At 43.1% G+C, this 922,746-nt stretch carries 757 protein-coding genes, 16 tRNA genes, 4 rRNA genes and 2 pseudogenes (1 of these 779 cut by a window edge); 513 read left to right on the forward strand and 266 right to left on the reverse strand.

The features are described 5' to 3' along the window. The first annotated feature begins 497 nt into the window (after nt 1–497). The 10 genes from J8Z24_RS02465 to J8Z24_RS02510 all read left to right on the forward strand — a co-directional run bounded on the left by J8Z24_RS02465 (nt 498) and on the right by J8Z24_RS02510 (nt 40,139). On the forward strand, nt 498–10,424 hold the full coding sequence (locus J8Z24_RS02465; protein WP_252095193.1) for a non-ribosomal peptide synthetase/type I polyketide synthase: 9,927 nt from the start codon (nt 498–500) through the stop codon (nt 10,422–10,424). Then, complete coding sequence (locus J8Z24_RS02470; protein ID WP_252095194.1) at nt 10,424–20,251, forward strand: non-ribosomal peptide synthetase; 9,828 nt, start codon at nt 10,424–10,426, stop codon at nt 20,249–20,251. The genes J8Z24_RS02465 and J8Z24_RS02470 overlap by 1 nt, the downstream gene beginning before the upstream one ends. After that, nucleotides 20,251–32,307, forward strand: coding sequence for a non-ribosomal peptide synthetase (locus J8Z24_RS02475; protein WP_252095617.1), 12,057 nt, complete (start codon nt 20,251–20,253; stop codon nt 32,305–32,307). The genes J8Z24_RS02470 and J8Z24_RS02475 overlap by 1 nt, the downstream gene beginning before the upstream one ends. Nucleotides 32,308–32,339: 32 nt before the next feature. Continuing rightward, the gene (locus J8Z24_RS02480; RefSeq protein ID WP_252095195.1) at nt 32,340–33,308 is read left to right on the forward strand and encodes a TauD/TfdA family dioxygenase; all 969 of its coding nucleotides are present in this window, start codon (nt 32,340–32,342) and stop codon (nt 33,306–33,308) included. 86 nt (nt 33,309–33,394) lie between these two features. Continuing rightward, a complete protein-coding gene (locus tag J8Z24_RS02485) occupies nt 33,395–34,771 on the forward strand; it encodes a serine hydrolase domain-containing protein (protein ID WP_252095196.1) in 1,377 nt (458 codons plus the stop codon). Nucleotides 34,772–35,037: 266 nt separating this feature from the next. Continuing rightward, a complete protein-coding gene (locus tag J8Z24_RS02490) occupies nt 35,038–35,598 on the forward strand; it encodes a YcjF family protein (RefSeq protein ID WP_176032417.1) in 561 nt (186 codons plus the stop codon). Nucleotides 35,599–35,676: 78 nt separating this feature from the next. Continuing rightward, nucleotides 35,677–35,853: a hypothetical protein gene (locus J8Z24_RS02495; RefSeq protein WP_167508250.1), complete on the forward strand. Its 177-nt coding sequence runs from the start codon at nt 35,677–35,679 to the stop codon at nt 35,851–35,853. 153 nt (nt 35,854–36,006) lie between these two features. Next, nucleotides 36,007–37,668, forward strand: coding sequence for a cyclic peptide export ABC transporter (locus tag J8Z24_RS02500; RefSeq protein ID WP_176032416.1), 1,662 nt, complete (start codon nt 36,007–36,009; stop codon nt 37,666–37,668). After that, complete coding sequence (locus J8Z24_RS02505; RefSeq protein WP_176032415.1) at nt 37,665–38,744, forward strand: prohibitin family protein; 1,080 nt, start codon at nt 37,665–37,667, stop codon at nt 38,742–38,744. Before J8Z24_RS02500 ends, J8Z24_RS02505 begins: the two co-directional genes overlap by 4 nt. Before the next feature lie 333 nt (nt 38,745–39,077). Beyond that, a complete protein-coding gene (locus J8Z24_RS02510; protein WP_176032414.1) occupies nt 39,078–40,139 on the forward strand; it encodes a DUF6765 family protein in 1,062 nt (353 codons plus the stop codon). A 43-nt stretch (nt 40,140–40,182) separates the two neighbouring features. Here the strand turns inward: J8Z24_RS02510 and J8Z24_RS02515 are convergent, their stop codons facing one another. Continuing rightward, on the reverse strand, nt 40,183–40,929 hold the full coding sequence (locus tag J8Z24_RS02515) for a hypothetical protein (protein ID WP_176032413.1): 747 nt from the start codon (nt 40,927–40,929) through the stop codon (nt 40,183–40,185). A gap of 654 nt (nt 40,930–41,583) precedes the next feature. Here J8Z24_RS02515 and J8Z24_RS02520 point away from each other — a divergent pair. Together J8Z24_RS02520 and J8Z24_RS02525 are read left to right on the forward strand one after the other, a co-directional pair. Next, the gene (locus tag J8Z24_RS02520) at nt 41,584–41,829 is read left to right on the forward strand and encodes a helix-turn-helix domain-containing protein (protein WP_128730151.1); all 246 of its coding nucleotides are present in this window, start codon (nt 41,584–41,586) and stop codon (nt 41,827–41,829) included. Then, on the forward strand, nt 41,813–42,844 hold the full coding sequence (locus J8Z24_RS02525) for a type II restriction endonuclease (protein WP_147389015.1): 1,032 nt from the start codon (nt 41,813–41,815) through the stop codon (nt 42,842–42,844). The genes J8Z24_RS02520 and J8Z24_RS02525 overlap by 17 nt, the downstream gene beginning before the upstream one ends. Here J8Z24_RS02525 and yhdJ read toward each other — a convergent pair. The 7 genes from yhdJ to cutA all read right to left on the reverse strand — a co-directional run bounded on the left by yhdJ (nt 42,833) and on the right by cutA (nt 49,204). Beyond that, a complete protein-coding gene (gene yhdJ, locus J8Z24_RS02530) occupies nt 42,833–43,741 on the reverse strand; it encodes an adenine-specific DNA-methyltransferase (protein ID WP_147389016.1) in 909 nt (302 codons plus the stop codon). The genes J8Z24_RS02525 and yhdJ overlap by 12 nt on opposite strands. Nucleotides 43,742–43,890: 149 nt before the next feature. Beyond that, nucleotides 43,891–43,967, reverse strand: a tRNA-Ile gene (locus tag J8Z24_RS02535). A gap of 594 nt (nt 43,968–44,561) precedes the next feature. Next, nucleotides 44,562–45,908, reverse strand: coding sequence for an acetyl-CoA carboxylase biotin carboxylase subunit (accC, locus tag J8Z24_RS02540; protein WP_125251013.1), 1,347 nt, complete (start codon nt 45,906–45,908; stop codon nt 44,562–44,564). Nucleotides 45,909–45,928: 20 nt separating this feature from the next. Then, nucleotides 45,929–46,396, reverse strand: a complete 468-nt coding sequence (gene accB / locus J8Z24_RS02545) for an acetyl-CoA carboxylase biotin carboxyl carrier protein (protein WP_128730148.1) — start codon at nt 46,394–46,396, stop codon at nt 45,929–45,931. A 19-nt stretch (nt 46,397–46,415) separates the two neighbouring features. Continuing rightward, nucleotides 46,416–46,877 (reverse strand): type II 3-dehydroquinate dehydratase, encoded by a 462-nt coding sequence (gene aroQ / locus J8Z24_RS02550; RefSeq protein ID WP_147389018.1) that lies wholly within the window; start codon nt 46,875–46,877, stop codon nt 46,416–46,418. A 195-nt stretch (nt 46,878–47,072) separates the two neighbouring features. After that, entirely contained in the window at nt 47,073–48,884 is a 1,812-nt protein-coding gene (locus tag J8Z24_RS02555) for a protein-disulfide reductase DsbD (RefSeq protein WP_252095197.1), read from the reverse strand. Further along, nucleotides 48,884–49,204, reverse strand: coding sequence for a divalent-cation tolerance protein CutA (gene cutA, locus J8Z24_RS02560; protein ID WP_147389020.1), 321 nt, complete (start codon nt 49,202–49,204; stop codon nt 48,884–48,886). The genes J8Z24_RS02555 and cutA overlap by 1 nt, the downstream gene beginning before the upstream one ends. Nucleotides 49,205–49,333: 129 nt before the next feature. Between cutA and J8Z24_RS02565 the strand changes: the two genes are divergently transcribed. From J8Z24_RS02565 to J8Z24_RS02580, 4 genes are all read left to right on the forward strand, one after another. After that, the gene (locus J8Z24_RS02565) at nt 49,334–49,846 is read left to right on the forward strand and encodes an FxsA family protein (protein ID WP_252095198.1); all 513 of its coding nucleotides are present in this window, start codon (nt 49,334–49,336) and stop codon (nt 49,844–49,846) included. A 156-nt stretch (nt 49,847–50,002) separates the two neighbouring features. Then, nucleotides 50,003–50,290, forward strand: a complete 288-nt coding sequence (locus J8Z24_RS02570) for a co-chaperone GroES (RefSeq protein WP_010368755.1) — start codon at nt 50,003–50,005, stop codon at nt 50,288–50,290. 50 nt (nt 50,291–50,340) lie between these two features. After that, a complete protein-coding gene (gene groL / locus J8Z24_RS02575) occupies nt 50,341–51,987 on the forward strand; it encodes a chaperonin GroEL (RefSeq protein ID WP_125251019.1) in 1,647 nt (548 codons plus the stop codon). 419 nt (nt 51,988–52,406) lie between these two features. After that, nucleotides 52,407–52,919, forward strand: coding sequence for a DUF3016 domain-containing protein (locus J8Z24_RS02580; RefSeq protein ID WP_252095199.1), 513 nt, complete (start codon nt 52,407–52,409; stop codon nt 52,917–52,919). Between the two features lie 68 nt (nt 52,920–52,987). Here J8Z24_RS02580 and J8Z24_RS02585 read toward each other — a convergent pair whose 3' ends face one another. After that, a complete protein-coding gene (locus tag J8Z24_RS02585) occupies nt 52,988–53,281 on the reverse strand; it encodes a prephenate dehydrogenase (RefSeq protein ID WP_125251022.1) in 294 nt (97 codons plus the stop codon). A gap of 185 nt (nt 53,282–53,466) precedes the next feature. On the opposite strand from J8Z24_RS02585, the gene J8Z24_RS02590 reads away from it, so the two are divergent. Beyond that, on the forward strand, nt 53,467–53,676 hold the full coding sequence (locus J8Z24_RS02590; protein WP_125251023.1) for a hypothetical protein: 210 nt from the start codon (nt 53,467–53,469) through the stop codon (nt 53,674–53,676). 95 nt (nt 53,677–53,771) lie between these two features. Here J8Z24_RS02590 and epmB read toward each other — a convergent pair whose 3' ends face one another. Further along, the gene (gene epmB / locus J8Z24_RS02595; RefSeq protein WP_252095200.1) at nt 53,772–54,788 is read right to left on the reverse strand and encodes an EF-P beta-lysylation protein EpmB; all 1,017 of its coding nucleotides are present in this window, start codon (nt 54,786–54,788) and stop codon (nt 53,772–53,774) included. A gap of 42 nt (nt 54,789–54,830) precedes the next feature. On the opposite strand from epmB, the gene efp reads away from it, so the two are divergent. Together efp and epmA are read left to right on the forward strand one after the other, a co-directional pair. Further along, nucleotides 54,831–55,397 (forward strand): elongation factor P, encoded by a 567-nt coding sequence (gene efp, locus J8Z24_RS02600; protein ID WP_125251025.1) that lies wholly within the window; start codon nt 54,831–54,833, stop codon nt 55,395–55,397. A 208-nt stretch (nt 55,398–55,605) separates the two neighbouring features. Next, the gene (gene epmA, locus J8Z24_RS02605) at nt 55,606–56,580 is read left to right on the forward strand and encodes an elongation factor P--(R)-beta-lysine ligase (protein WP_252095618.1); all 975 of its coding nucleotides are present in this window, start codon (nt 55,606–55,608) and stop codon (nt 56,578–56,580) included. A 50-nt stretch (nt 56,581–56,630) separates the two neighbouring features. Here epmA and J8Z24_RS02610 read toward each other — a convergent pair whose 3' ends face one another. From J8Z24_RS02610 to J8Z24_RS02620, 3 genes are all read right to left on the reverse strand, one after another. Further along, nucleotides 56,631–57,857 (reverse strand): methyl-accepting chemotaxis protein, encoded by a 1,227-nt coding sequence (locus J8Z24_RS02610; protein WP_176032409.1) that lies wholly within the window; start codon nt 57,855–57,857, stop codon nt 56,631–56,633. Between the two features lie 81 nt (nt 57,858–57,938). Beyond that, a complete protein-coding gene (locus J8Z24_RS02615) occupies nt 57,939–58,661 on the reverse strand; it encodes a glycerophosphodiester phosphodiesterase (protein ID WP_252095201.1) in 723 nt (240 codons plus the stop codon). Beyond that, nucleotides 58,658–59,521, reverse strand: a complete 864-nt coding sequence (locus J8Z24_RS02620) for a DMT family transporter (protein WP_252095202.1) — start codon at nt 59,519–59,521, stop codon at nt 58,658–58,660. Before J8Z24_RS02620 ends, J8Z24_RS02615 begins: the two co-directional genes overlap by 4 nt. A 109-nt stretch (nt 59,522–59,630) precedes the next feature. Here J8Z24_RS02620 and J8Z24_RS02625 point away from each other — a divergent pair, with 109 nt between their 5' ends. The 5 genes from J8Z24_RS02625 (at nt 59,631) to rlmB (ending at nt 67,223) form a co-directional block, all read left to right on the forward strand. Then, a complete protein-coding gene (locus J8Z24_RS02625; RefSeq protein WP_252095203.1) occupies nt 59,631–60,725 on the forward strand; it encodes a sensor histidine kinase in 1,095 nt (364 codons plus the stop codon). Further along, nucleotides 60,722–61,324, forward strand: coding sequence for a response regulator transcription factor (locus J8Z24_RS02630; protein ID WP_147389026.1), 603 nt, complete (start codon nt 60,722–60,724; stop codon nt 61,322–61,324). The genes J8Z24_RS02625 and J8Z24_RS02630 overlap by 4 nt, the downstream gene beginning before the upstream one ends. A gap of 108 nt (nt 61,325–61,432) precedes the next feature. Beyond that, on the forward strand, nt 61,433–63,619 hold the full coding sequence (locus J8Z24_RS02635; RefSeq protein WP_252095204.1) for an ATP-binding protein: 2,187 nt from the start codon (nt 61,433–61,435) through the stop codon (nt 63,617–63,619). 355 nt (nt 63,620–63,974) lie between these two features. Then, complete coding sequence (gene rnr, locus J8Z24_RS02640) at nt 63,975–66,461, forward strand: ribonuclease R (protein ID WP_252095205.1); 2,487 nt, start codon at nt 63,975–63,977, stop codon at nt 66,459–66,461. A 21-nt stretch (nt 66,462–66,482) separates the two neighbouring features. Continuing rightward, a complete protein-coding gene (rlmB, locus tag J8Z24_RS02645) occupies nt 66,483–67,223 on the forward strand; it encodes a 23S rRNA (guanosine(2251)-2'-O)-methyltransferase RlmB (protein WP_176032404.1) in 741 nt (246 codons plus the stop codon). Nucleotides 67,224–67,749: 526 nt separating this feature from the next. Here rlmB and yjjG read toward each other — a convergent pair. From yjjG to J8Z24_RS02660, 3 genes are all read right to left on the reverse strand, one after another. Beyond that, nucleotides 67,750–68,427, reverse strand: a complete 678-nt coding sequence (gene yjjG / locus J8Z24_RS02650) for a pyrimidine 5'-nucleotidase (RefSeq protein WP_147389030.1) — start codon at nt 68,425–68,427, stop codon at nt 67,750–67,752. After that, nucleotides 68,427–68,960: an inosine/xanthosine triphosphatase gene (gene yjjX, locus J8Z24_RS02655; RefSeq protein WP_128731118.1), complete on the reverse strand. Its 534-nt coding sequence runs from the start codon at nt 68,958–68,960 to the stop codon at nt 68,427–68,429. Before yjjX ends, yjjG begins: the two co-directional genes overlap by 1 nt. Nucleotides 68,961–69,057: 97 nt before the next feature. Then, on the reverse strand, nt 69,058–69,957 hold the full coding sequence (locus J8Z24_RS02660; protein WP_147389031.1) for a phosphoribulokinase: 900 nt from the start codon (nt 69,955–69,957) through the stop codon (nt 69,058–69,060). Between the two features lie 135 nt (nt 69,958–70,092). Between J8Z24_RS02660 and J8Z24_RS02665 the strand changes: the two genes are divergently transcribed. From J8Z24_RS02665 to phnW, 3 genes are all read left to right on the forward strand, one after another. Next, a complete protein-coding gene (locus J8Z24_RS02665; RefSeq protein ID WP_252095206.1) occupies nt 70,093–70,977 on the forward strand; it encodes a TolB-like translocation protein in 885 nt (294 codons plus the stop codon). A 23-nt stretch (nt 70,978–71,000) separates the two neighbouring features. Beyond that, nucleotides 71,001–72,014, forward strand: coding sequence for a UDP-glucose 4-epimerase GalE (galE, locus tag J8Z24_RS02670; protein ID WP_252095207.1), 1,014 nt, complete (start codon nt 71,001–71,003; stop codon nt 72,012–72,014). 359 nt (nt 72,015–72,373) lie between these two features. Continuing rightward, a complete protein-coding gene (gene phnW / locus J8Z24_RS02675; RefSeq protein WP_252095208.1) occupies nt 72,374–73,480 on the forward strand; it encodes a 2-aminoethylphosphonate--pyruvate transaminase in 1,107 nt (368 codons plus the stop codon). A 502-nt stretch (nt 73,481–73,982) separates the two neighbouring features. Here phnW and J8Z24_RS02680 read toward each other — a convergent pair. The 6 genes from J8Z24_RS02680 to J8Z24_RS02705 form a co-directional block, all read right to left on the reverse strand. Continuing rightward, nucleotides 73,983–74,675, reverse strand: a complete 693-nt coding sequence (locus tag J8Z24_RS02680; RefSeq protein WP_252095209.1) for a UTRA domain-containing protein — start codon at nt 74,673–74,675, stop codon at nt 73,983–73,985. Nucleotides 74,676–74,767: 92 nt separating this feature from the next. Further along, nucleotides 74,768–75,316, reverse strand: a complete 549-nt coding sequence (locus J8Z24_RS02685; RefSeq protein ID WP_147389047.1) for an HD domain-containing protein — start codon at nt 75,314–75,316, stop codon at nt 74,768–74,770. Further along, nucleotides 75,313–76,731: an FAD-dependent oxidoreductase gene (locus tag J8Z24_RS02690; RefSeq protein ID WP_252095210.1), complete on the reverse strand. Its 1,419-nt coding sequence runs from the start codon at nt 76,729–76,731 to the stop codon at nt 75,313–75,315. Before J8Z24_RS02690 ends, J8Z24_RS02685 begins: the two co-directional genes overlap by 4 nt. Continuing rightward, nucleotides 76,731–77,540, reverse strand: a complete 810-nt coding sequence (phnX, locus tag J8Z24_RS02695; protein ID WP_252095211.1) for a phosphonoacetaldehyde hydrolase — start codon at nt 77,538–77,540, stop codon at nt 76,731–76,733. The genes J8Z24_RS02690 and phnX overlap by 1 nt, the downstream gene beginning before the upstream one ends. Before the next feature lie 17 nt (nt 77,541–77,557). Next, a complete protein-coding gene (locus tag J8Z24_RS02700; protein ID WP_252095212.1) occupies nt 77,558–78,904 on the reverse strand; it encodes a DUF5690 family protein in 1,347 nt (448 codons plus the stop codon). An 85-nt stretch (nt 78,905–78,989) separates the two neighbouring features. After that, nucleotides 78,990–81,785 (reverse strand): TonB-dependent receptor, encoded by a 2,796-nt coding sequence (locus J8Z24_RS02705; protein ID WP_252095213.1) that lies wholly within the window; start codon nt 81,783–81,785, stop codon nt 78,990–78,992. A gap of 243 nt (nt 81,786–82,028) precedes the next feature. On the opposite strand from J8Z24_RS02705, the gene J8Z24_RS02710 reads away from it, so the two are divergent. Together J8Z24_RS02710 and J8Z24_RS02715 are read left to right on the forward strand one after the other, a co-directional pair. Further along, complete coding sequence (locus tag J8Z24_RS02710) at nt 82,029–83,243, forward strand: cation:proton antiporter (protein ID WP_252095214.1); 1,215 nt, start codon at nt 82,029–82,031, stop codon at nt 83,241–83,243. A gap of 174 nt (nt 83,244–83,417) precedes the next feature. After that, nucleotides 83,418–85,082 (forward strand): alkaline phosphatase, encoded by a 1,665-nt coding sequence (locus J8Z24_RS02715; protein ID WP_176033879.1) that lies wholly within the window; start codon nt 83,418–83,420, stop codon nt 85,080–85,082. Between the two features lie 17 nt (nt 85,083–85,099). On the opposite strand, the gene J8Z24_RS02720 is transcribed toward J8Z24_RS02715, so the two are convergent. Further along, a complete protein-coding gene (locus J8Z24_RS02720) occupies nt 85,100–88,084 on the reverse strand; it encodes a bifunctional diguanylate cyclase/phosphodiesterase (RefSeq protein WP_211091545.1) in 2,985 nt (994 codons plus the stop codon). A 438-nt stretch (nt 88,085–88,522) separates the two neighbouring features. Here J8Z24_RS02720 and mraZ point away from each other — a divergent pair, with 438 nt between their 5' ends. From mraZ to lpxC, 16 genes are all read left to right on the forward strand, one after another. Then, a complete protein-coding gene (gene mraZ, locus J8Z24_RS02725) occupies nt 88,523–88,981 on the forward strand; it encodes a division/cell wall cluster transcriptional repressor MraZ (protein ID WP_125251058.1) in 459 nt (152 codons plus the stop codon). A 14-nt stretch (nt 88,982–88,995) separates the two neighbouring features. Beyond that, nucleotides 88,996–89,928: a 16S rRNA (cytosine(1402)-N(4))-methyltransferase RsmH gene (gene rsmH / locus J8Z24_RS02730; protein WP_176033878.1), complete on the forward strand. Its 933-nt coding sequence runs from the start codon at nt 88,996–88,998 to the stop codon at nt 89,926–89,928. Then, a complete protein-coding gene (gene ftsL / locus J8Z24_RS02735; RefSeq protein WP_128731106.1) occupies nt 89,928–90,251 on the forward strand; it encodes a cell division protein FtsL in 324 nt (107 codons plus the stop codon). The genes rsmH and ftsL overlap by 1 nt, the downstream gene beginning before the upstream one ends. Further along, entirely contained in the window at nt 90,248–92,062 is a 1,815-nt protein-coding gene (locus J8Z24_RS02740) for a peptidoglycan D,D-transpeptidase FtsI family protein (protein WP_128731105.1), read from the forward strand. Before ftsL ends, J8Z24_RS02740 begins: the two co-directional genes overlap by 4 nt. Beyond that, nucleotides 92,055–93,518: a UDP-N-acetylmuramoyl-L-alanyl-D-glutamate--2,6-diaminopimelate ligase gene (gene murE, locus J8Z24_RS02745; protein WP_176033886.1), complete on the forward strand. Its 1,464-nt coding sequence runs from the start codon at nt 92,055–92,057 to the stop codon at nt 93,516–93,518. Before J8Z24_RS02740 ends, murE begins: the two co-directional genes overlap by 8 nt. Continuing rightward, the gene (locus J8Z24_RS02750) at nt 93,515–94,909 is read left to right on the forward strand and encodes a UDP-N-acetylmuramoyl-tripeptide--D-alanyl-D-alanine ligase (protein WP_176033877.1); all 1,395 of its coding nucleotides are present in this window, start codon (nt 93,515–93,517) and stop codon (nt 94,907–94,909) included. Before murE ends, J8Z24_RS02750 begins: the two co-directional genes overlap by 4 nt. After that, nucleotides 94,903–95,985, forward strand: a complete 1,083-nt coding sequence (gene mraY, locus J8Z24_RS02755) for a phospho-N-acetylmuramoyl-pentapeptide-transferase (protein ID WP_125251063.1) — start codon at nt 94,903–94,905, stop codon at nt 95,983–95,985. Before J8Z24_RS02750 ends, mraY begins: the two co-directional genes overlap by 7 nt. After that, entirely contained in the window at nt 95,985–97,313 is a 1,329-nt protein-coding gene (gene murD / locus J8Z24_RS02760; protein ID WP_147389042.1) for a UDP-N-acetylmuramoyl-L-alanine--D-glutamate ligase, read from the forward strand. Before mraY ends, murD begins: the two co-directional genes overlap by 1 nt. Further along, entirely contained in the window at nt 97,306–98,481 is a 1,176-nt protein-coding gene (gene ftsW, locus J8Z24_RS02765; protein ID WP_128731102.1) for a cell division protein FtsW, read from the forward strand. The genes murD and ftsW overlap by 8 nt, the downstream gene beginning before the upstream one ends. Further along, nucleotides 98,478–99,545: an undecaprenyldiphospho-muramoylpentapeptide beta-N-acetylglucosaminyltransferase gene (gene murG, locus J8Z24_RS02770; protein WP_147389043.1), complete on the forward strand. Its 1,068-nt coding sequence runs from the start codon at nt 98,478–98,480 to the stop codon at nt 99,543–99,545. The genes ftsW and murG overlap by 4 nt, the downstream gene beginning before the upstream one ends. 8 nt (nt 99,546–99,553) lie before the next feature. Continuing rightward, complete coding sequence (murC, locus tag J8Z24_RS02775; RefSeq protein ID WP_125251067.1) at nt 99,554–100,987, forward strand: UDP-N-acetylmuramate--L-alanine ligase; 1,434 nt, start codon at nt 99,554–99,556, stop codon at nt 100,985–100,987. Next, nucleotides 100,984–101,895, forward strand: a complete 912-nt coding sequence (locus J8Z24_RS02780) for a D-alanine--D-alanine ligase (RefSeq protein WP_128731099.1) — start codon at nt 100,984–100,986, stop codon at nt 101,893–101,895. Before murC ends, J8Z24_RS02780 begins: the two co-directional genes overlap by 4 nt. A gap of 1 nt (nt 101,896) precedes the next feature. Then, nucleotides 101,897–102,682 (forward strand): cell division protein FtsQ/DivIB, encoded by a 786-nt coding sequence (locus J8Z24_RS02785; RefSeq protein WP_147389045.1) that lies wholly within the window; start codon nt 101,897–101,899, stop codon nt 102,680–102,682. Then, nucleotides 102,679–103,911 carry a cell division protein FtsA gene (gene ftsA, locus J8Z24_RS02790; protein ID WP_125251070.1) on the forward strand — a complete coding sequence of 411 codons (1,233 nt, stop codon included), beginning with the start codon at nt 102,679–102,681 and terminating at the stop codon, nt 103,909–103,911. The genes J8Z24_RS02785 and ftsA overlap by 4 nt, the downstream gene beginning before the upstream one ends. 21 nt (nt 103,912–103,932) lie before the next feature. Then, nucleotides 103,933–105,171 (forward strand): cell division protein FtsZ, encoded by a 1,239-nt coding sequence (ftsZ, locus tag J8Z24_RS02795; protein WP_128731097.1) that lies wholly within the window; start codon nt 103,933–103,935, stop codon nt 105,169–105,171. An 88-nt stretch (nt 105,172–105,259) separates the two neighbouring features. Beyond that, nucleotides 105,260–106,183, forward strand: a complete 924-nt coding sequence (gene lpxC / locus J8Z24_RS02800) for a UDP-3-O-acyl-N-acetylglucosamine deacetylase (protein WP_010368639.1) — start codon at nt 105,260–105,262, stop codon at nt 106,181–106,183. A 40-nt stretch (nt 106,184–106,223) separates the two neighbouring features. Here lpxC and J8Z24_RS02805 read toward each other — a convergent pair whose 3' ends face one another. Further along, nucleotides 106,224–106,709: a DUF721 domain-containing protein gene (locus tag J8Z24_RS02805; protein ID WP_176033876.1), complete on the reverse strand. Its 486-nt coding sequence runs from the start codon at nt 106,707–106,709 to the stop codon at nt 106,224–106,226. A 1,007-nt stretch (nt 106,710–107,716) separates the two neighbouring features. Here J8Z24_RS02805 and secA point away from each other — a divergent pair. The 5 genes from secA (at nt 107,717) to nagP (ending at nt 117,768) form a co-directional block, all read left to right on the forward strand. After that, complete coding sequence (gene secA, locus J8Z24_RS02810) at nt 107,717–110,425, forward strand: preprotein translocase subunit SecA (RefSeq protein WP_125251073.1); 2,709 nt, start codon at nt 107,717–107,719, stop codon at nt 110,423–110,425. A gap of 226 nt (nt 110,426–110,651) precedes the next feature. Beyond that, complete coding sequence (gene mutT, locus J8Z24_RS02815; RefSeq protein WP_147389426.1) at nt 110,652–111,053, forward strand: 8-oxo-dGTP diphosphatase MutT; 402 nt, start codon at nt 110,652–110,654, stop codon at nt 111,051–111,053. A gap of 106 nt (nt 111,054–111,159) precedes the next feature. Beyond that, a complete protein-coding gene (locus tag J8Z24_RS02820) occupies nt 111,160–113,226 on the forward strand; it encodes a M13 family metallopeptidase (protein ID WP_252095215.1) in 2,067 nt (688 codons plus the stop codon). A 278-nt stretch (nt 113,227–113,504) separates the two neighbouring features. After that, nucleotides 113,505–116,096 carry a family 20 glycosylhydrolase gene (locus J8Z24_RS02825; RefSeq protein ID WP_252095216.1) on the forward strand — a complete coding sequence of 864 codons (2,592 nt, stop codon included), beginning with the start codon at nt 113,505–113,507 and terminating at the stop codon, nt 116,094–116,096. Between the two features lie 382 nt (nt 116,097–116,478). Beyond that, nucleotides 116,479–117,768 carry an N-acetylglucosamine MFS transporter NagP gene (gene nagP, locus J8Z24_RS02830; RefSeq protein WP_353506999.1) on the forward strand — a complete coding sequence of 430 codons (1,290 nt, stop codon included), beginning with the start codon at nt 116,479–116,481 and terminating at the stop codon, nt 117,766–117,768. Nucleotides 117,769–118,344: 576 nt separating this feature from the next. Here nagP and J8Z24_RS02835 read toward each other — a convergent pair. Then, nucleotides 118,345–118,420 (reverse strand) — tRNA-His (locus tag J8Z24_RS02835). A gap of 408 nt (nt 118,421–118,828) precedes the next feature. Here J8Z24_RS02835 and J8Z24_RS02840 point away from each other — a divergent pair. The 18 genes from J8Z24_RS02840 to J8Z24_RS02925 all read left to right on the forward strand — a co-directional run bounded on the left by J8Z24_RS02840 (nt 118,829) and on the right by J8Z24_RS02925 (nt 137,731). Continuing rightward, entirely contained in the window at nt 118,829–119,647 is an 819-nt protein-coding gene (locus J8Z24_RS02840; RefSeq protein WP_125251078.1) for a mechanosensitive ion channel family protein, read from the forward strand. A 15-nt stretch (nt 119,648–119,662) separates the two neighbouring features. Next, nucleotides 119,663–120,454, forward strand: a complete 792-nt coding sequence (locus tag J8Z24_RS02845; protein ID WP_252095217.1) for a DUF481 domain-containing protein — start codon at nt 119,663–119,665, stop codon at nt 120,452–120,454. Between the two features lie 85 nt (nt 120,455–120,539). Next, nucleotides 120,540–123,218, forward strand: coding sequence for an SLBB domain-containing protein (locus J8Z24_RS02850; protein ID WP_252095218.1), 2,679 nt, complete (start codon nt 120,540–120,542; stop codon nt 123,216–123,218). 63 nt (nt 123,219–123,281) lie between these two features. Continuing rightward, nucleotides 123,282–124,325: a nitroreductase family protein gene (locus J8Z24_RS02855; RefSeq protein WP_176032538.1), complete on the forward strand. Its 1,044-nt coding sequence runs from the start codon at nt 123,282–123,284 to the stop codon at nt 124,323–124,325. Next, on the forward strand, nt 124,322–125,482 hold the full coding sequence (locus tag J8Z24_RS02860; protein ID WP_176032537.1) for a polysaccharide pyruvyl transferase family protein: 1,161 nt from the start codon (nt 124,322–124,324) through the stop codon (nt 125,480–125,482). The genes J8Z24_RS02855 and J8Z24_RS02860 overlap by 4 nt, the downstream gene beginning before the upstream one ends. Before the next feature lie 105 nt (nt 125,483–125,587). Beyond that, nucleotides 125,588–125,983 carry a type II secretion system major pseudopilin GspG gene (gspG, locus tag J8Z24_RS02865; protein ID WP_128731087.1) on the forward strand — a complete coding sequence of 132 codons (396 nt, stop codon included), beginning with the start codon at nt 125,588–125,590 and terminating at the stop codon, nt 125,981–125,983. Continuing rightward, nucleotides 125,980–127,641 (forward strand): GspE/PulE family protein, encoded by a 1,662-nt coding sequence (locus tag J8Z24_RS02870; RefSeq protein WP_147389418.1) that lies wholly within the window; start codon nt 125,980–125,982, stop codon nt 127,639–127,641. Before gspG ends, J8Z24_RS02870 begins: the two co-directional genes overlap by 4 nt. Continuing rightward, complete coding sequence (locus tag J8Z24_RS02875) at nt 127,641–128,840, forward strand: type II secretion system F family protein (RefSeq protein WP_252095219.1); 1,200 nt, start codon at nt 127,641–127,643, stop codon at nt 128,838–128,840. The genes J8Z24_RS02870 and J8Z24_RS02875 overlap by 1 nt, the downstream gene beginning before the upstream one ends. Then, a complete protein-coding gene (locus J8Z24_RS02880) occupies nt 128,824–129,237 on the forward strand; it encodes a type II secretion system protein (RefSeq protein ID WP_176032534.1) in 414 nt (137 codons plus the stop codon). The genes J8Z24_RS02875 and J8Z24_RS02880 overlap by 17 nt, the downstream gene beginning before the upstream one ends. Next, entirely contained in the window at nt 129,227–129,637 is a 411-nt protein-coding gene (locus tag J8Z24_RS02885) for a type II secretion system protein (RefSeq protein ID WP_252095220.1), read from the forward strand. The genes J8Z24_RS02880 and J8Z24_RS02885 overlap by 11 nt, the downstream gene beginning before the upstream one ends. Next, nucleotides 129,628–130,344, forward strand: a complete 717-nt coding sequence (locus tag J8Z24_RS02890; protein ID WP_176032532.1) for a PulJ/GspJ family protein — start codon at nt 129,628–129,630, stop codon at nt 130,342–130,344. The genes J8Z24_RS02885 and J8Z24_RS02890 overlap by 10 nt, the downstream gene beginning before the upstream one ends. Further along, nucleotides 130,344–131,231, forward strand: a complete 888-nt coding sequence (locus J8Z24_RS02895) for a type II secretion system minor pseudopilin (RefSeq protein WP_176032531.1) — start codon at nt 130,344–130,346, stop codon at nt 131,229–131,231. The genes J8Z24_RS02890 and J8Z24_RS02895 overlap by 1 nt, the downstream gene beginning before the upstream one ends. 1 nt (nt 131,232) lies before the next feature. Beyond that, complete coding sequence (locus J8Z24_RS02900; RefSeq protein ID WP_252095221.1) at nt 131,233–132,315, forward strand: hypothetical protein; 1,083 nt, start codon at nt 131,233–131,235, stop codon at nt 132,313–132,315. Continuing rightward, the gene (locus J8Z24_RS02905) at nt 132,302–132,868 is read left to right on the forward strand and encodes a hypothetical protein (protein WP_176032529.1); all 567 of its coding nucleotides are present in this window, start codon (nt 132,302–132,304) and stop codon (nt 132,866–132,868) included. The genes J8Z24_RS02900 and J8Z24_RS02905 overlap by 14 nt, the downstream gene beginning before the upstream one ends. After that, nucleotides 132,865–133,347 carry a hypothetical protein gene (locus tag J8Z24_RS02910; protein ID WP_176032528.1) on the forward strand — a complete coding sequence of 161 codons (483 nt, stop codon included), beginning with the start codon at nt 132,865–132,867 and terminating at the stop codon, nt 133,345–133,347. The genes J8Z24_RS02905 and J8Z24_RS02910 overlap by 4 nt, the downstream gene beginning before the upstream one ends. Beyond that, a complete protein-coding gene (locus J8Z24_RS02915) occupies nt 133,340–135,397 on the forward strand; it encodes a secretin GspD/PilQ domain-containing protein (protein ID WP_252095222.1) in 2,058 nt (685 codons plus the stop codon). The genes J8Z24_RS02910 and J8Z24_RS02915 overlap by 8 nt, the downstream gene beginning before the upstream one ends. 280 nt (nt 135,398–135,677) lie before the next feature. Then, nucleotides 135,678–137,135: a Slr4 family S-layer protein gene (locus J8Z24_RS02920; RefSeq protein WP_252095223.1), complete on the forward strand. Its 1,458-nt coding sequence runs from the start codon at nt 135,678–135,680 to the stop codon at nt 137,133–137,135. 62 nt (nt 137,136–137,197) lie between these two features. Further along, nucleotides 137,198–137,731: a hypothetical protein gene (locus J8Z24_RS02925; RefSeq protein WP_252095224.1), complete on the forward strand. Its 534-nt coding sequence runs from the start codon at nt 137,198–137,200 to the stop codon at nt 137,729–137,731. Between the two features lie 45 nt (nt 137,732–137,776). Here the strand turns inward: J8Z24_RS02925 and J8Z24_RS02930 are convergent, their stop codons facing one another. Together J8Z24_RS02930 and J8Z24_RS02935 are read right to left on the reverse strand one after the other, a co-directional pair. After that, nucleotides 137,777–139,036 carry an oligosaccharide flippase family protein gene (locus tag J8Z24_RS02930; protein ID WP_252095225.1) on the reverse strand — a complete coding sequence of 420 codons (1,260 nt, stop codon included), beginning with the start codon at nt 139,034–139,036 and terminating at the stop codon, nt 137,777–137,779. Next, the gene (locus tag J8Z24_RS02935; RefSeq protein ID WP_252095226.1) at nt 139,033–139,914 is read right to left on the reverse strand and encodes a hypothetical protein; all 882 of its coding nucleotides are present in this window, start codon (nt 139,912–139,914) and stop codon (nt 139,033–139,035) included. The genes J8Z24_RS02930 and J8Z24_RS02935 overlap by 4 nt, the downstream gene beginning before the upstream one ends. A 223-nt stretch (nt 139,915–140,137) precedes the next feature. Here J8Z24_RS02935 and wecA (J8Z24_RS02940) point away from each other — a divergent pair, with 223 nt between their 5' ends. Genes wecA (J8Z24_RS02940) through J8Z24_RS02950 form a run of 3 tightly spaced genes read left to right on the forward strand, consistent with a single transcriptional unit; the run spans nt 140,138 to nt 143,681 of the window. Then, entirely contained in the window at nt 140,138–141,229 is a 1,092-nt protein-coding gene (gene wecA, locus J8Z24_RS02940; RefSeq protein ID WP_252095227.1) for a UDP-N-acetylglucosamine--undecaprenyl-phosphate N-acetylglucosaminephosphotransferase, read from the forward strand. A 39-nt stretch (nt 141,230–141,268) separates the two neighbouring features. Continuing rightward, nucleotides 141,269–142,552, forward strand: a complete 1,284-nt coding sequence (locus J8Z24_RS02945) for a lipopolysaccharide biosynthesis protein (RefSeq protein ID WP_252095228.1) — start codon at nt 141,269–141,271, stop codon at nt 142,550–142,552. Further along, entirely contained in the window at nt 142,527–143,681 is a 1,155-nt protein-coding gene (locus J8Z24_RS02950; protein ID WP_176032520.1) for a glycosyltransferase, read from the forward strand. The genes J8Z24_RS02945 and J8Z24_RS02950 overlap by 26 nt, the downstream gene beginning before the upstream one ends. An 11-nt stretch (nt 143,682–143,692) precedes the next feature. Here the strand turns inward: J8Z24_RS02950 and pssE are convergent, their stop codons facing one another. From pssE to wecA (J8Z24_RS02965), 3 genes are read right to left on the reverse strand one after another with little or no spacing between them, the layout of a single operon-like run. After that, nucleotides 143,693–144,139 (reverse strand): PssE/Cps14G family polysaccharide biosynthesis glycosyltransferase, encoded by a 447-nt coding sequence (pssE, locus tag J8Z24_RS02955; RefSeq protein ID WP_128731069.1) that lies wholly within the window; start codon nt 144,137–144,139, stop codon nt 143,693–143,695. After that, the gene (pssD, locus tag J8Z24_RS02960) at nt 144,136–144,612 is read right to left on the reverse strand and encodes a PssD/Cps14F family polysaccharide biosynthesis glycosyltransferase (protein WP_128731068.1); all 477 of its coding nucleotides are present in this window, start codon (nt 144,610–144,612) and stop codon (nt 144,136–144,138) included. The genes pssE and pssD overlap by 4 nt, the downstream gene beginning before the upstream one ends. A gap of 2 nt (nt 144,613–144,614) precedes the next feature. Beyond that, entirely contained in the window at nt 144,615–145,688 is a 1,074-nt protein-coding gene (gene wecA, locus J8Z24_RS02965; RefSeq protein ID WP_252095229.1) for a UDP-N-acetylglucosamine--undecaprenyl-phosphate N-acetylglucosaminephosphotransferase, read from the reverse strand. 545 nt (nt 145,689–146,233) lie between these two features. Here wecA (J8Z24_RS02965) and J8Z24_RS02970 point away from each other — a divergent pair. The 28 genes and pseudogenes from J8Z24_RS02970 (at nt 146,234) to J8Z24_RS03105 (ending at nt 179,794) form a co-directional block, all read left to right on the forward strand. Beyond that, nucleotides 146,234–147,151 (forward strand): Wzz/FepE/Etk N-terminal domain-containing protein, encoded by a 918-nt coding sequence (locus tag J8Z24_RS02970; RefSeq protein WP_147389400.1) that lies wholly within the window; start codon nt 146,234–146,236, stop codon nt 147,149–147,151. Between the two features lie 6 nt (nt 147,152–147,157). Then, on the forward strand, nt 147,158–148,360 hold the full coding sequence (locus J8Z24_RS02975; RefSeq protein WP_252095230.1) for a glycosyltransferase family 4 protein: 1,203 nt from the start codon (nt 147,158–147,160) through the stop codon (nt 148,358–148,360). Further along, the gene (locus J8Z24_RS02980) at nt 148,350–148,898 is read left to right on the forward strand and encodes a DapH/DapD/GlmU-related protein (RefSeq protein ID WP_252095231.1); all 549 of its coding nucleotides are present in this window, start codon (nt 148,350–148,352) and stop codon (nt 148,896–148,898) included. Before J8Z24_RS02975 ends, J8Z24_RS02980 begins: the two co-directional genes overlap by 11 nt. Next, nucleotides 148,898–150,172 carry an O-antigen ligase family protein gene (locus tag J8Z24_RS02985; protein WP_147389398.1) on the forward strand — a complete coding sequence of 425 codons (1,275 nt, stop codon included), beginning with the start codon at nt 148,898–148,900 and terminating at the stop codon, nt 150,170–150,172. Before J8Z24_RS02980 ends, J8Z24_RS02985 begins: the two co-directional genes overlap by 1 nt. Continuing rightward, complete coding sequence (locus J8Z24_RS02990) at nt 150,169–151,047, forward strand: glycosyltransferase family 2 protein (RefSeq protein WP_176032516.1); 879 nt, start codon at nt 150,169–150,171, stop codon at nt 151,045–151,047. The genes J8Z24_RS02985 and J8Z24_RS02990 overlap by 4 nt, the downstream gene beginning before the upstream one ends. Nucleotide 151,048: 1 nt before the next feature. Then, complete coding sequence (locus J8Z24_RS02995) at nt 151,049–152,134, forward strand: glycosyltransferase family 4 protein (protein WP_252095232.1); 1,086 nt, start codon at nt 151,049–151,051, stop codon at nt 152,132–152,134. 9 nt (nt 152,135–152,143) lie between these two features. Continuing rightward, nucleotides 152,144–153,310, forward strand: a complete 1,167-nt coding sequence (locus J8Z24_RS03000; RefSeq protein WP_252095233.1) for a nucleotide sugar dehydrogenase — start codon at nt 152,144–152,146, stop codon at nt 153,308–153,310. A gap of 76 nt (nt 153,311–153,386) precedes the next feature. Next, on the forward strand, nt 153,387–153,866 hold the full coding sequence (gene rfaH / locus J8Z24_RS03005) for a transcription/translation regulatory transformer protein RfaH (protein ID WP_252095234.1): 480 nt from the start codon (nt 153,387–153,389) through the stop codon (nt 153,864–153,866). A 1,868-nt stretch (nt 153,867–155,734) separates the two neighbouring features. Continuing rightward, on the forward strand, nt 155,735–156,850 hold the full coding sequence (locus J8Z24_RS03010) for a polysaccharide export protein (RefSeq protein WP_252095235.1): 1,116 nt from the start codon (nt 155,735–155,737) through the stop codon (nt 156,848–156,850). A gap of 11 nt (nt 156,851–156,861) precedes the next feature. Beyond that, nucleotides 156,862–157,296 (forward strand): low molecular weight protein-tyrosine-phosphatase, encoded by a 435-nt coding sequence (locus tag J8Z24_RS03015; RefSeq protein ID WP_252095236.1) that lies wholly within the window; start codon nt 156,862–156,864, stop codon nt 157,294–157,296. Between the two features lie 14 nt (nt 157,297–157,310). Further along, a complete protein-coding gene (locus tag J8Z24_RS03020; protein ID WP_252095237.1) occupies nt 157,311–159,545 on the forward strand; it encodes a polysaccharide biosynthesis tyrosine autokinase in 2,235 nt (744 codons plus the stop codon). A gap of 63 nt (nt 159,546–159,608) precedes the next feature. Then, nucleotides 159,609–160,616: an exopolysaccharide biosynthesis polyprenyl glycosylphosphotransferase gene (locus J8Z24_RS03025; RefSeq protein ID WP_252095238.1), complete on the forward strand. Its 1,008-nt coding sequence runs from the start codon at nt 159,609–159,611 to the stop codon at nt 160,614–160,616. A gap of 3 nt (nt 160,617–160,619) precedes the next feature. Further along, a complete protein-coding gene (locus J8Z24_RS03030; RefSeq protein ID WP_252095239.1) occupies nt 160,620–161,366 on the forward strand; it encodes a glycosyltransferase family 2 protein in 747 nt (248 codons plus the stop codon). Then, nucleotides 161,363–162,457: a dTDP-glucose 4,6-dehydratase gene (gene rfbB / locus J8Z24_RS03035; protein WP_252095240.1), complete on the forward strand. Its 1,095-nt coding sequence runs from the start codon at nt 161,363–161,365 to the stop codon at nt 162,455–162,457. The genes J8Z24_RS03030 and rfbB overlap by 4 nt, the downstream gene beginning before the upstream one ends. A 1-nt stretch (nt 162,458) precedes the next feature. Next, the gene (gene rfbA, locus J8Z24_RS03040; protein ID WP_252095241.1) at nt 162,459–163,322 is read left to right on the forward strand and encodes a glucose-1-phosphate thymidylyltransferase RfbA; all 864 of its coding nucleotides are present in this window, start codon (nt 162,459–162,461) and stop codon (nt 163,320–163,322) included. Between the two features lie 13 nt (nt 163,323–163,335). Then, entirely contained in the window at nt 163,336–163,896 is a 561-nt protein-coding gene (rfbC, locus tag J8Z24_RS03045) for a dTDP-4-dehydrorhamnose 3,5-epimerase (protein ID WP_252095242.1), read from the forward strand. Then, nucleotides 163,896–164,726 carry an NAD-dependent epimerase/dehydratase family protein gene (locus J8Z24_RS03050; protein WP_252095243.1) on the forward strand — a complete coding sequence of 277 codons (831 nt, stop codon included), beginning with the start codon at nt 163,896–163,898 and terminating at the stop codon, nt 164,724–164,726. The genes rfbC and J8Z24_RS03050 overlap by 1 nt, the downstream gene beginning before the upstream one ends. After that, complete coding sequence (locus tag J8Z24_RS03055; protein ID WP_252095244.1) at nt 164,726–165,331, forward strand: CatB-related O-acetyltransferase; 606 nt, start codon at nt 164,726–164,728, stop codon at nt 165,329–165,331. Before J8Z24_RS03050 ends, J8Z24_RS03055 begins: the two co-directional genes overlap by 1 nt. Beyond that, nucleotides 165,324–166,487 carry a hypothetical protein gene (locus J8Z24_RS03060; RefSeq protein ID WP_252095245.1) on the forward strand — a complete coding sequence of 388 codons (1,164 nt, stop codon included), beginning with the start codon at nt 165,324–165,326 and terminating at the stop codon, nt 166,485–166,487. The genes J8Z24_RS03055 and J8Z24_RS03060 overlap by 8 nt, the downstream gene beginning before the upstream one ends. After that, complete coding sequence (locus J8Z24_RS03065; protein WP_252095246.1) at nt 166,474–167,724, forward strand: hypothetical protein; 1,251 nt, start codon at nt 166,474–166,476, stop codon at nt 167,722–167,724. Before J8Z24_RS03060 ends, J8Z24_RS03065 begins: the two co-directional genes overlap by 14 nt. Beyond that, the gene (locus J8Z24_RS03070; RefSeq protein ID WP_252095247.1) at nt 167,721–168,926 is read left to right on the forward strand and encodes an oligosaccharide flippase family protein; all 1,206 of its coding nucleotides are present in this window, start codon (nt 167,721–167,723) and stop codon (nt 168,924–168,926) included. Before J8Z24_RS03065 ends, J8Z24_RS03070 begins: the two co-directional genes overlap by 4 nt. Then, nucleotides 168,917–170,038: a glycosyltransferase family 4 protein gene (locus J8Z24_RS03075; RefSeq protein WP_252095248.1), complete on the forward strand. Its 1,122-nt coding sequence runs from the start codon at nt 168,917–168,919 to the stop codon at nt 170,036–170,038. Before J8Z24_RS03070 ends, J8Z24_RS03075 begins: the two co-directional genes overlap by 10 nt. Nucleotides 170,039–170,168: 130 nt before the next feature. Continuing rightward, entirely contained in the window at nt 170,169–170,336 is a 168-nt protein-coding gene (locus J8Z24_RS03080) for a hypothetical protein (protein WP_252095249.1), read from the forward strand. 300 nt (nt 170,337–170,636) lie between these two features. Continuing rightward, nucleotides 170,637–171,093, forward strand: a pseudogene (locus tag J8Z24_RS21825) (polysaccharide biosynthesis protein); the annotation flags it as partial. A gap of 660 nt (nt 171,094–171,753) precedes the next feature. After that, complete coding sequence (locus tag J8Z24_RS03090) at nt 171,754–173,865, forward strand: YjbH domain-containing protein (protein ID WP_252095250.1); 2,112 nt, start codon at nt 171,754–171,756, stop codon at nt 173,863–173,865. 637 nt (nt 173,866–174,502) lie between these two features. Continuing rightward, nucleotides 174,503–176,089 (forward strand): hypothetical protein, encoded by a 1,587-nt coding sequence (locus J8Z24_RS03095; RefSeq protein WP_252095251.1) that lies wholly within the window; start codon nt 174,503–174,505, stop codon nt 176,087–176,089. 291 nt (nt 176,090–176,380) lie between these two features. Beyond that, on the forward strand, nt 176,381–177,985 hold the full coding sequence (locus tag J8Z24_RS03100; protein ID WP_252095252.1) for a hypothetical protein: 1,605 nt from the start codon (nt 176,381–176,383) through the stop codon (nt 177,983–177,985). 219 nt (nt 177,986–178,204) lie between these two features. After that, the gene (locus J8Z24_RS03105) at nt 178,205–179,794 is read left to right on the forward strand and encodes a hypothetical protein (RefSeq protein ID WP_252095253.1); all 1,590 of its coding nucleotides are present in this window, start codon (nt 178,205–178,207) and stop codon (nt 179,792–179,794) included. 291 nt (nt 179,795–180,085) lie between these two features. On the opposite strand, the gene J8Z24_RS03110 is transcribed toward J8Z24_RS03105, so the two are convergent. Further along, entirely contained in the window at nt 180,086–180,481 is a 396-nt protein-coding gene (locus J8Z24_RS03110) for a VOC family protein (protein WP_176032492.1), read from the reverse strand. A 20-nt stretch (nt 180,482–180,501) separates the two neighbouring features. Here J8Z24_RS03110 and J8Z24_RS03115 point away from each other — a divergent pair, with 20 nt between their 5' ends. Then, nucleotides 180,502–180,792 carry a ribbon-helix-helix domain-containing protein gene (locus J8Z24_RS03115; protein ID WP_176032491.1) on the forward strand — a complete coding sequence of 97 codons (291 nt, stop codon included), beginning with the start codon at nt 180,502–180,504 and terminating at the stop codon, nt 180,790–180,792. An 8-nt stretch (nt 180,793–180,800) separates the two neighbouring features. Here the strand turns inward: J8Z24_RS03115 and J8Z24_RS03120 are convergent, their stop codons facing one another. From J8Z24_RS03120 to J8Z24_RS03130, 3 genes are all read right to left on the reverse strand, one after another. Continuing rightward, nucleotides 180,801–181,478, reverse strand: a complete 678-nt coding sequence (locus tag J8Z24_RS03120) for a site-specific integrase (protein WP_176032490.1) — start codon at nt 181,476–181,478, stop codon at nt 180,801–180,803. Between the two features lie 315 nt (nt 181,479–181,793). Then, entirely contained in the window at nt 181,794–182,690 is an 897-nt protein-coding gene (gene galU / locus J8Z24_RS03125; protein ID WP_252095254.1) for a UTP--glucose-1-phosphate uridylyltransferase GalU, read from the reverse strand. A 357-nt stretch (nt 182,691–183,047) separates the two neighbouring features. After that, nucleotides 183,048–185,543 (reverse strand): S8 family serine peptidase, encoded by a 2,496-nt coding sequence (locus J8Z24_RS03130; RefSeq protein ID WP_176032488.1) that lies wholly within the window; start codon nt 185,541–185,543, stop codon nt 183,048–183,050. 623 nt (nt 185,544–186,166) lie between these two features. Here J8Z24_RS03130 and J8Z24_RS03135 point away from each other — a divergent pair. From J8Z24_RS03135 to J8Z24_RS03150, 4 genes are all read left to right on the forward strand, one after another. Continuing rightward, nucleotides 186,167–187,690 carry an autotransporter outer membrane beta-barrel domain-containing protein gene (locus J8Z24_RS03135; protein ID WP_252095255.1) on the forward strand — a complete coding sequence of 508 codons (1,524 nt, stop codon included), beginning with the start codon at nt 186,167–186,169 and terminating at the stop codon, nt 187,688–187,690. 305 nt (nt 187,691–187,995) lie between these two features. Next, nucleotides 187,996–188,385 (forward strand): CsgE family curli-type amyloid fiber assembly protein, encoded by a 390-nt coding sequence (locus J8Z24_RS03140; RefSeq protein WP_125250636.1) that lies wholly within the window; start codon nt 187,996–187,998, stop codon nt 188,383–188,385. A 1-nt stretch (nt 188,386) separates the two neighbouring features. After that, nucleotides 188,387–188,836, forward strand: a complete 450-nt coding sequence (locus J8Z24_RS03145; RefSeq protein WP_373865584.1) for a curli assembly protein CsgF — start codon at nt 188,387–188,389, stop codon at nt 188,834–188,836. After that, nucleotides 188,837–189,610 (forward strand): CsgG/HfaB family protein, encoded by a 774-nt coding sequence (locus J8Z24_RS03150; protein WP_128731623.1) that lies wholly within the window; start codon nt 188,837–188,839, stop codon nt 189,608–189,610. A 63-nt stretch (nt 189,611–189,673) separates the two neighbouring features. Here the strand turns inward: J8Z24_RS03150 and J8Z24_RS03155 are convergent, their stop codons facing one another. After that, the gene (locus J8Z24_RS03155; protein ID WP_252095256.1) at nt 189,674–190,597 is read right to left on the reverse strand and encodes a manganese-dependent inorganic pyrophosphatase; all 924 of its coding nucleotides are present in this window, start codon (nt 190,595–190,597) and stop codon (nt 189,674–189,676) included. A 355-nt stretch (nt 190,598–190,952) separates the two neighbouring features. Between J8Z24_RS03155 and J8Z24_RS03160 the strand changes: the two genes are divergently transcribed. Both J8Z24_RS03160 and mutM read left to right on the forward strand, forming a co-directional pair. Beyond that, nucleotides 190,953–191,453, forward strand: a complete 501-nt coding sequence (locus J8Z24_RS03160) for a hypothetical protein (RefSeq protein WP_176032487.1) — start codon at nt 190,953–190,955, stop codon at nt 191,451–191,453. A gap of 8 nt (nt 191,454–191,461) precedes the next feature. After that, complete coding sequence (gene mutM / locus J8Z24_RS03165) at nt 191,462–192,271, forward strand: bifunctional DNA-formamidopyrimidine glycosylase/DNA-(apurinic or apyrimidinic site) lyase (protein ID WP_128731621.1); 810 nt, start codon at nt 191,462–191,464, stop codon at nt 192,269–192,271. 308 nt (nt 192,272–192,579) lie between these two features. Here mutM and J8Z24_RS03170 read toward each other — a convergent pair whose 3' ends face one another. After that, entirely contained in the window at nt 192,580–194,199 is a 1,620-nt protein-coding gene (locus J8Z24_RS03170; RefSeq protein WP_176032486.1) for a flagellar assembly protein A, read from the reverse strand. A 272-nt stretch (nt 194,200–194,471) separates the two neighbouring features. After that, the gene (locus J8Z24_RS03175) at nt 194,472–195,365 is read right to left on the reverse strand and encodes a LysR family transcriptional regulator (RefSeq protein ID WP_125250630.1); all 894 of its coding nucleotides are present in this window, start codon (nt 195,363–195,365) and stop codon (nt 194,472–194,474) included. Nucleotides 195,366–195,476: 111 nt separating this feature from the next. Here J8Z24_RS03175 and J8Z24_RS03180 point away from each other — a divergent pair, with 111 nt between their 5' ends. Together J8Z24_RS03180 and J8Z24_RS03185 are read left to right on the forward strand one after the other, a co-directional pair. Continuing rightward, on the forward strand, nt 195,477–197,045 hold the full coding sequence (locus tag J8Z24_RS03180) for an NADH-quinone oxidoreductase subunit L (RefSeq protein WP_286037142.1): 1,569 nt from the start codon (nt 195,477–195,479) through the stop codon (nt 197,043–197,045). Continuing rightward, on the forward strand, nt 197,045–199,459 hold the full coding sequence (locus tag J8Z24_RS03185; protein WP_176032483.1) for a YbcC family protein: 2,415 nt from the start codon (nt 197,045–197,047) through the stop codon (nt 199,457–199,459). The genes J8Z24_RS03180 and J8Z24_RS03185 overlap by 1 nt, the downstream gene beginning before the upstream one ends. A 148-nt stretch (nt 199,460–199,607) precedes the next feature. Here J8Z24_RS03185 and J8Z24_RS03190 read toward each other — a convergent pair whose 3' ends face one another. After that, the gene (locus J8Z24_RS03190; protein ID WP_128730764.1) at nt 199,608–200,468 is read right to left on the reverse strand and encodes a YicC/YloC family endoribonuclease; all 861 of its coding nucleotides are present in this window, start codon (nt 200,466–200,468) and stop codon (nt 199,608–199,610) included. 155 nt (nt 200,469–200,623) lie between these two features. Between J8Z24_RS03190 and rph the strand changes: the two genes are divergently transcribed. Together rph and pyrE are read left to right on the forward strand one after the other, a co-directional pair. Beyond that, nucleotides 200,624–201,337 carry a ribonuclease PH gene (rph, locus tag J8Z24_RS03195; RefSeq protein WP_010377321.1) on the forward strand — a complete coding sequence of 238 codons (714 nt, stop codon included), beginning with the start codon at nt 200,624–200,626 and terminating at the stop codon, nt 201,335–201,337. Nucleotides 201,338–201,357: 20 nt separating this feature from the next. Beyond that, nucleotides 201,358–202,002 carry an orotate phosphoribosyltransferase gene (gene pyrE, locus J8Z24_RS03200; RefSeq protein ID WP_125250626.1) on the forward strand — a complete coding sequence of 215 codons (645 nt, stop codon included), beginning with the start codon at nt 201,358–201,360 and terminating at the stop codon, nt 202,000–202,002. 130 nt (nt 202,003–202,132) lie between these two features. Here the strand turns inward: pyrE and J8Z24_RS03205 are convergent, their stop codons facing one another. The 7 genes and pseudogenes from J8Z24_RS03205 to trhP all read right to left on the reverse strand — a co-directional run bounded on the left by J8Z24_RS03205 (nt 202,133) and on the right by trhP (nt 211,159). Next, complete coding sequence (locus tag J8Z24_RS03205; protein WP_125250625.1) at nt 202,133–202,846, reverse strand: response regulator transcription factor; 714 nt, start codon at nt 202,844–202,846, stop codon at nt 202,133–202,135. 612 nt (nt 202,847–203,458) lie between these two features. Further along, nucleotides 203,459–204,619: a M23 family metallopeptidase gene (locus J8Z24_RS03210; RefSeq protein WP_176032482.1), complete on the reverse strand. Its 1,161-nt coding sequence runs from the start codon at nt 204,617–204,619 to the stop codon at nt 203,459–203,461. A gap of 406 nt (nt 204,620–205,025) precedes the next feature. Next, a pseudogene (locus J8Z24_RS03215) lies at nt 205,026–205,858 on the reverse strand (GGDEF domain-containing protein). A gap of 101 nt (nt 205,859–205,959) precedes the next feature. Next, on the reverse strand, nt 205,960–206,364 hold the full coding sequence (locus J8Z24_RS03220; RefSeq protein WP_176032481.1) for a response regulator: 405 nt from the start codon (nt 206,362–206,364) through the stop codon (nt 205,960–205,962). 2 nt (nt 206,365–206,366) lie between these two features. Further along, nucleotides 206,367–209,054: a PAS domain-containing sensor histidine kinase gene (locus J8Z24_RS03225; RefSeq protein WP_252095258.1), complete on the reverse strand. Its 2,688-nt coding sequence runs from the start codon at nt 209,052–209,054 to the stop codon at nt 206,367–206,369. 489 nt (nt 209,055–209,543) lie between these two features. Beyond that, entirely contained in the window at nt 209,544–209,798 is a 255-nt protein-coding gene (locus J8Z24_RS03230) for a YfhL family 4Fe-4S dicluster ferredoxin (protein ID WP_125250620.1), read from the reverse strand. A 2-nt stretch (nt 209,799–209,800) separates the two neighbouring features. Continuing rightward, nucleotides 209,801–211,159: a prephenate-dependent tRNA uridine(34) hydroxylase TrhP gene (gene trhP / locus J8Z24_RS03235; RefSeq protein WP_125250619.1), complete on the reverse strand. Its 1,359-nt coding sequence runs from the start codon at nt 211,157–211,159 to the stop codon at nt 209,801–209,803. A 317-nt stretch (nt 211,160–211,476) separates the two neighbouring features. Between trhP and ndk the strand changes: the two genes are divergently transcribed. The 14 genes from ndk (at nt 211,477) to trmB (ending at nt 226,269) form a co-directional block, all read left to right on the forward strand. Next, nucleotides 211,477–211,908, forward strand: a complete 432-nt coding sequence (gene ndk, locus J8Z24_RS03240) for a nucleoside-diphosphate kinase (RefSeq protein WP_010377338.1) — start codon at nt 211,477–211,479, stop codon at nt 211,906–211,908. Between the two features lie 203 nt (nt 211,909–212,111). Beyond that, the gene (gene rlmN, locus J8Z24_RS03245) at nt 212,112–213,248 is read left to right on the forward strand and encodes a dual-specificity RNA methyltransferase RlmN (RefSeq protein WP_125250618.1); all 1,137 of its coding nucleotides are present in this window, start codon (nt 212,112–212,114) and stop codon (nt 213,246–213,248) included. A 142-nt stretch (nt 213,249–213,390) separates the two neighbouring features. Then, the gene (gene pilW, locus J8Z24_RS03250; RefSeq protein ID WP_176032478.1) at nt 213,391–214,881 is read left to right on the forward strand and encodes a type IV pilus biogenesis/stability protein PilW; all 1,491 of its coding nucleotides are present in this window, start codon (nt 213,391–213,393) and stop codon (nt 214,879–214,881) included. 8 nt (nt 214,882–214,889) lie between these two features. Then, the gene (locus J8Z24_RS03255; protein WP_252095259.1) at nt 214,890–215,765 is read left to right on the forward strand and encodes a RodZ domain-containing protein; all 876 of its coding nucleotides are present in this window, start codon (nt 214,890–214,892) and stop codon (nt 215,763–215,765) included. 5 nt (nt 215,766–215,770) lie between these two features. Then, nucleotides 215,771–216,889, forward strand: a complete 1,119-nt coding sequence (gene ispG, locus J8Z24_RS03260; RefSeq protein ID WP_125250615.1) for a flavodoxin-dependent (E)-4-hydroxy-3-methylbut-2-enyl-diphosphate synthase — start codon at nt 215,771–215,773, stop codon at nt 216,887–216,889. Between the two features lie 136 nt (nt 216,890–217,025). Continuing rightward, entirely contained in the window at nt 217,026–218,303 is a 1,278-nt protein-coding gene (gene hisS / locus J8Z24_RS03265; RefSeq protein WP_128730860.1) for a histidine--tRNA ligase, read from the forward strand. Nucleotides 218,304–218,312: 9 nt separating this feature from the next. Beyond that, nucleotides 218,313–218,930 carry a YfgM family protein gene (locus J8Z24_RS03270; protein ID WP_147390177.1) on the forward strand — a complete coding sequence of 206 codons (618 nt, stop codon included), beginning with the start codon at nt 218,313–218,315 and terminating at the stop codon, nt 218,928–218,930. Between the two features lie 9 nt (nt 218,931–218,939). Then, on the forward strand, nt 218,940–220,121 hold the full coding sequence (gene bamB / locus J8Z24_RS03275; protein ID WP_125250612.1) for an outer membrane protein assembly factor BamB: 1,182 nt from the start codon (nt 218,940–218,942) through the stop codon (nt 220,119–220,121). 73 nt (nt 220,122–220,194) lie between these two features. After that, nucleotides 220,195–221,664 carry a ribosome biogenesis GTPase Der gene (gene der / locus J8Z24_RS03280; protein WP_125250611.1) on the forward strand — a complete coding sequence of 490 codons (1,470 nt, stop codon included), beginning with the start codon at nt 220,195–220,197 and terminating at the stop codon, nt 221,662–221,664. A 171-nt stretch (nt 221,665–221,835) separates the two neighbouring features. Further along, complete coding sequence (mpl, locus tag J8Z24_RS03285) at nt 221,836–223,179, forward strand: UDP-N-acetylmuramate:L-alanyl-gamma-D-glutamyl-meso-diaminopimelate ligase (RefSeq protein WP_252095260.1); 1,344 nt, start codon at nt 221,836–221,838, stop codon at nt 223,177–223,179. A 5-nt stretch (nt 223,180–223,184) separates the two neighbouring features. Beyond that, the gene (locus J8Z24_RS03290; protein ID WP_128730864.1) at nt 223,185–223,808 is read left to right on the forward strand and encodes a flavin prenyltransferase UbiX; all 624 of its coding nucleotides are present in this window, start codon (nt 223,185–223,187) and stop codon (nt 223,806–223,808) included. A gap of 6 nt (nt 223,809–223,814) precedes the next feature. After that, nucleotides 223,815–224,735: an ABC transporter ATP-binding protein gene (locus tag J8Z24_RS03295; protein WP_125250608.1), complete on the forward strand. Its 921-nt coding sequence runs from the start codon at nt 223,815–223,817 to the stop codon at nt 224,733–224,735. Nucleotides 224,736–224,737: 2 nt separating this feature from the next. Further along, on the forward strand, nt 224,738–225,505 hold the full coding sequence (locus tag J8Z24_RS03300) for an ABC transporter permease (protein ID WP_125250607.1): 768 nt from the start codon (nt 224,738–224,740) through the stop codon (nt 225,503–225,505). A 98-nt stretch (nt 225,506–225,603) separates the two neighbouring features. Beyond that, nucleotides 225,604–226,269, forward strand: a complete 666-nt coding sequence (gene trmB, locus J8Z24_RS03305; protein WP_147390173.1) for a tRNA (guanine(46)-N(7))-methyltransferase TrmB — start codon at nt 225,604–225,606, stop codon at nt 226,267–226,269. A 156-nt stretch (nt 226,270–226,425) separates the two neighbouring features. On the opposite strand, the gene J8Z24_RS03310 is transcribed toward trmB, so the two are convergent. Continuing rightward, a complete protein-coding gene (locus tag J8Z24_RS03310) occupies nt 226,426–228,348 on the reverse strand; it encodes an EAL domain-containing protein (protein ID WP_128730866.1) in 1,923 nt (640 codons plus the stop codon). A gap of 465 nt (nt 228,349–228,813) precedes the next feature. Here J8Z24_RS03310 and panP point away from each other — a divergent pair, with 465 nt between their 5' ends. From panP to J8Z24_RS03325, 3 genes are all read left to right on the forward strand, one after another. Continuing rightward, complete coding sequence (gene panP / locus J8Z24_RS03315) at nt 228,814–230,442, forward strand: pyridoxal-dependent aspartate 1-decarboxylase PanP (RefSeq protein ID WP_252095261.1); 1,629 nt, start codon at nt 228,814–228,816, stop codon at nt 230,440–230,442. A gap of 394 nt (nt 230,443–230,836) precedes the next feature. Further along, the gene (locus tag J8Z24_RS03320) at nt 230,837–231,874 is read left to right on the forward strand and encodes a sensor domain-containing diguanylate cyclase (protein ID WP_128730868.1); all 1,038 of its coding nucleotides are present in this window, start codon (nt 230,837–230,839) and stop codon (nt 231,872–231,874) included. 257 nt (nt 231,875–232,131) lie between these two features. Next, on the forward strand, nt 232,132–232,524 hold the full coding sequence (locus tag J8Z24_RS03325) for a VOC family protein (protein WP_147390171.1): 393 nt from the start codon (nt 232,132–232,134) through the stop codon (nt 232,522–232,524). Between the two features lie 425 nt (nt 232,525–232,949). On the opposite strand, the gene J8Z24_RS03330 is transcribed toward J8Z24_RS03325, so the two are convergent. The 4 genes from J8Z24_RS03330 to J8Z24_RS03345 all read right to left on the reverse strand — a co-directional run bounded on the left by J8Z24_RS03330 (nt 232,950) and on the right by J8Z24_RS03345 (nt 234,882). After that, a complete protein-coding gene (locus J8Z24_RS03330; protein WP_170178637.1) occupies nt 232,950–233,306 on the reverse strand; it encodes a DUF2750 domain-containing protein in 357 nt (118 codons plus the stop codon). Between the two features lie 11 nt (nt 233,307–233,317). Then, nucleotides 233,318–233,896, reverse strand: a complete 579-nt coding sequence (locus J8Z24_RS03335; RefSeq protein WP_176032474.1) for a glutathione S-transferase family protein — start codon at nt 233,894–233,896, stop codon at nt 233,318–233,320. An 88-nt stretch (nt 233,897–233,984) separates the two neighbouring features. Beyond that, nucleotides 233,985–234,266: a peptidylprolyl isomerase gene (locus J8Z24_RS03340; protein ID WP_125250599.1), complete on the reverse strand. Its 282-nt coding sequence runs from the start codon at nt 234,264–234,266 to the stop codon at nt 233,985–233,987. A 64-nt stretch (nt 234,267–234,330) separates the two neighbouring features. Continuing rightward, nucleotides 234,331–234,882, reverse strand: a complete 552-nt coding sequence (locus J8Z24_RS03345; RefSeq protein ID WP_125250598.1) for a glutathione peroxidase — start codon at nt 234,880–234,882, stop codon at nt 234,331–234,333. Between the two features lie 66 nt (nt 234,883–234,948). Between J8Z24_RS03345 and J8Z24_RS03350 the strand changes: the two genes are divergently transcribed. From J8Z24_RS03350 to J8Z24_RS03360, 3 genes are all read left to right on the forward strand, one after another. Then, a complete protein-coding gene (locus tag J8Z24_RS03350; RefSeq protein WP_176032473.1) occupies nt 234,949–235,437 on the forward strand; it encodes a GNAT family N-acetyltransferase in 489 nt (162 codons plus the stop codon). Nucleotides 235,438–235,554: 117 nt separating this feature from the next. Beyond that, a complete protein-coding gene (locus J8Z24_RS03355) occupies nt 235,555–237,519 on the forward strand; it encodes a hybrid sensor histidine kinase/response regulator (RefSeq protein WP_176032472.1) in 1,965 nt (654 codons plus the stop codon). 285 nt (nt 237,520–237,804) lie between these two features. Continuing rightward, complete coding sequence (locus J8Z24_RS03360) at nt 237,805–238,941, forward strand: response regulator (RefSeq protein ID WP_176032471.1); 1,137 nt, start codon at nt 237,805–237,807, stop codon at nt 238,939–238,941. A gap of 33 nt (nt 238,942–238,974) precedes the next feature. Here J8Z24_RS03360 and queG read toward each other — a convergent pair whose 3' ends face one another. Then, nucleotides 238,975–240,108: a tRNA epoxyqueuosine(34) reductase QueG gene (queG, locus tag J8Z24_RS03365; RefSeq protein WP_176032470.1), complete on the reverse strand. Its 1,134-nt coding sequence runs from the start codon at nt 240,106–240,108 to the stop codon at nt 238,975–238,977. An 11-nt stretch (nt 240,109–240,119) separates the two neighbouring features. Here queG and J8Z24_RS03370 point away from each other — a divergent pair, with 11 nt between their 5' ends. The 9 genes from J8Z24_RS03370 (at nt 240,120) to hflC (ending at nt 250,074) form a co-directional block, all read left to right on the forward strand. After that, the gene (locus J8Z24_RS03370) at nt 240,120–241,604 is read left to right on the forward strand and encodes an NAD(P)H-hydrate dehydratase (protein WP_176032469.1); all 1,485 of its coding nucleotides are present in this window, start codon (nt 240,120–240,122) and stop codon (nt 241,602–241,604) included. Beyond that, entirely contained in the window at nt 241,601–242,074 is a 474-nt protein-coding gene (gene tsaE, locus J8Z24_RS03375) for a tRNA (adenosine(37)-N6)-threonylcarbamoyltransferase complex ATPase subunit type 1 TsaE (protein WP_252095262.1), read from the forward strand. Before J8Z24_RS03370 ends, tsaE begins: the two co-directional genes overlap by 4 nt. 52 nt (nt 242,075–242,126) lie before the next feature. Continuing rightward, nucleotides 242,127–243,410: an N-acetylmuramoyl-L-alanine amidase gene (locus tag J8Z24_RS03380; protein ID WP_444428305.1), complete on the forward strand. Its 1,284-nt coding sequence runs from the start codon at nt 242,127–242,129 to the stop codon at nt 243,408–243,410. 3 nt (nt 243,411–243,413) lie between these two features. After that, nucleotides 243,414–245,270, forward strand: a complete 1,857-nt coding sequence (mutL, locus tag J8Z24_RS03385; protein WP_147390734.1) for a DNA mismatch repair endonuclease MutL — start codon at nt 243,414–243,416, stop codon at nt 245,268–245,270. A gap of 107 nt (nt 245,271–245,377) precedes the next feature. After that, a complete protein-coding gene (miaA, locus tag J8Z24_RS03390; RefSeq protein WP_217704621.1) occupies nt 245,378–246,268 on the forward strand; it encodes a tRNA (adenosine(37)-N6)-dimethylallyltransferase MiaA in 891 nt (296 codons plus the stop codon). A 76-nt stretch (nt 246,269–246,344) separates the two neighbouring features. Then, nucleotides 246,345–246,608, forward strand: coding sequence for an RNA chaperone Hfq (hfq, locus tag J8Z24_RS03395; protein ID WP_125250588.1), 264 nt, complete (start codon nt 246,345–246,347; stop codon nt 246,606–246,608). 24 nt (nt 246,609–246,632) lie between these two features. After that, nucleotides 246,633–247,922: a ribosome rescue GTPase HflX gene (gene hflX / locus J8Z24_RS03400; RefSeq protein WP_252095263.1), complete on the forward strand. Its 1,290-nt coding sequence runs from the start codon at nt 246,633–246,635 to the stop codon at nt 247,920–247,922. 92 nt (nt 247,923–248,014) lie between these two features. Then, nucleotides 248,015–249,190, forward strand: a complete 1,176-nt coding sequence (gene hflK / locus J8Z24_RS03405; RefSeq protein ID WP_128730878.1) for an FtsH protease activity modulator HflK — start codon at nt 248,015–248,017, stop codon at nt 249,188–249,190. Between the two features lie 5 nt (nt 249,191–249,195). Continuing rightward, complete coding sequence (hflC, locus tag J8Z24_RS03410; protein WP_128730879.1) at nt 249,196–250,074, forward strand: protease modulator HflC; 879 nt, start codon at nt 249,196–249,198, stop codon at nt 250,072–250,074. Nucleotides 250,075–250,490: 416 nt separating this feature from the next. Here hflC and J8Z24_RS03415 read toward each other — a convergent pair whose 3' ends face one another. After that, nucleotides 250,491–251,651, reverse strand: a complete 1,161-nt coding sequence (locus J8Z24_RS03415) for a DcaP family trimeric outer membrane transporter (protein WP_147391038.1) — start codon at nt 251,649–251,651, stop codon at nt 250,491–250,493. 318 nt (nt 251,652–251,969) lie between these two features. On the opposite strand from J8Z24_RS03415, the gene acs reads away from it, so the two are divergent. Together acs and J8Z24_RS03425 are read left to right on the forward strand one after the other, a co-directional pair. Further along, nucleotides 251,970–253,910 carry an acetate--CoA ligase gene (acs, locus tag J8Z24_RS03420; RefSeq protein ID WP_252095264.1) on the forward strand — a complete coding sequence of 647 codons (1,941 nt, stop codon included), beginning with the start codon at nt 251,970–251,972 and terminating at the stop codon, nt 253,908–253,910. An 86-nt stretch (nt 253,911–253,996) separates the two neighbouring features. Continuing rightward, nucleotides 253,997–254,650, forward strand: a complete 654-nt coding sequence (locus J8Z24_RS03425; protein ID WP_125250582.1) for a response regulator transcription factor — start codon at nt 253,997–253,999, stop codon at nt 254,648–254,650. Between the two features lie 47 nt (nt 254,651–254,697). Here J8Z24_RS03425 and J8Z24_RS03430 read toward each other — a convergent pair whose 3' ends face one another. From J8Z24_RS03430 to J8Z24_RS03440, 3 genes are read right to left on the reverse strand one after another with little or no spacing between them, the layout of a single operon-like run. Continuing rightward, on the reverse strand, nt 254,698–255,882 hold the full coding sequence (locus tag J8Z24_RS03430) for a vWA domain-containing protein (RefSeq protein ID WP_252095265.1): 1,185 nt from the start codon (nt 255,880–255,882) through the stop codon (nt 254,698–254,700). 2 nt (nt 255,883–255,884) lie between these two features. Further along, nucleotides 255,885–256,721 (reverse strand): AAA family ATPase, encoded by an 837-nt coding sequence (locus tag J8Z24_RS03435; RefSeq protein WP_252095620.1) that lies wholly within the window; start codon nt 256,719–256,721, stop codon nt 255,885–255,887. 43 nt (nt 256,722–256,764) lie between these two features. Then, the gene (locus J8Z24_RS03440) at nt 256,765–257,001 is read right to left on the reverse strand and encodes a DUF1653 domain-containing protein (protein WP_128730883.1); all 237 of its coding nucleotides are present in this window, start codon (nt 256,999–257,001) and stop codon (nt 256,765–256,767) included. Nucleotides 257,002–257,085: 84 nt separating this feature from the next. Here J8Z24_RS03440 and J8Z24_RS03445 point away from each other — a divergent pair, with 84 nt between their 5' ends. The 10 genes from J8Z24_RS03445 (at nt 257,086) to rpoS (ending at nt 265,068) form a co-directional block, all read left to right on the forward strand. Beyond that, nucleotides 257,086–257,556: a DUF2947 domain-containing protein gene (locus J8Z24_RS03445; protein ID WP_125250579.1), complete on the forward strand. Its 471-nt coding sequence runs from the start codon at nt 257,086–257,088 to the stop codon at nt 257,554–257,556. Between the two features lie 100 nt (nt 257,557–257,656). Further along, nucleotides 257,657–258,280, forward strand: a complete 624-nt coding sequence (locus tag J8Z24_RS03450) for a hypothetical protein (protein ID WP_176032464.1) — start codon at nt 257,657–257,659, stop codon at nt 258,278–258,280. Between the two features lie 38 nt (nt 258,281–258,318). Further along, on the forward strand, nt 258,319–258,612 hold the full coding sequence (gene ftsB, locus J8Z24_RS03455) for a cell division protein FtsB (RefSeq protein WP_125250577.1): 294 nt from the start codon (nt 258,319–258,321) through the stop codon (nt 258,610–258,612). Continuing rightward, nucleotides 258,596–259,294, forward strand: a complete 699-nt coding sequence (gene ispD, locus J8Z24_RS03460) for a 2-C-methyl-D-erythritol 4-phosphate cytidylyltransferase (RefSeq protein WP_125250576.1) — start codon at nt 258,596–258,598, stop codon at nt 259,292–259,294. The genes ftsB and ispD overlap by 17 nt, the downstream gene beginning before the upstream one ends. After that, nucleotides 259,287–259,763, forward strand: a complete 477-nt coding sequence (ispF, locus tag J8Z24_RS03465; protein ID WP_125250575.1) for a 2-C-methyl-D-erythritol 2,4-cyclodiphosphate synthase — start codon at nt 259,287–259,289, stop codon at nt 259,761–259,763. The genes ispD and ispF overlap by 8 nt, the downstream gene beginning before the upstream one ends. Next, nucleotides 259,760–260,767 carry a tRNA pseudouridine(13) synthase TruD gene (gene truD / locus J8Z24_RS03470; protein WP_252095266.1) on the forward strand — a complete coding sequence of 336 codons (1,008 nt, stop codon included), beginning with the start codon at nt 259,760–259,762 and terminating at the stop codon, nt 260,765–260,767. The genes ispF and truD overlap by 4 nt, the downstream gene beginning before the upstream one ends. 370 nt (nt 260,768–261,137) lie before the next feature. After that, complete coding sequence (gene surE / locus J8Z24_RS03475; RefSeq protein ID WP_128730927.1) at nt 261,138–261,878, forward strand: 5'/3'-nucleotidase SurE; 741 nt, start codon at nt 261,138–261,140, stop codon at nt 261,876–261,878. A gap of 8 nt (nt 261,879–261,886) precedes the next feature. Next, complete coding sequence (locus tag J8Z24_RS03480) at nt 261,887–262,525, forward strand: protein-L-isoaspartate(D-aspartate) O-methyltransferase (protein ID WP_176032462.1); 639 nt, start codon at nt 261,887–261,889, stop codon at nt 262,523–262,525. A 678-nt stretch (nt 262,526–263,203) separates the two neighbouring features. After that, complete coding sequence (locus J8Z24_RS03485; RefSeq protein ID WP_147391103.1) at nt 263,204–264,025, forward strand: peptidoglycan DD-metalloendopeptidase family protein; 822 nt, start codon at nt 263,204–263,206, stop codon at nt 264,023–264,025. A 62-nt stretch (nt 264,026–264,087) separates the two neighbouring features. Continuing rightward, on the forward strand, nt 264,088–265,068 hold the full coding sequence (rpoS, locus tag J8Z24_RS03490) for an RNA polymerase sigma factor RpoS (RefSeq protein WP_125250571.1): 981 nt from the start codon (nt 264,088–264,090) through the stop codon (nt 265,066–265,068). A 77-nt stretch (nt 265,069–265,145) separates the two neighbouring features. Here the strand turns inward: rpoS and J8Z24_RS03495 are convergent, their stop codons facing one another. The 3 genes from J8Z24_RS03495 to pepA all read right to left on the reverse strand — a co-directional run bounded on the left by J8Z24_RS03495 (nt 265,146) and on the right by pepA (nt 270,320). Then, nucleotides 265,146–267,995, reverse strand: coding sequence for a valine--tRNA ligase (locus J8Z24_RS03495; protein ID WP_176032461.1), 2,850 nt, complete (start codon nt 267,993–267,995; stop codon nt 265,146–265,148). A gap of 20 nt (nt 267,996–268,015) precedes the next feature. After that, nucleotides 268,016–268,462 (reverse strand): DNA polymerase III subunit chi, encoded by a 447-nt coding sequence (locus J8Z24_RS03500; protein WP_125250569.1) that lies wholly within the window; start codon nt 268,460–268,462, stop codon nt 268,016–268,018. Between the two features lie 346 nt (nt 268,463–268,808). Then, a complete protein-coding gene (pepA, locus tag J8Z24_RS03505; RefSeq protein WP_125250568.1) occupies nt 268,809–270,320 on the reverse strand; it encodes a leucyl aminopeptidase in 1,512 nt (503 codons plus the stop codon). A 196-nt stretch (nt 270,321–270,516) separates the two neighbouring features. On the opposite strand from pepA, the gene lptF reads away from it, so the two are divergent. Together lptF and lptG are read left to right on the forward strand one after the other, a co-directional pair. Further along, on the forward strand, nt 270,517–271,629 hold the full coding sequence (gene lptF, locus J8Z24_RS03510; protein WP_252095267.1) for an LPS export ABC transporter permease LptF: 1,113 nt from the start codon (nt 270,517–270,519) through the stop codon (nt 271,627–271,629). Beyond that, complete coding sequence (gene lptG, locus J8Z24_RS03515) at nt 271,626–272,693, forward strand: LPS export ABC transporter permease LptG (protein ID WP_125250566.1); 1,068 nt, start codon at nt 271,626–271,628, stop codon at nt 272,691–272,693. The genes lptF and lptG overlap by 4 nt, the downstream gene beginning before the upstream one ends. A 140-nt stretch (nt 272,694–272,833) precedes the next feature. Here the strand turns inward: lptG and J8Z24_RS03520 are convergent, their stop codons facing one another. After that, complete coding sequence (locus J8Z24_RS03520; RefSeq protein ID WP_128730892.1) at nt 272,834–273,331, reverse strand: RDD family protein; 498 nt, start codon at nt 273,329–273,331, stop codon at nt 272,834–272,836. A 317-nt stretch (nt 273,332–273,648) separates the two neighbouring features. On the opposite strand from J8Z24_RS03520, the gene J8Z24_RS03525 reads away from it, so the two are divergent. Beyond that, nucleotides 273,649–273,733: transfer RNA gene (locus tag J8Z24_RS03525), tRNA-Leu, on the forward strand. Between the two features lie 145 nt (nt 273,734–273,878). On the opposite strand, the gene J8Z24_RS03530 is transcribed toward J8Z24_RS03525, so the two are convergent. The 8 genes from J8Z24_RS03530 to J8Z24_RS03565 form a co-directional block, all read right to left on the reverse strand. Further along, nucleotides 273,879–275,156 carry an O-antigen ligase family protein gene (locus J8Z24_RS03530; protein WP_252095268.1) on the reverse strand — a complete coding sequence of 426 codons (1,278 nt, stop codon included), beginning with the start codon at nt 275,154–275,156 and terminating at the stop codon, nt 273,879–273,881. Nucleotides 275,157–275,190: 34 nt separating this feature from the next. Continuing rightward, nucleotides 275,191–276,582 (reverse strand): GumC family protein, encoded by a 1,392-nt coding sequence (locus J8Z24_RS03535; RefSeq protein WP_252095269.1) that lies wholly within the window; start codon nt 276,580–276,582, stop codon nt 275,191–275,193. Nucleotides 276,583–276,594: 12 nt separating this feature from the next. Continuing rightward, on the reverse strand, nt 276,595–277,869 hold the full coding sequence (locus J8Z24_RS03540) for a polysaccharide biosynthesis/export family protein (RefSeq protein WP_252095270.1): 1,275 nt from the start codon (nt 277,867–277,869) through the stop codon (nt 276,595–276,597). 308 nt (nt 277,870–278,177) lie between these two features. Then, complete coding sequence (locus J8Z24_RS03545) at nt 278,178–279,200, reverse strand: glycosyltransferase family 2 protein (RefSeq protein ID WP_128730895.1); 1,023 nt, start codon at nt 279,198–279,200, stop codon at nt 278,178–278,180. 19 nt (nt 279,201–279,219) lie between these two features. Further along, nucleotides 279,220–280,461 carry an oligosaccharide flippase family protein gene (locus J8Z24_RS03550; RefSeq protein WP_128730896.1) on the reverse strand — a complete coding sequence of 414 codons (1,242 nt, stop codon included), beginning with the start codon at nt 280,459–280,461 and terminating at the stop codon, nt 279,220–279,222. Between the two features lie 204 nt (nt 280,462–280,665). Next, nucleotides 280,666–282,120: a sigma-54-dependent transcriptional regulator gene (locus J8Z24_RS03555; RefSeq protein ID WP_252095271.1), complete on the reverse strand. Its 1,455-nt coding sequence runs from the start codon at nt 282,118–282,120 to the stop codon at nt 280,666–280,668. A 348-nt stretch (nt 282,121–282,468) separates the two neighbouring features. Continuing rightward, nucleotides 282,469–282,987 carry a hypothetical protein gene (locus tag J8Z24_RS03560; protein ID WP_252095272.1) on the reverse strand — a complete coding sequence of 173 codons (519 nt, stop codon included), beginning with the start codon at nt 282,985–282,987 and terminating at the stop codon, nt 282,469–282,471. A 12-nt stretch (nt 282,988–282,999) separates the two neighbouring features. Then, nucleotides 283,000–284,631, reverse strand: a complete 1,632-nt coding sequence (locus J8Z24_RS03565) for an LruC domain-containing protein (RefSeq protein ID WP_252095273.1) — start codon at nt 284,629–284,631, stop codon at nt 283,000–283,002. Nucleotides 284,632–284,979: 348 nt separating this feature from the next. Here J8Z24_RS03565 and J8Z24_RS03570 point away from each other — a divergent pair, with 348 nt between their 5' ends. The 7 genes from J8Z24_RS03570 to J8Z24_RS03600 all read left to right on the forward strand — a co-directional run bounded on the left by J8Z24_RS03570 (nt 284,980) and on the right by J8Z24_RS03600 (nt 293,834). Then, a complete protein-coding gene (locus tag J8Z24_RS03570) occupies nt 284,980–285,714 on the forward strand; it encodes a hypothetical protein (protein ID WP_147388775.1) in 735 nt (244 codons plus the stop codon). A gap of 186 nt (nt 285,715–285,900) precedes the next feature. Continuing rightward, nucleotides 285,901–287,142 carry a WecB/TagA/CpsF family glycosyltransferase gene (locus J8Z24_RS03575; protein WP_252095274.1) on the forward strand — a complete coding sequence of 414 codons (1,242 nt, stop codon included), beginning with the start codon at nt 285,901–285,903 and terminating at the stop codon, nt 287,140–287,142. 2 nt (nt 287,143–287,144) lie between these two features. Beyond that, nucleotides 287,145–287,831, forward strand: a complete 687-nt coding sequence (locus J8Z24_RS03580; RefSeq protein ID WP_125250555.1) for a sugar transferase — start codon at nt 287,145–287,147, stop codon at nt 287,829–287,831. Nucleotides 287,832–288,124: 293 nt separating this feature from the next. Next, nucleotides 288,125–289,264: a polysaccharide pyruvyl transferase family protein gene (locus J8Z24_RS03585; RefSeq protein ID WP_176033502.1), complete on the forward strand. Its 1,140-nt coding sequence runs from the start codon at nt 288,125–288,127 to the stop codon at nt 289,262–289,264. Continuing rightward, complete coding sequence (locus J8Z24_RS03590; RefSeq protein ID WP_176033501.1) at nt 289,221–290,138, forward strand: glycosyltransferase family 2 protein; 918 nt, start codon at nt 289,221–289,223, stop codon at nt 290,136–290,138. Before J8Z24_RS03585 ends, J8Z24_RS03590 begins: the two co-directional genes overlap by 44 nt. 366 nt (nt 290,139–290,504) lie before the next feature. Continuing rightward, on the forward strand, nt 290,505–291,881 hold the full coding sequence (locus tag J8Z24_RS03595) for a diguanylate cyclase (RefSeq protein ID WP_252095275.1): 1,377 nt from the start codon (nt 290,505–290,507) through the stop codon (nt 291,879–291,881). 147 nt (nt 291,882–292,028) lie between these two features. Continuing rightward, nucleotides 292,029–293,834 carry a sensor histidine kinase gene (locus tag J8Z24_RS03600; RefSeq protein WP_252095276.1) on the forward strand — a complete coding sequence of 602 codons (1,806 nt, stop codon included), beginning with the start codon at nt 292,029–292,031 and terminating at the stop codon, nt 293,832–293,834. A 263-nt stretch (nt 293,835–294,097) separates the two neighbouring features. Here J8Z24_RS03600 and J8Z24_RS03605 read toward each other — a convergent pair whose 3' ends face one another. The 7 genes from J8Z24_RS03605 to J8Z24_RS03635 form a co-directional block, all read right to left on the reverse strand. Next, a complete protein-coding gene (locus tag J8Z24_RS03605; RefSeq protein WP_125250551.1) occupies nt 294,098–295,930 on the reverse strand; it encodes a DUF885 domain-containing protein in 1,833 nt (610 codons plus the stop codon). Between the two features lie 82 nt (nt 295,931–296,012). Then, nucleotides 296,013–297,149: a radical SAM family heme chaperone HemW gene (gene hemW, locus J8Z24_RS03610; protein WP_176033499.1), complete on the reverse strand. Its 1,137-nt coding sequence runs from the start codon at nt 297,147–297,149 to the stop codon at nt 296,013–296,015. After that, nucleotides 297,146–297,739, reverse strand: coding sequence for an XTP/dITP diphosphatase (locus J8Z24_RS03615; RefSeq protein ID WP_125250549.1), 594 nt, complete (start codon nt 297,737–297,739; stop codon nt 297,146–297,148). Before J8Z24_RS03615 ends, hemW begins: the two co-directional genes overlap by 4 nt. A gap of 5 nt (nt 297,740–297,744) precedes the next feature. Further along, on the reverse strand, nt 297,745–298,179 hold the full coding sequence (locus tag J8Z24_RS03620) for a DUF4426 domain-containing protein (RefSeq protein ID WP_128730909.1): 435 nt from the start codon (nt 298,177–298,179) through the stop codon (nt 297,745–297,747). Nucleotides 298,180–298,188: 9 nt separating this feature from the next. Further along, nucleotides 298,189–298,722, reverse strand: coding sequence for a YggT family protein (locus J8Z24_RS03625; protein ID WP_125250547.1), 534 nt, complete (start codon nt 298,720–298,722; stop codon nt 298,189–298,191). Between the two features lie 10 nt (nt 298,723–298,732). Next, nucleotides 298,733–299,554, reverse strand: coding sequence for a pyrroline-5-carboxylate reductase (proC, locus tag J8Z24_RS03630; protein WP_125250546.1), 822 nt, complete (start codon nt 299,552–299,554; stop codon nt 298,733–298,735). Between the two features lie 13 nt (nt 299,555–299,567). Beyond that, complete coding sequence (locus tag J8Z24_RS03635) at nt 299,568–300,251, reverse strand: YggS family pyridoxal phosphate-dependent enzyme (RefSeq protein ID WP_176033497.1); 684 nt, start codon at nt 300,249–300,251, stop codon at nt 299,568–299,570. Nucleotides 300,252–300,281: 30 nt separating this feature from the next. On the opposite strand from J8Z24_RS03635, the gene J8Z24_RS03640 reads away from it, so the two are divergent. The 3 genes from J8Z24_RS03640 to J8Z24_RS03650 are packed head-to-tail and all read left to right on the forward strand — an operon-like array spanning nt 300,282 to nt 303,317. Beyond that, nucleotides 300,282–301,328 (forward strand): type IV pilus twitching motility protein PilT, encoded by a 1,047-nt coding sequence (locus tag J8Z24_RS03640; RefSeq protein WP_125250544.1) that lies wholly within the window; start codon nt 300,282–300,284, stop codon nt 301,326–301,328. Between the two features lie 14 nt (nt 301,329–301,342). Continuing rightward, nucleotides 301,343–302,464, forward strand: a complete 1,122-nt coding sequence (locus tag J8Z24_RS03645; protein ID WP_125250543.1) for a PilT/PilU family type 4a pilus ATPase — start codon at nt 301,343–301,345, stop codon at nt 302,462–302,464. Beyond that, nucleotides 302,442–303,317: a hypothetical protein gene (locus J8Z24_RS03650; RefSeq protein ID WP_252095277.1), complete on the forward strand. Its 876-nt coding sequence runs from the start codon at nt 302,442–302,444 to the stop codon at nt 303,315–303,317. Before J8Z24_RS03645 ends, J8Z24_RS03650 begins: the two co-directional genes overlap by 23 nt. A 21-nt stretch (nt 303,318–303,338) precedes the next feature. Here J8Z24_RS03650 and J8Z24_RS03655 read toward each other — a convergent pair whose 3' ends face one another. From J8Z24_RS03655 to J8Z24_RS03685, 7 genes are all read right to left on the reverse strand, one after another. Next, nucleotides 303,339–304,376, reverse strand: coding sequence for an alpha/beta hydrolase family protein (locus J8Z24_RS03655; RefSeq protein ID WP_176033495.1), 1,038 nt, complete (start codon nt 304,374–304,376; stop codon nt 303,339–303,341). 464 nt (nt 304,377–304,840) lie between these two features. Next, nucleotides 304,841–305,290, reverse strand: coding sequence for a Holliday junction resolvase RuvX (gene ruvX, locus J8Z24_RS03660; protein WP_252095278.1), 450 nt, complete (start codon nt 305,288–305,290; stop codon nt 304,841–304,843). 34 nt (nt 305,291–305,324) lie between these two features. Continuing rightward, entirely contained in the window at nt 305,325–305,882 is a 558-nt protein-coding gene (locus J8Z24_RS03665) for a YqgE/AlgH family protein (RefSeq protein WP_176033494.1), read from the reverse strand. Nucleotides 305,883–305,901: 19 nt separating this feature from the next. Then, complete coding sequence (gene gshB / locus J8Z24_RS03670; RefSeq protein WP_147388788.1) at nt 305,902–306,861, reverse strand: glutathione synthase; 960 nt, start codon at nt 306,859–306,861, stop codon at nt 305,902–305,904. Nucleotides 306,862–306,918: 57 nt separating this feature from the next. Further along, a complete protein-coding gene (rsmE, locus tag J8Z24_RS03675) occupies nt 306,919–307,653 on the reverse strand; it encodes a 16S rRNA (uracil(1498)-N(3))-methyltransferase (protein WP_147388822.1) in 735 nt (244 codons plus the stop codon). A gap of 121 nt (nt 307,654–307,774) precedes the next feature. Further along, a complete protein-coding gene (locus J8Z24_RS03680) occupies nt 307,775–308,290 on the reverse strand; it encodes a hypothetical protein (protein WP_128730916.1) in 516 nt (171 codons plus the stop codon). An 11-nt stretch (nt 308,291–308,301) separates the two neighbouring features. Beyond that, entirely contained in the window at nt 308,302–309,195 is an 894-nt protein-coding gene (locus tag J8Z24_RS03685; RefSeq protein ID WP_252095279.1) for a DUF350 domain-containing protein, read from the reverse strand. Between the two features lie 78 nt (nt 309,196–309,273). On the opposite strand from J8Z24_RS03685, the gene glnE reads away from it, so the two are divergent. Further along, on the forward strand, nt 309,274–312,069 hold the full coding sequence (gene glnE, locus J8Z24_RS03690; RefSeq protein ID WP_176033492.1) for a bifunctional [glutamate--ammonia ligase]-adenylyl-L-tyrosine phosphorylase/[glutamate--ammonia-ligase] adenylyltransferase: 2,796 nt from the start codon (nt 309,274–309,276) through the stop codon (nt 312,067–312,069). Here glnE and J8Z24_RS03695 read toward each other — a convergent pair. The 3 genes from J8Z24_RS03695 to tolC all read right to left on the reverse strand — a co-directional run bounded on the left by J8Z24_RS03695 (nt 312,066) and on the right by tolC (nt 315,072). After that, the gene (locus J8Z24_RS03695; RefSeq protein ID WP_125250534.1) at nt 312,066–312,677 is read right to left on the reverse strand and encodes a TcpQ domain-containing protein; all 612 of its coding nucleotides are present in this window, start codon (nt 312,675–312,677) and stop codon (nt 312,066–312,068) included. The two genes, glnE and J8Z24_RS03695, sit on opposite strands and share 4 nt — an antisense overlap. Before the next feature lie 19 nt (nt 312,678–312,696). Then, nucleotides 312,697–313,620 carry an LpxL/LpxP family Kdo(2)-lipid IV(A) lauroyl/palmitoleoyl acyltransferase gene (gene lpxL, locus J8Z24_RS03700; RefSeq protein ID WP_252095280.1) on the reverse strand — a complete coding sequence of 308 codons (924 nt, stop codon included), beginning with the start codon at nt 313,618–313,620 and terminating at the stop codon, nt 312,697–312,699. Between the two features lie 105 nt (nt 313,621–313,725). After that, complete coding sequence (gene tolC / locus J8Z24_RS03705) at nt 313,726–315,072, reverse strand: outer membrane channel protein TolC (protein ID WP_147388792.1); 1,347 nt, start codon at nt 315,070–315,072, stop codon at nt 313,726–313,728. 247 nt (nt 315,073–315,319) lie between these two features. Here tolC and J8Z24_RS03710 point away from each other — a divergent pair, with 247 nt between their 5' ends. From J8Z24_RS03710 to parC, 7 genes are all read left to right on the forward strand, one after another. Then, nucleotides 315,320–315,934 (forward strand): NUDIX domain-containing protein, encoded by a 615-nt coding sequence (locus tag J8Z24_RS03710; protein ID WP_252095281.1) that lies wholly within the window; start codon nt 315,320–315,322, stop codon nt 315,932–315,934. Nucleotides 315,935–315,945: 11 nt separating this feature from the next. Continuing rightward, entirely contained in the window at nt 315,946–316,401 is a 456-nt protein-coding gene (locus J8Z24_RS03715; RefSeq protein ID WP_252095282.1) for a DUF1249 domain-containing protein, read from the forward strand. Then, the gene (locus J8Z24_RS03720) at nt 316,388–317,152 is read left to right on the forward strand and encodes a metallophosphoesterase family protein (protein WP_252095283.1); all 765 of its coding nucleotides are present in this window, start codon (nt 316,388–316,390) and stop codon (nt 317,150–317,152) included. The genes J8Z24_RS03715 and J8Z24_RS03720 overlap by 14 nt, the downstream gene beginning before the upstream one ends. Then, complete coding sequence (locus tag J8Z24_RS03725) at nt 317,137–317,700, forward strand: YqiA/YcfP family alpha/beta fold hydrolase (RefSeq protein WP_125250528.1); 564 nt, start codon at nt 317,137–317,139, stop codon at nt 317,698–317,700. The genes J8Z24_RS03720 and J8Z24_RS03725 overlap by 16 nt, the downstream gene beginning before the upstream one ends. Before the next feature lie 77 nt (nt 317,701–317,777). Then, entirely contained in the window at nt 317,778–319,667 is a 1,890-nt protein-coding gene (gene parE, locus J8Z24_RS03730; protein ID WP_125250527.1) for a DNA topoisomerase IV subunit B, read from the forward strand. 1 nt (nt 319,668) lies between these two features. Then, complete coding sequence (locus J8Z24_RS03735) at nt 319,669–320,778, forward strand: PQQ-dependent sugar dehydrogenase (protein WP_147388796.1); 1,110 nt, start codon at nt 319,669–319,671, stop codon at nt 320,776–320,778. Nucleotides 320,779–320,786: 8 nt separating this feature from the next. After that, a complete protein-coding gene (gene parC, locus J8Z24_RS03740) occupies nt 320,787–323,087 on the forward strand; it encodes a DNA topoisomerase IV subunit A (RefSeq protein ID WP_125250525.1) in 2,301 nt (766 codons plus the stop codon). A gap of 94 nt (nt 323,088–323,181) precedes the next feature. On the opposite strand, the gene gltX is transcribed toward parC, so the two are convergent. The 4 genes from gltX to proB all read right to left on the reverse strand — a co-directional run bounded on the left by gltX (nt 323,182) and on the right by proB (nt 327,454). After that, nucleotides 323,182–324,669, reverse strand: a complete 1,488-nt coding sequence (gene gltX / locus J8Z24_RS03745; RefSeq protein WP_252095284.1) for a glutamate--tRNA ligase — start codon at nt 324,667–324,669, stop codon at nt 323,182–323,184. Nucleotides 324,670–324,751: 82 nt separating this feature from the next. Next, nucleotides 324,752–325,117 (reverse strand): glutaredoxin family protein, encoded by a 366-nt coding sequence (locus J8Z24_RS03750; protein WP_125250523.1) that lies wholly within the window; start codon nt 325,115–325,117, stop codon nt 324,752–324,754. A gap of 167 nt (nt 325,118–325,284) precedes the next feature. Continuing rightward, nucleotides 325,285–326,253, reverse strand: coding sequence for a GGDEF domain-containing protein (locus tag J8Z24_RS03755; RefSeq protein ID WP_252095285.1), 969 nt, complete (start codon nt 326,251–326,253; stop codon nt 325,285–325,287). Between the two features lie 88 nt (nt 326,254–326,341). Further along, entirely contained in the window at nt 326,342–327,454 is a 1,113-nt protein-coding gene (gene proB, locus J8Z24_RS03760; protein WP_252095286.1) for a glutamate 5-kinase, read from the reverse strand. A gap of 199 nt (nt 327,455–327,653) precedes the next feature. Between proB and J8Z24_RS03765 the strand changes: the two genes are divergently transcribed. Further along, on the forward strand, nt 327,654–327,875 hold the full coding sequence (locus J8Z24_RS03765; protein WP_252095287.1) for a hypothetical protein: 222 nt from the start codon (nt 327,654–327,656) through the stop codon (nt 327,873–327,875). A gap of 33 nt (nt 327,876–327,908) precedes the next feature. Here the strand turns inward: J8Z24_RS03765 and J8Z24_RS03770 are convergent, their stop codons facing one another. Continuing rightward, nucleotides 327,909–328,409, reverse strand: a complete 501-nt coding sequence (locus J8Z24_RS03770; RefSeq protein ID WP_252095288.1) for a DUF1543 domain-containing protein — start codon at nt 328,407–328,409, stop codon at nt 327,909–327,911. 316 nt (nt 328,410–328,725) lie between these two features. Between J8Z24_RS03770 and J8Z24_RS03775 the strand changes: the two genes are divergently transcribed. Continuing rightward, nucleotides 328,726–330,366: an amidohydrolase gene (locus J8Z24_RS03775; protein WP_176033484.1), complete on the forward strand. Its 1,641-nt coding sequence runs from the start codon at nt 328,726–328,728 to the stop codon at nt 330,364–330,366. Here J8Z24_RS03775 and J8Z24_RS03780 read toward each other — a convergent pair. Beyond that, nucleotides 330,363–330,575 carry a YgjV family protein gene (locus tag J8Z24_RS03780; protein WP_125250517.1) on the reverse strand — a complete coding sequence of 71 codons (213 nt, stop codon included), beginning with the start codon at nt 330,573–330,575 and terminating at the stop codon, nt 330,363–330,365. The genes J8Z24_RS03775 and J8Z24_RS03780 overlap by 4 nt on opposite strands. Before the next feature lie 439 nt (nt 330,576–331,014). Between J8Z24_RS03780 and J8Z24_RS03785 the strand changes: the two genes are divergently transcribed. Beyond that, nucleotides 331,015–331,671 carry a Crp/Fnr family transcriptional regulator gene (locus tag J8Z24_RS03785; protein WP_252095289.1) on the forward strand — a complete coding sequence of 219 codons (657 nt, stop codon included), beginning with the start codon at nt 331,015–331,017 and terminating at the stop codon, nt 331,669–331,671. A 91-nt stretch (nt 331,672–331,762) separates the two neighbouring features. Here the strand turns inward: J8Z24_RS03785 and J8Z24_RS03790 are convergent, their stop codons facing one another. From J8Z24_RS03790 to J8Z24_RS03805, 4 genes are all read right to left on the reverse strand, one after another. Beyond that, nucleotides 331,763–332,326, reverse strand: a complete 564-nt coding sequence (locus J8Z24_RS03790; RefSeq protein WP_125250515.1) for a phosphoribosyltransferase — start codon at nt 332,324–332,326, stop codon at nt 331,763–331,765. A gap of 368 nt (nt 332,327–332,694) precedes the next feature. Continuing rightward, nucleotides 332,695–333,117, reverse strand: a complete 423-nt coding sequence (locus tag J8Z24_RS03795; RefSeq protein ID WP_128731884.1) for a MarR family winged helix-turn-helix transcriptional regulator — start codon at nt 333,115–333,117, stop codon at nt 332,695–332,697. Beyond that, entirely contained in the window at nt 333,118–333,597 is a 480-nt protein-coding gene (locus tag J8Z24_RS03800; RefSeq protein ID WP_176033482.1) for a glutathione peroxidase, read from the reverse strand. Between the two features lie 111 nt (nt 333,598–333,708). Further along, nucleotides 333,709–334,563 (reverse strand): type 2 periplasmic-binding domain-containing protein, encoded by an 855-nt coding sequence (locus J8Z24_RS03805; protein WP_147388802.1) that lies wholly within the window; start codon nt 334,561–334,563, stop codon nt 333,709–333,711. A 259-nt stretch (nt 334,564–334,822) separates the two neighbouring features. On the opposite strand from J8Z24_RS03805, the gene J8Z24_RS03810 reads away from it, so the two are divergent. The 24 genes from J8Z24_RS03810 to J8Z24_RS03925 all read left to right on the forward strand — a co-directional run bounded on the left by J8Z24_RS03810 (nt 334,823) and on the right by J8Z24_RS03925 (nt 362,112). Continuing rightward, a complete protein-coding gene (locus tag J8Z24_RS03810) occupies nt 334,823–335,461 on the forward strand; it encodes a cytochrome b/b6 domain-containing protein (protein ID WP_128731882.1) in 639 nt (212 codons plus the stop codon). 98 nt (nt 335,462–335,559) lie between these two features. Further along, complete coding sequence (locus J8Z24_RS03815; protein WP_128731881.1) at nt 335,560–336,264, forward strand: DUF3581 family protein; 705 nt, start codon at nt 335,560–335,562, stop codon at nt 336,262–336,264. Nucleotides 336,265–336,945: 681 nt separating this feature from the next. Continuing rightward, complete coding sequence (locus tag J8Z24_RS03820) at nt 336,946–337,551, forward strand: type II secretion system protein (protein ID WP_128731880.1); 606 nt, start codon at nt 336,946–336,948, stop codon at nt 337,549–337,551. Between the two features lie 33 nt (nt 337,552–337,584). Next, the gene (locus tag J8Z24_RS03825; protein ID WP_147388805.1) at nt 337,585–338,370 is read left to right on the forward strand and encodes a type II secretion system protein; all 786 of its coding nucleotides are present in this window, start codon (nt 337,585–337,587) and stop codon (nt 338,368–338,370) included. 13 nt (nt 338,371–338,383) lie between these two features. Next, nucleotides 338,384–339,190, forward strand: coding sequence for a type II secretion system protein (locus J8Z24_RS03830; RefSeq protein ID WP_252095290.1), 807 nt, complete (start codon nt 338,384–338,386; stop codon nt 339,188–339,190). A gap of 10 nt (nt 339,191–339,200) precedes the next feature. Beyond that, entirely contained in the window at nt 339,201–340,022 is an 822-nt protein-coding gene (locus J8Z24_RS03835; RefSeq protein WP_252095291.1) for a type II secretion system protein, read from the forward strand. 9 nt (nt 340,023–340,031) lie between these two features. Next, nucleotides 340,032–340,517, forward strand: a complete 486-nt coding sequence (locus J8Z24_RS03840) for a hypothetical protein (RefSeq protein WP_252095292.1) — start codon at nt 340,032–340,034, stop codon at nt 340,515–340,517. Continuing rightward, complete coding sequence (locus tag J8Z24_RS03845; protein WP_147388806.1) at nt 340,517–341,824, forward strand: hypothetical protein; 1,308 nt, start codon at nt 340,517–340,519, stop codon at nt 341,822–341,824. The genes J8Z24_RS03840 and J8Z24_RS03845 overlap by 1 nt, the downstream gene beginning before the upstream one ends. Then, nucleotides 341,821–342,294: a hypothetical protein gene (locus tag J8Z24_RS03850; protein ID WP_252095293.1), complete on the forward strand. Its 474-nt coding sequence runs from the start codon at nt 341,821–341,823 to the stop codon at nt 342,292–342,294. Before J8Z24_RS03845 ends, J8Z24_RS03850 begins: the two co-directional genes overlap by 4 nt. Continuing rightward, nucleotides 342,295–343,050, forward strand: coding sequence for a prepilin-type N-terminal cleavage/methylation domain-containing protein (locus J8Z24_RS03855; RefSeq protein WP_128731873.1), 756 nt, complete (start codon nt 342,295–342,297; stop codon nt 343,048–343,050). A 2-nt stretch (nt 343,051–343,052) separates the two neighbouring features. Further along, nucleotides 343,053–344,483 (forward strand): pilus assembly FimT family protein, encoded by a 1,431-nt coding sequence (locus tag J8Z24_RS03860; protein WP_252095294.1) that lies wholly within the window; start codon nt 343,053–343,055, stop codon nt 344,481–344,483. After that, nucleotides 344,480–345,559: a type II secretion system protein gene (locus tag J8Z24_RS03865; RefSeq protein WP_128731871.1), complete on the forward strand. Its 1,080-nt coding sequence runs from the start codon at nt 344,480–344,482 to the stop codon at nt 345,557–345,559. The genes J8Z24_RS03860 and J8Z24_RS03865 overlap by 4 nt, the downstream gene beginning before the upstream one ends. Further along, the gene (locus J8Z24_RS03870; protein WP_252095295.1) at nt 345,550–348,006 is read left to right on the forward strand and encodes a hypothetical protein; all 2,457 of its coding nucleotides are present in this window, start codon (nt 345,550–345,552) and stop codon (nt 348,004–348,006) included. Before J8Z24_RS03865 ends, J8Z24_RS03870 begins: the two co-directional genes overlap by 10 nt. A 37-nt stretch (nt 348,007–348,043) precedes the next feature. Continuing rightward, entirely contained in the window at nt 348,044–349,771 is a 1,728-nt protein-coding gene (mshL, locus tag J8Z24_RS03875) for a pilus (MSHA type) biogenesis protein MshL (RefSeq protein WP_252095296.1), read from the forward strand. Continuing rightward, on the forward strand, nt 349,768–350,715 hold the full coding sequence (locus J8Z24_RS03880) for a tetratricopeptide repeat protein (RefSeq protein ID WP_252095297.1): 948 nt from the start codon (nt 349,768–349,770) through the stop codon (nt 350,713–350,715). Before mshL ends, J8Z24_RS03880 begins: the two co-directional genes overlap by 4 nt. Next, nucleotides 350,712–352,373, forward strand: coding sequence for an ExeA family protein (locus tag J8Z24_RS03885; protein ID WP_252095298.1), 1,662 nt, complete (start codon nt 350,712–350,714; stop codon nt 352,371–352,373). The genes J8Z24_RS03880 and J8Z24_RS03885 overlap by 4 nt, the downstream gene beginning before the upstream one ends. A gap of 9 nt (nt 352,374–352,382) precedes the next feature. Continuing rightward, on the forward strand, nt 352,383–354,041 hold the full coding sequence (locus J8Z24_RS03890) for a GspE/PulE family protein (protein WP_252095299.1): 1,659 nt from the start codon (nt 352,383–352,385) through the stop codon (nt 354,039–354,041). Further along, the gene (locus J8Z24_RS03895; protein WP_128731865.1) at nt 354,041–355,276 is read left to right on the forward strand and encodes a type II secretion system F family protein; all 1,236 of its coding nucleotides are present in this window, start codon (nt 354,041–354,043) and stop codon (nt 355,274–355,276) included. The genes J8Z24_RS03890 and J8Z24_RS03895 overlap by 1 nt, the downstream gene beginning before the upstream one ends. A 10-nt stretch (nt 355,277–355,286) precedes the next feature. Further along, the gene (locus J8Z24_RS03900) at nt 355,287–356,048 is read left to right on the forward strand and encodes a hypothetical protein (RefSeq protein ID WP_252095300.1); all 762 of its coding nucleotides are present in this window, start codon (nt 355,287–355,289) and stop codon (nt 356,046–356,048) included. 70 nt (nt 356,049–356,118) lie between these two features. After that, on the forward strand, nt 356,119–357,069 hold the full coding sequence (locus J8Z24_RS03905) for a sensor domain-containing diguanylate cyclase (RefSeq protein WP_252095301.1): 951 nt from the start codon (nt 356,119–356,121) through the stop codon (nt 357,067–357,069). Nucleotides 357,070–357,227: 158 nt separating this feature from the next. After that, nucleotides 357,228–358,817, forward strand: coding sequence for a peptide chain release factor 3 (prfC, locus tag J8Z24_RS03910; RefSeq protein WP_252095302.1), 1,590 nt, complete (start codon nt 357,228–357,230; stop codon nt 358,815–358,817). 24 nt (nt 358,818–358,841) lie between these two features. After that, entirely contained in the window at nt 358,842–360,584 is a 1,743-nt protein-coding gene (gene argS / locus J8Z24_RS03915; protein WP_125250490.1) for an arginine--tRNA ligase, read from the forward strand. Nucleotides 360,585–360,701: 117 nt separating this feature from the next. Beyond that, nucleotides 360,702–361,343 (forward strand): pyridoxamine 5'-phosphate oxidase, encoded by a 642-nt coding sequence (gene pdxH / locus J8Z24_RS03920; protein WP_206644506.1) that lies wholly within the window; start codon nt 360,702–360,704, stop codon nt 361,341–361,343. After that, the gene (locus J8Z24_RS03925; RefSeq protein ID WP_252095303.1) at nt 361,309–362,112 is read left to right on the forward strand and encodes a TatD family hydrolase; all 804 of its coding nucleotides are present in this window, start codon (nt 361,309–361,311) and stop codon (nt 362,110–362,112) included. The genes pdxH and J8Z24_RS03925 overlap by 35 nt, the downstream gene beginning before the upstream one ends. Before the next feature lie 357 nt (nt 362,113–362,469). Here J8Z24_RS03925 and J8Z24_RS03930 read toward each other — a convergent pair whose 3' ends face one another. Together J8Z24_RS03930 and J8Z24_RS03935 are read right to left on the reverse strand one after the other, a co-directional pair. Then, nucleotides 362,470–363,198, reverse strand: a complete 729-nt coding sequence (locus J8Z24_RS03930) for a thioesterase II family protein (RefSeq protein WP_252095304.1) — start codon at nt 363,196–363,198, stop codon at nt 362,470–362,472. Nucleotides 363,199–363,277: 79 nt separating this feature from the next. Beyond that, a complete protein-coding gene (locus J8Z24_RS03935; RefSeq protein WP_252095305.1) occupies nt 363,278–363,913 on the reverse strand; it encodes an AhpA/YtjB family protein in 636 nt (211 codons plus the stop codon). A gap of 95 nt (nt 363,914–364,008) precedes the next feature. Between J8Z24_RS03935 and serB the strand changes: the two genes are divergently transcribed. The 4 genes from serB to J8Z24_RS03955 all read left to right on the forward strand — a co-directional run bounded on the left by serB (nt 364,009) and on the right by J8Z24_RS03955 (nt 366,287). Continuing rightward, nucleotides 364,009–365,022: a phosphoserine phosphatase SerB gene (serB, locus tag J8Z24_RS03940; protein ID WP_252095306.1), complete on the forward strand. Its 1,014-nt coding sequence runs from the start codon at nt 364,009–364,011 to the stop codon at nt 365,020–365,022. 180 nt (nt 365,023–365,202) lie between these two features. Further along, entirely contained in the window at nt 365,203–365,454 is a 252-nt protein-coding gene (locus tag J8Z24_RS03945; RefSeq protein WP_147391369.1) for a helix-turn-helix domain-containing protein, read from the forward strand. 9 nt (nt 365,455–365,463) lie between these two features. Next, the gene (locus tag J8Z24_RS03950) at nt 365,464–365,640 is read left to right on the forward strand and encodes a hypothetical protein (RefSeq protein ID WP_167508308.1); all 177 of its coding nucleotides are present in this window, start codon (nt 365,464–365,466) and stop codon (nt 365,638–365,640) included. A gap of 26 nt (nt 365,641–365,666) precedes the next feature. Beyond that, complete coding sequence (locus tag J8Z24_RS03955; RefSeq protein ID WP_252095307.1) at nt 365,667–366,287, forward strand: hypothetical protein; 621 nt, start codon at nt 365,667–365,669, stop codon at nt 366,285–366,287. Between the two features lie 168 nt (nt 366,288–366,455). On the opposite strand, the gene J8Z24_RS03960 is transcribed toward J8Z24_RS03955, so the two are convergent. Beyond that, the gene (locus tag J8Z24_RS03960; protein WP_252095308.1) at nt 366,456–367,586 is read right to left on the reverse strand and encodes a DUF1570 domain-containing protein; all 1,131 of its coding nucleotides are present in this window, start codon (nt 367,584–367,586) and stop codon (nt 366,456–366,458) included. A gap of 364 nt (nt 367,587–367,950) precedes the next feature. Here J8Z24_RS03960 and J8Z24_RS03965 point away from each other — a divergent pair, with 364 nt between their 5' ends. The 6 genes from J8Z24_RS03965 (at nt 367,951) to J8Z24_RS03990 (ending at nt 376,567) form a co-directional block, all read left to right on the forward strand. Further along, nucleotides 367,951–368,703 carry a substrate-binding periplasmic protein gene (locus J8Z24_RS03965; RefSeq protein ID WP_252095309.1) on the forward strand — a complete coding sequence of 251 codons (753 nt, stop codon included), beginning with the start codon at nt 367,951–367,953 and terminating at the stop codon, nt 368,701–368,703. 286 nt (nt 368,704–368,989) lie between these two features. Further along, nucleotides 368,990–369,739, forward strand: coding sequence for a pyruvate dehydrogenase complex transcriptional repressor PdhR (pdhR, locus tag J8Z24_RS03970; RefSeq protein ID WP_125250480.1), 750 nt, complete (start codon nt 368,990–368,992; stop codon nt 369,737–369,739). A gap of 70 nt (nt 369,740–369,809) precedes the next feature. Next, nucleotides 369,810–372,476 (forward strand): pyruvate dehydrogenase (acetyl-transferring), homodimeric type, encoded by a 2,667-nt coding sequence (aceE, locus tag J8Z24_RS03975; RefSeq protein ID WP_147391223.1) that lies wholly within the window; start codon nt 369,810–369,812, stop codon nt 372,474–372,476. A gap of 11 nt (nt 372,477–372,487) precedes the next feature. Further along, complete coding sequence (aceF, locus tag J8Z24_RS03980; RefSeq protein WP_252095310.1) at nt 372,488–374,377, forward strand: pyruvate dehydrogenase complex dihydrolipoyllysine-residue acetyltransferase; 1,890 nt, start codon at nt 372,488–372,490, stop codon at nt 374,375–374,377. A gap of 211 nt (nt 374,378–374,588) precedes the next feature. Beyond that, nucleotides 374,589–376,013: a dihydrolipoyl dehydrogenase gene (gene lpdA / locus J8Z24_RS03985; RefSeq protein ID WP_252095311.1), complete on the forward strand. Its 1,425-nt coding sequence runs from the start codon at nt 374,589–374,591 to the stop codon at nt 376,011–376,013. A 305-nt stretch (nt 376,014–376,318) separates the two neighbouring features. Continuing rightward, the gene (locus J8Z24_RS03990; protein WP_147391274.1) at nt 376,319–376,567 is read left to right on the forward strand and encodes a DUF1289 domain-containing protein; all 249 of its coding nucleotides are present in this window, start codon (nt 376,319–376,321) and stop codon (nt 376,565–376,567) included. On the opposite strand, the gene J8Z24_RS03995 is transcribed toward J8Z24_RS03990, so the two are convergent. After that, a complete protein-coding gene (locus tag J8Z24_RS03995) occupies nt 376,551–377,240 on the reverse strand; it encodes a transporter substrate-binding domain-containing protein (protein ID WP_252095312.1) in 690 nt (229 codons plus the stop codon). The two genes, J8Z24_RS03990 and J8Z24_RS03995, sit on opposite strands and share 17 nt — an antisense overlap. A 163-nt stretch (nt 377,241–377,403) precedes the next feature. Between J8Z24_RS03995 and J8Z24_RS04000 the strand changes: the two genes are divergently transcribed. From J8Z24_RS04000 to J8Z24_RS04010, 3 genes are read left to right on the forward strand one after another with little or no spacing between them, the layout of a single operon-like run. Beyond that, nucleotides 377,404–377,607 (forward strand): DUF3283 family protein, encoded by a 204-nt coding sequence (locus tag J8Z24_RS04000; RefSeq protein WP_125250475.1) that lies wholly within the window; start codon nt 377,404–377,406, stop codon nt 377,605–377,607. Beyond that, nucleotides 377,607–378,032 (forward strand): GNAT family N-acetyltransferase, encoded by a 426-nt coding sequence (locus J8Z24_RS04005; RefSeq protein WP_252095313.1) that lies wholly within the window; start codon nt 377,607–377,609, stop codon nt 378,030–378,032. The genes J8Z24_RS04000 and J8Z24_RS04005 overlap by 1 nt, the downstream gene beginning before the upstream one ends. Nucleotides 378,033–378,051: 19 nt before the next feature. Continuing rightward, nucleotides 378,052–382,521: an EAL domain-containing protein gene (locus tag J8Z24_RS04010; RefSeq protein ID WP_252095314.1), complete on the forward strand. Its 4,470-nt coding sequence runs from the start codon at nt 378,052–378,054 to the stop codon at nt 382,519–382,521. Here the strand turns inward: J8Z24_RS04010 and J8Z24_RS04015 are convergent. Further along, on the reverse strand, nt 382,516–383,463 hold the full coding sequence (locus tag J8Z24_RS04015) for an ion transporter (protein WP_128731002.1): 948 nt from the start codon (nt 383,461–383,463) through the stop codon (nt 382,516–382,518). The genes J8Z24_RS04010 and J8Z24_RS04015 overlap by 6 nt on opposite strands. A 241-nt stretch (nt 383,464–383,704) precedes the next feature. Then, the gene (locus tag J8Z24_RS04020; RefSeq protein WP_125250471.1) at nt 383,705–386,371 is read right to left on the reverse strand and encodes a bifunctional acetate--CoA ligase family protein/GNAT family N-acetyltransferase; all 2,667 of its coding nucleotides are present in this window, start codon (nt 386,369–386,371) and stop codon (nt 383,705–383,707) included. A gap of 253 nt (nt 386,372–386,624) precedes the next feature. Between J8Z24_RS04020 and J8Z24_RS04025 the strand changes: the two genes are divergently transcribed. Beyond that, nucleotides 386,625–387,335, forward strand: coding sequence for an SIMPL domain-containing protein (locus J8Z24_RS04025; RefSeq protein WP_252095315.1), 711 nt, complete (start codon nt 386,625–386,627; stop codon nt 387,333–387,335). Between the two features lie 86 nt (nt 387,336–387,421). On the opposite strand, the gene J8Z24_RS04030 is transcribed toward J8Z24_RS04025, so the two are convergent. From J8Z24_RS04030 to J8Z24_RS04045, 4 genes are all read right to left on the reverse strand, one after another. Beyond that, nucleotides 387,422–387,904, reverse strand: a complete 483-nt coding sequence (locus J8Z24_RS04030) for a LabA-like NYN domain-containing protein (RefSeq protein ID WP_128731297.1) — start codon at nt 387,902–387,904, stop codon at nt 387,422–387,424. A gap of 40 nt (nt 387,905–387,944) precedes the next feature. Next, entirely contained in the window at nt 387,945–388,634 is a 690-nt protein-coding gene (locus tag J8Z24_RS04035) for a hypothetical protein (protein ID WP_147391078.1), read from the reverse strand. A gap of 73 nt (nt 388,635–388,707) precedes the next feature. Further along, nucleotides 388,708–389,220 carry an NUDIX hydrolase gene (locus J8Z24_RS04040; protein ID WP_252095316.1) on the reverse strand — a complete coding sequence of 171 codons (513 nt, stop codon included), beginning with the start codon at nt 389,218–389,220 and terminating at the stop codon, nt 388,708–388,710. A gap of 81 nt (nt 389,221–389,301) precedes the next feature. Beyond that, nucleotides 389,302–390,354: an aldo/keto reductase gene (locus tag J8Z24_RS04045; RefSeq protein ID WP_125250466.1), complete on the reverse strand. Its 1,053-nt coding sequence runs from the start codon at nt 390,352–390,354 to the stop codon at nt 389,302–389,304. A 221-nt stretch (nt 390,355–390,575) separates the two neighbouring features. On the opposite strand from J8Z24_RS04045, the gene dinB reads away from it, so the two are divergent. The 3 genes from dinB (at nt 390,576) to J8Z24_RS04060 (ending at nt 395,029) form a co-directional block, all read left to right on the forward strand. Next, nucleotides 390,576–391,631 carry a DNA polymerase IV gene (gene dinB, locus J8Z24_RS04050; protein ID WP_444980666.1) on the forward strand — a complete coding sequence of 352 codons (1,056 nt, stop codon included), beginning with the start codon at nt 390,576–390,578 and terminating at the stop codon, nt 391,629–391,631. Between the two features lie 110 nt (nt 391,632–391,741). After that, nucleotides 391,742–393,427 carry a carbon starvation CstA family protein gene (locus tag J8Z24_RS04055; RefSeq protein ID WP_252095318.1) on the forward strand — a complete coding sequence of 562 codons (1,686 nt, stop codon included), beginning with the start codon at nt 391,742–391,744 and terminating at the stop codon, nt 393,425–393,427. A gap of 69 nt (nt 393,428–393,496) precedes the next feature. Then, complete coding sequence (locus J8Z24_RS04060; RefSeq protein WP_176033845.1) at nt 393,497–395,029, forward strand: M17 family metallopeptidase; 1,533 nt, start codon at nt 393,497–393,499, stop codon at nt 395,027–395,029. A 271-nt stretch (nt 395,030–395,300) separates the two neighbouring features. Here J8Z24_RS04060 and J8Z24_RS04065 read toward each other — a convergent pair whose 3' ends face one another. The 4 genes from J8Z24_RS04065 to J8Z24_RS04080 form a co-directional block, all read right to left on the reverse strand. After that, entirely contained in the window at nt 395,301–397,445 is a 2,145-nt protein-coding gene (locus J8Z24_RS04065; RefSeq protein ID WP_252095319.1) for a M3 family metallopeptidase, read from the reverse strand. 340 nt (nt 397,446–397,785) lie between these two features. Then, on the reverse strand, nt 397,786–398,706 hold the full coding sequence (gene folE2 / locus J8Z24_RS04070) for a GTP cyclohydrolase FolE2 (RefSeq protein WP_252095320.1): 921 nt from the start codon (nt 398,704–398,706) through the stop codon (nt 397,786–397,788). A 285-nt stretch (nt 398,707–398,991) separates the two neighbouring features. After that, the gene (locus J8Z24_RS04075) at nt 398,992–400,326 is read right to left on the reverse strand and encodes a dihydroorotase (protein ID WP_252095321.1); all 1,335 of its coding nucleotides are present in this window, start codon (nt 400,324–400,326) and stop codon (nt 398,992–398,994) included. 11 nt (nt 400,327–400,337) lie between these two features. After that, nucleotides 400,338–400,829: a Fur family transcriptional regulator gene (locus J8Z24_RS04080; protein ID WP_147390289.1), complete on the reverse strand. Its 492-nt coding sequence runs from the start codon at nt 400,827–400,829 to the stop codon at nt 400,338–400,340. Between the two features lie 66 nt (nt 400,830–400,895). Between J8Z24_RS04080 and J8Z24_RS04085 the strand changes: the two genes are divergently transcribed. From J8Z24_RS04085 to J8Z24_RS04105, 5 genes are all read left to right on the forward strand, one after another. Continuing rightward, complete coding sequence (locus J8Z24_RS04085; protein ID WP_252095322.1) at nt 400,896–403,319, forward strand: TonB-dependent receptor; 2,424 nt, start codon at nt 400,896–400,898, stop codon at nt 403,317–403,319. A 135-nt stretch (nt 403,320–403,454) separates the two neighbouring features. Next, nucleotides 403,455–404,831, forward strand: a complete 1,377-nt coding sequence (locus J8Z24_RS04090) for an alkaline phosphatase PhoX (RefSeq protein WP_252095323.1) — start codon at nt 403,455–403,457, stop codon at nt 404,829–404,831. 84 nt (nt 404,832–404,915) lie between these two features. Then, nucleotides 404,916–405,827 (forward strand): citrulline utilization hydrolase CtlX, encoded by a 912-nt coding sequence (gene ctlX, locus J8Z24_RS04095; protein WP_176033839.1) that lies wholly within the window; start codon nt 404,916–404,918, stop codon nt 405,825–405,827. A 45-nt stretch (nt 405,828–405,872) separates the two neighbouring features. After that, entirely contained in the window at nt 405,873–407,303 is a 1,431-nt protein-coding gene (locus tag J8Z24_RS04100) for an alanine/glycine:cation symporter family protein (protein WP_176033838.1), read from the forward strand. A gap of 197 nt (nt 407,304–407,500) precedes the next feature. Beyond that, nucleotides 407,501–408,160 carry an outer membrane beta-barrel protein gene (locus J8Z24_RS04105; protein WP_176033837.1) on the forward strand — a complete coding sequence of 220 codons (660 nt, stop codon included), beginning with the start codon at nt 407,501–407,503 and terminating at the stop codon, nt 408,158–408,160. Nucleotides 408,161–408,305: 145 nt separating this feature from the next. On the opposite strand, the gene J8Z24_RS04110 is transcribed toward J8Z24_RS04105, so the two are convergent. Beyond that, nucleotides 408,306–408,917, reverse strand: a complete 612-nt coding sequence (locus J8Z24_RS04110; RefSeq protein WP_225740757.1) for a TIGR04211 family SH3 domain-containing protein — start codon at nt 408,915–408,917, stop codon at nt 408,306–408,308. Between the two features lie 298 nt (nt 408,918–409,215). On the opposite strand from J8Z24_RS04110, the gene J8Z24_RS04115 reads away from it, so the two are divergent. Both J8Z24_RS04115 and J8Z24_RS04120 read left to right on the forward strand, forming a co-directional pair. Next, nucleotides 409,216–410,736, forward strand: coding sequence for a CYTH and CHAD domain-containing protein (locus J8Z24_RS04115; protein WP_252095324.1), 1,521 nt, complete (start codon nt 409,216–409,218; stop codon nt 410,734–410,736). Between the two features lie 134 nt (nt 410,737–410,870). Continuing rightward, the gene (locus J8Z24_RS04120) at nt 410,871–412,991 is read left to right on the forward strand and encodes an ATP-binding protein (protein WP_252095325.1); all 2,121 of its coding nucleotides are present in this window, start codon (nt 410,871–410,873) and stop codon (nt 412,989–412,991) included. A gap of 769 nt (nt 412,992–413,760) precedes the next feature. Here the strand turns inward: J8Z24_RS04120 and lnt are convergent. Genes lnt through miaB form a run of 5 tightly spaced genes read right to left on the reverse strand, consistent with a single transcriptional unit; the run spans nt 413,761 to nt 419,201 of the window. Further along, on the reverse strand, nt 413,761–415,338 hold the full coding sequence (gene lnt, locus J8Z24_RS04125; RefSeq protein WP_252095326.1) for an apolipoprotein N-acyltransferase: 1,578 nt from the start codon (nt 415,336–415,338) through the stop codon (nt 413,761–413,763). Next, the gene (gene corC / locus J8Z24_RS04130) at nt 415,316–416,194 is read right to left on the reverse strand and encodes a CNNM family magnesium/cobalt transport protein CorC (RefSeq protein WP_147390297.1); all 879 of its coding nucleotides are present in this window, start codon (nt 416,192–416,194) and stop codon (nt 415,316–415,318) included. The genes lnt and corC overlap by 23 nt, the downstream gene beginning before the upstream one ends. Nucleotides 416,195–416,216: 22 nt before the next feature. Continuing rightward, entirely contained in the window at nt 416,217–416,675 is a 459-nt protein-coding gene (gene ybeY, locus J8Z24_RS04135) for an rRNA maturation RNase YbeY (RefSeq protein WP_176033872.1), read from the reverse strand. A 3-nt stretch (nt 416,676–416,678) separates the two neighbouring features. Then, nucleotides 416,679–417,713, reverse strand: coding sequence for a PhoH family protein (locus J8Z24_RS04140; RefSeq protein ID WP_125250454.1), 1,035 nt, complete (start codon nt 417,711–417,713; stop codon nt 416,679–416,681). Between the two features lie 54 nt (nt 417,714–417,767). After that, a complete protein-coding gene (gene miaB / locus J8Z24_RS04145; RefSeq protein WP_125250453.1) occupies nt 417,768–419,201 on the reverse strand; it encodes a tRNA (N6-isopentenyl adenosine(37)-C2)-methylthiotransferase MiaB in 1,434 nt (477 codons plus the stop codon). A 230-nt stretch (nt 419,202–419,431) separates the two neighbouring features. Here miaB and J8Z24_RS04150 point away from each other — a divergent pair, with 230 nt between their 5' ends. Further along, a complete protein-coding gene (locus J8Z24_RS04150) occupies nt 419,432–420,598 on the forward strand; it encodes an FAD-dependent oxidoreductase (protein WP_252095327.1) in 1,167 nt (388 codons plus the stop codon). A 311-nt stretch (nt 420,599–420,909) separates the two neighbouring features. On the opposite strand, the gene J8Z24_RS04155 is transcribed toward J8Z24_RS04150, so the two are convergent. From J8Z24_RS04155 to lolB, 17 genes are all read right to left on the reverse strand, one after another. Continuing rightward, a tRNA-Leu gene (locus J8Z24_RS04155) sits at nt 420,910–420,994 on the reverse strand. A 34-nt stretch (nt 420,995–421,028) separates the two neighbouring features. Further along, a tRNA-Gln gene (locus tag J8Z24_RS04160) sits at nt 421,029–421,103 on the reverse strand. Nucleotides 421,104–421,235: 132 nt separating this feature from the next. Next, nucleotides 421,236–421,320: transfer RNA gene (locus J8Z24_RS04165), tRNA-Leu, on the reverse strand. Nucleotides 421,321–421,475: 155 nt separating this feature from the next. Next, nucleotides 421,476–421,550: transfer RNA gene (locus J8Z24_RS04170), tRNA-Gln, on the reverse strand. Nucleotides 421,551–421,589: 39 nt separating this feature from the next. Next, a tRNA-Leu gene (locus J8Z24_RS04175) sits at nt 421,590–421,674 on the reverse strand. An 86-nt stretch (nt 421,675–421,760) separates the two neighbouring features. Further along, a tRNA-Met gene (locus J8Z24_RS04180) sits at nt 421,761–421,837 on the reverse strand. Between the two features lie 2 nt (nt 421,838–421,839). Further along, nucleotides 421,840–421,914 (reverse strand) — tRNA-Gln (locus J8Z24_RS04185). A 36-nt stretch (nt 421,915–421,950) separates the two neighbouring features. Beyond that, a tRNA-Leu gene (locus tag J8Z24_RS04190) sits at nt 421,951–422,035 on the reverse strand. Between the two features lie 5 nt (nt 422,036–422,040). Then, nucleotides 422,041–422,115, reverse strand: a tRNA-Gln gene (locus tag J8Z24_RS04195). Between the two features lie 150 nt (nt 422,116–422,265). Continuing rightward, nucleotides 422,266–422,350 (reverse strand) — tRNA-Leu (locus tag J8Z24_RS04200). A gap of 44 nt (nt 422,351–422,394) precedes the next feature. Further along, nucleotides 422,395–422,471 (reverse strand) — tRNA-Met (locus J8Z24_RS04205). 349 nt (nt 422,472–422,820) lie between these two features. Beyond that, the gene (ychF, locus tag J8Z24_RS04210; protein ID WP_125250451.1) at nt 422,821–423,912 is read right to left on the reverse strand and encodes a redox-regulated ATPase YchF; all 1,092 of its coding nucleotides are present in this window, start codon (nt 423,910–423,912) and stop codon (nt 422,821–422,823) included. 95 nt (nt 423,913–424,007) lie between these two features. Next, nucleotides 424,008–424,592, reverse strand: a complete 585-nt coding sequence (pth, locus tag J8Z24_RS04215) for an aminoacyl-tRNA hydrolase (protein ID WP_125250450.1) — start codon at nt 424,590–424,592, stop codon at nt 424,008–424,010. Nucleotides 424,593–424,611: 19 nt separating this feature from the next. Next, entirely contained in the window at nt 424,612–425,220 is a 609-nt protein-coding gene (locus J8Z24_RS04220) for a 50S ribosomal protein L25/general stress protein Ctc (protein WP_125250449.1), read from the reverse strand. Nucleotides 425,221–425,381: 161 nt separating this feature from the next. Beyond that, nucleotides 425,382–426,329 (reverse strand): ribose-phosphate pyrophosphokinase, encoded by a 948-nt coding sequence (locus J8Z24_RS04225; RefSeq protein ID WP_176033870.1) that lies wholly within the window; start codon nt 426,327–426,329, stop codon nt 425,382–425,384. 93 nt (nt 426,330–426,422) lie between these two features. Next, nucleotides 426,423–427,271, reverse strand: coding sequence for a 4-(cytidine 5'-diphospho)-2-C-methyl-D-erythritol kinase (gene ispE / locus J8Z24_RS04230; protein WP_252095328.1), 849 nt, complete (start codon nt 427,269–427,271; stop codon nt 426,423–426,425). Further along, nucleotides 427,268–427,852 carry a lipoprotein insertase outer membrane protein LolB gene (gene lolB / locus J8Z24_RS04235; RefSeq protein ID WP_176033868.1) on the reverse strand — a complete coding sequence of 195 codons (585 nt, stop codon included), beginning with the start codon at nt 427,850–427,852 and terminating at the stop codon, nt 427,268–427,270. Before lolB ends, ispE begins: the two co-directional genes overlap by 4 nt. Before the next feature lie 83 nt (nt 427,853–427,935). Between lolB and hemA the strand changes: the two genes are divergently transcribed. From hemA to rlmM, 12 genes are all read left to right on the forward strand, one after another. Continuing rightward, on the forward strand, nt 427,936–429,192 hold the full coding sequence (gene hemA / locus J8Z24_RS04240) for a glutamyl-tRNA reductase (RefSeq protein ID WP_128731920.1): 1,257 nt from the start codon (nt 427,936–427,938) through the stop codon (nt 429,190–429,192). A 6-nt stretch (nt 429,193–429,198) separates the two neighbouring features. Further along, on the forward strand, nt 429,199–430,287 hold the full coding sequence (prfA, locus tag J8Z24_RS04245; protein WP_125250445.1) for a peptide chain release factor 1: 1,089 nt from the start codon (nt 429,199–429,201) through the stop codon (nt 430,285–430,287). After that, on the forward strand, nt 430,287–431,129 hold the full coding sequence (gene prmC, locus J8Z24_RS04250; protein WP_252095329.1) for a peptide chain release factor N(5)-glutamine methyltransferase: 843 nt from the start codon (nt 430,287–430,289) through the stop codon (nt 431,127–431,129). The genes prfA and prmC overlap by 1 nt, the downstream gene beginning before the upstream one ends. Before the next feature lie 48 nt (nt 431,130–431,177). Continuing rightward, complete coding sequence (locus J8Z24_RS04255; RefSeq protein ID WP_125250443.1) at nt 431,178–432,719, forward strand: response regulator; 1,542 nt, start codon at nt 431,178–431,180, stop codon at nt 432,717–432,719. 8 nt (nt 432,720–432,727) lie between these two features. Then, a complete protein-coding gene (locus J8Z24_RS04260; protein WP_125250442.1) occupies nt 432,728–433,102 on the forward strand; it encodes a SirB2 family protein in 375 nt (124 codons plus the stop codon). Nucleotides 433,103–433,258: 156 nt separating this feature from the next. Beyond that, the gene (locus tag J8Z24_RS04265; RefSeq protein ID WP_170178651.1) at nt 433,259–434,089 is read left to right on the forward strand and encodes a tetratricopeptide repeat protein; all 831 of its coding nucleotides are present in this window, start codon (nt 433,259–433,261) and stop codon (nt 434,087–434,089) included. A 35-nt stretch (nt 434,090–434,124) separates the two neighbouring features. Next, a complete protein-coding gene (locus J8Z24_RS04270; RefSeq protein ID WP_128731916.1) occupies nt 434,125–435,375 on the forward strand; it encodes a DUF819 family protein in 1,251 nt (416 codons plus the stop codon). Between the two features lie 10 nt (nt 435,376–435,385). Further along, nucleotides 435,386–436,240: a 3-deoxy-8-phosphooctulonate synthase gene (gene kdsA / locus J8Z24_RS04275; protein WP_125250439.1), complete on the forward strand. Its 855-nt coding sequence runs from the start codon at nt 435,386–435,388 to the stop codon at nt 436,238–436,240. Nucleotides 436,241–436,326: 86 nt separating this feature from the next. Then, complete coding sequence (locus J8Z24_RS04280; RefSeq protein ID WP_010370478.1) at nt 436,327–437,232, forward strand: transcriptional regulator GcvA; 906 nt, start codon at nt 436,327–436,329, stop codon at nt 437,230–437,232. Further along, a complete protein-coding gene (locus J8Z24_RS04285; RefSeq protein WP_176033865.1) occupies nt 437,229–437,867 on the forward strand; it encodes an alpha/beta family hydrolase in 639 nt (212 codons plus the stop codon). Before J8Z24_RS04280 ends, J8Z24_RS04285 begins: the two co-directional genes overlap by 4 nt. Further along, the gene (locus tag J8Z24_RS04290; RefSeq protein ID WP_128731913.1) at nt 437,860–438,228 is read left to right on the forward strand and encodes a DUF423 domain-containing protein; all 369 of its coding nucleotides are present in this window, start codon (nt 437,860–437,862) and stop codon (nt 438,226–438,228) included. Before J8Z24_RS04285 ends, J8Z24_RS04290 begins: the two co-directional genes overlap by 8 nt. Before the next feature lie 21 nt (nt 438,229–438,249). Next, nucleotides 438,250–439,335 carry a 23S rRNA (cytidine(2498)-2'-O)-methyltransferase RlmM gene (rlmM, locus tag J8Z24_RS04295; RefSeq protein WP_176033864.1) on the forward strand — a complete coding sequence of 362 codons (1,086 nt, stop codon included), beginning with the start codon at nt 438,250–438,252 and terminating at the stop codon, nt 439,333–439,335. 803 nt (nt 439,336–440,138) lie between these two features. Here rlmM and pilB read toward each other — a convergent pair. From pilB to nadC, 6 genes are all read right to left on the reverse strand, one after another. Continuing rightward, nucleotides 440,139–441,815, reverse strand: a complete 1,677-nt coding sequence (gene pilB, locus J8Z24_RS04300; RefSeq protein ID WP_128732187.1) for a type IV-A pilus assembly ATPase PilB — start codon at nt 441,813–441,815, stop codon at nt 440,139–440,141. Nucleotides 441,816–441,918: 103 nt separating this feature from the next. Beyond that, nucleotides 441,919–442,548 (reverse strand): dephospho-CoA kinase, encoded by a 630-nt coding sequence (gene coaE, locus J8Z24_RS04305; protein WP_252095330.1) that lies wholly within the window; start codon nt 442,546–442,548, stop codon nt 441,919–441,921. Between the two features lie 9 nt (nt 442,549–442,557). Continuing rightward, nucleotides 442,558–443,439 (reverse strand): prepilin peptidase, encoded by an 882-nt coding sequence (locus J8Z24_RS04310; RefSeq protein WP_176033862.1) that lies wholly within the window; start codon nt 443,437–443,439, stop codon nt 442,558–442,560. Between the two features lie 135 nt (nt 443,440–443,574). Further along, entirely contained in the window at nt 443,575–444,810 is a 1,236-nt protein-coding gene (locus J8Z24_RS04315) for a type II secretion system F family protein (protein ID WP_252095331.1), read from the reverse strand. A 57-nt stretch (nt 444,811–444,867) separates the two neighbouring features. Beyond that, the gene (locus J8Z24_RS04320; protein WP_128732190.1) at nt 444,868–445,305 is read right to left on the reverse strand and encodes a pilin; all 438 of its coding nucleotides are present in this window, start codon (nt 445,303–445,305) and stop codon (nt 444,868–444,870) included. 539 nt (nt 445,306–445,844) lie between these two features. Beyond that, complete coding sequence (nadC, locus tag J8Z24_RS04325) at nt 445,845–446,687, reverse strand: carboxylating nicotinate-nucleotide diphosphorylase (RefSeq protein WP_128732191.1); 843 nt, start codon at nt 446,685–446,687, stop codon at nt 445,845–445,847. A gap of 206 nt (nt 446,688–446,893) precedes the next feature. Between nadC and ampD the strand changes: the two genes are divergently transcribed. Further along, nucleotides 446,894–447,436: a 1,6-anhydro-N-acetylmuramyl-L-alanine amidase AmpD gene (gene ampD, locus J8Z24_RS04330; protein ID WP_125250429.1), complete on the forward strand. Its 543-nt coding sequence runs from the start codon at nt 446,894–446,896 to the stop codon at nt 447,434–447,436. 6 nt (nt 447,437–447,442) lie between these two features. Continuing rightward, nucleotides 447,443–448,294: a beta-lactamase regulator AmpE gene (gene ampE, locus J8Z24_RS04335; RefSeq protein WP_176033861.1), complete on the forward strand. Its 852-nt coding sequence runs from the start codon at nt 447,443–447,445 to the stop codon at nt 448,292–448,294. Between the two features lie 69 nt (nt 448,295–448,363). Here ampE and J8Z24_RS04340 read toward each other — a convergent pair whose 3' ends face one another. Beyond that, entirely contained in the window at nt 448,364–450,865 is a 2,502-nt protein-coding gene (locus J8Z24_RS04340; protein WP_252095332.1) for a PilZ domain-containing protein, read from the reverse strand. A 128-nt stretch (nt 450,866–450,993) separates the two neighbouring features. Here J8Z24_RS04340 and radA point away from each other — a divergent pair, with 128 nt between their 5' ends. From radA to J8Z24_RS04370, 6 genes are all read left to right on the forward strand, one after another. After that, nucleotides 450,994–452,364, forward strand: coding sequence for a DNA repair protein RadA (radA, locus tag J8Z24_RS04345; protein WP_125250426.1), 1,371 nt, complete (start codon nt 450,994–450,996; stop codon nt 452,362–452,364). 14 nt (nt 452,365–452,378) lie between these two features. Next, nucleotides 452,379–453,302 carry an aq_1923 C-terminal domain gene (locus J8Z24_RS04350; protein WP_252095333.1) on the forward strand — a complete coding sequence of 308 codons (924 nt, stop codon included), beginning with the start codon at nt 452,379–452,381 and terminating at the stop codon, nt 453,300–453,302. A 183-nt stretch (nt 453,303–453,485) separates the two neighbouring features. Further along, the gene (locus tag J8Z24_RS04355) at nt 453,486–454,049 is read left to right on the forward strand and encodes a UPF0149 family protein (RefSeq protein ID WP_125250424.1); all 564 of its coding nucleotides are present in this window, start codon (nt 453,486–453,488) and stop codon (nt 454,047–454,049) included. Between the two features lie 2 nt (nt 454,050–454,051). Continuing rightward, nucleotides 454,052–455,362: a Xaa-Pro aminopeptidase gene (gene pepP / locus J8Z24_RS04360; RefSeq protein ID WP_176033858.1), complete on the forward strand. Its 1,311-nt coding sequence runs from the start codon at nt 454,052–454,054 to the stop codon at nt 455,360–455,362. A gap of 12 nt (nt 455,363–455,374) precedes the next feature. Next, nucleotides 455,375–456,547 carry a 2-octaprenyl-6-methoxyphenyl hydroxylase gene (ubiH, locus tag J8Z24_RS04365; protein WP_176033857.1) on the forward strand — a complete coding sequence of 391 codons (1,173 nt, stop codon included), beginning with the start codon at nt 455,375–455,377 and terminating at the stop codon, nt 456,545–456,547. Nucleotides 456,548–456,557: 10 nt separating this feature from the next. Further along, a complete protein-coding gene (locus J8Z24_RS04370) occupies nt 456,558–457,727 on the forward strand; it encodes an FAD-dependent oxidoreductase (RefSeq protein ID WP_176033856.1) in 1,170 nt (389 codons plus the stop codon). A 182-nt stretch (nt 457,728–457,909) separates the two neighbouring features. Here J8Z24_RS04370 and J8Z24_RS04375 read toward each other — a convergent pair whose 3' ends face one another. Next, entirely contained in the window at nt 457,910–458,377 is a 468-nt protein-coding gene (locus J8Z24_RS04375; protein WP_128732783.1) for an REP-associated tyrosine transposase, read from the reverse strand. 693 nt (nt 458,378–459,070) lie between these two features. Then, nucleotides 459,071–459,916, reverse strand: coding sequence for a LysR family transcriptional regulator (locus tag J8Z24_RS04380; RefSeq protein ID WP_125250419.1), 846 nt, complete (start codon nt 459,914–459,916; stop codon nt 459,071–459,073). A 129-nt stretch (nt 459,917–460,045) separates the two neighbouring features. Here J8Z24_RS04380 and J8Z24_RS04385 point away from each other — a divergent pair, with 129 nt between their 5' ends. The 5 genes from J8Z24_RS04385 to J8Z24_RS04405 all read left to right on the forward strand — a co-directional run bounded on the left by J8Z24_RS04385 (nt 460,046) and on the right by J8Z24_RS04405 (nt 466,513). Next, nucleotides 460,046–460,621, forward strand: a complete 576-nt coding sequence (locus tag J8Z24_RS04385) for a hypothetical protein (RefSeq protein WP_125250418.1) — start codon at nt 460,046–460,048, stop codon at nt 460,619–460,621. An 85-nt stretch (nt 460,622–460,706) separates the two neighbouring features. Then, nucleotides 460,707–461,789: a glycine cleavage system aminomethyltransferase GcvT gene (gene gcvT / locus J8Z24_RS04390; protein ID WP_176033011.1), complete on the forward strand. Its 1,083-nt coding sequence runs from the start codon at nt 460,707–460,709 to the stop codon at nt 461,787–461,789. 63 nt (nt 461,790–461,852) lie between these two features. Beyond that, complete coding sequence (gene gcvH, locus J8Z24_RS04395) at nt 461,853–462,242, forward strand: glycine cleavage system protein GcvH (protein WP_125250416.1); 390 nt, start codon at nt 461,853–461,855, stop codon at nt 462,240–462,242. Nucleotides 462,243–462,424: 182 nt separating this feature from the next. Next, complete coding sequence (gene gcvP, locus J8Z24_RS04400; protein WP_176033010.1) at nt 462,425–465,325, forward strand: aminomethyl-transferring glycine dehydrogenase; 2,901 nt, start codon at nt 462,425–462,427, stop codon at nt 465,323–465,325. Nucleotides 465,326–466,060: 735 nt separating this feature from the next. Then, the gene (locus J8Z24_RS04405; protein ID WP_176033009.1) at nt 466,061–466,513 is read left to right on the forward strand and encodes an NUDIX hydrolase; all 453 of its coding nucleotides are present in this window, start codon (nt 466,061–466,063) and stop codon (nt 466,511–466,513) included. A gap of 950 nt (nt 466,514–467,463) precedes the next feature. Here the strand turns inward: J8Z24_RS04405 and J8Z24_RS04410 are convergent. Beyond that, entirely contained in the window at nt 467,464–467,778 is a 315-nt protein-coding gene (locus tag J8Z24_RS04410; protein ID WP_252095334.1) for a hypothetical protein, read from the reverse strand. 538 nt (nt 467,779–468,316) lie between these two features. Here J8Z24_RS04410 and J8Z24_RS04415 point away from each other — a divergent pair. Both J8Z24_RS04415 and J8Z24_RS04420 read left to right on the forward strand, forming a co-directional pair. Then, nucleotides 468,317–468,754, forward strand: coding sequence for an acyl-CoA thioesterase (locus J8Z24_RS04415; RefSeq protein WP_252095335.1), 438 nt, complete (start codon nt 468,317–468,319; stop codon nt 468,752–468,754). Nucleotides 468,755–468,869: 115 nt separating this feature from the next. Beyond that, entirely contained in the window at nt 468,870–469,877 is a 1,008-nt protein-coding gene (locus J8Z24_RS04420; protein WP_252095336.1) for a fatty acid desaturase, read from the forward strand. Nucleotides 469,878–469,935: 58 nt separating this feature from the next. On the opposite strand, the gene J8Z24_RS04425 is transcribed toward J8Z24_RS04420, so the two are convergent. From J8Z24_RS04425 to J8Z24_RS04465, 9 genes are all read right to left on the reverse strand, one after another. After that, nucleotides 469,936–470,688 (reverse strand): AraC family transcriptional regulator, encoded by a 753-nt coding sequence (locus tag J8Z24_RS04425; RefSeq protein WP_252095337.1) that lies wholly within the window; start codon nt 470,686–470,688, stop codon nt 469,936–469,938. A gap of 90 nt (nt 470,689–470,778) precedes the next feature. Further along, nucleotides 470,779–471,114, reverse strand: coding sequence for a DUF3703 domain-containing protein (locus tag J8Z24_RS04430; RefSeq protein ID WP_252095338.1), 336 nt, complete (start codon nt 471,112–471,114; stop codon nt 470,779–470,781). A gap of 97 nt (nt 471,115–471,211) precedes the next feature. Beyond that, entirely contained in the window at nt 471,212–471,490 is a 279-nt protein-coding gene (locus tag J8Z24_RS04435) for a beta-lactamase family protein (RefSeq protein WP_252095339.1), read from the reverse strand. Nucleotides 471,491–471,635: 145 nt separating this feature from the next. Beyond that, nucleotides 471,636–472,139 (reverse strand): RNA methyltransferase, encoded by a 504-nt coding sequence (locus J8Z24_RS04440; RefSeq protein WP_252095340.1) that lies wholly within the window; start codon nt 472,137–472,139, stop codon nt 471,636–471,638. Between the two features lie 596 nt (nt 472,140–472,735). Next, the gene (locus J8Z24_RS04445) at nt 472,736–473,050 is read right to left on the reverse strand and encodes a DUF6172 family protein (RefSeq protein WP_125250407.1); all 315 of its coding nucleotides are present in this window, start codon (nt 473,048–473,050) and stop codon (nt 472,736–472,738) included. A gap of 271 nt (nt 473,051–473,321) precedes the next feature. After that, nucleotides 473,322–474,098 (reverse strand): hypothetical protein, encoded by a 777-nt coding sequence (locus tag J8Z24_RS04450; protein ID WP_147391489.1) that lies wholly within the window; start codon nt 474,096–474,098, stop codon nt 473,322–473,324. Nucleotides 474,099–474,604: 506 nt separating this feature from the next. Then, on the reverse strand, nt 474,605–475,381 hold the full coding sequence (locus J8Z24_RS04455) for an ion transporter (RefSeq protein ID WP_241651731.1): 777 nt from the start codon (nt 475,379–475,381) through the stop codon (nt 474,605–474,607). Between the two features lie 179 nt (nt 475,382–475,560). Next, complete coding sequence (locus J8Z24_RS04460) at nt 475,561–475,869, reverse strand: hypothetical protein (RefSeq protein ID WP_128732680.1); 309 nt, start codon at nt 475,867–475,869, stop codon at nt 475,561–475,563. A gap of 109 nt (nt 475,870–475,978) precedes the next feature. Beyond that, a complete protein-coding gene (locus J8Z24_RS04465) occupies nt 475,979–476,884 on the reverse strand; it encodes a LysR family transcriptional regulator (RefSeq protein WP_252095341.1) in 906 nt (301 codons plus the stop codon). A gap of 153 nt (nt 476,885–477,037) precedes the next feature. On the opposite strand from J8Z24_RS04465, the gene J8Z24_RS04470 reads away from it, so the two are divergent. The 4 genes from J8Z24_RS04470 to J8Z24_RS04485 all read left to right on the forward strand — a co-directional run bounded on the left by J8Z24_RS04470 (nt 477,038) and on the right by J8Z24_RS04485 (nt 480,124). Then, nucleotides 477,038–477,724: a type 1 glutamine amidotransferase domain-containing protein gene (locus J8Z24_RS04470; protein WP_128732678.1), complete on the forward strand. Its 687-nt coding sequence runs from the start codon at nt 477,038–477,040 to the stop codon at nt 477,722–477,724. Between the two features lie 22 nt (nt 477,725–477,746). Beyond that, nucleotides 477,747–478,808 (forward strand): NADPH-dependent curcumin/dihydrocurcumin reductase, encoded by a 1,062-nt coding sequence (curA, locus tag J8Z24_RS04475; protein WP_252095342.1) that lies wholly within the window; start codon nt 477,747–477,749, stop codon nt 478,806–478,808. Between the two features lie 97 nt (nt 478,809–478,905). Beyond that, nucleotides 478,906–479,514, forward strand: a complete 609-nt coding sequence (locus J8Z24_RS04480) for a glutathione S-transferase family protein (RefSeq protein WP_147391380.1) — start codon at nt 478,906–478,908, stop codon at nt 479,512–479,514. Between the two features lie 292 nt (nt 479,515–479,806). After that, nucleotides 479,807–480,124, forward strand: a complete 318-nt coding sequence (locus J8Z24_RS04485) for a hypothetical protein (RefSeq protein ID WP_176033000.1) — start codon at nt 479,807–479,809, stop codon at nt 480,122–480,124. A gap of 164 nt (nt 480,125–480,288) precedes the next feature. Here the strand turns inward: J8Z24_RS04485 and J8Z24_RS04490 are convergent, their stop codons facing one another. The 3 genes from J8Z24_RS04490 to J8Z24_RS04500 all read right to left on the reverse strand — a co-directional run bounded on the left by J8Z24_RS04490 (nt 480,289) and on the right by J8Z24_RS04500 (nt 485,781). Next, nucleotides 480,289–482,301: a prolyl oligopeptidase family serine peptidase gene (locus J8Z24_RS04490; protein ID WP_252095621.1), complete on the reverse strand. Its 2,013-nt coding sequence runs from the start codon at nt 482,299–482,301 to the stop codon at nt 480,289–480,291. A 319-nt stretch (nt 482,302–482,620) separates the two neighbouring features. Beyond that, nucleotides 482,621–484,318 carry a hypothetical protein gene (locus J8Z24_RS04495; protein ID WP_176032998.1) on the reverse strand — a complete coding sequence of 566 codons (1,698 nt, stop codon included), beginning with the start codon at nt 484,316–484,318 and terminating at the stop codon, nt 482,621–482,623. A 452-nt stretch (nt 484,319–484,770) separates the two neighbouring features. Continuing rightward, nucleotides 484,771–485,781: a nucleoside hydrolase gene (locus J8Z24_RS04500; protein WP_252095343.1), complete on the reverse strand. Its 1,011-nt coding sequence runs from the start codon at nt 485,779–485,781 to the stop codon at nt 484,771–484,773. Between the two features lie 310 nt (nt 485,782–486,091). On the opposite strand from J8Z24_RS04500, the gene J8Z24_RS04505 reads away from it, so the two are divergent. From J8Z24_RS04505 to J8Z24_RS04515, 3 genes are all read left to right on the forward strand, one after another. Next, nucleotides 486,092–486,646 (forward strand): carbohydrate binding domain-containing protein, encoded by a 555-nt coding sequence (locus J8Z24_RS04505; protein WP_252095344.1) that lies wholly within the window; start codon nt 486,092–486,094, stop codon nt 486,644–486,646. A 285-nt stretch (nt 486,647–486,931) separates the two neighbouring features. Continuing rightward, on the forward strand, nt 486,932–489,250 hold the full coding sequence (locus J8Z24_RS04510; protein WP_252095345.1) for a TonB-dependent receptor: 2,319 nt from the start codon (nt 486,932–486,934) through the stop codon (nt 489,248–489,250). 236 nt (nt 489,251–489,486) lie between these two features. Then, nucleotides 489,487–489,735 (forward strand): hypothetical protein, encoded by a 249-nt coding sequence (locus J8Z24_RS04515; RefSeq protein ID WP_252095346.1) that lies wholly within the window; start codon nt 489,487–489,489, stop codon nt 489,733–489,735. A gap of 130 nt (nt 489,736–489,865) precedes the next feature. Here the strand turns inward: J8Z24_RS04515 and J8Z24_RS04520 are convergent, their stop codons facing one another. The 6 genes from J8Z24_RS04520 to J8Z24_RS04545 form a co-directional block, all read right to left on the reverse strand. After that, nucleotides 489,866–491,251: a hypothetical protein gene (locus tag J8Z24_RS04520; protein ID WP_147391055.1), complete on the reverse strand. Its 1,386-nt coding sequence runs from the start codon at nt 491,249–491,251 to the stop codon at nt 489,866–489,868. Nucleotides 491,252–492,004: 753 nt separating this feature from the next. Then, nucleotides 492,005–492,235: a hypothetical protein gene (locus J8Z24_RS04525; RefSeq protein WP_125250387.1), complete on the reverse strand. Its 231-nt coding sequence runs from the start codon at nt 492,233–492,235 to the stop codon at nt 492,005–492,007. A gap of 128 nt (nt 492,236–492,363) precedes the next feature. Continuing rightward, complete coding sequence (locus tag J8Z24_RS04530) at nt 492,364–493,446, reverse strand: MBL fold metallo-hydrolase (RefSeq protein ID WP_176032995.1); 1,083 nt, start codon at nt 493,444–493,446, stop codon at nt 492,364–492,366. Nucleotides 493,447–493,783: 337 nt separating this feature from the next. Further along, a complete protein-coding gene (locus J8Z24_RS04535) occupies nt 493,784–494,491 on the reverse strand; it encodes a response regulator (RefSeq protein WP_176032994.1) in 708 nt (235 codons plus the stop codon). A gap of 12 nt (nt 494,492–494,503) precedes the next feature. Further along, nucleotides 494,504–495,967, reverse strand: coding sequence for an ATP-binding protein (locus J8Z24_RS04540; RefSeq protein WP_176032993.1), 1,464 nt, complete (start codon nt 495,965–495,967; stop codon nt 494,504–494,506). Nucleotides 495,968–495,987: 20 nt separating this feature from the next. After that, nucleotides 495,988–497,478, reverse strand: a complete 1,491-nt coding sequence (locus J8Z24_RS04545) for a cytochrome-c peroxidase (protein WP_252095347.1) — start codon at nt 497,476–497,478, stop codon at nt 495,988–495,990. 357 nt (nt 497,479–497,835) lie between these two features. On the opposite strand from J8Z24_RS04545, the gene J8Z24_RS04550 reads away from it, so the two are divergent. From J8Z24_RS04550 to J8Z24_RS04565, 4 genes are all read left to right on the forward strand, one after another. Then, the gene (locus J8Z24_RS04550; protein WP_252095348.1) at nt 497,836–498,936 is read left to right on the forward strand and encodes a TRAP transporter substrate-binding protein; all 1,101 of its coding nucleotides are present in this window, start codon (nt 497,836–497,838) and stop codon (nt 498,934–498,936) included. 422 nt (nt 498,937–499,358) lie between these two features. Continuing rightward, complete coding sequence (gene acuR / locus J8Z24_RS04555; protein ID WP_128732858.1) at nt 499,359–499,997, forward strand: acrylate utilization transcriptional regulator AcuR; 639 nt, start codon at nt 499,359–499,361, stop codon at nt 499,995–499,997. A gap of 76 nt (nt 499,998–500,073) precedes the next feature. Next, nucleotides 500,074–501,060 carry an acrylyl-CoA reductase (NADPH) gene (gene acuI / locus J8Z24_RS04560; protein WP_176032990.1) on the forward strand — a complete coding sequence of 329 codons (987 nt, stop codon included), beginning with the start codon at nt 500,074–500,076 and terminating at the stop codon, nt 501,058–501,060. A gap of 103 nt (nt 501,061–501,163) precedes the next feature. After that, on the forward strand, nt 501,164–501,412 hold the full coding sequence (locus J8Z24_RS04565; protein ID WP_010370670.1) for a DUF3297 family protein: 249 nt from the start codon (nt 501,164–501,166) through the stop codon (nt 501,410–501,412). A gap of 78 nt (nt 501,413–501,490) precedes the next feature. Here the strand turns inward: J8Z24_RS04565 and J8Z24_RS04570 are convergent, their stop codons facing one another. The 9 genes from J8Z24_RS04570 to J8Z24_RS04610 all read right to left on the reverse strand — a co-directional run bounded on the left by J8Z24_RS04570 (nt 501,491) and on the right by J8Z24_RS04610 (nt 512,413). Beyond that, a complete protein-coding gene (locus J8Z24_RS04570) occupies nt 501,491–501,661 on the reverse strand; it encodes a hypothetical protein (protein ID WP_010370673.1) in 171 nt (56 codons plus the stop codon). Between the two features lie 370 nt (nt 501,662–502,031). Continuing rightward, entirely contained in the window at nt 502,032–502,664 is a 633-nt protein-coding gene (locus tag J8Z24_RS04575; RefSeq protein ID WP_252095349.1) for an SDR family oxidoreductase, read from the reverse strand. A 381-nt stretch (nt 502,665–503,045) separates the two neighbouring features. Next, entirely contained in the window at nt 503,046–504,434 is a 1,389-nt protein-coding gene (gene dbpA / locus J8Z24_RS04580; RefSeq protein ID WP_138524922.1) for an ATP-dependent RNA helicase DbpA, read from the reverse strand. A 348-nt stretch (nt 504,435–504,782) separates the two neighbouring features. Then, a complete protein-coding gene (locus J8Z24_RS04585) occupies nt 504,783–504,971 on the reverse strand; it encodes a fascin domain-containing protein (protein WP_252095350.1) in 189 nt (62 codons plus the stop codon). 469 nt (nt 504,972–505,440) lie between these two features. Beyond that, the gene (locus tag J8Z24_RS04590) at nt 505,441–506,862 is read right to left on the reverse strand and encodes a DEAD/DEAH box helicase (protein WP_252095351.1); all 1,422 of its coding nucleotides are present in this window, start codon (nt 506,860–506,862) and stop codon (nt 505,441–505,443) included. A 210-nt stretch (nt 506,863–507,072) separates the two neighbouring features. Beyond that, entirely contained in the window at nt 507,073–508,428 is a 1,356-nt protein-coding gene (locus J8Z24_RS04595) for a DUF1501 domain-containing protein (RefSeq protein WP_252095352.1), read from the reverse strand. 11 nt (nt 508,429–508,439) lie between these two features. Then, on the reverse strand, nt 508,440–510,233 hold the full coding sequence (locus J8Z24_RS04600; RefSeq protein WP_252095353.1) for a DUF1800 domain-containing protein: 1,794 nt from the start codon (nt 510,231–510,233) through the stop codon (nt 508,440–508,442). 127 nt (nt 510,234–510,360) lie between these two features. After that, on the reverse strand, nt 510,361–511,737 hold the full coding sequence (locus J8Z24_RS04605) for a sensor histidine kinase (RefSeq protein WP_252095354.1): 1,377 nt from the start codon (nt 511,735–511,737) through the stop codon (nt 510,361–510,363). A gap of 1 nt (nt 511,738) precedes the next feature. Further along, on the reverse strand, nt 511,739–512,413 hold the full coding sequence (locus tag J8Z24_RS04610) for a response regulator transcription factor (protein WP_128725903.1): 675 nt from the start codon (nt 512,411–512,413) through the stop codon (nt 511,739–511,741). Nucleotides 512,414–512,616: 203 nt separating this feature from the next. On the opposite strand from J8Z24_RS04610, the gene J8Z24_RS04615 reads away from it, so the two are divergent. Both J8Z24_RS04615 and J8Z24_RS04620 read left to right on the forward strand, forming a co-directional pair. Then, a complete protein-coding gene (locus tag J8Z24_RS04615; protein WP_252095355.1) occupies nt 512,617–513,627 on the forward strand; it encodes a catalase family peroxidase in 1,011 nt (336 codons plus the stop codon). Then, nucleotides 513,620–514,147 carry a cytochrome b gene (locus J8Z24_RS04620; protein WP_252095356.1) on the forward strand — a complete coding sequence of 176 codons (528 nt, stop codon included), beginning with the start codon at nt 513,620–513,622 and terminating at the stop codon, nt 514,145–514,147. Before J8Z24_RS04615 ends, J8Z24_RS04620 begins: the two co-directional genes overlap by 8 nt. A 452-nt stretch (nt 514,148–514,599) precedes the next feature. Here the strand turns inward: J8Z24_RS04620 and J8Z24_RS04625 are convergent, their stop codons facing one another. Continuing rightward, a complete protein-coding gene (locus J8Z24_RS04625; RefSeq protein WP_252095357.1) occupies nt 514,600–515,907 on the reverse strand; it encodes an ABC1 kinase family protein in 1,308 nt (435 codons plus the stop codon). A 130-nt stretch (nt 515,908–516,037) separates the two neighbouring features. Between J8Z24_RS04625 and J8Z24_RS04630 the strand changes: the two genes are divergently transcribed. From J8Z24_RS04630 to J8Z24_RS04640, 3 genes are all read left to right on the forward strand, one after another. After that, nucleotides 516,038–517,177: an EAL domain-containing protein gene (locus tag J8Z24_RS04630; protein WP_176032983.1), complete on the forward strand. Its 1,140-nt coding sequence runs from the start codon at nt 516,038–516,040 to the stop codon at nt 517,175–517,177. A 244-nt stretch (nt 517,178–517,421) separates the two neighbouring features. After that, nucleotides 517,422–517,904, forward strand: a complete 483-nt coding sequence (locus J8Z24_RS04635; RefSeq protein WP_128732284.1) for a YbaK/EbsC family protein — start codon at nt 517,422–517,424, stop codon at nt 517,902–517,904. A gap of 413 nt (nt 517,905–518,317) precedes the next feature. Next, nucleotides 518,318–519,166 carry a DUF3859 domain-containing protein gene (locus tag J8Z24_RS04640; RefSeq protein ID WP_176032981.1) on the forward strand — a complete coding sequence of 283 codons (849 nt, stop codon included), beginning with the start codon at nt 518,318–518,320 and terminating at the stop codon, nt 519,164–519,166. 63 nt (nt 519,167–519,229) lie between these two features. On the opposite strand, the gene blaDIM is transcribed toward J8Z24_RS04640, so the two are convergent. Next, on the reverse strand, nt 519,230–519,955 hold the full coding sequence (blaDIM, locus tag J8Z24_RS04645; protein ID WP_176032980.1) for a DIM/SIM/IMP family subclass B1 metallo-beta-lactamase: 726 nt from the start codon (nt 519,953–519,955) through the stop codon (nt 519,230–519,232). Nucleotides 519,956–520,140: 185 nt separating this feature from the next. On the opposite strand from blaDIM, the gene J8Z24_RS04650 reads away from it, so the two are divergent. The 5 genes from J8Z24_RS04650 (at nt 520,141) to J8Z24_RS04670 (ending at nt 523,594) form a co-directional block, all read left to right on the forward strand. After that, nucleotides 520,141–520,509, forward strand: a complete 369-nt coding sequence (locus J8Z24_RS04650) for a hypothetical protein (protein ID WP_176032979.1) — start codon at nt 520,141–520,143, stop codon at nt 520,507–520,509. A gap of 437 nt (nt 520,510–520,946) precedes the next feature. Further along, the gene (locus J8Z24_RS04655) at nt 520,947–521,468 is read left to right on the forward strand and encodes a P-loop nucleotide/nucleoside kinase family protein (RefSeq protein WP_147391313.1); all 522 of its coding nucleotides are present in this window, start codon (nt 520,947–520,949) and stop codon (nt 521,466–521,468) included. A gap of 160 nt (nt 521,469–521,628) precedes the next feature. After that, the gene (locus J8Z24_RS04660; RefSeq protein ID WP_252095358.1) at nt 521,629–522,012 is read left to right on the forward strand and encodes a MerC domain-containing protein; all 384 of its coding nucleotides are present in this window, start codon (nt 521,629–521,631) and stop codon (nt 522,010–522,012) included. A 25-nt stretch (nt 522,013–522,037) separates the two neighbouring features. After that, a complete protein-coding gene (locus J8Z24_RS04665; RefSeq protein ID WP_252095359.1) occupies nt 522,038–522,670 on the forward strand; it encodes a DUF1826 domain-containing protein in 633 nt (210 codons plus the stop codon). A gap of 12 nt (nt 522,671–522,682) precedes the next feature. Continuing rightward, the gene (locus J8Z24_RS04670) at nt 522,683–523,594 is read left to right on the forward strand and encodes an endonuclease/exonuclease/phosphatase family protein (protein ID WP_252095360.1); all 912 of its coding nucleotides are present in this window, start codon (nt 522,683–522,685) and stop codon (nt 523,592–523,594) included. A 264-nt stretch (nt 523,595–523,858) separates the two neighbouring features. Here J8Z24_RS04670 and J8Z24_RS04675 read toward each other — a convergent pair whose 3' ends face one another. After that, the gene (locus J8Z24_RS04675; protein WP_252095361.1) at nt 523,859–524,098 is read right to left on the reverse strand and encodes a hypothetical protein; all 240 of its coding nucleotides are present in this window, start codon (nt 524,096–524,098) and stop codon (nt 523,859–523,861) included. A gap of 286 nt (nt 524,099–524,384) precedes the next feature. Between J8Z24_RS04675 and J8Z24_RS04680 the strand changes: the two genes are divergently transcribed. After that, the gene (locus J8Z24_RS04680; protein ID WP_128732596.1) at nt 524,385–525,251 is read left to right on the forward strand and encodes an alpha/beta hydrolase; all 867 of its coding nucleotides are present in this window, start codon (nt 524,385–524,387) and stop codon (nt 525,249–525,251) included. Here J8Z24_RS04680 and J8Z24_RS04685 read toward each other — a convergent pair. From J8Z24_RS04685 to J8Z24_RS04695, 3 genes are all read right to left on the reverse strand, one after another. Then, entirely contained in the window at nt 525,243–526,418 is a 1,176-nt protein-coding gene (locus J8Z24_RS04685) for an alpha/beta hydrolase-fold protein (RefSeq protein ID WP_252095362.1), read from the reverse strand. The genes J8Z24_RS04680 and J8Z24_RS04685 overlap by 9 nt on opposite strands. Nucleotides 526,419–526,539: 121 nt before the next feature. Then, nucleotides 526,540–527,109 (reverse strand): hypothetical protein, encoded by a 570-nt coding sequence (locus J8Z24_RS04690; protein WP_252095363.1) that lies wholly within the window; start codon nt 527,107–527,109, stop codon nt 526,540–526,542. Nucleotides 527,110–527,139: 30 nt separating this feature from the next. Continuing rightward, on the reverse strand, nt 527,140–527,973 hold the full coding sequence (locus J8Z24_RS04695; protein WP_252095364.1) for a DUF2306 domain-containing protein: 834 nt from the start codon (nt 527,971–527,973) through the stop codon (nt 527,140–527,142). A gap of 176 nt (nt 527,974–528,149) precedes the next feature. Between J8Z24_RS04695 and J8Z24_RS04700 the strand changes: the two genes are divergently transcribed. Continuing rightward, complete coding sequence (locus J8Z24_RS04700) at nt 528,150–529,256, forward strand: helix-turn-helix domain-containing protein (RefSeq protein ID WP_252095365.1); 1,107 nt, start codon at nt 528,150–528,152, stop codon at nt 529,254–529,256. Between the two features lie 7 nt (nt 529,257–529,263). Here the strand turns inward: J8Z24_RS04700 and J8Z24_RS04705 are convergent, their stop codons facing one another. Beyond that, nucleotides 529,264–530,202, reverse strand: a complete 939-nt coding sequence (locus J8Z24_RS04705; RefSeq protein ID WP_252095367.1) for a hypothetical protein — start codon at nt 530,200–530,202, stop codon at nt 529,264–529,266. A 58-nt stretch (nt 530,203–530,260) separates the two neighbouring features. Then, the gene (locus J8Z24_RS04710; protein WP_128732602.1) at nt 530,261–531,031 is read right to left on the reverse strand and encodes an NAD(P)H-dependent oxidoreductase; all 771 of its coding nucleotides are present in this window, start codon (nt 531,029–531,031) and stop codon (nt 530,261–530,263) included. A 91-nt stretch (nt 531,032–531,122) separates the two neighbouring features. Between J8Z24_RS04710 and J8Z24_RS04715 the strand changes: the two genes are divergently transcribed. Beyond that, complete coding sequence (locus tag J8Z24_RS04715) at nt 531,123–532,028, forward strand: LysR family transcriptional regulator (protein WP_128732603.1); 906 nt, start codon at nt 531,123–531,125, stop codon at nt 532,026–532,028. 336 nt (nt 532,029–532,364) lie between these two features. On the opposite strand, the gene J8Z24_RS04720 is transcribed toward J8Z24_RS04715, so the two are convergent. Continuing rightward, a complete protein-coding gene (locus tag J8Z24_RS04720) occupies nt 532,365–534,914 on the reverse strand; it encodes an Ig-like domain-containing protein (RefSeq protein ID WP_252095368.1) in 2,550 nt (849 codons plus the stop codon). A gap of 329 nt (nt 534,915–535,243) precedes the next feature. Here J8Z24_RS04720 and J8Z24_RS04725 point away from each other — a divergent pair, with 329 nt between their 5' ends. Together J8Z24_RS04725 and J8Z24_RS04730 are read left to right on the forward strand one after the other, a co-directional pair. Continuing rightward, entirely contained in the window at nt 535,244–535,411 is a 168-nt protein-coding gene (locus J8Z24_RS04725) for a hypothetical protein (protein WP_167508224.1), read from the forward strand. Between the two features lie 223 nt (nt 535,412–535,634). Continuing rightward, nucleotides 535,635–535,793, forward strand: coding sequence for a hypothetical protein (locus J8Z24_RS04730; RefSeq protein ID WP_167508223.1), 159 nt, complete (start codon nt 535,635–535,637; stop codon nt 535,791–535,793). A 178-nt stretch (nt 535,794–535,971) separates the two neighbouring features. Here the strand turns inward: J8Z24_RS04730 and J8Z24_RS04735 are convergent, their stop codons facing one another. Further along, the gene (locus J8Z24_RS04735; protein WP_252095369.1) at nt 535,972–536,988 is read right to left on the reverse strand and encodes a UDP-N-acetylglucosamine 2-epimerase; all 1,017 of its coding nucleotides are present in this window, start codon (nt 536,986–536,988) and stop codon (nt 535,972–535,974) included. A gap of 133 nt (nt 536,989–537,121) precedes the next feature. Then, entirely contained in the window at nt 537,122–538,174 is a 1,053-nt protein-coding gene (locus tag J8Z24_RS04740) for an NAD(P)H-dependent flavin oxidoreductase (RefSeq protein WP_176032968.1), read from the reverse strand. Between the two features lie 158 nt (nt 538,175–538,332). Here J8Z24_RS04740 and J8Z24_RS04745 point away from each other — a divergent pair, with 158 nt between their 5' ends. Further along, nucleotides 538,333–538,512, forward strand: coding sequence for a hypothetical protein (locus J8Z24_RS04745; RefSeq protein WP_125252210.1), 180 nt, complete (start codon nt 538,333–538,335; stop codon nt 538,510–538,512). Nucleotides 538,513–538,527: 15 nt separating this feature from the next. Here J8Z24_RS04745 and J8Z24_RS04750 read toward each other — a convergent pair whose 3' ends face one another. From J8Z24_RS04750 to J8Z24_RS04780, 7 genes are read right to left on the reverse strand one after another with little or no spacing between them, the layout of a single operon-like run. Further along, complete coding sequence (locus J8Z24_RS04750; RefSeq protein ID WP_252095370.1) at nt 538,528–542,592, reverse strand: poly-gamma-glutamate synthase PgsB; 4,065 nt, start codon at nt 542,590–542,592, stop codon at nt 538,528–538,530. Beyond that, nucleotides 542,582–546,805, reverse strand: coding sequence for a hypothetical protein (locus J8Z24_RS04755; RefSeq protein WP_252095371.1), 4,224 nt, complete (start codon nt 546,803–546,805; stop codon nt 542,582–542,584). Before J8Z24_RS04755 ends, J8Z24_RS04750 begins: the two co-directional genes overlap by 11 nt. After that, nucleotides 546,784–547,533, reverse strand: coding sequence for a hypothetical protein (locus tag J8Z24_RS04760; protein ID WP_252095372.1), 750 nt, complete (start codon nt 547,531–547,533; stop codon nt 546,784–546,786). The genes J8Z24_RS04755 and J8Z24_RS04760 overlap by 22 nt, the downstream gene beginning before the upstream one ends. Next, nucleotides 547,520–549,775: a hypothetical protein gene (locus J8Z24_RS04765; protein WP_252095373.1), complete on the reverse strand. Its 2,256-nt coding sequence runs from the start codon at nt 549,773–549,775 to the stop codon at nt 547,520–547,522. The genes J8Z24_RS04760 and J8Z24_RS04765 overlap by 14 nt, the downstream gene beginning before the upstream one ends. Continuing rightward, on the reverse strand, nt 549,762–552,866 hold the full coding sequence (locus tag J8Z24_RS04770) for a poly-gamma-glutamate biosynthesis protein PgsC/CapC (RefSeq protein ID WP_176032963.1): 3,105 nt from the start codon (nt 552,864–552,866) through the stop codon (nt 549,762–549,764). Before J8Z24_RS04770 ends, J8Z24_RS04765 begins: the two co-directional genes overlap by 14 nt. Further along, the gene (locus J8Z24_RS04775) at nt 552,866–554,845 is read right to left on the reverse strand and encodes a CHASE2 domain-containing protein (RefSeq protein ID WP_176032962.1); all 1,980 of its coding nucleotides are present in this window, start codon (nt 554,843–554,845) and stop codon (nt 552,866–552,868) included. The genes J8Z24_RS04770 and J8Z24_RS04775 overlap by 1 nt, the downstream gene beginning before the upstream one ends. A gap of 14 nt (nt 554,846–554,859) precedes the next feature. Beyond that, nucleotides 554,860–557,064, reverse strand: a complete 2,205-nt coding sequence (locus J8Z24_RS04780) for a CapA family protein (protein WP_252095374.1) — start codon at nt 557,062–557,064, stop codon at nt 554,860–554,862. A 288-nt stretch (nt 557,065–557,352) separates the two neighbouring features. On the opposite strand from J8Z24_RS04780, the gene tyrR reads away from it, so the two are divergent. Further along, a complete protein-coding gene (tyrR, locus tag J8Z24_RS04785) occupies nt 557,353–558,909 on the forward strand; it encodes a transcriptional regulator TyrR (protein ID WP_125252202.1) in 1,557 nt (518 codons plus the stop codon). A 51-nt stretch (nt 558,910–558,960) separates the two neighbouring features. Here the strand turns inward: tyrR and J8Z24_RS04790 are convergent, their stop codons facing one another. Next, nucleotides 558,961–559,452 (reverse strand): hypothetical protein, encoded by a 492-nt coding sequence (locus J8Z24_RS04790; protein ID WP_252095375.1) that lies wholly within the window; start codon nt 559,450–559,452, stop codon nt 558,961–558,963. 247 nt (nt 559,453–559,699) lie between these two features. Between J8Z24_RS04790 and J8Z24_RS04795 the strand changes: the two genes are divergently transcribed. After that, nucleotides 559,700–560,233, forward strand: a complete 534-nt coding sequence (locus J8Z24_RS04795) for an acyl-CoA thioesterase (RefSeq protein WP_125252200.1) — start codon at nt 559,700–559,702, stop codon at nt 560,231–560,233. 84 nt (nt 560,234–560,317) lie between these two features. On the opposite strand, the gene J8Z24_RS04800 is transcribed toward J8Z24_RS04795, so the two are convergent. Continuing rightward, nucleotides 560,318–560,968, reverse strand: a complete 651-nt coding sequence (locus J8Z24_RS04800) for an OmpW/AlkL family protein (protein ID WP_125252199.1) — start codon at nt 560,966–560,968, stop codon at nt 560,318–560,320. Nucleotides 560,969–561,228: 260 nt separating this feature from the next. Between J8Z24_RS04800 and dapE the strand changes: the two genes are divergently transcribed. The 3 genes from dapE (at nt 561,229) to J8Z24_RS04815 (ending at nt 563,920) form a co-directional block, all read left to right on the forward strand. Then, a complete protein-coding gene (gene dapE, locus J8Z24_RS04805) occupies nt 561,229–562,410 on the forward strand; it encodes a succinyl-diaminopimelate desuccinylase (protein ID WP_252095376.1) in 1,182 nt (393 codons plus the stop codon). Between the two features lie 152 nt (nt 562,411–562,562). After that, nucleotides 562,563–563,009 (forward strand): Hsp20 family protein, encoded by a 447-nt coding sequence (locus J8Z24_RS04810; RefSeq protein WP_125252197.1) that lies wholly within the window; start codon nt 562,563–562,565, stop codon nt 563,007–563,009. Nucleotides 563,010–563,251: 242 nt separating this feature from the next. Then, nucleotides 563,252–563,920, forward strand: a complete 669-nt coding sequence (locus J8Z24_RS04815; RefSeq protein WP_252095377.1) for a hypothetical protein — start codon at nt 563,252–563,254, stop codon at nt 563,918–563,920. Nucleotides 563,921–563,972: 52 nt separating this feature from the next. Here J8Z24_RS04815 and J8Z24_RS04820 read toward each other — a convergent pair whose 3' ends face one another. From J8Z24_RS04820 to J8Z24_RS04830, 3 genes are read right to left on the reverse strand one after another with little or no spacing between them, the layout of a single operon-like run. Next, on the reverse strand, nt 563,973–564,488 hold the full coding sequence (locus J8Z24_RS04820; RefSeq protein WP_252095378.1) for a hypothetical protein: 516 nt from the start codon (nt 564,486–564,488) through the stop codon (nt 563,973–563,975). Next, on the reverse strand, nt 564,485–565,663 hold the full coding sequence (locus J8Z24_RS04825) for a peptidyl-prolyl cis-trans isomerase (RefSeq protein ID WP_252095379.1): 1,179 nt from the start codon (nt 565,661–565,663) through the stop codon (nt 564,485–564,487). The genes J8Z24_RS04820 and J8Z24_RS04825 overlap by 4 nt, the downstream gene beginning before the upstream one ends. Further along, on the reverse strand, nt 565,663–566,673 hold the full coding sequence (locus J8Z24_RS04830; RefSeq protein WP_125252193.1) for a phospholipase C/P1 nuclease family protein: 1,011 nt from the start codon (nt 566,671–566,673) through the stop codon (nt 565,663–565,665). The genes J8Z24_RS04825 and J8Z24_RS04830 overlap by 1 nt, the downstream gene beginning before the upstream one ends. A 206-nt stretch (nt 566,674–566,879) precedes the next feature. Between J8Z24_RS04830 and J8Z24_RS04835 the strand changes: the two genes are divergently transcribed. Together J8Z24_RS04835 and J8Z24_RS04840 are read left to right on the forward strand one after the other, a co-directional pair. After that, a complete protein-coding gene (locus J8Z24_RS04835) occupies nt 566,880–567,695 on the forward strand; it encodes a MipA/OmpV family protein (protein WP_125252192.1) in 816 nt (271 codons plus the stop codon). Further along, the gene (locus tag J8Z24_RS04840) at nt 567,685–568,083 is read left to right on the forward strand and encodes a DUF3019 domain-containing protein (protein ID WP_125252191.1); all 399 of its coding nucleotides are present in this window, start codon (nt 567,685–567,687) and stop codon (nt 568,081–568,083) included. Before J8Z24_RS04835 ends, J8Z24_RS04840 begins: the two co-directional genes overlap by 11 nt. Before the next feature lie 125 nt (nt 568,084–568,208). Here J8Z24_RS04840 and J8Z24_RS04845 read toward each other — a convergent pair whose 3' ends face one another. The 5 genes from J8Z24_RS04845 to J8Z24_RS04865 form a co-directional block, all read right to left on the reverse strand. After that, nucleotides 568,209–569,771 (reverse strand): cryptochrome/photolyase family protein, encoded by a 1,563-nt coding sequence (locus J8Z24_RS04845; RefSeq protein ID WP_252095380.1) that lies wholly within the window; start codon nt 569,769–569,771, stop codon nt 568,209–568,211. Between the two features lie 2 nt (nt 569,772–569,773). Continuing rightward, complete coding sequence (locus tag J8Z24_RS04850) at nt 569,774–571,075, reverse strand: DASH family cryptochrome (protein ID WP_176032955.1); 1,302 nt, start codon at nt 571,073–571,075, stop codon at nt 569,774–569,776. A gap of 239 nt (nt 571,076–571,314) precedes the next feature. Then, nucleotides 571,315–571,824 (reverse strand): hypothetical protein, encoded by a 510-nt coding sequence (locus J8Z24_RS04855; RefSeq protein ID WP_252095381.1) that lies wholly within the window; start codon nt 571,822–571,824, stop codon nt 571,315–571,317. A 125-nt stretch (nt 571,825–571,949) separates the two neighbouring features. Further along, nucleotides 571,950–572,420, reverse strand: coding sequence for a globin family protein (locus tag J8Z24_RS04860; RefSeq protein ID WP_125252187.1), 471 nt, complete (start codon nt 572,418–572,420; stop codon nt 571,950–571,952). 457 nt (nt 572,421–572,877) lie between these two features. Then, on the reverse strand, nt 572,878–573,657 hold the full coding sequence (locus J8Z24_RS04865) for a delta-class carbonic anhydrase (RefSeq protein WP_147389122.1): 780 nt from the start codon (nt 573,655–573,657) through the stop codon (nt 572,878–572,880). 367 nt (nt 573,658–574,024) lie between these two features. Here J8Z24_RS04865 and J8Z24_RS04870 point away from each other — a divergent pair. The 23 genes from J8Z24_RS04870 to rrf (J8Z24_RS04980) all read left to right on the forward strand — a co-directional run bounded on the left by J8Z24_RS04870 (nt 574,025) and on the right by rrf (J8Z24_RS04980) (nt 603,151). After that, nucleotides 574,025–574,101: transfer RNA gene (locus tag J8Z24_RS04870), tRNA-Met, on the forward strand. Between the two features lie 268 nt (nt 574,102–574,369). Next, the gene (gene rimP / locus J8Z24_RS04875; RefSeq protein ID WP_099642059.1) at nt 574,370–574,825 is read left to right on the forward strand and encodes a ribosome maturation factor RimP; all 456 of its coding nucleotides are present in this window, start codon (nt 574,370–574,372) and stop codon (nt 574,823–574,825) included. A 39-nt stretch (nt 574,826–574,864) separates the two neighbouring features. Then, nucleotides 574,865–576,364 (forward strand): transcription termination factor NusA, encoded by a 1,500-nt coding sequence (gene nusA / locus J8Z24_RS04880; RefSeq protein ID WP_125252185.1) that lies wholly within the window; start codon nt 574,865–574,867, stop codon nt 576,362–576,364. A 25-nt stretch (nt 576,365–576,389) separates the two neighbouring features. After that, complete coding sequence (gene infB / locus J8Z24_RS04885; protein WP_125252184.1) at nt 576,390–579,074, forward strand: translation initiation factor IF-2; 2,685 nt, start codon at nt 576,390–576,392, stop codon at nt 579,072–579,074. An 82-nt stretch (nt 579,075–579,156) separates the two neighbouring features. After that, entirely contained in the window at nt 579,157–579,561 is a 405-nt protein-coding gene (rbfA, locus tag J8Z24_RS04890) for a 30S ribosome-binding factor RbfA (protein WP_128732041.1), read from the forward strand. Then, on the forward strand, nt 579,561–580,505 hold the full coding sequence (gene truB, locus J8Z24_RS04895) for a tRNA pseudouridine(55) synthase TruB (protein WP_252095382.1): 945 nt from the start codon (nt 579,561–579,563) through the stop codon (nt 580,503–580,505). The genes rbfA and truB overlap by 1 nt, the downstream gene beginning before the upstream one ends. Before the next feature lie 108 nt (nt 580,506–580,613). Beyond that, nucleotides 580,614–580,883, forward strand: coding sequence for a 30S ribosomal protein S15 (rpsO, locus tag J8Z24_RS04900; protein ID WP_125252181.1), 270 nt, complete (start codon nt 580,614–580,616; stop codon nt 580,881–580,883). Between the two features lie 225 nt (nt 580,884–581,108). Then, the gene (gene pnp / locus J8Z24_RS04905; RefSeq protein WP_252095383.1) at nt 581,109–583,235 is read left to right on the forward strand and encodes a polyribonucleotide nucleotidyltransferase; all 2,127 of its coding nucleotides are present in this window, start codon (nt 581,109–581,111) and stop codon (nt 583,233–583,235) included. A 611-nt stretch (nt 583,236–583,846) separates the two neighbouring features. Then, nucleotides 583,847–584,734, forward strand: a complete 888-nt coding sequence (gene nlpI / locus J8Z24_RS04910) for a lipoprotein NlpI (RefSeq protein WP_176032951.1) — start codon at nt 583,847–583,849, stop codon at nt 584,732–584,734. Then, entirely contained in the window at nt 584,712–585,839 is a 1,128-nt protein-coding gene (locus J8Z24_RS04915) for a hypothetical protein (RefSeq protein ID WP_252095384.1), read from the forward strand. The genes nlpI and J8Z24_RS04915 overlap by 23 nt, the downstream gene beginning before the upstream one ends. Before the next feature lie 203 nt (nt 585,840–586,042). Then, nucleotides 586,043–588,835, forward strand: coding sequence for a monovalent cation/H+ antiporter subunit A (locus J8Z24_RS04920; RefSeq protein ID WP_125252177.1), 2,793 nt, complete (start codon nt 586,043–586,045; stop codon nt 588,833–588,835). Then, the gene (locus tag J8Z24_RS04925; RefSeq protein ID WP_125252176.1) at nt 588,835–589,176 is read left to right on the forward strand and encodes a Na+/H+ antiporter subunit C; all 342 of its coding nucleotides are present in this window, start codon (nt 588,835–588,837) and stop codon (nt 589,174–589,176) included. Before J8Z24_RS04920 ends, J8Z24_RS04925 begins: the two co-directional genes overlap by 1 nt. Beyond that, nucleotides 589,173–590,687, forward strand: coding sequence for a monovalent cation/H+ antiporter subunit D (locus J8Z24_RS04930; protein ID WP_176032949.1), 1,515 nt, complete (start codon nt 589,173–589,175; stop codon nt 590,685–590,687). The genes J8Z24_RS04925 and J8Z24_RS04930 overlap by 4 nt, the downstream gene beginning before the upstream one ends. Continuing rightward, the gene (locus J8Z24_RS04935) at nt 590,688–591,224 is read left to right on the forward strand and encodes a Na+/H+ antiporter subunit E (RefSeq protein WP_125252174.1); all 537 of its coding nucleotides are present in this window, start codon (nt 590,688–590,690) and stop codon (nt 591,222–591,224) included. After that, the gene (locus tag J8Z24_RS04940) at nt 591,218–591,487 is read left to right on the forward strand and encodes a K+/H+ antiporter subunit F (RefSeq protein ID WP_010370838.1); all 270 of its coding nucleotides are present in this window, start codon (nt 591,218–591,220) and stop codon (nt 591,485–591,487) included. Before J8Z24_RS04935 ends, J8Z24_RS04940 begins: the two co-directional genes overlap by 7 nt. A gap of 13 nt (nt 591,488–591,500) precedes the next feature. Then, entirely contained in the window at nt 591,501–591,827 is a 327-nt protein-coding gene (locus tag J8Z24_RS04945; protein ID WP_128732073.1) for a Na+/H+ antiporter subunit G, read from the forward strand. Between the two features lie 454 nt (nt 591,828–592,281). Then, nucleotides 592,282–594,396, forward strand: coding sequence for a methyl-accepting chemotaxis protein (locus tag J8Z24_RS04950; RefSeq protein WP_176032948.1), 2,115 nt, complete (start codon nt 592,282–592,284; stop codon nt 594,394–594,396). Nucleotides 594,397–594,497: 101 nt separating this feature from the next. Then, nucleotides 594,498–596,420 carry a DNA topoisomerase III gene (locus J8Z24_RS04955; RefSeq protein WP_252095385.1) on the forward strand — a complete coding sequence of 641 codons (1,923 nt, stop codon included), beginning with the start codon at nt 594,498–594,500 and terminating at the stop codon, nt 596,418–596,420. 77 nt (nt 596,421–596,497) lie between these two features. Further along, complete coding sequence (locus tag J8Z24_RS04960; protein ID WP_125252170.1) at nt 596,498–597,355, forward strand: tetratricopeptide repeat protein; 858 nt, start codon at nt 596,498–596,500, stop codon at nt 597,353–597,355. Nucleotides 597,356–598,011: 656 nt separating this feature from the next. Beyond that, nucleotides 598,012–599,544 (forward strand): 16S ribosomal RNA (locus tag J8Z24_RS04965). 268 nt (nt 599,545–599,812) lie between these two features. Further along, nucleotides 599,813–602,697, forward strand: a 23S ribosomal RNA gene (locus J8Z24_RS04970). A 186-nt stretch (nt 602,698–602,883) separates the two neighbouring features. Continuing rightward, nucleotides 602,884–602,997, forward strand: a 5S ribosomal RNA gene (gene rrf, locus J8Z24_RS04975). Between the two features lie 40 nt (nt 602,998–603,037). Further along, nucleotides 603,038–603,151 (forward strand): 5S ribosomal RNA (gene rrf, locus J8Z24_RS04980). The 16S, 23S and 5S rRNA genes sit together here, the layout of an rRNA operon. Before the next feature lie 1,047 nt (nt 603,152–604,198). Here the strand turns inward: rrf (J8Z24_RS04980) and J8Z24_RS04985 are convergent. The 7 genes from J8Z24_RS04985 to ettA all read right to left on the reverse strand — a co-directional run bounded on the left by J8Z24_RS04985 (nt 604,199) and on the right by ettA (nt 611,824). Then, entirely contained in the window at nt 604,199–605,110 is a 912-nt protein-coding gene (locus tag J8Z24_RS04985; protein WP_147391334.1) for a hypothetical protein, read from the reverse strand. 166 nt (nt 605,111–605,276) lie between these two features. Further along, entirely contained in the window at nt 605,277–606,740 is a 1,464-nt protein-coding gene (locus J8Z24_RS04990) for a sensor histidine kinase (RefSeq protein WP_252095386.1), read from the reverse strand. Then, nucleotides 606,737–607,462 carry a response regulator transcription factor gene (locus J8Z24_RS04995; protein ID WP_128732613.1) on the reverse strand — a complete coding sequence of 242 codons (726 nt, stop codon included), beginning with the start codon at nt 607,460–607,462 and terminating at the stop codon, nt 606,737–606,739. The genes J8Z24_RS04990 and J8Z24_RS04995 overlap by 4 nt, the downstream gene beginning before the upstream one ends. Before the next feature lie 52 nt (nt 607,463–607,514). Next, nucleotides 607,515–608,222, reverse strand: coding sequence for a spondin domain-containing protein (locus J8Z24_RS05000; RefSeq protein WP_252095387.1), 708 nt, complete (start codon nt 608,220–608,222; stop codon nt 607,515–607,517). A gap of 12 nt (nt 608,223–608,234) precedes the next feature. Next, entirely contained in the window at nt 608,235–608,933 is a 699-nt protein-coding gene (locus J8Z24_RS05005; protein ID WP_252095388.1) for a spondin domain-containing protein, read from the reverse strand. A gap of 463 nt (nt 608,934–609,396) precedes the next feature. Continuing rightward, nucleotides 609,397–609,762 (reverse strand): PilZ domain-containing protein, encoded by a 366-nt coding sequence (locus J8Z24_RS05010; protein ID WP_128732611.1) that lies wholly within the window; start codon nt 609,760–609,762, stop codon nt 609,397–609,399. Between the two features lie 397 nt (nt 609,763–610,159). Then, a complete protein-coding gene (gene ettA / locus J8Z24_RS05015) occupies nt 610,160–611,824 on the reverse strand; it encodes an energy-dependent translational throttle protein EttA (protein WP_128732854.1) in 1,665 nt (554 codons plus the stop codon). Between the two features lie 584 nt (nt 611,825–612,408). Here ettA and J8Z24_RS05020 point away from each other — a divergent pair. From J8Z24_RS05020 to J8Z24_RS05295, 56 genes are all read left to right on the forward strand, one after another. Next, entirely contained in the window at nt 612,409–612,687 is a 279-nt protein-coding gene (locus J8Z24_RS05020) for a helix-turn-helix domain-containing protein (protein ID WP_125253409.1), read from the forward strand. Further along, nucleotides 612,665–613,024: a hypothetical protein gene (locus tag J8Z24_RS05025; RefSeq protein WP_125253408.1), complete on the forward strand. Its 360-nt coding sequence runs from the start codon at nt 612,665–612,667 to the stop codon at nt 613,022–613,024. Before J8Z24_RS05020 ends, J8Z24_RS05025 begins: the two co-directional genes overlap by 23 nt. A gap of 17 nt (nt 613,025–613,041) precedes the next feature. After that, entirely contained in the window at nt 613,042–613,461 is a 420-nt protein-coding gene (locus tag J8Z24_RS05030) for a glycoside hydrolase family protein (protein WP_147389625.1), read from the forward strand. Beyond that, on the forward strand, nt 613,458–613,856 hold the full coding sequence (locus J8Z24_RS05035) for a 3TM-type holin (RefSeq protein WP_176033118.1): 399 nt from the start codon (nt 613,458–613,460) through the stop codon (nt 613,854–613,856). The genes J8Z24_RS05030 and J8Z24_RS05035 overlap by 4 nt, the downstream gene beginning before the upstream one ends. Continuing rightward, nucleotides 613,853–614,101: a hypothetical protein gene (locus J8Z24_RS05040; protein WP_125253405.1), complete on the forward strand. Its 249-nt coding sequence runs from the start codon at nt 613,853–613,855 to the stop codon at nt 614,099–614,101. The genes J8Z24_RS05035 and J8Z24_RS05040 overlap by 4 nt, the downstream gene beginning before the upstream one ends. A gap of 58 nt (nt 614,102–614,159) precedes the next feature. After that, the gene (locus J8Z24_RS05045) at nt 614,160–615,002 is read left to right on the forward strand and encodes a baseplate assembly protein (protein ID WP_252095389.1); all 843 of its coding nucleotides are present in this window, start codon (nt 614,160–614,162) and stop codon (nt 615,000–615,002) included. 8 nt (nt 615,003–615,010) lie between these two features. Continuing rightward, the gene (locus J8Z24_RS05050; protein WP_252095390.1) at nt 615,011–615,907 is read left to right on the forward strand and encodes a phage tail protein I; all 897 of its coding nucleotides are present in this window, start codon (nt 615,011–615,013) and stop codon (nt 615,905–615,907) included. 418 nt (nt 615,908–616,325) lie between these two features. Further along, entirely contained in the window at nt 616,326–616,871 is a 546-nt protein-coding gene (locus tag J8Z24_RS05055) for a phage tail-collar fiber domain-containing protein (protein WP_252095391.1), read from the forward strand. Nucleotides 616,872–616,880: 9 nt separating this feature from the next. Beyond that, nucleotides 616,881–617,657, forward strand: a complete 777-nt coding sequence (locus J8Z24_RS05060; protein ID WP_252095392.1) for a phage tail protein — start codon at nt 616,881–616,883, stop codon at nt 617,655–617,657. 10 nt (nt 617,658–617,667) lie between these two features. Beyond that, nucleotides 617,668–617,982 carry a hypothetical protein gene (locus tag J8Z24_RS05065; RefSeq protein WP_252095393.1) on the forward strand — a complete coding sequence of 105 codons (315 nt, stop codon included), beginning with the start codon at nt 617,668–617,670 and terminating at the stop codon, nt 617,980–617,982. 122 nt (nt 617,983–618,104) lie between these two features. Next, complete coding sequence (locus tag J8Z24_RS05070) at nt 618,105–618,875, forward strand: hypothetical protein (RefSeq protein WP_252095394.1); 771 nt, start codon at nt 618,105–618,107, stop codon at nt 618,873–618,875. 11 nt (nt 618,876–618,886) lie between these two features. Continuing rightward, nucleotides 618,887–619,351 (forward strand): hypothetical protein, encoded by a 465-nt coding sequence (locus J8Z24_RS05075; RefSeq protein WP_252095395.1) that lies wholly within the window; start codon nt 618,887–618,889, stop codon nt 619,349–619,351. A gap of 63 nt (nt 619,352–619,414) precedes the next feature. Next, nucleotides 619,415–620,371, forward strand: a complete 957-nt coding sequence (locus J8Z24_RS05080; protein ID WP_252095396.1) for a baseplate assembly protein — start codon at nt 619,415–619,417, stop codon at nt 620,369–620,371. After that, complete coding sequence (locus J8Z24_RS05085) at nt 620,352–621,098, forward strand: phage tail protein I (protein WP_252095397.1); 747 nt, start codon at nt 620,352–620,354, stop codon at nt 621,096–621,098. The genes J8Z24_RS05080 and J8Z24_RS05085 overlap by 20 nt, the downstream gene beginning before the upstream one ends. Before the next feature lie 166 nt (nt 621,099–621,264). Then, on the forward strand, nt 621,265–621,801 hold the full coding sequence (locus tag J8Z24_RS05095; RefSeq protein WP_252095398.1) for a phage tail-collar fiber domain-containing protein: 537 nt from the start codon (nt 621,265–621,267) through the stop codon (nt 621,799–621,801). Between the two features lies 1 nt (nt 621,802). After that, nucleotides 621,803–622,561, forward strand: coding sequence for a hypothetical protein (locus J8Z24_RS05100; protein ID WP_252095399.1), 759 nt, complete (start codon nt 621,803–621,805; stop codon nt 622,559–622,561). Between the two features lie 2 nt (nt 622,562–622,563). Beyond that, on the forward strand, nt 622,564–622,932 hold the full coding sequence (locus tag J8Z24_RS05105; RefSeq protein ID WP_252095400.1) for a hypothetical protein: 369 nt from the start codon (nt 622,564–622,566) through the stop codon (nt 622,930–622,932). Between the two features lie 8 nt (nt 622,933–622,940). Then, a complete protein-coding gene (locus J8Z24_RS05110; protein ID WP_252095402.1) occupies nt 622,941–623,783 on the forward strand; it encodes a baseplate assembly protein in 843 nt (280 codons plus the stop codon). A 1-nt stretch (nt 623,784) separates the two neighbouring features. Next, the gene (locus J8Z24_RS05115) at nt 623,785–624,711 is read left to right on the forward strand and encodes a phage tail protein (RefSeq protein WP_252095403.1); all 927 of its coding nucleotides are present in this window, start codon (nt 623,785–623,787) and stop codon (nt 624,709–624,711) included. Between the two features lie 12 nt (nt 624,712–624,723). Then, the gene (locus J8Z24_RS05120; RefSeq protein ID WP_252095404.1) at nt 624,724–625,272 is read left to right on the forward strand and encodes a phage tail-collar fiber domain-containing protein; all 549 of its coding nucleotides are present in this window, start codon (nt 624,724–624,726) and stop codon (nt 625,270–625,272) included. Nucleotides 625,273–625,275: 3 nt separating this feature from the next. Further along, nucleotides 625,276–628,305 carry a hypothetical protein gene (locus tag J8Z24_RS05125; protein WP_252095405.1) on the forward strand — a complete coding sequence of 1,010 codons (3,030 nt, stop codon included), beginning with the start codon at nt 625,276–625,278 and terminating at the stop codon, nt 628,303–628,305. Nucleotides 628,306–628,315: 10 nt separating this feature from the next. Then, complete coding sequence (locus J8Z24_RS05130; protein WP_252095406.1) at nt 628,316–629,020, forward strand: DUF4376 domain-containing protein; 705 nt, start codon at nt 628,316–628,318, stop codon at nt 629,018–629,020. A gap of 61 nt (nt 629,021–629,081) precedes the next feature. Then, nucleotides 629,082–629,564 carry a BW3TFN family phage tail fiber component gene (locus J8Z24_RS05135; RefSeq protein ID WP_128732103.1) on the forward strand — a complete coding sequence of 161 codons (483 nt, stop codon included), beginning with the start codon at nt 629,082–629,084 and terminating at the stop codon, nt 629,562–629,564. 10 nt (nt 629,565–629,574) lie between these two features. After that, a complete protein-coding gene (locus J8Z24_RS05140; protein ID WP_252095407.1) occupies nt 629,575–631,539 on the forward strand; it encodes a DUF4815 domain-containing protein in 1,965 nt (654 codons plus the stop codon). After that, complete coding sequence (locus tag J8Z24_RS05145; RefSeq protein ID WP_176033103.1) at nt 631,536–632,732, forward strand: hypothetical protein; 1,197 nt, start codon at nt 631,536–631,538, stop codon at nt 632,730–632,732. Before J8Z24_RS05140 ends, J8Z24_RS05145 begins: the two co-directional genes overlap by 4 nt. A gap of 8 nt (nt 632,733–632,740) precedes the next feature. Further along, nucleotides 632,741–632,962: a hypothetical protein gene (locus tag J8Z24_RS05150; RefSeq protein ID WP_128732100.1), complete on the forward strand. Its 222-nt coding sequence runs from the start codon at nt 632,741–632,743 to the stop codon at nt 632,960–632,962. A 19-nt stretch (nt 632,963–632,981) separates the two neighbouring features. Further along, nucleotides 632,982–634,478, forward strand: a complete 1,497-nt coding sequence (locus J8Z24_RS05155; RefSeq protein ID WP_252095408.1) for a hypothetical protein — start codon at nt 632,982–632,984, stop codon at nt 634,476–634,478. A 9-nt stretch (nt 634,479–634,487) separates the two neighbouring features. Further along, a complete protein-coding gene (locus tag J8Z24_RS05160) occupies nt 634,488–634,907 on the forward strand; it encodes a hypothetical protein (protein ID WP_252095409.1) in 420 nt (139 codons plus the stop codon). Nucleotides 634,908–635,067: 160 nt separating this feature from the next. Next, a complete protein-coding gene (locus J8Z24_RS05165) occupies nt 635,068–635,973 on the forward strand; it encodes a baseplate assembly protein (RefSeq protein ID WP_252095410.1) in 906 nt (301 codons plus the stop codon). After that, a complete protein-coding gene (locus J8Z24_RS05170; protein ID WP_252095411.1) occupies nt 635,970–636,650 on the forward strand; it encodes a phage tail protein I in 681 nt (226 codons plus the stop codon). The genes J8Z24_RS05165 and J8Z24_RS05170 overlap by 4 nt, the downstream gene beginning before the upstream one ends. Continuing rightward, nucleotides 636,601–637,146 (forward strand): phage tail protein, encoded by a 546-nt coding sequence (locus J8Z24_RS05175; RefSeq protein WP_161972759.1) that lies wholly within the window; start codon nt 636,601–636,603, stop codon nt 637,144–637,146. The genes J8Z24_RS05170 and J8Z24_RS05175 overlap by 50 nt, the downstream gene beginning before the upstream one ends. Continuing rightward, nucleotides 637,146–637,811 carry a hyaluronate lyase N-terminal domain-containing protein gene (locus J8Z24_RS05180; protein WP_125253380.1) on the forward strand — a complete coding sequence of 222 codons (666 nt, stop codon included), beginning with the start codon at nt 637,146–637,148 and terminating at the stop codon, nt 637,809–637,811. The genes J8Z24_RS05175 and J8Z24_RS05180 overlap by 1 nt, the downstream gene beginning before the upstream one ends. After that, nucleotides 637,811–638,251 carry a hyaluronate lyase N-terminal domain-containing protein gene (locus J8Z24_RS05185; RefSeq protein ID WP_252095412.1) on the forward strand — a complete coding sequence of 147 codons (441 nt, stop codon included), beginning with the start codon at nt 637,811–637,813 and terminating at the stop codon, nt 638,249–638,251. Before J8Z24_RS05180 ends, J8Z24_RS05185 begins: the two co-directional genes overlap by 1 nt. Then, nucleotides 638,242–639,213, forward strand: a complete 972-nt coding sequence (locus J8Z24_RS05190) for a hypothetical protein (RefSeq protein ID WP_252095413.1) — start codon at nt 638,242–638,244, stop codon at nt 639,211–639,213. The genes J8Z24_RS05185 and J8Z24_RS05190 overlap by 10 nt, the downstream gene beginning before the upstream one ends. A gap of 2 nt (nt 639,214–639,215) precedes the next feature. Beyond that, nucleotides 639,216–639,734, forward strand: a complete 519-nt coding sequence (locus tag J8Z24_RS05195) for a hypothetical protein (RefSeq protein ID WP_252095414.1) — start codon at nt 639,216–639,218, stop codon at nt 639,732–639,734. A gap of 162 nt (nt 639,735–639,896) precedes the next feature. Further along, nucleotides 639,897–640,781: a baseplate assembly protein gene (locus tag J8Z24_RS05200; protein ID WP_252095415.1), complete on the forward strand. Its 885-nt coding sequence runs from the start codon at nt 639,897–639,899 to the stop codon at nt 640,779–640,781. Then, entirely contained in the window at nt 640,774–641,880 is a 1,107-nt protein-coding gene (locus tag J8Z24_RS05205; RefSeq protein WP_252095416.1) for a phage tail protein I, read from the forward strand. Before J8Z24_RS05200 ends, J8Z24_RS05205 begins: the two co-directional genes overlap by 8 nt. Continuing rightward, nucleotides 641,880–642,632, forward strand: a complete 753-nt coding sequence (locus J8Z24_RS05210) for a phage tail-collar fiber domain-containing protein (protein ID WP_252095417.1) — start codon at nt 641,880–641,882, stop codon at nt 642,630–642,632. Before J8Z24_RS05205 ends, J8Z24_RS05210 begins: the two co-directional genes overlap by 1 nt. Nucleotides 642,633–642,641: 9 nt before the next feature. Further along, nucleotides 642,642–643,319, forward strand: a complete 678-nt coding sequence (locus J8Z24_RS05215) for a hypothetical protein (protein ID WP_252095418.1) — start codon at nt 642,642–642,644, stop codon at nt 643,317–643,319. Between the two features lie 2 nt (nt 643,320–643,321). Then, complete coding sequence (locus J8Z24_RS05220) at nt 643,322–643,537, forward strand: tail fiber assembly protein (protein WP_252095419.1); 216 nt, start codon at nt 643,322–643,324, stop codon at nt 643,535–643,537. Nucleotides 643,538–643,611: 74 nt separating this feature from the next. Then, the gene (locus tag J8Z24_RS05225; RefSeq protein WP_252095420.1) at nt 643,612–644,190 is read left to right on the forward strand and encodes a hypothetical protein; all 579 of its coding nucleotides are present in this window, start codon (nt 643,612–643,614) and stop codon (nt 644,188–644,190) included. Continuing rightward, the gene (locus J8Z24_RS05230; RefSeq protein ID WP_125253370.1) at nt 644,187–644,924 is read left to right on the forward strand and encodes a phage baseplate assembly protein V; all 738 of its coding nucleotides are present in this window, start codon (nt 644,187–644,189) and stop codon (nt 644,922–644,924) included. Before J8Z24_RS05225 ends, J8Z24_RS05230 begins: the two co-directional genes overlap by 4 nt. Before the next feature lie 6 nt (nt 644,925–644,930). Then, entirely contained in the window at nt 644,931–645,233 is a 303-nt protein-coding gene (locus J8Z24_RS05235; protein ID WP_125253369.1) for a PAAR domain-containing protein, read from the forward strand. 6 nt (nt 645,234–645,239) lie between these two features. Then, nucleotides 645,240–645,575 carry a GPW/gp25 family protein gene (locus tag J8Z24_RS05240; protein WP_125253368.1) on the forward strand — a complete coding sequence of 112 codons (336 nt, stop codon included), beginning with the start codon at nt 645,240–645,242 and terminating at the stop codon, nt 645,573–645,575. Nucleotides 645,576–645,710: 135 nt separating this feature from the next. Continuing rightward, nucleotides 645,711–646,874 carry a phage tail sheath subtilisin-like domain-containing protein gene (locus J8Z24_RS05245; protein ID WP_128732082.1) on the forward strand — a complete coding sequence of 388 codons (1,164 nt, stop codon included), beginning with the start codon at nt 645,711–645,713 and terminating at the stop codon, nt 646,872–646,874. After that, nucleotides 646,874–647,383, forward strand: a complete 510-nt coding sequence (locus J8Z24_RS05250; protein WP_010378397.1) for a phage major tail tube protein — start codon at nt 646,874–646,876, stop codon at nt 647,381–647,383. The genes J8Z24_RS05245 and J8Z24_RS05250 overlap by 1 nt, the downstream gene beginning before the upstream one ends. A 3-nt stretch (nt 647,384–647,386) precedes the next feature. Then, entirely contained in the window at nt 647,387–647,644 is a 258-nt protein-coding gene (locus J8Z24_RS05255) for a phage tail assembly protein (protein WP_125253366.1), read from the forward strand. Nucleotides 647,645–647,649: 5 nt separating this feature from the next. Continuing rightward, a complete protein-coding gene (locus J8Z24_RS21830; protein WP_263972633.1) occupies nt 647,650–647,775 on the forward strand; it encodes a hypothetical protein in 126 nt (41 codons plus the stop codon). 133 nt (nt 647,776–647,908) lie between these two features. Further along, the gene (locus tag J8Z24_RS05260) at nt 647,909–650,950 is read left to right on the forward strand and encodes a phage tail protein (protein ID WP_252095421.1); all 3,042 of its coding nucleotides are present in this window, start codon (nt 647,909–647,911) and stop codon (nt 650,948–650,950) included. A gap of 16 nt (nt 650,951–650,966) precedes the next feature. Beyond that, nucleotides 650,967–651,398, forward strand: a complete 432-nt coding sequence (locus J8Z24_RS05265; protein ID WP_125253364.1) for a phage tail protein — start codon at nt 650,967–650,969, stop codon at nt 651,396–651,398. 25 nt (nt 651,399–651,423) lie between these two features. Continuing rightward, nucleotides 651,424–651,639: a tail protein X gene (locus J8Z24_RS05270; RefSeq protein WP_125253363.1), complete on the forward strand. Its 216-nt coding sequence runs from the start codon at nt 651,424–651,426 to the stop codon at nt 651,637–651,639. Between the two features lies 1 nt (nt 651,640). Beyond that, nucleotides 651,641–652,657, forward strand: coding sequence for a phage late control D family protein (locus J8Z24_RS05275; RefSeq protein WP_252095422.1), 1,017 nt, complete (start codon nt 651,641–651,643; stop codon nt 652,655–652,657). A 339-nt stretch (nt 652,658–652,996) separates the two neighbouring features. Next, the gene (locus J8Z24_RS05280; RefSeq protein ID WP_252095423.1) at nt 652,997–654,955 is read left to right on the forward strand and encodes a LodA/GoxA family CTQ-dependent oxidase; all 1,959 of its coding nucleotides are present in this window, start codon (nt 652,997–652,999) and stop codon (nt 654,953–654,955) included. A gap of 6 nt (nt 654,956–654,961) precedes the next feature. Next, nucleotides 654,962–656,038: an NAD(P)/FAD-dependent oxidoreductase gene (locus tag J8Z24_RS05285; RefSeq protein ID WP_252095424.1), complete on the forward strand. Its 1,077-nt coding sequence runs from the start codon at nt 654,962–654,964 to the stop codon at nt 656,036–656,038. A 218-nt stretch (nt 656,039–656,256) separates the two neighbouring features. Further along, the gene (locus tag J8Z24_RS05290; RefSeq protein ID WP_252095425.1) at nt 656,257–657,387 is read left to right on the forward strand and encodes a PAS domain-containing protein; all 1,131 of its coding nucleotides are present in this window, start codon (nt 656,257–656,259) and stop codon (nt 657,385–657,387) included. Between the two features lie 484 nt (nt 657,388–657,871). Further along, nucleotides 657,872–658,489 (forward strand): HAD family hydrolase, encoded by a 618-nt coding sequence (locus J8Z24_RS05295; RefSeq protein ID WP_252095426.1) that lies wholly within the window; start codon nt 657,872–657,874, stop codon nt 658,487–658,489. A gap of 91 nt (nt 658,490–658,580) precedes the next feature. Here the strand turns inward: J8Z24_RS05295 and J8Z24_RS05300 are convergent, their stop codons facing one another. Continuing rightward, complete coding sequence (locus J8Z24_RS05300; protein ID WP_128732767.1) at nt 658,581–658,793, reverse strand: hypothetical protein; 213 nt, start codon at nt 658,791–658,793, stop codon at nt 658,581–658,583. Nucleotides 658,794–658,822: 29 nt separating this feature from the next. Next, complete coding sequence (locus J8Z24_RS05305) at nt 658,823–659,005, reverse strand: hypothetical protein (RefSeq protein WP_176033084.1); 183 nt, start codon at nt 659,003–659,005, stop codon at nt 658,823–658,825. Between the two features lie 287 nt (nt 659,006–659,292). On the opposite strand from J8Z24_RS05305, the gene ggt reads away from it, so the two are divergent. After that, nucleotides 659,293–661,035: a gamma-glutamyltransferase gene (ggt, locus tag J8Z24_RS05310; RefSeq protein WP_147390867.1), complete on the forward strand. Its 1,743-nt coding sequence runs from the start codon at nt 659,293–659,295 to the stop codon at nt 661,033–661,035. Between the two features lie 145 nt (nt 661,036–661,180). On the opposite strand, the gene J8Z24_RS05315 is transcribed toward ggt, so the two are convergent. Both J8Z24_RS05315 and J8Z24_RS05320 read right to left on the reverse strand, forming a co-directional pair. Beyond that, entirely contained in the window at nt 661,181–662,626 is a 1,446-nt protein-coding gene (locus J8Z24_RS05315) for a metallophosphoesterase (protein ID WP_252095427.1), read from the reverse strand. Between the two features lie 96 nt (nt 662,627–662,722). Continuing rightward, a complete protein-coding gene (locus J8Z24_RS05320; RefSeq protein ID WP_128731612.1) occupies nt 662,723–663,613 on the reverse strand; it encodes a DMT family transporter in 891 nt (296 codons plus the stop codon). Between the two features lie 178 nt (nt 663,614–663,791). Here J8Z24_RS05320 and J8Z24_RS05325 point away from each other — a divergent pair, with 178 nt between their 5' ends. The 7 genes from J8Z24_RS05325 to J8Z24_RS05355 all read left to right on the forward strand — a co-directional run bounded on the left by J8Z24_RS05325 (nt 663,792) and on the right by J8Z24_RS05355 (nt 675,705). Further along, complete coding sequence (locus J8Z24_RS05325) at nt 663,792–664,739, forward strand: homoserine O-succinyltransferase (RefSeq protein ID WP_252095428.1); 948 nt, start codon at nt 663,792–663,794, stop codon at nt 664,737–664,739. Beyond that, nucleotides 664,729–665,808: a homocysteine S-methyltransferase family protein gene (locus J8Z24_RS05330; RefSeq protein WP_217704676.1), complete on the forward strand. Its 1,080-nt coding sequence runs from the start codon at nt 664,729–664,731 to the stop codon at nt 665,806–665,808. The genes J8Z24_RS05325 and J8Z24_RS05330 overlap by 11 nt, the downstream gene beginning before the upstream one ends. A gap of 9 nt (nt 665,809–665,817) precedes the next feature. Then, entirely contained in the window at nt 665,818–668,433 is a 2,616-nt protein-coding gene (gene metH / locus J8Z24_RS05335; protein WP_217704675.1) for a methionine synthase, read from the forward strand. Nucleotides 668,434–668,851: 418 nt separating this feature from the next. After that, nucleotides 668,852–669,736, forward strand: coding sequence for a hypothetical protein (locus J8Z24_RS05340; protein WP_176033082.1), 885 nt, complete (start codon nt 668,852–668,854; stop codon nt 669,734–669,736). Beyond that, on the forward strand, nt 669,736–671,604 hold the full coding sequence (locus J8Z24_RS05345) for a tetratricopeptide repeat-containing diguanylate cyclase (RefSeq protein WP_252095430.1): 1,869 nt from the start codon (nt 669,736–669,738) through the stop codon (nt 671,602–671,604). Before J8Z24_RS05340 ends, J8Z24_RS05345 begins: the two co-directional genes overlap by 1 nt. An 84-nt stretch (nt 671,605–671,688) precedes the next feature. Then, nucleotides 671,689–674,199 (forward strand): ATP-dependent helicase HrpB, encoded by a 2,511-nt coding sequence (gene hrpB, locus J8Z24_RS05350; protein ID WP_252095432.1) that lies wholly within the window; start codon nt 671,689–671,691, stop codon nt 674,197–674,199. Nucleotides 674,200–674,583: 384 nt separating this feature from the next. Then, nucleotides 674,584–675,705, forward strand: coding sequence for a hypothetical protein (locus J8Z24_RS05355; RefSeq protein WP_176033079.1), 1,122 nt, complete (start codon nt 674,584–674,586; stop codon nt 675,703–675,705). A 247-nt stretch (nt 675,706–675,952) separates the two neighbouring features. On the opposite strand, the gene J8Z24_RS05360 is transcribed toward J8Z24_RS05355, so the two are convergent. Together J8Z24_RS05360 and J8Z24_RS05365 are read right to left on the reverse strand one after the other, a co-directional pair. After that, complete coding sequence (locus J8Z24_RS05360; RefSeq protein ID WP_128732846.1) at nt 675,953–676,492, reverse strand: hypothetical protein; 540 nt, start codon at nt 676,490–676,492, stop codon at nt 675,953–675,955. A gap of 12 nt (nt 676,493–676,504) precedes the next feature. After that, a complete protein-coding gene (locus tag J8Z24_RS05365; protein ID WP_125254406.1) occupies nt 676,505–676,912 on the reverse strand; it encodes a hypothetical protein in 408 nt (135 codons plus the stop codon). A gap of 237 nt (nt 676,913–677,149) precedes the next feature. Between J8Z24_RS05365 and J8Z24_RS05370 the strand changes: the two genes are divergently transcribed. The 5 genes from J8Z24_RS05370 (at nt 677,150) to J8Z24_RS05390 (ending at nt 684,398) form a co-directional block, all read left to right on the forward strand. After that, on the forward strand, nt 677,150–678,406 hold the full coding sequence (locus J8Z24_RS05370; RefSeq protein WP_252095433.1) for an efflux RND transporter periplasmic adaptor subunit: 1,257 nt from the start codon (nt 677,150–677,152) through the stop codon (nt 678,404–678,406). 11 nt (nt 678,407–678,417) lie between these two features. Beyond that, nucleotides 678,418–679,140, forward strand: coding sequence for an ABC transporter ATP-binding protein (locus tag J8Z24_RS05375; protein ID WP_252095434.1), 723 nt, complete (start codon nt 678,418–678,420; stop codon nt 679,138–679,140). Next, nucleotides 679,140–681,569 (forward strand): ABC transporter permease, encoded by a 2,430-nt coding sequence (locus J8Z24_RS05380; RefSeq protein ID WP_252095623.1) that lies wholly within the window; start codon nt 679,140–679,142, stop codon nt 681,567–681,569. Before J8Z24_RS05375 ends, J8Z24_RS05380 begins: the two co-directional genes overlap by 1 nt. 230 nt (nt 681,570–681,799) lie before the next feature. Next, nucleotides 681,800–683,134: a sigma-54-dependent transcriptional regulator gene (locus J8Z24_RS05385; RefSeq protein ID WP_252095435.1), complete on the forward strand. Its 1,335-nt coding sequence runs from the start codon at nt 681,800–681,802 to the stop codon at nt 683,132–683,134. Further along, complete coding sequence (locus J8Z24_RS05390; protein ID WP_176033075.1) at nt 683,127–684,398, forward strand: sensor histidine kinase; 1,272 nt, start codon at nt 683,127–683,129, stop codon at nt 684,396–684,398. Before J8Z24_RS05385 ends, J8Z24_RS05390 begins: the two co-directional genes overlap by 8 nt. 297 nt (nt 684,399–684,695) lie before the next feature. On the opposite strand, the gene J8Z24_RS05395 is transcribed toward J8Z24_RS05390, so the two are convergent. Next, nucleotides 684,696–686,156 carry a hypothetical protein gene (locus tag J8Z24_RS05395; protein WP_252095436.1) on the reverse strand — a complete coding sequence of 487 codons (1,461 nt, stop codon included), beginning with the start codon at nt 686,154–686,156 and terminating at the stop codon, nt 684,696–684,698. A gap of 726 nt (nt 686,157–686,882) precedes the next feature. Between J8Z24_RS05395 and J8Z24_RS05400 the strand changes: the two genes are divergently transcribed. Beyond that, nucleotides 686,883–687,287, forward strand: coding sequence for a GNAT family N-acetyltransferase (locus J8Z24_RS05400; protein WP_252095437.1), 405 nt, complete (start codon nt 686,883–686,885; stop codon nt 687,285–687,287). Here J8Z24_RS05400 and J8Z24_RS05405 read toward each other — a convergent pair. Then, nucleotides 687,284–687,736, reverse strand: coding sequence for a pyridoxamine 5'-phosphate oxidase family protein (locus J8Z24_RS05405; protein ID WP_125254412.1), 453 nt, complete (start codon nt 687,734–687,736; stop codon nt 687,284–687,286). The two genes, J8Z24_RS05400 and J8Z24_RS05405, sit on opposite strands and share 4 nt — an antisense overlap. 198 nt (nt 687,737–687,934) lie before the next feature. Between J8Z24_RS05405 and J8Z24_RS05410 the strand changes: the two genes are divergently transcribed. Then, a complete protein-coding gene (locus J8Z24_RS05410; RefSeq protein ID WP_252095438.1) occupies nt 687,935–689,959 on the forward strand; it encodes a methyl-accepting chemotaxis protein in 2,025 nt (674 codons plus the stop codon). Nucleotides 689,960–690,017: 58 nt separating this feature from the next. On the opposite strand, the gene J8Z24_RS05415 is transcribed toward J8Z24_RS05410, so the two are convergent. After that, entirely contained in the window at nt 690,018–691,214 is a 1,197-nt protein-coding gene (locus J8Z24_RS05415) for an iron-containing alcohol dehydrogenase (protein WP_252095439.1), read from the reverse strand. Between the two features lie 355 nt (nt 691,215–691,569). Continuing rightward, complete coding sequence (locus J8Z24_RS05420; RefSeq protein WP_252095441.1) at nt 691,570–692,316, reverse strand: substrate-binding periplasmic protein; 747 nt, start codon at nt 692,314–692,316, stop codon at nt 691,570–691,572. 170 nt (nt 692,317–692,486) lie between these two features. Here J8Z24_RS05420 and J8Z24_RS05425 point away from each other — a divergent pair, with 170 nt between their 5' ends. Both J8Z24_RS05425 and J8Z24_RS05430 read left to right on the forward strand, forming a co-directional pair. Continuing rightward, nucleotides 692,487–693,014 (forward strand): acyloxyacyl hydrolase, encoded by a 528-nt coding sequence (locus J8Z24_RS05425; RefSeq protein WP_176033071.1) that lies wholly within the window; start codon nt 692,487–692,489, stop codon nt 693,012–693,014. A 404-nt stretch (nt 693,015–693,418) separates the two neighbouring features. Next, on the forward strand, nt 693,419–694,654 hold the full coding sequence (locus J8Z24_RS05430; RefSeq protein ID WP_252095443.1) for an MDR family MFS transporter: 1,236 nt from the start codon (nt 693,419–693,421) through the stop codon (nt 694,652–694,654). Between the two features lie 65 nt (nt 694,655–694,719). On the opposite strand, the gene J8Z24_RS05435 is transcribed toward J8Z24_RS05430, so the two are convergent. The 17 genes from J8Z24_RS05435 to J8Z24_RS05515 form a co-directional block, all read right to left on the reverse strand. Continuing rightward, entirely contained in the window at nt 694,720–695,793 is a 1,074-nt protein-coding gene (locus tag J8Z24_RS05435; RefSeq protein WP_176033069.1) for a hypothetical protein, read from the reverse strand. A gap of 74 nt (nt 695,794–695,867) precedes the next feature. Beyond that, nucleotides 695,868–696,920, reverse strand: coding sequence for a hypothetical protein (locus tag J8Z24_RS05440; RefSeq protein ID WP_176033068.1), 1,053 nt, complete (start codon nt 696,918–696,920; stop codon nt 695,868–695,870). A 162-nt stretch (nt 696,921–697,082) separates the two neighbouring features. After that, on the reverse strand, nt 697,083–698,321 hold the full coding sequence (locus tag J8Z24_RS05445; RefSeq protein ID WP_252095444.1) for an NAD(P)/FAD-dependent oxidoreductase: 1,239 nt from the start codon (nt 698,319–698,321) through the stop codon (nt 697,083–697,085). A 115-nt stretch (nt 698,322–698,436) separates the two neighbouring features. Next, entirely contained in the window at nt 698,437–708,249 is a 9,813-nt protein-coding gene (locus J8Z24_RS05450; protein WP_252095445.1) for a non-ribosomal peptide synthetase, read from the reverse strand. A 2-nt stretch (nt 708,250–708,251) separates the two neighbouring features. Next, nucleotides 708,252–716,099, reverse strand: a complete 7,848-nt coding sequence (locus J8Z24_RS05455) for a non-ribosomal peptide synthetase (RefSeq protein ID WP_252095446.1) — start codon at nt 716,097–716,099, stop codon at nt 708,252–708,254. Nucleotides 716,100–716,102: 3 nt separating this feature from the next. Then, on the reverse strand, nt 716,103–720,656 hold the full coding sequence (locus J8Z24_RS05460; RefSeq protein WP_252095447.1) for a non-ribosomal peptide synthetase: 4,554 nt from the start codon (nt 720,654–720,656) through the stop codon (nt 716,103–716,105). Nucleotides 720,657–720,676: 20 nt separating this feature from the next. Then, complete coding sequence (locus tag J8Z24_RS05465; RefSeq protein WP_128731142.1) at nt 720,677–721,432, reverse strand: thioesterase II family protein; 756 nt, start codon at nt 721,430–721,432, stop codon at nt 720,677–720,679. Next, entirely contained in the window at nt 721,429–722,136 is a 708-nt protein-coding gene (locus J8Z24_RS05470) for a hypothetical protein (RefSeq protein WP_147390329.1), read from the reverse strand. The genes J8Z24_RS05465 and J8Z24_RS05470 overlap by 4 nt, the downstream gene beginning before the upstream one ends. After that, nucleotides 722,133–722,864, reverse strand: coding sequence for an SDR family NAD(P)-dependent oxidoreductase (locus J8Z24_RS05475; RefSeq protein ID WP_125254180.1), 732 nt, complete (start codon nt 722,862–722,864; stop codon nt 722,133–722,135). Before J8Z24_RS05475 ends, J8Z24_RS05470 begins: the two co-directional genes overlap by 4 nt. A gap of 11 nt (nt 722,865–722,875) precedes the next feature. Then, a complete protein-coding gene (fabZ, locus tag J8Z24_RS05480; protein ID WP_147390328.1) occupies nt 722,876–723,274 on the reverse strand; it encodes a 3-hydroxyacyl-ACP dehydratase FabZ in 399 nt (132 codons plus the stop codon). Further along, complete coding sequence (locus J8Z24_RS05485; RefSeq protein ID WP_125254182.1) at nt 723,271–724,416, reverse strand: ABC transporter permease; 1,146 nt, start codon at nt 724,414–724,416, stop codon at nt 723,271–723,273. The genes fabZ and J8Z24_RS05485 overlap by 4 nt, the downstream gene beginning before the upstream one ends. Further along, nucleotides 724,409–725,176, reverse strand: coding sequence for an ABC transporter ATP-binding protein (locus J8Z24_RS05490; RefSeq protein WP_125254183.1), 768 nt, complete (start codon nt 725,174–725,176; stop codon nt 724,409–724,411). The genes J8Z24_RS05485 and J8Z24_RS05490 overlap by 8 nt, the downstream gene beginning before the upstream one ends. Nucleotide 725,177: 1 nt before the next feature. Continuing rightward, on the reverse strand, nt 725,178–727,361 hold the full coding sequence (locus J8Z24_RS05495; RefSeq protein ID WP_252095448.1) for a beta-ketoacyl-[acyl-carrier-protein] synthase family protein: 2,184 nt from the start codon (nt 727,359–727,361) through the stop codon (nt 725,178–725,180). Continuing rightward, nucleotides 727,354–728,850, reverse strand: coding sequence for an AMP-binding protein (locus J8Z24_RS05500; protein ID WP_252095449.1), 1,497 nt, complete (start codon nt 728,848–728,850; stop codon nt 727,354–727,356). Before J8Z24_RS05500 ends, J8Z24_RS05495 begins: the two co-directional genes overlap by 8 nt. Nucleotides 728,851–728,883: 33 nt before the next feature. Further along, complete coding sequence (locus J8Z24_RS05505; RefSeq protein WP_125254186.1) at nt 728,884–729,177, reverse strand: phosphopantetheine-binding protein; 294 nt, start codon at nt 729,175–729,177, stop codon at nt 728,884–728,886. A 137-nt stretch (nt 729,178–729,314) separates the two neighbouring features. Continuing rightward, nucleotides 729,315–730,934 (reverse strand): HAL/PAL/TAL family ammonia-lyase, encoded by a 1,620-nt coding sequence (locus J8Z24_RS05510; RefSeq protein WP_252095450.1) that lies wholly within the window; start codon nt 730,932–730,934, stop codon nt 729,315–729,317. 693 nt (nt 730,935–731,627) lie between these two features. Beyond that, nucleotides 731,628–732,287: a hypothetical protein gene (locus tag J8Z24_RS05515; RefSeq protein ID WP_252095452.1), complete on the reverse strand. Its 660-nt coding sequence runs from the start codon at nt 732,285–732,287 to the stop codon at nt 731,628–731,630. Nucleotides 732,288–732,563: 276 nt separating this feature from the next. Between J8Z24_RS05515 and J8Z24_RS05520 the strand changes: the two genes are divergently transcribed. Both J8Z24_RS05520 and J8Z24_RS05525 read left to right on the forward strand, forming a co-directional pair. Continuing rightward, nucleotides 732,564–733,157, forward strand: coding sequence for an ATP-binding cassette domain-containing protein (locus J8Z24_RS05520; RefSeq protein ID WP_128731135.1), 594 nt, complete (start codon nt 732,564–732,566; stop codon nt 733,155–733,157). A 1-nt stretch (nt 733,158) separates the two neighbouring features. Then, nucleotides 733,159–734,232 carry a DUF6136 family protein gene (locus tag J8Z24_RS05525; RefSeq protein ID WP_128731134.1) on the forward strand — a complete coding sequence of 358 codons (1,074 nt, stop codon included), beginning with the start codon at nt 733,159–733,161 and terminating at the stop codon, nt 734,230–734,232. A gap of 219 nt (nt 734,233–734,451) precedes the next feature. On the opposite strand, the gene J8Z24_RS05530 is transcribed toward J8Z24_RS05525, so the two are convergent. Continuing rightward, complete coding sequence (locus J8Z24_RS05530) at nt 734,452–736,419, reverse strand: winged helix-turn-helix domain-containing protein (protein WP_252095453.1); 1,968 nt, start codon at nt 736,417–736,419, stop codon at nt 734,452–734,454. A 189-nt stretch (nt 736,420–736,608) separates the two neighbouring features. On the opposite strand from J8Z24_RS05530, the gene J8Z24_RS05535 reads away from it, so the two are divergent. Beyond that, nucleotides 736,609–738,867, forward strand: a complete 2,259-nt coding sequence (locus J8Z24_RS05535; RefSeq protein ID WP_252095455.1) for a DUF5916 domain-containing protein — start codon at nt 736,609–736,611, stop codon at nt 738,865–738,867. A gap of 334 nt (nt 738,868–739,201) precedes the next feature. Here J8Z24_RS05535 and fadE read toward each other — a convergent pair whose 3' ends face one another. Next, nucleotides 739,202–741,655 (reverse strand): acyl-CoA dehydrogenase FadE, encoded by a 2,454-nt coding sequence (fadE, locus tag J8Z24_RS05540; protein WP_128732444.1) that lies wholly within the window; start codon nt 741,653–741,655, stop codon nt 739,202–739,204. A 525-nt stretch (nt 741,656–742,180) separates the two neighbouring features. Here fadE and J8Z24_RS05545 point away from each other — a divergent pair. From J8Z24_RS05545 to purF, 10 genes are all read left to right on the forward strand, one after another. Beyond that, nucleotides 742,181–742,501, forward strand: coding sequence for a DUF6419 family natural product biosynthesis protein (locus tag J8Z24_RS05545; RefSeq protein ID WP_125254195.1), 321 nt, complete (start codon nt 742,181–742,183; stop codon nt 742,499–742,501). An 82-nt stretch (nt 742,502–742,583) separates the two neighbouring features. Next, the gene (locus J8Z24_RS05550; RefSeq protein WP_147391040.1) at nt 742,584–743,708 is read left to right on the forward strand and encodes a 4-phosphoerythronate dehydrogenase; all 1,125 of its coding nucleotides are present in this window, start codon (nt 742,584–742,586) and stop codon (nt 743,706–743,708) included. A 37-nt stretch (nt 743,709–743,745) separates the two neighbouring features. Further along, the gene (locus J8Z24_RS05555; RefSeq protein ID WP_125254197.1) at nt 743,746–744,762 is read left to right on the forward strand and encodes an aspartate-semialdehyde dehydrogenase; all 1,017 of its coding nucleotides are present in this window, start codon (nt 743,746–743,748) and stop codon (nt 744,760–744,762) included. A gap of 289 nt (nt 744,763–745,051) precedes the next feature. Beyond that, the gene (locus tag J8Z24_RS05560) at nt 745,052–750,607 is read left to right on the forward strand and encodes a FimV/HubP family polar landmark protein (protein ID WP_252095456.1); all 5,556 of its coding nucleotides are present in this window, start codon (nt 745,052–745,054) and stop codon (nt 750,605–750,607) included. A 146-nt stretch (nt 750,608–750,753) separates the two neighbouring features. After that, entirely contained in the window at nt 750,754–751,548 is a 795-nt protein-coding gene (gene truA, locus J8Z24_RS05565; protein ID WP_125254459.1) for a tRNA pseudouridine(38-40) synthase TruA, read from the forward strand. 134 nt (nt 751,549–751,682) lie between these two features. After that, nucleotides 751,683–752,558, forward strand: coding sequence for an acetyl-CoA carboxylase, carboxyltransferase subunit beta (accD, locus tag J8Z24_RS05570; RefSeq protein ID WP_252095457.1), 876 nt, complete (start codon nt 751,683–751,685; stop codon nt 752,556–752,558). A 26-nt stretch (nt 752,559–752,584) separates the two neighbouring features. Beyond that, a complete protein-coding gene (gene folC / locus J8Z24_RS05575) occupies nt 752,585–753,850 on the forward strand; it encodes a bifunctional tetrahydrofolate synthase/dihydrofolate synthase (protein ID WP_252095458.1) in 1,266 nt (421 codons plus the stop codon). 35 nt (nt 753,851–753,885) lie between these two features. Next, nucleotides 753,886–754,512 (forward strand): SPOR domain-containing protein, encoded by a 627-nt coding sequence (locus tag J8Z24_RS05580; RefSeq protein ID WP_176031908.1) that lies wholly within the window; start codon nt 753,886–753,888, stop codon nt 754,510–754,512. A gap of 61 nt (nt 754,513–754,573) precedes the next feature. Further along, a complete protein-coding gene (locus J8Z24_RS05585; RefSeq protein ID WP_125254267.1) occupies nt 754,574–755,068 on the forward strand; it encodes a CvpA family protein in 495 nt (164 codons plus the stop codon). Between the two features lie 18 nt (nt 755,069–755,086). Then, a complete protein-coding gene (gene purF, locus J8Z24_RS05590; RefSeq protein ID WP_128730347.1) occupies nt 755,087–756,619 on the forward strand; it encodes an amidophosphoribosyltransferase in 1,533 nt (510 codons plus the stop codon). 297 nt (nt 756,620–756,916) lie between these two features. Here the strand turns inward: purF and barA are convergent, their stop codons facing one another. Next, nucleotides 756,917–759,685, reverse strand: a complete 2,769-nt coding sequence (gene barA, locus J8Z24_RS05595; protein ID WP_128730349.1) for a two-component sensor histidine kinase BarA — start codon at nt 759,683–759,685, stop codon at nt 756,917–756,919. 78 nt (nt 759,686–759,763) lie between these two features. On the opposite strand from barA, the gene rlmD reads away from it, so the two are divergent. From rlmD to eno, 5 genes are all read left to right on the forward strand, one after another. Next, a complete protein-coding gene (gene rlmD, locus J8Z24_RS05600) occupies nt 759,764–761,083 on the forward strand; it encodes a 23S rRNA (uracil(1939)-C(5))-methyltransferase RlmD (RefSeq protein WP_147390697.1) in 1,320 nt (439 codons plus the stop codon). Between the two features lie 206 nt (nt 761,084–761,289). Further along, nucleotides 761,290–763,443, forward strand: a complete 2,154-nt coding sequence (gene relA, locus J8Z24_RS05605; RefSeq protein ID WP_125254271.1) for a GTP diphosphokinase — start codon at nt 761,290–761,292, stop codon at nt 763,441–763,443. Then, entirely contained in the window at nt 763,427–764,245 is an 819-nt protein-coding gene (gene mazG, locus J8Z24_RS05610; RefSeq protein ID WP_128732355.1) for a nucleoside triphosphate pyrophosphohydrolase, read from the forward strand. The genes relA and mazG overlap by 17 nt, the downstream gene beginning before the upstream one ends. Before the next feature lie 151 nt (nt 764,246–764,396). Next, nucleotides 764,397–766,031: a CTP synthase gene (gene pyrG, locus J8Z24_RS05615; RefSeq protein WP_147390695.1), complete on the forward strand. Its 1,635-nt coding sequence runs from the start codon at nt 764,397–764,399 to the stop codon at nt 766,029–766,031. A 242-nt stretch (nt 766,032–766,273) separates the two neighbouring features. After that, entirely contained in the window at nt 766,274–767,566 is a 1,293-nt protein-coding gene (gene eno / locus J8Z24_RS05620) for a phosphopyruvate hydratase (protein WP_125254274.1), read from the forward strand. A 57-nt stretch (nt 767,567–767,623) separates the two neighbouring features. On the opposite strand, the gene J8Z24_RS05625 is transcribed toward eno, so the two are convergent. Both J8Z24_RS05625 and mutH read right to left on the reverse strand, forming a co-directional pair. Beyond that, nucleotides 767,624–767,815, reverse strand: a complete 192-nt coding sequence (locus J8Z24_RS05625) for a hypothetical protein (protein ID WP_128732353.1) — start codon at nt 767,813–767,815, stop codon at nt 767,624–767,626. A gap of 376 nt (nt 767,816–768,191) precedes the next feature. After that, entirely contained in the window at nt 768,192–768,866 is a 675-nt protein-coding gene (gene mutH / locus J8Z24_RS05630) for a DNA mismatch repair endonuclease MutH (RefSeq protein ID WP_128732352.1), read from the reverse strand. Nucleotides 768,867–769,301: 435 nt separating this feature from the next. Between mutH and rppH the strand changes: the two genes are divergently transcribed. The 16 genes from rppH (at nt 769,302) to J8Z24_RS05710 (ending at nt 784,780) form a co-directional block, all read left to right on the forward strand. Next, on the forward strand, nt 769,302–769,826 hold the full coding sequence (gene rppH, locus J8Z24_RS05635; RefSeq protein WP_125254277.1) for an RNA pyrophosphohydrolase: 525 nt from the start codon (nt 769,302–769,304) through the stop codon (nt 769,824–769,826). A 16-nt stretch (nt 769,827–769,842) separates the two neighbouring features. Beyond that, complete coding sequence (gene ptsP, locus J8Z24_RS05640; RefSeq protein WP_128732351.1) at nt 769,843–772,131, forward strand: phosphoenolpyruvate--protein phosphotransferase; 2,289 nt, start codon at nt 769,843–769,845, stop codon at nt 772,129–772,131. Nucleotides 772,132–772,177: 46 nt separating this feature from the next. Then, on the forward strand, nt 772,178–772,987 hold the full coding sequence (locus J8Z24_RS05645; RefSeq protein ID WP_147390948.1) for a sulfite exporter TauE/SafE family protein: 810 nt from the start codon (nt 772,178–772,180) through the stop codon (nt 772,985–772,987). A gap of 9 nt (nt 772,988–772,996) precedes the next feature. Further along, nucleotides 772,997–773,809, forward strand: a complete 813-nt coding sequence (lgt, locus tag J8Z24_RS05650; RefSeq protein WP_176031906.1) for a prolipoprotein diacylglyceryl transferase — start codon at nt 772,997–772,999, stop codon at nt 773,807–773,809. 12 nt (nt 773,810–773,821) lie between these two features. Continuing rightward, nucleotides 773,822–774,655 (forward strand): thymidylate synthase, encoded by an 834-nt coding sequence (locus J8Z24_RS05655; RefSeq protein WP_128732350.1) that lies wholly within the window; start codon nt 773,822–773,824, stop codon nt 774,653–774,655. Between the two features lie 8 nt (nt 774,656–774,663). Beyond that, entirely contained in the window at nt 774,664–775,545 is an 882-nt protein-coding gene (galU, locus tag J8Z24_RS05660) for a UTP--glucose-1-phosphate uridylyltransferase GalU (RefSeq protein WP_147390946.1), read from the forward strand. Between the two features lie 75 nt (nt 775,546–775,620). Continuing rightward, nucleotides 775,621–776,163, forward strand: coding sequence for a hypothetical protein (locus J8Z24_RS05665; protein ID WP_176031905.1), 543 nt, complete (start codon nt 775,621–775,623; stop codon nt 776,161–776,163). A gap of 144 nt (nt 776,164–776,307) precedes the next feature. Further along, complete coding sequence (locus J8Z24_RS05670; protein ID WP_147390944.1) at nt 776,308–776,949, forward strand: DUF4402 domain-containing protein; 642 nt, start codon at nt 776,308–776,310, stop codon at nt 776,947–776,949. Nucleotides 776,950–776,992: 43 nt separating this feature from the next. Further along, nucleotides 776,993–777,448 (forward strand): DUF4402 domain-containing protein, encoded by a 456-nt coding sequence (locus J8Z24_RS05675; RefSeq protein ID WP_176031904.1) that lies wholly within the window; start codon nt 776,993–776,995, stop codon nt 777,446–777,448. Nucleotides 777,449–777,709: 261 nt separating this feature from the next. Further along, nucleotides 777,710–778,486 (forward strand): fimbrial biogenesis chaperone, encoded by a 777-nt coding sequence (locus tag J8Z24_RS05680; protein WP_176031903.1) that lies wholly within the window; start codon nt 777,710–777,712, stop codon nt 778,484–778,486. Nucleotides 778,487–778,534: 48 nt separating this feature from the next. Beyond that, nucleotides 778,535–781,456: an SdrD B-like domain-containing protein gene (locus tag J8Z24_RS05685; RefSeq protein ID WP_252095460.1), complete on the forward strand. Its 2,922-nt coding sequence runs from the start codon at nt 778,535–778,537 to the stop codon at nt 781,454–781,456. Continuing rightward, on the forward strand, nt 781,457–782,149 hold the full coding sequence (locus J8Z24_RS05690; protein WP_176031901.1) for an SPOR domain-containing protein: 693 nt from the start codon (nt 781,457–781,459) through the stop codon (nt 782,147–782,149). It abuts the gene before it with no gap. A 404-nt stretch (nt 782,150–782,553) separates the two neighbouring features. Further along, on the forward strand, nt 782,554–783,135 hold the full coding sequence (locus J8Z24_RS05695; protein ID WP_128732342.1) for a FlgO family outer membrane protein: 582 nt from the start codon (nt 782,554–782,556) through the stop codon (nt 783,133–783,135). Nucleotides 783,136–783,149: 14 nt separating this feature from the next. Continuing rightward, entirely contained in the window at nt 783,150–783,803 is a 654-nt protein-coding gene (locus J8Z24_RS05700; RefSeq protein ID WP_128732341.1) for a FlgO family outer membrane protein, read from the forward strand. 14 nt (nt 783,804–783,817) lie between these two features. After that, complete coding sequence (locus J8Z24_RS05705; protein WP_128732340.1) at nt 783,818–784,456, forward strand: FlgO family outer membrane protein; 639 nt, start codon at nt 783,818–783,820, stop codon at nt 784,454–784,456. Between the two features lie 249 nt (nt 784,457–784,705). Then, nucleotides 784,706–784,780, forward strand: a tRNA-Arg gene (locus J8Z24_RS05710). Nucleotides 784,781–785,122: 342 nt separating this feature from the next. Here J8Z24_RS05710 and J8Z24_RS05715 read toward each other — a convergent pair. Then, on the reverse strand, nt 785,123–786,319 hold the full coding sequence (locus J8Z24_RS05715; protein ID WP_176031900.1) for a flagellar assembly protein T N-terminal domain-containing protein: 1,197 nt from the start codon (nt 786,317–786,319) through the stop codon (nt 785,123–785,125). Between the two features lie 192 nt (nt 786,320–786,511). Between J8Z24_RS05715 and J8Z24_RS05720 the strand changes: the two genes are divergently transcribed. Continuing rightward, nucleotides 786,512–786,988, forward strand: coding sequence for an LPP20 family lipoprotein (locus J8Z24_RS05720; RefSeq protein WP_128732337.1), 477 nt, complete (start codon nt 786,512–786,514; stop codon nt 786,986–786,988). A gap of 527 nt (nt 786,989–787,515) precedes the next feature. Here J8Z24_RS05720 and J8Z24_RS05725 read toward each other — a convergent pair. The 3 genes from J8Z24_RS05725 to flgA form a co-directional block, all read right to left on the reverse strand. After that, the gene (locus tag J8Z24_RS05725) at nt 787,516–787,944 is read right to left on the reverse strand and encodes a flagellar protein FlgN (RefSeq protein ID WP_252095461.1); all 429 of its coding nucleotides are present in this window, start codon (nt 787,942–787,944) and stop codon (nt 787,516–787,518) included. Then, on the reverse strand, nt 787,937–788,260 hold the full coding sequence (flgM, locus tag J8Z24_RS05730) for a flagellar biosynthesis anti-sigma factor FlgM (protein WP_125252075.1): 324 nt from the start codon (nt 788,258–788,260) through the stop codon (nt 787,937–787,939). The genes J8Z24_RS05725 and flgM overlap by 8 nt, the downstream gene beginning before the upstream one ends. A gap of 72 nt (nt 788,261–788,332) precedes the next feature. After that, nucleotides 788,333–789,040, reverse strand: coding sequence for a flagellar basal body P-ring formation chaperone FlgA (flgA, locus tag J8Z24_RS05735; RefSeq protein ID WP_176031898.1), 708 nt, complete (start codon nt 789,038–789,040; stop codon nt 788,333–788,335). Nucleotides 789,041–789,180: 140 nt separating this feature from the next. Here flgA and J8Z24_RS05740 point away from each other — a divergent pair, with 140 nt between their 5' ends. The 21 genes from J8Z24_RS05740 (at nt 789,181) to J8Z24_RS05840 (ending at nt 811,492) form a co-directional block, all read left to right on the forward strand. Beyond that, a complete protein-coding gene (locus J8Z24_RS05740) occupies nt 789,181–790,113 on the forward strand; it encodes a chemotaxis protein CheV (protein ID WP_125252073.1) in 933 nt (310 codons plus the stop codon). 15 nt (nt 790,114–790,128) lie between these two features. Further along, entirely contained in the window at nt 790,129–790,962 is an 834-nt protein-coding gene (locus tag J8Z24_RS05745; protein WP_252095462.1) for a CheR family methyltransferase, read from the forward strand. Nucleotides 790,963–791,635: 673 nt separating this feature from the next. Next, on the forward strand, nt 791,636–792,046 hold the full coding sequence (gene flgB / locus J8Z24_RS05750) for a flagellar basal body rod protein FlgB (protein WP_125252071.1): 411 nt from the start codon (nt 791,636–791,638) through the stop codon (nt 792,044–792,046). A gap of 2 nt (nt 792,047–792,048) precedes the next feature. Next, nucleotides 792,049–792,480: a flagellar basal body rod protein FlgC gene (gene flgC / locus J8Z24_RS05755; protein WP_125252070.1), complete on the forward strand. Its 432-nt coding sequence runs from the start codon at nt 792,049–792,051 to the stop codon at nt 792,478–792,480. A 16-nt stretch (nt 792,481–792,496) separates the two neighbouring features. Continuing rightward, nucleotides 792,497–793,177 carry a flagellar hook assembly protein FlgD gene (locus J8Z24_RS05760; RefSeq protein ID WP_147390774.1) on the forward strand — a complete coding sequence of 227 codons (681 nt, stop codon included), beginning with the start codon at nt 792,497–792,499 and terminating at the stop codon, nt 793,175–793,177. 41 nt (nt 793,178–793,218) lie between these two features. Beyond that, nucleotides 793,219–794,619, forward strand: coding sequence for a flagellar hook protein FlgE (gene flgE, locus J8Z24_RS05765; protein WP_128729610.1), 1,401 nt, complete (start codon nt 793,219–793,221; stop codon nt 794,617–794,619). 123 nt (nt 794,620–794,742) lie between these two features. Then, nucleotides 794,743–795,507, forward strand: a complete 765-nt coding sequence (locus tag J8Z24_RS05770; RefSeq protein ID WP_252095463.1) for a flagellar basal body rod protein FlgF — start codon at nt 794,743–794,745, stop codon at nt 795,505–795,507. A 16-nt stretch (nt 795,508–795,523) separates the two neighbouring features. Continuing rightward, on the forward strand, nt 795,524–796,312 hold the full coding sequence (flgG, locus tag J8Z24_RS05775) for a flagellar basal-body rod protein FlgG (protein ID WP_099640599.1): 789 nt from the start codon (nt 795,524–795,526) through the stop codon (nt 796,310–796,312). A gap of 16 nt (nt 796,313–796,328) precedes the next feature. Then, nucleotides 796,329–797,012 (forward strand): flagellar basal body L-ring protein FlgH, encoded by a 684-nt coding sequence (gene flgH, locus J8Z24_RS05780; protein WP_125252066.1) that lies wholly within the window; start codon nt 796,329–796,331, stop codon nt 797,010–797,012. A 2-nt stretch (nt 797,013–797,014) separates the two neighbouring features. Then, the gene (locus J8Z24_RS05785; RefSeq protein ID WP_373865591.1) at nt 797,015–798,133 is read left to right on the forward strand and encodes a flagellar basal body P-ring protein FlgI; all 1,119 of its coding nucleotides are present in this window, start codon (nt 797,015–797,017) and stop codon (nt 798,131–798,133) included. Nucleotides 798,134–798,237: 104 nt separating this feature from the next. Beyond that, complete coding sequence (gene flgJ, locus J8Z24_RS05790) at nt 798,238–799,191, forward strand: flagellar assembly peptidoglycan hydrolase FlgJ (RefSeq protein ID WP_176031895.1); 954 nt, start codon at nt 798,238–798,240, stop codon at nt 799,189–799,191. 1 nt (nt 799,192) lies between these two features. Next, nucleotides 799,193–801,205, forward strand: a complete 2,013-nt coding sequence (locus tag J8Z24_RS05795; protein WP_176031894.1) for a FlgK family flagellar hook-associated protein — start codon at nt 799,193–799,195, stop codon at nt 801,203–801,205. Between the two features lie 2 nt (nt 801,206–801,207). Continuing rightward, nucleotides 801,208–802,443 (forward strand): flagellar hook-associated protein FlgL, encoded by a 1,236-nt coding sequence (gene flgL / locus J8Z24_RS05800; protein ID WP_176031893.1) that lies wholly within the window; start codon nt 801,208–801,210, stop codon nt 802,441–802,443. A 316-nt stretch (nt 802,444–802,759) separates the two neighbouring features. After that, nucleotides 802,760–803,722 carry a flagellin N-terminal helical domain-containing protein gene (locus J8Z24_RS05805; protein WP_125252061.1) on the forward strand — a complete coding sequence of 321 codons (963 nt, stop codon included), beginning with the start codon at nt 802,760–802,762 and terminating at the stop codon, nt 803,720–803,722. 924 nt (nt 803,723–804,646) lie between these two features. After that, nucleotides 804,647–805,612, forward strand: a complete 966-nt coding sequence (locus J8Z24_RS05810; protein WP_128729614.1) for a flagellin N-terminal helical domain-containing protein — start codon at nt 804,647–804,649, stop codon at nt 805,610–805,612. 157 nt (nt 805,613–805,769) lie between these two features. Next, the gene (locus tag J8Z24_RS05815) at nt 805,770–806,732 is read left to right on the forward strand and encodes a flagellin N-terminal helical domain-containing protein (protein WP_128729615.1); all 963 of its coding nucleotides are present in this window, start codon (nt 805,770–805,772) and stop codon (nt 806,730–806,732) included. Nucleotides 806,733–806,813: 81 nt separating this feature from the next. Then, nucleotides 806,814–807,227 carry a flagellar protein FlaG gene (locus J8Z24_RS05820; RefSeq protein WP_147389942.1) on the forward strand — a complete coding sequence of 138 codons (414 nt, stop codon included), beginning with the start codon at nt 806,814–806,816 and terminating at the stop codon, nt 807,225–807,227. A gap of 19 nt (nt 807,228–807,246) precedes the next feature. Next, entirely contained in the window at nt 807,247–808,662 is a 1,416-nt protein-coding gene (gene fliD, locus J8Z24_RS05825; RefSeq protein WP_176031892.1) for a flagellar filament capping protein FliD, read from the forward strand. Nucleotides 808,663–808,679: 17 nt separating this feature from the next. Further along, nucleotides 808,680–809,108, forward strand: a complete 429-nt coding sequence (gene fliS / locus J8Z24_RS05830; protein WP_176031891.1) for a flagellar export chaperone FliS — start codon at nt 808,680–808,682, stop codon at nt 809,106–809,108. Further along, on the forward strand, nt 809,098–809,397 hold the full coding sequence (locus J8Z24_RS05835; protein WP_128729618.1) for a hypothetical protein: 300 nt from the start codon (nt 809,098–809,100) through the stop codon (nt 809,395–809,397). Before fliS ends, J8Z24_RS05835 begins: the two co-directional genes overlap by 11 nt. A gap of 1 nt (nt 809,398) precedes the next feature. Then, a complete protein-coding gene (locus J8Z24_RS05840; protein WP_176031890.1) occupies nt 809,399–811,492 on the forward strand; it encodes a motility associated factor glycosyltransferase family protein in 2,094 nt (697 codons plus the stop codon). Between the two features lie 59 nt (nt 811,493–811,551). Here J8Z24_RS05840 and J8Z24_RS05845 read toward each other — a convergent pair whose 3' ends face one another. Then, the gene (locus tag J8Z24_RS05845; RefSeq protein ID WP_176031889.1) at nt 811,552–812,892 is read right to left on the reverse strand and encodes a glycosyltransferase family 2 protein; all 1,341 of its coding nucleotides are present in this window, start codon (nt 812,890–812,892) and stop codon (nt 811,552–811,554) included. Between the two features lie 100 nt (nt 812,893–812,992). On the opposite strand from J8Z24_RS05845, the gene J8Z24_RS05850 reads away from it, so the two are divergent. The 11 genes from J8Z24_RS05850 (at nt 812,993) to J8Z24_RS05900 (ending at nt 823,484) form a co-directional block, all read left to right on the forward strand. After that, complete coding sequence (locus J8Z24_RS05850; RefSeq protein WP_176031888.1) at nt 812,993–814,273, forward strand: glycosyltransferase; 1,281 nt, start codon at nt 812,993–812,995, stop codon at nt 814,271–814,273. Further along, on the forward strand, nt 814,263–815,972 hold the full coding sequence (locus tag J8Z24_RS05855; protein WP_176031887.1) for a hypothetical protein: 1,710 nt from the start codon (nt 814,263–814,265) through the stop codon (nt 815,970–815,972). The genes J8Z24_RS05850 and J8Z24_RS05855 overlap by 11 nt, the downstream gene beginning before the upstream one ends. 22 nt (nt 815,973–815,994) lie before the next feature. Next, nucleotides 815,995–816,765, forward strand: a complete 771-nt coding sequence (rfbF, locus tag J8Z24_RS05860) for a glucose-1-phosphate cytidylyltransferase (protein WP_125252050.1) — start codon at nt 815,995–815,997, stop codon at nt 816,763–816,765. A gap of 3 nt (nt 816,766–816,768) precedes the next feature. Next, complete coding sequence (gene rfbG / locus J8Z24_RS05865; protein ID WP_176031886.1) at nt 816,769–817,836, forward strand: CDP-glucose 4,6-dehydratase; 1,068 nt, start codon at nt 816,769–816,771, stop codon at nt 817,834–817,836. After that, nucleotides 817,821–818,375 carry a dTDP-4-dehydrorhamnose 3,5-epimerase family protein gene (locus J8Z24_RS05870; RefSeq protein WP_286037143.1) on the forward strand — a complete coding sequence of 185 codons (555 nt, stop codon included), beginning with the start codon at nt 817,821–817,823 and terminating at the stop codon, nt 818,373–818,375. Before rfbG ends, J8Z24_RS05870 begins: the two co-directional genes overlap by 16 nt. Then, nucleotides 818,372–819,601 carry a class I SAM-dependent methyltransferase gene (locus J8Z24_RS05875; RefSeq protein ID WP_176031884.1) on the forward strand — a complete coding sequence of 410 codons (1,230 nt, stop codon included), beginning with the start codon at nt 818,372–818,374 and terminating at the stop codon, nt 819,599–819,601. Before J8Z24_RS05870 ends, J8Z24_RS05875 begins: the two co-directional genes overlap by 4 nt. Next, on the forward strand, nt 819,594–820,712 hold the full coding sequence (locus J8Z24_RS05880; RefSeq protein WP_128729626.1) for a DegT/DnrJ/EryC1/StrS family aminotransferase: 1,119 nt from the start codon (nt 819,594–819,596) through the stop codon (nt 820,710–820,712). Before J8Z24_RS05875 ends, J8Z24_RS05880 begins: the two co-directional genes overlap by 8 nt. Beyond that, nucleotides 820,709–821,317, forward strand: coding sequence for a formyltransferase family protein (locus J8Z24_RS05885; RefSeq protein ID WP_176031883.1), 609 nt, complete (start codon nt 820,709–820,711; stop codon nt 821,315–821,317). Before J8Z24_RS05880 ends, J8Z24_RS05885 begins: the two co-directional genes overlap by 4 nt. Continuing rightward, nucleotides 821,310–822,041: a WbqC family protein gene (locus J8Z24_RS05890; RefSeq protein WP_128729628.1), complete on the forward strand. Its 732-nt coding sequence runs from the start codon at nt 821,310–821,312 to the stop codon at nt 822,039–822,041. Before J8Z24_RS05885 ends, J8Z24_RS05890 begins: the two co-directional genes overlap by 8 nt. Then, nucleotides 822,034–822,816: a cephalosporin hydroxylase family protein gene (locus tag J8Z24_RS05895; protein WP_128729629.1), complete on the forward strand. Its 783-nt coding sequence runs from the start codon at nt 822,034–822,036 to the stop codon at nt 822,814–822,816. The genes J8Z24_RS05890 and J8Z24_RS05895 overlap by 8 nt, the downstream gene beginning before the upstream one ends. A 77-nt stretch (nt 822,817–822,893) precedes the next feature. Further along, nucleotides 822,894–823,484 (forward strand): hypothetical protein, encoded by a 591-nt coding sequence (locus tag J8Z24_RS05900; protein ID WP_161972710.1) that lies wholly within the window; start codon nt 822,894–822,896, stop codon nt 823,482–823,484. Between the two features lie 118 nt (nt 823,485–823,602). On the opposite strand, the gene J8Z24_RS05905 is transcribed toward J8Z24_RS05900, so the two are convergent. The 7 genes from J8Z24_RS05905 to J8Z24_RS05935 form a co-directional block, all read right to left on the reverse strand. Then, nucleotides 823,603–824,349 (reverse strand): phosphocholine cytidylyltransferase family protein, encoded by a 747-nt coding sequence (locus J8Z24_RS05905; RefSeq protein WP_128729631.1) that lies wholly within the window; start codon nt 824,347–824,349, stop codon nt 823,603–823,605. After that, nucleotides 824,346–824,948, reverse strand: coding sequence for a gamma-glutamyl-gamma-aminobutyrate hydrolase family protein (locus J8Z24_RS05910; RefSeq protein ID WP_128729632.1), 603 nt, complete (start codon nt 824,946–824,948; stop codon nt 824,346–824,348). The genes J8Z24_RS05905 and J8Z24_RS05910 overlap by 4 nt, the downstream gene beginning before the upstream one ends. Continuing rightward, nucleotides 824,945–827,263, reverse strand: a complete 2,319-nt coding sequence (locus tag J8Z24_RS05915) for a PEP-utilizing enzyme (protein ID WP_176031882.1) — start codon at nt 827,261–827,263, stop codon at nt 824,945–824,947. The genes J8Z24_RS05910 and J8Z24_RS05915 overlap by 4 nt, the downstream gene beginning before the upstream one ends. Continuing rightward, a complete protein-coding gene (locus J8Z24_RS05920; RefSeq protein WP_161972711.1) occupies nt 827,253–827,780 on the reverse strand; it encodes an adenylyl-sulfate kinase in 528 nt (175 codons plus the stop codon). Before J8Z24_RS05920 ends, J8Z24_RS05915 begins: the two co-directional genes overlap by 11 nt. Continuing rightward, complete coding sequence (locus tag J8Z24_RS05925; RefSeq protein ID WP_176031881.1) at nt 827,770–828,519, reverse strand: formyl transferase; 750 nt, start codon at nt 828,517–828,519, stop codon at nt 827,770–827,772. Before J8Z24_RS05925 ends, J8Z24_RS05920 begins: the two co-directional genes overlap by 11 nt. After that, nucleotides 828,509–829,000 (reverse strand): hypothetical protein, encoded by a 492-nt coding sequence (locus J8Z24_RS05930; protein WP_176031880.1) that lies wholly within the window; start codon nt 828,998–829,000, stop codon nt 828,509–828,511. The genes J8Z24_RS05925 and J8Z24_RS05930 overlap by 11 nt, the downstream gene beginning before the upstream one ends. A gap of 139 nt (nt 829,001–829,139) precedes the next feature. Further along, nucleotides 829,140–830,030 (reverse strand): nucleoside-diphosphate sugar epimerase/dehydratase, encoded by an 891-nt coding sequence (locus tag J8Z24_RS05935; protein WP_252095465.1) that lies wholly within the window; start codon nt 830,028–830,030, stop codon nt 829,140–829,142. Between the two features lie 236 nt (nt 830,031–830,266). On the opposite strand from J8Z24_RS05935, the gene J8Z24_RS05940 reads away from it, so the two are divergent. From J8Z24_RS05940 to J8Z24_RS05980, 9 genes are read left to right on the forward strand one after another with little or no spacing between them, the layout of a single operon-like run. Beyond that, the gene (locus J8Z24_RS05940) at nt 830,267–831,199 is read left to right on the forward strand and encodes a hypothetical protein (protein WP_252095466.1); all 933 of its coding nucleotides are present in this window, start codon (nt 830,267–830,269) and stop codon (nt 831,197–831,199) included. Nucleotides 831,200–831,207: 8 nt separating this feature from the next. Further along, nucleotides 831,208–832,284 (forward strand): pseudaminic acid synthase, encoded by a 1,077-nt coding sequence (gene pseI / locus J8Z24_RS05945; RefSeq protein WP_176031877.1) that lies wholly within the window; start codon nt 831,208–831,210, stop codon nt 832,282–832,284. Continuing rightward, entirely contained in the window at nt 832,281–833,021 is a 741-nt protein-coding gene (locus J8Z24_RS05950) for a cytidylyltransferase domain-containing protein (RefSeq protein WP_128729639.1), read from the forward strand. Before pseI ends, J8Z24_RS05950 begins: the two co-directional genes overlap by 4 nt. A gap of 2 nt (nt 833,022–833,023) precedes the next feature. Beyond that, nucleotides 833,024–833,569, forward strand: coding sequence for a GNAT family N-acetyltransferase (locus J8Z24_RS05955; protein WP_176031876.1), 546 nt, complete (start codon nt 833,024–833,026; stop codon nt 833,567–833,569). Then, complete coding sequence (locus J8Z24_RS05960; RefSeq protein WP_125252031.1) at nt 833,569–833,799, forward strand: acyl carrier protein; 231 nt, start codon at nt 833,569–833,571, stop codon at nt 833,797–833,799. Before J8Z24_RS05955 ends, J8Z24_RS05960 begins: the two co-directional genes overlap by 1 nt. Then, the gene (locus tag J8Z24_RS05965) at nt 833,799–834,554 is read left to right on the forward strand and encodes an SDR family NAD(P)-dependent oxidoreductase (protein WP_176031875.1); all 756 of its coding nucleotides are present in this window, start codon (nt 833,799–833,801) and stop codon (nt 834,552–834,554) included. Before J8Z24_RS05960 ends, J8Z24_RS05965 begins: the two co-directional genes overlap by 1 nt. Beyond that, nucleotides 834,551–835,864 carry an AMP-binding protein gene (locus J8Z24_RS05970; protein WP_252095467.1) on the forward strand — a complete coding sequence of 438 codons (1,314 nt, stop codon included), beginning with the start codon at nt 834,551–834,553 and terminating at the stop codon, nt 835,862–835,864. The genes J8Z24_RS05965 and J8Z24_RS05970 overlap by 4 nt, the downstream gene beginning before the upstream one ends. Further along, nucleotides 835,851–836,888 carry a LuxE/PaaK family acyltransferase gene (locus J8Z24_RS05975; RefSeq protein WP_176031873.1) on the forward strand — a complete coding sequence of 346 codons (1,038 nt, stop codon included), beginning with the start codon at nt 835,851–835,853 and terminating at the stop codon, nt 836,886–836,888. The genes J8Z24_RS05970 and J8Z24_RS05975 overlap by 14 nt, the downstream gene beginning before the upstream one ends. Then, nucleotides 836,872–837,993, forward strand: a complete 1,122-nt coding sequence (locus tag J8Z24_RS05980) for an acyl-CoA reductase (RefSeq protein ID WP_176031872.1) — start codon at nt 836,872–836,874, stop codon at nt 837,991–837,993. Before J8Z24_RS05975 ends, J8Z24_RS05980 begins: the two co-directional genes overlap by 17 nt. Before the next feature lies 1 nt (nt 837,994). On the opposite strand, the gene pseC is transcribed toward J8Z24_RS05980, so the two are convergent. Continuing rightward, complete coding sequence (gene pseC, locus J8Z24_RS05985) at nt 837,995–839,161, reverse strand: UDP-4-amino-4,6-dideoxy-N-acetyl-beta-L-altrosamine transaminase (RefSeq protein WP_176031871.1); 1,167 nt, start codon at nt 839,159–839,161, stop codon at nt 837,995–837,997. Beyond that, nucleotides 839,158–840,159, reverse strand: coding sequence for a UDP-N-acetylglucosamine 4,6-dehydratase (inverting) (pseB, locus tag J8Z24_RS05990; RefSeq protein WP_125252025.1), 1,002 nt, complete (start codon nt 840,157–840,159; stop codon nt 839,158–839,160). The genes pseC and pseB overlap by 4 nt, the downstream gene beginning before the upstream one ends. 222 nt (nt 840,160–840,381) lie before the next feature. Here pseB and J8Z24_RS05995 point away from each other — a divergent pair, with 222 nt between their 5' ends. Both J8Z24_RS05995 and J8Z24_RS06000 read left to right on the forward strand, forming a co-directional pair. Then, entirely contained in the window at nt 840,382–841,167 is a 786-nt protein-coding gene (locus J8Z24_RS05995; protein WP_125252024.1) for a flagellin N-terminal helical domain-containing protein, read from the forward strand. 145 nt (nt 841,168–841,312) lie between these two features. Beyond that, complete coding sequence (locus J8Z24_RS06000; RefSeq protein ID WP_147389968.1) at nt 841,313–842,752, forward strand: sigma-54 dependent transcriptional regulator; 1,440 nt, start codon at nt 841,313–841,315, stop codon at nt 842,750–842,752. 239 nt (nt 842,753–842,991) lie between these two features. On the opposite strand, the gene J8Z24_RS06005 is transcribed toward J8Z24_RS06000, so the two are convergent. Beyond that, entirely contained in the window at nt 842,992–843,594 is a 603-nt protein-coding gene (locus J8Z24_RS06005; protein WP_147390472.1) for a DNA-3-methyladenine glycosylase I, read from the reverse strand. A 182-nt stretch (nt 843,595–843,776) separates the two neighbouring features. Here J8Z24_RS06005 and J8Z24_RS06010 point away from each other — a divergent pair, with 182 nt between their 5' ends. From J8Z24_RS06010 to J8Z24_RS06150, 29 genes are all read left to right on the forward strand, one after another. Continuing rightward, complete coding sequence (locus J8Z24_RS06010; RefSeq protein ID WP_147390471.1) at nt 843,777–844,877, forward strand: sensor histidine kinase; 1,101 nt, start codon at nt 843,777–843,779, stop codon at nt 844,875–844,877. Continuing rightward, on the forward strand, nt 844,874–846,244 hold the full coding sequence (locus tag J8Z24_RS06015; protein ID WP_176031870.1) for a sigma-54-dependent transcriptional regulator: 1,371 nt from the start codon (nt 844,874–844,876) through the stop codon (nt 846,242–846,244). Before J8Z24_RS06010 ends, J8Z24_RS06015 begins: the two co-directional genes overlap by 4 nt. Nucleotides 846,245–846,498: 254 nt before the next feature. Further along, nucleotides 846,499–846,831 carry a flagellar hook-basal body complex protein FliE gene (gene fliE, locus J8Z24_RS06020; RefSeq protein ID WP_125252019.1) on the forward strand — a complete coding sequence of 111 codons (333 nt, stop codon included), beginning with the start codon at nt 846,499–846,501 and terminating at the stop codon, nt 846,829–846,831. Nucleotides 846,832–846,851: 20 nt separating this feature from the next. Then, on the forward strand, nt 846,852–848,570 hold the full coding sequence (gene fliF / locus J8Z24_RS06025) for a flagellar basal-body MS-ring/collar protein FliF (RefSeq protein ID WP_252095624.1): 1,719 nt from the start codon (nt 846,852–846,854) through the stop codon (nt 848,568–848,570). Next, nucleotides 848,563–849,603, forward strand: a complete 1,041-nt coding sequence (gene fliG, locus J8Z24_RS06030; protein ID WP_125252017.1) for a flagellar motor switch protein FliG — start codon at nt 848,563–848,565, stop codon at nt 849,601–849,603. The genes fliF and fliG overlap by 8 nt, the downstream gene beginning before the upstream one ends. 3 nt (nt 849,604–849,606) lie before the next feature. Further along, nucleotides 849,607–850,422 (forward strand): flagellar assembly protein FliH, encoded by an 816-nt coding sequence (gene fliH, locus J8Z24_RS06035; protein ID WP_125252016.1) that lies wholly within the window; start codon nt 849,607–849,609, stop codon nt 850,420–850,422. Nucleotides 850,423–850,492: 70 nt separating this feature from the next. Continuing rightward, nucleotides 850,493–851,824 carry a flagellar protein export ATPase FliI gene (gene fliI, locus J8Z24_RS06040; protein ID WP_147390469.1) on the forward strand — a complete coding sequence of 444 codons (1,332 nt, stop codon included), beginning with the start codon at nt 850,493–850,495 and terminating at the stop codon, nt 851,822–851,824. Further along, nucleotides 851,824–852,270 (forward strand): flagellar export protein FliJ, encoded by a 447-nt coding sequence (gene fliJ, locus J8Z24_RS06045; RefSeq protein ID WP_125252014.1) that lies wholly within the window; start codon nt 851,824–851,826, stop codon nt 852,268–852,270. Before fliI ends, fliJ begins: the two co-directional genes overlap by 1 nt. A gap of 132 nt (nt 852,271–852,402) precedes the next feature. Continuing rightward, nucleotides 852,403–854,430, forward strand: a complete 2,028-nt coding sequence (locus tag J8Z24_RS06050) for a flagellar hook-length control protein FliK (protein ID WP_176031869.1) — start codon at nt 852,403–852,405, stop codon at nt 854,428–854,430. Between the two features lie 43 nt (nt 854,431–854,473). Beyond that, nucleotides 854,474–854,998, forward strand: coding sequence for a flagellar basal body-associated protein FliL (fliL, locus tag J8Z24_RS06055; RefSeq protein WP_125252012.1), 525 nt, complete (start codon nt 854,474–854,476; stop codon nt 854,996–854,998). Nucleotides 854,999–855,008: 10 nt separating this feature from the next. Further along, on the forward strand, nt 855,009–856,103 hold the full coding sequence (fliM, locus tag J8Z24_RS06060) for a flagellar motor switch protein FliM (protein WP_128729874.1): 1,095 nt from the start codon (nt 855,009–855,011) through the stop codon (nt 856,101–856,103). A 67-nt stretch (nt 856,104–856,170) separates the two neighbouring features. Then, nucleotides 856,171–856,569: a flagellar motor switch protein FliN gene (gene fliN / locus J8Z24_RS06065; protein ID WP_125252010.1), complete on the forward strand. Its 399-nt coding sequence runs from the start codon at nt 856,171–856,173 to the stop codon at nt 856,567–856,569. A 17-nt stretch (nt 856,570–856,586) separates the two neighbouring features. Further along, nucleotides 856,587–857,024 carry a flagellar biosynthetic protein FliO gene (gene fliO / locus J8Z24_RS06070; RefSeq protein WP_404824197.1) on the forward strand — a complete coding sequence of 146 codons (438 nt, stop codon included), beginning with the start codon at nt 856,587–856,589 and terminating at the stop codon, nt 857,022–857,024. Next, a complete protein-coding gene (gene fliP / locus J8Z24_RS06075) occupies nt 857,017–857,754 on the forward strand; it encodes a flagellar type III secretion system pore protein FliP (protein ID WP_125252008.1) in 738 nt (245 codons plus the stop codon). The genes fliO and fliP overlap by 8 nt, the downstream gene beginning before the upstream one ends. Before the next feature lies 1 nt (nt 857,755). Continuing rightward, entirely contained in the window at nt 857,756–858,025 is a 270-nt protein-coding gene (fliQ, locus tag J8Z24_RS06080; RefSeq protein WP_125252007.1) for a flagellar biosynthesis protein FliQ, read from the forward strand. A gap of 2 nt (nt 858,026–858,027) precedes the next feature. Further along, entirely contained in the window at nt 858,028–858,807 is a 780-nt protein-coding gene (fliR, locus tag J8Z24_RS06085; RefSeq protein ID WP_125252006.1) for a flagellar biosynthetic protein FliR, read from the forward strand. Between the two features lie 15 nt (nt 858,808–858,822). Further along, complete coding sequence (gene flhB, locus J8Z24_RS06090; RefSeq protein ID WP_128729876.1) at nt 858,823–859,953, forward strand: flagellar biosynthesis protein FlhB; 1,131 nt, start codon at nt 858,823–858,825, stop codon at nt 859,951–859,953. 72 nt (nt 859,954–860,025) lie between these two features. Continuing rightward, nucleotides 860,026–862,128, forward strand: coding sequence for a flagellar biosynthesis protein FlhA (gene flhA, locus J8Z24_RS06095; RefSeq protein ID WP_128729877.1), 2,103 nt, complete (start codon nt 860,026–860,028; stop codon nt 862,126–862,128). Nucleotides 862,129–862,147: 19 nt separating this feature from the next. After that, nucleotides 862,148–863,623 carry a flagellar biosynthesis GTPase FlhF gene (gene flhF / locus J8Z24_RS06100; protein ID WP_125252003.1) on the forward strand — a complete coding sequence of 492 codons (1,476 nt, stop codon included), beginning with the start codon at nt 862,148–862,150 and terminating at the stop codon, nt 863,621–863,623. Next, the gene (locus J8Z24_RS06105; protein ID WP_125252002.1) at nt 863,616–864,476 is read left to right on the forward strand and encodes a MinD/ParA family protein; all 861 of its coding nucleotides are present in this window, start codon (nt 863,616–863,618) and stop codon (nt 864,474–864,476) included. Before flhF ends, J8Z24_RS06105 begins: the two co-directional genes overlap by 8 nt. Before the next feature lie 2 nt (nt 864,477–864,478). After that, nucleotides 864,479–865,213 (forward strand): RNA polymerase sigma factor FliA, encoded by a 735-nt coding sequence (locus J8Z24_RS06110; RefSeq protein ID WP_128729878.1) that lies wholly within the window; start codon nt 864,479–864,481, stop codon nt 865,211–865,213. A gap of 42 nt (nt 865,214–865,255) precedes the next feature. Continuing rightward, nucleotides 865,256–865,639: a chemotaxis response regulator CheY gene (gene cheY, locus J8Z24_RS06115; RefSeq protein ID WP_125252000.1), complete on the forward strand. Its 384-nt coding sequence runs from the start codon at nt 865,256–865,258 to the stop codon at nt 865,637–865,639. A gap of 19 nt (nt 865,640–865,658) precedes the next feature. Beyond that, the gene (locus J8Z24_RS06120) at nt 865,659–866,432 is read left to right on the forward strand and encodes a protein phosphatase CheZ (protein ID WP_128729879.1); all 774 of its coding nucleotides are present in this window, start codon (nt 865,659–865,661) and stop codon (nt 866,430–866,432) included. 13 nt (nt 866,433–866,445) lie between these two features. Continuing rightward, entirely contained in the window at nt 866,446–868,653 is a 2,208-nt protein-coding gene (locus tag J8Z24_RS06125; RefSeq protein ID WP_176031867.1) for a chemotaxis protein CheA, read from the forward strand. Between the two features lie 72 nt (nt 868,654–868,725). Continuing rightward, nucleotides 868,726–869,871, forward strand: a complete 1,146-nt coding sequence (locus J8Z24_RS06130) for a protein-glutamate methylesterase/protein-glutamine glutaminase (RefSeq protein WP_125252078.1) — start codon at nt 868,726–868,728, stop codon at nt 869,869–869,871. Between the two features lie 121 nt (nt 869,872–869,992). After that, a complete protein-coding gene (locus J8Z24_RS06135) occupies nt 869,993–870,763 on the forward strand; it encodes a ParA family protein (protein ID WP_125251997.1) in 771 nt (256 codons plus the stop codon). A gap of 8 nt (nt 870,764–870,771) precedes the next feature. Further along, nucleotides 870,772–871,533, forward strand: coding sequence for a chemotaxis protein CheW (locus tag J8Z24_RS06140; RefSeq protein ID WP_125251996.1), 762 nt, complete (start codon nt 870,772–870,774; stop codon nt 871,531–871,533). A 24-nt stretch (nt 871,534–871,557) separates the two neighbouring features. Continuing rightward, complete coding sequence (locus J8Z24_RS06145) at nt 871,558–872,055, forward strand: chemotaxis protein CheW (protein ID WP_010369098.1); 498 nt, start codon at nt 871,558–871,560, stop codon at nt 872,053–872,055. Beyond that, on the forward strand, nt 872,056–872,487 hold the full coding sequence (locus J8Z24_RS06150) for a DUF2802 domain-containing protein (protein ID WP_128729881.1): 432 nt from the start codon (nt 872,056–872,058) through the stop codon (nt 872,485–872,487). Between the two features lie 24 nt (nt 872,488–872,511). Here J8Z24_RS06150 and J8Z24_RS06155 read toward each other — a convergent pair whose 3' ends face one another. Together J8Z24_RS06155 and fliK are read right to left on the reverse strand one after the other, a co-directional pair. Next, nucleotides 872,512–872,808, reverse strand: a complete 297-nt coding sequence (locus tag J8Z24_RS06155) for an EscU/YscU/HrcU family type III secretion system export apparatus switch protein (protein WP_128729882.1) — start codon at nt 872,806–872,808, stop codon at nt 872,512–872,514. A gap of 6 nt (nt 872,809–872,814) precedes the next feature. Then, nucleotides 872,815–875,241, reverse strand: coding sequence for a flagellar hook-length control protein FliK (fliK, locus tag J8Z24_RS06160; protein WP_252095468.1), 2,427 nt, complete (start codon nt 875,239–875,241; stop codon nt 872,815–872,817). A 103-nt stretch (nt 875,242–875,344) separates the two neighbouring features. On the opposite strand from fliK, the gene ccmA reads away from it, so the two are divergent. From ccmA to J8Z24_RS06210, 10 genes are read left to right on the forward strand one after another with little or no spacing between them, the layout of a single operon-like run. Then, nucleotides 875,345–875,968: a cytochrome c biogenesis heme-transporting ATPase CcmA gene (ccmA, locus tag J8Z24_RS06165; RefSeq protein WP_125251992.1), complete on the forward strand. Its 624-nt coding sequence runs from the start codon at nt 875,345–875,347 to the stop codon at nt 875,966–875,968. Next, nucleotides 875,968–876,654, forward strand: coding sequence for a heme exporter protein CcmB (gene ccmB, locus J8Z24_RS06170; protein ID WP_128729884.1), 687 nt, complete (start codon nt 875,968–875,970; stop codon nt 876,652–876,654). Before ccmA ends, ccmB begins: the two co-directional genes overlap by 1 nt. A gap of 1 nt (nt 876,655) precedes the next feature. Continuing rightward, a complete protein-coding gene (locus J8Z24_RS06175) occupies nt 876,656–877,393 on the forward strand; it encodes a heme ABC transporter permease (protein ID WP_125251990.1) in 738 nt (245 codons plus the stop codon). Nucleotides 877,394–877,395: 2 nt separating this feature from the next. Beyond that, nucleotides 877,396–877,599, forward strand: coding sequence for a heme exporter protein CcmD (gene ccmD, locus J8Z24_RS06180; protein WP_176031864.1), 204 nt, complete (start codon nt 877,396–877,398; stop codon nt 877,597–877,599). Further along, entirely contained in the window at nt 877,596–878,075 is a 480-nt protein-coding gene (ccmE, locus tag J8Z24_RS06185; protein ID WP_125251988.1) for a cytochrome c maturation protein CcmE, read from the forward strand. Before ccmD ends, ccmE begins: the two co-directional genes overlap by 4 nt. A gap of 5 nt (nt 878,076–878,080) precedes the next feature. Beyond that, complete coding sequence (locus tag J8Z24_RS06190; protein WP_125251987.1) at nt 878,081–880,039, forward strand: heme lyase CcmF/NrfE family subunit; 1,959 nt, start codon at nt 878,081–878,083, stop codon at nt 880,037–880,039. Nucleotide 880,040: 1 nt separating this feature from the next. Then, nucleotides 880,041–880,613: a DsbE family thiol:disulfide interchange protein gene (locus J8Z24_RS06195; protein WP_176031863.1), complete on the forward strand. Its 573-nt coding sequence runs from the start codon at nt 880,041–880,043 to the stop codon at nt 880,611–880,613. Continuing rightward, a complete protein-coding gene (locus tag J8Z24_RS06200) occupies nt 880,610–881,074 on the forward strand; it encodes a cytochrome c-type biogenesis protein (protein WP_147390788.1) in 465 nt (154 codons plus the stop codon). The genes J8Z24_RS06195 and J8Z24_RS06200 overlap by 4 nt, the downstream gene beginning before the upstream one ends. A 26-nt stretch (nt 881,075–881,100) precedes the next feature. Further along, nucleotides 881,101–882,354 (forward strand): c-type cytochrome biogenesis protein CcmI, encoded by a 1,254-nt coding sequence (gene ccmI, locus J8Z24_RS06205; RefSeq protein ID WP_502934631.1) that lies wholly within the window; start codon nt 881,101–881,103, stop codon nt 882,352–882,354. Next, nucleotides 882,355–883,086, forward strand: a complete 732-nt coding sequence (locus J8Z24_RS06210) for an MlaA family lipoprotein (protein ID WP_252095470.1) — start codon at nt 882,355–882,357, stop codon at nt 883,084–883,086. Between the two features lie 299 nt (nt 883,087–883,385). On the opposite strand, the gene J8Z24_RS06215 is transcribed toward J8Z24_RS06210, so the two are convergent. Beyond that, nucleotides 883,386–885,404: a TonB-dependent copper receptor gene (locus J8Z24_RS06215; RefSeq protein WP_176031862.1), complete on the reverse strand. Its 2,019-nt coding sequence runs from the start codon at nt 885,402–885,404 to the stop codon at nt 883,386–883,388. A gap of 91 nt (nt 885,405–885,495) precedes the next feature. Then, complete coding sequence (locus J8Z24_RS06220) at nt 885,496–886,716, reverse strand: EAL and HDOD domain-containing protein (RefSeq protein WP_128729891.1); 1,221 nt, start codon at nt 886,714–886,716, stop codon at nt 885,496–885,498. A gap of 415 nt (nt 886,717–887,131) precedes the next feature. On the opposite strand from J8Z24_RS06220, the gene putP reads away from it, so the two are divergent. Continuing rightward, a complete protein-coding gene (gene putP / locus J8Z24_RS06225; protein ID WP_252095471.1) occupies nt 887,132–888,613 on the forward strand; it encodes a sodium/proline symporter PutP in 1,482 nt (493 codons plus the stop codon). Between the two features lie 208 nt (nt 888,614–888,821). Here putP and J8Z24_RS06230 read toward each other — a convergent pair whose 3' ends face one another. Then, nucleotides 888,822–889,082 carry a hypothetical protein gene (locus J8Z24_RS06230; RefSeq protein WP_176031860.1) on the reverse strand — a complete coding sequence of 87 codons (261 nt, stop codon included), beginning with the start codon at nt 889,080–889,082 and terminating at the stop codon, nt 888,822–888,824. A gap of 192 nt (nt 889,083–889,274) precedes the next feature. Between J8Z24_RS06230 and J8Z24_RS06235 the strand changes: the two genes are divergently transcribed. Continuing rightward, nucleotides 889,275–890,507 carry a DEAD/DEAH box helicase gene (locus J8Z24_RS06235; RefSeq protein ID WP_252095472.1) on the forward strand — a complete coding sequence of 411 codons (1,233 nt, stop codon included), beginning with the start codon at nt 889,275–889,277 and terminating at the stop codon, nt 890,505–890,507. 170 nt (nt 890,508–890,677) lie between these two features. Here the strand turns inward: J8Z24_RS06235 and J8Z24_RS06240 are convergent, their stop codons facing one another. Next, nucleotides 890,678–891,970 (reverse strand): anti-phage deoxyguanosine triphosphatase, encoded by a 1,293-nt coding sequence (locus J8Z24_RS06240; RefSeq protein WP_176031912.1) that lies wholly within the window; start codon nt 891,968–891,970, stop codon nt 890,678–890,680. Between the two features lie 257 nt (nt 891,971–892,227). Between J8Z24_RS06240 and J8Z24_RS06245 the strand changes: the two genes are divergently transcribed. The 3 genes from J8Z24_RS06245 to J8Z24_RS06255 all read left to right on the forward strand — a co-directional run bounded on the left by J8Z24_RS06245 (nt 892,228) and on the right by J8Z24_RS06255 (nt 897,034). Beyond that, entirely contained in the window at nt 892,228–893,049 is an 822-nt protein-coding gene (locus tag J8Z24_RS06245) for a glucosaminidase domain-containing protein (protein ID WP_176031858.1), read from the forward strand. Next, a complete protein-coding gene (locus J8Z24_RS06250) occupies nt 893,039–893,695 on the forward strand; it encodes a DUF2987 domain-containing protein (RefSeq protein WP_176031857.1) in 657 nt (218 codons plus the stop codon). The genes J8Z24_RS06245 and J8Z24_RS06250 overlap by 11 nt, the downstream gene beginning before the upstream one ends. A gap of 672 nt (nt 893,696–894,367) precedes the next feature. Then, nucleotides 894,368–897,034, forward strand: coding sequence for a TonB-dependent receptor plug domain-containing protein (locus J8Z24_RS06255; RefSeq protein WP_147389277.1), 2,667 nt, complete (start codon nt 894,368–894,370; stop codon nt 897,032–897,034). Nucleotides 897,035–897,132: 98 nt separating this feature from the next. Here the strand turns inward: J8Z24_RS06255 and J8Z24_RS06260 are convergent, their stop codons facing one another. After that, nucleotides 897,133–898,467 (reverse strand): dicarboxylate/amino acid:cation symporter, encoded by a 1,335-nt coding sequence (locus tag J8Z24_RS06260; RefSeq protein ID WP_252095473.1) that lies wholly within the window; start codon nt 898,465–898,467, stop codon nt 897,133–897,135. A gap of 171 nt (nt 898,468–898,638) precedes the next feature. Here J8Z24_RS06260 and J8Z24_RS06265 point away from each other — a divergent pair, with 171 nt between their 5' ends. Together J8Z24_RS06265 and topA are read left to right on the forward strand one after the other, a co-directional pair. Further along, complete coding sequence (locus J8Z24_RS06265) at nt 898,639–901,629, forward strand: Ig-like domain-containing protein (RefSeq protein WP_252095474.1); 2,991 nt, start codon at nt 898,639–898,641, stop codon at nt 901,627–901,629. Between the two features lie 250 nt (nt 901,630–901,879). Then, entirely contained in the window at nt 901,880–904,525 is a 2,646-nt protein-coding gene (gene topA / locus J8Z24_RS06270) for a type I DNA topoisomerase (RefSeq protein WP_252095475.1), read from the forward strand. A 63-nt stretch (nt 904,526–904,588) separates the two neighbouring features. On the opposite strand, the gene J8Z24_RS06275 is transcribed toward topA, so the two are convergent. Continuing rightward, complete coding sequence (locus tag J8Z24_RS06275) at nt 904,589–904,831, reverse strand: hypothetical protein (protein WP_252095476.1); 243 nt, start codon at nt 904,829–904,831, stop codon at nt 904,589–904,591. A 179-nt stretch (nt 904,832–905,010) separates the two neighbouring features. Between J8Z24_RS06275 and J8Z24_RS06280 the strand changes: the two genes are divergently transcribed. Continuing rightward, on the forward strand, nt 905,011–905,565 hold the full coding sequence (locus J8Z24_RS06280; protein ID WP_125253850.1) for a TIGR00645 family protein: 555 nt from the start codon (nt 905,011–905,013) through the stop codon (nt 905,563–905,565). Nucleotides 905,566–905,568: 3 nt separating this feature from the next. Here the strand turns inward: J8Z24_RS06280 and J8Z24_RS06285 are convergent, their stop codons facing one another. The 3 genes from J8Z24_RS06285 to J8Z24_RS06295 are packed head-to-tail and all read right to left on the reverse strand — an operon-like array spanning nt 905,569 to nt 908,023. Continuing rightward, on the reverse strand, nt 905,569–906,822 hold the full coding sequence (locus J8Z24_RS06285) for a hypothetical protein (protein ID WP_176031851.1): 1,254 nt from the start codon (nt 906,820–906,822) through the stop codon (nt 905,569–905,571). Next, nucleotides 906,819–907,652, reverse strand: a complete 834-nt coding sequence (locus J8Z24_RS06290; protein ID WP_252095477.1) for an ABC transporter ATP-binding protein — start codon at nt 907,650–907,652, stop codon at nt 906,819–906,821. Before J8Z24_RS06290 ends, J8Z24_RS06285 begins: the two co-directional genes overlap by 4 nt. Beyond that, a complete protein-coding gene (locus tag J8Z24_RS06295; RefSeq protein ID WP_125253853.1) occupies nt 907,652–908,023 on the reverse strand; it encodes a GntR family transcriptional regulator in 372 nt (123 codons plus the stop codon). The genes J8Z24_RS06290 and J8Z24_RS06295 overlap by 1 nt, the downstream gene beginning before the upstream one ends. Nucleotides 908,024–908,112: 89 nt before the next feature. On the opposite strand from J8Z24_RS06295, the gene J8Z24_RS06300 reads away from it, so the two are divergent. The 7 genes from J8Z24_RS06300 to J8Z24_RS06330 all read left to right on the forward strand — a co-directional run bounded on the left by J8Z24_RS06300 (nt 908,113) and on the right by J8Z24_RS06330 (nt 917,769). Beyond that, entirely contained in the window at nt 908,113–909,600 is a 1,488-nt protein-coding gene (locus tag J8Z24_RS06300) for an alpha/beta hydrolase (RefSeq protein ID WP_128729905.1), read from the forward strand. A 3-nt stretch (nt 909,601–909,603) separates the two neighbouring features. Beyond that, a complete protein-coding gene (locus J8Z24_RS06305) occupies nt 909,604–910,338 on the forward strand; it encodes an ABC transporter ATP-binding protein (RefSeq protein ID WP_128729906.1) in 735 nt (244 codons plus the stop codon). After that, complete coding sequence (locus J8Z24_RS06310; protein ID WP_125253856.1) at nt 910,335–911,471, forward strand: ABC transporter permease; 1,137 nt, start codon at nt 910,335–910,337, stop codon at nt 911,469–911,471. The genes J8Z24_RS06305 and J8Z24_RS06310 overlap by 4 nt, the downstream gene beginning before the upstream one ends. Nucleotides 911,472–911,666: 195 nt before the next feature. Further along, a complete protein-coding gene (ttcA, locus tag J8Z24_RS06315; protein WP_125253885.1) occupies nt 911,667–912,560 on the forward strand; it encodes a tRNA 2-thiocytidine(32) synthetase TtcA in 894 nt (297 codons plus the stop codon). Nucleotides 912,561–913,071: 511 nt separating this feature from the next. Then, nucleotides 913,072–915,225 carry a TonB-dependent siderophore receptor gene (locus J8Z24_RS06320; RefSeq protein WP_176031849.1) on the forward strand — a complete coding sequence of 718 codons (2,154 nt, stop codon included), beginning with the start codon at nt 913,072–913,074 and terminating at the stop codon, nt 915,223–915,225. 33 nt (nt 915,226–915,258) lie between these two features. Then, a complete protein-coding gene (locus tag J8Z24_RS06325) occupies nt 915,259–916,455 on the forward strand; it encodes a PepSY-associated TM helix domain-containing protein (RefSeq protein WP_176031848.1) in 1,197 nt (398 codons plus the stop codon). A 360-nt stretch (nt 916,456–916,815) separates the two neighbouring features. Then, entirely contained in the window at nt 916,816–917,769 is a 954-nt protein-coding gene (locus J8Z24_RS06330; protein ID WP_252095478.1) for a Kelch repeat-containing protein, read from the forward strand. Between the two features lie 70 nt (nt 917,770–917,839). Here the strand turns inward: J8Z24_RS06330 and uspE are convergent, their stop codons facing one another. From uspE to J8Z24_RS06355, 5 genes are all read right to left on the reverse strand, one after another. Further along, nucleotides 917,840–918,763 carry a universal stress protein UspE gene (uspE, locus tag J8Z24_RS06335; RefSeq protein ID WP_147389265.1) on the reverse strand — a complete coding sequence of 308 codons (924 nt, stop codon included), beginning with the start codon at nt 918,761–918,763 and terminating at the stop codon, nt 917,840–917,842. 125 nt (nt 918,764–918,888) lie between these two features. Further along, the gene (locus J8Z24_RS06340) at nt 918,889–919,623 is read right to left on the reverse strand and encodes an FNR family transcription factor (RefSeq protein WP_125253861.1); all 735 of its coding nucleotides are present in this window, start codon (nt 919,621–919,623) and stop codon (nt 918,889–918,891) included. A 183-nt stretch (nt 919,624–919,806) separates the two neighbouring features. Further along, nucleotides 919,807–920,478 carry a sulfite exporter TauE/SafE family protein gene (locus J8Z24_RS06345; RefSeq protein ID WP_176031846.1) on the reverse strand — a complete coding sequence of 224 codons (672 nt, stop codon included), beginning with the start codon at nt 920,476–920,478 and terminating at the stop codon, nt 919,807–919,809. Between the two features lies 1 nt (nt 920,479). After that, nucleotides 920,480–920,680 (reverse strand): cbb3-type cytochrome oxidase assembly protein CcoS, encoded by a 201-nt coding sequence (gene ccoS, locus J8Z24_RS06350; protein WP_125253863.1) that lies wholly within the window; start codon nt 920,678–920,680, stop codon nt 920,480–920,482. Continuing rightward, nucleotides 920,677–922,746, reverse strand: partial view of a heavy metal translocating P-type ATPase gene (locus tag J8Z24_RS06355; RefSeq protein WP_147389263.1) — the 3' portion only. Its footprint extends 306 nt past the window's final position; 2,070 of the gene's 2,376 nt are visible here — the last part of the coding sequence; its start codon lies beyond the right edge, outside the window; its stop codon occupies nt 920,677–920,679. The genes ccoS and J8Z24_RS06355 overlap by 4 nt, the downstream gene beginning before the upstream one ends.

A 922,746-nucleotide genomic window follows, 5' to 3' on the forward strand; every position in this document is an offset into this window, starting at 1 on the left:
GTAATGAATAAATTTACTTTTTTGTTAATATATTGCTTTATTTATCAGTTTCTTGTGCTAGCCTTTTTTACTGATCACTCGTAGTTGGTGTGAAACCGCAGTCGTTTTCTCGTTGTGTTTGTTTTACCTGCTGTTGAAAGGTCTCATTTTTAAACTCTATTTGATTCTCTGAAGTCGTCACTCTTTCTTGCTACTAGTAGTAAAAAAGTTGCCATATTGGTGTGTTAAAATGACAGTGAGTAATTACAGCGATGTTGTTGTGCTGCAAGCAAATAGCAAAAGGTGCTGTTGATTAACTTGGCTCGCGGTTTTAGCGGTTAGTTAACCTTTATAAATATACCCCACAAACGCTTCCCTGCTTATGTTAGGTACCGTGTTTGTTGTGGTTAAGTAATTGATTGGTTTTTTACAACGTTACTGATGGTTAACTGTCGCAAGCCAAATAGATATTGCTCGCGCTGTTGCCAAAGGAATCCCAACCAAGTTATGGGGATGGCATGAATACAAATATTGTTACTATACTCGCGGGTTTAGCGCGTACTCGATCTCAAGATATTGCCTATCAGTATTTTTACGATGAGGCACTACCAAGTAAAACCATTTCCTACCAAGAATTGCATGCACGTGCAGCATCCATTGCTGAGGTATTGAGTGAATATTTTGAGCCGGGTGACAGAGCATTATTACTATACAACTCCGGATTTGAATTTATAGAAGCATTTTTTGGGTGTTTATACGCTGGGATCATTGCGGTACCGGTTTATCCTCCTAAGAAGAATCAAAACGTTGATCGTCTGCGTGCCATCATTGAAGACGCAGGTGCCAAAGGCGCGCTCACCAGTGAAAAAATCAATGAAATCGCCAAGCCATTGCTTGATGCAGAGCCTAGCCTAGCGAAATTAGCACTATTTACTACGGATAACATTGCTCTTAAATCGACCACCCAACAGTGGCCTCGTGCAGACATTCATGGTGAGCAACTGGCATTTTTGCAATATACCTCAGGCTCGACGGGTACACCTAAGGGCGTGATGGTAACCCACAATAATATTCTTGATAATCAGGCGCTAATGAAAGAAGCGTTTGGTCATGATAACAACTCTTCGGTCGTAAGCTGGTTGCCTCATTTCCATGATATGGGACTTGTTTTTGGCATTATGCACCCAATTTACATCGGTGCGACAGCCGCGCTGATGAATCCGGCTTATTTCCTGCAAAAACCACTGCGTTGGTTAAAGCTGCTTTCCCAAACCAAAGCTTTAACGTCAAGTGCGCCAAACTTTGCCTATGATCTGTGTGTGGACACTGTTAAAGACGAAGATCTTAAAGACTTAGATTTGTCCCATTGGCGCTCAGCATTAAACGGCGCAGAACCAGTGCGTGCCAGCACGTTAGAGCGCTTTTATCAAAAGTTTAAAGTATGTGGTTTACAAAGAGCGAGTATCGCACCTTGTTACGGCATGGCAGAAACCACCTTATTTGCAACCGGAGGGCGGCTTCTAGAAAAACCAAGGATATTACGTATAGATGCGGCCAAGTTACAACAGGGTAAAGCCGAACAAGTCGCAGATGAAGGTACAATAGATGCGTTTTATGCGCTAGGTGAGGCTGATGATCAGCAGCCTTATTACGCCGTATCTTCTGGTGTGAGTTGGGGCGAGCATCGCATTGCGATAGTTAATCCAGAGTCTTGTGAAGCCCGGGATGATGGTGAAACCGGAGAGATTTGGGTAACTGGCCCAAGTGTAGCAAAAGGGTATTGGAATAACCCTGCGGCAACCGAGGCTACGTTTCATGCCAGAATTAAAGGTGCTGACCAACGGGATTATCTGCGTACTGGTGATTTAGGCTTTATCCAGCGTGGGGAATTGTTCGTGACAGGACGCGCCAAAGACGTACTTATCTTCCGTGGTAAAAACTACTACCCGCAAGATATAGAGCTGACGGTGACAGAAGCAAGTGACAGCTTAGAACAAAATGGTGGCGCGGCGTTTTCGGTCGCCGCTAATGGCGATGAAGAACGTTTGGTGATAGTACAACAAGTAAAACGTACCGCGCTTAGGAAGTTAAATGCTGAGCAGGTACTGCAGCAGATCACCGCAGCGATCGTTGAGCACCACGGCATTACGCCTTATGACATTGTATTGATAAAGCCCGGTCGCATTCACAAAACATCGAGCGGTAAAATTCAGCGCCAAGAGAACAAGCGTAGTTACCTAGCAGGTAACTTTGAAGCAATTGCGCGCGCCCGTGAAGCTGCTGTGTTACAGCAAGCTGAGACGCCATCGTCCTCATCGTCACTACAACAAATTCAGCGGTTATTACAAGAGTTAGTCGCACAAGAAATAGATAAGCCCGCGCGTAGTTTGGATATCGACGCGCCATTCTTAGCATTAGGTGTAGATTCGATGAAAGCGGTGCGGATCTCAGGGGAGTTAATGGAAGTACACCAGCTAGACCTTGAGCCTACGGTACTTTACGAATATCCTTCAATTCGCGAACTCGCCCAGTATTTAAGTCAGTTTAGTACGTTTGCTCAAGCTCTAGGGCAGACAGAGCTTAACGAGTCGAAAGGCACCACTCAGCAAGCGAATAAGAAGCAAGCCTCTCGCCGAACTGCACATATTGCGGATACAGATATTGCCGTGATTGGCATGGCCTGTCGTTATCCTTTGGCGAATGGACTTGAGGCATTTTGGCAGCTGTTATGTCAGCAAGGCGATGGGATCACCACGCCAGATCCGAAGCGCCAGCAGCTTTGTCCTAACCTTGAAGCTGATCGACTCGGAGGTTATCTAGAGTGTATTGATGAGTTTGACGCTGCATTATTCGGGATCTCGCCACTTGAGGCCAAGCATATTGACCCCCAACATCGATTACTGCTTCAAACGGCTTATCACGCCATACAAAATGTCGGTTACCAACCCGCCACGCTCGCAGGTAGCGATATTGGCGTGTATGTTGGTATATCGCAAAATGACTACTTTTTATTGTCGCAACAACAGCAAAAAAGTACCGCGTATTTAGGCACGGGCACAGCACTGAGCATTGCTGCAAACCGCATTTCTTATAGTTTTAATTTTACCGGCCCAAGTGTGGTGATTGACACTGCGTGCTCGTCATCGCTGGTGGCGCTTCATCATGCAATTCAAGCACTAAGAAATGGAGAAACAAACGCGGCATTGGTGGCGGGCGTTAATCTTATTCTGAGCGATGATGTGACCAAGGCCTGTGAAAACGCACAGATGTTAGCAGCAGACGGTCATTGCAAAACCTTTTCACAAGCAGCGGATGGCTATGTGCGAAGTGAAGGAGTTGGGGTGGTGATGCTAAAGCCGCTACAACAAGCCATGGCAGACAACGACCCGATTGTTGGTGTACTCAAAGGCAGTGCAATTAATCAAGACGGTCGCAGCAATGGTATTACCGCGCCAAATAGTGCCGCGCAACAGGCGGTGATCAATGCCGCCCTTGATAATGCCAAGATGCAGGCGGGAGATATCCACTATGTGGAAACCCATGGTACGGGGACGGAGCTTGGCGATCCTATCGAGATCACAGCATTAAATCGCACGTACGGAGAGCACCATAGTCGTCATAATCCGGTTATTCTCGGTGCGGTAAAAGCGAATATTGGTCACCTTGAGTCCGGTGCGGGTATTGCTGGGCTTATCAAAACGCTACTGTGTTTACAGCATGGGCAAATTCCTGCGCAGCGTTATAGTGAGGCGTTAAATCCGCACATTCCATGGCAAAAGCTCCCGTTCATTGTGCCGCAAAGTACGCAGGCATGGCCTGTACAACAAGGGGAAATAAGAGCTGCTGGATTAAGCTCTTTTGGCTTTGGTGGTACTAATGCCCATGTGATCTGCGCACAAGCGCCAGCGTCTAAACCCTATACGCAAGCTGAAGTAACACCGCCTTCGTGTTACCTATTGCCCCTGGCTGCTAAATCGAAAGCGGCATTGCAACAACTCGCTGGTCACTATAGTGAGCGATTGTCGAGTTTGACTCCTCAAGCATTTGATGACTTCTGCGCACAAAGTGCTGAGCAAGTACCGCTTAAAGGTGTGCATAAAACGTTTAGTGGTGTGAGTAGAGAGGCACTTATTGCGCAACTGAATAGTCCCATTATTGCTGAACAGTCCTCGGCAAACACTCCACCAGAAGTCGCGTTTTTGTTCACCGGACAAGGTTCGCAATACCCCTTGATGGCTCACTCTTTATATCAACACCACGCAGTGTTTCGCAGGCACTTAGATGACATTGACAGGTTGGTTGGGGAACGTTTTGGTGCACGCCTGTTGGATGTGTTATTCGATGAAAAGCATAGTGAACTACTGGCACAAACACGTTGGACGCAAGTGAGCTTGTTTGCCGTCGAATACAGTGTGGCAAACTTATTGATACATTTTGGGGTAAAGCCATCTCAGCTGCTCAGTCATAGCGTTGGTGAGTATGCGGCTGCTTGTATTGCGGGTGTGTTTTCGCTTCGTGACAGCGTTGAGTTGATTGCAGCGCGTGGTCAGCTAATGCATGAATTACCGATAAAAGGCAGTATGATCGCCGCAAGGTGTGATGAAGTAGCCGCACGTAATTGCTTGAACGAGATTCAGGGGCAAGTGGTTATTTCAGCCTTTCATGGTGAGGCTGGGGTGGTATTCTCCGGTGCTGAGGAAGCAATCTCAGCCCTCAGTGACGTACTTGCAGCACAGCAAATTAAAGTAACATCTCTGCATACGGCAAACGCTTTCCATTCTCCACTGATGAGCCCTATGCTAGACGCCTTTAGGGAAGTCGCTGAACAGGTTAGCTTTCAACAGCCTAAATTGCCTTTTGTTTCATCCATGACGGGGCAAGTAGAGACCGCACGCATTGCAACAGCTGAGTATTGGGTTGAACAAATTATGGCACCGGTTCGCTTTGCTGACTGTGTAACCGAGCTTGAGTCACTAGAGCATGGCTTAGCTTTTGAGCTTGGTCCCAAACCTATTTTGAGTGGCTTAATACAAGAAAACAGTAATAACAAAGCGCTCAATTATGCCCATGTATTGCACCCCAAAGGCGATGACTGCATGAGGTTCGCCGAGTGTTTAGGCACATACCTCGATTTAGGCGGGGCGCTCAAATGGCTACAGGTGTATGGCAATCGTCCGAACGCTAGAGTGAGTTTGCCGCAATACCCATTTGATTGCAGCTCATACTGGGTTTTTGGTACTGAACAATCACAGCCCGAAGCTCTGACTGTGGTGGATACAAGTGACCGTGATGCACAAATTCGCAGCTTTGTGCTCAGTACCTTAGCGGGACTCTTGTCGATGCCCGCTGATGCTATCCAAACTAACCTCCCGTTGCTAGAAATGGGGGTTGATTCGTTGATGATCATGCAGGCCGTTAGAGTATATGAGCGGGAATTCGGTTTAGAGTTTAGTGTTCGTCAATTTTATCAAGAGCTCAGCGATGTCGATAAGTTAGTGGCCTATATTCAACGCCATAGTGACTATCTCAAAGCGCCGCAAAACCCTCAACAAGCTGGCAGTTCGCCATCACCTGTATCGGTAACGACGGATACGCCAAAAGGTAGCGCTGTAGAGGCTGACAGCCACACACTCGTTGCCATTTGTCAGGCGCAATTACAGGCGGCAAGCACAGTGACCAACGCTGAAGCAAGAGCTGCGTTAGAGGTCGTGGTGGGTCAGCAGTTACGCCATATTCAGGGCGTAAAAATTGAAAACAGTGCAGTCACCACAACAGCAACTGTGGTATCAAAGCCCCAGCCAAGCAGCGCTCAATCTGTGCTGCCAGGCGCACAGCAAAAACAAGTGCAGCATGCCAATAGCAGCCCAGCCATACGTCAACACCTTGCTACATTGAGTGACTCTTACATTGCGAAAACGCACAGTTCAAAAGCGCTAGTGAGCGAATATCGCGCACGCCTTGCGGATTGCCGTGCGTCGGCGGGTTTTAGACTGTCGAGCAAAGAGCTACTTTATCCGGTGTTTTCTAAGCGCTGTGAGGGCGCATATATCTGGGATATCGACGACAATCGCTATATTGATATCACTATGGACTTTGGTACTAACTTATTTGGTCATAATCCTGACTTTATCAAAGCTGCACTGGCGCAGCAGCTTGAAGCAGGGATGCAGCTGGGACTGGCAAGTCCCGATGCGCCAGAGGTCGCCGCACTTATCTGTGAGCTGACTGGGCTTGAGCGGGTATCGTTTTGTAACTCTGGTACAGAGGCGGTAATGACAGCGCTACGCCTAGCAAGAACAGTGACCAAGCGCGATAAAATTGTTCAGTTCTCAGATGCGTACCATGGTCACTATGATGGTACTTTAGCAACTGAATCGCCAGAGCACGGCGTAGAGGCAATGTGTGCTGGAGTGCGCTACGGCGCAATCGCCGATAATCTTGTTTTACCTTATGGTGATAATGAAGCGCTTGAGATCATTACCCGAGAGGCACAACATATTGCCGCGGTGATTGTTGAACCGGTACAAAGCCGTCATCCTGAAAATCAGCCTTGGGCGTTTTTACGTAAACTTCGTACGCTCACTGAAGCACACGGTATTGCCCTTATTTTTGATGAAATGATCACAGGCTTTAGAGCACATCCCGGTGGCGTTCAAGGTTTGCTTGGTATTAAGGCCGACATGGCAACCTACGGCAAAATCGTCGGTGGAGGTATGCCTATCGGTGTGGTCGCGGGGGCAGCCACCTATCTTGATGCCATTGACGGCGGCAATTGGCAATACGGAGATGATTCTTACCCTTTGACCGATACCACCTTCTTCGCCGGAACTTTTTGTAAACACCCAATGACCATGGCAAGCGCCAAAGCGGTGTTGCAAGCGATTAAGTCGCAAGGTCCAGCGTTACAACAAGGGATCAACGACAAAACCGCGGCATTTAAAGCACATCTCAATGCGTTTTTTGAAACCCATGATGTACCCATTCGAATAGAAGCGTTTGCCTCATTATTCCGTTTTCGCTTTTCGCAAAATCTTGATGTGTTCTTTTATGAAATGCTAGAGCGCGGTGTGTTTATCTGGGAAGGGCGTAACTGCTTTTTCAGCGCTGCCCATACAGATGAAGACATTGCTGCGGTGATAAACGCAGTTGAAGCCAGTGTACTTAGCTTAAAACGTGCGGGTTATTTTGGTGAAGCGAGCCAAAGTGATGACGCCGCTGCATTTCCACTTAGCCATAGCCAGCAACAGCTATTAGCGCTGGCATTGACCTCAAGCGATGGAGCGAGCGCATATCAATTACAAGCGACGGTAAAGCTCTCCGGTAAGCTCGACTTAGCGCGGTTGCAGCAAGCCGTTACTGCGCTCTGCCGCGACTTCACAATCTTGCGTTTTGGTGTTGATAGTGAGCGCTTAATGCAATATTGTCGAGTGGAAAAAGCCGAGCTGCATGTTGAATCATGGAGCGAAGACGACCAAGCAGCATTGCAGGCGCGGTTATCTGCACTGCGTTATCAACCGTTTGACTTTGCAAAAGACCCACTTAGTAGAGTGGCATTGTTGAGTGATGGCAAAGCGCAGCACTATTTAAGTGTGGTGGCCCATCATGTGATCTGCGATGGGCTGTCACTACAAATGGCGTTAGCAGCGATTGCTGAGCGCTACAATCAAGATGTAAAGCAAAATGAGGCGGCAAGCCGAGCGGTTTCCTTTAGCCACTACGTTGATAGCTTGCAGGCATATTCACATTCACCGGAAGCTGCCAAAAACCAAGCTTTTTGGCACCACTGCTTAGCCAGTTCAACTCCGCTTGAGCTGCCAAAATCAATGGCGGTGAGTACGGCTTCATTCCAAGTTAATCAACTTACATTACCCATTTCATCGAATGCAATCCGCAACACTGAGATCCTTGCCCAGTCTTTACGCTGTGGGCAATTTGCAACCATGCTTGCACTTTATTGCTTGTGGCTACACAAGTTAAGCGGCCAGACGGTAATAAGTGTCGGTGTGCCGGTATCAGATAGGCAGCGACTGGCATCACAGTTTGAGCCTGAGTTGCTCGACCAAGCGTTACTGGGCTATTGCACCAATATCTTACCCATTGTGGTTGATATAGCAGGCCTTAGCACTATCGGTGAGCTAGTACAGCGGGTGCAAAATATTTTACTTGATGCCTTTGATCATCAAACTCATCCATATGCAAGCCTTGCTGATGACCAGCTTATTCTACCTAGCACCTTGTTTAATCTAGATAAAGTTACCACTTTGCCGAGCTTTAACGGGCTGCAAGTTGAGGTGCAACCAAGTGTCGCTAAATTTGGCCAATTTGAACTGACGACAAATATGACCTGTATTGCGGGGCAGTGGTCACTGTTAGTGGAATATCACACTGCGCAATTTGATACTGAATTAATGACTCAGTATGTGGCTAAGTTTGTCCATTTGCTGTCGCAAGTTCAGAGTAGTACACCGATAGGGGCTCAAAATGAGCTGATGCAAAGTAGCGATGATGTGTATCGATTGGTTGAGTTGCCACTGCAACAAGAAAAATCGGTCAAAGTCGCGACGAGTTTCATTGAAACGTGGCAGCACAATGTGTCGCGTTGCAGCAAGCGTACAGCATTGGTAACGGATGATGTGAGTCTCAGTTATGAAGCGCTAGATGCGCGTGTTAATCAGCTCGCTCACTACTTGATGAAGCAACAGGTAACGCCTAATAGTATCGTGGCAGTAGCATTACCACGCAGGGCGGAGCTATTGATAGCACTTATGGCGGTGATGAAAGTAGGGGCGGCATTTTTACCACTTGACCTTACCTTTCCTGACGAGCGCATCGCGCATATTTTGCATGATGCCAAAGTGAAAGTTGTGCTGTGTGATGCCACCGGTGCGGAGTCTGCGTTATTCAACCATGGTGGTTTAAAGCGAGTCTGCATGGATAGCGATGCGGAAGAAATTGCCAAAAGTGCGACTCGCAGCCCAAGCTTACTAATTCAAGCTCAGCAGCGAGCGTATGTGATTTATACCTCTGGCTCTACGGGGTTACCCAAAGGCGTTGAGGTCAATCACGGGGCATTTGCTAATTTGCTTGCATCTATGTGTCGTGAGCCGGGGCTGGTGGCAGATGACCGCTTATTGGCTATCACCACGGTGGCATTTGATATTGCCTTGCTAGAATTGTTTGGGCCATTACTGGTTGGTGCGTCTGTGGTGCTGGCAAGTGATGAAAGTATTAGCGATCCTGCTGTGCTTGGCGCGCTTATCGAGCAGCAACAAGTAACTGTAATGCAGGCAACGCCAACGTTATGGCAATTACTGCTAAATGCGGCGCCAGCATGTACCTCTGGCATCAAAGTGTGGAGTGGTGGTGAGCCTTTACCTCAGGCATTAGCCGAGCAGCTACTCAGCAACAGTAAAGCGCTTTATAACTTATACGGGCCAACCGAAACCACTATTTGGTCGGCGGTGGCACATATCGATAATGCCGCAGAGGTAACCATTGATAAAGCGATACAAAATACCAGCTTATTTGTGCTCCCAACCGAGGGTCATGGTGAAGGGCTACCTTTACCCGATGGCGTATGGGGCGAGTTATACATTGGTGGTAGTGGCGTTGCTATGGGCTATTTACATCAAGCGGATCTGACCCAGCAGCGCTTTATCAATCATCAATTTACAGCTTCTATTAGCCGCCGTTTATACAAAACGGGAGACAAAGCGAGGCGTTTGGCTGATGGTCGTTTTGAAGTAAAAGGGCGCTTAGATAACCAAATTAAGCTTCATGGTCACCGCATAGAGCTTGGTGATATTAGCCATCACTTGGGGCGGATACTCAATAGCGGTGAAGTCGATGTTTGTGTGCAAACACTAGCAACAGGCTCTTGTCTATGTGGGTATATCTTTGATGATGGTGAGTTATCTACCGAGTGGTCTTCACCTCGGTTGCGCCAAGCGCTTGGTGAGTGGTTACCAAGTTACATGGTGCCTGAGCATTTTGTCTGGTTAAGTCAGTGGCCGATGACGCCAAATGGTAAGCGCGACCGCAAAGCACTGCCAAAGCCTGTGACAGAAGAAGCCTCAGAAATATGCACCTTGGCTCCCCGCACTGAAATAGAAAAACAGCTGCATCAGCACTATATCTCGCTACTCCCAGTTGAGCAGTTGGGCGTCACAGCACGTTTTGTGGATAGCGGTGGCAATTCAGTGATTGGCATGCAGTTGGTATCGAGGCTCAACCAAGCTTTCAATATTAAATTGACCATTGGCGACATCTTTGAACATGCCTGTATTGCAGAGCTTGCCGAGTGTATAGAAGCGCTGAAACAAGCCCATGATGCCATGGTATTGGAAGCGCAAACTCCAAATGTAGAAAAAGTCAGTGATATTGTGAGCGATCGTGATTTGAGCGCTGCACTACGTGATAAATCCATGACGGAGATGGACTTGTAATGATGGATAACTTTGCAATAAAACAGTGGTTAGATGAGCTTGACCGTCAACAGATTTATGTTTATTTACAGCAGGATAAATTAAAACTTAGAACACCGCTTGGGCAGGTGCCTGAGGCTATTATGGAGAAGATAAAGGCGCACAAAACTGCGCTTATCACCTACCTTCAGGGGCAACAAAAGCAATCTACTGCGCTATCTGCTGCGCAGCAAAGAATGTGGTTTATTGATAAGTATGAAGGAGGCACCGAGGCATACAATATGGCTGGGCTCGTTAAATTATCGCAGCCATTTTTAGTCACGGACATTGAACAAGCCTTGAACCGCTTGGTAGCTAAGCACGATATTTTAAGAGCAAGATTTACCACGGTTGAAGGGAGGGTGGTTCAGCAAATTGAACCTGCAGAGGCGATGAAAATTACGGTGATGAGCGTTAATGAGGACGCGCTGCCCAATCAGCTGCCTGAGTCGATTAAACAGGCGGTGCGCTATCAGTTTGATCTTGCCAGCGAGTCGTTACTACAAGTGACGGCATTAGTGCGCAACTCTCACACCGCTTGTCGCTGGTTACTAATAAATATGCACCATATTATTAGTGATGGTTGGAGCGTGACTGTGTTTATTAACGCGCTGCTACGTGAGCTAACCGAGGAGCCTCTTGACTCTCCAGTATTACAGTATGGGGATTATGTGCACTGGGAGCAGCAATTAAGACAATCCCCAGACTATCAACAACAATTGGCTTATTGGACTGAGCAGTTAGAGGCATTTACACCGTTTGAATTACCCACCAGCTATCCCAGGAAAAAAGAGAAGCAGTACCAAGGTGGCACAGTTCGTTGTTCGTTTAACGCAGAACAAATACAACGATTAGATAAAGCTTGCCACAGCGATGGCGTAACACATTTTAGCGCCTTGCTGGGCGTGTTTTACATCTTGCTTTATCGCTACAGTGAGCAAACCGATATTACCTTAGGGGTGCCGGTTGCAAATCGTCAGCAAAGCGAGTTTGAAACTATGCTTGGCTGCTTTATTAATACCTTGCCATTGCGAATGCAGATAAACGGTGAACACTCCATAAGTGAGGCGATTAAGGCACTACAAGGTCAAGTATTGCAAGGGCTTAGTAATCAAAACGTTGCCGTGGAAGACATCATTGAAGCGCTAGAGCTACCCAAATCCGCAGCGCATTCCGCCTTGTTCCAAATATTGTTTAACTACAATGGTGTGGCCAGTAATAAGGTGTCGGTAAACAGCCAATTAGAAGCCGAGTTAATTGCTCTTGATAATGGCACTGCGAAATTTGACTTAACCCTATCTGTTGATGATACAGATGATGCCTTTGTGTGTGACTTTGTTTATGCAACAGGCCTTTATGACCATGCGCTTATCCAGCAATTTGCCGATGATTATTTGGCACTCGTCCAGTGCTACTGTGCTAAAGAAACGCTGCCGATTGATGACTTGGTGCTCAAATCAACGAGCGTATCGGCAAAGGCGGCGGATATCAATCACAACATCAGCCAGCCGGCGCTTGTGCCTCAAGCAATCAGAGATATAGCGCAAATTCAAGGTGAGGCGATTGCAGTGGTTATGCCAAATACCAATGGCGAAGCATCACGCACCCTGACGTATCAGCAGCTACAAGATCAAAGCCTACAAATTGCCAACAACTTAGATGCTCCAGCGTCAATCATTGCGCTAATAACTACGGGTGATATGAGTGACATTGTCACTATGCTTGGCGTAATGCAAAGTGGCCGCGCGTATCTACCTATTGATGGCAATATGCCCACTGCAAGAGCGCTACAAATGCTAGGGCAAGCTGAGTGTAATACGGTGGTGGTAAGTGTCGAAACGCCTCTTTGCCAAGCGCTACATGAAGCTGACATCCAGGTTATTAAATATAGTGAGCTGAACCAAAACAAAGGAGCGCCGCAGCAAACTTATTCACCAAGTTTTGATGATAGCGCGTATGTGCTGTTTACTTCTGGCTCTACTGGTGTGCCCAAAGGGGTTGAGATCAGCCATGGCGCGCTGAGCCACTATTGCAGCAGTATTGCGGCGAGATTGAGTTACAACCAAGATACGCGAGCGGGCGTGGTCACAGGACTTGCCACTGACTTATGCTTAACGGCTGTGTATCCGGTGCTTACTCATGGCGGCACTGTGGTGTTGACTCTTGCAAGCCAAGCGCCAGAGCCTGCCCAAATCGCAGCCAAGTTAGTGGCTGAGCAAGTTAACTTAATAAAATTAACCCCTTCTTTTGCCACCGTGCTGTTGCCTCAGTTTACGGAGCAAAAGCCCGCTATTTCACAGTGGGTGTTAGGTGGAGAAGTGTTAGGTGAGCAGCTTGTTGATAGCATTCGCGCGCTGACGCCCGCGGCGCGTATTTTCAACCATTATGGTCCGACGGAGGCTTGTGTTGGGGTGATTTGTCATGAAGTGACTGACAGCAAGCTAACCGGCCACAGTTACCCAATCGGTACGCCTTTGACACATGTTGCTACCTGCGTACTCAACAAACAGGGGAAGCTAACACCCGCAGGTATGCCCGGTGAGCTCTATATTGGCGGGCCGAGCCTCGCCAAAGGGTATATAAATGCGCCTTTAGAGACCGCAGCTCAGTTTACAAGTAGCTTGCAACATAGTGTCCAATGCGCGCGTTTTTATCGCAGTGGTGATAGCGTTAGGCTGAATGCGAGCGGCGAGCTTGAATTTCTCGGTAGAATTGACAAACAAGCGAAAATTCGCGGTTACCGCGTTGACCTTAATGAAATAGAAGCTGCACTGGTGGCGCTTGATGAGGTATCGCAGGCTGCAGTCGTGGTGCGCAAGCTCGGCAAACAAGATGCCTTGGTTGCTTTTGTGGTAAGTATTGATGGCAGCCAGTGCGCCGCAACTAATCTGCGCGAGGCTATCCGCCAAGGCTTGAAGCGTCGCTTGCCTGAGCCGATGATCCCAAGCTGGATAGAGCTTTGCCAGCACTTACCCACCCTGAGTAATGGCAAGATAGACCGCCAACAATTACAGTCTTTGGCATTAACTTCTCAAAGCCAAAGTAGTGAAGTAACAAGTGCGTTGCAGCGACAGTTAATCGCGCTCTATCAAACCTTAACAGGCGCACCAGAAGTGGGGCTGCACGATAGCTTTTTCAGCATCGGTGGTCACTCTTTATTGGCAATGCAATTGCTCAATGAGCTAAGAGCTCAGTTCTCAGTGGAGGTGAGCTTAAAGCAAGTATTTGCCAATCCTAGCGTATTTGAGCTAAGTGAGATGTTGGCTAACTCTCAGTCTCAAGCTTCATTACCAAGTCTACAACCTGCACCATCACAGCCCAATTATCCTTTGTCATTTGCACAGCGGCGCTTATGGTTTGTTGATCAACTGCAAGGACACAGCAACCAGTATAATCTACAGGGCATATTCCAATTAAAAGGCAAGCTGAATGCTGAGGCCTTAGAGCAAGCCTTTATGACTGTGATTAAGCAACATCCGGTCTTGGCGTTTAATTACCATCAAAATGCGCAAGGAGAGCCATATCAAAGCGTTAATCTTGATGCTCGATTTGCCTTGGCTAAGCACGACTGGACTGATAAATCCGCTGAGCAACAAGCGCATGCGTTAGAGCAGGCTATCGCAGAAGATTACGCAACCAGCTTCGATTTAAGCCGTGATTTGATGCTACGCGCCAGTCTTTATCAGCAGCAAACCACGCAGGCTACCCTTGTGATCACCTTACATCATACCGCAGCCGATGGTTGGTCTATTGCTTGTTTGAGCGAAGCGTTAGAACAGGCATACAAAGCCGCGCTCAGTGGCGACACCCCAACATTGCAAGAGGTGCATTATGTTGATTATGTAATGTGGCAACAGCAGCTGGAGCAGAGTTCGCTATGGCAACAGGAGCTCGATTATTGGCGTATGCAATTACAAGGTCTGCCCAAGGGGCATGAACTACCGCTTGATTACCGCAGAGAAGCAACAACTTCTGCGCGCGGCGCGTTAGTGATTGAGCCCATACCTGCAGCGCTGGTCAGTGCGCTTCGAGCGTATCAAACTCGCTCAGGGCAAACCTTATTTGTGTTACTGCAAACGCTATTTTCCTTGTGGTTAAGCCGCTTTTCTCAACAGCGCGACGTGGTTGTCGGGACGCCGGTATCAGGGCGTCACCTTAAAGCATTTGAAAGTATGATTGGTAACTTTATCAATACCTTAGTGCTAAGGAGCACGTGGAGTGAAGACACCTGCTTTACTCAAGCACTACAGCAAACCCAAGGCTTACTCAACGACGCGTTGCAACACCAACATATTCCCTTCGATGTGTTAGTGGATGAGCTAGACATTGAACGCTCAAGCGCCCAACATCCGCTGCATCAAATCGTGTTTCGGGTAAATAATCAGGTAAATGAAAACCTTACGCTAGAACAATTGGAAGTGACGCCTTGCCAAAGTAAAGTACGCGGTGCCAAACTAGATTTGGAAGTTGCTGTGATAGACGAGGGGGATGTACTCAGCGTTGAATGGCTTTATGACAGTAATTTGTGGCAAGAAGCGAGTGTGGTTGGTTTCCATCAGCAGTTTTGTTATGTGTTATCGCAGTGTCTTGCAGAGCCAAATATTCCGTTGTCAACATTGTCATTGTGGCCCGCAGAGCAGCAGTTAGCGCTATTAAAACAGCAGCAAAGTGTTGCGGTAGAAGTGACAGAGCAACAGCCATGGGTGACTCAGTTTAGTCAGGTGGCTCTTCAGGTTCCACTACAGACTGCGGTGCGCATGGGGGAGTTCTCTTGTAGTTATCTCACCTTAGAAAAATGCGCGAACCAACTTGCTAATAGCTTATTGGAAATGGCATTTGCTGAGCAAAGTCGCATTGCTATTTTACTGCCGTCTTCCAGTTACATGGTGGCCGCGGTGCTGGCAATATTAAAAGCGCGTCATACTTATGTGCCCATTCATCATGACACGCCAACCGATACCTTAGCCTACATCATGAATGATGCAGACATCGTATTGACGCTGGCGCTAAGTGAAGATGCCGAGCGCTTGATTGAAGCCGGGAGTGACTTTTTGTTGCTTGATGATTTGTTCGAAGCCGAAGGGAACTTTGCGTTTTACGATACCAGTTTGCTGGTAGATGAAGACGCAGCAGCATATAACGAGGCCGAACTTGCTTATGTTATTTATACCTCAGGTTCAACGGGGCAGCCAAAAGGGGTGCCCATTAGTCATGACAACCTCAATAATTATCTGCGCTTTGCGTCTCAGCGCTACCTGCCCCAATCCGGAGGCATAACCAAGGCCGTACTCAGTACACCGCTGGCATTTGATGCGACGGTGACCGCCCTAGTGCCTATCTTAATGCGAGGCGGAGAGCTTGAGCTGCTCCCCACGGGCGCTGAATTGTTGCCTGCATTACATGAACAGATTTTTGCCGCGACGGAAGCTAAATTATTCAAGTTAACACCGGCTCACTTACGCGCGGTATTCGCATTAAGTGACGCACAAACTTATAGCAATATTGCTCACCGATTTGTGGTTGGCGGTGAAGGGCTGGGCGCAGCTTTGGTTGATAAGCTGATGGATAAGCTCCCTAATGCTCAGTGGATAAACGAATATGGCCCAACTGAGGCAACAGTCGGCTGTAGTATCTATGCTGTAAGCCGTGAGTCGCGCCACTTGTTAGCGGGTCATGAAGAAGTGCCTATTGGCCATGCTATCGATAATATGACCCTTGCGGTAGTCGATGAGTTTGGTCAGCTGGCTTTACCTAATATGCCCGGAGAGCTTTGGCTTGCGGGAGGTGGGGTGTGTGAAGGCTATATTAATCTCGCGAGTGTGACGCAAGCACGCTTTGTTGAGCAAGCGGTGCCTGCGTCTGGTACTTCAAGCATGCGTTGGTATCGCAGTGGCGACAAGGCAAAGTGGCAGGCGAATGCGCGCGGTGAGGCAGACTATCTTTGTTATTTGGGGCGGTTAGATGAGCAAGTCAAACTGCGCGGCTACCGTATTTCTCTTGTGGCAATCGCTCATCAAATCGACGCGTTGACACAAGTAAAAAGCTGCGCTGTGAGTGTTGATGAAGCGCAAGAAAGCCTAGTGGCTCATGTGGTCTTACATGACGAGGCTAAGCTCACACTTGTGCAGTTGCGCCAAGCTTTATCGCAGTCGCTGCCCAGTTACATGTTACCCGCTACACTGGATATCGTTGCTGATATTCCGCTGACTGCAAACGCAAAAGTAGACAAGCAAGCATTACAGCTTGCCTATCAGGCACAGGCGAAAAGCCATGAGGTCACCGAGGTAATTGATGGATCTAAGCTCACGGACATACAGCGTTATTTACTTGAGTTATATCGCGAGCTTCTGCCGAGCCAAGTACAGAGTATTAACGACAGCTTCTTTGACTTAGGCGGGCATTCGCTGCTGGCCATTAAAGTGATAAGCCGAGTGCGCAGTGAGCAGCGGCGAGATATCACCTTACCACAACTTTTTGATGCACCGAGTATTGCAGCATTTGCTGAAGCGATAACGACAAGTTCGATGATTGCGCACAGCAATACCATTGAGCCGGTATCAAGGGCCCAAGCGTTACCTTTGTCTTTTGCTCAGCAGCGTTTGTGGTTAATCGACCAGTTACATGAGCAAAGTGTGCAATACCATATGCCAGCGAGCTATTGGTGTGAAGGTGCCTTAGATATTGACGCTTTAACACAAGCGTTAAGCGCGATTGTTGCACGTCATGAAGTACTCCGTACGGTCATCGTTCCTGCAAGTGGTGATCACGGTGCTGTGCAGCAAGTTCGTGATCAAGTAGCCTGTCCTGTGGAATTAGTCGATTTGTCTGGGCTGAATAACGCAGAGCAACAGCAGCGTTGGCAAACATTGCAGCAACAATCGCTCAGCAAGCCTTTTGATTTATGCCAAGACACTATGCTGCGCGTGATCTGTGTACAGTTTAGTCACAACCAATTTGGACTTTTGTTTAACATGCACCACATTGCCAGCGATGGTTGGTCAATGGCGCTGCTGGCGAAAGAATTTGTGGCGTTTTATCGGCACTTTAGTGAAACGCCAGCGCATTCGTTGCCAGAGCAATACGCTAAGCCGCTAGCGGTGCAGTATGCAGACTTTGCCTACTGGCAGCAAAGACAGCAAGATAGCTATCAGGCGGATCTTGCCTATTGGCAAACTCAGTTGCAGCAATGTCCTGTTGTTCATGAATTACCGCTGGACTTTGAGCGACCACAAGTTCAGTCCCTTGATGGTGAGTGTATTCGTCATACTCTTACGACGTCGCAAGTTGAGGCGATAAAAGCGCATTGCCAAGCACAAGGAGTAACCTTGTATATGTGGTTGCAAAGTGCCTTTTCGCTGTTGATGCTTCGTCTTAGTCAAACGCAGGATATTGTTATTGGCTCGCCCATTGCCGGACGTGAGGTAAAAGAGTTAGAGGGATTACTGGGCTGCTTTGTGAATACTTTAGCTATTCGCACTCGCAAAGTGGGGTCGCCTTCATTTAACGATTGGCTAAGTGAGCAAAAGCAGGTGATTTTAGCGGCGTTTGCCCATCAGAGTTTACCCTTTGAACAACTTGTTGATGCCATTAATCCTCCGCGCAGCTTAGCGCATTCACCCGTGTTACAAATACTCTTTGCACTACAAAATAACGAACAAAGTGACTTCGAGCTACCTCATCTTAAAATCGAGCAACAGCTTGATCTCAAGCCTGCAATGAAGTTCGACTTAGAAGTCAATGCACAAGAATTTGGCAGTGAGATTGCAGTGCAGTGGAATTATGCCAAAGCCTTGTTTAAGCACAGTAGCGTACAGGCGATGAGTGATGCTTTTGTGACGTTAATTGGCGCGGCGCTGAAAAGCCCTGAGCAAAGCGTAAATACCTTACCATTAGTTGATAGCAAAACACTCAGCGAGCTAGGGCTTACCGCGCAAGCACAGCCGCAATCTCCTTGGTTTATCAGCGATAAAATACAACATTTTGCTCAGCACCACGCGAACCATAATGCTGTACGAGATATGACTGGCAAGCGGTTAAGTTTTGGCGAATTGGAGCTACAAAGTAACAAGCTAGCGCGTTACTTGGTTGAGCAAGGCGTAACAGCAAAGTCGCAGGTCGCAATAAGCTTAGCGCCAAGTTGTGAGCAAGTTGTAGCACTGTTGGCAATCTTAAAAGTTGGGGCTGTGTATGTGCCGCTTGACCCCAATGCACCGAGTCAGCGTCAGCACTATATATTGCGTGACAGTAAAGCGACTTGCCTTATCACCACCTCAGCGCTACTTCCAAACAGCACAGATCTCAGCTGCCATGTGATGCTAATAGACACCGAGCAGGATTGGCAGAACATGCCTGTAGAGGCGCTTGCGCCATTAAGTGATATTGATGCGCCAGCTTATATGATTTATACCTCAGGCACCACAGGGCAACCCAAAGGCGTGATGATAAGCCATCGAAACTTGCACCTTTATCTTGAGCACGTGAGCCGTAGTTATGTCAAAAGCGATTTACATGAGAGTGTTGTCAGCACACCTTTAGCATTTGATGCGACAGTAACGAGCTTATGGGGCGCGCTGGTTAATGGTCTTGGCGTTGTATTGTTAAGCGATGGCGGGCAGTTAATCACAGAGCTAAGTGAATGTTTAGCGCGCGAAGAAGCGCTGTTGTTTAAGTTGACACCAGCCCATTTGCAAGGCGTGCTGGCACGATTACAACCAAGCAATGCAGCGCACCACATTGTGGTGGGGGGAGAAGCCCTATCTAGCAGCGTGGTGGCTCAAGTTGGAGCACTGGTGCCACAGGCTCATTTTTACAACGAATATGGTCCAACAGAAGCAACGGTTGGGTGCTGTGTGTATCGCTGTAGTGGCCAAGATGCGGTTGCGCTTGCACAGCAATCACAGCGCTTTGTGCCAATTGGTAACGCCATTCAAGGCACTGATTTGGTGGTATTGGATCAGCATCAACAGCCTGTGCCTATGGGCATGCCCGGTGAGCTATACATCGCAGGCGATAATGTGGCTCAGGCGTATTTTGGATTGCCTGAACTCAGCGCCAGTAAATTTGTATCATTGTCTTTGATGAATAACTCGCAGCGTTATTATCAGACGGGGGATCAAGTGCGCTGGCTGCTAGATGAACAGGGCTGCTCTTGCGTGCTGCAGTTTATTGGTCGTCGAGACAATCAAGTTAAGCTGCGTGGTTATCGCATTGAGCTTGATGAGATCGCAGCTCAGCTTGAGCAACTAGATGTAGTGCAACAAGCACATGTGTTACTTAACGAAAGTAAAGATAACTTACTGGCCTGTGTGGTGCTAACTACGTCATCGCACAGTGATGCCATCTGTGAGCTTGAACAAGCGCTACAGACTCAGGTTTTAACCTCGTTAGCAGAGGTCCTACCAAGTTACATGTTGCCTTACAAGCTGTATGCACTGGCTGCTATGCCGCTTACCAATAATGGCAAAGTAGACGCAGGAGCGCTTGCACAGCTGGTGCAATCGCAACAGGCGCAAGCGCTTACAGCACCTTTAGCTCCTTTGACCGAGCTACAAACGCTACTGGAAGAAGTTTTTGCTCAAGTGCTCAATACTCAAGTCCGAGATATTAACAGTAACTTCTTTGAATTAGGGGGGCACTCTTTATCAGCAAGCCAAGCGGTTGCCTTAATTGAACAAGCGCTTGAGGTGCCCATTACCTTAAAAGTATTGTTCGAGCGGCCAAGTGTTCGTGCACTTGCAACTTGGTGTGAGATCCATCGTGCAGCCAGAGCAGCAGACGAAAACGGTCAGTCTGAGGAGATGTTTTTGTGATGAATGAACAGCAAAGACAGATAGAGGCATTGATCGCAGAAGCATTAGCAGCTGGCGTGACCTTGTATGAAAAAAACGGTGGCTTAGCATTTAAGCAAACCGCTGGGTTTCCTCCCCAGTTAAAACAGCAAGTAGTTGAATATAAATCAGAGATCATAGCTTACTTTCAGCAGCAAAGCCGTGATATGGCGAAATCTTCACCGCACATTATCACGCAGCCAAATGCGGGGAAGGACTTACCGCTAAGCTTTGCACAAGAGGGGCTTTGGTTTATAGAGCAGTTGCAAGGCAGCAAGCAGTATTATATGCCCGCCGAGTTTTTGTTACGCGGCGAGCTTAATATTCCCGCAATGCGCAGCGCTGTGCAAGATGTGGTGCAGCGCCACGAAATACTGCGCGCTAGGTTTGTAAAAAATGAACAAGATGGCCAACCCCAGCTGCAAATAACGGATGATATTAGTGCGCCGTTCGAGTGGCTTGATGCCAGTGTAGCTGCTGAGGAAACAAGGCAAGCCTACATTGCTTCGCGCATCGCAGCACATCAAAACAAGCCTTTTGACTTGGCTCATGATTGTTTGCTTCGCGTGCTGGTGGTGAGTGATGGCGATGAACATCACCTTGCATTTAATATGCACCATATCGTCTCTGATGGGGCGTCAATGGCGTTACTTGCACAAGAAATCGAAGCTGGCTATTGCAAACACATAGGCACATCTTATACGCCGCTTGCAACTATGCAGGTGCAATATAGTGATTTTAGCCAGTGGCAGCGAGCACAGCTAACGCCAGATCGCATCGAGGCACCATTGGCGCAACTAAAACAGCAATTTAGCGAATTAGCGCCGTTGCAGTCATTGCCTTGCGATTTTGTCCGTCCTGCGGTGCAGTCGTTAACAGGGAAAGTATATCGCCAAGCGCTTGATACGTCGTTATTTGCGGCGATTTCGACACAGGCGAAGTCGCTCCAACTGACCCCCTTTATGTGGCTGCTCAATACCTTTATGTTGTTTATCGCAAGGCTTACGCAATCGCAGCAGGTAGTTGTAGGCACGCCAGAGCTTGGTCGCCATCACCCCGAATTAACACCGTTAATTGGCTTGTTCGTTAATACCTTAGTGATGCAAGCAAAGCTTGAAAGTGATATGCCATTTAGCCAATGGTTGCAGCAACAAAAAGACCTCAACTTAGCGGCGTTTGAATACCGCGATATTCCTTTTGATAAAGTGGTTGAAGCCGTTGGCGCTCCACGAGATTTAAGCCACCACCCGCTAGTACAAATATTATTTACACTGGAAACCCGTGATGAGCGCGCTTTTACGCTTCCTGGGTTATCAGTTCAAGAAGTGCAAAAAAAGCAGGCGGACAGCATCCCTGTAAAATGCGACATAGAACTCAATGCCATAGTTGATAAGCAGGCCCTTTATTTACATTGGAAGTTTGATAGCCATCTTTACACAGAAGAGACCATCAAACATTGGGCGGATTGCTTTCATACGCTACTTCAAGCGTGTGTTACAGCGCCTCATACCGCCGTTGGTGAACTTGCGTTACTGAACCAAAAACAGCAACAAGCTTTAATAACGGGCGCGCAATGCCATGGGGCAACTTGGCCTAAGCAAGACACTATCACCAGCTTATTCACGCGCTATGCCGAGCGCTTTGCCACACGCACAGCTGTGCAAGATAGCACGACTGTGCTGAGTTATCGTGAGCTCAATACTCGAGTCGATGCGCTGGCGATAATGCTGTTACAACAAGGGGTCACGCCACGAACCATGTTGGTGGTGAGTGTATCACGTAGCATTGAGATGATAGTGACCTTGCTGGCAGTGCTTAGAGTGGGTGCCGCCTACGTGCCAGTAGATCCCGACTACCCGCAAGAACGCATTGAATATATTTTGGAAGACGTGCAAAGCCCATGGCTGCTTTGTGATAACGCCACGCAGGCACAGTTTAGTCAGCTTTCATACCAGCTAATTAATGTGTCACAGGCAGAGCATCAGGTCAGCCGCGAAGCCCTCAAGCAGCTTGATGTTATTCAGATTGAGCCGCAAGATTTGGCTTATATGATCTATACCTCTGGCACCACAGGGCGACCAAAAGGCGTACAAATTGAGCACCGTCATGTGGTGCGGTTACTCCATGTTGAGCCCAACTTATTCGATTTTAATGAGCAAGACATTTGGACCTTATTTCATTCCTTCTGCTTTGATTTCTCTGTGTGGGAAATGTATGGCGCGTTACTCTTTGGTGGTCGCCTTGTGGTTGTGGATAAAGTGACTGCGCAAGACACCCAAGCTTTTGCTCAGCTATTGGTTGATGCCCAGGTTACGGTCTTAAATCAAACACCAAGTGCGTTTTACGCGCTACAAGCCACGCTACTCAACGACAGTCACTTGGCGAGTGAATGTGTAGTGCGGTACGTAATTTTTGGTGGTGAAGCGCTACAGCCGAGTAAGCTACAACCTTGGGCACAGCAGTTATCAAATTGCCAGTTAATCAATATGTATGGCATTACCGAAACCACGGTACATGTTACGTTTAAAGCGCTGGAGCCTGCGGATCTGACGCTTGGCACCAGTAATATAGGTCATGCTATTCCGACCACCAGCTGCTATGTACTTGATGACAAGCAAAGGCTCTTGCCGCAAGGTGCCGTGGGCGAGTTGTACGTAGGTGGCGAGGGGGTTTGTCGGGGGTATTGGCAACGTGACGAGTTAAACGCGACACGCTTTATTCAAAACCCATTTAGTGCAGCACCCGATCAGCGGCTATATCGTTCGGGCGATCTCGTGCGCTTAATGGTTAGTGGTGAGCTGAGCTACGTTGGCCGAATTGACGACCAAGTAAAAGTTCGGGGTTATCGTATTGAATTAGGCGAAATTGAAAACCAGTTGCGCCACCATCCCGAAGTGGCTGAGGTCACTGTGCTGTTAAATCGGCAAGACCCAGAAAATGTCTGGATTTGCGCCTTTGTGGTGTTACACAAACAGGTCGAGTTCGATGACATCACGTTAGTTATGCAGCAGTTTTTAAAACAAAATTTACCCGACCATATGTTGCCTGCCAAAGTGCAAGCGGTGGCAGCTATGCCACTGACCAGCAATGGCAAAGTCGATAAAAAAGCACTACTGCAGCAACTTGATACAAGCTTTAACGAAAACACTTATGAAGCACCGATTGGCGAGCTTGAAACCCAACTTGCAAGCTATTTTTCTGAGATCTTGCAGTGCGAATCAGTTGGTCGCTATGACGACTTTTTTAGACTCGGCGGGCACTCACTACTTGCTGCAAAACTGGCAAATCATATTCGCAAAACGCTGCAAATTGAGTTACCGCTGCAAACGATTTTTACGCACCCTACGGTGCAAGGTTTAGCGACAGCACTTGAAAAGCAAGACACGCAGCTAAGTACAATTGTTGTGGTAGATAAAACCAATGGTGTGGTGCTGTCCTTTGCTCAGCAGCGTTTGTGGACATTAGATCAAATGCAGCAGGGCAGCCAGCAATATCAAATTCAAGCGTTATTGGCGTTTTCAGGAAAGCTTGATCTGAGCGCATTCGAGCAAAGTTGGCAAAAGGTGCTGTCACGGCATCAGGTATTGCACTCGACTATTACCAACACCAACGGTCAGCCTAAACAGTATCTTGTGGCTTTGCCTGAGCAGTTTGTTACGCTTATTGACGTCTCCACGCAATCACCGCTGTGGCAAAACTTGCTTTGGCAGCGCGCAGTACGAGACGACCAAGCGCAGGGTTTTGACTTTAGTAAAGATCTAATGATCCGTGTAACACTAGTTCGCTTTTCATCAGGCTACCATCGTCTTATTGTCAACATGCACCACATTGCTAGTGATGCTGGCTCCATTGAAGTATTAATGCGAGAGCTTACGCAATTTTATGCCCATTACGCCCAAGGCTGTGAACTTGCCCGTAACTTGATTGCGCCACCTGAGGTGCAATACGCGGATTATGCTCATTGGCATCGAGCACAGTGCCAAGGCGCGCAGCAAAGTGCAGACATGAAATTTTGGTCAGCGCACCTTGATGGTGCGCCACCACTGCATCAATTACCGCTCGATACGCCGCGTGTGCAGGCCATGAACAATAGCGCGCAAGCATTTGATCAGCAGCTAAGCGCAGAGACATGGCAACAGCTACAACAGCATTGCCAGCGCTTGGCAATAACCCCATTTATTTGGTTGCATAGCGCGTATGCGGTGATGCTCGCCAAGTTTAGCAAAGTGGATGATATTGTGATTGGTGCGCCATTTTCAGGGCGGCATCACCCACAAGTGGAGCAGTTGATTGGCTTTTTTGTTAATGCCTTACCGATTCGCGTGAAGCTCGATTGGCAGCAGAGTTTCAGCCAACTACTCGATATACAAAAAGAGCAGATTGAACAAGTACATCAACATCAATCTTTGCCCTTTGAGCAGCTCATTGATCATCTTGGTGTTAGCCGAGAGCTGAGTCACCAGAGTGTTTTCCAGTTGAGTTTTGCATTTAATCCCGAGCCACAGCACACACCAGAGTTTGTGGGGCTCAGCACGGAAGTTTTAACGTCAGAAAACGCGCGTGCCAAGTTTGATCTAGAGCTCAGTGCCACATTAAGTGGGCAAGGGTTGCGATTGCACTGGCTATACAACAGTGGGCTATTTGAAAAAGAAATGGTGGCTAGCATTGCAGAGTGTTTTAACCTTGTAATTGCGCAGTTACTCGCGCAACCTGATTGCGCTCTTGCGGGTATAAAACTTTGCAAGGAGCAGCCGCTAGCGGATTATGCGATTTCAGGCAAGTCAGCGCCGGAACACTTAGAGCAGTCAGTGCTTGAGCAAATTGAGCGAAATATGGCAGAGCCTGCACAAGCTGAGCGGCTCGCAGTAATTGACACAAACTCAAAGCAAACCTTGAGTTATGGTGAGCTTAATGAAAGAACCAAGGCATTGGCGGCGCTGTTATTAAGCGAAGGGCTGCAATCAGAGCAGCCTGTACTTGTTGCGATGACGGGTAGCGCAGATCTCATTGTGGCGATGTTGGCTGTGTTAAAAGCGGGTGGATGTTATGTACCTGTGGACCCTCATTACCCTCAAGCGCGAGTGAATTACATTGCCAAAGACAGCGGTGCCGCGCTGGTTTTAACAAAGTGTGAGTTTGCCGCTCGCTTTGAGTCAGCAGAGTTAGATGATAACCACATTGACGCTGACTACCGCTCCCCACATGTCATTTGTGTTGATGACGCCGACGTGCGAGCGCGTCTTGCTGCAATATCAATACCTCAGCAGTTTCCAGAAGTTAACGTGGAGCAGTTGGCTTATGTGATTTATACCTCTGGCACGACAGGTAACCCCAAAGGCGTAATGATAGCTCACCAAGGATTGGCGAATTTATGTGCTTGGCACCAGCGAGCCTTTGCGGTGGATACTCATAGTGTTGCAAGTCAAACCGCCAACCCCGCCTTTGACGCGGCAACGTGGGAGGTTTGGCCTTATTTATGTGCCGGAGCGAGTCTAGTGTGTGTAACAAAAGCGGTGCTACAGTCACCGGCCGAATTAACTACCTGCTTCAACACACATCAAGTCACACATAGTTTTATTGCAACGCCAATTGCCCAAGCGCTGCTCACCGAGCCTTTGTTTAACCCGCAAAGCTTGCGCTATTTATTGGTTGGTGGCGATAAGCTCGGTGCGCTACAAGCAAAAGAATACGAATTTACCCTAGTCAATAACTATGGACCTACCGAAGCCTCTGTAGTCGCGACCTCAGGCGTGGTTGAGTTTGACGAACAGGTGCCAGATATCGGCTTACCTGTCGACAATAGCCAGCTATTTATTTTAGATCCACAATTGCGCGCTGTGCCTCAGGGGATGATTGGGGAGTTATATATTACCGGAGCGGGACTTGCTAGAGGGTATTTACATCAACCACAGCTTAGCGCTGAGCGTTTTATTGAGCTACAAGTCTCTCCATCGCAAACGGTACGAGCCTATAAAACGGGAGATTTAGTACGCCAGCTTAGCAACGGCCGTATCGCCTATATGGGTCGTAATGATGGACAAGTAAAGCTGCGAGGTTATCGTATTGAACTGGCCGAAATTGAACAGCAAATTGGGCTGCTATCGGGCGTACAAGAATGTGCGGTTCAGATAACCACAAGTGCGTCAGGGCAGCCACAGTTGCAGGCATTTGTGGTGGCAAATATTGAGCCTAAGGAGCTTCAAACCCAGCTAAAGGAAAGGCTACCAAGTTATATGGTGCCAGAGCACTTTGTTATGCTCGAAAAGCTCCCTTTGACGCCGCATGGCAAGGTTGACCATCGTGCCTTGGCAACACTTGGTAAAACGCAACAGACTATCACAGTAACCGAGCAGAGCGCGTTGGTTCCACAGGCTAACAGCGTCGTTGCTCAGTTATTGGCGATTTATCGGCAGGTATTAAATACGCCGTCCATGACAGCTGAGGACGACTATTTTGCGTTGGGCGGCGACTCTATTTTGAGTATTCAAATCGCAAGTAAAGCCAAAGTACTCAAGTTACCAGTGAGTGCGACTGATGTGTTTACCTACCCCAGTGTTTCGGCGCTTGCTGCAAGACTTGCCCAGCAAGATATTCTGGTGCCGACGGACAGAGAAAGACTGCCATTGGTTGGTCAGCTCGATAAATTACCAATTCAGTATTGGTTTTTTGCTCAGCAATTTGCCAAACCCAGTCATTGGGATCAAAGCGTGTTGGTGAGTGTGGATAAATCCGTCACACCTGCGCAGCTTATGGAGGTTGTAAAATATCTGCTTACCCAGCACGACGCGCTACGCTTGGTGGTTGCGGATGAAAACACCCTATTTGTACGTGATAGCATTGATATTCAAAAGGTATTTACGGCGCATACACTTGAGCGTGAGGTATGGCAAGCTGAGCTGAGCGAGTTCAGTGAACAAGTGCAGCAAGGTTTTGCGTTTACTAGCACGCCACTGTTTAAAGCGGTGCTATTTGTTACACCTAACAGTGAGGCCAATAATCGCTTGCTGTTTAGTGCACATCACTTGCTAGTGGATGGCGTCTCTTGGCGGGTGTTACTTGAAGATGTGAGCCAGTTACTACAGCAGCAAATAAACAATGTGCCGGTTGAGCTTCCAGCCGCAAGCGCAAATTTGGCTGAACTTGCCGTTTTTTATCGTGAACTTGCATCTAATGAGCGCGACTTGCGCAAATGGCAGAAGGTGGCTGCGCTGGCTGAAAGTTCACACTTATTGAGCCTAAAAGATACAAGCGCGACTCCAACGATAGCTAAAGCTCGCCACACGTTATCAGCATCGCACACCCGTGCATTATTGGGATCTGCCAACACCAGTTATGGTACGACGGCGCAAGCACTGCTGCTCAGTGCACTTGCCTGGTGTGCGCAAAAGCGTGGTGCAGGCAGTGAAGTGATCATGCTAGAAGGGCATGGTCGCGAGTTGCTGACCGAGGCACTGGATAGCAGCCGAACCATTGGCTGGTTAACGGCGCTCTATCCAATGCCGTTATTTAGTAATGGCAGCCGCTTGCATGATGTCATTTGTAGTATCAAGGCAGAGCTTGAAAGGAGCGCTAAAGTTGCCAGTAGTTATGGTGCTGCGCGGTATTTACACCCAGAGCCAAACGTTCGCTCATCGCTTGAGATTGATACCCGAGACTTACTGTTTTTTAACTATTTAGGCCAGCTAGATACAGTTATTGAGCAGCAAGGCTTGTTGGGAGATGCTAATGAGTCGACAGGCACTTTGGTTGCAGAGTCAAATCTCAGTTACTTTGGAGCGCAGCTAACCGCGGCGGTCGTGGATGGTCAATTGGCGTTAACGCTGGAGTTTGACAGCCAGCGCTTAGCATCTGAAGCAGCAGAGCAATTAAGTAAAGAGATACTCGAAAGTCTAATTCAGGTCATCGAGCATTGCCAATCCCAGCCTCAACGTCATTACACAGTCAGTGACTTTGCACTTCTCAGCGGCATTTCTGAACGGCAGTTACAGCGCATATTTGGGCAGGTTGAAGGGGAAGTTGAGGATATTTACCCCCTAACGGGTTTACAGCAAGGCATGTGGTTCCACAGTCAAACGGCACGTGAGGCGCACACTCAAAGCACGCAGCCTTATATCGAGCAAGCCAGCTTATTGCTACAAGGTTGTGTGGATATCGAGGCGTTGAGTTACGCTTGGCAGCAATTAATTAAACAGCACAGCATATTACGCTCGGCCTTTATAGATGTTGCTGGCGAGCCGCTGCAAGTGGTTTATAAACATGCCGAACTACCGCTGAATCTGGTGCAGAGTGTCGCTATTGCAGATGCGCAATCGCATGTGGTGAAATCACAGGCCGAAGTGGAGCTTGCCGAGCCGCTTAAGCTCTCGCAAGCGCCTTGTATGCGGCTGTGCTTAATCGCTTTTGATGATGGCAATGTTGGAGTGGTGTGGACGTATCATCATCTTATTATGGATGGCTGGTCATTACCGATATTATTTGCTGAATTAGTGGCATTTTATCAAGCTCGTTGCCAAGGTGAGTTACGCCCCATTGTAGTAGATAATTTCCGCGATTATATCGAATATTTGCATACACATGTTGAGTGTGATGAAGCGTTTTGGCGGGAGTATTTGGGTGGAGTTACCACGCCCACATTACTCAGCGAAAAGGTACTTCACACTGAAAATAAAGCGGCTGGTGTTAAAGAACTCAGTGTGACGTTACCGCAACCGCTGCAAGATGCCGTGACTCGCTTTACAAGCGAGCAAGGACTTACCGTCAATCAGTTTATCCAAGGGCTCTGGGCGTATTGGGTGGCAAGTTGCTGCAACGAACCGTATGCCTTATTTGGTCAAACTATAGCGGGCAGACCTACAGCGCTTAGTAGAATGGCGCAGCGCGTTGGCTTGTATATCAATACACAAGCGGTTCATGTCGCGATAGATCAAAATGCACGTGTGAAAGATTACCTGCAAGCGGTGAAGTCGCAGCTTACGGCATTGGCGCAGCACCCGCATACACCACTGACACAAGTTCATCAATGGTCGGGTATTGAGAACAAAAGTCTATTATTTGATTGCTTGTATGTTTTTGAAAATTATCCGCAAGATCCGTTGCAAAATAGTGAAGCGCTGCCATTCACGGCAATCACTTTGAGTGAAGTTGACGAAACACACTATCCATTGACTTTCGTGGTCGGCGTAGGGGTGGGTTTATCGCTCACGCTGAGCTATCAGCAGCAGTGTTTTGATGAGGTGTTTATCGAGCAAAGTCTCGCAGCGATGCAGCAGCTGATGTTAGCGGCGACACAACAGCCCGAACAAACACTTGGGAAATTGTCTTGGCAGCCTCAACACGCGCCGTACAGCAAGGCATTGCCACTGCCCACTTTTGCACTGACGCAAGCGGCGCCATATCAAACGCCAAGTTTACCTATTCAGCAATTATTTGCTCAAGTTGCTGCTGAATTTCCTGAGCATATTGCTATTCGTGAATATAGTAGCGTCTCTGAGGAAGCTCGCTGTTATCCCTATTCACAGCTAGATAAAGACGCCAATCAGCTCGCCCATTACCTTGCATCACGATTAGAGCTAAGTACAGCCCCCGTTATTATTGGCCTGTGTCTAGAGGCGAATTACCAGCTTATTGTGGCTATGCTTGCGGTGCTCAAATTGGGCGCGGCTTATCTACCAATTGCACCAACACTACCTGAGTCTCGACGCCGTTTGCTGTTGCAAAGTGCCAATGCAGCCATGCTGGTTACTAAAATAGAATATTGGCAGGGTAGTTCGGAGCAAGTAGTGCCTCAAGTCGATGTAGATAGTATTAAGGATGCTTTGGCTGCGCAGCCCAGTCGCTGCTGTACTGCGCCATGCCAGATTGACGACCTCTGTTACGTAATTTATACCTCGGGCACCACGGGCATGCCAAAAGGGGTGATGGTGGAGCATGCCAGTGTCGTTAATTATGTGCAGACTTTAGCTACGCAATATGCGATTACGCCAAGCGACAATTACCTGCAATTTGCTAGCATGAGCTTTGATGTGTTTGCCGAAGAAGTCTTTTGTACTTTACTTCGTGGTGCAACCTTGGTGATGGCACCGACGGACGACATGTTAGATCCCAATAAACTGGCGCAATTAAGCCAAGATGCTGAGTTAACACTGATGAGTTTGCCAACGGCGTATTGGCATCAACTTGCAGCAACTTCAGTCACCTTGCCAGATTCGCTGCGGATCATCACCATAGGTGGCGAGCAAATGCAGATTGCCGCGCTTACCGATTGGCAGCAGCGCTACGGCGACCGTATTCGAATAATTAATGCCTATGGCCCAACCGAAGCAACCATTTCGGCAACGCTTAATGATGTCACGCACTTCAGCGGTGCACGCGTGCCAATCGGTCAGCCTATCGCGGGTTTGTCTTTATATTTACTCGATGAACAGCTTCGAGCGGTGGCCACCGGTGTGGAAGGGGACTTATACATTGCGGGTATTGGCCTTGCCAGAGGCTATCTCAACGACGAGGAAAAGACGCAGCAAGCCTTTATTATTGAGCCAAATAGCGGCCAGCGACTTTATAAAACTGGCGATCGCGCTTGCTGTTTAGCCTCAAATGAATTGTTGTATTTAGGCCGTGGTGATGACCAAGTCAAAGTGCGCGGCTACCGTATTGAGCTGGGAGAAATTGAGCGACAACTTCAGCTGCTAAACAGGGTTGCTAATTGCGCTGTGGTGGTGCGCGAAGATGGCAGTAACAACGCGCAACTGGTGGCATTTGTACAGCCTGCACAGCAGACTGAAGTTAGCGCGGCTTCACTACGGGGGCAACTTGGAGCGGCTTTACCTGCTTACATGATCCCTGAGTTGTTCCAATCAGTTAGCCATCTGCCGCTGACAACCAACGGCAAAGTCGATCGCAAACAGCTCACTGCGCTGGCCGGTTCATACACTCTATCGCAATCCCAGCACCAAGAGGCTAAGCAGGAAAGGCTCACCCCACTACAAACGCAATTAGCGCAGCAGTTTGCTCATCGCTTGCAGGTGGATGGAGTGTGCCTTGACGATAACTTCTTTAATTTAGGTGGTCATTCGCTATTAGCGCTGCGTGTAGTGGGTGATATTAACCAGCACCTACAACTCAATTTGCCGCTGTCGGCACTGTTTGAACATCCAACCGTGCGTGGCCTCAGTCAGCATATACAAGTATTAAGAGAGGGTCTTGGCGAATGCGATGGCAAACCTCAATCGCTTGAAACCTTAGTGTGTTTGCAAGAGGGCGAGCTCGGTTTTACACCTGTGGTGCTGATTGCGGGAGCGGGAGGTTGGCTAATGGCATTTCATGCGTTAGTGAATGGGCTTGATAGCCGTATCCCCGTTTATGGCTTGCAACCAGAGGCGCTTGCCGAGGAGCCTGAGACGCTAACCTCCATAGAACGCACCGCCGAGTATTATTTGAGTGTATTAGCTGGCGCAGAACTTGGTGAACAAGTGCATTTGGTCGGACATTCTTTTGGCAGCTTTATTGCCTATCAACTTGCCACTTTACTTGAGCAACAAGGTCGAAGTACTTGCTCGTTAACTGTGATTGATACGCCTGTCCCAAGCAATCCAGCGCTTAACTTGGATGAAACGCAAGTTGCACAAATGATGCTGGATAATCTGGTGGCATTTTTCCGCCTTAGTGTCTCTGATGCTGAAATCAGTGCTTATCAACAAGGTGATGCAACAGCACGCATTGCTTCTCTCAATCGCTGGATAAAACAAGCTGGATTTAATTTTAGTGATACGCATCTACGTCACTTTCAACAAGTTTTTAGTGCCCAACTGCGAGCAAATGTTGAGATGCGGTCTATGCTTAGCGACATCCCAATCTGTGTTGTGAAAACGCAGCAAACGCAAGAATTTGAAGGCCGTCCTGTGAATAAAGACATGGGGTGGCAACCATTTAGTCACTCTCTCTCTTGTTATGAAGTCAAAGGAGAACATTTGTCCTGCTTGCAAGCCGAGCAAGTGGGGCAGTTGGTTAACATAATTGAGCGCAACTATGTGTTGCACTAGCAAAAGTACTTACTTTTAAGGATGGGAAAACAATGGATCACGCACTTTCTTTGGAATTGGATCCGACAACGATTGCAGCAGACCCGCGGATACATGACTTATCTGAGGTTAAACAAAGCGGCATGGCATGGGTGAAAAGTCACGTTCAAGAGGTAAATAATTGGGTTGAGCGAGATGGTTTTGCACTACTGCGTGGCTTAAATATTGTGAGCACAAATCAGTTTAGCACTATACTTGAGACCTTATTTGGTGAGCGTTTAAGCCAGTATATTTATCGTTCTTCTCCTCGTACCGCGTTGAACAACAATATTTATACCACGACTGAGTACCATGCTGATCAAGTGATCCTTCAACATAACGAGAATGCCTATTCCAATGTGTGGCCGATGCGAATGGGGTTCTTTTGTGTGATCCCAGCAACCACGGGAGGATGCACCCCCCTTGCTGATAGTCGTGAAGTCTACCGCCATATTCCAGCTGAGCTAAGAGATAAGTTTGAGCGCCTAGGCGTGCAATATGTGCGTAACTACGGTGATATTGACCTACCTTGGCAAGAAGTTTTCCAGACTGAGAGTAAGACAGAGGTTGAGCACTATTGCCAACAAAATGAAATCGAGTTTACTTGGCTTGATGATAAAAGGCTACAAACTAAGCAATGGCGTCCAGCCGTTATGCGCCATCCAAAAAGTGGTGAAAAGGTATGGTTCAATCAAGCTCACTTGTTTCATTGCTCAAGCCTAGACAATCAACTCAGTGCGCAAATGCGTGACAGTATCGGCAGCGAATTTTTACCACGCAATGCTTTTTTTGGTGATGGCAGTGAGATTAGCGACCAAGACATTGCCATGATTAACCAAGTTTATCGCGACCTGACTTTTGCCTACCCATGGCAAAAAAACGATATTTTGCTATTGGACAATATGCTGTTTACCCATGGCAGAGAGGCCTATACAGGTACTCGAAAAGTGCTAGTTGGCATGGCGAAAATAGCCTCGGCTTAACTGGTTAATATTAATCTTTTCCAGTGGAAGCTGGGCAATAACACTTGTTAGTGGTTACGTGGTTGGCAATGTAAGGAATTTGAACAATGAAATGGCTAATACAACTGCGACTAAGACTGATGATGCTATTTTGCATTACCCTAGCGCTTGCATCTTGTTTGCAGAAAAAAAGTATCGCGGATAATCACACCATCATACCTAATCAATTAGAAATGATAGCAGCGGTGGTGAAAGAGTACTGCGATGCGAACCTTTTCTTTGGCACTATTTATATTACGTCAGTTGATAAAGTAATTTACCAGCATCACTGCGGGCCACAAAATATGCAGTATGATGTCGCGAACAGTGTGAAGTCGAAGTATCGCATTGGCTCCAATACCAAAGCGTTTTCGGCCGCTATTCTAATGAATATGTTAGATGGTAAGGACTTACGGCAGGAAACCATTGGCGACCACTTGCCTTGGTATCCAGATAATCAATGCGCAGATGTGTCATTGCATCACCTACTTACCATGTCATCTGGGATCAATAACTACAGTGACAACGAAGCGGTGTACGACAACTATGGTTGGCGACCCTATTTATATGACTCAAATCTAGACCTTAACGGACCAGAAGATTTTAGTAATCGCTTTTGTACTTGTGGTGCTGAAGCTGGGCAAAGTGGTACCCCCTCGTTCACGCCCGGCAGTAAGTATGAATACAGCAACTGTAACTACTATCTTATTGGTAACATTATCGAGCAGTTAGCTGCAGGTAAACAGGGCAACATTGGTCGTGAGTATTGGTTTGCTAATATCGTTCAAGAGCAAATTCTAAACCCGCTTAACATGACTGACAGTGGCTCATATAGCGCGATAGGTGTGTATTCGAATATGACCACAGGTTATATCTACAACCAAAACCAGTATTTACCTCTAGCGAATGGCCGCCCTCCAGCTACAGGCGGGCCCGCCCCCTATGAAGATATTTTGGTTAACCCTTACAGTAATCCGCTAGTGCTTTACTCTGCCGGAGATTTATATTCGACCGTAGAGGATATGCACAAGTGGGATCAAGGGTTATATGGTACGCAGATCTTAAGTGATGCCCAAAAACTGGCAGCTTTTGCACCCTATTCCAATACCGGCAGTAGCACAGAGTGTGAATATTATGGTTATGGTTGGTTTGTAACCTACGTCGACCCTAACCAGTATGGCAAAGTAGCAAATTGCCCCGAAAACCCAGCAGACGCTAACCTTAGAATGTATGAAAAGTTTTTACAGTATTCAGGAAGTTACCCCTATTCATGGGTGACTAGTTTTACTCGTTTACTGGAACGAGATCAAAGCATCATGGTGTTTAGCAACTATGTAAAAGAAGGGATTGAGTCAGATTGTATCGCCGATGAGATCCGCAACATTATCTTCTATAGTGATAAACACCGCACTGAGGAATGTCAGCAAGATTTAAATCAGGCATAACGCGGTGAGAGAAAACATCGAGCTCTGATGCTCGGTTAAACAAATTAATAGAACACCTGTGGTAGGTGGCAACGTTTCGCTCAGCTGTATTTGTGACACTGTGCAAATCCTTGGTTGTTCTTAGGTTTACTTCTTCATGATTAATGAAGGTAGTAAAGCCCATCTTTGAATGAGCATAGCTTGTGAAATTATGGGTGCTAGGGCAAGTGCCGTGTTGGCACTTGATGGGTTCGACAACTGTTTAAGTAAATCATAGAGGATGAATTATGGCAGTGACAAAAACAGCGAAGGACGACAAGGTAAGCGAAGCGCCAGAACAACAGGAACCACAACTTGTTGCTGATGAAGATAGAGCAGCCGTTGCTCAGCTGATTGTCGACAAATACACCAAATGGTCGTTTGGTTCTGGGTTTATTCCCTTGCCTGCGGTTGATTTAGTGGCGTTGACGGGGATCCAAATGAAGATGATAGGCGAAGTCGCGAAAGTCTATGGTCAATCATACGGAGACAATAAGTTGCGTGGCACAGTAAGCGCATTGATCGGCGGCTCTTTTCCACAAACCTTAGGGGGCGCGGGACTAAGCAGCTTTTTGAAGGCGGTTCCTGTGATTGGTACGTTAAGCGCAATCGCATTTATGCCAATAGTGTCTGCGGCATCAACACATGCAGTGGGCTCTACGTTTGTTCGACACTTTGAAAATGGCGGTACGCTGATAAACCTGAATTTAGCAAGTATGAAAGGGGATATCGCAGATATTGCAGCTAAGTATCGTGCAAATAAGGGAAATGCGGACGCAACCGCTGCAGCGGATAAAGCCACAGTATAACGATACTGGCTGAAATAAACCGGCAGGCAACTGCTGGTTTATTTTCCGTTTGTCGTCAATCAAAACTTGGAGCAACTTATGTTAATTGCGTTGTATTTAGTGTTATGTGTTTTAACTGGGTATTGGGGGCGTCACACCTTTGCGGGGCCGGTAGGATTCTTTCTCATCTCATTGATGTTCACGCCTGTTATAGGGTTGATTATTTTACTCGTTGGGCAAAGGCGCAAACCATTGGCCGAGCAAGATGAAGAATAGCCATTTCTGTTGTCACGGCTTTAACTTGATATCAATATAACCAGATGTTTTAAAGCGATATTCTTTTGTTTTTGACCTGTGGTTTTTATTTTTAGGGACTATGCTTAATTGCATGCGCGGGCAGTAGCCCAATAACAATAAAAGATAATAATAATGGTATTGTACGAATTAATTCGCCGACATATTCAGATAAAAAAACGGACCTTTTTTGCACTTGGGTGTATTTCTGGTTTGGCTAATGCGCTGGTGCTTGCACTTATCAACAACGTAGCAGCCAATATTTCTGACATAAATAAAGAAAACCACATACTCTATTATCTTGTGTTGTTTTCACTCACTATTGCGATTTATGGTTTGACTCAGCAACGCTTAATGACCAAGGCTGCACAAATGGTCGAGCGTGCCATAGATAAACTGAGGGTCGATTTATTTGAAAGCATTCGCCACACTGAGTTATCAACACTGGAAAAAGTTGGTAAGGAACGGATTTTCAATACGATAAGTAAAGAACTCCAAACCATATCTCAATCGGCGCAGCTTTTTGTGATCATCGGTCAGTCTATTAGTTTAGTATTCTTCACATCGCTTTATATCGCTTGGCATTCATTTGTAGCCTTTATGGTTATCTCAACACTTATCATGGTGGGTGCCAGTATACACCGCTTAAGAGCGAATGAGATTCAGCGCAACATGCGGATCTCCTTTGACAGTGAAAACCAGCTTATTCAGCGCTTATCTGATTTGCTTGATGGCTTTAAAGAAGTAAAGCTGAGTGAGCCAAGAGCAGAAGACTTAGAGCGGGAATATCGTCGCGATTCTAATCGTGCTAGGCGAGCGAAGACAAAAACACAAACTCTGTTTGCGACAGACTTTATTTTGTCACAAATAACGTTTTTTACCGCAACCGGTGCAATGGTTTTTATTGTTCCTATGCTATCCGATGTCTATACAGATGTCGTGATCAAAGTCACTACTGCATCGTTATTTTTAATCGGTCCAATTACCAGCATTGTTGGTGGGATCCCAGTATTCACAACCGCAACCGAGGCGGCGCAAAATGTCTTGGCACTAGAGCGTGATCTTAAAACGATAGCAGACCAACAGCATACCGAGAGGCTGAAATCTACCGAAAACCTCACATCATTTAAAGCCATTGCTATGCAAGGCGCGTTTTATCAGCACCAGAAGAAATCCAGTGACCGCCCTTTTTCCGTAGGGCCTGTTGATATTACATTCGAGCAAGGGAAAACCACTTTTATTACCGGTGGAAATGGTAGTGGCAAAACCACATTTATTCGTATGCTGACAGGTTTATATGCGCTTCAAGGCGGACAAATTTTATTAAATGGTCAAGCTGTGACTGATGATAATCGGCTCGCATATCGAAGTTTATTCACCGCTGTCTTTGCCGATTTTCATTTGTTCCAGCAGCTCTATGGTATTCGTGATTTGAGTGCTCAAGAAATAGACGAGTGGTTAGACTTTCTGGAGATGCGTGCCAAAGTCAGTATTCAAGAAGGGGCGTTTAGTACCATTGACTTGTCATCAGGGCAGCGAAAGCGATTGGCGCTACTGAGCACTATTTTAGAAAATAGGCCTATTTACATTTTTGATGAGTGGGCGGCAGATCAAGACCCTATCTTTAGACGCAAATTCTACGAACAAGTGTTACCACGCTTAAAGGCACGTGGTAACACGGTTATCGCCATCACTCACGATGATGCTTACTTCCACTTAGCTGATACACACTTAAAAATGGAAGAAGGACAACTATTTACCCATCAAGATAGTGAAAGTAATGGAGTGCTATCATGAATGTTACTATCCCTGAAGATTTTGGTTTATATGCTGTTGGTGGTGTCGTACTGGCACTTATTCTTTCAAACTTGTTTATGCGGGCGTTAAAGTGCTATAAACCCAAATGGCATAAACGCATATTGTCTTGGCGCTTTCGTGCTGGTGTGACGTTACTAATTTTGCTTTTTATCGCCGTTGTTTTGGTCAAAGTTGTCTTTATAAAAATAGATTCAGGGCAGGTGGGAGTGATATGGAAGCGCTTTGGCGGCACGTATGTTGAGCACCCGTTTTATGAAGGGACAGTTTTGGTATACCCCTGGGATACGTTGACGATTTACTCCAGCCGCTTCCAAACGACCACCACAGAGATCCATGCTATTACCTCTGAGGGACTGAGGATAAAAATGGAAATAACGGTGCGTTACCGCCCCGTCGTGGAGCATATTCCTTATTTACACAAGTTAGTTGGGGAAGACTATCTAGATGAAATTGTGATCCCAGAAGTTGCATCTGCGGTGCGCATGATTGTTTCTGACTATACCGCCGAGGAAGTATACGCAAATCAACGCTTAAAGATTCAAGATAAGCTGTTAAGCACAGTCCTGAGAGAGGTTCAGTTGCAAGAAAAAACCATACTAAAGCAAGAAAAGAGCGAGATGCAGGGGCATAATTTGGTAAATCTAGACGACATGCTAATTCGCCATGTAGATATTCCAGAAGGGGTGCATAATGCAATTATAGCGAAAGTAAACCAAATGCACTTGTATCAAGAGTACGAAATGCGCTTGGATGTTGCTGAAAAAGAAGCAGAGCGAAAGAAAGTTGAAGCCATGGGGATAGCTGATTTTCAAGAGAAGGTGAGTGGGGGGATCTCTGAAACTTACCTAAGATGGCGCGGCATAGAAGCAACCATTGAATTAGCCAAATCGAACAATGCAAAAGTGGTGGTTATTGGTAGTGGAAAAGATGGGTTACCACTGATTTTAAACACTGAAAATGGGGAAAGTGCTTTACCTGCTTCGGTGCAGCCAGTGGCAGGGGATCCGCAAAACCAAGAACCACAAACCCCCAATGCCATTACTAAACCAAAATAATACCAATTTTCTTAATTAGGTGGTCTATTTTGAGGCGAGAAAACCTTGTCGATAACCCCGCTACCGCGTCCTGTTATCGCCAAGGTACCTACATCCACGTAGGTAAGGCTAAAAATTTGCTATTTAGTTGTTCTAAATAAGAAATTTTTAACGCTATTAGCGTCAGATTTACTCCTTCAAATTGAGCAAGCATTAAGTCAAATTGGTAAAAGAGACCAAAGTGAGCCTCACTGCAATACGGTCGCTCATAGCCTATCCTAGCCCTAAGTTAGTTACATTTTGATTCTCACGCACTACACTGTGTTGCGTGAGAAAAGGCAAGGATAATAAAAAATGCAAATTGATTTACACCATGGTATGACATGGGTTGTTGCCCGTGCTGCGGGATTCACTGAACAAGAAGCTGAAATTATTGCTCACGCGTCGCAATATGTAGACGATGCAACAAATTACGGTCATATCGAGTTTGATAACGGGGCGGCCTATGAGCGTATCGCTACCGCACATAAAATGCTTGATTATAAAAACCTCGACAGCCTGAAGAATATGAAAGTGTGGGTGCCTTTTCATTTTTTACCAGGCAATGGAGGGTTGCCCGCTGGACAAAACCCCTCCGGCAGTTTTATTCAAAAACTGGTCTGTAAACCGCATTCATATGTAGCAAAAGACATGATTACTGAATGTATCGCAGATAAGGCAAGGCCATATGGATTACATCGCCTAGGTATTACCTCTCATGTATTCATCGATACATGGGGCCATCAAGGGTTTGCTGGAATACAACATAAAGTCAATAAAGTTAATGAAATAAAAGACTTAAATGGCGAAGCGGAAGAAACATGGAGCGAGCGTATCAGTGAATATTTTTCAGATATTTTTCAAGATGATATTCCAAGCCTTGGACATGGGCAGGCACTGTCTCACCCAGATCAGCCGCATCAAGTGTGGAGCTATATCAACGGTTTGGATGAGAAAGTAGTAAGAGATAACCCAAGCGATTTTCTGGTTGCTGCTGATGAGCTGTGCAAAGTCTATCAAGCTTATCGGGGAAAAGAGATAACAGGCTTGGGTGAGTCAGTAAAGCAAGAAATAGCACAGTGCTTTATTGAATTTAATATGGATGATGGTGAAGTGCGCCACCAATTGTGGCTTGATGCAATCAAAACCGATAGATTTGGCCTAGGTGCATACACACTTACTTATATTGCCAAAGGCGAAGGGTCGTGGAAGCATCAAGCGCTAGGCACGACACGTGCTAAAGGTGATGACGATAGCTATCCATTTCGCCGTGAATTTTTAACTTCTAATTGGAAGTATTTTCATGATGCGGCTAAAAAGCATCGTCTCTGTGTAATTGATGATATTTTGCCTAGATATGGGATTTGTGTCAGCTAAGCTTCAGTAAAGTAAGTGCAGCTAGGCTGCACTATTCTTGTGTTTAAAATAGCTCGGAAGAAAGTTCACGGGATTGTGAGTTTTGGTTAATATGCCAAGTTTCGACGAGGCGAGTTGTACCACCTGAGTTTTTACAAATTAATTCTGTCACCAGTACTTTATAAAAACCACTGTATTTAGCCTCACCCGCAACATTTAAGACATCACTATAAAACCCACCTTGATGTCTTTCATTGAAAAATGTTGGGTTACCACCGACATAATTGGCCTTTCGGCACTGGCCTTGGTGCGAGTTGTTATTAATATTAATCAAGCCGGTATATTGAACATCTGCAAAATACCCAGGACCATTACTCGGCGTTTGCCAATCAGCCACTTTGATTTCACTGTGCCATGCAACGGCGGGAGCCTTAGGTATCTTGTGGTAGACTATCGCCTCTTCACCTGAAGGTAATATGCAGCTGAGTTTAAGCGACTTTTCTGTTAGCTTATGCTCCGCAGGAATAGGGCCAGAAATAAAGGGCGTGTTGAATGTCAGAGGAGCAATCAAATTGCCAGTTTGTGTATTAACCACTTCAAATTGATGGCACTCATCCACTGTTAAGCCACCTATGAGTGCATTAAAGTACTCTGTTGTACCTGCACGAGCTGAGATAAAATCAACAGGTGCGCCCTGATACTGCGAATGATCTCCCGCGCCATCTTGATCATAAAATACCTGAGTAGCAAAAACAGAAGTGGAACTACAAGCCAATACCATCGCAAGTAGTCGAGTGTTGAATGTAACCATAGTTTCTCCTTTACAGTTTATTTTTTATTCAGTTCCAATATAAGGTAAATGTAATTACATACAACTTTTTGATTTTTCGGGTTTTAGCAACTATCTAATTACTGCAACTGCAATCTGGAACGATATGTGAAGTGAGTATGAAGGCTTAGAACTTCACTAACGCTAGATGAGTGGAGTTCAAGTGGGTAGAGATTTGAGTTATTAGAGAGGAAGTGGACAGTATGTTGATGTGGGAAATCATTTCTATTCGCCAACATTGGGTAAAAAGCTTTATGCGCTTATGACTCTTCCAGTGGTAAATTATGAGATGTGAAAGAATCTACTATTTTCTAGCCTCATTTTGGTGTTGTTGAAAAGCTGAATATTGTTGCGGGCTAATCATAATTTACCGTTTTAAATTGCAGACTAAACATTCACTTTTTGCAAAAACTATTTTTGATTTGCAGAATGTAGAGCTACCAACGCCTGTTTTTGAGCTTTTTTAATCATGCCGGCCGGAGTTTATACATAGTGAGGTGACCAGCACTATGTGAAAAATGCTGTATTTAACCTCACCCATCATCTTCATTACAAAATCCACACGTAATGTGACTTATAGTCCGTAGACACATTGTCTACATTGGTAAATTATCCCTTTAGCATTAGAGGGTTATCATGAACGAAGAAAAAATTCTCCAGCTATTTGGACTACATATTAAAAGCTTGAGGCTAAAGCTAGGCCTTAGTCAAGAGGAGCTAGCTTCTCTGTGTGAGCTTGATAGAACATATATTAGCGGAATAGAGCGGGGCAAAAGAAATATCAGTCTGTTAAACATTTTAAAGCTTGCTGATTCTTTGCAGTCTTCAGCGTCAGAGCTCATGAATTTTAAGAGTAAGGATAATAATGACAAGCCCATATAGTCACTTTGTGGATGAATTAGCAGAAAAGCACGGTGTCAGTAAAACTGGATTATTAAAAAAGTTTCTTGAGTTTAAGACTCGAGCTGTAAAAGGGAATAGCAAATCTAGAAGAAATTGGGCCGCGGTTTATACGATATCCGTGATTTGTGAGGACTATGTGGCTGGACAAAAGAATGGCTCATCTTCCACATCTCTGCTGCGTAGGATTAGACAGAAGCCCTATGGAAGTAAACTTCAAAATCACCATCTGGATAACAGATTAAATGGCGAATTTAAGAAAAAATACCGAACAGATTTAGAAATCATGGACATAGATGGCTCTAACCGGAAAGTATCGGAAGCTATTTTGGGTGAAGCTGGAGATAAACCTGAAGCCGTGGCTAAATTTGCGGTAGATGTGGTTGCTACATATGCGTCAATTATCGCGAAAATCGAGATTGCATTTTTAACTGAAATTTCATCCGCTAATACTCAGCAAGATATACTAAAAACAATAGTTAAGGCTTTCAATGCCACCTCAGATGCAAGAGTTTTTGAAATTGTTTCTTTCGCTATCTTACATTTGTCTTTCAAGAAAATTAAAGCTTCATTCTCCACAAGCTCCGGTGAAATTGAGACTAGCCCATTAATGCTTTATAAAACCGGAAGAACTAACGCTAATGATGGAGGTATCGACTTTGTACTCAAGCCAATAGGAAAGTTTTTTCAAGTTACAGAAGGTATCGATTTCAAAAAGTACTTTTTAGATTTTGATAAGGTGAACCGGTTTCCTCTGAGTTTTGTGGTGAAGACAAGCTTAAGTGTAGATGAAGTACAGAGCCAAATTAGGCTTAAGGCCAGCCGGGAAATGGATGAGCTAAAAGTGGAGCTTTATATGTCTTTATTTGAGGATATATATACCTTAAATGAGCTAAGTGATTACCTCCAAGAACTTTCTACAGATAACAATTCAATTGAGCAGCTGAAACAAATTATTATCAACTGCTATAAGCTCGAGTTTAGTTTATCTGATTAAAGGGTTTTGCTGTGGCGAGGCACTTGTGTCAGCTTCTTTCTGCCTATTTTTTTTGGATAAATTATTGGTCTTTCTTTTTTTCTCTTTTGCTAGTTCTTGCTCAGAATAATGGGATGGAAGCTCGAGTCTTCTAATTCCCATTTTCACGTATTCTTCATTGATCTCGATACCAATAAATTTACGATTGAAGCGCTTTGCAACAGCGCCCGTGGTAAAGCTTCCTGAAAACGGATCAAGGACGTAATCCCCTTCGTTTGAAGATGCTTTTACAATACGCTCAAGCAGTGATTCTGGTTTTTGGGTTGGATGATTTTCATACTCATCCATCTTGAACCTAACTCTCGGGAACTCCCAAACATTACCAGGAACTTTTTTTGTATTGTAAGGCTGAGGAGGGTTTTTTCGATAATCTATTAGCTGCCTTTTAGCGCCTGTTTTCGCCTCAACTAATATATCTTCATGATTGAAAGTATAGTTTTTAGGGTGTTTAGTAAGCATTAATATCGGCTCATACATAGATCCAAAGTATGTCTTTGCTTGAACACCAGAGCTATCATAGCTCCAAATCACTCTGCTTTTTATAGTGAATAGTTTCCGACAGTAAATATCCAAAAAGGGCATATTTTCGGTACTATTCATTAAATAGAATGTTCCATTTGGCTTGAGTACTCTAAAGCAATCATCAATCCATTCGTAACACCATGCAAGAAAATCTTCTTCAGTCCACTTTTCCTTTAAACCATCGAAATCTTTGCCTATGTTATACGGTGGATCTGCGAAAATTAAGTTCACTGATTCGTCAGGAATAGCTTTTAAACCCAGCAGGACATCACCGTGAATAATCTTTTGATTTTCATCTGAAAAAGTTTGATTTATAACATCAAATCGAGCGGCCATTAGAATACTCAAAGGAACATAAAAGCGTGACGCATAGTCTACATTTTAATATATTACATAACAACTGAATTGAATATGGTACATAACGCTAAGGCGTTACCAAGTATAAAAACAGAAAGTGCTATTGATAGTAAACTTAGGGGGTGAAATGGTGGCCCCACCTGGACTCGAACCAGGGACCTACCGATTATGAGTCGGGTGCTCTAACCAACTGAGCTATAGGGCCATTTTGTGTTTTTGCGCGTAACATTCGTCCATGAAGCTTGATTCCGGTCTCGGATTCAACACTCAGGGTCGCTACGCTAATATCCCTTCGCTTCCTCGACGTAAACTTTCTTTGAAAGTTTACCCAACTGAGCTATAGGGCCATTTTGCTTTGTGGTTTAAAGGTAAATCACTGAAAGCGCAGGCAGTATAAAAATTTTTAACAGGCTTGTCACTATTAAAACGAGAAAAAATCGAGATGAATGTACTGATTGCTTAATTATGAAGCAAAGTGGAGCGTAAAGTAGCTTTTGCAGTAGAGATAGAATGAATTTTAGCGTCAGAAAGTTCGTGCTTTTCTCGCTCGCCGAGGAGCGATGGCCGTAGAAATGATTGGCTTAGTTTGGCTTTTTCAAATGTAATGTCGATAGGAACGAACAAGCTTGTTCCTATTAGTATTCTTAAATTTATATTTTTAAGTGGTTACGCAGCCGCTACCGTATTTCGAAGAAATTTCACTGATTTTTGTAGGGAGTAAGGTGTGAATGGGGTGTTACTGTAACGCAGATAAAAGAAGCCGACGCAGTGTCGGCCTCTTTTAGGAGAACGAATTAGGTTATTGGTGCATGCCTAGTTTTTTCTCTAGGTAGTGGATATTCGTACCACCGTTTTGGAAGTTCTCGTCTGATAGAATCTTCTTGTGCAGCGGGGTATTGGTTTTAATCCCGTCAATCACTAGCTCATTCAGTGCGTTTTTAGCGCGAGCAATTGCAACATCACGGTTTTCACCATAAGTGATTAACTTACCGATCATTGAGTCGTAATGTGGTGGTACCGTATAATCCGCGTAGATATGACTGTCCCAGCGGATCCCAAGGCCACCAGCTGGGTGGAAGCGCGTGATCTTACCTGGTGAAGGAATAAAACTGTCAGGGTCTTCAGCGTTAATACGGCACTCAATTGCATGACCTCGGATCACCACGTCATCTTGTGTAATAGAAAGTGGTTGGCCAGCAGCAATCTTAAGTTGCTCCTTAATTAAGTCTACGCCAGTGACCATTTCTGTTACTGGGTGCTCAACCTGAATACGGGTGTTCATTTCAATGAAGTAGAACTCACCGTTTTCGTATAAGAATTCAAATGTACCAGCACCGCGATAGCCGATTTCGATACATGCACGAGTACAGCGATCACCAATGTATTTACGCATTTCAGCTGTGATCCCTGGTGCAGGTGCTTCTTCCACTACTTTTTGGTGACGACGCTGCATTGAACAGTCACGCTCACCTAAATGGATTGCATTGCCTTGACCGTCAGCCAGTACTTGTACTTCGATGTGGCGCGGGTTTTCTAGGAATTTTTCCATGTAAACCATGCCATTGCCAAAGAATTGCTTGGCTTCTTGTTGCGTCAACGCAATTGAGTCAACCAGTTCTTTTTCACTACGCACGACACGCATACCACGACCACCACCGCCACCTGCGGCTTTGATGATAACGGGGTAACCAATACGCTTGGCAATCTGCATATTGCGATCGTTATCTTCGGTTAACGGGCCATCAGAACCAGGAACACAAGGAACACCCGCTTTTCTCATTGCTTCAATAGCAGAAACTTTATCACCCATTAAGCGAATCGTGTCGCCTTTTGGACCGATAAAAATAAAGCCGCTTTGCTCAACTTGGTCGGCAAAGTCTGCATTTTCAGAAAGAAAACCGTAACCTGGGTGAATGGCAACGGCGTCAGTTACTTCTGCAGCTGCAATAATACGCGGAATATCAAGGTAGCTTTCACTTGCTGCTGGTTTGCCGATACAAATGGTTTCATCCGCAAGAAGAACGTGTTTTAGGTCACGATCGGCTGTTGAGTGTACAGCAACCGTCTTAATACCTAGCTCCTTGCAGGCACGCAATACACGAAGGGCAATTTCACCTCGGTTTGCAATGACTACTTTATCTAACATAACGTTGACCTTCTGCGTAATTATTCGATGATGAATAGCGGTTGGTCGAATTCTACTGGCTCACCGTTTTCAATTAAGATTGCTTTAACCACACCAGCTTTGTCTGATTCGATTTGGTTCATCATCTTCATTGCTTCAACGATACAAAGCGTGTCGCCAACATTTACTTTTGAACCTACTTCTACGTATGCTGCTGCTGTTGGAGATGAAGCTGAATAGAAAGTACCAACCATAGGTGACTTAACTTGGTGACCAGCTGGAGTTGCACTTTCTGGCGCTGCCGCTTCAGCAGCAGGTGCTGCAACAGGAGCGGCTGGTGCTGGTGCTGGTGCCGCAGGTGCTGCCATGTACTGTTGAGGTTGAGCGTAAACTGGTGCATTACTGTGGCGATTAATACGTACTGATTCTTCACCTTCTGTAATTTCTAGTTCTGCAATACCTGATTCTTCTACTAGTTCGATAAGTTTTTTGATCTTGCGAATATCCATACAATGACCCGCCTGTTAGTTAATTTGAGTTATTTTGTTTTCGCAGTTGCGCCAGTGCAGCATCGAGTGCTGCGCGATAGCCCAACGCGCCTAATCCACATATCACACCTTCCGCCACGTCAGAAAAATAAGACTTGCGGCGAAATGGTTCTCTTTTGTGTACATTTGTGATGTGCACTTCATAAAAGGGAATGTCTACACTGAGTAAGGCATCTCTAAGCGCAATGCTAGTATGTGTGAATGCGGCAGGATTGATAATAATCGCATCGCATTGTCCATACTGTGCATGAATGGCCTCAATAAGCTCTGCTTCACTGTTACTTTGAATGTGTGACAACTCTACTTGCTGATTTTGTGCATAGTCAGTGAGCGCATCGACAATCTCATTGAGTGTCTGCGTACCATAGGTGCTGGTTTCACGACGACCTAACATATTTAAATTAGGTCCGTTTACTAATAAAATCTTTAATTTTGCAGACATTTTACGTGAACTTCCTTTAAGTAAAGCGTTAGACAAAAAATTGTACTGTATGGCTTGTTAACTTATGCCTAATTTCAGCAAATAGCAAATATTTCTCTATTTCGTCGAGTATTATAGAGAGTTCGCGGTAAATAGCAGCAAAATACTGGTCTAATGAGAAGGGTAAGGGAGCAAGATAGCTTGCTCCCAAAATGGCTACTTTGCGTCCTGCTTAGCCTTGTCTAGGTGAGCTGCAAAGTCTTTTGCATCTAAAAAGCCGGTGACGCGATGTGCTGGCATCTCGTTGCCTTGGCTATCAAAAATTAAAATGGTGGGTAAGCCAAATACCGTAAACGCTTCCATGATCTCTTGGGTATTATCATTAGCTTTGGTTAAGTCGAGTTTTAATAACTCGTAGTCTTTAAACTGTGCTTGTACCTCGGGAGTTGGGAAGGTGTACTTCTCGAACTCTTTACAGGCCACACACCAATCAGCATATAAATCCACAATTGGCACTTTACCTTTAGCATTAGCCTCTGCAATGGCTACTTCAAGCGCAGCTAGGTCTGGCAGTAATTTAAACTTTTTTTCTGCCGATGCGGCTTCAGTTTGAGTGGTTACTGCATTAACTACTGGCTTAGGTGCTGGAAAAAAACTGCTTTTTAAGGCAAATAAGCCAACGATAAATAAAGTGATAGCAAAACCCCACAGAGTGGTTTTACCTTTACTCGTTTGCAATTGGCTTTGCCAGTAATGTAAGTAAAGTGCTGTTGCAACGGCAAGGCCACCAGCCAAAGCAATGATCACGGTAGCATCAAGGATGCGCTCTAGCAGGATGAGTGGTACAAATAGCATCACAAAACCAAATAGCGTCTTGACCTGATCCATCCAGCCTCCAGCTTTTGGTAGTAACTTACCACCAGAAGTACCTAGCAATAATAGCGGTAAGCCCATGCCCAAACTCAGTGCATAGAGTGTTAGCGCACCGACAACATAATCGCCGCTTTGCGCGACAAACAGGAGAGCACCAGACAAAGGTGCGGTGGTACAAGGGGATGCAATAAGGCCCGATAAGACACCCATTACAAACACACCCCAATAATTGCCGCCTTTTTGTTTGTTACTGAGCTGGGTGAGTTTATCCATCATGCTGCTTGGTAGGCGGATCTCGTATAGCCCAAACATTGATAGCGCGAGTGCAACGAACAAGATACTAAAGCTGATAAGTACCGCAGGATGCTGCAAGTAGCCTTGAATTTGGCCACCAAAGTAAGCAACAACAAGGCCAAGTGCGGCATAGGTAACGGCCATGCCTTGTACATAAACAAAAGATAAACTGAACGCTTTTTTAGTTGAAAGCCCCTGTTGACCTGCGATTAAGCTCGACAAAATAGGGAACATGGGGAACACACAGGGAGTAAAAGCAAGCCCAATACCAAGACCAAAGAACGTCAAAATATTTGCAAGCAAGCTGCGCTGCATTAATTGCTCAGTAAAAGACAAATTGTCGTCATCCACAGGACGGCTTGTGTTTTGAATCTCAGCGTCTGTCTCTGGAGCTTTGTTTGATGTGGCTTTTGGCTGTTCTCCTGCAATCGTGCTTAACGGCACTTCAACGATTTCTGGTGGGTAACAAAGCCCAGCTTCTGCACAGCCTTGATAGCGGATTTTTACAACCGCTCCAGGTTGAATATTATCGAGTTTAGAAATAACAGATAAATGATTGAAAAAGACTTCAGTGCGGCCAAAAAACTCATCCTCAATCATCACGCCTTTTTCTAACTCTGGCACTTTGATGTCGGCTTGTTTGGCGATGATTTGCAGATTTTTCTTATACAAGTAATAGCCATCAGCGATGTCCCAACCGACAAACAATGTTTTTCGTTGTTGGTCAAAATCAAACTTAAATGCTTCGTTTACAGGTAAAAAGGTTTGTTGCTTTGGCGCTAACAAGCTGTCTAGCACAGCATTATTTGCCTGTGCTGGAAGCCATATTAACAGCGAAAAAAGAACTACTAAGAGTCGCATTACAATAGTACCTCGTCCATCCATTTAAAATAAGCTAGGTTGCCACTAGTAACATCCACAACTTGAATTTCAGGGACATCATAGCTGTGAAGATCACGAATAGCAGCCATCACTTGCTCTAGTTTTTCGGATTTTGTCTTAATTAACAGCTTGGTTTCGCGCGCGTGCTCCACCTGACCTTCCCAAACATAAATAGATTCTACTTCTGGGATTAGGTTCACACACGCTGCGAGTTTTTGCTCTACAAGTTGCGCTGCAATTTTACGTGCTTCGGTAACGGATCCGCATGTAGATAAGACGAGTTTATATCTTATACCCATAGCTATTTCCATTTTAGGGTTGGTAATGGCATCTTAGCGGATAGCGCCTCTTTTCTAAAGCGTCTAACTTGCATCGCTTGAATTAAGACCTTGGCACCCATATTTATCTTTCGTAGATTTGGAGAAAGTATGTTTAGATTCTTATTTATTTTATTTATTGCCATTCCGATTATTGAAATTGCATTGCTGATCCAGGTCAGCGAGGTAATAGGCGGCTTTGCGACGATTGCCCTTGTGATAGCAACCGCCATTCTAGGTGCGAGACTTGTCAAACAGCAAGGCTTGGGAGCCTACGTTAATGTTCAACAGCAGATGTCCCGAGGACAGTTGCCTGCTCAAGATTTGTTTACCGGCTTGTGTGTGATCATCGCTGGTGTTTTGTTAATGACGCCTGGGATTATGACCGACGTACTAGGGTTTTTACTGCTAACGCCCGCAGTTAGAAAAAAGCTGGCGCAGTCACTGCTGGCCCATGCCACCGTAAAAGTGCAAACAGGCATGCACTCAGGTCAGTCACCGTTTGCTAATCAATCACGCGAAGAACATGCGGAACAGCAGGAAGAAATTAGAGATCCGTTTAAAAATCAATCGGGTAGAAATTCCTCAACAACGATTGAAGGTGAATACGAAAGAAAAGACTAAAATTTTTTAGTTTTTTCTCTTGGGTTTTAATTTGCCCATCCCCATAAATGAAAGCAATTAAAATTGCGTGTGTTAACCACAATCTGTGGATGTAACACCGCCTTAAAAAAGCATTATTTCTGTCATTGTTCAGAAACTGTTAGGAGAACTATATAAATGAACATTCGTCCTTTACATGATCGCGTCATTGTTAAGCGTCTTGAAGAAGAAACAAAGTCAGCTGGCGGCATTGTGTTAACCGGTTCTGCGGCTGAAAAGTCTTCACGTGGTGAAGTGGTTGCAGTAGGCAACGGCCGCGTGTTGGACAATGGTGAAACTAAAGCATTACAAGTAAAAGCGGGCGACACAGTGTTGTTCGGCTCTTACATCGAAAAGACTGAAAAGATCGAAGGTCAAGAGTACTTGATCATGCGTGAAGATAACATCTTAGGCATCGTAGAATAATTAATACTTTTTAGTTTAATCGACAACAGAATTTAAGAGGAATTTATAACATGGCAGCTAAAGAAGTTCGTTTTGCAGGTGACGCTCGTACAAAAATGCTTAAAGGCGTAAACGTACTAGCAGACGCAGTAAAAGTAACACTAGGTCCAAAAGGCCGTAACGTTGTTTTAGAAAAATCATTCGGCGCACCAACTATCACCAAAGACGGTGTATCTGTTGCAAAAGAGATTGAACTTGAAGACAAGTTCGAAAACATGGGCGCACAGATGGTTAAAGAAGTTGCGTCTAAAGCAAATGACGCAGCGGGTGACGGTACAACAACTGCGACTGTTCTTGCCCAAGCTATCGTGAATGAGGGTCTTAAGTCAGTTGCTGCTGGTATGAACCCAATGGACCTTAAGCGTGGTATCGACAAAGCAGTTATCGCTGCAGTTGAAGAGTTAAAAACGCTTTCAGTACCTTGTTCAGACGCAAAAGCGATTGCACAGGTTGGTACTATTTCAGCTAACTCTGACAAAGAGATTGGTGACATCATTGCTGAAGCAATGGAAAAAGTAGGTCGTGAGTCTGGTGTTATCACTGTAGAAGAAGGCCAATCACTACAGAATGAATTAGATGTAGTTGAAGGTATGCAGTTTGACCGTGGTTACCTATCACCATATTTCATCAACAACGCTGAAAAAGGCCAAGTTGAGCTAGATAACCCACATATCCTGCTTGTAGACAAGAAGGTTTCAAACATTCGTGAACTTCTGCCTACACTAGAAGCAGTTGCTAAAACAAGCAAGCCGCTACTAATCATTGCAGAAGACCTTGAAGGTGAAGCGCTGGCAACTCTGGTTGTAAACAACATGCGTGGTATCGTGAAAGTTGCTGCTGTTAAAGCGCCTGGCTTTGGTGATCGCCGTAAAGCGATGCTACAAGACATCGCTATTCTAACTGGTGGTACAGTTATCTCTGAGGAGATTGGTCTTGAGCTTGAGAAAGCTACGGTTGAAGACTTAGGTACAGCTAAGCGCGTGGTTATCACTAAAGATGATACAACTATCATCGACGGTGCCGGCGAGCAAGAAGCTATCGATGGTCGTGTATCACAGATCAAAGCACAAATCGAGGAAGCAACTTCTGACTACGACAAAGAGAAGCTACAAGAGCGCATGGCAAAACTTGCTGGCGGTGTTGCAGTAATCAAAGTTGGCGCAGCAACTGAAGTTGAAATGAAAGAGAAGAAAGACCGCGTAGAAGATGCACTACACGCAACTCGCGCAGCGGTTGAAGAAGGCGTAGTACCTGGTGGTGGTGTTGCACTAGTTCGTGTAGCAAGCAAGATTGAGTCGCTAACGGGTGACAACGAAGACCAGAACCACGGTATTAAAGTGGCACTTCGTGCGATGGAAGCACCACTTCGTCAAATCGTTTCAAACGCAGGTGACGAAGCATCAGTTGTTGTTAATGCAGTTAAAGGCGGTGAAGGTAACTACGGTTACAACGCAGCAACTGGCGAGTACAGCGACATGATTGAAATGGGTATCCTAGACCCAACTAAAGTAACGCGTTCTGCACTACAGTTCGCAGCATCAGTAGCTGGTCTTATGATCACAACTGAAGCCATGGTTGCTGAAATCCCGAAAGAAGAGCCAGCTGCTCCAGATATGGGCGGCATGGGCGGCATGGGTGGTATGGGTGGCATGATGTGATAAACATCACCTCCTAAGCATCTCGCTTCAAAACCCAGCTTCGGCTGGGTTTTTGCTTTTGAGCAATACAAGGTATGTATTTAATACCAATCAAACTTAATACTTGCTCAATTTGAAGAAGTAAATCTGACGCTAAAAATTTCTTATTTAGAGCAACTAAACAGCAAAATTTTTGCCTTGCCTACAGGACGTAGGTACCTCGGCGTGAGCAGAGCGAGGAAGCGGTGTTATCGACAAGGTTTTCACGTCTTAAAATAGACTACTTAATTAAGATGATTAGCATAACTTTACTCGACAAACCTGAGAACATTTACCAATAACGTCGGTCTTACTATTATATTGATGAAAATGTAGCTAATTGTCACACTGCGTAAAAGGGTGTGATCCTGCTTTACTTCGTATTGATAAAGAGTAAGGTGGTGATAGAGCTTGAAGGAGATCTAAAGATGAAATTACCAATGACATTAGTTGCCCTGTGTCTGACACCATTATTTGTAAATGCAGGTGAAGTTTCGGTGACTTGGAAAGACTTTAAAGAGTACCGTGATGTGCGCCCAGGTAATGAAACACGTGGGTCCTTTTATGAGCGTGTGGAGAAGCAATTTACCAAGCATGTGGAGGAATTAGCTGAGCAGTTGCCGGAAGGTTATAAACTAGCAGTTAGCTTCGATGAAATAGACCTAGCTGGTGATGTACATTATGGAATATCAGATATTCGTGTGATAAAGCCGATCCATTTTCCGCGTTTAGAAATTAGCTACCAGCTAACGGATCAAGCAGGTAAAACTATTGCACAAGAAAACGCAGTAAAATTAAAAGACATGTCGTTTATGGATAGAATCAAACGCGGCTTAGATGAATCTTTTTATTATGAGAAGCGTTTGTTGACAGAATGGTTTGAAGACGACCTGATGAAAAAAGTGAGTTTATAAACGAACTTTAGGCGCTCTTTTTAGATAAGGTTGCACGCAGCGTTTTGGCTGCGTGTTTACGTGTAGTGTTATTTAAAAGTCGCGAGTAGCTGCAATAGAGATTGGAGTTTTTTAACCACCAACGCCAGTTTTTGCTCGTCAATTTCTTCAGTTTTAGATAGACCTTCAACATCGGCTGCAACATCCAAAACATATGGCTTAAAGCGCTTAGCTTCAAACGTAAATCCCGCTTCTTCTGTAAATAGTGCTTTAAACTTACCGTGGCCTTGCTGTTGCAAGTCATCAAGCTTTTTATCCGCATCTAGTGCTTGGCGGTATACGATCTTGAGGTTTTCATTGAGTTTTTCGATAACGGCTTGCATGGTCAGTCCTAATCGCCCTACTAAAAGCGCTTATTTTAAGGGTTTCATTTACAAATGTCAGGTGTAAATCTACTCTTTTAAAGGTAGTAAAAAGGGATTGGAAATTTATCTCAAAATTTACCCTAAAGGTTTAGCTTTGTATGCCGATACCTTATCTGATCCATCAAAAAGTTAGGTAATCACTTATGAATATTTCCGGAAGTAACCTACCTGCTATGTCTGGAGCGAGTCAAAGTGGCGAAGTATACAGCGCTGCATTGGCAAAAAAGCAACAGAAAGCAGATGGACAAGCCGCGCTTGCATTAATTGAATCTGCGGGTAACAGTGCTGCTGCACAAACACCTGCTAAATCAGTAACTGCAACGTTAGGCAACAACATCAACACATACGCTTAATTGCTATGGGTTGATGGCACGTTGTCTTCGGTTGTCCGATAGCTATGTGCAAAAGCAATCGGTGCTAGGGTCATTAGCACCGATTTTTTGCGCTCTTAACCGAGTAAATCTAGGTCAACCGGTGTTTTACTTGGCTGACCGCCAATCTCTCGCACTAATTTAGGCACTAAAAATCCTGGCAACGTTTCTAAAAGCTCAGCCATAAGGGCTTTGGCTTCTGCTTCTTCAACATCGAAGTGGCTAGCCCCTTCTACTTTATCAAGCAAATGCAAATAATAAGGCAGTATATCCGCATCGAATAAGGCTTCACTCAATTGGGCTTGAGTTGCAGCATCGTTGTTAATTCCCTTGAGCAGTACAGCTTGGTTCAGTAAAGTCACATTTGCTTGTTTTAGCTGTTTCATTGCGGCTTTAAAGTGTTCGTCAATTTCATTCGGGTGGTTGATATGGTTAACCAAAATCACCTTTAAATGACTCTGTGCTAAACGTTGGCATAATGCCTCGGTTATTCTCGTTGGGATCACCACTGGTAGGCGGCTATGAATACGCAAACGTTTGATTTGTGGTATCGTCTCTAATTGTTCTAACACCCAAGCTATCATGTCGTCTTTGGCCATCAGCGGATCACCGCCGCTTAAGATCACCTCATTGATTTCAGGGTGGGTGCGTAGGTAATCAAACACTGGGGCTAAGGTGCGTTTATTGACCTGATTATCTTGATAAGGAAAGTGGCGTCGAAAGCAGTAACGGCAGTTGACCGCACAGCCGGTTTTGAGCATGAGTAATACTCGAGAGCGATACTTATGTAGCAGCCCCGGCACTGGTGCGTCTTGCTCTTCGAGTGGATCTTTACTAAATCCCGCTTCAGTTAAATATTCCTGATGTACCGGCAGCACTTGCAATAGCAAAGGATCGTAACGATCTCCGTGGCGCATTTTATCAATAAATGGGCGTGGTACTCGCATAGGAAACAAGCGCTTAGCTGCAAAGTCTCGTGCATTAAAATGGTCTTGCAACCCTAGGATGTTAAGTAGTTCCTGTGGGTCAGTGACAACATTTGCTAATTCTTTTTGCCAGTTAGTCTGCAAATTTACTTCATTTATTTGTATCATTAGCAGGTTAATTACTCGAATATACGTAGATTAGAGGATACGATGGCGAATTATAGCACCAACGAGTTCAAGGGCGGTCTAAAAATTATGATCGATGGCGAGCCTTGTTCTATCTTAGAAAATGAAATGGTCAAGCCTGGCAAAGGACAAGCGTTTAACCGCGTTAAGATCCGCAAGCTTATCTCAGGTAAAGTATTAGAAAAAACATTTAAGTCTGGTGATTCAGTTGAAGGTGCAGACGTAATAGACACAGATCTTGCTTACCTATATACAGATGGTGAGTTCTGGCACTTTATGAATAACGACACGTTTGAACAAATCGCTGCGGATGAAAAAGCGGTAGGCGAGAACGTAAAATGGCTCGTTGAAAATGACGTATGTACTATTACGCTTTGGAACGGCAACCCAATTGCTGTAACGCCGCCAAATTTTGTTGAGCTCGAGATCACCGAAACGGATCCTGGCCTGAAAGGTGATACCGCAGGTACTGGTGGTAAGCCTGCTACATTGAGCACAGGTGCTGTTGTACGCGTTCCTTTGTTTGTTCAAATTGGTGAAGTGATTAAAGTTGACACGCGCAGTGGCGAATACGTTAGCCGCGTAAAATAAATACCACATCAACCTAAGTTGTTACACCATTTGTTTTAATGCTTTCTTAGTTTGAAAGAGTGATAAGCTGCAAAGAGTTGCCTTAATGGTAATAAAATGCGCTAGCTGCGCTATCAACAAGGCTTTTTGGCCTTTAAGTAAAGCGCTATATAAGACAAATAGGCATTGATAAATCCCAGCATTAAGCTGGGATTTTTTTGGAGTAGAAATAATGGTAAATGATTGGCAGCCGAGCGCAAGCATAGAAACGCTAAGACATAGGGCCGCGATTTTAGCGAAAATACGGCAGTTTTTCGCAGCCCGAGAGGTAATGGAGGTAGAAACCCCAAGCCTCTCGCAGGCCTCAGTAACCGATCCCCATTTAGATACTTTCCATACACGTTTTGTTGGCCCAAATCATAGCCAAGGGTTACCACTGTACTTACAAACGTCTCCAGAGTATGCCATGAAAAGGTTATTGGCAGCAGGAAGTGGCTCTATTTTTCAGCTTGGCAAAGCATTTCGTAATGAAGAGTCTGGCCGTCATCATAATCCAGAGTTCACTATGCTTGAGTATTATCAGGTGGGCTATGATGAATTTGAGCTAATGTCTGAATTAGATGAATTGATGCGGTATTTACTAGACTGTCGTGCAAGTGAGTCAATCAGCTATCAGCAGGCGTTTATTACTTATCTTGGGTTTGACCCACTAGCTATCTCTTTAAGCGACTTAAAAAAGCATGCCGAGCAGCGTGGTTATGGTGATATAGCCGCGATTGAAAATAACCCAGATACATTGCTACAGTTGTTGTTCTGTATGGAGATTGAGCCGCAAATTGGCCAACGTGTTCCGTGTTTTGTATATAATTTTCCGGCATCACAAGCAGCGCTTGCCAAGCTCAACCCGAAAGATAATCGAGTTGCTGGGCGCTTTGAGCTGTATTATCAAAATATGGAACTGGCAAATGGTTTTAATGAGTTAACCGACGCAGCCGAGCAGCGTGCCCGTTTTATGCAAGATAATCAGCTAAGAGCAGAAATGGGGCTTGATGCTGTGCCTGTCGATGAGCGTCTACTCGGAGCTCTTGATGCTGGCATTCCTGATTGTGCCGGCGTTGCGGTGGGCATAGATAGATTGGTTATGCTCGCACTAAACAAAACGACCATAAGTGAAGTAATCAGTTTTGATGTTTCGCGGGCTTAACGCACCGCGAAACATCTGGGGTAAGAGCAAATAGTGATCCTAAGTTTAGGCTATTTATGTGAAACAAACCGTTTCAGCTCTTTTTGGGTTGTTTCTGTAAGTTTTTGAGCGCTTTGACATTCAGCCAATGCACTATCTATTTGCGATTTTGAGTGCTGCCCCAATTCAACAATTTGCTGCACAGCTTGATGGGTGTGCTTTTGTGTCTCTTCCAGTTGGTGCACTGCGCTGACAATTTCTTCCAATTGTGCTTGATTGCGCTCAAAATCATCACTCATTGAGATAAAGCCATTGGATGTCTCACTAATGGCTTTCTCGGCAGAAACCGAGTGTGAAATAAGTTGCTCTGATTCTTGATTGGTTTCGCCAACAAGTACGTTCATCTTATTGATAAAGTCACTAATTTGGCGTGTGGCGTCATTTACTTTGACGGAGAGTGCTCTTACCTCATCGGCAACCACGGCAAACCCTCGACCTGCTTCTCCTGCTCGGGCAGCTTCAATCGCAGCGTTGAGCGCAAGTAAATTAGTCTGATCTGAAAACTCTTCAACCATTTTTAGGATACTGCGGATATTTTCGCTGTTCTCTTTTAGCCCCAGCACCGTCGATGAAAAGTTACCAAGCAGTGTGGTGATTTGTTTTACTTCAGCTACCAATTTAGTGACGGTTTGTGATGAGCCTCTAACGAAGTGCAGGCTCTCTGTATTGGCCTGATATACTTGATCCGTATTGTGAACAATGCTTTGTAAGCTATGGCTAACCTGATCAGAGGCTGCAATGATGGTATCGCCCTGACTTAACTGCTGCTGACCGTAGCTTGCGGTACTTTGCATTGATGCTGTGACATCATGGTTGCTTTGGGTTGCAGCAGCAGCACTTTGATAGGTCTTTTCTAATAGTTCGCTTAAATGAGTGGTAAAAGAATTGTATTGTTCGCTGAGATCTCTAAATTCGTCAAAGGTAAACTGAGGCAATTTGGCATCTAAATTACCATCTTGGCGGTTAATTCGCTCTAATGACTCTTTCATTGCTTGTACTGGGCGGACAATTAAAAAGCGCATGTAGAACACAGTAAAACCAAATGCTGCAATAATCACAATAGCTAGCAGCCAGAATGCGGCCAGACTGGCGTCGGCGCTCACCAGCTCAGAATATAGCCAAATCAAGCTAATGATTTGAAAAAGCAGTAAAAATCCTAGGTTACCAACTATTTTACGAGTGAGTGTGAAGAAAAAGGTTTCTTCGATAAAATTATAAATGCGCATATATAAACTCATATTGGGCTCATCATTGTGCCACTTTATTTGTCTCAGTATAGATGAGCTAAATGGAATAACAATGCTAAAGCGATCAACTAGTTACTCTTTTGGAGTGGCATAAGCACCAATCCGTTGTAAATACATTTTTGTCTGGCATGGGTAATTGGTAAAAATACCATCTACACCATAATCAATCATCATATCTATGTCTTGTTGTTTATCGACCGTATAGGCAAATACCTTAAGGCCTCTAGACTTTGCATCCAACACATAATCATGGTTGATAAAATTCTTGTCCATATGAATGCTGTAAGCATGCAGTGATCCGGCAAATTGCGCATAGTGGATTGGAATAGAAGCGGTCAGTGCGCCAATTCTCACCCAAGGCAGCTTTTGCTTCAACCATAGCAGTTGATGATGATCGAATGATGAAATGAGCAATTGCTCACGGTTGATAATACCCTGTTGAATATGCGCTTCAATGTAGGAAACAAATTTATCCAAACCAAAAGTATGCTTAAGCTCTAAATTAATATCAGTTCGAGTACCAATGGTAGTAAACACTTGTTGCAAAGTGGGAATTTTTTGTCCTTTACCCGCATCCAGCGTTGCTAAGTAAGCTTGGCTTTGTTCATTCACTCTGCCGACGCCATTTGTGGTTCTATCAAGCCAAGTATCATGAATAATCGCGTAATCATCTGCGCAGCTTTGCACATCTAACTCTATACCATCAACACCAATATCTAACGCTGCCTCTATAGCTGCAAGCGTATTTTCGGGGTAACTGCCACTGGCTCCACGATGCGCTAAGACTTGAATCATGCTTTTTTCCTTGTAATAGACCAAGTTTCAAAACAGGCTGCACTAACGACTAACAAGCCACCGAATAATGTTGTTAGCGTTAGCGTCTCGTGTAACAGAATATAAGCTAACAGTGTTCCATACAATGGCTGTAAACAAGAAATTAATCCGGCTGTGGTAGCAGATAAATGTCTCAAACTTGAGGCAAATAAAGCATGAGGAATAGCCGTAAATACAACCCCAGCTAATAGAATGAGTGAAATGTTTTGCGGCGAAACGTGCTGTGGTGGCACGTCAACAAACGCAATGAGCAGCAAACAAGCTACCAGCGTTTGATACAGCATAGTGTGTGGCCCGCTATAGTGCGAAAAAAATTGTTTTTGTAATAGGTTGCGTAGTGCAAATAGCGCGCCTGAGAATACCCCCGTAACAATACCCAGTGTTACTTGATTACCAAGGTTAGCTTCAGGCACCAGTAAGTATATCCCCAGCAATACTGTTGATGCACTGATAATATCTTTGAGTTGTATTTGTTTGCGATTAAATAATGGCTCTAAAAATACAGTGATCACCGGGTAAGTAAAAAATGCGATGATCCCGATAGCAATGCCAGCCATTTGCATACCGGCAAAATAAGTAACCCAATGCAGCCCAACAATTGCGCCGAGCATAATCGCGACTAGGTAATCTCGTTGATTGTGTAATTTTATAGGCTGGCGTTGCAGTTTTAATAAAATAAGTAACACAATGAAAGCAATAGCTGCGCGATAAACAGTAATATCAAGTGCTGATAGTGAAATCAATTTTGAAAATAATGCTGTTCCACCAAACAATAAAACGGCACTATGGAGCGACAGTAAAGCGGATTGTTTCGGTTGCATAAAAAAATTATTTAGGCTTTTTTTAGCAGTCTACAAGATTGCGAACACTTGTCACTCCACATCGAACAATAATAGTAAAACAACATAAAATAATGAGCAGGAGAACGTGGTGGCCATTACCACAGATCACACTTTAGTAGAAAAGCGGCGCTCCTTTTGGGATGCTGGTCCATTGATATTCTCAATTTTTTATTTCTTTCCTTTGGCTTTTAGTTGGACACAAGAGGGGAGCCTTAACCTGCTCGCGCAGCTTTTGATTTATCTCGGATTTGTCTGGCTGTATTGGCAGAGTATTGCCAAAACCGGTATTGCTTTAATTACCCTTTTGTCACTGATGACGTTACTGTGTATTGTTGGCAGTTTGGCGACAACCGGTACTAGCTCGTTATTTGGTTTTGTTGCTTTTTTTTGCGGTTTTAGTTTACAGGGTAAATACAAAGTTTATGGATTTTTGGGGCTACTCATATCTATCTTGTTTACCTCCCATTTTATCATACCAGCGCATACGATTTACTTTTTAATGCCTGCCATTTGTGTTTCATTGGGGCTATTTATCTTTGGTTGGGTAACGCATAGAGAGCGAGTACATCGTCAGTTGCAGCGTCAAAGTGAGCAAGAGATAAAGCGCCTAGGTGCCGTTGCTGAGCGAGAACGAATTGCACGAGATTTACATGATTTACTCGGGCATTCATTGAGTTCTATTGCATTAAAGGCTGAGCTTGCCAGTAAGTTTGCTGCTGCACAGGCGTATGAGCAAGCGCAATCTGAGGCCCTTCAGGTCGCTGAGCTTGCACGAGAAGCACTGAGCGAAGTACGCCAGGCAGTTACGGGTTATCATCAACTGGCATTAGACGCACAACTTCATATTATGGCCTCGCGGCTGAAAGATAAGGGAATTGCTGTGTCGCTAAATCTAAGTGCGGTGGAAATAGATAAAGAAAAAGAAGCGAGCTTGTGTTTTTTTGCCAAAGAGGTATGTACTAATATTATCCGCCATAGCGATGCCGACAAAGTGAGTGTGCAACTGCAACAAACGCAACAGAGTATATCAGTTGAAATTAAAGACAATGGTTCAGTGAAGAGTATTAAAGAAGGGAATGGATTAATGGGGATCCGAGCGCGTTTAAAGGAGTGTGGTGGTCAGTTGGTTTATCACACAGAGCAAGGTGGATATTTTAAAGCTGTTATTGAGGTAGATTTATGATCCGCGTGTTTATTGTTGAAGATCAAGCATTAGTTAGAGGTGCTATCGTTGCACTATTGAGTTTAGATCAGGATATTGAAGTAATAGGAGATGCTGAAAATGGTCAGGTTGCCAAAGAAAAACTCAAGTCTTTAAGCCCAGATGTTGTGCTGACCGATATAGAGATGCCTCATATTACAGGACTTGAGCTTGCCCAGCATTTGCAACAAACACAGCCTAACTGTAAAGTGGTCATCATGACAACCTTTTCCAAAGCAGGCTACATTCGCCGCGCAATTACACTAGGAGTGAATGGCTTTGTTTTGAAAGAAGCGCCAAGTGAGTACCTACTATCAACATTAAAAAAAGTGATGAATGGGCAAAAGGTCATTGATCCTGAGCTGGCTTTATATGCACTTGAAGATGCTGATCCTTTGACAGATAAAGAACGCAGGGCATTACGATTGGCAGGAGAGGGCTTAAAAACGACGGAAATTGCAGCTCAATTATTCTTAAGTGACGGAACCGTAAGAAATTATCTTTCGGATGCTATCGCCAAATTACATGCGACAAATCGAATTGATGCAGCAAGGATCGCGAAGCAAAAAGGGTGGCTGTAAGGTATTGTAATAGCATATATTCACTTAATACTTCAAAATAATGTTAAGCAGTACTATACTGCGCTACTTCACAAAGTAATGATAATGTATTAATTTTGAGTGTTGTTGATGGATCCTAAATTCCTTATTCAAGTAACCGCAATTACCACGGTGGTTTGCACTGTATTTATGGCGGTAAACTGGTTTATTAATAAGGCTCTCCCAGGCACTCGAGATTGGCTGTGTTTTATTGCATTGACGGGGATTGGATGTGGGCTGCTGGCTGCCTATACATTACCCGTCACATTTTCTATTTTTATTCCCAATTTAGCCATAGCAATAGGTTTATTCTATCTTACTCGGGGTGTGGACGCCTTTTTTGCAGTTCAGAGTAACTATATGCCTTGGTATGTGCTTGGGGCTATCGGAATTCCTAGTTTTAGTTATTTCTTATACGTAGACTTTAATTTTATTGCACGGGTCATACTCAATTATTTGGTGTGGGCAATGGCAATGATTTATTGTTTAAGAGCGCTAAATCAAGGCCAAAAGTTGTTATCAAAAGACTTTACTGTGGCACATTGGGCATTTGGTTTATCTTGTTTTAGCCTGCTGTTGGTATTTACCTTCAGGGCTGTCATGTTAGGTAGCTACTCAGTAACAGATAGCTTAGTGTCAGCAAATTGGGTTAATCAATTCTTCTCCGTGTCAGTAAGCACTATGCCATTGTTGCTATGCTTTTCACTTTGTCTGTTGTGTAGTAGCCGTCGTGAAAAAGAATTGCAAAGCTTGAAAACGGCTGCTGAACAGTCAGCTCAAATCAAAGGCCAGTTTTTAACCCTGCTAAGTCATGAATTAAGAACACCGTTAAATGCCATTGTTGGGCACGCAGAATCACTTAAAAAGGTTCCGCGTGAGCCTGCTCGTCATGCTGAACTGTGTGATGTGATAGTTCATGCTGCGATGTCGATGTCTGATTTAGCCAATCAAGTGCTGCTACAGGCAAAGGGCGAGTATGCAGCACAAAACCGCGTGCCTTTCTCCCTTTATAGTCTTGCTCAAGAGCTAGTACGTTTATTGCAGCCCCTCGCATTAGCAAAGGGCCTGAGTTTGAAGGTGGAAGTCAAAGGTGTATACCCGCAAGATGTGCATATTGTAGAGCAAGATACGTTAGCGCTGATACTAAGAAACTTGCTTTCAAATGCGATAAAATATACCGACAAAGGGTGTATTACGTTAACCCTGGAAGGCGCAGCTAGAGAAGACGATAAGCAAGCGATTCGGTTTGCTATTCGCGATACAGGAAAAGGCTTAACTGAGGCGCAAATAGAAAGAATTTTTGAACCCTTCGTCACTCTCGACAGCGAACAATCTATCTCACATAGTGCCGGGATTGGTTTGGCGCTATGTAAACAACTATTAAATGGGCTAGCAGCTAACTTGGACGTAAAAAGTCAGTTAGGACAAGGAACTGAGTTTAGCTTTGAATTAACTTGCCAATGTAGTAACACGCCAATACAGCAAGGTCAGTTGAGTGCGGAAAAACTGCCATTGAATGTATTGGTTGTTGAGGATAATGCAATAAATGTTGAGGTGATCAGCAATTACCTAAATGATATGGTTACGCAGTTTTCTCTAGTTAAAAGCTTGGCAGAGGCTGAAGTTACTCTACTTGCACATCATTTTGATATTGTTTTATTAGATATGCATTTACCTGATGGGCATGGCCTTGAGTGGTTCAAAACTCGATTTACTGAAATTGGTTTTACGAAAAAAATCAAAGTAATCGCGTTGACAGGTGACGGCGACCCTGAATTGAAAAGGCGATGCTTACAAGCTGGTATGCAGGATTGTTTAACAAAGCCGGTGATGCCAAGTCGTCTCTATGCGGTATTAGAAAGCTCAACGATCAAACAAGTTTCCTCCATTGAGCGCAACGTGTTGATTGACCGGCCTAAATTTTTAGAGCTTGTACACAGTGAAGCATCGGGAGTTTTAGCAACCAAACTGATGTACCTTGCAGATAGGTTTGAATATGAAATTGCCCAGATAAAGGGGTTAATTGAGCTAGATGTTCAGGACTTGGCAGCAGAAAAGCTGCATTATATCGAGGCCGAAGCGCAGAACTTTGGCATGATAAACTTAGTCGAACATATTCAAAGCTTACAGTCTCAGTTACTACAATCTGGTTCGACAATAGATTGGGATACACTCGCTGCTGTGGCTCGTCAGTCTGTTGAGCGTCTATTAGAGTTACATGCACAGCTGGTCACCCCACAGAGTCATTCAAATCAGGCAGTGAATTTATCAGCATAATAGGCTTCATCTGGTGTTATGTATGTTATTTATTTTGTATGTTTTCATGCAAATAGCACTGTAGTTAAAGTATAAGTTTTTGATATTATTAAACATAGGCAAGGTTGGTTTTTACATGAAAATGGGGGATATAACTTCACTCACTTTTCGGATGACTTAACCGACTTAAGCTATAACTCAAAAGGTTGGTTTTTAAATATCGTTGGTAAATTTTAGCCAAAGGCTTGAATCAATAATTATCATCAAGCCGATATATGAACTTATTTTGAATTCGCATACTGTGTTCACTGATAATTAATGCGAGTGCTGTTATTTTGGGTTAAAATAACAGCATAGCTTATTTAACAAGACAGTAATGCCAAAACAGGATCCCTATCTCGATAGAGAACAGCAAAAATACGACAACCCCGTACCCAGTCGCGAATTTATCTTAGAGCACATTAAAAGCGCGGCCAAACCTCCTTCTTTCTCTCAACTGTGTTTCGACTTAAAAGTGCTAGACGAAGAGCGTCAAGTCGCACTTAAACGCCGCTTGCGCGCGATGGAGCGAGATGGTCAGTTACACTTCAATAAGTTCAAGTGTTACACCATTCCAAGCGATGATGGCTTAGTGAAAGGCCGTGTTGTTGGCCATCGTGACGGTTTTGGCTTTTTAGAAGTGGAAGGCGAACCCAAAGATTGGTTTATCACTAAGTATCAAATGGAGCGAGTGCTACATGGCGATTGGGTGTTAGCGAAGGCTGGCAGTCGAGGCTCAGGTGGTAAGGTGGAAGCACGCATTGTTCGCGTACTTGAAAAAGAGCGTGCGCCAGTCGTCGGTCGGTATTTTGTTGAGTTTGGCATGGCGGTAGTGGTGCCAGAAGATCCGCGTATTACGCAAGATATTATCATAGTACCAGGTCAAGAAAATGGTGCTCGTCATAATCAAATGGTGCAGGTAGAGATCACTCAAAGCCCTAGCAAACAAATGAATGCAATGGGTAAAGTACTTGAAGTATTAGGTGACCATATGGCGCCAGGTATGGAAATTGAGGTGGCACTTCGTAATCATGACATTCCTCATGAGTGGCCAAGTGAAGTAGAAGCACAAGTTGCAAACCTTGGTGAGTTTGTTGAAGAGTCAGCTAAACAGGGTCGTGTTGATCTGCGCGAGTTGCCGCTAGTAACCATTGATGGCGAAGATGCCCGGGACTTTGATGACGCCGTGTATTGTGAACGTAAAAAGTCAGGTGGCTGGCGTTTATGGGTGGCCATTGCTGATGTTTCTCACTATGTAGGTAAAGGCACCGCGCTTGACAAAGAAGCGATAGAACGTGGAAATTCTGTGTATTTCCCTGAGCAAGTTGTACCTATGCTTCCAAAGGTGCTGTCCAACGGCTTGTGCTCGCTAAACCCAAAAGTTGACCGTTTGTGTATGGTCGCTGAAATGACAGTGTCTGAAGCTGGTCGCTTATCGGGCTACCGCTTTTACGAAGCAGTGATGAACTCTCACGCCCGTTTAACGTACACCAAAGTTCATGCGATTTTACAAGGCGATGAAAAACTGAGGGCTGATTATCAGCCACTTGTGCCTCATCTCACAGAGCTTCATAACATGTATATGGCGCTCAAAGCGGCAAGGCAGGAGCGTGGTGCAATTGAGTTTGAAACCCTAGAAACACGTTTTGTTTTTAACGCGCATCGTAAGATTGACTCTATTGTGCCTGTTGTTAGAAACGACGCCCATAAGTTGATTGAAGAATGTATGATCTTGGCGAATGTGTCTGCGGCAAAGCTATTGGAAAAACACGAAGCCCATAGTTTGTACCGTGTTCATGATGAGCCAGATCCTGAAAGGTTGAGCCAGTTTAGACAATTCTTGCAAGACTTGGGTATTGAAAGCCAATTACCTAACGATCCGTCGCCAGAGGAGTTGACGCAAGCGCTTGAGTCATTGGGAGATCGCTCTGAAAAAGAATTGATCCAAACCATGTTACTGCGCTCAATGAAGCAAGCAGTATATCAGCCAGAAAATATTGGTCACTTTGGTTTGGCATTAAAAGCCTATGCCCACTTTACTTCACCGATCCGTCGTTACCCAGATTTAGTCGTGCATCGTGCGATCAAAGGCATCTTGCAGCAACAAGAGCAACCCGTGAGTGGCGCTTATATTTATAACGAAGATGAAGTAAAACAACTCGGTGAGCAGTGCTCAATGACAGAGCGCCGCGCTGATGACGCGACCCGTGAAGTTGCTGATTGGCTTAAATGTGAGTTTATGCAAGACCATGTTGGTGATGAGTTTACTGGTGTGATCTCGTCAGTTACCAACTTTGGCTTATTTGTCAGGCTGGACGATTTGCAGATTGACGGTATGATCCATGTCAGCAATTTGGGTCATGAATACTTCCATTTTGATGCAGCTAAGCAGTGCTTGATTGGAGAGCATAGCCGTACTGTGTTTAGGTTGGGCGATAAGCTTAATGTCGTGGTTGCTTCGGTGAGCTTAGATGACCGCCGGATCAATTTAGCATTAGCCGAAGAAGGTCAACAAGACAGATACGCAAGACGAAGAAAGTCAGCTAAGGGTGCTGCTGGTAGTGTTCGTGCACAACTTAAAGCAGGCAAGATCCCTGAGACTAAACGCCGTGATGAGACTGACTCGGTAAATGGCAAAGATAAAGGGGCTGGAAAGTCTAAAAAGCGGAAGAAGACAACGCCAAAAGGTGAGCTTAAAAAAGCGAAAAAAGCCGGTACGCTGAAATCGAAAAAGAAATCGAGCAGCAAAAAAACGAAAGGGGCGAAAAGCAAAGCAAAACGTCCTGGTAAAAATGAAAGAAATCGCAGTAAAAAAGCACAATAAATCTAAAGCGGGAGCTTTAACGTGAGTAACGAATTAATTTTTGGCTTTCATTCAATCGAAGCCATTTTGAATAACGCGCCGGAGCGCTTTTTAGAAATTTATGCACTAAAGGGACGTGAAGATAAGCGATTAAATCAAGTGGTCAATGAGGCGCGTAAATTTGGTATTTCGGTGCAATTTATGCAGCGTAAAGCGCTTGATAACAAAGCAAATGGTGAGCAACATCAGGGAATTATTGCCAATGTTAAAGCGGCGCGGGCTTTCAATGAAAAAGATCTTGATGACATCATTCAACGAGAAACCACACCGTTTTTCTTGGTGTTGGATGGGGTGACAGATCCTCACAACTTAGGAGCTTGCTTACGTAGTGCGGATGCAGCTGGTGTACATGGTGTGATTGTACCTAAAGATAAGTCAGCAAAACTGAATGGCACGGCAAGAAAAGTGGCATGTGGTGCAGCCGAAACGGTTCCGCTCATTCAAGTGACGAACCTTGCTCGTACGTTGCGTGATATTAAAGAGGCAGGAGTGTGGGTAGTTGGTACCGCTGGAGAAACTGATACTGCTGTGTTTGATGCCAACCTAACAGGGCCTATGGCCATCGTTATGGGGGCGGAAGGGGATGGTATGCGCCGCCTAACACGTGAGCACTGTGATGAGCTGGTAAAGATCCCTATGGTCGGTAGCGTATCTAGCTTAAATGTGTCGGTTGCCACTGGTGTATGTTTGTTTGAAGTATTGAGACAGCGCTCGGCACTTTAATTATTTGATAAGCGCTGTTTAGAGCAGCGCATCTTTAAAGCGGTAAAAGCTCGCAAGGTAAACTTGCTCCTACACAAATTCGCTTTGGTAGGAGCCGATTTACTCGGCGAGCTTTTTTATACCGTGCAAGGTAAGTATATTCCCACACAAATTATCTTTGGTAGGAGCCGATTTACTCGGCGAGCTTTTTAATAGCGCGCAAGGTAGGCAAGTTCCCACACAAATTCGCTTTGGTAGGAGCCGATTTACTCGGCGAGCTTTTTAATAGCGCGCAAGGTAAGTGTATTCCCACACAAATTATCTTTGGTAGGAGCCGATTTACTCGGCGAGCTTTTTAATAGCGCGCAAGGTAAGTATATTCCCACACAAATTATCTTTGGTAGGAGCCGGTTTACTCGGCGAGCTTTTTTATAGCGCGCAAGGTAGACAAGTTCCCACACAAATTATCTTTGGTAGGAGCCGATTTACTCGGCGAACTTTTTATAGCGCGCAAGGTAAACTTGCTCCCGCAAATAAGCGCTGGGTATTACCCCTTTAAAATGGCTTGTAGCTGCGCAAGTGACTTTACGGTATAGGTTGGCTTGATATGATCAGGACAAACTTTACCTTCGTGTTGCAGCCAACAGCTATCAATTCCAAAGCGGTTTGCACCTAAAATGTCACTCGCAGGCGTGTCACCAACCATTAAGACCTTAGATTTGTCAGGGTTACCTAGTAACGCTAAGGTGTGTTCAAAAATACTAGGATCTGGTTTGGCCTTACCCACCAGCTCAGAGATCACCACTTCAGAAAAACGATCTATAAGACCTGTATGTTCTAAGCGTTTTTGCTGAAGTGCGGCAAAGCCGTTGGTAATGACAGCCAAAGTGCACTGACCCTTAAGACTGTCAAGCAAGGCGCGAGCACCTGACAGTGGCTGACAAATCTCTGCCATCGCCGCTAAAAAACCAGCATTGAGGGTTTCAGGTGTCACATTGAGCTTTGTTGCCCAGCGTTTAAAACGAGTAACTTGTAATGTTTTAGCGTCAATTTCACCATTTTGATATTTTACCCAAAGTGGTGCGTTGAGGCTGTTATATTCCTCATAGTCTGCATCACTAAACACAACATCATAATGTGCAAATAGCTTTTGCAACCCGAGTTTGGCATTAAAACTAAACAAGGTTTCATCAGCGTCAAATAGAATATGGCTGTAGTGCGACATTATGGATACATCTCAGGGTGGTTAAACGGTGCCATGGCAAGCAATAACGCTTGAGTATAGCTACTTTCTCTGGTGGCGAGGTGATTGGTCAGCAGTCCAATCGCACCACCTTGTTGTTTTATATTAGTAGTGTTGAATAGGTCGTCCATCACATGCCCGAGTTCTTCACCTTGTTCAAGGCGTGCGTAGACCGATGCCGGTAGCGGCAAATTGCAGCTGCGACCAATACTAGTACGAGTGTTATTCGCGATGACAACAAAAGCGAAGGTCGCTGCGCCATACTCAAATTTGGCCGCGCCTCCTTCCATTGCACAATAAAAATCAGCTTGGTGATGCTGTTTAAGGTAAGTAACTCGGTTTTCCGCGCCTTCTCGTGTGGCCTGCTCACCTAAAGGTTGGTCAGCAACAAGGCTGGGGGCTGATATGCCCTGACAATCGATTTTGGCGTTGGGAAAGTACAGTGTAAAGATAGCTTTTGCAGCGTTGATTTTGACTGGGTTTTTAGACCCTACTAAAACGGTAAGCACGTCCATATTACAACTACTCGTAATGCCCTAAAAGACGTCAGTGTAAAGTGTGATATGGCGTGATGCAAGGAAGCTATTATTTCTTATCAAAAGATAAGCCAGGTTAAATCGGTAAATCGACAGGTGCCATATTTTCGAGGGCACGTTTTTTTACTAGCAACTCTTTAATCAGCGGAGTTAACACCAATTCCATCGCTAACCCCATTTTCCCTCCCGGTACTACGAGGGTATTGACACGCGACATGAAGCTGCCTTCAATCATTTGTAAATAGTAGGGAAAATTGACATCTTCGATACCACGAAAGCGAATAACCACAAAGCTTTCGTCCAACGACGGGATGTCTTTAGCACTAAAAGGGTTTGAAGTATCTACAGTGGGTACGCGTTGGAAATTAATATGGGTGCGAGAAAACTGTGGGGTGATATGGTTAATGTAATCATCCATTGAGCGCACGATTGAAGTCATAACCGCTTCTTTGGAGTGGCCGCGCTCATTGGTGTCACGAATAAGCTTTTGGATCCATTCAAGGTTGATGATAGGCACCATACCAATTAATAAATCTACATTACTAGCGACATCATATTCCGGTGTTACAACGCCACCATGTAATCCTTCATAAAACAGCATATCGGTATTGTGCTCTAACTCTTGGTAAGGCGTGAAGGTGCCCGGTAGTTGGTTAAATGGCACTGCATCGTCAAATGTGTGAAGATAACGGCGTACTTTTCCATTCCCCGTTTCACCATAGCTTTTAAATAGCTTTTCTAGTGCTCCAAAATCGTTCGCTTCCTCACCAAAATAGCTAATGTGTTTACCTTCTTGTAGCGCTTCGCGACGCAATTTATCCATTTCAGGGCGAGTGTAGCGATGAAAGCTATCGCCTTCCACGTATGCGGCCTTGGTATTTAGACTGCGGAATATGTGCTTTATCGCGCTTGTCGTCGTTGTAGTCCCTGCGCCTGAGCTACCAGTAATAGCGATAATAGGGTGTTTGTCTGACATTATTTTGCCTTAGCTTTCATCACCAGTTAATTCGATGTTACGCGAAGCAAAGTTTTTGGCAAGCTTTGCTTGAAGGTGAGTGTTGGGTATCATAGAGCAGCGATATAACGACAACGAAAAATCAAAGGAACATCCATGCTCACTTCTATGCGTGTGAAGCTCGCGGTTGGCTTATTTGCCTTGGCATCTTGTTTACCGGCTTATTCTTCTATGCCCAAAAGCCAAATTTGGCTAGCTGAATTAGCTGAGCACTTTAGCGCAAAGCCAATTACTGACAATTCAGCGTATTTTAATCAGCCACTGGTAACCGACTCTGGAGTCTACTATACGGCAGAGGTAAGTACTGATGGTAAGAGCCAAACAGATCTGTTTTTCTATGACTTTCAAAGTAAACACACAACGAACCTGACACAATCCCCGGTCTCTGAATATTCACCCACACTTCACCCAAGTGGCGCAGGGTTAACGGCGATCGTGGTCGAAGCATCAGGCAAACAAAGGTTGTGGTTCTATCCCTTTGATGATGCCCAGAAGCCAAGTCGAGTTTTTGAGCATATTGAGCCTGTGGGGTATCACGCTTGGGGTGATAACCAAGACCTAATCATGTTTATTTTAGGTGCCACTGAAAGCGCTCCACATACACTACAGTACACTGATATAAACGGCCATCTGCCACAAATTCTAGCTGAAGATATTGGTCGGAGCTTATCTTACAACCGTGCTCGAGATGTGTTTGCTTTTACCTATCAAGTTAATGGCTTAACGTGGTTCGCAACCTACCACAAACAAAGCGACCATATTCAGCGATATTTTGCACTACCAAGTCAGGTTCAGGACTATACTTGGTTAGACGATAATAAAGTGGCCTATGCACTGGATAATAAAATCTTTTATCGTGATTTAAATTCCCCTAAAAAAGTACATTTATTCAGAAATCTAAGAAGTTACTGTAAGACCTCAATTTCTCGTTTAAATTTTTTTAACAACAAACTGGCATTTGTCTGCCACAGTGAAGACTGATCACAACAAATATAGGAATAGATATGACGATTCTCGTAACAGGTGGAGCAGGTTATATTGGCTCTCACACTGTATTGGAGCTGCTTCAGCAAGGAAGAAAGGTAGTAGTTGTTGATAATCTTAGTAATTCTCAGCGGACTTCATTAGATAGAGTTTCAGAGATAGTAGGAAAGGAAGCCGCATTCCATCAAGGTGATATTCTTGACAAGGCATTTCTCGATAGCGTGTTTGCGCAATATGAGATTGAGGAAGTGATCCACTTTGCAGGCTTAAAGGCGGTAGGCGAATCGGTACAAAAGCCTATTGAGTATTATCAAAATAACGTGCAAGGGACGCTAACACTGCTTGATGCCATGCGTGATGCTAATGTCTTTAAGCTTGTTTTTAGCTCATCTGCCACGGTGTATGGCGACCCTGCGAGCCTTCCTATTCGTGAAGACTTTCCTGTTGGTGGTACCACCAACCCTTACGGTACATCAAAGCTAATGGTTGAAATGGTGCTACAGGATGTCGCAAAGTCAGACCCTCGTTGGGCCTTTGCTATCCTGCGCTACTTTAACCCAGTAGGTGCGCATGAATCAGGGTTAATTGGTGAAGATCCAAATGGTATTCCCAACAACTTACTCCCTTACATCTCACAAGTTGCAGTTGGTAAGCTGGCGAGTTTAGGTGTGTTCGGTAATGATTACGACACCATAGATGGTACAGGTGTGAGAGATTACATCCACGTGGTTGATCTCGCTATTGGTCACTTAAAAGCGCTTGAAAAAATTACAGTAGCAGCAGGTACGCATATCTATAATTTGGGAACGGGTAATGGCTACTCGGTACTAGAGATGGTTACCGCGTTTGAAAAAGCAGCGGGCAAAGCCATCCCATACGAAATTAAACCGCGTCGCGACGGTGACATTGCCGCTTGTTACGCCGCGCCTGAAAAAGCCAAGTCTGAACTAGGCTGGCAAGCCGAGCGTGGGCTTGATGCAATGATGGAAGATACCTGGCGTTGGCAAAGCAATAATCCAAACGGGTATAAATAACCTAAGCTTGGGATAACAACTTGTTTTCTGGCAGCTGTTATCCCTTACTACTGCGTTAAATTTGCTTGCAATAGACCTGCTATTGACGCACAAATTTGCCTTGTATTAAGAAATAACTTCTGGCTAGAGTGAGATCACAGCTTTTGCGTTTAGTTATTTTAGTTAATTTACTAACTACTTACCCCAAGTTCAGGTTAAATAACCTAAACCTCTGTCGCTTCTCTTCGCCTTTGCCTTTTAGAGCAAAGGCGAAGCTTCGAACGTCATCGCTACATCAATCTTAGTTTCATAAAACTGTCATACCGATGTCACCTAAACTCGCTTAAATATTCTGGTATAGACCAGTTTAGAGGCAAGTTATGAACAACGATTATTTACTCCTGACGCCAGGGCCACTTAGTACCTCTCGCAGTGTGAAAGAAGCCATGTTGCAAGACTGGTGCACTTGGGATGATGACTACAATCAAGGTGTGGTTCAAGTTATTCGCAGGCAGCTTTGTGAGATTGCGGTTGCGGATCCACAGTATCGTAATGACTACAGTGCAACCTTAATGCAGGGCTGTGGAACAGCAAGTGTTGAAGCGGCTATTGGAACTTTTATTCCTAAGTCTGGCACTTTATTGGTTATTAATAATGGTGCCTATGGCGCGCGCATTATTGAGATAGCTAACTACCTAAATATTAATGTGGTAGCGCTCGACTTTGTTGAAACCGAGTTGCCACAACTTGAGCAGATCTCACAAGCGCTTGAGCAATACCCTGAGATCACCCATGTGGCAATGGTACACTGCGAAACCACGACGGGGATGCTGAATCCGGCTAAGCGCGTAGCTGAGCTTGCGAAACATCACAACAAAATCATGATCTTGGATGCCATGAGTAGTTTTGGTGGTGTTGAGATGGATATGCACGAGTGGCAAATTGATATTCTCATTAGCTCAGCAAATAAGTGTATTCAAGGTGTCCCAGGTTTTGGCTTTGTGATCGCAAAAACAGCGCTTTTGGTTGCCTGTGAAGGACAAGCACGTTCACTCTCGTTGGATCTTCACGCTCAGTGGAAAACCATGGAAAACCACCATGGTAAATGGCGTTTTACCTCGCCAACGCATGTTGTCAGAGCGTTTGCCAAAGCCCTAGAAGAATTGGCGCAAGAGGGAGGCATTTCTGCGCGATTTAAGCGTTACAGCGAAAATCAAAAACAACTCGTTAGCGGCATGAAAGCTCTTGGTTTTGAAGCCTTGTTACCAGAAGCCATGCACTCACCTATTATCACTTCTTTTTATTCACCAAGTGAAGAAAGTTATGAATTTAAGCGCTTTTATGAAGCATTGAAGCAAAAAGGATATGTGATTTACCCCGGTAAAGTATCAAATGCGGACTGCTTTCGAATTGGTAATATTGGCGAAGTATATGCCGCAGACATTAGCGGACTACTAGAAGCTATCGCACAAGCAAAATACTGGTAAACCATCAGAGTAGGAGCCGCTTTACGCAGCGATGGGTATTGCTGAAGCAAAGTATTGATAAACCGTTAGGGTGGGAGGCGCTTTACGCGGCGATTGCTATTACTGAAGCTATATACTGGTAAACCGTTAGGGTAGGAGACGCTTTACGCGGCGATGGGTTAAGGGGGTTACACCCCTTTAGCTAAATAAATGAATAGCGAATCTTCAATTGTGTTAACGATGGCCTAATCTGAGCTGTCGCCTTCCCATAAAATGATTCTGCACTCATTAAAGCATGAGGCTAACTAAGAAAAATCACGTTTTACCAAATCACAAGTTATCGCAGTGCTAACAGAAGCTGGAAAGTCTCAGGTGTATGTAATAAACACTGCGTAAGCAATGGTACGTATTCCACCACTAACTCGCATTTAGACGCAGAATATAGAATTAATGAAGATGTTTTTGACGCGACAATAGCTATGGAAAGGTTGTCGTGCTAAAGCACGACCTACGGGTACGGGGGTTACACGCCTTCAACAATCATTTCTATGGCGTCATGAAGCCAATATTCAATATTGTAATCCACTAATGCTTGCTCGGCGTCATAGCGGGCGCGCAGTACCTTTAAGCAAGGTGCGCCGCTGTTCTTTTCTAATTTGTCGGCAACATCATCGGGTAGTACGGTGACGCTTATTACACACTGCTCAAAGCTGACGTCAACTTGGTAGTGAGTCGACATCGCTTCCGTGATAGAGCCATCCAGCGGTTGGTTGTGCAAGTCGGCAAAACGTTCGGCTGCACAATAGATCTGTTCCATCATTATTGCGCGACTATCTAGCGCGCGTACTCGGGTTAATTCATACACCGGCTGGCCGTCAAAATGAGAGCGGCTAAACTCAGGCTCTGTGGAAGGGGCATTAATTGCCACTACTTGAGTTGTTGGTGCAAAGCCTTGTTCAATGGCAAGGTGGTTAAAGTTTACTTTTTTAGCGGGGTGCCATTTGAGCTTTTCCGGCGTGACAAACCAGCCGCGACGCTTTTGGCTAAAGATAAGTCCTTCGGCTTCTAGTCGTGCTAGGGCTTCACGGACGGTGATCCGTGTTGAGCTAAATGTTTCTTGCAGCGCGCGCTCTGAAGGTAGTTTGGCACCGGGCGTCATGCTGCCAGCGGCGAGCAGCGCTTGGATATGGTTTCGAATACGTTGATAAAGCAGCATAATTGAGTCGATAAAACCTTTTGTGACAAGCTTACTATCGTTTTATGACAGGATAAATATTTATAATTTGAGACTTGTAAACTCAGATTGGTTTAACTCGCCAAATAGGTTTCTATTTGGCTAAACCAATAACTGCTAGGCAAAACGGTTAAATTTGGATCTTTTCCTAAATCATCAAAACGACGCAGCGCGATAATGGCGTCCAATTCAGGCAGCTTGGAGAATGCCGAAAGTTCTTCGGGGCTCATTTTTCCGCCTTGTCTTGTTAGCGTTAATCGACTGGCTGGAGAGAGCGTTTGGTAATACTTCTCATCCATACTGACCAGATAGCGTTTCGCATCTACGTGTTTGCGTACTAGTATTGTCACCGCGCGGTCAAAGCCAAGCTGGGTTAAGTGATCTGCCCCTAAATTGCCATGATTGCTATATCCCTGCGAGGTAAAGTCGGCGTTATTCTGAGACTGGGCAACAAAATGGCCAATATCATGTAAAAATGCAGCGATTTGGGTCGCTTGATCATAACCACTTTCTTTCGCGAGGGTGGCGCATTGCTCGGCATGGTAAATTTGGCTGCATGCCTCGTCATAGGTGGCGTGACCATATTGCTCAAATAGCTGTTTTATTTGTGCAATGGCATTCACTTTATATACTCCTGCTTCACGTTCGGGTCTAATTTTGCTGCGCTGCCACTGAGCTTGCTTAGCCAAACATCGAGTTTATGCGGTGGCATGTTGTTATCCTCAGCGCTTTCTTTACGGCGAATAGCATTTCTCACCATTAAGGCGCCCGCGGTGCGAAATGGCTCGACGGGAAACTGTTTAAGCGTTTGGTTGACCAAAGCGCAGTGACGCCAGTCGTTATGTTGATTAAGCAGAAGACTCGCTAAGATTTGCCCACCTAAATAGGATTGCACCACGCCGTTGCCTGAGTAACCACTGCCATAAAACACATTAGCTTGACCATTTAAATGACCAAAGAAAGGTATGCCAGAGACACTTCGGTCTGAAGGTCCAGTCCAAGTTCTGTCTATCTCGAGCTGGTGATGTGCAAAGAAATGGCTAAATGAGCGTTCAAGAATCGCTTGATAGCGGCTAGCACGGTGAAAGGTGTCTCTCACTTGATTATTGAAACTAAAATAATTCCCGCCTTTGCCAAGCATTAATCGACCGCTTGAGGTGGTGCGGTAGTAATTCACGAAAATACGTGCATCAATCACCGGAGCACCGTGGCTAAGCCTCATTGCTGCAAGCTTTTCAGGTGCTGGTGTGGTGATCGCCATATCGCTCGAAACTAACACTACGCTTCGAGAAAACTGCGGCAATAAGCTTGGCAGCCAAGCGTTAACGGCAAATACTAGCTGATTGGCTCTGATCTCGCCTTTGTCTGTGGTGATGGTTAGCGTGTCTTGGCCTTGGTGCTTTAGGTAGCGGGTGTGTTCAAATACCTTGACCCCAAGGGCTTTTGCCACCTTCATCAGTCCACGCACAAGCTTGGCGGGTTGAACACTACCCCCGTGGGGGGAGTAAATTCCAGCAAGGTTGGCATTAGATCCGGTTGCTTGCAACTGCGCTTTATCCAGAGTTTGCCACGCATTAAGCTGGTGTTGCTCAAGTAGCGTGGTAATGGGGCCAAAGGCATTGCGCTGGCTGTGATTTGAAGCCGTATAGTAAGTACCATCAATGCGGCAATCACATTCAATCCCGTGTTTACTGGTAAAGGCTTTAATGTCATGAACGGCCTGCTCAGACTGGCGCACTAAAAAGCAGGCTTGTTCTAAGCCAAACTCTTTAATTAAGCTGGCAAACTTAGTCGACCATGTCAGCATAGCTCCACCATTACGACTCGAGGCGCCTTGTCCACAGAGGTCTTTTTCAATAATGGCGATATTCAGCTCAGGTTTTTGCTTTTTCAGCGTTATGGCTGTCCAAAGGCCAGTAAAGCCGCCACCTATGATACAAACTTGGGTATCCAACGCGCCATGATGCGGCGCGCTGGCTGCGGCTTCAATATCGGCTTGAGTGATTGCTTCATCAAACCAAAAAGGCTGAAAACGCATTACGGGCGCTCTCCACGGGCGATACGAGCAGAAATATCCACCAAAACCATTTCTATATCAGCAAGTGAGTCAATCACATAGTGCGCACCGGCTTCGCCGAGTTGCTGATAAGCACTAAGGGAACGTGCTCTTTGCTCTTCGTGACTGAGCGCAGTCCATTCTTCTTCGCTAAGCCCCACCGCATTACCCGTTAAAGCAAGTCCTACGGTCCACATGCCGGCATTTAATCCCTCGCTTATTCCCGGCGCGGAGTCATCGACTTTTATGCACCCAGACACGCGATTAATGCCAAGTCGTTGTACGTTTTCTAACGCCATCCAGGGACCTGGGCGAGAGCCAGCTGCACATTCATCACTGGCAACCACACAATCTGGCTGATAACCATAGTCGGCAGCGGCAGGCACTAGTACGTCCATCACAGGCTTGGGATACCCAGAACAACTGCCAATCTTAACGCCTTGTTGTTGTAATCGTTTGATCACCGCAAGTACGCCCGGAATGGGGGCAGCTCGGTCGGCGACTTTTGCTTGTTGAAGTGGCATAAAGGTTTGATAAATATGGTCAACATCTGCCGTACTCGGTGGCTGACCAAATTGCGTTATCCAGCGGGTGCGAACGCTCTCCATTTGTAGCAAGGTATTAATGTGATCCCATTTACCCATTCCCATCGGACCGCGCGCTTCAGCCAAGGAAATATCAAATTGATACGCTTGCTTAAATGCTTCAACAAAAATACTGGTAGGGGCAATCGAACCATAGTCGACCACAGTACCAGCCCAATCCAAAATTAATGCTTCAATGTGTTTCATGTTGCAAAGACTCCTAGCTAGGAAATATGTGATGAAAGTGCCGTGGCGCGTAGTTGCGTTGACGCCTTACGTGGTCGCTTTAATTTCACGGCAAAATAAATAATTGAACTCACTACGAGGGCGCTTGCGATAAACGCCACCCAATAGCAGGCCATGGTAAAAAAGTGCAGCCAGCTGAGCTCCGGTGTGGCAAAAGTTTTATAGAGCAAAATGCCCACTGAGCCGATGTAGCCCGCCGAATCCGCCAGATAAATTAAAAAACCGGCGTTCGCAGTCGAGCCAACTGCTGAGATCATGCGGTCAAACAAAAAGCAGTTATAGGGGATATAACTGATATAAAGACCAGCCCCCAGCAGTACCATCCAAGTTTTAGGATCGAGACTTTGGGTTTGGTATAAATACGTACTGCCAGCCAGTAGTAAAGCCCCGAGTAAGACAAAGCCATGATTGGCAAAAAATGCGATGCGGTTATTTTTAATTAACACCAATGCGGCAAGCGCAATGAGCACGATAAAGGCGATGCGGATCCCGGCATAAGCAAAAATCGCGGGTTCTTGCCCATAACCTAAGGCCTGCCAGATCTCGGCTGAGAAGTTATCTCTAAAGTCACGAAAGCCGGTAAAGAGTAAAAAGCTAAGCACCAGTACGGTTATTCCAAACCAATACTGTTTAAAAAATGCCAGCCGTGCTTTGCCATCCATTGGCGCGCGCTTTTGTCGTAATTGTTCATCCTCTTGTGTAGGTTCAGGAATACTATTAAGACAAGCAACGCTAAGTACAAGCAGCGGCAGAAAAATCGCTCCGGTTGCCGCTGGCATCCACAGTTCAGGCACATTGAGTTCACTCACCAGCCATTTACCCACAGTTCTGACCAATCCAGAGGCAAGAATAAAAGTTACGCTGAGTACCGCACCTAAGATTTCGGTGGTTTTACGACCTTCTAAAAAGCTAAAAACCAAACCCCAAATCATGCCAAGGGAGAGGCCATTGGCAAACAGCCAAACCAGGTTCCAGCCCGTAGGAGTGATGGCAAATAGCACCAGTGCGAGCTCGGCGACTAAAATCATGGCCAAAATCGCTCGGCCGCGATAATGATGCTGCATTTCAGCAATCACTTTAACGCCGATAAATTTCGCGCATAGATAGCCAAATACTTGCGAAAGGATCAGAGCAATTTTAAAGCTAACAACCCAGCTCGGGTCATCAAAGGCTTCATAGGTATTGACCGAAAATGGCTTACGAAAGGCGTACATACAAAAGTAAGTCATAAACGCACTGGTCGCGGCAAATAGCACAAAGCCGATACCTTGGGCGTCTTTTAGCCAGTGTGGGCGAGTGTTAAATAGCGTGATCTGCAACATCATAGGATCCTCGATAATTCGAGGGCAATCCTTTGTGGATTGCCCGTCAACCGGTGTATACCAATCGGCTTAATCAAGTGAATTGGTACTAAAATTGGTAGTTAATGCCGACCATGCCGCGGATACCATAGTATTCCACCTGTAATGGACGACCTTGCTCACCTTGGTAGTACTGCAATGCTTCATTGGTGAGGTTACTTAGCTCTAGGTAAACTAACGTTTGTTCGTTAAGTTGGTATGACGTTGTAAAGTCGACGCTGGTATTGGCGCCATAGTAGCTATCCGATTGGCTATCGCCGCCGTGCTCTTCGATATAAGCACCTTTATGATTCAGCGCTATTCGAGCTGCAAAGCGGGTGTCGTCGTAATACAGCGTAAAGTTGTAAAGCTCATTGGCCTGACGTGGAATGGCCACTTTTTCTGTGCGCTCTGGGATCTGCATTTCAGAATCCATAAAGGTCGCATTGGTCATTACCCCAAAGTTACTCAAACTGTCAGAAATAAAACCAAGGTCGCGGTTAAATGCCAGCTCAATGCCCGCAAGCCAAGCGCTATCGCCGTTTTCAGGACGGATGATGGTCACGCCTTGCTTGTTGTTGTAATTGCCAACGCTGGTAGCTTGGAAGATTGGGTCTTGGATATCTTTGTAGAATACCCCCGCAGAGACTAAGCCAACGCGGTCAAAATAATATTCCACCATCAAGTCGAGGTTATTTGAGTAGGTAGGGTCGAGCGCTGGATTTCCTGAGTTAAGCTGGTTGTCCTGCTCAAGGTAAGTTGCGCCTGGTGTTAATGAGCCAAAGTCAGGACGGGCAAAGGTGCGAGTTAGTGCTATGCGATAATTGGTATCGTCATTGGCGCGATAGGTAACATGTAGTGCAGGTAAAATTGACCAATAATCATTGCTGTTGGTGGTATCAACAACTTTGTCTTCGTCGGCTAAGTAGGTGTACCCAGACACTTCGGTATCAGTGCGGGTAACGCGTAAGCCGCCTAATACTTCCCAGTTGTCGCTGGCTTGGTAAGTTGCCATACCGTAGAGCGAGGCGTGGGTTTCTTCAACATCAAAGTTTCTGCCCAGCGCCCCACCGTTGCTGATGAGTGCTGATTCACCTACATCTAGCTTGAACTTATTGCGATTTTGCGTCCAAAACTGAGCAAGAGCATCGGTGGAAGCCACTTGTGATAGCTGCGTGCGATAATCAAACTTGGCTTCGCTTAAGTAATCGCTGCGACCGGGTTGAGCGCTTAAGGCAAAGTCTGCAAGCGTTGGCGCTGCGCCAAATTGTTCGTTGTCCCACGCGTAAAACTCATCGGCAAAGTCAGCTTTACGGACTTTGTCACGGTATTTTGCCCCAAACTTAACGGCTAGCTGGTTATTGTATTGCCAGTCAAAGTCGGCATTAGCGACGAGTCTGTCTTTTTCGTTGACGTAGACCTTGTATAGCTCAACCCAAGACAAGCCCGTTTTGCTTGGATCGAGTGTAAAGCCCGAGGGGAAGTGATTACTTATGGCGTTCCAAGGGTTACTGCCGCCGTCTACTTGGTTGTAGGCATAATTTTTACCGGTATCGCGGTCTTCAAGTCCAACATATCCCACATTTTTTTGATCAAAACGGGCGACAAAATAGCTGTTGTCTTCACTGTTGGGTTTGTCGCCATAGCGGAACTCATTTTCGTACGTGGCTAGTTGCCAAGAGAGCGTTTTATCAAAGCCAAAGTCATGTTCACCCACAATTTCAAAGCCTTGCATTTCGGTGATGAGTTCGTTGCGAATATGCTGCAGTTCAGCACGGTCTTTATCAAAACGCAGCCTGTGCTTATAGTGGGTTTCATCGTCAATTAGTGTGCCATATAGCGCGCTGGCGCTGAGCGTGCCGTTTTCAAGTTGATATTCCAGCGAGCCATTTAAGCCGTAAGTTTCACGGGTTCCGGTATAATCACGCAGCTCTAAACGGTAAATGCCTAAGCCATCGTTACCTCGGCGCGGCTCATAGTTATCGGTTGCCCAATCACGCTGCCACGCTGTGGCGTTAATGATAAAACCTAGCTTGTCGTCGAGTAGGCGGTCGCCATACACCACATTGGCAGAATAGTTTGTGCCATCGGCCAGTTCGTTTTGGCCCACAGCGAAGTTGGTTTTGAGAATAAAATCATCAGCGCCTTTTTTGGTCACGAAATTAACATTCCCGCCAATCGCATCACCTTCCATGTCAGGAGTGATAGCTTTAGACACTTCCACAAACTCAATCAACTCGCTTGGAAAAAAGTCGAACGCAGTGGCGCGGCTGGTGGTTTCTTCTTCTGCGGTTGGAAGGCGGTTACCGTTGATGCTGGCCGAGCTCCATTGTGACGGTAAACCACGCACTGCAACAAAGCGGCCTTCACCTTGGTCACGCTCTATCGACACACCTGGAATACGTTGCACGGCTTCAGCGGCATTTCTATCTGGTAATTTACCAATCCCATCGGCAGAAATGATACTTTTGATATTACTAGCATTTTTTTGGTTATTTGCTGCGGCCATTGCGCCACGGAAGATTTGCCCAACCGTGACCACTTCTTCCATCGTTTGTTGTTGGTTTAATAAGATTGGAGACAAGGTAGTGACTTTGCCATCAATCACCTCAACCTGAAGCTCAGTTTCCTGATAACCCATATATTTCACCACTAGGGTGTAGCGACCTGCTTCCAGTTTTGGTAGTTCAAAGCGACCACGATAATCAGATACAGTGGAAGCATCTTGGCCTTTGACCGAGATAACAGCGCCAGACAGATTACTTTGTGGGTCTTTTACTACACCAACGAGTTTACCTGTCGCAGCATATAAGCTGGGACTGGTGGTGAGTAACACGGCAGCTGCGATTTGGGTGAGTTTTTTCATTGCTCTTTTCTCAAAAGTTTGGGTTAAGTTTTCTGGTCTAGTCCAGTTTGTTGCAGATAGAGTAATGACGGTTTTTTACAGTCCGATGACATAAAGATTAAAAATTAACTAGCGCCGGCTGCTCTTGAGTATTTAGTACGTTTTATAGGAAATAGGAGGTTGTTATTAGATGTTTGGCTTAACTGAATAAGGTTTGTCATACTCGCGTTATCAGCAACCGGTTTTCAGTAAAGGAATAGCAACGTGATTTATGCTTTGATTGCGGCGATTGGACTTTCTCTTTTTATCTATAGCATCACAGCTAGACAACTAGATAGGGCGGAGCTCACCGCCCCGATGTGGTTTATGCTAACCGGTGGAGTTATCGGGTTAGCGCTTGGTAATACTGAGGATGGACAGCAGGCATTCGCTGTTGATATTGATGGTTTACAAACACTGCTGCCAGTTATTGAGCTGACGCTTGCGATTTATCTATTCTCCGATGCTGCAAAAACACGACTACGGGTGCTATCCCACAGTTTCCAGCTACCAGTTAAATTATTGCTCGGGCTGCCATTAACCATGGTATTCGGTGCTTGGATAGCTCATGAGCTGTTTCAGTTATCTTGGTTGGCTTGCTTTTTAATTGCGGTAATAATCACTCCAACCGATGCCACTTTATGCAAAACCTTCATTCAGGATAAGTCTGTGCCCACCAGATTACGTGAGGCAATTAATGTAGAAAGTGGCCTAAATGATGGCCTATGTATTCCGGTATTTCTGTTCTTACTGGGAGTGTTAGCTGAGCGAACGCAAGCGACAACTGAATCATTTGCTGGGATTTTTATACGAGAAGTAGGGACTGCACTTGTTGTCTCGGGGTTACTGACCGGGGCGATCATTTGGTTACTTAAACGTGCCTATCAACATCATTTTTTTGCGTCTAAAACCAGCCCTTTTCTCTTTGTTGGTATTGCTTTTTTAGTTTTCTCGGTAACCCAAGTACTGCATGGCAGCGGTTTTATTGCTGCATTTGTCAGCGGTTTGCTGTTTGATAAATATTATCGTGATGCGTTTAAAGATCAGCTTATCGAGGAAGGGGAACACCTCGCTGAATTTGCGGCTTTTATCATTTGGATTGTGTTTGGTTTGTCGGCCAGTGTGGTGCTTTTGGCAGTCACAGAGTGGCAGGTTTGGGTGTACGCAGTGTTGGCGACCGCCTTATTTAGATTGCTCCCAGTATACCTTTGTTTATTAGGTGGTGATCTGACAACCAAAGAGCGTTTTACTTTAGCATGGTTTGGCCCTAAAGGCTTGGCGTCGGTGGTGCTAACCTTAATGCTACTCAGCGAAGAGTTGCCAAATGGTTTGCTAATTACTCAAGTGGCGATGGCAACGGTGTTGCTGAGCATTTTTGTATTTGGGCTATCTAGTCGACCCATTTCTAAATTATTTACCAGTACTTTAGGCAGAGAGTGATGACTCTACATCATGAAAACTATACAGAGTAACTTCGCGCCAAACTGTATTGTTATATTATAACTCATTGTAAAGTAATATAATTTTTGTCACTTTGCTGAAATAAAAAAGTCATGTAACGCGCCTAGACTGTGCCTGCCTTACAGACAAATATTACGTTTCAGGAACAGTACAATGAATAAAAAGTTACTTACAGTTGCTATCTCTGCAATATTACTTACCGCGTGTGATGACGATACTAAAACCGTTGAGGTGATCAAAGAAGTTGAAGTCATCAAAGAGGTTCCAGTGCAAGAAGTGACACAAGTAAAGAATGTGATCCTTATGATCGGCGACGGTATGGGACCACAGCAAGTTGGCTTACTTGAAGAATACGCTCAGCGCGCGCCAAACTCTACTTATAAAAATAAAGGCAACCAAACAGCGCTTTCTAAACTTGCTGCGGGTGGTCATTTGGGTCTATCGCTTAATGCGCCGCATGGGGCAACAGGCAGCCTTGTGACTGATTCCGCTTGTTCTGCAACACAGTTAGCTACAGGCATTGCAGCTGGCTCTGAAATGATAGGTCTTGATGCCGAAGGTAATAAAGTTGCAACTATCTTAGAAAAAGCTAAAGCAGCCGGTAAAGCAACAGGTCTTGTGTCTGACACCCGTATCACTCATGCAACACCTGCGGCTTTCGCCGCACATATGCCGCATCGTTCTTATGAAGCAGAAATCGCCGAACAGTTGGTACGTTCAGGCAATGTTGATGTGATGCTATCTGGTGGTGCGCGTGTATTTGTACCAAAGAGTACACCAGATAATGCAGAGCTTAAAGCTCAGTTTGATGCGCTTGGTATGCCAAGTAGTGTGTATAAAAAATCAAAGCGTGGTGATGAAACAAATCTCGTTGTTGAAGCAAAAGAGCAGCACGGTTATGGCCTTGCTTTTGATAAAGCACAGCTAAATAGTTTGGAAGGTGAGAAAGTACTTGGTCTATTTGCAAACTCAGGTATGAATGACGCCATTGCTTATAAAGCTTGTCAACAAAACGACAGCTGTACACAGCCTTCACTAAAAGAAATGACAATTAAGGCTTTAGATATTTTATCTAAAGATGAAGATGGCTTTTTCTTAATGATTGAAGGTGGTCAAATTGATTGGGCGGGTCACGCAAACGATGCGGGTTGGATGTTAAACGAGCTGCTTAAATTTGATGAAGCTGTTGAAGCTGTGCATGAATGGGTAAAAGACCGTAACGATACACTAGTCGTTGTGACTGCAGACCATGAAACGGGCAGTTTTGGTTTTAGTTATTCAAAGCATGAGCGACCAGAAGCACAGACGCTGTCTGGTGATGGTATGTATGTTAACGGTGTTGCAAAAGAATATCACCCCAAGTTTAACTTTGGCCCACTTGCGCAATTAGACAAGCTTTACGCACAAACGGGCACCTTCTTCGATATTCTAGCGGCAGCAGCTCCAGATGAAGCCTATGAGAATGTGTCTGGCTCAACGTGGCAAGCAACAATTGCAGATATGACAGCGTATACAGTGACGCTAGATAACGCGGCAAAAGTTGGTCAGAGCGTATACGATGAAAATAGCGCGGATATGATCCCTGCGTTTGAAGACTTTAGTGATTTCTATGTGTATGCGAAAGAAGACTATACAGGTAAAATTGCACGAGCGCTTGCGTCAGAGCAAAACGTTGTTTGGGGCACGGGCACCCATACCGCTGCCCCTGTCCCTGTTTATGCTTATGGCCCGCAAGGGGTAACTAAGCAATTTTCAACGATGCAGCATCACGTTGATATTGCTAATAAAATGATGGCTGCGCTTGGTTTAACTGAATAAACCAAGCCCAAAAGTCATTAAGCCACAGCTATGTGGCTTTTTTCTGTCATTAAGGCCAGAAACTCATTTTGTGGTAGCGGCTTTGAATAGTAATAGCCTTGACCAAAGTCGCATCCTGCTTGTTTTAGCAGTTGATGTTGAGTGGCTGTTTCGACGCCTTCAGCAATAACACGTAAGCCCAATCGATGTGCCATTAGAATGATGGTCTCACAAAGTGTTAAATCGTCTTCATTAGTGGCGATACTGTCCACAAAGCGCTTATCTATTTTTACAAAATGGCAATCTAATTGTTGTAAATAAGCCAAAGAAGAATAACCGGTGCCAAAGTCATCAAGTGCAAATTGAAAACCATGTTGTTTTAGTCGCTCAACACGTTGCTTAGTACGACTATCATTATGCAGCATCATACCTTCAGTAACTTCGAGCACGACTTGCTTTGCAGCGATGTTTAACGTGGTTAATTTGTCATGCCAAGATGCAAGTGTGCAGTTTTTCGCGGCAAATTGTACCGGAGATACATTAATACTTATTTGGGTATCATGACCTAAGTGCTGTAACTGAGTCAGGGTATCCAGTGATTGTGTGAAAGCAAAATCACCAATATTGTGAATTAATTGGGTTTCTTCAGCTAAGGGAATAAACTCAGCTGGGCTTACCATACCTTGCTCAGGATGACGCCATCGTATCAGTGCTTCTGCTTTTACAATATGGTTGTCATGCAATGACACAATCGGCTGATAGTGCATTTCAAACTGGCTGTGATTGAGCGCTGTTCGGATACCTTTAAGCATTTGCATTCTTGATTCTGCTACTTTTCGCAAAGTATCATCAAAGATGACATAGCCGTTGCGGCCTTGTTGCTTCGCTCGATACATTGCTTGGTCGGCGGCTTTTAATAGTGACTCAGCGCCATTACCGTCGTTTGGGGTCGCGGCAATTCCAATACTCGCAGTAATGTGGCACTGCTCATCTTGGATCTCAAATGGCTGTTTTAATGCGGACTGAATTTGCGCGGCGAGTGCCTTACACTCGGTTTTATCCTTATCATCAGGTAGGACAAACACAAACTCATCACCACCAATACGTGATAAAAACGCCTGCGGCGAGATTTTTTTGAGCCGCTCGGCCACGGATTTTAGTAATAAATCACCGTAATAGTGACCTAAAGTATCGTTAATATCTTTAAAATTATCGAGATCTAGTAGTAATACAGCCGTGCGTCGTTTGCTACTATTAACTTGCTTTTTCAGGTGCTTTTTGAGGCCAACGCGATTGTGCAGATCTGTGAGTTCGTCAAAATGCGCCTGTCGCCAAATTAGCGCATCTTTTCGTTTTATTTCTGTAATATCGGTGAAAATAGCAACACGACGGTAGATCTCTCGATTCTTGTCATAGACACTGTCGATGGTTAACCACTCGGTATACAGTTCACCATTTTTCTTGCGATTAACGATTTCACCTTGCCAGCGACCATGTTCATTTAATTGTTTCCACATAAGTTTATAGAAGCTGTGATCATGCTGCCCAGAGCTTAGTATGGAGGTAGATTTACCTAATACTTCTGCACGGGTGTATCCTGTCACTTTAGTAAATGCAAGGTTAGCGTCTAATATAAAGCCATTAGCGTCGGTAATTATCATGCACTCGCTACTGTTATTGTAAACTAGCGCCGCCAGATTTAAGGCTTCTTCTTGGTGTTTACGCTGACTAATATCACGAAAAATAAGCAGGGCTTGAGGGTGTGACTCAATCGCACACAGGCGACACTCAACAACTTGATTGGCTGTGGGGGAAAACTCCAGTTGTACGTAGGTGTCATCGTTTAACATCGCGAGCTCTGCACAGATCCTCTTGTATATATGCTCGGGCAACAGTGCCTCTAGGGTGTGAGCACCATCTGTGTAAGCACCATATCGAGACAAAATTTGTGCGTGTTGGTCTAGGCGTACATAACTATCTGGTAAGGCATTAATCAACGCTCTGACTACCGCGAGTCTGTGGTTGGCGTTATCTTCTGCGGCTAGCCTCGTTCTTGCCATGTGTGCAAAACGTTCAGCAATATGCTCAAACTCACTCGGTACTTTTGTAGCTTCAAAATCAGAGTCTTGTTTACCGGATTCTAATTTGGCAATTGCGTGCGTTAAAGTCCGTAATGGTTTAAGCAGTTGCTGTTTTAGCTGCCAATGTGTTTGCCAAAATAACAGGGCGACCACCGAAAAGAAAATCCCCAAGAATATGGCAAAGCGGTTGTCAATCTTGCTTAACTGAGATTCAAAATCAAAACTAAAATAAATTTGTAAAGCGCGGCCGCTGCTATCTAAAGGTTGTTTAACATAGACTAAGCGGTTGCCTTGTGGCGTTTTAAGTAAGGTTGCTTGCTGTTGCAAATTGCGAGGCCAAGCTGTACTTACAGCGCGACCAAGCTCAGCCTTAGAGGCTGGGTATTGTGCAATGATCTGATCTTTTGCATCAGCTATCATAACGCGCGTCCCAACAGGCAAAGGTAGTTTTGCAAGGGTTTGACTCCAATGAGTCAAGCCTTTTACGGCAACGAGCATAAACAAAAACTGCTGTTGTTGATCATAAATAGGCAGTGCAAAGTTCACGGTAGCGCGCTGCATGCTTCTGTCTATCTGGTATTCACCGACACTGAATTTGGCGGTGCGCATGGCCGCTTTAAAATAGCCTCTGTCAGCAATATTAATGGCACCTTGTCCGGTTTGGTGCGTGGTACAGAGAACATCTCCTTGGGCGTTGACTATGCCTAGGTTCGCCAAATTTGGGCTGAGAAGCATCGCATGATACAAAAGGGCAGGGCAATTGCCATTGTCTACTTTAAGGTGGTCAATACGAGTCGATAATTGCTGCAACACAAGTTCTGTATCGGCAAGCTCTACCTGTTGGATAGCCGCAACCTGCTTAGCATAATGTAAAGCTTGTTGTGACTGTTGTGTTAACGCCTGCTGACGTTGCTCACATAATAAGAATAAAATAATGATCAAACATGGTAAGCAGAGTAGAACAAGTAAGCGATAAAATCGAAACTTTATTGAAGAATTTAGAATAATCCCACCTGTGGAGCTGATCAAAGAGCGCGAATGATACCGAATCCAAAGGGGACAACCAAGCAAATTTGCATAAATAATTCACTGTTTTTGGGACTGTCACGCTCTCCTTGAAGTTAGGAATTTTTAATTTCTAATTTTAAAGTATGAGATGATTATCAAGTCAAAATTATTGGTGTTTTTTCTGTTCTCCACTTTTTTCCACCAAATTCATGATCTTCCACAAATCCCGCGATTTTTCTGGCTTGCAAAGGTGTTAAAGGTACCGACTTAGCTTGACAAAAGTGCTTGTCAAGCCCTAGACTGTTCTTCTGTGGTAAAAAGTGGGTTTTAGTGGATCAAACTGGATCAGCCAACTTATAAATAGGGTCACTCATGTTTCGAGGTGCAAGTTCGCTAGCTTTGGATGACAAAGGGCGCTTTGCGGTACCAACCAAGTACCGTCAACCGCTGCTGTCTGAAGCTCAGGGGACGGTTATTTGTACTATTGCGATCAATGAACCTTGTTTGTGGCTTTACCCACTCACCGAATGGCTAGAAATTGAGACCAAATTAAGTCGCATCTCTAACACCAATCCCAGAGTAAGGCGCTGGCAACGCATGTTGCTCGGTCATGCTACAGAATACCAACTAGATAAAAACGGCAGAATTTTATTAGCTCCGGCACTACGAGCACATGCACAGCTTGGGAAAAAAATTATGCTAGTTGGATTGCTAAATAAATTTGAAATTTGGGATGAAGAACGCTGGTATCAGCAAATGCAAGCAGATACTGAAATTGAACATTCAGGAAACTTTGAGGAAAGCCCTGAATTGGAAAACTTTTCCTTGTAGGGGTAGATAAATTAATGAGCGAAGAGTTTAAGCATATTTCGGTGTTAATGGCCGAAACATTAGATGCTCTAGCAATCAATCCCGAAGGTATTTATATCGACGGAACATTTGGACGAGGTGGGCACTCAGGCGAAATCCTCAAGCGATTAACCTCTGGGCGTTTGCAAGCGATTGATCAGGATCCTCAAGCGATCAAAGCTGCTCAGAAGTTTGCTGATGATACGCGCTTTGCAATCGCGCGCAGTCGTTTCTCAGAAATAAAATCAGTCGCTGAAGAGGCTGGAATTTTAGGTCAAGTCGACGGTATTTTACTGGATATAGGCGTGTCTTCTCCTCAACTTGACGATGCCGATCGTGGTTTTAGTTTTATGAAAGACGGGCCACTGGATATGCGGATGGATCCTGATTCGGGTCGAAGTGCTGCTCAATGGCTCGCTGAAGCTGAGCTAGAAGAAATGGTGTTTGTGATAAAAAAATACGGTGAAGAGAAGTTTGCCACCCGTATTGCACGTAAAATCATCGAAATACGCGAGCACACCGCAATTACCACCACGGCGCAATTAGCGCAATTAATTGATGATGCTGTGCCTGTGAAAGATAAGCACAAGCACCCCGCAACTCGCACTTTTCAAGCTATTCGAATTTACATTAACAGTGAGTTAGAAGAAATTCAGACGGCATTGCAAGCCTCCCTAGCGGTATTAAAACCTGGTGGGCGGTTAGTGGTGATCTCGTTCCATTCCTTAGAAGATCGTATCGTAAAGCAGTTTATCAAGAAGCAGAGTAAGGGAGAGGCGATACCCAGAGGTCTGCCTTTAACGGATGAACAACTTAAACAAAATCTCACCTTAAAGGCAGTGGGTAAAGCCATTAAACCGAGCGATCAAGAGATTGCACTGAACCCACGCTCTCGCAGCTCGGTATTGCGAGTGGCGGAGAAGCTCTAATGAATGCCAGCAAGCAACGCCAACCGAATCTGTTTGTCGAAATTAGCCACTTCTTAATTTCTAATAAGCTGACGGCGTTGTTGCTGGTGACGATCTTGATTTCTGCACTTTGTGTTGTTCAGATCACACATTTAACTAGGCAACAATTAATACTACAAGATGAGCTATTACAGCAACGTGATGAATTAGATCTGCAATGGCGTTACCTCGTTGTTGAAGAGGAATTTTATTCACAGCATGCAAGGATTGAAGAGATTGCCAAGATGCAGCTAGAAATGAAACGTCCAACAAGTAAAGACGAACAGGTGATTGTGCTGCCATGAATAAGCCAAAGCAAAAGACTCAATCAATCATCACTTGGCGCTTTGCGCTGGTATGTGGCGTGATGCTTATGGTTTTTATGACTTTGGTCGCACGAGCGGCATTTTTGCAAGTCATAGAGCCTGATAAAGCGATTAAAGAAAACGAAAAGCGTACAGTTCGTGTTGAAAAGTTAAATGTTCAGCGCGGGATGATTTTTGACCGAAATGGCAAAGAGCTAGCGGTAAGCGTACCTGTGGTAAGTGTGTATGCTGATCCTTTGGCGATCGATAAAGCGTTGGCAAAAAAGGTACTCCGTAAAGCTCGCAAAGAGGGAGAAGACCACAAGGCATTGGCACAAAATGAGCCAGAGCTGACATTGCGAAAACAAGCTTGGTATGACGATGAGATCCGTTGGAAAGAACTAGCCGATGTGCTCAGGCTAAAACCACAAAGTGTAGATGAACGGCTTAGGGGAGACCCAAGCCGTCGTTTTGTTTATTTAAAGCGGCAAGTGACAGCAGTCGTCGCTAATTATATTCGTCAAATGCGCCTACCAGGCGTTCACCTGCTTGATGAGTCTAAGCGCTTTTACCCAAGTGGTGAAGTCACGGCACATATGATAGGTGTAACCGATATTGACGGCAAAGGTATTGAAGGTGTGGAGCGGATGTTTGATTCTGCACTCACCGGCACTGCTGGTAAACGAACAATCCGTAAAGATGCTCAAGGCCGTGAGGTTCAGGTTTTATCTGAAGAACAACGGGTTGAGCCTGAAGATGTGTACTTAAGTATTGATTTACGTATTCAAGCCATCGCATACCGAGCGCTCAAATCCGCAGTTTTGAGCTACAAGGCGACTTCTGGCTCAGCAATAGTAGTAGATGTTCACACTGGTGAAATTTTAGCTTTAGTAAACAGTCCAAGTTTTAATCCTAATGATCTGAGCACGGCAGCGCCCTATAAACGTCGTAATCGCGCCATGACAGACTTATTTGAGCCAGGTTCAACACTAAAGCCTTTGGCGGTGTTAGCAGGATTACATTATGGCGCAATCCAAGCTAATGACACGATAAATACACACCCTGGTTGGATGAACTTAAGTGGTGGGTTAGTTAAAGATACACGTAATAATGGGGAGCTAAGCCTCAGAGAAATTCTTAAAATCTCCAGTAATATGGGGGTGGCTAAAATTTCGCAAATGCTACCGAAAGAAGCATTCATCAATTTATATCAACAAGCTGGTTTTGGCGAACCGACAGGGTCAAATATGATTGGTGAAAGCGCCGGATTGTTTTATCCAAACCGTCGCTGGTCTAACTTCGAAATAGCAACCTTGTCCTATGGCTACGCGGTTTCTGTGAGTACGGCACAAATGGCAAGGTTATATGCCATGTTTGGCGCTGGGGGCATATTGAGACCTTTGACCATAGTGAAGCAAGACGAAGTCCCAGAGGGGAGACGTATATTTAGCGAGCAAGATACTCAAGCTGTAGTGGAAATGATGGAATCTGTGTTTGAGCGTGGCGGCACCGCCCATAACGTAAAAGTTGATGGGTATCGCGCTGCGGGGAAAACCGGTACTTCAGAAAAAGCAGTAGCAGGCGGCTATGGTGATGAGTATGTTGGTTATTTCGCGGGGGTTGCACCGGTGAGCGATCCGCGACTTGCGGTGGTTGTTATGGTTAATGAGCCAGCAGGTGATGTTTATTACGGCGGCCAAACTGCGGGACCGGCTTTTGCAGAAATCATGTCTAATGCACTAAGAATTTTAAATGTAGCGCCAGATAAAGGGCGTGTAGCGTATGTTTCAGGAGCCGATAATGATGCGTGATTTGGCTCAAATATTAAGTGAATTTGGAGTCAATACTCATACTATTGAAGTTAAGAACTTACGAATTGATAGTAGAGCGATTGAACCTGGAGATTGCTTTATTGCGTTACAGGGGCATACCCAAAACGGCGCTAAATATGCTGCCAGTGCAATTGCGCAAGGAGCTAAGTGCGTATTAGCTGAAACAGCAAGTGAACCAAATGTGGCACCAGAGCAGGTTATTTTTGTGGATAACCTAACTGAGAAACTAGCGGCTATCGCTGCCCAATTTTATTGCCAGCCAAGCAAAAAGCTGAAATTAACAGGGGTGACCGGTACCAACGGCAAGTCTACGACTACTGCCATGATTGCTAATTTAGCCACTTTAATTGGCCGCGCAGGAGCGGTGGTTGGGACTCTTGGCTTTGGTCATCCTGATACACTTATTCCATTGGCAAATACCACGCCATCAAATGTCGACTTACAACGTATTCTCGCTACGTTGAGCCGCGATTTTACGCACGTAGCTATGGAGGTTTCCTCTCACGGTTTAGTTCAGGGGCGCGTTGATGAGTGTAACTTTGATGTGGCGATTTTCACTAACCTGACTCGTGATCACCTTGATTATCATGGTGATATGCAAAGCTACGCAGAAGCCAAAAAATTACTTTTTACTCGTTGTGCGCCTAAGCACAAGGTCATCAACATTGATGACGAGGTTGGCGCTAGCTGGGCGCATGCCCTCAATGATGAAACTCTCGTTGCTTACGGGCGCTGGGATGCAAAACATGCGTTCAAGCAATACGTATTTTTTGATGCAGTATCAACACATCCGCATGGTTTGAGCGCGACATTAAAAACCAGCTGGGGTGAGTGTCAAATTAACGTGCCACTCTATGGTGAGTTTAACCTGTATAACTTAACTGCTGCGTTTGCCAGCTTACTCCTTCAAGGAGAAAGTCTCGAAACACTAGCCTGTGCCTGCGTTAAATTATCGCCGGTAGCTGGGCGTATGGAGCCTTATAGTGCACCAGAAAAGCCAACTTGTATTGTCGATTATGCCCATACCCCCGACGCTTTAGCGCTAGCGTTACAAGCATTACGTGCACATGTCCCAGGCGAACTTATCTGTGTGTTTGGGTGTGGTGGTGATAGAGACAAAGGCAAACGTCCTGAGATGGCCCGAGCGGCGGAAAAGTTTGCGGATAAATTGGTGATCACCAGTGACAATCCTCGCAGTGAAGATCCTAATGTAATCATTGCAGATATTAAGGCAGGACTCATCAACCCTGAGTATGCTGTCTGCCAGCCAGATAGAGGGCTGGCCATTCAACACGCGATAGCGCTGGCTGATAAAAATAGTGTGGTGTTGATCGCGGGTAAAGGTCATGAAGATTATCAGATTATAGGTACTGAGCGCATTGATTTTTGCGATAGGCAATGTGTTACAGCGATTTTAAAAGGGGAAAAGGCATGATCAAGATGGATTTCTCTTGGCTTGCAGCAGTCTTAAAAACCTCTTACAACGGGGAGAATTTGGCAGTCGCCAACATCAATACGGACACCAGAACCATTGAGTCTGGAGAAGTATTTTTAGCGCTTAAAGGGCCTAACTTTGATGGCCATCGCTTTTTGGAAGTGGCTAAGGCGCGGGGCGCGATAGCGGCTATTGTATCTTGCCCTGATGAAGATATTGATTTAGTGCAGTTTGTCGTTGATGACACCCGTATTGCTTTAGGTCAAATTGGTAAAGCTGTGATTGACACTGTGGCGCCTAAAACCATTGCGATCACCGGCAGTGTTGGAAAAACCACGGTAAAGGAAATGTGCGCTGCTATTTTAGCGCAAAAAGGCAAAGTGTTAGCAACAAAAGGTAATTTTAACAATGATATAGGTGTTCCTTTAACCTTGCTGCGGTTGACTGAAGAAGATCAATATGCAGTGGTTGAATTAGGTGCTAATCATTTAGGGGAAATAGCCTATACCACCGCGCTCGTGAGTCCTGATGTTGCCACTGTATGCAACGTTGCACCTGCACACATTGAAGGGTTTGGCTCAATAGATGGTGTAGGTAAAGCCAAAGGGGAAATCTTTTCAGGCCTAAAAGTAAATGGTGTCGCTGTGATTAACGCTGATAGCGATTACGCTGCGATGTGGCAAGAAAACCTAACTGTCACGAATGTTAAACGTTATAGCTTGCATGAACAGCTCGACATATGGATGGACGAGGTGGCGCTAGACGAGTTGGCTAGACCTACCTTTAAGTTATGCCGAGACAACCAGAGTGTCAGGGTTAGCTTACCACTTTCAGGACAACACAATGTCAGTAATGCGCTCATTGCTGCGGCGTTAACAACTGAGTTAGGTGCCAGCCTTGAAGAAGTGGCTACGGGTCTTGCACAGATGGCTGAAGTGAAAGGCCGAGTCAACATGATCCAAGTGTCAGATACGCTACGAGTTGTTGATGATACTTACAATGCCAATGTCAAGTCGGTCAATGCCGCCATTGATTTACTGGCTTCGATGTCAGGATATAAAGTATTAGCGCTAGGTGATATGGCTGAGCTTGGTGAAGGGGCTCGTGAGTATCACAAAGAAGTAGGCGAGTACGCGAAACAGCAAGGCATTGATGAGTTGTTTTCTTTGGGGGTGCTAAGTAGTAGCGCCAGTAATGTATTTGAAAAACCAAATCGTCATTTCTCCACAAGAGAAAGTTTGATGAAGGCGTTAAAAGTAGTGTTGGCTGAGCAATCAGGCCGATGCACGGTCATTGTAAAAGGATCACGTAGCGCGCGGATGGAATTGCTGGTTGAAGAATTAGTAAACGCTGGCCAGTCGGATAGCGAGACAGGAGAAGTAACATGTTAGTTTGGCTAGCCGAGTATCTTACCCAATACTATTCGGGGTTTAACGTTTTTTCTTACCTCACTTTAAGAGCGATTTTAGGTATTTTAACAGCCTTGATGATCTCTTTATATTTCGGTCCAAAACTTATTGCGGCACTACAGCGCATGCAGATTGGACAAACAGTACGCGATGATGGTCCTGAATCTCATCTTTCTAAATCTGGTACACCAACCATGGGCGGGATTTTGATCCTTGCAGCTATTTTTACCAGCACGTTACTTTGGGGAGATTTGAGTAACAAATATGTATGGGTAACGCTGTTTGTGATCGGCAGTTTGGGTATTGTGGGTTTTGTTGATGATTATCGCAAAGTGATCCGAAAAGACAGTAAAGGCCTTATCGCCCGTTGGAAATACTTTTGGCAGTCAGTGATCGCAATCTCTACCGCTGCATTTTTATACTTCACCTCAACCAATGCGGCTGAAACAACCCTAGTTGTACCATTTTTGAAAGATGTCCTGCCGCAACTTGGTTTGTTCTACTTGGTGATGAGCTATTTTGTGATTGTGGGCACTTCAAATGCCGTTAACCTTACAGACGGTCTTGATGGGTTGGCGATAGTACCAACTATCTTGGTTGCTTCGGCTCTTGCCATTATCGCTTATGTGACTGGTAACGCGAATTTCTCAAGCTACCTTCATATTCCTCATTTACCACTAACAAGTGAGTTGGTGGTGGTCTGTACTGCAATTGTTGGTGCTGGACTTGGCTTTTTATGGTTTAACACTTATCCCGCACAAGTGTTTATGGGGGATGTTGGCTCGTTAGCCCTTGGTGGTGCACTTGGCATTATTGCAATTCTGGTGCGCCAAGAATTGGTGTTGATCATTATGGGTGGCGTATTTGTTATGGAGGCACTGTCCGTTATTTTACAAGTTGGCTCGTACAAGCTCCGAGGACAGAGAATTTTTAGAATGGCACCTATTCATCATCACTATGAACTAAAAGGCTGGCCTGAACCTCGCGTGATCGTGCGCTTTTGGATCATTTCAATCATTTTGGTGCTAGCAGGTCTTGCCACGTTGAAGATTAGATAATGACGTATATTGAACAATTACAAAAAAAACATATCACCGTACTGGGGCTTGGCGTCACAGGACAAGGGATTGTGCGTTTTTTGTTGTCGCACGGTATCAATCCAAAGGTGGTAGATAGCCGTCCGGTTCCTCCCTGTGCAGATTGGCTGAATCATAATGCACCGGATTGTGAGGCGGTATTTGGCAACCTTGCAGATGCCGCTTTGGCACAGACCGACCTTATCATTATCAGCCCAGGGATCCCGCTTTTTGAACAGAGCGTGGCACAGGCTATTGCTAAGGGAGTGGAGGTAATTGGTGATATTGAACTATTTGCTCGACTGAACACTCGCCCTGTTATTGCTGTAACTGGGTCAAATGGCAAGTCGACAGTGGTGAGTTTAGCAACAGAAGTACTCAAAGCCGCAGGGTTAAAAGTTGGACTTGGCGGAAATATTGGCACGTCAGTACTGTCAATACTTGATGATGAACGCGATGTGTATGTGTTGGAGCTATCTAGTTTTCAGCTAGAAACAACCCACAGCTTAGCTTGTTTGTCTGCGATGATCTTGAATATTACAGAAGATCATATGGACAGGTATCCAGATTTTCAGGCCTATATTAAAGCCAAGCAGCGTATTTATCAGCATGTTGAACATATTGTTTTTAATGCTGAAGATCAACATACCTTTGCAGAACATGGTCAAGGCAGCAGTGTATCCCTCACTGAAGGGGATTATCATTTGATGAAGGTGGCACACGAACCTTATTTTGCCTACAAGCAAACGCCATTATTGCCTGTAAGCTCGCTTGCGATGGTGGGTAAACACAATCAGTTTAATGCTTTGGCCGTGTTGGCATTATTGGCGCCGATGCAGCTGCCAACTAGCGCATTTGTCACTGCATTTGGAGCGTTTCGTGGCTTACCTCATCGCTGTCAATTGGTCGCGGATGTTGCTGGCGTGCGCTATTTCAACGATTCGAAAGCCACCAATGTAGGGTCAACGGTGGCTGCGATTGAATCATTAGCAAGCACTAAGCGAAATATTATCTTGATAGCCGGCGGTGATGCCAAAGGTGCCGATTTAACACCGTTGAAAGCACCGCTAAACGCACACTGTAAAGCTCTATTTTGTTTTGGTCAGGACGGTGAGCAGTTTATGCCGCTGCTGCGCAACAGCCATAGAGTCAATAATCTTAAAGAAGCGGTTATTGCGGCAAAGAGTATTGCTACCATTGGGGATATTGTCTTGCTTGCGCCTGCGTGTGCCAGCATAGATATGTATCCAAATTATATGGCTCGCGGTGATGAGTTCGTTCAGTTAGTGGAGGAACACACGCTTGTTTAGTATCACAAACCTAAGAGAGGCTTTAACGCCTCGCCAGTCCGAAAGCTTGTTTGACGTGCCATTGATGTACTGCATGCTGATGCTTATTGGAGTGGGGTTTGTGATGGTCACGAGTGCATCAATGCCGGTTGCCGAGCGCCTGTTTGATAATCCGCTGCACTTTACTATTCGGCATGTCATTTTTTTAGTCGGCTCTTTTTTACTGTTTTGGTTTACCTCAAATATTCCGATGACTTGGTGGAAACGGAGCAATCCATATTTGTTACTTTTTGGACTGATATTATTGGTTGCAGTACTGATTATCGGCAGAGAAGTGAATGGCGCGAGACGATGGATCCCGTTGGGGCCGTTTGGTCTGCAAGTTGCTGAAGCGTCAAAGCTATTTTTCTTTAGTTATATTGCGGGTTATTTGGTACGCAAACGCGATGAAGTACAAGAGAATATCAAAGGCTTCGCCAAGCCCATGATAGTATTTGCGGCTTACGCATTTTTAATTTTAATGCAGCCTGACTTAGGAACTGTAGTGGTCATGTTTGTCACAACGGTTGGTTTGTTATTTTTAGCAGGCGCAAAGTTATGGCAGTTTTTCACTTTGATGTTAACAGGGGTTTCTTTGGTGGTGTTACTCATCATCATTGAGCCTTATCGAATGAAGCGAGTAGTCGGTTTTTTAAATCCTTGGGAAGACCCATTTGGTGCCGGTTATCAATTAGTACAGTCGTTGATGGCTTATGGACAGGGAGGCTGGTTTGGTCAAGGTTTGGGCAATAGCATCCAAAAACTACAATACCTGCCAGAGGCGCATAACGACTTTATTTTTGCTGTCATCGCTGAAGAGCTCGGCTTTGTTGGTGTATTCAGCATTATCATTTTACTGGGTGTGTTAGTGACTCGAGCGCTTTTTATTGGTCAAAAAGCACTGAAGGCCAATAAGGAGTATGAGGGGTACTTTGCGCTGGGGATTGGTATTTGGTTTGCTTTTCAAGCCGTTGTAAATATTGGCGCAAGTGCAGGGATCTTGCCCACCAAAGGCCTCACTCTGCCATTTATCTCTTATGGTGGTTCGAGTCTTTGGGTGATGACAATTGCGGCTGCTATTCTACAGCGTATTGATTTTGAAACTAAAATGTCGACAAGGCAAGCAACATCCCGTGGAGGTAGGCGATGACAAAGCGTCTTCTTGTGGTTGCGGGCGGTACAGGAGGGCACATTTTTCCTGGTATTGCTGTAGCGCAGTTTCTACAAAGCCAAGCCTGGCTAGTGAGCTGGGTTGGGACTGCCGATAGAATGGAAGCCGACGTGGTTCCACGTTACGGCTTTGAGATAGATTTTATTGCCATGAAAGGGGTTCGTGGTAATGGTATAAAACGCTTAATTACCGCGCCATTTATGGTGCTGAAGGCCATACTTGCAGCCAAAAAGATATTGCGACAACGTAAGCCCGATGTGGTTTTGGCTATGGGAGGCTATGTGACGGGGCCTGTTGGTGTGGCTGCAAAACTGCTTGGGATCCCTTTGGTGATCCACGAGCAAAATGCAGTTGCGGGAATGAGTAACAAACTGTTGGCTAAAATTGCCACCAAAGTATTGGCAGGGTTTCCAGGCGCATTTAGTGAAAAGCTCGCTGATGTCGTAGGCAACCCTGTGAGAGCGAGTGTGGCCGAGATAACAGAAAAATCGCCTTCGGTACCGCTAAACATATTGATAGTGGGAGGCTCGCTTGGCGCACGAGCACTCAATGAAGTGGTACCTGAAGGGCTGGCTCAGTTACAACAACAAGCACCTGATGTATCACTGGCAGTTCGCCATCAAAGCGGCAAAAACAATCAAAATGACGTGCAAAAACATTATGAAAATGTGGGTGTTAATGCTGAGGTCAGCGAGTTCATTCATGATATGGACACTGCATACGCTTGGTCAGATATTGTAATTTGCCGGGCAGGCGCCTTGACTGTAAGTGAAATCGCGGCTGCTGGAAAAATGGCAGTATTTGTGCCTTTTCCACACGCTGTTGATGATCACCAAACAGCGAATGCTCAGTTTTTAGTCTCAGCGGGGGCTGCACAGCTAGTACAGCAATCACAGTTGAGCGCTGAAACACTCACGCAGATATTATTGCCCTTAGTCACTGAGCCGAAAAAAATTGCACTGATGGCAGCTAAAGCGAGACAATGCGGTAAGTCGGAGGCAACGGCTAAAGTTGCCCATATTTGTACAGAATTATCGAATTAGGAATGTAAATGGAAGCTTCAAGCAGAAGAGCAATGCGACGTATCAACACCATCCACTTTATTGGAATTGGTGGTGCTGGTATGGGTGGTATTGCCGAAGTGCTGGCCTTTGAAGGTTACCGTATCACAGGTTCAGATATTGCTAACAGTGCAATGACTGAGCGTTTAAGCAAAATGGGCGCTGAGGTTTTCATAGGCCACCATGCCGATAATGTAAAAACCGCAGATGTGGTTGTAGTGTCTAGCGCAATTAATGAGCAAAATCCAGAGATCCAAGCTGCGCTTGCCAATCGAACACCGATTGTTCGACGTGCAGAAATGCTTGCCGAACTGATGCGCTTTCGCCACGGTATAGCAGTCGCTGGAACGCATGGCAAAACGACAACAACAAGCTTGATTGCGAGTATTTTTGCCAAGGCACAGTTAGATCCTACTTTTATCATTGGCGGTCTATTAAATAGTGCTGGTAGCAACGCCAAAGTAGGTAGCAGTGAATACCTTATTGCGGAAGCAGATGAAAGCGATGCGTCGTTTTTACACTTGCAGCCAATGGTATCTGTAGTTACAAATATCGAAGCAGATCATATGGATACTTATGATGGTGACTTTGAAAAAATGAAAGACACCTACATAGAGTTTATCCATAATTTACCGTTTTACGGTTTAGCGGTTGTTTGTATTGACTCCCCTGTAGCAAAAGAGCTACTACCTCGCTTTGCAAGACCCACTATTACTTATGGCGAAGCGGCGGACGCTGACTATCAGTTATTTGATTTCACACAAACACAGAGTGAATCACACTTTAAAGTAAAAACAAAAGAAGGTGAGGTGCTTGAGGTTACACTCAATATGCCAGGTAAGCACAATGCTCTCAATGCTGTGGCGTCGATAGCTGTTGCTAAAGATCACAACATTGAAAATGATGCGATTTATCAAGCATTAGCGAGCTTTGAAGGCGTTGGTCGTCGTTTCCAACATTATGGTGCATTTAAAAACGAAGTTGGAGAAGTGATGTTAGTTGATGACTACGGACATCATCCCTCTGAAGTCGCTATGACCATCCAAGCTGCAAAAGCTGGCTGGCCAGATAAGCGCCTTGTGATGATCTATCAGCCTCATCGTTATAGCCGCACAAGAGACCTATATGAAGATTTCGTAAAAGTACTTTGTGATGCTGATAAGTTACTGTTGTTGGATGTTTACAGTGCTGGTGAAACACCAATTGTTGGTGCCGATAGTAAAAGTTTGTGCCGTAGTTTACGTCAACGTGGCGTAGAGCCTATTCATATCAGCGATCATGCTGAACTTGCGCAAGTATTAGCAACCACGCTACAAGATGGGGATTTAGTGTTAACGCAAGGGGCTGGTAATATTGGCCAAATCGTAAAACAGCTAGCCGCAACAGGGCTATCAATAGAGCAATTAAAACAGAGTAAGTTATGAGTAGTCAGTTTGGTAAAGTAGCAGTATTACTTGGTGGCAGTTCAGCTGAGCGAGAGGTTTCGCTTAAGTCTGGTAATGCGGTATTAAATGCTTTTGTTAGCCAAGGTGTTGACGCAATTGCTTTTGACCCAGCAGAGCGTAATTTATGGGAACTGAAAGAACTCGGTGTGGAACGCGTATTCATTGCGCTACATGGTCGTGGTGGCGAAGATGGCACGATTCAGGGCGCTCTTGAGTTTATGGGGATCCCATATACAGGCAGCGGTGTATTAGGTAGCGCGCTTGCGATGGATAAAGTTCGCTGCAAGCACTTATTTCAGTCGGCAAAGCTCAGCACTGCACCTTACGCTGTCGTAAGCAAAGAAACGGGATTTGATGCTAAGGCACTCATAGCACAATTTGGTAAAGTTATGGTCAAGCCGAGCCACGAAGGCTCTAGTATTGGTATGGCACAAGCCGATAGCGAAGAAAGCCTCACTGGTGCACTAAATAACGCCTTCAAATTTGACGACCAAGTTTTAGTAGAGCAATGGATCACAGGTCGGGAATTTACGGTGTCTATGCTAGGTAAAAATGCGCTCCCCGTTATTGAAATGCGTACCCCACGTGGGTTTTACGATTACGAAGCTAAGTACCAAGTTAATAGCACTCAATACTATTGCCCTGCAGAGATTAGCGCAGCGCATACTGAACAATTACAGGTGATGGCAAAACACGCGTTTGAATTGGTTGGCGCGACGGGATGGGGGCGAGTTGACGCAATGCAAGATGAGCAGGGGCATTTCTATTTATTGGAAGTCAATACCGTTCCCGGCATGACAGAAAAGTCTCTCGTGCCTATGGCTGCAAAAGCAACGGGTGTAAGTTTTGAGCAATTAGTTGTTCGCATTTTGGAGCAAACCCTTTAAGATGCGAGCATTTTTGGTGAAGGCAAAGCTTATCAGTTCCAAAGTGAACTGGCCCCTGTTCTGGGGACTGGGCTTTTTCTTTGCTGTTATTTTTACATTGATACGAGGTACATACTGGGTAAGCGATTGGTTAGTCGTGCATCATGATGCACAGATAAAAACGCTAAAAGTACTTGGTAAGCCTTATTTTACCAATGAAGATGACATTGTAACGGCGATAAAAACGACCGACTTAACGAGTTTCTTTAAATTGGATGTAAAAGCGGTGCATGAGGCCGTAAAGTCGCTTCCATGGATTGCCACGGTATCGGTTAGAAAACAATGGCCGGATACACTGCAAGTATATGTGGTGGAGCATAAACCCGTTGCACATTGGAATAGCGACTTATTACTCAATAGTGATGGTGAAGTATTTCAAGCGATAAGCAACAAATTACCAGAAGGGCTACCGGAGTTATATGGCCCTGAAGGCAGTGCTGAGGAAGCTTGGCACACATTTAAGCAGTTTAAAGCTTTATTGGCCGTGAACCAGTTTAGGTTGGAGAGCCTCGCGCTTTCTGAACGTTTTGCTTGGCAATTATGGCTAGATAACGGCATCCGCTTGAATTTGGGACGAGAAGATAAAGCCAAACGAGTACAACGTTTTATAGATGTATATCCTCGCATGGAGCGCCCTGAAGGCAAAGTGATAGACGTGATTGATTTAAGATACGACACGGGACTGGCAGTGAGTTGGAAAGAACCCATTGAGCAGAAAGAACAACAAAATAACAAGAGTGAAGCATGACGAAGTCGGCAGAAAGAAACTTAGTGATTGGATTGGATGTGGGCACATCAAAGGTCGTCGCCACGGTTGGGGAAATCACTGTGGACAATCAACTTAGTATTGTCGGTGTTGGGCGCCAAGATTCTCACGGAATGGACAAAGGCGGAGTGAATGACTTAGACCTTGTTTCTGAATCCATCAAACGTGCCGTAGATGAAGCTGAGCTAATGGCAGATTGTCGAATTAGCTCGGTATATTTGGGGATTTCTGGCAAACACATTCAATGTCAAAATGAAAGCGGTGTGGTCGCAATTAACAACGCGGAAGTGACGGATGATGATATTGCCAATGTTATCCATATTGCACGCTCTGTGCCTATGTCTGCTGAGCGCAAAATGCTGCATTCATTGCCACAGGAATATAGCATCGATATGCAAGAGGGAATTAAAAACCCACTAGGCATGAGCGGTGTTCGAATGGAGGCAAAAGCTCATATTATTACATGCTCGAATGATATGGCTAAAAACATCGAAAAGTGTGTTGAACGCTGCGGTCTACAAGTTGATCAGTTGACGTTTAATGCACTGGCGTCGTGCTACTCGGTACTGACGGAAGATGAAAAAGAACTGGGTGTTGCAGTATTAGATATCGGTGGTGGCACCATGGATATTGCAATTTATGTTAATGGTGCATTGCGTCATACCGCGGTTATTCCTGTTGCTGGAAATCAAGTGACGGGAGATATTGCAAAAATATTTAGAACACCTATTTCGCATGCCGAGTCTCTGAAAGTACAATATGCGTATGCCGCAAGCCAAATGGCCTCAAGTGAAGAAACCATAGAAGTACCAAGTGTGGGTGGGCGACCTGCACGGATAATGTCGCGTCATACATTATCTGAAGTAGTAGAGCCTAGATTCAGAGAGCTATTTGAATTAGCGCAAGACGAAATTCGTCGTTCTGGGTTTGAAGACCAAATTGCGGCTGGCCTTGTGCTCACCGGCGGTAGCGCCAAGATGCAAGGGGCACAAGAAGTAGCTGAAGATATATTCCAAATGCCAGTCAGAATAGGTAAACCGATTGGTATTAAAGGATTAACTGATTATGTGGATGACCCTGCATATGCAACAGCCGTTGGCCTATTACAATATGGTCGATCGCTGCAATCGATGAATGCACAGAAGTCGAAAGCAGATGTAGAGGGGAGTTGGTGGAACCGTGTTACAAAATGGTTCCAAGGCGAGTTTTAATACTCAAGTCGGAGAGTGAAGATGTTTGATATTATGGAACAGCACAGCGAAGAAGCTGTCATTAAAGTCATCGGTGTTGGTGGCGGTGGTGGTAACGCCGTAGAACACATGGTGAATCAAGAAATTGAAGGTGTTCGTTTTATTGTTGCGAATACTGATGCACAAGCGCTACGCCGTTCATCTGCGGATGTTACGGTACAGCTTGGTACACAAATTACTTCGGGCTTAGGTGCTGGCGCAAACCCTGAAGTGGGTAAAAGCGCAGCGGAAGAAGACCTTGAGACTATAAAAAGTAGTCTAGAAGGCGCCGATATGGTCTTTATTGCCGCAGGTATGGGTGGTGGTACAGGTACTGGTGCTGCACCTGTGGTTGCTCGCGCGGCAAAAGAATTAGGTATTTTGACTGTCGCTGTAGTTACGCGCCCATTTGACCTAGAGGGCAAAAAGCGTATGGCGGCAGCAGAGCAGGGGATTGCCGAGTTGTCAGAAATTGTAGATTCACTTATTACAATTCCGAACAACAAACTGCTTAAAGTTCTTGGTAAAGGGACTACACTGCTAGATGCGTTTGCTAAAGCGAATGATGTACTCTATGGCGCAGTTCAGGGGATCGCAGAGCTGATCACCCGTTCAGGTCTAATCAACGTTGACTTTGCAGATGTAAGAACGGTGATGTCAGCAATGGGGACAGCTATGATGGGAACTGCATCAGCAACAGGCCCAGACAGAGCGCAAGAAGCTGCTGAAGCTGCAATTTCTAGCCCTTTACTCGAAGATGTTGATTTAACTGGCGCAAAAGGTATCTTGGTAAATATTACTGCGGGTATGGATATCACTATCGAGGAGTTTGAGGTCGTCGGTAATCATGTCAAAGCACTGGCGTCAGAAAATGCGACAGTTGTGGTTGGTGCGGTAATTGACCCTGAAATGAGCGAAGAGCTAAGAGTTACCGTCGTTGCTACTGGTCTTGGTGGAGATCGTCGTCCTCAGTTTGGTATTGTAGACAATGGTTTCAAGCAAGCGTCAGGTTCGGATGCGGTAGGTGGAGCACAATCAAGCTCACAAACTAGCATGTATGTACCAAGTTTTACACAGCCACAAACGTCATCAGCTGAGCCTGAACAGCCAGCTGAAGCGCCAGCTCCTCAAGTGCAAGAGCAAAAAGCAGCACCGAAGCCGGCCACAAATGCGAGCAATGATAGTAAGGAAAAAGGCGACTACTTCGATATTCCTGCTTTCTTGCGTAAGCAGTCAGACTAAAGTTGGTATAAAAATTAAACAGAGATTGGCAGTTTGGCGGAACTATGTTATACTCCGCCGCCTATCTGAAATTTAAGTGGGCGAATATATGATTAAACAACGTACGATTGCACAAGTCGTAAAAGCCACAGGTGTAGGTTTACACAAAGGTGAAAAGGTCACGATCACTCTCCGACCAGCTGGTGTGAATACAGGTGTTGTATTTCGCCGCGTTGATCTAGACCCAGTTGTTGACTTTGAAACAACGCCAGAAGCTGTGGGCGACACGCAACTGTGTACGTGTTTAACGAATAAAGACGGTGTTCGCTTGTCTACTACTGAGCATTTAATTGCTGCGGTAGCTGCACTTGGGATTGATAATCTAATTGTTGAATTAGATAGCGCTGAAGTGCCGATTATGGATGGCAGTGCATTGCCATTTATCTACTTAATTCAGAAAGGCGGTATTGAAGAACAAAATGCTGCTAAGCGTTTTATTCGCATTAAAGAGAAGGTGCGTGTTGAAGACGGCGACAAATGGGCTGAAATAGAGCCTTACGACGGCTTTCATATCGACTTTGAAATTGACTTCAACCATCCTGCAATAAATGCGAGCCGCCAACGTATTGGTTTAGACATCACTGCACAAAGCTTCACTGAAGAGATCAGCCGAGCGCGTACTTTTGGTTTCATGCGAGACATAGAGTACATGCACGCTAATAATCTTGCATTAGGTGGCAGCATGGATAACGCAGTGGTGCTGGATCAGTTTAAAGTATTGAATCCTGATGGGCTTCGTTATGCGGACGAATTTGTAAAGCACAAAATTTTAGACTGTGTTGGCGACATGTTTATGGCGGGCCACAACATTCTAGGAAAAATTTCATGCTACAAATCAGGTCACGGCCTTAACAACATGTTACTGCGCGAGATTATGGCGACAGAATCAGCATGGGAGTGGGCAACCTTTGAAGAGCCGGTCAGCATGCCTGCACCAGGTATGGAAGCTGGTATCAATACTGCAACTGCTTAAAAATCTTAATTGGTATTAATAAAAAAATGACGCTGAGGCGTCATTTTTTTTGCGCTGCGGTTGCGTGTTTGGCTAATTTTTCTAGCTTGGCCTTCAATGAAGGTGGTGCCGACTCTGCTAATGCCAGCAGTTGCTCGCCAGTTGCTTGGCTCATGTTACGGTTAGCTTTGTAAGCTGTGGATGGTGACTCAACAGTATTGTTTAGCCGCTGTTGTGCCTCAGGGTTTGTTGTGATTTTCACTAAAGCGCAGTCATGAACACCCGCCTTTCGAAAAGCGCTAAGTATATCCATTTTTAAAAAGTTGAGGCGTGTGGCTAGGGTCGCTGAAGCGGCCTCTATTGTGAGTGTGCCTTCTCGATAATGCGCGACTCGACACTTCTTACTCAAAATAGGTCCGAGCGTCTCGACTAAGCAAGTTTGTAATTGTGCGGCCTGCGCACTTTTTTGGCCATACTGATTGAGTTTATCAGACCACCCACCCATAACTTCATCCAATGGCTTTGGATTGTAGCGATTTTTAGCCAATGACTTACTTCCCGTAGGTTGAAAAATAAAAAATAACCGCCATATCAACAAGCACAGGTACATGACGTATCGTATTTGTCGTTTCTCAGTCTCTTTGAATTATAACAGAGACTCGATATTGAGAAATCCATAAGTACTAATATTTGTGTGAATACAAATCTGGGATTTGAGAAATAAGCGAGTTAATACCAATTTTCTTAATTAAGAGGTCTATTTTGAGACAAGAAAATCTTGTCGATAACTAGGCAAAAAACTTGCTATTTAGTTGTTCTAAATAAGAAATTTTTAACGCTGTTAGCGTCAGATTTGCTCCTTCAAATTGAGCAAGTATTAAGTCAAATTGGTATAACTTATTTCTTAAAAAAACTCATCTAGCGTATTTGCCCTGAGGGTTTGATAAGGCGTGCCCTAACTTGCTGTTAAGGCAAAGCTTAATTTATCTCATTGTCTAGCGTCGAAAATGGCTGCTAGAAAGGTATTAATTATCTGAAGCCCAGGCTATTTACCTTCTTTCGTCATGTTATCTGTATGGATAAAGTGAGCTTCTGTCAGTTTACACCCTAAATTGATCAAGTATTGAGCAAGATAGTGTTAGCTATCATCAGCCGTGCGCTTGGTCAATTTGTGTGAAAAACTGGCTGTGCGAAAGGTACTTATTATCCGTTGCTCAGGTTATATGACCAGTCAAACCAAATCGATGAGGCGCTTTAGAGTGATGTGTCAATAAAACTTGATAACGTGCAATAGTAACCTTACGCCTAACAGTAAAGATTTCTTGCAATTAAGGCCGGTATTATTTGCTCAATAAGGTTTGCAGAAGCAAAGAGTCTGGTATGATAGGGCATAATTTTAATTCGGCAATGCACAAATGCTCACTCCTAAATTGGCAATCTAGCAACTTGAATTTAGGAACGCTTTTGTCGCCAGCAGGACAAGCGCGACCCAGTCTTAATAACACTGGCTTAGAAGTATGGGTCAGCCAATACACAGAGTGAATCGGTTCAAACATGTTAGCTAATATTTTTACCAAAATTTTTGGTAGTCGTAATGATCGCACCATCAAAAACTTAAGAAAAACAGTCGCCTTAATCAATGCCTTAGAAGAGCAGTATACCAAATTAAGCGATGACGAATTAAAAGCCAAAACCGCTGAATTCAAACAGCGTGTTGAGCAGGGATTAAGTTTAGATGACTTATTACCAGAGGCGTTCGCTACGGTGCGAGAAGCATCTAAGCGCGTATTTGGAATGCGTCATTTCGATGTGCAAATGATAGGTGGTATGGTGTTGCACCAAGGTCGCATTTCAGAAATGAGAACGGGTGAAGGTAAAACATTAACTGCGACGCTACCTGCATATTTGAATGCACTCTCTGGTAAAGGCGTACACGTGATCACGGTGAATGATTATCTAGCGAAACGTGATGCTGAAACCAACCGCCCACTATTTGAATTTTTAGGGTTGACTGTTGGCTGTAACGTACCAGGTATGATGCCGCAACAGAAAAAGCAGGCTTACGGCGCCGATATTACTTATGGGACAAACAACGAGTTTGGCTTTGACTACCTGCGCGATAACATGGCATTTAGCGTTGAAGAGCGTGTTCAACGTCCTCTGAACTATGCTGTTGTGGATGAGGTGGATTCAATCCTTATCGATGAAGCGCGTACACCTCTTATTATTTCAGGCCCAGCCGAAGATAGCTCAGAATTATATGCTGAAATCAATAAGATCGTTCCTGAACTTGTGCAGCAAGAAAAAGAAGATGAAGAAGGCGTTGAAGGTGATGGCGACTTCACTATTGATGAGAAAGGCAAACAAGTTCATTTAACTGAACGTGGTCAAGTTAAGGTCGAAGAGCTACTTACTGAGCGTAATCTAATTGAAGAAGGTGATTCGCTCTATTCTGCTGGCAACATTTCATTGTTAAGTCATGTTTATGCTGCGCTTCGCGCTCACAAACTGTACCAAAAAGATGTTGATTACGTTGTTAAAGACAACGAAGTTATCATCGTTGATGAACATACAGGTCGTACGATGGAAGGGCGTCGTTGGTCTGAAGGTTTACATCAGGCTGTTGAAGCAAAAGAAGGCGTTCGAATTCAAAATGAAAACCAAACGTTGGCTTCAATCACTTTCCAGAACTATTTCCGCCTTTACAACAAGCTTGCAGGTATGACAGGTACGGCGGATACGGAAGCATTTGAGTTCCAATCAATTTATGGCCTAGATACTGTTGTTATCCCAACCAATAAACCTATGGTGCGAGATGACCGTGCAGATTTAGTCTACTTAACTCAAGAAGAGAAGTTTGAAGCTATTCTTGAAGATATTCGAGGCTGCCAAGAACGTGGCCAACCTGTACTCGTTGGTACAGTATCAATCGAAAGTTCTGAATACCTTTCTCACTTCTTACGTAAAGAAAAAATCGAACACAACGTACTGAATGCTAAATTCCATGCGCAAGAAGCTGATATCATTGCAGATGCAGGTTTGCCAGGAAAAGTGACTATCGCAACAAATATGGCGGGTCGTGGTACTGACATTGTGCTTGGTGGTAGCTGGCAGTCGGATGTTGAAAAACTTGAAAATCCGTCTGAAGAGCAAATTGCTCAAATTAAACAGGAATGGAAAACTCGCCATGATGCTGTACTCGCGTCAGGTGGTTTGCACATCATTGGTACAGAACGCCATGAATCTCGTCGTATTGATAACCAGTTACGTGGTCGTGCTGGTCGTCAAGGTGATGCTGGTTCAAGCCGCTTCTACTTATCAATGGATGATGCGTTAATGCGTATTTTTGCTGGTGAACGCATGACTAACATGATGCGCAAACTAGGCATGCAACGTGGTGAGGCTATTGAGCATCCATGGGTGAACCGCGCTATTGAAAATGCACAGCGTAAAGTTGAAGCACGCAACTTTGATATTCGTAAACAACTACTTGAATATGATGATGTGGCAAACGATCAGCGTAAAGTAGTTTATGAGCAGCGTAATGAGCTACTCGAAGAAGGTAATATCTCTGAAACTATCACTGCTATTCGTGAAGACGTATTGAATGCGACTATCGATCAATACATTCCACCACAGAGCCTGGCTGAAATGTGGGATGTTCCAGCGTTGGAAGAGCGTTTGAAAAATGATTTCCATGTTGAGCTTCCGATTGCGAAATGGCTTGAAGAGGATACCAAGCTTTACGAAGAAGTACTTCGTGAGCGCATTATTGAAGAAGTAGATAACGCCTACAAGCAAAAAGAGCAGATGGTGGGTGAGGATGTACTACGTCATTTCGAAAAAGCAGTGATGTTACAGAGTCTAGATCAGCACTGGAAAGATCACTTAGCGGCGATGGATCATCTGCGCCAAGGTATCCACTTACGTGGCTACGCGCAGAAAAATCCAAAGCAGGAATATAAGCGTGAATCGTTTGAGCTGTTCTCACAAATGCTTGAGAATTTGAAGATTGACGTTGTAGGTGTTCTGAGCAAAGTACAGGTTCGTGCAGAGGAAGATGTTGAGAAAGTTGAAGAGCAACATCGTAAGAGTGAGCAAGCACCACGCGAATATCAACACGAAGAAGTTGAGCGCGTAGGTGGTGAAGCACCACAGGGCGCTGTAGTGAGCGACCGCACTGAACCAAAAGTGGGCCGTAATGAGCCATGTCCTTGTCAGTCTGGCAAGAAATATAAGCAGTGTTGTGGCAAGCTAAAATAATTGAATAATCATTATTTAATACCAATTTGACTTAATACTTGCTCAATTTGAAGGAGTAAATCTGACGCTAACAGCGTTAAAAATTTCTTATTTAGAACAACTAAATAGCAAAATTTTTGCCTTGTTATCGACAAGATTTTCTCACCTCAAAATAGACCACTTTATTAAGAAAATTGGTATAACTTTAAAAAAGCGACGAACAGTCGCTTTTTTTATGAGGAAAATCATGGAAAAAAAACGAGTAGAAGTTGCTGTTGGGGTAATTGAAAAAAACCAAAAAATCTTTGTTTGCTTGCGCAGCAAAGATCAACACCAAGGTGGGCTGTGGGAATTTCCTGGCGGTAAAGTTGAAGCTGAAGAAGACGTATTCTCTGCCTTAAAACGTGAGTTAAAAGAGGAAATCGGGATTGATATACACAGCTCTACTGAGTTGATGAGGATAGAGCACGATTATCCTGATAAAGCGGTGTGCTTACATATTCATATAGTTACTGAGTTCGCAGGAGAAGCACATGGCGCTGAGGGGCAACCATCACAATGGGTAGCGATTTCGAACTTACACGAGTTAGACTTCCCAGCGGCAAATAAAGCCATTGTGGAACGGTTACAAGCGGCACAAAAAGAGTGACAAACTTTGTTACTAAATACCAAGCTTGAATGATAGTCATCCATATGGAGCATCAGTAGACTAGTGTATGGTCGTCATACGACGAAACTCTATCAGGGGAATTTACATGAAAAAATTATCATTGACCGCTGCAAGTGTTGCGCTTGCACTGGGGTTGATTGGTTGTAGCGAACAACCGCAAACACAACAACAAGTTGAGCAGCCTAAGACACAAGAAGTTACGCTAAGCTCGGGTATTGAGCTTAGTAATATAGATAAATCAGTTCGTCCTCAAGACGACTTTTACTATCATGTGAATGGACATTGGCTCGAAAATACGATTATTCCAGCAGACAAATCCAACTATGGCTCATTCACACAACTGTACGATGACTCCCAAAAGGCATTGCGCAAAGTACTCGAAGAAGCAGCCAATAATAGCACTGCAAAAGCGGGATCAGACGAGCAAAAGTTGGGTGCGTTTTATCAAAGTTATATGGATGAGGGTGCAAGAAATGAGCTGGGGCTAACGCCTATCAAGCCTTATCTTAGTGAGATCCAAGCGCTGAAAAGTAAGTCAGAACTGCCAACTATCTTTGCTAAAATGCGTTTAACTGGCGCACATACTCCTTTTGGTTGGTACGTAAATAATGATGCCAAAAACTCAAGTGAAAATGCCCTATACATGTTCCAGTCGGGTTTAGGCTTGCCAGATCGTGACTACTACCTAAAAGATGATGAAAAATTCACTAAGATCCGTGAGCAATATCAGCTATATATAGAGCAGCTCATGGCCAAAACTGGGCATAAAAACCCAGCGCTAGCCGCGTTAAATATTCTAGAGCTAGAGAAGCAAATTGCTGAAGCACAGTGGACGCGTGTAGAAAGTCGGGATGCAACCAAAACCTATAATAAATTAACCGTTGAAGCTTTTAACGAATCAATGCCAGATTTTGATGCCGCAGCATTTTTACGTGCATTAGGGATCAAAACGGACTCATTGATCGTCAGTCAACCGAGCTTTTTTGAGTCATTATCTAAAATAATTGCAAGTACCGATTTAGAGGTGTGGCAAGACTATTTTGCTTTCCACTTTACCAATGACTACGCAGAGCTATTGAGCAAAGATGTGGTTGACCTTAAGTTTGGTTTCTTTGGTAAGACGTTACGTGGCGTTGAAGCACAAGCACCAACATGGAAAAAAGCCGTTGATGCGAGTAACTCAGTACTTGGTGAAATGCTTGGGAAGATTTACGTTAAGTCTTACTTCCCACCTGAAGCTAAAGCACGAATGGAAGAGTTGGTAGCCAACCTGATCAAAGGTTTTGACCAAGCTATTGACGGCCTTGAGTGGATGAGTTCAGAAACCAAAGTCGCAGCAAAAGAGAAGCTCAATAAGTTTACTCCTAAGATTGGTTACCCAGACAAATGGAAAGACTACTCGGCACTAGACATTAGCCCAGATGACTTAGTAGGAAACTATGTTCGTTATAGTGAGTTTGCTAATCAGGAGATGATTGACAAGTTAGGCAAGCCTGTTGATCGTGGTGAATGGTTTATGACGCCACAAACGGTAAATGCTTACTATAACCCGGTAAACAACGAGATCGTATTCCCTGCGGCCATTTTACAACCGCCATTTTTTAATCTAGAAGCTGATGATGCTGTAAATTACGGCGCAATTGGTGCGGTTATCGGCCATGAGTTAGGTCATGGCTTTGATGACCAAGGCGCTAAATATGATGGCGATGGTAACCTTAGAAACTGGTGGAGTGAGTCTGACTTAGCTCAGTTTGAAACGCGTAGTCAAAAATTAGTTGAGCAGTTCAATAGCTTTAAACCATTTGAGGATGCAGCGGTAAATGGCCAGCTGACGCTTGGTGAAAATATTGGTGATTTAGGTGGATTAACGGTAGCTTACAAAGCCTATCAGATTTCTTTAGCTGGCAACAAAGCGCCTGTTATTGATGGCTATACGGGTGAGCAGCGGTTCTTTATGGGATGGTCACAGATCTGGCGCCGTAAATACCGTGATGAAGAGCTGCGTAATCGTCTAATGACAGATCCGCATTCGCCAAGTCACTATCGAGTCATTGGTGTATTACCAAATATGCCTGAATTTTATCAGGCGTTTGATGTGAAAGAAGGTGATAAGATGTACCTGAAGCCAGAAGACAGAGTAAAGATCTGGTAATTTCGCACACATCTATTATTGCGGGTTTACTCAGTGCAAAGAGTAAATCCGCTCTTCTCATTACGCTTTAACTTTTCAAATAATCTCAGTAGAACAACACCCTACCTACAAAAATAAGATTGCCTTTGTGACAAAAGCGAGTAGCTTACATTTGCTTAGCATAAAGAGATTAAAAAATAATGATAGCGCTGTCATTTTAACTTTTATATGATGTTTGGGAACAATAAGTGATTAAATGCTGTTCATATTGAATTGGACATGAAGACTGGGAGCAAAAGATGAAAATAAAAACGACTTTGCTTGGGGCGATGATTGCTGGGTGCGCGTTCTATACACAAGCATCATTGACTCAACAGCAACTCACGCAGTTTGCAACTGACACACATTTTGAATTTGCCGTAGAAAATAATTTCAGCAACGGAGCTGAGGGGTTCAGTGGCTCTATTACATTGACTAATAATTCAAAAGTGGATCTACCTAAAGGGCAAAGTGACTGGCAAATTTATATCCACTCTGTACGTCATATTTCAACCGAGTCTTCAAACGGATTACGATTTGAACATATTAATGGCGATCTTCACCGTATAACACCGACAGCATCATTTGCAGGATTAAAATCAGGCGAAAAACTACAGCTTTTATTCGATGGTAGTGCATGGGTTGCTGCATACAGTGATTTTATGCCGCGTGCTTTTATGGTGTCTGGTAGTAATAAACCAGTGATATTTGCTAACACAGATACTGAAGACATGACCCAGTTTGTTGCGCCATTTGAACGTGAAAACCAGCTTAAAAGATACAACACACCAACCGACTACACCAAAATAGCCACAGCTGAATTACGCTATGAACGTAATCAAAGTAATGTTGACGTAGCAAAAGTTGATGCGCTTAAACGTATCATTCCCAAACCAGAATTTATTGATTTTAATCGCGGTGAGATTACCTTAAATAGCGATTGGCAAATCCGTTATGCTGGACGGCTAAAGTCTGAGGTTGAAGTCTTTCAAGAGGACTTGTCGGAATACGGCCTCAACCTAAAGGCTGAGCCAAATCATATCTCTGAAGGTAACTTACCAACTATTCGCTTGAAAGTTGCTAAAAGCTTAGGTCGAGACTATGACTACAAGAAAGCCGGCTCATACACCCTAGAAATAGACGACGATGTCATAGAAATTGTCGGAATTGATAACGCGGGTGTGTTTTATGGTATCCAAAGCTTGCTCGCGCTCTTTCCTGCTGGAAGCAAAAATGAAGTGACTTTGTCTCATGTGGAGATTAAAGACTCTCCTCGCTTCGACTGGCGCGGTATGCACTATGATAATGCTCGTAACTATCACGGTAAAGAGGCGCTATTTAAGTTAGTTGAGCAAATGGCACGCTATAAGCTGAACAAGTTCCACTGGCACTTTTCTGATGATGAAGGGTGGCGCTTAGAAATTCCAGATCTTCCTGAGCTGACTCAAGTTGGAGCTTATCGCTGTTTTGATCTAGAAGAGCGTGAGTGCTTACTAACTCAGTTGGGCACTGGTCCTTTTAAATCTGGAACGGGTAATGGTTACCTTTCCCGTGAAGATTTTGTAGAGTTACTTAAATTTGCCAAAGCACGTCATATTGAGATCATCCCGGAAATAGAAAGTCCAGGACATGCTCGGGCAGCTATTAAGTCTATGGAAGCACGCTACCATAAGTTAATGGCCGCAGGTAAACGTGATGAAGCAAAAGCTTATTTACTGACAGATATTGATGATAAATCTGAATATTTAACGGTACAGCTTTATAAAGACAACTCGATTAATGTGTGTTTAGACTCAAGCTACGCTTTTATGGAGAAAGTTGTATATGAGCTCCAAGATATGTACCGTGAAGCTGGGACTATCTTAAATACGGTGCACTTTGGTGGAGATGAAGTCGGTAAGGGGTCTTGGACACAGTCACCAGCTTGTGATGCGTTATTTGCAAAAGCAGATAATGGTGTTGCCGGGCCTAACGATCTTAAGCCTTACTTCACTCAGCGAGTCGCAACATTACTTGCTAAAAGAGGGATAACACCGGGCGCATGGGAAGATGGCCTAATGTATAATACCACGACAACTTTCAAGCGTGATGAATTTCCGAATCCACAGTTTTTAGTAAATACATGGGATAATATTTGGGAGTGGGGGGTTGCAGATCGCGCGCATCGCTTTGCCAACAATAACTATCAAGTTATTTTATCTCATGGCACTCATTTGTACTTTGACCATCCGTATGAAGCACACCCGCAAGAACGTGGTTATTATTGGGCGACTCGCTACACCGATACTAAAAAATCTTTCTCGTACATGCCGGATAATGTTTATGCTAACGCTGACTTTACCCGAAACAGAGAGCCGATTGAAAACTTAGAAGCATTGGTTGGTCGAGCGCTACCACCGTTGAGAAAGCCACAAAATATAATTGGGATGCAAGGACAGATATGGAGTGAAACAATCCGTACTGAAGAGCAAGTGTTGCGGTTAATCTTCCCGCGTATACTCTCAGTCGCCGAGCGTGCATGGCATAAAGCCGATTGGGAAGGGAGCAAAATAGATAAAGCGGAGTTAGACAAAGACTTTTCATTATTTGCAGCCGCACTATCACTGAAAGAAATTGCTAAGTTGCAAAATGATGGGGTTAATCCAAACCTACCTGTGCCAGGTGCCAAAGTGGTACTTGGAAAGCTCAAAGCTAACAGTGCATTTCCTTTTCTTCCTATCGAGGTGAGTTTGGATAATGGCGAGTCTTGGCAACGATATACTGGACAGATAAGTATTGCTGATGAAAGCAAAGTGCTGCTCAGAACACGCATGGGTGACAAAAATGTCAGTCGCGTTACGGGGTTAAATTAATTTACTTTGAACCACTGCGCGCTGTTTGGGTTGGCGCGCTGCTACAAACACAATAAAAATATTCAATTAGAACAATTGAGTGTAAAATTTTTAGCGAGTCTATATGGATGTAGACTCCTAACGTTTGTAGCGCAGTGAGGAAATGTATAATGTGCTTTTAACAGCTTTAACGCATAGTTAAAGAAGCAAAAAGAGTAAAGCGCAGCCTTCTACATACAAAAAGCTGGATGTAGCTGAGCGCCTTGCTCAAAATCTATCTGGAAATGAAACAGATTTTAACGTAAAGTTAAATGTCAGCGCTGTCATTTTTGTAAAAGAAAGACTGTAAAAGCAAAAATAAAAAGGCAAAAGCCAAACGAACAATAAACGATGAGTAATGTTTATGGAAGCTACCGTGTCGAATACAACAAAACGAAGTAATGCTATCCCAATGGCGATAGTCGCCGCCATGTTTTTTATTCTTGGCTTTGTGACTTGGCTCAACGGGTCTTTGATGCCATATTTGGAACAAGTGTTAAAACTTACTCCATTCCAATCTTCATTTATCCTTTTTTCTTTCTATATTGCGGTCACGTTTACTGCCGTGCCTTCAGCACTTGTTATCAGAAAGGTCGGCTACAAAAACGGTATGGCTATCGCCATTGCAATGATGATGTGTGCCGCGCTACTTTATATTCCAGCTGCAAAAACACAGATCTTTGCACTATTTTTATTTGCACAGTTCACCATGGGAATTGGGCAAACATTATTGCAAACTGCGGTAAACCCATATGTGGTTCGTATTGGCCCTGAAGAATCAGCTGCGGTGCGAGTGAGCATCATGGGTATTTTGAACAAAGGAGCAGGTGTGGTTGCACCATTGGTGTTTACAGCTTTAGTGTTAAGTAATTTTACGGATATGGCAGGTAAAGACTTAACTCAGGCCGACATCGACGCGATGGCGAATGGCTTAGTAGGGCCTTATCTTGGTTTAGCCGTTTTTATTGGCATATTTGCTTTAGGTATCAAGTTTGCGCCACTGCCAGAGCTTGAGAAGGAAGGTGAGGAAGAGCATGGTTCAGTAAGAGAAGCATTACAGCACCCGAACCTAAAACTTGGCGTCATTGCGCTGTTTTTATACGTTGCGGTTGAGGTAATTGCAGGAGACACGATTGGCTCGTTCGCACTAGCGCTTGGAGTTGAGAAGTATAGCGTCATGACTTCTTATACCATGGCATGTATGGTTGCAGGTTACATATTAGGTATTTTATTAATCCCAAGAGTGATCTCTCAAGAAAAGGCTCTAACCGCTTCTGCTATTCTTGGTGTATTACTGACACTGGCTATTTCATTTGGTAGCCCCGACTCGTTCATTATCTCAAACCTATTTGGTTTGTCAGCGTTACCTGATATTCTATTAATGGTTGCAATACTCGGCTTAGCTAATGCTATCATGTGGCCTGCAATTTGGCCTCTCGCATTATCTGGACTTGGCAAGCTAACCAGTGTAGGCTCAGGGTTATTGGTTATGGGAATTGCCGGTGGTGCATTTGGCCCTGTATTCTTAGGCTTAGCTAAAGGTACGTCAGGTACAGTAGAGTCGCAGCAAATAGCGCACCTTGTAATGCTGCCTTGTTACTTATTTATTATTTTCTATGCTGTGAAGGGCCATAAGCTCAGAAAGAAGGCGTAGCAAAATAACGTAAAGCATTTCTATGTATGTAGAAATAATCCCGTGTGTGATGCCACCTGAATAAGGTGGCATTTTTTATTTCTATACCTATCTATCAGACCATGTGGTTATACCAATAGACTTACTACTTGCTTAATTTGAAGGGTTAAACCTGACGCGAACCGCGTTAAAAATTTCTTATTTAGAATAACTGAATAACCTGAGCTTTGGATAATTAATACCTTTCTAGCAGCCAGCTCTAGCGCTAACTGCGTTGAATTTACTTCCAGCAGCCGGCTATTAGCACGTACACGTATATTCGCCTTGCCTACAGAGCGTAGGTACCTTAGAGAGAGCGGGACGCGGTAGCGGAGTTATCGACAAGATTCTGTCGCTTCAAAGTAGACCACTTAATTTAGATAATTGGATATCGATGTTTTTTAAAGTGTGAAAGCAGTGTGGTCGGCAAGCTAAAACCAATCGTTTTTTCAAATCAGCCAGACAATTTAGTCAACAGCAGAAAATGGCGTAAAAAACGGTTTGATTAGGATGAATTAAGTACTAATAAGGTAAGAACTACTATAATGCAGGAAAGAATGGGGCGACTGATGGGGCTCGAACCCACGACAACCGGAATCACAATCCAGGGCTCTACCAACTGAGCTACAGCCGCCACAAAAAGAATTGAACACCTCGTTTGGTGTGGCGCGCATAATACATAAGTTTTTAAAAAAAGCAAAGCGAAATATGCAAAAAAACGGAGAAAAAGATTTTTTTGCATAAAAATTCTGCATACAGCAAATATTCATATATCCTATGTATGATCCGGACGATCTAATAATATTTCTAATTGACCAGACTCACATGAGGCTTAGATAAGAAGTAATCTAACTCATTGCTATCATCGATGGCTCCGTTTTGGCGTGGAGCTGACGCTGCTGTACTTATAGCGCTTCAGTGGGGGGGGAAATTTGTTCTAGACAAGAAGGGGTTGACGCAGTTAGCGTCAAACCATCAGAGCAACAAGTATTCAGTCGATACAAACTACTACTGCGTAACACAAATAACAAGAGGAATGGGGATGGAAGCTATCTGGAATTGGGTTAACGAAAACTCAGACTTAATCTTGCACTACGCACTTCAAGGTGTGATTGCGCTAATTATCTTTTTTATTGGTTTGAAGCTTGCCAAACTCAGTGCGAAGCTCACAATCAAAGCATTTAGTAAACGCAATGTCGACAAAGCGGTTGGCTCTTTTGTTGCTAACATAGCATATGCAATAGTGTTTGCTGCAACACTTCTGATGGCGCTGTCTCAAGTTGGCATAGAAACCACTTCATTTATCGCAATTTTGGGTGCCGCAGGTCTTGCTGTGGGCCTTGCACTACAAGGCTCTTTATCTAATTTTGCATCAGGCGTATTGATCATCATGCTACGCCCTTTCAAGTCTGGTGACTATATTGAAGCAGGCGGTAAGGCCGGTAGTGTACAAAAGATAGAGATCTTTTCGACAGAGTTACGTACACCAGATAACAAAGTAATTGTGATGCCAAACTCGTCGATTATGTCTGGTGCCATTGTTAACTACTCGCGTGAAAAAACGCGTCGCATTGATTTGGTGATAGGGGTTGGTTACGATGCCGACCTTAGAGAAGCAAAAGCAGTATTAAAATCCGTACTCGACAACGAACCAAGGATCCTAAAAGAGCCGGCGTACACTGTTGCAGTTCTAGAACTGGCAGATTCAAGCGTTAACTTTGTGGTGAGACCTTGGGTTGAAACGCAAGAGTATTGGCCAACTTATTTCACCCTAGTAGAAAATATAAAAATTGCACTAGACGACGCGAATATCACGATTCCATTCCCGCAAATGGATGTTCATCTACACAAAGATCAGTAAAAAGGTTAGTTTGAAATGAAAGTAAAGGTTTTAACCTGTTGTATTCTTATGGCTGTTAGCACAACAGCAGCGGCAGAAGGAAAAGCGAAAAAGCCAAAGAAAGTTTGGGATGTAACAAGTGAGGTAGGTGCGATCATAACCAGTGGTAATACTGAAACAACCACACTAAAGGGTGGCATAAAAGCAAAGCATAACCTCACAAATTGGCATAATGAATACAAGCTGGATGGCTTCTATAAAGAAGACACACGCGAAAATGATGCCGGTGAAGATATCACATCACGCACTAACGAAAAGTATTCGGCTTCGGTACAAGGTAACTACAAGTTAAATGAAGATCACAGTCATTTATTTGTATTTGGCTCTTACGTATCTGACTACTTTGGCGCGTATCGCAGTGAAGCTGTGGCTTCTGTGGGTTATGGCCAGCGTTTATTTGAAAATGATGATATGTACTTAAATGCTGAAATTGGTCCTGGTGTTAAGCGTTTTGAGCACCAAGATGATAGTAAAGAGCTAGGCGATAATGGCGAGCTATTAGCTGGTACATCTGAGAGTGAGTTTATCGGTGTTGGTAAACTAGACTATCAATGGCAAATTTCTGACAACGCACGTTTTACTCAGCTGATCGCGATAGAATACGGTGACACAAACACCAAAACAACGTCAGAGACCGCACTATTATCTAAAATCAACGGCTCGCTGCAGATGAAAGTGGCTTATAACATTATTCATAACTCTGACGTAGCAGACGAAAAAGAAAATACAGACACTGAAACCTCACTTACGTTGGTTTACAGTTTCTAACAAGTATCTTGCCAAAGGGTACCTCAGTGCCCTTTTAATTCTTTTAAACTTCGGTAGAATGCTCAAAGTTTAACAAAAATCCATAATGGAAGAGATTTCAGTGAAGTTCTTCAGAATATTATTTCTCTCAGTATTTATACTTATCTCGCATCAAACCGTTGCGATTACACCGAGTAAACAGCAAATTGAGCAGTTTAAAAAGCTTCCAAAAGCGCAGCAGGAAGCGCTTGCGAAACGTTACGGTATAGATTTGAACACCTTAGACGGGAATACTAAAGGTGATAAAAAAGATGAGGAGAAAGATTCCTCAATTCGACCTCGTGATCAAAAAGATTTGCTGGAGGAAGAGACAGAGGAAGACAAATACAAGCCAAAATTAGAAGAGTTAAAACCTTTTGGTTATGAGCTTTTTGCAGGAGAGCCAACGACCTTCATGCCATCAGAATTGGCAGCGATACCTGACACTTATTTGTTAGGTATAGGTGATATGGTGAAGATCAATCTGTATGGTAAAACCAATGAAGAGCATGAAGTCCAAATTGACAGAGAAGGTCGCCTCGCTATCCCAAATTTAAGTCCTATCCATGTGATTGGACTGTCATTCAAAGAGCTAAAAGCACTGATCTCAAAAAAAATCGCAGAAGAAATGATTGGAGTACAAGCCTTTGTTTCTATGGGTGAGCTAAACCCTATGCGTATCATGGTTGTTGGTGAAGCATACAAACCAGGTAGCTATACGGTATCTCCTCTTGCCACTGTGACGCATGCGTTGTTTGTGTCTGGTGGGGTGAGTGATAATGGCTCATTAAGAAAAATTCAAGTAAAAAGAGCTGGCGAGCTTGTTACTACTTTTGATCTATATGACTTATTATTGTTTGGCGACAGCTCAGATGATGTTGTACTAAAACCTGGTGATGTTGTATTTATTCCGCCGGCTGCGAAAAAAATCAAAGTTAAAGGTGAAGTAAATCGCCAAGCTATTTTTGAGCTTAAAGATTCTGACTCACTTGACAGTGTCTTAGCAATGTCAGGCGGTTTTAAAGCGAATGCAAATAAATCAAAAGTGGTAGTTTCACGCTACAACGGTGATGGTAAACGCATTACGCTTAACTATAATTTTACTCAGAGTACCAGTTACAAGCCGCAAAATGGTGATGAGATTTCCGTAAATGCGGCTTCCACACGGTTTCAAAATACCGTCACTGTAGTGGGGGCGGTAACGAGTCCAGGACACTATGAGTGGCACCAAGGTAAGACATTAAAAGACGTATTTAGCGCACCACGTGAAGACTTACTATCGATAGCAGACTTTGGTTATTCACTTATCATCCGTGAAGTAAACTTCAAAGGTGACATCGACATCTTACAGTTCTCATTACAAGATATTTTTGATGGTAAATCCGGTGACATTGCACTGTCTTCCAACGACACGATTGTTGTTTTTAGCCGTTATCAATTGAAAGAAGAAGAAGAGCAGCTATTAGACGATTTAGCTTACAATAAAGAGCAATTGAAGCTGCGTGAAAATGTCAAACTGTGGGAGCAATTTGAGCGTGACGAGTTCTTAAAGTACATTGGATTGAAAGACGATGAGCTTTTTGAATTAGAAGAGGAAGAAGTCAAACTCATCACCAGCATAGGGGCTCTTTTCGAAGAGCCGGAAGAAATTGAAGAAGATGACTATGCAGTATTTAGCCGTCAAAAACTTCTTGCGCCTATAGTTGCTAAGTTACAAAGGCAAGCAACGCCAACTGAGCCTGCAAAGTTATTTGCTGTTAATGGGCAAGTTAAATTCCCAGGCGTTTATCCTCTAGCTAAGCAAGCGAACTTCCAAAAAGCAGTACAGGCAGCCGGTGGCTTTCTTGAAGCAGCATACCTTGAGCAAGTTGAGTTGACCCGCGTTATATATAATGATGGTAAACAAGTTGAGCATATTCAATTTAACGGCTTAGATGAACTAACAAGCCCCACGCACGCACTAACGAGTAAAGATACAGTCAATATCTTCCCGAGACCAAATTGGCAGGATAGATTGCAAGTAAAAGTTGTGGGTGAGGTTAGGTTTCCTGGTATTTATACCATCAAGCGCGGAGAGACGTTGGAAAGCCTACTTACCAGAGTTGGAGGACTTAGTGAGTTTGCCCATAAGGATGCGGCAATTTTCACTCGTGAATCAATTAAGCGTAAAGAAACCTCGCAAATTCAACGCCTAACGCAAGAGCTTAGACGCGATATCATTACGAATACCTTCCAAAAAAGTGCGACAGCAAATACTTCGATGCCTTATGAAGATATGGATAAAATTTTACGTGATTTATCTAAGGTTGAAGCATTGGGGCGTCTTGTTATTGATTTAGATAAACGCGCGACAAAAACGATTCAACTAGAAGATGGCGATGCGCTGTATATTCCAGCGATGCAAGATTCAGTGAGTGTTATCGGAGAGGTCAATCTTGCCGCGACACACTTATTCGATGCGGGTAAATCGGTTGACGACTACATTAAAGCCAGCGGTGGTCTAAAACAGAAGGCTGACGATGAGCGCATTTACATTATAAAAGCTAATGGGTCGGTTGTTCTACCAGGTTCAGGTTCATGGTTTGCGGTGAGCAATTACGCAAACCAACTAGCTCCAGGTGATACCATCGTCGTGCCACTAGACGCGCAGCATATGGATCAACTGACTCTCTGGAGTACTGCGACTCAAATATTGTCACAAATTGGTCTTGCAGCAGCATCGCTGGCAACATTGAATAAAGACTAATACGTCATAAAAATCTAACACAAAAAGGGTACGGGAAACTTGGGTTTCCCGTATTTACGTTTTATGCAGAAACTAAAAAAGCACATCATCAATACCATTGAGTTTACCCGAGGAGCTGTGCGACCTTTTTTTGTTGCTGTGCCGACGTTAAGTCGACTTTACTATTTACTGTTTGACCGCGCATTTGGCTACGAGCAGCAGGCGATACTAAAAGCAAAGATCCAATATCAAAAGCATCAAGGGATCCAAAAAAGCGCCAGTGCATTACTCAGGCGTAACATTCATAGGCTGGAAAAGGGGTTGATTATGCGGCCTCGAAAACCAGTATTTGCTCTGGACTATATTGCTGAAACTGTGTCTGTGTATGAGCGGGCTACACAAGTTGATAATCTAGAACAGACAGATCTAAAGTGGGCTCATTCGGTGCTCAAACAGTACTTTGACGTCTGTGATACCAGTCATCCTATTGTTAAAAGTAGTTACCTTACTTTTCAAGCCATTGAGTTTGAAGATGATTGTAGCGCCATACCTTATTCAAGTAGTCAGCGAGTAAAGCATGATGTTTCTTACGAGCAGCTCAAAGCACTTGCTACATCAAGGCGCTCAGTGAGGTGGTTTGAGCAAAAAAACGTAGATAAATCACTATTAATTGATGCTTTGACTATCGCAACCCAAGCACCCAGTGCATGTAATCGTCAAGCTTATGAATTTATGTGGATTGATGATGAGCAGATAAAGCAAAAAGCTGCCACGTTACCAGGTGGCACGGCGGGCTTTGCAACCCAAATCCCTTGTTTATTAGCGGTAGTGGGTGATTTGTCAGCGTACCCTTTTGAGCGAGACCGTCATGTAATTTATATCGATGCGTCGTTGGCCAGTATGCAGTTTATGCTAGCATGCGAAACGCTCGGATTATCGACGTGTGCGTTAAACTGGCCTGAATTACACAAATTAGACGAGCGAGCTGCGCGCTTACTTAATTTACCCCAGCATAAGCGTATTGTAATGTTTATTGCCGTCGGATACGCCTTAGCTGATGGTGGCATTCCATTTTCAAACAAAAAATCAGCAGAAGTGCTACTAACACGTGTGGAACCAAAAGAGTGATTAATATAGAAGTAAAAGGGGTTCAGTTTTCCAATAAAGGTGCTGAACTAATGCTGTTGTCTGTGTTAGAGCAGCTAGATAAAGAAATAGGTGAGTACAATCTAGTATTGTCTCCAGGTCCAAACCTTCCCTACAAACAAAGAGCTAGATTAGGGGCGTTGCAAAAGCTTAGTTTTCGGAGGGGACCCTTCGACTTAACGGGGTTATTCGGCAAATTACCGCAATTTGCTAAACGCCTACTTAAACGTTATGGCATTGTAACAGAGGCAGATGTCGATATTATTTTGAACGCCAGTGGTTTTTCGTATGGCGATCAATGGCCATTAAATGATTTGAAAAATGCAGCAAAGGAAGCTGTACGATTCAAACAAGTAGGTAAGCCTTATATTGTGTTACCGCAAGCACTTGGTCCGTTTAACAAAGTAGAGCATGCAAAAGCGGCTCGAAAATTGATAAACTCAGCGACAAAAGTATATGCCAGAGATAAAGCATCCTATCAGGCTTGTGCCGCACTTAATGAAGTTGGCACGTTACATCAAAGCCCTGATTTTACGGCGCTAATAGAACCAAGTATTATTGAACCATTTGCGACAAAGACGGTCTGTTTTATTCCAAATAATAAAGTGATTTCTAAATATCACCATGAAACAGCACAAACTGGCAGCGAAGCATATATTGCATTTTGGCGTTATCAAGCCGAGTTTTTTAAACAGCATGGATTCGATATTTTGCTCCTAAACCATGAAGGTGCTGAAGATAAGCATTTGTGTGAACAGATAGCTGAAGTTATAGGGGAAAGTGTTGAAATCGTCGATGGTTTGGGTGCAGTTGAAATCAAAGCGCTGTTAGGGCGCTGCCAGGCTGTGGTTAGTAGTCGCTTTCATGGTTGTGTCAGTGCGCTATCACAAGGTGTTCCTTGCTTGGCTACCAGTTGGAGCCATAAATACGAAATGCTCTTTGAAGAGTATGGCTTAGCAGATAATATTTTGGATTACCTAGCGAAGCCTGAGCAAGTAAATAAGCAGCTAACGCAATTTATCAATAACCTAGATAGCCAGAAACAAGCCGGTTACGGGCATGCGACGAAGGTAAAACAAGAAAATCGAGCAATGTGGCAAGCCGTAATTGCTGAAATTAATGGGTATCAGCCAAAATAAGCTGATAAAATAGACCGCGTATAGAAACAAGTTGGGTGCCAAATACTTTATTGGGGCTCAACCAAAAAATACAGATGTAGCTCATCAACGATAGAGGAACTAAAGATGAAAAAAGCAAGAGGTTTTAGCTTAATAGAACTGTTGATCGTATTGATCATTCTAGGGTTATTGGGTTCCTTAGTTGCACCTAAGTTATTCTCAAAAGTCGGTTCATCTAAAAAGAAAACGGCTGTAGCCCAGATGCAAATGTTTGAAACGGCGATCGATACGTATCGTTTGGATATGGGCACTGTACCATCTTCACTAGAAGAGTTAAGACGCAGCAATGCAGCTAATTGGGATGGTCCATATCTGCCAAAAGATATTCCACTAGACCCGTGGGGTAAACCGTATGTGTATACCGTGCCAGGCAGTGACAATCGCCCTTATGACATCCTGTCTTATGGCTTAGACGGTAAGCCCGGTGGTGAAGGCGAAAGTGAGGATGTAGTACATAAATGATGGATATTAAATCGCTACTGAGTGAGTCATTCAAAGTATCAAACTCGGACATTGATAAAGCTGCAACTTATCAACAAAGATATGGTGGACGTTTAGAGAATATCCTCATCAATATGGGGTGTTTAACGGAAGATGATTTACCTCCCTTATATCAAGTTCTGCTTGGTTATGAGACATTTGAGCCCGCACATTATCCAAACTGGCAGCCAAGTGACTCGGTAGCGTTTGAGTGTTACGAAAAGTTAAAAGAGCTTAACTGTGTCTTGTTATCCGCGGATAACGACAGCTGGGTCATTGCCTGTAAAGACCCTCTTGATACAGAGCTGTCGCAGTATTTGATGCGCCAAAACGTAGCGATTACTGTATTAGTTGCAACAGAAGCGCAATTACAAAGCTTCTTCTATGAAATTCAGAGTCAAACAGAAGCAAACTTCAGTGAAGATGAGCTCACCGGAGCTGAAGAAGCAAGACTGCGGGAACTCGCTTCAGAAGCGCCGACTGTTAACTTATTAAATTCATTGATTACTAAAGCGTTATCTCGTGGCGCATCGGACATGCACCTTGAGCCATATAAAGGGCGTTTTAGGGTGCGATATCGAGTTGATGGTGTACTGCATGAAGTTGACTCATTAGCACCGAAAATGCAGTTACCAATTACCACTCGTCTTAAGATCTTATCGGGCATGGATATCGCTGAAAAACGTCGTCCACAGGATGGCAAGATAGAGATGCGTATTGCCAATCAAGAATTAGATATTCGTGTATCAGCATTGCCGTTGAATGAAGGTGAAAGCATTGTTTTACGTTTTCTGAGAAAAGACTCTATTCGATATGATATGTCTGTGCTTGGCTTGTCAGAAGATACTCAAGGGCTAATCAATCAAGACTTGAAAAAGACCACGGGTGTGATCTTACTGACCGGTCCTACAGGCTCAGGTAAAACCACTACGTTGTATACCTTTCTTAATGAGCTAAACACCGAAGACGTAAAAATTATTACGTTAGAAGATCCGGTAGAATACCAGCTTGAAGGTATTAACCAAGTACAAGTAAACCCTGAGATAGGGTTTGATTTTGCCGCAGGTCTTCGCTCTATCGTCCGACAAGACCCTGATATCATCATGGTCGGTGAGATCCGAGATAAAGAAACGGCACAAATTGCGCTTCAATCAGCGCTAACTGGTCACTTAGTATTTAGTACAGTACATACTAACGATGCCGCGGGTGCTTATACTCGACTACTTGACTTAGGTGTTGAAGAGTTCTTATTAAACGCAGCCCTTGTATCAGTGGTTGCTCAGCGTTTGGCGCGTCGACTCTGTGCGCATTGTGCACAGCCTGCTGAAAATGCAGATGAACTAATCAATAAGTACCCTCTACAAGAAATAGCTGATATGGCGGGTATAAAAACCTTAAACTTAAAACAGCCCAAAGGCTGTGAACACTGTAATAATTCAGGTTTCAAAGGACGTATTGCAGTGAATGAATACCTCCGTTGTGATGATGATATAAAAGCAATTCCTAAAAATGATCAATTTATCGGTAAAGCCAAAGCCCATAACAAAAAGCTACAAAGAAGAGACTTGCTTGAAGATGGTCTCTTTAAGGTGATCACCGGTGTTACCACGATAGATGAAGTCTTAAGGGTTGCAGGCTAATGGAGTTTGAGTACAAGGCAATAGACAGTAATGGTTCCCGCCACCAAGGAACCATTGAAGCCAACGACCAAGCACAAGCTCAGCAACGCCTCAATGCAGAGGGGCTTAGTCCGATAGAAATAAAGGCAATTGCTAAGTCATCCTCTTTTTCTGGGTTATTTACGCAAAAAGTGACGCTCGATCAACTGGAGTTTTTCACCAGTGAACTCTCCTTGTTGCTCGAAAGTGGGGTAAGGGTAGACAAAGGGATTGATATTATTCGTCAATCTAATTCCGATCCAGCACTTGGGCGGCTGCTAAATCAAATTGCCAGCTCGATAAAAAAAGGGGAATCGCTCAGCCAAGCGTTTGGTAAACACGAAGCACTGTTTGGACCGCTATATATTAGCCTGCTAAAAATTGGTGAAACCTCTGGTAATTTACCCGAAGTGTTGCAACGCTTAGCGGCAGATCTTAAATTTCAAAAAGATCTCAAATCACAAGTAAGTACCGCACTTACTTATCCAAGTGTGATTTTCTTTGTCTGTTTGATGGCTGTGTATTTTGTGCTGACATTTATTGTACCGAAAATGTCAGGGATTTTTACCGACTTGAGCCAAGCGCCGTGGTACACCCAAATGATCATCGGGGTGAGCCAATTTTTTATTGATAACCAGTTGTTTATTATTGGTGGTGCAATTACGAGTTTAGTCTTAGGTGGCTACGCTCTACAACAGCCAGAGGCAAGAAATTGGCTATATGTACAAGCCAGTAAAATCCCTGGTATTGGCGCTATTATTACTACCTCTGAAAGGATTAGATTTGCCCAATCTATGTCAATGATGTTAGAAGCCGGTCTGCAACTAGACACTACACTTGCGCTAACAGCTGAAACATTAAAACACCCAGATTTTAAACGTGACGCAAAACAAGCGCTAAAACAACTAAAGTCAGGTAAACAGTTGGGGGTTGTACTTAGTAAAACACGGATATTTCCTGACTTCTTTCTATCCATCATCAAAGTGGGTGAAGAGACAGGGCAACTACCCAAAGTATTTAATGAAGTTGCAAATCGCTCACGTACAGACCTAGAGCAAGTGATCAGTAAATTTACCACAATGCTAGAGCCTATAATGTTACTATTTATGGGGGGCTTTGTTGGCGGTATTGTTATCACGATGCTGTTAAGTATGGTGTCTATTAATGATGTTCCACTCTAAATCCAGTCAAGGCTTTTCACTCATTGAGTTAATGATAGTCCTTGCCATTATGGGGGTGGCGATGAGCTTAACGGGTGGGCTTGTCGTGAAAGCCGTCTCGAAAAGGACTGAAATAATAGAAATAAAAAAAGTGGAAAATATATTCAAAAGAGTAATGTATAAGTCTTACTTTTCGGGGCTTGAAACACATATATCGATAGTCGGAAACACGGTAATAGTGCATTCATCCGAGAATGAGAAGGAGGTTATTAAGTTCGAAGTGATCCAATTTGTACCTGAAGATTTTATAATCAATACAAAGGCTCAGATATTTCCAAATAAATATGGGATTATTGACCCAATTAAAGGGCCGTTATTTTATAGTACTCCAGCGATCTTTGATAATTATGCTGAATAAAAAACGTGGGTTTACTTTAATAGAAGTACTTATTGCTGCTGTTATTTTATTTACCGCAATTGCACTTACTTCGGAAATTTATAATTCCAGTGCCAAGTTTTCATCAAAAGCGGTAAGCACAACTAACTACAGCCAATTTGCTTCCATTGCTATTTCATCTATTAAAAGTGACCTGCGTTATGAGTTTAAAAAAGAGGCACTTGCAGAGCTGTACATTGGGAAACTAACGATTGGAGGTATGGAGTTTGTATGGACGGCTTCAAAACTCAGAGAGGTCAGCCACTATAGTAATTTAGCTTCTGAGAACACGCCGAAAGCGAAATATGGAAAATATACTGTATCAGTGGATGTCGACGCTGCAAACAAGCAGTTTAATTTTGAGGTCTTTCTATGGCCGTAACTAGACAAAGCCACTTAGGCTTCTCCTTGATTGAGCTAATGATAGCAACAACACTTTTATCGCTGATTATGTTTTCCGGTTATTACGCATATAGCTTATTTAGTGATAGTTGGTCTAAAAGAAGCCAGCAGTATTGGAGGGGCGTTAATACGAGCATAGGAATTGAGGCGTTTATCCGAACTGTTGAATCAATTAATGCTCATGTTTTAATTAATGAAGATGGTGAAGAGTCAGCCCTATTTGAAGGTACTAGAAATAAAGTAATATTTGTATCTAACAGCCCTATTTTTTCAGACTCGCTAGCACTTGTTTCCTTTGAAGTTTTACCAGTGTCCAATGAGTATGCTTTAATCTATTCGGAGTTACCCCTTGACAAAGTAGGGCTATACAATTGGCCTACAAAAGATTTTCACTGGACTAATAGAGTCACACTCATAAAAAAATCCAAACAATTAGAGTTTAGTTACTTCTCGTATAGTAATTTTAAGGAAGCTTTAGAAAGTATAAACGTTTATGAAAATAATCTATTGATTCCAGCGCCTGAAATGCAGTGGCTGTCAGAGATTAATACGAAAAAGCATAGGGTATTACCTGCAAAAATTAACTTAAGACTTACTGATACAGAGCAAAAAGAGACTTATATTACTGTTGATCTCCCCAATGACTCAGCAAGCAAAGTGGTCTGGAATATGAGGCAGGAGTTTTAATGTACAAAGTCCAAGGAGTTGCATTAGTTCAAGTGCTAGTGATTGCGTTGATATTGAGTATCATGAGCTTATTCGTTTTACAGTCAGTCAGGCATCAAGTTGGAGTTTCACAGTCGGCAGTAAATAAATTCAAGCTCAAACTAGTGTTAGAAACGGCTGAAGCTGAGCTCATAGAGGCTTTAGTGATGTATAGGCCTTATAGAGACACTAATTCATCGGTTGATATAATTCGAAATTGGCGGTTTGACAATACTCCGTTTAAATTGCGTGAGAACATTCATGCGCAGATCCAAGATATGCGCTCACTTGTTAATCTTAATTATACTGATGCTACTTTAGCGTCAAATACGTTAAATCGTTTGGGGATTGATCAAAAGCAGGTTGAGGTGGTTATTGCTTCACTTGAGGATTGGAAAGATAAAGATGCGCTTGTCCGTCCGAGTGGTGCTGAAAATGATTACTATCAGTCAGCAGGTTTATCTGGACCAAGAAATAGTTATTTACAATCAGTTTTTGAATTTTTAAAAGTAAGAGGTGCCAAAGACCTAAACCATATAGACGTTAAAAATTATTTTACTGTTGCAAACCAAATCGGCTTTAATCCAATGAATGCTCCGGAATTAATATTAAATGCTTTGTTGAATGATACCGACAAAGTGAAAACCATTATACGGGAACGAGATGCTGGTACACTCACAGACTATAAGTTTCGGGAAATAACAGGCTTAGAGGCGAACGAGTTTCTTATTTTTGCAACAGGTAGCTACCTCAGGGTACAATTGGAAGTTGTCGATAATGAAGCTACGTTAAAGAAGTCTTTTATTGTTAGGGTCAAACCCGCTGCGAGAGTAACTCCAATAATTATTAGTGAAGTTAAGTGGAATTAGTGTGAATTTAGGAAACTTTATACAAGTAAAGTGGTTTGGTGAAAAGCTTAAATCACAGATTGGATATTACGATGATAGGCTATATTGTATAAGCCATGAGGGATTTACACCTAGTGACAGAGTTCCGAAAGTTGTGATTTTGGCGAGAAAGTTCTATACCTTGCGCACTAAAGATTATGCTTCAATTTCGAAGCAAGAGCTTAACAAAATTCTGGAACTCCAAAAGAACTCTAGTAAGGCAAAACTGACCTATACAGTAAATGAAAATAGTTCAATCGATGGTTTCACTGTCACATATATAGAACTTAAAAATCTACCGATGACAGTGACTTCAGCGGCTATCTATATTCCTGAAACAGAACTTTTTAATAGAGAAGTGATTGCCGAAGTGAATACGCCCAATTCCAGCTTTTATATTGGAAAAGGCACATCAGTGGTGAAAGGAGGGTTGATATCGACTTTTGAAGCATTTAAGTACAGTATTGGCCAATCTAGCGATGCCAACAATAAAACGTTCAACGCTGACGAGTATGCAGAGTACTTGCTGAATCTGTTGCTTATGACAGATTTTAAAAAGTTCAGAGGCAAGATAATTCTCAACCAAGGTATGTTGGCGAACCCCTTAAAGCTCCATTTTCTGTATATCTTACCTCTGATATCTATTTTTATTGTACTTCTATCCGTACTTGGTTGGAATGAGTTAAAAAGGTACCAACTAGAGTCCAAAAGTGAACACCTAGCACCAGAAGTAAGTGCACTGCTAGAGTATCGTAATACGATAGATAAAAATAATGCGCTTACACAGACCGTTACAAATATTGTTCAGCAAACCAAATTGGTCCACCCTATATGGGATGTTCTGAATATTGCGATGAATAATGGTTTTTACGTGGACAGGTATGAATATGATGGTAATTCATTTGAAATTTCTGGTCATGCGAAAAATGCTAACCAAGTGCTTAAAGCTGTAAGTGATATAGAGCTAATATCAAACGCTTCGATTCGAGGTGGTGTTCGTAAAATTAGAGGTGATGACCACTTCACTATAAGCTTCCAAAGCAAGGTACAGAATGAAACTAATTAAACGCATCCCACATAAATATCAACACTATGGGTTGATCATGATAGTTTTGCTTTTTGCTCTGTATGTTGTTGACCCTCTTTTTGAGTATACAAATGAGGTAAAAACTGATGTTCAAGTGCTACAGATAAGGGCTAGCAAGCTAAATAGTCTTGTGTCCCAATCAGGTACTCTACTTGAAGAAAAAAATATTTCAGAAGTACAGAGTGAGCAAGCGAATGCGTGGGTTTTTCCACTAGAAAGCGAAAGTGCCTTTAAGCTAAAAATCCAACAACAGTTAGAAAATATATTAACGACTTCTGATTGTAATGTAGAGCGAGTGGGCTGGGAAATAGCCACACAACCATATGAATCAATTAAAAAGTGGAGTCTAGAGCTAAAGCTTAACGGTAACCCTATATGTATGGCAAAAGTTACCAGAGCACTTGAAAGCAGCCAGCCGATGTTCGCTCTTGACAGTTTTCTATTTCAAACGAGAAGCTGGGATGGCGGTATTGCTCATAACATTGAAGCTACGCTTAAAGTAAGTATATATCAACAAGGGGAGGTGGGATGATAATTCGTATTAGTCTAGTTATTTCATTGGTAGCTTCCTCATATTTACTGACCGGCTTAGCCGATACAACGGAGTTGAATAATAGTAATACAGAAGCTAAAGCACTTCGTTTCGCACCATCCCAATCACTGCTGTCAGCAACTACTGAAGCTGAGAAAAAGTGGTATGCGTTATCCGCTGCGCAAAAAGTGAAGCAAGAGCGCGCGGTTGCACCCGAAAAGCCTAAGCCTAAAAGCCAGCAAGTACTTACTTTCGATGGAATAGAGTTTACGTTATTAGGCATCTTCAAAAATCAGCAAGATAAATTTGTCTTACTTAGCAGCAGAGAGGGCGGTATGCTCAGAGTGAGTGCAGGTGAGTCTATTACTGAAAATGTACAGTTAAAATCAGTAGCAACAGATAGTATGACAATCCTTGTAGCCAACGAGGAGCGTAATATCCGATTATTTAAAAGAGTTAATGAAGGTAACAATGGATAAGAAGTTATACCAAGTGCAGATCATTTTAGTTACGGTGCTCATGCTCAATGGGTGTATGTCTACCAATTCTAATATTGGGAAGGTTTCGGTCACGCAGTCTTTTTTATCTGAAGCAGAAGCTGAAAATTCACAGGCAGCAGCTGTTGATGAACAAACAGATACAGACCAAAACCAAGGCTTTACCAAACTTCAATCCATCGCGAAACCGGCGCAAACGAAACTAGAGGTTGATTTAGCCAATAAGTTTTCTAGTGAAAAAGCGTTTCAGCTTTCAGCTAATGAGTTGCCGCTGAATGAGTTTGTTCACTACGTATTAGGTGAGTTATTGAATGTATCTTATTTCATAGATCCAGAAGTAAAGAAGAATGTTCAGCCTGTTACCTTATCTTTGCAAAATCAAGTAACTGAGCGCAGGTTGTTTCAGTTAACTCAAGACATACTTTCTAAAAATGAAGTGCGTATTGCACTAAACGAAGATATTTTTTATGTATACCCAGCGATTAAAGATCAGGGTAAAACGGATATGGCGTTTGGGTTTGGCAGGACTGAAGAGTCTGTGCCATTGGTATCCAGCATAATTTATCAAATGGTGCCAATGAATTATGATGTTACCCTTGATACGCGAGTGCTTTTGAATGCTTTACTTGAAGCTAAAAGCTCGGTTGATGAAGCACAGAATCTTGTAAGAATAGAGGGGTCACGAGAGCAGGTGCTAAGGGCGCTAGAAATTATTGAAATTATTGATGTCCCTACATTTGCGAATAAAGCAATTGCGATGGTTGATTTTAAATATATAGATTCAACTTATTTTGTAGAAAAAGTATCAGAGTTATTAGATGAAGAGGGAATAAGTACTAAGGCTGCATCAAGGCAGTCAAAATCTGTTACTTTTGTTCCCCTAGAGCATTTAGGCAAGATCATCATCTTTGCGACTTCAGACCAGATACTAACAAGAATAAAGTATTGGGCGAAAGTGCTCGATAAACCAGCCTCGGGCTCGGAACAAAGCTTTTATATATATCGTCCACAGTATGCACGAGCTGCTGATATAGGAAGAAGTTTAGCACCACTTCTAAAAGGGCAAATTTCTGGAGGTGAACCTAGTGGGGGGACAAACTCAGGTACTTCGGTGCCCAGCTCCTCGAATAGACCTGCGACCGATACCACTCAAAAAAGTAGTTTTGCAATCCAAAGTGATGAGATAAGGCTAGTGGTAGATGAGCGAGCCAACGCTTTAATATTCTATTCAACGGGCAAATATTACCAAGATCTTCAGCCTATCATAAAGCAATTAGATATTATGCCTCAGCAAATTATGATGGAAGTTGTTATCGCGGAAGTGAAGCTTACTGGTGGGTTCTCAAAGGGAGTACAATTTGCACTGAGAAGTGGGGCGGCCGGTACTAGTACAGAACGTTTTAACTTTAATAGTGAAAGTGGGTTTAGTTATTCTATAGTCGGTTTACCTGGCAACGTAAATTTGAATTTGAATCAGAAGGCCGGTTTAGTGAATGTGCTATCTCGACCAACTTTATTGGTCAGAGATGGAGTGTCAGCAAATATAAGCGTTGGTGATGATATACCTACAATAGGTAGTACAACAACGGATCCTATTAACAGTGAACGTGAGACGACGACGATACAGTATCGTAAAACGGGTGTAGACCTTAATGTAACTCCTACTATTAATGCACAGGGCACTGTTATAATGACGATAGAGCAAACTATATCTAACGTTAATACAGAGGCAAGTGGTAATTCGTCTACTCCTGCTATTTTTGAGCGTAGCCTTAGCACAGAAGTTGTGGCGGGCAATGGGCAAACAGTATTGCTAGGGGGGTTAATCAGTCAAAATACCTCAGAAGGTGGTAATCGTGTTCCTGGCCTTGGCAACATCCCTCTGCTCGGCCACTTTTTTAGGTCTGATACTCGCAGTACTGATAAAACGGAATTAGTTGTGTTAGTTACGCCTAAAATTGTTAAAAGTTCCGATGATTGGGTGAAAATTAAACAAAGCTTCAAAAAAGGGTTAGAAAACCTAGACTTTTAGCTTGATTATCGAGCACGTACGCGCTATTTTAAGCACGATTAGTGATAGTGTTTGATAAAAATAAATAACAAGCATTATGCTGATGCGCAATCATACTCAAAAGTCAGAATTGTATTTTTGTAACAATTGGCAAAAATAATGACAATGAGAGTTTTAACTTGACTTTAAGTCAGGTTAAAATTAGATTTGCATAAAATCGGGAATACCGATTGTAAAGTTCTTGGTTTATTGACCTTCCTAATCGATAAACCAGTTTCATGAAACTAGGAGAATGGAAATAATGAAACTATTCAAAAAGGCGCTACTAGCTACAGCTATCGTAGGTGCATTTGGCGCAAACGCTGCAACAGTAACTAGCGACCCAGTAAAACTTTCTGCAGAAGGTGTAGCAAACAAGCTTTCGGCAGCTAACGTTGCTTTCGATGTTGATTTTGTAATTGGTAAAGAAACACCTGCAGCATCAAAAATTACTTTAACTTTTGACCAAACAATTAGTGTTAAAGATCTAAATCTAAACACTGGTGTTGATAACATTGTAAACGTTACTTCTGACGGTAAAGGTTACGTAACAGTAGACGGTCAAGCAGTTTCTGGTACAAACCCAGCGTTAGTTACTTTTGACTACGGTACAGGTTCTTTTACTTTTGACAAGTTTAAAGTAGACGACACAACTAACTCTATTGAGTTCGTTGTAAACCTAGGTAACCCACTAACTGCAAACTCAGCATTCCGTATGTCTTTTGCTACAGATGCAGGTGTTGATTTCTCTGGTGCTGGTAACGTAGCATACAAGGCTACTACAGTTGCAGGTGCAGAGATTGAAACTGGTACAGGTGTTCTTGCAACAACTACAAGTCAGTTTGCATTCAATGTTAAAGCACCTTTCAATGGTTTGATTGAGCGTTTAGAAAAAGATACTTTCTCTAAAAATGCTGATTCAACTGACAAGCAAGAAGATAAGCTAGTATTTGAACTGTCTAACAACGAGTCTTCAAGCTTACAGGCTCACCTAACTGCTACAACTCACACAGTTGTTTTAGATGGTAACTTCAACAATGGTGGTAGCACTACTACTACACCTGTAACTCAGCTAGTAAATGGTGACTTCGCTCTTACTAACGCATCAGCTACTGCTGTAGGTTCTCTTGCACTAAGTGCAGTTGGTTCTACTGCTAATCAAAAGTTGACTCTTACGCTTCCTACTGCAAACGTTGCAGCTACAGGTGCGAAAGTTCCTTTCAATCTTACTTTTGATTCAGGTGACGCTAAAGTAATCCCTGAAACTAAAGACATTTTAGCTACTTACCAAGTTACAGTTTCAGATGCTGGTGTAACGGGTCCTATCACTGTTTCTGAAAACGTAGATGCTGGTAAGTGGGCACTTGATGCAACTATCATCAACATCCCTTACTTCCCAGTTGGTTTCACAGGTCTTAGCACTTCAGTTCACTTTGCTAACGAGTCTACAAATGCAGCTGATGTACTAGTTGAAGCTATCGACAATAACGGTAAAGAGTACAAAGGTACACTTGCTGACCTAGCTGGCAACACAGTAACTAAAGTTGGTCAAGACACAGTAATGAAGGCGCTAGGCCTTGACACTACTAAGTCTTACAAGCTAAGTGTTACATTCAACATCGATGCAAACACTGGCGATGTTAACGCATACGCGTTCAGCAACGCTGGCGATGCTCGTCAAGCGCTAGTAACTTCTCAGCAAAAAGGTCAAGATAAATAACCTTTTTTAGAGTAATATAAAAAGCTCAGCAATCGCTGAGCTTTTTTGTTTATGGAGGTTTAATGAGAGTCTTTTCATTACTGTTACTTTGGATTGGTTTTAACACACAAGCTGCTTGTAATTTTGATGTGGTCTTTACTACTATACCTGAAACCAAACAGCAGAAAGTTGAACTTTCACCGGACGTACAGTTATTGATAGCACAAAGAATTGCGAAGCAAACACTGAATGGTTCTGTGGTGGCAACTAATGTAACTTGTCAGTACCTAAAGGGTAAAGAATACACAAATTCAGAGTCAGAGTGGCAAGCTTATTTGGATAATGCAATAAGAGGGCTTGGCAAGTCAGGAGTAACTGAGTTGGAAGTACGTATTATTGGTTCAGAAGATAAGATCTACACTGGTGCGTTAGCTAGCCTTGAGTACCAGTTTGAAGCTAACTTTGGTGGTAATCAGCAAATAATAAAAAACTTAGCTCTTTTAGATATGGAGAGTAACTCGTTGATCTCCTTCTCTGTAAGTGGTAGCCAGTCTGAAAAGGAAGGCGTAACAGATGAATTTAAGCGAGTGATTAGCTCGTTTAAGCTAGCCAACTAACCATAGGGTCACGCCAAGTGACCTTATGGTTTATCCATAACATCGTTAACTTACTTTAACCAGTGTAGTCAAATAAGCTCTAGTACTACGATAAAACACCATAAAGCCAATACTTGCCATGCCATAGGCCACCACACTCGAAATGGCTGCACCGACACCACCATATTGTGGTATCAATACCGCATTTAGTACTATATTCACAATGGCTCCTATTAGGTGGCTATGCAAACTTAACTTGTGGTTATTAGATAAAATGAGCCACCGGCTCATAAAAGCTCGGCTAAAAATAAATAAACAACCAAAGATATGTATTTGCAAAATCAAAATACTGCTGCGATAAGCCTCTCCAAACAGTAGTAAAACGACAGGCTCGGCAAGCCAAAGAGTGAATGCGATGACGATGATTGCTGCGATGCTGGAATATAAGTAGCTGCGCCTTTGTAGTTGCCAGTAAAGTTTTGGTTGAGCGCGATATAAGCTTACTAATTTTGGCATAAATACATTAGCAACCAGCACTGGTAACACATACCAAAACTCGGATAACTTAGCCGCTGCGGCGTAATGCGCTACCGCTTGGGTATCTACTAAACTGGCTAGCATAATTTGGTCGATTTTTAAGTAGAGCACCGCTGCAAGGCTTGAAAGCAGCAGCCATTTTCCGCGCTGAAGCAATAACCGTGCCCCACGTTGTAGTCTAGGTGCGGTGTTGAGTCTCTCTTGTTTAGAAGGGGGCTGTCGTTTAAGTAACAGTAAATAAGCCAGCGCCAGCAAAATATATTCAAGGCCTGTGAGTATTATCCAAAGTGCGATTGGCAGCTCAAGTATAATTGCCACCAGTAGTGCAATTTTACACGCCACTTTGATGACTACCCTTGGGACAAGTGTAGCAGTGATGGATTGCTTAGCGATAAAGAAAAACTCAATAACGGTCGCTGCATTGCCTACTTGTAGCGCCACGAGTAAAGCAACTAAATAGGCATCAGTCGGGGTTAGAGTGAGCCACCCCAATCCATAGGCGATAGGAATAATAAGCACTGCAAATATAAACCGCACCAGCAATGAAGCATTTAAGTAGAAAGCGCTGTTATGAGGGTATAGAGTAAAATATTTGCTACTTACATTGTTTAGCCCCATTTGGGTAAACACAAGAAACAGCGAACCGAATGCTACAATGGTTGAAAATTGCCCAAATAGCTCTGTACCCGCATACCTGGCCATGAGCAGTGCGCTTGCAAAGCTAAAAAACAGTACAACAACGCGCTCGATGATTAATAGTGCGCTATTTATAAAGAGCTTTCGTCTCACCCAAAGCGCTCTCTAGCTACGTCTATGTTCTTAAGCTCTTGTTCACAGAGCTTAGCAAGGTGTGTTTTTATTTCTTTGGAGCTAAAATATTCTTGCAGTGTATCTACTACTTTTTGAGTTTCATGGCTTATTTGAGACTCAGTCGCATTGTGTACTTTAATGTCAAGTGGACGACTAAATTGTTGGGTGAACTTGTCACTAAACGCGTTAAGGTTATCTAAAAAGCCAACTAGGCCAAAGCAAGCGAGGTTTTCAATAAATCTAGTATGCTGCGCCTTTGCCTCATCAGGTGTGGCAGGGTAGCGGCCACAAATAAAAGCGCTTTGGGTATTGGCCATTTGCCACCCTCTGGTACTAAAAAGTATGGTATTTGCTTCGGCAATTAAGTCATCGTTACTAAAATTATTGGGAGGCATCACAGGTAAATTGTTTGTGAGCTTGTTAAAGATATAATTTGATTTAAGTCGGGCAATTGGATCTCTCAACATCGTAATAAAATGTACGTCGCGATAGGTGCTTAAAATATCGTGATTCACCCCCCAGTGACCACTAACATAATGTCGTTCAAGAGATAAAAAGTATCGTAACAGGCCTTGTAGTTGGATGAGATGGTGCTCACTAAAGCGGCATTGGCTATCAAGAGAGTCGAGGGCTTGTCCAAAGTTGGTCATACTTGCGGCTATACTGGTGTCTCGGCACAACCTAGCATCTTCTGGGGTTGCAAGCGCTTTACGAAGCGCGTTGTCTATAGCGCTGCCACCACATTTACCAATATGAATATACGCGGCACGCTTTGCAACTGGGGTGTTGGTAATAGGGGTTACAGTAATATGGTAGCCAAGTTGGCTGGCTAAGCTTTTGACGAGCTGTTTCAGCATAGTGGGTTAGCAAATTTAGATTTTTCAATATTCTAGCATTTAAGACGTCGCACAGAAACAAAGCGACATGGTACAGTGGCTGTTATCTTGCGATTAGCTTGTGCTATTGTATAAAATTTGAGAGTTTAAGCGGAAGTGACTCTGAAAAGCGCTTGATATATAATACGCCTCTGGTCGAATCTTTCGGCAATTAATGAATAATTCTCACATAGGTCAATTTTAAGTGGTATTAAGTAACATTATCATTTTTTTTGCAGCTTTTCTTAGCTTGTTCATATTTAGAAAGCTGGCAAAAATAATCAATCTCGTCGATACCCCCAACGAGCGGAAAAACCATAAAGGGCGGATCCCTTTAGTTGGTGGTGTGGCAATATTTGTGATTGTGTGTTGTTACTTATGGCTGTCAGGCAATGGCATGACCAATGTTGGGGTATATCTTATTTGCGCTGTAAGCTTGCTAGTGATTGGCGTGATTGATGACCTAATTGATGTGTCATTTAAATTGAGGCTTATAGTTCAGGCCGGTGTGGCATTTGCCATGATTTTCTTTGCTGATTTAATGCTCTCACAAGTTGGTACTTTGGTGGGGCCATTTGAACTCAATATTGGTATGTTTGGCATAGTAGCTACGGTCATTGCTGTGGTTGGTGCTATCAATGCATTTAACATGGTAGATGGCATTGACGGGCTGTTAGGTGGTCTCGCTACTGTTTCTTTTAGTTCGATGGCGGTGCTATTTTACTTAGCTGGGCTCACTGAGCTGTTTGCTTTTACTATCGCTATTGTTGTTGCCACTTTACCCTATATTTTGATGAACTTAGGGATCCCTTTAGGTCGACGGTTTAAAGTATTTATGGGCGATGCTGGTAGCACTGTTATCGGGTTTACTGTTGTGTGGTTATTGCTCGAAGGCTCTCAAGGTGGCGTTGTTGCGATAGACCCTGTTACGGCACTATGGATTGCGGCTATTCCAATTATGGATGCGGTTTCTACAATTATGAGGCGGATCAAAAAAGGCCAATCACCTTTTAAACCCGACCGTGAGCATCTACATCATATTCTACAAAGACTAGGTGTGGGCCCTAAAATGACTTTATTAGTCATCTGCTCAATCGCGAGTCTTTTTGCGCTAGTCGGTATCTTTGGGCAGCTTTACAACGTTCCAGATTACGTGATGTTTTATGGGTTTATTTTTTGCCAGCTAGTTTACAATCAAATTATGGTAAACATCTGGAAAATTACTGTACTGGTGCGGAAGTTTTTTGGTATCTCTAAAAAGCAAGAGGCAAACGAAAGTGAAGAGCGCGTAGGGTAATGCGCTTATCTATTTGCTTTTTATAAAAACGATATTGTGATGCTGAATAAACTTATCCGACAAGCTGGTGTATTGCTCAGCGGTAACTTGTTTGCTTCTGTACTTAATTTTTTATCTGTCGCTATTTCTTTAAAAGCGCTTGGCGTTGAGTCTTTTGGTCAGGTGACCTTATTGCAAGCGTATATTCTTGTGATTAGCTTGTGTTTTAACCCACAAGCTTGGCAAGGGCTGATCCGGTATTTCAGCCTTGAAACAGACCAAGCAGGGCTGCTTACTTCAACATTAAAATATGACTTAATATGCGCAGTGCTTGGCACTGTGCTTGCTATTTTAATCGCCCCACTTTACACCGAAAGCTTTAAGCTCAGTGAATATACTGAGCTTTTACAGTGGTGTGCTCTTTATGTCTTGATTAATCAAACTAGTGTTGCCATTGGTATTTTACGCTATCAGGAGCGCTATAAAGCCCTTGCATTACAAAATGTGATAAGTGCTGTACTATTTTTTGTTTGTGTACTTGTGGGCTTTTGGTTGGCGTTAGGTGTTGACTACTATGTTGCTAGTTACCTGCTAACGCTTGGGCTTGGTGTTGTATTTATTCAATGGCTATGTTTGCCTTATACACTTTCGTTGTTTAAGGCGCGTAAAGACAACAATGTTATGCTTTCAAATGCCCGTAAAAAAGAGTTTAACAAGTTTAATTTTACAGTGCATATGACAGCACTTGCCGACATACCGGTCAAGCAACTAGATAATATCCTAGTTGGTGCGGTGGTATCTGTGAGTGCAGCAGGTGCGTATCGAGTGATCAAACAAATTGCCACTATTTCAACAAAGGTAACAGCTCCGCTTAATCAAGTTTTATACCCCGAAGTTAATACACTGCTAGCAAGCAAAGAGTACAGCAAGGTTAAGGGCGCGATGCTAAAAATTATTACCTTGTTGTTGGTTCCTTCATTAGTCGTAGTGGTGCTGGCAAGTGTTTCTACAGAATACTGGATCCCGGTGATGTTCTCTGAGGAGTTATTAGCGTATAAATGGCACATCATCACATTTTTGCTTATTCACGCTATTGCCACCGCATTTACCCCCGTACACCCAATATTTTTGGCATTAGGTTATGTGAAACGCTTATTTATAATTACGCTATTTTCCAATTTGGTATTGTGTGCAGGTATTCTTCTGCTAGGGCCGCAAATTGGACTGTGGGGCATCGTAATCGCAATATTTATACAATATGTATTGACCATTATATGCAAATTACCGCTCATTTTAACCAGACTTGCACGAGAAATGGATGAAAGTACTACATTACATACCTAGCTTTTCTGTTACGACAGAGACTTTTATTTATGATCAAGTCGTTGCACTAGAGCGCAGTGGGATTGAGTCTGCGGTACTGACAGCCAAGCGCTTGAATGTACACAGCAGACCTTTTGATAAGGTATATACCGCTCCTATCAAGTCTATTATTAATCCACGTATTACACAGGCCTTTGCTTTACGTTTGCAGTTACTTCCCTTTATGATTGACTATAAAACATGGGCACGTGTCATAGAAGAATTTAAACCTGATGTGATCCATTGTCATACGGGTAATGCTGTGAAGACATGGATGCATGTTAATGACAAACTGGGTTTTAATATTCCCACTTTGGCATCCTTACATGGTTCAGATGTTAACAGTGAACCCTTGATCCGTCCTAAGTATCGCGCAGTGCTGGAAGAGGCGGGTAAAAAGCCTTTTATCAAATGGACTGTGCCATCTGCATTCTTAAAGCAAAAATGTATGCTTAACTTAGGCACGCCAGAGAATAAGATAAGCGTAGTACACAACGCATTTAATCCTATATTTTTGGCGGAGCAGCAAAAAAAAGCGCTTGATGAGTTAAGGATTATTTCTGTTGGGCGCTTTATTGGCTGTAAAGGGCATACTTTTTTAATTGATGCCTTTTCTTTATTACTAAATCGCTACCCTAATGCAACGCTTACGCTTGTGGGGGGCGGTGAGCTTGAAAGCCAGTTAAAAGCCCAGGCAGAAGCGCTCAATATCGACCAAAAAATTACATTCATAGAGCAAGTTCAGCACGCTCAGCTACCAAAATTACTGGCCTCACATAATGTATATGTGCAGCCCTCAATTAGAGATGAAATTACGTTTCAAGAGGAATCATTTGGTGTTGCTGCGCTAGAGGCGATGGCAGTGGGGTTGGCTACCGTAGTGTCTGAATGTGGTGGGCTTACCGAGCTTGCGACACTTACAGACACCAATGCCGTTGCTGTGGTACCACAAAAAGACGCCAGCGCGATAGCAACAGCGGTTGGGCAATTATTTGACCGTCAAGCTTGTCTTTCTTCTTTTGAGCGTGACAAAGTTGGTGCGCTATTTTCATCTCAGACGAATACATCAGCTATCTTAACGCTGTTTAACCAACTTGTATCTGAAAAGTAGCATCACTCGTGTTAGAAAAGCTGAATTAATTCGTCAGCCAGCAAGAATGGCTCTTTTCTATAGGTGTTAGGCTGGTAGTTAGGAGCTTGTTCGATCAGTTGTGCAATATGCCTGGTATTATGGCAAACCAAGGCAAAGTTATGCTCGGTAATATACTGTGCCAAGTCTGACTGATGTTTATCAACCCTTTCTACATTGGGTACTACGATACATTTTTTCCCCATCTCCAGCAGCTCAAATACCGTACCTGCACCTGCGTGGGTAATAATAAGGTCTGCATTAGCTAAGCATTCTGAAAAACGCTCGGCAAAGCTAAAATATTCGCCATTAACTGGGGTATAGCTACCACTACCTATTTGAAATGTTGCGTGACAGTGTGGATATGATTTCACTGTATTATCAACGTCTTTTATTAGGCTATCGAACGAAGAAGAGCCAACGGTTACTAAAATATTCATAATCTACCGCAGTATCTTGCATTTTTGTATAGACGGAGCTGCTCTTTATTTTGTACCCAAAATTCATTACTCAGCTTAGACATTAATTTTCCGGTGAAAGAGCGGGTATAGAAGCGGCAAAAGGTTTCAATAAATACAACTTTTTTACCTTGTAGCCGAAGTAGTAAAGAAGGCAGTATAGCTATGCCTGGCCCTGTCGAAATGATCCCGCTTACGCGATATTGACGACAGACTTTTAAGGTCGTAACTATCGCTTTCATCGCTCCATACATGGCCATGCCGATAGATTTAATACGGTTTTGTTTGTGGCGTACATCACCGAGGGTATAATGTTCTACACCTTGGTGAAGAGCAGAAGGGCCCAAAGAGATAAAAGTTAGGTTGGAGTCAATAAGGTGTTGGAAAAGTAGACTCATTTCTTTTTTATGCCCACCCTCACCATAGGCAAGGATGACAACCTTTTGTTTCGACATAGTTACTGCTTTTTACTTAATTTTGTAGTGATCCCAAAATACTTACGTATTTTTACGGTGATCCGCCAAATGCGGCTCATCACATAGAAGTATACGAGATTTGCAGCAATAAAGCTCCAAAACATCACATAATCTGGAATATCAAGTGACTCAGCGATGACCCCAACTGCGGCAAATAGTAAGGCAATGCTACAGATTGTCAGTAGCGCTTGCCTAGATGAAAGCCCTAAACGCATCATGATATGGTGAAGGTGCTCCCTGTCAGGCATAAAGGGAGATTGCCCCTTCTTGATCCGTCTCATTATAGTAGAGAGCGCATCCATGATAGGGATTGCCGCTATCCATAATCCGGTTACAGCACTAAATGAACGCTGCTCACCTTGAGAGCCTTCAATTAACATCCAGACTACAGAAAAGCCTATAACTGTGCTGCCTGCATCACCCATAAAAACTTTAAAGCGTTGGCCAAATGGCACACCAACGTTCATCAATATATAAGGAATAGTTGCTATTACAACAACAAAGCAAAATGACAATAGCTGGGTATGCCCAGACATAAAAAACAGTACAGACATTGCGCCGAATGTCACTGTTGCCATGCCTCCTAATAAACCATCAATACCATCTACCATGTTAAAAGCGTTGATTGCACCAATTACAGCGATAAAAGTCAGTAAATAGCCAAGATACGGGATGTTGAGCTCAATAGGAGCGATAAGCTGCCCAAGATCAATTAAGATTAGCTCTGCACTTAACATCATCACAAGAGACATTATGGCTTGTATGAGTAACCTGAGTTTGAAACTTAAGTCTTTTAAGTCATCCCACACACCAATTAGCAATAAAAAGCCAGCGCAGCCAAGATAAATATAGGAATGAGAGAGGGTAGTTGGAAACACATATAAATAGCTAAAAACAACAACAAATATTGATAAGCCACCGACCAAAGGGATGGTACCGGAGTGTATTTTTCTTTCATTGGGGGTGTCTACAAGATTAATCACCTTTGCTAGTTTTCTAAAGAAAAACAAGCTGATGAATGTAGCAAAGAAAACGCTTAAATTATTTATTATCACTTGTAACAGCGCCTAAAGTTAAATTGAGCCAGTTAGTAAAAGTAGTCAAAGCTACTTCGTGGTTCGCTTTAAGTTCTAATATCGCAACAGCTCGGTTAGAACCATTACCGCATTACTAGTAGGTTACCAGTAATAAGTTAGTAAAAAAACTGCTTCCCCAGCGCATGATGGGCTACTTAATTAAGCGAACGGTTATTTTTGCCCTTGATAACACAGCCTACTTATCTCAGGCACCTTGAAAAACGAGTTAGCAAGGTATAGTAGCGCATCGTGCTTTGTTAGTCACACTGGTTAGCTGTACTTAATGAGCAAATAGCATACACGAATAATCTAACCGCTTTCGTTTCTTTTTGTAAACAAACTTCAAAAATATGAGCTAACGGTAAGTACATATCGAGTAAAAGAAAAGCGTTAGCACAAATACAAGTCAGCGGTTTTGGCGGTTGCATTTGGCTACACTTAAACACCAAAAATGCTATTTTAATAAATCTTCCGTTTGTTATAATGCCCGCCTTTTAGTTAGCTAAAGTTGGTTGAGAAATTCCATGGAAAGTAATGTTGTAGCCACAGAACAAACGATAAACTTCACATTTGCAAAATTAATGCGATACAAATGGGTTGTGATTATTGGAACACTGCTTTCAGCCGCGCTCTCTGTATTGGTAGCGATGGAACAACCCAATAAATACACCGCTAAAGTTTATTTAGTACCATCTAACGCCAAAGAGGGCGGAGGGCTATCTAAGCTGGCTGGTCAGTTCGGTGGTCTTGCTAGTATGGCGGGAATTTCTCTTGGCGGCTCAGAGGGAAATGATGTTGATGCGGCGATTGAGTTTATGAAAAGTCGTGGCTTTTTGCAGCCATTTATCGACAAGCGCACCTTGCTTCCTGAAATACTCGCACTTGAGAAATGGGATTCAAATAATAACGGCTATATCTACAACCCGGAGCTTTATGATGTTGAGACAAAAACTTGGGTAAGAAGCGCTCCTCCTGGCAAGCAAGTTATTCCATCAGCATGGGAAGGTTATATTTCTCTGTTAGGTAGCATAGATGTTTTATATATGAAGAAAAAAGGTCTTGTAGAGCTAAAAGTCACTACGCTAGCACCTGAGTTATCAGTGAATATAACCAACTGGCTGGTTGAAGACATAAATGAATTTTGGCGCACAAAAGATAAACACGAAGCTGAAGAAGCGATAGAGTATTTAAAACAAAAAGCTGCAGAAACCAGTGTTGCAGAGTTACGTACTGTATTTTACGAGTTAATAGCAGAGCAAACCCGTTCAAAATTATTATCGTCTATTGGTGACTACCACTTGGTAAAACCTTTGTCTCCTGTTATCTATCCGGAAGAAAAGTCGGGGCCATCACGTGCTCTGATCTGTTTAGGAATTACCTTTATCGGTGGCTTATTGTCTTTGATTGTTGCATTTATTCTAGCGCTTAGATCAAAGGCATAGTTGGTTATGACAATTACCTCATCCAGAAAACCATGTGTACTGCTGACAAGCAACCAATATAAGCCAAATATAGGTGGGATTGAAAACTCGCTCTACCATCTTTCTCAAGAATATATCCAATTAGGATATGAGGTTATTATCGTTGCCAGCGATTTAAATCCTGAGAACAAGTCACTGCCGGACGTCGAAGTTGAAGATGGCGTAACTATTTATCGTTATAAAACTGGTCGTGATCAAGGAATTGGACGAGGGATAAAGCATATTCGTAATGCTATCTCACTTTATAAAACCGTACTAAAAAAACATGACCCTGTGCTTGCAGTTTGTCGTTTTCATTTCAATGTAGTGTACCTAAAGGCGTTGGGGTATAAAAACCTTGTATATTTAGTGCCAGGTGTGGTGGAAAATGAAACCAAGGCTAGTTTACGACAGCAAAGTACTATTCTAGGAAAAGTGAAAGGTTCGTTGTCTTTTTCTTTGCATAAATTAATGCAGCGCTGGGCATTCTCTTGCTCTGACAAGCTATTTGTATTTAGTGAAAATATGTTGCAGCAAGTCAGAAAAATTAACAAGGATAAAGCCATTAGAACGTGTAAACCTGGGGTAAGCTTATCACGCTTTAGCCTGGTTTCTCGAAGCGAAAAGCACCAATTAAGAGAACAATTAGGCGTTGCTGATAATGGTAAAGTGTTTTTATGTATTGGCCGGTTTGTAAAAGCCAAGGGCTTTGATACGGCAATTGAAGCATTACAGTTGCTAGACGGTGATGCAACGCTGTGGTTATTGGGGGAGGGAGCTGAAGAGAAGGAGCTTCGCGCCTTATGTAACCGCCTTAATGTGGACGACAAAGTTAAGTTTTTAGGACGTCAAAGTTGCCCCGAGGAATATTATAAGGCCGCTGACTTTTTTATTATGTCATCAACTTATGAGCCGCTTGGGCAAACCATTCTAGAAGCCTTATCTTGCGGTTTACCGATAGTTGGAGCTTGTGCTAGTGACAAGGTGATCACAGCCACAAGCGAGATCCTATCAGATACTAACAATATACTACTCAACGCACATTCTGCGAAGTCATTTGCCGAAGGGATGAATACCTTTATGGCGCTTGAGGATAGTGATTACGCCGAGCTACAAGAGCAAAATAGAGCATTAGCAGAGCAAAAATTTAGTTGGAATAAACTGGCTAGGGAGTTAGCAAGTGAAGACTAAATTACAATACCTCATACTGAAAATTGCGAGTCGCTTTATTAAGTCAGCGCTGTTGCAGGAGAAAGTTGATAAGTTAGGTTATACGCTGGTTATGGATAAGTACCGTGCTCAAGGTGCTGAAATTGGTGAAAACACCATCATTATTGATACCAAACTATCCTCATCTAGTAAGGGGGATCGTTTTTTTATTGGTAGAGACTGTACTATTACAGGGGCAACGTTACTCGGTCATGATGCTTCTCCAACGCTTTTTATTAAAGAGCTTGTTATTCATCCTGAAAGTTATAAAAAAGGTTCAAGACGCTCGTATCGGTCGCCAATCACAATAGGCGATAATGTATTTATTGGTTGGGGCAGTATCGTTTTGCCCGGTGTGAATATTGGCAATAACTGTGTTATTGGTGCTGGCAGTGTTGTAACGAAAGATATTCCTGAGGGAATGGTAGCAGCAGGCAACCCGGCTAAAGTGATAAAAACCACAGCAGAATATGTGAGCGCATATAAAGCTACGCTCGAAAAAGAACCCGGTAATTTCTGATGTTGAAGCAGTTTTTTGTCAGTAATGAAGCCCCATCTCTTGCGCATAAGTTGTGCTTGCTGATGATGAGCGTCTACTTACTTGCGGATATTGCTGCGGGCTTTACGGTGATCCAGCTTGGCGTCAACCTTAAGTTGTCGTTACTATATAAACTGCCATTAACGGTGTTGATTCTAGTGCTCGTGTTACTGCTGGACGCCAGGTATTTTGTTGCTTTACTCTCTTTGCTGGCAATACTTCTTATTGGTCCTATTTTTCAGCTTGCCAATGAAGCAGATGGTGGAGCGTTCATTAATGATTTTTCAAATGTATACAAGATGCTTATGCCGATATCCATTTTTGTATACTTTGGTCTGTTATCAATACGCTGGAAGTCATTCACTGCCAAGTGGTTAGAAAAGATCCTACTTACCAACTTTGCAATATTATGCTTTAACCTATTACTCGGTGCACTTGGTTTTGGCCGCTCTAGTTATGAACTCAGAGATGGTGAAACAGCAGGTTCCAATGGCTATATTTATGCTGCAAATGAGTTAGGTGCAACAATGGTGGTACTGTTTTCTTTTGTGCTGCATATTTGTTGGAACAACCATCGTCGCTGGTATCCTGTACTTTCGTTGTTTACTGTGCTTTGTGGTTTACTGGTAGCAACCAAAACAGCCATGCTTGCAGCGGCATTACTGGTTTTTGTTATTCCGTTGGCCAATGAAAGAGAGCGCTTTTTTCAGATGACAAAGCTTAAGCTCTATACGCTGGTTCCGATGACAATCGGTGTTGTTATTATTGCACTGGTTATTACCGACTTACTTGAAGCGTTAGGCTTGTATGATCGCTTTATGTGGGTGCTCAGTCAAAAGGGAATATTAGGCATAGTGTTATCCGGCCGAGATGAATATGCACGAGACTTGTTGGTGGTCTATGTTGACTACTTAGCGTTTTGGCAACAGGCCATTGGAGTCGGAACTGCTGGTATTGCAGAGTATCTTCCCATTAAATATGCCGCCGAAATTGATGCGGTGGACGTGCTGGCCTATTTTGGCTTTTTTGGGTTATTAATTTGTTTTGCCTTTTATATATTAACGTTCGTTAAGGCAGCCTCACAGTTTGTTAAATGTGAGGCTGTTTACAGTCCAAGTGTTGTTGTCGGTACATTTATTTTGCTATTTTTAGCACAATTAAGTGGCCACGTTTGGATTTCTGGTACGCTAGGGATATCATTTGGGTGTTTTGTTTCATTATTATGGGTTGATAATGAGAAAAGGAGTAACTCGTGAGTGCATCTTTACCCCTAGTTACCGTATGGATCCCAACTTGTAATCGACTGTCATTGCTGAAGCGGGCGGTAAAGTCGGTACAAAATCAAACATACAAAAATGTAGAGCTGTTTATAGTTGATAATGGTTCTACGGATGGAACCGTAGAGTACCTAAAACAATTAGCTACTGATGATCAACGAGTTCGTTATCATTGTTTTGAAACCAATCAAGGGGCATGTTCTGCAAGAAACTATGCCATTCAGCATGCACAAGGTGAGTATGCCACGGGACTAGACGACGATGATGAGTTTTTACCGTCGAGAGTTGAAACATTACTCAATGCGTTTGATGAACGTTATGCTTTTGTTTGTAGTGGTTATATTTGGGATTATGGCAAAATCCAGCGAGCGTTATTAGATTCAGATTTGGTAATTAATATCAAAACTCAGCTCAACTTCAATCAAGCATCTAATCAGGTATTAGCAAAGCGAACGCGTTTAATTGAGGCTGGTTTGTTTGATGAGTCTATGGTGTCATCTCAGGATTGGGAACTTTGGACCAGAATGATCTTAAAATATGGTGCGGCTATTCGTATTAGTACACCGACATATATAGTGCATACGGCGCATGATAAGCCAAGAATTACAGACAGTTTAAATAACCGAGTCGTTGGCTTTGAACAGTTTTATGAACGTTATGGGCATTTGATGTCTAACACCAACAAAAAGTGCTTTAATTTTTTGGTGCACTACAGTAAAGGGCAAAGAGTGGGCTTTGGCACTGTAATAAAGTTTTTTACCCCTGCAATTGCAACAAAATTATTAAGAGCTTGGCTTGCCTCTTTGTTTCCCAAGTTGGCAAGAAAGCGCTTAGAGCTGTTTAAAAGGGATTAGAGTGAGTAAAATCTGTTTTATTGCCAATTTATTTCCTTCTGAAAAAGATCCTTCGTTTGGCAGCTTTGTTGGTAAAAACTACGAACAATTGAAAAGCCAAGGAAATGATATCGTAAGTAAAGTCGTGATTGATTATCGTGCTTCGGGTATGGATAAATTACGTTGTTATCTGCGCTTTATTGGCCGTGGTATAAGAGCGATTGCTAAGCGAGATTATGATTATATCTACTTTCACTATCTTACTTACTCCACGCTTTGCTTATTGCCTTTCTTGCTCGTTAATAGACCTAGATATGTGGTCAATATTCATGGTGATGACCTCGTTGGTGATACACCAATACATAAGGTAATGGGATCTACCTCCAAGCTGGTATTGAAATATAGTGCTGCTGTGATTGTGCCTTCTTCTTTTTTTAAAGCGACACTTTTAGAGCTACACCCTTGGTACGACAAAGACAAAATTATTGTCTCGCCATCTGGCGGTGTGGATTTTTCGCTGTTTAAACCTGAAGTTGTTGCTCCTAAGTCAGGGTTTACACTTGGCTATGTGTCAAGAGTCGATGAAGGTAAAGGCTGGCAAGAGCTATTAGAGGCATTGGCCATATTAAAACGATCGCGACCTGAGATATTAGAGGGCTTTAAGCTAAAGATGTTTGGTACAGGGGCTCAGGTGGATGCACTAAATACTCAAATTGAAGCACTTGAATTAACGTCACTCGTTACTTATTTTGGCGCGTTAAAACCACAAGAGCTTGCCAACAAATACTGTGAGATGGACGCATTTATTTTCCCAACACATAGAGAAAGTTTTGGTTTAGTTGCGGTGGAAGCGCTAGCTTGTGGCACGCCAGTACTCGCCTCTAATATTAGCCCTGTCAATGAGGTGGTGCTAGATGGCAAAAATGGTCTACTCTTTGAGGTTAAAAATGCCAATGCTATCGCCGCAAGCATTACAAATATTTTAACAATGAAGAAGCAACACTTTGCAACTTTATGTAGCCATACTCGAGAATCTGTAAAGCACTATAATGCTACGCAAGTTGCTAAACAGCTAGATCAAGAGTTAAAAAAGCGATTATCAACATAGGAATTATTGATGAAAATTGTAGTAGTAGGGACTGGATATGTGGGCCTTTCTAATTCGATACTATTAGCACAGCACAATGAAGTGGTAGCACTTGATATAGATGAAAAAAAAGTTGCGTTGATAAACGAAAAAAAGTCTCCCATTGTAGATGAAGAGATCAGTGATTATTTGGTGAATAAGGAATTAGACCTCAAAGCCACAACTGATAAAACACACGCGTATCAGGGGGCAAGTTATGTGGTGGTCGCGACACCAACAGACTATGACCCTGACACCAATTATTTCAATACTCAATCTGTTGAATCTGTGATAGCAGATGTGAAGCGCTACAATCCAGATGCTGTTATAGTTATAAAATCTACCGTACCAGTTGGTTTTACAGAAAAGGTGAGCGAGCAGTTTGGGTTGGGTAGCATACTCTTCTCTCCAGAGTTTTTAAGAGAAGGTAAAGCACTCTACGATAATTTGCACCCTTCACGTATTATTGTGGGAGAGCGCTCTAAGCGAGCAGAAGTATTTGCAGGGTTATTGCAACAAGGTGCTGTAAAAGCGCATATCGAAGTGCTGTTTACTGATCCAACTGAAGCTGAGGCCATTAAGCTATTCTCTAACACTTATTTAGCAATGCGTGTAGCGTATTTCAATGAATTAGACAGCTACGCAGAGTCGCACGGTTTAAACTCTAAACAAATTATTGAAGGCGTGTGTTTAGATCCAAGAATTGGCGATCACTATAACAATCCATCTTTTGGTTATGGTGGTTATTGTCTACCAAAAGATACTAAACAACTGCTTGCTAACTATAAGGACGTACCGAACAATATTATTCAGGCGATTGTTGATGCAAATACAACAAGAAAGGACTTTATTGCTGAGTCTGTTTTAAAGAAAAAACCTCAAGTTGTGGGGATATATCGCCTGATAATGAAGTCTGGATCAGACAATTTTAGGGCCTCTTCAATTCAAGGGGTGATGAAGCGCATCAAAGCTAAAGGCGTTGAAGTAGTAGTTTATGAGCCCGTGCTAGAAGCGGAAACCTTCTTTAATTCTAGAGTGATAAATGACCTAGAACAATTTAAAAGTAGCTGTGATGTAATTATTTCTAACCGAATGGTTGGTGAGTTACAAGACGTTACCGAAAAAGTCTACACAAGAGACTTATTTGGCAGCGACTAGGCTTTACGGAGTTGAAAATATACGTATAATACAAGGCCTACTTAGTTAGGCTTTTTTTATTTAGGGAACTGAACGCATGGAATGCTGGTATTTACTCTATTGTAAACCAAAACAAGAATTTAGAGCACAGTCTAATCTAAAAAATCAGGGGATCGTCTCTTGCTTCCCGACTATCACCAAGCGTAAAACCGCCAGTGCAAGGTCTGCTGTGCAACCGCTGTTCCCTAGATATCTATTTGTTAAGCTAGATCCACATTCTTCACACTTTTCTGCGGTAAAACATACCCGCGGCGTTACTGACTTTATTCGCTACGGTACAGATCTTCAAATTGTACCTGAAGAATTAGTTATGCAGCTTATGAGTAAAGATGAAACACCTGTAGAGTGTGATTTCAAAGAAGGTGACCTCGTACAGCTCACTGAGGGATGTTACCGGGATGTGCAAGCAATTTATCAGCAACCAGACGGTGAGATGCGCAGTATTTTACTGATTAAACTACTCAACCAATATACAAAAGTTGTTGTAGATAACTGTACAATAAAAAAGGTACAATAGAAACTTCATCCTTTATTCTTATTTATATGTTGCAAGAAAGGTGTAATCTAACTTCTGCGATACAATATAGTCATGGCTTGAAGTCCCTAAAACAGTGATGTTAAGCCATTTTTCCCTATAAATTAGGTGTGACTTTACCTACCGTTACTAAATTGTGCGGATAGTAGGAGCGAGTTTACCTCGCGATCTTTTATTAGTGAGAGCCTTTATCTCACACCATTTTGCAGTATGGTCGCAATCACGGTAGACCTCACTGCACACTGTTATGGCAGGAGTAGGAGCGAGTTTACCTCGCGATAAAAAGCCGATGTAAAACGGTTCAATACGTGCGGCCATAGAGCCATTCAGCATTTAGGAGCTGCAACCTAAGGGCGGAAGCGTGCCTAAATCTCAGATGCAAAAGCACTTTGTTACTGGCACGGTAGGTGCGAGTTTACCTCGCGATCTTTTATTAATGTGAGAGCCTTTATCTCACGCCATTTTGCAGTATGGTCGCAATTACGTTAGACCTCACTGCACACTGTTATGGCAGTAATAGGAGCGAGTTTACTTCGCGATAAAAAGCCGATGCAAAACGGCCAGATATGATAAGGCTGCAAGGCCAATCAGCATTTAGGAGCTGCAACCTAAGGGCGGAAGCGTACCTAAATCTTAAATGCAACAGCACTTTGTTACTGGCATTGTAGGAGCGAGTTTACCTCGCGATAAAAAGCCGATGCAAAACGGCCAGATATGATAAGGCTGCAAGGCCAATCAGCATTTAGGAGCTGCAACCTAGGGGCGGAAGCGTGCCTAATCTTAAATGCAAAAGCACTTTGTTACTGGCACGGTAGGAGCGAGTTTACCTCGCGATAAAAAGCCGATGCAAAACGGCCAGATATGATAAGGCTGCAAGGCTAATCAGCATTTAGGAGCTGCAACCTAGGGGCGGAAGCGTGCCTAATCTTAAATGCAACAGCACTTTGTTACTGGCACGGTAGGAGCGAGTTTACCTCGCGATAAAAAGCCGATGCAAAACGGCCAGATATGATAAGGCTGCAAGGCCAATCAGCATTTAGGAGCTGCAACCTAAGGGCGGAAGCGTACCTAAATCTTAAATGCAACAGCACTTTGTTACTGGCACGGTAGGAGCGAGTTTACCTCGCGATAAAAAGCCGATGCAAAACGGCCAGATATGATAAGGCTGCAAGGCTAATCAGCATTTAGGAGCTGCAACCTAGGGGCGGAAGCGTGCCTAATCTTAAATGCAACAGCACTTTGTTACTGGCATTGTAGGAGCGAGTTTACCTCGCGATAAAAAGCCGATGCAAAACGGCCAGATATGATAAGGCTGCAAGGCTAATCAGCATTTAGGAGCTGCAACCTAGGGGCGGAAGCGTGCCTAATCTTAAATGCAACAGCACTTTGTTACTGGCACGGTAGGAGCGAGTTTACCTCGCGATAAAAAGCCGATGCAAAACGGCCAGATATGATAAGGCTGCAAGGCTAATCAGCATTTAGGAGCTGCAACCTAGGGGCGGAAGCGTGCCTAATCTTAAATGCAACAGCACTTTGTTACTGGCATTGTAGGAGCGAGTTTACCTCGCGATCTTTTACAGCATCACAGCCCTTAACGGTTATTGTGATATTTGAAGTAATCAAAAAACAAAGCCAAATATAAACAAGTCACAGGTATAACGCTTATCGTCATTAAATAATGAGAAAACACATAATAGAGTGAGATATTACGTAAAACCCAGTACTCGCTTGCGATTAACTAACGTGCATGCTTTAATTAGCCGACTACACTTTTATTGTCTTAATACTATTTAATAAAGAACAATAAAAGCAATTAAAAGAAAAGATTATAAAACTTTTGGGAAGATACAATGGCGCTACGCTGTAAAACGATTATTGCTTCGGCAGTACTGTTGACGATGAGTGGTTGTACACTCATTCCTGGTGGTCACTTTGAAGGAATAGGCTCAGGAGAGCAAACTGCAAATCTTGAACGCGATCTAGAAAAAGTAAACATTCACATTATTGACTCACAGTTGGTACAAGAACACAAAATCAAACGTGCCAAAGAGATAGACCGCTCATCACTGGCAGGTATAGATGTTTCAAATTACGAATACCGCCTCGGAGTAGGTGATGTAATTACCATTGGTGTATGGGATCACCCAGAGCTTACTATTCCGGCAGCAGTTCAAAGAACTGCAGAATTTGATGGCTTCCGAGTTCAAGCAGACGGTACTATCAACTTTGCATACGCACCCAAAGTTCCTGCCGCCGGAAGAACAGTGAGTGAACTAAGAGCTAATATTGCAAAGCGACTAAGCCGAGTTATTGAAGAGCCACAAATTGACGTTAAAGTTGTAGGCTTCAAAAGCCAAAAAGCGTACGTCACTGGTGAAGTAACTAAACCTGGTGTATATCCGATTACAGAAACTCCTGTCACTTTAATCGATGCTATTAATCAAGCTGGCGGCTTAACAAAAGATGCTGACTGGGAAACGGTTACCTTTACTCGCGGTGATAAGACAGAAACGATTCAATTAGACGACTTTTACGCGCAGGGTGATATTTCGCAAAACCGCCTATTACAGCACGGCGATATTGTACACATTAGCCGTAATGACAAGCGCAATGTATATGTGCTGGGTGATGTGATAAAAGCGGGTAAAGTCGATGTAAACCGCTTTGGTCTTAGTCTTGCCGAAGCACTGACTGATGCCGGTGGTTTTAACGAACGCACCGCTGATGCAAATGGTATTTTTGTACTACGTAAGCGCGATTTCCAAAAAGATGGTGTGCTTGCGGATGTATACCAGCTACATGCAAAAAATGTAGCATCATTGGTGCTTGCCGAGCAATTCGAACTACAACCACAAGATATCGTTTACGTAACCAGTGCGCCTCTTGCTCGCTGGAACAAAGTTATCAGTCTATTATTGCCGTCACTGTCAACAGTGGACGCAATACAAGATATTGACAACCAATAGTGTGAAAGCTCATGTTTGATAGTGTGTTAATGGTTTGTGCGGGTAATATTTGCCGCAGTCCAACCGCTGAATATGTATTAAAAAGCAAATTAGCGGGTAAAAATATTCAAGTGTCATCAGCGGGCTTAACCGCGCTGGAAGGTAAATCAGCTGATGCTATGGCACAAGAACTGACTAAAGCACAAGGGATCGACATGAGCCCACACCAAGGGCGCCAGTTAAATAACGCCCTAGTTGCTCAAAATAGTCTACTCTTAGTGATGGAGCATAGGCATCTTGATGACCTATGTAGCCGTTACCCTCAAGCGCGTGGCAAAACGTTTTTACTCGGAAAGTGGATTGGGGACAAAGAAATTCCCGATCCCTATCGCCAGTCTAAAGAAGCATTTGAACACGTATATCAGCTTATCGACAGCGCCTGTGGTGCTTGGCAACAGTATTTATAAGGAATTAAGAGTATATGAATGCTCAGCCAAATCTAATTTCTGCGCAAAAACCGAAACAAGAAGAATCCCAAGAAATTGACTTAATGGCACTTTTTGGTGCACTTCTCGATGCCAAATGGTTCATTGCAGGCGTAACTGCACTGTTTATGCTACTCGGTGTGGCATATGCCATATTCAGCACACCTATCTACCAAGCAACAGCAATGGTACAAGTAGAGGAAAAGGGGGGCTCAGTACCTGGCTTTGACGACATGTCTGGTATGTTTGAGAGCACCTCAGCAGCGGTGACTGAAATCGAGCTACTTAAATCAAGAAGTGTGATTGGTGAAGCCGTTGATACTTTAAACTTAGATATTGTGGTAGAGCCAAAGCTGTTTCCGCTTTTTGGTGGTCGTAGTTATCGCCAATTTGTTGCACAAAGCGAGGGTGAAGTTGCTGAAGCCAGTTTTGGGGCAGGCTCCTATGCTTGGGGTGGTGAAAAGGTAGAAATTCACCGCTTTAGAGTACCTAAAAGTGCCGAAGGTTTAGAGTTTTCCCTAGTAGCACATGCAGACGACAGCTTTGCTTTATTAAACGCTAATGATGAAATTATTCTATCTGGTAAAGTGGGTGAAGAAGTTAAGGTTGGGCAATTTGAACTCACGATTAAAACGCTTATCGCGCGACCGGATACTGAGTTTTCAATCGTAAAGCGTAACCGCTTACAAACAATACTTGACTTACAAAGTGCAATCTCAGCATCTGAAAAAGGCAAAGACTCTGGTATTATTAATCTTGCGCTGCAAGATAAGACGCCGGCCTATGCTGAAAAAGTATTAGACAAAGTAGCGAGCATTTATGTGCGCCGGAATGTTGAACGCAACAGCGCAGAAGCACAGCAGTCACTTGAATTTTTAGAGGTGCAGCTGCCAGAGGTTAAACGTAGCCTAGAGCGTGCTGAAAAGGCATTTAACGACTATCAAATTCGCCAAGAATCCATTGACATTAGCTTAGAGACTCAAGGTGTACTCGAGCAAATCGTCACGCTTGAAACCAAATTACAAGAACTTGAATTAAAGCGTTTAGAGCTTGGTCGCAAATTTAAGCGTGAACACCCCTCTTACCGTGGAGTGGTGGAGCAAATAGATACTGTAAAACGCCAGCGCAATGAGCTTACCGGTGAGGTACAAGGGCTACCTGAAACGCAAAGAGAGCTACTGCGTTTAAAACGTGATGTTGAAGTAAATAATGAAATTTACACCTTACTTCTTGCTAAAACTCAAGAACTAGATATTGTGCGTGCAGGTACAGTTGGTAACGTACGCATAGTTGACTACGCCGAGGTAAATACTACTCAACCAGTAAAACCCAAAAAGGCGCTTATCGTAGTTATGGCAACTATGTTAGGTGGTATGCTAGCAATTGCAATTGTACTTATTCAAAAAGCGCTGCATAAAGGCATAGAAGACCCTGGCGAAATAGAAGCCTTAGGTATACCTGTTTACGCAAGCGTTCCATTTTCTGACTACCAAGTAAAGTTGACCGGCTTTGCTAAGGCTCGTAAAGGTAAAACCGCAAAAGCAAAATCTATTTTAGCGATTGATAACCCAGCAGATCTCTCTGTTGAAGCGCTACGAAGCCTACGTACTAGCTTACACTTTGCGATGCTAGAGGCTAAAAATAATGTAATAGCCATCTCTGGCCCAAGTCCGGGTGTTGGTAAATCATTTATCACTGTAAACCTAGCAACAGTATTAGCGCAAAGCGGTAAACGTGTATTAGTGGTTGATGCGGATATGCGCAAAGGCTACCTACAAACACAGTTTGGCATGAAGTGGGATGACGGATTAAGTGATTACTTATCTGGCCGACTAAACTTAGCCCAAGTGATTAAGCCGACTCAGGTTGAAGGTTTGCATGTAATGACTCGTGGTCAAATACCACCCAACCCTTCAGAACTGTTAATGCACCAAAACTTCAGCAAATTAATAAGTGAAGTGAGTAAAATGTATGACTTAGTTATTGTGGATACACCACCTATTTTAGCGGTAACCGATCCTGCAATAGTTGGCGCTCACGCCGGCACTACTTTATTAGTGACTCGTTTTGGTCAAAACCACATAAAAGAGCTAGAAATTACAAGAAATCGTTTTGAGCAAAATGGCATTGATGTAAAAGGAGTTGTATTTAACGGTGTAGTTCGTAAGTCAACCAATGCCTATGGTTACTACGGTTATTACAACTACGAGTATAAGTCAGAAAATCAATAACCAGCAGCTGGGTGCGCAACTGAACCGTCGGTGTTATTGCAACTAAACCATTATGGAGTGAAAATGAGTCTCAAAGTGGTAGCCTCAAACAGTGATGCTAGCCGAATAAATATTGAGTCAGAGACAGATGCATTCGAGATAAAAGAGCATTTTAAATCGAGGAAGGAAGTATTGTCTCAAAAAGATGTGTATGTTTACTGTCCCAAAGGAGTGGAAGAAATTATAGGAGCGATAGTTGAAGATTACTCCTTTGATATGATAGTGAATGACTATAGTGTTCGAGACTTTTCTAAAAAAGTTGTATGTCACTACAGAAGTAGCGATTTATCTACAGAGCAGAGAAGGTTTTTGGTTAGGGCGACTGAACATGGTGCATGGGTAGAGCCTCTAGTAAGCTACCTTGATGAGCGGCTTGGTTATACCGAAGTTAAGCTGCTTCATAGCAGTTACTTCCTACATCAAAAAGCATTCTCAATTTTGTCTAATAGGCAGATGCAGCGTACGAAACGATTGTTAGATGTTGCGAGCTCTATTTTGTTATTACTTTTAACATTACCTTTGTCTCTTGTCACAATGATCTTGATAAAGCTAGAAAGTCCTGGACCAATACTTTTTACACAAAAAAGAACCGGACAATATAACAAAGAATTTAAAGTGTTAAAGTTCAGATCTATGCGTAATGATGCTGAAAAGGATGGTGCTAGATGGGCGGCTAAAAACGATGCAAGAGTCACAAAAGTGGGTAAGTTTATAAGAAAGACTCGCATTGATGAAATTCCTCAATTGGTTAATGTTCTTAGAGGTGAAATGTCTATTATTGGCCCGAGGCCAGAGCGGGAAGTTTTTATAAAGGATTTGGAAAAAGAAATCCCATACTATCGTTTTAGGCATGCTGTAAAGCCTGGTGTTACGGGGCTTGCCCAGGTTAAGTATCCATATGGTGCTTCTGTTGAAGATGCTATTTGGAAACATAAATTCGATACTTATTATATTAAGCATCATTCGCTACTATTGGATTTTAAAATCCTGATATTAACGATTAGAACAGTAATGTTTGGTATGGGACGCTAAGTTATGGCTGAGCCATTAGTATCAGTTGTAATGCCCGCCTATAACTCCGAAAAATACATTGCCAAAAGTATTGAATCCGTCATAGCGCAAACATACCAAAATTGGGAGCTATTAATTACAGACGATAGATCATCTGATAGCACTCAAAAAATTGCAGAACAATATTGTGCAACTGACAAGCGCATAAAATTATTTGTAAACAAGGAAAATGCTGGAGCTGGCGTAGCAAGAAATAACTCAATAATGCATGCGAAAGGGCGATACATTGCTTTTTTAGATTCTGATGATCTCTGGCTCACTACAAAGCTTGAGAAGCAAATTGCGTTTATGCTCGAGCATAACTATGCCTTAACTTATACTTCATATCAAAAGTTTACTGGAGATTGTTATTTAGGGGTGGTTACTCCGCCATTGAGTACAAGCTATAGTAAATTGCTCAGTAGTAATGTAATTGGTTGTTTGACAGCTATTTACGATACTGAAATTGTCGGAAAACAATTTATGCCGTTAATACGTAAAAGACAAGATATGGGACTATGGCTGAAGGTTTTAAAAATAACTCCTAAAGCCTACTGCCTACAAGAAACACTTGCTTATTATCGTATAGATTCAGGCATGACTCAGAATAAATTTTTAGTCCTTAAGTGGCAATGGCGTTTCTATCGAGAGGTGGTAAAGCTTAACTTTTTAAATGCATGTTATCATTTTAGTATTTATTCAATTAAAGGTTTTATAAAACATTCTGTATGAAAATACTTGTAACTGGTGGAGCAGGGTTTATAGGCTCGGCGGTCGTACGTCATATAATAAAAAATACAAAAAATAGTGTATTAAATGTTGATAAATTAACATATGCAGGCAATCTTGAGTCACTTAAATCAATTGAGCAGAGTAAACAATATAGTTTTGCAAAAGTTGATATATGTGATTCACAAGCATTAAAAGACGTTTTTTTCAAGTTTAAACCTGATGCTGTTATGCATCTAGCAGCGGAGAGTCACGTTGATCGTTCTATTACGGGTCCCAGTGACTTTATTCAAACAAATATTGTAGGTACTTATACTCTACTGGAAGTTGCAAGGGAATATTGGAATAGTCTAGAGGCAGATAAAAAGACTGCATTCAGGTTCCATCATATTTCTACAGATGAAGTGTATGGTGACTTACCCCACCCTGATGAAGTGAAGGGGGAAAAAGAGTTACCATTATTTACTGAACAAACAGCTTATGCACCAAGTAGCCCTTATTCTGCAAGTAAAGCTTCAAGTGATCACCTAGTGCGAGCATGGTTACGTACTTACGGTTTTCCGACAATTATAAGCAACTGCTCAAATAATTACGGCCCTTATCATTTTCCTGAAAAGCTCATTCCGCTTGTTATTTTAAATGCGCTAGAAGGTAAAGCGCTACCTGTATATGGTAAAGGGGATCAAATACGTGACTGGTTATATGTAGAAGATCACGCTCGCGCGCTTTATAAAGTAGTATCAGAAGGGCTTGTAGGGGAAACGTATAATATTGGTGGTCATAATGAAATGCAAAATATTGAAGTTGTGAATACTATTTGCACTATTCTTGATGAATTAGTTCCAAAAAAGTCAAGGTATTCAGAGCAAATTACATTTGTAAATGATCGTCCAGGCCACGACCGTCGATATGCAATCGATTCATCGAAAATGAGTAAAGAACTAAATTGGACTCCTGCAGAAACTTTTGAAACAGGTTTACGTAAAACAGTACAATGGTATTTAGATAATCAGACTTGGTGTAATAATGTTCAAGATGGCTCTTATCAAAGAGAGAGACTTGGTGAATTAAATATTCAATTCCAAAAAGGGTGATATGAAAGGAATTATTTTAGCTGGAGGCTCTGGTAGTCGATTACATCCTATAACTATGGGTACTTCGAAACAGTTATTACCGATATATGATAAACCAATGATCTATTATCCGCTCTCGGTTTTAATGTTAGCGGGTATTCGGGAGGTACTAATAATTACCACGCCTGAAGAGCAGCCTAGTTTTATCCGGTTGTTAGGAGATGGGTCAAAATTTGGTATTAACTTATCTTATGAAGTTCAGCTATCCCCTGACGGTTTAGCGCAAGCGTTCTTAATTGGTGAAAATTTTATTGGCAGTGATGATGTATGTTTAGCTTTAGGAGATAATATTTTTTTTGGTCAATCCTTTGGAAAACAGTTAAAAAAGGCTGTTCACGATTTAGATGGTGCAACAGTATTTGGATACCAAGTATTAGATCCTGAAAGGTTTGGAGTAGTTGAGTTTGATGAAAACTTTAAAGCTGTTTCAATTGAGGAGAAGCCCAAATATCCTAAATCTCGTTGGGCTGTGACCGGTTTATACTTCTATAATAATTCAGTCATTGAAATCGCTAGAAACGTTAAGCCATCTGCAAGAGGGGAATTGGAAATCTCTTGTATTAATCAAGCCTACCTTGAACAAGGTAAACTGACTGTAGAGCAATTAGGGCGTGGTTTCGCTTGGCTAGACACTGGTACACATGATTCGTTACTTGAAGCTTCGCAGTTTGTACAAACAGTTGAAAATCGGCAAGGGTTTAAAATAGCATGTCTAGAAGAAATATCACTTAGTCAAGGTTGGTTAACAAAAGAAGAAGTGCATAAGAAAGGAAGTGAATTATCCAAAACAGGATATGGTCAATACCTTATGAATATTACTAAATAATATAAGTTAAGATATGAAAGTGATCAAAACAAATATAGATGGTCTTTTGATTATAGAACCAGAAGTTTTTGGTGATGAGCGAGGTTACTTTTATGAAATGTACCAAGCTGAGCGTTACAAATCTCTTGGTATATTAGAAAATTTTATACAAGACAATCGTTCGAGTTCATCGCGAGGTGTTTTAAGGGGGTTACATTTTCAAAAGACCAAATCTCAGGGGAAACTAGTCACTGTTACAAGTGGTGAGGTATTTGATGTTGCAGTGGACTTAAGACCAAACTCAGAAACTTTTGGAAAACACTGCACGGTTTTATTAACTGCTGAAAATAAGCGTCAATTTTATATTCCTCCAGGTTTTGCACACGGATTTTGTGTTTTAAGCGAAAAAGCTGACTTCCAATATAAATGCACTGACTATTATGACCCCAGCGATGAGTCCGGAATCATTTGGAATGATTGTGAGCTAGGTATTGAATGGCCAATATCATATCCAATACTTTCACAAAAGGACTTATGTCAACCGAAATTTAGTGATATTAAAGAAATGCTCTTAAATACTAAAAGGGATAAATGATGTCAACTTATACAATTTTTGGGGGGAGAGGTTTTATTGGGAGTGAGATAGTTTCTCAATTAGTTAATTTAGGTCACAGCGTGTTTGTTCCCCCCCGTGATGATGAAACAATTTATTCTAAAAATTTAGGTAGGGTGGTTTATTGTGCAGGGTATGGAGATTGTGAAAAATCACCTTTTGATGTTCTCGAAGCAAATTGTATTCTGCTTTCAAAAATTTTAGAGAAAGCTAATTTTGAACGATTAATTTATATTTCATCAACTCGCATATATATGAATCAAACTGATTCAAGAGAAGATATGGATATTACAATATGTAATGATGACCCGCGAAGACTATTTAATTTGACAAAGCTAGTAGGTGAAGAGCTATGTTTAAAAAGTAGGCGTGATATATGTGTACTTAGACCGAGCAATGTTTACGGCCTAGCTTTAACCAGTCCTCTTTTTTTACCTTCGATAACTCGTAATGCGGTGAAAGAAGGTGTCGTAAATATGTATATTTCTAAAAGTTATTCAAAGGACTACGTATCTGTTATTGATGTTGCTAATGCTGCTATAAAGCTTTTGATTTCAGAGAACTCCGAGAAAAAAATTTATAATGTAGCGAGTGGATTTAATGTAAGTGCTGCTGAAATTGCAGATCTATTGAGTAGAAAGACAGGTTGTAAAATAAATTGGCATACTTCTAATAATGAAAACGATGATCAATTCCCTATTACTAATATAGATAGCATGAATAAAGAATTTGGTTTTATTCCTCGAAATGTGCTTGATGATTTAGAAAATCTGATAGAAGAGTTCCAAGAAAAGTTAAAGGTTATTGACTAGTGTATATATTAAAAAAAATGATAAAATCAGTCGTTAATTGTACAAGAAACGTTTTCTTAATTGTGTTTGGAAATAAGATAAAGATCGGCTCAGGGGTTTACTTAGATCTAAATACTAATTTAAAAGGTAATAATTTGATTAATGATTATTCCAGGCTTATCTCAGTTAATCTAGATAAATACTCTTATGTATCTCCATTTTGTATTTTAATTGATTGTAATATCGGACGGTTTTGCTCTATCGGCCCTGGAGTTAAAGCTGGTTTAGGAGTCCACCCTATAGATGGTGTTTCCACTTCTCCATATATTTACAATGAACAATTGTTTAAAACCCGAAGGGAAGAAGATTTTTCTTCTGTTGAAATTGGACATGATGTATGGATTGGTGCAAATGCATTAATTATGGGGGGGGTTAAAATTGGGATAGGTGCGGTTATCGGTGCTGGTGCTGTTGTGACTAGAGATGTACCTAACTATGCTGTCGTTGTAGGCTGCCCAGCAAGAATTATAAAGAAAAGATTTAGTGATGAAAAAATTGATAGATTGATAAACTCAAAATGGTGGGAGATGGATATCCAGTCAATAAGAAGGATGGAAGGTGAGTAGATATATCGTTGTCGGATCGTCAAATGTTATTTTTACGCATTCGTATGGTATTGGGCTAAAAGAAAAAGGTAAATTAGCTGGTTATATTGATATAGGTCAATATAATGTAGAGTATCCAGAATATCTAAAAAATACACCAATAGTTAAGGTGTATAATGACAACGTTAATGAGTCTACTGGTGTAAAAAATAAGCTAATCAAATGTGTCAAGGTTTTTTTAAAGAAAACGAAGCTTGACCGTAATGCGTTTGTTATAAAAGTTATGGATAGGGTTGTGATCCATAAAATAAATGAAAAAAAAATAGAGGAAATAAATCGTTTTTTTGATAGTGGTGAAAATAGAAAAATATTATTTTTATGGAGTACTACGGTAAAAAAAGAGAAAAAAGTTATTGATGTATTAGTGAGCAATAATCATAGCACATTAGTGGTGAATACTTACCCTGTAAGGTCTAATAATAAATTGCATGATTTTGATTCTAGCTATAAAAAAGATTCTGATTTCTTTAATTCTTTTAACCGGTTGTTAGTTCCAACTGAGCTAATGAAGAATTTTTTGGTCGAAAAGTGTAATGTGAAAACCAGTATAGTAGTCGTTCCTGACTATTTACATCCTGCAATGTATTGTAATAATGCAACGCTTTATAAAAGTAAAAAAAGCAATGTGAAAAAGATAGTTTTTTTGGGAAATACAAATTTTTCAGAAAGGACAATAGATGATGTCTCTTTGTTGATAACAAGTCTTTCTAAAAATAATGTTAAAGTTTATTTGCAGGGAAACCCTGAAGAATCAACGGAAAATTTAAAATATTTTACACCATTTACTTATCAAGAAATAATGGAAGGAAAACTCGCTCAGTTCATGAGTGATTTCGATGGTGTTTTAGTTGCATATAACAATATGAATAATGCAAGAACTAACCTAAGCTATCCAACTAGATTTGCGCTTGGGCTATTAGCTTGCAAACCTATTTACCTAGAGAAAGGTGTTTTCAAGGGGATTGAAAAGCATCCTTCCGTAATTACATATACTTCAGTTCAACATTTGGTAGAGAGTATAGAAGCTACGAATAAAGTTGTGTTTTCAGATATTGAAAAGACCAAATCTGACTATGAAAAATTAATCGAACTGTTGGTAGACGATGCTGAGTGTTAAACGTACATTATTTGTAGGTGCTTCATTATTAGCAATTTATATACTGTTTTTCTTGAGCTATGCAAATTTAGTTGGCCCAAGCTTTGGATATATGGGGTTTGGTAATGATTTTTCTAGCAGCAGGTTCTTTTTCTCATTTTTATTTGTTGTTTTTACAATTTCCTTTATTGCATTTTGCAAGAATGATTTTGATAGGTATATTTGTGTTTTATTATTTGTATTTGTAACCGCCCCAAATATAGTGATTTTTTGTTTTATGCCATCAGACTATATAATTGTGCTTTGGTCGGTTTTGTGTGTACCTTTGACGCTGTTATTTATGAGGGTGTTGCCTGTATTTAAAACGAAAACAGTTTCAAATGATTTTCAGTGTAAGTTTTTGTGGTTTTTTCTTGTCTTTTTATCAATGTTGGTTTTTCTTGCTCATGGTTTTAAATTGAACCTAGATGTGTTTATGTTGAAAAATATTTATGAACTTAGACTAGAATCTCGTGAGTCAAGTACCAAATCCTCAGTATATGCTTATTTTACACTCGCTAAAGTTATATGTCCTATAGCAATAATTTGGGCTTTTGATAATAAAAACAAATTGATGGCTTTGTTTTCTGTTTTTGTACTTACATATTTATATATGACAACTGGTCACAAGTCTGTTTACTTTAGTGTTTTTATTATTCTGGCTTTCATGGTTGGAAAGAATAGTCACTTTGATAAGTTGAAGTTATTTCTAATAGGTATAGTTCTATTGTTTTGTATATTGCGACTTTTGAGTGAGTTTTTTGAATTGACACTTTTTGAGTCATTGTTTATTAGGCGGTTGTTTTATATCCCAGCGTTGTTGAATATATATTTCTTTGATTATTTTAGTGATTTAAAGCTTTATTACTCTGGGTCATTTTTGAGTCTTTTAATTGATTATCCTCTCGATAGGGTGCCAGCTAGAGAAATTGGATTGGTATACTTTAATAGTGAAGATATGAGTGCAAATAATGGCTATTTAAGTGATGGTTTTGCAAACTTTGGTTCGTTAGGTATATTAATTTCTATTTTTTTTACGTCGTGGGTTTTTAAGTTTTTTAAAGCTTATGAAGTATCTCCTAAGTATTACGGGATAATTTTTGTTACTTTTTATGCGTTTCAAGGAAGTGGTTTGAGCGCCTCACTATTCACGCATGGTGTTTTTCTATTGACTTTAATGATTCCTTTTTTCTTGAGGGGGAGCAAAAAGGGCATATGAACTCTTTGTTTTTTATTTCTGCAAAAGCCCTTTCATTGCTGGTCGTTTTTTTTTGTACCGCATTTATTGCCAGAAAGTTAGGCCCTGTAGAATTTGGTTTATTCTCTGAGATAAAGCTTTACATTTCTGTTGTTTTCGTTATTTCTGTATTTGGAAATGATGCGTATGTTATTTCTTCAATGTCGTCAAGTGGTGATAATAAGCAGAAAGTTACAGTTATTTTATTGGCTCGGGTTGTTTTATTTTTAACCTTATCTTTTCCTATCATGATAATAATGAACTCTGAATTCTTTTTTTCAGTGTTTTTGATTTATTTTTTCCAGTTGTTGAATCTTGGCTTTTTAGCCTTTAGCGCAACTTGTCAGGGGCGTCGTTACTTTGTTTTTTGCTTTTTTTCTTTTTTTCTGACAGGTTTAGTTATTTTAATATTTTCTTTTTATGATTTTTGCTTGTATTTATACTATATACCGTTTTATTACTTTTTACTTTTTTTGATTACCTTTAAAGTTTTTTTTTCTGAAATTGTGAAAATAGACTTTTTTATTTTTGTAGATGAGTTAAAAGTTTTGATTTCAGATGTGTGGCCGCTCATTGTGTCATCTGTTATTGTTTTTATTTATACAAGAGTTGATTTTTTTATTATTTCTCAGTTTTTAACTTCGAAAGAATTGGGAATTTATAGTGTTGCTGTACAACTTTCAGAGCCTTTTTCTTTTATTGCATCTGCGTATGCTATGTCTATAATTTCATCTTTAAATAAAATGCAAGTTCCTTCATTAGGAAAAGAAAAGTTCATAAGTGATAAGCTTAAGGTGTTACATTTCTTGGTTTTTATTATAATTGTGTTTTATTTTTTATTTGGTGAGTTGATAATTCAGGTATTCTTTGGTGCTCTATATGTTAATTCATATGAAATACTTATGTTATTAATGGTTAGTAAGTTTTTTGTCTTCTCTAACCTTTTTTTTAGTGTTGTTATGGTTGTTGAAAGTAATTATATCGCTCGACTTAAAAGAATATGCATAAGTCTCGTTGTTGCTATAGTGCTAAGCTTAATCTTAATACCACAATATGGATTGTTTGGTGCTGCATTGAGTGTGATAGTGTCTCAATTTATTTCAGTTACAGTTGTAAATGCTTTGTCAATAAAAACCAGGGATTATTGTACTATGTTTATTAGGAGTATTATAATATGGAAATAGTGCACGTTTGTAATAATTTCGTTGGAACTAAGGTTCATTTGAATCAAGTTAAGAGTATTCAGTTAGAAAATCCCAGCGTAAAACAAAGTGTTATAATACCTGTTTATGATTCGAGTCACGTTGAAATAAATAACGAATTAATTCCAGGGGTCTCGTTGTATTATGAGGTTTTTAATGTTCGGTTTTTGAAGTATTTTCCGCTTGTTAAATTGCTTTATATATCGATATATTTGGTTGTTAAGTACAGCTCTACTTTTAGGCGGGCATCAATTGTCTATTCGCATACAATTTGGACTAATGGGTTTTTGGGTTATCTATCAAAAATGCTTTTTAATGCCGACTACATAGTTGCTGCACGTAGTAATGATTATCATACTTTTCTTAGAAAATTGCCTCATTATAGATTTATAGTCAGAAGGATAGTGAAAAATTCACGGGCGGTTGTTTTTATTAGTGATGTTTACCAAAGTAATTTCCTTAATAGATATCCTTATGTTTTTAAAAATGTTGAAAATACTGTGATTTATAACGGTATTGATCAATTCTGGGTTAATAAGTCGAAGTTACCTATAGAGTTTAACAAAAGCCTAAAAACCAATGATGTACTTTTTGTCGGGAGATTTAATAAAACAAAAAATATTTCAAAAGCCATTAGAGCTGTAGAACTGGTGAGAGCTAAGAATAGAGAAGTAAGGTTGCGAATCGTTGGTGGTGATAAGGAAGAGTTGCTGTCTTTATTGGGAATTGACGCATTACCTAGTTGGGTTATTGTTGAGGGTAAAATTGACAAAGAAAAGCTTCATGAGCTGTATTTACGGTCAATATGTTTGCTTGTTCCGTCAGTTCAAGAGACTTTTGGTCTTGTATATATTGAAGCTTTATCATCTGGGTGTTCAGTAATACATTCTAAAGGTGAAGCAATAGATGGTATATTTAAAGGTGAAGAAAATATCATTTCTGTAGATCCATATAAAGTCTCGGATATTTCATCAGCAGTAGCAACGTGCTATGGTACCTCCTTTTCTTTTAATCGTGAAGTTATCGAAAAGGTTTTTAGCTGGAGCTCGTTTGCTAAAAAAACCATAAATTTAATAAATCAGATAACAAAATAAGTTTTATTAGACAGTGAAACGGAATAAAAATGAAAATTGCAGTTGTTGGCACAAGTTATTTAGACCTCTAAAATGTAATGTTGCTAGCACAATACAATAAAGTGGTTTCACCGGACATTGATAAACCAAAATGGCTCTGTTGAAAGATAAACAATCACCCATTGAAAATATTGAGGTTAGTGACTTTTTACAAAATAAGCAACTGAACTTTACTGCCGCTACAAATAAAGAGCCTGCGCTTTTAAGTGCTGAGTATGGTGTTATCGCAACGTCTACCGACAGAGACAAATTATTTTAATATGAGTTCTGTTGAGTCTGTTATTGCTTATGCTATGGCAATCAACCTTGTTCAATTATGGTTATTAAGTCTACTGTGCCAGTGGGTTATAGAAAATCTGTAAAAGAAAAGTTTGGTGATGATAATATTTTATTCTCCCTAGAGTTTTTTGTGTGAAGGTAAAGCACTTTACAATAATTTCATCCATCACGCATTATTGTGGGTGAGCAAAGTGAACCTACACTGGTGTTTGCTAGTTTGCTAGTTTGCTAGTTTGCTAGTTTGCTAGTTTGCTAGTTTGCTAGTTTGCTATCGAAAATCATGGGTAAGGGTGGTGGTACATTAGTGTTATATATAGGTTAGTCATTTAATAACAAAGGCTCGTAGGACAAAAAAGGTGCGCCTTTCTGGCTTAGAGGTTAAATCAGAGTCAAACCCTCATGGCGATATTGAAATTGAATGCACAGGATTACGCCCTGGTGAAAAGTTATATGAAGAGTTATTGATTGGTGACAATGTAAAAGAAGCCTCTCATCCACGGATCATGACAGCCAACGAGGTAAAACTACCTATGGCAAAGCTAGAGTCTTTTATGAGTGCAATGGATACAGCTTGTCATAACTTTGATCATGAGCTTATTCGTAAATTATTGTTAGATGCGCCTACAGGGTTTAATCCTACAGATGGTATTTGTGATTTGGTGTGGAATGAAAAACGCCAAGTGCTTGAAGCGCAACGTGAGTCCGAGCAGAAAGTGGTTAATTTAAGGAACTTGTAAGGCTTTTGTCGCGGGGTAAGCCCGCGGTTATGGATGTGGCGTTTCGGTGCTGCTGTCGCGGGATAAACCTGCTGCTATGAGGTTGATGCTTGGTGCTTTTTTCGCGGGTTATGTGTTCGTAGCAGCGACTTTATGTCGCGACGTTTTTATTGCAGGGTAAGCCCGCGGTGACGGACGTGGCGTTTCGGTGCTGCTGTAGCGGGATAAACCCGCTGCTACGAGGTTGGTGTTTTTGTCGCGGGTTATGTGCTCGTAGCAGCGACTTTATGTCGCGATGCTCTTATCACAGAGTAAATCCGTTGTTACGGATGTGGCGTTTCGGTGTTGCTGTCGCGGGATAAACTCGCTGCTACGAGGTCGGTGCTTGGTGCTTGGTGCTTGGTGCTTTTGTCGCGGAGTTATGTGTCGGAGCAGTGACTTTATGTTGCGAAGCTCTTATCTTGGGGTAATCCCGTTGCTTCGGGAGTTGTGTTTCGGTACTGCTGTCGCGGGGTAAACCCGCTGCTACGAGAAAGGCGTTTCAGTGCGCTTGTCGCGGGGTTGGGTTTTTCTATACTTCATTGTACGATATCTACATAATACTTATAACGGTGGTTGAGTTGGTTAATTTGCTCTTTCACATTTAAATCTAGAATTGAAAATAAAAATCGGTCTGCGCACATGTCAAAAATAAATACGATTCTTGCAGGTAGTATTGCACTTGCAAGCATGCCTGTTTTAGCTGATACCCAAATAAATAATTACACGGCTTTTGCTGGTTATACAGGTCTGTTCAACACGCCAAGTGCTGAGGTACTAAAAAAAGGCGCGATTGATATTGGCTATAACAACCAGCTTGATGTTCGAGGTCTAGCGTATGTTGATGGCCATAACTATATCTTCTCTGCTGGTGTGTTTGATGGCCTTGAAGTTAGCGGCGTGATTGCGTCAAATACCATGCACGATAATATGTTTGCAGAAGGCAAAGGTCAGCTTCGAGATCTATCGTTTAACTTTAAGTATCAAATCCCTTTCAGTCCTAAAGAATGGTTTAATCTTGCTATCGGTGCTAAAGATGTTGGTGGCGCTGCCAATAACTACGAAACTTACTACCTAGCAGGCTCTCGTGAATGGAACGATTTTAGGTTTTCTGCGGGTTTTGCAGTAAGCGACCGTGCTACAGGGCAAATGGATGGTGCTTTTGCGGGTATTGAATGGCAACCATTAGACTGGTTTGCATTACAGCTTGAACATGATGCAGATGCTGTGAATGCAGGCTTACGGTTAACAGTACCTAAAGAGTGGATTTACGATGTAGGTACGCTTACGTTGACTAGTAAGTTCTACAGTAATACCGATCATGCTGAAAAGGACACCTTTTGGGGAGTTAACTTTTCTATGCCATTATTTAAGCAGGCTCAGTTGAATGACCCTACTGAAGCGGCGCCTGCGCCTATTTTAGATAACCACAAAAAACGAGAAGCTGCATTTAAAGCTCATTATCAACAGCAACGAGAATTAGCTCAAAAGCCGCTAGAAGAAGCTAAACAAGAAGTAACTGAGCGAGATGAGTTTAGAAAGTCCCTCACATTACAAACTCGTGAGCTTAAAAATGCCCTAATTGATGATGGCCTTGAGGCTATTAGCGTTGGCTTCAATCGTGACCCACATATTGTGGTAAGTTTTGAGAACTATGTGTTTAATCGCAATGATATAGACGCCATAGGTTTGGTACTTGGTCGAATTGCAGAGCACATTGATGAACCAAATGCCAAATATACTATTCAGTTGCTAAACCGCGGTATACCTATGCTGTCAGTGCGTGGTGATATAGACAATTACCGTGAGTTTATTAATACCAGCAGCACGCCAGATATGGATATTCGCCGCGGAGAAATGGATCCAATCGGCAGTGTATCTTGGGTGGGTATGCCTAAGGTCAATAGCCCTTACTTTAGGCCTCGCGTAACAGTTGGGCCTTCACTAGATTCACATTTTGCGACTGAAATAGGTGTTTACGACTTTTCACTCGCAATTAAAGCCGATGTAGATGTACCGATGTGGTATGGCGGTGGTATTAGCGTTAGCGCTGAAACGGAAGTTGCTAAAACAGATGACTATGAGACCGGTAAACCATTTGGCCGCTTTGCAAAAGACAGTGGTGTTACCCAAGCAACAATCTATCAAACGTTAGATTTACCTTACGGTATTTATAACCAAACCCATATTGGCTTCTTTAAAGAGTTTAACGATTATACTGGCATCAAAAATGAGACCGCTTGGCTAAGTGAAAATGGTCGTCACCAAATTAATGCAGAAATTGGGTATTTAGAATATGACGACTTTGATTTAGACAGGGATTATCAAACCTTGTCATATCGTTATAACTGGGTCGAGCAGGACGTGAGCTTTCATGCCACAGCCGGGCGGTTCTTTTATGAAGATAGCGGCGTAAAACTTGAAACGCGCTTTTGGTTTGGTGACAGCTATATCTCTGTATTTGCACAAGATACTGATGTCCAAGTAGCTGGTATCGCATTTAGTATTCCACTTACTCCACGCAAAGATATGGCACCTACCCGGTATGGCCAAATTAAGGGCAATGAAGCGTGGCGTCATGAGGTAAGTACGCGTATTGGTGAATCGGCTAATGCCTTAGTTGTTGGTCGTGCTCATACAGTTAAAACCCCTGTAAATTTAGACAAAACATTCCTTAATCAAGGGCGCTTATCAAGCAGTTATATTTATAGTAACTTGGCAAGGCTGAGAGAAGCGTATTTAACTCATAGGTAGTACAGAAGGCGCGGGGCAAACCCGCGCTTTTAATTTTTACACTGATAAACCGGACGTTATTTTTATCGTCAGGAAATTTTTTCCTACCACATTGGTCGTATTTTGGAGCGAGTTTACCTCGTGATATTTTGATTTGGCTCTCGCCTTTACAGTTCAGTTAGTTATCGGTATTGGTAACAATTTACCTTTTATGGCGAGTTAATAAGCCAAGAATGATAGATACTAGCTAAAAAGATGGGCTTGGTGTGTCTGTGGTCTTCTCTGCTGTATATTTGTACTTTACCATCGCTACTTTGTTAACTAATAAGCATTAAGTAAGCGTGTTTTTGCCACATATTTGACTTTGTTCATTGTTTATTTAATATGCCACAGGTATCCTACTTTCAACTGATCACAGGCGGTTGGAACTACCGCTTTTCTGTGATAAATTAAGGCAGCTAACTTCGACTATCTGGTTGTTTTATCTCGAATAGGTAAAGTAGCTAAGTTGGCTTTAGTCAGGGAGCGACTTAGTCCCTGTCTGTCTTAATTAAAATGATTTAAAAAACTTAAGCTCATATTGTCCACAATATGGCTTTTTTTATGAGTTAACGCGTCATCAAAGCGAAAGTTAACAAAAGGAAAACAAGGACTAATCATGATTACAAATAAAAAATCTCTACTAGCGCTCTCAGTAGCGTCTGCACTAACGCTTTCAGGCTGTTTTAGTGATGACGATAACAACGTTACTATTCCGCCAACAGAACCTACAGATCCAGTAGTTGTTGCTCCGGAAGCACCAGCAGCGCTTCCGCTTGTTATATCTGCAAGCGTTGTTGATCAAGAAACTACTAATGTATTACCAGCAACGATAAAGTTTTTTGAAAATGGTGAGCCTTCACAAAATATCGTTGATGTAAACGGCGAAGTAATAACAGAAGTAACGGTAGAAGATGGTACAGTTGTCTTTGCAAAAAAAGAAGGTGCTGATATTTCAGAAATTACTGCTATCGTCACTGCAGATAACTACCTTGGTAAAAGCTTTGTATTAGGCCTAAACGCGTCAGAAGGCGTTACTGCTGTCAATACACAGTTAGCGCTGGTTTCTTTAAATGGTACTGGTATTGTTGCTGATGTAGAGACGGCCACAATCGAAGGCGGTACAACAGCTGAGCCTATCAGTGCAGGTAAAGCGTCTGGTAAAGCTGCTGCGGGCGCACAAATTAAAGCTGGTACTCAATTGCTTAATGCTGCAGGTGAGCCAGTATCTGGTGAAGTTTCACTAAACGTTGCGGGTGCTGATGCATCATCTAGTGCAGCAGCTTCCATTATCCCTGAAGGGCTAAATGGTATGGGTGGTGACTCAGTTTCAGTACCTGCTGGCATTGCAACTGTCATTATGAATGATGCCAACGGTAACAAAGTAAAGAGCTTTGGCGGTGATAGTATTACTGTCTCTATGTCCGTTCCTGCTTCAACCATGCTAAACGGCGAAAAGATCAAAACTGGTGATACAATGCCGTACTCTTCATATAACGAAGATACAGGCGTGTGGACTGAAGAAGACAGCCTAGTAACTATTGGTGCTTATAATGCTGAAACAGATATGTTTGCAGCTACACTTGAGACTAAGCACCTTTCCTCATTTGTACCAGTGTCTAGAGTTGCTCCATGTACATCGGCGGCCACAGTAAACTTTACCGGTGAAGCTGTACCTGCTTCAGGTCTTTACGTTCGCTTTGTCTCAAACTCAATTAATCTGACTCGCGCTCTTGCTGGTGGTTCAACATCACTAGAGTTAGCAACGGCTGGAACAGCTGCAAACCTTGGTATTACTGAAAATACAACGGTAGAAGTTCTGGTATCTGATATCAATGGCACTTCTTGGGGAAGTGCTGCAAACGCATCACTTTGTGGTACAGTTGATATTGAGCTTGCGAATACGAACCCAACAGTAGATGAAACGTTCTCACTAACCGCTGCATGTACAAATGATGAGACGCAGACCATTGATATGTCAGCTGCTTTGGTTACTTACGGACAACCTAATAGAGCTCGTTTGGTTGCATCTAGCACAGGTAATGGTCAATTTTCTTTGACGAACTTAGTTGAAGGGGGTTCTTATAGCGTACAAGTAGATCCTCGTATTGAAGGTGCATCACCTCAGTCTTTCGAAATTACAGCAGATAGTAACGGTGAGTCTGGTAACATTCCTGTTACTTGTGAAGAAGTTACAGGTGCATAAGCATTTATCGTTATTGTGAGCCGTCTTAAAATAAGTTGACGGTTTGTCAAGGCCAATGATTTTATCATTGGCCTTTTTCGTGGTGTATTCGTATGGACTGTTGTATTTTGTCCACCCATATAAGCTGCCCAGCCCAACTACCTTAACCCTTTTAGTTCTTATGTTTCTACAATAAAATTATTTTACCTCCAGCCTAGACAATCCTTGAAGCTTTTCTATATTTAAATCTCAACATATCAAAATGCGCCACCACGCCAATGGGCGCTTGCTAAAAGGGAACAAGGATCCATCATGATTTCGAACAAAAAATCTTTACTCGCTTTATCTGTAGCGTCAGCTTTAACACTATCAGGTTGTTTTAGTGATGATGATGACAACAATGTTGTGGTGGTACCACCAACAGAACCAACAGATCCCGTAGTGGTTGCACCTGAGCTGCCTGATGCGCTGGCTTTGGTTGTGAGCGCAAACGTAGTGGATGCAGCAACGCAAAGGGTGGTCGACGCTAATGTTCGATTCTTGGAAAACGGTGTTGCATCTCAAAATATCGTTGATGTTGATGGTAATGCCATCTCCATGATTGAGGGGACTGGCGGAAGTTTTGCATTTACAAAAAAAGAGGATGCAACACTAACAGAGGTAACTGTGAGTGTAACCGCTGACGGTTATATCGGTAAGAGTTTTGTGGTCAACTTAACGGCAGAAGAGGGGCAAACGGTGTTGCCCGTGCAGTTAGCGATCACCTCAAAAAATGCTGAGGGTGTATCAGATACTGTGGTTCCTGCAACGATAGGAGATGATGGTTCGTCTTCTGAAGCGATTGTAGCGCAAACTTCAGGTAAAGCGGCCGCAGGGGCTAACATACCCGCAGGGGTTATTTTGCGAGATGCGTCTGGCAACCTTGTTACTGGCCAAGTTTCGGTCAATGTCAGTGGTGCGGACGCTTCAAGTAGTGCTGTTACTGCTATTTTACCTGAAGGGCTGAATGCAGGCGGCGCTGCTAATGTCGAACAAGCAGTTGGGGTGGCAAACGTGTTAGTGAATAGTGCGACAGGTAGCAAAGTTAAGCAGTTTTCAAACCCAATCACAGTAACGACTTCTATCCCAGCAACAACAACGTTGAACGGTGTACCAATCAAGACTGGCGATGCATTGAGCCTCAAATCTCACAATGAAGATACCGGTGTATGGACTGCAGAGTCTACCCAAGCTACGGTTGGGAGCTTTAATGCTGAGACCAATACCTATACTGGGTCTTTTCAAACTGACCATCTAACGTTTTTTGCTATAACGCGTTCAACGCCAGCTTGTACCAATGATATGGTGGTTAATTTTACTGGAGCAGCCGTGCCTTCTGCGGGCCTTTTGGTAACAGAAACCTCATCTGATGCAAGCGCAAGTGGTTACGCGCCTGGGGGCTCAAGCTCTTTGAGAATATTAAGTGGTGCGCTTGCGACTCGTTATGGCGTTTCTGCTGAGGCAACGGCTCGAGTCAGGGTATTCGACTTCTCTAATAACATTTGGTTTGACTCGGTAAGTGAAGTTCCAGTGTGTGGAACGGTGCAGGCTGAGCTTGTTGAACCTGTAACCTATGTTGCTGAAACCTTCAGTCTAACAGCTACGTGTAGTAACGATGCTACTGTGTCTGTACCACTTACTGCTTCGGTTGTACGTTACTCTCTACCTGGTTTTTCTGCTAAAACAGCTGTAAATTTAGGTGCCGGCTCTTATCAGTTTTCTGACATGGTTGAAGGTTCAACATACAACGTGAGCATTAACCCTCGCGTCAATGATACCAATGGCCCCGTCGCTGCTCAAACTACGACTATAACTGCAGGAGGTGCTGCAGAGTCATTGAATATCACAATATCTTGCTCTGAGGTAACAGGAGCCTAATATTTTATAAAACAAAGCAGTAGAGCTGGCATTTAGATCAGCTCTACTAAAAATAACTTCCACAAGCTGCACCTGTTTTGAAGTAACGGGTGATCAGCGCCATAAAAACTTCATTCCAAAGCTGGAGAAATTTAAAACCTCTTCTATAGTTTTTATTTGATATTAAAAAATGCGCTATTGCGCACTCGTGCGCTTTCAAAATCGGAACAAGGATTAATCATGATTTCAAATAAAAAGTCTATACTAGCTTTATCAGTGGCTTCTGCACTGGTGCTTTCTGGTTGTTTTAGTGATGACGACGATAATGTTGTTGTGCCACCGCCTGAACCAACGGATCCTGTAGTGGTTCCACCAGAAAGCTCAGATCCGCTTACTCTAGTGATCAGTGCGAACGTGGTGGATAGAGCCTCAAATGATATTGTGCCAAGTACAATCCGCTTCCTAGAAGGTGGAGCGGTATCAAGCAATATTGTAGATGTAGATGGAAATGCGATAACATCACTGAGTGATGACGAAGGTGCTTTTGTGTTCACCAAAAAAGATGGCGCTGAATTGAGTGAGGTGACCATTCGGGTGAGTGCTGAAGGTTACTTTAGTAAAGACTTTACTGTAGCACTTGAGACATCAGGAGACAGCACCGCTGTCAATACTCTGCTCCCTATCGTTGCCAAAACTGGTGATGATGTGTCTGACACAACTGTAGAAGCGTCAGTAGGTACCGATGGTACAACCACCAGTGAAATTGTTGCTGAAACAACGGGTAAAGCTGGAGCTAGTGCAAAAATCCCTTCAGGTGTTGTATTACAAGATGCTGACGGTGCGGCTATTTCTGGCGCTGTTTCACTTAACGTGAGTGGTGCAGACTCAAATAGCTCAGCAGCAGCCTTAGTCTTGCCTGCAGGCTTAAATGCCGGTAACGACTCTGGCAACATACTTCAAGCTATTGGAGTATCAAATGTTGTAATGACAGCTGCAAATGGTAAAAAAGTTAAAAAATTCTCAAGCCCAATTACCGTTTCAATGTCTATACCTGCTGGAAAAAAAGTCAATGGTGTAGAGGTTAAAACTGGTGATATGCTAAACCTCAGATCGCACAATGAGGACACTGGCGTATGGTCTGCTGAAGAACAAATGGTCACAGTTGGCGCGCTAAATGAGGCCACTAATACCTACAATGGCACCTTTCAAACAGATCACTTAACCTTCTTCGCTGTTACAAGAAATGAACCTCGCTGTGACGCTGGCGTGATAATCAATACATCCGGTGCATCAGTACCAAACACAGGGTTACTTGTGACTATGCAGTCTTCAGATATGGGGGAGTTATTTGCGGTTACACAAGATGGTAACACCACATTGTTGACTGGACCTCAATCGTCGCGAGTTAGAGTATCAGCAACAGCGACGGCGAGCATAAGGGTATTTGATTTTTCAAACAATACTTGGTTTCAATCAAATGGTGAAATCCCTGTTTGTGGCACGTTTGATACACCGTTGACTAACCCTGTTACATTAGTGAGTGAAAACGTCTCGATAACAGCGACTTGTACAAACGATAGCACCGTATCTACACCAGTACCTGCTGCCGTTGTGAGGTATGCTCAGGGTAGTAGCTCAAGGAGAGCAGCCGGAAATGCGGGGGGCGGCACTTACACACTAAGTGACATGGTTCAAGGGCAAACCTATACCGTGTCAGTTAAACCAAGAATAGCTAATGCGACAGGCCTTGTAACTGCAACAATTACAGCGGACGGTACAGCTGAAACAATTAATGTGCCGGTGACTTGCTCAGTAGTGACCGGTGCATAGAAAAGAATGATTAGTCCAATCATCTAAGCCGCGGAGACGCGGCTTTTTTCTGGGTAACCTTTAACCATTCCTTCAGAGTGGCATTAATTCGGACTGCAAAAAGTTTTGTATAATCAGAGGCTACCCTATATCAAGAAATTGCACCTACCCAAGGAGCTGCGCTGGAGTGTGAGTTAGTCGAGCCTAAAAAAAGCTGAAATCTTGCAAGAGTAAGCATAAAAGCTGCGTTATACACGATAAATTCATTCAAGCCCTACTGCAGATTATCTCGCTTTTATCCTAAATCTCAGATCACCGATATACATCGCTTTTCTCAATAACTTCAATCTCATACCCATCAGGATCGGTGATAAAAAAGAACCTGGCAACTAGCACATCTTGATTGTAAAAATCTTTAATTGCCTTTGGCCGGTAGCCAAGTGCCAGGGCTTGCTCAAAGGTAGACTCTAGTTCATCTACAACAAACGCAAGGTGCCCGTAGCCATTTCCATGAATGTATTCTGATTGCATGTCATGGTTCCAAGTCAACTCTAGCTCAAACGAGGTTTGCCCATTACCCAGATAAATAAGAGAAAAGTTGCCAAAATCTATACGTCGTTTTACAGTCAATGCAAATACGTCGTGATAAAATCTAATTGACTGATCAGCATCTTTTACTCTGATCATGGTATGTATCATTTTTGCCATTTATAACCTTTGGAATGTTTATGTGTGAGCTATACGCTTCAACGGCACCGCATCGATATGAAGTTGATCGGCGCTCTATTCGTATTCAAGGCGTGGTAACAAGCCTTGCGTTAGAAAACGAAATTTGGTCTGTGTTAGAAGTTATTGCAAAACAGGAGCAACTATCACTCGCTGAGTTTATATCTACACTGTATCAAGAGGTGATAGAACGTCATGGTGAGATTAACAATCTTGCTTCTATGTTACGGGTAACTTGCTTAACTTACCTCGCACATCATAAATTAGCAGGGGTAGAAAAGGGTAGTAACTGAGTACTACATTAGTGGCGGTCTAAAAACCTTTGCCAAGTTATGTTCGGATTGATAACTCTAAGCTGAGAGGTGATCTGCTTTAATATCGCTAATGGCGGGCGGGTTACTATATCGCCATCATCCTTTAACCCAAGCAGGTAATGCAAGCTACTCTTATGACCTTGTTGGATAGCGGATATTCGTATTTGTTGCTCAAAGTTCAAACGAAGGCTACTAATAGCCGTTTTCATCCCTTGTTGATCGACATTGGGTAAGCCGCATTTTTGCAGGTAGCCCTGTCGCTCTCCTTCTCCTGAAAACCAAATTCTGACTTTTTCACTGTACCTTCCACTTTTGGCCGGTAGATCAAATAAAATACGTTGCTGACCGAGCTTTTTGACCTGCGTTAAATATTGCTCAAGTCCACTTTGCCAGAGCGCTGGATGAATAGGGACCACGCGAGGCTGAATTTTACCATGGGTGTTAAAGTGCAATAGGTGAACATGGTCTTGTTGAAAAATATCATCAAGGGTAAGCGAGCCAATTTCGTCGCTGTAGGCACCAGTGTAGTAGCTCAGTAATGGTAGCCAAAAGTGCCAATGTTTGGGCTGTTCCCGTTTTAATTTTTCGTCGGTATAGATGTACCCGTTAAATAGAGTATGAAGTTCCATTGTTGAGAATGCTCGTCTGCCTAAATGAGTTTTCATACAATGATCAACACCTTGAGTATTAAGAGCGGTTAGTGTAGCGGGTTTTGTTTTTTTACGGAAGGGTATGATATACCGCGCAGGTCACATAATCTATGGGCTAATCTAAACTTGAAGTAAGAAGCGAGTTAATCAACTAAAAGGCAGTATCCTAAAAGTATACTACCACTACAACGAGAGGTTGTTGCTTTCTGTAATGGAAACTACTGCCTTTAAGTTTAATGCAGTAGTATGGATAACAGCTGCTAAAGAGAATGCTGTTATCCATAAGAGCCATTAGTATAAGTCGCTGCTAAGTGCGAGGTGTGATAGTCGCTATCCCAGTCTGTGGCTCGGCTGTAATTGCTTTAAAAATTGTGAAAACGCCTCACCTAGCTGTTCATCTCGGATAGCATATTCAACAATCGCTTTTAAATAGCCAAGTTTATCGCCACAGTCGTGCGATCTACCACTCATATGAAAAGCTTCAACGGTTTCTTGCTCCATCAGCATATCAATGGCGTCAGTGAGTTGTATTTCACCGCCAGCACCCTGTGGCGTCTTTTTAAGGAGCGGCCAAATATTTTTAGAAAGCACATAGCGGCCAACTACGGCGAGATTAGAAGGTGCAGTCTCCACATCAGGCTTTTCTACCATGTGCTTGATGGGGCTGCTCTCACCTGGACAAAGCGTTACACCACCAATATCGGCGATACCATATTTGCATACGTCTTCTTGGGGAACAGGCTCTAACATGATTTGGCTGGCTTGTGTTTGTGAAAAACGTTGTAGCATTGCAGCTAGGTTTTCTTGGCCTTGATCTGCGGTATATTCATCTAAAATGACATCAGGTAATACAACTACAAAGTCACTATCGCCAACAATGGGTTGTGCGCACAAAACGGCGTGACCTAGACCTTTTGCTTCACCTTGGCGAACGTGCATAATGGTGACATCTTCAGGGCAAATTGAGCGGACCTCATCGAGTAACTTACGTTTCACACGTTTTTCGAGCGTAGCTTCTAACTCAAAGCTAGTGTCAAAGTGGTTTTCAATTGCATTTTTAGAAGAGTGGGTTACGAGTACAATTTCTTTTATCCCAGCAGCTACGCATTCTTTAACGATATACTGAATAAGCGGTTTGTCGACCAAAGGTAGCATTTCTTTAGGAATTGCTTTGGTCATTGGGAGCATTCGGGTACCAAGACCCGCAACAGGAATTACTGCTTTCATAAAAGTCCATATTTTGACTGATTTCCAAGTTTCATCGGGCATTGTATCTTTCTGTCAAAAAGTTGCAAATTAGAATAACTTGATAGTTAGACAGAAGGTGTGAACACTTGTTTATTTTTTATGTTTTTGTATCGAGGGGGAAGTATTGAGCGCTTAATGCCAATTTGCTTAATTAAGTGGTCTATTTTGAGGCGAGAAAATCTTGTCGATAACTCCGCTACCGCGTCCTGCTATCGCTAAGGGACCTACATCCATATAGGCAAGGCAAAAATTTTGCTATTTATTTGTTCTAAATGAGAAATTTTTAATAGAAAAAGCCCCTAGTGGGGCTTTGAATTATCCACTGGAAGAGGATGATTAGAAGTTTACTGTGATCTCATTTGAGCAAAGCTCAGCAGATTGACACACTTTATATGTGTAGCTAGTTGCCTCTAGGTCACGAGCAAAGTCTCTGTACTTACCAGTGTTAGAAACGGTTTCAAGTAGTCGACCATCTCGGTAAATTGATACCTCGCTTGCGCTGCTACCTTCCCATGATAGTTCAACACGGATAAAGCCCAAGCGAGATTTATTTGCCCGCACAAGAGACAGTGCGACTTCGTCACTGCTAACCACAACAGATTGCGTCGTTGTGTGACTATTTCCTTCGCTATCGGTAACGGTAAGCGCTACGCTATATTCACCAGATGCTGCAAATTCATGCATAGGGCTTGCGTCAGTGCTCGTGCTACCATCTCCAAAATCCCATGCCCAGCTGACAATATCATCATTGGGATCACGGCTTTCATCTGTAAAGGTTACGGCTAAACCTGATGCACTATAGCTAAAGCCTGCCACCGGTGGTTGTGGTGCTACTTCACCAAGACCCGTTAAGTTTAAAGTCCAGCTGTTAAGAGAGCCGGTGTCAATACCGGCATTATCAGAAACAGATAATGTCCAGTCACCCGTTGCAACTTCACCATTAAATGCCGCGGAGTTGAAGGTTTGATTAATGTTGTCTGTGCTACCGCCTTGACGGTTGTGCAGCGTCGCAACAGTTCCTGCTGGTGACGTTAACGTCACAATTAGGTCTCCGATGAAAGTATGAGTAATATCTACAAGCGTATTACTGTCAAATACTGTCACAGTATCAGCAACAGTGATCACAGAGGTAATACCCGCTGCATCGTTGTCAGGAATATCAACTGTGGTGGTATTATCATAGCTAAAGTCACTTAAGCCCTGCGGAAGTACATAAAGTCCAACTTGTTCGCTATCAGCTAAATCTCCAGATGTCGCGTTTAGAGTCAAATTATATTCGCCCCACTGCGTCGTGCTGGTGGTTGGTACTGATAACGTTACTGTATCACCAGGCATTGCTGTATCAGCAGATAGTGTTGCACCCTCAAGAGGTGAAGCCACTGCAAGATTGATGGAACCTTGCCAATCAGCAACAGATGTGAACGTGAACTCATAAGTTGCAGTATCACCAGCAACAATTTCTAGATTTGCTGGACGTGCTGAGACTCTAAAGCCTGGCTCAGGATCGGCATCAATAACAGCTTGATTTACATTTAAACGCGTACCAGAGACTGTTTTATCGGTAAGATCTGCGTTTACGTCACCACTTTGCATAAGTAGATTTTTAAGCTCAACAGCACTCAGTGTTGGGTTAACTGATAGTACTAATGCGGCGGCACCGGCAACGTGCGGTGTGGCCATAGATGTACCTGAATAACTCGCATAGCCACCGGGTACGGTAGAGAGAATCGCGCTACCTGGCGCACCCATATCTACCGATGTTAACCCCCACTGTGAGAACGAAGACATGGCATCAGTATGTGTTGTGCTGGCGATAGAGAAAACAGTGTCGTGATCATAGCTTGATGGATAGTGTGGATTTACATCATTATCAACTGCGCTGTTCCCCGCTGCGGCAACAAACAGAATATCCGCATTTTCACTTGCTGTAATCGAATCAGACAGTGCCTGGCTAAATCCGCCACCACCCCAGCTGTTATTTGTTACACGAACATTGTGGCCTGCATTTTTCAATGCAACCATATAGTCAATACACTCGATAGCATCAGAAGTAGAGCCTGAACCTGACGCATCTAGGAATTTACAGCCTACAATGGATACCTCATGGTTGACACCAACAACACCTGTTGCATCATTGCCAGTGGCACCAATTGTACCAGAAACGTGAGTACCGTGACCTTGGTCATCCATAGGGTCGCCGCTACCTGTGATTGCGTTGATCCCGTAGACGTCATCGACATAGCCATTACCATCATTATCGATACCATCTCCAGCAATTTCGCCAGGGTTTACCCAGGCATTTGCTGCAAGGTCTGGGTGTGTGTAGTCCACACCTGTATCAATAACACCGACAATCACATCACGCGAACCAATACTAATGTCCCATGCCTCAGGTGCATCGATATCAGCATCTGCTGTTCCACCTGTTTGGCCGGTATTGTGCATACCCCAAAGTTCATCGAAGCGGCTGTCATCAGGGATCCCAAGTGCTTTGACCTGATAGTCTGGCTCTACATACTCTACCGCAGGGTGGTTGGCTAGTTTCTCAATAGCTTGTTTTGCTTTGATGCTATCAAGCTTAAAGTTTGCTAGTCGTCCTTTCAAGACATGGCGATATTTGTCATCTACACCGTCAGCGTTTAAATCCGATATTTTTGCTTTAACAAGATTTCTTGCGTTAGCGCGCAGTGCCGCGGACGTATTTTCTTTAAATACCACTAAAATACTGTCGTCAGCAGTTGCGGTTGTTGTGTCAATTTGAACTGCTGCTTGAGCGGTAAACGCAAATGCAGGTAGCAAAGCCAAAGACAATGCAGAAAGTTTTGATCTCATTTTAATAACCTTTTTAATTTCAAGCGCTTTTTATTATCACGCTGTTTTAGTTGGTAGTTTTCTGGTAGTGGCTGTGGTCTTTTTGGCAACGCTTTAAAACGTAGACGCAGAAATTCGGCTATGCAATGTAAAAAAAGGGTTAAATAAAAAAATCAGGCATTTTTATTGGTTTGCAAATTTAAGAATATATTATTTAGTTCTTTTTTGTGAGTGGAGATAAACTAAACGCGATGGAACTTTAGTCATACTTTTTTTGTAGTTAAATTTTTGATTTGTAATGAGATGTGATTTTTTATAGGTAAGTTGATGTAATTATGAGGTTATATATTTCATAAAATCTTTCTATTTATCTTCGGATGTTCCCAACTTAGAGTTAGAGATGGCAAAACGTAATGGAATATATTATTTCAGCATATCAAGGTGGCTGCTTTGATATAGATTATGTTTTTCACTCAAATGTAACACTCTGGTAACTGGCTTAGGTAGGAGCGGCTCAAATTATTGAGCCATAACAGGACGTTGATTAGGTGAAGGTGGTATTTAACTGAGTAAAGGCAACTGCTCAGACGCAACACTGAACACTTAATTTTAAAACAATATAATAAATCTCTAAGGAGAACAGTGTGAAGTTTTCAAAATCAATTGTGAGCTGCGCCATAGCACTTGCATTAACTCATTCGTTTGCTGCACAGGCTGATACAAAATCAGACAACAAAGCGCTTTCTACTTCTGCACTTTCACAAGTTGAGCAAATCAATGGTACTAGTAACCAGTTAAAGCTTTCTCAAACTTCAAGAAGCCACGGTGATAACGAACTAATCTCCGTTCAATCTGGTGTTTCCAACCTAACCGATGTAACAACAGTTGGTGATGATAATACGACGACAGCAGAGCAAAATGGTACAGGTAATGTTGCTATTATCACTACAACCGGTAATAACAATGAACAAGTGTACAGCCAAGACGGAGAGTCTAACGGCGCGCTTTCAGAAGTAACAGGTGATGATAACAACATTGATGTACAGCAATCAGGTGCTGGTCTGCTTGGTATTAATAACGAAGCGATTAACGTAGTAACCGGTGATCAGAATACCATCTCGGTGTCTCAAGGTTCCGGTGGTCAATGGTTCTATAACCTAGACATGCAAGGCAGCCAAAACGAAGTCTCTGCAACACAAACTGGCACTTGGAATGAGGCTACATTAGAGTCACTGCAAGGTGATATGAACCAAATAACCTTGACACAAGACGGCTTGTACAATCAATACAAGGTGGTGAGTTTACAAGGTAACGAAAACGAGATTGAATCTAGTCAAAGTGGTGATTTCAATGTGGTTTCAATTGAGACAATCACAGGTGATGATAATCAAATAGAAATAGAGCAATCAGAAGGTAATAATAATAGCGTTAGCGTGTTTGAAATTTCAGGCGATAGTAATGAGCTAGCGATAGAGCAAGAGGGTTCGGGTAACCAGTTTGAATCTGATTTACTTGTTGGTAGTGACAATGAGATAACCACAGAACAACGACGGGAAAACAATAACATTTTGGCAGATGTTGTTGGTGACAATAACGAGTTTAGCGCACTTCAGGTCGGCGATAACAATGATATGTACCTAGGTGTTGCAGGGAACAACAATGAGTTTTCAGCCGTGCAAATCGGTGATGGTAACGTTGCGCATATCACCAATTTCAACGGTAATGATAATGATGTTGAGGTGGTTCAAACCGGCAGCAATAATGAAGCACTTGTACAGTCATCTTATCCAAACGTGAACTTGGCAAGCAATAACAATGCGCTTGATATTACTCAAGATGGTGACAGCAATGGTGTCGCTGTGACAATGAGCAGTGTTTTTGAAAGTAGCGCTAACCAAGTTGATATTGCTCAGTCTGGAGAGTTCAATGCCATTGATCTGATGTTAGAAGGCAGTCGCAATATGTTAGACATCACACAAACTGGCACTAATAACTTTGTTATGGGGATGGGATCTGACGCTTTTGTTATCAATGGTGATGATAATGCCCTAACAATTAGCCAAATGGGTGATGGTAACTTGGTACAAGGTGGCATTACAGGCAGTGGTCAAAACATCACGGTTACACAAGTAGGCGACAATAACGTTGCTACAATAACGCAGCAGTAACTGCGAATAAACGGGGGCTTAGTGAGCAGGCCCCCGCTTTGTACTGGTATCAATTTGTCTTGATGCTTGCTCAATTCGAAGGAGTAAACCTGGCGCTAATAGCGTTAAAAAAGTCTTATTTAGAACCACTAAATGGCAAAATTTTAACGGTGTTATCGACAAGATTCTTTCGCCTCATAATACATCACTGAATGAAGCAAGTTGGTACTGTTTAGCCTATTTATCCTCAATTAATACTTGGCTCTAAACTGTAGTCTATAAGGAATACTCTCATCAACATCGCCAAAATAACGAGCAGATAAGTCATGACAAAAATAATAATACTACTAAGTGCGCAACTTTTTTTAGCCAATATAGCAGTGGCACAACAAGATGTTGAGATCGATGGTTTAGTGATGGATCAAAGTATTAGCCGGTTTGGCCATCAATTTTATTCCCAATTCTCACAACTTTGGCGAGATGTGCCAAATTCAACTGGAATTAACATTACGGTTAAAGAAACCGTTTTACCAAGAGCTGGTACTCGATTGGAAGTGTTAATGAATAATAAGCCTGTGTACGCAACTGCAATGGGAAGGCGAGGTGGCTCTGTTGACGAGCGTGTTGAAACCGCGATTTTTACGGTAATGGATGCGATGGCTAAGGCGCAGTATCAGCAAAGTGGGTCTGAAGATTTGGCAGCTAGTGGGTGGTAAAATGAAGATAATAAAAATAACATTGTTACTCGGTGTGTTGGGCTGTGTTCACAGCAAAAATAGTATGGCAACTGAGTTGGTCTACAAGCCAATTAATCCAGCTTTTGGTGGTAACCCGCTAAACGCCAATATGTTACTAAGTAAAGCGCAATCACAAAATAAACACCGAGCGCCGATCATTGAAAAGACTTATGATGAAAAGTTTCAAGAATCGCTAGAGCGAACATATCTCAATCGTTTGGTCAGAGAGATCACTGATGTGGCTTTTGGTGATGATGTAAAAGATAGTATTTTTGATCAAGATGCCACATTTATGAGTGGAGATTATCAGATCCAAGTGATCACAAGTACGCCAGACACCATTACGGTGAGGATTACTAACACTTCGTCAGGTGAAGAAACGATCCTAGAAGTTCCTAGGTTTTCAGTCTCTCCCGACGGAGGGTTTTAAATGTACCGACTAGTAGTAATTGCCATCACGCTCTTTGTAACAGGTTGCTCTAATCTGTCTCGTGTTTTACCTCCTTCGCAGAGTGCTGCTATCGCATTAACAGAAACACAAACGTTTGCAGAGCTAAAAGCGCTACCTAAGCCCAGAGGTCGAATACCTGTTTCTGTTTATTCCTTTCGCGATCAAACCGGTCAATATAAGCCACAAGATAATGTTAGCTCTTTTTCTACCGCAGTTACGCAAGGCGCAAACTCAATTTTGATGCAAGCGCTACACGAGACCGACTGGTTTATTCCGGTTGAACGAGAGGGGCTACAAAACCTATTGACCGAGCGTAAAATTATTCGTGCAGCCAATGATGACAACGATGCTGCGCCATTACCGCCACTTACAACTGCAAAAATTATTTTAGAAGGCGGGATCATCAGTTATGACTCTAATATTCGCACGGGTGGATTAGGTATGGAGTACTTTGGTATTGGTGCTTCAGAGCTTTATCGAGAAGATGTCATTTCAATTTATATGCGCGCTGTTGATGTGCGTACTGGGCAAGTATTATTGTCTGTTGCAAGCAGCAAAAAAGTACTCTCAATGGAAGTTCGAGCCGGTTTTTTTCGTTACGTAAGTTATAAGCGGCTGGCGGAAGCGGAAGCAGGGTTTAGTGATAATGAGCCGATGCATATTTGTGTGACTCAAGCGATTGAAAAAGCGTTAACGTTAATAGTGAAGCAAGGGATAGAAAAGGGGGTCTGGTCAGCGGCTAATGCTGTTTAGTGTACGGGCTTGGTCGTATAGAGTCAGGAGTAAAATGCCGAGGTAAGCACCTCGGCAATGGTATTACTGTGCAAAGGCATCTTGTAGTGGCGGGACTACTTGTTTTTTACGGCTTAGTACACCGTCTAACCATACTTTGCTTGCTTCTGGTTCAACATTATAGGCTTTAGCAATAATTGCTTCATCATCAGATGCGATTAGCATTTGTGAGCCTTCTTTCATGATGTCAGTCAGCAGTAACATCACACTGTGGCGATTACCTTCAGCTTTTAACTTGGCAATATCAGCGTGTAGCTCATCTTTGATGTTGTCGAACACAGCAAGATCAACGACTTCAAGTTGGCCGATCCCAACAAGGTTTCCATTCATATTGAAGTCTTTAAAATCACGCATTACTAAATCACGCACTGGAGTGCCATCAACTGCAGATTTTACTTTGAACATTTCCATGCCCAGTGCTTTTGCGTCATCAACACCAGCAATCTCAGCTAGCGCTTCAACACATTTAATATCTGCTGTAGTACAAGTCGGTGACTTAAAGATCACGGTATCGCTTAAAATTGCACACATCATGATGCCAGCAATATTTTCTGGGATTTCAACATCGTAAAAGTCATACATCATTTTGATAATCGTGTTACTACAACCGACAGGACGGATCCAACATTCTAGTGGGGCAGATGTGGTCAGATCGCCAAGCTTATGGTGGTCAACAACGCCGACAATCGTCGCTTTATCGATGTCATCAGGTGCTTGCGTCTTTTCAGTGTGATCTACGATGTAAACCTCTTCACCTGCGTAGCTCATTTTCAGCTCAGGCGCTTCAAAACCAAAACGGTCAAGGATAAACTGAGTTTCAGGTGATACATCACCTAAACGTGATGGGATTGCCTCTTCACCAATTTGATTTTTTAAATATGCAAGTGCGATTGCACCACAGATTGAATCTGAATCTGGGATCTTATGACCCACAACATACATTGCCATTGACGGAACTCCTAAAAATTTTGCCCACATTCTAGCAAAATAACTTGTTAATTAAATAGTCTAAATGTGCAATTTACCCCAGTTAGTTTGAGTTCAAGATAGCAAGCCTGATTTAGGAAAGCATTGGCTTTTATAGCTGTGAATGTGGTAACGAGCATCTATAAGTGAGGGAAACTTTAGCCTTATTCATCTGTGCTGATGTTATACTCATGAAATGAATAATTTCGCTATTTGATAAGCTTAGTTAAGCGCCAAAGCGAATCGCTAAAAGAGCTTACATTACCAAAAGTAGTGGCTAGCGAGCAGATAGCTATAAAAATAAATGCAAAAGGTCAGTAGACGCTAGGAGATGGCTATGATCCAAATGAGCCGTAAAGCATGGAATAACGTGGTTATATTTTCCATGCTGCTGATGATTTTCTTTCTCAATGGGTTACATTACAAATTGAATCCAACAGATGAAAAAATGGGAATACAGGCGGTGTTACCAGCGCAAAGCTTTATCCTGACAGTAGCTTTTCCTGGTTATAAGATTGAACGTATTGGTACTAGCTGGCGTATAGAACTGCCAAAAGGCGCGACGCAGTCTTATAGCGTATCAGAGCTTAGTGCGATGGTCTCAAGTTGGCAAAAAGCCCAGCTTAACGTTGTTGAAAAGCCACCACAACTAGGTGAAGCGCTTAGTGTCGCGCGTATTTGGTTAGCGACACATGAACTGCCATTAAGCTTTCAGTTATATCAACATAGCAACAGGCTGATTTTGTTTGATAAGCATAAGCAGCGCTGGTTTGAACTTGATGAAGCACAGGTGCGCGCCTTGTTTTTACCCATATTATTTAGACAGCAAGAAATATAGAGCTAATTATGCCTGAATTACCAGAAGTGGAAGTAAGTCGGTTGGGCATTCAACCCTACTTAACTGAACAAGTGATCACCCATGTAAAAGTCTATAACGAGAAGCTAAGGTGGCCTGTACCCCAAGACGTGCATTTGTTGGAAGGGGAGCAAGTCACCGCCGTGAAGCGACGCGCTAAATATCTCTTAATTGAGTCGGCTCATGGCACCGCAATATTGCATTTGGGTATGTCGGGGAACTTGCGCGTTGTTGACCAAGGTGAACCGCTTAAAAAGCATGATCATGTCGAAATTATCCTCGCTGGTGGCAAATCACTTCGGCTGAACGATCCCCGCCGCTTCGGGGCTTTTTTGTGGCAAGCAAAAGGAGCACTACACCCAACTTTAGCAAAACTGGGTCCCGAGCCTTTGACCGTTGAGTTTACTGCGGAGCATTTGTTTGCAATGAGCCGTGGTAAAAAGCAAGCAGTTAAGCAATTTATTATGGATAACCACGTAGTCGTGGGGGTAGGGAATATTTATGCGAATGAATCCTTGTTTAAAGCTGGGATCCACCCTAAAAAAGAAGCAGGAAAAATATCCCTTAAACGTTATCAGGCACTTGCGCCCATAATTAAGGAAACCCTTAGTGCGGCGATTAAACAAGGCGGTACTACGCTAAAAGACTTTGCACAAAGCGATGGTAAACCTGGCTATTTTGCCCAAGAGTTACTGGTGTACGGACGAAAAGGTGAGCCGTGTGTTACTTGTGAAACTTCATTGAAAGAAGTCCGATTAGGACAGCGAAGTACAGTGTATTGTCCCAAATGCCAACGATAAATAGTTTTAGAGTTTGCTTATTTTTTTAAGTTTGTTTTCGCAGTCGTTTGATTGGTATTGTATAAGGTAGAGCCTGTGTAGGAGAGTTGCTTTATGTCAGTCAGGCGATAAAGAGTTTGTGCTGCTGTAAAGTCTCCTTGCCCCCTGATAGAGCAACTCAGTAAAAATGTGGATCAAGCGTTGCCCTTTAGGTTTACCCAAGTGCGCCTTGTTCACGATTGCCCAACTTCTACTTTGACTATTGGGCGGCAAGTTGAGCACCGCGACCAAAGTACACTCAAGGAGCAAAAATCAAAGGTCAACAGGCTCTAGTTACCAGCCGTTTTAAAATCAATTTTAACTTGGTTATCTTGTAATGAGGCTGTGCAAGGTGGATAGCTGCGGGTTGTTTTATAAACGCGATCAAATATATGTATTTCAACGCCAGAATGCAGCGCTTTATTTGCAGATAATTTTGTATTTTCTAACAGTTCATGTAAGTCATGGTCGAGCTGATAGAGCTGCTTCTCTAGCTGCTCGGCTTGCTGGCAATAGTGCATTTGTGTCGCACCTATCTTTGTTTTTAGCTGTTGCTTTTTCTCCGTGTCTTTGACTAACTCTGCTTTTTCAATAGCTTGTTGGAGTTGGTCTAAAGATTCATTGGTCGCTGCGACTTCTTTGAATAATGTGTCGGTATCTTCAGTGATTTGAATCCCTTTACGGGCTAAGTAAATCATCATTTTAGCCCCAGAACCACTGCCTATCTCTCCTGCTACTATCATCTGAGCATCAATGATAGAGCCGCCGATGAGTTTGCCATTAGGGTGCTCCCCAGTGCCTACTTGAACCAGCCGCTGCGCTTTGATATCACAATGGTTACTTTGCTTATTGATAAATATATTTTCACCTTCAAGGTAAGTATACTGACCATGAGCGATCTCGACATTGCCTTTTGCGCTGAGTTTGCAAGTTAAGCCTTGTTCGTTATTTTGGTGGTCAACATGACCTATAACGCCACCTTTTACTTCGATATTCCCACCAGCAACTAGCTCTCCTGATTCTACTGTGCCTAATATCGTTATATCTCCTTTTGCTGTAACCCGCATGCCCGGTTCAACATTGTGTGTGACGACTACGCTCCCATTGAAGTCAACGTGGCCACTTTTTACAGTTACATCAGCAATGGTAAAAACATCGTCTACCCGCATACCGTTGCCTATGTCTGATGGACACCCCGCAATTGTTGCTATGAGCTCAAGAGGGTTACTGGGGTTAATTTCTGTACCTTCACCTGCCATCAACTGAAAAGACTCTCCTGCTTTGGCTTCTATGCTTTCACCCGTGACAGTAAACCCTTCTTTACCTGGGGTTGCTGGTCTTTGTGTAACCAGTAGATCTCCGGGGGAAACACTTGCGAGCTTGCCAAAATCACGCATATCCACAGTGCCATCTTCACGCATTCTTGGTTGTTTAAGGCGTTCTTTTAGCGTTTGTACATGAGGTAATAACTTAGCGGACTGACCATCTTGTGGTGGTCGACCTTGTGCGATGATGCCAGAAGCTTCTTCACCGGGAGGTAATTCAAACTGTTTGCTTAAAATCTTTTCTAGGTAGGCTTGCTTATAGCCACGACTAACGCCTGCTTTGATTATAACCTTCTTGGCTTCTTCTAATGCGATCGCTTTACCACCGCGTGCGGTTTTGAGTTGCCCAAAAGCTTGCATTTTGTCGTCGCTGAGTGTCACGGTAAATTCAGCGTCATATTGTTTCGCGACAACAAGCTGACTTTCAGGGAAGTCACTCTTGAAGTAAGCGTCAATAGATTCATGGTCAACTTCACAGTCGGCAAACTGCGACTTTTCAAGGGCTTCGATGATAAAGGCTGCACTTGGCGGTGAAGCAGATTTCACATCCATTAAAATGTTGCCATTATGCGCAAGTTTGAACACGATCATCGCCTCGTTTATTTTTTGTCCTATAACTTCAGCTTGCTAAATAAACGTTAATTGGTCAAGTGCTTAGGGTGATTTTCTTACCTAAATATGGGCTCAGTTACAAAACACTCGACTATTGTCCATTTACACTAACTTTATAGGGCAATATAGATGCCTCAACTTTGGGTGGGGGCAGTCTTGCTATATGGTAAATTAAGTCTCTGTGCTACTGAACGTTTTATCGCTTGATGGCATGCGTAATGAGTATGGTCGCTAACAATCTCAACTTAAAAGGCTTCAGGGTCGCTACGTGCTTTATGTAACAACAGCTTAATCGCTTCAGGGATGACTTTTTTATGTGTTGAAATAGCATAAAAATATTCATAAATATCAGGTAAGTCTTGATAGTGCGTTAACACCCCTTGAGCAATTTCGTCTTTTACCACCACTGCTGGCAATACCGCCACAGCACCACTGTCTCTTGCAAGCAGTCGCATCATTGCCATGTCATCCACCTCAGCAAGTATGTTAGGAAAGAACTGGTGTTGCGCGCATAAGGCATTAAAAGCAGTGCGGAGATCAGAACTGGCTGGGGGTAAAATCCAGCGGGTGTTAGCAAAGCCTTTTGGAAACAATGTATCGGGTTTGTTTTGAGGTGGGCCTACAATGGCTAGCGGTTGCTTTGCCACGAGCTGACATTGCCAGTATGGATCGGATGTATCCAAGTTAACGGTGCGGTTGGTTAGTACTAAATCCAGTTCGTGCTTGGTTAGTCCGTTTAGTAGCTCAGAGATACTGCCTGATTTCAATTTAAATTGAACATCACAGCGCTCCATCAACGGGGTGATGAATGCCTCGACAAAGTTACGTGAGAGAGTTGTTAAAACCCCAATCGTAACATGAGTGGTAGATTGCACGCCTTTACTTAATAACGCCTCAAGTTCCTGTCCTGTAGTAAAAATATCATCCGCATAGCTAAGTACTTTTTTACCCTGCTCGGTAAGTATTAACTGTCGGCCGCTGCGTTCAAATAATGCAACTCCGCTATTGTGCTCTAGCTGCTTTATCTGTGCTGAAAGTGCAGACTGTGACACATGCAGATCTTTAGCTGCTTGAGTCAGGTTACCTTGTTTGGCGACTTGCCAAAAGTAATAAAGGTGATGATAGTTGAGTCGGCTCATTTATACATAACAAAAACAGAACGAATAGTTAAATTATATCTATTTTTATTAAGTTAAAAAGGTTGGAATAATACTGATACCGTAAAATTCGATAACGAAGTGTAGAAATTGATGCTTACCACCTTGGTGATTTTACTGCTCCTCCATTTTGTCGTTGCCGCTTTTGTGATGGGAAAAAGCATGGCTCAAAATGGTTTTTTATTCCGTGTTACTAACCTTTTTGCTCTGGGCGTTGGCTTTTGTTTGGTGTTAGCTTGGGGGTATTGGAGTACCTCAAAAAGCAATGCAAACACACTGTTTGAAATAAACTTTTTGCGACTTTGTGTGGTTTCTCTTATTGGCTTTATGAGCTTTGTGTTACTGCGCTATTCAATTCATTACCTTGATGGCGACAAGTTACGAGGACGGTATTTTCGCAGCCTGCTGATCACATTGCTGTGTGTGACTGTGGTGGTATTAAGCAATCACTTGATACTATTTTGGGTTTCTTGGGTTGGAATTAGCCTAAGTTTACATCGTCTTCTAGTGTTTTATCCAAACCGGCCAAGAGCTGCCTTGGCTGCACATAAAAAGTTTATTTTGGCGCGGTTGGCGGAGTCAGCACTCTTAGGTGCTTTTATCTGTATCTATTTAACCACAGGCTCACTGCAAGTTAATGAAATATTGGAATTTTATTCGACATATACAGGCGCGATCACAGCTTTGGATCAAACCGCCGCCATTTTATTGGCTGTTGTTGCATTAATAAAGTGTGCTCAGCTCCCCGTTCATGGGTGGCTAATGCAGGTTGTTGAGTCTCCAACGCCTGTCAGCGCGCTGCTGCACGCCGGTATCATTAATTTAGGTGGTTTTCTGGTGATGTTATTTGGAGCCTTAGTCTTACGGGTAGAGGCTGCGAAGTGGCTGCTTTTAATTGTTGCAGGGATCACCACGTTATTAGCGTCGCTTATTATGACTACGAGGATCAGCTTAAAGGTTCGTTTAGCTTGGTCTACATCAGCGCAAATGGGGCTCATGCTGGTGGAATGTGCGCTTGGGCTATACGAGTTGGCGCTGCTACACTTGCTTGCTCACTCAGCGTATAAAGCACATGCCTTTCTTAATGCGAGTCAATGGGTTCATGAAGACTTAACTCGACGGATGAGCAAGCAAGTAGAGCCGCCTTTGTGGCAGTGGTTTGGCGCACTTGGTGTTGCCATGGGTTTGGTTTATGGTGCAGCAAGCAGTATCGGGTACCAAGGGCCTGTAAGTATTTGGGCACTGATGATAGGCGCACTGACAGTATGGTTGGCACTGCGGTTCGAAGCTCAGGTGCTGCGTAGCTATTGGAAAATACTCGGTATTGCGTTGGTACTACTGGTTGTGTACAGCGTACAGAAATGGTTATTACATTTTATGGTCGCTTTACCCGACGAGCTAAGAACACAGGCTTTTTCTGCTTCAGACGTATGGCTGCTCACCATAGTGATCACATTAGCGATAGTCAATTATCTACTTTACTATCGCGCCCACTTACCTCTGGTACAAAAGCTGTCTCGATTATTATATGCCGGTCTCTATTTGGATGAATGGATGACTAGATTGACCATATTACTTTGGCCTGTGCAGCTGCCTCGTACCAAAAAGCAAAAGTATCTCGCTAAACATCATTATACCCCCAACCTTGAGGAGCTGAAGTAATGTTCAATCACAGTAATAACCAGAGTGTATTGTCAGCGCCACAGCAACAGCAATTGCTCGACGCAGAAATGCGGATCGCGCCAACTTGGCCGCTTGATCAGTTAATTGCGGTTAATCCGTTTTGGGGGATAAAAGCCTTGTCATTTGATGTGGCGGTGAGCAAAATGAGTGCGTTGGCACAAGTTAACATGTTGATGCCCATTGATTTCTATCTTGAACAGTGGCTACAAGGGGCTATCGCGCCTGCTGCGCTACAACAAGCTGCCGAGTACTATCAGGTGCCGCGCAGCAATAATGAATTACTGAATTGGTTAAGGCAAAGTCGCCGAAAAGAGTTACCACATTGGCATACATTGGCTGATCTATTTGACCGCTACCGCTCTGAACACAAGATGCCATGGCAAGAGGAAATAACCCATCAAATTAGCCAATTTTGCGCTGCCCACTATCAGCAAGTGCAGCCTATCTTGAAACAAACCCAAGGACACAAAAAGCTCTGCGTTTATCGTCATTGGCATGAGACGGTTTCTCAAGATTTGGGCATAAGTATCGTGATGGGGGAACCAGGTTTAGTCGAATACTTTAAACAGTTACCGACAGAACCTGATACGGTAATAGCACTGACCGTTGAGACATTAGGCATTGAGTCCACAGCGATTGCGGACTACGCACATATGCTGCTGTTAGATATAAATGGTTGGGCGTCATGGGTTGGGTACGAGCGTTGGCAGGCTAATCTTACCGGCAGCCCAACTTCTGACATGCGGGCGCTATTGGCTATTAGAATGGCATGGGAGCTTGTGATTTGGCAGTATGTTAGTAAACGTTATCCTACGATGTTTAGTCAAATCAGCCATCATTGGAACAGGCAAAAGCAGCAGCTACCTAAAATCATCGCGGAGCATAAGCAAGCACTCTCGCCAAGGTTGTTATTCCAGCGTGCACTAGAGCTTAGCTATCAAACTAAGTTAGCTCAACAATTCGAGTCTAAGCAAGCACATGAGAGCAACGCAAATATACTACAAGCTATATTTTGCATTGATGTGCGCTCAGAGGTAATACGTCGGGCATTAGAAAAGCAGCACCTTGGTATTCAAACGATGGGATATGCTGGTTTTTTTGGCTTACCGATAGATTATCGAGCCTCAGATAGCGGCTTTGAGCGGCCACAACTACCCGGTTTATTAAAAGCCCCATTAAAGGTAACACAAATACACGAGCCACAATCGCTAACCACACAACGTCAACATGCGGGGCGCTGGCAGAGTTGGTCACACTCTGCCGCAGCTTCTTTTTCTATGGTTGAATCGATGGGGATGAGCTATTTTTACAAGCTGTTACGTAAAGTGTTTATGCTGTATCCCACCGCGCACCCTGTTGATAGCCACATAGGTACAACAGCATGGCGGCTCACTCAAGATGAAAGAGAGATTTCGGCTACTGAACAAGCTCAATTGGTTGCACCTATCTTAGCGGGTATGGGACTAACAACATTTGCAGATACAGTTTTGTTAGTAGGTCACGGAGCAAAAACCACTAATAATCTTCACGACGCGGGGCTACAGTGTGGCGCATGCGGTGGTCAATCTGGCGAGGTTAATGTAAAGGTACTCGCCCAGCTATTAAATGATGTTGCGGTGCGTAATGAGCTGATAAAACTGGGGGTGAAGATCCCTGTCACAACTCGGTTCATCGCGGCATTACACAATACTACAACAGAGCAAATTGTAACTTATGGCGAACTCAAACCAGAGATCAGTCAGTGGCTAAAACAGGCATCACATCTAGCCCGCATTGAGCGCTCAGAGGCACTTGCAATCAACCCAGATATTTTGTCACAGCAACAGCTAGAACTGCAGTTTAGCGCTCGAACCAAGGACTGGTCTCAAGTACGTCCTGAGTGGGGGCTTGCGAATAACGCTGGATTTATTATTGCGCCTCGACAGACAACGCAGGGGCTAGACCTACAAGGTCGAGTGTTCTTACATGAGTACGATTATCAGCAAGACCCAGAGTTAACTAAATTAACCTCAATTTTAACGGCGCCAATGCTCGTTACTAATTGGATTAATATGCAATATAACGCCTCAGTCACCGATCCTGGTAAGTATGGTAGTGGTAATAAAGTACTTCATAACGTGGTAGGGGGGCGAATAGGCGTTTTTGAGGGTAATGGTGGTGATTTGCGAATTGGTCTGCCACTGCAATCAGTTTATAACGGTGAAAAGTGGATGCACACACCACAGCGTTTGAGCGTAATAGTCCAAGCACCGACAAGCGCCCTTGAGCATGTGATGGCTGAGCATGAAGTGGTGAAACAACTGGTGGAAAATGAATGGTTATATTTAATTTCCATTTCACCAAAATGCAACGTACTAAAGCGATTTGAACGGGGGCAATGGCACAGAATTTAAGTCAAAATTGGTTTTTATTATCGCCATCAAGTGCCAAGTGTAATGAGATATGCAAGAGTAAGCTCAGCTAAAACTGCCAACAATATCACGGTATCGAACATAATGAGATATGTCACCAAATCGGTGACATATCTCAAAATATGGCTGGTTATTCGATGTTTTGAATTTGCTCGCGCATCTGTTCGATCAGCACTTTTAGTTCTACAGCGGCGTTGGTGATGTCGCTGTTGATCGACTTTGAAGCAAGGGTGTTAGATTCGCGGTTAAATTCTTGCATCATAAAGTCTAAACGACGACCACACGCGCCTCCTTTTTTGAGGATTTTGTGGGTTTCTTTAACGTGTGACTTAAGACGGTCGAGTTCTTCGGCAACATCTTGTTTTTGTGCAAGATAAATAAGTTCTTGCTCTAAGCGGCCTTCGTCAATGTCGGTTTTGAGTTCTTCAAGCTTTTGAGAAAGCTTTTCACGTTGCCATTTTGTCACCTCAGGCATGTGCCCTTCAACAATGGCAACTTGTTCTAATATACCGTCGAGGCGGGTGGTGATCATGGTCTCTAGATTTTCACCTTCACTTGCACGCGCCGCTTTAAAGTCTTCAACTAGATCGTCAAAGCCACTTAACAGCTCGCTGTTTACGGAGTCCAAATCAACTTCTTCGGCTTCCATCACGCCTGGCCAGCGTAGAATATCTACGGGATTGATGTCGCCACCACTTTGAGATTGCAGCCACTTTGCGCTTTCAACAAGTTGCTTCGCGAGTGCTTCGTTGACACTGAGTTGGCCTACGTGCGCTGGGTTGGCGGTGAACTTTAGGAATACTTCAACTTTGCCGCGTTGTAGGTGTTTACGCAGGCGCTCACGTATTACTGGCTCTAAGCCTCTAAATTGTTCCGGTGCGCGGATAAAGGTTTCAAGGTAGCGTTGATTAACTGAACGAATTTCCCAAACCCCAGTGCCCCAATCACCTTTCACTTCTTTGCGGGCGTAGGCGGTCATACTATGGATCATATAAAGTCCCTAAAATTTAGCTTGGTTTAACCGCAGCATTATAGCCGAATTTCCACACAGCCCTAAAGTGAATTTTATTTTTAGTCGGATCGCGTGGCATAGTCTTTGTGATCCCTTTATAATGTACGGCAAATTTTGATGATGGGGGAACGTGGATGCGTCCAAGCGAAAGAACTGCAAATCAGATCAGGCCGGTTACATTTACTCGTAACTATACTATGCACGCTGAAGGCTCAGTAATGGTGGAGTTTGGTAACACAAAAGTGTTATGCACAGCTTCTGTAGAAGCCGGTGTACCACGCTTTATGAAGGGGCAAGGCAAGGGCTGGATCACCGCAGAATACGGTATGCTTCCGCGCTCTACACATACGCGCAACAACCGTGAAGCAGCGCGCGGTAAACAAGGTGGCCGCACCATGGAAATTCAACGCTTAATCGCGCGTGCTTTACGTGCCGCGGTTGATTTAAAAGCGTTAGGTGAAAACACAATTACCATTGACTGTGATGTTATCCAAGCTGATGGTGGTACTCGTACTGCGTCAATCAGTGGTGCTTGTGTGGCATTGGTTGATGCACTAACGCACATGCGTGCAAAAGGCATGATTAATGTAAACCCATTAAAATTTATGATCGCGGCAATTTCGGTTGGGGTTTATAAAGGTCAGCCAATCACGGATCTCGAGTATCTTGAAGACTCAGAAGCCGAAACAGACATGAACGTGATCATGACTGAAACCGGTAAGCTCATTGAAGTACAAGGTACTGCTGAAGGCGAACCTTTCTCGTTTGACGAGCTAGACGAGCTACTTGGCTTGGCGAAACATTCAATTAGAGAAATTATTGATCTACAAAAGCAAGCGCTAGCATAATCAACACTCGGTAGGAAAACATGAAACAGTATCAAAAAGAGTTTATTGAATTTGCCTTAGAAAAGCAGGTGCTGAAGTTTGGTGAGTTTACGTTAAAATCAGGCCGCACAAGTCCTTACTTTTTCAATGCAGGCTTATTTAACACGGGTCGTGATCTTGCCCGTTTAGGCCGTTTTTATGCGTCAGCATTGGAAGATGCAGGTATTGAGTTTGATGTGTTGTTTGGCCCAGCATATAAAGGTATTCCTATTGCAACCACTACAGCGGTTGCCCTTGCCGATCATCACAATAAAGATGTGCCTTATTGCTTTAATCGTAAAGAAAAGAAAGAGCACGGTGAAGGCGGCAACTTAGTAGGTTCTGCACTTGAGGGTCGTATTATGTTGGTTGATGATGTTATCACGGCGGGCACTGCTATTCGTGAGTCAATGGAAATCATCGCTGCCAACGGTGCCGATCTTGCTGGTGTATTAATTGCGTTGGACCGTCAAGAAAAAGGCAAAGCTGAGCTTTCTGCTATTCAGGAAGTTGAGCGCGATTTTAATACTCAGGTAGTTTCTATCGTTAAGCTTGCTGATCTGATCACTTACCTTGAGCAACAAGGTGGTATGGATGCACACCTAGATGCAGTTAAAGCATACCGTGATAGCTATGGCGTAGCGTAATACAGCTCGCGTTTTGTATTATTGAGCGGTTAGGTTTACTAGCCGCCTATTCTCTTTTCACTTCTTTTACTTTGCGTTCGTACAATCAAAGGCACTATATTTTTCTGAGCGTTAAGTGAATTACTGATATTTAATTTAAACTGACTATGGGTATATGCCGTAGCGCCCAATTAGCTAGCTCAACGCGGTTGCGTGAGTTCGTTTTTTTAAACGCGCTATAGATATGAGTTTTTACTGTATGACTACTTATATTTAGCTTGTCAGCGATATCTTCATTTTTGGCACCCGCCGCGATTAGTTTGATCACTGATTTTTCTCTACAGGTGAGTATACTTAGCTCTTCACTGTTTAAGACTATATCGCTATTAGGCAGCGTTTGAGGGAGTGCAGCAAGTAGCTCACTAAATGCGGTAGAAATAGCACTTCGACAAAACCAAAGCTCACCTTTTAAGACTCTGCTAAGTCCTTTAAATAGAGTTTCGGGGGGGGAGTTCTGGTAAAGTAAGCCTTTCACATTACCAAGTAATGCTGTTTTTTCATTTACTTCTTCGGGATTGGCATTGAACAACAAAACTTTATGGGTTGCGGCCAATAGCTTAACTTCAGCACTTATCAGCTCGTTACAGTCTCGGTGTTCAGTATCCACCAAAAAAAGAGCGGTTTGTGCGCGTAAATTTGGCTCAGGAAGTCTGGTATCAACTTTAACCGAGCTGCCTAAGGTTTCTAACACTTTTATTAATAGTGTGTAGTTGGTAGAGCTTGTATCGGCTTTGGCGTGAGTTAAGATAAAAAAGTTGCGTTTTTGCCACTCGATGAAATCATTAGAGTTTTCCTTAGTAAGCATGGATGTACTCAATCCTTTTTTATTTTATTTAAAAATTAATATACATAGTTTTTACAAAAAGTTAAGTTTTTTATAATTTGGGTTTGCTGAATTAACGACTCTATTTTTGGCGTTAAAACGTTAGGCAATGAGACGCTATTGTTGAATTTTACTGGAGCTTCAGTGCTTTAGAATGGTCATGTAGGTAAAGGCCAGCTACTTAGGCAAGCCTTTATCGAATAATACAAAAGTATAGTGTTATCCCTAGCTGAGGGGGTATCTTAGCCTCAACTTGAGATAAGAAGTTAGTTAATCAACTAAAATACCTAAACCCAGACGTGCAACATCACGCTAGCCGGAAGCTATCTCTTAAAACAAATTTTACCCTAAGGGATAACAGCGGCTAGAGAACAAGTTATCATCTATACCAATTTGACTTAATACTTGCTCAATTTGAAGGAGTAAATCTGACGCTAACAGCGTTAAAAATTTCTTATTTAGAACAACTGAATAGCAAAATTTTTGCCTTGCCTACACGGATGTAGGTACCTTGGCGATAGCAGGACGCGGAAGCGGTGTTATCGACAAGATTTTCTTACCTCAAAATAGATCACTTAATTAAGAAAATTGGTATTACTTATACAATGCTCTCCATGCACAGGTGCGGTAACCGTTTTTCTCAAAGTAGAAGCGGCTGCAATTATCGTCATAGTTGTAGTTACCAACGTCTATGCGATAGCCACTGATGTACCAATTATGAAGTGAAATATGCCCGCCATTATAGAGTAAAGAGAAGTGCACATGAGGGCCTGTTGATTGACCTCCTTGGCATAATGCTGTTGATTTGTCGTCGGCATAGCGGCCGAGCCACGCGCCTGCGGATACCACATCACCAGTATTATATTGGAGGCTTTCCATATGGTAGTACTGAGTTGAGTAGCCACTTGAGTGTGTTACTCGAATATTACATCGTGAGTAGCGCGTGACGGTACCGCCGTGTGCGGCTTGTACCCAAGGTGTATTACTACCCCAACCACCAGACCCATTATTAAAGTCCAATGAAGAGTATGGGTATCCAGATCCGGTATTCGAGTGTGCGCCACCACTATACCAAGCGTAACCTGAAGGCCAAGGAAAGTTGAGAGTGAAACTGGCGAGTGTGCCTACTTGTGAGTCTTTTGAGGCCGTAAAGTGTGAAACGCCATCTTCCTTGAGTGCCAAAGATTCACCATTAAATAATGTCTGATAAACATTAAATAGTTGATTGACTGGCATATTAGTCAGATCAGCAAGGGCAACGGTGGCTTCATTTACTGCTGGAAAGACTTGTAAGCCCATTTCAGTTTGAAGTTTTTGGAACGCGTAATATCGACCACTTAAATTTAGCGCGATATCTTTAAGTTGCGCATCGAAGCCTGTTTCATGCGAGAGTTTTCCAAACGGTGCTAAGTATGCCTCTGGCGTTGGCGTGCTAATGATGCCAGATGACATTTCCATTAAAGCGAGCAATAGCTTTGGATTGATACTGGCATAGCCTGCGTAATGCAAGATGACCTCTAGTTTATCGTTGAGATGGGGCGCAGTTGTATCAAGAGTTTGTTGCCAATCAACATACTGCAGCGCGTTACTAAATAGAAATAGATCTGGGTTCACGGCCATCAGGCTGGTGATTGGTAAGCTACGAACATGCTCTGCAGTAAAATCAGGTAGCGAGATTGAGTCGTGTTGACCTGCTGCTGTAGCTTGGTGCGAAAGCAATGCGAGTATACATGCTGATAGGTAGTGGTGTTTCATGTTGTATCCTTTTTGTTTGTTTTTTGTTCAAACTAAGTTATAACCAAGTGTAATTATTTTGTAAAATAAAAGTTTTGTCTTGACTGGATTTAACAAAGGGGCTGTTTGGCTCGAAGTGTTCGGACGAAACAAAAATAATACATAAACTATGCAATCGCTGAGGTGAAGGCCATCCAAGAGTGAATGATGCCAATTTTCTTAATTAAGTGATCTGTTTTGAGGCGAGAAAATCTTGTCGATGACACCGCTTCCGCGTCCAGCTCTCGCCGAGGTACCTACGTCCTGTAGGCAAGGCAAAAATTTTGCTATTTAGTTGTTCTAAATGAGAAGTTTTTAACGCTGTTAGCATCAGGTTTACTCCTTAAAATTGAGCAAGTATTAAGTCAAATTGGTATGAGTTGTTCTGTTATTGCTCAGTTGATTCAGTTTCGTTATATAGAGCGTATGGGAGCTGATTACTTTTGGCGAAGTACATGGCTTTATCTGCTTTTGCAACCAGTTCAGCGGCCGAAGCCGCGTCGGACGGATAAATGACAGCGCCGATACTTAAACTTAACTTTACTTCTTGAATACAGCCGCTTTCATCTTGTAAACAATAGGTATCGCTAAGCAAGTCATATTTGTGTTGTACGAGCTTTTTAAGTTGGTTTTTTTCGCAAAGATTGGGTGCAATAACGACAAACTCATCTCCGCCATAACGGGCGAAAAAATCAGATGCACGTTTGTACATTTTGAGCTTCGCTGAGATTATTTTTAACAATTGATCACCGGCTTGGTGACCAGCGTATCATTGACCGGTTTAAAGTTATCTAAATCAATGAACAGCAAACCAAATCCGTGACCATATCGCTCAGAGCCTGACATGGCTTTTTCTAGTTCAGTATCAAATGCTCCACGGTTGTGAAGCATGGTTAGTTTGTCCATGACAACTAAGTGTTCTAAATTGCGATGCATCTCATAACGTTCTTTTGAAAATGTGATAGTGCGAGCAAGCAGTGGGCCGCTGAGTTCATGCTTAGGTATATAGTCTTGTGCACCTAATTGTATGGCCTTTTCTCCAAAAAGCGTTTCTGACACGCCTGTTAACACTACGATGGGGGCGCGTATATTAAGCTGTTTTACTTTAATTAAAGTGGGTAGTCCTTGGCTTTCTTCGATATTTAGGTCGAGCAATAACACGTCAGGCTTAACTGTGTTGATTGCATGATCAAGCTGTTCGAGATTGATAAAGTGCTTCACATTAAACTTTTATCTGCCTTCGACTTTGGCAAGCGTGCGCTTTACCAAGTAGGCATCTTCATCGTTGTCTTCTAGAAGGTAAACAAGACATGTATTCATAGTTATCCCTGCACAACTCGATTGTTATCAAACCAATATTGTTTTATCAACTTAATTAATGACTCTAAATCACGCAAACGTCCAGATTTGGTGATGTAGGATTTTGCACCGAGTTGATACGCTTTGCGGATATCACTGTGATGTGTAGAGGTGGTGTAACACACCGTAATTAAATTATCTATCATGTGCTCAGCGCGTAAGGCTTCCATTACCTCGAAGCCACTCATCGCAGGCATATTCAAGTCTAACAACAGCACTTGCTTGGGGGTTGTACAGGTGTTGAGATAATCCAGCAAAGCATGACCATCTGAAAAGATTTTCAACTCAGGTGCGTTATCTATACTGCGATAGGCACGTTCAAAGAAATAGACATCATCGGGGTCATCCTCAACTAATAACAGTTCCATTATTACCCCTTAGCTTTATTTGCAAAAGCCATTACAAATAAAGCACCTTGTTCGCACTCTATACACTTAATGGTGCCGCCGTGTAACTTAATAATTTGACGACACAAAGCAAGTCCTATTCCACTACCGTATTCTTGTGTTGTACCAAAGCGTCTAAATGGCTCAAATATTTGTTGTCGTCGTGATTTTGGTATTCCTATCCCATTATCTTGATAATAGATCATGGTTTCACTACTACTTTGAGTAACTGAAATACGAATAATAGGTACCGGTTCAGGTGATTTAAATTTGATGCTATTACTTATTAGATTTTGCAATACTTGCAAAAATAAAGAAGCATCAAGCTGTAGCGGTACTTCAGCGTTTTCAAGCTTAATCTCGGCTTGACTTTCCTCTAAGCTAAAGCTCATCACTTCACAAACATCCTCAATTAGTATAGACAAGTTAGTGGGTTGTCGCTTTAAAGTGTGTGAATGTAAGCGTGAAAGTTTTAGTAGGTCTTGGATCATGACTCGCATTCGCTGACTGGCATCAACCAGCCTGTCGATTTCAAACTTTGCATCGTCATAGTCTTTAAATTCAGGCGTGATCCTCTGTGCTAAGCTATCCGAAAAGGCGGTGATCTTTCTCAGCGGTTCTTGCAAGTCATGAGAGGCGATATATTCAAAGTGCTCAAGGTACGCGTTTGATTCCTGTAACTGAAGTAAGAGTTCTGTGTACTCAGTCATGTCGACGAAAGTACCTAACATCAATTCAGGTTCACCGTGTTTATCACGGGTGATAATGGTATCTACTGAGTAGCACCACACCCAATGCCCATCTTTGTGTTTAAATCGATACTTTATAGGAATAAGCACGCCATCTTGGCTAGATTTGATTTCTTCTATGTGCTCATACACCAAAGCGCGTTCACTCTCATGGAAACAACTATCAAGGTCACAGAGCTCTAGTTCTTTCATGGTGTAGCCCAGTATTTGTGTATAGCGTTTATTGATCCGAGTATTTTTATGTGTTTTCAAGTCGTAGAGGTAGAGGCCACACACCGCAGAGTCAATCATTCGTTGTAAGAAATTGTGATTGTCTTTGAGTTCTTTTTCAGCAATTTTTCGTGCAGTAATGTCTACAGCTACCCCGACAATACGCTCAACATTTTGTTTATGATCTTTTAACGGGTAGAGGGTAGTCTGATACCAGTGCGCTTTGCCTTTCAGTGGCATCATTTCGGTGTAGTCGATTGGCTTTGCAAGCTCTACGCAGAGCAAGTAGTTTTTTTCTATTCTGTCGACTAATTCTGCGTCAAGTGTCGCGCCTCTGAGCTCTTTCAGTGTTTTCCCAAGCACTTGTTCTAATTTTACTCCGGTGCGCTGACAGGCAAATTTATTGTACTCTAAAAACCGAAAATCTTGATTTGGTTCGACTTTCAATAACCAAATGGCTTGGCTTGAACCTTCGTAAATGGCATTTAAAATTTTGCTTTTCTCCGCAACCTGTAATTCAAGGGCTTTTCTTTGGTGAATATTTCTCAGCGCACCAGACATAATATGGGGTTTGCCATTGTCATCAAACTGACTGTTACCTACAGCAGAAAACCACGCATATTCACCTTTATTATCTCTGCCTAAATACTCTACAAAGTATTGTGCCTTCGTTTCAAAGTGTTGCTCGATAGCGGCTTGTACTTTATTTTGATGATCAGGGTGGATGTGTGCAAACCAGTCATCAAAAGTCACGTTTTCATCTTCTCTTTTGCCTATCATGGCTTTTAACCCAGCAGAGTAACTTACGCTATTGTCAACAACGTTCCACTCCCATATCCCATCTTCTGTTGCACCAATGGCTCGTTTCATTTTATCTATAGAGTCGGCAAGCGCTTGTTCCGTCTTCTTTAGGGAGGAAAGGTTATTGAATACTGCAAGAATAAGATGGGTACCATCATGAGGTTCTTGCACTAGTCGCATTTCCATCGGAATTTGGTTACCAAATTTATCCCGAACATGGCACAGTGACTCTTTACTGTAATCATTTTGATCAAGTAATGATTGGCTTACAGATTCGAGACTATCGAAGGGGTCATCCAAGCTGATGATGTCATGTAATCGTAATCCGATAAGTTCATCGGGGGAGTCATAACCAAGTTCACGATAGAAGTAAGGGTTACACTTACTTATCGAAAGCAACCCATCGAGCAGTAAGGTGCTTGTTGGCAGCGTATTGAGCATAAATTCAGTGACCCTATGTTGATCAAGCTGGGTATGTAGGGCTTGCTTTTCATCGGTGACACGTTTGAGTTTTGCGCTAATACTATGAAATTGGTTTGGCGTTGGAATAGCGACTGCGCTTGGAATAAGCCTGAATAAGTATACCGCTGTGATCATAGAAATAAGGGCGGTTGCGGCTTTTGAGATCCCGTGTATACCATACGCACCATGCCAAACGGTGTAGACACCAATAAGATGTGTTAAGCCACATAAGGTAATGAAGCTACAAAACAGCACGAATACCCAATTCTTGCCAACATCAGGTCTCTGTTTTGCATAAATGATGATCGCCATGGGGATGGAAAAATATGCAGTCGCGATCAGAATATCGGAGATAACATTTGTCCATAGCAAATGAGGTTGCCACAAGTAGCAGTGGCCATGGGGCATGTAGGCATTGTGAAAAAAAGACTCAAATGAGTTCAAATCCATGTTATTTCCCTACCTTAAGTGATACCAATTCCAGAGGGTAACTATCAAGCTGTGTTGGCTCTTTAACCTATTTGAGAAATATTCCTATACGATTGAATATAAAGTTTTTCGGCCTACACAGTTGCAGCATTAATCTTCGAGTTATTAGCTCTATCGTTTTCTTTGCAAAATCGCGCATTTGCTATAATGCAATTAAAGATAATTAATTCGTTTCTAAGCTTAATTTGATTGTAGTATATCTATTTGAAACTTCGACGGGGTCAAATCTGAACTATACCAATTAGCCTAATTATTAGACGTTCATCAGGTTAGTAAGCGCGCTATTTTGAGCTAATAAATTACAGATTAGAATTGTCTGTATAGTTGTTTGAGATAAGGCTATTCCTACCGTTAGCATCAAAATTATGCTGTCGTCTGAAGCAAGTAGAAAAACAAATGGTATTTCTGAGGCGAGTGAAGGATGAAAAGAGAAAGTGAAGCCTTTAGGCTTCACGGATTTGGTTCAGTAAGGCGAAGATACTTTTCAGCCAGTTGATCTAGGCTTTCCTTATAATTTGGATCCGGCTTGATACAGTCTATTGGGCATACACTCACACAAGTTGGTGTATCGTAATGCCCCACGCATTCTGTGCACTTATCTGGGTCAATTTGATAAATTTTATCGCCCATATAAATGGCTTGATTTGGACATTCAGGGTCACACATATCACAGTTGATACATTTATCATTGATCAAAAGTGCCATGACTAAGCCTTTTTAAATGGGTTTCGTGTGTCCTCATGCTGACCTAAATTACGCATTAAAATCGCATGGTCTAAGTCAATATCCTCCGGCAATGGGATCTTTACAACATGGCCTGAGCCTTTAGCGTCATCAATGGTCTCACCTTTTTTATTTTCCATGTGTTCAAGGTTAAAGTGAATATTCCCTTTTGGTGTCATCAACTCAAGGCTGTGTCCTGTGCAGAACTTGTTCTTTACGTCGATTTCAACTAAGCCATTGTTTGTGCGACCTAGCACTTCACCGACAAATTGTTGTTTATCTGAGATAGAGTGGCCGTAGTCGTAGTTTTGGTAGTCCTGATGTACATGACGCTTTAAGAAGCCTTCGGTGTAGCCTCGGTGAGCAAGGTTCTCTAGAGTTTTCATTAAGCTGGGATCAAATGGCTTACCCGCTACTGCATCATCGATAGCTTTACGATAAACTTGAGCAGTACGTGCAACGTAATAGAAAGATTTGGTACGACCTTCAATTTTAAGGCTATGTACGCCCATACGAGTCAGCTGGTCAACATACTGTACAGCACGTAAGTCTTTGGAGTTCATGATGTATGTGCCGTGTTCATCCTCAAACGCTGGCATATATTCACCTGGACGGCCTTGCTCTTCGAGCATAAAGACTTGATCGGTTGGCTGGCCTTCACCCAAAGTAGGAATAATGGCCTTTGGATCCACTTTATGCACTACGTCACCGGTTTCGTCTTCTTGACCTGGCTTTACGTCGTAACTCCAGCGACAGGCATTGGTACACGTCCCTTGGTTTGGATCGCGCTTATTGATGTAACCAGATAACAAACAGCGCCCAGAGTATGCCATGCACAGTGCCCCATGGACAAACACCTCAAGTTCTGTTTCTGGGCAAAGCGCACGGATCTCTTCTATTTCTTGTAGTGATAGTTCACGAGAAAGAATTACGCGCTCAATTCCTTGTTTCGCCCAAAATTGTACCGCAGCATAGTTGACTGCATTAGCCTGTACAGAAAGGTGAATTGGCATATCAGGCCACTTGTCACGTACGAGCATAATTAGTCCAGGATCGGACATGATAAGCGCATCTGGTTTCATCGCGATGACGGGTTCAATATCACGTAAGTAGGTCTTTACTTTGCCATTATGCGGCGCAATATTTGACACCACATAAAGCTTTTTATTCTGCTGGTGAGCTTCATTGATACCTATCTCAAGGTTCTCAAGGTCAAATTCGTTATTACGCACTCGCAAACTATATCTAGGTTGTCCGGCATAGACGGCATCGGCACCGTACGCAAAAGCGTAACGCATATTCTTTAAACTGCCGGCTGGAGAGAGAAGTTCTGGTACAAACATGGTTTACCTCATACATTGAACTGATTACGGGTCAGCTGTTGAGTGATTTCGTGCGCTGATTCTAAAAAGCGGCGCAGTATAGAAGAAAGCCTGTAAAATAATTTTGATGTAGATCAGGTTTTTCGATGTTGTCTGTGAAGCAAATAGATTTCCCTGTCAGCTGGGCTGTAGCGGTGAATTATGGACGTTTATTGATATTAAATTGACTAAACTTCTTTATCTTCTCAAAGAAAGCGGCGTGAGATAGTAGGTTTTTTCTACCAAACAACGTATAATTCGCGCCCGTTAATATTCACAACAATATTTTGGAGCAAAAGATGGCTTTAGAGCGTACTTTTTCAATCATCAAGCCTGATGCGGTAGCTAAAAACCACATCGGTGCTATCTACAACCGTTTTGAGTCTGCTGGTCTTAAAATCGTTGCATCAAAAATGGTTCACCTTTCTCAAGAGAAAGCTGAAGGTTTCTACGCAGAGCACAAAGAGCGTCCTTTCTTTGGTGCACTAGTTTCTTTCATGACTTCAGGCCCTGTAATGGTTCAGGTTCTTGAAGGTGAAGATGCAGTTCGTAAAAACCGTGAAATCATGGGTGCTACTAACCCTGCAGAAGCGTTAGCTGGTACACTACGTGCTGACTACGCAGACAGCATCGACGAGAACGCTGTACACGGTTCTGACGCACCAGAGTCTGCTGCTCGCGAAATCGCTTATTTCTTCGCTGAAGAAGAAATCTGCCCACGTACTCGTTAATTCGAGACTTGGTGCCAAAAAAGGGCTTTCGAGCCCTTTTTTTGTCCCGTAGCCAAATGGTGTTGATATGGGACAAGCGTGCTTTGTAAAGTAATCACACTACTTCACAAAACACGTTTCATTATTTGTGATGTTTGCTGCTTTTTTGTACAATGTGCAGTTGGCAATTAAGCTGTTTTTACCGTCTATAACCGAGGTTGTTCATGACCACTATTGAGAAAAAAATTAACTTACTTGATTTAAATCGCGAGGGGATGCGCGAGTTATTTGCATCATATGGCGAAAAGCCGTTTCGCGCGGATCAGGTGATGAAATGGATTTATCATTTTGGTATCGATAATTTCGATGAGATGAGTAACTTAAATAAAAAGCTTCGTGCACGTTTGCAGGCTGAGTGTGAGATTAAAGCGCCTGAAATATCAGTAAAGCAAGAGGCTTCAGATGGCACCATCAAATATGCACTGTTACTCGAAGGCGGCCAAGAAGTTGAAACCGTGTGGATCCCAGAAAAAGATAGAGCCACACTGTGTGTATCTTCTCAGGTTGGCTGTGCGTTGGAATGTACTTTTTGCTCAACGGCGCAACAAGGCTTTAACCGTAACTTAAAAGTGTCTGAGATCATAGGTCAGGTTTGGCGCGTGGCAACCGACATTGGTCTACATAAAGGTGATAGCACTAAGCGCCCAATTACTAACATCGTGATGATGGGTATGGGTGAGCCTCTGTTAAACCTCAATAACGTTGTACCAGCGATGGAGCTGATGATGGACGATTGGGCGTTTGGCCTATCCAAGCGCCGCGTCACGCTCAGTACATCAGGCGTGGTACCTGCGCTTGACATCTTGAAAGAAAAAATAGATGTGGCACTTGCAATTTCACTACATGCACCAAATAACCCACTTCGCGATGTGCTTGTACCAATCAATAAAAAGTATCCAATTGAAGAGTTCTTAGCGGCATGTCGCCGTTATATTGATGGCTCAAAGGCGAATAAAGATGTCACCATTGAGTATGTAATGCTGCAAGATGTTAATGACAGCACGGATCATGCCCATGAGTTAGTAAAAGTGCTTAAAGGCACGCCATCAAAGATTAACTTGATCCCGTTCAACCCGTTCCCTGGTAACGAATATGGCCGCTCTAGTAATAGCCGTATCGATAGATTCTCGAAAGTGTTACAAGCGGCTGGACTGACTTGTATTGTGCGTCGTACTCGTGGCGATGATATTGATGCTGCATGTGGTCAGTTGGTTGGTGATGTTGTGGATAGAACCAAGCGTCTAGCCAAGAAAAAGCAACGTGATGACAACGCCATTGCTGTCAATGTGAGTGCACAATAACAAATAATGAGCTGGCTTGGGTCAGCTCATTTCATCTGAGTCTCAGATAAGTTCTGGTTATCTTACAAAAAATGGGTGAATCTCGTAGCCTTTTGGGTAATATAGTGCAGATATAAAACCCAGTGGCATTCAAAGGTGAGTGATGCAATCGCGAAATTATCGCAAAACAGGATTGGCTGCATCCATTCTCGCAGGTGCGAGTTTAGTTTTGTCAGGTTGTGTGACGGAGCGCAGCTATCGTGCTGATGGCCGTCCAGTAGCCGAGCAGCAAGTCAATAACACCAATGCTGCTAGAACTCGTATCGCGCTTGCACTTCAATATCTCAATTCAGGTAATACTACGTCAGCGAAGTTTAATCTTGAGCGCGCGTTGCAACTCGCGCCAAAGCTGGCAGAAGCACATTATACGCTGGCCTATTACTATGAGCAGGTGGGAGAGCAACAGCGTGCCGACAATGCGTACCAAGCTGCATTGGATATTGAACCTGATAATCCCGATACGCTAAATAACTATGGCACGTTTTTGTGCCGAGTAGGGCAGTACGATAAAGCTAATGCGTACTTTTTTAAGGCAATTGAAGTGCCAAGTTATCTCAGAGTAGCAGCCAGTTACGAAAACTTAGCATTATGTGCTTTGAAGCAAAATGAATATTTACTTGCTGAGGACTATTTGCAAAGCGCTATTAAGCATAATGCGCAGCAGATCTCTTCACAGCTGGCTTTGGCCGGTCTGTATTATGCGCGCAGTGACTTTTTGCGAGTCGAAGATATTCTAGAAAGTATTGAAAAGCGGGGTTTTGTTTCTCCCAGAAGCCTGATGCTTGGCCACCTTGTTCACATGCAAATGGGACATTTACAAAAAGCGCAGGACTTAGCAACCACGTTAGTGCAAAGCTATCCAAAGTCAGCGCAGGCGGCCTTGATATTAACTGACAATACTGTGGCGAGTGAGTTTGAACGACTGAGGAATCGATACCGAGAAGCGCAGCTTAACAAGTTGGCTGGTGCGTCACCCAGTCATATCGTTGCAAATCCAAAGATAAAAATTAAACGTAAAAAAACGCAACGCAAATCAACGCCTATATTCACTGCTGATTCACCTGTAGAGACTAATAATTTTGCGCCAGTAGCAAAACCTGAGGTAGTTAAAAATTCTCCAGCGGTAACTACGTCATTGCGCTCTGATGAGCAAGTTGAGTTCTATCAACCAAATCCTGCAGATGTCACCTTTAGTGAAGTGCCAAAGGAACGTCATGTAGTGACCGCGGCAGCAACTAACACTTCTATACCGCTGCTAAACAGCGAATTAACGCCACCAAGGGTAGCGTTTCACACGGTTATAGCAGGTGAAAACCTATTTAGTATTTCTGTAAAATACGACATTAAAATGGTCGATTTGATGCAGTATAATCAAGTGCGTGAATCTGCAAGGTTAGTTGCGGGTCAAAAGGTGTATCTAAATAATCCCAATGTGATCCATAAAATCGCTGTGGGAGATACTTTGCTCAGCGTAGCCGATCGATATGGTGTGTTGATCGATGAAATTATGCGATGGAATAAGCTAACTCCTGACGTGGCGCTGCAAGCAGGCCACGGATTATTAATAGTAGACCCAACAAATTACGTTTTATGAACCAAAATATGAAAGAGCAAGAAGCACCTGAACAAGAGCAGCCTTCAATCGGGCAAACTTTGGCGACTGCAAGACAAAATGCTGGGATCAGTTTTGCTGAGATTGAATCACGTCTAAAGATGACTCATGCCCAACTCACTAAGCTCGAGCAGGACGATTATCAAGATTTAGGGCCTGAAACATTTGTGCGTGGTTATATTAAAAACTATGCCGCATTGCTTGGACTAAATCCGGTAGAGGTACTGGCCATGTACCAATCACCAGTGGTACCGCCGCAGAAAAAACGAATGCAGAGCTTTTCGCGTCGTACGCACAAAGAGGCACATGATAGCCGTTTAATGATGGTGAGTTATATCGTGCTTGCTATTGTGTTGGGATCCTCAGCGTTGTGGTTTTGGCAGACCAATACTTCGGAGCCTGAAAGCGCTCAAGAAAGCGCGATCACCACAATTGAAGCACCAGAGCTTGAAGTACCAGAGCTTGAAGTAACAAGCGATCAAGAAGAGATACAAAACGACGAGCCAGAACAGTCTGAGAGTACAGGCGCGCTAGAAGAGCAGCCAACAAGTACGCTTGAGGTGGCGACATCAACGCCTGCTCAGAGCAACCCGAAAGAGCAGACTAAACGCGCGCCAGGGATCAGCACGGTGGTGATGTACTTTAATGAAGAAAGTTGGGTTGAAATGTTTGATGCAACCCAAGAGCGCGTGGCATTTGGGGTTAAAAAAGCAGGATATACCATGACAGTTGAAGGGAAAGCCCCTTTTTCTGTTATACTCGGCAAGCATCGGGCCGTAGAGGTCACACTTGATGGTAAACCTGTGATCTTGCCAGAGTTCACTAAAAACCGTCTAGCCAAATTTAATTTACCGTTAGCAGAGTAGTCAGCATGTTTTCAGAACCACCTATTAAGCGTAGAAAGTCAACGAGGATCTATGTCGGTAATGTGCCTATTGGTGATGGCGCACCGATAGCGGTGCAATCGATGACGAATACTAACACCCTAGATGTCGATGCAACGGTGGCGCAGATAAGAGCTATCCAAGATGCGGGCGCTGACATCGTTCGTGTTTCTGTGCCGACCATGGATGCCGCTGAAGCATTCAAAAGCATTAAAGCACAAGTAGACATTCCACTGGTGACAGACATTCATTTCGACTACCGCATCGCTTTACAAGTTGCCAAGTATGGCGCGGACTGTCTGCGGATCAACCCTGGCAATATCGGTAGTGAAGACAGGATCCGCGCTGTGATTGACGCCGCTGGTGAACACAATATCCCTATTCGAATTGGGGTCAATGGCGGGTCACTTGAGCGAGACTTACAAGAGAAGTACGGTGAGCCAACACCTGAGGCTTTACTTGAGTCCGCGATGCGTCACGTTGAGATTCTTCAGCGTCATAACTTCGATCAGTTTAAGGTATCGGTAAAAGCGTCAGATGTATTTCTGGCGGTGGGCGCTTATCGTCTACTCGCTAAAGAAATCGATCAGCCACTACATTTAGGGATCACAGAAGCTGGTGGCTTTAGAGCCGGTTCAGTGAAGTCGGCAGTGGGTCTTGGCATGTTGTTGGCTGAGGGGATAGGTGACACCCTGCGCGTTTCTCTTGCTGCTGATCCAGTACAAGAGATAAAAGTTGGCTTCGATATCCTTAAATCGCTGCGTATCCGTTCGCGTGGTATTAACTTTATCGCTTGCCCAAGCTGTTCAAGACAAGAGTTTGATGTGGTCAACACCATGAATCAACTTGAAGAGCGTCTAGAAGATATCACTACGCCAATTTCGGTGTCGGTGATAGGGTGTGTGGTAAATGGCCCTGGTGAAGCATTAGTGAGTGATTTAGGTCTTGCAGGTGCAAATCGCCGCTCAGGGCTTTACATTAATGGTGAACGTCAAAAAACACGTATTGATAATGATGATATTGTTGCTCAGCTTGAATCTCAAATTAGAGAGTATGTAGAGAAAAAAGAGAGCGAAGAAAAAATCGATGTAAAAATCATCGACTGATACGGATGTAATCGTTAAGATAAGCGAATTTTCAAGCTTTATACAGGTACGCAAACAATGCTACCTGAGCATGTGTTTAAGCAATAGCATCAACCAACACATATTGGCTGATGGCAAAGAATAATTAGGGTTTTCAGTGACAAAACAACTTCAGGCAATCCGTGGAATGAATGATTGTCTGCCAGGTGATACACAAATCTGGCAGAAAGTAGAATCGGTATTAAAAGAAACTGTGGCTGCGTTTGGCTACCAAGAGATCCGTTTTCCAATCGTTGAATCGACTGATCTATTCAAACGCTCTATTGGTGAAGTGACCGATATTGTTGAAAAAGAAATGTATACCTTTGATGATCGTAACGGCGACAGCTTAACGCTACGTCCTGAAGGGACGGCTGTGTGCGTACGTGCTGGTAATCAACATGGTTTACTGTATAACCAAGAGCAGCGTCTTTGGTATATGGGGCCAATGTTCCGCCATGAGCGGCCGCAGAAAGGTCGTTATCGTCAATTCCACCAATTTGGTGTTGAAACTTATGGGGTCGCAACGCCTGATATTGATGCTGAAGTGATCTTAATGACGGCGCGTCTATGGCAGCAATTTGGTATTCAAGAGCACGTCAAGCTTGAGCTTAATTCATTGGGCTCTAACGAAGCCCGAGCTGAATATCGAGATGCTTTGATAGCTTATTTAGAACAGCATAAAGCGGTACTTGATGAAGACAGTTTGCGTCGTATGTACACTAACCCGCTTCGAGTTCTTGATAGCAAAAACCCAGACATTCAAGCAGTTTTAGTCGATGCGCCAAAGCTTTCTGAGTATTTAGACCAAGAGTCGCGTGAACATTTTGCGAATTTATGTGAACGTTTAGACGCAGCTGGCGTCGAATACCAGGTTAATGAAAAGCTGGTACGTGGCCTAGACTACTACAACCGTACTGTATTTGAGTGGGTAACAACCAGTCTTGGTGCTCAAGGTACAGTGTGTGCCGGTGGACGTTACGATGGCTTGGTTGAACAGCTAGGTGGAAAAGCGACACCGGCTGTCGGTTTTGCGATGGGTATCGAGCGTCTTGTGTTAATGTTACAAACATTAGAGTGTGTTGGTGAAATCCGCCGTAATGCTGATGTTTATGTAGTTGCTATGGGTGACAAAGCGGCAATCCAAGCTCCAGTAGTAGCGCAGCAGCTACGAGATGAGGTTGCAGGACTTCGCGTGATGGTACATTGCGGTGGGGGCAACTTCAAAAAGCAATTTAAACGTGCAGACAAAAGCGATGCAGTCGTGGCATTAGTGCTAGGCGAAGATGAACTGGCGCAAGGCAAAGTGACTGTAAAATATTTGCGTGAAGAGAAAGAACAAATCACCTTACCGCTTGCAGAAGTAAAAGCACTGCTTGCAGAGTTGGTAAGCTAAGAGGTTAGAATGGAAATTTATTCAACAGAAGAGCAACAAGAAGAAGCAATAAAGCGATTTTTCCGCGAGAATGGTACAACCCTAGTGATAGGGGCTGTATTAGGGTTAGGCGGTTTATACGGTTGGAAAGCCTATAATCAGAGTCAGATTGACACCGCAGAAGCGACATCTGAAGCCTACAGCCAAATCGTAGAAAGTGATGACGTACTTGCAAAAAGCGAAGCATTTGTTGCAGATAATGCTGATTCTAACTATGCCGTATTAGCCGCATTTGTTGCTGCAAAAGAGGCAATTGAAAAGAATGACTTAACATTAGCCGCAGACAAATTAACTTGGGCTGCTGAAAATGTAAATAATGCTGAGCTCAAAGCAACGGCATTACTTCGATTAGCACGTGTTCAGGCTTCTCAAAAGCAGTACGAGCAGGCGCTAGCAACGTTAGCAAAACCGATGCCTGAGGCATTCAAAGCACAGCAATCAGAAATCCAAGGCGATATTTACCTAGCGCAAGGTGAGCAAGATAAGGCACGTGACGCTTATCAGTCAGCACTAGAAGCGGCAACAGGTAATAATAACCCCATGCTGCAAATTAAACTGGATGATTTAGCACAAAAGACAACGGTTTAAGGAGTTGCCATGAAGAAGTTAACTATGGCCTCTTTGGCTCTATGTGTGGCAGCACTTACGGCTGGGTGCTCATCAAATGATGACGAAGAAGAACTGATACTGCCTGAAATCAATAACCAGTTTGAAGCGAATATTGTGTGGCAAGAGGGCGTTGGTGACGGTGTAGAGCATTATTTCTCTCATCTTGCCCCTGTGAGCTACCAAACAACGGTCTTTGCTGCTGCGCGAGAGGGTATAGTCACCGCGTTTGACGTCGAGACAGGTAAAGAAAAATGGCAAGTTGATGTGCGTAAAAATACCAGCTTTTGGCCATGGGAAGACAGTGACAGTGCTAAGTTGTCAGGCGGTATTACCCAAGCATATGGTAAGCTGTACATCGGCTCTGAGCATGGACAGGTTTTTGCCTTAGACCGTGAAACCGGTGAAGTGGTGTGGCGTAAATCAGTACCTGGCGAAGCGCTTTCTGCCCCTTCTGCTGGGGATGGCCTGCTATATGTTAACTTAGGTTCAGGTAAACTCGTTGCTTTACACCCTGATACAGGTGAAGAACGTTGGCACTACGAACAAGAAGTGCCAGCACTGACCTTGCGTGGTTTAAGTTCGCCAACCAGCGCCAATGGCGGTGTACTTGTTGGTGAAGAAAGTGGCAAACTGACGGCATTAATCGCCGAGAATGGCTTTACCGCTTGGAGTACTGATGTTGCGATAGCAAAAGGAGCTTCAGAGTTTGAGCGTTTGGTTGATGTAGACACTAAGCCTGTCGTGAGTGGCGCATATGTGTATTCTATCGCCTATAATGGTAAACTAGTGGCTATTGATGTTCGCAGCGGTAACGTAGTATGGGATCGTGAGTACAGTAGTTATCGCGACTTAACGCTAGACCTAGATGTTATTTATTTGGTTGACAGTGACGGGGTGTTATACGCCCTAGACAAAAACTCAGGTATTGAACGTTGGACACAAGCTGCTTTGCGTGGCTGGTATCTTACTGCCCCAACAGTTGCAGGCAATTATATCGTGGTCGGTGACCAAGAAGGTAATTTACATTGGTTGGATAAAAACTCAGGAGAGCTAGTATCTCGTACTGAGTTTGATGATTCTGGGTTTTATATTGAGCCAATCGTCGTTGATGACAAGGTATTTGTATATACGCGAGATGGTGAACTTAGCGCAGTTCAAATTCCAAAATAACCTTCTGAATTTTGAATATTTTATGGGGCTTCGCTTTCGCGAAGCCTTTTGTTGTTTATAAAAGAGGTAGTCTATGCTTCCTGTGATCGCTCTGGTTGGGCGACCTAATGTGGGTAAATCCACACTATTTAATCGTTTAACACGTACTCGAGACGCGTTAGTTGCTGATTTCCCTGGCCTCACTCGTGACCGCAAGTATGGCCAAGCAAATTACGAAGGCTATGAGTTTATCGTGGTGGACACGGGTGGTATTGATGGCTCAGAAGAAGGCATTGAAACTGAAATGGCTGAACAATCTCTGCTGGCAATTGAAGAGGCGGATATTGTACTATTTTTGGTTGATGCACGAGCAGGCATGACTGTTGCTGATCAAGCAATCGCACAGCACCTTCGTAAACAGCAGAAAAAGTGCTTTGTCGTGGCTAACAAGACGGATGGTATTGATGCAGACTCCAATTGTGCAGAGTTTTATCAATTAGCATTAGGCGATGTACAGCAAATAGCAGCAGCACATGGCCGTGGTGTCACTCAACTACTCGAGTTAACCTTGCAGCCAGTCATTGCAGAGCTTTCTTTACAAGAAGAAGCCGTGGCGCAAGATGATGAAGACATTGCGGAACTTTATCTTGAAGATGAGGAAGTTGAAGCTGGCAAAACTGGCTTTGAAGACAAGCCTGTAAAACTTGCGATTATTGGACGCCCAAATGTTGGTAAGTCGACACTGACAAATCGGATTCTAGGCGAAGACCGAGTGATAGTGTACGACATGCCAGGTACGACACGAGACTCAATTTACATCCCAATGACTCGCAACGACAAAGAATACGTACTGATTGATACCGCAGGTGTACGTAAACGCAAGAAAGTCAGCGATGTTGTTGAGAAGTTTTCTGTGATAAAAACATTACAGGCAATTGAAGACGCAAATGTAGTTTTGCTAGTTGTTGATGCTCGTGAAGGGATCTCTGATCAAGACTTAAGCTTGCTTGGCTTTGCTCTGAATGCGGGTCGTTCATTGGTGATTGCAGTGAACAAGTGGGATGGTCTTGATGACTACGTAAAAGAGCGGATCAAAACAGAGCTAGACCGAAGGCTGGGTTTTGTTGATTTTGCACGATTACACTTTATTAGCGCGTTGCATGGCACCGGTGTTGGTCACTTGTTTGAGTCTATCGATGAAGCCTACGAGTCGGCAACTAAACGTGTGAGTACAGCAATGTTGCGTCGCATTATGGATATGGCGCAGGCTGATCACCAGCCACCTTTGGTGCGTGGTCGTCGTGTGAAGCTGAAGTACGCACACGCAGGTGGTTATAACCCTCCGCGTATTGTTATCCACGGTAACATGGTGCACGAACTGCCAGATAGTTATAAACGTTACCTAATGAACTATTATCGCAAGGCTTTAAATGTGATGGGAACGCCAATTAAAATTGAGTTCCGCGAAGGGGACAACCCGTACGCAGGCCGTTCAAATAAAATGACGTTATCACAAAAACGCAAGTTACGTGCGTTTGCAAAAGAAAATCGTAACAAGTCTTAAACTATTTGGGCCGAACGATTGTTCGGCCCAACCTTTCTGTATAACCTCAATCTTGCAGCCCTCAGCAAGACCAGAATAATACTGGTGCAATAGATTCAACAATAAAGTCAGCCACCGATAAGCTGAGTATGTTAATCTAGCTAAAAATGAAAAATAAAGAATGCGAATGCTATGCACGTACATATTTTAGGGATATGCGGCACCTTTATGGGTGGTATTGCCGCTATAGCGAAGTCTTTAGGTCACAAAGTTACTGGCTCAGATCTCAACGTTTATCCACCAATGAGCACCCAGCTCGAAGCACTTGGCATTGAGCTTACTCAAGGCTATGACCCACAGCAATTAGTTGATGCTCAGCCTGATGTGGTGGTCATTGGCAATGCCATGAGTCGCGGTAACCCCTGTGTTGAATATGTGCTGGAAAAAGGGCTTTATTATACGTCAGGCCCTGAATGGCTTCGAGAAAATGTACTAAGAGAGTCTTGGGTACTCGCTGTTGCTGGTACACACGGAAAAACGACTACCGCAAGTATGCTGGCTTGGGTGCTCGAATATGCTGGGTTACGTCCAGGGTTTTTAATCGGCGGGGTGGTTCAAAACTTTGGGGTGTCTGCGCGTACTTCGGACACACCATTTTTTGTCATCGAAGCAGACGAATATGACACCGCATTTTTTGATAAGCGGAGTAAGTTTGTTCATTATTTACCGCGTACACTAATCTTGAATAATCTAGAATATGATCATGCGGATATTTTTCCCGATTTAAACGCCATTCAGACGCAATTCCATCATCTTATTCGTACGCTACCGAGCCAAGGTAAAGCCATCTATCCTGCCGACGATAAGGCATTGCAAGAGGTGATAAATAGAGGATTTTGGAGCTTGCAGGAATCCCTTGGCAAAGAATGGTCGTATAACCTCATCAAAGCAGATGGCTCTAGTTTTACGGTACTGTTTGAAGGAGAAGAAAAGGGTGTAGTTAACTGGCAGACCATCGGTGAACACAATGTCAAGAATGCCATGGTGACGATTGCAGCCGCAAGACATGTTGGGATCCCAATAGAAGTAAGTATTGAAGCGCTAGGCCAGTTTATCTCACCTAAACGACGCATGGAGTGTAAAGGAGAAGTCAACGGAGTGACGGTTTATGATGATTTTGCTCATCACCCCACCGCTATCGCAACGACACTTGCAGGGCTTCGAGCAAAAGTAGGTGATGCACCCATCATTGCGATTTTAGAGCCGCGCTCAAACACCATGAAGCTTGGGGTGCACCAAGAGACTTTAATGCAGTCATTAGCAGTAGCAAATGAGGTGTATTTATTTGAGCCTGAAGGCTTGTCTTGGTCGTTAAAAGCACAGGCTGAAAGTGCTGGACGGCGGTGCTTTGCTAGTGTCGATGAAATTGTTACACAGGTTGTTGCAAATCAAGCGCCGAATCAACATGTTTTAGTAATGAGCAACGGCGGCTTTGGTGGTATTCACGATAAATTATTAACTGCATTAAAAAAGTAATTTGTATGTCAGAACAAACATTTAAAGGGCCAATTACATTGGCATTCAGTGGTGCCTCAGGTGCACCTTACGGACTGCGGTTGTTAGAAGTATTAGTGTCGTTAAACTATCAAGTTTATGTGTTAATCTCTAGCGCAGCTCGAGTGGTTTTGGACACCGAGTCAAATGTAAAGCTATCTGGTAATGAGCAAAAAGCGAGCGAGCAGCTACAAACGCTATTCGCAGCCAAACAACAGCAAATACAAGTGTTTGGCAAAGATAATTGGTTTAGCCCTGTGGCATCTGGCTCGGCGGCACCAAAACAAATGGTGGTATGCCCATGTAGTGCAGGAAGTGTTTCAGCCATTGCGTTGGGAGCATCTGATAATTTATTGGAGCGTGCCGCTGATGTTGTGATCAAAGAGCGGGGACAGTTGATTTTAGTGCCTCGTGAGACGCCTTTTAGCCCAATCCATCTTGAAAACATGCTTAAATTAAGCCGTTTGGGCGTGACGATTATGCCTGCCGCGCCAGGGTTCTATCACCAGCCACAAAGTATTGAGGATTTAGTCGACTTTATGGTGGCGCGAATTCTAGATCATCTGAACATCGAACATACTTTAGCAAAACGCTGGGGTTATGGAGAATAACAAAATATGACAATAGCACTGAACATCGAAGGATTAAAAAAGGTCTATAGTAACGGCGTCGAAGCAGTGAAAGGAATAGACTTACAAGTACAAGAGGGTGACTTTTTTGCTTTGCTTGGCCCTAATGGCGCCGGAAAATCAACAACAATTGGCGTTATCGCTTCACTGGTAAATAAAACCCAGGGCCGTGTTGAGGTATTTGGCCACAGTATTGATACCCATTTAGAAGACGCAAAATCTAACTTAGGGCTTGTGCCGCAAGAGTTTAACTTCAGTCAATTTGAGACGCTAAATCAGATTTTAGTGACACAAGCAGGCTACTATGGTGTGCCAAGAGATGTTGCACATCAACGAGCAGAAAAGTACCTCAAGCAGCTTGGACTGTTTGACAAAAAAGATAAGCAAGCTCGTACCTTGTCTGGTGGCATGAAACGTCGCTTGATGATTGCCAGAGCGTTGATGCACGAACCAAAGCTACTTATTTTAGATGAACCAACAGCTGGTGTTGATATTGAACTACGTCGCTCAATGTGGGATTTCTTACGTGAAATAAACCAACAAGGGGTGACGATTATCTTAACTACCCACTATTTAGAAGAAGCTGAGTTACTGTGCCGCAATATTGCGATTATCGATAAAGGCACCATAGTAGAACATACAACTATTAAGGCATTACTTGCTAAGTTAGATAAAGAAACCTTTGTACTAGACCTCAAGTCTCCCATCAAGCCGGTGACGTTAGATGGTTATCAGTTTACTCGTGTTGATGATCATACGATTGAAGTCGAAGTTGCTAAGTCACAGGGGCTCAATGGGGTCTTTTCACAGTTAACGCAGCAGGGGAATCAAGTATTGAGTATGCGCAACAAGGCTAACCGATTAGAGGAGTTGTTTGTGGGTCTATTAGAGCAGGGCAGAGGGGTATAATCGTGCTGAAATACGGCGTCGCGTTAAAAAGTATCTGGATAAAAGAGTGTATTCGCTTTTTGCGAATTTGGGTGCAAACTTTAGTACCTCCTGCGATCACAATGACGCTTTATTTTGTGATTTTTGGTAGCTTGATAGGTTCTAGAATCGGTGAGATGGGCGGCTTTAGCTACATGGAGTTTATTGTGCCTGGCCTTATTATGATGTCGGTTATTACCAACTCTTACTCTAACGTAGCTTCTAGTTTTTATTCTACTAAGTTTCAAAAAAGTATAGAGGAATTATTGGTTGCCCCAGTACCAAATTATATTATCGTGCTCGGCTACATGGGAGGTGGAATGGCCAGAGGCATGCTGGTCGGGTTAATCGTCACCATTGTGAGCTTATTTTTTGTTGATATCCAGATCCACAATCTTGCGGTGATTATTATCACAGTGATCTTAACCTCTGCGGTGTTTGCCTTGGGAGGGCTTATCAATGCGGTATTCGCCAATAGCTTTGATGACATCAGTATAATTCCCACTTTTGTACTTACTCCACTTACCTATCTGGGAGGAGTGTTCTACTCCATCACCTTGCTACCTGAGTTTTGGCAAGGCGTATCGCAGATAAACCCAATAATCTACATGGTTAATGCATTTCGCTTTGGCTTTTTAGGAGTCTCTGATGTAAATATCGGGGTGGCCTTTACAGTACTTGGCATCTTTATCTGTGGTTTATTCCTATTAGCGCTTAATTTGATTAAACGTGGTGTTGGGCTCAGGCACTAAGTGCGCTTGCGCTTAAATGGAGTGCTGTAAATGGTGGCAGCACTCTTGACTAATTTCAGGTAAAATCACCACAATTTCTTCCAAATTATCGATAGGTTATGACAGAAGCAAACTCTCGTAGTATTACCACTAATCAGCAAGGGCTGCATGAAAAGCTCGATGAAATCGTCACAAAACATTTAAAAGCTGAATTCAAAAAGCCGATAGCAGTGCACACTCAACGTGCTTTTGATGAGGTAAATAAACGAGTTCAGGCATTTGATGGACCCATTATTTTGGATTCGTGCTGTGGAGTAGGGGAAAGTACCGCGAACCTTGCTAAGCACCACCCTGAAGCGCTTATAATTGGAATTGATAAGTCTTCCCATCGCCTTGAAAAGCATGACGTAGAATATAAACAATCCGACGAAGGACAATATATTCTGGTACAAGCTGACTTAAATGATTTTTGGCGACTTGCGCTGCAAGCTAAATGGCAACCTAGCCACCATTACTTGCTCTATCCAAATCCTTGGCCAAAGGCTAAGCATATTCAAAGGCGTTGGCATGGCAGCGCAGTATTTCCCTATATTGTGAAATTAGGTGGCCAGCTAGAGCTACGTAGTAATTGGAATATCTATGTTAAAGAGTTCGCCAGAGCGCTTGAATTAAGCGGTGTTACTGCACATGTTGAAGCTTACGAAAACGAGCAAGCAATCACGCCTTTTGAGCGTAAGTATTGGGCAAGTGGGCAGTCGAGTACGCGCTTGTTGGCACAGATTTAATGCTCAGCAATGCGATTAAATCAACATAATTCAACCTAGGGGTGGTTGCTTTGTGAGGCAAGAAAATCTTGGCGATAACGCCGCTTTCATGTCCTGTTATCGTCAAGACTTACTCAGGTCAAATTGAGCAAGTATTAAGTTAAATTGGTATTCATATCAAAGGTGGCCACTTGCCTTGCCTACCCAGCTTCCCTCTAATCGCGCCACTCCAGCTTCTTCTAGTTGTTTAGCCTGGCGACTCGTGGTCACACATGGGACAATCAGGTCAATGCGACGAGTGTTGCAGTGGTCAGCCAAGTAGGCGACGGAGCTCATTAGCATCTCGTCATCACTGAGCTGTTCACAAATACTTTTCTCGAGGCAAATTGCGTCGAGTGGTAATTTCAATATTCTGTTTATTGTAAGAAAGCCGCTATTCACGCCGCTGACAGCAACATTGGCACCTTTAGCTTTTAGGGACTGCATCATTAAGTTCATGTCGCTAAAATTCTTTAGTACATCACTCTCATCAAACTCAAACGTGATAAGTTGAGGTTGCGGGTATCGTCGCAATATTTGACTGATATACTCAAAATATTCAGGATCAGCTATTTCTGCATGACTGAGTTGAATGCTCCAGGCATGGTTTGATTTTCTAAATCGAGTAACACATAGCTCAAGTAATTTCATACTAATTTGCGCGCGTAACTTGGGTTGCTTCATTACCGGATAAAAGTGCTCTGCATCAATAATTGCACCTCGCTCATTGAGAATACGAGCGCTGCACTGATATTGAATATTGTTGTGATCATGACAGGCCTTTCTGGGAGTAAAAAAGGGTATGATCCGATCTGATTCACACGCGCTTTGCAATAATCTTGTTAGGTGTAAGTTCTTTGATTGTTGCTGTGGGTTTATTTGTAACTGCGAGTCAAAATAACAAATCTGAATATTTTGTTGTTGTGCTTGTCTAAGTGCTAAAAAGGCATTCTCTAGCAACAAGGCACAGTTGCCTTTGGCAACGCCTGCGCACAAATTTACATACAGATGCGGCGCATCATAGATAGGTTTGGCGCAAGGAAAGGACTCAGTTAAATTGGCAAGGTAATGCTCGCTATTCTCAATACTCGTCACCAAGGCTATTTTAGATGTTGTTAGGCGATACACTTCAAATGGATGAGTAAACTCTGAGAAGTAACTCATTACTTTAGCCATTACATTATCACCAACCTCTGTACCATAAAAGCTTATGATATCCTCCAGCTCTTTGACCCAGACAACACTTAAGCACAAATGTTGAGATTTAGAATGTTTGAGTGCTTGCTCCAAGGCAATTCGATTGCCAAACCCTGTTCGGTTATCACTCGTCAGAGTTTTCTTGTAGTACATAAAATATAGGCTGACGACAACCAAAAACATGATAAAGAAAAAGCTTGCATCAACTGCTGCATCTATCACACTCTCATTGAGCCTACTCTCAAGGTCATGAATAGTAATATCTGCGCCTGCAATATAAGTTGTACCATCTGGAAGCACAAAAGGAATGAATACACTTTTAAAATGACCCCATTTATCTTTCGCTACTTCAAAGACCGGCTCCGTTGAGTGAAAGGCACTTTTTAACGTTACAGAAGCTTCAGAGTAGATGTCTTGATAACGAGTGAGGCGTTTTAATTTGAGGTCTTCGCGAGTATAGCTTGATGCCGTAAAATGGACGTTAGGCGCTTTTAGCACCATAGTGTAAACATATTCTACGTTCAATGCGTTTGCAAGCTCAGTCAGGGCATGGCTTTTTTGTTTGAATTCAGCAGCTGTAATACTATCGAGAGAGCTGTGATAACCTTTGCCAACCATCACGTTTGCGCTGGTGGCTGCGTTGATAAGTTGCGCATCAATACTAGCCATAATGTCACGTCGTGTATCATAGTAGTTTGCAACAACGTAAATGGATAAAGCAGCTAAGAAGATCAACGATGCTAAAGCGAGCCACGCAACTGGTAATCTTGGGGTATAACTGGTCAGTCCCAATAATTGCGAGATTTTGGTCGACTCTCGCACTTTATTAGCTTTGAGTGGCTGAGCGATACTCCGAGTATTCATGATAATCCTTTATCCACCGATTCACTTGGTGTAAACGACGAAATACCGTTTCGGATTCAGGTGGTGTTGCCTTGTTACATAATATAAACAATACATCATAAGTTAATCACATGAAAAGAAATTGAGCAAAAAAGTTCCGCATTGATATTCTGCAAAATGTATTGTTGTCGAATAGGAGCTGGTCTACTCATAAAAGCTGAATGAGCATGACATTTTATACCTTATTTGTACCTGAAAAGTAAAATAAAAACGACAAATTTGAGCTCTAGCCTTCATTGAACTTTCGCTGGTTTTTCATAAAATTGTCAATGTTTCATGAATTTTGGCGCGACAATAGAAGACAATTCCTTTTCTTTACAGTAAAGTTAGCCATTTCATAGATCACAATCTCTTGTGTTATTGGCATTGCTCTAGTCTATTTTGATGGGAGAGTGTTAGTACACCTTTTGATGTTAGGTAGTATTGATGGGTCCAAAGCGTTGCGCCGTTGCCTCTGAAGAAAGCTTAATGCGTATATTTACAGTGCCTGAGGCACCTGATTCAACTTTGAGCAGAATCGAGCAAGAAATCTCGAGTAACTTGGCTGGTTTTTTGAATGAAAATATAGCTGCAATCGAGAAGCCACTTCATGAAGTTGAAAAAGACTTTCAGTCCGCACAGATCCCTGAAGTGCCAATGTTTGTCTCCGATTATGCTCAAGATATTATGGAGCAGCTAGTTGCGCATTCTGTGCATACTGCAGCGCCTAGTTTTATCGGGCACATGACCTCCGCGTTACCACACTTTGTATTGCCACTGTCCAAGTTAATGGTAGGGCTGAATCAAAACTTGGTAAAAATAGAAACCTCAAAAGCATTTACGCCACTTGAGCGCCAAGTACTTGGGATGGTTCACCATCTTGTCTATGGCAATAACGATACTTTCTACAATAAATGGATGCATAGTGCCAAAACCTCCTTAGGTGCCTTTTGCTCAGGAGGCACTATTGCAAATATCACTGCGCTTTGGATTGCACGCAACCGCTTATTAAAAGCGGACGGTGATTTTAAGGGGATTGGCGCATCCGGTATAGTTGCCGCGATGCTGCACTATGGCTACAAAGGATTAGCCGTACTGGTGTCTGAGCGTGGTCATTATTCATTAGGGAAAGCGGCTGATGTGCTAGGTATTGGGCGCGATAACTTCGTTTCCATCAAAACATCAGCTGATAACAAAGTTGATGTCAGTGCGATGCGACAAAAAGCACATGAATTGGAATCCCAAGGTATTAAAGTATTAGCGCTTGTAGGGGTCGCTGGCACAACAGAAACTGGTAATATTGACCCGCTAGAGGATATGGCTGATCTAGCTGAAGAGCTAGGTTGCCACTTTCATGTGGACGCCGCATGGGGAGGGGCAACATTACTTTCTAATAATTATCGTCACCTTCTCAAAGGGGTAGAGCGTGCTGACTCGATCACCATTGATGCGCATAAGCAGATGTACGTGCCTATGGGGGCTGGGATGGTGATTTTTAAAGACCCCGCAGCATCTGATGCGATTGAACATCATGCTGAATATATATTGCGAAAAGGCTCAAAAGACTTAGGAAGTCATACGTTAGAGGGTAGCCGGCCCGGTATGGCGATGCTTGTGCACGCATGTTTACGAGTGATTGGCCGTCAAGGTTATGAAATGCTCATTGACAAAGGCATTGAAAAAGCACGCTATTTTGCTGAATTGATCAAACAGACACCTGATTTTGAGCTCATCTCAGAGCCAGAGCTTTGCTTGCTTACTTACCGATATGTTCCGGAAGCAATTAAATTGGCAATAGAGCAAGCGGATAAGCAAGAGAAGATAGACATTTATGCAGCCTTAAACAGATTCACTGCAAGTATGCAAAAGCGGCAACGTGAAGCCGGGCGCTCGTTCGTATCACGGACACGTTTGACTCCAGAGCAATATGAGCGTCAACCTACGGTTGTATTTAGGGTGGTATTAGCGAACCCGCTAACCTCTGAAGCCATGTTGACCGATATTATGGAAGAGCAGCGACAATTAGCTAAAACGGATCCGGTTTTCAAAAAGTACCTCGCGAAATATATTAATTAACTTGAGGTTTGGATAGGGAATGGGCTAACAAATTGTTTTAAAGTTACGCTAAATTACTTCCCTATCTAATCAACACCTTTCGGCGACAGAATTGCGCTTGCGTCCTGTGATTAGCATAGTAACTATACCCGGTTGGCAACGTGAATTTACATACAGGCAGTTATTCAGAGTCAATTCAACACGGTTTACGCTTAAATATCTCTTTTAAAAGATATAACTATCAGGGTTTTAGGTTGAATAGTCTGAACTTAAATTCTATGACTGACCAAAAAATATGGCTTACCCGAGCACACTGAAGGTGATTGGGTTGTATTACCACCAAGTTACTACAATTTGATTGGCTATTTGACTTGATTGGTATTAATCTAACTAAAAAGAGTCTACTCTTCGTATTATGTTGAAGAACTTTAGCAATGTAACCCAACGCCTCAGACGACTTAGCTCACAGGAGTTAGATGTATCTGGCACTTTTCAGAGCTTTCTGCTCGATTTACTTGATGAAGGTAAGCAGACCTTGAAGGTCGCTCGTGTGTCAGTATGGTTGTTTGATGACCTTGATAAGCCTTCAGAGTTAATCAATGTTGCTAATACTGATTGGTCTGGTAAAACACTTCCAGAACAGCTTCCAACACTTCAATATGAAGACTTTGCTGCTTATTTTACAGCGATTAACAGTGGTCGCTCTATTGATGCGAATGATGCAACAACAGATCCAAGAACCTGCGAATTTCACGATATTTATTTAGTCCCTCACAACATAAAAACGATGCTGGATACCGTTATTTTTAAAAATGGAATACCTCATGGTGTAGTGTGTTGTGAAGGGGATAAGATCCGTACCTGGCACAAAGATGAAATTGCATTTGCAGAAATGATTGCAGATTGCTGTAGCCGCCGCTTGCTAGTTAAAGCGCTATGGCAACTGCAATCACAACTAACAGAGCTGGCATTTAAAGACCCACTCACGGGGCTGAGCAATCGACGCTTTTTGATGGATAGTGCAAAGCGAGAAATGAGCCGTCACGCCCGCTTTGAGCACCCTTTTAGTCTGATGATGCTGGATATTGATCATTTTAAAAAGATAAATGACAACTATGGCCATGAAACAGGGGACTTAGTATTAAAACATTTTGCTGAAATTTGTGTTAACACGCTAAGACTAGAAGATTGTATGTGTCGCTTAGGCGGTGAAGAGTTTGTGGTACTATTGCCAAACACATCGATAAACTCAGCAATGATTATCGCTGAACGCCTAAGAAATGAAATAGAGCAAGCCCGAATAGCGACGCCAGCAGGAGAGATTAGCGTTACCTCAAGTTTTGGTGTTGCACAAGTCAATACCAGCTTACCGTTTAGCCATGCGCTGAAAGCAGCTGATCATGCCGTGTACCAAGCCAAAGCGGAAGGCCGAAATTGCGTGGTTCCAGTATAATAATCCCTGCTCTTTTTTGATACTTATTTTAAACAGGTCGACTAGGTGATTCCTGCGTTAAAGTTTTTATCCAATCTGTTTTTGCTTAGGTCGCCCTGTTTATAGCATACGATTATGTAAATCTTGCACAAAACTTTCTTACCTCAAAATAGACCACTTAATTAAGATAATTGGTATTAAACTGATTTTACCTTGCCCAATATTTGTGCTTAAGTTATAAAAGGTTACGATTTTGTGTATAGCGGAGTGGGGAATCTGTGTTTGTTAAAACGGTGATATACGTAGATAGCGTTGAAGAAGTGCTAGACTTTTACTATCAAGCGTTTGGTCTGAGCACTTGTGATATGACCGATGATGGCGACTACGGCGAATTAGACACAGGTGAAGTTAAATTAGCATTTGCAAGCCACCCTTTAGCACAATCTCAATTCAAACAAGACTACATTCGTTGTCACCCAAAGCAACCCGCACTGGGCTTTGAAATTACCTTAAGCTGCGTTAATGTACCTGAATGCTATGACAAAGCTGTGGAGGCTGGTGCAGAGCCATTAAGTGCTCCAAGCCAAAAAGGGAGTGTGACACAAGCTTATGTTAGAGCAATAGAAGGGACGCTGGTCGCTCTGGTATCAAAAATATCTACCAATGAGTAATACTAATTAATTCTAATACAGACTCAATTTGAAGGAGTAAATCTGAGTTTACCTGCGTTAACAATCTATTATTTAGAAATAATAACCTGATAGAGATGGTAACTTGTTCTCTAGCAGCTGTTATCGACAAGATGTTCTCGTCTCAAATCAAAACAGCAAGCTAAATTAAGCGAATTGGTATAAAAAGCGTGGTGTAAATTGACGAGGCGCATATCAAGCTAGTACTAATACCAATTTGACTTAACACTTGCTCAATTTGAGGGAGTAAACCTGACGCTAACAGCGTTAAAAATTTCTTATTTAGAACAACTAAATAGCAAAATTTTTGTCTGGTTATCGACAAGATTTTCTCGCCTCAAAATAGACCACTTAATTAAGCAAATTGGTATAATGCGCCCATGGCTATAGCTGCGTGAATCGTTATTTTATTCAATATCAACTAATAAGCGTGCAAGACCAACTGGTTCAATTTCAATACAGACATTGTCATCATTCCAGTTAAGGCCAACCAAAGCATCATCTTCTTTTAAATCTAGCACCCATTCGTCTAGGAAACTTTCAATATCTATGCTCATTGGTGAAAATTCGCTCCACTCATCACGGCACTGTGCTTGCGCTTTTTCTTCACTATCCCACAAAAGCAATACATCGGTTTCGTCGAACTGGTTAGAGTCAACTACAACCATGCCACCATCGCTTGAGCTGAGTGCCCAAACACTTTCAGTATTTTTTACTTGTCCAATAAAATCACTGACTTCTGAGCCAATTTCTTCTTCATTCATTATCGTCGTTCTCAATTTCGTGGATCTGTTTTCTGGGCAATAGGCTGATGTTGTAAGCGGTCATGAAAAGCCACTAGATTATCATAATCACTCAGGTCGATAAGCTCTCTAAAGAGAACCCAGTCAAGTAGGCAGTATAAACTTATTTGCAGATAATCACAGTGTAAAAACGTATCGCTTGTACATGCTTCGTTTAATGCGTGAAGTGTGTGACCAATTCGTTCACGTTGCAGATTAAAAAAGAGCTTATCTTGTTCAATATCGAAGCCGGAGCGTTTGCTAAGTAACAGTTCAATCAGTGAGTCACTGCACGCATTGATTAGTATTAGCCAGTTCTCTTGATCCCAGCTAGGCACTGGAAGCTGGTACTTTTCACGTAGATAACGGATGATAAGATTGGAGTCGCAGACAAGTTGTGTATCGTCTAGTAGAAATGGTATTTTTCTGGCTGGGTTGTACTGTACTAACTCGTTGTGACCTTCTGGCGAAAAAATATCTATATGATGATAGCTTAATTCTATTTGCTTAGTCGCCGCCCACATTCTGATCCGACGGGCGTAAGGGCTGGTATTTGAGCCTATGAGTTTCATGCCATTATTCCTTAAACTGACGTTCTGTTGCTATTGCAACAAGCGGTGTGAGGAATAATGGCGAAACTCATATGATTTCGCAAGTGAATTAGTCGTTACGACTGGTCACTTCTAATAAGTGATATCCAAACTGGGTTTGCACAGGGCCTTGTACCTGGTTAATTGGCGCTGAAAAAACGACCTTGTCAAACTCAGGTACCATCATGCCGGGGCCAAACTCTCCCAACGCACCACCATCTTGACCTGAAGGGCAGTTGGAGTACTGTTTAGCGATTTCTGCAAAATCCTCCCCTGCGGCGATTCGTTCTTTTAGCTCCAAGCATTGCGCTTCACTATCGACTAGGATATGCCTTGCACTAGCGATTGCCATAATTTCTCCAATGATTAATTGTTATTCATACTTTATTCTAATCTAGGCAGATAGAAAAATCAGCTTATCTTGGTAATAGTTTTTCAATTTCGCTGGTAAGTTCTTCAGACATTGGCTTGGTGCGGCTATTAAAACGCTTGATAGTTTTACGGTCAGCTGAAACCAAATACTTGTAAAAGTTCCAGTTTGGTGAGCTAGTAACTTCATTCAAATGCTCAAATAGTGGGTTTGCATCTGAACCTCTAACCGCGGTGGTGGCAAACATATCAAAGGTTACACCATAATTAATAAAGCACACCTTTGCGGTTTCTTTCTCATCGTCTTCTTCTTGAAAAAAGTCATCAGATGGAAACCCAAGCACAACTAACCCTTGATCTTTGTACTTTTGATGAAGCTTTTCTAGCCCTTCAAATTGGCCAGTGTAGCCGCAGTTACTCGCTGTATTTACGATAAGCAGTGGTTTGTCTTTAAACTGGCAAAAGTTGATAGATTCATCGGAACGTAGTTTGCGCATTTCAACATTGGTGAAATCGTCGCAGCTTGGCGACTGTGCATTTGCAGCGCCACTTAATAATAAGCTAAGCGCTAGGCTCAGCGTGGAAATACTTTTTAGCATCAACACTTTCCTTTTAACGAAATTATCTCTTATCATACGGACACATCCATTTAAATGATCAGCTAAATGAATATACGACTTGCTAACTCACAAGATCTCAGTGTTATTGTCGACATTTACAACGAGACAATTCCAAGTCGCCAAGTAACAGCTGATACAGAGCTTGTCAGCATAGCACAAAAACAAGACTGGTTTGATGCACATACTAAATGTCGACCAATTTACGTTGTTGAGTTAGATAATATAGTGGTTGCTTGGCTGAGCTTTAGCAACTTTTACGGCCGTCCTGCGTATGCTGGTACCGCAGAAATAAGTATTTATCTGGCAAAGTCCGCGCAAGGTAAGGGGCTTGGCAGCCAGTTAATGATGTTTGCTGAAGCGCAGGCACCAAAGCTTAATATCACTACTTTATTAGGGTTTATTTTTTCTCATAATGCGCCTAGCATTCGCTTGTTCGAAAAACATGGCTTCCAAAAGTGGGGAGAGTTACCCCATATTGCGGAGATGGACAGAACTCAATATAGCTTAACTATATTAGGTAAATCTTTACGATAATCTTTTAGGTGTTTGTCTCTGTTGATTTTTGATGGCGGCTAAATCGCCGCTATTTTTTAGCGTCTCGCTATTCTTCAACTAAACTAAAATTCAGGTTTTTGGTTGAAGGATCAGGGTATGACGAGTCAGGTACTGATTATTGACAGCAGCAGTGTTCAAGCAATGCGAGTCAAGGTGTTGTTTGAGTTACTCGGTGGTGACGTTGAGCATGTTCATTATCGCAGTCTTGAAGCTGACCTAGACCTAGATAGGTTTGATGTTGTGGTGGTTGCACATGGTGTTCCCGCAAGTAAATTATCTCCAATTCAACAGCTTAGGCATCATGACAAGCTCGTTTTGCTAGCTCCAAAACCCGATAATGCAGAGCATTTGAAGTCATTTAGTGAAATAAATCGTGCGTTACCAAATGGTATTGTGATCTATCCGTTTTTTGCCAATAAAGATATTACCGGGTTATTGGAGCGCTTGCTTGAGGTCGGTGCAACCAATTCTCTGGTTTTGCCGAAAGTCTTGTTGGTTGACCACCATACCCCCCGTTTGGAGATGCTTGCAAATAGTCTTCGAGGCGCTCAGCTTGCAGTGATAACTGCAACTACCTTGCCCGAAGCACTACATGCTGCAGAGCAGCACCCTGTCGATTTATTGATCTGTGACTTTAATTTAGAAAAAGACACAGGTCTTGATGTATTTAATAAAGTGCGCCAAGTGCACCATAATTGCCGTTGCTTACTGATGACGTCTCGTGTCAATCAGGTAGATATGTTAGAAGCTGTGCGACAGGGGGTTGAGGATGTGCTTATCAAACCGTTCGATGAAAGCGATCTGTTGCAAAGCTTACATAAACTTTGGCAAACAGAGCTGCTGAGACGCCATAATCAAGAGCTGGTGGAGCGGTTGCAGGACACCGTAGATGCGCTTATCGAAAGAGACAGCTTGTTACGCGTTATTTATAAGCACACGCCTGATCCTATCATGCTGTTTAATCGCCAAGGGCACATTATTGAAGCGAATGACTCGTGCTGTGAATTATTTGAACTCACAGAGGAGGAGCTACAACCTTTATCTATTTTTGAGCTATTTGATGAAGTGTCAGTTTTACAATTGCGCGACTTAATGAAGCATATCGGTATGCTAAAACATTTTGACTGTGAGCTAAGCCTTCCTAAAGTCGGAGAGCGCAGCATTCCACTTATGGGTACTTTTAACGAGATAGATCATCACGGTGAAATGGCCTTTGCGGTCATTTTTAAAAATGTGTCTAAGCTCAAAGAGCAGCAAGAAATGTTAGAAGAGACCAAAGAGCTGTTAGAGTTTGAGGTACAGGCGAGAACCTCACAATTGCTAAAAGCGAAGGAAGCGGCTGAGGCAGCTAACTTATCGAAGTCAGAATTTTTAGCCAATATGTCTCATGAACTTCGTACGCCGATGCACTCGATATTAAGTTTTGCGCGATTTGGGCTAGATAAGTTGATGAGCCCAGAGGTACCCATCGATAAATTAAAAAAATACTTGTCACGTATTGAAACCAGCGGAGAGCGCTTGTTAGTGCTGCTTAATAATCTATTAGATTTATCAAAACTAGACGCTGGTCGTTTTCCTTTTAATCCCAGTTTTCATAACTTAGTAAACATTATTCAAAGTGGTATTGAAGATGTTTCAGGGACTGCGCTTGAGAAGCGCATTAAGATCCGCTTTGAGAAGCCAAATCGAGGAGTAATGACATTCTGTGATCCAGAGCAAATAAATCAAGTGATAAGAAACTTGCTAGGTAATGCTTTGAAATTTAGCCCCGAAGGAAGTGAAGTGAGTATTGTGCTTAGCTGCGAAGGGCAGGATATTCATATCAAAATCATTGATCAAGGAGTTGGGATCCCAGAGGATGAACTAGAACAGATTTTTGCTAAATTTGTTCAAAGTAGTAAAACCGATAGCGGTGCAGGGGGTACTGGTTTAGGGCTTGCTATTTGCAAAGAGTTCATCTTGCTGCATAAAGGGCAAGTCTATGCACAGAATAACCCTGATGGCGGAGCCAGTATTCACATAAGCTTACCATTGGTTGAGTATACTGAAGGAGTAATCTAGTGTAATGATGCTGGCTGGCAAGCTTCACGGTATCGGTCTATAACTAAGAAGACTATGTTTTTATACTTATGGTATTGAGTATGTGTCCTATTTAAAGTTAGAAATTGTGCAGTAACAAACGCAGACTTCGTTACTTGCTTATTCATAAGTGTTTAACATGTGAATGGCGTACTTTTCCACTGGATTAAGTTATAAATTGAGATAATGGTGATAACTGGACTCAGTTGGATACGGAGAGTGTGATGTGTACTTAATACTGTCATATACCAGTAAAGGATAGCACCTATGGCGTTACAAAGAATCTTGGCGGTGGATGACGAGCCGTTTAATTTAGAAATCATTGAAGAAATTCTTGAAGATTTAGACTTTGAGCTTAAAACGGTTGAGAGTGGAAAGGCGTGTCTTGGCGTTATTGAGGAGTTTGATCCTCAGGTTATTTTACTGGACGTGAGCATGCCGAAGATGAATGGCTATGAGGTGTGTAAAGCAATAAAAGCCAACCCGAACACCCAGCACATTATCGTCATGTTTGTCTCTGCAAGAGGATCAGTTGAAGAGCGTATGGAAGGGTATTCAGTAGGCGCCGAGGATTATATTGTTAAACCATTTGGGCAAGGGGAATTAAAAGCCAAGTTACAACATTTAAGTCAGATACTCAAAGAAAAAGATGTGCTCGCACAGCAGGTTGAAGACGCTACTTCTACCGCGTTTAGCGCCATGGCAAATAGTAGCGAGATGGGTCAAATCGTCAATTATATTGAGCAAATAGGGGAAATTGACTCGATCCCAAGGCTTGCTGCTGCACTATGCCAATGCTTGAAAGGACTAGGACTAAATTGCAATGTAGAGGTAAGGCTTGAAGGGCAAAAACATCATTTTGCAACAACCGGAATATGTTCACCTATCGTGATTGAATTATTTGAAATTCTTCATACCAAGGGAAGATTACATGAATTCACAAATCGTATTTTGGTAAATTACCCTTGGCTGAGTATCTTGATTTTGAATATGCCCAGTGACGACCAAGAAAAACATGGTCGCTTACGAGATCATATCTGTTTTATAGCCAGTGTTACTGAGCAGCAGCTTCTTGCGATACTTACAAAAAGAAAACTAACACAGCAACGAGAAGACTTAGAAGCGGCAATCACAATGGTGCAGGGCAAGTTCAAAAGTATGATTTCACTACTTGATAAAAATCGTCAAGAAAATGAAAAAGTGTTTAGAGTGCTGCAAGAGCTGTTCGAAGAGCGGATCCCTACAATGGGGCTAGACGAGGATCAGGAGCAGTTTATATATCAAAATGTAGATAAAGCAATTCAAAGCTCTGTTGCCCGAGAAGCCAGCGTTCATGAAGTGAGAGCTGCCTTTCATGATATTGAAGAAGACTTAAAAGTACTCTCGCGTCGGGCTGAGCGATAAAAGAAAGACGTAAATTGCGAAGCGGAGCTTAGGTTACGCATCACGTGGCAGTCCTTTTTCTATGATACGGATTAATCTTTCATTTTTACGTGTAGATTGAGCACATTTGCCCCTTTGTTGTTGCAGTGCCCAATCTATATGCTCGATCACCAGCGCGGTGGTGCTTTGACGCTTGTCTTCTAATGCTCGAACTATTTCCTCGTTATACGGAGCATTACCAAGGCCTACGGCTAAATTGCGCAGCCATCGCTCGTGTCCAATTCGACGTATTGGGCTGCCTTCTGTATTTTTTAAAAATGTTTCTTCACTCCAAGCAAACAATGACAATAGATCTTTATCTTTAAGGTGCTGCCGAGGAAGAAAGTCGTCTTCTTGGGTCAGTTGCCCGTAGCGGTTCCAAGGGCAAACCAATTGGCAGTCGTCGCAGCCATAAACTCGGTTGCCTATTTTTGCACGAAATTGCTCAGGAATAGCACCTTGTAGCTCTATCGTTAGGTATGAAATACAACGTCTAGCATCGACAACATAAGGAGCGACAATAGCACCGGTTGGACATAGAGTCAGACAAGCTGTACATCGACCACATCCTTCATCTTCATGAGGTTTGTCGATTGGCAGTGGAATATCAACAAAAAGCTCACCAAGAAAAAACCAAGAGCCTGCTTGCTTATTGATGACTAAGCTATTTTTCCCTTGCCAGCCCAACCCCGCTTTTTGTGCTATTTGACGCTCTAGAACAGGTGCTGAATCGACAAATGGCCTAAAGCCTAGAGACCCAACTTGCTGCTCTATCATTTTACCAAGCTGTTTTAGTTTATTACGCATCACTTTATGATAGTCTCTACCTAGTGCATAGCGTGAAATATAAGCCGTTGTTTTATTTCCCAATGCCTTGGCAAAACTGGCATCGGGAGGGAGGTAATTCATTTTTACTGAAATAATACGTTGTGTTCCTTGAACCAGCTCCTTAGGGCGAGCTCGTTTCATTCCATGTGCAGCCATATAGGCCATTTCACCATGGTAGCCGGCATCCAACCAACGTTGTAATTGCGCCTCGTGCTGGCTCAGATCAATGTCTGTGATACCCACTTCTGCAAAGCCAAGTGCTTGGCCCCATTGCTTAATTTGTTCGGCAAGTTCACTATAATTAATGTTATTGGTTGTCACAGGAAGAAATAATGGCTAATGAATACTCGGATAATTTACCACAAGTTGCCTACACATCCCAGCAAGTACAGCATTACGAAGGTCAAGCAGCTAAATTATCTGGTACTAACTTAACCACGCTGATGCGTCGTGCAGGTCATGCCGCATTTTCTTATGTGAATGACACAATGTCATCCCATGAAAAGGTGCTCGTTATCACTGGTAAGGGAAATAATGCTGGCGACGGTTTTATAGTTGCGCAGCTGTGTCGGGAGGCTGGTATTGCCGTAACTGTACTGACATTGTTTGAACCTAAACGCTTAGCTGGAGATGCCCAGCAGGCATACCGTCAATACCATGGGAAGTTGGTGTCTACATATAATGAAATAGACCTGAGCCAATTTACGACCGTGGTCGATGCTGTATTTGGAACTGGATTTCGCGGTGAGCTACCGGAGCATGTACGTACTTGCTTTGACTGCATTAATAATCTCCCTATCAGGAAAGTAGCACTCGACGTGCCTAGCGGTGTAAATGCAACAACTGGAGAAGTTGCGCCATCGGCACTGATGGCATCTACAACGGTTACTTTTATCGCCCTCAAACAAGGTTTGTTAAGTGGCACAGCTAAACGTTTTGTGGGTAATTTATTACTCGCAGGTCTGGGTGTTGATAAAGCATTTAATTCACAGGTTACAGCAACATCGAATTTCTTAAATCATGAAACTTTGATGGCAACAAGGCCGCAAAGAGCACTTGATAGTTATAAAAATTCACATGGCCATGTGTTAGTGATAGGTGGTAATCATGGCATGGCTGGAGCGGTTCGGTTAGCCGCAGAAGCCGCATTGAGAGCCGGAGCTGGGTTAGTTTCGGTGGCAACACACCCAGATAATACCGCCGCGGTGCTATATGGTCGTTATGAATTGATGGTGTATGCCGTGGCAACGGCTGAAGCATTATTACCGCTGCTTAACAAGGCAAGTGTGGTGGTACTAGGCCCAGGGCTTGGGCAAGATCTGTGGGCGCAAAGTCTATTTCGAAGAGTAATACAAACCAAATTACCATTAGTGCTCGATGCTGATGGCCTAAATTTGCTAGCTAAAGAGCCTGTTGCAAGGTCAAACTGGGTATTAACGCCTCATCTTGGCGAAGCAAGGCGGTTATTGAAAAATGTAAACGCAAAAGTAGATGAAGCTGATAGATTTGCAGTGGTATCAAATATTAGCAAGCAATACCAAGCAACTACTGTGTTAAAAGGGCCAGGTAGCCTAGTGGCACAACAGCAAAGCATAAATATCAACCGTTCAGGTTGCGCCGCAATGGCAAGTGCTGGGATGGGGGATGTATTATCTGGTATTATAGGCGGCTTATTAGCGCAAGGAATGGAAGCATTTGCGGCCACAAACCTGGCCGTGTATATTCATGGTTTAGCTGCTGAACAGGCCGCTGATGATGGTGCAAAAGGTATGCTAGCTGGGGATTTATTCGAACATATTCGAGGTATTTTAGGGTGACAACAGGACATATTAAATTCGATTTGGCTGATGAGCCAGCAACAGTTGCGATGGGTAATAAAATTGCCCAAATTGTCCGCCAAGGTGCCGTGTTGTTTTTACATGGTGATTTGGGCGCAGGAAAGACCACACTTACCCGTGGAATAGTGCAAAGCCTTGGTCATTCAGGTAAGGTAAAAAGTCCTACCTATACCTTGGTTGAACCTTATGAATTAGAAGATGTCTCAATATATCATTTTGATTTGTATCGACTAGGTTCTCCAGAAGAGCTGGAATATATGGGGATCCGAGACTACTTCGCAAACCATGCTATTTGTGTTGTTGAATGGCCAGAAAAAGGGGAAGGATTCATACCAAGCCCTGATATCGACATTACGATGCAATACGCAGGTGAAGGTCGTCAGGCTATTCTTCAGGCGAAGTCTAGTCGCGGTGAGGCGTTACTAAAACAATTACAAGACTATGCGTAATCATCTCAACAGTAAGTATTTTTTTATTTTTTTGTGCATGCTGGTTATAAGCATGCACAGCGTTGCTCAAAATGCCATTGAGAGTGTACGTGTGTGGCCTTCGCCAGAAAGTACTCGTATCGTCTTCGATATGAGTAAAAAGCCGGATTACAGCTACTTTGTGTTAAAAAATCCCTTACGCTTGGTGATTGATCTCGAAGGCACTAAACAGAAAAAAAACTTCCCAAATATTGCCGATGAGCATCGGGTGATTAACAAAATTCGCCATAGTAAACCTAAAAACAGTCAATCAGCGAGAATTGTGATTGAATTAAGTCGCAGTGCCACTCCAAAGGTATTTGCACTCGCACCAACAGGGCCATATAAAAACCGTCTGGTGGTAGATTTATATGGCAAACAAACAAGTGCCTATAGCGATAACAAAACAGCTGCTCCGCGAAAAACGCTAGTACAAGATAGAGATATTGTGATTGCCATTGATGCAGGCCATGGGGGGGAAGACCCCGGCTCCATTGGGCCATCAGGTATTTATGAAAAGCTAGTGACGTTACAAATTGCAAAACGTTTAGCGAGATTAATTGACAGCCAACCGGGCATGAGTGCGAAACTCATTCGTACAGGAGACTACTACTTAAAGTTAAATACCCGAACGGCAAGAGCAAGAGAGAGAAAAGCCGACTTTTTTGTTTCCATTCATGCTGATGCTTTTACCAGTCCACAACCAAGTGGGGCATCGGTATGGGTACTGTCGCTACGAAGAGCTAACTCTGAAATCGGTAAATGGTTGGAAGATAAAGAAAAGCACTCTCAACTTTTAGGAGGAGCCGCGGATCTAATCAAAGATACAGCAAATGAGAAATACCTTGCCAAAGCGCTGCTTGATATGTCGATGGAGCACTCGATGAAAACCGGATTTCAGGTTGCTGAAGAAGTTGTGAAGGAGCTAAAAAAGGTCGCAAAAATGCATAAAAGCCGCCCTCAAGCTGCAAACTTTGGCGTGCTAAAGTCCCCTGATATTCCGTCGATTTTAGTGGAAACCGGGTTTATCTCGAATCCAAGAGAGGAAAAGTTATTAACTTCACCTCATTATCAAGAACGCCTAGCCCGCGCTATTTTTAGTTCTATTAAGGGGTATTATGAGAAAAACCCACCTGACAACTCGCTGTTTGCTCGTATGCAGTCTAACAAGCCGGTAACCCATAAGGTAAAAAGTGGTGAATCTCTGAGTGTGTTAGCCAGCCGTTATGGCATAACAGTCAGAGCTCTTAAAAAAGCAAACAACTTAAAAAACAATACCTTGTTTATCGGCCAAGTATTAACTATCCCAAAAGCGTAAACCATGACAATAGAAGTGCTTCCAGCTCGGCTGGCTAACCAAATTGCCGCAGGTGAAGTGGTAGAACGTCCGGCTTCAGTGGTAAAAGAGCTGGTGGAAAACAGTATCGACGCTGGGGCAACCAGAATTCAAATAGACATTGAACGTGGTGGTCACAAGCTGATCCGCATCCGTGATAATGGCAAAGGGATCGTTAAAGATGAACTTATGCTGGCACTGTCGCGTCATGCCACCAGTAAACTGAAAAGTTTAGATGACCTTGAGTGTATTGCATCGCTTGGTTTTAGAGGTGAAGCCTTGGCATCTATTAGCTCAGTGTCACGCCTGACACTAAGCTCTAAGCCGAGCACTCAGGAAACGGCTTGGCAGGCTTTTGCTGAAGGCAGAGATATGGCTGTTCAGATCCAGCCAACGGCGCACCCAGACGGTACTACAATCGAGGTAAAGGACTTATTCTTCAATACACCAGCGCGGAGGAAGTTTTTACGAACCGAGAAAACGGAGTTTAGCCACATTGATGAATTGGTAAAGCGGATCGCACTGAGCCGTTTTGATATTGCAATAACCTTAACTCATAATCAAAAAGTGGTTCGCCAATACCGACCGCGCGCGATGGAGCATGGAGTGCAACGGGTAGCACAAGTTGGTGGCAAGGTGTTTTCACAGCACGCCAGCTTCATCGAATCAGGCCACGAAGGTCTAAGACTATTTGGTTGGGTGTTACCAGCAGGCGTTACTAACTCGACCCAATATACTTACGTAAATGGTCGTATGATGCGAGATAAGCTTATCCTCCACGCGATCCGCCAAGCATTTGATGAATCAATTGGTCATGAAGAACTTCCTGGGTTTGTTGTCTATCTAGAGCTTGACCCTCGGCAAGTCGATGTAAATGTCCACCCAGCTAAACATGAAGTGCGCTTTCATCAAGCACGTTTAGTACATGATTTTATTGTTCAAGCGATTAAGCAAGTTGCAACAGCGCAAACGGAGTTATCTTGCGATAATGATACCGTATCGCTGCCCAGACCTAGCTCTGAGACGCCTTTATTTACACCTCAAGAGCAACAAGATGAGACTTATCATCAAAGCTATCGCTCAACACTCCAACCTAAAGCGCCATCTCATAGACATGAAAGCACTAGTCAGTACCCGAGTCTCGCCACACAAACACCAAAAGCAAGCCGTGGTCATACAGATAGCGCCGCGAGTAAAAAGAAACAGGTAAATGTTAATCAGCTTTATCAAGGCCTGTCACATCAACAAATGCAGCACTTTGATACGATAGCTGAGTCGACAATACCTACTGAGCAATTGACCAAAGCGCCAAGCTTGGCTGCTAAATCCAGTTGGATGTCGTTGCCTCATGGCAAAGTAATACTCGAACAAGATAATCAGCTGCGGTTTGGGGACTGTAAGCATGGCCTGTTGCCTTACTGGCAAGCGCAAATTGAGCAAGACGGCACGCTGCAAGGTAAAGCATTGTTGTTACCTGTGCGAATTAAACTGGATAAAACCGCACTTGCTGCTCTTCAGCAACGGCAAACTTGGCTCGCGATTTTAGGTTTTTCTATCGAGCTATTCGATACTCACATTTTAGTTAAAAAACTTCCTGTATCGCTATACAGCATCGATGTGGGGGAAATCTCAAAAGCGATGTTGGAGCCGGAACCGGAAGCTGAGCTCACTATCTGGTTACAATGGCTTGAGACAACCACGCCTAGCGCTTATTTTGATAGTCAGCACTTTGATTTAGTTAAAGATAAAATGCTTTCAAACACGGCATGTTTGGCTCGCATTCATGAAAATGCTGCTACAATAGATGGCCATAAGTTAGTACGCTTTTTGAGTGTTGATTAATTTGCCTAAGAAGTAGGTATTAATTCCGATGCACAATCAGCTATAATATAAGATTAGTGTAGTTTATTAGTAGGTTAGATGTGAACAAGTTACCTGTCATCACCCTAATGGGGCCGACAGCTGCGGGGAAAACTGCGTTAGCGATAGAATTATGCCAAACGCTTAACACCGAAATCATCAGTGTAGACTCTGCGTTAGTGTATCGTGGCATGGACATTGGTACGGCTAAGCCTTGCGCGCAAGAGCAAGCAATGGCACCACATCACCTCATTGATATTATTGACCCTGCGCAAAGTTATTCGGTGGCAGAGTTTCGTGCTGACGCTATCAGACTGATTGATGATCTGCATCAACGTGGAAAAGTGCCCATCTTGGTTGGTGGCACTATGATGTATTTTAAAGGGTTGATAGAGGGGCTTTCGCCATTACCTGAGGCCAACGCTGAGGTAAGAGCTGCACTTGAACTTGAGGCGCAACAGATTGGGTGGCCGGGTCTACATCAGCAATTAACAGAGATTGACCCTGAAGCGGCACTAAAAATTAGTGAAAATGACTCACAACGGATAAATCGAGCGCTAGAAGTCTATCGTATTTGTGGTAAAACGATGACCGAACTACAGCAAACGAAACAAGCGGTATTACCGTATCAATTTCATCAATTTGCGATAGCGCCAAGTGACCGAAAAGTCTTGCACCAACGTATAGAAAAAAGATTTAAAATAATGTTGGAACAAGGCTTTAAAAATGAAGTTTTGACCCTATATAATCGAAAAGATTTACATCCTGATTTGCCGTCAATTCGATGTGTTGGATATCGGCAAATGTGGGAGTATTTAGCTGGCGAATGCGATTATGAAGAAATGGTTTTCAAAGGCATCGCAGCTACCAGACAACTGGCGAAACGGCAATTAACTTGGCTGAGGGGGTGGCAAGATGTAACTTGGCTTGACACCGATGGTCAAGAAAACTTGCAACGTGTTCTAACTTCGCTAAGCTAATAGTAGTTGTTAAATCAGCGTGTTCTGATTAAATCAACGACCTGACATAATAACACCTAAAACGAAGGATAAGAAAATGGCAAAAGGCCAATCTTTACAAGACCCATTTTTGAATGTCTTGCGTCGTGAGCGCATTCCTGTCTCAATTTTTTTAGTAAATGGTATTAAATTGCAGGGTAAGATCCAGTCATTTGACCAGTTTGTGATCTTACTTGAAAACACGGTAAACCAAATGGTTTATAAACATGCCATCTCCACTGTGGTTCCTGCTCGTGCGGTAAATTTCCAAAATGCAACTGGAAGTGACGCGAGTGACCAGAATGAAGAAGGTAATTATTGATTTTAATTAGTAGGAGCTTAATGCTTGTTTGACCGTTACGAAGCCGGCGAACAGGCAGTCTTGGTTCATATAGAATTTCCACATGAGGGTGATCGAGAAGATCTACGTGAATTGGAAATGCTAGTTTCTTCTGCTGGTGTTAGTAGTGTGGCGGTTGTGCAAGGCAGCCGTCAAGCACCTCATGCGAAGTTGTTCGTCGGAACGGGTAAAGCTGAAGAAATTGCCGAGATTGTCAATATCCACAACGCAGATGTCATCATATTTAACCACCAACTCAGTCCCTCACAAGAGCGCAATTTAGAACGCATTTGTAAGTGTCGGGTGTTAGATAGGACTACACTGATCTTAGACATTTTTGCCCAAAGGGCGCGAACCCATGAAGGTAAATTACAAGTTGAGCTTGCTCAGCTTAGGCATATCTCAACACGCTTAATACGCGGGTGGACGCACTTAGAAAGGCAAAAAGGGGGGATCGGCTTAAGAGGCCCCGGTGAAACACAGCTTGAAACTGATAGGCGTTTACTACGAGAGCGGATAAAAAGTATTCGCAAGCGACTAGAAAAAGTGGCTATTGTTCGAGAGCAGGGGCGTCGAGCGCGAAGTCGCAATGAAATTCCAACCGTTTCGCTTGTTGGTTACACCAACGCTGGCAAATCGAGCTTATTTAACCACATTACGGATGCAGAGGTGTATGCGGCAGATCAGCTGTTTGCAACACTAGACCCGACACTACGAAAGATTGAAATTGACGATGTTGGTGCTGTTATTTTAGCGGATACCGTTGGGTTTATTCGCCACTTACCGCATGACCTAGTCGCGGCGTTCAAGGCAACACTAACAGAAACACGAGAAGCAGATTTACAGCTCCATGTGATTGATGTTGCAGATCCAAGAAGAAAAGAAAATATAGAACAGGTACAATTGGTTCTAGAGGAAATTGAAGCAAATGACATTCCTCAGCTTTTGGTCTACAACAAAATTGATCTAATGGACGATGTTGCGCCTAGAATAGATAGGGATGACGAGGGAAAACCTGTCCGAGTGTGGCTCAGTGCGCATACGGGGGCTGGAGTTTCGCTGTTGTTCGATGCGATTAAAGAGCTGTTAGCTAAAACAGTTTTTACCGCCGAGCTGGCTGTGCCTCCTGCACTTGGGCGTTTGCGTGGCGCTTTGTTTGAGCTTAATGCGGTCAACGAAAAAGGCTATGATGAGGAAGGCAATTGGCTTGTTTCAGTAAGAATGCCACAGATTGAATGGGAAAAGCTCAATAAAGAATTTGGGCAAAATCTCAATGATTTAGTCACTGGCAGTTAAAAATCGTTAATTTCGAGCGTATTTTTATATGAGAGTCGCTCGATTTTTGTTAGATTTAACCTAATTCATTTAAATAACAATGGAGTATAGCTATGGCCTGGAACGAACCGGGTAATAATGGCAATGATAACGATCCGTGGAAAAACCGCGGAGGGCGGGATCAAGGCCCACCTGATCTAGATGAAGTATTCCGTAAATTTGGCAATAAGTTCGGTGGTATCTTCGGTGGAAAACCGGGAAAAGGTGGTAACGGCGGACTAGGCGGAGCGGGCTTCGTCTTTATTTTAATTATTGCTGTTATTGTATGGGCATTAAGCGGTATTTATACCGTCAAAGAAGCCGAACGTGGGATCGTATTGCAGTTCGGGAAATTTGATCGTATTGCAGAACCCGGTCTGCGGTGGAAGGCCACGTTTATTGAACGTGTTATTCCTGTAGATATCGAAGCCGTGCGGTCACTTTCTGCATCAGGTTTTATGCTGACAGAAGACGAAAACGTAGTCAGCGTGGAGTTTGAAGTGCAGTACCGTGTTGTCGATCCAACACTATATCGTTTTAGTGTGACAGATGCGGATCATAGTTTGCAACAAGCGCTAGATAGTGCTCTACGTTACGTTGTTGGTCACTCGCGCATGGATCAAGTACTTACTACTGGTCGTGAAGTAGTGCGTCAGCGTACATGGGATGAGCTGAACAGCATTATTGAACCTTACAATCTAGGCTTGATTGTGACTGACGTTAACTTTAAAGATTCTCGTCCTCCTGCGGAAGTAAAAGACGCGTTTGACGATGCGATTGCAGCACAGGAAGATGAAGAGCGCTTTATTCGCGAAGCGGAAGCATACGCAAGAGAGATTGAGCCTCGTGCTCGTGGTCAAGTGACTCGTATGACTCAGGAAGCTGAAGCATACAGAGAACGGATCATTCTAGAATCTCAAGGTGAAGTTGAGCGTTTCGAAAAGCTTTTACCAGAATATCAAGCGGCAAAAGAAGTAACACGTAAGCGTTTATATATCGATGCTATGGAGCAAATTTTAGGTCAAAGTTCTAAAGTTTTGGTTGATGTTGAAGGCGGCAATAACATGTTGTATCTGCCACTAGATAAAATCATGCAATCACATGCTAGCGGCTCTTCTCCAGTACGCTTGCCGAGTCAAAGTGACATCGAACAACTGCGCAGAACGATAGAAGGTAATCAGCAGCAAAACAGCTCTGTGAACTCCAGCAATGATAGATTTAATCGCGATAGATTCGGTAACGGGAGATAATAAATATGAAGAATTTTAGTCTCATTCTATTAATCACTGCCGTGATCATGTCTTTCTCTGGTATTTTCGTTGTAAACGAAGGACAAAGAGCGATTGTCTTGCTATTCAGTAAGGTACAAAAAGACGCAAATGGAGATGCTTTGGTGTATGAGCCAGGGCTTCACCTTAAGGTGCCATTTTTTAGCCAAGTTCGTAAACTCGATGCGCGTATACAAACATTGGATGGACAACCTGACCGTTTTGTCACCAGCGAGAAAAAAGACCTTATTGTAGATTCATACGTAAAATGGCGCGTAAATGACTTCAGCGCTTATTATCTTCGTGCTCGTGGTGACAAACAATATGCTGAAACGCTACTGAAGCAAAAGGTGAACAACGGACTTAGAACAAACTTTGGTTCTCGTACAATTAAAGAGATTGTGTCAGGCGAGCGAAGCGAGCTGATGGAAGAAGCCCTTGTTCAAGCATCCGAAAGTGCAACTGAGCTAGGTATTGAAGTGCTAGACGTCCGTGTTAAGCAAATCAACCTTCCTAATGAAGTAAGTAATTCAATTTTCCAGCGTATGCGTGCGGAGCGTCAAGCTGTAGCAAAAGAGCACCGCTCTGAAGGTCAAGAACAGGCAGAGAAAATTCGCGCAGATGTAGACCGCAGGGTAACTGTAATGCTTGCAGATGCAGAGCGTAATGCTCGTGCTGTCCGTGGTCTCGGTGATGCAACAGCTGCCAACATTTATGCTAAAGCATACAATAAAGACCCTGAGTTCTTTGGCTTTGTACGTTCACTCGAGGCGTATAAAAATACCTTCAAAAATAAGAATGACGTAATGGTGTTATCGCCAGACAGTAAATTCTTTGATTATATGAAGGATGCAAAAGCGCAGTAGTAACGTGCTTTACTATACTGACAAACCCCGCCAGCGTGTGGGGTTTTTCATATTTGGCAAAAATTCAGATGAACACTGCGTTTAACCCACTTTTATTAGCGCATAATAACTATGGCAAACAGGGTATTAACAGAACACGGCCTCTAATACCAATTCACCTCAATACTTGCTCAACTTTAAGGCGTAAATCTGACGCTAACTGCGTTAAAAATTTCTCATTTAGAACAATTAAATAGCAAAATTTTTGCCTTGCCTATATGGATGTAAGTACCTTAGCGATAGTAGGACGCGGTAGCGGAGTTATCGATAAGATTTTCTTGCCTCAAAATAGATCATTTAATAAAGCAAGCTGGTATAACAACAAAAAAGCGGCATATTAGCCGCTTACAGTTGGATCAATACAGTTTATTGTAAAATTAGAACACGTATTTTACAGAAAGCTGTAGTCTGTCTAAATCGCCTTCTAAGCCACTTTCAGTCTCACGAGTACCGATTTTATATTCAGCACCAAAAGTCAGCTTCTTCACTGGAGAATAAAGTAAATTAGCACTGTAACTTATGCTTGATTTTGTAGGATCTCCCGTCACCGCCAGTAGATTACTTTCGTTGTCAGCATTAAAAAATGAGTATAAAAATGTAGAGCGGAATTGATCATTCCAATTGTGTTGATATGCAACAAAACCAGATGTTGAGTCAATTGCATGCAATGAATTACCATCGTACACAGCACCATTAGCAACATTTAGTCCTATGTAGCGGCCAAGTCCTTGACCTTGAGTGAGCATAAACTTCAGGTTATTTTTGCCAAAATTGACACGGCCAGATGCACTGATCCCAAATGAGCTTTCAGATTCATCAGCTCCACCCACTTTATAAGTGATCTGCCGAGCAAGGGCAGCTACCGCGATATGCCCCCAGTCTGCATTATGTGTGTAGCGAGCCGTAAAATCAGGCATGCTCGCATCATCCGTTACTACTCGACCGCTATCGGCTGTAGTTACTGTGCTTTCAGGGTTTTCGATTGAAAAAGACCAGTTGCCTGTGGTGTATTTTGCCATTGCTTGACGCACAAACACGGTACCTTCTGCAGGGCCTACAAAGTCCAAAGTTTCTGGTAGTGCACTTACATTTTGGAAGTTTGACCAAGCTTGACCAAATAAAAAGCCTTTATAGGTAACAAAAGCTTGTCGAATACGAGGGGAGTAGGAGTTACTGACACGCTCATTACCGCCGACAGAAGCAATAAAATCTAATTCAATTTTAGTTTTGATACTACTGCCATCATCAAGCTTGGTATCGGTGGCCAAATTGAAGCGAGATTGACGAGCATGCATATCAAAAACAGCGTCGCTGCTTGAGTTTGTGCCAACAGGAGTGGTGCCTGGGACATAAAAATCTCGACCTATATGTTGTGCACCTAACGAGCCATCAGAAAAGTCACTCCAAATTGCATCAAGTTTTATATAACCACCGTAATTTACTTTCGTGTCGCCAATCTCAGCTGCTGTGGCAGGAAGCGCACAAAGACTGCTGATAGCAACCGCAAGCAGTTTTTTATTAATGTTATTCGTTGTCATAATCCTGTTCCTCAATTGCTGTGCCTGACAGTCAGCATCAGCTGATATTCATTTAAATCAACACTAACTGTTGTGGAAGGTGGGTTTTTACTCAATTATCTATTGGTCTATTAGACTAAGGTGGTAGATGGTCTGCAACCCGAGAATTTGGGCTTTGCTGTAAATTTTAAATTGGTAACAAAGCATTTGTTGCGATGAAACTTATTCGTTTTCATAGGTTCTACAACTAAGGTCTAATACTTAAACACCCAAGGCTGGGTGATCCTTATGAAAAGCGTGTCTAGCAGACCTAGACCTCTAAATATAATGGAGATGACTATGTCACAGAGCATTTATTCAGTTCCTGAAAAAATCAAGAACGCCGCATTAATCAACGACGAACAATACCAAGAACTATATCAAAAGTCGGTTGATGACCCCGCAGAGTTTTGGAAAGAGCACGGTCAACGTTTAGATTGGTTCAAACCCTATAGCAAAGTTAAAAATACCTCATTCGACAAAGGCCATATCAATATTAAATGGTATGAAGACGGCGTACTAAATGCCTCTTATAACTGTATCGATAGACACCTCGAAAAGCGCGCCGATAAGGTTGCATTGATTTGGGAAGGTGATAACCCGGAACAAACAGAAAATATTACCTACCAGCAACTTCATGACGAAGTCGCCAAATTGGCAAATGGTTTGAAGCACTTGGGTGTACAAAAGGGCGATCGTGTCGCTATTTATATGCCTATGACACCTCAAGCAATCTACGCAATGCAAGCTTGTGCTAGGATTGGTGCCATCCATTCGGTGGTTTTTGGAGGGTTTTCGCCTTCAGCAATTGCAGATCGCATTAAAGACTCTGGTGCTAAAGTGGTCATCACCTCCGATGAAGGACGCCGTGGTGGGAACTGTGTTCCATTAAAAGCAAATGTCGATGAGGCGGTAGCGCAAGCTGGTGTAACCAGCATAGAGCATGTTGTGGTACATCAACTGACCGGTGGTGATGTTGAATGGAATGCGCATGATGTATGGTGGCATGAATTAGTTGCTGATAAACCTGCGGAATGTGAACCTGAAATGATGAATGCGGAAGATCCGCTATTTATTCTTTATACCTCGGGTTCAACGGGTCAACCAAAAGGGGTTGTTCATACTACGGGTGGATACCTAGTATATGCTTCTATGACACATGAGTATGTATTTGACCTTCAAGAAGACGATATCTACTGGTGTAGTGCTGATGTCGGTTGGATCACCGGACACAGTTATATTGCCTATGGTCCACTTGTGAATGGTTGTACTCAAGTTGTATTCGAAGGCGTGCCAACCTATCCAACGTCCGGACGTATGGGTGAGATTGTTGATAAACATGGCGTTACTATTCTTTACACCGCGCCTACCGCTATCCGTGCTTTGATGGCTAAAGGTGATGAGCCGACTGCAAGTTCAAAGCGCGATAGTTTACGTATCTTGGGTTCGGTTGGTGAACCAATTAATCCAGAGGCTTGGTCTTGGTATTACGAACAAATTGGTAATAGTGAGTGTCCAATCGTAGATACTTGGTGGCAAACCGAAACGGGCGGCATCATGATCACGCCATTACCTGGTGCAACGGCACTTAAGCCGGGTTCTGCGACCCGTCCATTCTTTGGCATTGCTCCAGCACTATTTGATGCAGAAGGTAATACGCTTACAGGTGCAATGGAAGGCAATCTGGTAATTTTGGATAGCTGGCCCTCTCAAGCGCGTACCGTGTATGGCGATCATGAACGTTTTGAACAAACCTATTTCTCTGCTTATCCGGGCGTATATTTTACGGGCGATGGTTGCCGTCGGGACGAGGATGGTTACTATTGGATCACAGGTCGTGTTGATGATGTACTTAACGTTTCAGGTCATCGTTTAGGAACTGCTGAAATCGAAAGTGCGTTAGTTGCCCATGAGGCGGTTGCTGAAGCGGCCGTGGTAGGATACCCACATGACATCAAAGGCCAAGGTATTTATGTTTACATCACACCAAACGAAGGCGTTATGGTGTCTGATGAGTTAACCAAGGAAGTGAGAAGTTGGGTTAGGAAAGAGTTAAGCCCAATAGCAACCCCAGATATGATCCAGTGGTCTCCAGGTCTGCCTAAAACGCGCTCCGGTAAAATTATGCGCCGCATTTTACGTAAAATAGCTGCGAATGAATATCAGCAATTAGGTGATACTTCTACCCTTGCTGATCCAAGTGTTGTTGATGAATTAATCGAGAATAGATTAAATCGTTAACAGAATGACTTGAATTGCGACCTAATATAAACATACTATAACGGCTGTTATCTTTACGATAACAGCCGATTTTTTAGGAGCATAGCATGTATCAGTTTTTAATCGCGGATGATCATCCTCTATTTCGAGAGGCGCTTAAGGGGGCTCTAAAAGCGCAATTTGAAGGGCTAGAGGTATTCGAATCTGAAAACTTTGACACTACGCTCTCGGTCTTACAACAACAAGAAGAACTAGACCTACTGCTGCTCGACTTACATATGCCGGGCAATGGTGATTTATATGGACTAATTCGGATCCGAGAGGATCACCCAAGCCTCCCTGTTGTTGTCGTGTCGGGAAGCGAAGATCTTTCAATCATCTCAAAGGTCATGGGTTATGGTGCGATGGGGTTTATCCCAAAAGCAGCATCGGTCGAGCAAATTACAGAAGCTATCGAACAAGTGCTTGATGGAGAAAGTTGGTTACCAGAAGGAATGAAAGACAAAGTCGCAGAGCTAGAGGGGGAAGATAAAGAGCTTGCGCAGCAGGTTGCGTCATTAACACCGCAGCAATATAAAGTGTTGCAATACCTTCATGAAGGCCTGTTAAATAAACAAATTGCCTATGAATTAAATATCTCAGAAGCGACGGTAAAGGCACACATTACTGCTATTTTCAGAAAGCTAGGCGTCTATAATCGTACCCAAGCCGTATTGATTGCTTCAAAACTACAATTAGAACCTATTGAAGCGAATGAGTAACCTCGCATCATTGCTTGCAAGACGCTTTCCTTGCAAGCAAGACTCTTTTAGCTTAACTCTTTAAACGCCTGACTTAATCCCTCAATTGTTAGCGGATACATTCGGTCTTGCATTAATTGATTTATTAGCTCGATTGAATGGTAGTAAGACCAATAACTTTGCGGCTGAGGATTAAGCCAAGCCACCTTACTAAAGTGATTGGTTAAACGGTTCAGCCACGTGGCTCCAGCCTCTTGATTCCAATGCTCTACGCTACCGCCGGGATAGGTGATTTCATAGGGGCCCATTGTCGCGTCACCAACAAATATTAGCCGATAGTCTGAGCCATAACGGTTAATTAGCTGATAAGTGTCAAGCAATTCGCTGTCACGACGGTCATTATCGTGCCAAACATGTTCGTACACACAATTATGGAAGTAAAAAAATTCAAGATGCTTAAACTCACCGTGTGCGGCACTAAAAAGTTGCTCACATAGCTGGATATGGTCATCCATGGAGCCACCAATATCAAACAGCATCAAGACTTTAACTGAGTTATGTCGCTCTGGTGCCATTTTTACATCTAACATGCCGCCTTGTCTTGCGGTGGCACGAATAGTCTCATTCAGATCAAGCTGATCACTTGCCCCGCTGCGTGCAAATTTACGCAACTGCTTAAGAGCTAATTTGATATTGCGGCTGCTAATATCAGTATTGCAATCGAGGTTGCGGTATTGCCGTTTGTCCCAAACTTTTACTGCTCTGCGATGGCGATTTCCATCTTGGCCAATGCGGATCCCCTCAGGATTATAGCCGTAAGCCCCAAAAGGTGAAGTGCCCCCTGTACCAACCCACTTATTGCCGCCAGCGTGACGTTTTTGTTGCTCTGCCAAGCGTGCTTTCAACGTTTCAATGAGCTTATCGAGTCCACCCATTGCGTTGAGTTTGGCTTTTTCTTCTTCAGACAGTGATTTCTCAAACTCTTTACGCAGCCAATCCTCAGGTAATTGCTGCTGTTGAAGTTTTGAGAAGAGGTCTATTGACTCTATTCCCTCAAAGTAATCAGCAAACGCACGATCGAATTTATCAAACAAAGTTTCATCTTTCACGAAGATGGTTTTTGCCAAAAAGTAAAAGCCGTCCAAATCGGCAAAGCACACCTCTTTATCAAGTGCTTCTAGACAGTCCAGTAATTCTCGCAAACTTGCTTTAATACCGTAACGTCTAAGTGTGAGTACAAAATCAATAAGCATGATCAGCGTCGGCTCATAAAGGCGAGTTTTTCAACCAAAGAAACATCTTGTTCATTTTTAAGTAGTGCGCCGAATAATGGCATCAAGCCACCTTTATTGGATTTATCGTGTAATGTCTCAGGGGAAATATCTTCTGCGAGCAATAGTTTTAACCAGTCAAGCAGCTCACTCGTACTGGGCTTTTTCTTTAAGTTTGGTGTGTCGCGTAATTGGAAAAAGCTTTCAAGAGCACGTTGTACCAAGCTCGATTTAATATGTGGAAAATGCACATCCACAATTTGCTGCATCTCTTCTTTGCTTGGGAAGTCGATATAATGGAAAAAGCAGCGGCGTAAAAAGGCATCTGGCAGCTCTTTTTCATTATTTGAAGTAATAATAACGATGGGGCGCACCTTTGCCTTTATTTGCTCGTTAGTTTCGTAAACGTGAAATTCCATTTTATCGAGTTCTAACAGTAGATCATTGGGAAATTCAATATCAGCTTTATCGATTTCATCTATGAGTAAAACAGGGCGTTTTGTGGCGGTAAACGCCTGCCATAATTTTCCTTTGATGATGTAGTTACTAACATCGTTAACGCGAGGGTCGCCAAGTTGGCTGTCGCGCAAACGCGAGACCGCATCGTATTCGTACAAGCCTTGCTGGGCCTTGGTGGTTGACTTTATATGCCATTGGATTAACTCTGTGTCTAAACTTTTAGCAAGTTCTTCAGCGAGTAAGGTTTTACCTGTACCAGGTTCGCCTTTAATTAAGAGTGGTTTTTCTAATACGATGGCCGCATTCACGGCCTGTTGTAGTGCAGAGGTAGCAATATATTGATCAGTACCTTTAAACATAATTCAGCTTCTTGTGGTCAGATGAGATAACCGCATCTTGCCACAATCAGCTTTTCGCTGCCAACCCTGCTTCGGTTTCAATTAAGGTAAAGCGAGGTACCGCCTCGCCTTCGACCATAACGTTTTCTAAAAACATTTCAAGTGGCCTAACCCAAAAGCTCATATCTCCATATAGGGTTTGATAAACCACTTGTTTTTCCTGCGTTTCACTGTGTGTTGCCAAAGCATGCACACGATAAAGTTTTCCTTTGTAGTGGCGGTAAATTCCAGGTGTGATATCCACTAATTCAAGCTCCAAAAAATAAAAGCCGTACGTGACGGACTGAAATGTTATAATCCGTGCCATTAAGACTGAAGGTGTTTAAAGATGAATTATATTGCGCTGGACGATTATAAGAAAGCTTGGGTTTTCAAACATAAAGATCTTCCAATCGAAGCTGCCGATTTGGCATTGATAAAACCAATGTCTGCGGCGCGTGCAGCGGTGCTTTGGAGCACCATGGTGAGCAACGAAAAAGATCACCCAGATTTTTTTGATAAAACAGATTGGGTTGGCAAAGCTGAGTCATGGCAAGAAACCCTTAGTTGGGAACAGCCCTGGGAGGCTGGTGAGCAATTTCCAGAAGCGATTGAGCAATTTCTTGATTGGCAAGCCAATACCACGGTGTATTTTTGTCTCTCTCGAGATGATGTAATTGAGACCCGCTTTGATGTGTTCAAACGGTGTTGGCAAAACTTTATGTTTTTGACGGATGGAAGTTTCCTAATTGGTAAAAAACGTAGTTCGGTAGTCCAGTTTATGGCTGAAGGAGAAGCTAAACTAGGAACTAAACCATAAGGCTTATTCAGCTGCGCACTTTGCTTTGATTTGAAACATGGCTAGTGTATAAAGGATGTACACCGGTCTACGTTGATAGATTGTACCGATAGGAGGCGTTTTGGAGCAGCAGCAAAATACAATTTGGTATGATGAAGCATCACGCCTGATGTTTGCAGAACTTGTAAATGTATTTTATGCCAGAGAACTGCCAAAACTTGCTGAATTATCTGATCATCAACGTCTTCAGCGTTTGTTAAACAGCCTACCGTATTATGTGGAGCGTGCTGCTACTCACATTATTCATGGTGATGTACCACTTGAACTAGACAGCTTTAATGGCTGTTGGCTGGCAAAACAAAAAACTCAGCCAAAAAGTGATAAAGTAGCCAATGAGGCATTTTTTTTAAACAAAGTAAAAGTTGGGTTAGTGGCTCCAGTTCTTTGTGCTGAACTTTCGGGTGTTACTGTGCGATTAGATAGTGTTGATCAAATTTGCGCTTCAGGAAAAGTCCATTGTAATCAGTTTGGCTGGTTTGCGATGAACGGTGACAGTTTAACGCCACCGGAGACGCAATCTATTGAGCTGTTAAAACCCACAAAAGCCTTGATGGTTGCTGCGTGCTGCGGTCACACTTGGCATTACGGTAAAGCGGCACCACCGCGCAGGCTAACATTAAGAGAAATGTTATTAGCCAGTGCGATTAATTGGTCACACGTACAAAAAATAAAGACGAGTCAATAATCCAAAAGTGGCTCAATGGTAGAAGTTTGGAATAAACGATGCGATTTTTTCAATTAGCGCTGTTCGTGTTAGCGCTATTTATTCAATATAGACTCTGGTTCGGCCACAACGGCGTGGAGGATTACACGCGGATTAAATCTGTAGTTAAATCGCACCAAGAAACTAACACCAACCTAAGCAAAAGAAATAAACTACTCAAAGCGGATATTGAAGATCTCAAGCTGGGCCTCGAAGGGGTTGAAGAGCGTGCTCGTCATGAGCTTGGTATGATCAAGCCTGGCGAAACCTTCATCCGCGTATTACCTAAAGTACCCCATGAAAAGAAACGATAAATTAGCGGTTATTATTCCAGCTGCCGGTGTCGGCAGTAGAATGCAGGCACAGGTGCCTAAGCAGTATATCCCTTTATTGGGCAAACCTATTTTAGTTCACACATTAGAGAAATTAGCGAAACTGGATGGCGTTGAGCAGTTCATGGTGGCCGTATCGAAAGAAGATAGCTATTTTACTACGAGCTTGCTGCCGGACAGTCGCTTTGGTCACTGTGACGGTGGTAAGGAGCGTGCTGATTCTGTGTTGCTCGCTCTACGAGCGTTAGCTTCGAGTAAGCCTGATTGGGTACTCGTGCATGATGCTGCTCGACCTCTCGTCGCGCTTGAAGACATTCATCACTTGATAGCAAAGTGTGTTAATGAGGGACAAGGTGGCATACTAGCTGCCAGAGTTAAAGATACGATTAAATGTGGTACTGAATTGGTGCAAAAAACGGTGCCGAGAGAGTCTTTATGGCAGGCTTTCACACCGCAAATGTTTAAGTATGAAGAGTTATTGGCGGCACTGGAGCTTGGGTTAGCGCAAGGCGCTAATATTACAGATGAAGCGTCAGCGATGGAATTACAAAAAAAACCAGTTCAGTTGATAGCCGCACGCACAGATAATATTAAGATCACCACTCCGGAGGATTTACCTCTGGCGGAGTTTATTATTCAACAACAAGGTAAGCAGCATGATTAGAATTGGCCACGGATTTGATGTTCATAAATTTGGTGGTGCTGGACCGCTGACAATTTGTGGCGAAAAAATTCCTTATGAACAGGGGTTTATCGCTCACTCTGATGGAGATGTGGCGATTCATGCGTTATGTGATGCTTTATTAGGTGCGCTCGCACTTGGAGACATTGGTAAACACTTTCCTGACACCGCGAGTGAATTTGAAAATATAGACAGTCGTATTTTGTTGCGCCGTGTTATGGAACAAGTGAAGGCTCGAGGTTATCAAATTGGGAATATTGACGTCACCATTGTAGCTCAAGCGCCGAAAATGCGACCTCATATCGATGCGATGCGCGGTAATATTGCGACGGACTGTGAAACCCAACTAGACCAAGTTAATGTGAAAGCAACTACCACAGAAAAACTGGGGTTTGAGGGGCGCAAAGAAGGGATCTCAAGTCACGCAGTCGTGCTGTTGGTTAAAACATGAAGACATTAAATTATCTATATGGTAAACCCCTCTCTGATGGTGACTTCAAGTCACAACCAGAGGACTTTCGGGTTGACGAGATCTTAGACATACCTTTTACTGGTGAAGGTGAGCATGTTTGCTTACAAATCATCAAAAAGGGCGAAAATACCGCATATGTGGCGAAGAAATTAGCAGAGTTTGCGCAGCTCCCTCCTCGTGAGGTGAGTTATGCTGGTATTAAAGATAGGCATGGTGTTTGTACCCAATGGTTTAGTGTACCGGTGCCAATAAAAAAACCTTTGGACTTTAGCGCGCTCAATAGTGACTCAATCTTTATTGTAAAACAGGTAAGACATAACCGAAAACTGAAAACAGGCTGCCATAAAGGTAATCGTTTCGCCATTACGTTACGTAACGTCACTGAGCCACTCGATATTTTGTCTCGTATTAACGCAGTACGTCAGGGAGTCCCAAATTACTTTGGGGAGCAGCGTTTTGGTCATGATGGTCACAACCTTGATATGGCACAGAGATTGTTTGATGGTGAAAAAATTCGAGATAAAAAGCTCAGAGGCCTGGTTTTGTCCGCGGCGAGGTCACACCTTTTTAATCAAGTCGTGAGTCGTCGAGTTGCTGAACATGGCTTGGCAACCACCTGGCATCGTGAAATATTCCTTTTAAATGGCAGTAATGCTTTTTTTGAATCAGATATTGATTGCGAATTAATAGAACGACTGTTAGGTAACGATATTCTGCTTTCTGCGCCATTAGTTGGTAAAGGTGAAAAAGGGTTACTACCACAAGAGCGAGAGTGGTTGAGTTCATTTTCACAGTGGCATAATGGGTTGGCTGAGTTTGGTATGAAGAATGAGCGTAGAGCACTCAGATTAATGCCACAAGAGTTCAAAGTTAGTATGACCGAACAAAGTTCTATGGTACTTGAATTTAGTTTGCCAAAAGGTACTTTTGCAACCGCTGTGCTCAGAGAGCTTGTCAATCACTGTGATGCTAGTAAGAAATAGTCAAAGTTCCAGGTGAGTAATATTAATTTGCTTAATTGAGTGTAAGCGGACTAGGTTAAGAGAAGATGGTGTGGCAGCGCTACTACCTAAGCTTGCTATTGCCAAGGTACCTACAGTGCTATAGGCAGACTAAAAGTTTGTAACTTCGACGTTTTAAGGATGAGGTCTTTATTGCAGCGAACGTTAAACTTACGCCTGCAAATTGAGTAGGTATAAAAGCAAAACGATATTAACTGGTGCTAGCAGTCATTGTGAAGAGTGCTAATATTAAGTCAACGGCTGGTTCGGCTTGCTTGCAACCTATTGACTAATCAAAATAAAAAATCAGATGGCAACAAGCTACGCATTGCCTGCCAAAGAAGAGGTAAAAATGAAGATCCTATTAAGTAATGATGATGGTGTTCACGCCAAAGGGATTGCTATTTTGTATCAAGCATTGTCTCAGATAGCTGATGTTACGGTGATTGGCCCAGACCGAAACTGTAGTGGTGCTAGCAACTCATTAACGCTTTTAAATCCTTTACGAGCAACGACATTAGATAATGGCTTTATTTCGGTGAATGGCACGCCAACGGACTGTGTTCATTTAGGTGTCAGCAAACTTACTGATGAATTGCCTGATTTAGTGGTTGCAGGTATTAATAATGGCGCCAATCTTGGTGATGATACGCTATATTCAGGAACCGTTGCTGCTGCGACTGAGGGACGGCATTTAGGGCTACCTGCCATTGCGGTATCACTGTGTTCAAAAAATGAAGCGCACTATGAAACCGCCGCACATGTGACAATAGAGATCATTAAAAAGTTGGCAAATCACCCACTGCCAAAAGACCAAATCATTAATATCAATGTACCAGATATTCCCCTTGATGAACTCAAGGGAATAAAAGTAACGCGTTTGGGAGCGCGTCACAAAGCTGACACGATGACAGAGCAAATAGATCCTTGGGGTAGAAGCGTATATTGGTACGGCACTCTTGGGCGTGAAAGTGATGCTGGAGAAGGGACTGATTTTCATGCAGTGAATAATGGTTATGCTGCAATTACTCCGTTAAAAGTTGATATGACCGCTCACGAAAGCTTAGATGCAGTGGCTAGCTGGTTATTGTAGAGGCGCGTGTGCTGAATAATTATCAGGGCAGCGCCAATGCGCTAGTGGCGCTGTTAAAACAACAAGGAGTTGTAGACAAACAAATACTTGAGGTAATGGCAAGTACCCCAAGGCACTTGTTTGTCGACGAAGTGTTGAAGCATAAATCTTATGAAAACACAGCGCTTCCTATTGGACAAGGACAAACTATTTCTCAGCCTTTTATTGTCGCAAAAATGACTGAAGTATTGAAACAAGTTGGCGTAAAGGGAAGTATATTAGAGGTTGGTACTGGCTCTGGATATCAAACTGCTATTCTTGCACAGGTTTTTGAGCAGGTATTTAGCATAGAGCGAATTAAATCATTACAGTGGCAAGCTAGAAGACGGCTTCACTTATTAGATTTATACAATGTCACAATGAAGCATGGGGATGGGTGGAAAGGTTGGCCATCAAAAGCCCCGTTTGCTGGCATTATTGTCACCGCAGCAGCACAATCGGTGCCTGATGACTTACTTGCTCAGCTACAAGACGGAGGTGCAATGATCATCCCAATCGGTGTTGAGACGCAAACGTTGACTTTATTTGTCAAAAAGGGAGAGCAATATATTCGTCATGCCTTAGCGCCAGTACGCTTTGTACCTTTGGTTGCCGGTGAAGTGAGTTAGACAATAATATACAGCCGATGTCAAAAACTCTAGCTACTTATCCGAAGCTCAGGCTGTTTACTACTCAACTGCGCTCAAATTAATTTAAGCAAATAGCGTAAAGGCGGCCTTCAAATTAGATAATCTGGACTCGAGATATTGATACCAATTAGCCTTAATACTTGCACAATTTGAAGGGGGAAATCTGACGCTAACAGCGTTAAAAAATTCTTATTTAGAACAACTAAATAGCAAAATTTTTGTCTGGCTTCCACGGAGGTTGCTATCGCAGCGTTAGTAGAATGCGGGAGTAGTGTTATTGACAAGATTTCCTTGCCTTAAAAAAGCAAACTTTACTAAGATAATTGATATAAATTGTTCTCGAGTAGCTGCAATCCCATACTACTGCGTTTAGCTTGTTTGCAATAGGCTAGCTATTGACGCAAAAGCTTGCCTTAGATTAAGAAGTAGTCTCAAGCCAGAGTAATAGTACACCTGTTGAGCTTAGGTCTTTAGTTGACTCGAGTCCAAGTTAAATTAAGGACAAGTTGTAGCTTTGACTTTTAGATGCCGTGAAGCTGAACTCACATAGCAACTACATAAAATATCTCTATTTTTTCCAGTAAAGTGTGAAAATACAATAAATTTAAGTTAGATTAATATGAAAGTAGTCCTTATTCATACTGGAAAATATAAGTAATGCGCAAGCCTAGGGTCATTATATCGATTTGTTTAAGCGGCTTGCTTGTTGCTTGTTCATCAAATCATACCCCAGCACCTGTTACTACATTGTATTCTGGTAAGACCACTTCGACACATAAAATTAATATAAACGGAAGTAGTTACAAAGTTAAAAAAGGCGATACTTTATTTGCAATTGCATTTAGTGCTAACAAAGATGTAAGAACGCTTGCGAAAATCAATAAAATTAAGCCCCCGTACACTATCTATCCGAATCAAATTATACGCTTAGAGTATCCAGTAAATAAGAATAAAAAGAACAATAAATATACAAAAGTAAACCGCAAGTCTCAGTCTTTAAAACAAAAAAGTAACAAAATCGCTAAAAAAGAGCTTGATAAGCCAAAACAACGAGAGTATGTTCAAAGACAAGCCACACAAAAATCTAATAGTGCCAAGGCTTTGTATAATAATAAGGTACTATGGAAATGGCCGACTGAAGGAAAGGTAACACGTCAGTTTTCAGTTAAAGAAAACGGTTACAAGGGTTTAGAAATCTCTAATAAACCTGGTACTTCAGTAAGGGCTGCTGCTGGCGGTGTAGTTGTATATGCAGGGAGCGCACTGCGAGGATACGGTAATTTAATCATTTTGAAACATACAGATGATTATCTAAGCGCCTATGCTCATAACGCTAAGTTACTCGTCAGGGAACAGCAAAAAGTTAAAGTTGGGGAAAAAATTGCCGAAATGGGTAGTACAGACGCTTCTAAGACGGCACTGAGGTTTGAGATCCGTTTTAAAGGCCAAGCTGTAAACCCGGCAAAATACTTGCCATAAAGTATGTGAGTACATCGATTAGGTCGAGTACCCGTACTTTTATTCGCTTGGGGAGAATACTTATGGCTCACACTGCAAAATTACCTACAAAATCAACTCCAGAGTTAGATAAGTTTGACGATGACAACATCGACGAACCAAAAGATGAATTGCTCGAAGATCTCGAAGATGACGAAGATGTTTTTGCCAAAGAAGAAGTGGTTAAAAACTTGGACGCTACTCAGCTTTATTTAGGTGAAATTGGATTTTCCCCTCTGCTCAGTGCAGAAGAAGAAGTGTATTTTGCACGCAAGGCACTCAGAGGCTGTGAAGCTTCACGCAAACGGATGATTGAGAGCAATTTAAGGCTAGTTGTGAAAATAGCGCGCCGTTACAACAACCGTGGCTTAGCTTTACTTGACCTGATTGAAGAGGGGAACCTGGGGCTCATAAGAGCTGTAGAAAAATTTGACCCGGAACGCGGGTTTAGATTTTCTACCTATGCAACTTGGTGGATCCGCCAAACCATCGAGCGAGCGATAATGAATCAGACTCGCACTATTCGTTTACCAATCCATGTCGTAAAAGAGCTCAATGTGTATCTGCGTACAGCTCGAGAGTTGACGCAAAAGTTAGATCATGAACCCACTGCGGAAGAAATCGCTGAGTGCCTCGATAAACCAGTCGAAGAAGTCAGTAAGATGCTACGTTTGAATGAGAAGATCACCTCAGTAGATACGCCTATTGGTGGTGAAAATGACAAAGCACTGCTCGATATTATCGCGGACGAAAAGGGTGGTGGTCCAGAAACTGAAGTACAAAGCAATGATATTAATAAGCATATCGTTGACTGGCTTGGTGAACTTAATCCAAAGCAGCGAGAAGTGTTGGCAAGACGCTTTGGTCTACTTGGCTATGAACCATCTACGCTTGAAGATGTTGGCCGCGAAATAGGCTTAACTAGAGAGCGTGTAAGACAAATCCAAGTAGAAGCACTGAGACGTTTAAAAGACATTTTACAGCACGAAGGGCTGAGCACAGACAGTTTATTTGAACAACAGTAAAATTAGTATTATGAAAAAAGCCGCAATTTTGCGGCTTTTTCGATTTTCTAGCTAAAAAGCTGGACAATAGAAAGCGATTATAAGCTTTCTATCTTAGCTTTTTGTTCAAGTAGCTTTGTTTTCGCATCGCTAAACTCAGCTAATTTCGCTTTTTCTTTAGCAAGTACTGCTTCAGGTGCATTGCTTACAAACTTTTCGTTCGCAAGTTTTTTCTCAACCTGAGCTAGGCCTTTTTCTGCTTTTTCAAGCTGTTTAGCAATACGCGCAAGCTCTGCTTCAACATCAATCAGGCCTGCCATTGGGATCATAATCTCAAGGTCGCCAATAAATGCAGTTGCACAAGCTGGTGCTTCGTCTTTGCTTGCGAGTAAGTCTACTGTTTCCAGTTTCGCTAATGCGCTTAAGAAAGCTTGATTTTCTTCTAGACGACGCTTGTCTTCGTCGCTTGCACCAGCAAGTAACACGTTTAACGGCTTACTTGGGCTGATATCCATTTCACCACGAATATTACGGACAGCGATAATAAATTGCTTCACCCACTCAAGGTCTGCCATCGCTTGCGCATCAACTTTGCTTTCGTCAAATACAGGGAAGGCTTCAAGCATAATTGTCTTTGCTTCGACCCCAGCGATTGGTGCTACACGTTGCCAAATGGTCTCTGTGATATAAGGCATTAGTGGGTGCATCAAACGAAGTAAGCCTTCCAACACGGTAATAAGCGTATGGCGTGTACCACGCTGCTGTGCTTCATTGCCTTTAAACAGAATTGGCTTTGTTAGCTCAAGATACCAGTCGCAGAATTGGTTCCATGTGAACTCATAAATCGTATTTGCTGCAAGGTCAAAACGGTAGTTATCTAAGTGCTCAGAGAACACCTTAACCGTATTTTGGAATTGCCCTAAAATCCAACGATCGGCAAGAGAATACACTTTTTCGTTCTCATTGAAGCCACAGTCTTGTTCTTCTGTGTTCATCAATACATAACGGCTAGCATTCCAAAGCTTGTTGCAGAAGTTACGGTAACCTTCAAGACGATTCATATCCCAGTTGATATCACGTCCCGTTGACGCCATTGCTGCTAGGGTAAAGCGCAAGGCATCTGTGCCGTGTGCTTCAATACCATCGGCAAATGTTTTGCGCGTGTTTTTCTCAATTTTTGCAGCTAGTTGTGGCTGCATCATGTTGCCCGTGCGTTTAGTCACTAGGCTCTCAAGATCGATACCATCAATCATGTCTAGTGGGTCTAACACGTTACCTTTTGACTTAGACATCTTATCGCCATTTTCATCGCGAATAAGGCCAGTCACATAAACGGTCTTAAATGGAACTTGAGGTTTACCATCTTCATCTTTGATGAAGTGCATGGTCATCATGATCATGCGAGCTACCCAGAAGAAGATAATGTCGAAACCAGTAACCAAGGTATCTGAAGGGTGGAATACCTTTAGATCTTCTGTGTTTTCAGGCCAACCTAATGTTGAGAAAGTCCACAGTGCTGAAGAGAACCAAGTGTCTAATACGTCTTCATCTTGTGTAAGTACTACGCTTGCATCAAGGTTATGGTTTTGACGTACTTCTACTTCGTCACGGCCAACATATACATTACCTTCATTATCATACCAAGCTGGGATCCTGTGGCCCCACCAAAGTTGACGGGAAATACACCAGTCTTGAACATCACGCATCCAAGAAAAGTACATGTTCTCGTATTGCTTAGGTACGAATTGAATATCACCATCTTCTACCGCTTTTACCGCAGGCTCTGCAAGAGGAGCTACGCGAACATACCACTGATCGGTAAGTAGTGGCTCGATAACTACGCCAGAGCGGTCGCCGTAAGGCACAGTTAGGCTGTGGTCGTCGATTTTCTCAAGTAGACCAAGCTGCTCAAACTCGTCAATAATTAGCTTGCGCGCATCGAAACGGTCAAGGCCGTGGAAACGCTCTGGAATTGGGGCATCCATCGCTTCAAGTGGCTTACCATCAAAAGTAAAGCACTCACCCGTATTCAGAACAGCTGCGTCTTTGTTGAACACGTTGATCATTGGCAGCTCATGACGCTTACCAACTTCGTTATCGTTAAAGTCGTGCGCTGGTGTGATCTTTACGCAGCCTGTACCTTTCTCCATATCCGCATGTTCATCAGCAACGATAGGGATGCGACGGTTGACGATAGGAAGTAGAATTTCTTTGCCAATTAAGTCTTGGTAACGTTCATCATCCGGGTTTACTGCAACACCAGTGTCACCTAGCATGGTCTCTGGACGTGTGGTTGCTACGATAATGTAGTCTTTACCATCTTTAGTGGTTACGCCATCCGCAAGCGGGTAGCGCAAATTCCACATATGACCCTGTTTATCTTTGTTTTCAACTTCTAAATCAGAAATCGCAGTGTGTAATTTTGGATCCCAGTTAACAAGGCGCTTACCGCGGTAGATTAAGTCATCTTGATATAGGCGCACGAATACTTCTTTTACCGCTTCAGACAGGCCATCGTCCATGGTAAAACGTTCTCTATCCCAATCTACAGATGCACCTAAACGGCGTAACTGTTTGGTGATTGTGCCACCTGATTGCTCTTTCCATTCCCAGATTTTATTGATGAATTCGTCACGGCCTAAATCATGGCGTGATTTACCTTCTTCGGCTGCAAGCTTACGCTCAACCACCATCTGAGTTGCAATACCTGCATGGTCAGTGCCCACTTGCCAAAGCGTGTTCTTGCCTTTCATACGCTGGTAGCGGATCAACGTGTCCATGATAGTGTCTTGGAACGCGTGGCCCATGTGTAGACTACCTGTGACATTCGGCGGTGGGATCATAATCGAGTATGCGTCACCATTGCCTGATGGCTTAAAGTAGCCATTTGACTCCCAGTCTTGATACAAAGACTGTTCAATATCTTGTGGATTGTAGGTTTTATCCATTACACAGAACCCTAAAAATGCTATTTCTCAATGTCTTCAGTGGAAATTGTTGCGCCAAGTGCACGAAGTTGCTTAAAGCGTTCTCGCGCGGCTTGCTTAGCGCTGGCTTCAACAGGCACAAAATCTATCACCTGCTCAAAGCGACGAATAAAGTCAGGGATGACCCGAGCCAGATTAATGAGCACGGGGCGACGAGCAGCAGGAGGCATAGTGCCAATTTCCACTGGTGCGCCGCCTTTGGGGCCTTCGCCTTGTAAGTTGTGGGGCACAAATCTGTCTGCGTCAAAACACCAAAGATGCTCATCGAATAAATGAGCGTCGTCAGTATTATCCACGTTAACAAAGATACGGTGTCCAGCTTGATATAAGCTCGCCGCAGTTTGTGCTGCCAGATCAAAATGAGCCGGAACGCTAACCCCCGGCTCATCGTTTTGTTTTAACACGTAAAAGCGCGCTTTGATAGTCATGATAATAATACCAATTGCGAGGAGTCCTGAGGTTTGCCACAGACTCCACAGCTGCTCAATATCTGTAATGTTTTTACTGTGATTGAGTAGACTAATAAAGTTAGTATGCGCGGCTTAGTTTAAAACTAAATATAGCGCCATATAAATGCACATAAATAAGGCTGTATTCTGCCATATAAAGGCAATACCATCAATCAAGAACCAAACTAAGCAGAATAAAATATAATAAGTGGTGGGGATCGCCGACTTGGGAAATTTAAGTACTCTGTAGCCTTCGGTTATGATGGGGAAATAGGCCGTGATTTGATGTCGCGAACTTGCTTAAACAAGTTCGCGACCAAAAGTGTTAATCTTGCTGTGCATCTGTGATATTGGCGCGATTCAGTAAATATTGCATCAGCATAGGCACAGGACGGCCCGTGGCGCCTTTGTTTTTGCCGCTACGCCATGCGGTACCCGCGATGTCTAAATGCGCCCAGTTGTATTTTTTAGTAAACTTAGATAAGAAGCATGCTGCTGTGATTGTGCCAGCTGCACGACCGCCTAAGTTAGTAAAGTCTGCAAATGGGCTTTCTAACTGCTCTTGATAATCATCCCAAAGTGGCAGTTGCCATGCTCTGTCACCACTTTGCTCAGATGCTTTGAGTAAATCATGGGCTAGCGGGTTGTGGTTAGATAACAAACCTGTGGCATGACTGCCAAGTGCGACAATGCAGGCACCAGTGAGTGTTGCAACATCTACAACCGTCTCTGGCTCGAAGGCTTCAACATACGTTAAGGCATCACATAGCACCAACCTACCCTCGGCATCCGTGTTAAGTACTTCAACGGTCTGGCCAGACATAGTTGTTAGAATGTCGCCAGGGCGATAAGCATCGCCGCTAGGCATGTTTTCACAGCCTGCTAATACACCTATGACGTTAAGTGGTAGCTGCATTTGTACTACTGCGCGCATCAAACCAAGCACGCCAGCGGCACCCCCCATGTCGTATTTCATTTCGTCCATGGCTTCTCCTGGTTTTATAGAGATGCCACCGGAGTCGAAAGTGAGCCCTTTACCCACGAATACGATTGGTGCTTGCCCTTCATCACCACCATTATAGTGGATCACCGACATCACCGACTCGTTATGGCTGCCACGGCCAACCGCTAGGTAAGAGTGCATACCCAGCTCTTCCATTTCTTGTTCGCCAACAAGGTTTACCGTCACATTATCAAAGTCTTCAGCCAATTGTTGTGCCTGCTCACCTAAATAGCGTGGGTTACAGATATTTGGTGGCATATTTGCTACGTCTTTACACAGCTTGCTTCCCGCGGCGATCGCTAGGCCATGTTCAATCGCGCTTTCACCAATAGTTAGTTCACGGCGTGTGGGGACGTTAAACACTATTTTGCGAAGTGGGCGTCTTGCTTCGCTCTTTTTACTCTTTAATTGATTAAAGGTATATAAACAGTCTTGTGTGGTCTCAACAGCTTGGCGAACTTTCCAATAGGTGTCACGGCCTTTTACATGTTGTTCTGTTAAGAAACATACCGCTTCCATTGAGCCGGTTTCATTCAATGTATTGATGGTCTTTGAGATGATTTGTTTATATTGCTTGTCGTCTAATTCTCTTTCTTTACCACAGCCGACCAATAAAACACGTTCACTTAACACGTTAGGAACATGGTGCAGCAGTAAAACTTGTCCTGGTTTGCCTTCAAGATCACCACGTCTGAGTAAGTTGGAGATGTAGCCTTCGCTTATTTTATCCAGCTGTTCACCAATTGGTGAGAGACGGCGTGGTTCATATACACCTACAACAATACATGCGCTGCGCTGTTTCTCTGGACTACCACTTTTAACGCTGAATTCCATTGCGACTCCTGAGTCTTTGTTATGTCTTTTTGAACTTTTGATGTCAACACACTTTCCTACATTAAAGTCGTGATTATGCTTTAACCTTAGGTAGGATATTGCGTTACATTGACATATAATAAACTGACTAAAATAATCAGTTTACTCAATTTTTCCCACTATTCCAGTGAAACGAGACGTTTTATAGGGACGAACATTGCTTATTTTCCGCTATTTAACGGGTGAGGTACTAAAATCTCAGATTGCGGTTTTTCTCACCCTAATGACAATTTTTTTGTCACAAAAGTTTGTACTCATTCTGAGCTCTGCATCTGAAGGAGGTATACCCGGTAAGTTAGTGCTTGCTATGCTAGCCTTGAAATTGCCGCAACTTGCTGGCTACATTTTACCGCTGAGCCTCTTTCTTGGGATAATTCTTGCGTACAGTCGCATCTATGCTGACAGTGAAATGACAGTATTAAAAGCCTGCGGGGTAAGCGAATGGTATGTTGTGCGAGTGACGTTGGTGTCTAGCGCCTTCTTTGCGTTACTTGCGGCTTGCGTGAGCATGTATATAGCGCCATGGGCCAGTGAAAAAGAGTATCAGCTAAGAGAGCAGGCTGATGCCGAGTCAGGGTTATCTGCCCTTCGTGCAGGTAGGTTTCAACAAACCGGAAACGAAAAAGCGGTGGTATTTGTCCATGGGATCAGCGATCAGGGACGTGAACTAAACAAAGTATTTGTAGCACAACTCCCTGAAAAAGATTCCAATCAGGCTGCACGCTTAGTGTATGCCCAAAAAGGCGAAGTCATAGAATTAGAGACCGGTGAGCAGCAGCTGTTGCTTCATGACGGTAAACGCTACGAAACCGATGGTTTCAGTCAGGCGCTAAGTAGAACTGAATTTGGTAGCTATCAAGTGCAAATTAAAGAACAAGAAATAGAGCATCAGCGTCGAAAACTAGAGGCTATTCCTAGTCTACAGTTACTAGAAATGGATACGCCTGAAGCCAAAGCACAATTTCAGTTGAGACTGTCAGTACCTATTTCTATTTTGTTGCTAACTCTGCTCGCAGTCCCACTGAGTGTGGTTAACCCAAGGCAAGGCAAATTTGCGAAATTGGTTCCTGCTATCGCATTATATTTGGGCTATTTTATCCTCCTCAATGCCGGTAAATTTTTACTAGCGGAAGAAAAAGTTCCTGCATCTGTTGGTTTATGGTGGATCCACCTATGTGTACTATTTATTGGTGTTTATTTAATCGCTAAGGGACGGCCGTTTGGTGTTTGGGTGCGATCGGTATTTATGAAGCGGGAGACAACGGCATGATGAAGACACTAGATTGGTATCTAGGCCGAAGTATTCTGCAAACTACTGGGTTTGCACTGCTGGTATTTGTGGGTATTAATACCTTAATCAAGTTTATTGAACAGTTGCGCTCTGTGGGTCGTGGAAGCTATGACCTGCTTGGTGCGATGTTATATACCCTTTATAGCATGCCCAGTGATGTCGTGGTGTTTTTTCCTATGGCGGCATTAATAGGTGGCTTAATTGGGCTTGGCGCGTTGGCATCTAGCAGCGAACTTATTGTGATGCAGGCCGCTGGTTGGTCACGCCTGCAAATTATAATGTCAGTAATGAAGACCGCGGTGGTACTGGCGTTATTTATGATGGCTTTAGGAGAGTGGGGCGCTCCTAAGGCAGAGCAAACTGCAAAAAAGCTCAAAAATGAAGCTATCTACGGTGGTGAAGTTTACAGTGCTCAGCGTGGTGTTTGGGCTAAAGACGGGAGCAATTTCATCAACATCAGTAATGTTGAAAAAAGTGGGCAATTAAAAGACATTGCCATCTACTACTTCGACGATTCGCTAACTCTTGCAAAAATTGTGCGTGCGCAATCGGCACAAAGCACCCCGAGTGGCTGGCAATTGCAGGATGTTGAAGAAGTGCTTTTGAGTCAGCAGCAAATCACTACTCACTATTCCAAATCCATGTTGTATGAATCTGAGTTAAGTGAGGACAGGCTTGGCGTAGTCTCAGTAGAACCAGACGCGCTATCTTTTACGGGGTTATGGTCGTTTTTAGCGTATTTGAAACAAAATGAGCAAGACGCAAGTAGTTACGAGCTGGCGCTATGGCGTAAGGTGATGCAGCCGCTGACGATAGGGGTGATGCTGTTGGTCGCACTTTCTTTTATTTTTGGGCCTCTTAGAACAGTAAGCATGGGAGCCAGAATTATCATGGGGGTGATCACTGGTTTAGCATTTCATTTGAGTAATGAAATTTTTGGCCCCATCGTGATGGTGTATCAAGTGCCTCCCGTTGTTGGGGCGCTGATGCCAAGTTTATTATTCATTGGATTGGCAATACATCTACTAAAAAGACAAAATTAATACCAATTTGCTAACTTTACTCCCTTAAATTTAGTTGGTATTCATGCTGATTGGTATTACCTTTTCAGCTAAAAAATATAGGCCTTCAAGTGAGGCCTATATTTTTGCACACAGAATAACGGTTATTGCTGAGCGAAAATTCAGTCCAAGCTGTTGTATACCTTTTTATTTTCTTCTTTACTTAATACGATAACTTGCGTTCCACAGAGCAAATCTTGCAGCGATCTTTTCTTCTTAAAGTCGATTAACACTAATAAATTGCCAAGCCCAAGTAGAGCACATAAGCTTCTCGCAATTGCGGTTGGCCAAGTTAATAACTCACCATTATGTGTTTGTACTTTTAAGCGCCAAGCTCGCATACCGATAGTCTGGCCGCTCTTTGTCCAGAAATAAGCGAAAAATAGTACAGATACAGCCACTAGTAAGACTGTTCTTGCCGTATATAAAATTGGGGTTGCTTGGATCAAAGCAGACACATCTTCATGGCTACCTAGTGACAAGAGCCCAAATGAAATAAATCCATTAATAATAAGCAGAAATACAATAGTCGTAAGCATGGCAAATGCAATTACAACTAAGCTGTCGTATATAAGTGAAGCCAAACGGCGTGCAAAGTTCGCAGGAACGATGTTGGACATAACAACTCTCATCATTACAAGGTTGACGCGTATTCTACACATAAACGTGTAAAACGTTTACTCAATTACATTAACTAATGGCCTAGCAATACGTTACCTTTATCATTTTTACAGCAATAAAGTTGACGTTTGGCTGAAATCTAGCATCTTGTGTGCAAATAACAAGCAGTTAACGCGATATTGCAAAAAAATTACTTGCCGTTCTGCATCGCCTTTGTATAATGCAAAGCATAGAGACGAAGGCAAATAAAAAAAGCCCAAGCTCAAAGTGGTTTTTCTTTATTTTCTCTTGTTTTAGAAGATGAAAGAAAAATTATGCCAGTGTGATGGAATTGGTAGACATGACGGATTCAAAATCCGTTGCCTTCGGGCGTGGCGGTTCAAGTCCGCCCACTGGTACCACTTTTTATAACCCTTGCTTTTTAGCAAGGGTTTTTTTATGCCTCGAATTTGTGCATTGAAAATAGCGGTGTCGAACTCACAGCAAGTGGATAGCGCCACGCAGGTTGCGCAAATATGAGTTTAGCGTTGACTGTGTGGCTAAGTGTTAGCCCGTATCGCGTTCTGAAAATGCGAAGCCAAACCATAATAACGCAGGCCAGAATAGATAAGATAAAATTTCTAAATTTTCGAAAAAGCTGTAGCAGATTAGTACAGTGAGCAAGCAAAACGCAATTTGCGAGGTTTTTGAGGTTTGTGCGTGCCATAAAAAATAAAGCGCTGATATAATCATCGGAATAGCCAGTGCGAATGCACCGACTAACCCCTTAACAAATAGCAGTCCGTACCAACTATGATGCGACCCTATCGGCATAAACTCAACCATCTTAGGCCCTCTTTCAACAATGCCATGCCCCCAAATCGGTGCTTCGGCCTGCCAGCGTTGGATAGCAATATTGGCAAGCGCCTGTCTGACTCGGGTAGAGCCTGGTCTTTGTTGCTTTATGGCTTCATAAGAGTCCATGATGGCGTTATAAATAGGTTCTCCCAAGAGTAAGATGGTCGGCACAATAACTCCAAGGCAGATAAGGAGCCATGGCTCTTTTAGTTTGTCGCTAAAAATCACAAGTGGAAAAAGCATAATAAAAATAGCTATGCCGGCTCTTGATTGAGACAACAGTAACATAGCCCAGCACCCTGCAATTGCCCAGCGGCGTATTCGTTTGTTTTTTTCTTGTAAACAGAATACTAAATACGTACATGCCATAAAGCCAGCAGCAGGTGCCCATGGGGTGAAAAAGCGCCAACGTCCAGCCCCTGTTTCGGGGTTGATACCATAAAAACTCACCATAAAGAAACTTTCGCCTGGGCCTCCTATCACTTTTAACGGAGACAAAAATATATCTCCGGGTAATCTGACAATGTAAAAAGCAAGAGAAACTAGCGCAAAGATAAAAGTATGAATCGCAATAATACAAACGCCACGGACAACAACTTCTTTACGGATCTGTGCAAGATTTGCAATCAATGGGAAAATTGCCAGTAGTGCCCAGCCTTTCATCCACCCTATTGACGATTTTATTGTTTGTGGCAGCCCGAGAGACCACTCACTATGTGCCATTAGTAAGGCTACAAGCATGACTAACATAGCGATGAGCCAGAGCCAAACCATGAACGAAATGGGAGTATATTTGCGATGTGTCTGGACATACATACGCAGCATTATAACAAATGCGATTATCCACCCGATTACTGAACCCATCACGTATAGCATACCCAATAAAAACATCGGGTAGGTAAGAACAAGCCCAGCCCACACCAGCATCTCTTCGGTACTGATGAAGCGCTTGTCCTGCCCTGGCAAGGCGGCTTTCATTAACATCATTAGCTCCTTGTTTGGTTGTCCTGATTAGCTGCGTCTAGTCTGGCTTTTGCAAAATAGCTGACACTATCTCTCTGCGCTTGTTCACCATGAGCATGCCCATTGTCAGGAATATCATTGCAGCTAATGCTGCCGCTATCGCAATACTTTTTTTCGGGCTTGAGGCATTGATTGCAAGTGAAGGCGGTGTCATCAATTGGATCACAGGGTATGATGCAAATACGTCTGCTTTGCTTGCTTCTAGGCGAGCAGCTGCTGAAGTAAATACGGCTTCAGCTAAGTCAAACTCTCTTTCTAGCCGATCTAATTCAGCGGCTTCACGTGCATATATTTTGATTTTCTCACTCAATAATTGTGCTGAACTTTCGAGTTCAGAGCGCTTGGCTTCGATGCCTTTTTTGGCAGCAAAAGCGCTTATAAGATCAGCAAACAGTTGCGCTCTATTTGGATTGCTCTCAAGATCCATTGTTTGGAAAGCATGTGCCGCATGTGGGCCTACCAAACCCTCTGAACGTGTGCGAAGGGCTTGTTTTGACTGCTCAAACCTAGCAAGTTCTGCTTTTACTTTTGGGTGTCCTTCATCCCAGCGAGAGCGGTATTCACTTAATTGTGATGAGGACTCTGTAAGTTCAGATAGGTAGGCTCTAAACTCACCATCGGATTGTAAAGCGAAGGCCTGTCCTGCCATAGACGGTGAGACACCAAGGTCAACGCTTAATTGCGTGACATAATATTCAGAGCGGCCAATCTCTGCTTTTGTTATAACAATTTGTTCTTTGAGGTTAGCAAGGGTGGCAATATGTTGTGTTAGCTGGTCTTTGGATACAAGTAAGGAGCGCTGTTGGAAGTCTGTAATATTATTTCTGGCAATGTTAAGGCGCTCTCTGTATTGATCTAACACAGCTTTAATGCTCTCGTCTCTGCGAGATACTTCATCAGCTCTTAAAAATTTAAGTTGCTCCTGCAGTGCGTTGAATAACGCCCATGCTTTTTGCTCTGCCAGCTTGGCTGACGAGGCGCTTATCTCGACATTTAGAATTGACGTTTGCTCAGTAAGTCTCACTTTTGGTCGACCAAAACTTTTTACGTCCATGCTGAGTGATGTTGCTGCACTTTCAAGTAAATTTCTGCTCATCAACATTTCTTTGTAATTGACTCTAGGGTTGTAACCTTTTCCAAAAGGAGCGCTGGTGGATGAAACGACTTGACCTACTTCATCTAGCGATACATTACTATTTGCACCTGTACCGGGTAAAACCATATCTAAATCACTGGTGTATTTTGGGGGCTGTTGTAAATAGAACAAAACCAGCAGAGTGATCACGCAATAGCTGATCAGACAAGTCACCAGGTATGGTCTTCGTAATGTGCGATAGATTGATGCTCTAAAGCGACTATATGGAGTCGTAGTTTGTAAGTGGTTACTCATAACAAGTCCCCCTTAATTTAGAGCCGAAAACGGCGCGATTAAGTCAAGTAGTGTACCCGCGATGTCTCTAAGGTTAGTAACATCAGAGTCGTAGCAAGCAATGGCATCATTTGGCATGACATAGGGGTTAATTAAATCCCGATATGGCATTCTCATTAACTGTTCAACAGAGCGCTCTATTACTTGAGTTTGACCTGTAATTGGGTTATTGCTCACCAACGCCACACGTCGAGGGGCATTAGTGTAGGCTTTGCCACCAACACAGTTTGCAGAGATAGCAGCTTGAAGTAAACGCGTTCCATAGGGTAAGTTGCTAGAAAAACGTCCAATAGCTGCATTGGAGTTGCTCATTGCTGAGTCAATTAAATTTGACATAAACACCCTGAATCCTTTTGGTGTTATTTGTGACGGTCTAACTAAGTGCGGTTGAAAGCAACCAGTACTTGGCACTATCACTTGATCGCCAGCAATCAACGCATAATCTTTAACAGGTTGACCGGTTAGTATGCCGCTGAGGTCAGCTTCAATCTGCCAGCCTTGTCTGATTAGTATCACTTGATCAAGCTTTGCGTCAGGACGGATCCCAGCCGCAGCTCGGATAGCTTCAGACAGCAAGCGTTGGTTAGAATAATCACCAGAGGCACCAATGCGCTCTTCCATTACTTGCTCTGGTAAAGCAGAGTTAATAGTCACTCGTCCGGGTTGAAAAACAGCACCGGACACAGGAACTTCTATCGCTGCCCAATTTAACACTTTAACGCTGACATCAATGGTATAAGCTTTGAATATTTTTGCTTTCGTTAGGGTCAACTCTAATTTTTGTGCTAACTGGTGACTAGTTAAGCCCGACGCTTTTACTGCGCCTGCGACCGGTAAGAAAATGGAACCCGTAGTATCGAGAATATAACGGCCGTTAAAGCCCTCACCATACTCCATGCTCAGTTCTATCAAGTCTCCAGGGCTTAAGGGGAGAGACTCTGATGAAAGTGAAGTGGTGATGGCATGTAGCATTTGTTTTGAGTCAGGTAAGAGTAATGGTTTGTCGACACGAAAATTAGTGGGGGCGGCGAATTGTTGTGCATCAACACAATCAATATTAGTGGCAAACACGGAACTTACGGCTTGGTGTTTGACGGCTTTACCTGTAGCGTTTGGATAGCCATAAAACTGCATATCGTCATCTTCAAGCTCCACTAATGCAGCGTTGTTAGCGCATCCCAGTAATATCCCACTCACAAGGGTAACTGTAAGTATCTTTATCCATGTGGCTTTATGTACATGTTTCATAGTGGGCTCCTTGTGGATGCGTTCACTTTGGTTGTTGCATTAATTAGACCAAGTTAATGGCTTGATACAATCAAAACCCAGTTGTATTACCATCATGTTGTTACTTCACCATTTTATATTAAATAAAAACAATAACTTACTAGTAGTTCGCAGCTAAAGGTTATGTGTAGTGTGCCTTTACGAGTTGCAGCTAAGCTGCTGCGCTGAGAAGCCCACTTTTAATTCTATATTAGTAACTATATGCGGCATTTTGAGATTTGCATTGCAAAATGAAAAAGGCCAGCTGAGCTGGCCATAAGGTCGAGGGCTTATGCGGTAGTGCGTTTTTGTAATAGTCCGATGGTGCGCATCGTTAGTCGCTCAATGGTGGAATAGACTTTATTGGGCAGAATGCACAGCAGTGAGCAACACCAGGTTAATGTAGTTCTGGTTGGTTCTTCTGTGAGTATTCTCCAGTTAGTCCAAATCGCTTGATGAATAAGTTTTAATGCTTGGAATTTATTCCGTGACTGCAATGCTCGGCGGCTGAGATATCTAAGTTGATAGGCCTGAGCTAAAGAACCAAACTGCTCAAAAAACCAAGCATGTTTTTTACTATTTTTATTTATAGCGTACTGCCAGCTTTTGAATTGATTTGTTAAATTAGCAGACAAACCAGATGCGTTTACACGATAAAAAGTCAGTGGTTCTTCAATACCTTCAAATTTCCATTGAGTGTTTAGTGCTATGCGCAGCCATGTCTCGATATCTTCTGACTGTTTTAAATTTTCATCGAAATACTGGCGCCAGCTTCGTTTTCCATCATTAAATGCGATCTGGCTAAGTACATCTTTTCTAATGACAGGCGCAGAACCATTGCCGATAGGATTTCTACATAGTATGGTTTTAGCATTGATGTGCTTAAGTGATGGAAATTGTCCAATACCTAATGGTTTGCTCTGCTCATCGACAAATAAAGAAGGGCAGTAGCTAACCCCTAACTCATAATCACGATCTAAGTGATATACGTGCTTTTCAAGCTTTCTAGGATCCCAAAAGTCATCAGCATCAAGAAACGCAATATATTTACCACGTGCAACACGGATCCCAGTATTTCTAGCCCCGGAAAGTCCTCTATTTGGTTGGCGAACAATTTTTATCCGTGCGTCTTTATAGTCAGTCAAATAGTTCAATGTATTGTCTGTACAGCCATCATCGACACAAATAACTTCAAAATTCTTAAAGGTTTGATTCAACACCGAGCAGATACACTCATCAATATATTTTTCGACGTTGAACATCGGGATAATGACACTTACTTTTGGATACACCTTATTTTTTGAACTTTTCATAGTACTCTCCGATAAGATTTTAAGCTGGATCAGGCTGTAGATATCTTGATGTGATATCAGCCAAAGGAAATAGAAGCCAAACTATGCTGCCGCCTAATAAGGTAACAGCAAGTTGAACGGGTGAACTGGGCATGACAATTGCGACGCTAAGTAGCGAAACGACTAATGCAAACACGCAAAAGTGGCAATCTCGCTTGTACTGTGCTTCGCTTCTTAGCACTGTGGTGTAGGTGTCGACCCATACTGAGCTTACCGCCACAAGACACAGCAACGATGTGGTATCAAAACTGCTTTGCCATTGTGACGAAAATAAAATTGGCACGTATACTGGCACTGCTAGGGCTTGAATCATAAATATGCTTGATACTGCAAACGTTGTTATAAAAATAAGCTTTTGACTATTGTGGTCGCTGTTGTTTTGCAGTGCACGGCGGCATATAAACGGATATAGCGCGCTGGTGTAGGCTTGACTAATCGACATCGCCAGCCCAATTCCTGCGCTTTTTGCAAAACTGTAGATCCCAAATAACTCCGGCGTTAATAACCGTGCTGCGATAAAGGTATCCATGTTTATTCTTAAAGACCGCAATATTTCGCTGATGGCGAGTTGCGATGAGGACTTAAGTAATAAACGAAAGGTGTCTTTGTGATAACTCAGTTTGTGTGAAAGGCAAGGTACGAACGAAAAACACGCGAGCCACAGAAGGGCGAAACACCACTTGGCTATGACTACAGCCATCATGTGCGCATCAAAATAGAGAGCAACAGCAATAGTGACATTTTCAACAATAATGCACGCGCTACTTATTAGGCTAAATAAGCCCATTCTGTTACTACGTTGAAGAAGAAAAACGCGGGTACTTACTGCGGGAAAGGCAAGATATGTGAGTGCCATTAAAGCAACCAAAGCGAATATATCATGCTCTGGAAAAGCCCATTGTGCACTCCATCCTATGGCAATTTGAATGAGACACAGCGACGTACAAAGCAGCCATTGTATCAACAAACCATTTCCTAAAAATAATGGGAGCGATTCATCCGAGGCGCGAATTATTTGCACGCCAGCGCCAGAGCGAAGAAGTAATCTAAGTACTTCATGGATGGTTAGAGCAAGCATCACTGCACCATACTCTGTGGGGGTGAAATACACCGCCATGGCCATGATGCTAAAAAGTCGAGAACCTTTTGCAACGATTTCAGCACCAACCAAATATGAGGTGTTGGATACAAGAATACTTGATGTGCTTTTTGGATTACTCATAGCAGGCGGCCTCTAGAAACTATGGGTATACAGTTCCAAGAAGCATGCCAAATAGAGGTTAAATAGTAATTTTGCTTATTCTATTGATTTTTATTGGTTTTTATTTTTTTTCAGGATGGTGAAGCAAATTTGGAGAGGAAAATCGCACTTTGCGAATTTTATCTTTTGCAAAGTGCAATTCATTTTACGTGTACTAAATTAATGCTATGAAGTCGCCTCTGACCATTGTTGTATCTTTCTATATAAGGTAGAGGGGCTAACTTCTAATAGGCTCGCTGCTTTTACGACATTATCATCACATAAAAGCAATGCTTGTTCAATGGCAACACGTTCAACTTCCGCTAAGGGCGCTACGTTTTTACTCTCTTTTTGAATGCTAGTGGAACCTTGTCCTATCGGTGGAATGTCAGCAGCCTTTGGGTTCAGTTCGGTTTTAGTAACCAAGGGGGTTGGGGTATCACCAGGAAGGTGCGCTTGAACAACATCATAATCTATTAATGGCCCGTCTGACATCACAACAATGCTATGCACAAAGTTTTCTAGTTGGCGCACGTTTCCTGGCCAGTCAAACTGTAATATGAGTTGCTCTGCACGATCAGAGAACCCAACAAAAATTTTATTCTCTAATTCGCTAAATCGTTGTAAAAAGTGTTGTGCCAGTAGTAAGACATCCCGCCCCCTATCATGCAGTGGCGGTAAATCGATAGAAATAACATTGAGTCGATAATATAAATCTTCCCTTAGGTGATTATCTGCAATAGCTTGATAGGGATCTCTGTTGGTAGCACAAACAAAGCGCACATCGACTTTTTCAGTTTTTGCACTGCCCACTTTTTGAAACGAACCAGTTTGCACAAAACGTAAAATTTTAGCCTGTAAAGCAATATCCATTTCTCCTAATTCATCAAGAAACAGAGTACCACCATCGGCCTCGGAAGCTGCGCCATCACGATTGGCAATTGCACCAGAGAAGGCGCCTTTGATATGGCCAAATATTTCAGATTCCATAAGATCTTTAGGGATCGCGGCGCAATTCAAGCATATAAAAGGCTCATTACTGCGTTCACTTGAGTGGTGAATGGCCTCTGCTGCAAGTTCTTTACCCGTACCGCTTGGTCCCGTGATGAATACATTTGCTCTACTTGGTCCTGCTTTTTCTATTGCTCTATATACGGTTTGCATGGCGATAGAATCACCAACAAAGCGATGAAACCCTGCGCGGTATTCGCTTTTGTAGCGTGCGAGGCTAGAGCGCAGCATATTGCGCTCGGCAATCAGCATCTTAGTCTGTAACGCCTGTTCTATCGTTAATTTAATACTATCAATTTCGAATGGCTTTTGCAGGTAGCCCCAGACTTTTCCTTGGTTAATGGCATGGATCAGCCCGTCTAAATCCGTAAATGCAGTAAGCATAATTCGTAAGGTATCGGGGTATCGCTCAGCTACTTTGCCAAGGAACTCTATCCCCGACATATTGGGCATCATTTTATCGGAGATAACGACATCAATTGGACGTTCCTCAAGTAGTGCGAGGCCTTCTTCACCACTGTTTGCTGTAAGAACTTCGTATGGCTCATCTCTTAACGCCCTGATAAGGGAGCGAAGTATAAGTGGCTCATCGTCTACAAATAGCAGCGTAATATTGTGTATTGGTTCCATTAATCTCTCACTACTTTGGCTTTCCTGTACTTATTTATAGCAGCTCAACGGCTATATAATCAAAAAGAAGTGCTGTTTAATTACACATATTTAGTTTTTTATCCGAACTGAAAAGGCTGCGCTTCTTAATACAGAAGCGCAGCTGTCATTGAGGCGAGCAGAGTCTTGGAGAATTAGCACTGCTCTAGAGGCCGTTTTTAGTGCAAATTGCGTTAGCACCGGACTCTGTAGTCAGCTATTTATGCGTAATTTCATCAAGTTATTCGCAAAATGCTCCAACTAGGCAGCGAAGTAATTTGATGTGAACATTCACGCAATGCATTACCTCGTTCCTAAACCTCTCGCTCATCAGTAAAACTGATGGCTAATCGTCGATTGCTTCTCTACTGGTACTAGTAAGTGATTGTTCTCCAACATGCCATCAACACTGATCAACAGGGTCTTATAGTGAGCAGGAACATCGAGGTTAAGGCCAAGTTGTCCTGCTGAGTTAAATCGGGTAGTCGCTAACAATGACTTTTCCATCATAGCTTGCTCATCGTACTGGCTTACGCGACTCTTTAACGCATAGACTTTTACTGTTTTAGTTGCCAAAGAGGCACCAAAAACATCATTGCCACTTAAATCTAACGTAACGGCACTACTGGTTTTAAAAGCAAACTTAGGTTTGACATGAAGCTGCTTGGATGTTGCTGCGGTCGAGCTTAGCAGCATGGGATCCGGCTCATACTGGTTGGTTTTAATTTGAGAAACAGGTTGAGATGCTGTTTTCATCTCAGTTTCGTTGTTTGTATCGCCGTCACTGCATCCAAGTAGTGCCAAGCTTACGAGCATAAATAATTTTGTCTGTTGGTTATGTATTTTCATCACAGCCTCCGATTACTGTTCACTATACGTATGTGTTGTTCTTTCGTTGGTGAGATACCAATCTTGTGCCTGTTCACCATTACTCTCGACCCACTGCTCATAGTCTGGATAAGCCCAAACAACATCAATATATTCTCTTGGGTAATTCCAGTCTTCACTGATCATTAATCCCCAAGATAGGTTTTCAGCTGTTCTAAAGTAGCGACCAATGGCAGCATCTGACGTATCATCTTTTCTACCAAGTCGACTATCGTCAAATAAGTCAGTTGGTGGATAATCAGCCATATGTACTTCCCACGAGCGATCCCAACTGCGATATAAGAAAAAGTCGAAGTCTGCCAAGGCCAAAGCGGAAATGCTGTAGTCGAACTTTACATCTAGTGTAAATGGTACTGGGCTGAAGTTGTCACAGCTCATGACCGTGTTAAAGTGGGAGCAACTGCCTGATTGTCCAGTTGTCGTAAACACATGAGTATTGCGCCAAAGTGTAATAACTGCATTTGATTGATATTCTTCTGCGCGTTTTTCATAAGTTTGCCCATCTATTTGGATACTTGCTTCTCCAATTAAACCTGGCTCTGAATCCATCAACCTCAATCCAAATCCGTTATTGTTAGCTGCCCCTCTGGCTGTTATAAAGCCATTTAAAATAAAGCCGCTAACTTGATTGTCAGCATCATAAGTTATACGGATCTGCTGTTTAACCACTAAATCGTTGAGGTCATGATCGCCGCGATTTGGCCAATTATCTTCAAATGCGAAAGTTGCTATACCCGATTCTGATGGGAAATACTGGCTGGATACACGATCATAATCGTTTGGAAATTCATCTTGGTCATCAGGCACGCCATCTGCATCACTGTCGTTCGACTCCGGCATGGGGTTTAGATTTGTGGCAGCAATAGCACTAGCGGGAGAGCTTTTCACACTGAACAGAGCGTCGTTAAAGTCGTTGTCACCCCATGTTCTTGGTAAGTCTTCAAAGCCTATTACGACTTCATCCTGCTCCTCGTCATAGAGTAACACACAGTGCTGCTTGAGAGACTCATCAGCTTCTGGATTTAAGTTAGATAAGGAGTAGTAGTAGGGAACCCTGAATGGTTTAACTCCAGTGTAATACCAAAAGCCATTAGCAGCGATAAAAAAGCCAATACTAGTACCGGCAGGAAACTCACCAATACTTACCCGGTGTCCATTGGTTAAATGTGGATAGCTGAGGTTGGGAAAGACGATGGTTTCTTGCACTTCTTCCGGTGACTGTGGTGGATTCTCTGGGTCAAACGTAAAGTAGCCGAATGAGTTTTTGTAACCAGCGCCTTCGTGAATGAATGTGATAAATACTTCTGCATCCTCAGATAGGTGGATTGTTGAACCTTGGTCGCCAGTGATAAAAGCCTCGTTTACTCGACTTTCAGGGAGTGCATTGGCGATCCGCTGAAAAAATTCTGGCGTGTATTCCCCGCGGTTGTAGGTAAGTTGATCAGGCTTTCCGGTGTTTTGGTTATAGCCTAGTGGCCAAGATTGGCCAGAGTTGAATTGCCATACGTAGTTACCGCCTTGCTGCTCTACTGAAAGAGATGCTGTGCTCACGCATAGTGTGCTTGCAACAACCAACGACTGCGGTAATAAAGACCTATTTTTCATAATTGCCTCCGTGGGCATGAATGGAGATACGACTCACAACGCAGTTATCATGCCAAAATAAAAAGCTTATACTTATTAATGTTTTACGTCTTTTGGTGTACTTGTAATTTGAATTTTTCGCATTTTGCAGCGCAGTGTGGTTTGCACAATGGTGAAAAAGATTAGAAAGTCATGAAGAGTGTCAATTAGCTTTCTGTATTGCGACTCTAGTTATTGAGTTTGTTTGAAGTCAGAAATAATAAAAGTATTTTAAATCAGTTTGTTACTGTATTTTGTTTTGTTCGAAAGGTTTGTTATTGGCAGCTGGAGTGGTATTTGCATACCCTTATATCACCTTGGAGGTGATCTATGACAAACGACAACATACTAATATTCAGCATAGCCTTGAATGGTTATCAAATTCGATACCGCCGCCATCTTGCAAGCCAGCGGCGTTACGCTGAGCGCATGGGGTACGACTACACTGTGATCACAAAGCCTTGGGTGACAAATCTTGGTGCGGAGTGCTGCTGGTTAAAGCTGTATCTATTACGCTCAGCGCTGTCGGCTGGCTATGATTATGTGTTGTTTGTCGATGCCGACGCTTACATTCAAGACTCTTGCCCCAACCTATCGAGTGTTATTAAGCCTGATAAGTTTTTGTTTATGGCAAATGGTTATAGCGGCAGGCTAAACTCAGGGGTGATGTTAATGAAGGCCTGTCCCGAAGCGTTGTTGTGGCTCGATAGTATTATCAACGCTATCACTGAGCCTGTTGTCGATATTGAGTCAGTAGGGTGGGGAGAAAATGGTCATGTCATTCACTTTGCGAAAAATTGTGATGGACTTGAGCTATTAAACGAAAAATGGAATAACACTAAAAGCCCACAGTGTTCAGACTATATTAGACATTATAATTACGGACCGATGAAAAATTCAGTAGTCGACCGATTATTTCACAAATTAATATTTAAGCTTTCAAAGCTACTGCTCCACTGCAATTTAAATAATAAGTCAGAAATGCCGCTTAAATTAAAAACGGTAAAAGAACGCATTCCGATATTATTCCATCGTGTCATTTCCGAGTACAAACACTTTTCCTGAGGCCCTATAGGCCTCTTTTGTTATCTGGTATTTGTTTTTTAATTTCATTTTTTAATTCGGAATTGCTTTTGCATTTTGCAACAAATTTACTCTGATATTTATCTATTTTTATTTATAAACAGTGAGTTATAGGTTTGGCACGGTAATCGCAAAACTAAGACAAAGCAAACCACACTGAGGTGGATTATGAAAGTCTTAGATTTTGAAACTCAAGTCTCTAGTTCAAAAAGCACACGCATATTCGCGGTGATGATAGCTTCTTTGCTACTGGTACTCCTTATGCCTCTATATGCCGTTAATGTGGTCATAGCGGTTTTATTCTTTTGTGCACCGATAAAGAAAAGATCTTGGATGGACATAAGTGGATGTAGGGTAGAGTTGTACCAGTGGAGTAAAGGCATATTTGCTGATAGCGCTGCATTATTTAATGTCATCAAAGGAGACATTGAGTTCGTGGGAAACCCGCTGGTGAGAGACAATGTTTCTATCCCAAAAGTAGATAACTTCCGCTCGCCGTGTAGCAAATCAGGATTATTTGATTATCTACAGCTTCATAGTCTTACCGGATTAAAGGCCGAAGACCCACAGGCACTGCTTAATAAGCAGGTACAACAGAGCGTCTTGGCCGACCTTGTCATGGTGTTTAAGATTCTCATCTGCCGACTGCTTTATTCAGGCAAGACACTTGACCACACGTCGCGTCCCGTTTTTGGTCTGTCATTCAGTAATTGTCAGATGGAAGAGGCGGTTTCTTGGGTACTTGACAGCACGGCATCGCAAACTTGTCGTACCGCGTTTTTTATCAATGCGAATTCTATCAACCTTGCGGCTGAAAACTCTGCGTTACGCTCAGCGTTGAAAAGCAGCAACCGTAATTTTATCGACGGCTCGGGTATGCGCTTAGCTGTAAGAAAAGTTGGAGTGCAACTAGCTGATAATTGCAATGGTACAGATATGCTCCCGCAACTTTGCGAACGCATGGAAGCGTCTGGAAAATCAGTATTTTTACTTGGTGCAAAACCCGGTGTTGCTGAAAAAGCGGCGCAGTCCCTACGTCAAACATATCCCAATTTGCGGATCGCAGGGTCACACCATGGCTACTTTGACGACGATGAAGCTGTCATTGCGCAAATCAACCAAAGTAAAGCTGATATCGTGCTGGTGGCATTAGGCTCCCCTCGTCAAGAGATATGGTTAGATAGCAACAAACATAAGCTTGAAGCCTGCTGTGCGCTAGCGGTTGGTGGATTATTTGACTTCTTTTCCGGTGATGTTCCAAGAGCACCACTTTGGCTGCGTGAGCTAGGACTTGAGTGGGTTTGGCGATTAATACAACAGCCTAAAGCTAAGTTTCACCGCTACGTTATTGGAAATCCGATATTTTTATTCCGTGTTTATATTCTGAATCAGGCATTGAGAGGGCTTTAATCATGACTACTATCAAAAAGTTATCAACCAATATGGCATTTACTCAAACTGCAACCGCGCCCGACTCAACCTCAGTGCGCGACGGTCGTCACCACGGTATCCCTGTCATGCTACAAAGAGCAATAGCTGGACTCGGTATGCTATTTATCTCACCATTACTTTTACTCGTGATGTTGCTGATTAAACTAGAAAGCCAAGGACCATGTGTGTACAAGCAAGTGAGAGTGGGTAAACTCGGTCGTCGCTTCACTATGTATAAGTTCCGTTCTATGTATATGGCGGATGACCCGAAATTCAAAGCGCCAGATCCAAGCCAAAGTAACCGTGATGGCGTATGTGCAAAATTTCATAATGATCCTAGGATCACGCGAGTAGGGCGTTTTATTCGTAAGTACTCGATTGATGAATTACCACAGTTATTCAATGTTGTATGTGGGGACATGCTGCTAATAGGTCCACGACCAGCGCTAGAAAAAGAAGTAAGTGCTTATCAAGTGAGAGAGCTTACGCGTTTAAACTGTGAACAAGGGCTTACAGGTCTCTGGCAGGTAACTGGGCGCGCTGACACTACTTTCGAGCAGCAAGTTATGTTGGATAAGCAGTATATAGATAACCAGAGTATGGTTCAGGATATTAAAATTATATGCAAAACAGTTCCATGTGTATTAGGAGCTCGCGGTGCATACTAGTGCGTAACCGAGACTATTGACACTGGTAGTCTGTGTATCACAGCAGCAGTATTCGAGCCGACAGTAAAGCGTTTCATCTGCCTCAGCTTAGACTACATACTGCTCGTCAAATAAAACATCACCTAAACAGGGCGACCGGTTATCTCGGTGGCCCTGTTTTCATTTTAATAATATGCAATGCAATCTGCGAATAACGCCAAGTGAAATGCAATATAATTCTTTAAAATCAACATCTTAAATTTTGGCATGCTAACTGCAGTACCAAGTTATCTTCTTGAATCGGTGGAATTAGCATGATGAAAAATTTGGACGCGTATCTAGTCGGGTACTACGGCATGAGAAACAGCGGTGACGATGCCCTCATGCAAGCAACAATGCTAGGTGCTAAGACATTTCTTGGCAGCGCTTCGATTGCGGTGAATGCCCCAATCAATAATCCCATAGTACGAGAGTCAGGATGTATAGGCCAAACTGACGTAGTATTTCGCGGTCATCAACGGCTTAAACATTATCACAGATCGCTACACTCAAAAGCGGTGATATTTGGTGGCGGGTCGGTGCTACACAGCTGTCGCGATATCGCGCAGAAGCGTCATATGATAGCACTTGCCGGCGCTAAAAATTCAATGGCGCTAGGTGTAGGGATTGAAGGTTTTAGTGATATCAATGCTGAGAGACAGTGTAAGAAGTTTTTGAATGAGTGTGGACTTGTCACTGTCAGAGACAAGCAAAGCTATGAGATTGCGACTTTACTAGCGCCACATGCCAATATTAGGCATACATTTGACCTAGCTCCGTCTTTACTACATTACTTCGCTGATAGGCTAAACCCGGTTGAGCGCCAAGGCATCGCTTTTAATTTTTGTCCAAAAGTGACCACACCATTTGGTGATGTTAATGAGCAAGCAGAAGCCAACCGTATCAACAAAGCTGCTAAACTGATCACGGCAACTTGGGAAGCCACACGAGAGAAAATCTATTTGATTGAGCTGAATGACCAGCCGCTGATAAGCGATAGGTTAGTTCACGACAAAATTATAGCTGCGCTGCCCAGTTGGGTGGAAGTCCAGCGCATAAGTTATGTTGCCAACCCATTAGCGACACTTAAATGTATCTCCATGTTCAAAGCCCTGATAGGGATGCGCTTACATGCGCTGGTTTATGCTTACATGATGCAAACACCTTATCTTAGCCTTGAATATCATAATAAATGTGCACAGTGGTGTATGCAAACAGCAACGAGTACTGACAATCGTTTTGATGCCAATGAGTTTAGTGTTGCTGAGATACATAATCGAATTACCCACGGGCTGAGATATGGCTTCATACAGCCGAAGTTTCCTCTACATCAAGCAATTTCTTTATCAATTTCTAATTGGAGCGAGAGCCATGAGCAAAATACAATTCTCCGTCATTATTCCCCTATACAATAAAAGCGGCTGTATTGAGCGTGCGTTAACAAGTGTTATGGCGCAAAAGCATCCCGCAGCTGAAATTATCGTAGTCGATGATGGCTCAACAGATGATAGTGTAGACAAAGTACGAGCATTGGACTTGGATAACCTAAAGCTGATCCAGCAACCAAACCAAGGCGTTTCAAGTGCGAGAAACAACGGGGTAAGACAGGCATCAAGTCGTTATATTGCATTTTTGGACGCAGATGATACCTGGTCCCCCTTCTTTCTTGCGAAAATAGCTCAACTTGTCCAGCGCTTTCCTAACGCAGGGCTTTATGCTAGCCGCTACCAAAAAGTGAGAGGAGAGTGTGACTATCTTGATGCAAAAATTGCGTTAACGCACTGGAACCCTGATGGTTATCAAATGGATAACTATTTTGAAATTGCTGCCAATGGTGATTTGCCATTTACCGCTTCAAGCATTGTGTTAGATAAACAGACTTTTCTGAAAGTCGGTGGTTTTCCTGAAGGGGAGTGGATGGGAGAAGACCAAAGTTTGTATGTGCAAGTTGCATTGAATTCAACCATCGCGTACACACCTGCAATCGAAAGTTTTTATTATATAGGTATTGCTGACAGTGCCTGTGATAAAGCTCCCCCAAGCACCATTTGCCCCTTTGCTGAGCGTTTGATGACAGAGATTACACTAGGCAAAGTAGCCGATCGCACCGCCAGCATGGCGAAAAAGTATATAGGCGCACATTTGTGTGATTTGGCCAAGCGTAACATTAAACATCGAAGCTATCGAGCCGCACTTGGTCTGTTGGCTCACCCTGCAGCAAAGAGCAGGGCATTACATTGGGGGCTTTATAGTTTGATAGCAAAGCCTATGTCATTACTTAGCCGATAATTAAGAATAGTTTTACTACGCCAAAACAGAGTCATTGATTTGTCCCTTTTTGGCGTAAAACTCGCTATTTTCTTATCTTTGCCTATGCTTCAATAAAGCCAGTTGTTGCGATACTAAGTTTTAGTTTACAGTGATTTAAGCACATACTTTTGGTAATAATATCTCAGTATACTCGGTCATATTAGTAAATTGCAGTTCAAAATGTGTCTGGCGTGATTGCAAGTGGCATCAAAAAATACGCTTTTTACATAGTCATGATCTCGCATATGCGGTGGATGTGTAGCATGTTAAGTGAAGAGCATAGGACAACTGTTTAGTTTTGAGCTGGCGACATTAACCTCATTAAGCGGTCATGAGTAAAGTACGGTGATAAGAATAACGATAGAAAAACCAACCATAGCGCTATTACTTTTATTTAGCTCGGTATTTTGGGGGCTTACATTTTATGCCGCAAAGCATATTGCCCACTCGATTGTCGTGCAGGAGATAAGCGAGAGAAAAGAAGTCGTGCGCTCAAATATTGCCCTAGTTCGAGCCAAAATAGAAAATGCAATCTTTATGGATACATACTTGGCTGAGAGCTTAGCTACATTTGTGACGATTGATTCGGACTTTGCTATTGAACATTGGTCTCTTGTAGCTGCAAAAGTGGTAGATGAATCGAGGTTAATTCGTCATGTCGGTCTAGCGCCAAATAATATTATCAGTCATGTGTATCCTGCTGAGGGAAATCGCGCTGCAATTGGATTTGATTTTCGAACTCGCCCCGAGCAGTTTCGTACCGTTGAGTTAGCTCGAACTTCAAAGCGCGTATTTATTGCCGGACCGTTACAATTAGTTCAAGGGGGAGAGGCACTTATCGCTCGGTTTCCGGTCTTTTCTGATTACCCGGTAAACACAGAGTATTGGGGGGCTATCAGCGTTGTACTAGACTATCAGAAGTTACTTGATTCTAGCGGGATATTGGCACTTGATGACGCGAAAGTGGCTTTGCGTGGACGGGATGGTCAAGGGCAAAACGGAGCTGTGTTTTTTGGAGATAGTGCGCTGTTCGGCGCACCAGACGTTACGATTCCGATCAGTTTGCCATCAGGTCAGTGGCAACTTGTTGCTGATTACCAAATTGATCCGAGCACTTATTCAAAATCTGAAAATCAAGTACGGCTTTTTGTTCATGTGATAGCACTCGTACTTTTTTTATCTTTACTGATCCTTTATCGCGCTTACTATCTTGCACGTACGGCTTCGTTGCAAGACGAGCTCACAAAATTACCTAATCGTCGTCATGCTATCCGTCAACTGAGCTCATTACTTGGAAGAACAGAGCCACCATCATTTGCACTGCTCAATTTGGATTTAAATGATTTTAAGCTAGTAAATGATAAATTCGGTCATGAGGTTGGTGATAAATTGTTGCTGCATGTGTCGTCGATATTGAGGAGCTCAGTAAGGGTGTATGACTTTATTGCTCGGTTTGGAGGAGATGAGTTTATCATTATTGTTCATCGTGTCTCAGAAGAAGAGCAAGTAAATTCTATAGTTCAACATATAAAGCAGCAAATCCAGCAGCATCCTTTTCAAGTCGATAGGCACTTGATAGCAATTTCAGTGAGCATCGGACATGCTTTCCCTCAAGCTGGTAATACGAGTGTTTCAGAGTTAATGGCGCGAGCCGACCATAATATGTATTACGATAAAAGTGTGTTTCGACAACAAAATCACAATGCTTTAGAAATTGATTAGCGTAGCTATTTAGACCGAATTGGTATTACTACCCATTTTTTCAACTCGGCCAATATTAATCCCTATTTGTACAAAAGTGCGATAGGGGTCATTAAAGCACGTTTGAACTGTACTAAGCTTATAGAAAACGCGGATAGGAGTTGTGTTGTGCAGCTAAAACAGTCTGTATTATTTTTTAAAGTCGCAGCGTTGGCATCGGCTCTTGTGATTATTTGCACGAGTTGGTTTTTGTATTACGAAGTGCATCTCAGTGCGCGGCTAACCACAGAGCTTGGTGATGTGCAAAAGGCGTTACAACGGGCAATGGATAATGCGGAGTTACTACATCAGCGTGGAAAGAAAGAACCAGCCTCGGCGCTACCCCAACTTAAATACAGCTACCAAGATAGTTTTAGCAACCTACTTAATTCACTGTCACACGAGCAGCAGTTATTGCCGTTACTATTACAGCTAGATACAGTCTCTAAGTCATATTTTACCAAAAAAGAAGAATTGACCCAGCTCTACGAGCAACTTGGCTATGATGAGAACTCTGGCATTTATGGTGAATTTAGGCGCAGTGCCCACGCATTGCAGGCTAGAGTGTCTGGGCAAACGACAGCAAAATTAGAAATTGCCGTACTAGAGTTGCGGCGTCGCGAAAAAGACTTTTTGTTAAGAGCGGATCTGAGCTACTTACAAATGCACGAGCAGTTGGTTCAAGAAACACAGCATTTACTTGAGCAAAACCAATCAGATGTTGAAGTTAAAAACTTGCTACAACGCTATGTTACGGGGTTTAACCACTACGTTTCTGCATTACAGAAATTAGGACTTCACAGCGCACAAGGGGTGAGAGCTGAATTACTAACTGAAAAACAAAAGCTAAGAAGTCAGTTTGAACTGGTTGCAGTAAGAACACAAACGCTGGCACAGGAGCGAAAAGAGAATATTATCGTGTATGGTCTCACGCTCATTATATTAATGAATCTTGCGGTGCTGATTCTACTCAATTACCAAAACAGTAAGGTGACGCGCCATATTTTGGCTATTAATAAAGTGCTCGTAAAAGTAGCCAAACTTGAAGATTTTAGTCTTCGGGTTGGAATAGAGGGAAACGATGAGATTGCGCAAATCGCACATCACCTAGACGATTTATTGTCGTTTATAGAAACCTTATTAGCACGCCTCAGCGCAGCACAGCAGCGACTTATAGAAGAAGCGAAAATGGCGAGTTTAGGTAATATGGTCAGTGGTTTTGCCCATGAATTAAATACGCCGCTGGGCGTGGCCATAACCAGTCAATCACATTTAAAAGAACAAGTTGCGACGCTTAAGTCACAGCTTGAGCTTGGCAAACTGCAACGTCAGACACTGACAACCCTAATTACTGAAGCTGAAGCTGCTCTGTATCTTTTAGAAAATAACTTGCATCGTACCGCTTCGCTTGTGGATGACTTTAAGTTAGTGGCTGTGAACCGTGAATATGAGGAGCAAAGTCGCTTCAACCTGAATCACTTAGTACAAAGCGTATTTGACTGTTATCAGTCAGAGATGGATCGAGATGATTACTCTGTCGAAATAGAAATTCCGGAAAATTTAGTCTTGAATAGCTACCCCTCTGTATTCAGTCAAGTTGTTGGATATTGCATCAATAATTGTATTAAGCATGCCAAGGTAGCCGGTCAAAAACTCAACATTGTGGTGTCAACCGTGGTGATAAACGATTATCTTCATTTTTATTTTAAAGATGATGGAGCGGGGATAGATAAAGCGCTTTTACCAGTAATTTTTGAGCCGTTTGTAACTTCTAAGCGCTTTTCTGGTGGCACGGGACTGGGCCTAAGCATTGTGTATAATTTAGTAACTCAAAAGCTCAAAGGGGAGATCAAAATGCAGAGCCCCGCACATGGTGGCGCATGCTTACACATTATTCTAAGTGGAACCGAATTTTTCTTGAATGATACCAATTAGCTTAATTCAGCTTTCTATTGTGAGGTGAAATCAACCTAGCTAATGTTGAAACTGGTTGGAAAAAGGCGTTAATCATTAATTGGTTTAGATTGTTTTTTGTTCTAAATAAGAAACTTTTAATGCAGCTAGTATCAGATTTACTCCTTCAAATTGAGCAAGTATAAAGGCTAATTGGTATATGTATTGATTGGCATGAAAAACAAGCACAACCAAAAAGGCCAGCTTTATCTTGCTGGCCTTATGTTGAAGGCGGCTTGCGAGTGTTAGTCTTGTTTGCTCGCTACCCAGCCATCAACAAATGATTCAAGTACGTTAAGTGGCACTGGGCCATTTTTAAGTACAACATCGTGGAATTCTCGAATATCAAACTTGTCACCTAGTTCTTTTCTCGCCGCTTCACGAAGTTCCAAAATCTTCAACATCCCAACTTTGTATGCGGTCGCTTGTGATGGCATGACAATATGACGCTCAACCATCTTCACAGCATCTGATTTCGCATTTGGTGTGTTGTTTACATAGTAATCGATGCCTTCTTGACGTGTCCATTTCATAGCATGAATACCGGTATCTACTACTAAGCGACAAGCACGCCATAATTCCATCGCTAAACGACCAAAATCAGAATATGGGTCTTCATACAATCCCATTTCTTTAGGTACAAGTTCAGAGTATAGACCCCAGCCTTCAATATACGCAGTATAGCCACCAAACTTACGGAACTTAGGCATATCTTCCAGCTCTTGCGCGATAGCTATCTGCATATGGTGACCAGGAATACCTTCGTGGTAAGCTAGGGCTTCCATTTGGTAGGTTGGCATGGCCTCCATATCGTATAAGTTAGCGTAGTAAATACCTGGGCGAGAGCCGTCTGGTGCTGGTTGCTGATAGAACGCTTTACCCGCTGACTTTTCGCGGAATGCTTCTACACGCTTCACTATCATGTCAGCTTTTGGTTTCACGATAAATAGCTCATCTAGGCGTGATTTCATATTATCGATCATCGCTTTTGCTTCTGCTAAATATTGCGCTTTGCCAGCTTCTGTATTTGGAAGATAAAATTGCTTGTCGGTTTTCATGAACTCCATAAAGGCTTGTAAATCACCTTTAAAACCAACTTTATCTTTAATAGCGCGCATTTCGTCATGAATTCGAGCCACTTCCGCTAAACCGATATTATGAATTTCTTCTGCACTTAATGCTGTTGTTGTGGTTCGCGCCAGAGCATTATTATAAAACTTTTCACCGTCAGGGAATTTCCATGCACCATCGCGATTATCTGCTTTTTTCTCCAGTTTATGTAGATAACCGATTAGCTTGTTATAGGCAGGTTTTACTGAGCTAGTTAACGCTGCGGTGGCTTCGCTAATTAATGCTGACTTTTCTGTTTCCGTAATTTCAAGCTTAGCAATTTTACGCTTAAAATCTGCCAATAAGGTTGAATCATCACCTGAGCCAAATGGTGCGCCTTTGATGATGTTTTCACTTGATTCAATAACGTGAGGAAATACAAACTTTGGTGCAATAATACCTTTGTCTGCGCGCGCTTTTAAATCAACAATTAGCTGATCAAACACGGCTGGCACGCCATTCAAACGTGAGATGTACGCTTTTGCATCTTTAACATCAGCGATTTGGTGTTGGTTGATCAAAAACGCTGGCACCATCGAGTGTGTACCAAACATTTGATTTACTGGGTAAGAGTGATGACGCCATTTGAAGTCTGCAATGGTATTTTCTAGGCTTTGCTTGAATAAGTCATAGCTAACTTGCGTATTTGCGTCTAACTTGCTGCGATCAATGGCTTTCAGAGCGGCTAGGTCCTGCTTTGTTAATTCGAGGTTTTCAAGCTGGCGAGCTTCACTACTGTCATCCCACTTGTCATAGTCCTGTTTGATACCCATATAAGTTTGGTAAATTGGACTGCGCATAACGCCACGCATAAAAGATGCTTCAAAAAGCGCATTGGCTTTTTCAACTTCACTTTGCACGATTTGTTGCTCAGCATGTTGCGCTGGCGCTTGAGAGTGTGTGGTTTGTTGACAGCCAGCAAGAAGCGCGACGCTTACCGCTGCTGCTAAAATGGTTAGTTTACGCATTTTATACCCTTTTATTATATTTTGCCTAAAGGCGGTTTTCATACAGGAGCCAAGAATACTCCTGCATAATTTTGAGTTCTGATTAAACAAATAACTCTAGCAGATCGTTAAGATAGCGGTGGCCTTTATTTGTAACTAGCCATGAATCCGCTGTTTCTTCAAGAAGCCCCTTATTTACAGCAGTATTAATTTGCTGGGAAATTGCACTGAGTTGAAGACCCGTGTACTCGACAAACTGCTGCTTCGATGCTGGTGCTTTCAAGCGAAATACGTTCATAAAAAACTCAAATGGTTTGTCATCGTTTGCAACATGCCACTGCTCGTATAAATAAGGCTTGCTCAGATCCATGTAGCCACGAGGGTGCTTTACTTTTACTGTTCTGAGGATTTTCTGTTGCTCTGGTAATGTAATTTTGCCATGCGCACCACAACCGATCCCAAGATAATCGCCAAACTGCCAATAATTCAGGTTGTGTCGACATTGCATTTCAGTTTTGGCATACCCCGAAATTTCATATTGTTGATAACCGTGCTCTGCAAGCAAAGCCTGGCCGCGCTCTTGGATCTCCCACAGTGTTTCGTCTTCAGGTAAGACAGGAGGTTTAGAAGCAAATTGCGTATTTGGTTCTATTGTTAATTGGTACCAAGAAAGATGTGGAGGAGACATTGCTATGGCTTTTTTCAAGTCCTCCATTGCATCATCAACTGATTGATTGGGAAGGCCGTGCATTAAATCAAGATTAAAGCTGTTTAGGCCCGCTTGATGGGCTTCTTGTGCTGCATTGAGCGCTTCTTGTTCGCCATGAATACGACCAAGTTGAGTTAATTTATCTTGCTGTAAGCTTTGTACACCAATGGAAATACGATTAATGCCAGCAGCAACATAGTGTTTAAACTTGTCAGTTTCGACTGTACCTGGGTTGGCTTCTAGTGTTACTTCAATATCGTCTTCAAACCCAATTAGGGTTTTTATTTCACTCAGTAAATAGCGATAAGCCTCACCAGAGAGTAGGCTTGGCGTACCACCGCCAATAAAAATACTACTGAGCTTTCGACCCTGCACATAATGTAGGTCTGCTTTAATATCATGAAGTAAGTGTTGAATATATTCCGCTTCTGGAATATCTCCTTTTTTTCCATGACTGTTGAAATCACAGTATGGACATTTTTGCACGCACCAAGGTACGTGCACATAAAGACTTAATGGAGGTAGTTTCACGCGAGGCCTTGAAAGTGACTGACGAGTTGTTTAAGTGCTTGTCCTCTATGGCTAATTGCGTTTTTCTCTTCCTTAGTTAATTCAGCAGATGTGCAGTCTAAACCACCTACTTTAAAGATAGGGTCGTAACCAAACCCTTCTCTGCCTTGTTGGGTTTGAGTGATTTCACCTTCCCAGCTCGCTTGGCAGATAATAGGTGTTGGATCATCAGCATGTCGCATGTAGACCAGCACACACCAAAAGCGCGCACTGCGCTGCGTTTGCTCACCAAGCTCGGCCAGTAAATGGTCGATATTATGTTGATCACTGGCATCAATGCCTGCGAAACGCGCCGAGTAAACACCAGGAGCACCGTTGAGGGCATCTACTTCAAGTCCTGAGTCATCCGCAATTGCTGGTAAACCTGAAATTTTAGCTGCGTGACGCGCTTTGATGATGGCATTTTCTACAAAGGTAGTGCCAGTTTCTGCTACTTCAGGGACGTCAAAGTTACTTTGAGGTAACACTTCAATATTGTATTGGCTTAACATCGCGCTAAGCTCATTGACTTTACCTTGGTTACCTGTGGCAAGAACCACTTTATTTGCCATATTTTCTACTCTTCATAAAACTTTTGTGAGAACGTAAGCTTGCGTGTTTGCTTATCTTTGGTTATTTCGACATTAAAACGAAAAATATCTTCATCGTCATAGTCTAATTGAGCAAGATAATAGACCGCTTCACCTTCAACGACCTCTTTAAAATTTAACGGAACAACTTTGCCCAGTAAGTTTTTAGCACTACCCGTAACCTTTGCTTTAATTGCAGGCTTACCGGGTTTATCTGCCAAAACAGAAATATTTACAATCGCTTTGTTGCCACTTCGAGTTAAATTATATGCTTTAGCAATGTTGGGCTGCACAAATGTGGATGGAAAAGCGATGTAGTGCACTTCCCAAGGTCCTAAGTCTTTAAATTGGCCACCTTGCTGTTCACTGGCATAAACAAAAGGGGAAAGTAGTATAATAAAAGCAGCAATCAGTTTTCTCATTTCTCGCTCCTATCTTAACAAGTCCATCATCAGAATTTGTAAAAACTGCATCCCAATGATAAGCACCAAAATAGATAAGTCTAACCCACCTAAAGGTGGAATAACTTTACGGATAGGTCTTAGCATTGGCTCTGTTAATTGTTCAAATACTGCAGCGACCGGGTTGTAACCTTGCGCTACCCAGCTTAAGATTGCGCGAATTATTAGAATCCAAAAAACTAGGCTAAACGCTTCTTTTAAGACGGTAATCGCACCCCCAACCAATGCACCGAGCGCATCGAAGTAACCACCAAACAATGTCATCAGAGCCGCCATTTTGGCAAAGCCAACAATGAATGCCAGTACTAAGGAAGCGAGATCTAATCCACCAACGCCGGGGATAATTTTACGCAGTGGGTTGACTGCAAAAGAGGTTGCCTTAACCACGGCTTGGCTAAGCGGGTTATAAAAATCCGCTCTTACAAGTTGCAGCCAAAATCGTAGTAATACGACCATTAAAAACAGATCAAATACGATCCCAACTAAAAATTGCATGGCATTCATTGGTCACCTTTTAAATTTCTTGTTCCATTGCTTCAGCGCGCGCGATACAAGCATCCATCGCGTCTGCTACGGTTTTTGGTAATTGTTGCGCTTTTAAATGCTCAACAGCCGCATGTGTTGTACCACCTTTTGAAGTGACGTTAGCACGTAATTGGGCAATACTAATATCAGGCTGAGAAAGTGCCATTTCAGCAGCGCCAAGCGCGGTTTGTTGAACTAATTTTCTCGCTTCTTCACGACTAAAGCCAAGTGCAATTGCTTTTTCTTCTATGGCTTCCATAAATAAGAAAAAGTAAGCTGGCGACGATCCAGTTACGGCAATCACATCATTGATTTTTGACTCTTCATCAAGCCAAAGCGCAATGCCTGTAGATGAAAATACTTGTTCGACATAACTTTTCTCTTCATCGCTGATGTCAACGCCATACAAGCCAGATACACCTCTACCTAACAATGAAGGAGTATTTGGCATACAACGTACCATTTTTACTGGCTGTCCTAGCATCTCTCTTAAGCGCGCAACTGTGATACCTGCGGCTACAGAAATAAATAGCTTACTACTAATATCAATATCTGCATCTTGAAAGGTCTGACATAGGTCGGCCATCATTTGTGGCTTGACGGACAACACTATGACGTCAGCAGCAGCGACAGCCTCTAAGTTGTTCTGCGTTGTTCTTACCGATAATTGTGCTGCGACGTTGGCAAGTTTCTCTGCATTACGGTTGGTGGCGATAATTGACTGGGCGTCAAAGCCACTTTTGATCATGCCACCGATAATGGCATAGCTCATGTTGCCTGTTCCTATAAATGCAATTGTCTTGTTTGACATTATATTATTCACCTCACTGTCGTTTGCCAAAAATATCAGTACCAATGCGAACCATAGTGGAACCTGCTGTAATGGCAGTTTCTAAATCACCACTCATTCCCATCGATAAGGTATCTAACTGTGGATATTGGTGCTTTAGTCTATCAAAGCAAGCGCGCATTTGCTGGAAATATTGCAATTGCTTTTGTTTATCATTGGTTTGTTCGGTAATTGTCATTAAGCCGCGCAGCTCTAATTGACGACATTGATGAATAAAAAGGGCGAGTGATTCAACGTCGTCCGGATGGCAGCCTGACTTTTTATCATCACCGCTGATGTTTACTTGCAGCAGTACGTTAAGCGGCTTGAGGTTATTTGGTCTTTGTTCATTTAAACGCCGTGCAATTTTTTCTCTATCCACGCTTTGCACCCAGTGGAAATTCTCAGCAATCAATCTCGACTTGTTTGACTGAATAGGGCCAATAAAGTGCCACTCAAGCGCTTTGTTGTCTTTAAAGTGTACGACTTTGTCAACGGCTTCTTGTACATAAGACTCTCCGAACTGAGTCTGGCCTGCGGCAATCGCCGCTTCGATGTCAGCAATTGGTTTAGTTTTAGATACTGCGAGTAACTTTACTGTTTCGCTGAATTGACAGTTTTGCTTGGCTTTTTCAATCCTGCCATAGGCGTTATCTAAGCGTTCTGCTATTGTAACCATATAGTACTTGTGCTCATTTTGGAGTTATAAATGGATATTACAGAATTATTGGCTTTTAGTGTGCAACACAAAGCATCTGACTTACACCTTTCGTCTAGTGTTTCCCCTATGATCCGCGTTGATGGGGACGTGCGTCGGGTTAATATCCCGCCGCTTGAAGCAAAAGACGTTAGCAGCCTCATCTACGATATTATGAATGATAATCAACGTCGTGACTATGAGCAAAACCTCGAAGTTGACTTCTCATTTGAAGTGCCGAATTTAGCGCGCTTTCGTGTTAACGCCTTTAATTCAAATCGTGGACCCGCTGCGGTATTTCGTACTATACCAAATCAGGTCTTAAGTTTAGATGAACTGGGTGCGCCAGATATTTTCACCAAAATATCGGATACACCGCGTGGGCTAGTACTGGTGACAGGCCCTACAGGCTCGGGTAAATCCACCACCTTAGCTGCAATGGTGGATTACATCAATAACAACAAACATCATCACATTCTTACTATTGAAGATCCGATAGAGTTTGTTCATCACAATAAACAAAGCTTGATTAATCAGCGCGAAGTACATCGTGATACACATAGCTTTAATGCGGCGCTGAGAAGCGCACTGCGTGAAGACCCAGATGTTATTTTAGTTGGTGAATTGCGTGATTTAGAAACTATCCGTCTAGCTTTAACCGCAGCAGAAACCGGCCATTTAGTGTTTGGTACTTTGCACACAACCTCTGCTCCAAAGACGATTGACCGTATTGTTGACGTTTTTCCTGGAGAGGAAAAAGACATGGTGCGCTCTATGCTTTCAGAGTCGCTGCAAGCAGTTATTTCACAAACACTAGTGAAAAAAGTAGGAGGAGGGCGAATAGCTGCACATGAAATTATGCTTGGGATCCCCGCTATTCGTAACCTTATTCGAGAAGATAAAATTGCGCAAATGTATTCGGCAATTCAAACAGGGGCAATGCACGGCATGCAAACCATGGATCAATGTTTAACGAATTTGTTAAATAGAGGCTTGATCACTCAGCAAGATGCTCGTGCTAAGGCTCATGATAAAAACCAGTTTAGCGGCGGCTATTAAACAGTGGTGTGGTAATGAATATAGAACCATTTTTACAAACTATGGCAGATCAGCAAGCGTCTGATCTCTTTGTCTCAGCAGGCCTTGCTGTGAGTGCTAAGATTGATGGCGAGCTGAGGGCGCTAAGTGAAGAAAAGCTTGATGCTGAGCAATCACTAAACCTTGTTACCTCGATAATGAGCGAGAAACAAAAGCAAGAGTTTTTCAACGCCAAAGAATGTAACTTTGCAATCGCTAATGAGATTGGTCGCTTTCGTGTTTCTGCATTTTGGCAACGAGATTGTGCGGGAATGGTGTTGAGGCGTATCGTTACTGCTATCCCTGACGTCAATGAGTTGGGCTTACCTTCGGTGTTAACTGATGTCATTATGTCAAAGCGTGGCTTGGTGCTATTTGTTGGAGGCACTGGAACCGGTAAATCTACCTCGCTGGCAGCATTGTTGGGCTATCGCAATCGTAACCAACGAGGGCATATCTTAACGATTGAAGATCCCATAGAGTTTGTGCATCAACACCAAAAAAGTATTATCACTCAGCGAGAGGTCGGAATTGACACGGATAGCTTTGAATCAGCACTAAAAAGTTCACTGCGCCAAGCTCCTGATGTCATTTTAATTGGTGAGATCCGTTCACAAGAAACCATGGAATATGCGCTTAGCTTTGCGGAAACGGGTCATCTGTGCGTTGCGACGCTACATGCTAACAATGCTAACCAAGCGATTGATCGCATAATGCACCTAGTGCCTAAGGAAAAGCACGACAAGCTCAAATATGACTTGGCACTCAACTTGCGCGCTATTGTAGCGCAGCAGCTAGTCCCCTCGTCAAAAGGGGAAGGAAGAGAAGCTGCAATTGAGGTGTTGCTGAACTCTCCCCTTGTTTCTGAGCTAATTAAAAAGGGCGATATTGGTTCTATTAAAGAAGCCATGGCAAAGTCAAAAGAAATGGGAATGCAAACCTTCGACCAAGCGCTGTTTGAACTGTACAAGCAACAGCGTATCAACTATGCAGACGCGCTGCACCATGCTGACTCACCAAATGATTTGCGTTTGATGATTAAGCTTCAAAACAACGATCAAAAAGGTGCAGGCTTCTTACAGGGAGTGACGGTTGATGGCTTGGATCCTAAAAGCTAAATACCGTAGCGCTATTTTTAGTAGCTTAATGTGCTTCACCAGCACGTTATATGCCGGTGAAGCGATTAATGTATTCATTCGTGATGATGTACTCACAGCCTACGAAGACTTTGTTGGCGATCGAGACGTTACGACAATCACTGATTTCAATGAAGGGTATTTACGCCGTGATGTGATAGATATGGTTATCGCACTTCAGGCATTAAAGATAGGTGGGTTCAATCTCCAGTTGCAATTTACTCCTGGTTTTGTGAGCTTTAGAGAATCAAACCTACTTGAGAAAGGAGAGCAGCTCCTTCATTTTGATAGTTATTGGCAAGCAGATTTAACTGCCAAAGCGCACCTGCTCTTTATCAGTGCGCCAGTTATCAAAAAAGGACAATATTATGCAGGGATCTTCCATGCGCCAAGTAACCGCGCTGTAGAGCAACTTAAAGATGCAACGGGATTGAGTAAGTTAACCGCAGTTTCCAGTCCAAAGTGGCACACTGATTGGCAAACCTTGCATTCGCTTTCACTAAAAAAGGTATTTGCTGAACCTGAATGGATCTCTCAAGCGCGTATGGTGAGCAAGGGCTGGGTTGATTTCATGTTAATGCCACTGCTGCCAAATCTGGATAATCGCTTTACGTTATCAGAGGTGGAATTAGTGGCAAACAAACACTTGATTGTATTACTAAATGATAGCCGACATTATGCGGTGTCTAGGCTTCACCCTGAAGGCGAGCGAGCACTTGCAGCGTTACAAAAAGGCCTAACGATGTTACGCCAACAAGGCCGAATTACAAAGGCATACAAGCAGGCAGGTTTTATTCCCAACCTAGATGACTACCAAGTTGTTAATCCACAATAACGGGTATGTTTAGCATTTTATTTATTGTGCGTCACCTGGATGTTGTCTTGTTAGCCAGTTCACTATCGTCTCAATGGCATCTGGAGCAAAATGTTGCTTTTCAATTGAAAATAACGCATCAAACGGAAGTTCTGGCTTGAGTAAACTGTGACTTGCATTAGGAATAGTAACTTGTACTAATCTTGCTTTGGATGATATAGAACTTGCATAGGCAGTGGCGAATGCTAATTGACTGTGTTCAATATCGACATGGGTATCGCTATCGCCGAAAATAGCAAGCATAGGCACTGTGAGCTGACTAAAGCCCTCATGGACATCGGCATCAATATTATTACGAATAAAGTTAAATCGTGCTTCATCGGCGATGGGATCAGACATAAAAGGGTGTTGGTGTAATGGCGATGAAAGGTAGTGGTCGTAGCCTGTTTTGATAAGGTGATACTCTTGTTGGCTCAATTCTTTGATCTTAGCGATGGCTTGCATATCATTAGCATCGATTTTTTCCTCTTCAAGTAAGCGTATCCACATGCTGTACTGGCTTTGTGCCAACCAGTTTGCGGCACCACCGACCAAGATCATCGAGTCAATATTCGGTTCGTCATATAAGTGAGCAAAAACCCAACTGGCTTGACTAAAACCCAATAGATGGATTGGGTTATATTCATAGCCATTACGCTTCAGGTAGCTAATTACGTCTTTTACTTCAGCTGCTCTTTGCGTCATTGATTGTGTCAGCCAGTGCCCTTGAGACTGTCCTATGCCAGGTTTATCCCACGAAAAAGCTGCGATGTTTTCGCTGAGCAATGATTGAATTATAGGTAAATAAAATCCGTTTGCGGTGCTATCCATCGCACCGTCACCATGTACGAGAATAACGATTGGATCAGAGTCTGTATGACCATCTGGTAGATAAAGTCGCCCTGTTAACTGATTGTCCTGGGAGTGAAAGACGTGTATTGAATATGGGTAAGCGCTTTTATTTGATTTGCCATTACATGCCGATAGCATGCAAAGCAGACAAAGTGTCAGCAATATTTCACACCATTTAAACTTCACCATTGCTAGTTTTTCCTTAATGAACTGAGGGAGTTAATACCAAGTTGCTTAATTAAGTGGTCTATTTTGAGGCGAGAAAATCTTGTCGATAACTAGGCAAAAATTTTGCTATTTAGTTGTTCTAAATGAGAAATTTTTAACACTGTTAGCGTCAGATTTACTCCTTCAAATTGAGCAAGTATTAAGTCAAATTGGTATAAACTATACGGATATGAGTTGTGAAAAACTGTCATTTGTCGTCAAATTGTGATGCCTTTTGGTAGACAAGCCAATGAACGGGGTGTGAATGCTTTTTAACCGAACCTGAAAACACTATTATGTATTTATGAGCCTGTTGTTCTGTGTCACTACTGCGTGAAATTTGTTTGCAACAGGCTAGTTATTGGCGCACAGACGCCTTCTTGAGCGTAGGGTAATTACTATCACCTTGAAGTGAAATCTAATCTTAAGATTACAGAGTATGGGGGTTATTCCCACATTGCTTCAAAGTAACTTTCGAGAATAATACACGCAGACATGCCATCGATCTTGCCTTTTGCGAGGTTTTTGTAACCACCTTGTTCAAACAGTCTAGCCCTTGCGTCCGCTGTGGTCAGGCGTTCATCTTGCGTTTCAACCGGTAGGCGGAAGTGATTATGGAGTCGATTAGCAAACTTTTTCGCACGAAAGGTTAAATCCTGAGTGGTGCCATCCATGTTGAGTGGCAAACCAACAACAAGCAAATCAGGTTGCCACTCATTTATATACGCGGCGATATCATCCCAATTTGGAATACCATCATTCGCTTTAACTGCGCCTAAACTCGAGGCTGTGGCTGTAAGTTCTTGGCCGATAGCAAGTCCGATACTTTTAGTGCCAAAGTCAAAGCCAATCACACTGCGCTTGCCTTTTTCGACCTTATCTTTTTTATTTTCCATGAATACTTCGTATGTTAGTTTTTGCGTAAAGCGGTTATGCGTGGCCGGCTTGTGAGCTTAACTGCGCGACGTCAATGCCGAGCATTTGTACGGCTTTTTCCCAACGCTTTTCAGGCGGTGTATTAAAAATGATCTCAGGGTTAGCCTCAACCACTAACCAAGTGTTTGCTTTCAATTCTTTTTCCAATTGGCCTTGAACCCACCCGGCATAACCAAGTGTGATGATAAAGCCCTCTGGCGATTGTGGGGAGGTGAGCGAGGCCAGTACGTCTTTTGAGGTGGTGATCATAATATCAGAGCTAAGTTCTTGGCTAGAAGCATAGCCCAACTTCGGCGTGTGTAGCACGAAACCTCTGTCGGTATGGACAGGCCCCCCAGCATAAATCTTTACTTTTGATGTTTGACTCGACTTGTCGTTATCAATATCGATTTGGTCGAGTAATTCTCCAACCGTGACGTCAATAGGGTGGTTAACAACCAGCCCCATAGCGCCGTCTTCGTTGTGCTCACACAGATAAGTGACTGTGTGATTGAAAAAAGGGTCATCCATGCTAGGCATTGCTATTAAAAAGTGATTAGCGAGTGATTTCATAATCAGACCCCCTCAATGATTAACTTTCAGTATGGTCGAGTTTTCGCTCGATCGCATCATAAAACTTATCCATAATTGAAATATCGTACGCGGCTTCAATTTCTTTAACACAGGTTGGGGCAGTCACATTAATTTCGGTGAGCTTGTCGCCGATGATATCAAGCCCAACGAAAATTAAACCTTTCTCTTTTAGCGTCGGGGCAACGGCTTCGGCAATTTTACGATCTGATTCGTTAATTGGTCTAGCTTCACCGCGACCGCCCGCGGCTAAATTACCTCTGGTCTCGCCCCCTTGAGGGATACGCGCAAGGCAATATGGCATCACTTCACCATCAACCACCAAAACTCTTTTATCGCCATCTTTAATTGCTGGAATATAATTTTGCGCCATTGCGTATCGTGAGCCGTGCTCGGTGAGCGTTTCGCAGATCACCCCAATGTTAGCGTCGTCTTGTCGAACCCTGAAAATCGAAGCGCCACCCATGCCATCCAAAGGTTTTAAGATAATGTCACCATGCTTGGCTAAAAATGCACGAATTTGAGATTGGTCACGGGTGACAAGGGTGTCTGGTGTGTGCTCGCTAAACCATGCTGTAAATAGCTTTTCATTGGCATCACGGAGGCTCTGGGGTTTGTTTACAACGAGCGCACCGGCAAGTTCTGCACGTTCTAAAATATAGGTGGCATAAATATATTCTGTATCGAAAGGAGGATCCTTACGCATTAATATTACATCAAGATCGCCCAAATCGATTTCTTGTTTTTCAGCAAGCTCATACCAGTGAGAAGTATTATCAAAGACCTGTGCTTTGGCGGCAGTTGCTTTGGCAACTCCTTGGTATAAAAACAGATCATTCATTTCCATATAATACAATTCATAACCGCGTTGCTGTGCCGCCAGCATCATTGCGAATCCCGTGTCTTTTTTAATGTTAAAGCCACTGATTGGATCAGAAATGATCCCTAACTTAATTGTCATAAATACTTCCATTGAACTTGCTGAATGTAACCATGATATGGGGGTTACTCTGTGTATTTAAAGAGCCAAATCACCAAATTGTAGTTGCAGTGCGCTTAGTACTGTTAAGGCCGCGGTTTCTGTTCTTAGCACGCGAGGGCCCAAACGTACATCAATAAAGCCTTGCTCTGCGGTGGCTACCAGTTCTTCATCAGTAAAGCCACCTTCTGGGCCGACTAAAAAACGTATCCCAGATTGAGTGTAAGGTAGCGTTTTAATAGAGTGCTCAGCACGTGGGTGAAGGGTAACTTTTAGCTCATCACTATGTTGTTTTAACCACTGTGACAGCTCTATTGGAGGGTGGATCACTGTGATGGTGTTGCGTCCCGACTGCTCTGCTGCTGCGATGGCGATTTTTTGCCATTGCTGATGCTTTTTAGCTAGGCGTTCTGCATTTAATTTTACACCGCAGCGGGTTGTGAATAAGGGGGTTATTTCACTGACACCAAGCTCAACTGACTTTTGAATAGTAAAGTCCATTTTATCACCTCGGGAAATGCCTTGACCAAGGTGTATGGCAAGCGGAGACTCTACATTATTGTCTTGAAATGTTTCAGGGACAGCAATAACTTTCTTTTTACTCACTTCGCTCAAATGACACAGATACTCTCCACCTTGACCATTGAATAAGCTTACTTTGTCCTTGGTCGTCATTCTTAAAACGCGGCCGATATGGCCAGCAGCATCATCATCTAAGGTTACAGGAATACCAATTTCGAGCGGTGAATCTTGATAAATATGTGGAATACGCATAATTGAAAATTGAGTGGCTGTTTTTGGCAATGGTAAGCGCTTGTGCTTCGTTAGTCTATATCAGCGCTTGTTTATATCTCAATTTGAGTCTGGCACTTAGAATATTTGCACGTAATGGCTATCATTGATCTACAACAGGGTTGTCCAGTACTTTTTCCTTTGAGCATAACAAGCCTGTGAGCTTAGCAAGAATTAAATCCGGAGCTGGTAAGCTTACAATGTTGGGGTGGCATGATAAGTGATTTAATGTGGTAGAAGCCCGAAGCATATTTAAGGTAAAGCCTTGTGGTGACTGCTCAATTAAAAATCGGTGCGGGTGAAGGGAGTCAAAAATAAATCGTTGTTCTTCGCTTGCAAGGTGGTAGTCAAGGGAGTATAGCAACACTGCACTAATATTATGGTGGCGATGCAGATACGTCGCGAGTTCAGAGACGCTGATTTCATTATCAAAGTCACAATAGCAGTAGTCTTTAATCTGTTCATTAAACATCATTTTGAGCATCTGTTTGGTGTTATCGCCAGCAATGATAATGTTGCTGGCAAGACCCTCATGTAAACTTTGTATATGCGCGACGAGTTCTAGGCTAAAGTCCCAGTTGGAATCAACTAGCAAAAATCCGTCACTTTGTGCATTCATACAAGGCCATGTTACGCCGAAAACAAGTTAATAAGTAAATAGCCCATAGAACAAAAAACCGCAAACTCTAAACAGGCGATCCCGACATTGTCTTGGTGATCGACTTCAAGGCCAATGTTGACCTTTGGCAAGGATAGATGCAAAAGGACATGACTGCCCAGATACAGAAATATCCACATCACACCGCAATGAATAACGACAGAGAATAAGTTTTCGACGACTTTAGCCCCATGGTAGGGGGCACTATGAAGACCTGCATAAATGGCTAAAGCTAGGCCAATGGTTTTCCCTGCATAGCGGATCCCAATCGAGGTGTTTCGCAAATTAAAGTTTTGCTGCAAGGACGCGCCCTGATTGAGTTTAGCAAAGCGACTTTCTCTTACTTTACTGTCTAACGTAAATAAAAGCTGTAGCAGTAAAAAGCCAAGTGCTACCACAAGCAAATCACTCCAGCCTTTCGGATGCACCCAGTGATACATGCCTAGCACCAAAATCGTATTGCCCAGCAACATACCCGAGTCAACCATCGCGGCGCAGATATTCTGTTTTAAAATCGCTTCTTCTTCATTGAATTGATATAAAATCCACTTGCGATGGATCCATTGCCCAAAATATATAAACGCGATAACTAAGCTGATGTGGAATCCGACTTGCAGTGGATATGCTTGCGCTCTCACCACACCTAGGTCATTGAATAAATAGGCGACACAAATACACAACATGGTTATTTGACTTGCATAACTGATCCCAAGAGCAAAGTTGTCACGTTGGGCTAGCTCTTCTTCAAGTAGGTTATTGGCAATGCGTTGGATCATTAAACGTAACAAAATAGTGAGTGCACAGACGATAACAAAGCAAATTAAAATCGCCAAAAAATTGATATTGTGTAAAGACAAATAACTCATACTCGGTGTAAGGTTGTGTTTTAGATAGAGTTACTATAACACTGCTCACAAAGAGAGCCAGCTAACCGTGGAGTTTTTATGTCGGAATTGTTTTCACAACAGGCATTAAATGCGCTTGCGCTTGAACGTTTTAAAATTGTTTTTGGCGATAAAACGGTGCAGCCCAAACTGGCTCGTTTGCTCGCTTTGAGTGACTTTGCATTTCGTATCTTGTCGCGATTTCCCGAATGGGGCGCATGGCTTCTTGATGATGCACAGATGAAAAGACGCGATTGCCCAGCGGTGTTTGACTTTTCTGCCCCACTGCCTGATGAGCAACAAGCCTTTGCACAATTACGTCATTACCGGTTGAAGTATTGGTTGAAGGTGATGTGGCTGGATTTGGTAGCAGATAACCCAATTGATGACAGTATTGGCTATATTTCAGCCCTGTCAGACACCTTGATAGCCAATGCCTACCAATGGGCGTACTCATCTTGTGAAGTACAGTCAGGTTCTCCAAAGGATGAAGCTGATAATCCACTTCCAATGACAGTATTGGGCATGGGCAAGTTAGGTGGTAAAGAGCTAAATTTCTCGTCTGACATTGATCTTATTTTTGCTTACCCTCGAAGTATTTCGACTACAGGAGGGAGGCGTAGCATCGAAGCACAGGTGTTTTACACTCGTGTGGCTCAAAAGTTAATTGCAGCACTAAACCAAGTGACTGTGGATGGCCAAGTGTTCAGAGTTGACATGCGGTTGAGACCTTTTGGCGATAGTGGCCCGCTGGTGATGAGTTATGCGGCAATGGAAGACTACTATCAAGATCAAGGTCGTGAGTGGGAGCGCTACGCCATGTTAAAAGCGCGTCCCATTGGTGAGCCATCAGCGTATTGGCAAGAGTTTTATGATTTGATAAGGCCTTTTGTTTATCGCCGTTATATTGACTTTTCAGTAATTGACTCTTTGCGCAAAATGAAACAGATGATAGCCCAAGAAGTTAGACGCAAAGGCTTAACAAATAACATTAAGCTTGGTGCTGGTGGTATCCGCGAAGTGGAGTTTATCGTACAAGCATTGCAGCTTATTCGAGGAGGGCGTGAAACACCATTACAAACGTCGTCGTTGTTAACTGCGCTTGAACAACTAGAAGCGCTAGATATAGTGCCTAAAGAGGTTAAAAACACGCTCTACAATCATTACCTGTCACTTCGAAAAGTTGAACAATACTTACAAGCATTCGATGACAAACAGACTCAAACTTTACCCGATGATACACTTGCTTGTTTGCGCCTTAGCTACTTATTGCAGTGTCAGGATTATACTCAGGTCGAACAAACACTTCAGCGAATAATGGAAGAGGTTCGAACTGAGTTCAATCAAGTTATTGGTGAGCCGCCTGAAGAGGCGGTAGAAGATGATGACAGCGCAGTTTATGCTTGGCAAAGTGCGGAAATTATGCAGCTTGGTGAGTGTAATGCGACACCTTGTTTTCCACAGTGGCAGGCTGATCTGGAAGCATTTAAATCCGGGCTAAGTAAAAAACAAGCCGGTACCCGAGGCAGAGATATTCTAGATAAGTTGATCCCTGCGCTATTACGTGAATTGAGCAAACAGAACATCGAACCTGCTTTGGCACGTGTATTCAGTGTTATTAATAAAATTGTTTCTCGAACCGCTTATCTAGAGCTGCTATATGAAAATCATGGTGCGTTAACACAGCTAATTAAACTTTGTTGTCACAGTGCCTGGATTGCAGAGCATATTGCCAAATACCCCATCTTACTCGATGAGCTAATAGACCCACAAAGTCTATATAAACCACTGCCATTAAGTGCTTATCACAGCGAGATCCAGCAACTCTTTTTACGTATTGACGAGCAAGATGTAGAAACACAAATGGAAGCGCTGCGCCAGTTTAAGCAAACTCATCAGCTTAAGATCGCAGCAGCAGATGCCACAGGAGTGCTCGACATAATGAAGGTGAGTGACCACCTTACAGCCTTAGCCGAAGCGATTATTGCAAAAGCGGTAGACATTGCTTGGGGGCATATGGTGGCTCGCTATGGTGCGCCACAAGGAGCTACGATTACAGAAAAAGGCTTTGCTGTCATAGCCTACGGTAAGGCCGGTGGCTATGAATTAGGTTATAACTCAGATTTAGATTTAGTCTTTGTACACAATCGAGATGGTGAAAGCTACACGCAAGGTGAAAAGTCGATTTCATCGAGACAATTTTACATGAAGTTGGCACAGCGTCTTATGCACTTGTTCAATACCAAGACGCTATCGGGTATGTTATATGAACTTGATACCCGTCTGCGCCCAGAAGGAAATTCAGGTTTACTGGCGATTAACCTTGAGAGCTTTTATCAGTATCAACTTGAGCAAGCTTGGACTTGGGAGCATCAGGCTTTAGTGAGGGCACGTATGGTACTCGGTGAAGAAACAATGCAAACACGTTTTACTGAAATTCGCCATGGGATCCTGACGCAAAAGCGCGATAGCACTAAATTAGTCGATGATGTGTGTAAAATGCGTGAAAAAATGCGCCAGCACCTAAATCAAGACAACGAGCAACGGTTTGACCTAAAGCAAGGCGTTGGCGGCATGACAGATATTGAGTTTATGAGTCAATACATAGTGCTCCAATATAGTCATACCTATCCTCAACTGTGTAAGTATACGGATAACATCCGTATTTTAGAGCAAGCAGGAGCTGTTGCTATGATAGAAAAACTTGAGATGGAAACACTGGTTTCAGCGTATTGCCTATTTAGAGATAGGTACCACTTTAACAGTTTGAATCAGCTCGGCAGGGCGGTTGAGCGCAGCGAATTTACACAATACGCTCAACAGGTTACACAAGTTTGGCAGCGCTTATTAGGCTAACCGGCCAACTTGCGACAATTTTCACGTACGTACAGCGGTGGGTTTTGAGTGATCACCGCAGCACGCTCCCGTGGACAGAAGAAAGTATATACTTGAAATTCGAAGTCATCGTTAATCGCCGTGCCTACCTGATATAACGCGGTGACAAAGTCAGTATCAAGGCGGAAGTTATACTTCACCACATAATCTCGTTCAAGGTACCAAAACAGCTCTACACCTTCTTCCTTTGCTTGTTTTGACAGCACATCTTTTAATGTATCTCCGGTGTCGAAGCGTCTTGGTTGTTTTTCGCCTGTCCACTTCGAGTTTGAAGGTTTTACTGCCAATGCTCTTTGGGCGAGTGCATCATCTAACGGGTAGGTTGGCTTGCCTAATGTAATCACGTACTTTTCGCGATCGGTATCGCGATCACTCATTCTATTTCTGAAGCTTTCGTAAAATTGTGATAACCCTTGGGCGGCAACATTTGTGGTTTCTTTAAAATTTAAATTCTTTGATGCGCCAAAAAGAAAATAGTAGGCAGCCCATATCAATAGCACACCCAAAGAAAGGTGCTTGGTCCAAAACCAAATTGCGGATACATTGCTTTTTCTTCTTTTTTTTGCCATAAAAAACTACTCCGAGCTGCTAGTATAGCGAAGGTGCTTTCTCATCTGGACGCGTTTTAAAGCGTCGATGTACCCACATGTATTGATCTGGTGCGCAATTGATTGCTTGCTCCATTCTCTCGTTAACACGGGTGACATCAGCAAGGTTATCACCGCTTGGAAACGCTTCCAAAACAGGTTGTATTTCTAGATGATACATCCCTTTGTTGTCCCTCGTACAGTGTAAGCTTAAAGTCTCAGCATTTTTACTAGCAGAAAATAACAAAGTACCAGTAGTAGTAGCTGCATCAGGTACTGCAAAGAACGGTGCAAACTCACAGCGCTTGCGGCCATAATCCTGATCCGGTAGGTAATAACACACACGCTTACTTGCCAAAGTTTTTAGGAGCCCTTTTACGTCTCGTTTGGTGACTAGGTATTCGTTAGAGCGCAGTCGACCACGAGTCATGAAAAACTCCATAAGCGGATTGTTATGGGGACGATAAAATCCAACCCCTTGTATTTTGGTACCCAGAACTCGACTAACCATTTCTAAATGCAGCATATGCGGCACCAGCATGAGCACGCCTTTACCTTGTTGCTGAACAGCCTCAATGTGCTCTACTCCTTTGATTGAGCCAACAACGCGGTTTACACGCCATGTAGGCCACCACCAAGCCATGCCGGTTTCAAGCGTTGCTATTGCTGTGTTCTCCATATTTTGTAGCAGCATGGCGTGATGCTCAGCTTCAGTAAGATGCGGAAAACATAGCTTTAAGTTCACATCAGCAATGTGGCGGCGTCGTTTCATATATTTGTGGATCAGGCGGCCAAGCCCTTTGCCAATGGCAAACTGCCAGCGTTGTGGTAACCAAGAAATGAGATAAAGAAAAAAGACACCCAGCCAAGTTAGCCAAAATTTAGGTGCTAGAAATGACCATTTAAAAGGTGAATGCGTAACCAAAGTAATATACCTAAGACTTAATTGAAGCAGCTAGTTTATCGATATTGCTGTAAAAATACAAAAAGCCAGCATAGCTGGCCTTTTCAGAGGTAATAATTTAAGTACTTAGCCTTCAATCAAACCTTGGTTAATTGCTTCAAGATCAGCACGAGACAATGTCCCTGAAGCTTGCTTTAAACGAAGCGAAGACAACACATAGCGATAGCGAATATCCGCTAAGTTACGTTTGGCGTTATACAGGTTTTGTGTGCTTACTAGCACGTCAACAATAGTACGAGTACCTACATCAAATCCTGCTTCTGTGGCTTGCAATGCGCTTTCTGCAGAGACTACCGCTTGCTCAAGTGCACGATAGGTTGCAACATCAGAAGCCACTTGGTTATATGAAGTGATGACCGAGCGTGTCATGTTGCGCATTGCCGCTTCCATATCTTCGCTACTAGCTACAAAATTAGCACGAGCTTGATCTGTCGCAGCCACCGTTCGACCGCCAGAGTAAATTGGCACGTCGAGCGTTAGTCCTACCGTGGTTTCATCACCACGAGGGGCATGTTGTCTGCCGGTTAAATCAGTTAAGGAGTCGCTGTATGTTGCGCTCAAATTTAGCGTTGGATAATGGCCTGCATTTGCAAGGTCAATCTGATCTTTTGCAATCTCAACCGCAGACTTAGCAACTTGTAAGTCTAGGTTTTTACCTTTTGCAATTTCAATAAAATCAGAAGTATCTTGCGTTGGCTTTACAGTTGAGAACGTTTCTGTATTAAGCTTATCCAACTTAGCATGGTACTTACCCGTAATGGTACGTAGTGTCTCTCGAGCAGTTTCCACTGCATTGCTCGCGATTATCTCATCGGCGACTGCACGGTCAAACTGAGCTCGCGCTTCATGAACGTCAGTAATTGCTGTCAAGCCCACCTCATAGCGCTGTTTTGTTTGCTCTAGTTGGCGTTCAATTGCGCGCTTTTCAGCTTGGACAAACTCTAGGCTATCTAACGCACTAAGCACATTAAAGTAACCTTCAGCGATACGAACAATCAGAGATTGCTTTTCACGCTCATACTGAGTCATAGCCTGCATTGCACGTTTTTCAGCGATGGATAAGCTCTGCCACGAAGCCATATCAAAAATGGTTTGATTTAGTGTAATCGAACGGCTAAAAGTATCGCTGTCTGATTCTACTAACGTATAATCTGTGGCATCGTTTTGACTATTAGGAGCACCTTCAGAATTGGTATCTGAGTAGCTCATTCTAAAACCAAGTTGAGGTAACAACACCCCTAGGGCCTGGTCTTGGGCATACTTCTGTGAATCCGCCTGTGCTTTTGCTTTTAATACCGTGGGATCGTTAGCCGTTGCAATGTCGTATACTTGCAGTAAGTCTTCCGCGTGGGACAGGCTGCTTGAAAGTGCGCACGACAACCCAACAACCAACGATAGTAGAGTTTTTTTCATTTTTCGCTCAGTCCTTAGACAATTTTTATACTGTCAGCATGTTACCCTGTTTTTACAGCCCAATTAAAGACTTAATGCGTAAAACATCGCCAACAAGTGTAACAGAATATATTAATACCTTCGGGGTATTGTAAAGTGGAAAAAGTTAAAGGTAAACGACTTCGTTTACTTTTTAGAGTATGAAGCTAATATAAGGGCGATTGGTTAGCTTTTAAACCGTTGCTGTCAAAAATAACAGGATTATTTTATGAAATCTTTGAGTCAGTTTAATAAAGCCGATGTCACTGTTTCTTCAATGGAAACAGTCTTTGATGGCTTCTTTACCATTCACAAATACCAATTTAGTCATGCTCTATTTGCCGGTGGAGTCTCACCAACCGTTACCCGAGAGATACTTGAGCGAGGGCATGCCGTTGCCGTATTACCCTATGATCCAGTGACAGATAGGGTGCTACTTGTTGAGCAAATTCGAATAGGTGCATTGGCCTCTAAAAACACACCATGGTTACTGGAGTGTATAGCGGGCATGGCTGAAGGAAGCCAAGATTATGAAGCCGTAGCGCGAAAAGAAGCAAAAGAAGAGGCAGGGCTTGACCTTAATGAAATGATTTATATGCGTTCTTACCTATCCAGCCCCGGTGGCACAACGGAGCGATTGTATTTATATCTGGCGCTTACCGACTTGACTGACGCTGGTGGAATTTTTGGCCTCGATACAGAACATGAGGATATTAAAGTACATGTTATTCCCTTTGAAGACGCCTTAGCTCGACTGGATAATGAGGAAATCGATAACGCTGCGACTGTTATTAGTCTACAATGGTTGGCACTAAATAAAGCGCGAATTGTGCAAGCAGGATAGGAGTTGTATTTTTGTCACAGATGCTCAGTTCAAAGCAGTATATTCAATCTCTGCCTCGCTACATTACTTTGTGTGAGCGTAATTATTTACGGATGCTTAAATTGCTGCCTGAGGAATCGCCCGGGGAGTGTCGTATTATTGATCTGGCCTCTGCTCGCTACAGCCTGACAGTAGAAGGCGTGAGTAAGTACACCACAGACATCTTAATTGAGCAAGTTGCGGTGGTGAGTGAACATTTACCACATTTCTCTTTGTCTGTGCGTTTATATCACGATGCGAAAGTTGCTGAAGTTATCCATCGTAATTATCATCGCCGGATCAAACCCTCTTATGGCTACCCAAACCCTGATATGCATCAGAAGGACGAAAAGTATCAAGTTAATGCTTTTTTGGCTGATTGGTTAATGGTGTGCTTAGAAAAAGGCCGAGTACAACTAAACTGGGATGTGAATAATGGCATGGTTTGAGTCTGCATTAACAATCAACAAGCAGCAAATTAGGATTGGACACTTCAGCGATAGTCATTTATTTGCTGACGATTCGGGTGAGTATTTTGGTGTGAATACTGCAGCCAATCTACAACAAACATTGGCTGCGATGGCACAAGAGCATTGCGATGTGGTCATATTTGGCGGCGACTTAACTCAAGACCATACGACCGAGTCGTATCAAGCTTTCGCCCGTTTGGTCACTAACAGTGAGCTGCATTGCCCAGTATTGTGGGTGCCAGGGAATCATGATGACATCGCCTTACTTGAGCAAATTAGTACTGGGAAGATTTTTCCCCACAAGAGGATCACAGCCCCGTTTGGTGAAATACTGTTGGTAAATTCAAAAGGCGAAACACCGGCAGGGTGGTGTGAAAGGGCGCATCTCGACGCGCTAAAACGTCATATAACACAACAAACGATTGTGTTTACACATCATCACCCTAAGTCCATTGATGGATATTTAGATAAACACATGCTTGAAAATGGACCTGAACTGCTCAACACGTTAGTGGATACCAAGCAGGTCATAGGGCTGTTTCACGGTCATGTACACCATGAGTATCAACAAACATTTCGTACATTACCTATTTATGCCACGCCTGCAACTTCAATTCAGTTTGTAAAGCATACTAAAGAGTGGCAGCAGTGTGATTTAGGGCCCGCATATCGTCTAATAACCTTTAATAACAACGGTATAAATACAGAGGTCAAATGGCTCGACAGGTAGTCTATATTCATGGCTTTAACAGCTCAGAGCTATCCTTTAAGGCAACGGAGTTTGGTGTGTATATGCGTGGAAAGCCAGAGCGTTATATAACCCCTAGGCTGCATTTCGATCCTCGAGTTGCACTCGCACAGTTGGATAGCATCATTGATTCTGATACTGTGTTATTAGGTAGTTCACTGGGTGGATACTATGCCACCTACTTTTCACAGCTAAAAGGCTGCAAAGCTGTGGTGATAAACCCTGCTGTTAGGCCTTTTTTATTACTTAACGACTACCTTGGGCCACAATACAACCCATATCAGGATTGTCATTATGAGTTACTGTACGAGCATGTTGAAGCGTTAAAAACAATATACACACCAAAGCTTAGTAATCCAGAAAACTTGCTATTATTGCAACAAACAGGTGATGAGGTGCTGCCTTTTGAAGAAGCGGTACGCTATTATAGTCATTGTCGTCAAATTATAGAGTTTGGTGGGGATCATAGCTTTGTCGAGTTTTCACGCTATTTTACTACCATCGCCAAATTTTTAACTATCACAAATTGAAATCTGTGCACAAATATCTGCGTAAATCGTCATGTTGTGCATATACTAGCGGATAAAAAGATAACCAGAACTAGCCTATGAGTCAGCAAAACTATAATGCCGAAGCTATTGAGGTACTCAATGGCTTAGAGCCAGTTAAACGTCGCCCCGGCATGTATACCGATACCACAAGACCAAATCATTTAGGTCAAGAGGTTATTGATAACAGTGTCGATGAAGCCTTAGCTGGGCATGCCACTAAAATAGATGTGATCCTACATGAAGATAACTCGTTCGAGGTCATTGATGATGGCCGAGGAATGCCCGTTGATATTCACCCTGAAGAGGGAGTACCTGGGGTTGAGTTGATATTAACCAAGTTACATGCCGGTGGTAAGTTTTCCAATAAAAACTATCAATTTTCAGGCGGTCTTCATGGCGTTGGTATCTCGGTGGTGAATGCGTTATCGACTCGGGTTGAAATTACCGTTAAGCGCGATGCTCAAGTCTATGAAATGGCATTTGAAAATGGCGATAAGGTAGAAGACTTGAGGGTTACAGGCAGCGTCGGTAAACGCAATACTGGAACCTCAGTGCACTTTTGGCCTGACCCCAGCTATTTTGATTCTGCCAACTTTTCACTTACCAAACTGAACCATTTACTCAAAGCCAAGGCCGTATTATGCCCAGGGCTGCGCATTCGTTTTGTGAATAAACAAACGAAAGAGACACAAGAGTGGCATTACGAAGCTGGGTTAGAAGATTATCTAAAAGACAGTGCCGAAGGGTACGAAGTGTTACCAAAGTCTCCTTTTACTGGGAGCTTTAGCGGTTCTACTGAAGGCGTCGATTGGGCGCTTCATTGGCTACCGGAAGGTGGCGAGTCTATAGCTGAGAGCTACGTAAACTTAATCCCTACCGCGCAAGGTGGAACGCATGTAAATGGCTTGCGCCAAGGCTTGCTTGAAGCCATGCGTGAGTTTTGCGAATTTAGAAACTTGATCCCGCGTGGTGTTAAACTGACACCTGATGATGTGTGGGATCGCTGTAGTTATGTTTTATCGGTAAAAATGCAAGATCCGCAGTTTGCCGGTCAAACGAAAGAAAAGCTGTCTTCGCGCTCCTGTGCCACTTTTGTGTCAGGTATCGTCAAAGATGCTTTCAGCCTCTGGCTAAATGAGCATACAGAAACCGCGGAGCTACTGGCTGAGCTGTGTATAAGTAATGCTCAAAAGCGTTTGCGTGCAGCAAAGAAAGTCGTTCGTAAAAAAGTCACTTCAGGTCCAGCCTTACCCGGTAAATTAACCGACTGCTCAGGCAGTGAAACAGAGCGCTCTGAAATCTTCTTAGTGGAAGGGGACTCAGCAGGTGGCTCGGCAAAACAAGCGAGAGACCGTGAATTTCAAGCAATCATGCCACTACGCGGTAAAATCTTGAATACTTGGGAAGTCGAGTCGGGTCAGATCTTAGCGTCACAAGAAGTGCATGATATTTCTGTGGCATTAGGCATCGACCCAGATTCTGAGGATTTATCTGGTCTTCGCTACGGCAAAGTATGTATTCTTGCGGATGCTGACTCTGATGGACTTCACATCGCCACTTTATTATGTGCTTTATTTGTAAAACATTTCCCCGAGCTTGTTCGCAAGGGCCATGTATTTGTTGCCATGCCGCCACTGTTTCGTATTGATGTTGGTAAAGAAGTTTATTACGCCCTAGATGAAGACGAGAAAAAGGGCATTTTAGACCGCATCGAGGCCGAAAAGAAACGCGGTAAAGTTAACGTGCAGCGCTTCAAGGGGTTAGGTGAAATGAACCCAATGCAACTACGCGAAACTACCATGGATCCGAATACTAGACGTTTGGTGCAGCTGACATTAGATGAGCCAGAGCAGACGCTCGAAATGATGGACATGCTGTTAGCAAAAAAACGCTCTAGCGACCGCAAGGTATGGCTTGAGCAGCACGGAGATAAGGCAGAGGTTTAAGATGAAAAAACAATATAAACTGACCACAATAACGAGTGCATTTGCCGCAGTTTTGCTCAGTTCACAAGCACTTGCAAGTGACATTCTATCACGCCTAGTGGTGCCAGACGGTTATAAAGTCAGCTATTTTGCCAAAGATGTTGAAAATGCAAGGCAAATGGCTGTAGGTAAAGACGGCACCGTTTATGTCGGGTCGCGCAAAGCTGGTAAAGTTCATGCGCTTATCGACAATAATCGTGATGGTATTGCTGACAAAAAAATCCTAGTGGCAGAGGGGCTTAATATGCCCTCTGGTATCGCATTAAAAGACGGTGATTTATACGTTGCCGAAGTGGAGCGTATTATACGTTTCAAGCAAATTGCAAAAAATCTCAAAGCCCCAGTAAAGGACGTGGTATTTGATGATTTACCTGATAAACGCCATCATGGCTGGAAGTATCTCACGGTATCGCCAGAGGGGGAGTTAATTATCCCTGTTGGTGTACCTTGTAATATTTGTGCTGAAGACCCTAAATTTGGTCGTATCTTCTCATTAAACCTAGAGACGAAAGCGTTTTCGACGGTTGCTAAAGGCGTGCGTAATACGGTGGGGTTTGACTACCACCCCGTGACTGGAAAGTTGTGGTTCAGCGACAACGGCCGAGACATGATGGGAGATGATATTCCACCTTGTGAAATCAACCGCGTGGATGAAATTGGTCAGCACTTTGGCTTTCCTTATGTACACGGCGGTAGCGTGCTTGATCCTGAATTTGGCAAAGGTAAGTCCGTGACTGACTACACGATGCCTGCACTGGCGTTGCAAGCGCATGTTGCACCGCTGGGCATTCATTTCTATCGTGGTGAGCAATTTCCAAAAGCAATGAAAAACCAGTTGTTTGTTGCTGAACACGGCTCATGGAATCGCAGCAAAAAAGTAGGTTATCGGGTGATGCTTGCCACAATAGAAAATGACCAAATTACCGGTTATCAACCTTTCCTTAGTGGTTTTATGGAAAACGAAACAACCTATGGCCGACCTGCTGCCGTAGCTGAACTTAGCGATGGTAGCCTACTCGTTTCCGATGATTACGCCAATGCAATTTACCGCATCAGCTACAACAACAAGTAAGGTGTAACATGACAGATCCTCAAGCTTTGTCATTACAAGGCATTGAACAACTTGCAATGGGACGTTTTACAGAAGACGCCTATTTGAATTACTCCATGTATGTGATCATGGATAGGGCGTTACCGCATATTGGTGATGGCCTAAAACCTGTACAGCGTCGTATTGTGTATGCGATGAGTGAGTTGGGTTTATCTGCCCAAGCTAAATATAAAAAGTCAGCTCGTACTGTTGGTGACGTACTCGGTAAGTATCACCCACACGGTGATAGTGCTTGTTATGAGGCAATGGTACTTATGGCACAGCCTTTCTCATACCGCTATCCGCTCGTGGATGGTCAAGGTAACTGGGGAGCTGCGGACGATCCTAAGTCTTTTGCCGCAATGCGTTATACCGAAGCGCGCTTGTCTAAGTTCTCTGAAGTGTTACTAAAAGAATTAGGACAAGGGACAGTAGATTGGACGGCTAACTTTGATGGCACCTTGGATGAGCCAAAAGTATTACCTGCTCGGTTACCTCACATTTTACTAAATGGTGTTACAGGTATTGCGGTTGGTATGGCAACCGATATTCCACCACACAATGTGCGTGAAGTAGCACAGGCCTGTTGCTTATTATTGGATAAGCCAAAAACTGAGCTAGAAGAAATTCTAGAAATAGTGAAAGCGCCTGATTATCCAACCGACGCTGAAATTATTACCCCGCAAGAAGAGATCAAGAAGCTATACACTACGGGGCGTGGCTCAATCAAAATGCGCGCTGTGTACACTGAAGAGCAAGGCGAAGTGGTGATCACAGCTTTACCACACCAGTGCTCAGGTGCCAAGGTATTAGAGCAAATCGCTGCCCAGATGACGGCCAAAAAGCTGCCGATGGTAGCTGACTTGCGTGACGAGTCAGATCATGAAAATCCGACGCGTATTGTTATCGTGCCGCGTTCTAATCGGGTTAAGGTTGAGCCATTAATGGCGCATTTATTTGCCACCACAGATCTTGAAAAGAACTACCGTGTAAATCTGAATATGATTGGTTTGGATGGTCGTCCACAGGTCAAAGATTTACGTCAGATCTTATCTGAGTGGTTAATATTCCGCCGTGAAACGGTGCGCAGACGCTTACAGTATCGCCTAGACAAAGTACTGGCTCGTTTGCATATTCTTGAAGGCTTGATGATTGCGTTTTTGAATATCGATGAGGTCATCGAAATCATTCGTAATGAAGACAAGCCGAAAGAAGAGTTGATTTCACGTTTTGGCCTCTCAGATAAACAAGCGGAAGCGATATTAGACCTAAAACTCCGCCACCTTGCAAAGCTGGAAGAAATGAAGATCCGTGGCGAGCAAGATGAGCTAGAAAAAGAGCGTGATGGGCTGGAAAAAACCTTAGGTTCTGAGCGCCGCATGTCAACCCTGATGAAAAAGGAGATCCAAGAAGCCGCTGAGCTCTATGGTGATGACAGACGCTCTCCAGTCGTTGAGCGAGGCGAAGCCAAAGCGCTGAGTGAAAAAGATTTAATCCCATCAGAAGCGGTCACTGTGGTACTGTCTGAAAAAGGTTGGGCACGGGTTGCTAAAGGCCATGATATTGATGCTGAAGGCCTAAACTACCGCTCAGGAGATAGTTATAAGGCCTCCGCTAAAGGTAAAAGCAACCAGCCTGCGGTATTTTTAGATACCTCTGGCCGCGCTTTTGCGACGGATGCACATAGCTTGCCATCGGCTAGAAGCCAAGGTGAACCGATGACGGGCCGCTTTAATCCTGCGCCCGGGTGCAACTTTGAGCATGTCGTTATGGGTGAGGAGAAGTCTACATATTTAATGGCTACAGATGGTGGCTACGGCTTTATCAGCGACTTTGCTGATATGGTCAGTAAAAATAAAAATGGTAAAGCATTTGTAAGCGTACCGAAAGGCGCACACTTGATTGCACCTATAGAGGTATTTGATGTTGCCACAGATAGGTGTATGGCTATCTCAAGTGAAGGTCGTATGCTGCTATTCCCACTGCGTGACTTACCCAAGCTTGGTAAAGGTAAAGGAAATAAGATCATCTCTATTCCAAGTGCCAAAGTGCAAAGCCGAGAAGAGTTCGTCAAGGTGCTTGCAGTGGTACCAGAGGGGGTTTCCGTTACCCTACATGCAGGTAAACGAAAGTTGACCCTTAAACCGAGCGACTTAGAACATTACTATGGTGAGCGCGGACGACGAGGCAACAAGCTACCGCGAGGCTTACAGCGTGTTGACAGTTACGATTTAGAGAAAAGTAGTGCTGATTTAACTGAAGAAAGCGCAAACCCAGACAGCGAACAATAGTAAAAGTACTGCCTTTCCTGAGCGTAAACTCAGCTGTCTAAGTCGAAGCAAAGAAAAAGCCGCTACATGAGCGGCTTTTTTATGCAATATTGCACTACGCAATCGATGGATATTCTCGATATGCTTTTTCAAGCTTTTTAGCTTGCTTTTTAGAAACACCAACATACTCAAGCGCTACTCTTAAGCGCGCACGAGAAAGGTCAGAGCCTAACACTTCCATTGCATCAACTACTGAGGTTGATGATGTTTTGCCTGTAATAGCAACAAAAATAGGCTCTAAGAACTCTTTTATCTTAAGCTCATGATGTGTAGCCACTGATTTTGCAATAGCGAAAATCTCAGACTTATTCCAAGTACGCAGCTTTTCCAGTTCCCAAATAAAGAATTGAAGTGCCTGACGAACGACTTCCTCGTCCGCTTTACCCGCTGTTAATAACGCTGGGTCGTACTCAGGTATACCGCCAACAAAGTGACCAGCTAGGCCAACTAAGTCAGATAAGGTGTTAATACGCGCTTTGGCTTCAGGTAGTACTCGGGCTAACATATCGCCATTGAACTTCCAATCAACAAAACGCTGGATCAGCTCGGCATCAGTTAAATTTTCACGGATCCAAAGTCCATTTAACCAGTTTAGCTTATCAATATCAAAAATAGGCCCACCAAGTGACACACGCTTCATGTCAAAGTGCTCAATCATCTCAGCTAGGGTAAACTTTTCACGCTCATCAGGCATTGACCAACCCATACGGCCTAAATAGTTAAGCAGTGCTTCTGGCAAGAAACCCATTTCTTTATAGTAGTTAATTGAAGTTGGGTTTTTACGCTTTGATAATTTTGACTTATCAGGGTTACGCAGTAGCGGTAGGTGACCAAGTACTGGTGCTTGCCAGCCGAAATCTTCGTATAGCTTTAATAGCTTAGGTGCTGAATTAATCCATTCCTCTCCACGGAAGATATGGCTTATTTCCATGTGGTGGTCATCGACTACGTTAGCAAGGAAGTAAGTTGGGAAGCCATCAGCTTTCAACAATACTTGCATGTCTACGTTTTCCCAAGGGATCTCTATTTCGCCGCGTAGGTAATCGTTAAACTTGAAGGTACCTTCTTCTGGGATCTTCATACGAATAACGTACGGTTTGCCCGCTTCTAGATTTGCCTTTACTTCTTCTTCAGATAGGCGTAAACCACGGCCGTCATATTTAGGGCGTAACCCCTCTGCCATCTGCGCTTCACGCATCTCATCTAATTCTTCAGCCGTTGCAAAACAATAGAATGCTTTGCCTTCATCAACGAGTTGATGGGCAAACTTTTTATACAGTTCAGAACGTTCTGATTGACGATATGGGCCAAACTCGCCACCGACATCCGGACCATGATCCCAGTCAAGTCCTAACCAGCGCAGGCTGTCCATGATAGCTTGCTCAGACTCAACAGTACTGCGCACCTGATCGGTATCTTCAATACGTAGTACAAATTCGCCGCCTTGTTGCTTGGCAAAACAATAGTTGAATAAGGCAATATAAGCCGTTCCTAAATGCGGATCACCCGTAGGAGAGGGTGCGACACGAGTACGGATAGTCATCAAAATTCTCTTAAAATGGATTAGTCGATTGATGGGGCTATGCTAGCATAGCGCCCGATTGGCGCAAAGCGAGGTGCGCAATTTAAGCTGCTTTTTCCAGCTTTTCTAAGTAGGCAACAATGTCATTAGACTCGTATAACCACGTGACTTTGTTTTGCTCTTCAATACGTAAACAAGGTACTTTAATTTTTCCGCCTTGCTCAAGTAACTCTTGGCGGTACTGTTCATCGTTTTTAGCGTCTCGAGTTTCTAGCTTCAGCCCTTCACGCTTGGCTGCACGGCGGACTTTGACACAAAATGGGCAAGCTTTAAACTGATATAGCTTTAAATTTGCTGTCATTGCATCTAGCTTTTGCTGCTGCTCTGCGGCACGCTTTTTACTGCGTGGGGTAAAAATAAAATCAAAAAGTAAAATTAGACGTCCTAAAAACCATCTCACAAATTGCATAACTTTTCCCAAACCTGTTGCTTAAAGTAGTACCAATAATACCAATTAGCGCTAAAACTGGCTGCTAGAAAGGCATTAATTATCCGCAGCTCAGGTTAATTAAGATAATTGGTATAAATTAGGCAGGGGAGTTTAGCATATTCTTTGAACGCTATATATAATACGAGTTAAAACAACTCGATTTCTGCACATTCGTAGTGTGACTCAGATAATCCTAATGAGAGGTAGTTAGTCACTCGATTACGACCATTGTCTTTAGAGTAATAAAGCGCTTGATCGGCTTTGTGTACTTGCTCTGACACTTGCAGTGTGTCAACTACTTCTGTAAAGCCAATACTCACGGAGACGTGTTCGACCTGCGGGAAGCGGCTGGTGGCAATATGCTCTCTGAGCCTTTCTAGTGCTATAAGCGCAGCATCATCATCAAAGCTTTGAAAGAGTATCGAAAACTCCTCACCGCCGTAACGAAAGGTATAATCCTCGGTTCTGAAATTCGCCTTAATAATTTGTGCTACTAACAAAATAACTTCGTCGCCAATAACATGGCCAAAGTTGTCATTAACTTGTTTGAAATGATCAATATCGATCATGGCTAAGTACCACTTGCGCTCATCACTGGCTTCTCGGCAGACCGTAAAACCTTCTCCATTGGTTATTTCAATTACTTTCTCATCAAAGGTTTGGCGGTTTAATAATTGTGAAAGTGGGTCGATTCGAGCAAAATGTAACGTTGCCATTTGATGAATAAAGACATTGAGTAAGTGCTTTAATAGAGTCGCCAAGGTAAAGTTAAGTTGACCTTTAACATACAAGAAACCGACTAATTCGGTGTGATGCCATAGCGGTATGATACTATCACCGCCATGTTGAATAAGGTGTTTATCTCCCTCTATTTTATTGGTTTTGTTCAGCACTGAGGTTGTTGAATCGATGCTAAGGCAGACATCGCGATGGCTTACAAATAGGGGGTTAGGTATTTCATTTGCACTGAGGCTTTTACTAAAGTAAAAAGCATAATGGGTTTCACAGGCATCGGCGACAATATGTTCCAACGCTTGTGCCAGTTGCGACTCACTTTTTTGTGCCAAGAGCTGTACAGTAAGTTCATGACCACATGGTGAATAGCTAGTTGACATAAGTAGCCTCGTGATTGCATTAATACCTGCTAAGTGTAGAACAACCAGCCAAAATTTCAGCGATATTGATGCTTTTATTGGCTTCCTTTTATGTCAAAATCACCATGTTGTCGCGATGAATGATCTCCTCTTCGGTCTTAAACCCCAAGCGCTGTGAAAATTCGTTACTATGACAGCCAAGCACGAGACTCAGGGCTTGACTGTCTAAGTTGGTCAAGCCTTGCGCTTGAAGCTTACCATTTTGACAAAAGACTTGGATCAATTCACCACGTTGAAACTGACCTTCAACGGCAACAATGCCTTTTGCGAGTAAACTTGCGCCTTGATGGCACACCGCCTTGATAGCACCGGTATCACAAATAATGCGACCTGATGATTTGGGACCCGACAGCAGCCAACGTTTACGCCCACCCACTGGCGCATCAAATTTCAAAAAGGTGGTAGCGGGGGCGGTCTGAGATAGTACCTGAGGGATAATGTCATATTCGCTACCCTTAGCAATTACTACATCAACACCGGCTCGCTGTGCAATATCAGCAGCTTGTAATTTCGTGGCCATACCACCAGTACCAAGTTGAGTGCCGCTATCTCCCGCCAGTGCTCTTAGCTCATCATTTATCTGGGTTACTTGCTCGATGAGCTTAGCTTCAGGGTTAGCGCGGGGATCGGCGGTGAAAAGTCCATGCTGATCGGTTAACAGCACCAGCTTATCGGCATTGGCTAAAATGGCAACGTAGGCAGATAAGTTATCGTTATCACCGACCTTTATTTCTGATGTTGCTACCGCATCATTTTCATTAATGATAGGTATAACGTGATGCTCTAATAATTTAGTGAGCATATCCCTTGCGGTTAAATAGCGTTCACGGTGCTCTAAATCCGCCCGGGTGAGCAACATTTGCGCGACATTGACATCATAAATACCAAAAAGTGACTGCCACAAGTGGATTAACTGGCCTTGGCCTATCGCTGCAAGCATTTGCTTTTCTGCCAGTGAATGCCCAACTTGTTGCGACAACACACCACGACCTGCCGCAACTGCTCCACTCGACACAATAATGATCTGATGGCCTGCTTCTCGTAATGTAACACACTGCCTTACCAGTTCTACCAGTCTTGGCTTGTTGAGTGTTTGGCTGCCTGCAGTTAATACACTAGTACCAAGTTTGATCACTATGATTTGTTTGTTATTTTTGGTCATGGTTAGTTGACTACGTTTTCAGCAATACCTGCTTTTATACCACGGACATTGGGCGCTCCCAAGTGATAAATACGCGAATTTTATTTCTAACTTTAGGCAAATTGGTATAATTGGCAGCACTGATTTCGATCAAAGCTTTTTTACACTGTGTGTGAGAGAGTAATGTCATGCAACGAAAGAATAACTAGCTGAGTTCACAATGAAAAAACACAAGAAGAACAAAGAGATTATGATGTTACCACTACTTTTTGTGGTAATCGTGATGTGTGTTGGCGGCCATTTTATTCTTCAGCCTAGTTACAAAGATAGCCATTTAGTTGAATACTCTCTTGCAGCGCTACCTTTTCTAATGTTTGCCGTCGTTATTATCGCGATAAAAATCGCTATTAAAGCGGATAACGACGAAAATAACGAGCGCTAGCGCTGCGATTAAAAATGTGACCTACATACACGATTATAGCGGGTGGTAGCCAAACCAAATTGGTGTAAGGGAAGTGCTTTGGCCGCTGTGGGTGAGTTTTATATTTAAGTTTTGGTCGAACAAATCAATAGCAAAACAATCATCGACTTCATGCAAATCATCCTTATGAATATGGCTAAATCCAGCCAGTAGGCGCGCCTTTGCTTTTGTTTTTGCTTCATCAGCACTTGTGGCAACAAACAAGCCAAAGTCGTGTGCCTCCGCTAAACTATTCGGCTTATACCCGCCTAAATTAACAAAATACAAATGTTCAGCTTGTTGCACAGCCGCTTCAGTAAGCTCTACGGCATAACCATCAGCATGCTCTATAATTGTGTAGCTATCCATGTGTACGGCGTTTTTATCACCAACCCATTGCTGTTTTAGCTTAGGGTATGCTTCTTCAATCGAGTTTGCGGCAACAAACCGAACATCGTGCATTTCGATATGGCAACCTTTGATACGACCACCGAGATAGACAATAAATAATTTCACTACTATGGTTCCCTATTTCGCAACGTTAACAAACTTAAGGTAATAAAGTTAAGTATACAATTAACGCAAAGGCTTGGCTTTAGTCCTGTAGATGCTTATGCTGAATAATACTAATTAACCTTAATTCTAGGTCAATTTGAAGGCGTATATCTAATACTAACTGCGTTAAAAACTTCTTATTTAGAACCACTAAATAGCAAGGTTTTTCCTTGCCTACAGGACGCGGAAGCGGTGTTGTCGACAAGACTTTCTCGCCTCAAAATAGACGATTTAATTAAGAGAATTGGTATAAAAATTCTCAGTGAAGGACACGAAAATGAAAAAAACATTCCTCGCGCTTTTGGCTGTTTTTAGCCTCTGTGCAACAGCACAAGTCACGGTTATACATAATGTAAATGGCTACACGCCAACTAAATCACAAGCAGTTACGCGGTTTTCCTCGTTAGTGATAAAAGATGGAAAGGTCGTTAAAACCAGCGAAAAGGACCTCAGTGAACAATACCCCAATGCAATAAAGTTTAATGGTGAAGGCAAAACTTTATTACCAGGATTAATTGATGCGCACGGGCACATTATAGGGTTAGGTAACAATTTGCTGACCCTCGATGTACGTGGTAGCAGTTCCATTGCTGAAATAGGTAAACGGCTCACTGCTTACGCTAAAACACATAAAGGGGCATGGATAATAGGCCGTGGATGGGATCAAACTTTATGGCCCGGTGGGCAATTTCCAACCGCAGCGGACTTAGATAAGTACGTTAAAGATAAACCCGTCATGTTAACTCGAGTCGATGGTCATGCGATTTGGGTCAATACTAAAGCAATGGAGCTAGCCAATATTTCAAGTGCAACCCAAACTCCTGAAGGGGGAGAAATCATAAAGCTTAGCACTGGGCAGCCGAGTGGTATCTTTATCGATAAAGCTGAGGAGCTGGTTCGTCGCCAAGTCCCAACACTGTCTCAAGAACAAGTGAACTTAGCTTTAGATAAAGCCGCAGAGCACTTGTTGAGTCTTGGGATCACATCAGCGCATGATGCAGGAATTGACCACACCACATGGCAGGTTTACCAAGCTCGAGCAAAACAGCGCACTATGCCGCTTCGCGTCTATGCGATGCTCAGCGCCAGCTCACCTAAACTGGGTGAAATGTTGGGGGCAGGGATAATCAAAGACACCCAAGATCAATTATCTATCCGCAGTGTGAAAATCTATGCTGATGGCGCACTGGGTAGCCGAGGTGCTGCATTAATTGGTGACTATCATGATCGTAAAGGTCATCGCGGGCTGATGCTTGAAAACCAATCCACGCTTGAATCTCTGATAGTACAAAGTATCCGTCATGGATACAGTGCACATACCCATGCTATTGGTGACAGAGCGAATCGTATCGTACTTGATGCTTATCAAAATGTGTTTACTAAAGTGGGCGGGAGACTACTGAGAAATCGGATTGAGCACGCACAAATTGTTCACCCTGATGATATACCGCGTTTTAAAACCTTGGATATTATCCCCTCGATGCAGCCTGTGCATGCAACATCGGATATGCACATGGCAGAAAAACGCTTAGATGATAAGCAGCTTCGAGGAGCGTATGCTTGGCAAACATTTTTGAAGCAGGGCAGTAGAGTAGCTGCTGGATCTGACTTCCCCGTTGAATTGGCTAACCCATTTCATGGTTTACATGCTGCTATTACCAGACAAGATCACCAAAACTTACCCGAACAAGGCTGGCGTCCGGCTGAAAAGCTCACCAAGGTGCAAGCACTACGAGCGTTTACCTTAGACGCTGCCTATAGTGCATTTCAAGAGTATAAATTAGGGAGTTTAGAGCAAGGTAAATGGGCTGATTTTATTCTTATTGACCAAGATTATTTTACCGTAAACGACGATGTTATTGACGATATTCAAGTTGAGCAAACGTGGATTGCGGGTGAATTAAAATACCAGCGTTAGCGCTTTTGCAGTTTTACCAAGTGGTAGGTGTTAACGAGAGCCAGTAAGCCATTCGTTAATGCCACCGGCCACGCTTGAATAAGTGCGCCGTAGGCAGTAAAACAAATACAGCCGATCAAATTAAACCAACGCAACTTGGTCACATCACTCATCATTAAAGATAAGACCAAAAAAGCAGAGGCTAAATAGCCTAAATATTCCCAACTCATTTGTTCTCTCCCCTAAGTTGCGTTAGCATATAGTTTATGCTCGAATTTGTGTCTCGTGCAGAATAATATCGATTAGTCTTAATACTTGCTCAATATGAAGGAGTCAATCTGGCGCTAACGGCGTTCAAAATTTTTTACTTTAGAACCTCTAAAAAGTAAAATTTTGCCTTGTTATCGACAAGATTTTCTCGCCTCACAGTAGGTCACTTAATTAAGCAAATTGGTATAAAAAGGCTAACCCACAAACCCCTAGAAATTAGCACCAATCACTTAGCTCTAACACGGGAAGTGGGGGTTTAAAGGTAATATCATGCAATAAATTCGCGCAGCGATGTAATGTGATACTACTTAAACAGTGTGAGTTAGCGTAAAACTTAAAAATTCATGCTAACGTCATTATAGTTTAATAAATAGGACATTTGTCCGAAGAGCCATCTAGATGTTTCAATATCATTTTTCAACCAATTTGGTCGAACAGTTACTCGCTTTTGCTGGTAACAGTTTTCAACACAGTAAAAAGGAAGTCTTGATCCACCAAGACGAGCCGCTGAGTAAGCTTATATTAGTCACCAGTGGAACTGTATCTTTTAGTTATGATGTCGGTAACGGTCGTCGTTTGTTGCTTGGCCAACTAGATTGTAACAATACTTTGATTGGGGAAATTGAGGCACTGAATAATCAGCCTTGTATTTACACGGTAACGTGTTTGAGTGATGTGACATATCACCTAATCGAGCTAAAATACTGGCGAAAGTTACTGCTTGAGCAACCTGAGCTGAGCTTGTACACAGCACAAACCATTGCGGCAAAATTCACCGAAAATCAGAAGATAAACTTAGACAAATTATTATTACCTTTGAGCTATAACATTGCTAAAGATTGTTTGTTGCGCGCGGAAAACTCTAATCCGACACTATTACGAGCCTACTCAACGGTTAGCGCCGAAGCTGAACGATTTGCCACTACCGAGCGTGCTTACCGTCGAGTGGTGAGTGAATTAGTAGAAAAAGGACTTATAGTGCGCAGTAGTGAAGGATTAAAACCAGTAGACATTGATACGCTTGAAGCGTTTGTAGATAGCTTTGCGCAAGCTTGATGGGGATCATAGCCAAAATACAATAGATTATCGGAAGTTTAGGTTAATAAAAAGGGCGAGTAACACTCGCCCTCATTGCTTTTATATTAAACTACTTAGCGAACAAGTGCTTAATATTAGCGAGATCTGACTTACCCTCGATTAACTCTTCAGGGGTTAACCCCGAAAGCTCATGAGGAAATACTAGCCATTCATCAGACTCATGAATAAAGTAATCTGGTGTCATGGGCACCTTCTTATTCGCAGGCTTGTAGTATGGACAAGCTACGCGAATATCTCGCGGTAAGTTTAACCGCATTAGCTCTTCAAGTTTTTCCTTTAATGCGAAAATACTGCGACCAGAATCAAAGACATCATCAACAATCAGTAATGAGTCGTCAGCATTCGCATTTTCGACTATATAGTGCAAGCCATGTACTTTGATTTCTTTCGATTGCTTGCCAATGCCATAGTAAGAGGAAGTACGCACTGCAATGTGATCGGTTTCGATGCCTTTGTAGTCGTAGAATTCTTGCACTGCAATACCAATAGGCGCACCACCACGCCAAATACCAATAATAAAGTCAGGTCTAAACCCATCTTCATAAACTTTAGCGGCTAAGCGAAATGAATCTTCTAGCAATTGTTGCGCTGTGATATAGCACTTATCTGACATAAATACCCCGTTAGGAAGCCCGTGTGATGGTGATAAGCAGCAACTGCTGCCAATTGATACCAACTACAATTATTCGCAAGTCACAGGAACTTGCGTAACTGGTATAACCGAATATTTTAACGTAAAGCAGTCGAAAATGCTGCAATATTGATGTCTTTTTATTTTCATTTTTTGATTTATACCAATTATCTTAATTAAGTGGTCTATTTTGAGGAGAGAAAATCTTGTCGATAACAAGGCAAAAATTTTGCTATTTAGTGGTTCTAAATGAGAAATTTTTAACGCGGTTAGCGTCAGATTTACTCCTTCAAATTGAGCAAGTATTAAGTCTAATTGGTATTAGATCTTGGTTTGACGCTAAGTCTAGATCATTGCAACAAATCGAGTGCGCTTTTTAGCAGCTGCATTTGCTCCATGCTTAACCCTGACTTTTCCAACATTTGGGCTGGAATGCAGGCGCAGGATTGCTCTAGTGCTTTTCCAGCTTTAGTTAAGTGAATAATTGTGTGTCGTTCATCATCCGGTGTTTTGTTCCGTGAGACTATTCCATGCTGCTCAAGCCTTTTCAGCAAAGGGGTGAGTGTGTTGCTATTCAGCCCCGCTCGCTTGCCGATTTCTTTCACTAGTTGTCCGTCTTGCTCCCACAGAATAAGTAGCACTATATATTGCGGGTAAGTGAGCCCAACTTCTTTGAGTAGCGGCTGATAGAGTCTTGTAACTTGTCTCGACGCGTTATAAAGCTTGAAGCAAAGCTGGTTATCAAGGTTGAGCTGAGGGTTGGATTTACTCATTTAACGCAGTAGCTCTTCAATGTCTTGTGCAATTTGTGCCGGTTTTGTTATTGGTGCGTAGCGCTTTACGGGCAGGCCTTGTTTATCGAATAAAAATTTGGTGAAGTTCCATTTTATTTTGTTACCAAACATTCCAGGTAATATAGATTTTAGATACTGATAAAGCGGATGTGCGTTATCGCCATTAACTTCTATTTTTTCCATCATTTGAAAGTCAACACCATAGTTGATTAGGCAACCTTCTTGAATTTGCTTTGCATCGCCTGGCTCTTGTTTCCCAAATTGATTACAAGGAAATCCAATAATCACTAAGCCTTGCTCGGCATACTGTTGATGTAGCTTTTGTAGGCCTTCGTATTGTGGAGTTAAGCCGCATTCACTGGCGGTATTGACTATTAGTACGACTTTGTCCTGTAAGTCCGTAAATGAAAATGTCTTACCTTGGAGTGTGTTTGCTTCAAACTGATATAAATTAGCCATATTAATCTCTTGAGATTTAATCGTGTGCGATCTAATTTATCGGCAAATTCTCAATATTGCAAGTGGATAATCTCAAATGCAAATGACTATTTAACATTGAGCTAATCGTCATTATGGCTGGATGGGTTTGTATTTGGTGCTCAACATTGCAAGTCTGCGAGTGATCAGTAGATGATCTGGTTTTGGTAGGTACTTTAGGTGCGTCGTAATATAAAGCTTGGTAGGGTAAAGCGCCCGTATCATGGCGTTTGCTTGTTTTATAAATGCCTGTGTTTCGCGGGTGTGACTACAGGCTATATGGCCTTCTAGATGAGAGAGGTTATTCGCAAGAGGTAAGGAGCCTATCAAGTGTGCTTTATCTTTAGGGAAACTATTTTGAAATACTGTGGGGTAGGCTAATATAAAGTCAACCTTACCTGAACTAAACTCCTTAATAATAGTATCCGCCGATGTTTTGTATGGCTGGACTGAGACATTGTGTGGTGCTAGCTCAGATAATGCAGCATCAATAGCTGTACCATACGATTTGCCGATTTCTCGAATAATGGTTTTATCAGGGTAGAATACCATTAAGCTATTCAATGACTTTAGTTTGCCTGTGCTATTAATTAAGCTGGCATCGATGGGCGTGCTTTGCTTAAAGTAGTAGAGGCGGTGACTGGGATACAAATGAATAGGAATAGTGAACAAAAAAGTTTGCTGTCGGCTTGGCGTTTTAAGTCGTGATACAGCACATACTGCTTGGTCACTGGCAAGTAACTGATTTAGCTCGCTCGGCGTGACTATTTTAAAATCAAAAAAATCGCGACCAAACTGATTGAGTAGAAGGTTGTTTGTATCTGACTCTAGGTTATTCGATTTTTTTGAAAAAAGTCGAAATTCATCATCAGGTTCAATAGAGAGTAGGAGAATTTTTGCATTACAGCTACCACTAAGTATGAGTAGCAACATCAGCATATATTTCATCATTACCCCAATGTGATAACACCTATTTCTACTTACTATAGAACATTCGCTGTTATTTATCTTTTAGGTTTATATTCTCGTGCACTTTCGTAGGCTATAGCCAGCTTGACGTCGTCATTCATTTGAATAAAGTCATCTGTTAACAATTTCATAAATGATATAGATGTATCAATCAAGCGCGTTTTAACGATAAGTTTTTGTACTGCGTTTTAGAACCTGTCATCATAGCGGTAGTTTTGATTATTGGGGCAAATACGTTATGACTAAAGTGTGGGACGGGTTCATCCGAGGTTTTCATTGGCTGCTTGTGGTTGGATTGGTTACTTTATATATCACGGGTGAAGAAGGTATGATGGAGCTTCACTTTGTTACAGGTTATTTGTTACTGGCGTTAATGGCTACTCGACTTATTTGGGGGCTATTTGGCAGCCAAACGGCAAAACTTAGCGCGTTATTTCATTCACCAAAAGCCATAGTGAGTGCCATCAAGTCCAGTAAAAGTCATGTTGGCCACAACCCGGCTGGCAGCCAAATGGTACTGGTGTTTTTTGTCTTGATTATTGTGCAGCTGGGGTCTGGATTAATGACGACAGATGATATTTTGGTGGAAGGTCCACTCGCCCAGTATGTTTCTTACGATTTAGTTGAGATTGCAGGTGACATCCATCACACCAATATTGACATATTGCTCGCGGCGATTGCTATTCATATCGTGGCGATTGTAATGTACCGCTTGAAAGGTCAGAATTTAGTTAAAACACTGCTAACAGGCAAGCAAGAGAATGCTGCTGTTGCGCCAAAAATGAAGTCAGGTATTGTCGCTTATTTTATTTTTATAATATTGTCGGTGCTGTTACTGCTTACTTGGGGCGCTGAGCCGCTGAATAGTTTGTTGTAATATTTCGCAACAGAATATCCGAAACAGATTCGACCTCTAGTGCTAAAAATTCTGGTAATATGGCGCAATTTTATTATCTAGGTTAGAGAAAAGTAACGATGTTAGAGCCGTATTATCAACAACAGGCAAATCAGATCACCATTACCAGAGAGCAAGGCAGCTCATTTGCCAAGGGCGTTGCGGACGATTACAACCCATTACATGATGTAGATGCAAAAAAGTTCTGTGTGCCAGGGGATCTACTTTTCTCATTAGTACTTAAACACTATGGCTTGAGTGAAAGTATGCAGTTTAGCTTTGTAGGAATGGTTGATGAAACAACCGTTCTTACTTTCCCCGAGGGCAGTGCGCAGTTTGATATTATGGCAAACGACAAAGTAATGCTCTCTGTAACACGCAAAGGGGAGACAAGTACATGCTCATCGCTTATCGATAGTTTAACTACAAATTATGTTGAATTTTCTGGAACTACCTTCCCACATGTGATCATTCCATTGATGGGTGAGCAAGAGGTAATGATAAACCCCGCAAGACCTATGGTTATCTACGAATCTATGAGCATTCAAATGGATGATATCTCAGTCAGTGAAGTATCACTTGAGGCTGACAAACCTGAGTTTAGCTATGATGGCAAGCGTGGAAAAATCAATTTACGCTTTAACCTAACCGCAAATGGTACAAAAGTAGGTTTTGGGGAAAAGCATATGCTGGTTTCTGGGATCCGCGAATATTGTCAGCAAACAGTCGATGAATTAATTACCTATTATAACAACAGGAAGTTAACCTTAAAACCTGCTTGTTAAATTTTTGATGTTTATATGGGTGCAACACGGTTAAGTTCACCCATTGAATAACTTTGACCATTTCATTCCTACCTTACTTTCTAGTATCTCATTCCTTTTCATTGCCCCTTTTTTAATCTTTACGCTCAAAGTATTGTTTTTGGTTAAATTCCAAACGTACGTGTAATGACGTGTAATTCAAATCGGTGCTACTTTTGGATTATAGTTGCTTTTGAATCATTAGTTCTGTTTTTGGTTTTAAACTTGTGTTTTTACAATTTTTACTTTTATTTTTTACAAGTTGTTGTTTTTAATGGGGTGGTATTAATTTCCTTTGATTACAATTTAACTTTATGCACTATTGTGTGTTTTGGTTTTGTTGTATAAGATTCGTCACCGCTAGCAGCATTAAGCAATAAATTTACAGCAACTAAGGTTTGAGTAAGCAAAAGCTAACCTCTTGTTTATAAAACTTGTTTGAACCTGCTTCTTTACTTGAGCAAGCATTTTTGGTGGATATTGCCTTTGCACCGAACGCTTACCAAGCTACCTACTGGATGTAAGTTAGGCGAATTTATGCCCAAAATGCTGGCTTTTGAAGGTGAATTAAGCGTAGTTAGCGTTAAAACTGGTAGCTAACTTCCATTAATCATCAGTAGAACAGGTTAAACATCAAAACTATCAACTGGATACTGTAGTAGCATGAATCAAAAAGGTTTCACTCTCGTCGAACTATCAATTGTCTTAGTGGTGATTGGACTGTTGATCTCCATTAGCTCGGTTGCCGGAAACATTCAAAGAAATGCAGAGTACACCAAGATCCAAAGCCGTTTTGTTATGCCTTGGGCACAAACCTATAAAATCTATTTTGATTATGTTGGCCTCGTCCCAGGAGACATAACTCCCGCCACTGGAAAAATAAACCAAGGCAATGGCGATATTTGTGATGCTGATTTGCGCAAGTTTTTTAATGATGCCGGTATTGAACTGCCAACTGGCCGCGGCGCAAGTCGTGAAGACAAAGCCGTTTTTAATGCTTTAGACAATAACCCTCGCCAAATAGCAGTGTGCTTATCTCACGTACAGCAGTGGCGTATTCAAGGCTCAGAGATTGCAGTAAATGCAATACGTATCAATGGATTAACCCCCGATTTGGCAGCAAAGCTAGACACTGCAATTGATGGCCTTAGTAACGCCAGTGACGGTATGTTTCGCCTCATTACTGGCGCTAATGCCGATGCCGATTGGCCTGTAGCCAATGACACCAATTTACAATCGGTAGATGCTTACTACCGTATGCCATTTTAACTTTTAACTCTCTAACTACTTGGAACAATAGCGATGAAGAAAACATATCGTCAGCAAGGCTTTACTCTTGTTGAGATGTCTTTAGTACTGGTTGTGATAGGGCTCATTCTTGGCGCGCTGTCTGTCGGTAAAGATATGCAGCGAAATGCTGAATACAAAAAGATCAAACAAAAATTTGTTGACCAATGGGTACAGGCCTACAACCAATATTATGACCGCATGGGCGTGGTAGTTGGAGACCGCCCAAAAACGCCAACATTAGCGGTGAATGCGGTAAATGTTACTGACAACAATACTATTAACACACTGCTTGGAACTGCTGATAATGCACTTTCTCAAGCAAATATCACAGAGCTTTGTTCAACGCCTGCAACGGTTGGTCAAACAGCTGATTTACTAGGCTACTTCCACCGTGCTGGTATTGGTTTGCCAACAGGTCGAGCGAGTGGTTATGAAGACAGATATGTCTACCTAGATACCAATGGTAATCCACAACAGCTCACCGTTTGTTTCCAATTTTTGGTAGCAGGTGCAGACCATGGTGCTGGTAACGTCATGGTGATCAAGGGGCTAACTCCTGACTTAGCACGCTCACTAGATAGCGCCATTGATGGCCTTGTGGATGCTGACGATGGCCGCTTTCGTTTAGATAACGCAATCACGCTTGGCTTGAGTACAGGTAATGGCGGTGATGGTTGGCCAACAGGTAACAATACAGTAACAACAGCTGGCACAGGTGGTGCGAGTAACACGACTTCAGCGGTAGAAGATCATCAGCAAGTTTCTACCCTTACTGCATTTTACCGCATGACTCAATAACAGGAACCAGAGAATGAAAAACCAACCTCTTCAGTCGAATAAGCAAACGGGTTTTACGCTAGTTGAAATGGCTTTGGTGCTGGTTGTTATCGGGCTAATTTTAGGTGCGGTATCAATTGGTAAAGACTTGCAGCGTAGTTCTGAATATAACAAAGTAAAGCAAAAGTTTGTGGATCAATGGGAACAGGCTTACAACCAGTATTATATGCGCACAGGTGTGGTTGTTGGCGATAGCCTAAGTACGCCAACGTTTGCAGTAAATGCCGCTGGTGAATTTACTAAAGACAATCAAAAAACCACAACGGTATCGCAGTTTTTAGAGCTAAATACAGGTGGAGACTACAGTCAAATTGACGAGCCGCCGCGTTTATGTCAAGGACAAAACATCGACCAATACACGCAAAGACGTGAAAATAGCACTGAAAATCTACATAGCTACTTTGATGCGCTTGGTATTCGTATGCCAGCGGGGCGTGCAGAAGGTCGTGAAGATCGTTATGTCTATCTAGATACCAATGGTAACCCGCAAGAAATTCAAGTGTGTTTCCAGTGGAACAAGCCAAACTCAAATTCAGGCTCAGGTAACGTGATGGTTATTGCGGGCTTAACTCCAGATCTTGCGCGTATGTTAGATGAGATGATCGACGGTCAAATCAACGCCGCAGAAGGTCGCTTTAGAGAGCAAGCGACTACACCACAAGTGAGCTGGAGCTTCACGAACAAAGACAGTCAAGCAAGCACCACGGCTTCAACCGCTTCAGGATTTACAGACGAAGCACAAGTAAAAATTGTCACTGCACACTACAAGATGAATCAGTAAGGTAGCAAGAATGAACAAGAATAAAGGTTTCACGCTAGTTGAAATGGCGGTCGTGCTGGTGGTAATTGGCTTGATCATCAGTGCTGTGTCAGTAGGACAAAACCTACAGCGTAACGCCGAAGTACAAAAGCTTAAGCAAACATTTATCGACCAGTGGGTAATGGCATATAACCAGTACTATAACCGCACCGGTGTTGTACTAGGTGATAGTGAGCAAGAGCCGCGCTATATGGTTGCGGGTAAAGAGTTTGAGTATGTCGGTATTCGTCAACAAAATGCTGGTGGCGCAGGGGTGCCAGGTGTTGAAGGAAGTGATATTCGCTTGCCAGAAACACTGCCGCGTATTTGTGAGGGGGCAGGGTATACTCGTATCGGTATGGACGATGACCGTGCGCTAGCTGCACAAAGTTTACATGATTTGATGGATCGCCAAGGGATCCGCATGCCAGCAGCTCGTTCTGAAGGTAGGGAAGATAGATTTGTCTACCTTGACAGCAACGGTAACCCACAAGAAGTTCAGGTATGTTTCCAGTGGAACCCTGAGGGGCAAATTCACGGCAGTGGCAATGTGATGGTGCTAAGAGGCCTTACCCCTGAGCTGGCTCGAGAGTTTGACCGTATGATTGATGGCAAAGCAGATGCAATCGAAGGTATGTTCCGTCAATACAACCCTAATCCAAATTCACTGACAACGTCTGGTGAGTCTGGTCGCGAATGGTTAGGTAACAACACCTATGCGATGAACGACCAAGTTGTGGAAAGTCGTGAAGGACTTAACCGAGACGAAGATGCCGTAATGTTAGTGACTGCGGTTTACAAAATGGAGCAATAAGAGAGCAGTATGATTACTCGCATCAGCTTAGCGCTCATTTTGCTGTTATCTATCAGTTTGCCTGTAGTGGGATACCTACAGGCTTCTGCCCATAAAGCATTAAGATCAGAGCGTTTAGTTCTTTCTGAACTAATAAATCAACAACAGCAGCAAAAGCGCTATTTAGCTAAATTAGAGCAGCGAAAAAACTTCGACGCTGCGGTTACTAAGTTAACCGAGAAAGCAAGTTCATTAGGGCTTGGTGAGTCTAGTTTGCAAGCGTATAAAGTTAACTTCCGCCAAATGATCCCTATCGCCGAAATTGATGCTTATATGTCACAAACACATAGTCAGCCTGGGCGCTTTTATGTACCTCAAAACTTTCAGTTGAGTCGTGAAGGGATGAGCTTGTCTGGCAGTATCACAGATAGAGTGAAAATGCTGGAACACAGCCAAAATGAAGTACAAAACTTCTTACTGTCTTATAAAGGCACAGCATTGGTGGTACAGAAATAATGTCAAATAAGTATTTAGTTGAAAGCCATGGAAAGCTGGTCTTAATCGACGGAAAAAACTGGCAGACGCTAGAGCATAAAGGCGTAAATAACTTTGTCGGTACCTTGTCTGAAAACGTTCATTTGGTGACAGACTTTGCCACAACTGCGGCGTTTAAGCATATTCAGTGTGATTATAAATACGCTGAATTTATCTTATCCAAAGAGTTAAAAGACAGTGGTGAAATTGTAGGTAATGTGCAGTTGCTTGCGATCCAAAAAAACAAGCAAGCGCAAATGAACAACAGTGTGTTTTACGCACCGGTTAATCTAGAAACCTATAATCGTTATCAGGTGATTGCAGATAATACGTTACACAATACCCTGTTGTTTTCTTATTATCAGCTCTACGCCAGCCTTGCGGCGACAAATAAGAGCAATCAGGTACGAGCTAGCTTCGTTGTCACAGAAAGTGATATTAGTATTTTACTCAGTCAAAAGGGTAAAGTGGTTGGCTTTGAGTCATTGCCTAAGGTGATGTTCCAAGGTGAAAACCGTATCGCAAGTTTGACCAATGCTTTGCGTACGCTTGAGCGCCAATTGCGTTTGAAGTCGACCTCAGTGTCGGTACATTTTTGGTTAGAACCAGACGCAAGTGTTGATTGGGCTGAAGCGCTTGCCAGTGAATTGCAGCTTGATTTAGAGCCTGTCACAGCAACTCCTGTGATTGTTGATGGCCAGCCTATGTTTAGTTCACTAGCACCTCACTTGGGTAGCTTATCGCTTAAGCATGCACTGAATCAAAGCGAGTCAAAATACCTTTATTTGGCTAAAAAAAGCTTGCCATTGGTGGCTAGCTTATTGCTTGCAGCAAATGCTTATATTGGCCTTCAATACTTCCAAGTCAGCGAAAGTCATCAACAGCTCAGTGCTCGAGTGCAGAGCATGCAAAGTACATTAACTAAGCAAATTCCAAACAAAGTCATTCAGCAAAACGACTATCAGCTCTATTTGGATGATTTAGAACGTATTCAGCATGCTTCTAAATTGCCCGGCTATCATGAAGTTCTCGCTGATATTGCAACGGCTATTCCACAAAACTCTGTGGTTTTTGATTGGATAAGTTTTGATTACCCAAAACAAACTGACGAAAACAAGCTTTTTATTAGTTTAGTGGGGACACAAACTGCGCAATCAGACGATCCAATAGAGCACTTTAACCAATTTGTTAAGTCACTCACAAGTCAAGGTTACAAGCTTAGAGATAGCTCGGTACAAACCAGCTTCAAAGGGGTTAGCTTTGCATTAGATTTGGAGCGTCCACTATGAGTAAAAAATTAGGATTAGCAGGCGTTGGAATAGCGCTCGGCGCATGTGTTGTTACAGCGGTTGCGAATTGGTTAGCACCTGCTCAAGTGTCTTTTAACGACCCTGTAAGAGTACCGCCCTTACACACTCTCAATTACTCTAAATTTGATGAGGAGCGGCTGCATGCGCTGTTGCCTATCCTCGACAAACAAATTGTGATAGCTGAAAACGATAAGGCATTGTCACTGGGTATGCTTGGCTACGTGGCAAGAGATGCCAACTTTGACTTACAAAGTGTGATTAACCAGCATAGCTTGAGCATGGTTTATAAGTCAGCAGATAAAATGTACGCAGTAGTCGATAACCAAGTGTATGAGCTTGGCCAGACCTTACCGTCTGGTGCAAAGCTTGTTGATGTGCAAGATAGAACTGCGGTGTTTTATCAGCAAGGCCAGATGGCGCGGTTAAGCATGACTGGTGAGGCGCTATAAATGCCAAGTATCGGGGTAATAACACAGCGTAAAACCCGCGGCTTCACGTTGTTGGAGCTTGCGGTTTATATCATGGTTGTAGGGATCCTCATTTCTGTTGGCACTGGGATGATGATGAACAACAGTAAAAAGCCCGGAGTGCAGGCAACAAGTAGTAATGAAAAGCTTGCCGCCTCAGGCTCTAATCTCAGTTTAGATGCTTACGCAGCACCACTTTTGCTGTTTACGCAAACCCATTATCGCTTACCTTGTCCCGATACCAATAATGATGGTAGTGAAGATTGCCCTAATGCAGCAACGCCACCTGAATTATTAAAAGGTACTTTGCCTTTCACAACACTCGCGCTAGAGCAACGACCCGTTGATACTTTTGGCAATGCCCCATTTTATGCCGTTGATTTTGCATTGACTCAGTTAGTAGACAGTGCAACAAGCAGTTGGGATGGTGGGCGACTGAACCTCGATGATTTATGTGAAAAAACCAAGTCTCGTTATAGAGCTGCTATCAGTACCAACAGACTGTCGGTGATCCGAGCTCGGGGATTGAATTGTCAGGCTGCTGATGTTTTTAATCCAGCTTTTGTGTTGGTCTCAGGGGGCGCACAAGATTTGGACAATATAAACGGTATGCTGGATGGCGAAAATGGCAGCGGCAATAATTGCTACGAATTTTCAGGTCGTGAGAAGTCAGCACAGTATGACGATGTGGTGCACTTTGTGTCGATGGCAAACTTAATTTCGCAGGTATGTAATTAGTTATGGTTCGCAGTCAACTTAAGCGTATGCAAGGGCTTAGCCTTGTTGAATTAGCAGTGAGTATGGCCGTTTTAAGTTTATTACTTGCAGCTATTTTACCTGTTATGACCTCTGGTATTGGTGCTGGAGGGAAAAGCGAAGACTCACCAACTTTATCAATCAGTGAGTCACGCTTACTACTTGATGAAATCGATGGGGCAATTTTAGGCTTTTTACAAACTCACCACCGTTTACCCTGTCCTGATATCAATTTAGATGGCCGTGAAGATTGTACGGTGCCGTCTGGGGTTACGGTAAATCCGACGGAGCACGGTGTCAGTGGCGATAACAAAGTGCATGTCGGTTATTTACCTGTCGCGGATTTGCAAATCGCACTTAATGCTGATGAAGAATGGCGTAGAGTGAGTATTGAATACGGCGTTTACAGGCAGCAGCAAGACAGCAAAGATTTGGTCATCCAAAATAATCACTATAATCAAGTCCCTGTAAACCACGAGCCCCTTTGTGAAGAGGGCAAAAGTGATTGTGCGGTGAATCGTTACCGTGTAGCTGATAGCAGTACCAGCTTATATTTTAGCTACTTAGGTAGAAGCTTTAATAAAACCAGCGACTCTGATGACCTACAGCAAAGTGATGGCTATCAAACTACAACCAATACCATCAACACGCTTGATTTTTGCCAGCAGCTAACAGCACTTGAGCGCGGCAATGAAATTAGTGATGTGCTCAGTGCCAAAAAAAATCAACGCTTATTTACAGAGCGTATCCAAGCAAAAAATGGGACAGCGGGGATTATTTATCCCGCCTACGCACTGTCTATTTCTCGCTCACAAAAAGTACTTACGGGTGAAGGCTATTCTGAGCGAAATACCGATGATGTATTTGAATTTCAAGCAGAGTCGCGTACTGCAACGAATGAGTATGATGACACTACGCTCATTAAGTCATTTGCACAGCTTAATAGAGAGTTGAATTGCGGTAAGCGTCTTAGCCAAGCAAACACCTCTTTATTTAAAGGTATTGCACACATTGCCAATGAGAACATGTATCAGCTTCACCTAGCTAACTCTGAAATATATATGCTCAACACCGCAGAGGGGATAGCTCGACTTGAGCTTGATGAGATTTTTCTTAACTTAGACAAGCTTTTCAATATTGCGGCAATAAAGGATGCCACAGATGACATGATATCTTCTAAAGGCGGTGCTGCAGTGCCTGCGGGGTTTGCCTTAGCGCTTGCAGTTGCTGATCTCGTTAAAGTGCAGTGGTATCTAGACACGAATACAACAGAACAAAGAGATGCTCGTGACACACTCAGTGCGGCACTTGAATATCATGACAAACTTATCCAGCGAGCTCAACTTGCCGGTACAACGATGCGAGCAGAGCTGCAAAAAGCACGTGAAATAGAGCAGGCAGGTCAAATCAAGTGAACAGTGTAAATTCATTTAAAAAGCAACAAGGCATTTCATTACTTGAGCTGGCGATATTGACGAGCCTGCTGGCTGTAATTGCAGGTATTGGCTTTGGTGCATTTAACAAACAGCAAACAAGAAATGACTATTTGGTCACTGAGTCGAGTATTTTTGCCGCTGAAGATATTTTAGTTAATTATTTACAAACCAATCTACGCCTCCCTTGCCCAGATACCAATCAAGATGGCAAAGAAGACTGTGGTTCTCGTTATGGTACCTTGCCTTACGAAACCTTAGGGCTTGATGGCGTAATTACAGACGCTTGGAATCAGCCTATTCGCTATCAGGTTAGCTCAGTGCTTAGCAGCACAAATGCGACGAATATGTATACCTTGTGTCAGCATATTAGAACTAATGAGGTTGCAAATGCTGGTCAAACCGGGTTTACCTTAATCAGCGGTGGCCTCAAGGATTATGACAATGGTCAGTTAAGCGATGGTAACGTCGATACTGTGAGTCAAGTTGGCTCCGAATTAATTTACAACAGGGAAAATACCTACCTTATTCCTGGAAAAACAGAGCGAGCTATCAGTGACGATAGAGCGGTAAGCAAAGGCTTGGTTCCGCTACTTGGAGAGCTAAATTGTACCGGATTACTGGTTGCAGCCAATAGCATGGAAAGTCAAATTCGACTATTGGACATTCAAAGAGAAGCCTTTAACTCTACGATTGGAACGCTAGACGGCACACTGAGTGACCTCTACATGGTACGAGTGAGTTCCGGTGTCAATATGGCAGTAGCAGCAGCGCAAGCCGCCTCTGCAGTTGCTGGTAATTTAGACGGCGCTGCTGATGCAACTAGTGGAGACCCTTCTACAATGAGTGCCGTTGCAGCATCTGCAATTGATATCGCTGCGGCTGCTGTTGCGGTTGCCAGTTCAATTGAAGCGCTAGTGAATGCTGAAAAAACAGAAGACCGGGCGAAGTCGCAAAAAAGCAAAGTTCAGGAATATATTGGAAAGCTAAATTCTACCTGTAATACCTTAAGAACATTCACACAAGAACAAAAAGGGAGTGCAATTTCATGCGACTAAATCACGCAGGTTTTAGTTTATTTCCTTTAATGGTTACTCTGCTTGCGATAACCGCAGGAGCGGCTGCGCTTAGCGCCGTGGTGGCAAAGCAAGATGAGCTAGATGTGGTATCACAACAAAAGCTATCTGCTGAGCGAGTGAATGAAGCAATCAACGGTTTTATTGCTATTCATCATAGGTTACCTTGTCCGGATAGTGCCGACTCAGATGGTCTTGAAGATTGTGCCTTGACGAGCACCGAAGGTTTAGTCCCGTATAACACCTTGGGGCTAACAAAGCGCGATGTTCGAGGATTAAATTATGCGCCATACCGTGATTCGCTGAACGGGCAACGCTTTGATTTAGCGTCTTCGAATGAGCAGGTTCGTAAAGTAAACTTTGAAGGAGGCATTCCTCAAGACGTTACCGTGTCTGATGTACCACCAGATGACACGCAACCAGAAACCTATACGCCAGACCCTAACGTAGCCCATAACCAAAATGTTCAAGCGCAATTAGACGCGTTTAGAGCTGGTATCATCGTTAATAAAGCTTATAAATACAGTAGCGATGCGGACAAGCGAGGTGACGCAATTGCCAATGAAATCAACCAAAGCTATATCTCTAAACTTGCATCTGAGCGCAGAGTAAAAATCACCTTATTGGATGGTGATACGAACAAAGCGGATGACTTCTCGGAAAACTCTTCGGTATATAAGGAAGTAACACAAGCTGAGGCTAGACTTCATAAAGTGGTAGACTTTCATGAGTACTACCAAAAATTAGGTGAAGTGAGTGGTGATGCTAACCAAATCGTAAACACCTTGTTGACTCGCTCAGATATGTCGATTGCTGAGGTCAACGCACAAAGAGCAGAGCTTGAGCAATTAATCGATCAATTTAATCAAGAGGTGAGTAGCTACAACGGGATAACCAAATCTGACGCAACGTTAAACAATTACTATAAGCAAGGGTTTACCAGCTTGGATAGTTACGCAATTGCAGCTGACCAATTGACAGATTTGAACTCTAGTAATGAAGCATTGATCCGTACCGCGATGAATCAAGCAGCCATGGATTTTGCAAATAAAAGCACGCGAGCGTCAAGTACATTATATGAGGGCTTTAGTAAAGCGCTTAGCGACGTGCGTGGTCAAGTAGACGATTATTATACGGGGAAAATAAAAGAAAAATCGGGGGATGATGTCACTGAACGTGATGTTAAAGGTGACTTTAAATCTCGTGCCGAGTTATTTGATTACACCCTACCAGATTCACCTACTGCTGCAGAGCAAGAGAAAAAAGCAAATTATGACAAACTCAAAGGCCTTTATACTCGCCTTGATAATGTCATGACCAAGCTATTTCGCGATACATTCCAGCGCTCAGATGGTGTGATCACAGAGTTTGAAGATGCGTTTAGGTCAGATCAAGCTGAGGTTGATAAGTACGAGAGTAACAAAGACTCACCAGCCCACGTTTGTGAGCAGATGGCTGAGCAGTACAAAGACCCTAAATATGGGTTTAGTGTTGCAGAATGTAAAGTGCAGGAACAAGCAGGCAACCTATTAAGTTACCTTGATAAAGTGGCAAAAGCTGGTGCGACAGCTCCTGATACTACCGATGAGAGTGATTCACCTTATGATTACCCTGTACTCACAAACTTGGGAGATTTTTGCTACAAGCTAGCACTGCTGGACTGGGTAGATAATTCAAAACCGAATAATATTTTTAAATCATCAATTGAGCAAAATGTTGGGAATAGCTTATATACATCCCTTAATAGTGCAGGTTTCCAACCAGCGCTGCGGATGAATTTTGCATCTCAGCAGTCGCTTGCCTATGTGCTAATCAGGCTCGGAAACAACCAGCGTTTAGATAGTCGAAGCCGACTTGTAAATAACAATGGATTGTTCGCTTCAGAAGCGCAAGCACATTCGAATACCTATGATGATACGACCGTACCCGTTTCAGTTTCTAACCTGAGCACGCAATTAGGTTGTCCAGCATTACTTGAAACCTATCGTTCAATTGAGCAAACCATTGCAAGCAGCGTACTGACTTACAACGACGCCAGTGGTGTATTGGTGTCAGCAAACAGAGCTGAAGCCCAAGCTATTGCAGATATGGCGATGGCACCAGCAAAACTTGCTTCAACGGTCGCAACGACAGCCGCTTCAGGGGTTAAATCCGGTGCCAAGTTTGCCGCATGTGCAGCCTCCTTAGGTCTTGCTGTGAATATGTGCGTCTCAGCTGGTATGCAAGTAGCTGCAACGGTAAGTTACGGCTTAGCAGCGGCGGCAGATACTGCCGTAATCGGATTAACAGCAAAGCAGCTTCACGAAGCTAAGAAGAGCGTATCTAGCTCTGAAAAGGCGAAAAAGAATGCACGTAATGTAGTTCAGCTAGCAATCGATAACGCAGCGATTTTAGATGCCAATGGCGGCCTAAAAGAATTAAACAATTAATCACCAATTTCAATTAAAACGACTTAACGAGAATTTTATGAAGTTAACTCATTCTGCTATAAAAATGACCATGATATCCGCTACGTTTGTGTTAGCAGGATGTACTGCCAATGCGCCACGTCATCAAGTCGACCTTAGCAAGTCTTATCATAAAGAGCAGCCTGAAGCACATGAGCTGATCGCAGAACAGTCTCGCAGCGCTTGGGAGCGTATGCAGAAGCTAAGAGCAAGCCTAGAAACACAAGCATTAGATGAAGCAACACAAAGCATAGTAGAAGTACCTGAGTTTAACCCACTCGATGAAGTTAAGGTTACTTTGTCGGTTGAGAATGCGGCACTGCACCAAGTGCTGAAAGTATTTGCAGGTCAAACTGGATTGAACTTATTGGTACATCCAAACCTACTCAACGCTGATTACTCAATTAGCATGGAGTTTAAAGACGTGAGTGCGTCTATGGTGTTTGATCAAATCATGCGTATCGCAGATGTTTCTGGCGCTATTGAAAACAATACTATCATCGTCAACCCGATGGAAGACGCGGTATTTAACTTAGCGTTTATGGAGTCTGACGTAGAAAGTACTTTTGCCACTGGCGGCGACGTGTTGGGTGGCAGCAGTAATGGCGGTCAAAATGGCGGTTCAAGTGGCTCTGGCAACAACCAGATCAAAGGTGAATTTTCAATTTCTGGCGTTGCAATGCCAAACTCAAACCCCTATGACGCCCTAGAGAACATGTTGCAAAAGCTCGTTGGTAGTAACAGCAGTGATATTCTTGCAGGTACGATTGCTGGAGCAAGCACCATGGCTGAAGTAGGCAAGCTATCTCGCCTTGGTAGTGCCGTGCGCAACGACCTTGCAATGTACTCACTCAATCGCACCACAGGTACGCTATTTGTAAGAGCAAAGCCGTCAGTGATGAAAACGGTTAAAACACTGGTGAACAACTATGAGCAAATTCATAGCGGTCAATTACTAATAGAAGCACAGATCATTGAAGTCAACCTTAGTGATGATTTCCGCTGGGGAGTAGATTGGAGTATTTTACGTGATGATATTTCGAGTGCTTTCTCGGCAGGTACCCGCAGTGTATCAGAAGCGGTTGGCACGTTTGGTAACCTTTCTCAAGGTGCGCGTGGTATTACGTTAACGACCCCACCAATGGGCGGCTCTGGTACTTCAGACTTTTCTTTCCACAAATCAACGGGCAGTACATTAGTTGCGATTGATATGATGCAAAAATACGGCGATGTTGGCGTGCTATCTAACCCGACAATTCGTGCGAAGCATGGCCAGCCTGCGATCATCAGTGTGGGTACATCATCAACGTATATTTCAGACACGCGTATCACGACGAATGGTACGGGTACAGGGCTTTCGACTACTCAGGAAGTTCAAACGCGCCAAGTATTTGATGGTTTAATGGTTGGTGTGGTGCCATTCATTGCAAAAAATGGTGATATCAACCTGTCTATCCACCCTGTACAAAGCAAAGTAAATCCGTTGAGCCTCGGTTTAGTAGAAGCGGGTGCTGATGTGAAAGTGACCCTGCCTGAGGTTGAATTAAAGTCGATGTCGACTCAGCTACAGGTGAAAAATGGTAACACAATCATTATGGGTGGTTTGATTGATCAATCAGACTTCCGTAACGAATCAGAAGTTCCAGTGCTAGGCAGCTTACCAGTACTTGGTAACTTGTTTAAGAAAAAGAGCAACGGCACAGGAGTTCGTGAGCTGGTGCTAGTACTAAAGGTTAACCTGATTTGAGTCTAATTTTTGATTCACTCAAAGCGCTGGAGTCAACGTCATCGTCGACGCCAGCAGCTTTGTCCTCAACGACCAACACTCGCTTTACCAAAGCGCTAGTGCCTGTTTGCGTAGTAGGGGCACTAGGCGCGGCGTATATACTTTGGGATTGGCAGAGTACCAGTTTGGTGCCTGCTGCCACGACAGCAGATACCAAGGTGAGGGAAGACACGCAACGGTCAAGGGAGTATGGTGCTAAAGCTGACCCCTTGATAGTGGTGCAGCCGAGTGATGCGAATGCAGTAACAACAGATGACGCGCAAGAGTTGCCGTTGCAAACTGAATCGCCTTCGAGTGCGCCTGTGTTGGAGTCTCAACAAGCGGAAAAAAACGTAGAGCAAGTTGCCGCGCTTGCTGAGCCAAAAACACCACGTCTAGCGGTGAGCACGGTTGACACCGACGTGTCAGATATTGATGCGCAGCAACCTCAAAATGCCAATACTAGAGCACAAACAGAGGTGGTAGAGACGGCTATTTCAGTGAAGCCTGAGGTGAGAATTGATTTAAATATCAAGGCTCAAGCAAAACAGTCACTCGCTCAGCGTTTTGGCGATATTCGCCGTGCGATGCAATTACAAGATTGGGAAAAACTAAGCATACTACTGCAAGAGTATGATGCTGATTTATCAGCAACGAGCCCATTTATTACCAAGGCGTGGGCATATATGTATATGCAGCAGGCAAATTATCAGCAGGCAATTAGCTACTGGCAAAAAGCGATTTATTTAGTGCCAACAGATGAACAGTCAAGAATGAACCTTGCCGTTTGCCAGATGCAGCTCAAGTCGTATGACGAGGCTCGAGCCTTACTAGAGCAAGGGTTCAAGGAAATAACCTTGCAAAACCGCGCGCGCGGTTTATTGTCGCGTTTGCGTTATCTACAGTCTCTTCAAGTATCATCATGACACGATTGCAGTTTCCCATGCCAGCGATGGATCATCATATAGAGCGCCTCGGGATGACACATCACCCGTTTCCGGCGGTACCCGATGGTAATCATTATTACATGCACGATACTCTGCAAGCATTATTGCATGAAGTTTTGTTTACGCTCAATCAGCGACGTGGTTTTGTGGTGATCACAGGTGAAGTGGGATTGGGTAAGTCGACCTTTAGTCGAGTGTTACTCCAAGAGCTTGCCACTTTGCAAGCGGCAACGGCGCTGGTGCTCAATAGTGTGGTGCAAGAAACTGCTTTACTTGAGCAAATCATTGTGGATTTTGGTTTAACGCCATGCTCAAAAGAGATGCCGGAGTTACTACATCAACTTAATCACTTTTTACTATCAAATAAAAAGAATGCCGTGACTTCTGTCGTTGTGATTGACGATGCACAAAATCTGTCAGCCGCGAGCCTAGAGTTGATCCGGTTGCTAACCAGCTTCGAAACCAGTTCCGAAAAATTACTACAAATAGTGCTGTTGGGACAACCAGAGTTACAAGACACGCTGAATACTAAGTCGATGCGACAACTTAAAAGTCGTATTGCGTTATCTCGTCAGTTTTTGCCGTTATCTAAGGCTCAAATGGCGCAATATATTAAATATAAAACCCAAGCGTCAGGGTATGATGCACTTCAAGTATCTCGCTTAGCTTTGACCTTGATATACCGAGCAACCCGCGGGGTGCCGAGATTAGTAAACCTATTAATGGATAGAGTACTGATTGTGTTGGCGGCTAAGCAAACGTCAGTGGTCAGTCGCGATATTATTCGACTTGCGATTGTCGATGTCGGTGAAGCGTTTTTTTATTATCGCAGCAGCCAAAAAAAGATAATCTTTGGCTGTATTTACATCACAATGATGGTTTCAGCTGCCTTTTTGGCGAGCAAGTTTGCTGTGGTTGATAAGGTCAAAGGCCACTACGATGATTGGCTGCAAAGTAGTGCGGAGCAACCAATCACGTCAAGAGAAACACAAAGCGAAGCGCCTTCAGACTCCACCAATACAACAGTAAGCGAGCTTGAGCCGGTTTCCCTATCGATTAACAAGCCTGAGGTGAAACCAGCGCCGCAGGTGAGCATGGTCACTGATGCTGCGCCAGCAGTCATTGATATTACTCCCACCACAGCAGGTAATGGCACTACAACAACGTCTAAGAATGAGAGAGCTGAGCGTGCGCTACAAGAACTCACGCAGCGTTTACTACCGGAACAGGAAGCATCATCACTGTGGCAGTTTTACGCAAAAGAGGACGTGTTGGCAGCGCTGGCTGCGCAAAATAGCACCATTATCATCAATTGGTTGCAGCGTAGCGGTAACTTACAGGTGGTGTCATTTCCTCTACATGCCGTTTCTGAGCAAGGGCAAGCAGTGTGCTTTGCCGTTAAACACGAGTGTATTTTTACCTGGTCAGGTTTGTCTTCGCTGCAAGGGGAGTTGAGCAACATGCAAATGGCACTGGCAAACGCAGGTTTGTACGGTGGAGACATTGACGGCATGTTGGGCGTACAAACACTTGGGGCGATTAAGAAGTTACAGTTTGTATTGGGGCTACCAGCCACAGCCAGTTTAGATCAAGCAACCTTGTTTGCACTTTATCATATTCAATTTTTTAGAATTTAGAGATTTTTCATGACACAAGAAATGAAGACCCTAGCGGAATTATTACTCAGTGCAGGGGCTATTAAACAGGATGAAATCGATTTTGCGCTGCAAGAGCAGGTGATCACTGGCGAAAAGTTAAGTGAAGTACTAGAGCGTAATGGCTTTGTAAGTCAGCGTGCGCTGGCTCAACAACTGGCAACATTACTAAAGCTACCTTATATTGACCTAGCTCACTATATCCCTGAACCTGAAGCATTAAAAAAGTTCAATTTTAACTTATGTAAAGGTAGCCAGTTTATTCCACTAAAATGTGATGAGCGCACCCTAACGATTGCAACGAGTAATGAGAACATAGACGGTCTACGGGCGCTTGTATACAAATATTGCCAACTACATTTAGACATCCACCTTGCAGAAAAGGGGGTGATCCAAAAGCTGTTACATAACCACTACTTTTACCTGAATAACCCAGTAGAAAAGATTCTCCAAGACGAAATCGACCACCTTATTGCCGATAAAGAGTCTGTGCGCACGCTAGACACGTTGCTAACTAACATTCTACGTTTTGCGGTTAAAAAACGGGCGACGGATATTCATATCCGACCAATGGAAAAAAGCATTAGTGTGGCATTTCGTGTTGACGGGGTAATGCGCTCAGCATTTGCATTACCTAAAGAGCTCAGCCGCTTAACCTCAACGATAAAAATGCGTGCATCAATGGATATTGCTGAGCAGCGTTTACCGCAAGATGGCAGCTTTGAAGTTGTGGTGAATGGCTTGAGTTATGATATCCGTGTATCGACGCTTGGGTGTCCTTACGGAGAAAACTTAGTGGCGCGTATTTTACCAAGAGAGGTGGAACTGCGTAGTTTGTCACAACTGGGCTTTTTACCTGAGCACCTTGGGTTAATTGAAAGTATGTTTAACAAGCCTTCTGGAATTATCTTACTTACCGGTCCAACCGGCTCGGGTAAAACCACTACGCTGCATGCTGGCTTGAGCAGTTTAGATATGCTCAAGAAGAATATTGTCACGGTTGAAGATCCGATAGAGTACCGTTTACCACTGGCGAGACAAACTCAGGTCAATGAAAAAGCCGGGTATGGCTTTGCTGATGCAATCAGACACTTCCTCCGCCATGACCCGGATGTCATTTTAGTCGGTGAGATCCGTGATAATGAGACCGCGCATACCGCTGTGACCGCGGCTGAAACCGGTCACTTGGTATTATCAACATTACACACCAATGACGTGATGGGAGTAATCCCAAGATTGCGCTCACTTGATGTGAGTAACCACATGATTGCTGACTCTCTCGTCGGCGTGGTATCTCAGCGTTTGGTGAGAAAAAATTGCCGCCACTGTAGCGAAGAAGTCCAAAGCACAGCAGAAGAAATGCAATACTTGGGTCTGGATAAGCCCGTGGTACTGACAAAAGGTGTCGGATGTGAGGCATGTGGCCATACTGGTTTCTTGGGACGTGTGCCTGTCTATGAAATTATGTCAGTAGACAAACCTCTATGTCACCTCATTGAGTTAAATAAGCCAGTGTCAGAGCTATATGCACATGCAAAAGCGGGTAACTACGTGTCTATGCACAGTGTTGCTACTAGCTTAGTGTTAAATGGTACGACGACGGTTGATGAGCTGCAAAACTTAGTTGCTAAAGAAGTGGAGTACAACTAATGGCGTTATTTAAATATAAAGTCATTGACCGCGATGGCCAAGCAATGAAAGGGGTGGCTGAGCTGCCTTTTGATAACCCAATTTCTGCCCATGAATATTACGAACGAAAGGGCTGTGCCGTTATTGCATTAGAGCCGGTAAACGCAGTATGGCAACCTTTTTATGCGCTATCAAACTGGTCGACAAAGCGCAAAATTAAAAAGTCGGAAATTGCAGACTTTTTGCGAAACATCGCGGTTATGCTTAAAGCCGGTATTCCTATTATTAGTGCACTTCAAGATGCTGCTGAATATGCGGAAAACCCAGCGCTTAGAACTATTGCGGATGAATTAAGAATGGCATTAGAGTCTGGCAACAGTTTGTCATCCGCAATGGAAAAGCAAGGCGAAGTATTTCCTGACTCAGTGCTATATCTGTGCCGTATTGGTGAAGAAACTGGCTTACTCGACCAAACATTGCTAAATGCGGCGGAACATATTAATCGTATTGGTCGTATTAATGTGGATGTGAAAAAAGCACTGATCTATCCAGTTGTGGTGTTATTCGCAACTTTACTGGCCTGTGTGTTTTGGATGTATTACACCGTCCCATCTATGACAGAGCTATATCAGCAAATGCAAGTTGAGCTGCCTGCCATTACGCTGATGGTGATGAATATCTCGGATTCACTGCGTCATGACACGCTTTATTACATCGCGGCAATTATCGCAGTGTTTTTTCTGATTTCGGTGGCTTATAAAAAACATCGAGGGTTTAAATATTGGGTTTCAAAGCTCGCACTTAAGATCCCCGTTGTTGGTAAATTGATCCGTTATTCAAATATGGCCTTTGTGTTTGAATACTTTTCGCTGTTGGTGCGCTCAGGAGTGGATATCTACAAATCTCTTGGAGTAATTGCCGCGGCGGTACCCAACGAAGTTTATAAAGAAAATATAAAACTGATTCAACAAGGGGTCGCCAAAGGTAATAGCTTGTCTGATGAATTTAAACGAACTAAGTCGTACCCTAACTTTATCATCAGGATGCTGATGACAGGTGAGCGCAGCGGTAAGCTTGAAGATCAAGCGCGGTTTATCTCTGATGAATATACAACCCGTGTTAATGACACCATAGATAAACTAAAAACCTTAGTTGAACCTGTGGCAATTTTTTTAGTGGGAGGATTTATGATATTCATTATCGGCGCGCTATTCCTGCCAATTTATAACCTAATCGGCAATATCGGTAATTTCTGAGTTTAGTACTATGAATTTATTAAAGTTTAAAACTGTGGTTGCAGCGTCATTAGTGGTCCTTTCAGGGGTAGCGCAAGCGGAAGTGGAGCTAGTATTCAAGTCCGGTCTTGGGCAGCAAAGCTTCAAGATTAAAGGCCATACCATGCGTATGGATAACGCAGCACAGTATCAGCTATTTGATGCCTTGAAAAACAAACTATATGTCGTTACACCAACGTCAAAAAGCTACATGGAAATGAGCAATAACATGTTTGGTGACTTGTCTGCTTTGTTGACAAAGCAAGAGGCTGAGTTAAAAAAATTACAAAGCCAAGAGGGGTTAAAGAATGTAGCTCATCTTGAAACGGCAAAAAGTGCGCTGCGCATGGCTGAGCAACAAATCAAACAGCTTAAGAGCAATGGCAATAATCAATTAAAAAAGCTAAACCAGCGTGCACGGATTAATGGTATCAGTTGTGAGCTTTATGAGTTTAGCGTGGCCATGCTACAGCAACAAGTGTGCTTTGCTGACATCGCCGATATTGGCTTATCAGCTCAACATGCCGCTGTGTTTAATCGCTATCAACAGTACGTTGGTAGCCTCTCTGGTTATACCATGCCCACGCTTGAGAATAAGATCAGTATTGATGTTTCACCTTTGGGTAGCCTACCTGGACAGCAATCATCGTCACAGTTTGTGCGGGTGAAAGAAGTGAAATTTCCAGCTAAGCAATTTAGTATCGATCCAAGCTATAAAAATATGATGGATATTCCTGCTTTGTCACGGAAGTAAACCGTACAATTGAAATTTATTTTAAGCGAATTATTATTAAGGGCACCGTGGTTTTTAGCAAGGCAACTGTGTGCCCTACTCAGATTTATTTAAACGTGATACAACGCAAGAGGCGTTAGTCAAGTGGCAAAAAACAGTCGACTTGTTAGCGAAAATACTCTCAGCGCCTGCAGCATTTGTGGTACAAAAAAAACAAGACGGGTTTACCGTCATGATTTCCAGTACTCAAGCGCAAAACCCTTATCCTGCTGGTGGCTTTATTCCCCAAGAAACCAATATATTTTGTAAGCATGTCTTGGCTAACAATCGCAATCTTTACGAGCAACATGCCAGCTGCAATGCCAAATGGGATGATAATCCGGAAGTCGCCGAAGATGGCTTTGAATCTTATTTAGGCGTGCCCATTCACTGGCCGAATGGTAAGTCATTCGGCACTTTATGTGTAATGGACTTTAAGCCAACCGATTATGCTCCATCAATGATTGAATGTGTTGAGCACCTGCGCGATATGCTCGAAGATGACCTCGTCATGATTGAGCGTTACAGCAAAATCAAAGCGATTGCGATGCAAGACCCTTTAACCGAAGTGTTAAATCGTCGAGCGACGGAACTGCTCGGTGAACATAAACGTGACATAGCATTTAAGCTTGGCGCGTCGTTATACTGTATTTTTTTAGATTTGGATGGATTCAAACCCATCAACGACAGTTATGGTCATGAAGTTGGCGACCAAGTATTGCAATGCTTAGGTAAAGCGCTGAAGGAAATAAGCGGTGAAGATGACATCATTGGGCGCTATGGTGGCGATGAATTTATTGCTATGGTGCAACGGGTCAATGAAGATGACGTCCAAGACTTTATTTATCAAAGCGAAGCTGCATTTTACCAAGCATTAAAGGCACAGCAGTTACCCAAGTGTGGCTTTTCGGCGGGATTCGCCAAGTGCGACAGTAAATTTGAAAGCATGGCGAGCTTGTTCTCACGTGCCGACAAGCAAATGTATCAACAAAAGCCACGCTAGTGCACAGTGGCTTGGGTTGAGATGATGGATTTTTACTGTGAAAATTATGGTCATCAAGTTGTTAAAATGGCCAAGATCAGAGAGAATATAGCAATCTTTGTTCGAATTTAGCGTGGCCGAGTTTTGGTTCGGTTACCAATGCCATAAGTAGAATTTCAATGTCAAATATGAGTATCTTGCAGGAAGTGTCGCGCAGACGCACTTTCGCGATCATTTCACACCCTGATGCGGGTAAAACCACCATTACCGAAAAAGTACTTTTATTCGGAAAGGCGTTACAAAAAGCAGGCACAGTTAAAGGCCGAGGTTCAAACCAACACGCCAAGTCTGACTGGATGGAAATGGAAAAAGAACGTGGTATCTCGGTAACCACTTCCGTGATGCAGTTTCCGTATAATGATGCCTTAGTCAACCTATTGGATACTCCTGGGCACGAAGACTTCTCGGAAGATACGTATCGTACGTTAACTGCGGTTGACTCATGTTTGATGGTGATCGATGCGGCAAAAGGTGTAGAGGATCGTACTCGTAAATTAATGGAAGTTACGCGTTTACGTGACACGCCAATTGTTACCTTTATGAACAAGTTGGACCGTGATATTCGTGACCCGATGGAGCTACTTGATGAAGTAGAAACCGAGCTGAACATCATGTGTGCGCCAGTTACTTGGCCAATTGGCTGTGGTAAAGAGTTTAAAGGTGTATATCACATTCACCGTGATGAAACGATTTTGTACCAAACTGGTCAAGGACATACAATTCAAGACAAGCGCATCATCAAAGGGCTTAATAACAGCGAACTTGATGCGGCTGTAGGTGAAAGCCTCGCAGAGCAGCTGCGAGAAGAGCTTGAGCTGGTCATGGGTGCTTCACACGAATTTGACCAAGAACTGTTTTTAACGGGCGAACTCACTCCAGTGTTCTTTGGTACGGCACTGGGTAACTTTGGTGTTGACCACATGCTTGATGGCTTAACCGAGTGGGCACCTACGCCACTGCCGCGTCAAACAGATGAACGTGAAGTAAAAGCGGACGAAGAAAAGTTCTCTGGTTTCGTGTTTAAGATCCAAGCAAATATGGATCCAAAACACCGTGACCGTATTGCCTTTATGCGAATTGTGTCGGGTAAATATACTCAAGGCATGAAAATGAATCATGTGCGTATTGGCAAACAAATCAGTATTGCAGATGCGGTAACCTTTATGGCAGGTGACCGTGAGCGTGCCCAAGAAGCCTTCGCGGGTGATATTATCGGTCTACATAACCATGGCACAATTCAAATCGGTGATACCTTTACCCAAGGGGAAACGCTTAAATTTAGTGGTATTCCAAACTTTGCACCGGAGTTATTCCGCCGTATTCGCCTAAAAGATCCATTGAAGCAAAAACAGCTACTCAAAGGTTTAGTGCAGCTTTCTGAAGAGGGTGCTGTACAGGTGTTTAGACCGCTTATCAACAACGACTTGATTGTTGGCGCGGTTGGTGTGCTGCAGTTTGACGTGGTTGTAGCGCGTTTGAAGTCTGAGTATAACGTTGATGCGATTTACGAGAGCGTAACAGTACAAACAGCACGCTGGGTAAGCTGTGATGATGAGAAGAAAATGGCTGAGTTCCGTCGTAAGTGTGAACAAAACTTAGCATTAGATGGTGGTGACAACCTCACGTACATCGCTCCAAGTCGCGTAAATCTGAATTTATCTATGGAGCGTTACCCTGACGTGAAGTTCCATGAAACTCGTGAACACTAATCGCTGCGCATTAAAGGAAAACAAATGAACATTAAAAGTATTTTAATTGAAAAGGCCAATGCAGCGATGCAAGCGGCTGGTATCCCTGAAGGTACAAACCCTGCGGTAACACAAAGCACGCGTCCACAGTTTGGTGATTACCAAATTAACGGTGCAATGGGAGCTGCAAAAGCATTAAAAACCAACCCACGAGAACTGGCGCAAAAAATAATCGATAACTTAGACGTTACAGATCTTGCGGATAAAACAGAAATAGCAGGCCCAGGTTTTATTAATATTCACCTCAAACCTGAGTTTTTAGCTACAAGCCTTGAAGCGGCAAATACGGATGCCAAGCTAGGGGTTGCAGAGCATGCGACACCTGACAAAGTCGTTGTGGACTTTTCTTCGCCAAACCTGGCCAAAGAGATGCACGTTGGTCACCTGCGCTCAACTATTATTGGTGATGCCGTTGTACGCGCCCTTGAGTTCCGTGGTGATACCGTTATTCGCCAAAACCACATGGGCGACTGGGGTACCCAGTTCGGTATGCTAATCGCGCACTTAGAAGATTTGTTAAACCAAGGCGTTGATCTGGAAAATGTCGCACTTGCCGATTTAGAAAGCTTCTATCGTGATGCTAAAAAGCGTTTTGATGACGAAGCAGGTTTTGCCGATAAAGCTCGTGATTATGTAGTCAAACTACAAAGTGGTGATGCACATTGTAAAAAGCTATGGCAAATGTTTATCGACACGTCTGTTAAGCACTCAGAAGAAGTATACGGCAAGTTAAATGTTACGCTAACGCGTGATGACATCATGGCAGAAAGTGCCTACAACGACCGTCTTGCAGGTGTTATTACGCTACTAAAAGAGAAAGGCATTGCAGTAGAAGATCAGGGCGCTCAAGTCGTATTCCTTGATGAACTAGCAAATAAAGACGGTGAACCTTCTGTGTTTATCGTGCAAAAATCAGGTGGTGGCTTCTTATATTCAACCACTGATCTTGCCGCCTGTGATTACCGCTCAAATGAGCTAGATGTTGACCGCATCCTAATTTTTGTTGATGCGCGTCAAGGGTTACACTTTAACCAAGTTGAGATCACTGCACGTAAAGCTGGGCTACTTAAAGATAAAACCAGCTATGAGCCAAGCTTGTTCGGTACTATGATGGGTAACGATGGTAAACCATTTAAAACCCGTACCGGTGGCACCGTTAAGCTATCGGATTTACTCGATGAAGCGGTAAGCCGAGCAACGGAAAAGCTTGCTGACAGAGCCTCTGATTTATCAGATGAAGCACGCCAAGAAATCGCTCGTAAGGTAGGGATCGGTGCGGTGAAATATGCTGACTTATCAAAGCATAGAACCAGCGACTATATCTTTAACTGGGATACAATGCTGAGCTTTGAAGGGGCAACAGCGCCTTACTTACAGTATGCTTACACTCGCGTTCGCAGTATCTTCCGCAAAGCAAATGTCGATAGCACAAGTCTAACTGGTCGCATCCAAATTCAAGAGCCGCAGGAAAAGGCACTTGCGCTTAAACTATTGCAACTTGAAGAAGTGCTTGATCTGATGATCAGCGAAGCGACTCCACACGTACTATGTAGCTACTTATATGAGCTTGCCAGCTTGTATATGACATTCTATGAAGCGTGCCCAATTTTGAAAGAGGACGTGGCAGCAGAAGTACGCGAAAGCCGTCTGTTGCTTTGTAATCTAGTAGCTAATTCACTGAAAACAGGTCTAGACTTGCTAGGTATTGAAGTGATGGAGCAAATGTAAGTTCGTTTTAACTTGCATTAAGGTATACTAGAAGCCGCTTTATAGCGGCTTTTTTATACCAATTAGCTTCTTCATGATAAGCAAAAAGTAGGTGAAATCGGTATTATTAAGGAAATTGTGATGAAACTTGAAGATATTCGTAGAGAGTACACCAAAGATGGTTTGCGTCGTGAGATGCTAAAGGACACGCCAGTCGCGCAATTTGAACTGTGGCTTGAGCAGGCAATTGAAGCTAAATTTGCAGATCCGACAGCGATGGTAGTTGCAACTGTAGATGAAGATGGGCAGCCATCTCAGCGCATAGTATTGCTCAAACATGTTGATGAAAATGGCTTTGTCTTCTTTACTAATACCGGCTCAAGAAAGGCGCAAGAGCTAAAACAAAACAACAAGATCTGTTTGCATTTCCCATGGCATGAGATTGAGCGTCAGGTAATTGTTTATGGGGAAGCACAACCATTGCCAACTAGCCGTGTTGCCAAGTATTTTTTGTCACGGCCTAAAGAAAGCCAGCTTGCTGCATGGGCGTCTCAACAATCACGCCCGGTCTCATCGCGTCAAGCATTAATGCAAACCTTTAGTAGCATGAAAGACAAGTTTGCCAAAGGCGAAATACCACTTCCTGATTTTTGGGGCGGTTACTGTGTTGTGCCCACCAAAATTGAGTTTTGGCAAGGGGGAGAGCACCGCCTTCATGACCGTTTTATGTATGTGAAACAAGCTGATGGCAGCTGGGAAATTGAGCGACTTAACCCATAAACTTGCTTTTATAGATAGCCACTGCCACCTTGATTTTAGTGAGTTGGCAGCGGGCTTAGCCACGCATATAAAAGCCGCCCAAAGCGCGGGGGTTGAACGTTTTATAGTACCAGGTGTTACGCTTACTCAGTCGCAACGACTGCTTGAATTTAAAACTGATCACCCGGAATGCGCGATTGCAGCGGGTCTGCATCCTTATTTTATCGACAAATACCACGAAGGTGATATGGCAAAACTTGCCCAGCACGCCAAGCTTAACCGTGCACAGCTGTGTGCCATTGGAGAGTGTGGCATAGACGCTACTTGTGAAGCGCTAGCGCAGCAAGTTTCGCTTTTTGAAGCGCATGTTAGGCTGAGTAATTTGCTTGAGTTGCCACTTATTGTCCACCACCGTAAGAGTCATCATCTGATAGCCGCAGTGTTTAAGCGCATTAAGCCAAAATTTGGTGGGGTGATCCATGCTTTCTCAGGCTCAAAACAACAAGCTGAATATTATATCAGTCAGGGTTTTAAGCTTGGAGTTGGAGGGACTATCACCTATCCAAGGGGTGAAAAAACAGCACAGATCATCTCACAATTGCCACTTGAAAGCTTAGTACTAGAAACCGATGCTCCATCCATGCCGCTGAATGGGTATCAAGGAAAGGTCAATACGCCCAAGCGCGTAGTTGAAGTATTTGAAAAGCTCTGTGAATACCGCCCTGAAACACCAAACTTGTTGGGTGCCATGCTTTATCAAAATACCAAACAGTTATTTGGTATAAGTTGACAATACTGGCATAAACCAAGGTTGATGCTGTAATACCAATTTGCTTAATTAAATGGTCTATTTTGAGGCGAGAAAATCTTGTCGATAACTAGGCAAAAATTTTGCTATTTAGTTGTTCTAAATGAGAAATTTTTAACGCTGTTAGCGTCAGATTTACTCCTTCAAATTGAGCAAGTATTAAGTCAAATTGGTATAAATACCCATTACGATAGGCATTCACAGCAAATATATACGGGGTCAGGTTATCGGGCAAACGTACTCTTTGTGACGGTATAAAACATCCTTATCAGCAATAAATAAGAGGTAAAAGCGCCGTTGTTGACTGCAACTTTTACGCCACGCATCAAACCGTGATGGTTATGTTAATTGCTGGTTGATGATATTAATCATCTCCTTGCCATATTGATGGATAAAAAAGTGTCCACCGTCAAAATATTTGTAGGTACAAGGTTGAGCGGTGAGCGCTTGCCAAGCCAAAATATGTTCATCTAAAATCTCATCCTCTACACCGTGAAATACGTGAATAGGAGTTGGGAGGGCGCGTTGCTCGGCAACATAGGTATCGGCAATCTTGAAATCTGCTCGCAGAAGTGGAATTAACAATTCCATCAACTCAGCATTGTCTAGTACCTCTTTCGGTGTGCCATTTAAATCGCGTAACTTTGCTATAAAGGCATCATGAGGAAGGTCATGTAAATATTTTTTATTCGATGTGCAGTGTGGTGCTCGGCTGGCAGAGGCAAAGACTTTACTAGGTAAAGGAAGCCCCAAAGTGTGTAGCTCGCAAGCGAGAGCATAAGAAATACGACTACCAAGACTGTGACCAAAAAACGCGTAGGGCTTACTGGTAATAAAGTCTTTATACAGTAATAGCTCCTCTATCACTTCAGGCATATTATCGATAGCAGGCTCCATGAGTCTCGCCCCTCTACCTGGCAATTGCACAAAGACCAGTTCTATATGGGTATTAGCCCGTTCAATCCACGGGGTAAAAATCGTGGAAGAGCCTCCCGCATAAGGAAAGCAAAATAGCCTTAGAGTGGCATTCGGGTTTGGTTTTGGAATGATAAAAAGTTTATTGTTCATATCCTTTGTCTTTGGAATTTATATAAATTACCATTGATATTATCAAGTTATTTACAATAGTAATAGTGTTAGCCTTGAATCAATGTCGATTTGGCGACCCAAGTGTTTTTACTTTCTTGCGAATTTTGCGTTTGACTTCCCAACCTTTTAATCCCCTACCAATTTGCCACGTAAATACCATCGTGATAATCAACATGAGTAACACCACTCTGCCTAGCTCATGAAAGTGAGCATGGCTTTGTGACATCGCAGCTTCGGTTAAATATACCATGTTAACAAAGCCCAATGGTTGGCCTGTTGGGGTATAAACTGGTTCAGAAATAATACTTTTTGTTTTACTTAAACCTGGAAGTGTTTGAGGCAATTGTTGGTACTGCATGGGCGCTGTGTTACCGTCATTACCAACAACAAAGCGTCCTTGAAAGTCATAAATAGAAACTTGTAAAACAAAGTCATCACCAGCTAAATGGTTAGCGAGCGCACTCAATCTTGGGTAATCATTACGTGAAAGTGGTAAGGCAGCATTTTTTGCTAGTTGCTTGGTCAAGCTGCGCGCTGTGAGGTCAGCGCCATTGTGCAATAACCGATGCGATTCAAAGCTGGTGTTAAAAGCAAGCCAAGTAACCATAACCAAGCAGATAGCGGCGATACACAAACGCAACAGTCTGCGTCCTCGAGATGAATTTAGGGCTTCTAGGACATGTAAATTTTTCATATTTATCAAATATTACCTGCTTTTACTGAGCATAGATACTGACAGTTAAGCGCAATCGTGTTAAAAATCGCCTTAACGCTATCAAGGAGCAACTTATGCCGTCAATCATTCAATTAGGCGATATTGAGCTAAAAACACCTATTCACACAATGATGTCGCTGGGGCAGTGGTATCATTATCAAAATAACACAAGTCTCTCGCAAGTAAATCCGCCGCTTGCTAATACTTGGCAAACACTTTGTTTTTTTGGTGAAGAGATAGCTAGTGAGCACTTGATAAAATTAGCTAAGTTTATTGCTGAGTTTACCGCGCAGCCTATTTATGTGTGTGCCTATCAACCACATAAATCGCTGCCTGTGGCGCTGGCCTTTAGCATTGATACCTCACATTTGCCTACTAAGGCACAGGTTAGGGCTGTGGCTGATGCGTTACATCTACAAGGTGCAATTATAAGCCAAGCACCAACGCTTGAGCGCCCTGGGTTGTTGGTGATGGATATGGACTCAACCGCAATTCAAATCGAATGTATTGATGAGATTGCAAGATTGGCTGACAGGTTTGATGAAGTGGCAACTATCACAGCGCAGGCCATGGCGGGGAGCCTTTCGTTTGCACAAAGCCTACATCGTCGTGTCGCCTCCCTTGAAGGTGTGAAGCTATCGCAGATCCAAGCGTTAAAGGAAAACCTCCCATTGATGCCTGGTATTGCAGTGCTGTGCCAATCATTAAAACAGCATGGCTGGTCTTTAGCCATTGCCTCCGGTGGTTTTACTTGGTTTGCAGAAGCGCTAATCGCACCGTTACAGCTCGACGCTGTTTTTGCTAATACCTTAGAAGTGGCTAACGAGCAGCTAACTGGCAAAGTGTTAGGAGAGATAGTGGATGCCGATAAAAAGGCGAAAGTGCTTGAGCAGTTAGCAGGCCAGTTAAGTATACCTATGGCGCAAACAGTCGCTATTGGTGATGGCGCAAATGATCTGGTGATGATGGCAAAAGCACAGCTCGGTGTAGCCATTCACGGCAAGCCAAAAGTGGTTGAACAGGCTGACGCCGCTATTTGTGAAGGCTCACTGCTACAGCTGTTATATTTGCTTGGGGTGCCGAATTAATATACGATTTGTAACGTAATAAAGAGTAATGCTTTATTTGTTGATTTTTTGTTTCTGTTTGTTACTATCTGCGCTATTAGGTTCACAGATGGCATAGAAGCAAAGCGTGCAAGGCATGACTCATTTACTGCTTCTTTAACATTCGTATAGTAACGATATCATGTTAGGGATATAACAGCGTTGTTTTTCTTTAAAAATAGTATAACAGGGGATGACCTTCGCGCGCTAAGAAAACGAAAGGGAGTCACCATGCAACAAATGGCAGATAAAATTGGTGTTTCTCTCAGGACGATAGAGAATTGGGAGACTGATGTTGGCCAGCCACGAATAAACCAATTTTTAGAAATATGTATTTATTGTTCGGTTGATATCAAAGGGCTTATCGCTCAAATTCGACAGAGTGAAGCGGAACAAAAAGACTTAAAAAAATAGGAATTAACGATGAAGAATTTAATGTCGGTATTTCTTGCTCGTTTATTGGGGTGTCATACATTGCAAGAAAGTAAACTGCATCAACTTCGGCTTGTTGAGGTAGACGTTAAGCTTGTTTATGGCGGAAGTGGTACAGAAAATGGTGGCCGACCCAAACAAGTCAAAGAAGATTCAACTAATGGGTAATGGAATTGAGTTTTTACAGGTAAAGTATGAAATATTTATTAGCACTTCTTTTTATTCCTTTTAGTATCTTTTATTTCAACTCTCAGCTTGACCAAGTAGTTATGTTGACAGCAATAGCAATAGTTGGTCTTGTCTATTTCTCAGATACTAATATTCGTCATATCTGTATATTACTCTTTGTTACTCATCTACTGGGGTTTTCTTTTTTCCATTTTGAACTGTTTGCACTTAGCGACGAGTCTATTCAAGTTTGGAAAAATAATCGTATATATCTCATTCATTTTCTAACTGATGTAGTGATGTTTTTATTAATAGCCACTAGGCCGATTTTGTCTCGAAACTGGTTGACTAGAAAAGGTAAAGAAACAAAAGAGGTCTTAATGACCAATGCTGATATGGCATTGATGACAGTGTTTCTTTTATTTATATGTATAGATTTACTAGCCATGGCAGAAAATTTGATTCGTAATTTAGAATATCTTGGAGTAAACGAAGAGTTTGCCAAGCAGTTTTGGGGGTGGGATTGGGTGTTTTATAATTATTCTTCAATCAAGAGTATTTTATTAGGCCTCGAACTCGCTGCTGTTTTGTCAATCACCACTAAAATGGCTAGACAAAACTTTACCAGAAGAAAAGCCGCTACCTAGATATATAAAGTCAACATGGCTGGACTTTATGTTTTCAATCTAAAGTCTAGCCTCTTTCCTATTACCAGTGCTTCAATGAGTGCCCCAGGCACACCTACACATGCTAAAAAGCTAAAACCTTAGACCAAGTAAATTGGTTGAAATCGACCAGTATACAAAGCAAGCGCTCTACCAGCGGCCAATTTGTATTCGTCTTGGGACGCTGCGCCATTGTTCAAATTGAGACTCAATATGCGCATTGTGGCTACGAAAGAGTGTTTCAATATTTTGCGCTGGTACAATATTGCAAGGATTACTGCCTTCTTGAAGCAAGTATTCAAACAAAGCGTTACTGTTGTTCTCAATCATAAATCCAGTGAATAGATAGGTGTTAGCGTAAAGGGTTGTATTTTGCAGCGTTTGCCATTGGTCTTCGCTGTTGAACAAAGTGCTGATATCAAGTTTTGTATAGTGTGTGCGCAGCAGGCCTTGTTGCGTTAGCCAGTCCTCAGTTGAGTTGTAGATCGTAAATCGACCCGTCTCATTTATTCTAAGGTGCTCAAAATACTCCGCTATGCCTTCCGTTACCCACCTAGGTGTTAAGCCAAAATAATAAAATACCAGCGCATGCACTGACTCATGCAGTAATGTTCTTAAGGTTTGTTCATCGCTACCACCACCATTAACAAACCCTTGGTTTTGAAACAAAAAATACATCCCAGCAGTACCACTAGGCTCGACATTACGGGCAAGAAGTAACTCGTTATACTCATCATCGTTGGCTGCAATATACATATTTAGCTGGATAGGACTGAGCGCTTTTTTTTGTGCCGATTGATTGATAAAGTGCTGAAATAGCAGGTAGACCACTTGGAGTACTTGCTGTGCTTGAGCACGGGCTTGTGGATTAAGTTTTTTACCTGTTAGCTGTAATTGCAGCTGTTGGTTGTTTTGGGACTGCGCGTTTAACGAAAACACTTTATTTTTTAAAGTTGCGCAAGTTGGCGTTGTCATGCCGCTAAACATATTAACCACATCACTGTGGCCTGTCAGGTGCTCCAGTACTTGCTCTGGCTTTTTCGTGGGCACTCTTTGAGTAACTGGTTGAGTAACTCGTTGAGTGTTTAGCTGCGGTTTATATGTCGGTACATGAGAGGGGTCTATTACAGCACGAAGTTTATTGGTTTGGATCTCCAATTGTTTGCCAAGCTCTTGTAATAAAGACTTGGGCGAGTCTTTCGATGCGCTAGGGTAAATTAGTACCAGCAAAAAAAATAGGAATATAATAAGTAGCAGTGCAACCAGTCCTCGCCAAATCAAAGTCGTTCCCTTTGTAATATCCCCAAAAGCGCTTTTGTTATACTGTTCCTTGGTTGTCTTGGCAACCGCTAATTAATACCAATTTGACTTAATACTTGCTCAATTTGAATGAGTAAATCTGACGCTAACCGCGTTAAAGATTTCTTATTTAGAACAACTAAATAGCAAAATTTTTGCCTTGTCTACAAGACGTAGATACCTCGGCGTGAGCAGGACGCGGAAGCGGTGTCATCGACAAGATTTTCTCGCCTCAAAATAGACCACTTAATTAAAAAAATTGGTATAAACGGTTCTTTTTTATCAATAATGTACCCATAACAAAAATTGTCGCCTATACTCTTTCTAAAAATAAATAGGCGTGCAGATGAAAGCAGTTTGGTTGATAGTGATACTGGTTTGTATCAGTTGCAATACGAGAGCGCTTGAAGCTCATGTGAACATTACCACTGGACAGTGGCCGCCTTATTTAGATCAGGCGCAACAAGACCAAGGATGTGTGGCCAAGGTAATAAGAGACGCATTTGCACTTTCAAATATCAAAGTGCGGTTTTTATTCATGCCTTGGGAGCGAGCATATCAAGAAGGGATGAAAGCTTCCTATATTGGCAGTGCTTATTGGTATTACAGTGAGCAACGTAGCCGGGACTATCACTATACTGAGTATCCACTGACAGAAGAAATCGCGCGATTTTATCACCATAAAACACTTGATTTTCAGTTTACTAGTTACGCCGATCTAAAACCGCATAAGTTGTTACTAAACCGGGGTTTAACTTATCCTAAAGCTTTACTAGACGCTATTGATACGCATGCAATAAAAACATCCTATGCGACTTATACAAGTAAGAATATTGCACTTATTTTAAGAGAGCGCGCCGATATTATGATCATGGATGAAAAGTCAGCTAAGGCTTATCTAAAGGAGCTCCCTGTTGACGATGCAAAGTTATTGGTCGCCCAACCCGAGCCAGCCTTTGTGCAGCATGGGTATTTACTTATCAACAAACACCATAGTGAATATTTGGCACCATACAACAGGGGATTAAAGACTTTGTTAAGTGATATGGATTATGTTGCGCGTTTTAAAGCGCATTGTGAACGTGCGCTTGAATCATAACTGTCTTCTATAAAGCTATCCTCATTAAATCTTTATCTGGTCTGACCATTTAAATCACCTTTTAAATTTTCGTGATTCTTGGTTAAAATTTATGCACTTTAACTGTTGTTTTTACACTCAGTTTATTATTGAATTGAGCTGAATTTTGACAGTTGTCATGGATTTTGATAACGTATTGTGCAAATTTGGTATGACCAATTTACCTATGAAGTTAATTCTTACCAAATTGATTAAAATAAGTCAGCGAGCTGGCTAGGTCACATCATAAAAAATTGGCGTTATTTCAATGTCTTTAAAGATTAAAGCAGCAAAACTATCGGACGTAATACTAGAACAGCTTGAGAATATGATCCTCGAGGGCTCGTTATTACCGGGTGAAAAGTTGCCGCCTGAGCGTGAGCTAGCTAAGCAATTTGAAGTGTCGCGTCCATCACTACGTGAGGCTATCCAGAAATTGGAAGCAAAGGGGCTTGTAACCCGTCGTCAAGGTGGTGGTACGTATGTTAAGAATCAGCTCGAAGAGGGGCTAACTGATCCATTATTCGACTTGATCAGTAAACACCCTGAATCTCAGTTCGATTTACTTGAGTTCCGTCATGCACTAGAGGGCATTGCAGCCTACTATGCGGCGCTCAGGGGCACAGAGAATGACTTTGCAAAGGTACAACAAAGCTTTGACAACATAGCACAGATAGGTGATGACCTGATGCAAAAGGCAAGGGCAATTAATGCTTTTCACTTTGCCGTTGCAGAAGCGTCGCACAACGTCGTCCTGCTTCATCTTGTAAAAGGGATGCAGTCATTGCTTGAGCAAAACGTGCTGCAAAACTTAACTGTCTTGGTGCAAAAATCAGATGTCAGTGAGCAGCTCGGTGAGCACAGAAAGTTGTTATTAGATGCGGTGATCAATGGTAACCCTGAACAAGCAAGACTTGCTAGTAACGCCCACTTAGCCTTTATCGAAGAAGCGTTATTAGAAGCCGGTAAAGAGCGCTCGCGAATAGAGCGCTCACTGCGTAGAACTAAGCAGCAGTAATCGGGCTTGATTCAGTAAGAATTGGCACAAATAGAATAAATTCGTATTTTAAACATAAGGAACACTCCATATGTCTGAAGTCAATAAAATTGACGTAGACGCGCTAGAAACCCAAGAATGGTTACAGGCGCTTGAGTCGGTCGTAAAAGAAGAAGGCGTAGAGCGCGCTCAGTTCTTGTTAGAGCAAGTATTAGAGCAAGCGCGTCTTGATGGCGTAGATATGCCAACAGGCACTACGACTAACTATGTCAACACTATCCCAGCAGATCAAGAGCCTGCGTATCCAGGGGATGTGAACCTTGAGCGTCGTATTCGCTCTATCATCCGTTGGAATGCGATTATGATCGTACTTCGTGCGTCGAAGAAAGATCTTGAGCTGGGCGGGCATATGGCCTCTTACCAGTCGTCAGCTGCATTTTATGAAATGTGTTTCAACCACTTCTTCCGTGCACCAAACGAGAAGGACGGTGGTGACTTAGTATATTACCAAGGCCACATTTCTCCGGGTATTTATGCTCGTGCATTTGTTGAAGGCCGCCTAAGCGCTGAGCAGCTAGACAACTTCCGCCAGGAAGTCGACGGTAACGGTATTTCTTCATACCCACACCCTAAATTAATGCCTGAATTCTGGCAGTTCCCAACGGTTTCTATGGGTCTAGGCCCAATCGCGTCTATCTATCAAGCGCGCTTCCTTAAATACCTAGATGGCCGTGGTCTAAAAGACACCTCTGAGCAACGCGTTTATGCCTTCCTTGGTGATGGTGAAATGGACGAGCCAGAATCACGTGGTGCAATTTCATTCGCTGCCCGTGAAAAGCTAGACAACCTATGTTATCTAATCAACTGTAACCTACAGCGTCTTGACGGCCCAGTAATGGGTAACGGTAAGATCATTCAGGAGCTAGAGGGCCTATTTAAAGGTGCTGGCTGGAACGTGATCAAAGTGGTTTGGGGTTCTGGTTGGGACAAGCTACTTGCTAAAGATACCACAGGTAAATTACTACAACTGATGAACGAAACAGTTGATGGCGATTACCAAACCTACAAATCAAAAGATGGTGCGTTCGTACGCGAGCACTTCTTTGGTCGTTACCCAGAAACCGCAGCATTGGTTGCTGATATGACTGACGAAGAAATCTTCGCGTTGAAGCGCGGTGGTCATGAGCCATCTAAGCTATTCGCGGCGTTTAAAGCAGCACAAGAAACCAAAGGTCGTCCAACAGTTATCTTAGCTAAAACCGTAAAAGGTTACGGCATGGGTGCTGCGGCTGAAGGTAAGAACATTGCTCACCAAGTTAAGAAAATGGACATGACGCACGTAGCGCATCTACGTTCTCGTCTAGGCCTTGATGACTTAGTGTCTGACGAGCAATTACAAGACCTGCCATACTTAACGCTGGAAGAGGGCTCAAAAGAGCACGAGTATTTACATGCTCGCCGTAACGCGCTGCACGGTTACACGCCTAAGCGTCTGCCTAACTTCACAGAAGCATTAACGCTACCTGAGCTAGATGCGTTTAAACCACTACTTGAAGAGCAAAAACGTGATATTTCAACAACGATGGCTTACGTTCGTGCACTAAATATCTTGTTGAAAGATAAGAGTATTGGTAAAAATATCGTACCTATTATTGCTGACGAAGCACGTACTTTTGGTATGGAAGGTTTATTCCGTCAAATCGGTATTTACAACCCACATGGCCAAAACTACAAGCCTGAAGACCGCGATATTGTTTCTTACTACAAAGAAGCAACCTCTGGTCAGGTACTACAAGAAGGTATCAATGAGCTAGGCGCGATGTCTTCATGGGTGGCTGCGGCAACTTCATACAGCACCAACGATTTACCAATGATCCCGTTCTATATCTACTACTCAATGTTTGGTTTCCAACGTGTAGGTGATATGGCGTGGATGGCGGGCGATCAACAAGCGCGCGGCTTCCTACTTGGTGCAACCGCTGGTCGTACAACGCTAAATGGTGAAGGTCTACAGCACGAAGACGGTCACTCGCACATTCAAGCAGGTACGGTGCCGAACTGTATTTCTTACGACCCAACGTTTGCATTTGAAGTAGCGGTTATTTTGCAAGATGGTATCCGCCGTATGTACGGTCCAGAGCAAGAGAACGTGTTCTACTACCTAACGCTCATGAACGAAAACTACCATCAACCTGCAATGCCAGAAGGCGCTGAAGAAGGTATTCGTAAGGGTATTTACAAGCTTGAAAGCCACACTGGCGACAAAGCACAGGTTCAGTTAATGGGCTCGGGTACTATCTTGAACGAAGTACGTAAAGCGGCGCAAATTCTAAGCGACGACTACGGTATCGGTTCTGATGTATTCTCTGTAACGTCATTCAACGAGCTTGCTCGTGACGGTCAAGATGCTGAGCGCTTTAACATGCTAAATCCAGAAGCAGAGCAAAAAGTACCTTATATCACGAGTGTGCTTGGTGATGCGCCAGCAATTGCAGCTACCGATTACATGAAAAACTATGCTGATCAAGTACGTGCATTTATGCCGAGCGCATCTTACAAAGTACTTGGCACAGACGGCTACGGTCGTTCAGACAGCCGTGAAAACCTACGTCGTCACTTTGAAGTGAACGCAGGTTACGTAGTAGTTGCTGCACTTGGTGAGCTAGTTAAGCAAGGCAAGATTGAAAAATCAGCTGTGACTGACGCTATCAAGAAATTTGATATCGACACCACCAAAACTAACCCACTTTACGCATAAGAGGACGAGTAATGGCAATCGAAATTCATGTTCCAGATATTGGTGCCGATGAGGTTGAAGTAACCGAGATCCTAGTAAGCGTAGGTGACACGGTTGCAGAAGAGCAATCGCTTATCACGGTTGAAGGCGACAAAGCATCAATGGAAGTACCTGCCTCTGTGGCAGGTATGGTGAAAGAAATCAAAATAGCTGAAGGCGATAAAGTCTCGACTGGTTCTTTGATTATGGTGTTTGAAGCAGCAGGTGAAGAAACAGCTGCAGAACAGCCTGGGAAAGAAACTAAGCCAGAAGCAAACGCTTCAGGTAAGACAGAAGTGAAAGAAGTTCATGTACCAGATATTGGTGGCGATGAAGTTGAAGTCACAGAAATCTTAGTGGCAGCTGGTGATGTTGTTGAAGAAGAGCAATCACTTATCACGGTTGAAGGCGACAAGGCTTCAATGGAAGTACCTGCACCATTTGCTGGTACTATCAAAGACGTGAAAATCAACGCGGGTGACAAAGTGTCAACGGGTTCATTGATCTTCACTTTTGAAGTTGCTGGTAGCGGTGATGCGCCAGCAGCTTCTGAAGCGCAAGCACCAGCACAGGAACAAGCGCCAGCAGCATCAGCTGAAAAAGAAGTACACGTACCAGATATCGGTGGTGACGAAGTTGAAGTCACTGAGATCATGGTTGCTGTAGGCGATAGCGTTGAAGAAGAGCAATCGCTTATCACGGTTGAAGGCGACAAAGCCTCAATGGAAGTGCCAGCACCGTTCGCAGGTACGATTAAAGCCATCAAAGTTAATGCTGGCGATAAAGTATCAACGGGTTCTTTAATCTTCGTATTCGAAGTGAAAGGCGCGGCACCTGCACCTCAGGCAGCAGCTAAAGCTGAAGAAAAGCCAGCGCAATCAGCGGCTCCAGCAGCGAAATCTGAAGCTCCAAAAGCATCGGCACAAAAAGATGATTTTGTGGCCAATGATCAGTATGCCCACGCATCACCAGTAGTACGTCGTTTAGCGCGTGAGTTTGGGGTTAACCTAGCTCGCGTTAAAGGTACAGGTCGTAAGAGCCGTGTACTAAAAGAAGACGTACAAAACTACGTGAAAGAGCTGGTTAAGCAAGTTGAGTCTGGTCAAGTCGCAAAAGGTGGCAACACTGGCGGCGGTGAACTTGGTCTTATTCCTTGGCCAAAAGTAGACTTCAGCAAGTTTGGTGAAGTTGAAGAGAAGAAGCTTTCTCGTATCAATAAGCTATCAGGTGCAAACCTTCACCGTAACTGGGTACAAATCCCACATGTTACACAGTTTGACGAAGCCGATATCACTGAGCTTGAAGCGTTCCGTAAAGAACAGAACGTACTTGCAGAGAAGAAGAAAATGGGTGTGAAGATTACGCCATTAGTATTCGTGATGAAAGCCGCTGCAAAAGCACTAGAGGACTTCCCAACGTTTAACTCTTCACTATCTGAAGATGGTGAGAGCTTAATTCTGAAGAAGTATGTTCATATCGGTATCGCGGTTGATACACCAAATGGTCTTGTAGTTCCTGTTGTTCGCGACGTGAATAAAAAAGGCATCATTGAGTTATCACGCGAATTGATGGAAATCTCTAAGAAAGCACGTGATGGTAAGCTGACATCTTCTGACATGCAGGGTGGCTGTTTCACTATCTCAAGCCTTGGCGGGATCGGCGGTACGGCGTTTACGCCAATCGTTAATGCTCCTGAAGTGGCGATTCTTGGTGTGTCTAAGTCAGACTTCAAACCAAAATGGAATGGTAAAGAGTTTGAGCCGCGCCTAATGGTGCCGCTAAGCTGTTCATACGACCATCGTGTCATTGACGGCGCACTAGCAGCTCGCTTTACTGTGACTCTTGCAAACTACCTAAGCGATATTCGCCAGTTAGTAATGTAAGAATAGAAACCGTATCACTTAGGTGATGCGGTTTTCTTGTATTTTATTGTTCCGCTTGATATTTAGGCGGGACAATAGAGAGTGTGAATGATACACTTTCGAGCAATAATAACTCTCTCTGCCCTGTGCCCCGAATCGGGTGTTTGGCAGGCACTTTGGGTCGGCTACTCTTAACGAGTAAACCCGTTCAAATAACAGTTAAGGTAATAACATGAGCAACGAAATCAAAACTCAAGTTGTTGTACTAGGCGGTGGTCCTGGTGGTTACTCTGCGGCATTCCGTGCAGCAGACTTAGGTTTAGACGTTACACTAATCGAATCTCGTGACACGCTAGGTGGTGTGTGCTTGAACGTTGGTTGTATTCCTTCAAAAGCCCTTCTTCACGTTGCAAAGGTAATTGACGATGCAGCTGAAATGGCTTCTCACGGTGTTTCTTTCGGTGCTCCACAAATCGACCTAGACAAAATCCGTTCATGGAAAGAGTCTGTAATTGGTCAACTAACTGGCGGTCTTAGCGGTATGGCTAAGATGCGTAAAGTTACTGTCGTTAACGGCTACGGTAAGTTCACAGGCTCTAACACCATTGCGGTTGAAGGTGCTGACGGCGCGAAAACAGTAACTTTCGATAATGCAATCATTGCAGCAGGTTCTCAGCCTGTAAGCCTACCTTTTATCCCTGAAGATGAGCGTATCATTGATTCTACTGGTGCACTTGAGCTTAAAGACGTACCTGAAAAGCTACTTGTACTAGGTGGTGGTATCATTGGTCTTGAGATGGGTACTGTTTACCGTGCATTAGGTTCAGCGATTGACGTAGTTGAGTTTGCTGATCAACTAGTACCTGCGGCTGACAAAGACGTTATCAAGATTTACCAAAAGTACGTTAAAGACAAGTTTAACGTGATGCTTTCTACTAAGGTTGTTGCTGTTGAAGCGAAAGAAGACGGTATCTATGTATCTTTCGAAGGCAAGCAAGCGCCAGAAGGCCAAGTTCGTTATGACAAAGTACTAGTTGCTGTTGGTCGTACACCGAATGGTAAGCTAATCGACGCAGACAAAGCGGGCGTAAATGTTGATGAGCGTGGCTTCATCAACACTGACAAGCAAATGAAAACCAACGTTGATCACATCTTCGCTATCGGTGACATCGTAGGCCAGCCTATGCTTGCGCACAAAGCGGTTCATGAAGGTCACGTTGCTGCTGAAGTTATCTCTGGTAAGAAGCACTACTTCGATCCTAAATGTATTCCTTCAATTGCATACACAGATCCAGAAATCGCTTGGGTTGGTGTGACAGAGAAAGAAGCAAAAGAGCAAGATCTAAGCATTGAAACTGCGGTATTCCCATGGGCGGCTTCTGGTCGTGCGATTGCTTCTGCACGTACTGAAGGTTCAACTAAGCTTATCTTTGATAAAGAGTCAGGCCGTGTGATCGGTGGTGCTATGGTTGGTATCAATGCTGGTGAAATGCTTGGTGAAATTGGCCTAGCAGTAGAAATGGGTGCTGATGGTGAAGACCTAGCGCTTACTATCCACGCTCACCCAACGCTAAACGAGTCAATCGGTCTAGCTGCTGAAATATTTGAAGGTTCAATTACTGACCTACCAAACAAAAAAGCCGTGAAGAAAAAGTAAGTTTTCTGAGCTTTTAAAAAACCCAGCCTTGCGCTGGGTTTTTTGTTTTTGGGGCTCTAGGTTTTAACTCGCGCCTTATAACCTTGGCAGCGCAGCTTCTAAGCAGTATGCTTATACCAATTTGACTTAATACTTGCTCAATTTGAAGGAGTAAATCTGACGCTAACAGCGTTAAAAATTTCTTATTTAGAATAACTAAATAGCAAAATTTTTGCCTTGTTATCGACAAGATTTTCTCACCTCAAAATAGACCACTTAATTAAGAAAATTGGTATTAGACAAGGGGCAAAGGGGTTGAGTTATACATGGAACAAATTGAGATATTTGAGATCCCAAGTCCGTGTAAGGGGATCTGTCAGGTAAATAATCGCGGTTATTGTGTCGGGTGTTATCGTAGTCGAGAAGAGCGCTTTGCATGGAATTCATTAAATAATGAGCAAAAGCGTAAGGTGATTGCATTATGTCAGCAGCGCTATAAACGATACCTACAACGTAAAGCGAAAGCGGGGCAGGGAGACGAGCAAGGAGGAGAAAACTTTAAATTTGATATTTAGCCTTGAGCATATCTATCACACCTTTTTGCTCAAACTCTGAGAGCTTTTTTTTGATAAGAGGTAGTAATGTGGCATGCCTTTTATGCACAAAATGAAAACTTTCAACTACTTCTAAGTCCTTTATTTGCAAGTTGTCTTCATTAATATTTCGCAGGTGAGGTTTTAAATGAAAATCGAGGAGCAACGCGCCTTCGACTTGTCTCTGCATGACTAAATTAAGCTGAGCAACCACGCTTTTTACATTGATGATATACGCATCAGCGCCATGCTTGTTCAAGTAGGTGCTGGCAACGGGATAACCACTGCGGATAGTGAGAGACTTTAGGTTGTTTAGAGTACAATCACTGCATAGAGTGAATAACTGCAATGTAAATTGGAATAAAGGATAGTCTACACGCCTGAGGTTTGGGTAATCATCCTCGATACTTGCCACTCGACCAAGTTGACCATCTAAATTACCGGCATTTGCCGCTATCAGAGAGCTTTTATGATTGAACTCCTCAAGTCTCATCTCAATGCCGAGCTCTTTATAAACCAACTCCATCAACTCAATGACATATAACGCTTGTGGTGTTTGAGGCGGTTTGTTGAATCTCATTACTTTTGGTATTTCACTTGCGGTACAAGTAACGGACAAAACGACAAGGACTAAACACAGGAGTGTAGCTTTCAATCTGGCTCCTTTTAAATGCTACAAATGGTTACTCTGCGTTCGATTATACATACTTTATTGTATAAAGGCATACCTTGTTGGGGGAGAGGAGAAATTTTTGCTGCTGTCCCACTAAGTCATTATGATAAACTATAGCCATCCATAATCTACTTCGAATAGCACGATGAGCCATAACTTGTGTTTGTTGCCAAGGCAAGAAAAGTATCAGATCCAGCTTGAATATGAAGCGTCATTTTGGGCTTACCAAATAAAGCGTGGCAAAAAAAGTCGCGAAGCAATCTATGATGCGATTAATCAACGCCCTCTCTCTGAGCAAGACATATTAAAGCAAAAGTTTGAATACTATCTCAGTTTGATGCTTGCCTGATGTATATCATAGAGCGCTTAGCGCCTATCATGACTCCTTTGGTGAATAAGTTTTATGATGCACATGGAGCAAGAGGAAGAGCGGCAAAGCATGATCTTGTTTGGGTCGTTAAAGACACCACAGGTATTATAGCTGCATGTCGATTGCAACCAGTAGCAGAACACTGGTTGCTAGTAGGTGTGTATGTTAGCCAGTCGTGGCGTGGTCGGGGTATTGCAAAGGCACTTATTACTGACGCGTTGAGCCAGTTTCAGGGAGTTAATCCACATAGTCCAGTTTATACTTTCGCATATACTCATCTACGCTCCTTTTACCTCACGTTGGGGTTTTGTGATAAGGCGCAACCGCTTCCCGATGAACTTGCGTCACGCTTGGCGAGTTATCTTGGACAAAATCGTCAACTCGTGGCAATGTATTACGCCTAGTTAACAACTTTGGCTTTTTATGTTTCGCCTGTGCTTTATTTTTTGTATTGTTCTGTTTTCTTCATTAGCAAGTGCTGTACAAATCTCTCGATTATCACCCGCTGAAGGGCTCTCCCAGAGTTACGTAAATACACTGTTAATTGATCAGCAGGGGTATTTATGGTTGTCAACAGAGGGAGGGCTTAACCGTTATGATGGCTATCAAGTTTTAGAGGTAGAGGGGCCTGATGGGGTGCTTGATAAAGTGCAGGTTAACTATATTTATCAGGATAATTCAGGCGGTGTGTGGATCACTACTTCCATCGCAGGGTTACTGCGTTATGACCCTACGACCGACCGCTACCGAAAGTACATTGAGCCTCCCTCAACGGAGGGAGAGTTTTACAACAATATGGTTGACTTAGTGCTAACCAAAGATGATCAGCACATGTGGGCAGTCAGAACAAATGAAGTGGCGACACTTGATATTCGTTCTGGTCAATTAGTGACAGAAGTTACCCTGCCATTGAATGAAGACAATGGCTTTATTAGAGCTGTTAATCAACATCAAGATATTTTATTTATTGCTACATCAGAGCGCTTGTTTGCGTATCATTTACCAACAAAAAAACTGCGTCAGCTTGAGCACATTTCGGATGTTGCACATCCTTATCAAACTAACACTAAATCGCTATTTATTCTCAATAATAACAAGCTGCTGCTTGGCGCAGTTGAGGGTATGTATGAGCTTGATATCTCGCAACTGCTGCAAGATTTTGACGCCAAGGTAACATTTAAAACGCTACTTCCTGATTTGAATATCTGGAAAATACTTCAGCACGATCAGCAAACCTTGCTGCTCGGAACAGATAAGGGACTCGTTTATTACGATATTTCCGAGGGTACGGCAGTTCGTGATAAGCGTTTATCGTCAAGTGTATTTCTTCCCTCAAATACCAGTGTGATCGACATTGCAAAAGATGACCACGGCGGGATCTGGGTTGCGACCAAAGAGGATGGTGCATTTTACTTACCGGATAGCACCTTAGCCTTTGACAATGTTAGCGATTTGACCGTAACGGGCGAAGGCTTCTCGCACAGCAATGTTTGGGCAATGCACGAAACGCGAGACTATATTTGGTTAGCCACAAATGATGGCTTAACCCGGTACGACCCAAAAACGAGAGAGACCAAACAGTTTTTTAAAGGATATATGGGTGATGATATTCTCTCTGAGTTTATTGTATGGAGGATAGCTCAATACAAAGATAAATTGTGGCTAACTACCGTAAAAGGCCTATTTGTATTCGATCCCGTTACACATAAGTTAACTAGGCCAAAAGCCAATAACGCGCAAGACCAAGAGATATTAACCGCTTTTGTCAAAGGTGGACAGCTATTAAATAATGGTAAGTTCTACTTTGTGAATAGCGATAAAGGAATGTTTGTTTATGATATAGATAGCGCAGAATTAACGCATTTAAAGCAATCTTTTGAAGGCGTTGATCCGTTTCTTGCTTATGGCTTTTATCCACCTTTGCCAAACGATTTAACCAAGCCACTCTATTATAATGCGGGGGTGCTATTTCAGTATGACCCACAGCGTGAAACACTAACAGAAATATACAAAGCCCCAAAAGCAAACAAGCACCTTGCGGTGGACATCACCACATATACGATAGATAAAAATAACATCTTGTGGTTGTCTTTATCTTCGTTTGGTTTAATCGGTATGACATTAGACGGTTACGAGCCAATTTATAATATTGACTTAAAAGCACATAAAATAGATACATTGATGTACGAAATGCGCCAAGATGACGAGGGTATGATATGGATGTCTTCACACAAGGGGATTTGGCGGCTTGACCCAGATAATTTGCACCTGCAACAATTTACTACCGAAGATGGCATTCTCTCTAATGAATTTAATGGCGGTGCCTCTGTGGTGTTGCAAGATGGTAGGATTGGCTACGGCATGCTCAAGGGCTTTGTGCTTTTTGCTCCTGAGGATAACCGCCCTAAAAAACCGCTGTTGGATCATGTCAATATTACCAGTGTGGACTTAATTTCTCGGCCAAATCAAAAAGCGGGTTTGAAGCAGTTTGAGCATATAGAATTAGAACATGACGATATTGGCTTAGAGGTGTCTTTCTCAGCAATGGCATTTAGCTATCAAGATAGGATCATCTATGAATACCAGATATCGGGTGGTCAAAAAATCCTGAGCCGCAATCAAAATCGAGTTGTTTTTCCTAAATTGAATCCCGGTGAGTACGCACTAAAAGTATGGGCAAAAGACCCCCTTACTGGCGACTATACGCCTCCTGCAAAATTGACGATAAAGGTTAATTATCCTGCGTGGCGCTCACCAGTTGCGATAGCGGGTTATGTGTTTTTAACGCTGATGCTATTGTCGCTTTGGAGTTATCGAAAATATCGCGTTGAGCAGCTTATCTTAGCTGCCCACAAAGCCACACAAGATCGTGAGGCTCGGCTAAAAATGGCACTTGAAGGAAGTAACTCAGGGGTATGGGAGTGGCATGCTGGGAGCACGTTAATTTATCAACCGAGACTTATCAATGAACTAGATTACGATCTTGAAAGTGTCGGACTTGACGATTATCTGCAAAAAATACATCCCGCAGATAGGGCAATGTTCAGACTACAGTGGCTAGAGTTTGTGACTACAAATAAAGGGTTTATCGATTGTACATACCGCCTAAAAGACAGCCAAGGGCAATGGCGATGGTATAAAGACTTTGGCAAAGTGCTGGAATGGGAAGATGGTAATCCCACTCAAGTAGCTGGAACTTATACTAACTTGACGCGTGAACGTTTATTTGAGGAGCGGGCAGCACTATTTGGCGCTGCATTTGAGCAAACTCGTGATTGGGTCATGATCCTAGACAAAAATTTACGTATTCAAGTATGCAATAGAGCGATGCAAAATGCTTTCAACTTGGAGTCAATCCCATCTTCTAGTACTGCCGTGAAACTTGGTGTATCGCGGCAAAAGCGCATAATGTATCTGCGAAAAACGATGGCTTTGGCTGTGCACCAACACATTAGCTCCGAAGAGGTTGTAACTCTACCAAATGGTGATGAACGTGATGTTTTAGTGAAAATATCTGCAGTAGCCAATAGCGAGGGGGAGTTACACAGCTATGTGGTGGTGTTAACAGATATTAGTCAACAAAAGCGCAGCGAAAAAGAACTATATCAATTAGCTAATTATGATTTACAAACTAACCTGCCCAACAAAGCGCTATTGATGGATAGAGTGCAACATGTGATTAAGCAATCTCAAGTTCACCCAACTCAACATGCTTTGCTGGTTATCAAGTTTAGCCGTTTGCAACACCTTCATGATATTTACGGTACAGATTTTGTGGCCGAATTATTACCCTTGCTGGCGAAAAAGCTACGTTGTTGTTTTCGTGAATTAGACAGCTTAGCCATTGGTCAAGACAAGTTGTTTTATGTATTGATGGAGGGATTAGATCACCCTGAACAGGTTCAGCAGTATGTGCAGTGCCTACTTCACTCTTTTGCCAACCCATTTAATGTGTCAGGTCAAAGTGTAGCAATGCAGCCTGTTATTGGAATTGCAATGTATCCTGATGATGCCTTAGATGCTTTTGCCCTGAGCCAAGCGGCAAAAGCAGCACTTGATCATGTGCTCATAAAACAAGTCTCAGCTTATCAATTCTTCCGTGAAGAAATGAACGGCAAAGTAAGGCGCTCACGGGAAGTCGAACAAGCATTGATGAACGCGCTAAAAAATAACCAGTTCAGTAATCACTACCAACCTATCGTCGATGTTCAAAGTGGCAAGTTGCTAGGTTTTGAGTCTTTGTTGCGTTGGCCTGACAATGATGAGTTTTGTGCCCAAGAATTTGCGTTAGCCGCTGAACAAACAGGTGTAGTGACAGAGCTTACACTACAGACACTATCGCGGGCGCTAATCGAGTTGAGACACTGGCAAACCATACAACCAGATGTATATGTATCTGTTAACTTATCTGCGATTAACTTTGACTATGAAGGGCTCGTTGAAGAGATAGCAAGTCTGTTGCAGCGCAGTAAAGTGGACGGGAGATATGTGACGTTTGAAATTACAGAAACCGCGATGCTGAGCAACATTGAAAGTGCAGTAGAAGTTATGAAAGCGCTCAAGTCACTGGGTTGCAGCATTTATATGGATGATTTCGGCACTGGATATGCCTCATTGACTTACTTGCAGCAGTTGCCACTTGATGCAATAAAAATAGATAAGCAGTTTATTGAGCAAATTTCAGAGCAACCAGAGAGTTATTTAATTGTTCGCTCGTGTGTGAATCTAGCCCATGGGTTAGGGCTTTTGTGTGTTGCTGAAGGTGTAGAGAGCGATGTTCAACTGCAAAGAATAACAGCAGAGCATGTTGATCACTATCAGGGATACCGATATAGTCCCGCGGTAGCTGGCGAGCAAGTGGCTGAGATGCTAAAAATGCAGCAGCGGCTATAGCCGCTTGCCGCAATGACGACAATACATGTGATGCACACGTTGGCTTGCCATTAGTTTAATGGCTTGGTTGGCTTCTAGCTGGCTCAGCCCTAATTCAAGTCTTAACGCTTCTAGGTGTTCTTTTTCATTCTTATCAACCTCACCATCCACTAAAGCATGTAGCACAGCCTCATGAAAGGCATCTCTGCGCTTTCGCATCTGATCTGCAAAGCTTGATGCCAACAACCCTGTGGGGATCGCCACCATTCCCATACTGAGTAAGGTGATCACACCACCAAAAAATTGTCCTAATGGGGTTATAGGGACAACATCACCATAACCTACAGTGGTGAGTGTCGCCATCGCCCACCACATTGACTTGGGAATTGAGCCAAACTTATCCGGCTGGACATCATGCTCAATTAAATAAATACCGCAAGAAGCCATAATGAGCACAACACTCATAATAAAAAATGCTGCTAACAAAGAACTAGACTCTTCTTTAAATGCTGCGAGTAATAGTTGCATTGCTCTTGAGTAACGCGTGAGTTTAAAAATTCGCAGTAAGCGGATCACCCTTAAAAAACGCAAATCAAAGGCAATAAATGCCATTAAAATAGTGGGTAATATTGCGATTAGATCGATCAGCGCAAGAGGTGATACTAAATACTTAAGGCGCTTTTTCCAGTTTGGTAAATCAAGGTGGCGATAGTCGAGTTTATCTACACAGCACCATAGCCTGAGCAGATATTCCACTGCGAATATGGCAACGCTGACAAGCTCCAGGGTGAGAAAGTAATAATGATATGCCTTCGCTAAGTCTCGCTCAGATTCAAGTACAATCGCGACAACATTCGTAAGAATGAGAGTAATAAGAAATATATCAACCGCGCGACCAACTTTGCGATATTTACCTGTTGCTTCTAAAACCGCAGCGGTTTTTTCTCTGATGTGAAGTTGCATCAAAATGCTAGCTCTCCAAACCCTATTTGATACCAATTTGACTTAATACTTGCTCAATTTGAAGGAGTAAATCTGACGCTAACAGCGTTAAAAATTTCTCATTTAGAACAACTAAATAGCAAAATTTTAGCCTTGCCTACACGGATGTAGGTACCTTGGCGATAGCAGGACGCGGTAGCGGAGTTATCGACAAGATTTTCTCGCCTCAAAATAGACCACTTAATTAAGCAAATTTGTATGATTAAAAATGTAACACCATCTGGATGGTGCCTTCTTCGAAATCTCGCGAAACCGTAAATCCAAGTTTTTTGGCAAGGCCTATCATGCCACTATTTTCCGGTAACGTGATCCCTTCAATACTCTCAACGCCTTGTTTTCGGCAGTGCGTGATAGCCGCTTCCATGAGAATCCTGCCAAGTCCCAACCCCTGACAATCAGAACGCACGACCACGGCAAACTCTGCAACTAAATTATCAGGATCCATCAAGACTCTAGACACCCCTAGTGTTTGGTAGCTAGATTTATTCGGTATAGTGACAATAAAGGCCATCTCACGGTCGTAATCGATTTGTGTCATTTTTGCCAGCTGATCATGGTTAAACTGCGGTAATTCACCGAAGAAACGCCGATATCTATCCTCTTTAGTCAAAGATTGATCGAACTCTTGATGAGCTCGCTCGTCTTCAGGACGAATAGGGCGCAGTGTTGCGGGGCGGCCATCTTTTAAGGTGACGGTGCTGACCAACTCCTTAGGGTATGGGCGTATTGCAAGACGCTTACGTCCTGCAACTGGCTGATAACGTTTCAAGGAGATAGTGGCGTCTAATACCTGAAACTGTCCCGAGCAGGCTAGTATGGGATTGAGCTCCATATCTTTAATATCGGGCTGATCAACCACCATTTGCGACACTCTAGTGAGTAAGGCACACAGGCGATATTTGTCTACCTTTTCAGGTAAAGCGCGCTCCTTTATGACGCCTTTATCGTGAGCTGCGGCAATAAGGTATTTGGCAAGGTTCATATTCAAAGGCGGTAAAGCTACTGCTGCTTGTGAAAAGTTTAAGCCGGTACCAGCTTCGCCTAATAAGATCACTGGACCAACACCAGGCTCGGTCTTAACCGCAATTCTTAATTCTTGCCCACCAGCACGTTTTGCCATTCTTTGTAATGAAAAGCCCTCAATTTCGGCATCGGGTGCAGCTTCACGGATCCGCAGCAGCATGGCAAATGCAGTTTGTTCAACTTCTTCAGCATCATTGAGGTTAAGTACTACGCCTCCGACTTCAGATTTAGAGGGAATATCATGACTAATGAGTTTAAGCGCAACTGGAAATCCTAGTCTCTGAGCTTGTTCTTTTGCTTCCGAGGGGGTTAAGGCAACTCTTGTTTCGATACACTCTACATCGTAATTGGCAAGTATTTGGGATGCCTGATGTGTTGCAAGTTTAGCGGCACCTGCATGTAAAAACTCATTGATCAGCGTTTTACTCTGTTTATGCTGAAGGTGAGTTTCATCACTGTAAGATTCTGGTGTTTGGGTGAGGTGCTTTTGGTTACGACGATAGCTAACTAAGTGCATAAATGCACCGACAGCTCCCTCCGGCGTGCGATAAGTTGGGATTTTTGCATTAGCGCAGACAAGCCTTGCCGCGTAAGCGGCTTCCTCTCCCATAAAGTTTGTCATTACATAAGGGCGTGCCATTTTTGGAATTTTAGCCAAGGTTTCGGCAATAATTTCGGCATAGGCCGTACTTGGAGCTAAGGCTGAAGGGGTATGAATGATCAGTAAATTTTTAACTTCATCTGCCTTGAGCAAAATCTCTAGCGCCTGTTGGTAGCGCTTTGGTGAGGAATCGCCAAAAATATCGATGGGGTTGCAAGCATGATCGGTCTGTGGGATCAGGGCGCTAAGTGCTTGCTTAGTCTGCTCACTGAGCACGGCTAATTTGCCGGAGTTTTGCAGCAGCGTATCCACTGCCATAATGCCAGGGCCACCGCCATTGGTTAATATAGTTAGCTGTTCTACTTGCAGCAATTTGGGGTGCAGGGCAAGGGTTTGAGTGGCAGCAAATAGCTCTCTCAGATCATTTACCCTCAGCATACCTGCGCGCTGAAACATAGCATCATACACAGCATCATCTGAGGTATTTCCTCCGGTATGATTGAGAGCGGCAATAGCACCAGCTTTGGTTTTTCCCGTTTTTATAGCAATCACAGGTTTACTAAAGGCCGCCGCTCTTGCTGCGGAGATAAACCGTCTAACATCATCGATATTATCAATATAAAGTAATATGGCCTGTGTCTTCGGATCGCGACCTAAAAAATCAAGCAACTCATCAAAGTCAATATCAAGACAATCCCCGACAGAAACAAAATAGGAAAAACCAATTTTTTTATGCTGTGCCCAATCTAAAATAGTGGAACAGACAGCCGCAGATTGTGAAATAAAGGCGAGCTTTCCAGGTGCTGCTACAGTATGAGAAAAGCTGGCATTAATTCCCAAATGAGGAATTAATAATCCAAGGCAGTTTGGACCAAGTAATGTTACTTTTGCTTCTTTGGCTGCTTCTTTTAGCTGTTGTTTATGCTGATTATCAAGACCTGCGGCAATAATAACAGCATGTTGACAGCCTATTTCACCCAGTTCGGTGATTATTTTAATCAGCGTTTGTTTGTTGGTGGCTATGACGGCGAGGTCGGGGACTTTCGGAAGCTGTTTGATGGTTTCATAAGCCAGTACACCATGCACCGCCGCGTGTTTTGGGCTAACAGGCATAATTGGCCCTTTAAATCCGCCTTGAAGCAAGTTGCGCATCACGATAAAGCCAGCGCGATCAGGGTGGTTAGAGGCCCCAATTACGGCAATTGATTTTGGGTTAAAAAATTGGCTAATGCGTTTTACGCTCATATTGATTCCTAATTCAGCCTCGGCTCATATCTATCACTCTACCATTTTGCTGGCAGTTTTCGAGCGCTACAGTGGTAGACTTTGATCTACCCCCGTTATAATACCAATTAGACTTAATACTCGCTCAATTTGAAGGAGCCACTCTGACGCTGACTAGGTCAGGTTTTTTCACCTTAAGATAGCGCACTTAATTAAGCAAATAGGTTTAAGAGTTTGAAAGTCACAACGAAGGCATAACCCCGAGGATAGAAAGATGTCGACTATGAGTAAATATTTAGCCCCAGCCGCGCTATTATCACTGGCAGTGGTGATAAGTAGTTGGTTGATAAAAGACACCATTCTTGCAGTAAAAGGCATGGAGCGAACCGTTAGTGTGAAGGGCTTATCTGAACAAGAAGTCAAAGCAGATACGGTAATTTGGCCGGTGTTTTATCGTGATGCCGATAACGACCTTGAAACGCTTGTTGAGCGCACCGAAAAGAAAAATGCAGCCATTCGGGCATTTCTAACCTTGCAGGGGTTTGATGCGTCCGAGCTATCGGTGTCGGCACCTTCTATCACAGACAAATATGCTCAAGAGTATGGCCAAAATAATCAAGGGTTTCGTTATGTAGCAAAGGCTGGAGTCACGGTATATTCTAATAATCCTGATAAAGTCTCCCAAGCATTGGGTCAGCTGAATGAACTGGCAAAACAAGGTATTGCTATCACTAAAGATGACTATCAAAATCGAGTAGAGTATTTGTTTACTGGTCTTAATGATATTAAGCCTGAAATGGTGCAAGAAGCGACGCAAAAAGCGCGAGAAGTGGCGGTAAAATTTGCTAAAGATTCTGACTCTGTGCTTGGCAAAATAAAATCGGCAAGGCAAGGGCAGTTTAGTATTCGTGACCGAGACAGTAACACACCACAAATTAAAATCGTGCGCGTGGTAACGAGTGTGGAATATTACTTATCCGATTAAAACGCGTTTATTACGCGGCTAAGCGAGCAAAAATGACAAATTCGTCAAACAAGCAAAGCTCCTTCTATCAAAGGGGTTTTTCTTGTTTATTTCTTGCCAATTAATAACTCGTTTTCGATTGGTATAAACTCACTGGCAGCACGGATCAAAGAAGCAGCGGTAAGTTGCGGCACGCCGTAAACTTCAACTCGAGTATGGTATTTATCTCTAAGTTTACTGGCGAGTAAATCAAAGTCACCATCACCAGTAACTAGAATTATCACATCGGACTTTGCTGCGCACTCCATCGCATCAATTGTAATGCCAACGTCCCAATCACACTTCGCTGATCCATCGGCACGTTGAATATAAGGCTTTAATTTCACCTCAAAGCCTATTGCTCGTAAGATATTCTGGAACTGTCTTTGTTTATCATCACCTCGTTCGCTGGAATAGGCAATGGCTTGATATACCTCGCGATCAGCCGTTGCTTTGCGCCAAAACGCATTATAGTCAAAGCCCGTTTGGTAGGCTTGCTTGGTGGTGTAATAAACATTTTGAGCATCGACTAAAATGGTGACTTTTTCCATAACGGACTCTTAGCAATAGGTTTGCTTTATGATAGCAAGATTAGCGCTTGTTTAGCCATTTAGTCATCGCGGCATCATAGGCTTTTTTAATGGCTCCGCCATCGCAAGGGCGGGGCGCAGTACGCCAATTCTTATTTAACCCCTCCGGTGTCGGAATACTCGGATCGGGTCTAACCTCAGCATAACACAGGCCATTTTCGCGGTAGACGGTGTATTGAGGCGTAGACTCGAGTTGTTCTCTTTGCATGCTCGCAGCGGTAGTTTGATGCCTTTTAGGCACGGTGATCCGCTGCGGCTTTGCTTGATTTGGGCTAAGAACACTATCACTGGCCGAGCGCTCTAAAAGTTGCTGGCGAAATTGCGAGATTGCTTTTCGATGATCTAGCTTTTTAGGTTGTGTGGTGACGGCCGTTTTGGCCACGTGCTTGGTTGTATTTTCAACCGCTGGCTTTGTTGGGTCTACTTGTGTCGCTTTTGGTACTTCGACTACATTGTCCTGCTGTGTCGGTTTTAACTCTTTTACTGGCTTATCTTCAGTGATCGCCGGGGTCTTAACAGGCTCCGACTTAGGCTTAGTAGGCTCAATAACCAAATAGGTTTTCATTGCTTTAATTGGCAACGGCTTTGAGGGGACGTAGGTACTTTGCTGCAGGTACCACCCGAGCAGTAGATGCAGCAAAATAGAGCCGATGATGGTGAAACTAATCAGGTTGTTTTGGAGCAGCCGCATTATTCTTATTAAATCCTTGAGTCGTGCGGAGTTAGAGTTTAATAAAGGCTTAATTGTTCCCTCAATAGGCAAATTAATCTGTGACTAATTGTGCGGAAATATGTTTTAGCAAGGTGAGTTCACGTAAAACGGACATCCCTTTGTTATTTGCATCATTGAGTTTTGCTTCGTTATGCGCGATGGCTTGGTTTATATTGATCCACACCGGTTTCATACCATTGGCGTGTTCATAATCCTCCATGGTAGGGGTATCAAATTCGCCACAAATCTCACAAACATAGCAATAAGAGATTATATGTATATTGTCATGATCGGTTTTATACCAAGGGCGGTACTCCTCATAGCGGCCAAACGGCGTCACCCCTGTGATGGATACTGCACCCGTTTCTTCTTTTAGCTCGCGCTCCAATGCTGCTTCTAAGCTTTCACCCTCGTCGACGCCACCACCTGGTAGGGTGTAATCGTCATAACGCTTGGTGTAAAGCAGTAAAATATCACTACCCCTAAGGACGATAGCGCGAGCGGTTTTTCTGGTAAAACAAGTACCCTGAAGTGGAATGGCTGGAGTAGTATTAAGGTTCTGCATGGGGTTTAACTTCAATCTAGATAATTAAGGATAGTGTGATAAGGCGATACGCTAAGCCTCAGCGTATCGCGATTGGATGGTCTAAAATGGTGCTGGATACGCTTTGAATACAGTATCAATCTCTGCTAAGGCTTCTGCACACAAGGGAGTTTCAAACGCGTGAATATTTTCTTTAAGTTGTGCCATGGTCGTAGCGCCAATTATGGTTGAAGTCACGCCATCGACTTGGTTGCACCATGCCAGTGCCAGCTGAGCCGAGGTCATATTGAATTCGTTGGCAATGTCTACATATTTAGCAACGGCTTCTTGAGCTAATTGCGTGTCTCTGAATAAGCCCTGTCGTTGTACCAAAGTCCAGCGGCTGCCTTCGGGTCTTGCGCCGCCTAAATACTTACCACTTAGCATTCCGCTGGCAAGCGGTGACCAAGGTAAATAGGCAATATCTTCGTTCACACAGCTCTCAATGAGGTATGGCCAATCCTTTGCGTGTAACAAGCTAAATTCATTTTGAATAGAGACAGGCTTTGGCAAATTGTGTTGTTTGGCCAAGTTAAGATAGGTGTGAATTCCCCATGGCGTATCATCTGAAAGACCCCAATGGTTAATTTTTCCGGCTTGAATACATGTTGCTAGCCCCTCTAAAATATCTAACATCCCATCACGTTCTTCATCACTGTTAAGAGCTGTGAGTGGCAACATACCAGGCCATTGCTTACCAAAGTGCGGGGAGGTGCGATTTGGCCAGTGTAACTGATACAGGTCTATGTAGTCGGTATTTAGGCGCGCTAAAGAATCGTCTACGGCTTGGATCACGGCCTTACCTGTAATGGCATTACCTTCACGGATCCAGGGTAAGCCAGCACCTGCAATTTTTGTTGCAACAACGAGCTTCTCGCGCTTTTCTTGATGGCGTTTTAGCCAGTTACCTATGATAGCCTCGGTTTTACCATAGGTATCTGGTGAAGGGGGAACTGCATACATTTCAGCGGTATCAATGAAGTTAATACCACGGCTTAGTGCATAATTGATCTGCTCGTCGGCATCATGCTGGTTGTTTTGTACGCCCCAAGTCATGCTTCCAAGACAAATGCGTGAAACTTCAAGTGGGCTACTACCAAGTCGTGAGTACTTCATGCAGGCTCCTGATTAATTACTGAATGATTAAATATAGCCAAAGTAACGGATCTAGTGCTTTGAACTGTATTGATATTGTTAGCATTATCTCTGTTTTGCAGTGCAACTTGCAACAGACATCCACACAAGTATAGTCCAGATCATTGTGACCTATGTTCAAGATTGCAACAGTTGCAAAATTAGCACATAATAAACACTGTTTATTTAGACAGTGTTTTGGCGTGCGTAAATTTATTCATATTGATATGGACGCGTTCTACGCCTCGGTAGAAATGCGTGATAATCCAGAGCTTGCAAAAGTACCTATGGCTATCGGTGGACGAAGTCATCGTGGGGTACTATCGACGGCAAACTATATTGCCCGGCAATATGGAGTGCGCTCTGCTATGTCGAATTATCAAGCGAAAAAACTCTGCCCGCAGCTAGTCATAGTCCCTGGAAGAATGGACGTATACAAAGCAATTTCACAGCAAATTCGAGCTATCTTTTCTCGCTATACGCCGCTTATTGAGCCATTGTCTTTGGATGAAGCTTATCTTGATGTGACGGACTGCGAGCTATGTTGTGGTAGTGCGACCCTTATTGCTGAACAAATTCGAGCAGACATATTCAAAGAAACAGGTTTAACCGCTTCTGCAGGGATAGCACCGATTAAGTTTTTGGCTAAAATTGCCAGCGATGAAAACAAACCCAATGGTCAGTGCGTTATTCCCCCTCACCAAGTAAGCGCTTTTATTGATGCGTTACCGCTTAAAAAGATCCCTGGTGTAGGCAAAGTGACGCAACAGAAGCTTCTTGCGATGGGGCTTGAATATGGGAGTGATGTTAAAGCGCTATCTGAAGCGCAATTACGCCAGTCATTTGGTAAGTTTGGCACTGTGTTGTGGCGACGCTGCCAAGGCATAGATGAGCGCCGGGTTGAGACTGACCGGGTGCGTAAGTCTGTGGGGGTTGAGACTACTTTTGCAGAAGACACGCTCGACCTAGCTACGCTTAAGCAGGTCATCACAGAAAAGCTCTTGCCAGAGCTTACACGCCGAGCACAGCCTTATCTAACGCGTGGATTTAACAAGCTTGGTGTGAAAGTGAAATTTTACGATTTCACCCAGACTACAAAAGAGTGCCAATATCAACATATTGATCTGGCCATTTTTGAAGAGCTGCTGGTGGAAGCCATGTCACGGCAAAAATTTAAACCAGTTCGTCTGATAGGGTTGCATATTGGTTTAAATGAAAAGCCGGGTGATCAAGCACAGCTTGGGCTTTTTGATGGTTAGACTAAAAGATAACTGCAAATAATTTATTTTATGCTAGCTTCGAAGTTGTCGTGGAACAAACTAATCACGCAATGTGCGTTTAATTAAAACAACAACAAGAGGTAAGCATTATGCAATCCATAATGATCGTACTTTTCGGCATTATAGGGATGTTATTTGGATGGTTTGTCTATTCCAAATTTATTGCTGAAAAAATCTTTAAAATGGATGACAACTTTGTCACGCCAGCTCATGAATTGGAAGATGGTGTTGACTATGTACCGACGAATAAAGTGGTACTATGGGGGCATCACTTTACTTCAGTCGCAGGTGCGGCACCAATTGTTGGTCCTGCTATTGCTGTTTATTGGGGCTGGGTGCCAGCGGTGCTTTGGGTTGTATTTGGCACTATATTTTTTGCTGGTGTTCATGATATGGGCGCGCTATGGGCAAGTGCTCGCCATAAAGGTAAATCGATGGGGGCGCTGTCTGAAAGCGTCATCGGTAAGCGTACTCGTTCATTGTTTATGATAGTGGTCTTCCTTGTACTGCTCATGGTTAATGCAGTATTCGGCGTGGTGATTGCAAACTCTTTTGTGGGTAATCCTAATGCGGTATTCCCAGCTTGGTCGGCTATTGTTGTAGCGCTTATCATCGGTCAATTGCTAAAACGAAAAGTGCCGCTCGTGCCGCTGTGTATTATCGGAGTTATTGTGCTCTACGCGACCATTTATATGGGCAGTAGTATGCCGATTACCTTACCAACCGAAATGTTTGGCCTCGGTGATAAAGCAAACTGGATCATCATTTTATTTATGTATGCAGCGGTGGCATCATTACTACCTGTGTGGATGTTATTACAGCCACGTGATTTTATTAATGGTATGCAGTTGCTGGTTGGCTTGGTTTTATTATATGGAGCGGTGTTTGTGGTGATGCCAGATATTACTGCACCGGCATTTAATACCCATACGGTCGAAAATACCCCTAGCATTATCCCGCTTCTATTCGTAACGATTGCCTGTGGTGCGGTATCTGGCTTCCACGGAATTGTCTCCTCAGGAACGAGTTCTAAACAACTAGACAAAGAAAAAGATGGCCGTTTTGTAGGTTACTTAGGAGCAGTTGGTGAAGGCTCATTAGCACTGATCACTTTGGTCGCCGTGAGTGGTGTGATGCTCGCAGTATCGCCAGAAGAGTGGCACGAAATTTATAGTCACCTTGGTGCCGGTAGCGTATCAGCCTTCATTAATGGTGGCTCAAACCTTATTAGTACGGGTTGGGGGTTACCAGTTGAAATCGCATCGACGCTACTTGCGGTTATGGTTGTTCTTTTTGCAGGCACGACGATGGACTCTGGCGTTAGGCTACAGCGCTATATTATCCAAGAGTGGGGCGAGATCTATAACATCAAGTTCTTGAACAACAGTATTGTCGCAACTTTATTTGCTGTAGGGTGTTGCTTGTTACTTGCCTTTGGCGCTGGTGGTGCATCGGGTAGTGGTGGTATGGTGATTTGGCCGCTGTTTGGTTCGACTAACCAAATCTTGGCAAGCTTAACTCTGCTGGTTATCTCAGTGTACCTTATCAAATTAGGGCGTCCCGCCAAGTACACTTTAATCCCAATGGTGTTCGTACTGGTAATGGCGTTCTTTGCTGGTGTGATCAAGCTAGGGGAATACTATCAAAAAGGCAACTGGCTGTTGGTTGTGCTTGACGTTATCGTGCTGGTGGTCAGTATTTTGGTGATGTTAGAAGCTTGGTCGGTGATAAGCAAAACTAAAGCAAAACCAGATGAAGCCCGTGATATGTCGTAGTTCCCTTGGAACTTACTCATAAATCACCTATAGTCGGCCCTAATTCTAATATAGAAAAGGGCCGTTTTTATGTCTTTTCCAATTGCATTACCTTGCAACACCTTATTTGAAAGCGATGCTGATGCTATCGTTGTTGTTACTCATGATATCCAAAATCTCGGCAGTGCACAGCTTGACGAAGTTGCGGCGCCATTTTTAGCCGTTGATGCACGTATTGCTCAAAAGGCAAGCTTACTTGTTTCAGACAAAGTGCCGGGCAACCGTTTAGTGATTGCACCAACTGGGCCACTTGATAGAGATTATGATGATGTGCGCCGTTTCTTTGAGGCAGCAAAAGCCGGCATTTTAGAAGCAAAAGCAGCAGGTGCTGTAAAACCTGTGCTTGCTGTTGTTAATGTGCCTGCCGATGCTCGTTACGAAAATGCTCGTGCTGTAAGCTTTTTAGGTGCATGCCAAGGTTTATGGCAGCCATTAGAAGCTCGTGAGTACCGTGGCGATGCAATTGAGCCAATCGAGGCGATTTATGTTTTTGAAGCATCAGCACAAAGCTGCGATCAACTGAGCGCAATCGCGGCTGGTCAGTATGCTGCACGCGATTTATGTGGTACCGAGCCTGAGCGCATGGCACCGCCACGTTTTGCTGATTACTGCGTTGAGCTGTTCCAAGGTTCTGCGGTAAGCGTTGAGGTTATCGCTGATCGTAAAATTATGGATGAGCAGTATCCTTTACTCAGTACTGTGGCGCGTGCGTCTTACGCCGTTGAACGCCATCACCCTCGTGTTGTAAAAATGGCATACGAGCCTGAAGGTGATGTTGAGCGTACTCTTATTTTTGTTGGTAAAGGTCTTGTTTACGATACCGGTGGTGCCGACCTTAAAGTAGGTGGCTTTATGGCAGGCATGAGCCGAGATAAAGGTGGTGCGGCTTCAGTGGTTGGTTTTATGGAAGCGGTTGCTAAGTATCAGCCAAAAGGTGTTAAAGTGATTGCATATCTTGCAGTGGTTCGTAACTCGATTGGATCTGATTGTTTCGTACCAGATGAAATTATTGAGAGCAGGGAAGGGGTTCGCGTTCGTATTGGTAATACCGACGCTGAAGGTCGCTTGGCAATGGGCGACTTGCTCAGCGAGGCAAAAGATTTAGCATTGGGTGAGAAAAACCCTGAGATCTTTACGGTTGCAACACTGACAGGTCATGCAGCACGCGCTATGGGTCCTTACAGTGCTTACGTTGAAAATGGTCCTGCACGAGCAGCACACGTATCTCGTAAGATTGCAGATATGGGTGACCTGTGGGCTGACTGTGCGGAAGTGTCCCGCAGCCGACGCGAAGATTATGATTTTGTCCAACCACGCACCCTGGCAGACGATGTACTATCGAGCAACAACGCACCATCGGCCGTGACAGCTCGTGGTCACCAATTCCCAATGGCATTTTTGGCAATTGTTGGTGGTTTAGACAAGCATGGCTGTAACGCCGAGTTGCCAATTCCGTATGTACATATGGATATTGCAGGTAGTGGTGTTGAAGGCGGAGACTGGCAGCATGGCAAGCCAACTGCTGCAACCGTAGCAAGCTTATTTGCAAGGTATTGTATTTAATACCAATTGAATTAATTCTCTAATCAATTTGAAGGGTGAAATAGCATATTAGCTTCGTTAAAAATTTCTCATTTAGAACAACTAAATAGCAAAATTTTTGCCTTGCCTATATGGATATAGGTACCTTAGCGGTAGCAGGACGCGAGAGTGGTGCTACTAAAGCTATTTTCCCGCTTCAAGATAGACCATTTACTTAATACAACTGGTATAAGATTGATAAAAGGGAAGCATTGCAGCTTCCCTTTTTGGTTGGGTCAAATTAAAGAGAAGATTATTTGGGATCTAGCCCTCTGCGCTTTAAAAGCGCTGCAGTCGTCGGCTCTTTTCCGCGGAATGCTTTGTAAGAGTCCATTACAGGTCTTGAGTTACCAACTGATAAAATATGTTTACGATATTTTTCGCCATTTTCAAGTTTAAGGCCACCGAGCTTTTGCACGTATGCATAGGCGTCGGCTGCTAATATTTCACTCCACATATAGGCATAGTAACCAGCAGAATAGCCGCCTCCCATAGAGTGCGCAAAAAATGCTGATTTATAACGCGGTGGAACGTAATCGAGGGCGACTCCATGCTTTTCCAGTGCCGCTTGTTCAAATTCATTGATATCAGTGGGAGCATGCTCGGGGGAAATTGTATGCCACTCCATATCTAAGAGCGCAGATGCCATGTACTCCAAGGTATCGTAGCCCATATTAAAAGTTCGTGAGCGGATCACTTTATCAAGCAGTGTGTTTGGGATGGGCTCGCCGGTTTGGTAATGCTTTGCATAGTTACTGATAACTTCAGGATGTGCAGCCCAGTCTTCCTCAAAGGTTGAGGGAAACTCAACAAAGTCACGAGAAACAGCGGTTCCAGCAAGGCTCGGATATTTTACGTCAGAAAACATCCCGTGTAAGCCATGTCCCATTTCGTGAAACATAGTTGTCACTTCATTGTAGCTCACAAAGGTTGGCTCACCATCAGGTGCCTTTGCAATATTCATGACATTGATAACCACAGGCTTTTGGTTTAATAACTCAGATTGCCCTACAAATGAATTCATCCAAGCTCCACCACGTTTACCTTCTCTTGCAAAATAGTCGGCAAAGAATATCGCGAGACTTTCACCATTGTTATCGAATAGTTCATAAGCCTTAACGTCTGGATGATATACAGGTAAGTCAGGGCGAGCTTTGAAACTTACGCCGTACAACTTATTCATGGTATAAAAAACACCATTTTCTAAGACGTTATTAAATTCGAAGTACTTTTTCACTTCTGTTTCGTCTAGGTCATAACGAGATTGACGAACTTTTTCAGCGTAGTATGCCCAGTCCCAAGGTTTGATGTCGAACGAGTGCCCTTCGCTTTGAATAAGCGTTTTAATATCTGCTGCTTCCTTTTCCACGTTGGAAACAACGGCCGGCACCATGCTACCAAGCATGTCGTAAACTGCTTTAGGGTTTCCAGCCATTTGCTTTTCTAGGCCGTAGTCTGCCCAGCTTTTATACCCTAACAGCGCTGCTTTTTCAGCCCTTAACTGTGCCAGTCGGATGATAATCTGAGTATTGTCATTATCACCTGACTGAGCACGATAAGCAGAAGCTTGCCAAATCTGTTGCCTAAGTGCTCGGTTGGTTAAAGACGCTAAAATAGGTTGACGAGTTGTGTTGGTAATACCTATTAAGTGCTTATCTTTATGTCCTGCTGCTTCAGCCGCGCGTTTAGTGGCAAGAATTTGTCTTTCTGTTAAACCGTCCAATGCGGCTTTATCATCAACAATCACTGATATGGCAGACGTTTCTGCTAATAGGTTTTGTGAAAACTGGGTAGTTAGAGATGAATGTTCTTCATTGATTTTGCGAATTTTCTCCTTATCTTCAGCACTTAGTTTTGCGCCAGCTCGCACAAAGTTGGTGTAGTAAACATCCAATAAACGCTTTGATTCTGAGTCCAGTTCGAGTGAGTTACGATTATCATAAAGCGACTTTATACGGCCAAATAATGCGGCGTTCAAATTGATGTTATCGCGGTGTTCTGCGAGCATTGGGGCTAGTTCTTTTTGTAATTGACGACGCTTTACCGAGCTATCTGTGCCTATTAAGTTAAAAAATACACTACTGGTTCGCTTTAGCAGTGCACCACTTTTTTCCATTGCAACTAAGGTGTTTTCAAACGTAGGCGTTGCTGGGTTGCTTGCTATTCTTTCGACTTCTTCAAGGTGTTCTGCCATTCCTAATGTAAATGCTGGCATAAAATGCTCATCCTTTATTTTATCAAACATTGGAGTTTGATAGGTCAAGGTGCTGACATTGAGTAATGGATTTATATAAGCTGTTTCTGCAGAGACGGCAGATGTCATCTCAGTTGAATAATTAGAGCAACCTGAGACAAACAGTGTGGAGTAAATCGCAGCTGCGATGACAGTCTTTTTCATAAACATTCTTCTTGTATTGCTTATTATGTTATAATATATCAGCTTCTTGTGTTTTATATTGCAACTTATCGCATAATAATGGTGTTATAACGATTTTCAGTTTTACGTTCCGTTTGTTTGCGTAGCCTAAACGTAGAGTAGTAAATGCCTTCCTAGCCGTTAACTTTGATTCTGACTACGTTCAAATCTACTTCTAATACGTATACTTACTCTTGCTAGCGGGCGAAATTACCGCTTCAATCGCCTAGCGGAGCTACTTCTAAAATTCTCAGATAAGACAAGGTAACTCTAAAATAGCGGTTAGCTTTTTGTGTATCCAAGCCTAAAGTGAGACAAGAGATTATCCGCACAACTGATGTGTTGGAAATTTATGATCAACGACGACTGCATTGTGAGCATGTAAACTTTCTTGATGCTCTACCCTAAACCAGTAATCTATAAATTGAGGGCATGTTTCTAAAAATTGCTTGACTCTGCGCGCAGCATCTTCGCAAAACATTAAATTTTCTGCATTTAGCTTCGCAAATGCCTGTTCATCTTCGCGTTTTACCGCAGTTTGAACTGGCGTGCCAATGGTTTGTTCTAGCGCTTTTATAAGGTTTGGAATGAGGGGTAACATCCGTTCTGTTAGTTTTACTGTTACGTAAGCGAAAGAACGCTGGCTATGAGGTGTGGCAATGCTCCCTTTTAGAGAGGTTATCCACGTCATTAGTTCGTGTTTTGAAATCATCTCATGGGAAAACTGTTCTTCGATCTCTTCACTTAATGCTTGTCTAGAAAGTGCCGCTGAACAAGGGCAGGTACTTGAATAGGCAATAGTAAGTGACAACTCATAGCTAAGCTCTGAGTTTATATACTCACAATTAAGCGTGATAGGGTAACTTTGATAGCCGAATTGATCGCTCAACAATGCTGGTTTATCTATGGTTACTTCAAACTGTAACTCAAGTTTGGCTGCTTTGCTCAATCCTTGCTGAGATTGAACCGATTCTTTTAATAACGCTTCAATCGTTTTAATATTCAAAGGAGTCGTACTTAGTATCTCTCTCAAGCGAATGTATAACCGGGACATATGGATCCCTTTCGCCTCAGGTTTATCAAGGCTAACAAAAATATTTGCAAGAGCGTTAACCCTTTGGTAAGAGGTGCTTGATATTTCTACTTCTAAAGGTATGGCAATTTTTTCCATACCGACCCACTTTAGCGGTAAAGCTGTTTTTGCAAGCTGCCCAGAGGCAACATCAGGTAAAGATACTGTCATAGTCATTTCCGGTGAGGTTTCTAGGGCCTGTTGATCTTTGCTGTTTGATTTTTGTTCTCCTGAGTGTGTTTTGGTCGCGACGCTCGACTTGCCGCCTAGTAATCTATGCAAAAGTTGAGCAACAATGAACAAAGCGCACTCAGCTGAACCCAAAGGGCAGCGCTTGATTAGCATTTCTACTGTGTTCTCGCCTGACTCACATAGAATAACTATGCTACGCAGGCTCTGTCTTGTACAAATACCAATCAAACTGCTGCAAAAACAAACTTGAAAGGTAAACATGCCCTAGCGATTAAAAATTAGTGGCATAGCGGCTTTGGGTGTATTAAGCGGTTGTTGGCCGTCATAAACGAGACTGCCATTCACCCAAGTTTTTAAAACTTTAGCTGAAAAACGGTGACCGTCGAATGGGGTCCAGCCACAGTGATAGTGTGTTTTCTGATGGCAAGTGAGCGTTTCTTGATGAGGGTTCACGAGCACTAAGTCAGCATAGTATCCTTCACGAATAAAGCCTCTATCTACAATGTGATACCTTAACGCTGGATTATGTGCCACCTTCTCAACGAGTTGCTCTATAGATAAACGCTGATGATGCACATGGTCGAGCAAGCTTAACAATGCATGTTCAACTAAAGGCAAACCCGCAGGTGCTTGCTGGTAGGGGAGTTGCTTTTCTTGCCAAGTATGAGGCGCGTGATCAGTAGCAATAATATCTATTTGATTATTACGCACTGCTGCTAACAAAGCATCACGATCGCTTTTCGCTTTAATCGCTGGGTTGCATTTTATTAGGTTACCCTGCAGTGCATAATCTTCTTGACTGAACCACAAATGATGAACACATGCTTCTGCCGTAATATGTTTGTCGCGAATATCGCCTGAAGGGAATAAGCTCAATTCTTTTTCTGTTGTGATATGCAGTACATGTAAATCGCTACGATATTGTTTCGCTAAAGATACAGCGTACGAAGAGGATGAATAACACGCTTCGACGTCACGAATGATGGGGTGATCTTGAATTGTTAAACTGCCACTGCGTCCGATGCACATGGATAAATTCTTTTCAATCACTCTTCCATCTTCACAGTGGGTGACAATTAGGGTGGGACTTTCTCTGAAAATTGCGTCGAGAGCTTGTGGATGCTCAACGAGTAGATCGCCTGTTGATGCCCCCATAAAAACTTTAACACCGCAGTACTTCTTCGCATCTAAACGTTTTATTTGTTCTAAATTATCTTCGGTTGCCCCTAAGTAAAAACTATAGTTTGCCAGCGAACTTCTAGACGCAATCGCGTATTTCTGTTCAAGAGCTTCAATGGTTGTAGTCGCAGGGCTTACGTTTGGCATTTCCATATAGCTGGTGATACCACCTGTCACAGCAGCTCTGGATTCTGAGGCTATATTCCCCTTCTGTGTTAAGCCGGGCTCACGGAAATGTACTTGGTCGTCTATCATTCCAGGGAGTAGAAAATAACCTGTCGCATCGACAATATAGTCATTTGACTGTGCCGTTATTGAACTTTCAATTTTATTTATTCTGTTATCAACGATAAGTACATCACATTCTTGTGATTGATTCTCGTTGACCACAATTGCATTTTTTATCAGTGTGCTTTTCATATTGTAGGGACCTATTTGTCAAGTTTGGCTTTGCAAAGGTTACATAAGCCAGGCAACTCTAAGCGTGCATTTGCAGCTGAAAATCCAGTGCTTTCTACCGCTTTAAATAGATGCTTGGCAGCCTCTTGAACAGAATCTATTTCTTCTATTTGATGGCAGGATTTGCAGACTAAGATCACGGATAGATGGTGATGGCACGCACCATCTAGACTCTTACAGGCTATATATTTATTTGCAGAATGGATCCGGTGTGCCAGATTGACTGATTCTAAGAATTCAAGAATGCGGTACACGGACATTGCTAGAATAGGAGAGTTGGTGCTTTTATTGTATTTGTCAGTAAGTTCATACGCTGATAGCGGCTCGACTGTTTGCAATAATATTTCAAGCACGCCCTGTCGTTTTTCAGTTAAACGCAGCCCTAACGATTGGCATTTTGCTTGAGCCTGTTTGAGAATAAAATTTCGTTGAGTTTTGTTCACGGCAATGACGACATAATTCATTCAACTATTGATACAATATAACATATCAATCATAATTGATACAATATAACATTTATTGGAGTCGTTATGTCTAAACTATCAACAATATCCTTGCTCGTTGCTGCACTGTTACCACCAAGCCTTGTAGCAAAGTCCGTAGAAGGTACAGTCGTCAATAAAGCTGGTAAAGGGATTGCAAATGCATCAATTGAGGTCGAAGGAACTGATATTCGCGTACTCACAGATAACAATGGTCATTTTCAAATTTCGGGCGTTGGGCTTGGAAATAAACAAATCCATGTAAGAGCACCTGGTTTTGCTCACCTGCATAAGGCGCTCACTCTGGATCAAGGTGGCGTTAAAAACGCAATGCTAATGTTAAATCGTTCTCCAATAGAAGTTATAGATATTGTTGCTACCCCTGTACATATGTCGGCGATGGAATCGGCAGTTCCAGTTAGTGTTTTGTCAGGTGAAACATTGCGTCGACAGCAAACCGCTACACTAGGGGATAGCTTAGAAAAACTGCCTGGCGTCAATACAAATTTTCACGCCAAAGTAGCGAGTACACCAATTATTCGAGGTTTGAGTGGCCCGCGAGTGTTGGTGACGCAAAATGGATTAGATGTCAGTGACGTATCTAGGGTTGGTCCTGATCACTCAGTCGCCTCCGAAGCCTCAACGGCTCAACAAATCGAGGTGTTGCGAGGACCTGCAACTCTTTTTTATGGTAGCGGTGCGATTGGAGGAGTGGTTAACGTCGTCGATACAAGAGTTCCAACCGATAATACAACTCGCGGAGAATGGAATCTGGAAAGTAATTCTGTTGATGACCAAAATACAGCCTCGTTTAATGCGACATCGGGTATTGGTTCTGTGGCCTTATATGTTGATGCATTCTGGCGAGAATCTAATGATTACGAAGTACCTGTTCCTGCTGAAATTCATGAGCATAGTGAAGGGAATGACAATGATGAACATCACTATAAAGTAGCAAATAGTGCTGAAGAGTCTGATGGTTTTACTGTTGGCTCAAGTTACTTATTTGATCAAGGTTATGTCGGTGTGGCTGTTGAGAAATTTAACCGCAAATACGGCATTCCGGGGCATACGCATGGTGATGAAGAAGCACATAATGAGGCTGAAGAGCAGGTTTTTGCCGACTTAACACAAACAAAAGTGCAACTATTAAGCGAGTACAAGTTTAACAAAGGTTGGCTTGATAAAGTGAATGTGCGTGCTGGTTTTACAGAGTATGAACATGCTGAAGTTGAGCACGGCATGGTTGGAACAACATTTAAGAATGATACCAATGAGTTAAAAGTTGATTTACTACATCAGCCTCTGTCCGCTTGGACTGGTGGCGTAAGCTTACATTACAAACACAGTGATGTTGAAGCTCAAGGTAGTGAGGCGTTTACGCCGCCATCTGATACCCAAACACTTGCGATAGGAGTAATGGAGGAAAGGCGATTTGGTGATTTTTTAGTGCAGTTAGGTGGTCGTATTGAGCAAGTGGAGATCACCGCAAGTAATGTGCCTTTACCGAGTATTGATGCCCACTCGCACGATACTGAAATGCATGACCACATCGGTCACGATTCAGAAGCAACAAAGATATATGCGGTTGAGCACCAGTTTACTCCTATCAGTTTATCTTCGGGTCTTGTATGGGGCTTTGCGCAAAATTATAACCTTGGGTTATCTGTTTCACACTCTGAACGAGCTCCTTCTTCATCGGAGTTATTTTCCTTTGGTCCGCACATAGGAACTAGCACTTATGAAGTTGGTGCTTTGTTTAAAATGGATGAGTACGGTCATTTCGAACTCGATGAGAAAGGTATAGCGCTAGAAAAGTCGCACAATATTGATATTACAGTGCGAAAAACCCAAGGTGATATAGGCTTTATTTTTAATGCTTTTTACAACCAAGTAGATAACTACTACTATCAAATAGAAACTGGGTTTTACGCCGAGAACGGCCATAGTCACGACCACGACCACGACCACGACCACGACCACGACCACAATCATGAACATGAGCACGATCATGCTTCCGAATTACCGATTTATTTATTCAAGACAGATGATGTGGTTTTGCACGGTTTTGAAGCGCAAGTTGCTTGGCAATTGACCGACGAGTTGAAAGTTGATGTTTTCTCAGACTTTGTGCGCGCCAGATTAGAAGAAGGCGGCGATTTACCTCGTACACCACCTCTGCGCTTTGGGTCGCAGTTTAGTTATCAGACGGATAACCTCAGTGCACATATCCATATTACTCGATATCAAGAGCAGGACCGGATTGCACCAGAAGAAACCACGACCGACGGTTATACCCTAGTTGATGCTAGCATCTCTTATGATCTTTCGATGTTAAATCAAGATCTCTCTATTTATCTTAGAGGGAGCAATCTGACGGATACAGAAGCTCGAGTACATAGCTCATTTTTAAAAGATATTGGTCCTCGTCCGGGTCGCAGTTTTGCACTTGGTATTCGCGGCTATTTTTAAGAGTCTCAATCATTATGTACCTGTTAGCTAAAGCCATACAGGTACATAAGTCACTGAGTTATGCAACAACATAGATTTTAACTATGTGTAGCACTAGATTATTACCGACACGATTCACAATCAGCAGGGGAAATTATGGTTTCACGTCGAGGGTTTTTAAGGGGGGCAGGCACCCTAGCATTTATTGGCCTTTCTAAAAGCGCATTTGGCAGAGTGCCACTATTAGATTTTAACACGATGATAGCTGGGTATGGACCGTTGATCACTGACCCCAATGGCTTACTCGATTTGCCCCAAGGTTTCAGTTATCAAATAGTATCAAGCCTTGGGGATGAAATGTCCGATGGTTTTACTGTACCAGATAAAGCCGATGGTATGGGCTGTATTGCTTTAGATGAAGAGCGGGTTGCATTGATCCGCAATCATGAATTGAAACCAACAGATTTAGCAAAAGCCGATAATAGTATTCGCCAACATAAAAGTGATCTTGCTTTTGATACAAATGGCTCAGGCATCGCGCTTCCAGGTGGCACAAGTCATATTGTCTATAACCTAAAAACACGTCAAAAAGAACAAGAATATTTATCCTTGGTTGGCACTATTCGCAACTGCTCTGGTGGAATAACGCCTTGGGGGAGTTGGCTTACTTGTGAAGAAACAACTGCAACTAAAAATGATGGTTTTACACAAGATCACGGATATATTTTTGAAGTACCAGCGACTGCAAAGGGTTTAATTAAGCCACAACCTCTAAAAGCAATGGGGCGGTTTAATCATGAAGCTGCTGCTGTTGATCCCAAAACAGGTATTGTTTATCTCACGGAAGACCGGGGAGACAGTGTGTTTTACCGCTTTATTCCAAACGAAAAAGCAAAGCTTCACAAAGGCGGGAAACTACAAGCGTTGGTTGTGAAAGAAAGCCCGCAATTTGATAGTCGAAATTGGAATAAAAAAGCGATGCCACTTCATCAGGAGTTTATCGTTGAGTGGATAGATTTGGACGACCCGCAAAGTGCTAAAGACGATTTACGGATCCGTGCTTATCGAAGTGGAGCAGCGTTATTTGCTCGAGGTGAAGGGATCCATTGGGGTGAAAAAGAACTGTATTTCTGCTGCACCAATGGTGGGAAAAAGCAGCTAGGGCAAGTGATGAAATATCAGCCATCTGAATTTGAAGGGACAGAAAAAGAACATCTCAGTCCAGGAAAGCTATCTTTATTTGTGGAAAGCACTAGCCAGTCTCTCTATAACTTTGGTGATAATCTCACTGTATCACCAAAAGGTCATTTAATTGTGTGTGAGGATCAGTACTCGGATATTGTAAATAACTACCTAAGAGGAGTGACACCAAATGGTGAACTTTACAATTTTGCTAGATTAACCAAGCAAACTGAACTTGCAGGCGCTTGTTTTTCACCAGATGGAGGTACGTTATTTGTCAATGTCTACTCACCAACTACGACACTAGCGATTGTTGGACCTTGGGAGTGCTTCAATGAATCCAGTACATAATTAACTTGTTTGGACAATTTAAATTATCTTTTGGTGTGGTTACACTGGTGAGGAATATGACAACACCAAAATAACGAGTGCAGTATGACAACAATATTCCAAGCACCTCAAGCGGTGGTGATGATCCGCCCACACCATTTCACTTCAAACCCCCAAACCATGCAAGATAACGCTTTTCAGCAAGCTTGTAGCGAAAACAACCCTAACAATAGAGCTTATGTTGAGGTCAGTAACGCAGTGCACACGTTAGAATTAGCTGGCGTGAAAGTGCACTTATTTGAGGACACCTCTACGAAGACTCCTGATTCAGTATTTCCTAACAATTGGTTTTCGACTCATAGTGATGGTCAATTGACGATTTATCCTATGTATGCACCAAATCGACGGCTTGAAGTGCGCAGCGACATTATCGATTTTTTACGTGCTCAGTATCAGGTGACAAATATCAATGACTATAGTCATCTAACCGCTGAAGAAATATTCCTTGAAGGCACCGGCTCAATGGTTATCGACCATCAAACAAAAGTGGCCTATGCGGTAAAGTCTAAGCGCACCAACACAGATTTAGTTAATCAGGTTTGTCAGCAATTGGGGCTACAAGCCGAGATATTTAATGCCTATGATAAAAACCAAGTATCGGTTTATCACACTAATGTCTTAATGTGTGTTGCGACCGACTTCGCCATGATATGTCTAGATATGGTGCCTGAACATCAGCGGACAAAACTTGTTGCCTGTTTAACGCAAAGCGGTCACACGCTAATTGAGCTATCTTATGAGCAAATCCAACATTTTTGTGGCAACGCAATTGAGTTGCAAGGGAGCACCGGTCGCATACTTGCGCTTTCTACTACGGCTTATCGGGCGCTATTACCAGAGCAAATTACTGCCATTGAAAAGTCAGCTAAGCTAGTTGCTATTGATATACCGACAATTGAAGCCGCAGGTGGCTCGGTGCGTTGTATGATTGCTGGAGTCCATTTAAATAACCGTTAAAAAATACTAGATAAATGGCAAATAATAATAAAATAGGAACCGCCTATGTTTGAAAGTGCAGTTAAGAGTATCAATGGGCTCTTATGGGGAGAAGGCCAGATACTTATTTATATCCTGTTATTTGCAGGGTTCTGGTTCACTATTCTTTTGCGAGGAATACAAGTGGTTAAATTTCGCCACATGTTTAGCCTATTAAAAGGCAGTAGCAAAGGCGATAAAGATAATATCAGTTCTTTTCAAGCATTATGTACCGGGCTATCCGCAAGGGTCGGTACTGGGAACTTGGCAGGTGTGGCGGTCGCTATTTCTCTTGGCGGTAGTGGCGCTATATTTTGGATGTGGATGATAGCTATTTTGGGGATGGCAACCGGTTTTGCTGAAAGTGTGCTTGGTCAAGTCTATAAAGTACGTGATAGTCAAGGCGAATTTAGAGGAGGCCCTGCCTATTATATCCAAATGGGGCTAGGTAGTAGGGCACTGGCCATATGCTTCGCACTGTGTTTGTTTTTGGGCTACGGCTTTACCTTCAGCGCAATGCAAACGAACACCATTACCGACGCGCTTAATTACGCATTTAATATCCCAACTGGGTACTCGGGTATTGTGATCACTGTACTTGCAGGTGCAATCATCCTTGGTGGCTTTAAAGCGATTGCTCGATTTGCCGAAAAAGTGGTGCCCGTAATGGGATTAGTCTTTGTGCTCGTTGCCATCGTCATCACAGTGATAAATTACTCGCAAGTGCCGGGCATGCTGTTAGATATTTTGCGCAGTGCTTTTGGTTTGCAAGAAGCGGGAGCTGGCGCTCTTGGTGCAGCCATTAAAAATGGCATTCAGCGCGGCCTTTATTCAAATGAGGCTGGAGCGGGAAGTGTGCCGCACGCGTCAGCCAGTGCGACACCGATACCCAACCACCCTGTGACTCAAGGTTATATTCAAATGCTAGGGGTCTTCTTTGATACAATCGTACTATGTAGCTGTACCGCTGTGATAATTCTCTTAGCCGATATCGATATCGGCAGTGAGATGGAAGGTATACGCCTAACACAATCTGCGATGACATCCCACTTTGCCGCAGGGGGCGTGTATTTTGTCGCGGCAGCAATCACTTTATTTGCTTTTACTTCCGTAGTAGCAAATTATGCCTACGCTGAAAGTAACTTACATTTATTCCATTTAGATAATAAAGTTGGTCGTTCAATCTATACCGCGTGTTACTTATGTATGATGCTTTGGGGCGCCTCTGCGACACTTAAGCAAGTGTGGGATCTAGCTGACATTGCACTAGGGTTAATGACCGTAGTTAACGTCATCGCGATTGTCCGCCTTACGCCTACTATTTTGGCGGTTACAACCGATTACCATAGTCAAAGTATGAAAGGTAAAGCACCGGTATTTGACACCAAAAAGGTAAAAATACAAGGAGTAACCGAGTCAGGAGTTTGGGATAATAGTCGTGAGAATCACTCAGCTTAAAACGTTGAAAGAAGGGTTATGGAGGGCTTTTTACCCCAGTTTATTCACAGGAGTTTTGAAGTAAAAGTGTTGTTATATTTTCTATCATTTACTCTATTTAATTTTTTTATATTCAGTGTATACTGCCGCGCGCTTTTTATTTCAATATTTTAAATTAAATATTGCTCTTTTTTTAATCTGTAAATTTTGATGTGATAATGAAAATAAAACTATTTGGATTGGTATTACTATCCTTACCTATTTATGCAGAAGCTGAGATCAACGTATACTCAGAAGCACTTATTGGTAAAGCCAATAGTGAACTTTATGCGAAGGACGACTTTGACGGAAGTAAGCGCGCGTCATCTGCCATGTCTGATTCATTTGGACTTAGACTGGGTTTCGAGCTTACCGAGCAGTTAGCTCTTGAAATCTCTAAACACTATCATGGGGAAGCACCTGCCGAATATACAGTTCATAGGTCTACCACAATCCCTGGAAGTAATGAGGGTCCCTTTACAACTTCATATAACGTTGTCTTGCCTATTGATACTGAATCTCTAAGACTTGGAGTTAAGGGTAAGATAGCGTTGTCTAACAAAGTTAATGCGAATATAAGAGTGGGAATTGCACACTGGAAATACAAAGATGTGCTCCCCGCACAATTAGTTTCTCCAGATAATACCGGCTCAGGTGATAGTGGTAATGATATTTATACTGCTGTAGGATTTAATTATCAACTTACAGACAATCTCTATGCAGGTTTAGAATACGCCCTTATAAATATTAAAGAGTCGCAAGAATATGAGTATGGGGGCATCGTTAAGTATGAGCATAATTTACACGAATTATCCATAGTGCTCGGTTGGGCTTTTTAAACCGCAGATTCTCGTCGCTGAGAAATTAGCGTCAGGGATCTATTTAAAATTGGTCAAATTGATTGGTTTTGTATCATCTATTTTGGTAATCGGGTTTGGGCTCTTCTCAATGATGAGATTACCCAAACCCAGCGATGATTAGCTATCACCAGCCATCGTAGCGCTTTCTACGAGATAAAAATAGTGTCAGGATCACACCGATAATGATGCCACTAATCCCGATGATACCTCCGTAAGTCAGCAGCTGGTGCTGTTCTTTTTGGACTTTTTGCTGCTGTGACAAGCGTTCATCTTGAAGTTGCTGTTCAAGTCCGGAAATGGTCTCTTGTAACGCTACGTTTTCGGCAAGTAAATTGGTATTATTTTGTTGTAAGATGGGCAGTTGTTGCTGAGCGTCATTGAGCGCTGTTTGAGTATCAACCAGCGTTTGATTCAGGTTCTCAAGCTGTTGTTTTAGTCCGGCCTCAGTGGTAATGAACTTACTCTCTACCCAGCCTTCTCTTTCCTTGTCATCTTTAATTTGGACAAATCCATCTTCAGCGCCACTAAGTATAGTGATTGGTGTGCCTGCATCCACAGAGCCTAAAATCCGATAATTTTTACTTGGACCTGTGTGCATGAAAATATAAAGATTGTCACTTATATAGCCATTTGGCTGCGGTGGGTTTGCTGGGGTAGTGTCGGCAGGCTCTTCAGCAAAAATGGTAAAGCTTATTAAGAGCAGGCTCGCAATGATAAATTGCTTAAGGTTGAACATGCGTGGGCCTTTTATTCTTAGGGTGGTAAAGTTTACAAAATAGTAGGGATTTCACAGCTTAATAGCAAGGCTTTGTTTATTTTGAATAAGCCGAAATAATTGATTACATACTGGAAATTACTAAAGCGTGAGAGCTAAGCTTACGTATCAAAAATCCCGACATTTAGCGAATTTATCCAAACTATTTGTTGATTTAGCACATATTTAGCGGGATTTTCATCAGATAAAAAGATTGCAAACTCGGCTTCCTTTGTATATTTTGATCTTCCCGTAGACAAATAGGTAAAACACTGCCCTAATGGACACTGAAATAGAACTGAAATTCTTGGTTTCAGATAATGAAGTTCCGCTGATCCCTGCACTTCTCACACAGTTTGCAAAAACGGTCACCAACAAACCCGCTAAAAATTTAACGAATGCTTACTTTGATACGCCCAATCGTGAATTACGAGCGCTAGATATTGGTTTAAGAACTCGTTGTTGTAACGATGAGTGTGAACAAACAATTAAACTTGCAGGAGAGGTTGTTGGTGGGTTACATCAGCGGCCTGAATATAACTTACCTATTCAGTCAGGGCGTCCAGACTTACATGCTTTTGATGTTAACATTTGGCCTCATGGCATGCAGTTGGAATCCATTGCACAGAATATATTCCCGATCTTCAGTACTAATTTTATTCGTCGTACATGGCTATTGGAGACGGATTCTGGTACTAAGATAGAAGCGGTATTAGATAAAGGCGAGATCGCCGCGAACGGCCAAATTGAGCCAATCAATGAGCTCGAGATAGAATTAATTGAGGGACATAAAGAGGATTTATTTCTTTTGGCTGATCACCTGATAAAACAAGCAGGCATGCGCTTAGGGTTATACTCTAAAGCAGCTAGAGGTTATCGAATAGCGGACGACAAGCCGCTGAAACCAAATAAATTTATAGGTTTTGTCCCTCTTAAATCTCAAGCGACGCAAGAGCAAGCACTCATCGCGACGGTAAGCTACGGGATCCAATTTGTACAAAAGCATGAACAGTGTTATTTCAATAAACCGAGCTTAAAAACACTTAAGCGAGTCATTGATGGCATTTCACTTATTCGTCATGCGTTTTGGCTATTTGATGATATCGTGGATAAAAGCTTAACTGAGAGTATTCGCAATGAGTTGAAGTGGTTGTTGTCAGAGTTGGCTTGGGTTGAGAATGCCATCCACCTTAAAACTTATACTTCAAAGCGTCATGCTTATTATAAAAAGCTAAATCAATTTCCTGAGTTAGCTCATGTGATCACCGATTTACGGGATGTACAGCCAACACCGACAGACATTGAAGACTTATTTCATTGTACCCGTTATAACCGGTTGATCCTCTCGTTGACGCGCTGGTTGGTTGATAGAGCTTGGCGTAAAAATTGGGATCAAAAGGCACTGAGCGCAGCGCAGCTGCCAGTTACTGATATTGCTAATCAACTTTTTGATAAAGATTGGCAAGCGTTGAAAAGCCTGTTGCCGCAAGAAAAAACGCTATCAGAATATGATTACTTACAAGTAAGAGCAAAACTAGAAAACACGCTGCTTAGTGGCAATTGCCTAGGCAAACTTTACGATAAAGAAGCACGCAAAGCATTTAGAACGCCATGGATTGATGTGGTGTATGGCATCTATGAACTTGAAACCTTGGCTTATTTGCATCAACTTTGCCAAAACCAAAATTCTGACGCATTACAAGAAGTACAAGTGTGGCTAAAACAAAAATCTGATTTTTTAGTGAGTGCCATGGAACAAAGCCGGCAATCTTCAATGCTATCTGAACCTTATTGGTGTTGATTAAAAAGAGCGGGGCAACCCGCTTTTTTTAATGTGTACTGTCATGCATACTCCCTTTAAACTAAACCGACTTGAGCGACAATTAAAAAGGCAAAATGGTGTCATATATTAAAATAACTTTGCTTTGGATATGTGTGTTGTTAGCACCATTTAGTCAAGCAAATGAACGTTTATATGAAGTTTTCATCAAAGAGCTTCAGCAAAAAGAAACTCGCGAGCAAGCTCTGCAAAAAGTTGATTTGGTGCTTGAATCGACTCTTGCGCCTGAAGAAATAGCAGAGGTACACCATAAAGTAACCGTCGCATTAAAAAATGATTTTAAATTAGAGGATGCGCACCGCTGGGCTGAGCGCTTCAAGCAAATATTGCTTACGTATCATTTGCCACAATATGAGGCAAAGTACTCGTTGACCTATGGGGACCTCATGCTCAAAGAGGGGAAGTTCAGCGATGCGATTAGCTATTTAGACTTAGCTGTGTCTCAGCTATCTGCACTTAATATGCATCGGTTGTTATGCCATGCTTATCGGTTCCGTGCGGGTGCTTACAAAAATAATGGTAGTTATAAAGATGCCATAGAGAGTTATGAGTTATCGATTGAAGTGGCAAAAAAATATGAGTTTGCGGATTTACAGGTTTCGTCTATCACCCAATTAGCTGACGTATATTCCGACCTTTCTTTACCAGATAAAGCACTTAAATTATTGCAGCAGTCCATTGCGGTGTTGAAAAGCCAACAACACCAAAATACGTCACTACTTGCCCAAGTTTACTATAACCTAGGTGGAGCCCATCAGGTGATTGGGGATCACGAGAAGTCCCTTCAAGCCTATCAAACAGCCTATAATTACGACCTTGAAAGTGGAGCTGTAGTTTACTCGGCTTATACCTTGATCCGTATCGGTCGTGAGCAAATCAAACTTAAGCGCTTTGATGAAGCGCAAGCATCGTTTGAAAAGGCTTACGAAATTTTCGAGTCTCATAAACATACCAGAAATCAAGGTTGGGCCAAGAGCAACCTTGCTGAGCTTAAGCTCAAAGAAGGTAATAAAACAAAAGCCAAAGTATTTGTTGAGCAGGCACTTGAGCTTATCGACCCTATCCAAAGTAAAGTTCTTTATCAAGAAACGATGACAACGTATGCACAAATTGTGTTGCCAGAGCGTGCTGAATTTTTTATTGAAAGCATGAAGCAGATCGTTGCTGAAGAAGAAGCATATCTTGGCCTCAAAGAAACCGCATTGCGTGTCTTAAAAGACGCTTATAGTGCACAAGGTGACTTTGAATCCGCGCTTAACTATCAGTTGCAATATACCGAATCCAAGATCTCTCAGTTAGAAAAAGAAGCTAGCCAAAAAGCGCTTGCTTATCAATTGGATACAGAGTATCAGAAAAACCAATTTGAGTTACAGAGTCTAAAAACACAACGTGAGGTTGAGCTTGCCGAGCAGCGCATCCAGCAAATTGTTACGGCAGCCGGAGTCGGTGTTTTAATTATTTTCTTGAGTGCGTTTTTATTACTAGCGAGAAACAAACGTCGTGCACTGGAGCTGGAAAAACAATTACTCAACAAAGCTTTGGATTTAAAACAGCAACTGCTTGCTGATATATCCCACGAATTGAGAACGCCGCTTACTGTACTTAAACTACATATTGAATCATTGGAACATAATTTGGTGGAAAACCCAAAGCAGAGCTACAAAGTGCTTAACCGCCGCCTCGATACGCTTAACACTTTAATCAAAGATATTTACGAACTTGCGCAGGCCGATACTGGCAGTCTTAATCTTGCATTAGAGCGTGCCAATGCCAAACAAGCGTTTATTGGCTTTGTAGAAGATATTGATGATTTTGTGACGGATGAAGGGCTTGAATTTAACGCCAATATTGAACTTCCAGACGATCTGGAAATCGACATTGATGTAACAAGGCTGGCTCAAGTATTTAATAACTTAGCTCGCAATAGCGTAAATTATACCGACAAGCCAGGTGAAGTTTCCGTGGATATTGGCTATCGGAATCAGCAACTCTACTGTGTCATTGAAGATTCAAGTCCTGGAGTGGACGATGAAGCTTTAGGGCGTTTGTTTGAGCGCTTGTTCCGGTGTGATAAGTCTCGTAGTCGAGATCTTGGTGGTTCAGGTCTGGGTTTATCCATTTGCCAAAAGTTGGTTGACTTGCACGGTGGCAATATCACAGTAGCGCACAGCGAATTAGGCGGGCTGAAAGTGAGTGTTATTATACCTTGTGGGTAATGTTAGTCTATCTTTACCTAGAGCTAGGTAGTACAGATAAGAACGATTTTATATCGCGATTTAGTAAAGTCTCGCCACATAAAGTGGCTCCTACCTGAGTTTATAGACTGAATGTAGGAGCGATTTTACATCGCGATTTAGTAAAGTCTCGCCGCATAAAGCAGCTTCCCGCCAGAGGTTATACATAATATGTAGGAGCGGTTTTATACCGCGATTTAATAAAATCTCACCACATAAAGTGGCGCCAACCTGAGTTTATACACTGCATGTGGGAGCGATTTTACATCGCGATTTAGTAAATTCTCGCCACATAAAGTGGCTCCTACCAGAGTTTATACACTGCATGTAAGCGGTTTTATATCGCGATTTAATAAAATCTCACCACATAAAGTGGCGCCGACCTGAGTTACATACTGCATGTAGGAGCGATTTTACATCGCGATTTAGTAAATTCTCACCACATAAAGTGGCTCCTACCAGAGTTTATACACTGCATGTAAGCGGTTTTATATCGCGATTTAATAAAATCTCACCACATAAAGTGGCGCCGACCTGAGTTACATACTGCATGTAGGAGCGATTTTATATCGCGATATAGCACAAAATCTCACCACATAAAGTGGCGCCGACCTGAGTTTATACACTGCATGTGGGAGCGATTTTACATCGCGATATAGCACAAAAGCTCGTCGCATAAAGCAGCTTCCCGCCAGAGGTTATACATAATATGTAGGAGCGATTTTACATCGCGACAGGCGCAACACCGCAACTATAAAAAGTTGCGTTCAAACCGTTTAAGCACAATAGGTTTGACCTTTGCAGTGGTCAATATTAATACAATAAAAGCGATGATAAACCAGATAGGGCGATTACCATGCTCTGCATACCAGCTCACTCCATTAATTAGCTTCACATCAGTTTTCAGTGTATTCGCTTCGAATTGTGGAATGACATGCTGAACTTTACTAAGTGGATCGTACACACCAGTTATACCATTGTTCGTTACCCGGACTAATGGACGCTGCAGTTCTAAGGCACGCATGCGAGCGATCTGCATATGCTGATGTGGACCATGGGAGTCACCAAACCAAGCGTCATTACTCACAGTAAAAAGGATATCTGACTCCGCTGTAAAGTTGCCCCTTACCAACTCGCTAAACGCAATTTCGTAGCAAATTGCGGGTAGTACATGTAAGCCATTTGCAAGTAAATTAGGCTGTACCGCTTCACCTCGAGTAAACGACGACATCGCTAAGTTAAACAGAGGTGCGATAGGACGTAGTAGGTCTTCAAATGGTACAAACTCACCAATAGGTAGCAGCTGATGCTTTTGATAGCGGTTTTTGTGCAGATAGTGATATTGCCCTTCGCTATCTTCTTTTTCTTTTTTACCAAGCGTTATCAGCGTATTGTACGCAGTTCTAGTATCAAATTGATAATCGGGAATACCAGTAATCAAGGCTGTGCCGTTGAAGGCTGCGGCTTTGTCTAGATTTTCTAAAAATGGATAAGCTATATCTTCAAATTCAGGAATAGCAGCTTCCGGCCACACAACTAGGTCAACGCCTTGCCAATTTGGCCTAGTCATATCTCGGTATTTAGACATGGTTGGCCAAAACTGCTCAGGCTCCCAACGTAGGCTTTGTTTGATATTACCTTGCACAAGCAAAGTGGTGACCTCGTCTCCTGAATATTTTAATGTGCCCTGAATTAAAGGAACACTGTAAAGCGCTGAAATACCCAAAAAACTTACAATAGCTAGATATATAGCGCGTTGTTTAAGTAAGTAATACAGGCTAGTTACCACTAGAATAATTAATAATGTCAGGCCAAACTCACCAACCCAAGGAGCTAAAGTATTCAGTGGTGAGTCTGTTAAGGTGTAGCCAAATCTAAGCCACGGAAAGCCCGTTAATAGGTGAGCACGTAACCATTCAGTAATCGCAAAGCCAGCAATAAGGGCGAGCACCCGTTGCCATGGTGTGTGAGTAAAGTAGCTGGCAAAAATAAATGCTAATGTTGGGTAGAGCGCCAAGTAAGCACAAAGTAGCGCCATTAACAGTACAGAGATCGCTAAAGGAAGACCTCCAAATTCGGCAATAGAGACATGTACCCAGCTGATACCAAGGGCAAACCAGCCAAAACCAAATAGAAAGCCATATTTAGCCGCAAGTTTTGGAACAGGCTTATCGGTAAGCCAAACAGCGATAAGCAAGCTCGCAAAGACAACGGGCCAAACACCAAAAGGGGAGTAAGCAAAAGTAAGTGCACAGCCAGAAAAGAGTGCTAGCCATGCGAACTTATCTTTTGCGAGGTTACTCAGGTTAGATACTAGAGTCTTCAACATGTTCAGATTTAGGCACACTTACTTGAATTTGTAAGATCCTCCGGTTGTCGGAGTTAGTAACCTTAAACTGAAGGGGATCTATGTCTATGGTTTCACCGCGGCTTGGCATGTGGCCAAACGCATGAAGAATGATACCACCAATGGTATCTGCTTCTTGGGTATCGTAGCTGGTTTTGAAAAACTCGTTAAATTCATCCAAAGGTGTAAGAGCTTGTACGGTATAAACATGTTTGGATAGCTGACGAATATCCTGTTGTTCTTCGTCGTCATCATGTTCATCTTCTATTTCACCAACAATGGTCTCAAGAATATCTTCAATGGTAACCAGCCCAGATACACCGCCGTATTCATCAATCACGATAGCCATATGGTAGCGCTTTTGACGAAATTCGTTGAGTAACGTATCAACACGTTTACTTTCAGGCACGACTACGGCTGGACGCAGATAATCACGGAGACTTGGCAAATCGCTCTGTTCACGCAAAATCAAAGGTAAGAGATCTTTGGCAAGTAAGATGCCCTCCACGTGGTCTTTATCCTCACAGATCACCGGGAAACGTGAATGTGAAGATTCTACCATCATAGGCAGTTGAGCACTGAGCGGCTCATCCACATCTAGTGTAATCATTTGTGAACGCGGGATCATGATATCGCGCACTTTCAGCTCTGATACACTGAGTACACCTTCCATCATGTCCTTGGTTTCTGGATCAATCAGCTGGCGCTCTTGCGCATCAGCAATGACCTCAGCCAGTTCTTCTTTATTTTGGGGTTCCCCTTGCAGCATCTGCGTGATGCGTCCCAGCCAGGTCTTGCCAGAAGAACCCTGACTACTTTGCGAGTTATCGTCGCTCATTAGTTGTGTCTGCTCCGTTATTTTAACAATCGTCTCTGTATGGATCTGCGATATGCAAAGAAGCGAGAATCTGCTTCTCTATTGTTTCCATTTCTACCGCGTCTTGTTCATTTATATGGTCAAATCCAAGTAAATGCAAGCAACCATGGATAACCATATGGGCGAAATGGTCATGAAAGGTTTTTTCTTGCTCTACGGATTCTTGGTATACCACTTGGGGACAGATAATTAAATCACCAATAAGTGGTAACTCGATCCCAGGTGGTGCATCAAATGGAAAAGATAATACATTAGTTGGCTTATCTTTGCCCCTGTACTGGCTATTTAGTTCTTGGCTTTCCTGCTCGTCAGCGATGCGAATCGTTAATTCTGCTTCTTCGCGAAATTGCGTTAATGCGTGTTCAGCCCATACTTGGAATTGTGCTTCGGATGGCAAGTTGTCAAACTCACAAGCCACTTGCAAATCTAGCATTAAGTCCATGGTTTATTCCTCAGAAGATTGCTGTTTTGCTTGTTGCTTTTCAGCTTTAGCAAAACGTTCTTGCTCTTCTTTCTTTTCATATGCTTCTACGATGCGAGCTACCACTGGGTGTCTAACTACATCGTGAGATTTGAAGAAATTAAATGAAATCTCCTCTACGTCATTGAGTACTTCAATGGCATGACGAAGACCAGAGCGCGCGCCGCGAGGTAAATCTATCTGCGTGATATCGCCGGTTATTACCGCCTTTGAATTGAATCCAATCCGAGTTAGAAACATTTTCATTTGCTCTGAGGTGGTATTTTGACTCTCATCTAAGATAATAAAAGCATCATTAAGTGTTCGACCACGCATATATGCCAAAGGTGCAACTTCGATGACGTTTTTTTCAATTAAACGCTCCACTTTTTCAAAGCCAAGCATCTCGAATAGTGCGTCATAGAGTGGACGAAGGTAAGGGTCGATTTTTTGTGTTAAATCACCTGGTAAGAAGCCTAACTTTTCACCTGCTTCAACCGCAGGGCGAGTAAGTAGAATACGACGGATCTCTTGTCGCTCTAACGCATCAACCGCTGCTGCAACCGCAAGGTAGGTTTTACCCGTACCGGCAGGGCCGACACCGAAGGTTATATCGTGTGTTAAGATATTGGCGACGTACTGGCTTTGATTTGGATTACGGGGCTTAACTACACCGCGACGAGTCTTAATATAGACTTCTTTATCCCACACGGTTGGAGCGTCTTGTTCCAGTACATTCGCTTCTGTGATTGCCAGATGAACCTGATCTGGCTCGATTTCTGTCATTTTTCCTTTCACAGGCTGAGTATCAACATATAGAGATTTTAGAATATCCACAGCAGCTTTTGCTGTTACTGCTTGCCCGGTCACTTTAAACCAATTGTCACGGTGGGCGATTTCAACTCCAAGGCGACGCTCTATTTGTTTTAAATTTTCGTCGAACGGACCACAAAGAGAGGAAAGGCGGTGGTTATCTGCGGGTTCTAAGTAAATTTCTATATTCTTAATCTGATTACTCAAAATGTCTTCCTATAAAAATGGCGCTAGCCGAAGCTAGCGCGCAATTTAAAAATGCTAGGGGGTAAAAGTACCAACACCTAATTCATTAATTTCAGGCTCTTGTGGCGCTTTGTTTAAGATATCCGCAGGTTTTACGTCACGACGTAAATCCATTTCAGCTTCAGTTCGGATAAGCTCACCACGTAACGAGTTTGGTAACGCCTCAGTAATACGTACATCGACGAATTGGCCGATCACAGAATGCGGGCCTTCGAAGTTTACAACGCGGTTATTTTCGGTTCTACCACGAAGCTCCATAGGGTTCTTCTTCGATGGACCTTCAACCAAGATACGTTGCTCGGTATCGTGCATTTTGCGGCTAATATCTTGCGCCATTTGGTTGATACGATTTTGTAGAATATACAGACGCTCTTTCTTTTCAGACTCAGCAACGTCATCTGGTAAATCCGCGGCAGGTGTACCTGGGCGTGCCGAGTAGATGAAACTAAAGCTCATATCAAAACCAATATCATTGATAAGGTTCATCGTTGCTTCGAAGTCTGCGTTTGATTCACCCGGGAAACCAATAATGAAATCTGAGGACATGCTTAAATTTGGACGGATTTTACGTAGCTTACGAATGGTTGATTTGTATTCAAGTGCGGTGTGACCACGCTTCATCAGGTTCAAAATACGGTCTGAGCCGCTTTGTACTGGCAAGTGTAAATGGTCAACAAGTTCAGGCACATCAGCGTACGCTTCAATAATATCCGGCGTAAATTCTACTGGGTGAGAAGTGGTATAACGAATACGATCGATACCGTCAATTGCAGCAACATAGCGTAGCAAGTCAGAGAAATAGCAGATTTCACCATCGTGCATTTCACCACGATACGCATTTACGTTTTGGCCTAATAGGTTTACCTCTCGCACGCCTTGTTCTGCAAGCTGAGCGACTTCTAAAATAACATCGTCTAACGGACGGCTAACCTCTTCACCGCGGGTATAGGGTACAACGCAGAACGTACAGTACTTAGAACACCCTTCCATAATCGACACAAATGCCGATGGACCTTCAGCTTTTGGCTCAGGTAAACGGTCAAACTTTTCTATTTCAGGGAACGAAATGTCGACAACAGAGCCTTCTTTACTCTGCACCTGCTTAATCATTTCCGGCAAGCGGTGTAAGGTTTGAGGACCAAACACGATATCAACAAATGGAGCACGTTGTCGAATTGTGTCACCTTCTTGCGATGCGACACAGCCACCTACGCCGATAACGAGATCTGGATTTGTGTCTTTTAATAGTTTCCAACGACCAAGTTGGTGAAATACTTTTTCCTGCGCCTTCTCACGAATCGAACAAGTATTGAGTAGGATCACATCAGCTTGTTCAGCTTCTTCTGTGAGCTGATAGCCATTTGTTGAATCCAAAAGATCCGCCATTTTCTGGGAGTCGTACTCATTCATTTGACAACCCCAGGTTTTAATATGCAGTTTTTTACTCATTTAAATATTGCCTCGTTTACAACTCGGTGTTTAGCACTACGCTTTCTCGGGCAGACGATACTGAAAGTGATATCATTATGCCTAAAGGACGCGTATTTTATATGACCTATCTTGTCAAGCCAAGTATAGATTTTAACTTTCAAAATGTGGATCAATACAGTGCGTTTTAAGCAAACATCTGTTTTTATATGCGTTACAATGCGCAAAGACTCTAATAACGGGAATATGGCATGAAAAACAAGGCTCTGATAGTGGGAGGCGGCATGGTAGGTGCTGCTTGTGCGGTGAAGTTAGCTAAGCAAGGTGTTGACGTTACCCTGATTGAACATGCACCGATATCACCTGACGTAGTGTTGGCAAGTGATAAGGTCGATATTCGGGTGTCGGCAATCAACCGTTTTTCGGAGCATTTATTAGATGAACTTGGCGCTATGCCGCTACTAAGAAATACCAGAGCAGCCGTTTACAAGCAGTTAGAAGCCTACGAGGATAAGCCTGGGCAATTACTCTTTGATTGTGAAGAATTAAATGCGTCACATTTAGGGCATTTAATTGAAAATAACTTGATCCAGGCTGCACTTTGGCAGCAGTTTTACGAATTTAATATTAAAGTAGTGTCGCCAGAGGGATTCCCTACTCACATAACCCGAGACAATGATTCAATTACAATCCATTATTCACAACAAAACTATACTGCTGATTTATTGATCGCAGCAGATGGTGGTCGCTCGGTCGTACGTCAATTGAGTGGCATTGGTGTTACTGGGTGGCAATATGATCAACATTGCATGGGGTTGCTCATTAAATTAGATGCGCCACAGCAAGAAAAAACATGGCAGCAATTTAAGCCATCTGGGCCTATTGCATTTCTGCCCATGCAGTACCCCTATGCCAATTTAATTTGGTATGACAATGGCAATAAACTCAAGATGTTGAAGCAATTAGACAAGCAAGCGTTAAAACAAGAAGTACAGTCCGCATTTTTTGAATTACCGGGTGATTTTGAGATTGAAGATGTCGCTGTGTTTCCACTTGCCAGACAGCACGCCAATGCTTATGTTGCCGAGCGAATAGTGTTAGTTGGCGATGCGGCGCACACTATTAACCCATTAGCGGGGCAGGGCGTAAACCTTGGCTTCAAAGACGTTGTAGCGCTTGCCCAAGCGTTGGATCCTAGTGAAGATATAGGTGACAGCGGTGCACTTAATCATTACGAATCTAAGCGTAGAAAAGACAATCTCTTGATGATGAGTATGATGGATGCGTGTTATTTTGGATTTTCAAATCAAGTCACACCACTAAAGCATCTACGAAACCTCGCGTTGAATGTAGCGAATAAAGCAGGGCCGCTAAAAAAAGAAGTACTTAAGCACGCCATGGGGGGCGTGGGCTTTTAATTTGTTTGTAAACATTCTAAGAAAAGGGCAAACAGGGATAAGAGCGGTCGCACAATCTTTCGCTTTGCCTTTAAATTCTACATCTTTGTAAAACCCTCTGGCTAGACAAGGAAACAACTAAGTTGTGCTTTAGTAACAATGAGTTGGAACATCCCTTATCGAAACCTCAGGTTAAAACGAGTTTATCGCGATGATAGTTTCATATTGTTCAGCAGTAACAATAGTTCTTAGGTTAGCAATAGCAGAATATTCGACATTATCGATGCAGTATTGATTGGATATATTATGAAGGGTATAAAAGATGATATAAATGGTGCGGAAAGAGAGACTTGAACTCTCACATCCGAAGATACTGGAACCTAAATCCAGCGCGTCTACCAATTCCGCCACTTCCGCACATTACATTTTTCTTAGCTGCATCTTAAAGAGATGGCTGGAGTACCAGGATTTGAACCTGGGAATGGCGGGATCAAAACCCGCTGCCTTACCGCTTGGCGATACTCCAGCAATAGAGGTAAGTTCAAATCTTATTTAGCCCAGATTTGATTTAGGCCACCTTACCGCTTCCACTTCGTGTCGAGACGATACCCAGCAATAGAGGTAAGTTCAAGTGTTTTTAATTCTACTTGAAAGAATATGGTGCGGAAAGAGAGACTTGAACTCTCACATCCGAAGATACTGGAACCTAAATCCAGCGCGTCTACCAATTCCGCCACTTCCGCAAATCTTTTAGCATTAGTTATTAGAACCTAAATCCAGCGTCTATATCAAGACAACTGCCAATTCCGTAACTTTCGCATTGTATTATCTGGAGTATTTGAAACGTAAATCCAGCGTCTATTTCAAGACATCTGCCAATTTCTCAACTTCAGAATGTTGGCTGGAGTACCAGGATTTGAACCTGGGAATGGCGGGATCAAAACCCGCTGCCTTACCGCTTGGCGATACTCCAACGAAATAAAATCTTTTTTAGTTCTGACTTAAAAGAACATGGTGCGGAAAGAGAGACTTGAACTCTCACATCCGAAGATACTGGAACCTAAATCCAGCGCGTCTACCAATTCCGCCACTTCCGCAAATCTTTTTGCATTGGTTATTGGAACCTAAATCAAGAGTCTACATCTAGACAACTGCTAATTCCGCTACTTCTGCATTTAAAGAATGGTGGCTATGCCCTGATTTGAACAGGGGACCCCATCATTATGAGTGATGTGCTCTAACCAGCTGAGCTACATAGCCATTGGCTGGAGTACCAGGATTTGAACCTGGGAATGGCGGGATCAAAACCCGCTGCCTTACCGCTTGGCGATACTCCAACGAAAACTTGATTATTTTAGTTCTAATCGAGAACATGGTGCGGAAAGAGAGACTTGAACTCTCACACCCGAAGGTACTGGAACCTAAATCCAGCGCGTCTACCAATTCCGCCACTTCCGCATTGTTGGCTGGAGTACCAGGATTTGAACCTGGGAATGGCGGGATCAAAACCCGCTGCCTTACCGCTTGGCGATACTCCAACGAAAACTCAAATCTAACTTAAATTGTTGAACCCAGGATTTGAATCTGGGGGGGATGAGTGAGGGATCAAAACCTCTCTCTTCTCTGCCTTACCGCTTGGCGATACTCCAACGAAATAAAATCTCTTTTAGTTCTGATTTAAAAGAACATGGTGCGGAAAGAGAGACTTGAACTCTCACATCCGAAGATACTGGAACCTAAATCCAGCGCGTCTACCAATTCCGCCACTTCCGCACATCTTTTTGCTAGCTAGATGAGTTTTGGTAGTAGTTAAAATATGGTGGCTATGCCCTGATTTGAACAGGGGACCCCATCATTATGAGTGATGTGCTCTAACCAGCTGAGCTACATAGCCATCTTTTTAACTTCTCATCATCGCTGATGCGGGGCGTATTATGCGTATATGCCCCCAAGCCGTCAACACCTTTTTTGCAAAAAATCAGTTATCACAGTTTATTTGCAGATAAATTAAGCGAAACGGCCTGTTTTTATATCAAATCCTAAGGGGGGATTGCAAATCTTTAACAATGCCGATTGAATTTTAAGCTAGGGTATTGTGTAAAACAGGTTGCGAGAAAGACATCAATTACCCAAAGCAGTAGTTATTTAGCGAGATAGTCTGATCTCACATTAATTTTTTCGGGTTTAGGAAACAAAAAAGGAGCCGAAGCTCCTTTTTATGGTATGTCGTATCGCTAAAACGTTTACACGTTAAATAAGAAGTTCATCACATCGCCATCTTTAACGATGTATTCTTTACCTTCCTGACGCATTTTGCCTGCATCTTTTGCACCAGACTCACCACGGAATTCGATGTAGTCATCAAAACCGATAGTTTGTGCACGGATGAAGCCACGTTCAAAGTCTGTATGGATCTTACCTGCGGCTTGTGGTGCTGTTGCACCAACGGGGATAGTCCATGCACGCACTTCTTTAACACCTGCTGTAAAGTAAGTTTGCAGCTTCAATAGTTCATAACCACCACGGATAACGCGGTTAAGACCTGGCTCGTCAAGGCCTAAGTCGTCCATAAACTCTTTCTTGTCTTCTTCGTCAAGCTCAGACAATTCAGCTTCAATCGCAGCACACACAGGAATGACAACGGCATCTTCAGCAGCTGCTATTTCACGTACTTTGTCAAGGAAAGGGTTGTTTTCAAAACCATCTTCATTAACGTTTGCAATATACATGGTTGGCTTGATAGTCAAGAAGTTTAAGTAGCTGATTGCTGCCGCTTCTTCCTTAGTTAACTCTAACGAACGAAGTGTTAGGCCCTCATCCAAGTGTGCTTTTACTTTTTCAAGTACCACAAGCTCAAACTTTGCGTCTTTGTCGCCACCTTTGGCTTTCTTAGCGTTACGCAATACAGCGCGGTCAGCCGCATCCATGTCCGCAAGCACCAACTCAGTATTGATAACGTCAATATCTTCAGCTGGATCAATTTGGCCTGCTACATGTACGATATTTTCGTTTTCGAAACAGCGTACAACGTGACCGATAGCATCGGTTTCACGAATGTTTGCTAAAAATTGGTTACCTAAACCTTCACCTTTGGATGCACCTTTAACCAAACCTGCAATATCCACAAACTCCATAGAGGTTGGGATAGTACGCTGAGGGTTGACGATTTCAGCTAGCTGATCAAGACGAGAATCTGGTACAGGTACTACGCCGGTATTCGGTTCGATAGTACAAAAAGGAAAGTTTGCGGCCTCAATGCCCGCTTTAGTCAACGCATTAAATAAAGTAGATTTACCTACGTTCGGTAAACCAACAATGCCACATTTAAAACCCATAGTGTTTATTCCTAAATTTCTACCGTATTATCTCAATCCACATTCGCGAACCGAGAAGCTTAGGTATGACTCAATTAAGTCGCAGCAGTGAACTGTTACGGTTTAAATGAATGTAGTCTATTTTGCGCCTTTAACACACCGTCTTTTGCGAGTATTTCCATACATCTGACTGCTTCATCAACAGCGGCCTCAATTTTTTCTTGATCCGCTTGTGGGGCTTTGCCTAAGACCCAACCAGTTACCTTGTCTCTGTGTCCTGGATGGCCAATTCCAACACGTAGTCGCATAAACTCTTTGTTGTTTGCCATTTTTGCTATGATGTCTTTTAGACCATTATGACCACCATGGCCGCCACCTTTTTTAAGTTTGGCAATACCGGGTTCAATATCCATTTCATCATGAGCAACGAGAATACTCTCAACGGGGATTTTATAAAAATTGGCAAGACTCGAGACTGCTTTACCACTCAAATTCATATAAGTAGTAGGGATCAGTAATTTAAACTCTTGATTGTTGATGAGCACTTTGCCAGTAAGGCCATGGTGCTTAGAGTCTGGTTTAAGGAGGCAGTTGTATCGTCTGGCTAGTTCTTCAATAAACCATGCGCCAGCATTATGACGGGTGTTTGCGTATTCGGGGCCTGGATTTGCCAGGCCCACAAGCATTTGAATATTATTCAAGGTGCTAACACCTGAATAATTACTCAGCTGCGTCTTCAGCAGACTCTTCAGCAGGAGCTGCTTTAGGAGCGTTTACTGAAACTACTGCTTGGTCGTGATCTGCACCTTTAGCAAGCTCAACTGACACAACACCTGCTGGAAGTGTGATATCAGATAGGTGTAGAGTTTCACCAGCAGCTACATTCGCTACGTCAACTTCGATGAACTCAGGAAGTCTTGCTGGTAGGCAAGTGATTTCGATTTCAGTTAGTTGGTGAACGATAGTGTTACCGCCTTTCGCTGCTTTTTCTTCATTGATGAAGTGAACAGGGATCTTAGTGTGTAGCTTCTGTGAAGCATCAACGCGTTGGAAGTCTAAGTGAGTGATCTTAGGCTTGTACGGGTGACGTTGGATATCTTTAAGAATTGCTTCAACAGACTCACCGCCGATGTTTAGCGTAAGGATGTGAGTGTAGAAACCTTCGTCTTCTTGCGCTTTTAATACTTTGTTGTGGTCAAGAGTTAGTGAAACTGCATCTTTACCAGCACCGTATAGGATTGCAGGAACTTTGTCAGCGCGACGTAGGCGGCGGCTCGCACCAGTACCTAGGTCAGAACGTACTTCAGCGTCTAATTTGTATACAGACATGGATGTCTCCAAAATAATTTAAGTTAATATGTCAGAGAGCTCGCGACCAAGCTCCCTGCCTAAAAAAGGCGCGCCAATATACCACTAACGCACCTGCAATGAAACCTATAAAACAAAAAAAGCACCAGAGGTGCTTTTTGACTAATCAGTTTTATTGCTGATTAGTGTTGAAACATCGCAGAGATAGACTCTTCGTTGCTGATACGACGAATAGTTTCAGCCATCATATCTGCAAGTGTTAGTACTTTGATGTTATCGAGTGCTTTTAATTCATCTGAAAGAGGTATTGAGTCAGTTACGATAACTTCGTCAATCACTGAGTCACGTAAATTCTCAGCAGCATTACCTGAAAGCACTGGGTGAGTCGCATAAGCAAACACGCGTTTTGCACCATGTTCCTTAAGTGCAGCTGCAGCTTTACATAGGGTGCCACCAGTATCAATCATATCATCGACGATAATACAGTCACGGCCAGCTACATCACCGATAATGTGCATCACTTGAGAAACGTTAGCTTGCGGACGGCGCTTATCTATAATAGCAAGGTCTTTGTCGTCTAACAGTTTTGCAATCGCACGAGCACGAACAACGCCGCCAATATCAGGTGAAACCACGACTACATCTTCAAACTTACGCTCTTTCATGTCTTCGATAAGCACAGGGCTTCCGAATACATTGTCTACAGGTACGTCGAAGAAACCTTGGATTTGTTCTGCGTGTAGGTCAACAGTAAGGACACGGTCAACACCAACACTTGATAGGAAATCTGCTACCACTTTCGCAGTAATTGGAACACGAGCAGAGCGCACTCGGCGGTCTTGGCGTGCATAACCGAAATAAGGAATAACGGCTGTGATACGACCAGCAGATGCACGACGTAGCGCATCAACCATGACGATTAACTCCATTAAATTATCATTTGTAGGAGCACATGTTGATTGGATGATGAATACATCTGAACCACGAACGTTTTCGTTGATTTGAACGCTAATTTCACCGTCGCTAAAACGGCCAACAACGGCATCACCTAACTCTATAAACAAACGTTTTGCAACTTTTTGAGCTAGCTCAGGTGTTGCGTTACCAGCGAAGAGCTTCATGTCGGGCACGGTAGGGTTCCTCAGGCACTGAATTTTTTTGGACTAACATGCAATGACCATGAAATAAAAAAGTCAAAACAAGCTAACTTAAACAATTTACTTCTAGTTTTGCCAAGCGCGTAATTGTCGATGACAAATTGACTCACTTGTATTTTGGGCAATAAAGCCCTGCCAAGATGATGGTAGAGTTTCGAGCACACGCAGCGCTGCCTCACGATTTTCAAACTCCGCGAAACAACAAGCTCCAGTACCAGTCATTTTGGTTGGTGCATATTTTAGCAACCACGTGAGGGTCTTTTCAACCTCGGGGTAAAGCTTTTTGACAAGAGTTTGACAGTCATTGCCTGTATCCGAGAGTTTCCAACCGTTTTTAAGCTTAGGAGTAGCACGAGGCAAATCTGGATGCGTGAAGACTAATGCAGTGCTGACATGAACCGGCGGGGCAACCACTAAATACCATTTTTGTGGAATATCCATTGGCTCAAGCTGCTCCCCAATACCATGTGCAACGGCTGTTTTACCTTCGACAAATACAGGTACATCCGCACCTAAACCTAAGCCTATTTTTGCAAGTTCTGAAATAGTAAGTTGACATTGCCAAAGTGTATTTAGTGCCAGCAATGTGGTTGCTGCATCCGAAGAGCCCCCTCCAACCCCTCCACCCATAGGTAGTTTTTTATTTAGGTGGATTTCGACTCCTGCTGTAACTTTTTTGTACGGCTCGAGTGTTTTAGCGGCTTTATAAATGAGGTTTTGCTCAAGTGGGATATCCGCAATGTCGCCAGTAATAATGATATTTTGATTGGTGTCGGTGAGTGTAAAGGCTAACTCATCGCCAAAATCTAAAAAAGTAAATAAAGTTTCTAGCTCATGGTAGCCGTCTTCTCGACGACCGTTGATATGCAGAAAAAGATTTAATTTTGCCGGAGCGCTTAGTGTCAGTGTCTTCATTTGAACTGCCATGAAGTGATTAATACTTTGACCTCAATGTTGGTCGATGAGAGTTTCATACGGCTCGGTAACCACATGCCATCTTGCATTTTATATTGTTGATAGGTGATTTGCCACACTCGGCCTGATGGGCTTTGCCATTGTGTATTGCTTATTCTACCAAGATCATCAAGTTTGTTGGCTGGTGCTTGAACTTGTCCAGTTAACCACTGTGGAGCTTGGTTTACAGGTAGCGACAGTCCACTTAAGCGTTTGACTAAGTCACTACTGTCCATACCTTTGTGGACATTGTCTTCAAAGGTCAGTTCAGAGTGTGTGTCTAGCTCAGCAAGTTCAAATATACGGGTGCCGACAAAGCTAGTTAAGATCAGATTTTGTTTGTTTTCCTTTAAATACCAATTAAAGTTGGCTGATTGACGATTGTCTGGAGCAATGAATGCAAGTTTACCTCGAGCTTGCCAATTTTTTTGTTGTTTTAGCTTAGAGCGCCAGTCTTGTGCCGCATTTTGCTGAGGTAATTGTTGCGCACAGCCTGTTAAAATTAATAAAAATATGAGTAAAATCAAATGAAGTTGTCTCAAAGGCCTTTCCTTACTTTCCATATTCGATTGATTTTTGGTAAAATTGCCGACTTTAAAGCAGGGCTCGAGCAATACTGGCATCTATGACCATCATCGCACTTGGTATCAATCACAAAACCGCGTCTGTAGAATTACGTGAAAAAGTGGCGTTTTCTCCAGAACAGCTTACAGAAGCATTGCACCAACTCCAACATTCTTCGCAGTTTAAAGAATCTGTGATTGTGTCGACCTGCAATCGAACCGAAATCTATTGTAGCCTTGAGTCTGCTGATCCCCAAGCATTACTCAATTGGCTATCTGAGTTTCATAACATAGAGCAACGAGCCTTAACGGAAAATGTCTATGTGCATATGAACCAAGATGCCGTAAACCATTTAATGCGTGTGGCTTGTGGGCTGGACTCTTTGGTACTCGGTGAACCGCAGATCCTTGGGCAAATCAAACAGGCGTTTAGTACAGCAAAGCAACATCAAGCTATTCATCCGACCTTTGAGAGACTATTTCAAAAAACATTTTCAGTGGCAAAGCAGGTGCGTACAGAGACAGACATTGGTGCCAGTGCTGTTTCAGTCGCCTATGCCGCGGTAAATTTAGCTAAGCACATTTATGGCCAGTTAGACAGAACACAGGTATTACTGATAGGGGCTGGTGAAACCATTGAACTGGTAGCAAAACACCTCTCGCAGCATAACCCTAAATCTATTACTGTTGCGAATAGAACCATTGAGCGTGCGCAAAACCTAGCAACAGAAATAGGCGGGAGTGTGATTTCGTTGGCACAGCTTCCTGAGGCGTTACCTGATGCCGATATTGTCATTAGTTCCACGGCCAGTACTTTGCCGATTATAGGGAAGGGTATGGTTGAGCAGGCGCTTAAAAAGCGTCGACACAAGCCAATGTTATTTATCGATATTGCAGTACCTCGCGATATTGAAAGTCAGGTATCAGAGCTAGATGCTGCTTACCTTTACTCTGTTGATGACCTTCAGGCCATTGTGAATGAAAATTTGGCAAGCCGTGAGCAGGCTGCTATTGAAGCGCAGCAAATTATTGATGTCCGTACCCAAGAGTTTTCTGAGTGGCAGCGCTCGCTGCACTCCGTAGATGTCATTCGGCAATATCGCCAAAGTGCACAAGAAATAAAAAATGAGCTCGTAGAAAAAGCGTTAAATCAGCTACAATCGGGCAAAGACGCAGAAAAAATTATTATCGAATTAGCAAATAAGCTGAGTAATCGACTAACCCATGCACCCACACGCGCCATTCAAGAGGCTGCGAAAGAAGGTAATATCGACAAGTTAGCGCAACTTAAGCAAACATTAGGAATTGAGCAGGAATAACAGTTAATGAAAGAGTCTGTATATCGTAAGTTAGAAACCTTAGTAGAGCGCTATGAAGAAGTGCAAGCCATGCTAAGCTCACCTGAGGTAATTAGCGATCAGAACCGCTTTCGCGCCTTATCTAAAGAGTTCTCAGAATTAGAAGATGTAGTTAAAGCGTTTACAGCCTACCAACAGGCTCAGGAAGACGTAGCAACTGCAGAAGAAATGCTAAAAGACTCAGATCCAGATATGCGAGAAATGGCGCAGGAAGAGTACAAAGAAGCCAAGGCAGCTATTGCAGCACTTGAAGATGACCTCCAGGTACTAATGTTACCTAAAGATCCAAAAGACAATAATAACGTGTTTTTAGAAGTGCGTGCGGGCACTGGAGGTGATGAAGCTGCCATTTTTGCAGGTGATTTATTCCGTATGTATAGCCGCTACGCAGAAACACAAAAATGGCGCGTAGAAATCATCAGTGCCAACGAAGGTGAGCATGGTGGTTATAAGGAAGTGATCGCAAACATTAGTGGTGACGGTGTTTACGGAAAACTTAAATTTGAGTCTGGTGCGCACCGAGTGCAGCGAGTACCTGAAACAGAGTCGCAAGGTCGGGTACATACTTCTGCGTGTACAGTGGCGGTGATGGCAGAAATTCCTGAAGCCGAAGCCATAGAAATTAATCCATCAGATTTAAAAATTGATACTTTCCGTGCCTCAGGTGCCGGTGGTCAGCACGTCAACAAAACGGATTCTGCCATCCGTATTACGCACTTACCAACAGGTGTAGTGGTGGAGTGTCAGGATGAGCGTTCACAACATAAGAACAAAGCTAAAGCCTTGTCAGTACTGAGCGCTCGTTTACAACAAGCTGAAGACGAAAAGCGAGCCGCAGCAGAAGCGTCTGAGCGCCGTAACTTAGTAGGTAGCGGTGACCGCTCTGAGCGTATTCGTACCTATAATTATCCTCAAGGACGTATCACTGACCACCGCATAAATTTAACACTTTATCGCCTAAACGAAGTAATGTCGGGAGAGCTTGGTGCGGTTATTGATCCGCTTGTGATTGAATATCAGGCCGACCTACTTGCAGCAATGAGTGATGGCGATTGATGTCAGTGCTCACTATTGCTCAGGCTATTGCTTGGGCAACTAAACAACTGCATGACTACTCCGAATCAGCAAAGCTAGACAGTGAAGTGCTGTTACTGCACGTCATTGAAAAAAACCGCACTTACCTCTTTACATGGCCTGAAGCGGAGCTCTCAAAGCCTCAACAATCATTGTTCGAAACTTACATCAAACGTCGCATCACCGGTGAACCAGTCGCACACATTACCGGCCAAAGAGAGTTCTGGAGCTTACCGCTTAAGGTTAACAACAGCACACTTATTCCAAGACCTGATACAGAAACATTAGTAGAGCATGTACTCACACTGACCATGCCAAATGATGCAAAAGTGCTAGACTTAGGCACAGGCACAGGAGCAATTGCGTTAGCTTTAGCGAGTGAATACCCCTCATGGGAAGTCACCGCGGTTGATGCTTCAGCGGCAGCAGTTGCGTTAGCTAAGGAAAATCAAGCTCAGTTAGGCTTTGATAACGTGACCATTTTACAAAGTGACTGGTTCGACGCTTTGGCTGAGCAGCGGTTTGATCTTATCGTCAGTAATCCACCGTATATAGATGAGGAAGATCACCACTTATCTCAAGGCGACGTTAGGTTTGAGCCGCGCAGTGCGTTAGTCGCTGAGAAGCATGGTTATGCTGATATTTTTCATATTATTACCTGCGCCAAAAGGCACTTAAACGCTGGCGGTTATCTACTACTCGAACATGGCTTTGAGCAAGCGAGTAAGATCCGTCAGTTTTTTGCAGAAATGGCGTATATTAATATACTTACCATAAAAGATATGGCAGGGTGTGATAGAGTGACGTTGGCAATGCTGCCTTAAAAGCCACGAATCCACACCAGAATTAGGCGCTACAATAGGATCCGCAATATGGATGATTTTTTGTTTTCAGATGAACCCGCTGATGTAGTAGAACCTGAAAAGGTTGGTACTTGGAAGGTCATTATTGTTGATGATGAACCTGAGGTGCATGCGGTGACTAAGTTGGCGCTCAGTGACTTTGAGTTTCAGAATAAACGGCTCGAGTTTATTAGTGCCTATTCCGGCGAGGAAGCAAAAAAAGTTGTGGATAGTCACCCTGATGCAGCGGTTGTACTGCTTGATGTGGTGATGGAAAGCGATGATGCCGGCTTACAAGTTGCTAAGTACATTCGTGAAGTAGCCAAGAACAACCACATCCGTATCATTCTAAGAACGGGGCAGCCTGGCCAAGCGCCAGAGCGCCAAGTGATTGTCAACTATGATATTAATGACTACAAGTCAAAAACTGAACTGACAGCGCAAAAGCTTTTTACCGTCGTGATGTCGAGTTTGCGTTCGTATCGAGATATTCTGGCTATTGACCAATCTAGACAGGGGCTGGAAAAAATTATTAAAGCATCTCGAGATATTTTCGCGACACATTCAATCGAGAGCTTTATAGAAGGAGTGCTTCAGCAGTTGACGTCGCTCCTTGGCACTGTTGATCAGGCAATGTATGCAACTTCCCTTGCAGCAGGTAAAGAAGCTGGACAAAGCAATGACCAGTTAGTGGTGTTTGCAGGGCGCGGTGAGTTTGAAAGCAGCGAGGGTAAACCTATCGCTGAAGTGCTAAGCAGTGACCAAATGGATGCTTGCCTAAAAGCGCTTCAAGAAAAAGATATTGTTTATAAAGATAATTATCTATTTGCGTATTGTTCTAGCGATTATAACCACGCTTCGATGCTGTTTGTGTCTGGGATCCCTGAGTTTTTAACTGAAACGCAAAGACACCTGATTGATATTTTTGCGCAGAATATGCAGTTAGCATACGAAAACGTGCAGCTTCAAGCTGAAATAGAAGATACCCAGCAAGAATTAGTGATCCGCTTGAGCGAAGCGTTGGAGTTACACTCTACAAACACAGGAAATCATGTGAAAAGGGTGGCTTATCTGTGTCATGCCTTAGCTAAGGAGATAGGTTTGTCCGACAAAGAGGCAGAGCTTGTCAAAATGGCATCACCTCTACACGATGTCGGCAAGGTGGGGATCCCCGATGCCATTTTAAACAAACCGAGTAAGCTTACAGATGAAGAATGGAAAGTAATGCAGACCCACACAGAAAAAGGGTTTGAATTACTCAAAGACTCACGCCGAGAAATTGTCAGTGCTGGCGCGTTGATAGCTAGAGATCACCATGAAAAATGGGATGGTAGTGGCTACCCTAAAGGGAAAAAAGGTGATGAGATCCACCTTTACGGCAGGATTGTAGCGCTGGCAGATGTATATGACGCACTACGCCACAAGCGCTGTTATAAAGAAGCATGGAGCAAAGAAGACGCACTGCGCGAGATTACCGCACAAAGAGGTAAACACTTTGATCCTACACTTGTAGATGTATTCAATCGCTGTATAAATGAGTTAGAATCAATCTTACAACGATTCCCTGACTAGAGATTTTTATGGATTATATGGCGTTAAAACACACGCATTTATTGTTTGTGGTATTGAGTATTGTGCTGTTTTACACCCGTGCATTTTCACGCTTGGGTTCTGGCAAGTTAGCAGCAAATAAAGGTGTGTTCATTACCAGTCACAGTGTTGATACTTTATTGCTGATCACTGCTGTTGTTCTAGCTGTGACTGCAGGGTTGAGCCCAGGGCAGCAGCCTTGGTTGTTACAAAAAATTATATTAGTGTTTGGTTACATAGCACTTGGTTTTGTGATTGCAAAAGCAGGAGCTAAGAAAATAAAAATAATAGCCCTTGGCACAGCAACGCTTGTATTGCTGGCAATCGCACACTTGGCTGTTAGCAAGCAAAGCTTGCTTTTTTAACCGACATCATAGCGCTTCTATAGCACCTCTGTAATTAACCGAGATTCGGTTTAATTAGTTCGCGACTAGGATTACTTTTTTACGCCTTTTGGCAATATGACAAAAAGTGGTAAACTAGTCGCTCTTAATAAAAGCATTCAAGAGAAACTGAATTCTATGAAGAATGATATCTGGTTAGATGAGAATGACTTATCTCTCGATGACAATTCAGATGCATTTTCCTACCCACCCTTGATCCGTTGTATCAAGGCTGAGCAAAGTTGGGATGCACAAGCTGACACCAATGAAACGTTATGTCAGTTAGCTGAACTTGAATTTGCCGTGGATGAGATCCGCCAAAAACAAAAAAACCAGCATAAGTGTTTAGATGGCGTTTTAGATGCTTTTTATACTCAGTGGTTATTTAGTGGCAGTAGTCAAGACGTTCCTGAGTACAAACTCAACAGCGTATGTTATGCACTTTCAATGCGCAGCGGCACCAATACTGCACTAGGACTTATTTTAGTTCACTTACTTGAGCGCGCAAAACTCAATGCGAGCTTGGCCTTAAGTCAAGGTGAAATTATTGTTCATGTTGCACTGAGTGAAGAAGAAGGATATGTCGTTGAACCAAGCTCTGGTCATCAAACTTGGTATATTATGCCGGAGAATGAAAGTAAAAAAGACCAAGAGCAAGATCAAGAACCAATGGAGCTGATTTTCAACGAAGAATCCGTAAAGCTATACCTATCTCAGCAAAAATGGGCCTTTATTGCAGTAGAAAAGTTTGGTCATGCGTTGAGTTGTGTTGAACAACTAATGGATATATTAGGCGATGATCCTTATGAACGCCGTGATAGAGGTTATTTGTTGAATCAATTAAATTGCCCAAAAATGGCAAAGGATGATTTGCAATTTTTTATTGATGAATGTCCTGACGATCCGACTATTGAAGTGATCCAACACCAAATAAAAGAGTTGGCCGATCATAACAATATTCTGCATTAAAAATAGTGTCATAAAAATAATAACAGCGAGGAGTTATGGAGCAAAGTACTGCGCTTGTTACAAATAATGCGGTCATTATGGGACTGTTGGCCGTAATCCTAGGCTTCGTTTTTTACACCTCTAGCCAAAAGAGTGGCTTTTGGGCGAAGTTTTACAAGTATATTCCCGCGCTATTAATGTGTTATTTTTTACCGTCATTGCTCAACACATTTGGTATCGTTGATGGTAATAACAATGATGTATATACCGTTGCAAAGTATTATTTGCTCCCTGCTTGTCTAGTATTGCTCACTTTAAGCATTGATCTTAAGTCTATCGCTGGGTTAGGCAAAAAGGCAATTATCATGTTCTTGACGGGAACGGTGGGTGTGGTGATTGGTGGTCCAATTGCGCTTTTACTTACAGCTACTTTTATGCCAGAACTACTCGGTGTAACTGGTCCAGAAGCCGTATGGCGCGGTATGGCCGCGCTTGCAGGAAGCTGGATTGGTGGTGGTGCCAATATGGTGGCTATGAAAGAGATTTATGGTGCAGGCGGAGAAATCTTCACCATCATGGTAACGGTTGATATTGTTGTCGCAAATCTGTGGATGGCGTGCTTGCTCTATATGGCGGCGCGAAATAAAGAAATTGACGCTAAAACGGGTGCAGATACCTCCTCAATCAACCGACTAATTGACAAAGTCCAGGCGTTTGAGGCTGAGCACGCAAGACGTCCAGAGTTAAAAGACTTTATGATCCTTGTTGGGTTTGCCTTTGGCGCTACGGGGTTGGCGCACTTTGCTGCTGATCTACTTGTGCCATTTTTCAGCGCTAACTATCCAGAACTAAAGAAATTTTCACTTCATAGCAAGCTTTTTTGGATCATTGTATTAGTGACAACGATTGGGTTGGCGTTATCGTTCACCAAAGCTCGCCAGTACGAAGCGGTTGGCGCGTCAAAAATTGGCTCAAGCTTTTTGTACATACTCGTTGCAACGATAGGCTTACACATGGATATTACCAAGATTGTGGAAGCACCTAAATATGTTGTTATTGGTGTTATTTGGATGGCGGTGCACGTCGGGCTATTATTTATTGTAGCTAAAATTATTAAAGCTCCAGTGTTTTATATTGCTGTTGGCAGTAAAGCAAACATTGGTGGTGCAGCATCAGCCCCGGTAGTTGCTTCGGCATTTCATCCCGCGCTTGCGCCGGTTGGGGTGTTATTAGCGGTACTTGGCTATGCGCTTGGTACATATATGGCTTGGTTATGCGGACAATTGCTTCGTGTGATTGGTAGCTAAAGGATAAAAAATGAATACAGATATTATTAACGTCGCGGGACGTGAGGTTGCTAACGATAAGCCATTTGTACTGTTCGGTGGCATGAATGTGCTTGAGTCACGTGACTTGGCAATGCAAATCGCAGAGCATTATGTTGAAGTGACGAGTAAGCTTGGGATCCCATACGTATTTAAAGCGTCATTTGATAAAGCCAATCGCTCGTCAATCAATTCTTACCGTGGCCCTGGCATGGAAGAAGGCTTAAAGATTTTTGAAGAAGTCAAAAAGACTTTTAATGTACCAGTGATCACTGATGTACATGAGCCATTTCAAGCAAAACCGGTAGCAGAAGTTGCGGATGTTATTCAATTACCTGCCTTCTTAGCCCGTCAAACTGACTTGGTTGTCGCGATGGCAGAAACTGGCGCGGTGATAAATGTGAAGAAGCCTCAGTTTTTAGCGCCACACGAAATGCGTCACATTATTAAAAAAATTAATGAAGCTGGTAACGACAAGGTGATCTTGTGCGAGCGTGGAAGTAGCTTTGGCTACAATAACCTCATTGTTGATATGCTGGGAATGGATGACATGAAGCGTATGGCACCAGTGATTTTTGATGCGACACATGCGCTACAACGCCCTGGTGGCCGTAGCGATTCTGCTGATGGCCGTCGTGCTCAAGCAGCAGAACTTGCTCGAAGTGGTATGGCGCTGGGATTAGCTGGACTTTTTATTGAGGCGCACCCAAATCCAAATGAAGCAAAGTGTGACGGCCCTTGTGCGCTGCCGCTTGCTAAGCTTGAAGGCTATTTACAGCAAATGAAGGCAGTAGATGAGCTTGTTAAAAGTTTTGCGCCACTGGACACCAGTGCTGCTGATTTATAATCTATAGCCAAGCAATTTTGTGTGACTTGATTGCTTGGGTATATTAATTGCCCGCGTATTGCGGGTTTTTTTATAGGCATGAATAAATGTCACGACGAGTTCCACCATTAAACGCATTAAAGGCCTTTGAAGCGGCGGCACGGCATCTGAGCTTTACCAAAGCAGCAGAGGAGCTGTATGTCACGCAGGCAGCGGTTAGTCATCAAATTAAAATCTTAGAAGAACATCTTGGGCTAAAGTTGTTTTTACGCAAAAACCGCTCGCTACTGTTAACCGAGGAAGGGCAGGGCTATTACCTCGATATAAAAGATATTTTTTCACAGTTAATTGATGCCACTGAAAAATTGCTGGCGCGAGGTGCAAAAGGCTCGCTGACGGTGAGCCTGACGCCGAGCTTTGCGATTCAATGGTTGGTGCCAAGGCTCAGTAATTTTAATGAATTGCACCCAGAAATCGATGTACGGATAAAAGCTCAGGACCATGATGACAATTCATTAACCGACGATGTAGATGTAGCGATTTACTATGGCCGTGGTAACTGGAATGGTGTGCAAACCCATAAATTACATACTGAATATTTCGTGCCATTATGTAGCCCATTTTTATTAACGGGTCCAAAGCCGTTAAATCAGCCAAGCGACCTCGCGCAACATACTTTATTGCATGACACTACTCGGCGAGCTTGGAAGGCATGGATGAAAACCGCGGGAGTCAGAAACGTTGCGGTCAATACAGGGCCTATTTTCAGTCACTCCTCTATGGTATTACAGGCCGCAATTCACGGCCAAGGTGTGGCGCTGGGCAATAGCGTACTGGCAAGGCCGGATATTGATGCGGGTCGACTGGTTATTCCATTTAGTCATCACCTTGAAAGTAAGAACGCCTACTACTTAGTATTTAGAGAGTCGCAATCGGAACTGGGTAAAATTGTCTCATTCAAAGAATGGATGCTCGGTATGGTAGAACACGAACAAGAGTTAAATAGTTTATGAGCACAGTAAATATTGAATGGCACTATGCAGAAAACCCAGTTGCACAATTTATTTTTGCCCACGGTGCTGGCGCTGGCAGTGACAGTGACTTTATGCAAAAAATGGCTAAGTTACTTGCTGCGGCGGGGGTTCAAGTGGGCTTGTTTGACTTTGAATATATGCAGCAAGCAAAACGCGAAGGGAAAAAACGTCCGCCTGAACGCGCTCCAAAATTACTCGCTTACTTTGAGCAAGTCTTAGCGGCGGTCGAGCCTGATTTACCGCTATTTATTGGTGGTAAATCGATGGGGGGGCGCATGGCTTCGATGTTGGCCTGCGAGACATCAGTAAATCTTCAAGGTGTTTTGGCATTTGGTTATCCGTTCCATCCGCCGGGAAAACCTGAAAAACTGAGAGTAGATCACTTTCCTGAGCTAAACTGCCCAATGCAAATTTTACAAGGTGAGCGGGATACCTTTGGCAACCGCACTGAAGTGGATGCGATGTGCTTCCCAGAGCAAATAACGGTAAAGTGGCTAAAAGATGGCGATCACTCATTAAAGCCGCGTAAAGTAAGCGGTGTTAGTGAAGCTGAAAGTCGTGCCAATGCAGCAGCAATTGCTGCTAGCTTTATCAAGGAACATTGTCATGGCTAAACTTTATCTCATCGTGGGTAGTGTATTTTGCTTGCTGTCTGTGGCGCTTGGGGCTTTTGCTGCACATGGTCTAAAAGGCCGTCTAAGCGAGTATGCGATTGGCATTTTTAATACTGCTGCACAGTACCAAATGACCCATGGCCTTGCCATTATCGCGACTGCATTTTTAATCAAATGGGGGCTAAAAGTGCAGCTCGTAGGTGGCTTTTTTATCGCTGGCGTATTGCTGTTTAGTGGCAGTCTATACTTACTGGCGTTAACTAATATGAAGTGGCTGGGCCCTATTACGCCTATTGGCGGCAGCTGTTTTTTGATAGCTTGGATCTTATTGATTATTCAAGCTGCTAAATCTTCCTTTTAATTAAGTCTTACTGAGAATCTGATGTCGAGTATCGTTATCTATTGTCGTGGTGGTTTTGAAAATGACGCCGCTGCTGAAATTAATCATTATGCTGCAAAGCATGGTATTGCAGGTTATGTAAAAGCCAAACCTAATACTGCGTACGTAACGTTTGAGTGTTTTTCGCCTAATGATGCTGAGACATTAGCAAAGAAAATAGACTTTAAAAAGCTGGTATTTGCTAGACAGTGGTTTGTTGGTACTTTGCAAACAGATATGCCGATTGAAGATAGAGTCAGTGTGATAAAAGAGGCGGTGCAGGACTTCCCCTTGTGTGGTGAGCTGCGTGTAGAAACACCGGATACCAATGAGGGGAAAGAGCTTTCTAAATTCTGTAAAAAGTTTTCGACGCCTTTATCAAAAGCGCTTGAAAAGCAAAACAAACTGACTCGTGAGGTAAAGTCTGCCAAACCTGTGTTGCATGTGCTGTTTTTAGCGAATAACACAGCGTATGTGGGTTATTCATTCAGTGATAACAACTCACCTTTTTTTATGGGGATCCCGCGCCTTAGAATGCCTTCGGATGCGCCAAGCCGCTCTACTCTTAAGTTAGATGAGGCATTTCATGTATTTGTGCCAAAAGCTCAGCAAGAAACGCGTGTGAGATCAGGCATGCGAGCAGTTGACTTGGGGGCGTGTCCGGGTGGTTGGACGTACCAGCTTGTGCGCCGTGGTATGTTTGTTGCTGCGATTGATAATGGACCCATGAATGAAGACTTGATGGAAACAGGACAAGTGAAACACTTCCGTGAAGATGGGTTTAAGTATCGCCCAGAAAAGCGCAATATTGATTGGTTGGTTTGCGATATGGTTGAGAAGCCCACCCGAGTCGCAGACTTGATGGTAGATTGGGTAGTTAATGCGTTTGCTCGTGAGCTTATATTTAACTTAAAGCTACCAATGAAAAAGCGTTTTGACAGTGTGTATGAATGTCTCACTTTAATTCATGAAGAGCTGCAAAAATACAATGTTGACTACGAAATTCAAGCAAAGCATTTATATCACGATCGCGAGGAAGTCACGGTGCACATTAATGTATTGAAAGTACCACAAAACTTGTATAGCTGATTGGTAGATGCTTATTTGTGGTAGGTGCGATTTTACATCTCGAGACTTTTACAAAATCGCCGTGTAAAACGGCTCCCACCCCAAGTGGTTCGCTGATTTGTGGTAGTAGCGATTTTACATCTCGAGACTTTTACACCATCGCCGTGTAAAACGGCTTCCACACGAGAGGTTCGTTTATTTGTGGTAGGAACGATTTTATATCGCGAGATTTTTACAAGATTGCCTTGCAAAACGGCTCCCACACGAGTGGTTCGCTGATTTGTGGTAGGAGCGATTTTACATCGCGAGATTTTTACACCATCGCCGTGTAAAACGGCTCCCACACAGAGTAGCTTATTTGTGGCAGTAGCGATTTTATATCGCGAGATTTTTACAAGATTGCCTTGCAAAACGGCTCCCACACGAGTGGTTCGCTGATTTGTGGCAGGAGCGATTTTATATCGCGAGATTTTTACACCATCGCCGTGTAAAACGGCTCCCACACAGAGTAGCTTATTTGTGGTAGGAGCGATTTTACATCGCGAGATTTTTATACCATCGCCGTGTAAAACGGCTCCCACCCAGAGGGTTTGCTTATTTGTGGTAGGAGCGATTTTACATCGCGAGATTTTTACAAGATTGCCTTGCAAAACGGCTCCCACACAGAGTAGCTTATTTGTGGTAGGAGCGATTTTACATCGCGAGATTTTTACAAGATTGCCTTGCAAAACGGCTCCCACACAGAGTAGCTTATTTGTGGTAGGAGCGATTTTATATCGCGATCTTGTTACAAGAATGCGATGCATGGCTGCTCCCGTATGCGTTTAGTAGCTTGTCACTCGGTTGATTTCCGTCAGTGATGTCACGCCAGCTGCTGCTTTTTTTAAGCCAGATTTGCGCAAGTTATCAAACCCTGATTTTTCCGCTTGTTCAGCAATTTCCAGTGAATTTCCACCTTCCATGATTAAATGGGAAATCTCAGGGGTGATCTTTACGACTTCATAAATACCCACTCGACCTTTATAGCCGTCGGTGCAGCTGTCACAGCCTTTTGGTGCAAAAAGAGTGATCTCCTTAATTTGATCAGCGCTAAAGCCTTGTCCCAGTAGTGCTTCGTCAGGCAAGGTTTCTGGCGTCTTACATTTAGGGCAAAGACGTCTTGCAAGACGCTGAGCAATGATCAGGCTGACTGAGCTGGCTACGTTATAAGCTGGCACACCCATGTTCAAAAGGCGGGTAAGGGTCTCTGGAGCTGAGTTTGTATGCAGTGTACTTAACACCAAATGGCCGGTTTGCGCTGCTTTGATGGAGATCTCTGCGGTTTCAAGGTCACGGATCTCACCAACCATCACAATATCAGGATCTTGGCGCAGAAACGCTCTAAGGGCATTGGCAAACGTCATATCTGCTTTAGGGTTGATCTGAACTTGGTTTATACCTTCAAGGTTTATCTCCACAGGATCTTCCGCGGTACTGATATTTCGCTCTGGTTGGTTAAGAATATTCAAACCGGTGTATAATGATACAGTCTTACCTGAGCCCGTTGGGCCAGTAACCAAAATCATCCCCTGTGGTTGCTCAAGCGCATCCAGATACAGCTTTTTTTGTTCAGGTTCGTAACCTAGTACGTCAATCCCCAACATAGCGCTTGAAGAATCTAAAATACGCATTACGATTTTTTCACCCCACATGGTCGGGAGTGTACTAACACGAAAGTCGATACTTTTACGCTCAGATATTTTGAGTTTAATACGACCGTCTTGAGGCTTTCGCTTCTCTGCAATGTCTAAGTGAGCCATGACCTTGATACGCGCAGCTAGGCGTGTTGCCAATGTATTAGGGGGGCTCGCCATCTCATGTAGCAATCCATCAATACGAAAGCGCACTCGGTATTTCTTTTCATATGGCTCAAAATGTAGATCCGATGCTCCTTTTTTTATCGCATCCATCAATATCTTATTGATGTAAACAATGATTGGCGCATCATCTTTGTCTTCACTGGTATTTTGGGGTTTTGGCTCCTCTTCAACGTCAAGATCAGCAAACTCTTTAAATTCAGCCTCTGAAATCGACAGTCCGCCGGTGGCATCAAACAATTGATCGATTTTAGTCTCGAGCTTTTTATAGTCTGCAACTAACACTTCACATTGTAGCCCAGTGCTAAATTCAAAGTTTTCAAATGCACCAAAATCAGTGGGATCTGATGCTGCAACATACAGTTTTCGACCTTTTTGTACCAGCGGCAAAATATGGTGTTTGCGGATCAATTTTTCTTTGACTAGTGCTTGTGGAACTTCACTGACATTAAAATGATCTAGATTAAAGTAAGGAACTTTAAACAACTCCAAACATTCTTCAGCGAGTTCTTTTGAACTCATTCCTGAGCTGAGGCATATCAATTCAGCAGTGGTGTTAGCTTCTGACTGGCGAGATTTTATTTGCTCGGCAGTGACTCGCCCGAGAGTAATAAACTTACGCAGTAGTGGGGAATGATGTTCCATAGTACCTCTTTGCCTTCACATTCAATGCTTGTTCAATATTTATTATTACGCTGAGTGTAGATTAAATTATGTCATTTTGACTACTTACCCAAGACGCAGTTCCTTATGTGTGCCGCTTCTGCTGTATTTTTGCTTCAGTTAAAAATGTCTGGTGTAGTGTGTCTAACGCTTGCAAACTTTCTTCGAGCGGACGGTCGTTGTTTAATATGTAGTCTGCTTTTTTCTGCTTTTCTTGCCGTGGCATCTGCGCTGCAATAATACGCTTTACCTGAGTAGGGTCTACATTATCGCGTTTTGTCGTTCTTTGTATTTGTGTTTCAACTGACGCATCAACGAGTAAAGTGGTATCGCAATAACGTTCTAGGCCATTTTCAAATAACAACGGTGCGGACAAGATAACATAGTCGCTTTGTGCTTCGTTTAGCTGCGTGAGCAGTGTGTTACGTATCAGCGGGTGTAATAGCGCATCGAGCCACTGTTTTTTATGATCATCTGCAAAAATAATCGCTCGTAATTTGGCTCTGTCTAACCCCCCATCTGCAAGGAGAATATTGTTACCAAACTTATTAACAATGGCCTGTAGTCCTTGAGAGCCTATAGCCACGACTTCACGGGCAACGATGTCAGCATCAACGACAGTAATCTTTTTTTGTTGTAAATGTTGGGTGATCGCAGTTTTGCCCGCACCAATGCCACCTGTTACCCCTAAAATCCAGTTATTTGTTTTTAGCATTGTTTTTCATCACATGATTAAGTTAACGTACCAATGCTGAAGCTGCTCGCCATACATCAAGGTGATCCAGCCAGCGATGGCCAAATAAGGGCCAAATGGAATCGGCGTGGCTTTGTCACGACCCTGAACACTTAATTGTATACTGCCAATAATGGCACCAACTAGGCTAGACAATAAAACGATGGTTAAGATGGCTTCCCATCCCATCAAGGCACCAAAAATAGCGAGCAATTTAAAATCGCCATAGCCCATGCCTTCCTTTCCGGTCAGCAATTTAAATAGCCAGTACACACTCCACAAGCTCAAGTAGCCAACGGCTGCGCCAATAATTGCCGTGCCAGGAGACACTCCCACACCTAAACTGCTGGCAATAAGCACCAACCATAATGTTGGCAAAGTAAGTTGATCTGGTAATAACATTTCATCGATGTCAATAACCGTGAGCGCGACCAACACCCATGTAATAACGATATAAAGGACAGCTTCAAGGCTTGCACCAAAGTGCCAAGCAACCCAAGTTGCTAGTATTGCGGTTATTAATTCAACAAGCGGATAGCGCACAGAGATAGACGCACTGCAATGGTGGCACTTGCCTTTTAATAGTATCCAGCTTAGCAGAGGTATATTTTGCCATGCTTTGACAGGTGCTTTGCAGCTTGGACAATGAGAGTTTGGCTTGACTAAATTAAATGTTTCGGTATCTGTGCTTGGTGGCGTTTTAAGCTCATCAGCAAGTAAAACTCGACATTCTGATTGCCAGTTGTTTTGCATCATTTTGGGTAAACGGAGTATAACCACATTTAAAAAGCTACCGATACAAAGACTAACAACAGCTACTGTCAGTAACCAATACCATAATTGTGTTTGCATCAAGTGAATAATGTCGTGCATAAGTCGTGCGCTTATTTTTATTTAAGTGAAACTTCCGAGTCGCGCTCGGTACCTATTTACTAGACTGTACTTGATGTCTAGATGTGCGGCAGTGTACCACATCAAGTTGAGAATAACGCAACACTGCCAAACGGTCTAAACCACAGAGCCCAGCTGGAAAATAGGTAAGTACATTGCGATAATGAGGCCACCAATAAGAACGCCTAATACGACCATAATAAGTGGCTCTAAAAGACTTGAAAGGCCGTCGACGGCATCGTCCACTTCCTGCTCGTAGATATTAGCGACTTTAGCAAGCATACTGTCTAACGATCCAGACTCTTCACCAATTGACACCATTTGCACTACCATATCAGGGAATACTTTGGTGTTGTGCATCGCCCAGTGCATTTGGTTACCGGCATTGACCTCGGCCTTAATTTCTCGAATGGCATTTTTATAAATGATATTTCCTGACGCGCCAGCAGCCGAGTCTAGTGCATCACCAAGCGGTACACCAGCGGCGAAGGTGGTTGAAAGGGTGCGTGCATAACGGGCAACGGCCGCTTTTTTTAAAATATCGCCTACAATAGGCAGTTTTAAGATCATGCGATCATTAAAATGTTTAACTGCACTACTGCGAATGAGCATTTCTTTATAGGTATAACCAAATAAGCCAACACCAATTAAAAATACCCACCAGTATTCTTGCAAAAACTCAGAAAAGCCTATCACCATTAGCGTGAAAGCTGGTAGCTCCGCACCAAACCCATTAAATATATCTTGGAATTGGGGAACAACAAAAATGAGCAAGATGGAGGTGACAATTAGCGCCACGACGATAACTGCAATAGGGTAGAAAAGTGCTTTTTTAATTTTTGATTTTAGCGCTTCGGTTTTTTCTTTATAGAGTGCTACTCGGTCAAAAATTCTGTCTAAGGCACCTGATTGCTCACCAGAGTGGACTAAATCACAATAAAGTTCGTCAAAATATCTTGGATATGCGCGGAGCGCTTTTGCAAGGGGTTGACCGGCTTTGACTTCATCAGCGACATGTCCCATAAGTTTAGATAGAGACTTGTTTTTTGTACCTCGTGCCAACATTTCCAATGTTTGTACTAGGGAAACGCCAGCTGTTAGCATCGTGGCAATTTGTCTGGTGATAGTCGCAATGTCTTGCGAGGTGATTTTTTGTGTACCAGACAAACCAAATAGAGGTTTGGGCTTGCGTTTTACCTTGGAAGGAGTAATGCCTTGCTTTCGTAACTGGGCTTTGACTAGGGCAATGCTTGAACCTGTTATCTCACCTTCTAAGCGCTTACCTCTATTATTTACTCCGACCCAAATAAAGGTGTCTAAAGTATTGCTAGATTCGATAGATTTCTTATTCATGGATTAGAGTGTTTGATTGAAAGGTGAATGGGGAGAATAACCCTCCCCAATACTTAATTAGCAAAGGTTTGTGATGCTTGCTGTTGTACAAGATCCACTTTTTGTGAATACGTACGTTGAAGGTGCAGGATCTGCTGGATCAATTGTTGGTGGAGTTAAAATATATGTAAAACCACCTGCTACAGCATTACCTGTTGCTGTAATCACACCTGTAGTCTCTGTAATTGCTACGCTTGCTAAGTTAGTTGTAGCTGTTGGTGCTGCAATACCTAACTCACCAAAAGAGTCACATGCTGTAATGACATTATTGTTTGTCTGCAAACACTCAGTCATAGTAGTTCTTACTGATGCACCAGCGGTAACTACTTCAGTAAAGCGAGCTTTAACAGTGTAATCTTGATAAGCAGGCAGTGCCACTGCTGCAAGAATACCTACGATTGCAACTACAATCATTAGTTCGATTAGGGTAAAACCACCCTGTTGTTTTTGAGTCATGATGTGTCTCCTAAATTTTAAGTGACTTAACGTTACGATGTTTACGTTAAGCGTTTATTAAAACCTTTGCAATAATCACCAATCTATTCTATCAACAAACTGGCTGGTGCTTTATCTTACATACCAGAAGGTGGTGTTTAGCATTTGCTATTGATTTCACCTAACTCAATATATCTTCTTGAGATTTATCTGGTATGCCTGTGAGCCGTCCCTAATCTTTTATGAGTGTAGCACTTAATTAGTTCTCGCGTTCACAATTAACAAATACTTTAATAGTAAACGTTGAGCGCAGCAATCAAATTTTAATAATAAATTATTGATTTTTTTGCGGTAGCGCAAACTTTCCTAATATAGGTTCAAAAAAGAGATGGAACTAACCGTTACTGAACTTTAAGAACTTGTTACACTCTAATTCTTTTGTCGTATTTAACGGGTTTTCAGTAAGTTTGTCAATGAAATAGACAAGTTTCTCTATTACGCAGGATTACAGATAAACAGACGATTTAGGGCGTTAAAAACGCCCATAAAGATAACAATGATTATTCAAATCGCATTGACAGATCAATACTTTGCACGTGTTTGGTCAATGCGCCACTGGAGATAAAATCAACACCGGCTTGTGCGTAGGTTGTGAGCGTCTCTATTGTCATGTTACCAGACACTTCCAGTTTTGCTTTGCCTTGAGTAACCTCTACCGCTTGGATAATTTCATCCACGCTGAAATTATCCAACATAATAATATCGCTGCCAGCATCTAAGGCTTGTTGTAGTTCGTTTAGATTTTCCACTTCAACTTCTACCGGCTTGTCCGAGTGGTTGTTACGCGCAGTTGCAACAGCGGTGGCGATGCTGCCGCACGCTGCGATATGGTTTTCTTTGATAAGATACGCATCAAATAGACCAATGCGATGATTTTCACCACCACCGCACTTAACTGCATATTTTTGCAATGTTCTTAATCCTGGAATGGTTTTACGTGTATCTAATAGCTTGGTTTGCGTGCCAGCTAACACCGCAACATAGTTTGCAGTGGTGGTTGCAGTACCCGACAAAGTTTGGACAAAATTCAGCGCGGTGCGCTCAGCTGTTAAAATAGCTCGAGCGGAACCTGTGGCTGTGAATAAGCGAGTGTTAGCAACAACGAAGTCACCGTCGTTGACTAGCACTTCAACAGCGACACTTGGGTCGACTTGCTTGAAGACTTCTTCAATGATTGCTTTACCTACAAACACACAGTCTTCTCTGGTGATCACATAAGCATGAGCGTGTTGCGACTGAGGGATTAGGGCTGCGGTAATATCGCCATCATTTGGAGTTTGGTAGTTGAGATCTTCATCTAGTGCCATCGTTACCAACTGGCGGATCAGGTTTTGGTCAATCATAGAGTTGTCTTTTTGTTGTTTGCTGCAATAGTCGAATTTTACGCGCCTTTGCAAAGGAGTACAATTGATGGAGGCAATTTCATCGCACAGCATAAAGATATACCGGCAGATAAAAAGAATGTAATAACGTGGCTAAAATTTGCGCCTACCTTTTGTCTTATTTTGTCTTTATAATCGACGCTAACCCAAAGCATGGAATTAAAACTTTGAATTGGCTACCTTTTGCAGAACGAACGGCATCACCTCACTATAATGAACGCCCCATTGGGTGTGAGGTTGATTTGTTGGTCATTCACAATATCTCGTTACCTGCGGGGTGTTTTGGCACGCCTTATATCGACGCACTTTTTATGGGCAAACTTGATTGTCATGCTCATCCAACATTTGCTGATCTCAAAGGGCTTGAAGTGTCGGCGCACTGTGTGATCAAACGCGATGGCAGCATCACCCAATATGTCTCATTTAGTGAGCGAGCATGGCACGCTGGTGTGTCCCAGTGGCAGGGAAAAGCAGGGTGCAATGATTTTGCTATCGGGATTGAATTAGAGGGGACAGACACCATCGCCTACACTCAAGCGCAATACATGAGTTTAGTAAAAACAACGCGTTGGCTTCAGCATTACTATCCAAAAATCACAAATGATCGTATTGTGGGACATAACGATATTGCACCCGGGCGTAAAACAGATCCCGGCGCTGCTTTTGATTGGCAACACTATTTTTCCTTGTTAAATAACCAAGAGAGTTAAGTAAGCATGATTCTAATTTCTATCATTATTGCGCTTATAATTGAACGACTCGGCGCCCGTGCGCAGCACTGGCAAGCTGACTTTTATCTGCAAAACTATCACAGCAAAACCAAATCATGGACACGTTCAGGCGGTATATTAGGAACACATTTGGGTATTATGATTTGGCTTGTGCTGCCTGCTTTAGCGGTTGCGCTAATTTATAACTTTAGCGACTTTGCGGTTTGGCAGTTTGCAGTCAATATTTGTATTTTGCTGATTTGTTTTGGTTGTGCCAAATATCGCAAGCTGTACAAAGGATACTTAAATGCCTTAACTCGAGGTGATAACGAGGCGGCATCACTGTATGCGTGGCAGATGGGGCAAGATAAACTGGAAGATGAGCCTGGCGGCGAGACTTTTGGACAGACCCTTTCTTGGATTAACTTTCAACACTATTGTGGCGTGATATTTTGGTTCGTGGCACTTGGTGCTCCGGGGGCGGTGTTGTATGCGGCAGTTAGGCAGGTTGTACACTGGCAACACGAGCAAGAGGCTCCGCCTATGCAGCATGTATCTGAGCAACTATGTAGGCTGTTTTATTGGCTTAACTGGATACCTGCACGGATCGCCAGTTTTGGTTTTTTGATCATCGGTAATTTCACCAAGGGCACCTCCACTTGGCTAAAGCATGTATTAGATTTCAAAACCACAAATCGAAAGATAATCACAACCACAGCGTTAGCAGCTGAACAGATTGAACAGCAATTTTTAGGGTGTACCTTTGAGGCCAGTTGTATGATGCGTTTGGTTAAACGCAACATTTTATTTTATCTCGTTATTATCGCTATTTTAACTTTGTTTGGCTGGATAGAATAACCTCATTTTATATAACAATTAGAATCGACAAGAGCGGCCGTATGCGCTCGTTGCCACAACGTCATACGGCTAATGCTTAAAGTTGGCTTCTAGCCAGTGTTTTTTCTTTTCTTCCATAGCGTGAATAAGTGGTGCATCAAATCCCATGTTATTGATCACATATTCACTTACATCAACCAAATCACAGACACCTGTAATTGACCACAGCGCTTCTTCTAAGTCCTTGGCTTTATGAATCGCGTAATGACTGACGTAGCGCAATTCATTGGCCAAGTAATCCATATCTGGGCGACCAGTTTTTGATACGTAGAGCTGATATACGAATAATAGGTCGTTGCGCAATGCTTTTTTAGCGAATAGATATAAGCTATCAAGTGATTCCTCTTGTGCAATGACTTGTGAGCTTATCGCTTCATGCTGTGTTTTTTGCTCCGAGTCAAACTTGATAAAAACCAAAAATTTCAGCGGCTTATCCTGCCTAGTTTGCCCTTTTAACACGTCACTTAGCTTTTCTTCGACAAAGCGCTCAGGAAAAATCGCTTTTGCATCTATGGTGTTGTCACTGTTATCGCTAAAAGAGTGGAGCAGGTGGTGCAAGGATGTCGGGTACAGGCCTTGGCCGATAGCACCAACGGTATTGTGCGATGCTTCTTTGTGCAAATACAGTGGAAACTGACATACTGATTTTGTCACCATATTACGTAGTGCTGTGGATAACCCCGGGACTTTTGGCGCCTCGTCACAGGCAACTAATTTGTCTTTGTTGTTGTCTATTAATACTTTAAAGAAGCTCATTGCATTATGGTCAAGCTGACCAATTTTTTGCACCTTTAAGTTGATAATAGTACTGGTTTTATTGACCATCATAACTTCATAGCGCAACTTGGTTAAATTGTGCTGCTTAGTTAGCTTCTGTAGATCCACTAAGTCAAGGTGAATAGAGTCTCCCTTTTTAACGGGGATCGCTTCTTCACACTCCACTTGCAATCCCATAACCGAAAAGTCACGGGTAACACAATTGAATACGCCATGACCATCAACCGTGACAATCGCTGCCGTTTTATAGAGATAGCGGCGATGCGCCCTGAGATTAACATACTCCAATGCAACGACTTCGAGCGAAGGTGGCGTTGATGACTTGCCGTGGCCAAACTTTTTGAGCTGATTGACTAGCGATTTTTCATAATTGAGGTGTAAAAAACGTTCGCTGATTGACGGGGTTGTGACGTCGGTCAATTGCATTAAGTATTTTACATTTTGGATAAACCCTTGCACTCGTGGTGACGGGCGTTTGTTAAGCTTTTCAACGTTTTTCCCCGCGCTCGCAGGCAAGGATAAAGGAATAAAGGCATCTTCATGATGACTTGGCATTAATTGCACTTTAAAGCTTTTAAAACTGTCTTTTTGGCTACCAAAGGCAAAAAACAGATCGTTAAGCTGCGGCAGTTCGGCTAACTCAAAATCAAACGCAGAATAAAAATACATTTTACCTTGGCTTGAGTGAGTGAATACATGGCATACCGCCTCTTTTACCGCACCAGTTAATTCAAGTAGGCGTTGCACTCGCTTTTGGTTGAATACGCTGTATAGTGCTGATTGTTTCTTTTCATCTTCAAAGTAATAATTAAGACCCGCATTATTCTCATTAGTGAGTACCATACTTGGAAACAGTTTTTGTTGCTTTTCACTTAGAAAAACAAACAAAGAGCACACTCGTGGCAAATAATACTGCTCATAACCTTTACAGACTACGGCATCTAAGGTGTTATCTAAATTAATTTTGTAGCGACGTTTGTTACCATGAATAAAGCTGTTTAAAAAGTCATCGAATCCTTGGTTTTTTTCGATAAACGTTCTTTTTAAACGCACTTGGTTATATTCTATGGTGCCAGGCTCAACAGCGACCACCTCATACTGGATCCCTTCTTTTAAACCAAGTTCAAAATCTTGTTCAAGGCCAACCAAACGTATTGAGATAATTTGACCAGGGTCAACTCGCTGATTGGTCGGTAATTTTATTTTTGCACCACTTAATGAAATATCTGAAGTTGTGGCTGAAATCTTAGGTTGGTTTTGTGCTAACTCAACCGTAATTTTAATGGAGTAATTCATTCGCTCTTCAGAGCGGCTCTCATAAGAAGCAAACCGAATAAGCTTTGTATAGTTATGGTTTTCAGCGTCTTTTTCTACTTCTTCTTCACGCTCTTTTGCTTGCTTCTGCATCACCTTGTAGTTGTTTTCGGTGCACATCACGGCTTCATAAACAGCTAGGGTATAGCCGCCATGTCTTGCCACTTCCTGCTCAAAAACATCGATAGCAACATCATCCATAAAATGCTGTTTGCCCTCGTATTCATAAGGCTTAACTTGACCAGCAACTTGTCCTCTGAGGTCAATAAATCTAGCCACGGGCTGAGACAACCTAGACATTTCCATTTTCAGTAGAAATTGATCTGGCTTGGATAGCTCCGCAGTGCGTTGCTTAAAAATGCGATCAAAAGCAGGGTCGCCAAGATCCAGCTTTAAATCATCAATTAAGCTCTGATATTTTTGTAATCTATCTTCAGGCATAAATAGTTTTACACGCGCTCGTTTTAATGTGACCTTAGGGTCACCGCCAATATTATGTCAACATTGGCATATTATTAGTTTATTCTTAACCGATTATTATGTTTAAGCAAGATATATACCTGTAATTTATGGCAAAAAAGAAAACAGCATTTGTATGTAGTGATTGTGGAGCAGAGTTTGCGCGTTGGCAAGGGCAATGTTCTGAGTGTAAGGCGTGGAATACGGTAACGGAATTTCGGGTTCCATCGGCTAAAGCTGCGCCACAAGGTGGCGTGACCTCAGGTTATGCAGGCTTTGTTGAAGCGAAAGTACAAACCTTAGATGAAGTAAACCTTGAGCAGTTACCCAGGTTTTCAACTGGTTTTACCGAGTTTGACCGTGTTTTGGGCGGCGGGGTTGTTCCAGGAAGCGCAATATTAATCGGCGGTAGTCCAGGTGCTGGTAAAAGTACTGTGTTGCTGCAAACTATGTGTCGCTTAGCCGAGAGCATGAATACATTATATGTGACGGGAGAGGAATCCCTACAACAAGTTGCCATGCGAGCAACGCGATTGGGCTTGCCTACTAATAAACTAAAAACGTTAGCAGAAACCAACGTAGAAACCATCTGCCAGCTTGCGCTCAGAGAAAAGCCCAGCATCATGGTAATAGATTCCATTCAAGTTATGCACATGAATGATATTCAATCAGCGCCGGGTTCTGTTTCTCAAGTTCGAGAGAGCGCCGCATATTTAACACGCTTTGCAAAGCAAAATCAGGTTGCCATTATCATGGTTGGCCATGTAACTAAAGACGGAACATTAGCAGGGCCGAAAGTACTAGAGCACTGTATTGACTGTTCAATCTTATTAGAGGGTAGCGCTGACAGCCGCTTTAGAACGTTGCGAGGCAATAAAAATCGCTTTGGCGCGGTCAATGAGCTAGGTGTCTTCGCGATGACCAGTCAAGGCTTGAAAGAGGTAAGTAACCCGTCCGCTATTTTCCTTAATCGCGGTGAGGCACAAACTCCCGGTTCTTTGGTGATGGTGATTTGGGAAGGTACACGGCCGTTATTGGTAGAAGTCCAGGCTTTGGTTGACTATTCGCAGCTGGCGAACCCTCGTCGTGTCACGGTTGGTTTAGAGCAAAACCGTTTAGCCATGTTACTTGCGGTGTTGCACCGCCATGGTGGATTACAAGTGTCGGATCAAGATGTTTTTGTCAATGTGGTGGGTGGGGTCAAAGTCACCGAAACCAGCGCTGATCTGGCCTTGATTGCAGCGCTTGTGTCGAGCTTTAAAAATCAATCACTAGATAGGCAGCTTGTGGTATTTGGTGAGGTGGGGCTTGGTGGAGAGATCCGCCCTGTACCTAGCGGACAAGAGCGTTTGCGTGAAGCTTCAAAACATGGCTTTACACGAGCCATTGTGCCAAAAGCAAATCAACCAAAAGAAAAAATTGAAGGGATGGAAATCGTTGCTGTCTCGAGCCTAAGTGAAGCACTTGAGGCGCTTTTTTAAAAACGGAGTAAAAAATGAATAAAACCACAGTAGTATTGGTGGCCGCAGCCTTAGCTGGCGCTGGATATGTTGGTGTAAACTATTATGTCAATGACCAGATAGAACAAGCGATCACTCAAAAGATAGCTGGTTTTGAAGCTGACACGGGTCTTGATGTTGATTTTGCCAGCAGCTCCGTTGATTTGTTGACACGGGATGTAGAGATCACACAATTACAGATTTCATCATTAGCGCAAAGTGCTCCAGAGTTGACTATTGATAAGCTAAGTATTGCCGGTTACGAGCAAGACAAGATAAGCCCACTCACTGAGCTCGAATTTGTTGGGATAAAACTCAACAGTAAAGCTGATGTATTTTCACAAGGTACTTCACCTGAGCTGCTCGCGGCAACATATCATGTGAAAACCAGCTTCTCCTTTGATGAAGCATCTGGCGACAGTGAGTTTGCGCTGATGGTCTTAGCTGATGAAGTAGCACAAGGAGACTTCACTATCTCTTTAGGCAACAGTAAAAAATTGATGGAAGTCTCGTTGGCGGCATCGAAGCTGGATAGTCAAACATTAAGCCTTGAGCAGGAATTGCAATTACAGTCGCAATTAATGGCCGCGATGCAGTCACTGCAATTTAAGTCTCTTGCGCTTACCATCAATAATCAGGGTAAGCTCTCAGAATTTATTGAGTCGGAGGTGGCTCAGCAGGGGATGACCTTAGCTGACTTTCGAGCTGCTGCTGCGCAGCAACTACAGATGATGTTTTTGCCACAAGAGGTACAACAGGCTATCAATGACTTTGCTTTGGGAATGAACGCCCTTTCGCTCTCTATCACATCAACACACAATCAAAATTTCATGGCGTTGAGTCAGCAGTTACCCGTTGCTATGTCACAAGACCCAGAGTTACTCGCTGAGTTAATCAAGGTAGAAGCCAGCGGCAAGTAAAACTGAGATAAAAAGCCACGCACTCACAACCTCAATGTAAAGGGAAGTGCAAAACTTTCCCTGTACACTGAGGTTGTAAAAAGTGGTGAATTTTAGTTCAGCTTTGAGGTTGATCATACAATTCGTTGGAGTTGCGCTGGCTGCGGTGGTAGCATTGGAGTATCAATTGCTTGGGAAAGTATCATGAGCGAATTCAAAGACTACCAGCAAGCTCAATTGCTATTAGAGAAACACGAATTATTTATTGCCCCTGCCGAAGTTCACGGCACTATATCTGGGCTATTAGCCTGTGGCCTGAATATCGAAGATTCTGAGTATTTAGGGTTACTAAGCGACGTATTTAATGACGGTCAAAAATTCTCAGCGCCAATACGGGAATTTTGCATCGACCTTTATAAGCAAGTCGCGGAACACTTCAACGACGGTGAGTTCCAGTTTGAACTATATTTACCGCCGGAAGACGAATCATTGCATGACCAAGCGAATGCCTTGATAGCTTGGGTATCGGGCTTTTTACTAGGCTTTGGTCTAAAGCAAAAAGACTATGGCAAGTTATCTTCAGACGTGAAAGAGGTGATCAACGACTTTAGCGAGATCACAAAGCTGGATACCGGCTTTGAAGACTCTAACGAAGATCAAGAAGCATTACTTGAAGTGATTGAGTATGTCCGAGTTTCTACACTGTTGTGCTTTGCCGAAATGGGTAAAGAATCGCAGTCTGTTGGCACATCAAAAACGATACATTAATTATGATTAAAAACAGCGAGTTTGTAGCACGCCGTGCGCGCCTTATTGCAGCACTTGATAATAATGCCGTCGCAATTATTCCTGCGGCTGTTGAATTAACCCGTAGCCGCGATACTGAGTTTCCGTTTCGTCAAGACAGTGACTTTTTTTATCTCACTGGCTTCAAAGAGCCTGATGCGGTTTTAGTATTAACAAAAGACCGCGAGGGCAACGGTCAGTCTACGTTGTTCTGTCGTAATAAAGATAAGGTTGCTGAGATTTGGCATGGTCGCCGTATGGGCTATGAGCAAGCTAAGTCGCAACTTGAACTTGACCATACCTTTGCACTTAGTGACTTAGACGATGAACTACTCAATCTTGTGAATGGCCGCAAGGTGTTGTTCTACGGTCAAGGCACGTACAGCGCATTTGATGATAAGGTTTGGCAGTTACTCAGCACACTACGTGGCGCGCCGAAAAAGGGCTATCGCGCACCTGAGATAATCAAAGATGTCCGTCCACTTGTGCATGAAATGCGTTTGTTTAAGTCAGATGCGGAAATCGCCGTGATGCGCGAAGCGGGCAGAATTAGCGCAGAAGCACACATACGCGCGATGCAGTTTGCAAAGCCTAGTGCGACGGAATACCAGCTTGAAGCTGAAATTCACCACCACTATGCAATGAACGGTGCGCGTCACCCAGCCTATGGCACCATCGTGGGTAGCGGTATCAATGCAACGATTTTACACTACACCGACAACTGTGACGCGCTACAAGACGGTGACTTGATACTGATTGATTCGGGTTGTGAACTGGAAGGCTATGCGGCAGATATAACTCGTACGTTCCCAGTAAATGGCCAGTTTACTGATGCTCAGCGCAAAGTATATGACCTAGTATTGGCAGCACAATATGCCGCCTTTAACGAGGTTAAACCCGGTGGCACGTTAGTTAAAGCAAATCAAGTCGCGATGAAAGTATTGACTGAGGGACTTGTAGATTTGGGTATTCTTGCGGGTGACGTAAACGAGCTGTTAGATGCTCAGGCATGTAAAGCATTTTATATGCACGGTTTGGGTCATTGGCTTGGTCTTGATGTTCACGATGTTGGTGAATATAAGTTAGACGAAGCGGATCGTCCATTTGAACCTGGTATGGTGCTCACCATTGAGCCAGGTTTGTATTTTGACGAAGATGCGCAAGTTCCTGATGAGTATAAAGGAATTGGCATTCGTATCGAAGATGATTTGTTGGTTACAGACACCGGTTATGAAAATTTAACCGCGTTGGTGCCAAAAACCATCACAGAAATAGAAGCATTAATGAATAACTAGTGGACACATTGCGTGCAACAGTTTGATGTCGTCGTGGTTGGCGGTGGTATGGCAGGAGCCAGCGCCGCTATTGCCATGAAAAAAGCCTCTCCGCAGGCGAACATTGCGGTTATTGAAGCCTTCGCACCGAAAGGTAAACAGCACCCAAGTTTTGATGACCGCAGTATTGCACTTGCTGCACAGTCGGTTGCATTTTTGGGCAAGCTAAATCTATTTAATCCCCAGTGGCAATACGTTGAGCCAATCACACAGGTCAATGTTTCTGATAGAGGCCACTTTGGTAAAGCGTGGATCCGGCCTGAAGATTATGGTGAGCAAGCCTTAGGCTATGTGGTTGAAGTCAATCCTTATGGCAGCTTTTTACATGAGCAACTCGCAGGCCTTAACGTCACGCTATTTTGCCCAAATCAGGTGACTGAAATAACACAATGCCCTGAGCAAGTTTTTCTAACGCTTGATAATGGCGAGCAAGTATGTGGTCGTTTATTGGTCGTTGCCGACGGCGCAAACTCTCCTACGCGAACTAAACTCAATATCGGCTTTGATAGCATAGGCTACGAGCAAGGGGCGTTGATCGCCAATGTGCAGGTTGACTCAGCTCATGGTGGTCAGGCGTTCGAGCGTTTTACTGAACATGGCCCAATGGCGCTACTGCCAATGAGTGATAACCGTTATTCACTGGTGTGGTGTATGCCTAATGAAAAACTCAATGAGTTTGAAGCGATGGCGCCAGCTGAATTTTTGCAAGCATTACAACAAGCCTTTGGTTATCGCGCTGGGCGCTTTGTACAAGTGGGCATGCGAGCCAGTTATCCGCTGGTACTTGGTCGGGTAGAGCAGCTCACGCACCATCGCGTTGTGGTGATTGGCAACGCCGCGCATGCTATTCACCCCATTGCAGGACAAGGCTTTAATTTAGGCCTAAGAGATATTCAAGTACTTACCTCACAATGTCAGGCCGTTGCGCCCGAGAAGTGGGGGAGCTTTCAATTTACGCGTGCTTATCAACTGGCGCGAGCGCAAGACATTAACACGGTGATGACATTAACCGATGCGCTCGTTCGACTATTTTCAAACTCATCAAGAACGTTCGCCTTAGGCCGCAGTTTAGGTCTACTCACCATGGCGCTGTCCAAAACAGCAAGAGCGCCACTGGCTAAACAATTGATGGGGTATAAAGGATAAAGGAGTTGGCATGCAACAAGTGCAAGTATGTATTGTTGGTGGTGGATGTATTGGATTAACGCTGGCGCTGGGACTTGCGCAGCAAAATATCTCGGTATTAGTGTTAGACAGTGGTGAAAAGCCAGCCCCATTGGCACAAGAATACAGCGCGCGCGTAAGCGCAATAAGCGCTGCAAGCCAAGCGTTATTTGAGCGCTTAGGGGTATGGCCCGATATTAAAGCGCAGCGCGCCGCGGCATATACTCGTATGGATGTACGTGATAAAGATAGCTTTGGTAAAATCGCCTTTGACAGTGAATCGCTAGATTTACCTGAGCTTGGTCATATTATTGAAAATGACGCCATTCGCTATGCGCTGTTAATGGCGCTCGAAGCAGAGCAATCGGCTAAGCTGATGTGGAACACCAAATATCAAAGCCTGCATCAAACAGATTCTGATTTGCTGTTAACCTTAGCCACTGGTGAGCCGGTGATGGCAAAGTTAGTAGTAGCAGCTGACGGTGCTCGTTCTGCTATTCGTCAGCAGTTTAATATGCCAATCACTTATTGGGATTATGATCACCATGCGCTGGTTGCAACGATAAAAACCGCAGCGCCTCATGATGCAACGGCAAGACAAGTGTTCCTCCCCGATGGGCCGCTAGCTTTTTTGCCGCTTGATGACCCATACACCCATTCAATTGTGTGGTCTACCGCACCAGATAAAGCAAAGCAGCTACAAGCCATGTCGGGCGAGGCGTTCAATAAAGCTTTAAGCGCAGCAATTGATATGCAGTGTGGCGTGTGCGAATTGGTTGGCGAAAGGCATGTTTTTCCTCTGACCATGCGCTATGCAAAACAGTGGGTGCAAGGGCGTATCGTTTTGATGGGGGATGCGGCACATACCATTCATCCACTTGCAGGTCTTGGTATGAACCTAGGGCTAAAAGACGCTGCGTATCTGATCACTTTGTTATCAGCACCGCAAGAGCAATTTGCCTGCACACGGATACTGCGTCAATATGAGCGCAGCAGAAAAGCCGATGCCCAAAAGCACATTGCCATGATGCAAGGGCTTAAAGAACTGTTCGAAGGCAATCACCCGCTGAAAAAGTTAGTGCGGGGAGTGGGTCTAAGCTTGGTCGACAATCTCGGCCCTATTAAGCACCTGTTCGCTAAAGAAGCTGTCGGCGGTAAATAAAAGAAGGATCGCCGCGTAAAGCGGCTCCTACAGCGGTTTCAGATTGTAGGTAGGAGCGGGTTTACCCCGCGATCTTTTCCTAAATTAGTATCGCCGCGTAAAGCGGCCCCTACAGAGATTTCAGATTGTAGGTAGGAGCGATTTTACATCGCGATCTTTTCCTAAAACAGGCATCACCAACTTTATAAATCCCCAATTCCATTACTTAAATAAATACAATTCCAGTAAGGGTAATCGCCAATCTGTTTTGCCAACCCAGCTCGAAGCGGGTTTGCAACTATGTATCTTGCTTGGTTTTTTAACATGGTGTTATGCAAAATACAGGTGTCATAAAAACCTTTTTGCCATAGCTGCCTAACATTCATTGTTCTTAACTTAGTTGCTATTTTTCCTTTTAACGACTTAATGGTATCAGATAAGGAACACACATCCTTTAGTTGAAACAAAAGATGTAAATGATCGGGCATCAGCGTATAGGCAATTAATTTGATAATGTTATCCTGCTCAAGGTGGTAAATTTCGCGAATAACAAGTTGATTGACTGCGAGGTTATTAAAAATAGCAGTTTTGTTTTTACAGCAAATGGTGATTGCATAATATTGACCTGCCGATGAAACCCGACCTTTTCTTAAACGGCAGCTATGTGGCATGACTCTCTCCTTGAGTTCGTTAATAAGTGCTAACGTAAGTATAGGACAAGATCGCCGCGTAAAGCGGCTCCTACAGAGGTTTTATATTGTAGGTAGGAGCGATTTTACATCGCGAGCTTTTCATAAGTCAGCTTCACCGCGTAAAGCGGCTCCCACAAAGGTTTTATATTGTTGGTAGGAGCGATTTTACATCGCGATCTTTTCTTAAATCAGTATCGCCGCGTAAAGCACCTACCACAGAGGCTTTATGTTGCTGGTAGGAGCGATTTTACATCGCGATCTTTTCTTAAATCAGTATCGCCGCGTAAAGCGGCTCCCACAGAAGCTTTATATTGTAGGTAGGAGTGATTTTATATCGCGATCTTTTCTTAAATCCGCTTCGCCGCGTAAAGCACCTACCACAGAGGCTTTATGTTGCCGGTAGGAGCGATTTTACATCGCGCACTTTTCTAAAATCCGCTTCACCGCGTAAAGCACCCGCCACAGAGGTTTTATATTGTAGGTAGGAGCGATTTTACATCGCGCACTTTTCTAAAATCCGCTTCACCGCGTAAAGCACCTGCCACAGAGGTTTTATATTGTAGGTAGGAGCGATTTTATATCGCGAACTTTTCTTAAATCAGTATCGCCGCGTAAAGGACCTCCCATAAAGGTTTTATGTTGCTGGTGGGAGCGGGTTTACCCCGCGATCTTTTAACCTAACCTCAATGCAATAAATTCGGCGAGTTTATCAACGGCATGGGCGGACTCTTGGGTGTTCTTGACTAGGCTGATACCAATTTTCCCGAGCTTGGGTAATATTTGGGTTTGGGTCTGATAAGGCAATTCCGTAGGAACAGTGCTTTTGGCCAGCACAGTGATCCCGAGCCCCTCTTTTAAAGCTGCAGTAAGGCCGGTTAAATCGGCATTACTGTATACAATACGGTATTGCAAGCCAGCTTGTTGCAGCGCTTCAATAGCGCGGCGGCGATAGATACAGCCTTCTGGTGCGGTGACTAAAGTGACAACCGAATGCTGCGCAAGTGATAAATCGCCAACCCAGACCAACTGATCTTGCATAAACACCGGATACTTGGACGAACTGAGCTCTTCGTTAAGCGCCAACACTAAATCAAATTGATCTTGCCTTACCACAGAAAGTAAGTGTTTACTCAGCCTTGATTTAACTTCAAGTGCAACATCGGGATATAAAGACACAAAATCACCAATAATCGAGGGTAAGATCCGCGCTGCAAATTCACTGGGAATACCCAATCGCACTCTGCCTGTGACACTTTCAGAGGTAAATTGCTGAATAATTGCATCGTTTTGCTGCAGCATTTGTTTGGCAAGTGGTAAAAGTAGCTCGCCATATTGATTTAATATCTGCCGCTGTCCTTGTTTTTTAAACAGCTTGCAACCGAGCATGTCTTCTAAGCGTTTAATTTGCAAACTAACAGCGGGCTGAGACAAGCCTAGTAGCTCGCCAGCCTTGGCAAAGCCACCGACATCTACCACAGTGACCAGCGTTCTTAATCCATCAATTGATAAGTTTTTCATATAAGGAAATGCAATTTATAAAACCCAAGTACATTAATATTATTTATCAATTGATAAGTAAATACAATTTGTTGTTGAGTTTGCGCATCCTTATACTTTTGCTCATCGAAATTTCACTAAGGTAGTGCCATGAGCGTCACGCCAATTATCTTTGCAAAGCACCGTCAGGGCAGTGTTCCGGCGCAAAACCATTACAAACCAACGGATGCTGTTGTGGTGCTGGACTTCAGTGGCTTTGAAACCACGCCTTTTTTAAGTCAAATTCTCACCCTTAATTTAAATAAATTAATGGCACCAGGCTTGGGCTTTCAGGGCAAGCTAGACAGTGGCGAAAATTTTGCCGTGTACTATTTTAGTGAAACTGCTTACCGCTTTGTTGTCAGTGAAAGAGCTGCCACTGAGCTTGCAACATTGATTGATAATCATGCGGATGAGTTTGATATTGAACTGGTACGTCGTCACGACTTAGCCGCAGCAACCTTAAGTGGTGAACTTGCGTTTGAGCGTTTGATTCACGACTTTACGTTAACACCAGGCCTCAGGATTTCAGACAAAAATGCCTGTTATGGCAAACAAAGCGGCGAAGTATTTATTACAACCTTGCTGGTGGACGAACAGCAACAATACCAGTTGATTGCACAAGCTGCTGTGTTAGATAAGTGGCAAACAACGCTTACTGATGCTGGTTTTAAACTCGTTTCATAAATTCCGTGCAGTTATCGTAAGTGCGATAACAATAACCCCCTCAGTGCCCAATATAAGTTGCTGAGTAAAAAAGTGAAGGATAAGTATGACTTCTAAAACAGTACTACACGCTAAGCACCTAGAAGCTGGCGCAAAAATGGTAGACTTCCACGGTTGGGAAATGCCAATCAACTACGGCTCACAAATTGAAGAGCACCATGCGGTGCGCCAAGACGCGGGCATGTTTGATGTTTCACACATGACGATTGTTGATATCGAAGGTGTAGACGCTAAAGCATTTCTACAAAAACTAGTTGCAAACGATGTAGCTAAGTTAACAGTGGCAGGTAAAGCGCTATATACCGGTATGCTAAACGAGCAGGGCGGTGTAATTGACGACCTTATCATTTACTTCTTCACTGAAACGCAATACCGCCTAGTCGTTAACTCTGCAACACGTGAAAAAGATCTTGCACACATTAATGCTGTGGCAGCCGGTTTTGACGTGACAGTGACAGAGCGCCCTGAGTACGCAATGATTGCGGTACAAGGACCAAATGCGATTGCGAAAACAGCGACTATTCTAGACGAACAACAACAAGCGGCCGTTGCGGGTATGAAACCATTTTTCGGTGTGCAAGCTGGCGAGCTTTTCATTGCAACAACAGGTTACACCGGAGAAGCAGGTTATGAGATCGTAGTGCACAACGACGGTGCTGCGGATTTATGGCAAAAATTATTAGACGCAGGTGTGCGTCCAGCTGGCTTAGGTGCACGTGATACGCTACGTTTAGAAGCGGGCATGAACCTTTATGGCTCTGATATGGACGAAACGGTTTCTCCGCTTGCGGCGAACATGGCATGGACTATCGCTTGGGAGCCAGAGGATCGTGACTTTATTGGCCGTGCAGCTATTACTAAACAGCGCGCAGAAAAAAGCACTGACAAGTTAGTTGGTCTAGTACTTGAAAGTAAAGGTGTGTTGCGCGGTGGCTCTAAAGTTATCGTAGAAGGTGGCGAAGGTGTTATCACTTCTGGTACATTCTCTCCGACTTTAGGCTTTAGTGTCGCGCTTGCGCGTGTACCTCGTTCAGTTGGCGAGACCGCACAGGTTGAAATGCGTAAGAAACTAGTTGATGTTAAAGTAGTTAAGCCAAGTTTCGTTCGTAACGGCAAGTCAATTATCTAATTTTAAGAATAACATTGGTGTCGCTCACGGGGCGTCACCACAATCGACCAAAGGAACAAAAAAATGAGCAACATTCCTAGCGAGTTAAAGTACGCTACTTCACACGAGTGGGTTCGCGCTGAAGGCAATGGCGAGTACACAGTAGGTATCACTGAGCACGCACAAGAACTTCTAGGCGACATGGTATTCGTTGAATTACCAGACGTAGACGATGAAGTTGACGCGGGTGAAGACTGTGCAGTTGCTGAGTCTGTAAAAGCAGCATCAGACATCTATGCACCAATCGGCGGTACTATCATTGCGGTAAACGAAGACCTAGAAGATGCCCCTGAGACTGTAAACAACGATGCGTACGGTGACGGTTGGTTGTTCCGTATTAAAGCGTCTGACGAGTCAGAACTAGACAATCTACTAGACGCTGAAGGCTACGCAAATTCAATCGACGAAGACTAATTTGTTGATAGTAATAAAAGCCCCTTTTTAGGGGCTTTTATTGTTGCTTTTTGAGCAAGGGTGCTTGCTCAAGGTATGACGAGTTCATACCAACGCTTTTAGAATACTGCCGTTACCAAGGTATCTTTTTTAGATAAAAACAGTATTCACCTTTTTCATTTGGATCATAGGAACCTGGACTAATGTCAAACGCCAAATCTCTTGAACAGTTAGAGCAAAAGCAAGATTTTATCCGTCGCCATATCGGGCCAAGCCCAGCACAGGTGAGTGAGATGCTAAGCGCTCTTGGAGTATCTAGTGTTGAAGAGCTGATCGGTCAAACTGTACCTGCTTCAATTCGCTTAGAAGAGGGCTTACAGATCGGTGAAAGCCGCACAGAAGTGGAAACCCTTAGCTACCTGAAATCAGTAGCGAGCAAAAACAAGGTTTTCAAATCTTACATCGGTCAAGGCTATCACCCAACTCATGTACCTAATGTTATTTTACGCAACGTACTTGAGAATCCGGGTTGGTACACCGCTTACACCCCTTATCAGCCAGAGATTGCGCAGGGTCGCTTGGAGTCGCTACTTAACTTCCAAACGCTGACTATGGACATTACCGGCCTAGACTTAGCCAGTGCGTCACTACTTGACGAATCAACCGCAGCCGCAGAAGCAATGGCGCTTGCAAAACGTGTATCTAAAGCGAAAAAAGCAAACACCTTCTTTATTGCAGACGACGTACATGTGCAGACTATTGACGTAGTATCAACGCGTGCTGAGCAGTTTGGTTTTGAAATCGTAGTAGGCCCTGCTAGCGACGCTGCTAACCACGACATTTTCGGCGCGCTATTCCAGTATCCAACAACATCAGGTGAAGTGGTTGACGTTACTGACCTAATCGCACAAGTACAAAACAAAAAAGCGATTGCCTGTGTTGCCGCAGACATCATGAGCTTAATGCTACTTAAAGCACCAGGTAAACTAGGTGCAGACGTAGTGCTTGGTTCTGCACAGCGTTTTGGCGTACCTATGGGTTACGGTGGTCCACACGCGGCATTCTTTGCCACGCGTGATGCTTACAAGCGTTCACTACCAGGCCGTATTATTGGTGTGTCTAAAGACCGTTTAGGTAACGACGCGCTACGTATGGCGATGCAAACTCGTGAACAGCATATCCGCCGTGAGAAAGCGAACTCAAACATCTGTACTGCACAGGTGTTACTTGCGAACATGGCTGCGTTTTACGCGGTTTACCACGGCCCTCAAGGTCTTAAGATCATCGCTGAGCGCATTAATCGCCTTGCAAGCATTCTTGCCACAGGTCTTAAAGCAAAAGGCATAGCACTTAAGCACGATACTTGGTTTGATACTATTACGGTTAAAGCGGACGACGCTGACAAGCAAGCAGCTGTGGCGCGTGCGGTAGCAAAAGGCGTAAACTTTGCCCTTAACCATAACGGCGAATACTCAATTGCAATAAACGAAACCACAACGCGTGCGGACGTAGCTGAGCTATTTGACATTATTTTAGGTGACGACCACGGCCTAAATGTAGATGCGCTAGACGCACAAGTGTCAGGCGAGAACATCACAGGTATTCCTGCAAGCTTAGTGCGCGACGATGAAATTTTAACGCACGCGAACTTTAACAGCTATCATAGCGAAACCGAGATGCTGCGTTATATCAAGCGTCTTGAAAACAAAGATTTAGCACTAAACCACTCAATGATCTCATTGGGCTCGTGTACCATGAAGCTAAACGCAACCGCTGAAATGATCCCAGTAACTTGGCCTGAGTTTGCAGAGTTACACCCGTTCTGCCCAATCGACCAAGCAGCGGGTTACAAGATCATGATGACTGAGCTGCACGACTGGCTTGTGAACATCACAGGTTACGACGCAGTATCACTACAGCCAAACTCAGGTGCACAAGGTGAGTACGCAGGTCTTATTGCTATCCGTAAGTACCATGAGTCTCGCGGTGAAGGTCACCGTAATATTTGTTTGATCCCAAGTTCAGCGCACGGTACAAACCCAGCGTCTGCACAAATGGCAAGCATGAAAGTGGTTGTGGTTGACTGTGATAAAAACGGTAACATCGATATAGAAGATCTACGCGCGAAAGCCGCTGACGTAGCTGAAAACCTATCGTGCATCATGGTCACTTACCCGTCTACACACGGTGTATACGAAGAGTCTATCCGTGAAGTATGCGACATCGTGCACCAGCACGGCGGCCAAGTATACATGGACGGCGCAAACATGAACGCACAGGTTGGCGTGACTAGCCCAGGTTCAATCGGCTCTGACGTATCACACTTAAACCTACACAAAACATTCTGTATTCCACACGGTGGCGGTGGCCCAGGTGTTGGTCCTATTGGCGTTAAATCGCACCTTGCGCCATTTATGCCTAACCACAGCGTGATCAATGTAGAAGGCACAAACGTAGGTAACGGCGCGGTTTCTGCGGCACCTTACGGCTCTGCAGCTATTCTACCTATCTCGTGGGCATACATCGCAATGATGGGCAGTGAAGGCCTAAAACAAGCAACAGAAATGGCAATTGTAAACGCTAACTACCTAACGGCGAAGTTAAGCGAGCACTTCCCAATTCTATACCGTGGCCGTAACGACCGCGTTGCTCATGAATGTATTGTTGACCTACGCCCATTGAAAGAAGCCACAGGCATTACTGAAATGGACGTTGCTAAACGTCTACAGGACTACGGCTTCCACTCACCAACGATGTCGTTCCCAGTAGCGGGCACACTTATGGTTGAGCCAACGGAATCTGAGTCTAAGGTAGAAATCGATCGCTTTATCGAAGCCATGGTTTCTATCAAAGGTGAAATCGACAAGATTGCATCAGGCGAGTGGTCTATCGAAGATAACCCATTAGTATTTGCGCCACACACGCAAGCTGACGTACTAAGCAACGACTGGAACCGTGCATATGATCGCCTCGCAGCTGCATTCCCAGTACCAAGTGTAGCAAAAGACAAATTCTGGCCAACGGTAACCCGTATCGACGACGTATACGGCGACCGTAACCTAATTTGCTCTTGCCCAGCGGTTGATACTTACCGCGACGCGTAAGAGGTTGTAAGTCGCGCTTTTGCGCGACTTAGCTAATATTGAAAAGCCGCCCTTTGCTAAAGGGGCGGCTTTTTTGTGGGCGTGGATGTGGTGGAGGCTCGTGTCTGGCTCTTTTCTTGGTGTGTAGGAGCGGCTTTACGCCGCGATCCCTTATAACGACGCATACCTGCGACTTCACACCAAATCTTTGTGTAGGTCGCCATTTATGACGACAAATAATATGCCTCTTTGTTTTTGCCTTGCCGGCGAAGCGACATGAGGTAAAGTTTAGAGCTGGATTCAAAAACAAGTCGCGACATAAAGTTGCGGCTACAAATTGTTCGTAGCCGCAAATGGTAATCATCTAAAGATCGCGGCGTGAAGCCGCTCCCACTTTATCAACTTCAGCTCGGCGTTGAATAGATTAGTCTGTTGCTTGTCATCGCCGAAGCGATATGAAGTAAAGTTGACGACTGGATTCAAAAAAAATTCGCGGCATAAAGTCGCTGCTACAAATTGTTCGTAGCCTTAAATAGCAACCATGGTAAATAATTGAATGCTGCGTAACAAATCCAAGTGGACAGCGTGTTGTAATACGTTGTTGAAAGTAAGTATCTATAAAAGGTACTATGAGGATAGTTCTCAGCACTTAGCGCTCAGATTAGCTGCTGCGACATAAAAGCTTAGGTTAGATTGTCTGCTTTTCTCGTATCGCCGTGTGGTGTTTGCGGCTATCGCGATTTATAAGGTTTAAAAATGATTCCAATAAATAATTCAATTGTTTCCGGAGTAGCATTGTCGGAAATAAATGGCGAAACAAAAATGCTATTGATGAAGCGTACGAAAGGTGGCTTCTGGTGTCATGTTGCAGGTTCAATGGAAGAAGGCGAATTACCTTGGCAAACCATTGTTCGAGAGTTTTATGAAGAAACTCAGATAGAAGTAACTGACCTGTACAATGGCCAATTTTTAGAGCAGTTTTACGCATCCTATTCCAACGTTATTGAGGTCATTCCTGTATTTGTAGTCAAGTGTCCAGCCAATCAAAAAGTGGTTCTAAATGATGAACACACCGACTTTGAATGGTGCAATTTAGAAGAAGCTTTGAAGCTCGCACCGTTTCCAGCGCAGCACGCAGTGTTCAAACATGTATGGGAATATTTTGTAGATAAGCCTATTAACGAGCTTTTTCGTATAAAGCTTGGCTAAGGAGCAGTTCGGCAAAATTGAAGATTGGATTTAAAAGAGTTATTGCTACATATTGTTTGTAGCCGCAAATGGCAACCATCAAAAGCTCGCGGCGTAAAGCCGCTCCTACCAGCTCAACTTCTGCTTGGTGTAAAATAGCTTGGTTCGCTGCTTATGGTCGGCAAGGCAATATAAAAGTAAAGTTGAAGAGCGGATTTAAAAGAGTTATTGCTACATGTTGTTTGTAGCCACAGACGGTAACCATCAAAAGATCGCGGCGTAAAGCCGCTCCTACTAGATCAACTTTTGCTCGGTGTAAAATAGCTTAGTCCGCTGCTTGTGGTCGGCAAGGCAATATAAAAGTAAAATTGAAGAGCGGATTTAAAAAAGTCACAGCTACATGTTGTTTGTAGCCGCAAATGGCAAGCATCAAAAGCTCGCGGCGTAAAGCCGCTCCTACCAGCTCAACTTCTGCTTGGTGTAAAATAGCTTAGTCCGCTGCTTGTGGTCGGCAAGGCAATATAAAAGTAAAATTGAAGAGCGGATTTAAAAAAGTCACAGCTACATGTTGTTTGTAGCCACAGATGGCAAGCATCAAAAGCTCGCGGCGTAAAGCCGCTCCTACCAGCTCAACTTCTGCTTGGTGTAAAATAGCTTAGTCCGCTGCTTATGGTCGGCAAGGCAATATAAAAGTAAAGTTGAAGAGTGGATTTAAAAAAGTCACAGCTACATGTTGTTTGTAGCCGCAAATGGTAAGCATCAAAAGCTCGCGGCGTAAAGCCGCTCCTACCAGATAAACTTCTGCTCGGTGTAAAATAGCTTGGTTCGCTGCTTATGGTCGGCAAGGCAATATAAAAGTAAAGTTGAAGATTGAATTTAAAAAAGTCACAGCTACATGTTGTTTGTAGCCGCAAATGGCAAGCATCAAAAGCTCGCGGCGTAAAGCCGCTCCTTCGCGTGCACTTATCGCCCTAGTGGACGGTAATAGGGAGATCGTTTACCACTAATGATTGGCCATTTTGCTGAGCACGAAGAAAGCTCGCAGCCAATACGTCGTTGGGTAGGGTACTGATGTCGTCAACGGTTTCGACCATACAAAATGTAATGGACTCCCAGCCTAAGTCTTTAATAAAGGCCTTAAGTTTGCTGAGGTTATCTTCATAATTTTCATCTGTGGTTAGCAGGCCGATGGAGTGCTTGTTGCCGGGTTTGTATTTTCCTTGTTGAGCGATGGTGCATTTAGCGTAACCGCTCAGCACATAAACGGTATCTGTGTTTTTGTTCATATTGGTGATGTTCTTAAGCTAAATTTAATTTTGATTTCAATGCACTTTTCGAACCAAGCTTGTAAATATCCCTATGACTTTTTATAAGCCTTTAAAATATTAGATAAAAAAGTCTATTTATCTGCTTTTGACTGCAAGGGGTGTCAATTTTTTGATTGTGGATTAGTCGGTGAGGGTAGCGATGAGATAGCTCAAAGTTTACTGTGTGGCTTGATAATTACAGGTATTACCTATTGAGGAGGCTGTGCAAAGGTTTAGTTGCTTCAATGGAGGCGACTTCTAAAGTTATCGCATATTTCTTGTTGCTGGTACGATGAGTTGTTACTCTCAGGCTAAATAACCTGATCTGCGGATAATTAATGCCTTCTAGCCGCCAGTTTTAGCGCTAACTGTAGGCACCTTACTAAGAGCAGAAGCGAAGTTTTCCCTAGCACTCTCTGGCTAGACAAGGAAAAACTAAGTTGTGCCTTAGCAACAATGAGTTGGAGCATGCCTTATCCAAACTTCAGGTTAAATAATCATAATTAGGGGCAATATCATGCAGGAATTTTTCGAGAAGTTCGCAATCAAAACAAAAATCAATGTAGTGTGGGGAGAGATGGATGCGTTGGGGCATGTGAATAACGTGTCTTACTTTCGTTATTTTGAAACTGCGCGTATCGACTTTTTAAAGCAAACTGGGTTACTTGCTATTTTATCAGAGCCGACTCATAGTCCGGTTTTGCGTGATACGTACGCGCAATACAAGCGCCCAGTGACTTTCCCCGACACTTTGCACATTGGTTCATATATTACTGATATCAAAAAAGATCGTTTCACTATGCGCTATGAGGCATTTAGTGAATCGCAACAGGCAATCTGTACCACTGGGTATGCCAATGTGGTGATGTTTAATATGAAAACAGGCCAAAAGTCGCCAATTCCAGAGAATATGCTGGCTATATTGAAGCAATACGAGATGGACGATAATCAATAGCCGCATAGCGTTTAGTGGTTGTTTGGTATTACTGTTTTGAAAGCGGTTGTGGCGGATAGCCGCCACTACAAGAATACGCTATGATTCTGATATCAAAAAGTAAATACAGCAGCCAATGGCAACATTAACCTCCAAGCAGAATATTAACGCGATAGTCACAGCTATCAAGGCTGAAGAACAAACGCTTCGAGCACGTTACCCAATTTTAAATCAGCAAAATAGCATTGCTATGATGATTTTACTGGTGTCGTTAAGTGCACTGATTGGCGTAGCGCTGCTCTACTATTTTGCCATTATTCCTGCATGGCTATGTGTTCTGTTGGCGGCCTTCATAACTTCAATTTCTCATGAGCTTGAACACGATTTGATCCATAGGCAGTATTTTAGTAACCGTCCGATGATTTATCATTTTATGATGCTGGCAGTGTGGATGATGCGGCCAAATACTGTCAATCCATGGTATCGAAGACGCATTCATTTACATCATCATAAAGTATCCGGTACAGAGCAAGACCTAGAAGAGCGCTTGGTGGGTAATGGCATTCGGTCTCCTTGGCTACGAGCTGTGGTGGTCAGTGATGGGTTACTTGGTTTGTTAATTAATGCTAAACGGTTTAGTCGAGAAATCAATGATTTTAAATTTTTACAGGTATTTAATGCTGGCTTTCCGTTTGCCACGGCTTATTTTGTGACTTTGTATGGTGTGATTGTCTATTACACTGTGCAATGGGTACAGCCATTTGCATTACCCAAGTGGGGAGCTGAGCTACTTGCGGTTGCTGAGTTTTTCATGGTGGTGCTAATTATACCTAATGTTATCCGTTCAGCGTCTTTAAACTTCGTAACATCTTCCATGCATTATTACGGTGGCGTGAGTAACATACTGGAGCAGACTCATGTGATCACCAGTCGCTGGTTTTTACCGTTTCAGTTGTTTTGCTTTGACTTTGGTCGCACGCACACAATTCATCACTTTGTGCCTAATCAACCATTTTATATTAGACAGTTAATCAGTAAAAAAATCCGCCCGATTATGGCGCTGCATGGCGTGCGTTTTAATGATTTACAGAGCTTAAGGCATGCAAATCATTACCCTATTGAAAAGCCTGCCGCTAAAAGTTAGACAGCTGCTATTACTATATTTTTTATGGTAGTGAGCGCTTACAAGGGGCGGGAGGCCGTTAATCTTTGGTTACCCAGTTCGCTTTTGCTTGGACAATACTCATGCCAAATGTCGCACGGAATGTGCGGCTTAGGTGTGCGCCATCAGAAAACCCAGCGATGTATGCCGCGTCAGTTGCTGAGCATCCTTTTATTAAAGCTTGTAGTGCGCAGTTTAGTCTGCGCCATAAAAGAAATGGACGCCAAGCTATCCCAATTTGAGCTTTAAAAAGGTGAAGAAATCGGCTTTCACAGAGGTGAAGTGTCTGTGCGACGTCAGCTGCGCGCCAGTGCTTTGGTTTGATACACTCAGCGGCAAAACAAGCGTTTAACTCGTTGAGTAAGCATTGAATTCGTCTATCTGTAACGAGGCTTTGGTTTAATCTAAGCGAGGTGCTGTCTATCGATAGAGATTGAAAAAGAGGAGATAGGCGGTTGTAAGCCTCCTCTCTATCTTTAGGTGAACGCATACTTTTGTCAGCACTTTCATGAACATGCAAAAAAGGTTGCGCTTTTAATAACGTTGTAAGCTGCTCTCCTAACCTGCTGGTGGGCTCAACTAACACTAGCCATCCTTTTTGTATTTGCAGGCAGTGGCTTTGTTTTGAAGCAATAATGGTCAAGCCATGTAACGTGTTGCCATTTAACTCGTACGTGTGTTCATGTTGCGGCCAGATGACTTGCAGCGCAACATGTTGGTGATAATCCGCGTCTATGTGCGAGCCATAAATAAGCACCACGCCCACGTCTACCCATACTGTAGGTACTATCACAGCATTTGCCCCTTGGGTTGTATTTTGAGTTCCATAGTAATGTGCAGTGAGGCTCCTTACAACTTGCCTCAGGGCGTTATTGCGCGGCGGTTATTTCAGGTGCTGTGCTAAATCGTCGGGGATTGCCATTGGTTTGAATGGGTTCACATTGGTGCCACCAGTATTCCCTTTGGGGATCCAGATTTTAGAAAATAACATCGCAGCAATAATTCGGGCTATTTGTCCTAATATTTCTTTTTTATTCTTTGTTTTGTAACCAAGCTTAAGCATCCACCAATGGGATTGGGTGTGTGCAATCACAAAGGATTGCCCCAGAATATGTGCTCTTTCTAAGTGATAAAAACAGCCGCTATACTGGGCGTGTTGATAGTGCCTGTTGGCTGCGGCCATTTCCGCTTGAAATGCTAACTTTAATGCAGGTTTCATGGAAGGTGCCCTCTTCGCTTATCCGGTTGCTGTGGATTTTTTATCAGCAAGTTTCAGTGTTTTTGCTTAGCTTAATGTTACGCGCAAACAGCTCAGGTTAATTGAATAAACTGGCTATATGTTTGTGCTTGTTGGCTACAACATACCCCTTTGCCCATACAATCTGGCCATTTTTGATCACCGCAACACTTAAGCCTGGTAGCTTATGTTTAGTCATTGAGGTCATTATGCTATGAGGTTGGTATTGCTCTGTGGTGATGCGAACATGCGGGTAGAGGTTAGAGGCGATATGTTCAATTTTATGGCTATTGGCTTGGCTTTGGTGTGGCAAAAGCCAAGCCGCCAACATTGCTAAAATTGAGAGCTGATATTTCATTATTCTTCCTTAATTTATTATTGTTTTTGAAATATATACGTTTTTCTGTAGTTGTAATTAGGGGAGGTATTTAGAGTGGGTGGCTGTGTGGGTGACGAAAACGACAAAGAGCGGCCTATTCGATGTGAGCCGCTCTGAGTAAAAGTTAAGTTACAATCAGGCGATTATTTGTGTCTCTACTGGTGAGGATCTGCTCGGCATTAAATTCTACTGAGCGCTTTGCCATGCGGTCATATAACAGCACGTTGACGGTGGCGGCTAAGTTCATGCAACCGGTGGTTGGTACGTACACTACGGCGTCTGCTGCATCAACAAGTTCTTGTGGTAGGCTGCCATCCTCTGGGCCAAAAATGTATAGCGCATCACTAGGGTGAACAAACTGAGGTAGGGGGGTGGCGCCTTCAACCAATTCTACACATATGAGTGCACGACTGGGGGCTTTTAACGAAATAAAGTCATCAACATGTTTGACGGTAATGTTATTGGCAATATTTTTAGTATCAGTGTGGTACTTGGCTGCTTTTGCATAACGATTGCCATTGAAATAGACAGCCTGAGCTTCATAACAGCCCGCAGCTCGCAATACTCCCCCGACATTGGTAGGTGATTTAGGGTTGACTAATCCAATTGCTGCAAACGATTTGCTCATACTTTTCTATTCTCACTAAAAGGCAGTGTTACCACCATAAAACGCTAATGGTGATTGTATCATGTATTACCGTATTTGGACTCTTTGCGATTATAAGATAGAGTTTCAAAGCTCGTAGCTGCCATATATTCGGCCTTTTTATGAGCGGGTTTATCCGTTCTAGCCCCAATGGACATAGCCTCCAGTATCTTTTCAACTTCGACGGCTGCTAATGGCGCTTGGTATAACTCACTTCTAACATCGAGTTCAGGTTAATTAGCGCTGTGTCAGTGTATTGTAATACCACTTTGACTTAATACTTGCTCAATTTGAAGGAGTAAATCTGACGCTAACAGCATTAAAAATTTCTTATTTAGAACAACTAAATAGCAAAATTTTTGCCTTGCCTACAGGACGTAGGTACCTCGGCGTGAGCAGGACGCGGAAGTGGTGTTATCGACAAGATTTTCTTGCCTCAAAATAGACCACTTAATTAAGAAAATTGGTATTAAATCAAGGTAAGCCAACATGGCTAGAGGAGGGGGAGAGGATATTATGGCTGTTGAGTTAAAGCTCGACCCACAAAAAGTGGCTTTGCAGGTCGGTTGTGACTCGAATTACTCGTCTTCTAATTCATCGTCAGATAGTTCGTTTGACTTTCTGACGCATGGCTTTGCTAGGATCTCAACATAAAAAGAGGTCAAATTCTCTGTTTGTGTTTTATCTATTAATTTGTTTAGTTGTGATACATGGACAGGTTCAGCTTCGGCTTCAGTGTTACCAAACTTACAGTCAAAATCCCAATAATCAGCACCGCTAGGCAATGTTTTATTGCGTTCGCGCTTTAGGTATTTTTTTAGCTCATGCTTTACCGCGTCAACGCGTCTTTCAAGTTTGATTTTAGGGTGAATTAGTTCAAATGTTTTTTTCATAATTGCCTTCAAGCAAAAAATACTCAATCGGCAAAACAGTATGCCTGAGTAGGTAATTTGTATTGATTTGAGCGTAAAGCCTACGCTTAAATCAATACAGAAATGTAATAGAGTATATTACGATATATTTTACGAACTGGCGAGGAACTTTATGTGCACTCAAAAGATTTTAAGCCGTTACGGACTTTACTGTATCGAGAAAGTTAGTGTTAGTTGACTGTGCTGGTGCGCAGACAACTAACAGAGTTTGTATCATCGCTATCGTTACAGATTAATCTGTTTTTTGTTGAGTTCGATTTGAGTTTGTTGACGTTAATCTTAATGATAATTGCTCTAGCTTTTCTGAAATTGCGGCTTGAGTCATTTCAAGCTGCGCAAGGCTGCTACCGATTTCTATCTGTTTAGTATCTCGGCTCTGTGATTGGGTGTTTAATTTGTCTACGGTACTTTTTAAAGCGGTAATTTGACTTTTCAGGTTTTCTGCTGACTGTTGCTGCTCCTCTAATAGCGATAGCTTAAGTCCCATTTCTGTCTGGCTTTGTGATAGCGTATTTACTTTTAAATTGATACCAGATTGGCTCTTAGTCGCACTATCAAGCTGTGATTTGAGCTGTTTGATTTCCGATTGATTACGACGCCAAGCAGAGCCCCATAGTTTATCCATTTGTGACCATAGCTCATCGGTGCGTTCTGTGAGTGTGGCAAGCTTGGCTTGCATCGCACCTGCCGACAGATCCATCTCTTCATCAGTCGCTGAAAGAGTATGCTCCAACTGGGCAATACGCGTTGTTGAAGCTAGTAATTGAGCTTGCGCTTCTGATAGTTGCTTGTACAGCCCAAACACTGCTACTGCCAAGGCAACAATAGCAGCGATACTTATCCAGCCGATGATACCTGTTTTTTGGTTTGTTACTGATTTTGATTCTGAGGGGTTAGCAGCTGATGCGGGTAACTTGTTATTTGTTTGATTGAGAGAGTCTTTAAACGCCTCAACCTGATCTAAATCGGGTGTAATACTTGGCAGCTCAGGCTCAATTCTTTTATCCAACGTCTATTCCTCTCTTTTGGGGTTTATCTAGCATTTTGCAGCTTAAACTAATTGGGTTGATTCTCCAACCAATTTGAGAGATAAGGTGCCGTCACTGGCGGTATTGAGGGGGTCACAGGATATAATACCAATCAACCTTAATACTTGCTCAATTTGAAGGAGTATACCTGACGCTAACAGCGTTAAAAATTAACTTTTTAGAACAATTAAATAGCAAAATTTTTGCCTTGCCTACAGGACGTAGGTACCTCGGCGTGAGCAGGGCGCAGAAGTGGTGTTATCGACAAGGTTTTCACGCCTCAAAATAGACCAATTAATTAAGATAACTGGTATAACTACTCAGTGAACTACTTAAAGAAAAAATGCTTTTGCTAGAGTACGCGCACAAAAGGCTATTTTTGAAATCGCTAGCTAGGAAAGGAGAAGAAGACGCGCTGCGACACGTCTTCTCAACTCAAAATAGAGCACTTCACTAAGTTTTTAGTATCGTGTTGTTAGAATGCTACCTATTTTTTGTGCTTTAGGAGCTGGTCGAGTTTTTCTTCAACCCGCAAAACATCTTCTCTGGTTGCTAATACTTGCTCTGGCTTGCCTTCTTCCTCGTGCATTACCTGCATTGCATCGACAATAATACCAATAAAGAGGTTGAGCACGGCAAAGCTGGTGATAATAATAAACGGCACAAAGAACAACCAAGATTGTGGGAATAACTCCATAGTCGGGCGAACAATTCCCATAGACCAACTCTCTAGTGTCATTACCTGAAAGAGCGTGTAAGCGGACGCGCCAATAGAACCAAACCATTCCTGCATATTAGGATCTGGATGCTGGCCAAATAATTTTGTGGTGAGAACCGCAGACACATAAAATACAATACCAAGTACACCAATAACCGAAGCCATACCCGGTAGTGAGTGTCCTAGCGCACCAATAACTCTGCGCATCTGAGGGACGACAGAGAAAAGTCTTAAAACCCGTAAAATTCTGAATGCACGCAGCACCGACAAAGCACCGGTTGAGGGAGCCCATGAAATAGCGACAATCACAAAGTCAAAGATATTCCACCCAGACTTGAAAAACTTTACGCGATAAACAATCAGTTTTAGCGCCAGCTCAAGGGTAAAAATCAACAATATGACTAGGTCAATTTTATGCAGTAGCGCCGCATTGTCTTTGCCAAACTGGGTGGTTTCAAGTCCCAATGTCACAGCATTAAACAAAATTACCGCAATAAGAAAGTTCTGAAACGGTTTTGCTTCTACGAGCGCAGTCAGTTTTGACATTACATTGTTTGAAGGTGTCATGTGTGTAAAACGAATAACTAAATAGGTACGCCATAATGTAGGGCAAAACATAGTTTTTCAAGATTAAAATAACCAAAACACGATACAACTGCTCTAAAAGCCGTGGCAGTAGACTAAGTTACTTGTTTGGGGAGTGATTGAAATCTTGGTTTTATCAACTAATCCTCCGGCCCGAGTAGGGTATAGGTGAGGTGCTTACGCATATCTTTTAAAATCACCCCTTTTTTCAGCATGGCGGCGCTTAAACGTTTTTGCCATTTTAGGAGATCTGGTTTTGCAGCTTCCAATGTTTTTTCATTCTCAAATTGGAAAAAGAGTATTAATGAGCCGGGGAACAAGTGATATTCGACATCAAACCAGCATTGCACCATGCCGGGAATTTCAGCTAGAGCTTGTTCTTCAAGCTTGTCTGCAATGGTGAGTACCAAGGCTTGCTGTTTTTCTTGTACTTTTGAGAGCTTTTTCATAATGGAGTCCTGATATAGTGTTTTAGCCCAGCGCGCCATTATAACTAACCACTTTGAATTACAACAGCACAGATACTGATGCGATAACGCATTTGCTATGCTGGTGGTACTAGGTATTTACCAATTGACGCTGAAAATATCCTTTTAGAAAATCCAGCAGTAATCGCACTTTTTTAGAGTTAGTATTGCCTTCGGGGAACACGCCGTAAACATGAATGTCAGGTAACGCATAGTCATCCATAATAGTAACGAGTGTGCCTGCATCAATTTTGGGGCGGGCATCGTAAATAGGAATACGACCAATACCATGTCCCCCCTCTACAAAAGCCGTGCGAGCAGCGGCATTATTTGTGCTGATGTCTCCTTTCATCGTAATACTGTATGCGCGATTGCCTTTACTTAACGTGAGGGTACCTGAAGTGAGTTTGTAGATCACCCAGCGATGTTGATAAAGGTCGGTGGGGTGTTTTGGTGTGCCATATTTGCGCAAATACTCCGGCGACGCGCATAAACAAGTTTTTAGTATTGAGAGCTTACTGGCTTGCAGTCCTGAGTCAGGAAGTGGTGCGCCACGAATAGCTAGGTCAATCCCTTCTTTGATGATATTCACGACTTCATCTGTGAGCATAATATCGAGCTGAATTTTTGGGTACCTAGCACTAAATTCGTTCAGCGCAGGCACGATGGTTTGCAGGCCGACGTTAACCGGACACGTGAGTTTGATTAGGCCAATTGGCTCTTTCTTTAAATTTTCTATTTGTTGGTTTGCGGCAAACGCTTGTTCGGCAATAACACGGCAGCGTTGATAATATTCGCTGCCAGCTTCAGTCAAAGAAATGGTGCGCGTGGAGCGGTTAAGTAGCTTTATACCCAATTGTGTTTCTAGCTTTTTGACATGGTAACTTACCACAGCACGGGATAAGTTAAGCTGTTTTGCTGCACCGCTTAATGTTCCTTGTTCAATAACTTGTGCAAATACCACCATACTTTTTAGCTGCTCAAAAGAGACGTTCATATTCGCTCCAACTCGCCTTGATAAACTAGATTGTATCAATTTTTTGAACAAAGAGTTAGCTTTTGTCTGCATTGTTAGATTGGGTTTTAGCTCATATCCTATTCTTTAGCGTTACCAGATGGTGGTAACAAATCCAACTTGAGGGCAAAAGTAATGACAAAGAAAATATTGATGGTACTTACTTCACATGCAGAGTTAGGTGAGACAGGTGAGAAAACGGGATTTTGGATAGAAGAGTTTGCTGCGCCTTATTATGCTTTTATTGATGCAGGACTTGAGGTGACGATTGCTTCACCTAAAGGTGGTCAGCCACCAATCGACCCAAAAAGCCAAGAGGCTGATTTTCAAACTGAGAGTACTAAACGTTATTTCGATGACAAAGAGGCGCAAGCGCAGATAGCAAACACTCAAGTGCTTTCACACATGGATGCTGCACAGTTTGATGCCGTATTTTATCCCGGTGGTCACGGACCGCTGTGGGACCTTGCAACCAATAATCATTCAATTCAGTTAATCAACGCTTTTTTAGCAGCCAAAAAACCAGTCGGCGCGGTATGTCATGCTTCAGCAGTCTTGATGGATGTCATGACGGAGTCAGGCGATTATTTAGTCAAAGGTAAAGCAGTAGCGGGCTTTACCAATAGTGAGGAAGCTGCGGTAGGTCTGACAGAAGTGGTGCCATTTTTATTAGAAGATGAACTGGTAAAGCGCGGTGCTGATTTTCAAAAAGTCGATGATTGGAACACCTTTGCGGTGAGAGATGGTTTACTGTTTACAGGACAAAATCCAGCGAGCTCTGAACTTGTCGCCGAGAAAATGCTGACGTACCTAAACCTCTAATATTTAGTAAAAGGAGCCAATTATGAGCAATTCACTAAATCGAGCTCAAAACGCACAATCGAATCGCCGCATCACATTGGCGTCACGCCCGAATGGTGCACCAACGCAAGAAAATTTCAATTATGAAGAAGCGCAGATCCCAACGCTAAAAGAGGGGGAGGTGCTTCTTCGTACCGTCTTTTTGTCTTTAGATCCTTATATGCGTGGCCGTATGAGCGACGCAAAATCCTATGCTGATCCGGTAGCTATTGGCGAAGTGATGGTGGGTGGTACGGTATGCCGAGTTGAAAAATCAAATAACCCTAAATTTACCCAAGGTGACTGGGTACTCGCGATGAGTGGATGGCAAGACTATAGCGTTTCGGATGGTACTGGCTTACTTAAGTTAGATAGCAATTTACCCAACCCATCATACAGCTTGGGCGTTTTAGGAATGCCGGGGCTGACAGCTTACATGGGATTGCTGGATATAGGTCAACCTAAAGCAGGCGAAACGGTTGTCGTTGCAGCAGCAACAGGCGCTGTGGGGAGTCTTGTTGGACAAATTGCCAAACTACAGGGTTGCAAAGTCATTGGTATTGCTGGTGGCGAAGAAAAATGTCGCTATGCAGAAAGCGAGCTTGGTTTTGATAGATGCCTTGATCATCGTAGCGATGATCTCGCTGAGCAGTTAGCTCAGGCTTGCCCATCGGGTATCGACGTCTATTTTGAAAATGTGGGTGGCAAGGTGTTCGATACGGTGTTGCCGCTTTTAAATCCAAGCGCTCGGATCCCATTGTGTGGACTTATTTCCCAATATAACGCGACAGACTTGCCATCTGGGCCTGATCGCCTGTCTTTGTTGATGGCGACTTTGCTAATTAAGCGGATAAAAATGCAAGGTTTTATCGTCTTTGATGACTACGGCCATCGTTTTGATGAGTTTAGTAAAGCAATGTTACCGTGGCTGCAAGACGGAAAAATTAAGTATAGAGAACACTTAATTGACGGAATGGCGAATGCTGTTGAAGCGTTTATTGGCCTGCTTGAGGGTAAAAACTTTGGCAAACTTGTTGTGCGTTTAGGACCTGATGAGCTGGTATAACGCTTAGTTAGTTTTAAGGCGTAACTTAATCAAATACGAATAAGTATATCCACAGAAATTACTTATCTACAGCTAAGCTTAAATGAGGAAAAACAAAATGTTAACTGTACACCACCTAAACGCGTCTCGCTCTACGCGGGTAATTTGGCTGTTAAACGAACTGGGTTTAACGTATGACATTGTCAGACACCAACGCGACCCCGACACGCACCTTGCACCGGATAGTCTTAAAGCGATCCACCCGCTCGGAAAAGCGCCTGTACTGGTGGATAACGAACATACTTTATGTGAATCAGGCGCAATAATGGAATATATTTTAGATAAATCTGAGTCTAATCAAATGAGACCCGAGCATGGGACTCCTGCATACTACAAGTACTTGGAGTGGACACACTTTGCTGAGGGATCTTTGGCGTTACCAGTGATTGCATCAGTAGTGATGAAAATGGAACAGCGTCAAGGAGATCAAGCCATGGACTCGTACATCAATAAAGAGATTGATGTTGATTTCTCGTACATTGATGCCACCTTGGCAGAACAAGCGTTTTTTGCAGGTGAGGAGTTTTCTGCGGCTGACATTATGATGACGGTGATGTTAGATATTGCAGATAATATAGGGTTAATTAGCACGCGAAAAAATATTAAAGCATATCTTAGTAAGATCCATGACCGAGCAGCTTATAAAGCAGCACAGGAACAAGGGTAAAAGTGAGATACCTCGGTATCTTCTTAGTTGTTATTTTAATGTAAGCTTTTCTTCATTTAAATGAAACAGGGGATGGCTATTTTTAGCATGCACAACAACGTGCTTAAAAACCACCAATTGCCTTAATTAAGTGGTCTGTTTTGAGGCGAGAAAATCTTGTCGATAGCTAGGTGAAATTTTGCTGTTTAGTTGTTCTAAATAAGAAGTTTTAACGCTGTTAGCGTCAGATTTATTCCTTCAAATTGAGCAAGTATTAAGTCAAATTGGTATTAATATAATAAGGAAATATCCAATGAAGAAAGCTATTTTACTTCCCCTGTTGCTTTTAGCCGGTACTGCACAAGCAAAATTTGTTACTTGCACTGATGAAATTGATAGTATTTATATGCACAGTGATGGTGTTGCTTGGATAACACCAGAGCAACATGAAACTATCGAGCTAAAGCCAACACATCCTGATTACTATAAAAACCTAGGTATCTTGTATTCAGCAATGAAGCTTGGGAAAACAGTGGTTTATACATCAGATAATGGCGAAGAGAATACCAATAAGTGTCATGATACTGATGAAACTTTATTTCCATTATTTAATATAATAAGGGTGTATTAAATCTGGCTCTTGCTCATTTTAAATTTATATTTTTGATGAGAAATAAACGCCCTAATAGCTTAGGCTTTCGATATTTTTATTCATAGTGTAAAGCAAGGTGCTGTTTTTTAAAGTGCTAGGGCTATAGTCCTAGCACTTTTTATATATAAAAATATTTAACTGGATTATTTTAATCTATCCATTAAATACACATATTCAAGACTCTTAACCATGGCGCGTTGTTCATTATTGGCAGCACCAGCATGGCCTCCTTCTATATTTTCAAAGTAAAGTACGTCGAATCCCATGTCTTTCATCTTGGCAACCATTTTTCTAGCGTGACCCGGGTGTACACGGTCATCTCTGGTTGAGGTAGTGAAGAATACTTTAGGGTATTGCTTATCTTTACTGAGATTGTGATAAGGAGAGTAAGTTTTAATGTATTCCCACTGCTCAGGTTGATCCGGATCGCCGTACTCACCCATCCAGCTTGCGCCAGCTAAAAGTTTGTTAAAGCGCTTCATGTCGAGAAGAGGGACCTGGCATATCACAGCATTGTATAAATCTGGTCGACGTGTAAATGCAGCACCCATTAATAGTCCACCATTGCTTCCGCCCTGAATGCCTAGGTGTTGTGGCTGAGTAACCTTGTCAGCAATGAGCTGCTCGGCAACGGCTTCAAAGTCTTCATAGGATTTATGACGGTTTTCTTTTAATGCAGCTTGATGCCAACTAGGGCCATATTCTCCACCGCCTCGGATGTTAGCAAGCACAAATACACCCCCTTGCTCTAGCCAGTTTTTGCCGATACTAGCGGAATAGAAAGGTTGCATTGATACTTCAAACCCACCATAAGCATATAATAGTGTTGGGTTTTTACCATTAAGCTTTAGTGATTTTTTGTGGACAATAAAATAAGGTATTTTTGTACCATCTTTTGAGGTTGCAAACTTTTGTTGAGTAACGAACTTACTTGAATCAAAGTGTGAGGGGTTACCTTTGAGTTTGGTGATTTCTAATGATTGGCCATTCACGAGATACAAACTAGCTGGCGAGAGAAAATCAGAATAATTCACAAAAAAATCATCTCTGTCTGGATCGGTATCGAAGACAGAAAGTGAACCTGTTTCAGGGAAATTAACTTGATCAACTTGCCACTGGCCATTGGCTTTAGGAACGTAGCGGAACACTTTATTTTTCACATCATCCAAGACCGTCACAAGAATGGCGGACTTAGTGAAATCAAGCGATTCAATCGAGCGTGTTGCTGTTGGTTTGACCAAACTGGTAAATTTGATGTCTTCTTTTTTAATGTCATCAATGTTGGCGTAGATCACCTCTGCTTGTTCAAATCCTTTCCATGACGACTTCAATTTCACGAAGAATTTACCGTTATTTAAACCTAAGAAGTCTGAATCTTCGGGAATGGGAAGCTTTAGTTTGTTTCCATTACTAATCTGAAAGATATTTCTTGTATAAAAGCTCGTCGCTTCATACAGCATGTGATATGACGTGTCATTGTCATAAATTGTAAGGCCACCTACGTTAATTGAGCTTGGTTTTGCTTCCAAAATTGTCTTAGCGTCCTTTAGTGGCGTTCCTCGTTGCCAAATTTTGACGATTCTTGGATAGCCAGAGTCAGTCATTGAGCCTTCGCCAAAGTCGGTTCCTACAAAGACCGAGTTGTCGTCATAAAAAGAAATAGTGCTTTTTGCTTCGGGCAAATAGAAGCCGTCTTTAACAAAAGACTTAGTTGGAATATCAAACTCTCTTACAACCTTTGCATCTGCACCGCCGCGCGACAAACGCACTAGACAGCGTTCGTATTTGGGGTAGTGGCACGTGATCCCACTGTATACCCAATTCTCGCCTTCGGCTTTAGCAAGTGCATCAAGATCTAGGATTGTCTCCCATTTTGGATTATCTTTTTTGTATTCCTCTGAGGTTGTTCTTCGATAAATCCCTCTGACATGATCTGCATCTTTCCAGAAATTGTAGTAATAACCCGCTCGTTCAGTAGCGTATGGGATGCGAGACTGATCATTTAAAATATCTAATGTATTTTGATAAATGTTCTGATACGCAGGACTACTTTGGAGATACTTTAGAGATACCTCATTTTGTTTGCTGACCCACTCAAGTGGTTTTTCACCTTCGACCTCTTCAAGCCAAAGGTAAGGATCTGACTGTGTTGCCATTGTTTTACCCGAGATTGCTGATAATGCGCAAAGTGCAGTAGCTGCAGCGATGTGTTTCTTCAAAATGATGTTCCTACATTCACTTAATTTCGTCCTTTTTATCATTTGATGGCAAAAATAGGAATGTAATATTATCAAAAAAGTTACATCGATTTACATTTCGTCCGCGTAGGGCGCATAAAGCGATTAGCTTTATCAGCAGTATTTGATAGCTCGAAAGATTGGAAAGTGTGATTTTTTGAATGAAAGGTAAACGAAAGCTACACGGTAGCGTGGCATTCGTTTACCTTAAAATGGGTGTTTTATCTAAAATGTCAGATTAATTACGGCCTCTGAAATCTTTTAAAACATGATCGTTAGGATCTAGCTGCTGATTTTCAACCCACTCTAGCCATTGCTGCAATGAAATAGAAAGCTGCATTGAGTAATCCAAAGAGATCCATTCTTTCTTGTCCGGCGCAAAGTCATAATGAGGCTGAGCTAGGCTTTTACCATCGACACGAATATTAAAGGATTCACCAGCACCCGTATTGGCGAAGTACAGACTATCGATTTGTGCGAAGTTAATACCATCATGGATTTCACCTGTGTCGCCACCTCTATCTTTACCCAATGTGTCGCTGTTTATAAGCGGTACCGCACATTCAGGCGTTTGCTCTCCAAACTGTGAGATCATCAGTGGTGTATTACGCTCACTATCAGGTAAAGAAGCGGTGCCATGGCAAGACATACAAGAGCTGTTGGTGTTATCGGCAGGACCATTCAAGCGATTGTTACAACCAAGGTGTCCAACTTGGCGTGTCATAGCACTGCCACTATACTTGTTAAGTTCATCAACTAAAGACCAGTTTATCACTGCTTCTGAAAAGCCTTTCTCTCTTGGATTCACTGGTGTATTAAACGCTAAGTGGCCTTTTGCAGGCGTATCGTTACCCCACATTAGCCCTAGCCATGTCATCTTCTCCCATGGGTTTTTGACTTTTGCTTTGCGTTGCCCGTCCGCCACAAAGGTGCCGTATACCCAGCCTGTATCTTTTGCTCTGTCGTCTCTGACGGCGACATCAAATTGAAGCAGTTTTACGTCATCCCAAGCCTGACTGTTACGTTTACATTGCTTACTTTCTTCAATAAAGTTACATTCCTTGCGCTCGTTACCATCTTTATCTTTGCTTCCTGGTGCTACTTTACATTCACAGTAAGCGGGATCTGAGATATTGGCATTCCAGCTTGGTAATCCTGCTAACACAGGTATTTGAGCGATAGTTGAAGTATTAAATAATGGCTTAATAATGACGGCACCTTCGTGGAATCGTACGCCTTTTTTTGGTAATTTAGCTGTGCCATCTTCTTGCCACACTTCCCCTAAAGTGTATGCTGCTGTAGCATTATAAAAGCCGACAGCCCACATGGTCGAGGCATCTGTACCCGAGCTATCTTGCACCGAAAAAGTGACTGGAGCTTCACGTGTTAAGCCCCTAATGTACTCCCGCCCTGAAAGTGGATCGTAAGTTTGAAATGGAATGTGGAACCAAGGTCTATATTTATTTTCACACGTATCAAAGTCCCTTGAAGCAACTCTTCCTTTGCCCGCAATATTTCCTTCAAGGCCATAGGCATAAACAAGCTTTATGTATTCTTTGGCAAGCTTGCTTTTTTCTCGTTGTGAGGTACTTTCATCGAATAGTGCATCAAACTTGGCATCATACCAAGGCTGATTTTTCTTCGGTTCAATAACAAGCTCTCGTGGGTATTTATCTGAGAGTGCGAATATTCCTTCATCCCATAGCGTTGTTGGTACATTAGAAATAGTTTGGCCTTCCCACATCTTTGTGAATTTGGGGTTTGGGTCTTGCCAATAGCTAGGATATGTTTGGGTACAAGTATTTAGCTCTGTATATTGGCCTTTGTACATTGATTGTTTGTACCAAGGCTCAGCTTTCGCTGTTACAGAATATGACGCGAGTGCAGACAATACGAGTGCAGCCGCCTTTACTGTTGATGAGTTACTGATGTTCATTATATTCCCTTTTGTTACTTGATACGCAAACAGAAAGCGTTCGCCACGCCAGTCAAAACGAATAGCAATCGCATTAGTGCTTAAACCAATTTGAAGGGGGGAAGTACCATACTCGCTTGGCTAACGGCTTAATTTATAAAAATTAAGTTATAATATTTGCCCTACCAACATGAATGGGTAGTTCTGCCGCAGCGAGCCATGGCACAGCGTGCCTTCCCCGCATCAAAAAAGCTCATTTGGTCGATGTAATTGCTATAAGCTGAGCTTGTCTGTAGTTATCATCGGTGACAGAAATGAGTTTTGTTGATATTACTCGAGTAAATTGTAGTGCTGAGTGAAACACTTTGGTATTACACGAGATTACGTTAGATTACACTTTGCTTTTGCGGTATTGAGTTTTTATACCGTTACAGAGGGCTTGCCCACAGCAAGTGGGCAAACTGATAAGCGGATTAATCGTTGAATACAGCAAGGTAAGTTTCGTAAACGAGAGACTTATTTGCGGAAATTGCAACGTTTATCTTAGTACCATCTACTTCATCTACAATCAATTTTCCTGAAGTATCTTGCTCTTCATTCATGGCTTGCTCGATGCGGATCGCAAAGGGCTGAGTTGAAACAATATCTGGATTGGTAATAACACAGGCGGCAAGAGGATCCCAAAAAGATAAGAAGCTGCCGATCCCTTCTTTGTTGTCAGGATAGTCAAGTACTTCAGATAAGAATTGGGCTTGCGGCGACTGAATACGCTTGAGTTGTGTCACAAAGTCATTGTCAATTGGTACATCCTGTGTTGCATTTAATGCAACCAAAGTGACAGGGATCCCAGAGCCAATAACCTCTTGTGCACCGAGCGGGTCGATAAAAATATTCCATTCAGCCACGGCATTTGAATAGTAAGGGTTGTCGCCCAAAGTATCGAGTATGTTACCACTTGCGCCAGGCGTGATGTACTCATCAGTAAGGTTTCCGCCCATCATGACTATTTGCTCTATGGCTTTGAAAATACCTGTTTGTAACTGTTTATCAGTTTTGGCTGCTTGGAATAGTTGCCCAAAGTTTGTTCCACCTCCAATGGATAATACAGTCACCTTATCTGATGTGGACAAAAAGTAGTCGGTTAACCATGCTTGTGCCTCATATATATTTGCTTGCCTATTTTCTTGGGGGAATGTGGCTTGATAATGGCTATCAGCACCTTGTCTGACATTGGCAGGGAAAACATTACTATATCGCAGTGGTGCATTCGCACCTTTTAGAATAGGAAGCTTTTGCGTTTCATCGCTATACAAGGTCAAAAAATTAGCTAAATTTTCCACCCCTTTAGACAAGTGAGCGGCGCCACAGCCGGTAACGCTGATAGCTAATACTTCTATTTGTGGATGTTGTAGTAGGTAAGCTAATGCCATGTAATCATCAAAGTCCATGTCGGTATCAATGATAACTTTTGTTAATTTGCTCATTTTCATTTCCTGTCTAACTGAGTGAGTTAGGAATATAGAAAATAAACAGCAGTAAAGATATTACAGTGAGTTACATAGCATTACACCTATGTTTGCCTGTTACAGCAGCTCTTGTTAATTAATTATCTTAATTTCTGCGTTGCTAATTTTTATAGGTAGTTCGTGTATTTTAACGAGTGCTCGTGCTTGCTAGTCAGAAGCAATACTTGAAATCTTTTAATAGTCATCAAAATAGCAATCAGCCGTTGTTGTTATATCACTCATCAATAAATACACTGAGCAATATTGCGTAAGGAGGGGGGGCTAAAGGATGCTCAGTGTGCGTTTATTTATATTAGTCTTGGCTATTTTACTTTCTGGATGTACTGTTGCTAGCCAAACTTTAACACCTAATCAGTGGCGATATGCAACGGATCTACATGGTAGCCAGGCTACATATGATGAAGGATTAGTACAAAATGGTGTGGTCTCGGTGCACTTTACTCGGGTTCCTCGTGTTGATAAAGCGAACAATTCTTGGGTGGAGTTGATATACGATCTACCCCAACAGTTAACCCCCGCATTTATTGTTACCCTTGCCTATAAAAGTGATAAAGCCGTCATTGTTAAACTCTCACAACAAGAGTATGGGGGGTTGGGCGATAAAAGCTACGCCCATTACCAAAGCGTATTGCCAGCCTCAAATTCTTGGCAGGTTGTTCGGCTTTCTCTAAGTGATTTTGAAAGGCCGAGTTGGACGCCTGAGTGGTCCAAAGATAAAGGGATTGTACTTGAGCATATTTCCGCGCTTTATTTTGTGCCTGATCTCAAGGACGCAACTGGTGGAGAGGCGACGCTTAGCGTTAATCGTCTAGAGATAGAGTAGTTGCGCTTGACGAATATCTCAGTGAAGCAAAACTGAGTTGTTAAGGGTTATATAGCGAGCTTAATTTAAACCAGTGCTGCTGCGTTTAACGTAAAGCGCTTCTCTTTGAATTCTTTTTTATTGATTAGCTCGGTCTCATACTGTTTTTTAGTACAAAGATGAATGAGTATGATACAAGACAGCTTCCTGGTACGAACAAATTATCAAGCGTTTCAACTTTACTCCCACAGATGTGAAATTCTGACTAAACTTAAGTAACTCAGTCAATAGTGAGTTTGCATTGTTATGTCTAGCCACAACTATATAGTGGGCACCAGCGTACTGTTCGCATCGCTCAATTGCACGGGATTATCGGCGAGTGAGGAGGACTTGTTTTCATTGTCACTCGACCAGCTTTTAGAGGTAAGAGTTGAGGCAAGAAAAGTTACTGAGAGTTTACAGCGCACGCCAATTTCAGTGTCGGTTTTATCACAGCAACAAATTCAACAGCGCAATATCACGGATTTATTGAGCGCGAGTTATTTCATTCCCAACGTTGATGTAACAACGACAGGAGAGAATTCAGGCTGCACCCATTGTGCAAATATTACCATACGAGGAGTGGGTCAGGTTGATCCAATACCAACAACGGATCCCAGTGTTGGTGTCTATGTTGATGGTGTTTATCTTGCTCGCTCCGCAGGTACTATGTCGCGATTTTTAGATGTGGAGCAAATTGAAATACTGCGGGGGCCTCAGGGGACACTTTTTGGTAAAAATACGATAGGCGGTGCTGTTAATATTCGTACCAGCCCTGTAGTGGATGAAACCATCTTTAAAACCTCACTAACGCTTGGAGAATTTGACCGTCGAGACCTAACCATGGTGGTTAATCAACCGCTCTCAGAGCACGTTGCGATAAGAGTGGCAATGGCAAAATATGACAAAGATGGCTTTGTTCGCCGTCTAAATGGTAGCCAAGAAGGAGGCGAAGATGATTTTAGTTTGTCAGCTAAGCTACATTATCAGGCAAGCGATGACTTAAGTTTTCGCTGGCAGTATAGCCGTCAAACACAGAGCCGGGGGAGTGCACCTTCTATACTTGCTGCCAAAAATGATGATGCGATTTTAATCCAGCTTTACAATATATTCGCAGAACTTGGTGGTGGGGTGGAGCCAATTGAGCCGCTACAAGTTTTTGATGATAAGTATCTCAGTGCCTCAGAGCAAAGTAACAGTAACAGCTTTAGGCATACAGGAATTTCGCTACAGGCTGATTATCGGCTAACTGATGCGATGTCACTCAAATCCATTACCGCTCACCGGTCGCTAGATGCCTTTTATAGCCGAGACTTCGACAACAACCCTGTTAATATTGGCGTCACTCAAGACTGGCAATGGCAAAACCAACGTAGTCAAGAGTTTAATCTAACTGCACAGTTTGACGATTATGATTGGTTACTTGGTGTCTATTATTTTGATGAAAATATCAGTTATCGTGCAGACTTTAACTTTTTTGACGGATTATTTCAGGCGCTTGAAGCTATCCCGACACCGATTGATGGCTCACCTTTATCTGCACCAACCGATATTGGCGGTGCGGGTAACCCATTAAATGCTGCATTTGATTTCCACAATCGCTTTTTAAATGAAATTGAAAATACTAGCTATGCCATATTTGGTCATATGAATTATCACTTTTCACCAACTTGGTCAGGCATTGTAGGTGCAAGGTATACCCGTGAAGATAAACGCCAAGAGGTGACAGGGTTAGCCTTAGAGGCGGACGTGCTGCTTTTATCTCGCACTAACCAGAGTGAAGCTGGAGCTGTGACACCAAGTTGGAAAGTGTTTTCCCCTATGCTTGGCCTTCAATATCAACCCAATGAGCATGCAATGTTTTATTTAACGGGATCAAGAGGGTTTAAGTCCGGTGGTTTTAATGGCTTACCCAGTTCAGCTGCGGCAATCCGACCTTTTGAACCAGAGCATTTAACCGCGTATGAATCGGGCCTGCGTTCGCAGTGGCTTGATAACCGTTTGCGGATTAATATTTCCGCTTTCTACTTGCAACATAAAGACATGCAGTTGAGGGGAGGGGAGTCGACTCAAGAAGGAGTCGAAATATTTATTGATAATGTAGGTAAGACCAAGACGAGAGGGGTTGAGTGGGAGTTCGAAGGGTTACTTGATGACGATGTTGGTGCCTCTATCTCAGGCGCTTTTACCCGCTCTGAATTTGTAGATGTGGGCAATGCCACTCAAGTTACACTCGATAGTACCCCCATCCGTACACCCAAGTGGTCATTAACGAGTAGTATTTGGAAAAATTGGTATCTAGGTGGGAATAAGCGACTACATACTCGATTGGATTGGAGCTACCGCAGTAAAATGTATACAGATGTCTTTAATTCTCCCTTTGCACAAACTGACCACTTAAGGTTGCTAAGTGCAAGAGTTCAATTGGACTTCAGCGAGCATCTAAGTATTAGTGTACATGCTAATAATCTAACCGACGAATATCACTTTATTGGCGCTAATGATTTTCGTGAAGTATTTGGTATTGCGGAGTATTGGCTAGCACCACCAAGAGAAGTAGGCGTGACCATGACGCTTAATTTTTAAGTGCTAAAGAACAGGCGTCATAAAAATAAGTTGTTTATTGTAAAGTGAGCGTTGGGTGTGCTTCTTAGTGTCATTACAGTGTTTGGCTTTGGAGTGACCGCCTGATCTGGGTAGCGTACTTCAGTTTGAGATAATAAATATCGACCCCCTGCTATCAGCCTGTTTTAATGATGGGTTTAATCCACGTATCATAACTGTTATCCTGCGCGGCAACTATGGTAGTTGAGATAGAGCAAATGATTAACGATAACGATGTCATAGAAACTTTAGAAGAGCTTGAAGCATTTTTATTGCTCATTGATAACGGTGGGTTGGGTCTTCAAAATGTTGCAGGGGTAGCATTGGCGACTAACAATAGTGATGGCAGGCCGTTTGTTGCTGTTCTTGATGATAATCACCAGCTGCTATTGGGTCGCTGGGTATCTCAAGCTGTGCATGAAAATGGTAAAGATTTGGTACGTTATGGGCCAAAAAAAGCCCATTAACTACTTCAAAGCAACTTCAAAGTGGGTTTTCAGTTTTGTTAGCCCACGATTTGCCGTCCATTAGGTGGCTCGCTAGTGTGCTACGGAAGCTATGATGCAAGCCACGTCCAGTAATGTGGTCTCTATGTGGTTATTGTTCATTCTCAATATACACTGAGTCACTCGCCATAAGTTCTATTGCGACTATTTCAGAGCGGTTCATTGTTAACTTATAACGCTCAAGCTGGATCCCTTTTGATGATTGAAAACGCATCACTAAGTTTATCTGATAGCGTCGCTCTACCGACTTCTTCGATACCTTTTTGCCATCTAGGTTATATAACTTACCAGCGCCTTTTTTTAAGTAGCGCGAGAAAGCGCTCATATTGAACGTAATACGCTGTTGTACCTCTTCATAACCTGGGAGGAACTTGTCAATTTGCACTTGGTTTTTGCAGCAAAAGTGCATGAGGTGTGCCGCTTGTTTATTTTGTTGACGACGTTTTTTTAGTAGCTTATCGACATCTTCAGGTAAATCTTTTTTACGGATATGTTCAAGCCAAATCGTTTGTGTACAAACGATTGCATCCGTAACGGAGTTTTTAAACTTATTGCGCCATTTAGGCCGACCACGTTGAATATAACGCCATGCCCATTGCGTTAAATCCTCTTTGAATGTTTCTCTAAGGCCATAGATCACCCCAAGTAACGCGATAAGCGCCACTGTAACTTCTTGGAAGTTAGAGCGAGCATTGAGTACGATAAACATCACAAATGCCATGATTATTCCTGTGACAACCCCTCGCACTAGGCGCTTTAGGTTGGTACTTAAGTCTATCGTTTGTTTATTAAAAACCACGCCATATTCGATTAGGCGCTCGAGTAACTTCATTTTGTTGGTAATGCGGTTTGGATCGCTTAGTGTAACTTGGGAGTTATAGCGTTGCTCCTCGCGATATTGGCTTTCACGTTGACAAAACTGCGTAATGACACTGCGCTCTTGACTAAAGTCGCTGGATTTTGGACCGGTTGACAGCAGTTTCAAAAAAGCCTGCTCTGTATGCCAGCTTAAGTAGTTATCGGCATTTTGATAATAAGGTTGTAGTTTATTGTCTGGTGGTGTGTAGCGCCTTAGTTTCTTCAGCAAACGCTCGGTTTCTACAACTAATAACTGTGCGGCTGGATAAAACTCATCGGCTTCTTTTAGCTTCAGTGTCTGCTTTACATCAGCATCTAATGCAATACGGATCTGATAGCAGAATAAATTTAAGTTGACTCGATAATCTGTTTTCTGACCTTTACTTTGACTGATAAAACGGCTTCGCACCAAGGGTAGATGAAGTTGTTCTGAGTAATAGGCGCTGTGGCTTTTGATGTTGGCATTAAAGTATTCGACTTCATTTAGGGTGCTGCTATTGATCCCCATATCAGTTGGGATCGAAAAATACAGGTCGAGTTGATTTGTCTCTTTGGGAAGAAGTTGATAATTAACTTTAAAAGATAGGCTTTCGTCTTGGCTTAGTTTAGCTCTACTCACTCGGGTATGATACCTCCTTGATTGGTATGTTTAGAGTATAACATACCTAACTCTAAACTTGCATGTTGATACTTGTAACGTATTGTTTTTAAATTGGATTTAGCTTTTTGGTGGGGGGCTTTGATATTACGTCCAGCCAACGCACTGGCACCAATACTCTGTCGGCAAGGTGAACTTGCACGTCAATCGTTCATTGTTGGGAATAAATTCGTCTTGCCTACAGGAGGTAGGTACTTTAGTGAGAGCTGGATGTGGGGGCGGTGTTATCCCCAAAATTGTCTGGCTAGATAAGAATGCAACTTAATTTATTCATTAAAAACAATTGGTTATATCATTCCTTATTCCAGCTTCAGGCTAAGTAAATTAACCTGAACTTGGCATAACAATTTGCTCTCTAGTTGCTGCTATCTCTTAATACAGCGCTAAATTTATCTGCTATGGACGCACAAATTTGCCTTATATTGAGAAATGGCTTGCAGTTAGAGTGGTATTACGCTTTGAAGTGTAGGTGTGTTATACCAATTTGACTTAATACTTGCTCAATTTGAAGGAGTAAATCTGACGCCAACAGCGTTAAAAATTTCTCATTTAGAACAACTAAATAGCAAAATTTTTGCCTTGCCTATATGGATGTAGGTACCTTAGCGATAGCAGGACGCGGTAGCGGAGTTATCGACAAGATTTTCTCGCCTCAAAATAGACCACTTAATTAAGCAAATTGGTATTAGCTGATTCACTAACTTCTTCAGCCCCTTAGTTGTCTGAAATATCAGTTATCTTTTGTGCTTTAGGTAAATCGTTCTTGATTGTAAGCGCCATCAAAAAAATTAAACCAAGTGGTGCGGCGACAGCCGAGAAAAAAGCAAGAACCGAGACTAAAATGGGGGTTTGGGTTTTTCGCTTCCCCAAATAGAACCCTAAACCTGCAAATACGATAGCGAGGATAAATACCGCTTGACCAAGTAAATTAGCGTCTATGTTCATTGATACTCTTTATCATTGATTGATGTGTTATATATTTAACTCTTTATTTATAAAGACGTTACGATAGCATGGCGGTGGCCATCATTATAGATTATTTTAATTTTTCGCCGCGCCGCCAAATTGACTTTTTACAAACTAAGTGAATCCCCTTCGTTTAATATGTATATGGGGGTGGCTGTTTTGAGTGTATCTTGCATTTTTAATAGGCGGAATAAGGCTGAATGTGATGTCCGGTCTCCCATTTTCCAACTGGCATTACCATAGCCCCATGGCACCATTACTTTGCAGCCTAGTTCCTGTGCGGCTACTAGAGCATCTTCTGGTGTCGTGTGTACTTTGCGATACCATTTAGGGTGTTCTTCACTATGATATGACGCAATCGGAAGTAAACAAATATCAATATCCCCGTATTTTTGCTGAATATCTCTGAAGTGTGGAGAGTATCCTGTATCACCGGCAAAAAATAATGTGTGGCCCTGATGCTCTAATACCCAGCCACCCCACAATGCTGCGCCATGATCTTCATACAGAAAAGGAACCCAAATGCGGCTGCTGAAGTGATTAGCGGGAACAAAATGTGCAGTGACATCACCGAGTTGTTTACTGGCATACCACGCCATTTCGGAAACTTTGTATCCATCATCAGGAAAATGCTCGGCAAATCCAAGTGGCGTTAAAAATTGTGCCTTAGTGCCAATGGTTTTTACATCATCTTTGTTGAAATGATCGTAATGTAGATGTGAATACATAACTGCATCAGTTTGTTGAAGCTCAGCTTTACTTAGCGCGGTTGGCAGGTTGCGGTTATATCCTTCTGAAAGGCGAAATGCCCAGTTTACAGGCCAATCAAATTGCGCCGTTACAGGGTCAAATAGGAATTGTTGTCCGTCTGGTGAATTAACCTTGAAACTGGCATGCCCAAGCCATTGAATTGTAAATCCAGTTGTCAGTGACAGTGATGGATTTTCGCCAACATAGGTGCAATCTTGCATTTGTGATTTACACGTAATGCGTGGTGTAGGAGGGTAGCACTGTGCTTCACAGGTAGCAGGATAAGCTTCAAACGAATTATATAGATTGCTGTACCTGTCTTCATAGCCCTCGATAGCACTATGTTTTATCACTGAAGATGGCGGTGTAATACGTTCCACAACATTGTTGTTACTGCATCCTGTTAAGGATAATAAGATGACGAAAGTCAGCTTTTTCATTGGTTTTCCTTATTATTTTTGCTTTTGAGTTTACCAATAAAAGGGAGCGTGGTGTAGTCGCTAAAAATCAAAGGGGAGGAGTATAATGCCTATTAGACTTAATACTTGCTCAATTTGCAGGAATAAATCTGACGCTAACCGTGTTAAAGATTTCTTATTTAGAGCAACTAAATAGCAAAATTTTTGCCTTACCTATATGGATGTAGGTACCTTAGCGAGAGCAGGGCGCGGTAGCGGGGTTATCGACAAGATTCTCTCGCCTCAAAATAGACCACTTAATTAAGATAATTGGTATAAAAGCAAGCGCCAGCGATGCTATACGCAGGCGCTTGTGTTGTCAGCCTGTTTCCGTGCCACGTTCTTGGGCTTCAAATTTATACCCAGCCCCATAAATCGAGTGGATAAAGTCATACTTGGGGGCGATATTTTGCAGCTTTTTACGAATATTCTTGATGTGACTGTCGATGGTTCTGTCGCTAACGATATGGCTATCGTCGTAAATATGGTCCATCAACAAATTGCGACTGTAAATGCGACAGGGGTGGCCATACATGGCTTTTAATAACATAAACTCGACATGAGTAAGCGTTGCTTTGGACTCTTGAAAAGAGACAAACAAGCGTTCTTCGTCAAGTTTGAGTTTGCTTTCAGTTTCCGACATATCACCGCGTTGATTCAGCTCAACTCGTCGCAAAATTGCTTTTACTCGAGCGACGACTTCTTTTGGACTATACGGCTTACACACATAGTCGTCGGCACCCACCTCTAAGCCGAGCAAACGGTCGATTTCTTCAACCTTTGCAGTGATCATAATGATAGGTACCGTTGAATGTGCTCTGATCCGTTTGCAGATCTCAATGCCATCTACATTGGGTAACATCAAGTCAAGCAAAATTAATGCAGGTTGTTGCTCCTTAAAAGCCTCTTCTGCCAATGCCCCATCGTATACGAGGTGACTGGTATATTCAGCTTGTGCAAGATATTTACTTAATATATCAGCAAGCTTTGGTTCGTCTTCAACAATTAAAATATGTTTGTTTGGCACGGGAGGTATCCATTATTTTTTCAGGGTAATAATAATAGCTAGACCACCAAGTTCGCTCAAGTTTGCTGTGATTTCTCCGTTATGTGCAGCAACAATGCTCTGGCAAATCGCAAGCCCAAGACCAGAACCCCCTGTTTTCCTGCTTCTTGCCTCTTCCACACGATAGAGTCTATCAAATAGCTTATCTAACTGTTCACAAGGTACCGCAGGGGCGCTGTCTTGCCAGTAAATGACAGTTTTCCCTTGTTGTTGTTTGACCTCAACCTCTACGATGCCAGGGCATTGCTCTGAGGAGTCGGTATAGCGCAGCGTATTTTGTAATAGATTATCAAATAGTTGACTGAATCGTTGGGCATCACATTCAATCTCAATATTATCATCACACTGTAGCGAATAGGTGAGGTGATGTTTGTCAATTTGATGACTAGCTTTGCTAAAAGTATGTTGCAAAAGGTCATGGAGATTTTCTCTATCCATGTTGTAAGTAAGTGCACCACGGTCAGACATTGATAGTTGATGTAAATCATCAACTAAACGAGTGAGCCGTTGAATTTCCTCATTGAGTGAGATAAGTTGTTCAGGATCACTGGTGATAACACCATCAATCATACCTTCAAGCTCTGCCCGAAGCACAGCAATGGGCGTGCGCAGCTCGTGAGAAATATCAGCTATCCACTGCTGTCTTGCTACTTGATTTTGTGCCAAGGTGTCCGCGAGACGATTCATATCTCGGGCCAGTAATCCCAGCTCGTCATTACTGTTAATCTCGACTCGTGAGTCATAATTCCCCTGTGTAAGTGTTTTAGCATTACGGCGTAACAGCACGATGGGGCGCACCATATACTTACTAAACGGTATTGCAATGATCAGCGTGATCAGTAATGCAACAAGCGCGATGACAACAAACTGCTGTCGTTGTTGCTGAGCGAATAATTGATTGAACTCGTTACTAATCAGTGCACTTTGTTCGACGCCAAGATATGCAACCACATGGTCATGATTTGGCGCTGATAAATGCTCTCCTTGATAAACAGGAAACCAGAATGATGAATGTATGCTCTGAGCCTTACCCATGATGATATTGCCTTGCGGGTCTTTGAGTAACAGGCGTTTTTTGTTACCCATACGCGGTGGTCGGTCTTTCCGTCTAGGTCGCTCAGTTGCAGTCGCTCGGTGGCGTGGTGGAGGTCTAAAGCGTGCTTTAGGAGGAGCGTCATCTGGCAGATCATAAAATTGGTGAACAATATCATTCCATGACTCTGAACCGCGATACACCCAGTTTAGCGAACCATAACGCTCATAGTTTTCGGCAACTTGATTGACTACCTCTTGAAGTTGCACGCGAGTCGTATTTCTTAGATAACTGGTGAAGCTTTTCTCAAATGCTAATTTATTGGCGATATAAATAGCCAGCACTAACGCAGTGTTGGCTATTAAAATGATTAGCAAAAGTTTGACGCGGATGGTCATTTTCATAGTTGTTACTACTGCGCCTATTAGTGGTGCGCGCGTAAGCGCAGGTTATCAGGATCGGGTGTGTTACGGTTTGGTACCCATCTTTTTACACATTTTAGATCCTTGGCACACTTGTCTGTGAGTGTATGTAAAAATGCAACGAGATCTTGTTTTTGCTGTGGTGCTAAGTTTGCAGCAACAAAAGGGGACTGTCTTAATAACGTCAAAGCCGCTTCACTATTTTCTCTAGCTTGGAGGTTTAGTGTGTCACATTGAGCAGATAAGGCAAACTGCTTTAAGCCACAAGCGCCACCCTGTTGGAAAAACCGTTCAATGGTTTGCTCAGGGTTTGAATAATGATCCACCACTTGCTCTAGCGTCTCATAGGCACCAGCGTGGCCATAAGGAGCCGTTAATGCGATATTGATAAGGCTCGGTACTCTGAATGCAAACAGATTACGGGGTGTGGAGTCAATCGCTGCTCGGCCAATATCGGCACGATTTTCTTGCGTGCCAATTCCATACTGTGGAAAGGCTAGATTAAAGAAGCCATTATTAGTGAACTGTTCGCCACTGTGACAAGCGACACACCCTGCACCGCCTTCGTTGACAGGTGTGAAAAATAGCTTCGCCCCCCGTTTTTGTTGCTCGTTTAACGCTGAGCGATCGCCTCGGGCATAACGGTGCCAACTGGTGTTGACCATCACAAAGGACGCTTGGTATTGTCCCAAAGCAAAGGCAATACTATCAAAGGTTATTAAGCTCTGCGCGTCGGCTTGAGAGTTAAATGCGTTTCTAAACGCGTGCAGCCAGTCATTAGTAGCGAGGCTACCGGCTTCGTCGCCATAATCACCGATCCGTTGTGCTATATGCGCTCTGACTTGTTCATTCGTTGTGGCGTTTTCAAACGCTTCGCCACGCATTTCTTCTCTTGAGGTCACAGGAAAGCGAGATAGCGTTGCTACAAGGGAGTCTGCGGCGTTAGGGTCTGGTTGATTAAAGCCTGAATCCGGTGTGCTGATAAAGCTGCTTTCGTTACCGGCTTCATCAGTTATGGTGATCCGTTGCACACGACCATCCCAAAATAGCGCGCTGTTTGCCAACCCAGAGTTAAAAATAGTGGGAGAATTGCGTGGAATATTAATTTCATCGTTCACCGCTTGACGTCCCGGACCTACCACGTCAACATCTAGTGCGTTAGTACCAATTGGCAGAGAAAGTCCGTCGGCACCACCAAGCCTCGGGTCATGACAGCTTGCACACGCCACGGACTTTTCACCTCCGAGCGCTTTGGTAAAAAACAACTGCATGCCAAGTTGCGCAATCGGTTCTGATATTTTAGGTAGTTCCTCAGTACCGAGTACCTTACCCGTTATCCCATGATTAGCAATAAGTGCAGACAATTCAATATCCAATGTTGATAAAGGTGCTTGCTTTGGTGGCGGTGGTAAGCGTTTGTGTTGCGCTAACACAGGTAAACAAGTGAGTGCTGTGAGTAGCACGGCTGTACCGAAGATGTTGACTTTATTCATCATTATTCCCAACCCTATTGTGTTTTGAGCTTTTAAGGTGGCAGGCAAAAGTGCAGAGAATGTGAAAAATGAAATTTTTACAGATAAGAAATCCTAACTTTATATCTTAGTGATTGACTCAAGCTGTTAACTTTCTGACTGTTAAATACTTATTATTTCTAAGTCGCTGTGTAACTTGATTTAAAAAGATAGATTATTAGACGCTCAATTATTTCGAGGGGTAAATTAGTGATAAAAGCTAACGTCAATGTCTGTGAGTGAGTCTTTGGCTTAAACTGGAGTAATGCGCCCGCAAAGTTGCAATAGCATGTGTCTCAGCTATCTTTTAGACAGTAGTCCTATGTTATAGTTTTGCCAGTGCCTACCAATAGACGTCAATTCTTACAAGCTTCATTTGCAGTAGGTGCAAGCCTGCTCTTATCGGAGCGCGCAAAAGCGTCCTCTGAGTCGGATTTGGAAGAAAAAGTTAAACGTCAGCGTGCTCTTTACACCTTGCGCCTCGCTTCTCCTTATCCCATCTATCAATCCGAATTTATTCCACACATGCACGTTGAGTTTAAATCTCTCGTTGAACGTTTCACTAATGGCAAAGTGTATGTAGATATCCATCATAATGGTGTATTAGGCTCTGGACGAGAATTAATGGCAGCGGTGACAAGAGGCCAAGTAGAGGCGATACTGATTTCAGTCTCTAACTTGTCTAGAGCCGCACCCGCATTAGATATTCTCAATATTCCATTTTGGGCAAGCGCCAATCAAGCCTTTCTTAATTTGATTTGCTCGCCACAATGGCAATCCATGGTGATTGATCCAATTAATCAACAAGGGAAGCTGACTGTACTGATACATCACATTGTGGGAGCAAGAACCTTAACCAGTACCAAGCATTTTAACCGGTTAATTAATTTGCCTGAAAAGCTTGAAGGGGTTGTGCTCAGAGTGCCTGCATCAAAAGTATTACACCACTTTTATAATATGACGCCTGCTAATGTTGTAGATGTACCATGGGCCAAGGTAGCTAAAATGGCGCGAACTGATCATATTGACGTGATGGATCCCAGTGTGATTGGGCTTTTTGCCGGTCCAGATAAACTAAGGCATCAAATAGGTCATGTATCTCTGATTGAGAGTGTGCCAGATGCGTGGGTAACAGTTGCGAATCAAAAGTGGCTCAATAATTTACCTAATAAGATTAAACTGGAAATCCAAGAAGCGGGGTTACAAACGTTTCGTACACATGTGGCGCAAATTGAACAACGCCAGCAGCGCTGCAAACGAGCATTGATGGCACTTGGTGCTAAGATTTACCATCTTAATGAGGATGAAAAGCAGGACTGGCAGCAACGATTTGGTCACCATAATGCTCAGTGGAATGATATAAAACGAGAGCTCTTGGGTAGTACTCAGGCATTCCAGCAGCTTGTTGATGCAACAAAACAGCGCTCCAGTGATAACTAATTAAGCTGAGCTGCGTATAATTAATGCCTTTCTAGCAGCCAGTTTTAGCGCTAACTGCATTGAATTCACTTCCAATGGCCAGCTATCGGTGAGTAAATTCGCCTTGTCTACAGGATGTAGGTACCTTAGCGAGAGCAGGACGCGAAGCGGTGTTTTCCCTAAAACTTTCTGGCTAGGCAAGGAAAAAACTAAGTTGTGCTTTAGCAATAATGAGTTGGAATATTCCTTATCCAAACCTCAGGTTAATTATTTGTGACTCAGTCGCCAATCTCGGCGTTAAAACTGATTCGTTGTACTAAAAATTAGCAGTGGGTGTAGCGCGCTGTTGTACACGAAAACATCACCGTTTGGTAAAAATTCTAATTGAATTTACATAACAATGGCTATTTACATAATTAGACGATCGGTCTAATATTCAATTTATGAATGAAAGTAGTATAAAGCGGCGTCGTGGCCGACCAAAAAAAGAGCAAACTGGTTTTAGTGAAACTAAGGCGGCATTGATCCGAACAGGTATGGAAATTCTCACCGAAAAAGGTTTTGCTGCTACTGGGATTGATGCCATTTTGCGAACGGTAAATGTACCAAAAGGGTCTTTTTATCATTACTTTGCGAGCAAAGAAGCATATGGTTTAGTACTGATTGAACATTACTCATCGTTTCTAAGTGCAAAGCTCACTAAAGCTTTATCCGCTGAGGGTCTTGAGCCGTTAGCCAGACTTGCACTATTTATGGAGCAAGCTGAGCGGTCGATGGCGAAGTATAATTACACACGAGGCTGTTTAGTTGGCAATTTAAGTCAAGAAATTGCTCAGCTACCAGAATCTTTTAGAGACAAACTAGGTGACGTTCTGAATGAGTGGCAAATCTTGGTCGCTCAATGCTTTGAGCACGCCAAGCAGCTTGGTCATATTTCAACTGAGCACCACTGTGATGAACTGGCCTACATGTTTTGGAATGGTTGGGAAGGCGCAGTTATGAGAGCCAAGCTTGAACAAAGTGGTGTACCACTTCAGCGCTTTTCAACGTTTTTTATTCGCTCGATTCAAATGCCGGATTAACCAAGCTACATCTGAGCAGGGTATGCCCCGCTTTTTTGTAATTTAATAGACGATTGGTCTAATTAATGGAGACGATATGTATAAAGCAATAGTCATTGATAAACAAGGTGGTAATTACGTCGCAACACTTAATGAGGTAACTGGATCAGAACTCATGCCTGGAGACGTTGATATAGACGTGTTGTACTCAACGCTAAACTACAAAGATGCGTTAGCTATTACTGGCAAGTCTCCCGTAGTTAGGCACTTTCCTATGGTTCCTGGTATCGATTTTGTGGGGAAAGTGTCTACTTCGTCGCATCCCGATTATCAGCCTGGACAACTTGTGATCCTTAATGGTTGGGGAGTAGGTGAAAAGCACTGGGGAGGTCTGGCACAAAAAGCGCGAGTGAACGGTGACTGGTTGGTTCCTTTGCCGACTCAATTTGAGGCAAAAGATGCGATGGCTATCGGCACCGCAGGGTATACCGCAATGTTATGTGTGATGGCGCTTGAACGCCATGGTGTGACACCTGAACGAGGGGAGGTACTTGTGACTGGTGCAGCAGGGGGCGTAGGAAGTGTTGCCGTCGCTATTTTATCAAAGCTTGGCTACAGTGTTACGGCGCTAAGCGGGCGGGTAGAGCAAGAAGCTCAATTTCTTAGCCAGCTTGGTGCGCAAAATGTGATCCATCGCAGTGAGTTAGAAGGAGCTGGAAAGCCGCTTGCAAAAGAGCGTTGGGCTGGTGTGGTAGATGTAGTTGGTTCACACGTTTTAGCAAACGCCTGTGCTAGCACACAATATGGTGGTGTAGTTGCTGCTTGTGGGTTAGCTGGTGGTATGGATTTACCTGCCACAGTGGCGCCTTTTATTTTACGAGGGGTGACGTTGGCAGGTATTGACAGTGTGATGTGCCCCAAAGCGTTAAGAATTGAAGCATGGCAGCGATTAGCAAGCGAACTTGAATTAAATAAACTCAATATGATTGCCCATGAAATTACGTTGAATGAGGTGATTGCCGCAGCAGCGGACTTGCTTGATGGCAAAGTAAGAGGGCGCGTTATTGTTGATGTTAACGCTTGATGTTTGGTTAAGCAGAGTTTTGTCAAAATTTAGGTCGACCGCTATTGAGCAGGTCGATACGATTACCTACAATACAGCATGCTTAAATAATTGAAGAAACAAAATGACAGATTCAACTGAAAAACCAGCATTACCAGATAGGCTTTCTATCAACCCTCGTAGTCCACATTACGCAAAAGAAGTACTAGAACACCACATTGGCATTCGTTTTAATGGTAAAGAGCGCACTGATGTTGAAGAATACTGCATCAGTGAAGGCTGGATTAAGGTAGCATCACCAAAGGCATTAGACCGTCGTGGTCAGCCTTTGCTACTGAAGTCAAAAGGGACTGTTGAAGCTTACTATTGCTAAGCTTAACAAATATTGAAGATACAAAAATGCCGGACGTTGTCCGGCATTTTTTTAAGTCAAATTGGTATTACCACACAATCAATGTGCTGAAGTTAACCAGCTCAGAAATTGACGTGCTTCGCCGCCATTGGCGAATTGTGTGATCTTACGGCCTGTGCCGTCAGCAAAGATCACTTTAGATTTGTTCACCGAAATTGAGCGAATTGGTTGCTCAACACGGATCTCTGTTCCGTTATATGTATATGACATAATAAAACTCACTTTTATAATGCACAGCAAATTAGCTGATGCTTTTAATAGTAGATGAGCTTCATTACAGTTTAGCGAACAGGATATACTGTACTCACAACGACCCGATATGGGTATGACAGTCTGTACCAACATGCTGTTGGATTTTATTTCGCCTGACTATATTAAGCTCTGTTTGTATGTTTTATGCGGACTTACTGGATCAGGGCAAGGAGGCATTACTTGAGGTTTGCTTTATCTAGAGTGGAATTAATAAAGCAAGTCTTGAATGATACAGAATAGTTCTTATAAAAGCAAGCTTTTATATCGGTACAGCAAGAAGTGTTTTCGACATATATCCCGAGGCGTTAAGCCCCGAGATATAACCCACTTATTGGCATAGTGCTTGTTTGAGAGGTTGTTCACCATTAAATAGCTCAAACGTTAGATTCTGAGGATGCAAAGTGGCAAGGTAAGCTAGTGCGTCAGCGACATTCTCTCGATTTATTACAGCGTCTTCTCTATTTGCAGTGCGTGAAGTGGAGAATCCACCAGTTGCGGGCTCATTAAGTAATGTACCAGGTCGAACGATGGTGTAGTTTACGATACTTCTTTGTAGGTATTGGTCGGCCATGTGTTTGGCTACCAAGTACGGTTTGATTTCACTTTCAATGTTATCAGGATCGTCGGCACCAATAGAGCTAACCATAATAAAATGTTTAACGTTTGCTTTCACAGCATAATCAATAGCTTTAATGGCGGCCCATAAATCAATCAGTAGGGTTTTGTCCGCACCCGTTTCTCCACCGGAGCCTGCGCTAAATATTACTTGCTCGATGTTGTCAAAAGCAGCGCTAAAATCGTTCTCAAGATCTTGCTCAGTGATAGTGAGTTGCTCAGATTCAATATCTGCTAACTTGTCTTTATTACGCACTAACGCCACAACGTCGTGGCCTTGTTCCAGCATTTTCTTTGTCGTCATTTTTCCAATTTGACCACTGGCACCAATGATTAAGGTCTTCATAGATAAACTCCTTTAAAGTGTTTGCCTAACTAATACCAATTGAATTAATTATCTAATCAATTTGAAGGGTGAAATAGCATATTAGCTTCGTTAAAAATTTCTCATTTAGAACAACTAAATAGCAAAATTTTTGCCTTGCCTATATGGATATAGGTACCTTAGCGGTAGCAGGACGCGAGAGCGGTGCTACTAAAGCTATTTCCCCGCTTCAAGATAGATCATTTACTTAATACAACTGGTATAAGACCTTGGGATCGTGGCGCAGATTTAAACCCCTGTAGTGTGAAATAAGTTATAAATAGGCGAGAAATTGCTGAGTTAATCTAAAAATTGCGGTGGTCAGGGAAAAATTGACCACCGTAGGAAAAGCAAAGCTATCTGTTATTTTGTTACTTTGCGAGCTCTAAAGTTACGGCCTTTCATTTTCCCTTCTGAGATTGTTTTAAGCGCCACATTGGCAACACTGCGCTCAACTGCAACGTAAGATGACATCGCAGTGACTTTGATTTTGCCGATTTGATCACCTTTTAACGCTTGATTTGAGGTCAGTGCTCCTAAGATATCACCCGGTCTTAATTTTGCCTTCTTACCGCCGTCGATTTGAATGGTTACCATCGGTGCTCGGTTAATTTTGTTATTTAATACTTGATCGCTTGGCAAGGTATTGGGTTCAATGGTTTTGCCTAAATAGTCTTCGAGGGCGTTTACTTTATGTGATTCCTTATAGCTCATCAAAGAGCACGCCACGCCTTTATTGCCTGCACGTCCAGTTCTGCCAACGCGGTGAACATGTACTTCTGGGTCATGTGCGATATGGTAGTTGATCACCATATCGACGTGATCGACGTCGATACCTCGTGCGGCGACATCCGTTGCTAATAAAATGGTGACGCTCTTATTCGCAAAGCGAACCAATGTGCGGTCACGATCTTTTTGCTCTAAATCACCGTGAAGTGCTGCTGCATCAAAACCTAAACTATATAGGCTGTCGCATACGTTCTGGCATTCTGCCTTGGTGTTGCAGAAGATAACCGCAGAATTAGGTTGAAATTGCATTAACAGTTTTTGGACTGCAGGCAGTCTTGCATCGTTATTGTCGACTTCATAAAAGTATTGTTCAATCGAGCTATCATCGTGGGTTGATTCAACTGTGATTTTGGCTGCATCTTTCATGATATGCTGCGCAAGCTGCTCTATTTTTGGCGGGTAAGTTGCGCTAAAAAGTAGGTTTTGTCGTGTTTTAGGGCAGTGGTCAATGATACATTGTAATGACTCTTCAAAACCCATCTCCAGCATTCGATCTGCTTCGTCTAGTACAAAGGTATTGACTTCATCTAGCGACAAGCGACCTTTGCGCAAATGCTCTTCAATGCGTCCTGGCGTACCCACAATGATGTGCGCGCCGTGTTCAAGAGAACCAATTTGCGGACCCATAGGTGCGCCACCACACAGTGCCAATACTTTAATGTTATGGATTGCACGGGCAAGCTTGCGAATTTCAACAGCAACCTGATCGGCAAGCTCTCGAGTTGGGCATACGACCAAAGCCTGCACACGAAAACGTTTCACATTTAAATTATGTAATAGTCCCAAAGAGAAAGCGGCGGTTTTACCTGACCCCGTTTTACCTTGGCCAATAACATCTTTACCTGCCAAGATAAGCGGTAAGGTTTGTGCTTGAATGTCAGTCATGGTGTGATAACCCAACGAAGTGAGGTTATCAAGTAAGGCGCTGGAAAGTGGAGTGCTGGAAAAAAGTGGCTGAGTCAAAGTCGCTGTCTCTGTAGTTCTAAAACAGCAATTATAACATGGCTCGAATGGATAGCGCGTGTAAGGCCGTGATAAAATTTTTTACCACGGACAAGTGCGTTAAAAAATGATTTTAAACATTTCCCATGAGCAAGGGTAGGTTGCATTACAACCAATAACCGTCGGCTCTGCATTTGCGCCCGAGCCACCATTACCAAGAGCCTGCACATAGTAGCCGTTGACGGATTTGAGCGCTACTTTATCACCGCTTTGGATGAGCGCACCGGGGTTATTTGGCAGTTCAATCGTGAATGTCTCCCAGATAGAGGCTGCGGTTCTATTGGCGTTGAGTTCACCTCCACCACCTTGTTAGGCAACAAAGTAGTAGCCAGATGTAGTCTGAATATGAACTTCATCACCGCTATTAAGGTCTCCGCCATTAATATCTATCAGGGTAAATTGCTCCCAAGGACCTATGGCTAACCGGTTTGCGTTGACCGTGCTGCCGCCGTTACCTTCAGCCACAAAGTAATATTGTCCGCCAGTTTCGAACGACACATTCGCGTAGCTAGTGGGGCTACAAGGCAGCGTAGTAAAAGTAAGATCTTCACCTTGGATTGTGGTGCGTGGGGGTTTTGGATCTCCACGGAAGCGAAAATGGTATTCAGTCCCACAGCTTAGGTTTGAAATTTGAGCACTTACGGGGCCATTTACTCCAGGTGGTGTTGCAAAGATACTACTGCCGTAGCTTGTGGTAGTGCCATAATCAAAAATCTCGCCACTTAGGCCTATGGTGGAAGAAGAATAGCCATTTAATTGTGTGGATGTTTGGGTGATGTTGCTTGCAGGCTGGGTTAGATACTGTGTACCCGCGTGCGCTAAAAAAAGGTACTGCTGAATGCAGTCAATAGTAGTAACTTGAACTTATTCATAGCCTAGCTCCTTTGACGAAAAAGGCTGTTACGATTAACAGCCTTTTTTAGCTTAGGAGAAGGTGTCGTAAATGCTATTACACCTGCTTACACCTTTAATTGCCAGAAGTGGGCTTATGGCGTGGTGCACGCTTGTCTCCAGCGTGTTGGTTCTTTGGCTTATTGGTAGACTGTGATGGGCGACGTCTGCGGTTGCCATTGTTGTTACCAGTAGGTTTGCCGTTACCACTTGGCTTATTATTACGAGGACCTGAATTTTGCTTGGGTTTGTTTTTCGGCTGAGCAGAAGTTGCTTGCTCAGCGTCTGTTGTCTTTGGCTTTTTCGGTTTCTTTGGTTTTTTCGGCTTGATTGGGCGCGTATCTAACTTTGACTCAGGTACGGCAAGTTGCGGTTCAAATCCAGGTTCCACTTTACGCGGCACCAGCTGTTGAATTAGTCGCTCAATACCAAATAAATCGCTTGCGGTTTCTTGGGTAACAAATGAGATAGCTTCACCCGTTGCACCAGCACGGCCAGTTCTACCGATACGGTGAACATAATCTTCGTAAACATTTGGCAGGTCAAAGTTAACCACGTAGGGCAGTTCCTGAATATCCAAACCTCTTGCTACAATATCAGTGGCAACAAGCACACGTACTTCACCGTTTTTAAAACCAGCAAGGGCTTTCATACGAGCACTTTGACTTTTATTACCATGGATTGCTGCGGCATTGATCTTGGCTTTTTCTAGATCCTTAACCAAGCGGTTCGCCCCGTGTTTTGTGCGGGTAAATACCAACACTTGTTGCCAGTCATGCGTTTGAACTAAATGTTTGAGTAAGTTGGTGCGCTTACTTTTATCTACTGGATACACCCACTGAGTAACACTTTTGGCGGTGCTATTAGCAGGTGCCACAGAAACCTCTATAGGATCATGGATTAATCCTTTTGCTAACGCTCTAATCTCTTCAGAGAAAGTTGCAGAGAACATCAAATTTTGCCGACGAGCGGGTAGTACTTTGATGATGCGTTTGATATCGTGAATAAAGCCCATGTCTAGCATGCGGTCGGCTTCATCCAGTACCAGTACCTCAAGGTCATCAAATTTGACCGCATTCTGTTGGTAAAGGTCTAGTAATCGCCCAGGTGTCGCTACTAAAACATCAATGCCTTTACGCAGCTTCATCATTTGCGGGTTGATCTTCACACCGCCGTAAACGACTTCAGAGCTGATAGGGAGGTGCTTGCTGTAGAGTTTAACACTTTGCCATACTTGATCAGCAAGCTCACGTGTTGGTGTTAGGATCAAGGCCCTTACATGGTTGGCTTTTGGTTTAGAGCCCGACATCAAGTTTTGTAGCAAAGGTAGCGTAAAGCCAGCGGTCTTGCCTGTACCGGTTTGCGCTGCGGCCATCACATCTTTCCCAGCTAAAATGGCGGGAATAGCTTGTTCTTGGATCGGCGTTGGCTGGTCGTAGCCTTGCTCAACAACGGCTTGATTTATTTCTGGGGCTAAACCTAGGTGGCTAAAGCTCATGATTTGTTACTCTGTAGTAGGCGGCGGGCAAGAGTACAGTATTTACACCAGTTACGCAATTTTGCCACCGCCTAAATTACTGTTAAGTGTTCTCTGCTACGTATAATAGACTACAGGGGTTTAAAAATACGCTGTTCCTCGCACCTATACCAGTGATAGCGTTCTCGAGCATAGCAGCACATCCTTGTGTGCTTAATTTCGAATAAAAATCTACCCTTTGAATAAACTGAGTTTACCAGAGAAGTTTTTAAGGTTTGGGAAAATCTGCAGCAGTGCATTGTCGTCTACCCCCATCCAGCTACCAAGGGTTGCAGCCAGTTGGTCAACAGCTGTGGTGGGAATGAGCCTGCCGCTACCCGCATCAAAGGCATGGTTTAATTCTGGGGGAGGGATATCGCCGAAAATAGTGCCACCATTGACTGCACCACCCATAATAAAGTGATGAGCGCCCCAACCATGATCAGTACCATCACCATTGACAGCAAGGGTACGACCGAAATCAGATGCGGTAAATAAAGTTACTTGCTTCTCTAAACCTAAGCTGGCAATGGCCGTATTAAACGCCACAAGTGCGCCATCAAGCGCTGATTGCAATTTAGGCAAGCTCTGAGCTTGACCTGAGTGAGTATCAAACCCACCCATGCCAACAATATACACTTGTCGTTTGGTGTTGAGTTGCTGCCTTGTTGCAATACTTTGGCAAACATTCTTCAGCTGTTGCGCCAATGGTGTGGTAGGAAATTGTGGTAAGGTAAAACTGGTATTGGCAATGGCATCATTGTATTGCGAATTTGCCGCCATGGCGCTGCGAGTAAGCGTATCTAGGTCTTGCTGAAGTATATTATTGCTACTACTGTTTTCTTTGCCTGCAAAGTAGTCAGCGAGTGCTTGGTTGTTGTCGAACTCTTCTAAGATTTCTATTATTCCAGCTTTGCCATCACTCACATGGTATGGAAAGGTATTACTGCCGGTTAACCACAGATCAGCCTCGGCTGTGGTAATGGCATTAAAAGGCGTCTGCTGCGTTTTTCCTGTATTGATAAGCGCATCATTAATTAACCCGCCCCAACCAAATTGTGCCCCTTCCGTTTTACCAGACATCCAAGTTGACTGCTGATCATTATGAGAAAACAATCGAGGAGGCACACTTGCAGTGGCTTGTTCTAGATGCGAGGCATTAACAGGTTCAAGTAATGGTCCAACATTGCCAATTACGGACAGTTGTCCTTGAACATAGAGTTTCGCAAGGCCCGCCATTTCTGGAGGTAAGGCAAATTTGCGTTGATTAAATCGAGAGGGAGTACTGAGGGCGTGCAAATTTTGTGGTGTTCTTGGCGTAGGGTAAGCACTGAGTAGTGAGGACCTGTGATTTGCCCACTGTTGATAGTTACTGTTATCCAGAGGAATAATCGTGTCATGGCAGTCCATTCCACCGTATAAAAATACACAAACAAGGGCTTTATAATCTTCGCCTTGTTCTGCTGCCGCAACGGCTTGACTCAACGAAAGCAAGGACGTTGACATCATGGTCGCACCGCTTAGTTTCAAAAAATCACGTCTTTTCATCTTGTCTCGTCCTATTTTTGAATCAAATAATCTGCTGAGGTCATCACGAGTAAAATCGCCCATTGCACTCGAATAAGGCTATCTTGTGGTTCCTCCATCGGTAGTGTCTCAAGAATTTGGGTGATCTTATTCACTGTATGCTCAGTGAGCTGATCTGCGCTTAGGAGTAGATTTAAATGAGCCAATAGCGCTTTTGGGTCATCTGCCAAAGTGAGTTCGTATTCATAGTCTGCAAGAAAGCTATAAACAGCTTGACGAGCATCAAGCGGTATATTTTCGGCGTCATAATCCGCTTGTAAATCAGCCACATCAACATCTTGTTGATAGCCAAAAATATAATAGGTCATAAAGTTAATATAACCTGGGATTGACGAGGCGTTGGTAATTTGGAACTCAGGTGCAACCAGTTGGTTTTGCGATATTAGCGTTCCTGGTGCACTGTAACCCGGGCGAAAAAAGTTAAATACGCTACTGGAACGATAGGGGTGTTGATTTAATGCGTTTGCTGAACGAGTATCCCATAGTGGCTCTTGATACTCAGGCGTAATATTTTTTACCTCGAAGGCTCGTGCCCACTGCGTAAATCTTAATATTGGCTCTCTTAACTTGCCACTGCGCGCTGTTTTCTCGCTCCTAGCTTCTTTGTCAAAGATAATTGCTGCAATCGTTGCGGTTAAATCTCCCCGTTGGCTAGCGCCCACTTTGGTACCATCGGGCAATACGTAGCTACCAGAATCAAAGCTTTCTACTGCCCGAGCGACATAGCCAGATGAAGGGTTTGATGTTACTAAACGTTGGATTAACTGCTTAACCACAAATGGCCCAACATTAGGATGCGAAAAGGTATGATCTAATGCGAGCGTGATTGATTGGTTGACATCGGTGCCAGCAGCTATGGTGTAGCCTAAAAAGGATTTGGCTTTAGTCGAATGTAGTTCAGGGTCGCCGACCATAGGTAGCGCGTACTCCTCTTGAGCGGCTTGTTCGGCGCCTGACTCATCAAGCACTAACCCAGTAAAAACACGGGCAAGACCAGTAATATCTTTATTGGTATACAACTCAATGGCTTGGTCATTGCTATCGCGTTTCTCGCTACCGTCTGGGTTTAACTCAACAAGGCCCAAAGTAAAGAGCTGTAAGATCTCCCGAGCATAATTCTCATCAGGCATCCTGCCTGTTTGCTCGTCTCCCTTTTGGTTTCCTAAATATGTTAAGTAAGTTCCCATAGCGGGTGAGTAAGTTACCGCCTGAAGCAGCTCTCGATAATTGCCAAAGGCGTGCTCAATGAGTATATCTTGAAAGCGTGCTACTGCCGCTGGGATGTCAGTGAGCTCGTCACCACCGGCATTAGAAACTACTAAAATCTCAGATAAAGCGAAAGCTACTCGCTGACGCAGTTGATCTTCGCCAGTGATGGCATCTTGCCAAAACCCGATACTTGTTGATTCTACGAATAGGGTATTAAAACCGCCGTCTTCGGGGGTATATTTTGCAACTGAATTCATTTTCAAGCTTGGTTTTAGTGCTATTTGGTCGATGAACCATTTAGAAGCAGATGTACCGACAAGCGTGTTGAGCTGTTGTGGTGTAGCGCCAAAAGTCGTTTGGTGTAAAAACGAGGCCGTACTTTGTGGTGTCGCAAACACATTATCCACTGCAATAGGTTGCGATGGCTCGGTAATTTCAGTGTTGTCAGTGAGCTGCTGATTGGCTTGCGCGACTTCGGTTTCTTGCGCACCGCCACAGCCAGTCGCTGATAGGGTTAACACACACCAAACTGAAAAGTATTTAATGACTGATCTCATAACTTAACTCAAATAGTGAACGATAAGTTATGAGTGTAGGATGATTTTTGACTTTAGTGTTTTACAAGTTTGCGTGCGAAACCATACAAAATTGTAAACTAACCAAGTCAAAGCTTAGCTCAATCTATTAATGAGTTGGCACTTCAATATTAAACACAGCGCCCGGTTGACCCTCCAGCAAATAAATCCGAGCCTCATGTATGTCACAGATTGCTTTGACAATGCTAAGCCCGAGCCCATTACCTGAAGAGGAACGGCTGGTATCGGCACGATAAAAGCGCTCGAAAATATGTGCTTGGTCTGATGTTGCGATGCCAGGGCCATTATCACCGATTTGTAGTAATACGCCAGATGAGTGACTTTGCAGCCTGATCCATACAGACGCCCTTGGATTAGTATATTCAAGTGCATTTTCTAACAGGTTACAGACCAATTGCGCGAGCAAATCCGCATCTCCATAACAGCTGATATTTGGCAATATCGAGATGGATAAGGTTTTTTCTGCGTCTTCAAAAACCGGAGTGAAGCTATCAGTTAGATCTAAAAGCAGTGTTGATAAGTCAATCTGTTTAAAGCCTTGTTGATATTTTCCAGATTCAATACTATTCAAGCGGATTAAATTATTAAAAGTCGAGATGATTTTTTCTAATTCTTCACAGGCCTTTTCAAGGTGAACGGCTAATTGTACCGGATCGTCTATGTCTTGACCCATAGATTGTAGCCGGTTTGCAACGCGGGTTAGAGGCGTTTTAAGGTCATGGGCAACTCCCACAGACATTGTTTTAATATTGTGATGGAGCTTGGTAATTTCGTCGAGCATCGTGTTGATCACACTGCATAATTGTAGCAGCTGTGGGTCATCGCTTTTTGCGACGGTGCGATGCAGCTCAGGTGCTTTAGCCACTAAAGAGAGTTGTTGACTCAGCTTGGTAATGGTATTGCCTTGCATTTGTCTAAAATAGACAAAGATGAGCAAAGGCGGCAGCCAGCAAAATATCGCTAGCCACACAATAAATTGTTTTCTAGCGTCCTGGGCAATAACAACATCGTGGTCAAGACGCTGCCATAGATGTAAATAAAGACCATCGTTGATTTGCTGTGCCTGATAAAAAATGTGTTGTGCTGCTTCATCTATTTCTGTTTGTAGCTGCGGATTTGCGGTGTTTGCTCGCTCAAAACCTATATCGCCACCAGCGATTGTTACGTCCTTTTGGTATAACGCCATAAGCCAGCCTTCCTCTTGCCAATGCTCCTGCGCTTCTTCTTTGGTCCAAGTTTCATTTTCTGCTAACTCAAATACTTCTACCAAAGACTCCAACCCATCACTATGGTAAAGCTCGACGGCTTCCTCAATAAGTTCAAGCATTTCGGTTTGTTGTCTGGACTGTTCACTTTGAGACACAAAGTGCGATACCAAAAGTGCTAGACCACATGTGAGTATCCAACATAGAAAAGAAAATTTAAACGCCAGTACCAAATGGTATTTTTGAGTATTCGTTTTCATATTATTGTTCAGAAAGTAAGTAGCCACTGCCACGAATGGTTTTGATAACTTCACTGTTAAAAGGCTTGTCTAACTTGTTACGTAAGCGGCTGACATGTGTTTGAACTAAACTGGTTTTTGGATCAAAACTAAACCCCCACACGTGTTCTAGCAGCATCGTTTTGGTAACCAGTTGATTAGGATGAAGCATTAAAAATTCCAAAATCTGATACTCTTTTGGCATCAGCTCAATCTCGCTTTCACCTCTAAATACTTGCCTTGATGTTCTGAGTAGTTTTACACAACCAACTTGTAATTCATTCACGGTTTGCGCAGCTGGTTTGCGTCGATACAGTGCTTTTAGTCTTGCATGCAACTCGACAAACGCAAAGGGCTTAACTAAGTAGTCATCTGCACCAGCTTCCAAGCCTTCAACCCGTGCTGCGGTGTCACTCAATGCCGTTAGCATAATGATAGGAGTTAAGATGTTGCTCGCTCTAAGGATTTTTACTGCGTCTAGGCCATCCATTGACGGCAGTAGCCTATCAAAAATAATGGCATCGAATGAGGTGGTGGAGGCTTTTATTATTGCATCTTTTGGACACTGCGTATGATCCACAGATTCTCCAGCTTGCTTTAAGCCATTACAAATAAACTCTGCAGTGTCGTGGTCATCTTCTACAAGCAATATCTTCATTGTGCGGTTTGTTTGGTCGTTTAGCTATAGCATAACGCAGTTTTCAACGGGTTCAGAATACAATTTTGTAAGATTATTGGAGCGTAGCGGTGTGAAATTTTTTTGCCGGAACCAAGGTCTGATGAGTGGCTGTCCATAAGCGAGTCGGCACTCGCCAGCGCAGTTTGTTATCTCAAGCTCGGTTTAATGAGGTTTTTATTTTTATGATTAGATATTCCTTGGCAAGGTTTTATGGAATAAGTGCGTTCGTCGCTTGGTATGGCGCGGTGCTATTTTTGACGCAACCGGCGCAGGCAAGCACAAAAGTTACCGCCCAACAATTTGTTGATTTACAACAAGGGCAATCACACTTTCCCGGGTTTAGAAAGGCGCATGCCAAAGGCGTTTGTGTGTCGGGAGAATTTATATCGAATGGGTCGCTAACGCACTATTCGGATGCTGAAGTTTTTAGTGCAGGCGTTCACCCCTTTATTGGCCGGTTTTCTATCGCTGGTAACAATCCACATGCTGATGAGTTGAGTGCGCCTGTTAGAAGTTTTGCACTCAGCTTTGTTACCGGTTCAGAGCGTTGGAATATAGCCATGAATACACCTCCGGTAATGGCTGTGAGCAATCCGTATGACTTTTATCAGCAACTTGTCGCCATAAAGCAGGGGGGTGATGCAATCAAGACATTTTTTGCCAAGCACCCTGAAAGCGCAGACTTTTTAGCATGGAAAGCAAGTTACACACCCACTGAAAGTTTGGCACTCGAGACTTACCATAGCATCAATGCCTTTTACTTACATGATGCACAAAGCAATAAGCAGGCCGTACGTTGGCAAATGTTACCATTAGGCGAGGCGAGCAAAAACCCGTTTACAGACAGTGCGGCGCTGCAAAAAGAGTTGGCGGCCAGAATTGCACAGGGCAATGTTCGTTTTACATGGCAGTTTACTCTTGCGGCACCGGCTGATGATGAAAATAACCCCGCTATTCAGTGGCCAAGTAATCGGGCTCAAGTAAACGCAGGGGAAATTAACATTACCCAGTGGCAACCACAATTGGAAGGAGCGTGCCATGCACTGAACTTTGACCCTTTAATCTTACCAACGGGGTTATCGGCAACAGCCGATCCTATTTTAAGAGCACGTTCGGCCGCCTATGCTGAGTCTTATAGACGCCGTGCGAAAGAACAGTTAATAGGGGCATTGGGAGGGCAAGAAAGTGAATAAGCAGGTGACTCGCTATACTTTTACCATGCGATTATTACACTGGTCGATGGCGGTTTTGATATTGTCTATGGTATGTGCAGGACTTGCCATGGTGAGCTCACTGGAGCCATGGCAACTGAGCTTACTTGGATTGCATAAGTCATTTGGCGTGCTGGCGTTAATATTACTGATATTGCGTTTTATCGTGCGAGTACAATCGATAGCCCCAGCGCTGCCATCAACAATGCCCGTTATTCAAGTTAAGCTGGCAAAGTTTAGTCACTGGCTTTTGTATTTTTTAATGTTAGTCATACCGGTTAGCGGTCTATTGATGCAGTACTTTGGTGCAAGACCAATTGTCGTGTTCGACCTATTGACTATGCCAGCGGCAATGGTGGCAAATATTGAGTATTTTGCTGTGTTTCGTGAGGCACATGGTTTTGCGGTGCTACTACTGTTACTTGTTCTGGTCGTTCATATTGGTGCTGCATGTTTCCACCATTTTATACGCAAAGATGGCGTGTTTAAAAGCATGCTGTAATTGACGCAGAGTCGTTGTAAGTAAAAACAGTTAATCACTGCGCTATAACACTAATGTGCAATATCGGTCTCGAACGCTCCCATGTTGCACATGGTTTATTAAATGGCGCTAACGCTGCGCTATTTCACAGTTTCTGGCGAGTTTTTATCATCACACAGGGCGCCAAAGTCGAGTCGCACAAGGTAAATAACGAGTGTTAAGTAACGAGAACCAAAAAAGTTTTGGATATCTTGTATGTGTTATTTGAACTAGCTGGTCTTTTTCAGACCGTTGTCATAATTTGTCTCTCAATCCATTAAGTGCAGGCTTAAAGTGTAGACGGTTGCTTTGGTATACACATATTAGCGGTGGGTGTCAGCGACTTTGCGTTGTAATGATTATCCGGCCGGCTCTAGTGGTATTGTGCTGTTGGATTGTGTATTTTACTCAAACAACAGCCTCCTTACTTTAGTCTAACTTAAGTAGCGTTGCAGTGGCGTTAAGTCTACTTTGGCTTGCAATTTGGCTGCGATTAAATATAACCCCGCCAGCTTTCGATGAATAAATAAAGCGTCTACAGGTGGTGTGTGCCACTCGTTGGAATAGCGATTTAAAGCCAGTCCTTTTTCACTTATCTCTTTACTTAGCTGGCTGTTAGCAAAATCAAATGGGCCGTCACACCTAAGTGGAGTTGTTGCAAGTAAAAACAGCTCAATAACCGCGTTACAGTACTCGGGTGCAATATCAGTATCAAAATATCCAATGTCACATGCAGCCTGCTTAACAGCTTCACGGTTTTGCTCTCTCGCTGCCCGTAACAGGTTTTTATACCCAACACTAATCGCATCGTTGACGATGCGCGTCGCGCCAAAATCTAATAACACGATTTGGTGGGTGTCTTTGTTATATAAATAGTTACCAAAGTTAGGATCTGTTTGTATCAATTTAAGCTCAAACATTTCGATAAAGAACAGCTCAATGAGTGCAGTCATTATGTCATTGCGAACAGATTGTGGTAAAGCAACGGTCTCTGCAAGCGGCGCGCCACAGACATATTCCATACTCAGCAGATGCTGGCTACTTAGCGCTTGATGTACAGCTGGGACTTTAAAGCGCGTGTCATCAGAAAGTCCTCTGGCAAATTGCTGTAAATAATTTGCTTCTAATTGGTAATTGGTCTCCGCGAGAAGCTGCGACTTTGCTTCCTCAATTAAAGGAGCAATACTAACCCCTTTAGGAAGTAGCCCCGTCATTTTGATTAGGCTCGCGACATTGTCTACATCGCTATGAATACTTTGAGCCACTCCTGGATATTGTATTTTGATTGCAAGAGGCTGCCCATTCTCGGTGGTTGCTTTGTGCACTTGCCCAATCGACGCTTGTGCAAAGCTTTTCAGTTCAATATGACTAAACTTATCGAGCCAGTCCTGCCCTAATTCATGCTCCAAGACACCAATGAGCTGCTTATGTGGCATTGGCATAGCGTCTGCACGTAGGTGAGTCAGCAGCATGGCAAGTTCCGGTGGTAGCAGATCTCCAGCATCCATTGAAAGTAACTGTCCTAACTTCATTGCGGCACCGCGCAAGTGACTCAGCTTCTTCGCAACTGCATCAATATTTTTGCTCTGTAGCAATAGATCGTTTCGTTTCACAGGTTGCCCTTGAAGCGCCTGCTTTGCGCCTTCAAATAACATATTTGATGCAACTTGACCTGCCAATCCACCCAAATGAGCAAGGCGACTCAGCCTTGATGATGGTACCTTTCGCGAATGATTTTTCAAACCTAACCTCTTAGCGGTACAGCGTTATGGTTACACAATACGTCATAACCTTATCTCGGGTTCACCTCTTAGTGAACGGATCAAAGCGTGACTGCGTATATAACATGAGTTTCCATTTATGGAGGATGCTATGTGGTGCGCAGATTGTGAAGCAATAGAGTCGTATTTTTTCGATAAAACATATTTTTGGTTTTTCTTACCGACTGGTAATGCAGAGCAAAACCTAAAGCAGATGTGTACCGAAATGGCCTTAACTCCAGAAGGGGTAGAAAGCAAATGTGTGAAAGTTGTAGTAGAAAAACGCGGCCTTAGTACATTTTTAAACAATATAGGCGGTTGCTTAGCTGGCCCCGAATTTGGCCAATCTAAAGTGACGACTATGGCACATGATGGTCATCCGGATATTAGTGCGATTAGTCGAGTGGCAAGTGTCGAAACATTCGTGCGCCGTTATCAAGCGCGTTGGATAAAAACGGCAGTTGACAACGAGACCTACCAAAGTTGGTTCCAGCCTATTGTGAGAGCATATTCAGAACCGGGAAACCTAGATGTGTTTGCCAATGAAGCGTTATTTAGGCTATTCGATAATGAAAATAATATGGTGCCGCCAAACTTCGTTTTTAACTTAGCTGAGCAAAGCGGATTACTCTTTTCTCTTGATTTAATCGCGCGAAAGTCTGCTGTAGAGCATGCCGCAAAGGCGGGTTTACACTCAAAAATATTTATAAATTTCAACCCTTCCAGTATTTACGATCCGTCATATTGCTTACGTTCAACAGCCTCTGCTATCAGCGAACTTGGGTTTCAGCCACACGACATTGTATTTGAGGTCACCGAGACACATCAAGCCCGTGATATGAATCACTTAAGAGGTATTTTGGCATTCTACCGAAGTTGCGGTTTTGGCGTTGCACTAGATGATATTGGTTCTGGGTGGTCCAGTTTAAATATGTTGGCGCAACTAAGACCGGACTATATAAAGATAGATATGGAATTAGTAAGACACATAGACTCCAATCAACACAAAAGAAACATTGTCTCTCATCTTATTCAGCTTGCTCATGAAAACGGCATCGCCGTGATAGCTGAGGGTGTAGAGAGTCAACATGAAGCGCAAGTGCTACGAGAAATTGGAGCTGACTTTTTACAAGGCTATTACTTTGCAAAACCAGCGGCATTGAGTTCTCGGTTCTCCAACAATCTTGAAGACGAAATTACGCAAGGAGTGAAGCCTCTATCGAACGCAGCTCACAAGTTTGATACGTTGTGATGGACAAGTAAGGGTGGGGAGCTTATGAAGTTAGCGCTAGTAGTATTTAGCCTATCAAGGTAGCCGATGTCTAAATAAAATAATTAAGATGAAAATTTCTCTTGCTTCTATTTATCAGTTTACTTTGTAACAATGTCGTGTAATTGTTAGTCAGTATTATACCAGAGCATAGCGGTTTATTTAGGTATTTTGATAGTTAATAAGGCGTTATATTTATAGTTTAATTAATGAGGTTACAGAATATATGTCAAAGGAATTGAAACCTTCATCAATGAAAGTGCAAGAGTTTTTATCCAAAAATGGTCAAGACTTTGTAGTTCAGGAAATGCCTAGCTCAACTCGTACAGCTTCAGATGCCGCAGCATCTATTGGGTGTACAGTTGCTCAAATCGCAAAGTCACTAATATTCAAACATGGAGAAACCGGTGAAGCGGTACTCGTTGTTGCTTCTGGTTCTAACATGGTATGCGCTGACAAAGTTAGAAAAGCAACAGGTATTACGCTTACCAAAGCTGATGCTAATTTTGTACGTGAAAAAGTTGGTTATGCAATAGGTGGCGTGCCACCAGTCGCTCATAATTCATCAGTTCATACAATATTAGACGAAGATTTGAATCAGTACTCTGAGATTTGGGCTGCGGCGGGAACTCCTAACTCAGTGTTTAAACTAAATCCACAGAAGTTAAGTGAGCTTACTCAGGGTCAATGGATAGATTTAGCAAAATAAATATTACAAGTCGCTAAAAGATTATATATTGTTCATTAATGCAATTGCCTTTTATAGGTATTTGTGTGTGCTGACCCAATAATGGTATGGCTTGTTGATGACCGTTTGCTTTCAATTGCTTGCATTCGGTCTATTACAGTGACAAAACGTTGGGAAAGCTGCTTTCTATGGTTAGTCGAAAATATTTAAAACTATGGCTGCTAAGCACTTTTAAAATGATGAAGTATCACTTGTCACTTGAAGTAATTAAAAAATTCGAGGCTTAAGAATTATGGTTATTAAAAATAATACCAATAGAAGCATAGTTGGATTAACAAGTGGTATTAATTTAAAACAGTCTGTATATATTATGGTAACTTGACAATGTCTTTTTAATTCTTTTAAAATGCGCCACTTTTTTTAAGGATTAAATTATGAAAAAGACCATCATTTCCCTCCTTTTAGCGACATTACCGATTTTTATTTCTGGTTGTAAAACTGCTTCTAACACTGAAAGCACAGAAGTAGTTAAAAATACGATAGAGCTTGGCAGTGCTGAGATTAAAAAATCAGGTCATGCACAGCCTCTTTTTCAAAACAACCAACTTGTGGGGTATGAGTTCAAAAAAGGCTTTGCCGTACCTGCTGAGCTAGGAAACTTTTTTGGCTTTAGCTATCAGGTAAATCAACTAATCAATAGCACGACTGAAAATCCAAACAGTACGAGCTATGTTGCGACTAAAGTACCAGTTACTGTAACGGTTGTGCATCCAGAGATCATGATCAATGGAAAACCAGAAACAACCTCCTCTTGGGAAGATACATTATATTTTGGCCGTGATAATTTTGCGATGTGGAAGTTTGAAAACGCGAATGAGCTTGTTAACGGTAAGTGGACTATATCTGTTGCTTATCAACAGAAAGAAATCGCGACCAAGAACTTTTTTGTGCGTGTACCACCAAAGATGCCAAAAAAAGTGACTCAAGTTTGCCAAGTCGAAATTGATAAGTTTCCACGTGCTTTGCAGCAAGCAAATACAGCATGTTGTACGAACAATGATGCACAAGCATGTTATAACTTTGCATGGCGCGGTCTAGAGCGTATACGAGATAAAAAAGGCGCGGCATTATATTATGCAAAAAGCTGTGAACTTGGTGATATTTCAGGTTGCCGTCAAGCAGCAAAAATGGCAACGACCCCTGAAAAGCGCGATGCGTTTTATCATAAAGGTTGTGATTTAAAAGATATGGATAGCTGTATTGAAGTAAATCGGTTGAATTAACCTCGACTTGATTCATACGCTATCAGTTTGTATGAGGCAGGAACACCTGCCTCGTCATGCAAGCTAACCCCCACTTTTTGTGGCTTTATTTGCCAATTTTTTTGTGTGCTTGAGCAATTCAATATTACCAATCGCACCGTGACCAGGAACGACGATCTCTACATTAGGGTATCTTGATAGTACAGCAGCAACAGAATGCGGCCATTGCTCAATTTGAGCTTCTCCAGTATAGCCTAAGCTCTGCGATTGAAGGCTACGCACAAAGCATCCTCCAAATAGCAATTTGGATTTTGGTAGCCAAACCACGATGTTATCAATTGTATGCCCGCCACCAGGATAAAAAACTTCTAATAAGCCGTCAGCTAACACAAATTTATTCTTCTTGATAGAGTGCGTAGCTTGGGTCTTGCCTGCTTTTTCTAGCAAGTTATTGGTAAGGTCTGTTGCATAGGTTGAGACTCCATGTTCATTGAGCCATTTAATACCAGCGGCTCTGTCATCATGAGAATGGGTAGATATACTCCCTAATAAAGTAAACTTCTGCGAGTGTATCCAATCAACTAACTTTTCCGTATCTCGAGAAGACCATGGGGTATCGATAATAAATACCTTCTTATCTTCAACAACAATTAAGCCGTTTGCGCTTACCAAACCCCAGCCGGCAATCTGACTATATGATTTATGAATAAATACTCCCGGAGTCACCGGTTCAATTTCTAGCTCAGGTATTATTTCGTTGGCAGCAGTGTAACTGCTATATAAAATTGTTATAATTATTAAGTAATACATAGTCATGACCTATTTTTATGTGAAAAACATTATCCTCATTACAAATTGAACCAAAGCTTAACCTGAGTGGTATTAAACTTAATACAATCAGGTATTACAAGCTAATGTGGTGTAGACGTGTTACAAAGATATTTCGTTAAAAAATCGCTTTAAATTTTATTTTAAAAAATAGGAGCTGTAAAAGCATGGTGCTGGATAAAAAAGAGATTAAGTCACGTTATGAAATATCAAAGCCAGTATACGGTGATGGATATAATATATCGTTGAAATTGGGCCAGGATGAATTGCTGACTAGCTTTGTTTCTAAAAAAGAAGATTTGGCAGCAAGAGTTGATAACATTAGAGAGTTTGCTGGTGATGAAATAAACTTTCATGTGATTAAAATGGACGAGGAGGAAGGCTTCTTTTTTAAATTAAGTAAGAGTGACAAACTTTACCGAGGCGATATATTGGCTTCAAGTGATATATTTGACTTTAGAAGTGAAGTAGAGTCGTTAATTAAGAGGGTGATGCGAGAGTCACAAACAGTTGAAGTAGTTGATAATCCTGAGTAAGCACAGCAAACAATTTAATAAACCCACGACTTAGTTGTTGTGCTTAGCTCATTGGCAGTGTTAAGTAATGTTTAATTTATGCTTGTCATGTAACCGAAAAAACCAAACTCCATGATAAAAACGAAAACGATCTTCAAGCACGCTCAGTCCAGTATTTTGGTGCTCCCTAAGCGCTTTTTGCTATGAAATATGGCTATCCAAGGAGTCCCATCAAGCATATCTTAGTTTCATTGAAAATAACGGAGTGTTAGACAAGCTAAGTGCATTTCTTTTTGCACCACCAAGCATTAAATGCTTCAATATAACCGAGATCTAAAGGCTTAAGTGTTGAGTATTTGATGCACTAATTATTAATTGATTTCGGGCAAGAAATAATACCTGTGTAATCTTAATTAAGGTTTCTCTTTTATTTTTTAATTTAGGCTAAATAAAACATTATGTTGTATATTTTTGGAGGTCTCCCTGCGACTGGTAAAACTGAACTTGCTAGATTTCTTTCATCAATGTTCGGTGCAGTCCACATACGAGTTGATACAATAGAGCAAACATTAAAAAATAGTGGTGTTAGTGATCTTTACGATGAAGGTTATAAAGTTGCTTATGCCCTTGCACTTGAAAATCTGAAAAATGGTATTCCAGTAATTGCTGATTCAACCAATCCGGTAGCCGCATCTCGGGAAGCATGGTTGAATGTTGCGCGCACAGCAGAGTCATCGTATATCGAAATCGAAGTGATTTGCTCTGACCAAAAAATACATCGTGAGCGTGTAGAGAAAAGGCTGTCAGATATTCCTAATCTTATATTGCCGTCATGGGAAAGCGTAACGTCAAGAAAATACCAGCAATGGCAATCAGCTTGTATCGTGCTAGATACCTCAGGTAAAACACCAGAGCAAAGTAAGCAAGAACTGAATCGATTAATTGTGGCTCACAATGAAAAAAAGGATGGCTCTTTATAGACTCAACACCGAATAGCTGTGTATTCCCAAATTACTTTCGCTCGTACTATCAACAAGATCCCGATAGCTCAAGATAAACCAATAGCTGAATAAAGTGGTACTACTCCCAATTTTATTTTGGTATGTTATATTGTATCAAAGAAGCAATGGGAGTAAGCGAATGAAACGACAAATTCTGGGAGATAAAATTGCAATTGGGTTATCAATACTGTGTATTTTTCATTGCTTAATTTTCCCATTAATGTTCATCGCCCTACCTGTTATGGCAAGTGCCGCGGTACTGTTTGATGAGTCGTTTCATCAATGGTTATTACTGGCAATTGTACCTATCAGTCTACCTATTCTTACACTTGGCTGCATGCGCCATAAATCTACAAAAGTATTTTTGGTCGGTGTCTTAGGTATAGCCTTGTTGCTCACACCTTGGCTAATCGGGGAGGATAGAGTCAATGAAGCACTTGAAGTATTTTTGACCTTAATAGGCTCCTTAGCCTTAGTTTATAGCCATTTCAAAAATTATTCGCTGCGCCAGTTTATTGACTAAAAATACATTATATCGGGAAACAAATATGAGCAATTGTGTAGCACAAGATAGATCTACCCAACTAAGCCATTACCAAAGTGCTGAGCAAGCCAACGTGCTAACCAAAATTTATCAGCCAGAGTGTAATCTTGCGGTGTGGCAGCAGTCGCTATCAAGCCAATTACAAAAACAGATAAATGACTTTTTAGAAACGGCGCCTGACATAGACATAGTAGCGCAAATTGCCGCTAACAATATTGCTGTTGAGATGAAAGATGCGCTCAGTCGATTACATATAGATGATGAGATTCTAGTTTATATTACCGGCATAGTTGACATGTTTAGTTGTCTATTTGACTTAACCGTGGTTGGGTTACGACTTAAAACTTTACATTCTGCGATGTGCCCTAAATTCCATGTCGATAAAGTACCAGTAAGATTGGTCACGACTTTGGCTGGACTTGGCAGCGAATGGCTTGATAATAACCTAGTTAAAAGAGAAAATAACAGGCTGATCATTGACTCTAATGTAACAGTCAGGTCTTTAGAATGTGGTGATGTGGCGCTTTTAAAGGGGGAACGGTGGGCTGGAAATGAAGGCAAGGGTCTAGTACACCGCTCTCCTAAAACGGCAAATCATCAGAAAAGACTACTGCTAACGTTAGATTTTATTGCATAAACTAGGTTAATTATGACAACAACACTAAAAGCATTACTGCTCGCGTTTAGCGCTTCGATAACGATTGCTGGGTGCAGCTCAACAGAAGAGGGGTCAACTTCAGTTGCACCGCTCAAAATAGCGTCGTGGAATATTGAACATTTAGCTTACCCTGCAAGTTCAGGGTGTAGACCAAGAAGTCAGGACGAAATATTGGCGCTACGCCAATATGCTGATGGTTTAGATGCTGACGTTATTGCGCTCCAAGAAGTAGATTCGGTAGCTGCTTTGGAGCAAATTTTTCCTGCACAAAAGTGGCAGCTGGTATTATCGGCGAGAGAAAATAGCCGTACGTATGACTGTAGAGGAAGTAGTTACACATCGACGCAACAAAAAACCGCTTTTGCAATAAAAAAAGAAATAGCACTTAGCAATGTAGAGAGCTTTGGGCCGTTAGCGATGGGAGTTGAAGGTTTAAGGCATGGACTAGAAGTCACTTTACAGACTCAAACTGGTGAAGTATCAGTACTCAATGTCCATCTCAAAAGCGGCTGTTTTGTCTCCGATTATCAAGACTCTGATAGGCCAGCGTGTCAGTTATTGGCTCAGCAACTACCAGTGCTGAAATCATGGATCCAAGCGCATGCTGACGAGCAGTATGTAGTGCTGGGGGATTTTAACCACCGCTTGAGTCAGGACGGTAACGTCTTTTGGCGAAAACTGATTGATAACCAAACTCTAGAACAAGCTCCGCTGGTCAATGTGACAAAACCTCTACAGGGCTGTCATCCGCGTTACCCTGTGCCTATTGACCATATTCTAGTGAGCAAGGCGCTGGCAAGCTCAGTTGCTATTGAACCGAACGTGCATTTTTTTGCTGATATGCAAGAGGACAAAATGCTAAGTGATCACTGTGCTATTTCAGTGTCGATGCGTGTGCAATAAAACATAATACCAATTTGACTTAATACTTGCTCAATTTGAAGGAGTAAACCTGACGCTAACAGCGTTAAAAATTTCTTATTTAGAACAACTAAATAGCAAAATTTTTGCCTAGTCATCGACAAGATTTTCTCGCCTCAAAATAGACCACTTAATTAAGCAAATTGGTATAAAAAGGCGAGCACAGTATTATCTGTGCGCGCCAATTTACTGTAGATAGCGTACTTTGCACAAGCTATGCTAGTGCATTAGAACGTCCAGTTTAGGTTAGCAAAATAGGTTCGACCTATCGTATCGAACAAGCCACCGTCGGTTCCCAAGTAGTTTCTTATCAAGAACGTTATTCGCACCAAGGTTAAAACGCAGAGTGTCACTGTAGAAATAAGACGCCGTTAAGTCGGTATAAATCATAGTCGGCGTCTTAAATGGTATAGCGAAAGATGCGTCATAATTTTCTTTACGTTTTTGCATGCCAACATAGCTGGTAGAAGCGCCAAATCTGAACATATCATTCTCATAGCTAGGACTTAGCGTCGCTTTCCACTCAGGGAAAGCAAATAAGCTCCAAGTCTAGTGTCACTCCTTCTGCAAAGAGCTCTTTGCGCTTCTCCATGTGAGCTGGATTTGGGTAGAACGCCTAGTTTGAATTAGCATATGGCCTATCTTTTGCGTTAACTTGGTCTTCTTCATTATCAAAACCACAGGCTATGTTGTTTCTTGACAGTATAATGTAGGATAAGTCAGGCTTTGAGTAACATTACCCATAATAATAAAAATAATGACAGGAAGTTTTATGAAACGATATCTATTTTCCCTCTTAGGTTTAATTGTCATCGCCGCCGCTGGTTGGACGTTTACCCAGTATCAGTCTTATTACACTTCAGATTATGTTGATGTAGTGTTGTCTTCAGAAGTGCTTAATGAAGATCGCAAGGTCTTTATTCGCCTCCCAAAAGGATATGACAAGGCACATAGTTATCCACTCATTATTCGCACCGACGGCAACTTTAATCTCGCCCGTTGGGATGAGGTATTAAGCAGCCTTGCCGAACAAGGTAAGGTAGAAGATGCCATTTTAGTGTCTATTCCCAATCAATTTTGGACGCAGACCCGCAACCGCGACTTAGTGCCGCCTTATGCTCGACAAGATGTTGCGATTGAGGCCCGTCCAGAGAGTGACAATGATCCTGCCATTTTTGGTCGTGCAGATAGGTTTTTGCGGTTCATTGAAACCGAACTTTTACCTTATCTGGAAAAGAACTACTCAATTAATGACAATCGTATCTTAAGCGGATTCTCTGCCGGTGGAAGTTTTGTACTTTATACCATGGTGACTAAACCTACGCTTTTTGATGGCTACTTTGCTTTTAGTCCTGCGGCGTGGTACGACGACTCCGTTGTCGTAAGAGAATTTGCAAAAAGCCTAGCCAATATTCAAAGCAAACCTAAGTATATTTACCTCTCCATTGGCGGTGCTGAGAATGACATCATTACGGGTTCATTTCACGGCTTATTAGATGCACTTGAACAGCATGCGCCTGCTAATGTGCGATGGGGGCACAGCATTAGCGAGGGCGCAGGGCACTCACAAAACCCTGTGGTTTCAGTGCCACTTGCGTTAAGTGAATATCATCACTTTAGAAAAAATCAGTTAATGTAAGTGTTGCAATGCTTTGATTTCATTAAATAAATGCTTTTGTTCGCGTTCACTTAGCCTTTCAAGCTTAAGCATGGCTTGGTAGGTCTTTAGTAGCGATGGCTTATCTCCTTTTTGCTGATAAGCCATTGCCAATTGTTGCAGTGCATTGAGGGATTCTGAGTTGTGCTGGCTCACAAAGCTAAATAGGTTGATGGCCGCTGTGAAGTTACGTTCGAATAGGGCGGTATACCCTAGCGAAGTCAGTGCGTCGTAGGGGTAAGCCTTGAGTCCATATAGTGACTTAGCGATGGCGACATGCTTTTCCAGCTGAGTGACACTGGCAGCCGCTACTTTCAAGGATGGCTGATAATGGTTAAAGAGGTGCTGCAAACCATGATAGTAGCTCGGGTAGACGACGCTCATATGGGTTTCGCCGCTAAAGTGCTGCGCTTTGAAGTCAATTCCATTTGGCTTTCGCCAAGCATCATTAAGACGTTGAAAAGGCTGCGTTATGATTGCACTTTCGTCTGCCATGCTGATGTAGATACACTTGTTGATTAACGCTTTTGCCAGTAAGTCATTTAATAATCGCTCTTTATCCCACCAGAGGCTTGGACTTGCCAACATCACACCATTAAATAAATCGGGTTTCTCAAGTAGCGCATAGGTTGCAAACAGCCCGCCAAATGAGTGTCCTGCTAACGCGCGATAGCCTGATGTTCGATAATGCTTGTCTACATAAGGGATGAGTTCTTTGTCGATAAATTGCAGTAGCATTTCTGCACCGCCCGGATTTTGCTGCCGTGTTGAACCTGCAAAATGTCCCAGTACCGCAAGGCTGCCTTTGCGATAAGATGGGGTCAGATCTCGAGTGCGGTGTTCGTTGGTTTCGACCGCAACAATGATAAGTTCCGGTATTTTATGTTGTTGTGCCAAGAAGCGAGCCGCTGAAGCGGTATGTTCAAGATTGCTCTGACCATCAGTTAGATATAACACTGGATAGCTTGTATTGCCTTGCTCATAGCTTGGTGGCAGGACGATATGAACCGTTCTTTTTTGCAAAAAATAAGCGGACGAAAGCTGCAGTGTCGAGTTCGGATCTGCTGAGTTATTAGCAACAGCGCTACCAATTGACAGCAATGTAAAAATAGCCACGATAACAATGTGAGTAACTAACTTAGTTTGCATAACCGCTCGTTCCTTTCTTAACAGTCATCGCTAATTTAACACGAGTCAAAACGACAAGGAACGAGTTATATAGCGGCGCTTAGGGGTTATTTGTTTTGTCTTGAGCTTTCCAAGGTCACTATTACTCCATTCTTATTGGTGCTTGCGTCTTCTCTAGTAGTTTAGAAAAGATAGGTTTTAAGCAAAAAAGAGAAAACACTGAAACGATTGCCATCACTAAAATGCCAATTAGTGGAATAACATAACCAAAGGTAAAACTAGCACCGACTACGTGTCCCAATATGCATTCTGCGCGGTAGATTGGATAAAATAACCCAGCTATCAATAGTCCTAAGGCTGTATACATGGTGAGGCTTTGATAACCGAACTCCCAAAGGGCTGATTGCAACAAGCTAAAGATTAACATCACAAAGAATGCGACCAAAAACTCAGTAGGAATAACTACGGGGGCTGTTTTTTTAATGCTCTCTGTGCCACTTGCTTTATGAAGCCGCAGTGCAGTAAGCCAAGCTAATGCGGGAATTATGATAATTCCCCATGCGTTAGATACTGCTGGAAGATCTGCTCTGTGAAGTAAGTAGTGACTCACTATTCCGCCATTTAAATGTTGCCACATCAGCGTTGATATCACGAGTAAGATTGCCGATGTAATTAGACCTTTGTTGGTTTTGTTCGCTTTGACTAAAAGCATGTTTCTACTCCTAACTAATTAAACTGTAATTTAACTAAAAAAGACCGCTGAAATGCGTGGCCACCACATCATGACAGCGGCCGCGCAAACGCCTATCGCGGTGATCACAAAACCTAAGCTCATCATCACCGCGATTATCCACACCGGTGCGCTAGCTGTGGTTTGGCGTTTTGCCCAAAAGTAGAGTTCTGCGAGTGTCATTGGTAGCAGATAGCAGGCAAACGAAATAAATATATCGACGGGGCCATCTAAGGTTGCGGTATTGCCATTGAAGCCTTGGTTGACCATGTACCAACCAAACAAATAAAGGCGAAACGTCCACACCCCATTAACCAAGAAAAAACTATGTACGGCATAGCGTTGATGTGTAGCGATATTTTTTTGTATGGCTGTACGCCAAGCAAAAAATATCGCAATGGGAATTAATATACCGTTGAGTGTGATACCAATGGCACCAACATCGCTTAGCCTAAGGCCGGTTACCCAAGTGAGGTATAACCCGGTGAGTGCGCCCGAAATACCGAGAATAAAAAATACTCTTCCGTTGTAGCGGTGAAAGCGTGGAAAGTGTTTTCGTACCGTAGGAATAAGTTGTAATAAGCCGCTGGTGGCCAAAATCACAGCGGGTAAAACATGGCTAAAAAATACCTTGGCATTTTTTGTGTGTCCACTCGCAGGTGAAGCAGCTGCACTTTGCTCTGTGAGCCCTGTGATGAGCGGGATGGCATATAGGCTTAAGATGTAAACAGCAAACATCCATTGCCCGAGTAATGCAACACATACCCAGCTCTTTGCAGCATCATTCAATACGCTAAAGGGGTTTAAGGAAACTCCTGTTGAATTGGTCAAGTTGAGGGAAGACAAAATACTTATCCTTATAAATCAATAAATTTGATATATAAAATGACAAGGTTTTTCGATCTCGTCGCTTTGATTTTGAAAATCAAAGCAAAGAAAGTTGGCCAAACTTTGAAAATGGTGGTGTTAAGTTTACTTACAAAGTTAATTTGAATGCTTTTGGTGTGACTGTTAGAGTTTCTGTGTCTATCAATATTCTTTCAATCACCATGACTATTGAAAATTACTATCTACTTCTGCTTAGCCTATGTTGTACTTTGGTTGTTGCTCAGCTCTTTGTAAAAGAAAAAAAAGCAGCACATTTACTCTTTGCTTTAGTGTGCGGTTCAATAGCACTGGCTACGACCAAAAAACTAACTCAAGATTCCTTAAATGGTTATCAGTATTTAATTGGCATTGGTGCTTGTGTGACCTGTAATGGGTTCTGGTTGCTTGCTCGGGCATTATTTAGAGAAAAAAATGCCATTTTACAGAGACATATTGTGTTTGCAGCTGCCATTGCTGCTTTGGTTGTGTGGCGACAAGGCTATTTGTTTATCGACAGCCAGTTACAAATAAATGCTGGCGGATTCGTGGAGTGGCTTAACAGTGCGGCGTATGAGCTTACCCTATTGTTGTCATCTAGTGTGCTCATGTTGGCATTTTGGGAAGGATGTCGAGGATTCTCCCAGTCTCAAGGGCCAGAGAAAGCACAAAGGGTGCTGTTTTTATGCGCTTATTTTATTTGTGTCGCAGGCACCAAATTGGCCGAAAATCGCTTTGCCGATAATCGTGAGGTTCAAGAATGGGCAGTGACAAGCGCAGCTATCCTCATCATATTGACAGCGCAAGTGTTACTGTATTGGCGATTTTCATCTCAACGTACAATAACATCCGTAAGGTACGCTAGATCAGGTGAGTCAACGCAAGCCGAGGGTGATAGTGAACTTCAGCAGCAGGTCGAACACTTTCTTATTACGCAAAAAGGATACCTCAAAGAAGGGTTAAAGGTTGCTGATTTAGCTCAGCAATTTAATCAACCGGAATATAAGATAAGCCGAGTGATACGACAAAACTTACAGGCGCGAAATTTCAATCAATTGGTCAATGAGTTAAGAGTTGAGCATGCTAAGGTGTTGTTACAAGACCCCACTAAACAACATTGGCCGGTACTTGTTGTTGGACTGGAAAGTGGTTTTGCGTCGGTTGGACCATTTACTAGAGCATTTAAAATCACCACGGGTACCACACCAAATCAATTTAGAAAACAAACTAACCACATGCAAGTGTTACGTGAAGCACAAGAGTAAGTGGCAATTAATCTAACTTGGTCAGTTTGTATTGTAGTTGCTGAATAGGCAATTCGATCGTCTGCGGGTCAAGATTTGGTGTAATATCACTGACCGGAAAAACGTTATCTATTTCTACCGCATTCGCAATGGCGTTAGTATCGCCATTGGTTAAAAAAGTAAGTTGGGTGTAATCACTGGGCTGTAAGCCATACCGAGCCAGTGTTGCCTTTAAATCTATACTGTACTCGTATGCGGCTAACAGGCTACCTGCGTTATCGTTGTATCTACAGATCCGCCATTGATAGCTACTTTCGATAAACTCCAGTGCCCAAATTCCACCTTTATCTTGGATCATTTGCTGTGGTTGTTTGCAGGGCTGGGGTAGGGGGAGCAAACGGCTGTGAGACCAAAACCCTTCGTGGTTTTGGCATAGTGAGTCGCTTTTACCAAGGTCAATAATATACGAGCTTAGACCATACTGGCAAAACTGGGAGGCGGGAATGAAAAAGGGCGCGCTGCGTTTGTTAAGTGTGCCAAACGCAATATAGCCCATTAATACCTCAGCCTTAGTCATCCAGCCAAGGTAAACATAGTCATCATCCTGCCAGCTTGTTGATGCGATTTTCCCCTGCTTAACGGTGTTAGTTAGTGTGAAATGGTCGCTTTTGCCATTAAATGTACACGTCAAACTATCTTGTGTAGCGTCGATGTTGCATGATTGCAGAGCTTGATTCTGTGATAGCCGATTTATTTTAACGTTTGGCGTTTGATGAGTTAGCGCAGAGGTGAACTTAGCCGCAGCAGACAACTGGCCGGTTTGATCTTGTTTAAAACGACATTTAGGCTGCACCTTTGAGGAATTGAGCACGACATTACCATCAAGTACTGCAAGCTCGCAGCTATTGACTCGGGTACAAGCTGTGAGCAGCACAACGCCAAAAAAGGCAATCCAGATGTTTTGCAAATTACAATACTCATTGATTATCAGCTACATCCTATAAACATAGCTGATAACACCTCGATTAAGCAATATGTGCAGCAATACCCGACTTTCCCATCGCGACTTCGGATTTTAGCATTTGGCCGTTGATATAATCGCCACTATTTTGTTTTCGGTAAGGGATTGGCTTTTCACGAAATACGTGTGTTAAGCGCTTTGACCAACTGGTAACTTCATCAGCTATACGTTGATTAGGCTCGCCTTTGGCGTCGAAAATAACATGGTTTTGTAGAACGTCCATACCTGGGAAAAACAAAGTCCCGTGCGTTATTGGGAATAGTAATTCGTCCATTGTGCCGTTTATCCCTAAAGGTGAGTAATCCTCATAGCCACCACCTGTAGTTACACAAATTAATGCTCGTTTTCCCTGTAAAATTCCCTCGCCGTAGCGCAATTGGTTTCCTTTGTTTTGATAGCCGTAAGCAAAGCCATAGGCATAGACTCTATCGAACCAGCCTTTGAGTATGGCGGGCACGCTGTACCACCAAAGCGGAAAGTGAAAAATAACCAAGTCGGCAGCCAACAATTTTTGCTGCTCTTGAATAACGTCTTCGGTTAGGGTGTTTGAGTAATATGCTTTGCCAGACGCTGCAATAATCGCAAGTGGTGCTTGTGAGTCATCTTGCGGGAAGTCGGTTGCATCAATTACTGCCTTCCAGTCCATTTGGTATAGATTTGAAGTTTGAACTTGCAAGCCCATACGCGTTAAGGTTTCGACGCTTGTCTTGGCGAGTGTCTGAGTTAAGGAAGTCGGCTCTGGATGTGCCGATATCACTAGTGCGGATTTAGTCATGATAAGTACTCTGTAACGAATAGGAGTTGTTACTATCTCTGTAATCTTGCTATAAATAAAATTGAATATTTTTACTCAAGGTATAAATTAAATGGATAGTAAAAAGATGGACTTAAATCTGCTTCAGACTTTGGTGGTGCTACTGGAAGAGTGCAATGTGACCAAAGCGGCAGATAGGCTGAACCTCAGCCAACCAGCAGTAAGTACTCAGTTAAGTCGGCTACGAGGATTATTTGATGATCAGTTATTAGTCCCTATTCATAAAGGCATGCTACCAACTGCCAAAGCGATTGCTTTGCTGCCGGAACTTCGCACCGCGATGAAGCTAGTGAGTAATGTGTTAGTAGAGCATCAAGATTTTACCCCTGAAACGGCCAATTTAACTTTTAAAGTGGCATGTACAGACTATATACAGCTGATGGTGATGGCAAAGGTGATACAGCGTTTAAAAGTTGCGGCACCTAATATCAAGGTCGTGCTTTGCCATTTGAAAATAGCAACGCTTGCAGTCCAGCTGCAAAACTCAGAACTTGACTTGGCATTAATGTCGCCGGAATGCGGGCCTGATTGGTTAAGATTTAAAATCTTATATCAAGAGAAGTACGTGTTGATTGGCAGGAAGCACCATCCGCAGCTAAAGCCAAAAATAACAATTGCAGATTATGTGAAGCTTGAACACATTGTGGTCTCTTTTGAAGGGAGTAGCACCTCTACATTCGTTGACTCAATCTTGCAGCAATATGGTAAATCGAGACAGGTAATGACGTCAGTCCCATCGTTTTTATTGGTTCCAGAACTGGTAAAAAATACAGACTTAGTTGCGCTCATCCCAGCTCGTCAGGCATCAAAGCTCGGAGCTGATTTTACGATCGTTGACAATCCCATACCAGACTGTACTTTTGATGTCGCAATGGTATGGCACGAAGTGCAGCACCAATATCCAGCACTTCGTTGGCTGCGAGCGTTTATAAGTCAGACTATGGCTGAGGTTTGTTAATTAGTTAGCCTTGCTTAGCGTTTTGCCCATTGTTGTGGAGCTCACCATCGTTATCGTAATATCTGTCTTCTTCAACAACAACTTGCAGTGCCAGCCAAGCTTGATGCGGAGTAAGAGACCAAAATAATTGACTGTGTTAGCAGAGTCTTTAATCGAGCGGAGGGGGTAGGAGTGAAATCCATTACAGCGTATCATTTTTACCAAACTATCCACATATAGTTTAGGCTAAATACCCAAAGCTCAGGAGAATGCATACCGAACTAAAAAAGCCTAAACAAAAAAGTGATACTCATTGCTTAGGCTCTCATAGTAGATGTTATATCGCTTTGATGTCGGTTATTGCTGCTCCATCTGCGTTAATTTATCGCCAATCGGGCGAGAAAAGTTGTAGCCATCATATTTATCCCAGTTGATTGACCAAGTCATGACACCACCGAAGTTTGGATACGCTCTGCTCGGCTGAATCGTTCCGCAGTCTACTCCTTTGGTTAAGCAATCTAGGGCATTGATTATGTTCCCGATAGGTGCTTGTCCTGAATTGGCGGATTGTGGTCCTGAAGGCAGTCCTATTGCAACTTGGTCGTCCCGTAACGGCGCAAAGCGGCTACCATCAGCAAGGTCAAAGCCCTCGATTAACATTTTGGCATGTGCCACCATCATATTGACCGAGCCTTCAGGCGCACTGCCAGGCTCGTAGGGGTTAGGTAATCCACCATTATTGTAAAGCTGGACATGAAGTAAATCTAAGGTATCTCGTAACTCATTGATAAGAGGAATATACGCTCCCCAAATACCTGAGTAGGCAATCATCCCGCCGTGAACATAAGGGTGCTCCGGAGCCATGGTTAGCACCATGTTGCCACCAATATTTTGTTCAATTTGTTTGATTGCGCGTGGTAGTCTTGCTTGGATCTGAGACCCATGCACGAGGTTAGAGCCACTTTCTAAATCAATATCCAAACCATCAAATCCCCATTCCTGAATGATGTCGGTTAAGCTACGCACAAATGCCGCCTCATCCGCGTCGGTGTTTAGTGTAATCGTTCCTTCAGCTCCACCTAGGCTTAATACAAAAATTTTGCCTTGGGCCTGTAGTGCTTGCATATCTGTCTTAAATTTAGCCGGATCGATAGGAGGGCAGTTAGAGCGAATATCCTTTTCAAATGGTTTAAAATGTACCGTACCATTTGAGCTTCTGTCATTTTCTGCAAAAGCGATATCAATGACATCCCAAGCCTGTGACATCTGATCAAGGGGAATGGGGCAGCCTGCTGGATTGACAAAGTTGTGCCAGTAACCAATGAGCTTGTGTTTTTTCTCAATCGGTTTATCAATAACCTTAAGCGTAACACCGCTGCTTGATACCTGCTCGTTGCTGTCATTAGTGGCTGTTACATGAAGGGTTTTTGCGCCTATGGACGTGGGGGAATAAGTATATTTAAAAGGCGCAGAGGTGTCAGTATTGAGCAGTACACCATCAGCATAAAATTGAACTTGTGTTACTTGTCCTACAAAAGCAGTAGCTTGAGCAATTAACTGGGTTGAGTTACCAAGCGTAAGCTGGCTACCGCTAGTGGGGGCCAATAGATCAACTGCAATAGGCTGATCAGTGACATTAATAGTAATGGTTTCTTCACTTTGGTTGTTTTCATTGTCCATCGCTTTTGCTGTTAGGAGCACAGGCGTGGCCGCTGTAGGTGTAAACTCATAGTTTAAGCTGGGTTGGCTCACACTCGAAAGCAGACTGTTGTCAGCATAAAGTGATAAATTAATGATGCTGCCATCGGGGTCTTGTGCATTGATGGATATAGTTGTCGGAGTGTTAATTAGCACCGTGCTATTATTGTCGGGAGTCGTAAATGTGACGTTCGGTGCGATAGCGCAGAGTCCTAAATCACTCCAAGCATCACGCCAATGTTGGCCTGTACCAGGTTCATAAGCCCACAGCGCATTAGAACTACACCAGCCTGAAACATCACAGCGGTATTTGTGATTATTGTGTGCGACAAGCTCACCAGCACGATAACTTTGTCCAGCACGATAGGATCTTAATCCTTGGCAACCACCTGCGGTTTTGCTTAGCACTTCAATCGCTACACTTGCTTCGCTGATAAGTCCTTGGTTATCCCTAACTTTAACATTGAGCTGAGTAATACCAAGCGGCAACGCTTGCCACTGAACTTGGAATGGGGGAGCTGTTAAGGTTGAAATCGTTTGGCTATTCGCACTGATGATAACTTCTGTAATACTGCCATCGGTGTCTTCAGCCGCAACATCAATATTTACTATGTCGTTTTGATAAAATTGTTGGCCATTAGTTGGGGTGTTTACCGATACCGCCGGAGGCAGGTTTGTACCGTTGGCCTTGACAGAAATGGTTGCTGAACGAGAAGTTGTGGAGTGCCCTTGAGCGTCTGTCGCAATCGCACTCACACTATGTTCACCCAGTGCTGCGCGCCATGTTGCTTGAAAAGGCGGGGTATTATCAACTGCAATACTCTGTCCATCGACCAAAAATTCCACATAAGATAAATCACCATCGATATCACTTGCATCTGCCGATAAAACAGCGCTGTCATTTTCACCCAGCACAGCGCCATCATTAGGGCTTGTGAGTGTAATGCTTGGTGGATGATCTTGACCTGAGCTACATATACCGAGATTTTTCCAAACATCATAGGGGCCTGAGTATGTCGTCGGGTCTTCGTTTTGACTATACCACTTGGCCTCAAATGCTTGGTTTTGAGTTTGAACAAGTGCGCCTTTTTTGTAGACCTGCTGTTGTGACCAATTAGCTAACGTACTGCAATCATATGCAGCAGCTTGGCCTGCAATGGTCAACAAACTACTCGTCCATACTAATTGAAGAATAGAAGTTGGTTTCATATTAAATCCTTACATGTTGTATGTTTTATAAGCAAAACGGTAACAGCATATAGGTAAAAAAATAGTTAATCAACATGGAAGGGTGAGAGGTGCTGAGCTAAATGTAGCGATATCACCACAATGCTTTATACCTTTTTAAAACAATGTTTTAGTTATTTTTTTGCCGTATCGTCCATTCAGGTTTAAAGCATATCTATCGGTAATTTTGTAATTTTTATGATTTTTCTCTTTGTTGTTGTTGTTTTTTTGTTGAATGTTTATCGATTGTGTGACAAGTTAGAGTTGATGACAAAATCAAAACACTAAACTCTTATTTCAAGGAAATGATTATGCAGTTAAAATTAAAAAAATCATCGCTGAAGCAGCTTAACGAGAAGCAGCAAGTATTGCCCTTGCAGCAAACCCCTAATGTAGGTGGGGGAGCTGAACCAAATACGAGGATCCCGTGCCGTTTAACAGAAACATTAACGGGTGATTTTGCCCATTGTCGTTGTTAGTGAGTAATACCAATTAGTTTTAACACGTGCTCAATCTGAGGGGAGAAACCTGACGTTAACTGCGGTAAAAACTTATGATTTAGAACAACTAAATAGAAAAGTTTTTGCCATGTTATCGACAAGATCCCCTCGCCTCAAAATAGGTCATTTAATTAAGATGATTGGTATTAGATCTTTTAATCACTAACACAATTAATTTAAATAACAAATCAAGGACAAGAAAATGAAACTTAAATTTAAAAAAACAGCGTTAAAACAATTAGACAAACAGCAGGATTTACCACAACAGCAAACCCCTAATGTTGCAGGTGGTGTGAGTGGTTTTCGTTGTCGCCCACCAATGTCTGAAACAGGCAATAGATATTGGCAATGTGAGTGCTAATAGCTCGCTTTTATAACAAAAAGCTCACTCTGTGAGCTTTTTTTGATGGTAAAAATAAAGGTTAATACCTCATTAACCTGAGTTGTAGATAACTAATATCTTTCTAGCAGCCAGTTTTAGCCGCCAAGTGGGTTGAATATCTCTCAATATCCAGCCGACTCCTTATTCAGCGCTTTGATTAACTCATTTTCATGTAATTTAAGGATTTACGTATTTTATAACGTCTAATCAAATTCAAGGGTTTGCGTTTTAAGCCGGCATCAATAACTGCTTCTGTGGCTGCGAGCACACGATTAGCACTTTGCCCGTCACGATAAGGATGAACTTGTAAGATATATTGTTCGATCCGCGCCTTTTGCGTGTCTGATAGGGTTAGTGCTTGCTTTACCGCAGCGGGTAGTTGCTGTGGATCAGTGATATTGATCAGTGCGTCTTGGGGTTGATGATTGTTAAAGGTGATCACAGGTTTGCCTATTAACAAAGATTCATCAACCGCACTTGAGGTATCTGAAATTACGACATCTGCCTGTTGGATAAGTGGGATCAAGTTATCATCACCCGCAATTTCAAAATTATCGATGGCTTCAAGTTGGGCATATAACTCTTGCCATTGCGTTTTTGTTTTTGGGTGAAACTTGAGTTGGATTTTGTAGTCACCAGATTTGGCAAGCTGCTTAACCTGTTCGTATAGTGCCTCTAACGAGCTCAAATTTGGGGAGAATGTTGGCGCGTAAAGTAATACTGGCTTTTCGTTATGACACTTGGTGTAATCAAAATACGGGTCAAGTTTTGGCCAGCCGGTTTCGATGACAGAAAAGTAGCCATGTTTTTTCGCTAATGCTTCAAACGGTTTGGTCGTTAGTGGACCATGGGTGCAATATAAATCAAAAAAGCCCCGGATCCCAAAATGCCCTTTCTTTTTGTACTCCAAACCATGGAAGACTTGTACTTTTGCCCCTGGGAAAAAGTCAGGTACAACGTTGCCTGGTACAAACACCGCCCTTGGATTAAACGCTTTTACAGCTTCTACAGTAGTGAGCTCAAGCTCATCATCACGCAGTGAACTTGATGCCACTTCTTGGCCTTTTAAAAACCACTTCACGATTGCACCATTTGCTCGGATCGCATCTTGTAGTGGTCTCAAGATAGCAAAGCTATATGGCTGTTCAACATAAAAAAGGTAGTGTTTAGGCATCGGAAGTCACTTTAAAAGATCAATTGATTAATGCAGTTTTGCCGCTGATGATACCGTTTTTATCACTTTATTACAAAGTTTTGACAGAGCCACCGTACTTGAAATCACGTTATATTCACGCTCGACTTTGGTCTTACTTTACCTCGGGTGTCCTTGTAAAACGCTGGTGTGTTTCTAACCCTACTTGAGCTGCTTCTAGCATAATTTTATCCATGAGTATCTGTACCGACTCAATCTCTCGTATTAGACCTTGAGATTGACCAATGAATTGCACACCGTGCTCTAAGTCACCATGGATTGTTGCTGCTTCAAGCTTTTCTGTGGCCGCGCCAAACAGCGAAAGCAATTTGATTTTGTCGAACTGAGACAGTAAACCTAAGAGTAGTTTCCAAAGTGGCATGTCGACCATTTTTGCCGCTTTAAATGACTTCATTACTGCGACGAGAAAGTGCATAGGGCGACGCGTTGCCTTTTCTGCCATGGGCGTTTTCATTACTCGAGCGTACAATCCATCAAAGTTTTTTGAGTAAATTGTTTGCTCTACATCTTTTTCCACAACTGTATTTTTAACATGTTGGTGTAACGGACTTTCTTTGGATGTTGCGAAGCGGGAGCCCATTGCTACACCACTTGCACCCAAAGCCAGTGCAGCGACTAAGCCTCTGCCATCAGCAAATCCACCAGCAGCGACAACAGGAATGTCAACAATATCGACGATACTTGGTACAAGACACAGAGAAGTCACAGCACCACCATGTGCTGCTGCTTCGTGTCCCGTCACAAGCAAGGCATCCACCCCAGATTTTTGCGCCGCAAGAGCATGCTTTTGGGTTACCACAGTGGCAATAACTTTCCCTCCATACTGCTTAGCAGCTTGCACTATCCAGTCTCCTTTACCGAGAGAAAAGTTAATAACAGGCACTTGTTCTTCGAGCGCGATTTTTGCGTTTTCTTTTGCTCCGGGCATCATTAAGGTAACACCAATACCAAATGGTTTATCGGTGAGTGTGCGTATTTTCTTGATAGCTTGACGCGTTTCGTCTTGACTGAGAGGGCCCGTCGCCAGAATGCCTAAGCCACCAGCATTACTTACTGCCGCAACTAATTCGGGTACTGAAATCCAGCTCATTCCTGGTAATATAATAGGTTTTTCAATGGCAAATAATTCGGTAATAGCGGTTTTCATTTTTCTTATTCTACTGGTCTGATGTGTTGGTGAGCATAGCTGGAATTTGCTGTAAAGTGAACATGCAGATACTCTCTTGTTGAAACTTTGAGGAGTAATACTGTTATATTGCCTGAATACTTTGCGTTTTTATGGTTAATTTTTGGCTCGGAGGGATGATGAACGTTATAGTACTATTAGTGTGTTTAATCGTAGCCTTAGTGATTTTAGTGCCTTTATTAGAGAAGTATCAGCAACGTATGGGGCTGGATAAAATGCAGAAATACAGCAAATATGTATTTCCGCTATTGATGGTAACCTTGGTCATCAAGTTTATATATATGCTGCTGGTTGAGTAATCTTTTGTAATACCGCTATTTACGACGCTTGATGTTTTGTAGCTTTAGCCAGCCAGGCTTTTGTGAGCGATTGAGCTCATTTAAAATAGTAGTCGCTTTTTCAATGGTGATCCGAAAGTCTGCAATATCTTTGTAGATCTGCACTGCAATTTTTTTTCGTTTGACTGCTGCACCTGCATCTAAAAACGATTCAAGAAGCTTACTTAAAAAGTGTGATATTGCAGAGCGCTCACGAGTATCATTATGCTCTTCAAGACGTAATTGCTGTTGTGCAAGTTTGCTTTTTATTTGACTCAATTCGGCTTGGCTATATTCACTTTGCGCATTTGGTAGATTTGCCAGAATGTCCACATGTTCCGCTAAATACTGGCACTCAAGCACGCTCAGCTCCTCTTGCAGTAAAATTCGACTCAGTCCATGTCTAAATTCGGCTTGAGTAATATTATGGTGAGTTAAGCGTTCACAATGCTGATGGAACAGATGCCATTTTTGCCACATGTATACATACCCCAAACCCGCCCCTTTAATATTTTGCATACCAACGATAATTTGGTGTGTTTGAGGTAAGGCGAGTTGAGCAATGATTTGGTTCAAGCTATCTGGTTTAATATCACTGTTCTGAACTAAAGTACATTTGCGGGTTGCTAATTGCTGCGCGATGTCATGGGCAAGCGGTTTTTGTGTGGTGAGATCTTCACATGCTAAGAGCGACTGGGCCAACTCGTTTGCTTCAATCTTCTTAAACAGCAAATAATGATTCTGCGTTTCTAAGTCTAACTTGGCCTTCAAAGCGGAAATCTCAGAGGGTGATATGTCACTGCACTTGGGGGCAAACTTTTCAATTAAATCACTTAACGTTTGTGGTGATTGGATGAGGTTGAAACGTGTAAGTAGGGCATACAGAGCTTGTTTATCATTATTGACAAAAATGTTTTCTAACAGATTTTCTAGCGCGGTCAGAAAATATTTAAAGAAGCCATCAATATTTGTACCGATAATGACAATCTGATCAATGTGTAAGTCATTGGCAAGAATATTTGCAAACACCTGAGAGCGAGCAACCCTATCGTTTCTATTGTTGATAAGGGCAATAACTTGGCCGTTTTTTCCTTGTTCTACAATATTTAAGCGTTTCCAATTTTCGATGGTTGCCAGTTTTTCATTCGCCGACATACTATTAATGAAGGTCTGGCTAACGTGGCCATATTTTGCGGGAGTAAACTGTTGTAATACTCCCACATCAGGAATAACTCGTGATGCGGTTTCTTTGTACACATAATCCTTATTGATGCCTATGTACTGCGCCATTTTACAAACCAACGCGATGTTGTCAGGATGTTCAACATAGGGATATTTTGCAAGAATATCGGCGGTGATTTGGTAGCCATCCCCCCAGTGGTTTTGGATCAAAGAGGTATTCTTTTGTTCTGCCGCCAAATTGAGCACTGATGCCATGTTCTGCTCAGAGGTAAAAACTTGGGTATTGTAGCCAAGAAATGCCGACATTTCTTTGGCCACATCTAGTCCAGTTGGCCCCAAAATATCCTCATGATCTGGGTAAGCATTGGTAATGGTGGCAAAATTGTCTTTCATCCATCGCACAAGAATTTTTACGTATCTCGGTGTTAATCCCATACATTCCCATAAGAAAATGTCTGCTTTGACTTGTTTGGCAAAGTGCAGCACATCGGCTTGCTCCCAAATACTGGCTTTATCAAAAGGTCGAAAGAGCGGGATTTCATATTGCTCACCAGATATTTTGGAATAGATGAGCATGGCTTCACAGCCAGTTGTTTTACTGACAACTTTAAGCGCCATACTGCTAAAAAGTGCCGATTTAAGGCGTTCTGTACCTGATTTTCCTCGAGTACCCCAGCCACCGATTGATACCGGAATATGTCTTCTATTACGCTTGATTTTTTGGCTTGCGACAATGTGTCGCGTCCAAAAATAGCTGATAAATGCCAGCACAAAAAATACCAGTTGAGAGATGCTATTTTGGTAAATGGCATCCATGTATTCTTTGAAACTACTCCATATTGTCAGAAAAACAGAGGTGATATTGGTTCGATTGTAGAGACGGTGAATGTCTTTAGGAACTGGAAACTGTGTCTCAGCTATATCTCCATAGCCAGTAAATTGCATGGTAAATCCCAATTGCTCGAGTGTTTCGAGGTACTTCTGCTGTTCAAGCTCATTACCTTTACGCAGTTGATCAAATTCAGAAAACTGCCATGAAATGACCCAATAAGCTTTGAGACGTTGCCACAGTGTTGGCGGCGGTAAGACCGATAGAATGCCATCTGGCGTGTAAGTTTTAGCGGCCTGTTTGTGATGATCGTTAATCAGTACGCTGAGCATAAAGTCTAACAGTGGTAAGTGAGGGCGACTCGATTGCTCTGTGATATTAAACAAAAGCTCTCCAGGCACTTTGGTTTCACTGATTTCAGCAGTGGTACAACTAGGTACATGAACATAGACACTGGGGTTTTTGGCCTTGGTATGTGAGTGGCTTTGCCTTTTATCTGTGCTTGGGTGTCTGATCTCATGAAGAATACGCCACAATCGACGCACCTGCTTATAACCCTGTTGGATCCGCCATCCGGTTTTTGTGCGGTTGGCGTTGAGACTCAGGCCATGTTGAGCGAGATAAGAAAGCGCCCGACCTAATTCATCCTGGGAGCAGGTAATTAATGTATCGCTTTGCTCATTCGCTTCAAGAGAAGCGTTGAGCTGAGCAACTAGCGCCTGATGGTAAAAGCTACTCAATTGCTCCCTAGCTCTTGTGATATACCGACACACTGCGATATTTTCTTCAGAGGCTAAACAAGCGTTGAGCGTGTCTATAAAGCGCTTAAAGCAAGCTTGTGGTTCTGACTCACCAAGCTGCATATTCAGCATGATCCTCGCACTTTGCTCAAGAGCCAAACGCTTTAAGGGTAATGGTTGCTTACTCATTAACGTTCGCTGCCACCAGTCAAATGAAAAATCATCCTGACAGAACCTATCAGCAGACAGCTGCTTGATTAGTGTAAATCGCACTGCGTTTTCAGTTTCTTGCTCGAACCGCTCCGTCAATAGTGACTTTGCAAACGTGTGAGGGTAAAACTCCACATACTCAATAGTGACCTGACGCACTCGAGGTAATACGTGTTTGCTCAGTGCTGTGAGAATCTTAAGGTCTTGCTCAGTGAGGGTGCTCTGGCTCACAAGTATTTTTGCAAAGGTACTTACTATGTAGAGTAATTCAGCATCGATTTTTGACGGAGAGTCGACTTCGTTGGCTTCTGCTAACATTGACCACATATATGCACGGCTAAATGTTGGGCGCTGATGAATGAGTAGTTCAAGAATGTCAACGACGGCTTGATAGGGCATGTTGTCAACTTCAAGAAACTCAATGAGCTTGGCTATCAGCTCACCATCTAATTCAGGATCGCCCTCTAGTTTGTTGAGCGTCGCGACCATATTTACCAACGCTCGGATTAAGCCGTGGCGAATATGCTGACTTTGGCTGTTGGCTAATAAGGTTAAACAAAATGGTTGCAAATCTAATCGCTGCCAAGCGCTTTCTAGGTTTGTCTGGTGCGTTTGTAGATAACGGTTTGTCAGCGTTCCAAGCTTGGCGATTAGAAACTTAATTTGTTGCCCCATTGTCGCTACTTGATGCTCATAACGAGCCACGACAGCACCTTCATCAAACCAACGTGAAAATGCTTTTTTATCTTGTGCTAGCATTGACTTAGTGGCACCCAGCTCTTTGGCATACGCTAAAATGTGGAGGGCTTTTTCCGCTGCAAATTCGGATTTAGCGATCCTTTGTACAAAGCTGGTATGGGAGACATCTAGCTGCAATATTTGCTCGTGTAGTGTCTCAATCTTATGCCTCAAAAAGGCAATGGATTGCAGGACGAGCCAATCGGTTTCATCTTCGCTTTCGGGACGATTATAGAGTAGCTCCCATGCACATAACTCATCAATTAAAGCATTATACTTATGTTGATACAAATTAAGCCAAAACTGTTCAGTTTCGGCAAAAAATAAGGACTCTAATTGATTTTTTAACACATTACTGGTCATGTAAATCTTGCTCTAATAAATGGCCTAGCTGCAACGACTCAAAGACGATTTCATCATGCGCGTATGGCGCGAATCCGGTTTGTTGTAGATTGCCTAAATGGACTTGAAAACCAATTTGGTGAGTGTTGTTAAACCAATCTTGTGTCCACGTAAGGCTGAGCCAGCCTGCGGTATGTGTGCTAAAGTCAAAACCCGTTTGCCAACCTACCTGGGTCAAGTACTGCCAAGTCGGGTTTGGACGGTGTTGATCCGCAAATACGTATCTTGATGTCAGACCTAAACGGAAAATATGACCTTCATGATATTGATTCCAATTAATTGAAAGTAACATATTATCAAAGGTTTGCCAGTCTTGATTAGATGTCAAAGTCGCACTGGAGTCAATATAACTATCGACCCAAGGTTGATAGCGTAGCCCTGCATGTGCTTGCCAACCGTGCCGGTGGTTGTTGCGGTAGAAGGTATACATATCAGGGCTAATTTGCGCATCGGCTATAAACTCATCTTTGTTGATACTGGTGTAAGTATAGAAAGGCTGCCACCACCAGATGCTTCTAAATCCCGAGTTATAGCGATGTATTTGTCCCAGTTTGCTAGATAAACGAGATGTGAGGTGACTGTCGCTTAACGCTGTGGAGTTTTGCCAGCGGTTACGTAATTGAACCTCAGCAAACCAATTAGTGTACTGAGATAGCCAGTCATATTTGCCATTGATTGAAAATGTATCTTGATGATGATTATCTAAGGTATAAAACGTGTCCAGTCGATACCAACTATTTTCCTCTTTATGTCTCAGCGAAAGGCCGAGATCTAAGGTGATGCGGTTGGGGGTTGGTTCTGTTGTTTGGACGATGTCGTCACTATCAAATACTAAAAATCCAGCGATACCCATTTGGCTTTCATCCATTTCGAGGTGAGGATTTTGGTATGGCGTAAGCATCGCGTTAAGATCAGGGCGCACTTGTGTATTGAGATGTACATCCGGTGTTGGAGTTAAGTTTACGCGTGATAGTGTGGGACTTAAAGACCAAACTGACATCCGCACGAGTGCAGCGGCACCTGTCGCGGTGAGGCTTACTTGCCCCGCAGGGTGGAAGTAATTGGCCTCCTTTCTCGTTCCATTTTCCATGCTTTCGATTCTTATTAAGCTATCTTGCGAAAGCGTTGCAGTGACAGGCGTATGTTTATCTGAGCGATAAAAAATTTGGCGAGTATCTAATTCAATATCATGCCAGCGGCCTCCACTGTAATATTGGGGAGTGATCCCGACCATCTGCCCAGAGATTGGGTTTAGCCAGCGTAATTGTATGTGACTCGCTCTGGCTTCATCCGGTTTAATACCATGAGTAAAAGTCTCACCGGCCTGTAACGTTAAAACAGTGCCAGAGCCATGGCCAATAAGTTCAACTTGGGCGGGTGGTGTACTGACTTGCATCGCATCGGAAAAGCGCAATGTGATGCGAGTTTGCAAGTGTTGATACTGTGTAAAGTCAATGGTCAGTAGCTCATTTGCACGAAGCTGTAACCCTGAAAGCGGGGTTTGTGTGAGATGGGCTGTGATTTGATCTGCATAACTTTTTGCTAAGTCGGCTTCAGTGCTAACTTTTTGAGTCCCAAGGTAACTTGTATATTGCTGGACTGGACGCCACTGCCCATAGCGCAGCAGGCGAGCATATAATGCTTGATGCGTAATATTGTCAGTTAAGCTTGTGTGTAAGCGCTGTAGCGCTGAGTGATATTGCTCATTGTTCAGCGTTTGTTGGCTTAAATGGTATAGGGCGTTTACCGCGACTTCTATTACTGAAAATTCAGTACTGACAATGGATTGAGCATCACTGATAAGTTTCACGGCTTGGTTATCGGCAGGGGGTGCTGCCGCCAGTGGTGGTGTTATCTGAATATCAAGGAAAAGTTCACTATTGCTAAATAAGTGGATACTTTCTCCCGCCGCTAAGTTTATCTGCTGTCGTGTGGCAATAGACAAGCGAGTATTGTCAGACTGTAACTGCATATTAGCAGGAATATCGGCATAGACAGGCAGTAGATTTATTGCTTTATCCTGCTGGTAATATAGCCATTGCGTATTTTTATATTGTTGCCCTTGAAATGCTGTGCGTGCGCTTACTTTCAAAGTAAGGGGAGTATTTGCTGTTAACTGTAACGCTTCACCTCGATCTACACGATATAATTGCGTTGGTTTGTCTATGGTATGGGCAAGGTGCTGACCATGATGACTTAAACTATATTGCGGTGAACTAATCTGATTAGATTGAAGTGTAGCTAGCAGCTGAACTTGATATTGTGCCAATGACATTGTCTGGCTCATCCACAGCGCTTCTTGATGCGCGCCAGATTGTATCAAGTAATCTAATTCAATGTTGTCACATTGATACTCAGTGATATAGGGGCTATACCCCGCACATAGCCCAGCTGCTTGTATATAATCTGTTGCTTCCACGTAGTGTGTCAGTAATCTATTGGCAGCATATTTCCTTAGCATGTCTGAATTGCTCAGTAGCAGTGACTTTAATAGTAACTCAGCATTTCCAGTGCGCGCCAATTGGTTCAACACATCAATATTAAGCTGCCATGCGAGCAGGGTAACTTGTTCGTTATAGCCATTAAGAAAAGGTTTAACTTTAGCCAATGTCTGTATCGGTAATGTGCTCGCCTGCATGCGCAGCTCAATAAGTGATTTGGTCGCATGAAACTGTGCAGCGCTAGTTAGCCCTAGATTTAGCTTTGGTGGTCTCAGAATTGTCAAAGAGAGATTGTAACTGTTAGCTCTATTGTTCCTGTTATGCGTCAATAATCGACTGATAAACTCACTACTACGTAAGCCTTCTTGAGTCATCGCGTTAAACTTAGGAAATGGTTGTAGTCTATTTACCGCAAGTGCAATATCACGTTTTAGTATGCTTCCTTGAACGGTTATGAATGTTGAAGCCGGATGGATAGGGAGCGTTAAGCGTTGAAAATGCGCACTTGGTGAAAGGTGTAGTCTGTACTGGTCATGCTCTGTATGTAATAGCAACTGTTGCTGCTGCGTTGCACGAACAAAGACGGTGACGGCATTGTCGATGATAGGGATGTCATCAAGATGATAAGTGAGCGTACTTGAGGATTGCGTATAGGCAATATGTTGACTTCCAGTGACCACTTTAACATCATCGGTTACGCTACGACTACCCAACGTGACGGCGACGTTCGCTGCTTGGGTGGTGAGTTTGTTTGGGCTACTTGGGGAGACAAAGCTGAGTGAAGAGGTAATACCCCGCAGGGCTTGCTTTCTCGCAATTGTTAGCACTGAGTCAGTAGCTGCTGTCTCAACATCGGTTCGGTCATTGCTAAAATACAAGCGCTGAAGTTGACTATCTAATTGTTGGCTCCAGTACGGATTAAAAAGAGTCTCTAGTTGTTTTTGCCCGGCATTGTCATCAAATATCCCACGGTGCATTTGCACTACATTGAGGTAGACAGGTACAGAGCTTGTTATAGTTAAGTAGCTGCCTTGTGGTACTGCGATATAATCTTGGTTAACTAGTCCTGCTTTTGGTTGTAAGTACTCAGCTGCATGTAGATCTGAAACAGAAATACGACTAATCACTTTACCATTAACCTTCACAGTCACGATACCGTTTTGGATTACTTCATGGAGATCCTTTCGCACTGTTATTTTTAACTTTTTAGCTTGCGTAAAAAAGACCGTGGTTTTGTCGGTTGGTGCAAGGTGATACCACCTCTGCGTACTCTGAGCGATTTGCAATACCTTAGTATCTAGACCAGGCAATGCTAAGGCGCGCCTAAAGGGATCGCGATGACGATGTACATTACCTTGCCAAAGAGCCAATAATTGTGCTTGCTGGCCATGATAAGTCACCTCAATTAAACGATGTTGCCGAGCACTGCCAAGTTGACATCGCTGTTCCACACACAACCACTGTGTTTTATCAATTTGACGCAGAAGCTTTGGTGTTTCGCCTATCCTAAATTGAAAGTTGTCAAGCGCCGCAGGCTTGATCACGAGCCAAGCATGGGCGGGCAGGGCTAGCCATTGACTTTGCTGTGGCTCAAAATGACGCTGAGCACTTGCTTGAAGGTGTGCCATACGTTGCAAGTCTATCCACTGTACACCAGTTTGCACTGCAACTTCTCCTGCGAAGGTGAGCTTGGCAAAGAGCAGTAAAGTGATTAGATAAGTGATCGCACGCATGAATTAAATTGCTCTAGCTGTTGATTATTTTTAGTTAATTGCTTTCTTACTTGATAGCTTAGTTCAATATGGATAAAGCTATATTTGGGCAGATCTAGTTGATGTAAAATATTTTTTGTACCACCGAGCTCTTTAACCTCTTGCGGATATACCATCACGCGATAACCTTCTTTGGCTAAACAGGTCTTTAAGTTCCATAGCGCGGCATTATTCTGTTTTCCTTGGCTGAGTATAATGTCACTGCTTCGACCGGCATCAGTTTTACGTTTCTTTTTACTAAATCCATGAATTTGAAATATCTTTGCGTCTTTGGAGGCTAACATGAAAGCAACAATAGCGGCACTGTGTAAGTTATTGTGCTGTTTTGCATAATCCATTGATTGTTGAGTGTCATCACGGTCGTATCTATGTTTGGTATTCGCCAGTAGCAATTGGCACGTGCTTTCAAATAGAGACTGCCCGATGACTAGAGTATGTTTATCATGAAAACGGTGTGGTACAGATACAACACATGGCAGACGTTGTGGTGCGTAATAAAGTTCACCGTGCTGCTCACCGCTTTGCTTTGGCATTAAGTGAAACTGTTCACCTGACTGCACCAGCTGCCACCCATTGAGCGCTTTAGGCTGAATAAGCCACTGCTGCATCGTGGTACTATTTGGTACGGCCGCGCTTGCAGGCAAAATATATAAAAAACAGATCAAAAAATAAATATTAATGTGTTTCATGCTGCCACCAATTTAGTGTTGCGTTTGGATGGAGATACGCCTCTATCACACTTATCCAAACATCATCAGAGAAGGAAAGTGCCAGTGTGTGCGGCGCCTTTACATCATTGAACAAAGGCAAAGTTATACTTGGGTACTCTACCAATTCACTATATTCGGGATTAAAAAACAATCTGCTTGCATCATTACCTGAATGTAAAACATAGTGTTTATTGGTAATAGTGTATTCAGTGCTAGGCATAGAAAGTTTGGTGCTATCTAGTGTGGTTTTCACTCTAATTTCTTCTCTAAAACCCGTGCTAAATACTTTGATGATAACAGCCGAAGGTTGGGTATCAGCATCACCAATAGCAAGTCTTAGCGGGTCTGATTTATCGACCCTATACACTCTTACCTTGCGTAGTGTGCGAGGAGATCCTTTATTGATATAGAGTGCTTGTATTGAGCTGTCTTGCTGTTCAAGGTTTAGCGTTTGTAAAGGCGCTTCAAATAGCTTAGGTTTACTTGTTTGTTTCACAATGACGCTGGTGGGGTAGCCGGTTGTATCCGCCAGAGTATAGAGCTCTGAGTGTGTTACTGCTCGATATTCAAATTCTTTATTAGGTACATCGGTGTCAAAGTACGCTTGCTGTATTGGCACCAAGACAATATCCGAAACCGGCAAAATATGGTCTAGATTTTTTGTCGCGTATTGTGGCAAGGGGCTTGGGATCTCGGGAGGTGCTTCAAATAAACGCACCGCGGTGATCTGCTCGTGAGAATGAAAGAGGTAATGATTGTCTGCTTTTTGACTAAACCACGCATCAACCCCTTGATAAGCCGTGTCGGTCGGATTGCAAATGGTTTCGCAGCGGTGTCTTACATAATTAAAGCTAGGGCTACGAGTTTGTAATTTCACCATGGCATTGTCTGCTTCTACCCTAATTTTATTCACTTTGTTAGGAAGAGTTAAATAGCGCTTCTCTTCTTGTGTGATAGGTAAGCGCTCTGTTGACTGCGTGATCAGCCGGTCGTATAAAGACAGTGTTGCCGCTGCGTTAAATGCGTATTTTCCCACCTCTTTGTCATTATGTAACAGGTAAAGAGTGATCTGTGTCCCCGCTGGGGCACGCCAGTCAAGAGCAATCTCACTGTTTGGGGTGACATAATAGTACACTGGTAAATCAGCTCGCAGGTCATAATAATAGCTGTGTAGCAAAGGTATTGGGTCGACGTCATTACTAAATACACGTACATTCGTTGGCGCATTGGCGCTGATTGTTACCAGCCCCGTGGGCAAATTGCTGAGCTTTAATTTACCTGATGTGGTGAGTATTGGGTGGAGCTGGCTGGGCGCGCTTATTTGGCTTAAGTCATGCCACTCTAATTCAAGTTTTGCGTCTTCAAAGCTGTCTACTGTGTATGCTTCCCCTTTAAAAACCCGAAAGCTCAATTTCATCTTTTCGGATACGTGTAAGTTATCTAGATTCTGCTGTGCAGAGAAATCATGGTTGAGTACGTTGTAGGGGAGCGACTCATAGAGCAAGTCTGCACGAAAGTCGATATTCGGCACCCCTTGTGGAGCTAGCTTTTGCCAATCCAGCATAACGGAATTATACCTTTCTTCATTGGTTAGCGCATTTTCACCAATGGTATGGTAATTAGTCATGCGTTCTCGCCACTCTGTTGGCCTTTTCAACCATGCTTTTGCAGGATCAGTTATGCTATTGCTAGTTTGGGCATGGACGCGAACCACCACGCCCTTTAGTTGTGGATCCTCTGGAATTAATTTGAGCGTAACGCGACTGGCTTGCTGTAACTCTTCCTTATTGAGGTAAAAAGATTGCCCTGATGATACCGCCAAGGCTTCTCTATTTTCTATGAGCTGTTTAATTTGTTGCTCGGCATCATTTGCAGCGACCTTAGCTGCATGATGGTAAACCCCATGATAAACCAAGGAATTTCGGGCATCCAACAAGCGATATTCGATAGCATAATTTACCGGTGTATCATCACTTGGGGAGGACTCAAATATACCATTTGATAGCACTCTTACCGACATAGTACGAGAAGGTGAAAAGGAAAATGTCAGTGGTGCATCAGTATTTAGCCAGTGCACATTAGAGCGGATATTAAATAGCGTTGAGGTGTTTGTTGGCTCCGCGGATTTTAGCCACACATAAACATTAAACCCTTGCCACATGGCTGCCAACAGAAGCGCGATTAAAATCAAAAGACGTAAGGCAAGGTTAATCCAATACATAACGTCCCTCTTGTACTGCTGCGCTATAACGGGTGATATCTATGACTTTGTTTCGCCTTGGAAAGTAGAGCGCCAATATCAATCCATCTCGTATAAACATAATGCCAAGCTCAGTGTTTCGCTGCGCAATAAAGGCATGTAGTTGGCAGGTATTTTTTCGAGCACATAATGCACTGAGAGCTGGTAAGTGCTGCGAATGCGTGTATTGTTTTTTAGCACTTTGTAAGGCGTCGATAAATAAGGCGTCTGGGTCATGCCAATCTGTCGGAGAAAGTGTTAGTAAATCAACCTTTTTGAGAGTTGGAGAATGTGATATTGCCAACAAGCGCTGTGCTAACGCATCGTCAGAGACGGCAAAATTTGACTTAAAGTCTGATGCTAACCACAGTGCAGCAAGTTCGCTGTTGGGGGCAAACAGTTGATAGCCAGATTGAGGAGTGGTTCCCAGCTCTAGCCCTCTTGTGGCGCGTTGACCCATGACAGTTTGTGTGTTCACGCCCAGCTTTTTGAGTGCGCGTTTTAACTGGTTGAGTGTTTCATTGTGAATGGGATTAGGTGTTGTAAATTGAAAAGCCAATGCTGAGGGTCTAATGCTTGATGGCGCGCTATGACTACGGATCTGTAAATTTAACAATGGTTTTTCATAGAAGTAGCGTTGAGCACTTTGGTAAACTACGTTGAATAACGAACGGATATTATCAGCGGCCATCACATTTGCCTCTACACTGGTATATGGATGAGCGCCCGCGATAGCAAGTAGCTTTGCCTGCGTGGAAATAAATAGTTGAGTAGAAAAGCCAAGCGTATTGCTCTCGAATAAGGGTCTTGGCACTGCAATTGTCAGAGCGGGTTTTGCGAGCACAGAAATAAAGTAAATTCCTTGTCCTAATTCATAAGCTTGGCTATTTTCAAGTGGTGAAATAGCGACAAATTGCCCTTGTGCACTGTCAATCAGCGCCAGTTGGTATTGGAGTAAATTTGCAATGCGGTTAATTTGGCTAAGCCTAACTTTAAAAGTGTTAGGTGTGGCTACGATATCTGGATTTTGTGTGATGGCAAACAATGGCCTTAACACTTCGTATTCCCAAAGTGCAGCACTGGTATCACTAAGAGGACTGAACGCTCCACTGCCTTTGGCGCTAATATGAGTTGAGAATTCATCGATGAGTGTATGGATGGGAGTATCTATAGTCTTAATCTCATCTTCCGTTATACCAGCATTTTGCATTCCATAAGCGCTAAGCAATGTTGAATAGCTATCCGAGCTAAGATAGGCCTCAATCATTGCGCCTTGGAACTGTTTATGTGGCAGAACCGTAGTCGCAGCAGTACCAAAATAGCTTTGCTGGATCCCCAATAGCGAGGCCAATTCTGATTGTTGAACTGAGGCTGGTACGGTATTGAAAATCCACATTTGTTTACTATCTTTTAACTTGTGGCTGTGCATCATCTGACTAACCTGACGGTTAATTTCTCTCAGTTGAATGACTTCAGACGATGACATGGCGATAAAGAAGTCGTGGAAAAATTCACTTTGTTTGCTTTGGTTATCACTATTTTGTATAGACTTGGCATTACCAAATGCCATGCCGCTACTTTGCCAATAAGAAAACAAAAGGTGTGCAGCTTCGCTTGCTAAGCGTTCAGTTGTGGGGTAAGGAACGCTGATTATATGATTTTTCTTAGCTGCTAGGTTAATGATAAACAAACCTCTTTTATAATTCTCCTGGGTGTCTTTTATTACCAATAACGCTGCGGTTTGTTGTAGTGAAAAACCCGCCTGTTGTAACAAAGCCGCCGCTTTTACAAAAGATGACTCGCTATTTTCTTTGAGTAGTATAATGGCCTGTTTAAATTGATTCCTCTGTTGCTCGGTGACGTACTGACTGACATTGATGTCGGTGGCACTTTGAGTATAAAGCTGACTCTTGTAGTCACTGACTACTTGATTCAAAGAAATATCTTCTATCTGTGAGACCACCGCGGAGCGTTCAATTTTTACAAATAAGCTTGGGATCACCATAATGGCAAAGCCGATACAAATCGCAATTAAACCGCCGACAATGGATGTTTGAAATGTTGCCCGTAACACCAAACCTAAGGCATTTTTTTGGTAGATTTTCAGCGCAAGCAAGGTCGATAACATATAACCAAAAGCAAAAGTATCTGTTACTTTGATGCTAGGAAAGTAAGCGACAACGGCATAATTTAAAAAAAGTTTGTAGAAAAAACCAAGGTTGAAAAAGAGTAGCATCAACCTTGCGCCCTCAATATTAGCATGCTTTAAACGCGTGAAATTTAAAATGAAATAACCAAGCGTCAGTATAATCGCTGTTTCGGCAAAAGAAGTGAGTAGTTTTGTTGGTTGCATGAGCTGTAGAGCCAATAAAGCTGGCAACATAATGCCATTAAATTCCCAGCCATACTTTAGGTTAGCACGCGAAGCGATAAAGGCTGTTATCACCAATATAATATAGGCTTTAGGCGCGGCGATAATAGAAGCAGCAACAGCTTCATACATTACTGCTAGGTTTGCGATACTAAAGTTAGTGAAGGTCATAAGACCAAAGCGGATGACTACATAAGTGACTACAAGCTGGATTGCGGTTACTTTGATGCCATATCTAAACCCGCCATTCCACATAACGTTTGCTGTCAATGCGATAATGATAAGGCCTAGGCTGTATAGCTGAGCTGCATAGTCAAAGGTAATATCCCACTGCAAAAAGTAGCTTGCGACTTGAGGCCAAAAAAGCACATCCATACTGACACGTACGAGAATGCTAAGGAGCACAATAGCAAAAAACCTATCTCTGCCAAACATTTCTGCGTACCCAAAGCGCTCAACTAGGGTTTTGGCAAAAAACCGCATTAACCCATATACCACAATGGCTTCAATAATAATTACCCAAGCAGAAGTAGGGCTGACGATAAATAACGGCACCAAATAGCCCGGCACTACGAGTCCCGTTAATGGAAAGCCAAACCTAAGATTAAAAAAGGCAACCACTGCTATGCCTATCCACACACAGGTGATAACCGATTGACCGAGTCCACCAGCGCTTGGAAATAGAGCGAGTGACCAGTCCACTACTGTTCACCCCACTTAAGAAACTGTACTTGGTCGTCTGATGAAAACTGTCGGGATAGTTGGGTTACAAACTCAGTACGATCATCGACTTGCTGAAGCAACTCCCCTAAGTCAATAAATTCAAATAAAACCCCACTGGTTTCGAAGGGAGTGCTTGTATTAAGCCCTGTAGAGCCTTTAACAAGGGTACGGATACAGAGTAGGTATGTATGATTATCGAGATAAATGGGCAACACTACCTTGCCGCGCTGCAAAGTTAAATAGCGTAATTTCCCTTTTGCCACTTCGTTATCCATTGAGGTACAAAAGCACAATAGATCAAGTGCAGACATATCAAAAACTGATAGTCCATGACGCCTAGCAAATTGCTCTAAAGACTCGTTTACCTGCACTATCTGACCAAACAAATTATATAAAATGCTGGCGCTTTGTAGCTGGTTAAAGACGTGCTCAAGCGAAGTCAATTTTTGATCCATCTCGCTCACTGCATCTTTGATTTTATGACTCAATGGTGCTTTAAGTGAAAACGTTAAGGCGCGAGCCAGCATACCTTTTTGATTTTTACGTTCGGTCGTAAATACTTTATAGTGAAAAAGCAGCTCACCAATTTGATGAGCAAACAGGTTCACATTTTTAATAAAGGCTTGTTCGTCAAAGTGTTTTTGAGGTATTACCGTTAACGCCCAAAACCCTCTAATATCTCCTGCATACATTAAAGGGGCGATATATTGTTGTTCATTTTCAGCCAGATCTTTAAAGAATACCCGGGTGATTTTAATCGTACCAGACGCCTTTATTGCATCGGAATAGGGAACTCGCTCGTAATCACGTCGCATCTCGACAATGTCACTTAGCTGACAATTAAGTGCACGTACCTCCGAAACACGGTGATCTCCTTCAAGGCGGGTAAGAAAGATACTTTTATCTAAATTTAGTTGCTGGTTTACAAGCTGAATGATGCCATCCCAAGGTTCTGGGTGTTCAAGAAAGTGACGCGGCAGGTAGCGCCCTAACATCCGCTGCTGGATCAACGTGATAATTGATTGCAGGTTTTCTTCTTCCGACCATTTCAATGAAATGAAAACCCACAATAGAGTTGACCATATTAGCGTGATTAGTTCGCCTATTGGTAATAAGACTGCATACCAATAGTGGGCAGCGAACCCCAAGATCAGTAGCAGCCCACTCATACAGACTGCGATTAGCACATTGATTAGCGTTGTATTTCTTTGATACCAAACTAGAAGTAGTAATGTGGCTATGAATACAAAAGTGATAACAATGCTTTTGTCTAACGGTTTGATAAAACTATTAGCAGCGAAGTTGTTGGCGATGAAAGCTTGCAGATAAACTGGAGGAAGTGCCTTATCAGTAAAAGTGCGAGGAGCGTTAAGTAAAGCAAAAGGAGAGTATTGCGCAATTAAGACAACTTTATCAGTAACTTGAGAAGCAAATACATCACCATTTAATACTCGTTCAGCGGTAAACTTTGGCAGGGAATAATAAGATAAAGAGTAATCTATGATTTTGTTTTGGTAGGTTCCATGCTCAGGAAAAAGCACGTCCCATAGTACATCACACGGCTGTGGTGGAGGGATAATACTGACCGCGCTGCCATACCAGTTTTGAGTCTCTGGTAAGCATAGGTTTGGGTTATTAAGAGGATAGTAAACAGCATCATGCTTACTGCCTGTGTCTTGTGCTAAAGCTACATCGGAGTACACCACAATACCTTTCGGGTCATACGCAGACAAAGTATTGATTAGTGACTCATGTTGCTGCTGTAAGTTTTTTGCCTCAATGACAACAATCTCTGTGGCTTGTGTTTTATTAAATTTGGAAAACCATTGTAATCCAAACAGATTGATCTGCTTGTAGACGCCAGTAAATGAAAGCAATGCTAAAAATGCAAATAAACCAAGAAATAGCCAAAACTCGCGCTGGCGTCTTACAAAGCTTATTTGGCTGAAAATAGACATGTATAATTACTCTTTTACTGCTGACTAAAAGTAAGCACCAATTCGGTTGGAGACGGGGTCGTTATTTTAATAAACTCTAATCCATGAATACCCCCGCTTTGCCATTGATTATTGGTAAGAGAAAGTGAGCGTTGCCAAGAGATCATCGCGACATCATCTAAAAAGAGTGCACTTTCGCCACTTGTAGGTGGCGTCATAGACAACCCAAATTGCACGCCTCTTGCCGGCAAGTTTTCATCGCCTAATGTAACTGAATCATCAGGAAGCGTTATGTCTTGTTGAAATACCTGCCAGTCGTAAGTGCCAGCAGGTAATAATTCAGGAGTGGACTCAGAAAATAGTAGGCTGTCCTCAGATGTCAAAATACGAATATCGGCATTAAATCTCCCTGCATTATTGCCCTTTGCATAGCCGTATAAAGTAAGTTCATGATAGGCCTGAGCTGTGCTTGGAGCAGGGGTAATGGGCATAGTACGAATAGTATGTTTGAAAGGAACTCGTGTTGCTGTCTCATCGAATTGTGTTCGCTGTAAACACAAGCCTTGAACACCACGATATTTTCCAACTAGACAAGGATAAGTATCGTCAGACTCGATAAGCCATCGTGATACTTCGCCTGTTTCAGCGTCGTTATCCCAATCTTCAAAGTCACCGAAAAAGAGTAAATCACGACCAAGAGTTAGCTGTGCCTGAGATTGATTTAGTGCGATGCGACTTACATACTCTGAGCTTTGCGCATATTGGCGCAAGTCAATAATGTGCTCACCTGCAGCTACAGAAATAACATGTTGCTGAGTGGTTTCTACTATTGATGGGGTATCAAAGTTCACTTCCGCAAAGCCTGAATGCAATGAGATACCAACGTCAGGAGAAGAAAACTCTGCAATACGCTTGAGTAGCGCATTTGCAAGATCGCCACTAACTAGCTTGGGAGTATAGTCTTCTAAATACACAGGATAGGCTTTTATTGCGTCTATTTTTGGTTCTCCTGCTGTTTCAAGTTCGACAATAGTGATTAGCCCTAAGAAGGTTTCAAGTCGGTTTTGCTCAAATACAAAGTTGCCTAACCCCAATATTGCTGGAACCCCGTTATATAAACCGAAGCCCTGAGCGACATGTGGATGGTGGGCTATCATTAAATTTGCACCACTGTTCGAGACGACATCGAAGCGATTTGCAATATAAGCGGTTGGGGCGTAGGAGTATTCATCTCCACCATGCAGCTGAGCAACAACAAAGCGACCGTCATTGCTTGCTTGGTTGACGCTTTCTCTTATGGCTGTGGTGTCGGTTAGATCAGCGGCTCCCCCTTTTTGAACTGAGGCTACGTAAGTGATGGTATGTTGATCGCCCGTGATAGAGGTGGCCGAGATAAAATCTATGGTCGTTTCCCCCAGCGTTAAGCTGTATGGCGCTAGGGCTGATTCGGTATCGTTTCCTGCGCCACTGTGGCTTAAGCCTGCTTGCTCAACATAGCGGATGGTATCGCTAAGTCCCTGTGCTTGATAGTCATACACGTGATTATTACCCAGTGCGACATAATCAATACCAAGATCGTTTAAAGCTACTAACGAGGCTGGTAAACTGAAAAATGCAAACTCTTTACTCGGGTGAACCGTTGTTGGATTTTGGAGAATGGGTGACTCAAGGTTTACCGAAGCAAAGTCGACACTGTTAAACAGCGCAGGCATATATTTCACTAGCGCTTGGGCATCAGCTCCGGCGCTTTGGGGTTGGATAAGTCCGTCGCTGGTGCTTGGCAACGAATTGCCCATCGTAATGAGTGAAGGGTTAAAGTAGCGACGGCCAAACATTGTGTCACCCGCGAATAAAAGCGTTTTTAAAGAATCTGAAGACGGCTTTAGCTGCAACTCTATGGTTTGTGGGTCACTATGTTGATTTGCAAAAGTAAATACCAAAGGTAAATAGTCTGGGTGCTGTATTGTCGCTACGTAGGCACCGAAAGGCAATGTGGCAAGATCAATTGTACCGTTTGCAGCAGAAGTAAATTGTAGGCTGTTAATGGTAAGCGTAGCGCCAGAGACAGCGTTACCGTCACGAGTTTGAATCTGAACACTTAGATTGGTCGCTTCATTGTCCCTGTCTTGTTGACTTTGGTCTTCGTTTTTATCTGTGTCAGAGGGACCCGTTTCATTGGGGTCTTCAACTGAACAAGCCGAAAGGGTGAGGAGTAACATCAGCGCAATTATCTTTTTCATTTTTATCGGCCTGCTTTCAAAAACGATACAATATCCAATTCTTTAGTATTGTATCTGTAACTGTTTAGCGGATGCAATCTTATGATGAAAATGTAAGCCACCAAATCAGGAGTTTAACAAATGTGGAAAAACACCTTATAAAACAAATTTTTCCTTACCGTATTAGTATAGGACAAGAATTTAATGCAGCCTCTAAAATTCTGTTCAATATTCTTTACGTTTTTCTAGTCGACTAGCTATTCTTAGAGTATGATCCCGTCAACCGTGTAAACCCGTTTTGAGGAACAAATGCGTCTAGAGATACATTGCGCTGACCGAATTGGTATTGCCCAAGAGATTCTCAACATCTTGGTAAGCTACCGTGTTGACTTAAAAGGTATAGAAGTCGATTCAGTAAATTGTCGGATGTACGTGAGTTTTCCACCGATAGAATTCGAACAGTTTCAAAAGATCATGCCAGAGATACGTTTGATTGATGGTGTAGAAGATGTTCGCACCACGGCATTTTTGCCTTCTGAGCGTGAACATAATGAATTAAATACACTGCTTAGTGCTTTGCCTGATGGTGTTATATCAATAGACGCAAAAGGTTGGGTTCGTCATTGTAATGATGCTGCTTGTCGCGACTTAAACATGGTTGAGACTGATGTTATCGGCGCAAATATTAACAACCTTTTGAAAGGTTTTAATTTTACCCGCTGGTTAGAAGGCAAAGAAGTATTAGGACAAACGACCCGTGTAGAAGTAGGCGGCGAAGACTTTATTGCGGATATTTTGCCGATTTCTGTGCCTCAAGGGGGAGACGGTGACGTTTTAGCCGGAGCGGTGATCAATATTAAGTCACAGTCTAGACTTGGGCAGCAAGTGAGTGCATTTCGTCGTTATGGCCAAGAGAGTTTTGCCACTATCCACAATCACAGTACAGCAATGCGCAGAGTGGTGCGTGAAGCGAGAAAAATGGCTCAACTAGAGGCTCCAATTCTCATTACTGGAGAAACAGGAACAGGTAAAGAGCTCTTGGCACGAGCATGCCACTATGCTTCAAATCGTTCATTAAAGCCTTTTATTGCACTATCTTGTGCTTCATTACCTGATGATGTAGCGGAGTCAGAGCTATTTGGTTACGCCGGTTATGAAGAAAATGCGGCACCAAAGCGTGGGGTACTAGAGCAAGCAGATGGTGGTACCGTATTTCTTGATGAAGTCGGTGAGATGTCTACACAATTGCAGACTAAGCTTTTGCGTTTTTTGCAAGACGGTACTTTCCGTAAGGTTGGCGACGAAAATGAAGTAAAAGTGAATGTGCGAATTATCGCTGCAACCCAAAAAGATTTACCAGCAATGGTGCAAGAAGGGGCATTCAGAGAAGATCTCTACTACCGAATTAATGTGCTAACGCTGGAGATTGCACCGCTTAGAGATCGCAAGGCTGATATTGCTCCGCTGGCTGAGCACTTTGTGCAAAAATACGCGCAGCAAAATGGTCATCCAGCGCCTACTTTTGCTAGAGAGTGTATCGAGTTTCTAGAGCAATACCCATGGCCTGGTAATGTTAGGCAATTAGAAAACGCAATTTATCGCGCGGTTTCGCTATTAGATGATAAAGAGCTGCGTACAGAACACTTGAATTTACCTACCTTTACTCATGACTTGGGCTATTTAGAATCAGACTTTGAAGGGACGCTTGATCAGGCCGTTAAGCGCTTTGAAGCGACATTATTACGCAAGCTATATCCAGCTTATCCGAGCTCAAGGCAGTTGGCGAAGCGATTGGGTTTGAGCCATACTGCTGTTGCGAATAAGCTGCGTGAATACGGGATCAATAGAAAAACGGTAAAAGTGTAATATTAGTAGCTGCACGCACACAGCGAGTATAAGGGCTACAGGGAGTAGCCTTTATGATTTTGTGCCCATGTCTTTGTTAACGCCATCAACTTTAATACCTTCTATCCCATCTTCATCAAAAGTGAGCGTGATACTTACGTTATCTCTGGCAAAAAAGTAATCAATGCCATTTACTGTGAGTATATAGTTGCCTTTTACGGTACCACTAAATTCCTTTTTCGTTAATGCAATATGATGGTCAGCAATTTGCCACGTAAATTCAGAAATAAACCCCTGATTAAACTCTTGGATCCACACTTTTGCGTCGTCTTTACTCAGCGTGATTGCAACTGAGTAAGACTCAGGAAGCTCCGACATGTCATATTGGTTTGCACCAATACGAAACTTTTCGGCTTGTTTATTCCAAGCAAAACCAAACGTAAATGCTTTATCTGCACCGGTAGGGTAAGTTAATGTACCTTCGCCTTTGAAGTCGAAGTCGGCGTAGCAAAAGCTGGAAAAAGTAAAGGTTACAGCGCTGACAATGAGGGAAAATATGTTCATGGGCTTCACACCTATTTTGTTTTTTACCTGAGGGCTGAAAAATAAATGGGCTAACTCATCGTATTGAAAGCATGCCTTACTTTTACAAAGCTCAGGTTAGTTAATCTAGTTTACTTGGATGGTTATCGCAAGATGGAGGCAGTTCACATCGAGGACATTAATGCAGCGTAGGGTAACAAAATAATCTCTTTAGAATATGAATTGCTATGCTAGAATCGAAAAATTATTTACTGGTAAGACCATTGTTATGAATTTATATTTTCGTTTACTGTTACTGTTTTGGAAAATAAGAAAAAACCAACAACACGCTAACTCTATTCTTGACCCGATAGACATTACATACCGCGCGCTACCTAGTGATTGTGATATTAATATGCACCTCACGAATTCAAGATACTTAGCCTTTATGGATTTAGCTCGGACCTGGATGACTGAGCGAGTAGGTTTATTCGCCGCGGTGATGAAGCGTCGTTGGTTTCCAATCGTGAATGCTACCGCGATCACTTACATTCGTGATATTAAGCCGCTACAAAAGTTCACCATCACAACGAAAGTGGTTGGTTGGGATCATAAGTACTTTTATATCGAGCAAAGGTTCCATTCGTCCCGTGGTTTACATGCTATTGCTTATGTCCGTGGTGTATTCAAACGCAAAGGTGGAATAGTTACCATTGAAGAAATGCTAGAAATTGCAGGATTTAAAGGCGAAGCACCAATTTTATCGCCGGAGATTATGCACTGGAAAGCTATGCTAGAGGCGAAAAAGAGCAGTAATTTGTAACGGTGAACAAAAAGATAAAGGCCACAATAGTGGCCTTGGGGATTGAGAAAGTAACAGTAATTTATTGTCTATACCGCAAAGGTATTAGAATTTGTATTTGACACCAAACATTGCAACAACAGGGTCAATCTCTACATCTGAAGTCAGTGCTTTAGCACCATTTGCATATACAGTTGCGTCAGTATCAATGTCCATTTTAGATATCATACCGTGTAGACCCCACTTTTCATTCAAGTCGTAGTTAAAGCCAACTTGTAACGCAATACCGAACGAACTGTCTAGGTCTACTTCTACATCATTTGTACCCAAAGTTGCTTTTAATGCTGCACTTGGCTCTTCGTCAAAAAATACGGTGTAGTTTAAACCTGCGCCGATAAATGGACGGAACTTAGCCGTTGCATCAAAAAAGTGATACTGAGCGATTAATGTTGGTGGTAAATGCTTTATATCAGCTATCTCTGCACCTGCGAGGCCGCCTGCACCATCTACTGTATGAGAGAACGGTGTAGCTGCGATTAATTCAAAAACGATGTTATCGTTATAATGGTAATCAAGTGTGATACCTAGCTGTGTATTTGAATCAGCAACTAAACCAAGCGCATTGTTTTCGTTGATTGCAGAAGCTGTGTTGTCAGGGTTTACATTAATTGCACCAACGTTAACACTGAAATTTGCCTGTGCAAATGGAGCAGCAACTAGCAATGTAGATAAAAGTGCAGCAGTTAAAGTTTTCATATTCTTCTCCTAACCCTATGTGAGGACATTTTTCAAACTGTGAAACAGTGTGTGTTTTCAATGAGGTCATCATAAAAGGCTTCAAAAAATGAAAAACTGTTCTAGATCAATTTTTAAATTGGATACGTTCAGAAATTTTTGAAAGTTTGATTTAGATTAAGTTTTGATGATGTCATGGCTCTGCATTAAAACTGCAATACTATGGTCAAAGTTAACGTTTTTAATACGAGTACGATTTTACAGTGTAATCGCTTCTATATATGTCACTAGCACCTCAGTATCTAAATACTCGCACATCTTATGCCATAGAGATCTTAACCCGTTTGATCCAAGCGCCTTCGGTAACACCTTGTGATGCAGGCACCATCGCATTTATGTCAGAACAGCTTGCAGGGCTGGGTTTTACCACTGAGCAGTTTGAAGTACAGGGAGTGAAAAATTTAATTGCGAGCTATCACTTTTCTGACGGCCCTATTTTGGCCTTTTCTGGTCATGTGGATGTTGTGCCTGCGGACAATCGAGGTTGGATTGTACCGCCGTTTAGTGCGCAAATTGTCGATGATGTAATGTATGGTCGTGGCGCTGCGGATATGAAAGCGGGTATTGCCTCAATGCTTTCTGCCACACGTGAATTACTTAATTTTCGCCATAAACTCCATGGCACCTTTTACTGGTTACTTACCTCTGATGAAGAAGGGGAGGCTGAGTTTGGCTCAAAACTTATCGCCGATCGCCTAGTAGAAAAAGGTATCGAATTAGATGCGTGTTTAGTTGGTGAACCAACAGCTCATATGGCCGTTGGTGATACGATTAAAAATGGTCGTCGTGGTGCAATATCTGGACGAGTTCAGATTAAGGGCAAGGCGGGACATGTGGCATATCCAGAGCAAACTATTAACGCTGCACACATAGCAGGGCAGCTCGTAAGTCAGCTATCATTACTACCTTGGTGGAAAGATGAGGCAGGTTCACAAACGACACTTCAGGTCACAGGGATCACGGTACCAAACATCGTTGATAATTTAGTGCCCTCAGAGTGTGAAATTACATTTAATATTCGCTACAGTCACGCCTATAAAAGCCAAGAGGTTATGCGATATATACAAGAATCACTAGCAAAGTCAGATGCATCGTTAGCGTTGACATGGGAGCGTCCCTGTGAGTCCTTTTACACTGGAGCTAAGCAAACACAATGTTTTTTGACGTTGGTTGAACAAGCGATAAAAGACATGACAGGACAATACCCTGCATTGAGTACGGCGGGTGGCACCTCAGATGGTCGCTTTTTTGCAACAGCTAAAACACAAGTGATTGAATGTGGCGTGAAGAATGATTCCATTCATCAAGTTAATGAGCATGTATCACTCATGGATATTGATACCATTGAAAAAATATACCTTTCTGTTTTAAAAAGATTTTTTATAAAAGATGAAATTTTTTGAAAAATTTTCTTGAAAATAAATTTGCTGACCATAAATACAGTTATGAAGACGCCGTAAGGGTCTGAAAAATTAAATAACTATTTGTTTTATTTGTACTTATTGGTTCATTTTGAAGAGTAAGTACGATGTATAGCTTTAAGAGGATACAAATTATGCGTACAGTAGATTTATCACCACTTTACCGTTCATTTATCGGTTTTGACCATTTAGCTTCTATGATGGATGCCGCTGCAAGAACAGATAAGCAACCAAGTTATCCGCCATACAATATTGAAGCTCTAGGCAAAGATAAGTATCAAATTACCATGGCTGTTGCTGGTTTTACCGAGCAAGAGCTAACTCTGGAATCAGAAAATAACACCTTGACCGTAAAAGGTAAAAAGCAAGACGCTGACGAGTCGAAAGAACGTAAGTTTATTCATCAAGGAATAGCGCAGCGCGGATTTGAACGTAAGTTTCAGCTAGGAGATCATGTTAACGTGTTAGGTGCAGACCTAAGTCATGGTTTGCTGGTTATAGACCTTGAGCGAGTGGTGCCTGAAGCGTTGAAACCAAGAAAAATAGAAATTGCTTCGGGCAAGTTGCTAGAAAATAAGTAACTTTCGTAAACTTTCAAGTTTTCCAACCCGCCGCCGTAAGGCGGCTTTTTCTTTATGCGCTATGCCTTACAATGGCCAACATAGTGTTCTTACTAAATACCGAGTATGGTGAGTTCAGTACGTCCTACTCTCTGCTTAATTTGAAGAAGTAAACCTGACGCAACCGGTGTTCGACAAGATTTTCTTGCCTCAAAGTAGGTCTGCAAATTAGTATCAAAGTAAACACGATAGCGAGTAGCGATATGGAATTAAAAGATAAGCTTATTCTATTGCTAAAATCTGGAGGCTTGTCGCTTGGTATAACAACGATTTTTTATACGCTATTATTTGGCATGTCTGCACAGTTCCATCACCAGATCCCATTTTCACCTTTCTCGGGAGAGTCGGGTATCGATATGATGTTGGTTTATAGTTTTTTGATTTTTTTGTCGAGTAGCATCTTTAGCTATTTTTTCTTGAAAATACATAATGCTCGCAACCATATGCACGTTGATGGATTGGTGATCACCATAAAATATATGCACCTAGTGTTGTGGCTTGGTGTTATTGGTATCGCTACCTATACGTTGCTACACATGAAGCAGCATACTTCTGTGTTGCAGCAAGCAAAAGACATAAGCACCACGCCGACACAGTTGGAAAAACTAGTCTCTTATTTACCAGAACATGGTGATGTGATTGATATCGCGGTTGCAAGCAACTCGAATACCTCGGCGGTGACGTTAACCTATTTAAGTTTGAGACGAGACTTCAGTACCCATTTAGCATTGGCCTCTAACCCCAGTACACCTAAAAAGGTGCTTGAAGAAATCATCGGATATTATCAAGGTGGACAACAGGATGTGGTCATAAATGCAGTGCTGCGCAATCCAAATGTAGCGAATGGCAGCACTAAATTACGCGTGCATTGACAACGTGATGAAGGGGAACCTATCAAAGGTCAGTAGGTTCTAGCGTCTAGCTTCAGTTATCACTTAGCTCTTTTCGTAGTGTATTTTGCATATGCTGAAGTGCAGAGATTTTGTCTCTTGCTTCTTGTAGTTGTGCTTCAGGTAACCCTGCTTGAACACCACGAGTGAGTAATGCGTCGAGTTGTTCTACTTTGCTATCCACAGCAGCAATATACGCCTGTTTTAACTGTACCTCTTTGTTATCCAAGTATGCTTGGTACGCTTCGGGGTCAGTTAAATCACCTTGGTATTGAAGCTCATTTTTGGAGGCATTGTTGATGGGCGGTAAATACTGTGGCGGATGAATAGGGGCTATGGTAAACGAATCATCTTTTTTACTCGGTGTCGGCTGTGAGGTGTCCTTCTTTGCGCGTAGCTCTGTGGGAAATTCAGCAGTCAGCGGATCTGCCTGTATTTCTCTTAATGGGCTGGGCTGGGGGGGCTGCCAACTGTTGTTGGCATACTTCAGCGTAAATAGCGCGATGATTAAACCAAGAAAAATAGCAACGGCTACCTGCCAATATTTCATAATATCGTTCCGTTATTTGTTCGCTTCCATTGTTGATAATCTTGTTCAAACTTACTTTTAGCAAAGCTTTGTGTAAGCGCGAGCATGGCTTGATAGCGCACTGTCTCACTATTTATATCATAATATCCATAGACGGGAGAGGTGCTGAATAATACTAGCCACTGTCCGGTAGGGGTTCGGATACTGTGGGTCATTTGACCATGTTTATTGCTAAATGCTAATTGGGTTTCCCATTTAGGTTCACTTTGTCGTGTTAGCGGTTTGGGCACCGACTTCCACACCAAAGAAGGGCTAAACTTGTCGATTGCTTTTTGCCACGAATTTGCCTTGGTATAAGCACTAAATTGCTCTGCATCTCGTTTGCTTTTGAACTTGGCAGCGATAGCATCGACCTGTTGTATATACCTAAAACGATCTTTATGCTTAGCGTAATAACTAGCGACTGCTTGCATCGGGATTTCAGCGCGTAATGCCTCAACATATTCACTCGTTGCTCCATGCATTTCTTCTTTGACGCCAAGGTAAGCTAACATGCTTGGTCTTAACAGCTCACCTGCCACAACTTGCCGTAATTGTGATAAGTTGAGATTGTGTTGTTTTAGATGAGCACGGGCTTGGCTGAATAGAGCTTGCTGATAGAGGCGTTGCTCCACAATGGCACGAAGCAACTTAATATCTCCTTGATGTAATTTAAACCGATTCTGCATAGATTGGCTGAGCATGACTTGCTCAAGGGAGAGCGCAGATGAGTTTGTCAGCTTAATCTGTTTCCATTTGAGTAATTGCTCGGTTGTATACTGGCCATCTGCTGGATAGGTTCCAAGCAGTGCTTTAATTTGTGAACTATCAATCGGCAATGGATTGGATTGCTTTTTTATTTTCTTTAACTCAGTGAACCAATCAAGTAACGCAGCTGCGAGAAATTTATCGATATGATACTCAGTGCTAAAGCCAACACTGGATTGACGGTCAAGTATGCTTGGGTTAAATCGCTTAGCCTGCCAGAGAAGGAATTGGTTTTCTAGCAATTGAGTTTCTGTTTGCTGCAAGGTGAATTCTCTACCTTGCTCCAAGTACAACTTATGGATCAAGGGCAGTAGTGTTGGCGGTAAAGTAGGTGATGCAAAGCTTGGTAAGCAAAAATTGCTTACCAAGAAAAGTAAGACAAACCGCATTATCTCACGTCCATGGCGTGATTTAACAGGTGAACAACCATAGCGATTGCATGAGGGATGACCTGTTTTGCTGTATTCACACGATCATAATGATCCTTAGAGTTGAGTACTATGCCACCTTGTGAGTATGAAAAAGCACCGCCTTGGGTTAGTAATGGACGGATATCAGTCGAATGAGTATCAACGGCACTAAAGCTTGTCATTGCTTGTTTTACCAAGCTAAAGTCATTTAGCGACTCTTGATCATAATAATCTTTCACCCAAGATTCCCAACCAGAGTGATTGAGATCTGAGGTTGTCCATGTGTGATGTGGTTGAAGTAAGTCGGTGGTATGAAAAACAAAACCTAATACTTGCGGATTACCGCTTTCTACATAGCTTTGATACCAATATTGACCTAAATTATCGATAGGTTGAAATGGCATTTCTTCAAAGTCATCATACATGCTATATGTTGAGTGACTGTCGATACGGTAGTTTTTTTCAGTAACTCCGTAACTGTTATATTCGCTGTCATCGGCATTAAACCAACCCGTTTCACCACCGTGTCCATCATCTAGATAATCACCTTTTAACCAAGTCGCAGCCATGTTATCTATGGCTCCCCATACGGTCAGTTTTTGGTAGTTGTAGCCACCAAAGTCATTGCCGTGAGTATCTGCTCCCTGTGTGTGGTTTTGAAAGTGCCAATAACTTGTATATTTTACGATACTTTCTGCAGCCCCCCATAGCGGTGCTTGCACACAATCTCCCGTGATAGCACCGCAAAAAAATGTGTCTTCAAAATCATCTACATCGAATGCCGCTTGGCCTAAAACATTGGCAAGTTGCGAGACCGACATCCCATTAGCTTGGGCATACGCTTGTAACTTTGCGTACCGAGTAGTTGTAGGGTTTTTTGCCATGTAGTTAACGGCATCAATCACGATACGTTTGTGTGTTTCTTGACTGAAAGCTGCGCTGTGGCCAGCTGTAAAGAGCAGTGCAGCAGATAGTAGATAGTGTTTCATAGTTCGCCTTTCATTTATTTTAATTAGTTCTTCATTTGCTCGAATAAGCAAAGTGGGCTATTTGACACAATCTATGTGAAATAAATATTAAAATAAAGTTAAATGTGGATTCTGTTAAAAAGTATATTAAGATGCTTGTTGGTCACAAATGGGTCAGGTATGATCTCGGGTAGAATTTAGGCACATGTGCACTAAACAAAGAAACTATGAAAAAACTACTAATAATAATTAGTTTACTCTTGCCACTTTATGGCGTTTGCGAGGAACCAAGCGATGATCTTGAGGATGAGTTCGCATGGCAGCTGAGTGTGGGCGCGTTTTACGTTGATATGACAATGCCTGAGTTGATCGGAACAGATTCGACGTTCAAGCATGGTACCTTTCTCGTTGATGCCAAAATAGAGTATAAAAACTTTTATCTAAATACTCACTCTGGAGATTTTTTTGGTGGCTCTGATGTGGGCTATCAAATTATTAATACCGGTGAGTGGGGGATCGATGCCATTTACGGTAGTTATATGCTGCCGTTTTCCGAGCGAGGCTACCATGATAGCGATGACGTGGTGCCAGAGCTTAGAGGAATAAAAAAACGCGATCAAGATAACTCAATTGGTTTTTCCTATTATCGTCATGTTGGTGAGTTTTTAGCCGTTGCTGAAGTCGTTTACGATGTTTTTGGAGATACTGATGGTTGGGTATTTCACGTTGAGGCAACACGCAATTTTGAGTTAAGAAATTGGGATCTTTGGCTCAACTTTGGCGCTAACTATTACTCCAGCAATTTTCACAATTACTTCTATGGGGTCTCTGAGACTGAGATCAACCAATACCTTACGCCATACACTCCGGGCTCATCGACATCGGCGTTTATTCAGATGCAACTCAATTACCCTATTGCAGAAGACTGGGTGTTTAGCTCCGGTGCTTCATGGTTGATTGGTTCGCAAGATACGCTAAATAGTCCATTAGTTCGTTCTCGTCATGCCAGAGTCTTCTTTACTGGGGTGAAATATGTTTTCTAAATTGATCACATGGATTGTGCTGTCTCTGAGTATGCTCTTGAGTTATCAATTGCAAGCGCAAGAGATAGAAACTGTGGGAATACTGCATGCTGTACCGAGCAAATGTGTTGCCCTAAACCAGGGGAGGACGTGCTATGCTGATGTTAAAGTGACAGTTAATGCGCCTAGTGAAGGTGACTACTGCATTAGAGAAAGCTTATCTAAAAAAATACTGCAATGTTGGGCTAAAGCTGACACCTTCAAGTATGAACTTGATTTTAGCTCCGATGAGAGCTTGAGTTATGAGCTGATCTCAAAGAAAAGTCGAGATGTGCTAGCCGTGACCACTATTGAGGTAAATTGGGTGCATAAAGTGAAAACGAAAAAGCGTCGTTGGCGTCTGTTCTAATCTTGTTATACGAGACCAAACGCTTTATTTATCGATGCTCTTTCGTTGTTTCTGTGGGTAGTCGTCAACCGACACGCTGAAGCTTTACGTGTGTCACTCCATAGCTGATTGTCAGCAATAAACCATTATAATGACTCTATGTTGTTCAAGCACCAGTCAGCTCTGCGAAGAGTCGCTTGTTGCGTTTGTTCATCTTGTTTATACCAATTGCGGTATATCATACCTACGCGATGGTTTTTGCCAAACTTATCTTCGTGTCTAACCATAAAATGCCAGTAAAGGCTATTGAGTGGGCAGGCATTATCGGTTGACTTCTGTTTGACGTCATAATGACAGTCACGGCAATAATCGCTCATTTTGTGTATGTAGTTACCACTTGCGGCGTAGGGCTTAGTTGCAACAATACCATGGTCGGCAAATTGGGTCATACCGCGGGTATTTGGCATTTCTACCCATTCGATGGCATCGATATAAATCCCCAGGTACCAATCGTCTACTTGATTTGGGTCTATTCCAGTTAATAGACAAAAGTTACCTGTTACCATTAATCTTTGAATATGATGGGCATACGCATATTCAAGACTTTGGTTAATAGCTTCACTCAAGCAGCGCATTTTGGTTTTACCATGCCAAAAATACTCAGGGAGCTTGCGCTGTGCAAGTAAGTAGTTCTTATGGCTGTAGTCTGGCATGTTAAGCCAATATACTGCACGAATGTATTCTCTCCAGCCCAGGATCTGCCTTACAAACCCCTCAACTTGTGCAATATCAATGTTAGAGTTTTCTTGGTAGGCAGCAATTGCTGCGTCAATAACTTGTTTGGGACTAAGCATTTTAGCATTAATGGCAAATGAGAGCCGAGAGTGATAAAGCGTCCATTTGTGCTCACTATGACATGTCATGGCATCTTGGAACTGACCAAATAAAGGCAGCAAATGGTCGCAAAAAAAACTTAATAGTTCCTGGGCTTGTGTGCGAGTTGTTGGCCAAATTAATAGAGGCTGTGCTTTGCCTATGGTGTTGATTTGATGTCGTTCTAAGCGGTCGATAATGTCACTGACATTGTTTGCAAAGCATAGTGGCTCCGGGATTGAATCAAGGTCTGCTTTCTTTAATTTGTTACGGTTTTGGCTATCAAAATTCCATTGGCCACCGACAGGTTCATCTTCATCCATCAATACGTTAAAGCGCCGTCTTAGTTTCCGATAGAAGAACTCCATGGTCGTGTGTTTGGCTGGCTTTAGATAGGTATCCAACTCTTCAAACGGTACTAAAAAGTGTTCAGTGTCTACGGTGCGTAACTGCAAATTATCGAGAGAAAGCCCGCCGAGTTGCTTTAAGAGTCGATATTCATCGGGTCTTTGATATTCAAAGCTTTCTACCTGAAACTTTTTGCATAGATGAGTAACGAGCGCCGGCAAATCATCATATTGTTTAGTGTCGTCGAGGGTTAAATGGAGAACGTGATAACCTGCTTTAGTGAGTGCTTTGGCAAAATTTTCCATTGCTTTAAAAAAAGCACACACTTTTTGAATGTGGTGGTTAGTATAGTCTGTTTCCTGTTGCAGTTCTGCAATCACATAAAGGTATTCGTTCTTATTCTCTTGTGAAAACCAGCTATGTTTGGCGTTTAGCTGATCGCCAAGGATAAGTCTTAGTCCTTGGTATTTACTGTTCAGTCCAGACATTATTACTCCTCCAACGGCCAATCTACATAATCTCGGGTATCTAATAGCTTATGAGATGTACCGCGCCAGCGCATTATATATTCACCGTTGGGGTCAAACATTGACTGCTGCTTTGCTAGATTAAAATGGCGACCGCCACGGGGATCAGCGCCAACTCCCGCAATATATTGCCAATTCCCCCAGTTTGCGGCAACGTCATAGTCGATAAGATTTTGTTCAAAAAAGGCCGCACCGTAGCGCCAATCCAGTTGCAGCTCGTTGACAAAATAACTTGCTGTGATTTGGCGAGCACGATTTGAGATCCAGCCAGTCTCTCTGAGTTCGGTCATGATGGCGTTGATAAATGCACTGGGTGTTTTACTTTGACACCATTTTTGAAAACGCTCTGGATAAAAACTGGTTGTCGGTTTTTTATTTTTCACACCTGTAAATGCAAATAGCCGGTGTTGGTGTTTGAGTGCATACCACTGGAAGTATTCACGCCACAACAATTCAAACCAGATCCAATAGGTTGACTCATTCGCACCATATTGATGTTCAAACTGGTTAAGGGCGTGCTTAACCTGGCGAGGGCTCACTGCACCTGTTGCTAGGATGGGACTAAATTGTGTCGAAAACCCGTCGCCGCACAACGCATTTCTCGTTTCTTTGTATTGCTTGGCTGCGTCAGTTTGGAAATACTGTTTAAGCTTATCTTGCGCTTGCTTCTCTCCTGCATAAAAGTCCCCGCTGTAGTCTCCCGTTGCTGTGAACTTGACTAAAGTTGAAGTATTAGGTGGTTTTGGGGGTAACTGCGGGGCAGGTAACGGCTCGTTAGGCACTAACGCTTCAACGCGTTTTCTAAAAGGTGTAAAACTCGGTGGCAACTCATTGAGAGAAAATGGCAACATATCAGGCGTGAACAGAGTATGAGCGTACTCTGAAATGAATTTTACCTTAGGGCAGTGTGTTTGCAATCGTAGCCAGTATTTGTGTTCATCTGCTCCTGAGTGTACCGAGCGGCCAATATGTGTGACAGCACAGTTGCGGATAATTGCTACCAACCCCTGCAATTTATTTGCCTCAGGCACAATATAGAGCGCTTGATGACGAGCGTCTAATTCCTGTTTTAATGCAGCCACCGTCGCTTCTTCATAAGCACTAGCTGGAACGGATTTTGAACACTGTGCTTTGCTACTGCTCCAGATGTTGTTGTTGGGTAAATAAACACAAATAAGACGCTCAACCTGCGATGCTAGGGTAACAAGTGAGGGGTTATCTTTTAAACGACAATCATTATCAAAAACATAGAGTCCTATTTTCACACTTACTCTCGATCGATAGTAGAACAATAAGACTCTATACGGAAAAGGGGATAAAGTTGGTCAGTTATGCCAATTAATTTTAATACTTATCTCAATTTGAAGGGGAAATCTGACGCTAACAGCGTTAGAAATTCTCGTTTTAACTTGAAGTTTGTGTAAAGAATGTTCTAGCTCATTGTTGCTAAAGCATAACTTTTTTTCTCACTTCATTATAGAAAGCTTAATCAAACAAATTGGTATTATTTCTGGCAAGACTCAATTAAATACCGTAAGTGAGCACCTACATCCTGCGTTTTAGTCTGACCTTGCTCTAACAAAGCACTTGCTTGCTGCTTAAGCTCAGATAAGTCGTATTGTTCAAGCAAGGTTTTTAAATATCTGACTGTGTCAGCACCTTGCTGTAATAGCTCCGGAAACTGTTCAATCGAGATTTCTTGATCACTTAAACGCGCAATTGAATTAAGTAAATCGCTCAGATTGGCACTGTCTTGTAGCGCACCTTCGACTGAAATAAGAGCTCCCATTGGGTCAGCGTCGAGATTATTAGCCACACAAGCCGCAATACTGCCTGCTGCGGCTGATGCTTGCACTGATTCTAAGCCTTTGTCTCTTATTTGTTCAACCACTTCCTGTAATTCTTGGTGTTGAGATAAATAGTTCGCCTCAACTTTGGCTTTTGAGTCTTCAAACACATCGCATGCTGCCAGTGACAAGGCCAAAGTAGATGCAAATATAGCCGCTCTTAGCATATCATTTTCCTATAAAAACATTTTAAGGAAGTCTAATAAGCTAACGTCAAGAAGTCACGCTTAGTTTGCGCAGTTCCACACTTGATTTTGAGCGCTTTATCATGCGCAACTCTGAATTAAGCGAGCTAATTTGCTTGCTGTTGAGCCTTTTTGAACTCTTGTAACTCTACTACATTGCTTCGTTTAAAAAGCTCAGATCGAAGCATATTTTCTACTAACAGCAGTGCCTTGTTCCAAGCATTTTTTGCTGCGCTGGTAAAATGCCGACCAAGATGACATTTCAGCGTGTTAATAAAGGTGAACAATAACGCTGAAATATCTCGCTCCGATGTTCCCATAAACAGCAATGTACTTTTTTGTTGCCTTAAGTAATGTAGTAAGTTTGATTGTTGTGGCAGTCGCATTACGCAACTTTGAACAAAATCAAATATTTGATGCTCCCAAATAATCAATTGACCGGCGTTGTTCGGGATCTGCATCCGCAGATCATAATGTTGGAGCTGATTATACCAAGACGTACAAAAGCCATGAAAGTTAGGCCGGATACTCGCAAGAGTCTGAGTTAACAGTTGATACTGATATGGAGTAATGCTCATAGACGCCTCTTCAAATTGATGAAGAGCGGATCCTTTGCTCAAATTACATAATACCAATTGAGTATATTTCCTAACGATTTTAAAGTTTTAATGCGTTATTCGTTGCCTTACGTATTCTTATTTAAAATAACGGGTAGCAACGCCTTGTTTGGTTGGCAACGCGATTTCCAACTTCAAATCAGGTTATTTATTTACTGCAATTGGTATTAAACCTTGAATTGAGTATAGTCGATTTTAGAAAATGCGAGACTTTTTGATATTTTTTTGTGAGATTTTTCTTACTTTTTCTATGTGAGATGAGAGAACGATAAATTTGAACCATAGATCATGTGAGCCAGTGGTGTACTAACTCACATAAACAACCAAGCGTGGCCTATAGGGTTACCTAAAAGCGGTTGGCTTTATTGGTTGCTCAGATTACTAGGCAAGCCACTGAGCAACCTAAGTATATTAGTTTCTATTGCTTGATGGGTGATAGCAGCTTAGGATCGGTGACTAATTTTCGTACCCCATGGGCATGATCTTCATCAAAAGCGTTGTCTTCACACCAACGTGCAAGGCTATTGATGTCAACTTTGGCACAATTAGGGCGTACGCTCCAGCTCACTTGTAATGGTGAACATTGCTGGTTGTTGTAGCTAGGGCCTGTTGTGGAACCCAAAAATTCAACTGGAGTGCCAGTATTGGTTGGCAATGCGCCCGCTTGATGGTAGCCATTAACTTGGCCTTGGTAATCTAATTTAGTAAAGTCCTGCGCATTCTTATCGTTAACGACTAAAAAGACTTGTGTCTCTACACGTAAGTCAGGGTTTGCACAACTATCATTAAGACAAGCCCCGAGGGTTGGCCCTGGTTTTACATCACATGAACTGTGCACCCAGTGTACTTCTATCGTATCCCCTGGTTTGACGTTGTTACATACTTTTCCTTCAACCGGCGCTAACTCTGCCGCACTAAGGCTGGTTGTTGCATTACATTGAAAGCCTCCGTATTTTGGGTCATTAGACGCTATCGAAAAATCTTTCGCTTTGTGTTCTGCATTTTTATGGAAATGGATATTGCAGAGGTTTAGCTCCTCTTTTGGCGGTGCTAAAGAGAAAACGCGTTTGTTATCACCTTTAACACTGTCTATATCTCTGGGGGTTTGCGGGCCTGCTGATTCACACTGAGCTGCAAATGCTTCTAGGCTCAAGATAGACAATGCAGCCAATGTGCTGGATTTTATGACCATTCTCATGGAGTTTTCCTTTATTTTATGTATTTTATGATTTCACTGTCCCCAATTATGGATCAAATGTATCGTTTTTGTTATAAATAAATGTGTCAAAATAAAACTGGACGGATGAGTTGATAAGGTCGGAAAGGTCAATTGTGTAATGGATGTGGATAACAAGATGCGGCAGAGGCAGATAGTTCTAAATCAAGGTTGCTATCTAAGTGTACTGTCTCTATAATACGCAGCATATTTAAGCGATTGCACCGAGTTTTTCAATTTTCGGTATGATTGCCAGTGTTTTTGGGATGCTTACAATTCCCAGAGCTAATATATAGGCGTTTTAAGTGCCACTTCTTTAAAATAGAAGTAAAACAATTTTATGTGTTGGCGCGGGATGGAGCAGCCTGGTAGCTCGTCGGGCTCATAACCCGAAGGTCGTCGGTTCAAATCCGGCTCCCGCAACCAAGTTAAAGATTGAGTTCTTTGATTTCGCGCATTCTTTGTAATGCGCGTTTTGCGTTTAAACATCTGCATTTTTGTAAGTAGGTGGTTAATGTGGCTGAGATAGCTCGCAAACCAAGCACGGCCTTTGGCCACACAGTTTGTTATTCGTGTGACGCCCCGCTTGGTTCGGGGCGTTGTTGTATCTGGCGCAAGGTGTATGCTGAGCCCATGATCAAGCAGCTATGATTTGGGGCTTTAAGCCCTTTTTTTGTTTGTATGGAGGAGTTCTGTGTCAAAACTCGAGCAAGATTTGACTGAAATGTTGGAGCCAGCAGTTGCTGCATGTGGCTTTGAATTACTCGGTCTTGAGTTTGTGCAAGCTGGTCGTCATTCTACACTTCGTGTGTATATCGATCATGAAAACGGCATTAACGTTGACGATTGTGCTGAGGTTAGCCGTCAAGTTAGTGCAATTTTAGATGTCGAAGACCCGATTACGAACGAATACAGTTTGGAAGTATCTTCTCCTGGTGTTGACAGACCATTATTCAAACAAGCTCACTATGAGGCAGCAGTGGGAGAAGAAGTACGCTTGCGTACAAAGCTTCCGCAAGAAGGTCGCCGTAATTTTAAAGGCGACTTAGTAGCAGTTAATGGCGATATGATCACGTTGAAAGTTGATAACCAAGATTTTATCTTGATGTTAAGCAATATTGAACGTGCCAATATCATCGCAAAATTCTAACTTTGAGTGCGAAGGAAAAGGGCAAGCGAGGCATTACCTATGGCAAAAGAAATATTGTTGGTGGCAGAAGCTGTTTCCAATGAAAAAGCAGTCCCAAGAGAAAAGATTTTTGAAGCATTAGAGTTCGCACTAGCGACAGCAACAAAAAAGAAGCACGACGGTGAAATCGAAGTGCGTGTTTCAATCGACCGAAAAACAGGTGAATACGATACTTTCCGTCGTTGGAGAGTCGTTGAACCTCAAGAAGATGGGTCTCTAGAGAACCCATATGCGGAAATTACGTTTGAAGCGGCGCAGGTTGACGAGCCTGAAATTCAGCTAGGTGACTTTGTTGAAGAGCAAATAGAGTCAATCAAGTTTGACCGTATTACAACTCAGATGGCAAAGCAGGTTATCGTACAAAAGGTGCGTGAAGCTGAACGTGCACTTGTTGTTGATGCTTATAAAGATCAAAAAGGTGAGCTTGTAACGGGTGTTGTGAAAAAAGCAACACGTGATGCAATTGTTATCGACCTAGGTAACAACGCAGAAGCGGTAATTTATCGCGAGGATATGTTACCACGCGAAAGTTTCCGCCCAGGCGACCGTGTACGCGGTCTATTATATGAAGTGAAGCCTGAAGCGCGTGGTGCGCAGTTATTTGTGACACGCTCTAAGCCAGAAATGTTGATGGAATTATTCCGCATTGAGGTTCCAGAAATTGGCGAGGAAATGATTGAACTCAGAGGTGCAGCTCGAGACCCTGGCTCTCGCGCTAAAATCGCTGTAAAATCAAACGACAAACGCATTGACCCAGTTGGAGCGTGTGTTGGTATGCGTGGTGCTCGTGTACAAGCCGTTTCTTCAGAGCTTGGTGGTGAACGTGTTGATATCGTGCTGTACGATGATAACCCTGCACAGTTTGTTATCAATGCAATGGCACCAGCTGAAGTTGCTTCAATCGTAATGGATGAAGATACACGCACCATGGAAATTGCTGTAGAAGCAGACAACTTAGCACAAGCAATTGGTCGTAATGGTCAAAACGTTCGTTTAGCAAGCCAGCTTACAGGCTGGGAACTAAACGTAATGACAGTGGAAGAGATGGAGCGCAAGAGCGCAGAAGAGTCAGATAAACTGGTTAATCTATTCACTGAAAATCTAGACATCGATGATGATTTTGCGGCGCTACTGATCAATGAAGGCTTCTCTTCACTAGAAGAAGTGGCTTATGTACCAGTCGCTGAGTTTTTAGAAATTGATGGTCTGGATGAAGATACCGTAGAAGAGCTACGTAGTCGTGCGAAAGATGCGCTGACCACAAAAGCGCTTCGCGATGAAGAAAGCTTAGAAAATGCAGAACCTGCAGAAGACCTACTTGCATTGGAAGGACTTGAGCGCCACACCGCTTTTGTTTTTGCTAGCAAAGGCATAGTTACACTTGAAGACCTTGCTGAGCAGGGTATTGATGACTTAGTTGAAATTTCTGAGTTATCTGAAGAGCAAGCTGGTGAGTTGATCATGGCTGCACGTAACATTTGCTGGTTCAGCGAAGAGTAATTTATTAACGGAGGTAACATCACGTATGGCAGAAGTGAGCATTAACAAACTAGCCGAGAGTATTGGTACAACTGTTGATAAATTACTACAACAGTTAAAAGATGCAGGGATCACCAAAGCCGAGGGCGACCAAGTTACTGAATCCGAAAAGGCGACGTTGCTTGATCACTTGAGCAAGCAACACGGTGGCACTGGTTCAACCGGTCCTGAGCGTATGACTCTACAGCGTAAGAGTAAAAGCACATTGAGTGTTAACTCGTCTGGTAAAGCAAAGTCTGTATCTGTAGAAGTCCGTAAGAAGCGCACTTACGTTAAAAAGAGCGCAATCGAGCAGCAAAAAGAGCAAGAACGCTTAGCTGCAGAGGAAGCTGCGCGCAAAGAAGCAGAGTTAATGGCTCAGCAACAAGCAGAGCAACAGGCCAAAGAAGAAGCGGAGCGCAACGCGCGCGAAGAAGCGGAACGCAAGGCCAACGAGGAAGCCGAGCGCAAAGCTAAAGAAGAGGCGAAGCGAAAAGCGGATGCTGAACGTCAAGCCAAAGATAAGCAGAGTAAAGAAGTGGATAGCGCGCAACAAATTAAAGAACGTCAAGAAGCTGAACGTCTACGTCAAGAAGCAGAAGCAGCAGCCCTGAAAAAGGCAGAAGAGGAAGCAAAACGTCAAGCAGAAGAAGCTCGTCGTTTAGCTGAGGAAAATGAAGCTCGTTGGAAAGCGGAAGAAGAGGAACGTCTTCGTCGCGAAGAAAGCGCAGATCACCACCTGACAACTTCAACTTACGCACGTGAAGCGGAAGATGAGTCTGATGCACGCGAAGAAAAGAGCGCACGTCGTAAGAAGAAGAAAAAGTCAGCAAAAGATGAAGCCGCTGAAGCAAATGCTAAAAAGCTCAAAGGCAAAAAAGGCCGCTTGAAAGCGCCTACATCATTGCAACACGGCTTCCAAAAGCCAGCTGCAGAAGTGAAGCAGGAAGTTCGTATCAGTGAAACAATCACGGTAGCAGAGCTTGCGTCTCGCATGGCAGTTAAAGGCGCTGAAGTTGTTAAAACAATGATGAAGATGGGTGACATGGTTACGATTAACCAAGTGATCGATCAAGAAACGGCGCAGCTAGTTGCTGAAGAAATGGGTCACAAAGTTGTTCTAGTAAAAGAGAATGAGCTAGAGGAAAAAGTACTAAGTGACCGTAACGAAGAAGGTTCTCTTGAACCTCGTGCGCCAGTAGTAACGGTGATGGGTCACGTTGACCACGGTAAGACGTCAACACTTGACTATATCCGTAAAGCGAAAGTTGCAGACGGTGAGGCAGGCGGTATCACGCAGCACATCGGTGCATACCACGTTGAGACAGACAGTGGCATGGTTACTTTCCTTGATACTCCTGGACACGCGGCGTTTACGTCAATGCGTGCTCGTGGTGCGAAAGCGACAGATATCGTTGTACTTGTTGTTGCAGCGGACGATGGTGTAATGCCTCAGACGAAAGAAGCGGTACAACACGCAAAAGCTGCGGAAGTACCTCTAATTGTTGCTGTAAACAAGATGGATAAAGAAGGTATTGACCCTGACCGCGTTAAGAATGAGCTAGCTCAGCTAGATGTTATCCCAGAAGACTGGGGTGGCGAAACTCAGTTTGTTCATATCTCAGCGAAAACAGGTCTTGGTATTGATGACTTACTTGAAGCTATCTTGATGCAGTCTGAGCTACTAGAGCTACAAGCATCTAAAGAAGGTATGGCATCGGGTGTGGTAATTGAATCTCGTCTTGATAAAGGTCGCGGTCCAGTTGCTTCAGTACTGGTTCAATCTGGTACCTTAAATCAAGGTGATATTGTACTGTGTGGTCTAGAGTATGGCCGCGTTCGTGCAATGCGCGACGAAAATGGTAAAGAAATCAAGACTGCTGGTCCTTCAATCCCTGTAGAGATTCTAGGCTTATCAGGTGTTCCTGCGGCTGGTGATGAAGCAACGGTAGTTCGTGATGAGCGTAAAGCACGTGAAGTAGCGCTATACCGTCAAGGTAAATTCCGTGAAGTGAAGCTTGCTCGTCAGCAAAAAGCGAAGCTAGAGAACATGTTCTCTAACATGACCGAAGGCGATGTATCTGAAGTTAATATCGTTCTTAAGGCAGACGTTCAGGGTTCAATTGAAGCAATCGCTGATTCATTGACTAAACTGTCTACAGATGAAGTGAAAGTGAAGATTGTAGGTTCTGGTGTTGGTGGTATTACTGAAACTGACGCAACCCTTGCAGCGGCTTCAAATGCTATTATCGTCGGCTTTAACGTGCGTGCAGATGCGTCTGCTCGTAAGGTCATTGAAGCTGAGAGCCTAGATCTACGTTACTACAGCGTTATCTACAGCCTAATCGAAGAAGTGAAACAAGCAATGACAGGTATGCTTGCACCTGAATTTAAGCAGGAGATCATTGGTCTTGCTGAAGTTCGTGATGTGTTCAAGTCACCTAAGATCGGTGCTGTTGCAGGTTGTATGGTAACTGAAGGTGTAGTTAAACGTAGCGCACCAATCCGTGTACTTCGTGATAACGTAGTTATTTATGAAGGTGAACTTGAGTCACTACGTCGCTTTAAAGATGACGTTTCTGAGGTTCGTAGCGGTATGGAATGTGGTATCGGTGTTAAGAACTACAACGACGTTAAAGTCGGTGACCAAATCGAAGTATTTGAAACTGTACAGGTAGAGCGTACGCTTTAATTGTAAGTTATTAAAATACTTGAGATGGGGGCACTAGCCCCCATTTGTGATCTCATAGATTTTGAAATTTTAAGTGGTGAAAATGAGAGAATTTTCTCGTACAGATCGCGTCGCACAGCAGATTCAAAAAGAAATTGCGGTGATATTACAACGCGAAATTAAAGATCCAAGACTGGGCATGGTAACAGTATCAGCTGTTGAAGTATCCCGTGACCTGTCCTATGCAAAAGTATTTATTACTGTATTAAATACCAATGATGAAGACAAAACGAAACAAAGCGTTGCGATTTTGAATGAAGCAACTGGTTATATTCGTTCACTGTTAGGCAAGCGTATTCGTGCTCGTATTATGCCGGAACTGAAATTCGTTATCGATAACTCGTTAATGGAAGGTATGCGTATTTCTAACTTGGTTGACTCTGTGATCAGAGAAGACAACGCAAAGCGTGGTCCGGAGTCTGGAGATAAAGACCAAGAGGAAGAATAATGGCGCGTCGCACCAAAGGCCGTGCGATTGACGGCATCCTGTTATTAAATAAACCGCAAGGCATTTCCTCCAATAAAGCGTTACAGCAAGCGAAGGGCATTTTCTTTGCACAAAAAGCGGGTCACACCGGCGCTTTGGATCCTTTGGCAACCGGTATGTTGCCAATTTGCTTTGGTGAAGCAACTAAGTTCACTCAGTTTTTACTCGATACCGATAAAACGTATGTAGTGAGAGCACAATTGGGGGAACGCACAACGACATCAGATTCTGATGGTGAGATTGTTGAAACGCGGCCAGTGGACATAACGCTTGAACAGCTAGAACGAGAGATTGCCAGTTTCTTGGGGGAATCTGATCAGTACCCTTCAATGTATTCGGCGCTCAAATATCAGGGCCAACCGCTATACAAATACGCCCGAGAAGGTATTGAAGTTCCGCGAAAATGCCGCAAGATTAATGTCTATCGCTTTACGTTAGATGAATACGACGAGCAAACTCAACAAATCCAAATGACAGTACATGTCTCTAAAGGCACTTATATTCGTACTATTGTCGATGATTTAGGAGAAAAGCTTGGGTGTGGTGCCCATGTGATTATGCTGCATCGCAGCGAGGTTGGTCATTATCCTAGTGATAAAATGATTACTTTAGTTGAGTTGGAAGCCTTACTTGAGAAAGCTAAAGCACAAGAGGTAGCACCTTCAACCTATTTGGATGAATTATTACTGCCAATGGATACGGCTTTGGTTGATCTGCCGGTTGTTGATATTACCGCTGAACAAGGTATTGCTTTTGGTCACGGACAAACGGTTACAGTCGCTAACTTACCTGATGGCATTGTAAAAGTAGTTGCCGATGGTAAATTTGTTGGCATTGGTGAGCGCAACCCACAAGGGTTATTGAAAGCAAAACGGGCGCTGTCTTCGGCTCAAACAGAATCATAGTAACATTCCCCTATGCAATGGAAGTTTATACTGATATAATCCGCCAGCTTCCGCTTTGGCTGAATTAGTGATCGGCTAAAGCATTACTAAACTTATTTTGGAGTTATTATGTCACTAAGCAATCAAGAAAAAGCAGAAATCGTAGCAAAGTTCGCACGTGCAGAAGGTGATACAGGTTCACCAGAAGTACAAGTTGCACTTCTAACTGCTGACATCAACAAGCTACAAGGTCACTTCGCTAACCACAAGCAAGATTTCCACTCACGTCGTGGTCTTCTACGTAAAGTTAGCCAGCGTCGTAACCTTCTTGATTACCTAAAAGGTAAGAACGTTGAGCGTTATGCTGCACTAATCAAAGAGCTTGGCCTACGTCGCTAATATTTTTGATTTCTTGTTGGAAATTTGTCCAACAGCAAAAAAGGGGCTAATAAGCCCCTTTTTTTGTGGCTGTTCTATCAGTATACTTACAACCGTTTAAAAATACTTTTAAACGAGCGTCAATTGGTCTGCCAATTGTAGTGCTTAAGTAAATTATGATGAGTTTATTTAAGACTGTGATTGGTCCCTGTTGACGTTGAAAAACAATTTAGTAAGGAAAATATTGTGCAAGCAATTATTAAAGAATTTCAACTAGGTCAACACACGGTGACTCTAGAGACAGGTGCTATCGCACGTCAAGCTGACGGCGCAGTACTTGCAAGCATTGGCGATACTTCAGTACTTGTTACTGTAGTTGGTAAAAGAGAAGCAGCACCGGGTCAAGACTTTTTCCCGCTGACTGTTAACTACCAAGAAAAAATGTATGCTGCGGGTCGTATCCCTGGTGGTTTCTTAAAGCGTGAAGGTCGTCCTTCAGACGGTGAGACATTAACTGCTCGTCTTATCGACCGTCCAATTCGTCCTCTATTCCCAGATGGCTTCGTAAACGAAGTTCAGGTTATCGCGACAGTGGTTTCTGTAAACCCTGAAATTCAACCAGATATCGTTGCGTTAATTGGTACGTCGGCAGCACTTGCTATCTCGGGTATTCCATTTAATGGTCCTCTAGGTGCAGCGCGCGTTGGTTTCATCGACGGTCAATATGTACTAAACCCAACTCTTAAAGAGCTAGAGACAAGTAAGCTTGACTTGGTTGTTGCTGGTACCGAAAACGCAGTATTAATGGTTGAATCAGAAGCTGAAGTACTGACTGAAGAAGAAATGCTTGGCGCTGTTGTATACGGTCACGAGCAATCACAAGCTATCATCAAAGCAATCGAAGAATTCGGCGCTGAAGCTGGTAAAGCTGCATGGGATTGGACTGCACCTGAAAAAGACCAAACACTTACCGAAAAAGTTGCGGCTATCGCTGAACAAAAAGTAGGTGATGCTTACCGTATTACTGACAAAGTTGCACGTAAAGAAGCACTTTCTGAAGCAAAAGCAGAAGTTATTGAAAAACTAGGCGCTGAAGTTGCTGAAGGCGAGTCACTAGATGAGCAAGTGGTAGGTAAAGAATTCAGCTCACTTGAGAAGAAAATTGTACGTAGCCGCATCATCGCTGGCGAAAAACGTATCGACGGTCGTGAACCAGACATGGTTCGTGCACTAGACGTAATGACAGGTGTACTGCCACGTACTCACGGTTCTGCAATCTTTACTCGTGGTGAAACTCAGGCACTTGTAACAGCAACTCTTGGTACTGAGCGTGACGCGCAGATGCTAGATGACCTAACAGGTACTCACAAGCATCACTTCATGCTGCACTATAATTTCCCTCCATTCTGTGTAGGTGAAACGGGTTTTGTAGGCTCTCCTAAGCGTCGCGAAATCGGCCACGGTAATCTAGCTAAGCGTGGTATTGCGGCAGTGATGCCAACTCTAGCTGAATTCCCATATTCAGTACGTGTAGTATCTGAGATCACTGAATCAAACGGTTCATCTTCAATGGCATCAGTATGTGGTACTTCACTTGCGCTGATGAATGCGGGTGTTCCAGTTAAAGCGTCAGTTGCTGGTATCGCGATGGGTCTAGTAAAAGAAGGCGAAGATTTCGTTGTACTTTCTGACATCCTTGGTGACGAAGATCACTTAGGTGATATGGACTTTAAAGTAGCGGGTACAGCAAATGGTGTAACTGCACTACAAATGGATATCAAGATCGAAGGTATCACCAAAGAAATCATGCAAATCGCACTTCGCCAAGCGAAAGCGGCTCGACTACACATCCTAGGTGTGATGGATCAAGCGATTGCTGCGCCTTCAGAAGAGTTATCTGAATTTGCTCCACGTATCTACACGATGAAGATCCCAGCGAAGAAGATTGCTGAAGTTATCGGTAAAGGTGGTGCGACAATTCGTCAGCTTACTGAAGAAACAGACACAACGATTGAAATTGAAGACGACGGTACAATCAAGATCGCTGCAACGAATGGTAATAGCGCAAAAGCAGCTATCTCACGTATCGAAGCCCTTACAGCTGAACTTGAAGTAGGTACGCTTTACACTGGTAAAGTTATCCGTATCGTTGACTTTGGCGCCTTCGTTAATGTACTTCCTGGCAAAGATGGCTTAGTACACATCTCACAGATCAGCACAGAGCGTGTAAATAACGTGTCTGATCACTTAACTGTAGGCCAAGAAGTAAAAGTTAAGGTATTAGAGGTAGACCGTCAAGGTCGTGTACGTTTAAGTATCAAAGAAGCACTAGAGTCTAACGCTGAGCAGCCAAAAGAAGAAGGCGCAGAGTAATTTAAACATTACTTTTTACGTAGACTAGAAGTGGAAAGGGGCTGAATGGCCCCTTTTTTTATGCGCAGATGATGTTAACAGCGTTAAAAAATTCTTATTTAGAACAACTAAATAGCAAAATCTTTGCCTACTGATTGACGAGATTTTCTCGCCTCAAGATAGACCTCTTAATTAAGATCATAGGTATAATAATGAGTGCACCTTGCCGGTATAAGTGGTGGTAACGATGTTATCGACATGGCTCTTGCACCTCAAAATAGCTCACTTAATTAAGCAAATTAATATAAAATAATGAAACAAAACAGACTTTACCTAGTCTATAGAGGTTACAGCTAAATCGTATAATAGGTAATATTGGTGATTTAGTAATGCTATTTTGCTTAATACTCGCTCATTTTGAGAGAGCTTACGTCAGCAGAGTAAAAGGAGCTTTTAGTGAGTAATTAGGTTGCAACGCTATTGCTTTTTTATGTGGTCAAAGATAGTTTGGCGTTGGCTGAGTTGGGAAGCGGTTTTATTGGCAATATTTTATCGCTTTAAAATATAAAATTTAATTAAGCAAACCGATATAGCAACTCTAAACGGGCGAATGCCATTGAATGAGGAAGGAAATGAAGTTAGCGAATATAGTTGTGCCATTGATGCTATTAGGGCTGGTTGGATGTAAAAGCACACCGACAGAGGCCACTAAAAACATTGTAAATGTTCCGCTTGCAGTACCACTTCAGGCAAATTTTCGAAATGAAATTGCCATTGCTCGATTCAACGAGCTACTGTTACAGCCTGATATGGCGGTAGAACAGCGTGCTCAGCTACTTTATAACAGGGGTATGCTATACGATAGCATAGGGTTACAGACACTTGCGCGTATCGATTTTAACCGTGCGGTGCAACTTAAACCTGACTTGGCTGAGGTGTATAACTTTTTGGGCATCCACCAGACGTTAGAGCAAAACTATGGTCGTGCCTACGAAATGTTTGATGCCGTGTTGGAGCTTGATGAACAGCATGAGTACGCCTACCTGAATCGAGGTATTGCACTATATTATGGCGAAAGACCAGCATTAGCAGTACAAGACTTTAAGGCATTTTTAGCACGGGCGCCCAAAGACGCATATCGGATAATGTGGTTGTACTTAGCTCAGTCTCAAGTGGATCCCGAGCTTGCAAAACAAACATTGTCGGCGAATAGCGAGTCACTGGATCCAAATGAATGGTCTTCTCAACTCGTGGAGCTTTATCTAGGCACCTTGTCTGAGCCACAGTTTTTGGCGCAAATTGCTGAAGGTGTAAGTACACAAGAAGAATACGCACAACGTTTATGTGAGGCCTATTTTTATTTGGCAAAGCAAGCTCAGGCGACAGGAGATACCGCTTCAGCCATTAATTATTTCAAACTTGCGCTTGCGACTAATGTTTTTGAGTTTGTTGAGCATAAATATGCTCGTTTAGAGCTTGACTTGCTTGCTCGCTTAGATGAAGAACAAGACGCTAGTTAACTTTCTTCTATCAACAATTTTATTAGGGCTGCTTGTTTCTAGCAGCCCTAACTTTGCACACCTGTCGCCTGAGCAGCAATCTGGCCTCATAGTGGCGAATCCCACCCGCTACTTTCAGATTGCCCCAAAGTTCAAGCTCGCACCAGAACATGCAACGGATAAATTACTCAACACAATCGCGAGATTGCAGCAGCCTAATTGGGAATTTGAGCGTCTTAAAAGAATACTTGATGCTAGTCAAATGATTAAAGCGGAGCTTTTTCTGTTAGATGCTTGGGGGCGTTTTAGTCAAACACAACGACAGGCACTGCTGCACGACATCGTGAAGCAGGGGGCTTTTGACACATTACAAGCGCTGTCGACTCGTTACACATTGAGCGAGGAATTTACTACTTTGCTGCAAGTTTGGCGCGGTAAGCCAGTTAGCTCATTTTCACAAAGTGCACTTTTAGCGCCATTTCAACTAAGTTCTCAAATGCAATGGGGATCACAATCTTGCCAGTTTACGTTAGCACTTATTGCCAGTGATCTTAAGGGGCTGCATCATCTGCAGGTGCTAAAGCGTGCTTTCGAGCTAAGGCCAGAGCCAAAGAGGGGAGTATATTGCCTATCAAGACCGATTTATGTTGCTGAAAAGTTAAACTGCGAGAAATACCGCGGCTTTGCGACATGTAAATTGCAAAATAGCGATACTTTTGCACATTATGACCATCTGGTATTAATGGCTCGTGATGGTTTAGCTAATGTACGTCATCACACGATGACTTTAACGCCTGATAGTACCTATAACACGTTTATTCATGAGCTGATGCACTTTAGCGGTTTTGAGGATGAATACCCTGTCGCCACTGAAAAGGCAAAATGGTTATGCGCCAATTCAGGCCATAAGGCACCAAATCTTTACGTTGGTGAACAAGCACCAAACAATTGGGTGCCCAGTCGCACGTGCGAGCATGGTAAATTGCCGTCATACAAGCCATCTAAAGTACATTCTTTACTTGAATATCAATCAATCAAATTAAATGAAACCTACCGCAAGAAATGGCTCTTAGTGCTGAATTCACAGCGTTCCATAGATAACTTAGCGGTTAATTCTGCCGAATAATTTTGAATTTATTCTGAATAGTTTGTTAAGGTTGTCTAAAATAGCATCAGCTAGAAAGTGAAACCCTAGACAACTCAAACACTAATCAAGTATAACAGGGTTCATGTACGTGTGGTGAACGTGTACCGATTGCTCCAACTTGGAGGGCGCATCAGCATGTTAACCGAAACGAGCCATAACGACGCAAATAAAAGGTTTCATCTATGACTTTATTTTGGATACCATTGCTATCCTTAATTGGCAGTTTTATCTCTGCATTCACGGGAAAGCTCTCTCGTAATCAGTCAACTGCTATAACCTTAGTAGCGCCAGCATTGGCACTTTTACTCGCTATTGACCATGCGCCTGCTGTTTTTGCAGGAGAAACTATTCGATCGACATTCGAATGGGTTCCGCTTCTCGATATCAACATTGCCTTCAGACTCGATGGCTTGGCACTGTTGTTTGTCTTTATGATCTTAGGTATTGGTATGCTGGTTATCTTTTATGCCAGATATTACCTAAGCGCCAACGACTCAATGCCCAAGCTGTATGCTTATCTGATGCTCTTTATGACAGCTATGCTTGGTATTGTAATGTCCAATAATGTGTTGCAGTTGTGGCTCTTTTGGGAGCTTACCAGTATTAGCTCATTTTTACTTATTAGCTATTGGTGGCATAAATCTGAAGCGCGTAAGGGTGCGAAGATGGCACTGGCGATTACTGGCGGCGGCGGATTAGCACTGCTTGCGGGCCTTATGCTCATCGGTGATATTGTTGGAAGCTATAACCTTGATGTTATCTTGTCCAGCAGAGAGCTTATTCAATCACATGCTTTGTATGAAGTTGCTTTGATCCTTGTGTTACTCGGTGCGTTCACAAAATCAGCGCAGTTCCCATTTCACTTTTGGTTGCCACACGCGATGGCTGCGCCAACACCTGTCAGTGCCTATTTACATTCTGCAACTATGGTAAAAGCTGGTATATTCTTACTAGCACGTTTTTATCCTGCGCTAGCGGGTACAGAGCTGTGGTTTATTCTCGTAGGCTTAACTGGCTTAGCAACGCTGCTCGTTGGTGCCTATATTGCGTTATTTAAACATGATCTAAAAGGCCTTCTGGCGTTTTCAACGATTAGCCACCTGGGCTTAATCACTTTGTTGCTCGGCTTAGACACTGAGCTTGCAACAGTTGCAGCGGTATTCCACATCATTAATCACGCGACATTTAAAGCATCGCTATTTATGGCTACCGGAATCATCGATCACGAGACTGGTACTCGTGATATGCGTAAGCTCAATGGTATGTGGCGATTTATGCCATATACTGCGACGTTGGCGATGGTTGCGGCATCGGCTATGGCGGGAGTTCCTTTATTGAATGGCTTCCTATCCAAAGAGATGTTCTTTGCTGAAACGTTACATCAGCAATTGCTTGGTTCAATGTCTTGGTTGATACCTATCTTGGCGACAGTTGCGGGTGCGTTTTCGGTAGCATATTCAGCACGGTTTATTCACGATGTTTTCTTTAACGGTGAACCTATTGACTTACCAAAAGAGCCACATGAAGCGCCAAGGTATATGCGTTTTCCTATCGAAATACTTGTGGCATTGTGCTTGATTGTTGGTATGTTCCCAAATTTTGTTGTGGACGGAATGTTGAAAACGGCATCAAGTGCTGTACTTGGCGAAGCCGCGCCTGTGTTTGAGATTGCAATCTGGCATGGTTTTAATCTGCCTTTATTAATGAGTGGTTTAGCTGTTTGCGGTGGCTTATTCATTTACACACAACGTAAATATCTATTTCAATTCCAAGCTTCACTGCCACCGATGAATGCCAAAAAAGTCTTTGAGCGTACCATGTACAATATTGTTTCATGGAGCCGTGCACGCATCAACGCAATTGAAAATGGCTCACTTCAGCGTTACTTAATGCTGATGTTCATTGTAGTGCTAGTAAGTGCTGGTTGGCCATTATTTGAAATGTCGCAGCTGGTTGGAAATATGGAGCCAACGCCCATTGATGTTCACAATGCGATTGGTGCAGGGTTATTAATGATTGGTGCGATAGGAACCGTGATTTGGCACCGTACTCGTATGGTCGCACTATTAATGATTTCTGTCGTTGGTTTAATGGTATCGGTTGCCTTTACGCGTTTCTCAGCTCCTGATCTAGCCTTAACTCAGTTAACAGTAGAGGTCGTAACTATAATTCTACTAATGCTGGCGTTATTCTTCTTACCACAAAGGACGCCAAAAGAGTCTAGCTCTATTCGGGTGTTACGTGATTTAGGGATAGCTTCAGCCATTGGTGTGATCATCGGGAGCATTAGTTATGCGTTGATCACAAGGCCTCTGGATAGTATTTCAGAGTTCTTTATCGCAAACGCGAAAGTAGGCGGTGGCGGTACGAATGTTGTTAACGTCATCTTAGTGGACTTCCGTGGTTTTGATACGCTGGGCGAAATTACAGTACTAGGTATCGCGGCACTTGGCATTTATAAATTGCTTATTAATCTTCCACTATTTATGCCTGGTAGCGATAGTGAGGGTAGGCCTTGGGCTAAAGAGAAGTATCCTTTATTGCTAGCAAGTATCTCACAAAGCCTATTGCCGCTTGCGTTACTTGTGTCGGTTTATATTTTCTTGCGTGGCCACAACCTGCCTGGTGGTGGATTTATCGCAGGGCTTGTTACCGCAATAGCCTTTATTTTGCAGTACATTGCACATGGCTCAAATTGGATAGCTGAGCGCTTTGATGTGAATTATCGAAAGATTATCGCAACGGGTATCGCTATTTCACTCGCAACTGGTGTGGGGAGTTGGTTCTTTGACCGCCCATTCTTAACATCTTGGTTTGATTATTTTGATATACCTCTGGTTGGTAAAACTGAACTTGCCAGCGCGATTGCGTTTGACCTCGGTGTTTACATAACAGTGGTTGGTGCAACATTAATGATTTTGGCAAGCCTAGGAAAAGTAACGGCAAATGCGCCTAAAGAAGAGGTGAATATATAATGGAATTGCTATACGCATCGTGCGTAGGCCTGTTAGTTGCCTGCGGCGTATTTTTAATTTTAAGAGCAAGAACATTCCCTGTGGTACTGGGCTTAACGATGTTGTCCTATGCCGTTAATTTATTCTTGTTTGCATCAGGCCGGTTAACATTAAATAAGGCAGCTGTGCTTGGTTACAGTAGTGATTATGCAGATCCATTACCACAAGCTTTAGTGCTTACGGCTATCGTTATCGGTTTTGCGATGACTGCGTTTGTAGTGATTTTAGCTATCCGTGGGCGTTCTGATTTGGGGAATGACCACGTCAATGGCATTGTTCCTGAGAAAAAGGGTAAAGCATGATCCAACATTTGACCTCTTTACCGGTATTATTGCCAATGCTAGCAGGGGTGATCCTGCTTATGCCTCCTTGTGGAAAAAATGTAGACATTAGACGTAAAGTTTCCGTAATTATGTCATTGGTTACATTTGCAGTATGCGTGTCGCTTTTACTGCATGTGGATCAGACTGGAATTCAAGTTTATGCAATAGGCAACTGGCAAGCCCCATTTGGTATCGTGTTAGTTGCAGATCAGCTCTCGGCTTTGTTGGTAAGTTTAACAGCGCTGCTTTGTTTCGTTTGCTCACTATATAGCTGTGCTGGAGATGATGAAAAGGGCAGCTTCTTCCATCCATTGCTGCATTTTTTAGTGATGGGCGTAAATGGTGCGTTTTTAACTGGTGACGCATTCAATTTATTCGTATTTTTTGAAATTTTGTTGATTGCTTCCTATGCCTTGCTGATGCATGGAGGCGACAAGCACAATACGCGCGCCTCGTTACAATATGTTATTCTAAATTTAGTTGGCTCTTCGGTATTTTTGATTGCCTTAGGCATTTTGTATGGTGTGCTGGGCACGCTTAACATGGCTGATATGGCATATAAAATCACTTTCTTGCAGGGCGATGATGTATATCTTGCAAAAATTGGCGGCCTTCTGCTACTTGTCGTATTTGCTCTCAAAGGTGCATTGTTACCGCTACATCTCTGGTTACCTAATACTTATGCCACGGCATTGCCGGTTGTTGCAGCACTGTTCGCCATAATGACAAAAGTGGGCGTATATTCGATGATGCGCGTTTATACCTTAGTATTTGGAGACCAGGCAGGTGAGTTAAGCCACATGGCGCAAGAGTGGCTGTGGTGGCTTGCATTAGCAACGATAATCATGGGTGGAATAGGTGTACTTGCAAGTCAAGATTTACGTAAATTGTCAGCGAATTTGGTAGTAGTGTCTGTCGGCACTTTGGTGGCATTAGTGGCGGTACAATCAGTAAATAGTAGCGCCGCCGCAATTTACTATCTGGTGCACTCAACCTTAGTGTCAGCAGCACTCTTTTTGATCGCCGATTTAATTGGCAAACAAAGAGGGAAAGTCGGAGATAGAATAACCGCTGGTCGTCCTGTATCTCAACCCATGTTGCTCGGTATCTTCTTTGCTATCGCAGCAATTACTGTTATCGGTATGCCACCATTATCAGGCTTCATCGGCAAAGTATGGATCTTAAAATCAACGCTTGAATCGAGTCACACCTACTGGTTCTGGGGAGTGTACTTGTTGGTCAGTTTGGCCGTCTTGGTCAGTGTCTCTAAAGCTGGTAGTACAGTGTTTTGGCATCATACAGGTAAAGCGGATACACATTCTGCTGAAAACGCGCATCCAGCGCAAATAGTCGCAGTGCTTGTACTTATCACTTGTGCTCCATTAATGGTCATTTTTGCTGGGTCGTTGACTGACTATGCACTCTCAGCAGCAAATTCTTTGCATGACTTTTCTAGCATGACAAATGCAGTGTTAAAAGGAGCGAAATAAATGCGATTAGAAGCTCGATTTAAATGGCTACCTACGCCGTTTCGCAGTTTGCTACTCTTTTTGGTGTGGCTATTGCTGAATAACAGTGTTTCAGCTGGACACATTATTTTGGGCACCATACTGGCGATAGTTATCCCGCTAATCACCTATCGCTTCAGAACAAAACAACCGTTAATAATAAGACCTTGGCGTGCAGTTACTCATTTGCTGCTGGTTTTATACGACATTATCACTGCAAATGTAGAAGTAGCGATAAAAATCTTAGGACCAACAAAAAAGTTACAGCCAGGCTTTGTATTAGTACCGCTTGACATTGACCAAGCGATGCCCATCACTATTTTAGCCAGCACGGTATCGTTAACGCCGGGTACCGTAAGCGCAGAAGTATATCCATGGCCTGAGTCGCTGGGAGATAAACAGCATTCAGAACGTAAGTACCTGTTGATACATGTACTTGATCTTAAAGATGAGCAGTTACTGATTGACACCATAAAATCGCGCTATGAAAAGCCTTTAAAGGAGATCTTTGAATGTTAGAAACGGTAATTCTCATTGTCTTCGCTATGATAGGTGTGTCTCTATTACTGAACCTTTGGCGGTTAGTTGTCGGGCCATCTATTCCCGATAGGATCTTGGCGCTTGATACAATGTATATCAATACAATTGCATTGATTATTTTGTACGGCATGAGTATGGGGACCGCACTTTACTTTGAAGCGGCCTTGCTGATTGCAATGTTGGGTTTTGTGAGCACAGTAGCTGTATGTAAATACTTGTTACGTGGCGACATTATTGAATAGGAGCGGCAACAGAATGTCAGAGTGGATTATTTCTATATTATTGTTACTTGGAGGTTCCTTTGTACTGGTCGGTTCAATTGGACTGGTGAAGATGCCTGACTTTTTTATGCGCCTTCATGGCCCGACAAAAGCAACAACGTTAGGGATGGCATGCTTACTAACCTCTGCAATGGTATATTTTAGTACAACATCGGATGGTATTAGTGTGAAAGAAATTCTAATTTCTATATTCTTGCTACTTACTGCCCCTATTTCAGGCTATATGTTGATAAAGTCGGCCATTCATCACAGATTACCTAGTAATGAAAAAACAACGGGTAAGGATAAAATAAAAAAGTAGTGCTTAGGCACTACTTTTAGCATCCACCAGCTTCTATCAATGGCATTTACTCCAAGAGACTGCTTGAAAAGGAGCCTCTTGGTCTAAATGCCATGGCGAGCATACTAAAATAAATTATCTTCTCTCCTTTGGCGTTGCGCTAAACTTTAGCAGTTTCAAATGTATCTTCTATTTACTAGTCAATACGTTACTTTCAAATAAGTAGTATTTTTAGCTGCATAATTCTCGGTGCGTTATTAATTTTTTGCTACAGTTAAACAAGACTTCATACTTGCCGATAAGAATACATATGGGTAACTTGTGGTTCAGGTAAAAATGTTCAATTCATTGCTTTTACAAAACTGGCGACTAGAAAGCTTTGATTGTGCGGCGCTCAGGTTAACTATTTTTATCAAGTTAAGAAGAATGTATGGTGCAATTTGTTTGCATGTAAACGCTGAAAATTGGGAATGTTATGAAACAAGCTTCAATTAAAAACAAACTCTTATTTTTTGTAACAGTATTAGTAACGAGTTTAGTTGTTATATTAGTGGCAACGATGTGGTTTCATCTAGCGGAGGAAAATGCAAAGCAGAGCAAAGGAGTTCAACAAGCAATATACGATGAAATTTCTCAAGGGTTGGTAGCAAAAGCCAACCAATATGGTCAAAGGGTATCAGGGTTTGTTAATGAAGCCTATAGAGTACCCTATACTTTGGCTGGGATATTGTCCCATACTTCCAAGGAAAACCCACTGAGTCGAGAGCAAGTTCAAGAAGTGGTATTTGGTGCACTAGAGCAAAATAGGTTCGTCTCTTCCATGTACGCACAATTTGAGCCGAACGGTTATGACGGTGATGATACTCGCTTTACGGAAGGCGCTTCACATTCAGTCGTTAAATCCGGAACATTGGAGCTTTATTTTACACAAGAATCTACAGGACCTGTGCAACAAAAAGTTGAGTCAGCTGAAGCAAAGTACCTTGATAACATCAACGAATTTGGTTTGCGTGAAGCTGAGTGGTATCTCTGTGCAAAAGATAAAGTGGCGCCATGTATCATGGAGCCATATTTATATGAAATATCAGCGGGCAATGAGATGCTAATGACCTCGCTTACAGTCCCTGTTGTTGTTAATCGTCAATTTAAAGGCTTGGTCGGCGTGGATGTTAATTTGCCTATTTTCCAGACGCTGGTTGACGAGCTATCTGAGTCGCTTTATTCGGGAGCAGCTAAAGTAACCTTGCTGAGTGATTTAGGTCTTGTGGTCGGATCCAGTCATTATGACAAGCTTGCACGTCCACTGGCCGAGTCAACAACTACCGAGCGCGCTGACGTTTTACAGTCGCTACACAAAGGATCTGGTATTGAAGATTTAGAGAATGACTTGGTTGTATCCGTGCCAATCAATATCAAGTTACCTAATACAACCTGGTCTTTGGTCATTGAATTACCAAAAGCGATAGCACTCGAGTCTGCTACTACTTTGCAAAGTCAATTAGAGGAGTCAGCTAACTCTGTAGGACGCTGGATGCTGACAATTGGAGTGGTGATCGCAGCAATAGGGATCGCGATTGCATTTGTATTGGTTAACACGATTATTGGTCCTTTGACTCATATTCAAAAACGGGTAGAGAACTTAGCATCTAGCGAGGGAGATCTAACGCACGAATTAGAAGTGAGCCATCATGCAGAGCTTATCGCATTAGCTCAAGGCTTTAATCGCTTTACCGAAAAGCTCAGAAATATGATTGATGATCTTAAAGGGCTTGCGGAGTCTTCTTATGAACAGTCTCATCGCACTACAGAAGCTGCTATTAATATCAAAAATAAAGTCGCGAATCAGCATTTAGAAATCGACAGCGTTGTAACCGCGATTAACGAATTAAGTGCGACAGCCTCAGAGGTCGCAAGGGCGTCCGAGAAGGCGGCAGCCAGTACTAACCAAGCGGCAGACCAAGTTCAACAAAGCGAGCAAAGCATTATTAAAACGACTGAAACCGTACAATCAATGGCGGATCAAGTTATTGATGCAAAACAAGCTGTGGTTAAAGTATCGGAACGTAGCGATGATATTTCAAAAATACTCGAAGTGATCAGAGCAATCGCTGAACAAACTAACTTGCTTGCTTTGAATGCGGCAATTGAAGCCGCGAGAGCAGGAGAGCAGGGGCGTGGCTTTGCGGTTGTTGCTGATGAAGTTAGAGCTTTGGCATCGAAAACTCAAGCGTCAACAGATGATATAAGTAAGCTTATAGATAACTTGCAAAGCGAAGTTGCAAATTCCGGTCGAATAATTGAAAGCTCTGTAAAATTAGGCGAAGACGCAGTGAGTTACTGCCAAGAGTCAGCGCGGTTAATGAGCACACTAGTAGGAGAGCTTACCAGCATTTCTAACGAAGTAACTCAGATAGCGACAGCAGCAGAGGAGCAAAGTATGGTTACGGAGGAAATTAACACAAATACCACAGGGATCTCAGATGCGGCGGCAGAGCTATCTCAATTTGCGGATGAAGTAGAGCTAGCTGCAAGTTCTATGACACAAATAGTTGAGCAAAAGCATAAGCAGTTGAACTTGTTGAGAACTTAAGTAAAGCTAATCGTGGAAGGTTGTAGCAGTCACTTGATAGTTATGGCCTTTCTCGAAAAAATTGATTATATTAACTGTATCTATATACAGTTAATATAATCATGAAACTATATATCGCTGAAAAACCTTCCTTAGGCAGAGCAATTGCAGATGTTTTGCCAAAACCTCACAAAAAACAAGATGGATACATAGAGCTTGCCAACGGTGATGTGGTTTCTTGGTGTATTGGCCACTTACTTGAGCAAGCTGAGCCTGAAGATTATGACGCTAAGTATAAAAAGTGGCAGTTTCATGATCTACCAATCATGCCAGCGCAATGGCAGTTTAAAGCAAAAGCTAAAACAAAAAAGCAGCTTACTACATTAAAACGATTACTCACAAAAGCTGACGAAATATATCATGCAGGAGATCCCGATAGAGAAGGGCAGTTGCTTGTAGACGAAGTATTTCAATACGTATCGCTGCCAGAGCAAAAAAGAGCAACGATTCAACGCTTGTTGATCAGTGACTTGAATCCACAAGCCGTGAAAAAGGCACTGGCCTCAACACGTTCCAACCAAGAATTTATCCCTTTAAGTGTGTCTGCGCTTGCAAGAGCTCGAGCCGATTGGCTCTTTGGTATGAATCTAACCAGAGCATTTACGTTGGCTGGGCAAAAAGCGGGTGTGAATACTGTTTTGTCGGTTGGTAGAGTGCAAACTCCGGTACTCGGCTTGGTTGTTAGAAGGGATCTCGAAATTGAGAGCTTTGTATCTAAACCCTTTTATGAAGTGATCGCACACATCAATAAACCGGATTGGGGAGTTTTTGAAGCTAAGTGGGTGCCAAGTGAAGCATGTAAGCCTTATATGGATGAAGATGGACGTGTCTTGGTAAAAGCTTTGGCCGAAAATGTCGCTGCTCGGATCAATAAAAAGCAAGCAACGGTAAAGCAAGTTGAAACAAAACCCAAAAAGATAAATCCACCATTACCCTACAACCTTTCTTCTTTACAGATTGATGCAAATAAACGCTATGGTTTATCTGCTCAGCAAGTGCTGGATATTTGTCAAACACTCTATGAGAAACATAAACTGATCACATACCCCAGATCAGATAACCGTTATCTACCAAAAGAGCACTTTGCTGAAAGAGAGCAAGTGGTTTGCGCGGCAGAACATAATCAGGGGTTGGAAAGCAAATACGTTAAGTTAGCAGACATGAGCCAAAAAGGAGCGTGCTGGAATGATAAAAAAGTCGAAGCGCATCACGCGATCATTCCAACTACTAAAAAGCTTCGCAGTGCGCAGCTTGGTTATCAAGAACTGCAAGTTTATCAACTTATCTCGGTACAATACTTAGCACAATTCTTTCACCCATATCGCTACAATGAAACTCAGGTTGAATTAGAGATCGGTGGAGGCCAATTCAAAGCACAAGCCAAGCAAGTAATAGATAAAGGTTTTAAAGTTCTATATAAAAAACCAGAAACAGAGAAGGAAAGTCTTTTACCAGAGTTGCAAATAGGGGAGCCGCTACTATGTGACAAAGGAGAGGTGAAAGAGAAGCAAACTCAGCCGCCAAAACATTACACTGAAGCAAGTCTACTTGGTGCAATGACAGGCATTGCACGGTTTGTATCTGATCAATCAATTAAAAAGGTATTGAAAGATACGGATGGACTTGGAACAGAAGCAACTCGAGCTGGGATCATTGAGTTATTATTTAAAAGGCAGTTTCTGCGACGAGACGGTAAAACGATATACTCTACGGCGCTTGGCAAAGCATTTATTCAAACTTTACCAGAGTCGCTCTCATTACCAGATAGGACTGCGCTTTGGGAATCATTGCTTGGAAAGATTGCCAACAAAGAAACCTCCTATAACCAATTTATGCAGCCACTTCGTGACGAGCTGAGTGTTTTTATTAATAGTGCTCAGTCTATAAATATAACTGCGCTAAAAGAAGTACCGACAATGGCATTGAAAAAGCGCGGAGGAAAAAAGAGGAAATTTACTCGAAAGAGAAAGCCAAGCTCTACATAATTGTTTATGCTCGTAGTTGTAAATTCAGATATTGCCACTATATCAACCATATTGACTATTTATACAGATAACAGAGCATGAGCAATAAAATCCAACTTACCCCTGAAAATATTCAGCAAGTAATAACAGACCCAAACCCTGAGAAAGTGCTACTGTTGACATTTTATAGTGGCCAAAATCCCGAATGTGTTCAGCAGGACCAAATATTAGAGGGGATTGCTGCGACATATAGTGAGCATATCACGATTGGTGTTATTGATTGTGATGTTCAGCAAGCTCTAGCCTCTCAGCTTGCTCAACAAATTGGCTTACAAGCTTTACCTACCATCGTGGTTTTAAAAGGTGGAGCACCGGTCGATATGTTACCAGGTGTAAAAACTGAAGAAGAAATAAAAGAAGCGTTGTCGGCTCACTTACCATCGCCTGAACTAATATTACTAGACCAAGCTAAGCAATTTTTAGCAGAAGATGATCTAAACAATGCCTTTGTGTATGCGAAAAAAGCGTATGACATCGATAGTAGAAATACTCGAGTCAAATTGGTGTTTTCCGATATCTGCATACAAATTAAAAAATTTGATGAAGCGCAGGCTCTGTTAGATTCCATTAATGACGAAGAACGAGACCCTTATTACCACAATTTAGTTGCCAAACTAGCGCAAGCTACGGCAGCACAGGATTCACCAGAGGTAAGACGCCTAGAGCAAGCATTGGTGGCTGAACCAGAATCTTTGGACTTACGTTGCCAGTTAGCTCAAGCTCAGCTAGATGTAGGTAAAACAGAAGAGGCATTGGCAAGTTTACTGGTGGTACTTAAGAAAGACATGAACTTTGGTGAAGCAAAAAAGGGGTTTTTAGACATTATCGCTTCACTTCCAGATGGCGATAGTGTTGCTTCACAGTACCGTCGAAAACTATATAGCCTCCTGTACTAAAAAGCGAAGCTAATCGAGTCTTGAGATACAGCTGAAAAATTGTTCAGTTGTATCTTGCATCCTAGCAAATTTGATCAATACTTATGATCCCTCTAAAGAAATGGGTGACAGTTTTATGAAGGAAACATTTCATTAGTATGGATTTTAATAGGTTTTGTGTGTTTTTTGTTCGAGTGGCGGTTTTTTTGCAATTTTCTTTAAAAAAAGGGTTGCACTTAAATCGGATCTCCCTATAATGCGCATCCACCGACACGGGGAGCAACGCTGAAAAGCAACGAGCCAACGAGTCGGGAGTCAAATAAAACTTGAGTTTGAATACTTCGAAAGAAAATCAAAATTAAGTGTTGACAACAAGTGGGAAATGCTTAGAATGCACAACCCTCAGCGCTAACGGCGCAGTGGTGATGAGTCATCGCACCGGGTAACCGGAACTGTTCTTTAACAATATGAAGCAATCATCTGTGTGGGCACTCGTACAGATTGAGTTCTAACAGCAGAGTCTAGTTCGCTAGATGACGCAAACAAATTTAGAGTCTCAATTGAGCTGAGTGACCAACAGAATAAACATAGTTTATTCAGCACAGTCAATTCGATGCCGAAAGGTATCAAAATCAGAATTCAATGAGCATGAAACTTAGGTTTCAAAAAAAAACTTTTAATTGAAGAGTTTGATCATGGCTCAGATTGAACGCTGGCGGCAGGCCTAACACATGCAAGTCGAGCGGTAACATTTCTAGCTTGCTAGAAGATGACGAGCGGCGGACGGGTGAGTAATGCTTGGGAACATGCCTTGAGGTGGGGGACAACCATTGGAAACGATGGCTAATACCGCATAATGTCTACGGACCAAAGGGGGCTTCGGCTCTCGCCTTTAGATTGGCCCAAGTGGGATTAGCTAGTTGGTGAGGTAACGGCTCACCAAGGCGACGATCCCTAGCTGGTTTGAGAGGATGATCAGCCACACTGGAACTGAGACACGGTCCAGACTCCTACGGGAGGCAGCAGTGGGGAATATTGCACAATGGGCGCAAGCCTGATGCAGCCATGCCGCGTGTGTGAAGAAGGCCTTAGGGTTGTAAAGCACTTTCAGTCAGGAGGAAAGGTTAGTAGTTAATACCTGCTAGCTGTGACGTTACTGACAGAAGAAGCACCGGCTAACTCCGTGCCAGCAGCCGCGGTAATACGGAGGGTGCGAGCGTTAATCGGAATTACTGGGCGTAAAGCGTACGCAGGCGGTTTGTTAAGCGAGATGTGAAAGCCCCGGGCTTAACCTGGGAACTGCATTTCGAACTGGCAAACTAGAGTGTGATAGAGGGTGGTAGAATTTCAGGTGTAGCGGTGAAATGCGTAGAGATCTGAAGGAATACCGATGGCGAAGGCAGCCACCTGGGTCAACACTGACGCTCATGTACGAAAGCGTGGGGAGCAAACAGGATTAGATACCCTGGTAGTCCACGCCGTAAACGATGTCTACTAGGAGCTGGGGTCTTCGGACAACTTTTCCAAAGCTAACGCATTAAGTAGACCGCCTGGGGAGTACGGCCGCAAGGTTAAAACTCAAATGAATTGACGGGGGCCCGCACAAGCGGTGGAGCATGTGGTTTAATTCGATGCAACGCGAAGAACCTTACCTACACTTGACATACAGAGAACTTACCAGAGATGGTTTGGTGCCTTCGGGAGCTCTGATACAGGTGCTGCATGGCTGTCGTCAGCTCGTGTTGTGAGATGTTGGGTTAAGTCCCGCAACGAGCGCAACCCCTATCCTTAGTTGCCAGCGATTCGGTCGGGAACTCTAAGGAGACTGCCGGTGATAAACCGGAGGAAGGTGGGGACGACGTCAAGTCATCATGGCCCTTACGTGTAGGGCTACACACGTGCTACAATGGCAGGTACAGAGAGCAGCGAGCTAGCGATAGTGAGCGAATCCCTTAAAGCCTGTCGTAGTCCGGATTGGAGTCTGCAACTCGACTCCATGAAGTCGGAATCGCTAGTAATCGCGAATCAGAATGTCGCGGTGAATACGTTCCCGGGCCTTGTACACACCGCCCGTCACACCATGGGAGTGGGTTGCTCCAGAAGTGGATAGTCTAACCTTCGGGGGGACGTTCACCACGGAGTGATTCATGACTGGGGTGAAGTCGTAACAAGGTAGCCCTAGGGGAACCTGGGGCTGGATCACCTCCTTATACGATTTAGAACTTATTTGTTCGAAGTGTCCACACAGATGATTGTTGCTTGGCCTGATGGCTAAGTAATATTTGCTCTTTAAAAATTTGGAAAAGCTGAAAAATTAAATTCTGATAGATAACGTAAAGTTATTTATCGAGTTTTCGAAAGAAAATGCCGATTAATCATTTGTTTGATTAATTAGCGTCTACTTTAGTATTCAATATTAACTTCTGGCGAAGTTAAACTGTCTTTAGCAGTACAACTTAAAACTATTTTGGGTTGTATGGTTAAGTGACTAAGCGTACACGGTGGATGCCTTGGCAGTTGGAGGCGATGAAGGACGTACTAACTTGCGATAAGCCTAGTCAAGCCAGTAAGAGGCGCTTGAGACTAGGATTTCCGAATGGGGAAACCCACCTGCTTGCAGGTATCGTTAACTGAATACATAGGTTAACGAGGCGAACGCGGAGAACTGAAACATCTAAGTACCCGTAGGAAAAGAAATCAACCGAGATTCCGAAAGTAGCGGCGAGCGAAATCGGAGCAGCCCTTAAGCTTTAGTGTAGTTAGTGGAACATGCTGGAAAGCATGACGAAACAGGGTGATAGTCCCGTACACGACAACTTATCCAAAGTGAAATCGAGTAGGTCGGAGCACGTGAAACTTTGACTGAATATGGGGGGACCATCCTCCAAGGCTAAATACTCCCAACTGACCGATAGTGAACCAGTACCGTGAGGGAAAGGCGAAAAGAACCCCTGTGAGGGGAGTGAAATAGAACCTGAAACCGTGTACGTACAAGCAGTAGGAGCCTACTTGTTGGGTGACTGCGTACCTTTTGTATAATGGGTCAGCGACTTATATTCTGTAGCGAGGTTAACCATTTAGGGGAGCCGTAGCGAAAGCGAGTCTTAACTGGGCGCTTAAGTTGCAGGGTATAGACCCGAAACCCGGTGATCTAGCCATGGGCAGGTTGAAGGTCAGGTAACACTGACTGGAGGACCGAACCCACTAACGTTGAAAAGTTAGGGGATGACCTGTGGCTAGGAGTGAAAGGCTAATCAAACCGGGAGATAGCTGGTTCTCCCCGAAATCTATTTAGGTAGAGCCTCGGACGAATACTTACGGGGGTAGAGCACTGTTAAGGCTAGGGGGTCATCCCGACTTACCAACCCTTTGCAAACTCCGAATACCGTAAAGTACTATCCGGGAGACACACGGCGGGTGCTAACGTCCGTCGTGGAGAGGGAAACAACCCAGACCGTCAGCTAAGGTCCCAAAGTGTATGTTAAGTGGGAAACGATGTGGGAAGGCTAAAACAGCTAGGAGGTTGGCTTAGAAGCAGCCACCCTTTAAAGAAAGCGTAATAGCTCACTAGTCGAGTCGGCCTGCGCGGAAGATGTAACGGGGCTAAACATACCACCGAAGCTACGGCTGCGTACGTAAGTATGCGGGGTAGGGGAGCGTTCTGTAAGTGGCTGAAGGTGTGCCGGGAGGCATGCTGGACATATCAGAAGTGCGAATGCTGACATGAGTAACGATAATGCGGGTGAAAAACCCGCACGCCGGAAGACCAAGGGTTCCTATCCCATGTTAATCAGGGTAGGGTGAGTCGACCCCTAAGGCGAGGCTGAAGAGCGTAGTCGATGGGAAACGGGTTAATATTCCCGTACTTGGTATGAATGCGATGGGGGGACGGAGCAGGCTAGGCAAGCATGGCGTTGGTTGTCCATGTGAAAGGCTGTAGGCTGGCGACTTAGGAAAATCCGGGTTGCTAAGGCTGAGAGTCGAGACGAGCCACCACGGTGGTGAAGTTGTTGATGCCCTACTTCCAGGAAAAGCCTCTAAGCTTCAGTTCATACTGAATCGTACCCTAAACCGACACAGGTGGTCAGGTAGAGAATACTAAGGCGCTTGAGAGAACTCGGGTGAAGGAACTAGGCAAAATTGTACCGTAACTTCGGGAGAAGGTACGCTCTTACTTGTGAAGACTTCGCGTCGTAAGCAGGCGAGAGCCGCAGTGACCAGGTGGCTGGGACTGTTTATTAAAAACACAGCACTGTGCAAAATCGTAAGATGACGTATACGGTGTGACACCTGCCCGGTGCCGGAAGGTTAATTGATGGGGTTAGCTTAGGCGAAGCTCTTGATCGAAGCCCCGGTAAACGGCGGCCGTAACTATAACGGTCCTAAGGTAGCGAAATTCCTTGTCGGGTAAGTTCCGACCTGCACGAATGGTGTAACCATGGCCACGCTGTCTCCACCCGAGACTCAGTGAAATTGAAATCGCAGTGAAGATGCTGTGTACCCGCGGCTAGACGGAAAGACCCCGTGAACCTTTACTACAGCTTGGCACTGAACATTGACCCTACATGTGTAGGATAGGTGGGAGGCTTTGAAGCGCAGACGCTAGTTTGTGTGGAGCCGACCTTGAAATACCACCCTTGTAGTGTTGATGTTCTAACTTAGGCCCCTGAATCGGGGTTGAGGACAGTGCCTGGTGGGTAGTTTGACTGGGGCGGTCTCCTCCCAAAGAGTAACGGAGGAGCACGAAGGTTTGCTAAGTACGGTCGGACATCGTACGGTTAGTGTAATGGTAGAAGCAAGCTTAACTGCGAGACAGACACGTCGAGCAGGTACGAAAGTAGGTCATAGTGATCCGGTGGTTCTGAATGGAAGGGCCATCGCTCAACGGATAAAAGGTACTCCGGGGATAACAGGCTGATACCGCCCAAGAGTTCATATCGACGGCGGTGTTTGGCACCTCGATGTCGGCTCATCACATCCTGGGGCTGAAGTCGGTCCCAAGGGTATGGCTGTTCGCCATTTAAAGTGGTACGCGAGCTGGGTTTAGAACGTCGTGAGACAGTTCGGTCCCTATCTGCCGTGGGCGTTTGAGAATTGAGAGGGGCTGCTCCTAGTACGAGAGGACCGGAGTGGACGAACCGCTGGTGTTCGGGTTGTGATGCCAATTGCATTGCCCGGTAGCTACGTTCGGAATCGATAACCGCTGAAAGCATCTAAGCGGGAAGCGAGCCTCGAGATGAGTTCTCACTTTGACTTAGAGTCAACTGAAGGGCCGTTGAAGACTACAACGTTGATAGGCGAGATGTGGAAGTGCTGTGAGGCATTAAGCTAACTCGTACTAATTACCCGTGAGGCTTAACCATACAACGCCAAAGTGGTTTAGCGACAGAAGTTAATAGACTAAAGTAGACAAAAGAATTTAATAGCTTTTCTAGATTTAAGAATTAAACAAGGTGACCAACCTCAGCGATATAGCGAAATCGGTTCACCTTGCGCAAATGGAATGCTCGTGCGAGGCACGATGTCATTAAACATTTGCACCCAGATTTCCTGGTGACTATAGCGTTTTGGAACCACCTGACCCCATGCCGAACTCAGAAGTGAAACAAAACAGCGTCGATGATAGTGTGGGCTTCCCATGTGAAAGTAGAACATCGCCAGGGCCAAATTTTATATAAAAACAAAAACTAAAAAAAGAATTTTCCTGATGACTATAGCGTTTTGGAACCACCTGACCCCATGCCGAACTCAGAAGTGAAACAAAACAGCGTCGATGATAGTGTGGGCTTCCCATGTGAAAGTAGAACATCGTCAGGGCCTTATTAGAGAAACCCGTTGCAGTAATGTACCGGGTTTTTTGCTATGTGGGATTTGAAAATAAATCAACACCTCGCGAGGTAAACTCGCTCCTACCACGACATCAACAAAGTGCTGCACTTGCTGGAGGCGGTTTACTCGCCGAGCTTTTGGGCTTCAAACAAAAAGAATAAAAACATCCAACTTCGTAGCGAGCAGGGCCTTATTAAAGGTCGATTAACAGCATTCATCCATTAACCTAATCGACATTAGTACATCCAAGTGCGTCAAACCCGTTGCAGCAATACAGCGGGTTTTTTGCTATGTGTGATTTGAAAATAAATCAACACCTCGTGAGGTAAACTCGCTCCCACCACGACATCAACAAAGTGCAGCACTGGTAGGAGGCGGTTTACCCGCCGAGCTGTTGGGCTTCAAAAAAGAATAAAAACATCCTACTTTGTAGCGAGCAGGGCCTTTAAAGGTCGATTAACAGCATTCATCCATTAACCTAATCGACATTAGTACATCCAAGTGCGTCAAACCCGTTGCAGTAATGCACCGGGTTTTTTGCTATGTGGGATTTGAAAATAAATCAACACCTCGCGAGGTAAACTCGCTCCTACCACGAACTCAACAAAGTGCAGCACTGGTAGGAGGCGGTTTACCCGCCGAGCTGTTGGGCTTCAAAAAAGAATAAAAATATCCTACTTTGTAGCGATCAGGGCCTTATTAAAGGTCGATTAACAGCATTCGTCTATTAACCTAATCGACATTAGTACACCCAAGTGCGTCAAACCCGTTGCAGTAATGCACCGGGTTTTTTGCTATGTGTGATTTGAAAATAAATCAAGACCTCGTGAGGTAAACTCGCTCCCACAACAATATCAACAAGGTGCAGCACTGGTAGGAGGCGGTTTACCCGTCGATGGTTTCTGGGGGGGATTATTGCTCGAGAGCCCTTACAGCTTATGACTCTCGATAGAATTGATCCGTTTGTGATAAGTGTTTTTCATTGCAAAATAGATCATTTATTTAATGCAATAGGCATGAGTAATGTAACGATAGCTATGATCCGTCAGCTATCACCCTTATCTCCCGTTGCCTGTTCATAGAATTATGGGATGTAGCTCCTCGTGATGGGAGTCTATTAAAAGTAGCCAGTGGTGCATTCCCTAGCGCGATTTCTACCTCAAAGTGAAATGCCTTGGGGTTTTCTGGAGCATAGTTTTCTTTAGAGAAGAAAAAGCACGGATCACCACCAACACCCCAGCGGACACCCTTTTTCAAAATATATGAAGCACCTGGAATATTCTGCCACTGTCGTCCTGGTTGTCTGTATTGATAGCGCTGACGGATATCAATGGTTCTTCCCATAGTAAGGGGGCGCCTGACAATATAATCAGGGTTAAATGTTGAGTGGTCGTCAGTGACCGAGGCGCTTTGAGAGCCATTTGGTGGCATAAAAAAGCTTTGAGGTACTCTACTTAATAATTGGTTAAAAGGAGGGTCATAAGCCCTAGCGGTTGGATACCATACATGCTCCCTTGTTAGGCAGTGTGTAAAGGTGTTCACATCACCATTGGTACTATCAAATGTGAATTGATGTTTAAAAATATACCGTGCGTTATCAATTCTTATCATACCATGAGTGGGATCTCGAAATTGATACCATTGTAATTCAAAATCATGAAAAGCCATATTGTAATTCGTTGGGCGGGCAAAGCTGTCGATATTTAATGCGTTGCCTAAGTAAACTAATGCTGTTTGGTATTTTAGAAGTTTATCTACTGGCAGGCTGTGTATCTCACCCTCTATATTTTCGGCCGTTCGATTATTGATATTTCGATTATTTGGGCTGTTCTGCGCATTACCACCTAGCAGGAGAATGATATTGTTAAGAGAGGAGGCACTCTGGCGAAAGCCATCATTGGCGGTTCCAACGTGGTTCATAAAGTTACGCATTGAGACTATTGGCATAGTAAACTTTCCGTATTGTATTACAAATCAATGAAGTATAATTTTTACTTTTAGTTAAAATATAGTTTACTTAAGTAGAAAGCCAGAAATATTTATATCGAAGGTATACCGAGAGGTTATCTTAAGTAGAAAGTACCAAACCATAAAGATTGATCACAAACTTTATTCACTTATTTAAAGGCAAAATGATTTTGAATTGGGTACCTTCATTGATCATGCTTGCTACACTGATCCGACCTTTCAGTATTCTGATTAGCTCACTGGTTATCGCAAGACCGAGACCTGCATTGTGTTTGCGGTTGCTATTGCTGTTTTTGCCTTGAAAACTGGCATCAAAAATATGTTGTAGATCCATCTCACTGATCCCTATGCCCGTATCATTAACTTTGACATGTGCATAACCTTCATGCTCTTCTAGTATCAAGCTAATTTTCCCCCCCGCTTTTGTGTGCCTTATTGCATTATCAATTAAGTTTGACAGAACTCGGTCCAATTTACCTATATCACTGGTAATAGCCATAGTACTTTGAATAGGGGATATGACTATCTGTAATTGGTTAGCCTCAGCTTTTAATTTGAATTTTGCAGCAACGTCATAAATAACCTCCAGTAAATTAAAAGTTTCTATATTCATTTTTGCATGCCCAGCTTCTAGATGAGCAAGTTCAAAGATTTGGTCAATGAGGTGATTTAGTTGATTGATATTTTTACTGGCAACTTTAAGGTTTTCCATAATGGTTTTATCTGTGGTTTGCTTTTCTGTGAGCTCTATATAGCCTTTTAGCGATGCTAAAGGAGTGCGTAGATCATGACTAAGCTGAGATAGAAATTTCTTACGTTGTTCATTTTTATCGTTCAATGTGGTTAGTTGATATTGGATTTTATCCAGCATCGCATTCACACTTCGCCCTAGTCGGTGTATCTCGTCATTTTTTGCAGGCCAATTGATTTGCGCATCGGGGCTGATGTCAAATTGGTTTTGACTCACTCTGTCAATATACCTAGTAAGACGAGCAATCGGATTGGTTATCTTGTTGAGTAAAAATAAGGCTATTGCAAGGAGGAGTAATAAGGTGCCAAGTAACCATAATGTGCCAAGCATGACCTTTTCGGAGCTTTTCAGTTGCTCAATGATGTTGTTGTATTTTGAAGATCCAATAATGATGTATAAATAGCCTTGAAGTATATCTTTGTTAGTAACAGGTGCTACAGAGAAAATTTTACTGCCATGTGTACTTCTTGGGTCGTCACCTAAAATTGGTAGCGTATTGTTTGTGTTAAGTAACTGCTGTAGTGGGGTGATATCAATCTTCTCTCGTTTGATTTCTCCTGGCTCTGCACTGTATGTGAGCAAGTTTCCCTCTGGAGATACAAAGTAGAGTTCAAAGGCAGGCCCTAAGATCATCAGCGTATGGAACAAGTTGCTTAGCCCTTCATAGTCATAAACCCCTTCCCTGATAAGTGGGTTATCCGCAACTAAATGTTGAGCTAAAGATAAGTGAAGCTGTTGCTCGGCCTGCGATTTTGATACTTGTGATAATGCTTGAGTCCACCATATAAAAAGCATGCAAATCAGTAAAAATGTGACAAATAGCATGGCTGCTAGCTTTTTATATAATGTGAGTCTCATGCGTTCACTCCTTGAAGGGAGCTTGCGTTCAGCTTATATCCGACGCCCCATACGGTCTCTATGACAATATGATTGGAAATGGGATCTAGCTTTGCGCGTAGGCGATTAATGTGTGAATTAACAGTATGCTCATACCCTGAGTGTTGATAGCCCCAAACGGACTCAAGTAATTGAGATCGCGAAAACACATGATTAGGATGTTTAGCAAAAAACTGTAATAGCTCAAACTCAGTCGCTGTGAGCTCTAGCTTTATGTCACCAAGTAAGATTTCATGACAATCGGTATCGATAGTTAGCGCGCCAACTTGAATTTTATCATCTGAAGAGGTGGGAATAGAGCTTTTATCATTTAATTGACGTACATGTCTCAATTGGGCTTTTACTCTAGCTTGAAGTTCTCGGCTGTTGAATGGTTTACAAATGTAGTCATCGGCTCCGACTTCTAACCCAATGATTTTGTCTATTTCACTGCTTTTCGAGGTAACAATAATCACGCTACTCATTGGGTACAAAGATTTAAGTTCTCTACACAAGCTGAGTCCATCCATATTTGGTAACATTAAATCGAGCATAAATATTGCGTGTTGCTTCTTTTTTGCCATATTCAAAGCGTCTACACCATCCGCGATATGGGTGACGGTTAATGACAGCTCTTCTAAATGAACTTGAAGCAATCTAGCTATATCTTCATCATCTTCAACTAACAATACACTGTCTAACATATGCAGCCCTTAGTGGAGCGAAAGCGCCTATGGGCAGGCGCTTGCTCATGGGCTATTTGATTCGCTCAATTGTTATTGCCAACAGCGGATTATCAAACTTATGTATACTGGTTAACGTAGAGCTTGTTAAGCCATCATCGTTGCCAACGACTCCGCTATGCATGGTTACCATATTCTGGTTATCGTTACGTTCCACATTAAATCCTTCTCCACCATCAGCAGGCCCGGGGATACTCCCTTGGGCTTCAGTATTTAGCTCTGTACCAGCATCATACGCTGAAGTGCGATACATTTTTTTTTCACCGATGGGCATAGTGGACACATCTATGGCATTAAGACCGGAAAATCCATCATTTGTATTCACCATCATTGTCAATAAAGATAATTTTAAATTGGCGAGAGTCTCAGACTTAATCGAAATGGTTGACGTAGAGCCTGGCCCAACTGGGGTCTCTGTTGTGCTTGACGACATAGTCATACTTTGTGCTAAAAGTGCACTGTTATCGCCACCTTCTGCGAGCTTTTCAAGTTCGTTAGAGGCGGCGGTACCAACTTCGAAGTAGTGACCTGATTGATGTAGCATAACAGCAATAGGTGACATCGGCTGTGCTTGAGTGAGGTTGGTGATACTTACGGAAAACTCATAGTCTACCACCGGTGATGTTGGTGTGTCTGTTACCACTGTGCTGTTATTGTCATTGTCTCCACATGCACTCAGTAAGAGCGCTGATATGGCAACGAGTGTTAATTTGGTTTTCATCTCAGGCTCCTGTTACTTTACGGTGATTGTGAGTTTAGCAACTGGATTTAACCAGCGATGTACAGTGTTATGTAGGTCACTTGCCCCGCCAATTTGTTCATCATCTCCAACATTGCCTCTGTGAATATGGATCGTGTTGTTTTCTTCGCTGTTGGTAATGCCTAGCCCTTGGCTACCCGGAGTCACGCCCGGAGATGCGGGAATACCAGGCATACCTGGCGCACCAGAACCATCGACAACCAACTCATTGTTAGCTTCGGTACCTGCATCATACGCGTTAAGGTATACTTCATATGTACCTGCTTCAGTAGGTATGGGCCAACTATTTAAGCCGACAAAGCCATCATTCGTTGGTAGCATCATGGCAACCAACGATAGATATGTGTTTCCATTACTCGTTGAGAGCATCGCCATTGTTGAGCTTGCCGGGGCGAGTAACCCACCAGCAGGGTTCATTACCATATCGGCGTTGATACTTTCTAACACATTACTCAGTCCAGAAATATCACCTCCTTCGGCCATCGCTTGAAGTGGCTCTGAAGCAGTTTCACCCAATGAAAATAATGCTGTGCCAGGGGCGTGTGCAGTCACAAGCAAGGGCGTATAGTAAATACCATGAGTAAGGTTGGTTATTTTCACTTCGAGCTCTTGAGCAAGGGCACTACTGGCAAAACAAGTGGCTACTAGGGTGGTAAGGATCTTGGCTTTCATGATGTGGTCTTCTCATTTTGTATTGTTAGTAAACCTATCATGGCAAGGAGTTATTGAGAGGGGCTCACGGAATTATCACATTTTCATCACAAAATACCATCATGTTTATCACGGTACACCCAGCTTGGTGCCCGAGCGAAGTTTGTAAAGTTAAGCGAATCAGTATTGCGTTAGTTAATTTGTAAGTAGGTTTGTTTTTACAAGAAGGGGTGTACTAATTAGCCCCGATAATTGCTCAATTTGGAGGAGTAAACCTGACGCTAAGTACGTTAAAAATTTCTTATTTAGAACCAGTAAAAAGCAAAATCTTTACCTTGCCTACACGGATGTTGATACCTTGGCGATAGAGGACGCGTAGGCGGTGTTATCGACAAGATTTTCTCGCCTCAAAATAGACCACTTAATTAAGACAATCGGTATTGCTGACACGGACGGCTTCTTTTATTTTAAACGCTTCGGTGGGCTAGTCTTCTTCGTGGGTCAACTGTTCGAGTTCGCGATAAAGTATATCTTCATCGGCTAGATTAAGCTCTATAAGGCGCTTAAGGTGGGTAACACTATCTAAATCTATTTGGCGGCAGTGGACGCCGAGATGTCCTTCTTCAACATGGCGAACTTCAACTTCCATGGTAATTTTAATATCACTGCCGGGCAGGTAGAAATTTAAGCTTGCAGGGTCATTTTTAAGTGGAACATAACCTTCAGGTAGGGTGAGCAGCGCTCCGTTCAAGGATAGATCCAAGATTTTGCAGCTAAAGTCGCCACTAGAAGCCATAAACTGCGCCTCATTTGAAAAAATCACTCTAGAAAACCTTCTACGCTCTTTCATTACTTAACCCAATAATCCATATAGTTAAAATGATAGCGTATATCACGTTACTCGCTACTAAAAAGTGATAATTAATAGCTGTATTTTGTTGCTCTTAAGCATAATACCAATTTGACTTAATACTTGCTCAATTTGAAGGAGTAAATCTGACGCTAACAGCGTTAAAAATTTCTTATTTAGAACAACTAAATAGCAAAACTTTTGCCTTGCCTACAGGACGTAGGTACCTCGGCGTGAGCAGGACGCGGAAGCGGTGTTATCGACAAGATTTTCTCACCTCAAAATAGATCACTTAATTAAGAAAATTGGTATAAAGCTCATGATGCAGCCCGAAGTTGAAAATTTTTTGGTGCTATAAAAAAGGCCCCTGCAATGAGGAGCCTAATTACAATATTGATTAGCCAATTTTTTTATACTTGATACGTTTAGGCTCCGCGGCGTCAGCGCCGTAGGTTTTTTTCAGCCACGCTTCGTATTCAGTGTAGTTACCATCGAAGAAGTTGATTTGGCCTTCATCACGGTAATCCAAGATGTGCGTCGCGATGCGGTCTAAAAACCAACGATCGTGCGAGATACACATAACACAGCCTGGGAATTCCAAAATCGCATTCTCCAGCGCTCGCAACGTTTCTACGTCTAGGTCGTTGGTTGGCTCATCCAGCAGCAGTACGTTGCCACCAGCTTTTAGTAGTTTTGCTAGGTGAAGACGATTGCGCTCACCACCAGAAAGTTCTTTTACAAATTTCTGCTGGTCATTACCTTTAAAGTTAAAGCGGCCAACATAAGCGCGGCTTGGTACTTCAAAGTTGCCAATTTTTAAAATGTCTTGGCCGTTTGAGATCTCTTGGAAAACAGTATTGTTGCCATCCATATCATCACGGAACTGCTCAACGGTAGCAATCTCAACGGTTTCACCAATTGTGATGTCGCCGCTATCTGGCTGCTCTTGGCCACTTAACATTCTAAATAGTGTTGATTTACCTGCGCCGTTTGCACCGATGATCCCAACAATTGCCCCTTTTGGTACGTTGAAATTCAAATCGTCAATCAACAACCTATCTCCAAAACTCTTGCGTAGGTTGCTTACTTCAATCACTTGGTCGCCTAAGCGAGGGCCAGGTGGAATGAATAGCTCATTGGTTTCGTTGCGCTTTTGGTAGTCATTTTGCTGTAGCTCAGTAAACTGTGCCATACGTGCTTTTGACTTAGCTTGGCGACCTTTCGGATTTGAGCGCACCCACTCAAGTTCTTTTTCAATCGACTTTTGGCGTGCTTTTTCTGATTTTTCTTCTTGCTTCAAACGTGCATCTTTTTGCTCAAGCCATGAAGAGTAATTACCTTCCCATGGAATACCGTGACCACGGTCAAGCTCTAAAATCCAGCCTGCGACATTGTCTAGGAAGTAGCGGTCGTGGGTAATTGCTACCACAGTGCCTTCATAGTCATGCAAGAAGCGCTCAAGCCACGCGACAGACTCCGCATCTAAGTGGTTAGTTGGCTCGTCAAGAAGTAGCATATCAGGCTTTTCAAGTAGCAAGCGGCAGATAGCAACACGACGCCTTTCACCCCCTGATAGGTGCTCAATTTTAGCATCCCACTCAGGTAAACGTAGGGCGTCAGCAGCACGTTCTAGTGCATTGTCTAAGTTATGACCATCATGTGCTTGGATAATTGCTTCAAGCTCGCCTTGCTCTTTTGCTAGTGCATCAAAATCGGCATCTTCCATCGCATATTCAGCATATACTTCATCTAATCGAGTCAATGCACGCTTAACTTCACTAACTGCTTCTTCTATTGTTTCGCGAACGGTCTTGCTTTCATCTAATACAGGTTCTTGTGGTAAGTAGCCAATCTTAGTACCTGGCTGCGGACGTGCCTCGCCCTCGAACTCTGTATCAACCCCTGCCATAATACGTAGTAAAGTTGATTTACCCGCACCATTTAGACCTAACACACCAATTTTAGCGCCAGGAAAAAAGCATAAAGAAATGTCTTTGAGGATAGTGCGCTTAGGCGGCACAACTTTGCTCACCCGCGACATGGTATAAATATATTGAGCCATGAGTTTCCAATCTCTTTTTTGATTTAGACGTATTTTAGAGAAAGCCTTGACGGGCTGCAATGTTGATAGGTCATAACGCTTAAAAAACCACAGTGAACGTCAGCTTAGTTAACTGTTGTAATTTTTTATTTACCTTTTAATAAGTTAAACAATCGTACTGTGTATATATCCAGTTGATGTTTGTAAGTTTCTCATTAGTAGGTCATTTTTGACCTGTTTCGCAACCTTAAAATCGCTATTATATCACTACGCTGAAGAAAGTTATCGGATGAAGATGTTAACAGCGTTGTGGGGTTATTGGAATTAAACCCTGTTGGCAAGGATGAACGACTACGTTGTTTTCGCTTCTCAGTAAAGGTTATACCAATTTGACTTAATACTTGCTCAATTTGAAGGAGTAAATCTGACGCTAACAGCGTTAAAAATTTTTCATTTAGAACAACTAAATAGCAAAATTTTTGCCTAGTTATCGACAAGATTTTCTCGCCTCAAAATAGACCATTTAATTAAGCAAATTGGTATTAACTCAGCTAAGCAGAACAAAATTTCACTAGTCGTGTTTATTTTTTGAGGTAAGGAGAACTATGACACTTATAAACACAGCCACATCCAGACTGGTGGGTCAAATCAAGCCTGCACCTACAGGAGCAGAAATACTGCGTGTTGCACGCAGGCTCAGAGGCTATACACAAGCCGAGTCAGCGGCTCACTACGGTATTGAAGAGCGCACATTAAGACGCTGGGAAAATAGGGAATATAGCCCTCGCTGGAATGACGTGATTGGCCTAGTTGAAGATGTTTACTTACTCGATATTTTAGAAGTGATAGGAAAAATTCACGATGAACAAACAAGTGACAATTAAACAAGTTCGTACCGCGCTTAAACGTTGGGGTAAATTTTGGTGTGCCAAAGAGTTAGGTAAGGGGTTTAGCCGTCAGGCAGCTACAGAAGCAATAGGAAGTGTAGCGAGTCGTAACATGAGTGCAGAGCAGATCCATGTCCCAGATGAAATAGCGCAGCTAAGCGCCTCTATAGAGTTGCTAAGACCAGAGTGTAAGCGAGCCATTCGAGCAAAATATATGATGCACAGTAGCGCCGTAAACGCAGCCAAACTACTGGGCTTTGATAGTAAGCGTTCTATGGAGTTTTGGTTACTTAAGGCCGAGCAGAGTTTAATGGTTAACTTGTCTGCACAATAGAAAAGGAGGGGGATTGTATGTCAGTGATGAATACAGTTGAGCAAATCAAAAAACATGAGGGATTTCGGCAATTTCCTTATTTGTGTACAGCAGGAAAGCTAACCATAGGCTACGGACGCAACCTAGACGATAGCGGAATAAATGAAGATGAAGCTGAGTCATTGCTTGCCAGTGATGTTGAAAACGCAAAAGCGGCAGTGTCACGCAGAATTAATACGCAGCACTGCAATGAAGCAAGGATAGCGGTGTTAGTCAATATGGCGTTTAATCTCGGAGTGACCGGTTTGCTTAATTTTCGCCGGATGCTGCAAGCAGTAGAAAAAGGTGACTTTGAAACCGCTGCGCTTGAAATGCTAGACAGTCGCTGGGCAAAACAAGTGCCGATACGAGCACAAGAATTAGCACAGCAAATGATTTGTGGAGAGTGGCAAGCATGAGTCTACTGGCAAGTCTGTTTTCAGCTAAAACCGTGGCACCTATCGAGGCCATTGGTAATATCTTGGATGAGTTATTTACCAGCGAAGAAGAGGTGCTAAAACAAGAGCATCTCAAAGCGAGGCTGATAGCAAAACATGCGCTAGTACAAGCGCAGATCAACCAAGTACAAGCCTCACATCGCAGTGTTTTTGTTGCCGGTGCTAGACCTTTTCTGATGTGGGTATGTGGGTTTGGTTTTTTATTTTCATTTGTTGTTAATCCTATCTTACAGTGGTTAGTACCGGAGCAGGGCACACCCGATTTACCGTTGGATGTCATGCTAGAATTAACACTTGCCATGTTGGGGCTTGCAGGGTTACGCACGGTGGAAAAAGTAAAAGGAGTGAGTAAGTGAATCACCCAGAACAATGGCAGATGAAAAAAGAGTTGAATCTGGCTCATATTTTAACCACCATCGTCTTGCTGGTGTCTAGCATTATTTATCTGGGGGATTTAGATAAACGGATCACGACCAATTCTCAAGCGCTTGATCATCTCAAGCAAATTCGCAAGGAAGATCAAAAGCGTATAGAAAAACGCTTAGATTCCATAGACAAAAAACTTGATACCTTATTAAGCGCGCGCCGCAAAGAATCTTAGCAGCAAAGCTACTTCGGCAGAGCTTTTTATATCCAACTTAATTTACAAGGAGAGTAGCATGAATAATGCTATTGATCTGACGCGCCTATCTGCACCAGAGGTGCTTGAGACTGTTAGCTATGAGGCTGTTTACCAGCAATTAGAGGCGCAGCTACAGCAGCACTTCCCTGATTACCCGTGGTTGCCTTCAGATCCAGCAATTAAGTTGATGGAGCTGTTTGCCTACCGAGAAGTGCTACTTAGGCAGCGCGTAAATGATGCAGCGCAATCAGTTATGGTTGCTTATGCTAAAGGGTCAGACCTAGATCACCTGGGCGTCTTATTTGGCGTGCCGCGAGAGGAAAATGAGCCTGACGAACGTTATCGACTCAGGATCCCATTGTCGTTAGAAAGCCACTCAATGGCGGGGACAAACGGCGCCTATCAATATCATGCTTTTACCGCTTCTGCGAAAGTGAAAGACGTATATGTTGAGTCAAGCTTACCCGGTATTGTCGAGGTGTATATTTTGCCAGTAGCAAGTGTTGAGACACTGCACGAAAAAGAAGCGCTACGTACCGAGGTATTGCGATACCTAAATAATGAAGATGTTAGGCCGCTTACTGATTTGGTCAGAGTCCATTTGGTAGAGCCAACACAATACACGATTGAAGCTGATATTTACTTTAACGCAGGGATTAATACAGAGCAGGTTAAGGTAGCGATTAACCAAGCGGTTAATGCGTTTATTCAGTCTCATTATTTACTAGGTAAAGAAGTACCAAGTTCAGGTCTCATTGATGCGCTACACCAAGGAGGGGTCAGAAAAGTCAAATTGCACACAATGAATGACGATATTGTATCTACTGTGAAAGAGGCGGCTTTTTGTCGCACTATACAGCTGCACTTTCCAACAGAGTAAGGAGACTTATGGCGAATTATCATAAATTACTACCGCCAGGTACATCCCCACTGGTTTGTAACATGGCTGAGGCAGTAGAGCGTGTACCTGAAGAGCTCAAAGTGCAGGCAACCATACCAGAATACATTGGCAGGCAATGGCACCCTGCAACCTGTCCAGAGGTGCTATTGCCTTGGCTTGCTTGGTCACTGTCAGTGGATGAATGGGACGAAAATTGGTCGCTTCAGACTAAACGCGCATTTATCGCCAACTCAGTTAAAGTACATAAACATAAAGGGACTGTAGGCGCGGTGAAACGAGCACTGGCATCACTTGGCGTCAGTGTAGAGTTTTTTGAGTGGTTTCAAGAGATTGATGATATTGCCATTGCGCCATATCAATCAAAGCAGCCACATACGTTTATGTTTATTGCATGGGCGAATGAAATCCCCTACACCAGCGATGCTGTGGTGCTCAGCCCTGAGCTGTACCAAGCTGTAAGAGATGTTACAAACAGTACCAAGCCACAGCGTGCACACTTTGACTTTTTAGTTGGGGCAAAAATGCAGCTAGGGTTGCAAAGTGCGGCGATCGCCAGTGGAATGCAAGTTGCGCGAAAAACGGCGCACACTCAAGCTGTCAAAGCGCCAGCAGCGAAAGTGTCGGCGGCATTGGCCTTGGCAGGCACCAAACCCGTTGCGGCAACAAGCCAGTACATGAAAAGCATACCTGTGAATGCAAATATGCACACACGAGCACCACTGGCACTGCACCTTAATAACCGCCGTCACGCTGTAAGCCGTATTTATTTTACCAACGAGCAAAAGCTGCCAGCTGCCAAGATTGACTTGAGCTGTGCATTTGCAACCAGCTTATATATTAATAATCAACGTTTTCAAGTGGCAAGATTCTACTGCCACGCCTAATCATCGCAGCAATGCAATCAACAACCGTTATTGGAATAGCGACTACTTCACTTCAATTGATGTCATCAGCGTTTACCCAGCGGTAATACCGATTGGTATAACCCATTGCTGTTATCTCGTACCGATATGTATAAAACCTGAGCTGCGGATAATTAATGCCTTCTTGCAGCCAGTTTTAGTGCTAACTGCGTTGAATTCACTTCCAATAGCCAGCTATTGGTGCGTAAATTCGCCTTGCCTACAGGATGTAGGTACCTTAGCGAGAGCAGGACGCGGGAGCGGTGTTTTCCCTAAAACTCTCTGGCTAGACAAGGAAAAGCTAAGTTGTGCTTTAACAGCAATGAGTTGGAGCACTCCTTATCCAAACCTCAGGTTATTGAAGCAAATTGGTATCACTCAACAAAAGGAGACAGGTGCTGTGAGCACGATTTTACGGCCGACGATCACCACCAGAGGGTTGGAAGCAGTATTTAACGCCCAAAAAAATGGCTTTCAAGCGAAGATCAGCAGAGTAGGGCTTGGCACAGGCAACTACACGCCAGATCAAGGGCGTAGCCAGCTGCAACAAGAAGTCCACCGCATTCTGGTGGCCAGCGGCGAAGACAAGGGCAATGCCCAAATCCACATGAGTGTGATTGACGACACAGATCACAACTTTTGGGTCAATGAAGTTGGCTTTTACATCGAAAGTGAAGCAAATGGTCAACCCGAAGAAGTACTCTTTGCGGTGTACTCTTCACCAGATAGACCCATTGCGTATAAGTCGGCGGAAGTCGACTTATTACTGGCGTTTGATTTGGTCTTAACAGGGGTTCCTGCGGACTCGGTGACCATTGTCGATAATGGCGTCAACCTTAATATTCTTATCGCCCCAGAGCTTGCCAAGCTCGGCGCTGCACAAATCAATAATATGACCCGTCATCTTAAACAAAAGTTTGAACTGATGGCTAAAGGAATTTTATAGGAGCAATTTATGGCATTAGAACAAGATATTGCAAACCTGATACAGTCCACGGATGCGTTAACCGCAGTGGTTGACAATAAGGCACAGCAGTTGGACAGCCAAATGGCAGCGTTTGATGCGCGTATCGCAAAAAAAGAGCAAGATGTAGATGAATTTATCCAAGAAGCGATGCCAGAAACACGCTATGTACAAGATATTTTTATCGGTGGTTCAAAGGATTATTTTTATCCGGTGTGGTGGCGTTTTCCCAGCAACTCTGCAGGCACGAGTAAGTTAACGATTGCACGGCACTATTCTCGAAATAGTGACACTAGACCTCTAGATCCAAACCGACCTCACCAAGCTGCGCTTCTGCTAGAACTGGAAGGTAATGCTCATGCTTGGGATGGTGATGCTAACTTTATGCACATTAAGCGTTTTCATGAGCGTTATCATCCAACAGTTAGTCACCTTAGTTTCGCTGCGCAATGTAAATCTGAAAAAGTAGACGCAGCACTAGATAGTTATGGTGGAGGAACCGATGGAAGTGTGGGGCCATGGTGCAGAGCATTTAGTGGTTTGTATCTAAGGGGCGGAGGCTTAAGCTATCGTATAATCAAAAACTGGACTGGTGATGTCAAATACCATGACGGTGCGGATATGAATAGAAGAAACATCTACGAAACAACCCGTGACACATGGTCAGTTCGTTGGTTCGCAGAGCCAATTCCATTTGCCGAGCGTTTGGCGCCAACACTAAGTTCCATTCCATACGCAAACCACCCCTATACACCACCAACAGCCTAAAGGAGTAAACATGGAAATAAAAACGTTAAGAATTGGCGATGATGAGCTGATTAATGTCCCTGCGGATGAAAAAACGCTGGCGGATTTGGGCATTGCTAGCGCTGATATTCCTGCTATTTTAGCCGAGGCCAAACAAGCGCAGCTACTATCACAGTGTATGCACGCCAGAAGCTTTTCTTATCAAAGCGAATCAGACGGGCTGGCCTTTGATTATTTAGCCACTTTAGCGGAGTTTGGCGAAAACAGCGAAGCGACTCAGGAGGCAAAAGCCGCGTGGTTACAGGCAAGAACCACAATAAAGGCTCGCTATCCAAAACCTGAATAACGAATATGTACAACCACGTTAGGCTACAAAGCCCACCCTTTGGTGGGCTTTTTTGTGCCTGATTTACCACAGAGCTAATGCTCAATAGTTTTAATAAACAACTTAACCATATGGAGAAAAATATGGCACTAGAGCAAGATATTGCCAACCTCATCGAGGCATCAAATGACCTCACTGCAACCGTCGATAATAAAATTCAAGATATTACGGCGACCTTAAATAACAGCGTGCTTGATGCCAAAAATAAAGTGAATGCGGAGCTGGGTCAAATAGACCAAAGGTTTGACTCTGCTCGTAAGAGTCAGTCTCATTTTCGTGTGACTAAAAACCAAGCACTAATTCCCAATGAAGCAGGGACTTTTCCACTCTTCTGGAGTGGCGGTTATGTCAAAGAAGCGAGATTCTTAGAAACGGTGACGACCGGGATAGAAGCAGATCAACGCACACCACTTGCCAGAGAATTTCTACGCGCTATCAACTCTGATACCAAATACTTCGCTCAGAGCTTTAATATTTGGGAACTAGAATATTACCCAAATCGCCGGGGCGAGAGCGCGCATCAATTTGCTTACTTAATGTACCAGTACTTCAGAGCACCTACCGTTGTTACAGCAGCAGCGGTTGTGAAACATATTCGAGGGACAGTACCAAACAATTGGTGGTGTGAAGGCTTAGAAGCAAATCAAGAAGCAAAACTTTGCGGGAAGGTCATGAGTTTTGGTCGAAATAGATATGGCCATTGTCACCCTTATGTTCATGGTGAAGGTAAACCTGAGGATGAAACTGGCGTGATTCAAATTGCCCTTCCTGCCGTTGTGACAGGAGAAGTACCTTTGGATGATTGGGGACAATTTGCCTATTTAGGTGACGCTACACAAAATGCTTACGATTAAGGAGAATAAAAATGGCAAAACTAACAGTAAATAACCAAGTTGCTGATAAGTTCTATGACCCTAGTACCCCACATTTTGTAACGCAAGAGTTTGTTGAAGACACATTTGGCGTGGGAGCAACATTCACATTAGAGCTGAGTGAAGACGAGGCTGCGCTACAGAGCAAGCAATCTGCTCGTGAGAAAATAGCGCGACAGGTTGCAGACACTGACACACTACTAGGCACAACAGCAGACACGACACAGCTATTGCTAAACGAGCTGAGCAGTTTAGTGACTTCGCTTAGCACCGCGCAGTCATTAGAAGATGTGCGAGCTTCAGTGAGTGGACTGAAAGAAAAAATTGGTCATATTCACACCGATGTGCAATCAGGAAGATTAGCTTTTCCATATCAAGTTAAAGGTGAAGCGCAAGTAATGCAGGAAATTACTGAGCGAGCCAATGGCGTGAGTCAAGCACTACAAACGCGTGGGTGATAACACATTAATTGCACTCGGCAGGTTATTGTTGAGTGCTGTTTTCAAAGCATTGGGTTCCTTATGTCTTTAATCAATTTTAGTGCCGTTGATCTTGGCCAACTACCGGCATCTGATTTACTTGCACCGGTCCAATTTGACACTTTATACAATGAACTCAAGCAAGCACTAGCGGCGGCTTGCCCTGATCTTGGCGAGCCCTTGCCAAGCGACCCATTAGCGAAGTTGATGGAGGTGTTTGCTTATCGAGAGCTGCTCTTACGTCACCAAATTAATGAGGGCGCGCAGCAAGTGTTGTTGGCAAAAGCAACGAGCAGTGAACTTGATTATCTAGGCAATCGCTTTTTAGTCACTCGCGAAGTCGATGAAAGTGATGCTCGTTTTCGTGAGCGGATCCGATTGGCACTTGAAGGATTTAGCACCGCAGGGCCAATTGGCGCATATTGTTTTCATACGTTTAAAGCACTGCCTCAAGTAAAAGATGTTTTTGTGGAGTCCCCCGAATTTGCGCTGCTGCAAGTCGAACCGCCATTGTCAGAGCTCGTTCCAGCGCAAACGAAATTGCTGCACTGTACCCATGCCGCTCGACTTCATGATGCAGCGCCAGGGGATGTGGCGATAACGGTGCTCACAGATAGCGGTAATGGCATACCCAGCCAAGATGAAATAACAGCGATAACAGACTATTTATTCCAAGAAGAAATTAGGCCATTGACCGATAGACCAAGGATACTCGCCGCTGAGGTAAAGGAATTTACGCTTCATGCCAAACTGTATTTATATCCCGGCCCTGATGAGCAAAAAGTCAAAACGTTGGTCGAGCAGAGTGTGAAGCAGTGGTTGCAGGCGCATCATAAGCTTAATCACGATATTCGTATGTCTGGACTGTATGGCGCATTACATCAAACGGGCGTGCAACGTGTTGAGCTGGTCTCGCCAACCGAAGATATTATCAATGCGCCTTGGCAGGCAGCGTATTGTACGAAAGTGGAGGTAGAAATTGCAGGAAGAGATATTTAATACCTTACTACCACATACGAGCACACCACTTGAGCACGGGCTGGCAAAAGCGTTACGTAAAGTCTCCAAAACCCCAGTACCGCTCGGTAGTTTATGGGATCCTTGGCGGTGTCCTGAGCACTTTTTACCTTGGCTTGCCGACGCGCTCAGTGTGGATTTTTGGGACAGTACTTGGCCTGTTGAGGTCAAACGTAAAATCATCGCCAATAGCGTGCCAGATCACCGTATCAAAGGGACAGTCAGTGCAATCAAAAGCGCGCTTTCCACGTTAGCGGCAAAAGTTGAGCTAAAAGAGTGGTGGCAACAAGACAATCCCAGTGACTTTGCGCCGCATTCGGCGCAGATAATCGCATTGGCAGCGCAAAACTTAGACCCAGCAGGCAATACGCTGCTCACACCAAAATTACAGGCGCAGCTATGGCAAGCGGTGGTGATGACCAAACCATGTCGCAGCCAAATCAGCCTGAGCGTCGGGGTACAGCAAAGTGCCAGCTTGCTCGTTACTTCGGCAAGTCAATCGCTAAGCCTACAACGTAGCTGGATGCCCCAACATGCTGATAATGTTGAAAATATGACTGCGCTTGTGGTTGCCACGACAGCGGCTTCACACAGTATGGCCAAAGTATCAGGTAAGGTAAGTTCAGATCTCACCTCCGCGTCGAGTATTTTTATCCAAGCGGCACCTTTTGCCATCCAAATGCAGCGCCAACAATTTTATTGTTACTAAGGCCTTTGCTACTTGCGTTTTGTTTTCCCGAGTGTGTTTTGGTCGCGGTGCTCGACCTGCCGCCAAGTGATCTAAGTAAAAGTTGAGCAACAATAAACCAAGCTTGCTCAGATGAACAAAAGCAAATTTGAGAGATAAGTAAACCCTAATCTTTAAGGAATGATTTATGGAACACTTTACGCCGCTCATCACGCAGGCGGGATTAAATGCGGCCGTTAATGCCAAGGCCAATGGCTTTACCATTGATATAAGTGCCATTGCGGTGGGGACGGCTGGCTATGCACCTTCACGTAGCCAAACTCAGTTGCAACAAGAAAAAAACCGCGTTGTGATTGCTGGTGGGCAGGTTGTGGGGAATGGTCAATTTCATCTTACCGGTCATTTTCAGGACGATGAAGAGTATGCGGTGCGAGAGGTCGGGTTTTACCTTGCCGATGGCACCTTGTTCGCAGTGTGGTCTCACCCCCAAAACGTACTATTTTATCAAACCCCTATCGCACAAATTATTCAAGGGTTTGATTTACTGCTCAGCGCCGTGCCAGCAGAGACAGTCACGATTAACACGACCGGCGACTTAAGGCTTTTTTATGCAGCAGAATTTCTCGACATGCTCATGGCACAAACCCAGCAAATTAATGCACATATTCAAGCCAACCACAGGCAAATTCAATTTAACGACAGATTACTACAGCTAGGAGTGTAAAATGGCCGACTATCAGCCAATGACATTAGAGCAGCGCATCGGCGCACTGCAAGCCGAAAACGGCAAACTAATAGATTCAAATAATGCCCTTACCCAAACCGTGGTGGGTAAAATGGGGGAGATTAACCATGCGCTGAGTGATGCGCAGCAAGATGTTAATGAAGCGATTGCTCGCGTAGAGTCCAAAACCGATCAGGCGATCCTTAATTTTGCAGATAGCCATTCGGATATAAACATCAGTTATTACGATCAAATCGCTCATTCAAAGGCTTCACTAGAAATAACACCGGATCCAGAAGATGAATCGCGCTCTGAGTGGATGTTAGTGCCAACGACGAGCAGTGGTTACCATATTTATCCAACCGTCGGTGCACTTACTAAAGTTCATCTCGCTCATGGGTACTCATACGCGCCGGGGCACAGTGAAACACCACAATATGAACGTGACTGGAGCATTACTTATTTGCAATTTGTGTTTGCAAACTCATCGGCAACAAGTGCGCAAATTAATGAGCAACTGAATGCGTCAACGCTTGATTTAACCCGCTTTGGTGGCTGGTGGAATGGTTCATCAACGGGCACTATTCCGGTGTTAAAACTTGAGCACCACCACCCATATTCTCGATTGTTTGTCAGGTTTGTTAACCATACCTTTCATGCGGCTAATACTTCAAATCCACCACAAAACATCGTTGAGTTTGGCGGTAATGCAACATTTGCCGTAGACCGTGTAATTAACTATCCAAGAATTAAGGTGTAATGATGCAAGAGCAAATTCCTTCTCAACAAGACCATTTAGCGACGCTCGCATATTTAGACAAGCAAGTAAAACGGGGGCAAATTGCCAGAGAAGTCGCAGACGCAGACTCTATTGTTGGTACTACATCAGACACCAGCCACCTTTTATTGGTTGAGCTTGTTACATTGATTGACGGCTTGAGTAAAGCAACCACATTGGCAGAGATGCGCGCGGTGGCATCACAAGGTCAAACGCGTTTTGGCACATTGGCGAATAAAGTACTAAACCGTGAAATTCAATTTCCCTATCAAGGTAAAAACATTGAGCGTGTGTATCAAGAGATAGCAGCGCGCGCGACGGGCGTGACCACCATACTCACTTCTTCAGAATAAGGCTTTTTATGGCAAATCAAACTATTGATCTTACGACTTTGCCTGCGCCTAACATCCTCGAACCACTTGATTTTGAAAGCCTATTTCAAGCGCGTAAACAGCGCTTTATTGAGCTTGCACCTGAGTATAGCGATGCGTTAACACTAGAAAGCTCGCCGCTGGCGATATGTTTACAAGTGGAAAGCTATCGTGAGTTATTGCTAAGACAGCGTGTTAATGAGGCCGCAGCGGCAAATTTACTGGCCACCAGCAAAGGGGCAGATCTTGAGCATCTTGGGGCATTTTATGGGGTATCGCGGTTGCCTAATGAGCAAGACGAAACACTTAGAATGCGTATTCGTAATAGCACCATCGCGTCAAGTACCGCAGGCAGCGCAGCACATTATCGTCATCAAGCCATCGAAGCGGCACCGGGGTTAATCAAGGACGTATCGGTACAAAGCCCAGGGAATGGGCTGGTGGTTGTCACGGTATTAGCAAAGTTGGACGCTGACGCCGAGCAGGTGTTAACGCAAGTTAAAAACCGCTTGTTTGATGACTCAGTAAAAATGTTAACCGATACCTTAGAGGTCAACTTGGCAGAGCCGGTGTTGGTTGAGGTGAATGCAGAGCTATACCTAAACACCCATGCCTCGGAGCTGATTGTCGATAAGTTAAAGCACACGCTACAAGAAAAATGGCTGCAAGCCACGACGCTTGGTTGGGACTTAACGCCAAGCTGGCTACATGCTCAGCTTCATGGCACAGGGGTGCGACATATCGAGCTATTAACACCCACACAGTTAATTGATGTGGCCGCACACCAATACGTGATCCCAAGTGCTATCTCGCTTGTGCTAAAGCGGGGGTAATATGACCTTATTACCCCCTAATCACACCGAGCTACAGCAACGTTTACAGCAAAGTGTGACGGTGAGCGACGACATTGACCCGGGTATTTCATCTCTTTCTGGGTTTAAGGCAGAGCCACACATTAATTTGTTAATGTGGCTCGTATGGGAATATGGCTTAGAAGCTATTTTGCCATACTCCCAAGACCTACGAGAAACCCTCAAGCAAGGTTTGGTATGGCAGCGCCTGCGTGGCACTCCTAAAAGCCTAGACATGGCGCTGAACTGGCTTAATTTTGAAGATGCTGAGTTAGAGCTCACGCCTCCTGGTCGTCACTTTTATCGCTATCAACTCAGCGCTGGAAAAATTCCCGGTGACAAAGCCTTTAAAGATATTCATCAGTTGCTTGGGTTATCTGTGCCCGTCAGAGCCAAGCTCTCGCGTGTCTATCATGATTATGATGTGCGAGAGCTGCGATTATCCACGGGCGCATTTGGTCAACTGTTGTCGGATGTCTCTGGAGTGGCATTTTATGATGGTGAGCAGGTCTTGTGTAAAGCCAGTTTTGGTCGGCGTCATCAGCACGGTGTCGCACCCGGACAGATCAACGCTGCAACACAGTTGAGCCGCACCCATAGCCAGCGCAACCACTACTTTAGCGCCAAGCGTTTGAGTGCATATAAGCTTAGCGACAAAGACCCGTCACGCCTGCCTGTAAGCACAGCAAGAGTGCGGCTTTTATCATCGCATCGAGTGTGGTCAACACGCTCGTGGCAGGGTAAATGGCAACAGCGCTGGATAAAAGCAGATAGCCTGACGGGCAGGCCACTTAGTGCCACTATCAAACACTGGCAACATCGGCAGATGATGCCGTTATCCACTTCCATCGCTACCACAGGGCGGCTCAATGTTCACTGTAGTCATTTTGAGGTAGTACTTCCCGAATAAACGGAATAAACAATGCAATCTTCACACTTTGCCCCTGTTGTATGGACTACACAGGGGCTTGCTAAGTTGACTGAAGCCATAGAGCAAGGACAGCCTTTTACACTCACACACCTGTCAGCAGGTAGTGGCGGCTACCGTCCTTCTGAGGGGCAGACGCAACTGCAACAACAACAGCAAAAAGTACCTATTTTACAAGCCGAGCAGTTAACCACCACGCAAGTCCGCTTTAGTGCCGTATTTGAAGGAGAGGCCGAATACCCAGTAAAAGAGCTGGGGGTGTGGTCTGATAACACACTTGTTGCGGTGCATAGTGCCAGTGGTGAGGTGCTCAATTACAAAAGCAAAGATGTAGCCTGGCTAGAGATAATTTCACTTAACCTCGCAGCGCTGCCTTCACAGCAAGTTAGTTTTGCAACTGGGGTGTTCAACACCAATATTTTTATGGCAAAAGAGCTGGCGACGTCTGTTTATGCACATCTGAGACAGGGTAAAAGCCTAATTCAACAAGCCAACCAAACTTTGCAACTGGCGATGCGCCTAAGAAAAGCAAATATAGGATAATACATGACCATAGAAGCACAACTCGCTCAGTTGCAACAGGCCGCAACGGAGCAAACCGAAGCAAGTGTTCAACTTGCCAATAATATCACCGAGGGCCTACAAGAAATCGATCAGGTTAAGCAAGATATTGCCAAGGCGTATGATACGGTAAGTCAGAACAACCAAGCGCTGAATGATTGGCAAACTCAGTCAGGAAGCGTTAACCTTAAAGACCTAAACGGCAACAGCCACACACTGCCAACCCTAAAATCACTCGTTGCAGATGCACAAAGCGTTAACCCAAATCCCCATGTCATGACCAAAGCTCAATTTGACGCACTGCGCGATATGCGTAAACAGCAATATGCAGGCAGTGGGTTTGTGGAGTGGGGTAAGCATTATGATTCAGGTGTAAATGCTGAAACAGTTAACGAGGGGATGGATTTACTGTACGGGCAGCAATATCTAAACTTTTTAAAGCTGGGTAGTAAACACAAATCTTCGACTGGAAGCTCAAAAACTTATTTGCCAATAGTTGTGATAGATGGAACAACCTTTGAGCTATCCGATGGTGTAGGTTTAAGAGGAGATGGTACAGCGGTCACAAATGGTGACGAGTGGAAAAGAGCTCTATTCCCACCAGCACCCGATGGAACCAAAACCTATGACTCAGCAACTGGCACCGTAACCCAGCATAATAATGCTGAAGCCGCATTTGCAGCAGAAACTGAGACCAATAAGGTGATCACCTCTCGTAAAGACTTAGTATTTCTAGAGGCTTGGCATGAGAAAATAGCGGATAAAGACGTCGTGTACCCGCTCGGCAATGTGCAATATGGCGCAAGTAGCTATAAGGGCATTGGCCTTCGCAATAACCTCGTTGCTCAGGGATACTCCGCATTTGGTGAATGGGATAGCGCAACCAAAGGGTATGGCATTAAGTGGTCATCGCTAACAGAAGCGCAAAAAGCTATTTTCCTTGGCGAGCCTGAACATAATATTTACTACGACCCAGAAGCCAAAGCGTATATTCAGGTTAGATATCGAATTAGGGTCGAGCCAGACTGCGGCTTAGGCTGGAAAGGATATTTAAATGTATCGAAAGTAAGTGAGAGCTCTGTTATTCGAGGTACGCATCCACATTATCTGCGACTTCAAGGGGTAAATATTGATTTCAATACAATAGGTGTTGACAATTTAAAGCTGGCTTATACTGGTGCAGACAGAGATAAAGATATCGGAACTTGGGGGAGTCGCTCACATTGTCTTGCGATACCAATAGCCCTAGTACAGCGTCTCAACCAAGGTGCCTATCACCCTAGCTACAACCCTTTGGGCTGCAAAATGTGGAATGACGTTAGCACGGGAACTGGTGGCGTTGATTGGCATAAAGCGTCGGCCGGTCAAATGACAAATACTACTGAGTGCTTTAAACAAGTAAGTAGTGGCCAGGTAGTAGGCGCTCGTGAGCCAACTGGAAAATTAGGCCAAAACTGGTCAGGTCGTCCTGACCAATACAGATATCACGATGCCATCTACGCAGGCCAAGTTGAAGATTTGCGCCTAAGTGCGAAAAAGCAAGATGTGAACAAGTTACGAGAAAGCAAATTAAGTGACGCTATTGCAGGTAAATTTAGAGGCAAAGAGAAACTTCCGTTTACTAAACTAAAGTCTGGTTTTTGTTATGACTCAGGCATGACTATTTACATATTTCAAAATGTTCCTTCGTCTGAGAGTAGTTTAATTGGAAGCGATAAGTATTATAGAGGGGATGATATTGTAAAAAGCTACCCTAAATACTCAGAGTTTAAAGCCTCTGCGGTGGCAATAAAATTTACGGACGCAGGAGATACCGATTTAACAACCTTTGCAGGCGGTACTCCACTAGGGCAGTGGTTTATCATTGATAAATTTGATATGCAAAGTCATTTATTCATCGCGCTTATAAATCCCAACACAGGAAATCCACATTGGTTCAGCTCAGGCAGGGCATCAACGATACAGGCTGAGTTATTATTTCCTACAGAGCAAAGTAATGCAGAATTTGAGACTTTGTCTTGGACTGACATTGTTGCGACGCCTGACAACTTTAAATCTACATTTCCTGACGGGGTACAAGGACAATGGATACCAAAGTTACCAGACGGGACAGCTGGTTATCCACTAAATCGGAAGCTATCCGATGATACGTTATCAGCGACCTTTTCAAGCGACCATGGACAAACCTGGGTTAAAAATAATGTACAGTTTGATCCTGTAAAAAATATAAATTCAGCAAGTTGGGATGCGAATACCGTGGCATTGTTGCAGTATCAGTCAGACTCCGTGTTCACTCATGCTGCAAAAAGCACCACAGTATGTGGGGATATAGGGCGAGTCTATGCGACCCAAGCATATATGAGTCACTATGGGAATCGACTGCTGCCTAGTCTAACAGGACAGGTTGGTAAACGTAATAGCGGTGCTTATTTTCAAGAGTTCCTTAATGTTTCAAAACACGCATATTATAGCCCAACCCAAACGCTTGGATGGACATCTCATACAGGTGATGAACCAATCCATGAACCATTAAATCTTGATGTTCCAAATGATAATTCGCCAGCAGTAAAAGCGTTATCGACAATTACTGAAAAGAACGGACTGCTGTATTTACAGTTTCATGGTTCGGAACTCAAATATAAATCAATTCATCTACGTGATGTTGAAGTCATTGAAGCAGGTGTTGAAGCCAGCGTTGTAAAAGGGAAGGTATACAGGCTGCAAGGGTTTGATAATGCTCACTTAAATAGGCCTGTTATTGCGCTAAAAGATAGATTGAACTTCACTTTTTCAGCGTCTGCATTTGATGGTTATCGGGTAGCACATGATGGCCGTATCATGACAAGTTCAGGCGCTGAATATTCATTCATTAGAGTTCATAACAATGACTGGGGCGACGACCAAACCATCCCTATCATCAACGGTGAAAACACCAAAACCGACCTTAACGGCAACACCGTCAAAGTGTTCTGCCATCACACCCTATTCCCAATAGGTATTGCACACAATGGATAAGGAGCATGCGATGAACACAGAAGTGGATAACTTCAGCGCAGATGCAGTCGAGGCCTCGGCGGTGGGCTATGCAGACGTGCAAACAAAAATAATGTTGCGTCACCCTCAAGAGCAGATTGATGAAGTACTACGACTTGCCATTTTGCAAGAAGAAGCGGCATATCGTGAGGCGTATACCGCGTGGCAGACTGCAACGACAGAGGTGCAAGCACAAATAGCAGAGGTACAAGCGCACAATGCTGCTAACCCAGATGAACTAAGGCCAGTACCGCCGCTGCCTGCCGAGCCGATGCTAGACTTGCAAGCGAGAAGAGCGTGCTATCGTGCTGCGCATGTGGAGGTAGATTTAGCACTAACTACTGAAACCAAAGATGCACACATTGAGTACGACGACGATGCGCTTGTGGCTTATCACCACCCAGCCACGGTGTCGCACACCGCACGGCAACTGGCAGATACCAAGCGCGAGCGTTTTAAAAGCCAGCGCGCTGCCAACGTGTCGTCAATTACGGTTGAAGTTGACGGCTTAACCTTTGACGGTGATGAGCAAAGCCAGCAGCGCATGATTCGAGCCATCCTCTTGATGACAGAAAACGACACGCAGCGCTGGGTGCTTGCCAATAACACTGTGGCTGATGTCACCAAAGCACAGCTTATGCAGGCTTGCTTACTTGCGGCCGCACAGCAATCCGACCTGTGGATTGAATCTAACTAAACCTCTACTTTCTCACCGAGCTTAATTTTTAGCTCGGTTTCATTTCTGTAAGGAGTATTCCTTGGCCACTTTAACACAACAAGGCCGCAAGGCGCTTGCGCGGCTTTTGAGCCAGCAAGCTATTTATTTGGCATGGGGTAAAGGCGACCCAAGCTGGGACGACACCTTGTCGCCAACCCCAACCAATACCACTCAACTCACCAGTCTTATTGGTTATCGCAAGGCAAAGCAAATTCGCTTTTGTGAACCTGATGAGCAAGGGGAGATCCAAGTGCCGAGCGGCAAGTTCAGCTTGACCGACACGCCCAGCCAGCATCTGTATTGCCAGTTTACCTATGACTTTGAAGATGGCTTAGGTGAGCATATTCGAGAGCTAGGTTTAATGCTGGGCACAACAGCAAAAGCCAACGTGCCCGCAGGCAAGTATTACCTCGCACCCGACGAAGTGGCGCAGCCCGGCGAGCTCATTTTATTAGAGCATCGCACGGCGTTATTTCGCGACCAAGGGGTACGCGAGACCTTTGAGTTTGTGATCAGTTTTTAAGAAGAAGGCAATGATAAAAGATTATTACCAACAATTTGATCCCGCCAAACAATATAGTCAGCTGTTGTTTCGGGCAAGCAAAGGCTTACAAAGCCGTGAGCTAAACGATTTACAACTACAGTCTCAGCACCATGTAAAAGGCATTGCTGATGTCTTGATGAAAGATGGCGATGTAGTAAAAGGTGGTGATGTTGTCGTCGATAACACCCAGCAGCGTGCGACCATAGGGGCATCGTCGGTGTATTTACAAGGTGCGGTGCATGATGTGCCAACGGCGCAGCTTGCCATTAGGCTCGATAAATTAGAAGTTGTCGGGGTGTGGCTGGCAAAGTCTGTTGTTACTGAGCTTCACGACCCCGCACTTAGAGATCCTGCCATTGGCGCTCATAACTTTGATGAGGCCGGTGCAGCGCGGTTAAAAATATCGGGAGTATGGGGACTAAGCGATAGCCTTGACTACCCTGACAGTGACTTTTTCCCTGTTTATCAGATAGATCACGGCACGCTAATTGTTAAGCAGCCGCCACCGCAGCTCGACTCCATCACCAGTGCCCTTGCCCGTTACGACCGTGAGTCGAACGGTGGCAGTTATGTAGTCAGCGGTTTAAATGTCAGTTATCGCCAGACAAGTGCAACCCACCAGCATTTTAATGTGCAAGAAGGTAAAGCCCATATTAATGGCTATGAAATCGCATTTAATACCGCATTACCAGTTGCACTGGCCAATGATCCCGATGTGCGTGAGGTGATCAATGAACCGAGCCGATTTATTGCTAATGACCAAGGGAAAATGCGTATCGACCTGGACTTTGCGCCGGTTCAGCGTATTGATCAAGTGACCGCTGAGGTGAAAAAGCGCACTGAACTTACCCGAGGACATGCACAGACTGGACAAAACACCGACCCATTTGATGACGACTCGGTGATTGAGATTATGGCGATTTCACAAAACGGTGTGGAATACCGCCAAGGTATCGACTTTATTTTCGTCCGTAATCACATTAGCTGGCGTGAAGGCGGAGATAAACCCGCATCAGGCACAACGTACGATGTGATTTATACATACCGCCGTGCAGTGGAGGTCAGTGCAGATGAAACTGGATTTTGGCTTGAGCAGCATTTAAATGATGCAGAAGAAGTGCTGGAAAATGGCCTGATCGTGGTGGATTACCATTGGTATATGCCACGCATTGATTTATTGGTGTTAACTCCAAGTGGTAGCGTTGAGCGGATCAAAGGCGCACCAGATAGAATTAACCCGCAAGCGCCTTTGGTGCCTCATCAGCATTTGGGTCTTGCACAAGTGCGTCAGCACTGGGGTAGTGCACCACCGCAAATTCAAAATATTGCAATTGAAGCCGTACAAATGACCGATTTGGCACTAATGCAGCAGCAAATATCCGATTTGTATCAGTTATTGGCTATTGAGCGGCTTCGTAACGACACTACGGCACAAACACCAGCCAGCAAATATGGGGTGTTTGTTGATCCGTTTTTAGATGATGACATGCGTGATGTGGGGCTAAGCCAAAGTGGCTCTATAGTGGATGGTGAATTGATGTTACCGATGAGCGCTGATGTCACCCAGCTGACGCAAACACAGACCCTGTCGTTACCATTTGAACTTGAAGATGTGTTAGTACAAGAGAGTCGTACAGGGGAGATGAAAATCAATCCGTATATGGCATTTGAGCCTATTCCTGCGGACGTCACCTTAACCCCCAGTGTTGACCACTGGACACAAACTCAAACGCAATGGACAAGTCCTATTACACGCCGCTTAACTCAAGGTGGGGGGCGCGTACGCCGTGTTGTTGAACATACCACAACCGAGCGAGTAGGAGTGAGGCGTCAGCAAGCTGAGTTTTTGCGTTCTCGTTGGGTCGATTTTGCTATCTCAGGGTTTGACTCTGGTGAGCAACTTGACTCTTTACTGTTTGATGGGATTGAAATTATTTCAGAGGTACAAGCATGATCCAAGCAAATACGCGCGGTGAGTTAACTGGTCGATTTAAAGTACCAAATAACGTGCCCGCAGGTACTAAGTTGGTGCGTTTTATTGGCAAGCAAGGCTCCGCAGGCAGCGCCAGCTATACCGGTAGCGGCATCATAGAAGTCGAAACGCTACGCCGCGTCAATAACATTATTACTCAGCGCTTTGACCCACTTGCACAAACCTTTATTTTGGAGCAGTCACGCTTTATTGCGGGGGTTGAACTGTGGTTTACCGCCAAAGGGCCAGAAGCCGTTGAAGTGCAAATTCGTGAAGTAGTACAAGGTATTCCTACCCAAACTGTGCTGGCCAGTAGCAAGATAAATAGCGATGAGATAAAGCTAAATGATCAGCCAACGCCATTTACTTTTACGCCAACTTTTTTAAATGCAGATCAAGAATATGCTTTGGTTGTGCTCACCGATGGTGCTGAGCATAGTGTGGCGATTGCTGAGCTGGGCAAGCTTGACCAAGGGCATAACTGGGTTACGTCACAGCCTTATCAGGTTGGGGTGCTGTTGTCTTCAAGTAACGCAAGTACGTGGACGCCACACCAAGATAAAGATCTCACCTTTAGGTTAAAAGCCGCTAAGTTTACTGCGCCAAGCCTACGTGTGGAGTTAGGCTCTGTGGACGTTGAACAAGTAACCGATTTAATGTTGCTTGCAGTCGTGCAGCGCCCAAGTGCTGAAACTCAAGTTGCTTTTGAGCTTACCTATCCATCTGGTAATAAAGAAAAAGTGCTCAATGTACAAGAGTGGCAACCGAGCTCACTGGGCGAGACTATCACTGGCAAAGTGAAAGTCAGTGCTTTACTGACTGGTACGCAAACGCTAACCCCGCTGCTATTTGCAGGAACCCAATGTGTACATGGGCAGGTTGCTGACGCTGGTGACTATATCTCGCGTGAATTACCGTGCCGACTCGGTGGCGATGTAATGGTGACGTTTGAAGCCAATATTCAAAGCCACTCTGAAGTGCAGGTACTACTGCAAAAAGAAGCGCAGTGGTTAGCGCTTGAGCTTGATAGTAGCAGTGTATTAACCGACGGCTGGCAGCAGTTTACGTATCGCTTTAGCGGCGTTGATACCGCCACAACAAGAGTCAAACTGGTTTTAAAAGGCACGCCTTCACAGCGCCCAAGGGTGCGTAATTTACGTGCATTTACCTTGTAGGAGGCGCATTGGACATTAATCAATTTACGCCTTATCAGCACTATCCACTCCCTCACCCAGAAAACTTACTTGAGCAAGATGTCCAGCGTTTGATTAACGCCCTGCATGCGATTGACGGTGATATTCACCAACAACAACTTGCCAGTGCACAAGCGCAGCACGACCTCAATAAACGCTTTAACAGGCTTAGACTTAATCAAGTATTGGGTGAATCTGTACTACCAATTTAAAGGACTTTAAGAGGAAATCATGGCAACAATTCAACAAGCCGTTCAAGTAATGGTCGACAAACTTGTCGCAGATATGAATGGCACAACCCCCCTAAGCGCAGAAGAGCAAACCTTAGTCAGCAATGCAATAACCCGCCTTGCCGATAACGCCAAGCTAGAACAAGCCGTCGTTGCGGTTGCACAGGAGCATTTAGATGAGTCAACTCAACTTTTACAACAAGTGGCAACCTCAGCACTGCACAATATCGACACCGCAAAAGCAGAGCTAGGCGGTGCAACTGCGGAGTTGGTAACAAGGGCAGCAAAGCTCGCTTTATTGGATCAAATAGCGCCGCTGACACAACAAATTAGCACCGCGGTTAACCGAGCCAATGCCGCAGCGCCAAAAACGTTGTTTGCAAACAAATTAATAGATACGCCGAGTACGTCAACCAATAACCGCCGTGCCACAGCCGTGTTAGCAATATACGATAGCAGTGGTAAGTCGTATCTAACGCGACCAAGTTACACGGCGAATAGTGCTAATGACGCCTGTCGATTAGAGCATGTTGAGGTAACAGAAACTGGCAGTGGCGTTAACAGAATCAAAACCAGTTTTGTATATAACAACGCATTTGAGCAAAACCCAACAACAAAAGTGTATCAATATGGCGCGAGCGCATTGGTGCCTTTAGGATTAAAAGACCAGCCGAATGATATCGAGTATCAAGTGGTGTTTAGTACGCAAAAATCTCAATCGACTAACGTAACCGAGTATGGTGGGATTTTTGTGTCTGAGCAGGGGTTCACATCAAGGACGTTACCTAAAAAAGACTTAAACGCGGTAGACCAATTTGGCATCGCTACCCGCACAAGCCATCAACACCACGACGTGGCCGTGTTGTATAACAACCAAAAACATTGTTTAGTCGTCATTGATGCTGGCACAAACTTGGTGGTAGAAAAATACCGTGATGGCAATCATGTAACCAATATTGCCATAGCGAATAGTGATGAATACCAGGCTTATGTCGACAGCGGTGACTTTACCACATTGGCTTTTATCGCCAATACATTAGCATGGCCAAAAGGCAGAATTAAGTATGAAATTAATGAGCACAGTATCTCGAGCTATGCGCTAGATTATTATGGATTTTTTGGCGTATTTGCAGGTGAAACAAAAATGGCTGGCAATAGCTATAGCGCCCACTATGTATTTACAGCAGAGCGGAAGCTAGCACCGATAAACTATCATTTTACCAGTCATGGTGATCCTGCCAGAAACCCTGATGCTAACGGGACGGTTAACTCAGAGGGAGAGGTAGTGGTAGCGCTTGAATCTGTAAATGGTGAGGTACTAGGCACTTATCACTATCGGGTTACGACGGACAGGCAAGGGCGCTATGGTGGTATTGTAGCTACGGCAATACAAGTGATGAACCCATATTCGCAGATTGGGATTATAGATGAAGTATTAGCTTATAACTCAACGAATAACCTTGTGTATGGTTTCGCCAGAACATGCCGTGCAATTTAAGGAGTGAAAATGAAAACATATTATGATAAACAACAGGGCATGTGTATTAACGGTAACTTTTGGCAGGTGCACCCAGAAACAGGTAAGCCATGGGATACAGACTCGGCAGCGGACTTTTTGGATAAGGCTAAGGCACAGACGGATAATGACGATGAGGTAGCGCAGTTAAAGCAACAAGTAATTGCACGAGTCAAGCAGCTTGCCTATCAACAATTGCAAGGGCAGCAATGGCGAGTGGAGCGGGCTAAGGAGCGTGAGCTTCAAGCGACGCTAAGTGGTAATGACGCTGAGGCGACTCAGCAACGCGACAATTTAAAAACCATTTTGGCGCAGCGAGAAGCACTGCGAGTAAAAAGCGATGAGCTAGAGTCTGAGGTACAGCGCTTGACCACTAAAGCGGAGTTACTAGCGTATGTGATTGAGTTTTAAATACTAAGCAGGTCAGGATTGACCTGTTTTACTTCCTAAAAATCAGTAAGATACACCTATGCTTGAGAAAGTTAACAAGCACAGGTTTCCAATCTCCAAGGCCCACAAGCAAGTGTTTGCTGTGGGTTTTTTTTATTTTTATATTTCACAAGAGGACGTTATGGCATCATCTAAGTTGATTGATTTATCTGCGCTTCCTCTGCCACAGTTGCTAGACAATCTAGAATATGAACATCTGGTGGAGCAGCTTAAAAGTACGCTCAGTGAGCAAAACCCGGATATTAGCGCGGTACTCAAACTTGAGTCGGAGCCACTTACACAATTGCTCAATACTTTTGCCTATCACAGCATGTTATTGCAAGGGCGGATCAACGATGCGGTTAAAGGTAATTTATTGGCAGCAGCGACGAGCACGGACCTTGACCATATCGCTGTACGGTATGGGGTAAGTCGTTTGCCACAAGAGCCGGATGATAGATTTAGAAGTCGTATTCAACAGTCTTTTCATAGTTTAAATACCGCAGGAACTGCAGAAAGCTATCGCTATCATGCACTCTCTGCTGACAGTCGTGTCAAAGATGTGCATGTTGCGAGTCCTTCGCCTTGTCATGTTGTGCTGACAATTTTAAGCCATGAATCGCCTAATGGCTTACCTTCAGATGGATTGCTAAACAAGCTTAAAGCAACGTTTGGACTGAAAGCGGATACAGTTGATACCGTATCTGATGTGCTTGCATTACAAAAAGTGCGGCCAATAGGTGACAGAGTTGAAATTAAACCAGTGACAGTGAAGCCCTATACTCTTCACGCTCAAGTGCAATTAGCCCCAGGACCCGGCAAAGCACAAGTTAAGGCACAAGTACTGGCCAAGTTGAGAGATTTTTTTGCACAAACGGGTGTAATGGGCAAAGCGATAAAACGATCAGCACTGTTTGCCACTTTATATAGTAGTGGTGTGGAAGATGTTGTACTCGCTGCACCGAGTGAGAATGTCACAGTAGAAGGTCATGAGATCCCTTGGTGTGAAAATGACATCGCAGGTGTGATATTTGAAGGTGACGTGTGAGTGAGAGTCAACTTTTGCACCGCGGTGCTGAGCTACTTGAGCAAATACAAGCCGCTCAATCCCCAATTTTTGAAGTACTGAATGACGCGGCAAGCTGCCTCGAGGCATTATGGCAACCAGATACTTGTCCAATTGAATTACTACCTTGGTTGGCGTGGAGTCAAAGTGTTACGCAGTGGAATGAACAGTGGCCAGAGCCTATAAAACGCCAGATCATTGCGCAAAGCTATGAGCAACATAAACACCTTGGGACGCGTTTTGCCATTATTAACGCATTAGCGCCTTTTGGCTATGACACCCGTATCACAGAATGGTTTGAGCAAGTACCGAAAGGCCCAGTAGGAACTATCGCGATAGATGTTGCGGTATCTGATAGAGGGCTTGATGAGTCGTTATATCAGCAGATCTTTCAAACTATTTCCGCGAATAAGCGCCATAGTATTCAGTTTGATTTATCGCTCAGTTTATTATCCACAGCAAAAATTCAGCTAGCGTCAGCCACGCTATTTGGTTCTTCTGTCACGGTGTACCCTTGTTATGCCAGCGAAATTGTAAGCGATGCCCAAGTGCGTCTTGTCGCAGCCAGTCAGTCTTGCAGTTATACCCATATTAACCCTCGGAGTAGTTATGCCCCAACCACAATACTGGACCATGCTGACACCAGCGGGTCGCGCTAAAATAGCCAATGCCATTGGCACAGGCGTTAAAATCAACTTAGTCAAATTTGCTGTGGGCGATGGCAATATTTTACCTGATTCAGAACATCTCACGAGTGAGCGATTTAGAGGACTGATCAATAGCTCCAAAACGTTAGATAACAATCCCGCGATGCTTGAGGTTGTCGGTATTGTGCCTGCTACAGAGGGTGGGTTTTATGTTCGTGAAGCGGCTTTTTACACCGAAGACGACCAAGCATTTGCCATTGTTAAATACCCTGAAACGTATAAGCCAAATATTGAAGATAATGCCAGTGCCGAGCTTGGCATAAAAGCGGTAATTGACGTGGTGCAGTCAGAGATGGTTAATTTAAAAGTTGATCCCTCTATGGTGTATGCCACACAAAACTATGTAAATAGTGAAATTAATAAATTTGTAGGCTTGCTATCGCTTGATGGTGGCGCGTTTTCCGATTCATACCCTAATGTTCCCTCGTTAGACGGAGGCAGTATTTAATGTCGAACAAAATTCAATTTAGGCGCGGGCCTGCAGCAAACCGCACCAATGTTACGCCGAGTAATGGTGAACCAATATGGTTGACCGACAGCAAAAAATTATTTATTGGTGATGGCACCACCCCAGGCGGCGTAGATATTTTTACCACTCTTGGCAGTGCCATTCATCGTGATGCAGGCAGTGGTGCCAACCATGTTCTGTTGCTAGACAGTGCCGGTAAAATTCCTGAAAATGTGCTTCCGAGTCTTGCCATCGGTGAGCCATTTGAGGTCGCTAGCCAATCTGCTATGTTGGCGCTGCATGCGCAGCCCGGCGACTTGGCAATTCGCACTGATGAGAACAAGTCTTATATTCTTAAGTCGACGCCTGCAAATGTCTTGGCAAACTGGGTGCTGCTGCGCACACCAACAGATAATGTATTATCTGTAAATGGTAAAACAGGCGCTGTAACGGTTAACAAAGCAGATGTTGGCCTAAACCAAGTTGATAATTTATCGAAATCGCAGTTGTTTACCTCGCCGATGTTCACCGGTACGCCAAAATCCCCCACACGAGCACGCTCAGATAATAGCACCAATATTGCCACCACCGCGTGGGTGCGAGACTGGGTTAATTCATTAGGTCTTGCGGTTGAAGGCGGTGATATTGACGGGGGGGTATTTTAATGGGGCGACGGATCCAATTTAGAAGAGGCCCAGAAGCAACACGATTACAGACTGTACTTGGTAACGGCGAACCGGGGTTTTCAACAGATACAAAGCAGCTTTATGTCGGTGATGGCGAAACACTGGGCGGCGTACCAGTGTTGATGTCTAAGTTTATTGAGGTAGCCGCTCCAAGTGTTGCCGCTTGTGGTGCTCGTCATTTATTTCAAGCGGTAACTACACTGCAATTACCGGATGAAGCACAAAATGGTACAACCTTAAGCGTCATGTTAAGTCCCCATGCCGGGGCGACTCAAGAGTTACCGGCTCGGGTGTTGGCACCTGTGTCTAAAACGATTTCAGACGATGAAGGAAATGCAGATACTGAATATCACATGACAATATCAGGGATTGAAAGAATATTTATTTTTATTGATGGAGGATGGCAGATATGGCGTTAACTGATTGGGGTAATACTTCAGATTTGAATCAGGGAGGGTTTAAAGATGGTGTATTTCAAGGTAGTCAATCGCAGTTGTTACCATGGCCGGAGAGAACCAGACCAGACTTTGCTCCAAGCTTATTTTTTAGAGGAAGGGCAGTAATACCCAACCCCTACGACGAAGCGAAAGGTTATGTCCTGATTTCTTTTGATAGAATTGACTATTATAACTCTGATGGAACCATAAAGTGGACCGTTTCAAGGTATGACATTTATAATCAGAGTTTTATGTTTGGGAATGAGAGTAAGAATCATATAATTCACACCATTAACGGCATACCTCACCTTATTGGTTATAGCTACTGTGATGATGGAAAGTGCTTCTATTCAATCAACTTAGAAAGCGCTGATGTTATCAGAGGTCCTTGGCTGGACTCACATAGTATACGTTTAGGTATATTAGATGATGGTAGGTTGTTCTCAGTTACTGGTGTTGCTCCTGATGTTTATACTTGTTTTATAGTCGACGAACTTACACTTACCAAGACAGTTGAAATTGAAGGGTGTGGTTATATTAATCGCTTAAGAGTCAGAAGAGCGAGTAATCAGCCTACTTATCGTGCGTTCGACGGTATCTCGCTACTTGGTGGAAATGTAACTTTGCTAGACAATTCGACAGGAGAGTTTGATTTTGACCAAACGAGCTATTGCTTTTTGTTCTTCGGGATTAATGCAAATTGTGACTTTTCTAAATCAAGTGACAAAGCGTTAATAAGAACAGCTCATCACCACGCCATCAATACATTCAATCACATTGTTCAAATATCTAGAGACTTATTTGCTTGTATGGGATCAATGCCATCGGTACACCTATCAGAAGGGCAAACCAATACACTGTTTTTTACCCGAAAGGAGTTAGAAGACTGGGCGTCAGATGTGATTTACTCAGCTCATGATATTAGAATACCTAAGCAGGCATAATAATGAGAATTCTACTTAAAATTAACTCAGGATTAATTGCCCCTCAATTGCCAGATGAACTGACGTTATTTAAAGAGCAAGAGGTGGTGTTAATAGAGGAAGAACTGTATTTTTTTGCTAAATATGTTGGTGAAAAGTCTCTTGCCAGTGACTACGATGTCGCTGACTTTATTACGCAAAGAAGCGAAACCAATCGCTTAAAAAAAGTGGTTATTGAAAATGTCTCCAATCAACTTGATGGTTACACAAACAACAGCAATGAATTTACCGTTCCGCAACAATCAAACGATGTAATAGCCACAGGGCAACTGGCAATAGACGACTGTAAATTTAAAGTACCATTTAAGCGTATCGATACTGGCCGCATTCAGTTAATGCCTGCACAAGTAAAAGATGGTCAATTTTTAATACCGCTTAGATTTGAAACAAACGGTATTTGGATAGTGGATCAAGCGTTGATTAACGCTGATTTGCCAAAGCCGGTGTTTGAACTAGAAGAGTATCGTTTCTCAGTGCTCTAAAAGCTGCGTATTTTCTAAAGCGGTCATAATTGACCTGTTTTACTCCCTAAAAATCAGTAAAATACACCTATGCTTGAGAAAGTTAACAAGCAAATAAGCTTCCAACCTCCAAGGCCCACAAGCAAGTTATTGCGGTGGGTTTTTTTATAAAAGGAGTTGACCATGGCATTTGAGCAATTGGACCTATCGCAGTTGCCTGTCCCAAAAGTAATCAAGGAATTAGACTTTGAGCAGCGCTTAACAGCATTAAAGCAAGCGTTAGTCGCGCAAGATGAGGCATTACACCCTGTGCTTGCACTTGAGAGTGAACCACTCACTAAATTGCTTGAGCTTATGGCGTATCGTGAGCTAGAGCAGCAGAGCATGCTAAACGACGCGGTTAACGCCAATTTACTTGCCAGTGCGTCAGGGAGTGATTTAGATGCAATCGCTGCAAGGTTTAATGTTGCAAGGCTTGGGAATGAGGATGATGAGCGTTTAAGAGCGAGAACGCAATTAGCGTTTGATGGACTCAATACCGCAGGGAGTGCGGCCTCTTATCGCTTTCATGCTTTGTCGGTGAGTAATGAGATTTGCGATGTGCAAGTTCATAGTCCGAGGCCATGTGAAATAGAGCTAACCGCCTTGAGTCGCATTGGAAAAGGTACACTAAGCGCGGAGCTGCTAAGTAAATTACACGACGCCTTTACTCCTGAATCGTCAACTCAGCCTGAAGTCTCTAAAGTGAGGCCGCTTGGCGATAGAGTCACTATCAAACAACCACAGATATTGACATTTAACATTGCAGCGGAACTTGAAGTTTTACCTGGCCCGTCGCCTGAGGTGATTGTGGACAGTGCCTCAGCCGCGCTCGAAACTTACTTAACAGAAAGGCGTCAGTTTGGTCGACAGATCACGCGAGCGGGCATTAGCAACGCTTTGTTTTTGTCCGGTGTCGAGAACATCAGGTTGGAGTCGCCAAGTGAAGACATTATACCTCTCAATATTGAGGTGGCGTATTGTGATCAAATGGATTTGTGGGTAAAGGTGAGGGGGCAGGATGACTAAGCTTTTACCTCATAATGCGTCAACGCTTGAGCAGTGGTTAGCAGCGCTGCAAGCCAAGCCTCGAACTATTCGAGCGGGGTTATTAGCGACCTTAAAAATTGATCAGCGCAGCGATGATGAACTCGTTGAAATTGCGTGTTACCTCTCGCTGAGAGAGGTCAGTTGCCTGGATGTACGCAGCGCACTTAAGCGCTTATCAAGTAATAAGCTGCTGCCAATTATTTATTCTCAGGTGTTTTTCCCAAGAGATGCACTTGAGCGCCTAGCCACAAGTATTGGATTAAGTGGGCTCTCCCTAAAGGATGATGAAGCACGGACTCAATTGCGTGATGCCTGTGTACTGAACGATACACGGCTGCTGTTGACGAGTCTTTGGCAACCGGAACTTTGCCCTGAGGCTTTATTGCCATTTTTGGCGTGGAACTACTCTGTGGATGAGTGGGATGAAAGCTGGTCTTTGCAGGTGAAACGCCAAGTGGTGGCTGACGCATTTACAGTACATCAGTATAAAGGCACACCGTTTGCGCTGCAAAAGGCGCTAGACAGTTTAAACATTGAAACTGAAATCAAAGAGTGGTGGGAAACCCACCAGACCCCGGGAACGGTACAGATCTGGGCGCTCATTAATCAAAATTTGGACGACCGACAACAGGGACTGTTGACCCCCCAAATGCTTAAACGCATTCGCCGTGTGGTAAATGCAGTCAAGCGCGGCGCTATCCATGTTGATTTACAGCTTGGGATTTCGCTTAAAGAGCAAATAGGAGTTTCCGCACTTGGTAATACCCCTCTGGGGCTAAGCAATACCAAGGTATTGGGCTTGGGAGTTAAGCCCGCTCAAGGTGTAGCGGGATTGGCGGCATGTGGTCATTGTAATCAGTATGGCTATCAAGCATTACAGGTTGCTGGTGGTGGTATTTTACCTGATGAAAGCAAGGCAAGAGTAGCAGTTGCGGCTGGCGCTTTACAGTTGAATGCGCATGAACATGATTGCCAGGGAAAAGGAATAAAGCCTGATCAAATGACGCAAGGAGTCGCGCTGGGCAGTGCTATGCAACGACTTCATTATCAACATTATCAATTACAAGGAGCGACGTAATGTCAGCACTAACGCTTCAATTTACCCACGCTGGACTGGATGCGCTCTTAAGTGCCCAGGCGCGTGGTTTTAAAGGGCAAATTAGTCACATGGCATTTGGTGACGCGGCGTACACGGCATCGCAAAATCAAACCGAGCTGCGCAGCCTAAAAGAGCGCGTTGCGATTGCCGACAGCGATTATCAAGATGGTGAAAGCACAAGCCTTAAAATTGCAGGCAAGTTTGACGCCCCACTGGAATATGCCATTAGAGAAATCGGTGTGTATTTAGATAGCGGTGAAGTGGATGCAAGTGGTGAACCTGAGCTTATTTTGCTTGGGGTTTATTCAAAAGCCAACACCACCTTAGGCTATCGTACACCTGACGTTAAAGTGTTGCAGTGGCTGACACTCAGCCTTGCTCAGTTACCCAGTGAAAGTATCGAAGTTAAATTGAGTGTCGATAACTTAAACCTTATCGTCGACAAAGAGCTCGCTGAGATGACGCTCACCCAGCTCGATACCATGCACCGGCAAATTAAGCAGGAACTACGTTTGCAGCAACAAGCTTGTGAGCTGAGTGAGCTTAGGCAATTACTCTCAAATGAAATTACACGTTTAGATACAACACACACGACGCGACTAGACGATAGGGTTGAAGCTATTCATGGTGTCTTTAACGGTGAGCTCGCCAATGTAACTCGAGTGCAACTAGATACGATGAACCGCCAAACCAATCAAGAAATCAGATTAACCACTCTTGAGCATCAATAAGGAAACACTATGTCAAATGACAATTTAACCATGACGGAGCGCCTGAGTCAGGTTGCCACACGTGCCAATGCACTGTGTCAAACTGTTGAAGATCAGGTTGGGATTATTCAAAGTACTTTATCGGAAGCAGTGACAGATGTTAAAAGCCAAACTTCTCAAGCTATTAACACGGCACAGACGCAGTTTTCAGAGTTTAGAGAGAACGCTGATGATAGGTTTAGTAAACGTCTAGAAGGCGATTCATCAAAAGAAATTATTGACCTCAAACACCTAGATGAAAATACATTTTATGCTCTGAGCTTTCACCACCCAAAGATGCTTGATGTGCGCTTGGAAAGGTACGTTAATTTAGATGGAAGGGGTAAGGGATTACTCGAGTTTCAGGTTCAGCTTCAAAATTGGTCTAATGGTGGAGACTTTCATTTCGCAATCCAAAAGGCACATGCATACTCTTCACATCCGTTTGTTGCAAAAGTGTTAGGCGTATCTACACCCTACACATCCTCTATCTGGCTGCGAGGCGGTTTTTCATACGTACTATATACGTCTGGTCATTACTCGAAGCGCGATATTATTGAATCGAGCACACAAGTTGTTGAAAAAATAGGTGACACTGAATATAACTTACCACCAGTCACTGAAGTGCATAGTAGTGTTGTTCCGAACAGATATATACGAGGTAACTAATTATGGAAAATGAACTATTTATACAAAAGCAGTGGGCTGAAGTGAGAAATATACGTCACAGACTGCTAGTCGAAACAGATTGGACACAAGTATCAGATGCTCCACTAAATGAAGCTAAAAGAGCTGAATTTAATGCGTACCGAGCGGCATTACGAGATTTACCTCAAAGTTTTGAGTCTCCAGAACAAGTAGTTTGGCCGACAAAACCAGAGCTTTAAAGTTTCAATCCCTTCGGGCGTTTCGTCCATCTTCGGCTGTTCATCTAGCCAATTTATAATTTGAGAGCACAACTATGCATCGACAAACCTTGATAGCTAAGGTGTTGACGTGTCTGAGTGATGGCTTGTCTGAGCTTGCAACAGTAAATTTACTAAAAGCAAGCCAGCAGCAACCTGACTTAACAGAGCGTGCACAGCTTACCCTTATCCCAATCGCTGAACGACAAGCCAGTGAATTGCAAGCAAAAGGCGCCGATAAAGGCGTCACCTATGGGCCTGCGTCCAATAAAAACCTGAGCCCAAATGCACTCGACAGAAGGGTGTTGACCTTGCAGCTCGAACTGGCGTTAGAAGAGGCTGATCCTATCGCCCTTGTCACGCGATTAGATAATGTGGTCAGTGCCGCTGAAGCTGCAATTATAAAGGACGAAACGCCCACCCCTTGGCAACATTGTATTTTTGAAAACGTCAGTATTGATTACAGTGACCAAGTCAGTTCTATGCTCGCCAAGGCGACGTTGGTTTGGCAATTTTATTATCAAGTTCACTATCCTGAAGAGCCGGGAGTGGAAATCACAGAGGTTTACCTTGGCCCTCGCGGTGGTGAACATCGTTTGATCGCCAAAGTACCAGCAACTGAGGTGGCAACATGATTGTAAATCAACACTTTTCTGACCTAGCAATGTCTGATCTACAGCAACGAGTCAACAAATTAATTAGCTTAGGTACGGTACATGAGGTCGATTATGAAACGGCGACTGCAAAAGTCAAAATGGGTGATTGGATCACCGCTAAGCTACCTTGGTTAACAGCACAGGCTGCTCAAGACATGACATGGCAAGCGCCAGAGGTTGGGGAGCAAGTGGTGGTGCTAGCACCATACGGAGATACTGCACAGGGGGTGATCCTTGGTAGTTTATATTCCAATGCTGCGCCTCATCATCACCAAAAGCATGTACTGGACGGCGGGGAAGCGTATGGGGCAATAGCGGATAAAGAAGCGGTTAGTCGTACTAAATATAAAGATGGTGCGATGGTGGAATATGATCGTGAGCAGCATATTTATCACTTATACGTGCCCAATACTAGCGGCAATGATGTGGCGCAAATTAAGGTGCACTCAGCACGCAATGTACATATTGAATGTGGCAAAGATGCCACTGTTATTGTTGGAAATGACGCCAATATACAAGTTGCAAATAACTTAACCGCCAATGTTGGTAATAACGCGGTAGTAAATGCAGACAACAATATTAATGTGGCCGCAGCCAATGCGCTATCGCTTGAGGGAAGCACCATTAGCATGCGCTCAACCTCGGGCAATATCGAGGTTGCAGCCAGCGCCACGTTAAAACTTAACGGCGCCAATATTAGTGCGCAGGAGTAAGGAGTTATGCCAGTCATCGCAGTGGATGGCGACATCACGAATGTTCACGCGCAATTTGTACCGGGGACGGCCAGTGCGACGCAGTCGAGTTTTACCGCAGCGGGCAAACCGATATTACGTGTTGGCGACCCAATTAGCACCCATGTTTTTGCACCAGACCCACGAGTAAAACATGCAGGTGCGACTATCAGCGCTGGTGCTGGCAGCTTTACTATTGCGGGTAAAGCCGTCGCCAGAATAGGCGATGCCACCAGTTGTGGCGGCAAGCTTGCAACGGCTGGTGTGGCGTCATTTACCGTAGGAGGGTAACTCAACATGATAGGAATGAACGCCAAAACTGGTAAAGCACTCGGTGGCGTTGAGCATCTAAAACAAAGTATCAGGGATATCGTCACCACACCGCTTGGTAGTCGTGTGATGCGACGCGACTACGGCTGCGGTTTGTACGAACTTGTCGATAGACCTTTTTCGCACACTTTGGTGGGAGACATTACCATGACCATAGCCGAAGCACTTGAAAAGTGGGAGCCACGTTTTCAACTTGATGGTGTTGCGGTACATCCAGCAGGAGAGGGCAAACTGTCCATCGAAATTAAAGGACTGTACTTAATCAACGGGGAGCCTGTCACCATTGAGGGTATCCAAATCTAAGTTATTTTTTATCCACCTTATCCGTTAGGGATAAGGTCAACAAACTCTAATTTATATGAAGTTATTAGGGCCATACAAGGCAGCTTGTATGGCCTTTTTTATTCTCTAACTGACATGTCTTTAAAGGAGATAACTATGTCAAAATTTCTACACGGTGTAGAAGTCATTGAGGCGCAATCCGGCACGCGTCCAATCAAAACAGTAAAAAGCTCAGTAATTGGTGTAATTGGTACAGCGCCAAGTGCAGATCCTGATAAGTTTCCGCTTAATACTCCAGTGTTGGTTGCTGGCAAACGTGCTGAAGCAGCACCGCTTGGTAACGAAGGAACACTACCTGCGGCAATGGACGGTATTTTTGACCAAGCTGGTGCAGTCGTGGTTGTAGTGCGTGTTGACGGTGCTGATGAAGCGGCAATCATGTCAAACATGGTTGGCGGTGTGGCAGCAGACGGTTCTTATGAGGGTGTGCAAGCTTTCTTAGGTGCGGAGTCAGTACTTGGCGTAACACCACGTATTCTTGTGGCGCCAGGTTATGCACATCAGCGCCCTGAAGGTAATCGCAACCCGGTTGTTACAGAGCTTGTAAATGTGGCTGAGCGCCTTCGTGCGGTTATTATCGCAGATGGCCCAAACACCAATGATGAAGATGCAAAAGCATATCGTGCAGATTTTGGTTCGCGCCGTGTTTATGTTGTTGACCCTCATGTCAAAGTATTCCGCGATGGTAAAACAGAAGTTGAACCGGCAAGTGCTCGTGTTGCGGGCATGATTGCCAAATCGGACAACGACCGAGGTTTTTGGTGGAGCCCAAGTAACACCAATATGAACGGTATTGTGGCAACTGCACGTCCTATCGACTTCCAGCTGGGCGATGCCAACGCACGTGCGAATATGCTAAACGAAAAAGAAGTGTCGACCATTATTCGTCAAAACGGCTTTAAGCTTTGGGGTAACCGTACTTGTTCTGACGACCCGAAATGGGCATTCCTATCAGTGGTACGTACCGCAGATATGATCAACGACTCACTACTGCGTGCGCACATGTGGGCGGTTGACCGTAATATCACCAAGACTTACATCGAAGATGTTACCCAAAGTGTGCAGTCTTACCTGGATAGCCTAAAAGCACAAGGTGCAATTTTGGGCGGTCAAATTTGGGCTGACGAAGAGCTAAACACTCCAGCAAATATTCAAGCAGGTAAAGTGTACTTTAGCTTTGATTTCACGCCGCCAACACCAGCTGAGCACATCACCTTCAAGAGCATTCTAACTAACAACTACCTAGAGGAAATCGTATAATGGCAATCTCTCCAAAAATTCTTAAAAAGTTCAAGCTGTTTGTAGACGGTAAAGGCTATCTAGGTATCGCTGATGAAATTCAGCTACCAAAAGTCACGGTAAAAACTCGCGAAGTGACATCAGGTTTCCAAGCGCCAGTTGAGTTAGATGTAGGCCAACTTGAAAAGCTAGAAGGTACTATTACGCTACTTGAATATAACGCTGACATGATGAAGCTACTTGGCGATTGGAGCGGTGCAACAACGCCATTAACGGCTCGTGGCGCAATCCAAGCACAAGGCGAAGCGCCTGTTCCTGTAGTGGTAACGCTTGAAGGCTTCTTCAAAGAAGTGGATATGGGCAGCTGGAAAGATGGCGAAGAAGCCAAGCTAACTCTGCAATATGCAATTCAGAAGTACAAACTACAAATCGGTCAAGATGTGATTTATGAAATTGACCTATACAACGACGTTCGTACCGTTAACGGTAAGGATCAAATGGCAGCACTTCGCGCAGCAATCGGAGCTTAATCCATGAAAGAAATCATTACCTTAGCATTCCCAATTACGGTCGATGGGCATGAATATGCAGAATTGACAATGAGACGACCAAAAGTACGCGATCGGTTAATGGTGGATAAAGCGGATATCAGCGAGTCTGAAAGCGAAATTCGTTATTTCTCGCACTTGTGCGAAGTTTCTCCTGACATTATCGAAGAACTTGATTGGAGTGATTTTGTTAAGTTGCGAGAAACGCTACAAGCTTTTCTCGTGTCCCGCCAAAGCGCTTAAAAGCGATGGTCATTGCCCTTGCCAAGTACACCGGCTGGGGCTTGGCCGAGCTGAACGCGCTGACAGAAGATGAACTCATTGAATGGTTCGAAGCAGCGCTTGATCATAAACAAGCGACAGAAGCGGGCTAAACCGATGACCGCAATCGCCCCTTAACCCTTTAAGGGGCGTATTTCCATATTTTTAGACGCTTTAGCTTAGGCTACTTACTCAGCAGCCTAAGCTAAAGCGTTTCATTTTTCTTTATTTTCCTCAGGTAACGCCATGACAAAAAAAGGTAAACAGGCTCGTTCGCGCGAGGCGAACAAAGTCAAAAATAAGTTGCCACAGGTAACTTCTCTTGCAAACCAAGTGGCACAGTTAGGCAGCATAGTTGCCAAACTAAATGCAAATTCAGCCACAGCAACCAGTGAACAAGTTCAACAGTTAATCACGATTATGACCCAGCTAAATGCCAGTGCGGTGTTGCATCCTGAGGCGTCATTTTCTCTCCCTGAATTTCAAATACCTAAAAGCCAAACCGGCGCAAGCGCAGGCGAAAGCTCTCAACTGGTAGAGCAAGTCGACCAAGTGATGTTGGCACTGCCTGATTCACTTAAGCATGCAATAGATGGTTTGTCTGACAAAGTGTCAGGGCTTGATTTTAGCCGTGCGGCGCAAACCGTAGATGTTGAGCTAGAGGCGTTGGCGCAGCAAGTGCCATCGATTTTTAATGGTATTTCTGTCGCCTCTGCTGTGGATGTAGTAGAGCAAGCTGCAAAGCAAGTCCAGGGAGCCGCCGAGCCACAGCAGCAGTTTTGTGTGGATGTTGAGTCATTAAGTCAAGCTTTGCCGGCATTGATGACAAATTTAGATGTTTCCGCATTGCCAACTCAGCTGCTTGAAACCGGCAAGACCTTGAGTGATATACAGTTCACTGAGGTGCTTAAAGGCGACCTTAGCTCACTAACAGCTGCGGCACCAACCCTATTAACTCAGTTTGGTTTCGATGAGGCTGCAAATGTAGTGACCCAGTTTGCCCCGGCGATGGAGCAGCTTGATCTCAAGGGTATCGTACAAGGTGACTTACAAAGTTTACAACAAGCATTACCTAGTTTACTTGATGCGGTTGATTTAGGTGCGCTAAACCAGACATTAGCTCAACAAATCCCAGCCTTGTCACAGCTAGATTTAGCGGGGCTTGCCCAAGGTGAGTTGGGATCGCTTGTTACCACTTTACCTAATTTGCTGGATGCAGCTGGAATGGAAGGGGCTGCGGATACGCTGTCAGCGGCATTACCTGCACTACAACAGCTGGATTTGGGGGCGATAGCAGAGGGTGATGTACAATCATTACTGCAAAATGGCCCCGCATTGCTAGACGCATTTGATATGCAAGGTGCCTCACAGGCGCTTGGTGCGGCACTGCCAATCGCTGAAAAACTCGATTTCAAAGGGTTAATGAGTGGCGAGCTTGGCAGTTTGGTTGATGCTGCACCTGAAGTACTTCGGGCGTTTGAGCTTGGAGATGCCGCAGACAAGTTACAAGCCGCAGTACCTGGTTTAAAACAGCTGAACTTAAAGCAAATAGCCAGCGGCGATGTGTCGAGTTTGATGGCTGCGGGTCCATCATTGCTCAAAGCGTTTGAGCTAGATGGCGCCGCAGGTGTACTGGAAAACGCATTACCAGCATTAGAAAAGCTTGATGTGGATGCGATTTTAGGTGGCGATATTCAGTCCTTAGTGAGTGCTGGGCCTCAGTTACTAAACGCATTTGGTTTGCAAGATGCCGCGAGTGTGTTGGAGCAGCACGCAGATTTGCTCTCCAATATTGATATAAAAGGTGTACTCAAAGGAGATTTATCTTCATTAACTAAAAGCCTACCAGATTTATTTGGTGAGTTTGGTTTTGAAGGAATGGCAGATGACTTGTCGGAGTCGTTCTCTGAACTTGAAACCGATATAAAAGATAACCAGCCTAAAGCAAAAAAAGGTCGCAAAAAACGCGGTAAAAAGCGCAAAAACAAAACCAACCATTCAGGTAGCACTGCTAAACCACCGCAGCAGGCAAGCAAGGGTAAAGGCAATAAGCCTTTTCTTCGTTTGCTCGACGGGGGCAAAGCACCAAGTGCAACAGCACAGCTAAATGCCGATGCGGAGCAACCAAAAAAAGCAAAAGGAAAAGCTAAAAAAATCAAAACTATGGCAGCTGCAAATGATCCCAGTGTACAAAAGTTGGGGCGTTTTTCAGCAGTCAAAAACGGTAAACTTAGCAGCGTATTTAAAGGCTCCAAGCGACTGCTAGGGCGCGTGGCAGCTCCTTTGAGTGTGGCTTTAGGCGCATTTGATGCGATGACGGCGCTCACCGATCCTGCCCTTAGCGCAAAAGAAAAAACCACCCAAGTGAGTGCTGCTGCAGGTGGTGCTGGTGGCGCACTAGCTGGCGCGGCTGCTGGTGCGGCGCTTGGCTCGGTAGTACCAGTGGTTGGCACTGCTATTGGCGGGTTAGTGGGAGGTGCACTTGGAGCAATGGGTGGCGAGTCAATCGGTGGGTGGCTTGGAGATAAACTGGGTGGTTTATTTTCAAGTGAGGCACAACCTGACGAAACGACATCTACATCGGTTGGTAGCGATCACAGTCGCCCACAAGCTGTGGCTCAGCCAGCTACACCTAATGCAGGCTCGGCCGCTAGCGAGGCGCTCGATTTTGTTAAGAGCAATGTTATTAACGAGCTGAACTTAGCAACGGGTACCGCTGCGGTATTGGCGTCCCAGCATGGAGTCGCCAACACTAAAGTGCATCGGGTGAGTAAAGCTGGTGACATGGTAGGCAGAGCGCTTAACGCACATACCGTGTGGGAGACAATGAATAATGACACCCTTTCACTACAGCAAAAGTCAGGCGTAATTGGTAGCACCTTAGGTGGTATGTTTTCAGCTGATGCTGTAACTGGGGCGATGTCAAAAAGTAAAAACCCGTATGTGAAAATGGCAGCACCTATGGCGGGGTATCTTACCAATAACTTAGTTGGATCTGCGATTAAAGGGTGGTTTACAGATGAAAAGTCTAAAACGGTTGCTGCTGATGCGATACTCGATCCAAACAGCTTAAGTACGCAGCCCACCAGCGGTGACAGTGCGGCCAACAGTACCTTACAACCAACCAGACATGGCGGCTCTGTTACTGTGAATGCAAACATCACCGTGAATGCAAAAGAAGCTCAGCAGGCGCAAGAAATCGCACAACAAGTGAAACGCATCTTAGAGCAACAGCAACAACAAGCTGAGCAGGCGCTCAGTGCGCGCTATTACAACCATGTAGCATAAACAAAAAGAGGGCTAAATGAGCAAGGTAAATCATGCTAAACATATGATGCAGCTAGGAAAGTATAAATTTTCAGTCAGTACGGCGGCATTTGATAAGCTCCAATATGAGTCTACATATCGTTGGGAAACTCATGATTCGCAAACTGACAAAGATTCGCCTCCAATGCAGTTCATCGGTGTTGGCGAGCAAGGACTCACGATAGAAGGCGTAATATTTCCACAAATAGTAGACAACGGCCTAAAGCAATTAGACATGATGCGAGACGAGGCGGCCAAAGGGGAGCCAATGACCCTTGGATATGTAGAAGAAAGTGGTAAGTCGAGTCCCAGTGTTGGTCGAGTTATGGGAAAGTGGGTGATCACGCGGATAGCGGAAACTCGTACTCTGTTTTTTAACGATGGGATCCCACGAGAAATACAATTTACGATGGAGCTTAGCCGCTATTAGCGGCAATTTGCCCTAAGGAGTGAACATGAACAAAGGTGTGACCTATATTACTCGAGATGGAGATTGTCTCGATTTAATCTGCTTTAAACACTACGGGCGCAGCAGCGGTATGGTGGAAAAAGTGTTAGAAGCAAATCATGGACTGGCTGAGCTTGGCCCGCTCTATCCTGAACAGGTCAGTATTTTTTTACCCGAGATTGCAAAACCTGCGGCATCTAAAGTGATTAATATCTGGGACTAATATGAACCTACAGCCACACTATTCAATTAAAGCCAATGGGAGTGAAGTCGCAAACACACTCAAAAACCGCTTAGTTGAAGTAAGCGTCACGACTCGAACAGGGCTGGCAAGTGATACCTGCTACGTACGCTTTGACAACTTAGCTGAAGCTCCCATTGCGCTCCCGTCCCCGAGCGACAAGCTAGAAATTGCGATGGGGTATAAAGAAGGGACGAAAGATCAAAGTGCACCATCGACTAAGTTAGGAATTTTTGAAGTGGGAGCTTATGAGCTGACCGGGCCAAACCGCTCTTTGACCCTTTTCGGCAATAAAGTCCTGTGGGATAAAGACTTTAAGGCGCTCAAGGTTCGCTCGTGGCCTAAAAATGGTAAAGATGAACCGGTATTACTGGATAAACTCATTAAAGAGATAGCTGCAGAATATGGTCTTCAAGCAAAGATTGGAGATAGTTTTCAAGGACTAGAAATTCCTCACATTGAGCAAAGTGAAAGTGACATGCAGCTGCTGAGTAAACTGGCAGTACAGTTTGATGCCATTATGAAAATTGCAGACGACAAGCTCATTTTTATGGCAAAAGGTACCGGGAAGTCGCTCTCAGGCAAAGCCCTACCCAGTGCAACTATTGGTAAAAAGCAGCTCACCGCTTGGAAGCTCAACGCTAATCACCATAAGTTGATAAAGTCGGTTGATGCTTACTTTTATGACCAAGCATTAGCACAGAAAAAGCAAGTGAGTGCGGGCAGCGGCACACCAAAAACAGCGCTGACCTATGTGCACCACACACAAGCACAGGCGCAAGCGGCTGCTGATGCGATGCTAAGCAGGCTCGCCCGAGCGCACCGAGTGGTCGCGCTTAGCGTTGTTGGTGATCCTGCCTTGGTTGCTGGAGGTGTGATCACCATTAAGGAAGTTGATGACAGCCTTGATGGTGATTGGTTTATTAGTGAGGTTAAACACGTTATCAATCATGCAGGTTTTGCCAGTCACTTGACTTGTGAAGCCCTTATACCAATTTGAGCAAGTACAAAGACAAATAAATATTAAAAAGGTATGCCACGTGGTTTGAATCTTAGTTGGTATGCCTCCTTTCTCCCTATGTCCCGAATAGGGTGTTTTTATATCAGGCGAAGTAGTTATACCGTGTTGAGTGTTTTTTTAGCAAATCGGTAGCAATTGTCCGATGTACGTAAAGTGCAAGATATAATCCTTTCTCCATGTGGGCCATCCTTATTTTGAGGCTCTGGCCTCTTTCCTCTTATGACATAAGCTGTAATTCGCTGTAATGGTATCTGGTATCAATTACTTCTACACTCAGTAATGCTTTTTGATTTAACAACTGCAAAAAAGGATTACAACATGTCACACCACTGCAATCAAAATCCCATTGTGTCGGCAGCTATCTATCCGCCTATTGGCGTGATGCGTGTCGGAAACAGTCCTGATGAGTTTTTCATTGGCCCTGAAGTTGATACTTTAATCCCGCGAGATACTCAATATTATCGCGACCGCACCGGTGCATTAAAACGTCAAGCGGCACGTTTTCGCATTTATGGTTTGGATGCAGAGGGAAATGTCGTCAAAGAGTTAGTCTCTGATGAGCAAACATCAATCACTTGGCGTGCACGCCTTGCAAATCAAAAAGCCTCTTGGTACGAATTTCAGTTAGCATTAGACATTCCTGAAGCAGCAGAAGCAGATCCTAGTTTACTGCGCAATTTAAACGTGAAAGACCGTAACGCGTTGCTGATCGACGGTGGTGAATGTCATATAAGTGGTACAAGCTCTGGTTGTGGCTGTAGTCGTTTTGAAGGCCGTTTTCAGGGTAAAAAAGTATATCTTGGCGAAATGCGCACGGATGAACAGGGCAGGTTGATAATGCTCGGTGGTCATGGTGTTTCCGAAAACCCACAAGGTCACGAAGCGGTTACTTTTGGTAATAACGAAGGTTGGTACGACGATACCTCAGACGGCCCGGTGATGGCATCTGTTGAATATCAAGGCCAGTGTTTAGCAGTAAAACCTGCATGGGTAATTTGTGCGCCACCGGATTATGCTCCGATGCAAAAGTCACCTCGTACGATGTGGGACTTAATGCGTCAAGTGGCTGTTGATGCCGATATGTTGCCTGCGCCTTCAGGAAAACCCTCTTTCAGCAAAGATATTCTGCCAATTTTTCAACGTATGACAAACCTACAGTGGGTTAATGCCGGTTTTGCCGCTGGGTTTGGTTGGCATAGCCCATTTGATTTTACGTCAAAGGAATGGATAAGCCGACTGAATGATAACTCTGACACGTGGAGAGAAGCGAGACGCAACTTATTTAACAATTTCAGGCAAGTCGAAAAAGTTGAAAAAATAACATCTGAGGGTAAAAAGAATGTGTGGGATCCACAATTTGCAGCCTCTGCACCGCAGCTGTGGCCGTGGTTATATGGCGATGCAATGAGTGTTGATGCCGATGATTCTCCAAGACAGTTTGTAACGTTGACAGATATTCAGTTGCACATGCTACAGCAGTGGTCGAACGGCGACTTTGAGTCTGATTATGATCCCAAGTACCAGCCTCCCGTGTATCTAGATGATGTTCCGCTGGCGCAACAGCCTGATATGTTAACCAAAGCCGCGATGGAGTTTTGCCTCGCAGATGCTTTTCATCCAGGGTGTGAAATGACATGGCCGATGCGTACAGCAGGATTGTATAGTGAAGCATTTCGCCTTAACCATGCACAAAACACCGCGCCGACTCATGGCACAAATTATGGTGTAGAAATGACACCTGCAATAGCATTACATTCGAGCGGCCCGATATTAACAGGACAAGTTGCAGGAGGGATAACACGGTGGATGGCCATACCTTGGCAAACGGATACAGCTAGCTGTCGAGATGGTTACAATGCTGCATATGACCCATATTTGCCGACCTTTTGGCCAGCGCGTGTACCAAATAATGTATTAACCGAGCAAAACTACCATACCGTGATTGATGAGTGTTTGTCACCAGAAGTACGTCAGGCTGCTTTTAATGACCGAGCGCTTTGGTTAGATGACTTACCTATCCCGCCGGATACAAAACCAAAAGAATTGTATCAGGCTCAGATAAACAGCATGGTCTCGAATTTTGCAGACTTAACAGTCGTATTGCCGAAAAGCGAGCCAGGTGTAACAGGTTTTCCAACGACCATGCAAGTTGGGATCGCGCCGCACACGTCAGCTCCGCAAACAGAGAAGTTGATGACCAGTGGGCATGGCAAACAGGGGGTACGTCCAGACTTATCACAAACTGACAAAGCCCATCGTCGTAGTCGCAAGCGCTAGTTGAATATGACGAAAAGGAAGTCAGACATTGTTATTGTGGGAGCCGGTATTGCTGGGTGCATTCTAGCATTAGCACTGCACCCACATTACCATGTTGTCGTAATTGATAAGCAGGCACAGGCACAAGAAAAGGTAGGTGAGTGCCTACCTCCAGCCGCATCTAGGGTGCTCAGAAAACTGCATTTATCGCACTTGCTACAAAGCCCTGAACATACAACCAGTCATGGCATGGTTTCTTTTTGGGGCAGCGACTATCCAACGATAGTGGATAACGTCAAAAATCCAGATGGTCTTGGCTGGCATATTCATCGGCAACACTTTGAACAGCAACTCAGAGATGAGTTGGCACGCCGTGGTATTTCGTTGTTATCTTCGGCTAAAGTAGCAGGGATAACCAAAGCGGATATGGACTGGCAGGTACAGGTTACCAGTCAAAAAAGTCAGAGTGAATTGACGACCCAGCTTTTGATTGATGCAACCGGACGAAGTTGCCATATTGCTAGGCAGCTGGGTGCCAAATTAGTGTTAAGCGACAAGCAAATGGCGCTTTGGCTGACGGCACCAGTGGCTACCTCAAAACAGCTTGCGGTGATCAGTGATGAAACACACGGCTGGTGGTATAGTGCACCAAGTGCCGCGTATCTATCACAAAATACGGGCATGCAGACACGAGTGTTTTCGTGGCAAGCACCTGCCGAAATCATAAAACGCAGCGGCATAGCTGATGTAGATGGATTTTTGACAAGAGCACGTCAGGTGAAAGGGTTTAGTACTTTGGTTGATTTAGTTAATCGTCAAGGTGCTAGGCTGCATCCTATGGTGAGTGCTAACTCTGCACGATTGGAGCGTTGTGCCGCTGACGGTTGGTTTGCAGTCGGTGATGCTGGTATGAGCTTTGACCCGCTTTCGTCGCAGGGAATGCTGCATGCTATGAATAGCAGTATTCAGTTAGCAGAAATTCTCGTCGCTCATGGACTGAGATCAACACGTGCTACTGAGCTTTATCAGTCACAAATGGATAGAGTATGGGCCAGATACCTAGAACATCGACAATATTTTTACCACGGTACAACACTAGCCTGAGTGCTGAACCCACGCAATAGAAATAAATGGCTTTGCCCTAGTCGTCGGTCGTTATCTTGCTTTTAGTGTCAGATTTACTCCTTCAAATTGAGCAAGTATTAAATCAAATTGGTATCAAATTAATGTTGTAAGTTGGGCGTCAATAAATTAGCACAGTTGTGGATTTGAGCTAATGTTAAATGAGGTTCGGTTAATCGGCTTTGGTCTTTGGGTGTACTATGCCTATCCAGCAAGAAAATGTCGAAGAGACACTCTTTTTTAGTCAGCTTTTGAAGCAAACGTCCGCAATTGAATTACTTAAACAAGTATTGATGCACTCCCATCATGCGGTGGTTATCACTGATGCTGATCGCAATAATGGCTATCGCATTGTTTATGCAAATAAAAAGTTTTGTACTCACACAGGGTATGAATTAGCTGAGCTGGTTGGTAACTCGCCTGCTATTTTGCAAGGCCCGAAGAGTAATAAGCGTGTTATTGCCAGGCTCAGTGCGGCATTAGAGCGTGATGGCTTTTTCTATGGTTCTTCTATTAATTATCGTAAAGATGGCAGCATGTATCCTGTAGAGTGGAACATATCTGCGGTGCGCAATGAACAAGGTGTTGCGACTCATTACATATCAATGCAAAAAGACCTAACCAACCTGCGACGACTCGCGGAGCAAATTCAAGAATCAACCACAGTATTTAAGCGTTTTTACTTTAATGCGACCCACAATCAAGCATTTGTAGGACCAGAAGCTCGCCGTTTTCGCAGCAAAGGTAAATCAACACCAGATGCTATAGAGTTATTCGATGAAACACTAGCTGAGCTTAAAAAAAATGAAAAGCTTCTCAATGGTAACCTGCGCTCTGAAGCGGCCGAGGAACTATTTGAAGATGCGTTTTTTGACATGGGGCCAGATGATCTAGGTGCTTTTTCTAGCAAACAGCAAAAGGGCCCTGAGTCAGCGGAAGGCTTTTGGCTAGAATGTCCAATTGAAGAAGATGACGTTGCTTGTTTACTCGAAGCTGTGGATGAGGTGGATGCGGAAGTTGGCTTGATACAGGCGAATGGTTATTCGCAGCAACGTATTGAGCTGATCATCAAACTGTATAAGGAGCTGGCTAACAGTTTATACTTTTGTGTTGAGTTTAATGATGGAGCATTAATTATCGATGAGGTTGCAGTATGTTTGACGCAACACTTGAGTGACAGCGATATTCCAGTTGAAATGTTAGTGATGTTCAATAAAGATTTGTTTGTGTGGATAAAAGAAGTATTTGACGCCAAGCAGTGCGATAATATTTATAATGGTGAAACCAACACGATTGCTGCGGGTCGGCAATTGATTGCGATGTTAAATTAATTTTAGCGTGCGTGAGCGACTAGCGCTTATACTGCTTGTTGGCAGGACACCTGCAGCTTTTTACTTATCCAACGTGAACCTCTAAGTGACATAAATGCCACATGTAAACTCCAGCATGGCGTTTGTATTGCCTTACTCATGATAAGCACTGAAGTGAGCTTGGCCTCCTAAAATCAAAGTATTCCTAACCTGTTTTATCAGTAATGTACTATAAATACATGGCACTGTTTTACGTCATCGCAGTTAAACGAATTGGTCGTGCATCAGCATAAAAACTGTGCATAATAATACCAAATTTAACGTAATACCAACTTTCTTAATTAAGAGGTCTATTTTGAGGCGAGAAAATCTTGTCGATAACTAGGCAAAAATTTTGCTATTTAGTTGTTCTAAATGAGAAATTTTTAACGCTGTTAGCGTCAGATTTACTCCTTCAAATTGAGCAAGTATTAAGTCAAATTGGTATAATTAATGAGGTTCAAGGATGGCTATTTGTCGTATTAAGCACGTAATTTTTGATGTGGGTAATGTCTTTGTTAGGTGGTCGCCTGAGGAGATTGTACGCCTTACTTTTGGCAGTGAATGTGATGTTGTCGGGTTATCTAAACAGTTGTTCCATAGTGAGACTTGGTTTGCGATTAACCGAGGGGAGCTGAGCGAAGCACAGACGAAGCAAGCCTTTATACAGCACTGCAAATTAACCTCAGAGCAAGCGGAGGAGTTGTTCTTTTATATCAAAGAATCACTGATCCCGCTGTATGGCACGCTTTCCTTAATGCAGCGCCTAAAAGCGGCTGGCTATAGTGCTTATGCCCTAACAGACAACGTACATGAAATTGTAAGCCACTTAAAAGCACGTCATACTTTCTGGCAACACTTTGACGGTGAAATTATTTCTGCTGAACTTGGCTGCATGAAGCCTGGCAAAGCTATTTTTACTCATTTACTGGAGCGCTATCAACTCGCTGCGGGTGATTGTGTGTTCCTCGATGATGTCCTGGCGAACGTTGAAGGTGCAAAGCAGGTTGGTTTACACGGCATTCAATTTTTTAACGCAGCGCAAGCTGAACGCCAGCTGCGTGAGTTGGGGCTAACATTTTAACCAGCGTTGACCTTTAAAGTAAGCCCCAGCGCGAGCGAAATAACCTGAGGTTTGGATGAGAAGTAAATTAACTTATTATCCGAAACTTAGGTTAGTCACACATATATTGGCGATTAGTGAAAGCGCAATTGCGACCACCGTAGCAAGATACAGCACCCGTGTGACAATCCTGACGATTAGTCGGTACACAGTCTAAATCGCTCAAACGGTTAGCTCCGCCACCAATTTGCGCAGTTGCTTGCGGTGCTATAGCTTGAGTATTGTTCAAGTTTTTAAGTGGTCTTTTATTCAGCTTAATTTTCATAGTTATCTCCTTTGAGTTGTAAAAGAGTATTAACAGCGAAGTGAACCACAGTTATAGCAAGAGCCAAATGCTTTGCTGTTACATAAATCGGTTATTTCTCTGTCACACCCCGCGGTAATATAACCACCTGCGATATTTGGAGTTTGGGCTTTTTCCAAAGTTGTTGTGCGGTTGAGTTGTTTTATATTTCTTTTTGCTAGTGTTAATTTCATCTTATTGTCCTTATCGTGAAAGCTGACATAGTCGTATAAAAAATAAACTGCAATATTGAATGTACCTAATGTAAATTTTTTGTCAAATATGTTTTTGGTGTGTTTCCTTTTTAGTTTCTCTAACGCTGTTTAGCTTAAACTCTTGCTGATAAGCCTTTCTCTAGCTACAAATTTAACAACTAGGGTATAGGTGAATTTACATTGTCAGTAGCCCAACGCATTGAGATTGTTTGGTCTTTTTATTCATGCAACACTGCATCATGAGAATAATTGAAAACGGAATGAAGATGCGAAAATTAACAGCACTGGTGTGGTCTTGCTCTGTCTCCTTGTGCGTAGGTGCTGCGCTTGGAAACACGGCGCATGCTGACGAGTCACCCATATTTAGCTCTAAAGCTACGGCGCAACCAATCTGGGCTGAGCATGGTATGGTGTCGAGTCAAGAAGCACTTGCCAGTCAGATAGGTGTAGAGATCCTTAAGCAAGGTGGTAATGCCGTTGATGCAGCTGTTGCGGTTGGGTTTAGTCTGGCGGTAACTTTACCAAGGGCTGGAAACATTGGTGGTGGTGGCTTTATGTTAGTGCATTTAGCAAAAGAAAATAAAACCATCGCTATTGATTATCGCGAAATGGCGCCAAGTAGCGCCCATAAAGGTATTTTTCTTGATGAAAACGGTGAAGTAGACCCTAAACTTAGCCTTCAACATGGCCTTGCTGTGGGTGTCCCAGGTACTGTTATGGGGATGGAGTTAGCACTAAAAAAGTATGGCACCATGACCCTTAGCCAAGTTATGCAACCGGCGATAAAGCTGGCGCGTGATGGCATTAAAGTGACCTCCGATCTAGCCAACTCACTATCTCATAATTACATTAAGCAGCGAATGCTAGATGTACCCGCGTCTAAGGCAATATTTTATAAAGAAGATGGCAGTAGTTACAAACCAAATGAATGGTTGGTACAAACTGATCTTGCTCACTCTTTAACGCTAATCGCAGAAAAGGGCAGTGCGGGTTTTTACCAAGGCGAGACGGCTAAGAAAATCGTTGCGGCAGTAGAGGCGGCTGGTGGCATTATGACACTTGACGATCTAAAAGCATATAAAGCGCTGGAGCGTCAGCCGCTAACAGGGTCATATCGAGGCTACGAAATCATCTCTATGCCGCCGCCTTCATCAGGTGGAGTTCATATCATAGAGATGTTAAATATGTTGGAGCAATACCCAATTGGTGAACTGGGTCATAACAGCGCCGCAACTATCCATTTGATGGCTGAAGTTATGAAGCGTGCCTACGCTGATCGCAGTGAATACTTAGGCGACCCTGATTTTTATGACGTACCAGTTGAGGCGTTAGTTGATAAGCAGTTTGCAAAGCAACGCAGTAAAAAGATACATCCAGATAAGGCAACGCCAAGTAGTGAAATTAAGCCCGGTAAATTGCTACCGTTTGAAAGTAACCAAACCACGCACTATTCCGTCGTTGATAAATGGGGGAATGCAGTTAGTAACACTTATACTCTAAACTTTAGCTACGGCTCGGGTATTGTAGCGGCAGGTACGGGGATTTTACTCAACAACGAAATGGACGACTTCTCGGCCAAACCCGGTAGTCCTAATGGCTTTGGGTTAGTCGGTGGTGAAGCCAACGCTGTTGAAGGTAAGAAACGTCCGCTAAGTTCGATGACCCCGACCATCGTCATGAAAGAGGGTAAACCCTTTTTAGTAACAGGTAGTCCGGGTGGCTCACGAATTATCACCACCACGCTACAGGTCATTATGAATGTTATCGATCATGGCTTGAATATCGCTGAAGCGACCGTGGCTCCGCGTATTCATCATCAATGGTTACCAGATGAAATTCGGATAGAGCGTAGTTTAAATGGTGACACCCGACGCCTACTCGAAAGTAAAGGGCATAGGCTTTCAGAAAAAAACGCCATGGGATCGACCCAGTCAATCATGCTTACCGATAAAGGGCTATTTGGTTCCTCAGATCCAAGACGAGCTGACAGTGCTGCGGTAGGATATTAACTCACTTCTCACCTCAGTCTAGAGTAAATGGAATAGGGGCGTAGTAGCCCCTAGTCTAGCAAATGCCACAAGGTTATAAGTTGAAAGCAAAACCTGCCAATCTATTGTTTATCCAAACCTTAGGTTAGTTAAGAAATATTCGTTTTTATTTTGCTAAGCACACCGCTTTTTTGTCTGAAATTTCACTATCACAAGTTAAAAAGGCTGCACCATTTTCATCCAAAAACTGTCCTTGCCACTTTCCTCCTTTACCAAGTTCAATTGATAAAAAGCCAAATTTGCCTTGTGTATTCACCACCGCATTTTCACCATCCAAGTTGTAATCATATTCACTAAAGGCATTGGTGTTACTTAAACTAACACCACTGTTACCTACGACAATTTGCGGCGGCCTAGCGGTGCTTGTTGCAAAAGTTGAAGACTGATAAATGTGCATATGTCCTGCGAGCGATAATTTTACATGATCGGGCAGTTGGCCAGATTTGGTGCGTTTCAATGCAGTTTGTAGCATTACGTTTAGGGTATCTTTGGTTGTTGGGTTCTCAACGCCCCAAATGGGTCTGTGGCTCATGATCCACATGGGCTTGGTTTTTAGTAATTCACTTCTGACATTTAGTCTTTGATATTGTTGCTGGTAAACTTTAGTTAGCCCATTATCGGCACTGGCATCACACGCATTCGCGCTATCCATTACCCAAATACTGAGCGGCTTTAAATTGATGGTATAGGAGTTTTGCACAATGATATGCGCGCTTGCAGATTTTGGTGGTTGAGTATAATCACCTTGTGCTGGGCATTGTTGTTGGTCTACAGCATCAGGGAGGGCTGCCCCTGGGCCAAAAAAGTAAAACCAGCCAACGCCAGCTCGACTACACAACTCGTGATTTCCCCGTGCAAAAATCCATGGTGCCGTAGCTGAAAGTTGACGCGTCGCAAAAAAGAAGTCGGCTTGCCAATTACTCCATGTGTCTGGCCTGGGGCTATTTAGCGCGTTTTGGCTGTAGTAAGTGTCATTTAAGCCACAGCTTGCACCACCGTAGCCGCCGTCACCTGCGTCATAGGCGTAGGTATCCCCAGAGATTGCGCCGCCAGTACCGCGATAATTGAGATCTCCCATGTGAAGCAGTAGCTGTGGTCGTTGTTGTGCTCCTTGCGCCGTAAGGCTTTTAAACGGCTCAGCAGCGCTGTTGTTTTTACACACTGACGATTTACAGCCGGTATCGCCGAAAACCGCGATTTTCTTAGGGTCAAAGGTGACTGGTGCTAACGAAAATGCGCTATTGGTGACTGTATAGGCAGTGTTTGATCTTAGCTTTGCTTCACATACGGTAACAGGAAAGTGCGCCGGGTTTGGGCGCTTTGCTCTTAATGTCATTGGTGTGACAGCTTTATTTGAGATAAGAGAGGGACATTGGCTGGCGTCGGTTAGTACACCATCGACAATCACTCGAGCATAAATATTGGGGGTTTCAGTAGTTGAGGGCGCAAACATAGTGTAAGCGCCGAGCACTTTGGTATTTGCTTGTTGTACAGCAAGTGTACTACTGCAAGCTATTAAATTGAGCGCAGCAATGGCAATGATAACGCGCATGACTTCATTCCTTTTTTAATGTAGTAGAAGGAAGTTTAATTGATTGTTAATAGTTTGCGAGCCTTCAATGCAAATATCTGTGATCACACCGATACTCTATCCTCTTAGTAGCAAAAATACCCCAACTAACGCAATTAACCCACCACATAGCATTGATTTAGTGATAGTTTCTCTGCGTAAAAGCCCAATCGTCATCACCATAAGCGGTGCCGTTGCAAAGATGGTTTGCGCGATGGCTGGGTCGGTATGATTAACGGATATCAACTGTAGCCATAGGCCGATAAAAGTACCAAAAAACACCGCAACAAACAGCCAGTTTTTGCCTTGAATTTGTTTCAGCGTGAGTGCCTTAAGTAGGCTTTGTGAACGCAGATAGGTGACAATAAAGGCCACAAATAAGGTACCTGAGGCGAGACGGATAAGTGCTGCCCACAAGCTGCTGATGCTTTCGTTAGTTAATGCGCCTTTGGAAAGTACCATACCCGCAGCTTGGCAAACAGCCGCTGTAAGCGCGAAGCAAACGCCAAGTATATAGTGCTTGTTGTCTACTACTGGTTGGCTACGACTTGGTTTGATTGCGAGCATTACGCCTACTGTCGTGATAGCAATGCCAAGCCAAGCTGATGTGCTAAGATAAACACCAAGAATAATAATATTTAAGATCCCAGCAATGGCAGGTGCTAGGCTTTCAATCACCAAAGTGCGTGCAGGGCCAATATTTCTAAGTGCAGCAAAGTAGGCACTGTCACCAATCGCTATGCCCAGTATGCCACTGGCAATCAGCCAGCCCCAACTAGAGAGTAAGGTGGGGTACATGGTATCAGCGGTGACGAGTAAACATAATATCATCAGAGCAGAAGCAATAACGCCTTTGCTGACGTTTAGCTCAAACGGACTGAGGTGATGGCTAAATCGCTTGTATAAAATTGTTGAACCAGCCCATACTCCGGCTGCTGCAATTGCTGCCGCTTCCCCAATGCCAATCATATATACCACGCTGCTTGTGCTTATTAATTTGGTGGCAAGTATACATACATTGAACAAAAAATGGGGAGGGAGCGAGATCAAATCGTTATTATGGGGTTTTGGACGTCCATACATCTAGAGGTTGAAATTTTCCTGTTTTTGTCCATAATAATGCCATTCGATTAGTCTGGAGCAGCGCATGCCAATCACCGTCACCGACGAACTCCCAGCCATTGCCCAACTGCGTCATGAAAATGTTTTTGTGATGCCACAAAGCCGTGCATCAACGCAAGAGATCCGCCCTATGCGACTTGCCATATTAAACTTGATGCCAAATAAAGTGGAAACTGAGGTGCAATTTATTAGGCTATTGGCCAATACGCCTTTGCAAGTGAATGTCGATTTACTACGGCTAGACACTCACCGCAGTTCTGAAAATTCAGAGCAACACCTAGACATGTTTTACCGCTATTTTTCAGATGTAAAAGAGCAAAACTATGATGCCTTGATCGTCACTGGCGCACCACTGGCGCATCTTGAGTATGACGATGTGGTGTATTGGCAAGAGTTACAGGCGTTTTTTGATTGGGCAGAGCACCATGTTACTTCAACGCTCTTCTCTTGCTGGGCAGCGCATGCCGGTTTGTATCACCATTATGGGTTAAAGCGAGTACTCAAAAATGACAAACTGTGCGGCGTATTTAAGCACCACTGTTATTTTGACCATGGGGCGCTGACTCGCGGCTTTGACGATGAATTTTTAGTGCCTCATTCTCGATATGGCCATATTGATGTCGACAAAATTAATACATGTAAAGACCTTGTAATTTTAGCTGGCTCAGAAAAAGTGGGTGCTTACTTAATAAAAAACCATTCTGGCAGTCAAGTCTATATCACAGGTCACCCAGAGTATGATGCTGACACGTTACAAAAAGAATATTTACGTGACTGTGAGAAAATGGCTAATGCACCACTGCCCGAGAACTATTTTCCTGAGAATGACACCACAAAGCGCCCCTCCAAAACATGGCAAAGTCACGCGTTTTTGTTATTCTCAAATTGGTTAAACTACTATGTTTACCAAACCACACCTTATGATATTAACTTAGTTAGCCAAGATGTAAGGACTAACAATTATGCCGAATAATGTAGCCGTAAACGGTGAGCAAATTGCAGCGCAGCTTAAGCAAGCAATGCAGCAACGTATTCTGATCTTAGACGGTGCGATGGGTACAATGATCCAAAAGCACAAATTAGAAGAAGAGGACTATCGTGGTGAACGTTTTAAAGATTGGCATGTCCTTATCAAAGGTAACAACGATCTGCTAAGCTTGACACAACCTGAGATTATCAAGCAGATCCATCGTGATTATCTCGCTGCTGGCGCGGATATCATTGAAACCAATACTTTTAATGCCACCACTATCTCAATGGAAGATTATGATATGGCAAGCCTGAGTCGAGAGATTAATCTCGAATCGGCGAAGCTTGCACGTGCGGTGTGCGATGAATTTACCGCCCAAGACCCCAGCAAGCCTCGCTATGTGGCAGGTGTACTTGGTCCAACATCAAAAACCTGCTCCATTTCTCCTGATGTAAACGACCCTGGTTTTCGCAATATCACTTTCGACAAGTTGGTTGCAGCTTATGTCGAGTCAACGCTTGCCCTTATTGAAGGCGGTGCGCACCTTATTTTGATTGAGACTATTTTTGATACCCTGAATGCCAAAGCCGCGTCTTATGGTGTGGAGGAAGCTTTTGAGCAAGCTGGGGTGAGATTACCTGTGATGATCTCAGGTACTATAACCGACGCGTCAGGGCGTACGCTGTCAGGGCAAACCACAGAGGCGTTTTATAACTCCATTCGCCATATTAAACCCATTTCCATTGGTCTGAATTGTGCGTTAGGCCCAGATTTACTAAGACAATATGTAGAAGAGCTATCACGGGTATGTGAAACGTTTACCTCTGTGCATCCAAACGCTGGGCTTCCCAACGAGTTTGGTGAATATGACTTAGAAGCCGATGACATGGCAAAAGAAATTATCGATTGGGGTAAAGAAGGATTTATCAACATAGTTGGTGGTTGCTGCGGCACCACACCTGAGCATATTAGCGCCTTTGCACGTGGTCTTGCACAAACCCCGCCGCGTAACTTGCCTGACATCGAAGTGCGGATGCGTTTGGCAGGACTTGAAGCCTGTAACTTAAATTAGGAATTCACCATGACACAAACAGCAGTATTTACTAACGTCGGTGAGCGTACCAATGTAACGGGTTCAGCAAGGTTTAAGCGCCTTATTCTAGAAGAGGATTACGAAACTGCATTAGATGTTGCCAGAGAGCAAGTTGAAAATGGTGCTCAGGTAATTGATATCAACATGGATGAAGCCATGTTGGACTCAAAAGCAGCGATGGTAAAGTTTCTCAATCTGATAGCGTCAGAGCCGGATATTTCAAAAGTTCCCATCATGGTTGACTCGTCTAAATGGGAAGTCATTGAAGCGGGCCTGAAATGTATTCAAGGTAAAGCCATCGTAAACTCAATCTCCTTAAAGGAGGGTGAGGCACCATTTATTCATCAAGCTAAAATTATCAAACGTTTTGGTGCAGCCGTGGTAGTTATGGCGTTTGATGAAGTTGGTCAAGCGGAGAGCGCAGATAGAAAGTTTGAGATCTGTCAGCGCTCTTACAAAATCTTGGTTGATGAGCTTGGGTTTCCGCCAGAAGACATCATTTTTGACCCAAATATTTTTGCGGTCGCCACGGGGATTGAAGAGCACGATAATTACGCCGTTGAATTTATCGAGGGCACGCGCAGAATCAAGCAAAACTTACCGCACTGTAAAGTGTCTGGGGGCGTATCGAACGTATCCTTCTCATTCCGCGGTAACAATCCCGTGCGTGAAGCTATCCACTCTGTATTTTTGTACCATGCGATTAAAGCGGGTATGGATATGGGGATTGTTAACGCCGGTCAGCTTGCAGTGTATGACGATATTCCAAAAGAGCTCCGTGATGCCGTTGAGGATGTGATCCTCAATACCGACGCTGGTGCTGGCGAGCGATTAGTTGAGATAGCGCCTAAATATTCAGGTATGGCGCAAGCAGACAAAAAAGAAGATCTAGAGTGGCGCTCTTGGCCAGTTGAAAAACGCTTGGAACACGCGCTAGTTAAAGGGATCACAGAGTTTATTGACGAAGACACCGAAGCCTGTCGTCAGCTGTTTGATAAGCCAATCCAAGTGATTGAAGGGCCTCTGATGGATGGTATGAACGTGGTTGGCGATTTGTTTGGCGCGGGCAAAATGTTTTTGCCACAAGTGGTGAAATCTGCTCGAGTGATGAAGCGCGCGGTGGCCTACCTCGACCCTTACATTGAGGCAGAAAAAGAAGAGGGCTCAAGTAACGGTAAAGTGATCATGGCCACAGTTAAGGGCGATGTACACGACATCGGCAAAAACATCGTGGGCGTGGTACTGCAATGTAATAACTACGAAGTTGTGGACTTAGGGGTGATGGTGCCAGCAGAAAAAATCCTGCAAACGGCCATTGATGAAAATGCTGATGTCATTGGCTTGTCTGGCCTTATTACGCCTTCTCTTGATGAAATGGTGCATGTCGCTAAAGAAATGACACGCCGCGGCTTTGATATTCCATTGCTTATTGGCGGTGCTACCACATCGAAAGCCCATACCGCAGTTAAAATTGAACCTCAGTATGATAAAGGTGTGATTTACGTCAATAACGCCAGTCGCGCGGTTGGTGTGGTATCTAGCCTGCTAAGTAAAACACAAAAGCCCGAATTTTTGGCAAAAACCGCGGATGAATACGTCAAAGTGCGAGAGCAACAAGCGCGTAAAAAGCCACGCTCAAAACCGGTTACCTTAGCGCGAGCTCGGGATAATGCTGCAAAACTTGATTGGCAAAACTATACGCCACCGGTACCAAGTAAGTTGGGGATCACTGAGTTTAAAGATGTGAGCATCAAAACTCTGCGCGATTACATCGACTGGACGCCATTTTTTATGACTTGGTCATTGGCTGGTAAATATCCACGTATTCTGCAAGACGAAGTGGTTGGTGAAGAGGCGCAAAAACTGTTTCATGATGCCAATGCCATGTTAGATCAACTAGAGCGAGATGGTAGTTTGCAGCCACTTGGTGTGATTGGTTTGTTCCCGGCTAACCGCGTGGGTGACGATATTGAGATTTACAAAGATGAGTCACGAAGTGAAGTCTTGGTTACGTCATGTCAGCTGCGCCAGCAAACCGAAAAAACCGATTTTCCTAACTATTGTTTGTCGGATTATATTGCACCTAAAGGCACTCCTGATTATTTCGGTGCATTTGCCGTCACCGGTGGTCTTGAAGAAGATGACTTAGCAGAGGCATTTGATGCTAAGCAAGATGACTACAACAAGATTATGGTTAAGGCAGTTGCAGATCGCTTAGCCGAGGCATTTGCCGAATATCTGCATGAGCAAGTGCGTAAAGTGCACTGGGGGTTTGCTGCGGATGAAGCACTAAGTAATGAAGAGCTTATTCGTGAAAACTATCAAGGGATCCGTCCGGCGCCTGGTTATCCAGCGTGCCCTGAGCACACCGAGAAACAAAAAATTTGGCAACTGTTAGATGTTGAAAACCGTATCGGTATGAAGCTGACTAGTTCATACGCCATGTGGCCGGGAGCTGCGGTGTCGGGTTGGTACTTCTCGCATCCAGATTCTAAGTACTTTGCCGTTGCGACTATTCAAAAAGATCAAGTTGAAGATTATGCGACGCGCCAAGGGATGTCATTAGCGGAAGCTGAGCGCTGGCTCAGCCCAAACCTCGGCTAAGAAACGACATAAACTGGATGATGATATAGCCCTATTTCTATAGGGCTTTTTATTGCGCTAAACAACACATCCTATGACTGATACCAATTAGCCTTAATACTTGTTCAATTTGAAGTCAGAAATCTAGCTGCGTTAAAAATTTCTTATTTAGAATAACTAAATAGTAAGGTTTTACCTTGCCTACAGATGTAGTTACCTCGGCGTGAGCAGGGCGTGAAAGCGATGTGACGGACAAGATTTTCTTGCCTCAAAATAAACCACTTAAATAAAATAATTAACATAGTTCCAAATTCAAACCTTGAGCTAGATAAATTAAGCATCCAAATTTATTAGATAATGTTGTTTTGTGGTTAACAATGGAGACTAAACTAACGTATACTAGATTGAATAACTGTTAATAATAAGGTTTTCATCAACAATGAAAATGAAGTGGGTATGTTGGCTTTTGTTTATTTCGCCCATTAGCTGGGGAAGCAACCAGCTTGTTGTAGACATCATTAGCAGTGAAAATTTCAGTCAACGCTACGAAGACTTTCTTGCGGGTCGTCATGTATTAGATGTTGACACCTTTCATCCCACAACCAAGGGATCTCATATCGAAATCATCGAAATGGTGTTACTGCAACAAGCGCTGTTTCTCGGTGGCGAAACCCGCCAAGTTGTATTCAACCCAAAACCATCTGTCAATATTTTAGAGTTTTCCGATCTGATAGCAGGAGAGAGCTTAATTCTGGCCCGCAGTGTTTGGCATGAAAGTATCGTAGATTATCGAGGCGCATTATTTATTTCTGAGCCTATTGTTGAGGTTGGTGAATATGAGGCGGGTTTGTATGTTACAAAGCGCAATGTCGCGTTGCAACAGACTCCACTGTCCCAATTGAGGCAGCTTGATGTGGTTTCTAACCCGAGATGGGCAGTTGATTGGCGAGCCCTGATGAATACAGATTTACACATGGTGAGTTTTATAGGTCCATGGGAAACTATGTTAGAGATGGTGGAAAGCAATGTGGTTGATACCATGTTGATCAACTTCAGTGTGAGCGATTCTTTGGTGTTAACCTTTGAGGGGAAAGAATATGTTCCTATAGAAGACATTAAAGTTGTATTACCCGATTCTCGCCATTTCGTTGTAAGTAAAAATCACCCAGAAGGTGAGCAAATATTTGCAGCGCTAAATCGTGGTTTACACGTATTAAAGCAAAGGGGGATCATAAAGCGAGCACTTACTGAGTCTGGCTTTATTAACAAAAGGGTTGCGAATTGGCAGGTGGCTAATGCAAAAATGTTAGTTGAGGTAGATTGATGCAATTTTTGCTTATGGTGTTTGGTGTCGTTTTTGCACTTTTGCCGTCCTTTGGTACGTTGGCTTATGAATCTAAAGCACACATGCAGCAGATGTACGATGCTTTGCTACTTTCAGTAGAAGAAGACTATGATTTGTCGCTATTGCCCAGTATTCGTGCCCTCAAAGAGCAAGCACGGGGACAGGGTGATAAAGAATTGCAAATTAAAACCCTACTGCTTGAGGGGAGTGTAGTGCAACACTTTGGTGAGTTTGAAGCTGGGCTGGATCTGCATCAACAAGCTTTGCAACTCGCTGGATCTGAAGCTAACACTATGCTTAAGGCCACGACTTATCTTGCCATTGCACATCTAGATATCGACCTTGAAAGTTTTGATCTTGCACAGCGGTATTTAGACAAAGCGTTACAATTGATAGAAACAATTGACGATAACGCGCAGATACATGCTGAGATTATGCTCTGGCAAGCACGCCTATATATGGATAAAGGCGCATATCGATTGGCACTTAAAACCGCAGCCACGCCGTTAGCTTCCTCTGTTCGTCAAGAAACTATCGCACAGTTAAGCTTAACGCGTTCATGGGCGTATTTGCAGCTCGGTAAGTACCCACAAGCAAGAGCAATTATCCAAAAGTTGGATGAGCAAAACTACCTGATGAAGAATCAGCGGATGCGCATTATGGCTGCGGTGCAGCGAGCGCGGATCGCGTTACAAGCCGGTGAATATAAAGATGCGATAACACTTGCTCAACAGGGATTAGAAATCACATTAGGTACGCGATTTTTGCTGTTTCAGTCTCAGCTTCAATGGACATTAGCGGCAGCGTATGCCCAGCGAGGTAACTATCAACAGGCGCATCGATACCTAAAGCGATATACTGTGACTGAAAAGTCGTTAAATTTGCAAAAGCGTAATAGCAAACTTTTGAAACTCGAAGCGCAGTATTCGCTTGCGCAGCAACAACAAGCGCTTGATGCACTTGAGCGTGATAATGCTCAGCAGGCAAAGCTTATTATTGCTCACCAACAGCAGATTGAGAATGCAAGGCTCAATCAGCAGCGTTGGCTGTTAATTGCACTACTTACCTTTACGCTTATCACAGTGATTTATTGGCGCTGGCAAAATAGGCAGTACACCAAACGACTTGAAAGCCAAGTCACAGCACGAACAGAAGAGCTTGCTGAGCGCAACAAACGCCTGCAAACCTTGAGCTTTACAGACAGCCTGACAGGCCTTAATAATCGCCATCATTTTTTTAGTGTTATTGACAGTAAAATTGAAGCATGCCGTCAAGTTTGGCACGGTGCGCCACCAAAAGGCAATGCAGATCTTATTTTTGTGATTGTAGATATTGATCACTTTAAGGGGATCAATGACACTTTTGGTCATGCCGCTGGTGATATAGTTTTACAAGATTTTTCTGAAATTTTAAAGCAGTGCACCCGTGAGTCAGACACGATAGTTCGCTGGGGTGGAGAAGAGTTTTTGTTGATGATGCCTGATTTAGACTATGTGGCAGCACAGGAAGTGATGGAGCGGATCAGGCGGCAAGTGGAAATTTACCCTTTTATCGTCAATGACCAAGTTATCAATTGTACTTGCTCAATCGGCTTCGCTCCTTTTCCTTTTTACCCTAGTGAGCCTGAAAAGCTTGGCTGGGAGCACGTACTAGAATTGGCTGATGGTGGGTTATATCTTGCAAAAGCATCGCGCAGAAACGCGTGGGTCGGTGTTTTAGCAGGAGAGGGTGAGGAGCTTAGCGGCAGCAGTCCACTTGCACATAACCTACAGACGTATTTACAAACAGGGAGACTGAGCACGCTCTCAAATCTTGCTGATCTTATCTATTCTCGAAAAGCGGGGTAACAAGCTGTGCAGGCAATAGCATACATTATGGCGCCATTTAAGTGTATTATGTAGGGTAAAACAACCTAAAAAGTACGACCCGTTTTGTTACCCATAGAAGCTGTTATTCCCGATATTATTTCAACACTTGCCTCAGATAGTCGTTTGGTATTACAAGCGGAGCCGGGTGCAGGTAAATCTACCTTAGTACCGCTGCGATTATTACAGGCAGGCTTATTCGGTGATAAAAAAATTATCATGCTAGAGCCACGTCGAGTTGCAGCTAAATCTATTGCGCATTATTTAGCAAAGCAGCTAGGAGAAACCGTTGGTGAGCGGGTGGGTTACCAAATTCGCAACGAAAAACGCCTGTCGGCTAAAACACGGTTAGAGATAGTCACTGAAGGGGTATTAACACGCCGTTTGCAAGCGGATCCTGAGCTGGTGGATGTTGGCTTGATTATTTTTGATGAATTTCATGAGCGCTCTATTCATGCTGACTTAGCGTTGATGCTGGCATATGAAGTACAACAAGCTTACAGAGATGACCTAAAGCTGCTAGTCATGTCGGCAACCATAGATACCGCACTGTTATCTCGCTATCTCGATGATGCCCCGATACTGACGTGTCCAGGAAAAACTTACCCCGTTGACGTCGCCTATTTTGGTAAACCGTCGCAGTATTTGTCTGATCATGTTCTGCGTGCATTGCAACAGGTACTTAGGGTGCAAGAGAGTGGCGATATTTTGGTGTTTCTCCCAGGTCAAGGAGAGATAGTACGCTGTATAGAAGCCTGCAAAGCCACACTTGGAGAGGACATTATATGCTTGCCGCTATACGGTGGTTTACCATTGGCAGAGCAAGAAAAAGTATTGAGCAAACAAAGTGCCGCGGTGAGACGCGTAATTTTTGCCACAAATATTGCTGAAACCAGTCTGACCATAGAAGGGATCACGGGTGTGATTGACTCAGGACTTGAAAAGCGTCTGACTTATGATGTGAAAAGTGGCCTCTCTCGGTTGGATACGGTAATGATATCTAAAGCTTCTGCCACTCAGAGGGCAGGACGAGCAGGACGTTTACAGCCAGGGTACTGTTTACGTTTATGGCAAGAAAGTGCGCACAATACCTTGAGTGACTTTCAGCCAGAAGAGATAACGACCACCGATCTTTGCTCGCTAGCGTTGGAGTTAAGTGCTTGGGGTATAACGCAATACCAAGATGCTAATTGGCTAAGTGCACCGCCAGAACGACACTTTACGGTTGCCCGTCAACTTAATCACGCGCTAAACCTCGTTGATGAACAAAATAAAATTTTAACCGCTGGGCAAATGGCATTGGCGCTGGGGGTTGCGCCAAGGTTGGCAAGCATGCTATTGCATAGTAGCACATTACAAGAACAGCAAATTGCTTGCTTGTTAGCAGCGATGTTAAGTGAACGAGATATTCAAATACAAGCCAAAAACAGTGATATTACTCGGCGATTGTTGGCATTAGTTGAGTATAGTAAAGACAAAAAGACCGCCACTAGTGCCTACCGCCTGCATCGTGCGACCACTGAAGTTGTACTTACTTTAGCCAAGTCTTTTGCTAAAAAGTTGGGTATTGTGTTAAACATCGAACGCCTCTCACTTACCGATATACATAACCATACTGCTAGTTTGCTACTGCATGCCTTTGTTGACCGCGCTGCGCAAAAGCGTGCTCACGGTGACAATCGTTATTTACTTGCCAATGGTAGAGGCGTAACGCTACGCGAAGCAGATACGCTGCAAGGTGAGGAATATTTAGTGGTATGTGATGTGGATGGGAAAAACAAAGATGGCCTAGTATATCTGGCTTGTGCGGTGAGCCAGAGCCTACTCCTTGAACAGTTAGCCTCGCAGTTAAGCGAGGAAACCCATTATCAGCTAGACAATAAAAAAGAAGCGATACTTGGGCGTCGCCGTCTATGTTACCAGGCACTTATCTTAAAAGAACAAAACCTAAGTCAGATCCCTGCTTGTGAATTTGAGTCATGTGTGAAGGATATTTTAACTTCACAAGGACTTGGGCTATTAAACTGGTCCGCAAAAAGTCAAGCTTGGCTTGCACGAGCGAAATGGCTTGGCGAACACGTGGATGAATTTCCGTGTATCTCAGAAGCCCATTTAATCGCGCAGTTAGATACGTGGTTGCTGCCTTATCTCAGCGGTGTGAGTACTATTAAGCAATTAAAACAATTGGACATCTTTAATTTGCTACAGGCAACACTGACGTGGGATCAACAGCAACAATTAGCGTCACAGGCTCCCGAATTTTATATTACACCCAGTGAAAAACGTGTCTTGATCCGCTACGACGAGCATCAAGGTCCGACGGTGTCCGTGGTGCTGCAAGAAATGTTTGGACAGCTAGAGTCACCCATGTTGGCTGGTGGTAAGGTTGCGGTACGCTTCGAATTATTGTCGCCAGCCAAAAGGCCTATTCAAACTACCAGTGACTTAGGAAATTTTTGGCGCACCTCTTACTTTGATGTAGCTAAAGAGATGCGTGGCCGATACCCCAAGCACCGTTGGCCAGATAAGCCGCTAGAAGAAAAGCCTGGTCGCTCGATAAAACCTAAATCTCATTAATTGACGAAAGGCGAGTGGTAGGAAAAACTCCATCTTGTTCTTGTCTGCACAAATTAATGCTGTAAAGAGGCTTATATCTAGCTTTTATGCAGAAGTATTAGACATGATTGAAAATGGCCTGCTTTGTATTTAGGTCTATCGGAAAACTTCGCTCGCAACAAACGCGGTTACTCGTTAAGCTTGATGTAATACCAATTTGATTTAATACTTGCTCAATTTGAAGGAGTCAATCTGACGCTAACAGCGTTAAAAATTTCTCATTTAGAACAACTAAATAACAAAATTTTTGCCTAGTTATCGACAAGATTTTCTCGCCTCAAAATAGACCACTTAATTAAGAAAATTGGTATAAAACGCGTGGCTATAGTTGAGGGGGAGAAATAGATGCAAATAAAAAGCAGGCAGCTAGTTATTTTTTTATTGTTAATAATGCTGGTGTTGGCCAGTTGGCTGCCGCCATTTAACGCTGCGATGATGGCGTTTATTGACGAAGCGTTACTTCAGTCTTCATTGGTCTATGCTTCTGCTCGTACCGTGAATGGTGCGATTTCTTTGCTGCAATCGGCAGAACTCGGCATAGGCGTAGCGAGTATTCAGCCAGCTCAGTTGCTCGATCCTATCAATGACTTAGCAGAATACATATCTAATGTAATGCAGCTGGCGATAGGCTCACTGTTTATTCAACGAATTCTATACTCTATTTCAACCCATGTTATGTTTAGTATCGCGTTTACGGTAACCGTGGTTGGTTACATAGTGTGCTCGTACATGGGGCTTTGGCAACATGTGCGAACTAAAATACTAGCGACTATGATATTGATCCGGTTTTTAGTACCTTTCGTTATTTTATCGACAGGCGTCACCAGTCAGTTGTTGTTAGATAATGAAATAGATAAACAAAACCAAGTTGTCTCTAGTAGTGTTGATGTATTTCAATCACAGGCGACGCAGACCAGCAGCCAAAGTGCTAGGTTAAAGTCCAAGGTCACTGAGCAAAAACAAACACATCGTGGGCATATTGAACAACTAACCAATCAACAAGTTCAGCTGCACGGTGAAGCGACTGAGCTCAGCGCACAACTTCAAGCACTATCAAAAGACATTGAAGCGGCGCAAGCTAATCGCAGTTTGTCACAGTGGCTAACATTTACTAAAAGTGAAGAAGCTAAGCCACTTATAGAGAAGCAGCAACAACTAGACAGTAAAAAGGCAAAGCTAGATAACCAAATCGCACTCATTAATAGAGAGAAAGACCAACATCAACAAGCTATTAATGAATTAAATGAGCAGCTTCAAGGTGATACAGAAGGCACACTCAGTCGAGCAATTAAAGCGGTATCTGGTGGAATTACTGATATGCTTAATGCCGCAGAGTCTTTATTTATTGATTTTTTGAATGTGGTTTCGCTACTAATATTAAAATTAGTACTCATGCCACTGTTATTTTTCTATTTAGCGAGTAAAGCCTTTAAGGGAATTTGGCGATATCATCACACTGCTTCATGAGCATAATACCAATTTGACTTAATACTTGCTCAATTTGAAGGAGTAAATCTGACGCTAACAGCGTTAAAAATTTCTCATTTAGAACAACTAAATAGCAAAATTTTTGCCTCGTTATCGACAAGATTTTCTCGCCTCAAAATAGACCACTTAATTAAGCGAATTGGTATAATGTAAGCTTTGCTTAAAGATCAGAACGCAGTAACGTAAAGGGTATCAAAAAGCTGAGTAGTAGGCTCAGCTTTTGGGTTTAGTTGATGTTTTGCTCTAAGAACACCGACTTTTCTATTTGTTCAAAGATACCCTGATAATAATTAGGGTCGACTATCATTTGCGACTCGACGATTTCACCATCGCTATTTAGGCGTTTAGCCACCGCATTAATCCTAAGTCGACTACCGCTTTTTATTGGGGCAACATTGGCAGAGACATCAACAGTAAGTATATCATCCATGTTGTTGTCACCAAATATCCAGTTTAAGCCGAGGGTGAAATAGGTTGCCAGTGCTTTGGTGACCGCTTCGGTGGTATTGGTTTGGGTGGTGGAGTAATTTGCTATTAGCACACCTGAAGATGAGTCTGACGCACTGATAGTAAACTCTCTATCCAGCAGTGCGTTGACAAGTGCACGGTAAACCAAAATAGACTCTGCATCGCTATATTCTTTGGTTTGTAAGCTACGCACTTCCATCGTTGACATTTGTGGCGCGGAACTTTTACATCCACTCAGCATAAGCAGTGTTGTCGCAAGTACGACACCTTTAACGGTTGCTGTTACTAGGGCGTTCATTGATTATTGCTCCTAGAACGAACTGGTATGATACGCTACTTTTTCGACTGTATCTCTCTTATCAAACTTGATGACAACCGTGAGCGTCTTAGTACTAACCTTACTTTTGTCATAGCCCGTTGACACTATGCCACCGCCATTCCCTGAAAAGTAGCCCAATGTTCCCGAGTTCGTTTGAAACACTTGCTCTTTGGTAAATTTGTCATAGATCCACACTTCTTTGCCATCAGGATCGGTCTTGACAATATTAGGGCTGCCTAATGCAATAGCGACGTCACTGGCCGGAAGGCCATTTTTGATTTCTTTTTGAACCACACCAACAGTCAGGTTTTTATCTGCGGGTGTGTCGTTATGTGGAGTTGAATTACAGCCTGAAAGCGCCAGTACTGCACTAACAGAGCAGATGAGTAAGCGGTGCATTTTATTACTTTCCTTCGTTAATGTATCAGGGACTAACTTAGCTCAAAAAATTAGCAACTGCAATCACAAACTACAGACTTTGGCGACGCGCACTACATGCTTGTCCCAGCGCTGTTGAATATTGTCCCATTATTGGGAGAGTAAACGAAAAGGAGACTGTTAAATTGACTATATATCAACAGGTTACTTTTGGCATGGTGTTCGCTTTATGAAATCAAAAAACAGTGCGATAACACTATGGACATTAAAATCAGCCGCAATAAATCCTCTCGTCAGTCACCCATTTGGCGGTGGCTAGGTATAACGCTTAGTGTGTTTGTGGCACTGAGTTTTTTGCTATCTCAAGAGCATAATCAGCTTGATGCGAATACGATTACCTTTGCACCAATTCAAAAAAGCTCGATACAGTATAGCGTTTCTGGGTATGGAAAATTACGTTCGAAACTTAGCCGAGAAATCACCACAACATTTTCCGCTCAAGTAAGCACGGTCGAGTATCTTGCAGGCACAAAAGTGGAGCCAGATACCGTTATTATGCGCTTGATTAATCCTGAGCTGACGCAAAGATTGCAGCGTGAACGGTTAACACTTGCTAGGCAACGCGCCAGTGTTGACGCATTGAAGCTCAGTCAGCAAAGTGAATTACTTACCTTGCAAGGGCAAATAGCACTGCTCCATAGTGAGTGTGAGAGTGCCAAACTCCGAGAGCAAGCTGAGCGACTGTTAGTGAAACAAGGCATTGTTTCAGAACTTGATCATAAGCGCTCCGTCCTGACTCTTGAACAGCTAAAAACCCGCGTTTTACTCAGTGAGCAACAACTTACACAAATGCAAGCACTACATATTAGAAGTATTGAGATTGAGCGGGAGTTGCTAAAAGAATATGAACTGAGCCATGACATAGCAAAACAAGCAGTGGAACAACTGAACGTCAAAGCTGGGATCGCAGGGATGTTGCAAGCTGTGAATGTGAGTCAAGGGCAAGCAATTACACCGGGGCAAACTCTTGCGGTGGTGGGCAGTGAACGTCTGCTGGTGGCAGATTTGTTAGTACCTGAACGAGAGGCAAGTGAGGTAGTGATAGGGCAGCCGGCGATGATCAATACCTTTGTCGGTAAAGTTGCTGCAACGGTGAGTCGTGTTGTACCGGTTGTTCAAGATGGTCGTATCGCCATTGAGCTGGCGTTAACGGGGACCCTGCCAAGTAACGCGCGTCCGGCGCTGACCATCGAGGGTAAAATCTTTACTGCAAGGATACAGGACGCGCTCTCAATCCCCCAATTACCGTGGCTGTCTCCACAATCCAATAGCGACTTATTTGTTTTAGATAAACAAGAAAATGTACTCATCAAAAAAAGTTTCAAGTTTGGTAAACTAGCCGGCAATGCCATTGAAATACTTGAAGGCGGCTCAGCCGGTGAGCAAGTGGTGATGTCAGATATGTCAGCTCATCAACACTTAAAAAAAATAACAATTACATCACTCAATCGGTAAAGGAAAAGCAAATGGATAATACAATTTTGGCATTGCACCAAGTAAGCAAGGTTTACTACGGTCAGGATGTAGAAACCCATGCGATTAGTAACATCAGTCTAAACATCAAAGCAGGTGATTATCTCGCAATTACAGGGCCATCCGGCTCGGGTAAGTCGACGTTACTCAGTGTTTTAGGGCTACTAGAGGAGATCACCTCAGGCAGCTATTGCATTCAAGGTGTTGAAACCAGTTCACTCGATGCAGATACTCAGGCAGAACTGAGGAATTTACATATTGGTTTCGTATTTCAATCATTTAATCTGCTCGATGGGTTAACCGTATTTGACAATGTTGCGTTACCGCTACACTACCGAGAGCCAATTCTCACAGCTCAAGAAATCGAACAGCGCGTGATACGAGCGTTAACGCAAGTAGAGATGTCCCACCGAGCCAATCACAAACCGAGTCAATTATCAGGAGGTCAGCAACAGCGCGTAGCTATTGCCAGAGCGCTTGCGGGCGAGCCAAGTATTTTGCTGGTGGATGAACCCACAGGTAACTTAGATTCTAAGAATGGTGATGCGGTGATGGCCTTGCTGAACAGCCTCAATGAACAAGGTGTTACCATTTGTATGGTTACTCATGACACCCGCTATGCAGGCTACGCAAAACAGCAAATTCAACTGCTGGATGGAGTATTGGTGTCAAAAAGCAAAGTGTCTCACTCAGCTCATTTATCGGAGGTTATGTGATGACTTTGATGCAGCTCCAACGGCAAACCACACTGGCCATCAAAAGCTTACTTCAAGTGCCTAGTTTCTGTATTACATTAGTGTTGACCTTGGCGCTGACACTAAGCTGTTTTTTTGTTGCACTGAGCCTGTTTAGCGGCTTTTTTATTAAACCTCTTGATATAGAGAGTGAGTCACGCTTTGTGGTCATTGAGCAAAGCAATATCTATCAAGATCGGGTATTTGAAGGCATGCAAAGTGTTCAAAACATGCTTAATTGGCGACAAACCGAGGCGCTTTATCAAAAGCGTGCTTTGATCAGTAGTTTTTCGGATGTCGTCGAAAACTTACCAGGCTCACCTAAACTGACGCTGAGTTTTGTAAGTGATGACTACTTCACTATGATGAAAATGCCACTTGCGCTGGGTCGATACTTGACTACGACTGAAGATATTAATCAGAAAAACCCTGAAGTGATTATTTCCTATCCATTGTGGCAAAAATATTTCAATGGTGAAGCTCGCGTGCTGGGCGCGAGCTTACGGATTATTGATAAGCTATATACCGTGGTCGGTGTCGCTGCTCAGGCCTATTCAGACCCTTATTTTTTAAACCAAGGTAAGGGAGAGCTATGGTTAAGCTTCTCAGAGAATGAACGATTTTTTGGTACCAAGCGTGGTGAATATCATCCATGGACAAGTAGGCAGGAAAATCTCAAGTTATTGGCGATACTTACCGAGCAAGGCACACACAGCACTTTAGCGCAGCAGCTTTATCAAAACAGTCTCAGGCATCGAGGAGAATGGCAATCAGCAGAGCAAGAATTACAGGATATTAAACCTATCATACGTCTATACCGGGATGTAGAAGTAGCAGGCCATGATACCTTGGCTATTGTTGTGCTACTCAGTGTGATGTGTTTGGTGCTCATTGCCATTTTTAATGTAAGTAACTTATTCATCTCTCGCGCTCACACGCTTCAACAACAGCTTGTGCTGCAGGCAATGCTTGGTGCAAAGCGTGGTGTATTGTTTCGTGGCATTTTCCTCGAAGCGTTATTGCTAGTTGCAAGTGCCGTGGTGGTTGGGCTATTTTTTGCGGCGTGGCAACTGCGGCTAGTACAATCCCTGACTCACAGTTACTTACCGCTTATTGATACACTCTCTCTGGACTCTACTGTGTTGCTTAGCGCAGTTTTGATAGTGCTGTTGTTGGCGTTATTGTTTGCTTTTGTAACGTCGCGTATGGTTAATTTTAATCAACTCAGTCAAAGCATACGTACTTCGGGCAAAGGGAGTGTGAAAGCGCTCAGCATGCAGATGACCAAAACACTGGTTGCGGTTCAGCTATTTTTCACCACCGTGCTGGTGCTTGGTGCAACGCTTGTGCTGAGCAAAAGTGCGGATACACTGTTGCGACCCCTTGGAACTCAGGTAGATAATATATACAGTGTGATGCTACATATACCAAATGACTCGACGCCATTTCCCAAGCGCTACACACACATTGAAGACTTTAAACAGGCACTCAGAAAAATACCCGGTGTGGTGGGGGTAGCACATGGTGAAAGCCCATTACAAAACGACTTAGCGGTGGTTGCGATGCGGGATCTGGCTGGTGAATGGATGCCAAGTATGATCCGAGCAAATGTAGGTCCAGATTATTTTGCATTAACAGGGCTTTCGCTGATTGCTGGGCGCACATTTAGTGAAGCGGCGATTAGGGGGGACAAAGAAGAAGTCATTGTATCAGAAGCAGCCGCACATGCGCTAAAGCCGGGGGGCAATGTTCTCGGAGATACATTCTTTATATTTAACCCCGATGTCCCAGCTGAAGTGGTCGGGATCTCACAAAATTTCAACCATCCAAAACGTTATACCGAGCTTCAAGGCAAGACGGCTTGGTTGCCTGCGCTACCTTTTGGTTACCCATTTATTATTGAAATGGAACCTGATGTAACACTGACGCGTGCTCAAGTTCAATCGGCTATTCAATCCGTAGCAGGTCAGGCTGGTATATGGCGGTTTTTAGACCTAACACAAACATATCATAAGCTTACATATTTAGAACGTCTCACTTTGTTGTTAAGCTTTGGGCTATGTGGCTTTAGCTTATTGTTATGCGGTGTAGGTATATACGGCGTGCTCAGCTATAGCTTTGAGCAACGACGATATGAGTTTGGTATGCGCATGGCGCTGGGTGCGAAAAAACATCGTTTATATCGCTTGTTAATATCAGACACGCTGATACCCGTTTGTGCGGCAATTTTTGTCGCTGTGACAGCCGTAGTTGGGCTGTACTTGAGCGCGCCATCATCTGAGTGGCTTTTAGTCAAGCCAAGCTGGTTTTTGGTAGTGCTGATGACACTACTTACTTTTGCACTTTTCTGTGCAGTATATCCGATGAGACAACTCATCAATTCCGCTCCAATGAGCGCAATAAGGCAATAAAAGTGTGGGTAAGAACCTAATACCAATTTGAAGGAGTAAATCTGACGCTAACAGTGTTAAAAATTTCTTATTTAGAACAACTAAATAACAAAATTTTTGCCTTGCCTACAGGACGTAGGTACCTCGGCGTGAGCAGGACGCGGAAGCGGTGTTATCGACAAGATTTTCTCACCTCAAAATAGACCACTTAATTAAGAGAATTGGTATAAACAAACAAGAAGTAGGAAACGATGACAGCTGTTTTAATCATTGAAGATAATCCTGATGTGCGTATGTCTGCAACTATTTTGCTGCAAAGCCACGGTTATCGGAGTATCGAAGCTTCACACCCCGACGAGGCAAAAGTCATACTTGCAGAGCAACCTGTTGCACTGATTTTACTGGATATGAACTTCAATAAAGACACTACCTCGGGAAAAGAAGGGCTGCAATTTTTGATGTGGCTTCGGCAAGTGTCGATAGAGGTGCCTGTGATAGTCATCACGGCTTGGGCCAAAGTCGAGTTGGCGGTACAAGCAATGCAGCTAGGTGCGTGTGATCTAATCGAAAAACCATGGCAAAACCAGCGCTTGTTAAAAACCGTTAAACGCCACATTGAAACAAGGCAAACAACTACTGAGCCACCCACAAATAACACGCAAAATAAAATGCCCAGTCGTTTACTACAACAGGCACTAAGGGTTGCAAAAACCGATGCAAATGTATTGATATTGGGAGAAAATGGTAGTGGTAAGAGCCAGTTAGCAAGGTACATCCATAACAATAGTCTACGTAGTGAGCAGCCTTTTGTTAGTGTTAATATGGCCGCAATTCCCACAGAGCTATTTGAAAGTGAGTTGTTTGGTCATCGCCAAGGGGCGTTTACTGATGCGAAAGCGAATCGCACAGGGCGCTTTGAAATGGCTCAAAATGGGACTTTATTCTTGGATGAAATTGGCAGTTTGCCGGTAGCACAACAGGCAAAACTGCTCAGAGTGCTGGAAAGCGGAGAGTATGAAGTGCTCGGCGACTCAAAAACCAGTAACAGTAATGCGAGGATAATTTCGGCTACTAATGTTGATCTAAGCGACGCGGTGAAAACTGGACTATTTCGCCAAGATTTACTCTATCGTTTAAATACGGTTATCTTAACCGTCCCTGCACTTAGAGCGCGAGTCGATGAGCTACCCAGTTTAGCGACTCATTTCTTAGCGCTACATACCAAGCGCCATGGCAATGACACCGGTGGTGAACGCAGCTTAAGTAATGCAGCAATTGCAAAAATGAAAGCATACTCGTGGCCTGGCAACATTCGAGAATTATCCCATGTGATTGAGCGTGCAGTGATTTTAGGGGCGCACTCTGTGATAGGTGCACAAGATCTTGAGTTAGATGAAGATTTTCACGAGCAAGATATGCCGTTGCTAAGCCTTGAAGAGGCTGAAAAGCGGATGATAGAAAATGCTATTCGTCACTTTGAGGGAAATGTGGTTGCCGCTGGTGAGTTTTTGGGGCTGAGTAAATCTGCAATTTATCGACGTGTAGAAAAACATGAAATCAAATTAAAGGGCAACCAAGGTGGCTAAGCTCACATCCGTTGAGCAAAAACTATGGCTTGGTTTTGCGGTCCCTTTAGTCACTCTTGCTGTGCTATTAATTGCGACCATTATTTATTTTGAGCTGACTTTATTGGGGGCAATAACCTTACTTTTAGCCTTACTAGTGCCTTCTTTACTGTCACTTTGGTATAGCTACAACAAGGTGATGTCAGTACTTGATAACCTTGCTGTGCAGCTAGATAGCATCTCCAACGAGGAGCTAACTGTATGGCAATTATCTAGCTATCAAGGTGGTCGAGTCGCAGCGCTAAAAGCCGAAATTCAGTTAGTTGTTGAACGATTACAGCAAAAACGGCAAGAATATGGTCAAAACGAGGCTTTTGTCTTTAATTTTATCAGTGAGCTAACACTGCCAGTACTTGTGCTTGATGGTCACCAACAGGTTTATTTTGCCAATCGTGCTATGGCGGACATATATCCAAATATGACCCTAGATGGGATACCAGCGTCAAAATTGGCATTAAATCAGGTCGATGAACAGTGGCAGTTACAACAACACTCTTCGCGCTACAAGATAGCATCACACCCACTTTATCGCGGGCAGCGTGTCTATCAATTGCTGGTTTTTGTATCGGTGGAGCAAGCGCTAAGAGACAACGAGAAACAAGTCTGGCAAAAGTTACTTTCAGTGCTAAACCATGAGGTTCGTAACTCCCTTACTCCCGTGTCTTCCATGGCGCAATCATTACAACAAGACAGAGACGCAATTCCATTGGTAACGCAGCAAACAATGCTAGGGGTGATAGAGAGTCGTGCGGCACACTTACAGCAATTTGTTGCAAATTATGCGCAAATTGCTCAATTACCTGCGGTAGAAAAACAAACGATAGCGGTTGAAGTATTAGCTAACCGCTGGCAAGCGCTCTTTCCTGAAGTGCAAATAGACGTACTGAGTTCAGGTGTACTGTATTGTGATGAACCGCAGCTCACACAAGCCATGATTAATCTCGTGAATAACGCACTACAAGCAAATCAATTAGCTTCGAAGCAAGGTATTACACTCACCATTGAAAAACGGCAACAATGGCAACTTTGCCTACAAGATAATGGCGGTGGCATTGATAATTTAGATAATCTTTTTGTCCCATTTTATTCCACTAAACCGAACGGTTCGGGCATTGGTTTAGTACTCAGTCGAGAAATCATTCGCAATCAACAAGGCGAGCTGTACTTGAGTAATTTAGCGGACAATCAAGGGGCTAAAGCGCTGATCACGTTTCCTTTGTGCTAATTGTACAGAGCGTCTGTTATACCAATTAGACTTAATACTTGCTCAATTTGAAGGCGTAGCTAACCGCGTTAAAAATTTCTTATATTAGAACAACTAAATAGCAAATTTTTGCCGAGTTATCGACAAGATTTTTTCGCCTCACAATAGGCTACTTAATTAAAATAATTGATATTACCAGATCTGGGTTTGGGGTGATTAACGCCTTGCTGGCAACCAGTTATTGCCAATGAAGTTGCATCGCTATCCCCAAACCTCAGATTAAGTATTTCATTTATATAGCGCTTCGCGAGAGTAACATTATGGGTTACTGTTCACTTTTATAAACAGTCCCGCCATAGAGGTATCTGCGGAGTGCGTCATCGGTGCATTTTCAATACCAACAGCGGTAATAGTACCTGTGTCATGTACCGATAAACTTTGAATACTCGCAGAGCGCTCGGTGTGGTATGTTTCGATGGATAGATCAGACAAGTTTTCTATGTCCAGTTGTCCGATAAACCCATTGGTGTGTTCAACCCAGCTATTTGTGTCTACTTGCACACCACCGATATGACCGTAAAGATAAAGTGTATTATCAGCTATTGCCAACCCTCTCAGCACATCTTCTTTGTCTATGTTATACCAATACCGCTGAGGTATTCGTTCACCATGATAAACCTGTATTAAACCAACATCCCATTCACTCGAATAGCGCGTACTATCTGCTTTGCTTCGCCGCGCTGATACACCGATAAACACGGTATCTTGATGCACTTTGATATCGTCAATCAAAGAAGAGTGTTCATCGCTAATAAACTGCTCATTAAGCAACTCGCCATTGAGGTCAAATGTTTTTACAATGACGTGCATGTCACTTTGCGCAACATCTTGGGGGACTGCATGAACCGTCGAAAATTTATGGTTATATGCGGGGATTGCATCTGTGCTGATGTTTTGAGCGCTATAAAGGTAGCCATTATCAGAGATGGCAATTTCTATTGCTTCTGAAGCCCGAGAGCTATTACCCCAATACCGAATATCGATAGGTTTTTGCCACATTAGTTGTAAATTGGCGTCATATTTTGCAATTTTTCGTCCGCCATTATTATAACTAACATATAAGTTTTCATCATGGCAGGTGAACTTAGCATTATTAAAGCGCCACCACGTGATACTGGTTTGAGTGTATTTTGTGTCGCTAAGAGGGTCATCTGTCGGGATGATAGTGAAAGGATTGAGAAGCCAAGCGTTTTTGTCAGTGGGTATATAATATTTGACATCCATTGATAGTGCTTGCATTGGTACGCTTTTTAGCTGTACGCCAGTTTCATCATAACGCTCTAGTTGCACACTGAATATATCGTCGCCTTCTTGTATAAATCGACCAAGAATGTATTCACCCGAATCGAATACACAAGCATCAACAAACCCCTCAGTCGATTGTTCGAACTGATAAGTTTGACCGTTAGGATCAGTGATGGCATAAAAACCTTCTTTATTTCCCGATTCTTCAACACTTGACGTTTCTCCTAGCACTAATAGCTTGTCATTTTTTAAGTTAAAGACGCGCTCCAAAGCTGTGGTGTAACCCAAATCGCTGGAGTACAGGCTATTTTGTTGATCAAGTGCGCTGAGGTTGAGTTTATTTTCCAGAGGGTTAGGCGCAGGGTTGGGAGCAATATTTTTTGGGGGAGGCACAGTGTTTGAGTCTGAAGCGCTTCCACCGCAGCCTACCAGCGATGTGGTAGCGCAAACGAGTATAGTCAGTATTACACGCATAATAAAATCCTTTCAAAAGTAACACCATTTGCTTTACTCAGCACTCTATATTGAGGCAATGACATTACGTTTCCATCTAACAAAGTACCTATATGGGTGATGGGGGACTCCATCTGGTGATGTTAGAAAGAGGCTATTAACGCAATCTTAGTTATGTACTTCCTCAAACAGCTCAAGTGCTGAGTCAAAATAGTGAAACGGGTTAGCGAATCTGTAATTCATAATAAGTAGAGCAACCTTTTATACCAATTGGCCTTAATACTTGCTCAATCTGAAGGCGTAAATCTGACGTTTACTGTGTTAAAAATCTCTAATTTAAAACAACGACATAAGAAATTTTTGTCTTGCCTGCATGGACGTCGGTACTTTGGCGATAGCAGAACGCGGTAGCGGTGTTATCGACAAGATTTTCTCGCTTCAAAATAGACCACTTAATTAAGAAAATTGGTATCAATTAAGGTCAGAAAATATACTAACTTAGGTACAGGATGGAAGTGTAAAAGAGTGTAATTATGGCAGGTTAATTTGTTACGCTGATTGGGACATATAAGCCCTGCGTCTTAATCAAAGCTTGTATTGATACCAGGCTGATTTGTTGCATTACGACAAACAATCACGCAAACCAAATTTCAGATATTAAGTGCAAATCGAACAATTTTATTTAACTTCACAATTTACCCACAAACGTTGCGGATGATATAGGCTTACTGTTTAGGGGGAGCGAGCGTGGCAGAATTAGAACTTATTCGAGTTGATAAATACAGTGAACAGACAATGACACATCTATTGGAGCAGAGCGATTATCCGCGTCAACTTGGCTTGTTTGAGTTATGCTGTGCAACGAACATGGCATATTTATTATATGTAGATGGCAAGTTGGTGGGCTTCATTGCGATATGTATTTCACGCCGCAGAGAGTTTGAGGTCTGTGCACTCTATATTATTCCCTCAGAACGCAGAAAAGGGTATGCCAGCCAGTTTATGGCGCATATCTGGTCTATTTATAAAGGGTGCTGGAAGGTCAAGAAAGAGGGCGATACACCCAGCACTCGTGCATTTTGGCATGCTGTTTTGAATACCAAAGGCAAGTCTGCGAAGCAAAGTCAAAATACATTCGACTTCGCCGTTTAATACCACTCACCTTTTTCAAGCCAAAATGCGCGTCCAAAACCACCAACGTACCGTACTCGTGTAACAACCACTCGCCAAAGGTTAAAATCGCCGAGCATGGCATATTGCTGTGCCTTTTCATGGGTGGCAATAAACTGGTCAATTTGCGCGCGGCTTTCATCTCTCGATAATTTATGGGCATGGCCTAAAATAGTGACTCGAGCATTTTCAACGTCTGCGACATCACCATCGTCTAAAATCATAAAAGAAAGCTCAGAGTGTTTAATTAAATTCTTCGTGTGCTGTGCTATATCGCTGATAAAAAAATAAAAGTGGTTATCATCAAGAAAGATATATTGGGCGATAGAGGAAAAAGGAAACCCTTTTTGATTGCTTGATAGGGTAGATAAAAACGCGCTCTTATGTTTTTGACACAAGGCCTTAGCTTCTATGATAGCAGTTTTTCTCACTGTAATATGCTCATAAATAATCAGGTGGTTTTCCACTATGATCGCTAAAACTAAAAATAAAATCAAAAAGTAAGTAAGCAAAAGTAAGGTTTTGTAGCTACCTTTTTAATAGTTGAGTTCATAAAATTTAGAGTATTTACTTGGTTTTTTATTCCGTTTGTAACATAGTTTGGTTACTCAAATTAGAGCAATGACATTATGCTAAGTAAACTAACAATAAAACAAAAAATTACTTTAGGCTTTAGTGCATTAGGCTTGCTGCTGCTAATTGCAGGTATCCTAGCCTACTTAGCGTTAGCGCAAATCAAATCAGCCAATCAAGATATGGGCGAGGTCACACTACCAATTCAGCGCAGTGCTGATGCTCTGCAGCTTGAACAACTTAAACTCAGCAAGCTTATTGCCCAAGCTTACACATTAGAAAGTGCAGCCGAGATAAGTGACGCAAAGCAGCGATTCGCTGCTGGAAACGCGTTGTATGTTGAGCGCCAACAGCATTTGACATCATTAACGGAATCCATGCCTACGTTTGCAGAGCCGCTAAAACGTACACTTAACCTTGGTCGTAAACTAAGTCTTGCAGCAGAGCAAATGCTACAGGCTAAAGCCGATGCTGTAGAAGCACAACAACGCATTCATGAGCAATATCAAGCGTTGAAAAAAGATAAAGAAACGGCCAGCAATGCGATGCTGGATCTTGAGTTACTAGAGACCAGCAATACGAGACAATTAGAGGAAATGATAGGTACAGGGGTTCGTATTGATGACATGCTCTTTACCCTTGAAAACAATAGTGAGAGGATAAGTGGGCTATCACTTCAACAGCTAACGCCTCATCAACAAGACATGCTGTTTTTACTGGATAATATTGATAATAACGTGGCATTTTTACAGCGCCAAGCTGTAGGAATGAATGCGGAGCCGCTACTGGCGCAGTTTGGTGAGGGAATGGCTAGACTGAGGGAAAAGCTAGAAACGCCAGGTTACCTTTATAGCGCAGTAAAAGAGAAGCTAAATAAGCAACAGCAAGCCGCTACACTGTATAAACAATCTGAGCAGCATGGTTTTACCATTTTAGCTGAGCTTGAAAAAATGCAGCAAAATGCCAATGCTGCTTTTAATCGTGCACAAAGCGAGATCAGTGTACTAATCGAGCGGGCACAAAATGTGACTATGATACTGGTTATGGTGTTTATTGTGCTGGGGGCGTTTATTTCTGTATCAACCAGCCGTGCGATGTTAGGGCCTTTGGCTGCGGTAAATAAAATGTTGAGGCACTTAGCGGCTGGTGACTTTTCAAAAAAAATGAGCAAACGTAATGACGATGAGTTTGGACAGTTAATTGATAACATCAACCAAGTAAAAGACAACTTAAGGGAGTTGTTAGAGTCGATTAACAAGCAGGTACATGAGCTCGAAGCATTATCACAAGGTTCACTGCGGGAAAGTAAGCAAATAGCAGGGAATGCCACAGAGCAGATGCGACGTATGGACAATGCAAACCGGCTATCACAAAGTATTTCAGCCAGTGCCTTATCTGTGTCTGAGCGCTCTTCTGAGAGTCTTGCAAGCATTCACACTGCCAACCAACACAAAACCGAAGTGAGCAAAAATGCACAAGAAAATAAGCAGCATATCTTGTCTTTGAGTACACGTATGTCAGAGGCGGTCGAGAGTATGGCCAAGCTGACCTCACACAGTGAAAGTATTGGCAGTATTTTAGATACTATCGTCTCTATTGCTGAACAAACTAACCTACTGGCGTTAAATGCAGCTATTGAAGCTGCGCGTGCTGGAGAGCAGGGGCGGGGCTTTGCAGTGGTTGCTGATGAAGTCAGAACACTTGCGTCTCGCACGCAAGAATCAACTAATGAAATCAATCAAAAAATTGTTGCACTGCGACAAGATACACATACTGCCGCCGAGGCGATTAACTCTGGCCAACGAGATGTTGAATTCAGTGTCCAACAAAGCGAAGCGCTTGCACTGGCAATGGATGAGATAGCCACCGCGATTGCACAAGTGACTACGCTAAGTGAAGAAGTAAATCAAGCTGCGGGACATCAAGCGACAGACTGTCAACAAATAGAGCAAGTGATGCTAGACGCACAGAGCACTGCAAGCGAGAACGCTCAAGCTATGCAAAGTTTAGCAAGGGGCAGCGAGTCTTTAAGTAGTTTCTCGCATCGCCTTGCTACACTAGTTGAGCGATTTAAATTGTAATATCAGTGATGATGACAACGCACGTTACGAAGTGCAGTGTCATCGTTACCGTATTCAGCTAACAAGCAATGTCTTTTATAATTCCCTGACATGCGCAAGGATCCATAAAGTGTGGTACCGGATAATCTGGGTGGGCTTCTTTTAATGCAAGCTCTGCTAAAGATGCCACGTCGCTTTGTAGAACTTCATGAAGCTTGGTTTGAATATTTAGCTCGCGCAGCAAGTTTTCTATGTGGTTAAGCAAGTCGTCTGCTTGTCGTTCTATTGGGTAGTCCAACGAAGTAAGGCCACAGTATCTGGCGATTAAGGCTAGCTGCTGGTTTATTCTATCACCATACCATTTGAGTACAGGTAGCAATAACACTGCGTTGGCAAGGCCGTGAGGCGTGCCATACTGCGCACTTAATTGATGCGAAATAGCATGTACATAACCTACAGATGTTCTGGTAAAGGCTTGACCAGCGTAATGAGAAGCGAGTAGCAACTGCGCTCTTGCGTTTAAATCATTAGGGGTCTGTTGCACTTTAGGTAAAAACTCAAAAATGGCTTTACATGCGCAAAGCGCGCGCTCTTGACTGAATTTCAAACAGTTGATACTGAGGAGCGCTTCAATTGCGTGAGTTAAGGCATCAATCGCAGTGGTTGCGCTAATATGTGCAGGCATGCTGGTGGTTAATTCTGGCAACAACACAGCGTGATGGGGCACCAAGCAGAAGTCTGTTGCAGCGTATTTTGTATTGCTCTGTGGGTCGTTTACCACAGCTGCAACGGTAGTCTCTGATCCAGTTCCTGCGGTGGTTGGAATAGCAATATTGGCAGGCAAGCGCTTGAGTACTTTAAACAGGCCTTTTAGCTGGGTAACTTGCTTGTGAGGCCTGACAATTCTTGCACCAATGAGTTTGCCGCTGTCTAATACCGAGCCACCGCCAAGAGAAATAATAGCTTTACAGTGTTTTTGATGATATGTCGCGACACCATTTTCAATGTTGTCTATGGTAGGGTTGGGTAATACCTCACTGTAATAATGCGCGACCAGATTGGCTTTTTCTAATGCCTCTGCAACGATGTTATGGAGGTTTAGCTGTAATAGGACGTTATCTGTGACAACCAGAACGTTGTCCCCTTTTTGCAATCCCAGTGCTTGTATCGCACTGTCTAATCCTTGTTTACCCTGATGTAGTTTGGGGCTTGGAATACCAATAAAAATCACAATACATTTGAGTGCAAAATGGTAAATGCGATAGAACCAATTCATAGTTACCTACCTATAACTGAGAATAAGAGCGCGAAATTGGTAAGATGAAGCATTGTAAGGCTGTGTTAGCTGTATGACGCAGACTACAGTCCAATACCAATTAAATCGCGGTAAAATTTGTAAGGTTATACCAATTTTCTTAATTAAGAGGTCTATTTTGAGGCGAGAAAATCTTGTCGATAACTAGGCGAAAATTTTGCTATTTAGTTGTTCTAAATAAGAAATTTTTAACGCTGTTAGCGTCAGATTTACTCCTTCAAATTGAGCAAGTTTTAAGTCAAACTGGTATTAATACCTCCAGTCTGTACTGTAGACTTATCATATCGAGATTGCGAGTAAAATGATCAGCTGGGTGTTACGGCCTAACTTGACAGCCAACGTCAGTCATATGACGTTTTTCAAGTACTTGAGCTGCTGCTTTTTTTAATTTTTGTACGTAAGCTTCTGGCGCATTTTTACGAGCTGTGAGGTAAAGTGTTTTACTCAAGTCGGGGACTTCTAAGACTTTATCCCATTGCGCACGAGCGCCCATTCTAGTTGCCATTCTTTCAACAAAATTCTCCGCACCGAAGATGAAGTCTATTCTACCTTTTTCAAGCAGACCGCCAGCTCGATTAAAGCTACTGACCGATACAAGGTTATTGTCAGGATTAAAACCGTGCTGTTTCAGGTAATTCTCTGAGAGTTGGTCGGCACCAACGGCAACAACATGTTGTTTTATTTTTTCTATACTCCACTGAGAGTGAGTGTTTACATCGGCACGCTTATAAAACGCGACGTTCAATTCACACAGCGGTGCAATCCAAGTGTAATTCGCTTCTCGATCACTGGTCTTGGCTAATGAGTACAGCAATGCGTAAGGCGATTTACTGGCATATGACTTGGCTCGTGCCCATGGCAACATATAGATTTGATAGCCTAAATCGGCTTCCCACATAATGAGTCTGACAATTTCGCTAGCAAAACCGCCGATGGCGCCATTTTTTTGTTTGACTTGATAAGGAGGAAAATGCTCGGTGTAGATATCTATTTTCTTTGGTATGTCAGCGTGTGTATAAAAAGCACTGAATATAGCGATAACGCTCCCAATGAAATACTGCATATAACGTTCTCAAGGTCGTTTTAGGTAGTATAACTCATAATTTGGTATTGGTTTTCCTTGTGCCTTGATAATTTTTATTTGGTGTCATTATGGCATCATTAAAGTGCGTTTTGGTGTGTTTATAGAATTAAATAATGACGTAAACTAGTCTCCGTGGTTGAGGAGTTGTTATGCGTTTTGTTTCATTGATAATGGTCTGGCTAGGTTTCTTATTGGTGTCTATCCCTTCATATAGTAGTGAAGTTGCACTGGATTATGTGATGGGAGAGGGTGACGTTAAAGGCTTAAGGCTTGGTTATCGGCCAGCATACTTTAGTATTTCAGAATATGGGTTTAGTGAAGGTTCGTACATTTACTTTGAGTTGAGTACGAACTATTGGGAGTATGGCGACCCAAAACGTTCAGACACCAGTTTTGCAATTGCTTTATCGCCAGTGCTCAATGTGCCAATAACCAAACTCGGCACGATGCCTGTTAATTTTGAATTTGGTATTGGCATGTCATACGTCAGTGACACACGTTTTGCCGGTAAAGATATTGGTGTGCATTATCAATTTGAAGACCGAATTGGTATCAATTTAAGCGTAACACCATATAGCAAAGTGGGAATGAGGTACTTACATTACTCAAATGCTGGTCTAAGTGATCATAATCCAGGTCTGGATTTCTTTAACTTATTTTACGTTAGGCGGTTCTAATACGGTTTACTAAACCAACTTTCGTATTCAAACAGTAGGTTGGCTGTTATTGCTCAACCTTAGCGTGATTTTGCAAACAGGTCGGATCCGGTTTGCACAACGGTTTTTTCTCCCTTTTATGATTTCAAGGATGAAATCTTTTCTTACTTATTTCACGATTATTTTCCTTTGGTAACGCGTTAGAATCTACCTGCTGATGTTGCTGTTTTAGGAATGTTTTGGCCGCAGTGTTCAGCTGTAACGACAAATAACTTCTGACTAGCGTTATATTACGCCTTTTGAGATTGGGTATTTTATAACCTTTTATCTTGAGTTCAGGTGTAATACTGCGAACAAAAGTTTGACCTAAACTTAGGTTTAGGAATTAAGGTCTTTTTCCAAACAATAATAAAGCAGGAAGAACCATGGAAATAAGCTCTGTAACTACACGATTAACACGTTTCACCCCATTAGTTTGGGTGATGCTAATTGGCAACTTTTTTGTTCGTGCCAGCTATTACATGGTGTGGCCATTTTTAGCCGTAATACTGTATGAAAACTATGGGCTAAGCGCTACTGAGGTAGGCTTGCTGCTGACGTTATCTGCGACGGTCGCAGTCTTTTTAGGCTTTTACACCGGTAATTTGGCTGATCGTTTTGGTCGCACCAAAATGTTATACATTGCTGTCAGCATAGGAGCGATTTCTTTTTCTATGCTAGCGGTGACAGAGTCATTATGGCTATTCGCAACATCGGTATTTTTGGCCTGTTTGCCCAGAACGCTTTGGGATGCACCTAGTAAGGCGTTACTTACCGAAGAACTGGCAGATGTAAAAGACAGAGAACTAGCGCTTCACCTTCTCTATTTCTTAGTCAATGTAGGAGCAGCGCTTGGGCCTCTTTATGGGTTATGGGCGGGGCTCAACGGGGAGCAATTTAGTTTTATCTACACCGGTATATCTTATATCGGTCTACTATTTGCTCTGCTTTATTTTCGACCTAAGTTGAGTGAAGCACAGCTTGCAACTGCTCAGTCAGTAGCTAAATCTGTACCAAAGTTTTCAAAGTGGCTTGGGATTTTACGTAAAGATAAAGTATTTCTGATAGTGCTTGTTGCCACGACTTTGGTGTACTTAGTATATGCTCAGTGTGATTCGAGCTTAGTTCAATACCTTACCCGTGCTCAAGTACCTGAATTAGCATGGTTGATCTCAAGCCTCATAATAGCGAACTCAAGTGTCATTATTATCTGTCAGTTTCCGCTGCTCCATTTGATGAAAAATTGGCGAATTGAACATCGACTATATGCAGGCGGGATAGTTTTGGTGATATCTCAATTGATGATGGCTATCAATGATGTACAAAATGTCTGGGGTTGGATAGCAGCAATGATGGTGTTGAGTTTAAGCGAGGCGATTATGTTCACAAATATCAATGTGTACATCGATAGGTTGGCTCCTGATAATTTAAAAGCTAGTTACTTTGGTGCCGCTGGACTTTGTTCCCTAGGATATGCTGTGGCACCAGTAATAGGTGGACTTATCTTGGATCTGCACTCAGGTATGATGTTGTTTATAGTAATGACATTAGTATCAATCACGGCGCTTGGTTTTTATCGTATTGCTCAGGTAAAACCAAGCGTGGCCGCTGAAGCTTCTTAAATATCCCGCGCTCACAGTATATGCGGTGTTCGAACCTGTATCACCGCTTACCTTTTTAACTGGTATTAATTACCAGCCATTTTCTGTAAGTAGCTAAGGCGCTGTTGCTCCGCTGCGCTTGGCTGATATGGCTGACGCTCCAATGCGTCAAAGTAAAAATCGGTGATCTCATACTCAGAGACTTTACTGTCGCCAAATTGTGCCCGTTTTCCTGGCATGGGTGACATTTTCTCAATAACAAAGGTTTTTAGTGTAAATCGTGAAGGGCCTGACTTCGCTGAAAATGGCTCAAGCACTGAGTGATGGGCTTTTAAATGAAAGACCTGTTTACCCTCGCTGAGCTTTTGCTTTTCTACTAGATGACTTACGGGAGTGCCATCAGGTGTGAACAGGTTTGCGCGGATCCGATAGCTACCGCTTTGTTTTACCTCAAGCTGAAGCGGGATGACTAAATCGCTTTTATGGGGGTATGGCTGGGCAATCGTTAGTAAAGTCGCGCTGGGTTGATAGTAACGAGCATTGGCGGTTAGTGCCACGGGCTTGGCATTGGTTGGGTTTGCTCTAACTTGGATATTTAACTCAGGTGGCCAGTCTGCTTGTCCTGCAATTTCTCCTTGCCAAACCTCTGCTTTTTTTATTAATCGAGAGGTTGCGATGGTCTGTTGTGTCATTGGATCAACGATTGTAGCAACCGCACTGGAAAACTGACTGCCAGATAAACTAACTTCGATGGTTGCTGGATGAATAAAGCGATATTGATTTAATGTCAAAGACACCTGTTGGTTGGTATCTTCTAATAACATAGTAACGGCGTAAAAATGGTTGGGGTTGAGTCTGTCAAAATCCCCTTTCCCAAGTGGTTGTGAATAGGGTGGCAAGGAGATGCTGTACTCATAATGTGCTGCCGCAGATTGCGCTGCTTGTGCAAGGGGCAGGGCATCGATGAGAGGTTGTTTTTTTGACGCTGTGGCTTGCGCCGTAGCCGCCTTCGGAGTTGGTGTTATCGCACTTGCATTAAGGGGAGGAGTTGCCTGCAAGGCGGGTGTAGGTGAGGGAGGCATTGGGCGCTGCAAGGCAAAAAAAACTGCCGCAATACAGACGATGACTAAAAGCGTGCTGATTAAGAAAAACTTTTTCATAAACTTACTCTGTTAATACAAGGAACTGCGCAAGTCAGTTCCTCAACATAGAAATTAGCAAAGTGACACTGTGATCACAGCGAACTTAAAATCAATTGTGAAAAGCTTTGAGAGTCAGACTCGCTTACGTAGCGATAGGTTTTTTTCCAAAACCAACTGCCAGTTGTTTCTTCGTAAGTGTTGAAGCGAATAGTCTTATATCCAGCATTGAACTGGGTGCGTGCTGCGGTTACTTTGCCTTGATAGTCTCTATCAGGAAGATTGCCGTGACTATACTCAGCACTCATGAGAAGTGGGTAGTGATAGGGCATAAAGTTTGTTACTGCATCATCTTGTGCAGTGAGCTGACCATTGATAGCAACACTGCTACTACAGCTTCCAAAACTGCCTTTTGCCGACGCACCGCAAGAGGAATGAGTAGATACCACACCATCGTCATTGCCAGGTAAAAAGCCTGACGTGAGACCAAAATAGTCACTTGCATCAGCAACAAATCGCAGGCGTGGCGCATTGTCACTCGGGTATTGCGAGACTTGTCTGGCATTATTTACCTTTAAATCCCACATTATCCCAAACTCTTCGGGCATACTGCCTAGCCACGCTTCAATAGCTTGACGTGTTAGTCCACCGACTATGCCACCAGAAGTTGCCGCGTTAATTGCGGTGTCAGCTAATTCACTGCCCCCACCGGCACCTGCTAAATCAAAGGTAGCGACAATATTCAAAGGAGAAAGGCCTGCATTTTGCAACCAAGTTGCTTGGTTATCTAAGATATAACGTGCGACTAGATCACCGGTTGAGTGAGTCACAAACACACACCCTGGATCACAGGTGCCATTCTCGGCAAATGACTTTAATTTTGGCCAAATAAAGTCAGTGGCAATTTTACCTTCTAGGCGCTCATAAGAAGGCCAATCGATGCGAGCATCAGCATGGTTTATCCAAAAAGATGACCAGTACTCTTGACCTTCAAGCTCAACATTGGTGCTAGTTGGGCGGTTTAGTTGATCCGCTTGAAAGCCATGGATAAGAATGGTTTTATAGTTTGCGGCCTGTACCGGAGTGCTAAGTGCCACGCCGGATAATAACGCTGAAATAACAGCAGTGTATACAAAGTTAGTTTTCATTGTCTTCGTCCTTTAAAGCGCCAAGTGACACATCTATAACTAGCCTAAGACCGAGTATTAATCTCGTGAGCTCTTAGAGTTCGCACAACTACTTTCACTACTACTGAAACGCATCTTATTAGTATAATTTGACGTGCATCATTATATTCACGTCAGGTTAACTTACGCTACCTCTGGGTTATTGTGAAGATCCGAAAGTAAATTTAATGTTTTTTCACTACGTTTCACAAATGGGTTGGTGTCGTCCCAAACATAACCAGCCAAAACAGAAGTGATTTGGCTTTTTATTTTTTCCGGCTTGTTATTTGAAAAGAATAAACGGCGCAGACGACCGTCATACCAGCCTTCAATATAGGTGCGCATCACTGCGATACCATCAAGCATGTGCTGCTCATACTCTTGTTGCCAGTCTGCGGCTTTACCCTCAAGTTGCTTGACTATTAAGTCTGCGGCTCTAGCTCCGGACTCAATCGCAAACATAACTCCCGCTGAAAAAACAGGATCAATAAACTCGCTAGCGTTACCAGTTAGCACGAAGTTTTTGCCATAAAGCTGCTTAATCCCTTTGGAATAACCTTTAATCTCCTTAGGCTCCATGCAAAGCTCCATTCCCTCTAGCATCGCGGAGGCATGTTTATCACGAGCAAGATAAGTTAAAAAGCGTGCTTTGGTATCACCTTCTGCGCTCTCTAAATAAACCGGATCACCAACAAAACCAACGGAAACGCGGCCATCTGAGAAAGGGATCAGCCACGCCCAAACTTCTTCTTCGTGAACTAAAATAGTGACTTTATTGTTTTCAGCGCCTGTATTGACACCGTTTGCTGGTTTAAATTGTGCGAACAGTGTTGCACGTGTAGGTAAAGAAGAAGGCTCGTTTAAGTCCAATAAGTTAGCTAGCACACGGCCATAACCACTGGAGTCAACTACGAATTTTGCTTGGATTTCTTGTTGCTCACCGGCCTCGTTTACTACTTTAACAATAGGTGATTCAAGCTCTATATTAGCATCAACAACTGATGTACCGAACGCAATAGGTGCGCCCATTTTTTGTACTTCTTCTGCAAGTACATTATCAAAATCGTCTCTAGGTACTTGCCAAGTCCAAGTCCAGCCATCAGTATAATTTTTTGAAAAGTCGAAAAATTCGTGGAAATCATCTTGCTTAAAATTGGCACCAATTTTTTTCTGGTAATTGCGTGCGACAAGGGCTTCCATAAATCCCGCATCTTCTAAGTGCTGCATACTTTGTGGTAGAAGACTTTCACCGATGACATAGCGAGGGAAGTGGCTACGCTCAACAATTTTTACTGTGAGTCCAGCTTTGATAAGTTTTGCTGCGGTCATGGTGCCGGCGGGTCCAGCACCGATAATAAGTACATCTACATTTTCCTTAGCCATTTTGTAATTCCTTAATCATATATTGTGAGAAATGTGGCATTGAGTTAGTCCTAGAGTGATACACTTAAGCATCACACCAGGATTTTAATTTAACATTATATTAACAGTGAAATTGTTAAATAGTGTTCATAATTTCTGACATTTTTATTAAGTCATCAGGGGTTTTAATCCAGCTGTTGTGAGAGCCTGTCATCACGATTTCTTGGAGCTGTTTAATATCCATGACTGTATTAATAAGATTATGCTTTTTGTTGAGATATAAGTTGATAATACGATTGGATAGTTGTAGTTCTAAACTGTCCGAGGGGGAGATCTCTACCTCTGATCCGGCACTAAACAGGGTCACTTTTGCATCGCATACAAATCGAGGTTCAGCACAGTAATTGTAATTAATACTATCAGGTGCTAGCGCTGCAAATTCGGGGTATAAAGTAAAAGCTTCATCATTAACTTTTGCGTAGTCAAAACATGGGTCAACAAACACAATGTGCTCAATCGTGTCGCCGTTTTTCTGTAATAACTTTGCGACCTCTAGTACCAGTGTTGCCCCAAAGCTCCAACCAAAAAGTCGGTAAGGGCCACTTGGTTTTAACTTTTTAAGGTGGATAACATATTGCAGGGCTAGCGTTTGGAACTGGTAGTATTCATAAGCCAATGAGCCTTCGCACTTGTCTTGCGCAGCATAAATGTTGTTGAAGCAATAACAGGGTGACGAAAGTTTCGGGGCAAGCGATTGTAAGTAACTCTCAGCGCCTCCACCTCCTGGTGGAAATAAAAACCACTCAATAGGGGTATCCGTGCCATTCACTAATGCACCGATTTCTATATCGCTTAGGGTTTTTAGACTACCTTGTTCACACGCGCCAAGTGAATGTTCAACAATTTGTGTTAGCGTCGCTGCAAATGCAGTGATAAATTTTTGCGTTTGGTTGTCACCTAACTGACTTGCAAAGGTAAGTTGCAGCTGCATTTGACGCACTTGCGCATTGACTATTAATGCCATCTCGTCTCGGTTTTCTTCACTGCTTGCTTTACCAGAGTCAGCGCTTAGCATACTTATACCATTACCCTGAGTATCGCTATTGTTGTCAAGCTGTCCCAAATAATTGAAGCTTACTTTGGGCAGTTGGCTAAAAGCAAACTCGCCACGCCTTACCAGCTCACTAAAGCCAAGCCCTTTGTCTGGAATAGCCCGAAGCGTTTCTTTGCTACTAATAATCAAGGTAGACAAGTCGTCCTCATTTTTTAACGCAACGGGGAACATACTGGTAAACCAGCCAAGTGTTCTGGAAGTATCAATCTCATTGCTCAAATGTTCGCGGCCGTGGCCTTCTAATGTCAGGTGACAGTAGTCTGTGGTGAAGCTGTGACACCATGCTCTGGCAAATGCACTCAGTAACAAGTCATTGATTTCAGTATTGAAACCAGCAGGCGCATGGCGTAAAAGCTGCTCGGTAAAATGCCTATCGAAGCGATGTGTAAAGTGTTGCTGTGGAGCTGTTGCATTGAGTGGCTGGTGGGTATGTAGCACATTTTTCCAGTATGGGATTTGTGGCTCAAACGGATGTTGGGCTAATACTTCTGACCACTGACGATAGCTACTTGTTTTATTTGCAAGCATGCCTCCTTGGAGCAAATTGTTGAGATCTTCAACAAACACCCGCCATGACACACCATCGATGATTAAGTGATGGACAATAATGGCCAGTCTAGGCGCACAGGTTTCACTGTTCAACAGGACAGGTTGCCAAAGGGTGCCACTCCCTAATTCAAAGCGCCCGTGTATATTGGTCAGTGCTTGTGCCGTTTGCTCAGCATCAAGAGAAGTCGTATCTAAGTGGATCAGCTTTGGCACAGGGCAGCTTTTGGTGCTTTGATACTGAGATTGCCATGTTTCACCTTGGCTAAACTGTGCTCGTAATATGTCATGGTGACAATGAAGCTGAGCAAGGGCATTCTCTAGCGCATCTAGTGTAATATCATGTGGCAGCGCCAGCATTACAGATTGATTAAAATGCGCTTTATGTTGGTAATGAGAGGTAAGAAACCACTGCTGAATTGGCAGAAGAGGGATCTTGCCATCAAGTTCGCCCTGCTCTGCATTGATTATTACCTGTTCACTCGTTGCTAAAAACTGGCATAGTGCGTCAAGTGTAGGATAGGTAAAGATGTCTTTGGTGGATAAAGCATAACCTGCGCGCTTTAGCGCGGACATCAACTGAATACTAATAATGGAATCGCCGCCAATATGGAAAAAGTTATCATCCAGCCCCACTTGCTTGAGTCCAAGTACTGCACACCAAATCTGTGCAATCTGTTTTGCTTGTGCTGTCTGTGGGACTCGGCGGTGCTGTGCGTGAGAAAACTCTGGCTCTGGCAGCGCGCGAGCATCAATTTTACCGTTTATTGTTACAGGTAGCGCATCTAACACCACGTAGGCGCTGGGCAGCATATAACTTGGCAGTAGTTGACACAGCGATTGCTCTAGTGCAGCTTCATTGAATGACTCTGTGTTTGCGAGTACCAAGTAAGCGACAATACGTTTAATTCCATCTTGCTCGTTTACCTTTATAAAGGTTGTTTTAACGTGTGGATGCTGTTTAATGGCAGCTTCAATTTCCCCAAGCTCAATACGGTAGCCGCGAATTTTAACCTGAAAATCGCTTCGTCCAACGTAGTCAAGTAGGCCATCTTCACGCCACTTAACTAAGTCGCCCGTTTTATACATTTTGTTCCAACCATTTTCGAGATACTTAGTCGATGCGAATGGATTAATTAAGAATGCTCGTTCAGTTAAATCTGGGCGGTGCAAATAGCACCTTGCCATACCTGCGCCACCAATATACAGCTCTCCTGCGACTCCTGGTGGCAGTAATTTTCCTGTAGGTGACAACACGTAAGCAGACTTATTAGCAGTAGCACGGCCGATGGGCGCGCCTTGAGTGGTGTCATTGAGTAAACAGCATGTTGCATAGACGGTTGTTTCTGTAGGGCCATAAGCGTGATAGAGACTGAGATTGGGGGCTTGACTTTTTACTTGCTCAACCATAGTCAAATCAACGGCTTCACCCCCAAAGTTAATTTGTTTCAGTCCTGCGAGCACAAAAAAATCTTCGTTGGCTAAACGGTTGAATAGCGCAGTTGTGACGAAGCAGGTATCAACTTGATTTTGCAGGCAATAGCTTACGAGCTTGGTTGGATCAAGTTGGGTATGTTTGTCTATTAGATGTAATGTTGCTCCATGGCAAAGCGTTACAAAGCAATCAAAAATGAAGGCATCAAAGGTAATGCTTGACAGACTAAGCACATTGTTTAACAAGGTGGCGTCAATAAAGTGGTCGTCAGTAGCATAATTTAACAATGCTTCGTGGCTTACCTCTACGCCTTTTGGATTGCCAGTGGTCCCAGAGGTATAAATAATATATGCCAGATCAGATGGTTGTACAGATACCTTGGGCTCAACGGTGGCTTTATGTGATGGCGCGTCACTGACTAGATAGTCCAGAGCAGCTAATGATGAGCTTGCTAGTTTATTTAGCCACTGAGACTGAGTGATCACGATTTTTGCATCACAGTCTTTGGCAATATAGTCAATTCTTGAGTCAGGAAACTCCGGTGAGATTGGCACGTAACCACCGCCAGCTTTGAGAATAGCGAGGATGGCGACAATCGAGTCCAGCTGTTTTTCGTGCATCAACAATACCGGAAAATCCCCTTGGTACTCATGACCATATACCTCAGCCTTGTAGTGCAACAGCTGCTGCGCCAGCTGACAAGCTTGCTGATTGAGCGCTTCATAAGTTAAGTGTTTATCGTGACAAACTACAGCGACTGTATCGGGGGTACTCTCGACCTGAGTGCAAAGCAAGTCATTAAAATTATTGAACTTGCATAGTGCACGCTCAGTTTGGTTCCATTCATTAAGAATACGTGCTTTTTCTTCAGCAGTAATTATTTCAATATGATTGTGTAGTAGGTGAGGATCTACAGCAATCTGCTCAAGGATAAGCAGTAGTTGGTTTTGTAATTGCTCTATGCGTAGCGCGCTGAGCAAACTGCCGTCATACATTAGTTCAAGTTGCAAGGTACCTTGCTCTTTTGCGATTAGCGCCAGTGGGTACTCAACTTGTTCTGGCGCTGCGTCAAACTGCCAGCGAGCTTGCTGGGCTTCAGCTTGTTCGTTTTCAAGGTTTGGGTAATTTTCGAAAACAACTAGGCTTTGGAATAAACGTGTGCCACCTTGTTGCAGTGACGCGAGTGACACATTCGCATGACTATTTAAGTCTAAAATGGCCGTTTGGATCTTCTCAAGTTGCTGCGCGATGGTGGTATCGCTAGGCCAATCAAGATAAAGCGGTAACGTATTAATATAAGCACCAACACTTTGCGCGATCCCGTCAATTGGTAAGTCACGGCCTGCGATAGTTGTGCCAACAAGCGTAAATTCGTCGCGCGTGTAAATCTGGATAAGTTTATGCCAAGCAAATTGAACGGCTGCATTGAGTGTGACCGAGTGTTGCTGACACACTTGTTGCAACTTACTTAATGTTTCGTTTGGCAGAGTAAAATGTCGTGTCCGTGGGTCGTGGTTATGACGCAGTGTTTCTAAATCTGTTGAGTGACTAAACAAGGTATTCAGATCGTTTGCCTGTGATAAATCAGCGACATGATTTTGCCAAAAAGCTTTGGTGGCAGCTTGGTTGTCTCTTAGGTAAGCATGGGCATCTAAATAGGCATTATCCACCTGAAAAACAGGCGCTTGGCCTTGTAGTAATTGCGTGTAGTTCTGGTGAACGGTCTGCATAATGAGTGGACCGCTCCAGCCGTCACAAATGCTGTGATGCTCAGTTTTTATTAAGTGATAATGGGTTTCACCGCGTTTGACCACATGCAGGTTAAATAGTCCCGGTCTTGCAAAATTAAACGGCTGGGCGAGCGTTTCTTTTGCCAGCGCTGCGATGTGCTGCTCTTGTTCATCTTGAGGATATTGACTCATATCAATCACACTAAAGTTATCATCATCAACACAAGTGTGATTAACGATAAGCTGTAGCATGGTTTCTTCAACATCAAAGGCGCAGCGCAGAGCCGGATATTGTAGTGAGGTTAACTGCCATGCTTGTAGGTAGAGTGAGGGGTCGATTTTGTCGAAATACTGCATCTGTGACTGCACGCGATAAGCGGTGTCTGCGGGGTTGTTAAGCTGATGGAAGATAAAGCCTTGCTGCAAGTTTGTTGCAGGATAAACTGCGGCTAGGTCGTAGCGTGTGCACAGGGCATCTAAATGGCTGAAGCTGATACCCGTCAGGTTATAGTCGCTCGGTGTGTGTTTGGCACCAAGCGCTCTGGTGCTCAATGCTTTATCGATCACCGCTTTAAGGCTGGCGGTGAATTGGCTTTGGAACAGAGCAAATTGTTCATCAGATAATGCTGTGGTGCAATTCAACACAAGTTGACCATGAATAATAGCTGCGTTGATATCCAACACATAATGACCGTTATTCTCGGCGGCGACTTGTTGACCAGTAATGGCCTCGGTTAAGTAGAAGTCGCCACTAGGTTGTTGCGCTTTTGTGCCACCGATTTGGCCTAAATAGTTGAATGCAACGCTTGGCAAAGCACCGGTTACCTGTTTGGCAAAATAAAACTGACCAAAAGCAACGCCGTTATCTGGTAAGCAACGCAGCTGCTCCTTAGCATTGACGATAGCGTTTTCGAGGCTTTCACCTGCATGGAGTGCCAGTGGATATAAGGATGTAAACCAACCAACAGTGCGTGAATGGTCAATGTCTTCTGCAATGTGCTCACGACCATGCCCTTCAAGGGCAATAACCTGATTGTTACTACCAGTAATATGAGCAAGTGTCAGTGATAGCGCGGCAACAACAAGATCCCTAGGCTCGGTGTGATAACCCTGATTAGCCTCAAATAGCAACGGTTGCGTGAATGCAGAATCTAGTTTAATCACTCGGTTTTTCGGTGGGCTCTTGGCTGTTAAGTGCGTTTGGCAAGTATCAAGTACTTCCTGCCAGTAGTTAATTTGTTCAGATTGAACCTGTGCATATTGGGTTAAGGTCTCAACCCACTGGCGATAACTTGACGTTTTTTGTGCTAATTTTTTGCCTTGATAAAGGCTATTTAAATCCTCAATTAGGATCCGCCAAGAGACAAAGTCAATGATCAAGTGATGGAAGGCCAATACCAATACATCTTGGCCTTGGCGTTTGACGCGAATTGGCCGCCATAACGGGCCTGAATTTAACACAAACTGTGATTGCAAACGGGTTAACTGCTTGGCAAGTTCGTCGTCACTGAGTGTATCTGCATCGAGCCTAGTCAAAGGCGCCATGGTGCTATTTTGTTGGTACTGTTGGGTAAAGTGCGCTGTCTTTTGATTGAACACTAGGCGTAGCACATCGTGTTGCTCAGCCAATACAGACAAGAGTTCGACTAATCGCTCATCACTGATTGCACTTGGCATCACCGTGGCAAAAGTTTGGGTAAAATGTGCGGGATTAGCAAACTGATTGGCAAAGAACCACTGCTGGATAGGCAGCAGATCGAACTCGCCTTCAAGCTGGCCTTGTTCGGTTTTTATCTCAACCTGCTTATCGCCATTGGCATTGATAAGTTTTGCCAGCCGCGCCGGAGTTGGGGCGGCAAATATCTCTTTAACTTGTACCGTTAATCCAGCTTCTCTTAAGCGTGAAACCAGCTGAATACTGACAATAGAGTCGCCGCCGATTTGGAAGAAATTATCTTCAATGCCCACTTGCTCAAGACCAAGTACCTGCTGCCAAATCTCACAAAGCTGGGTTTCTAAAGCATTGCGCGGTGTCACATAGAGGTTATCGGCTTGAAGCTCTGGTGCAGGCAGAGCCTTACGGTCAAGCTTGCCGTTACCGGTGAGTGGAATATGTTCAACTAGGATAAAGTGACTGGGCACCATGTACTCTGGTAATGCAGCACTTAGGGCAAGCTTTAACTCGGTAATTTCAAGAGTAGACTCTGCAACAAGGTAGGCGGTCAATGCTTTGCCTTGCGGTGCAGGTACATCAATCACCACGGCGTTTTGTACGCCTTGCTGATTGGCAATGGCAGCGGCAATTTCACCTAATTCAACGCGATAACCACGGATTTTTACCTGCTCATCGTTACGACCGAGATACACCAAGTCGCCGTTGTCTAGGAAGCGGGCAAGGTCACCTGTTTTGTAGAGTTTGTTATGGCCGGGGTCATGACTAAACGGGTTATCAATAAAGCGCTCGGCATTAAACTCAGGGCGATTTAAGTAACCGCGGGCAACCCCAAGACCTGAAATATACAACTCACCCGGTGCGCCAATAGGCATGGGCTGGAGCGACTCAGATAATACATGAAGATTAACGTTAGGATAGGCTTTACCTATGCCTTGATGAAGGCGAGGGTACGCTTGTGCCAGCATCGCACCGACAGTGGTTTCCGTGGGGCCATATTCGTCGAAGATAGCATTAACATGGCCGCTTAAGGCGTCAATGGCCTGCTCAGTCAGCGCTTCACCACCGAGCATTAGGGTATCGACTTGTGCGTCACTGCCTGGTAAGAGTGCCATGGCAAGACTCGGTGTGGTTTTTACAAAACCAATATTCGCGGCGCTGAGGTGAACTCTAAAGGCGGCAGCATCAAGAATATCTCCCTCATAGACACACACGGTTTGCCCCGCGAGGAGCGGACATAAGGTGGTCGTGACTGACAGGTCAAAACAGTAGTTAGACGAAAAGTCGATGTTACGATACTTATCCCCTAACTGGCGGGTTAAGGCATGAAGGTAATAGAGCACATTGTGCTGAGTGAGCATCACGCCTTTGGGTTGTCCGGTTGTCCCTGAGGTGTAGATGATATAAGCCAAGTTAGTCAAAGCCGTTGGACGCACTAAATTCTCATGCTCCACTGCCAGCGTATGGGTGTTTACGCACAGCGCCTTCACGTCGAGCATCGCTGCTTTTCTAAGCACAGGATTAAGTGAGGGTAAGTGACTTTCCTGCGTTAGCACCAAGTCGGTATTGGTGTCGGTTAAAATAAATTCAACCCGAGCTTCGGGGTAGTCTGGTGAAACAGGGACATAGGCACCACCGGCTTTGAGCACAGCCAACATAGCAATGAGCATCTCGCTGCTGCGAGAAAAGTAAAGCGCGATAGGGGTATCGGCAGGCAATAGGCCAGCTTGTACTTTGGGGTGCTGAGCAATGATGTGGTTGGCAAGGGCATTGGCTTTACCGTTTAGCTCGGCATAAGACAGCGCGTCACCGCTGCTGGTTAATATAGCTGTTTGTTCAGGGTGACTCGCGGCATGCTGCTCCACGATGCTTGCCAGATCTTTATCGGTGGCAAATAACTCGGCGTTGTCGTGCCAAGTACGGAGTGTGTCAGTCTCCAATTTATTTTGTAGCGCTACTTTTGCAAGTGGCTGTGCGGTTCTGGCGATTACCTGATCGATAATATTAATAAAGCGCTCAGCAAGGGTTGCGATCCAGTCACTGGGAAATAGTGCGGTGGCGTAGTTAATATCACCAAATACTTCTTGGTCCCCATTTTGTAGCAGTAAACTAATGTCGAACTTAGCGACTTTATGGAGCGCTTTTATTTGTGACTCATCCACAGGTGTAAATAGCTGTTGACTGTTGTCATCACTATTATTTTTAAACTGCTCAAGTGAAAACATCATCTGAAATAGTGGGTGGCGAGACGGATCTCGTTGTAATTTCAGGGCGTCGACCAATTTATCAAATGGTAAATCTTGGTGTGCTTTGGCTGCTTTTAGGGTTTGGTGCACTTGTTGCACTAAGGCATTAAAGTCGAGTGCGTTATCAATATGAACTGGCAGGGCTAAGCTATTGACCAAAAAGCCAATAAGATTTTGCGTCTGACTTAGGTGGCGGTTGTCAGACGGGGTGCCGATGACTAAGTCTGACTGACCACTGGTCGCCTGTAAGGTCAGTGCCCAGCTGCTAAGCAGCACAACATAAAGGCTAGTTTGCTGCTTTTTGGCTATGGTCTTTAAGGCTTCGCTTCTTTCCTTACCCAAATGAATACGATGATCGGCACCGCGATATTGGTATTCCTTTGGCCGTGGTAGGGGTGAGTGTAATTCGAGCTGCTCAGCGCCTGAGAGCGCCTCAGTCCAGTGCTCTAAAAGCGTAGTTAAGGTATCGCCGCTGAGGTACTCGCGCTGCCATTTGGCGTAATCCTTGTACTGTAACTCAAGCGTTGGTAGCTCAGGCGTTTTGCCTGAAGCTAGCATAAAATAGGCTTGATGTAGTTCACGCATAAAGATTTCTGTAGACCAACCATCAAACGCAATGTGATGCCACATAAATAGCACGTAACGTTCAGCGCCCAACGTCCAACAGCAAACCTTGAACATAGGCTCATTGGCTAAATCAAATGGTGTACTGATCGCTTTTTTCACAGCCGCATTAAGCGCCGCTAAGTCAGCTACCGAGGTCGGCGCAATATCAATACTGGCGCTCAATACTTCTTGATAGTCATGGCCTTGCTTGTCTTGACGATAGACACTACGAAGTACTTGATGTCTATCTAACACGATATTTAGCGCGTTTGCTAAATGTGTCAGTTCGGTGTGCTCAGAGAGTCTCACCAAAAAGGGGATATGATAAGCGCTGGTGCCATTTTCTAAGCGTTCGATAAAGAGTAACCGCTCTTGCGCAAACGAAAGCGGATAGCGGTTTAATTCAGGTAATGTGTTAAACGCATCCTTTGAAAAAATTGCTTTTGCTTCAAGGTAATCCATTAACTGCGTTTTGTTTGATTTTAACTTTGCAACAAGCGCTGCATCTGGCGCTTGCGCGCCAAATGACAGCTCTAGTCCGCCATCTTGCAACCAGATTGAGAAATTGTGATCTTTGAGTTCAGCGAGCAATGACAACATGGCTAAATCCTCATGCTATTAGTTTGTTCTTGTTGTGATCCCGAGTCTGCTTTGATCTCGATATCGGCGCTCAGTGTTTCTAGGTTGTCGACGATTGCGGCAATATGGGTATGCTCAAACAAAGCCGAAATTGGGATGTTTAAATCCAGCTCTTTGTTACACGCATTCATCAACCGGATAGCTGAGATAGAGTCGCCGCCGATTTGGAAGAAATTATCTTCAATGCCCACTTGCTCAAGACCAAGTACCTGCTGCCAAATCTCACAAAGCTGGGTTTCTAAAGCATTGCGCGGTGCCACATAGAGGTTATCGGCTTGAAGCTCTGGTGCAGGCAGAGCCTTACGGTCAAGCTTGCCGTTACCGGTGAGTGGAATATGTTCAACTAGGATAAAGTGACTGGGCACCATGTACTCTGGTAATGCAGCACTTAGGGCAAGCTTTAACTCGGTAATTTCAAGAGTAGACTCTGCAACAAGGTAGGCGGCCAATGCTTTGCCTTGCGGTGCAGGTACATCAATCACCACGGCGTTTTGTACGCCTTGCTGATTGGCAATGGCAGCGGCAATTTCACCTAATTCAACGCGATAACCACGGATTTTTACCTGCTCATCGTTACGACCGAGATACACCAAGTCGCCGTTGTCTAGGAAGCGGGCTAGATCACCTGTTTTGTAGAGTTTGTTATGGCCGGGGTCATGACTAAACGGGTTATCAATAAAGCGCTCGGCATTAAACTCAGGGCGATTTAAGTAACCGCGGGCAACCCCAAGACCTGAAATATACAACTCACCCGGTGCGCCAATAGGCATGGGCTGGAGCGACTCAGATAATACATGAAGATTAACGTTAGGATAGGCTTTACCTATGCCTTGATGAAGGCGAGGGTACGCTTGTGCCAGCATCGCACCGACAGTGGTTTCCGTGGGGCCATATTCGTCGAAGATAGCATTAACATGGCCGCTTAAGGCGTCAATGGCCTGCTCAGTCAGCGCTTCACCACCGAGCATTAGGGTATCGACTTGTGCGTCACTGCCTGGTAAGAGTGCCATGGCAAGACTCGGTGTGGTTTTTACAAAACCAATATTCGCGGCGCTGAGGTGAACTCTAAAGGCGGCAGCATCAAGAATATCGCCTTCATAGACACACACGGTTTGCCCCGCGAGGAGCGGACATAAGGTGGTCGTGACTGACAGGTCAAAACAGTAGTTAGACGAAAAGTCGATGTTACGATACTTATCCCCTAACTGGCGGGTTAAGGCATGAAGGTAATAGAGCACATTGTGCTGAGTGAGCATCACGCCTTTGGGTTGCCCGGTTGTCCCTGAGGTGTAGATGATATAAGCCAAGTTAGTCAAAGCCGTTGGACGCACTAAATTCTCATGCTCCACCGCCAGTGCATGGGTATTGACACTGAGCGCTTTCACGCCTTTTCCAAGCACAGGGTTAAGTGAGGGTAAGTGACTTTCCTGCGTTAGCACCAAGTCGGTATTGGTGTCGGTTAAAATAAATTCAACCCGAGCTTCGGGGTAGTCTGGTGAAACAGGGACATAGGCACCACCGGCTTTGAGCACAGCCAACATAGCAATGAGCATCTCGCTGCTGCGAGAAAAGTAAAGCGCGATAGGGGTATCGGCAGGCAATAGGCCAGCTTGTACTTTGGGGTGCTGAGTAATGATGTGGTTGGCAAGGGCATTGGCTTTACCGTTTAGCTCGGCATAAGACAGCGCGTCACCGCTGCTGGTTAATATGGCTGTGTGTTCAGGGTAATTCGCGGCGTGCTGCTCCACGATGCTTGCCAGATCTTTATCGGTGGCAAATAACTCGGCGTTGTCGTGCCATTGACTGAGCGTTGCCTGCATTTGCTTATTGACCAAGCTAATGCTTTGATGGCGTTGTGTTAGCCGCTCCCCCAGCTGAATCAAAATGGCTTGCACTTGGTCAAGGATCCATTCTGCCCGCGCTGCGCTTAACCACTCAGCGTTGTAGTGCATTACAAAGTCTAAGCGGTCTGACTCGCTTTGAGCCACCACAGAAAGTGGATAGTCACCTTTTTCTATTGATTCTCTGAACTTCCAGCTGCCAGTATTTTCTGGAGTCGGGTAGTTTTCAAATACAAAGAGGGTATGGAACAAGCGTTGACCATCACGCTGTAATTTCGACAAGCTCATGTCGCTGTGGCTATTGAGTGCAGCTACGCCTTTTTGAATCGCTTTGAGGATGTCATTGCAACTTGCTTCTGCTTGCCAATTCACCACTAAAGGTAAGGTGTTGATGAATAAACCGACTGCTTGTTCAATCCCATTGACTGGAATTTCACGGCCAGATACGGTGCTGCCAACAATCGTTTGGTTATCACCAGAATAGGTTTGCAGTAACTTATGCCAAGCAAATTGCAGTGCCACGTTGAGGGTGACGCCAGCTTGCTGACAAGTATGTTGTAGTGACCTAAATGTCTCACCTTGAAGGCTAAACTGTACCGATTGCACTTGCTCAACAATTCGACTTTGCGACAAGTCATACTGGCCACCAAGCAACAAGTTTATATCGTTTGCGGTATTAAAGTCAGCTTGTTGCTGCTGCCAGTAGGCCTGCGTTTTCTTTGCATTTTTAAGATAATAAGCTTGCGCTTCTAAATAGGTTTGCTGGGTTTGCACCTCAGGTGTATCCCCAGCACAAAGTTGACGATAATATCCCGCAACCGCTTGCAGCATTAACGGTCCACTCCAGCCGTCATTAATGGCATGGTGCTCGGTTTTGATAAGCGTGTAGAAGTTTTCACCACGCTTAAATAAGCTGAAGCGAATAAGCCCAGGTTGGCTTAGATCAAACGGTATTTGTCTGTCTGCGGCTTGCGCCTCTTGAATAGCTTGTTGTTGGCTGTGTTCGTCAAGGGATGACAGATCTGTGATGGTAAAGTGACTGTCGTCAATACTGGCATCGCGACACACCACTTGAAGTAGGCACTCTTGCCAATCAAAAGCGGTGCGAAGAATTGGAAAGCGAACCGACGCTAAACGCCAAGCATGAATAAAATGCTCAATCTCTAGTGCTTGCTCAATATCCATGACGAGTTGCACCCGATAGGCATCATCTGTTGGGAAATTTACGGCATGATAGATAAAACCTTGCTGTAAACTATTAGCAGGGTAAAGCGCTTCAATATTATAGCGCTTGCTCAGCGCTTGATAATGGTCATAAGACAAATCATTTAACCCCAAGTCGCTTGGGGTTTGCTGCGGCGCTTGCGCGGCTAGTTCACAGCCTGCATTGATGACTTGGAGAAGCGCCATTTCAAAGTGCTCAACAAATGCCAAAGACTGCGATGGGGTTAACCTTGAAACTACATCAAAGTGAAGCGCAGTACCGCGAACTGCACCATTGATGTTGAGTAGTAGTGTGTTATCAGCCTGAGCGTTCGCCTTAGTCATCACATAACCTGCATGAGTATCATCGAGCTGCCAGTCTTGGTTTTGCTGCTGCTGATTCAATTGACCTAAGTAGTTAAAGCTCACCTGAGGGCGGATTGCACTGACTTTATCTGCTTGTACAAAAGCGCCATAACCTACGCCTTTATCTGGAATGTGGCGCAGCATTTCTTTGGTGTTTGCGATGGTTGTAATAACGTCGTTGTGGTGTTCAAGGCGCACCGGATACATACTGGTAAACCAGCCTAGGGTTTGTGACACATCCAAGCCGGGGTCGATATTTTCTCGGCCATGGCCCTCAAGTTGAATGTGGTTGATGCTACTTTCAAACGTGCTGTACAGGGCAATATTGAGGGCGGCCAACAGCAAGTCGTTTATCTCAGTGTTTAAACCCAGGTTGGCCTCTCGTAGCAGCTTAGCGGTTGTTTCTTGTTCTAACATGATGCTGTGCTGTGAGTGTGCTGAGTAAGTAGGTTGGCTGGTAAATCCTTGTTGTACCTGCTGCCAGTAATACGCCTGCTCTGGGTGAGTTGCAGGGTAGGCGGCAATGGCATCTACCCACTGACGATAGCTGGTAAGCTTGTCTGTTAGTGCTTTGCCACTCAATAAGGTTTGTAAGTCTTGGCTTAGCACACGCCACGATACGACATCAATAATGACGTGATGGAAGGCAAAAAACACCTGATTGCCCTGTGCTGTTTTTACTAACGCAGCTTGCCACAATGGGCCATTAAATAAATCAAAGTGGCTTTGCAGTTTGGTCAGCTCGTCAAACACTACACTGTTACTTAGCTCGGTTGCATCAAGTAATGGCACTTCAAACTCAATTGCCTCCTGGTACGCTTGTTTTATCCCGCTGGATGTCTGAACAAAGTGACAACGTAGCATGTCATGATGTGCGCTCAGCGCTTGAATAGCTTGCGTCAGTGCACGATGTTCAATGTGCTTTGGCAAGTTAAGAGTAAATGCTTGGTTCCAATGATTTGGATCTGGTAGCGCCAAATCAAAAAACCACTTTTGGATTGGCAGTAGTGCAAACTCGCCACTTAACGTGCCTTGCTCTGTACGTAGCTCAATGGTGTCGTTACTAACATGTTGAATGAGATAAGCTTGCGCTGCGATATTTGGGGCATCAATGATGTCTTTAACCTGGAGGTTAAAACCAGCTTTACGCAGTGCAGACACAAGTTGAATACTGACAATAGAGTCGCCACCGACTCTAAAAAAGTCATAGTTGACACCCACCTGTTCTAATCCCAATACTGACTGCCAAATACTGCATAGTTGCTTTTCTAATTCGCTGCTGGGTGCTTGATAATTGTCCTCATCCACCATGGTGGGAGTAGGCAGTTTTTTGTGATCAAGCTTACCATTGTTATTAACCGGTAATGCCGACATGATTTCAAAGTAGCTTGGGATCATATAGCTTGGTAAAACCTGAGCCAGCTCCTGCTTTACGGCAGTTAAGTCTAGTTCGCCGTTCTCTGGCACGATATAAGCGGCAAGCTGCTTGTTGCCAGCTTGCTCGAATACCACCACGGCAGCCACTTTGATTTGTGCCAATTCATTCAGTTGTGCTTCTATTTCAGAAAGCTCAATTCTAAACCCGCGGATCTTCACTTGGTGATCGTTACGGCCTAAGAACTCTAACGCCCCTGATTCAGACCAACGTGCTAAATCCCCTGTTTTATAAAGCTTATCCAGCCCAAGTTGTTTGGCCTTTTCGCTTGCAAATGGATTATCGATAAAGCGCGACGCCGTCATCTCTGGTTTATTCAGATAACCGCACGCAAGTCCGGCACCTGCGATAAATATCTCGCCTGTAGCTCCATGAGGTACAGGTTTTTGGTATTTGTCTAACAACAGCACTTGGCGATGATTGATGGCTTGACCAATGGGGACTGGACCGTCAATCTCGGCACACGGATAAAACGTAGTAAATGTGGTGCTTTCAGTTGGCCCATAACCATTAACAATCAGCTCTGGTCTAGCGCTTCTGGCAAGAATACTCTTCACTATGCTTGGGGTGATAGCTTCACCGCCAGTGATAACGCAGCGCACATGGTCATAGATAGTTGGCTGTTGTAAATACAGTGAATCAAATAATGTTCGCGTTAACCAAAGCACACTTACGCTGTGCTGTTTGATTAATCTCGATAGGCTGTCAGGCTCAGCACCTTGTTGTGCACTTGCTACGACCAATTTGCAGCCGTTTATCAGCGGTGTCCAGATTTCAAACGTGGCGGCGTCAAAATTTGGATTAGATAGGTGAATAAATACATCGTCTTCAGAGGTATTTAGTAAGTCGGTGTTTTGCACCAAAGAAACCACACCACGATGGGGTACGACCACACCTTTTGGTTCGCCCGTTGTGCCCGATGTGTAGATCACATAGGCTTCTGTGTGTGCGTTTGCATCTGTTAACACAGGTTGTGCGCCTGCAAGCACTAGGCTATCCAAACAGGTGATTTGCGGGTGAGCTTGACAACTTGAAACCAGCGCTGCAATGCGTGGGCGCAATTCACTTTGGGTCAAGATAAGGCCGAGCTGAGTATCGCTGAGCATATATTCGATGCGCTGATCTGGGTAATCAGGGTTCAGCGGCACATATGCACATCCGGCCTTTAAAATCGCGAGCTTCGCCACAACCATATCGACAGAGCGCTGACAGAATAGACCGACAAAGCGCTGGCTAACACTAAGGTCTACATGATCTTTAATGTAGGCGGCAAGCCTATTCGCATTTTGTTCTAATTCTTGATATGTCAGCTGTGTTTCGTTCTCAACCAGCGCGATTCGCGTCGGCGTTTTTTGTGCTTGCTGAGTAACTAATTCATGGATAGTAGTGTGCAAATAATCCGCATGCTCATCTACTTCAACCATTGGCGCTCGCTCATCAGCACTTAACAAAGAAATTTGACTATGCGGCTGGTTCTCATCAGCAACCAGGGCATCTAACACCAATGTCATCTGGTAGAGCAATCGCTGTGCTTTACTCGGTGCTAGCATGGTTTCGCAAAAGCTTAATTTGAGTAATAAAATGTCTTGCTGTTCAACGACACTGATGGTGAGCGGGTAGTCTACTTTCTCAATCATTTTATCGAATGACCACTTGAGTACATCTTGCCCTGCTGGCGTTGGGTAATTTTCAAATACAAATAAACTGTTGAACAGGCGAGTATTTGGCTCCTGTAGCTGTGACAATGAAACGCTACTGTGGCCGTTAAGCTCAGCAATTTTGTCTTTCAAAGCGCTCAGTTGGGTGGCAATACTAGCGTCTTCTTGCCATTCCAGTGCCAGGGGCAGGGTGTTGATGTATAAGCCAACACTGGTATGGATCCCATCAACCGGTAACTCACGACCAGAAACTGTCGTACCGACAATGGTTTGCTCAGCATCGCAGTAGTATTGCAATAATTTATGCCAAGCAAACTGCATCAATACATTCAATGTTAGTCCTTGTTGCTTAGCAAACGACTTAAGTTGCTGATAACGCTCTGAGGAGAGTTTTAACTCCCTTGCCGCTGCTTGTCTGATTTGTGAAGAGCCGGATTGGTCAATACTTTTGCTTAATAATCGATTGATATCATTGGGCTCAGCAAATTTTGCTTTTTGAGTCTGCCAATACGTGTCGCTAGATTTTTGGTTTTGCTGGTACAGCGCCTGCGTTTCTAGGTACGCAGTTTCCTCTTCTACGATCACCGGCTCGCCATTAACGAGCTTGCCATAGTTTTGGTGCACGGTTTGTAACATTACCGGAAAGCTCCAACCATCGCTGATACTATGGTGCTCTGCTTTAATCAAGGTGAAGTGTGTAGCGCTGCGTTTAACGATAGCAAAGCGCATTAATCCAGGTTTAGTGAGGTCAAATGGCGTATGGCGATCATCGTGTATTAATTTATCTATACGTGCTTGTTGCTCGATTTGGCCTAATGTACTGAAGTCGTAAAAGCTAAAGTGATCTGGAGTGAACCCAGCTCCTCCTTTGATCACTTGAATAATTTCATTATCCCAGTTAAATGCGGTACGTAGTGCAGGGTAGCGCATTGAAGCCAGTATCCAAGCTTGTTGGTAAGCATCAATGTCGAGCGCTTGATGGTAATCAATCACTAATTGGACGCGATACGCATCGTCGTTAGGCTGGGCAAGGTGATGGTAAACAAAGCCTTTTTGCATGCTGTTGGCATCATAAATAGCACGGATCTCAGAGGCTCTTTTGCGCTCTGTCGCGAGGAGTTGTTCAAAGTCCTGCTCAGAAAAAACCTGCTGCGACGTAAGATAGTCAAGTAATATGGTCTTATTTGCTTTGAGGTAGTCAACCCACTGTTGGCTGAGTCCTTGTTCACCGTGGACAATCTTCAACTTGTCTACGTTGGCCCAAAGCGCAATATTATCCTTTGCAAGTGATTGGCATAAATTCAACATGGTTTATATCTCTAATTCTTGTGTTTTTTCAGACTGAGTTGAGGTGTGTTCTTGTGGTGTTTCATGTAGCTGAGATTGCAATGCGGTGAGTTGCTCCTGTGAAAGGGATTCGGCACCAAAGTCACTCGGTGTACTTACTCCACCATGGGCTTTAGCCTCAAGCGCTACCTCAATTACTTCATATAATGCGTGTGTTAAATGACGTGCAAATGCCTCGGTGAGATTGCCATCAAGCAAGGAATCTACTTTTATTCTCAGCAGTTCCCCTTGAACTAGTGCATTGATATCGAGAAGTAAATTTGAGCTGTTCTGAGCTGAACTTGTCTCAGTTTGTAGCTGGTTGTCTATCTGCCATAGCGCATCACTTTGCCTGCCCATTTGACCTAGGTAATTAAAACTGATGCTTGGCAATGTTAAGCTGGTGTCTTGCAGTTGTGCACAACCAAAACCAAGTCCTTTGTTCGGGATTTGGCGCAGGGCCTCTTTGACATCAATAATGGTGTCGCCCAGGGTGCGCTGTTGTGTCAGCCGTAGTGGATATAAACAGGTGAACCAACCGAGAGTTTGGTTAATGTCAACATCATCGCGCCACATTTCACGGCCATGGCTTTCAAGGGTAACGGCGTGCTGAGTTTGTCTAAATGTTTTACTCAACGCTTGGCATAATGCCGCCAGTAATAACTCTTCACTTTGGGTATTAAACCCAGCGTTGGCGTCACGCAGTAAGTGAGTCGTAGCTTTTGCGTCTAATTCCAACCAAACTGTTGAAGGAGTGGCTGCCATAACTGGTGGATAGCTAGGCAAGTTGGTTGCTACACGTTGCCAAAATGTCATTTCTTGAGGGTGTGCCGCAGGATAAGACTGCATCATCTCCACCCATTGACGATAACTGGTACGTTTAGCGAGCAGCTCACCACGCTCTAGCAGTGTTTGCAGATCTTGGGCAATGATCCGCCAAGAAACAGCATCTATAATTAAGTGATGCAGCGCAAAGTGAAGTAGGTCATATTCTTCACAAAATGCTTGGATATGCGTGACTTGCCAAAGCGGGCCGTGACAAATATCAAACTGACTTTGTCGTTTGTTTAGTTCGGTAACAAGTATAGGAGACTGGCCATCCAGGGTATCAAGCGCTGCCATCGTGCTAGTATCGCGATATTCTTGGCTAATATGGCCTTCAAATTCCATAAAAGTTGTGCGCAACATATCGTGTTGTTCACTCAAACTATGTAATGCTTCTTGCAGTTGAGCGTGGCTATAACCAGTTGGGATTCGAATGGCAAAGGCTTGGTTCCAGTGGTTTTCATCAGGTAATTCCTTATTGAAAAACCACTGTTGTATTGGCAGTAAATCAAAACGCCCAGTTAATAGCCCCTGTTCTTGTACGATTTCGCGTTGAGTTGCCTGCACACTGAGAATGCGTTTACTCAGCGTGTATGCTGTTGGACAGTCAAAAATATCTTTAACTTGTAGCTCAATACCTTGCTGTCGGAGTGAAGCAACGAGCTGAATTGTCAAAATTGAGTCGCCGCCGATGGCGAAAAAGTCGTCTTTGGTACTGACCTTTTCAATCCCCAGTAACGATTTAAATGCCTCGCATAGCAGGGCTTGGGTTTCATCCTCTGGCGCCACGTATTCGTTTTGGCTTGTAAGCACGGGCTCAGGCAAGGCTTTGCGGTCTAACTTACCGTTACCGGTTAATGGAATTTCAGTCAATTCTGTCCAAGTTTTCGGTAGCATGTAATTAGGAAGCGCTTGTGATACTTGTGCTTTGACTTGCTCAATTTGGCCCATAAATTCAGGGTTAAACTTCAAGTAAGCGGCCAGGTATGGGACGTTTTGTAAGGTGCGGTCAATAACTACAGCTTGGGCGACTTCAGGCAGTTGGTTGAGTACGCCCTCGATTTCACCAAGCTCGATGCGATAGCCTCGGATCTTCACTTGGTTGTCGTTGCGACCAATATACTCCAGTTCTCCATCCGGTAAGCGTCTTGCTAAATCGCCGGTTTTATAGAGTTTGGCATGGTCTTGTTGAGCATCTTGCTCGGTTGCATATGGGTTGCTAATAAAGCGTGTTTGGGTTAACTCTTCACGGTTTAAATACCCCCGAGCTAGACCGGCTCCGCCAATATATAACTCTCCGCTTGCGCCGGGTTCGACTAATTGCAATTTGCTGTTTAATACGTAGGCTTTCATATCAGCAATCGGTCTGCCAATGTGTGACGCCTTAGAGCTAGAGTGCGGTTGCAATGCTTTATAAGTTACATGGACGGTGGTTTCTGTGATCCCATACATATTGACTAGTAGAGGCTGTTCATCGCCATAGTGATGCCACCATGGGTTGAGCATTTCAGGGTTAAGCTTGTCGCCACCAAAAATCACATATCTCAATTGGTCAAAGTTTAATTTGGCACGAAGGGCGGCGGCACTAAATTCGTAAAAGGCTGCAGGCGTTTGATTGAGTACAGTAATGTGGTTGGTTGAGCAATACTGTGCAAATGCTTCAAAATCACGAATAAGACGATTGTCAGGAATACACAGTTGGCCGCCATACAGCAGCGCCCCCCACATTTCCCAAACACTAAAGTCGAAGGTATAGGCATGATATAAGACCCATACGTCTTGGTGGTTAAAGCCATAGTCTTTTGCGGTTGCACTAAACAACCTGGCAACATTTTCGTGGGTTTGCATTACGCCTTTTGGTTTGCCTGTCGTACCTGAGGTATAAATGATGTAGACCAAATCTTTCGGCGACTGATTGATTTTTGGCGCTTCATTGCACTGTTGCTGGGGAGCAAGTGGTGTAACTAATGGACAAGTCACCTGCGCCACATGACATTTATCTTGCGCTGCCGCGTACTGCTGTTCATCGACTAGTAATAGACTTGGGTTGGTATCGCTCAAAATAAACGTTGTCCGCTCGCTGGCATGATCAGGAGACAGTGGCACATAAGCCGCACCCGCTTTAGCCACCGCAATAATTGCAATTAGCATCTCAATAGAAGGCTGCATATATAGCGCAATTAACGTATCAGCGCTAAGTGACTGTTGATACTCAGACTGGTATTGGTCTCGTAAATACAGAGCAAGGGCATTGGCTCTGGCGTTCAGGGTTTGATAATCAATAGACTGCGTTTGGGTTCGTAGTGCAATCCGATGCGGGTGCTCGATTGCCGCTTTCTCAAACCATTGATTTAGGGTGATGTCTGAGAAGAAGGTTTTATTTTCTTGGTTGCTGCGTGCCAAAATAAGCTGTTGCTCTGCCTCATCAAGTACGGGAAGTTCGGCCACATTTATATCGCTTGAGTGGGTAAGTAATTCAATAAAGCGTGCTTGAATATCGGTGATCCGTGTCATGGCGACACGAGAGAACACAGATTTTGCCGCGACCACTTTGCGGCACAGGCCGCCTTCTGTTTCAAAGTGGGTAAACTCGATATCAAATTGAGAAACGCCAGGCTCAATAGATACGCCTTTAACGAGAGTGTTACCTGCTGAACCTAGAGTCAGTTCATACCCCTGACGACCAATCATCAACGGGGTGATCCCCGGACGAATACCATTGCTTTTTAATCTGGCCAAGTAGTTACAGGTGACATTAATATGTTTTGCAGCGTCTTTATTGCTGTTACCAGAGAGTAATAACTGCGTCAGCTGGTTACTGACTTCATTGATAAGCGACGCGCCACTGTATTGCTCAATATCGCAAATAGAAACCGTTTCCACGTCAGAGTAGTGACCCAAAATTGCTCGCGTTTTTCGGGTACGACGAGCCATTGGAATACCAATGGTTAAGTCGGTTTGTCCGGTAGTATGAAATAAAGTCAAAAAGACACTGGCGAGCACCACGCTAAAGCTGGTCACGCCAGCTTGAGCGGCTGCCTGTTTTACTTGTTTTAATGCCTGCGGATTTTCTTCGCGAAAGGCAATACCGTCGTAATGGTGTTTGAGTGTCTCGGTATTACTTTGATAAAAGTCGATTGGATAGAGCGCTTGGTTTTCTGATTTGCTGTCGCGGGATGGCTTTTCCTCAAACATCACGTTGTAATCAAGTGGTGCAAGGTTAAGCTCCGTGTTATCAAGCACCGCCTCAATACAAGCGAGTAAGTCACTCATGAGCACTTGCAGCGCCCACTGGTCACAATTGATGTGATGACCTTTAATGATCAGTAACAGTCTAGTGTCAGATCCACAAACATAAAACTGAAAGGTTTCTTTTTCGATATTGATAGCCTGTTCAATTATTGTCTTAGCGGTGTCAGCATCAGTGTGTGAAATGAATTCTGGCGCAACATTAAGTAATAAAGGTGGGGTGCTGAGTAACTCCAGTTGCGGCTCATTTTTTGTGTCATTGATGCAGCTTGACAAGATAGGGTGGCGTACAAATAAAAGTTCGAGGGCTTGTTGTAATACCGGCTTGTTAAGCTCGCCGGTAAATGTCACGGCACAAGCGATATTATAAACCGGGTTGGCCAAATCAAGTTGTTGCGCTTGCCATACGTGAAGCTGTCTTGTTGAAAGAGGCTTGAAGTTGGCGTTAATAGACAGTGAGTTCATTACGTTATCCTTTTTTCGCTCTAACACAGCGGCTTTTGCCAATTTACTTTGTGGTATTTGGTTTGTTGTATGCGGGTTAGATGCCGTGTTACTGCACGGGTGATCACCTCACATGCAAGCGTTGGATGAGGTTGTAAATACATGTGATCGCCCACAACATGATGGTGCTGAAAATGGTTCTCACAGTAGGGATACCAAGCGCGATAAGACTCGGGGCTTACTAAATGATCCTGTGTTGCCAAAATAAGCTCTACAGGCATGGTAAGGGTAATATCTGTGCTTACGGTTTGCTCCGCGAGGGTAAAATCATCCTTAAACATACCTGTGATTACGGTTTCCACTTCTTGGCTTAGGCGGTGCGCTGGCAGCATATCAAGCTGATACAAAGTAGCGAGTAGGTCGCTATCACTCAGTTTCGCGTACTGTGTCACAGATGGAATACAAGGAGCACGACAGGCTGATAGACATACTAAATCTGGGGTTGCCAAGGCATGTTTACGGAGGTGATCAGCGAGCTTATACGCCACCATGCCACCGAGGCTATGACCAAAGAATACGCAAAGCCGCTCACTGCGTGACTGAATTTGCATATTTCTACTTAAGTGATCAAGTACTTCTTGCCAATCCTGCTGAGATTGTACCCCTGCTTTAGTACCGCGACCGGGTAAGTCGATACCGTGCAGCTGCCAATGGTCAGGTAAATACTGTGCCCACTTTCGAAAAAACAGTGATGAGCCGCCAGCGTGATGAAAGCAATAGAGATCAACTGGCATCATAGCTTGAGCTCCAACGTAGGGGTAAATGCTATCGACTGGCCGGTTAGCATGGTGTTGGTTCTCATAAAGTTGACAAGGTATTCAACGAGATCTTGATGGCTAAACACCGCAGGGCGGGCCCCAAGTACACCGCCTTTAAGATTGCGCTTTTGCATTCTTGCGGCTTTGCTATCAGTTGCAAGCAATGGGAGCACAAAACTATTTACCGCAAGCTTACTGCCTTGATACTCTCGAGCGAGTGTCATCATCAGCGCATTATGGGCGTGATTACAGACACTAGCAGTGGCTTCTAATTCGTAATTTAGCGTGTCTGATTGGGTCAAAAACACCAGATTACCACCACTCATCCGTAAGCTATCGGCGATTACTCTAAGCACAACAAAGGCATTTTCCAGCCGAGCTATCACTTGCTCACCGACGCTGATGTCTTCAAGCAACTTGCTCTCATCGAGGCGATTGGCACAATGTAACACCATCACTTCTTGTTGCTTGTTGTGGGTTTCAAACCAGTCTAATAGTACTGCGGTGTCAGATGTACTGAGCGGCGCATCTAAAGATAGATATGTAGCTTCTGGGTTTTGTGCAACAACCAAAGGGCTGGCATTAATCAGCAGTATCGGGTGTTTTTGTGATAATAAATGGGCAATAAAGTGGTTATCAAACTCACCAGTTGGATAGAGCAAAATAAACGCTTGAGCATTCATACCGCAAGCCCTCCGTCTAGCCGGAGGACATTTCCAGTTTGATAATTTGACGCACTTGAAGCGAGATAAAGCGTGGCATCCGCGATTTCCTTTACGCTCCCAACGCGGCCAAGGGCGGTGTGTTTTAACACCGGGTTGATAATACTGGCAGGAATATCATCAATCATATCGGTGGCGATAAAAGTTGGCGCGAGGGCATTACAATAAATGCCACAGTGCCCATATTGGCGAGCAATTGTCCGAGTTAACCCAATGATTGCGCCTTTTGAAGTGGCGTAGTTGGCTTGTCCTTCACGGCCGCTGATCCCGCTTTGCGACACCATGTTGATAATTTTGCCAGCGCTTTGTTTTGTCATTACAGGCAACACGGCCTGGCAGCACTGTAACGTGCCTTTAAAGTTTATGTCTAACACGTCGTGAAATGCGTCGTAAGACATTTGCGAAAACAAACTATCTTGGGTGACGCCAGCATTATTCACCAGCACGTCGACTCGACCTGTGTCGTTAACTGCTCGGCGAATAGCTGCATTTACAAATTCACAATCAATAATATTGCCACTTTGCTGGACAAAGCGAGCTTCATACTCAGGCTGATGTAATTCTGTAATCGGGGTTTGTGTGCGGCAAAGACCGTATACGCGAGCACCCCCTTGTAAAAAGGCCAGTGCAATGCCTTTGCCTATCCCTTTGGATACGCCAGTTACTACGACTGTTTTTCCAGTAAACACAAGCTAATTCCTTAATCCGTGTAAACAATGGTGAGTTCGGCTTTGGCGACCAACTCATCTTCAACATGTGCCTGCGCTTTGAATCGAGCCAGCGCGCCAAACTCGGTCTCTAATTTCGCAGTCACTTTTATGATCTCGCCCGGGCGTACAGGGCGGTTAAACTTAGCCTTCTCAATTGAAGACAGCATGCCTCCTGTATGGGAATTGTTGCAGCAAAGGCCACTTATTTGCGCCATGGTTTCAATAATGAGTACCCCAGGGAAAATAGGCTCATCGGGAAAGTGCCCTTGAAGCCCCGGCTCGTTATGTGAGATAAACTTAAGCCCAACAATCATCTCACCTGGTGAGTGTTCAATGATCTTGTCGGCGAATTTAAATGGTGCCTGATGTGGCAAGTTGTCGGTGATCATGATTTTTCATCTCCCCAGTCAAAGCAAAAGTAAACAATGAGAAAAAACACCACGCTGGTGACACCTAAAATAATCAATTGTCGACTGACAGCCACAAGCTCAACACCTTGGTTGGCTACTAAGCGCAGGGCATCCAAAAAAGCAGTAGTGGGCAGGAGCGACACAATTTCCCGTAACACAGTAGGGAAGTTGGCGGTGTCGAAGTAAATGCCTGATAAAAACATCAATGGAAAATAAAGTAGGTTGGCAATACCAGAAGATACTTCGACGCGTTGGCTGCGTGCGCCAACTAAAACACCGAGCATACAGATACAAAATGAGCCTAACGCCATGACTAAAATGATGTCGACAACATTGCCCTGTAGCGTGTAGCCAAATAAAAAGTGAAATGCCACAAACAAGATAGCCATTTGAAATACCAGCAAGAACAAACGTGCAAGCACGATCCCAATAATGTAATCGCGACGCTTAAAAGGGGAGAGGCGAAGGCGTTTGAAAAAGCCGTTCTGCCTATCAGATACTAGGCTATTGGCAATCGATACTAGTGCCAGGCCCAGAACCTGCAAAACGATGATCCCAGGGATCAACCAATCTGTATAACGGTAGCCTTTGACGCTAACCACATTACTTTGCATCACCTGACCGTTAGCTTGCTCTTTTAGGCGCAATAAATAATTACGTGCCATTAACGACTCATCGGAGTTATGGGTAGAAAACATCGCATTTGGTGCGAGATATACTTCAGGGCTTATCTCATTTTGTAACTTACGCAACACGGACCCAGGAGAGCTAATCACTTCAGCCAATTGTGCCGATGCGAAACTGTCTTCGAGTACAATTGAGTCCGTTTGCGACAGGCGGGTAACGGTGATCAGTGGGTCTTCCTCCATGGCTTTTAACCACTTTTGTTCAATTTGCTCACCATGCATTACGACCACATTAATTGGTGACATTTTTGGTCCGCCAGAGAAGGCCTGAATGAGCAATAAAGCGATGAAAATAGGCAAGCCGAACGTCCATAGCAACACCGCTTTATCGCGGAAGAAAGGCCGAATATTGACCATCATTAATTGCCAAAAAGGATATAGCTTTGTTTGACTTGGCTGCGTTTGGTTTAACTTAGTTTGACTTAACTCAGGCATAGCTTTGCGCCTCCATTGTGGAACCTGTAAGTTTTAAAAATACGTCGTTGAGCGTGGCTTTTCTTGGTTCTTTGATCACTGGTGTTTTAAAGGTGCGATTAATGATGGCGCTTGGTGCACCTGACTCAATGATTTGACCTGAGTTGATAATGGCCAAGTTGTCACATAAAAATTCGGCTTCATCCATGTAATGGGTGGTTAACAACACGCAGGTTCCTGCTGCTTTAAGATCTTTGATGATATGCCAAAACTCTTGGCGGCTGGTGGGATCAAGCCCTGTGGTTGGTTCATCTAAAAACACCAGTTTTGGGTTACCCACAACAGCCATGGCGAGAAATACTCGTTGCTTTTGCCCGCCGCTGAGCTCGCTCAGCCAAGCATCTTTTTTCTCGCTCAAATTGAAGCGCGCTAACAGAGTGTCAATTGGCGTATAACTTGGGTAAAAGCTGGCAAATAACTCAACGCATTCTTTTACTTTGAGTTTTTCGTAGAGGTTATTGTGCTGCATTACACCACCCATCAGGCTGCGTAATTTCGTTTCATCCTGCTTCCAGTTGAGTCCAAACAAAGTCACCTCGCCAGCAGTGGCACTGCGCAGCCCTTGAAGTATTTCCAACGTGGTTGTTTTACCTGCGCCATTAGGGCCAAGCAGTCCAAAGCATTCTCCTTCGCTCACGCTGAACGACACATCGTCTACAGCGACTTTGCGTGTTCTTTTATAGACCTTCCTTAAGTTTTTCACTTCAATCACGGTTGTCATGTTATTTCCTTACTGTTCGTAAAATACATCCCGTCATACTTCCCGCGAGATTAACGCTCAGGAGAAGGGTTTGATCTAACTCGGTATTATTCGTTGGTGTATTTAGTGCGTGCATTAAAGCTTGCACCGCTAACTCAGTACTATGTCGTGGTACGCATTGAGGTTGATACTTGATAAGTTGCGCTTGTGGTAAATGACAATCTAAGCTGGCTGCGATTGCACCAAAGGCGCTGTCGTGATGGGCACTTAACACGATATTGCCGACTCGACTCAGTTTACTAGCGTGCGCTTTCAGCAGCTTATCTAGTGAATTAGGCTGTTGCGTATCATTGATTTGAATAAACTCGATTATTTCAGCAAGGGGTTGGTAACCGGCAGGTAATACTGCGCTGGTGGCAAGTAGTGCTGCGCTAGCAAAATGGCCAATATCCGCATTGAACTGATGGGCAGCCCACACTTGCTTTGACAGCGCTGTGTCATCTTGTGACCCACATACCATTGCGTAACGGCTACGGCCTTCACGCATATCAAGCGTTGCACTCCATAAAGCATGTAAAAAATCGTTACCTAAGTCACTCACGCACGTAGCGGAGTTTTTAAAACCAAACCCCAAAGCTAACTGCCCCAAAGTGGCATTGACGACTGTGTTTGGAAAATGCGTGCTTTTAAGCTCTGCAATACCTTCACAGAACGACGCTAAGTTTTTATTGAGTGTTTCTGACGAGCCAATGGGGTTAGCGTAGTACGCGGCGAACTCGGCAAGTGGTAATTGAGTTAAGTCAAGTTCACTGTCTTGCAATGCAAACTGACAGGCGCCCAAGGCGAATTGGGTCACATTTGGCGTACGACGCTGAAATAGCGATGGGAATTGCTTTTTCAAGTTAAACTCACTAAAGCCATCGGTTTTGTTTTCTCTGGCGAAGTAGACTCTTTCATCACAGAGGCTGGTGGCGGTGAGTAAATAAACTGGTTGTAGTGATTGACTGGGTATGGGCTTTTCTTGGTGACTAAGTAGCATGCTAGTGTTATGACCGCCAAATGCTGAGTTAGTCACGGCAAAGACATCGACAGTGTGCGACTTTGGCTGGTTAGTGACTAATTGATAGTCTTTGCAGCATGGTCTAACTGAATCAACCCCAAGTGTTGCGGGTAATAGTCCGTCATCTTGGCTAACAAGTGTTGAGATAAGCTCTACCGCACCGGCTGCGCCTAGGGTATGGCCAAAGTAAGATTTGCTGCTGGAAACCCATGCTTTTTGCATCGCCTGAGTGCCAATTGCCGTTTGAATGCCATTGAGCTCTGCGCCATCGTTTGCAGGAGTACCGGTACCATGACTATTGATGTACTCAATATTGCTGGCTGTAACAGGCGCAAAAGAGAGTGTTTGTAATAGCGCTCGGCGCACACCGTCGCCTTCAGGGTTGGGAGCGGTGGCATGGTGCGCATCTAAACTAGAACCTGTAGCCAGCAATTGATAGCGTGCCGCCGCCCCGCGTTTGTTGATATGTTGTGCTGACTCGAAGATTAAGAAACCAGCACCTTCACCAAGGCTTAAGCCCATTTTTTCACTATACGGGGCACAAGGTTCAGGACTCAGTGATTGTACCGATTGAAAGCCACCATAGACCAGCTCACTTAGCGCGTCGGCGCCACCTGCAATCACTACATCAGCTTGGTCGTTCTCAATAAGTTGTTTGGCAAAAGCTATGGCGCTGCTGCTTGCTGTACAGGCTGAGGTAAACGTCATTATCGGCCCCTGAATACTAAAGTGACGGCTTACATCAGTTGCTATCTGGTGTGGAGGGTAAAACTTAAATCCTTTTTGATGTTTACCTTTTATGCTCTCTATTAACGAAAACATGCCACAGTTGGCATTACCTAAAATAAAAGCAACCCGAGTGTTGTCGACCTCGCCTAATACTAAATCTGCATGTGTTAGTGCTTCTTCTACAGCATGGATGGCATACTGACTTGCCAGATCCATTTCATAATTATCCGCAACATATGCTTCAAAATTGACGGCGAGCGCTCCCACATTATGTGCAAGCCCCTGAGTGTCAAAACGGTGAATACGGCCTATTCCCGTACGGTTTTGTTTGATGCAAGTCAGCATCGCTTGGCGATTTTCGCCAGCAGCACAGAGTACGCCATATCCAGTGATGAAAGTTTTTTGTTTATTATTCATGTACGCTTTCCTGTAGTGCCGAGAGGGTGATTTTGCCGAGTTCGTTTTCAGGAAACTGCGCGAGAAAATGAACTTGTGGCGTGGGTAAGTCTTTAAACCAACTCCTAATATCTTGAAGTGCTGGTGTGTGTGACAATCCTTCGACAAAGGCGACTAGCTCGCCTCCTTTATTGTTATTACTATCTTCAATAAAAAAGACCCGGTGGCGCAGCCCGGCAAAATGCTCCGTGAGGACTTTTTCGATACTTTGTAATGAGAAACGCTTACCGGCATATTTAAAAATCTGATCAGCGCGCCCCGCGTGAGAGAACTGGTGGGGGTTGCTAAAGACCAGTTTGTCTTTGAGTTCAAATGCTTCACAGTCAACCACTAAAAATGGGGAGCGGATCATCGTTTTTTGCTCAGCATTTTGATAGATGTCGACGACACTAAATTTGGTAAATAAAGTTTCGTTACAGGTAAGTGGCCGATACCCAATACCGCCAGTTTCAGTACTTCCTAGTACCTCAAAAGCACGGATTGATAACGCTTTTTGCTCAGTCAATTGAGTTAGCTTTTGCTCCTTCTCACCTTTGAAGGGGGCACCAGAGCTAATCAAGTAATGGTGTTGGTAACTGATTTGATCTGCAACAAAATCAAACATGGTTGGTGTCAATATCACGGCAATATGCTTGTTTTTGATAGGTTGTAAGTCCGGTGTCGATCCCAGCTCATAGCAAACAGGCTTACCAAGCTGGAGTGGGAGCATAAATGCCCAAATAAACCCAAACATATGGCGAATATCTACACACGCACAAAAGTAATCGACGTCGCCAAAGCCAAAGGTATCGGCAAAGGTAACAGCCTCAGCATGAAGAGAAGCGATGGACTTTTGCCAAATTTGCGGCTTACCAGTACTACCCGAGGTTTCAAAGCCAATGGTTTTATCGCTATATTGTTGTAAGAACTGGGTAATGGAGCCTGGTTGTACTACCTCATGTTGAGGTGTGATGACTAAGTCTTTCCAACTAAAAGCATCTTGTGAGGTCGTAGCGGTGGCACAGAGTACAGGTGTGATGTTATGTGCAAGTAAGATCATCACACTTTTAATAATATCGCATGGTGCACTATCTTTTATTACTCTTACTGTGCCGGTAATCTCAATATCTTTGCTTGCCTGAATAAGCGTTAATAGTGCCTGTTCACCTAGTGCGGAATGTTGATCTGTCCAAGTATCTAACAGGCTAGCTTGCTTTTGCTGTGTAAGCTTGGTGATGATTTGTTCTGCTAGTGTGTTCAGAGTAACAGTGCTCAATTCGCCCAAATCACTGAGCTTGAATGCTTTCTTACATGCTGCGGATAACTGCATGAGGTCGACCGAATCGAGAAATAGTGGCGCCTCTAGCAAGTTGGCATCATCATCTAATAGGTTTAATTGTTCTATATCTACTTCTAACTCAGCTTCAATCAGCTGTATGAGTGTTGAACGAATGGCACTGTTTGTTTGCATGGTGTCCTTCCAAGCGAAATGGTTACTAGTAGATCAACAAGCTTCGGCAGTCGCTTTAGCTGCAACTTGCTCGTGCACAAATTGAGCTAATGTAGCGACATTTTTCATTTTTTCCTGAATGGTTTGTTCTGGGTAATCTTTAAATTTGAGGCTGTATTGCTTCTCAATCGATACCACAAGGTCTAGCACTTCAATGCTATCCAAATCTAAGCCATCACCGATGAGCGGGGCGTCATCCTCGATTTCTTCAATGCTGTCTACTACTTCCAAATTATCAACAATGATATCTTGCTTAATAAATTGTGTTATTGACTCTAAGTTACTCATTTTTATATCCTTTTTGATTTTTGTGCGGTGTGTGTTAAGCGACTCTTTGAGAGTTTTGGAACAACAGCAGCCTGTGGCTGACGTATTCACACGTCAGCCAAGTAAGTCTGTCAGCTCAAAAAACAGCTCAGAGAGGTTTATTGCTCGTTAAAAAGGGCATTAACCATGTTGTTGATTTCAGCATCCATCGGTCTGTCTTCGATTACAGGCTGGAAGTTGCTGCTAATTTCGTCGAAAAACTCACGAGAAAGCTGGTTGAGTTTTTCCGCTTTCGCATCTTTTCCATCAACATAAAATGCCTGTCTGATTGCCATTGCCTGAATGGCAATAACTGGCTTGATAAGGTCGGTAATACGGCGCAGATCTCGTGCAGCAATGGTTCCCATGCTCACAATATCTTGGTTTAGTGCTTCTGTTGTGCGTGAAAATACTGACATTGGGCCTGCATTTTTTAGCGCTTCAGCAACAAGCGAAGAGGAGGTGATTTGCATTGCCTTGAAGCCGTGATGTACCCATGCTTTGTCGCCTAAGTCATCGCGGGCCACTAAGTTGTTAGAAATGCCGCCATTTAGACGATCGTCAACTAAAATGCCCAGCTCGCGCTCAAGTAATGCCCCCATGTTTGCAACCAGTGGCTTTAAGGTATCGCATACCGCCGCAACGTGGCCGCCGTAAAAATGTCCGGCATTGAGGATAAGGTCATTTTCATCATCAAAAAGTGGGTTGTCATTTACTGAGTTGATCTCTGTGGTGAGAATTTGTGAGGCCCACATTTGCGCGTCAATTAATGGCCCCAATACTTGTGGTGAGCAACGAATTGAGTAGCTATCTTGTAGTCTGAAGGTTTCCTGTTTACCAAACTCGATATTGTCGTCGGTACGATTTCTGCGCCCTAAACGTTGATCAACATTGGTTAGGCGCTCGAGTATTTTTGCGGCACAAATTTGTTGGCCACGGTGTGGTTTTAATTCGTGTACACGTTTATGGAACGGAGAAGCACGACCTTCTATCAGTTCTACATACAGGGCAATTAGCTTACAGCTAAGGTCAATTGCACGCTGAATGTCTTTGAGTGCATTGGTTGCGATGGCTGACATCACAGAGGTGCCATTCATAATTGCAAGGCCTTCCTTAGGCTTGAGTTTATAAGGCGTTATATTGAGTTCTTCCAACACCTCAGCGGTATCACGAATTTGTCCTTGATAATAGACTTTGCGCTTGCCGCCAAGTGCAGCACCGATATATGAAAGTGGTGTTAAGTCGCCGCTAGCACCAACAGAACCCATTGCAGGAATCGCAGGAATAATACGGTTGTTTAAAAAGGTTTCCATTTGAGATAGCAGTGCCCAGCTTACTCCTGAAAACCCTTTGGCATTACAATTCATGCGAATTAACAATGTGGCCGCACAGTCAGATTCTGACAGATAATCGCCCACACCACAGCCATGATAAGCGATAAGGTTTTGTTGCAACTCTTCGGAAAGTGAAGTTGAAATTCGGTTGCTTGCTGAGTTACCGAAACCAGTCGTTACACCATAAATGTCTTCTTGATTGGTTAGTTTGTCATCAAGGTATTGACGATTCTGATCGATTCTTGCCTTAAGTACTAACTCATCTAGTTTAACTTTAGAAGTTGGTTGACCTGCATACTCTTGTACTGACTCTAGAGAAAGTGATTGATCTTGCGAGATAAAAACAATACTACCGAGCTGCTTCTCGACCTGAATTGTTTCCTTTTCTGTGTTGTACTGGTTCATGACTTTCCTACTCTGACTAAAATAATGATTCTGATTGTGTTGTGCACAATGTTTATTTTTGCTGTAACTGACATACCCTATGAATGTGAGTTACACCCTGTTATAGGCGAGTACTACTTAACCAACGTCCCGTGAGTTCTAAACCTGTTTATATGTTCAATTATGTTCAATTCTATCGCGATACTATTGTCACTATTTTTGTTACATAATTATTTTGTTTGTAAATAAAAATTATTAAATGTGATTTTTTGATTGTTGTGTTTTAAGAATGGCGGCTAGGTTAAGTCTGAGATTTTGGGGTGTCAACACTGAAAATTTGCCATTTTAATGTTAATTAAACCTAACGTTAAAATAATTGAAATGTTAAGTTTTGGTGGCAGGGAAGAGTTGTTAATCACTATTTTATATCTTAATGAGATATAAAGAATTAATTTATTATTAAAGTGAATGCTCTATTTTTTGAAGGGGTAAAAAGTTTAATAAAACTGACTTATGACAAATGTCACTATTTTCAATGGTCGGATGAGGGAATAGATAATATTGATGAAAGTGGTCAAAAAAGTGAATTTTTTATGGATGTAGAGTCCCGTAAAAAGGTATGATTTATTCTGTGATTATTGAGGTTGCATGGATTGAAGTTATACCGCGCTGAGAAGCGTACCCGTATCCAGCAACCAAAAGCGTTAGACTTTTTTAATACTCTAGTACCGTACTTATTAGACCAGCTTCTCCAACCACTAAAAGGTATGAGCGATCTAAAGAGGCGTTACATAGACTCAGTACTTTGTCGCCCATCATTATATCTTCGTTACAGTCATTGACTTGATACCAACCAGTTACTTCACCTTTTGTTACTTCCACTTCCTGCTCATTTATGCTCAGCTTCATTGATGCTGTGGCTAAGATACGAACGGTAAATTGATTATCATGATCCTCTTTAGACTTGCGTACTAGTTGGATATCCAAAGTGTCATTAGCCTGCTGCATGACTACAAAATGATAATCTTTGTTATTGCTTACTTTGACCTTCTTTTGTTCTATCATTCCCAGCTTATTAATAGACTCGGCATAGAAGCTAATTTCTCTATTAACATTGTGCTCATGTGTAATGCGGGTCGGCGCAGAGTTGGAGGGTAAGACTTTGACTCGATATTTTTCATCTGCGGCATTACGCTCATCGCCATCTAATCTTGTATTAGCAAGGTGGAATGCAATTTCATAATCGGTGGCATTCACTAAATTGTATTCATTCTTGTATAGATCAGAACCAAAGTTGGCAGTCTCAATATCTTCTGATGAACAGGCAACAGCTAAAATACTAAGTGTAGTAATAGCAAGCGGGCGAAAATTCATTATTGATCTCCTTAATCAATGTGTTGAATTACGAACTTAATCAGATTGCGAAGAAAGAATATAAGATGGCCAAATGAAACGTTGCTTAATGATGTTCGGAATATGTTAAAAACTGTAAGTAGAAAGACTTTGTAACAAAAAGTGGTACGTTGTATTTGCGAGATACGCTTTTAACTCAGTGATTATTATTGAGATTTGTTATATGTTAGATTTTTAATCTGCTACAAATTTAAACAAAATAATAAATTCCAAATTTTTAATGGAATAAAAGGTAACATGATAGAAATTAATAATATTGATAAGTATTTTTCTAAAAATGCTTTATTTAAAAACTACTCTCAGAAATTTACTCATGATAAAACCTGCCTGTCTGCGCCTAATGGTATTGGTAAAACAACATTATTATGTATGATTGCAGGAGTAGACATTGCGTTCAGCGGACAGATCTTGTTGCAAAATAAAGAAGTGAAAAAGCGACAAAGCTGTGTCGCGTTAGCTTCGGATAATATTCCTTATCCTAGTTTCTTACCTGCTAAAGAGTTACTAAATCTCACGTCGACAGCATGGCAATGTGATTTTCCAGCCGAGCTTATTCACGACTTTCAATTTGACCCATTTTTAAACACGCGTTACGAAGATCTATCCTCTGGTAACAAAAAGAAGCTTCAGCTTATAAATGCGTTGATGCGTAATACACCTTATCTACTATTGGATGAACCCACGGCAGCTTTGGATGCTGCAGGTTGTGAATATATCGTCGAAGTGGTCAGCAATTATGAAGGCATGGTGCTGATGACAAGCCACGAACCAGAGCCATTTCTACAAGTAGGTTTTCACTGCGTGCCGCTAATTCCAAAACCGAGCAACTGATATGCTTTATTATTACCGTTACAGAAAAGCATCTTTTGTTTTATCTCTCCAAGGGATAAGCCAACAGATACAACAATTTGGTCTTATGATTGCGGCGCTGTTCCAAATCTATTTACTAGGCTTTATTGCGATATTATTTATGGGGATAGGTAAAATAGTTGAAAGCGATAGCCCCGCGACACAGGTGCAAATTGCGTGGGGATTACTTGCAGCACAGAGCTTTATTTTATTGGTATTTCGAGATGCCGTGCTGGACTCGACACATCGTCGCTATCATCACACCATATTGACCCAAACGATTCATCAAAAGCTAGCCGATGGCGTATCACTGCTTATTGTTCATCCTTTATTATTGATGAGTTTGATTATTTGTTATTCGATGGGACTTGAGAAACTGACACAAGCATGGCAGCTAATATTGTTTGTCGTAACGCAGTTTTTTGTCGCACTTTGTTTTATTTATCGTCCGCTTGGTACTGGAAGTGGGTTGTTACTTGCGGCGGCCATAGCGCTATATGCGACTAACATTACGTGGTACTTGGTTGCTTTAAACCTCATTATACTGGGATGTTCAACGCTGCTGCCACGCACACTCTTGATGTCAATATCTGTTACGGGGTTAGCGACATTTTGGCTAAGTTTTGCCTATAACCACTACTTTGTGTTGCTTTGGCGAATTGTGTTGAGTGCTCTGGTGCTGTGGTTTGGTGTAATTTTAGAAACTGAACGTCCAGATTTAGTTGCCAATTATGTGCCGGGGCTTGTGACTTTAATTTTATTGTGGTGGTCGAGCCTGGCTATCGATCTAAAACCTGAGATATACGGTCGTGTGGCATATTGGTTGAGTCTCGATAAACTGCAATCGGCTAAGCAGAGCATTTGGATAATTGTCCTGACGGCAGCCATTGGCTTTTCCGTGCCGGTTTATATTTTGTTAGGGATGACTGTAGTCAGTTTATTGCCTTACGTTTTTCTACCACTTTTGGTGTTAAGTGCATTAAAAGGTCCACAACATTTAGCCATGACTTGGCTCAGTACTTTAGTACTTAGCTATACAGCGTTTGTGCTTTTTTAATACCAATTTTCTTAATTAAGTGGTCTATTTTGAGGCGAGAAAATCTTGTCGATAACACCGCTTCCGCGTCCTGCTCACGCCGAGGTACCTACGTCCTGTAGGCAAGGCAAAAATTTTGCTATTTAGTTGTTCTAAATAAGAAATTTTTAACGCTGTTAGCGTCAGATTTACTCCTTCAAATTGAGTATGTATTAAGTCAAATTGGTATAATACCAACTGCTAGTTCGTAGCTTCAGAAAGGCGAGTCAGTTTTTTGATATCGCCTTCGATACTCTCCATTCTCGCGATGAGCAGATTGCCAAGGGCGTCGATATCGTAGTGCCAGATCAGGTGGCCTACTTTTTTAAGTCTAGGCTGTTGCTCTGGCATCAATGTGAGTTGCCAAATGTAGTCCTTTTTTGACCAAGCAGATTGCCAATAGATGTCGTTGCCGCGAATTCTTAAGTTACTAAATTGATTAGTTTGTTTTTGACTTAGCGAATATTTATTTATTGCTTCTGCGTCGCTTTCGAAGAGCGTTTCGTACTCAAGCAGTAGGGGTTGTTGTAGCACAAACCAAGTTTGTCTTGTGGGGTGATAAAAGACAAAATCCGCTGCGCTTTGATGGCTACTGATAAGCGCCCCAGACAAACTGTATTGATTTAAAGTTTCACCGTCATAAGCCCATAGTGTCTGTTCATCAATCCAGCCCATGCTTCTGACTGGCTGACTCAGTTGAGAGTCGAACTGAGTGAGTGGACGTTTTCGGTCGTATATCACTAAATCGTTATCACGGTTTGAGGCCAAATAGTTTAGCTCTGGGCTCCATACTAAAAAGCCAACGTACTCATGTCCCTGATGAAAAGAAAGCTGGCTGATTTTATCATCGCGATAAAGATACACCTCGCATACGCCGCTGCGCCTAGACATAAATGCGGTTTCCCCCAAGCTGTTGGTCAGTGGCAGGTAATCGATGCTTGAGCTTGAAAATAAGGGGAGGTTGTCCCGGTCTTTAATATTAACTTGGAAGCTTTCTAATGCGGCAAAAATATCCCCATGTTGATCGCTCGAAAAGCTTGTATAGAGGCCAATCTCCGTTTCTTTTATAGCCTGAATGTCACCGTCTCTAAAGTGCCGTGACAAGCTGCCATATTGACTCGCAATCACGGCTTGATGATAAATATCAAATGCCACGGAAGTCACAGGGACAGGCCATTTTATATGAACCGTACCATCGAGTGTTTGAAGTCTTGCCAGCCTCTGTTTATCTTGCACTAAGTAATAGGTTTTGCCTCCCCAACCTCGAATTGCCATTTTTAACTGCTCATTGGCTGCCAAAGCGAGTGGCAGTTTGACCATTTGATGGGACTCTAGCCGGTAAAGGTGCGCTGCTTTGGCATTGTATTGGCCGAACGTTAAAATAAGTTCCTTATCATTTTTCCAGACAGGTTTAGTACCAACCTGACAGGGGATAATTTGAGAGCTGTGGAAAAATTGCCCCGCAGCAGTCATCACGTGAAGTTGACAGCCACTGTCTTGATATTGCCAGAACGCCAGCTTATCTGAGTCGGGGCTCCAACTTGGAAAACTAATACGAGAGTCGAAATGGTGTGCATTTAACTGATAGCCTTGCTTGTTGGCAATCACAAGGTGAGTAAAATCTTTAATGTAGGCGATGAGATCTTGGCTTTGGTGGGCATCAACGTCAAATTCAAGGCCTAGATCATGGCTAAGGCTCGAGGTTTCGTAGCGTGATGGTGTTTTTTCAGTCGGTGTTTGATTAAAAAAGGCGATTGCGCCAAAGCATAACACTGCCATAACAACGGCGCTAAAAGAGAAAAAGTGGGACTTGGTTATTGTTTTTACGGGTTTTATCGTATGCTGAGACACCTTATCATGGCTTGTAAGTGGCGCGATAAAGCGATAACCCCGTTTGGGGATAGTTTTGATATAAATCGGATTTTTAGGGTCATCCCCAAGCACTTTTCGCAGTTTAGTCAGTAGCTGATACAGGCTATTAGGTTCGACAACCGCGTGTTGCCATAGCTTCTCAGTAAGCCAACATTTCTCTAGTACTTCGTTATGATGCTCAATAAAAAGTGCGAGTAACCTTGCCATTTGTGGCTCAAGTTTTACGGTTTCTTGGCTTTGCCTATGCGTTAGGCAGTCTTGCTGGAGATCAAACTGCCAATGTCCAAAACAAACCATCTCTACTTCCTGTGCCTGCACGCTGAGTACCAATTTCAATAATCAAAGCCAATTGTTCCTATAACGTTAGCGTTTCTTAAGATTAAGTCAATGTTTATAAAGGTTAAGTCAGCTTTCTTCAGAAAAAGTTAAGAACTTTTTACGGCAAAGTTTGTTGCAATAGCAGGCATAACTCTGAGGAAAGTATGTATGAATAAAAGCAATAAATTTTGGCTTGGTTTAAGTTATCCCATGATGGCAGGAGCTGTACTTGCGGAACCTATCGTGATTGATGGTAAGTTAAATGAAGCGCAGTGGGGCTCTGCTACGCACTTTGAACAATTTGTTCAGGTTGTGCCTGTAACTTTGGCATCTGCCAATGACAAAATTACAGCAAAAGCCTTTGCAACCACCGACGGTGTTTATATTGGTATTAAAAACTTCCAGCATAAAGCCGAGCGTAAGCGACAATTCAATATCCATGACCGCTTTATGCAAGCTGACTTCAATCGGGTAGTTGTGGACTTTTCAGGTGACGGCAGCAGCGCATATCAATTCTCGGTGACATTAGGTAGCGGCTCGCAAGATGGTGTTGTAACCCCGAGCTTAAACGTGGATTACGATTGGGATGGGGACTGGCACTATGCTAATCACATTGACGATACGTATTGGACCACAGAATTATTGATCCCTTGGCATACCGTGTCGTTTCAGCCGGGAGATGAGCAGGGGCTTAAAAACATTGGGGTTTCGGTACAATTATATGAGCTTAAAAGTAATTTTATCTATGCAAACCATGAGGATACAACAGCAAACAACGACTTTTTCTTGTCTATGCCAAAGATCGCAGCACACATCCCCGCACATTCTCAATTGGCATTTGTGCCTTACTTTGCGCATCAAGCTCAATTTGCACCTCTAAGCACTTCGCCTTCCGAGCGCCAGCACCAGTCCGATGTTGGTTTTGATTTATTCTACAAGCCTTCTCATCATCAGAAGGTAAGTCTTGCCGTGAATCCCGACTTTGGCCAGGTGGATATCGATGATGTTGATGTGAATTATTCGGCCGTGGAAACGCTTCGCACCGATAAACGTCCATTTTTTACCCAAGATATCAGCCTGTTTGAAGTTGCTGCACTTGAAAGCACTAAGCTTATTCATACCCGTCGTATAGGGGCATCAAGTGATGATGGTACACGTGCAATCACCCCCATAGATGCCGCGCTACGATTTGTACATAAAGGTAAGTCGGTACAATTTGGTACTTTTGTTGTGTCTGAGTCGGACTTTTCGGGTGATATCGGTAAGCAGTTTTTTGCCGCAAGAGCTAATTATCGCACGCAAGATTGGCAGGCTGGTGTGCTTGCAACCAAAACAGACAGACCGTTTCTTGAGCGTGATGCCACAAGTTATGCCCTTGATGGCCAGTATCGTAGTGATACTTGGTCTTTCAAAGGTGCGGTATTACAAACTGAGGTAGATACACAAAAGCAACGTGTTACAGGTGAAGGTGTATCGCTAGAAGCGGAGTATCAACAGTCGTTACAGACAAAGTTCGCTGCGCGCTACTTTGCAGTGGATGACGAATTTGATAATCGTGATCTCGGCTATATGAAACGAAACGACTGGCAGGTGAGTGAGCTTTATGGTGAATACTCAATACATCCAAAAGACAGCTGGTTTACCAGATTAAAGCAGTCACTCACATTAAGACATGAGCAAAATAATGCAGGAACAGGCTTAGCGGCCAGACAAGCATATTTAGCACAGTTTTTGCTGGCAAATGGTGGTCAGCTCAATCTCGGTCTAGATTATTACACTAGCGGTAAACAAGATAATTTAGGGCGAGGCACAGAGATGTTTGAAATGCCAAGTCGTACGGAGTCTCGGGTATTTTATCAAAGCCCTTATGTAGGAGATTTTTCTTGGGCTGCAAGTATAGAGCTTGACCAAGAGGGAATATCAGGCTCAGTACAGCAGTACGCCGTGGATTTGACGTGGATGCCACATTATAACTGGAACCTTAAGTTGAGTAATTTCTTTAGAAGCGGTGATGGCTGGCTAATGGCAAACGGGCACAACCGCTTGAGTGAATACGACAGAGATGAGTTTTCCAATAAATTTGAATTTAATGGCCGGATCACTGACAACCTTGAGCTTAGTGGTTCGCTACAGTGGACGGTACTTGAAGCGCGAAGTAAGAAAATTTATCAACTTACCAATGGTGATCTTCGCGAAGTTCATGGTGACACGAGTTTTGACGATAGGCGCTTGGCGAGCCAGATAAAACTGCGTTATCGAATGGGGGCATATTCAGACATTTTTTTAGTGTATCAACGAGGAGGAGCAAACTTTTCGACACTTGAAAAGTCTCAGGTCGGGCGCAGAGATTGGTTTGGTAGTGTTGCCGATTTATGGCAACAGCCAGTGCAAGACTTAGTGACGTTTAAGGTGCGATATTTATTTTAAATCACTAGAGCTGTGTTCCCCCGGCTCTAATACCAATTTTCTTAATTAAGTGGTCTATGTTGAGGCGAGAAAATCTTGTCGATAACCCCGCTACCGCATCCTGCTATCGCCAAGGTACCTACATCCTTGTAGGCAAGGCAAAAATTTTGCTATTTAGTTGTTCTAAGATAAGAAATTTTTAACGCTGTTAGCGTCAGATTTACTCCTTCAAATTGAGCAAGTATTAAGTCAAATTGGTATAATCTGCCAAGAAAAAAGGTCAGAAAACTCTGACCTTTATCCACGCTAATTGCTATTGATAGTATGGTTTATACTACCTAATAAACAAAAGTAGTTATGCTGCGTCTGCCTTAGCTGACTCTTTGGTTCTCGCTTTACCAGCAAGTAATTCTTCAGGGTCAAAGTCATCAACGTTGATAACGGCAAGGCGTTTTGCTTCAACGGCAGTTAATTTCGCTGCTTCGTCTTCGCTTAGTACGCCAGCTTCAAGCCCCATTGCTGCTACTTTATCAAGCTGCATAAACGGTAACTTTTTACCAGTACCACGGCATACCTTTTCAAATAAAGGCTCTACGGCAAGAATGTCTTTTAGCGTTTGTTCTTGCTTACCAAGCAAGCACAGAGGCTCGTCTTTTAAGTAGATGTGTGTTGCAAGACGGTCACGGGTTTCGCTAGGTACTTGAAGTAGCTGAGCAAGTTTATGCTCCATTTTGTCGGTTGGTTTACGAACCGGACGACCAAATGGGAACAATACCACTTTCAATAAGCCACGTAATGCAGCAGAAGGCATGTTGTTAATTAAGTCAGCAAGGGCACGTTGGCAAAGATATAGGTGCTCTTGACAAGACCATTGCACAAACGGTAAGTCTTCTTTACGACGACCTTCATCGTTATAGCGCTTAAGCGTTGCTGAAACCAAGTATAGGTAGCTTAATAAGTCGCCTAAACGTGCAGATATACGCTCTTTACGCTTAAGTGAACCACCAAATACAGCCATACAAATATCAGACATTAATGCCAAAGATGCACTGTAACGGGCAGCATTACGGTAATAAACTGCGGTTTCATCGTTAAATGGTACTTTGGTGAAACGTGCACCGGTCAGTGCTAGCCATTTAGTTCTTACCAAGTTCGACATGGTGAAACCGATGTGACCCATCAGGGATTTGTCGAAGCTGTCAAGCGCTTCTTGTTTATCCTTGATAGAGCAAGCTTCAAGTTCAGCCAGTACAAATGGATGGCAACGAATAGCGCCTTGACCGTAGATGATCATGTTACGGGTTAGGATGTTTGCACCTTCTACCGTAATTGCAATTGGTGCACCTTGGTAACCACGGCCAACGTAGTTGTTTGGACCTAGACAAATTCCTTTACCACCATGAATATCCATAGCATGGATGGTGGAAGCTCGCATTTGCTCGGTTAGGTGGTACTTTAAAATGGCAGAAACTACTGAAGGTTTTTCACCTAAATCTACCGCGCCAGTTGACATGGTAACCGCAGCATCAGAGCTATACGCGTAGCCACCCAGTTTCGCAAGTGCTTCTTCAATCCCTTCCATTTTACCAATAGGTAGTTTGAATTGACGACGAATACGACTATACGCACCACTTGCCACTGCAAGAGATTTAATACCACCGGCAGAGTTTGAAGGAAGCGTAATAACACGACCAACCGACAAACACTCAACTAGCATGCGCCAGCCTTGTCCTGCCATTTTTGCGCCACCGATAATGAAATCGAGTGGTACAAATACGTTCTCACCTTGTGTTGGACCATTTTGGAATGGCACATTTAGAGGGAAGTGGCGACGACCAATTTTTACACCTGGTGTGTTAGTAGGAATCAGGGCACAAGTAATACCTAGCTCTTCTTTATCGCCTAGTAAGCCGTCCGGGTCACGCATTTTAAACGCCAGACCAAGTACAGTCGCAACGGGCGCTAAGGTAATATAACGCTTGTTCCACGTTAAGCTAATACCCAGCACTTCTTTGCCTTCCCATTCGCCTTTACACACAACACCAAAGTCAGGGATAGATGAAGCATCAGAGCCTGCTTCCGGTGACGTTAATGCAAAACAAGGGATTTCATCACCCACTGCTAGGCGAGGTAAGTAATGTTCTTTTTGCTCTTCAGTACCATAGTGCTGAAGTAGTTCACCTGGGCCTAACGAGTTAGGTACGCCCACGATAGACGATAGCAAAGTTGATTTACTAGTAAGCTTTTGTAGTACACAAGATTGCGCGTAAGCTGAAAACTCAAGACCACCGTATTGCTTTTTGATGATCATCGCAAAGAACTTGTTGTCTTTTAAGTATTGCCACACGTCTTGCGGTAAGTCCGTCAGCTCGTGCGTAGCTTCCCAATCGTTAAGCATGGCACACACTTCTTCAACTGGACCATCCAAAAACGCTTGCTCTTCAACGCTCAAGCGTGGCTTTGGAAACTGATGAAGTTTATCCCAGTTTGGGTTACCACAAAATAGGTCGGCTTCCCACCACGTAGTACCAGCATCAATCGCTGACTTTTCCGTTTCTGACATTGTTGGCGTAACTTTTTTGAACGCTTTAAATGCCGGAGCCACGATGTACTGCTGACGCAGGTTCGTTACTGAAAGCGGAATAACAATCGCTAAGAAAATTAACCAAGAGATAATGCCGAATGCACCCGCAAAGGTGCCAACGAGCATAGTAACTGCTGCAATCCCGATAGCGGTATTCCAGCTTGCGCGATGATAACTTGCTGCACTGAGCAAGACAATCAAAGCGAGAACAAATATAAGTGTCATGTTGTTCTTCCTTATAAGAGGTCTGACCACCCAGTTAGACTAGCTGGTTAACGCTGATATTTCAAGCGTCTTGATATCATCACGATTAATTAATTGCAGTCTGTTTGTGACAATTTATTTACGTGTGCCACACATATTTGAAAATCACCGTAAAACCAGCAGTATTTTTAACTTCGGTAGTGTTAGATACTTTTGAAGTGTAAGTAACGTAGTGCAATGTGGCGAAAATGCACATGAATTTTCTTTCAAAAAATCCCTAGTTCTGTCCACTATAATTGCCAAAACTTCATCTAAGGTTGATATTGAAATCTATTATAAAGCTTCTACACTTTGGAGTGCCTTATCTGAAAAGTAATGTATTGATGGACTGCAAAGGAACAGCAAAATAGTGTCATCTACTTTTTCGGTGTTGGTATTACTTGCTCATTTTTAGTAGAGCAGTTGGTAACTGATTTATCTTTCATTTTGCCACTGACTTCTCGAGTAAAGTGGTGATAGTTGTTGTCTATGTTAAGGAGAAACAAGATGCAACAGAGTATATTTTGCCTCATTATTATTTTAGCCTTCGTTGCGATGTTAGCGGCTTTTCATTTACTTCCAGAAGCTGTAATTTTTAATGTTTTTAGTAGCTTATTTGCAGCCTTGATTGGCTATCGTTCATACACTCGATGGGCACTTTTGTTATGCTGTATCAATGTACTCGCGATGACCTTTTGTCCCTTACTTGACTCTGGTGGTTGGTTAAGTCTTAAAGGTGCGGTGGTGTTTGTATGTTGTGTGATGTTTTTTGCGATCGCATTTGGATGCAATAAGGAAGTAGCTCAGAATAAAAGGTTTTATTATTAGTTACCTACCTTGCCATGTTAGACTCCCGTCAGTGAACAGTTTTCGCACTTGAACTTGATAAAATTGGTTATAGGGAACCCCGATGCGTATATTAGCCGATCAAAATATGCCCCTGGTAGAGTCTTTTTTCTCAGATATTGGTGAAGTTATCCGTTTTGACGGCCGCAACCTGCGCCCAGAAGAATTAAGCGATGCTGATATTCTCCTTACTCGTTCAGTGACTAAGGTGAATGAAGCCTTGTTAGCAAAGGCCAAGCAACTTAAGTTTGTTGGTACAGCAACTATCGGTATTGACCACATCGATACACAATTACTGGCAAGCTCAGGTATCGCATTTAGCAGTGCACCTGGGTGTAACGCGATTGCAGTGGCAGAATATGTGATTAGCGCTATCATGGCCTATGCACAAGAAAGCGGCACTTCCTTGCAAGGGAAAACCATTGCTATTGTCGGGGTTGGGAATATTGGTAAATGTTTAGCTGCAAAAATTGGCGCGTTGGGCCTTAAAGTATTGCTGTGCGACCCGCTAAGATACCAAGACGGCAGTTTGGACTCTCATATCGAGCTTGATGATGCACTCAAGGCCGCAGATTTTGTTTCATTTCACGTTCCACTTGTAAAAAATGGTGAGCATAAAACCATACATTTATTGAATGAAGCACGAATTGCGTCATTAAAGCCTGGTATGGTGTTAATCAATGCAAGTCGTGGTGATGTTATTGATAACCAAGCTTTATTAAGGGCGCTAGAAGGCGGGCAGGCGTTAGAGTTGGTACTGGACGTGTGGGAGAATGAGCCTAATATTTTGCAATCACTACTACCATACGTACGTTTTGCCACTGTACATATTGCTGGCCATACACTCGAAGGCAAAGCGCGTGGTACACAAATGCTATATGAAGCGGTTTGTAATACGCTAAATCTTAAACCACAAAAAACGATAACTGACTTTTTACCTAAGCCTAGTGTTACTGCATGTAAGCTGCAAGATACAGCAAACGAGAACGACTTACTAAATTTGGTACATCTGGTGTATGACGTCCGTCGCGATGATGGCATCATGAGAGCTAACTTAACTTCACAAGGGTTTGATGCTTTGCGTAAAGCATATCCTGTGCGCCGAGAATTTAGTACAATTGAATTAAATGATGACTCTCCAATCAGTGACAAGCTTTATCAGCTTGGCTTTTCAAAGTGCAGCAGCTAATAACTTGATTGGTATATTACAGAATTGAGGAAGAACAATGTCGCAAAAATTTAATGTTGCGGTGCTTGGGGCAACAGGTCTTGTTGGTAAGCAGATTATAGAACTATTAGCAGAGCGAAAGTTTCCAGTGGATACACTTTATCCGTTGGCGAGCAGTCGCAGTGCGGGTGAAGAGATTGACTTTAAAGGTGAAAAAGTAGAAGTCATTGATGTTGAAACTTTTGATTTCGCGAATGCGCATATTGGACTGTTTTCTGCCGGAGGTTCGGTATCAGAAAAGTACGCGCCGATTGCAGCGGAAGCTGGGTGTGTTGTGATAGACAATACTTCTCACTTTAGATATGACTTTGACGTACCATTAGTTGTTCCCGAGGTTAATAAGGAAAGCTTAGCTGACTTTAGAAATCGTAACATCATCGCTAATCCAAATTGCTCTACAATTCAGATGTTGGTTGCACTCAAACCAATTTATGATGCGTATGGCATCGATAGAATAAATGTGTCAACGTACCAAGCGGTATCAGGGGCAGGCAAAGAAGCTGTTGATGAGTTAGCCAAGCAAACAGCTAACTTAATGAACGCAAGACCAATGGAAAATGAAGTTTTCACGAAACAAATTGCGTTTAACGTTATTCCACAGATTGATGCTTTCCAAGAAAATGGCTACACCAAAGAAGAAATGAAAATGGTGTGGGAAACTCAAAAGATCTTAGGTGACTCTAGCGTGTTGGTAAACCCAACAGCAGTTCGTGTCCCTGTATTTTTTGGTCACGCCGAGGCTATTCACCTTGAAACACGTATGCCTTTTGATCTAGAGCATGTAAAGCAGTTACTGGCGGATGCACCTGGTGTTGAGTTAATTGAAGATGAAACCGATTACCCAACACCGGTCAGCGACGCAAGCGGTAATGATACTGTATACGTGGGTCGAGTAAGACAAGATATTTCGCATCCTCTAGGGCTTAATCTATGGGTTGTTTCTGACAATACTAGAAAAGGTGCGGCAACCAATAGTATTCAAATAGCTGAAGCATTGATTGAAAGTTATCTTTAAGGTGCTTTGTTAAGCCGGTCCCCCCCTTAAAGTTTTTAAAATAGCTGACCATTGCGGCAAACTTATGCCAATAAGTTTGCCGAAAAGTCAATTAGTTGACTATTCTTCTTCTATATTATGCTTTTTCTATATCAGCAAAAAGCATTACAACCATGTTAACTTTCAATACGTTGCAATGGATATTCAGGTGTAACTGGTTTATAGTTTGCATTTGGAATAGAGCTTGCTTCAAAGCCATAATAATAAAATGTCGTTTAACGAGTGTTAAACATTTGAGTAAAGGATCGGCATGCGCGGTTTAGCCTTTTTTAGTATCTTTGTATTCGCACTACTTGCAACACCGGTATACACCCAAGAGGGGGTAGTGCTAAAGGGCCCTAAAGGGGTTGATTACGGGGCTCAAGGTCGATCTATAGGGCCTATCAGACCCACGGATACACTATGGCGAATAGCACAAAAAGTGCGTCCGGACGATTCAGTCACTATTTATCAAGTGATGAAGGCCCTCTATGACAAGAATCCGAACTCATTTTTAGATAAAAACCTCAACCACATGCAGTACGGTACCTACCTGCGCATTCCAACCATTAATGAAATCCGCAGCGTAGATCCTACGCTTGCCAAGCAAAAATCCGATCAGGACGATAGGCTGTGGGACATGAAACGCAAAGGGCTGCTAAACCCTAATGCGATAGAGCAAGCGGATAAAAAAGTCACACAAGCGCGCAAAGTCGACGTTGAAGAAGCAAAAGAAGACCTAACCAACCAATTACGCTCTTTAAAAATGGAGCAAGATATGCGGTTGATGGACTTACAAAAAGAGTTCAAATCTTCAGTGCGCAATGTAGAAGAGATCCTGTCAGAAAATAATAAGTTGAAGCAGCAACTTGGTGCGATTTCCACAGAGCTTCAAACAGTACGAACTCAGCTTGGTAAAGATAGTGAAATACAACAACAACTTAAAGCGGTAATTGACCTGCAAAATGAAATGATTGAACAACAGGCCGCGCAGGCAAAAGCTGAGGAAAGCGACGGTTTGGGAGATTTCTTCAGTTCTATGCCAGGTATTGCGTTGTTAGCGACTTTACCAGCACTACTGGCGCTTGCTGGGTTCATCATGTTTATGCGCAGAAAAAATCAAGCACCTCAAGCTGAAGATGATGATGAGTTTTTACCAAGCACACCTGCTGCAGGAGCCACAGCCACAGCAGCTGCCGCGACATTTGCAGCAGAGCCGGATCCGCTAGATATTGGTGTCGGTGATGAGGATACTTTAGGAAGTAGTGTACAACTGGATGATGACATACTGCCAGAGGATGATGAGATCACATTTGACTCTCTCGACGATGATTTTGAAGATGGCAACGATACACTAGATCAAGATGAACTTGATAGCTTACTAAATGAAGATATTTCGTTTGACGACAGTCATGAAGAAGACTTTATGCAGCAAAGCTTCGAGGACTCTAGCGATGAGATCCCTCTAGATGTTGACGATAGCAACGATATCTTGAGTGACGGTGATTTAGACGATCTCTTTAATGAGCCTCAGGATGAGGAGGTCGACGTTAGTGATGATGCGCTGGCTGCATTGAGTGAAGAACTAGCTGATGAACAAGTCAGTGCAGAAACTAACGATGACATTGACTCCATTTTAGATGGTGCATTGGATGAAGAGCCTGAATTCAATGGTGACCTTGAAAACGAAAGTTTAATCAATGCTGATGATATTGATGCTTTGTTGAACGAAGCACAAGATGAATCGCAACCAGAGCTGGAAGAAGAGCCGGATATACTTGCAGGGGATGACATTGATGCTTTGTTGGACGAAGCACAAGATGAATCACAACCAGAGCTAGAAGAAGAGACGGATATACTTGCAGGGGATGACATTGATGCTTTGTTGGACGAAGCACAAGATGAATCACAACCAGAGCTAGAAGAAGAGGCGGATATACTTGCAGGCGATGATATTGATGCTTTGTTGGACGAAGCACAAGATGAATCACAACCAGAGCTGGAAGAAGAGCTAGATATGCTCGCAGGCGATGACATTGATGCTTTGTTGGACGAAGCACAAGATGAATCACAACCAGAGCTAGAAGAAGAACCGGATATACTTGCAAACGATGATATCGACGACTTGTTGGACGAACCATTAGCAGAGCCTCAACCTGAGCTTGAAGATGAATTAGAGGTTGATGCAAACGATAATATCGACGACTTGTTGGACGAGCCATTAGTAGAGCCTCAGCCTGAGCTTGAAGATGAATTAGAGGTTGATGCAAACGATGATATCGACGACTTGTTGGACGAGCCCATAGAAGAACCTCAACCTGAGCTTGAAGATGAACTTGAAGTTGAAGCAAACGATGATATCGACGACTTGTTGGACGAGCCATCAGTAGAACCTCAACCTGAGCTTGAAGATGAACTTGAAGTTGAAGCAAACGATGATATCGACGACTTGTTGGACGAGCCATCAGTAGAACCTCAACCTGAGCTTGAAGATGAATCAGAGGTTGATGCAAACGATGATATCGACGACTTGTTGGACGAGCCTATAGAAGAACCTCAACCTGAGCTTGAAGATGAATTAGAGGTTGATGCAAACGATGATATCGACGACTTGTTGGACGAGCCATTAGCAGAGCCTCAACCTGAGCTTGAAGATGAGTTAGAGGTTGATGCAAACGATGATATCGATGACTTGTTGGACGAGCCTATAGAAGAACCTCAACCTGAGCTTGAAGATGAATTAGAGGTTGATGCAAACGATGACATCGACGACTTGTTGGACGAGCCATTAGCAGAGCCTCAACCTGAGTTTGAAGATGAATTAGAGGTTGATGCAAACGATGATATCGACGACTTGTTGGACGAGCCATTAGCAGAGCCTCAGCTTGAAGATGAATTAGAGGTTGATGCAAACGATAATATCGACGACTTGTTGGACGAGCCATTAGCAGAGCCTCAACCTGAGCTTGAAGATGAATCAGAGGTTGATGTAAACGATGATATCGACGACTTGTTGGACGAACCATTAGCAGAGCCTCAGCCTGAGCTTGAAGATGAATTAGAGGTTGATGCAAACGATAATATCGACGACTTGTTGGACGAGCCATTAGCAGAGCCTCAACCTGAGCTTGAAGACGACCTTGAGGTTGATACAAACGATAATATCGACGACTTGTTGGATGAACCATTAGCAGAGCCTCAGCCTGAGCTTGAAGATGAATTAGAGGTTGATGCAAACGATAATATCGACGACTTGTTGGACGAGCCATTAGCAGAGCCTCAACCTGAGCTTGAAGACGACCTTGAGGTTGATACAAACGATGACATCGACCACTTGTTGGATGAACCATTAGCAGAGCCTCAACCTGAGCTTGAAGATGAATCAGAGGTTGATGCAAACGATGACATCGACGACTTACTAGATGAGCCTGTTGACAGGACAGAGGAAGGTCACTTAAGTGGTATACTTGATGATGAAGAAGTAATTCCCGAGTCTCCTGAAGAAAGCGAAGATAATTTGCTATCTGATTTGGCTAACGAAGAGGCGTTTAATGAAGAAAACGCTGAAGCTGATGACAACAGTGAATTTGAAGATCCAGAGCTAAAGAGCGTTGACGAATTACTTCAAGAGCTTCAAGCCGAGGAACAATTAGATCTAGATCCAAGCGCTGATGATGAACTTGTTGATAATGAAGTAGAAATCGAACTTGGTGATGATCCGCTTTCTGATGAAGTTGATTTGAATGAAGATGAAGATCTCTCAGAAGAGGAATTCGAAGCAAGCGTTGAGTTAGATAGCTATCCTGAGTTAGAGCTTGGGGAAGATGCTACAACAGATATTGAAACAGAGACTGAAAGAGCGCTCTCTGAAGCGCTGCAACGCGATTCAAACTTTGATATTGAGGGAAACCTTGATGATGAGCTAACGAGTGATGCAGATCTTGAAATCGAAGACGCATTTCCAGAGCTTGAAGAAGTGACCTCACCGGGTGAAGCTGAACCATTATCAGATCAGGAAGCTGACTTCGACAAAGACACGTTACTTGAAGACGAGGCGTTACTTGAAGATGAAGCCGAAGAAGCACCAGCACCTGACGTGCCAACTGTACTTGACGAAGACGCAGCGCAAGATGAGGCTGAGCCACTCTCGGAGTTAGAAGCTGACTTCGACGAAGATACTTTACTTGAAGACGAGGCGTTGCTTGAGGACGAAGCCGAAGAAGCACCAGCACCTGACGTGCCAACTGCACTTGACGAAGACGCAGCGCAAGATGACGCGGAGCTACTCTCAGAGTTAGAAGCTGACTTTGATGAAGACACGTTACTTGAAGACGAGGCGTTACTTGAAGATGAAGCCGAAGAAGCACCAGTACCTGACGTGCCAATTGTACTTGACGAAGACGCAGTGCAAGATGACGCGGAGCTACTCCCAGAGTTAGAAGCTGACTTTGATGAAGACACGTTACTTGAAGACGAAACGTTACTTGAGGACGAAGCCGAAGAAGCACCAGCACCTGATGTGCCAACTGCACTTGACGAAGACGCAGCGCACGATGACGCGGAGCTACTCTCAGAGTTAGAAGCTGACTTTGATGAAGATACTTTACTTGAAGACGAGGCGTTACTTGAGGCCGAAGCCGAAGAAACACCAGCACCTGATGTATCTACTGCACTTGAAGAAAACGCAGCGCAAGATGAGGCTGAGCTACTCCCAGAGCTAGAAGCTGACTTTGATGAAGATACTTTACTTGAAGACGAAACGTTACTTGAGGACGAAGCCGAAGAAGCACCAGCACCTGATGCACTTGACGAAGACGCAGCGCAAGATGACGCGGAGCTACTCCCAGAGTTAGAAGTTGACTTTGATGAAGATACTTTACTTGAAGACGAGGCGTTACTTGAGGACGAAGCCGAAGAAGCACCAGCACCTGACGTGCCAACTGCACTTGACGAAGACGCAGCGCAAGATGAGGCTGAGCTACTCCCAGAGTTAGAAGCTGACTTTGATGAAGACACGTTACTTGAAGACGAGGCGTTGCTTGAGGACGAAGCCGAAGAAGCACCAGCACCTGACGTGCCAACTGCGCTTGACGAAGACGCAGCGCAAGATGACGCGGAGATACTCCCAGAGCTAGAAGCTGACTTTGATGAAGACACGTTACTTGAAGACGAAGTTGAGTTAGCGTCAGACACGCTTGACGAAGAAGACCTCATAAATGACGAAACTGCTCCGTTTGAAGAGGTGATCACTGAACTGGCTGATGGGGACGAACTTGATACATTGCTAAGTGAGTCTGACTCGGAAGTTGAAGTGCCGCAGGTTGATGAAGCCGAAATTGAAAAAGAATTTATGGCCGATTTTACTCAACAGGACTTTGATGCACTATTGAGTGAACTTGATGAACCAGCTACCTTCGACACCAATGATAGTGAAGATTTTGAAGTTGATTTTGATAGCTTATTGCAAGATGAACTCGAAGCCCATGACCCTCAAGACGCTCCTATGGAAGAGATTGGTGAGGGTGACTACTTGGAAATAGAGGAGTTGCTGGAGCAAAGCGATGATTTAGTCTCAGATGAAGAGCCTTATGTTGGTGCGAATATGGATGTTGGGCTAGGTGACTTTGATGAGTTACTGGCGGGTGAAAACACCACTGATGTTGATTTAGAAGACGAGGGCTTTTCTGCCAAACTGGACTTAGCCAAAGCATATATTGAGATCCAAGATTATGATTCTGCAATCTCTACGCTGGACGACGTGATAGACAATGGTCCTGACTCTGTTCAAGCAGAAGCTAAAGCGCTTAAATCTAGCCTTACTAGTTAGCGGAAACGGTGATTAGGCTGCCACCTTAAGGCCTGCCAAATAACAAGATGTGTTTTTGGCAGGTACTGGTTTTCACTTCAGCGCTTTAATTAAAGCCAGCAATCGCATAAAATGGTGTTTTTGTTATAGGTTGCGATAGAAATAGTATGCGAGTAGCGTTAGGCATTGAGTACAATGGGGCAAATTACAGTGGGTGGCAACGACAAAGCCACGTTAGCAGTGTCCAAGAAGAAATAGAAAAAGCGCTCTCGAATATTTGTAATCATCCGGTTGAGATCACTTGCGCAGGGCGCACAGATGCTGGTGTTCATGCTACTGGGCAGATCATTCATTTCGATACTGAGTCGGCTCGAGACATGAGTGCATTCACATTGGGTATGAACTCACAGCTCCCTGATGATATTGCCGTTCGGTTTGCTAAAGAGGTACACCCAGAGTTCCATGCACGCTTTTCTGCAACTGCTCGTCGTTATCGTTATGTCATTTATAATCATACATATCGACCAGGTATTTTACGCAGCGGTGTAACGCACTTCCATCATGAACTTGATGTAGAAAGAATGAAAGCGGCATGTCCTGCCATGATTGGAGAGCAAGACTTCACATCCTTCAGGGCAGTGCATTGCCAATCTAATACGCCATTTCGTAATATCCATCACTTAGAAGTGGAACGCGTAGGTAAATATATCGTCATTGACATTAAAGCCAATGCGTTTTTACACCATATGGTGCGTAATATAACAGGGTGTTTGCTGGATATTGGTGTTGGCAAGCAAGAGCCAGGTTGGATGGCTGAATTATTGGCTGCAAAAGATCGTACGCTAGCAAGTGCGACGGCAAAACCCAATGGTCTTTATTTGGTTGACGTAGATTATCCTGAGCAGTGGCAGATAGAAAAAATGCCTTTAGGGCCTCTATTTTTGCCGGAAGCGCTGGTATAACGGTCATATTTAGGTACTACCTTATACTCTTAAGACCAGTTTTTTATATCACCTATAGCTAAATCATGATTTAATTGGGAAAAGATGTCTGTCTTTGCTGACGGAACAGAATAAAGCACGATAGAGAGTTGCAAATGAGTTGGTTAGAAAAGATCTTACCTAAAACCACGAAATCTTCTGGTAAAAAAGAGATCCCAGAAGGGGTTTGGGCGAAGTGTACAGATTGTGATTCAATCCTATACAAAGCAGAATTAGAAAAGTCGTTAAGTGTGTGTCCTAAGTGTGATCATCATATGCGTATCACAGCACGTAAGCGCCTTGAAAGCCTTTTAGATGATGCAGATCGTCAAGAGTTGGGAATAGAGCATGAACCAAAAGATGTGCTCAAGTTTAAAGATTCCAAAAAGTATTCAGATCGAATTGTTCAAGCGCAAAAAGCCAGTGGCGAAAAAGATGCACTTGTAGCGATGAAAGGTCGAGTTAAAGGTATTCCTGTAGCAGCGGTTGCTTTTGAGTTCTCATTTATGGGTGGCTCTATGGCATCGGTGGTAGGTGCTCGATTCGTTGACGCAGTTAACGTTTGTCTTGAACACAATATGCCGTTAATTTGCTTTTCAGCCTCAGGTGGTGCTCGAATGCAAGAGGCGTTGATGTCGCTTATGCAAATGGCTAAAACGAGTGCTGCATTGGCTAAGATGAGTGAACGTGGGTTGCCATTCATATCTGTATTGACAGACCCTACAATGGGTGGAGTCTCTGCATCACTTGCTATGCTTGGGGATATTAACGTTGCTGAGCCTAAGGCATTGATAGGATTTGCAGGCCCTCGCGTTATTGAGCAAACGGTTCGAGAAACGCTACCAGAAGGTTTCCAACGTAGTGAGTTTTTACTTGAGCACGGTGCCATCGACATGATTGTTGACCGTCGTGAAATGCGTGATACGTTAGCGCGTATCTTAGCTAAGTTTATGGACTTGCCTTCTACTGAACAAGAGCATAGAGTAGCGTAAATTTTTCAGATTGAGCTATTCAAACCATGACAGTTAAACAGCCTAGCCAATCATCATGCCTTGATGATTGGCTTTGTTATTTAGAAGCTATTCACCCCGCCACGATTGACATGGGACTTGAGCGAATTACTCAAGTTGCTGAGCAAGTCGGTCTGCTTGAATCATTCAGTAAAATCATTTTGATTGGTGGTACAAACGGTAAAGGTACCACAGCGCGTTGTTTGGAAGCTTTGTTGCTTAATCAAGGCTTTTCTGTTGGAACTTACTCTTCTCCTCATTTAATTCGATATACAGAATGTGTCAGAGTTAATGGTGTCGAGCTCGACGAGCAATATCATATCGATGCCTTTAAGCAAATTGACGATACGCGTGGCGATACTTTGCTCACTCAGTTTGAGTTTGGCACCTTAGGTGCGTTAAGCATTTTTAAGCGTTGTAATGTTGATTATATACTGTTAGAGGTGGGGTTAGGTGGGCGCAATGATGCTACAAATATCGTGATGCCTGTTGCATCGGTCATTACCACCATTGACTTAGACCATAAAGCATTTTTAGGGGACACCCGAGAGTCTGTTGGTTACCATAAAGCAGGGATCTTTCGTGCCAATACGCCAGCTATCGTTGGTGATTTTAATATACCTGATTCGGTTACTGACTACGGAACAGAAATAGCAGCCAAAATGGTACTTGCGAACAAAGACTTTCACTTTACGCAGCTAGAGTCGCAATTTAGGTGGCAATATTTTGACAATGATTGGTACTTTGATAACCCCAATATTCCCGCCCAGAATGTGGCAACTGCGCTCACTGTCTTAGCGACACTTGATTTACTACCCAGCTTTGAATCTGTGCAATGTTGTCTTAGTGAAATTCAGGTTGAAGGACGCTTTCAACAGCTTAGTATTTTTCCTTTAGTGTATGTTGATGTCGCACATAACCCCGAGTCAGCTAGGTATTTAGCGACTAAGTTACAACATCTTCGGCAAAAAGGGTTTAAAATTCATGCCTTAGCGGCTATGCTTGCGGATAAAGATAAAGCCAGTGTATTAAAAACGCTAACCCCCTATGTCGACAGATGGAGTCTAGCGTCGTTGCACGGTCCCAGAGGGGAGCGCGCAAAAAACCTTAAGCCATTACTTGATACGGATAAGCAAATTACAATATATGATGATGTGGAAGGTGCATTGAACGCGCAAATTCACGGCCTAAAACAGGATCAAGCTTTAGTCATATTTGGTTCCTTCTTGACCGTTGCTCAGGCAATGACATATTGGCAAAACAACTTGAAATAACATTCGAGAATTAACACTTAGTAGAGAGTATAGTAGTGAACTCAGTATTTATAAATCGCTTGGTAGGGACGAGTATTGTTGTGGTTGCGGCGATAATATTTATTCCAAATATTCTAGACGGCGAAAAAGTCCATTATAAAGAGGGCTTTCAAGCGATCCCTGACAGGCCTGAGTTCAAAACCATAGATTTACAAGAAAAGCTCGATATGCAAGCCGCACTAGCACCTGAGCTAACTGAGGAGCATATTGAGAATGTTCCTGCAGACGATGAAAAGTTTGAGAGTAGTGGCGCGAAAGAGCGCACAGAAGAACTGCAAGCGGATAACACTCTCAAGCAAAGTGAGCCACAACGAGTGCTTAGCAATGATAAAATAGAAGTGGCTAAACTTACCCGACCAGAGACATCGAACTTTTCAAAGATGGCGTACGTAATTCAGTTAGGCAGCTTTTCTCACAAATCGAATGTAGATGCGTTAACTAACAAATTACGCGGAAATGGTTTTAAAGCGTTTACAAAACCAGTCAAAACACCAAATGGAACACTAACAAAAGTGTTTGTAGGCCCTTCTTTAAATAAAGCAGAACTTGAAGCTAAGTTACCAGAACTAAAGAAATTAACTAAATTAAATGGCCGCTTAACGCAATTTGAAGTAACAAAATGATCTGGTATTTAGCTGCCAAACCTTTTAGAATGCGCCCCACATTAACGACTTATTGGTTACTATGATCTGGGTTGATTACGCCATTGCAGGCATTGTTGGTTTATCGACACTTTTTGGCTTGCTTCGAGGCTTCGTCAAAGAAGCGATGTCACTTGTTGTTTGGATCGGCGCATTTTTCATCTCCAGCATGTTCTATCAATATCTCTCAACCTTCCTAACATTCATTTCAGAACCCCTTTTAAGAAATGCAGCCGCAATTGCCATACTTTTTATTGCGACCTTGATGCTAGGTGGGCTTGTTAACTATGTCTTGAGTGAACTGGTTCAAAGAACTGGTCTCTCGGGTACCGATAGGATCATCGGGATCGTATTCGGTGCACTTCGAGGCGTGTTAGTCGTTAGCGCCTTACTCTTCTTCCTTGATGCTTTTACCAACGCGCCAAGTACGCAATGGTGGAAATCATCAAACTTAATTCCTGAATTTGGTTTTGTGATCGAGTGGTTTTTTTCCTACCTTGAGCATAGTTCCAGTTTTTTAAATTCGGTAAACCGTTAATCGGCGAGGAAATTTTTAATGTGTGGTATCGTTGGGATAGTCGGAACATCACCTGTTAATCAGGCGATTTATGATGGCTTAACTGTTTTGCAACACCGTGGCCAAGATGCGGCTGGCATTATTACCATTGACAACAATACGTTTAGCTTGAGAAAAGCAAACGGTCTAGTGAAGGACGTATTTCATACTAGACACATGAAACGACTTCAAGGCAACATCGGCCTTGGTCATGTACGTTATCCTACAGCGGGTTCTTCAAGCTCAGCAGAGGCACAACCTTTTTACGTCAACTCTCCATTTGGTATTGCGCTTGCTCATAACGGCAACTTAACCAATGCTGAAAAGCTAAAAGAGCGTTTGTTTACTCAAGCTCGCCGTCACGTCAACACGACTTCTGATTCAGAGATTTTGCTGAATATCCTAGCCCATGAGCTCGGTAAAACAGACAAGATGAAGCTAGATGCGGAAGATATGTTTACCGCGGTAACAGAGGTGGTGTCTGTTGTATCTGGTGGTTACGCAAGTATCGCGATGATTATTGGACACGGTATTTTGGCATTCAGAGACCCTCATGGTATTCGACCGCTGGTGTTTGGTAAGAAGGAAACCGAGCGTGGCACAGAGTATATGTTTGCCTCTGAGAGTGTGGCATTGTCGATTGACGGATTTGAGTTTGTCCGCGACGTTGCCCCTGGCGAAGCAATTTATGTCACTGAAAACGGCGAATTCTTCTCACAGATCTGCGCTGCGAAAACGACTCTAGCACCGTGTATTTTTGAGTTTGTATACTTTGCTCGTCCAGATTCGAATATCGATAAGATGTCAGTTTATGCAACGCGCGTTAACATGGGCACTAAGCTTGGAGAGAAAATTGCCAGTGAATGGGGCGATAAAGACATTGATGTGGTTATCCCTATCCCAGAAACTTCGTGTGACATTGCCCTAGAAATTGCTTCTGTTTTAGGTTTGCCATATCGCCAAGGTTTTGTAAAAAACCGTTATATTGGTCGGACATTCATCATGCCTGGTCAAGAAATGCGTAAAAAGTCAGTGCGTCGTAAACTGAACGCAATAGACCGCGAATTCGTTGGTAAAAATGTGCTGTTGGTAGATGACTCTATCGTACGCGGTACAACTTCAGCACAAATCGTTGAAATGGCGCGTGAAGCTGGCGCTAAAAACGTCTACTTCGCCTCAGCGGCACCTGAAGTGAGATTTCCAAATGTGTATGGTATCGACATGCCATCGGCTTCTGAGTTAATTGCACATGGTCGAGAAGTGGAAGATATTAATGCAAGCATCGGCTCTGATGGTCTTATTTATCAATCATTGAGTGATTTGATTGCGGCGGTTCGCCAAGAAAACCCAGAAGTATCAAGGTTTGAGACGTCAGTATTCGATGGCCAATATATCACCGGAGATGTTGATCAAAACTATTTGAATCATATCGATGAGCTTCGTAATGATTCTGCCAAGTCAACGCGTGAAGCAGCTATGTCCGCAAGTCTTGAGTTACATAATCAAGAAACTGAAAGTACAGAAGGCGAGTAGTAAACTTACTCCCAAATGCGCTGGATGTTCAGCCATCAGCGTTAACGTAAAAAAGCCCAAGTGATACTTGGGCTTTTTCGTGTTTTACCAATTAGCCTTAATACTTGATCAATTTAGAGGAGTAAACTTGACGCTAACTGCGTTAAAAATTTCTTATCTATAACGACTCGATAGCAAAGTTTGCATGTACATACCATGACGATAGCAGAGTAGGTGGTGTTATCGTCATGGTCTTCTCTTAAAAAAATTAAGTACTTAGCTAGCTGGTTGGTGCAAATGCCACTCACTTCAGCCTCATTAAGATAGTACTTGATTAGGCTTAGCATCGTTTAATAGCATTGTTAAACTGTCTACTAATTCATATAGCTCAGGCTCAATATCATTGAGAGGTTTAGCCTGTTTTAAACTTGTTTCTATGGTTTCAGCTAACTTTTTAAGCGCTGGCACACCGGTATAACAGCATGCACCATGAAACTTATGTATGACCTTGAGTAGTGTCGCACCATCTTCAGCCTGTTGCGCAGATTCTAGTTGTTGAAGTGTCTCGGGAACACTAGAGAGCAGCATATTCAACATCTCAAGCGCCAGATCTGGTTTGTTGCCAGCGCGTTGTAATGCTAACCCCCAGTCTAGTACTTGGCTTTCAAAAGGAGGGACGCTGTGCCGTTCATGTTCATTATTTTTTTGCCTTGCAATGGGAGATGAGGTGCTATGGTCGCAGATGATCTGCTTTAACATATCTTCATCAATTGGCTTGGTCATGTAGTTACTAAAACCATTTTTTAGTAACTCTTCTTTTTCACCTGCTAAGGCATGAGCCGTGACTGCAATAATGGGAGTATCTTCATTGAGAGATGATTCACGAATACTTTTGCAAGCACTGATCCCATCCATAATCGGCATCTGAATATCCATAAATATCAGATCATATTTTCTTGATTTACATAGACTCACTGCTTGAGCACCATTGTGGGCAGTGTCTATAGCTTCTACTTGCTCGTCTAAGAGCGTACATATCAGCTTTAAGTTTGCGTCATTGTCATCTGCCACTAGCACTTTCAATGGTAGGTTGGTAGTTTCAATTTCGTTGGCGCTCATATCGGGATGGTCTAGGCGATAAGGAGCAGCTAACATTTCACACAATTTTCTGTGGTTTAATGGTTTACTTAGGCAAGCGTCGGCACCGCTACCAATGAGTGCTTCACGCATGTTGTGAGAAATCGTGTTCACCATCAGGTATAAATAATCAGCGGACTGCCTTGCTTGTTTGATGTAGCTTTTTACAGTTTGCATTTGATCAACGCTGGCCATTGAGCCGATTAAACAAATATCATAATTAAAATCTTTTGCTAGTGCGTCATCAAAGTCCTCTTCACTGAGACAGCGTGTCACCTGCATATCCCAAGCCTGTAACTGCGAAACAACCGCATAGTGAGTATGTTCTTGTGGTTCAAAATACAGTACTCGCTTATTCTCAAGAGGTTTACTTGGTAAGTCATCGTTATAAAGCCGATTGGGTAATGCAAATACGGCATTAAAGGAGAAGCATGTACCATGACCTGGTGCTGAGTTGAGCGTAATACGGCCATTCATTGCCTCGACTATGTGTTTGGTAATGATTAAACCGAGTCCTGTGCCTCCAAATTTTCTTGTAATACTGGTATCCGCTTGGGCAAATGGGGTAAATAAGGCGTCTTGCTTATCCTGAGCGATACCCACGCCGGTATCGCTGACTGACACCAGTAATGAAGATTGAGATTCATCTATTAATCGATGATTAATATCAACTTTAATTGCCCCTTTTTCAGTGAATTTAATGGCATTGCTGATTAGGTTGGTAAGTACTTGCTTAAAACGTGTTGGATCGCCAATCAAATTATCTGGTACTTGTCTGTTCACCGAAATAGAAAACTCTAAGTGCTTGTCATGGGCACTTGGAGCCAATAATGTCATTACTTCATTGACGGCATCACGCAGCTCAAACTGAATATTTTCAAGCTCCATTGCTCCGGCTTCTAACTTTGAGAAGTCGAGAATATCGCTGATGATTGTAAGCAGACTGTTTGCCGACAATTCTATGGTATCTAAATAATCTTTTTGGTGTTTATTTAAAGGTGTTTTATAGAGCTGACGAGTAAAGCCGATGACGCCATTAAGTGGCGTTCTAAGTTCATGACTCATCTTCGCTAAAAAGTCAGATTTTACACGGTTGGCATCTTGCGCTTCTTTCTTAGCAATGTTGAGCTGAATATTTTGTGTTTCGTATTGCTCTAATGTTTCTCGGTAGTCACTGGTTGCTTGGTCAATGTGCTTTTGCATTTCGTCTTTTTGATTCGCCATTTTTTTACCAATGACAATTAGCCCCTGGCGTAGTAGCTCAAACTCACCTCGCATTGGCTCGTTAATAGCGATGTCTTGCTTACCCTCATTGAGTTTATCAGTGGCTAATATTAAGCTGGCAATGGGCTTGGTAAGCATACGAGATAAACGCATAGCTAACATGATACTGAGTAAAAAAGAGAAAATAATAACAATTGCACTTAAAATTAATGCTCGCTGCTGAGAAATGAGTGCTTGGTCTTTACTGATCTCGACGACCAAGATTGCTAGCGTTGCAGGTTCGGCACTATGCCAGTCTGTTTTTTTAGCTAGGTGATTTTTTACTGGTGAGTAAAAGACAAATGTATTTTTAAGAGTCGTCACAACCGTCGTTTGCAATGCTTGCACTTCGCCAAAATAGTGCAGCTTGTCAAATTCACTATGGTAATTGCTGGTTAGGATAAGCTGGTTTTGCTCGTCAAATAGAGCAATACTTTTTACCAAAGGTGCATGCTTATTGTGAGCTTGGCTTAAGATCCTGTGCAGATGGGACTTATCCTGTTTTTTTATCGGGTACTCTACCGACATGGCTAGTGATTCTGAAATACGATTCCCCTGACTAATCAGAATTTCCTCAAGCTCTACGTAGCGATTTATAGTAAAATAGCCACCGAGTAGCAAGCCAACGAGTAGGGTTGGCAAAAGAGTGAGTAGTAAAATACTGTCACGCAGGTTTAATTTTGTCATAGGGTCAAAAAAGTGCAGAGAAATCTGTAACTAAGATTATCTTTTACCGACGTGATAAGCAAACAAATGAGGAACCCAATGGCACAGATTTTTCGTGCTAAAAAAGCAACCAAACCGTCAAAACACCTTGCCCTTCAAATAGAATCTATGGATCACCAAGGCAGGGGAGTTGCGCGTCACGATGGTAAAGTATGTTTTGTAGCTGGTGCATTGACCAATGAACATGTTACTGCGCAAGTAACTCAAGCAAAGTCTAAATTACTTGAGGCAAAACTTATCAAAGTAATGACGGCCTCTGAGTATCGCACTCAGCCGTTTTGCGAGCATTATGAACAGTGTGGTGGTTGTAATTTGCAACATCAAAGCGTCGACAATCAGCTCATCGAAAAGCAACAAGCCGTAGAAAAACTGTTTGCGCGCTTTGCTAAAATAACACAGTTACCATGGCAAGCTGCTATTACCTCTGCACCACTTCATTATCGTCGTGCCGCTCGCATAGCCAGTATTTATGATAAGAAGCGTAACACGGTAAAACTGGGCTTTAGAGCCAGTCAGTCAAAACAGATAGTGGATATTGAACAGTGTAATGTGTTGGCTGCTCCTTTTGCTGATATTTTCATCACGTTAAATGCGCTGTCTCAAGCGCTCAATGAATTTAAGTTCATCAGCCACGTTCAGTTATGCCAAGCGGACAATCATAACTATGTGCTATTTCGACACACCAAGGCGCTTTCGCAAACGACTTATCAAGCAATTAGAGCTGGTCTTGAGAATTATCAAGTGGTGTTTGACGATGGGGAAAATGCGGTTGAATATCAGCAGCTACCAAATTATCGACTCCCTGAATTTGGCCTCGTATTAGAATTTCAGCTAAATAACTTTATTCAAGTTAATCAAGCCGTCAATGATGCTATGTTGCACCAAGCAGTTACTTGGTTAAAACCACGTGCTGATGAGAAGGTACTTGACCTTTTCTGTGGCGTGGGAAATTTTTCCTTAGTGCTCGCAAAATATGCAAATGCAGTGATTGGTGTTGAAGGCGAAGCGCAATCAGTTGCAATGGCAAGACAAAATGCGCAAACTAACCAAATCCATAATGTTCAGTTTCATTGTTTTGACTTAACTCGCGCTATCAGTGAAGCCACTTGGTTTGATCCAAGTGTAGACGTATTACTACTTGACCCTTCCAGGACTGGGGCACTTGAAGTGTTAGAGCAGTTACCGTTAGGACAGTTTTCACGGATCTTATATGTCTCATGCGATCCGGTTACCTTAGCTCGTGACGCGCAAGTGATCCATCGTGCTGGGTTTACGCTAGAAAAGCTGGGCTTAATGAATATGTTTGTCCACACAGGACATATTGAAACCATGGCACTGTTTGTAAAACAGCAAAAATAGCTTGAATCATCATGGTACATAGATTAAATGATGGCAATTGGGTTTAGGCTCTAAGTAAACGTTTTTATTCGCTCGCGAATAAGCGTATGGTCGAAAAAGAGAATGTAATCGCAATGACATGAGTACCTAAAAATGAAATGGGTACGGCGATACCCTCAGTGATGGTTTTATCACATGGGTAAGAAATTTTAAGGAGGTATCAAAACATGGTTGCTACTCGGCAGTCGCATCAAACCACGCTACCACTGGAGTTTGATGCACGACTCACTATCTTAAATTTATCATCGGATCAACGAGCATGGTTACAAAGAGCTTATGAGCTATGCCCCACTGATGAATCTAATGAGGATCTCAATAATGCCATTGAAATGGTTGAGATCCTCGCTGATTTAAACTTTGATAGTGAATCTTTAGCAACTGCGTTTTTAACTCCCTATTTTGTTGCAGGTACGCTCTCTGTTGAGCAGGTTGAAGAAGAATTAGGAAATAATATTTCCCTCCTGTTAAAGGGAGTCGAAAATATGGAAACCATTAGTACGCTTGCGCATCAAAGCTCAGGGAAAGTGCAAGTAGATAACATTCGTCGTATGTTACTTTCTATGGTTGAAGATGTCAGAGCGGTGGTCATCAAGCTCGCGGAGCAAATCTGTCATTTACGTGCGGTAAAAAAAGCATCTGAAGAAGAGCGAGTGGTTGCAGCCAAAGCAGCTGCTAATATTTTTGCGCCTCTCGCTAACCGGTTAGGGATTGGACAGCTGAAGTGGGAACTCGAAGACTTATCTTTCAGATACCTGCACCCTGATACTTATAAATCGATCGCCAAAAAGCTCTCGGACAAGCGCTTAGATCGTGAAGCCTATATGGAAAATATGGTCAGCTCGGTGGCGCAAAAGCTTGCGGATGCCGGTGTTAAAGCGCAGGTGTATGGTCGTCCGAAGCATATTTATAGTATCTATAAAAAAATGGTACAAAAGAGCTACGAATTTGAGCAGCTGTTTGACATCAGAGCAATGCGTGTCGTGGTTGATGAGATCCAAGACTGTTATGCAGCACTGGGCATTGTTCATACCAGTTGGCGGCATTTAAACAAAGAGTTTGATGATTATATTGCGACACCAAAGCAAAATGGTTATCAATCAATCCATACTGTCGTGTTTGGGCCAGAAGGCAAAACTGTAGAAATTCAAATTAGAACTGAAGCCATGCATCGAGATGCTGAGCTTGGGGTTGCAGCGCACTGGATGTATAAAGAAGGCGCGTTGCCAGGTCGAAATTCAGGATATGAGCAGAAGATCAGCTGGCTACGCAAATTGTTGCAGTGGCAAGAAGAGGTGGTCGATGGCAGTGAAATTGCGGATGAATTGAAAAACCAGGTTGTTGAAGACCGTGTTTATGTCTTTACGCCAAAAGGCGATATCTTTGATTTACCACTGGGGGCGACGCCTCTTGATTTTGCGTATTATATTCACTCAAATGTGGGGCACCGCTGTATTGGAGCAAAAGTATTTGGCAAAATCGTACCTTTCACTTACACCCTACGTACTGGCGATCAAGTCGAGATCCTCACTCAAAAGAATGCGTCACCAAGTCGAGATTGGTTAAACCCATCGCTAGGCTATATTCATTCTTCAAGAGCACGCAGTAAAATTCATCATTGGTTTAAACAGCAAGATCGAGATAAAAACCTTCAAGCGGGCAAAGAGCTTTTAGATAGTCACCTACAAAAGTTAGATATTACTTATAAAGACTTAGAACCTGCTATTGCACGTTTTAATTTTAAAGAATTAGATGACTTGATGGTAGCGATTGGTGCAGGTGACGTTCGGATCAATCAATTTCTTAATTATGTACAGGACAAACCTGAAGATACTCCTAAATTAAAAATTTCCTCACCAAAGCAAAGCAAAGGTGACAAAAATGCGGTCGTAGTTGATGGTGTGGGAAGTTTGATGAGTCATATGGCTAAGTGTTGTGAGCCGGTTCCAGGAGATGACATTGTTGGGTACATTACTCAAGGTCGCGGCATCGCGGTACATCGTTCAGATTGTGAGTCATTCGCGCATATTAGTGATAAGCATCCTGAGCGAGAGATCGCAGTAAGTTGGTCTGATAATGTTAAAGCCGCTTATTCTATTACTTTGAAGATAGAAGCACATGATCGCCAAGGATTGATCAGAGATATCAGCTCAGTGCTTGCAAATGAAAAAGTTAACGTACTTAACATGAATGTACAAACACAAGATGATAAGAATGTTGCTGTGTTTATGATGAAAGTTGAAGTAGATGATTTGTCCGCGATGCACCGGTTGCTGACCAAGTTGATGCAGATTGAAGGGGTATTCGATGCCAAGCGACTCTAAATCCAATGTTGTCCCTGATATTGAGAAACTGTTGCAGATTATGACGCAGCTGCGCGACTCTGACACAGGTTGTGACTGGGATAAACAGCAAACGTTTAACTCTATTGTGCCTCATACATTAGAAGAAGCACATGAGGTTGCTGATGCTATTGAGCGTGATGATTTTGTTCACCTAAAAGAAGAGCTGGGTGATTTACTATTTCAAGTCATATTCTATGCGCAGTTGGGTAAAGAACAGGGGCTATTTGATTTTGCAGATATAGTGCAGACGCTGAATGAAAAGTTAGTCAGACGTCATCCTCACGTGTTTGCAAAAAAAGAAAAGCTCACAGATGCGGAACTTGAGGAGCAATGGCACAAAATAAAGCAGCAAGAGAAATCAAGGCGACCAACTGATGAATTTGCGGCTGATATTCCAAGTAGCCTGCCGGCATTAACCAAAGCTTATAAAACCCAAAAACGAGCTGCTAAGCTTGGATTTGATTGGCCGAGTTATCACGGTGCGTGGGACAAAGTGCAAGAAGAAATTGCTGAAGTAAATGAAGCTCTGCAGGTTGACCCATTGTCTGAACATACGGCTGAAGAAATAGGGGATTTGCTGTTTGCTACCGTAAACGTAAGCCGCCACATTAAGAGAGACCCTGAACAATTACTGCGCCAAGCAAATGAAAAATTTAAACACCGTTTTGTGCAAATAGAATCGGTGCTTAATGAGTCATCACTTACACTAGAAGAAGCGAATTTAGCACAAATGGATGCTGCATGGGAAACGGTGAAGCGCCGTCAACGCGGTTGTAAATAGGATGTCGATCGCAGAGTCGTAGTACCTTTGGCTAAATATATTGTAGACCTGAGTCATTTTTAGCTGGAATGACTTGGGGCCTTTTGCTATACTATCGCCCCGTCTTGATTCTTATTTAAATTCCAATTTTCCTGAAATTTCTAGGGTTCGCATGAGTACAAAATTTATCTTCGTAACGGGCGGAGTAGTATCCTCCTTGGGTAAAGGTATTGCAGCTGCTTCTTTGGCCGCTATTTTAGAAGCACGTGGCTTAAAAGTAACGATTTTAAAGTTAGATCCTTACATCAATGTTGACCCTGGGACAATGAGCCCTATCCAGCACGGTGAAGTATTCGTAACCGAGGACGGCGCGGAAACAGACCTTGACCTTGGCCACTATGAGCGTTTTATTCGTACCAAAATGACCAAGCGTAACAACTTTACACAAGGCCGTGTATTTGAAGATGTGTTACGTAAAGAGCGCAGAGGTGAGTACTTAGGTGCTACTATTCAGGTTATTCCTCACATCACAAACGACATTAAGCGCCGTGTACTTGAAGGTGCAGAAGGCCATGATGTTGCTATTGTTGAGATCGGTGGCACAGTTGGTGATATTGAATCACAACCTTTCCTAGAAGCAATTCGCCAATTAGGGACTGAGCTTGGTCGTGAAAGTGCTTTGTTTATGCACTTAACGTTAGTGCCTTTCTTAGGCCCTGCGGGCGAAGTAAAAACTAAGCCTACACAGCATTCTGTAAAAGAGCTTCGCTCAATTGGTATTCAACCTGATATTTTGATCTGTCGTTCAGACCGTAAATTACCTGCGAATGAGCGTGCGAAGATTGCACTGTTCACGAACGTTGAAGAAAAGGCAGTTATTTCTCTGCAAGACGTTGACAGTATCTATAAGATCCCAGCGCTTTTAAAGTCGCAAGAGCTAGATGATATTATCTGCCGTCGTTTCTATCTTGAGTGTCCAGAGGCGGATTTATCTGAGTGGGAACAAGTATTATATCAAGAGTCTAACCCAACCGGTGAAGTGACTATCGGAATGGTAGGAAAATACATCGAATTGCCAGATGCTTATAAATCTGTAAACGAAGCATTAAAGCATGCGGGTTTGAAAAACCGTTTAACGGTTAACATTGAATATGTTGATTCACAGGATATCGAAAGCAAAGGTACTGAATTACTTGAACACCTTGATGCCATTTTAGTCCCTGGTGGGTTTGGCAACCGTGGTGTAGAAGGTAAGATTTTAGCTGCTAAATATGCCCGTGAGAACAGTGTACCATATTTAGGTATTTGTTTAGGTATGCAGGTTGCGCTGATTGAATATGCGCGCAACGTTGCGGGTCTTACCGGTGCTAACTCGACAGAGTTTGATCTGGAAAGTCCGCACCCAGTTGTTGGCCTTATTACTGAGTGGTTAGATGCTGATGGTAAGATTGAAGTGCGTACCGAAAACTCTGACTTGGGCGGTACAATGCGTCTTGGTGCACAACTTTGTCACTTGAAAGAAGGCTCTAAAGTGCGCGAAGTTTACGGTAATGCCGAAATCGTTGAACGTCACCGTCACCGCTATGAAGTGAACAACAACTATGTTAGCGAACTTGAAAAAGCAGGTTTGCAATTCACCGGTCTTTCAGAAGACAAAAAGCTAGTTGAAATTATCGAAAATAAAGATCACCCTTGGTTTATTGCAGCTCAGTTCCACCCTGAGTTCACATCAACGCCTCGAGATGGTCACCCATTATTTGAAGGCTTTGTTGCGGCGGCACACAGCCACCAAAAGGCGTCTTCATAACTAAGAAAAAGCCGTGCTCTTGCACGGCTTTTTTGTAGCAGAAGGTTTTGCCACAGGCACTAATTAAGTGTTTGTCGCCAAGCCTTTTCTTATCTGCCCGCGCCTCAATGTGATACGTGTAAATTCTTCACTTTGCGACGCAGCAGAGATAGGGCAAACTGTAAAGTGGGTTTATTGACCCTAATATTCGCCTGCAACAAAGCAGTGCAACACACACCACTTTGGGAATAAGAGGAATCAAGATGTCAAAAATCGTTAGAGTGATTGGCCGTGAAGTTATGGACTCACGCGGTAACCCAACAGTAGAAGCGGACGTACACCTAGAATCAGGTGCATGGGGTCGTGCATGTGCGCCATCAGGTGCATCTACGGGTACCCGTGAAGCACTAGAGCTACGTGACGGAGATAAAACTCGTTACTTAGGTAAAGGTGTCTTAACTGCGGTAAACTACGTAAATAACGAAATCGCGGCAGCACTTGAAGGTCAAAATGCGCTTGAGCAACGTGCAATCGACCAAATTATGTTAGATTTAGATGGCACTGAAAACAAAGAAAAACTAGGTGCTAACGCCATTCTTGCAGTATCTCTAGCAACAGCAAAAGCTGCAGCACAAGATAAAGGTGTTGCACTATACGAGCATATTGCAGACATTAACGGTACAGCAGGCCAATACTCAATGCCAGTTCCTATGATGAATATCATCAATGGTGGTGAGCATGCGGATAACAACGTTGATATTCAAGAGTTTATGGTTCAACCTGTCGGTGCAAAAAGCTTTCGTGAAGCGTTACGCATGGGCGCCGAAATTTTCCACAGCCTGAAAAAAGTACTTAAGTCTCGTGGTCTAAACACAGCGGTTGGTGATGAAGGTGGTTTTGCACCAGATCTTAAATCAAACGAAGAAGCGCTGGAAGTGATTGTTGAAGCGGTTGCTGCGGCTGGCTATGAAATGAACAAAGACGTCACGCTAGCACTTGACTGTGCTGCATCTGAGTTTTATGTAGATGGCAAGTATGACTTAAAAGGCGAAGGTAAAACATTCGACTCAGAAGGTTTTGCTGGCTTCTTGGCTGATCTTGCTGCACGCTACCCAATTGTATCAATCGAAGATGGCCTCGATGAAAGCGATTGGGCTGGTTGGAAAATTCTCACGGATAAAATTGGTGATAAAGTCCAGCTAGTAGGTGATGACCTCTTTGTTACTAACACTAAGATCCTAAAGCGTGGTATTGAAGAAAGTATTGGTAACTCAATCTTGATCAAATTTAACCAGATCGGTTCGCTGTCTGAAACGCTTGATGCTATCAAAATGGCACAAGATGCAGGCTTTACTGCTGTCATTTCACACCGCTCTGGTGAGACAGAGGATGCGACGATTGCAGATTTAGCGGTAGCTACAGCGGCTGGTCAAATCAAGACGGGTTCACTTTGTCGTTCAGATCGCGTAGCGAAATACAACCAGTTACTACGTATTGAAGAAGCACTAGGTGAAAAAGCCATTTATAAAGGTCGTAGTGAAATCAAAGGGCAGTAAGTAGCAACTGCTCTGTTAATTTTAAAAACGCCAGTCACAGGACTGGCGTTTTTATTTCTAACGCTCGTCATTCCAAATTTGACAATTTGCTTGACCGTTTCTAAACGTCCAACATATTTGGTCTGAGTTGCAGGCGCCATCTGTCATCCCGAGATCATTACCTCCTGCGACCATAGGTGTCATTTTTTTTGACATTGTGCCAGTTACACTGAGTTCTTTAATTGATTTCTTGTTGAACTTTAATTTCATTATCGTTTTCCTTCAATAAAAATATAAGCGTCAATCGAGGCTGTAATGCTATTTTAATTTACAGGTTAGCGATCAAGGCTCGATTAATTTTTACACTTTCATTTTTTGTTCGAAAAGTCAACAGTCGTATGCTCGATATGAGTTTCAGGTAGTCTATTACTATTTTGACTTGAGGCGCTCGAGCATAATACTAATTTGACTTAGTACTTGTTCAATTTGAAGGAGTAAATCTGACGCTAACCGCGTTAAAATCTCTTATTTAGAACAACTAAATAGCAAAATTTTTGTCTGGTTATCGACAAGACTTTCTCGCCTCAAAATAGACTACTTAAGTAAGAAAATTGGTATAATCTGAACGGTCAGCAAATGCAGCTGCTTAAGCACTAAACTCTTGAGCGAGTATTGATTGGGTAAAATTAGTTTTTAAGTAAAATCCTCTAGGGAGTGTTTGGATGCACTTTCCATTCGGACCAATAGCATCTGTAAGTGCTTTTGCGTTCGCTGCCTTTGGCCTTATTTGCATGACTTCGCCCAGGTGTCCAGATATTTGATCTACGTTGCCCGTTGCGATTAATTCAATTTGCTCTTCCCAGTCTCTACGAATCTGCTGTTCTTGAACTGGACTTGGTTGCCACAAAAAACCTTGCCCGATAACTCGTTCCACCACAGGAATATCTCTCTCAGCTAATATAGGTAACCAAAGGACGTGAGAAAGCTTCTTTTTTACTGTTGAGTTGTACCATGTTAGCCCGGTTAACTGAGTGAGTGGTACAACGGAGACGTAGGTTGTCTCTAGAGGTTTACCGTGATAACTAATTGGTAATGTCTTCAGCTCGACACCAATATATTCAAAATCGGGAATAGGTTTGGAGCCGGCGCTGGCACCCAAGGCGGCTTCAACCAGTTGCCCAACCCATCCTTTTTCTCTAAGTAAGTCTTGAGGTGTTTTAAAGGATAATTGCTCAGCAAGCTCACCTAATGTTAAGCCAGCGATGTTATCAACACGCTGCATAAGCTCCCCTACAGAGTGCGGTGGCGTAACGAATGACAAGTGATTCTCCAATATGTGGTGAAAGCATCATTATAAATGAAATCATAAGACGAAGTAAGTTGGTTAATTTACACTCAATTTGATTGTGGATTTAAATAGTCGCATGAACTTCTGTGTGTATAATAGCTATCACCATGATAAATATAGGATTATTTTTAAAGTTGTAGGTTGTCAACTTAGTAGAATTGTCAGTTCTTTGGATAAATACAGGGCTATAAACATAATTATCCACAGAATATGTGGAAAACATAAGATTTAAAGTGTGTAACTATGTATTTGTTGGTAATTTAAACGATAATTGATCGGGTTATGCACAAGTTGTGGGTAAGTTGAGAATATGCTGAGATAATTTAGGTATAGTAAGGAATTAAATTTGCCGTGACGCAGGAGTTGTGGAACAATCATTAGAAATCGACTTATAAATGAGGCACTAAGGTGATTGATGCCGAAGGGTTTCGTGCCAATGTCGGAATAGTGATTTGTAATAATCAGGGGCAGGTATTTTGGGCCCGTCGTTACGGACAACACTCTTGGCAATTTCCTCAAGGTGGAATAGATCAAGGGGAAACGCCTGAGCAAACGATGTATCGTGAACTTCATGAAGAAGTTGGGCTTAGGCCAGAAGATGTTGAAATTGTAGCAAGTTCTAAACATTGGTTACGTTACAAACTACCGAAAAGGTTAATTAGAAGAGATTCAAGTCCGGTCTGCATTGGGCAAAAGCAAAAGTGGTTTTTGTTGAAGCTGAGGTGCAAGGATGAGGATGTAGATTTATTACGAACCCATCATCCTGAGTTCGATGACTGGCGCTGGGTGAGTTATTGGTATCCAGTCCGCCAAGTAGTATCGTTTAAACGTGATGTTTATCGACGTGTTATGAAAGAGTTTGCTCCATTCGCAATGCCATTTGGCAAGCGTGAATCACATGGGCAAAAAGAGTTCTGGCGCAATAAGCGGTAAACTTAAGGAGCAGCAAGTGTTAGCAACGTTGAGATCGATTGCTGAATCAGTGGCACAGCAAAGTGACCTACAAAGCGCGTTAAATTGCTTTGTTACTATGGTTAAAGAGGCTATGCACACTGAGTGCTGCTCAGTTTATTTTGCAGATTATAGTCAAGACAATTTTATCTTGATGGCTACAGATGGGTTAAACCCTGAAGCAATCGGGCAATTCCGAATGGGATTTACAGAGGGCCTGGTTGGCCTTGTTGCTCAGCGTGAAGAACCTATCAATGTTGCGCATGCTCAATCTCACCCGAGATTTAAACTCTCCCCCGAAGTAAATGAAGAAGGCTACAACGCTTTTTTGTCTGTTCCTGTGGTTCATCAACGTAAAGTGCTTGGAGTCATTGTGGTGCAGCAGAAAATCGCTCGCGTATTTAGCCACGACGAAGAGTCTTTTTTGATCACGCTCTCAGCACAATTGGCCTCTGTGCTCGCAAACGCAGAAATTCAGACGTTATTACAGCAAGATGCAAGTAGTCATCGAACATCTGTCTTGAAAGGGGTTTCTAGTGCCCCGGGCATTGCTCTGGGGTCAGGTTATGTTGTGTTGCCTCACATAGACTTCAAAAGTATCGAAGCGCAGCATTGTGATAATAGCCAACAGCAAATTCAGTTATTTCATCAAGCTGTAGCGGCTACTCGTCAAGAATTTCATATTTTAGCGAAAACACTGAGCGACGATATCCCCAAAGAAGCTGTCGCTGTCTTTGAAGTGTACCAACAACTGTTAGACGCGAGAAGTTTAGGGACACAGGTTGAGTCCGAGATTGAGCGAGGTTGGAATGCCAAAACAGCGCTAAAAATAGTGATTGAAAAACTGGTAGCACAGTTTGATAGGATGAGCGACCCTTATATCAAAGAGCGCGCGATAGATGTAAAAGATATTGGTTTACGGGTACTTCAACATTTGGTGTCAACAGAACAAGTCATCAAGCAGTATCCAGACAATACGATTATAATTGCACACACTTTAACACCAACAATGCTGGCCCAAGTACCAAAAGAAAAACTAAAAGGCGTGGTGAGTGTTCACGGTTCAGTCAATTCACATGCGTCTATTTTAACTCGTGCCATGGGAGTGCCTGCTATTTGGGGGATCGAAGACATTCCCTTACTACAGTTTGATGGTAAGTCCATGATTATGGATGCGTACTCCGGCCGTCTTTATATCTCACCTTCTCAAATGCTTGTTAATGAATATGTGGAAATAAAGCGTAAAGACAATATGCTCCATGATAAGTTTGAAGCGGAGCATGATTTACCGCCAATTACACTTGATGGAGAGCGTATTAACCTGCTCTTAAACGCGGGCCTTGATCTCTCTACAGAAACCATGAGCGCAAGCTATTGTGATGGAGTAGGGTTATATCGAACCGAGTCGTGGTTTATGCAAAAAGGGCAGTTTCCTACTCAAGCAGAACAAGAAGTTTGGTATCGTGAGGTACTAACGCGTTACCATCCTGAGCCTGTCGTGATGAGAACGCTGGATATTGGTGGTGATAAAGTTTTAGATTATTTCGATATACGTGAAGATAACCCATTTCTGGGTTGGCGAGGTATTCGCGTATCCCTCGATCATCCCGAATTATTTTTAGACCAAATCAAAGCCATGATAAAAGCCAATGCCGGTCTTGGGAATTTGCAAATTATGCTGCCTATGGTGGGCCACAGTGAAGAAATTGATGAAGCGATAGCATTAATTGACCAAGCCTGCTTTGAGCTACAAGATGAATGGGCAGATCCATTTTACACAATCGATAGACCAGAAGTTGGTGTAATGCTCGAAGTGCCCTCAAGTATATACTTATTACCTGACTGGGCAACAAAAATTGACTTCTGTTCTGTTGGTAGTAATGACCTAACTCAATACCTGCTAGCCGTCGATAGGACAAATGCTCAAGTGGCAGATCTTTTTGACCCATATCACCCTAGCGTACTTAGAGTGCTGAATCATATTGCTCAGGAATGTGAAGCGCACGAGCTGCCGTTTAGTTTATGTGGCGAACTCGGCGGTGAGCCTGAAGGTGCGATATTACTGGTAGCGATGGGATATCGCCGTTTAAGTATGAATATTTCATCTTTGAACAAAGTGAAGTGGGTACTTCGCCGGCTCAATGTAACAGATATGGAAACGCTGTTGCAGACCTGTTTGACACAGTCTTCTTCAAAGCAAGTTCGTCGAGTGATAAAGGAGTTTATGATTGAACATAGCTTTGCAGAATTACTCTACACCAGTCATCAAGCAAAGGGTGCTTCTTAACGCTATTTACGCTACCATTAGCGCGCAATAAGAAGAAGAGCTTTTGATGGACACTATTTTACTCATCGTTTTACTATGCGCTTTACTTGGCTGTGCCGTTGGTTTTCTTGCAGGCCTCCTTGGAATTGGCGGTGGCTTGCTAATTGTTCCGATTTTATCAGTCATACTTACTAAGTTCGCAATCATTCCCAATGAGCAAGTTGTCATAGTCGCGGTGGCGACGTCACTTGCATCAATTATTTTTACTTCGACATCTTCTGCAAAGGCCCATCATAAAAATGACAATGTGCCATGGCATATTGCGCCTTGGGTGATGTTGGGAGTTGCATTCGGCGCGCTGGGAAGTGGTTTTGCGGCGGTATTGTTACCAGAAAAAATCGTTAGAATCATTTTTGTGGTTAGTGTTATCGGTATTGCGATGAAAATGGCGTGGAGCTCCAGGAAACCGGCACAATCAACCAGAGTAATGCCAAAAGGGCCAATCCTTTCGGTGTTAACCTCTGTAACGGGGGCACTATCCGCTATGATAGGTATTGGTGGGGGAGCGTTGATTGTTCCACTATTGACTTTTTTTTCACTTGATATGAAAAAAGCGATTGGGTGCGCTTCAGCGAGCGGCATCGTCATCGCAATTTTCGGCTCTTTTGGTTATATTGCCTCTGGTGCAAAACATGTGGATATTGAACACGGCTTTTTAGGCTTTGTCTACTTACCCGCTTTAGTCGGTATAGTAGCCACATCTTGGTTTATGGCGCCTATTGGTGCAAAAGCAACGCATCATTTACCAGTGGCAACGATTAAAAAAGTGTTTGCGGCGTTACTGATTATTATCGCTGGCAATATGTTAATAAATTAAGGAAAGGCTATGGCTTTGCAGTTTCCACAGATAGACCCTGTGATTTTTTCCATCGGACCGCTGAGTGTGCGCTGGTATGGACTAATGTATTTAATCGGCTTTATGTTCGCTATGTGGTGGGCGGCAAAAGAGGCGAAAAAGCCGAATTCTGGCTGGAACAAAGACCAAGTTGGTGATCTTGTCTTTTATTCTATGCTTGGGGTTATTTTAGGTGGTCGTATCGGCTATGTATTATTTTATCAATTTTCTCACTTTATAGAGAACCCGCTTTATCTATTTCGAGTTGACCAAGGTGGTATGTCATTCCACGGCGGCGCGCTTGGTGTAATTACAGCTATTGTTATTTATGCAGTTAAACATAATCGCTCTATTTTGTCAGTTGGTGACTTTGTGGTACCTATGGTACCGGTTGGACTCTTAGCAGGGCGTATCGGTAACTTTATTAATGGTGAATTATGGGGGCGAGTTACAGACGTGCCGTGGGCGTTTGTATTTCCAACCGGTGGACCACAACCGCGTCACCCATCACAGTTATATGAAGCGTTTTTTGAAGGGGTAGTGTTATTTATTATGCTAGTTTGGTTCAGAAAAAAACCTCGCCCAGCAGGCAGCGTTGCAGGATTATTTTTAGCCGGATACGGTGTATTTCGTTTTGCTATTGAGTACTTCCGAGAGCCGGATGCCCATATTGGCTTGTATGGCGGCATAATTTCGCAGGGCCAAATCCTATCTTTACCTATGGTAATAGCTGGTACCATTCTCATGGTGTGGGCATACAAGCGCGACAGTAAAATGACACCTACCGGACAAGCAAAAAGTTAAAGAGTAGTAATAATGAAACAATATTTAGAACTGATGCGCCATGTGCGTGACAATGGCACTAAAAAAGAAGACAGAACAGGCACAGGCACAGTCAGTGTGTTTGGTTATCAAATGCGCTTTAACTTACAAGAAGGCTTCCCATTAGTTACTACCAAAAAGTGTCATTTACGCTCAATTATTCATGAGTTACTATGGTTTTTAAACGGTGATACGAATATAAAATACCTAAACGATAATGGGGTAAGAATATGGGACGGTTGGGCCACAGATGAAGGTGACTTAGGGCCTGTATATGGTAGTCAATGGCGCTCATGGGTAGGACCAAACGGAGAGGTTGTAGATCAAATCAAAGATGTGGTTGAGCAAATAAAAACCAACCCGGACTCTAGGCGCTTAATTGTGAGTGCTTGGAACCCCGCGTTGTTACCCGACACACAATACTCACCAAAAGATAATGCTGCCATGGGCAAGCAGGCGTTACCACCTTGTCATACGTTATTTCAATTTTATGTTCTAGATGGCAAGCTATCCTGTCAATTATATCAGCGTAGTGCAGATATTTTCCTTGGTGTGCCTTTCAATATTGCGAGCTATGCGCTGTTGACTATGATGATAGCGCAAGTGTGCGAGCTAGAGGTCGGTGATTTTATTCACACCTTTGGCGATGCTCACCTATACTTGAATCACATGGATCAGGTAGACGAGCAGTTAAACCGAAAGCCGTTCCCTAAACCAACAATGAGAATTAACCCTGAAGTTAAGGATATTTTCGACTTTAAATTTGAGGATTTTGAGCTAGTTGATTATCAGTGCCATCCTCATATTAAAGCACCAGTCGCTATTTAGGAGTTAACATGAAAGCCGTTATTCCAGTCGCAGGCTTAGGCACTAGAATGTTGCCTGCAACAAAAGCAATACCAAAAGAAATGCTACCCATAGTGGATAAGCCACTTATTCAATATGTGGTTGACGAAGCCGCTGCAGCAGGGATCAAAGAGATCGTTTTGGTTACTCACTCCAGTAAAAACTCGATTGAAAACCATTTCGATACTAGTTTTGAACTTGAAGCGACGCTAGAACAACGGGTAAAGAGACAGTTATTAGAAGAAGTGCAATCTATCTGTCCAAAAGGAATAACGATGATACAGGTCCGTCAAGGTGAAGCCAAAGGGCTTGGACATGCTATCAATTGTGCAGCACCGGTTATTGGCGATGAACCTTTTGTTGTCATGTTGCCTGATGTGTTAATTGATGCTGCTACTGCTGATCTAAGACAGGAAAATCTGGCCCAGATGATTGCACGTTTTGAGCAGCAAGGTTGTAGTCAAGTTATGGTTGAGCCTGTCGCGGAAGAGGTTGTGTCACAATTTGGTATTGTAGATATCGGCGGTGAAATGTTGGCTGCTGGTGAATCTAAACCTATGCACAACATGGTTGAAAAGCCGAAACCTGGCACGGCACCTTCAAACCTTGCCATCGTTGGCCGCTATGTTTTAAACAAGTCTATTTGGCCATTGTTGGCAAAAACGCCAGAGGGGGCAGGAGGAGAAATCCAATTGACCGATGCGATAGCAATGATGATGGAAACTGAGCAAGTACAAGCATATGCGCTTTGTGGTAAAAGCCATGATTGTGGCAGCAAGATTGGTTATTTGAAAGCGATTATAGAGCATGCTGTTCGTCGAGATGAATTTTCCAATGAACTGATGCAATTTATAACAAAGCTTGCAAAATGAGTGTGAAATTAATACTCTTTTATATAGTGAGTTAATTATGGGAGCTTTGCTCCCTTTTTATTATATGAGATATTGATGTTTAAAAAACACTCAGCGCTCGCTTTTTTTTTTCTTCTTATTTTGGGTTGCAGTTCACAAAACAGTGAGTTAACCATCGCCAAAAAAACCTCTGAATATTCACAGGAAGAAATTGAGCAAGTCATCAAGGAATGGAATGAATCGAAAGAGCAAATTAAACGCTTATTACAGTCTGAAAACGACTTAAATAAACTCATTACACTATTAGCTGCACAACAGCCGCTCCCATCTTCGGATGCGCTATTGAATGGCAACCCATCGGTGGTCTCTCATCGGGCTGAGGATAATACTACACAGAGATTTTATGCGGTACTCACACCAAGGCTCACACAAGCAGCTGCGGAGAAAGTTGTATTAAGGGTAAATAGAGCATTACCCACGTTAAATACAATTACAAATGTTGGTATAAGAACAGAGCAAAAGGCATTTGGGGAGCGTTTTATTGTTCAAATGGGGCCTTTGGAATCAAATAGGGCTGCGAGCGTGGTTTGTAAAATCCTGGAAAAATATAATGAAAAATGCGTTTCGGTTGAATATTGAACGTTTTGTTCTTTAGTTATCCGTTGGTTAGATGGGTCGTAAAATATATATAAAAATAACAAAAAATAACTAAAGTTTCTTAGTATCGTACCGATAAATATAATGGAAATCCTAATAATAAACCTGAAGGTAAAGGAAAGGTAAATGATAAATAAAATTAAGGTTAGTTTAATCACGCTATCTTTGCTAAGTGTGACTTCCGTTGCTGTTGCGTCTCAAAACAAAACGTTTAATGCCAGTGTTACGGTTCAGAATGCGTTTACACTGGAAAAAGTAAACGATCTTAAGTTTGGTACGATTCGAGCGATGGCTGAAAGCACCAAACAAGCAACTTTAACGCGTCCAGCAGATTCTACAGAAGCACTAGCTGCAACCTCTCAAGATGGTGCTCAAATTGGTATTTTAACAGATGACTCTTCTCCAGCGCAGTTTACAATTTCAGGTGTAACTCGCTATGCCAACATGAAAATATCACTACCAACCTTAACGGTTGACCATGATGGTGATGCAGGAACACCAGAAGTAGCAGCAATTGAGCTTGTTTCAGCTGAAGGCCCGAGTGACACGGCTAAATTTGAACTTTTAAGCTTATCCTTATATGCGGTTGAGGGCCAGACACCAAACGCGGCGATTGAAAAAAATGGTGACGACGAATATGTGATTGCAGCGAATAATGAAGGTAAAGCTACTTTCAACGTTGGTGCATCTATTGGTACTGATAAAGATGGTGGAAGCTATTTAGATGATACATATTCAGCTACGGTAGCCATTACAGTATCTTACTAAGTTATGATATAGGCGATGATGTTTATCGCCTTTTTTGAGTGGTATGAAAGGATTAAAGTTTTTCGCGTTTGCTACAATGCTCTCAGGTATGAGCCATGCAAGCTCAATTGAGGTTCTTCAGAATCTTAATTTTGGCATTATTGTTGCTTATGAAAATTCGCGGGAAAGCATACTCAATATGACCCCTTATGGAGAAGTGTCGAGCACCAATGAGTTGTATATTTTCAAGCGTGGTGAACCTGCGGTTATTCAACTCAAGGGCTTTCCAGCCAATAAGCAAATTTATATCTCTGACTGTCGTTGTGAAGTAAAAATACAAAACCAGCACAGTAGTAACTTCTTTTTGATAAAGCGTCTGAATTTAGTTGATAAGGCTTTCACCGGTGTATATGGGGAAGCGGAAATAAAAATAGGCGCAATACTCGCAACGTCTGGCAATGGCCAACCTTATGTAGATGGAAGCTATACCGGTAAAGTGAGTATAGTAATTGAGTATTAATGAACTATGTATATCGCTGATTTAAAAGGGAGAATCTTGCGCTAGCTGTGTTGAAAATTTCTGCTTAGCCATGGGGAAGGTTTTATCGCCTACATGAAGAACAGTTAATTAGGCGAATAGGTATACTACAGAGGTAATGTGCCAATAATATGGGCTTAATGGTGAACACAAGGTAGCGCGTATCTAAAATGGATGCCATTTGGGCATGAGTTATATAACGCATACATTACTTAATAATTTGGTTTTAAATAAAAGAATATCATGAAGTATATCGTTTTTTTGTTCAGTGTTTTTGTGTCTGTATTTAGCACTTTCTCTTACGCTAACTTATTAATTTCTCCAACAAGAGTGGTATTTGACGAGCGTACTCGTACAGCCGAAATCGTCGTACTCAATAACTCCAGTGTATATCAAAGTTATCGTTTATCATGGGAAGAAAAACAAGCCTTACCCAGTGGTGGCTATAAGCTAATCCAAGAGGAAAATGTGATAAATCTGAGCTCAATGGCGAGAGTCAGCCCAAGCCAAATGAGGCTGGCACCAGGACAAAGACAGGTAGTCAAAATTGCACTGCGAAAGCCGAGGGCACTTGGCGCTGGAGAGTATCGCTCACATCTACTGTTTCAAGCGTTACCAAATGGAAATGACGGAAATGGTAATCAAGGAACAATTAAATTAGATATCGCGTTAAATTATTCTTTGCCTATTATGGCCCGACATAAAATCGACACACCTAACATAACGATTACCACAGTGGATGTAACCGATAAGGTGACAGTTGGATTGTCCAAAACCGGTGTTGCAAGTGCATTTGGTACCATTGAGGCATTTTTTAAGCCCCAAGGAGTTGCTTCTGCAAAGCGAGTGGCCATTACTGCAGATTATACGGTACATACCGAACTGGAACGCGCTCAAGCACAGCTAACACTATTACCTCGCGCTCGAATAAATGCTCCAGGAATATTAGAGGTCCGTTTTACTGGTTCAGGGGAGTACAAGCGCCATGTCTTTGCCGAAAAGACAGTAATACTGAAATAAACGCAGTTATTCATAGTTGTTGTATCACATGATGAAAAGTTAATAGCGATGCATTTCGGAAGTAAGCTAGTAATGGCATTGTGCTGTATTGCTACTGTGACCCCCTTGCAGGCGAAGCAAGACATTGATGTCAATGCGGTAGTGCGGGTGCTTAGTCAACTCGAAAGTACCTTGTCTGATATTAAGAAACCAGTACAGGCGGCACAAGCTGAGCTATATATTCCTGTCGGCGAATATTTATTTTTATCTACACACTTAAATGAGCGTCATTATATTGGCGAACTTATCGCGATAAAAAATGAACACTCTTTTTGGATAGAGCTGGAAAGCTTTGTCCAGATGATAGGCCTTGCTATAGAAATAAATGAGGCGGGGGCATCTGGCTGGCTAAAAGATCCTGACAACCGCTTTGCTATTGATTTGGCTCGCCAAGTTGTGTTTGTAAATGAGCAAGAATACAGCTTGCAGACAGAAGATATTTATATAGACCAAGATCAACTTTTCATAGAGTCTAACAGACTTAATGAATGGTTTGGTTTCTCACACACTGTAGATTATGGACGTCAAAGCTTGCAAGTGCAGAGTCAGTTTACCTATCCTGTTGAGGCGCAGATTGCACGCCAGTCAAGGGCGTTATCCAGAGAAAAATCAGACCGAGCGATACTTTACCCGAGGTCTGGATCGGGTTACCAAATGTTATCCGCGCCAGTTGCCGATATACAAGCAAGCTTTAGGCATAATCAAAATCAGAATGAATTGACTTATTCCGTACTTGGCTCACATGAGTTTGCGTATATGAAAGCTGATTACTATACCTTTGGCGAATATGATGACCACTTTAAACGTAACCGCCTTACATTTAGCCGTAAAAGTGAAAAGGGAGAGCTCCTAGGTATTGGTGCAACTGAAGTGCGAGTAGGTGATATCACTCCAGTTAATGTCAGTAGTTTGAGTACAGCAGGCTTCTCTGCTGGCATTAAATTATCGAATAGACCGATGAGCGCTTCATCAGCGAAGCGTAGTGTCAATATCACTGGAGAAATTCAACAAGGGTGGGATGTTGAACTATACCAAAATGGCGTGTTGCTTGCGCAAGAGTTAGACATTGAGAGTGGTGTATATGACTTTAGTGACGTTGAACTACAATATGGTGAAAATGAATTTGAAATCGTTAAATATGGCCCACAAGGTCAATTAACTCGTGCCAAGCAGGTCTACCAGTTTGATCCAAACTTGTCCTCCCACTCTGGTGAGTATGAATTCTCTTTAAATAAAGTTGGGCAGCGTCTTTTAGATAAGCAAAGTAATAGTGGCGATAACGGATGGCGAGTTGCAGGCACTTATCGCACCAGTATTACTGATGGCCTATCGACCTATATTGGCGCTGAATCTCATATGGGGAGCGACGATGATACCGCTACTTATTCTGTTGGAAGTTACTATAACGGATTTCGAAACTGGCTGTTGAATATCGAGCATGAAGCAACCACTGAAGGTGAAAGTAAAAGCCAAATTTCAGGCAATACTCGAGTGTTAGGTCAAGCGTTGACTGCAAGTATAAGCCGTAATACGCGGTCGAATTTTCAAGGGGATAGCGTTTCCAACAATGTATATCAACTAAACCTCTCAGGCCGGCTACATAACAGCTCGTTTGGGAGTTTGCGTCACAGAACACAATTTAGTGTCAATGACACGGCTGCAGGCCGGTTTACGCAGGTTGTAAATCGATTAAATTATGGGTTGGGTCGTTGGAATATTGGTAATCAGCTTACGTGGCGACAAAGTCTGCAATCAGAAGCTCTATTCGGCGCGACGCAAATTAGTGGCAGTCATGGCGGGACTTGGTATCGACTTGGTGCAGATTATCAGATTAATCCTGAAGCGGATTTCACTGATATATATGCTACCGTTACCCATCAAATAGATGACGATATTGAAGCGCGGGTGCGATTTGCTCACTCATTGCTTGACGATAGCGACTCTATAGAGTTTGGTTCAAACTTTAACTTTGAACGCTTTAGTCTGTTTAGCACCGCTTCTTATTCAAGTGAGCAACATTGGCAAGTTGCTGTCGCTGGAAGGTTTAGTCTTGGATACAATAGTCTATCCAGCAGTGTATTTTCCACTAAAAACACTTTATCTAATCGAGGCTCGCTAGTCGTTCGGGTCTTTTTAGACAAAAATAATAACAGTGTACTCGACGGTACAGATGAATTACTACCTGATGTCGAAGTGAGGGCCGTACACGCGTATCGCCGTGCTGTTACGGACGAAAATGGCGTTGCATTGCTAACTGGCTTGACCGAATATAGAGCCACAGATATTGAGCTTCAATCGACTTCACTGCCCGATCCTTTTATGATCCCAGCGCATGCTGGCAAGTCTATTGTACCTCGCGCTGGTTTTATAGAGCGGTTGGATTTCCCGATTGTTTATTCTAGTGAAGTAGAAGGTAAGGTATTTAAACAAGGTAAAGAAGAAGTTGCGTTTACTGAAGTGGCGCTGATTGATGAGCAGGGAGAAGAAGTTGCAACAACACGAACGCAGTTTGATGGCTTTTATGTATTCACAGATGTAAAGCCTGGCAACTATGAGGTAAAACTAGACCAAGAAATAACAGAGGCAAGAAACCTGAAAAGTGCGCAAAAAACGTTGGTGACTTTACCTTTACGAGGGGATGTGGTCAGTGGTGTTGATATTAACGTTATTCCAAAAGAAACAGAGCAGTTACAGGTTGCAAGCCTTGGTAAATTCAATGAACTTAATTTTTTGAAAGTGTATCTTCAACTTATCAAACCACGATTGATGGCTATAGAATCAATCCAACCATTTTATGTTCAAGATCAAGCGCACTATCTGCTTGGGGTAGCATTTAGCTCAGATCCAAAACAAGACTTGACAGCATTATGTTCGCAGGTGCTCGAACAGGGTATTAATTGTGATGTTAAAGCATTAGAGGTAGTACACTAAATGATAAAACCAGTATTTTCCATCACCAGCATAATATGCGTGCTCGCACTTCTATCTGGGTGTCAGAGTACAAAGCCAGAAGAAACAACAGTTAATTATGCAAAGATTACAGTGGAAGAATATCAGCAGATGCAAGAGGCCATTGCCCAGTGGCAAGAGGATAAAGTAGCAATTGCTAGGCTATTGGATGCGGAAAAAGATTTGCAAAAACTCATTCAAGCGCTGTCCGGTTACGTGTCAAATACAAAACCGGCTCAAGTAACTACCACTAAAAAACAGACTCCTTTGATTACACAAGCCAACGAGTCTCAGGCAGCAGTAGAAGAAGTCATCACACAAAATAGTTATCAACCAATAAAAACACAAGCTCAACCGGTTAGTGTGGACGACTCAATTGATACAAATAGTCAAAAAGTAGAATACAAATATGCCGTTCAGCTAGCTTCGTTAAACGGCAAAACACAAGTATTAGAGTTGACGTCGACACTAGAACAAACCCTCCCTGAATTGATAAAGAGCAAAGAAACTTTTTCGATTGAGACAGTTGATGGTAAAGGCGTTACGCGATACCGAGTTAAGTGGGGAGCCTTCGAGAACAAAGCGGCAGCACTGGATGCGTGCGACAAATTTAAACAGCATCGTCGAGCATGTTTTGTTACTGCATTTGGTGGAGAAAAACTTTCTCGTCTTTGAGTCACTGAAAATGAGCCGGTAATTAGTTGCCACTTTCTTGTCCACGAAAACCAGAAACAAGCGCTGGTTCCAATTGCGATAACAAAGCTTATGTGAAATACCAACGATAATGAACAACCAGCATCCTTATACCAATTTGAAGGAGTAAGTCTGACGCTAACAGCGTTAAAAATTTCTTATTTAGAACAGCTAAATAGCAAAATTTTTGCCTTGCCTACAGGACGTAGGTATCTCGGCGTGAACAGGACGCGGAAGCGGTGTTATCGACAAGATTTTCTCACCTCAACATAGACCACTTAATTAAGAAAATTGGTATTAATTATTCCTACAGTTCGTAAAATCGCGCCGTCCATGTGGCGCGATTTTTGCTTAATCGTAAGTAAGATCAACGATGGCTGACGACAATGAAATATCTTGTATTCATTTTTGTATTTTGGCTTACCGCGTGCACGAGCAGTGAGCAAGTAGGCAAAAGAGAACTAACCCAGCAGCGAGAAATATTACCAGATTTTGATGGCTTTGGTGCACAACTAGCGGCTGAACTTGGGCAATATGTGCGACCTTTCAAACCGAACTCAACAGTAGCAGTGACTAGCTTTTTTAGGGCAAACCAATTAAATGACGTCATAGTGGGGCAAGGAAGTGGACTTGGTGTGGCGCTACAAGAGTCATTAATAACCCATTTGAGCCAAATGGGAGCTGATGTTGTTGAGTACAGATTAAGAAGCGCTTTATCTTTGAGTGACTCTGCCGATAGTATGTTAAGCAGAGAGTTAAAAGCGATAAATCAACGTCAGAAAATTGACCTGGTTGTAGTTGGTACGATAGTTGAGAGCCGTGACAGCTATTTGGTCAATGCTAGGCTTGTAGAAACACTTCACAGTCGGGCTCTATCCGCGGCATCGCTTAGTATTCCTAAATCGGCATTATGGGGCTCTGAGAGAGCCACGTCTCGAGATGGTCTTATCATACGCAGTCAATATTAATGGAGATGAGTGTAATGAAAAAAATATGTAGTCTGGCTTTGCCTCTTTCATTGATGGTTGGCTGTACTCAGAGTAACTTTTTCGCTGTAGATACAGCACAAACGGAGCCAGTGAGAAATGGCTTTGAACAATCGTCCATGTTTCAGAGTAATCCAAATGGATTAAAGCAGTTTTCTATATCTCAGCAAATGGCTGGGAAGAATGTGACCCATTATGTCCAAAGTATCATGCAAGATATGGTCACGAACCTGAAGCATGTAAATGAAAAGACGCCTGTCGCGGTAACTAGTTTTGTATTCTTAGACAAAGAGTTCGATAAAGGGTCGCTTCTCGGTAATCAGTTAGCTGAGAGTTTTATTCACGAATTACATGCTTTTGGGATCCCTGTTGTTGATTTTAAAACGACAGATTACATTCGCGTAACACCTGAAGGGGATTTTATCTTTAGCAGAGACTTTCTTGAATTATCAGATGATCATCCATTTTTATATGTACTTGGTGGCACGCTAGTTAATCACCAAGGTGGGGTAATGGTAAACGCCAGGGTTGTTGGTTTGAGAAGTAAGAGTGTTGTCGGTTCTGCCCAAGGGTTTTTACCACAAAGTGTGGTAAATGCGCTGCAAGATGGTGCTTCATATGATGGTATTCGCTTAGAGCAAGCCAATTAATTTGGAGGCAGAACATGAAAAATGTAGTACTTTTTGCAACCACATTGGCACTGCTAGGTGGGTGCAAAATGACACAAGAGCAATCTCCTGCACCGATTGAAACCAAGCCCAGTGATATGGAGCTTTTGTATGCGCTGATGGAAGAACAGTCAAATGATGACGCGACCCTGTCGCCAGTAACACAAGACATGGGTTTTATTAGCTATCGTCATCGTAAAGCTGTCGCAAACTATGCGAGTCAAATTGCGTTGGAATTATCAGACACCATTCTGGGGCAAAAACCTGAATCGATAGCTGTGGCAAGCTTTGTGAATTTCAATCAGTCTTTGCGTGACACCAATCAACTGGGTAATCAAATTGCTGAATCTCTCATTCATCAGATGCAAAAATTAGGCTATCAAGCTCTGGACTTTAAAGCACTGGGAAAAATAGAGGTAGCGCCAAGTGGTGACTTAGTATTTTCACGGGAAGCGCAAAGATTAAAGAGCGTCAAAGCACCAAGTCATATTCTGTCTGGTACCATGATTTATCGCCCCCGTGGGGTAGAAGTTAATGCGCGACTTCTTGAATTTTCAACAAACTTAGTGATAGCGACAACGGCAGTCACGATCCCTTACTTTATTTTAGATGGTGGGGCTACGGCATCAAGATAGGTGTACCGCTTTTAGCTTCCGATTATTAATGCCTTCAGATGAAGGCATTGTAATTAAGCTTATTCATTGCATACGATTATAGATTGTGTTTATTGAAGTGTGGCTAGAAGCGTGATAATTAAAAATTAGGTGTTATCGAGCAGTGCATCATAATTGCATGATTTTACTCTTTAAAAGTTCATAAAAATCAGTATACTAAGTTTCAGTCAGTGGAATTTTGCTGGTACATTTTGCGCCACAGTCTTCGCTGTCCCCATAGTTTAATGGATAAAACAAGGCCCTCCTAAGGCTTAGATGTAGGTTCGATTCCTACTGGGGACGCCATCTCAATAGTGGCTTATCTGTTACAATTTTCTCCACTCGTTATCGTCCGCTCTGTGTCTGAACCAAAAGGATGACATGCTCAATTTAAAGGGGTAAATCTGACCCTAATTGAGTTAACAATATCTTATGGCAGAATAATACCAATTTGACTTAAAACTTGCTCAATTAGAAGGAGTAAATCTGACGCTAACAGCGTTAAGAATTTCTTATTTAAAGCAACTAAATAGCAAAAACTCTCTTGGCTACCGACAAGCTTCTCTTGTCTTAACATAAACCACTTAATTAAGATCACTGATATTACTTTCCTGTCCGGAGGTACATCACGTAATTGAAAAATTGGTATCACAGGGCAAACAGGTCGTCTTTCTCTATGTGAATTTCAACTAAATCATTAATTTGAACATTGTTAAGCGGTCGCTGTTCTTGGTTTACAGCAATAGCTGTCTGGGCGTTGACTTGGATGACTTGCAATTTATTCAACGTTTTAACTTGACGCATAAAGACATTACCACCAGCGTCAGTAAGGGGGCTGCTATGTGCAATGCTCAACACTTGACCCTCTTCCAGCCCATGCATACGGCCTAAGTTAATCACAACTTGCTCGTCATCAATATGCAGTATTTTACCATGGGTGGGTAAGCAGGCGATGGCCGAGTTCAGATCGACGCTGACTTGGTTCAACACAGTTTGAATTTCAGCCGCATAATCAGTTTGCCAAAACTGTTCACTATATACATCAACTAATTTGGTCTTTTTAAAAGGCCATACTCCTTGAGTACCGTACCTTTGTTGCCAGACCTTTTCATGAGAAAGAGCATCAAACAGTATAAACTCTATTTTAAAGCTCCTTAGATACTTATCGCTTTGCCAAAATGCAAGGTCGTTGTTGAGTTTGTTGACGCTAGAAATATCTGAAATTTGACTAAGTAATACATACTGACTATTTGTGTTTGCTGTTACTGTTTCGATTAACTGCTCGTTGTAATCGAATCGTTGACTAAAAAATCGATTTACATCTATTTTTTGAGCAAAATAGGGCACCGGTTCAACGCTTTGATTCTGATCTGATAGGGTATGATAAAGGCGCTCGCTGACAATCTTGTTAATGTCAAAAATTTGACCCAAAGTAGCTTGATGCTTATTTTTGAGTTGACTTTGTGTTATTGCAATTTGCTTATTGTATGCACTGGTAGAGCATTGACTTTGTTGTGGGGTGATATCGATATGTAGTGTTACTTGCCAAGCATCACCCACTCTTGATTCTGCAATTACATTAGCACCCTGAATTTCACCATTAGCGCGTATTTTCAACTGATCTTGCGTAAGCACACCGTCGGTGACGGTTTGCACACTGCTTACGGTTGCACCAGAAAAAAGTAGTGCTTGGGTGATGGCATCATTAACAGCCTGCTTTTTTGCTTTCTGATGGTCGCCATTTTTTATATCAGCCACCCCAGTCACCTCAAACCATTCTGCGTGAGATGGAATGTGGAATACCATACATATAAATGAAAGGCTCAGTGCGAATTGCGTTTTCATACTCAGATACTCAGTGTTAAGACTACTTATTACAACAGCAATACCTATGCCAAATTGTGGCAAGATTCGTGCATAATACTTATCAGTGAATTATTCATATCAATGATTGCTACTATTACCATGCTAGCAGATGGTAATAAGAATTGTATCAGGGCAGTAGTAGCACATCGATACATAGTGGAGAGAAGCAAAATGCGTATCATCAGTCCTAATAATGCTTGGATTATGGTTTGTGCTCTGGTTTTGCTTGGCGGTTGTTCAAGCATGATCGATAAGCATATTGAATATGAGACAGTCCAGCCTGATACTTTCCCAGTGCTACGTGCTGTTGGGTATGCGCCGTTAAGTGCCCAGCCTGGAAATACTGCTGGTGAAAAACAGTTAATGGCGATTAAAGTTTCAAAGCTAGAAGCATATCGAGAGCTTGCCGAACAGTTGTACGGTCAAAAGTTAACATCAACTACGACTGTCAAAGGTGCCATAGCACAAAATGATGGCTTAAAAAGCCAAGTAAATGGGTTAGTGAGAGGGGCAAAAGTGCTGAAGAGTTACGCAGTGGGAGATACATACGCTACCGAACTCGAGCTGGATATGAAGCGGGTGTATGATCTATACATCACGCAAGTTAAGCCGCAAAAGATTAAAAAAGTGTCGTATAGCTTCAAATAGCATAAATTTGCGTGTAACTACCCTGAGGTTTGGATAAGGGATGTTCTAACTCGTTGCTGCTAACGCACAACTTAATATTTCTCTTGTCTAGCCAGAGGGTTCTAGGCAAACGCATCGCTTCCGTGTCCTGCTCTCGCTAAGGTCCCTACGTCTTGAAGGCAAGGTAATACCAATTTGACGCTAACAGCTTTAAAAATTTCTTATTTAGAACAACTAAATAAGAAATTTTCGCCTAGTTATCGACAAGATTTGCTTGCCTCAAAATAGACTACTTAATTAAGAAAATTGGTATAAATTTACGCACCAATCGCTGACTATTGAAAGTGAACTCAGCGTACAGCTAGCGCTAAAACTAGCCGCTAGAAACGAATTAATTGTTTGAAGTTCGGGTTAACTACCTATAGCCAAGTGCTTTACTGTTTTTATTAGAACATGGACAAGGTTCTAATAATACGGAGTGCAACTCTTTATAGGAGCGGGGCGACGTTAAATTAGAGCATAAGGCGTGTTTAGGTAAAAAGTGCCAATTAAGCTTTAAGGTTCCTTACCAGTTCACCATCACTGCTCTTGACGTTGCCATCTTGACCATAAGTGACGGATGTTGGTGCACCAATTAAAATACTCTTTAGCTCTCTTGTGCTGACGTTGGCTTGATGAGCTGTTTTGGCGTTAACTTCATTTTTGGTCTGACATTCGGCAAGTAACGCGCGTACTTTACTCACCAAGGGCACTATCTCAGCGTGCTGAAATACTTTAGGGTCTGTCTGCGCTAGCTCCTTATCGAGCTTTTGAAGTTTGGATATATAAGAGAGTTTTTCCCGTGCAACCTCTTTGAGGTGGTCGCCACGGCGAGAGGCTAGTTCATCAAGCTCACGCGCCAGAAGCTGGGTCATCGCTTCTAGCGTTACAATTTGTTCACAAAGTTTGTGGTGGCAAAGCCGAACCAAATTATCCATATATTTCAAACTCAAATGCAGCTATGTTCTTCGCCAGTTTTTCGGCATCAACTTGGTATTTGCCTTCAGCTATCGCTTTTTTCAGCTCTTCGACTTTCTTGTCATCGAAGCCTGAAGACTGCTGTGCCTTTTCATTCACTGTTTTTAATTGCTGTGCTTGTGGTGTTAGACTGACGGAATCTGCCGCAGCTTTTGGGGTAGCGGGCGCTTTAGCCGCTGTAGCACTGGCCTCATTTCGTTGCAATTCAGCTTTTTGCTGTTTAACGTTGTTTGCAACGGTGGAGGACTGATTTTGACCGTTAACTTGATTGACCATGATTATAGACCCAATAATATTATACTCTCAGCCATAATATCGGCGCGAAACAGTATTACTTTAGCAAATTTTTCATAAATTCACCTCTACTGTTTCCACTTCTATTACTCTAGCACGTAAGGTTTTGCCTGAGCGAGTATTTTTCACAGTAATTAGTTCACCCCTGTTGCCATCTTGCATTGCCTCACCTTGAGTTTTAATAACAAGCCCCCCTGATTTGGCAAAAATAGTTACATTGTCGCCTTTGCAAACCATACAAATATGTGACTGTGTAAATGCTTGCCCTTCACGGATGTTTCTTTTACTGCGACTACCAATTAATAAGGTTTGGTCTTCTATATATGAAACTCGGCGAAACCGTTTAGGCTGCATTTCGACTTTAATGTCATCTTCCGTTATCACTCTACCTTTTTCTAGCATGGTCGCGCTAACTAACACTGGAAACAAGTGTTCAATGCGCACATGCACATACTGTGTCCACCCTTGTAAATCATCACATTTTATTTGAACAGTAACTTGGGTATTAAATGGTGGTGTCGCTGCTGTGCTGTGTACCAGTGGTGCTTGACACACTCTAGTGGGGATTCTTGAGTCAAGTGGTATAGCAAATATTGATAGTTGGCTATCAGGGTCAAGTTCTACCTGTGGAGCAACAAAATCGACAGCAGTTTGTTCCAAGGCTTTGTTGTCATATTGCTGACAGTGGCCATATCCTATGCTTATAAAATGAGCGAACAAACAAAAAAGTTGAATGTAACGGGTTTTTTTTAACAAACTCATGATGTTTCGACTATGCTTATGGGGTGAAACAAGGTATAAAGATTCTGCTTTAATAACTGCACCTAATCAAGGGTGGTAAACCATATCAGAGTCGAAGCAAAGATCGTTCCGATTAGCGGTTTATACAGTAGGAGATTGAAATGGCAGGTATTTTAGACTCGGTTAACCAACGAACACAACTGGTTGGTCAAAACCGTCTCGAGCTATTACTTTTTCGGCTTCAAGGTCGACAACGCTTCGGCATCAATGTGTTTAAAGTCCGGGAAGTGCTGCAATGCCCAGCACTCACGAGTATGCCAAAGTCAAACCCTCTAATCAGGGGGGTAGCCCATATTCGTGGTCAAACTATTTCTGTGATAGACATGTCACTTGCAGTAGGTGGGCCACCTATTCAGGATATTCGCAATTGTTTTATTGTTATTGCTGAGTACAACCGTTCCGTTCAGGGCTTTTTAGTTAGTGCTGTTGAGCGTATCGTCAACATGAACTGGGAAAAAATAATGCCGCCACCGTCTGGTGCAGGCCGTTATTCGTACCTGACAGCGGTAACTGAAATTGAAAATGAATTAGTTGAAATTTTAGATGTAGAAAAGATTCTCAATGAGATCTGTCCAATCAATACAGAAGTGAGTGCCGATATTGTATCTGATGGTGAGATGCAAAAAGATCTTGGTGAACGTATAGTATTCATTGCTGACGACTCAGCTGTGGCTCGTAATCAGGTAAAACGTGCGCTTGAGCCTCTGGGTGTTCAAACCGAGCTGGCTAAAAATGGTAAGGAGGCGTTAATCAGATTACGAGAGATAGCAGAAGTAGACTGTCAAAATAATGTCACTGAGCGCGTTGGATTATTAATTTCTGATGTTGAAATGCCTGAAATGGACGGCTATACATTAACAGCAGAAATAAAAGCGGATCCGAAATTAGCGCCATTGCATGTAATACTTCATACTTCATTGAGTGGTGTATTTAATCAAGCGATGATAGAAAAAGTCGGCGCTGATGATTTTATTGCAAAGTTTAACCCTGATGAGTTGGCAGCAGCGGTTAAAAAATGGGTTCACTGTGATTAAAGCTGGTGGTAGCACTTGGAAAATAAGCATTTAGAGCAAAAAGAGTACGATCAATTTAGAACTTTTTTGGAACAACAGTGCGGTATTGTGCTGGGTGACAATAAGTTATACTTGGTTAAAAGTAGGTTAGCCCCTCTTATGGCTCGTTTCGGTGTGGAAACGCTTTCATCTTTAGTGGTTAAAACGCTTAGTCCACATGAGCGGCAACTGCGTGCCGCCGTGGTTGATGCAATGACCACAAATGAAACGCTTTGGTTCCGCGACACTTACCCATTTGAGCTAATCAAAACCAAAATTTTGCCAGAGTTTAAAGACTTAAGGCGACCGGTAAAGATTTGGTCTGCTGCCAGTTCGTCAGGACAGGAACCGTATTCGATAGCGATGTCGGCGAATGAATATACAAGCAAGAGCCCAGGCTCGCTGAAGATGGGTGTACAAATTGTAGGCACTGATATATCTAACACTATGTTAGATATGTGCAAGAACGCGGAATATGATGCACTTGCACTAGCCAGAGGCTTATCCCCAGAGCGCAGAAAGAAATTTTTCACTGATAGTGGTAATGGCATGGCAAAGGTGGTTGAGCCAATCCGCAAAATGGTGAGCTTTAGGCATTTGAACCTACTTGATTCTTATGCGCTGATGGGAAAGTTTGATGTGATATTCTGTCGCAACGTGCTGATTTACTTTGCACCTGAGGTGAAGGCAAAAATAATTTCGCAGTTTGCGCAATCACTTAATCCAAATGGGTATTTGTTTTTGGGAGCCTCAGAGTCAATGGCCGGGTTAAGCGATGACTTCAACATGATCAGGTGTAATCCTGGTATCATTTATCAGAAGAAAGCTTAACACAATAATGGCAGCAGGGAAGCTTGCCTGTTGATTTATTGCGGTACAAAAACGCTGTACCCAGCAGGTGCCTTAAACTTTGACAACAACTTCACTAACTGTAACAGCCTCTTTCATCTAGTGAGCTATTTTTAGACTCTAAATTCTTACTGATAATATTAATCCACTTAACCAATTTGAGCTCGAAATAATAACTTATTATCCAGCCGCTGTGATCCCTAATACCAATTACCTTAATTAAGAGGTCTATTTTCAGGCGAGAAAATCTTGTCAATAACCGTCTTATGCTGAGGTACCTACGCTCTGTAGGCAGGCAAAAATTTCGCTATTGAGTTGCTCTAAATAAACAAGACACTTTTAACGCAGTTCGCATCAGATTTACTCCTTCAAATTGAGTCGGCATTATACAAACCAGTACCACTCCGCCAAGTTACTTTAAACGCTCTGCCGTTATTTTATTCACATAGGCATACTCTTGAGATTGTCACAATCGTGAAAGTCATCCCTTTAATGCCGATACAAATTCCCTATATTGTACTGTGTAAACTGATACAAAGAATATTAACTGCTATTGATATGCTACTACCCTCTTGAATTGTAAGGATTTAAAATAAATTTCTAATTGGCCTGAATATTGCTTTTACCTAATGAGTCAAATTTTTGGAGTGAGATAATGGCAATCAGTTTCGATAAAGCGTTGGGTGTACATCAGCACACAATGCTACTTCGTTCTCAACGTGCTGAAATTTTAGCAAGCAATATCGCAAATGCAGATACTCCAGGATATAAAGCGAAAGATATCGATTTTGCGAGTGCCTTGAAAGCGGCAAAGTCATCGCAAAGAAGCGGCAATGATATGGTCAGAACAGATGCCAAGCACCTAAGTGGTGGTACTAAAATGAGTAATTCATCTGAGCTATATCGTTCGCCAAATCAAGCAGATACAGGTGATGGTAACTCAGTTGATATACAGGTGGAACGAAACTTGTATGTACAAAACGCATTAGAGTACCAAGCCAGTATGCAGTTTCTATCTGGTAAGTTCAAAGGGCTTAAAAAAGCTCTAGGTAGTCAAGGGGCATAACGATGAGTTTATATAACGTTTTTGATATAGCAGGTTCTGGCATGAGTGCACAAAATGTGCGCCTGAATACGACCGCGAGTAATATATCTAATGCAAACTCCGTTAGCTCTAGCCAAGATAAAGTATATCGAGCTAGACATCCCGTTTTTGCCGCTGAACTTACCAAGGCCGCAGCGTCTCAAAGCAATGCTGCCGGTTCATCTGTAGGAGTTAAAGTGCTGGGTGTAGTTGAGAGTGATAAGCCACTTCAAGTGGAGTATAACCCCAATCATCCCAGTGCAGATGCAAATGGCTACATTTATAAACCGAATGTGAATGTGGTGGAAGAGATGGCAAATATGATTTCAGCGTCCCGTTCATATCAAACCAATGTACAAGTTGCAGATGCAGCAAAACAGATGCTGACAAAAACGCTGCAACTAGGCCAGCGCTAATTGGGAGTAACAGCTGATGAGTAATAACGTAAATGCCACATCAACGGGTGTAGATTCACTCTACTGGGACAGGCAAAAGCAGGCCGAGGAGCAAAAGCCCAGAGATGAGTTGTCGCAAGAAGACTTTTTCTCGCTACTTACTCAACAGCTGTCCTTTCAGGATCCGAGTAAACCTGCTGATAATGACCAGATGATTGCGCAAATGACGAGTTTTACAATGGCTGAGGGGATTTCGAAGCTTAATGAGAACTTTGACTCGTTAGCAGCATCCATGACTTCAAACTCGGCATTACAAGCGTCAACATTAATTGGTAAAAAGGCGTTGCTGGAGTCTACGACACTAGAGCATGGTGGAGATTCCTTATCTAAAGGCTCTGTTATTGTTCAAGAGCCGGTACAGAATTTATCCGTAGGAATTTATGACGAAGCTGGTGCCCTGGTGAATACATTAGAGCTCGGTGAGCAAAGCGCCGGTGCTGTGAGGTTTACGTGGGACGGTAAAAATAAAGACGGTGAAACAATGCCTCCGGGTGAGTACACCATCAAAGCTGAAGGGATGATTGAAGGTGAGTACCAGACACTTCCATCTGCGACATTCAGAAATATAGATAGTGTGAATGTTAATGGTGCAAATGGCATCGTTATTAACACGAAAGAAGGCGCGGTGCGCTTAACTGACATTGCTGAAATAGCATAATAGTTTTAGAGAATTAACCTTAAGAAATTAGAGGTGAGAGTATGAGTTTTAACATAGCATTGACAGGTATTGCGGCCGCGCAAAAAGACTTGGATGTAACGGCAAATAACATCGCTAACGTAAACACCACAGGCTTTAAAGAGTCTCGAGCAGAATTTGCTGATGTATACGCTTCGTCTGTTTTTAGTTCAGGTAAAACGAAAAATGGTGATGGTGTGCAAACCACTATGGTTGCGCAGCAATTTCACCAAGGTTCACTCAAGTTTACACAGAATTCACTTGATTTGGCGATTGAGGGTGAGGGCTATTTTGCCATGTCAAACTCATTACAGTCACAGGACTTCACGTATTCTAGAGCTGGCGCGTTTAAACTCAATAAAGACAACTTTATTGTAAACGCCAAAGGTGACTATTTGCAGGGGTTCCCAGTTGACCCCTCAACAGGTGATACCACATCATTGAGTTTGAGTACCACGTCGCCAGTACAAATCCCAGACGCGTCAGGCTCGCCTCGTGCCACATCTCAGATTTATACGTCGTTCAACCTTGATGCAACGGTTCAGCCACCGACGATTGCGTTTGACCCAGAGCAACGCGCGTCGTATAACTCCAGAACGGCTATTACCGTGTATGATTCGCTTGGTGAGTCTCATACGCTACAGCTATTTTTCAGAAAAACAGCTGACAATGAATGGTCTACCTATGCAACGTTAGATGACAAACCGTTTAACCATAATGCCAGACAGATTGATCCGACGGCAACGCCACCAATTCCGTATACGCCTGTCAGTGTATTTCGCTTTGATGCCAGTGGTATTCCATCACAGACTGCTGCTGACCCATCAGCAACGCCGCTAGTTTTTAATAATAATACCGGTTCGACTTTTAACCCGCTCAGTCTGGCAGGCCCACAAGACGCAACGGATCCGACAATTGGTATGTCGAATTTGCTTGATAATGGTGCGACTTTTCCCAATGATATTGTCGTAAACTGGCGCGATGAAGCAAACACAGCGCAAAAGCTGCCGACTCAATACTCGTCAGGTCGATTTGAAGTAAAAGCATTGGAACAAGATGGTGCCACAGTTGGCCGTTTGGCGGGAATTGATATTGGCTCTGATGGTAAGGTAGTTGCATCTTACACTAATGGCGACTCCACTTATTTAGGTCAAGTTGCATTAGTACGTTTTCCAAATTCACAAGGCCTACAAGCGATAGGCAATACTGAATGGAAGAAGAGTCTATCCTCTGGTGAACCACTGGCAGGGGAACCTAACACTGGTACTTTAGGCAGTATTAGCTCTTCAGCCTTAGAGCAGTCAAACGTAAACTTAACTAATGAGCTGGTTGACTTGATAAGCGCACAGCGTAATTTCCAGGCTAACTCGCGAGCACTCGAAGTTAATTCAACATTACAACAGAATATATTACAGATACGATAATATATTATGCCCTCCAAAGGCTGCTTCTCAAGCAGCCTTTTTTATTCCCGTCAAAAACACTTCACCATTTTGGCATTGAGTTTGCATTACATATACCAAGTTAGAATTTTATAGGTCATCGTCATGGATAAAATGGTGTATATCGCGATGTCAGGCGCTAAGCAAAGCTTACGTGGTGTGGCGTTAAAAGCGAATAACCTAGCAAATGCCAACACGACTGGCTTCAAAGCGGACTTTGCACAGGCTCGTTCAATGCAGGCATTTGGTGAAGGGTTACCTACCCGTGTGTTTGCAATGCAAGAGCGCCCAGGAACTAATATGACTGGTGGGGCAATAGTCGAAACCGGTCGGGAGCTAGATATAGCTGTTGATGATAAGTCTTGGATCAGTGTTGTTGACGCATCAGGCGAAGAAGCATATACCAAAGTTGGTACGTTGAATATTCGTAATGACGGTGCGTTAGTTACTGCTCATGGGCGTCAACTTATTGGCGAAGGTGGGCCGATTGTTCTACCCATACCTGTAGATAAAGTGGTGTTTAGCGATGATGGCTCCATTCAAGTTCGTCCACAAGGAGCGCCTGCTAATTTTCTAGAGGTTGTTGATAGGCTGAAGATTATAAAGACTGACAGCAACAAACTAGAAAAAGGAAATGACGGCCTATTCAGGCCCAAAGAAGACACTTTGGAAGATGGGTTCTGCGGTTTTTGTGAGGTATCACCTACCGCCAAAGTGATGAGCGGCTTCCTAGAAATGTCTAATGTAAATCCAGTTCACGAGATGGTTGATATGATCAATCATCAAAGACAATTTGAAATGCAAATTAAGCTGATGAAAACAGCTGAAGAAATAGATGAGCGACACACTTCGCTCCTACGCATAGTTTAAGAGTGAGGTAGAAATTATGAATCCTGCATTGTGGATAAGTAAAACCGGTTTGGATGCACAACAAACCGATATTTCAGTTATCTCTAACAACTTGGCTAACGCCAGTACTGTTGGATATAAAAAGAGTCGTGCGATTTTTGAAGATTTGTTATACCAAAATATTAACCAGCCAGGAGGAAGAAGCTCTCAGGATACAGAGTTGCCTTCAGGTCTGATGCTTGGGGCCGGTGCTAAAGTGGTGGCGAACCAAAAGAATTTCTCACAAGGCAACATGTTGAGTACAGAAAACTCTTTAGACTGGATGATCCAAGGCCCAGGTTTTTTTGAAATACAAATGCCGGATGGAACGACGGCCTATTCTCGCAACGGACAATTTACCACTGATGAAGAAGGTCGCGTCGTCACATCAGGTGCCGGCTTCCCGGTGTTGCCAGAGATGAACGTGCCAGATGATGCTCAATCAATCACTATATCGCAGGACGGTGAAGTATCAGTCCGTGTTGCTGGTCAAGCTGAAAATGTTGTTATTGGCCAGTTGACTATTAGTGACTTCATTAACCCTTCAGGTCTAGAGCCGATAGGGCAGAACTTATATACAGAGACAGCGGTAAGTGGTGCTCCAGTGCAAGGTAACCCAAGTGTAGAAGGGCTTGGTAAAATTGTTCAAGGAGCACTCGAGACATCGAACGTAAACGTTACTGAAGAATTAGTTAATCTGATTGAAACGCAGCGTGTCTATGAAATGAACTCTAAAGTTATCTCATCTGTTGACCAGATGTTGAGCTACATTAACCAGCAGTTGTAACTGGGTAGGGGGTAATATGCGTGCATTATATTTGGCCATAGTAACGGTAGCTGCATTGTCTGGATGTAGTACGACCCAAAACAAAAGTGTGGTGCGTGATGACCCGTATTATGCACCGATTTATCCTGAAGATAACCAAGTACAGATAGTAGCCACAGGATCACTGTTTAATACACAATTTTCAAATGATTTGTATGCAGATAAAAAAGCGTTGAGGGTCGGGGACATTATTACGATCGTGCTGCGCGAGACGACTCAGGCAACAAAAGCAGCTAATTCAGAGTTAGATAAGTCAAGTGACTCAAGCTTAGATCCCATTATTGGTTTGGGTGCCAACGCAATAAACATAGGTAATGAAGCAATTCAGTTTGGTGCGAAATCTAGCTCGTCATTTTCAGGCGATTCGAAGTCGAATCAGTCAAATAGTCTGTTTGGCAATATTTCTGTGAATGTGACGCGTGTTCTACCTAATGGAAATTTGGTGATCCGTGGGGAGAAGTGGTTAACACTTAATACCGGAGAAGAGTTTATTCGACTGGAAGGGCTGGTTAGACCGCAAGATGTGACTGCCGATAACACGGTCGAATCTAATCGAGTTGCGAATGCGAGGATCCAATATTCCGGTAAAGGCGATCAACAAGAAGTACAAAGTGCGGGTTGGTTAACTAGTTTCTTCATGAGTGCCATCATGCCATTTTAAGGATGCAGAAAATGATTCAATTTCTTAAGTATTTTCTCTTTAGTTGCGTTACTGCATCACTAATACTTTATCCATCCTTCGCTGCTGCAGAGCGGGTAAAAGACGTCAGTATGGTTGAAGGTGTTCGTTCGAACCAACTAGTGGGGTATGGACTAGTGGTTGGTCTTCCTGGAACTGGGGAGCAAACCAGATTCACAGAGCAAAGCTTCAAAGCAATGCTTAATAGCTTTGGGATCACTATGCCCGCATCGCTTAAGCCGAAAATCAAGAATGTGGCTGCGGTGGCAGTACATGCTGATTTACCTCCTTTTGTGAAGCCTGGTCAAACCATTGACGTGACGGTTTCATCGATTGGTAGTGCTGGTAGCTTGCGCGGCGGTACTTTATTGCAAACCTTCCTAAAGGGGGTTGACGGTAACGTATACGCTATTGCCCAAGGAAGTTTGATTGTTGGCGGGTTAGGTGCAGACGGTGCTGATGGCAGCCGGGTCGTTATTAATACGCCTACAGTTGGACGAGTGGCTAATGGAGCAACTGTTGAGCGAGCAGTCCCAAGTCCATTTACACAAGGCGATTATATTACCTTCAACCTTAATAGACCTGACTTCACAACTGCAAAGCGTCTGGCTGATACCATTAACGATTTGGTGGGACCAAATAGTGCAAAGCCGATGGACGCTGCCTCTGTTAGAGTAATTGCACCGCGCGACCCATCACAGCGTGTCGCCTACCTTTCGACATTGGAAAACCTTGAGTTTAAACCTGCGGACACCGCCGCTAAAATTATTGTCAACTCAAGAACTGGGACTATTGTGATAGGAAAAAATGTCAAACTTCAACCAGCGGCTATTACTCATGGTGGACTGACAGTGACGATTGCTGAACAGCAAAATGTTTCACAACCGAATGAGCTCGCAAATGGTGAAACCGTGGTTACACAGCAAAGTATCATTGATGTGGATCAGGATGACTCTCGTGCTTTTGTATTTGACCCAGGTGTTAGTCTTGACGATTTAGTAAGAGCGATTAATCAAGTCGGGGCCGCTCCGGGTGATTTAATGGCGATTCTAGAAGCATTAAAAGAGGCTGGTGCTATAAATGGTCAATTAGTCGTCATATAGTGTTTTATTATTAATCAATTAGTTAGCCTCACAATAGTGAGGCTTTTTTTTGGCTCGTATATTGCATTGTTTGAACTATAGAATTGTAAATAGTGCGTAGTGTTATGAATACCGATCAGTTAAAAAATCAAAGCTTTTTCGATTTAGGGAACCTTGACTCGATCCGTAAAGAGGCACTCAAGGGAGCTGGTGATCAGGGAGCGTCAGATCAAGCACTGAAAAAAGCTGCACAGCAGTTTGAATCGATTTTCACACAGATGTTATTGCAAAGTATGAGAAAAGCGAATGAAGCGCTGGAAGATAAAGATAGCCCTTTCAACTCTAGTGGCGTGAAATTCTTTGAAGAAATGCACGACCAGCAACTTTCTATGCACTTATCTGAAAAAGGTAGCTTAGGACTTGCAGACCTTATCGTGCAACAACTATCGCCTAACTCTGAGAAGTATAAGCCAGCTTCTGTCCTACGTGCTGACGCTGACATTGCGACCAACCAACCAGCTCCAACAACAATAAAGCGGTCAGATGCTTTGAGCACACAAAATAGTGATGAACAAACAGGGTTTGGTTCGCCTAAAGAATTTGTCGAAAGTGTCTGGAACTATGCGCAGTCAGCTGCGAAAAAGCTGGGGTTAAATCCTGCGGTAATGGTTGCACAAGCAGCATTAGAAACAGGATGGGGCAAACACATTATTAGCAAACATGATGGTAGCAGCAGTTTTAATCTCTTTAATATTAAGGCTGATAGCCGTTGGGATGGAGAGAGTGCCAAAAAATCGACGCTTGAGTTTGAAGGCGGGTTGCCTGTGAAGAAGCAAGCACATTTTCGTGCTTATCATTCATTAGAGCAAAGTTTTAATGATTATGTCAGTTTTCTCCAAGATAACCCGAGATATCAACAGGCGCTCGCCAAAGCCGAAGACAGTCATGCCTATCTTGATGAACTACAAAATGCGGGTTATGCGACTGACCCAAATTATGCCAACAAAATTAAGTCTGTTTTAAAACGCATAGATATATCCGATTTGGTATCTGGTGCGTTAACAAAGGGAGTCAGATGAAATGTCATTTGATCTATTAAACATTGGAGCTGCAGGAGTTAGAGCAAACTCAGAATTACTGCAAACTACCAGTAAAAACATCGCAAACCTAAATACCAAAGGTTATATCCGTGAGAGAACAGAACACGGTACGATGATAGGTGGTATGGTTGGCCGTGGTGAAACCGTGCGCCTACTTAATCAGTTCGCACAGCAACAGTTGAACCGAGATATTTCAAACCAATCTTATTACGAGCAGTTTGTGACTGAGTCCAGTCGCGTTGATACGTTATTTGCTCAAGAGTCTAACAGCCTGAGTAAAAGCATTAACGCAATGTTTAATAATCTTCAGAGTGCAGTCAACCTACCATCATCTACCACAAACCGATCTCTATTTATGACAGGTGCACAGGGATTAATTGATCAAATGGACAGGTTGTCAGGTATCGTAGTTGATCAAAGTAGTATTGTGAATGATCAGCTCGATATTTTTTCGCAAGAGGCAAACAACTTAGTACAAAAAATTAGTGAGTTAAACAAACAAGTGGCGAGCCAGTCAGCGCTTAACCTTAATAGTGTTGATCACAGTGTGCTCAACGAGCGAGACCAAGCAATTAAAGATCTAGCTGAACTGGTAGATATTGAGACACTCGATGGTGAAAATGGCGAAAAGCTTGTTTTTCTTGGCACGGGTGATGCCCTTGTTATGCAAGGAGGTGCGTTTAACTTATTTTCAAATAAAGGAGATCCTGATCCCAACCACAAATCACTTGTTCTGGATATCAAAGATAAAAATGTTGTGCAGTTAGAGTTAGATAGTGGCAGTTTGAAGGGAAAAATAGGTGGATTACTTGCTTTTAGGGACGAAGTATTAATTCCAGCACAAAATCAACTGGGTCAGATAGGACTTGCACTAGCGGATGCCTTTAATCAACAAAATAAGTTAGGGATGGACTTAGACGGTAATATAGGTGGAGACTTGTTTAAAATCCCTACTGTAGGTGGTTTTGCTTATAGCGATAATACCGGTACAGCTACATTAACGGCAACGCTCGAACCTGGTCGCGGCAATGAGTTGCCTGCGACTGACTTTCAAGTCACTTACACCAGCCCGACAACGGTAGAAATTACCGCAGTAGATGCTAAAGGCAATCCTATTGGTAGCCCTACAACTGGCACCATTGCCGCTGGTGTTATAACGGGTACTGGGGATTATTTTGGTTTGCAAATGAATGTCACCGGTGCTGGGGCAACCGGAGATAAATTTCTAGTAAAACTAAATCAACAAGCGGCTACAAGTCTAGAACTAGCGACACAAAGGCCTGAAGCGCTGGCACTGGCATCGCCTATTCGTACTGAAAAATCTGCTGATAATAACGGAACGGCGACAATTTCAGCGGGTACGGTAACGGATACCGACCCAACAACAAGTGCATTTACGGCCACTACGCCGCCAACATTAAATGATGGCCCGTATACGTTAACTAAAACGGCAAATGCTGATGAGTACACATTGACTAGTGCGTCGGGGGTGAATCACACCTTTACCGCGCCTGCTAATGGTAAAGATATCCTATCGACAGTTGGCGCAGCTCCTGCACCGTTTAATAATCTTGGATTCACATTCGACATTGAAGGAACGCCGAATACAGGTGACAGCTTCAAGATTAGTTTTAATACAGGTGGTTTTGATGATAACCGTAATGGTGCTGCGTTAGATGGCCTGAAGTCGTCAGATTTAGTGAGACAGAATGTGGAGTCTACCGGCAGCACCGAAAGTCATAAAACGTTTAACGAGGCGTATGCCGATATTGTGACGGGTGTTGGTGTTATCACCAACCAGGCAAAAACAAATAGTGCAGCATTTGAGGCACTTGCTAGCCAATCCAGTGCCTGGTTTGAATCTTTATCTGGCGTAAACTTGGATGAAGAAGCTGCAAACCTATTACGTTTTCAACAATCATATTCAGCATCAGCGCAGGTGATATCTGCAGCTAGAACTGTATTTGATACCTTATTAAGTGCCGCGAGGTAATTATGCGTTTATCTCAAAATCAAATTTTTAATTCAAATCTCAATTCTATTTTGCGTAATCAGCAAGATGTTAATAAAGCCACACAACAGCTTAATACTCAAAAGCGGGTATTGAGTGCGTCAGATGACGCTTCCGCGACCGCCAGAGCAATGTTGTTTGACGATAGAATTCAAGCAAACGATCAATACACAAAAAATTTAACGATGTTGTCATCGCGGTTGGATACCCAAGAGTCGGTTTTGGAAAATATTAAAACAGCGATAGATAGTGCGTATGCAAAATCCATTCAGGCGGGTAATGGTGGCCTGTCGGATGTTGACCGTGCATCAATTGCTGACGAGTTAGAATCAATCCAAGACACAATTTTGGATTTGATGAACTCCAAAAGCGAAGATGGAAAGTTTATATTTTCTGGCTATCAAGACAATACGCAAACTTACAGCTTCGATTCAGCGAGCGGAGAGTATGTTTACAACGGCGACCAAGGTCAACATAAAATAAAAATAGCAGAAAGTGTTGAAGTTCGTTCAAGTGACAATGGCTTTGACGTTTTTGAGAGTGCAGACAAACGCCTCAATATCACTTCAAATACAGGGGTTGTATCTGGCGGGGTGACTTCGGCATCTGTCTATGTTGATGAGCAAGCAGTATTTGATAAATTTCACAAAGCAAACTACAACGCAGACCCTGCCGCTCCTGCAGGAGCGAATACTTTTGATTTAGTCATAGCTGCAGGCACACCAAACACCTATCAGTTGGAGCAAGGCGGTACGGTTATCTCGACAGGTACCTTTGAAGGTAATGCGGTAAAAGTAGCAGGGATGGAGTTTAAGTATGATGGCGCAGCACCCGGGCAAATCAGCTTTGATTTAGAAAAGCCTCAGAAAGAAAATATTCTTAACACGTTGGAATCTATGATCACCTCTTTACGAGACCCAAGCATTACGGGGGAAGATTACAAACAGGTACTTGCGGATGGCATTACGGGTTTGGATAACGCAAAGATAAAGGTATCACAGGCTCAAGCAGGACTTGGTGGCAGACTTAATGCTGCAAAATTGGTCGAACAAGCTAACTCAGATCTTGATGTGGATAACAAAGCTAATAAAGCAGCGCTGATGGAAGTTGACTTTTACTCTGCGATTTCTGAGCTTACTAAGCATGAAACCGCCTTGCAGGCCTCTCAAGCTACATTTGGTCGTTTAACTAACCTTTCTTTACTGGACTACATTCGTTAAAACGCAGCCTTTACAGGCTGCTTCCCCTACAACTACTAAAACTTTACCTTTCTCACCCAACAGTTTGAATTATATATAGTTAGTAATTATTTAAGGCTGGTAATGTCTTGCCGTCAAAACTTTGTCAAATAGTTTGGTTTCAAGATAAAAATCTATACTAATCATGATGATAAATTTTTTTTAAAAAAAACACTAAAGGAAATATTTTGCCGACCGATAACTTAATTAACCAAGCCGGAGAGTGAAAAACATTCAAAGGTTGGAAAAGAATCTAAGTTTGAGAGTGAAAGACTCGATTTAAAGTGGGAGAACCATCATGGCACTTTATGTAAATACTAACGTAAGTTCATTGAACGCACAAAGACAATTAATGAATTCTGGTAACTCACTAGATACATCATTCAAGCGTCTATCTTCAGGCTTTCGTATTAACAGCGCAGCTGACGATGCGGCAGGTCTACAAATTTCAGACCGTTTAACATCACAAATTAATGGTCTAAACCAAGGTAATCGTAACGCAAACGACGGCATCTCTCTAGCACAAACTGCTGAAGGTGCAATGGACGAAGTTACCTCAATGTTCCAGCGTATCCGTACGCTAGCACAACAAGCAGCAAACGGCTCTAATACTGACGAAGATAGATTGGCGATTCAAGAAGAGATCCAATCTCTATCAAAAGAAGTAAACCGTGTTGCAGCAGATACAACGTTTGGTGGTCAAAACCTACTTGACGGCTCATATGCTGCTAACTTCCAAGTAGGTGCCGATGCTGTTCAAACAATCAGCTTCAGTATGCAAACTGTAGGCGCGACTACGAACAGCTTAGTGGCAAATGGCGGCTTTACGCTTTCAGGTATCGCAGGTATTGCAAGTGGTGTAACCGGAGCTTCGTTGAGTGCAACTGCCGGAACGATCAGTACTTCTGTTGGGGTTTCAGCGGATGCAACAAGTTTCTCTGGTGTTTTCACTGCATCAGGTATTTCAGTATCGACACAAGCTAATGCGCAAGCAGTAATGGCCGGTATGGATGCTTTGATTGCAGTAGTTGATAAGAAACGTGCTGAGCTTGGTGCGGTACAAAACCGATTCCAGTCAACAATTCGTAACCAGTCGAATATTGCTGAAAACTTATCTGCTGCTAAATCACGTATCAAAGATACAGACTTTGCGCAAGAAACGGCAAACTTAACGAAAATGCAGATCCTTCAACAGGCTAGCCAAACAATCTTGAGTCAGGCTAACCAGCGTCCTCAGGCTGCTTTGAGTCTACTAGGATAAGCATAGGAAGGTAAAGGTGCCTAGGCCGAATGGGGTATTTGCCTAGACACCGAATTGGATGATAAAGCGGAGGAGCTTAAAATCCAACTGCGTTCATTTAAACAATGAACACGTTAAGTAAAGCACATAGCATGCCAACTTTGTGCTGGAAAAATGACACTCACTCTCAAAATTAAAACAAAAGAGGCTCTTGGGCCTCTTTTTTATATAGATAGTTTATTGACGCAAGTTGGGGAGCCCCTGAGAACTGAGTCATCACTAATAACGCCTTCTTATGCTACTGTTGTAAATTACTCTTTGCGACTGGTCATAGCAGAATTAAAGAAAAATATTATTACTGCTAATCTTCTGATATTTCGCAGTTGAAACTCCTGTATTGATCTAGGTTGTTTGGCAGTACAGCAACGCAATAGAAGTTGCTACAACTACTTTCCTACTTCAACTCGCTCACTCTCTCAACTTATGCTATTGCTCAACTAGGGAATCTAACTTTTTGATAAATAGTGATTTTTATTGCCTGATTTTTGCGCTGGCTGCGTTGAATTCACTTCTAATGGCCAGCTATTAATGCGTAAATTTGCCTTGCCTACAGGATGCAAACACCTTAACGAGAGCAGGACGCGGAAGCGGTGTTTTCCATAAAACTCTCTGGCTAGACAAGGAAAAACTAAGTTATGGCTTAGCAGCAATGAGTTGGAAGACTCCTTATCTAAACCTCAGGTTAGATAATTCCTATCGACTTCACTATTTAGAATACGTATTTTATTGTTGGCCTGCATATTGCTTATATCTTGTCAGAGTTAATTTTGGCGTCAAAGTGGCAATTGGTTGCCTTAGTTGGTTGAACACCCGATGCATAAGTGCCGCTTTGTCATTTAACTATCTATCAATTAGATAATTGATTTGACAAAAAGAGAGTGAGTTATGGCTTTATATGTAAATACTAATGTCAGTGCTATTAACGCACAAAGACAACTAACTAATTCTGGCAATGAACTAGATACTTCTTTTAAACGTTTATCATCAGGTATGCGCATCAATAGTGCGGCAGATGATGCGGCTGGTCTACAAATTTCCGACCGTCTTCAATCACAAATTATGGGTCTGAATCAAGGAAACCGAAATGCTAATGATGGTATTTCTTTGGCACAGACTGCAGAAGGGGCGATGGATGAAATTACGTCGATGTTTCAGCGGATCAGAACGCTTTCACAGCAAGCAGCTAACGGCTCTAACACTGATGAAGACAGGTTAGCGATCCAAGAAGAAATCCAGCAGCTAGCCAAAGAAGTCAACCGTGTTGCCTCCGACACCACGTTTGGTGGTCAAAACTTGCTTGATGGCACATACGCGGCTAACTTCCAAGTTGGCGCTGATGCCGTTCAGACAATAGGCTTTAGTATGCAGTTTGTTGGGGCAACGTCTAATAGTATGGTGTCAAATGGCGGCTTTACTTTGTCAGGTATTGCTGGTATCGCAAGTGGTGTAAGTGGCGCCTCTCTTAGCGCTGTTGCAGGCTCCATTAGTACATCTGTTGGAGTCTCGGCTGATGCGACAAGCTTCGCTGCAGTTTATACAGCATCTGGTATATCTGTATCAACTCAAGCCAATGCTCAAGCGGTAATGGCTGGTATGGATGCGTTAATTGCAGTAGTGGATAAAAAACGTGCCGAATTAGGTGCAGTTCAAAACCGCTTCCAATCTACAATTCGAAACCAAGCGAATATATCTGAGAACTTATCAGCTGCAAAATCTCGAATTAAAGATGCCGATTTTGCTTTAGAAACGGCCAAGCTGACAAAGAACCAGATCCTACAACAGGCAAGTCAGACGATACTCGGCCAGGCTAACCAAAGACCGCAAGCAGCATTGAGCTTACTTCAAGGTTAAAACTGAATAATCAAATTATTTAAAAAAAAGCTAAAGCTTTTTCTTTGTCAGTCGATAGCAGAGTTAGAGAACTATAACTTTAGGACTCTAACTCGTCGAAGCTGAAGGGTAGGGGTATCCCGACGCTTTGATTAAAATTGATAAAGCGGAGGCTATTATGGCTTTATATGTAAATACTAACGTTAGCTCATTAAATGCGCAGCGTCAGTTAATGAACTCTGCGAATTCACTTGATACGTCCTTTAAAAGACTATCTTCAGGTTTTCGTATAAATAGTGCGAAAGATGATGCTGCTGGTATGCAGATATCTAATCGTCTCACAGGTCAAATCAATGGTCTGAATCAGGGCATTCGAAATGCAAATGATGGTATATCATTAGCACAAACAGCCGAAGGTGCGCTAGATGAAACAACACAAATGTTTCAGCGTATTCGCACATTGGCACAGCAGGCTTCTAACGGCTCTAATACTGATGAAGACCGCTTAGCAATACAAGAAGAGATCCAGTCGCTATCTAAAGAAGTGAATAGGGTTGCTGCAGATACCACATTTGGTGGTCAAAACTTGCTTGACGGTAGCTATGACGCAAACTTCCAAGTTGGTGCTGATGCCGTGCAAACGATCAGTTTTAGTATGCAAAATGTGGGTGCTACTACAAATAGCTTGGTTGCTAATGGCGGGTTTACTTTGTCGGGTATAGCTGGTATTGCTAGTGGCGTAACCGGTGCTTCTTTAAGTGCGACAGCGGGAAGCATTAGTACCTCAGTAGGTGCTTCAGCAGATGCAACTAGCTTTTCTGGTGTATTTACTGCCAGTGGTATTTCGGTATCTACACAAGCAAATGCGCAAGCAGTTATGGCTGGTATGGATGCGTTAATCGCAGTAGTTGACAAGAAGCGTGCTGAGCTAGGTGCGGTGCAAAACCGTTTCCAGTCTACGATACGAAATCAATCAAACGTTGCCGAGAATTTGACGGCTGCGCGATCTCGTATTCAAGATACTGACTTTGCACAGGAAACTGCAAATTTAACAAAAATGCAGATTCTCCAGCAAGCAAGTAGTTCAATTCTTAGCCAGGCGAACCAGCGTCCACAAGTGGCGTTATCGTTGTTAGGTTAATGAACAACAGTAGCGTCAAGTTTGTGAATAATTCACGAACTTGACGTATACTGTAAACTAGGTTTATTTCGGAGGTGTGTTGTGAAAGAAATACAAGTTTCAACACATTCGGGGCCAAATGTTTTGCAGCAAAAGCCTGACGAATTGTCAAAAGATGAACGTGGAGCTGAGACGACAAGAGCAGTAGAGCAACTAGAAACAGGGCGAGACACGCACAAAGCTCGTGAAGACGAGCAAAGCAAAAAAAGTAACCTGGTTGCTGAAGTAAAGCAAAATCTTGAAAAAGTAAATCAGTTTATTCCCGTCACATCGACGAATTTACAATTTGAGTTTGATGAAGAGGGCGATCCGCCGATTGTCAAGGTAATAGATTCAGAGAGCAATAAAGTGATCCGCGAGATACCATCAGAGGAGTTTAGGGAAGTGGCTAAAGCATTGGAAGAGTTTGCCGATAAAGTATCTAGTAGAGGTTTGCTGTTCGATGAAACAGCATGAATTATCTTAAGGGGGAGTTATGCCATTAATTACTTCAGCTGGTGTAGGTTCAGGGCTTAACCTTGAAAGCATTATCAAAGCATCGATAGATGCCGAAAATGTTCCTAAAATGCAGGCGTTTACCAAGAAAAAGGAGTCGTTGACTGTAGAACTTTCCTCTATTGGTGAAGTGAAAGGTGCGGTTTCAAAGCTCCAAGATACGATGGAAAAGTTAGCAGACTCAAAAAACTTTGGTAAACGAGTCGCTAATATAAGACAGCCAACTGCGGGAGATATTATAAGCGTAACGCCTACCTCTGATATTTCTACAGGTAACTTTAAAGTCGCAGTCAAGCAACTTGCTGAAGGCAGCCGAGTTGTGTCTGCCGACGCTTCTTTTGATTCTACCGATTCCGTAGTCAGTGCTTCTGGAGGAACATTGACCTTCGGTGCGGGTGCAGATAAGGCTTTTACTCTTGATGTGGCGGCTGGTATGACGCTTGCAGAATTACGAGATGCAATAAATTCCTCAGACTCAAATTTCGGTGTGACTGCTAATATTGTTAATACAGGAAACACAAGTGTCGGTTCTAAGTTAGTGCTAACGTCAAACGTTACAGGCGATGGAAATAACTTGACCATCACGTCTGATACAGCTGAACTAGACGCTGTCAGCACATCTCCATTTGCAGGTGGTACAGCTGGTATGACCTCGGTTCAGGACGCGCAAAATGCTGTAATCACTGTAGACGGGTTAGAGGTAACTAGCTCAACAAATACTTTTAAGAATGCCGTACAAGATATGACAATTAAGGCATTGGAAGTGAGTGAAGGCAATGATATTGACGGTTATGAAACCGCAAAATTGAATATCGACTACGACCGCGAATCAGTGACAAAGTTGGTTGATGAGTTTATCGCAAACTACAATAACCTTATAGGTATGATAGGACTGCAAACTAGAGCATCAAAGCCCCTGAATGGTGACTCTTCTATGAGGTCGTTAAGCGACCAGTTAATTACTACGCTGTCATCAGAACTAGTTGATGCTGGGCCGTTTGAATCAATTTTTGATATAGGTATCGGTGTGAAAGATGACGGTTACCTTGAAAAATCATCCCTAGTCCGAAGCTTAAATGAAGCAATGGATGAAAATTTTGATGATATTGGCACGGCATTTGCTGGTGAAAACGGTGTTGCTAAGAAGCTTGAAGAGTTGCTTGGCAACTATGCTGATTCCAGTGGTATCTTGAAGCAGAGGCAAAATAGCTTAAATAGCCAGCTTGAAGATTTAAAAGATGATGTTAGCAACCACGAATACAGAATGGAATCGTTGGAAGAAAGTCTCAGAAAGAAATATGCTGGTTTGGATGTTTTAATTGCACAGATGCAACAAACTCAATCTTATCTGGGAGCACAGCTAGCGAATTTACCTGGTTTTACAAAGTCTAAATAAATTTAGGGGCAATGGTTATGTATAATGCTCGAGTAAAAAATTACCAAAGAGAAGCGTTAAAAACGAGAGTTGCAGGGGCTGATCGATATGAGATAATACAGATGTTGATGGCTGGTGCTGTTGAAAAGCTCGTACTTGCGAAAGTATCAATAGAGAAAAAGCAGCTAGAAGCAAAAGCAGAGCATCTGTCAAAAGCGTCGGCAATAATTGAAGCGCTTAGAAGCAGCTTAGATTTTAAAGTTGGTGGTGAGGTGACTGAGAACCTCTTCGCTCTTTACTCTTACATGCTTGACAGATTGCTCGATGCGTCAATTAATAACGATCCGGCGTTAGTTGATGAAGTTAGTAGCCTTCTTAAAGAAATAAAGTCTGCTTGGGATGCGATTCCGTCGGAGATCAGACACAAAACAATCGCCGAGAACCAAGACAGTTATAATGTCGGGTAACGTACTAAAGCAGTTATTTGCTCGGCTTGAATTGATCCGAAAAGACATTCAAAATGGGGAGCTGGATAGTGCTTCAAGCTTAGAGTCTTCATTAGCTGAAGACTTGAAGGAATACATCTCCGAAAAAAGGACGAGAAGTCAAGCTGAAGTTGATGAGCTTAGAATTATCGCTGAGGAATACGGAAAAATAATCAGTGAGGTTGCTGAGCTACAGCACTCTACGCGAAAAGAGTTACTTGAACGCAAGCAAAATAATAAAAAAGTTCTTATCTATAAGCAGTTTCGTTAATATGACCGATGACAAATCCCTAGAAAATCAGATTCAAGAATTATCAGATATCGCTGTCACTTCAATTGAGCAGTCAAGAAGAGAAGCGGAATTTGCAACAGAGGCAAATCGCAGGTTTGCAGATAATTTAAATAGCTTCTCTCAATATTATCCCAGCATTGCACAGGCTATTGAAGAGTATAACGTTGACGAAAATTTTTGCCTACATGTCGAGTCGGATGGTTTCGCTAATATAGACGTTCTGAAAAATAATGCGAGATTTTATTCCAGTGAACCCTCAAAGCAAATTGAGCAGCAAGTCGAAAAAGCGATAGCGGCTCCCGTTTTTACACTTACCGAGTACACGAAAAATAATTCTGACTATAGAGACATGCGGGTGCATGTCCGATATATGAGAGAGCTATCAACGTACCTACAATCGCTTTCAGACGCCGGTGAACCTCGAAAACTAACAAAGCTACCCGAGCACTTTCCAACCGCAATGATATTTGGTGTTGGATTGGGTTACCATATTCCTAAGTTACTCGATCATACATCATTCTCTTATACCTTTATAATTGAACCGGATTTTAAGCTGTTTTTTGCAAGCCTATTCTGTATAGATTGGTCAAAAATAATTAAAGATATAGACTCTAGCGGTGGCTGTTTATTCTTTTATTTAGGTTGTAAACCTGATGAGTTGGTGGGTGAGCTGAAAAAAACAGTTGAAAACATTGGTGCATTTTCAATAGTTAGAAGTTTCTGTTATCAACACTATCCGTTACCTGACATAAATGAAAGTATTGCTAACTTTTTCAAAGATTATTTTCAGTTTCAATTTGGTCATGGATTTTATAACGACGCAGTAACTGGGCTCTCACACTCATATTTTAATGTTGCCAAGGGTGTACCATTTTATGACGCAAAGCGAGCTCCTGTTTCAGAGTTTAAAGATGTCCCAATCATAATCGTTGGCAATGGCCCATCATTGGATGTGTGTCAAGATTTTATCATCAATAATCAAGACAAAGCGATTATATTTGCTTGTGGTACAGCGTTGACTTCATTGTTAAAAATGGGAGTGATGCCTGACTTTCATATTTTAGTTGAACGTCCTTATCGGAACTATCAAGCGGTTCTGGATATGGCTCCAAAAGAGGTATATTCAGAACTCAACTTGCTCGGCGTTAACACTATTTATCCTGATACCGTTGACCTCTACAAGTGGGTAGGCTTTTCCTTAAAAGGAAATGAAGCTGGAACAGATTTTATTAATGTTCAGTTAGCTAAAAAAGGGCATCGAGGCTTATCAACAACCGCATACTCAAACCCATTGGTGTCAAATACTGGTTTATCATATGCCTTACACTTAGGGTTCAAGAATATATATCTTTGCGGTGTTGATAACGGCCGTTCGGTAGATGGTGCTTCACACTCGAAACTAAGTGTCTACAGCGATGAGAATAAGGAAACCCAATTTAAGTACTGGCCGATGAAGCTAGATGGCAGCGCGTTACCTGGCAATTTAGGCGGTGTCGTTGAAACTAATCAGACCTATAGAATGTCTAACCGCCAGCTGGAAGACCTAATTTCTATCAAACCTGCGACAATATTTAATATCGGTGATGGTGCTTTAATCAAAGGCACTTTGCCGACAACCGCAAGTGATTTGATGGATTTGGATTATCACTTTGATAAGCAAAATATCATTGGGAAAATTAAAGCAGAATTTGAGGATCTAGGATTACAAGGGTTAGGTAATCAGTCTTTAGACAGAGAGCTGACGCTTGAAGTATTCGACCACCTAATTTCAATTGCTAAGGAGAGTGTTAGCACCGTTAACGATGCTTCTAATAACTTGCAACGGCAAGAGCGATATTTATTTGCCTTTAGAAACACTCGCTATAGTCACATTTTTCATATAATTAAAGGATCTTTGCTTTACTATCATTGTCCTATGATCACTCACTTATTTAAGTATGATGACAGCGAAAATTCTTTGGGGATATATAAAGACTTAAATCAGTTATGGATAGCCTATCTAGAAGAGATGAAAGAGCACTGTTCTGCCCAGCTGCTAGAAAAGTGTGACTGGGAGCTATACCATAGAAATTAACAAGGATGGACTTTAGGTAATGCGGCTCTCTCTGAGACCGGCATTACCTAGAGCGTCGTTCATACATAATGTATAATATTTTCTTCCCAGCCGTAGCCAATACAGGATTCATAAATAGCGAAATATGCTGATTTAGAACAAATGATAATGACATCCTCTTTACCTAGCGTCAGAGATTCTGGTTTTATGCAGTTGTGTCCATTAAAGCTAGCAGCTTGAGGGTTCGAATCCACAAGAGCAGTAGGGGCTTTACCAAAAAAGTGAAGCATTTGTATCCATTGTTCACTTGTGGGGCTCACACCCCATAAATAAATGTCTCTAGCTTTAAGGCATCGCATAAGTGCTTCGGCTAGTAAAGGACCATCAAACTTATGTGTGTGTAGTTCAAGGCTTGAAGCTCTGACGGAATAAGTTGGTGGAATAAGGTCTGATGTGGGGGGAGTAGTTGCTGGTAACGCGTCAAAAATAAGGCGCCACCATTTCTTAGCCGACTCGGAGCCACACTTTAGACGGTTTGAAGCTATAATTTTGTAGCGAAAAGTCTTTTCAGATTTATCAGAGAACCGTAGCTTTTTAAGTATAAGCTGGAATTCCGTGAATAATGTTGAGTATTGACCTGATTGTATTGCAAGGTCACATAATCCATTAATGATGCTATTTGATAGTTCTTCATTTGGTTTTTCAATGTGGGCTATTGCCTGTTTTAAGATAAATATGTTTGCACTGAAAGCTTTTTTTTGGTCTGAAGAGCGGCTTTGAGGCCTTTTTTTGTATATTACACCGACATCATGACTAACGATGGTATGTATATTTGAGAACGCGAGTTTTACGTGAAAATCGTAATCTTCAAATGATTCACCTATAGGTCCTTCATGACCAAAACCTCCTATATTCTCAATAGCTGATCTTGGATATAAACCACAATGGAGTGGTGCAATATTACCTTGAAAAATTGCGTCTAAAAAGTTATCAAACTTTGGAGTGCCTTCAATACTCTTCTTCCCAAAGACAGTTCGATAACCAATAAATGAAATAGTGTCACTGCTATTTAGTAGTTGTTTAACTTGGGTCTCTACGCATGTTGGTAGCAACTCATCATCTGAATCTAAGAACTTGAGATATTCCCCTTCACAAAGCTTAACGCCATAATTTCTTGCTTTTGCAACGCCCTGGTTTTTCTGATGAACGAGTTTTACATTAGGAGGATACAATTGAAAATCAATATTGAGTTTAGGCACAGAGCCGTCATCGATAATGATCACTTCTATATTGGTGTATGTCTGCTCAATACAGCTTTGAATTGCATAGTGAACATTTGTAGGATCATTGAAGCATGGTATTATAATGGAAACAAGAGGTTGTTTCTTTAATTGATTTGGAGAATGCTTTAGTTGTTTCATGTATACTCACTATTTCATAAGTCAAAGGTTCGAATATTTAGATTTAAGTATTTTTCATTTGAGCCGATAATAAAATTATATAGTATTACCAACAATATTTATGTCACAACAGTATCCTCAATTCTCGATTGTGTTACCTACAAAAGATAGGCCGGAGCTCGTCCTCCACTGTTTGAAACTTTTGCTGGAGCAAGATTTTCAAAATTATGAAATTATCATATCTGATAACGGCACCATTCCTCTGACCGAAACCAAAGCGCTTTGTGAGCTACTTTCAAACGTAAAAGTCAAATATGTACGCCCAATTAATCGACTCAATATGTGTGAAAACTGGGAATATGCTATACAATTTGCTAAAGGTGAATGGGTAACAATAATATCTGATAAGTTCATGTTTACAAAGCACTTTTTGTCATCGATCTCGAAGCTGGAAAACCTACATAGTTATGACGTCGTAACTTGGCAGTTTGAACATTTCGAGTGCAAAGAAGTAAACAATGAGCGTTTAAATGGTGAGTACCACCCTTTAATGAAGCCTTATAACAGCATTGAGTATTCAGCATCGGAAGAATTAGAGCGGAGATTTGAATTTTCTCAGCCGCTTTTTTATCGAAAATACCGTAACAGAAACAATTATGGGAAGATATATAGCGGTTTTGTTCGAAGTTCTGTTATAAAAAAAGTAAAAGAAAATTTTGGTTTAATTTTCCCGCCTTGTTCACCTGATTTTACTTCTATGCTAGGGATATTAAATGAAAACCCTAAGTGTCTAGATATAGGGATCAGTTTAATGTTGGTCTTAAATGTTCCAGAATATTCCTATGGAGAGCAAACTAAGAAATCGATCGAAAAATGTATTGAAAGCTCCACCTACTACTTCAGTAGCAAGGAGAAATTCAGAGAGTCAATGCTATTTAAAGGTGTGTGGTTTGGGCATAGCGCCAATATATCAGCCGACTATTTAAGGGTGTCACAGCTGTCACAATATGGATTGCTAAAGCAAGCAGAGGTCAATAAAGTTAACTTCTTGGGTTGGGCACTAAAAGAAGCACAGAATATTGATGAACCAGACTCCTGTGAAAAAGAATTATTGCTTTTAGAAATAAATAATCAGCTTAGCAAGTTCAGGGGGTCTCCACGCTTAGAAGATGATGTAGAGGCATGTGAATATGAAATTTATCATAGCGGGTTGATTAAATCTAACGTTCCTGTAAGTAATGTTGCAGCTTCAGAACTCGCTAGTTTACATTGGGAGAAAGGTATAGCAGCACCGAGAAAGAGTGTTTTTGAGAATGGATTATCTATTTACGATGCTATCAAGTATCAACAAGACTATGTCTGTACTTCAGTGAAGATGTTAGGGCTAAAACATGCTTTTTAAAGAAGCTGAAAGCTTTGATATTGGTTTTGTGGTCTTTGACTCACCGGGGCTTGACTTATTTGAATTATTTATCAATGAATTGAGTAAAAATAAAAGCTTTAAAATATTGGTAATAAAAGATTCTGATTTCTCTGATGAAATTGAGCGAAGAAGTAACGTATTTTTTTGTGGCGCAAATGAAAAGTATAAAATTGAAAGGTGCTATTTGATTGTATTTCCAGAATCGAATTTTCCCTTTGAAATTTTAACCTACTACAAAGGTTTCAGAGTCTTATTGCCCCATGGTCCTGATATACCTATTAAGAAGTCTTTAAAAGAATATGGTGGTATATTTGATTTTGACTTCATTCTTGCGATTAGAGAATGGATCCCATTTGATGATTCATTATGGCGAGATTCTATTCCAGTTGAATTAGATTATCGTAATTTTAGAGGGACAAGAATCGTTCCGTTTGGTTCGCCAAAATTAGATTATCTTAAAAGCTCATATGAGGGAGGATCAGATATTATATATCATCTCTCAAACCTTGATATTGAGTGTCAAGAGAAGCTTCAGTACTTACCCTCTATTATAGATTCTTTACTTAAAATTTTTCCAAATAAAAAGTTAGTCTTTAGGCCATTTCCACAAGACTTAGAGCATCCGTTGATAAAAAGCGTACGAGAACGATTTAAGGAACAGAAAAATTTCTTTTTCAGTGACTCAAAAAGCTATATTTATGATTATAAAAATGCTGGTACTTTTATTTGTCACCGTCAATATAGTGAGCATGTATTCTTTGAAGCATCGAACTGTCCAATTGTAGTTTTAGAGCTAGAGGAGTACATAAAAGACCCAAACTATTTGAGTGTTGCAACAAAAAAAGCTAAGCCTCAATTATCAAAACGGCCTTATTTTAACCAAGGAGCATCTGTTGATAGCTTTGTGGACTTTTACCGTCAGCTAAGGGAAAATAGCGGATCAACTCTGAGTGGCTTTCCTACATTTGGTAAGGTCAGCAATACTACGACAGACGAAAGAATTTACGAAGCATATCTCCTCGGTAGTAAGCCATATCATTGGCTAGCCGTTAAGCATTTTCTCATCTTTAGCAATGTACTATCCGTTAAATTAATTCTAGATTCGTTTTCCAAGACAAGTGACTATAATGGTTCAGGCTTACAAAGTTTTTTTTGGTCAAGCAGCTTTGAAATAGTAAAGTCTTGGTTTTGCGTGGATAAAAATAAGAAGTATGCATGTGAACTTTTTGAAATATTAAGCGCGATAGAAAATAGCTATAGTGTGGAGCTTTTAAACACATTAGGCAATGAGCCAGATTCATGGCTTAGTGTGAATACTTTTCAAAGCTTAAATAAAAAGAAAAAAGAAAAAAGTCTATATTTAAGGGGTAATAATGTAGCAGTTGTTAGTCTGGAAGATTTTTTTGAAGAAGTAGACTCTATACAAATATATGGCTCATCAGAATTAGCCGCTGAGGTGATAAAAAAAGCGCCACATCCAAAAAAGGTAGCACGAGTGGTTGATTCTGATCCTAACAAATGCGGAACTCGAGTAGAGGGTGTATTAATTGAGGATGCTTCTTCATTAAATAATAAAGATGGGCCAGTTTTGATTACTTCACTCTCATCGTATGAAGAAATTTTATACTCTGTTTCTAATAACATAAACGAAGAACTAGAGTTTTTCTATTTTAACTAACTGCCTTTGATTGGAGAATATTGTGACTAAAGCTGTTATTTTAGCTGGAGGCCTTGGTACTAGGATTTGCGAGGAGTCACATCTTCGTCCGAAGCCAATGATTATGATAGGAAGTAAACCCATACTATGGCATATAATGAAAATCTATTCAGCCAATGGAATCAATGATTTTATAATATGTTTAGGGTATAAGGGATATATAATTAAAGAATATTTCGCGAACTATTTTCTACATATGTCAGATGTAACATTTGACATGTCTAAAAATGAGATGACAGTTCACCAAAAGCATGCGGAGCCTTGGAAAGTCACTCTAGTCGATACTGGAGACACAAGTATGACTGGTGAGAGATTACGAAGAGTAAAAGATTATGTTGGGGACGATACATTTTGCTTCACATATGGAGATGGCGTTACTGATCTGCCGATTCAAGACACTATCTCGTCTCACAGAAATGCAGGAAAGGTTGCTACAGTTACTGCAATTCAACCCCCAGGACGTTATGGGGCATTGGATGTTGATGGTAGTAAGGTTGTCTCGTTTCAAGAAAAGCCAGCTGGAGATGGAGCTTGGATCAATGGAGGCTTTTTCGTGTTAGAACCAGAAGTGTTTGACTATTTAGATGGTATAAACGACAGTTTTGAAGATGCTCCTCTGAGAAAGCTGGTAGCAGATGAACAGTTAAACGCCTATAAGCATAAAGGTTTCTGGCATGCAATGGACACATTGAGGGATAAGAATCAGCTAGAAGCGCTGTGGCAATCAAATAAAGCACCTTGGAAGGTTTGGTGATCAATGTTCAATGAAATGTATGCCGGAAAGAAGGTACTGGTAACAGGGCACAGTGGTTTTAAAGGCAGTTGGTTATGTTTATGGCTTGAGCTTCTTGGGGCTGAAGTTGCTGGGCTATCTCTGCCTGAAGATAAAAATAGTACACACTATAACAAACTTGGTTTGACTGTAGATAACTATTTTGGGGATATTGCAGAGCGAGGGGTGATAGATAAGCTGATAAATGATTTTGAACCTGATATTATTTTTCACTTAGCAGCTCAGCCACTTGTGCGAAAAAGCTACAATAAGCCTGAAGAAACTTGGCAGTCAAATCTAACGGGTACGCTGAACCTACTGGAGTGTGCACGACACTGCACGAAAGTAAAAGCAATAGTTGTAGTAACCACGGATAAAGTATACGAGAACAATGGCGAAAAAAAGAGCTTTACAGTGGAAGATAAACTCATGGGAAGTGACCCATATAGTGCGTCAAAAGCTGCATGTGAAGTGTTAGTCCATAGTTATCGTGAGAGTTACTATAAACACTCAAATACTTTAGTAGCAACAGCTCGAGCAGGTAACGTAATTGGTGGAGGTGATTGGTCAGATGATCGCTTAGTACCAGACATTATAAGAAAGGCATATTGTGGCGACAGCCTCTCTATTCGTTACCCTAATGCTGTGCGGCCTTGGCAACATGTCTTGGAGTCAATAGCAGGCTACCTTCAGCTAGGGGAGCGGCTTTTAATTGGTGATAAAGTGTTTGCACGAGCATGGAACTTTGGCCCCGCGGTTGAGCATTTAGCCTCCGTGTCAGATGTTCTGTCATTAATGAGTCGTTTTATTCCAAACCTCGACTGGAAACCCACTCCTAGTTCACTTTATGAAGCTGAGCACTTAGCCCTAGATAGCAGTGAAACGTACGAGTTGTTGAAGTGGAAATCTATTTGGCCTATTGAGCAAGTTATTGAACATACAGCACAATGGTATAGAGAGTATTATATTAACAACAATATTATCAGCACCAGTCAACTTAACGCATTTATAAATGATTCGAGAAAAATTGGAGCAAAATGGTGTCAACCCTAAGATCACTCAGTATACAAGACGTATTTTTGTCCGAAAGGACCGCATTTTCTGATGCAAGAGGAAGTTTTGCTAAGTGGTTTGATGAACAAGCGCTACAACCGGTGATAGGCCATTCTTCAATTTGCCAAGTGAATAGTTCATATTCAGCACAAGCAGGTACGTTGCGTGGAATGCATTGTCAGCTTGGTTCATTGCCTGAATACAAAATGGTTAGATGCATTAATGGTAGAGTATTAGACCTCATCGTAGACCTTCGTCAACACTCAGTAAGTTTTCTAGAGTGTATTCAAATAGAGTTGGATACGCCAGATAAAATGCTCATTATTCCCCCAGGCTGTGCTCATGGCTTTTTAACTTTGGAGGAAGATTGCGAGATGCTCTATTTTCACACCGCACCGTACGAGCCAGAACACGAGTTTGGTGTGCGGTATGATGATAAATTATTGAGTTTTGAGCTGCCGATCCCAGTCATGGTTTATTCTGATAAAGATGCTCAATTCCAAACGCTTCCATGTGATTTTGATGGGGTAACAATATGAATTGCCGACACTGTGGAAATGAACTGGCACTAGAGATGGTAAATTTAGGATGTTCGCCAGCTTCCAATGCTTACCTGCGTGATAAAGATGCTTTTAAAAATGAAATAACTTACTCCCTACGAGTGCTTGTATGCGAACAATGTTGGCTTGTTCAAACAGATGATCAAGTTGAAGCGGAAGCGTTATTCACTGATGAATATGCTTATTTTTCTTCGGTTTCAGCTAGTTGGTTGAAGCATGCAAAATCTTACACAGAAGTTGTAACCCAAAAGCTAGGACTAAATAAAGACAGTTTAGTTGTGGAAGTAGCATCTAACGATGGATACCTCCTACAAAACTTTGTTAAAAATGGAATACCTAACTTAGGGGTGGAGCCTACCGCTGCGGTCGCTAGAGCAGCTAAAGCTCGAGGAATAAATGTAATTGAAGAGTTTTTTGATACAAGGCTAGCTAATGTTATTGCTATGGACTACGGAAAAGCAGATCTAATCATTGCTAACAATGTATTAGCTCATGTTCCTGATATAAATAGTTTCGTGCAAGGGTTTAAGGAATTACTTTCTGAGGCTGGCACGGTAACATTAGAATTCCCATCGCTTCTTAACATTGTTACACAAAACCAATTTGATACTATTTATCATGAACATTACTCCTACTTGAATTTATGTGTGGTAGAGGAAATTCTATCTAAAGCAGGTTTGAAAGTTTATGATGTTGAAGAACTATCTACTCACGGTGGAAGTTTGCGAGTATGGGCATCTCATCAAGAATCTTCTCATCATGTTGCTCCGTCAGTGAATGAGGTTAAACAAAAAGAAATTGATGCTAAATTATTCGAACCGTCAACGTACTTAGCATTTTCCGAAAAAGTCACTCAGATTTGTGAAGAGTTCAAAGCATTTCTCGTCGATGCAAAGTTGGCTGGGAAAACCGTTGTTGGATACGGTGCAGCAGCTAAGGGAAATACATTGTTAAATACGGCAGGCGTTAAAAATAATTTAATATCAGCTGTGTTTGACTCTGCACCTTCAAAACAAAATCAATATTTACCAGGATCCCATATTCCAATTTTGCCACCTGACGCTATTGAGTCATATAAGCCTGACTATGTCGTGATATTCCCTTGGAATATTAAAGATGAGATATGCCAATACTTAGCGACTAATAGTAGAGTTAACTGGAAATATTGCATTGCCATTCCAAACTTAGAGATCTTTGATGGATAAATTAGCATATACAAGACCAAGTATTACGCAGGAAGACGTACGACTCGTGACCGAGGCTGCAGCGGATGGCTGGGGAGAGCGCTGCTATGAATACGTTGATAAATTTGAAAAAGAGTTTTCAGAGTATATCGGTGTACCTTATGCGATGGCCACTTCTAGCTGCACTGGTGCTCTACACCTTGGTTTGTCGGCTCTTGGGGTAGGCAAAGGTGATGAGGTGATTTTAGCTGACACAAATTGGGTCGCAACGATCGCGCCTATTCTTTATCTCGATGCAACACCAGTGTTAGTAGACGTGAACAGGCGTTCTTGGTGTATCGATCCCAATGAGGTGGAAAAAGCGATAACTTCAAAAACAAGAGCGATTATTGCGACTCACCTTTATGGAAACCTCTGTGAACTAGATGAACTTGAAGACATTGCAAAACGCTATGGGATATATTTAATCGAGGATGCTGCTGAGGCCATCGGCTCGGAATATAACAACAAGAAAGCAGGCTCCTTTGGGATCTTCAGTGTGTTTTCTTTTCATGGAACAAAGGCCATTACCACAGGGGAAGGTGGAATGTTAGTTTCCTCTGATGAGAAGCTTGTAGAGAAATGTAGGCAGCTTAACAATCACGGCAGAGCGAAAAATGAACAGCGTCAGTTTTGGGCTTCAGAACTCGGCTATAAATATAGAATGTCTAATCTTCAAGCTGCATTAGGTGTTTCTCAATTGAAAAGAGTAAACGAAATAGTGCAAAGAAAAAGGGAAATCTTTGAGCACTATAAAAAGCTCTGTATGAATATTCCTGATGTGGTACTCAACCCAGAAAACCTAAATGAAGTCAATTCATACTGGATGCCCACGCTGATTTTTAATACTAAGGACTCATTCAACATAGACGAGCTGATTACACATTTGCAAAATAATCAAATTGATGCACGTCGTTTCTTTTGGCCATTGAGTGAGCAACCAATAGTAGACAATATGCAAAGTGGTAAAAATGCGCTTTATCTTTCTCGTAGAGGCCTTAACCTCCCAAGTTTTGTGGATATGACTTTTGAGCAGCAGGCTTATGTTGTGGATTGTATCTGCGGCTATTTAACATCAAAGAAGGTAACGTGAGAGTAGGTGTTTTTTGCGATTCGAAGGCCTCAGCAGTAAAAGCTGCTGTTAGCCTATACAGGCAAGTAAAAAGTGTGTCTGTGTTCTTTTTCGGGATAAATAACACCGAAATAGGACCTGAACTCGATGAACTCGGCTTCGAGTGTAAGTTCCATAGTAGTGCTGATGGAGACTTCAACAATAAATGCAAAGTATGGTTTCAAGAAAACGAAATAACTAGTGTTATATTATTTACAGAAAAAATTATTTCCGAAGCACTTTATGACAGTTTTAAAGTATACAACATACACCCATCCAAACTGCCGAGCTACAAAGGACTCAATGCCCTTAAAAGGGCATACGATGATAATTGTAGCGTTATAGCCGCTACAATCCACAGAGTTAACCATGATGTTGATGGCGGTGATATTAAAGCGCAAATTACGCATGAAGCGAATTTACAGTTCAATTACAGCATGTGGGAGCGAGTATCATTTATCCAAAAAGTATATTTAACTTTACTTTGGCTAGCTTATGCTGAAAAGGGAGGTGACTTCCCCTCGGAGTTAGAGCTGGATATTAATGTGCTATTTGAGCGATTTGTAAAAGAGATAGGGTATGACTAGTAATAATTTAAAAGTCGTTATTTCACAACCCATGTATTTTCCATGGATAGGGATGTTTCAGCAGTTACATTTGGCTGATGCTTTTGTGTTTTTAGATGATGTTCAACTCGCACGTGGTTTTTATAATAGAGTGCAAATTAAAACTGATAGCGGTAGCAAGTGGCTGTCAGTACCAGTTAAGAGGCTATCCCGCTCTCAGCTTATCATGTCCTCTGAAATTGACTACACGAAAAACTGGAAAGAAAATCACGAACAACTCCTTGCTCACAATCTTAAGCAAAGCCCTTATTACAGTGATGCAATTGAGGTATTTCGGGAAGTCGCGAAAGCAAATCATCAGAGTTTAGCTGAACTGACTATTGCATCTATGAGAGCCGTTGCACGCTATTGGGGCATGGATAATAATGTTGAGTATTATAAAGCATCTGATTTAGCTTGCTCAAAAGGAAGCGGAAGTGAGAAAATTTTAAATATTTGTAAGGGAGTTGGTGCTTCTACCTATATCACAGGTCATGGTGCTAAAAACTATCTCGAACATGAAAAGTTTGATGATAAAGGAATTACTGTGGAGTACATGAACTATAATACCACCCCTTATAGCCAAAATTTTGGCTTGTTTACTCCATACGTAACTTCACTTGATACGATAGCAAATTTAGGAAGTTCAGTTGGAACACACCTTCATTCAAAAACAACAAATTGGTTAGATTTTATAAATGAATAAATCCGAAGAATTTCAAAAAGAAGTGGCTGAGAATGTACGTAAGCTAAAGAATGCTGATGAATTAGAAGCGTTATCCGTCGAGTGGATCCGTCAGAGTGCGCCGTATAATTGGTCATATAATTTTAGTTGGCTTGGTCGTCCCGCAATTCAATTTCCAAATGATGTTTGGGCACTGCAAGAAATAATTTGGTCAACCAAGCCAGATTTAATCATTGAAACAGGTGTCGCACATGGAGGCTCTGTTATCGCTAGTGCGTCATTATTAGCGCTATTGGATTATACTGACGCTGTAGCTCAGAAAAAGCAATTAGATCCGTTAAGCCCTGGTAGAAAAGTAATAGGGATTGATATAGATATTAGACAACACAATCGTGATGCAATCGAGTCTCATCCACTTGCTCATAAAATTGAATTAATTCAGGGCTCAAGTGTTTCTAGCGATGTCGTACAATTGGTGTGTGAAAAGGCTAAAGACTATAACCGAGTTATGGTTATCTTGGATTCTAATCATACACATGATCACGTGATTCAAGAGCTTCAAGCATATTCTCCACTGGTTTCTGAAACTTGTTATTGTATCGTATACGACACTATTATTGAGGCTATGCCCGAGGATATGTTTCCAAATAGACCGTGGGGTAAAGGTAATAACCCCTACAGTGCTGTTAGAGAGTTTTTGAAGTCCACTGACGATTTTGAAGTGGATTCAGAAATTCACGCAAAACTTCAGATAACAGTCGCGCCGATGGGCTTTCTAAGAAGAGTTAAAAAATAGTTATGTGGTCAAACTATTGGCGTATGTTCCAAAAGCGAGGACCTCGTCTTCCATATAATTATTTTATTGAAAATCACATGTTTGACTTGCTTTATGGTACTAATACACACATGTGGCTCCCAAAAGAGGAGTACAAAGACAAGTTAAAAAATCTTGGTGAAGGCGTACAGTATGAAAGTAGTTGGACTTCTATTATAAAAGAATCGACAAAAAGAGTTTTCACCTTGAGTTCACACTCTCCTAGTGACTTTGATTATATAGACGCAGGCTGTGGAAAAGGGAAAGTTCTCTTAGTATGGCGAAAGCTATTGAAAAACTATACACCCTACATTTTAGGGATTGAGTACAGTGAAGAACTGCATAAAATTTGCTTAGATAATATCAATAACACATCTGGTGCTGAAGTTAATGTTCTTCTTGAAGACGTGACAAATGTTACTCTTAATACAAAGGCAAGTAATCTTTGCCTTTATTTATATAACCCTTTTTCAGAGAAGATACTCTCCAAATTCTTAGATAGTGTCATTCATTCCTATAGTGATATTTATATTATATATAACAACCCTGAAAATTTTCAGTGTTTATTTTCAAAAGGCTTTGAGGTGATTTATCAAAAAAAAGGATGGCATGCAAATTCAACTTATTCTATTTTTCATATAAAGAAATAAAGAAATAAAGAAATAAAGAAATAAAGAAATAAAGAAATTATGCTTTGCTTACTAATAATACTAGGCAAAGCATAATGAATGAAAGTACAAGTTGCTCTTAACAAACAAACTTAACACATTAGCTTTTTATAATATCTTGTAGCTTTTGTGAGCTCAAAGCTTCTAAATCTTGCGTACTGTCTATTTCATACCAGTGTTCATTATGGGTGGAGGCTGTTACCTCGTTACCACGATTAATGAGCTGTTGTATAAAATCAGTCATATACATTGATTTGGCTTCACTGTAAGGGATTGAGTTGTATAGATTTATAAAACTCTTCAAGCCGTGTTCTGAAAGTTTAATTAACCCCATGTATTGGGCTTCAGCATCTTCAACACATTTTAAAGGTTTGCCTAGCTCTAAGATCTGATCAGTATCTTTGTTCATTTTAAAGGACTCTGCATCTTTCAGAGGATCCTCCATTCTGTCTTGCCATAGTTGTAGCCACGAAAGATCTGCAGAAATACATATGTCTCCTGGTGTTACAAGTAATTTTTTGACAATACGAGCGTTGAAAATAATATCTCCATAGCAAATTAGAGTAGGTTGCTCTTGTTGCAAAACATCAATAGCTTTAAACAAGGAGAAAACCATGTTTGTTTGGTCATACTCGGAGTTATGAAACTGTCTTAGTTTATAATTATCAAAACACTCTCTTTTATATCCTGTAACTAGTGAGATATTAGCTTGCTCAAATGTATTAAATACATCTAGTTGATAATCTAATATGGGTCGCCCATGTACGTTCACAAGGGCTTTAGGTTTATCATTTGTGTAGGGTCTTAAACGAGTTCCCATTCCTGCGGCCAAGATGATTATATTCACGAATTAAATACCTCTTTAATAAGCGAGACGTCGTATTGAGAAAATTCACTCTCGCGTTCAGGATGCCACATTATACCAACAATAGGATACGTATTGTGCTTGATGGCTTTGATAACACCGTCTGTGGCTTTTGCTTCAACAGCGAATTCTTGTGGTACATGGTAGAAGCCTAAATTATGATAGCTATTAACTACTCTACTTTCTTCTCTATACATAATGGTATGTGTCGAGCCTACGTGACCGTCAATTTTCACAAGGGGTTGTCCAAAATAGTCCATCAAGAGTTGCGTGCCGCGGCAAATAGTTAAAAGAGGAGTTTGTGTCTTCATAGCATGCTCCAAAAGGTACACTTCGAGCTCATCACGCTCGGGTGTGCTTCCACCATAGCTAACGAGATCGTTGCCGCCACTGAAAATCAAACCTGACAGTTTAACAATTGTCAATACTTGCTTGGCAACCTTAAGATTATTTGGAAGTAGTATAGGGTAAAAGCCGCAATCTCCGACCAACTCAAGTAACTTTTGGTCTACAGCATCTCTCTTCTCTTGATACGTAACCCCGCAGTGGTCAACTCGCATAGTTATTGCGATGAATTTCATAGTACTAAGTCAACCTTCTCTTTTTCACAGTCAATAATAAGCGAAGTAGCATTGCTCCATCGCTCAAAATTGGCCTCGCCTGCACCTATGATGGCGGGTAGTTGTAATTCCTGAGCACGTATTGCCATATGCGAATTACACCCACCATACTTTGTAATTAGCGCAGCGATATCTTCCGCAAAAAGCCAATCGTAGCCAGGGTCTGCTGATTCAATACAGACTATCTTACCTTTCAAGCCGTTAGTTAAATTAACTTCGACATCTGCTGATATACTTTGTTGCGTAATAAAGTTAGGATGGGTAGCTTGTGGCGAGAATATAAACTGATCGCTGGCTTTAGTGATTAAGTCAGGTAGTTTTATTAACTGCGATAGTTGATAATACTCTCTTCCAACGGAGATGGAAGCCTGTACTTTTTCTTTAGCACTATGACTTGTAGAATGGAGGTTTAGAATATCCTCAATATTTGCATAGCTCAACTCTTCTCTTGATAAGTCTATTTGTCTGCCTAAGTTTTCAATTAAAACCAAAGAATCACTCAAGCTACGAGTAAAAATAAACTTACTATATTCTCTTGCCTCAATAGCTTTTTTTATAAAATTGAACAACTGTATGGAATTAATGTTGAGTTGATGTGTTTTTAGCGTTTCATCAATAGCATTTAGTTTTTTAAGCGAGATATTAAACTCAGCCGTTACTTTATGTGCATCTAACTTTTCATTTAGGATGAACTTATCAGGGTTTTCATCGTATCTTGGTGAGGTTATCTCATATGTACCAGGACGCAAATGGCCATACTTTTTAATCAATGCTTGAGACGATAGTTCAGTTCTATCTTTGAGAAATAAGCTATTTACGGTCTCAATAGATGAAAGGAAACATTCATAATCGTTTTGCGAGATCAACTTTGAGTAAACCATTGACTTTAAAAAACGGATGGCAACAAATCCAGCTCTAGCCAAGCCTGCAAATGGTAGAGTGCCAAAGGATTTGCAATCTTGAAGTAACCAAAAGATTTTATCAATCTTATTTAAATCAGAATTTAATACCTTTTCATGCCTTTCAATCAGTTGGGTAATTTTACACAGGTCACTGTTCACAGGACTGAATTCATCAATGATAATTTGCTCTGTTAAAGACTTAAGGCTATTTTCGATTAAACTGATTTCTGATTTGGTGAATCCATGCTTTTCCAATTTACAGAGTTGGTCAGGTGACTGGAAATCAAAGGAAGAAAAGACTATGTCAAACTCTACTTTATCATGAGAAGCAGGGTTTTCTATGAGCTGATCCAAGTAATGATTTGCTAACTTTTCTGCAAGTTCTTCAGGAATTGAGGCTGGAATAAATGAATTGAAACTCGCTCTCACATCGATATATGGAGTACCGCCAAGGATGGTCATCAAGTGCTGCTCACCAACATCTCTGTATTTATAAATAGCTCGATGTCGAGCCCACACCCCATCTGTTATTAAAAACTTGTACAGTGACAAAGCCAAAGGTCTTGGCTTTATACCTATGATTTCAGCCGGATTCCAGTCAGGCATTACGCCATATATAGTTTGCTTGCCAACCAAATATGGGTGTCTAGATGATAGCCTCTTCAACTTTTTGGCTATACATTGCTGTTCAAGTAACAACTGTTCAGATTTCTTGACTACTTTTTCTTGTACTATTAATGGCCTTACCTGCAATAGGTAAGTTTTATTATTTTCTATTGCAAACTCAATATCTAAGAACTTTGAGATGTTTAATTCTTTTAGCTCTTTTATCAAATTGATTACTTGATTTTGCCATGTGTAAGCACTCGCATCATATTGGTGGCTAACGAACCAAGTCCTTACCTCAGTGGCACCAGAAGTAACTGCTTCAGTATTCCTATTTTCATCTGCACTAATGACATAGTATTCAGCCCCAGTATCTTGAATATGACTAAAAGCAACGCCAACATAATCTGGACATAATAGCATTGGCTGAATAAATAAGATGTTTTCATGATCTAATTCATCATAGGAGGAGAATACGCTATTAATGGCACTAGTGAGGCTCAATTCATCCAAATTCACATTAAGCTCAGTGATATACTTACCAGCGTTACTCGTTGTAGTGCTGTCTTCTTGTACTGTACAAGAGCGTACAATAACAGGCGAATCAAACTCTTTTTGAATTTGATTCAAACAATCAGTACGGTTTGTTCTCCAACGTTCAAAATTAAGGGTATATACAGGAAGAATAGAAGCGCTAGACAAAGAGCCACTTAGCTCAATTAAGCGCTGCACTTTGCTTGGTAATTTTTGATCTCTGCTACGCATCATAGATAACCTTTTTCCATTCAGTAAAGATTTCCTCCGCCTTTACGGTTGCGTCATCTATTTCACCATTATTCAATATGCGCATATCGGGAAACTGCGGCAGTTCAGCAGTGCTATCCTCTACCATATGTGAGGGCTCATTTTGGTATAAGCCCTTGGGGTCCCTAGATATTCTCGCTTTGATATCAACATCTAAAAACACTTCAAAATAATTTGGTATATATTCACGATTCCAGCGTTGCACTTCGTGAAACATACTAATAGTAGGTACGATAACTACTTGCTTTTGATGAGTAAAAAGGCGAGCTAGTCTTGAATAACGATAGGAGCCAAGAAGTCGACTATTTGTATCAAATTGCCAGTGTGGATCTCTTATAGCTGCTCGTATTTCATCCCCGTCTAGTATGATGGGGTTAATTCCCATGCCTTGAAACTGTGGGATCAGTAAATTTGTTATCGTTGTTTTTCCAGCTCCGGATAACCCTGTTATCCAAATCGTTGAGCCTTTTTTATTCACCATCAAAAATACCTTCAGGTTTGTTGACATCGAAGCGAGAATGAAGTTTTTTAATTGTTAGCGCTCTTAGCACTGGGTGCATAATGTAACACGGCCTATTGGAAGGGGTATCTAAGGGAGTTATATCATAGCTTTCTTGCTTGATAAAACTTGCTAACGCGCTTGCCCTGATCCAAGGATCTAGAACATAGTCAATAAACTCAGAACTCAGATCACTAGGCTTGATATTAATGTTGAAAGGTTTGACTAACAGCGCCTTTCCTGAATCTAACTTGGGTGTCATATAAAATACACTAGCATGTAGCGTGTTATTAAATAGCAAGGAGTAGTAAAAACATGTACTTCCCTTTACCTCAGGCAGTTTACCAGGATGGATATGAATATATTTTATACCAACTTCAAACAGTGGTTGTTTTAGTATCCCTCCTCCTGTAAATAACCACTCTCTCTGTCCGCTGCTTGAAAGCGCAGAGATTACATCAGGGTGATTGATTGATTCAACATCTAACTCCACGATAGGAATATTTTCACCCTTTGAGAAATCTTCAATTGTTAGGTATTTAGGGAACAACTTTTCGCCAAACGGTAAGTCACGCGATTTACGAATACCATTTTCACCTCTTTTGTTGGCTAGTGTGATTATTATAGAGGGTAAAACTTTTTGGTTCGCAAGTACGTTAACATAAGCCAATGCTCTAGGGCCTGGGAAATATAATAATCCAAACTTTTGATTAGATAGCAAAACCATGCTCCAATAGTAATTTGTGCTCAAGCTCTAGCGTGTTAAGTAATATTTTTGTTTGTTCCTTATCTAACATCGTAGTAGGACTAGTAGTGATTTTAGGCTCTAGCCAATCAAGCATTTTTATCGTGCTATTCAGAGAGTTTAAATCTTTAAGTTCATGGCTATGAATAGCAAGAGCATTAGCGCAATTAATCGCGACATGTATTTGCTCTCTTTCTGTGAACGAAGAATACCCCTTTAGTCGAACAGAACAAAAGTCATTGTGAGTGGAAAAACGGTTCTCCAATATCATTAGCGTGGGTAGATCGAATTCGATATATTTCTGATTAGCTGAGTTGCATGTAGCCAACGACTTTTTAAGATATGCAATGAATTGTGCTCGTAGATGATGAAAATGAGCTATTGCGTTTTCATCATCTACGACCGGGAAATCATGTTCGTGACGCTGACTTGATTTCAAGGAAGGGTTAGTTGTCATTTTTCACCTTTAGGTTTAGCTGCTAATTGACATTGCCTTTGTTACAAATACTAAATCGGATAATAAGATATATGCTCAACGCACACCAAGACGGTTTCTCGACTAGAGTCTACTACGAATCTGGCGTTGTAAATTAGTCCTATTCACCTTTAAACACAGTTGCACTGCTTATCATACTCAAATTCCAATCTTTTTTTGGAGTATGCCAGTCTGAGCCATAATGAGCCTCAAGATATTGGGTCGCCTCACTTGGGATATTCATAATACAATTATTGAATGTTATGCCCTCCGTTAAGAGTAGGTGCTTACTTGGCATGCTAAACCCTCTTGACGAAATAACATAATACATTGAACCAGCATCGACATATTTAATAAATACATCTAGTTGTGGCAAATCGCTATGAGCAGAGCATGGCCTTAATTTATAAGATGAAATGTTACCTTTGTCGATACAATGGAAAGTAGAACTAGCCTTGTTAATGAATATTTCCCATGGTGTTCCAAACTGTTTGTCAAGTACAGGGAGTAACTCATTCAAAGCAGCGAAACACAGCTCAGTATCTTGACTGTTTATTGCAATATCTAAATCGTCATCCCAAGGGATAAGTGCATTATCACGAACAATACCCAATAATGTTCCTGCATCTACATAATAATTTAGCGCACTTGTATTAAGTGTAGCAGTGACCAATTCCAAGAGCTTCAGTGCATTTTTTTTAGCTGTCGGCTGTCCTAATTTAGTCTGTTTAATCGCATGAGCAGGTAAGATATGAATTTGCTGGCTTTTCACATGGAAAGTATGCTCAAGCTGATGCTTGATTTGTTCAAAAAACTCGCTAGCAATATAAATAAAGTCAAAATTCTGACTAAGTATCCAATTTGCGTCTTTGATAGGGTAGCCATTCAAATACGTGCCTTGCTTATTTTTATCATTATCTGTATAGCCAATGATTTCATGATCTGCTTTCAAATGGGCATAGGCTGCTTTGCCTGCCTCTCCAGCACCAAAAATGATAATTTTAGGTTTCATAATGTGTCGAAATTTCAGAATATGTCTGGATCTTAATGCAAATTATAGACCAGTTGAGATAATATGTATTTGTTTTATTTTGGAAAAGCACGGTTCTACTGATAACTAAAAGGTTTGATTTGCATTATATCATTGACATATTTTTGTTATGATATTTCTGAATTAAGCTGTTAAGAGTAATTGCTATGGTTTTTATATATGCAAACGCGAGTAGGAAACTTGGTTTTGGTCATATAATGAGGCAAATAGCATTGATAGAGGCGTTAATTGACCAAAATCAGCAAGTATTTCTTTTATGCCATGAAATTACTCAAGAGTTAGTGCTAAAGTTAGAGGCAACTGGGGTAAAAGTATGTCAACTAGAAGCAGAAGTCGACTGGGTACAAAAACTACCGGAAATGAATACATTAATTGTAGATGACTATAATGTTTCTGATGCAGACTTTGAACAATTACGGAAAAAAGCTAAAAGACTGGTTCTTTTTGACGACAATACATATCTCAATTTACCTTTTTTAGATTTAATTATTAACCCTAGTGACTTCAACAAGACTGACTTGCTAGCAAACAAAACTTTGCAAGGCTCTGACTTTAGGTTGGTTAGAAGTGAGTTTATACCTTATAGAACTCGTCCACGGTTTAAGCCAGGCTACATTTTTGTGTGTTTGGGCGGAAGCGATGCTCAGGCACTGTCTGTTGCAATCTGCAAGATGCTACTTACCTCTCAACAGGTCACTAAAATTGTTTTGGCTGTTTCCAGCACGTGTGATCACAGAACACTCTATGCTCTTGAGGGGCTCAAAAGTTCGACAAAGTTTGAACTGCATATAGACAGTAATAAACTCCCTATGCTCATGTCAGATGCGGATATAGCGATTACTGGAGCTGGTGGTAGTTTGTATGAGTTAATGTTTTTAGGCGTACCATCAATAGCGTTAGTAGTTGCAGATAATCAGTCTCAAGCTTTATATTCGCCATTGAATAATAATGCGTATAGCGCAATTGATGGCAGAGAAGAAATTGACATCATAAATATCGTAGATACCGCTTTATTGTTATTGGATTCAGCCGATAAAAAGAACGTGTACACTCAGCAGAGTGCAAAAGTAGTGGATGGCTTGGCTGCTTCGCGGATTTGCGATGCAATCTTGCACCTTATAAGACATTGAAGAAAACGATGAATAAATATAGTCAAAGTAACTTTAAACAATCAATGATGATTGATGGTATTGAGCTTGGTTCAAACAGTGGGCCATACATCATCGCAGAGCTTTCTGGAAACCATGGTGGCAGCCTTGACCATGCTCTCAAGCTGATTGATGTAGCAGCGCGAACGGGTGTAAGTGCACTTAAAATTCAAACATATAAACCTGATACGATTACTTTGAATCATAACGGCCCTGAGTTTGTAGTAAAAGAAAAGCTTTGGCAGGGAAGGACGTTATATGATTTGTATGAGGAAGCCCATACACCATGGGAGTGGCACGCGGCTTTATTTAAGCAAGCGAAAAAAAACAATATAACTTTGTTTTCTTCACCTTTTGATAATACAGCAGTCGATTTACTGGAAGAGCTTAATTGTCCAGCATATAAAATTGCGTCTTTTGAACTCACCGATATTGGCTTAATAAAGTACGCCGCGAGCACAAAAAAACCAATTATCATGTCTACTGGTATGGCGACCTTTGATGAAATCCAAGAAGCCGTTGCAGCAGTTGCTGATGCCGGAGGTACAGAGCTTGTCGTTTTACATTGCATTAGTGGTTATCCAACTCCAATTGCTGATTGTAATTTAACCACACTTACTGATCTGCAACGAAAGCTTGGTGTGCCTGTTGGACTCAGTGATCACAGTCTTGATGATACTGCTGCAATAGCCGCTACGGCTTTAGGAGCATGTGTGATTGAGAAGCACTTTAAGCTTAAAGGAGATGATTCCAGTGTCGATTCGGCTTTCTCTTTGGATGAAGAGCAATTCAGTCGACTCGTTACAAGGGTGAAAGATACTCACGCGAGTTTAGGTGAGGTCAATTACCGTCTAACTGACAGTGAGCAGGATAATGCACCATTTAGACGCTCTTTGTACGTTGCTAAAGCGATCAAACGAGGCGAGATTTTCACCGCTGAACACGTACGTTCGGTGCGCCCAGGTAAAGGGTTGCATCCAAGACACTTAAATGAAGTAATTGGGCAAGTGGCTGCGCGAGACGTTGAATTTGGCACACCTTTAGCTTGGGAGCATGTAGTGCAATGAGTGTGTATATATTTTCCCAAGCTCGATTTGATTCCACGCGTCTTCCGGGGAAAGTATTAAAAGCAATAAATGGCCGCAGCTTGCTCGATTATCATATTGAGCGAGTAGCTCAGGTAAAACAAGCTCATCAGCATGTTATTGTCACCAGCATTGAAAAAAATGATGACTGTATTGTCACACACTTGTCCGATAAAGACGTCATCGTTCGACGAGGCAGCAAGCACAATGTTTTGGAGCGCTTTGTTCAAGCTGCTCAAGCACTTGCATTGACTGAAAGTGATTATATCGTTAGGTTAACAGGTGACTGTCCACTTGTTGATCCAGCCTTGATTGATGCGCTTATTCAATTTCATTTAGAGTCAGGGACTGATTATTCAAATATTGATGTAAATACCATTCCCAGAGGTTTTGATGCTGAAATCTTTAACTTTAAAGGGCTTCTCCAGGTATTTAACGACGCTAAAGAGGCGTATCAACAGGAGCATGTTACACCTTATTTTTATCAACATCCGACATTATTTCAATGTGCTAGCCTTTCTTTTTCACCACCGCGCTCTGCCCATTTGCGCCTTTGCGTTGATGAGTTGGAAGATTTCCAACTCGTTGAAAGGGTGATAACGCATTTTGGTAACGATATAGATTTTGTATCTGCAAATGAGATTATTGACTTTTTGAATATGACTCCCGCTGTTGCAAGTATTAATGCTTGTGTGGGGCAAAAAAAGTTAGGGGAATAAGTATGATAGCAACTAAGCTTCACGGCTACGCTATTGAGCTACATCAGCTCACCCATGATGATATGGAGCAAGTTTTCAGTTGGCGTAATCAGCCAGACGTCCGAGCAAACATGCTAGATGACAAGCCTATCGCCATTGCACAACATCAAGCTTGGTTTTCAGCGATGCTTAACAGTGATAGGCAAGCACATTATAAAATCATCGTAAAGGCAAAAGAGATCGGGGTCGTTAATATACGTGCAAATACCGCGCTGAGTGATGCCAGTGAAGCAGAAATTGGAATTTACATCGCAGACAATGATTATAAAGGAAACTTGGTCGCTTTCTCTCCGTCTTTACTTTTAATAGATTATGCCTTTGAAGAGCTTGGAATTAACGCATTAGGATCCGTAGTTAAAGCAGAAAATCGAGAGGCGCTAAGGTATAATGAGGTGCTTGGCTACACCTTGGCACCAACTGACAGCCAAGGTTTAATTAAGATAAGATTAACGCCTGACGCATACATCACAGCAACCAAGCAGATTAAAACATTTTTGAGTAGAAGTTAATGAACGAAAAATTACGAAATATTTTTGCTAGTGTTTTGGATATTCCATTAGAAGAAGTTACCGACGAGCTTGCTTATGGACAGCATGATAAATGGGACTCTATGAGTCATATGATGTTGATTGCGGATATAGAATCAAATTTTGATATAATGATCGACACTGACGATATTATTGATATGAGTTCATTTGCAAAAGCGCAAGAAATTGTTGCTAAATACGAGAGTGAATAGTGACGAACTCGGTTAATCATATCGTTGTCATCACCGGAGCCTCTTCTGGAATTGGGCTCGCTGTAGCCAAAAAAGCGGCTTTGAATGAACAATGTGTTGTCATCATGGTAGCTAAAAATGAAGAAAAGCTGGTTGCAGCAAAGAGTCAACTCGTTGCAGCAGGGTATTTGAATGTTGAACACTTCACCGCAGATATAACCATAAATGAACAGGTTACCCAACTTTTTAAATTTATCCAAAAAATAAAGCTACCTGTTTATGGGTTTGTGCACTGTGCAGGCACCATGTACGAATCCCCGTTGCTGATGACTCGCGATCATTTGGTTGATGAGCAGTACCATCAACATGTGAAGAGTGCGATTATGCTTGCTCAAGGCATAAGCAAGATAATGGCTCGAAATAAGTCCGGCAGCATCGTTTTCATTAGCTCAGTCGTTGCGCAGCAAGGCAGCCGTGGTCAAAGCGTTTACGCGGCGATGAAATCTGCATTACATGGCTTAACTGCGAGCTTGGCCGCAGAGCTTGGTGCTATGAACATTCGTGTAAACGCCGTTGCGCCTGGTGTAATTGACACCGCACTGGTTGCGCATATTCCTGATGAGAAAAAACAGCAGTTAATAAAAAATACAGCATTGGGGCGTATTGGTCAGCCAGAAGAGGTTGCTGATGTGATTAACTTTTTATTTGCAGAAGAAAGTCGTTTCATTACTGGGCAAGTCATCCATGTTGATGGGGGGTTAAAGCTGGGCTTATGAGTAAGTTTTGGGCGCTTGGAAAAGCGAGTAATAGCTTGATTGTAGATGGCGAGCGCACGTTGAACTATTCGCAGTTAGATACTGAAGTACAATCTGCGCTCAGCAACTTGCCAAAAAAGAAACAGTTAATTGCCATCGTTGCGCACAATTCCTTACCCTTTGTCATACACTACTTGGCTGCACTTCGAGGTGGGCATACGGTGCTGCTGCTAGACAAAAGTAAGGGAAAGGAGCAGCATCAGGTAATGCTCACGCAGTTTCATGCGAACTATTTAATTGATGGTGATTTAGTATCTCACCTTAACCCCGATACGGTTACTCTCGCACCTGAAATTGCACTCTTACTGGGTACTAGCGGCACCACCGGTCGAGAAAAAGTAGTTAAGCTAACCTTTGAAAACCTTACCTCAAACTGCGCTGCAATAACGCAGGTTTTGCCTATTTCCAAAACTGACTGTGCTATGGCTTCTTTACCATTCTCGTACAGCTTTGGGCTCTCAATTTTACATAGTCATTTGCTTGTAGGGGCAGGAATCATTCTTGGCCAAGAAAGTTTGATGTCAAAGTCATTTTGGCAGCAGTTTACCCAGCATAATGTTAACAGCTTTTACGGGGTGCCATTTAGCTTTGAGATGCTTTTTCGATTGGGCTTGCAAAGGCAACCACTGCATCAATTGAAATATATGGCTCAAGCTGGCGGACGCTTGAGTGGACAGTTATGGGAAGCTTTAAAAGAATTTTGTGGTGCCCAGAAGCTGCCTTTCTACGCCATGTATGGCCAAACAGAGGCCACCGCAAGGATGGCTATCATGCAGCCTGACGATTTTTTAGCTGCGCCAGCAGGCGCAATTGGTAAGGCTTTACCTTTCTGCAAACTTTACATCGCCAATGGTGAAAAAGAAGGTGAGCTATGTTTTGAAGGGGCAAATATATTCGCCGGTTATGCCTCATCTTTAGAGGATTTACGAGAGTGTGAAGTCAGCGCGATATTAAAAACGGGTGATGTGGCACACCAGCTAGATAACGGTATGTTGCAAATCATTGGCCGGATAAAAAGAATAGCGAAGCTTGAAGGTAGAAGAATAAACCTTGATGATTTAGAGCGTCAGCTCAATCAGCAGTTTAACTTGAGCTGCGTTATAACCAGTGATGATAAACAACTGCGAGTTTTCATCTGTGGCTCTGTACTTGGCGTTGAAAAGCAAATTGCCCAAATAGCACAATGTCACCATCGAAATGTAAAAGTTTTTAACATTGAGACCATCCCTAGACTAAGTAATGGCAAAGTGAATTACAATGCACTTATCTGATGAAGAATTGTTTGAGTTACCAGTATACGACCTCTGCCAAAATGAGAAATGGGAGCTGCTAACGCCATTGCTCGATGAACTGCATCATTTTCATAAGGTGAACTGTGAAAAATACAGCGCAACTCAGCAACTAGGAGAGACACCTCTTGCTGTTCGTGCGTTCAAAAACCAGCTCCTAAGTAGCATTGACGCTGATAAGGTTCACCGCATACTCAAATCATCAGGAACGACAGGTACGCAATCTCAAATAGTTTTGGATAGCGATACTGCCCGCTTACAGTCAAAGGTACTCTCAAAAATAATGCAGCATTGGCTTGGGCCAAAAAGATTACCGCTATTAATTCTTGATTCCAGAAAGGCACTTGATGTTCACTCTGGTATGTCTGCCAGAGCTGCGGGTATACAGGGGATGTCTTTTTTTGGGAGAGATCATCACTTTGCACTTGATGAAAATATGGATCTGGATCTCGCGGTAATAATGAGCTTTGCGGATAAATACGCAGGCCAACCGGTTTTTATGTATGGTTTTACGTTCATAATATGGCAAAGAATAGTGCAACAACTAAGGCAATTAGGAAAGCAGGTGGCGTTTTCCGACGCATTTCTATTGCATGGTGGTGGGTGGAAAAAAATATCTGAGCAAGCAGTTGATAAAAAAACGTTTAAACAGGAGTTGAGCGCTTGCTTTGGCAATGTCACAGTCCATGATTATTACGGAATGGTAGAGCAAACAGGAACCATTTATGTTGAGTGTGAGCATGGCATGTTACATGCTCCCGTTTGGTCAGATATCAATGTAGTAGACCCTGTGACACTGCGGCCTTTGCCAGCGCGTACCACAGGCGTGGTGCAACTGCAATCCGTTATTGCTAGAAGTTACCCAGGGCACAATCTACTTACTGAAGATTTAGCAATTATTCATGGTATTGATGATTGCGCATGTGGACGTAAAGGAAAGTATTTCACTATTCAAGGCCGAGTAGCCCAATCTGAAGTTAGGGGGTGTAGTGATACTTTTAAATGAACAAGTACAGACACTCGTCGGTGAACTTGAACAAGAGCCATCAAATTTATTTGCCTTCGAGCAGTCACTTATTGACACTGTTGCAGAGTTTTCTGACTTTATACTTAAGCACCGCCCCAGTGCTGAAATTGTCGCTCTGGCATTTTGGTGTAGGCGCAGTAATATCAAAAATCTCGCAATCCACTACGGTGAGCAGCTAAGGTTACGGCAGAACAAAGTTTTTCACATTACCCCAGCTAATGTCGATACAGTCTTTCTCTATACGGTGCTCTTAAGTTTTCTTGTCGGAAACATAAACATTGTGAGATTAAGTAGCCGAAGAGGAGCAATCTCTGATGAGTTAGTCGGTTTGATACAGCGCTTTGTAGATACTGACAAGGGGGCCTTGCTGGGGAGCCGCTGTTTATTTATTGCCTATCCGGCTTCGCAGTTTCAGGTAACCGCTACTTTATCAAAATGGTGTGACAAGCGGGTGATCTGGGGGGGAGATGATGCAATATTACAGATAAATCAAGTAGCGCCAGTTGCCAATGAACTGGCATTCCCTGACAGGTTTTCTATATCTGTTCTAAGGCTGAGTTCAGAACAAGATGCAAAACTTGCAGCCAAACAATTTTTTACTGACTATCAGAGCTTCAATCAGCAGGCCTGTTCCTCACCGAAGGCAATTTATTGGCTATGTACAAAACCATCGATTCAAGACTGTTTTTGGGACGCCTTGGCGAAGTGCGCAGATGATCATCCGCAGTTTGAGTTAAATCATCAGTTAAATAGGCATATAAATACACAGATGCTTCTTATGGCGGATTTATCATTAAAGCCAATTCGTTCAATATCACATCCAAGTTATCTAATGTTTGAGTTTGAGCGACTTAACAGCCTTACGATACTTGATGCACACAAGGGCAATGGACTTATCTTGAGTACTAATATTGACAGCCTTGCTCAGTTACCAGAGCATGAAAAACTTCAAACTGTAGGCTACTTTGGTATTTCTAAAGATATGATTGAGGACATTCATGCGCTTCGTAAAACACCACTTGGTAGTGCTCTGCAATTTAATCATATTTGGGATGGGGTCGATTTAGTTAAGCGTTTAAACTAGGCTAAACGCTTAACTTTGCAACAAGGCTTTTTAAAGTATCCACAATGTGCTGTACTTGCTCTTCTGATAGATCAGGAAACAGCGGTAAAGTGACGGCCTGGTGGTAGTATAGTTCTGCTGAAGGGCAGTAACCGGCACTAAATCCAAGCTGCTTGTAGAAAGGCTGTAAGTAAATAGGAATGTAGTGCACATGTGCAAAGATACCGGCATTTCTTAAGTTTTGGATGAGTTTTTTGTGCTCTTCTGGTGAATGGAGCGGAACTTTAACGACGTAGAGGTGGTAAGCGCTGCGTGATGTGTTCGTAACGAGTAACGGTTGGATCACACTATTTTGAAACAAGCTGTCATAGTGTGCCGCAATCTTGTTACGCTGTTGAACAAACCTATCGACCTTCGTTAATTGCTGACATCCTAGTGCGGCATGTAAATCAGTCATGCGATAGTTAAAGCCCAGAACATTTTGTTGATAATACCAAGCGCCATGACTTGGTTCGCTAAACTCTTCTGGTCTATTAGTGATACCATGACTGCGTAGCTTAGCCATAGTATCAGCGAGCTGAGGGTTGTTCGTGAGAGCCGCCCCACCTTCTGCAGAGGTCATTATTTTGACAGGGTGAAAACTAAATACACAGATGTCAGAATATTCACAGGAACCTATCTTTTTTCCGTCAAAGGAGCCGCCGATAGCATGAGAGGCATCCTCAATCACTTTAAAACCATATTGTCGAGCTAGTTCGTTGATAGCCTGCATGTCGCATGACTGGCCAGCAAAATGAACCGGTATAAGCACCCTGGGGAGTTGGTTTTGTCGCTCGGCGTGTACTAACTTGCTAGTGAGTGCCTCAATACTCATGTTACCGGTATCAATATCAATATCGACAAAATCTACACTCGCTCCGCAGTAGAGTGCGCAATTAGATGAGGCTACAAATGAATTTGGTGAGGTCCAAACAATATCACCGTTGCCAACTCCAAGCGCAAGGCAGGCGATATGAAGTGCGGATGTTGCACTGTTTACCGCGACGGCACGATCTGCCCCGGTATAGCTGCAAAGTTTTTGCTCAAACTCTGGAACTTTGGGGCCTTGAGTCAACCAGTCAGATTGCAGCACGTCGATAACTGCATCAATATCTAGCTGGTCTATTGATTGCTTTCCATATGGGATCATAACAGTGCTTGTACGTTAAATGCTTTAATCTCTTCAATGCTCATATAATCCGGATTAGTCAATGAGTTATACTCAAATCCAGGCGTTACAGCTTTCCCTTTCTCACCTAACGCGTTCATGTCAAAATCGTTACTTCTGCTACTGAATTTTATTCCAGGAGCAATAACGAAATGGTCGTCAAACTCAAATGTGTCAAAGCTTAAATCTTCGGGACACATTACTTCATGGAGCTTTTCTCCAGGGCGAATACCGACTACTTTTTGTGGTAGGTTTGGTGCCATTGCGGTCGCTAAATCAACGATACGAATTGAAGGGATTTTCGGTACAAAAATTTCACCGCCAAGCATACGTTCAAAGTTTTTGAGAACAAAATCAACGCCTTGTTGCAGGCTAATCCAAAAACGTGTCATATCTTTATGAGTGATCGGAATATGTCCTTTATTTTCGTCGATAAAACGCTGGAATACAGGCACTACAGAGCCTCTAGAACAAACGACATTACCATAACGTACGACTGAAAACCTAGTTCGGTGTCCACCTGCCATGTTATTTGCTGCAACAAATAGCTTATCAGATGCAAGCTTTGTTGCACCATACAGGTTAATAGGATTGGCTGCTTTGTCTGTAGAAAGGGCTATCACTTTTTCTACTTCGTTATCCAGTGCTGCTTCAATTACGTTTTCAGCCCCATTAATATTGGTTTTAATACACTCCATTGGGTTGTATTCCGCCGCAGGGACTTGCTTTAGGGCTGCGGCATGAATGACATAATCTACGCCTTGCATTGCTCTTCGCAATCGATCTTTGTCTCTGACATCCCCGATGAAATATCGCATACACCGATGATTAAACTCTTGCTGCATTTCAAACTGCTTAAGCTCATCTCGAGAAAAAATGATTATTTTTTTTGGCTTATATCGTTCTAGCAGAGTTTTTACGTATTTTTTGCCGAAAGAGCCTGTGCCGCCGGTAATTAAAATGGTTTTATTATCAAACATTGGGGTCCACCTAAAGGTGCAATCAAAACTTTACAGTATCAAATACTGGAACTGCTACAAGCGCTGTATTGATACGATAAACTAGCTACTACTCAATACTTTATATCACTTCTAATCATTTTGCAGTATTTATGCCAGTCATCACAGGAAATTTAATGATTATGATGACTTTTTACTCAAAATAGCGTAGATTAAAACTAATGATAGTGAATGGGGGTAGATATGAAAATCCAATCACAAAGTGCTGCTTTTTTTAATCGTACAGAGCAGACGGCTAACAAATTAAACGAGCAGCTATCTTCGGGCAAGCGGGTTAATTCAGCTGCCGACGACGCTGCCGCATTACAAATTATTGACAGGCTCACTTCTCAGCAAGATGGGTACAGTCAATCTATTCGTAATGCTTATGATGGTATCTCATACTCGCAGACCGCTGATTCTGCTCTGTCAGGAGTGAATGACGCAGTTTCTAGGATCCGAGAATTGTCTATTCAAGCAGGAAATGGGGCGCTGACAGACAGCGACCGCCAAGCACTGCAAGAGGAAGTGTCTCAGCTTCAAACGCAAATAACAGAAACGTTTGAAAACACGACGTTTGGTGGAGCACAAATATTTGACGGTGAATCACGTAGTTTCCAGGTAGGTCCCGACGCTAACACGACGCAGAGTCTAGAGCAGACCGACGGTGGCTTTGCTAGTGCGATTCTCAGTGTAGATATTTCCACACAGGCTGGGGCGCAATCAGCAATTGACGCTGCTGATACAGTCTCTAAAGAGTTAAACAGCCAGCGCGCGCAGTTGGGGGCGTTTGAAAATTCGGTTTCCAGTACCATTCGCTCAGCAAGCAATCAACGAGAGAATATAGCTGCAAGCCAAAGTCGTATCCAAGACACGGATTACGCCCAAGCGGTTAGCGATCAGGTGGCTAACGATATTCTATCGCAGGCTTCCATTGCATTGAGAGGCCAAGCAAATCAGTCCGCATCATCAGTCTTGGGTTTACTGTAAATTAATACCAAAGTATTGATATAGAACAGTACAGGTGGCGATTTTTTGGCGTTTATGTCAAAAAATTGCCACTTAGGTATTGCATCCCCTTTAATCTCTCTTACAATCTAACTATTGAAAATTTTAGTAGATTGGTTCTCAAGCAATGGTCTTGATCTTAGATAACAACAATAAAAGAGCGATCGGATTAGGCGCAGCGCTTAGCTTTGTCGGTCAGGCAAATGACGTGCTAGCTGAAGAGCAATACGCGCCAAGCATCATTGATAAAAACCAAGAGCCGATTTTTGTGTTAGGTGCATTACAACACGCTTCTCATGAAGCCTTGATCAAATCGCACCCAGCAGTGCCTTTTTTATTGATAGGTGAAACGCTTAGGCCATTGCTTTCACTACCCAATGTTATTGGCCTCATTACGGAACCGTTCAGCCAAGAAGTCACAATGCAGTTACTTCATGACTGTCAACAATACTTACGGATGCTGCCAAATAAAGAAAACAAGCTGCAAAATAAGAGTTTCGACGGTCTAGTTGGAGAGACGGATGCGGTCAAAAATGTACGCTTTTTAATCTCTCAAGTGGCAAAAACAGATGCTAACGTACTGATTTTAGGCGAGTCAGGAACGGGTAAGGAAGTGGTTGCGCGTAATGTACACCTTTTATCTAAGCGTGCTCATGGCCCATTTGTGCCAGTAAACTGTGGTGCGATTCCAGGGGAGTTGTTGGAAAGCGAACTATTTGGTCATGAAAAAGGGGCGTTTACCGGAGCGATATCCGCACGAAAAGGGCGTTTTGAATTGGCGCAAGGCGGCACACTTTTTCTTGATGAAATAGGTGATATGCCACTACAAATGCAGGTTAAACTGCTACGTGTCCTTCAAGAGCGAACTTATGAGCGGGTGGGGGGCACAAAGCCAATTCAAGCTGATGTTCGTGTTATTGCGGCGACTCACCGCAACTTGGAAACCATGATAGAAGAAGGTAAGTTTCGAGAAGATTTATTTTACCGTCTCAATGTTTTTCCAATCGAAAACCCATCACTTAATGAACGTGCTGAAGATATTACGCTACTGCTGAAAGAGCTGACACGCCGTGTGAATGAACAGTCAGGTAATTCGGTCAAATTTACAGATAGAGCAGTAGAAAGTTTAAAAGCACACGCTTGGCCTGGCAATATTCGGGAGCTTGCGAATCTTGTAGAACGTATGGTGATTATGTTCCCTGATAAAGTTGTAGATATCACCGACCTACCACAAAAGTATCGCTACATCGAAGTCGAAGCATTTGAACCTGAATATCCAGAAGAATTGTTAGAAAAAGATGCTTTTAATGAATTGTTCAGCGAAGGCTTTAGTGACGATGAAGAGGATACGTTAGTACAAGACTTTACGTCGCAAACGGCAGGCGTAGGTTTGTTGCCGGATGAGGGGATCGAGCTCAAAGAATACCTAGCTGAACTAGAGATAGACTTGATCACGCAAGCGCTTGAACGTTATGACTATGTTGTTGCGCGTGCAGCGGAAATTTTAGGTGTTCGCCGCACCACATTGGTAGAAAAAATGAAAAAGTACAATCTTAATCGCGATTAACTTATTACACCGAAGTTAACTGTTGCTATGGTTAATACCAATTTGACTTAATACTAGCTCAATTTGAAGGAGTAAATCTGACGCTAACAGCGTTAAAAATTTCTCATTTAGAACAACTAAATATCAAAATTTTTGCCTAGTTATCGACAAGATTTTCTCGCCTCAAAATAGACCACTTAATTAAGAAAATTGGTATAACTTCGAACTACTTGTCTTGTAATAAGTGCCATCTAGATCACTTACTCTATTTTCGAAAAATCCAAAGAGACATAACTATCAATAATAGCTTGTTTGCAAAAGCAGTCATCTGCGTGGTCATTAACCATCCCACAGGCCTGCATGTGCGCGTATACTGTTGTAGAACCAAGAAATTTAAATCCCCGCTTTTTTAAGTCTTTAGCGAATTTGTCGCTGATTTCGCTAGTAGCAACGGCGTCTTGCTTATCACGCATTTTATTTACAATGGGTTGATAGTCAACAAACCCCCACTGATAACGAGCAAAGCTGCCGAAGGCTTGTTGGATCTCAATAAAGTGCCTAGCATTATTGATGGTGGCAGCGATTTTCGCTCGATTTCTAATGATACCGTCAAACGTCAATAACCTTTCAATATCTTGTTCTGTCATTTGACTGACTTTTTGCACATCAAAGTTATGAAATGCCTGCCGATAACCCTCACGTTTTTTTAGTATGGTATACCAGCTAAGGCCTGCTTGAGCGGACTCTAAGGTCAGAAACTCGAATAAGCTTTTGTCATTGAGTACTGGCTTTCCCCATTCTTTATCGTGGTACTCAATATAATCGGGTTTACTTTGATCAACCCAACTGCATCGTCTATTCATGAAAGTGTCCTTTAGCTTATTTATTGTTCGAGCTTTAGGACTCTAACATGTAACTGTACATAAATACAGTGTCAATAAATTGTTCTTTACAGTGCTTCTTTAACTTTATGTTTTTAAAGGAATATAAAGTTGGAATGTTTTTTGCTTTTTCTACATGAGTTTATTTTTAAGAGAGCGGAAAAATGGCATTAGCACATGTTATTAATCCTCAGTTTGTACCAACTACTGGTCATTATAACCCTTGCTTACTTCAAGAAGCATATGTGGGTGAGTTGAGCGATCTACGACAACAAGCAAGTTGGCTAGGTCATCTGGTTGACACTATGCCAGCAGGCGTGATTGTTTTAGATGGTCAAGGGATGATTGCCAAAGCAAATCAGATAGCAATGGATATGCTTGGAGAGCCGCTCGAGGGAGAAAAGTGGTTCAGTATTATTCAACGCTCATTTAGGCCACAGCAAGATGATGGTCATGAGGTCTCTCTTAAAGACGGTCGCCGAATTAAGCTGGATATAACAGCATTAGCGCCCGAGCCTGGGCAACTGATCCTAATGACTGATCTGACAGAAACTCGGCGATTACAGAGTCGAGTTGCTCACATGCAAAGGCTAAGCGCATTGGGAAAAATGGTGGCTTCTTTGGCGCATCAAGTTAGAACGCCATTGTCAGCAGCAATGCTTTATGGTGCCAATTTAGGCGCTACAAACTTACCACAAGCATCTCGGGAAAAGTTTCATGACAAATTGATGTCACGATTAAAAGATTTAGAAAATCAGGTGAATGACATGCTGTTATTCGCAAAAAGTGGCGAACAACAAGTGGTTGAACGGGTCTCTATGCAGTATTTACTAAGTGAAGTCAAAGCGGGTGCTGACGCTATGGTTGAACTTAATCACGCTAAGTTGGAAGCCGATTTGCCTGAGCCGGATATTGAGATACTTGGTAATCGTACTGCATTGGCGAGCGCTATTCAGAACCTTATCCATAACAGTATTCAAATTATTGGCAGTGACGCCCACATTAAGCTTAAAGCAGAGCGTGAGCCCTGTGGCGAACACGTGCGTATTTCTGTCACAGACAATGGTCCAGGTATAGATGAAGCGCTAGTCGATAAGCTGTTCGAACCGTTCTTTACCACCAAATCGCAAGGAACAGGATTAGGTTTGGCAGTTGTAAACTCGGTAGCAAATGCACACAAAGGGTTTGTCAGGGCTGAAAATATCAAAGGTCTAGGTGCACAGTTTAGTCTGATACTACCACTGATCAAAGCGGAGGAATTATGAGTAATAAAGTGTTAGTTGTTGAAGATGATGCCGGCTTAAGAGAAGCGCTCATCGATACGTTACAGCTTTCAAGCATTGAATGTGTCGAAGCAAACAGTGCAGAGCAAGCCGTATTGTTACTCAAGCAAGAGACGTTTTCTTTGGTGGTAAGCGATGTTCAAATGGGTGCAATGAGTGGGCTAGATTTGTTGAAATCCATAAAGCTTAACTACCCTGAGCTGCCAGTGTTAATGATGACAGCTTATGCGACTATTGATGATGCGGTTGAAGCGATGCGTTTGGGAGCCATTGATTACATGGCTAAGCCTTTTGCGCCTGAAGTGTTGTTGAATATGGTGGGTCGTTACCTACCTGAAAAAGAAAAAGAAACAGAGGGTCCTATCGTCGCTGATCCAAAGAGTATAAAGCTGCTTGAGTTGGCTGCAAAAGTAGCAAAGTCTGATGCCAGTGTAATGGTGCTTGGGCCGAGTGGATCAGGTAAAGAGGTATTAGCCCGTTATATTCATGATAAATCAGACAGGGCTGACGAACCATTTATTGCAATTAATTGTGCTGCAATTCCAGAAAATATGCTTGAGGCTACCCTGTTTGGATATGAGAAGGGCGCATTCACAGGTGCAATTCAGGCATGCCCTGGTAAGTTTGAACAAGCGCAAAAAGGGACAATATTACTGGATGAAATCACAGAAATGGATTTGGGGCTTCAGGCAAAATTACTTCGCGTTTTACAAGAGCGGGAAGTGGAGCGACTTGGTAGTAGAAAAACCATAACACTAGATGTTAGGGTGTTGGCAACCAGTAACCGAGATTTGAAAGAAGCGGTTGAAGATGGGGTATTTAGAGAAGATTTATACTATCGCCTTAATGTTTTCCCATTGGAATGGCTGCCGCTTAGAGATAGAGCAGGAGACATTACGGTATTGGCTGAGCACTTGCTATCAAGACATATGCAAAAAGCGGGTAAACCAACACCCAAGTTAAGTACTAGTGCTAAGCAAAAGTTAAATTCTCATAGCTGGCCTGGCAACGTGCGTGAGCTTGATAACGTCATCCAGCGTGCTTTGATATTGTTTCAGGGCCTTGAAATCACAGAAGATGATATTTTTATTGAAAACTTTTCACCGATGTCTTTGGTTGAGTCAGAAACTAGCCTCACACAGTCCGCTACTGAAGACGCTCCCAATGATGATGGCATCATCAATTATAAGGATGAGCTACAGGACAAAGAGCATCAAATTATTTTGGATACGCTTGCTAAGTTTAATGGTAAGCGCAAAGAAGTGGCTGAAGTTTTAGGCATGAGCCCAAGGACACTGCGCTATAAGCTAGCAAAAATGCGAGATCTCGGAATTGCGTTACCAGCTTAGGTGAAAGAGTCGCTCAGATATCTTGAAGGTGAGCTTAAAAGTAGGACGTGAGCTTACCTTCATTTGTACACCTCAGGCTAATACAACATCAACCTAAACGAAGCTGTTGCTTTTTTCTGGCACCTTCCTTTTCCTCCGACTGCCAATTTTTCGACAGGGTAATTTCAGCTTAACCAACTGAAATTAAAGTGTTTTAATGTTGGCATGTTTCCTGCTTTCATCAAGGTAACAAGAGTTATTTTGAGTAAAGCATCATGAAAGTACAATCATCAGCGCTATTCCAAGAAATGCAGGCAATGGCCGCAGAAGCGACAAGAAATACGCAGCCTACTGTGCAGCCAATTAAAACAGCAGCATCTTCTTCAGCTCAATTTGGAGATTTACTCTCTGACGCACTCAATTCTGTTCATGGCCTTCAGCAAGACGCAAAGAAAAAAGTGACGGCGGTGGAGATGGGTGATCGTAGTGTTTCTCTTGCTGAGGCGATGATCGCAAAACAAAAATCATCGGTCGCTTTTGAGGCAACGGTACAAGTTCGCAATAAACTTGTCGAAGCCTATAAAGAAATCATGAGCATGCCAGTTTAACAAAATGATTGTGGAGAGTAATCGTGGCTACTAATCAATCAACAGATCTTACACTTTCCGACGCAGCGCTGAATAACGACAGCGGTTCGGACGAGCAACAAGAGCAAAAGTCTGGCTACTTCAGTGCGCTAAGCGGTGTCGATATGTTGCGCCAGGTTACTCTGGTTATTGCGTTAGCTATTTGTTTAGCAATTGCCATTTTTATCATTATTTGGGCCCGCCAGCCAGACATGCGTCCGCTGGGTAAATATCCTACTGAAGAGCTAGTTGAGACGCTAGACTTCCTAGACCAACAAAAAATTGAGTACCAATTAGACGGTAATACTATTTTAGTTGCTGAATCGGATTACCAAGATGTTAAGTTGCGTATGGCGCGTGATGGTTTCACCCAATCTCCTAGCTCCGGTACTGATATTTTAATGCAGGACATGGGTTTTGGTGTTAGTCAACGTCTTGAAAGAGAACGGCTAAAGCACGGTCGTGAGCAGCAGTTGGCAAGAACGATTGAAGAGCTGCAAGATGTAAATCGTGCAAAAGTACTGTTAGCTATTCCAAAGGAGAACGTATTTGCCCGTCGTGAAAAGAAACCATCTGCGACAGTGGTGATCACGCTAAAGCGTGGCAGAACTTTAGGAGGAGAAGAAGTTGACTCTATCGTAGATATCGTGGCATCAGCGGTACAGGGGCTGGAGCCATCACGGGTAACGGTGACTGACCAAAATGGACGCTTACTTAACTCAGGTTCACAAGATTCGCTTGCTGCTCGCTCTAGAAAAGAGTACGAAATTGAACGTAAGCGAGAGCAAGAGTACTTAGAAAAGATAGACAGTATACTGATCCCAATAGTGGGCCTAGGCAATTTTACGGCCCAAGTTGATCTGACGATGGACTTTAGTGCAGTTGAAGAAACACAAAAACGCTATAACCCTGATTTACCAGCGGTCAGAAGTGAAACAACTTACGAAGAAAACAATATTGGCGGTCTATCAGTGGGGATCCCAGGAGCGCTGACGAACCAACCTCCACTTAACTCAAATATCCCTGAAGTTGCAGGTCAAGGAGGAAACGGTAATGGCACTACGCCTAGCAGTATTCAAAAAGAAGCGACCCGTAACTACGAACTTGATACGACGATTAGTCATAAGCGTCAACAAACTGGCGTTATTCGCAGAATTAGTGTGAGTGTGGCGGTTGATTACCTACCTCAGCCAGATGCCGAAGGTAATATGGCTATGGTGCCTCGTTCACAAGAAGCGCTGAACAATATCCGTCGTTTGCTTCAAGGCGGTGTCGGCTTTGACATGCAGCGTGGCGACGCACTAGAAGTGGTTACTGTACCATTCGTTCGCGAAGATTTGATGGAAATGCAAGAGTTACCACTGTGGGAACAAGATTGGTTCCAAAAAACCATTCGCTTAGTTGCGGGAACGTTAGTTATCATTGTGCTAATCTTAGCAGTGGTACGACCTATGCTTAAACGTCTAATTTACCCAGATGATACACTGGAAGATTTTGATGAAGATGCTTTAACCAGCGGTGTTGACCTAGGTGATAGCACGTTAGATATGCTAAATAACGATTTCGACGAGTCAGCAGTTGGCTTCTCATCAGACGGTAGATTACAATTGCCAGACTTACATGGTGATGAGGACCTACTAAAAGCGGTACGTGCCCTTGTTGCGAATGAACCTGAACTCTCATCACAAGTTGTGAAAGCGTGGTTAACCGAAGATGACTGATGAAGAACAAAAACAATTACCCGCGGCCTTTGACGTTGAAAAATTAGATGGCGTTGATAAAGCCGCCATCTTACTGCTTAGTTTGACAGAAGAAGATGCAGCTCAAATTTTAAAACACCTAGAGCCAAAGCAGGTACAAAAGGTGGGTATGGCGATGGCGTCTATGGATGACTTATCACAGGCTAAAATTGCAGCAGTGCATAACTTGTTTATTGAGCAAATACAAAGCTTTAGTACCATAGGCTTCCAATCTGAAGACTTTATTAAAAAAGCACTGACTGCAGCACTTGGCGAAGACAAAGCAGCAAGCTTAATAGACCAAATTGTAATGGGTTCAGGTGCAAAAGGCTTAGATTCATTAAAATGGATGGACTCTAAACAGGTTGCGAATATCATTCGTAACGAGCACCCGCAAATCCAAACCATTGTTTTGTCTTACCTAGAGCCGGAGCAGTCCGCAGAAATATTGTCTCAGTTTCCTGAGAAAGTGCGCTTAGACTTAACGATGAGAATCGCCAACTTAGAAGAAGTTCAGCCCGCGGCATTACAAGAGCTAAACGAAATCATGGAAAAACAATTTGCTGGCCAAGCTGGTGCGCAGGCTGCGAAAATGGGTGGCTTAAAAGCGGCCGCTGATATCATGAACTATCTTGATACTAACGTTGAAGGCCAGCTGATGGATTCTATACGCGAACATGATGAAGAGATGTCACAACAAATCCAAGATTTAATGTTTGTGTTTGAGAATTTAATGGATGTAGAAGACCGAGGGATCCAAGCAATTTTGCGTGAAGTACAGCAAGATGTACTGATGAAAGCGATTAAAGGCGCTGATGACTCACTGAAAGATAAGATATTGAAAAATATGTCCAAGCGCGCAGCTGAAATGATGCAAGATGACTTAGAAGCTATGCCGCCTGTCAGGATAAGTGAAGTTGAAGCAGCACAAAAAGAAATTCTTGCTACCGCGAGACGTTTGGCCGATTCAGGCGAAATCATGCTTGGTGGTGGTGGTGGTGAGGAGTTCTTGTAAACCATGGTCGATAAAAAGCTGTATAAAGGTCGCCCTGTCAGTACCGAAGCATTAGATGAATTGCTAGAAAACTGGCCAATACCAGATGTGTCTGATAAACCAGAGAAATTTAGAGGGCGATCGACTGCGTTTGGCACGCCGTTGGAGGAGCTCTACAGTAAGAAACAGGTTCACGAAGAGCCTGAGCCACAAGAGCCTGAATTTCCGACGCTAACACTCGAAGAGCTTGAACAAATTCGCCAAGATGCTTATGACGAAGGTATCAAACAAGGTCATGAGCAAGGTTATATTGAGGGCTTTGAAAAAGGCGTATCAGAAGGTAAAGAAGCTGGCTATAAAGAAGGCGTTGAGATAGGGAAAGAGAAGGGCATCGAAGAAGCACAACCAATTATCGAAGAACGCATGAAAGCACTTTCAAGCTTATTAGACGAGATGCAATCGCCACTTACACGTGTTGATGATGAGTGTGAAAAGCAACTGGTATATCTTGTCAATTTATTGGCAGAGCAAGTCATTTTTAAAGAACTGAAAACCAGCCCTGAGCTTATTTTGAACGCATTGAAAAAAGCAATGGATGCGCTACCAGTTAAAGAGCAAACGGTGCGAATACATCTGCATCCAGAAGATCTCGAGTTAGTACAATCTATGTATGGTGCGGAACACATCGAATCACAGCATTGGCAGCTGATCCCTGAACCAACTCTAGATAGAGGGGGATGTGAGGTCAAAACACCACAATCTTCAATTGATATGACACTGAAAAACCGCATCAGTGAAGTATTGGAATCATTTTTGCTAGACAGTGGTATAAATCCGTAAATAAGAACTTGCCCTCATTGCCTGTTGTTCGCAAGCATTTGAGGGAAGCATCTAAATAGGTAACTACGAAATGTCTACATCAGCTGCTTTGAGCGAGCGGATCAGTAAATACAAAAAGTTTGTAAAGCCTTATGGCGTGGCCGTTGCAGGTAGCCTGACTCGAGTGGTTGGGTTAACGCTGGAAGCAAGAGGACTGAATGCACCTATTGGCAGTCAGTGCAAAATTGAAACGCTTGGCGGTTTCATTGACGCTGAAGTGATAGGCTTTAATCAAGAGACGCTTTATTTGATGCCTAACGATCATATTACTGGCGTGCTTCCTGGTGCCCGCGTTATTCCCAAAGTGAAAGATTCAGGACTGCCTGTCGGTATGGAGCTACTTGGCCGTGTTGTTGATGGCTTAGGCCGCCCTCTTGATGGCCTCGGTGCCATAGATGCCCAGCAGCACTTGAAATTTGCAGCAGCGCCGATAAACCCACTAGCTAGAAGACCGATCGACTCCCCAATGGACGTAGGGGTACGAGCCATAAATTCTATTGTTACTGTTGGGCAAGGTCAACGTATGGGTTTGTTTGCAGGTAGTGGTGTAGGTAAGTCAGTATTGCTTGGCATGATGACCCGAGGCAGTGAAGCTGATGTTATCGTTGTTGGCCTTGTCGGAGAACGTGGGCGGGAAGTTAAAGAGTTTATTGATGAAATACTTGGCGTAGAGGGGCGGCGACGTTCTGTGGTGGTTGCCGCACCGGCGGATGCTTCACCTTTAATGCGCCTTAAAGGCTGTGAAAGCGCAGTGACAATCGCTGAGTATTTTCGCGATCAAGGCCTAAATGTCTTACTACTATTAGACTCTGTAACGCGTTATGCCATGGCGCAGCGAGAAATTGCACTCGCGGTAGGTGAGCCGCCAGCCACAAAGGGTTACCCCCCCTCGGTGTTTGCAAAACTACCCGCATTGGTTGAGCGAGCGGGTAATGGCGGTGAAGGACAAGGCTCAATTACCGCATTTTTCACGGTATTGAGTGAAGGCGATGATATGCAAGACCCAATCGCGGATGCTGCTCGTGCGATATTAGATGGTCATATAGTACTTTCGAGAGAACTTGCGGATAGTGGGCATTACCCAGCAATTGATATTGAAAAGTCCATTAGCCGTGTTATGCCACAAGTTGTATCTGAAGCGCATATGCAGCAAGCTAGAGTGCTAAAGCAAGTCTACTCCATGTATCAGCAGAACAAAGATATGATCACACTTGGTGCCTACCAAAAAGGTAGTGACCAAATGTTAGATCAGGCGATAAACATGATGCCTGCGGTCAATAATTTCTTACAGCAAGGAATGAAAGACGTTATCAACTATGATGAGTGTCTACAAAACCTTGCGCAGCTTCTGGGACAAGCATAATGGCAAACAATAAATTAGACCTGCTGCTGAAATTAGAAAAAGACAAAGAAGATAACTTGCGCGCAAACTTTGTGCAAGCACAGCAACATCTTACTACCAACCAACAAAGATTATCAGGGCTCAACGATTTTCGGATGGAGTACAGTATGCAGCTTCACAATAAGGCAAAGGTTGGTTTAACGAGTGGTGGTTTCAATCAATATCATAACTTTATTAATAAGATTGAACAGGCGATAGATCAGCAGGCGAAAACCGTGAATACCGCTAAACAAGTCGTTGAGCAGCGCCGTAAATTGTGGTTAGCGCAACAAGCGAAAACCAAAGCCATTGAAAAGCTAATAGAGAAACAAGCGTTGGCACAGCAGCAAAAATTAGCCAAAGCAGAGCAAAGAATGCTGGATGAGTTTGCCACCAACCAATTTGTTCGAAGAGCACGCTCTTGGTAGGTTGGCTCGAAATATGCAAAGTAGTTAAAACGTTTTCAAATTTATGTAGTGAATGCTTAATAATGCGGCTTTTAGGCGTGTTAGCGTTAATTACAACGGCAGTATATTGCCACTTTTTGAGGTAGCTTAATAATGAATGTAATGCTTGCATCTATGCTGCAACGAGGCAGTCAAGAAGTTGAGGTTAAAGGTAAAGCCTCAGAGCAGGACGCTAATAGCCAAGAGGGTGAAACCGGGTTTCGCGTATTGATGGCTGAGCTAACTCATCAAGGCGATAAGTCTGCTCAAGAGCAAGTCGATTCAGATGGTTCATCAGACTTGGGGGCTGGTGTCACTAAGGAATTAGCTGAGTCTGAACAAAGTGTTACACCATCAGTAAAAGAAAAGGGGGAAGAAGGTGCTGTGCTATCTCAGTATCAAGGCGATAGTATACCTTCAGAGATGTCAGGCGAAGTGTTACCTGATTTACCAGATAATGATTTGTACACACAAATCAGTGCATCAAAGAAGCAAGATACTTCATTGCAGCATCCAAGTTTAGTAGCGCAATCTGTCAAAGAAGCGCTAGAGAAAGAGTCTAACGGTATTTCTGGTGCAAAATCGACAGAAGACACAGAGGTGCAGGGACAAAAGGAGCAAACTAAACCTGTTTCAGCCATAGATGGTACGCTCATTTCGACTGGCAAAGAGCAAAGAACAGATCCAAAAGCTCAAAGTATGGACAAGCTGCCAATGCAAAACCAGCCTGAGAAACATGCTGAAGATCAACTTGAGAAGCCAACTGTAGCAACTGCCATTGCGACTAAAGGGGTAGAGAGCGCGTTACAAAACAATAAAGCTGATGATGCAGACTTAGGGAGTAAAGCGGCAATAGGACTGAAAAATAGTACCGATGAAGCCGTTTTAAAAGTACAAAGCACTCAATCTACCACGTCTAATGATGACTTGCTTGCTGATGAAAAGCAGAGTAAAGCGAAGTTGAAAGAGTCAGCTACTGAATCGAACGCTACAATAGCTATAGATACCAAGAAAAGTGCAGCAAAAGGTGGTGAACAACAAGTTCAGATAATTGCAAAGTTAACTCATCAAGAACAACAACAATTAAAAGCGGTAATTGATGGTAAATTGGATGTTTATGATGCTTCTCCAGGTGTTCAAAAAGCAATAGCACAGCTCCTAGGAAACCGCTCTGGCGTAACGACGCTAGAACAGCTCAAACCTCTTGTTCAGTCGCTAAACTCAGAGAATATGACGTCAGAGGGGAAAACATCAGTTAATGATATTGTGATTTCCGAGACACAACTTACTAAGGAAAAAGTAATAACGACGCCCCTTAAAGAGGGGAAAGATATCCCTACCTCGGTAAAACAGAATGTGGATCAAAATCGTGAAAATCAAAAGTTACAAGATGTTGAAAGCAGCGTACTTGAAAAACAGAACGTAGAAAAACAAAATACCGATAAGCAAGTTATCGAAAAACTGGCAGAAAAAGAGTTAAGTCGTTCAGCGCAAGTTGAAGCGCATTCAAATAAGGAAGCGCTCAAATCTGAACGTCAGCCTTTCGTCGCAACTACACAAGCAGCACTAAAACAAGAAACAAGCCCTGTTCAAACACCACAGCAGGATAACTCCTCTTTAAACCAAACCTTAAAAGAAGTGCAGCAAGTTCAACAAACACAGTCTTCAAACCAATCAACAGCACAGACAAAACCTGCAACTGATGCTAACCTTCAACAGGCAATCAACATTGCGCGTCAAGATGCCGCCAAGGAGCTGCATCAGCGAGTTGGTATGATGTTGAACCTAAACAATAAAGAGGCTGAAATCAGACTTGATCCTCCTGAGTTGGGGGCAATGCAGATACGAATAAAAAGTGATGCAGAGCAAGCTCAAGTGAATATCGTTGTGCAAAATCAACAGGCAAAAGAGTTACTGGAGCAGTCCATGCCTAGGTTAAGAGAAATGCTTGCAGAACAAGGGATTGAGTTAGGAGATAGCCAAATATCTCATCAGCAACAAGGGCAGAGTGATGGTGATGCTGAAGGAAATTCTGGTAGTGCTGGTGGACAAGCTGGACATGGTAGTAGTGATGACACAGCACAAAATGTACAAGCTTCACCGCAGAGAAATACTGATTCTGCAATAGATTACTATGCCTAACACCTGCTATTATTGTAGTTACAAAAGAATATAAGGGTTTGCTATGGCTGAAGAAACTGACTTAGAAATAGAAGAAACAGGTGGCTCGAAGAAGAAACTGATTATTATTATTGCGGCTGCCGTTTTAGTGCTCGGTGGTGTTGCCGGATTTTTCCTATTTTCAGGCTCAGATGCGCCAGAGGAAACGCTCGCTGAAGAAACAACAGCAAGTGAAGTGAAAGCGGAGCAAGGCAACTCAGCGCAAATTGGTAGTGCGTTGTATGTCGCGATGCCAAGACCTTTTGTTTTCAATGTACCCGGGGCAAGCCGCGATAGGATTGTGCAAATAAAAGTGCAGCTATTGGTGCGTGGAGATGTCAACGAAGAAGTTGCCAAAAAACATATCCCACTGATTGAGGGGACACTGCTTAGTGTGTTCTCAACGACAACCGCTGATGAGTTAAGCACCAGTGCTGGCAAGGAAACGCTAAGGTTGACTGCACTTGACAAAGTGCAAGCAGCAATGGAAGGGGTTGAAGGTAGTAAAGTGATTGAGCGCGTGTTATTTACCGGCTTTGTAATGCAATAAGGTAGTATTTGTGAGCGACTTATTATCCCAAGACGAAATTGATGCGCTACTCCATGGTGTAGATGAAGTCGAAGAAGACGAAATCGCAGATGGTGAAGATGGTGATGGTGCCGGCGCCTTACAATACGACTTTTCATCTCAAGATAGGATTGTGCGTGGGCGCATGCCGACACTTGAGATCGTTAACGAACGTTTTGCACGCCACATGCGGATCAGCCTTTTTAACATGATGCGACGTACCGCTGAAGTGTCTATTAACGGCGTGCAGATGCTCAAGTTTGGCGAGTATATTCATACCTTGTTTGTACCAACTAGTCTAAACATGGTGAGGTTCAGGCCATTAAAAGGGACTGGCCTAATTACTATGGAAGCACGATTAGTATTTATTTTGGTAGACAATTTCTTCGGTGGAGATGGCCGTTATCATGCCAAGATTGAGGGACGGGAGTTTACGCCGACAGAACGACGTATCGTTCAAATGCTACTAAAAATCATCTTTGAAGACTATAAAGAAGCTTGGGCACCTGTAATGGATGTGTCTTTTGAGTACTTAGACTCGGAGGTGAATCCCGCGATGGCGAACATCGTATCGCCGACTGAAGTTGTCGTTATCAGCTCATTTCATATTGAGTTGGATGGCGGTGGCGGCGATTTTCACATTTCACTCCCGTACTCGATGCTTGAACCTATCCGAGAGTTGCTTGACGCTGGTGTACAATCTGATACCGAAGATACAGACTTGCGCTGGAGTAAGGCACTACGCGATGAGATAATGGACGTGGAAGTAGAAGTTTCGTCACAATTGCTCGAAGTAGATTTGTCATTAGAGCAGATAATGAAGTTACAAGCAGGGGATGTTATTCCAGTTGAAATGCCTGAACATGTAACGGTATTTGTTGAAGAGTTACCGACCTTTAGAGCTAAAATGGGACGGTCTCGCGATAATGTTGCACTGCAGATCAGTGAAAAAATTAAGCGTCCAGAATCTGTTAAGTCTGAACTTCATGTATTTACCAAAGGTGGTAAAAAGCTGGACTCAGATGCAGAGCTTGCTGAGCTTGAAGAGGATTTGCACCTATCAGAAGGTGTTGATTTAGATTGGTAGTCTCTAGGTGATTGTTATCATTAGACGCCAGTTGTGGGTAAAAATAAATTAAATCAGGTAGTAATCAATGAGCGATGATCAAGATACTATGGACGAATGGGCTGCAGCATTAGCTGAAGCAGAAGGCTCTGACAACGATGGCGAGCCAGAAGTTGCTGAATTAGATGAGCTGAAAGACTCTGGCACTGCCTTATCGTCAGATGAAAAACGAAAACTTGACACGATCCTAGACATTCCAGTCACTATTTCAATGGAAGTAGGTCGTTCAAAAATAAACATACGAAACCTTTTACAGCTAAACCAAGGCTCTGTTGTGGAGCTGGATCGTGTCGCAGGTGAGCCGCTAGATGTACTAGTTAACGGAACGCTCATTGCACATGGCGAGGTTGTGGTTGTGAATGATAAATTTGGTATTCGTTTAACCGACGTAATAAGCCAAGTTGAGCGTATTAAAAAGCTACGCTGATGCGAATAGGTGGGTACTTGAGTTTATTTAGCTTAGCGGTTACAACAACCGCTAGCGCGGCACCAACATCTGTCGCGACGGTAACGCCAGTAGGGTCAGCAGCCTCTGGGTTAAGTGCTGAGCTACTTTCTATGGGACTGTCACTAATACTGGTCATTGGACTGGTGTTAGGGCTCGCTTTCATCTTAAAGCGCTTGAATCCAAATATGGTCAACCAAAAAGATTTCAAAGTGATCCGTAGTGTTTCGCTTGGCACCAAGGAAAGGTTGTTAGTTATTGAACTGGACAATAAACACCACCTGCTTGGAGTGACGCCGAACAATATCAATTATCTCTATCAATTAGAAACACCACTTGATGATATTAATCGAACGCCTTTTGCCAATGAGTTACAGAAATTCTTGGTAGGAAAAGGTCGCGCTGAAGATAACAACAATAAGACAAATCATGATTAGATTGCTGATACTCTGCTTACTTATTTTCTCTGGTACTGTTGGCGCCGAAGGCATCGAAGCGATAAACGTTACGACTAACCCCGATGGCTCTCAGGAGTATTCTGTCACGCTACAAGTATTAGCAATAATGACAGCGTTAAGTTTTATTCCTGCGGCTGTTATTATGATGACTTCCTTTACGCGTATTATCGTTGTGTTAGCAATTTTAAGACAAGCCATTGGTCTTCAACAGTCTCCTTCTAATCAAATCCTTCTAGGGTTAACCTTGTTTTTGACATTATTTATTATGGCGCCAATTTTCTCACAAATTAATGATCAGGCCGTTCAGCCTTATATTAAAGAAGAAATCACATCTATACAGGCGTTAGAGCGGGCAAAAGAGCCAATGAAAGCCTTTATGTTGTCGCAAACACGGATAAAAGATTTAGAGACATTTGCAAAAATCGCCGGCTATGACAAATTAGATAGTCCAGAAGACACCCCGTTTATTGTGATAATCCCCGCTTTTGTTACCTCTGAGCTACAAACTGCCTTTATTATTGGCTTTATGTTCTTTATTCCATTTTTGATTGTCGACCTGGTGGTCGCGAGTGTATTAATGGCCATGGGTATGATGATGCTTTCACCTATGATTGTCTCTTTGCCATTTAAAATTATGTTATTTGTATTGGTAGATGGATGGGGTTTGGTGATGGGTACGCTCGCGCGAAGCTTCGGGCTGGGGGTGTAACGTGGAACCAGAAGTTTTCGTTGATATTTTGAGTGATGCGCTGTTTATCGTAATAAAGTTAGTGTCTGCTATAGTGATACCTGGGCTTTTAATTGGACTAGTGGTTGCGGTGTTTCAAGCGGCGACGTCAATCAATGAGCAAACGCTCAGCTTTTTGCCAAGGCTTATTATCACAATTATGGCACTAATTGCTGGAGGTCATTGGATAACTCAAGTCCTGATGGACTACTTTAACCTACTCGTGATGCGAATCCCTGAAATAGCGGGTTAATCATGGAGTTTACCTTTGCAGTGATCATGCAGTGGTTGAGCGACTTTTTGCTGCCGCTGGTGCGTATAAGCTCGATGATCATGGTAATGGCAGGGTTGGGAGCACAAAGTATTCCCGCGCGGATCAAGTTTGCGCTTGCCGTTGTTATTACATTTGCAGTCGTTCCCGCTTTACCCAAATCGGAATTTACCGACTTATTTTCATTTTCTATGATTTTTGTTGTTATTCAGGAAATGATAACAGGTATTGCGATAGGATTTGGGTCACTATTATTATTAAATACTTTCATTATTGCCGGCCAGATATTGGCGATGCAAACGGGCCTTGGTTTTGCGTCAGTTGTCGACCCCGCCAATGGATTAAGCGTACCTGCGGTCAGTCAGTTTTATCTAATCTTAGCAACACTGCTGTTTTTTGTTTACAACGGACACCTCATGATGATCCAGATGGTTGTATACAGCTTTGAGAGCTTCCCCATTGCTGGTAATTGGTGGAAAGTTGATAACTTTTGGCTTATTGTCAACTGGGGAGGGTGGATGTTTTCAACTGCGCTTGCATTATCCTTGGCTCCGCTAACCGCTATGCTGGTTATCAACATTTCGTTTGGGATTATGACCCGAGCAGCTCCGCAAATGAATATATTCTCAGTCGGCTTTGCGTTTACACTTGTGGCCGGTTTAACAATTATTTGGGCTACTTTAGGGAATTTTTTAGCACAATTTGAATTTCAGTGGCTAAAAATGACAGAGCTAATGTGTAACCTTATTGGTTGTACGGTATAGAGGTGCAAGTAAAAGATGGCAGAAGATTCAGGTCAAGAGCGCACCGAAGAGCCCACAGCAAAAAAAATTAGTGAGGCAAGAAAAAAAGGACAAGTGGCGCGCTCAAAAGAGCTCGGGACGACATTTGTATTGTTATTTTCTGCAATAGCATTGTTACTGTATGGACCAGGGATCGGCAAAGCGCTCTACAATGTAATGGGCAGAATGCTATCGTTAAATCGCAATGAAACGTACGATACAACAAAAATGTTTGCGGTTTGGGCAGATGTTGCCGATGAATTACTGTTTCCTATGGCTATGTTCGTTTTTATTATCGCTATTGCTGGAGTGGTTGGAAATACATTGCTTGGTGGGTTTAACTTTTCATGGGAGGCTGCGGCACCAAAAGCCAGTAAAATGTCACCAATGAAAGGCATTAAGCGCATGCTAGGGCCTCAAGCTGCAATAGAGTTGTTAAAATCAATACTAAAGTTTGTACTCGTTGCTGGCTTTGCTATCTTATTGATTAAAATATATTTTTATGAAATATTGCATTTAAGTATAGAGCAGATCCCCTCAAGTATTGAGCATGCGCTAGAGATTATCGCGTGGATGTTTTTAGCTCTGAGCTGCACTATGATAGTGATTTCCGCGATTGATGCCCCTTACCAAAGTTATAATCATCATAAACAACTAAAAATGACCTTACAAGAGGTGAAAGATGAATATAAAAACGCCGAAGGTGATCCGCAAATAAAAGCCCGGATCCGCCGTACTCAAAGAGAAATGTCGCAGCGGCGGATGATGCAGGATGTGCCAGATGCAGATGTTGTAGTAACAAACCCAACTCACTATTCTGTCGCGCTAAAATACGATACTGAGCGGGCTGGAGCGCCTATTGTTCTGGCAAAAGGGGTTGATGAATTGGCGATGCAGATAAGAAAGATTGCAATTGGCCGAGATGTACCCATCGTTGAATCTCCAGCGTTGACTCGTTCTCTTTATCATACAACAGAGATCGGAGATCAAATTCCAGAGCAATTATTTACAGCAGTTGCTCAAGTGCTAGCTTACGTTTTTCAACTTAACCGTTTTCAAAAGGGCAAAGGCAAACGGCCAACTGCCTTAAGCAAAAACCTACCAATACCTAATGAACTTAAGCACTAGTTAATCTTGATTTCAAGCTGGAATACATATTGCATCGATTTATCTGTGTCAAATTTTTGCATGTGTTAAGTTATGGAATTTAAAGCAGTTTTACAGCAACTCAATCGAGATAAAAAAGAATACGCTAAGGGGGTGGGGACACCTCTGTTGGTATTAGCTGCATTAGGTATGGTTATTTTACCTTTACCACCTTTTTTACTCGATATTTTATTTTCTTTTAACATAGCACTCGCGCTGGTGGTGCTCCTGGTGACGGTTTACACCATGAAGCCATTAGAGTTTGGTATGTTTCCAGCAGTACTATTGATAGCCACAATAATGCGCTTAGCATTAAATGTTGCAAGTACCCGAGTGGTACTTCTTGAAGGGCACAATGGTGGTGATGCCGCAGGTAAAGTAATTGAGGCATTTGGTAGTGTGGTTATTGGTGGTAACTATGCCGTTGGTCTGGTTGTATTCCTTATTCTCATCATCATTAATTTTGTCGTTATTACCAAAGGTGCAGGCCGTATTTCTGAAGTATCCGCACGTTTTACACTTGACGCAATGCCTGGTAAACAAATGGCGATTGATGCTGACCTTAATGCAGGGTTTATTTCTGCCGACGAAGCAAGAACTCGCCGTGATGAAGTGACACGTGAAGCTGACTTTTATGGCTCGATGGATGGTGCCAGTAAGTTTGTTAAAGGTGATGCGATTGCTGGCATAGTGATCTTAGCAATTAATATTATTGGTGGTCTTTTTGTTGGCATGATCCAACATGACTTAAGCTTTGGTCGTGCGATGGAAGTGTATACTATGCTAACTATCGGGGACGGACTGGTCGCACAAATCCCTTCATTATTATTGTCTATTGGTACCGCGATAGTTGTTACTCGTCAAAATGAATCGCACAACATGGGCGATCAGTTTAAGAGTCAGCTTGGTAATGAAAAATCACTATCGATTGCTTCTGGTATTTTAATTACGATGGGTCTGGTTCCAGGCATGCCTCACGTTGCTTTTTTGGGTTTAGGGGCTTTGTTGGGTTACATCGCTTACTACACCAGCCAGCAGAAGAAAAAAGCCGAAATTGAAAAGGCAGAACAAGCGGCGAAAGGCTCTTCGGCAAAAGGTGGGCAGCAGCAAGAGCAAAAAGAGCTTGGCTGGGACGATGTTCAACCTGTCGATGTAATAGGTCTAGAAGTTGGTTACCGTCTCATCCCACTAGTCGATCAGGCACAAGGTGGTGAGTTATTAAGTAGGATCAAAGGAGTTCGTAAGAAGCTCTCGCAAGAATTGGGCTTTTTAGTACCACCAGTACATATTCGCGATAACCTAGAATTAGACCCTAATGCTTATAATATTACTCTAATGGGAGTAGGCTCTGGAACTGGTGAGTTAAAGCATGGTGACGAATTGGCGATTAATCCAGGGCAAGTATTTGGCCCAATTAAGGGCATAGAAACCAAAGACCCAGCATTTGGATTGGATGCGGTATGGATTAAGCCGGATCAGAAGGACGAGGCGCATTCTCTTGGTTATACAGTTGTTGATGCAGCAACTGTAGTTGCCACTCATATCAGTCAGCTGCTTACAAATAATGCTTCATTGTTACTTGGCCATGAAGAAGTACAAAACCTTTTAGACATGCTAGCTAAAAGTCACCCTCGTTTAGTTGAAGGCCTTGTACCCGATATCTTGCCGTTGACTACGGTGGTTAAGGTATTACAAAATTTACTTAATGAAGGCGTTGCTATTCGCGATATGCGCTCAATTGTGCAAACACTTGTCGAGTATGGCCCTCGCAGTCAAGACCCTGATGTACTAACCGCTGCAGTGCGAATTTCCCTACGTAGACTAATCGTACAAGATGCTGTTGGAGGAGACGATGAAATCCCTGTCATAACATTGGCACCTGAGTTGGAACAGATGTTGCATCAGTCACTTCAGAACGCAGGTGATGAGGGGGCAGGCATAGAACCTGGCTTGGCAGAGAGGCTTCAAGAGTCATTAAAAGAAGCACATCATAACCAAGAAATGCTAGGTGAGCCGTCCATCTTATTAACCTCAGGTATGTTAAGAAGTGTATTGTCTAGGTTTGTTAAACACACTATCCCAGGTTTACGAGTGATGTCGTATCAAGAAGTGCCTGAAGAGAGACAAATCAAGATAGTAAGCTCGGTAGGACAATAGAGGATAAAGGGGCTGTAACATGAAAATTAAACGTTTCTTTGCAAAAGATATGCGTACGGCTTTAAATGAAGTTAAAGAAGAGCTTGGCGCAGATGCTGTCATCATGTCTAACAAAAAGCTGGCTGATGGTGTTGAAATTGTTGCTGCAATTGATAATGACCGCACAGCTGCACCGGTGCAACAACCTACAACTGGCCGAGCTAGTGCACCAAAAGAAACACAAACGCGTTTTGTGCGACCAGAGCCTCGTCAAGCACAACCAGCTAAGCAAGCTCAGGTAGCTGACAGCTTAGAGGCGCTTTTGGAGCGTCAAGCTCCACGTCCTCGCTCACCAGAGCTTGCCTCTATGTTCTCGCAGTCAGGCATTGACACAGAACAGATGCTAGGCAACCAACGCAAGATGCAACCAGAGGCGAAGCCTACTTACAGGTCAGCGCCACAAACTCATCGTCAATCTTTTGACTTTGAAGATGAAGCCACAGAGCAATCGAAGCCGTGGGGAGAATCTGATGACCTCGATAATGGCTTTGGTGATGATTTAACTGAGGTTCATAGCAAAAAAGATGAAATGAGTGCAATGCGCGAAGAGATGAACTCAATTCGCCAGCTGCTAGAGCATCAGGTATCTGGGCTAATGAAACAAGAAATGGCGCGTCGCGATCCGACACGAGCTTGCCTTGTAGACCGTCTGGAGGGGATGGGGATTGATAAAGAAGTTGCTGAACAAATGGCATGCTTCATTCCAGATGATGTATCAAGAAAAGAGGCGTGGAGTGCACTCTTAAATATGGTCATAAATCAGATGCACACCACCAACAATGATATTTTGCGTCAAGGTGGCGTTTTTGCAATGGTCGGCCCGACTGGTGTAGGTAAGACAACGACAGTGGCAAAACTTGCAGCATTGGGCGCGCAAAAATACGGTGCAGATAAAGTTGCACTTATTACAACGGATACCTACAGAATTGGCGCTTACGAGCAACTAGCAACCTATGGTAGAATCATCGGCTGTCCAGTTAAGCAAGTAAAAGATGCAAATGAACTTGCAGAAGTGCTTTATCATTTACGTAATAAGCGTCTAGTATTAATAGACACGGCAGGAATGAGTCAAAGAGATTTGCGCTTAACTGAACAGTTAAATACACTTATGCGTAGCGCAAGAGTTGATATTAGAAGTTATTTAGTGTTAAGTGCGACATCACAAATGAACGTGTTGCAAGAAACGGTAAGACACTTCCAAAAAGTAAATTTAAGTGGCTGTATTTTCACAAAACTTGATGAAAGTCTAAGTTTAGGTGAGATTATTAGCATAGCGATTCAAAATCGCTTGCCAATAGGGTATCTTACCAACGGTCAGCGAGTGCCAGAGGACATTCGTGTAGCAAATGCTCAAAAGCTAGTAAAAAAGGCTGAGCAACTGTATTTAAAAAGAATAAAAGCACAGCACTCTCGACGTGTACCTGTAGCGTCAGAGTCAGTAGGAATGTATGATTAACACAGTTTTAGATCAAGCAAGTGGCCTGCGTAGAATGAGTCAAAGTAGCAACCAGGGTGTAAAAGTCATAGCCGTGACCGGCGGAAAAGGGGGAGTGGGAAAAACCAATGTTTCGCTCAATACCGCTATTGCTATGGGTCAGCAAGGACAGCGTGTTCTTGTTTTAGATGCGGACTTAGGCTTGGCAAACTGTGATGTGATGCTAGGTCTAAGAGTCGAAAAGAATTTATCACATGTCTTATCAGGAGAGTGTGAACTAGATGAAATTCTAGTTGAAGGGCCTGCAGGTATAAAAATTGTACCAGCTACGTCAGGGTCTCAGAATATGGTTGAGCTCACTCCAGCAGAGCATGCTGGGTTAATAAGAGCTTTTAGTGAACTAAATACACAATTTGATGTGTTAATTGTTGACACTGCAGCCGGAATTTCGGATATGGTGTTGAGTTTTTCTCGTGCCGCTCAAGACGTACTCGTGGTAGTGTGTGATGAACCGACATCCATTACAGATGCCTACGCATTAATTAAAGTATTAAGTCGAGAACATGGAGTTTACCGCTTTAAAATAGTGGCCAATATGGTTCGTAGCATGCGTGAAGGTCAGGAACTTTTTGCTAAACTATCAAAAGTGACCGATCGTTTTCTTGACGTTGCTCTAGAGCTTGTCGCGACAGTACCGTTTGATGAAAATATGCGTAAGTCATCACGTCGACAAAGGGCTATCGTTGATTTATTTCCAAGCTCTCCTGCAGCTGTTGCTATTAAAGGCTTAGCTACGAGAGCGGCTAAGTGGCCAATTCCTCATCAGCCTTCTGGTCATTTAGAATTTTTTATTGAACAACTTGTAAACGGGTGATTATGGCTTCTCCGGTCAACAGAGCTGCGGGATATCAAACTTCTGACCATATTCATAAGGTGGTTGAAAGGCATGCTCCACTTGTCAAAAAAGTGGCGTGTCACCTAATCGCTCGACTTCCGGCAAGCGTGCAACTTGATGATTTGATCCAATCAGGAATGATAGGGTTAATTGAGGCAACAAAAAACTTTGACGCCAGTAAAGGTGCCAGTTTTGAAACTTTCGCGGGCATACGTATTCGAGGTGCGATGCTTGATGAAATTCGTCGTGGAGATTGGGCTCCCCGATCTGTCCACAAAAATAGCCGAATGGTTGCAGAGACTATATCTGAGCTCGAATCTCTCCTTGGTCGAGAACCAAAAGACACTGAAATCGCTGAAAAACTTGATATATCTCTAGATGAGTACCATCATATTTTACATGATGTAAATGCAAGCAAAGTAATAGGCATTGAGGATCTTGGGGTAGACGAAGATGTGATTACCCCTGCAAATAGCGATTTTGCGCTAGACAAACCGTTTAATAACGTTAAAAATGAACGTTTTAACGAGTCTTTAGTAAATGCGATAAAATCATTACCAGAAAGAGATGCCATGGTTTTGTCGCTTTATTATAACGATGAAATGAATTTAAAAGAGATTGGCGCCATTTTAGATGTCAGTGAATCTCGAGTAAGTCAAATTCACGGTCAGGCAATGATAAAGCTAAAAGCTAAAATCAATGACTGGATAAATTAGAGTACATAAAATAGTTGGGTTCGAACCTCACTGGAGGAAGTTTTGGATAAGAACATGAAGATTCTCGTGGTTGATGATTTCTCTACTATGAGAAGAATAATCAAAAACCTATTAAGAGATTTAGGCTTTACAAATGTTCAAGAAGCTGATGATGGTAGTACAGCACTTCCGATGCTACAAAATCAGGAGTTTGACTTTGTAGTAACTGATTGGAATATGCCAGGAATGCAAGGGATCGATTTATTGCGAGCAATACGAGCTGATGCAAAGTTGAAACATATTCCTGTGCTTATGGTAACCGCGGAAGCAAAAAAAGAGCAGATCGTTGCTGCAGCACAGGCTGGGGTTAATGGTTATATCGTGAAACCATTTACGGCAGGTACACTTAAAACCAAGCTTGAAAAAGTATTTGAGCGCTTAGGCTAACAGCAAGGGGAAATGGCCTATGTCTGTAAACGCTGCGCCTCAAATTACACTCGAGCAAGCTAAACAACTTGTAGAGCTATTAGAGCAAGGTGAACAAGAAAAAGCGGATCAGCTGATTTTAGAGGCTGCTAACAAAGAGCAATCCGAGTTATTTGCAGAGGTTGGCAAGCTTACTCGTCAGTTACATGAGTCATTGAAAAACTTTGAGCTGGATACTCGCCTTGCAGACCTCACAACGGAGGCCATTCCTGACGCTAAACAGCGCCTCAACTACGTCATGGAAATGACGGAGAGCGCTGCAAACAAAACGATGGACGCTGTCGAAGAGAGCTTACCGTTGGCACAAAACCTTGCCGACGAACTAGCACAAATAAAGCCAACTTGGGATCGTTTAATGAGTAGAGATATTCAGCTCGGAGAATTCAAATCTCTGTGTCACGACCTAGATAGCTTTATGCAGACTTCGAAAACACGTACGGACGAGTTACAAGGTTTGATGACAAACGTGCTCATGGCACAAGATTATCAAGACTTAACTGGTCAGGTCATCCGCCGTGTCATTGAATTAGTTCGAGAAGTAGAAGATAGTCTCATTCATCTCCTTACTGTGTTTGGTTCAGCAGACGAAACACAGGCCGGTACTAAATCGAATGAAAATGAAATAAAAACAACAGAGACTATCAGTGATGAATTGTCTGGGCCTGAAGGTCCAATTATTGACGCTGAATCACGAGACGACGTGGTTTCTGGTCAAGACGAAGTCGATGACTTGCTATCTAGTTTAGGCTTCTAGTTGGAGAGTGTGTATGAGCTTTGAAGTCGATGAAGATATCTTGCAGGACTTTCTTGTTGAAGCAGGCGAAATATTAGAGCTTTTATCTGAGCAGCTTGTTGAGCTAGAAAACAACCCTGAAGATAAAGAACTTCTTAATGCGATTTTCCGTGGCTTCCATACTGTTAAAGGTGGAGCTGGATTCTTGGGCATGACGGAGCTGGTAGACGCTTGTCATGGTGCGGAAAACGTATTCGATGTGTTACGACAGGGGCAACGAAAAGTAACTTCCGAATTGATGGATGTTATCTTACAGTCTTTGGATACAATCAATGAGATGTTTGCTTGTATCCAAAATCGTGAAGAGCCTGAAGCTGCTGATCCTGCGTTGCTTGAAACACTTCACAAACTCAGTCAACCAGCATCTGAGGACGAGGTAGTTGAAGAAGTCGCTTCAGCACCTGTTGCAGAAACTGAACCAGTACCTGAAGTTAGTGCAGATGATATTTTATTTGACGTCGATACTGATGGCGACGCCAGTTCTAGTATTGATGAGATAACTGAAGAAGAATTCGAAAATTTACTTGATGAGTTACATGGTTCAGGAAATGGTCCCGCTCCGACCAGTACAGAAAGCCCGGAAAGTGCACCACCAAGCAGTGATGATGGCGACATTACTGATGACGAATTTGACAATCTATTAGATGAGTTACACGGTGTCGGCAAATTTGGCGGGGCACCAAACAGTGAAGACCCTGTTCCTAAAGAAGCTCAAGCACCAGCGCAAGTCAGTGAGCAAGCAAATGCCAACGGTGGAGACGATGAGGAAATCACAGATGACGAGTTTGAAGCCTTATTAGACGAGTTACATGGAAAAGGCAGTGCGCCAAAAGCAACTGAAGAAGCGGTAACGCAAGCTCCAACGCCACCACCCAAACAGCCTGAAGCGAAAGCAGCTTCAAAACCGGCGGCTAAGCCAGCGGCTAAACCAGCTCCTAAAGCCGAAGCAAAACCTGCGCCTCAAAAAGAAGCAGAGCCTGCAAAGGCCGCAGCTCCTGCAGCTAAAAAGCCAGCTGCACAAGCAGAAACAACAGTACGTGTCGACACAAAACGTCTTGATGAAATCATGAATATGGTCGGTGAGTTGGTATTGGTACGCAACCGTTTGGTCAGTCTGGCGAATAACACAAATAGTGAGAGTATGGGTAAAGCCATATCAAACCTTGATGTGGTGACAGCTGACTTGCAAGGTGCTGTAATGAAAACTCGAATGCAACCCATCAAGAAAGTGTTCGGTCGCTTTCCTCGGGTTGTAAGAGACCTTGCTCGAAGCTTAAAAAAGGAAATCAATCTTGTTTTACAAGGTGAAGAAACTGATTTAGATAAAAACTTAGTTGAAGCGCTTGCGGATCCGTTGGTTCACTTGGTACGAAATTCTGTTGACCACGGAATTGAGATGCCAGATGTTCGAGAAGCGTCTGGTAAGCCAAGAATGGGAACCGTGACACTTTCAGCTTCTCAAGAAGGGGATCATATTCTACTGACCATTCGTGACGATGGTGCAGGTATGGATCCTGAAAAGTTGAAGAAAATTGCTATTAATAAAGGCGTGATCGATTCAGACCAAGCAAGCAGATTGTCGGATACCGAAGCGTACAATCTAATATTTGCCCCTGGCTTTTCAACAAAAGAACAGATATCTGATATTTCAGGCCGCGGCGTCGGTATGGATGTCGTAAAGACTAAAATTACCCAACTTAATGGCTCTGTTAATATACAGTCAGAACTCGGAGTTGGCACTGTATTAGAGATCAAGGTTCCATTGACACTGGCCATTTTACCTACCTTAATGGTTGTGGTTGGAGAGCAGACTTTCGCACTACCGCTTGCGGGAGTGAGCGAAATCTTCCACCTTGATTTGACAAAGACCAATGTAGTTGATGGACAGCTCACTATCATTGTTCGTGAAAAAGCCATACCACTGTTTTATCTCGAACATTGGCTGGTGAAGGGCGCAGACCGAAGCATGAGAAAAGCAGAGGGTCATGTTGTAATAGCTCAGATAGGGACTAAACAAGTGGGTTTTGTTGTTGACTCCCTTATCGGTCAGGAAGAGGTGGTGATAAAGCCCCTTGATGCCTTATTGCAAGGTACACCAGGTATGGCTGGGGCAACTATCACTTCTGATGGTGGCATTGCTTTAATCCTAGATGTACCTAACTTATTAAAACACTACGCTTAAGTTTTTAAGCGTAGTCAAATGCTAGAGCGGTTTGACTGCTCTGCTGTAGAGCAAAATAAAAGAGCGTTGCCAATGGCAGTTAAAGTATTAGTTGTTGATGACTCGAGCTTCTTTCGTCGCCGAGTCAGTGAAATCTTAGAAAAAGATAGTGAAATCAAAGTTATAGACTTTGCAGTTAATGGTAAAGAGGCGGTTGAAAAGGCCGCTTCGTTGCGTCCAGACGTGATTACAATGGACGTAGAAATGCCAGTACTCGATGGTATAAGCGCTGTAAAGCAAATAATGCAAGCGACGCCAACCCCGATACTGATGTTTTCGTCGTTAACGCGGGAAGGCGCCAGTGCAACGTTAGACGCGCTTGATGCGGGTGCTGTAGACTTTTTGCCTAAAAAATTTGAAGACATTGCTAGAAACAGCGAAGAGGCGATAAAGTCATTACAGAACAAAGTGAAAGAGATTGGCCGACGTCGAGTGAGCCGATTTACACGGCCAAGTATTTCGACTTCGAATCGAACAATAGAGCCAAAGCCAGTCCGAAACGAGACATTAAGACCAGCAGTGCCTCAGCCAGATAGAAGCTTTCAAAGATCGGCAACCACTTCTTCACCGGCTGCCTCTGCCGCAAGAGCATCTGGGAAAAAATATAGTTTAGTAGCGATTGGCACTTCAACGGGGGGGCCTGTTGCGCTGCAAACAATTCTAACGCAAATACCTGCAAACTTCCCTCATCCGATCCTGCTTATCCAACACATGCCAGCCGCATTTACCCCTGCATTTGCAGCCAGGCTACATAGCCTGTGTAAGATTAAAGTGAAAGAAGCAGAGCATGGAGATAGACTCATGCCTGGAGTCGCCTATCTTGCTCCTGGTGGAAAGCAAATGATGGTTGAAAGTCGAGGTGGCAGTAAAACGTTAAAGGTTTTTGAAGATGATAGTCCGAGAATAACCTACAAACCTAGCGTTGATATCACCTTCGCAAGTGTCGCTAAAGCATATGGTGGTGACGCATTAGCTGTTGTGTTAACTGGTATGGGAGCTGATGGTAGAGATGGCGCTAGGATGTTAAAGCAGGTAGGAGCTACAATCTGGGCACAAGATGAAGCTACCTGTGTAGTGTATGGCATGCCGCAAGCGGTTGCGAGTGCGGGCCTAGCATCAGATAGTATTGCGTTACAAGACTTTGCGTCGAGAATTAACAAGGAAGCGGGTAATCAATAAGCCCACTGGCAAAGTTACGTTGCCGAAGCTTGCAATTATCGAACTTTTAAAACAAAAAATAACATTGAGTTTGTATAATAAAGGCCGCATTATGCGGCCGTTATGAGCGAAGGAATATTGAGTGAAAATTTGGACGGTAGCAAATCAAAAAGGTGGCGTGGGCAAAACCACAACAACGGTAAGTCTGGGCGGTATTTTAGCTGAACAAGGCCATCGTGTTTTATTGATTGATACCGACCCTCATGCTTCACTGACTTATTACTTTGGTATAGATTCTGAAGAGTTAGAAGTTAGCGTTTACGATATTTTTATACGTGGAAATAGCATGACGGGGGAAGAGATATTGCAAGCACTTTGCCCGTCAACCATTGAAAACCTTGATATCCTTCCTGCGACTATGGCTATTGCCACGTTAGACAGGAGTATGGGCAACAAGACTGGCATGGGTCTGATCTTGAAAAAGTCTATTGAGAAAATTGCGGATCAGTATGATTATGCGATTCTGGATTGTCCACCGGTACTTGGTGTATTGATGGTTAATGCGCTTGCTGCAAGTGAGAGAATATTGGTCCCAGTACAGACAGAATTTCTTGCCTTGAAGGGACTCGATAGAATGATGCGAACTATGGAGCTGATGCAATCTTCACAACAAAAACAATACCAGTATACGATAATACCCACGATGTATGATAAGCGTACAAAGGCATCTTTAGAGGCATATAAAACATTGTTGGCGACTTACAAAGACGCAGTTTGGCCGGGTGTGGTTCCTGTTGATACAAAATTTAGAGATGCCAGCCTTGCACAACAAGTTCCGGTGCAGTTTTGTCCAAAGTCTCGGGGCGTATTTGCCTATCGTGCTTTGTTGGATTATTTAAAGCAGCTAAGCTAGAGAATAGAATGAGTAAGCACTTATTTGCAAATGAAAAGGTAATGAAACAGTACCTTAGTGCATTACTACAGGAAGAGCCTGAAGTACAAGATTGCGCTTTATCACCTGTTGCGAAGCTATTGGAACAGGTAAAAGACCCTGATGTGGAGCAAGAAATAGTTCCCGCAGCCGCTGACATTAAGCCAACAACGATTGAATCGATGACTGAAGTACAAGAGCAAGAGGTGAGTAAATTTGCTCAAGATCTTGAAGTCACTGAAAATACATCTATTATCAAAGAACAGGCAACGATAGAAGCGACGTCAGCGCGTGACGCTTACCAAGAAGGTGAGTTTCAAGCATTATTTTTTGAAGTTGCAGGTCTAACGCTCGCGGTTCCGCTGAAGTCTCTTGGCGGTATACACCAGTTAGGTGAGGTCAATCAATTGTTTGGCAAACCTAAATGGTTTAGAGGGGTGATGTTAAACCGCGAAGAAAAACTAAATGTTGTAGATACTGCGATGTGGGTGATGCCTGAAAAATTGACACCTGAGCTTCAAGATAGCCTGAATTATCAATATCTAATCATGCTTGGAGATAGTAGTTGGGGGCTATTGGCAGAAAAGCTCGTCAATAACTTGACACTCAAGCCTGAAGACATAAAGTGGCGTACCAGCGACAGCAAGAGACCTTGGCTAGCTGGGGTGATAAAAGAAAAAATGTGTGCGCTAATAGATGTAGAGAATTTAAACCGTTTGCTAGAACAAGGCCTCGATAGTCGAGAGCAGTAACTAGTATATTGATGGAGTGAGACCATGAGCCAAGATAGACTACTTTCTGCAGACAAAAATGCTGATAGTAATGATGAAGTATTGCAGTGGGTTACTTATAAGCTTGAAGAGGAAACTTACGGTATTAACGTAATGCAAGTACAGGAAGTGCTGCGCTATACAGAAATTGCACCTGTTCCAGGCGCACCAAGCTATGTGCTTGGTATTATCAATTTGCGTGGTAATGTCGTTACCGTAATAGACACGCGAGCAAGGTTTGGCCTTCAGAGCGCGGAAGTTACAGACAATTCACGGATCGTAATTATCGAAGCTGAAAAGCAAGTGATCGGTATTTTAGTCGACAGTGTTGCTGAAGTTGTGTACTTGCGTAGCTCGGAGATTGATAGTGCTCCAAATATAGGTACAGAGGAGAGTGCTAAGTTCATCCAAGGTGTCTCGAACCGAGAAGGCGAGTTACTGATTTTGGTTGATCTTAATAAATTATTAAGTGATGACGAATGGGATGAGCTGAGTCATATTTAGATGTTGGAAGTAGTAAACGCTCAAATCGTTTTACTCGTCATATCAATAACCTCAAGCGTACTCGCGATAGTGTGCTTGAGGTTTGTTTTTGTGTTGGGTAAAAAATTACAAAAAGAAAGATCGAATATTATGCAAGCTTCAAGTGCATTGCAGGGAGCTGAGCAGCAAATTGCGATATTGCGCAGTGAAGTTGCAGAGCTTCGCGCTAGCATAATGAGTGTTGGTAAACGAGTAGTGACAACAGAGCAGGAGCTCCATGAACTTGCAAATCAGCAAGCAGCACAAAAATATGACGATCCAGACGCAAAAATTTACTCTCGAGCGGTAAAAATGGTTGAGCTGGGGGCTGATATTGAAGAAGTCATGCGAGAGTGTGAGTTGCCTCGTGCTGAGGCCGAGCTATTAATGTCTTTACATAACAAATCAAAATAATGTTGGTTGCAAGCTAGAGGGGGACTAGGCCTTTATATCTAGCTTGCCACGAAACCCCTCCCAACCGGGAGGAAACTTTCCACGCATAATATAAGAGAACGCAATAAGTTCAGCAATAACATAATATAACTCTCTAGGAATTTCCTGATGTAGCTCTAAGGCGCTTAATGTCTGTACTAAAGATTCATCCTCATGGATCATGATGTTCTTTTCTTTTGCGAGCGCAATAATTTCTTCCGCTAATTCACCATAGCCTTTGAAGGTCACTTGAGGTGCGCTTCCGGCTTCGTAAAGTAATCCAATTGCTGATTTGTGCGTCATTAGTATTTACACCTTAATGTTAATAATGGCATGTTCAGAGAAGAACTTGTCTTGAAAACTGGCTTCTTCCCTCAAGTCTATCTCGGCTACTTGCAGTCCGTGAGCGGCGAGTTTGTGCCTAAGAGTTGCCAAATGGGGTTCAGCGAGTTGTTTCACTTGGTTGGAAGTTGCAACTAGTGCACATTCCAGAGCTTTATCCATTAGCTCTGCTTGGGCATGGATCTGGCCTTTATCAGCAAAATCAAAACACAAGCGAATAAACCACACTGACTTCTCAGGCATTCCAGCTTTGGGCGACTTTTTATACTCTCCGATTTGTAACTGTGTTTGCTGTTGCTCTTGTCCAACCTTTGTAGGGAATAGCAAATTAACGATGAGCTGCGTTTCACTATCTTGTTTCCCTAAACTCGTGGTTTGTAATTGAGATTGTTGTGGTTGTAGTTGGTTGTGTAGTTGTCCCAAGTCATTTAAAAGCTCTTTTGCGATTGGCTGTTGTAACGCATCTGCAACTTGTTTAGGAGAGAGCATTTTTAACTGTGGCAACAACGTCTCTAGCAGTGCCTGCATCTTTTGATTTGCGCTTTCTTTGCTAGTGTCTTGACCTGCGACTTGGCCACCTAAAAGAGAAAGTAGCAAGCGTTCTAACATTTGTGTAAAGCTAGATTGGTTCAAGCTTGATGTCGTATTACTAAACGGCGTTAAGCTCAGTTGGCTTTCTAGTTGATTTTTAACTGCGAGTGCCGAAATAGAACGCTCATCCAATAGCCGAGAGAACGCTTGGTTTACTAGTTTTTGTAGCTCAGGCATTTGACTTAACGAATCAGCTTTTAACGCTTTTGCTATCGTGTTAGAGGCTTGCTGTAGCGGGCCTTGAATATTGTCTTTTCTTCCCAGCTTTGCGGTTGGCATGTTTAGTAATACTTCAATGATCCCTTTAACTTCTTTGGTCACAGAGTGAGTAAGCTGTTCACTCGAAGCATATGGTACAAACTGTGCAGTTTTATCAACAAGCAAAGGTGCGGTGTGTGTTTTAAGATACAGTGGTCTCTCTAGAATTTGAGTAACCTGTCGAAGCTGCTTAGTGTCTAGCTGCTCCTTACCAGTGAATGTGTCTAGTAATAAAGAGAGGGCTTTTTGCTTCATTTCAAAATCGACGGGAAGCGCTTGGTACTTTGGTTCTGTGCTAGGGTTTTGTTGTAAGTAGTGGATGATGGAGGCGGTTAATTTCTCGCGATTAATAGGGGGCTGGCTCTGTTGTAATGGTACTGATGATTGTCTCATCATATCGAGCAGGCTCTGCTTTATTTGGCCAGTGAGCTTCTGTAGTGGAGTACTTATCTTACTTTCGTTATGTTGGTTTACGTCTTGGGCTTGTATGATGGAGCTTGGTAATAGGCGCTTAATACTCTCATGTTGATTATTAGATGTCAGCAAGGCTTGAGAAGCATTAGATTGATGGGGTTGTTGTTTGCCAAAAGGTCTGCCGATCAGCACTTGCAATGCCCGCGCGACGCTTGACTTTATTTGTTGCAGGCTGACCTCAAGTAATGGTGTTTCGTATTGGAGTGTATGTATTGAAGTTGGGTTGGTGCTATTTATTGGCGTAATGGGTTTTGCAATCGCACTTACTTGATGCAGCAATGCGCTAAGCGGTTTGATCGTTTCCACTTTTATTTGTCGTGCTGGCATTGTCACGTCTACCCCGTTGATGGCTGCTTTGAGCTCACCTTTTTGCCATGTTGAAGAAGGTGGCCAATTACTGGGGATCCTCGGTAAGCTAATTGGGCGATCGTTAATATTAAGCATTACCCCGTTGACTAGAGGCTTTATATTGATGGGGCTAAGCTGGCTAGAGATAAGTTTAATAATCATTGATTTAGGTAATGTGGTGCTAAACAGAGGATCACTAAATTGATTTACTATTTGCAAAAGAGTATTGCTTTGTTGAGTACTTAGATTAGCAAACAGTTTGCTCTCACTTGCGAGCAATTGTGCGACGGGGTGTGGTACCGGTACCTTCAAATCAAGGGAATTAATACGCAATGTGGAATCAGGCTGCACAGTTGCCGAAGACTGAATAATTGTACTGTTGGTTTGGCCTTTAAGTGTCGCCAAAATATCAAAAAGCTGACTCGTCAATGTGACTTGAGCTTGTAATTTTGGGGTATGGAAAGTAACTACTTTCCCTGTTTCGTCGATACTAACTTGGGCTTCTTGGAGCTGATTAGGTTGAGTTGGTGGTTTCAACGCAATTTGGATAGTTTGCCAGCGACCGTCAATTGTTACATCCATCTTTAGTTTATCATTGCTAATGTGAATGTTTTTTGCTGCAAAAGGCTGGTTGTTAGTCAAGTCTAATTTAGATACTTCGCTATTATCTGTGCTTATCACAGATGCTGTCGTAGTATTTGTTGTAATTGGCAGCTTATTCATTATTTTAAATCAAATTTTCGCTAATCGATCGCATCGGATTATTCGTATTACCATACCATTATGTTAGACTAACGCCCAATTTTAGGTAAAGAGAAGCCCAGATTTGCTAGAGATAGACACCGTCACTTGTACCAAACAAGATAGATGCTTGTTTGACTCATTAAGTTTCACTCTCCATTCGGGGCAGATCATGCAAGTTGAAGGCCCAAATGGTGCCGGTAAAACGTCACTGTTACGAATAATAGCGGGCTTTGCCAGAGCGGATGAAGGTCAGATCCGATATAACCATACCGATATTCGAGAAGATTATGATTCATTTGCAGCTGAACTGTTGTTTATTGGTCATAAAACGGGTGTTAATCAGCAACTGAATGCCTACGAAAATGTCCAGTATTGGTTGCAAGTACATGGTGCAAAAGCCAGTGAAGAAGAGGTTTATGAGCTGTTGGCAAAGCTGGGTCTAATAGGGCTTGAAGATGTACCGGTGCGTACCCTTTCAGCGGGTCAACAGCGTCGTGTTGCTTTGGTTCGTTTATGGCTGAACAAAGCTAAATTGTGGATACTCGACGAACCATTTACCGCATTAGATAAAAAAGGTGTTGCCTTGTTGCAAACCCAGTTTCAGTCCCACCTCGATGCAGGCGGAGCAATTTTACTGACTACACACCAAGATCTCACCGCACATTTCGCGCAGTTACAAACTTTGACATTGGAGTACCGTTTGTAATGCAGACTCATCATTCATATTGGTTAGCGTTCAAATCCGTTTATACAAAAGATGTGACACTCGCATTTAGGCAACGTGCTGAAATCGTTAACCCATTACTGTTTTTTCTGATTGTCATCACGTTATTCCCTTTAGCGATTGGGCCAGAGCCTGCATTACTTACCAGAATTGCGCCGGGCATAATTTGGGTAGCAGCCTTGTTATCGACTATGTTAGGGCTAGATAAACTATTTCGGGATGACTATAACGATGGCTCGCTAGAACAACTGATAGCATCGCCTTATCCGTTGTCATTATCTGTACTTGCCAAAGTGGCTGCACACTGGACCGTAAGTGGTCTACCTATGGTACTACTAGCGCCATTATTTGCATTGTTAATGAATTTAGAAACGCAGTCCCTGAACGCGACAGTGTTAACTTTATTAATTGGGACACCCTTGTTAAGTTTTATTGGAGCTATAGGGGCAGGACTCACCGTTGCATTGCAAAAAGGTGGAATTTTGATGAGCTTACTAGTCCTGCCGCTGTATATCCCTGTATTAATTTTTGCAACATCCGCCATTGATACCAGTAGCATGTCTCTTGCTTATGGCGGTCAGCTTGCAATCCTTGGTGCGATGCTTGCCGTTGCCATTGTCGCCGCACCAATTGCCATATCGTCAGCTTTAAGAGTGAGTGTAAGTTAAAATGTGGAAGTGGTTACATCCTTATGCCAAAGCGGAGCGTGCTTACCAATTGTGTAACACCTTGCTTCCTTACTTTGCCGTGATTGCGGTAGTGGGTTTACTTGTTGGATGGGTTTGGGGGCTTGCCTATGCGCCCGCAGATTATCAACAAAAAGACAGCTACCGGATAATCTTTATTCATGTGCCCTCAGCGATTTGGTCAATGGGTGCGTATTCATCTATGGCCATAGCAGCCATTATTGCTTTGGTGTGGCAAATTCGTAACGCCGAGCTGGCAGTTATCTCAATCGCGCCAGTTGGTGCGGCTATGACTGCAATAGCATTAATTACCGGAGCTGCTTGGGGTAAACCAATGTGGGGCGCTTGGTGGGTGTGGGACGCCAGGTTAACCTCTGAGCTTATTCTGTTATTTTTATATTTTGGTGTATTGTCACTTTATCATGCGTTCGAAGACAAAAAATCAGGGGGGAGAGCTGCCTGTATTTTAGCAATAGTTGGTGTAGTTAACTTACCAATTATTCATTTTTCAGTTGAATGGTGGAACACGCTACATCAAGGCTCTACCATCACAAAGTTTGATACATCAGCAATCGATCCATCTATGTTATGGCCATTACTAATTAATATTGTCGCCTTTGCAGGTGTGCTGGGAGTAGTAACGCTTATTCGCTTAAAAAATGAAATTTTGCGTTGTGAGCAGCATCGTCCTTGGGTACGTGAATTAGTGAATAGGGGATAATTATGCAGTTTGAATCCTTCAGTGAATTTCTAGCAATGGGCGGCTATGGTTTCTATGTATGGCTGTCCTTTGGTTCATGTGCGCTTATATTAGTGGGCATCTTAGTCAGCTCTCTTGCCGATGGTAAAAAGCTCAAGCAAGCCGTGAAAGCTCAAATGGCACGAGAAGCACGGATTAAAAAAGCAAAAGAGGAGTCAGAAGCATGAATCCTAGACGCAAAAAAAGACTATTTGCCGTCGTTGCAGCTGTCTTTGGTATTGGTGCAGCGGTTGGCTTAACCCTCTATGCACTGCAAGAAAATATCAATTTATTTTACACCCCTAGTGAGTTAGTTGAAGGCAAAGGTGAGCTTAAAGAAAAGCCTCAAATTGGACAAAAACTCCGCATTGGTGGAATGGTGGTTCCGGGCTCTGTTGAGCGAGATGAATCATCGCTAGATGTGTCGTTTAAACTGATTGATACCGGACCTATGGTGACTATACGTTACCGCGGTATTCTGCCTGATCTGTTTCGTGAGGGACAAGGGATAGTAGCACAGGGAACCTTGGTTGAAACCAATGTGGTTGAAGCATTTGAAGTGTTGGCAAAACACGATGAAGAGTATATGCCTTCAGAAGTTGCTGAAGCCGTTAAAGGCATAAAGCACGAAAAGCCAAAATATAATTTAAATAGCGAGAACTAACTAAGATGATCCCTGAAATAGGTTACTTCGCCTTAGTTCTGGCGATGTCGTTGAGTTTACTACTGTGTATTTTCCCGTTATGGGGCGCATACACAGGCAATCTAAGGCTAATGAAAGCCGCGCCTTCACTAGCCATTGGTCAATGTATTTTGGTGGTGTTTTCCTTTTTGGTACTGATTTATATAACCTTAATGGATGACTTTACCGTGGCTTATGTTGCCCATCATTCAAGTAGTAGTTTGCCTTGGTACTATAAAATTACCTCTACTTGGGGTGGGCACGAGGGCGCTATTCTACTTTGGTTAGTGATGCAGTCAGTTTGGACCATGTTGGTCGCAGTTATGTCTAAATCACTGCCTTGGGTGCTTCGAGCCAGAGTATTGGGCGTATTAGGCTTTTTAGGTGTAGGCTTTATGCTTTATACCCTATGGATGTCTAGCCCTTTTGAGCGTTTATTACCTTATTTCCCTGTAGAAGGCCGCGACTTAAATCCATTGTTACAAGACCCAGGTATGATTATTCATCCACCTTTGTTGTATATGGGCTATGTTGGCTTATCAGTATCCTTTTCTTTTGCAATCGCCGCATTGTTAACAGGTAAGCTGGACAACACGTGGGCTAAATGGTCTCGTCCGTGGACGATGGCTGCATGGGGCTTTTTAACTTTAGGTATCACCATTGGTAGCTGGTGGGCATACTCAGAGTTAGGCTGGGGAGGCTGGTGGTTCTGGGATCCAGTAGAGAACGCATCGTTAATGCCATGGCTTGTCGCAACAGCGTTACTGCATTCATTGTCGGTAACAGAAAAACGGGGTGTGTTTAAGTCTTGGACGGTACTTCTTGCCATTACTGCATTTAGTTTATGCTTACTCGGTACGTTTATTGTTCGCTCAGGTATTATCGTATCGGTGCATGCGTTTGCAACTGATCCTGATAGAGGTTTATTTATTCTATCTTTCTTGGCCGTGGTGGTTGGGGGGAGTCTAGCCTTATATGCAACCCGAGTTTCGCAAGTTTACAGTGAAGGCAGATACCAGTTTATTTCAAGAGAAGTAACGCTTTGGGTCAATAACATCTTTTTGGTCGTAGCGACTCTTATTGTGCTACTTGGAACACTTTTGCCTATGATCCATAAAGAATTAGGTTTAGGTTCCATTTCGATTGGAGTCCCTTTCTTTAATCAGATGTTTGCAATATTGACCGTGCCATTTGCTATTTTGCTTGGCATAGCGCCAATGTTACGTTGGAAGCAAAATAAAATGCCACCGCTAGTTAAAAAGTGGGTAGTACTATTGGTCGCTACTTTAGTCATCACCACTGCATGGTTATTCTCAAGCTTTGAAGTAGTTGCTCCCCTTACTTTTGTTGCTACTGCATTGGCTGTGTGGATCTTTATTGCGACTGCGACTGACTTATTTAGCAAAGTGTCGGTTCATTCGAGTCTAACTGTCGGACTTAAAAAGCTTGGGCTGAGCTATTGGGCAATGGTACTTGGTCATGTTGGTATCGCATTTGTTATCGCATCCGTTACGTTAACCTCGGCATACTCGGTAGAACGCTCTGTTAGTATGAAACCAGGCGAAACGGCAATGTTAAATGAGTACGAATACCGCTTTGACGGCGTAAAAGAAATTAGAGGGCCAAATTACGGTGGTCACGCAGGGGTCGTGACAGTATTCAAAGATGGCGAGAAAGTTACTAAGCTGTACGCAGAAAAACGCCGTTATGATATTGGTATGCAGTTTATGACTGAAGCTGCGATAGATGATGGCTTTTTCCGTGACTTGTACCTCGCACTCGGAGAACCATTGTCGGCAGGTGCATGGTCACTCAGGATTTATCACAAACCCTATGTCAGGTGGATGTGGCTTGGTGGTTTACTTATTTCATTTGCTGGGTTTATTGTACTTGCAGATAAACGATACCGTGGCCGCGTAAAAAAGCCGCAACAGCAGGAGGCTTAATATGAACCGTAAATTATTAGGTTTAGTGCCTTTTTTAATCTTTATCTTCTTGTGTGTATTTTTATATCAAGGCTTATTTGGAAATCCGAGAGAGCTTCAGACAGGTCGACTTGGGCAAACGATGCCTGAGTTTGCTTTACCAGACTTAATGGATAGTAACAAAGTCTGGACAGCTGACTCACTCAAAGGTGAGGTATACCTTATGAATGTTTGGGGCACATGGTGCCCAACATGTATCGCAGAGCTTGGCTATCTGACAGAGCTAAGAGAGCGAGGTGTGAGGATCATCGGCCTGTATTATGAACAGGCGTATGACCCGGACTTTGGCGATCAATTCGACATTAATGCGTTAAGGACAGATGTAACTAGCATGCTGAGTCGTGCAGGTGACCCTTATCAATTCAATATCCTTGACTTGGAGCGCTCTTTGGCTCTTGATTTGGGCGTTTCGGGAGCCCCAGAAACTTTTCTAGTAGACAAAAACGGTAAGATCTTACTGCATCACACAGGCGATATTAATGAACGCGTGTGGCGCAGCAAGTTTGCTCCAATCTATCAGGAGTTAACACAATGAAATACCTTATCCTAATTGTGTTTATGTTCGTAGGTTTTGCAAGCGAGGCCGCAGAAGATAAGTACAACTTTGCGACTCCAGAGCGAGCGCAAACGTTTCGAGAACTAACCCATGAACTGCGTTGTCCTAAGTGTCAAAATCAAAATATTGCAGATTCGGACGCTGTTGTGGCTAAAGACTTGCGCGATAAAGTGATCACTTTAGTGAACGAAGGTAAGTCCAAGCAAGACGTGATTGACTATATGATAGACAGATATGGCTATTTTGTGCATTACCAGCCACCTGTCACGCCTGCAACCATTGTGCTTTGGGTACTACCTGTCGTGATTATTGTGCTTGGCTTTGGCTTTATTGTATTTCGCCAAAAGCGTGCAGCGAAAAAGCAGGATTGGAATGCCACAGATGAACAAAAACTCGCTGAGCTTATTAACCAATATCAACGTCAGGAGCGTGAGCTGTGAGTGAATTTTCAACCGATTTAACACAAATGTGGTTTTTATTTCTGCTTCTTAGTGTTTTTGCTGGTTTGTTCGTCGTTTTTCCTTTTATCAAAAAAGAGAGAAAGGTAGTGGTTGATGATGACGCCAATGCCGAGCGTATTGGTATTTTCCATCAGAGGCTAGAAGAGCTCGAAGATGAGCTTGCTAATCAACGAATCGAAAAAGACAGTTATCATGAATCAGTGATCGAGTTAAAACGCAGATTACTCAATGAGCTGTCTCCTGAGCAATCATTAACAAGTCGTGGTGATAATCGAGTTTTAGCGGTCACGGGGATCGCGTTTATGGTGCTTGTAACAGCGATTTTTTACTACTACACAGGTAGCCATAGACAAATCGCTAACTGGAATGAAGCTATTGAAAATCTTCCAGAGTATGGCGAGCGAGCTGTAATGCAAACTGGTGAGCCGTTAAATGCTAATGAATTACAAGCTTTTGCTCTAGGGCTTAGAACAAAACTTGCCACTGCCGGTGATGATGCAGTGGCGTGGATGTTACTGGGGCGTGTGGCAATGTCGTTGGGTGACTTTGAAATGGCAACGCAAGCTTTTGATAAAGCATTAGCAATGCAGCCTGATAATAATAATGTCTTAGTTAATTACAGTCAGGCATTGTTGATTGAAGGGTCAGAGCAGAGCATGAACCGCGCAGCCAAGATGCTTTCAAAAGTCCTGAATTCGGAGCCTACGAACATTGATGCCATTAGCCTTTTGGCACTTATCGCCTATGAACGTCAGGACTGGGCTGAGTCTAAAGCAGCGTTTGAAGTGCTGATGGCACAGCTAACGCAAGACGATCCTCGTTATCAGATGATAGCCGGTCGTATTGCAGAGCTTGAACAAAGGCTTGGGCAGCAAGAGCCAGAAGCTGTAAATAGTACGGCGAGCATTAGCGCTACAGTTACCATTGCCGAGGCGTTACAAGGCGACATTCCGTCAGGAAGCACGTTATTTGTTTTTGCAAAAGCGCAAAATGGTCCAGCGATGCCATTAGCTGTGGCGAAAATTACAAACTTTAACTTGCCAATCACGGTTGCTCTGGATGATAGTATGGCAATGATGCCTGAATTAACCTTATCTAACTTTTCTCACGTTACAGTTACCGCACGCATTTCTATTGACGGTTCGGTGATGCCATCAGATGGTGAGCTGGAAGGGGTTTCAAATGTGATAGAGCTAAAACAAGGTGGTAGTCAGGTTAATGTCGAGATTAGTCGTGTCTTAACAAATACAGGGAAATAAATGCTTAAAGTTGTGCTCACAGGTTTACTAGCACTCACCGTCATTGGTTGTGCACAGGTACCAGAAGAGAAAAAAGATCCACGAGATCCATTACAATCCATTAATCGACCTCTATATGATTTTAATATGGATGTTTTAGATGCTTATATTTTGCGCCCAGTGGCTAAGGGGTATGTGTCAGTTACCCCTGCGCCTGTGCGAAGTAGTATTGTCAACTTTACGACAAATATTGCCGCGCCGACTGACGCGGTGAATGCTGCGCTGCAAGGTAAGCCAGATCACATGGCCATAAATGTAGCTAGATTTTTGGTCAATTCAACCGTTGGTATTTTTGGTCTATTTGATGTAGCAAAAACACTCGGACTGGAGTTGAAAGATGAAGACTTTGGCCAAACCCTTGGCGTGTGGGGAGTAGGTGATGGTGCCTATATTATGGTGCCAGGCATGGGACCTACCACAGCAAGAAATTTAACAGGTGATGTAGTCGATAATCTAGTGTTGCCTGAAATTGCACTCACTACGCCGCAAACTATACTGGTATTTGCGCTACGGGCAGTGGAGGCCAGAGCGGCATTGATGTCGCAAGAAAAGTTATTAAATGAATCATTAGACCCATATACATTCTTAAAAGATGTTTACTATCAGCGTCAATTGTATGAGCTATATGATGGTAACCCTCCACTAGAGGAAGAGCCTGATGATTTTGATGAAAACTTTTTAGAAAACTTGTAGTTATATTTTTTCTTAACACTTGCTCAAAAGAGGCTACTTAATTAAGCAAACTGGAGCAATGGACTAAGCTAGTAAATATAAAGGTCGGCTAATGTCGACCTTTATATTTTCAGATGCTCACGAGGCAAAAATTTTGCTATTTAGTTGTTCTAAATAAGAAATTTTTAACGCTGTTAGCGTCAGATTTACTCCTTCAAATTGAGCAAGCATTAAGTCAAATTGGTATTATTACCTTTTAATACGTATAACTATATATCTTGTAGCAGAGCATAGACGAATGAGCACCTATATTAGGTCAATTAAAATCGCCAGTTCAAGTTTGCCCACCATGTTCTACCAGGCTCGTTGATCCTCGCTATTTGCTCATAGCCACTTACCGCAGCACCAGAGCGGCTCAAATGTTCTGCGTATGTTTTATCAAGTAAGTTGTCAATACCGGCACTGAGCTGAATAGCATTGTTATATTGATAGCTAGTATTTAATGCGAAAGTACCAAAACCGGCTGTGGTTGATGTATCTTGCCCGGCAATATTGCCTTGCCCAATAGCGATTCTGTGTTGGCGCTTAACAAGTCGTACAAGACCACCTATTTGCCATTTGTCTGACAGCTCCTGCGTTGCGGCAAATCGCAGTTGCAAAGGCGGCTGCTGTGCCAGTGCTGTATTATCGGTCAAATTGTTACCTTTAACATAATCAAGGCTGCTGGTTAATTGTAGTGCCTTACTGACTTGCCATCTTATTTCCGCTTCAAAGCCGAATGTTTCAGCATCAATATTACGCGTCACTTTTGAAGTCATATTCATTTTTTTGAACATATTGTCAATCAACAAATAGTCATCAATTTGATTATAAAATGCAGAGGCACTGAGATTAATGTCTTTAAATTGATGAACAACGCCAACATCTAATTGCGTTGTCTTTTCTGTTTCGACATTAAAAGCCGAAATGGCTGTTTCACTGCCTCTATTGCTGCCAACCACTTCCCAGTAGTCTGGAAAACGCTCGGTTCTTCCTAAACCAATAAAGTAGCTACTGTTTTCAGATTGCGCTTGATAGCGAGTAAAGCCACTATATAAGGTGTCTTCTCTTGTTTGATTCGCTGTTGGGTTAGGTTTCATTGTCATCATCGCACTTATCATGGTGCGGTGATCCTCACTTTTCCAATCATCAATGCGAAGTCCCGTTACCCATTGGCTTGTATTGCTTAATTCATACTCGAACTCAGCAAACATACCTAACTGCCTAAACTCAGCGTCAAGTTGACGAGGCATTGTCTCTACTGGACTATTATACTGATCACGACTGATCCTGTTGCGGTGTTCGTTTTCTTGATAGTCTAACCCATAAATAAATGTATGTTTGCTGTTGATATCCGAAGTGAGTGTCAGCTTTGCACCATATGTTTTTCGATCAGGGTTAGAAGAAGTTGGCTTTTTCATCATCATGTTGGGGACGAATCGACGCAAGCTATGATTGTCCATGATGTGATCAACATAGTTGTAATAGGCATTAAATTTCAGCTCATCAACCATTTCAGACAAAGCAGATAATTTAATATTCAGACCTATATTTTCTCGGTCAAATAAGCTGCCATCCATCATACGATCTGCATAGGCAACTTCACCATCACTCACGCCATAAGTTAAGGAATAAAATGAGTCATCATCAGGTGTGTAGGCAAACTCTGTATCTATATTCCACCGTTCATAGGCTGAGTGAACATCGACTCCACTGCCGTCCTCGTAGTCATCGGCGTCGCTATAATTCGCTGCGACACGTGCATAACCATTTTGATTGCCAACTTTAATATCTGAATTTACGCTATGGCGACCTTGGCTAGATACCACAGCATTTGCAAAACCTACTATTTCTGATTTATCCAAACGATCAGTTTCACGTTCGAAAACAACCGTTGCTGCACTATTACCTGGACCATAAAGAACGGTTTGAGGCCCTTTTATTACTTTTAAAGTGTCATATGATTGAGGGGTAATATAAGCGGTAGGAGGATCCATTCGATTGCCACAGCCACCAAGCGTTTGTCCATTATTGGCGATAATTGCAATTCTTGAACCAGCCATGCCTCTAAATACCGGATCTGAGCTTGCGCCACCTTTTTTAACCAAAGAGAAACCAGAAATAGAAGACAGTAAATCGGCACCATCTTGTGCTGGGAGAGGCTGGCGTACCGCTTTGGTATCAGTGGAGAGGGTGAGCGGTGTTTGCATTGGAGCAATAATAACAATTCTTTCTATTTCATCTGCACTGGCTGTCGATAAAAGAGAAAGAATACTGAGAGAAAGTAGCGTGCGTTTCATAAGTTCACATTAGTCCATTGTTTTTGTGAGCTTATTTTATCGCTTTCATGATGGTAGTGGGATGCGACAGATTGTCGCAGTCCGCTGCATATTACTCAATGGCTTTTATTTGGGTGTCACTCCATAACTGCGACGATTGATATAGCTGGGCAATGCGCTCAGGTGAGACTCCCAAAGGTTTTGAGACAGTTTCAACATTATCCCAATCTCCTTTTTCCATTGATTCTGCAAGATCTAAGTAAATACCAAACTGACTTGGCTTTTTCAGCAGTGTGGCCTTTATCTCTTGAGATAATGGCAGTTTAGTCAAGAGTGTTGCCATTTCATCATCCAATATTGCATCCATAAGTGACATCATGCCAATAAGAAATGCACTGCCTGTATCAGAAACTTTGCCAGCTTTGGTGGCAACGGCTTCCATAAAGTGAGCTCGTAGTAATGAAAGAGACAGTAGTTCTTTTGGTTTTTCAGTGTTAAGTTGCGATGCAAAAAGCAATGAAATAAGACGCTTTAACTCGATGCTACCCAGTACAACTAATGCTTGTTTTATTGTTGAAATCTCGGCTCTACGTTTAAACACAGCGCTGTTGGCGTAGCGCAATAACTTATAACTAAGATTCACATCACGCTCAAACACTTGCGTAATTCGTGCAAGATCAGGCTCGACACTGGACGTTTCATACAGAAGCTCCGCCATTGCAAGTTCTGAAGGCGCTAATGCTTTGGTTTTTACCATTTCTGGTTTAGCAAAAAAGAAGCCTTGAAAGAATTTAAAGCCAAGAGATTTAGCCAATTCAAATTGTTCGTATGTTTCTACTTTTTCGGCAACTAAGTCAATGTTAGGGAAATCTTTAATTGCTGCTTTGATGATATTGATTTGGTCTGTGCTGGTAGAGAGAAAGTCGACTTTTATTTGATCAACATAAGGAAAAAAATGCCGCCATACATTTTGGTGTTGGTAATCGTCTAATGCGAGTGTATAACCTTTTTCTTTTAGTTCTTTAACGTGTGCGAGCAGTCTTTTTCCTGGCTGTACTGTTTCCAGTATTTCCACAACGACCTGCTCTGGGGATAGCATTTGGGCGTAACCTTTGGATAAAGTTTCCAGCGTAAAGTTAATATAGGCAGGGTGTTGATTGGTCAAATCATCAAGACCAAAAGTGAACTGGCTGCCTTCAATCAGGCGGCTTGTGGCCTCATCGCCATCTATCTCGGGAAATACATTATTCAGACTGTCTCTGAATAATAGTTCGTAGCCAATCAACTCCCTTTGGACATTAAAAATGGGCTGACGAGCCGTGTAAAAATACATAAATACTACCGTCCAAACAAAATGATATTGGCTTTAATATAAGGTAAAAGTGCTACGAGGTCACGCAGGGAAACATAGTTTGTAATGATTGAGTAAAGTATGCACTAGCCAAATGTGTAAACCTCACGCTGAAAGCGCGTCATCACCTTCAAAGTGTGCTGGCTAGATCATAGAGTAACCTTCAGTGACTAAAAATGAAGAGTCAGCTCATTTTGCATCCAAACGTCAGATCCCTGAACGCTTCAAAGGAAGATATAGCAAAGTACACTGGTCTCAGGAGGTTGGGTGAGAAGTAGCAGCATGTTATAGTGATCCTTTATGTTTTGGCTTTTATTCAAAGTGAGTTATAAATCAAACAATTGAGCACTATAAAGCTCACATTTGGAGAAGAGCCCAACTTACTTAGGAGGCTAAATTGGAGATAGGTACGATAATCTCACTTGCACTTTACTTCATTGCAATGTTGGGAATAGGGTTGTACGCATATAAAAAGTCCACCAGTGATGTGTCAGGTTATATGCTGGGTGGTCGCAGCTTACCCCCTAGCGTAGCGGCATTGTCAGCAGGTGCTTCAGACATGAGTGGCTGGATTTTGATGGGTCTGCCCGGTGCGATGTTCTTAACTGGATTCAGTAGTACATGGATTGCAATTGGCCTTGTGATTGGGGCATGGTTAAACTATTTACTGGTTGCACCACGTCTAAGGGTTTATACAGAGTATGCCAATGATGCAGTAACAATCCCTGACTACTTTGCCAATCGTTTTGAGGACAAGGGTAATGCACTAAGAATTGTGTCGGCTTTGGTTATCATCATATTCTTCACGCTTTACACCTCATCGGGTGTAGTTGCTGGTGGTAAGTTGTTTGAAAGCTCATTTGGACTTAGCTATGAAAGCGGAATGTATATTACTACTGGGGTAGTCGTTCTTTATACGTTATTTGGTGGCTTTTTGGCAGTTAGTCTGACCGACTTTGTTCAAGGCTGCATCATGTTTATTGCTCTTATCTTGGTGCCACTGGTAACCTTCTCGCTATTGGATAACCCTCTTGGGCAAACCCTGAATGAATTAAATCCAACCATGTTAACTTGGATTGGTTCAGCGGGCGCAATTGGTATTGTTTCTGCGATGTCTTGGGGTCTTGGCTATTTTGGTCAACCACATATTATCGTACGTTTTATGTCAGTTCGAAGCGTAAAAGATATGCCTACAGCACGTCGGATCGGAATGACTTGGATGATAGTTGCAGCTTTAGGTGCGGTTGGTACTGGTTTATTCGGCGCAGCTTATGCTCACGAAAAGGGCATTGTAGTGGAAGATGCAGAAACCATCTTCTTAATTTTGTCTCAACTACTTTTCCACCCCCTGATTGCTGGCTTCTTGTTAGCAGCAATTCTAGCGGCAATAATGAGTACAATCTCATCTCAGTTGTTGGTTAGCTCGAGCTCATTAACAGAAGACTTTTATAAGATTTTTATTCACAGAGCAGCCACAGATAAAGAGTTAGTGCTGGTTGGTCGTATTAGTGTTGTGGTTGTAGCGCTAGCTGCGATTTATTTAGCATATGACAGAGATAGCTCAATTTTAGATTTAGTAAGTAATGCGTGGGCAGGGTTTGGTGCAGCATTTGGTCCACTTGTATTACTTAGTTTGTTCTGGTCTCGTATGAATTTTGCGGGTGCCCTTGCCGGTATGATTTCAGGCGCAGTGACAGTATTGGTTTGGATCTACGGACCATTTACTTATAACGGTGAGCCGCTTAGTGCGACACTATATGAAATTGTTCCGGGCTTTGTCGTCGCAACAGCTGCAATTATTGTGGTTAGCTTAGTGACAAAAGAGCCAAGTAAAGCAATTACAACACTCTTTAATAAAGTAGAAAATGCGCTAGATTAAGCGAGTGCAAGGCGGGCTGTAAACAATGTTTGCAGCCTACTTTTTTGTAATTAATCTGAGCTGCGAATAATTAATGTCTTTCTAACAGCCAGTTTTAGCGTTAACTGTGTTGAGTTCACTTCCAATGGCCGACTATTGATGCGTAAATTCGCCTTGCCTAGAGGATTTAGGTACCTTAGCGAGAGTAGGACGTAAAAGCAGTGTTTTCCTACTGTGTTTTTAGGTGTAACAGAAGCGCTAATATCGCCGCGATGGGAGTCGTAACTAAGCCTACCCAGCCGCCGGTGTAAAGCACTGCTAAAATCATGCCTATATCAACTCCTGCTACTGAGCAGTTTGCTGTCTCTCTTTGTGATACGTTACACTTTAAAATACTTGTGAACAATTCGGCGAGGATTAATCCTAAAAGCGGCAAAAGTGCGACTATGGCACAGTAAAATAATATCCGTCTAAAATTTTGCGTTTTCATGAATATATCCCTATAAATCTGAAATGTTATGCTAGCTTCGTTACTGAAAACTAGAAAGTCTAATCATCGAAGGTAAAACTGGCTGATGGAAAAGTCAACATAGATAAATGCAGCGTGTTACAAGGTGCATCGAGCATTCGTTTTTTTGTTATAATCTGCTAATTATCAGCACAATTATACCATTGGCAATTAATGACATTTAACGAATTACAACTTCACCCAGAACTTCTAAGCGCGATTACTGAGCTTGGATTTGAGTCGCCGACACCTATTCAACAAAAGAGTATTCCACAGATCTTAAGTGGTAATGATCTCATAGCAAGTGCTCAAACTGGAACCGGTAAGACCGCCGCTTTTATGCTTCCGATTTTGCATCGTATGCTAAGTGCCTGTGTAAAGAGTGAAAAATCAGTCAGAACTTTGGTGTTAACACCCACTCGTGAGCTTGCGCAGCAAGTGGCTGAACACACGGAGAAATTGCTGAGCCATTCTCACTTGAATGTTGTGTGTTTATATGGAGGGGCGAATATCGGTCCTCAAGAAAAGCGGTTGAAGGCAGGAGTGGATATTGTTGTTGCTACGCCTGGACGTTTACTCGATCATTTAATAAAGGGCACTTTAACGCTCAAGAATATTCAACATTTGGTTTTTGATGAAGCCGATCGCATGTTAGATATGGGCTTTATGGGTGAAATTAAGCGGATCATGCGTACCATGCCGCGTGAGCGTCAAACTCTACTATTTTCAGCAACGGTTGACGATACTGTGCTATCCCAAGTAAAACCTTGGTTGAATAATCCTAAACGAGTGGGTGTTGAAACCCAAAATAGTACCGCGAGCACCGTTACACAAATTTTCTATTCAGTAGACGAAGACCGCAAACGTGAACTTATTTCTCATCTGATTGGCAAAAATAATTGGCATCAGGTACTGGTATTTACTCGCACAAAAAATAGTGCTGATAACTACGCCAAAGAGTTAAATAAAGATGGCCTTAAAACTGCCGCCATCCACGGTGATAAGTCTCAAGGTGCGCGCGATAAAGCACTATCTCAATTCAAGTCAGGCGAAATTCGTGTCTTAGTTGCAACAGACGTAGCAGCTCGTGGCATTGATATTGACTCACTAAACTATGTTTTCAATGCAGAATTACCCTATGTTGCAGAAGACTATGTGCACCGTATCGGTCGCAGCGGTCGCGCCGGGCAAAATGGTCAAGCTATTTCACTTGTGAGTATTGATGAACAATGGCTGCTGGAAGAAATAGAAATTTTCTTAGATGAACGATTTGCGCCGCAATGGCTTCCTGGCTATGAGCCTGATTTAACCAAAGAGCCTAAAGATTCTCGCCGCAACTCCGGTAAGTCCAAAAAGCAACGGGATAAAAAGCGTATTCTTGGTACACGAACTAAGCGCAGAAGGTAACTAGTTTTCGCTCTACCTTGCAAGGGGAGAAGCTTTTACTAAATGTGCTGGGCAGGCAAATGTAGGCTATGCAATTTGTTACGCAACTCTGCGAATGATTACCTTTGCAACTGCCCACGCTTGCCTCAACTATCGGGTTTTAGACAACTTAATTAAGCTAATCGGTATTACTATCGCTCTCCAGTAAATAAACGCTGATGTGTTTTTCGTGCATACTCATCTGACATACCACCGAGATAGTCTGCCAAAACGCGCATTTGCTGCGTATCATCTCTTGCTTCTTGGTAGAGTGCTTGAGTCGTGTAGGGTAATAAACGCATGGGATCACTGGCAAACACTTCAAATAAATCAATAAGCAGGTTTTGACCACTAAATTCGATTTGCTGCATTTTAGGCTCACGAATAAGTCTCTGATATACAAACAGCTTTAATACTTGCAGTATCTGTTGAAACTCGGAGTCCATCTCAACGGTGAAATGGAGCAATGCTGAGTCAAAATCTGAGTCTTGGACGGTGAGTTTACAGTGCACAATAAACAGGTTTACCAGTTCACCAATTGTGTCTTTACGCTGTGATTCATCTTCTGAAAAAAGGCTCTGTGTGATCCTATCAAGATTATTCTTTAGCCAAGCTGAATCTAGTTTATGTAATTCAGGAAGCGCAAAATTATGCCACTCGGCCTCGTTGAGTGTTTCGGTTGCAATCGCATCCTCTAAATCATGAACCGCATAGGCGATGTCGTCAGCGTATTCCATTATCGCACAATCTAACGACTTAAACTTAGTCTTACGACGGAAGGAGTCTTTCACCTCAGTTTCTTGCAGCTTTGTCTGGTCGTTTTGAGAAAATGGAGAGAGGATCCAGTCAAATACAGATTCGTCACATTGATAGATCCCTTTTGCTGGCAGCCAATCACTCGAGAGTATATATTTTCGACTTTGTGTTTGCGTTGGTTGGTGATACCAGAGTGTGTCGATTAATGCAGGATATTTAATAAATCCGAGTAAGGTGCGGCGTGTTAAGTTCATGCCAAAACCTTTGGTATAAGGCTCCAACTTTGTAACAATACGCAAGGTCTGAGCGTTTCCCTCAAATCCTCCGTGATCACGCATTAGATAATTAAGTGCTATCTCACCGCCGTGACCAAAAGGTGGATGACCAATATCGTGAGCTAGACATAACGTCTCAATCAGACTGGTTGAAGGAAAGTGTTCAAATTCAGGGTGATGCTTTCTCAAGTGACGCAGTAACCCGCTTCCTATTTGTGATACCTCCAATGAGTGGGTTAGTCGTGTTCGATAAAAATCATTTACGCCTATGGCCATGATTTGGGTTTTAGCTTGTAAGCGCCTAAAAGCTGCTGCATGGATTATTCTCGAGCGATCTACTTGCCATGCCGAGCGATTGTCATGAGGCCTATTCTTTTTCTGCTCTAAAAGCCGCTGCTGCCAAGCGTTAACCATCATACTACTTGTTCCTTTTTCTTAAATTCAAGATGTCGTCTAAACTTTGTACGATAACTGCACGAAAATTCGCGTTTAATTGCAGCTTTTGATATTATCGGCCGCTATTTTGAATACTGTAAATTATGACGTATTAAATGGATCTACACCAAATAGTAACAGAAGAAAGTAATTATTATGTGTAGATCATAGCAAGGTTCTGAGAGTAATAAGGAGATAGGCTCTGCTTTAGAACAGCGTCGCAATGGGGAGTAGGTATGCAAGTAAAATTAATTAAACTATTGGTTGCGTTAGTGACGGTTTGGGCGCTCATCTATCCGTTTCTACAAGAGCCAGAGCCTCAATTTACACCTGTAGAAAATGATGAGGAAGAAATTGAGATTGTTAAAGTAGTGCCTGAAAAGCCACTTCACAGTGTCAAGTTACCCAACTTTTCAGCCATTAAAGATATTCAAGCAAAGAAGAAAGCGTTTTTTGATTTTATCAAGCCTCATGTTGAGGCTGAAAACAAGCTGATTTTGGAGCAACGTGCAACACTTGATATCGCACTGATGATGTTACAATTTGGCGAAACACTGACACGTAAACAGGTTGAAAAAGTTGCTGTTATTTTCTCTAAATACGATTTAAAAAATGAGAAAATCAATGAAGCGTCATTAAAAAAAGCACTGCGTCGAGTGGATATTATTCCAAAAGAGCTAGCATTAATGCAAGCGGCTAATGAATCGGCATGGGGAACTTCTCGGTTCGCGCGGATCGGGTTAAACTTTTTTGGACAATGGTGTTACACCAAAGGCTGCGGTATGATCCCAAAGCGCCGTGCTGATGAGGCTGAGCATGAAGTTCGTGCATTCAAGTCAGTACGTGCAGCTGTTAAATCTTATTTTAGAAATATCAATACGCATGAAGCGTACAAGGAGTTAAGAGGAGTACGTGCAGGCTTGAGAGCCGAAAAAGTACCTATAGAAGCAACGGCACTAACCGCTGGTTTGCTTAGCTACTCAGAGCGAGGCGAAGATTATGTTAGTGAACTAAATGATATGATCAGACACAACAGAGCGTATTTTGATGAAGAATAAACTAGTGGTGGCGGTGGCGCTTTTGGTTACTTGGTGGAGCTCGTTTGCTTTTGCTAGTACCGTGACATTTTCTTATGATAGTTTTTATGACCGCCTAAAAGTCGTGAATAAAGGCGAGTTTGAGTTTGCTCGAGTTGGCTTTTATTTAGTCGACACCGTAAGCATGCAGCCTTGCCAAATTAGTAGTGGTAACATTGTGACAGAATCGGCCAATTTTCAGCTATCGTTTACTGAAGAAGCACAATTATTGTTGCCGTTTGACAAAGCGCTTGATAAGGATAAAGCGAAAGTCATTATTGATACCCAAGGTGGCGATACAGAATGCCAGCTAAAAATGCAAATAGAGGCAGAGCTATTTCACGCCGACTCTATTAGCAGGTCTGATTTATACAAGATGCAGATGGAATTTGAATCCTTATTAGCAGATCTGTCAGGCTTCTTTATCAAGCACTTACTATCCTTCCTTTTACCAGAGCATAAAGGGGTGATCGTTACATTTAACGATGATGCGGCTTTAAAAAGTACAGCCACACAGTGTAATACGCAGAACTGCCAAATTAGCATTCCATCAAGCTGGGAGCATAATACAGCGCCTTTTGCAAACGCAGCGGATATTAAATCAGTTCAACCTTGGCTCGCGTTGTAACACTAATTTTAAGTATAGATATGTCACGTTCACTGTGTTGCCAGCTATAGCACAAAAACGCAGTGAACTTTCCCTTACTCATGTTATCACACCAAAAACCTCAGTAATTCCAAACGTCACATAAGTAAGCAATGTGGTGCCCGTTTCCAAGTTTGCCTTATACCCATTAGCTTTAATACTTGCCTGCTCAGTTTGAAGAAGCAAATCAGACGTTAACTGCGTTAAAAATGTCTTATGTAACAACTAAATAACCTGATCTGCGGATAAAGAATGCCTTTCTAGTAGCCAGTTTTAGTGCTAACTGCGATGAATTCACTTCCAATAGCTAGCTATTGGAAGTGAATTTGCCTTGCCTAGAGGGGGAAAGGTACTTCAGCGAGAGTAGGGTGCGGAAGTGGTATTATCGACAAGATTTTCTCGCCTCAAAATAGCAAGCTTAATGAAGTTTATGGTATTGAGCACTCCCCTTTTCAGCTGATATTTTTATTGTTTTTTTATCAATAATATCAATATCTAATTAATCTTGTCATTCATCTTGTATAGTTGTAGGTACAACCCTTAAATGGAAACTTAATGTTAAATAAATGCGTTGTTAAAGTTTCAATGGTGTGTTAATAATGGCTTGATTATTAAAAAAACTACAGAGTAATTATTAACTTAAGGGGAAACAGGATGACCTATAAATTACCACTCAGTGCGCTCTCCATAGCAGTGTTAATCGGCATGAATCAACAAGTTAACGCTGAAGAAACAGAACAAGTAGAACGTATTGAAGTGACAGGTTCACATATTAAGCGTACAGATCTCGAAGGCCCTTCACCTATCCAAAGTTTATCTGCTGCGGATCTTGCATCAACAGGATCAACAGATCTCATCGGTGCATTACAAAAATTACCGGTATCCGGTGCTGGTACATTCAGTACTCAAGGTAACTCGAGCGATGATACCGCTAATGGCGGCTCTAGTGTGGCACTTAGAGGGTTAGGAGCGTCATCGACATTGGTGCTTATAAATGGCCGACGTGTTGCAGTCAGTCCATTTGCAAAAGACATTGAAACGTCATTTGTTGATTTGAATACCATACCAGTATCATCGGTAAAACGTATTGATATTTTAAAAGACGGTGCTTCAGCAACGTACGGCTCTGATGCGGTTGCAGGTGTAATTAATATTATTTTACGCGATGACATAGACGGGTTTGAAGTTGCAGCTAAGCTATCAGACACTGCTGATGGTGGCGCTGATGAGCAAAACTTTACTATTTTGTGGGGATCGTCAACGCAAAATGGTCATCATAACTTTTCACTGGATTACTTTAAGCGTGGCCACTTAACTTATGCTGATCGGGACTATACAGCATCTGCAGATCAACGCTTTAGAGGAGGAAATAACTCCCTAAGTTCGGCGGGTTATCCGGGCAGTGTTGAGGTAGTCAGAAGTATGCTAACGGATGAGCAGTGGGCAAGACTGCCAGTCGTCCGTACTGAAGATGATGGCACTCAAGTGAGACAAACAACTTTTGCTGATATTTGGGGTAACGATACCTGCGATCCTGCGCTAGATATTGGCAATATTTGTCGCTATGACTTTGCGTCACATATGACTGCTATCCCTTCCACAGAGCGTATTAGTTTTAACTACAATGGCGTGCAAGAAATTATGGATGGGGTTGAAGGATTTGCAGAAATCTCAGCTCAACATACATCAACCTTTATTCAAGGTGCAGGCTCTCCAAGCTTCACTGAGTTATTTATGGATGGTGACAACCCAAACCACCCACTATTTAACGATCCGGACCACTTTTTACATGGTGTAGATATTTCAATGCGCCGCCGTACTGTGGATATAGGTAATCGTAAGAAAGATGTTGATTCTGAGTATTATCGTGCAGTACTTGGTGCACGTGGTGAGTGGCAAGCTTGGTCATGGGAAATTGCTTACTCGGCGATTCGCTCAAGTGCAGTAGAGAAAGGCTTTGATGGTTTCCCTAACAAAATAAGAGCACAACAAGCAATTGATGAAGGGCTATGGAATCCATTTGAACCAAGTACTAACACAGAAGCGGGACTGGCATTTTTTGAAACAACGACAACACGTTACGGTGCATCAACAATGCAGTCACTAGACGGTACGGTGTCAGGTGAATTATTTGAACTTGGTGCAGGTTATGTTGCAGCTGCATTTGGCTTTGAACATCGCTATGAGAAAATAGAAGACAACCCTGATAGCCAGTATATTCGAGGAGAAATCTTCGGTACTGAAGCGACCCAAGCGAATGGTGATCGTGATAACACAGCAATTTTTGCGGAGTTTAGTGTACCGCTACTTGACACGCTAGAGTTACAATTAGCCTTACGTTATGAAGATTACAGTGACTTTGGTACCACTACAGATCCAAAAGTGGCATTCCGATGGGCGCCTCTGGATAGTTTAGTTGTGCGTGGTTCATGGGGTACTGCATTTAGAGCGCCTTCGTTAGTCCAGCTACACCTTGGCCGGACTGACGAATCACCAAGTGTGATTGACCGAGAACGTTGTCGCCAAACTGGTGCAGATGATGACTGTAGCCCTTATGAGTATACTGCTATTGTCTCTGGTAACAAAAACTTGCAACCTGAAGAGTCTGAAAACTATAACTTAGGGGTAGTATGGCAAGCCACTGAAGACTTTAGTATTGGTGTTGATTACTGGAATTATGAACAGGAAGATCTCATTAAGAAGATAGGTGCGCAAAAGCTGGTAGATTGCTGCGGTACTGATCCTAATTTAGTTGTGCGAGCGCCTAACCAAGGCAGTACGTTAGGTCGTATTCTAACAATCAATGATACTTTCGTTAATATCGGTGGACGCGAGACGGATGGCTTCGATGTTAATTTAGCATATGCACTAACAACGCAAGAGTTAGGGGAGTTTAAGTTTAATTACAATTTAACTTATGCGTTAAGCTTTGAAGAACAATCGTTTGCAAGTGACGAGCAGGGCAATTCATTCAACCTTTCTGAGGATCTAAATGGTGAATACCAACATCCTGAATTTCGCTGGACTGCTGGTGTGGATTGGGCGAAAAACGATTGGCTAGCAAATATCAGTGTTAATTACATCGATTCATATAGGGATCTTGCTGATAGCGAAGGCAATAAGTACAAGATTGACTCTTGGACCACGGTAGATACTAGTGTGAGTTACATCGGTGTTGAAAAGCTGACGGTGACATTAGGTGCATCTAATCTATTTAATGAGGAAGCACCATTAGCGCCATCGGAGTCTATGGGTATTGATAATAAAACGCATAGTATTCTTGGTCGCCAAGCATACGTGAAGTTCGCTTATCAATTTTAATCGCTTGTTTAAGCACAAAGCCGCACTTTGAAGTGCGGCTTTTTAGTGTTTAGCCTTATCGCTTCGAATAAGGATAAAACTAACTGTAATAATTGGGATCAGGTCTTGACTCTAGAGGTTGTTTCTTCAAGCTCTTTTGCAGCGTCAGGATCATTGAAAACAGCGATATCAAATTCATTTTCTGATTTCGCAACGACACAAGTGACCATACAATCACCAGTGACATTAACAGCAGTTCTCGTCATATCAAGTAATCTATCGACACCGATAATTAACGCAATCCCCTCAACAGGTAGTCCAACTTGATTTAACACCATAGCCAACATAATCAAACCGACACCTGGAACGCCTGCAGTACCAACAGAGGCGAGTGTGGCTGTAAGAATAACCATTAAGTAATCATTTATTGTAAGGTCAACGCCGAATACTTGGGCAATAAAGACAGTTGCTACCCCCTGCATAATCGCAGTACCATCCATATTGATAGTTGCACCAAGCGGTATAGTAAAAGAAGCAACCGAATTATGCGCACCTAACTTTTTAGTTGCGGTTTCTAATGTCACTGGCATAGTCGCGCTGGAACTCGAGGTGCTAAATGCAAACATGCAGGCATCTTTCATTTTTTTGAGGAAAACAACCGGGCTTAGCCCTGTAAGTAACTTAAACAAAATAGAGTAGTTAATAAACGCATGAATAAGCAGTGCCAAGACTACCACCATAAAGTATTTTCCAAGCTCAACAATTAAGCCCATATCGATGGTAGTAAATAACTTGGCCATCAAACAAAATACCCCGTATGGTGCAACGTTCATCAGTAAAGTGACAAGCTTTAGCACAATAGTGTTTAAATCTTCAAATACTGCGGCCAATCGAGCCCCTGCATCTCCACTCAGTGCCATGGCAATACCAAACAACAGTGCGAACACAATGATTTGCAACATATTGCCGTTAGCCATCGCATCAATTGGGTTGGTTGGGAACATATTGATAATAACTTGAACTAAGGTTGGCGCTTGCTTTGCATCGAACGAGGCTGTGCTGGGTACTTCAACGTCTCCACCTGGAGCAAAAAACAGAGCCAGCGTTATCGCAACTGTAATTGCTATCGCAGTTGTGATCAGATAAAGACCGATAGATTTCCCACCTAATCGGCCTAACTTTTTCGGATCGCTTAGACTACACGTGCCACACACTAATGAAATAAAAACTAAAGGAACAACAAGCATCTTTAAGCTTGCAATAAAGATTTGGCCACCGATATGAAACAAACCATCAACAAAAAAACCTTTAACAGGCAGGTCAAAAAGACCTAAAGGTATAAGTACTTCTTTGCTGTCGCCAAGTATGGTCTGGAGTATAAAGCCTAACGCTACGCCTAATACCATACCTATCATAATGCGCGCCGTTAGGCCCATTTTTTGATTTTCTGACATTGTCCTAACACTATGTATTTTAAAATCCGTAAAGCTTAACAGGCTTAGCGCAGATGAACAGCATTTAGCGATAGAAAATCGAGTTAATCTAATAAAAAATTGTGATTTTATCGCTAAAATTGGGTTACTATTGAGCAATAATAAAATTAACTTAGCTAGGGAGACAGGTAAATGCCCTTGATGCGCTATTTTGGCTTGCTGATAATCGCATTTTTACTGACTGCATGCGGCGGTGGCGGCAGCATTCAAAAAGATACTGACAATGGAAATGGTGATGGTAGTGATGGCACATACGCTATAACATTATCAGGTTCAGACAGCGACGGTAATACAGCAAATACACTTTCGTCCACTTCTCCTCTCATTATTACAGCAACATTAACAAAAGATGGCAGCGCGCTTGCGAACAGTCGCGTTGTTTTTGAAAGCGATGAGTTTGCAGTAATGGAACCTAGTTCAGGTTCAGTGTTAACTGATACAGAAGGGAAAGCTTCGGTTACCCTAAAGGTAACCAATGTGGTCGGAGCTGGTCGCATTACAGCGTCTTATGAACAAGGTAGTAACACAGTATCAAAGACGTTCGATTTTACCTCCCAAGGTGGTGGTGACAACTCAGATAATACGGCCTCAGGTAAGCTTGAGGTGATGCTACTAAGCCAGTGTCCTGTGGGCTGGGATACAAATCGTGACCAAGCAATGATAGATCCAATTGCGGCGGGGTGTACGCGTGTTAATCAGGTGTCATCAAATGAAACTGCTGATATTTTTATCAAGCTCACCTCAAGTCAAACAAGTGATGCAATCGCTAATGCGCTAATTAGTGCTGAAACTACATTGGGTACCATTTTACCTGCAACTGGCACAGCGTTAACTGATAATTTTGGTATCGCTATCTTAAAGTTTCAACCAGGAAATCAAGGTGGAGCAGGGACGATAACCGTAAATTCACCAGACTATGTTGATGTTACCCAAGCAATTAACTTTAACGTCGGTGTTGCGCAGCTAAATGTGTCTATTGATAACGGCCTGGTTGATGGTGATGGCGTTCAACAACAGCTTTCAGCTGGTGGTAGTACCGTGATTACTGTAACGCTGAAAGACCAAAATGGTGCCTTAATTAATAGCGCATTTGAGGTGGCATTTAGTTCCCCTTGTTCATCTGCTACACCGGCTTTGGCCGAACTTGATGAAAGTGTGAACACGTCAAACGGTATTGCACGCTCTACTTACCGCGCTAAAGGCTGTCAAGGTGAAGACCGCATTTCAGTGACCATTCAAAACGGTAGTTCGCCAATTAACAAAGAAACCACGATTGAGATCGACAGTGCACTTGCACAGGCCGTACAGTTTTTACCAGAAGAAGAAGGCTTCAACCAGTTTATTGCTTTACCTCCAGGCGAAGGGGGCTTGCCGACGCAATCAGTCGTGAGCTTTAAGCTAGTCGATGAAGACAATCTTGCAATTCCCCGTGCTCGTGTTGATTTCAGGTTATCTGATGAGCAAGGCTTGGCCTCTCTTACGCAAATTACGGGTAATACCAATGCTAATGGTATTGTGAGAACTACAGTTAAGTCAGGTATCGTACCGGGGCCACTTGTTGTTAGTGCATGTTATATCCCAGAAGAATCTTTCGTTAACTTGCCAGATGGTGACGCAATAACTTGCTGGACAGATATTGCAAAGGCATGTAACGATACTGATGCCACAAACGATGATGTTCGTTGTCCTACTGGCGTTATGCATACAATCCCACTAAGTGAACAGATTTTTGGTGTGTCTTCAGGCTTAATATTAAGCTCTGGTGTTACCGATCAAGATACATTTGATGCCTCTCCAACCACGTTTAATACCAACTCACTTAATCATAGCGGAGTAACCACCGATATAAGGTTATTTTTTGGCGATCAATTCAACCAATTTAATGCTGATGGGGTCGCTGCAACCGTTATTGCAGAGGCTGGGGCAATAGGTAGCCTTGATTCACCTGACACTTATGATTGCCGAACAAACCAGGCTTCTTGTACTGTTGTGTGGCGCAGCCAAGGCGATAGACCTTTTTATGATTATCGCTGGGGTAATCGAATCGGTGACATTGACGGTAATTCAAATACATATGAAGGAGTTGCACCAAAATTGGCCGCAACTCTATCGAATAGCCAAAAAGCAGAGCCCTCAAATTGGAATTGTGATCCTTATTTTGGCAGTCCAGCTCCTTGTATTGAGGGGATGTTAAGACAAAGAGATGCATCTATAACTGATGGAGAAACGACAGCTCTCAGACGCGTAGTGGTTGGGGGGCGCGTAAGTGTGCTAGCTTTTGTTAAAGGTCAAGAGAATTTTCGAGATGAACAATCCAGTGATGGTATTGAGCGTAGGAATGGTCGATTTGATATTGGTGAATATAGGCAAGAGTATGATCTGACTGAAGCTTTTTTAGACACAAATGAAAATGGACGGTTCGATAAAGAAGATTGTGATGTTACTGCTAACTCGGGTCCATGTTCTCCTACTGGGACGAAGAATGGCGGGCATGACGATTGGTGGATAGATACAAATAATAATGGTTTATTTGACTTTGATACTGATGGCAACGGCACTTTTGAAGGCGATGGCAGGTATAACGGGTTGCTGTGCTCGGAAGCTGCCGAAAATGCTGGTGAGTGTACTAGGGAACTGGTAAATGTCTACAGGCAGTTTGAATTAGTAATGTCTGGAGATGTGCCCTATGTCCGCTTCACGGTGTTTCAGTCATTAACAGACTCAGGTACTTGTGCTAATAGTAATGGCTTAGTTTTGGAAACGTCTGATCAAGATGGCTATTGTGATATCGCAGAAGTAGACTTTACTGTATCAGACAGCCCTGCTTCTGTTCCTATCACTATCTTCTTTAGTGATGAGTTTGGAAATCCATTGCCCGCCGGCACTGATGTGGAGATTTCCACAAATAATGGCGAATTAACAGGTGGGACAATCACGCGCGTAGTTAGTAACAGTGGAAAGGCAATACCAGGTGAAATTGAGGTTATTCTAGTACCTGAAACTGAACCAAACAATAAGTTTGAAGGTCTTCTGAACATTAAATTTACATTTCCTGCTTTAGGAGATGATGACAGCGACAGGAAAGTTAGCAACAAAGGTATAAAAGTCAGAGACGCAGGTTAATTCTTCAAATGCCAACTTTCGGGTTGGCATTTTTCTTTCTATTCCTTTATATTCCCGTGCCTTAACCTTATATAAAAGAAAACGTCCCTAAATTGGCTGTTTATTGTACATAAATTGGATAATAATTCAGTGATCAGGGAAAAGTTCGTATATTTAGCTTGTAACAATAGGTGTTTGTAGATATACCTATAAGTAATTCAACGCCCAAGTAAGGGCAAACACAGACAGAATCGGTCAAAAATAGGCAGCTATGGGCAAATCGCTAGTAATTGTAGAGTCTCCCGCGAAGGCAAAAACAATCAATAAATACCTCGGCAAGGACTACATTGTTAAATCCAGTGTAGGTCATGTTCGAGATCTTCCTACTTCAGGCGCAGGCAAAACAAAAGGTTTGGCAACTAAGTCGCCAGCTGAAGTACGCAAAATGTCACCTGAAGAAAAAGCGCAATACAAAAAGCAAAAAGACTATGCAAACTTGGTTGCGAGGATGGGGATTGACCCTGAAAAGGGTTGGGAACCGCATTACGAAATTTTGCCTGGTAAAGAAAAGGTAGTTCAAGAGCTACAAAAACTTGCTGAAGATGCAGACCACATCTATCTGGCGACGGATTTGGATAGAGAAGGGGAAGCGATTGCTTGGCACCTTGAGCAAATCATTGGCGGTGATGAAAGTAAATACAAGCGCGTGGTATTTAATGAGATCACCAAAAATGCGATAAAGCAAGCTTTTGAAGATCCAGGTGAGCTAAATACTGACATGGTATATGCACAACAGGCAAGACGATTCCTTGACCGTGTTGTGGGCTTTATGGTTTCGCCATTGCTTTGGCAAAAGGTTGCCAGAGGGCTGTCTGCTGGTCGAGTGCAATCAGTTGCAGTAAGATTACTTGTTGAACGAGAGCGTGAGATAAAAGCATTTATTCCAGAAGAGTTTTGGGATATTCACGCAGATGTTAAAGCAACAAAAGATGATATTCGCCTAGCGGTTACTAAGTTTAAAGGCGAAGCATTTAAACCAGTAAATAAAACGCAGGCTGATACTGCTGTTCAAGTGCTCGAAAACAGTGCTTACGAAGTCGTCAAAGTTGAAGAAAAGCCAAGTAAGAGTAAGCCGAGTGCACCATTTATTACCTCGACAATGCAGCAGGCTGCAAGTACTCGCTTAGGTTATGGGGTTAAGAAGACCATGATGCTAGCCCAGCGTCTCTATGAAGCTGGTTACATTACCTACATGCGTACCGACTCGACAAACCTATCCAATGACGCGCTTGAAATGTGTCGTGGCTACATCGAAAACGAGTTTGGTAATAAATATTTGCCGGATGGTCCACTGCGCTACTCGGCGAAAGGAAATGCACAAGAAGCACACGAAGCTATTCGTCCTTCAGATGTAAACGTGTTGTCTGGTCATCTTGATGGCGTGGAAGCGGATGCTAAAAAACTGTATGAGCTGATTTGGCGTCAATTTGTAGCCTGCCAGATGACCCCAGCTGAGTATGATCTAACGACGCTTACCGTGGCGGCAGAAGACTACACCTTGAAGGCTAAAGGCCGCGTACTTAGGTTTGACGGTTGGACTCGTGTACAACCTTCAGTTCGTAAGAAAAATGAAGAAGATCAAGCGCTACCAAGTGTAAGTGTGGGTGATAAACTCAACTTGATTGCATTAGACCCGAAACAACACTTTACAAAGCCACCAGCGCGATATAGTGAAGCAAGTTTGGTTAAAGAGCTAGAAAAGCGAGGTATTGGCCGACCTTCTACCTATGCTGCTATTATCTCGACCATTCAAGATAGAGGCTATGTACGTGTAGAGAATCGACGTTTTTATGCCGAGAAAATGGGTGAAATTGTTACCGACCGCTTGGTGGAAAACTTCAACGACTTGATGAACTTTGATTTCACTGCGAAAATGGAAGGTCGACTGGATGATATTGCAGAAGGTGAGCGGGTTTGGACGCAGGTACTAGACAAGTTCTATGCTGATTTTTCTCATCAGTTAGAAATTGCTGCCGGTGATGAAAATGAAGGCGGAATGCGACAAAATGTCATGGTAGAAACAGACATTGACTGCCCAACTTGTTCAAGAAAGATGGGGATCCGTACAGCTTCAACCGGTGTTTTCTTGGGTTGTACTGGTTATAATTTGCCCCCCAAAGAACGTTGTACCACAACAATTAACCTTGTATCAGGTGATGAAGCTGTTGCAGCGGATGCAGATGAAGAGGCAGAAGCTGAGTCACTTCGTCACATGAAGCGGTGCCCTATTTGTGAAACAGCAATGGACTCGTACCTCATTGATGAAACCAAAAAGCTTCATGTCTGTGGTAATAATCCTGCATGTAAGGGTTATGTGATTGAAACTGGTTCATTCAAAATCAAAGGCTATGATGGCCCTGTTATTGAGTGTGACAAGTGTGGCGCGGATATGCAGCTTAAATCTGGGCGATTTGGCAAATATTTTGGCTGTACCAACGAGTCGTGCAAAAATACGCGAAAATTATTGAAAAATGGTGAGGCTGCGCCACCTAAGGAAGATCCAGTTCCATTACCTGAATTAGAGTGTGAAAAATCAGACGCGCATTTCGTGCTACGTGATGGTGCATCTGGTATTTTCTTAGCGGCGCATACGTTCCCTAAATCGCGAGAAACAAGGGCACCAAAAGTTGCAGAGCTTAAACGCTTTAGAGATAGAATTTCGCCAAAATTTTATTATTTGGCTGACGCACCAGAGCAAGACTCAGATGGAAACTTGGCAATTGTGCGTTACTCAAGAAAAACCAAGACTCAATATGTAATGACCGAAGTAGACGGCAAGGCTACTGGCTGGAAGGCAACTTACAGCGATGGTAAATGGGTTGAGGAAGAAAAGGCGACACGTAAGAAAAAAGCCTAACCGCTTTTAAGGACATAAGGCTGCTCAATCTCTTGAGCAGCCTCTTACCTGCATATGTTACTACTATTTGATTTCTACATCTTTGACTTTTTGATATCTAGTCGCTTGTAATTCATCATTTACACAGCTTAGTACATACCTTTTTAGTTCGGAGGCTTGTACCTCATCATCTTTTGCCCAATCAAGGCACATTTCAGTTAGCTCTTGAACCAAGTCTGTGGGTGCAACTGGTAACTCATCGTTTGCCTTTACCAAAGTAGAAGCAAATAAAGACAGAGCGATTAATGATGAAGTTAAGGTTTTCATTCGTTTTACCTGTTAATTGAAAGAACAAGTACGTTTTAAAGCAAAAATTAAAATAAAGAAAACGAATTAATTTTGTCTTAAAGAGCAAAAAATTGATTTAAGTTATGAACAATAAAACGTGAGAATTAGGATTCATAATGCTACATTTAGCGGTTAAATGTAATCTTTAGAACAAGGTAATGAGTAATAATATGGAACAAGATGTTAGGTCTAAAAGTGAGCAGCCTAATCGCTACGAGCACCTTTTAGAGCGAACTCTTTTTAAAGGTAGATGGCTTCTAGCTCCTTTTTTTGTTGGTTTGTTATTAGCGATAGTACTACTGCTATTAAAGTTTTTTAAGCAGCTCTATGTCATGACTATCACCGCGCTTAGCGCGACAAATCAAGAGCTGTTAATTGGTATTTTAACACTGGTTGATACTGCTCTTTTGGCAGGGCTATTAATCATCATTATTTTTAGTGGGTATGAAAATTTTGTTTCGAAGTTAAATGTTGAACCGCAAGAAGATAAGCCTACCTGGATGGGAAAGGTTGGGTTTTCTGGCCTCAAAATCAAGCTTATTAGTGCCATTGTGGCTATCTCAGCCGTAGAACTATTAAAAGTATTTATTCACTCTCACGAGTTAACCAGCGAACAACTCGCATGGAAAGTTGGGATCCATATCACTTTTGTTATTTCTGGGGTGTTATTCTCTGTGACAGACTTTATAAACAGTCGGACGCATTCCCACTAAGCGTTACTCAACCTTTTTACTTGCATATAAAAGTAGCAAGCTGATAGCTATACAGTAGCCAAACATCACAAGTACGCTACTGATAGCTTGATGATGCTCTAAAAGGTAAGTTTTTAGAGCACTGTCTAAAACCAGAGCGAACATGCAGGAGAGTGAGAGTGAAATAGTATTGTTAACAATACTGCCAAGGGCAATACACAGCATAAAACTGGATACTGAGCCTGCAAAAATGAGAATATAAACGGAGTAAGGTTGTAGTGCAGACAAGCTGTCGCAAACAAGTATGATAATAAGTTGATATAGTGCCAGGCATAGAGCCAGTTTGCATGCGGCAATGTGATATGCCCGTTTAATGGAAGTCAGGCTCGAGTAGATAGGAAGCAAATAGAGTTGATCCCAGCTCATCCTAGTTTGTAGCTTTGACCAACACACGAAAATCGCAACCATAATTGTCAGCACATCCATAAACATCATCAAAAACTGAGAGTTGGCATCAAAAAACACGGCGGCAATTATTGCAAGGAGACCTGCTAACACAAAAAGTTGGCAGGTTTGTAGCAGCAAGTTTCCAGAAAAATAACTCATAGGCATCAAAAAATGCCGAAACTTCTGTGTCAACCAAGCTGGCGTGAAAGTATGAACAGGTAGTAACCCCGTTTGAATATTATTAAGGTAGGTTTGATAGGCCTCTGGGTGCCAGTGGCAGTTTTTTTGCCTTGTAAAAATGAAGTATAAAGCAATGAGGCTCGGTGGGATCGCTAACGCGGCTAATGTAGTTGGTTGGTGACCAAAAAACATAGCAGCCATTAAAAGCAGCATAAAGAAGTAACTATTGTGCTTAAAGTGGCGACTGCTTCTTTGCGTGAGCAAAAAGAAGTAGCCGCAGTATGCGCTGGCAAATAGCATGCTACAGATAACCTCAAGCACCGGTTGGTTTATCATAGCTAGCGCATTGAACGCGTAGCCAAGTAATAAAATAAGTCCACCTTGCTTGTAAACATGATGCTTGAGCGCAGGGAATAACATTGCTCCTTCTTGCGCCTGAAGTTTGACAACTTGCCAGCAGAACGCCATCCATAAAGCACTAAGTGAGAAAACTAAAGCAAAACTTTGAAGATGTTGATCTGCTATCATGAACGCAAAAGGAGACACTAATGCGCCTAATACGCCAGGAATGAAGAAGTTGGCGGAGCCACATTCTTTCATCCACAGTCCAGAGAATCCTGACCAGTAATTTGCCTTGCCGATGAATCTCATTGATGTAGCTCCACAAAAAGCTGCTCAAGATTTGTGATGTTATGTTCAGGTTTTTTGGATCTTAAGTTACAGGAGCTTGCTTGATATACGGTAGAACGCTGAGACTGATGAAGTATTGTGGCTCCGGGTAAAGGGTCGCTGGCGCTATTTGGAACAATTTTGATCTGTTCTTTTAAGCTGTCGAGTTCTCCCGAAACGAGTACCTCTCCGTCTTTGATGATTGCAATATGGCTCGCGATACGTTCGACATCTGAGGTGATATGGGAAGAGAAAAGCACCCCTGAACCTGCTTCCAATGCCAACTCAAACAAATCACTCATAAAAGCTCGGCGTGCAATGGGGTCTAAGCTGGAAACGGGTTCATCCAAAATCAGTAACTGTGGACGGTATGACATAGCCATGATAAGCGCTAAGCTTTGTTGCTGTCCACCAGAAAGGTTACTCACTAGCGCGTTGCCATCAAGCTCAAGTCGCGATAGCCATGTTTGCTCTAGCGTACTGTCCCAGTTAGGGTAAAAGCTTTTGTGTAGTGCCAGTGCATCATTGACTTTAAATCCTTGATAGCCACACGGTTGTTGGGGTACATATCCGATTCTTTGCTTGCATGCAGGACTAAGCTGCCGATTGTCACTGTCTAAACACCTTACGACTCCCGTGTTTTGTGAGATCAGGCCAAGGGCGATACGTAATAATGTGGTTTTACCCGCACCATTTCGCCCCAATAACCCCATCACCATACCCGGCTCAATAATAAGGTTGATATTGTTTAAAACAGCTTTACCTGCAAACTGCTTATTTACTTGATTAAATTCTAGTAGTGGGCTTGTCATTATTCTTGTTCCCAGTTTTTATCTATCAATGATAACAACTCTGTTTTACTTATCCCCAGTTGCTTAGCGTCAGTGATTAAAATACTTAAATTTTTTTGCAGAAGGTTGTCCGTTTGTTGCATGGCTAGTTGCTTTGCTACCCGGGTTGGCTGACCGCGTCTGCGTTCAAGCCAACCTTGATCTACTAGTTGCCCAATTGCACGAGATACTGTCATGGGGTTGACTGCAAAGTACTCTGCAAGTTTTCTCACCGAAGGCAATTCGTCTCCGGGATGTGCTTTACCAGACACGATTAACCGCACTATTTGATCAAATAGCTGTTTGTATATGGGCTCTGCGCTGTTGGGGTTGACATGAATAAGATCTAGCATTACTCTGATTCTACTGTATTAATACAATAATACACTGATACACTCATTTAAAGTTAGCATACTGGCGATGAGTCAACAAGGAATTAACTATGAAAAAGCCATTTAACATTAAGAAAAACTTAGTAAAGTTGGCGGCAGTACCCTTACTTATTAGTGCTGCGTTGCCACTTCGTGCAGCGACATCAGCAGTTGAATTAGCGCCTTGCTACGCTAAACACCTGAGTGATAGAGTGCAGTGTGGTACATTGTCGCAACCATTAAGTGATGAAAAACAAGATCAAAAAATTGATATTCACTTTATGGTTATTCCTGCTATCAAGCCCTTATATCCGCAAGAAGCAATACTCGCGTTTGCAGGCGGTCCTGGGCAGTCGGCGACGAGCATCGCAGCGAACTTTGAGCGCATTTTAAAATATGCCAGAGAGAATAGAGACATCATCCTTGTTGACCAAAGAGGAACTGGAAAGTCTAATCTTTTACAGTGTGGGCTTGATGATCTCGCAAGCCAGTTTGCTGTGGATGATACTTTATTAGGCTTAGACTTTTACAAAGAAGACACTATTGAGTGTAAAGAAAAACTAGCGACAGACTTGTCTGATTACACCACCCCCGCTGCGGCCAAAGACTTCGATGCGGTAAGAAAAGCGCTTGGCTATAGTAAGCTGCATTTATACGGTGGCTCTTATGGCACTCGTATTGCACTTGAGTATATGAGACAGTTCCCTGATAGCGTGGCGTCAGCAGTATTAGACGGTCTTGCACCAAGTAACCAAAGCTTATTAGCGATTGGCGGGGCGATTGAAGACTCGTTGAATGCGTTGTTTAAACAATGCCAGTCGGATCAAAAATGCGCCCAAGCTTACCCTAATTTAGCCCAGCGTTGGCAATCATTACTGACACAAGTTGAGCAAACTCCACTTAAAGTATCCGTTTTGCACCCAAGGACAAGTCAGCCATTAGATATGACAATGACTAAGTCTAAGCTATATGGCGCAATCAGGATGGCTCTTTATGCTCATCCTTCAAGAGTGTTGATCCCTCTTGCTATTAGTGAAGCGAGTAAAGGTAACGTATTACCTTTAGTGGGTATGATGGCGCCGAATGAGGACGGTATGGATCTCGCCCTTGGTATGCATCAGGCCATTGTATGTGGTGAAGACTGGGCAAGATTATCAGGTGCCGATAAAGAGAAGTACAGCAAGAATTATATTGGTAAGACAATGGTTGAAGGTCTCGATATTACCTGCCCAATATGGGATGTTAAACCGGTTCCTGATAGCTACTATGACCCTGTAGAGTCTGATATACCAACGCTTTTGCTATCTGGTGGTTTAGACCCAGCTACGCCAGCAAAGTGGGCTGAAGTGGCGATGGAAAAACTGACTAATGCAACCCATTTAGTGGCACCGACAGCAACCCATATTGTTGCGAGTCAAAGCTGTGCAAATAAACTTATTGCTAAGTTTTATGATGAAAAAGCTGTCGGAGATTTTGATACTAGTTGCCTTCAAGAAGATACACGTAAGCAATTCTTTATGAATATTAATGGCCCAGCCAGCATTGCTGATAAGGAGTAAGTCATGATCCAAGTAGATAACTTATATAAAAAAATTGGTGAAGTGAACGCGTTAGATGGGCTTTCATTCACAGCTAGTGATGGCCAAATTACGGGGTTACTAGGCCCGAATGGTGCTGGTAAAACAACATGTTTGCGCACTGTGTTTGGTTTGCTTCAGGCTGATAAAGGTCATGCCACGATAGATAATATTGATGTTGCTAAAGAGCCAACAAAAGCGAAACAGCAGCTTGGCTTATTTCCCGATCCATGTGGGCTCTATGAACGAATGACACCACGTGAATACACTCAGTTTTATGCACAGTTGAGTGGTATGGAACCAAAGGCAGCCGCAGCTGCCACACAAACGGTACTTGAGAAGTTACAAATGCTTGATATCGCTGATAGGCGTTGCAAAGGGTTTTCTCAAGGTCAGAGAATGAAAACAGCGCTAGCACAAGCGATTGTACATAAACCAACAAATATTGTTCTGGATGAGCCGACTCGAGGGCTGGATGTAATGAGTACCAGAGTGCTACGTGATCTGCTGTTGATGTTAAAAGCACAAGGTCACTGTGTGTTGTTTTCAAGCCACGTAATGCAAGAAGTCGCAGCACTTTGCGATCATGTGGTCGTGATGGCCAAAGGTAAAGTGGTCGCACAAGGCTCCCCGCAATCACTTTGTGAGCAAACAGGTAAAACCTCCTTGGAAGAAGCATTTATCACCTTAATTGGTACAGATGAAGGAATTGCGGCATGATGAAGTTGATTTCAATATTGTTTAAAAAAGAAGTGCTAGATGCAAGTCGAGATAAGCGCTCAGTAATGGCCGGACTTTACTACTGTATTGGTGCGCCCATCCTAATGTGTGTACTGTTTACCGTGATGTTTAAACAAATGGCATCACCAGAGGCATTAAAAATCACGATAAAAAATGCACATAATGCACCAAATCTCGTGCAGTTCCTTGCAAGTAAAGAAATTGAACATGGAGAGGGAGAGGAAGTTAAAGCGATTACTTTGGAGATCAGTGACGATTATCAGGTCAATATGACGCAAGGAAAGAGCGCCACGGTATTTATTATTGCGGATAAATCAGAGCAAAAACTACGTGCGTCAATTAATCGTTTGGAACGTAATTTGATGCTATACAACAGCGAAGTTGCTTCACTACGTCTGGTGGCCCGTGGTATTGACCCAACCATTGCCCGCGCAATCGACGTGCAAACACATGATCAAGCAACGCCTACTTCTAAAGGTGGATTTGTGCTTGGGATTGCCACGCTATCTATTATTATTTCGCTTTTTTACGCTGCGATGGGAATGGCCATTGACAGCAGTGCAGGAGAGAGAGAGCGCAACTCTTTACAACTGTTATTGAGTCACCCAATAAGCACAACACATATTGTACTAGCTAAAGTAGGCGCAATTGCAGGTTTCTCTATCATTGCATTAATTTTAACCACTGTAGTCTCTAAGTTTGCATACAACATGGTGCCGTGGGAAATGATGGGCTTTACCGTTATTATTGATTTTACGTTTATTGTTACAGCGATTTTAATTGGCTTACCAATAGCACTAATGTCTGCCAGTTTGCTTATCTTTATCTCTTTTCTTGCCAAGTCTTTTAAAGAAGCACAATCTTATGTCGCAATGGCGTTGTTTATTCCAGTAATGATGAGTATGGCGACAACGTATGATATCGCCACGGATATTATGCAGTGGATGCCTATCGCGGCTCAGCAAAATGCCATGATAGAGATCATCAAAGGTAATGCTATCCCTGTACCGCAGTTATTACTCTCTAGTGCGGTAACTTTGGGGCTATTTGCTATCTTTACCTACTTAAGTAGCCGCATGCTGAAAAGTGAAAAAGTGGTGTTCGGATTATAATATCAATGAATTAGTTCGCTTGAGATCTACACCCCAAGATAAATGAAAATGGCGCTCCATGTAAGCGCCATTTTTTGTATTTAACCTCACTGTAAATTCACGTATAATCAGCGCCCCATAATTGATGTAGTAATGTAGCAAAGCTTGAAAGCTTTACTACAGACTTGAGTAAGTATGAGTACGGCACCTAACACCATGATAGAGCAAGATAATCGTAAAGAAGTTTTAGAGTTCAATAAGCTGCAAAAGCGTTTGCGCCGCAATGTCGGTAATGCCATTAAAGATTATAATATGATCGAAGAAGGTGACGTCGTAATGGCTTGCATCAGTGGTGGTAAAGACTCATTTGCAATGCTGGATATTTTGCTAAATCTAAAAAAAGCAGCGCCGATCCATTTTGATGTTGTAGCGGTAAACCTAGACCAAAAGCAGCCCGGTTTCCCTGAGCATATTTTGCCTGAGTACTTTGAAAGCTTAGATATTCCATACTACATCATAGATAAAGATACCTATTCAGTGGTTAAAGAAAAAGTACCTGAGGGTAAGACTACCTGTGGGCTCTGCTCTCGTTTACGCCGTGGTACTTTATATTCTTTCGCCGAGAAAATTGGCGCGACGAAAATAGCGTTAGGTCACCACTTAGATGATATTGTTGAGACACTGTTCCTAAATATGTTCTATGGCGCGAGAATGAAGGCGATGCCACCAAAGCTGCGTTCAGATGATGGTCGCAATGTGGTGATCCGCCCACTAACTTATGCTCGCGAAAAAGATCTGCTTCAGTATGCCGAGCATAAAGACTTTCCAATCATTCCATGTAACCTATGTGGCTCACAAGAAAACTTACAAAGGCAGAATATCAAGTCTATGTTGGTGGAATGGGACAAGAAAACCCCTGGCCGCGTAGAGAATATTTTTAAATCTATTCAAAACGTTAGCCCAAGTCAGTTGGCAGATACAGAGTTATTCGATTTTGAAAGTCTGCCTCTTGATAGAAATGGTGAACGAGAAGCGTATGACTTTAATGAGGCTGTAGTTTCGTCAACAAATATAGATGAGTCACTCTTTATTGATGTGACAAATATTTAATACCTATTAGCATTAATATTTGCTCAATTTGGGCGTAAATTTGACGCTAACTGCGTTAAGATTTTCTCACCTCACAATAGACCACTTAATTACGACAATTGGGATAACTTCTCGTTGCGCTAGGTGCCTTTACCTAGCGCTGTATTTAGCCTCCTTTTAAAGTGGTTTTAGCAGTCCGCCTTTTTGCTCAAATCTCCAATCAATCAACCCCATTTTGACTTTATTACTGAACAGTATTACTGAACAGTTTGCGCTGCCCGATAGAAGGTTCATGTTTAACAAAACGGGCATGGATGCTTCCTTCACCCTCGGGTTAATGGGTATTACATGCGTTCGAGACTGAGGTCAGAGCGGGGAACTCAATCAGTGCTTTATTAAAAATTTATCATTAGGAGCAATCCAATACTAACTGTGTTGGAAATTGCAATTATTTTCTATTTGTTATTTTAAATGCAACTAATAATTGTTACTATTTATATGCTGTTTTTATAATTATCTTGTGTGACCCCTAATGAACAAAATATCTAAGCTTTCCCTTATTGTCTTAGCGATAATGTATCCCTCGCTGCAAGTGTCAGCAAAGCAACAAAATGCTCAAGAAGAAATGACAGAGCAAGAGATTGAAACGATCACGGTGGTGAGCCGAACATTGAATCTATATCGTAATGGTGAGTCCACTACGGCAAAGCTTGCGGTTGACCCATTAAATTCAACTCAGATGATTACCTCGCTGAATGCGAATTTGATCCATGACTTAGGTGCAAGAGACGCTAAGGATTTATACCGCAATATTGCAGGTGTTAGTCAATTCAGTTATGCCGGAGTCACAGCACGTGGTTTTCGTCAGGAAGAAATTTACTTTGACGGCTTAAGAGGAGACCCATACGTTGGTTTTAACGTACCGCAACTTTTTAATGTTGAACGTGTCGACTTTTTAAAAGGACCATCAGGTATGCTCTACGGACCTGGTGCACCAGGGGGGCTATTTAACTACATTACAAAAAAGCCACAAGCAGAATTTAGTGCAAACACACGTATCATCTTTGGTACAGACAACCGTTTTGGCGGCTCTGCAGAAGTCACCTCTGAAGTTGCTGAAGCACAAAGCATTCGACTCGGCGCGTTTTATGAACAACAAGATACCTATCGTGATAACAGCGCCAGTGAAGTCGCAATAATTGACACAGGCTATGCCTATGACTTTGATGATGCACGTCTGGTACTGCAATATACACACTACAAACAAGATCTTGATGCTAACCGACTTCGCGGTGTGCCAGCAGATGATAGTGGCGAGTTTCTGACCTATCCTAAGTGGAATCATAATGAACCATCCGACTTTTTAGATCTGACATCGGATGTACTACAAGCGAGTTTGGTTGGTGAGCTAACTTCATCTCTAAATTACGACGTAGCACTGCGCTATATTGATAATGAGCAATCACAGAACTATCATGAGCCAAGGGCGTTAATAGACAGTGACGGTAATGGGTATATTGACCTAGTAGCGCGTGAGTTTCGCGATCAATTAAGAGCGCAATCCCAACTGTCGTTTGCTGCAAACTTTGTCTATGAGAGCCAAGCATTCAGTGCCGAACATCGTACAGCATTTGGTATTGACATCTATTCAGGTGAAGAAGATGCCTTGTTAGGTCGTGCCTCTGCTTCAAATGACTTTATTTTCCGCTATCTAAATGGCACCTCTCTAAACTCTGATATTTTGCCACTGTCGTTACATAAGCCACGTTATGGAGAAACAGACCCGAGCCAATACAATGTCAAATTTGCGCCACAGCGCACTACAAAGCAAAAGCGTAACGGTGCTTACGTTTTAAATGAACTAGCTTGGGATAAATTTACTCTAGTTAGCGGTATGCGTTTCGATAAGTTTGAGGACGATGCGAACGGCACTAAATTTGACGATAGCAACATCAGCTTTAGAGTGGGTGGTATTTATAAGCTATCTAACGACGTGTCGATATACTCACAATGGGCTGATTCTTATGAGCCTCAGGGCGTTTCGAGTCAGGATGTGCAAGCTGGTGGACCGTTCGACCCGACAACCGGCGACATCATCGAAGTTGGTGTTAATGCTGAGCTATTCAGCGGCAGCACGTTGTTGAAGGTGGCGGGTTACGAAATAAAGAGGCAAAACCTGCTGCAAAGTACAGGGGTCGACCCAGAACAAGATGGAGTTGATAATCTAGCTGCAATTGGTGAAATAACCAGTAAAGGTGTGGAGGTTGAACTTATCACTGACGTGACACCAGATTGGGTGGTGAGTTTTGCATATGCTTATAATGATGCCAAAATCACGGCTGATAATGGCTCTGGTGGGATCCGCAATAGTGTCGGTGATAGATTTGCCAATGCGCCAGAAAATCAATTGGGCATTTGGACAAGATACCAGATCCCACAATGGAACTTAGCATTTGCTGTCGGTGGGAATTATGTCGATGAGCAATTGAGCCTATCGGGGCAAACGCTTAATTCATACTTTGTTGCTGATACTTCAATCATTTGGGAAGTAGACAACTACAGCGTGTTATTTAGAGTTGAAAACGTCTTCGACAAAGAATATGCCGAGTCTGGTTTCTTAGCACGTACCGGGCATTTCCCGGGCGACCCTAGAAATGCGTTTCTTGAGTTTACCTATAATTGGTAGTTTATCGTTGTCATCAATCGTTGTGAGGGCTAAATGTTAGACAAAACCAAGCAAAGAAAACGACTGCGGAAACTGTATGATTTGCATGCTTGGGTTGGTTTTCAGCTTGCGATGGTCATGTTTGTGATCCTCACAACCGGCACAATTGCAACGGTATCAAATGAAATTGACTGGCTTGTCTTCGATCAAATGCGAGCGACGGACAAGCCCCAAGGAAAGTCTGAGCATACTGCGACAGCTTGGCGTGCGATGTACGAGTCAATCTCAACGCAATACCCTGATGGACGTATGTTAACGTTAGGCACTATTGGAGGCGACTATTTTACATATCGAGCACGTGTGTCGTTTGAGAGTGATAAAGACAGATATGTGCATGTCGATCAATGGACTTATGAAGTGACAGGGGATATTTCAACACTGACCGTACAACGGTTTTTTAGAGACTTCCATCGTTATATGTTTATGCCTGCCGTCCCTGGGCTACCAATCGTTACTTTTTTCGCTTTTGTCTTATTGATTTCTCTTTACACCGGTCTAAAAACCACAAAAAACTGGAAAATAGCGCTTTGGCGTGTGCGACTAACAAAAGGGTCGAGGGTGCTATTAAGTGATTTACACAAGATGCTAGGGTTGTGGGGACTCTGGTTTACTACCATCATTATTCTGACGAGCTTTTGGTATTTATTTGAGTTTGGTTTACGGGTAGTCGATCATAGTTTGGAGCCAAGAACACCACAAATAGAACAAATCAAATCAGTTCAAGGTCAAGTCGCGCTCTCTGGTGAGCAGTTCGAGGCTGCTTTTAATCAAGCTCAGGGGGCTATCAACGGTTGGACTATCACCAGTGTACATTTTCCAAGAACAGAAACATCTGCACTACGCTTTCAAGGTGTAGCCAGTAACCCACTACTTCGTGATCGTGCTCATAAAGTCTATATCAACCCCGCAACATTAGCGATCGTCGAGGTCCAAGCGCCGCAAAACCTAAAACTTAGCAGTTATCTCAATGAGTATGCCGATCCACTGCACTTCGGCTATTTTGCTGGGCTGGGCTCAAAATTGGTGTGGTTTTTAATGGGGGTTGCATTGAGCGGAATGTCATTAACAGGTGTGTTGATGACATGGAAGCGGACAAAATCATCACATATCACTCGAGCACAACTCGCTACCGCGCCACTCTTTTTGCTATCCGCGTTTTACTTCGTGTTCTGGATACAGAGATATATCTAGTCATGACAGGTTATTCTTGATTTTTCCTTAATTTTGGTAGCCTGACTGGCAAGCAGAACAAGGGTTTTATTTTATTGAACCTAGAGGCTGGATTTTTCGTATAAATAGTTGTTATTTATGAATAGTTCTAAGAGTTAGTAAACGGATAGAGCGAAAAACAACGAGTAGTGAATTGATACTCCAGCCTTTGTTTGCCTGCATGACTTACTATATAGTTGATAACAACCCTATTTAAACGCACATGGCGAAAGTAAATGTGCACGAGAGGCTTCGGTGAGACGACTACCACTAACATTTAAGTACATATTTTGTATAGCGGCTTTGGCAATGGGGGCCACAAATGTGCATGCCCAAGAGAGCATGTCACAGCAAACTTGGCAAACTTCGACATCTTTACCCGTAGCATTTCAGGAAATTTATCCGACCGTTTTTATCAATCGCATTTTTGTAGGTGGTGGGTTTAGTGCTTCGGAGCTGGAGACTTTTCAAGGGCTTGGTCCGTCCGATAAGGTGTATCTGTTAAATCCATCGGAGGAGATATGGAAGCGTGCTCCCTCTTTACCTGATCCGAGGCACCATATAGGGTTTGCAAGTAATATTCATTACCTCTATGCAATAGGTGGATTTAGCGGAACAAAGGGAGCAGTATGGAAACCTCAATCGACAGTATATCGCTTAGATGGTCGCCTCAGACGTTGGGTGTCAGCACCAAGTTTACCAAGTCCTTTAGCTGAATCTGTATATGCTAGCATGGGGATGAATATTCATGTTATTGGTGGCAAGACTCTTGACGATGATTCTGTTAGCAACATTGATAGTACAGCGCACTATGTATTAAAAAACAATGCTTACTGGAGTAGAGCAAAGCCGTTGCCGAGTCCAAGAAGTTCTGCGGCCAGTGCCGTGATTGGCGATGATATTTATGTAATTGGTGGGCGGACAAGCGGGGATGAAGCTACAAATTTAAACACGGTAGAAGTTTATAACAGCACAACTGATTCTTGGAGAGCGTTGGCACCTCTACCCATAGCGGCAGCTGGTTTAGCCGCAAGCGTGATTAACGGTAAGATCTTGGTTACTGGTGGCGAAGCTCTTGATTATCAAAATGAACAGGGTACTGGCAAGGTTTACAAGTCTGCATGGCTTTATGATCCAAAACTTGATGCCTGGCAATCGTTGCCGGATATGCCATTTCCACGTCATGGCCACGGTCAAGTGAGTCATAATGGCTGGGTTTATGTGATGGGAGGCGCTTCAAAACTAGGCCCGAAAGAAACGCTAAAGAGTACGGTTAAATTCAAGTTACTCGATTAGTGCACTGTCACAAAAATAAGGTAAATCAGAGGAGGAGTCTAACAAGACTCCCCTTGTTATTAGAGGAATATCAATCTGCTAGCGGTGATTGATAGCCATCAGGCTTTAATGCCAATACATCACAGTCAAGACTGTCGATAACATGCTCAGCAGTATTACCTACAAGCGCTGCGCTCAAGCCGGTACGACCAACAGTACCAATAACGACAAGTTCAGCATCTTTCTCTTTGGCAACATGCGGGATCACATCTTCAGGTAGACCTTCTTTGATAATGCAGTCATGTCTGTCTATCGAGAAGGTATCTGCTAACGCAAAGGTTTCATCTTCATGGTGTTTTTTAACCGCTTCATTGTACTGCGATGGGTTAAACTCGGGGATCTCAATAGCAATATTGACAGGCGTCGCAGGGTAAGAGTTGACCAAACTAAGCTTCGCGTTTGCCAACCCACATAAAAATTGTGCATCAGTAATAATACGCTTATTTAACGTTTGGTGTTGCTCATTATCACTTACAGAGTTGACTGCGGCGATAATATTGCCTTGCTCAGGCCATGCGTGATCTTTCACCAGTAGGAGCGGAGCGGGGCACTTTCGAATAAGATGCCAATCGGTAGGCGTAAAGATAACGGACTTTAAAGTGTCATGCTCGTGAGTAGATTTAATGACGAGGTCATACTCATGCTCAAGCACGGTTTTGATGATGGCTTCGTATGGACGGTTATGCCAAACTACTTTGGTTTTTATATTGACGTCGGGGAAAGCTTTGACCATATCCGCCAGCCACAGCTCTCTATCTTTGATCACGGCTTCACGCATGCTTTCACGTTCGCCTTTAGATAACATGGTTGTCATCTCGTAAGAGAAGTCGTAGATAGACATAAATGCGGTGATATCTGCACCGGTACGTTTAGCGAGGTTAATAGAACGCGCTAGGCTATTCTGACGCTCTTTGGTTGGGTCAATAACGGTGAGTATATTTTTAATTTGATCCACGACTATCTCCTTAAAACGGCAAATTAACAATAAGAGCCGCAAGCTAGTATTACCTTTGCGACTCTATTGAGTGTAACCGATCTTACTTAAGGATAAAGCCCTAACAATAATTAGTTTGTTTTAAATCAAGATGCAATTGCTGCTGTTTCAGCGAGTGCCTCAGCATCATTAATCGTAATGAACTTACCTTCAACCTTTATGATCCCTGCTTTTTGAAAACGACTGAGCAGGCGGCTGATAGTCTCAACGGTTAAACCTAAGTAATTGCCAATTTCACCACGCGTCATCGTAAAGCGAAACTCTTTGCGAGAAAAACCGCGTTCACCAAAGCGGTTGGAGAGATTAAATATAAACGTAGCTAGGCGCTCTTCCGCTGTCTTTTTGTTAAGAAGCAACAGCATTTCTTGGTCATAATTAATTTCACTACTCATTAAACGCATGATTTGCTGGCGTAACTTAGGTAATTTTCCAGCAAGTTCATCTAACGTATCAAATGGGATCTCACATACCATTGAGGTCTCTAATGCTTGTGCAAAGCTTTGATGCTGCATCTTATTGATGGCATCAAAACCAACGAGATCACCCGCTAAGTGAAACCCTGTGATTTGTTCATCACCTTGCTCTGACAGGGTATAACTTTTAAATGAACCAGAACGAACAGCAAAAATAGCATTTAGCTTACTACCAGATTCAAATAGATAGTCGCCTTTATGTAGGGGCTTTTTGCGTTCGATAATTTCATCCAGCTTATCCATTTCGCTGCCATTTAATGAAAAGGGCAAGCATAGCTGGCTGATGCTGCAGTTGTTACAGCTAATGGTGCATTGGCTCTTCGAGCGATTTTGATTACTTAAGTCCATAAAATTTCCATAAGTCTGTGACGCACACGAAGGCACTCCAGTTACTACTCATTTTTTGAGTGGCCTGGGGTGCCGCAAACTCTCACAACACGCAAAAGATGAAACTGTTTTTAATTGGAGCTCCTACTCTCAAAAAATGTCACTAGTCATCTAAAATGATGAGTTTGCTTAGATAAGGATAGGTTAATGTACTAGCTTATCAGTTGCAATAATAATTAGATAAACGCCGTACCAAATCAGTAAGTTTCCCATGATAATTCGTGTAACTAAATGATTAATAAACTTTTGTAATAGTAACGCGGACTGTCCCATGGCAATAAGCGCAGGTAGAGTGCCTGCGCCGAAAGCGAGCATAATCAATGCGCCTTCAAGTGGGCTTTTAGCTTGGAGTGTCCAAGTTAGCGCCGAATATACTAATCCACATGGTAACCATCCCCACAATACGCCATATAGAAAGGCCTTTGGCTTTGTATTGATTGGTACCAAATATTTATTTAGCTTAACTATATGCTGCCATATTAGGCTTTTCGCTAGCGATTCAAGCCACTTTAGTGTGCTGGCGAGGCGCATAATATATATGCCTATCAATATCATAAAGACACCGCTCATCAGTTGCAGCACATTGGCAATCATAGTATTTTGTTTTGCTAAGCTTGCACCTAGTAGCGCAACTAATGCGCCTGCTAACGCATAGCTGCTGATACGGCCGACGTTGTAAAGTATAGCAACAACTAAACTTGGCAATTGTTTACTGGCAAGCTGCAATGAGCTGGCTATTCCCCCACACATGACTAAGCAATGTCCACTACCAGCAAGCCCCATGATAAGCGCACTCAGCAGGCTAACCTCATTCATGTTAATTATCTTGGTCTGACTTATTTGTGGAACGTTTAGCGTTATTTTCGTCCGCTTTTATTTTATCGTCGTCAAATAAAATGCTGTGGCCTTGTTTATTCAAGTCGGAAAATTGCTCACTTCTTACCGCCCAGAAGAAAATACCAATTGCAATAATGACGAATAAAATAGCGATAGGTATTAATACGTAGATAATACTCATAGTTTTAATAGCCTTAATGAATTTCCAATTACGATGATGGAGCTTGCTGACATACCGATCACTGCAATCCAAGGGGGGATCAAGCCAAGTGCCGCGAGCGGTAAGATGGAGCCGTTGTACATTAATGAAATGGTGAGGTTTTGCTTTACAATCCTTCGTGTTTGCTTCGCTACCTGCTGTAGTGCCAAAATGGCGTTTAAATCACTGTTGAGTAGTACGACATCCGCGGTGTTTTTTGAAATATCAGCGCCAGTATCCATCGCAACAGATAAGTGAGCACTATTAAACACAGGGCTATCATTAATACCATCACCCACCATAGCGACCACTTCACCTTGCTCTGACCACGTATCTACTGCTTGTTGCTTAAGCTCTGGTGTGCAGCCAATTTGATAACTATCGAGCGCCAGCTGAGCAGATAGCTCCTTACCTGCGTTAGAGCTATCACCTGTGAGCATATGACATGTAAGGCCAGCTTGTTGTAGTTTCTCTACGACAGACTCCGCATTATTTTTGACCTTGTCGTTGAAATAAAAATCGGCAATGGCCTTACCATCAACAAATAATGTAGCTTGCGCAAAAGAAGCATGGTTATTAAACCAATGACTTTTACCCAAGGCTAACTCATGGCTACGCCAGCGGCCTTTAATACCTGACCCTGCAATGACTTCAACATCTTGAATTAAGTTATCTGCAGGTGTTATGTGGGCAAATGCACGTGCAATAGGGTGCTCTGAAAAACGCTCTAATGCTGCCGCAAGTTCTAGAATTTGAGATTCTGTATATTGAGTCTGTAGTATTTCAACATGTTTAATTGAAAAGCGACCATCCGTCAAAGTCCCTGTTTTGTCAAACGCCACGCGTGTGAGTTTTGTTGCAGTTTCAAGGACATGTGCTTCTTTGATTAAAATTCCTTTTTTGGTTAGCGAAGCCACAGCGCAGGTTAAAGCAGTTGGTATAGCCAAGCTTAGGGCGCAGGGGCAGGTAGCAACTAACACCGAAATTGTAACCCAAAACGCTTTATCTGGTGAAATAGGATACCAGCCAATTGCCGTTATGGATGCAAATACAAGTAGGCAGGCAACAAACCATTGAGCCACTTTGTCGGTTACTTCGACCAGTTTTGGGCGTTTTGTAAGTGCATTATGTTGTAACCGTATTATCTGGTTCAACAGGGTGTTCTGACCAATTTTATTAATTTCTAGCGTGATCACACCATCGTGATTAACAGTACCGGCATATACCTGGTGACCTTGATACTTTTTAACAGGTTGGTGTTCACCTGTCATCATAGACTCATCAACAGTGGTATTACCGCTGATGACTAAGCCATCCGCTGGAATGGTCTCGCCAGCCTTGACTAGTATACGATCGTTGAGTTTAAGTTTTTTTGCTGCGATATGCTGTTCGTTGTTCTGATCATCGATTTTTCTGGCAGTCAGCGGTAGTAATTTTTGTAGGTTAGCGGTAAATTCGCTGGCTTTTAATCGAGCTCTAAACTCTAAATATTTACCCAATAATAATAAAAAGGTAAACATACAGATAGACTCAAAATATACCTCACCGACTTCCATAAATGTGGCATAGGTACTCGCGCCATAGGCACCAAAAATAGCTAAGGAAACCGGCAAATCCATATTCAGTTGTTTGGCTTTTAGCCCTTTAACGGCATTGGTTAAAAATGGCATTGCTGAATATAAAATAACCGGGGAGGCAAGGATCAGGCTTATCCAGCGGAAGTATTGCTCAAAATCTTCTTCCATTCCTGAAAACATGCCAAAATACATGGCAAATGCAAACATCATGACTTGCATGGTCATCAAACCCGCAACACCTAACCGACGGATATATGCTTTTGCTACAGCTTGTTTTTGGGCGGCTTCTTCATCGGCTTGAAAGGGGTAAGCTTTATAACCAATTTCCATTAAGGATTTTATGATGTCACTGAGCTTAACTTTTTTGTCTTGCCACACTATCATCGCGCGATGAGTTGAGGTGTTGACATCGACACGAATGATCCCCCCAAGAGCCAATAGTTGTTTTTCTATTAGCCAAGCACAGGCGGC

Source organism: Pseudoalteromonas sp. SCSIO 43201, from assembly GCF_023716725.1.
GTDB classification, from domain to species: Bacteria; Pseudomonadota; Gammaproteobacteria; order Enterobacterales; family Alteromonadaceae; genus Pseudoalteromonas; species Pseudoalteromonas peptidolytica.

Excerpts from the sequence above, each read along its gene's own strand:
- J8Z24_RS02465 (WP_252095193.1), top strand. The coding sequence starts at position 498 with ATGAATACAAATATTGTTACTATACTCGCGGGTTTAGCGCGTACTCGA.
- J8Z24_RS02470 (WP_252095194.1), top strand. The coding sequence starts at position 10,424 with ATGATGGATAACTTTGCAATAAAACAGTGGTTAGATGAGCTTGACCGT.
- J8Z24_RS02475 (WP_252095617.1), top strand. The coding sequence starts at position 20,251 with ATGAATGAACAGCAAAGACAGATAGAGGCATTGATCGCAGAAGCATTA.
- J8Z24_RS02480 (WP_252095195.1), top strand. The coding sequence starts at position 32,340 with ATGGATCACGCACTTTCTTTGGAATTGGATCCGACAACGATTGCAGCA.
- J8Z24_RS02485 (WP_252095196.1), top strand. The coding sequence starts at position 33,395 with ATGAAATGGCTAATACAACTGCGACTAAGACTGATGATGCTATTTTGC.
- J8Z24_RS02490 (WP_176032417.1), top strand. The coding sequence starts at position 35,038 with ATGGCAGTGACAAAAACAGCGAAGGACGACAAGGTAAGCGAAGCGCCA.
- J8Z24_RS02495 (WP_167508250.1), top strand. The coding sequence starts at position 35,677 with ATGTTAATTGCGTTGTATTTAGTGTTATGTGTTTTAACTGGGTATTGG.
- J8Z24_RS02500 (WP_176032416.1), top strand. The coding sequence starts at position 36,007 with ATGGTATTGTACGAATTAATTCGCCGACATATTCAGATAAAAAAACGG.
- J8Z24_RS02505 (WP_176032415.1), top strand. The coding sequence starts at position 37,665 with ATGAATGTTACTATCCCTGAAGATTTTGGTTTATATGCTGTTGGTGGT.
- J8Z24_RS02510 (WP_176032414.1), top strand. The coding sequence starts at position 39,078 with ATGCAAATTGATTTACACCATGGTATGACATGGGTTGTTGCCCGTGCT.
- J8Z24_RS02515 (WP_176032413.1), bottom strand. The coding sequence starts at position 40,929 with ATGGTTACATTCAACACTCGACTACTTGCGATGGTATTGGCTTGTAGT.
- J8Z24_RS02520 (WP_128730151.1), top strand. The coding sequence starts at position 41,584 with ATGAACGAAGAAAAAATTCTCCAGCTATTTGGACTACATATTAAAAGC.
- J8Z24_RS02525 (WP_147389015.1), top strand. The coding sequence starts at position 41,813 with ATGACAAGCCCATATAGTCACTTTGTGGATGAATTAGCAGAAAAGCAC.
- yhdJ (WP_147389016.1), bottom strand. The coding sequence starts at position 43,741 with ATGGCCGCTCGATTTGATGTTATAAATCAAACTTTTTCAGATGAAAAT.
- accC (WP_125251013.1), bottom strand. The coding sequence starts at position 45,908 with ATGTTAGATAAAGTAGTCATTGCAAACCGAGGTGAAATTGCCCTTCGT.
- accB (WP_128730148.1), bottom strand. The coding sequence starts at position 46,396 with ATGGATATTCGCAAGATCAAAAAACTTATCGAACTAGTAGAAGAATCA.
- aroQ (WP_147389018.1), bottom strand. The coding sequence starts at position 46,877 with ATGTCTGCAAAATTAAAGATTTTATTAGTAAACGGACCTAATTTAAAT.
- J8Z24_RS02555 (WP_252095197.1), bottom strand. The coding sequence starts at position 48,884 with ATGCGACTCTTAGTAGTTCTTTTTTCGCTGTTAATATGGCTTCCAGCA.
- cutA (WP_147389020.1), bottom strand. The coding sequence starts at position 49,204 with ATGGGTATAAGATATAAACTCGTCTTATCTACATGCGGATCCGTTACC.
- J8Z24_RS02565 (WP_252095198.1), top strand. The coding sequence starts at position 49,334 with ATGTTTAGATTCTTATTTATTTTATTTATTGCCATTCCGATTATTGAA.
- J8Z24_RS02570 (WP_010368755.1), top strand. The coding sequence starts at position 50,003 with ATGAACATTCGTCCTTTACATGATCGCGTCATTGTTAAGCGTCTTGAA.
- groL (WP_125251019.1), top strand. The coding sequence starts at position 50,341 with ATGGCAGCTAAAGAAGTTCGTTTTGCAGGTGACGCTCGTACAAAAATG.
- J8Z24_RS02585 (WP_125251022.1), bottom strand. The coding sequence starts at position 53,281 with ATGCAAGCCGTTATCGAAAAACTCAATGAAAACCTCAAGATCGTATAC.
- J8Z24_RS02590 (WP_125251023.1), top strand. The coding sequence starts at position 53,467 with ATGAATATTTCCGGAAGTAACCTACCTGCTATGTCTGGAGCGAGTCAA.
- epmB (WP_252095200.1), bottom strand. The coding sequence starts at position 54,788 with ATGATACAAATAAATGAAGTAAATTTGCAGACTAACTGGCAAAAAGAA.
- efp (WP_125251025.1), top strand. The coding sequence starts at position 54,831 with ATGGCGAATTATAGCACCAACGAGTTCAAGGGCGGTCTAAAAATTATG.
- J8Z24_RS02610 (WP_176032409.1), bottom strand. The coding sequence starts at position 57,857 with ATGAGTTTATATATGCGCATTTATAATTTTATCGAAGAAACCTTTTTC.
- J8Z24_RS02615 (WP_252095201.1), bottom strand. The coding sequence starts at position 58,661 with ATGATTCAAGTCTTAGCGCATCGTGGAGCCAGTGGCAGTTACCCCGAA.
- J8Z24_RS02620 (WP_252095202.1), bottom strand. The coding sequence starts at position 59,521 with ATGCAACCGAAACAATCCGCTTTACTGTCGCTCCATAGTGCCGTTTTA.
- J8Z24_RS02630 (WP_147389026.1), top strand. The coding sequence starts at position 60,722 with ATGATCCGCGTGTTTATTGTTGAAGATCAAGCATTAGTTAGAGGTGCT.
- J8Z24_RS02635 (WP_252095204.1), top strand. The coding sequence starts at position 61,433 with ATGGATCCTAAATTCCTTATTCAAGTAACCGCAATTACCACGGTGGTT.
- rnr (WP_252095205.1), top strand. The coding sequence starts at position 63,975 with ATGCCAAAACAGGATCCCTATCTCGATAGAGAACAGCAAAAATACGAC.
- yjjG (WP_147389030.1), bottom strand. The coding sequence starts at position 68,427 with ATGTCGCACTACAGCCATATTCTATTTGACGCTGATGAAACCTTGTTT.
- yjjX (WP_128731118.1), bottom strand. The coding sequence starts at position 68,960 with ATGGACGTGCTTACCGTTTTAGTAGGGTCTAAAAACCCAGTCAAAATC.
- J8Z24_RS02660 (WP_147389031.1), bottom strand. The coding sequence starts at position 69,957 with ATGTCAGACAAACACCCTATTATCGCTATTACTGGTAGCTCAGGCGCA.
- J8Z24_RS02665 (WP_252095206.1), top strand. The coding sequence starts at position 70,093 with ATGCTCACTTCTATGCGTGTGAAGCTCGCGGTTGGCTTATTTGCCTTG.
- galE (WP_252095207.1), top strand. The coding sequence starts at position 71,001 with ATGACGATTCTCGTAACAGGTGGAGCAGGTTATATTGGCTCTCACACT.
- phnW (WP_252095208.1), top strand. The coding sequence starts at position 72,374 with ATGAACAACGATTATTTACTCCTGACGCCAGGGCCACTTAGTACCTCT.
- J8Z24_RS02680 (WP_252095209.1), bottom strand. The coding sequence starts at position 74,675 with ATGCTGCTTTATCAACGTATTCGAAACCATATCCAAGCGCTGCTCGCC.
- J8Z24_RS02690 (WP_252095210.1), bottom strand. The coding sequence starts at position 76,731 with ATGCGTTTTCAGCCTTTTTGGTTTGATGAAGCAATCACTCAAGCCGAT.
- phnX (WP_252095211.1), bottom strand. The coding sequence starts at position 77,540 with ATGAAACACATTGAAGCATTAATTTTGGATTGGGCTGGTACTGTGGTC.
- J8Z24_RS02700 (WP_252095212.1), bottom strand. The coding sequence starts at position 78,904 with ATGATGTTGCAGATCACGCTATTTAACACTCGCCCACACTGGCTAAAA.
- J8Z24_RS02705 (WP_252095213.1), bottom strand. The coding sequence starts at position 81,785 with ATGAAAAAACTCACCCAAATCGCAGCTGCCGTGTTACTCACCACCAGT.
- J8Z24_RS02715 (WP_176033879.1), top strand. The coding sequence starts at position 83,418 with ATGAATAAAAAGTTACTTACAGTTGCTATCTCTGCAATATTACTTACC.
- mraZ (WP_125251058.1), top strand. The coding sequence starts at position 88,523 with ATGTTTCGAGGTGCAAGTTCGCTAGCTTTGGATGACAAAGGGCGCTTT.
- rsmH (WP_176033878.1), top strand. The coding sequence starts at position 88,996 with ATGAGCGAAGAGTTTAAGCATATTTCGGTGTTAATGGCCGAAACATTA.
- ftsL (WP_128731106.1), top strand. The coding sequence starts at position 89,928 with ATGAATGCCAGCAAGCAACGCCAACCGAATCTGTTTGTCGAAATTAGC.
- J8Z24_RS02740 (WP_128731105.1), top strand. The coding sequence starts at position 90,248 with ATGAATAAGCCAAAGCAAAAGACTCAATCAATCATCACTTGGCGCTTT.
- murE (WP_176033886.1), top strand. The coding sequence starts at position 92,055 with ATGCGTGATTTGGCTCAAATATTAAGTGAATTTGGAGTCAATACTCAT.
- J8Z24_RS02750 (WP_176033877.1), top strand. The coding sequence starts at position 93,515 with ATGATCAAGATGGATTTCTCTTGGCTTGCAGCAGTCTTAAAAACCTCT.
- mraY (WP_125251063.1), top strand. The coding sequence starts at position 94,903 with ATGTTAGTTTGGCTAGCCGAGTATCTTACCCAATACTATTCGGGGTTT.
- murD (WP_147389042.1), top strand. The coding sequence starts at position 95,985 with ATGACGTATATTGAACAATTACAAAAAAAACATATCACCGTACTGGGG.
- murG (WP_147389043.1), top strand. The coding sequence starts at position 98,478 with ATGACAAAGCGTCTTCTTGTGGTTGCGGGCGGTACAGGAGGGCACATT.
- murC (WP_125251067.1), top strand. The coding sequence starts at position 99,554 with ATGGAAGCTTCAAGCAGAAGAGCAATGCGACGTATCAACACCATCCAC.
- J8Z24_RS02780 (WP_128731099.1), top strand. The coding sequence starts at position 100,984 with ATGAGTAGTCAGTTTGGTAAAGTAGCAGTATTACTTGGTGGCAGTTCA.
- J8Z24_RS02785 (WP_147389045.1), top strand. The coding sequence starts at position 101,897 with ATGCGAGCATTTTTGGTGAAGGCAAAGCTTATCAGTTCCAAAGTGAAC.
- ftsA (WP_125251070.1), top strand. The coding sequence starts at position 102,679 with ATGACGAAGTCGGCAGAAAGAAACTTAGTGATTGGATTGGATGTGGGC.
- ftsZ (WP_128731097.1), top strand. The coding sequence starts at position 103,933 with ATGTTTGATATTATGGAACAGCACAGCGAAGAAGCTGTCATTAAAGTC.
- lpxC (WP_010368639.1), top strand. The coding sequence starts at position 105,260 with ATGATTAAACAACGTACGATTGCACAAGTCGTAAAAGCCACAGGTGTA.
- secA (WP_125251073.1), top strand. The coding sequence starts at position 107,717 with ATGTTAGCTAATATTTTTACCAAAATTTTTGGTAGTCGTAATGATCGC.
- mutT (WP_147389426.1), top strand. The coding sequence starts at position 110,652 with ATGGAAAAAAAACGAGTAGAAGTTGCTGTTGGGGTAATTGAAAAAAAC.
- J8Z24_RS02820 (WP_252095215.1), top strand. The coding sequence starts at position 111,160 with ATGAAAAAATTATCATTGACCGCTGCAAGTGTTGCGCTTGCACTGGGG.
- J8Z24_RS02825 (WP_252095216.1), top strand. The coding sequence starts at position 113,505 with ATGAAAATAAAAACGACTTTGCTTGGGGCGATGATTGCTGGGTGCGCG.
- nagP (WP_353506999.1), top strand. The coding sequence starts at position 116,479 with ATGGAAGCTACCGTGTCGAATACAACAAAACGAAGTAATGCTATCCCA.
- J8Z24_RS02840 (WP_125251078.1), top strand. The coding sequence starts at position 118,829 with ATGGAAGCTATCTGGAATTGGGTTAACGAAAACTCAGACTTAATCTTG.
- J8Z24_RS02845 (WP_252095217.1), top strand. The coding sequence starts at position 119,663 with ATGAAAGTAAAGGTTTTAACCTGTTGTATTCTTATGGCTGTTAGCACA.
- J8Z24_RS02850 (WP_252095218.1), top strand. The coding sequence starts at position 120,540 with ATGGAAGAGATTTCAGTGAAGTTCTTCAGAATATTATTTCTCTCAGTA.
- J8Z24_RS02855 (WP_176032538.1), top strand. The coding sequence starts at position 123,282 with ATGCAGAAACTAAAAAAGCACATCATCAATACCATTGAGTTTACCCGA.
- gspG (WP_128731087.1), top strand. The coding sequence starts at position 125,588 with ATGAAAAAAGCAAGAGGTTTTAGCTTAATAGAACTGTTGATCGTATTG.
- J8Z24_RS02870 (WP_147389418.1), top strand. The coding sequence starts at position 125,980 with ATGATGGATATTAAATCGCTACTGAGTGAGTCATTCAAAGTATCAAAC.
- J8Z24_RS02875 (WP_252095219.1), top strand. The coding sequence starts at position 127,641 with ATGGAGTTTGAGTACAAGGCAATAGACAGTAATGGTTCCCGCCACCAA.
- J8Z24_RS02880 (WP_176032534.1), top strand. The coding sequence starts at position 128,824 with ATGATGTTCCACTCTAAATCCAGTCAAGGCTTTTCACTCATTGAGTTA.
- J8Z24_RS02885 (WP_252095220.1), top strand. The coding sequence starts at position 129,227 with ATGCTGAATAAAAAACGTGGGTTTACTTTAATAGAAGTACTTATTGCT.
- J8Z24_RS02890 (WP_176032532.1), top strand. The coding sequence starts at position 129,628 with ATGGCCGTAACTAGACAAAGCCACTTAGGCTTCTCCTTGATTGAGCTA.
- J8Z24_RS02895 (WP_176032531.1), top strand. The coding sequence starts at position 130,344 with ATGTACAAAGTCCAAGGAGTTGCATTAGTTCAAGTGCTAGTGATTGCG.
- J8Z24_RS02905 (WP_176032529.1), top strand. The coding sequence starts at position 132,302 with ATGAAACTAATTAAACGCATCCCACATAAATATCAACACTATGGGTTG.
- J8Z24_RS02910 (WP_176032528.1), top strand. The coding sequence starts at position 132,865 with ATGATAATTCGTATTAGTCTAGTTATTTCATTGGTAGCTTCCTCATAT.
- J8Z24_RS02915 (WP_252095222.1), top strand. The coding sequence starts at position 133,340 with ATGGATAAGAAGTTATACCAAGTGCAGATCATTTTAGTTACGGTGCTC.
- J8Z24_RS02920 (WP_252095223.1), top strand. The coding sequence starts at position 135,678 with ATGAAACTATTCAAAAAGGCGCTACTAGCTACAGCTATCGTAGGTGCA.
- J8Z24_RS02925 (WP_252095224.1), top strand. The coding sequence starts at position 137,198 with ATGAGAGTCTTTTCATTACTGTTACTTTGGATTGGTTTTAACACACAA.
- J8Z24_RS02935 (WP_252095226.1), bottom strand. The coding sequence starts at position 139,914 with ATGCTGAAACAGCTCGTCAAAAGCTTAGCCAGCCAACTTGGCTACCAT.
- J8Z24_RS02945 (WP_252095228.1), top strand. The coding sequence starts at position 141,269 with ATGCTGAATAAACTTATCCGACAAGCTGGTGTATTGCTCAGCGGTAAC.
- J8Z24_RS02950 (WP_176032520.1), top strand. The coding sequence starts at position 142,527 with ATGAAAGTACTACATTACATACCTAGCTTTTCTGTTACGACAGAGACT.
- pssE (WP_128731069.1), bottom strand. The coding sequence starts at position 144,139 with ATGAATATTTTAGTAACCGTTGGCTCTTCTTCGTTCGATAGCCTAATA.
- pssD (WP_128731068.1), bottom strand. The coding sequence starts at position 144,612 with ATGTCGAAACAAAAGGTTGTCATCCTTGCCTATGGTGAGGGTGGGCAT.
- J8Z24_RS02970 (WP_147389400.1), top strand. The coding sequence starts at position 146,234 with ATGGAAAGTAATGTTGTAGCCACAGAACAAACGATAAACTTCACATTT.
- J8Z24_RS02975 (WP_252095230.1), top strand. The coding sequence starts at position 147,158 with ATGACAATTACCTCATCCAGAAAACCATGTGTACTGCTGACAAGCAAC.
- J8Z24_RS02985 (WP_147389398.1), top strand. The coding sequence starts at position 148,898 with ATGTTGAAGCAGTTTTTTGTCAGTAATGAAGCCCCATCTCTTGCGCAT.
- J8Z24_RS03000 (WP_252095233.1), top strand. The coding sequence starts at position 152,144 with ATGAAAATTGTAGTAGTAGGGACTGGATATGTGGGCCTTTCTAATTCG.
- rfaH (WP_252095234.1), top strand. The coding sequence starts at position 153,387 with ATGGAATGCTGGTATTTACTCTATTGTAAACCAAAACAAGAATTTAGA.
- J8Z24_RS03010 (WP_252095235.1), top strand. The coding sequence starts at position 155,735 with ATGGCGCTACGCTGTAAAACGATTATTGCTTCGGCAGTACTGTTGACG.
- J8Z24_RS03015 (WP_252095236.1), top strand. The coding sequence starts at position 156,862 with ATGTTTGATAGTGTGTTAATGGTTTGTGCGGGTAATATTTGCCGCAGT.
- J8Z24_RS03020 (WP_252095237.1), top strand. The coding sequence starts at position 157,311 with ATGAATGCTCAGCCAAATCTAATTTCTGCGCAAAAACCGAAACAAGAA.
- J8Z24_RS03025 (WP_252095238.1), top strand. The coding sequence starts at position 159,609 with ATGAGTCTCAAAGTGGTAGCCTCAAACAGTGATGCTAGCCGAATAAAT.
- J8Z24_RS03030 (WP_252095239.1), top strand. The coding sequence starts at position 160,620 with ATGGCTGAGCCATTAGTATCAGTTGTAATGCCCGCCTATAACTCCGAA.
- rfbB (WP_252095240.1), top strand. The coding sequence starts at position 161,363 with ATGAAAATACTTGTAACTGGTGGAGCAGGGTTTATAGGCTCGGCGGTC.
- rfbA (WP_252095241.1), top strand. The coding sequence starts at position 162,459 with ATGAAAGGAATTATTTTAGCTGGAGGCTCTGGTAGTCGATTACATCCT.
- rfbC (WP_252095242.1), top strand. The coding sequence starts at position 163,336 with ATGAAAGTGATCAAAACAAATATAGATGGTCTTTTGATTATAGAACCA.
- J8Z24_RS03050 (WP_252095243.1), top strand. The coding sequence starts at position 163,896 with ATGTCAACTTATACAATTTTTGGGGGGAGAGGTTTTATTGGGAGTGAG.
- J8Z24_RS03065 (WP_252095246.1), top strand. The coding sequence starts at position 166,474 with ATGCTGAGTGTTAAACGTACATTATTTGTAGGTGCTTCATTATTAGCA.
- J8Z24_RS03070 (WP_252095247.1), top strand. The coding sequence starts at position 167,721 with ATGAACTCTTTGTTTTTTATTTCTGCAAAAGCCCTTTCATTGCTGGTC.
- J8Z24_RS03075 (WP_252095248.1), top strand. The coding sequence starts at position 168,917 with ATGGAAATAGTGCACGTTTGTAATAATTTCGTTGGAACTAAGGTTCAT.
- J8Z24_RS03080 (WP_252095249.1), top strand. The coding sequence starts at position 170,169 with ATGGCTCTGTTGAAAGATAAACAATCACCCATTGAAAATATTGAGGTT.
- J8Z24_RS03090 (WP_252095250.1), top strand. The coding sequence starts at position 171,754 with ATGTCAAAAATAAATACGATTCTTGCAGGTAGTATTGCACTTGCAAGC.
- J8Z24_RS03095 (WP_252095251.1), top strand. The coding sequence starts at position 174,503 with ATGATTACAAATAAAAAATCTCTACTAGCGCTCTCAGTAGCGTCTGCA.
- J8Z24_RS03100 (WP_252095252.1), top strand. The coding sequence starts at position 176,381 with ATGATTTCGAACAAAAAATCTTTACTCGCTTTATCTGTAGCGTCAGCT.
- J8Z24_RS03105 (WP_252095253.1), top strand. The coding sequence starts at position 178,205 with ATGATTTCAAATAAAAAGTCTATACTAGCTTTATCAGTGGCTTCTGCA.
- J8Z24_RS03110 (WP_176032492.1), bottom strand. The coding sequence starts at position 180,481 with ATGGCAAAAATGATACATACCATGATCAGAGTAAAAGATGCTGATCAG.
- J8Z24_RS03115 (WP_176032491.1), top strand. The coding sequence starts at position 180,502 with ATGTGTGAGCTATACGCTTCAACGGCACCGCATCGATATGAAGTTGAT.
- J8Z24_RS03120 (WP_176032490.1), bottom strand. The coding sequence starts at position 181,478 with ATGAAAACTCATTTAGGCAGACGAGCATTCTCAACAATGGAACTTCAT.
- galU (WP_252095254.1), bottom strand. The coding sequence starts at position 182,690 with ATGAAAGCAGTAATTCCTGTTGCGGGTCTTGGTACCCGAATGCTCCCA.
- J8Z24_RS03130 (WP_176032488.1), bottom strand. The coding sequence starts at position 185,543 with ATGAGATCAAAACTTTCTGCATTGTCTTTGGCTTTGCTACCTGCATTT.
- J8Z24_RS03140 (WP_125250636.1), top strand. The coding sequence starts at position 187,996 with ATGACAAAAATAATAATACTACTAAGTGCGCAACTTTTTTTAGCCAAT.
- J8Z24_RS03145 (WP_373865584.1), top strand. The coding sequence starts at position 188,387 with ATGAAGATAATAAAAATAACATTGTTACTCGGTGTGTTGGGCTGTGTT.
- J8Z24_RS03150 (WP_128731623.1), top strand. The coding sequence starts at position 188,837 with ATGTACCGACTAGTAGTAATTGCCATCACGCTCTTTGTAACAGGTTGC.
- J8Z24_RS03155 (WP_252095256.1), bottom strand. The coding sequence starts at position 190,597 with ATGGCAATGTATGTTGTGGGTCATAAGATCCCAGATTCAGATTCAATC.
- J8Z24_RS03160 (WP_176032487.1), top strand. The coding sequence starts at position 190,953 with ATGATCCAAATGAGCCGTAAAGCATGGAATAACGTGGTTATATTTTCC.
- mutM (WP_128731621.1), top strand. The coding sequence starts at position 191,462 with ATGCCTGAATTACCAGAAGTGGAAGTAAGTCGGTTGGGCATTCAACCC.
- J8Z24_RS03175 (WP_125250630.1), bottom strand. The coding sequence starts at position 195,365 with ATGAGCCGACTCAACTATCATCACCTTTATTACTTTTGGCAAGTCGCC.
- J8Z24_RS03180 (WP_286037142.1), top strand. The coding sequence starts at position 195,477 with ATGCTTACCACCTTGGTGATTTTACTGCTCCTCCATTTTGTCGTTGCC.
- J8Z24_RS03185 (WP_176032483.1), top strand. The coding sequence starts at position 197,045 with ATGTTCAATCACAGTAATAACCAGAGTGTATTGTCAGCGCCACAGCAA.
- J8Z24_RS03190 (WP_128730764.1), bottom strand. The coding sequence starts at position 200,468 with ATGATCCATAGTATGACCGCCTACGCCCGCAAAGAAGTGAAAGGTGAT.
- rph (WP_010377321.1), top strand. The coding sequence starts at position 200,624 with ATGCGTCCAAGCGAAAGAACTGCAAATCAGATCAGGCCGGTTACATTT.
- pyrE (WP_125250626.1), top strand. The coding sequence starts at position 201,358 with ATGAAACAGTATCAAAAAGAGTTTATTGAATTTGCCTTAGAAAAGCAG.
- J8Z24_RS03205 (WP_125250625.1), bottom strand. The coding sequence starts at position 202,846 with ATGCTTACTAAGGAAAACTCTAATGATTTCATCGAGTGGCAAAAACGC.
- J8Z24_RS03210 (WP_176032482.1), bottom strand. The coding sequence starts at position 204,619 with ATGAAACACCACTACCTATCAGCATGTATACTCGCATTGCTTTCGCAC.
- J8Z24_RS03220 (WP_176032481.1), bottom strand. The coding sequence starts at position 206,364 with ATGGAACTGTTATTAGTTGAGGATGACCCCGATGATGTCTATTTCTTT.
- J8Z24_RS03225 (WP_252095258.1), bottom strand. The coding sequence starts at position 209,054 with ATGGATTTGAACTCATTTGAGTCTTTTTTTCACAATGCCTACATGCCC.
- J8Z24_RS03230 (WP_125250620.1), bottom strand. The coding sequence starts at position 209,798 with ATGGCACTTTTGATCAATGATAAATGTATCAACTGTGATATGTGTGAC.
- trhP (WP_125250619.1), bottom strand. The coding sequence starts at position 211,159 with ATGTTTGTACCAGAACTTCTCTCTCCAGCCGGCAGTTTAAAGAATATG.
- ndk (WP_010377338.1), top strand. The coding sequence starts at position 211,477 with ATGGCTTTAGAGCGTACTTTTTCAATCATCAAGCCTGATGCGGTAGCT.
- rlmN (WP_125250618.1), top strand. The coding sequence starts at position 212,112 with ATGACCACTATTGAGAAAAAAATTAACTTACTTGATTTAAATCGCGAG.
- pilW (WP_176032478.1), top strand. The coding sequence starts at position 213,391 with ATGCAATCGCGAAATTATCGCAAAACAGGATTGGCTGCATCCATTCTC.
- J8Z24_RS03255 (WP_252095259.1), top strand. The coding sequence starts at position 214,890 with ATGAAAGAGCAAGAAGCACCTGAACAAGAGCAGCCTTCAATCGGGCAA.
- ispG (WP_125250615.1), top strand. The coding sequence starts at position 215,771 with ATGTTTTCAGAACCACCTATTAAGCGTAGAAAGTCAACGAGGATCTAT.
- J8Z24_RS03270 (WP_147390177.1), top strand. The coding sequence starts at position 218,313 with ATGGAAATTTATTCAACAGAAGAGCAACAAGAAGAAGCAATAAAGCGA.
- bamB (WP_125250612.1), top strand. The coding sequence starts at position 218,940 with ATGAAGAAGTTAACTATGGCCTCTTTGGCTCTATGTGTGGCAGCACTT.
- der (WP_125250611.1), top strand. The coding sequence starts at position 220,195 with ATGCTTCCTGTGATCGCTCTGGTTGGGCGACCTAATGTGGGTAAATCC.
- mpl (WP_252095260.1), top strand. The coding sequence starts at position 221,836 with ATGCACGTACATATTTTAGGGATATGCGGCACCTTTATGGGTGGTATT.
- J8Z24_RS03290 (WP_128730864.1), top strand. The coding sequence starts at position 223,185 with ATGTCAGAACAAACATTTAAAGGGCCAATTACATTGGCATTCAGTGGT.
- J8Z24_RS03295 (WP_125250608.1), top strand. The coding sequence starts at position 223,815 with ATGACAATAGCACTGAACATCGAAGGATTAAAAAAGGTCTATAGTAAC.
- trmB (WP_147390173.1), top strand. The coding sequence starts at position 225,604 with ATGACAGAAGCAAACTCTCGTAGTATTACCACTAATCAGCAAGGGCTG.
- J8Z24_RS03310 (WP_128730866.1), bottom strand. The coding sequence starts at position 228,348 with ATGAATACTCGGAGTATCGCTCAGCCACTCAAAGCTAATAAAGTGCGA.
- panP (WP_252095261.1), top strand. The coding sequence starts at position 228,814 with ATGGGTCCAAAGCGTTGCGCCGTTGCCTCTGAAGAAAGCTTAATGCGT.
- J8Z24_RS03320 (WP_128730868.1), top strand. The coding sequence starts at position 230,837 with ATGTTGAAGAACTTTAGCAATGTAACCCAACGCCTCAGACGACTTAGC.
- J8Z24_RS03330 (WP_170178637.1), bottom strand. The coding sequence starts at position 233,306 with ATGAATGAAGAAGAAATTGGCTCAGAAGTCAGTGATTTTATTGGACAA.
- J8Z24_RS03335 (WP_176032474.1), bottom strand. The coding sequence starts at position 233,896 with ATGAAACTCATAGGCTCAAATACCAGCCCTTACGCCCGTCGGATCAGA.
- J8Z24_RS03340 (WP_125250599.1), bottom strand. The coding sequence starts at position 234,266 with ATGGCAATCGCTAGTGCAAGGCATATCCTAGTCGATAGTGAAGCGCAA.
- J8Z24_RS03345 (WP_125250598.1), bottom strand. The coding sequence starts at position 234,882 with ATGCTAAAAAGTATTTCCACGCTGAGCCTAGCGCTTAGCTTATTATTA.
- J8Z24_RS03350 (WP_176032473.1), top strand. The coding sequence starts at position 234,949 with ATGAATATACGACTTGCTAACTCACAAGATCTCAGTGTTATTGTCGAC.
- J8Z24_RS03355 (WP_176032472.1), top strand. The coding sequence starts at position 235,555 with ATGACGAGTCAGGTACTGATTATTGACAGCAGCAGTGTTCAAGCAATG.
- J8Z24_RS03360 (WP_176032471.1), top strand. The coding sequence starts at position 237,805 with ATGGCGTTACAAAGAATCTTGGCGGTGGATGACGAGCCGTTTAATTTA.
- J8Z24_RS03370 (WP_176032469.1), top strand. The coding sequence starts at position 240,120 with ATGGCTAATGAATACTCGGATAATTTACCACAAGTTGCCTACACATCC.
- J8Z24_RS03380 (WP_444428305.1), top strand. The coding sequence starts at position 242,127 with ATGCACAGCGTTGCTCAAAATGCCATTGAGAGTGTACGTGTGTGGCCT.
- mutL (WP_147390734.1), top strand. The coding sequence starts at position 243,414 with ATGACAATAGAAGTGCTTCCAGCTCGGCTGGCTAACCAAATTGCCGCA.
- miaA (WP_217704621.1), top strand. The coding sequence starts at position 245,378 with ATGGGGCCGACAGCTGCGGGGAAAACTGCGTTAGCGATAGAATTATGC.
- hfq (WP_125250588.1), top strand. The coding sequence starts at position 246,345 with ATGGCAAAAGGCCAATCTTTACAAGACCCATTTTTGAATGTCTTGCGT.
- hflK (WP_128730878.1), top strand. The coding sequence starts at position 248,015 with ATGGCCTGGAACGAACCGGGTAATAATGGCAATGATAACGATCCGTGG.
- hflC (WP_128730879.1), top strand. The coding sequence starts at position 249,196 with ATGAAGAATTTTAGTCTCATTCTATTAATCACTGCCGTGATCATGTCT.
- J8Z24_RS03415 (WP_147391038.1), bottom strand. The coding sequence starts at position 251,651 with ATGACAACGAATAACATTAATAAAAAACTGCTTGCGGTTGCTATCAGC.
- acs (WP_252095264.1), top strand. The coding sequence starts at position 251,970 with ATGTCACAGAGCATTTATTCAGTTCCTGAAAAAATCAAGAACGCCGCA.
- J8Z24_RS03425 (WP_125250582.1), top strand. The coding sequence starts at position 253,997 with ATGTATCAGTTTTTAATCGCGGATGATCATCCTCTATTTCGAGAGGCG.
- J8Z24_RS03430 (WP_252095265.1), bottom strand. The coding sequence starts at position 255,882 with ATGCTTATTGATTTTGTACTCACACTTAGACGTTACGGTATTAAAGCA.
- J8Z24_RS03445 (WP_125250579.1), top strand. The coding sequence starts at position 257,086 with ATGAATTATATTGCGCTGGACGATTATAAGAAAGCTTGGGTTTTCAAA.
- ftsB (WP_125250577.1), top strand. The coding sequence starts at position 258,319 with ATGCGATTTTTTCAATTAGCGCTGTTCGTGTTAGCGCTATTTATTCAA.
- ispD (WP_125250576.1), top strand. The coding sequence starts at position 258,596 with ATGAAAAGAAACGATAAATTAGCGGTTATTATTCCAGCTGCCGGTGTC.
- ispF (WP_125250575.1), top strand. The coding sequence starts at position 259,287 with ATGATTAGAATTGGCCACGGATTTGATGTTCATAAATTTGGTGGTGCT.
- truD (WP_252095266.1), top strand. The coding sequence starts at position 259,760 with ATGAAGACATTAAATTATCTATATGGTAAACCCCTCTCTGATGGTGAC.
- surE (WP_128730927.1), top strand. The coding sequence starts at position 261,138 with ATGAAGATCCTATTAAGTAATGATGATGGTGTTCACGCCAAAGGGATT.
- J8Z24_RS03485 (WP_147391103.1), top strand. The coding sequence starts at position 263,204 with ATGCGCAAGCCTAGGGTCATTATATCGATTTGTTTAAGCGGCTTGCTT.
- rpoS (WP_125250571.1), top strand. The coding sequence starts at position 264,088 with ATGGCTCACACTGCAAAATTACCTACAAAATCAACTCCAGAGTTAGAT.
- J8Z24_RS03495 (WP_176032461.1), bottom strand. The coding sequence starts at position 267,995 with ATGGATAAAACCTACAATCCACAAGATATTGAACAGTCTTTGTATCAA.
- J8Z24_RS03500 (WP_125250569.1), bottom strand. The coding sequence starts at position 268,462 with ATGACTATCAAAGCGCGCTTTTACGTGTTAAAACAAAACGATGAGCCG.
- pepA (WP_125250568.1), bottom strand. The coding sequence starts at position 270,320 with ATGGAATTCAGCGTTAAAAGTGGTAGTCCAGAGAAACAGCGCAGCGCA.
- lptG (WP_125250566.1), top strand. The coding sequence starts at position 271,626 with ATGATGAAGACACTAGATTGGTATCTAGGCCGAAGTATTCTGCAAACT.
- J8Z24_RS03520 (WP_128730892.1), bottom strand. The coding sequence starts at position 273,331 with ATGTCCAACATCGTTCCTGCGAACTTTGCACGCCGTTTGGCTTCACTT.
- J8Z24_RS03530 (WP_252095268.1), bottom strand. The coding sequence starts at position 275,156 with ATGATGTTAATGAAAGCCGCCTTGCCAGGGCAGGACAAGCGCTTCATC.
- J8Z24_RS03535 (WP_252095269.1), bottom strand. The coding sequence starts at position 276,582 with ATGAGTAACCACTTACAAACTACGACTCCATATAGTCGCTTTAGAGCA.
- J8Z24_RS03540 (WP_252095270.1), bottom strand. The coding sequence starts at position 277,869 with ATGAAACATGTACATAAAGCCACATGGATAAAGATACTTACAGTTACC.
- J8Z24_RS03545 (WP_128730895.1), bottom strand. The coding sequence starts at position 279,200 with ATGAAAAGTTCAAAAAATAAGGTGTATCCAAAAGTAAGTGTCATTATC.
- J8Z24_RS03550 (WP_128730896.1), bottom strand. The coding sequence starts at position 280,461 with ATGAGTAATCCAAAAAGCACATCAAGTATTCTTGTATCCAACACCTCA.
- J8Z24_RS03555 (WP_252095271.1), bottom strand. The coding sequence starts at position 282,120 with ATGGAACCAATACACAATATTACGCTGCTATTTGTAGACGATGAGCCA.
- J8Z24_RS03560 (WP_252095272.1), bottom strand. The coding sequence starts at position 282,987 with ATGAAAATACATAACCAACAGACAAAATTATTTATGCTCGTAAGCTTG.
- J8Z24_RS03565 (WP_252095273.1), bottom strand. The coding sequence starts at position 284,631 with ATGAAAAATAGGTCTTTATTACCGCAGTCGTTGGTTGTTGCAAGCACA.
- J8Z24_RS03570 (WP_147388775.1), top strand. The coding sequence starts at position 284,980 with ATGACAAACGACAACATACTAATATTCAGCATAGCCTTGAATGGTTAT.
- J8Z24_RS03575 (WP_252095274.1), top strand. The coding sequence starts at position 285,901 with ATGAAAGTCTTAGATTTTGAAACTCAAGTCTCTAGTTCAAAAAGCACA.
- J8Z24_RS03580 (WP_125250555.1), top strand. The coding sequence starts at position 287,145 with ATGACTACTATCAAAAAGTTATCAACCAATATGGCATTTACTCAAACT.
- J8Z24_RS03585 (WP_176033502.1), top strand. The coding sequence starts at position 288,125 with ATGATGAAAAATTTGGACGCGTATCTAGTCGGGTACTACGGCATGAGA.
- J8Z24_RS03590 (WP_176033501.1), top strand. The coding sequence starts at position 289,221 with ATGAGCAAAATACAATTCTCCGTCATTATTCCCCTATACAATAAAAGC.
- J8Z24_RS03605 (WP_125250551.1), bottom strand. The coding sequence starts at position 295,930 with ATGCGTAAACTAACCATTTTAGCAGCAGCGGTAAGCGTCGCGCTTCTT.
- J8Z24_RS03615 (WP_125250549.1), bottom strand. The coding sequence starts at position 297,739 with ATGGCAAATAAAGTGGTTCTTGCCACAGGTAACCAAGGTAAAGTCAAT.
- J8Z24_RS03620 (WP_128730909.1), bottom strand. The coding sequence starts at position 298,179 with ATGAGAAAACTGATTGCTGCTTTTATTATACTACTTTCCCCTTTTGTT.
- J8Z24_RS03625 (WP_125250547.1), bottom strand. The coding sequence starts at position 298,722 with ATGAATGCCATGCAATTTTTAGTTGGGATCGTATTTGATCTGTTTTTA.
- proC (WP_125250546.1), bottom strand. The coding sequence starts at position 299,554 with ATGTCAAACAAGACAATTGCATTTATAGGAACAGGCAACATGAGCTAT.
- J8Z24_RS03635 (WP_176033497.1), bottom strand. The coding sequence starts at position 300,251 with ATGGTTACAATAGCAGAACGCTTAGATAACGCCTATGGCAGGATTGAA.
- J8Z24_RS03640 (WP_125250544.1), top strand. The coding sequence starts at position 300,282 with ATGGATATTACAGAATTATTGGCTTTTAGTGTGCAACACAAAGCATCT.
- J8Z24_RS03645 (WP_125250543.1), top strand. The coding sequence starts at position 301,343 with ATGAATATAGAACCATTTTTACAAACTATGGCAGATCAGCAAGCGTCT.
- J8Z24_RS03650 (WP_252095277.1), top strand. The coding sequence starts at position 302,442 with ATGGCTTGGATCCTAAAAGCTAAATACCGTAGCGCTATTTTTAGTAGC.
- J8Z24_RS03655 (WP_176033495.1), bottom strand. The coding sequence starts at position 304,376 with ATGGTGAAGTTTAAATGGTGTGAAATATTGCTGACACTTTGTCTGCTT.
- ruvX (WP_252095278.1), bottom strand. The coding sequence starts at position 305,290 with ATGGAAAATAAAAAAGATAAGGTCGAAAAAGGCAAGCGCAGTGTGATT.
- J8Z24_RS03665 (WP_176033494.1), bottom strand. The coding sequence starts at position 305,882 with ATGAAATCACTCGCTAATCACTTTTTAATAGCAATGCCTAGCATGGAT.
- gshB (WP_147388788.1), bottom strand. The coding sequence starts at position 306,861 with ATGACAATTAAGTTAGGGATCATTTCTGATCCAATCAGTGGCTTTAAC.
- rsmE (WP_147388822.1), bottom strand. The coding sequence starts at position 307,653 with ATGCGTATTCCACATATTTATCAAGATTCACCGCTCGAAATTGGTATT.
- J8Z24_RS03680 (WP_128730916.1), bottom strand. The coding sequence starts at position 308,290 with ATGAATGCACAAAGTGACGGATTTTTGCTAGTTGATTCCAACTGGGAC.
- J8Z24_RS03685 (WP_252095279.1), bottom strand. The coding sequence starts at position 309,195 with ATGAGTTATTTGTCTTTACACAATATCAATTTTTTGGCGATTTTAATT.
- glnE (WP_176033492.1), top strand. The coding sequence starts at position 309,274 with ATGTCGGAATTGTTTTCACAACAGGCATTAAATGCGCTTGCGCTTGAA.
- J8Z24_RS03695 (WP_125250534.1), bottom strand. The coding sequence starts at position 312,677 with ATGGCAAAAAAAAGAAGAAAAAGCAATGTATCCGCAATTTGGTTTTGG.
- tolC (WP_147388792.1), bottom strand. The coding sequence starts at position 315,072 with ATGAAAAAAACTCTACTATCGTTGGTTGTTGGGTTGTCGTGCGCACTT.
- J8Z24_RS03710 (WP_252095281.1), top strand. The coding sequence starts at position 315,320 with ATGAAATCTTTGAGTCAGTTTAATAAAGCCGATGTCACTGTTTCTTCA.
- J8Z24_RS03720 (WP_252095283.1), top strand. The coding sequence starts at position 316,388 with ATGGCATGGTTTGAGTCTGCATTAACAATCAACAAGCAGCAAATTAGG.
- J8Z24_RS03725 (WP_125250528.1), top strand. The coding sequence starts at position 317,137 with ATGGCTCGACAGGTAGTCTATATTCATGGCTTTAACAGCTCAGAGCTA.
- parE (WP_125250527.1), top strand. The coding sequence starts at position 317,778 with ATGAGTCAGCAAAACTATAATGCCGAAGCTATTGAGGTACTCAATGGC.
- J8Z24_RS03735 (WP_147388796.1), top strand. The coding sequence starts at position 319,669 with ATGAAAAAACAATATAAACTGACCACAATAACGAGTGCATTTGCCGCA.
- parC (WP_125250525.1), top strand. The coding sequence starts at position 320,787 with ATGACAGATCCTCAAGCTTTGTCATTACAAGGCATTGAACAACTTGCA.
- gltX (WP_252095284.1), bottom strand. The coding sequence starts at position 324,669 with ATGACTATCCGTACTCGTGTCGCACCCTCTCCTACGGGTGATCCGCAT.
- J8Z24_RS03750 (WP_125250523.1), bottom strand. The coding sequence starts at position 325,117 with ATGCAATTTGTGAGATGGTTTTTAGGACGTCTAATTTTACTTTTTGAT.
- J8Z24_RS03755 (WP_252095285.1), bottom strand. The coding sequence starts at position 326,253 with ATGTCAACTAGCTATTCACCATGTGGTCATGAACTTACTGTACAGCTC.
- proB (WP_252095286.1), bottom strand. The coding sequence starts at position 327,454 with ATGACCAAAAATAACAAACAAATCATAGTGATCAAACTTGGTACTAGT.
- J8Z24_RS03765 (WP_252095287.1), top strand. The coding sequence starts at position 327,654 with ATGAAAAAACACAAGAAGAACAAAGAGATTATGATGTTACCACTACTT.
- J8Z24_RS03775 (WP_176033484.1), top strand. The coding sequence starts at position 328,726 with ATGAAAAAAACATTCCTCGCGCTTTTGGCTGTTTTTAGCCTCTGTGCA.
- J8Z24_RS03780 (WP_125250517.1), bottom strand. The coding sequence starts at position 330,575 with ATGAGTTGGGAATATTTAGGCTATTTAGCCTCTGCTTTTTTGGTCTTA.
- J8Z24_RS03785 (WP_252095289.1), top strand. The coding sequence starts at position 331,015 with ATGTTTCAATATCATTTTTCAACCAATTTGGTCGAACAGTTACTCGCT.
- J8Z24_RS03790 (WP_125250515.1), bottom strand. The coding sequence starts at position 332,326 with ATGTCAGATAAGTGCTATATCACAGCGCAACAATTGCTAGAAGATTCA.
- J8Z24_RS03795 (WP_128731884.1), bottom strand. The coding sequence starts at position 333,117 with ATGAGTAAATCCAACCCTCAGCTCAACCTTGATAACCAGCTTTGCTTC.
- J8Z24_RS03800 (WP_176033482.1), bottom strand. The coding sequence starts at position 333,597 with ATGGCTAATTTATATCAGTTTGAAGCAAACACACTCCAAGGTAAGACA.
- J8Z24_RS03805 (WP_147388802.1), bottom strand. The coding sequence starts at position 334,563 with ATGAAATATATGCTGATGTTGCTACTCATACTTAGTGGTAGCTGTAAT.
- J8Z24_RS03810 (WP_128731882.1), top strand. The coding sequence starts at position 334,823 with ATGACTAAAGTGTGGGACGGGTTCATCCGAGGTTTTCATTGGCTGCTT.
- J8Z24_RS03815 (WP_128731881.1), top strand. The coding sequence starts at position 335,560 with ATGTTAGAGCCGTATTATCAACAACAGGCAAATCAGATCACCATTACC.
- J8Z24_RS03820 (WP_128731880.1), top strand. The coding sequence starts at position 336,946 with ATGAATCAAAAAGGTTTCACTCTCGTCGAACTATCAATTGTCTTAGTG.
- J8Z24_RS03825 (WP_147388805.1), top strand. The coding sequence starts at position 337,585 with ATGAAGAAAACATATCGTCAGCAAGGCTTTACTCTTGTTGAGATGTCT.
- J8Z24_RS03830 (WP_252095290.1), top strand. The coding sequence starts at position 338,384 with ATGAAAAACCAACCTCTTCAGTCGAATAAGCAAACGGGTTTTACGCTA.
- J8Z24_RS03835 (WP_252095291.1), top strand. The coding sequence starts at position 339,201 with ATGAACAAGAATAAAGGTTTCACGCTAGTTGAAATGGCGGTCGTGCTG.
- J8Z24_RS03840 (WP_252095292.1), top strand. The coding sequence starts at position 340,032 with ATGATTACTCGCATCAGCTTAGCGCTCATTTTGCTGTTATCTATCAGT.
- J8Z24_RS03845 (WP_147388806.1), top strand. The coding sequence starts at position 340,517 with ATGTCAAATAAGTATTTAGTTGAAAGCCATGGAAAGCTGGTCTTAATC.
- J8Z24_RS03850 (WP_252095293.1), top strand. The coding sequence starts at position 341,821 with ATGAGTAAAAAATTAGGATTAGCAGGCGTTGGAATAGCGCTCGGCGCA.
- J8Z24_RS03855 (WP_128731873.1), top strand. The coding sequence starts at position 342,295 with ATGCCAAGTATCGGGGTAATAACACAGCGTAAAACCCGCGGCTTCACG.
- J8Z24_RS03860 (WP_252095294.1), top strand. The coding sequence starts at position 343,053 with ATGGTTCGCAGTCAACTTAAGCGTATGCAAGGGCTTAGCCTTGTTGAA.
- J8Z24_RS03870 (WP_252095295.1), top strand. The coding sequence starts at position 345,550 with ATGCGACTAAATCACGCAGGTTTTAGTTTATTTCCTTTAATGGTTACT.
- mshL (WP_252095296.1), top strand. The coding sequence starts at position 348,044 with ATGAAGTTAACTCATTCTGCTATAAAAATGACCATGATATCCGCTACG.
- J8Z24_RS03885 (WP_252095298.1), top strand. The coding sequence starts at position 350,712 with ATGACACGATTGCAGTTTCCCATGCCAGCGATGGATCATCATATAGAG.
- J8Z24_RS03890 (WP_252095299.1), top strand. The coding sequence starts at position 352,383 with ATGACACAAGAAATGAAGACCCTAGCGGAATTATTACTCAGTGCAGGG.
- J8Z24_RS03895 (WP_128731865.1), top strand. The coding sequence starts at position 354,041 with ATGGCGTTATTTAAATATAAAGTCATTGACCGCGATGGCCAAGCAATG.
- J8Z24_RS03900 (WP_252095300.1), top strand. The coding sequence starts at position 355,287 with ATGAATTTATTAAAGTTTAAAACTGTGGTTGCAGCGTCATTAGTGGTC.
- prfC (WP_252095302.1), top strand. The coding sequence starts at position 357,228 with ATGTCAAATATGAGTATCTTGCAGGAAGTGTCGCGCAGACGCACTTTC.
- argS (WP_125250490.1), top strand. The coding sequence starts at position 358,842 with ATGAACATTAAAAGTATTTTAATTGAAAAGGCCAATGCAGCGATGCAA.
- J8Z24_RS03925 (WP_252095303.1), top strand. The coding sequence starts at position 361,309 with ATGGCAGCTGGGAAATTGAGCGACTTAACCCATAAACTTGCTTTTATA.
- J8Z24_RS03930 (WP_252095304.1), bottom strand. The coding sequence starts at position 363,198 with ATGAACAATAAACTTTTTATCATTCCAAAACCAAACCCGAATGCCACT.
- J8Z24_RS03935 (WP_252095305.1), bottom strand. The coding sequence starts at position 363,913 with ATGAAAAATTTACATGTCCTAGAAGCCCTAAATTCATCTCGAGGACGC.
- serB (WP_252095306.1), top strand. The coding sequence starts at position 364,009 with ATGCCGTCAATCATTCAATTAGGCGATATTGAGCTAAAAACACCTATT.
- J8Z24_RS03950 (WP_167508308.1), top strand. The coding sequence starts at position 365,464 with ATGAAGAATTTAATGTCGGTATTTCTTGCTCGTTTATTGGGGTGTCAT.
- J8Z24_RS03955 (WP_252095307.1), top strand. The coding sequence starts at position 365,667 with ATGAAATATTTATTAGCACTTCTTTTTATTCCTTTTAGTATCTTTTAT.
- J8Z24_RS03965 (WP_252095309.1), top strand. The coding sequence starts at position 367,951 with ATGAAAGCAGTTTGGTTGATAGTGATACTGGTTTGTATCAGTTGCAAT.
- pdhR (WP_125250480.1), top strand. The coding sequence starts at position 368,990 with ATGTCTTTAAAGATTAAAGCAGCAAAACTATCGGACGTAATACTAGAA.
- aceE (WP_147391223.1), top strand. The coding sequence starts at position 369,810 with ATGTCTGAAGTCAATAAAATTGACGTAGACGCGCTAGAAACCCAAGAA.
- aceF (WP_252095310.1), top strand. The coding sequence starts at position 372,488 with ATGGCAATCGAAATTCATGTTCCAGATATTGGTGCCGATGAGGTTGAA.
- lpdA (WP_252095311.1), top strand. The coding sequence starts at position 374,589 with ATGAGCAACGAAATCAAAACTCAAGTTGTTGTACTAGGCGGTGGTCCT.
- J8Z24_RS03990 (WP_147391274.1), top strand. The coding sequence starts at position 376,319 with ATGGAACAAATTGAGATATTTGAGATCCCAAGTCCGTGTAAGGGGATC.
- J8Z24_RS04000 (WP_125250475.1), top strand. The coding sequence starts at position 377,404 with ATGAGCCATAACTTGTGTTTGTTGCCAAGGCAAGAAAAGTATCAGATC.
- J8Z24_RS04005 (WP_252095313.1), top strand. The coding sequence starts at position 377,607 with ATGTATATCATAGAGCGCTTAGCGCCTATCATGACTCCTTTGGTGAAT.
- J8Z24_RS04010 (WP_252095314.1), top strand. The coding sequence starts at position 378,052 with ATGTTTCGCCTGTGCTTTATTTTTTGTATTGTTCTGTTTTCTTCATTA.
- J8Z24_RS04015 (WP_128731002.1), bottom strand. The coding sequence starts at position 383,463 with ATGCAACTTCACATCAGAGAAAAAACCGCTGCGGTTTTAGAAGCAACA.
- J8Z24_RS04020 (WP_125250471.1), bottom strand. The coding sequence starts at position 386,371 with ATGAGCGTAAAACGCATTAGCCAATTTTTTAACCCAAAATCAATTGCC.
- J8Z24_RS04025 (WP_252095315.1), top strand. The coding sequence starts at position 386,625 with ATGTCGACTATGAGTAAATATTTAGCCCCAGCCGCGCTATTATCACTG.
- J8Z24_RS04030 (WP_128731297.1), bottom strand. The coding sequence starts at position 387,904 with ATGGAAAAAGTCACCATTTTAGTCGATGCTCAAAATGTTTATTACACC.
- J8Z24_RS04035 (WP_147391078.1), bottom strand. The coding sequence starts at position 388,634 with ATGCGGCTGCTCCAAAACAACCTGATTAGTTTCACCATCATCGGCTCT.
- J8Z24_RS04040 (WP_252095316.1), bottom strand. The coding sequence starts at position 389,220 with ATGCAGAACCTTAATACTACTCCAGCCATTCCACTTCAGGGTACTTGT.
- J8Z24_RS04045 (WP_125250466.1), bottom strand. The coding sequence starts at position 390,354 with ATGAAGTACTCACGACTTGGTAGTAGCCCACTTGAAGTTTCACGCATT.
- J8Z24_RS04055 (WP_252095318.1), top strand. The coding sequence starts at position 391,742 with ATGCAATCCATAATGATCGTACTTTTCGGCATTATAGGGATGTTATTT.
- J8Z24_RS04060 (WP_176033845.1), top strand. The coding sequence starts at position 393,497 with ATGTCTTTTCCAATTGCATTACCTTGCAACACCTTATTTGAAAGCGAT.
- J8Z24_RS04065 (WP_252095319.1), bottom strand. The coding sequence starts at position 397,445 with ATGAAAAAGACTGTCATCGCAGCTGCGATTTACTCCACACTGTTTGTC.
- folE2 (WP_252095320.1), bottom strand. The coding sequence starts at position 398,706 with ATGACAGTATCTTTACCTGATGTTGCCTCTGGGCAGCTTGCAAAAACA.
- J8Z24_RS04075 (WP_252095321.1), bottom strand. The coding sequence starts at position 400,326 with ATGAAAAGCACACTGATAAAAAATGCAATTGTGGTCAACGAGAATCAA.
- J8Z24_RS04080 (WP_147390289.1), bottom strand. The coding sequence starts at position 400,829 with ATGAATTATGTCGTCATTGCCGTGAACAAAACTCAACGAAATTTTATT.
- J8Z24_RS04085 (WP_252095322.1), top strand. The coding sequence starts at position 400,896 with ATGTCTAAACTATCAACAATATCCTTGCTCGTTGCTGCACTGTTACCA.
- J8Z24_RS04090 (WP_252095323.1), top strand. The coding sequence starts at position 403,455 with ATGGTTTCACGTCGAGGGTTTTTAAGGGGGGCAGGCACCCTAGCATTT.
- ctlX (WP_176033839.1), top strand. The coding sequence starts at position 404,916 with ATGACAACAATATTCCAAGCACCTCAAGCGGTGGTGATGATCCGCCCA.
- J8Z24_RS04100 (WP_176033838.1), top strand. The coding sequence starts at position 405,873 with ATGTTTGAAAGTGCAGTTAAGAGTATCAATGGGCTCTTATGGGGAGAA.
- J8Z24_RS04105 (WP_176033837.1), top strand. The coding sequence starts at position 407,501 with ATGAAAATAAAACTATTTGGATTGGTATTACTATCCTTACCTATTTAT.
- J8Z24_RS04110 (WP_225740757.1), bottom strand. The coding sequence starts at position 408,917 with ATGTTCAACCTTAAGCAATTTATCATTGCGAGCCTGCTCTTAATAAGC.
- J8Z24_RS04115 (WP_252095324.1), top strand. The coding sequence starts at position 409,216 with ATGGACACTGAAATAGAACTGAAATTCTTGGTTTCAGATAATGAAGTT.
- lnt (WP_252095326.1), bottom strand. The coding sequence starts at position 415,338 with ATGTTGAAGACTCTAGTATCTAACCTGAGTAACCTCGCAAAAGATAAG.
- corC (WP_147390297.1), bottom strand. The coding sequence starts at position 416,194 with ATGAGCGACGATAACTCGCAAAGTAGTCAGGGTTCTTCTGGCAAGACC.
- ybeY (WP_176033872.1), bottom strand. The coding sequence starts at position 416,675 with ATGGACTTAATGCTAGATTTGCAAGTGGCTTGTGAGTTTGACAACTTG.
- miaB (WP_125250453.1), bottom strand. The coding sequence starts at position 419,201 with ATGAGTAAAAAACTGCATATTAAAACCTGGGGTTGTCAAATGAATGAG.
- J8Z24_RS04150 (WP_252095327.1), top strand. The coding sequence starts at position 419,432 with ATGAAAAACAAGGCTCTGATAGTGGGAGGCGGCATGGTAGGTGCTGCT.
- ychF (WP_125250451.1), bottom strand. The coding sequence starts at position 423,912 with ATGGGTTTTAAATGTGGCATTGTTGGTTTACCGAACGTAGGTAAATCT.
- J8Z24_RS04220 (WP_125250449.1), bottom strand. The coding sequence starts at position 425,220 with ATGTCTGTATACAAATTAGACGCTGAAGTACGTTCTGACCTAGGTACT.
- ispE (WP_252095328.1), bottom strand. The coding sequence starts at position 427,271 with ATGAAGACACTGACACTAAGCGCTCCGGCAAAATTAAATCTTTTTCTG.
- hemA (WP_128731920.1), top strand. The coding sequence starts at position 427,936 with ATGACCATCATCGCACTTGGTATCAATCACAAAACCGCGTCTGTAGAA.
- prfA (WP_125250445.1), top strand. The coding sequence starts at position 429,199 with ATGAAAGAGTCTGTATATCGTAAGTTAGAAACCTTAGTAGAGCGCTAT.
- prmC (WP_252095329.1), top strand. The coding sequence starts at position 430,287 with ATGTCAGTGCTCACTATTGCTCAGGCTATTGCTTGGGCAACTAAACAA.
- J8Z24_RS04255 (WP_125250443.1), top strand. The coding sequence starts at position 431,178 with ATGGATGATTTTTTGTTTTCAGATGAACCCGCTGATGTAGTAGAACCT.
- J8Z24_RS04260 (WP_125250442.1), top strand. The coding sequence starts at position 432,728 with ATGGATTATATGGCGTTAAAACACACGCATTTATTGTTTGTGGTATTG.
- J8Z24_RS04265 (WP_170178651.1), top strand. The coding sequence starts at position 433,259 with ATGAAGAATGATATCTGGTTAGATGAGAATGACTTATCTCTCGATGAC.
- J8Z24_RS04270 (WP_128731916.1), top strand. The coding sequence starts at position 434,125 with ATGGAGCAAAGTACTGCGCTTGTTACAAATAATGCGGTCATTATGGGA.
- kdsA (WP_125250439.1), top strand. The coding sequence starts at position 435,386 with ATGAATACAGATATTATTAACGTCGCGGGACGTGAGGTTGCTAACGAT.
- J8Z24_RS04280 (WP_010370478.1), top strand. The coding sequence starts at position 436,327 with ATGTCACGACGAGTTCCACCATTAAACGCATTAAAGGCCTTTGAAGCG.
- J8Z24_RS04285 (WP_176033865.1), top strand. The coding sequence starts at position 437,229 with ATGAGCACAGTAAATATTGAATGGCACTATGCAGAAAACCCAGTTGCA.
- J8Z24_RS04290 (WP_128731913.1), top strand. The coding sequence starts at position 437,860 with ATGGCTAAACTTTATCTCATCGTGGGTAGTGTATTTTGCTTGCTGTCT.
- rlmM (WP_176033864.1), top strand. The coding sequence starts at position 438,250 with ATGTCGAGTATCGTTATCTATTGTCGTGGTGGTTTTGAAAATGACGCC.
- pilB (WP_128732187.1), bottom strand. The coding sequence starts at position 441,815 with ATGGAACATCATTCCCCACTACTGCGTAAGTTTATTACTCTCGGGCGA.
- coaE (WP_252095330.1), bottom strand. The coding sequence starts at position 442,548 with ATGCTAAAAACAAATAACTGGATTTTAGGGGTAACAGGTGGCATTGGT.
- J8Z24_RS04310 (WP_176033862.1), bottom strand. The coding sequence starts at position 443,439 with ATGCACGACATTATTCACTTGATGCAAACACAATTATGGTATTGGTTA.
- J8Z24_RS04315 (WP_252095331.1), bottom strand. The coding sequence starts at position 444,810 with ATGAATAAGAAATCTATCGAATCTAGCAATACTTTAGACACCTTTATT.
- J8Z24_RS04320 (WP_128732190.1), bottom strand. The coding sequence starts at position 445,305 with ATGACTCAAAAACAACAGGGTGGTTTTACCCTAATCGAACTAATGATT.
- nadC (WP_128732191.1), bottom strand. The coding sequence starts at position 446,687 with ATGATTGACCAAAACCTGATCCGCCAGTTGGTAACGATGGCACTAGAT.
- ampE (WP_176033861.1), top strand. The coding sequence starts at position 447,443 with ATGATTCTAATTTCTATCATTATTGCGCTTATAATTGAACGACTCGGC.
- J8Z24_RS04340 (WP_252095332.1), bottom strand. The coding sequence starts at position 450,865 with ATGCCTGAAGATAGATTACAAAAATATCAGAGCTTAATTGATGATTTA.
- radA (WP_125250426.1), top strand. The coding sequence starts at position 450,994 with ATGGCAAAAAAGAAAACAGCATTTGTATGTAGTGATTGTGGAGCAGAG.
- J8Z24_RS04350 (WP_252095333.1), top strand. The coding sequence starts at position 452,379 with ATGAATAAAACCACAGTAGTATTGGTGGCCGCAGCCTTAGCTGGCGCT.
- J8Z24_RS04355 (WP_125250424.1), top strand. The coding sequence starts at position 453,486 with ATGAGCGAATTCAAAGACTACCAGCAAGCTCAATTGCTATTAGAGAAA.
- pepP (WP_176033858.1), top strand. The coding sequence starts at position 454,052 with ATGATTAAAAACAGCGAGTTTGTAGCACGCCGTGCGCGCCTTATTGCA.
- J8Z24_RS04370 (WP_176033856.1), top strand. The coding sequence starts at position 456,558 with ATGCAACAAGTGCAAGTATGTATTGTTGGTGGTGGATGTATTGGATTA.
- J8Z24_RS04375 (WP_128732783.1), bottom strand. The coding sequence starts at position 458,377 with ATGCCACATAGCTGCCGTTTAAGAAAAGGTCGGGTTTCATCGGCAGGT.
- J8Z24_RS04380 (WP_125250419.1), bottom strand. The coding sequence starts at position 459,916 with ATGAAAAACTTATCAATTGATGGATTAAGAACGCTGGTCACTGTGGTA.
- J8Z24_RS04385 (WP_125250418.1), top strand. The coding sequence starts at position 460,046 with ATGAGCGTCACGCCAATTATCTTTGCAAAGCACCGTCAGGGCAGTGTT.
- gcvT (WP_176033011.1), top strand. The coding sequence starts at position 460,707 with ATGACTTCTAAAACAGTACTACACGCTAAGCACCTAGAAGCTGGCGCA.
- gcvH (WP_125250416.1), top strand. The coding sequence starts at position 461,853 with ATGAGCAACATTCCTAGCGAGTTAAAGTACGCTACTTCACACGAGTGG.
- gcvP (WP_176033010.1), top strand. The coding sequence starts at position 462,425 with ATGTCAAACGCCAAATCTCTTGAACAGTTAGAGCAAAAGCAAGATTTT.
- J8Z24_RS04405 (WP_176033009.1), top strand. The coding sequence starts at position 466,061 with ATGATTCCAATAAATAATTCAATTGTTTCCGGAGTAGCATTGTCGGAA.
- J8Z24_RS04410 (WP_252095334.1), bottom strand. The coding sequence starts at position 467,778 with ATGAACAAAAACACAGATACCGTTTATGTGCTGAGCGGTTACGCTAAA.
- J8Z24_RS04415 (WP_252095335.1), top strand. The coding sequence starts at position 468,317 with ATGCAGGAATTTTTCGAGAAGTTCGCAATCAAAACAAAAATCAATGTA.
- J8Z24_RS04420 (WP_252095336.1), top strand. The coding sequence starts at position 468,870 with ATGGCAACATTAACCTCCAAGCAGAATATTAACGCGATAGTCACAGCT.
- J8Z24_RS04430 (WP_252095338.1), bottom strand. The coding sequence starts at position 471,114 with ATGAAACCTGCATTAAAGTTAGCATTTCAAGCGGAAATGGCCGCAGCC.
- J8Z24_RS04435 (WP_252095339.1), bottom strand. The coding sequence starts at position 471,490 with ATGAAATATCAGCTCTCAATTTTAGCAATGTTGGCGGCTTGGCTTTTG.
- J8Z24_RS04440 (WP_252095340.1), bottom strand. The coding sequence starts at position 472,139 with ATGAGCAAATCGTTTGCAGCAATTGGATTAGTCAACCCTAAATCACCT.
- J8Z24_RS04445 (WP_125250407.1), bottom strand. The coding sequence starts at position 473,050 with ATGAAAAAAACATTTGAACTAATTCACCCTAAAATCAAACTTGAAAGA.
- J8Z24_RS04455 (WP_241651731.1), bottom strand. The coding sequence starts at position 475,381 with ATGTCAAAACTGACTGCGCTCGTAGAAGCAAAACCGTTTCAGAACTTT.
- J8Z24_RS04460 (WP_128732680.1), bottom strand. The coding sequence starts at position 475,869 with ATGAAAAAGCTCTCAAAAGTACAAGAAAAACAGCAAGCCTTGGTACTC.
- J8Z24_RS04465 (WP_252095341.1), bottom strand. The coding sequence starts at position 476,884 with ATGAACGTCTCTTTTGAGCAGCTAAAAAGTATGGTGGTATTTGCACAA.
- J8Z24_RS04470 (WP_128732678.1), top strand. The coding sequence starts at position 477,038 with ATGACAAAGAAAATATTGATGGTACTTACTTCACATGCAGAGTTAGGT.
- curA (WP_252095342.1), top strand. The coding sequence starts at position 477,747 with ATGAGCAATTCACTAAATCGAGCTCAAAACGCACAATCGAATCGCCGC.
- J8Z24_RS04480 (WP_147391380.1), top strand. The coding sequence starts at position 478,906 with ATGTTAACTGTACACCACCTAAACGCGTCTCGCTCTACGCGGGTAATT.
- J8Z24_RS04485 (WP_176033000.1), top strand. The coding sequence starts at position 479,807 with ATGAAGAAAGCTATTTTACTTCCCCTGTTGCTTTTAGCCGGTACTGCA.
- J8Z24_RS04490 (WP_252095621.1), bottom strand. The coding sequence starts at position 482,301 with ATGGCAACACAGTCAGATCCTTACCTTTGGCTTGAAGAGGTCGAAGGT.
- J8Z24_RS04495 (WP_176032998.1), bottom strand. The coding sequence starts at position 484,318 with ATGAACATCAGTAACTCATCAACAGTAAAGGCGGCTGCACTCGTATTG.
- J8Z24_RS04500 (WP_252095343.1), bottom strand. The coding sequence starts at position 485,781 with ATGAGCAAATTAACAAAAGTTATCATTGATACCGACATGGACTTTGAT.
- J8Z24_RS04505 (WP_252095344.1), top strand. The coding sequence starts at position 486,092 with ATGCTCAGTGTGCGTTTATTTATATTAGTCTTGGCTATTTTACTTTCT.
- J8Z24_RS04510 (WP_252095345.1), top strand. The coding sequence starts at position 486,932 with ATGTCTAGCCACAACTATATAGTGGGCACCAGCGTACTGTTCGCATCG.
- J8Z24_RS04515 (WP_252095346.1), top strand. The coding sequence starts at position 489,487 with ATGATTAACGATAACGATGTCATAGAAACTTTAGAAGAGCTTGAAGCA.
- J8Z24_RS04525 (WP_125250387.1), bottom strand. The coding sequence starts at position 492,235 with ATGAACATAGACGCTAATTTACTTGGTCAAGCGGTATTTATCCTCGCT.
- J8Z24_RS04530 (WP_176032995.1), bottom strand. The coding sequence starts at position 493,446 with ATGAAAAAGCTGACTTTCGTCATCTTATTATCCTTAACAGGATGCAGT.
- J8Z24_RS04540 (WP_176032993.1), bottom strand. The coding sequence starts at position 495,967 with ATGAAAATGACCATCCGCGTCAAACTTTTGCTAATCATTTTAATAGCC.
- J8Z24_RS04545 (WP_252095347.1), bottom strand. The coding sequence starts at position 497,478 with ATGAATAAAGTCAACATCTTCGGTACAGCCGTGCTACTCACAGCACTC.
- acuR (WP_128732858.1), top strand. The coding sequence starts at position 499,359 with ATGAATGAAAGTAGTATAAAGCGGCGTCGTGGCCGACCAAAAAAAGAG.
- acuI (WP_176032990.1), top strand. The coding sequence starts at position 500,074 with ATGTATAAAGCAATAGTCATTGATAAACAAGGTGGTAATTACGTCGCA.
- J8Z24_RS04565 (WP_010370670.1), top strand. The coding sequence starts at position 501,164 with ATGACAGATTCAACTGAAAAACCAGCATTACCAGATAGGCTTTCTATC.
- J8Z24_RS04570 (WP_010370673.1), bottom strand. The coding sequence starts at position 501,661 with ATGTCATATACATATAACGGAACAGAGATCCGTGTTGAGCAACCAATT.
- J8Z24_RS04575 (WP_252095349.1), bottom strand. The coding sequence starts at position 502,664 with ATGAAGACCTTAATCATTGGTGCCAGTGGTCAAATTGGAAAAATGACG.
- J8Z24_RS04590 (WP_252095351.1), bottom strand. The coding sequence starts at position 506,862 with ATGAGCTTTAGCCACCTAGGTTTAGCCCCAGAAATAAATCAAGCCGTT.
- J8Z24_RS04595 (WP_252095352.1), bottom strand. The coding sequence starts at position 508,428 with ATGAAAAGACGTGATTTTTTGAAACTAAGCGGTGCGACCATGATGTCA.
- J8Z24_RS04600 (WP_252095353.1), bottom strand. The coding sequence starts at position 510,233 with ATGAGATCAGTCATTAAATACTTTTCAGTTTGGTGTGTGTTAACCCTA.
- J8Z24_RS04605 (WP_252095354.1), bottom strand. The coding sequence starts at position 511,737 with ATGAAAACGAATACTCAAAAATACCATTTGGTACTGGCGTTTAAATTT.
- J8Z24_RS04610 (WP_128725903.1), bottom strand. The coding sequence starts at position 512,413 with ATGAAGATATTGCTTGTAGAAGATGACCACGACACTGCAGAGTTTATT.
- J8Z24_RS04615 (WP_252095355.1), top strand. The coding sequence starts at position 512,617 with ATGATTAGATATTCCTTGGCAAGGTTTTATGGAATAAGTGCGTTCGTC.
- J8Z24_RS04630 (WP_176032983.1), top strand. The coding sequence starts at position 516,038 with ATGTGGTGCGCAGATTGTGAAGCAATAGAGTCGTATTTTTTCGATAAA.
- J8Z24_RS04635 (WP_128732284.1), top strand. The coding sequence starts at position 517,422 with ATGTCAAAGGAATTGAAACCTTCATCAATGAAAGTGCAAGAGTTTTTA.
- J8Z24_RS04640 (WP_176032981.1), top strand. The coding sequence starts at position 518,318 with ATGAAAAAGACCATCATTTCCCTCCTTTTAGCGACATTACCGATTTTT.
- blaDIM (WP_176032980.1), bottom strand. The coding sequence starts at position 519,955 with ATGTATTACTTAATAATTATAACAATTTTATATAGCAGTTACACTGCT.
- J8Z24_RS04650 (WP_176032979.1), top strand. The coding sequence starts at position 520,141 with ATGGTGCTGGATAAAAAAGAGATTAAGTCACGTTATGAAATATCAAAG.
- J8Z24_RS04655 (WP_147391313.1), top strand. The coding sequence starts at position 520,947 with ATGTTGTATATTTTTGGAGGTCTCCCTGCGACTGGTAAAACTGAACTT.
- J8Z24_RS04660 (WP_252095358.1), top strand. The coding sequence starts at position 521,629 with ATGAAACGACAAATTCTGGGAGATAAAATTGCAATTGGGTTATCAATA.
- J8Z24_RS04665 (WP_252095359.1), top strand. The coding sequence starts at position 522,038 with ATGAGCAATTGTGTAGCACAAGATAGATCTACCCAACTAAGCCATTAC.
- J8Z24_RS04670 (WP_252095360.1), top strand. The coding sequence starts at position 522,683 with ATGACAACAACACTAAAAGCATTACTGCTCGCGTTTAGCGCTTCGATA.
- J8Z24_RS04675 (WP_252095361.1), bottom strand. The coding sequence starts at position 524,098 with ATGTTCAGATTTGGCGCTTCTACCAGCTATGTTGGCATGCAAAAACGT.
- J8Z24_RS04680 (WP_128732596.1), top strand. The coding sequence starts at position 524,385 with ATGAAACGATATCTATTTTCCCTCTTAGGTTTAATTGTCATCGCCGCC.
- J8Z24_RS04685 (WP_252095362.1), bottom strand. The coding sequence starts at position 526,418 with ATGCAAACTAAGTTAGTTACTCACATTGTTATCGTGGCTATTTTTACA.
- J8Z24_RS04690 (WP_252095363.1), bottom strand. The coding sequence starts at position 527,109 with ATGCTTTTAGTCAAAGCGAACAAAACCAACAAAGGTCTAATTACATCG.
- J8Z24_RS04710 (WP_128732602.1), bottom strand. The coding sequence starts at position 531,031 with ATGACTAAATCCGCACTAGTGATATCGGCACATCCAGAGCCGACTTCC.
- J8Z24_RS04715 (WP_128732603.1), top strand. The coding sequence starts at position 531,123 with ATGGATAGTAAAAAGATGGACTTAAATCTGCTTCAGACTTTGGTGGTG.
- J8Z24_RS04720 (WP_252095368.1), bottom strand. The coding sequence starts at position 534,914 with ATGAAACCAACTTCTATTCTTCAATTAGTATGGACGAGTAGTTTGTTG.
- J8Z24_RS04725 (WP_167508224.1), top strand. The coding sequence starts at position 535,244 with ATGCAGTTAAAATTAAAAAAATCATCGCTGAAGCAGCTTAACGAGAAG.
- J8Z24_RS04730 (WP_167508223.1), top strand. The coding sequence starts at position 535,635 with ATGAAACTTAAATTTAAAAAAACAGCGTTAAAACAATTAGACAAACAG.
- J8Z24_RS04735 (WP_252095369.1), bottom strand. The coding sequence starts at position 536,988 with ATGCCTAAACACTACCTTTTTTATGTTGAACAGCCATATAGCTTTGCT.
- J8Z24_RS04740 (WP_176032968.1), bottom strand. The coding sequence starts at position 538,174 with ATGAAAACCGCTATTACCGAATTATTTGCCATTGAAAAACCTATTATA.
- J8Z24_RS04745 (WP_125252210.1), top strand. The coding sequence starts at position 538,333 with ATGAACGTTATAGTACTATTAGTGTGTTTAATCGTAGCCTTAGTGATT.
- J8Z24_RS04750 (WP_252095370.1), bottom strand. The coding sequence starts at position 542,592 with ATGACCAGTAATGTGTTAAAAAATCAATTAGAGTCCTTATTTTTTGCC.
- J8Z24_RS04755 (WP_252095371.1), bottom strand. The coding sequence starts at position 546,805 with ATGCGTGCGATCACTTATCTAATCACTTTACTGCTCTTTGCCAAGCTC.
- J8Z24_RS04760 (WP_252095372.1), bottom strand. The coding sequence starts at position 547,533 with ATGAAACACATTAATATTTATTTTTTGATCTGTTTTTTATATATTTTG.
- J8Z24_RS04765 (WP_252095373.1), bottom strand. The coding sequence starts at position 549,775 with ATGTATTGGATTAACCTTGCCTTACGTCTTTTGATTTTAATCGCGCTT.
- J8Z24_RS04775 (WP_176032962.1), bottom strand. The coding sequence starts at position 554,845 with ATGTCTATTTTCAGCCAAATAAGCTTTGTAAGACGCCAGCGCGAGTTT.
- J8Z24_RS04780 (WP_252095374.1), bottom strand. The coding sequence starts at position 557,064 with ATGAAAAAGATAATTGCGCTGATGTTACTCCTCACCCTTTCGGCTTGT.
- tyrR (WP_125252202.1), top strand. The coding sequence starts at position 557,353 with ATGCGTCTAGAGATACATTGCGCTGACCGAATTGGTATTGCCCAAGAG.
- J8Z24_RS04790 (WP_252095375.1), bottom strand. The coding sequence starts at position 559,452 with ATGAACATATTTTCCCTCATTGTCAGCGCTGTAACCTTTACTTTTTCC.
- J8Z24_RS04795 (WP_125252200.1), top strand. The coding sequence starts at position 559,700 with ATGAATTTATATTTTCGTTTACTGTTACTGTTTTGGAAAATAAGAAAA.
- J8Z24_RS04800 (WP_125252199.1), bottom strand. The coding sequence starts at position 560,968 with ATGAAAACTTTAACTGCTGCACTTTTATCTACATTGCTAGTTGCTGCT.
- dapE (WP_252095376.1), top strand. The coding sequence starts at position 561,229 with ATGTCACTAGCACCTCAGTATCTAAATACTCGCACATCTTATGCCATA.
- J8Z24_RS04810 (WP_125252197.1), top strand. The coding sequence starts at position 562,563 with ATGCGTACAGTAGATTTATCACCACTTTACCGTTCATTTATCGGTTTT.
- J8Z24_RS04815 (WP_252095377.1), top strand. The coding sequence starts at position 563,252 with ATGGAATTAAAAGATAAGCTTATTCTATTGCTAAAATCTGGAGGCTTG.
- J8Z24_RS04820 (WP_252095378.1), bottom strand. The coding sequence starts at position 564,488 with ATGAAATATTGGCAGGTAGCCGTTGCTATTTTTCTTGGTTTAATCATC.
- J8Z24_RS04825 (WP_252095379.1), bottom strand. The coding sequence starts at position 565,663 with ATGCGGTTTGTCTTACTTTTCTTGGTAAGCAATTTTTGCTTACCAAGC.
- J8Z24_RS04830 (WP_125252193.1), bottom strand. The coding sequence starts at position 566,673 with ATGAAACACTATCTACTATCTGCTGCACTGCTCTTTACAGCTGGCCAC.
- J8Z24_RS04835 (WP_125252192.1), top strand. The coding sequence starts at position 566,880 with ATGAAAAAACTACTAATAATAATTAGTTTACTCTTGCCACTTTATGGC.
- J8Z24_RS04840 (WP_125252191.1), top strand. The coding sequence starts at position 567,685 with ATGTTTTCTAAATTGATCACATGGATTGTGCTGTCTCTGAGTATGCTC.
- J8Z24_RS04845 (WP_252095380.1), bottom strand. The coding sequence starts at position 569,771 with ATGTCTGGACTGAACAGTAAATACCAAGGACTAAGACTTATCCTTGGC.
- J8Z24_RS04855 (WP_252095381.1), bottom strand. The coding sequence starts at position 571,824 with ATGCTAAGAGCGGCTATATTTGCATCTACTTTGGCCTTGTCACTGGCA.
- J8Z24_RS04860 (WP_125252187.1), bottom strand. The coding sequence starts at position 572,420 with ATGAGCATTACTCCATATCAGTATCAACTGTTAACTCAGACTCTTGCG.
- J8Z24_RS04865 (WP_147389122.1), bottom strand. The coding sequence starts at position 573,657 with ATGAGAATGGTCATAAAATCCAGCACATTGGCTGCATTGTCTATCTTG.
- nusA (WP_125252185.1), top strand. The coding sequence starts at position 574,865 with ATGGCAAAAGAAATATTGTTGGTGGCAGAAGCTGTTTCCAATGAAAAA.
- infB (WP_125252184.1), top strand. The coding sequence starts at position 576,390 with ATGGCAGAAGTGAGCATTAACAAACTAGCCGAGAGTATTGGTACAACT.
- rbfA (WP_128732041.1), top strand. The coding sequence starts at position 579,157 with ATGAGAGAATTTTCTCGTACAGATCGCGTCGCACAGCAGATTCAAAAA.
- truB (WP_252095382.1), top strand. The coding sequence starts at position 579,561 with ATGGCGCGTCGCACCAAAGGCCGTGCGATTGACGGCATCCTGTTATTA.
- rpsO (WP_125252181.1), top strand. The coding sequence starts at position 580,614 with ATGTCACTAAGCAATCAAGAAAAAGCAGAAATCGTAGCAAAGTTCGCA.
- nlpI (WP_176032951.1), top strand. The coding sequence starts at position 583,847 with ATGAAGTTAGCGAATATAGTTGTGCCATTGATGCTATTAGGGCTGGTT.
- J8Z24_RS04915 (WP_252095384.1), top strand. The coding sequence starts at position 584,712 with ATGAAGAACAAGACGCTAGTTAACTTTCTTCTATCAACAATTTTATTA.
- J8Z24_RS04920 (WP_125252177.1), top strand. The coding sequence starts at position 586,043 with ATGACTTTATTTTGGATACCATTGCTATCCTTAATTGGCAGTTTTATC.
- J8Z24_RS04925 (WP_125252176.1), top strand. The coding sequence starts at position 588,835 with ATGGAATTGCTATACGCATCGTGCGTAGGCCTGTTAGTTGCCTGCGGC.
- J8Z24_RS04930 (WP_176032949.1), top strand. The coding sequence starts at position 589,173 with ATGATCCAACATTTGACCTCTTTACCGGTATTATTGCCAATGCTAGCA.
- J8Z24_RS04935 (WP_125252174.1), top strand. The coding sequence starts at position 590,688 with ATGCGATTAGAAGCTCGATTTAAATGGCTACCTACGCCGTTTCGCAGT.
- J8Z24_RS04940 (WP_010370838.1), top strand. The coding sequence starts at position 591,218 with ATGTTAGAAACGGTAATTCTCATTGTCTTCGCTATGATAGGTGTGTCT.
- J8Z24_RS04945 (WP_128732073.1), top strand. The coding sequence starts at position 591,501 with ATGTCAGAGTGGATTATTTCTATATTATTGTTACTTGGAGGTTCCTTT.
- J8Z24_RS04950 (WP_176032948.1), top strand. The coding sequence starts at position 592,282 with ATGAAACAAGCTTCAATTAAAAACAAACTCTTATTTTTTGTAACAGTA.
- J8Z24_RS04955 (WP_252095385.1), top strand. The coding sequence starts at position 594,498 with ATGAAACTATATATCGCTGAAAAACCTTCCTTAGGCAGAGCAATTGCA.
- J8Z24_RS04960 (WP_125252170.1), top strand. The coding sequence starts at position 596,498 with ATGAGCAATAAAATCCAACTTACCCCTGAAAATATTCAGCAAGTAATA.
- J8Z24_RS04985 (WP_147391334.1), bottom strand. The coding sequence starts at position 605,110 with ATGCCAATAGTCTCAATGCGTAACTTTATGAACCACGTTGGAACCGCC.
- J8Z24_RS04990 (WP_252095386.1), bottom strand. The coding sequence starts at position 606,740 with ATGAGACTCACATTATATAAAAAGCTAGCAGCCATGCTATTTGTCACA.
- J8Z24_RS04995 (WP_128732613.1), bottom strand. The coding sequence starts at position 607,462 with ATGTTAGACAGTGTATTGTTAGTTGAAGATGATGAAGATATAGCTAGA.
- J8Z24_RS05000 (WP_252095387.1), bottom strand. The coding sequence starts at position 608,222 with ATGAAAACCAAATTAACACTCGTTGCCATATCAGCGCTCTTACTGAGT.
- J8Z24_RS05005 (WP_252095388.1), bottom strand. The coding sequence starts at position 608,933 with ATGAAAGCCAAGATCCTTACCACCCTAGTAGCCACTTGTTTTGCCAGT.
- J8Z24_RS05010 (WP_128732611.1), bottom strand. The coding sequence starts at position 609,762 with ATGAAAGAGCGTAGAAGGTTTTCTAGAGTGATTTTTTCAAATGAGGCG.
- ettA (WP_128732854.1), bottom strand. The coding sequence starts at position 611,824 with ATGGCTCAATATATTTATACCATGTCGCGGGTGAGCAAAGTTGTGCCG.
- J8Z24_RS05020 (WP_125253409.1), top strand. The coding sequence starts at position 612,409 with ATGACACTTATAAACACAGCCACATCCAGACTGGTGGGTCAAATCAAG.
- J8Z24_RS05025 (WP_125253408.1), top strand. The coding sequence starts at position 612,665 with ATGAACAAACAAGTGACAATTAAACAAGTTCGTACCGCGCTTAAACGT.
- J8Z24_RS05030 (WP_147389625.1), top strand. The coding sequence starts at position 613,042 with ATGTCAGTGATGAATACAGTTGAGCAAATCAAAAAACATGAGGGATTT.
- J8Z24_RS05035 (WP_176033118.1), top strand. The coding sequence starts at position 613,458 with ATGAGTCTACTGGCAAGTCTGTTTTCAGCTAAAACCGTGGCACCTATC.
- J8Z24_RS05045 (WP_252095389.1), top strand. The coding sequence starts at position 614,160 with ATGAATAATGCTATTGATCTGACGCGCCTATCTGCACCAGAGGTGCTT.
- J8Z24_RS05050 (WP_252095390.1), top strand. The coding sequence starts at position 615,011 with ATGGCGAATTATCATAAATTACTACCGCCAGGTACATCCCCACTGGTT.
- J8Z24_RS05060 (WP_252095392.1), top strand. The coding sequence starts at position 616,881 with ATGGCATTAGAACAAGATATTGCAAACCTGATACAGTCCACGGATGCG.
- J8Z24_RS05065 (WP_252095393.1), top strand. The coding sequence starts at position 617,668 with ATGGAAATAAAAACGTTAAGAATTGGCGATGATGAGCTGATTAATGTC.
- J8Z24_RS05070 (WP_252095394.1), top strand. The coding sequence starts at position 618,105 with ATGGCACTAGAGCAAGATATTGCCAACCTCATCGAGGCATCAAATGAC.
- J8Z24_RS05075 (WP_252095395.1), top strand. The coding sequence starts at position 618,887 with ATGGCAAAACTAACAGTAAATAACCAAGTTGCTGATAAGTTCTATGAC.
- J8Z24_RS05080 (WP_252095396.1), top strand. The coding sequence starts at position 619,415 with ATGTCTTTAATCAATTTTAGTGCCGTTGATCTTGGCCAACTACCGGCA.
- J8Z24_RS05095 (WP_252095398.1), top strand. The coding sequence starts at position 621,265 with ATGGAACACTTTACGCCGCTCATCACGCAGGCGGGATTAAATGCGGCC.
- J8Z24_RS05100 (WP_252095399.1), top strand. The coding sequence starts at position 621,803 with ATGGCCGACTATCAGCCAATGACATTAGAGCAGCGCATCGGCGCACTG.
- J8Z24_RS05105 (WP_252095400.1), top strand. The coding sequence starts at position 622,564 with ATGCAAGAGCAAATTCCTTCTCAACAAGACCATTTAGCGACGCTCGCA.
- J8Z24_RS05110 (WP_252095402.1), top strand. The coding sequence starts at position 622,941 with ATGGCAAATCAAACTATTGATCTTACGACTTTGCCTGCGCCTAACATC.
- J8Z24_RS05115 (WP_252095403.1), top strand. The coding sequence starts at position 623,785 with ATGACCTTATTACCCCCTAATCACACCGAGCTACAGCAACGTTTACAG.
- J8Z24_RS05120 (WP_252095404.1), top strand. The coding sequence starts at position 624,724 with ATGCAATCTTCACACTTTGCCCCTGTTGTATGGACTACACAGGGGCTT.
- J8Z24_RS05125 (WP_252095405.1), top strand. The coding sequence starts at position 625,276 with ATGACCATAGAAGCACAACTCGCTCAGTTGCAACAGGCCGCAACGGAG.
- J8Z24_RS05130 (WP_252095406.1), top strand. The coding sequence starts at position 628,316 with ATGAACACAGAAGTGGATAACTTCAGCGCAGATGCAGTCGAGGCCTCG.
- J8Z24_RS05140 (WP_252095407.1), top strand. The coding sequence starts at position 629,575 with ATGATAAAAGATTATTACCAACAATTTGATCCCGCCAAACAATATAGT.
- J8Z24_RS05145 (WP_176033103.1), top strand. The coding sequence starts at position 631,536 with ATGATCCAAGCAAATACGCGCGGTGAGTTAACTGGTCGATTTAAAGTA.
- J8Z24_RS05155 (WP_252095408.1), top strand. The coding sequence starts at position 632,982 with ATGGCAACAATTCAACAAGCCGTTCAAGTAATGGTCGACAAACTTGTC.
- J8Z24_RS05160 (WP_252095409.1), top strand. The coding sequence starts at position 634,488 with ATGAAAACATATTATGATAAACAACAGGGCATGTGTATTAACGGTAAC.
- J8Z24_RS05165 (WP_252095410.1), top strand. The coding sequence starts at position 635,068 with ATGGCATCATCTAAGTTGATTGATTTATCTGCGCTTCCTCTGCCACAG.
- J8Z24_RS05175 (WP_161972759.1), top strand. The coding sequence starts at position 636,601 with ATGCCCCAACCACAATACTGGACCATGCTGACACCAGCGGGTCGCGCT.
- J8Z24_RS05180 (WP_125253380.1), top strand. The coding sequence starts at position 637,146 with ATGTCGAACAAAATTCAATTTAGGCGCGGGCCTGCAGCAAACCGCACC.
- J8Z24_RS05185 (WP_252095412.1), top strand. The coding sequence starts at position 637,811 with ATGGGGCGACGGATCCAATTTAGAAGAGGCCCAGAAGCAACACGATTA.
- J8Z24_RS05190 (WP_252095413.1), top strand. The coding sequence starts at position 638,242 with ATGGCGTTAACTGATTGGGGTAATACTTCAGATTTGAATCAGGGAGGG.
- J8Z24_RS05195 (WP_252095414.1), top strand. The coding sequence starts at position 639,216 with ATGAGAATTCTACTTAAAATTAACTCAGGATTAATTGCCCCTCAATTG.
- J8Z24_RS05200 (WP_252095415.1), top strand. The coding sequence starts at position 639,897 with ATGGCATTTGAGCAATTGGACCTATCGCAGTTGCCTGTCCCAAAAGTA.
- J8Z24_RS05205 (WP_252095416.1), top strand. The coding sequence starts at position 640,774 with ATGACTAAGCTTTTACCTCATAATGCGTCAACGCTTGAGCAGTGGTTA.
- J8Z24_RS05210 (WP_252095417.1), top strand. The coding sequence starts at position 641,880 with ATGTCAGCACTAACGCTTCAATTTACCCACGCTGGACTGGATGCGCTC.
- J8Z24_RS05215 (WP_252095418.1), top strand. The coding sequence starts at position 642,642 with ATGTCAAATGACAATTTAACCATGACGGAGCGCCTGAGTCAGGTTGCC.
- J8Z24_RS05220 (WP_252095419.1), top strand. The coding sequence starts at position 643,322 with ATGGAAAATGAACTATTTATACAAAAGCAGTGGGCTGAAGTGAGAAAT.
- J8Z24_RS05225 (WP_252095420.1), top strand. The coding sequence starts at position 643,612 with ATGCATCGACAAACCTTGATAGCTAAGGTGTTGACGTGTCTGAGTGAT.
- J8Z24_RS05230 (WP_125253370.1), top strand. The coding sequence starts at position 644,187 with ATGATTGTAAATCAACACTTTTCTGACCTAGCAATGTCTGATCTACAG.
- J8Z24_RS05235 (WP_125253369.1), top strand. The coding sequence starts at position 644,931 with ATGCCAGTCATCGCAGTGGATGGCGACATCACGAATGTTCACGCGCAA.
- J8Z24_RS05240 (WP_125253368.1), top strand. The coding sequence starts at position 645,240 with ATGATAGGAATGAACGCCAAAACTGGTAAAGCACTCGGTGGCGTTGAG.
- J8Z24_RS05245 (WP_128732082.1), top strand. The coding sequence starts at position 645,711 with ATGTCAAAATTTCTACACGGTGTAGAAGTCATTGAGGCGCAATCCGGC.
- J8Z24_RS05250 (WP_010378397.1), top strand. The coding sequence starts at position 646,874 with ATGGCAATCTCTCCAAAAATTCTTAAAAAGTTCAAGCTGTTTGTAGAC.
- J8Z24_RS05255 (WP_125253366.1), top strand. The coding sequence starts at position 647,387 with ATGAAAGAAATCATTACCTTAGCATTCCCAATTACGGTCGATGGGCAT.
- J8Z24_RS21830 (WP_263972633.1), top strand. The coding sequence starts at position 647,650 with ATGGTCATTGCCCTTGCCAAGTACACCGGCTGGGGCTTGGCCGAGCTG.
- J8Z24_RS05260 (WP_252095421.1), top strand. The coding sequence starts at position 647,909 with ATGACAAAAAAAGGTAAACAGGCTCGTTCGCGCGAGGCGAACAAAGTC.
- J8Z24_RS05265 (WP_125253364.1), top strand. The coding sequence starts at position 650,967 with ATGAGCAAGGTAAATCATGCTAAACATATGATGCAGCTAGGAAAGTAT.
- J8Z24_RS05270 (WP_125253363.1), top strand. The coding sequence starts at position 651,424 with ATGAACAAAGGTGTGACCTATATTACTCGAGATGGAGATTGTCTCGAT.
- J8Z24_RS05275 (WP_252095422.1), top strand. The coding sequence starts at position 651,641 with ATGAACCTACAGCCACACTATTCAATTAAAGCCAATGGGAGTGAAGTC.
- J8Z24_RS05280 (WP_252095423.1), top strand. The coding sequence starts at position 652,997 with ATGTCACACCACTGCAATCAAAATCCCATTGTGTCGGCAGCTATCTAT.
- J8Z24_RS05285 (WP_252095424.1), top strand. The coding sequence starts at position 654,962 with ATGACGAAAAGGAAGTCAGACATTGTTATTGTGGGAGCCGGTATTGCT.
- J8Z24_RS05290 (WP_252095425.1), top strand. The coding sequence starts at position 656,257 with ATGCCTATCCAGCAAGAAAATGTCGAAGAGACACTCTTTTTTAGTCAG.
- J8Z24_RS05295 (WP_252095426.1), top strand. The coding sequence starts at position 657,872 with ATGGCTATTTGTCGTATTAAGCACGTAATTTTTGATGTGGGTAATGTC.
- J8Z24_RS05300 (WP_128732767.1), bottom strand. The coding sequence starts at position 658,793 with ATGAAAATTAAGCTGAATAAAAGACCACTTAAAAACTTGAACAATACT.
- J8Z24_RS05305 (WP_176033084.1), bottom strand. The coding sequence starts at position 659,005 with ATGAAATTAACACTAGCAAAAAGAAATATAAAACAACTCAACCGCACA.
- ggt (WP_147390867.1), top strand. The coding sequence starts at position 659,293 with ATGCGAAAATTAACAGCACTGGTGTGGTCTTGCTCTGTCTCCTTGTGC.
- J8Z24_RS05315 (WP_252095427.1), bottom strand. The coding sequence starts at position 662,626 with ATGCGCGTTATCATTGCCATTGCTGCGCTCAATTTAATAGCTTGCAGT.
- J8Z24_RS05320 (WP_128731612.1), bottom strand. The coding sequence starts at position 663,613 with ATGATTGGCATTGGGGAAGCGGCAGCAATTGCAGCAGCCGGAGTATGG.
- J8Z24_RS05325 (WP_252095428.1), top strand. The coding sequence starts at position 663,792 with ATGCCAATCACCGTCACCGACGAACTCCCAGCCATTGCCCAACTGCGT.
- J8Z24_RS05330 (WP_217704676.1), top strand. The coding sequence starts at position 664,729 with ATGCCGAATAATGTAGCCGTAAACGGTGAGCAAATTGCAGCGCAGCTT.
- metH (WP_217704675.1), top strand. The coding sequence starts at position 665,818 with ATGACACAAACAGCAGTATTTACTAACGTCGGTGAGCGTACCAATGTA.
- J8Z24_RS05340 (WP_176033082.1), top strand. The coding sequence starts at position 668,852 with ATGAAAATGAAGTGGGTATGTTGGCTTTTGTTTATTTCGCCCATTAGC.
- J8Z24_RS05345 (WP_252095430.1), top strand. The coding sequence starts at position 669,736 with ATGCAATTTTTGCTTATGGTGTTTGGTGTCGTTTTTGCACTTTTGCCG.
- J8Z24_RS05355 (WP_176033079.1), top strand. The coding sequence starts at position 674,584 with ATGCAAATAAAAAGCAGGCAGCTAGTTATTTTTTTATTGTTAATAATG.
- J8Z24_RS05360 (WP_128732846.1), bottom strand. The coding sequence starts at position 676,492 with ATGAACGCCCTAGTAACAGCAACCGTTAAAGGTGTCGTACTTGCGACA.
- J8Z24_RS05365 (WP_125254406.1), bottom strand. The coding sequence starts at position 676,912 with ATGCACCGCTTACTCATCTGCTCTGTTAGTGCAGTACTGGCGCTTTCA.
- J8Z24_RS05370 (WP_252095433.1), top strand. The coding sequence starts at position 677,150 with ATGGACATTAAAATCAGCCGCAATAAATCCTCTCGTCAGTCACCCATT.
- J8Z24_RS05375 (WP_252095434.1), top strand. The coding sequence starts at position 678,418 with ATGGATAATACAATTTTGGCATTGCACCAAGTAAGCAAGGTTTACTAC.
- J8Z24_RS05380 (WP_252095623.1), top strand. The coding sequence starts at position 679,140 with ATGACTTTGATGCAGCTCCAACGGCAAACCACACTGGCCATCAAAAGC.
- J8Z24_RS05385 (WP_252095435.1), top strand. The coding sequence starts at position 681,800 with ATGACAGCTGTTTTAATCATTGAAGATAATCCTGATGTGCGTATGTCT.
- J8Z24_RS05395 (WP_252095436.1), bottom strand. The coding sequence starts at position 686,156 with ATGCGTGTAATACTGACTATACTCGTTTGCGCTACCACATCGCTGGTA.
- J8Z24_RS05410 (WP_252095438.1), top strand. The coding sequence starts at position 687,935 with ATGCTAAGTAAACTAACAATAAAACAAAAAATTACTTTAGGCTTTAGT.
- J8Z24_RS05415 (WP_252095439.1), bottom strand. The coding sequence starts at position 691,214 with ATGAATTGGTTCTATCGCATTTACCATTTTGCACTCAAATGTATTGTG.
- J8Z24_RS05420 (WP_252095441.1), bottom strand. The coding sequence starts at position 692,316 with ATGCAGTATTTCATTGGGAGCGTTATCGCTATATTCAGTGCTTTTTAT.
- J8Z24_RS05425 (WP_176033071.1), top strand. The coding sequence starts at position 692,487 with ATGCGTTTTGTTTCATTGATAATGGTCTGGCTAGGTTTCTTATTGGTG.
- J8Z24_RS05430 (WP_252095443.1), top strand. The coding sequence starts at position 693,419 with ATGGAAATAAGCTCTGTAACTACACGATTAACACGTTTCACCCCATTA.
- J8Z24_RS05435 (WP_176033069.1), bottom strand. The coding sequence starts at position 695,793 with ATGAAAAAGTTTTTCTTAATCAGCACGCTTTTAGTCATCGTCTGTATT.
- J8Z24_RS05440 (WP_176033068.1), bottom strand. The coding sequence starts at position 696,920 with ATGAAAACTAACTTTGTATACACTGCTGTTATTTCAGCGTTATTATCC.
- J8Z24_RS05445 (WP_252095444.1), bottom strand. The coding sequence starts at position 698,321 with ATGGCTAAGGAAAATGTAGATGTACTTATTATCGGTGCTGGACCCGCC.
- J8Z24_RS05450 (WP_252095445.1), bottom strand. The coding sequence starts at position 708,249 with ATGTTGTCATTGCTCGCTGAACTCAAAGATCACAATTTCTCAATCTGG.
- J8Z24_RS05455 (WP_252095446.1), bottom strand. The coding sequence starts at position 716,099 with ATGTTGAATTTATGCCAATCACTTGCAAAGGATAATATTGCGCTTTGG.
- J8Z24_RS05460 (WP_252095447.1), bottom strand. The coding sequence starts at position 720,656 with ATGAACTCACTGTCTATTAACGCCAACTTCAAGCCTCTTTCAACAAGA.
- J8Z24_RS05465 (WP_128731142.1), bottom strand. The coding sequence starts at position 721,432 with ATGATGCCAGTTGATCTCTATTGCTTTCATCACGCTGGCGGCTCATCA.
- J8Z24_RS05470 (WP_147390329.1), bottom strand. The coding sequence starts at position 722,136 with ATGAATGCTCAAGCGTTTATTTTGCTCTATCCAACTGGTGAGTTTGAT.
- fabZ (WP_147390328.1), bottom strand. The coding sequence starts at position 723,274 with ATGATCACCGACAACTTGCCACATCAGGCACCATTTAAATTCGCCGAC.
- J8Z24_RS05485 (WP_125254182.1), bottom strand. The coding sequence starts at position 724,416 with ATGCCTGAGTTAAGTCAAACTAAGTTAAACCAAACGCAGCCAAGTCAA.
- J8Z24_RS05490 (WP_125254183.1), bottom strand. The coding sequence starts at position 725,176 with ATGACAACCGTGATTGAAGTGAAAAACTTAAGGAAGGTCTATAAAAGA.
- J8Z24_RS05495 (WP_252095448.1), bottom strand. The coding sequence starts at position 727,361 with ATGAATAATAAACAAAAAACTTTCATCACTGGATATGGCGTACTCTGT.
- J8Z24_RS05500 (WP_252095449.1), bottom strand. The coding sequence starts at position 728,850 with ATGCAAACAAACAGTGCCATTCGTTCAACACTCATACAGCTGATTGAA.
- J8Z24_RS05505 (WP_125254186.1), bottom strand. The coding sequence starts at position 729,177 with ATGAGTAACTTAGAGTCAATAACACAATTTATTAAGCAAGATATCATT.
- J8Z24_RS05510 (WP_252095450.1), bottom strand. The coding sequence starts at position 730,934 with ATGAACCAGTACAACACAGAAAAGGAAACAATTCAGGTCGAGAAGCAG.
- J8Z24_RS05515 (WP_252095452.1), bottom strand. The coding sequence starts at position 732,287 with ATGAATTTTCGCCCGCTTGCTATTACTACACTTAGTATTTTAGCTGTT.
- J8Z24_RS05520 (WP_128731135.1), top strand. The coding sequence starts at position 732,564 with ATGATAGAAATTAATAATATTGATAAGTATTTTTCTAAAAATGCTTTA.
- J8Z24_RS05525 (WP_128731134.1), top strand. The coding sequence starts at position 733,159 with ATGCTTTATTATTACCGTTACAGAAAAGCATCTTTTGTTTTATCTCTC.
- J8Z24_RS05530 (WP_252095453.1), bottom strand. The coding sequence starts at position 736,419 with ATGGTTTGTTTTGGACATTGGCAGTTTGATCTCCAGCAAGACTGCCTA.
- J8Z24_RS05535 (WP_252095455.1), top strand. The coding sequence starts at position 736,609 with ATGAATAAAAGCAATAAATTTTGGCTTGGTTTAAGTTATCCCATGATG.
- fadE (WP_128732444.1), bottom strand. The coding sequence starts at position 741,655 with ATGACACTTATATTTGTTCTCGCTTTGATTGTCTTGCTCAGTGCAGCA.
- J8Z24_RS05545 (WP_125254195.1), top strand. The coding sequence starts at position 742,181 with ATGCAACAGAGTATATTTTGCCTCATTATTATTTTAGCCTTCGTTGCG.
- J8Z24_RS05550 (WP_147391040.1), top strand. The coding sequence starts at position 742,584 with ATGCGTATATTAGCCGATCAAAATATGCCCCTGGTAGAGTCTTTTTTC.
- J8Z24_RS05555 (WP_125254197.1), top strand. The coding sequence starts at position 743,746 with ATGTCGCAAAAATTTAATGTTGCGGTGCTTGGGGCAACAGGTCTTGTT.
- J8Z24_RS05560 (WP_252095456.1), top strand. The coding sequence starts at position 745,052 with ATGCGCGGTTTAGCCTTTTTTAGTATCTTTGTATTCGCACTACTTGCA.
- truA (WP_125254459.1), top strand. The coding sequence starts at position 750,754 with ATGCGAGTAGCGTTAGGCATTGAGTACAATGGGGCAAATTACAGTGGG.
- accD (WP_252095457.1), top strand. The coding sequence starts at position 751,683 with ATGAGTTGGTTAGAAAAGATCTTACCTAAAACCACGAAATCTTCTGGT.
- folC (WP_252095458.1), top strand. The coding sequence starts at position 752,585 with ATGACAGTTAAACAGCCTAGCCAATCATCATGCCTTGATGATTGGCTT.
- J8Z24_RS05585 (WP_125254267.1), top strand. The coding sequence starts at position 754,574 with ATGATCTGGGTTGATTACGCCATTGCAGGCATTGTTGGTTTATCGACA.
- purF (WP_128730347.1), top strand. The coding sequence starts at position 755,087 with ATGTGTGGTATCGTTGGGATAGTCGGAACATCACCTGTTAATCAGGCG.
- barA (WP_128730349.1), bottom strand. The coding sequence starts at position 759,685 with ATGACAAAATTAAACCTGCGTGACAGTATTTTACTACTCACTCTTTTG.
- rlmD (WP_147390697.1), top strand. The coding sequence starts at position 759,764 with ATGGCACAGATTTTTCGTGCTAAAAAAGCAACCAAACCGTCAAAACAC.
- relA (WP_125254271.1), top strand. The coding sequence starts at position 761,290 with ATGGTTGCTACTCGGCAGTCGCATCAAACCACGCTACCACTGGAGTTT.
- mazG (WP_128732355.1), top strand. The coding sequence starts at position 763,427 with ATGCCAAGCGACTCTAAATCCAATGTTGTCCCTGATATTGAGAAACTG.
- pyrG (WP_147390695.1), top strand. The coding sequence starts at position 764,397 with ATGAGTACAAAATTTATCTTCGTAACGGGCGGAGTAGTATCCTCCTTG.
- eno (WP_125254274.1), top strand. The coding sequence starts at position 766,274 with ATGTCAAAAATCGTTAGAGTGATTGGCCGTGAAGTTATGGACTCACGC.
- J8Z24_RS05625 (WP_128732353.1), bottom strand. The coding sequence starts at position 767,815 with ATGAAATTAAAGTTCAACAAGAAATCAATTAAAGAACTCAGTGTAACT.
- J8Z24_RS05645 (WP_147390948.1), top strand. The coding sequence starts at position 772,178 with ATGGACACTATTTTACTCATCGTTTTACTATGCGCTTTACTTGGCTGT.
- lgt (WP_176031906.1), top strand. The coding sequence starts at position 772,997 with ATGGCTTTGCAGTTTCCACAGATAGACCCTGTGATTTTTTCCATCGGA.
- J8Z24_RS05655 (WP_128732350.1), top strand. The coding sequence starts at position 773,822 with ATGAAACAATATTTAGAACTGATGCGCCATGTGCGTGACAATGGCACT.
- galU (WP_147390946.1), top strand. The coding sequence starts at position 774,664 with ATGAAAGCCGTTATTCCAGTCGCAGGCTTAGGCACTAGAATGTTGCCT.
- J8Z24_RS05665 (WP_176031905.1), top strand. The coding sequence starts at position 775,621 with ATGTTTAAAAAACACTCAGCGCTCGCTTTTTTTTTTCTTCTTATTTTG.
- J8Z24_RS05670 (WP_147390944.1), top strand. The coding sequence starts at position 776,308 with ATGATAAATAAAATTAAGGTTAGTTTAATCACGCTATCTTTGCTAAGT.
- J8Z24_RS05675 (WP_176031904.1), top strand. The coding sequence starts at position 776,993 with ATGAAAGGATTAAAGTTTTTCGCGTTTGCTACAATGCTCTCAGGTATG.
- J8Z24_RS05680 (WP_176031903.1), top strand. The coding sequence starts at position 777,710 with ATGAAGTATATCGTTTTTTTGTTCAGTGTTTTTGTGTCTGTATTTAGC.
- J8Z24_RS05685 (WP_252095460.1), top strand. The coding sequence starts at position 778,535 with ATGCATTTCGGAAGTAAGCTAGTAATGGCATTGTGCTGTATTGCTACT.
- J8Z24_RS05690 (WP_176031901.1), top strand. The coding sequence starts at position 781,457 with ATGATAAAACCAGTATTTTCCATCACCAGCATAATATGCGTGCTCGCA.
- J8Z24_RS05695 (WP_128732342.1), top strand. The coding sequence starts at position 782,554 with ATGAAATATCTTGTATTCATTTTTGTATTTTGGCTTACCGCGTGCACG.
- J8Z24_RS05700 (WP_128732341.1), top strand. The coding sequence starts at position 783,150 with ATGAAAAAAATATGTAGTCTGGCTTTGCCTCTTTCATTGATGGTTGGC.
- J8Z24_RS05705 (WP_128732340.1), top strand. The coding sequence starts at position 783,818 with ATGAAAAATGTAGTACTTTTTGCAACCACATTGGCACTGCTAGGTGGG.
- J8Z24_RS05715 (WP_176031900.1), bottom strand. The coding sequence starts at position 786,319 with ATGAAAACGCAATTCGCACTGAGCCTTTCATTTATATGTATGGTATTC.
- J8Z24_RS05720 (WP_128732337.1), top strand. The coding sequence starts at position 786,512 with ATGCGTATCATCAGTCCTAATAATGCTTGGATTATGGTTTGTGCTCTG.
- J8Z24_RS05725 (WP_252095461.1), bottom strand. The coding sequence starts at position 787,944 with ATGGATAATTTGGTTCGGCTTTGCCACCACAAACTTTGTGAACAAATT.
- flgM (WP_125252075.1), bottom strand. The coding sequence starts at position 788,260 with ATGGTCAATCAAGTTAACGGTCAAAATCAGTCCTCCACCGTTGCAAAC.
- flgA (WP_176031898.1), bottom strand. The coding sequence starts at position 789,040 with ATGAGTTTGTTAAAAAAAACCCGTTACATTCAACTTTTTTGTTTGTTC.
- J8Z24_RS05740 (WP_125252073.1), top strand. The coding sequence starts at position 789,181 with ATGGCAGGTATTTTAGACTCGGTTAACCAACGAACACAACTGGTTGGT.
- flgB (WP_125252071.1), top strand. The coding sequence starts at position 791,636 with ATGGCAATCAGTTTCGATAAAGCGTTGGGTGTACATCAGCACACAATG.
- flgC (WP_125252070.1), top strand. The coding sequence starts at position 792,049 with ATGAGTTTATATAACGTTTTTGATATAGCAGGTTCTGGCATGAGTGCA.
- J8Z24_RS05760 (WP_147390774.1), top strand. The coding sequence starts at position 792,497 with ATGAGTAATAACGTAAATGCCACATCAACGGGTGTAGATTCACTCTAC.
- flgE (WP_128729610.1), top strand. The coding sequence starts at position 793,219 with ATGAGTTTTAACATAGCATTGACAGGTATTGCGGCCGCGCAAAAAGAC.
- J8Z24_RS05770 (WP_252095463.1), top strand. The coding sequence starts at position 794,743 with ATGGATAAAATGGTGTATATCGCGATGTCAGGCGCTAAGCAAAGCTTA.
- flgG (WP_099640599.1), top strand. The coding sequence starts at position 795,524 with ATGAATCCTGCATTGTGGATAAGTAAAACCGGTTTGGATGCACAACAA.
- flgH (WP_125252066.1), top strand. The coding sequence starts at position 796,329 with ATGCGTGCATTATATTTGGCCATAGTAACGGTAGCTGCATTGTCTGGA.
- J8Z24_RS05785 (WP_373865591.1), top strand. The coding sequence starts at position 797,015 with ATGCAGAAAATGATTCAATTTCTTAAGTATTTTCTCTTTAGTTGCGTT.
- flgJ (WP_176031895.1), top strand. The coding sequence starts at position 798,238 with ATGAATACCGATCAGTTAAAAAATCAAAGCTTTTTCGATTTAGGGAAC.
- J8Z24_RS05795 (WP_176031894.1), top strand. The coding sequence starts at position 799,193 with ATGTCATTTGATCTATTAAACATTGGAGCTGCAGGAGTTAGAGCAAAC.
- flgL (WP_176031893.1), top strand. The coding sequence starts at position 801,208 with ATGCGTTTATCTCAAAATCAAATTTTTAATTCAAATCTCAATTCTATT.
- J8Z24_RS05805 (WP_125252061.1), top strand. The coding sequence starts at position 802,760 with ATGGCACTTTATGTAAATACTAACGTAAGTTCATTGAACGCACAAAGA.
- J8Z24_RS05810 (WP_128729614.1), top strand. The coding sequence starts at position 804,647 with ATGGCTTTATATGTAAATACTAATGTCAGTGCTATTAACGCACAAAGA.
- J8Z24_RS05815 (WP_128729615.1), top strand. The coding sequence starts at position 805,770 with ATGGCTTTATATGTAAATACTAACGTTAGCTCATTAAATGCGCAGCGT.
- fliD (WP_176031892.1), top strand. The coding sequence starts at position 807,247 with ATGCCATTAATTACTTCAGCTGGTGTAGGTTCAGGGCTTAACCTTGAA.
- fliS (WP_176031891.1), top strand. The coding sequence starts at position 808,680 with ATGTATAATGCTCGAGTAAAAAATTACCAAAGAGAAGCGTTAAAAACG.
- J8Z24_RS05835 (WP_128729618.1), top strand. The coding sequence starts at position 809,098 with ATGTCGGGTAACGTACTAAAGCAGTTATTTGCTCGGCTTGAATTGATC.
- J8Z24_RS05840 (WP_176031890.1), top strand. The coding sequence starts at position 809,399 with ATGACCGATGACAAATCCCTAGAAAATCAGATTCAAGAATTATCAGAT.
- J8Z24_RS05845 (WP_176031889.1), bottom strand. The coding sequence starts at position 812,892 with ATGAAACAACTAAAGCATTCTCCAAATCAATTAAAGAAACAACCTCTT.
- J8Z24_RS05850 (WP_176031888.1), top strand. The coding sequence starts at position 812,993 with ATGTCACAACAGTATCCTCAATTCTCGATTGTGTTACCTACAAAAGAT.
- J8Z24_RS05855 (WP_176031887.1), top strand. The coding sequence starts at position 814,263 with ATGCTTTTTAAAGAAGCTGAAAGCTTTGATATTGGTTTTGTGGTCTTT.
- rfbG (WP_176031886.1), top strand. The coding sequence starts at position 816,769 with ATGTTCAATGAAATGTATGCCGGAAAGAAGGTACTGGTAACAGGGCAC.
- J8Z24_RS05870 (WP_286037143.1), top strand. The coding sequence starts at position 817,821 with ATGGTGTCAACCCTAAGATCACTCAGTATACAAGACGTATTTTTGTCC.
- J8Z24_RS05875 (WP_176031884.1), top strand. The coding sequence starts at position 818,372 with ATGAATTGCCGACACTGTGGAAATGAACTGGCACTAGAGATGGTAAAT.
- J8Z24_RS05880 (WP_128729626.1), top strand. The coding sequence starts at position 819,594 with ATGGATAAATTAGCATATACAAGACCAAGTATTACGCAGGAAGACGTA.
- J8Z24_RS05890 (WP_128729628.1), top strand. The coding sequence starts at position 821,310 with ATGACTAGTAATAATTTAAAAGTCGTTATTTCACAACCCATGTATTTT.
- J8Z24_RS05895 (WP_128729629.1), top strand. The coding sequence starts at position 822,034 with ATGAATAAATCCGAAGAATTTCAAAAAGAAGTGGCTGAGAATGTACGT.
- J8Z24_RS05900 (WP_161972710.1), top strand. The coding sequence starts at position 822,894 with ATGTTTGACTTGCTTTATGGTACTAATACACACATGTGGCTCCCAAAA.
- J8Z24_RS05910 (WP_128729632.1), bottom strand. The coding sequence starts at position 824,948 with ATGAAATTCATCGCAATAACTATGCGAGTTGACCACTGCGGGGTTACG.
- J8Z24_RS05915 (WP_176031882.1), bottom strand. The coding sequence starts at position 827,263 with ATGATGCGTAGCAGAGATCAAAAATTACCAAGCAAAGTGCAGCGCTTA.
- J8Z24_RS05920 (WP_161972711.1), bottom strand. The coding sequence starts at position 827,780 with ATGGTGAATAAAAAAGGCTCAACGATTTGGATAACAGGGTTATCCGGA.
- J8Z24_RS05930 (WP_176031880.1), bottom strand. The coding sequence starts at position 829,000 with ATGACAACTAACCCTTCCTTGAAATCAAGTCAGCGTCACGAACATGAT.
- J8Z24_RS05935 (WP_252095465.1), bottom strand. The coding sequence starts at position 830,030 with ATGAAACCTAAAATTATCATTTTTGGTGCTGGAGAGGCAGGCAAAGCA.
- J8Z24_RS05940 (WP_252095466.1), top strand. The coding sequence starts at position 830,267 with ATGAGGCAAATAGCATTGATAGAGGCGTTAATTGACCAAAATCAGCAA.
- pseI (WP_176031877.1), top strand. The coding sequence starts at position 831,208 with ATGAATAAATATAGTCAAAGTAACTTTAAACAATCAATGATGATTGAT.
- J8Z24_RS05950 (WP_128729639.1), top strand. The coding sequence starts at position 832,281 with ATGAGTGTGTATATATTTTCCCAAGCTCGATTTGATTCCACGCGTCTT.
- J8Z24_RS05955 (WP_176031876.1), top strand. The coding sequence starts at position 833,024 with ATGATAGCAACTAAGCTTCACGGCTACGCTATTGAGCTACATCAGCTC.
- J8Z24_RS05960 (WP_125252031.1), top strand. The coding sequence starts at position 833,569 with ATGAACGAAAAATTACGAAATATTTTTGCTAGTGTTTTGGATATTCCA.
- J8Z24_RS05970 (WP_252095467.1), top strand. The coding sequence starts at position 834,551 with ATGAGTAAGTTTTGGGCGCTTGGAAAAGCGAGTAATAGCTTGATTGTA.
- J8Z24_RS05975 (WP_176031873.1), top strand. The coding sequence starts at position 835,851 with ATGCACTTATCTGATGAAGAATTGTTTGAGTTACCAGTATACGACCTC.
- pseC (WP_176031871.1), bottom strand. The coding sequence starts at position 839,161 with ATGATCCCATATGGAAAGCAATCAATAGACCAGCTAGATATTGATGCA.
- pseB (WP_125252025.1), bottom strand. The coding sequence starts at position 840,159 with ATGTTTGATAATAAAACCATTTTAATTACCGGCGGCACAGGCTCTTTC.
- J8Z24_RS05995 (WP_125252024.1), top strand. The coding sequence starts at position 840,382 with ATGAAAATCCAATCACAAAGTGCTGCTTTTTTTAATCGTACAGAGCAG.
- J8Z24_RS06000 (WP_147389968.1), top strand. The coding sequence starts at position 841,313 with ATGGTCTTGATCTTAGATAACAACAATAAAAGAGCGATCGGATTAGGC.
- J8Z24_RS06005 (WP_147390472.1), bottom strand. The coding sequence starts at position 843,594 with ATGAATAGACGATGCAGTTGGGTTGATCAAAGTAAACCCGATTATATT.
- J8Z24_RS06010 (WP_147390471.1), top strand. The coding sequence starts at position 843,777 with ATGGCATTAGCACATGTTATTAATCCTCAGTTTGTACCAACTACTGGT.
- J8Z24_RS06015 (WP_176031870.1), top strand. The coding sequence starts at position 844,874 with ATGAGTAATAAAGTGTTAGTTGTTGAAGATGATGCCGGCTTAAGAGAA.
- fliE (WP_125252019.1), top strand. The coding sequence starts at position 846,499 with ATGAAAGTACAATCATCAGCGCTATTCCAAGAAATGCAGGCAATGGCC.
- fliG (WP_125252017.1), top strand. The coding sequence starts at position 848,563 with ATGACTGATGAAGAACAAAAACAATTACCCGCGGCCTTTGACGTTGAA.
- fliH (WP_125252016.1), top strand. The coding sequence starts at position 849,607 with ATGGTCGATAAAAAGCTGTATAAAGGTCGCCCTGTCAGTACCGAAGCA.
- fliI (WP_147390469.1), top strand. The coding sequence starts at position 850,493 with ATGTCTACATCAGCTGCTTTGAGCGAGCGGATCAGTAAATACAAAAAG.
- fliJ (WP_125252014.1), top strand. The coding sequence starts at position 851,824 with ATGGCAAACAATAAATTAGACCTGCTGCTGAAATTAGAAAAAGACAAA.
- J8Z24_RS06050 (WP_176031869.1), top strand. The coding sequence starts at position 852,403 with ATGAATGTAATGCTTGCATCTATGCTGCAACGAGGCAGTCAAGAAGTT.
- fliL (WP_125252012.1), top strand. The coding sequence starts at position 854,474 with ATGGCTGAAGAAACTGACTTAGAAATAGAAGAAACAGGTGGCTCGAAG.
- fliN (WP_125252010.1), top strand. The coding sequence starts at position 856,171 with ATGAGCGATGATCAAGATACTATGGACGAATGGGCTGCAGCATTAGCT.
- fliP (WP_125252008.1), top strand. The coding sequence starts at position 857,017 with ATGATTAGATTGCTGATACTCTGCTTACTTATTTTCTCTGGTACTGTT.
- fliR (WP_125252006.1), top strand. The coding sequence starts at position 858,028 with ATGGAGTTTACCTTTGCAGTGATCATGCAGTGGTTGAGCGACTTTTTG.
- flhB (WP_128729876.1), top strand. The coding sequence starts at position 858,823 with ATGGCAGAAGATTCAGGTCAAGAGCGCACCGAAGAGCCCACAGCAAAA.
- flhA (WP_128729877.1), top strand. The coding sequence starts at position 860,026 with ATGGAATTTAAAGCAGTTTTACAGCAACTCAATCGAGATAAAAAAGAA.
- flhF (WP_125252003.1), top strand. The coding sequence starts at position 862,148 with ATGAAAATTAAACGTTTCTTTGCAAAAGATATGCGTACGGCTTTAAAT.
- J8Z24_RS06105 (WP_125252002.1), top strand. The coding sequence starts at position 863,616 with ATGATTAACACAGTTTTAGATCAAGCAAGTGGCCTGCGTAGAATGAGT.
- J8Z24_RS06110 (WP_128729878.1), top strand. The coding sequence starts at position 864,479 with ATGGCTTCTCCGGTCAACAGAGCTGCGGGATATCAAACTTCTGACCAT.
- J8Z24_RS06120 (WP_128729879.1), top strand. The coding sequence starts at position 865,659 with ATGTCTGTAAACGCTGCGCCTCAAATTACACTCGAGCAAGCTAAACAA.
- J8Z24_RS06125 (WP_176031867.1), top strand. The coding sequence starts at position 866,446 with ATGAGCTTTGAAGTCGATGAAGATATCTTGCAGGACTTTCTTGTTGAA.
- J8Z24_RS06130 (WP_125252078.1), top strand. The coding sequence starts at position 868,726 with ATGGCAGTTAAAGTATTAGTTGTTGATGACTCGAGCTTCTTTCGTCGC.
- J8Z24_RS06140 (WP_125251996.1), top strand. The coding sequence starts at position 870,772 with ATGAGTAAGCACTTATTTGCAAATGAAAAGGTAATGAAACAGTACCTT.
- J8Z24_RS06145 (WP_010369098.1), top strand. The coding sequence starts at position 871,558 with ATGAGCCAAGATAGACTACTTTCTGCAGACAAAAATGCTGATAGTAAT.
- J8Z24_RS06150 (WP_128729881.1), top strand. The coding sequence starts at position 872,056 with ATGTTGGAAGTAGTAAACGCTCAAATCGTTTTACTCGTCATATCAATA.
- J8Z24_RS06155 (WP_128729882.1), bottom strand. The coding sequence starts at position 872,808 with ATGACGCACAAATCAGCAATTGGATTACTTTACGAAGCCGGAAGCGCA.
- fliK (WP_252095468.1), bottom strand. The coding sequence starts at position 875,241 with ATGAATAAGCTGCCAATTACAACAAATACTACGACAGCATCTGTGATA.
- ccmB (WP_128729884.1), top strand. The coding sequence starts at position 875,968 with ATGCAGACTCATCATTCATATTGGTTAGCGTTCAAATCCGTTTATACA.
- J8Z24_RS06175 (WP_125251990.1), top strand. The coding sequence starts at position 876,656 with ATGTGGAAGTGGTTACATCCTTATGCCAAAGCGGAGCGTGCTTACCAA.
- ccmD (WP_176031864.1), top strand. The coding sequence starts at position 877,396 with ATGCAGTTTGAATCCTTCAGTGAATTTCTAGCAATGGGCGGCTATGGT.
- ccmE (WP_125251988.1), top strand. The coding sequence starts at position 877,596 with ATGAATCCTAGACGCAAAAAAAGACTATTTGCCGTCGTTGCAGCTGTC.
- J8Z24_RS06190 (WP_125251987.1), top strand. The coding sequence starts at position 878,081 with ATGATCCCTGAAATAGGTTACTTCGCCTTAGTTCTGGCGATGTCGTTG.
- J8Z24_RS06195 (WP_176031863.1), top strand. The coding sequence starts at position 880,041 with ATGAACCGTAAATTATTAGGTTTAGTGCCTTTTTTAATCTTTATCTTC.
- J8Z24_RS06200 (WP_147390788.1), top strand. The coding sequence starts at position 880,610 with ATGAAATACCTTATCCTAATTGTGTTTATGTTCGTAGGTTTTGCAAGC.
- ccmI (WP_502934631.1), top strand. The coding sequence starts at position 881,101 with ATGTGGTTTTTATTTCTGCTTCTTAGTGTTTTTGCTGGTTTGTTCGTC.
- J8Z24_RS06210 (WP_252095470.1), top strand. The coding sequence starts at position 882,355 with ATGCTTAAAGTTGTGCTCACAGGTTTACTAGCACTCACCGTCATTGGT.
- J8Z24_RS06215 (WP_176031862.1), bottom strand. The coding sequence starts at position 885,404 with ATGAAACGCACGCTACTTTCTCTCAGTATTCTTTCTCTTTTATCGACA.
- J8Z24_RS06220 (WP_128729891.1), bottom strand. The coding sequence starts at position 886,716 with ATGTATTTTTACACGGCTCGTCAGCCCATTTTTAATGTCCAAAGGGAG.
- J8Z24_RS06230 (WP_176031860.1), bottom strand. The coding sequence starts at position 889,082 with ATGAAAACGCAAAATTTTAGACGGATATTATTTTACTGTGCCATAGTC.
- J8Z24_RS06235 (WP_252095472.1), top strand. The coding sequence starts at position 889,275 with ATGACATTTAACGAATTACAACTTCACCCAGAACTTCTAAGCGCGATT.
- J8Z24_RS06240 (WP_176031912.1), bottom strand. The coding sequence starts at position 891,970 with ATGGTTAACGCTTGGCAGCAGCGGCTTTTAGAGCAGAAAAAGAATAGG.
- J8Z24_RS06245 (WP_176031858.1), top strand. The coding sequence starts at position 892,228 with ATGCAAGTAAAATTAATTAAACTATTGGTTGCGTTAGTGACGGTTTGG.
- J8Z24_RS06250 (WP_176031857.1), top strand. The coding sequence starts at position 893,039 with ATGAAGAATAAACTAGTGGTGGCGGTGGCGCTTTTGGTTACTTGGTGG.
- J8Z24_RS06255 (WP_147389277.1), top strand. The coding sequence starts at position 894,368 with ATGACCTATAAATTACCACTCAGTGCGCTCTCCATAGCAGTGTTAATC.
- J8Z24_RS06260 (WP_252095473.1), bottom strand. The coding sequence starts at position 898,467 with ATGTCAGAAAATCAAAAAATGGGCCTAACGGCGCGCATTATGATAGGT.
- J8Z24_RS06265 (WP_252095474.1), top strand. The coding sequence starts at position 898,639 with ATGCCCTTGATGCGCTATTTTGGCTTGCTGATAATCGCATTTTTACTG.
- topA (WP_252095475.1), top strand. The coding sequence starts at position 901,880 with ATGGGCAAATCGCTAGTAATTGTAGAGTCTCCCGCGAAGGCAAAAACA.
- J8Z24_RS06275 (WP_252095476.1), bottom strand. The coding sequence starts at position 904,831 with ATGAAAACCTTAACTTCATCATTAATCGCTCTGTCTTTATTTGCTTCT.
- J8Z24_RS06280 (WP_125253850.1), top strand. The coding sequence starts at position 905,011 with ATGAGTAATAATATGGAACAAGATGTTAGGTCTAAAAGTGAGCAGCCT.
- J8Z24_RS06285 (WP_176031851.1), bottom strand. The coding sequence starts at position 906,822 with ATGAGATTCATCGGCAAGGCAAATTACTGGTCAGGATTCTCTGGACTG.
- J8Z24_RS06290 (WP_252095477.1), bottom strand. The coding sequence starts at position 907,652 with ATGACAAGCCCACTACTAGAATTTAATCAAGTAAATAAGCAGTTTGCA.
- J8Z24_RS06295 (WP_125253853.1), bottom strand. The coding sequence starts at position 908,023 with ATGCTAGATCTTATTCATGTCAACCCCAACAGCGCAGAGCCCATATAC.
- J8Z24_RS06300 (WP_128729905.1), top strand. The coding sequence starts at position 908,113 with ATGAAAAAGCCATTTAACATTAAGAAAAACTTAGTAAAGTTGGCGGCA.
- J8Z24_RS06305 (WP_128729906.1), top strand. The coding sequence starts at position 909,604 with ATGATCCAAGTAGATAACTTATATAAAAAAATTGGTGAAGTGAACGCG.
- J8Z24_RS06310 (WP_125253856.1), top strand. The coding sequence starts at position 910,335 with ATGATGAAGTTGATTTCAATATTGTTTAAAAAAGAAGTGCTAGATGCA.
- ttcA (WP_125253885.1), top strand. The coding sequence starts at position 911,667 with ATGATAGAGCAAGATAATCGTAAAGAAGTTTTAGAGTTCAATAAGCTG.
- J8Z24_RS06320 (WP_176031849.1), top strand. The coding sequence starts at position 913,072 with ATGAACAAAATATCTAAGCTTTCCCTTATTGTCTTAGCGATAATGTAT.
- J8Z24_RS06325 (WP_176031848.1), top strand. The coding sequence starts at position 915,259 with ATGTTAGACAAAACCAAGCAAAGAAAACGACTGCGGAAACTGTATGAT.
- J8Z24_RS06330 (WP_252095478.1), top strand. The coding sequence starts at position 916,816 with ATGTCACAGCAAACTTGGCAAACTTCGACATCTTTACCCGTAGCATTT.
- J8Z24_RS06340 (WP_125253861.1), bottom strand. The coding sequence starts at position 919,623 with ATGGACTTAAGTAATCAAAATCGCTCGAAGAGCCAATGCACCATTAGC.
- J8Z24_RS06345 (WP_176031846.1), bottom strand. The coding sequence starts at position 920,478 with ATGAATGAGGTTAGCCTGCTGAGTGCGCTTATCATGGGGCTTGCTGGT.
- ccoS (WP_125253863.1), bottom strand. The coding sequence starts at position 920,680 with ATGAGTATTATCTACGTATTAATACCTATCGCTATTTTATTCGTCATT.